General features: G+C 67.5%; 811 protein-coding genes, 5 tRNA genes, 13 pseudogenes and 3 riboswitches. Of the genes and pseudogenes, 330 read left to right on the top strand and 499 right to left on the bottom strand.

Annotated features, from left to right (window positions below; translation table 11 throughout):
• Positions 1 to 190 (top strand): hypothetical protein (locus HQ325_RS16355; protein WP_222630923.1); only part of this gene is annotated, 190 nt, incomplete at its 5' end.
• Positions 191 to 601: 411 nt separating this feature from the next.
• On the opposite strand, the gene HQ325_RS16350 is transcribed toward HQ325_RS16355, so the two are convergent.
• A complete protein-coding gene (locus tag HQ325_RS16350; RefSeq protein WP_261778138.1) occupies positions 602 to 1,297 on the bottom strand; it encodes a pyridoxamine 5'-phosphate oxidase family protein in 696 nt (231 codons plus the stop codon).
• A 95-nt stretch (positions 1,298 to 1,392) separates the two neighbouring features.
• On the opposite strand from HQ325_RS16350, the gene HQ325_RS16345 reads away from it, so the two are divergent.
• Complete coding sequence (locus HQ325_RS16345; RefSeq protein WP_222630922.1) at positions 1,393 to 2,802, top strand: PLP-dependent aminotransferase family protein; 1,410 nt, start codon at positions 1,393 to 1,395, stop codon at positions 2,800 to 2,802.
• Between the two features lie 18 nt (positions 2,803 to 2,820).
• On the opposite strand, the gene murA is transcribed toward HQ325_RS16345, so the two are convergent.
• Positions 2,821 to 4,074 carry a UDP-N-acetylglucosamine 1-carboxyvinyltransferase gene (murA, locus tag HQ325_RS16340; RefSeq protein ID WP_222630920.1) on the bottom strand — a complete coding sequence of 418 codons (1,254 nt, stop codon included), beginning with the start codon at positions 4,072 to 4,074 and terminating at the stop codon, positions 2,821 to 2,823.
• A gap of 65 nt (positions 4,075 to 4,139) precedes the next feature.
• Between murA and HQ325_RS16335 the strand changes: the two genes are divergently transcribed.
• Positions 4,140 to 4,721 (top strand): cob(I)yrinic acid a,c-diamide adenosyltransferase, encoded by a 582-nt coding sequence (locus tag HQ325_RS16335; RefSeq protein WP_222630918.1) that lies wholly within the window; start codon positions 4,140 to 4,142, stop codon positions 4,719 to 4,721.
• Between the two features lie 24 nt (positions 4,722 to 4,745).
• Here the strand turns inward: HQ325_RS16335 and HQ325_RS16330 are convergent, their stop codons facing one another.
• The 20 genes from HQ325_RS16330 to argS all read right to left on the bottom strand — a co-directional run bounded on the left by HQ325_RS16330 (position 4,746) and on the right by argS (position 25,608).
• Entirely contained in the window at positions 4,746 to 5,180 is a 435-nt protein-coding gene (locus tag HQ325_RS16330) for a DUF2550 domain-containing protein (protein WP_261778139.1), read from the bottom strand.
• 47 nt (positions 5,181 to 5,227) lie between these two features.
• Positions 5,228 to 5,596, bottom strand: a complete 369-nt coding sequence (locus HQ325_RS16325; protein WP_027507214.1) for a F0F1 ATP synthase subunit epsilon — start codon at positions 5,594 to 5,596, stop codon at positions 5,228 to 5,230.
• Between the two features lie 6 nt (positions 5,597 to 5,602).
• Positions 5,603 to 7,054: a F0F1 ATP synthase subunit beta gene (atpD, locus tag HQ325_RS16320; protein WP_027507215.1), complete on the bottom strand. Its 1,452-nt coding sequence runs from the start codon at positions 7,052 to 7,054 to the stop codon at positions 5,603 to 5,605.
• A 2-nt stretch (positions 7,055 to 7,056) separates the two neighbouring features.
• Positions 7,057 to 8,031: a F0F1 ATP synthase subunit gamma gene (locus HQ325_RS16315; RefSeq protein WP_222630914.1), complete on the bottom strand. Its 975-nt coding sequence runs from the start codon at positions 8,029 to 8,031 to the stop codon at positions 7,057 to 7,059.
• A gap of 42 nt (positions 8,032 to 8,073) precedes the next feature.
• A complete protein-coding gene (gene atpA, locus HQ325_RS16310; protein ID WP_222630912.1) occupies positions 8,074 to 9,717 on the bottom strand; it encodes a F0F1 ATP synthase subunit alpha in 1,644 nt (547 codons plus the stop codon).
• 128 nt (positions 9,718 to 9,845) lie between these two features.
• Positions 9,846 to 10,676 carry a F0F1 ATP synthase subunit delta gene (locus tag HQ325_RS16305; protein WP_222630910.1) on the bottom strand — a complete coding sequence of 277 codons (831 nt, stop codon included), beginning with the start codon at positions 10,674 to 10,676 and terminating at the stop codon, positions 9,846 to 9,848.
• A complete protein-coding gene (locus HQ325_RS16300; RefSeq protein WP_204868634.1) occupies positions 10,673 to 11,239 on the bottom strand; it encodes a F0F1 ATP synthase subunit B in 567 nt (188 codons plus the stop codon). The genes HQ325_RS16305 and HQ325_RS16300 overlap by 4 nt, the downstream gene beginning before the upstream one ends.
• Positions 11,240 to 11,246: 7 nt before the next feature.
• Complete coding sequence (locus HQ325_RS16295) at positions 11,247 to 11,492, bottom strand: ATP synthase F0 subunit C (protein ID WP_204868635.1); 246 nt, start codon at positions 11,490 to 11,492, stop codon at positions 11,247 to 11,249.
• A gap of 79 nt (positions 11,493 to 11,571) precedes the next feature.
• Positions 11,572 to 12,297, bottom strand: a complete 726-nt coding sequence (gene atpB / locus HQ325_RS16290; RefSeq protein WP_374107225.1) for a F0F1 ATP synthase subunit A — start codon at positions 12,295 to 12,297, stop codon at positions 11,572 to 11,574.
• Positions 12,298 to 12,774: 477 nt separating this feature from the next.
• Positions 12,775 to 13,236, bottom strand: a complete 462-nt coding sequence (locus tag HQ325_RS16285) for a hypothetical protein (RefSeq protein WP_222631159.1) — start codon at positions 13,234 to 13,236, stop codon at positions 12,775 to 12,777.
• Between the two features lies 1 nt (position 13,237).
• The gene (locus HQ325_RS16280) at positions 13,238 to 14,326 is read right to left on the bottom strand and encodes a glycosyltransferase family 4 protein (RefSeq protein WP_222631158.1); all 1,089 of its coding nucleotides are present in this window, start codon (positions 14,324 to 14,326) and stop codon (positions 13,238 to 13,240) included.
• A gap of 125 nt (positions 14,327 to 14,451) precedes the next feature.
• The gene (locus HQ325_RS16275; protein ID WP_027507224.1) at positions 14,452 to 15,114 is read right to left on the bottom strand and encodes an L-threonylcarbamoyladenylate synthase; all 663 of its coding nucleotides are present in this window, start codon (positions 15,112 to 15,114) and stop codon (positions 14,452 to 14,454) included.
• Positions 15,115 to 15,175: 61 nt separating this feature from the next.
• Positions 15,176 to 16,057 (bottom strand): peptide chain release factor N(5)-glutamine methyltransferase, encoded by an 882-nt coding sequence (gene prmC / locus HQ325_RS16270; protein ID WP_222630906.1) that lies wholly within the window; start codon positions 16,055 to 16,057, stop codon positions 15,176 to 15,178.
• A gap of 22 nt (positions 16,058 to 16,079) precedes the next feature.
• Positions 16,080 to 17,159 carry a peptide chain release factor 1 gene (gene prfA, locus HQ325_RS16265; RefSeq protein ID WP_204868638.1) on the bottom strand — a complete coding sequence of 360 codons (1,080 nt, stop codon included), beginning with the start codon at positions 17,157 to 17,159 and terminating at the stop codon, positions 16,080 to 16,082.
• A 100-nt stretch (positions 17,160 to 17,259) separates the two neighbouring features.
• Complete coding sequence (rpmE, locus tag HQ325_RS16260) at positions 17,260 to 17,493, bottom strand: 50S ribosomal protein L31 (protein ID WP_027507227.1); 234 nt, start codon at positions 17,491 to 17,493, stop codon at positions 17,260 to 17,262.
• A 150-nt stretch (positions 17,494 to 17,643) separates the two neighbouring features.
• A complete protein-coding gene (gene rho, locus HQ325_RS16255) occupies positions 17,644 to 19,878 on the bottom strand; it encodes a transcription termination factor Rho (RefSeq protein WP_308014363.1) in 2,235 nt (744 codons plus the stop codon).
• Positions 19,879 to 20,167: 289 nt separating this feature from the next.
• Complete coding sequence (gene thrB / locus HQ325_RS16250) at positions 20,168 to 21,100, bottom strand: homoserine kinase (protein WP_222630904.1); 933 nt, start codon at positions 21,098 to 21,100, stop codon at positions 20,168 to 20,170.
• Positions 21,101 to 21,191: 91 nt separating this feature from the next.
• On the bottom strand, positions 21,192 to 22,544 hold the full coding sequence (locus HQ325_RS16245; protein ID WP_222630903.1) for a homoserine dehydrogenase: 1,353 nt from the start codon (positions 22,542 to 22,544) through the stop codon (positions 21,192 to 21,194).
• On the bottom strand, positions 22,541 to 23,959 hold the full coding sequence (gene lysA, locus HQ325_RS16240; protein ID WP_222630901.1) for a diaminopimelate decarboxylase: 1,419 nt from the start codon (positions 23,957 to 23,959) through the stop codon (positions 22,541 to 22,543). Before lysA ends, HQ325_RS16245 begins: the two co-directional genes overlap by 4 nt.
• Positions 23,956 to 25,608: an arginine--tRNA ligase gene (gene argS, locus HQ325_RS16235; RefSeq protein WP_222630899.1), complete on the bottom strand. Its 1,653-nt coding sequence runs from the start codon at positions 25,606 to 25,608 to the stop codon at positions 23,956 to 23,958. The genes lysA and argS overlap by 4 nt, the downstream gene beginning before the upstream one ends.
• Before the next feature lie 157 nt (positions 25,609 to 25,765).
• On the opposite strand from argS, the gene HQ325_RS16230 reads away from it, so the two are divergent.
• The 3 genes from HQ325_RS16230 (at position 25,766) to HQ325_RS16220 (ending at position 27,478) form a co-directional block, all read left to right on the top strand.
• Positions 25,766 to 26,647 carry a DUF3105 domain-containing protein gene (locus HQ325_RS16230; RefSeq protein ID WP_222630897.1) on the top strand — a complete coding sequence of 294 codons (882 nt, stop codon included), beginning with the start codon at positions 25,766 to 25,768 and terminating at the stop codon, positions 26,645 to 26,647.
• Between the two features lie 2 nt (positions 26,648 to 26,649).
• The gene (locus HQ325_RS16225) at positions 26,650 to 27,345 is read left to right on the top strand and encodes a DUF305 domain-containing protein (protein WP_222631156.1); all 696 of its coding nucleotides are present in this window, start codon (positions 26,650 to 26,652) and stop codon (positions 27,343 to 27,345) included.
• Between the two features lie 60 nt (positions 27,346 to 27,405).
• A tRNA-Arg gene (locus tag HQ325_RS16220) sits at positions 27,406 to 27,478 on the top strand.
• Between the two features lie 27 nt (positions 27,479 to 27,505).
• Here HQ325_RS16220 and HQ325_RS16215 read toward each other — a convergent pair.
• On the bottom strand, positions 27,506 to 28,153 hold the full coding sequence (locus tag HQ325_RS16215; protein ID WP_222630895.1) for an alpha/beta family hydrolase: 648 nt from the start codon (positions 28,151 to 28,153) through the stop codon (positions 27,506 to 27,508).
• Between the two features lie 69 nt (positions 28,154 to 28,222).
• Positions 28,223 to 29,032 (bottom strand): hypothetical protein, encoded by an 810-nt coding sequence (locus HQ325_RS16210; RefSeq protein ID WP_222630893.1) that lies wholly within the window; start codon positions 29,030 to 29,032, stop codon positions 28,223 to 28,225.
• Positions 29,033 to 29,253: 221 nt separating this feature from the next.
• Between HQ325_RS16210 and HQ325_RS16205 the strand changes: the two genes are divergently transcribed.
• Positions 29,254 to 29,784 carry a MarR family winged helix-turn-helix transcriptional regulator gene (locus HQ325_RS16205; RefSeq protein ID WP_222630891.1) on the top strand — a complete coding sequence of 177 codons (531 nt, stop codon included), beginning with the start codon at positions 29,254 to 29,256 and terminating at the stop codon, positions 29,782 to 29,784.
• Between the two features lie 69 nt (positions 29,785 to 29,853).
• Here HQ325_RS16205 and HQ325_RS16200 read toward each other — a convergent pair whose 3' ends face one another.
• From HQ325_RS16200 to HQ325_RS16170, 7 genes are all read right to left on the bottom strand, one after another.
• Positions 29,854 to 30,636, bottom strand: a complete 783-nt coding sequence (locus HQ325_RS16200) for an enoyl-CoA hydratase (protein ID WP_222631155.1) — start codon at positions 30,634 to 30,636, stop codon at positions 29,854 to 29,856.
• 35 nt (positions 30,637 to 30,671) lie between these two features.
• Positions 30,672 to 31,565, bottom strand: coding sequence for a 3-hydroxyisobutyrate dehydrogenase (gene mmsB, locus HQ325_RS16195; RefSeq protein ID WP_222630889.1), 894 nt, complete (start codon positions 31,563 to 31,565; stop codon positions 30,672 to 30,674).
• Positions 31,562 to 32,671, bottom strand: a complete 1,110-nt coding sequence (locus HQ325_RS16190) for an enoyl-CoA hydratase/isomerase family protein (RefSeq protein ID WP_222630887.1) — start codon at positions 32,669 to 32,671, stop codon at positions 31,562 to 31,564. Before HQ325_RS16190 ends, mmsB (HQ325_RS16195) begins: the two co-directional genes overlap by 4 nt.
• Positions 32,668 to 33,807, bottom strand: a complete 1,140-nt coding sequence (locus HQ325_RS16185) for an acyl-CoA dehydrogenase family protein (protein WP_222631153.1) — start codon at positions 33,805 to 33,807, stop codon at positions 32,668 to 32,670. Before HQ325_RS16185 ends, HQ325_RS16190 begins: the two co-directional genes overlap by 4 nt.
• An 11-nt stretch (positions 33,808 to 33,818) precedes the next feature.
• Entirely contained in the window at positions 33,819 to 35,327 is a 1,509-nt protein-coding gene (locus HQ325_RS16180; protein WP_222630885.1) for a CoA-acylating methylmalonate-semialdehyde dehydrogenase, read from the bottom strand.
• Positions 35,328 to 35,391: 64 nt separating this feature from the next.
• Positions 35,392 to 36,153, bottom strand: a complete 762-nt coding sequence (locus tag HQ325_RS16175) for an SWIM zinc finger family protein (protein WP_222630883.1) — start codon at positions 36,151 to 36,153, stop codon at positions 35,392 to 35,394.
• Positions 36,153 to 38,984: a DEAD/DEAH box helicase gene (locus HQ325_RS16170; RefSeq protein ID WP_222630881.1), complete on the bottom strand. Its 2,832-nt coding sequence runs from the start codon at positions 38,982 to 38,984 to the stop codon at positions 36,153 to 36,155. The genes HQ325_RS16175 and HQ325_RS16170 overlap by 1 nt, the downstream gene beginning before the upstream one ends.
• Positions 38,985 to 39,117: 133 nt before the next feature.
• On the opposite strand from HQ325_RS16170, the gene HQ325_RS16165 reads away from it, so the two are divergent.
• Both HQ325_RS16165 and HQ325_RS16160 read left to right on the top strand, forming a co-directional pair.
• Positions 39,118 to 39,783: an HNH endonuclease family protein gene (locus HQ325_RS16165; RefSeq protein ID WP_222631151.1), complete on the top strand. Its 666-nt coding sequence runs from the start codon at positions 39,118 to 39,120 to the stop codon at positions 39,781 to 39,783.
• 46 nt (positions 39,784 to 39,829) lie between these two features.
• Positions 39,830 to 40,648, top strand: a complete 819-nt coding sequence (locus tag HQ325_RS16160; RefSeq protein ID WP_222630879.1) for a shikimate 5-dehydrogenase — start codon at positions 39,830 to 39,832, stop codon at positions 40,646 to 40,648.
• An 18-nt stretch (positions 40,649 to 40,666) separates the two neighbouring features.
• Here HQ325_RS16160 and HQ325_RS16155 read toward each other — a convergent pair whose 3' ends face one another.
• Genes HQ325_RS16155 through HQ325_RS16140 form a run of 4 tightly spaced genes read right to left on the bottom strand, consistent with a single transcriptional unit; the run spans position 40,667 to position 44,681 of the window.
• Positions 40,667 to 41,470 (bottom strand): SDR family oxidoreductase, encoded by an 804-nt coding sequence (locus HQ325_RS16155; RefSeq protein WP_222630877.1) that lies wholly within the window; start codon positions 41,468 to 41,470, stop codon positions 40,667 to 40,669.
• A 31-nt stretch (positions 41,471 to 41,501) separates the two neighbouring features.
• Complete coding sequence (nagB, locus tag HQ325_RS16150) at positions 41,502 to 42,281, bottom strand: glucosamine-6-phosphate deaminase (protein ID WP_222630875.1); 780 nt, start codon at positions 42,279 to 42,281, stop codon at positions 41,502 to 41,504.
• Positions 42,262 to 43,443, bottom strand: coding sequence for an amidohydrolase family protein (locus HQ325_RS16145; protein ID WP_308014366.1), 1,182 nt, complete (start codon positions 43,441 to 43,443; stop codon positions 42,262 to 42,264). Before HQ325_RS16145 ends, nagB begins: the two co-directional genes overlap by 20 nt.
• The gene (locus tag HQ325_RS16140) at positions 43,440 to 44,681 is read right to left on the bottom strand and encodes a PTS transporter subunit EIIC (RefSeq protein WP_374107226.1); all 1,242 of its coding nucleotides are present in this window, start codon (positions 44,679 to 44,681) and stop codon (positions 43,440 to 43,442) included. Before HQ325_RS16140 ends, HQ325_RS16145 begins: the two co-directional genes overlap by 4 nt.
• A gap of 272 nt (positions 44,682 to 44,953) precedes the next feature.
• Between HQ325_RS16140 and HQ325_RS16135 the strand changes: the two genes are divergently transcribed.
• Together HQ325_RS16135 and HQ325_RS16130 are read left to right on the top strand one after the other, a co-directional pair.
• A complete protein-coding gene (locus HQ325_RS16135; protein WP_027507251.1) occupies positions 44,954 to 45,184 on the top strand; it encodes a glucose PTS transporter subunit EIIB in 231 nt (76 codons plus the stop codon).
• On the top strand, positions 45,181 to 45,639 hold the full coding sequence (locus tag HQ325_RS16130) for a PTS glucose transporter subunit IIA (RefSeq protein ID WP_222630873.1): 459 nt from the start codon (positions 45,181 to 45,183) through the stop codon (positions 45,637 to 45,639). The genes HQ325_RS16135 and HQ325_RS16130 overlap by 4 nt, the downstream gene beginning before the upstream one ends.
• Before the next feature lie 10 nt (positions 45,640 to 45,649).
• Here HQ325_RS16130 and HQ325_RS16125 read toward each other — a convergent pair whose 3' ends face one another.
• On the bottom strand, positions 45,650 to 46,495 hold the full coding sequence (locus HQ325_RS16125) for an SDR family NAD(P)-dependent oxidoreductase (protein ID WP_222630871.1): 846 nt from the start codon (positions 46,493 to 46,495) through the stop codon (positions 45,650 to 45,652).
• A 59-nt stretch (positions 46,496 to 46,554) separates the two neighbouring features.
• Positions 46,555 to 47,298, bottom strand: a complete 744-nt coding sequence (locus tag HQ325_RS16120) for a GntR family transcriptional regulator (protein WP_056448583.1) — start codon at positions 47,296 to 47,298, stop codon at positions 46,555 to 46,557.
• Between the two features lie 158 nt (positions 47,299 to 47,456).
• On the opposite strand from HQ325_RS16120, the gene HQ325_RS16115 reads away from it, so the two are divergent.
• Positions 47,457 to 47,897, top strand: coding sequence for a thioesterase family protein (locus HQ325_RS16115; protein WP_222630869.1), 441 nt, complete (start codon positions 47,457 to 47,459; stop codon positions 47,895 to 47,897).
• Positions 47,894 to 49,069 carry a benzoate/H(+) symporter BenE family transporter gene (locus HQ325_RS16110; RefSeq protein WP_222630867.1) on the top strand — a complete coding sequence of 392 codons (1,176 nt, stop codon included), beginning with the start codon at positions 47,894 to 47,896 and terminating at the stop codon, positions 49,067 to 49,069. The genes HQ325_RS16115 and HQ325_RS16110 overlap by 4 nt, the downstream gene beginning before the upstream one ends.
• 70 nt (positions 49,070 to 49,139) lie before the next feature.
• Here the strand turns inward: HQ325_RS16110 and HQ325_RS16105 are convergent, their stop codons facing one another.
• The 4 genes from HQ325_RS16105 to HQ325_RS16090 all read right to left on the bottom strand — a co-directional run bounded on the left by HQ325_RS16105 (position 49,140) and on the right by HQ325_RS16090 (position 53,791).
• Positions 49,140 to 50,141 (bottom strand): phosphotransferase family protein, encoded by a 1,002-nt coding sequence (locus HQ325_RS16105; RefSeq protein WP_222631147.1) that lies wholly within the window; start codon positions 50,139 to 50,141, stop codon positions 49,140 to 49,142.
• A 47-nt stretch (positions 50,142 to 50,188) separates the two neighbouring features.
• Positions 50,189 to 51,406: an acyl-CoA dehydrogenase family protein gene (locus tag HQ325_RS16100; protein ID WP_222630865.1), complete on the bottom strand. Its 1,218-nt coding sequence runs from the start codon at positions 51,404 to 51,406 to the stop codon at positions 50,189 to 50,191.
• 1 nt (position 51,407) lies between these two features.
• Entirely contained in the window at positions 51,408 to 52,235 is an 828-nt protein-coding gene (locus HQ325_RS16095; RefSeq protein WP_222631145.1) for an SDR family oxidoreductase, read from the bottom strand.
• A 71-nt stretch (positions 52,236 to 52,306) separates the two neighbouring features.
• Entirely contained in the window at positions 52,307 to 53,791 is a 1,485-nt protein-coding gene (locus HQ325_RS16090; RefSeq protein WP_222630863.1) for a cryptochrome/photolyase family protein, read from the bottom strand.
• Between the two features lie 262 nt (positions 53,792 to 54,053).
• Between HQ325_RS16090 and HQ325_RS16085 the strand changes: the two genes are divergently transcribed.
• The 3 genes from HQ325_RS16085 to HQ325_RS16075 all read left to right on the top strand — a co-directional run bounded on the left by HQ325_RS16085 (position 54,054) and on the right by HQ325_RS16075 (position 56,896).
• Positions 54,054 to 55,148 carry a thiamine pyrophosphate-dependent dehydrogenase E1 component subunit alpha gene (locus tag HQ325_RS16085; RefSeq protein WP_222630861.1) on the top strand — a complete coding sequence of 365 codons (1,095 nt, stop codon included), beginning with the start codon at positions 54,054 to 54,056 and terminating at the stop codon, positions 55,146 to 55,148.
• Positions 55,145 to 56,173: an alpha-ketoacid dehydrogenase subunit beta gene (locus HQ325_RS16080; RefSeq protein ID WP_222630859.1), complete on the top strand. Its 1,029-nt coding sequence runs from the start codon at positions 55,145 to 55,147 to the stop codon at positions 56,171 to 56,173. Before HQ325_RS16085 ends, HQ325_RS16080 begins: the two co-directional genes overlap by 4 nt.
• A 69-nt stretch (positions 56,174 to 56,242) precedes the next feature.
• Positions 56,243 to 56,896, top strand: coding sequence for a hypothetical protein (locus HQ325_RS16075; RefSeq protein ID WP_222630857.1), 654 nt, complete (start codon positions 56,243 to 56,245; stop codon positions 56,894 to 56,896).
• A 37-nt stretch (positions 56,897 to 56,933) separates the two neighbouring features.
• Here the strand turns inward: HQ325_RS16075 and HQ325_RS16070 are convergent, their stop codons facing one another.
• From HQ325_RS16070 to HQ325_RS16060, 3 genes are read right to left on the bottom strand one after another with little or no spacing between them, the layout of a single operon-like run.
• A complete protein-coding gene (locus HQ325_RS16070; protein ID WP_222630855.1) occupies positions 56,934 to 58,376 on the bottom strand; it encodes an NAD(P)(+) transhydrogenase (Re/Si-specific) subunit beta in 1,443 nt (480 codons plus the stop codon).
• Positions 58,376 to 58,717, bottom strand: a complete 342-nt coding sequence (locus HQ325_RS16065; protein WP_222630853.1) for an NAD(P) transhydrogenase subunit alpha — start codon at positions 58,715 to 58,717, stop codon at positions 58,376 to 58,378. Before HQ325_RS16065 ends, HQ325_RS16070 begins: the two co-directional genes overlap by 1 nt.
• Positions 58,717 to 59,838 (bottom strand): NAD(P) transhydrogenase subunit alpha, encoded by a 1,122-nt coding sequence (locus HQ325_RS16060; RefSeq protein ID WP_308014369.1) that lies wholly within the window; start codon positions 59,836 to 59,838, stop codon positions 58,717 to 58,719. Before HQ325_RS16060 ends, HQ325_RS16065 begins: the two co-directional genes overlap by 1 nt.
• A 249-nt stretch (positions 59,839 to 60,087) precedes the next feature.
• Between HQ325_RS16060 and HQ325_RS16055 the strand changes: the two genes are divergently transcribed.
• Positions 60,088 to 60,882, top strand: coding sequence for an NAD-dependent deacylase (locus HQ325_RS16055; protein WP_222630849.1), 795 nt, complete (start codon positions 60,088 to 60,090; stop codon positions 60,880 to 60,882).
• Positions 60,879 to 61,298, top strand: a complete 420-nt coding sequence (locus tag HQ325_RS16050; RefSeq protein WP_222630848.1) for an HIT family protein — start codon at positions 60,879 to 60,881, stop codon at positions 61,296 to 61,298. Before HQ325_RS16055 ends, HQ325_RS16050 begins: the two co-directional genes overlap by 4 nt.
• A 15-nt stretch (positions 61,299 to 61,313) precedes the next feature.
• Here HQ325_RS16050 and dhaL read toward each other — a convergent pair whose 3' ends face one another.
• The gene (gene dhaL / locus HQ325_RS16045; protein WP_222630847.1) at positions 61,314 to 62,969 is read right to left on the bottom strand and encodes a dihydroxyacetone kinase subunit DhaL; all 1,656 of its coding nucleotides are present in this window, start codon (positions 62,967 to 62,969) and stop codon (positions 61,314 to 61,316) included.
• 54 nt (positions 62,970 to 63,023) lie between these two features.
• On the opposite strand from dhaL, the gene HQ325_RS16040 reads away from it, so the two are divergent.
• A complete protein-coding gene (locus tag HQ325_RS16040) occupies positions 63,024 to 63,659 on the top strand; it encodes a Type 1 glutamine amidotransferase-like domain-containing protein (protein WP_222630846.1) in 636 nt (211 codons plus the stop codon).
• Between the two features lie 3 nt (positions 63,660 to 63,662).
• On the opposite strand, the gene HQ325_RS16035 is transcribed toward HQ325_RS16040, so the two are convergent.
• Complete coding sequence (locus tag HQ325_RS16035) at positions 63,663 to 64,043, bottom strand: hypothetical protein (RefSeq protein ID WP_239532428.1); 381 nt, start codon at positions 64,041 to 64,043, stop codon at positions 63,663 to 63,665.
• Between the two features lie 279 nt (positions 64,044 to 64,322).
• Between HQ325_RS16035 and HQ325_RS16030 the strand changes: the two genes are divergently transcribed.
• Positions 64,323 to 65,687 carry an FAD-binding oxidoreductase gene (locus HQ325_RS16030; protein WP_374107227.1) on the top strand — a complete coding sequence of 455 codons (1,365 nt, stop codon included), beginning with the start codon at positions 64,323 to 64,325 and terminating at the stop codon, positions 65,685 to 65,687.
• On the opposite strand, the gene HQ325_RS16025 is transcribed toward HQ325_RS16030, so the two are convergent.
• The 5 genes from HQ325_RS16025 to HQ325_RS16005 all read right to left on the bottom strand — a co-directional run bounded on the left by HQ325_RS16025 (position 65,684) and on the right by HQ325_RS16005 (position 71,353).
• Positions 65,684 to 66,994 carry an aspartate aminotransferase family protein gene (locus tag HQ325_RS16025; protein WP_222630844.1) on the bottom strand — a complete coding sequence of 437 codons (1,311 nt, stop codon included), beginning with the start codon at positions 66,992 to 66,994 and terminating at the stop codon, positions 65,684 to 65,686. The two genes, HQ325_RS16030 and HQ325_RS16025, sit on opposite strands and share 4 nt — an antisense overlap.
• A 12-nt stretch (positions 66,995 to 67,006) precedes the next feature.
• Entirely contained in the window at positions 67,007 to 68,050 is a 1,044-nt protein-coding gene (locus HQ325_RS16020) for a TIGR03842 family LLM class F420-dependent oxidoreductase (protein ID WP_222630843.1), read from the bottom strand.
• Between the two features lie 3 nt (positions 68,051 to 68,053).
• The gene (gene hydA, locus HQ325_RS16015) at positions 68,054 to 69,472 is read right to left on the bottom strand and encodes a dihydropyrimidinase (RefSeq protein WP_222630841.1); all 1,419 of its coding nucleotides are present in this window, start codon (positions 69,470 to 69,472) and stop codon (positions 68,054 to 68,056) included.
• The gene (locus tag HQ325_RS16010; protein WP_222630839.1) at positions 69,469 to 70,305 is read right to left on the bottom strand and encodes a nitrilase-related carbon-nitrogen hydrolase; all 837 of its coding nucleotides are present in this window, start codon (positions 70,303 to 70,305) and stop codon (positions 69,469 to 69,471) included. The genes hydA and HQ325_RS16010 overlap by 4 nt, the downstream gene beginning before the upstream one ends.
• Before the next feature lie 73 nt (positions 70,306 to 70,378).
• Positions 70,379 to 71,353 carry an LppP/LprE family lipoprotein gene (locus tag HQ325_RS16005; protein ID WP_222630837.1) on the bottom strand — a complete coding sequence of 325 codons (975 nt, stop codon included), beginning with the start codon at positions 71,351 to 71,353 and terminating at the stop codon, positions 70,379 to 70,381.
• Positions 71,354 to 71,520: 167 nt separating this feature from the next.
• Here HQ325_RS16005 and HQ325_RS16000 point away from each other — a divergent pair, with 167 nt between their 5' ends.
• Positions 71,521 to 71,820 carry a DUF1540 domain-containing protein gene (locus HQ325_RS16000; RefSeq protein WP_027504961.1) on the top strand — a complete coding sequence of 100 codons (300 nt, stop codon included), beginning with the start codon at positions 71,521 to 71,523 and terminating at the stop codon, positions 71,818 to 71,820.
• Positions 71,821 to 71,826: 6 nt separating this feature from the next.
• On the opposite strand, the gene HQ325_RS15995 is transcribed toward HQ325_RS16000, so the two are convergent.
• Together HQ325_RS15995 and HQ325_RS15990 are read right to left on the bottom strand one after the other, a co-directional pair.
• Positions 71,827 to 73,371 carry a carboxylesterase/lipase family protein gene (locus HQ325_RS15995; protein ID WP_222630835.1) on the bottom strand — a complete coding sequence of 515 codons (1,545 nt, stop codon included), beginning with the start codon at positions 73,369 to 73,371 and terminating at the stop codon, positions 71,827 to 71,829.
• Between the two features lie 46 nt (positions 73,372 to 73,417).
• Positions 73,418 to 73,807 carry an SRPBCC family protein gene (locus tag HQ325_RS15990; RefSeq protein WP_222630833.1) on the bottom strand — a complete coding sequence of 130 codons (390 nt, stop codon included), beginning with the start codon at positions 73,805 to 73,807 and terminating at the stop codon, positions 73,418 to 73,420.
• Between the two features lie 148 nt (positions 73,808 to 73,955).
• Between HQ325_RS15990 and HQ325_RS15985 the strand changes: the two genes are divergently transcribed.
• The 10 genes from HQ325_RS15985 to HQ325_RS15945 all read left to right on the top strand — a co-directional run bounded on the left by HQ325_RS15985 (position 73,956) and on the right by HQ325_RS15945 (position 84,138).
• Positions 73,956 to 75,353: a sugar porter family MFS transporter gene (locus HQ325_RS15985; RefSeq protein ID WP_027504958.1), complete on the top strand. Its 1,398-nt coding sequence runs from the start codon at positions 73,956 to 73,958 to the stop codon at positions 75,351 to 75,353.
• A gap of 29 nt (positions 75,354 to 75,382) precedes the next feature.
• A riboswitch (TPP riboswitch) is annotated at positions 75,383 to 75,478 on the top strand.
• Positions 75,472 to 76,224 carry a TenA family protein gene (locus tag HQ325_RS15980; RefSeq protein ID WP_261778142.1) on the top strand — a complete coding sequence of 251 codons (753 nt, stop codon included), beginning with the start codon at positions 75,472 to 75,474 and terminating at the stop codon, positions 76,222 to 76,224. It overlaps the preceding riboswitch by 7 nt.
• Complete coding sequence (locus HQ325_RS15975; protein WP_222630831.1) at positions 76,221 to 77,255, top strand: ABC transporter substrate-binding protein; 1,035 nt, start codon at positions 76,221 to 76,223, stop codon at positions 77,253 to 77,255. Before HQ325_RS15980 ends, HQ325_RS15975 begins: the two co-directional genes overlap by 4 nt.
• On the top strand, positions 77,233 to 78,027 hold the full coding sequence (locus HQ325_RS15970) for an ABC transporter permease (protein WP_222630829.1): 795 nt from the start codon (positions 77,233 to 77,235) through the stop codon (positions 78,025 to 78,027). Before HQ325_RS15975 ends, HQ325_RS15970 begins: the two co-directional genes overlap by 23 nt.
• Positions 78,024 to 78,770, top strand: coding sequence for an ABC transporter ATP-binding protein (locus tag HQ325_RS15965; RefSeq protein WP_222630826.1), 747 nt, complete (start codon positions 78,024 to 78,026; stop codon positions 78,768 to 78,770). The genes HQ325_RS15970 and HQ325_RS15965 overlap by 4 nt, the downstream gene beginning before the upstream one ends.
• 9 nt (positions 78,771 to 78,779) lie before the next feature.
• Positions 78,780 to 79,073 (top strand): GNAT family N-acetyltransferase, encoded by a 294-nt coding sequence (locus HQ325_RS15960; RefSeq protein ID WP_222630824.1) that lies wholly within the window; start codon positions 78,780 to 78,782, stop codon positions 79,071 to 79,073.
• A gap of 47 nt (positions 79,074 to 79,120) precedes the next feature.
• On the top strand, positions 79,121 to 80,494 hold the full coding sequence (locus HQ325_RS22580; protein WP_261778143.1) for a YbjN domain-containing protein: 1,374 nt from the start codon (positions 79,121 to 79,123) through the stop codon (positions 80,492 to 80,494).
• Positions 80,495 to 80,525: 31 nt separating this feature from the next.
• Positions 80,526 to 81,671: an alkaline phosphatase family protein gene (locus HQ325_RS15955; protein ID WP_308014376.1), complete on the top strand. Its 1,146-nt coding sequence runs from the start codon at positions 80,526 to 80,528 to the stop codon at positions 81,669 to 81,671.
• Between the two features lie 65 nt (positions 81,672 to 81,736).
• Positions 81,737 to 82,918 (top strand): LLM class flavin-dependent oxidoreductase, encoded by a 1,182-nt coding sequence (locus HQ325_RS15950; RefSeq protein WP_308014377.1) that lies wholly within the window; start codon positions 81,737 to 81,739, stop codon positions 82,916 to 82,918.
• Entirely contained in the window at positions 82,915 to 84,138 is a 1,224-nt protein-coding gene (locus tag HQ325_RS15945) for an SfnB family sulfur acquisition oxidoreductase (RefSeq protein WP_222630822.1), read from the top strand. The genes HQ325_RS15950 and HQ325_RS15945 overlap by 4 nt, the downstream gene beginning before the upstream one ends.
• Here HQ325_RS15945 and HQ325_RS15940 read toward each other — a convergent pair.
• The 4 genes from HQ325_RS15940 to HQ325_RS15930 all read right to left on the bottom strand — a co-directional run bounded on the left by HQ325_RS15940 (position 84,135) and on the right by HQ325_RS15930 (position 87,609).
• The gene (locus HQ325_RS15940) at positions 84,135 to 84,899 is read right to left on the bottom strand and encodes a DUF2071 domain-containing protein (protein WP_308014378.1); all 765 of its coding nucleotides are present in this window, start codon (positions 84,897 to 84,899) and stop codon (positions 84,135 to 84,137) included. The genes HQ325_RS15945 and HQ325_RS15940 overlap by 4 nt on opposite strands.
• Positions 84,892 to 85,017, bottom strand: coding sequence for a hypothetical protein (locus HQ325_RS22575; RefSeq protein ID WP_261778144.1), 126 nt, complete (start codon positions 85,015 to 85,017; stop codon positions 84,892 to 84,894). Before HQ325_RS22575 ends, HQ325_RS15940 begins: the two co-directional genes overlap by 8 nt.
• Complete coding sequence (locus HQ325_RS15935) at positions 85,014 to 86,402, bottom strand: OFA family MFS transporter (protein ID WP_222630821.1); 1,389 nt, start codon at positions 86,400 to 86,402, stop codon at positions 85,014 to 85,016. Before HQ325_RS15935 ends, HQ325_RS22575 begins: the two co-directional genes overlap by 4 nt.
• 106 nt (positions 86,403 to 86,508) lie before the next feature.
• Positions 86,509 to 87,609, bottom strand: coding sequence for a hypothetical protein (locus tag HQ325_RS15930; RefSeq protein WP_222630820.1), 1,101 nt, complete (start codon positions 87,607 to 87,609; stop codon positions 86,509 to 86,511).
• A gap of 108 nt (positions 87,610 to 87,717) precedes the next feature.
• On the opposite strand from HQ325_RS15930, the gene malQ reads away from it, so the two are divergent.
• Positions 87,718 to 89,817, top strand: a complete 2,100-nt coding sequence (gene malQ / locus HQ325_RS15925; protein ID WP_222630819.1) for a 4-alpha-glucanotransferase — start codon at positions 87,718 to 87,720, stop codon at positions 89,815 to 89,817.
• A gap of 41 nt (positions 89,818 to 89,858) precedes the next feature.
• Here the strand turns inward: malQ and HQ325_RS15920 are convergent, their stop codons facing one another.
• Positions 89,859 to 91,040 carry an FAD-dependent oxidoreductase gene (locus tag HQ325_RS15920; protein WP_308014381.1) on the bottom strand — a complete coding sequence of 394 codons (1,182 nt, stop codon included), beginning with the start codon at positions 91,038 to 91,040 and terminating at the stop codon, positions 89,859 to 89,861.
• Between the two features lie 188 nt (positions 91,041 to 91,228).
• Here HQ325_RS15920 and HQ325_RS15915 point away from each other — a divergent pair, with 188 nt between their 5' ends.
• The 3 genes from HQ325_RS15915 to HQ325_RS15905 all read left to right on the top strand — a co-directional run bounded on the left by HQ325_RS15915 (position 91,229) and on the right by HQ325_RS15905 (position 94,599).
• On the top strand, positions 91,229 to 92,236 hold the full coding sequence (locus HQ325_RS15915; RefSeq protein WP_222630817.1) for an ATP-binding cassette domain-containing protein: 1,008 nt from the start codon (positions 91,229 to 91,231) through the stop codon (positions 92,234 to 92,236).
• Positions 92,233 to 93,036 (top strand): ABC transporter permease, encoded by an 804-nt coding sequence (locus tag HQ325_RS15910; protein ID WP_222630815.1) that lies wholly within the window; start codon positions 92,233 to 92,235, stop codon positions 93,034 to 93,036. Before HQ325_RS15915 ends, HQ325_RS15910 begins: the two co-directional genes overlap by 4 nt.
• Before the next feature lie 105 nt (positions 93,037 to 93,141).
• Positions 93,142 to 94,599: a DUF2079 domain-containing protein gene (locus HQ325_RS15905; RefSeq protein ID WP_222630813.1), complete on the top strand. Its 1,458-nt coding sequence runs from the start codon at positions 93,142 to 93,144 to the stop codon at positions 94,597 to 94,599.
• Between the two features lie 4 nt (positions 94,600 to 94,603).
• Here the strand turns inward: HQ325_RS15905 and HQ325_RS15900 are convergent, their stop codons facing one another.
• The 5 genes from HQ325_RS15900 to recC form a co-directional block, all read right to left on the bottom strand.
• Positions 94,604 to 95,572 (bottom strand): hypothetical protein, encoded by a 969-nt coding sequence (locus HQ325_RS15900; protein ID WP_222630811.1) that lies wholly within the window; start codon positions 95,570 to 95,572, stop codon positions 94,604 to 94,606.
• Between the two features lie 46 nt (positions 95,573 to 95,618).
• On the bottom strand, positions 95,619 to 97,061 hold the full coding sequence (locus HQ325_RS15895) for a hypothetical protein (RefSeq protein WP_222630810.1): 1,443 nt from the start codon (positions 97,059 to 97,061) through the stop codon (positions 95,619 to 95,621).
• Positions 97,062 to 97,231: 170 nt separating this feature from the next.
• Complete coding sequence (gene recD, locus HQ325_RS15890; protein ID WP_222630808.1) at positions 97,232 to 99,109, bottom strand: exodeoxyribonuclease V subunit alpha; 1,878 nt, start codon at positions 99,107 to 99,109, stop codon at positions 97,232 to 97,234.
• Positions 99,106 to 102,420, bottom strand: coding sequence for a UvrD-helicase domain-containing protein (locus HQ325_RS15885; RefSeq protein ID WP_222630807.1), 3,315 nt, complete (start codon positions 102,418 to 102,420; stop codon positions 99,106 to 99,108). The genes recD and HQ325_RS15885 overlap by 4 nt, the downstream gene beginning before the upstream one ends.
• A 25-nt stretch (positions 102,421 to 102,445) precedes the next feature.
• Positions 102,446 to 105,781: an exodeoxyribonuclease V subunit gamma gene (recC, locus tag HQ325_RS15880; RefSeq protein ID WP_222630806.1), complete on the bottom strand. Its 3,336-nt coding sequence runs from the start codon at positions 105,779 to 105,781 to the stop codon at positions 102,446 to 102,448.
• Positions 105,782 to 105,938: 157 nt separating this feature from the next.
• Between recC and HQ325_RS15875 the strand changes: the two genes are divergently transcribed.
• Genes HQ325_RS15875 through HQ325_RS15865 form a run of 3 tightly spaced genes read left to right on the top strand, consistent with a single transcriptional unit; the run spans position 105,939 to position 109,754 of the window.
• Positions 105,939 to 107,336: an aspartate ammonia-lyase gene (locus HQ325_RS15875; RefSeq protein ID WP_222630805.1), complete on the top strand. Its 1,398-nt coding sequence runs from the start codon at positions 105,939 to 105,941 to the stop codon at positions 107,334 to 107,336.
• A 7-nt stretch (positions 107,337 to 107,343) separates the two neighbouring features.
• Positions 107,344 to 108,807 (top strand): amino acid permease, encoded by a 1,464-nt coding sequence (locus HQ325_RS15870; RefSeq protein WP_222630804.1) that lies wholly within the window; start codon positions 107,344 to 107,346, stop codon positions 108,805 to 108,807.
• On the top strand, positions 108,804 to 109,754 hold the full coding sequence (locus HQ325_RS15865) for an asparaginase (protein WP_222630803.1): 951 nt from the start codon (positions 108,804 to 108,806) through the stop codon (positions 109,752 to 109,754). The genes HQ325_RS15870 and HQ325_RS15865 overlap by 4 nt, the downstream gene beginning before the upstream one ends.
• Here the strand turns inward: HQ325_RS15865 and HQ325_RS15860 are convergent.
• The gene (locus HQ325_RS15860) at positions 109,738 to 110,292 is read right to left on the bottom strand and encodes a helix-turn-helix domain-containing protein (RefSeq protein WP_056448549.1); all 555 of its coding nucleotides are present in this window, start codon (positions 110,290 to 110,292) and stop codon (positions 109,738 to 109,740) included. The genes HQ325_RS15865 and HQ325_RS15860 overlap by 17 nt on opposite strands.
• 137 nt (positions 110,293 to 110,429) lie before the next feature.
• Between HQ325_RS15860 and HQ325_RS15855 the strand changes: the two genes are divergently transcribed.
• The 3 genes from HQ325_RS15855 (at position 110,430) to HQ325_RS15845 (ending at position 112,947) form a co-directional block, all read left to right on the top strand.
• Positions 110,430 to 111,089 (top strand): AzlC family ABC transporter permease, encoded by a 660-nt coding sequence (locus HQ325_RS15855; RefSeq protein ID WP_308117873.1) that lies wholly within the window; start codon positions 110,430 to 110,432, stop codon positions 111,087 to 111,089.
• On the top strand, positions 111,086 to 111,397 hold the full coding sequence (locus HQ325_RS15850; RefSeq protein WP_222630801.1) for an AzlD domain-containing protein: 312 nt from the start codon (positions 111,086 to 111,088) through the stop codon (positions 111,395 to 111,397). The genes HQ325_RS15855 and HQ325_RS15850 overlap by 4 nt, the downstream gene beginning before the upstream one ends.
• A gap of 188 nt (positions 111,398 to 111,585) precedes the next feature.
• Positions 111,586 to 112,947 (top strand): dicarboxylate/amino acid:cation symporter, encoded by a 1,362-nt coding sequence (locus HQ325_RS15845; RefSeq protein WP_222630799.1) that lies wholly within the window; start codon positions 111,586 to 111,588, stop codon positions 112,945 to 112,947.
• Here the strand turns inward: HQ325_RS15845 and HQ325_RS15840 are convergent.
• A complete protein-coding gene (locus tag HQ325_RS15840; protein WP_308014383.1) occupies positions 112,944 to 113,405 on the bottom strand; it encodes a hypothetical protein in 462 nt (153 codons plus the stop codon). The two genes, HQ325_RS15845 and HQ325_RS15840, sit on opposite strands and share 4 nt — an antisense overlap.
• A gap of 36 nt (positions 113,406 to 113,441) precedes the next feature.
• Here HQ325_RS15840 and HQ325_RS15835 point away from each other — a divergent pair, with 36 nt between their 5' ends.
• Genes HQ325_RS15835 through HQ325_RS15825 form a run of 3 tightly spaced genes read left to right on the top strand, consistent with a single transcriptional unit; the run spans position 113,442 to position 117,438 of the window.
• The gene (locus tag HQ325_RS15835) at positions 113,442 to 114,461 is read left to right on the top strand and encodes a GTP pyrophosphokinase family protein (RefSeq protein WP_222630797.1); all 1,020 of its coding nucleotides are present in this window, start codon (positions 113,442 to 113,444) and stop codon (positions 114,459 to 114,461) included.
• Positions 114,462 to 114,493: 32 nt separating this feature from the next.
• Positions 114,494 to 116,767, top strand: a complete 2,274-nt coding sequence (locus tag HQ325_RS15830) for an excinuclease ABC subunit UvrA (RefSeq protein ID WP_222630796.1) — start codon at positions 114,494 to 114,496, stop codon at positions 116,765 to 116,767.
• Between the two features lie 20 nt (positions 116,768 to 116,787).
• Positions 116,788 to 117,438, top strand: a complete 651-nt coding sequence (locus HQ325_RS15825; RefSeq protein WP_222630795.1) for a DedA family protein — start codon at positions 116,788 to 116,790, stop codon at positions 117,436 to 117,438.
• A 17-nt stretch (positions 117,439 to 117,455) separates the two neighbouring features.
• Here the strand turns inward: HQ325_RS15825 and HQ325_RS15820 are convergent, their stop codons facing one another.
• The 3 genes from HQ325_RS15820 to HQ325_RS15810 form a co-directional block, all read right to left on the bottom strand.
• Complete coding sequence (locus tag HQ325_RS15820; RefSeq protein ID WP_027504928.1) at positions 117,456 to 117,662, bottom strand: hypothetical protein; 207 nt, start codon at positions 117,660 to 117,662, stop codon at positions 117,456 to 117,458.
• Between the two features lie 103 nt (positions 117,663 to 117,765).
• On the bottom strand, positions 117,766 to 118,152 hold the full coding sequence (locus HQ325_RS15815) for an SRPBCC family protein (RefSeq protein ID WP_222630794.1): 387 nt from the start codon (positions 118,150 to 118,152) through the stop codon (positions 117,766 to 117,768).
• Positions 118,153 to 118,261: 109 nt separating this feature from the next.
• Entirely contained in the window at positions 118,262 to 118,735 is a 474-nt protein-coding gene (locus HQ325_RS15810) for an OsmC family protein (RefSeq protein ID WP_222630793.1), read from the bottom strand.
• Between the two features lie 265 nt (positions 118,736 to 119,000).
• Here HQ325_RS15810 and HQ325_RS15805 point away from each other — a divergent pair, with 265 nt between their 5' ends.
• Both HQ325_RS15805 and HQ325_RS15800 read left to right on the top strand, forming a co-directional pair.
• Positions 119,001 to 119,246 (top strand): hypothetical protein, encoded by a 246-nt coding sequence (locus tag HQ325_RS15805; RefSeq protein ID WP_222630792.1) that lies wholly within the window; start codon positions 119,001 to 119,003, stop codon positions 119,244 to 119,246.
• A gap of 10 nt (positions 119,247 to 119,256) precedes the next feature.
• Positions 119,257 to 119,682 carry a DoxX family membrane protein gene (locus tag HQ325_RS15800; protein WP_222630791.1) on the top strand — a complete coding sequence of 142 codons (426 nt, stop codon included), beginning with the start codon at positions 119,257 to 119,259 and terminating at the stop codon, positions 119,680 to 119,682.
• Positions 119,683 to 119,686: 4 nt separating this feature from the next.
• Here HQ325_RS15800 and HQ325_RS15795 read toward each other — a convergent pair whose 3' ends face one another.
• Positions 119,687 to 120,196: an O-acetyl-ADP-ribose deacetylase gene (locus HQ325_RS15795; RefSeq protein WP_222630790.1), complete on the bottom strand. Its 510-nt coding sequence runs from the start codon at positions 120,194 to 120,196 to the stop codon at positions 119,687 to 119,689.
• Entirely contained in the window at positions 120,193 to 121,116 is a 924-nt protein-coding gene (locus HQ325_RS15790; RefSeq protein ID WP_222630788.1) for an ADP-ribosylglycohydrolase family protein, read from the bottom strand. The genes HQ325_RS15795 and HQ325_RS15790 overlap by 4 nt, the downstream gene beginning before the upstream one ends.
• Before the next feature lie 61 nt (positions 121,117 to 121,177).
• Between HQ325_RS15790 and HQ325_RS15785 the strand changes: the two genes are divergently transcribed.
• Positions 121,178 to 121,831 (top strand): NUDIX domain-containing protein, encoded by a 654-nt coding sequence (locus HQ325_RS15785; RefSeq protein ID WP_222630786.1) that lies wholly within the window; start codon positions 121,178 to 121,180, stop codon positions 121,829 to 121,831.
• Position 121,832: 1 nt separating this feature from the next.
• Here the strand turns inward: HQ325_RS15785 and HQ325_RS15780 are convergent, their stop codons facing one another.
• Positions 121,833 to 122,267, bottom strand: coding sequence for a hypothetical protein (locus HQ325_RS15780; RefSeq protein ID WP_222630784.1), 435 nt, complete (start codon positions 122,265 to 122,267; stop codon positions 121,833 to 121,835).
• Positions 122,268 to 122,530: 263 nt separating this feature from the next.
• On the opposite strand from HQ325_RS15780, the gene HQ325_RS15775 reads away from it, so the two are divergent.
• The gene (locus HQ325_RS15775) at positions 122,531 to 122,974 is read left to right on the top strand and encodes a DUF3558 family protein (RefSeq protein WP_222630783.1); all 444 of its coding nucleotides are present in this window, start codon (positions 122,531 to 122,533) and stop codon (positions 122,972 to 122,974) included.
• 21 nt (positions 122,975 to 122,995) lie between these two features.
• Entirely contained in the window at positions 122,996 to 123,322 is a 327-nt protein-coding gene (locus HQ325_RS15770) for a hypothetical protein (RefSeq protein WP_222630782.1), read from the top strand.
• A gap of 61 nt (positions 123,323 to 123,383) precedes the next feature.
• Here the strand turns inward: HQ325_RS15770 and HQ325_RS15765 are convergent, their stop codons facing one another.
• From HQ325_RS15765 to HQ325_RS15740, 6 genes are read right to left on the bottom strand one after another with little or no spacing between them, the layout of a single operon-like run.
• Positions 123,384 to 124,418 carry an SMP-30/gluconolactonase/LRE family protein gene (locus HQ325_RS15765; protein ID WP_222630781.1) on the bottom strand — a complete coding sequence of 345 codons (1,035 nt, stop codon included), beginning with the start codon at positions 124,416 to 124,418 and terminating at the stop codon, positions 123,384 to 123,386.
• A 35-nt stretch (positions 124,419 to 124,453) separates the two neighbouring features.
• Positions 124,454 to 125,212: a MerR family transcriptional regulator gene (locus tag HQ325_RS15760; RefSeq protein ID WP_222630780.1), complete on the bottom strand. Its 759-nt coding sequence runs from the start codon at positions 125,210 to 125,212 to the stop codon at positions 124,454 to 124,456.
• A gap of 44 nt (positions 125,213 to 125,256) precedes the next feature.
• Positions 125,257 to 126,750 (bottom strand): NAD(P)/FAD-dependent oxidoreductase, encoded by a 1,494-nt coding sequence (locus tag HQ325_RS15755; RefSeq protein WP_222630779.1) that lies wholly within the window; start codon positions 126,748 to 126,750, stop codon positions 125,257 to 125,259.
• Positions 126,747 to 127,667 (bottom strand): ferritin-like domain-containing protein, encoded by a 921-nt coding sequence (locus HQ325_RS15750; protein WP_222630778.1) that lies wholly within the window; start codon positions 127,665 to 127,667, stop codon positions 126,747 to 126,749. The genes HQ325_RS15755 and HQ325_RS15750 overlap by 4 nt, the downstream gene beginning before the upstream one ends.
• Before the next feature lie 2 nt (positions 127,668 to 127,669).
• Positions 127,670 to 128,539: an SDR family NAD(P)-dependent oxidoreductase gene (locus HQ325_RS15745; RefSeq protein WP_222630777.1), complete on the bottom strand. Its 870-nt coding sequence runs from the start codon at positions 128,537 to 128,539 to the stop codon at positions 127,670 to 127,672.
• The gene (locus HQ325_RS15740; RefSeq protein WP_222630775.1) at positions 128,539 to 129,582 is read right to left on the bottom strand and encodes an alpha/beta hydrolase fold domain-containing protein; all 1,044 of its coding nucleotides are present in this window, start codon (positions 129,580 to 129,582) and stop codon (positions 128,539 to 128,541) included. Before HQ325_RS15740 ends, HQ325_RS15745 begins: the two co-directional genes overlap by 1 nt.
• Positions 129,583 to 129,695: 113 nt before the next feature.
• Between HQ325_RS15740 and HQ325_RS15735 the strand changes: the two genes are divergently transcribed.
• The 3 genes from HQ325_RS15735 to HQ325_RS15725 all read left to right on the top strand — a co-directional run bounded on the left by HQ325_RS15735 (position 129,696) and on the right by HQ325_RS15725 (position 132,925).
• Positions 129,696 to 130,736 (top strand): ferredoxin--NADP reductase, encoded by a 1,041-nt coding sequence (locus tag HQ325_RS15735; protein ID WP_308014387.1) that lies wholly within the window; start codon positions 129,696 to 129,698, stop codon positions 130,734 to 130,736.
• A 41-nt stretch (positions 130,737 to 130,777) separates the two neighbouring features.
• Positions 130,778 to 131,227, top strand: a complete 450-nt coding sequence (locus tag HQ325_RS15730) for an SRPBCC family protein (RefSeq protein ID WP_222630773.1) — start codon at positions 130,778 to 130,780, stop codon at positions 131,225 to 131,227.
• A 117-nt stretch (positions 131,228 to 131,344) separates the two neighbouring features.
• A complete protein-coding gene (locus HQ325_RS15725) occupies positions 131,345 to 132,925 on the top strand; it encodes an alpha/beta-hydrolase family protein (protein WP_222631137.1) in 1,581 nt (526 codons plus the stop codon).
• Here HQ325_RS15725 and HQ325_RS15720 read toward each other — a convergent pair.
• From HQ325_RS15720 to HQ325_RS15700, 5 genes are read right to left on the bottom strand one after another with little or no spacing between them, the layout of a single operon-like run.
• Positions 132,887 to 133,567 (bottom strand): DUF998 domain-containing protein, encoded by a 681-nt coding sequence (locus HQ325_RS15720; RefSeq protein ID WP_222630771.1) that lies wholly within the window; start codon positions 133,565 to 133,567, stop codon positions 132,887 to 132,889. The two genes, HQ325_RS15725 and HQ325_RS15720, sit on opposite strands and share 39 nt — an antisense overlap.
• A gap of 21 nt (positions 133,568 to 133,588) precedes the next feature.
• Positions 133,589 to 134,932 (bottom strand): DUF2254 domain-containing protein, encoded by a 1,344-nt coding sequence (locus tag HQ325_RS15715; RefSeq protein ID WP_222630769.1) that lies wholly within the window; start codon positions 134,930 to 134,932, stop codon positions 133,589 to 133,591.
• A gap of 33 nt (positions 134,933 to 134,965) precedes the next feature.
• Entirely contained in the window at positions 134,966 to 135,367 is a 402-nt protein-coding gene (locus HQ325_RS15710) for a RidA family protein (protein WP_222630767.1), read from the bottom strand.
• A complete protein-coding gene (locus HQ325_RS15705) occupies positions 135,364 to 136,128 on the bottom strand; it encodes an IclR family transcriptional regulator (protein ID WP_222630765.1) in 765 nt (254 codons plus the stop codon). Before HQ325_RS15705 ends, HQ325_RS15710 begins: the two co-directional genes overlap by 4 nt.
• Complete coding sequence (locus HQ325_RS15700; protein ID WP_308014389.1) at positions 136,125 to 137,141, bottom strand: sugar kinase; 1,017 nt, start codon at positions 137,139 to 137,141, stop codon at positions 136,125 to 136,127. Before HQ325_RS15700 ends, HQ325_RS15705 begins: the two co-directional genes overlap by 4 nt.
• A gap of 127 nt (positions 137,142 to 137,268) precedes the next feature.
• Between HQ325_RS15700 and HQ325_RS15695 the strand changes: the two genes are divergently transcribed.
• From HQ325_RS15695 to HQ325_RS22570, 6 genes are all read left to right on the top strand, one after another.
• Positions 137,269 to 138,540 (top strand): amino acid deaminase, encoded by a 1,272-nt coding sequence (locus HQ325_RS15695; protein WP_222630763.1) that lies wholly within the window; start codon positions 137,269 to 137,271, stop codon positions 138,538 to 138,540.
• A gap of 2 nt (positions 138,541 to 138,542) precedes the next feature.
• The gene (locus HQ325_RS15690) at positions 138,543 to 140,153 is read left to right on the top strand and encodes an amidohydrolase family protein (RefSeq protein ID WP_222630761.1); all 1,611 of its coding nucleotides are present in this window, start codon (positions 138,543 to 138,545) and stop codon (positions 140,151 to 140,153) included.
• Positions 140,150 to 140,782, top strand: a complete 633-nt coding sequence (locus HQ325_RS15685) for a bifunctional 4-hydroxy-2-oxoglutarate aldolase/2-dehydro-3-deoxy-phosphogluconate aldolase (RefSeq protein WP_222630760.1) — start codon at positions 140,150 to 140,152, stop codon at positions 140,780 to 140,782. Before HQ325_RS15690 ends, HQ325_RS15685 begins: the two co-directional genes overlap by 4 nt.
• 28 nt (positions 140,783 to 140,810) lie before the next feature.
• Positions 140,811 to 142,250 (top strand): GntP family permease, encoded by a 1,440-nt coding sequence (locus HQ325_RS15680; protein WP_027504896.1) that lies wholly within the window; start codon positions 140,811 to 140,813, stop codon positions 142,248 to 142,250.
• A gap of 5 nt (positions 142,251 to 142,255) precedes the next feature.
• A complete protein-coding gene (locus HQ325_RS15675) occupies positions 142,256 to 143,065 on the top strand; it encodes an alpha/beta fold hydrolase (protein WP_222630759.1) in 810 nt (269 codons plus the stop codon).
• A gap of 214 nt (positions 143,066 to 143,279) precedes the next feature.
• A complete protein-coding gene (locus tag HQ325_RS22570; RefSeq protein ID WP_027504894.1) occupies positions 143,280 to 143,528 on the top strand; it encodes a LuxR C-terminal-related transcriptional regulator in 249 nt (82 codons plus the stop codon).
• An 86-nt stretch (positions 143,529 to 143,614) separates the two neighbouring features.
• Here the strand turns inward: HQ325_RS22570 and HQ325_RS15665 are convergent, their stop codons facing one another.
• The 5 genes from HQ325_RS15665 to HQ325_RS15645 all read right to left on the bottom strand — a co-directional run bounded on the left by HQ325_RS15665 (position 143,615) and on the right by HQ325_RS15645 (position 150,078).
• Complete coding sequence (locus HQ325_RS15665; RefSeq protein WP_222630758.1) at positions 143,615 to 144,382, bottom strand: DeoR/GlpR family DNA-binding transcription regulator; 768 nt, start codon at positions 144,380 to 144,382, stop codon at positions 143,615 to 143,617.
• 9 nt (positions 144,383 to 144,391) lie between these two features.
• The gene (gene pdxA, locus HQ325_RS15660) at positions 144,392 to 146,557 is read right to left on the bottom strand and encodes a 4-hydroxythreonine-4-phosphate dehydrogenase PdxA (RefSeq protein ID WP_222630757.1); all 2,166 of its coding nucleotides are present in this window, start codon (positions 146,555 to 146,557) and stop codon (positions 144,392 to 144,394) included.
• A 76-nt stretch (positions 146,558 to 146,633) separates the two neighbouring features.
• The gene (locus HQ325_RS15655) at positions 146,634 to 147,317 is read right to left on the bottom strand and encodes an SDR family NAD(P)-dependent oxidoreductase (protein WP_222630756.1); all 684 of its coding nucleotides are present in this window, start codon (positions 147,315 to 147,317) and stop codon (positions 146,634 to 146,636) included.
• Positions 147,305 to 148,486, bottom strand: coding sequence for an exo-alpha-sialidase (locus HQ325_RS15650; protein WP_308014391.1), 1,182 nt, complete (start codon positions 148,484 to 148,486; stop codon positions 147,305 to 147,307). The genes HQ325_RS15655 and HQ325_RS15650 overlap by 13 nt, the downstream gene beginning before the upstream one ends.
• Before the next feature lie 14 nt (positions 148,487 to 148,500).
• A complete protein-coding gene (locus tag HQ325_RS15645) occupies positions 148,501 to 150,078 on the bottom strand; it encodes an ABC transporter substrate-binding protein (RefSeq protein ID WP_222630754.1) in 1,578 nt (525 codons plus the stop codon).
• Between the two features lie 242 nt (positions 150,079 to 150,320).
• On the opposite strand from HQ325_RS15645, the gene HQ325_RS15640 reads away from it, so the two are divergent.
• The 13 genes from HQ325_RS15640 (at position 150,321) to HQ325_RS15580 (ending at position 160,876) form a co-directional block, all read left to right on the top strand.
• Positions 150,321 to 151,355, top strand: a complete 1,035-nt coding sequence (locus HQ325_RS15640) for an ABC transporter permease (protein ID WP_261778147.1) — start codon at positions 150,321 to 150,323, stop codon at positions 151,353 to 151,355.
• Positions 151,356 to 152,297: an ABC transporter permease gene (locus HQ325_RS15635; protein WP_222630752.1), complete on the top strand. Its 942-nt coding sequence runs from the start codon at positions 151,356 to 151,358 to the stop codon at positions 152,295 to 152,297.
• Between the two features lies 1 nt (position 152,298).
• Complete coding sequence (locus HQ325_RS15630; protein ID WP_051613142.1) at positions 152,299 to 153,126, top strand: ABC transporter ATP-binding protein; 828 nt, start codon at positions 152,299 to 152,301, stop codon at positions 153,124 to 153,126.
• Positions 153,123 to 153,956 carry an ATP-binding cassette domain-containing protein gene (locus HQ325_RS15625; protein ID WP_204868748.1) on the top strand — a complete coding sequence of 278 codons (834 nt, stop codon included), beginning with the start codon at positions 153,123 to 153,125 and terminating at the stop codon, positions 153,954 to 153,956. Before HQ325_RS15630 ends, HQ325_RS15625 begins: the two co-directional genes overlap by 4 nt.
• A complete protein-coding gene (locus tag HQ325_RS15620) occupies positions 153,953 to 154,915 on the top strand; it encodes an aldo/keto reductase (protein WP_261778148.1) in 963 nt (320 codons plus the stop codon). The genes HQ325_RS15625 and HQ325_RS15620 overlap by 4 nt, the downstream gene beginning before the upstream one ends.
• 9 nt (positions 154,916 to 154,924) lie before the next feature.
• Positions 154,925 to 155,686 (top strand): HpcH/HpaI aldolase/citrate lyase family protein, encoded by a 762-nt coding sequence (locus HQ325_RS15615; RefSeq protein ID WP_222630750.1) that lies wholly within the window; start codon positions 154,925 to 154,927, stop codon positions 155,684 to 155,686.
• Between the two features lie 197 nt (positions 155,687 to 155,883).
• Positions 155,884 to 156,309 (top strand): DUF4262 domain-containing protein, encoded by a 426-nt coding sequence (locus HQ325_RS15610; RefSeq protein WP_056695792.1) that lies wholly within the window; start codon positions 155,884 to 155,886, stop codon positions 156,307 to 156,309.
• 194 nt (positions 156,310 to 156,503) lie between these two features.
• Complete coding sequence (locus tag HQ325_RS15605) at positions 156,504 to 156,968, top strand: hypothetical protein (RefSeq protein WP_222630747.1); 465 nt, start codon at positions 156,504 to 156,506, stop codon at positions 156,966 to 156,968.
• Between the two features lie 100 nt (positions 156,969 to 157,068).
• Positions 157,069 to 157,464 carry a DUF1801 domain-containing protein gene (locus HQ325_RS15600; RefSeq protein WP_261778268.1) on the top strand — a complete coding sequence of 132 codons (396 nt, stop codon included), beginning with the start codon at positions 157,069 to 157,071 and terminating at the stop codon, positions 157,462 to 157,464.
• Positions 157,465 to 157,540: 76 nt separating this feature from the next.
• Positions 157,541 to 158,881, top strand: a complete 1,341-nt coding sequence (locus HQ325_RS22565; protein WP_261778149.1) for a hypothetical protein — start codon at positions 157,541 to 157,543, stop codon at positions 158,879 to 158,881.
• A 20-nt stretch (positions 158,882 to 158,901) separates the two neighbouring features.
• Positions 158,902 to 159,075 carry a hypothetical protein gene (locus tag HQ325_RS15590; protein ID WP_222630743.1) on the top strand — a complete coding sequence of 58 codons (174 nt, stop codon included), beginning with the start codon at positions 158,902 to 158,904 and terminating at the stop codon, positions 159,073 to 159,075.
• Positions 159,076 to 159,121: 46 nt separating this feature from the next.
• Positions 159,122 to 160,275, top strand: a protein-coding gene (locus HQ325_RS15585; protein WP_222630741.1) for an IS3 family transposase whose coding sequence is annotated in 2 segments (ribosomal slippage) — positions 159,122 to 159,410 and positions 159,410 to 160,275 — 1,155 coding nt in all. Because the reading frame shifts where the segments join, the coding sequence is not laid out codon by codon here.
• A gap of 58 nt (positions 160,276 to 160,333) precedes the next feature.
• Positions 160,334 to 160,876, top strand: a complete 543-nt coding sequence (locus tag HQ325_RS15580) for an HD domain-containing protein (protein ID WP_222630739.1) — start codon at positions 160,334 to 160,336, stop codon at positions 160,874 to 160,876.
• Between the two features lie 3 nt (positions 160,877 to 160,879).
• Here HQ325_RS15580 and HQ325_RS15575 read toward each other — a convergent pair whose 3' ends face one another.
• The 6 genes from HQ325_RS15575 to chvE all read right to left on the bottom strand — a co-directional run bounded on the left by HQ325_RS15575 (position 160,880) and on the right by chvE (position 168,871).
• Positions 160,880 to 161,227 (bottom strand): hypothetical protein, encoded by a 348-nt coding sequence (locus HQ325_RS15575; RefSeq protein WP_308014394.1) that lies wholly within the window; start codon positions 161,225 to 161,227, stop codon positions 160,880 to 160,882.
• Positions 161,224 to 163,653, bottom strand: coding sequence for an AAA family ATPase (locus HQ325_RS15570; RefSeq protein WP_222630738.1), 2,430 nt, complete (start codon positions 163,651 to 163,653; stop codon positions 161,224 to 161,226). Before HQ325_RS15570 ends, HQ325_RS15575 begins: the two co-directional genes overlap by 4 nt.
• A 132-nt stretch (positions 163,654 to 163,785) precedes the next feature.
• On the bottom strand, positions 163,786 to 164,772 hold the full coding sequence (locus HQ325_RS15565; RefSeq protein WP_081821144.1) for a LacI family DNA-binding transcriptional regulator: 987 nt from the start codon (positions 164,770 to 164,772) through the stop codon (positions 163,786 to 163,788).
• 84 nt (positions 164,773 to 164,856) lie between these two features.
• The gene (gene mmsB, locus HQ325_RS15560; protein WP_222630737.1) at positions 164,857 to 166,191 is read right to left on the bottom strand and encodes a multiple monosaccharide ABC transporter permease; all 1,335 of its coding nucleotides are present in this window, start codon (positions 166,189 to 166,191) and stop codon (positions 164,857 to 164,859) included.
• Positions 166,188 to 167,726: a multiple monosaccharide ABC transporter ATP-binding protein gene (mmsA, locus tag HQ325_RS15555; RefSeq protein WP_222630736.1), complete on the bottom strand. Its 1,539-nt coding sequence runs from the start codon at positions 167,724 to 167,726 to the stop codon at positions 166,188 to 166,190. Before mmsA ends, mmsB (HQ325_RS15560) begins: the two co-directional genes overlap by 4 nt.
• Before the next feature lie 8 nt (positions 167,727 to 167,734).
• Positions 167,735 to 168,871 (bottom strand): multiple monosaccharide ABC transporter substrate-binding protein, encoded by a 1,137-nt coding sequence (gene chvE, locus HQ325_RS15550; RefSeq protein WP_222630735.1) that lies wholly within the window; start codon positions 168,869 to 168,871, stop codon positions 167,735 to 167,737.
• A gap of 258 nt (positions 168,872 to 169,129) precedes the next feature.
• Between chvE and HQ325_RS15545 the strand changes: the two genes are divergently transcribed.
• Together HQ325_RS15545 and HQ325_RS15540 are read left to right on the top strand one after the other, a co-directional pair.
• Positions 169,130 to 169,936 carry an acyl-CoA thioesterase II gene (locus HQ325_RS15545; RefSeq protein ID WP_222630734.1) on the top strand — a complete coding sequence of 269 codons (807 nt, stop codon included), beginning with the start codon at positions 169,130 to 169,132 and terminating at the stop codon, positions 169,934 to 169,936.
• 87 nt (positions 169,937 to 170,023) lie between these two features.
• A complete protein-coding gene (locus tag HQ325_RS15540) occupies positions 170,024 to 171,649 on the top strand; it encodes a long-chain fatty acid--CoA ligase (RefSeq protein WP_222630733.1) in 1,626 nt (541 codons plus the stop codon).
• Positions 171,650 to 171,659: 10 nt separating this feature from the next.
• On the opposite strand, the gene HQ325_RS15535 is transcribed toward HQ325_RS15540, so the two are convergent.
• Together HQ325_RS15535 and HQ325_RS15530 are read right to left on the bottom strand one after the other, a co-directional pair.
• Positions 171,660 to 172,232, bottom strand: coding sequence for a hypothetical protein (locus HQ325_RS15535; RefSeq protein ID WP_222630732.1), 573 nt, complete (start codon positions 172,230 to 172,232; stop codon positions 171,660 to 171,662).
• A 164-nt stretch (positions 172,233 to 172,396) separates the two neighbouring features.
• Positions 172,397 to 172,864, bottom strand: a complete 468-nt coding sequence (locus tag HQ325_RS15530) for a hypothetical protein (RefSeq protein WP_222630731.1) — start codon at positions 172,862 to 172,864, stop codon at positions 172,397 to 172,399.
• A gap of 400 nt (positions 172,865 to 173,264) precedes the next feature.
• Here HQ325_RS15530 and HQ325_RS15525 point away from each other — a divergent pair, with 400 nt between their 5' ends.
• The 3 genes from HQ325_RS15525 (at position 173,265) to HQ325_RS15515 (ending at position 176,154) form a co-directional block, all read left to right on the top strand.
• Complete coding sequence (locus HQ325_RS15525; RefSeq protein WP_261778150.1) at positions 173,265 to 175,154, top strand: DEAD/DEAH box helicase; 1,890 nt, start codon at positions 173,265 to 173,267, stop codon at positions 175,152 to 175,154.
• Between the two features lie 69 nt (positions 175,155 to 175,223).
• Complete coding sequence (locus HQ325_RS15520; protein ID WP_222630726.1) at positions 175,224 to 175,574, top strand: ParD-like family protein; 351 nt, start codon at positions 175,224 to 175,226, stop codon at positions 175,572 to 175,574.
• Positions 175,575 to 175,578: 4 nt separating this feature from the next.
• The gene (locus tag HQ325_RS15515; protein WP_222630724.1) at positions 175,579 to 176,154 is read left to right on the top strand and encodes a zeta toxin family protein; all 576 of its coding nucleotides are present in this window, start codon (positions 175,579 to 175,581) and stop codon (positions 176,152 to 176,154) included.
• A gap of 4 nt (positions 176,155 to 176,158) precedes the next feature.
• Here the strand turns inward: HQ325_RS15515 and HQ325_RS22870 are convergent, their stop codons facing one another.
• The 4 genes and pseudogenes from HQ325_RS22870 to HQ325_RS15495 form a co-directional block, all read right to left on the bottom strand.
• Positions 176,159 to 177,529 (bottom strand): cytochrome P450, encoded by a 1,371-nt coding sequence (locus tag HQ325_RS22870; RefSeq protein WP_222630722.1) that lies wholly within the window; start codon positions 177,527 to 177,529, stop codon positions 176,159 to 176,161.
• Between the two features lie 111 nt (positions 177,530 to 177,640).
• Positions 177,641 to 178,150: a hypothetical protein gene (locus tag HQ325_RS15505; RefSeq protein ID WP_261778151.1), complete on the bottom strand. Its 510-nt coding sequence runs from the start codon at positions 178,148 to 178,150 to the stop codon at positions 177,641 to 177,643.
• A 70-nt stretch (positions 178,151 to 178,220) separates the two neighbouring features.
• Positions 178,221 to 178,820, bottom strand: a pseudogene (locus HQ325_RS15500) (transposase); the annotation flags it as partial.
• A 94-nt stretch (positions 178,821 to 178,914) separates the two neighbouring features.
• Complete coding sequence (locus tag HQ325_RS15495) at positions 178,915 to 179,226, bottom strand: putative quinol monooxygenase (protein WP_006247389.1); 312 nt, start codon at positions 179,224 to 179,226, stop codon at positions 178,915 to 178,917.
• Between the two features lie 107 nt (positions 179,227 to 179,333).
• Between HQ325_RS15495 and HQ325_RS15490 the strand changes: the two genes are divergently transcribed.
• Positions 179,334 to 180,275: a GlxA family transcriptional regulator gene (locus tag HQ325_RS15490; protein WP_027504856.1), complete on the top strand. Its 942-nt coding sequence runs from the start codon at positions 179,334 to 179,336 to the stop codon at positions 180,273 to 180,275.
• Positions 180,276 to 180,652: 377 nt separating this feature from the next.
• On the opposite strand, the gene HQ325_RS15485 is transcribed toward HQ325_RS15490, so the two are convergent.
• A complete protein-coding gene (locus HQ325_RS15485; protein ID WP_200933818.1) occupies positions 180,653 to 181,042 on the bottom strand; it encodes a DUF4440 domain-containing protein in 390 nt (129 codons plus the stop codon).
• 711 nt (positions 181,043 to 181,753) lie between these two features.
• On the opposite strand from HQ325_RS15485, the gene HQ325_RS15480 reads away from it, so the two are divergent.
• Complete coding sequence (locus tag HQ325_RS15480; protein WP_222630721.1) at positions 181,754 to 182,212, top strand: hypothetical protein; 459 nt, start codon at positions 181,754 to 181,756, stop codon at positions 182,210 to 182,212.
• Between the two features lie 105 nt (positions 182,213 to 182,317).
• Here the strand turns inward: HQ325_RS15480 and HQ325_RS15475 are convergent, their stop codons facing one another.
• Together HQ325_RS15475 and HQ325_RS15470 are read right to left on the bottom strand one after the other, a co-directional pair.
• Positions 182,318 to 184,552 (bottom strand): NADP-dependent isocitrate dehydrogenase, encoded by a 2,235-nt coding sequence (locus HQ325_RS15475; RefSeq protein ID WP_222630720.1) that lies wholly within the window; start codon positions 184,550 to 184,552, stop codon positions 182,318 to 182,320.
• Between the two features lie 241 nt (positions 184,553 to 184,793).
• The gene (locus tag HQ325_RS15470) at positions 184,794 to 185,036 is read right to left on the bottom strand and encodes a type II toxin-antitoxin system Phd/YefM family antitoxin (protein ID WP_222630719.1); all 243 of its coding nucleotides are present in this window, start codon (positions 185,034 to 185,036) and stop codon (positions 184,794 to 184,796) included.
• 929 nt (positions 185,037 to 185,965) lie between these two features.
• On the opposite strand from HQ325_RS15470, the gene HQ325_RS15465 reads away from it, so the two are divergent.
• Complete coding sequence (locus tag HQ325_RS15465) at positions 185,966 to 187,246, top strand: competence/damage-inducible protein A (protein WP_222630718.1); 1,281 nt, start codon at positions 185,966 to 185,968, stop codon at positions 187,244 to 187,246.
• A 6-nt stretch (positions 187,247 to 187,252) separates the two neighbouring features.
• Entirely contained in the window at positions 187,253 to 187,951 is a 699-nt protein-coding gene (locus HQ325_RS22865) for a hypothetical protein (protein WP_308014397.1), read from the top strand.
• Positions 187,952 to 188,013: 62 nt separating this feature from the next.
• On the opposite strand, the gene HQ325_RS15455 is transcribed toward HQ325_RS22865, so the two are convergent.
• Together HQ325_RS15455 and HQ325_RS15450 are read right to left on the bottom strand one after the other, a co-directional pair.
• Positions 188,014 to 188,322, bottom strand: a complete 309-nt coding sequence (locus HQ325_RS15455) for a hypothetical protein (RefSeq protein WP_222630717.1) — start codon at positions 188,320 to 188,322, stop codon at positions 188,014 to 188,016.
• 81 nt (positions 188,323 to 188,403) lie between these two features.
• Entirely contained in the window at positions 188,404 to 189,993 is a 1,590-nt protein-coding gene (locus HQ325_RS15450; protein WP_308014398.1) for an MFS transporter, read from the bottom strand.
• Positions 189,994 to 190,111: 118 nt separating this feature from the next.
• On the opposite strand from HQ325_RS15450, the gene HQ325_RS15445 reads away from it, so the two are divergent.
• Together HQ325_RS15445 and HQ325_RS15440 are read left to right on the top strand one after the other, a co-directional pair.
• The gene (locus HQ325_RS15445) at positions 190,112 to 190,708 is read left to right on the top strand and encodes a TetR family transcriptional regulator (protein ID WP_308014399.1); all 597 of its coding nucleotides are present in this window, start codon (positions 190,112 to 190,114) and stop codon (positions 190,706 to 190,708) included.
• Positions 190,709 to 190,730: 22 nt separating this feature from the next.
• Positions 190,731 to 191,069, top strand: coding sequence for a DUF2834 domain-containing protein (locus tag HQ325_RS15440; protein WP_222630713.1), 339 nt, complete (start codon positions 190,731 to 190,733; stop codon positions 191,067 to 191,069).
• A gap of 408 nt (positions 191,070 to 191,477) precedes the next feature.
• Here the strand turns inward: HQ325_RS15440 and HQ325_RS15435 are convergent, their stop codons facing one another.
• Genes HQ325_RS15435 through HQ325_RS15425 form a run of 3 tightly spaced genes read right to left on the bottom strand, consistent with a single transcriptional unit; the run spans position 191,478 to position 194,625 of the window.
• Positions 191,478 to 192,293, bottom strand: a complete 816-nt coding sequence (locus HQ325_RS15435; RefSeq protein ID WP_222630711.1) for a sugar phosphate isomerase/epimerase — start codon at positions 192,291 to 192,293, stop codon at positions 191,478 to 191,480.
• Positions 192,290 to 193,471, bottom strand: a complete 1,182-nt coding sequence (locus tag HQ325_RS15430) for a dihydrodipicolinate synthase family protein (protein WP_222630709.1) — start codon at positions 193,469 to 193,471, stop codon at positions 192,290 to 192,292. Before HQ325_RS15430 ends, HQ325_RS15435 begins: the two co-directional genes overlap by 4 nt.
• Entirely contained in the window at positions 193,468 to 194,625 is a 1,158-nt protein-coding gene (locus tag HQ325_RS15425; RefSeq protein WP_222630707.1) for a Gfo/Idh/MocA family protein, read from the bottom strand. The genes HQ325_RS15430 and HQ325_RS15425 overlap by 4 nt, the downstream gene beginning before the upstream one ends.
• 214 nt (positions 194,626 to 194,839) lie before the next feature.
• On the opposite strand from HQ325_RS15425, the gene HQ325_RS15420 reads away from it, so the two are divergent.
• From HQ325_RS15420 to HQ325_RS15375, 10 genes and pseudogenes are all read left to right on the top strand, one after another.
• On the top strand, positions 194,840 to 195,871 hold the full coding sequence (locus tag HQ325_RS15420; protein ID WP_222630705.1) for a LacI family DNA-binding transcriptional regulator: 1,032 nt from the start codon (positions 194,840 to 194,842) through the stop codon (positions 195,869 to 195,871).
• Positions 195,872 to 195,987: 116 nt separating this feature from the next.
• On the top strand, positions 195,988 to 196,857 hold the full coding sequence (locus tag HQ325_RS15415) for an ABC transporter permease (protein WP_222630703.1): 870 nt from the start codon (positions 195,988 to 195,990) through the stop codon (positions 196,855 to 196,857).
• 40 nt (positions 196,858 to 196,897) lie between these two features.
• On the top strand, positions 196,898 to 197,923 hold the full coding sequence (locus HQ325_RS15410) for an ABC transporter substrate-binding protein (protein ID WP_222630701.1): 1,026 nt from the start codon (positions 196,898 to 196,900) through the stop codon (positions 197,921 to 197,923).
• A gap of 8 nt (positions 197,924 to 197,931) precedes the next feature.
• Positions 197,932 to 198,741: an ABC transporter ATP-binding protein gene (locus tag HQ325_RS15405; RefSeq protein WP_222630699.1), complete on the top strand. Its 810-nt coding sequence runs from the start codon at positions 197,932 to 197,934 to the stop codon at positions 198,739 to 198,741.
• Between the two features lie 611 nt (positions 198,742 to 199,352).
• Positions 199,353 to 202,619, top strand: coding sequence for a helicase-related protein (locus tag HQ325_RS15400; RefSeq protein ID WP_222630697.1), 3,267 nt, complete (start codon positions 199,353 to 199,355; stop codon positions 202,617 to 202,619).
• Positions 202,612 to 203,289, top strand: coding sequence for a DUF4391 domain-containing protein (locus HQ325_RS15395; protein ID WP_222630695.1), 678 nt, complete (start codon positions 202,612 to 202,614; stop codon positions 203,287 to 203,289). The genes HQ325_RS15400 and HQ325_RS15395 overlap by 8 nt, the downstream gene beginning before the upstream one ends.
• 32 nt (positions 203,290 to 203,321) lie before the next feature.
• Positions 203,322 to 205,172 (top strand): site-specific DNA-methyltransferase, encoded by a 1,851-nt coding sequence (locus HQ325_RS15390; protein ID WP_222630693.1) that lies wholly within the window; start codon positions 203,322 to 203,324, stop codon positions 205,170 to 205,172.
• Between the two features lie 4 nt (positions 205,173 to 205,176).
• Positions 205,177 to 208,260, top strand: coding sequence for a type III restriction-modification system endonuclease (locus HQ325_RS15385; protein WP_222630691.1), 3,084 nt, complete (start codon positions 205,177 to 205,179; stop codon positions 208,258 to 208,260).
• A gap of 280 nt (positions 208,261 to 208,540) precedes the next feature.
• Complete coding sequence (locus tag HQ325_RS15380; protein ID WP_261778152.1) at positions 208,541 to 210,496, top strand: site-specific DNA-methyltransferase; 1,956 nt, start codon at positions 208,541 to 208,543, stop codon at positions 210,494 to 210,496.
• A gap of 470 nt (positions 210,497 to 210,966) precedes the next feature.
• A pseudogene (locus HQ325_RS15375) lies at positions 210,967 to 211,347 on the top strand (IS21 family transposase); the annotation flags it as partial.
• 846 nt (positions 211,348 to 212,193) lie between these two features.
• Here the strand turns inward: HQ325_RS15375 and HQ325_RS15370 are convergent.
• Both HQ325_RS15370 and HQ325_RS15365 read right to left on the bottom strand, forming a co-directional pair.
• On the bottom strand, positions 212,194 to 212,640 hold the full coding sequence (locus tag HQ325_RS15370) for a hypothetical protein (protein ID WP_222630689.1): 447 nt from the start codon (positions 212,638 to 212,640) through the stop codon (positions 212,194 to 212,196).
• Positions 212,641 to 213,622: 982 nt separating this feature from the next.
• The gene (locus HQ325_RS15365) at positions 213,623 to 214,702 is read right to left on the bottom strand and encodes a DNA cytosine methyltransferase (protein WP_261778153.1); all 1,080 of its coding nucleotides are present in this window, start codon (positions 214,700 to 214,702) and stop codon (positions 213,623 to 213,625) included.
• A gap of 1,116 nt (positions 214,703 to 215,818) precedes the next feature.
• Here HQ325_RS15365 and HQ325_RS15360 point away from each other — a divergent pair.
• The 4 genes from HQ325_RS15360 to drmB are packed head-to-tail and all read left to right on the top strand — an operon-like array spanning position 215,819 to position 227,127.
• The gene (locus HQ325_RS15360; RefSeq protein WP_222630688.1) at positions 215,819 to 220,516 is read left to right on the top strand and encodes a DEAD/DEAH box helicase; all 4,698 of its coding nucleotides are present in this window, start codon (positions 215,819 to 215,821) and stop codon (positions 220,514 to 220,516) included.
• Complete coding sequence (locus HQ325_RS22860) at positions 220,506 to 222,239, top strand: UvrD-helicase domain-containing protein (RefSeq protein ID WP_222630687.1); 1,734 nt, start codon at positions 220,506 to 220,508, stop codon at positions 222,237 to 222,239. The genes HQ325_RS15360 and HQ325_RS22860 overlap by 11 nt, the downstream gene beginning before the upstream one ends.
• On the top strand, positions 222,240 to 225,374 hold the full coding sequence (locus tag HQ325_RS15350; RefSeq protein ID WP_222630686.1) for a helicase-related protein: 3,135 nt from the start codon (positions 222,240 to 222,242) through the stop codon (positions 225,372 to 225,374).
• Position 225,375: 1 nt separating this feature from the next.
• The gene (drmB, locus tag HQ325_RS15345; protein WP_222630685.1) at positions 225,376 to 227,127 is read left to right on the top strand and encodes a DUF1998 domain-containing protein; all 1,752 of its coding nucleotides are present in this window, start codon (positions 225,376 to 225,378) and stop codon (positions 227,125 to 227,127) included.
• A 46-nt stretch (positions 227,128 to 227,173) separates the two neighbouring features.
• Here the strand turns inward: drmB and HQ325_RS15340 are convergent, their stop codons facing one another.
• From HQ325_RS15340 to HQ325_RS15305, 8 genes are all read right to left on the bottom strand, one after another.
• Positions 227,174 to 228,814: a nuclease-related domain-containing DEAD/DEAH box helicase gene (locus tag HQ325_RS15340; RefSeq protein WP_222630684.1), complete on the bottom strand. Its 1,641-nt coding sequence runs from the start codon at positions 228,812 to 228,814 to the stop codon at positions 227,174 to 227,176.
• 171 nt (positions 228,815 to 228,985) lie between these two features.
• Positions 228,986 to 230,623, bottom strand: coding sequence for a DEAD/DEAH box helicase (locus tag HQ325_RS22855; protein WP_222630682.1), 1,638 nt, complete (start codon positions 230,621 to 230,623; stop codon positions 228,986 to 228,988).
• Complete coding sequence (locus HQ325_RS15330; protein WP_222630680.1) at positions 230,620 to 235,500, bottom strand: AAA domain-containing protein; 4,881 nt, start codon at positions 235,498 to 235,500, stop codon at positions 230,620 to 230,622. Before HQ325_RS15330 ends, HQ325_RS22855 begins: the two co-directional genes overlap by 4 nt.
• A 141-nt stretch (positions 235,501 to 235,641) precedes the next feature.
• The gene (locus HQ325_RS15325; RefSeq protein ID WP_222630678.1) at positions 235,642 to 236,721 is read right to left on the bottom strand and encodes a protein kinase; all 1,080 of its coding nucleotides are present in this window, start codon (positions 236,719 to 236,721) and stop codon (positions 235,642 to 235,644) included.
• Positions 236,722 to 236,990: 269 nt separating this feature from the next.
• Complete coding sequence (locus HQ325_RS22850; RefSeq protein ID WP_222630675.1) at positions 236,991 to 238,901, bottom strand: AAA family ATPase; 1,911 nt, start codon at positions 238,899 to 238,901, stop codon at positions 236,991 to 236,993.
• 55 nt (positions 238,902 to 238,956) lie between these two features.
• The gene (locus HQ325_RS15315) at positions 238,957 to 239,334 is read right to left on the bottom strand and encodes a PH domain-containing protein (RefSeq protein ID WP_222630673.1); all 378 of its coding nucleotides are present in this window, start codon (positions 239,332 to 239,334) and stop codon (positions 238,957 to 238,959) included.
• 94 nt (positions 239,335 to 239,428) lie between these two features.
• Positions 239,429 to 240,064, bottom strand: coding sequence for a VWA domain-containing protein (locus HQ325_RS15310; protein WP_222630671.1), 636 nt, complete (start codon positions 240,062 to 240,064; stop codon positions 239,429 to 239,431).
• A 39-nt stretch (positions 240,065 to 240,103) separates the two neighbouring features.
• Positions 240,104 to 240,715: a DUF4352 domain-containing protein gene (locus HQ325_RS15305; protein WP_222630670.1), complete on the bottom strand. Its 612-nt coding sequence runs from the start codon at positions 240,713 to 240,715 to the stop codon at positions 240,104 to 240,106.
• Between the two features lie 220 nt (positions 240,716 to 240,935).
• Here HQ325_RS15305 and HQ325_RS15300 point away from each other — a divergent pair, with 220 nt between their 5' ends.
• Positions 240,936 to 242,087 carry a histidine kinase gene (locus tag HQ325_RS15300; RefSeq protein WP_308014401.1) on the top strand — a complete coding sequence of 384 codons (1,152 nt, stop codon included), beginning with the start codon at positions 240,936 to 240,938 and terminating at the stop codon, positions 242,085 to 242,087.
• A gap of 4 nt (positions 242,088 to 242,091) precedes the next feature.
• On the opposite strand, the gene HQ325_RS15295 is transcribed toward HQ325_RS15300, so the two are convergent.
• Positions 242,092 to 242,865: a 3-oxoacyl-ACP reductase gene (locus HQ325_RS15295; RefSeq protein WP_222630668.1), complete on the bottom strand. Its 774-nt coding sequence runs from the start codon at positions 242,863 to 242,865 to the stop codon at positions 242,092 to 242,094.
• Positions 242,856 to 242,950: riboswitch (TPP riboswitch) on the bottom strand. It overlaps the preceding gene by 10 nt.
• Positions 242,951 to 243,006: 56 nt before the next feature.
• Here HQ325_RS15295 and HQ325_RS15290 point away from each other — a divergent pair.
• Together HQ325_RS15290 and HQ325_RS15285 are read left to right on the top strand one after the other, a co-directional pair.
• Positions 243,007 to 243,654 (top strand): response regulator transcription factor, encoded by a 648-nt coding sequence (locus HQ325_RS15290; protein WP_222630667.1) that lies wholly within the window; start codon positions 243,007 to 243,009, stop codon positions 243,652 to 243,654.
• 136 nt (positions 243,655 to 243,790) lie between these two features.
• Positions 243,791 to 244,079 (top strand): annotated as a pseudogene (locus HQ325_RS15285) (helix-turn-helix domain-containing protein); the annotation flags it as partial.
• 204 nt (positions 244,080 to 244,283) lie between these two features.
• Here HQ325_RS15285 and HQ325_RS15280 read toward each other — a convergent pair.
• From HQ325_RS15280 to HQ325_RS22520, 9 genes and pseudogenes are all read right to left on the bottom strand, one after another.
• A complete protein-coding gene (locus HQ325_RS15280) occupies positions 244,284 to 245,096 on the bottom strand; it encodes a hypothetical protein (RefSeq protein WP_222630665.1) in 813 nt (270 codons plus the stop codon).
• Positions 245,097 to 245,121: 25 nt separating this feature from the next.
• Entirely contained in the window at positions 245,122 to 245,505 is a 384-nt protein-coding gene (locus HQ325_RS15275; RefSeq protein WP_222630663.1) for a hypothetical protein, read from the bottom strand.
• A gap of 137 nt (positions 245,506 to 245,642) precedes the next feature.
• Positions 245,643 to 247,787 carry a DEAD/DEAH box helicase gene (locus HQ325_RS15270; protein ID WP_222630661.1) on the bottom strand — a complete coding sequence of 715 codons (2,145 nt, stop codon included), beginning with the start codon at positions 247,785 to 247,787 and terminating at the stop codon, positions 245,643 to 245,645.
• Between the two features lie 79 nt (positions 247,788 to 247,866).
• Positions 247,867 to 249,036: a hypothetical protein gene (locus HQ325_RS15265; RefSeq protein WP_222630659.1), complete on the bottom strand. Its 1,170-nt coding sequence runs from the start codon at positions 249,034 to 249,036 to the stop codon at positions 247,867 to 247,869.
• A gap of 348 nt (positions 249,037 to 249,384) precedes the next feature.
• A complete protein-coding gene (locus HQ325_RS22530) occupies positions 249,385 to 249,519 on the bottom strand; it encodes a hypothetical protein (protein WP_261778154.1) in 135 nt (44 codons plus the stop codon).
• A 426-nt stretch (positions 249,520 to 249,945) separates the two neighbouring features.
• Positions 249,946 to 250,050 (bottom strand): annotated as a pseudogene (locus tag HQ325_RS22980) (DUF4352 domain-containing protein); the annotation flags it as partial.
• A gap of 1,302 nt (positions 250,051 to 251,352) precedes the next feature.
• A complete protein-coding gene (locus HQ325_RS15250; protein WP_308014403.1) occupies positions 251,353 to 253,791 on the bottom strand; it encodes an AAA family ATPase in 2,439 nt (812 codons plus the stop codon).
• Between the two features lie 210 nt (positions 253,792 to 254,001).
• Positions 254,002 to 254,628 carry a DUF6308 family protein gene (locus tag HQ325_RS15245; RefSeq protein WP_222630656.1) on the bottom strand — a complete coding sequence of 209 codons (627 nt, stop codon included), beginning with the start codon at positions 254,626 to 254,628 and terminating at the stop codon, positions 254,002 to 254,004.
• A 757-nt stretch (positions 254,629 to 255,385) separates the two neighbouring features.
• Positions 255,386 to 255,493, bottom strand: a pseudogene (locus HQ325_RS22520) (zinc-ribbon domain-containing protein); the annotation flags it as partial.
• On the opposite strand from HQ325_RS22520, the gene HQ325_RS15240 reads away from it, so the two are divergent.
• From HQ325_RS15240 to HQ325_RS15230, 3 genes are all read left to right on the top strand, one after another.
• Entirely contained in the window at positions 255,473 to 255,880 is a 408-nt protein-coding gene (locus HQ325_RS15240) for a VOC family protein (RefSeq protein WP_222631117.1), read from the top strand. The pseudogene HQ325_RS22520 and the gene HQ325_RS15240 overlap by 21 nt on opposite strands.
• Before the next feature lie 88 nt (positions 255,881 to 255,968).
• The gene (locus tag HQ325_RS15235) at positions 255,969 to 257,054 is read left to right on the top strand and encodes a MerR family transcriptional regulator (protein ID WP_308014404.1); all 1,086 of its coding nucleotides are present in this window, start codon (positions 255,969 to 255,971) and stop codon (positions 257,052 to 257,054) included.
• Positions 257,051 to 257,533 carry a hypothetical protein gene (locus tag HQ325_RS15230; protein ID WP_222630654.1) on the top strand — a complete coding sequence of 161 codons (483 nt, stop codon included), beginning with the start codon at positions 257,051 to 257,053 and terminating at the stop codon, positions 257,531 to 257,533. The genes HQ325_RS15235 and HQ325_RS15230 overlap by 4 nt, the downstream gene beginning before the upstream one ends.
• A gap of 113 nt (positions 257,534 to 257,646) precedes the next feature.
• On the opposite strand, the gene HQ325_RS15225 is transcribed toward HQ325_RS15230, so the two are convergent.
• Complete coding sequence (locus HQ325_RS15225) at positions 257,647 to 257,946, bottom strand: hypothetical protein (RefSeq protein ID WP_222630651.1); 300 nt, start codon at positions 257,944 to 257,946, stop codon at positions 257,647 to 257,649.
• 127 nt (positions 257,947 to 258,073) lie between these two features.
• Here HQ325_RS15225 and HQ325_RS15220 point away from each other — a divergent pair, with 127 nt between their 5' ends.
• The 3 genes and pseudogenes from HQ325_RS15220 to HQ325_RS22975 all read left to right on the top strand — a co-directional run bounded on the left by HQ325_RS15220 (position 258,074) and on the right by HQ325_RS22975 (position 260,455).
• Positions 258,074 to 258,817 carry a hypothetical protein gene (locus tag HQ325_RS15220; protein WP_222630650.1) on the top strand — a complete coding sequence of 248 codons (744 nt, stop codon included), beginning with the start codon at positions 258,074 to 258,076 and terminating at the stop codon, positions 258,815 to 258,817.
• Positions 258,818 to 258,976: 159 nt separating this feature from the next.
• Positions 258,977 to 259,234, top strand: a complete 258-nt coding sequence (locus HQ325_RS15215; RefSeq protein ID WP_204868800.1) for a helix-turn-helix domain-containing protein — start codon at positions 258,977 to 258,979, stop codon at positions 259,232 to 259,234.
• A pseudogene (locus HQ325_RS22975) lies at positions 259,231 to 260,455 on the top strand (type II toxin-antitoxin system HipA family toxin). The gene HQ325_RS15215 and the pseudogene HQ325_RS22975 overlap by 4 nt, the downstream one beginning before the upstream one ends.
• 159 nt (positions 260,456 to 260,614) lie before the next feature.
• Here HQ325_RS22975 and HQ325_RS15205 read toward each other — a convergent pair.
• The 6 genes from HQ325_RS15205 to HQ325_RS15180 all read right to left on the bottom strand — a co-directional run bounded on the left by HQ325_RS15205 (position 260,615) and on the right by HQ325_RS15180 (position 266,351).
• Positions 260,615 to 261,298: a hypothetical protein gene (locus tag HQ325_RS15205; protein ID WP_222630648.1), complete on the bottom strand. Its 684-nt coding sequence runs from the start codon at positions 261,296 to 261,298 to the stop codon at positions 260,615 to 260,617.
• 42 nt (positions 261,299 to 261,340) lie between these two features.
• Positions 261,341 to 261,775, bottom strand: a complete 435-nt coding sequence (locus HQ325_RS15200) for a hypothetical protein (protein ID WP_222630647.1) — start codon at positions 261,773 to 261,775, stop codon at positions 261,341 to 261,343.
• Between the two features lie 328 nt (positions 261,776 to 262,103).
• Entirely contained in the window at positions 262,104 to 263,375 is a 1,272-nt protein-coding gene (locus HQ325_RS15195; protein WP_222630646.1) for a hypothetical protein, read from the bottom strand.
• A 173-nt stretch (positions 263,376 to 263,548) separates the two neighbouring features.
• Positions 263,549 to 264,151 (bottom strand): lactate utilization protein C, encoded by a 603-nt coding sequence (locus HQ325_RS15190; RefSeq protein WP_222630645.1) that lies wholly within the window; start codon positions 264,149 to 264,151, stop codon positions 263,549 to 263,551.
• Entirely contained in the window at positions 264,148 to 265,614 is a 1,467-nt protein-coding gene (locus HQ325_RS15185; RefSeq protein ID WP_222630644.1) for a LutB/LldF family L-lactate oxidation iron-sulfur protein, read from the bottom strand. The genes HQ325_RS15190 and HQ325_RS15185 overlap by 4 nt, the downstream gene beginning before the upstream one ends.
• A complete protein-coding gene (locus HQ325_RS15180; protein WP_056073464.1) occupies positions 265,611 to 266,351 on the bottom strand; it encodes a (Fe-S)-binding protein in 741 nt (246 codons plus the stop codon). The genes HQ325_RS15185 and HQ325_RS15180 overlap by 4 nt, the downstream gene beginning before the upstream one ends.
• 70 nt (positions 266,352 to 266,421) lie before the next feature.
• Between HQ325_RS15180 and HQ325_RS15175 the strand changes: the two genes are divergently transcribed.
• Both HQ325_RS15175 and HQ325_RS15170 read left to right on the top strand, forming a co-directional pair.
• Positions 266,422 to 267,105: a FadR/GntR family transcriptional regulator gene (locus HQ325_RS15175; RefSeq protein ID WP_222631114.1), complete on the top strand. Its 684-nt coding sequence runs from the start codon at positions 266,422 to 266,424 to the stop codon at positions 267,103 to 267,105.
• 86 nt (positions 267,106 to 267,191) lie between these two features.
• Positions 267,192 to 268,112 carry a hypothetical protein gene (locus HQ325_RS15170; protein ID WP_222630643.1) on the top strand — a complete coding sequence of 307 codons (921 nt, stop codon included), beginning with the start codon at positions 267,192 to 267,194 and terminating at the stop codon, positions 268,110 to 268,112.
• A gap of 10 nt (positions 268,113 to 268,122) precedes the next feature.
• Here HQ325_RS15170 and HQ325_RS15165 read toward each other — a convergent pair whose 3' ends face one another.
• Together HQ325_RS15165 and HQ325_RS15160 are read right to left on the bottom strand one after the other, a co-directional pair.
• The gene (locus HQ325_RS15165; RefSeq protein ID WP_374107216.1) at positions 268,123 to 269,166 is read right to left on the bottom strand and encodes a glycerophosphodiester phosphodiesterase family protein; all 1,044 of its coding nucleotides are present in this window, start codon (positions 269,164 to 269,166) and stop codon (positions 268,123 to 268,125) included.
• A gap of 39 nt (positions 269,167 to 269,205) precedes the next feature.
• Positions 269,206 to 270,222 carry a LacI family DNA-binding transcriptional regulator gene (locus HQ325_RS15160; RefSeq protein ID WP_222630642.1) on the bottom strand — a complete coding sequence of 339 codons (1,017 nt, stop codon included), beginning with the start codon at positions 270,220 to 270,222 and terminating at the stop codon, positions 269,206 to 269,208.
• 278 nt (positions 270,223 to 270,500) lie between these two features.
• On the opposite strand from HQ325_RS15160, the gene HQ325_RS15155 reads away from it, so the two are divergent.
• Genes HQ325_RS15155 through HQ325_RS15115 form a run of 9 tightly spaced genes read left to right on the top strand, consistent with a single transcriptional unit; the run spans position 270,501 to position 281,575 of the window.
• Positions 270,501 to 272,027: a sugar ABC transporter ATP-binding protein gene (locus HQ325_RS15155; protein ID WP_222630640.1), complete on the top strand. Its 1,527-nt coding sequence runs from the start codon at positions 270,501 to 270,503 to the stop codon at positions 272,025 to 272,027.
• Positions 272,024 to 273,070: an ABC transporter permease gene (locus HQ325_RS15150; RefSeq protein ID WP_222630638.1), complete on the top strand. Its 1,047-nt coding sequence runs from the start codon at positions 272,024 to 272,026 to the stop codon at positions 273,068 to 273,070. The genes HQ325_RS15155 and HQ325_RS15150 overlap by 4 nt, the downstream gene beginning before the upstream one ends.
• Positions 273,060 to 274,097, top strand: coding sequence for an ABC transporter permease (locus tag HQ325_RS15145; protein WP_222630636.1), 1,038 nt, complete (start codon positions 273,060 to 273,062; stop codon positions 274,095 to 274,097). Before HQ325_RS15150 ends, HQ325_RS15145 begins: the two co-directional genes overlap by 11 nt.
• Positions 274,098 to 274,123: 26 nt before the next feature.
• The gene (rhaS, locus tag HQ325_RS15140) at positions 274,124 to 275,209 is read left to right on the top strand and encodes a rhamnose ABC transporter substrate-binding protein (RefSeq protein WP_222630634.1); all 1,086 of its coding nucleotides are present in this window, start codon (positions 274,124 to 274,126) and stop codon (positions 275,207 to 275,209) included.
• A 1-nt stretch (position 275,210) separates the two neighbouring features.
• The gene (locus HQ325_RS15135) at positions 275,211 to 275,558 is read left to right on the top strand and encodes an L-rhamnose mutarotase (protein ID WP_222630632.1); all 348 of its coding nucleotides are present in this window, start codon (positions 275,211 to 275,213) and stop codon (positions 275,556 to 275,558) included.
• A complete protein-coding gene (gene rhaI / locus HQ325_RS15130) occupies positions 275,555 to 276,724 on the top strand; it encodes an L-rhamnose isomerase (protein WP_042573776.1) in 1,170 nt (389 codons plus the stop codon). Before HQ325_RS15135 ends, rhaI begins: the two co-directional genes overlap by 4 nt.
• Positions 276,724 to 278,139, top strand: coding sequence for an L-fucose/L-arabinose isomerase family protein (locus HQ325_RS15125; RefSeq protein ID WP_222630630.1), 1,416 nt, complete (start codon positions 276,724 to 276,726; stop codon positions 278,137 to 278,139). Before rhaI ends, HQ325_RS15125 begins: the two co-directional genes overlap by 1 nt.
• A gap of 20 nt (positions 278,140 to 278,159) precedes the next feature.
• Positions 278,160 to 280,190 (top strand): bifunctional aldolase/short-chain dehydrogenase, encoded by a 2,031-nt coding sequence (locus HQ325_RS15120; RefSeq protein WP_308014406.1) that lies wholly within the window; start codon positions 278,160 to 278,162, stop codon positions 280,188 to 280,190.
• The gene (locus HQ325_RS15115) at positions 280,190 to 281,575 is read left to right on the top strand and encodes a rhamnulokinase family protein (RefSeq protein WP_222630627.1); all 1,386 of its coding nucleotides are present in this window, start codon (positions 280,190 to 280,192) and stop codon (positions 281,573 to 281,575) included. The genes HQ325_RS15120 and HQ325_RS15115 overlap by 1 nt, the downstream gene beginning before the upstream one ends.
• Before the next feature lie 30 nt (positions 281,576 to 281,605).
• On the opposite strand, the gene HQ325_RS15110 is transcribed toward HQ325_RS15115, so the two are convergent.
• The 5 genes from HQ325_RS15110 to HQ325_RS15090 form a co-directional block, all read right to left on the bottom strand.
• Positions 281,606 to 281,974 carry a TfoX/Sxy family protein gene (locus tag HQ325_RS15110; protein WP_222630626.1) on the bottom strand — a complete coding sequence of 123 codons (369 nt, stop codon included), beginning with the start codon at positions 281,972 to 281,974 and terminating at the stop codon, positions 281,606 to 281,608.
• 127 nt (positions 281,975 to 282,101) lie between these two features.
• On the bottom strand, positions 282,102 to 282,530 hold the full coding sequence (locus tag HQ325_RS15105) for a hypothetical protein (protein WP_222630625.1): 429 nt from the start codon (positions 282,528 to 282,530) through the stop codon (positions 282,102 to 282,104).
• Between the two features lie 176 nt (positions 282,531 to 282,706).
• Positions 282,707 to 283,111, bottom strand: a complete 405-nt coding sequence (locus HQ325_RS15100) for a hypothetical protein (RefSeq protein ID WP_222630624.1) — start codon at positions 283,109 to 283,111, stop codon at positions 282,707 to 282,709.
• Positions 283,108 to 283,746, bottom strand: coding sequence for a hypothetical protein (locus HQ325_RS15095; protein WP_222630623.1), 639 nt, complete (start codon positions 283,744 to 283,746; stop codon positions 283,108 to 283,110). The genes HQ325_RS15100 and HQ325_RS15095 overlap by 4 nt, the downstream gene beginning before the upstream one ends.
• Positions 283,747 to 284,047: 301 nt before the next feature.
• Complete coding sequence (locus HQ325_RS15090; RefSeq protein ID WP_155956952.1) at positions 284,048 to 284,332, bottom strand: hypothetical protein; 285 nt, start codon at positions 284,330 to 284,332, stop codon at positions 284,048 to 284,050.
• A gap of 140 nt (positions 284,333 to 284,472) precedes the next feature.
• On the opposite strand from HQ325_RS15090, the gene HQ325_RS15085 reads away from it, so the two are divergent.
• Together HQ325_RS15085 and HQ325_RS15080 are read left to right on the top strand one after the other, a co-directional pair.
• Positions 284,473 to 284,616 (top strand): hypothetical protein, encoded by a 144-nt coding sequence (locus tag HQ325_RS15085; RefSeq protein ID WP_197027742.1) that lies wholly within the window; start codon positions 284,473 to 284,475, stop codon positions 284,614 to 284,616.
• Positions 284,617 to 284,703: 87 nt separating this feature from the next.
• The gene (locus HQ325_RS15080) at positions 284,704 to 285,516 is read left to right on the top strand and encodes a formate/nitrite transporter family protein (RefSeq protein ID WP_222630622.1); all 813 of its coding nucleotides are present in this window, start codon (positions 284,704 to 284,706) and stop codon (positions 285,514 to 285,516) included.
• Between the two features lie 63 nt (positions 285,517 to 285,579).
• Here the strand turns inward: HQ325_RS15080 and HQ325_RS15075 are convergent, their stop codons facing one another.
• The 3 genes from HQ325_RS15075 to HQ325_RS15065 are packed head-to-tail and all read right to left on the bottom strand — an operon-like array spanning position 285,580 to position 289,629.
• A complete protein-coding gene (locus HQ325_RS15075) occupies positions 285,580 to 287,289 on the bottom strand; it encodes a glycerol-3-phosphate dehydrogenase/oxidase (RefSeq protein ID WP_222630620.1) in 1,710 nt (569 codons plus the stop codon).
• The gene (gene glpK / locus HQ325_RS15070; protein ID WP_222630618.1) at positions 287,286 to 288,797 is read right to left on the bottom strand and encodes a glycerol kinase GlpK; all 1,512 of its coding nucleotides are present in this window, start codon (positions 288,795 to 288,797) and stop codon (positions 287,286 to 287,288) included. The genes HQ325_RS15075 and glpK overlap by 4 nt, the downstream gene beginning before the upstream one ends.
• A gap of 31 nt (positions 288,798 to 288,828) precedes the next feature.
• Complete coding sequence (locus HQ325_RS15065) at positions 288,829 to 289,629, bottom strand: MIP/aquaporin family protein (RefSeq protein WP_222631112.1); 801 nt, start codon at positions 289,627 to 289,629, stop codon at positions 288,829 to 288,831.
• A gap of 191 nt (positions 289,630 to 289,820) precedes the next feature.
• Between HQ325_RS15065 and HQ325_RS15060 the strand changes: the two genes are divergently transcribed.
• Positions 289,821 to 290,813, top strand: a complete 993-nt coding sequence (locus HQ325_RS15060) for a sugar-binding transcriptional regulator (RefSeq protein WP_261778156.1) — start codon at positions 289,821 to 289,823, stop codon at positions 290,811 to 290,813.
• Between the two features lie 8 nt (positions 290,814 to 290,821).
• Here HQ325_RS15060 and HQ325_RS15055 read toward each other — a convergent pair whose 3' ends face one another.
• The 3 genes from HQ325_RS15055 to HQ325_RS15045 form a co-directional block, all read right to left on the bottom strand.
• Positions 290,822 to 292,048: a hypothetical protein gene (locus HQ325_RS15055; protein WP_222630616.1), complete on the bottom strand. Its 1,227-nt coding sequence runs from the start codon at positions 292,046 to 292,048 to the stop codon at positions 290,822 to 290,824.
• 36 nt (positions 292,049 to 292,084) lie between these two features.
• Entirely contained in the window at positions 292,085 to 292,960 is an 876-nt protein-coding gene (locus HQ325_RS15050) for a hypothetical protein (RefSeq protein ID WP_222630614.1), read from the bottom strand.
• A 101-nt stretch (positions 292,961 to 293,061) separates the two neighbouring features.
• Positions 293,062 to 293,511, bottom strand: coding sequence for an Hsp20/alpha crystallin family protein (locus HQ325_RS15045; RefSeq protein WP_027504782.1), 450 nt, complete (start codon positions 293,509 to 293,511; stop codon positions 293,062 to 293,064).
• Positions 293,512 to 293,752: 241 nt separating this feature from the next.
• On the opposite strand from HQ325_RS15045, the gene HQ325_RS15040 reads away from it, so the two are divergent.
• Positions 293,753 to 294,445, top strand: a complete 693-nt coding sequence (locus tag HQ325_RS15040) for a Tellurium resistance (RefSeq protein WP_056442948.1) — start codon at positions 293,753 to 293,755, stop codon at positions 294,443 to 294,445.
• Positions 294,446 to 294,449: 4 nt separating this feature from the next.
• Here HQ325_RS15040 and HQ325_RS15035 read toward each other — a convergent pair whose 3' ends face one another.
• The 5 genes from HQ325_RS15035 to HQ325_RS15015 form a co-directional block, all read right to left on the bottom strand.
• Positions 294,450 to 295,970 carry an alkaline phosphatase gene (locus HQ325_RS15035; RefSeq protein ID WP_222631110.1) on the bottom strand — a complete coding sequence of 507 codons (1,521 nt, stop codon included), beginning with the start codon at positions 295,968 to 295,970 and terminating at the stop codon, positions 294,450 to 294,452.
• A gap of 1,046 nt (positions 295,971 to 297,016) precedes the next feature.
• Positions 297,017 to 298,195 carry an ATP-binding protein gene (locus HQ325_RS22840; RefSeq protein WP_222630612.1) on the bottom strand — a complete coding sequence of 393 codons (1,179 nt, stop codon included), beginning with the start codon at positions 298,193 to 298,195 and terminating at the stop codon, positions 297,017 to 297,019.
• The gene (locus HQ325_RS15025; protein ID WP_222630610.1) at positions 298,192 to 298,824 is read right to left on the bottom strand and encodes a response regulator transcription factor; all 633 of its coding nucleotides are present in this window, start codon (positions 298,822 to 298,824) and stop codon (positions 298,192 to 298,194) included. The genes HQ325_RS22840 and HQ325_RS15025 overlap by 4 nt, the downstream gene beginning before the upstream one ends.
• A 94-nt stretch (positions 298,825 to 298,918) precedes the next feature.
• Positions 298,919 to 300,124, bottom strand: coding sequence for a kynureninase (kynU, locus tag HQ325_RS15020; RefSeq protein WP_222630608.1), 1,206 nt, complete (start codon positions 300,122 to 300,124; stop codon positions 298,919 to 298,921).
• Positions 300,121 to 300,966: a tryptophan 2,3-dioxygenase gene (locus tag HQ325_RS15015; RefSeq protein WP_222630606.1), complete on the bottom strand. Its 846-nt coding sequence runs from the start codon at positions 300,964 to 300,966 to the stop codon at positions 300,121 to 300,123. Before HQ325_RS15015 ends, kynU begins: the two co-directional genes overlap by 4 nt.
• Positions 300,967 to 301,014: 48 nt before the next feature.
• On the opposite strand from HQ325_RS15015, the gene HQ325_RS15010 reads away from it, so the two are divergent.
• Positions 301,015 to 302,022, top strand: coding sequence for an alpha/beta hydrolase (locus HQ325_RS15010; protein ID WP_222630604.1), 1,008 nt, complete (start codon positions 301,015 to 301,017; stop codon positions 302,020 to 302,022).
• A 3-nt stretch (positions 302,023 to 302,025) separates the two neighbouring features.
• Here the strand turns inward: HQ325_RS15010 and HQ325_RS15005 are convergent, their stop codons facing one another.
• Together HQ325_RS15005 and HQ325_RS15000 are read right to left on the bottom strand one after the other, a co-directional pair.
• A complete protein-coding gene (locus HQ325_RS15005; protein WP_222630602.1) occupies positions 302,026 to 302,427 on the bottom strand; it encodes a cupin domain-containing protein in 402 nt (133 codons plus the stop codon).
• A 103-nt stretch (positions 302,428 to 302,530) separates the two neighbouring features.
• Positions 302,531 to 303,061, bottom strand: a complete 531-nt coding sequence (locus tag HQ325_RS15000) for a TetR/AcrR family transcriptional regulator (RefSeq protein ID WP_222630601.1) — start codon at positions 303,059 to 303,061, stop codon at positions 302,531 to 302,533.
• A gap of 72 nt (positions 303,062 to 303,133) precedes the next feature.
• On the opposite strand from HQ325_RS15000, the gene HQ325_RS14995 reads away from it, so the two are divergent.
• Positions 303,134 to 304,048, top strand: a complete 915-nt coding sequence (locus tag HQ325_RS14995) for an alpha/beta hydrolase (RefSeq protein ID WP_222630600.1) — start codon at positions 303,134 to 303,136, stop codon at positions 304,046 to 304,048.
• Positions 304,049 to 304,058: 10 nt separating this feature from the next.
• On the opposite strand, the gene HQ325_RS14990 is transcribed toward HQ325_RS14995, so the two are convergent.
• Together HQ325_RS14990 and HQ325_RS14985 are read right to left on the bottom strand one after the other, a co-directional pair.
• Positions 304,059 to 305,444, bottom strand: coding sequence for an acyl-CoA dehydrogenase family protein (locus HQ325_RS14990; protein WP_222630599.1), 1,386 nt, complete (start codon positions 305,442 to 305,444; stop codon positions 304,059 to 304,061).
• 58 nt (positions 305,445 to 305,502) lie between these two features.
• Complete coding sequence (locus HQ325_RS14985) at positions 305,503 to 308,313, bottom strand: FAD-binding and (Fe-S)-binding domain-containing protein (protein ID WP_222630598.1); 2,811 nt, start codon at positions 308,311 to 308,313, stop codon at positions 305,503 to 305,505.
• Between the two features lie 546 nt (positions 308,314 to 308,859).
• On the opposite strand from HQ325_RS14985, the gene HQ325_RS14980 reads away from it, so the two are divergent.
• Together HQ325_RS14980 and HQ325_RS14975 are read left to right on the top strand one after the other, a co-directional pair.
• A complete protein-coding gene (locus tag HQ325_RS14980) occupies positions 308,860 to 309,330 on the top strand; it encodes a DUF3558 family protein (protein WP_222630597.1) in 471 nt (156 codons plus the stop codon).
• 119 nt (positions 309,331 to 309,449) lie between these two features.
• Entirely contained in the window at positions 309,450 to 309,665 is a 216-nt protein-coding gene (locus HQ325_RS14975; RefSeq protein WP_222630596.1) for a hypothetical protein, read from the top strand.
• A gap of 3 nt (positions 309,666 to 309,668) precedes the next feature.
• Here the strand turns inward: HQ325_RS14975 and HQ325_RS14970 are convergent, their stop codons facing one another.
• From HQ325_RS14970 to HQ325_RS14920, 11 genes are all read right to left on the bottom strand, one after another.
• Positions 309,669 to 310,937, bottom strand: coding sequence for a DUF4185 domain-containing protein (locus tag HQ325_RS14970; RefSeq protein ID WP_222630595.1), 1,269 nt, complete (start codon positions 310,935 to 310,937; stop codon positions 309,669 to 309,671).
• A 260-nt stretch (positions 310,938 to 311,197) separates the two neighbouring features.
• Entirely contained in the window at positions 311,198 to 311,599 is a 402-nt protein-coding gene (locus tag HQ325_RS14965) for a hypothetical protein (RefSeq protein ID WP_222630593.1), read from the bottom strand.
• A gap of 26 nt (positions 311,600 to 311,625) precedes the next feature.
• Entirely contained in the window at positions 311,626 to 312,813 is a 1,188-nt protein-coding gene (locus HQ325_RS14960; protein ID WP_222630591.1) for a CaiB/BaiF CoA-transferase family protein, read from the bottom strand.
• On the bottom strand, positions 312,810 to 314,276 hold the full coding sequence (locus HQ325_RS14955) for a dihydroorotase family protein (protein ID WP_222630589.1): 1,467 nt from the start codon (positions 314,274 to 314,276) through the stop codon (positions 312,810 to 312,812). The genes HQ325_RS14960 and HQ325_RS14955 overlap by 4 nt, the downstream gene beginning before the upstream one ends.
• A gap of 12 nt (positions 314,277 to 314,288) precedes the next feature.
• Positions 314,289 to 315,656 (bottom strand): FAD-binding protein, encoded by a 1,368-nt coding sequence (locus tag HQ325_RS14950; protein ID WP_222630587.1) that lies wholly within the window; start codon positions 315,654 to 315,656, stop codon positions 314,289 to 314,291.
• Positions 315,653 to 316,285 (bottom strand): hydantoin racemase, encoded by a 633-nt coding sequence (locus tag HQ325_RS14945; protein ID WP_222630585.1) that lies wholly within the window; start codon positions 316,283 to 316,285, stop codon positions 315,653 to 315,655. The genes HQ325_RS14950 and HQ325_RS14945 overlap by 4 nt, the downstream gene beginning before the upstream one ends.
• Positions 316,286 to 316,313: 28 nt before the next feature.
• The gene (locus HQ325_RS14940) at positions 316,314 to 317,018 is read right to left on the bottom strand and encodes an ABC transporter ATP-binding protein (RefSeq protein WP_027504758.1); all 705 of its coding nucleotides are present in this window, start codon (positions 317,016 to 317,018) and stop codon (positions 316,314 to 316,316) included.
• Positions 317,015 to 317,734, bottom strand: a complete 720-nt coding sequence (locus tag HQ325_RS14935) for an ABC transporter ATP-binding protein (protein WP_197027740.1) — start codon at positions 317,732 to 317,734, stop codon at positions 317,015 to 317,017. The genes HQ325_RS14940 and HQ325_RS14935 overlap by 4 nt, the downstream gene beginning before the upstream one ends.
• On the bottom strand, positions 317,731 to 318,774 hold the full coding sequence (locus HQ325_RS14930) for a branched-chain amino acid ABC transporter permease (RefSeq protein WP_056442070.1): 1,044 nt from the start codon (positions 318,772 to 318,774) through the stop codon (positions 317,731 to 317,733). Before HQ325_RS14930 ends, HQ325_RS14935 begins: the two co-directional genes overlap by 4 nt.
• Positions 318,771 to 319,754, bottom strand: a complete 984-nt coding sequence (locus HQ325_RS14925) for a branched-chain amino acid ABC transporter permease (RefSeq protein WP_027504755.1) — start codon at positions 319,752 to 319,754, stop codon at positions 318,771 to 318,773. Before HQ325_RS14925 ends, HQ325_RS14930 begins: the two co-directional genes overlap by 4 nt.
• The gene (locus tag HQ325_RS14920) at positions 319,751 to 320,971 is read right to left on the bottom strand and encodes an ABC transporter substrate-binding protein (protein ID WP_027504754.1); all 1,221 of its coding nucleotides are present in this window, start codon (positions 320,969 to 320,971) and stop codon (positions 319,751 to 319,753) included. The genes HQ325_RS14925 and HQ325_RS14920 overlap by 4 nt, the downstream gene beginning before the upstream one ends.
• A 244-nt stretch (positions 320,972 to 321,215) precedes the next feature.
• Here HQ325_RS14920 and HQ325_RS14915 point away from each other — a divergent pair, with 244 nt between their 5' ends.
• Together HQ325_RS14915 and HQ325_RS14910 are read left to right on the top strand one after the other, a co-directional pair.
• Positions 321,216 to 322,016: an IclR family transcriptional regulator gene (locus HQ325_RS14915; protein WP_222630583.1), complete on the top strand. Its 801-nt coding sequence runs from the start codon at positions 321,216 to 321,218 to the stop codon at positions 322,014 to 322,016.
• An 8-nt stretch (positions 322,017 to 322,024) separates the two neighbouring features.
• The gene (locus HQ325_RS14910) at positions 322,025 to 322,837 is read left to right on the top strand and encodes a CoA ester lyase (RefSeq protein ID WP_222630581.1); all 813 of its coding nucleotides are present in this window, start codon (positions 322,025 to 322,027) and stop codon (positions 322,835 to 322,837) included.
• Here HQ325_RS14910 and HQ325_RS14905 read toward each other — a convergent pair.
• Together HQ325_RS14905 and HQ325_RS14900 are read right to left on the bottom strand one after the other, a co-directional pair.
• The gene (locus tag HQ325_RS14905) at positions 322,834 to 324,249 is read right to left on the bottom strand and encodes an MmgE/PrpD family protein (RefSeq protein WP_222630579.1); all 1,416 of its coding nucleotides are present in this window, start codon (positions 324,247 to 324,249) and stop codon (positions 322,834 to 322,836) included. The genes HQ325_RS14910 and HQ325_RS14905 overlap by 4 nt on opposite strands.
• Complete coding sequence (locus HQ325_RS14900) at positions 324,246 to 325,058, bottom strand: cyclase family protein (RefSeq protein WP_056442061.1); 813 nt, start codon at positions 325,056 to 325,058, stop codon at positions 324,246 to 324,248. Before HQ325_RS14900 ends, HQ325_RS14905 begins: the two co-directional genes overlap by 4 nt.
• 169 nt (positions 325,059 to 325,227) lie before the next feature.
• Between HQ325_RS14900 and HQ325_RS14895 the strand changes: the two genes are divergently transcribed.
• Both HQ325_RS14895 and HQ325_RS14890 read left to right on the top strand, forming a co-directional pair.
• On the top strand, positions 325,228 to 326,580 hold the full coding sequence (locus HQ325_RS14895) for an MmgE/PrpD family protein (RefSeq protein WP_222630577.1): 1,353 nt from the start codon (positions 325,228 to 325,230) through the stop codon (positions 326,578 to 326,580).
• A gap of 13 nt (positions 326,581 to 326,593) precedes the next feature.
• Positions 326,594 to 326,692: pseudogene (locus HQ325_RS14890) on the top strand (excalibur calcium-binding domain-containing protein); the annotation flags it as partial.
• A gap of 2 nt (positions 326,693 to 326,694) precedes the next feature.
• On the opposite strand, the gene HQ325_RS14885 reads toward HQ325_RS14890, so the two are convergent.
• The 3 genes from HQ325_RS14885 to HQ325_RS14875 form a co-directional block, all read right to left on the bottom strand.
• On the bottom strand, positions 326,695 to 327,810 hold the full coding sequence (locus HQ325_RS14885) for a cellulase family glycosylhydrolase (RefSeq protein ID WP_222630575.1): 1,116 nt from the start codon (positions 327,808 to 327,810) through the stop codon (positions 326,695 to 326,697).
• A gap of 109 nt (positions 327,811 to 327,919) precedes the next feature.
• The gene (locus tag HQ325_RS14880; RefSeq protein ID WP_222630574.1) at positions 327,920 to 329,410 is read right to left on the bottom strand and encodes a fatty acyl-CoA synthetase; all 1,491 of its coding nucleotides are present in this window, start codon (positions 329,408 to 329,410) and stop codon (positions 327,920 to 327,922) included.
• Between the two features lie 10 nt (positions 329,411 to 329,420).
• A complete protein-coding gene (locus HQ325_RS14875; RefSeq protein ID WP_222630573.1) occupies positions 329,421 to 329,882 on the bottom strand; it encodes a hypothetical protein in 462 nt (153 codons plus the stop codon).
• Between the two features lie 94 nt (positions 329,883 to 329,976).
• Here HQ325_RS14875 and HQ325_RS14870 point away from each other — a divergent pair, with 94 nt between their 5' ends.
• The gene (locus HQ325_RS14870; protein WP_222630572.1) at positions 329,977 to 330,483 is read left to right on the top strand and encodes a hypothetical protein; all 507 of its coding nucleotides are present in this window, start codon (positions 329,977 to 329,979) and stop codon (positions 330,481 to 330,483) included.
• A gap of 160 nt (positions 330,484 to 330,643) precedes the next feature.
• Here HQ325_RS14870 and HQ325_RS14865 read toward each other — a convergent pair whose 3' ends face one another.
• From HQ325_RS14865 to HQ325_RS22500, 5 genes are all read right to left on the bottom strand, one after another.
• Complete coding sequence (locus HQ325_RS14865; RefSeq protein ID WP_222630571.1) at positions 330,644 to 330,883, bottom strand: hypothetical protein; 240 nt, start codon at positions 330,881 to 330,883, stop codon at positions 330,644 to 330,646.
• Positions 330,880 to 332,154 (bottom strand): hypothetical protein, encoded by a 1,275-nt coding sequence (locus HQ325_RS14860; RefSeq protein ID WP_222630570.1) that lies wholly within the window; start codon positions 332,152 to 332,154, stop codon positions 330,880 to 330,882. The genes HQ325_RS14865 and HQ325_RS14860 overlap by 4 nt, the downstream gene beginning before the upstream one ends.
• On the bottom strand, positions 332,154 to 332,441 hold the full coding sequence (locus HQ325_RS14855; protein ID WP_222630568.1) for a WXG100 family type VII secretion target: 288 nt from the start codon (positions 332,439 to 332,441) through the stop codon (positions 332,154 to 332,156). Before HQ325_RS14855 ends, HQ325_RS14860 begins: the two co-directional genes overlap by 1 nt.
• A complete protein-coding gene (locus HQ325_RS14850; protein ID WP_056442041.1) occupies positions 332,438 to 332,734 on the bottom strand; it encodes a WXG100 family type VII secretion target in 297 nt (98 codons plus the stop codon). The genes HQ325_RS14855 and HQ325_RS14850 overlap by 4 nt, the downstream gene beginning before the upstream one ends.
• 257 nt (positions 332,735 to 332,991) lie before the next feature.
• Positions 332,992 to 333,630, bottom strand: a complete 639-nt coding sequence (locus HQ325_RS22500; protein ID WP_261778159.1) for a hypothetical protein — start codon at positions 333,628 to 333,630, stop codon at positions 332,992 to 332,994.
• Between the two features lie 163 nt (positions 333,631 to 333,793).
• Between HQ325_RS22500 and HQ325_RS14840 the strand changes: the two genes are divergently transcribed.
• From HQ325_RS14840 to HQ325_RS14830, 3 genes are read left to right on the top strand one after another with little or no spacing between them, the layout of a single operon-like run.
• Positions 333,794 to 334,906 carry a hypothetical protein gene (locus HQ325_RS14840; protein ID WP_222630566.1) on the top strand — a complete coding sequence of 371 codons (1,113 nt, stop codon included), beginning with the start codon at positions 333,794 to 333,796 and terminating at the stop codon, positions 334,904 to 334,906.
• 23 nt (positions 334,907 to 334,929) lie between these two features.
• Complete coding sequence (locus tag HQ325_RS14835; RefSeq protein ID WP_222630564.1) at positions 334,930 to 335,571, top strand: hypothetical protein; 642 nt, start codon at positions 334,930 to 334,932, stop codon at positions 335,569 to 335,571.
• Between the two features lie 45 nt (positions 335,572 to 335,616).
• Entirely contained in the window at positions 335,617 to 338,013 is a 2,397-nt protein-coding gene (locus tag HQ325_RS14830) for a phosphoketolase (protein WP_222630562.1), read from the top strand.
• Positions 338,014 to 338,067: 54 nt separating this feature from the next.
• Here HQ325_RS14830 and HQ325_RS14825 read toward each other — a convergent pair whose 3' ends face one another.
• Genes HQ325_RS14825 through HQ325_RS14805 form a run of 5 tightly spaced genes read right to left on the bottom strand, consistent with a single transcriptional unit; the run spans position 338,068 to position 342,907 of the window.
• Positions 338,068 to 339,402: an ABC transporter substrate-binding protein gene (locus HQ325_RS14825; protein ID WP_222630561.1), complete on the bottom strand. Its 1,335-nt coding sequence runs from the start codon at positions 339,400 to 339,402 to the stop codon at positions 338,068 to 338,070.
• Complete coding sequence (locus HQ325_RS14820) at positions 339,399 to 340,493, bottom strand: branched-chain amino acid ABC transporter permease (protein WP_222630560.1); 1,095 nt, start codon at positions 340,491 to 340,493, stop codon at positions 339,399 to 339,401. Before HQ325_RS14820 ends, HQ325_RS14825 begins: the two co-directional genes overlap by 4 nt.
• A gap of 1 nt (position 340,494) precedes the next feature.
• Positions 340,495 to 341,373, bottom strand: coding sequence for a branched-chain amino acid ABC transporter permease (locus HQ325_RS14815; RefSeq protein ID WP_222630559.1), 879 nt, complete (start codon positions 341,371 to 341,373; stop codon positions 340,495 to 340,497).
• A gap of 24 nt (positions 341,374 to 341,397) precedes the next feature.
• Positions 341,398 to 342,141 carry an ABC transporter ATP-binding protein gene (locus tag HQ325_RS14810; RefSeq protein WP_308014416.1) on the bottom strand — a complete coding sequence of 248 codons (744 nt, stop codon included), beginning with the start codon at positions 342,139 to 342,141 and terminating at the stop codon, positions 341,398 to 341,400.
• On the bottom strand, positions 342,131 to 342,907 hold the full coding sequence (locus HQ325_RS14805) for an ABC transporter ATP-binding protein (RefSeq protein WP_261775734.1): 777 nt from the start codon (positions 342,905 to 342,907) through the stop codon (positions 342,131 to 342,133). The genes HQ325_RS14810 and HQ325_RS14805 overlap by 11 nt, the downstream gene beginning before the upstream one ends.
• Positions 342,908 to 343,074: 167 nt before the next feature.
• On the opposite strand from HQ325_RS14805, the gene HQ325_RS14800 reads away from it, so the two are divergent.
• On the top strand, positions 343,075 to 344,391 hold the full coding sequence (locus HQ325_RS14800; protein ID WP_222630558.1) for a CdaR family transcriptional regulator: 1,317 nt from the start codon (positions 343,075 to 343,077) through the stop codon (positions 344,389 to 344,391).
• Here the strand turns inward: HQ325_RS14800 and HQ325_RS14795 are convergent.
• Positions 344,354 to 345,550 carry a metallophosphoesterase gene (locus HQ325_RS14795; protein ID WP_222630557.1) on the bottom strand — a complete coding sequence of 399 codons (1,197 nt, stop codon included), beginning with the start codon at positions 345,548 to 345,550 and terminating at the stop codon, positions 344,354 to 344,356. The genes HQ325_RS14800 and HQ325_RS14795 overlap by 38 nt on opposite strands.
• Before the next feature lie 155 nt (positions 345,551 to 345,705).
• Between HQ325_RS14795 and HQ325_RS14790 the strand changes: the two genes are divergently transcribed.
• The 3 genes from HQ325_RS14790 to HQ325_RS14780 all read left to right on the top strand — a co-directional run bounded on the left by HQ325_RS14790 (position 345,706) and on the right by HQ325_RS14780 (position 348,600).
• On the top strand, positions 345,706 to 347,115 hold the full coding sequence (locus tag HQ325_RS14790; protein WP_222630556.1) for a hypothetical protein: 1,410 nt from the start codon (positions 345,706 to 345,708) through the stop codon (positions 347,113 to 347,115).
• Positions 347,112 to 347,978 carry an ESX secretion-associated protein EspG gene (locus HQ325_RS14785; protein WP_222630555.1) on the top strand — a complete coding sequence of 289 codons (867 nt, stop codon included), beginning with the start codon at positions 347,112 to 347,114 and terminating at the stop codon, positions 347,976 to 347,978. The genes HQ325_RS14790 and HQ325_RS14785 overlap by 4 nt, the downstream gene beginning before the upstream one ends.
• Before the next feature lie 61 nt (positions 347,979 to 348,039).
• Positions 348,040 to 348,600, top strand: coding sequence for a hypothetical protein (locus tag HQ325_RS14780; RefSeq protein WP_051613116.1), 561 nt, complete (start codon positions 348,040 to 348,042; stop codon positions 348,598 to 348,600).
• 22 nt (positions 348,601 to 348,622) lie between these two features.
• Here the strand turns inward: HQ325_RS14780 and HQ325_RS14775 are convergent, their stop codons facing one another.
• The 8 genes from HQ325_RS14775 to HQ325_RS14740 form a co-directional block, all read right to left on the bottom strand.
• Complete coding sequence (locus HQ325_RS14775) at positions 348,623 to 349,366, bottom strand: siderophore-interacting protein (protein ID WP_222630554.1); 744 nt, start codon at positions 349,364 to 349,366, stop codon at positions 348,623 to 348,625.
• A 15-nt stretch (positions 349,367 to 349,381) separates the two neighbouring features.
• Positions 349,382 to 350,245, bottom strand: a complete 864-nt coding sequence (locus HQ325_RS14770; protein WP_285184442.1) for an HAD hydrolase family protein — start codon at positions 350,243 to 350,245, stop codon at positions 349,382 to 349,384.
• A 39-nt stretch (positions 350,246 to 350,284) separates the two neighbouring features.
• The gene (locus HQ325_RS14765; protein WP_222630553.1) at positions 350,285 to 350,932 is read right to left on the bottom strand and encodes an SDR family oxidoreductase; all 648 of its coding nucleotides are present in this window, start codon (positions 350,930 to 350,932) and stop codon (positions 350,285 to 350,287) included.
• 97 nt (positions 350,933 to 351,029) lie between these two features.
• Positions 351,030 to 352,295 (bottom strand): ABC transporter permease, encoded by a 1,266-nt coding sequence (locus HQ325_RS14760; RefSeq protein ID WP_222630552.1) that lies wholly within the window; start codon positions 352,293 to 352,295, stop codon positions 351,030 to 351,032.
• A complete protein-coding gene (locus HQ325_RS14755) occupies positions 352,295 to 353,494 on the bottom strand; it encodes an ABC transporter permease (RefSeq protein ID WP_308014417.1) in 1,200 nt (399 codons plus the stop codon). Before HQ325_RS14755 ends, HQ325_RS14760 begins: the two co-directional genes overlap by 1 nt.
• On the bottom strand, positions 353,491 to 355,068 hold the full coding sequence (locus HQ325_RS14750) for an ABC transporter ATP-binding protein (RefSeq protein WP_222630551.1): 1,578 nt from the start codon (positions 355,066 to 355,068) through the stop codon (positions 353,491 to 353,493). Before HQ325_RS14750 ends, HQ325_RS14755 begins: the two co-directional genes overlap by 4 nt.
• Positions 355,069 to 355,070: 2 nt before the next feature.
• Complete coding sequence (locus HQ325_RS14745; RefSeq protein WP_308014420.1) at positions 355,071 to 356,150, bottom strand: BMP family ABC transporter substrate-binding protein; 1,080 nt, start codon at positions 356,148 to 356,150, stop codon at positions 355,071 to 355,073.
• A 171-nt stretch (positions 356,151 to 356,321) separates the two neighbouring features.
• A complete protein-coding gene (locus HQ325_RS14740) occupies positions 356,322 to 356,522 on the bottom strand; it encodes a cold-shock protein (protein WP_027504730.1) in 201 nt (66 codons plus the stop codon).
• A gap of 254 nt (positions 356,523 to 356,776) precedes the next feature.
• Here HQ325_RS14740 and thiM point away from each other — a divergent pair, with 254 nt between their 5' ends.
• Positions 356,777 to 357,607, top strand: a complete 831-nt coding sequence (gene thiM / locus HQ325_RS14735; protein WP_222630550.1) for a hydroxyethylthiazole kinase — start codon at positions 356,777 to 356,779, stop codon at positions 357,605 to 357,607.
• Positions 357,604 to 358,797 carry a glutaminase A gene (gene glsA / locus HQ325_RS14730; RefSeq protein ID WP_222630549.1) on the top strand — a complete coding sequence of 398 codons (1,194 nt, stop codon included), beginning with the start codon at positions 357,604 to 357,606 and terminating at the stop codon, positions 358,795 to 358,797. Before thiM ends, glsA begins: the two co-directional genes overlap by 4 nt.
• A gap of 24 nt (positions 358,798 to 358,821) precedes the next feature.
• Here glsA and HQ325_RS14725 read toward each other — a convergent pair whose 3' ends face one another.
• From HQ325_RS14725 to HQ325_RS14715, 3 genes are read right to left on the bottom strand one after another with little or no spacing between them, the layout of a single operon-like run.
• On the bottom strand, positions 358,822 to 359,709 hold the full coding sequence (locus HQ325_RS14725; RefSeq protein WP_222630547.1) for a pseudouridine synthase: 888 nt from the start codon (positions 359,707 to 359,709) through the stop codon (positions 358,822 to 358,824).
• Positions 359,706 to 360,554 carry a rhodanese-related sulfurtransferase gene (locus tag HQ325_RS14720; RefSeq protein ID WP_222630546.1) on the bottom strand — a complete coding sequence of 283 codons (849 nt, stop codon included), beginning with the start codon at positions 360,552 to 360,554 and terminating at the stop codon, positions 359,706 to 359,708. The genes HQ325_RS14725 and HQ325_RS14720 overlap by 4 nt, the downstream gene beginning before the upstream one ends.
• A 26-nt stretch (positions 360,555 to 360,580) precedes the next feature.
• On the bottom strand, positions 360,581 to 362,224 hold the full coding sequence (locus HQ325_RS14715; RefSeq protein WP_222630545.1) for an alkaline phosphatase: 1,644 nt from the start codon (positions 362,222 to 362,224) through the stop codon (positions 360,581 to 360,583).
• Between the two features lie 98 nt (positions 362,225 to 362,322).
• Here HQ325_RS14715 and HQ325_RS14710 point away from each other — a divergent pair, with 98 nt between their 5' ends.
• On the top strand, positions 362,323 to 363,351 hold the full coding sequence (locus HQ325_RS14710) for an NADPH:quinone reductase (protein WP_222630544.1): 1,029 nt from the start codon (positions 362,323 to 362,325) through the stop codon (positions 363,349 to 363,351).
• A 66-nt stretch (positions 363,352 to 363,417) separates the two neighbouring features.
• Positions 363,418 to 364,728 (top strand): MCE family protein, encoded by a 1,311-nt coding sequence (locus HQ325_RS14705; protein WP_222631103.1) that lies wholly within the window; start codon positions 363,418 to 363,420, stop codon positions 364,726 to 364,728.
• Between the two features lie 10 nt (positions 364,729 to 364,738).
• Here HQ325_RS14705 and HQ325_RS14700 read toward each other — a convergent pair whose 3' ends face one another.
• The 7 genes from HQ325_RS14700 to HQ325_RS14670 form a co-directional block, all read right to left on the bottom strand.
• Complete coding sequence (locus HQ325_RS14700) at positions 364,739 to 365,206, bottom strand: phosphoribosyltransferase (RefSeq protein ID WP_222630543.1); 468 nt, start codon at positions 365,204 to 365,206, stop codon at positions 364,739 to 364,741.
• 46 nt (positions 365,207 to 365,252) lie between these two features.
• Positions 365,253 to 365,804 carry a hypothetical protein gene (locus HQ325_RS14695; RefSeq protein WP_222630542.1) on the bottom strand — a complete coding sequence of 184 codons (552 nt, stop codon included), beginning with the start codon at positions 365,802 to 365,804 and terminating at the stop codon, positions 365,253 to 365,255.
• Between the two features lie 62 nt (positions 365,805 to 365,866).
• A complete protein-coding gene (locus HQ325_RS14690; protein WP_222630541.1) occupies positions 365,867 to 366,373 on the bottom strand; it encodes a DUF664 domain-containing protein in 507 nt (168 codons plus the stop codon).
• Positions 366,374 to 366,452: 79 nt separating this feature from the next.
• On the bottom strand, positions 366,453 to 368,000 hold the full coding sequence (locus HQ325_RS14685; RefSeq protein WP_222630539.1) for a S24/S26 family peptidase: 1,548 nt from the start codon (positions 367,998 to 368,000) through the stop codon (positions 366,453 to 366,455).
• The gene (locus HQ325_RS14680) at positions 367,997 to 368,578 is read right to left on the bottom strand and encodes a SipW-dependent-type signal peptide-containing protein (protein WP_222630537.1); all 582 of its coding nucleotides are present in this window, start codon (positions 368,576 to 368,578) and stop codon (positions 367,997 to 367,999) included. Before HQ325_RS14680 ends, HQ325_RS14685 begins: the two co-directional genes overlap by 4 nt.
• The gene (locus HQ325_RS14675; RefSeq protein ID WP_308014422.1) at positions 368,575 to 369,150 is read right to left on the bottom strand and encodes a signal peptidase I; all 576 of its coding nucleotides are present in this window, start codon (positions 369,148 to 369,150) and stop codon (positions 368,575 to 368,577) included. The genes HQ325_RS14680 and HQ325_RS14675 overlap by 4 nt, the downstream gene beginning before the upstream one ends.
• A 578-nt stretch (positions 369,151 to 369,728) precedes the next feature.
• Positions 369,729 to 370,298, bottom strand: coding sequence for an alternate-type signal peptide domain-containing protein (locus HQ325_RS14670; RefSeq protein ID WP_222630535.1), 570 nt, complete (start codon positions 370,296 to 370,298; stop codon positions 369,729 to 369,731).
• 450 nt (positions 370,299 to 370,748) lie between these two features.
• Here HQ325_RS14670 and HQ325_RS14665 point away from each other — a divergent pair, with 450 nt between their 5' ends.
• The 5 genes from HQ325_RS14665 (at position 370,749) to HQ325_RS14645 (ending at position 376,562) form a co-directional block, all read left to right on the top strand.
• Positions 370,749 to 371,558, top strand: a complete 810-nt coding sequence (locus HQ325_RS14665; protein ID WP_222630533.1) for a TspO/MBR family protein — start codon at positions 370,749 to 370,751, stop codon at positions 371,556 to 371,558.
• Between the two features lie 182 nt (positions 371,559 to 371,740).
• On the top strand, positions 371,741 to 373,339 hold the full coding sequence (locus tag HQ325_RS14660; RefSeq protein ID WP_222630531.1) for an aldehyde dehydrogenase (NADP(+)): 1,599 nt from the start codon (positions 371,741 to 371,743) through the stop codon (positions 373,337 to 373,339).
• 83 nt (positions 373,340 to 373,422) lie between these two features.
• Complete coding sequence (locus tag HQ325_RS14655; protein ID WP_222630529.1) at positions 373,423 to 374,376, top strand: 5-dehydro-4-deoxyglucarate dehydratase; 954 nt, start codon at positions 373,423 to 373,425, stop codon at positions 374,374 to 374,376.
• On the top strand, positions 374,373 to 375,635 hold the full coding sequence (locus tag HQ325_RS14650) for a glucarate dehydratase family protein (protein ID WP_222630527.1): 1,263 nt from the start codon (positions 374,373 to 374,375) through the stop codon (positions 375,633 to 375,635). The genes HQ325_RS14655 and HQ325_RS14650 overlap by 4 nt, the downstream gene beginning before the upstream one ends.
• A 33-nt stretch (positions 375,636 to 375,668) precedes the next feature.
• On the top strand, positions 375,669 to 376,562 hold the full coding sequence (locus HQ325_RS14645) for a LysR substrate-binding domain-containing protein (RefSeq protein WP_027504713.1): 894 nt from the start codon (positions 375,669 to 375,671) through the stop codon (positions 376,560 to 376,562).
• A gap of 31 nt (positions 376,563 to 376,593) precedes the next feature.
• Here HQ325_RS14645 and HQ325_RS14640 read toward each other — a convergent pair whose 3' ends face one another.
• Positions 376,594 to 376,980 (bottom strand): universal stress protein, encoded by a 387-nt coding sequence (locus tag HQ325_RS14640; protein ID WP_027504712.1) that lies wholly within the window; start codon positions 376,978 to 376,980, stop codon positions 376,594 to 376,596.
• On the bottom strand, positions 376,977 to 377,891 hold the full coding sequence (locus HQ325_RS14635; RefSeq protein WP_261778298.1) for a 2-hydroxyacid dehydrogenase: 915 nt from the start codon (positions 377,889 to 377,891) through the stop codon (positions 376,977 to 376,979). The genes HQ325_RS14640 and HQ325_RS14635 overlap by 4 nt, the downstream gene beginning before the upstream one ends.
• Positions 377,892 to 378,367: 476 nt before the next feature.
• Between HQ325_RS14635 and HQ325_RS14630 the strand changes: the two genes are divergently transcribed.
• The 9 genes from HQ325_RS14630 (at position 378,368) to HQ325_RS14590 (ending at position 388,689) form a co-directional block, all read left to right on the top strand.
• Positions 378,368 to 379,915, top strand: coding sequence for an ABC transporter substrate-binding protein (locus HQ325_RS14630; RefSeq protein WP_222630524.1), 1,548 nt, complete (start codon positions 378,368 to 378,370; stop codon positions 379,913 to 379,915).
• A 48-nt stretch (positions 379,916 to 379,963) separates the two neighbouring features.
• On the top strand, positions 379,964 to 380,890 hold the full coding sequence (locus tag HQ325_RS14625; RefSeq protein WP_222631099.1) for an ABC transporter permease: 927 nt from the start codon (positions 379,964 to 379,966) through the stop codon (positions 380,888 to 380,890).
• An 11-nt stretch (positions 380,891 to 380,901) separates the two neighbouring features.
• Positions 380,902 to 381,876, top strand: coding sequence for an ABC transporter permease (locus HQ325_RS14620; RefSeq protein WP_261778160.1), 975 nt, complete (start codon positions 380,902 to 380,904; stop codon positions 381,874 to 381,876).
• On the top strand, positions 381,873 to 382,892 hold the full coding sequence (locus HQ325_RS14615) for an ABC transporter ATP-binding protein (RefSeq protein WP_222630523.1): 1,020 nt from the start codon (positions 381,873 to 381,875) through the stop codon (positions 382,890 to 382,892). Before HQ325_RS14620 ends, HQ325_RS14615 begins: the two co-directional genes overlap by 4 nt.
• Positions 382,864 to 383,895 (top strand): dipeptide ABC transporter ATP-binding protein, encoded by a 1,032-nt coding sequence (locus HQ325_RS14610; RefSeq protein WP_308014423.1) that lies wholly within the window; start codon positions 382,864 to 382,866, stop codon positions 383,893 to 383,895. Before HQ325_RS14615 ends, HQ325_RS14610 begins: the two co-directional genes overlap by 29 nt.
• A 10-nt stretch (positions 383,896 to 383,905) precedes the next feature.
• Positions 383,906 to 384,622 carry a sulfite exporter TauE/SafE family protein gene (locus HQ325_RS14605; RefSeq protein WP_222630522.1) on the top strand — a complete coding sequence of 239 codons (717 nt, stop codon included), beginning with the start codon at positions 383,906 to 383,908 and terminating at the stop codon, positions 384,620 to 384,622.
• Positions 384,623 to 385,081: 459 nt separating this feature from the next.
• Positions 385,082 to 386,395, top strand: coding sequence for an enolase C-terminal domain-like protein (locus tag HQ325_RS14600; RefSeq protein WP_222631095.1), 1,314 nt, complete (start codon positions 385,082 to 385,084; stop codon positions 386,393 to 386,395).
• Positions 386,392 to 387,366, top strand: coding sequence for a 2-hydroxyacid dehydrogenase (locus tag HQ325_RS14595; RefSeq protein WP_222630521.1), 975 nt, complete (start codon positions 386,392 to 386,394; stop codon positions 387,364 to 387,366). The genes HQ325_RS14600 and HQ325_RS14595 overlap by 4 nt, the downstream gene beginning before the upstream one ends.
• A gap of 87 nt (positions 387,367 to 387,453) precedes the next feature.
• Positions 387,454 to 388,689 carry a YncE family protein gene (locus HQ325_RS14590; RefSeq protein WP_261778162.1) on the top strand — a complete coding sequence of 412 codons (1,236 nt, stop codon included), beginning with the start codon at positions 387,454 to 387,456 and terminating at the stop codon, positions 388,687 to 388,689.
• Positions 388,690 to 388,755: 66 nt separating this feature from the next.
• Here the strand turns inward: HQ325_RS14590 and HQ325_RS14585 are convergent, their stop codons facing one another.
• Entirely contained in the window at positions 388,756 to 389,886 is a 1,131-nt protein-coding gene (locus HQ325_RS14585) for an acyl-CoA dehydrogenase family protein (RefSeq protein ID WP_222630520.1), read from the bottom strand.
• A gap of 11 nt (positions 389,887 to 389,897) precedes the next feature.
• Positions 389,898 to 391,073, bottom strand: coding sequence for an acyl-CoA dehydrogenase family protein (locus HQ325_RS14580; RefSeq protein WP_222630519.1), 1,176 nt, complete (start codon positions 391,071 to 391,073; stop codon positions 389,898 to 389,900).
• Positions 391,074 to 391,172: 99 nt separating this feature from the next.
• On the opposite strand from HQ325_RS14580, the gene HQ325_RS14575 reads away from it, so the two are divergent.
• Positions 391,173 to 391,784, top strand: a complete 612-nt coding sequence (locus HQ325_RS14575; protein ID WP_222630517.1) for a histidine phosphatase family protein — start codon at positions 391,173 to 391,175, stop codon at positions 391,782 to 391,784.
• A gap of 17 nt (positions 391,785 to 391,801) precedes the next feature.
• Here HQ325_RS14575 and HQ325_RS14570 read toward each other — a convergent pair whose 3' ends face one another.
• On the bottom strand, positions 391,802 to 394,072 hold the full coding sequence (locus tag HQ325_RS14570) for a bifunctional diguanylate cyclase/phosphodiesterase (RefSeq protein ID WP_222630515.1): 2,271 nt from the start codon (positions 394,070 to 394,072) through the stop codon (positions 391,802 to 391,804).
• A gap of 452 nt (positions 394,073 to 394,524) precedes the next feature.
• On the opposite strand from HQ325_RS14570, the gene HQ325_RS14565 reads away from it, so the two are divergent.
• The gene (locus tag HQ325_RS14565; protein ID WP_222631091.1) at positions 394,525 to 395,811 is read left to right on the top strand and encodes an MFS transporter; all 1,287 of its coding nucleotides are present in this window, start codon (positions 394,525 to 394,527) and stop codon (positions 395,809 to 395,811) included.
• Between the two features lie 39 nt (positions 395,812 to 395,850).
• On the opposite strand, the gene HQ325_RS14560 is transcribed toward HQ325_RS14565, so the two are convergent.
• Complete coding sequence (locus HQ325_RS14560) at positions 395,851 to 396,513, bottom strand: GntR family transcriptional regulator (RefSeq protein ID WP_222630514.1); 663 nt, start codon at positions 396,511 to 396,513, stop codon at positions 395,851 to 395,853.
• Positions 396,514 to 396,667: 154 nt separating this feature from the next.
• On the opposite strand from HQ325_RS14560, the gene HQ325_RS22495 reads away from it, so the two are divergent.
• Genes HQ325_RS22495 through madM form a run of 3 tightly spaced genes read left to right on the top strand, consistent with a single transcriptional unit; the run spans position 396,668 to position 400,662 of the window.
• On the top strand, positions 396,668 to 399,466 hold the full coding sequence (locus HQ325_RS22495) for an AMP-binding protein (protein ID WP_261778163.1): 2,799 nt from the start codon (positions 396,668 to 396,670) through the stop codon (positions 399,464 to 399,466).
• A gap of 25 nt (positions 399,467 to 399,491) precedes the next feature.
• Positions 399,492 to 399,896 (top strand): malonate transporter subunit MadL, encoded by a 405-nt coding sequence (gene madL, locus HQ325_RS14545; RefSeq protein WP_261778164.1) that lies wholly within the window; start codon positions 399,492 to 399,494, stop codon positions 399,894 to 399,896.
• A 1-nt stretch (position 399,897) separates the two neighbouring features.
• Positions 399,898 to 400,662 carry a malonate transporter subunit MadM gene (madM, locus tag HQ325_RS14540; protein ID WP_222630513.1) on the top strand — a complete coding sequence of 255 codons (765 nt, stop codon included), beginning with the start codon at positions 399,898 to 399,900 and terminating at the stop codon, positions 400,660 to 400,662.
• A 27-nt stretch (positions 400,663 to 400,689) separates the two neighbouring features.
• Here madM and HQ325_RS14535 read toward each other — a convergent pair whose 3' ends face one another.
• Positions 400,690 to 402,384, bottom strand: coding sequence for a DEAD/DEAH box helicase (locus HQ325_RS14535; RefSeq protein ID WP_222630512.1), 1,695 nt, complete (start codon positions 402,382 to 402,384; stop codon positions 400,690 to 400,692).
• A 146-nt stretch (positions 402,385 to 402,530) separates the two neighbouring features.
• On the opposite strand from HQ325_RS14535, the gene HQ325_RS14530 reads away from it, so the two are divergent.
• Both HQ325_RS14530 and HQ325_RS14525 read left to right on the top strand, forming a co-directional pair.
• Positions 402,531 to 404,321 (top strand): long-chain fatty acid--CoA ligase, encoded by a 1,791-nt coding sequence (locus tag HQ325_RS14530; RefSeq protein WP_222630511.1) that lies wholly within the window; start codon positions 402,531 to 402,533, stop codon positions 404,319 to 404,321.
• Between the two features lie 134 nt (positions 404,322 to 404,455).
• Positions 404,456 to 406,030: a molybdopterin-dependent oxidoreductase gene (locus HQ325_RS14525; RefSeq protein WP_222630510.1), complete on the top strand. Its 1,575-nt coding sequence runs from the start codon at positions 404,456 to 404,458 to the stop codon at positions 406,028 to 406,030.
• 2 nt (positions 406,031 to 406,032) lie between these two features.
• Here the strand turns inward: HQ325_RS14525 and HQ325_RS14520 are convergent, their stop codons facing one another.
• Positions 406,033 to 406,644 (bottom strand): alpha/beta hydrolase, encoded by a 612-nt coding sequence (locus HQ325_RS14520; protein ID WP_222630509.1) that lies wholly within the window; start codon positions 406,642 to 406,644, stop codon positions 406,033 to 406,035.
• A gap of 89 nt (positions 406,645 to 406,733) precedes the next feature.
• On the opposite strand from HQ325_RS14520, the gene HQ325_RS14515 reads away from it, so the two are divergent.
• Both HQ325_RS14515 and HQ325_RS14510 read left to right on the top strand, forming a co-directional pair.
• Positions 406,734 to 407,687 (top strand): alpha/beta hydrolase family protein, encoded by a 954-nt coding sequence (locus tag HQ325_RS14515; RefSeq protein ID WP_222630507.1) that lies wholly within the window; start codon positions 406,734 to 406,736, stop codon positions 407,685 to 407,687.
• A gap of 30 nt (positions 407,688 to 407,717) precedes the next feature.
• Positions 407,718 to 411,131, top strand: a complete 3,414-nt coding sequence (locus HQ325_RS14510) for a bifunctional RecB family nuclease/DEAD/DEAH box helicase (RefSeq protein WP_222630505.1) — start codon at positions 407,718 to 407,720, stop codon at positions 411,129 to 411,131.
• Between the two features lie 6 nt (positions 411,132 to 411,137).
• Here the strand turns inward: HQ325_RS14510 and HQ325_RS14505 are convergent, their stop codons facing one another.
• Together HQ325_RS14505 and HQ325_RS14500 are read right to left on the bottom strand one after the other, a co-directional pair.
• Complete coding sequence (locus HQ325_RS14505) at positions 411,138 to 412,274, bottom strand: amino acid deaminase/aldolase (protein WP_222630503.1); 1,137 nt, start codon at positions 412,272 to 412,274, stop codon at positions 411,138 to 411,140.
• Complete coding sequence (locus HQ325_RS14500; protein WP_222630501.1) at positions 412,271 to 412,906, bottom strand: TetR/AcrR family transcriptional regulator; 636 nt, start codon at positions 412,904 to 412,906, stop codon at positions 412,271 to 412,273. Before HQ325_RS14500 ends, HQ325_RS14505 begins: the two co-directional genes overlap by 4 nt.
• A gap of 53 nt (positions 412,907 to 412,959) precedes the next feature.
• Between HQ325_RS14500 and HQ325_RS14495 the strand changes: the two genes are divergently transcribed.
• The 10 genes from HQ325_RS14495 (at position 412,960) to HQ325_RS14450 (ending at position 422,810) form a co-directional block, all read left to right on the top strand.
• Positions 412,960 to 414,258, top strand: coding sequence for a D-arabinono-1,4-lactone oxidase (locus HQ325_RS14495; protein ID WP_222630499.1), 1,299 nt, complete (start codon positions 412,960 to 412,962; stop codon positions 414,256 to 414,258).
• A 13-nt stretch (positions 414,259 to 414,271) separates the two neighbouring features.
• Positions 414,272 to 415,768, top strand: coding sequence for a molybdopterin-dependent oxidoreductase (locus tag HQ325_RS14490; protein WP_222630497.1), 1,497 nt, complete (start codon positions 414,272 to 414,274; stop codon positions 415,766 to 415,768).
• Between the two features lie 201 nt (positions 415,769 to 415,969).
• A complete protein-coding gene (locus HQ325_RS14485; protein WP_308014425.1) occupies positions 415,970 to 417,004 on the top strand; it encodes a tripartite tricarboxylate transporter substrate binding protein in 1,035 nt (344 codons plus the stop codon).
• Positions 417,001 to 417,510, top strand: coding sequence for a tripartite tricarboxylate transporter TctB family protein (locus HQ325_RS14480; protein WP_222630494.1), 510 nt, complete (start codon positions 417,001 to 417,003; stop codon positions 417,508 to 417,510). Before HQ325_RS14485 ends, HQ325_RS14480 begins: the two co-directional genes overlap by 4 nt.
• Positions 417,507 to 419,012, top strand: coding sequence for a tripartite tricarboxylate transporter permease (locus tag HQ325_RS14475; RefSeq protein WP_222630492.1), 1,506 nt, complete (start codon positions 417,507 to 417,509; stop codon positions 419,010 to 419,012). The genes HQ325_RS14480 and HQ325_RS14475 overlap by 4 nt, the downstream gene beginning before the upstream one ends.
• Positions 419,005 to 419,904 carry a sugar kinase gene (locus HQ325_RS14470; protein ID WP_222630491.1) on the top strand — a complete coding sequence of 300 codons (900 nt, stop codon included), beginning with the start codon at positions 419,005 to 419,007 and terminating at the stop codon, positions 419,902 to 419,904. The genes HQ325_RS14475 and HQ325_RS14470 overlap by 8 nt, the downstream gene beginning before the upstream one ends.
• 34 nt (positions 419,905 to 419,938) lie before the next feature.
• Complete coding sequence (locus HQ325_RS14465; protein WP_222630490.1) at positions 419,939 to 420,682, top strand: IclR family transcriptional regulator; 744 nt, start codon at positions 419,939 to 419,941, stop codon at positions 420,680 to 420,682.
• Positions 420,670 to 421,281 (top strand): bifunctional 4-hydroxy-2-oxoglutarate aldolase/2-dehydro-3-deoxy-phosphogluconate aldolase, encoded by a 612-nt coding sequence (locus HQ325_RS14460; RefSeq protein ID WP_222630489.1) that lies wholly within the window; start codon positions 420,670 to 420,672, stop codon positions 421,279 to 421,281. The genes HQ325_RS14465 and HQ325_RS14460 overlap by 13 nt, the downstream gene beginning before the upstream one ends.
• A gap of 12 nt (positions 421,282 to 421,293) precedes the next feature.
• On the top strand, positions 421,294 to 422,346 hold the full coding sequence (gene mgrA / locus HQ325_RS14455; RefSeq protein WP_222630488.1) for an L-glyceraldehyde 3-phosphate reductase: 1,053 nt from the start codon (positions 421,294 to 421,296) through the stop codon (positions 422,344 to 422,346).
• Positions 422,343 to 422,810 (top strand): heme-binding protein, encoded by a 468-nt coding sequence (locus HQ325_RS14450; RefSeq protein ID WP_261778165.1) that lies wholly within the window; start codon positions 422,343 to 422,345, stop codon positions 422,808 to 422,810. The genes mgrA and HQ325_RS14450 overlap by 4 nt, the downstream gene beginning before the upstream one ends.
• Before the next feature lie 139 nt (positions 422,811 to 422,949).
• Here the strand turns inward: HQ325_RS14450 and HQ325_RS14445 are convergent, their stop codons facing one another.
• Positions 422,950 to 424,881, bottom strand: coding sequence for an MDR family MFS transporter (locus HQ325_RS14445; protein ID WP_222631082.1), 1,932 nt, complete (start codon positions 424,879 to 424,881; stop codon positions 422,950 to 422,952).
• Positions 424,882 to 424,991: 110 nt separating this feature from the next.
• Positions 424,992 to 425,471, bottom strand: coding sequence for a MarR family winged helix-turn-helix transcriptional regulator (locus HQ325_RS14440; RefSeq protein WP_056441889.1), 480 nt, complete (start codon positions 425,469 to 425,471; stop codon positions 424,992 to 424,994).
• A 198-nt stretch (positions 425,472 to 425,669) separates the two neighbouring features.
• Here HQ325_RS14440 and HQ325_RS14435 point away from each other — a divergent pair, with 198 nt between their 5' ends.
• Both HQ325_RS14435 and HQ325_RS14430 read left to right on the top strand, forming a co-directional pair.
• Positions 425,670 to 443,321, top strand: coding sequence for an amino acid adenylation domain-containing protein (locus HQ325_RS14435; protein WP_222630487.1), 17,652 nt, complete (start codon positions 425,670 to 425,672; stop codon positions 443,319 to 443,321).
• Positions 443,314 to 444,099 carry a tyrosine-protein phosphatase gene (locus HQ325_RS14430; RefSeq protein ID WP_222630486.1) on the top strand — a complete coding sequence of 262 codons (786 nt, stop codon included), beginning with the start codon at positions 443,314 to 443,316 and terminating at the stop codon, positions 444,097 to 444,099. Before HQ325_RS14435 ends, HQ325_RS14430 begins: the two co-directional genes overlap by 8 nt.
• Here HQ325_RS14430 and HQ325_RS14425 read toward each other — a convergent pair.
• The 3 genes from HQ325_RS14425 to HQ325_RS14415 form a co-directional block, all read right to left on the bottom strand.
• Positions 444,084 to 444,875: an enoyl-CoA hydratase/isomerase family protein gene (locus HQ325_RS14425; protein WP_222630484.1), complete on the bottom strand. Its 792-nt coding sequence runs from the start codon at positions 444,873 to 444,875 to the stop codon at positions 444,084 to 444,086. The genes HQ325_RS14430 and HQ325_RS14425 overlap by 16 nt on opposite strands.
• 175 nt (positions 444,876 to 445,050) lie before the next feature.
• The gene (locus tag HQ325_RS14420; protein WP_222630482.1) at positions 445,051 to 446,574 is read right to left on the bottom strand and encodes an MFS transporter; all 1,524 of its coding nucleotides are present in this window, start codon (positions 446,572 to 446,574) and stop codon (positions 445,051 to 445,053) included.
• Positions 446,571 to 447,161, bottom strand: a complete 591-nt coding sequence (locus tag HQ325_RS14415; RefSeq protein WP_308014429.1) for a PadR family transcriptional regulator — start codon at positions 447,159 to 447,161, stop codon at positions 446,571 to 446,573. Before HQ325_RS14415 ends, HQ325_RS14420 begins: the two co-directional genes overlap by 4 nt.
• An 84-nt stretch (positions 447,162 to 447,245) precedes the next feature.
• On the opposite strand from HQ325_RS14415, the gene HQ325_RS14410 reads away from it, so the two are divergent.
• Both HQ325_RS14410 and HQ325_RS14405 read left to right on the top strand, forming a co-directional pair.
• Entirely contained in the window at positions 447,246 to 447,962 is a 717-nt protein-coding gene (locus HQ325_RS14410) for a GNAT family N-acetyltransferase (protein ID WP_222630480.1), read from the top strand.
• A gap of 9 nt (positions 447,963 to 447,971) precedes the next feature.
• A complete protein-coding gene (locus HQ325_RS14405) occupies positions 447,972 to 448,991 on the top strand; it encodes a glutathione S-transferase family protein (protein ID WP_222630478.1) in 1,020 nt (339 codons plus the stop codon).
• 28 nt (positions 448,992 to 449,019) lie between these two features.
• On the opposite strand, the gene map is transcribed toward HQ325_RS14405, so the two are convergent.
• From map to rpsH, 9 genes are all read right to left on the bottom strand, one after another.
• Positions 449,020 to 449,814 carry a type I methionyl aminopeptidase gene (gene map, locus HQ325_RS14400; protein WP_222630476.1) on the bottom strand — a complete coding sequence of 265 codons (795 nt, stop codon included), beginning with the start codon at positions 449,812 to 449,814 and terminating at the stop codon, positions 449,020 to 449,022.
• Between the two features lie 3 nt (positions 449,815 to 449,817).
• Complete coding sequence (locus tag HQ325_RS14395) at positions 449,818 to 450,375, bottom strand: adenylate kinase (RefSeq protein ID WP_204868926.1); 558 nt, start codon at positions 450,373 to 450,375, stop codon at positions 449,818 to 449,820.
• Positions 450,372 to 451,694, bottom strand: a complete 1,323-nt coding sequence (secY, locus tag HQ325_RS14390) for a preprotein translocase subunit SecY (protein ID WP_027504673.1) — start codon at positions 451,692 to 451,694, stop codon at positions 450,372 to 450,374. Before secY ends, HQ325_RS14395 begins: the two co-directional genes overlap by 4 nt.
• A gap of 236 nt (positions 451,695 to 451,930) precedes the next feature.
• On the bottom strand, positions 451,931 to 452,374 hold the full coding sequence (gene rplO, locus HQ325_RS14385; protein WP_027504672.1) for a 50S ribosomal protein L15: 444 nt from the start codon (positions 452,372 to 452,374) through the stop codon (positions 451,931 to 451,933).
• The gene (gene rpmD, locus HQ325_RS14380) at positions 452,371 to 452,556 is read right to left on the bottom strand and encodes a 50S ribosomal protein L30 (protein WP_027504671.1); all 186 of its coding nucleotides are present in this window, start codon (positions 452,554 to 452,556) and stop codon (positions 452,371 to 452,373) included. Before rpmD ends, rplO begins: the two co-directional genes overlap by 4 nt.
• Positions 452,549 to 453,226: a 30S ribosomal protein S5 gene (gene rpsE / locus HQ325_RS14375; RefSeq protein WP_204868928.1), complete on the bottom strand. Its 678-nt coding sequence runs from the start codon at positions 453,224 to 453,226 to the stop codon at positions 452,549 to 452,551. Before rpsE ends, rpmD begins: the two co-directional genes overlap by 8 nt.
• Positions 453,227 to 453,272: 46 nt before the next feature.
• Positions 453,273 to 453,695, bottom strand: coding sequence for a 50S ribosomal protein L18 (gene rplR / locus HQ325_RS14370; RefSeq protein WP_222630475.1), 423 nt, complete (start codon positions 453,693 to 453,695; stop codon positions 453,273 to 453,275).
• The gene (gene rplF, locus HQ325_RS14365; protein ID WP_222630474.1) at positions 453,695 to 454,234 is read right to left on the bottom strand and encodes a 50S ribosomal protein L6; all 540 of its coding nucleotides are present in this window, start codon (positions 454,232 to 454,234) and stop codon (positions 453,695 to 453,697) included. The genes rplR and rplF overlap by 1 nt, the downstream gene beginning before the upstream one ends.
• Before the next feature lie 14 nt (positions 454,235 to 454,248).
• Positions 454,249 to 454,647 carry a 30S ribosomal protein S8 gene (gene rpsH, locus HQ325_RS14360; protein ID WP_027504667.1) on the bottom strand — a complete coding sequence of 133 codons (399 nt, stop codon included), beginning with the start codon at positions 454,645 to 454,647 and terminating at the stop codon, positions 454,249 to 454,251.
• A 933-nt stretch (positions 454,648 to 455,580) separates the two neighbouring features.
• Here rpsH and HQ325_RS14355 point away from each other — a divergent pair.
• Positions 455,581 to 456,057: a hypothetical protein gene (locus HQ325_RS14355; RefSeq protein ID WP_222630473.1), complete on the top strand. Its 477-nt coding sequence runs from the start codon at positions 455,581 to 455,583 to the stop codon at positions 456,055 to 456,057.
• A gap of 72 nt (positions 456,058 to 456,129) precedes the next feature.
• Here the strand turns inward: HQ325_RS14355 and HQ325_RS14350 are convergent, their stop codons facing one another.
• A complete protein-coding gene (locus HQ325_RS14350) occupies positions 456,130 to 457,644 on the bottom strand; it encodes an APC family permease (protein ID WP_222630472.1) in 1,515 nt (504 codons plus the stop codon).
• Between the two features lie 94 nt (positions 457,645 to 457,738).
• On the opposite strand from HQ325_RS14350, the gene HQ325_RS14345 reads away from it, so the two are divergent.
• Positions 457,739 to 457,882, top strand: a complete 144-nt coding sequence (locus HQ325_RS14345) for a DUF1905 domain-containing protein (RefSeq protein ID WP_222630471.1) — start codon at positions 457,739 to 457,741, stop codon at positions 457,880 to 457,882.
• A 29-nt stretch (positions 457,883 to 457,911) separates the two neighbouring features.
• Here the strand turns inward: HQ325_RS14345 and HQ325_RS14340 are convergent, their stop codons facing one another.
• The 4 genes from HQ325_RS14340 to rplN are packed head-to-tail and all read right to left on the bottom strand — an operon-like array spanning position 457,912 to position 459,352.
• Positions 457,912 to 458,097: a type Z 30S ribosomal protein S14 gene (locus HQ325_RS14340; RefSeq protein ID WP_027504665.1), complete on the bottom strand. Its 186-nt coding sequence runs from the start codon at positions 458,095 to 458,097 to the stop codon at positions 457,912 to 457,914.
• Between the two features lie 4 nt (positions 458,098 to 458,101).
• Positions 458,102 to 458,668, bottom strand: a complete 567-nt coding sequence (gene rplE / locus HQ325_RS14335) for a 50S ribosomal protein L5 (RefSeq protein WP_222630470.1) — start codon at positions 458,666 to 458,668, stop codon at positions 458,102 to 458,104.
• Positions 458,668 to 458,982, bottom strand: a complete 315-nt coding sequence (gene rplX, locus HQ325_RS14330; RefSeq protein ID WP_027504663.1) for a 50S ribosomal protein L24 — start codon at positions 458,980 to 458,982, stop codon at positions 458,668 to 458,670. The genes rplE and rplX overlap by 1 nt, the downstream gene beginning before the upstream one ends.
• Position 458,983: 1 nt before the next feature.
• On the bottom strand, positions 458,984 to 459,352 hold the full coding sequence (gene rplN, locus HQ325_RS14325) for a 50S ribosomal protein L14 (protein WP_027504662.1): 369 nt from the start codon (positions 459,350 to 459,352) through the stop codon (positions 458,984 to 458,986).
• Positions 459,353 to 459,536: 184 nt separating this feature from the next.
• Here rplN and HQ325_RS14320 point away from each other — a divergent pair, with 184 nt between their 5' ends.
• The 6 genes from HQ325_RS14320 (at position 459,537) to HQ325_RS14295 (ending at position 468,474) form a co-directional block, all read left to right on the top strand.
• Entirely contained in the window at positions 459,537 to 460,835 is a 1,299-nt protein-coding gene (locus tag HQ325_RS14320) for an AIM24 family protein (protein WP_222631077.1), read from the top strand.
• 137 nt (positions 460,836 to 460,972) lie between these two features.
• Positions 460,973 to 461,992 (top strand): DUF559 domain-containing protein, encoded by a 1,020-nt coding sequence (locus HQ325_RS14315; RefSeq protein ID WP_308014432.1) that lies wholly within the window; start codon positions 460,973 to 460,975, stop codon positions 461,990 to 461,992.
• Positions 461,989 to 462,675, top strand: a complete 687-nt coding sequence (locus tag HQ325_RS14310) for a hypothetical protein (protein ID WP_222630467.1) — start codon at positions 461,989 to 461,991, stop codon at positions 462,673 to 462,675. The genes HQ325_RS14315 and HQ325_RS14310 overlap by 4 nt, the downstream gene beginning before the upstream one ends.
• A 14-nt stretch (positions 462,676 to 462,689) precedes the next feature.
• Positions 462,690 to 465,809 (top strand): helicase HerA domain-containing protein, encoded by a 3,120-nt coding sequence (locus tag HQ325_RS14305; RefSeq protein WP_222630465.1) that lies wholly within the window; start codon positions 462,690 to 462,692, stop codon positions 465,807 to 465,809.
• A gap of 42 nt (positions 465,810 to 465,851) precedes the next feature.
• Entirely contained in the window at positions 465,852 to 466,856 is a 1,005-nt protein-coding gene (locus tag HQ325_RS14300; RefSeq protein ID WP_222630463.1) for an aldo/keto reductase family protein, read from the top strand.
• A gap of 76 nt (positions 466,857 to 466,932) precedes the next feature.
• Complete coding sequence (locus tag HQ325_RS14295) at positions 466,933 to 468,474, top strand: sodium:alanine symporter family protein (protein WP_222630461.1); 1,542 nt, start codon at positions 466,933 to 466,935, stop codon at positions 468,472 to 468,474.
• 6 nt (positions 468,475 to 468,480) lie between these two features.
• On the opposite strand, the gene HQ325_RS14290 is transcribed toward HQ325_RS14295, so the two are convergent.
• From HQ325_RS14290 to rpsJ, 12 genes are all read right to left on the bottom strand, one after another.
• A complete protein-coding gene (locus tag HQ325_RS14290) occupies positions 468,481 to 469,173 on the bottom strand; it encodes a hypothetical protein (protein ID WP_222630460.1) in 693 nt (230 codons plus the stop codon).
• Positions 469,174 to 469,273: 100 nt separating this feature from the next.
• Entirely contained in the window at positions 469,274 to 469,555 is a 282-nt protein-coding gene (gene rpsQ / locus HQ325_RS14285; protein WP_042575434.1) for a 30S ribosomal protein S17, read from the bottom strand.
• Positions 469,552 to 469,797: a 50S ribosomal protein L29 gene (rpmC, locus tag HQ325_RS14280; protein ID WP_027504654.1), complete on the bottom strand. Its 246-nt coding sequence runs from the start codon at positions 469,795 to 469,797 to the stop codon at positions 469,552 to 469,554. Before rpmC ends, rpsQ begins: the two co-directional genes overlap by 4 nt.
• Entirely contained in the window at positions 469,797 to 470,213 is a 417-nt protein-coding gene (rplP, locus tag HQ325_RS14275) for a 50S ribosomal protein L16 (protein ID WP_027504653.1), read from the bottom strand. The genes rpmC and rplP overlap by 1 nt, the downstream gene beginning before the upstream one ends.
• 3 nt (positions 470,214 to 470,216) lie before the next feature.
• Positions 470,217 to 471,020: a 30S ribosomal protein S3 gene (gene rpsC, locus HQ325_RS14270; RefSeq protein ID WP_027504652.1), complete on the bottom strand. Its 804-nt coding sequence runs from the start codon at positions 471,018 to 471,020 to the stop codon at positions 470,217 to 470,219.
• Positions 471,020 to 471,424 carry a 50S ribosomal protein L22 gene (rplV, locus tag HQ325_RS14265; protein WP_027504651.1) on the bottom strand — a complete coding sequence of 135 codons (405 nt, stop codon included), beginning with the start codon at positions 471,422 to 471,424 and terminating at the stop codon, positions 471,020 to 471,022. The genes rpsC and rplV overlap by 1 nt, the downstream gene beginning before the upstream one ends.
• Positions 471,421 to 471,702, bottom strand: coding sequence for a 30S ribosomal protein S19 (gene rpsS / locus HQ325_RS14260; protein ID WP_027504650.1), 282 nt, complete (start codon positions 471,700 to 471,702; stop codon positions 471,421 to 471,423). Before rpsS ends, rplV begins: the two co-directional genes overlap by 4 nt.
• 17 nt (positions 471,703 to 471,719) lie before the next feature.
• The gene (gene rplB, locus HQ325_RS14255) at positions 471,720 to 472,556 is read right to left on the bottom strand and encodes a 50S ribosomal protein L2 (RefSeq protein WP_027504649.1); all 837 of its coding nucleotides are present in this window, start codon (positions 472,554 to 472,556) and stop codon (positions 471,720 to 471,722) included.
• A gap of 47 nt (positions 472,557 to 472,603) precedes the next feature.
• Positions 472,604 to 472,909 (bottom strand): 50S ribosomal protein L23, encoded by a 306-nt coding sequence (gene rplW / locus HQ325_RS14250; protein WP_027504648.1) that lies wholly within the window; start codon positions 472,907 to 472,909, stop codon positions 472,604 to 472,606.
• Positions 472,906 to 473,616 (bottom strand): 50S ribosomal protein L4, encoded by a 711-nt coding sequence (gene rplD, locus HQ325_RS14245; RefSeq protein ID WP_222630459.1) that lies wholly within the window; start codon positions 473,614 to 473,616, stop codon positions 472,906 to 472,908. Before rplD ends, rplW begins: the two co-directional genes overlap by 4 nt.
• A complete protein-coding gene (rplC, locus tag HQ325_RS14240; RefSeq protein WP_222630458.1) occupies positions 473,613 to 474,278 on the bottom strand; it encodes a 50S ribosomal protein L3 in 666 nt (221 codons plus the stop codon). Before rplC ends, rplD begins: the two co-directional genes overlap by 4 nt.
• A gap of 14 nt (positions 474,279 to 474,292) precedes the next feature.
• On the bottom strand, positions 474,293 to 474,598 hold the full coding sequence (rpsJ, locus tag HQ325_RS14235; RefSeq protein ID WP_003938093.1) for a 30S ribosomal protein S10: 306 nt from the start codon (positions 474,596 to 474,598) through the stop codon (positions 474,293 to 474,295).
• Positions 474,599 to 475,187: 589 nt separating this feature from the next.
• On the opposite strand from rpsJ, the gene HQ325_RS14230 reads away from it, so the two are divergent.
• Positions 475,188 to 475,667, top strand: a complete 480-nt coding sequence (locus HQ325_RS14230; protein WP_222630457.1) for a hotdog fold domain-containing protein — start codon at positions 475,188 to 475,190, stop codon at positions 475,665 to 475,667.
• Between the two features lie 6 nt (positions 475,668 to 475,673).
• On the opposite strand, the gene HQ325_RS14225 is transcribed toward HQ325_RS14230, so the two are convergent.
• The gene (locus tag HQ325_RS14225; protein WP_308014434.1) at positions 475,674 to 476,714 is read right to left on the bottom strand and encodes an alpha/beta hydrolase family protein; all 1,041 of its coding nucleotides are present in this window, start codon (positions 476,712 to 476,714) and stop codon (positions 475,674 to 475,676) included.
• A gap of 241 nt (positions 476,715 to 476,955) precedes the next feature.
• Between HQ325_RS14225 and HQ325_RS14220 the strand changes: the two genes are divergently transcribed.
• The 7 genes from HQ325_RS14220 to HQ325_RS14190 all read left to right on the top strand — a co-directional run bounded on the left by HQ325_RS14220 (position 476,956) and on the right by HQ325_RS14190 (position 484,093).
• A complete protein-coding gene (locus tag HQ325_RS14220; RefSeq protein WP_222630456.1) occupies positions 476,956 to 477,924 on the top strand; it encodes an ATP-binding cassette domain-containing protein in 969 nt (322 codons plus the stop codon).
• On the top strand, positions 477,921 to 478,727 hold the full coding sequence (locus HQ325_RS14215; protein WP_222630455.1) for an ABC transporter permease: 807 nt from the start codon (positions 477,921 to 477,923) through the stop codon (positions 478,725 to 478,727). The genes HQ325_RS14220 and HQ325_RS14215 overlap by 4 nt, the downstream gene beginning before the upstream one ends.
• Before the next feature lie 73 nt (positions 478,728 to 478,800).
• Complete coding sequence (locus HQ325_RS14210; RefSeq protein ID WP_222631071.1) at positions 478,801 to 479,640, top strand: ABC transporter permease; 840 nt, start codon at positions 478,801 to 478,803, stop codon at positions 479,638 to 479,640.
• Between the two features lie 115 nt (positions 479,641 to 479,755).
• Entirely contained in the window at positions 479,756 to 480,151 is a 396-nt protein-coding gene (locus HQ325_RS14205) for a chorismate mutase (RefSeq protein ID WP_222630453.1), read from the top strand.
• Positions 480,148 to 482,292 (top strand): aminodeoxychorismate synthase component I, encoded by a 2,145-nt coding sequence (gene pabB, locus HQ325_RS14200; protein WP_222630451.1) that lies wholly within the window; start codon positions 480,148 to 480,150, stop codon positions 482,290 to 482,292. The genes HQ325_RS14205 and pabB (HQ325_RS14200) overlap by 4 nt, the downstream gene beginning before the upstream one ends.
• Positions 482,289 to 483,164 (top strand): prephenate dehydrogenase/arogenate dehydrogenase family protein, encoded by an 876-nt coding sequence (locus HQ325_RS14195; protein ID WP_222630449.1) that lies wholly within the window; start codon positions 482,289 to 482,291, stop codon positions 483,162 to 483,164. Before pabB (HQ325_RS14200) ends, HQ325_RS14195 begins: the two co-directional genes overlap by 4 nt.
• Positions 483,161 to 484,093: a diiron oxygenase gene (locus HQ325_RS14190; protein WP_308014435.1), complete on the top strand. Its 933-nt coding sequence runs from the start codon at positions 483,161 to 483,163 to the stop codon at positions 484,091 to 484,093. Before HQ325_RS14195 ends, HQ325_RS14190 begins: the two co-directional genes overlap by 4 nt.
• Here HQ325_RS14190 and HQ325_RS14185 read toward each other — a convergent pair.
• Complete coding sequence (locus HQ325_RS14185; protein WP_222630447.1) at positions 484,039 to 491,289, bottom strand: non-ribosomal peptide synthetase; 7,251 nt, start codon at positions 491,287 to 491,289, stop codon at positions 484,039 to 484,041. The genes HQ325_RS14190 and HQ325_RS14185 overlap by 55 nt on opposite strands.
• A gap of 198 nt (positions 491,290 to 491,487) precedes the next feature.
• Between HQ325_RS14185 and HQ325_RS14180 the strand changes: the two genes are divergently transcribed.
• The 4 genes from HQ325_RS14180 to HQ325_RS14165 all read left to right on the top strand — a co-directional run bounded on the left by HQ325_RS14180 (position 491,488) and on the right by HQ325_RS14165 (position 495,295).
• Complete coding sequence (locus HQ325_RS14180; protein WP_222630446.1) at positions 491,488 to 492,426, top strand: triacylglycerol lipase; 939 nt, start codon at positions 491,488 to 491,490, stop codon at positions 492,424 to 492,426.
• 92 nt (positions 492,427 to 492,518) lie between these two features.
• The gene (locus HQ325_RS14175) at positions 492,519 to 493,409 is read left to right on the top strand and encodes a glycosyltransferase family 2 protein (RefSeq protein WP_222630445.1); all 891 of its coding nucleotides are present in this window, start codon (positions 492,519 to 492,521) and stop codon (positions 493,407 to 493,409) included.
• 42 nt (positions 493,410 to 493,451) lie between these two features.
• Positions 493,452 to 494,318: an alpha/beta fold hydrolase gene (locus tag HQ325_RS14170; RefSeq protein WP_308014438.1), complete on the top strand. Its 867-nt coding sequence runs from the start codon at positions 493,452 to 493,454 to the stop codon at positions 494,316 to 494,318.
• A 107-nt stretch (positions 494,319 to 494,425) separates the two neighbouring features.
• The gene (locus HQ325_RS14165) at positions 494,426 to 495,295 is read left to right on the top strand and encodes a glycosyltransferase family 2 protein (protein ID WP_222630444.1); all 870 of its coding nucleotides are present in this window, start codon (positions 494,426 to 494,428) and stop codon (positions 495,293 to 495,295) included.
• A 12-nt stretch (positions 495,296 to 495,307) separates the two neighbouring features.
• On the opposite strand, the gene HQ325_RS14160 is transcribed toward HQ325_RS14165, so the two are convergent.
• Positions 495,308 to 529,228: a non-ribosomal peptide synthase/polyketide synthase gene (locus tag HQ325_RS14160; RefSeq protein WP_261778172.1), complete on the bottom strand. Its 33,921-nt coding sequence runs from the start codon at positions 529,226 to 529,228 to the stop codon at positions 495,308 to 495,310.
• Between the two features lie 553 nt (positions 529,229 to 529,781).
• Here HQ325_RS14160 and HQ325_RS14155 point away from each other — a divergent pair.
• On the top strand, positions 529,782 to 531,611 hold the full coding sequence (locus HQ325_RS14155) for a galactose oxidase-like domain-containing protein (RefSeq protein WP_222630443.1): 1,830 nt from the start codon (positions 529,782 to 529,784) through the stop codon (positions 531,609 to 531,611).
• Positions 531,612 to 531,622: 11 nt separating this feature from the next.
• Here HQ325_RS14155 and HQ325_RS14150 read toward each other — a convergent pair whose 3' ends face one another.
• From HQ325_RS14150 to eat, 4 genes are read right to left on the bottom strand one after another with little or no spacing between them, the layout of a single operon-like run.
• On the bottom strand, positions 531,623 to 533,128 hold the full coding sequence (locus HQ325_RS14150; protein ID WP_222630442.1) for an amidohydrolase: 1,506 nt from the start codon (positions 533,126 to 533,128) through the stop codon (positions 531,623 to 531,625).
• A 26-nt stretch (positions 533,129 to 533,154) separates the two neighbouring features.
• The gene (eutC, locus tag HQ325_RS14145) at positions 533,155 to 533,880 is read right to left on the bottom strand and encodes an ethanolamine ammonia-lyase subunit EutC (RefSeq protein WP_222630441.1); all 726 of its coding nucleotides are present in this window, start codon (positions 533,878 to 533,880) and stop codon (positions 533,155 to 533,157) included.
• Positions 533,877 to 535,289 (bottom strand): ethanolamine ammonia-lyase subunit EutB, encoded by a 1,413-nt coding sequence (locus tag HQ325_RS14140; protein WP_222630439.1) that lies wholly within the window; start codon positions 535,287 to 535,289, stop codon positions 533,877 to 533,879. The genes eutC and HQ325_RS14140 overlap by 4 nt, the downstream gene beginning before the upstream one ends.
• A complete protein-coding gene (eat, locus tag HQ325_RS14135) occupies positions 535,286 to 536,716 on the bottom strand; it encodes an ethanolamine permease (RefSeq protein ID WP_222630437.1) in 1,431 nt (476 codons plus the stop codon). Before eat ends, HQ325_RS14140 begins: the two co-directional genes overlap by 4 nt.
• A gap of 174 nt (positions 536,717 to 536,890) precedes the next feature.
• Here eat and HQ325_RS14130 point away from each other — a divergent pair, with 174 nt between their 5' ends.
• Positions 536,891 to 537,745 (top strand): type IV toxin-antitoxin system AbiEi family antitoxin domain-containing protein, encoded by an 855-nt coding sequence (locus HQ325_RS14130; RefSeq protein WP_222630435.1) that lies wholly within the window; start codon positions 536,891 to 536,893, stop codon positions 537,743 to 537,745.
• 26 nt (positions 537,746 to 537,771) lie between these two features.
• On the opposite strand, the gene HQ325_RS14125 is transcribed toward HQ325_RS14130, so the two are convergent.
• The 4 genes from HQ325_RS14125 to mftF all read right to left on the bottom strand — a co-directional run bounded on the left by HQ325_RS14125 (position 537,772) and on the right by mftF (position 542,732).
• The gene (locus HQ325_RS14125; protein ID WP_222630433.1) at positions 537,772 to 538,266 is read right to left on the bottom strand and encodes a DUF779 domain-containing protein; all 495 of its coding nucleotides are present in this window, start codon (positions 538,264 to 538,266) and stop codon (positions 537,772 to 537,774) included.
• Between the two features lie 56 nt (positions 538,267 to 538,322).
• Complete coding sequence (gene adh, locus HQ325_RS14120) at positions 538,323 to 539,846, bottom strand: aldehyde dehydrogenase (RefSeq protein ID WP_222630432.1); 1,524 nt, start codon at positions 539,844 to 539,846, stop codon at positions 538,323 to 538,325.
• A 104-nt stretch (positions 539,847 to 539,950) separates the two neighbouring features.
• Positions 539,951 to 541,213, bottom strand: coding sequence for a transcriptional regulator (locus HQ325_RS14115; protein WP_222630431.1), 1,263 nt, complete (start codon positions 541,211 to 541,213; stop codon positions 539,951 to 539,953).
• 115 nt (positions 541,214 to 541,328) lie between these two features.
• Complete coding sequence (gene mftF, locus HQ325_RS14110) at positions 541,329 to 542,732, bottom strand: mycofactocin biosynthesis glycosyltransferase MftF (protein WP_222630430.1); 1,404 nt, start codon at positions 542,730 to 542,732, stop codon at positions 541,329 to 541,331.
• Positions 542,733 to 543,170: 438 nt separating this feature from the next.
• On the opposite strand from mftF, the gene HQ325_RS14105 reads away from it, so the two are divergent.
• Both HQ325_RS14105 and HQ325_RS14100 read left to right on the top strand, forming a co-directional pair.
• On the top strand, positions 543,171 to 543,872 hold the full coding sequence (locus tag HQ325_RS14105; RefSeq protein ID WP_222630429.1) for a GntR family transcriptional regulator: 702 nt from the start codon (positions 543,171 to 543,173) through the stop codon (positions 543,870 to 543,872).
• Positions 543,869 to 545,292: pseudogene (locus HQ325_RS14100) on the top strand (NCS1 family nucleobase:cation symporter-1). Before HQ325_RS14105 ends, HQ325_RS14100 begins: the two are co-directional and overlap by 4 nt.
• Here the strand turns inward: HQ325_RS14100 and HQ325_RS14095 are convergent.
• Together HQ325_RS14095 and HQ325_RS14090 are read right to left on the bottom strand one after the other, a co-directional pair.
• Entirely contained in the window at positions 545,266 to 546,012 is a 747-nt protein-coding gene (locus HQ325_RS14095; RefSeq protein ID WP_081821128.1) for a GTP pyrophosphokinase family protein, read from the bottom strand. The pseudogene HQ325_RS14100 and the gene HQ325_RS14095 overlap by 27 nt on opposite strands.
• On the bottom strand, positions 546,009 to 546,518 hold the full coding sequence (locus HQ325_RS14090; RefSeq protein ID WP_308014439.1) for a GNAT family N-acetyltransferase: 510 nt from the start codon (positions 546,516 to 546,518) through the stop codon (positions 546,009 to 546,011). Before HQ325_RS14090 ends, HQ325_RS14095 begins: the two co-directional genes overlap by 4 nt.
• A 65-nt stretch (positions 546,519 to 546,583) precedes the next feature.
• Here HQ325_RS14090 and HQ325_RS14085 point away from each other — a divergent pair, with 65 nt between their 5' ends.
• Positions 546,584 to 548,086: a UDP-N-acetylmuramoyl-L-alanyl-D-glutamate--2,6-diaminopimelate ligase gene (locus HQ325_RS14085; protein ID WP_308014440.1), complete on the top strand. Its 1,503-nt coding sequence runs from the start codon at positions 546,584 to 546,586 to the stop codon at positions 548,084 to 548,086.
• A gap of 10 nt (positions 548,087 to 548,096) precedes the next feature.
• Here the strand turns inward: HQ325_RS14085 and HQ325_RS14080 are convergent, their stop codons facing one another.
• Genes HQ325_RS14080 through HQ325_RS14070 form a run of 3 tightly spaced genes read right to left on the bottom strand, consistent with a single transcriptional unit; the run spans position 548,097 to position 551,299 of the window.
• Complete coding sequence (locus HQ325_RS14080; RefSeq protein ID WP_222630428.1) at positions 548,097 to 549,206, bottom strand: HoxN/HupN/NixA family nickel/cobalt transporter; 1,110 nt, start codon at positions 549,204 to 549,206, stop codon at positions 548,097 to 548,099.
• Between the two features lie 59 nt (positions 549,207 to 549,265).
• Entirely contained in the window at positions 549,266 to 550,483 is a 1,218-nt protein-coding gene (locus HQ325_RS14075) for an MFS transporter (RefSeq protein WP_308014441.1), read from the bottom strand.
• Positions 550,484 to 550,534: 51 nt separating this feature from the next.
• Complete coding sequence (locus HQ325_RS14070; protein WP_222630426.1) at positions 550,535 to 551,299, bottom strand: glutamate racemase; 765 nt, start codon at positions 551,297 to 551,299, stop codon at positions 550,535 to 550,537.
• Between the two features lie 113 nt (positions 551,300 to 551,412).
• Here HQ325_RS14070 and HQ325_RS14065 point away from each other — a divergent pair, with 113 nt between their 5' ends.
• Both HQ325_RS14065 and HQ325_RS14060 read left to right on the top strand, forming a co-directional pair.
• Positions 551,413 to 551,697 (top strand): hypothetical protein, encoded by a 285-nt coding sequence (locus tag HQ325_RS14065; RefSeq protein WP_027504619.1) that lies wholly within the window; start codon positions 551,413 to 551,415, stop codon positions 551,695 to 551,697.
• 100 nt (positions 551,698 to 551,797) lie between these two features.
• A complete protein-coding gene (locus HQ325_RS14060; protein WP_222630424.1) occupies positions 551,798 to 552,463 on the top strand; it encodes a hypothetical protein in 666 nt (221 codons plus the stop codon).
• A 61-nt stretch (positions 552,464 to 552,524) separates the two neighbouring features.
• Here HQ325_RS14060 and tuf read toward each other — a convergent pair whose 3' ends face one another.
• The 14 genes from tuf to HQ325_RS13990 form a co-directional block, all read right to left on the bottom strand.
• Complete coding sequence (gene tuf, locus HQ325_RS14055) at positions 552,525 to 553,715, bottom strand: elongation factor Tu (protein WP_027504617.1); 1,191 nt, start codon at positions 553,713 to 553,715, stop codon at positions 552,525 to 552,527.
• A gap of 98 nt (positions 553,716 to 553,813) precedes the next feature.
• Positions 553,814 to 555,916 (bottom strand): elongation factor G, encoded by a 2,103-nt coding sequence (fusA, locus tag HQ325_RS14050; RefSeq protein WP_204868967.1) that lies wholly within the window; start codon positions 555,914 to 555,916, stop codon positions 553,814 to 553,816.
• 90 nt (positions 555,917 to 556,006) lie between these two features.
• A complete protein-coding gene (gene rpsG / locus HQ325_RS14045) occupies positions 556,007 to 556,477 on the bottom strand; it encodes a 30S ribosomal protein S7 (protein WP_027504615.1) in 471 nt (156 codons plus the stop codon).
• A gap of 1 nt (position 556,478) precedes the next feature.
• Positions 556,479 to 556,853 carry a 30S ribosomal protein S12 gene (gene rpsL / locus HQ325_RS14040; RefSeq protein WP_027504614.1) on the bottom strand — a complete coding sequence of 125 codons (375 nt, stop codon included), beginning with the start codon at positions 556,851 to 556,853 and terminating at the stop codon, positions 556,479 to 556,481.
• Between the two features lie 307 nt (positions 556,854 to 557,160).
• Positions 557,161 to 557,712 carry a DUF3558 domain-containing protein gene (locus HQ325_RS14035; RefSeq protein ID WP_222630422.1) on the bottom strand — a complete coding sequence of 184 codons (552 nt, stop codon included), beginning with the start codon at positions 557,710 to 557,712 and terminating at the stop codon, positions 557,161 to 557,163.
• A complete protein-coding gene (locus HQ325_RS14030; protein WP_222630421.1) occupies positions 557,709 to 558,242 on the bottom strand; it encodes a DUF3558 domain-containing protein in 534 nt (177 codons plus the stop codon). Before HQ325_RS14030 ends, HQ325_RS14035 begins: the two co-directional genes overlap by 4 nt.
• 65 nt (positions 558,243 to 558,307) lie before the next feature.
• Complete coding sequence (locus HQ325_RS14025) at positions 558,308 to 558,982, bottom strand: TetR/AcrR family transcriptional regulator (protein WP_222630420.1); 675 nt, start codon at positions 558,980 to 558,982, stop codon at positions 558,308 to 558,310.
• Positions 558,983 to 558,987: 5 nt separating this feature from the next.
• On the bottom strand, positions 558,988 to 559,890 hold the full coding sequence (locus HQ325_RS14020; RefSeq protein WP_222630419.1) for an enoyl-CoA hydratase family protein: 903 nt from the start codon (positions 559,888 to 559,890) through the stop codon (positions 558,988 to 558,990).
• Positions 559,890 to 561,050: an acyl-CoA dehydrogenase family protein gene (locus HQ325_RS14015; RefSeq protein WP_222630418.1), complete on the bottom strand. Its 1,161-nt coding sequence runs from the start codon at positions 561,048 to 561,050 to the stop codon at positions 559,890 to 559,892. Before HQ325_RS14015 ends, HQ325_RS14020 begins: the two co-directional genes overlap by 1 nt.
• Positions 561,047 to 563,017: a biotin carboxylase N-terminal domain-containing protein gene (locus HQ325_RS14010; RefSeq protein ID WP_222630417.1), complete on the bottom strand. Its 1,971-nt coding sequence runs from the start codon at positions 563,015 to 563,017 to the stop codon at positions 561,047 to 561,049. Before HQ325_RS14010 ends, HQ325_RS14015 begins: the two co-directional genes overlap by 4 nt.
• Before the next feature lie 5 nt (positions 563,018 to 563,022).
• On the bottom strand, positions 563,023 to 564,621 hold the full coding sequence (locus tag HQ325_RS14005) for an acyl-CoA carboxylase subunit beta (RefSeq protein WP_222630416.1): 1,599 nt from the start codon (positions 564,619 to 564,621) through the stop codon (positions 563,023 to 563,025).
• The gene (locus HQ325_RS14000; RefSeq protein WP_222630413.1) at positions 564,618 to 565,766 is read right to left on the bottom strand and encodes an acyl-CoA dehydrogenase family protein; all 1,149 of its coding nucleotides are present in this window, start codon (positions 565,764 to 565,766) and stop codon (positions 564,618 to 564,620) included. The genes HQ325_RS14005 and HQ325_RS14000 overlap by 4 nt, the downstream gene beginning before the upstream one ends.
• On the bottom strand, positions 565,763 to 567,466 hold the full coding sequence (locus HQ325_RS13995) for an acyclic terpene utilization AtuA family protein (protein WP_222631056.1): 1,704 nt from the start codon (positions 567,464 to 567,466) through the stop codon (positions 565,763 to 565,765). The genes HQ325_RS14000 and HQ325_RS13995 overlap by 4 nt, the downstream gene beginning before the upstream one ends.
• Before the next feature lie 5 nt (positions 567,467 to 567,471).
• Entirely contained in the window at positions 567,472 to 568,284 is an 813-nt protein-coding gene (locus HQ325_RS13990) for a TIGR03084 family metal-binding protein (protein WP_222630411.1), read from the bottom strand.
• A gap of 245 nt (positions 568,285 to 568,529) precedes the next feature.
• Between HQ325_RS13990 and HQ325_RS13985 the strand changes: the two genes are divergently transcribed.
• Positions 568,530 to 569,270, top strand: coding sequence for a hypothetical protein (locus tag HQ325_RS13985; protein ID WP_222630409.1), 741 nt, complete (start codon positions 568,530 to 568,532; stop codon positions 569,268 to 569,270).
• A 5-nt stretch (positions 569,271 to 569,275) separates the two neighbouring features.
• On the opposite strand, the gene HQ325_RS13980 is transcribed toward HQ325_RS13985, so the two are convergent.
• The 4 genes from HQ325_RS13980 to HQ325_RS13965 form a co-directional block, all read right to left on the bottom strand.
• On the bottom strand, positions 569,276 to 570,271 hold the full coding sequence (locus tag HQ325_RS13980; RefSeq protein ID WP_222630407.1) for an aldo/keto reductase: 996 nt from the start codon (positions 570,269 to 570,271) through the stop codon (positions 569,276 to 569,278).
• Between the two features lie 8 nt (positions 570,272 to 570,279).
• Positions 570,280 to 570,663 carry a MerR family transcriptional regulator gene (locus HQ325_RS13975; protein WP_056441761.1) on the bottom strand — a complete coding sequence of 128 codons (384 nt, stop codon included), beginning with the start codon at positions 570,661 to 570,663 and terminating at the stop codon, positions 570,280 to 570,282.
• Positions 570,664 to 570,679: 16 nt separating this feature from the next.
• Positions 570,680 to 571,639 carry a lysophospholipid acyltransferase family protein gene (locus HQ325_RS13970; protein WP_222630405.1) on the bottom strand — a complete coding sequence of 320 codons (960 nt, stop codon included), beginning with the start codon at positions 571,637 to 571,639 and terminating at the stop codon, positions 570,680 to 570,682.
• A 111-nt stretch (positions 571,640 to 571,750) separates the two neighbouring features.
• The gene (locus tag HQ325_RS13965) at positions 571,751 to 572,782 is read right to left on the bottom strand and encodes a substrate-binding domain-containing protein (protein ID WP_261778174.1); all 1,032 of its coding nucleotides are present in this window, start codon (positions 572,780 to 572,782) and stop codon (positions 571,751 to 571,753) included.
• A gap of 49 nt (positions 572,783 to 572,831) precedes the next feature.
• On the opposite strand from HQ325_RS13965, the gene HQ325_RS13960 reads away from it, so the two are divergent.
• Positions 572,832 to 574,049, top strand: a complete 1,218-nt coding sequence (locus tag HQ325_RS13960; protein WP_222630403.1) for an MFS transporter — start codon at positions 572,832 to 572,834, stop codon at positions 574,047 to 574,049.
• Here HQ325_RS13960 and HQ325_RS13955 read toward each other — a convergent pair.
• The gene (locus HQ325_RS13955) at positions 573,997 to 575,289 is read right to left on the bottom strand and encodes a nitrate/nitrite transporter (protein ID WP_222630402.1); all 1,293 of its coding nucleotides are present in this window, start codon (positions 575,287 to 575,289) and stop codon (positions 573,997 to 573,999) included. The two genes, HQ325_RS13960 and HQ325_RS13955, sit on opposite strands and share 53 nt — an antisense overlap.
• A gap of 32 nt (positions 575,290 to 575,321) precedes the next feature.
• Between HQ325_RS13955 and aroQ the strand changes: the two genes are divergently transcribed.
• Together aroQ and HQ325_RS13945 are read left to right on the top strand one after the other, a co-directional pair.
• Positions 575,322 to 575,816, top strand: a complete 495-nt coding sequence (aroQ, locus tag HQ325_RS13950; protein ID WP_222630401.1) for a type II 3-dehydroquinate dehydratase — start codon at positions 575,322 to 575,324, stop codon at positions 575,814 to 575,816.
• A 23-nt stretch (positions 575,817 to 575,839) separates the two neighbouring features.
• Positions 575,840 to 576,655, top strand: coding sequence for an acyl-[acyl-carrier-protein] thioesterase (locus HQ325_RS13945; RefSeq protein ID WP_222630400.1), 816 nt, complete (start codon positions 575,840 to 575,842; stop codon positions 576,653 to 576,655).
• Positions 576,656 to 576,717: 62 nt separating this feature from the next.
• Here the strand turns inward: HQ325_RS13945 and HQ325_RS13940 are convergent, their stop codons facing one another.
• Positions 576,718 to 578,061: a cytochrome P450 gene (locus HQ325_RS13940; RefSeq protein WP_222630399.1), complete on the bottom strand. Its 1,344-nt coding sequence runs from the start codon at positions 578,059 to 578,061 to the stop codon at positions 576,718 to 576,720.
• 89 nt (positions 578,062 to 578,150) lie between these two features.
• On the opposite strand from HQ325_RS13940, the gene HQ325_RS13935 reads away from it, so the two are divergent.
• Positions 578,151 to 578,780, top strand: a complete 630-nt coding sequence (locus HQ325_RS13935; RefSeq protein ID WP_204868985.1) for a TetR/AcrR family transcriptional regulator — start codon at positions 578,151 to 578,153, stop codon at positions 578,778 to 578,780.
• Between the two features lies 1 nt (position 578,781).
• On the opposite strand, the gene HQ325_RS13930 is transcribed toward HQ325_RS13935, so the two are convergent.
• Genes HQ325_RS13930 through HQ325_RS13915 form a run of 4 tightly spaced genes read right to left on the bottom strand, consistent with a single transcriptional unit; the run spans position 578,782 to position 583,289 of the window.
• Positions 578,782 to 579,972 carry an NAD(P)/FAD-dependent oxidoreductase gene (locus HQ325_RS13930; protein ID WP_222630396.1) on the bottom strand — a complete coding sequence of 397 codons (1,191 nt, stop codon included), beginning with the start codon at positions 579,970 to 579,972 and terminating at the stop codon, positions 578,782 to 578,784.
• A gap of 40 nt (positions 579,973 to 580,012) precedes the next feature.
• The gene (locus tag HQ325_RS13925) at positions 580,013 to 581,344 is read right to left on the bottom strand and encodes a glycosyltransferase (RefSeq protein WP_308014445.1); all 1,332 of its coding nucleotides are present in this window, start codon (positions 581,342 to 581,344) and stop codon (positions 580,013 to 580,015) included.
• Positions 581,341 to 582,339, bottom strand: a complete 999-nt coding sequence (locus HQ325_RS13920) for a glycosyltransferase (protein WP_308014446.1) — start codon at positions 582,337 to 582,339, stop codon at positions 581,341 to 581,343. The genes HQ325_RS13925 and HQ325_RS13920 overlap by 4 nt, the downstream gene beginning before the upstream one ends.
• Entirely contained in the window at positions 582,336 to 583,289 is a 954-nt protein-coding gene (locus HQ325_RS13915) for a WcbI family polysaccharide biosynthesis putative acetyltransferase (protein WP_222630394.1), read from the bottom strand. Before HQ325_RS13915 ends, HQ325_RS13920 begins: the two co-directional genes overlap by 4 nt.
• Before the next feature lie 194 nt (positions 583,290 to 583,483).
• Between HQ325_RS13915 and HQ325_RS13910 the strand changes: the two genes are divergently transcribed.
• From HQ325_RS13910 to HQ325_RS13890, 5 genes are read left to right on the top strand one after another with little or no spacing between them, the layout of a single operon-like run.
• Positions 583,484 to 584,569 (top strand): hypothetical protein, encoded by a 1,086-nt coding sequence (locus HQ325_RS13910; protein WP_222630392.1) that lies wholly within the window; start codon positions 583,484 to 583,486, stop codon positions 584,567 to 584,569.
• On the top strand, positions 584,566 to 585,699 hold the full coding sequence (locus HQ325_RS13905) for a glycosyltransferase (protein ID WP_222630390.1): 1,134 nt from the start codon (positions 584,566 to 584,568) through the stop codon (positions 585,697 to 585,699). The genes HQ325_RS13910 and HQ325_RS13905 overlap by 4 nt, the downstream gene beginning before the upstream one ends.
• Positions 585,696 to 586,754 (top strand): glycosyltransferase, encoded by a 1,059-nt coding sequence (locus HQ325_RS13900; RefSeq protein ID WP_222630387.1) that lies wholly within the window; start codon positions 585,696 to 585,698, stop codon positions 586,752 to 586,754. Before HQ325_RS13905 ends, HQ325_RS13900 begins: the two co-directional genes overlap by 4 nt.
• Complete coding sequence (locus tag HQ325_RS13895) at positions 586,751 to 587,548, top strand: glycosyltransferase family 2 protein (RefSeq protein ID WP_222630385.1); 798 nt, start codon at positions 586,751 to 586,753, stop codon at positions 587,546 to 587,548. Before HQ325_RS13900 ends, HQ325_RS13895 begins: the two co-directional genes overlap by 4 nt.
• A gap of 9 nt (positions 587,549 to 587,557) precedes the next feature.
• Positions 587,558 to 588,055, top strand: coding sequence for a histidine phosphatase family protein (locus HQ325_RS13890; RefSeq protein WP_222630383.1), 498 nt, complete (start codon positions 587,558 to 587,560; stop codon positions 588,053 to 588,055).
• Here HQ325_RS13890 and HQ325_RS13885 read toward each other — a convergent pair.
• Entirely contained in the window at positions 588,034 to 588,927 is an 894-nt protein-coding gene (locus HQ325_RS13885) for an SDR family oxidoreductase (RefSeq protein WP_222630381.1), read from the bottom strand. The genes HQ325_RS13890 and HQ325_RS13885 overlap by 22 nt on opposite strands.
• 152 nt (positions 588,928 to 589,079) lie before the next feature.
• On the opposite strand from HQ325_RS13885, the gene HQ325_RS13880 reads away from it, so the two are divergent.
• The 3 genes from HQ325_RS13880 to HQ325_RS13870 all read left to right on the top strand — a co-directional run bounded on the left by HQ325_RS13880 (position 589,080) and on the right by HQ325_RS13870 (position 592,166).
• A complete protein-coding gene (locus tag HQ325_RS13880; protein WP_222630379.1) occupies positions 589,080 to 589,463 on the top strand; it encodes a VOC family protein in 384 nt (127 codons plus the stop codon).
• A 182-nt stretch (positions 589,464 to 589,645) separates the two neighbouring features.
• Positions 589,646 to 590,995, top strand: a complete 1,350-nt coding sequence (locus tag HQ325_RS13875) for an MFS transporter (protein WP_222630377.1) — start codon at positions 589,646 to 589,648, stop codon at positions 590,993 to 590,995.
• 64 nt (positions 590,996 to 591,059) lie between these two features.
• Positions 591,060 to 592,166 (top strand): endonuclease/exonuclease/phosphatase family protein, encoded by a 1,107-nt coding sequence (locus HQ325_RS13870; protein ID WP_222630375.1) that lies wholly within the window; start codon positions 591,060 to 591,062, stop codon positions 592,164 to 592,166.
• A gap of 4 nt (positions 592,167 to 592,170) precedes the next feature.
• Here the strand turns inward: HQ325_RS13870 and HQ325_RS13865 are convergent, their stop codons facing one another.
• A complete protein-coding gene (locus tag HQ325_RS13865; RefSeq protein ID WP_222630373.1) occupies positions 592,171 to 593,133 on the bottom strand; it encodes an MsnO8 family LLM class oxidoreductase in 963 nt (320 codons plus the stop codon).
• Positions 593,134 to 593,299: 166 nt separating this feature from the next.
• On the opposite strand from HQ325_RS13865, the gene HQ325_RS13860 reads away from it, so the two are divergent.
• A complete protein-coding gene (locus tag HQ325_RS13860; protein WP_374107217.1) occupies positions 593,300 to 594,922 on the top strand; it encodes a GMC oxidoreductase in 1,623 nt (540 codons plus the stop codon).
• Between the two features lie 17 nt (positions 594,923 to 594,939).
• Here the strand turns inward: HQ325_RS13860 and HQ325_RS13855 are convergent, their stop codons facing one another.
• Positions 594,940 to 596,577: an alkaline phosphatase gene (locus HQ325_RS13855; protein ID WP_222630371.1), complete on the bottom strand. Its 1,638-nt coding sequence runs from the start codon at positions 596,575 to 596,577 to the stop codon at positions 594,940 to 594,942.
• Between the two features lie 112 nt (positions 596,578 to 596,689).
• Between HQ325_RS13855 and HQ325_RS13850 the strand changes: the two genes are divergently transcribed.
• On the top strand, positions 596,690 to 597,016 hold the full coding sequence (locus tag HQ325_RS13850; RefSeq protein WP_222630370.1) for a hypothetical protein: 327 nt from the start codon (positions 596,690 to 596,692) through the stop codon (positions 597,014 to 597,016).
• A 16-nt stretch (positions 597,017 to 597,032) separates the two neighbouring features.
• Here the strand turns inward: HQ325_RS13850 and HQ325_RS13845 are convergent, their stop codons facing one another.
• The 14 genes from HQ325_RS13845 to HQ325_RS13780 all read right to left on the bottom strand — a co-directional run bounded on the left by HQ325_RS13845 (position 597,033) and on the right by HQ325_RS13780 (position 617,642).
• On the bottom strand, positions 597,033 to 597,422 hold the full coding sequence (locus tag HQ325_RS13845; protein WP_222630369.1) for a VOC family protein: 390 nt from the start codon (positions 597,420 to 597,422) through the stop codon (positions 597,033 to 597,035).
• Positions 597,423 to 597,827: 405 nt separating this feature from the next.
• A complete protein-coding gene (locus HQ325_RS13840) occupies positions 597,828 to 601,784 on the bottom strand; it encodes a DNA-directed RNA polymerase subunit beta' (RefSeq protein WP_222630368.1) in 3,957 nt (1,318 codons plus the stop codon).
• A gap of 97 nt (positions 601,785 to 601,881) precedes the next feature.
• On the bottom strand, positions 601,882 to 605,388 hold the full coding sequence (locus HQ325_RS13835; RefSeq protein ID WP_027504574.1) for a DNA-directed RNA polymerase subunit beta: 3,507 nt from the start codon (positions 605,386 to 605,388) through the stop codon (positions 601,882 to 601,884).
• Positions 605,389 to 605,827: 439 nt separating this feature from the next.
• Positions 605,828 to 606,634 carry a hypothetical protein gene (locus tag HQ325_RS13830; protein ID WP_222630367.1) on the bottom strand — a complete coding sequence of 269 codons (807 nt, stop codon included), beginning with the start codon at positions 606,632 to 606,634 and terminating at the stop codon, positions 605,828 to 605,830.
• A 60-nt stretch (positions 606,635 to 606,694) separates the two neighbouring features.
• Positions 606,695 to 607,444 carry a hypothetical protein gene (locus HQ325_RS13825; protein WP_222630365.1) on the bottom strand — a complete coding sequence of 250 codons (750 nt, stop codon included), beginning with the start codon at positions 607,442 to 607,444 and terminating at the stop codon, positions 606,695 to 606,697.
• A 70-nt stretch (positions 607,445 to 607,514) separates the two neighbouring features.
• Positions 607,515 to 608,765 carry an MCE family protein gene (locus HQ325_RS13820; RefSeq protein WP_222630363.1) on the bottom strand — a complete coding sequence of 417 codons (1,251 nt, stop codon included), beginning with the start codon at positions 608,763 to 608,765 and terminating at the stop codon, positions 607,515 to 607,517.
• Positions 608,762 to 610,024: an MCE family protein gene (locus tag HQ325_RS13815; protein ID WP_222630361.1), complete on the bottom strand. Its 1,263-nt coding sequence runs from the start codon at positions 610,022 to 610,024 to the stop codon at positions 608,762 to 608,764. The genes HQ325_RS13820 and HQ325_RS13815 overlap by 4 nt, the downstream gene beginning before the upstream one ends.
• A gap of 2 nt (positions 610,025 to 610,026) precedes the next feature.
• Positions 610,027 to 611,256: an MCE family protein gene (locus HQ325_RS13810; protein ID WP_261778331.1), complete on the bottom strand. Its 1,230-nt coding sequence runs from the start codon at positions 611,254 to 611,256 to the stop codon at positions 610,027 to 610,029.
• A gap of 56 nt (positions 611,257 to 611,312) precedes the next feature.
• Positions 611,313 to 612,332: an MCE family protein gene (locus tag HQ325_RS13805; RefSeq protein WP_308014448.1), complete on the bottom strand. Its 1,020-nt coding sequence runs from the start codon at positions 612,330 to 612,332 to the stop codon at positions 611,313 to 611,315.
• Positions 612,329 to 613,393: an MCE family protein gene (locus tag HQ325_RS13800; RefSeq protein ID WP_027504569.1), complete on the bottom strand. Its 1,065-nt coding sequence runs from the start codon at positions 613,391 to 613,393 to the stop codon at positions 612,329 to 612,331. The genes HQ325_RS13805 and HQ325_RS13800 overlap by 4 nt, the downstream gene beginning before the upstream one ends.
• On the bottom strand, positions 613,390 to 614,721 hold the full coding sequence (locus HQ325_RS13795) for an MCE family protein (RefSeq protein WP_222630357.1): 1,332 nt from the start codon (positions 614,719 to 614,721) through the stop codon (positions 613,390 to 613,392). The genes HQ325_RS13800 and HQ325_RS13795 overlap by 4 nt, the downstream gene beginning before the upstream one ends.
• A complete protein-coding gene (locus HQ325_RS13790) occupies positions 614,718 to 615,578 on the bottom strand; it encodes an ABC transporter permease (protein ID WP_222630355.1) in 861 nt (286 codons plus the stop codon). Before HQ325_RS13790 ends, HQ325_RS13795 begins: the two co-directional genes overlap by 4 nt.
• A 3-nt stretch (positions 615,579 to 615,581) precedes the next feature.
• Entirely contained in the window at positions 615,582 to 616,376 is a 795-nt protein-coding gene (locus tag HQ325_RS13785) for an ABC transporter permease (RefSeq protein ID WP_027504566.1), read from the bottom strand.
• A 9-nt stretch (positions 616,377 to 616,385) separates the two neighbouring features.
• The gene (locus tag HQ325_RS13780; protein WP_222630353.1) at positions 616,386 to 617,642 is read right to left on the bottom strand and encodes an ABC transporter ATP-binding protein; all 1,257 of its coding nucleotides are present in this window, start codon (positions 617,640 to 617,642) and stop codon (positions 616,386 to 616,388) included.
• Between the two features lie 486 nt (positions 617,643 to 618,128).
• Between HQ325_RS13780 and HQ325_RS13775 the strand changes: the two genes are divergently transcribed.
• From HQ325_RS13775 to HQ325_RS13765, 3 genes are read left to right on the top strand one after another with little or no spacing between them, the layout of a single operon-like run.
• The gene (locus HQ325_RS13775) at positions 618,129 to 619,805 is read left to right on the top strand and encodes an MFS transporter (protein WP_222631049.1); all 1,677 of its coding nucleotides are present in this window, start codon (positions 618,129 to 618,131) and stop codon (positions 619,803 to 619,805) included.
• Positions 619,802 to 621,436 (top strand): MFS transporter, encoded by a 1,635-nt coding sequence (locus tag HQ325_RS13770; RefSeq protein WP_222630351.1) that lies wholly within the window; start codon positions 619,802 to 619,804, stop codon positions 621,434 to 621,436. Before HQ325_RS13775 ends, HQ325_RS13770 begins: the two co-directional genes overlap by 4 nt.
• Entirely contained in the window at positions 621,433 to 623,073 is a 1,641-nt protein-coding gene (locus HQ325_RS13765) for an NAD-dependent epimerase/dehydratase family protein (protein ID WP_222630349.1), read from the top strand. Before HQ325_RS13770 ends, HQ325_RS13765 begins: the two co-directional genes overlap by 4 nt.
• A 6-nt stretch (positions 623,074 to 623,079) precedes the next feature.
• Here the strand turns inward: HQ325_RS13765 and HQ325_RS13760 are convergent, their stop codons facing one another.
• On the bottom strand, positions 623,080 to 623,586 hold the full coding sequence (locus HQ325_RS13760; RefSeq protein ID WP_222630347.1) for a DUF2505 domain-containing protein: 507 nt from the start codon (positions 623,584 to 623,586) through the stop codon (positions 623,080 to 623,082).
• A 4-nt stretch (positions 623,587 to 623,590) separates the two neighbouring features.
• Complete coding sequence (locus HQ325_RS13755; protein ID WP_261778179.1) at positions 623,591 to 624,877, bottom strand: aminotransferase class I/II-fold pyridoxal phosphate-dependent enzyme; 1,287 nt, start codon at positions 624,875 to 624,877, stop codon at positions 623,591 to 623,593.
• Positions 624,878 to 625,175: 298 nt separating this feature from the next.
• Here HQ325_RS13755 and HQ325_RS13750 point away from each other — a divergent pair, with 298 nt between their 5' ends.
• On the top strand, positions 625,176 to 626,351 hold the full coding sequence (locus tag HQ325_RS13750) for an acyl-CoA dehydrogenase family protein (RefSeq protein WP_308014450.1): 1,176 nt from the start codon (positions 625,176 to 625,178) through the stop codon (positions 626,349 to 626,351).
• Between the two features lie 9 nt (positions 626,352 to 626,360).
• Here HQ325_RS13750 and HQ325_RS13745 read toward each other — a convergent pair whose 3' ends face one another.
• A complete protein-coding gene (locus tag HQ325_RS13745) occupies positions 626,361 to 626,960 on the bottom strand; it encodes a class F sortase (protein WP_222630345.1) in 600 nt (199 codons plus the stop codon).
• A 13-nt stretch (positions 626,961 to 626,973) separates the two neighbouring features.
• Positions 626,974 to 627,675 carry a CHRD domain-containing protein gene (locus tag HQ325_RS13740; RefSeq protein ID WP_222630343.1) on the bottom strand — a complete coding sequence of 234 codons (702 nt, stop codon included), beginning with the start codon at positions 627,673 to 627,675 and terminating at the stop codon, positions 626,974 to 626,976.
• Between the two features lie 139 nt (positions 627,676 to 627,814).
• On the opposite strand from HQ325_RS13740, the gene HQ325_RS13735 reads away from it, so the two are divergent.
• On the top strand, positions 627,815 to 628,405 hold the full coding sequence (locus HQ325_RS13735) for a sigma-70 family RNA polymerase sigma factor (protein WP_308014452.1): 591 nt from the start codon (positions 627,815 to 627,817) through the stop codon (positions 628,403 to 628,405).
• The gene (locus HQ325_RS13730) at positions 628,405 to 629,106 is read left to right on the top strand and encodes a hypothetical protein (protein ID WP_222630339.1); all 702 of its coding nucleotides are present in this window, start codon (positions 628,405 to 628,407) and stop codon (positions 629,104 to 629,106) included. Before HQ325_RS13735 ends, HQ325_RS13730 begins: the two co-directional genes overlap by 1 nt.
• Before the next feature lie 81 nt (positions 629,107 to 629,187).
• On the opposite strand, the gene rplL is transcribed toward HQ325_RS13730, so the two are convergent.
• Positions 629,188 to 629,574, bottom strand: coding sequence for a 50S ribosomal protein L7/L12 (gene rplL / locus HQ325_RS13725; RefSeq protein WP_027504561.1), 387 nt, complete (start codon positions 629,572 to 629,574; stop codon positions 629,188 to 629,190).
• 108 nt (positions 629,575 to 629,682) lie between these two features.
• Entirely contained in the window at positions 629,683 to 630,237 is a 555-nt protein-coding gene (gene rplJ, locus HQ325_RS13720) for a 50S ribosomal protein L10 (RefSeq protein WP_042574052.1), read from the bottom strand.
• 335 nt (positions 630,238 to 630,572) lie between these two features.
• On the opposite strand from rplJ, the gene HQ325_RS13715 reads away from it, so the two are divergent.
• The 3 genes from HQ325_RS13715 (at position 630,573) to HQ325_RS13705 (ending at position 633,817) form a co-directional block, all read left to right on the top strand.
• The gene (locus tag HQ325_RS13715; protein WP_222630337.1) at positions 630,573 to 630,770 is read left to right on the top strand and encodes a hypothetical protein; all 198 of its coding nucleotides are present in this window, start codon (positions 630,573 to 630,575) and stop codon (positions 630,768 to 630,770) included.
• A gap of 112 nt (positions 630,771 to 630,882) precedes the next feature.
• Complete coding sequence (locus HQ325_RS13710; RefSeq protein WP_222630335.1) at positions 630,883 to 632,856, top strand: CocE/NonD family hydrolase; 1,974 nt, start codon at positions 630,883 to 630,885, stop codon at positions 632,854 to 632,856.
• Positions 632,857 to 632,971: 115 nt separating this feature from the next.
• Complete coding sequence (locus HQ325_RS13705) at positions 632,972 to 633,817, top strand: alpha/beta fold hydrolase (RefSeq protein WP_374107228.1); 846 nt, start codon at positions 632,972 to 632,974, stop codon at positions 633,815 to 633,817.
• Positions 633,818 to 633,877: 60 nt separating this feature from the next.
• Here HQ325_RS13705 and rplA read toward each other — a convergent pair whose 3' ends face one another.
• The 11 genes from rplA to HQ325_RS13650 form a co-directional block, all read right to left on the bottom strand.
• Entirely contained in the window at positions 633,878 to 634,597 is a 720-nt protein-coding gene (gene rplA / locus HQ325_RS13700; protein ID WP_027504557.1) for a 50S ribosomal protein L1, read from the bottom strand.
• 121 nt (positions 634,598 to 634,718) lie between these two features.
• Complete coding sequence (gene rplK / locus HQ325_RS13695) at positions 634,719 to 635,153, bottom strand: 50S ribosomal protein L11 (protein WP_042574055.1); 435 nt, start codon at positions 635,151 to 635,153, stop codon at positions 634,719 to 634,721.
• Between the two features lie 77 nt (positions 635,154 to 635,230).
• The gene (gene nusG / locus HQ325_RS13690; protein ID WP_222630333.1) at positions 635,231 to 636,085 is read right to left on the bottom strand and encodes a transcription termination/antitermination protein NusG; all 855 of its coding nucleotides are present in this window, start codon (positions 636,083 to 636,085) and stop codon (positions 635,231 to 635,233) included.
• Between the two features lie 70 nt (positions 636,086 to 636,155).
• A complete protein-coding gene (gene secE, locus HQ325_RS13685) occupies positions 636,156 to 636,614 on the bottom strand; it encodes a preprotein translocase subunit SecE (protein WP_222630332.1) in 459 nt (152 codons plus the stop codon).
• Between the two features lie 80 nt (positions 636,615 to 636,694).
• Positions 636,695 to 636,770: transfer RNA gene (locus tag HQ325_RS13680), tRNA-Trp, on the bottom strand.
• Positions 636,771 to 636,917: 147 nt separating this feature from the next.
• Positions 636,918 to 637,346 (bottom strand): (3R)-hydroxyacyl-ACP dehydratase subunit HadB, encoded by a 429-nt coding sequence (gene hadB, locus HQ325_RS13675; protein ID WP_222630331.1) that lies wholly within the window; start codon positions 637,344 to 637,346, stop codon positions 636,918 to 636,920.
• Positions 637,336 to 637,890, bottom strand: coding sequence for a (3R)-hydroxyacyl-ACP dehydratase subunit HadA (hadA, locus tag HQ325_RS13670; protein ID WP_374107218.1), 555 nt, complete (start codon positions 637,888 to 637,890; stop codon positions 637,336 to 637,338). Before hadA ends, hadB begins: the two co-directional genes overlap by 11 nt.
• A gap of 190 nt (positions 637,891 to 638,080) precedes the next feature.
• Positions 638,081 to 638,248 (bottom strand): 50S ribosomal protein L33, encoded by a 168-nt coding sequence (rpmG, locus tag HQ325_RS13665; RefSeq protein ID WP_027504552.1) that lies wholly within the window; start codon positions 638,246 to 638,248, stop codon positions 638,081 to 638,083.
• 98 nt (positions 638,249 to 638,346) lie between these two features.
• Positions 638,347 to 638,419, bottom strand: a tRNA-Met gene (locus HQ325_RS13660).
• 35 nt (positions 638,420 to 638,454) lie between these two features.
• A tRNA-Thr gene (locus HQ325_RS13655) sits at positions 638,455 to 638,527 on the bottom strand.
• 171 nt (positions 638,528 to 638,698) lie between these two features.
• A tRNA-Tyr gene (locus tag HQ325_RS13650) sits at positions 638,699 to 638,781 on the bottom strand.
• 144 nt (positions 638,782 to 638,925) lie between these two features.
• Between HQ325_RS13650 and HQ325_RS13645 the strand changes: the two genes are divergently transcribed.
• Positions 638,926 to 639,417 carry a YajQ family cyclic di-GMP-binding protein gene (locus HQ325_RS13645; protein WP_222630330.1) on the top strand — a complete coding sequence of 164 codons (492 nt, stop codon included), beginning with the start codon at positions 638,926 to 638,928 and terminating at the stop codon, positions 639,415 to 639,417.
• Between the two features lies 1 nt (position 639,418).
• Here the strand turns inward: HQ325_RS13645 and htpX are convergent, their stop codons facing one another.
• A complete protein-coding gene (gene htpX, locus HQ325_RS13640; protein WP_222630329.1) occupies positions 639,419 to 640,285 on the bottom strand; it encodes a zinc metalloprotease HtpX in 867 nt (288 codons plus the stop codon).
• 70 nt (positions 640,286 to 640,355) lie between these two features.
• A complete protein-coding gene (locus tag HQ325_RS13635) occupies positions 640,356 to 641,390 on the bottom strand; it encodes a polyprenyl synthetase family protein (RefSeq protein WP_222630328.1) in 1,035 nt (344 codons plus the stop codon).
• Positions 641,391 to 641,472: 82 nt separating this feature from the next.
• On the opposite strand from HQ325_RS13635, the gene HQ325_RS13630 reads away from it, so the two are divergent.
• Positions 641,473 to 642,750 carry a geranylgeranyl reductase family protein gene (locus HQ325_RS13630; RefSeq protein ID WP_222630326.1) on the top strand — a complete coding sequence of 426 codons (1,278 nt, stop codon included), beginning with the start codon at positions 641,473 to 641,475 and terminating at the stop codon, positions 642,748 to 642,750.
• Between the two features lie 30 nt (positions 642,751 to 642,780).
• Here HQ325_RS13630 and HQ325_RS13625 read toward each other — a convergent pair whose 3' ends face one another.
• The 4 genes from HQ325_RS13625 to HQ325_RS13610 all read right to left on the bottom strand — a co-directional run bounded on the left by HQ325_RS13625 (position 642,781) and on the right by HQ325_RS13610 (position 646,267).
• Entirely contained in the window at positions 642,781 to 643,764 is a 984-nt protein-coding gene (locus HQ325_RS13625) for a hypothetical protein (RefSeq protein ID WP_222630324.1), read from the bottom strand.
• A gap of 61 nt (positions 643,765 to 643,825) precedes the next feature.
• A complete protein-coding gene (locus tag HQ325_RS13620; protein WP_308014456.1) occupies positions 643,826 to 644,530 on the bottom strand; it encodes a demethylmenaquinone methyltransferase in 705 nt (234 codons plus the stop codon).
• Positions 644,531 to 644,560: 30 nt separating this feature from the next.
• Positions 644,561 to 645,706, bottom strand: a complete 1,146-nt coding sequence (locus HQ325_RS13615; protein WP_222630322.1) for a glycosyltransferase family 1 protein — start codon at positions 645,704 to 645,706, stop codon at positions 644,561 to 644,563.
• Between the two features lie 87 nt (positions 645,707 to 645,793).
• Positions 645,794 to 646,267: a DUF3592 domain-containing protein gene (locus HQ325_RS13610; RefSeq protein ID WP_261778339.1), complete on the bottom strand. Its 474-nt coding sequence runs from the start codon at positions 646,265 to 646,267 to the stop codon at positions 645,794 to 645,796.
• Between the two features lie 99 nt (positions 646,268 to 646,366).
• On the opposite strand from HQ325_RS13610, the gene HQ325_RS13605 reads away from it, so the two are divergent.
• Entirely contained in the window at positions 646,367 to 646,867 is a 501-nt protein-coding gene (locus HQ325_RS13605) for a DUF2505 domain-containing protein (protein WP_222630321.1), read from the top strand.
• Positions 646,868 to 646,873: 6 nt separating this feature from the next.
• Here the strand turns inward: HQ325_RS13605 and menD are convergent, their stop codons facing one another.
• A complete protein-coding gene (gene menD / locus HQ325_RS13600; RefSeq protein WP_222631042.1) occupies positions 646,874 to 648,484 on the bottom strand; it encodes a 2-succinyl-5-enolpyruvyl-6-hydroxy-3-cyclohexene-1-carboxylic-acid synthase in 1,611 nt (536 codons plus the stop codon).
• Between the two features lie 79 nt (positions 648,485 to 648,563).
• Between menD and HQ325_RS13595 the strand changes: the two genes are divergently transcribed.
• Positions 648,564 to 649,157, top strand: a complete 594-nt coding sequence (locus HQ325_RS13595) for a flavin reductase family protein (protein WP_222630320.1) — start codon at positions 648,564 to 648,566, stop codon at positions 649,155 to 649,157.
• Positions 649,154 to 650,209, top strand: a complete 1,056-nt coding sequence (locus HQ325_RS13590; protein ID WP_222630319.1) for an AbrB family transcriptional regulator — start codon at positions 649,154 to 649,156, stop codon at positions 650,207 to 650,209. The genes HQ325_RS13595 and HQ325_RS13590 overlap by 4 nt, the downstream gene beginning before the upstream one ends.
• Here HQ325_RS13590 and HQ325_RS13585 read toward each other — a convergent pair.
• The 4 genes from HQ325_RS13585 to HQ325_RS13570 form a co-directional block, all read right to left on the bottom strand.
• Positions 650,206 to 652,410: a glycoside hydrolase family 3 C-terminal domain-containing protein gene (locus HQ325_RS13585; RefSeq protein ID WP_222630318.1), complete on the bottom strand. Its 2,205-nt coding sequence runs from the start codon at positions 652,408 to 652,410 to the stop codon at positions 650,206 to 650,208. The two genes, HQ325_RS13590 and HQ325_RS13585, sit on opposite strands and share 4 nt — an antisense overlap.
• A gap of 73 nt (positions 652,411 to 652,483) precedes the next feature.
• The gene (locus HQ325_RS13580; protein ID WP_374107219.1) at positions 652,484 to 652,927 is read right to left on the bottom strand and encodes a hypothetical protein; all 444 of its coding nucleotides are present in this window, start codon (positions 652,925 to 652,927) and stop codon (positions 652,484 to 652,486) included.
• A gap of 70 nt (positions 652,928 to 652,997) precedes the next feature.
• Positions 652,998 to 653,981 (bottom strand): o-succinylbenzoate synthase, encoded by a 984-nt coding sequence (locus tag HQ325_RS13575; RefSeq protein WP_222630316.1) that lies wholly within the window; start codon positions 653,979 to 653,981, stop codon positions 652,998 to 653,000.
• Positions 653,978 to 654,589, bottom strand: coding sequence for a PaaI family thioesterase (locus HQ325_RS13570; protein WP_222630315.1), 612 nt, complete (start codon positions 654,587 to 654,589; stop codon positions 653,978 to 653,980). Before HQ325_RS13570 ends, HQ325_RS13575 begins: the two co-directional genes overlap by 4 nt.
• A gap of 51 nt (positions 654,590 to 654,640) precedes the next feature.
• Here HQ325_RS13570 and HQ325_RS13565 point away from each other — a divergent pair, with 51 nt between their 5' ends.
• The 4 genes from HQ325_RS13565 (at position 654,641) to HQ325_RS13550 (ending at position 658,360) form a co-directional block, all read left to right on the top strand.
• Positions 654,641 to 655,549 (top strand): 1,4-dihydroxy-2-naphthoyl-CoA synthase, encoded by a 909-nt coding sequence (locus HQ325_RS13565; protein ID WP_374107220.1) that lies wholly within the window; start codon positions 654,641 to 654,643, stop codon positions 655,547 to 655,549.
• Positions 655,550 to 655,562: 13 nt separating this feature from the next.
• Positions 655,563 to 655,967 (top strand): VOC family protein, encoded by a 405-nt coding sequence (locus HQ325_RS13560; protein ID WP_222630313.1) that lies wholly within the window; start codon positions 655,563 to 655,565, stop codon positions 655,965 to 655,967.
• Positions 655,960 to 657,123 carry an o-succinylbenzoate--CoA ligase gene (gene menE, locus HQ325_RS13555; protein WP_222630311.1) on the top strand — a complete coding sequence of 388 codons (1,164 nt, stop codon included), beginning with the start codon at positions 655,960 to 655,962 and terminating at the stop codon, positions 657,121 to 657,123. The genes HQ325_RS13560 and menE overlap by 8 nt, the downstream gene beginning before the upstream one ends.
• A 115-nt stretch (positions 657,124 to 657,238) precedes the next feature.
• Positions 657,239 to 658,360 (top strand): GAF domain-containing protein, encoded by a 1,122-nt coding sequence (locus HQ325_RS13550; protein ID WP_222630309.1) that lies wholly within the window; start codon positions 657,239 to 657,241, stop codon positions 658,358 to 658,360.
• A 23-nt stretch (positions 658,361 to 658,383) separates the two neighbouring features.
• Here the strand turns inward: HQ325_RS13550 and HQ325_RS13545 are convergent, their stop codons facing one another.
• Positions 658,384 to 658,578, bottom strand: coding sequence for a hypothetical protein (locus HQ325_RS13545; protein ID WP_037184696.1), 195 nt, complete (start codon positions 658,576 to 658,578; stop codon positions 658,384 to 658,386).
• Between the two features lie 197 nt (positions 658,579 to 658,775).
• Here HQ325_RS13545 and HQ325_RS13540 point away from each other — a divergent pair, with 197 nt between their 5' ends.
• Positions 658,776 to 659,645: a 1,4-dihydroxy-2-naphthoate polyprenyltransferase gene (locus tag HQ325_RS13540; protein WP_222630307.1), complete on the top strand. Its 870-nt coding sequence runs from the start codon at positions 658,776 to 658,778 to the stop codon at positions 659,643 to 659,645.
• Between the two features lie 59 nt (positions 659,646 to 659,704).
• Positions 659,705 to 660,187: an FBP domain-containing protein gene (locus tag HQ325_RS13535; RefSeq protein WP_222630305.1), complete on the top strand. Its 483-nt coding sequence runs from the start codon at positions 659,705 to 659,707 to the stop codon at positions 660,185 to 660,187.
• Positions 660,188 to 660,205: 18 nt separating this feature from the next.
• On the opposite strand, the gene HQ325_RS13530 is transcribed toward HQ325_RS13535, so the two are convergent.
• Positions 660,206 to 660,598, bottom strand: coding sequence for a phage holin family protein (locus HQ325_RS13530; RefSeq protein WP_222631038.1), 393 nt, complete (start codon positions 660,596 to 660,598; stop codon positions 660,206 to 660,208).
• 75 nt (positions 660,599 to 660,673) lie between these two features.
• Here HQ325_RS13530 and pepN point away from each other — a divergent pair, with 75 nt between their 5' ends.
• A complete protein-coding gene (pepN, locus tag HQ325_RS13525) occupies positions 660,674 to 663,151 on the top strand; it encodes an aminopeptidase N (protein WP_222630303.1) in 2,478 nt (825 codons plus the stop codon).
• On the opposite strand, the gene HQ325_RS13520 is transcribed toward pepN, so the two are convergent.
• Positions 663,131 to 663,448 (bottom strand): DUF4229 domain-containing protein, encoded by a 318-nt coding sequence (locus tag HQ325_RS13520; protein ID WP_222630302.1) that lies wholly within the window; start codon positions 663,446 to 663,448, stop codon positions 663,131 to 663,133. The two genes, pepN and HQ325_RS13520, sit on opposite strands and share 21 nt — an antisense overlap.
• A 168-nt stretch (positions 663,449 to 663,616) precedes the next feature.
• Between HQ325_RS13520 and HQ325_RS13515 the strand changes: the two genes are divergently transcribed.
• Together HQ325_RS13515 and HQ325_RS13510 are read left to right on the top strand one after the other, a co-directional pair.
• A complete protein-coding gene (locus HQ325_RS13515) occupies positions 663,617 to 663,826 on the top strand; it encodes a BldC family transcriptional regulator (protein ID WP_042574081.1) in 210 nt (69 codons plus the stop codon).
• A gap of 161 nt (positions 663,827 to 663,987) precedes the next feature.
• Complete coding sequence (locus HQ325_RS13510; RefSeq protein WP_222630301.1) at positions 663,988 to 664,197, top strand: hypothetical protein; 210 nt, start codon at positions 663,988 to 663,990, stop codon at positions 664,195 to 664,197.
• Between the two features lie 38 nt (positions 664,198 to 664,235).
• Here the strand turns inward: HQ325_RS13510 and HQ325_RS13505 are convergent, their stop codons facing one another.
• From HQ325_RS13505 to HQ325_RS13470, 8 genes are all read right to left on the bottom strand, one after another.
• Positions 664,236 to 665,267: a MinD/ParA family protein gene (locus HQ325_RS13505; protein ID WP_222630300.1), complete on the bottom strand. Its 1,032-nt coding sequence runs from the start codon at positions 665,265 to 665,267 to the stop codon at positions 664,236 to 664,238.
• Between the two features lie 33 nt (positions 665,268 to 665,300).
• A complete protein-coding gene (gene ccsB / locus HQ325_RS13500) occupies positions 665,301 to 666,278 on the bottom strand; it encodes a c-type cytochrome biogenesis protein CcsB (protein ID WP_056441651.1) in 978 nt (325 codons plus the stop codon).
• A 2-nt stretch (positions 666,279 to 666,280) separates the two neighbouring features.
• Positions 666,281 to 667,924 (bottom strand): cytochrome c biogenesis protein ResB, encoded by a 1,644-nt coding sequence (locus HQ325_RS13495; protein WP_222630299.1) that lies wholly within the window; start codon positions 667,922 to 667,924, stop codon positions 666,281 to 666,283.
• A gap of 16 nt (positions 667,925 to 667,940) precedes the next feature.
• A complete protein-coding gene (locus HQ325_RS13490; RefSeq protein WP_222630298.1) occupies positions 667,941 to 668,732 on the bottom strand; it encodes a cytochrome c biogenesis CcdA family protein in 792 nt (263 codons plus the stop codon).
• Positions 668,733 to 668,774: 42 nt separating this feature from the next.
• On the bottom strand, positions 668,775 to 669,383 hold the full coding sequence (locus tag HQ325_RS13485) for a TlpA disulfide reductase family protein (RefSeq protein ID WP_222630297.1): 609 nt from the start codon (positions 669,381 to 669,383) through the stop codon (positions 668,775 to 668,777).
• On the bottom strand, positions 669,380 to 669,985 hold the full coding sequence (locus tag HQ325_RS13480; RefSeq protein ID WP_261778344.1) for a histidine phosphatase family protein: 606 nt from the start codon (positions 669,983 to 669,985) through the stop codon (positions 669,380 to 669,382). The genes HQ325_RS13485 and HQ325_RS13480 overlap by 4 nt, the downstream gene beginning before the upstream one ends.
• Before the next feature lie 95 nt (positions 669,986 to 670,080).
• Positions 670,081 to 671,418, bottom strand: a complete 1,338-nt coding sequence (gene hemL / locus HQ325_RS13475) for a glutamate-1-semialdehyde 2,1-aminomutase (protein ID WP_056441647.1) — start codon at positions 671,416 to 671,418, stop codon at positions 670,081 to 670,083.
• 66 nt (positions 671,419 to 671,484) lie between these two features.
• The gene (locus HQ325_RS13470) at positions 671,485 to 671,979 is read right to left on the bottom strand and encodes a GNAT family N-acetyltransferase (protein ID WP_222630293.1); all 495 of its coding nucleotides are present in this window, start codon (positions 671,977 to 671,979) and stop codon (positions 671,485 to 671,487) included.
• Positions 671,980 to 672,084: 105 nt separating this feature from the next.
• Between HQ325_RS13470 and HQ325_RS13465 the strand changes: the two genes are divergently transcribed.
• Positions 672,085 to 672,342 (top strand): hypothetical protein, encoded by a 258-nt coding sequence (locus tag HQ325_RS13465; protein WP_027504517.1) that lies wholly within the window; start codon positions 672,085 to 672,087, stop codon positions 672,340 to 672,342.
• A 42-nt stretch (positions 672,343 to 672,384) separates the two neighbouring features.
• Positions 672,385 to 674,394 (top strand): acyl-CoA dehydrogenase, encoded by a 2,010-nt coding sequence (locus HQ325_RS13460; RefSeq protein ID WP_082544307.1) that lies wholly within the window; start codon positions 672,385 to 672,387, stop codon positions 674,392 to 674,394.
• 17 nt (positions 674,395 to 674,411) lie between these two features.
• Here HQ325_RS13460 and HQ325_RS13455 read toward each other — a convergent pair whose 3' ends face one another.
• From HQ325_RS13455 to HQ325_RS13390, 13 genes are all read right to left on the bottom strand, one after another.
• Positions 674,412 to 674,687 carry a metal-sensitive transcriptional regulator gene (locus tag HQ325_RS13455; protein WP_027504515.1) on the bottom strand — a complete coding sequence of 92 codons (276 nt, stop codon included), beginning with the start codon at positions 674,685 to 674,687 and terminating at the stop codon, positions 674,412 to 674,414.
• A 37-nt stretch (positions 674,688 to 674,724) separates the two neighbouring features.
• Entirely contained in the window at positions 674,725 to 674,964 is a 240-nt protein-coding gene (locus HQ325_RS13450) for a hypothetical protein (protein WP_222630292.1), read from the bottom strand.
• Positions 674,961 to 675,458: a hypothetical protein gene (locus tag HQ325_RS13445; protein WP_222630291.1), complete on the bottom strand. Its 498-nt coding sequence runs from the start codon at positions 675,456 to 675,458 to the stop codon at positions 674,961 to 674,963. Before HQ325_RS13445 ends, HQ325_RS13450 begins: the two co-directional genes overlap by 4 nt.
• Positions 675,455 to 675,922, bottom strand: a complete 468-nt coding sequence (locus HQ325_RS13440) for a hypothetical protein (RefSeq protein ID WP_222630290.1) — start codon at positions 675,920 to 675,922, stop codon at positions 675,455 to 675,457. The genes HQ325_RS13445 and HQ325_RS13440 overlap by 4 nt, the downstream gene beginning before the upstream one ends.
• Before the next feature lie 52 nt (positions 675,923 to 675,974).
• Positions 675,975 to 676,184, bottom strand: coding sequence for a hypothetical protein (locus HQ325_RS13435; RefSeq protein ID WP_222630289.1), 210 nt, complete (start codon positions 676,182 to 676,184; stop codon positions 675,975 to 675,977).
• A gap of 57 nt (positions 676,185 to 676,241) precedes the next feature.
• Positions 676,242 to 676,379: a hypothetical protein gene (locus HQ325_RS13430; protein ID WP_222630288.1), complete on the bottom strand. Its 138-nt coding sequence runs from the start codon at positions 676,377 to 676,379 to the stop codon at positions 676,242 to 676,244.
• An 89-nt stretch (positions 676,380 to 676,468) separates the two neighbouring features.
• Positions 676,469 to 677,203 carry a DUF5336 domain-containing protein gene (locus HQ325_RS13425; RefSeq protein ID WP_308014459.1) on the bottom strand — a complete coding sequence of 245 codons (735 nt, stop codon included), beginning with the start codon at positions 677,201 to 677,203 and terminating at the stop codon, positions 676,469 to 676,471.
• On the bottom strand, positions 677,200 to 678,174 hold the full coding sequence (hemB, locus tag HQ325_RS13415; protein WP_027504510.1) for a porphobilinogen synthase: 975 nt from the start codon (positions 678,172 to 678,174) through the stop codon (positions 677,200 to 677,202). The genes HQ325_RS13425 and hemB overlap by 4 nt, the downstream gene beginning before the upstream one ends.
• Before the next feature lie 69 nt (positions 678,175 to 678,243).
• A complete protein-coding gene (locus HQ325_RS13410; RefSeq protein ID WP_222630284.1) occupies positions 678,244 to 679,806 on the bottom strand; it encodes a bifunctional uroporphyrinogen-III C-methyltransferase/uroporphyrinogen-III synthase in 1,563 nt (520 codons plus the stop codon).
• A gap of 198 nt (positions 679,807 to 680,004) precedes the next feature.
• A complete protein-coding gene (hemC, locus tag HQ325_RS13405; RefSeq protein ID WP_222631036.1) occupies positions 680,005 to 681,003 on the bottom strand; it encodes a hydroxymethylbilane synthase in 999 nt (332 codons plus the stop codon).
• A 29-nt stretch (positions 681,004 to 681,032) separates the two neighbouring features.
• Positions 681,033 to 682,442, bottom strand: a complete 1,410-nt coding sequence (locus HQ325_RS13400) for a glutamyl-tRNA reductase (protein WP_222630283.1) — start codon at positions 682,440 to 682,442, stop codon at positions 681,033 to 681,035.
• On the bottom strand, positions 682,439 to 683,320 hold the full coding sequence (locus tag HQ325_RS13395; protein ID WP_222630282.1) for a redox-sensing transcriptional repressor Rex: 882 nt from the start codon (positions 683,318 to 683,320) through the stop codon (positions 682,439 to 682,441). Before HQ325_RS13395 ends, HQ325_RS13400 begins: the two co-directional genes overlap by 4 nt.
• 199 nt (positions 683,321 to 683,519) lie before the next feature.
• A complete protein-coding gene (locus HQ325_RS13390) occupies positions 683,520 to 683,780 on the bottom strand; it encodes a glutaredoxin family protein (protein ID WP_027504505.1) in 261 nt (86 codons plus the stop codon).
• Positions 683,781 to 683,984: 204 nt separating this feature from the next.
• Here HQ325_RS13390 and HQ325_RS13385 point away from each other — a divergent pair, with 204 nt between their 5' ends.
• Both HQ325_RS13385 and HQ325_RS13380 read left to right on the top strand, forming a co-directional pair.
• On the top strand, positions 683,985 to 684,950 hold the full coding sequence (locus HQ325_RS13385; RefSeq protein WP_222631034.1) for an HAD family phosphatase: 966 nt from the start codon (positions 683,985 to 683,987) through the stop codon (positions 684,948 to 684,950).
• Positions 684,951 to 684,979: 29 nt separating this feature from the next.
• The gene (locus tag HQ325_RS13380; protein WP_308014461.1) at positions 684,980 to 686,470 is read left to right on the top strand and encodes a phytoene desaturase family protein; all 1,491 of its coding nucleotides are present in this window, start codon (positions 684,980 to 684,982) and stop codon (positions 686,468 to 686,470) included.
• Here the strand turns inward: HQ325_RS13380 and HQ325_RS13375 are convergent.
• The 10 genes from HQ325_RS13375 to HQ325_RS13330 all read right to left on the bottom strand — a co-directional run bounded on the left by HQ325_RS13375 (position 686,467) and on the right by HQ325_RS13330 (position 695,031).
• Positions 686,467 to 687,564, bottom strand: coding sequence for a lysophospholipid acyltransferase family protein (locus tag HQ325_RS13375; RefSeq protein ID WP_374107221.1), 1,098 nt, complete (start codon positions 687,562 to 687,564; stop codon positions 686,467 to 686,469). The two genes, HQ325_RS13380 and HQ325_RS13375, sit on opposite strands and share 4 nt — an antisense overlap.
• 5 nt (positions 687,565 to 687,569) lie before the next feature.
• Entirely contained in the window at positions 687,570 to 688,679 is a 1,110-nt protein-coding gene (locus HQ325_RS13370) for an NAD-dependent epimerase/dehydratase family protein (RefSeq protein WP_222630279.1), read from the bottom strand.
• 193 nt (positions 688,680 to 688,872) lie between these two features.
• Positions 688,873 to 688,974 carry a 30S ribosomal protein bS22 gene (locus HQ325_RS13365; RefSeq protein WP_003402602.1) on the bottom strand — a complete coding sequence of 34 codons (102 nt, stop codon included), beginning with the start codon at positions 688,972 to 688,974 and terminating at the stop codon, positions 688,873 to 688,875.
• 263 nt (positions 688,975 to 689,237) lie between these two features.
• Positions 689,238 to 689,483 carry a helix-turn-helix domain-containing protein gene (locus tag HQ325_RS13360; protein WP_204869057.1) on the bottom strand — a complete coding sequence of 82 codons (246 nt, stop codon included), beginning with the start codon at positions 689,481 to 689,483 and terminating at the stop codon, positions 689,238 to 689,240.
• Positions 689,484 to 689,606: 123 nt separating this feature from the next.
• Positions 689,607 to 690,422, bottom strand: a complete 816-nt coding sequence (proC, locus tag HQ325_RS13355) for a pyrroline-5-carboxylate reductase (RefSeq protein ID WP_056441616.1) — start codon at positions 690,420 to 690,422, stop codon at positions 689,607 to 689,609.
• Between the two features lie 64 nt (positions 690,423 to 690,486).
• Positions 690,487 to 691,338: a thioesterase family protein gene (locus HQ325_RS13350; protein ID WP_222630278.1), complete on the bottom strand. Its 852-nt coding sequence runs from the start codon at positions 691,336 to 691,338 to the stop codon at positions 690,487 to 690,489.
• On the bottom strand, positions 691,335 to 692,108 hold the full coding sequence (locus tag HQ325_RS13345; protein WP_261778352.1) for a MerR family transcriptional regulator: 774 nt from the start codon (positions 692,106 to 692,108) through the stop codon (positions 691,335 to 691,337). The genes HQ325_RS13350 and HQ325_RS13345 overlap by 4 nt, the downstream gene beginning before the upstream one ends.
• Before the next feature lie 90 nt (positions 692,109 to 692,198).
• Positions 692,199 to 693,053, bottom strand: coding sequence for a sugar phosphate isomerase/epimerase (locus tag HQ325_RS13340; RefSeq protein WP_308014462.1), 855 nt, complete (start codon positions 693,051 to 693,053; stop codon positions 692,199 to 692,201).
• Complete coding sequence (locus tag HQ325_RS13335; RefSeq protein ID WP_222630276.1) at positions 693,050 to 694,078, bottom strand: Yip1 family protein; 1,029 nt, start codon at positions 694,076 to 694,078, stop codon at positions 693,050 to 693,052. The genes HQ325_RS13340 and HQ325_RS13335 overlap by 4 nt, the downstream gene beginning before the upstream one ends.
• Complete coding sequence (locus tag HQ325_RS13330; protein ID WP_027504497.1) at positions 694,075 to 695,031, bottom strand: Ppx/GppA phosphatase family protein; 957 nt, start codon at positions 695,029 to 695,031, stop codon at positions 694,075 to 694,077. Before HQ325_RS13330 ends, HQ325_RS13335 begins: the two co-directional genes overlap by 4 nt.
• A gap of 154 nt (positions 695,032 to 695,185) precedes the next feature.
• Between HQ325_RS13330 and HQ325_RS13325 the strand changes: the two genes are divergently transcribed.
• Both HQ325_RS13325 and HQ325_RS13320 read left to right on the top strand, forming a co-directional pair.
• Positions 695,186 to 695,986, top strand: coding sequence for a hypothetical protein (locus tag HQ325_RS13325; protein ID WP_027504496.1), 801 nt, complete (start codon positions 695,186 to 695,188; stop codon positions 695,984 to 695,986).
• 179 nt (positions 695,987 to 696,165) lie between these two features.
• Entirely contained in the window at positions 696,166 to 697,035 is an 870-nt protein-coding gene (locus HQ325_RS13320) for an endonuclease domain-containing protein (protein WP_222630275.1), read from the top strand.
• Between the two features lie 75 nt (positions 697,036 to 697,110).
• Here the strand turns inward: HQ325_RS13320 and HQ325_RS13315 are convergent, their stop codons facing one another.
• From HQ325_RS13315 to HQ325_RS13305, 3 genes are all read right to left on the bottom strand, one after another.
• Positions 697,111 to 697,794, bottom strand: coding sequence for a response regulator transcription factor (locus tag HQ325_RS13315; RefSeq protein ID WP_027504494.1), 684 nt, complete (start codon positions 697,792 to 697,794; stop codon positions 697,111 to 697,113).
• Between the two features lie 16 nt (positions 697,795 to 697,810).
• Complete coding sequence (locus HQ325_RS13310) at positions 697,811 to 698,980, bottom strand: cell wall metabolism sensor histidine kinase WalK (RefSeq protein ID WP_027504493.1); 1,170 nt, start codon at positions 698,978 to 698,980, stop codon at positions 697,811 to 697,813.
• Between the two features lie 105 nt (positions 698,981 to 699,085).
• Positions 699,086 to 699,841: a phosphoglyceromutase gene (locus HQ325_RS13305; protein WP_222630274.1), complete on the bottom strand. Its 756-nt coding sequence runs from the start codon at positions 699,839 to 699,841 to the stop codon at positions 699,086 to 699,088.
• Positions 699,842 to 699,966: 125 nt separating this feature from the next.
• Between HQ325_RS13305 and HQ325_RS13300 the strand changes: the two are divergent.
• A pseudogene (locus tag HQ325_RS13300) lies at positions 699,967 to 700,785 on the top strand (esterase/lipase family protein).
• On the opposite strand, the gene HQ325_RS13295 reads toward HQ325_RS13300, so the two are convergent.
• The 5 genes from HQ325_RS13295 to HQ325_RS13275 form a co-directional block, all read right to left on the bottom strand.
• Entirely contained in the window at positions 700,782 to 702,248 is a 1,467-nt protein-coding gene (locus tag HQ325_RS13295; RefSeq protein WP_222630273.1) for a carboxylesterase/lipase family protein, read from the bottom strand. The pseudogene HQ325_RS13300 and the gene HQ325_RS13295 overlap by 4 nt on opposite strands.
• Positions 702,249 to 702,346: 98 nt before the next feature.
• Positions 702,347 to 703,948 carry an AMP-binding protein gene (locus HQ325_RS13290; protein WP_222630272.1) on the bottom strand — a complete coding sequence of 534 codons (1,602 nt, stop codon included), beginning with the start codon at positions 703,946 to 703,948 and terminating at the stop codon, positions 702,347 to 702,349.
• Between the two features lie 142 nt (positions 703,949 to 704,090).
• A complete protein-coding gene (locus HQ325_RS13285; protein ID WP_222631030.1) occupies positions 704,091 to 704,639 on the bottom strand; it encodes a YbjN domain-containing protein in 549 nt (182 codons plus the stop codon).
• Positions 704,640 to 704,644: 5 nt separating this feature from the next.
• Positions 704,645 to 705,991, bottom strand: a complete 1,347-nt coding sequence (gene mshA / locus HQ325_RS13280; RefSeq protein ID WP_222630271.1) for a D-inositol-3-phosphate glycosyltransferase — start codon at positions 705,989 to 705,991, stop codon at positions 704,645 to 704,647.
• Positions 705,992 to 706,036: 45 nt separating this feature from the next.
• On the bottom strand, positions 706,037 to 706,873 hold the full coding sequence (locus HQ325_RS13275) for an alpha/beta fold hydrolase (RefSeq protein ID WP_222630269.1): 837 nt from the start codon (positions 706,871 to 706,873) through the stop codon (positions 706,037 to 706,039).
• Between the two features lie 89 nt (positions 706,874 to 706,962).
• Between HQ325_RS13275 and HQ325_RS13270 the strand changes: the two genes are divergently transcribed.
• Positions 706,963 to 708,186, top strand: coding sequence for an alkane 1-monooxygenase (locus HQ325_RS13270; protein WP_308014464.1), 1,224 nt, complete (start codon positions 706,963 to 706,965; stop codon positions 708,184 to 708,186).
• On the opposite strand, the gene HQ325_RS13265 is transcribed toward HQ325_RS13270, so the two are convergent.
• Positions 708,187 to 708,915, bottom strand: coding sequence for a hypothetical protein (locus HQ325_RS13265; protein ID WP_222630267.1), 729 nt, complete (start codon positions 708,913 to 708,915; stop codon positions 708,187 to 708,189).
• 22 nt (positions 708,916 to 708,937) lie between these two features.
• Positions 708,938 to 710,266, bottom strand: a complete 1,329-nt coding sequence (locus HQ325_RS13260) for an ROK family transcriptional regulator (RefSeq protein WP_222630265.1) — start codon at positions 710,264 to 710,266, stop codon at positions 708,938 to 708,940.
• Positions 710,267 to 710,586: 320 nt separating this feature from the next.
• Between HQ325_RS13260 and HQ325_RS13255 the strand changes: the two genes are divergently transcribed.
• Both HQ325_RS13255 and HQ325_RS13250 read left to right on the top strand, forming a co-directional pair.
• The gene (locus HQ325_RS13255; protein ID WP_222630262.1) at positions 710,587 to 711,474 is read left to right on the top strand and encodes a TauD/TfdA family dioxygenase; all 888 of its coding nucleotides are present in this window, start codon (positions 710,587 to 710,589) and stop codon (positions 711,472 to 711,474) included.
• A gap of 20 nt (positions 711,475 to 711,494) precedes the next feature.
• On the top strand, positions 711,495 to 712,262 hold the full coding sequence (locus HQ325_RS13250) for an SDR family NAD(P)-dependent oxidoreductase (protein WP_222630260.1): 768 nt from the start codon (positions 711,495 to 711,497) through the stop codon (positions 712,260 to 712,262).
• A gap of 22 nt (positions 712,263 to 712,284) precedes the next feature.
• On the opposite strand, the gene HQ325_RS13245 is transcribed toward HQ325_RS13250, so the two are convergent.
• Together HQ325_RS13245 and HQ325_RS13240 are read right to left on the bottom strand one after the other, a co-directional pair.
• Positions 712,285 to 713,466 (bottom strand): Ig-like domain-containing protein, encoded by a 1,182-nt coding sequence (locus tag HQ325_RS13245; protein ID WP_222631026.1) that lies wholly within the window; start codon positions 713,464 to 713,466, stop codon positions 712,285 to 712,287.
• Positions 713,467 to 713,503: 37 nt separating this feature from the next.
• Positions 713,504 to 714,592: a UDP-N-acetylmuramate dehydrogenase gene (locus tag HQ325_RS13240; protein WP_308014465.1), complete on the bottom strand. Its 1,089-nt coding sequence runs from the start codon at positions 714,590 to 714,592 to the stop codon at positions 713,504 to 713,506.
• Positions 714,593 to 714,710: 118 nt separating this feature from the next.
• On the opposite strand from HQ325_RS13240, the gene HQ325_RS13235 reads away from it, so the two are divergent.
• The 4 genes from HQ325_RS13235 to HQ325_RS13220 are packed head-to-tail and all read left to right on the top strand — an operon-like array spanning position 714,711 to position 718,203.
• Positions 714,711 to 716,303, top strand: coding sequence for an MBL fold metallo-hydrolase (locus HQ325_RS13235; RefSeq protein WP_222630255.1), 1,593 nt, complete (start codon positions 714,711 to 714,713; stop codon positions 716,301 to 716,303).
• 9 nt (positions 716,304 to 716,312) lie between these two features.
• The gene (locus HQ325_RS13230; protein ID WP_222630252.1) at positions 716,313 to 716,831 is read left to right on the top strand and encodes a DUF2505 domain-containing protein; all 519 of its coding nucleotides are present in this window, start codon (positions 716,313 to 716,315) and stop codon (positions 716,829 to 716,831) included.
• A gap of 22 nt (positions 716,832 to 716,853) precedes the next feature.
• The gene (locus tag HQ325_RS13225; RefSeq protein ID WP_222630250.1) at positions 716,854 to 717,357 is read left to right on the top strand and encodes a DUF2505 domain-containing protein; all 504 of its coding nucleotides are present in this window, start codon (positions 716,854 to 716,856) and stop codon (positions 717,355 to 717,357) included.
• Between the two features lie 54 nt (positions 717,358 to 717,411).
• The gene (locus tag HQ325_RS13220; protein WP_222630248.1) at positions 717,412 to 718,203 is read left to right on the top strand and encodes a class I SAM-dependent methyltransferase; all 792 of its coding nucleotides are present in this window, start codon (positions 717,412 to 717,414) and stop codon (positions 718,201 to 718,203) included.
• Here the strand turns inward: HQ325_RS13220 and pabB (HQ325_RS13215) are convergent.
• Together pabB (HQ325_RS13215) and HQ325_RS13210 are read right to left on the bottom strand one after the other, a co-directional pair.
• Complete coding sequence (gene pabB / locus HQ325_RS13215; protein ID WP_222630246.1) at positions 718,162 to 720,234, bottom strand: aminodeoxychorismate synthase component I; 2,073 nt, start codon at positions 720,232 to 720,234, stop codon at positions 718,162 to 718,164. The two genes, HQ325_RS13220 and pabB (HQ325_RS13215), sit on opposite strands and share 42 nt — an antisense overlap.
• A 15-nt stretch (positions 720,235 to 720,249) precedes the next feature.
• On the bottom strand, positions 720,250 to 720,825 hold the full coding sequence (locus tag HQ325_RS13210; protein WP_222630245.1) for a hypothetical protein: 576 nt from the start codon (positions 720,823 to 720,825) through the stop codon (positions 720,250 to 720,252).
• Between the two features lie 112 nt (positions 720,826 to 720,937).
• On the opposite strand from HQ325_RS13210, the gene HQ325_RS13205 reads away from it, so the two are divergent.
• Positions 720,938 to 721,675 carry a DUF2993 domain-containing protein gene (locus tag HQ325_RS13205; protein WP_222630243.1) on the top strand — a complete coding sequence of 246 codons (738 nt, stop codon included), beginning with the start codon at positions 720,938 to 720,940 and terminating at the stop codon, positions 721,673 to 721,675.
• Between the two features lie 18 nt (positions 721,676 to 721,693).
• On the opposite strand, the gene deoC is transcribed toward HQ325_RS13205, so the two are convergent.
• Positions 721,694 to 722,371: a deoxyribose-phosphate aldolase gene (gene deoC, locus HQ325_RS13200; RefSeq protein ID WP_222630241.1), complete on the bottom strand. Its 678-nt coding sequence runs from the start codon at positions 722,369 to 722,371 to the stop codon at positions 721,694 to 721,696.
• Between the two features lie 114 nt (positions 722,372 to 722,485).
• On the opposite strand from deoC, the gene purU reads away from it, so the two are divergent.
• Positions 722,486 to 723,376 (top strand): formyltetrahydrofolate deformylase, encoded by an 891-nt coding sequence (purU, locus tag HQ325_RS13195; RefSeq protein WP_222630238.1) that lies wholly within the window; start codon positions 722,486 to 722,488, stop codon positions 723,374 to 723,376.
• Between the two features lie 10 nt (positions 723,377 to 723,386).
• On the opposite strand, the gene HQ325_RS13190 is transcribed toward purU, so the two are convergent.
• Together HQ325_RS13190 and HQ325_RS13185 are read right to left on the bottom strand one after the other, a co-directional pair.
• Positions 723,387 to 724,382: an alpha/beta fold hydrolase gene (locus HQ325_RS13190; protein WP_261778185.1), complete on the bottom strand. Its 996-nt coding sequence runs from the start codon at positions 724,380 to 724,382 to the stop codon at positions 723,387 to 723,389.
• A gap of 17 nt (positions 724,383 to 724,399) precedes the next feature.
• A complete protein-coding gene (locus HQ325_RS13185; RefSeq protein WP_308014468.1) occupies positions 724,400 to 725,293 on the bottom strand; it encodes a MerR family transcriptional regulator in 894 nt (297 codons plus the stop codon).
• A 76-nt stretch (positions 725,294 to 725,369) separates the two neighbouring features.
• On the opposite strand from HQ325_RS13185, the gene HQ325_RS13180 reads away from it, so the two are divergent.
• The 3 genes from HQ325_RS13180 (at position 725,370) to HQ325_RS13170 (ending at position 727,386) form a co-directional block, all read left to right on the top strand.
• Positions 725,370 to 725,849 carry a DUF2975 domain-containing protein gene (locus HQ325_RS13180; protein WP_222630236.1) on the top strand — a complete coding sequence of 160 codons (480 nt, stop codon included), beginning with the start codon at positions 725,370 to 725,372 and terminating at the stop codon, positions 725,847 to 725,849.
• The gene (locus HQ325_RS13175) at positions 725,849 to 726,061 is read left to right on the top strand and encodes a helix-turn-helix transcriptional regulator (protein ID WP_222630233.1); all 213 of its coding nucleotides are present in this window, start codon (positions 725,849 to 725,851) and stop codon (positions 726,059 to 726,061) included. The genes HQ325_RS13180 and HQ325_RS13175 overlap by 1 nt, the downstream gene beginning before the upstream one ends.
• Before the next feature lie 68 nt (positions 726,062 to 726,129).
• Positions 726,130 to 727,386 carry an Nramp family divalent metal transporter gene (locus tag HQ325_RS13170; protein ID WP_222630230.1) on the top strand — a complete coding sequence of 419 codons (1,257 nt, stop codon included), beginning with the start codon at positions 726,130 to 726,132 and terminating at the stop codon, positions 727,384 to 727,386.
• Between the two features lie 7 nt (positions 727,387 to 727,393).
• Here the strand turns inward: HQ325_RS13170 and HQ325_RS13165 are convergent, their stop codons facing one another.
• The 4 genes from HQ325_RS13165 to HQ325_RS13150 all read right to left on the bottom strand — a co-directional run bounded on the left by HQ325_RS13165 (position 727,394) and on the right by HQ325_RS13150 (position 730,475).
• Entirely contained in the window at positions 727,394 to 727,687 is a 294-nt protein-coding gene (locus HQ325_RS13165; protein WP_222630226.1) for a DUF2516 family protein, read from the bottom strand.
• A gap of 67 nt (positions 727,688 to 727,754) precedes the next feature.
• The gene (locus HQ325_RS13160; RefSeq protein WP_222630224.1) at positions 727,755 to 728,624 is read right to left on the bottom strand and encodes a heparin-binding hemagglutinin; all 870 of its coding nucleotides are present in this window, start codon (positions 728,622 to 728,624) and stop codon (positions 727,755 to 727,757) included.
• Positions 728,621 to 729,088 (bottom strand): helix-turn-helix domain-containing protein, encoded by a 468-nt coding sequence (locus HQ325_RS13155; protein WP_222630222.1) that lies wholly within the window; start codon positions 729,086 to 729,088, stop codon positions 728,621 to 728,623. The genes HQ325_RS13160 and HQ325_RS13155 overlap by 4 nt, the downstream gene beginning before the upstream one ends.
• Before the next feature lie 115 nt (positions 729,089 to 729,203).
• Positions 729,204 to 730,475, bottom strand: coding sequence for a DUF445 domain-containing protein (locus HQ325_RS13150; protein ID WP_222630220.1), 1,272 nt, complete (start codon positions 730,473 to 730,475; stop codon positions 729,204 to 729,206).
• 165 nt (positions 730,476 to 730,640) lie between these two features.
• On the opposite strand from HQ325_RS13150, the gene HQ325_RS13145 reads away from it, so the two are divergent.
• Complete coding sequence (locus tag HQ325_RS13145; protein ID WP_222630218.1) at positions 730,641 to 731,450, top strand: TetR/AcrR family transcriptional regulator; 810 nt, start codon at positions 730,641 to 730,643, stop codon at positions 731,448 to 731,450.
• A 6-nt stretch (positions 731,451 to 731,456) separates the two neighbouring features.
• Here HQ325_RS13145 and HQ325_RS13140 read toward each other — a convergent pair whose 3' ends face one another.
• Positions 731,457 to 731,639 carry a hypothetical protein gene (locus HQ325_RS13140; protein WP_222630216.1) on the bottom strand — a complete coding sequence of 61 codons (183 nt, stop codon included), beginning with the start codon at positions 731,637 to 731,639 and terminating at the stop codon, positions 731,457 to 731,459.
• Positions 731,640 to 731,683: 44 nt separating this feature from the next.
• Positions 731,684 to 731,938, bottom strand: coding sequence for a hypothetical protein (locus tag HQ325_RS13135; protein WP_222630214.1), 255 nt, complete (start codon positions 731,936 to 731,938; stop codon positions 731,684 to 731,686).
• A 205-nt stretch (positions 731,939 to 732,143) separates the two neighbouring features.
• Here HQ325_RS13135 and HQ325_RS13130 point away from each other — a divergent pair, with 205 nt between their 5' ends.
• Positions 732,144 to 732,719, top strand: a complete 576-nt coding sequence (locus HQ325_RS13130; protein WP_222630212.1) for a type 1 glutamine amidotransferase domain-containing protein — start codon at positions 732,144 to 732,146, stop codon at positions 732,717 to 732,719.
• Positions 732,720 to 732,726: 7 nt separating this feature from the next.
• Here the strand turns inward: HQ325_RS13130 and HQ325_RS13125 are convergent, their stop codons facing one another.
• Positions 732,727 to 733,215, bottom strand: a complete 489-nt coding sequence (locus HQ325_RS13125; protein WP_222630210.1) for a PPOX class F420-dependent oxidoreductase — start codon at positions 733,213 to 733,215, stop codon at positions 732,727 to 732,729.
• Between the two features lie 127 nt (positions 733,216 to 733,342).
• Here HQ325_RS13125 and HQ325_RS22835 point away from each other — a divergent pair, with 127 nt between their 5' ends.
• Entirely contained in the window at positions 733,343 to 734,374 is a 1,032-nt protein-coding gene (locus HQ325_RS22835) for a GGDEF domain-containing protein (RefSeq protein WP_222630208.1), read from the top strand.
• On the opposite strand, the gene HQ325_RS13115 is transcribed toward HQ325_RS22835, so the two are convergent.
• The 3 genes from HQ325_RS13115 to HQ325_RS13105 all read right to left on the bottom strand — a co-directional run bounded on the left by HQ325_RS13115 (position 734,300) and on the right by HQ325_RS13105 (position 738,184).
• Positions 734,300 to 736,549, bottom strand: a complete 2,250-nt coding sequence (locus HQ325_RS13115; protein ID WP_222630206.1) for a bifunctional diguanylate cyclase/phosphodiesterase — start codon at positions 736,547 to 736,549, stop codon at positions 734,300 to 734,302. The genes HQ325_RS22835 and HQ325_RS13115 overlap by 75 nt on opposite strands.
• 119 nt (positions 736,550 to 736,668) lie before the next feature.
• Positions 736,669 to 737,703, bottom strand: coding sequence for a PHP domain-containing protein (locus HQ325_RS13110; RefSeq protein WP_222630204.1), 1,035 nt, complete (start codon positions 737,701 to 737,703; stop codon positions 736,669 to 736,671).
• Between the two features lie 115 nt (positions 737,704 to 737,818).
• Positions 737,819 to 738,184: an STAS domain-containing protein gene (locus tag HQ325_RS13105; RefSeq protein WP_222630202.1), complete on the bottom strand. Its 366-nt coding sequence runs from the start codon at positions 738,182 to 738,184 to the stop codon at positions 737,819 to 737,821.
• Between the two features lie 347 nt (positions 738,185 to 738,531).
• Between HQ325_RS13105 and HQ325_RS13100 the strand changes: the two genes are divergently transcribed.
• From HQ325_RS13100 to HQ325_RS13090, 3 genes are read left to right on the top strand one after another with little or no spacing between them, the layout of a single operon-like run.
• The gene (locus HQ325_RS13100) at positions 738,532 to 738,963 is read left to right on the top strand and encodes an ATP-binding protein (protein WP_222630200.1); all 432 of its coding nucleotides are present in this window, start codon (positions 738,532 to 738,534) and stop codon (positions 738,961 to 738,963) included.
• Positions 738,960 to 739,751, top strand: coding sequence for a SigB/SigF/SigG family RNA polymerase sigma factor (locus HQ325_RS13095; protein WP_204869113.1), 792 nt, complete (start codon positions 738,960 to 738,962; stop codon positions 739,749 to 739,751). The genes HQ325_RS13100 and HQ325_RS13095 overlap by 4 nt, the downstream gene beginning before the upstream one ends.
• Positions 739,752 to 739,780: 29 nt before the next feature.
• On the top strand, positions 739,781 to 740,647 hold the full coding sequence (locus HQ325_RS13090; protein ID WP_222630197.1) for a PPK2 family polyphosphate kinase: 867 nt from the start codon (positions 739,781 to 739,783) through the stop codon (positions 740,645 to 740,647).
• Between the two features lie 72 nt (positions 740,648 to 740,719).
• On the opposite strand, the gene HQ325_RS13085 is transcribed toward HQ325_RS13090, so the two are convergent.
• Positions 740,720 to 741,760, bottom strand: a complete 1,041-nt coding sequence (locus tag HQ325_RS13085) for an NAD(P)-dependent alcohol dehydrogenase (RefSeq protein WP_222630194.1) — start codon at positions 741,758 to 741,760, stop codon at positions 740,720 to 740,722.
• Positions 741,761 to 741,824: 64 nt separating this feature from the next.
• A pseudogene (locus HQ325_RS13080) lies at positions 741,825 to 742,090 on the bottom strand (hypothetical protein).
• A 104-nt stretch (positions 742,091 to 742,194) separates the two neighbouring features.
• Here HQ325_RS13080 and HQ325_RS13075 point away from each other — a divergent pair.
• Positions 742,195 to 743,037 (top strand): class I SAM-dependent methyltransferase, encoded by an 843-nt coding sequence (locus HQ325_RS13075; RefSeq protein WP_261778187.1) that lies wholly within the window; start codon positions 742,195 to 742,197, stop codon positions 743,035 to 743,037.
• On the opposite strand, the gene HQ325_RS13070 is transcribed toward HQ325_RS13075, so the two are convergent.
• The 11 genes from HQ325_RS13070 to aceA all read right to left on the bottom strand — a co-directional run bounded on the left by HQ325_RS13070 (position 743,010) and on the right by aceA (position 753,914).
• Positions 743,010 to 743,591 carry a hypothetical protein gene (locus HQ325_RS13070; protein ID WP_222630191.1) on the bottom strand — a complete coding sequence of 194 codons (582 nt, stop codon included), beginning with the start codon at positions 743,589 to 743,591 and terminating at the stop codon, positions 743,010 to 743,012. The genes HQ325_RS13075 and HQ325_RS13070 overlap by 28 nt on opposite strands.
• Before the next feature lie 56 nt (positions 743,592 to 743,647).
• Positions 743,648 to 744,598, bottom strand: coding sequence for an MlaD family protein (locus tag HQ325_RS13065; RefSeq protein ID WP_222630189.1), 951 nt, complete (start codon positions 744,596 to 744,598; stop codon positions 743,648 to 743,650).
• The gene (locus HQ325_RS13060) at positions 744,595 to 745,662 is read right to left on the bottom strand and encodes an MlaD family protein (RefSeq protein WP_222630187.1); all 1,068 of its coding nucleotides are present in this window, start codon (positions 745,660 to 745,662) and stop codon (positions 744,595 to 744,597) included. Before HQ325_RS13060 ends, HQ325_RS13065 begins: the two co-directional genes overlap by 4 nt.
• Positions 745,659 to 746,723: an MCE family protein gene (locus HQ325_RS13055; RefSeq protein ID WP_222630186.1), complete on the bottom strand. Its 1,065-nt coding sequence runs from the start codon at positions 746,721 to 746,723 to the stop codon at positions 745,659 to 745,661. The genes HQ325_RS13060 and HQ325_RS13055 overlap by 4 nt, the downstream gene beginning before the upstream one ends.
• Position 746,724: 1 nt before the next feature.
• Positions 746,725 to 747,705 (bottom strand): MlaD family protein, encoded by a 981-nt coding sequence (locus HQ325_RS13050; RefSeq protein ID WP_222630184.1) that lies wholly within the window; start codon positions 747,703 to 747,705, stop codon positions 746,725 to 746,727.
• The gene (locus tag HQ325_RS13045; protein ID WP_308014471.1) at positions 747,702 to 748,727 is read right to left on the bottom strand and encodes an MCE family protein; all 1,026 of its coding nucleotides are present in this window, start codon (positions 748,725 to 748,727) and stop codon (positions 747,702 to 747,704) included. Before HQ325_RS13045 ends, HQ325_RS13050 begins: the two co-directional genes overlap by 4 nt.
• Positions 748,724 to 749,770: an MlaD family protein gene (locus tag HQ325_RS13040; protein WP_222630182.1), complete on the bottom strand. Its 1,047-nt coding sequence runs from the start codon at positions 749,768 to 749,770 to the stop codon at positions 748,724 to 748,726. Before HQ325_RS13040 ends, HQ325_RS13045 begins: the two co-directional genes overlap by 4 nt.
• Positions 749,771 to 749,776: 6 nt before the next feature.
• Entirely contained in the window at positions 749,777 to 750,646 is an 870-nt protein-coding gene (locus HQ325_RS13035; protein WP_222630180.1) for an ABC transporter permease, read from the bottom strand.
• 7 nt (positions 750,647 to 750,653) lie between these two features.
• Positions 750,654 to 751,457 carry an ABC transporter permease gene (locus HQ325_RS13030; protein WP_222630178.1) on the bottom strand — a complete coding sequence of 268 codons (804 nt, stop codon included), beginning with the start codon at positions 751,455 to 751,457 and terminating at the stop codon, positions 750,654 to 750,656.
• 129 nt (positions 751,458 to 751,586) lie between these two features.
• On the bottom strand, positions 751,587 to 752,471 hold the full coding sequence (locus tag HQ325_RS13025; protein ID WP_222630175.1) for a 3-hydroxybutyryl-CoA dehydrogenase: 885 nt from the start codon (positions 752,469 to 752,471) through the stop codon (positions 751,587 to 751,589).
• Positions 752,472 to 752,624: 153 nt separating this feature from the next.
• A complete protein-coding gene (gene aceA, locus HQ325_RS13020; RefSeq protein ID WP_027506305.1) occupies positions 752,625 to 753,914 on the bottom strand; it encodes an isocitrate lyase in 1,290 nt (429 codons plus the stop codon).
• Between the two features lie 428 nt (positions 753,915 to 754,342).
• Here aceA and HQ325_RS22830 point away from each other — a divergent pair, with 428 nt between their 5' ends.
• Both HQ325_RS22830 and ramB read left to right on the top strand, forming a co-directional pair.
• On the top strand, positions 754,343 to 755,449 hold the full coding sequence (locus tag HQ325_RS22830; protein ID WP_222630172.1) for a GNAT family N-acetyltransferase: 1,107 nt from the start codon (positions 754,343 to 754,345) through the stop codon (positions 755,447 to 755,449).
• 9 nt (positions 755,450 to 755,458) lie between these two features.
• A complete protein-coding gene (gene ramB, locus HQ325_RS13010; RefSeq protein WP_222630170.1) occupies positions 755,459 to 756,871 on the top strand; it encodes an acetate metabolism transcriptional regulator RamB in 1,413 nt (470 codons plus the stop codon).
• Between the two features lies 1 nt (position 756,872).
• Here the strand turns inward: ramB and HQ325_RS13005 are convergent, their stop codons facing one another.
• Together HQ325_RS13005 and HQ325_RS13000 are read right to left on the bottom strand one after the other, a co-directional pair.
• Positions 756,873 to 757,367: a DUF2029 domain-containing protein gene (locus tag HQ325_RS13005; RefSeq protein ID WP_222630168.1), complete on the bottom strand. Its 495-nt coding sequence runs from the start codon at positions 757,365 to 757,367 to the stop codon at positions 756,873 to 756,875.
• On the bottom strand, positions 757,364 to 757,597 hold the full coding sequence (locus tag HQ325_RS13000; RefSeq protein WP_222630166.1) for a helix-turn-helix transcriptional regulator: 234 nt from the start codon (positions 757,595 to 757,597) through the stop codon (positions 757,364 to 757,366). The genes HQ325_RS13005 and HQ325_RS13000 overlap by 4 nt, the downstream gene beginning before the upstream one ends.
• Before the next feature lie 50 nt (positions 757,598 to 757,647).
• Here HQ325_RS13000 and HQ325_RS12995 point away from each other — a divergent pair, with 50 nt between their 5' ends.
• A complete protein-coding gene (locus HQ325_RS12995; protein ID WP_222630164.1) occupies positions 757,648 to 758,226 on the top strand; it encodes a carboxymuconolactone decarboxylase family protein in 579 nt (192 codons plus the stop codon).
• 60 nt (positions 758,227 to 758,286) lie between these two features.
• Here the strand turns inward: HQ325_RS12995 and lpdA are convergent, their stop codons facing one another.
• Entirely contained in the window at positions 758,287 to 759,690 is a 1,404-nt protein-coding gene (gene lpdA, locus HQ325_RS12990) for a dihydrolipoyl dehydrogenase (protein WP_222630163.1), read from the bottom strand.
• Between the two features lie 130 nt (positions 759,691 to 759,820).
• Entirely contained in the window at positions 759,821 to 760,669 is an 849-nt protein-coding gene (locus HQ325_RS12985; protein WP_222630161.1) for an aldo/keto reductase, read from the bottom strand.
• Positions 760,670 to 760,836: 167 nt separating this feature from the next.
• Here HQ325_RS12985 and HQ325_RS12980 point away from each other — a divergent pair, with 167 nt between their 5' ends.
• Positions 760,837 to 761,259: a nitroreductase/quinone reductase family protein gene (locus tag HQ325_RS12980; RefSeq protein WP_222630159.1), complete on the top strand. Its 423-nt coding sequence runs from the start codon at positions 760,837 to 760,839 to the stop codon at positions 761,257 to 761,259.
• Between the two features lie 37 nt (positions 761,260 to 761,296).
• On the opposite strand, the gene HQ325_RS12975 is transcribed toward HQ325_RS12980, so the two are convergent.
• From HQ325_RS12975 to HQ325_RS12965, 3 genes are read right to left on the bottom strand one after another with little or no spacing between them, the layout of a single operon-like run.
• Complete coding sequence (locus HQ325_RS12975; RefSeq protein ID WP_222630156.1) at positions 761,297 to 762,256, bottom strand: dipeptidase; 960 nt, start codon at positions 762,254 to 762,256, stop codon at positions 761,297 to 761,299.
• Positions 762,253 to 762,870 (bottom strand): TMEM175 family protein, encoded by a 618-nt coding sequence (locus HQ325_RS12970; protein WP_222630152.1) that lies wholly within the window; start codon positions 762,868 to 762,870, stop codon positions 762,253 to 762,255. The genes HQ325_RS12975 and HQ325_RS12970 overlap by 4 nt, the downstream gene beginning before the upstream one ends.
• 10 nt (positions 762,871 to 762,880) lie before the next feature.
• Positions 762,881 to 763,444: a hypothetical protein gene (locus HQ325_RS12965; RefSeq protein ID WP_222630149.1), complete on the bottom strand. Its 564-nt coding sequence runs from the start codon at positions 763,442 to 763,444 to the stop codon at positions 762,881 to 762,883.
• Between the two features lie 287 nt (positions 763,445 to 763,731).
• Here HQ325_RS12965 and HQ325_RS12960 point away from each other — a divergent pair, with 287 nt between their 5' ends.
• Positions 763,732 to 765,795, top strand: coding sequence for a prolyl oligopeptidase family serine peptidase (locus HQ325_RS12960; RefSeq protein ID WP_222630146.1), 2,064 nt, complete (start codon positions 763,732 to 763,734; stop codon positions 765,793 to 765,795).
• Between the two features lies 1 nt (position 765,796).
• On the opposite strand, the gene ppk2 is transcribed toward HQ325_RS12960, so the two are convergent.
• Positions 765,797 to 766,663 (bottom strand): polyphosphate kinase 2, encoded by an 867-nt coding sequence (ppk2, locus tag HQ325_RS12955; RefSeq protein WP_308014560.1) that lies wholly within the window; start codon positions 766,661 to 766,663, stop codon positions 765,797 to 765,799.
• A gap of 170 nt (positions 766,664 to 766,833) precedes the next feature.
• On the opposite strand from ppk2, the gene HQ325_RS12950 reads away from it, so the two are divergent.
• Entirely contained in the window at positions 766,834 to 767,058 is a 225-nt protein-coding gene (locus tag HQ325_RS12950; protein ID WP_222630143.1) for a PspC domain-containing protein, read from the top strand.
• A 17-nt stretch (positions 767,059 to 767,075) separates the two neighbouring features.
• Here HQ325_RS12950 and HQ325_RS12945 read toward each other — a convergent pair whose 3' ends face one another.
• Positions 767,076 to 767,318, bottom strand: a complete 243-nt coding sequence (locus HQ325_RS12945; protein WP_222630140.1) for a hypothetical protein — start codon at positions 767,316 to 767,318, stop codon at positions 767,076 to 767,078.
• 97 nt (positions 767,319 to 767,415) lie between these two features.
• Positions 767,416 to 768,855: a glucose-6-phosphate dehydrogenase (NADP(+)) gene (locus tag HQ325_RS12940; RefSeq protein ID WP_222630138.1), complete on the bottom strand. Its 1,440-nt coding sequence runs from the start codon at positions 768,853 to 768,855 to the stop codon at positions 767,416 to 767,418.
• A 78-nt stretch (positions 768,856 to 768,933) separates the two neighbouring features.
• Between HQ325_RS12940 and HQ325_RS12935 the strand changes: the two genes are divergently transcribed.
• A complete protein-coding gene (locus tag HQ325_RS12935) occupies positions 768,934 to 769,536 on the top strand; it encodes a hypothetical protein (protein WP_222630134.1) in 603 nt (200 codons plus the stop codon).
• Between the two features lie 6 nt (positions 769,537 to 769,542).
• On the opposite strand, the gene HQ325_RS12930 is transcribed toward HQ325_RS12935, so the two are convergent.
• Complete coding sequence (locus HQ325_RS12930) at positions 769,543 to 770,250, bottom strand: hypothetical protein (RefSeq protein WP_222630131.1); 708 nt, start codon at positions 770,248 to 770,250, stop codon at positions 769,543 to 769,545.
• A 108-nt stretch (positions 770,251 to 770,358) separates the two neighbouring features.
• Positions 770,359 to 770,655 (bottom strand): hypothetical protein, encoded by a 297-nt coding sequence (locus tag HQ325_RS12925; protein WP_222630129.1) that lies wholly within the window; start codon positions 770,653 to 770,655, stop codon positions 770,359 to 770,361.
• Between the two features lie 167 nt (positions 770,656 to 770,822).
• On the opposite strand from HQ325_RS12925, the gene htpG reads away from it, so the two are divergent.
• Both htpG and HQ325_RS12915 read left to right on the top strand, forming a co-directional pair.
• The gene (gene htpG / locus HQ325_RS12920; RefSeq protein WP_261778364.1) at positions 770,823 to 772,715 is read left to right on the top strand and encodes a molecular chaperone HtpG; all 1,893 of its coding nucleotides are present in this window, start codon (positions 770,823 to 770,825) and stop codon (positions 772,713 to 772,715) included.
• Positions 772,716 to 772,749: 34 nt separating this feature from the next.
• Positions 772,750 to 774,078: an FAD-dependent oxidoreductase gene (locus tag HQ325_RS12915; protein ID WP_222630125.1), complete on the top strand. Its 1,329-nt coding sequence runs from the start codon at positions 772,750 to 772,752 to the stop codon at positions 774,076 to 774,078.
• On the opposite strand, the gene ligD is transcribed toward HQ325_RS12915, so the two are convergent.
• Positions 774,059 to 775,012, bottom strand: coding sequence for a non-homologous end-joining DNA ligase (gene ligD, locus HQ325_RS12910; RefSeq protein ID WP_222630123.1), 954 nt, complete (start codon positions 775,010 to 775,012; stop codon positions 774,059 to 774,061). The two genes, HQ325_RS12915 and ligD, sit on opposite strands and share 20 nt — an antisense overlap.
• A 73-nt stretch (positions 775,013 to 775,085) precedes the next feature.
• On the opposite strand from ligD, the gene HQ325_RS12905 reads away from it, so the two are divergent.
• Positions 775,086 to 775,406: a putative quinol monooxygenase gene (locus tag HQ325_RS12905; protein ID WP_222630121.1), complete on the top strand. Its 321-nt coding sequence runs from the start codon at positions 775,086 to 775,088 to the stop codon at positions 775,404 to 775,406.
• On the opposite strand, the gene HQ325_RS12900 is transcribed toward HQ325_RS12905, so the two are convergent.
• Together HQ325_RS12900 and HQ325_RS12895 are read right to left on the bottom strand one after the other, a co-directional pair.
• Positions 775,403 to 776,302: an alpha/beta fold hydrolase gene (locus HQ325_RS12900; protein ID WP_222630119.1), complete on the bottom strand. Its 900-nt coding sequence runs from the start codon at positions 776,300 to 776,302 to the stop codon at positions 775,403 to 775,405. The genes HQ325_RS12905 and HQ325_RS12900 overlap by 4 nt on opposite strands.
• An 8-nt stretch (positions 776,303 to 776,310) precedes the next feature.
• Entirely contained in the window at positions 776,311 to 776,892 is a 582-nt protein-coding gene (locus HQ325_RS12895; RefSeq protein WP_222630117.1) for a TetR/AcrR family transcriptional regulator, read from the bottom strand.
• 54 nt (positions 776,893 to 776,946) lie between these two features.
• Here HQ325_RS12895 and HQ325_RS12890 point away from each other — a divergent pair, with 54 nt between their 5' ends.
• Complete coding sequence (locus HQ325_RS12890; RefSeq protein WP_222630115.1) at positions 776,947 to 777,861, top strand: oxygenase MpaB family protein; 915 nt, start codon at positions 776,947 to 776,949, stop codon at positions 777,859 to 777,861.
• Positions 777,862 to 778,030: 169 nt separating this feature from the next.
• Complete coding sequence (locus HQ325_RS12885; protein ID WP_222630113.1) at positions 778,031 to 778,870, top strand: type IV toxin-antitoxin system AbiEi family antitoxin domain-containing protein; 840 nt, start codon at positions 778,031 to 778,033, stop codon at positions 778,868 to 778,870.
• A gap of 56 nt (positions 778,871 to 778,926) precedes the next feature.
• Here HQ325_RS12885 and HQ325_RS12880 read toward each other — a convergent pair whose 3' ends face one another.
• Together HQ325_RS12880 and groL are read right to left on the bottom strand one after the other, a co-directional pair.
• Positions 778,927 to 779,418 carry an alpha/beta fold hydrolase gene (locus HQ325_RS12880; protein ID WP_222630110.1) on the bottom strand — a complete coding sequence of 164 codons (492 nt, stop codon included), beginning with the start codon at positions 779,416 to 779,418 and terminating at the stop codon, positions 778,927 to 778,929.
• 99 nt (positions 779,419 to 779,517) lie between these two features.
• A complete protein-coding gene (groL, locus tag HQ325_RS12875) occupies positions 779,518 to 781,143 on the bottom strand; it encodes a chaperonin GroEL (RefSeq protein ID WP_027506274.1) in 1,626 nt (541 codons plus the stop codon).
• A gap of 403 nt (positions 781,144 to 781,546) precedes the next feature.
• Here groL and HQ325_RS12870 point away from each other — a divergent pair, with 403 nt between their 5' ends.
• Positions 781,547 to 782,998 carry an amino acid permease gene (locus tag HQ325_RS12870; RefSeq protein ID WP_197027817.1) on the top strand — a complete coding sequence of 484 codons (1,452 nt, stop codon included), beginning with the start codon at positions 781,547 to 781,549 and terminating at the stop codon, positions 782,996 to 782,998.
• Here the strand turns inward: HQ325_RS12870 and HQ325_RS12865 are convergent.
• The 8 genes from HQ325_RS12865 to HQ325_RS12830 all read right to left on the bottom strand — a co-directional run bounded on the left by HQ325_RS12865 (position 782,995) and on the right by HQ325_RS12830 (position 790,776).
• The gene (locus HQ325_RS12865) at positions 782,995 to 783,936 is read right to left on the bottom strand and encodes a serine/threonine-protein kinase (protein WP_222630108.1); all 942 of its coding nucleotides are present in this window, start codon (positions 783,934 to 783,936) and stop codon (positions 782,995 to 782,997) included. The two genes, HQ325_RS12870 and HQ325_RS12865, sit on opposite strands and share 4 nt — an antisense overlap.
• On the bottom strand, positions 783,936 to 784,730 hold the full coding sequence (locus tag HQ325_RS12860) for an HAD-IIA family hydrolase (protein ID WP_222630107.1): 795 nt from the start codon (positions 784,728 to 784,730) through the stop codon (positions 783,936 to 783,938). Before HQ325_RS12860 ends, HQ325_RS12865 begins: the two co-directional genes overlap by 1 nt.
• 18 nt (positions 784,731 to 784,748) lie before the next feature.
• Entirely contained in the window at positions 784,749 to 785,636 is an 888-nt protein-coding gene (locus tag HQ325_RS12855; protein WP_222630105.1) for a DMT family transporter, read from the bottom strand.
• Positions 785,637 to 785,641: 5 nt separating this feature from the next.
• Entirely contained in the window at positions 785,642 to 786,217 is a 576-nt protein-coding gene (locus HQ325_RS12850; protein WP_261778190.1) for a DUF6764 family protein, read from the bottom strand.
• Between the two features lie 75 nt (positions 786,218 to 786,292).
• Complete coding sequence (locus HQ325_RS12845) at positions 786,293 to 786,637, bottom strand: UBP-type zinc finger domain-containing protein (protein WP_222630102.1); 345 nt, start codon at positions 786,635 to 786,637, stop codon at positions 786,293 to 786,295.
• On the bottom strand, positions 786,634 to 788,088 hold the full coding sequence (locus HQ325_RS12840) for an ATP-binding protein (RefSeq protein WP_222630099.1): 1,455 nt from the start codon (positions 788,086 to 788,088) through the stop codon (positions 786,634 to 786,636). The genes HQ325_RS12845 and HQ325_RS12840 overlap by 4 nt, the downstream gene beginning before the upstream one ends.
• A 31-nt stretch (positions 788,089 to 788,119) precedes the next feature.
• On the bottom strand, positions 788,120 to 789,811 hold the full coding sequence (locus HQ325_RS12835; protein ID WP_222630096.1) for an FAD-dependent oxidoreductase: 1,692 nt from the start codon (positions 789,809 to 789,811) through the stop codon (positions 788,120 to 788,122).
• A 38-nt stretch (positions 789,812 to 789,849) separates the two neighbouring features.
• The gene (locus tag HQ325_RS12830) at positions 789,850 to 790,776 is read right to left on the bottom strand and encodes a LysR family transcriptional regulator (protein ID WP_222630094.1); all 927 of its coding nucleotides are present in this window, start codon (positions 790,774 to 790,776) and stop codon (positions 789,850 to 789,852) included.
• Between the two features lie 84 nt (positions 790,777 to 790,860).
• On the opposite strand from HQ325_RS12830, the gene HQ325_RS12825 reads away from it, so the two are divergent.
• The gene (locus HQ325_RS12825) at positions 790,861 to 791,271 is read left to right on the top strand and encodes a DUF5997 family protein (RefSeq protein ID WP_308014475.1); all 411 of its coding nucleotides are present in this window, start codon (positions 790,861 to 790,863) and stop codon (positions 791,269 to 791,271) included.
• A gap of 25 nt (positions 791,272 to 791,296) precedes the next feature.
• On the opposite strand, the gene HQ325_RS12820 is transcribed toward HQ325_RS12825, so the two are convergent.
• On the bottom strand, positions 791,297 to 791,626 hold the full coding sequence (locus HQ325_RS12820) for a hypothetical protein (protein ID WP_222630090.1): 330 nt from the start codon (positions 791,624 to 791,626) through the stop codon (positions 791,297 to 791,299).
• A gap of 205 nt (positions 791,627 to 791,831) precedes the next feature.
• On the opposite strand from HQ325_RS12820, the gene HQ325_RS12815 reads away from it, so the two are divergent.
• A complete protein-coding gene (locus HQ325_RS12815) occupies positions 791,832 to 792,212 on the top strand; it encodes a DUF1304 domain-containing protein (protein ID WP_027506264.1) in 381 nt (126 codons plus the stop codon).
• Between the two features lie 10 nt (positions 792,213 to 792,222).
• Here HQ325_RS12815 and HQ325_RS12810 read toward each other — a convergent pair whose 3' ends face one another.
• The 6 genes from HQ325_RS12810 to HQ325_RS12785 are packed head-to-tail and all read right to left on the bottom strand — an operon-like array spanning position 792,223 to position 794,952.
• Positions 792,223 to 792,774, bottom strand: coding sequence for a hypothetical protein (locus tag HQ325_RS12810; RefSeq protein WP_222630087.1), 552 nt, complete (start codon positions 792,772 to 792,774; stop codon positions 792,223 to 792,225).
• Positions 792,771 to 793,595, bottom strand: a complete 825-nt coding sequence (locus HQ325_RS12805) for an Asp23/Gls24 family envelope stress response protein (protein ID WP_222630084.1) — start codon at positions 793,593 to 793,595, stop codon at positions 792,771 to 792,773. The genes HQ325_RS12810 and HQ325_RS12805 overlap by 4 nt, the downstream gene beginning before the upstream one ends.
• On the bottom strand, positions 793,588 to 793,767 hold the full coding sequence (locus tag HQ325_RS12800; protein ID WP_027506261.1) for a DUF2273 domain-containing protein: 180 nt from the start codon (positions 793,765 to 793,767) through the stop codon (positions 793,588 to 793,590). Before HQ325_RS12800 ends, HQ325_RS12805 begins: the two co-directional genes overlap by 8 nt.
• 23 nt (positions 793,768 to 793,790) lie before the next feature.
• Positions 793,791 to 794,111, bottom strand: a complete 321-nt coding sequence (locus HQ325_RS12795; protein ID WP_222630081.1) for a hypothetical protein — start codon at positions 794,109 to 794,111, stop codon at positions 793,791 to 793,793.
• Entirely contained in the window at positions 794,108 to 794,470 is a 363-nt protein-coding gene (locus tag HQ325_RS12790) for an Asp23/Gls24 family envelope stress response protein (protein ID WP_261778191.1), read from the bottom strand. Before HQ325_RS12790 ends, HQ325_RS12795 begins: the two co-directional genes overlap by 4 nt.
• Positions 794,467 to 794,952 (bottom strand): Asp23/Gls24 family envelope stress response protein, encoded by a 486-nt coding sequence (locus HQ325_RS12785; protein WP_204869172.1) that lies wholly within the window; start codon positions 794,950 to 794,952, stop codon positions 794,467 to 794,469. Before HQ325_RS12785 ends, HQ325_RS12790 begins: the two co-directional genes overlap by 4 nt.
• A gap of 122 nt (positions 794,953 to 795,074) precedes the next feature.
• Between HQ325_RS12785 and HQ325_RS12780 the strand changes: the two genes are divergently transcribed.
• The 7 genes from HQ325_RS12780 (at position 795,075) to HQ325_RS12750 (ending at position 799,957) form a co-directional block, all read left to right on the top strand.
• Positions 795,075 to 795,614 (top strand): RNA polymerase sigma factor, encoded by a 540-nt coding sequence (locus HQ325_RS12780; RefSeq protein WP_231476391.1) that lies wholly within the window; start codon positions 795,075 to 795,077, stop codon positions 795,612 to 795,614.
• Positions 795,605 to 796,057 (top strand): hypothetical protein, encoded by a 453-nt coding sequence (locus HQ325_RS12775; protein ID WP_222630078.1) that lies wholly within the window; start codon positions 795,605 to 795,607, stop codon positions 796,055 to 796,057. Before HQ325_RS12780 ends, HQ325_RS12775 begins: the two co-directional genes overlap by 10 nt.
• 43 nt (positions 796,058 to 796,100) lie before the next feature.
• Positions 796,101 to 796,568, top strand: coding sequence for an SRPBCC family protein (locus HQ325_RS12770; protein ID WP_222630075.1), 468 nt, complete (start codon positions 796,101 to 796,103; stop codon positions 796,566 to 796,568).
• Positions 796,568 to 797,782 carry a PQQ-dependent sugar dehydrogenase gene (locus HQ325_RS12765; protein ID WP_222630072.1) on the top strand — a complete coding sequence of 405 codons (1,215 nt, stop codon included), beginning with the start codon at positions 796,568 to 796,570 and terminating at the stop codon, positions 797,780 to 797,782. Before HQ325_RS12770 ends, HQ325_RS12765 begins: the two co-directional genes overlap by 1 nt.
• 141 nt (positions 797,783 to 797,923) lie before the next feature.
• Positions 797,924 to 798,196, top strand: coding sequence for a GlsB/YeaQ/YmgE family stress response membrane protein (locus tag HQ325_RS12760; protein WP_222630069.1), 273 nt, complete (start codon positions 797,924 to 797,926; stop codon positions 798,194 to 798,196).
• 109 nt (positions 798,197 to 798,305) lie between these two features.
• Positions 798,306 to 799,019 (top strand): phosphatidylserine decarboxylase, encoded by a 714-nt coding sequence (locus HQ325_RS12755; RefSeq protein ID WP_222630067.1) that lies wholly within the window; start codon positions 798,306 to 798,308, stop codon positions 799,017 to 799,019.
• An 83-nt stretch (positions 799,020 to 799,102) separates the two neighbouring features.
• Positions 799,103 to 799,957: a phosphatidylcholine/phosphatidylserine synthase gene (locus HQ325_RS12750; RefSeq protein ID WP_231476405.1), complete on the top strand. Its 855-nt coding sequence runs from the start codon at positions 799,103 to 799,105 to the stop codon at positions 799,955 to 799,957.
• Here the strand turns inward: HQ325_RS12750 and HQ325_RS12745 are convergent.
• Positions 799,954 to 800,664 carry a type 1 glutamine amidotransferase gene (locus HQ325_RS12745; protein ID WP_222630063.1) on the bottom strand — a complete coding sequence of 237 codons (711 nt, stop codon included), beginning with the start codon at positions 800,662 to 800,664 and terminating at the stop codon, positions 799,954 to 799,956. The two genes, HQ325_RS12750 and HQ325_RS12745, sit on opposite strands and share 4 nt — an antisense overlap.
• 76 nt (positions 800,665 to 800,740) lie before the next feature.
• Here HQ325_RS12745 and HQ325_RS12740 point away from each other — a divergent pair, with 76 nt between their 5' ends.
• Positions 800,741 to 802,933, top strand: a complete 2,193-nt coding sequence (locus tag HQ325_RS12740; RefSeq protein WP_222630060.1) for an AAA family ATPase — start codon at positions 800,741 to 800,743, stop codon at positions 802,931 to 802,933.
• Position 802,934: 1 nt separating this feature from the next.
• On the opposite strand, the gene HQ325_RS12735 is transcribed toward HQ325_RS12740, so the two are convergent.
• Positions 802,935 to 803,684 carry an isocitrate lyase/phosphoenolpyruvate mutase family protein gene (locus HQ325_RS12735; RefSeq protein WP_222630058.1) on the bottom strand — a complete coding sequence of 250 codons (750 nt, stop codon included), beginning with the start codon at positions 803,682 to 803,684 and terminating at the stop codon, positions 802,935 to 802,937.
• Between the two features lie 192 nt (positions 803,685 to 803,876).
• Here HQ325_RS12735 and HQ325_RS12730 point away from each other — a divergent pair, with 192 nt between their 5' ends.
• Positions 803,877 to 805,280, top strand: coding sequence for a hypothetical protein (locus HQ325_RS12730; protein WP_222630056.1), 1,404 nt, complete (start codon positions 803,877 to 803,879; stop codon positions 805,278 to 805,280).
• Positions 805,281 to 805,289: 9 nt separating this feature from the next.
• Here HQ325_RS12730 and HQ325_RS12725 read toward each other — a convergent pair whose 3' ends face one another.
• Positions 805,290 to 805,700 (bottom strand): NUDIX domain-containing protein, encoded by a 411-nt coding sequence (locus tag HQ325_RS12725; protein WP_222630054.1) that lies wholly within the window; start codon positions 805,698 to 805,700, stop codon positions 805,290 to 805,292.
• 135 nt (positions 805,701 to 805,835) lie between these two features.
• Here HQ325_RS12725 and HQ325_RS12720 point away from each other — a divergent pair, with 135 nt between their 5' ends.
• From HQ325_RS12720 to mnhG, 6 genes and pseudogenes are all read left to right on the top strand, one after another.
• A complete protein-coding gene (locus HQ325_RS12720; RefSeq protein ID WP_222630053.1) occupies positions 805,836 to 808,661 on the top strand; it encodes a Na+/H+ antiporter subunit A in 2,826 nt (941 codons plus the stop codon).
• Positions 808,658 to 809,224 (top strand): Na(+)/H(+) antiporter subunit C, encoded by a 567-nt coding sequence (locus HQ325_RS12715; protein ID WP_222630051.1) that lies wholly within the window; start codon positions 808,658 to 808,660, stop codon positions 809,222 to 809,224. Before HQ325_RS12720 ends, HQ325_RS12715 begins: the two co-directional genes overlap by 4 nt.
• Positions 809,224 to 810,855: a Na+/H+ antiporter subunit D gene (locus HQ325_RS12710; protein ID WP_222630049.1), complete on the top strand. Its 1,632-nt coding sequence runs from the start codon at positions 809,224 to 809,226 to the stop codon at positions 810,853 to 810,855. Before HQ325_RS12715 ends, HQ325_RS12710 begins: the two co-directional genes overlap by 1 nt.
• Entirely contained in the window at positions 810,852 to 811,517 is a 666-nt protein-coding gene (locus tag HQ325_RS12705) for a Na+/H+ antiporter subunit E (RefSeq protein ID WP_261778192.1), read from the top strand. The genes HQ325_RS12710 and HQ325_RS12705 overlap by 4 nt, the downstream gene beginning before the upstream one ends.
• Positions 811,514 to 811,765: pseudogene (locus HQ325_RS12700) on the top strand (monovalent cation/H+ antiporter complex subunit F); the annotation flags it as partial. The gene HQ325_RS12705 and the pseudogene HQ325_RS12700, both read left to right, overlap by 4 nt.
• A 95-nt stretch (positions 811,766 to 811,860) precedes the next feature.
• The gene (mnhG, locus tag HQ325_RS12695; protein ID WP_222630044.1) at positions 811,861 to 812,208 is read left to right on the top strand and encodes a monovalent cation/H(+) antiporter subunit G; all 348 of its coding nucleotides are present in this window, start codon (positions 811,861 to 811,863) and stop codon (positions 812,206 to 812,208) included.
• Between the two features lie 30 nt (positions 812,209 to 812,238).
• Here the strand turns inward: mnhG and HQ325_RS12690 are convergent, their stop codons facing one another.
• From HQ325_RS12690 to HQ325_RS12675, 4 genes are all read right to left on the bottom strand, one after another.
• On the bottom strand, positions 812,239 to 813,357 hold the full coding sequence (locus tag HQ325_RS12690) for a glutamate--cysteine ligase (RefSeq protein WP_222630042.1): 1,119 nt from the start codon (positions 813,355 to 813,357) through the stop codon (positions 812,239 to 812,241).
• Between the two features lie 37 nt (positions 813,358 to 813,394).
• Entirely contained in the window at positions 813,395 to 814,126 is a 732-nt protein-coding gene (locus HQ325_RS12685) for a superoxide dismutase family protein (protein ID WP_222630040.1), read from the bottom strand.
• Between the two features lie 47 nt (positions 814,127 to 814,173).
• Positions 814,174 to 814,650, bottom strand: a complete 477-nt coding sequence (locus tag HQ325_RS12680) for a LytR C-terminal domain-containing protein (RefSeq protein WP_222631006.1) — start codon at positions 814,648 to 814,650, stop codon at positions 814,174 to 814,176.
• A 129-nt stretch (positions 814,651 to 814,779) separates the two neighbouring features.
• Positions 814,780 to 815,088, bottom strand: coding sequence for a DUF3263 domain-containing protein (locus HQ325_RS12675; protein ID WP_027506241.1), 309 nt, complete (start codon positions 815,086 to 815,088; stop codon positions 814,780 to 814,782).
• Between the two features lie 271 nt (positions 815,089 to 815,359).
• Between HQ325_RS12675 and HQ325_RS12670 the strand changes: the two genes are divergently transcribed.
• Together HQ325_RS12670 and HQ325_RS12665 are read left to right on the top strand one after the other, a co-directional pair.
• Complete coding sequence (locus HQ325_RS12670) at positions 815,360 to 815,956, top strand: peptide deformylase (RefSeq protein WP_222630038.1); 597 nt, start codon at positions 815,360 to 815,362, stop codon at positions 815,954 to 815,956.
• The gene (locus HQ325_RS12665; protein ID WP_222630037.1) at positions 815,953 to 816,861 is read left to right on the top strand and encodes a GNAT family N-acetyltransferase; all 909 of its coding nucleotides are present in this window, start codon (positions 815,953 to 815,955) and stop codon (positions 816,859 to 816,861) included. Before HQ325_RS12670 ends, HQ325_RS12665 begins: the two co-directional genes overlap by 4 nt.
• A 45-nt stretch (positions 816,862 to 816,906) precedes the next feature.
• Here HQ325_RS12665 and HQ325_RS12660 read toward each other — a convergent pair whose 3' ends face one another.
• Both HQ325_RS12660 and HQ325_RS12655 read right to left on the bottom strand, forming a co-directional pair.
• Complete coding sequence (locus HQ325_RS12660; RefSeq protein ID WP_222630036.1) at positions 816,907 to 817,113, bottom strand: hypothetical protein; 207 nt, start codon at positions 817,111 to 817,113, stop codon at positions 816,907 to 816,909.
• Positions 817,114 to 817,141: 28 nt separating this feature from the next.
• On the bottom strand, positions 817,142 to 817,468 hold the full coding sequence (locus HQ325_RS12655; RefSeq protein WP_222630034.1) for a hypothetical protein: 327 nt from the start codon (positions 817,466 to 817,468) through the stop codon (positions 817,142 to 817,144).
• 191 nt (positions 817,469 to 817,659) lie between these two features.
• On the opposite strand from HQ325_RS12655, the gene HQ325_RS12650 reads away from it, so the two are divergent.
• Positions 817,660 to 818,493, top strand: coding sequence for an exodeoxyribonuclease III (locus HQ325_RS12650; protein WP_222630031.1), 834 nt, complete (start codon positions 817,660 to 817,662; stop codon positions 818,491 to 818,493).
• Here the strand turns inward: HQ325_RS12650 and HQ325_RS12645 are convergent.
• Entirely contained in the window at positions 818,430 to 818,780 is a 351-nt protein-coding gene (locus HQ325_RS12645) for a GNAT family N-acetyltransferase (protein ID WP_222630028.1), read from the bottom strand. The genes HQ325_RS12650 and HQ325_RS12645 overlap by 64 nt on opposite strands.
• Positions 818,781 to 818,867: 87 nt before the next feature.
• Positions 818,868 to 819,194 carry a GNAT family N-acetyltransferase gene (locus HQ325_RS12640; RefSeq protein ID WP_056442260.1) on the bottom strand — a complete coding sequence of 109 codons (327 nt, stop codon included), beginning with the start codon at positions 819,192 to 819,194 and terminating at the stop codon, positions 818,868 to 818,870.
• A gap of 209 nt (positions 819,195 to 819,403) precedes the next feature.
• Here HQ325_RS12640 and thiD point away from each other — a divergent pair, with 209 nt between their 5' ends.
• Positions 819,404 to 820,258: a bifunctional hydroxymethylpyrimidine kinase/phosphomethylpyrimidine kinase gene (gene thiD, locus HQ325_RS12635; RefSeq protein ID WP_222630025.1), complete on the top strand. Its 855-nt coding sequence runs from the start codon at positions 819,404 to 819,406 to the stop codon at positions 820,256 to 820,258.
• Here thiD and HQ325_RS12630 read toward each other — a convergent pair.
• From HQ325_RS12630 to thiO, 7 genes are all read right to left on the bottom strand, one after another.
• Complete coding sequence (locus tag HQ325_RS12630) at positions 820,220 to 821,038, bottom strand: adenylate/guanylate cyclase domain-containing protein (protein ID WP_222630022.1); 819 nt, start codon at positions 821,036 to 821,038, stop codon at positions 820,220 to 820,222. The genes thiD and HQ325_RS12630 overlap by 39 nt on opposite strands.
• A gap of 42 nt (positions 821,039 to 821,080) precedes the next feature.
• Positions 821,081 to 822,574: a M28 family peptidase gene (locus HQ325_RS12625; RefSeq protein WP_222630020.1), complete on the bottom strand. Its 1,494-nt coding sequence runs from the start codon at positions 822,572 to 822,574 to the stop codon at positions 821,081 to 821,083.
• A 25-nt stretch (positions 822,575 to 822,599) separates the two neighbouring features.
• Positions 822,600 to 823,394: an ABC transporter permease gene (locus tag HQ325_RS12620; protein WP_222630018.1), complete on the bottom strand. Its 795-nt coding sequence runs from the start codon at positions 823,392 to 823,394 to the stop codon at positions 822,600 to 822,602.
• Positions 823,391 to 824,344: an ABC transporter ATP-binding protein gene (locus HQ325_RS12615; RefSeq protein ID WP_222630016.1), complete on the bottom strand. Its 954-nt coding sequence runs from the start codon at positions 824,342 to 824,344 to the stop codon at positions 823,391 to 823,393. The genes HQ325_RS12620 and HQ325_RS12615 overlap by 4 nt, the downstream gene beginning before the upstream one ends.
• 102 nt (positions 824,345 to 824,446) lie before the next feature.
• Positions 824,447 to 825,154, bottom strand: a complete 708-nt coding sequence (locus tag HQ325_RS12610; protein ID WP_261778376.1) for a thiazole synthase — start codon at positions 825,152 to 825,154, stop codon at positions 824,447 to 824,449.
• Positions 825,155 to 825,197: 43 nt separating this feature from the next.
• Positions 825,198 to 825,404 carry a sulfur carrier protein ThiS gene (gene thiS, locus HQ325_RS12605; protein ID WP_027506232.1) on the bottom strand — a complete coding sequence of 69 codons (207 nt, stop codon included), beginning with the start codon at positions 825,402 to 825,404 and terminating at the stop codon, positions 825,198 to 825,200.
• A gap of 9 nt (positions 825,405 to 825,413) precedes the next feature.
• Positions 825,414 to 826,508, bottom strand: coding sequence for a glycine oxidase ThiO (thiO, locus tag HQ325_RS12600; protein WP_222630012.1), 1,095 nt, complete (start codon positions 826,506 to 826,508; stop codon positions 825,414 to 825,416).
• Positions 826,501 to 826,608: riboswitch (TPP riboswitch) on the bottom strand. (Overlaps the previous gene by 8 nt.)
• Positions 826,609 to 826,651: 43 nt before the next feature.
• Here thiO and thiE point away from each other — a divergent pair.
• Positions 826,652 to 827,335 (top strand): thiamine phosphate synthase, encoded by a 684-nt coding sequence (thiE, locus tag HQ325_RS12595; RefSeq protein ID WP_222630010.1) that lies wholly within the window; start codon positions 826,652 to 826,654, stop codon positions 827,333 to 827,335.
• A 3-nt stretch (positions 827,336 to 827,338) separates the two neighbouring features.
• Here thiE and HQ325_RS12590 read toward each other — a convergent pair whose 3' ends face one another.
• Entirely contained in the window at positions 827,339 to 828,031 is a 693-nt protein-coding gene (locus HQ325_RS12590) for an NUDIX hydrolase (protein ID WP_222630007.1), read from the bottom strand.
• Between the two features lie 118 nt (positions 828,032 to 828,149).
• On the opposite strand from HQ325_RS12590, the gene HQ325_RS12585 reads away from it, so the two are divergent.
• From HQ325_RS12585 to HQ325_RS12575, 3 genes are read left to right on the top strand one after another with little or no spacing between them, the layout of a single operon-like run.
• Positions 828,150 to 829,460: a hypothetical protein gene (locus HQ325_RS12585; RefSeq protein ID WP_222630004.1), complete on the top strand. Its 1,311-nt coding sequence runs from the start codon at positions 828,150 to 828,152 to the stop codon at positions 829,458 to 829,460.
• A complete protein-coding gene (locus HQ325_RS12580; RefSeq protein ID WP_222630000.1) occupies positions 829,460 to 830,431 on the top strand; it encodes a glutamate ABC transporter substrate-binding protein in 972 nt (323 codons plus the stop codon). The genes HQ325_RS12585 and HQ325_RS12580 overlap by 1 nt, the downstream gene beginning before the upstream one ends.
• 2 nt (positions 830,432 to 830,433) lie before the next feature.
• A complete protein-coding gene (locus tag HQ325_RS12575; protein ID WP_222629997.1) occupies positions 830,434 to 832,755 on the top strand; it encodes a serine/threonine-protein kinase in 2,322 nt (773 codons plus the stop codon).
• Here the strand turns inward: HQ325_RS12575 and HQ325_RS12570 are convergent, their stop codons facing one another.
• Both HQ325_RS12570 and pta read right to left on the bottom strand, forming a co-directional pair.
• On the bottom strand, positions 832,756 to 833,943 hold the full coding sequence (locus HQ325_RS12570; protein WP_027506225.1) for an acetate kinase: 1,188 nt from the start codon (positions 833,941 to 833,943) through the stop codon (positions 832,756 to 832,758).
• A complete protein-coding gene (pta, locus tag HQ325_RS12565) occupies positions 833,940 to 836,057 on the bottom strand; it encodes a phosphate acetyltransferase (RefSeq protein ID WP_222629995.1) in 2,118 nt (705 codons plus the stop codon). Before pta ends, HQ325_RS12570 begins: the two co-directional genes overlap by 4 nt.
• Before the next feature lie 159 nt (positions 836,058 to 836,216).
• Here pta and HQ325_RS12560 point away from each other — a divergent pair, with 159 nt between their 5' ends.
• Together HQ325_RS12560 and HQ325_RS12555 are read left to right on the top strand one after the other, a co-directional pair.
• Positions 836,217 to 837,623 (top strand): DHA2 family efflux MFS transporter permease subunit, encoded by a 1,407-nt coding sequence (locus tag HQ325_RS12560; RefSeq protein ID WP_222631005.1) that lies wholly within the window; start codon positions 836,217 to 836,219, stop codon positions 837,621 to 837,623.
• A complete protein-coding gene (locus HQ325_RS12555) occupies positions 837,616 to 838,086 on the top strand; it encodes a MarR family transcriptional regulator (protein WP_308014478.1) in 471 nt (156 codons plus the stop codon). The genes HQ325_RS12560 and HQ325_RS12555 overlap by 8 nt, the downstream gene beginning before the upstream one ends.
• Here the strand turns inward: HQ325_RS12555 and fgd are convergent.
• Positions 838,046 to 839,059, bottom strand: coding sequence for a glucose-6-phosphate dehydrogenase (coenzyme-F420) (gene fgd, locus HQ325_RS12550; RefSeq protein WP_222629993.1), 1,014 nt, complete (start codon positions 839,057 to 839,059; stop codon positions 838,046 to 838,048). The two genes, HQ325_RS12555 and fgd, sit on opposite strands and share 41 nt — an antisense overlap.
• 261 nt (positions 839,060 to 839,320) lie before the next feature.
• Positions 839,321 to 840,662: pseudogene (locus HQ325_RS22970) on the bottom strand (HNH endonuclease).
• Positions 840,663 to 840,733: 71 nt separating this feature from the next.
• On the opposite strand from HQ325_RS22970, the gene HQ325_RS22480 reads away from it, so the two are divergent.
• Both HQ325_RS22480 and HQ325_RS22475 read left to right on the top strand, forming a co-directional pair.
• Positions 840,734 to 841,402: a hypothetical protein gene (locus tag HQ325_RS22480; RefSeq protein ID WP_261778193.1), complete on the top strand. Its 669-nt coding sequence runs from the start codon at positions 840,734 to 840,736 to the stop codon at positions 841,400 to 841,402.
• Positions 841,399 to 842,148, top strand: a complete 750-nt coding sequence (locus HQ325_RS22475; RefSeq protein ID WP_308014480.1) for a 2-phosphosulfolactate phosphatase — start codon at positions 841,399 to 841,401, stop codon at positions 842,146 to 842,148. Before HQ325_RS22480 ends, HQ325_RS22475 begins: the two co-directional genes overlap by 4 nt.
• A 143-nt stretch (positions 842,149 to 842,291) precedes the next feature.
• Here the strand turns inward: HQ325_RS22475 and HQ325_RS12535 are convergent, their stop codons facing one another.
• Both HQ325_RS12535 and HQ325_RS12530 read right to left on the bottom strand, forming a co-directional pair.
• The gene (locus tag HQ325_RS12535) at positions 842,292 to 843,491 is read right to left on the bottom strand and encodes a GNAT family N-acetyltransferase (protein ID WP_222629991.1); all 1,200 of its coding nucleotides are present in this window, start codon (positions 843,489 to 843,491) and stop codon (positions 842,292 to 842,294) included.
• Positions 843,491 to 844,207 carry a GNAT family N-acetyltransferase gene (locus tag HQ325_RS12530; protein WP_308014481.1) on the bottom strand — a complete coding sequence of 239 codons (717 nt, stop codon included), beginning with the start codon at positions 844,205 to 844,207 and terminating at the stop codon, positions 843,491 to 843,493. The genes HQ325_RS12535 and HQ325_RS12530 overlap by 1 nt, the downstream gene beginning before the upstream one ends.
• A gap of 163 nt (positions 844,208 to 844,370) precedes the next feature.
• Here HQ325_RS12530 and HQ325_RS12525 point away from each other — a divergent pair, with 163 nt between their 5' ends.
• Together HQ325_RS12525 and HQ325_RS12520 are read left to right on the top strand one after the other, a co-directional pair.
• A complete protein-coding gene (locus HQ325_RS12525) occupies positions 844,371 to 845,132 on the top strand; it encodes an HAD-IIA family hydrolase (protein WP_222629987.1) in 762 nt (253 codons plus the stop codon).
• Entirely contained in the window at positions 845,129 to 846,214 is a 1,086-nt protein-coding gene (locus HQ325_RS12520; protein ID WP_222629985.1) for an isochorismate synthase MenF, read from the top strand. Before HQ325_RS12525 ends, HQ325_RS12520 begins: the two co-directional genes overlap by 4 nt.
• 72 nt (positions 846,215 to 846,286) lie before the next feature.
• Here HQ325_RS12520 and HQ325_RS12515 read toward each other — a convergent pair whose 3' ends face one another.
• Together HQ325_RS12515 and HQ325_RS12510 are read right to left on the bottom strand one after the other, a co-directional pair.
• Positions 846,287 to 847,492, bottom strand: a complete 1,206-nt coding sequence (locus tag HQ325_RS12515; RefSeq protein ID WP_027506211.1) for an O-succinylhomoserine sulfhydrylase — start codon at positions 847,490 to 847,492, stop codon at positions 846,287 to 846,289.
• Complete coding sequence (locus HQ325_RS12510) at positions 847,492 to 847,902, bottom strand: rhodanese-like domain-containing protein (RefSeq protein ID WP_056441350.1); 411 nt, start codon at positions 847,900 to 847,902, stop codon at positions 847,492 to 847,494. Before HQ325_RS12510 ends, HQ325_RS12515 begins: the two co-directional genes overlap by 1 nt.
• Positions 847,903 to 847,984: 82 nt before the next feature.
• Between HQ325_RS12510 and HQ325_RS12505 the strand changes: the two genes are divergently transcribed.
• Positions 847,985 to 849,700 (top strand): MDR family MFS transporter, encoded by a 1,716-nt coding sequence (locus HQ325_RS12505; protein WP_222629982.1) that lies wholly within the window; start codon positions 847,985 to 847,987, stop codon positions 849,698 to 849,700.
• A 6-nt stretch (positions 849,701 to 849,706) separates the two neighbouring features.
• On the opposite strand, the gene HQ325_RS12500 is transcribed toward HQ325_RS12505, so the two are convergent.
• On the bottom strand, positions 849,707 to 850,108 hold the full coding sequence (locus HQ325_RS12500) for a hypothetical protein (RefSeq protein ID WP_222629979.1): 402 nt from the start codon (positions 850,106 to 850,108) through the stop codon (positions 849,707 to 849,709).
• Positions 850,109 to 850,135: 27 nt separating this feature from the next.
• Positions 850,136 to 851,215 carry an alkene reductase gene (locus HQ325_RS12495; protein ID WP_308014482.1) on the bottom strand — a complete coding sequence of 360 codons (1,080 nt, stop codon included), beginning with the start codon at positions 851,213 to 851,215 and terminating at the stop codon, positions 850,136 to 850,138.
• 267 nt (positions 851,216 to 851,482) lie between these two features.
• Here HQ325_RS12495 and HQ325_RS12490 point away from each other — a divergent pair, with 267 nt between their 5' ends.
• The gene (locus HQ325_RS12490) at positions 851,483 to 852,862 is read left to right on the top strand and encodes an FAD-dependent oxidoreductase (RefSeq protein WP_222629973.1); all 1,380 of its coding nucleotides are present in this window, start codon (positions 851,483 to 851,485) and stop codon (positions 852,860 to 852,862) included.
• Between the two features lie 56 nt (positions 852,863 to 852,918).
• On the opposite strand, the gene HQ325_RS12485 is transcribed toward HQ325_RS12490, so the two are convergent.
• Entirely contained in the window at positions 852,919 to 853,788 is an 870-nt protein-coding gene (locus HQ325_RS12485; RefSeq protein ID WP_222629970.1) for an SMP-30/gluconolactonase/LRE family protein, read from the bottom strand.
• A gap of 77 nt (positions 853,789 to 853,865) precedes the next feature.
• Between HQ325_RS12485 and HQ325_RS12480 the strand changes: the two genes are divergently transcribed.
• Together HQ325_RS12480 and HQ325_RS12475 are read left to right on the top strand one after the other, a co-directional pair.
• A complete protein-coding gene (locus tag HQ325_RS12480; protein WP_222629967.1) occupies positions 853,866 to 854,600 on the top strand; it encodes an amidohydrolase family protein in 735 nt (244 codons plus the stop codon).
• 402 nt (positions 854,601 to 855,002) lie between these two features.
• Positions 855,003 to 856,211, top strand: a complete 1,209-nt coding sequence (locus HQ325_RS12475; RefSeq protein WP_222629965.1) for an acyltransferase — start codon at positions 855,003 to 855,005, stop codon at positions 856,209 to 856,211.
• Positions 856,212 to 856,378: 167 nt separating this feature from the next.
• Here HQ325_RS12475 and HQ325_RS12470 read toward each other — a convergent pair whose 3' ends face one another.
• Positions 856,379 to 856,861, bottom strand: coding sequence for a DUF456 domain-containing protein (locus HQ325_RS12470; RefSeq protein WP_222629964.1), 483 nt, complete (start codon positions 856,859 to 856,861; stop codon positions 856,379 to 856,381).
• Entirely contained in the window at positions 856,858 to 858,087 is a 1,230-nt protein-coding gene (gene purT, locus HQ325_RS12465; RefSeq protein ID WP_222629962.1) for a formate-dependent phosphoribosylglycinamide formyltransferase, read from the bottom strand. Before purT ends, HQ325_RS12470 begins: the two co-directional genes overlap by 4 nt.
• On the opposite strand from purT, the gene HQ325_RS12460 reads away from it, so the two are divergent.
• The 4 genes from HQ325_RS12460 (at position 858,086) to HQ325_RS12445 (ending at position 862,395) form a co-directional block, all read left to right on the top strand.
• Positions 858,086 to 858,658, top strand: coding sequence for a DinB family protein (locus HQ325_RS12460; RefSeq protein ID WP_222629960.1), 573 nt, complete (start codon positions 858,086 to 858,088; stop codon positions 858,656 to 858,658). The two genes, purT and HQ325_RS12460, sit on opposite strands and share 2 nt — an antisense overlap.
• A gap of 84 nt (positions 858,659 to 858,742) precedes the next feature.
• Positions 858,743 to 859,831 carry a CaiB/BaiF CoA-transferase family protein gene (locus HQ325_RS12455; RefSeq protein WP_222629959.1) on the top strand — a complete coding sequence of 363 codons (1,089 nt, stop codon included), beginning with the start codon at positions 858,743 to 858,745 and terminating at the stop codon, positions 859,829 to 859,831.
• Positions 859,832 to 860,434, top strand: a complete 603-nt coding sequence (locus HQ325_RS12450; protein ID WP_222629957.1) for a class I SAM-dependent methyltransferase — start codon at positions 859,832 to 859,834, stop codon at positions 860,432 to 860,434. It abuts the gene before it with no gap.
• A gap of 125 nt (positions 860,435 to 860,559) precedes the next feature.
• Positions 860,560 to 862,395: an acyl-CoA dehydrogenase gene (locus tag HQ325_RS12445; protein WP_222629954.1), complete on the top strand. Its 1,836-nt coding sequence runs from the start codon at positions 860,560 to 860,562 to the stop codon at positions 862,393 to 862,395.
• Here the strand turns inward: HQ325_RS12445 and HQ325_RS12440 are convergent.
• The 17 genes from HQ325_RS12440 to HQ325_RS12360 all read right to left on the bottom strand — a co-directional run bounded on the left by HQ325_RS12440 (position 862,367) and on the right by HQ325_RS12360 (position 879,321).
• Positions 862,367 to 863,545, bottom strand: a complete 1,179-nt coding sequence (locus tag HQ325_RS12440) for a glycosyltransferase (RefSeq protein ID WP_222629952.1) — start codon at positions 863,543 to 863,545, stop codon at positions 862,367 to 862,369. The genes HQ325_RS12445 and HQ325_RS12440 overlap by 29 nt on opposite strands.
• Positions 863,542 to 864,069, bottom strand: coding sequence for a DapH/DapD/GlmU-related protein (locus HQ325_RS22820; RefSeq protein WP_308014484.1), 528 nt, complete (start codon positions 864,067 to 864,069; stop codon positions 863,542 to 863,544). Before HQ325_RS22820 ends, HQ325_RS12440 begins: the two co-directional genes overlap by 4 nt.
• Complete coding sequence (locus HQ325_RS12430) at positions 864,066 to 864,671, bottom strand: serine acetyltransferase (protein ID WP_222629949.1); 606 nt, start codon at positions 864,669 to 864,671, stop codon at positions 864,066 to 864,068. The genes HQ325_RS22820 and HQ325_RS12430 overlap by 4 nt, the downstream gene beginning before the upstream one ends.
• Complete coding sequence (locus tag HQ325_RS12425) at positions 864,662 to 865,921, bottom strand: glycosyltransferase family 4 protein (protein WP_222629947.1); 1,260 nt, start codon at positions 865,919 to 865,921, stop codon at positions 864,662 to 864,664. Before HQ325_RS12425 ends, HQ325_RS12430 begins: the two co-directional genes overlap by 10 nt.
• Positions 865,918 to 867,222, bottom strand: coding sequence for a lipopolysaccharide biosynthesis protein (locus HQ325_RS12420; protein WP_222629946.1), 1,305 nt, complete (start codon positions 867,220 to 867,222; stop codon positions 865,918 to 865,920). Before HQ325_RS12420 ends, HQ325_RS12425 begins: the two co-directional genes overlap by 4 nt.
• Complete coding sequence (locus tag HQ325_RS12415) at positions 867,219 to 868,034, bottom strand: glycosyltransferase (RefSeq protein ID WP_222629944.1); 816 nt, start codon at positions 868,032 to 868,034, stop codon at positions 867,219 to 867,221. The genes HQ325_RS12420 and HQ325_RS12415 overlap by 4 nt, the downstream gene beginning before the upstream one ends.
• Entirely contained in the window at positions 868,031 to 868,930 is a 900-nt protein-coding gene (locus HQ325_RS12410) for a glycosyltransferase (protein WP_222629942.1), read from the bottom strand. The genes HQ325_RS12415 and HQ325_RS12410 overlap by 4 nt, the downstream gene beginning before the upstream one ends.
• On the bottom strand, positions 868,927 to 870,162 hold the full coding sequence (locus HQ325_RS22815; protein ID WP_222629940.1) for a hypothetical protein: 1,236 nt from the start codon (positions 870,160 to 870,162) through the stop codon (positions 868,927 to 868,929). Before HQ325_RS22815 ends, HQ325_RS12410 begins: the two co-directional genes overlap by 4 nt.
• The gene (locus HQ325_RS12400; RefSeq protein ID WP_222629938.1) at positions 870,159 to 871,163 is read right to left on the bottom strand and encodes a GDP-L-fucose synthase; all 1,005 of its coding nucleotides are present in this window, start codon (positions 871,161 to 871,163) and stop codon (positions 870,159 to 870,161) included. Before HQ325_RS12400 ends, HQ325_RS22815 begins: the two co-directional genes overlap by 4 nt.
• A complete protein-coding gene (gene gmd, locus HQ325_RS12395; RefSeq protein WP_222629936.1) occupies positions 871,127 to 872,146 on the bottom strand; it encodes a GDP-mannose 4,6-dehydratase in 1,020 nt (339 codons plus the stop codon). The genes HQ325_RS12400 and gmd overlap by 37 nt, the downstream gene beginning before the upstream one ends.
• A gap of 56 nt (positions 872,147 to 872,202) precedes the next feature.
• Positions 872,203 to 872,658, bottom strand: coding sequence for a serine O-acetyltransferase (locus HQ325_RS12390; RefSeq protein WP_222629934.1), 456 nt, complete (start codon positions 872,656 to 872,658; stop codon positions 872,203 to 872,205).
• On the bottom strand, positions 872,655 to 873,884 hold the full coding sequence (locus HQ325_RS12385; RefSeq protein ID WP_222629932.1) for a glycosyltransferase family 39 protein: 1,230 nt from the start codon (positions 873,882 to 873,884) through the stop codon (positions 872,655 to 872,657). The genes HQ325_RS12390 and HQ325_RS12385 overlap by 4 nt, the downstream gene beginning before the upstream one ends.
• Before the next feature lie 38 nt (positions 873,885 to 873,922).
• On the bottom strand, positions 873,923 to 875,053 hold the full coding sequence (locus HQ325_RS22810) for a glycosyltransferase (protein WP_222629931.1): 1,131 nt from the start codon (positions 875,051 to 875,053) through the stop codon (positions 873,923 to 873,925).
• Positions 875,050 to 876,198: a glycosyltransferase gene (locus HQ325_RS12375; protein WP_222629930.1), complete on the bottom strand. Its 1,149-nt coding sequence runs from the start codon at positions 876,196 to 876,198 to the stop codon at positions 875,050 to 875,052. Before HQ325_RS12375 ends, HQ325_RS22810 begins: the two co-directional genes overlap by 4 nt.
• Positions 876,195 to 877,559: an O-antigen ligase gene (locus tag HQ325_RS12370; protein ID WP_222629928.1), complete on the bottom strand. Its 1,365-nt coding sequence runs from the start codon at positions 877,557 to 877,559 to the stop codon at positions 876,195 to 876,197. Before HQ325_RS12370 ends, HQ325_RS12375 begins: the two co-directional genes overlap by 4 nt.
• Positions 877,560 to 877,561: 2 nt before the next feature.
• Positions 877,562 to 878,425, bottom strand: coding sequence for a hypothetical protein (locus tag HQ325_RS12365; RefSeq protein WP_222629926.1), 864 nt, complete (start codon positions 878,423 to 878,425; stop codon positions 877,562 to 877,564).
• A gap of 92 nt (positions 878,426 to 878,517) precedes the next feature.
• Complete coding sequence (locus tag HQ325_RS12360) at positions 878,518 to 879,321, bottom strand: WecB/TagA/CpsF family glycosyltransferase (RefSeq protein WP_222629922.1); 804 nt, start codon at positions 879,319 to 879,321, stop codon at positions 878,518 to 878,520.
• A gap of 256 nt (positions 879,322 to 879,577) precedes the next feature.
• Here HQ325_RS12360 and HQ325_RS12355 point away from each other — a divergent pair, with 256 nt between their 5' ends.
• A complete protein-coding gene (locus HQ325_RS12355; RefSeq protein ID WP_222629919.1) occupies positions 879,578 to 880,447 on the top strand; it encodes a glycosyltransferase family 2 protein in 870 nt (289 codons plus the stop codon).
• Between the two features lie 35 nt (positions 880,448 to 880,482).
• Here HQ325_RS12355 and HQ325_RS12350 read toward each other — a convergent pair whose 3' ends face one another.
• The 3 genes from HQ325_RS12350 to HQ325_RS22805 are packed head-to-tail and all read right to left on the bottom strand — an operon-like array spanning position 880,483 to position 884,773.
• A complete protein-coding gene (locus tag HQ325_RS12350) occupies positions 880,483 to 881,448 on the bottom strand; it encodes a glycosyltransferase family 2 protein (RefSeq protein WP_222629916.1) in 966 nt (321 codons plus the stop codon).
• Positions 881,439 to 882,623: a glycosyltransferase family 4 protein gene (locus tag HQ325_RS12345; protein ID WP_222629913.1), complete on the bottom strand. Its 1,185-nt coding sequence runs from the start codon at positions 882,621 to 882,623 to the stop codon at positions 881,439 to 881,441. The genes HQ325_RS12350 and HQ325_RS12345 overlap by 10 nt, the downstream gene beginning before the upstream one ends.
• Before the next feature lie 20 nt (positions 882,624 to 882,643).
• Entirely contained in the window at positions 882,644 to 884,773 is a 2,130-nt protein-coding gene (locus HQ325_RS22805) for a cellulase family glycosylhydrolase (protein WP_222629910.1), read from the bottom strand.
• A gap of 304 nt (positions 884,774 to 885,077) precedes the next feature.
• Between HQ325_RS22805 and HQ325_RS22800 the strand changes: the two genes are divergently transcribed.
• The 3 genes from HQ325_RS22800 to HQ325_RS12325 all read left to right on the top strand — a co-directional run bounded on the left by HQ325_RS22800 (position 885,078) and on the right by HQ325_RS12325 (position 890,090).
• Positions 885,078 to 887,111, top strand: coding sequence for a cellulase family glycosylhydrolase (locus HQ325_RS22800; RefSeq protein ID WP_222629907.1), 2,034 nt, complete (start codon positions 885,078 to 885,080; stop codon positions 887,109 to 887,111).
• Between the two features lie 435 nt (positions 887,112 to 887,546).
• Positions 887,547 to 888,938, top strand: coding sequence for a lipopolysaccharide biosynthesis protein (locus HQ325_RS12330; RefSeq protein ID WP_222629905.1), 1,392 nt, complete (start codon positions 887,547 to 887,549; stop codon positions 888,936 to 888,938).
• A gap of 99 nt (positions 888,939 to 889,037) precedes the next feature.
• Positions 889,038 to 890,090: a nucleotidyltransferase family protein gene (locus HQ325_RS12325; protein WP_308117872.1), complete on the top strand. Its 1,053-nt coding sequence runs from the start codon at positions 889,038 to 889,040 to the stop codon at positions 890,088 to 890,090.
• A gap of 3 nt (positions 890,091 to 890,093) precedes the next feature.
• On the opposite strand, the gene HQ325_RS12320 is transcribed toward HQ325_RS12325, so the two are convergent.
• Entirely contained in the window at positions 890,094 to 891,863 is a 1,770-nt protein-coding gene (locus HQ325_RS12320) for an ABC transporter ATP-binding protein (protein ID WP_222629901.1), read from the bottom strand.
• Between the two features lie 313 nt (positions 891,864 to 892,176).
• Here HQ325_RS12320 and HQ325_RS12315 point away from each other — a divergent pair, with 313 nt between their 5' ends.
• Both HQ325_RS12315 and HQ325_RS12310 read left to right on the top strand, forming a co-directional pair.
• Entirely contained in the window at positions 892,177 to 892,317 is a 141-nt protein-coding gene (locus HQ325_RS12315) for a lasso RiPP family leader peptide-containing protein (protein ID WP_222629899.1), read from the top strand.
• 145 nt (positions 892,318 to 892,462) lie between these two features.
• Entirely contained in the window at positions 892,463 to 893,602 is a 1,140-nt protein-coding gene (locus HQ325_RS12310) for an asparagine synthase-related protein (protein WP_222629897.1), read from the top strand.
• A 1-nt stretch (position 893,603) separates the two neighbouring features.
• Here HQ325_RS12310 and HQ325_RS12305 read toward each other — a convergent pair whose 3' ends face one another.
• The 4 genes from HQ325_RS12305 to HQ325_RS12290 all read right to left on the bottom strand — a co-directional run bounded on the left by HQ325_RS12305 (position 893,604) and on the right by HQ325_RS12290 (position 896,026).
• Entirely contained in the window at positions 893,604 to 894,017 is a 414-nt protein-coding gene (locus HQ325_RS12305) for a lasso peptide biosynthesis B2 protein (protein ID WP_222629894.1), read from the bottom strand.
• On the bottom strand, positions 894,014 to 894,889 hold the full coding sequence (locus tag HQ325_RS12300) for a hypothetical protein (protein ID WP_222629891.1): 876 nt from the start codon (positions 894,887 to 894,889) through the stop codon (positions 894,014 to 894,016). The genes HQ325_RS12305 and HQ325_RS12300 overlap by 4 nt, the downstream gene beginning before the upstream one ends.
• Positions 894,886 to 895,497, bottom strand: a complete 612-nt coding sequence (locus tag HQ325_RS12295) for a hypothetical protein (RefSeq protein ID WP_222629888.1) — start codon at positions 895,495 to 895,497, stop codon at positions 894,886 to 894,888. The genes HQ325_RS12300 and HQ325_RS12295 overlap by 4 nt, the downstream gene beginning before the upstream one ends.
• Before the next feature lie 247 nt (positions 895,498 to 895,744).
• Entirely contained in the window at positions 895,745 to 896,026 is a 282-nt protein-coding gene (locus HQ325_RS12290; protein WP_222629885.1) for a PqqD family protein, read from the bottom strand.
• 314 nt (positions 896,027 to 896,340) lie between these two features.
• Between HQ325_RS12290 and HQ325_RS12285 the strand changes: the two genes are divergently transcribed.
• A complete protein-coding gene (locus tag HQ325_RS12285; RefSeq protein WP_222629883.1) occupies positions 896,341 to 896,811 on the top strand; it encodes a DUF4383 domain-containing protein in 471 nt (156 codons plus the stop codon).
• Here the strand turns inward: HQ325_RS12285 and HQ325_RS12280 are convergent.
• From HQ325_RS12280 to HQ325_RS12250, 7 genes and pseudogenes are all read right to left on the bottom strand, one after another.
• Positions 896,808 to 897,584 carry a CoA ester lyase gene (locus HQ325_RS12280; protein WP_222630995.1) on the bottom strand — a complete coding sequence of 259 codons (777 nt, stop codon included), beginning with the start codon at positions 897,582 to 897,584 and terminating at the stop codon, positions 896,808 to 896,810. The two genes, HQ325_RS12285 and HQ325_RS12280, sit on opposite strands and share 4 nt — an antisense overlap.
• Before the next feature lie 20 nt (positions 897,585 to 897,604).
• On the bottom strand, positions 897,605 to 898,084 hold the full coding sequence (locus tag HQ325_RS12275) for a MaoC family dehydratase (RefSeq protein ID WP_374107222.1): 480 nt from the start codon (positions 898,082 to 898,084) through the stop codon (positions 897,605 to 897,607).
• Complete coding sequence (locus tag HQ325_RS12270; protein ID WP_222629880.1) at positions 898,081 to 899,259, bottom strand: acyl-CoA dehydrogenase family protein; 1,179 nt, start codon at positions 899,257 to 899,259, stop codon at positions 898,081 to 898,083. Before HQ325_RS12270 ends, HQ325_RS12275 begins: the two co-directional genes overlap by 4 nt.
• Positions 899,260 to 899,472: 213 nt before the next feature.
• On the bottom strand, positions 899,473 to 899,976 hold the full coding sequence (locus tag HQ325_RS12265) for a flavin reductase family protein (protein ID WP_222629877.1): 504 nt from the start codon (positions 899,974 to 899,976) through the stop codon (positions 899,473 to 899,475).
• Between the two features lie 108 nt (positions 899,977 to 900,084).
• Positions 900,085 to 901,773 (bottom strand): annotated as a pseudogene (locus tag HQ325_RS12260) (VanW family protein); the annotation flags it as partial.
• Between the two features lie 244 nt (positions 901,774 to 902,017).
• Positions 902,018 to 903,280 (bottom strand): reverse transcriptase family protein, encoded by a 1,263-nt coding sequence (locus HQ325_RS12255; RefSeq protein WP_261778197.1) that lies wholly within the window; start codon positions 903,278 to 903,280, stop codon positions 902,018 to 902,020.
• A gap of 281 nt (positions 903,281 to 903,561) precedes the next feature.
• Positions 903,562 to 904,860, bottom strand: coding sequence for an acetyl-CoA C-acetyltransferase (locus tag HQ325_RS12250; RefSeq protein WP_222629871.1), 1,299 nt, complete (start codon positions 904,858 to 904,860; stop codon positions 903,562 to 903,564).
• A gap of 127 nt (positions 904,861 to 904,987) precedes the next feature.
• Here HQ325_RS12250 and HQ325_RS12245 point away from each other — a divergent pair, with 127 nt between their 5' ends.
• A complete protein-coding gene (locus HQ325_RS12245; RefSeq protein ID WP_222629868.1) occupies positions 904,988 to 906,337 on the top strand; it encodes a 3-oxoacyl-ACP reductase in 1,350 nt (449 codons plus the stop codon).
• A gap of 5 nt (positions 906,338 to 906,342) precedes the next feature.
• Complete coding sequence (locus HQ325_RS12240; RefSeq protein WP_222629864.1) at positions 906,343 to 907,224, top strand: MaoC/PaaZ C-terminal domain-containing protein; 882 nt, start codon at positions 906,343 to 906,345, stop codon at positions 907,222 to 907,224.
• Between the two features lie 45 nt (positions 907,225 to 907,269).
• Here HQ325_RS12240 and HQ325_RS12235 read toward each other — a convergent pair whose 3' ends face one another.
• Both HQ325_RS12235 and HQ325_RS12230 read right to left on the bottom strand, forming a co-directional pair.
• Positions 907,270 to 907,854 carry a TetR/AcrR family transcriptional regulator gene (locus tag HQ325_RS12235; protein ID WP_027506190.1) on the bottom strand — a complete coding sequence of 195 codons (585 nt, stop codon included), beginning with the start codon at positions 907,852 to 907,854 and terminating at the stop codon, positions 907,270 to 907,272.
• 64 nt (positions 907,855 to 907,918) lie between these two features.
• A complete protein-coding gene (locus HQ325_RS12230) occupies positions 907,919 to 909,100 on the bottom strand; it encodes a glycoside hydrolase family 3 N-terminal domain-containing protein (RefSeq protein ID WP_222629861.1) in 1,182 nt (393 codons plus the stop codon).
• An 85-nt stretch (positions 909,101 to 909,185) separates the two neighbouring features.
• Between HQ325_RS12230 and HQ325_RS12225 the strand changes: the two genes are divergently transcribed.
• Positions 909,186 to 909,653, top strand: a complete 468-nt coding sequence (locus HQ325_RS12225) for a universal stress protein (RefSeq protein WP_222629859.1) — start codon at positions 909,186 to 909,188, stop codon at positions 909,651 to 909,653.
• Positions 909,654 to 909,831: the final 178 nt, after the last annotated feature.

Below are 909,831 nucleotides of genomic sequence, written 5' to 3'. Positions count from 1 at the left end.
GATCAAACTCTCCGTTGAAGACTCTTATCAACCCCCGGCTAGAAACCAAGAGCCAATGAAAACTAGAGAGCCAAATCCAGCAATAAAACTCACGCCAGCAATAACTCCATTGCTGACAAAAAAGAACTGGTCCCTCCCCGACGGGAAGAAGGAGAAGAACCAGCAAACCAAAACAAAATATTGGCACTGACATTCATCGACACACTGTTGAGTTCTCAAAGAACACGCACACACCACCACCACCCACACGAAGCGGGAGGATCCGGGGCAACCGTTCCAGCCTAACCACACCGCGACACCCGAGTCAAACACCAGGCACCACGTAGATCAGGAAAGTGGACTGTACGCTCAGCCTACACGAGGTGCAGACGAACCTTTTCTGTCCGATCGGTCATGCGACTCCGTCCCACCTCGTTCGCCCAGCCCCGTAAGGCCTTCGGTCGGTGTCCGTGTCGCTCTGACTCGAAGAAAGTTACGCCTGCGGACCGCTCCATGCAAATCGGCAGGTGCCCCTCGGTCTACGCGGCGTCGGCCCAGCTCAGCGCGTATATCGGGGCCCGCGCCCGCTCACCCTGGAGCGACAGCCCGACTATGACGCCGCTCACATCGGAGGGGATTCCGCGCCGATCTCGTCCAGATCGGGCGCCGGAACGGGTTCGCCGACCTGCGTCGTCAACGGGAGGACGCCGGCCCACACTCCCCCGGCGGCGATGTCCCCCTCGTCGTCGTTCGGTCCGCCCGACCGTGTCTTCACCGACGCCTCGTACAGCGGCAGTGCCACCACGCGAGTCGCGGCCAGCTCCTTGCGAGTGTTGGCCCTGACTACATCGGTCCGGCCGGGGACCAGCTTGTTCACGATGAGATCGAGTGCGACGGCGCGCTCGCCCTCGTCGTCCACGACACGGGGTGTCCCCCGCACCACGGCACTCCGGTAGTTCATCGAGTGATGGAACGCGGAGCGCGCCAGCACCAGACCGTCCAGCACCGTGATGCTCACGCAGACGTCACCGGGAGCGCCCAGGGTCGTCGCGGCCACCGAGCCGTGGAGGTACAACGTCCCTTCGGCATCGGGACCGTCCAGGTCGTAGGCGAACGCAGTCGGAACGACGAGGGGACTTCCCTGCACCACCACTCCGAGGTGACAGAGCTGTGCGGCGTCGAGCACGTCCGTCAGAGCAGCGCGATCCGCCCGAGCGCGAGCTCGGTTGCGTCGCAACGTCGTTCGGGGTGTCGGAGAGAGAGCTGTCGCCGTCGACGAGGTGTCGGGCCGCCGGCCATGGGCATCGTGCATCGTCATGCGAATCAGTGTGCGGGGCGAAGTGGTCCACCGTCACGGTCCACTTCGATACTGTTTGGCTGGACCACTTCGACCAGCGGGAAGGCATCGACGGCATGGCCTCACACGCGTTGCCACTCTCCGTGGACCGATCCTCGACGCGTCCACTCCCGTTGCAGATCGCCGACGCACTACGCACCGCCATCGTCGACGGACTTCTGGTCGCCGGAGATCGTCTCCCGTCGACCCGATCGCTGGCCGCAGAGCTGTCGGTCTCCCGCGGCGTCGCCGATCAGGCCTTCGACCAGCTCGCAGCAGAGGGATGGATCGAGGGCCGCGCCGGATCCGGCACGTTCGTCTCCCCCGACCTGCGCTCCGTCACACCGACCACCGCCGCCGTGTCTGACGCGCGTCCCCACGCAGAGGCGGACAGCGCTCCCCCCACGCTCGCGCTTCGACCGGGCATCCCCTGGACACCGCCCTCGGCGACCGCGGCATGGCGGCGGGCGTGGCGCATCGCCGGCACGGAGCCCGCTCCCCCTGGTTACCCCGATCCGGCGGGGCCCGTCCGTCTTCGCCGCAGCGTGTGTTCGCTGCTCGGCCGTGCGCGCGGAATGAGCGTCGATCCCGATCGCGTGGTCGTGACGACGGGTGCCACCCATGGGCTGACTCTGGCACTCGCGGCGATAGGCGCGGACCGTCCGGAACCGAGACCTGTTCTGGCGATGGAGGATCCGGGATATCGGACTGCGGCGTCGGCGGCGATCGCGATGGGCTGGGACCTGTACGACGTTCCCGTGGACGCCGGCGGCATGAGGGTCGACACGCTCGCGTCCACGCCCGAGACGACACGCGCCGTGTACGTGACACCGTCTCACCAGTACCCCACCGGCGGGACCCTCGACGTGGGACGCCGTGCTGCACTCATCACCCATGCGCGGAGCACCGACACCGTCGTCATCGAGGACGACTACGACTCCGAGTACCGCTACGACGTCGCGCCGCTCCCCGCGTTGGCGCACCTGGATCCGGATCGCGTCGTCTACCTCGGCACCATCGCCAAGACCCTGGGCGCAGGCGTGCGACTCGGGTGGATGGTGCTGCCGGCACACCTCGTCCGGCCGGTGCTCGACCACCGCCTGGCCACGGGCGACTTCCCGTCGACACCCCTGTGCTCGGCGATGGTGTCACTGCTCGACGACGGCGAGTGGGATCGCACGGTGCGAGCGGCGCGGCGGCGCTACCGTGATCGTGATGCGGCAGTGCGGGAGTCGTTGTCACCGTTCGGTGAACTCCGTGGCCTGGGCGCGGGAATGCACACCACCCTCGTCCTGTCACCGGGACGAGCGGAGGCGGTCGCCCGCGGCGCAGCACACCGCGGAATCGAGGTCCCGACCGTCGCGCTGTCCACTCGATCGCACACCGACGTGGGCGGGTTGGTGATCGGCTACGGCCGACTGACCGGTTCGGAGCTCCGAACGGCGCTCACCGTTCTGGTCGACGAACTCCGACGCCACCGCGACTGACGCGCAGCGGCGCGAGCGTCACTGCACGCGTTCGATGTCTCCGCCGAGATCCTGCAGCTGCTCGACGAACCGCGGGTAGCCGCGGTCGATGTGATAGACGTCGTGCACCTCGGTGGTGCCGTCGGCCACGAGGCCGGCGAGCACCAGACCGGCGCCCGCGCGGATGTCCGAGGACCAGACCGGTGCACTCGACAGCCGCGACACTCCGCGGACCACCGCGTGGTGGCCGTCCGTTCGCGCGTCGGCACCGAGTCGGATCATCTCCTCGACGAAACGGAACCGGGCCTCGAAGACGTTCTCGGTGATCATCGACGTGCCGTTGGCCACCGAGGCGAGACCGATCGCCATGGGCTGCAGGTCCGTCGGGAACCCGGGGAACGGGAGCGTGGCGAAGTTGACGGCCACCGGACGTTCCTCCTGCACGACGCGAAATCCGTCCGGGCGCAGGGTGACGGTGCTACCGGCTGCCTTGAGTTTGTCGAGCACGAGCGTGAGGTGTTTCGGATTGACCCCCGACACCGTGACGTCGCCACACGTCATCGCCGCCGCGATGCCCCAGGTCGCTGCCACGATGCGATCGCCGATGACGCGGTGTTCGGTGGGCCGCAGGCTGGGGACACCGATGATGGTCAGTGTGGGGGTGCCGGCGCCCTCGACGCGAGCGCCCATCTTGTTGAGCATCGCGCACAGATCGGCGATGTCCGGCTCGCGAGCGGCGTTGTCGATCACGGTCTCGCCATCGGCCAGAACTGCCGCCATCAGAATGTTCTCGGTCGCGCCCACGGACGGGAAGGCGAGCCGGATCGTCGCGCCGTGCAGCTTCTCCGCTGTCGCGACCACACACCCGTGCTCGATCTCGCTGTGCGCCCCGAGCAGCCGGAGACCCGACTGGTGCATGTCGAGCGGACGCGAGCCGATGGCGTCGCCGCCGGGCAGGGCCACCACGGCCTTGCGACACCGCGCGACCAGCGGTCCCAGGACACACACCGACGCACGGAACTGGCGTACCGCCGCGAAGTCGGCGTGATATTTGGGCTCTGCCGGGGTGGTGATGCGCACGGCGTCCCCCTCGAGCTCGACATCGCATCCCAGGCCACGAAGCACGTCGGCCATGAGGGGGACGTCGAGAATGTCGGGGCAGTTGGTGATGGTGGTCGTGCCCTCGGCGAGCAGCGCCGCAGCCATCAACTTCAGCACGCTGTTCTTCGCCCCACCGACCGACACATCGCCGGAGAGACGACTACCGCCGGTGACCAGGAAACGTTCACTCACGACGTCAACAGTAGAGGCATCGGTGGTCGATCAGAGCATCGGCCGACTGCCAGTAGGGTTGATCCATGGCGGTTCACCTGACCTCGATCTACACCCGTACCGGCGACGACGGCACCACGGGTCTCAGCGACTTCTCCCGCGTCTCCAAGAACGACCCGAGGGTCGTGGCCTACGCGGAGTGCGACGAGCTGAACGCCGCCCTGGGGCTGGTGCTGGCCGTCGGATCACCGCCCGCGGGCGTGGCGACGGTGCTGCGCCGGATCCAGAACGATCTGTTCGATGCCGGAGCCGACCTCTCGACCCCGATCCAGGAGAACCCGAAGTACCCACCGCTGCGCGTCACGCCGGAGTACGTCACTCGGCTGGAGACGTGGTGCGACGAGTTCAACGACACCCTCGCGCCGCTGACGTCCTTCGTACTCCCGGGCGGAACCGCAGCGTCCGCGTTCCTGCACCAGGCGCGCACGGTCGCCCGACGGGCGGAGCGGGCCGCGTGGGCCGCAGTCGAGGCGCATCCCGAGACGACGGGACCGCTGCCGGCGACCTATCTCAACCGGCTGTCCGATCTTCTGTTCATTCTCGGACGGGTCACCAACCCGGACGGCGACGTCCTGTGGAAGCCGGGCGGCGAGCGTTCGCGCGACTGACCAGACGCCCGAACAGCCGAGGTGTCAGGCCGGGCCGCTGCCCGGCATGTTGCGCTGCGACCGATCGGACGGCCTCGACTCGAGCCACGACGTGAACGCGGTGAACGGGCCGCGCTCCATGGCGATCTCGTAGCGGCGGTCCCCGGCGTCGAGTTCGACGATGGCGGTCTCGTCACTCATGATGTCGAACTCGGAACTCTCGGGACTGCGCCGCTCGCCCTGGACCAGGGTCTGACGGACCATGCGTCGGTCCGGGCCCGGGCGCAGACTCGACAACTTGTAGAACACGAGCACGTTCTCGCCGTAGCGGACGATGCCGTGGCGCCACCCGCTCCCCGCCGTGGCGGGAAGACTCCGCAGGATGACGGCGGTGCCTCCGCGGCGGAGCAGCACCAGTCGATACAGAAAAGCCGCGGCGAGCCCTCCGAGCAGCACGACCAGAACGACAAGCACTGTCATCCAGGACGTCATCTCTTCGGAACCCGCCGCGGCTTCTTCTCGTGTACCTAGGCCCGCTCGACCGCGCGAACACGCCCGCGTGCGATCGCGAGCGCCTCCTCGTCGTCGGAGCCCTCGGACAGCACGGATCGTGCAGCCTCCACGTCGATGTCCTCCGCGAACTCGGCGGACTCGGCGAGGATGGTGACCGTCCGGCCGGTGACCGACAGGAAACCACCGTGCACGGCGGCGACGCGCCGTTCACCGTCGCCCGTCGTGATGGCCACGGTGCCGCCCTCGATCAGCTGACCGAGAACCGGCTCGTGTCCGGCCATGATGCCGATCTCGCCCTCGGTGGTCTGAGCACTGACCAGCGTGGCCGTTCCCGACCACAGGCGCTCCTCGACTGCGACCAGTTCGACGTCCATCTCAGCCATCTCGGACTACTTTCCGGAGATCTTCTTGGCTGCGGCCTCGACGTCGTCGAGTCCACCGCAGCTGTTGAAGGCCTGCTCGGGAAGGTGGTCGTACTCGCCCTTGGTGACCTTGTCGAACGCCTCGATGGTGTCGGCCAGCGACACGACCGAGCCCTCTTCACCGGTGAACTTCTCGGCGACGATGAAGTTCTGGCCGAGGAACTTCTCCAGACGACGGGCACGGGAGACCGTGACCTTGTCCTCCTCGGACAGCTCGTCCATACCGAGGATGGCGATGATGTCCTGCAGCTCCTTGTACTTCTGCAGGATGCGCTTGACCTCGTTGGCGACGCGGAAGTGCTCGTCTCCGACGATCGACGCCTCCAGGATGCGCGAGGTGGACGTCAGCGGATCGACAGCGGGGTAGATGCCCTTCTGCGAGATCGGACGCGACAGCTCGGTGGTGGCATCGAGGTGGGCGAAGGTCGTCGCCGGTGCGGGGTCGGTGTAGTCGTCGGCGGGCACGTAGATGGCCTGCAGAGACGTGATGGAACGACCACGCGTCGAGGTGATGCGCTCCTGGAGCTCACCCATCTCGTCGGCGAGGGTGGGCTGGTAGCCCACGGCGGACGGCATGCGGCCGAGGAGCGTGGAGACCTCGGAGCCTGCCTGCGTGAACCGGAAGATGTTGTCGATGAAGAGCAACACGTCCTGGTTCTGCACGTCGCGGAAGTACTCGGCCATGGTGAGAGCCGAGAGAGCGACGCGCATACGCGTGCCCGGCGGCTCGTCCATCTGACCGAACACCAGGGCGGTGTCCTGCAGAACGCCCATCTCCTCCATCTCGAGGTGGAGGTCGGTGCCCTCACGCGTGCGCTCACCGACGCCGGCGAACACCGACGTGCCGGAGAACTCACGCGCGATACGGGTGATCATCTCCTGGATGAGCACGGTCTTGCCGACGCCTGCGCCGCCGAACAGACCGATCTTTCCGCCCTTGACGTACGGGGTGAGGAGGTCGATGACCTTGATGCCGGTCTCGAGGATCTCGGTCTTGCCCTCGAGCTGGTCGAAGGCCGGGGGCTTGCGGTGGATGCCCCACTGCTCGCCGTCGCGGCCGAGGCCGGGGCTGTCGAGGCAGTCACCGAGGGCGTTGAACACGTGGCCCTTGACGACGTCACCGACGGGAACCGAGATCGGCTTGCCGGAGTCGACGACGGGGGTGCCACGGACGAGGCCGTCGGTGGGCTGCATCGACACGGTGCGCACGAGGTTGTCGCCGAGGTGCTGGGCGACCTCGAGCGTCAGCGTCTTGGCGACGGCCTTCAGCTCGATCTCTGCGTTCAGCGCGTTGAACAGCGCGGGGATGGATCCACGGGGGAACTCGATGTCGACGACGGGACCGATGACGCGCACGACGCGCCCGTTCTCGGACGACTTGGCGCCGGAACCCGTGCTATCGGTTACTGCTGCGGTCATGTTCAGTCTCTTCCTGAGCTCGCGGCAAGCGCGTCGACGCCGCCGACGATCTCGCTGATTTCCTGGGTGATCTGAGCCTGGCGTGCCTGGTTGGCCTGGCGTGACAGGGCATTGACCAGATCGTTGGCATTGTCCGTGGCGGCCTTCATCGCGGTGCGACGAGCGGCCGACTCGGATGCCGCCGCGTCGAGCAGTGCGGCGTAGATGCGGGTGCTCACGTACTTCGGGAGCAGCGCGGACAACAGCGTGTCCGCCTCCGGCTCGAAGTCGTACTGCGCGGTGACCTCCTTCGACGACGGGGAGTCGCTGAGCATGTCTGCGCCCAGTTCGATCTCCTCGTCGTCGTAGTCGATCTCCAGAGGAGCCATGCGGCGCACCGTCGGCTTGAGCGACAACATCGACACGAAGGTGGTGTAGACGATGTGGAGCTCGTCCACACCCTCGACCGTGCCTTCGCCGTTCGGTGCCTCGATCTCGTCGCCGGACCCCGCCATGAACAGCTCGACGAGGTGCTTCGCGGCCTTGGCGGCATCGGTGTAGGCCGGCTGCTGCGAGAAGCCCGTCCACGCACCCTTGACGTCGCGATCGCGGAACGTGTAGTACGTCAGACCCTTTCGGCCCAAGACGTAGATGACCGGCTCCTTGCCCTCGGACTTCAGGAGCTGCTGGAGCTCCTCCGCCTCACGCAGGATGTTGGAGTTGTAGCCACCACACTGGCCCGAGTCGCTGGTCACGACGAGCACGGCGGCCCGCTTGGGCTCCGCACGCTCGGTGAGAAGCGGATGGTCCAGCGAACCCGAGGCACTGGCCAACGCCGAGAGCACCTTGGTGATCTCGGTGGCGTACGGCTTCGACGCCTCGACGCGGGCCTGCGCCTTGGTGATGCGCGAGGTCGCGATCAGTTCCTGCGCCTTGGTGATCTTCTTGATCGAGTTGGTCGACCTGATCCGGGAGCGCAGCTCACGAATGCTGGGCATCTGTCACCTCACTCCCTGTTCGACGTGCCACGGGTCCGCTCATCACTTGCTGACAGTCTTGCGAGTGACGGTGACCTTCTCCTGGTCGACGTCACCCTTGTCGAGCGCGTCGGCCTCTGCCTCGTTGACGATCCGGTCGCCCGAGGACGTCAGGAAGCCCTGCTTGAACTCGTCGGTCGCCTTCGTGATCGCGTCGGCGGACTCGTCCTTGAGAACCTTGCCGCCGGAGATCGCCTCGAAGGCGCTCGACGCGTTGCGGTGCAGATCCTCGAGAAGCTCCCGGTTGAAGCGACGAACGTCCTCGACCGGGACCGTGTCGTAGTAGCCGGCGTCGACCAGGTAGATCGAGACGATCTGGTCCTCGACGGACACCGGGGTGTACTGGTCCTGCTTGAGCAGCTCGACCCAGCGGGCACCGCGCTCGAGCTGCGCCTTGGACGCGGCGTCGAGGTCGGACGCGAACGCGGAGAACGCCTCCAGCTCACGGAACTGGGCCATCTCCAGACGGAGCGATCCGGCGACCTTCTTCAGACCCTTGGTCTGCGCGGCGCCACCGACTCGCGACACCGAGGTACCGACGTTGATGGCGGGACGGACACCCTTGTTGAAGAGGTCCGACTCGAGGAAGACCTGGCCGTCGGTGATGGAGATGACGTTGGTCGGGATGAAGGCCGAGATGTCGTTGGCCTTGGTCTCGATCAGCGGCAGGCCCGTCATCGAACCGCCACCGAGCTCGTCGGACAGCTTCGCGCACCGCTCGAGCAGACGGGAGTGCAGGTAGAAGACGTCACCGGGGTACGCCTCGCGACCCGGCGGGCGACGCAGCAGCAGCGAGATGGTGCGGTACGCCTCGGCCTGCTTGGTCAGGTCGTCGAACACGATGAGGACGTGCTTGCCCTGGTACATCCAGTGCTGGCCGAGGGCCGAACCGGTGTACGGGGCGAGCCACTTGAAACCGGCCGAGTCGGACGCGGGAGCGGCGACGATGGTCGTGTACTCCATGGCGCCGTGCTCGTCCAGAGCGGACTTGACGCCCGCGATGGTCGAACCCTTCTGTCCGATGGCGACATAGATGCAGCGCACCTGCTTGTCGGCGTCGCCGGACTCCCAGTTGGCCTTCTGGTTGATGATGGCGTCGACGCAGACGGCGGTCTTGCCCGTCTTGCGGTCGCCGATGATCAGCTGACGCTGGCCGCGGCCGATGGCCGTCAGGGCGTCGATGGCGGTGATGCCGGTCGCGAGGGGCTCCTCGACGGGCTGGCGCTCGAGCACCGATGCCGCCTGGAGCTCCAAGACACGCTGTTCGTTCGACTCGATGTCACCGAGACCGTCGATGGGCTTGCCCAGCGGGTCGATGACGCGACCGAGGAAGTTGTCGCCGACGGGGACCGAGAGGACCTCGCCGGTGCGCTTGACTTCCTGGCCTTCTTCGATGTCCTGGTAGTCACCGAGGATGACGGCGCCGATCTCGCGATCGTCCAGGTTCAGGGCCACGCCGAGGATGCCGCCGGGGAATTCCAGCAGCTCGTTCGACATCGCGGACGGGAGTCCCGTCACGTGAGCGATTCCATCGCTCGTGTCGGACACCAGACCGACCTCTTCACGAGAGGACTCCGGTGCGTAGTTCGCTGTGTAGCTCTCGATCGCGCTACGGATCTCGTCGGAGGAGATCGTCAACTCCGCCATGTTTTCCTGCTCTCACTGTCTGGTGTTTCGTGGCCGGACCGGCTGTGCGGTCGACGTCCGAAACGCGGGGTGGGGCTTGTTACCGAACTGTGCTTGCTACAGAACTCGGGTGCTGCGATGCGTACCGTTCACCGGAGCGACTTCCTCAAAGAGGCGAGACGACCCGCACCACTGCCGTCGATGACCTCGTCGCCGACACGGACGACCAGTCCGCTCAGCAGTTCCCGGTCCACCTCCACGTGGACGGTCACGGACTTGCCGTAGATACCTTCCAGCCTGGACGTGAGCCGAGAGATCTGATCGTCGCTCAGCTCGGTGCTGCTGCGGACGTGAGCGACCTCCTTGTCACGACGAGTGGCCGCGAGTGCGGACAGATCGCCGAACACGGATGCCGGTGCAGCACCCTTCAGCCGGCCGACGGCCTGAACTGCCAGGGCCTCGGTGATCGCGGTGACCTTGCCGTAGAGCAAGGTCGACAGGAGCGATCCCGACGCCTCGGCGGGCTTGCTTCGATCGGACAGCGCCTGCTCGAGGGCAGGATCGCCGGCGATGATCCGGCCGAGACGGAACAGCTCGTCCTCCACGGTGCCCAACTGATCCTGGTCCTGCGCCGCGCGCAGGAGTGCCTCACGGCCCAGGAGTACGAGCGAGTCGGTGAGGTCACGGGCCGACGACCAGTTCTGTGCGACGGCGGCCTGCAGTGCGGCGGTGGCCGCTGCACCGATCTTGCCGTCGAACAGGCGGCCCGCGAGCGCGCGTCGCGCGTCCGGAGCAGCCGACGCATCCGCGAGTGCGGCGCGCAGTGGACGCTGTCCGTCGAGCACCGACACGACCCCGAAGAGATCGGATCCGGCGCCGGCGGCAGCCGATGTCGCATCCGATGCAGTATCGAGCTCGGCCGTCAGGACGGTGCGGGCCTCGGCGAGGGCTTCACGACTCGCTGCGTACATGGTGCTCACTTCCCGCTAGCGGAATCTGCGCCGACAGAATCGAGTTCGTCGAGGAAACGATCGATCGTGCCGGCACGCTTGACGTCGTCGGACAGCTGCTCGCCGATGACCTTCTCGGCCAGCTCGACAGCCGTACGGCCGAGATCGGCACGCAGTTCGGTGACGATCTGCTGACGCTGAGCCGCGAGCTGCTGGTGACCGGAGGCCACGATGCGGTCGCTCTCCGCCTGTGCACTGGTCTTCATCTCCGCGAGGATCTGCTGACCCTGGGTGCGTGCGTCTTCGCGGATCTTGGCGGCTTCCTGGCGTGCGTCGGCCAACTGGGCGCGGTACTGCTCGAGCGCCTCCTTGGCTTCGGCCTGCGCCTCTTCGGCACGCTTGATCCCGCCCTCGATCTGCTCGGACCGGTCGGAGAGCACCTTCTGGAAACGAGGAAGAACGTACTTCCAGAAGAAGAACCCGATGACGGCGATGCAGATCGCAGACCAGACGATGTCGTAGGTGGCGGGGAGAAGAGGATTGACGTCCTCTCCTCCTTCCGCTGCTGCGAGGACTGCGATTGGCGTCGTCATGGCGATGTCAGGCGAAGACGAAGCCGGCGACGAGGCCGATCAGCGCGAGGGCCTCGGTGAACGCGATGCCGAGGAACATGTTGGTGCGGATCTGGCCGGCGAGCTCGGGCTGACGCGCGATGCCCTCGATGGCCTTACCGACCACGATTCCCACACCGATGCCGGGGCCGATGGCCGCGAGGCCGTAGCCGATGGCTCCGTAGCCGCTGCCGGTGATTTCCTGGGCTTCCTGCGCGAGGTAGCTGAGGCTCATTGTGATTCGTTCCCTTTCTGTTGCCCACGACCGGACGGCAGCGGGTCAGGTTCTGTCAGGTGGCTGGTGGTTCGGATGGTCAATGCGAGTCGGCGTGCAGGGCGAGGTCGATGTAGACCGCCGTCAGCAGCGCGAACACGTAGGCCTGCAGGAAGATGACGAGCATCTCGAACAGGGTGAAGCCGAAGCCGGCCACGAGAGAGAAGATGCCGAACACCTTCATGCCCGCAGCGGCCTCGAAGAAGAAGAACTGCGTCGCGCTGAAGAACAGCACCAGCATGATGTGGCCGGCGAGCATGTTGGCCATGAGTCGCACGGTCAGCGTGAACGGCCGCAGGATGAAGGTCGAGATGAACTCGATGGGGATCAGCAGCACGTGCATCGCGATCGGCACACCCGGAACCACGATGCTGCTCTTCACGTACTTGAAGAACCCGTACTTCTTGATGCCGACGTAGTTGAAGACGATGTACGCGAGGGCCGCCAGCACGATCGGCATGCCCACTCGGGCATTCGACGAGATGTTGATGAACGGGATGATGCCCGACACGTTCAGGAAGAGAACGGCGAAGAAGATCGTGGCGATGACGGGCAGGAAGCGCCTGCCCTGTTCCTTGCCGAGAACCTCGTTCGCGATCTGGTCCTTCACGAAACCGAGTGCGATCTCGCCGATGTTCTGGATGCCGCGGGGCACGATCTTCGGGCTGCGCATCGCCAGTGCGAAGAAGGCGATCAGCACGACGGTCATCAGGATGCGGACGAGCATCAACCGGTCGAGCTCGAACGGGGTGCCCTCGAACAGGATGGCCGGTGGGAAAAAGTCGGACAGTGACGGCGGATGGAACTCCGCGGCCAAGTTGGTGACGCTCAGCGGTCTCTCCCGTGTTCGGCCGCAGGCGAAGGACACCCACGGTTCGATCGGACGTATGGCATTCGGGCACGATCGAGCTAGGACGATCTACAAGTCGACTCGGGTCGGCTCGAGTAGTCGTCAGCCGCGTCGGACCGTGCTCACGGTCCCGCGTCTGTCGGGTGTCGGCGACTTCGTCGACTCGGTGACGCGACGTCTCGAAACGGACGCTTCGTCGCGGTACACACTCTCACATGGCGTGGACTACGAGAAACAGGTTCAGTGACGTCGATCACCTGCAAAGACGGTTCCGGGCGGCGCGATGTGTCCGTTACGCCCGGTAAGCCCTCGCTCGAAAGGAACTTTATCAACACAACGCACTGAGTTGTGTCGGGGGTCGCTCCGCGGACGACACTACTACAAAATGTCGTACTACTGAACGTCCGAGTCGGGGTCGCCCACGGGGGAATCGACGTACGGAACGCGCTGCCGGAAGATGCCGTACATCTCGGAACCCAGGACGATGACCAGGGACGCGAGCACCACGATGCCCAGTGTCGGACGGTTGTAGAAGTCCATCCCCCGCAGCACTCCGAGCACGATCACCGCGATCAGCATCTTCACGATCCAGCCGCCGAGCAGGACGGCTCCGACCGCGGTCGGCGGCAGTTTGGCCGAGAACAGGACGGATGCCGCGGTGGCGAGGATGAACAGACCACCGACTGCGGACCCGAGGAGCGCGCCCCACAGACCCTCGAGGCCGGCGACGAGCATCGCGATGATCGCGGCGACCACGGCGAGGCCGAGGAGGGCGAGGACGCCGTACCGGACGGCGGCGCGGAGCGGTGCGGTGGAGGACGGGATCGGTGCGGGCGAGAAGGTCACGACACGCAGGTTACCGGCGGCCAGGATCCCGGAACGACGGCACCGCGGTGACCACCAGGGCGAAGACGAGTCCACCGGCGAGCAGCAACACCACGATGCGGCGATCGAAGAGCGACGCGCCCACCGCTCCGAACGCGAGCACACCGACCCACAAGTATATGAGCAGCACCACGCGGCGATGCGAGTGGCCGATCTGCAGCAGCCGGTGATGCAGGTGCATCTTGTCCGGGCTGAAGGGGCTGCGGCCGGCACGCGTGCGGCGCACGACGGCGAGCAGTAGGTCGAGGATCGGGATGAACATGATCGCGCCCACCAGCAGCAATGGCGTCAGGAGACCCAGAAGGTCCCGCGTGCCGTAGGCGCTGAGGCCGATTCGTCCGGACGCACTCGTCGCGACGGTGGCGAGCATGAGGCCGATGACCATGGAACCCGAGTCGCCCATGAAGATGCGCGCCGGCTGAAAGTTGTGCGGCAGGAATCCCAGGCACGCGCCGGCGAGGGCCGCGGCGATCATCGCGGGCGGGTAGGCACTGACGTCTCCGCCCTGCTCGTGCAGCAGTCCGACCGAGAACAGACAGATGGCCACCGCGGCGATCAGCCCGACGCCCGCGGCGAGGCCGTCGAGACCGTCGATGAAGTTCATCGCGTTGATCATGACCACGGCGATGAGCACCGTCACCAGACCCGCCTGCAGTTGGTCCAGGATCAGCGTCGACCCCTCGCCCCACGGCAGATACAGCAGGTACCAGCTGACGCCCATCAGCACCAGAACGCCCGCCGCGGTGACCTGACCTGCGAACTTGGTCAGTGCGTCGAGTCCCCACCGGTCGTCGACGACACCTACGGCCATGATGATGAACCCGGAGACCAGGGCGGCCTGCACATCCGTGGTGAACTCGAACCCTCGGGTGAGCGCCGGCAGCTTCTGCGCGAAGAGCAGCGCGACGAGCAGCCCCAGGTAGATACCGATACCCCCGAGCCTGGGCGTGGGGGTGACGTGGACGTCTCGCTCACGCGGGACGGCCACCGCGCCGACACGCAGGGCGCCGAGCCGGACCGCTCCCGTGACCAGGAACGTGACCACTGCTGCGGTGAGCATGACGAGGAGAAGCTCGCGGATGGGGACGCCGGCGCCCCCGTCCGACTGAGCCAGGAGCGCACTCGCGTGCGCGGGCACGGCCGTCACCACGGTGACTCCCGCGGCGGAGCCGAGTGCGGCATACGTCAGGCGCTTCCGGCGACGAGCGACTCGGCGGTCACGCCGAGGACCTCGGCGATCTCGCTCGTCGAGACCGCGCCGACGCGGAGGATTCGCGGGGTGTCCCCCGTCAGGTCGACGATCGTCGATGCGAGCGCGTGCTCGGCCGGACCACCGTCGAGATACACGGCGGCCGACCCGCCGAGCTGTACGCGGGCGTCCTCCGCCGTGACGGCGGGCGGGCGGCCGGAGATGTTCGCGCTGGAGACTGCCAGGGGTCCCACCTCGCGCAGCAGTTCGAGCGCCACCGGATGCAGCGGCATACGGAGCATGACGGTCCCGCGGGCATCGCCGAGGTCCCACGCGAGCGACGGCGCCTGATGCACGACGAGACTCAGCGCTCCGGGCCAGAACGCGCGGATGAGATCACGCGCCGCCTGCCGCACTCCCAGCACGAGGCCGTCGATCGTGTGCCAGGAGCCGACGAGCACCGGCACCGGCATGTCACGGCCGCGGCCCTTGGCGCGGAGCAGATCCGTGACGGCACTGCTGTCGAAGGCGTCCGCGGCCAGCCCGTACACGGTGTCGGTGGGCATCACGACCAGTCGGCCGGACGACAACGCACGCTTGGCGGCATCGAGACCTGCCGCCCGAGAGGCGGAATCGGAGCAGTCGTAGACGGTGGACACCCGGCCCATCTTGCCACTGTGCGCGTGGTCCGCCCGCGCAGCGGTGGCGCGCTCTCGCGTCCTAGGTGATCCGGCGCTGCCGACGGGCGACGACGAAGCGTGGACGGTCCGCGAGATCACGGTGCTGCGACACGTCTCCGAACACGGCGCGCCCCTCCAGGAGGGCGACCACCCGGTTCCCGTGCGAGTCGTCGTGCTCGATGCCCACTCCCCCGTCGATCCGCAACCACCGGGCGATGGATCCGATCATCGGCTCGATGACGGACAGCCCGTCCGGGCCGCCGAACAACGCGACGTGCGGATCGTGGTCGATCACCTCGGGGTCGAGCCGGGCACTCGTCGGAACGTAGGGCGGGTTCGCCACGACCAGGTCGACGGTGCCGTCGAGATCGGTGAGCAGCGTCCGCTCGGTCACGTCACCGTGATGCAGATGCACGGGGGTGTCGCCATCGGACGCCCGTAGGTCGGCGTTGCGCCGCGCCCACGCCAACGCGTGCGGATCCTTCTCCACCGCGTGGACCACGGCGTCCGGGCGCGCGTGTGCGATCGCTAGGGCGAGCGCGCCGCTCCCGGTGCACAGGTCGAGAACGACGGGCGGATGGCGCCCGGCCGATTCCAGGAAGGCGAGCGCCCAGGCGAGCAACAGCTCCGTCTCCGGGCGGGGGACGAACACTCCGGGGCCCACCTCGACGTCGATCTCCCCCAGTGACGACGTTCCGACGATGTGCTGCAACGGGATTCGCTTCGCACGCTGCGCGACGGTGGCGCGGTAGGCCTCGGCCACCTCGGGTTCGACCAACGGGGTCAGGCCGAGCCGACCGCGGGGAACCGACAGCAGATGTGCGGCGAGCAACTCGGCGTCGACCCGCGGGCTGGGGACGCCGGCCTCGGTCAGAACGCGGGTTGCCTCGACGATGGCCAGACGTAACGGAACGCGACTCACGTCCGTCAGCATCGCACCCGGGTCACTCGGCCTGGAGACGCGCCTGCCTGTCCGCGGCCGCGAGCGCGTCGAGCAGAGCATCCATGTCGCCGTCCAGCACCGCGTCGAGATTGTGCGACTTGAAGCCGATGCGGTGATCGGTGATGCGATTCTCCGGGAAGTTGTACGTGCGGATGCGCTCGGACCGGTCGACGGTGCGCACCTGGCTGGCACGCCCGGCCGCGGCCTCCTTGTCGGCCGCTTCCTCGGCCGCCGCCTGCAGCCGCGAGGCGAGCACCTGCATCGCCCTCGCCTTGTTCTGCAACTGGGAGCGTTCGTTCTGACAGGTGACGACGATGCCCGTGGGCAGGTGCGTGATGCGCACCGCGGAGTCGGTGGTGTTGACGCCCTGGCCACCCTTGCCGGACGAGCGGTAGACGTCGATGCGCAGATCGGTCTCGTCGATCTGGACAGCTTCGACCTCGTCCTGCTCCGGGTAGATCAGGACGCCGGCCGCCGACGTGTGTACTCGTCCCTGCGACTCGGTGACGGGAACACGCTGCACCCGATGCACGCCGCCCTCGAACTTGAAGCGGGACCACACGCCGTCGGCGGTGTCGGTGCGCGCCTTGATGGACAGCGTCGCGTCCTTGTACCCACCCAGATCGGAGACGTTCGCGTCGAGGATCTCGACCCGCCAGCCGTGGCGCTCGGCGTACCGGACGTACATCCGAGCGAGATCGGACGCGAACAGTGCGGACTCCTCGCCGCCCTCACCCGACTTGACCTCCAGCACGACGTCGTCGGCGTCGTGAGGATCACGGGGCGCGAGCAGGTCGGTGAGGGTGGTGTCGAGCTCGGCCACGGTCGCCTCGAGCGCCGGGATCTCGGCGGCGAAGCTCGCGTCGTCGGCAGCGAGCTCGCGGGCCGCCTCGAGATCGTCGCGCGCGGCACTGAGCTTGGAGTACACACTCATGATCGGGGCCAGCTGAGCGAACCGCTTGCCTGCGCGGCGAGCCGCCGCCGGATCGTCGTGCAGCGACGGATCGGACAGGTCGCGCTCGAGTCCGGCGTGCTCGGCGAGGATGTCGTCGATCGCGGACGGTGTCGCGGAGGCAGCCACGGGGTTCTCCTGTCGAACCGAAGAATGTCATCGAACAATGGTGCAGAAACGACCGACGCCCGCCCCGAGACGAATCTCGGAACGGGCGTCGGCGGAAGAGCTAGCTGTCGGCGTCGGCCTTCTTGCCGGCACGCTTGCCGTAGCGAGCCTCGAAGCGAGCCACGCGGCCGCCGGTGTCGAGGATCTTCTGCTTGCCCGTGTAGAACGGGTGGCACTGCGAGCAGACCTCGACGTTGATGCGCTCCGCCGAGTTGGTGCTGCGGGTCTCGAAAGTATGTCCGCAACCACACACGACTGTCGTCGCTGTGTAATCGGGGTGGATTCCTGCCTTCATGGTGTCCCTTTCATGGTCGCCGGGTCGCCTCGACTGTCGAGAGCGTGAACCGGAACCGGACTCGGCCGATCAGTATGCCAGAGCAGCTGTCCGCGCTGGTAATCGTCTCAACATCGGTGCCGAGACGTTTGTTCCGTCGATCCTCGGGCGTCAGTCCTCCGGAGAACCGGGCGCCGTCTTGGACACCGACATGAGGAACTCGATGTTGTTCTTGCTCTTCTTCAGTCGATCGATCAGCAGATCGATCGCCTGGTGCGAGTCGAGCCCGGAGAGCACCCGACGCAGCTTGTGCAGCACGGCCGCCTCGTCGGGACTGAGCAGGAGCTCGTCCTTGCGGGTGCCCGACGGATTGACGTCCACCGCCGGGAACACGCGCCGCTCGGCGATCTTGCGATCGAGCTTGAGCTCGGCGTTGCCGGTGCCCTTGAACTCCTCGAAGATCACCGTGTCACCGGTCGAGCCGGTCTCCACCATCGCCGTGGCGATGATGGTGAGCGATCCACCGTTCTCGATGTTGCGCGCGGCACCGAGGAAGCGCTTGGGCGGGTAGAGCGCCGTGGAGTCGACACCACCGGAGAGGATGCGACCCGAGGCCGGCGAGCTGTTGTTGTACGCACGACCCAGACGCGTGATCGAGTCGAGCAGCACGACCACGTCGCGGCCGTCCTCGACCAGACGCTTCGCGCGCTCGATGGCCAGCTCGGCGACCGAGGTGTGGTCGCCCGGCGGACGATCGAAGGTGGAGGCGATGACCTCACCCTTCACGCTGCGCTGCATGTCGGTCACTTCTTCGGGACGCTCGTCCACGAGCACGACCATCAGGTAGCACTCGGGGTTGTTCGTCGCGATGGCGTTCGCGATCGCCTGCAACACGCTGGTCTTACCCGCCTTGGGCGGGCTCACGATGAGCGCACGCTGCCCCTTGCCGATCGGCATGACCAGATCGATCACGCGCGTCGTCAGGATGTTCTGCGTGGTCTCGAGGCGCAGCCGCTGATTCGGGTACAGCGGCGTCAGCTTGTTGAACTCCGGGCGCTTGCGGTTGCCGTCCGGCGGCGCACCGTTGACCGTGTCGAGACGGACAAGCGGGTTGAACTTCTGCCGAGAGTTGTTCTGCTCCCCCTCGCGGGCCACTCGTACGGCGCCGGTCAGTGCGTCACCGCGACGGAGGCCGTTGCGGCGCACCATGTTCATGGAGACGTACACGTCGTTCGGTCCCGCGAGGTATCCCGAGGTCCGGACGAACGCGTAGTTGTCGAGCACGTCGAGGATGCCGGCGACGGGCTGGACGACGTCGTCGTCGCGCAGTTCGGGTTCGCGCTCGCGATCACGCTGGTTGCCGCCACCCTCGGGAGCACCGTCACGATCGCGACCACGACGGCGCTCACGGAAACGACGTCCCCGCCTGCCGCGGCCCTCGCCGTCCTCGTCGTCGCGGGGGCCGTTGTCACGGGGCCCGTTGTTGCGGTCGCCCTGGTTGCGATCGTTGCGGTCGCCCTGGTTGCGATCGTTCCGGTCGCCCTGATTGCGATCGCCCTGGTTGCGATCGTTGCGGTCACCCTGGTTGCGGTCGCCCTGGTTGCGATCGTTGCGGTCACCCTGGTTGCGGTCGCCCTGGTTGCGATCGTTGCGGTCGCCCTGGTTGCGATCGCCCTGGTTGCGATCGTTGCGGTCGCCCTGGTTGCGGTCGCCCTGGTTACGGCCCTGGCGCTCGCGGCGCGGCCGGTCCCCGTTCTGACGGTCACCGTCACCCTGATCGCGATCGTCGCCGCCGGTCTGCGTGGACTCCGCCGGAGTCGACGTGGTGGGAGCTGGTGCATCGGCAGACTGGTTCGTGCGGCCGTCCTGGTTCGCGCGGCCGTCCTGAGTCGGCGCAGCGTCATTCTGCGTCTCGCCGGCGGTGTCCGTCGATTCGGCGGCACCAGCCCGGCGGGTGGCTCCGCGACGGTTCCGCGTGCGCCGCGGGCCATCGGGGTTGGCGCCGTCGGACGGCGCGCTGTCGGACGTCGCGCTGTCCGACGTCGCGCTGTCGGTGTTCGAGGCGCCGACGCTCGCACCGTCGCTTCCGGATTCACGGGAAGCCACGGCGTCGGATCCGCCGGCGGACGGTGCGTCCGACGTGGCGGCGGCAGGCGCGGACCGGTTCACGCGGGGTGCGCGTGAGGGTGCCTCGGTGGCGGCCGCGGACGCGGGCACCTGCTTGGCCTCGATCGCGGACACGAGGTCGCCCTTGCGCATCCCGGAGACACCCTTGATGCCGAGTTCGGACGCGAGTCCGCGCAGCTCGGTGAGCACCATTCCGGAGAGACCGGCACCGCGGCGCGACGTACGCGGGCGCGTGTCGGACTGGGTCGCCGGAGCAGCGATAGATTCCGTATCGGTCACGGAGGTCCTTTCCTTCCCTCGCGCGCCAGGTGCGCAGATCGAGGGTTCGTTCCGCCGTTCGACTCTCGTGTCGAACTCGGATGCCGCGTACGTTCGCGTCGTGCAGAAGAGCGAAGGCTGTTCCAGGATGCGATTTCCCTGGCGGCCGTGGCGCGCCGACGACGGCGGCACCGCTGGAGCTCGAGGCCGGGGAAACAGTGCCCTGGAGAAATCGGCGCGCTGACTGCGCACGATGTACGGACGCGTACCACAATAGCCGCGAAGCGAGATACGGGCAAGAATGTCCGCGTCAGCGCGTCGTGACGCCGTCCGCGATGTCCAGCTCCAGCACCGTCATCCCGTCGTCCCCGGCGCGGTCGGCCAACTCGCGCGCGATGCTCGCCGTTCCGAGCACGAGCACTGTGGGCCCGGCGCCCGAGACCGTCGCGGCGTGCCCGTGGGCGCGCAGGATCTCGACCCATCGCGACGTCACCGGCAGGGCGGAGGCCCGGTAGGGCTGGTGCAGGCGATCCTCGGTGGACACCATCAACAGATCGGGTCGCGTCGTCAGGGCCACGACCGCGAGCGCGGATCGGCTCGCGTTGAACGCGGCGTCGCGGTGCGGAACGAGGTCGGGCAACAGTCCGCGCGTGTGCGCCGTGGACGACCGTTCGGTCGGGATGAGCACCGTCGCACCGATGTCCGGGTGCACGTCGAGACGGGCGGCCGCATAGGCCCGCGGCCCCTCCGGCGGGCCGGACTCGCGGCTCCAGGACACCACGGCGCCGCCGAGCACGCTGGCCGACGCGTTGTCCGGATGACCCTCGAACTCGGCGGCCAGCTGCACCATCTGCTCGGGCGACAGCGCGAGAGCCGGATCCAGGGACGCCGCGAGGCAGTTGGCCGCGGCGAGCCCACCGACCACTGCCGACGCCGACGAGCCGAGGCCGCGAGAATGGGGAATCCTGTTGTGGCACCGTACTTTCAGACCGTCCGCCCACACGCCGGCCGACTCGAGACCACGCTCGATCGCTCGCACGACGAGATGCGACGGACCCCACGGAACCTCGCGCGCACCCTCACCGTCGACCTCGATGTCGAGCCCGGACTCCGCCACGGTGACGACGACGTCGTCGAACAGACCCAGGGCGAGCCCCAGTGCGTCGAACCCGGGTCCGAGGTTGGCACTGGAGGCAGGCACGCGGGCGTGCGCCACCGTCCCGGCGGTGAGGGTCCTCGTCATGTTGGCCGGCCCGGCCACTATGCCGACTCGGGAGCAGCCGTGTTCACCGAATACCCCAGCGCCACAGTCGATCCCGCCATCGAAGTCTTGGTCATTCGGACGTTCCCTCGAGTCGGAGAACGCTGGTGACGGCAGTGACGATGTCGAGTTCCTTCAACGCGTCCACGGTTGCGGCCAGAGCCGAGTCCTTGGCACGGTGCGTGACGACGACGAGGCGGGCGTGCTCGCTCGCCCCCTCCTGGCGCACCGTCGAGATGCTGACGCCGTTTCTGGCGAACTCGGCCGCGACGGCGGACAGCACCCCGACCCGGTCTGCGACCTGCATGTTGACGTGGTACCGAGTGGGGGTGTCCCCCATGGGTGCGACGGGAAGCTTGGCGTACGTCGACTCACCGGGACCGCGTCCACCGTAGAACTTGTTGCGCGCCGCCATCACCAGATCGCCCATGACTGCGGAGGCGGTGGGAGCACCGCCCGCACCCTGGCCGTAGAACATCAGACGCCCCGCTGCCTCGGCTTCCACCACGACCGCGTTGAACGCTCCCGACACCGACGCGAGCGGGTGCGACAGCGGAACGAGCGACGGGTAGACGCGGACCGAGATGCGCTCGTCTCCGTTCGGGTCGGTGACGCGCTCGCACAGCGCGAGCAGCTTGACGGTGCAGTCGAAGGCACGGGCCGTGGCGATGTCACCTGCAGTGATGGACGAGATTCCCTCACGATGCACGTCGGCCGAGGTGACCCGAGTGTGAAACGCGAGGGAGGCCAGGATTGCTGCCTTCGCGGCGGCGTCGAAACCCTCGACGTCGGCCGTCGGATCCGCCTCCGCGTAACCCAGCCGTCCCGCCTCCGCGAGCGTGTCCGCGTAGTCGGCACCCGTCTCGTCCATGGCCGAGAGGATGAAGTTCGTCGTGCCGTTGACGATGCCGATGACACGGTTCACCCGGTCGCCGGCGAGAGACTGCATCAGCGGTCGGACCACCGGAATCGCTCCGGCCACCGCCGCTTCGAAGTACAGGTCGGCGCGGTGCGTCTCGGCGGCATCGGACAGCTCCCCGGTGTATTCGGCGAGGAGTGCCTTGTTGGCCGTGACGACCGACTTGCCGGCGTTGAGCGCAGCGAGGATCAGTTCGCGGGCCGGCTCGATGCCACCGAGCACCTCGACCACTAGGTCGACGTCGTCGCGCGCGACGAGTGCGCGCACGTCGGTGGTCAGCAGATCGGGGTCGATGCCGCGGTCCCTGCCGATGTCGCGCACCGCGACTCCTCGTAGCACGAGCGGCGCACCGACGCGGGCGGTGAGATCGGTGGCGTGATCGAGCAGGATGCGCACGACCTCGCTGCCGACGTTCCCCATACCGAGGACGGCGACGCCGATCGGCTTGTCCACGGGACTGACGAAGGCCGCGGCCTCCGACGACACTGACGATTCTGGAGCGGTCACCGGTCTACCTCCAAGCTGAGCAGGTCGTCGAACGTTTCGCGGCGGAGTACCAGCCGCGCTTGCCCGTCCCGCACGGCGACGACGGCCGGACGGGGCAGAAGGTTGTACCGGGACGACATCGAGTAGCAGTACGCACCCGTCGCGCCCACGGTGAACAGGTCACCGGGACCGAGATCCTCGGGCTGCCACGTGTCGCGGATGACGATGTCGCCGCTCTCGCAGTGCTTTCCGACGATCCGGGCCAGGACGGCCGGAGCCTCCGACGTACGCGACGCGAGGCGGCCGACGTACTCGGCCTGGTAGAGCGAGGTCCGGATGTTGTCGCTCATTCCCCCGTCGACACTGATGTAGCGGCGTGTGTGGGTGCTGTCCACGGTGACGTCCTTGACGGTGCCCACCTCGTACAGCGTCACGGTGCCCGGTCCCGCGATCGCGCGTCCAGGCTCCACTGCCAGTGTCGGAGTAGGGATCCCGGCGGCCGCCGACTCGGACTCGACGATGTGGGCCAGCTTGGCGGCCAGATCCTGCACGGGGGGCGGGTTGTCCCCCGGCACGTAGTGAATGCCCATGCCGCCGCCGAGATCGACCACGGTGATCTGCGAGGTCTTCTCGGTGCCGAACTCGGCCTTGATGTCGCGCAGCAACCCGATCACGCGGTGAGCCGCGAGCTCGAACCCGTCGACCTCGAAGATCTGGGATCCGATGTGCGAGTGCAGGCCGACGAGGCGCAGATTGTCGGTCTCGAACACCCGACTGACGGCCCGGAGCGCGCTGCCGTCGGACAGGCTGAAACCGAACTTCTGATCCTCGTGCGCGGTGGCGATGAACTCGTGCGTGTGCGCTTCGACGCCCACGGTGATGCGGATCAGGACGTCCTGCACCGTTCCCGCCGCGGCAGCGACCTCGTCGAGCCGGTCGATCTCGATCATCGAGTCCAGCACGACGTGCTCGACACCGGCGCGCACTCCCGCCTCGAGTTCGGACCGCGATTTGTTGTTGCCGTGCATCGCGATCCGATTCGCCGGGAAGCCCGCGTTCAGTGCGATGGCCAGTTCGCCGCCCGAGCACACGTCGAGGGACAGGCCTTCGTCCGCGACCCAGCGCGCGATCTCGCCGCACAGGAAGGCCTTGGACGCGTAGTGCACACGCTCGGGGGCACCGAACGCCTCCGCCATCTCGCGGCAGCGCGAGCGGAAGTCGTCCTCGTCGATGACGAACAGAGGCGTGCCGTATGTGGCGGCCAGTTCCGTCACCGGAACTCCGGCCAGCGTCACGACACCGTCGTCACCACGAGCGGCGTTGCGCGGGAACACCTTCGGGTGCAGGTCCGTGAGCGCCGCACTGTCCGCCGGACGCTCCGGCGTGCCGGGGCCGGACTGCTCCGCGTGCCGGGGCCCGGCGGGATGCGCGCTCACATCTTCTCCGGCGCGCTGACACCGAGCATGGCCAGGCCGTTGGCCAGGACCTGCCGGGTGGCGTCTCCCAGGGCGAGCCGCGCGGTGTGGACGGGCATCGGTTCCTCGTCTCCTCGGGGAAGTACTCGACACGCTCCGTAGAACCGGTGATAGGCACCCGCCAACTCCTCGAGGTACCGGGCGATCCGGTGGGGTTCGCGCAGCCCCGCCGCACTGGCGACGACGCGGGGGAACTCCCCGACGGTACGGACGAGGTCACCTTCCGCGGCATGGGTCAGCAGCGCGAAGTCTGGATCCGCGGCGGAGACGCCCAGCTCCTCGGCACCGCGGGCGAGAGAACACAACCGGGCGTGGGCGTACTGCACGTAGTACACCGGGTTGTCGTTGCTCCGGCTCGCCCACAGCGCGAGATCGATGTCGATCGACGAGTCGACCGACGACCGCACCATCACGTACCGCGCGGCGTCGATCCCGATGGCCTCCACGAGGTCGTCGAGAGAGATCACCGTGCCCGCACGCTTGCTCATCTTCACGGCGACACCGTCGCGGACCAGGTTGACCATCTGACCGATGAGCACCTCGACGGTCGCCGGATCGTCGCCGAAGGCTGCAGCAGCGGCCTTCAGGCGACCGATGTAGCCGTGGTGGTCTGCGCCGAGCATGTAGATGCAGAGGTCGAACCCGCGTGAGCGCTTGTCCTGGAAGTACGCGATGTCACCGGCGATGTAGGCGGCGTTGCCGTCGCTCTTGACCACGACGCGATCCTTGTCGTCGCCGTACTCGGTGCTGCGGAGCCACCAGGCCCCGTCCTTCTCGTACAGGTTGCCCGACGACTTCAGCGTCTCCACCGCGCGCTCGACCGCGCCGGACTCGAAGAGCGAGTTCTCGTGGAAGTACACGTCGAAGTCGGTGCCGAACTCGTGCAGGTCCGACTTGATCTTCGTGAACATCGCGTCGACACCGAGGGCGCGGAACACCTCCTGCCGCTCGTCGTCGGGCAGACCCATCACGTCCGGACGCTGAGTGACGACGGCCGCGGCGATCTCGGCGATGTACTCGCCCGCGTAGCCGTCCTCCGGAGCGGGTAGACCGAGCGCCGAGGCGACCAGCGAGCGTGCGAATCGGTCGATCTGCGCGCCGTGGTCGTTGAAGTAGTACTCGCGGGTGACCGCGGCACCCCGCGAGGTGAGGATGCGACCCAGGGCGTCGCCGACGGCTGCCCAACGGGCACCGCCCAGGTGCACGGGACCCGTGGGATTCGCCGAGACGAACTCCAGGTTGATCGAGGTACCGGTGAGCTCGTCGGACCAGCCGTAGCGATCGTTCTCGCGCTGCACGCGCTCCACGATCGCGCCCTGAGCGGACTTCGCGAGCCGGATGTTGAGGAAACCGGGGCCGGCCACGTCGACCACGTCGACGGCGTCGGCACCTGCCAGAGCGTCCGCGAGCCAGGTCGCCAGATCGCGGGGGTTGACGCCCGCTTTCTTGGCCACCTGCATCGCGACGTTGGTCGCATAGTCGCCGTGCTCGGGATTGCGCGGGCGGTCCACCGTCACCGTTGCGGGCAGCACGGCAGGATCGAGTCCGTGCTCGGTGAGCACGGCCGCTGCGGTGGCATGCAGCAGTTCGGCGAGGTCGGCGGGAGTCACGGGGCCTTATCCTATGGTCTCGCTGCACCGCACCCCGACCGCGGTCACCGGTGGGTCGGACGGGAGCGCTTCAGCGAGGGCTCAGACTCCCTCCGTACAGTGGGGCTGCCTCGAGTACGCGGCCACTCATCTCCTCGATCGAAAGAGCGCTCCGACCATGCCAAGCGGTTCCGACAAGAAGTCAGCCAAGGCCATCAAGGCTGCCAGCAAGACCGGCACCCGGAACAAGGGTGGCGTTCCCTCCAGCGTGGGATCGGGCAAGCGACGTCAGATCCCGTGGCTCACGGTGGCGGCGTCCGTCGTGGTCATCGCGCTCATCGGAGCTCTAGCCTGGAACCTGGTGCCCAAGTACCAGGACCGCGCCGAGGCGCAGCGCTTCGCTCCCACCGAGGAGAATCAGGACCCGTCGACGGGCATCGAGGGCGTCGTCACGCAGGAATACCCCGCTGCACTGCACGTCACCGGCTCCCAGCGCGTCGCCTACGACCAGTCGCCGCCGTTCGGTGGGCCGCACGATCAGGTGTGGGCCAACTGCATGGGCACGGTCTACCCGGACGGTCTGCGCACCGAGAACGCCGTGCACTCGCTCGAGCACGGCGCCGTCTGGATCGCGTACAACCCGGACGACTTGAGCGAGGACCAGATCTCGACGCTGGCCGCCAAGGTCGAGAACCAGCAGTACATGCTCATGTCCGCCTACCCCGGCCTCGACTCGCCGATCTCGCTGCAGTCGTGGGGTCACCAGTTGAAGCTGGACAGCGTCGACGACCCCCGGATCGACCACTTCATCGCCGCACTCCGCTTGAACCGCTACGCCTACCCCGAGGTCGGCGCGAGCTGCTCCACCACGCCGGAGACCTTCGATCCGGACAACCCGCCGCCCTTCGACGCCACCGCGCCGGGTGCGGATGCCGTTCCGATGAGCGGCGAGGGCCTCACGCCCGATGCCTCCGAGACGGGTGCGGGTCAGCTTCCGGGCGGGCTGGGCCTGCCCACCGACGGCCTGCCCACCGACGGCGCGGCAGTGCCCACACCGTGAGCGTGAAGACGGAGGAACGACCCACGGCGCAGCGGAGTCAGCGATCGGCTCTGCTGGTCCTGGGTGCGGTGGCCCTGCTCGTCATCGGGTTCGCCGTCGGCTTCCTCGCGCAGACCCCGTTGCGGGACGATCCGGCACCCACACCGGGCGCCGATTCGGTCGACGTCGGTTTCTCGCAGGACATGACCGTGCATCACAACCAGGCGATCGAGATGGCGACCGTCGCGCTCAGTGGCGCATCCGATCCTCTGGTCAAGAACCTGGCGTACGACATCCTCACGACCCAGCAGAACCAGGCCGGGCAGATGCAGGGCTGGCTCGCTCTCTGGGACGCGGCTCCGCTGCCGATGGGCGGCTACATGGGGTGGATGACGGAGGACGGTGGGCACTCCATGTCCGGCTCGTCGATGTCGTCCATGTCCCAGTCGTCCACCGGCCCCGTGCAGACCATGCCGGGCATGGCGAGCACGCAGGACATGACGGCGCTGCGCGCCGCCACCGGTCCGGCCCTGGACGTGCTGTTCCTCCAGCTGATGCTGCGCCACCACGAGGGTGGTCTGCCGATGATGGAGTACGGCGCGGTGCACGCGGAGACGCCCGCGGTGCGCAATCTCGCGCAGACGATGGTGAACACCCAGACCTCGGAGGCACAGCTGATGACGCAGATGCTCACCGAGAAGGGTGCTGCTCCGCTCTGATCGCGTGATGCGCTACTGTTGGCACCGCCCGCAACGGCACATCGGAGTTCGCTCCGATGCGCCCCCGTAGCTCAGGGGATAGAGCGTCCGCCTCCGGAGCGGAAGGCCGCAGGTTCGAATCCTGCCGGGGGCACCCATCACTCGCCGGGTGCGAATACCGTCAGTCGTTCGCCACGAGCGCCGTCATGACGGCGTCGGCCGTCAGCCGGGCCGTCGGCTTCCTCGTGGGAGCCAGGTCGTGTCCCGCTCCCTCGACCGTCACGATGGTCACCGCTCCCCCGATCCGCGCCGTGTGCTCGCGCAGTTCGTCGCCGGTGGCGAACGGGTCCCGCGAGCCGTGCACGATCACGGTCGGCGCGGCGATACCCGGGAAGTGCTCGGTCCGCAGGGTGTCCGGCTTCGTCGGCGGGTGCAGCGGATACGACAGTGCGAGAAGAGCGTTCGCGATGTCGGGGTCCTCGGCGAGGAGCATCGAGGCCTGGCGGCCGCCGTACGAGTGGCCCCCGACGATCACCGGTCCCCGCGCGCCCAGCGCCCGCACCGCGGCGGCGATACCGGCACGATCCGCGGCGGCGCCCGCTCGGTTCGGAGGGCCCTTGGGCCGAGCCTGACGAAACGGGAGGTCGATCCGCGCCGTCAGTACCCCGCGGTCCGCCAGTTCGGTGGCCACGGCCACCAGAACCGCTGCGTCGCAGTTGCTTCCCGCCCCGTGGGCGAGCACCGCCGTCGCGACGGGTGCGCCGAGCGGCTCGTGGACGACGCCGTGGATCCCGTCGGCCCACCACTCCCGCACCGTCCCCTCCGTCATGCCAGGACCGTAACGCAGAACGGGCACCGACCACAGTGGTCGATGCCCGTTCTTCTCGTGCGTCCGGTGTCAGGGAACCTGAGTGAGCCCCACCGTCGGGAAGAACGCGCAGGTCTTGCCGTCGTGCGAGACCTGGCCGAAGATCGCCGACAGCACGGTCCCCGAGCCCGTGGCGACGGGTGCAAGGCGGACACCGGCGTTGGGGAACTTCGAGAGGTTGTCGTTCAGGAGCGCGCGACCGACACTGCGAGCCGGCTCGGGGAGCTTGTCGATGATCTCGGCCCCGATGACGTCCGTGAGGCCGCCCATGTCGGCGAAGCCACCCTTCAGCGTGTTGACGTTGAACCACGCAACCTGCATGCCGGACTTGTTCGCACCGTCGTTCACGATGCCGCCGGGCGCGGGCACGAAGGCGTAGAGCGTCTCGCCCGCGTCACCGATCGTGGCCCCGGGAAGTGTCGGCAGGCTGATTCCCGGAATCTTGGGAACGTACGGGGCCGGCGCCGAGCCGGCGACGGCCGGCACGATGCCGAGCGGCGCGCCCGGCAGAGCGGAGCAGTTGATCGCGGCGGTCGGGTAGAAGAAGGGCGTGAGACCGAACTCGCCGAGCAGACCGTTCGCTGCATCCACCAGCGCGAGCGGATCGGTTCCGACAGGCTCCGCCACGTCGAGCATCGGTGCGGCGCCCAGCACGGCGCGTGCAGCCTCGAGGGCGACGTCGCCCGGTGCCGCAGAACTCTCGAGTGCGGACAGCGCCTGCTGCAGTGGGTCGGGCGCGGGCGCGGGATCGGCAGAGGCGCCGGCCGGCAGCGCGAGCGCTCCGGCGCAGGCGATGGCCAGAGCGGCCACCGTTCGACGAGGCCGTCGGAAAGTACGCATGCATGCTCCTGAAGTTCTCGGGGTCGACGATCTCGGGGTCGAGATGCGCGTGCGGTCCCGGAGGAACCGTGTGGTCCGATTCGATCACGGGTTTCGTCAGGTCACGGTCGTCGAGACTGCATTGATACCAAAGTGTCGCATGATGCAGATGTGACTATTGTGGCGATCGACTGGCATGCGCAGCGAGTCGCTCCGTCCCGCGAACGTGGGAAGATCGACACATGCCGTCAGCGCCGAAGCTTCCGCTGGACCCCATTGCGGAAGCGCACCGTCAGTGGATCCGCCACGGATGGTCGGACGCCGCCGACGGTATGGCTGCGGTCACGTCCATCATGCGCGTACAGCAGATCATGATGGCGCGCGTCGAGGAGGTGCTCAAGCCCACGGGGCTGACCTTCGCTCGGTACGAATTGCTGACCCTGCTCACCTTCACGAAGACCGGCGCCCTGCCGATGGCGAAAGCCAGCGCACGCCTGCAGGTTCACCCCACCTCGGTGACCAACGCCGTCGACAGGCTGGAGAAGGCGGACCTGGTCACTCGGGTGCCGCATCCCACGGATCGCCGCACCACGCTCGTCGAGATCACTGAGGCGGGAAGGCAATTGGCGGTGAAGGCGACGGAGGATCTCAACGATCGCGTGTTCGGGCTCCCCGGCGTCGCAGGGGCGGATCTGGACAGACTGGTGTCCATCCTCGCGGGAGTCCGGCGGCGCGCCGGGGACTTCGACGACGAGGACACGTCCGGCTGGTGACAGCAGAGATCCGGTGCCACTCCCCTCGCTCGAAGGAGGAGAGTCGCACCGGATCTCGGTACTGCCGGATCAGCGGTGGCGGAACACCGGCTGACGCTTCTCGGTGAAGGCGGTCATGCCCTCGGTCTGATCGTCGGTGGCGAACGTCGAGTGGAACAGGCGGCGTTCGAACCGAACACCCTCCGCCAGAGTCGATTCGAACGCACGGTTCACGGCTTCCTTCGCCATGACGGCGATGGGAAGTGATTTCGCGGCGATCGTCTCGGCCGTCTCCAACGCGTCGGCGATCAGGTCGGCAGCCGGCACGATCCGCGACACGAGCCCTGCCCGCTCCGCCTCCTCGGCGCCCATCTTGCGGCCGGTCAACACCATCTCCATCGCCTTGGCCTTGCCGACGGCACGCGTCAACCGTTGCGAGCCACCGATTCCGGGTATCACCCCCAGAGCGATCTCCGGTTGGCCGAACTGAGCCGTGTCCGCCGCGATGATGATGTCGCACATCATCGCCAGCTCGCACCCGCCTCCGAGGGCGTAGCCCGCCACGGCGGCGATGGTCGGTGTGCGCACTGCGGCGAACCCGTCCCACTCGGAGAAGAAGTCCTGCGTGTAGACCTCCATGTAGGTCTTGGACTGCATCTCCTTGATGTCGGCACCGGCCGCGAACGCCTTCTCGGAGCCGGTCACCACGATCGCCCCGATCGCCGGATCCCGATCGAACGCCACGGCAGCCTCGACCACCTCGGTCATCAGCTGAGAGTTCAACGCGTTCAGCGCCTTCGGCCGGTTCAGCGTGATGACGCCGACGCGGCCCCTGGTCTCGACCGTGATCGTCTCGAAATTCGGAGTCTCCAACTTCGGAGTCTCCGACTTCGGCGTCTCGACGTCGCTCACTCGGTACCGCCCGAACGCTCACGGATGTCCTGGACGATGCCGGAGAAGTCCTTGTCGCCGTGCTCGGCGGCGTACGCCTCGTACATCGCCGAGGCCAGCATGCCCAGCTGCGCCTCGACACCGTTGGCGCGCACAGCCTCCGACACGAGACCCAGATCCTTGCGCATCAACGCGGCGGCGAATCCCGGCGTGTAGTCGTTGTTCGCGGGACTCGTCGGCACCGGACCGGGGACCGGGCAGTTGGTGGTCAACGCCCAGCACTGTCCCGATGCCGTGCTGGCGACGTCGAACAGTGCCTGATTGGTGAGTCCCAGCTTCTCCCCGAGCACGAAAGCCTCGCTGACGGCGATCATGGAGACCCCGAGAATCATGTTGTTGCACAGCTTGGCCGCCTGGCCGTTGCCGCTCTGTCCGCAGTGCACGATCTTGCGGCCCATGATCTCGAGCAGCGTATTCGCCTCGGCGACAGCTGCATCGTCGCCGCCGACCATGAACGTCAAGGTGCCGGCGGTGGCCCCACCGACGCCACCCGAGACGGGAGCGTCGACGGCCCGATGGCCCGCGGCCCGCGCGACGTCGGCCGCCGTTCGGGCATCGGCCACGTCGATGGTCGAGGAGTCGATGAACAGCGTGCCGGTGCCGGCAGCGGGGACGACATCGGCGTAACAGTCGAGGACGTGCTTGCCACTGGGCAGCATCGTCACCACCACCGAGGCACCCGCCACGGCGGCGGCGGCCGACTCCGCGACCGTGATGCCCTTCTCCCGGGCCTGGTCGAGCGAGGCGGGAACGAGGTCGAAGCCTCGAACGTCGTGGCCGGCCGCGGCAAGGTTGGCCGCCATCGGCCCGCCCATGTGCCCCAGCCCCAGGAAGGCGATCACGGTGCTCACGATTGTGGTCCTTTCGAGACGGAGTCCGCCGCAGCGGACGTCAGACCCAACTCGGCGTCGCCGAGCGGTGCGAAGAATCGATCGACGTCGGAGATGGTGACGTCGTCGAGATGGGCGGGCATCCAGCGTGGTTGCCGATCCTTGTCCACCACCTGTGCGCGGATGCCCTCCACGAGGTCGGGGCTGTCCAGGCACGCGACGGACACGCGGTACTCGTCGTCGAGGACTTCGTCCAGGGACGACGCCGCGGCCGCGCGGCGCAGCGATCGGAGCGTGACCGCCACCGACGTGGGGGATTTCGCCTCGATCGCGTCGGCGGCCGCGACGGCCTCGTCGCGGCCGTCCGCACGGAGCCTCGCGACGATGCTCGCAGCGTCGTCGCCCGTGTACGCCGCGTCGATCCACTCACGCTGCGCCGCCAGAGCCGACTCGGGAACGGGCGAGACGAGCGACAGCGCGGTGTCGACGGTGCCCGTGTGCAGGGCCTCGACGAACGCCGGCAGGTCGTCGGTGGGCACGTAGTGGTCGGCGAATCCGGCAGCGACGGCGTCGCCCGCCGTCATGCGCGCGGTGGTCAGCGCGAGGTGGGTGCCGATCTCACCGGGCGTCCGGGCGAGGAGGTACGTCCCGCCGACGTCCGGGACGAAGCCGATCCCGACCTCGGGCATCGCGATCTTCGACTTCTCCGTCACGATGCGGACCGTCGCGTGGGCGGAGATGCCCACGCCGCCCCCCATGACCGCACCGTCCATGAGAGCGACGATCGGCTTGCCGTACCGGTTGATCCGCGAGTTCATGACGTACTCGTCCCGCCAGAACTGCGCGGTGGCGGAACCCGTCGGCCAGTTCTCCCCGGCCTTCGCCTTCGCGTCGTCGTGGATCGCGACGATGTCGCCGCCCGCACACAGACCGCGTTCACCGTTGCCGGTGATCAGCACGGCGTGCACCGACGGGTCGTCCTCCCACCGCACGAGCGCCGCGTCGATGTCGCGCACCATCGCGTGGCTGAGCGCGTTGATCGCGCGCGGCCGGTTCAGGGTGACGGTGGCGACACCGCGGTCGACCGTCAGCAGGACGTCGGAATTCTCCGTGGCGGTGTCGCTCACGCGGCACCCACCACCGATCGAGCGATGACGATACGCATGACCTCGTTCGTTCCTTCCAGGATCTGGTGCACTCGGAGATCGCGGACGATCTTCTCCAGACCGTACTCACTGAGATAGCCGTAGCCACCGAGCAACTGGAGCGCGTCGTTGGCCACGGTGAAGCCCACGTCGGTGGTGAACTTCTTCGCCATCGCACACAGCTGCACCTTGTCGGGAGCATCGGCGTCCAGAGCACTCGCGGCACGCAGGAGCAGTACCCGGGCCGCCTCGAGATCTGTCCGCATGTCGGCCAACCGGAACTGCAGCGCCTGCGCGTCGAGCAGCCGTGATCCGAAGGCGCGACGGTCGGCGAGGTAGGACACCGCGGCGTCGAAGGCCGCCGTGGCGCCGCCCAGCGAGCAGGCCGCGATGTTGATGCGACCACCGTTGAGACCGTTCATCGCGATGCGGAACCCGTTGCCCTCGCCGCCGAGGAGATTCTCGGCCGGCACCGTGACGTCCTCCAGGATCACCTGGCGGGTGGGCTGCGCGTTCCACCCCATCTTCGCCTCGTTGGCACCGAACGACAGCCCCTGCGTGTCCTTGTCGACGACGAACGCGGAGATGCCGGACGGGCCGGGCCCGCCGGTGCGTGCCATGACGACGTAGACGGCGGACTCGCCGGCGCCCGAGATGAACTGCTTCACGCCGTTCAGGACGTAGGAGTCCCCGTCGCGCACCGCCTTGGTCGACAGTGCGGCTGCGTCCGATCCGGCGCCCGGTTCGGTGAGGCAGTAGCTGCCCAGGGTCTCCATCGAGCACAGAGCCGGAAGCCACTGTCGCCGTTGATCGTCGGAGCCGTACGTGTCGATCATCCACGCGACCATGTTGTGGATCGACAGGTACGCGGCGATCGACGGATCACCCGCGGCGAGCTTCTCGAAGATCCGCACGGCGTCGACGCGGCGCAGCCCGGAGCCGCCGACGTCCTCGGCGACGTAGATCCCGCCCATACCGAGAGCGGCGGCCTTACGCAGGACGTCGACCGGGAAGTGCTTGGTCCGGTCCCATTCCACGGCGTTCGGAGCGAGGAACTCCGCGGCGAAATCCGCTGCCGTCTCGCTGATCGCGCGCTCGTCCTCGTCGAGCGCGAAGATGTCCGCCACCGTCAGTCCATCGTCGGGATGACGAAGTGGTTCTGCGCCACAGCTTCCTTGCGGCCGCTGGGCCACCGCTGGGTGACCGTCTTGGTCTTGGTGTAGAACCGCACCGAATCCGGGCCGTGCTGATTGAGGTCGCCGAATCCGGACCGCTTCCAGCCGCCGAAGGTGTGGTACGCGATCGGCACCGGGATGGGAACGTTGACGCCGACCATGCCGACGTTCACCCGCGCGGTGAAGTCGCGCGCCGTGTCACCGTCGCGCGTGAAGATCGCCACGCCGTTGCCGTACTCGTGAGCCGACGGCAGGCGCAGAGCCTCCTCGTAGTCGGCGGCACGCACGATCTGCAGCACCGGTCCGAAGATCTCCTCCTTGTAGATGCGCATGTCCGTCGTCACCTTGTCGAACAGCGTTGCGCCGGTGAAGAACCCGTTCTCGTGGCCGGCGAGGGAGAAGCCGCGGCCGTCGACCACCAGGTCCGCACCCTCGTCGACACCGATCTGCACGTAGTCCGTGACGCGCTGGACGGCCTCGGCCGTGATGAGCGGTCCGAAGTCGCTGCCCGCGTCGTCGCTGCGTCCGACGCTGAGCTTCTCGACGCGCTCGACCAGCTTGGCGCGCAGGGCCTCTGCGGTCTCCTCGCCGACGGGCACGGCCACGGAGATGGCCATGCAGCGCTCACCCGCACTGCCGTAGCCGGCGCCGATCAGTGCATCGGCCACCTCGTCGAGGTCGGCGTCGGGCATGACGATGGCGTGGTTCTTCGCTCCGCCGAAGCACTGGGCGCGCTTACCGTGCGCCGCCGCCGTCTCGTAGATGTACTGGGCGATGGGCGTGGAGCCGACGAAGCCCACCGCGCTGACGCGGGGGTCGGTCAGGATCGCGTCGACTGCTTCCTTGTCACCGTTGACGACGTTGAAGATTCCGGGAGGGCCACCGGCCTCGAGGAAGAGTTCGGCCAACCGCAGCGGCACGGAGGGATCCCGCTCGGACGGCTTGAGGATGAACGCGTTGCCGCAGGCGATGGCGGGCGCGGCCTTCCACAGCGGGATCATCGCCGGGAAGTTGAACGGGGTGATACCGGAGACGACACCGAGAGGCTGACGCATCGAGTACACGTCGATACCCGTTCCGGCACTCGCCGTGAACTCACCCTTGAGCAGATGCGGGATGCCGGTGGCGAACTCGACGACCTCGAGTCCGCGCTGGATGTCGCCCTTGGCGTCGGCCACGGTCTTGCCGTGCTCGGACGAGAGCAGCTGGGCGAGCGGCTTCATGTTCTCGTTGATCAGGGCCAGGAAGCGCATCAGGACGCGGGCACGCTTCTGTGGGTTCTGCAGCGCCCACTCGACCTGCGCCTCCTCGGCGTTCGCCACGGCCGCCTCGACCTCCGCCGTACTGGCGAGCGGAACGCGGGCCTGCACCTCGCCGGTGTTCGGGTCGAAGACGTCGGCGAAACGGCCCGACTCCCCCGCCACGTGCTGTCCACCGATGTAGTGCGTCAGTTCTCGGGTCACGGATCCACCTTCGTCGTCGTTGAGTGAGGTGATCCTATAGTCGGACGTCCATGTATGTCCAGGATCACGCCCCGCCCATCCGCCGATAGAGCGCATCGAGCTCCGCTATCGCGGACCGCACCCCGCGCTCGTCGACGTCCGCAGTCCGCAACGCGATGCGCAGCAACGACGCCTCGAGATCGTCCGACGCCGGCGAGAACAGCGGGTCCGGCAGCGCGGGCAGCGTCGTCGCGTCACCGAAGTGATCGTCCGGATCGACCGTCGCCTCCGCGTCCTCGACGAACCCGACCAGCGCATCGAGGTCGACTCCGCGCAGCGCGAGCAGGCGCGTCGGGTCCTCGTCGATCCGCTCCGCGGCAAGATACGTCAGCGCCGCGGCGTGCTTGCAGGGCCACCCGCTGTCAGGGCAGGTGCAGTCGAAATCGAGCTGCGACGCACTCGACAACAGCAGCCGCGGCCCCAGCGCCCGCGGAACCGAGCCGGAGGCGAGCTCGGTCAACATGCCGGGCGACTCCTGCACGTCGGACATCAGCGCGTCCATGTCGAACGGATCCAGGACAGCGATGCTCACGGACGCCGAGAACGGCTCCACCTGACTGCCCTGGACGTCGCCGTCGATCCGCCCCGGTCGGAGTTCGAGAGAGATCACCTGCCCGCCGCGGGCGTACGTCCGTCCGCGCGAGAGCCGCCCGGCGTCGGCGATCGACTCGATGGTCTCCACGAACTGCTTGCCCCACCACGTGCGACCGAAGGCGCCCCGAGAGGTCTTCGCCGCGATGCCGTCCGGGATTCGCCGCCGGGGGCCGAACTGGTCGAACTGCGCCATCAGTCGCCCACCGCGTCCTCGGAGAGCGTGAGCAGATCGCGCAACTCCCCCGTCGACAACTCCGTGATCCAGCTCTCGCCGGAGCCCACCGCGAGATCGGCCAGATCCTTCTTGGTGGTGAGCATGGTGTCTATGCGTTCCTCCACGGTGCCGACGCACAACAGCTTGCGCACCTGGACGTCCTTGCGCTGGCCGATGCGGAACGCACGATCCGTCGCCTGGTTCTCCACCGCCGGATTCCACCACCGGTCCAGGTGCACCACGTGATTGGCGGCCGTCAGGTTGAGCCCGGTGCCGCCCGCCTTGAGCGAGAGCAGCATGATCGGCGGTCCGCCCGCGGACTGGAACTCCTCGACCATCGCGTCCCGTCGGCCCTTGCTCACGCCACCGTGCAGGAATGGGACGGGAACGCCGAACCGGCGTTCGAGGTACGGCGCCACCATCGAGCCGAACGCCGTGAACTGCGTGAACAACAATGCTTTCTCGCCGTCGCCGAGGACCGAGTCGAGAATGTCGTCCACGAGCGCGAGCTTGCCGGAGCGGTGCTTGCCACGACGCAACACCGTCGACCCGTCGTCGAGGAAGTGCGCCGGGTGATTGCAGACCTGCTTGAGCCGGGTCAGCGCGCCGAGCACCGCACCCTTGCGCGCCATGCCCTCGCTCTCGGCGATCTGCCGCATCATCTCGTCGACCACTGCCTGGTACAGGCTCGCCTGCTCGGCGGTGAGGTTCGAGCGCACGGTCATCTCGAACTTGTCGGGCAGATCCGCGATGACCGTCTTGTCGGTCTTCACCCGTCGCAGAACGAACGGTGAGGTGAGAGAACGCAACCGGGCCACGGCGGTCTCCTCCTTCTCGCGTTCGATCGGGATCGCGAAGCGCGCCCGGAACGTGGCGGGGGTGCCCAGGATGCCGGGGTTGCAGAAGTCGAAGATGGACCGCAGCTCGTCCAGCCGGTTCTCCACGGGCGTGCCCGTCAGCGCGATCCGGTGTGCCGCGGGAATCGCCCGCGCCGCGCGGGCCTGCGCCGTGCTGCTGTTCTTGACGTGCTGGGCCTCGTCGAGCACCACCCGTCGCCACGTCTGCGCAGACAGTTCGCCCACGTCGCGGGCCAGCAGCGCGTACGTCGTGACCACCAGATCGTGTGCGCGCACCGCAGCCGTCAGGTCGTCCCCCGTCGCGCGATCCGGCCCGTGGTGCACCAGCACGCGCAGGGTCGGCACGAACTTCGCCGCTTCGCGCTGCCAGTTGCCCACCACCGACATGGGCGCGACGAGCAACGTCGGTGTCGCCGATCGCTCGTGCGCCAGGAGAACCAGCAGCTGCAGCGTCTTCCCCAACCCCATGTCGTCGGCCAGCACCGCCCCGAGGCCGGCCGAACTCATGAAGGCGAGCCACTCGACACCGCGCTGCTGATACGGCCGCAGCGTCGCGTGCACCGAGTCGGGCACCTCCACCGGTTCCGGCCGGCGATCCGGGTCGAGCAGCTTCTGCGCCCAGCCCGTGGCCTCGATCCGCTCGACGGGGATCGGAGGCGGCCTCTCGGCGGACAACTGCCCCAGCACCGCGGCGAGCGGCAGGGCGCGGTCCCGGTTCTGTTTCTTCACGTACTCGATCGCGCGACTCAGGGCGGTTCCGTCGGCCTGCACCCAGGTGCCGCGCAGTCGCACCAGGTCGCCCTTCGTCGACGCGAGCCGGGCCATCTCCGCCGGCGTCAGTTCCATGTCGCCGATGGCCAGTTGCCAGTCGTACGAGACGATCTCGTCCAACCCCACCGCCCGGTTCTCCGCTGTGGGCGACGGCGGCGAGTCGACCTTCAGCCGCAACGACGCGTCGAGTCGACTCCACGCCCGCGGAAGCAACACCCCGACCGAGACGGCACGCAGCTTCTCGACCCCGTGCAGCACGAAGTCGGTCACCGCCGCCGTGGGCAGCAGCATGTCGAGCGAGCCGGTGTCCGTCGCCATCGAGCGCAGCGGCTCGTACGCGGCCATCGCCTCGCCGAGCTTCGCCACCGCGACCCGGAACAGTTCCGCGTCGCGCACACCCGGCGCCCCGCCGCGGTGCACCACCACCGGCATCGGCGCCTCGCCGTCCGGACGCAGCAACACCTCGAGCGGCCACAACGGCTCCCCGGTCTCCTCGTCGTCGTCCGGTTCGGTGAGCCGCAGGACCAGCTCGGGTTCGTCACCGCGCAGGCTCGCCCGCCACTGCTCCAGTGCCGCCTCGGAGCGAGCGGATCCCTCCTCGTACGGCTCCTCCTCGACGAGGGACCACAGGAGCGGGTGCTCCACTCCGGGACGTCCGATGACGCGGCGCACGATCGGATCCGTCACCTCGGCGAGCAGGTCGTCGAGTACGGCGCGCGCACCGCCCTCCGCACTCTGTACCGGCGGCATCGCGGCCGCCAGTTCCGCGCGCCAGGCGCGCTGGGGTTCCCCACCGACCAGTCGCCACCGCAGCCACCACTGCGACTCGAACCGCACCTGCACCGGGACCACCCGCGCGGCACGGACCCACCGTTCGACACCGGCGACGACCACCGCGAGGTAGCGCAGGTCGCCGGAGATCGCAGGGTGGCGGGGTGGAACGCGCAACAACAGCTCCGCGGCATCCGCCGGCGCCAGCGCGATCGACGGCATCGACACCGCCACGTGTCCGCGCGGCGTCGGCAGGGAGACGTCGACACGGTGCCGCATCCGTCGGGACATCACCTTGGCCAGGTGAGCCGGGAGCTCCAGCGTGACGGCCGAGTGGCGGTCGGCGCTCGGGGCGTCGTCGTCCTCCCACAACATCAGGCCTCGACCGGGAGTCCAGAGGCCGTGGAGCATGGTGCCATCCAATCACTGCGAGGCCTGTGCAGAACGTCCCGCATCCTGTCGGACCCACCCGGCATACTCGCTCCTCGTGACCTTCTCCTCGACCCGGCCGACGCGGCGTCTCGCGTCCGCGCTCGTCGCCGCGATGGTCCTGGCCGTCCTCACCGGCTGCTCGACGCTGCTGGGCGCGCCCAGTCCCGCACCGGGCAGTCCGCCCGCGACGACGATCGAGGCACTGCTCGCGCAGGTCGCCGTCGTGGACTCCCGGCCCGACGTGCCGGGGTACGAGCGCAGCTGCAAGGCCGCGGACGGATGCGTGTTCGGTCCCGCCTGGACCGACGACTACGACGGCCCGGGCGGACACGACGGTTGCGGCACCCGCGACAACGTGCTGCAGCTCGCGCTCACCGACGTGCAGTTCCGGCCGGGAACCAACGACTGCGTCGTCGTGGCGGGATCGTTGAACGATCCGTTCACGGGATCGGTGCTGCCGTTCAGCAAGCAGAGCGCGGGCGACGTGCAGATCGACCACACCTACCCGCTGGCGGCGGCGTGGGACATGGGCGCCTGGCAGTGGCCGCTCGATCAGCGCATCCGTTTCGCCAACGACATCACGTACAACCTCATGGCCGTCTCGGGTCCGGAGAACCAGTCGAAGAGCGACAAGACCCCCTCGGACTGGATGCCTCCGAACGGCGCCTACCACTGCTACTACGCGGGGCGGTTCCTCACGGTGGCCGTCCGGTACGGGCTTCCCGTCACGGTGGCCGACCGGGACGTGCTCACCACGGTGTCGAACTCCTGCCCCTGACTCCGTCCGAACCCGAGCCGTCGCCGGAACCGTTACGCTGCCCGTCATGTCGCGCGTGTTCACCAAAGACACCCAGCTCTGCATGTCGCTGTCGGGGCGGCCCAGCAACATCGGGACCCGGTTCCACAACTACCTCTACGACGAGCTGGATCTGAACTTCGTCTACAAGGCGTTCACCACCACCGACCTCCCCGCGGCCGTCGCCGGAATCCGTGCGCTCGGAATTCGCGGCTGCGGAGTGTCCATGCCGTTCAAGGAGGCGTGCATCGAGCACGTCGACGTCATGCACGACTCGGCGTCCGCGATCGACTCGGTGAACACCATCGTCAACGAGGACGGCGTGCTGCACGCCTACAACACGGACTACCAGGCCGTCGCGGACCTCGTCCGGGACGCCGGCTTCGACCCGTCGTGGTCGGTCGCGGTCACGGGCAGTGGCGGCATGGCCAAGGCCGTCGTCGCCGCGCTGCGGGACACGGGCTTCACCACGGGAACTGTCGTGGCGCGCAACGCGAGAACCGGACCGGCTCTCGCGGAGAAGTACGGCTACGGCTGGTCGGCCACCGCCGACGACGTCTCGGCCGACGTCCTCGTCAACGTGACACCCGTCGGAATGGCCGGCGGCCCGGACTCCGACGCGCTGCCGTTCGCCACCGAGCAGATCACCGCCGCTCGCGCCGTCGTCGACGTGGTCGCGGTGCCGTCCGAGACACCGCTGATCGTCGCGGCGCGCGCCGCCGGCAAGCCCGTGATCACCGGTGCGCAGGTGGTGGCACTGCAGGCCGCGGAGCAGTTCGCGCTGTACACCGGCGTGCGCCTGCGCACCGAGCAGATCCAGCGGGCCTCGGAGTTCAGTCGGCGCTGAGGTCGTTCGCCCAGCCGTCTACTTCCGGAACATTCTGGCGGTGACCTCGAGGGCGGCGCGGCGTGGGAGCAACCGCACACCGGCCGACTGCAGCTTGTTGTTCACTCCGGACACCACCGAGGCCGGGGGCCGCTTGGCCGCGAGCGCCGCGAACGTCGTGTCCATGACCTGTTCCGACGTCTGCATCTTCCCGAACGCGGCGTCCTTGCTGCCGAGCACCTCGAAGAACTCGGTCTCGGTGGGACCCGGCGAGACCGCCATGACGGTGACACCGGTCCCGCGAGTCTCGACGGCCAGCGCCTCGGTGAAGCTGAGCACGAACGCCTTGCTCGCCGCGTAGACGGCCATTCCCGGGAGCGGTTGGTACGCAGCCGTGCTCGCGAGCGTGACCAGCACACCCGCGCCGTGCTCGATCATGCCCGGCAGGAACGCACGCGAGAGATCGACGACAGCAGCGATGTTCACGGCGATCTCGTTGCCGAGCGTCACCGGATCCTCCTCGACGAACGGCTGGTGCGTCCCGAATCCCGCATTGTTGATCAGCGAGTGCACCGTGATGCCGCGGTGACCGAGAGTCGCCTTCAGCGCCGATCCCGCACCGGGCACGGCGAGGTCCGCGGCGATCGGGGTGGCGGTGACACCGTGCCGGGAGGAGATCTCCGCCGCCAACTCCTCGAGGCGATCGAGTCGCCGCGCGACGAGAACGACGTCGCACCCGAGGGACGCGAAGCGTCGTGCGAAATCGGCACCCAGGCCCGAGCTCGCGCCGGTGACGAGGACGGTGGATCCGCGGAGACGCGTACGCAGTGTCGACAAGGTCATCCGCTCACTGTAGGGACCGGACGTCCGACGATCAGAAGTGCTGCCATGTGGGTTTCTCCGACAACGCGTACCGGTAGTAGTCACTCGACCCCAGCACCGAGGCCGCGCCCTCGTCGACGACCACGGTCACGTGCGGATGCATCTGGATCACCGACGCCGGACAGGACGCGGCCAGCGGCCCCTCCACCGACGCGGCGAGAGCCTCCGCCTTCCCCTCGCCGAGTGCGACGAGGACCAGATGGCGGGCCTCGAGAATCGTGCCCAGACCCTGGGTCACCACGTGATGCGGTACCTCGTCGGCGGAGTCGAAGAAGCGTGCGTTGTCCTCCCGCGTGCGGCGCGTGAGGGTCTTGACCCGCGTGCGGGAGACGAGCGACGACCCCGGTTCGTTGAAGCCGATGTGGCCGTCGGACCCGATGCCCAACAGTTGCACGTCCACACCGCCCGACGCGGCGATCGCGGCGTCGTAGCGAGCGCACTCGGCCGCGACGTCCGCCGCCTCGCCGTTCGGACCGTCGATGGCATCCGGGTCGATGTCGATGTCCGCAGCGAACTCCGTGGCGATCACAGAACGGTACGACTGCGGGTGGGCGGCCGGCAGACCCACGTACTCGTCGAGGAGGAACGCCCGGCAGGACGCGAACGACAACGCCTCCTCGCGATGCCGCCGACCGAGCTCCCGGTACGTCCCCAACGGGGTGGACCCCGTCGCCACGCCCAGCACCGCGGCGCCCTGCCGAACCCTGCGTTCGACGATGTCCGCCACGGTGTGGTGCACCGCCGCTGCGTCGTCACGGATGACGATCTCCATCCGGCACACCCACTTCCACTCGTCCGCGCCTCACGACGCTCGTCACGGTCAGATCGGCATCGGTGATCACGATGTCCGCGCGCATCCCGGCCGCCAGGCGCCCCACCGTGTCCTGCAGGCCGAGGAACCGAGCCGGTGTGGTCGCCCCCATGCGCACCGCCGACACCAGGTCGACTCCCGACTCGGTCACCGCCCGTCGCACGATGTCGAGCACTGTCGACGTTCCGCCCGCGATGGCTCCCGGCGCATCGCCGTCCTGTGTCAGGCGCGCCACCCCGTCCGCGACCGTCACGTCGAGCGAGCCCAATCGGTAAGGGCCGTCACTCATCCCGGCCGCGGCCATGGCGTCGGAGACGAACACGATGCCGTCGGGTCCGACGAGGTCGACCACCATGGCGACCGTCCAGGCATCGAGATGCACTCCGTCACCGATGAGTTCGAGCACCATCTCGCCGCGTCCCGCCGCTGCGAGACATGCGGCGACCGGTCCGGGCGCCCGATGATGCAGCGGCGGCATCCCGTTGAACAGATGGGTGGCGGTCACCGGCCCGGTCAGCCGCGCCAGCGCTGCCGTGACCGTGGCCGCATCGGCGTCGGTGTGGCCCACGCTCGGACGGATGTCGTTCTCGGCCATCACCCGAGCGAGGGCGTCCAGGTTCGCGGTCTCCGGTGCCAGCGTCATGGACCGCACGGCTCCCCCACCGGCCGCCACCACGGCCTCGAGGAGACGCGGATCGCCCGGGACGATCGCCGCGGGATCCTGTGCACCGCAACGGCTACGGGCGAGGAACGGCCCCTCGAGATGAACGCCCGCGATGTCGCCGCGGCGCCACAGCTCCGCCAGCAGTGTCGTCCTGTCGACGAGCACCTCGCGCGGGGCGGACACGAGGGAGGCGAGCATGGTCGTCGTCCCGCTGCGCACGTGATGCGCGACAGCGGCTTCGACGGCGTCGGCCGTGGCATCGGGAAAGCCTGCTCCCCCGCCGCCGTGACAGTGCACGTCCACCATGCCCGGCAGAATCGTCGACGACGACGGCGGGACGGCGATGTCCGTCCACTCGCGGGCCGGGCCCACCCTGACGATCCGATCGTCCTCGAACTCCACCACCCCGTCCTCGAGCACACCGTCCACCAGGACGACGCGGCCGCGGAGGAGGGTCACGCCGAGCCGTCGCCGGCCGGCTTGTCCGTCGGCGCGGCCGTGGCGTCCGTCGATGCGGTGGTGGCCGCCGGTGCGCCGGTGGTCACCGCCGCGTCGTCGAGGGTCACGTCGTCCTCACGTCCGGGCGTGCGCAGGTTCCACTTCTTGATGACGAAGCTGAACAGCACGTAGTAGATGACGGCGTAGACCAGGCCGATCGGGATGAGAAGCCATGCTTTGGTGGCGATTCCGTAGTTCAGCAGGTAGTCGATACCGCCCGCGGAGAAGAAGAAGCCGTCGTGGATGCCCAGTGCGTTGGTCAACGCCATCGAGGTACCGGTCAGCACGGCGTGCACGATGTAGAGCGGCCAGGCGACGAACATGAACGAGTACTCGAGCGGCTCGGTGATACCGGTGACGAAGGCCGTGAGACCGGTCGAGAGCATGATGCCGCCGACGAGCTTCTTCTGCGACGGCTTCGCGTTGCGGTAGATCGCGAAGGCAGCGGCGGGCAGCGCGAACATCATGATCGGGAAGAAGCCGGTCATGAACACTCCGGCGCTCGGGTCCCCGGCGAAGAAGCGGTTGAGGTCGCCTCGGACGATCTGGCCGCTCGCGTCCGTGTAGTCACCGACGAGGAACCACACGACCGAGTTGAGGATGTGGTGCAGGCCGGTCGGGATGAGCATGCGATTGGCGAAACCGTAGATACCGCTGCCCACGACGGAGTGATCGGCGACGGTGGTGCCCACCCAGTTCAGGGCGCTGTAGAACAGCGGATACACGAAGGACATCAGGACGCCGACGACGAGACCGGTGATCGCCGTCAGGATCGGGACGAGGCGTCGGCCGCTGAAGAAGCCCAGGTAGTCGGGCAGCTTCTGACGGTAGAAGCGTTGCCAGAGAACGGCGGAGAGCAGACCGATGATGATGCCGGCCAGCACGCCGTAGTCGATGACGGCAGGGTCGCCGTTCGCGTCGACCTCGCCGTCGAGCACCACCGGCGACATGGCCGTGAAGACGCCGTCGACCACCATGTAGCCGACCACCGCGGCCAACGCGGTGGAGCCGTCCGACTTCTTCGCCCAGCCGATCGCGATGCCGACTGCGAAGATGAGGGGAAGCCACGTGAAGACCGACTGCCCGGCGGCCGAGATGACCGACGCGGTGGTCTCGAGCGGGGCGAAGCGTCCGAGCAGATCGGGCTGGCCGATGCGGAGCAGGATGCCCGCGGCGGGGAGCACGGCGATGGGCAGCATGAGACTGCGCCCGAATCGCTGCAACCCGGCGAGTGCGCGGGAGTCCTTCTTCTCGGTGGGCGTCTGTGGTGCGGTGTTCCCGGTGGCAGTCGTGCCGGCCATGGCGACCTTCTTCTCGTGTGTGTTGTGGACCGGTTCCATCACGGGTACTGTCCGGTCATAACCAGTTGTAGTTTGACCAGGTGGCAGCCTGATGTCAAACAGAAAGTGTGAGTACGCCCACCTGCATCGCATCGCGCCGGGGGCGGGTCACCGAGCGGAAGGAGCACCGCATGTCCAAGGCGGACGCCATCGTCGCCGGGCTCGGAGGAGCCGGGAACATCGTCGAGATCGAAGCCTGCATCACGCGGCTCCGCACCGAGGTACGAGACGGAGCACTCGTGAACGAGGCCGCTCTCAAGGCCGCCGGAGCACACGGGGTCTTCCACAAGGGGACGGCCGTGCAGGTCATCGTCGGTCCCGAGGCGGACACCCTCGCCGAGGACATCGACGACATCCTGTGACCGACACCGCCGTGGGCAGCCCGCTCGCGGGCACCGTCATCGCACTGGCCGACGTCCCCGATCCGGTGTTCTCCTCGCAGATGGTCGGCGCCGGCGTGGCGGTCAGACCCGCTCCGACGACCGGAATGGTGGACGTCCACTCGCCCGTGTCCGGTCGCATCCTCAAGCTGCACCCTCATGCCTTCGTGGTTCTGACGGAGGACAGGAAGGGAGTGTTGGTGCACGTCGGCATCGACACCGTGACGATGAAGGGCGAGGGTTTCGAACTGGTCGCGGCCGAGAAGGACTCGGTGTCGGCGGGAGACGTCGTCGTGCGCTACGACCCGGCCGCCGTTGCCGCCGCCGGATTCGACGACGTGTGCCCCGTCGTCGTGATGGACTCGGCCGCGGACTCCATCGAGACGCCGTCGGTCGGGTCTTCCGTCGCTGCCGGCGAGCCGCTCTTCACCCTCTGACGCGCCGGGGTCAGGCCAGCCCGACCAGCTTCTCCGACTCGGTCCACAGCCCGTCGACCACGGCGGGATCGTCGACCTGCCCGTTCGTGCGACCGCGAGCCTTGTGGCGGCTGTAGTAGATCCCGGCGACCTCGGCGTCCGGCTTGTCGACAGCAAGCGACACCAACGGCTCGGCGCCCGACTCGGCACTGATCGAGGCCACGTACTTCAGCGGAGTCCGGTAGATCACCCGGAACAGGAGGTTGGCGTTGCCGAAGTTGCTGCGCACCGCTCCGGGATGGACGGCCACCGACGTGATACCGCGATCGGACCACCGCTCCGTGGCGCCGCGGGTGAAGCCGATGTTCATCAGCTTGCTGGTGCAGTAGGCGCGGAACTCGGCCGGCGAGGAACGGTCGTAGGCGATGTCCTGCAGATCGATTCGTCCACCGAGGTTGCCCACGGACGACGTGTTCACGATGCGACTGCCCGCCGGACCGCCGAGTCGGTCGAGCAGCAGATGCGTGAGCAGAAACGGCGACAGGTGGTTGATCTGGACGTTCGGCTCGTGCCCGTCGGCGGTGCGCTTCGACGGATCGAACGTTCCACCCGCGTTGTTCAACAGGACGTCGATGTGATCGACGGAATTTCGCAGTTCGTCTGCAACCCGTCGTACGTCGTCGAACGAAGCGAAGTCGGCTACGAACGCGCGACCACCGATCTCGGACGCTGCGGCGGCGGTCTTCTCCGGCGAGCGGCCCACGACGAGCACCTCCGCACCGCGTTCCGCCAGGGTGCGCGCGGCGATGCGCCCGATCCCGTCGCTCGCTCCCGTCACGACGATGGTGCGACCGGTGAGCGAACGGGGAGTGGGCACGGAGGAGCCTTTCGATCTGCGGATGGAACGCCTCGACCGAAGTGTACGAGCGGACGGCGTCAGCGACGCTGTGGCCGCCGCCCGCCCTGGACCTCCATCGTGAGCTGGTACCGATCGCAGCGGTACCAGCTCTCCGTGTGTTCGATCGGCCGGTCACCGCTGAACGACACCCGGTCGAAGTACAGCACCGGCGCCCCACGCTTAGTCCCCAGCAGCGTCGCGGTGTCGTTGTCGGCCGCCGTCGCGCTGACTGTCTGCTCGGCGCGGTCGATGGTCTGCCCGTAGTGGGAGGACACCGCGTCGTAGATGGACTTGCTCAGATCGAGATCGACCAGGCCCGGCAGCACGGCGGCGTCGTACCACCCGTCGTCGACGCTGACGGGCTCTCCGTCCGCCAGTCGCAGCCGCTTGATGTGGTACGCCTTGCCGCCCGCGGCGATGTCCAGCGCACGGATGGTGGCCACCGACGGATCCTCGAGCCGCGCGAAGAGAACGACCGTGGTGGGTTCGAGACCCTGCGCGCGCATCTCCTCCGAGAACGACGCCAGGTGGAGCCTCGACTGGACGGGTCGGCTGGCGACGAACGTGCCCTTGCCGCGCACCCGCACCAGGTGGCCCTCGTTGACGAGCTGACCGATGGCCTCGCGCACGGTGATCCGGCTGACCCCGTAGTCCTCCATGAGGCGCCGTTCGCTCGGCATCAGGTCGCCGGGCTGGAGTTCCTTGGTGCACCGGTGCAGCAGGATCGCGCGCAGCTGCTCGTGCTTGGGTACGGCACTGTCGCGAAGGTGGACGGGCATCACCACGGCGTGTACTCCCGAGAATCGGCGCGACCGGAGCGATCTGTGGCGCGAGCGGTACGGACTGGTCCCGTCCAACTTACTACCGTGGCTTCGCCCCGTGCGCCTTTTGCGCACCCTGGGATACGCGAAACGCGCACGGGGATGGAATCCTCACCCGCATGACCGAGAGCCCCGTCCCGTCCGCAGCCGACTGCCCCGTCCTGTGGCCCGTCGCCACCCGATGGGAGGACAACGACCACTACGGGCACGTCAACAACGTCACCTACTACTCGTACTTCGACACCGCGGTGAACGGGTGGCTCATGCAGAGCACCGGCCTCGACATCCGCACACTCCCGGCCATCGGCGTGGTGGCCGAGACGTCCTGCAGGTTCCTCAGCCAACTGAGCTTTCCCGACGACCTGCAGGTGGGTATCGCCGTCGAGAGGCTCGGCAACACCTCGATCGTGTACGCGCTGAGCATCTTCCGGGTGGACGGCGACGACCTGACCCCGGCTGCGGCGGGACGGTTCGTGCACGTCTACGTGGACGCCGAGACCCGCCGCCCCACACCGGTCCCCGCCGAGATCCGCGCGGTCGTCGAGGCACTCGGACAGTGACCGCCCCCGGCCGGGTGTCCCTCGCCGTGCCGATCGGCGCGGGTGTGGTCACGGCGCTCGTCGGCTTCACCAGTTCGTTCGCCGTGGTGCTCACGGGACTGCGTGCGGTGGGGGCGAGCGAGGCGCAGGCTGCGTCGGGACTGTTCGCCATGTCTCTCGTCATGGCCTTCGGGATCACCGGTCTGGCTCTGCGATACCGCATCCCGATCACGCTGGCCTGGTCCACGCCCGGTGCCGCGTTGCTCGCGGGTACCGGAGCGGTGGTCGGCGGATGGCCGGCGGCCGTGGGCGCGTTCGTGACCGTGGGCATCGCGATCGTGCTCACCGGAGTGTGGTCCGGCCTGGGTCGCGTCATCGCGGCCATCCCGGTGTCTCTGGCGCAGGCGATGCTCGCCGGCGTCATCCTGCCACTGTGTCTCGAACCCGTGCGGGCCCTCGCGGACAACCCCGCGGCGGTCGCCCCCGTCGTCGTCACGTGGGTCGTGCTGCTGCGCTTCTCCCCGCGCTGGGCGGTCCCGGCGGCCTTCGCCGTCGCCGCCGTGGTCATCGGCATCTCGCTCACGACGGGCGACACCGAGATCGGCGCCCGATCGTGGCTACCCAGCCTCGACCTCGTCGCACCCACCTGGACCTGGCAGGCGCTGATCGGCATCGCGCTGCCGCTCTACATCGTGACGATGGCGTCGCAGAACATCCCGGGAACGGCCGTCATGGCCTCTTTCGGCTACGCGGTACCGTGGCGAGCCTCGATGACCGTCACCGGTGTCGGTACGGCGATCACCGCACCCGCCGGTGTTCACGCTGTCAACCTCGCTGCCATCAGCGCAGCCCTCGCGGCCGCCCCGGACGCGCACCCGGACAAGGATCGTCGGTGGATCGCGGCGGTGGCTGCCGGGGCGTCGTATCTCGCCCTCGCGTTCGCCTCTGCGGCGCTGGCGACCCTCGTCGCCCTCGCGCCGGCCGGCATCGTGGAAACCGTTGCGGGACTGGCGTTGCTGGCAACTCTCGCGGCATCGCTGGCCGCAGCGTTGAGCATCGAGGCGGACCGGGTGCCGGCGGCCATCACGTTCGTGGTCGCCGCCTCGGGTGTGGCGATCGCGGGGATCGGCTCGGCCTTCTGGGCGCTCGTGCTCGGACTCGTCGTCCGACTGGGCCTCACCCGACGCGCCTGAGGACCAGCGCTCCTCGTGCGCCTTTCGCGTATCCAGGGGTACGCGAAAGGCGCACGGGGGCGGAGCCCACTTAGAGGATCCCGGCCTCCTCCGCCGTGGCGACGGCGCGACCGATGATGCCGTCCACCAGATCCGTCGTCGGCGAACCGTCGCGTGCCCGGTTGCGCTCGTCGTCGATGGCCCGGCGCATGACGCCCTCGGCGATGACGGACAGCTTCCACAGCGCGAGAGCGTGCCAGTACCCCACCGCGGAGATGTCGCGGCCGGTGGCGGCGGCGTAGAGCTCGACCAGCTCGTTCCTCGTCGGGAAGCCCGGCAACGTGGAGGACATGAACATGCCCGCGTTGTCGTCGTCGGCCTGCGACCAATAGGCCAGCAACGCACCGACATCCGCCAGAGGATCACCGAGCGTGCACAGCTCCCAGTCGACCACCGCGACAATCGCGTCGTCCACGCTGCCCTCACCGACTCCGCTGGTGATGATGTTGCTCAGATGGAAGTCGCCGTGCACCAGCGAGACCTCGGTCTGCTCCGGAGCCGAATTCGTGAGCGCGGTGGCCAGGCGTTCGATGTCCGGGACGTCCCGCGTCTTCGACTGCGCCCATTGCGACGACCATCGCTTCAATTGCCGTGCAGCGTAGGGCTTGTGACTCGCCAGGTCCGTGAGTCCGGTGCTGTCGAGATCGACCGCGTGGATCTTGCCGAGCGTGGCGGGCATGGCCTCACCGATCGTGCGACGACGTGCTTCCGACAGCGTCTCCGCGACGGTCGGGCTGTCGATCACCAGCCCGTCCACATGACTCATCAGAACCAGGGGCGCATCGGTGACCGCCGGATCGTCGGTCAGCGCGATAGTCGTCGGCACCGGAACGGCGGTGTGCTGCAGGGCCGACAGGATGCGGTACTCGCGAGCGACGTCGTGCGCCGACGCGAGCAGCGTGCCCAGTGGCGGGCGCCGCAGCACCCACCGACCGTCGGCAGTATCGGTGACGGCGAACGTGAGGTTGGACTGCCCGTTGCCGATGCGCTCGAAGGCCAGTGGCCCCGAGACCCCGATGTCGAGGCTCTCCATCCACGTCGTGACCGCGCCGTCGTCGAGGCCCGGTGTCGTTCCCGTCGTCACTTGTCGATCTTCCGGTAGGGCGCGAGCTCGGTGCGTGCGATGGTCCGCTTGTGCACCTCGTCCGGACCGTCGGCGAGACGCAGGGTCCGCAGGTGGGCGTACATGCTGGCGAGCGGGAAGTCGTCGGAGACACCGCCGCCGCCGTGGACCTGGATGGCGCGGTCCACGATCTTCAGGGCCATCGCGGGCGCGGCGACCTTGATGGCCGCGATCTCCACGCGCGCTTCCTTGTTGCTGAACTCGTCCATCATCCAGGCGGCCTTCAGCGTGAGCAGGCGCGCCATCTCGATGTCGATGCGGGCTTCGGCGATCCAGTCCTGGATGTTGGCCTGCGCCGCGATCGGCTTGCCGAACGCCACCCGCGACGACGCACGGTCACACATGAGTTCCAGTGCGCGCTCGGCCATGCCGATCGCCCGCATGCAGTGGTGGATACGGCCGGGACCCAGTCGCGCCTGGCCGATCATGAAGCCGGCACCCGGCCCGGCGAGCACGTCCTTGCCGGGGACGCGGACGTTCTCGAACAGGACCTCGGCGTGACCCTCGCGGTCCTGGTATCCGAACACCGGCAGGCCGCGCAGGACGGTGACGCCGGGCGCGTCGATCGGCACGACCATCATCGACTGCTGCTCGTACGTCGACGCCTCGGGCGCCGTCTTCCCCATGACGATCAGAACCTTGCAGTTCTGGTGCAGGGCGTTGGAAGTCCACCACTTCCGGCCGTTCAGGATCCAGTCCTCGCCGTCGGCCACCATGGACATCGCGATGTTGGTCGCGTCGGAGCTGGCGACATCGGGTTCGGTCATGGCGAAGGCCGAGCGGATGGTGCCCTCGAGCAACGGGGCGAGCCACTTCTCCTTGTGCTCGTCCGTGCCGAAGCGGGTGAACACCTCCATGTTGCCGGTGTCGGGTGCGGCGCAGTTGCAGGCCTCGGGCGCGATCGCGGGGCTGCGGCCCATGATCTCCGCGAGAGGCGCGTACTCGGCGTTGGTCAGACCGGGGCCGTAGGCGGGATCCGGGTGGAAGAGGTTCCACAGGCCGCGAGACTTCGCGTCGGCCTTGAGTTCCTCGAGAATCGACGGCTGGAAGTGCGGATCACCGGACTCCAGGATCTGCTGGGCGTAGACCGCCTCCGCCGGGTAGACCTTCTCGTCCATGAACGCCAGCAGGCGCTGCTGGTAGTCCTTGCACCGATCCGAGTACGCGAAATCCATGTCAGCGATCCTGTCCTGGCCGTGCGGCCGTCTCGAGTGAGGTCCGGTACCGACGCATCCCGGCGATCCACCGGTCGTAGTCGGCGCTCTTGTGCGAGTAGAACGTGAGCACCTCGGGGTGCGGGAGAACGAGGAACTTCTCGGTCTCCATCGCCTCGAGGACGATGCGAGCGACGTCCTCCGGTTCGAGGACGGTGCCGGCGCCGGTCACGGCGGACGCCGCCACCGAGGCACCCTCGGCGTCACTGTCGAAGCCCGAGTTCAGGAGCGCCGTGTTGACGCCCATCGGGCACAGGCAGCTCACCGCGATGCCTCTGTCGCCGTAGGTGACCGACAGCCACTCGGCGAAGCCGACGGCCGCGTGCTTGGACACCGAGTAGGTGGCCGATCCGATCTGGGTGAGCAGCCCAGCCGCGGACGCGGTGGACAGGAAGTAGCCGTGGGTGCCGCGCTCGATCCACCGCGGGATCACCACGCGCGCAGCGCGCACATGGGCGAGCACGTTGACCGACAGCGCGGTGTCCCAGGCGGCGTCCGTGCTGTCGAGCCCCATCCCTGCCGTCGTCCCGGCATTGGCGATGTAGATGTCGAGGGGCCCGAACGCGTCCTCGACCCGCTCGATCATCAGGGCGATCACCGCGTCGTCGGCGACATCGCCGCCGACAGCGATGCACCGCTCCCCGAGTCGCGCGGCGACCGCATCGGCGGCCGCAGCATCGAGATCGGCGACCAGGACCGAGTTCCCGGCCTCGACGAGTGCAGTGGCGAGGGCGGCGCCGATCCCGGCGCCACCTCCCGTGACGATGGCGACCTTGTCTGTGACCCGCATCATTCAGATAGTAGGCATGCGTGGTGGGTGACGGGCCTCCAGGGTCCGCGAACTCGAGGTCGACCTCGAGTTCAGAAAGAGGTCCGTTGCCGTTCCTGCTCGACGATCTCGTCGATGTCGCCGAGCCGCTCCATCGAACTGACGGCTCGACGCGTGCGCATGTTCTTAGCGAGCCGCTCGCGGTGCTTGTGCGTGAACGCCCAGTACCCCGCCGTGAACGGACACGCGTCCTCCCCGACCCGCTTCTTCGGGTCGAACGCGCAGCCCTTGCAGTGATCGGTCATCCGGTCGATGTACGCGCCGCCGGACGTGTAGGGCTTGGTCGCGATCACTCCCCCGTCGGCGTGCTGACTCATGCCGAAGACGTTGACGGGCATGACCCACTCGTACCCGTCGACGAAGTGCTCGGTGAACCAGCGGGTGAGCGCCCGCGGGTCGTACCCACGTTGCAGCGCATGGTTTCCCAGGATCATCAGGCGCGGGATGTGGTGCACCCACCCGCGATCGTGCACGCCGGCGAGGGCGTCGGACAGACACGCCGCGGTGACCTCCTCTGCGTCCAGGGTCTGAAACCATCCGGGCAGCGGAGTGTCGGCATCGAGGGCGTTGGTGCGCATGTAGTCCTCACCCAGATGCCAGTAGAGGTGCCACACGTACTCGCGCCACCCGAGTATCTGGCGTACGAACCCCTCGACGCTCGCCAGCGGTGCCGTGCCGTCCCGGTAGGCCTGCTCGGCAGCGCGCGCCGCGTCCAACGGGTGCAGCACACCGAGGTTGAACGGCACCGACAGCAGCGAGTGCGACATCGTCCAGTCCTCGGCCATCACGGCGTCCTCGTAGGGACCGAACGTGGCGAGACGGGTGGCCACGAAGGTCTCCAGCGCCGACGCCGCCTCGGCGGCGGTGACGGCGAACAGTCGCGGACCGTCCTCCCCGGACCAGTCGACGTCCATGGCGTCGAGATCCGTGCGCACGCCCGCGTCGATGTCGTCCTCCTCGGGCCACCACGGTTCGGGAACACCGAGGGTCGTCCGCTTCTTCGGCGGCTTCTCCCTGTTCTCCGCATCGAGGTTCCAGGTGCCGCTCACCGGGTTCTCACCGTCCATCAGGATGTCGAACCGGCGGCGTTGCTCTCGATAGAAGTTCTCCATCAGGAACGACTTCTTGCCGCCCGCCCACTCGGCGAAGTCCGCGCGGGACAGGGCGAACGTGGGAGTCGGCACGATCTCCTCGACCAGGCCCTCGTCGGCCAGACGACGGACGAAGGCCTCGGCCCGCCGCGACGTCGGTTCGTGGACGACGACCGCACGCCCGACGCGCGCGAGCCCCTCGCGATACGTGTCCGCACGGATGTAGGTGGCTCGGTCGCCGAGCTCGTCCGCGAGGTGCCGCATGCCGCTGAGCAACAGGTGCGCCTTCTGCCGATGGCCCCGTCGACGCCCCAACGCGCGCGCGGACTCGATGATGACGACGTCGCGATCCACCATCTCCTCGGACGAGTGGACGTGGGGGCCGAGCTGATCGGCGAACACCCAGAGCGGAGCCGGAGAGGACATGTGCACTGCTGTTCCCCGTCGTTCTGCGGACCAACCGGCCGGGCGCTCGGGCGGGTGATCACGGCGGACCGACCTTCGCTGCCCATCTTGCTCGTTCTGTGCGTGTCGTCGCCGGTCTCCCCGAGCGAGTTGCTCACTTGCGCATGCATCACTTGCGCACTCCGACAGGACGGGCATGCTGTGAGGTGAGCCACACACGGTTCGTCCACACTGTGCGCCCTCCTCTCACGACGAGGTCCGCGCACCGGCGGAGAGGAAGCCCATGACCCGATCGGACACATCACCGCGGGGCGATCGCATCGCGCATCCCGTGCAGCTCGTCCAGCCCGACGGCCGACGAGTGCACGACCCCGAGCACTGGCGACTCGTCGCCGACGTCGACGCCGCCCACATGCTCGACATGTACCGCGACATGGTGGTCGCTCGCCGCATCGACACCGAGGCGACCGCGCTGCAGCGTCAGGGCGAACTGGGACTGTGGGCGCCGCTGCTGGGTCAGGAGGCAGCGCAGGTGGGCTCGGCCCACGCCGTCACCGCAGACGACTACATCTTCACGAGCTATCGAGAGCACGCGGTGGCGTACAGCCGCGGAGTGCCGGTGGAGAAGCTCACCGCACTGTGGCGCGGTACCGCGCACTCCGGCTGGGACCCGGACGAGTACAACATCACCAATCCGGCGATCATCGTCGGAGCGCAGGGCCTGCATGCCACCGGCTACGCCATGGCGGCGCGGCTCGACGGTGCCGAGATCGCCACGGTCGCCTACTTCGGCGACGGCGCCACCAGCGAGGGCGACATCTCGGAAGCGCTGTCGTTCTCGGTCTCCTTCGGGGCCGGAGTCGTGTTCTTCTGCCAGAACAATCACTGGGCCATCAGCGAGCCCGTCGCGTTGCAGAGCCCGCTGCCACTCGCGTCCCGCGCCGCCGGCTTCGGCATGCCCGCCCTGCGTGTCGACGGCAACGACGCCCTCGCCGTCCTCGCCGTCACCCGCGCCGCCGCGCACCGAGCCCGCACCGGCGGTGGCCCCACGTTCATCGAGGCGATGACCTACCGCATGGGCCCGCACACCACCTCGGACGATCCGACGCGGTACCGCGCCGACGCCGAGCGCGACGTGTGGGCAGCACGCGATCCGTTGGACCGCCTCGACAGACTGCTCACCCGCGAGGGCGCCCTGACGCCGTCCGTGCGCGAGGACATCGCGGCGACCGCCGACGACGTCGCCGCCCGCTTGCGCTCCGCCACGATCTCCGCTGTCGATCCGGACTCGTCCACCCTGCTCGATCACGTCTACGCCGAACCCCACCGTCTCGTCGACAGCCAGATCGTGGACCGCCAGAAGGAGTCACTGCGATGACCACCGGAACCCTCTCCCGCGCCGGCGCGACCACCGCGTCGTCGGATCTCCACGTCAAGGGCACCCTCGGCGGTGCGATCAACGCCGGTCTGCGTGCGTGCCTCGAGGCCGACGAGAAGGTCGTGCTGATGGGCCTCGACATCGGCAAGCTCGGCGGCGTGTTCCGCGTGACCGACAGACTGCAGAAGGACTTCGGCGATCAGCGCGTACTCGACATGCCGCTCGCCGAGTCCGGCATGGTGGGCACTGCGTTCGGCATGGCGCTGCGTGGCTACCGCCCCGTCGTCGAGATCCAGTTCGACGGGTTCGTCTACCCGGCCTTCGACCAGATCGTCTCCCAGGTGGCGAAGATCCGGTACCGCACCGCCGGCCGCGTCGGCGCTCCGATGGTGATCCGCATCCCGTTCGGTGGTGGCATCGGAGCCGTCGAGCACCATTCGGAATCCCCCGAGGCGTACTTCGCCCACACGGCCGGTCTGCGCGTGGTCAGCCCGAGCACGCCTCACGACGCGTACTGGATGATCCAGCAGGCAGTGCACTCGGAGGATCCGGTGGTCTTCCTCGAGCCCAAGCGCCGGTACTGGGACAAGGGCGAGTGGGCCACCGATGCGCCCGATCTACCGCTGGACGCCGCCCGCGTGTGCCGCACCGGTACCGATGCGACGGTGGTGGCCTACGGATCGATGGTGCAGACCGCACTGAAGGCGGCCGACGTGGCGGAATCCGAGGGCCACAGCCTCGAGGTCGTCGATCTCCGGTCGCTCTCACCGCTGGACACCGACACGGTCTGCCGATCCGTGCGTCGTACCGGCCGCCTCGTCGTCGTGCACGAGGACACGGGCTACCTCGGCATCGCGGCGGAGGTAGCGGCCCAGGTGTCGCAGGAGTGCTTCTACTCGCTGGAGGCCCCCGTCCAGCGGGTCACGGGTTTCCACGTTCCCTACCCGCCGGCACGCCTCGAGCGGCACCACCTCCCGGACGTCGATCGGATCCTCGCGGGAGTCGACACGGTTCTCGCCGGCTGACGCTTCGCACGGGAAACACTGCGCCGGGTCACAGGAATCTGCCAGCCTCGTGCGCCATCATGGGGACCCGTGAGTACCACGACGACACAACAGATCGCGCTTCGCGCCCGACGCACCACCCCTCGGTGGTGGGCACTGACAGGAGTGTCCGCGGCGGCACTGGTCGTGCTCTACGCCGTTCTGCCGCTGCTGGGCGTGCGCTACCCACCGGCGTCGGTCGCGCTCGAGGCCCTGTACGCCCCGGCCGACACGGTGCTCGACGTCATCGACGTGACGACCGTGCTGGTGGTGGTCGCCGCGCTGACGGTGGTCGCGGTGGTGCGCAAGTTGCCGTACGGCATCGGAGCGATCCTCATGCTGTGCCTCGGCTCGACCCTGACCGCCGCTGCCGGGTCGGCATGGCTGTCCGATCACCTCGCGACGTCGGCACTTCCCGACGGCCGCGTGGTCGCTGCATCCTCGGTGATCGCGTCGGGTGCGCTGGTCGTGCCCGGTCGGCTGCGTCCCGTCGTCCTGGGGTTGGGCTCGGCGCTGGTCGCCGGCGTGGCCCTCGCCGCCGTGGTCACCGCGGGTGCGACGGGCATCGGCATCGCCGGGGCGCTTCTGGTGACCGGGATGTGGTGGGGTGCGGCTGGTGTCGTCATGGCGCATTCCCCCGTCGCGGCTGCCCGAGAGGCGAGGAACCCTCTCGACACCGCGGCCCTGATGCTCCGCCGCCGGTGAGCGGACGGGGCATCAGGGCCGATGCAGCAGGTGCGTCCTAGAGGGCTTTGAGTTCCTCGATGACGGCGTTGACCGACTTCTTCGCGTCGCCGAAGAGCATCGACGTGCGGTCCGCCGTGAACAGCGGATTGTCGATACCGGCGTACCCGGAACTCATCGACCGCTTGAGCACGATCACCGACCGCGACTCGTCCACATTGAGAATCGGCATCCCGTGGATCGGCGAACTCGGATCGTTGCGCGCCGCCGGGTTGGTGACATCGTTCGCCCCGATCACCAGGGTGACATCGGTGCGGGAGAACTCCCCGTTGATGTCGTCCATCTCCTTCATCGCCTCGTACTCCACATCGGCCTCGGCGAGCAACACGTTCATGTGACCCGGCATGCGCCCGGCCACCGGATGGATCGCGTACTTCACCTCCACGCCCTTGGACTCGAGGATCGACGCCATGTCCTTGACCGCGTGCTGAGCCTGCGCGACCGCGAGACCGTACCCGGGCACCACGATGACCTGCGAGGCGTACGCCATCTGGATCGCCGCGTCCGCCGCCGAGGTGGACTTCACCGTGCCGCCGGCATCGTCCGGGCCACCCACCGCGGCGCCGCCGCCGCCACCGAACGACCCGAACACGATCGCCGGGATCGACCGGTTCATCGCCGTCGCCATCAGGTTGGTCAGGATGGTGCCGGACGCGCCGACGATCATGCCCGCCACGATCATCGCCGTGTTGTTCAGCGCCAACCCCGCCGCCGCAGCCGACAGACCCGTCAACGCATTGAGCAGCGAGATCACCACCGGCATGTCCGCACCGCCGATCGGGAACACCACGAACAGGCCCATCAGCGCCGCCGCGACGAGCACCAGCACGATCCACCACTGCGAGGTGCCCTCACCCGGGGTGGCGCGCAGACCGATGTAGACCGACACCGCCACCGCCAGGAGCAGCAACACGATGTTGGTGAGCTGGAAGATGCGGGCGTTCTTCACGAACGCCTTCTCCACCTTCTTGTTCAGCAGCTCCTGCAGCTTCAGGAACGCCACCAGCGAACCCCAGAACGACACCGAGCCGATGACCGCCGCGAACAGAGACCCGATGACGATGTGCACCGTCGGCTCTTCACCGTGTTGGAACGCGGAGAAACCGTCGGTCTCGATGAACTCCGACCAGGCGATCAACGCGACCGTGCCGCCGCCCACGCCGTTGAACAGCGCCACCAGCTGCGGCATCGCCGTCATCTTCGTGCGCTTGGCCGGCGGCACCCCCAGCAGCACACCGATGGCCAGACCGGCGGCGATGAGGATCCAGTTGATCGCCGCGGTGTCGCGGACCTCGATCAGAGTCGCCACCACGGCGATACCCATACCGACAGCGGCGATCCAGTTGCCGCGTACCGCCGTCTTCGGGCCGGTCAGACCCATCAGGCCGTAGATGAACATCGCGAACGCGACGATGTAGAGGATGTTGACGAGATTGTTCATCAGGAATCAGCACCCTTCTCGCCGGTTGCGGTCGACGCAGCAGCGGGCGCCTTCTTGCCCTTGAACATGCCGAGCATGCGGTCGGTGACCAGGAACCCACCGACGACGTTGAGCGTGCCGAAGATCAACGCGACGAACGCGATGATCCGCACACCCCACGGCGCGTCCTCCGGCAACCTGCCCAGCACGATGAGGGCGCCGAGCACGACGATGCCGTGGATGGCGTTGGTACCCGACATCAGCGGCGTGTGCAGCGTGTTCGGCACCTTGGAGATGACAGCGAAACCGACGAACCCGGCCAGGACCAGGATCGCGATGTTCGCGAGCAACGGTGTGTACATCAGGCATCCGCCTTCACGGTCGTATCGGCCGTGCGCGTCACGCACGACTTCGCGAGGACCTCGTCGGTGAAATCGGGCGCGAGGGCACCGGCATCGTCGAGCATCAGCTCGATCAAGGCAGAGATGTTCTTGGAGTAGAGCTCACTCGCGTGCTCGGGCATCGTCGCCGGCAGATTCAGCGGCGACGCGATGATCACGTCGTTCTTCACCACCGTGCGACCGGGCTCGGTCAGCTCACAGTTGCCGCCGGTCTCCCCGGCGAGGTCGACGACGACACTGCCGGGTCGCATCCCCGCGGCAGCCGCCGCGGTGACCAGCTTCGGTGCTGGACGCCCCGGCACCAGGGCGGTGGTGATGACGACGTCGAACGTCGAGATCGCCTTCTCCAGCGCCGCCTGCTGCTGCGCACGCTCGTCCTCGGTGAGCTCACGGGCATACCCGCCCTCACCGGCGGCGTCGATCCCCAGATCCAGCCACTGCGCACCCACCGAGCGCACCTGATCGGCCACCTCGGGACGCACGTCGTACCCGGTGGCGCGGCCACCGAGACGCTTCGCCGTCGCCAACGCCTGCAGCCCCGCCACACCCACACCGAGCACCAGCACCGTCGCCGGCTTCACCGTGCCCGCCGCAGTGGTGAGCATCGGGAAGAACCGCGTCGACTCCGACGCCGCGAGCAGCACCGCCTTGTAGCCGGCGACGTTGGCCTGCGAGGACAACGCGTCCATCACCTGTGCCCGCGAGATACGCGGGATCGCCTCGACCGCGAAGGCCTGCACGCCCGCGGCGGTCAACTCCGGAATGATCGTGTCCGCGTTGCGCGGCGCGAGGAAGCCGATGAGCGTCGACCCGCGGCGGAGCTTGCGCACCTCGGCGGACGACGGCGGCGCCACTTTGACCACGACGTCGGCGCCGTACGGATCACCGATGCTCGCCCCGGCGTCGACGTACAACTGGTCAGGGATCAGAGCGCCCAGACCGGCACCCGCCTCCACCACCACGCGCACGCCCTTCGACGTCAGCGCGGCGACGACCTTGGGAACCAGCGCCACCCGGCGCTCCCCCTCGTTCGTCTCGCGCACGACGCCGACCAGCGTTCCTGCTTCTCGAGAAATCTCCACCAGCTGTACTTCCTGTGAATGGCGGCACGTCCGCGTCCCGCGGAGCTGCACTGCCGCCGACTGTCGTCGGTGCCGAGAACGACCTCGTCGACGTGAGCTCATGTTCGCCCGCGTGAGAGGTCCTGGAGTCGGCCGGGTGGGCCCACCGCAAGGTAACGCACGACACAGACATTCCGAGCGCGGAGGTCGAATGTGAGGCGGAGGTCATAACGGACCGAGTGTGTCGGTGCGACTTGGCACACTCGGTTCATGACCACCGACAGTGCCGACTCCGCATCCGACGTTCCGCAGGCCGTGCTGGAGGCCGTCCGGTCCGCGTCCCGCGTCGCCGTGCTCACCGGGGCCGGGATGTCCGCGCAGTCCGGCGTGCCGACGTTTCGCGACGCGCAGACCGGACTGTGGGAGCGGTACTCCCCGGAGGAGCTGGCCAGCCCCGACGCGTTCGTCCGCGATCCGGATCTGGTGTGGGCCTGGTACCGCCGCCGAGCGCAGCTCGTGGCCGCCTCGAGCCCGAACGCCGGTCATGTGGCCCTCGCGCAGTGGCAGGGGTCGGCACCGCAGCAGACCGTCGAGATAGCCACCCAGAACGTCGACGACCTGCACGAGCGCGCCGGTTCCACCGTGCTGGCCCACGTCCACGGCACTCTGGCCGCGGTGCGGTGCTCGATCTGCGAGGAGCCTTTCGAGGGACCGGTCGACGACGTCGAGGACGGCGCGGAACGCATCGCGCCGCCTGCGTGCGGTCTCTGCGGTAGTCCGGTCCGCCCCGGCGTCGTGTGGTTCGGCGAGCCGCTGCCGGAGGCGGAGTGGGCAGCGGTCGCCGCGTCTGTCGAGGCCGCCGACGTCGTCCTGGTCGTGGGAACGTCCGGAGTGGTCTACCCCTTCGCGGGGCTTCCGGCTCAGGCGCGCAGCGCGGGCGCCGTCGTCATCGAGATCAACCCCGACGAGACCGCCGTCTCGGACATGGCCCATCACGTGTGGCGGGCTACCGCTGCCGAGTCTCTACCGGCACTCGTCGCCGCCGTCACGGAGCAGCAGCGATGACCGAGTGCGTGTTCTGCGACATCGTCGCCCGCCGCGCCCCCGCGACGATCGTCCACGAGACCGACTCGGTGCTCGCGTTCCTCGACATCCGACCCGTCACCCGCGGGCACACCCTGGTGGTTCCCAAGGTGCACTCGTCGGGACTCGAGACGCTCGACCCGGCCGTGGGTGGGCAGGTCTTCGCCGCCGGCCAGGCCCTGGCCGGCGCGATGCGTCGCAGCACCCTGGCGGCGGACGGGGTCAACCTCGCCATGAACGACGGACGCGCGGCCTTCCAGACCATGTTCCACTCGCACCTGCACGTGGTGCCTCGCCATCACGGCGATCGCATCCGCTTCGTCGCCGGCATGATCACGCGGCGTCAGAGCGAGCCCGAGGCGACCGCCCGGGCGATCCGGGCCGCACTCGCCTCCTGATGTGCCGTACCGCGTTCAGGCGGCGGCGAAGAACCACGACACCACGAGAGCGCCGGGGTCGATGACGCCGCGCGCCGCGTCGCCGATGTAGCTGGCGCGGCCACGCTGGGCGATGGTGTCCGTCGTGGACTCGGCACCGCGTGTCGCAGCCTCCGCCGCCGCGGCGAGGGCTGCCGAGAGCTCGACCGATCCGGCGTCGCGCAGAGCCTGTACCGCCGGGTCCAGCGCGTCCACCATGGTCTTGTCTCCGGGCTGCGCACCGCCGAGATCGGTGATGGCGGCCAGTCCATCGGCCACTCCGGCGGTGACGCTCGCGGTGCTCGCCTCGGCCCCGTCGAGTGCGACCGAGACCCGGTGGAAGAACGCACCGAAGAGAGCGCCGGACGTTCCGCCCGCATTGCCGAGGAATCCACGAGCCAGAATCTCGAACACCGCTGCGGGCGAGGCACTCTCGTCCACCGCGAAGTCGGCCAGACCGATCTGCATGTTGACGCCGAAGTCGCCGTCACCGGCTCGGCGATCGAGGTCGGTGAGCTCGTCGACCGACGACCGGACGCGCTCGACGAACGACGAGACCCACGTGGTGACGAACGGGTCGGCCGCGCCGCCCGGAAGCTCCGACGCCGCTGCCGCGTCCGTGTCGTCCACGGCGTCGTCGTGCAGGTCCTGCGCCGGCGAGCGAGGCCACGCGGGTGCCTCGGTCGGGGCGTCCCACAGGCCGAGGATCTCGTCGTCGCAGCGGACTGCGGTCAGGGAGACCCCCGCCATGTCGAACGCCGTCACGAGGCTCCCGACGAGTGTGCGTCGGACGGTGATGCCGCGCCCGTCGAGATACCGCAGCGCGGCACCGAAGACGATGTCGAGTTCGAGCGGATGGGTCGCGCCGAGTCCGTTGACGATGAGCACGACGTCCTCGCCGCCGGACAGTCCCAGCGAGTCGGCGACGGGTCCGAGCAACGCCTCGGCGATCTCGGTGGCGGTGAGTGTCGCGACACGAGCGGTGCCGCGCTCCCCGTGGATGCCGACACCGAGTTCGACCTCGTCGTCGCCGAGCTCGAAGGACGGGGACGACGCACCCGGGACGGTGCACGGACGGAAGGCCACCGCCATGCTGCGAGCGTCCTCGGCGACCCGCCGCCCCAGCGCGGCGACGGAGGCGAGGTCGTCGCCGCGGGCAGCGGCGGCGCCGCAGATCTTCTCGACGGCCACCGTCGCGGCGGTCCCACGCCGGCCGGGCCCGTCCTCGCTCTCGGACGCGACGTCGTCGGCCACGAGCACCGTCTCGACCGAGATGCCGTCGGCGGCACACAGATCAGCCGCAATGCGGAAGTTGATGACGTCGCCGGTGTAGTTCTTGACCACGTGGATCACGCCGGCGCCGGCCTCGACCGCCCGCGTCGCCGCCTCGATCTGCAGCGCGTTCGGGCTCGTGAACACAGATCCCGGCACCGCCGCATCCAACATCCCCGCGCCGACGAAGCCGGAGTGGAGCGGTTCGTGGCCGGAACCGCCGCCCGACATCACGGCCACGCGACCGTCCGTCGTGCGGTCGCGGCGCGTGAAGTATCCGGGCCGTTCGACGAAGCGGAGGTCGGCGCTGCGCCGGGCGGCGGCGCGGCAGGCGTCGACGACGACGCGGGACGGATCATCGATCATCTTGTGCAGCGACATGCACCCGACACTAATCATGTCGCTGCACCGGAAGGACTGACCTACGCTCCCGCCATGCGCCTGTTTCTCGCGTCCTACCGATTCGGGCTCGCCCGTGACCGGTTCCTCCAGCTCACCGGACCACCCGGCCGCATCGCCGTCATCGCCGACGCGGCGGACTCCTGGCCCGACGCCGCGCGCGCGTCCGCGGTCACCAGTGAGTTCACCCTCCTGCGCTCGGCGGGTTTCCTCCCTGTCGAGGTCGACCTGCGCGAGTTGACGCCGAGCACGGCGCACGACGTCCTGGCTGCCTTCCCCGCCGTGTGGGTCCGCGGTGGGAACACCTTCGTGCTCCGGCGCAGAATGGCGTCGTCCGGTGCGGACGAGGCAATCGCTCGACTGCTCGCGGAGGATTCGATCGTGTACGGCGGGTACAGCGCCGGAGCCTGCGTCATGGGTCCCACGCTGCGGGGCGTGGAGTACGCCGACCCACCCGGCGAGGTGGAGCCGACCACCGGCGAGGGCGTGCTGTGGACCGGCCTGGGCATCATCGACGACGTGCTCGTGCCGCACTGGGCGTCGGACACTCTGGATCCGGACGGGGCCTCGGCGGCGATGGCCGCGGCATGCGACGCGGCCGGGACGCCGTATCGGACGTTGACCGACGAGCAGGTCTACGTCGTCGACGGCGGCGATCCCACCGTGATCTGACGGTCAGCCGCTGTGCGCGATGGGCATCTGGAACGGCGCGAGCCGGTCCATCGCCGACCACGCGAGCCTGCACCGTCGCACGGTCATCTCGTCGGCGTCACGAAGCAACGCGTCGAGCAGCAGGCCGGGGCGTTCGGACCACTGAGCGGCCAGGGCGTCCATCTCGGCGTCCGTGAACAGTCCCGAGCGGCGCAGCGCCGACGTCCATTCGGTCACCTCGCCTCGATGGAGTGACTCGAGGGTGTCGTAGTCGACGCCGCCGGAGACGAAGTCGTAGGAGAACAGCGCCGCCGCGCACTCGAACGGAGTGTTCTTCGCCGGTCTGCGCGACGCTGTCGTCGATGGTGCAGATGCCGACCGTGTGATGTCGTGCGACGGTGCCATGAGTGCCTCCTTCTCGCCCCCTCGGTCTCGGCCCACGTGCCGATCTCCGTCATCCGGACGCTAATCCTCCGACGTGCTCTTGTCGGCACCCATCGGGGCACGATCTGGTAACAGAGTTACTCATGTGACTGATGTGAACGCCGATCGTGCGCCGCAGCTCTGCTGGGCAACCCGGTCTCACGTTGTCCTGCACCGTGTCTCGTCATTCCGGCGAGGGCACGGGCCGGGCTGGGGGTAGCGTCGAGACGTAGGACCCGCCGGTCGAGGAAGGTGAGCATCATCGACGATCTCGTGACGTCCCTGGTGGACGCGGTCGGAGCCGCCATCGTGGTGACCGATCCGGACCTCACCGCAGGCTACCGCCAGGACTGGGCCCGTGATCCGAACGCCGGCACTCCCCTGGCCGTCGTGCGGGCCACCAGCACGGCCGACGTCCGAGCCGTCATGCTCTGGGCCACCGAGCATTCCGTCCCGGTGGTGCCACGCGGCGCGGGATCGGGCCTGTCCGGCGGTGCGACTGCTGTCGACGGCGGCATCGTGCTGACCACGGAGGCGATGCGCGCCGTCACCGTCGACCCGGTGACGCGGACGGCCGTGGTCCAACCCGGTCTGCTCAACGTCGAGGTCAAGGCCGCTGCTGCCGAACACGGCCTGTGGTACCCACCGGACCCGTCGTCGTTCGAGATGTGTTCGATCGGCGGCAACGCCGCCACCAACGCCGGTGGCCTGTGCTGCGTCAAATACGGGGTGACCACGGACTACATCCTCGGTCTCGAGGTCGTTCTCGCCGACGGCACCGTCGTGAACCTGGGCGGCCCGCGCCTGAAGGACTCGGCCGGCCTGTCGCTGACCAAGCTCTTCGTCGGCAGCGAGGGCGTCCTCGGCATCATCACGGAGGTGACGCTGCGGCTCATTCCCGCTCAGCCACCCGCGAGCACGGTGGTGGCCACCTTCACCCGCCTGTCCGACGCGACCGACGCCATCCTGGCGATCACCCGCTCGCTGCGGCCCGCCATGCTCGAGTTCATGGACTCCACGTCGATCAACGCAGTGGAGGACGCCATGAAGATGGGCCTCGACCGCACGGCGGCAGCAATGCTCATCGCACGCTCCGACTCACCCGGCGCACACCGCACCGAGGAGACCGAGACGATGGCCGCGGCATGCACGGCGGCGGGCGCCGACGAGGTGTTCGTGACCGACGATCCCGACGAGGGCGAAGCCTTCGCCGCTGCCCGGCGCTTCGCCATCCCGGCCGTCGAACGCACCGGATCCCTCCTGCTCGAGGACGTCGGAGTTCCGCTGCCCGCCCTCGCGGACCTGGTGCAGGGAATCGCGAAGATCGCCGATGCCCGCGGCGTCGTCGTCGCCGTCATCGCCCATGCGGGCGACGGGAACACACACCCGCTGATCGTGTTCGACCCCGAGAACGCGGACATGGAGGAGCGTGCGCACCAGGCGTTCGGCGAGATCATGACGCTCGCGATCTCGTTGGGCGGCACCATCACCGGGGAACACGGTGTCGGTCGGCTCAAGAAGGCGTGGTTGCCGGATCAGGTGGGCGAGGACGTCATGGAGCTGACCCGACGCATCAAGCACGCCCTGGATCCCGCGGGCATCCTGAATCCCGGTGCCGTGCTCTAGTTCCGGGTGTACCCGTCGGCGACCTCGAGGACCTCGTCGAGGATCTCGAGTCCCCGACGGATGTCCTCCTCCGTCGTGACGAGCGGCGGCGCGATCTGCAGCCGATTGCCTGCCACGAACGGCCACAGCCCGCGCTCCTTGGCCGCCTTCGTGACGGCCGCCATGGGAGCTGCGGCGGCGCCGGTGGCGTTGAACGGTGTCAGCGGCTCGCGGGTGCCCTTGTCCGTGACCAGTTCGACGGCCCAGAAGAACCCCATGCCCCGCACATCACCCACGCTGGGATGCGCCTCCCCCAACGTGGTGAGTCCCGGCCCGAGGATCTCCTCCCCCACGGCGCGGACGTGGCCCAGGATGTCGTCGCGCTCGAACACCCGGATCGACGCGATACCGGCGGCGCAGCCGAGCACGTGGCCCGAGTAGGTCAGGCCTCCGGGATAGGGCGTGTGGTCGTACCGCTGGGCGATCTCCTCGGAGATCACCACTCCGCCGAGCGGGACGTAGCCGGAGTTCACACCCTTCGCGAACGTGATCAGATCGGGCTCGACGCCCCATGCCTGGCACGCGAACCAGTGCCCGGTCCGGCCGAAGCCCACCATCACCTCGTCGGCGATGTACACGATGCCGTAGCGAGTGCAGAGTTCGCGAACACCGGCCAGGTACCCCGGCGGCGGGACCAGCACGCCGTTGGTGCCGACCACCGACTCGAGAATGAGCCCCGCGATGTTCTGCGGTCCCTCCAGCGTGATGACCATCTCGAGGTGGGCCAGCGCCGCGGCCGTCTCCTCCTCCGGGCTGCTCGTATTCCACGGTGAGCGATAGGGATACGGCCCGAAGAACCGGACGACGTCGACGTTGGTCGGCTCGGTTCCCCACCGGCGCGGCTCTCCCGTCAGACCTATGGCCACACCGGTGCCGCCGTGGTACGACCGGTACGCGGCCAGCATCTTGGTCCGCCCGGTGTGCTGGCGAGCGAACCGTACGGCGTGCTCGACGGCCTCGGCCCCGCCCGTGGTGAAGAAGACCCGGTTCAGGTCACCGGGAGCGCGCTCGGCGATCAGTCGGGCGAGTTCGCTGCGCTTGTCGTTCGCGACCGTCGGGGAGATGGTGGTGAGCACACCGGCCTGTTCGACGATGGCCGCCACGATGTCGGGGTGCTGGTGCCCGATGTTGACGTTGACCAGCTGCGAGGAGAAGTCGAGGTACTTCCTGCCCTGGTTGTCCCAGAAGTAGGACCCGGACGCCCCGGTGATGGTGACCGGGTTCAACTCTGCCTGGGCGGACCAGGAATAGAAGACATGGTCGGTCATGTACCACCTCCGTTATCGGGCGATTCCGGATTCCGTCGCCACCTCTGACGTCATCATGGCAGGAAGCACCGACTCGCCGTAGGCATCCAGCGTCGCGGTCTTCGCATCGTGTTGGAGGTAGACCGCGAACTGGTCCACACCGAGCGACTCGAGCTGCCGGAGGCGCTCCACGTGCTGCTCGGGCGTGCCCAGGATGCAGAACCGGTCGACGATCTCGTCGGGCACGAAGTCGGCGTGCGTGTTGCCGGCTCTGCCGTGCTGGTTGTAGTCGTACCCCTGGCGGCCGGCGATGTAATCCGTGAGAGCGGCCGGGACACCGGAGGTCCCTCCGTAGCGCGACACGATGTCGGCCACATGGTTTCCCACCATGCCGCCGAACCACCGGCACTGATCACGGGCATGCGCGGCGGCGGCCTCGGAACCGTCCGTGACATAGGCGGGGGCGGCCACGCAGATGGTCACCGCATCGGGGTCGCGCCCCGCCTTCTCGGCGGCGTCGCGCACGGTGGCCACCGTCCACTCGACGATGTCGGGGTCGGCGAGCTGGAGAATGAACCCGTCGGCGACCCGTCCCGTCAGTTCCAGTGCGCGAGGGCCGTATCCGGCGACCCACACCTCCAGTTCGGACTGCGATGCCCACGGGAATCGGACGGTGGTGTCGCCGACATGTGCGGAACGCCCGTTGCCCAGTTCGCGGATGATCTCCACAGACTCGGCGAGCCGCGCGATGGTGGTGGGCTTCCCACCCAGAGTGCGCACCGCGGAGTCACCTCGGCCGATCCCGCACACGGTGCGGTTGCCGTACATCTCGTTGAGCGTGGCGAACGTCGACGCCGTCACCGTGACGTCACGCGTCGACGGGTTGGTCACCATCGGTCCGACGACCACCTTGCGGGTGCTCGCGAGAATCTGACTGTGGATGACGTAGGGCTCCTGCCACAGCAGGTGCGAATCGAAGGTCCACACGTGCGAGAAGCCGTGCGTCTCGGCGATACGAGCGAGTTCGACCACCCGCGAACTGGGTGGTGTGCACTGCAGCACCACTCCGAAGTCCATCCCTCACACCAGATTCTGGCACAGGTCGCGGCGCACGAATCGGCCGTGCCCGGCGCGGCCGAGATACTCGCCGCGGTGGACGACGATGGTCCCGCGCGAGATCACCGTGTCGACGTGGCCGTCCACGGTCATGCCCTCGTAGGCCGAGTAGTCCATTCTCATATGGTGTGTCTCGACTCCGATGGTGGTGCGGCCGTTCGGGTCGTAGACCACCAGATCCGCGTCGGCACCGGGCGACACGATGCCCTTGCGCGGGTACATCCCGAACATGCGTGCCGGCGTCGTGCAGCACACCTCGACCCACTTCTCGAGCGTGATCTTCCTCGACACCACACCCTGGTACATCAGGTCCATCCGATGCTCGACCGACCCGATTCCGTTGGGGATCTTGGAGAAGTCGCCGATTCCCATCTCCTTCTGATCCTTCATGCAGAAGGGACAGTGATCGGTGCCGACCGTCGAGACGTCCCCTGTGCGGAGGTACCGCCACAGCTCGTCCTGGTGCCCCTCGGCACGGGACCGGAGCGGTGTCGAGCACACCCACTTCGCGCCCTCGAAGCCCGGCGCACCGAGTTGCTCCTCGAGCGAGAGGTACAGATACTGCGGACACGTCTCGGCGAAGACGTTCTGCCCCTTGCCTCGTGCCGTCGCGATCTGCTCGAGTGCCTGTTTCGCCGACACGTGCACCACGTAGAGCGGCGCTCCCGTCACGTCGGCCAGCATGATCGCGCGATGCGTCGCTTCTTCCTCGAGCTGCCACGGCCGGGACGTTCCGTGGAAGTACGGCGCCGTGTCACCGCGTGCGATCGACTGCTCGACCAGAACGTCGATGGCGATGCCGTTCTCCGCGTGCATCATCAACAGCGCGCCGGTCTCGGCGGCAGTCTGCATCGCCCGCAGGATCTTCCCGTCGTCCGAGTAGAAGACGCCGGGATAGGCCATGAACAGCTTGAAGCTGGTGACTCCTTCGGAGACCAACTCGCTCATGGCCTTCAACGAGTCGCTGTCGACGTCTCCGATGATCTGGTGGAATCCGTAGTCGATGGCGCACGAACCGGCGGCCTTCTCGTGCCACGTAGCGAGGGTGTCCTGGACACGCATCCCGGGGTTCTGGATGGCGAAGTCGACGATGGTGGTGGTTCCGCCCCACGCGGCAGCGCGCGTCCCCGTCTCGAACGAGTCGGAAGCGAAGGTGCCTCCGAACGGCATCTCCATGTGGGTATGGCCGTCGACCCCTCCGGGGATCACGTACTTCCCGGTCGCGTCGACGACGACGTCGCTCGACGATGCGAGGTCGGCGCCCAGAAGCGTCGAACCCGGTTGCAGCACTGCGACGATCGTCTCACCGTCGATCAGGACGTCCAGGGGCTGCGACCCCGTCGGCGAGACGACGATGCCCCCGTGGACGAACGTGGTCGTCACGGTGTCACCAGGGGACCGTAGGCGTCGGGTCTGCGATCGCGATAGAAGGCCCACCGATCGCGGACGGTCGTGATGAGCGACAGGTCCAGATCGCGGACGATCAAGTCGGCCGCACTGTCCGAGGCGACCTCGCCGACGAACTTCCCCTCGGGATCGACGAAGTAGCTGGTGCCGTAGAAGTCGTTGTCTCCCAGCTCTTCGACTCCCACTCGGTTGATCGCACCGATGTAGTACTCGTTGGCCACGGCCGACGCCGGTTGCTCGAGCTTCCAGAGGTAGTTCGACAGGCCTCGCGAGGTGGCGGACGGATTGAACACGATTTCCGCACCGGCCAGTCCGAGTGCGCGCCAGCCCTCCGGGAAATGGCGGTCGTAACAGATGTAGACCCCCACCTTGCCGACGGCGGTGTCGAACACGGGCCAGCCCAGGTTGCCGGGGCGGAAGTAGAACTTCTCCCAGAAGCCGTTCAGGTGCGGAATGTGGTGCTTGCGGTACTTGCCCAGGTACGTGCCGTCCGCGTCCACCACGGCGGCGGTGTTGTACAGAATGCCTGGTTGTTCCTTCTCGTAGACCGGCAGCACCATCACCATGCCGAGTTCCTTCGCGAGGGACTGGAAACGCTCGACGGTGGGTCCGGGAACCGATTCGGCGTAGTCGTAGAAGGACGCGTCCTGCACCTGGCAGAAATAGGGGCCGTAGAACAGTTCCTGAAAACAGATCACCTGCGCGCCCTGCTCGGCTGCCTGGCGGGCGTACTCCTCGTGGGCCTGGATCATCGATTCCTTGTCGCCGGTCCAGGTGGTCTGAACCAGTGCTGCTCGAACGACAGTCATGACATGACACCTCCGCGTCGGCCCCGTACCGGTGATCCTGCACCCGATCGGCCGGGTCGTCCACCGGTGGAATTCAGCCGTTCGCCACCTCGGGAGGCAGGGAGTCGAGCATGTCCACCGACGAGCCGTTCCAGCGATAACGGACCAGCGCCGGTCCGCCGGAAACCTCCGCGGTCGCTTCTCCGTCCCTGAGCCATCGGTACGACACCGTCACCGTGTCGTCCAGCTGCGCATACGGATCGATGTCGGTGAACGCGTACGGACGGGCGGTCGCCGTTCCGAGGTATGCGCCGTCGTGGAAGAACAGGACCGTCGTGGGACTCGAACCGGTGGCACCGTCGGGGACGGCCACCGCCCAGGCCAGCGTGGCGCACGGATCGCCCTGGCTGTACAGGCTCCAGGCGCTGCCGGAGAAGGTGGGCAGAGAGTCGATCGCGGAGGCGACCACCGAGTCGTCCAGGCACGGATCGGCAGGAGTCTGTCTGTTGCCGTCCACCACCTCCTGCGGCAGGTCGTCCAGCATCATCACGGACGATCCGTTCCAGGTGTAGCGGACGAACCCGGGTCCGCCGGACTGCTGCGAGGTGGACTCACCCTCCCGGAGCCACCCGTACGACACCGTGACCGTGTCGTCGGTCTGCGAGGCGACGTCGGTGAACGAGTACGGCAACGCGGTGGCGGTGCCGAGGTAGGTGTCGTCGTGGAAGAACAGCACCGTCCACGGACTCGACCCCGTACCCCCGTCGAGCGCGGCGAGCGCCCACGAGAGCGTCGCGCAGGGATCGCCCTGGCGAACGAGCCGCCACCCGTTACCGAAGAATTGGGGCAGCGATTCGATGCCCGCCGCCACGACGGAGTCCTCCACACACGCGGTCGACGGTTCCGGCGCGGCCGACGACGCGGGTTCCGTACCCGGTGCCGGACCCACCGCTGTCGAGGTCGTGGTGGTGGTCGGAGGAGGTGGCGCCGCGGAGCCCTGGCCGGAGTCGGAGCACCCGCTCGCGAACAGCACGGTGACGGCCAGGGTCGCGAGAAGTGTTCGTCTCATGATCTGTCCATCCGAGCGAACAGACCGATCGTTACGTCGTCGACGAATTCGTCATCGATCCGTGACCCGAAAGAATAGGAAACATCATTGTTGTAGAAAGGGTGACCATATCTAGGTCAGCCTGACCTTGCTGGTGGAGACGCTTTTCGCGTATTACCGTCATCGTCATGACTTCCCTCGAAATGCCCCGCGTCAGTGAGTGCAGCGTCAGCGCCTGTTCGTACAACCACGACGGATGCCACGCCTTCGCCATCAATGTCGGAGGCTCGAACGGAACGGCCGATTGCGGCACGTTCATTCCTTTGAGCACCAAGGGCGGTCTCGACACCGTCTCCACCCAGGTCGGTGCGTGCCAGCGCGTCGACTGCTCGTTCAACGACAACCTCGAGTGCAGCGCGGCAGCAGTCCGCATCGGCGCCGGCGAGTCGTCGGACACCGCGAACTGCCTCACCTACAGCAAGGCCTGACGAACCTCAGCTGAAGCCGAGCACCTTCTCGCCCCAGATCTCGCGCAGCTCACGGTCCGGATCCTCGACCAGAGCATCACGCCCGTCGATGACGAGAGTGCGACGACGCTCGTCGTAGGGCGCCCAGTGCTTCGACCCGTCCAGCGCAGCAGGAACCCCGTGCCACGCGAACGCCACCCAGCGTCGCTGCATTCGCCGGGAGACCTGCTGCGCTGCCTTGCGCCCACCCAGCCAGAAGGTCGGGTCCCGGTCGAAGGTCCCGAAATTACCGAAGACGTACGGCAACTCGGTGGCGTGACCGGCGCCGATACGCGCCGCGCGCAGCACGGGTGTCGCATGATCGAAGCGGTAGACGAACGTCGGCGCTCGTCGGCAGTGGGCCTCCGCGATCCACAGGCTCGGCATCCGGAACCCTGCGTCGCGCGAGAGCGCCAGCGCGCCCGCACTCTTCGGCAGATCCGGGTACGCGGAGAGGATGTCGGCGATACGGGCCGGTGAGAGATCGGGATGGTCGACGGCGATCGCCTCGAACATCGTGCTCACCGTGTCCGAGGTGACCGGCATCAACGGCGACTTCATCAGGCGGAACACCGATGCCTCGTCGTGATTCGAGCCGATGATGAGCGGGACGTCGTGCGAGAAGCCCTTCTGGAACGCGGCCACCGGATACCGCGGCACCACGTCACCGTCGACGACGGGTGCGAATCCCAATGTGCCGGGCACTTTCTCGGGAATCTCGTAGACCAGCTTCTCGGCCGCCTCGACGAGCCTCTCCACCGGCATCGCCCGCAGCTCCTCTGCACGCTCTGCGGGCAGATCGACGAGTTCGAGGAACCGCTGCGCGACGGTGCGCGCGCGTTCCGGGCCGTACACCGACGTGGCCGGGGAACTCTGGGCGATCGCCTTGTGGAACAGACCCTCCGCGTGCGGTGACGTCATGAGAGTGGTCACCGACGCGCCACCGGACGACTCACCGAAGACGGTGACGTTGGTCGGGTCGCCGCCGAACGCGGCGATGCAGTCGCGCACCCACGTGAGCGCCGCGATCTGGTCGCGGAGCCCGAGATTGGTCTCGAAGACGCTGCCGTCGGTGTCGAACGACGACAGGTCCAACCACCCCAGCGCGCCCACCCGGTAGTTGACGGTCACGACCACCACCTCACCGAGGCGGGACAGGTTGCGCCCGTTGTAGATCCGTTGCGCAGATGATCCCAGGACGTAGGCGCCGCCGTGGATCCACACCATCACCGGACGGGAGATGCCGTCCGGTGTCGGGGCCCAGACGTTGAGCGTCAGGCAGTCCTCGTCCATCGGGATGGACGAGTCCATGGGAATCGGGCCGTCCCGGCCCTGCGGTGCCATCGCACCGAAGGTCCTGCCGTCGCGGACCCCGTCCCACGGCTCCGGCGGGCGTGGTGCGCGGAATCGGTGCTCCGCCAGCGGCGGCGCCGCGAACGGGATGCCCTTCCAACTGACCACGTCGCCGTGCCCGTAGCCGCGGATCTCACCGTCGCGCGACGAGACGACATGGCTGCTCTCGGTTGCCCCCACGAGGACCGACGTTACAGGGAGTGCGGGGATCGGACCTCGATGGTCGTCACGCTGTCACCAGTCGACCGAGCGCGAACAGGGCCGCTGGAGAGTAGCCGAGGACGAGCGGTGCCAGACCGTCCACGACCAACCACGTCGACGAGCCCGACCCCGCGCCGTCGACACCGTGTTCCAGGGTGAGCCCGGCACTCGGAGCGCCGATCCACGCGCGCCACGACCACACCCGCGCGGCCTCGTCCACCGAGTGGACCTCGAAGGACACCCGCACGCCGAGGGGTCCGCGCACCGTGCCGGTGGTGCCGGCGGCGAGTCGATCGGTGGACGCGTCGACGCCCATGATCTGCGGTGCCCACGTCGACCAGAGCGACAGGTCCATGTACCGCTCCCACGCGACGTCGGCGGAGGCGTCGCCGGTGCGTCGCAGAGTCTTCTTCATGACCGGCGGGATTCACCGTTCCGGCGCTGCTCAAACTGCCGTCAGGTCGCCGCTCCACAGCCGTCGCGCCGGGCGTAGGGTCCGAACCAAGCGAAACTCCTCCGCCATCGACCGGCGCGGCCGGTGGCCGACATGTAGGTGGACAAGGATGACCACACAGGCATCGGCCAATCACACGGCCAAAGTCATCGGCGTGACCATTGCGGCCGCCGTCGGCGGCTTCCTCTTCGGTTTCGACAGTTCCGTCATCAACGGCGCCGTCGACTCCATCCAGGGCAGATTCGCCCTCGGCGAGTTCCTCACCGGCTTCACCGTCGCGATCGCCCTGCTCGGGTGCGCGGCGGGCGCCTGGTTCGCCGGCGGACTGGCCGACCGGTGGGGACGCAAGAAGGTGATGCTGCTCGGGTCCGCGCTCTTCATCATCTCGTCGGTCGGCTCGGGTCTGGCCTTCAGCGTTCCCGACCTGATGCTGTGGCGTGTGCTCGGCGGTCTCGGCATCGGCATCGCGTCGGTGATCGCCCCCGCGTACATCGCGGAGATCTCGCCGGCCCGGATGCGCGGCAGCCTCGCGTCGCTGCAGCAGCTGGCCATCACCATCGGCATCTTCGCCGCACTGCTCTCGGACGCCGTGCTGGCGGATCGTGCGGACGGTGCGTCCAACGACCTGTGGCTCGGCCTCGAGGCCTGGCGGTGGATGTTCATCGTCGGCGTGATCCCGGCCGTCGTCTACGGCGTCCTCGCGTTACTCATCCCCGAGTCGCCGCGTTACCTCGTGGGCAAGCACCTCGACGAGGAGGCCGCGCAGATTCTCGCGAACATCACCGGCGAGAAGCACCCCAACGAGCGCATCCACGAGATCCGCCTGACACTGCGCAAGGAACAGCGCTCGTCGTTCGCCGACATCCGCGGTCCGCGCTTCGGCCTGCAGCCGCTGGTGTGGGTCGGCATCATCATGGCCGTCCTGCAGCAGTTCGTCGGCATCAACGCGATCTTCTACTACTCCACCACACTGTGGAAGTCCGTGGGCTTCACCGAGAGTCAGTCCTTCACCACGTCGGTCATCACCTCCGTGATCAACGTGGCCATGACGTTCGTGGCCATTCTCTTCGTCGACCGGGTGGGGCGGCGCAACCTGCTCATGGCCGGCTCCATCGGCATGTTCGTCGGTCTCCTCATGGCGGCGATTGCGTTCTCCCAGCAGATCGGCACCGGCGACGAGGTCTCGCTGCCCGATCCCTGGGGCGTCGTGGCGCTGATCGGCGCGAACCTGTTCGTGATCTTCTTCGCGTCGACGTGGGGACCGATCATGTGGGTCCTGCTCGGCGAGATGTTCCCGAACCGTATGCGCGCCATGGCTCTCGGCATCGGTACGGCCGCGAACTGGGTGGCCAACTTCGTCATCTCGCTGCTGTTCCCGTCGCTCACCGAGATGGTCGGACTCTCCATCGTCTACGGCGGCTTCGCACTCTTCGCCGCCCTGTCGTTCTTCTTCGTGAAATCCAAGATCCCCGAGACCAAGGGGATGGAACTGGAGGACATGAAGTAGCCGCACGACCGCCGGTGCTATGGTCGGCGAGTTCTGACACGGGGTGCTTCGCGTCGCGAGGCTGAGACCACACCCGAGAACCTGATGCAGGTAATTCTGACGAAGGGATGTCACGGCCATGACGCCGTACGACCATGCGGTCGACGCTGCCTCCACCATGGATGCAGCCGACCTCACACGCTTCACCGACCTCCTCTGGGACCGCACGGCAGGCCTGCGGGCCCGGATCGACGACCTCGAGTTCCTCACCCGACTCGGTGACGGCACCCTGCCGATCACGTCGTTCCGGACGTACATCGAGCAGGACGGCCTCTACCTCGAGGGATACGCGAAGGCCTTGGCCATCCTGTCCTCGCGCGCCGTCGATCCGGAGGCCGGAGCGTTCTGGGCCACGTCGGCGGCGACGGCCGCGACTGTCGAGAAGTCGTTGCACACCAGCCTTCTCGCCGACGTCGCGCTCGGCGGTCCGTCGGAGACGTTGGTCGAGCACAGCCAGGCGTGCCTCGGATACGTCTCGTTCCTCACGGCGACGGCGGCGACCGACACCTACGCCGTCGGCGCCGCGGCCGCGCTCCCCTGTTTCTGGATCTACGCCGAGGTCGGCCGCGGACTCGCGGCCTCGGCCCGCGCAGTGCTCGACGCCGATCCGGACCACCCGTACGCCCGGTGGGTGACGACGTACGACGCCGAGGACTTCCAGACCTCCGCCGCGCGCGCCCGCGAGCTCGTCGACGCGGCCGCCGAGGTGGCCGGCCCGGCCGAACGACAGCGGATGAGTGACGCGTTCGTCGTGGCGATGCGCTACGAACTGCTGTTCTGGGACACCGCCCTGAACACCGTGCCCTGGCCTGCGTCGGGGTCGGACGCATGAGGGCGCGGCACACGAGGGTCGGGCGCATCGCGGCTCTGCTCACCGTGTCGCTCGTCGCCGCCGCGGGTCTCGCGGGCTGCGCCACGTCCGATGCCTCCGACGCGAACACGATCCGCTTCGCGCTCGACTGGACACCCAACACGAACCACACGGGCCTGTTCGTCGCCCAGCAGGAGGGCTACTTCGCGGACGCCGGGCTGAACGTCGAGATCCTGCCGTACAACTCGACGTCCCCCGACACGCTGATCGACTCCGGCAACGCCGAGTTCGGGATCAGCTTCCACAGCTCCGCCACCTACGCCCGCGCCGCCGGTGCGAAGGTGACCTCGGTGATGGCGCCGCTGCAGCACTGGGCCACCGGCATCGGCGTCCGTGCCGACCGTCAGGACATCCGGAGCCCCCGCGACCTGGACGGGCGGACCTACGCCGGGTTCGGCGATGCGGGCGAGGAGGCCACCCTCCGCAAGGTGATCGAGAACGACGGTGGCACCGGCGATTTCGAGACCGTGGTGCTCGGGACGTCCGCGTACGAGGCGGTCTACTCCGGTACCGCGGACTTCACCGTCTCCTACTTCGCGTGGGAGGGTCTCGAGGCCGAACGGGCCGGAACCCCGATGACGTACTTCGACTACACCGACTTCGGCTTCCCCGACTCGTACGCGATCGTCGTCGACGGCGGTGACGAGTGGATGGCCGAGCACCCCGAACAGGCGCGACAGTTCGTGCAGGCGTTGCAGAAGGGTTACCAGAAGGCCGCCGACGATCCCGACGCGGGCGCGCGCGATCTGATCGACGCCAACCCGGGAGCGTTTCCGGACGAGGATCTGGTCGTCGAGAGTCAGCGCATGCTGGCGAAGGACTACATGCTCGACGAGAACGGCCGCGTCGGGACGCAGACCCTGGAGCGATGGTCCGGGTACTCGAAGTTCCTGTTCGATGCCGGTGTCCTGGCCGGGCCCGACGGCGCACCGCTGACCACCGAGCCCGACTGGTCGACCTACTTCACCGATGAGTACCTCGATCAGGGCTGAGCGCGGCGAACGGGTGGGGCGGTACGCGCCGGCGCTGCTGCTCGCGGCGGGCCTCGTGGCGGCCTGGCAGGTGTACGTGGTCGTCAGCGGCATCTCGCCGCGCGTACTTCCCTCCCCCGCCCGCGTCGTGGATCAGGGCTGGACCAACCGTGCCGTCATCGCAGGTCACGCATCGTCCACCGTTCAGGTCACTCTCCTCGGTTTCGCCGTCTCCCTGACGATCTCGTGGATCATCGCCACGGCCGTGGACTTCTCGCCGTGGCTGCGCCGCGCCGTCGTTCCCCTGCTCGTGGTCTCGCAGACACTGCCAGTCATCGCCGTCGCTCCCCTGATGATCATCTGGTTCGGATTCGGCATCCTCCCCAAGCTCCTGGTGATCGCGCTGGTGACGTTCTTCCCGATGACCCTCGGGCTCATCGAGGGATTCGCCTCTGCGGACAAGGAGTCCGACGCACTGCTGCGCAGCATGGGAGCATCACGGCGACAACAGTTCCGGTACGTCCGGCTCCCGTCCGCGCTGCCGCGCTTCTTCACCGCGCTCCGCATCGGGATCACCTACGCCGTCGTCGGTGCCGTCTTCTCCGAGTACGTCGGCGCCACATCAGGTCTGGGCATCTACATGGCGCAGCAGAAGAACGCCTTCCGCACCGATCTCGTGCTGGCCGCGGTCGTGGTCACGGCGGTGTGCAGCATCGCACTCTTCCTCCTCACATTCGTGGCCGAGCGGCTTCTCGCGCCGTGGGCGCTCGCGGCGAAGGAAGGGACGCGATGACGGATCCTGTTCTGGAGCTGACCTCGGTGCGCAAGTCCTACCCGGGCACACCGGTACTGGACGGGATCGACCTCGCCGTCGAGGAGGGACAGTTCGTGTCGATCGTCGGCCCGAGCGGCTGCGGCAAGAGCACGCTGTTCACCCTCCTCGCCGGTCTGGACACCGCTGACAGCGGCACCGTGGTGACACCGCGTTGCGCGTACATGCCGCAGAAGGATCTGTTGTTCCCGTGGCGTTCGGTGCTCGCGAACACCGCACTCGGGCTGGAGGTGCAGGGGGTTCCGAAGGCGCAGGCGCGGAGCCGGGCCCGCGACCTGTTCCCGGTCTTCGGCCTCGACGGCTTCGAGAACGCGCGCCCCTCGTCGCTGTCCGGCGGGATGCGGCAGCGGGCCGCACTGCTCCGGACCGTCGTGCAGGGCCGCGACGTCCTGCTGCTGGACGAGCCGTTCGGCGCTCTCGACTCGCTGACCAGGACGGCCATGCAGGACTGGGTGCAGGAGGTGTGGCAGCGGTACCGCTGGACGGTGCTGATGATCACCCACGACATCCGGGAGGCGGTGCAGGTGTCGGACCGGGTCGTCGTGCTGTCGCCTCGGCCCGCACGGGTGGTCGCCGACGTGAGCATCGATCTGCCGCGGCCGCGGCGTGCCGAGACCGCCACCACGCGGGAGTTCGCGACGTACGAACGCGCACTGCTGGACGCCCTCGGAAGCACGGGCCCTCGTCCCGGCGCGGGCGAGTAGGTTCGGTCCATGGCCGACACAGACAGCACCCGCGTGGAGCATCATCCCGATCGTCAGCGTTTCGAGATCCTCGTCGGCGAGGAGGTCGCCGGCTACGCCGAGTACCGGCAGACCGATCCGACGGTCCGGGACTTCGACCACACCGTGACGCTCCCAGAGTTCCGCGGCCGCGGACTCGCGGCCGTCCTGGTGCGTCACGCACTCGACGACACACGCGCCGCCGGTCTGAAGATCGTCCCGTCGTGCTCCTACGTGCACCACTTCGTCGAGACGCACGAGGAGTACGCCGACCTCACCGTGTGAGCCGGGACGCGACAGAGCATGTCGGTGGGCCGGGTTACGGTCGCCACATGAACGACCTGAACAGCGTCGACCTCTCGCCCGAGGCCGCCTGGAGCCGGTTCCGCACCCTGCTCGCCGATCATCTCGACGGGATGCCGGCGGGACACTCGCTGCTGCTCTCGTGCCCGGACGCGAGCTCCGATCCGGTGCCGCCGTGCCTGCAGTTCTACGGGTGGGACGACGAGACGGTCCGGTGCGAGGTGCTGGCGGACGAGTACCTCGCCGAGCACCGCCGGTGGACGCCCGAGGGGCGCGCACTGCTCGAGCAGTTCGGGTTCGCCCCGCCGCCGTCGCTCGCGCACACCTCGGGACACGACGACGAGCCGGTGAACTGGTTCGTCGATCGCCCGCGGCGCTACGCCGACCAGCTCGCCGAGGCCGCTGTCCGCGTCCTGCACTCGGTGTGGGGTGTTCCGCACCCGTCGTTCCTCGAACTGGACGGCGATCTGTCCGGCCCCGTGATCGAGGACCGGTTCGGCGCGTCGTCCACGGACCCCGAGGACGAGCCGCCCTCCGACCCTGTCCCGTTCGACCCGCTGCGGCCGGTCCGCACGTCCGGTCCCGAGGCCCGCCTCGAGATCATCGAGCAGACGCTCCTGCACATCCTCGGGTTCGTGCCGCACCCCGACGAGGACGGCGACTACCCGTTCCGCCTCGGACCGGCCTGGCTCTACCTGTGTCCCACCCCGGAGGCGCCGTTCGTGCAGATCCTGGCGCCGCTCGCGGCCGGTGTCACCGACGAGGCGCGAGCGCTGTCGGTCGTCAACGACGTCAATCGCCGGTGGCCGCACGTCAAGGTGCTGCTGGACGAGGACCGCGTCGTCGCCACGATCGACGTCACGGTGGTGCCGTTCGTCCCGCAGCACGTGGCCGACATGCTGGCCGTCATGGAGAAGTTCGCCGGTGAGGCCGCCGAACATCTCCGGGCCGGGCTCGGAGCGAGGCCCTATCTCGACGCGTTCGGTGAGCCGACGCCCGAGTTCGACGTGGGTAACGGGACGGACGAGCACGGCGGTCCGGTGATTCCCGAGGCACTGCGCGCGATCGCCGAGGCGGTGTGGGAGCGCGGCGCCGACATCGACGTCGAGGAGGTGCTGAACGCGTGCGGACACGATCGGACGCGCGTCGTGCGCTTCCTGGACGTGGCGCGGGAGTGCGAGCTCTCCGCCCTCGATCGCACGCTGGACGACACGGATCCGCGAGTCGCCGCGTCGGCCGGTCTCGATGCGCGGGTCTGGCGCACCACCTCCGCGCTGCTCACCTCCGCGCACCGGCGGCTGGCGGCGGACCGCGTCGACGGCCCGACGCGGTCGTCCGGCTCCCAGCTCGACCTGTTCGGGACCGACCTCGCCGGCGGTACCGGTGACAGCCTCTTCGACTGACGAGACAGGTGCTGCCGATAGCCTTCGACGTGTGGTGACCACTCCGCGCTACGGCGGCGACAGCCTGTCCGATCTCCTGCCGTCCGTGCTCGGCGCTCTGGGCGTCTCCGGTGAGACCGACACCGTCGGGCTGGGGTTGTCCGGGGTCCGTCGGGTCTGTGTACTGCTCGTCGACGGCCTCGGGGCTCGACAATTGGCGGCGCACGCCCCGGCAGCGCCGACACTCTCCTCGCTCCCCGAGCGGGTCGTCACCGCGACGTTCCCGTCCACCACCGCGACGTCGTTGGCGTCACTGGGCACCGGACGCACGCCCGGTGAGCACGGCATCGTCGGCTACCTCACCGCCGTGCCCGGCTTCGACCGTCCGATGAATCCGCTGCACTGGCGTCTGCACGGTCAGGGACCCCGCGTCGATCTGCTCGCCGAGCTCGTTCCGGAACAGTTCCAACCTCGCGACACCGTGTTCGAGCGCGCCGCAGCGGACGGGGTGTCCGTCACTCGCATCGCGCCGTCCTACCAGCGCGAGTCCGGGCTCACCCGCGCAGTCCTGCGCGGAGGGGACTTCTCCGCGTCGGTGTCCGCGGGCGACCTCGTCGCCGAGACCTCACGCGCGCTGCGGCGCGGGCAGCGGTCCCTCGTCTACTCGTACTGGTCCGAACTCGACCTCACCGGCCACGTGCGCGGGCCGGACTCCGACGCGTGGCGCCACGAGCTGACTCAGGTCGACACCATCGTCGCCGGCATCCTCGGCGAGTTGCCCTCCGACGCAGCGCTGATCGTCACCGCCGATCACGGGATGGTGCAGATCGGCACCCGCGTGGACATCGACGCGACGCCCGCGCTCACCGCCGACGTCCGGATGATCTGCGGCGAACCCCGCGCGCGCCACGTCTTCGCCGACACGGGCGCCGATGCCACCGTGCTCGATGCCTGGCGGGAGACCCTGGGTCCGGACTACCTGGTGGTGAGCCGCGACGAGGCGGTCTCCCGGGGCTGGTTCGGGCCGTCGGTGCGCCCCGACGTCGCGGCGTGCATCGGTGACGTCCTGGCTCTGGCTCTCGGCGACGGCGCCCTGATCCGCCGCGGGGCCGAACCGAACCAGTCGGCGCTGCCCGGCCATCACGGCTCCCTGACCGACGTCGAGATGACCGTTCCCCTCCTCGTCGCACGGGGTTGACGCGTCAAGAATCGCCCTGATTCCAACGCTTCGCAGGTCGTCGCGACGGTTCTACGGTGGGACGAGTGACCCTCGACAACTCTTCTCTCGCCCTGCACTGGTTCCTCCCCACCTACGGCGACAGCAGGTCGATCGTCGGCGGCGGCCACGGCACGCGGGTCGGCGCCGCGGGCGGAGATCGCCGCGCGAGCATCGGCTACCTGTCGTCCATCGGCCGCGCGGCCGAGGAGTTCGGCTTCACCGGTGCGCTCACCCCGGCCGGCGCGTGGTGCGAGGACGCGTGGCTCACGACGGCGATGCTCGCCCGCGAGACCGAGAAGCTCGCGTTCCTCATCGCCTTCCGACCGGGTCTGATCAGCCCGACCCTCGCGGCACAGATGTCGGCGACGTTCAGCAACCATGCGCCCGGCCGGCTCCTGCTCAACGTCGTCACCGGGGGCGAGGCGCACGAGCAGCGTCAGTACGGCGATCACCTGTCCAAGGACGAGCGGTACGCCCGCACGGACGAGTTCCTCACCATCGTGCGCGGCCTCTGGCACGGCGAGTCGGTGACGCACCAGGGCACGCACATCCAGGTCGAGGACGCGTCGCTGCCGTTCCTCCCCGATCCCACACCCCCGCTGTACTTCGGCGGCTCCTCCCCCGCTGCGGGCCCGGTGGCGGCGGACCACTCCGACGTCTATCTCACCTGGGGTGAGCCCACCGCGGCCGTGGCGAAGAAGATCGAGTGGATCCGCGGACTCGCGGCCGAGCGCGGACGCACCGTGCGCTTCGGCATCCGCCTGCACGTGATCACCCGCGACACGTCCGAGGAGGCCTGGAAGCAGGCGGGCGCGCTCGTCGAGGCTCTCGGTGAGGACGCCGTCGCGACGGCGCAGTCCAACCTCTCGCGGAGTGAATCGGTGGGCCAGCGGGCGATGCTCGCCCTGCACGAGGAGAGCCGCAGGACCGGTTCCTGGAAGGACCCGCGCGCACTCGAGATCTCCCCCAACCTGTGGGCCGGTGTCGGCCTGGTGCGCGGCGGAGCCGGAACGGCCCTCGTCGGGAGCCACACCGAGGTGGCCGATCGCATCGCGGAGTACGCGGCCATCGGCATCGACGAGTTCGTTCTCTCCGGTTACCCACACCTCGAGGAGCTGTACTGGTTCGGCGAGGGTGTCATTCCCCAGCTGCGCAGCCGCGGACTGTTCTCCGGCGGCGCCGCGGCACGCGCCACCGGCCACACCCCGTTCCTCCCCGCCCGATGACCACCGAACCCGCCCCGAGGACGCTGCCGCCGGTCCTCGACGACGAGGCTGCGCTGGCCGTCGCCGCCGCGCTCGGGGCGAAGATCGCCCCGTCCGCGATCGAACGTGACCGCGATCGACGGCTGCCCGGACCGGAACTGGACCTGCTGTCCGCGTCAGGACTGCTGGGCATCACCGTGCCCGCGGAATTCGGCGGCAGGCCGGTCTCGGCGCGCACCCTCGCCTCGGTGTTCCTCTCGCTCGCTCGCGGGGACGCCAGCATCGCGCAGATACCGCAGAGCCACATGACCTTTCTCGACGCGCTGCGGCGACAGGGATCGACGGAGCAACAGCGACGCTTCTTCGCCGAGGCCCTCGCCGGTCACCGCTTCGCCAACGCCCAGAGCGAGCGCGGCACACCCTCCATCGCGGTCGACCGGACCACGGCGACGTCCCGTCCGGACGGCACCTCGTCGCTGAACGGCACCAAGTACTACTCGACGGGCGCGCTCTTCGCACACTGGTTGGTGGTCCGCGCCGTGCAGGCGGACCCTGGTGAGCCGGGTGATCAGAGCCGAAAGGTCTTGGCCTACATCCCTGCGGATTCACCCGGGGTGCTCATCGAGGACGATTGGGACGGGCTCGGACAGCGCACGACGGCCAGCGGCACCGTGACCCTGACCGACGTCGTGGTGCCCGCCGACTCTCTCGTCCCGTACTCCGCCCTCTTCGACGACGCGACCACCTACGGCGCGCGCGCGCAGCTCTTGCACGCCGCCATCGACGCCGGCATCGCCCGCGCCGCCGTCGACACCGCTCGCGAGGTCGTGGTCGTCGCTCGCCCTCCGGTGGACGCCGACGTGGCGACTGCCGACCGGGATCCGTTGCTGCTGCAGCAGTTCGGCGAGGTGGAGATCGGGGTGCGCGGGGCCGAGGCGCTCGTGCGCGAGGCCGGCGAGGCGATCGACGTGGCCGAGCGCGAGCTCACACCGGACAGCGCCGCCGCGGCCTCCATCGCCACGGCAGCGGCCAAGGTCGCCTCGGCACGTGCGGCCCTCGACGCCACCACGGCGCTGTTCGACGCAGGCGGAACTCGCAGTGTCGCAGCATCTCTGCGGCTGGACAGGCTGTGGCGCGACGCACGGACCCACACGCTCCACGACCCTGTGCGATGGAAGACCCAGCACATCGGCCGGTACGCCCTCACCGGGGCGCACCCGCCGCGCCACGGTCTGATCTAGTCGCGCACCGGCGTCGCGGCGTAGGGACGCCCGAACTGCGTCCGCACTCCGTCGGAGTACAGCACGGAGTCCGGCGGGCGAGCGGCCAGGTCCCCCACGCCCGCCGCGGCCATCAGCTGGTCGTCGCAGCGCACCAGGGTCGCCGCGCGCAGCGGCCACCGGCGGTGGGTGTTGGGGACGAAGACGGGTCGTCCCGCGACGGACGTGTGCATCCCCCACCGAGCGGTGAGGAACACCGACAGTGGATCGTCGGACATGTCGGTGTCGCCGGGGGAGACGGTGAAGTCCGTCGTCGCGCCTCGGTGCGGCGGTGCCAGTCGTCGAGAGCGGTAGCCGACGACCCGGTTCCGAGGACCACCGTCGTCGACGATGTCGATGTGCGACCAGCGATACGGCACCCCCGCAACGTTCGTGGCCAGTACCACCGCGGCACGGGTGGCGTCGAGAGAACGGAACACCACTCCTCGGCGGCCGTCGCCGTCGCGGCTGTAGAGCCGCACGTTGATCTCGCCGAAGGTTCCGAGTCGCGGTACCGGTCGGCCGTACCCCAACCCGGCCCCCACCATCTCGAAGCCGATCAGTCCGACATAGGTGTACCCGTCCACCGTGTCGGGAGCGATGCCGCGAGGAAGCAAGGGTGCCACGACCTCCGGGGCTACTCGCCAGTGCAGGAACACGAGGCGTTCCCACCGCTGGTCCATGACCACGGGGCGGGGAAGAACGGGCGGCCGGGGCCAGAGTTCGACGCTCCGGTCACGCACCGAACAGGTTCTTGGCCTTGAGGACCAGCTCGTAGACACCCCAGGCGAACGGAACTCCGACCCACAACCAGGACACCACCACGACGGGCACACGCGCGCCCTGCTTCGTCTCGCTCATACCGTCGCCTCGTCCTTGTCGTTCAAGCCCTCGTCGGTCGCGTTGCCCGGTCTCTCGGCCGCGGGGTCCGGCTCCGAGTACTTCGGATCCACGGGCTTGATCAGTTCGTTCGCGATGAAGCCGATGGACAGGAGGACGATCATCGTCACGAAGGCAGGCACGTACCGGCCGGTGGTCCCCTGCTCGCCGAGGTCGGCGATCGCGTTGACGATCAGCGGTCCGAGCACGCCGGCGACCGACCAGGCCGTCAACAGTCGTCCGTGGATGGCACCGACCTGGTAGGTACCGAACAGGTCTCGCAGGTACGCGGGAGCCGTGGCGAACCCTGCTCCGTAGAACGACAGGATCACCATCGCGCTGACGAGGAAGAGCACCTTGTTCGTGTTCGTGAAGAGCGAGATGTAGAGATAGAGCAGCGCGCCCACGCCGAGGTAGAGGCGGTAGATGTTCTTGCGACCCACCAGGTCGGACACCGACGACCACACGAACCGGCCGAGCATGTTCGTCAGCGAGAGGAACGCGACGAATCCTGCGGCCGCTGCCACCACGGATTCCGGCGCCGTGGGGTCGGGGAAGAAGTCGGTGTAGATGCCCGCGGCACGCTCGAGGATGCCGATGCCGGCGGTGACGTTGAAGCACAACACGATCCACAGCAACCAGAACTGCGGGGTCTTGACGGCGTTGGCCGCGGACACGCGGGCGGTGTGCTGACCGGCAGGCGTCTCCGGCGGCGTCCACCCGGCAGGCTTCCAGTCGTCGGCGGGAACGCGGATCAGCACCACACCGAGTGCCATGAAGATCGCGTAGCCGATTCCCAGCGTGAGGAAGGTCGTCGCGATCGAGGCGTCGGTGTTGCCGCCGTACGCGGACAGAAGCTTGGTGGTCAGAGGCGAGGCCACCAGGGCGCCGCCGCCGAAACCCATGATCGCGATGCCCGTCGCCATACCCGGGCGGTCGGGGAACCACTTGATCAGCGTGGAGACCGGAGAGATGTATCCGATGCCGAGGCCGATGCCGCCGACGAGTCCGTAGCCGACGATCACCAGCCAGAACCAGCCGAGACTCATGCCCAGCGCGGAGATGAGCAGTCCGGAGCAGAAGAAGAGGAGCGACATCGTCATGGCCCACCGCGGACCGTGCGTCTCCACCTTCGTGCCCAGCACGGCTGCGGACAGGCCGAGCATGACGATGGCTAACTGGAACGGGATCGCGGTCATCGTCCCGCTCAGTCCCATGGCGGTGTCGGAGGAGATCGCGGCCTTGAACACGCTCCACGCGTAGGCCTGGCCGATCGCGAGATGAATCGCGAGGGCGGCCGGGGGAATGAGCCAACGGCTCCATCCCGGTGGCGCGACGATACGAGCGCGTTCGAGTACTGCGGGCATGGAGGTCGTCCTTCCGGCGCGGGTCACGCGCTCAGAGGTCGACCGCGTACTACCGTGCTTTCACCGATCCGACTCGTTCCAAACAGGACGAAGGTACGGACGTGCGTCAGAGCGTGTCCCGCGAGATCTGATCGGACACCGAATGGGTGTTGTCGGCCGAGATCTCCCGCGTACCGGACCGCGAGATGAGATCGTCGATCCGCTGGTCGAGGCCCACGGTGCGCTGCACGGCGTCGAGGCTCCGATGCTCGATCTCCGCCACCGCGATCTCGTCGACCACGCGTGACAACGCCGCGACCCGGTCGATCACCTGATCCCACACCGGGATGAGATCGGCTCGGCGCACGAGCACCTCGCGTCGACCCTCCTCGTCCGCGGTGTCACCCTGCGCCTCGAAGGCCGCGGTGAGTTCCGCGTCCAACTGGGCGAGTGCGACCACGTCCACCGCGATCTGCACCAGTTCTGTCCCCGGGTCGAGTTGCGCGCGTGCCACCGCGAACAGGTCCGAGCGCCAGATCCGCGAGGAGAGGATCCTGTCGTGGTACATCCCGGCGAGGAACAGCAGGGTGTCGTAGCGGTCGGCGAACCGATCCGCGTCCGTGCCCGCGAGCGTGCGCACGACGTCGGCGCCCCGCGCGTGCAGCGTGTCGAGGCGCTCCGCCGCGGCGCCGCCGAGGATCCCTCGGGCTCGCGAGAGTGGACCGGGTCCGACACCCAGCGGGGTCGGCGTGTGGCGCAACGCCTCGAAGAGGGCGGTGCGCTGGTCGACGTCGAGGTGGATGCCCTCGCGCCGCTCCCGGCGGATCGCGCGGACCCCCGATGCGTAGTGACCGGAACTCATCACGAACCGAGTTCGGTACGACCCCAGTCGACGTTCGAGCAGCACGTGTCGTTGCAGCAGAGCCAGACGCGTGGGCCCGGTGCGGAGTCCGGCCGTGCGTCCGTCGATCCAGTGCAGCTCCTCCGTGACGAGCCGCAGGGTGCCGAATCCGCCCAGTGCGGGGAACTTCCGGCCGGCGCGCAGACGCGCGAGCGCGATGCCGCGCGTCTCCTCGTCGAGTCGTCCCAGTGCGATGAGCAGCGCGGCACGGTCGGACAGCGGCTCGTGAACGTGTCCGGTCCCGTCGGACTCGACGCGCGTCGACTCGGCGATGGTCCGCACGGTGTCCGCTCGGCGGGCGCGCATGTCCGCGGGGTCACTCGTCACTGTCTCCACCTCCCCCACCGATTCTGCAGGTGCCACCAGTGTTCCAGATCGAGTCGGGACACGGTTCGCACGTCCGCGGCCACCCCCGTGCGGCACTACCATCGAGGTGTGACGAACATCGAACGACTACGCCACCTCGCCGGACTCCACGGCGTCGCCACGTCGTACGAGGGGTGGGACAAGGCCCGCCGCGACGTCGGGGAATCCACCCTCCGCTCGGTCCTGACGGCTCTCGACGTGCCCGTCGACACCGACGACGACATCGAGACCGCGATCGTCGATCACGACGAAGCGCCCTGGCGGCGCACCGTCCCGGCGGTCGTCGTGGTCACGTCCGGCAAGGACCATCAGGTCCCCGTCCACGTGCCGGACGGGACGTCCGTGACAGTCGTCGTCGAGCTCGAGGACGGCGGCACGCGCGAGGCGGCGCAGCAGGACGTCTGGGTCGACCCCCGCGAGATCGACGGCGCCCTCGTCGGCCGAGCCACGTTCGCCGTCCCGGTCGATCTCCCGCTCGGATGGCACACGCTGCGCGCGGAGGGGGAGGACGGTCTCGAGGCGTCGTGCACGCTGGTCGTCACGCCGGCCCGTCTGTCCACCGCCGAGGCACTGTCCGACCGTCAACGATGGGGCGTGCTGGCGCAGCTCTACTCCATCCGGTCCGCACAGTCGTGGGGCATCGGCGATCTGGCTGATCTGGCCGACATGGCGGCGATCCTGGGCGGCGAGCACGGAGCGGACTACGTCCTGGTCAATCCGTTGCACGCCGCGGCGCCGCGGCCACCGATCGAGGCCTCGCCCTACCTGCCGACCACCCGTCGATTCTTCAATCCGCTCTACATCCGCGTCGAGAACATTCGCGAGACGGCCATGCTGCCGCGGGACAGGTACGCACGCATCCGCGACACCGCGCGCCGACTGCACCGCGCCGACGCTCGCACGGACGATCTGGACAGGGACAAGTCTCTGCGCGCGAAACTCCGTGCGCTCGAGGCAATCTTCCTCGTTCCGCGGAGCGCGTCCCGCCAGGCCGCGTTCGACGAGTTCCGCGCCGCGGAGGGCGTGGGACTGCACAACTTCGCCACGTGGTGCGCACTGACGGAGAAGCTGTCGCCGGACGACACGCGATGGCAGACGAAGGCCGCCGCCCCCGGCACGCCGTGGGTCCAACGGCAGCAGGCGAAGCTCGCGCATCGCATCGAGTTCTACAGCTGGCTCCAGTGGATCTGCGACGAGCAGCTGGCCGAGGCCCAGGCCACCGCGCACCGGGCCGGAATGGCCATCGGTGTCGTGCACGATCTGGCTGTGGGAGTGCAGCTCTCGGGTGCCGACGCCTGGTCCCTGGGTTCCGCACTGGCCGAGGGCGTGACCGTCGGCGCTCCCCCGGACGACTTCAATCAGCAAGGGCAGCAGTGGAACCAGCCACCCTGGCGGCCCGACCGGCTGGCCGAACTCGGGTACGCACCGTATCGCGACATGCTGCGCACCGTGCTCAAGCACGCGGGCGGGCTGCGGGTCGACCACATCCTCGGACTGTTCCGGCTCTGGTGGATCCCCACCGATGCCGAGACTCCCGCAGGCGGCACCTATGTCACGTACGACCACGAGGCGCTCATCGGCATCCTCGCGCTCGAGGCGGAACTGGCCGGCGCCGTGGTCATCGGTGAGGACCTCGGCGTCTTCGAACCCGTCGTCCAGGACTACCTGGCCGAGCGGGGCGTGCTGGGCACGTCCATCCTGTGGTTCGAGCGGGACGACGACGGCCCCATCGCCCCGGAGAAGTACCGCGAGCTGTGCCTGACCTCGGTGACCACCCACGACCTGCCGCCCACCGCCGGGTACCTGGCGGGTGAGCACATCGACCTGCGATCGCGGCTCGGCCTCCTCGAGAGGGCCGTCGACGAGGAACGCGCGCAGGACGAGGAACAGCGTGAGTCCGTGCTGGACCTCGCGCGCGAGCGTGGCCTGCTCGCGGACGGTGCGTCCACCGGGGAGACGGTCGCGGCGCTGTACCGGCTGATCCAGCGCAGCCCGTCACTGCTCATCGGAGTGGCACTGGTGGACATGGTCGGCGAGCACCGCATCCAGAACCAGCCGGGAACCGACGAGACCCAGTACCGGAACTGGCGCGTTCCCCTCGCCGACGCCGCGGGCCGCGCGGTCTCGGTGGAGGACCTGCGGCGCGCGGACCCGTTGGTGCAGTACTGAGACGCCCTCACCCCGCCGACACGGCGGGGTGAGGGTGGTCGTCAGATCGCGCCGAGCAGGGACTCGTCGTCGCGCTTCTCGCCGCTCTTCAACATCTCGCGCGCGGTGTCGAGTCCTTCCCACACGTTCCACATCAGGACACCGCGGAGCACGGAGTCGTCGTCGAGGTAGTACACGACACCCTCCTTGCCGGGCGTCTTCCAGTCCTCGACCGTCCTGAGGTCGGTGCTCATCGTGCCCACCGCCTGGTAGCCGTTGTCGAACACGTCGGAGTAGAAGTACGGCGTGTACGTGTACGGCTCGGTGGAGCCGGCCATGATCTTGCCGACCGTCTTTCCCATGCTGTTGGCGTTGTCGACGTGCTCGATGCGTCGACGGCCCAGGATCGCGTCGGGGTAGTTCGCGACGTCGCCCGCGGCGTAGACGTGCTCGTCAGCCGTGCGCAGGAACTCGTCGACCACGATGCCGTTGTCCACGTCGAGCCCCGCCTGCTCCGCGAGGTCGGTGTTCGGCGTCACGCCGAGCCCGAAGACCACCGCGTCGGCGTCGAGCGTGGATCCGTCGCTCAGGGTCAGGGACACCGAATTACCCTGCTGCGCACCGGAGTCGACTTTGACACCCGTGCGGACGGTGACGCCGTGATCCTCGAAGTCCTGCTGGAACACCGAGGCGAGATCTGCGGGGAACATGTGGCCGCCCACCACGTCGTCACTGCTCACCAGGGTGACGGTGACCTTGTTCTGCGCGAGCGCCGCGGCGATCTCGGTGCCGATGTAACCCCCGCCCACCACGACGATGTGGGTGCCCTCTGTCGCCAGCGCCCGCAGGCGCCGGTAGTCCGCGAAGGTGCGGAAGTAGACGACCCGCTCGGACGGACGCAGGTCCAGCGTCGTCGGGGTCGCCCCGGTCGCCAGCAACAGCGATCCGTAGTGGTGCGTGTCCCCCTTGTCGGTGGTCACCGTGCGGGCGTCGCGATCGATCGACGTGACCGTCGTCGACAGCACCACGGTCGCACCCGTCTCCTCGGTGCCCAACGGCACCTCGTCGGTGGTGAACTCTGCGTCGGTCCACAGCTTCTTGCTCAGCGCCGGGCGGGTGTAGGGACCGTCGACGTCGGAGCCGACGACGAGGATGGTGCCCTTCTCGTCGTGCTCGCGGATCCCCTTGGCGGCGTTGTCGGCCACCATTCCTCCGCCGACGATGACGTAGTCGTACTCGGACACGTTGTACCCCTCTTCATGAGCCGTGCGAGCGACCGAGTCGGGCCGCGCGTCACCTGCAGAGGGAATAGCCGATGCGGGCTCCGCGGAAACCCGACGGTGTCGTACCGCCGTGCTGTGATGAGTTCCGACGCTCGGCCGAGTCACACCCGACGGGCGCATCGTCGTGTCACGTCCGGAAAGGAAGTCTCATGGCCTCACGCAGTTCGGGTGCCACCGCCATCAGCGCGGTCGGCCTCGTCAAACGGTACGGGGGCGTCGACGCACTCGACGGCCTCGATCTCGAGGTGCCGGAGGGCACGGTCATGGCACTGCTCGGGCCGAACGGAGCCGGGAAGACCACCACCATCCGCGTGCTCACCACACTGCTGCGGGCCGACGCCGGTACCGCACGGGTGGCGGGCCTCGACGTCGTCGCCGACGCGGCGGAGCTCCGCTCACGCATCGGCGTCTCGGGTCAGTACTCCGCGGTGGACGAGTATCTGACGGGCTTCGAGAACCTCGACATGGTCGGTCGGCTGTACCACCTGGGGAAGAAGCGCAGCCGTGATCGCGCACGTGAACTGCTCGAACGGTTCGACCTCGTCGAGGCGGCCGACCGACCGGTCAAGGGCTACTCGGGTGGGATGCGCCGACGCCTGGACCTCGCGGGCGCCCTCGTCGCCGATCCGCCGGTCCTCTTCCTCGACGAGCCCACCACCGGGCTCGATCCTCGTGCCCGCCTCGAGCTGTGGTCGGTGATCGAGGAACTCGTGCAGGGCGGAACGACCCTGCTCCTCACCACCCAGTACCTCGAGGAGGCGGACCAGCTGGCCGACGAGATCGCGGTGATCGATCGTGGCCGCGTCATCGAGCGCGGCACCGCCGACGAACTGAAGTCGCGGGTGGGCGGAGCCAGGCTGGAGTTCGCCTTCGACACGGACGGCGATCTGACGACGGCGCAGGGCGTCATGGAACGTTTCGCACCGGGTCAGGTCACCTCCGACGCCGCGTCCCGGCGGCTCACGGTCGGCGCGGACGACGGGACCACCACGTTCGTCGACGCGCTGGTCCTGCTCCGCGAGAACGGCGTCACCCCGGCCGACGCCTCGCTGGGCAAACCCAGCCTCGACGACGTCTTCCTCACTCTCACCGGCCAGACGTCGACCCGGCCCGACGCGGCCGACCAGCAGCCCAGCGCACAGGAGACGGCCCGATGAACTCACCCGCCACGGCGCTGAGCGACGGCGCGACCATCGCCCGACGCAACCTCATCAAGATCAAGCGCGTCCCCGACCTCATCGTCTTCACACTGCTGTCACCGATCATGTTCGTCCTGGTCTTCGCGTACATCTTCGGATCGGCCATCGAGATCCCCGGCATGTCCTACCGCGAGTTCCTCATCGCCGGCATCTTCGCGCAGACCGTCATCTTCGGGTCCACGTGGACCGGCCTCGGGCTCGCCGAGGACATGCAGAAGGGCATCATCGACCGCTTCCGCTCCCTGCCCATGGCTCCGTCCGCGGTGCTCGTCGGACGGACCAGCAGCGACATCGTCATCAACGTCATCAGCCTGGTCGTGATGTCTCTGACCGGTCTGCTGGTCGGCTGGCGCATCCGGTCGTCGTTCTGGGAGGCCGCGGCAGGATTCGGGCTGCTGCTGCTCTTCGCCTACGCACTGTCCTGGGTGATGGCGGTGATCGGTCTGTGGATCCGGACGCCCGAGGTGTTCAACAACGCCAGCTTCATCGTCATCTTCCCGCTGACGTTCATCGCCAACACGTTCGTGCAGAGTCAGGATCTGCCCGGGATCCTGCAACCCATCGCCGAGTGGAATCCTGTCTCCGCCATCACGCAGGCGAGCCGGGTGCTGTTCGGGAACACGAACCCGACGATGCCGCCTCCGGACGCATGGCCACTCCAACACCCCGTGCTCGCGACGGTGGGCTGGTCGATCCTCATCCTGATCGTCTTCGTACCGTTCGCCATCCACCGCTACACCAAGGCGGTGAGCCGCTGACGTCCTGAGCCGTCGACGTCCTGAGCCGTCGACGTCCTGAGCCGGGGCGGCCGCACCTCGCGTTCACAGCCTGATCACACGAAGTTCGTGTAGAAATTATCTCCTGTGACGGCAACCAGACCTCCTGCGGAGACTGCAGCGGCCGCCCCGTCCGGCGGGGCGCGCCGACCGCAGGAGTTGCTGCGTCGCGCCCGCCGCGCGGACATCGCCGTCCCGGCGATCGCCTTCCTCCTGCTCGCCCCGCTCTACAGCGCACTGTCCGTCGTCGGTCAGCACCAACTGCGCACCTCCGGTTTCGACCTCGGCATCTTCGTGCAACAGATCGCCTCGTACGCACGACTCGACGCGCCGACGTCGGATCTGCTGGGCACGGGCTACAACACGCTCGGTGATCACTTCTCTCCGATCACCGCACTGCTCGCGCCCTTCTACCGACTCGCCCCTGTCCCCGAGACCCTGCTGATCGCCCAGGGCGTCCTGTTCGCCGTGGGTGTCGTGCCCCTCTCCCGGTGGGCGTGCCGCAGCCTCGGCACCGTCGCGGGCATCGTGGTGGCGCTCGGCTACGGACTGTCGTGGGGCCTGCAGTCGGCACTGAACTTCGACTTCCACGAGATCGCCTTCGGCGTCCCGATGCTGGCCTTCGCCATGGCGGCGCTCGGCCAGGGGCACTGGCGTGCCGCGGTGGCGTGGACGCTCCCGCTCGTCTTCGTCAAGGAGGACATGGGGCTCACCGTCATCGTGATCGGCGCCCTGATCGCCTGGTGGACCACGGGTCGCACACGGATTCTGGGCCTGGCGACGGCCGCGTGGGGCGCGGCATGGATCGTGCTGGCCATCACGGTGGTGATACCGCTGCTGAGCGCCGACGACGCCTACGGCCAGGGTTCGAAACTCCCGCCTCTCGGTGAGGGCATCGCCGACACCACACACGGTCTCGTCAGTGGAGACTCGCGTGCCGCGACGGTGCTGCTGCTGTTGGCCGTCACCGGCTTCGCAGCACTGCGGTCACCGTTGACGCTGGTGGCAGTACCCACCGTCGCATGGCGGTTCCTCAGCGACAACACCAATTTCTGGAAGCCGATCTTCCATTACAACGCGATCCTCATGCCGATCCTGTTCGCCGCGTTGATCGATGCGCTCATCCGCGGTCGGCGCGACATGCACCTGTCACCGCGTGCGCAGAGGGTGGTGCTCGCCGCCGTCACCGCCGTCGCTCTGATCGCGCTGCCCTTCCAGCCGCTGGCTCGGCTCGCCGACGCCGACGGGTGGCGCGTGGATCCGCAAGTGACCACCGCGAGAGCCGTGTCGGCGTCCATACCGCCTGGAGACCGAGTGTCGGCCTCCAACAATCTGGTCCCGCAGTTCGTGTCCGACCACCCCGTCTCGGTGTTCCCGCAGCGGGAGACCGATTCCACGACACCGGACTGGATCGTCGTGAACATCGGCCGGCCCGCCGGGTGGCCCAAGGACGAGTCGGGCGACAACACGGCGATCAGTGCAGCTCTCGCGGACGGTTACTCCGTCGTCTCCGACGTGAACGGCATTCTCGTACTTCGTCGGTGACGGGTCAGCGTCCGGGAACGGGATTCGTCCAGCCCGGGTCGGGTGCCGCGTGCCGACCCTCTCCGGACGGCTGCACCGACTGCGGCGCGGTGTCGCTCGCCGCCGGCGGAGCCGGGTTGCTCACCGACGGAGGAGCCGGGTTGCTCACCGACGGTGGAGCCGGGTTGCTCATCGTCGCGGCTCTCGGCGACGGCTGACGGGGCTCGTCGTCGTCACCGGGAGGCGGCGACGGGGGATCGATCGGGTCGCGATCCGGATCGGGGCCGGTGTGCGGCGCGTGCCCACCGGACTGCACCTGGGGAGTGGCGGGGAGCGGCGCGGGGCCGGGACCCGGAGCCGGGTCGGGGCGCGACGGTGCGGGGTCCGGCTCGGGAACCGGTGCCGGCGCGGCAGGTGCCGTGACGACCGGCGTCGGCTCGGGAGCCTCCTCGACCTCGACGACCTCGGCGATGTCGTCCACCACCGGAGCCGGGGGTGTCGCGGGGGGCGGCGGTGCCGTGTCGAGCGACGGCGCGACCGGCTCGGGTGCCGTGACCGCCGGGGCGGGCGGCGTGACGCCGGGAATCTCGAACGGGAGCGGCGGCAGCTGGAAGACGAACGGCGCCGGCGCCGGCGCCGGCGCGGTGCCGTTCTGCACGGCTGCGGCCTGGTCCTCTCGCCGCTCCCTCCGCTCGTCGGCTTCCTGCGCCGCGAGGTCGTCGGCTGCCTGCTTCGCTTCCTTCTCCTGGCGTTCGCGTTCCGCGTCCTCTGCGGCGCGCTCCTTCTGCGACAACTCGTCGCGACGCCTGCTCTCGGCGACCTTCTCCGCCGCCGTGTTCGGTTCGTCGTTCACCGATGTCGGTGCAGCGGACGCCGCGGGAGCGACGAGGACGGACGCGCAGGTCACCAGCCCCCAGGCACCCACGGCCATCGCACTCGCGGCGAGACCGGATGCCACAGTGTGTCGGCGGCGTACGGGCGCGCGGTGCGTCATGGTGTGTCTCTCTGGAGTCGTGGCGGGAGGAGGGCCGGTAGACGGGTCACGGCGCGGGACAGACGCCGGTGCAGTCGATCTTGCGGACGATGGCGAAGCCGTCGTCGTCCTCCCGCACCGTGAACTGCTGGTCGTACCGGAACTCCCGGCCGTCCGGAACCGTGAGTGTCAGGACGGCGTCGAAGACGAGCGGGTCGGAGGTGGGCACCACGTCGATGCGGTGCCGTATCGCCGGGTCCACCGCGTCGATGGATCGCTGCAGATCGGCCACCGTGGCGTCCACACCGGCCGTGTCGGACAGATCCCAGAGCGCTGCGGCCGCCGCGGCGTCACGATCGCGGTAGTACAGATCGTCGTAGCGCACGATCACGGCGGGACCACTCGCGCGGACGGGAGCGATCGGCGGGCTCACCGACACGGGCTGTTCGACCGCGTCCGCCTCGACACCGGCAGCGGCGACCGGAACCGGTGCGGAGTCCGCGGGAGCGCGCTGCATCATGACGGCGGTCCCGAGACCTCCCGCGACGAGAAGCGCGCCGAGGGCGGCGACGGCGGGAAGTCGACCGCTGCGACGACTCGGACGGGCGTCGGCGGAGCGTGCGCGCAGAGTCGCCGTCGTGCTGTCGAAGGAATGTGTGCGGTCGTCGGAGTGCAGACTCGGGTGCGCGTCGGGGACGATCGGGCGTACCGGTCCCCGCGTTCGCATCACGACCGCGGCGACGTGCGACCAGGCACGACGAGCGTCCGCATCGGAGTCTGATGTGGACGGCACATCGAGCACGGTCCGGATGCCGGCATCCCCGAGCACACGTCGCAGATCTGTGGAACCGGACCGTGAACCCGCGTGCACTGCATCGTGTTTGACGACGACGATGCGATCCGACCAGGTGTCGCGGCCGCTGCCGCGGAGCGAGTCCATCAGTGCCACGACGCTCAGTGCGGCGGCCTCGGAATGGGCAATCGGGACGACGATCGAGTCCGCGTCGTCGATCATGGCGGCGAAGTACGGTTCGTCGCTGCGGGCGTGCACGACGACGGTCTGCCGGTGGTGCGTCAGGACGGTCAGGACGTCCCGGACGGCATGCGGATCCTGCAGAGACGCATCCGCTCCGAGAGCATCGTGCCCCTCGGGTCGGGTGTCGACGTAGTGCGACAGTGCCCGCGGATCGCACTCGGCCGCCACCAGAGCCTCGACGTCCTCGGCGATCTGCGCGGCGGCTCCTCGCTCCGTGGCCTCACCGGCCAGATCCCAGGCGATCACGCTCCCCGGACGACGCTCGCCGACCGCGGCGGACATCCCGGCCAGTGCACCGCTGCCGAGGTTCTCGCCGATCCCGATGTCGGCGATCACGATGCGGTGTCGGACGGGGAGAGCGCCGGACAGGACCCGCCGATCCTCACTCTCGGTGGCCCCGGGGTGCGAGCCGAACAACCCGCGGCGGTGCGGACGTGGTTCGTGCTCGACGCCCGGGGTGAGGAATGTGGACACTAGGCGAGCTCGTCGCGGCTCGGTGCCGAGGTGGACCGGACGACGGGCAGGTGGGCATGACTCCCCATACCCTGTCCCCCGTCCTGTTTTCACTGCCTGTAACGGTCCCCCCGACCGCAGTCGAGGAGAATATAGCGCACACGCACGCCGTGCGGGCGGCGCTCGGCGGATCAGGAGTGGCCGAAGGGCACCGGTGAGTCGCGACGCAGTCCGCTGGCCCGCAGCACCCGGCGCCGGACACCGGCGCGCACCGACTCCTCGCTGCCGATGATCCGCACGGTGCTGCGGGCGCGCGTGATGGCCGTGTACAGCAGTTCCCTCGTCAAGAGCGACGACGTCTCGTCCGGGATGACGACCGACACGGTGTCGTATTGGCTCCCCTGACTTCGATGAATCGTCATGGCGTACACCGTCTGGACGGCCGACAGCCTGCTGGGGTGAACGAGGAACGGAGTCGACCCGCGCGCGAACGCAGCGATCAGGCCGCCGCGGCCGTCGTCGACCACGACGCCGGTGTCGCCGTTGTAGATGCGGTTGTCGTGATCGTTCGTGGTCACCAGGAGCGGTTGCCCGAGATACCACTGCGAGGTGTCGAGGAAGGTCGAGGTGTCGGCGCCCACGCGGTCCATCGCCCACCGTGCCCAGTGATCCACTCCCGAGGGACCTTCGCGGTGCGCGCACAACAGGCGGTGCCGCTCGAGAGCGGAGAGAGCAGCGGCCGCATCACCGGACGCGGCGGCCGCGGTCACCGCTCGGGCGGTGGTGACCACATCGCCTTCGAGCGACGACACGTCGGATCGAGGGCCGAACTCGAGGGCGGGATCGCCCGAGTTCAGCAGGCGCACCACCTCGTCCTCGTCGCCGTCACGCACCGCGACGGCGAGATCGGCGATGACACCGCCGAATCGGCGCCCGCGGCTCAGTCGCACGGTGCCCGCGGCAAGTCGGCGCACCTCGCCCGTCGAGAGGCTCGTCTCCAACGAGTCCCCCGCGGCCGGGACGGACCCGAGGTCGGCACCCACCAGGGCGGTGACCACCTCGGGCAGCGCCGCCGTCACCGGCCGCGCGACCAGGTCGGCGAGCACCGCGCCCGCGTCCACCGAGGTCAGCTGGTCGGGGTCGCCGACCAGCACGAGCCTGGTGTCGGCGCGGACCGCCTCCATCAGCCGGCTCATCAGCGTGGACGACACCATGGAGGTCTCGTCGACGACGACCACGTCGTACGGGAGCCGATTGTGTGCGTCGTGGCGGAACCGACTGTGGCTGCCGGGCTGCCAGCCCAGCAGCCGATGCACCGTCATCGCCGGGATGTCGTCTCGCAGTCCCAGTTCCGGTGCCTGCTCGGCCACCGACTCCTGCAGTCGCGCAGCCGCTTTCCCGGTCGGCGCGGCCAGGCCGATCCGTAGACCGGGGCCGTGCACGGCGGTGAGCAGAGCGAGGATGCGAGCAACCGTGTGCGTCTTGCCCGTTCCGGGCCCACCCGCGATGACGGTGGTCCATCCGGTCGCCGCGAGTGCCGCCGCGATGCGCTGCCTGTCGGGCACCTCGGCGCTCGGGAAGTAGGTGGCCAGACCCCGGCGCACCTCCTCCACGTCGACGGCGGGCGCGTCGAGTGCTCGCGCGGCCAGCACGTCTCGGATCATCTTCTCCTGCAGGTAGTACCGCTGCAGGTAGAGCAACGGGCCGTCCGCCGTGTCCACCACCAGCACCGGTCGCAGCGGACCGTTCTCCCCGCCCAGGACGAGGGGGCTCGCCCGGAGTGCCGCCACTACCGCCGCGTCGTCCGGCCACGGCAGCGCGTCCGTGTCGACCCCGTCGTCAGCGGTGACGTCGCGCAGACGGGTCAGGTCGAGGCACACGGAGCCGACCCGCACCGCGCGCACCGCGAGGGCCACGGCGAACAACGCGAGTTCGTCGCGTTCCCCGCCGAGAGCGCCGAGTCGGAGAGCCACGTGCACGTCGGCCGCGGTGAGAACACCGACGTCGTTGAACGCGCGAAGCACTCCCTTGCCGCGCTGCGCGACAGCGCCCGGGTACGCCGCGCTCACGACCGGACTCCTGCGAGCAGATCGGACAGCGCCGTCACGAGATCGGCGGACGGCGCCCAGGCGAAGACCCCGCGGCCGGGCGGAGTGTCCGGGCCGATCATGCCGCGCACGAAGTGGTACTGCACGCCTCCGAGATGCACCCGGGGGTCGTACCCCGGTCGACGCCACCGCAGATAGCGATGCAGCGCAACGGAGTAGAGCAGAGCCTGTAGTGGATAGTGCGACTCCATCATCTCGCCGGCCATGTCCTCGACCGTGAAGTCGTCGACGGTGAGGTCGCCACTTCTGATGCGGTTGGTCTTGTAGTCCACCACCACGTAGCGGGGATCCTCGGACAACCCGACCCGCAGGACCGTGTCGACGCTGCCGGTGAGATAGCCCCGGAGCGTGCGGTCGTCGAGTCGGCGCATCCGCTGCGGATAGGCCGCGAGCACGTCGTCCGATGCGAGGTGGTCCGCCACGAGATCGGCGACGGCGTGCACGGTCACGTGCGCTGCCGCAGTGTGGTCACCGCCCGACAACGGGATCTCGAAATCCATCTCCGCGAGCCTGTTCGACGGGTGGACGTCGGCGAGCGTGCCGCTGCCCGCCGCGCCGAAGTCCAGAGGCGTGCGCAGGACGGCCGTCAGCGCTCGGGAGAGATGATCCGCATCGATGTCGGCACCGTGTGCTGCGACGGCCGAGACACACCGGCGCTGCACCTCGGCCGGCAGATCGTCGACGGAGGTGTCGACGTACTCGAGAATCTCGTGCACCAGGGTGCCGAACGCGGCTCCCGCGGGCAGACCGTTCATGAGCGACGGAGCCCCCGCGCCCACACCGGCCGCGAACGGATCCTCCACCGGTTCGTCGCCCAGTATCGGGTCCTCGGACTCGACGATCTCGACCGGCTGATCGTGCGCGCCCGCGGTCAGCGCAGAGTAGGACGTTCGCCGCCAGGCGGTGTCGAGCCTCCGCTCGAAGCGCGCGACGGCCAGTGCGCCGCCGCCTCTCCGGTGCGTCCGCGCGGGCCGGGTCACCACGTTCACGTCCTGCACCGTCTCGACGACGATCGCGCTGCCGCAGCGCGAGCGCAGAGTCGCCGCCGCGGAGGCGTCGTCCTGCAGGCGCACCGTCGACTCCGGTTCCGCGATACCCGGCACTCTGCCGAAGAGCAGTCGATGCAGCGGGGAGGCCGCCGTCACGGCGGTCGGCGCCCACCACAGCACCAGTCGGCACTGGGCGCGGGTCAGGGCGACGTAGAGCAGACGCATCTCCTCGCCTGCCGACTCGTGATCGTGGCGCTGCTTGCGTGCGCCGTATCCCGATGTCGAGGCGCCACCGACGTCACGCACACGTGCGCCCTCGTCGTCGTGGAAGAGCAGGGTGTCCGGAGCGAACGATCCGGCGGCGCCCCATGCGAACGGGACGTACACGACGGGGAACTCCAACCCCTTCATCGCATGCACGGTGGCCACCTGCACCGCCTCGGCATCGCTGTCGAGCCGCCGACTGCGGTCGAACGTCGTGCCGCTCGTGGGATCCTGGACCCGGTCGGCCAGCCACCGGGTCAGCGACGTCAACCCGTGCCCGCCCTCGAGCGACTCGCGCTGGACGAGTTGCGCGAGGTGCCGCAGGTCTGTCAGGTCACGCTCGCCGGATTCGGTTGCCAGCAAGCGTTTCTGAAGTTCCGTCGTTCCGGTGAGATTCTCGACCATCGCAGCGAAACCCACCCCCGCCACGAGCGCGGACCATTCGCGGCAGCGCGCGCTCAGCGCGGAGGTCGCGGCGTCGCCGCCGTCGTCGAGGTCCCGCGCCGACCACCCCAGCAGAGGAGTGAGCGCCGCACGGCGCACGACGTCGGCACGGTGCGGTTGTTCGAGCGCCTGCAGAAGTTTCAGCCAGTGCACCGCGGACTCGGTGGCGAACACCGACGAGCCCCCGTACAGAACGGACGGCACGCCGGCACGCTCGAGTGCGGCACGCACCATTTCCGCCTGTCTGCCCGACCGGACCAGGACGGCCACGTCTCCAGGGGCGACCGGCCGCGGCGACGCACCGTCCACCACCAGCGTGGCGTCACCGTCGAGTAGCTCGACGATGTCGTGCGCGACGTCGTCGGCGATACGCAGTCGGACCTTCTCGGTGGTCGGGAGGCCCTTGTTGTTCAGCGGACCGGAGCCCGTTCGACCGAACACGCGCAGGCGCACCGGAGGCAGCGGGTCCTGCGTCGCGGCGGCCAGCAGCCGAGGTTCCCGGTGCGACGCCGTCACCGGAGTGACGACGATGTCGGGATGTCCCAGTGCGGCACCCTCGTACAGGTGCGCGAGCGAGCCGATCACGGCCGCGTCGCTACGCCAGTTGGTGGTGAGTGCCAGATGCCGGTCCGCCACCGCGACCGCGTCGAGGTAGCTGAGCACCTCGGCGCCGCGGAACGCATAGATGGCCTGCTTGGGATCACCGACGAGCACCAGGGTGCAGTGCCCGTGGAACGCCCTCCGCAGGATGGACCACTGCAGCGGGTCGGTGTCCTGGAATTCGTCCACGAGCACCACCGTGAACTTCTCGCGGACACGCGCGCACGCGGCCGGGCCGTGCGTCTCGTCCGACAGCACGCCGTGCAGGAGTTCGAGGAGGTCGTCGAAGTCACGGACCCCGAGCCGCCGCTTCCGCCGCTCGGTCTCCTCGCGAGCCTCGAGGGCCAGTCGGACCCTCTGCCCTGCCGCCGTGTCCTCGGGCGCGTCCGGACTGAGTCTCGCCCGGCGATCAGCGACGGCGGCGCGAGCGGCCGTCCGCGCGTCGGCGACGGACAGCGGCGGCGAGCCGATCTCCGCGCTGTACCGACGCAGGTACAGGTCGTCGACCACATCGACGACGATGTCGTCCACCGACTCGACGAAGGCGGCGTCCGGTTCCCGCTCGCCCGCGATCCCGAGACCGCCGAGCATCCGTTGGCAGAAGCTGTGCGTCGTGGCGATCGTCCCGGCGTCGAACTCCGACAGTGCAGTCAGCAGTCGAGTGCGCCGCAGCACCACCTCGTCGTCGTCGACGTCGGCGAGCAGCGCGATCAGCTCGTCACCGCCCGCGCGGGCCGCCGACGGATCCGCCAGGGCAGCCGCCACCTCCGCGAAACGTGCACGGGTCCGCTCCCGTAGCTCGCGCGTCGCACCCTTGCTGAACGTCACCAGCAGAACGCCCGCGATGTCGGTCACGCCCTCGGCGACGTAGCGGGCGGCCAGGCCCACGATGGCGTAGGTCTTGCCCGTGCCGGCGCTGGCCTCGAGCACAGTGGTGCCCAGCGGGAGCGGCCCTGTCAGATCGAACGTGCTCATCGCTGCTCCCTACCTTCGAGAGCGCTCATCGCTGCTCCATACTCTCGTGGGTGAGCAACGGCTGCCACACTCGACGCGCGAGCACGCCGAAGCGCGTGCCGTCGGCGGACCACGCCGCCTCGTCGGCAGCCGGCGGGATCGACGCCCACTGCCCGAAGTCCACTCCACTTCCGTGAACGAGAAGTACCGCGGGCTCCGTGACGTCGCCGAACCGATCCGAGAATTGCTGAGCTGCCGCCGCGAGGGCCATCTCCTCGCTGCTTCCCCGAACGACTTTGGTGGCGTATGCCTCCCCGGACTTCAGCGCCAGGGGCAGTGGCTCGCGCAGACCGCGGTCGCGCAGGTCCGCCAGCTCCGACAGAACCGCACGGGCGTCCTCGGGTGTCGTGAGGGTCGACCGCGACACGGGCCGTGCGGACCTGCCCCGCGCGGTGGTGACCGCCGTCCACCCGTCCGAGCCACTCTGCGCCGCGACCGCCAGCAGGTGGATCCAGGCCTCCAGCCGCCGCTTCGGGGCCATCCTCGAATAGGACGTGCGCGCCACGGTGGTGCCGTGCACCCCGGGAACGGTGCCCGTGAGTCGCCGTCCCCCGTCCAGATCCACGACGACGTCCACACTCTCCGGTGGCCCGACGTGGATCTCGGCCGCCGCGTCGGCGATGGGCACCACGTCGTTCTCGATCTGTTCGAGCAGACGCGCACCCTGCGCGAAGGGCGGCAGCGTTCCACGGCGCCACTCTGCGGCCCGGAAGTCCCCCAGTTCCACACCGGTCAGGAGCGCCGAGAGCATGCGTTCCCCGATGTCCCACGCCGACAAGGCGTCCAGCTCCACGGCGAGGGCGTCCACGACGTCGTCGTCCCGCTCCGACAGGCCCACCTTCAGGCGCTGCCGAACGAACCCGGTGACGGGACTCTGCAGGAACGCGACCAGGTCCGCCAGCGCCACGTCCGCATCGGGACGCGCGGGAAGCGGACCGTCGAGGAAGGGCTGCCGCGGCACGAAGGGAGCGCTCGCCGCCACCGCGCCCGCGAGCGCGGCACTGTCGAAGCCGGCGGGCGTACTGCCGTCGAAGATCGACGGATCGAACGGTTGCAGCGGGTGCCGGGTCACCGCCTCGGCGACCGAACGACCGGCCGTGGCCGCCACCACCTCGATGACCTCGGACAGCGGGATCGCGGGGGGTTCGTGAGCCCCCGACACCGGATTCGCGCCGGTGTGGAAGAGCAGCAGCTTCTCGCCCGCCGACATGAGGGCGTCGAGCAGCAGCTGACGGTCCTCGCTCCGGACGTCGCGCTCGCCGATCAGTGCGCCGCGCGCGAGGACGTCGTCGCCGTCGAGGTGGCCGGCTCGCGGAAAGACGTCGTCGTCGAGCCCGAGCAACACCACCACCCGGTGCGGCACCGACCGCATCGGGACCATCGTGCACACGGTGAGTTCTCCGGTGCGGAAGTTCGATCGCGTCGGCCGCCCGGCGAGCCGGTCACGCAACATCGACCGGATGTCGGCGAGCTGCAGGGAGACGTCGTCACCGTGCTCCAGCGCGGAGGTCAGCTCGCGTAGCGCATCGACCCGATGTCGGGCGTCGGCCGGCCGAACCTCGGTGAGCAGATCGATCGTCCGGACCAGGTGCTCGCGCCATGTGCGGACCGGATGCTCGCCCCGCATGCCACGCAACACGACCGAGACCCGGTCGACCAGTTCGGCGTACCGCCCGGCGAGATCGATGTCGTTCCCGTCGACGTCGTCCACGGGAAGAGCCAGGCCCAGCCAGTCACCCGTGCTCTCGTCGGCAGCAGCACCGAGCAGCAGCCTGTCCATGGCCGCGGTGAACGTGTTCTGTCGAAAGTCGCCCAGGCCGAACAACTCTCGCTGCACCGAGTCGATGCCCCAGCGCGCACCGGACACCCGTGTCCACTCGGCGAGCCGTTCGAGATCGTCGTCGGAGAACCGGAACCGGGTCCGTACCGCCTCGGACGCAGCGAGATCGAGCATCTGCGACGCGGTGACGCGGTCGCCTGCCATCTCGATCATCGCCGCGATCACGTCGAGCACCGGATTGGTGCGCCGGAGTCCTCGATCCGCCAGCCGCACGCGGAGGCCGTGCGCCGGGTGCGCCGACGGATCGCCCACCGCGCCCTCGTTCCCGAACGCGGCTCGCACGAGCGGAGCGAACGTGTCCACGTCCGGGCACATGATCAGGACGTCGCGGGGTTCGAGCGTCGGATCGTCCTGGAACAGGTGCAGCAAGGTGTCGCGCAGTACGTCGACCTGCCGAGCCGGGCCGTGGCAGGCGTGGATCTGCACACTGTCGTCCATCCCCGGGACGTCGGGCGCGGCCGGGGCGCGGTCGGCCACGATGTCGTTCTGCATCCGCCTGAGGACGGTCGTCGACGCCTCGACTGGCCGCGCGTCGGACCGCTCCGGATCGGCGAGATGGCGGTCCGCATCGGCCGTCGGTTCGAGGAGCGGTTGCAGCTCGCGCACGTCGCGGCCGAGGCTCACCAGCAGTGGGTGACCCGCCGTCGACACCGGCGGCGCGTCGACACGCCGCACCGACCCGGTGCCCGCGCGCCGGGACTTCGCGGCCCACGAGGCCGGGCTGGGGTGTGGCAGCCACAGGTGCACGTCGCGGTGGTCGGCCACCGCCCGCAGCACGCGTCGCTGCAGGGTGGTGAGACGGGTCGCCCCGAACATGGACAGGCGGGACGGAAGATCGAGCATCGACCCGTCGGCGGCGAGGACGTCGCAGACCGGGTCCAGCCTCTCCGCGGGACCGGGCACCCCGATGCGCTCCCGCACCCGGCGCCACAGCTCCGCCTGCCACAGGAGATCCGGCGCGAGCGGGGCACCGGCGCCGTCCGTGTCGGCACCGGCCGCCCAGTCCACGATCATCGAGGGCCGTTGCGCGGCATACGAACGGAAGAGCCCGGACACGTGGGATGCGGTGGACCAGCGTCGACCACGACGGTGATCGTCGGGTGCCGCCGCCGCGCCGCCGATGCTCCGGGAGAGGACCGAGCACCAGGGCTCGGCCGAACACTCGTCGATCACGCGCAGGGTGGTCCACAACAACGGGCTCGCGGCCCACGGATCCGAGTCGGCGTCCACCCCCGACACCACGGCCAGGACGTCGTCGATCAGGCGGCCGGGCGACGGGAAATCGATGTTCGCCGCGATGCCGTCCGACGCTCCCGCTGCCCCCAACGAGAGGGAGAGCCGTTGTTGGAGCCACCGCTCCACGCCCTTTGCCGGGACCGCCACGACGTCGGCGGCGAAGTCGTCCGCGAGGGGCTCGGCCAGCAGCGTGGCGAGACCGGCGGCCAACGTGCTCGCGCGTTCGGCGCGGTGGAGCTCGAGCACGTGGCCCTCCTGGAACGTCGTGGTGTCCCACCGACCGTGAGGTCCGGTGTCGACCCGACCGTAGCGCCCGGCTCCGACAGATCACCGTTGACATCCACTGTGCCGTGATTCACACTCAACCTGTCAGACAGCCTGACAGCAATCGAAGGAGACCGCCGTGGCCGCCACCCGTACCGAGCACGATCTGCTGGGAGAGCGCGAGGTGCCCGCCGACGTGCTGTGGGGCATCCACACTCTGCGCGCCACGGAGAACTTCCCCATCACCGGACGACAGATCTCGTCGAACACGAAACTGATCCGCGCACTCGCCGCCGTCAAGTACGCGGCCGCGGCGGCCAACATCGAACTGGGCCTCCTCGACCAGGTGCGCGGCGACGCCATCCTGCAGGCCGCCCGCGAGATCCTGGACGGCCGCTGGCACGACCAGTTCGTCGTCGACGTGATCCAGGGCGGCGCCGGCACGTCGACCAACATGAACGCCAACGAGGTCATCGCCAACCGCGCGCTGGTGTTGCTCGGCCACCGACCCGGCGAGTACGCGCACCTGCACCCCAACGAGCACGTCAACCTCGGCCAGTCGACCAACGACGTCTACCCCACCGCCTGCAACATCGCGACGATCCTCGCGGTGGCCGAACTGTCCGAGTCGATGCGCATCCTGCAGGACGCCTTCCGCTCGAAGGCCGAGGAGTTCCGCACCATCGTCAAGATGGGCCGGACCCAGTTGCAGGACGCCGTGCCGATGACACTGGGCCAGGAGTTCGGCACGTTCGCCGTCATGATCGACGAGGACCGCGCCCGCCTCGAGGAGGCGTCACTGTTGGTGCACGAGATCAACATCGGCGCCACCGCGATCGGTACCGGACTCAACGCCGCCCCCGGCTACCGCGAGGCAGCGGTCCGGCACCTGCGCGAGATCACCGCACTCCCCCTCGTCAGCGCGACGGATCTCGTCGAGGCCACGCAGGACGTCGGTCAGTTCGTGCATCTCTCGGGAGTGCTCAAGCGGTGCGCGGTGAAGTTGTCGAAGGTGTGCAACGACCTCCGGCTCCTCTCCTCGGGACCGCGTGCCGGCTTCGGCGAGATCGACCTGCCGGCCGTGCAGGCCGGGTCGTCGATCATGCCCGGCAAGGTCAACCCCGTCATCCCCGAGGTGCTCAACCAGGTGGCCTTCCAGGTCATCGGCCAGGACGTCACCATCACGATGGCGGCCGAGGCAGGTCAGCTGCAACTCAACGCCTTCGAGCCCATCATCATGGAGTCGCTCACCTCCGGCATGACGCACCTGGGTGCGGCCTGCCGGACACTCGCGGACAAGTGCGTCGTGGGGATCACCGCGCACGAGGCCCACCTCCGGGACAGCGTGGAGCACTCCATCGGACTGGTCACGGCACTCAACCCGCACATCGGATACCAGGCCGCGACCGAGATCGCCAAGGAGGCACTCGAGAGCGGACGAGGAGTCGCGGAGCTGGTGCTCGAACGCGGCCTCCTGACGGCGACACGTCTCGAAGAACTGCTCCGCCCCGAACATCTCGCGAACCTCCAGAACTGAGGACCCGATGACCACGACCACCGATCAGCACGGCGCCGACGACGCCCTCCACGCCGCCGAGAACGACGGCTACCACAAGGGTCTGAAGACCCGGCAGGTCCAGATGATCGCCATCGGCGGCGCCATCGGGACCGGCCTCTTCATGGGTGCAGGTGGGCGTCTCGCGCAAGCCGGCCCGGCACTCGTCATCGCCTACGCGGTGTGCGGGTTCTTCGCGTTCCTCATCCTCCGGGCGCTCGGCGAACTGGTGCTGCACCGGCCCACGTCCGGGTCCTTCGTGTCCTACGCTCGCGAGTTCTTCGGGGAGAAGGCCGCCTTCGTCTCCGGGTGGCTGTACTGGCTCAACTGGTCGATGACCGCCGTCGTAGACGTGACCGCGGTGGCGCTGTACATGAACTTCTTCGGCCGCTACTGGGACCCGATCGCGTCGGTACCGCAGTGGGTCTTCGCCCTCGCCGCACTGCTGCTGGTCCTGTCCCTGAATTTGGTGTCGGTCAAGGTCTTCGGCGAGCTGGAGTTCTGGTTCGCGCTGATCAAGGTGCTCGCCCTGGTGGCGTTCCTGTGCATCGGCCTCTACCTCCTCGTCACGGGGACTCCGAACCAGGAGCAGGGACTGTCGATGATCGCCGACAACGGCGGACTGATCCCCAACGGTCTGCTGCCCGCCGTCGTCATCATCCAGGGGGTCGTGTTCGCCTACGCCTCCATCGAGCTGGTCGGCACCGCCGCGGGCGAGACGCCGAACCCCGAGAAGGTCATCCCGAAGGCGATCAACACCGTCATCATTCGTATCGCCGTCTTCTACGTCGGGTCGGTGCTCCTGTTGTCGCTGCTTCTCCCCTACTCCGCCTACCGGGCTGGTGAGAGCCCGTTCGTCACGTTCTTCGGCTCGATCGGAGTCGAGGGTGCCGACACGGCCATGAATCTCATCGTTCTCACCGCGGCCCTGTCGTCTCTCAATGCCGGTCTGTATTCGACCGGACGCATTCTGCGGTCCATGGCCGCTGCCGGAAGCGCGCCGCGCTTCGCGATGAAGATGAGCAAGGCCGGCGTGCCCTACGGCGGGATCCTGCTGACGGCAGCGGTTACTCTGCTCGGAGTGGTGCTCAACGCCGTCGTTCCGGAGCAAGCTTTCGAGATCGTGCTGAATCTCGCGGCACTCGGCATCGTCAGCGCGTGGGCCATGATCGTGCTGTGCCAGCTCAAGCTCTGGCACCTGTCGAAGGAGGGCGTGGTGGCGCGGCCGTCCTTCCGGTTGTTCGGCGCCCCGTACACCGGCATCGCCACCCTGGTCTTCCTGGTGGTCGTCCTGATCCTGATGGGCTTCGACTACCCGATCGGCACCTGGACGCTGGCCTCCCTCTTGGTGATCGTTCCCGCGCTGGCCATCGGCTGGCGCGCGGCGCGCCCGGGCATCGAGCGTCTCGCCCGCGAGCGTGCTCGTGCGGGAGGGGGAACGGTCGCCCGATGAGCTCACCCGCACTGCCGACGGTCGTCGTCCTGACCACCGGCGGAACCATCGCCAGCCGCGTCGGCCCCGACGGTGTCAGCACGACGGGCCGTCACGCCCACGACGTCCTGGTGGATGCCGGACTCCGCGTCGGCGTCCGGGTCCGAGTCACCGACGTCCTGTGCGTCGACAGTGCCGCGATGTCGCTCCTCGACATGGACACCGTCCGCGGCGCCGTCACCGATGCGCTGCGTGACGACGCGGTGAGCGGTGTCGTCGTCCTGCACGGCACCGACTCCCTCGAGGAGACGGCGATGCTGATCGATCTCTCCCACACCGACGTTCGCCCCGTCGTGTTGACCGGCGCTCAGCGCACCGCGGATCACGTCGAGAGTGACGGCCCGCGCAACATCGAGTCAGCGCTCCGGGTGGCCGCCGATCCCGAGCGACGAGGGCACGGTGTACTCGTCGCCTTCGGCCCGCGCGTTCTCCGGGCCCGCGGGGTACGGAAATCGCACACGACCGCGCTCGATGCCTACTCCGGAACGCCGGCGGTGGATCCTGCCGCGCGGGAGACGGTGCCCGACAGTCCGATCGACGGGATCCGGGTCGACGTGGTCGCGCTCTACCCGGGTGTCGACGGACTCGTCATCGACGCCCTGCGGTCCGCCCGCACCGACGGAATCGTGCTGCAGGCGATGGGCGCGGGCAACGCGAACGCTGCGGTCGTCGACGCGGTGCGCCGGTGCACCGATGCCGGTGTCCCGGTGATGTTGTCGACGCGGGTGCCGTCCGGCGGTGTCGTCACCACCTACGGCGGCGGAGGCGGGGGCGCCGACCTGGTGCGTGCCGGTGCGGTGCCCGCGGGCGACCTCAGTCCCGCCCAGGCACGAATCCTGCTGTGCGCGTTGCTGAGCAACCGCCTGCCGGTCACAGCGGACCTGGCCTCGATCAGTACTGCTCGGTGACCATCACCGCAGTCGTTCCGTTCTCGAGTGCCTCGAACACGTGGGGCACGTCGCCGGGGTACGACAGGTAGTCCCCCGGTCCCAGCTCCTCGGTCGCGTCCACCGGCCCGCACACCGCCCGGCCGGACGACACCACCACGTGTTCGATCACCCCGTGCATGTGCGGATCGGACAGCCGGGGCGTCCCCACCTCGGCGGCGAGCAGGTACAGGTCGCGGCGCGCGGTCGGTGGGCAGGACGACAGCAGTGTCGCGGTGTAGTCCGACGACTCCGCGGCGATCGACGGGCCCTCACCGCGTCGCACCAGGCGGACCTCCTGCCGCGGCGGTTCCACCAGTCGAGCGAAGGGCACGTTCAGCGTCACGCTCAGAGCCCACAGTGTCTCGACGCTGGGATTGCCCGTTCCCGACTCGAGCTGGGAGAGGGTCGACTTCGCGATACCCGCGCGCCGGGCCACCTCGGCGAGAGACAGGCCCGTACGTCGACGCTCCCGGACGAGCGACGCGGCGATCGCGGCGATGGGTGCGCTGTCGGACATGACTGCATGATGCCACAGTGTTCGTCACACACTTCGCTCGTTCGTCTTGACGAACGGCACCGCGACCGTTCACCATGGACACCATGCGTTCGATATGGCGAACACCTCGGTTGTTCGCACTCCGGGACGACCCCGACGTGGCGGTACGGGACATCGCCGTGGTGTGCCTGGCCGACGCGCTGGTCGGTGCCTCGCTCGGTGCGATCGCCGTCGCCTCCGATCTGCCGTGGTGGCTCCCCTGCCTCCTGTCGATAGCGGTCTTCGCAGGCGCCTCGCAGTTCGTCTTCGTCGGAGTGCTCACCGGCGGCGGCAGCGTTCTGGCGGCCGTCTCCAGCGCACTGCTCATCAACGGCAGACTGCTTCCGCTCAGCTTCTCGGTGGCCCCACTGCTCGGTGAGCGACCCGCCACACGACTGCTCGGGGCCCATCTCGTCACCGACGAGTCGGTCGCCTTCTCGATGGCCTCGACCACCAGGCGGGGCAGAACCCTGTCGTTCTGGTTCTGCGGCGCGTTCCTCTTCCTCGCATGGAATCTGGGCGTGCTGGCCGGTGTGGGCCTCGGCGCCGGCGTGGAGAGCGCCGAGTCGCTCGGACTCGACGCAGCCTTCCCCGCCGTTCTGCTCGCCCTCGTGATGCCCTCTCTGCGCGATCGGGTGACGCGCATCGCCGCAGGCATCGGCGCCGTGGTCGCCGTCGCCGCGGGCCTCGTGGTGCCCGCCGGCGTCTCCGTGGTGCTCGCCCTGATCGCCGTCATGCCGTTCGTGGTCCGACACGGGCGCAGGAACGACGCCTCGTGAGCACCGCAGCCATTCTCGCGGGCGTCGCCGCACTCGCCGTCGGAACGTTCGCGCTGCGCCTGATCGGAATCGCGCTACGCGGACGACGCGAGCTGTCCGCGTCGGCCGAGAAGTCGATGACCACCGCGGTCGCCGTCGTCTTCGTCGCCCTCGTCGCGACCTCGACGTTTCCCCGTGACGCGGGCCTCGCACTCCCCGCCGGGGTCCTCGTCGCCGCTGTCCTCGCCTGGCGGAAAGCGCCTTTCGTGCTCGTGGTCGTCGCCGCAGCGGCAGTCACCGCGGGCCTGCGCTGGCTCGGCGTCAGCTGACCCGGGCACGGGCGTAGCATCGTCCGAGTGCCCTTGCTCCTGACCTCGCGTCGCTACGTCGACCTTCGCCTGCAGGCCAGCGCCATCTGTCGATAGACCGTGTTCTCCCCCGGTCCCCTCGTACACCACGCACCCATTTCTCGGCCGTTGTTCTCCCGGCCACCCCAGCATTCTCGGAAGGCACCACCATGTCCGCGCCCAGCGCTGCCCCCACCCGTCGACTGCCGCACTGGCTCACGTCGTTCGGGCCCCAGATCGTCGCCGGGTTGATCCTCGGCGTCATCGTCGGACTGATCGCCCGATCCATGCCCGATGCCGCCGACGGCAATCCCAACTGGCTCGTCGAGACGGTGTCGACCATCGGATCGAGCTACGTCAAGCTCCTCACCGTCGCCGTGGTGCCCCTCGTGTTCACGGCCATCGTCAGCTCCATCGCCAACCTGCGCGCCGTCACCAACGCGGCCCGCCTGGCAGGTCAGACCCTGCTCTGGTTCGCGATCACCGCGTTCATCGCCGTGATCGTCGGCATCATCATCGGGCTTGTCGCGCAACCGGGTTCGCGCACCGGCGTGTCCGCGGCACTGGAGGAGGAGCCCGCGAGCTCCGGCTCCTGGTGGTCCTTCCTCACCGGCCTGGTTCCCAACAACTTCCTGGCGCTCGGCGCCCGAACCAGCGAAACCGAGGGTGCACTGAGCACCACGCTGAACTTCAACATCCTGCAGCTGCTCGTCGTCGCTGCGGCGATCGGTATCGCCGCGCTGAAGGTGGGAAAGGCGGCCGAACCGTTCCTGACGTTCAACGCCTCTCTGCTCGCGATCGTGCAGAAGGTGCTGTGGTGGATCATCCGGTTGGCGCCCATCGGTACGGCGGCGCTCATCGCCAACGCCGTCGCCACGTACGGCTGGGACGCGATCGGCTCGCTGGGTGTCTTCACTGTCTCGGTGTACGTCGGACTCGCCATCGTGTTCTTCGTCGTCTACCCGATCATCGTTCGGGCGCACGGCCTCTCGATCCGCAACTTCTACTCGGGCGTGTGGCCCGCGACGCAGCTCGGCTTCGTCTCTCGCTCGTCGATCGGCACCCTGCCGCTCACCCAGCGCGTCACCGAACGCAATCTCGGTGTGCCCCGCGAGTACGCATCGTTCGCGGTTCCGCTCGGCGCCACCACCAAGATGGACGGGTGCGCGGCCATCTACCCGGCCATCGCCGCGATCTTCGTCGCTCAGTTCTACGGCGTCGAACTCACGATCACCGACTACCTGCTCATCGTGGTCGTCTCCGTGATCGGCTCCGCGGCGACGGCGGGCACCACCGGTGCCACGGTCATGCTGACCCTGACGCTGTCCACGCTCGGCCTGCCGCTCGCCGGTGTCGGCCTGCTGCTCGCCGTCGAGCCGATCGTCGACATGGGTCGCACCGCCGTCAACGTCACCGGCCAGGCGTTGATCCCGGCCATCGTCGCCAAGCGCGAAGGCATCCTGGACCAGGAGCGATTCGACGCCCCACGCAACGGCGACCCGTTCGTCGACGACGTGGAATTGGCCCGCTAGAACACGGGCGGGGGCGCGAACAGCGGCCCGCGCACGAAACCCACGATCAACACCAGTAGTCCGCCGATCTCGGTGGCCGCGAGCGCATACATGAACGCGTGCGTTCCCGGCACCGGGCGGACGAACTGGTTGTCGGTGTCACGCAGGAATCCGTGCACCACGTAGCTGACGATCGCGGCGACGAAGAAGAAGACGACAGCCCCGGACGCGACAAGATTCACCCACGTCGGCCAGGCGCCGAAGTGCACCAGCGGCACCAGGACCAGGGTCGCGAACGAGTACATCAATGCCGCCCGGTGGGCGATGTCCACATACGGATGCGCCTGCCCGTTCTCGGACGTCGCCATCTGGCGGAACTTCCAGACGCCGAGGATCAACGCCGCCAGCAGAATCAGTGCGGACGCCAGGATCAGGAGCGTCGCGTCCCAGTCGACCACGCGGTACGTACGGAGCGTCACGCGAGCATTGGATCACGGTGGGGCAGAATCTCCACCATGCGCCCCACGTCGTTCATGCACAGCTCCGTCGAGGAGTACCGCGCGCGGTGGGACCACTTCGCTGCGGCCACGGCAGCGCTGTCGGCCGCCGTCGAGACGTTCGTCTCCGAGGCGGACATCGACATAGATGCCGTCGAGGCGCGCACCAAGTCCGTGGAGTCGGCTGCCGGCAAGTTCGCCCGCCTCCGCGAGGACGGGTCACTCGAGTTCACCGACCCGCTCGCCGAGGTCACCGATCTCGTCGGTATCCGCGTCATCACGTATCTGACGTCGGACATCGATCGCGTCGCGGACGCCATCTCGAAGCACTTCGTCCTGCTCAAGACCATCGACAAGTCGTCCCTCGCCCAGGAGTCCGGTGTGTTCGGCTACGCCGGACGGCACCTCATCCTCAGTGCGGACGGCGACCGCGTCCCGGCGGGATGTGAGGAGTTCACCGGGCTCGGCTTCGAGGTGCAGATCCGCACCGTCCTGCAGCACGCCTGGGCGGAGATCGAACACGACATCCGGTTCAAGAACTCCCGCACGCAGGGTTCGCCCACCATCGACCGGGCGTTCACGCTCGCGGCAGGGCTGATCGAGCTCGCGGACGCCCAGTTCGAACTCGCCGATCGGCACCACAAGGAGAAGATCGCGGAACTCCGCGCGGCCGATGCCGCACGCGGGATGGACCTTCAGCTCACGGCCGATCAGCTGCGCACCATCGTCACCGACCTCCTGCCCGACTACACCCCCAGTCGGAGCGGTCACTACGAGTGGCTGCTGACTCTCGTCAACGCGAACGGGATCACGACGGGCGCGGAACTCGAGGAGGCCCTCGACCCCGCACGAGTCGAGTACGTGACGGCGGCCATGGACTACCAGTACCGCCCCGGTCAGGTGCGGATGGTGGACGACCTCCTGCTGGACCGCTTCGGCGAGGCCCACATCGCGCGCACCTCCTCGCTCACCACCGAGCGTGACCGTCCGGGCAAGCTGCGCTACCGACTGAGCAAGTTGCAGGGCCAGTCCGGCTGACGCATGTCCGCTCGGTCTGGTATCCCTACGGCGTGACGACGCCACCGAACGATGCTCTGTCCACCATCACCGTGCGCGGCGCGCGGGAGAACAATCTGCGTGACATCGACATCGATCTCCCCAAACGGTCGCTGATCGTGTTCGCCGGGGTGTCGGGGTCCGGCAAGAGCTCCCTCGTGTTCGACACGATCGCCGCGGAGGCGCAGCGGCAGATCAACTCCACGTTCAGTGCGTTCGCCCAGACCTTCCTGCCGTCCTACGGTCGGCCGGACGCCGACCTCATCGCGAACCTGTCGGCCGTCGTCATCGTCGACCAGAAACGCCTCTTCGGCAGCCCCCGCTCCACAGTCGGCACCATCACCGACATCGGCGACTGGCTCCGCATGCTGTGGTCGCGCGGAGTCACCCCGTCCATCGGCTATGCCAACGCGTTCTCGTTCAACGATCCCGCCGGCATGTGTCCCGAGTGCGAGGGGTTGGGCGAGGCGAAGGTCATCGACATCGACGAGTTGGTGGATCAGTCGAAGTCGTTGCGTGAGGGCCCCGTCAAGCACCCGGACTTCCTGCCCGGCAAGTGGCCCTACCGGCTGTACGCGGACTCCGGACTGTTCGATCTCGACGTTCCCCTCGAGCAGTACTCCCCGCGCGAGCGGCACCTGTTCTTCGACGCGTCGCCCGGCGAGGTCGAGATGGTCAACCCGGACGCCGTGTTCAAGACGTACGAGGGGCTGCTCTCGCGCTTCCGCCGCAGCTATCTCTCCAAGGATGCCGACGCGTTGAAGGGCAAGTCCAAGGAGGCGTACGACCGCATCGTCACGCGCGGAGTGTGCCCGTCCTGCAAGGGGACTCGCCTGAACGAGGCGGTGCACGCCGCGACGCTCGAGGGACTCTCGATCCCCGATGCATTCGCGATGCAGGTGTCCGACCTCGCCGACGTCATGGACACGTGGGCGCTCGGCGATCTGGACGGTCCACGCCGCGAGGTGGTGACACAGCTCCGTCGACTGGTCGATCTCGGACTCGGGTACCTGAGCCTCGATCGTGCGACGTCCTCGCTGTCGGGCGGCGAGTCCCAGCGCATCAAGATGGTGCGCCACCTCGGCGCCACGCTCAACGACATGCTGTACGTCTTCGACGAGCCCACCACCGGGCTGCACCCGCGCGACGTGCACCGGCTGAACGACATGCTGATCGCGTTGCGCGACAAGGGAAACACCGTGCTCGTCGTCGAACACGACGCGGAGGTGATGGCCATCGCCGACCGCATCGTCGAGATCGGCCCTGGCGCCGGAAAGCACGGCGGCACGGTGGTCTTCGAGGGCACCTGGCCCGAACTGCGGCAGTCCGAGACGCGTACCGGGACGGCGCTGCGTCGAGACGGTCGATCGCGGCGGACCCCGCGCACTCCGAACGGGTGGATGCGCATCGAGAACGCCGACAGCCACAATCTGAAGAACGTGGCAGTGGACATCCCGCTCGGTGTTCTCGTGGCCGTCACCGGTGTCGCCGGCTCGGGCAAGTCGAGTCTGATCCACCGCCACCTCCGCAACGTCCGGCCCGACGCGGTGGTCATCGACCAGGCACCCATCCGCGGTTCGCGCCGATCCTCCCCCGCCACCTACACCGGACTGCTCGATCCGATCCGTGCACACTTCGCCAAGCGAACGGGGCAACCCGCAGCGCTGTTCTCGCCGAACTCGGACGGAGCCTGCCCCGACTGTCAGGGCACCGGCATGATCTTCACCGACCTCGGCTTCACCGACCCGGTGTCGAGTACGTGCGAGACCTGCCAGGGTCGACGCTTCCGCTCCGGCGCGATCAAGCACACCGTCGACGGCCTCTCGATCGCCGACGTCTTCGACATGTCCGTCGACGAGGCCCGCGAGTTCTTCACCGTGAAGAAGGTGCGCGACGTACTCCGGCGGTGCAGTGATGTCGGTCTCGGTTATCTGTCCCTGGGCCAGAACCTGACGTCCCTGTCCGGCGGCGAGCGTCAGCGCCTCAAGCTGGCGACGGAACTGGTGGGCAACTCCCCGGTACTGGTGCTCGACGAGCCCACCACCGGACTGCACTCGTCCGACGTGGACAACCTGGTCGGACTGCTGTCCGGCATGGTCGACGAGGGTCGATCGGTCATCGTGATCGAGCACAACATGGACGTCGTCGCGGCCGCCGACTGGGTCGTGGACCTCGGTCCCGACGGGGGTCACGACGGCGGCGAGGTGGTGTTCACGGGCACTGTCGACGAGCTGGTTCTGGCCCGGACGCACACCGGCACTCACCTCGCGCGGGCTCTCGCGGAGTAAACCCCCGGTAAAGTGCGGGCATGAGCGACATCGTCACCGCTGCCGCCGGTACGGAACTGGGTGGAATCGCAGGCTGGGCCGTCAGCCTGATGGAGAGCATCGGCGGGCCGGGCGCCGGTATCGCCGTGGCCGCCGAGAACTTCTTCCCACCGCTGCCCAGCGAGATCATCCTCCCGCTGGCCGGGTTCACCGCGTCGCAGGGTGGTTTCTCCCTCGCGAGCGCATTGTTCTGGACCACGCTCGGATCGGTGCTCGGCGCTCTCGGCCTCTACTGGTTGGGCAAGAAGCTGGGCCGCGACCGGATGTACGCCGCCGTGGACAGGATGCCGTTCGTCAGCACGGACGATCTGAGCAAAGCCGACGAGTGGTTCGTGCGCCACGGCCGCTCCGCTGTGTTCTTCGGTCGGATGATTCCGCTCGTGCGATCCGGCATCTCGGTGCCCGCAGGTGTGTCCGGGATGCCGGTCCTGCAGTTCCTGCTGTACACGACCCTCGGCAGCCTCCTGTGGAACACGATCTTCGTGCTCGCGGGCTACTTCCTCGGGGAGAACTGGCACTACGTCGAGGACTACGCCTCGGTGTTCCAGTACGTCGTCATCGGGCTCATCGCGGTGGCGGTGGTGGTGCTGGTGACCAAGCGCGTCCGGCGGCGCCGGCGGTCGGACGCCTGACCGCACCCTGCACGGTCCTACTGCGCGAGCGTGGCCGCAGCCTGAGCCCACAGGAAGTACTTGTTGGTGCCGAGATCGCGCACCGTGGTGATGTTGAAGGCAGCCTTCAACTTCTCCGCATCGCCGTCGCTGACGCCTTTCAGCGCCGCGACCGGCGCGTCGGCCAGTTCCTCGATCGTCTTGTCCGCGTATGCCTTGTCGAACTTGTCGGCGATGCCTGCCATGATTTCCTCCTGACGACCGATGCGCCCGCTGCGCACCCCGGTCGACAGTACGACTCTCGACGGCTCGTGACCTGAGAGTGCGCTGTCGGTGTGGTGACCCCGGTCAGCGGGTCAGGACAGCCCGCACGGACTCCAGATCAGCAGCGACGGCGGCGCAGTCCCGCTCGAACTCGGCGTCGGTCATGTCCAGTTGCCGAACCGTGAACACCACCTCGGCGCCGTCCGGATGAGCGAGCACCCGCAGCGGGTTGTTCACGACGGTGCCGTCGGGCAGCGTCACGTCGTGGTCCAGCACCCCGAAAGCGTTGCGCGGGACGAACCGCACCCGGACCGTGCCCATCGGTGACTCGGCCAGCAAGTCGTCACCGTCGCGGGTGAAGCCCGATGCGAGTCCTGCGGCCCAGGCAGTCAGGTTGTCCACATCGGCCAGGTAGTCGTACACGGCCTCGGGCGGCGCGGGTATCACTGCACTCACGTGTCGACTGATCATCGTAGGAGCGTAGCCACGCAGCAGGCTCTCCGCGAGTACGTCCACAGTGTCGTGATCAGCGGCGATGCGACGACACTTCGGACGTACTCGCGAGGCCCGGGGTGGCTCGTCAGGCCAGGTCGGCGCGCGTCCAGGTGTTCACGAAGCCCACACCGCTGCGCACGAACAGCTGCGTCACGGGGCAGCGACGCTCGACCTCCGAGACGAAGTGGTCGAACGCGTCACCGGTCGCGTCGGTCTCCACCGTCGCCTCGACGGTGACGGTGTCGAAGTTCGAGTTGCCCTCGGCGCCGGTCACCAGGACGGCGGTGTCCAGGTCACCCTGCACGCGGAAGCTGAACTTTCCCAGCGTGATGCCCAGATCCTTGGCGACGAGAGAGGCCGTGACCTGGTTGCACGAAGTCAGCGCACCGAGTGCGTAGAACAGCGGGCTCGGTGCCTCGTCCCTGCCGCCGAAGGCCGGGTAGGCGTCGGCGTCGAACTCGTGCCCCGCCGTGCCCTCGACGACGAGGTGCTGGGCGACGCCGGTGCCGGACGCCTCCACGACGAAGGGAACGACGGAGGTGCGAATGGTGGAAGTCATGGACACCACGGTCGAGCATCGCCCACGCTCGGGCCAGGGTTTCGATCACGCAGATTCTCGGACCATCCGGTCGCGACCCCGGTCCGCAGCTTCACCAGAGTGCAGGCGACGTCTCCGCGTTGCACGTGCCGACGACGACACTGGCAGATCGACCGTCGACGCCCGGCCGCTGTTCGCCCGCGGCTTCCACTGCATCACTCGACATCAGCCGGCACCTGTCGTACCCCTCCCCTAGCGTGACGCCACCGACAACGGGGGGACGGACATGGGCGGACATCGCCGGGGGCAGCGCAGACGCAGCGAGCAGAGGACGGTGCGCGAGGTCGCCGCACTCGTCGCGGAGCCGGGGTCGCAGTACGGCGGCCGCTGGAACGCGGAGCCGTACAGGTTCTGCGACTGCGACGACGAGGAGTGCGTCGGCGGCGCCGTCTACTGCGAGAACAGGGTCTACGCGCACGAGGAGCTGGGCCGCGTTCTCGGCCGACCGGACCGGCAGCGCGGCGCCTCGTAGGGTGGCAGGCATGACCACGCGCCCCGCCCCTGCGACCGTGCCTCGTATCGTCGGGCGGCTCGTCCTCGGTGCGTTCCTGGTGTTGGCCGGACTGAGCCACCTGTTCTGGGCCCGGCAGGAGTTCGCCGCGCAGGTACCGACGTGGATGCCGCTCGACACCGATTTCGTGGTGGTCGCATCGGGTGTCGTCGAGGTGGTGCTGGGCCTGGCTCTCATCGCCCTGACGCGGTACCGGGTGGCGGTGGGGTGGATTGTGGCGCTGTTCTTCGTGGCCGTGTTCCCGGGCAACATCTCTCAGTTTGTCACGCACACCGACGCTTTCGGGCTGGACACCGATCGGGCACGGGGCATCCGGCTGCTGTTCCAACCATTGCTGGTGATCTGGGCCCTGTGGGCCACCGGCGCCTGGTCGGCGTGGCGAGCACGTCGACGATGAGAGGTCAGCCGACGACCCGAGTCGTCATGCGGTGTACCTCGATCGAGTAGGCCACCAGGGTCACGAGATCCACGGACACGGGCGCCGACGTCACTGCGCGCACCTGTTCGGCGACCGCCAGCTCCACCGGCCATCCGTACGCACCGCCCGAGATGAGCGGGAACGCGATCGAGGATGCTCCGAGCGAGTGGGCCAGGAGAAGGGAGCGCTCGTACGCGGCGCGCAGGATCGGCGACCGGTCCTCTCGTGCCGAGTACCGTGGCCCGACGGTGTGGACGACCCACCTCGCCGGCAGGCGGCCTGCGGGCGTCGCGACGGCGGCACCCGTGTCGAGTCCGTTCGGGAGAGTCGTCGCCCGCAGAAGCTTGCAGGCGTCGAGAATTTCTCGTCCGCCTGCGCGGTGGATGGCGCCGTCGACGCCGCCTCCACCGAGGAGGGTCGAGTTGGCCGCGTTGACGATCACGTCTGCGCGCACGCTGGTGATGTCTCCGGTGACCACATCGATGACACTCATGCTGCGGCTCCTTCTGCGAGGCGACGTCCCAGATCCGCGAGATCCGCGGCTCGTCGTCCGGGGTACCCGTGCAGGATCGTGGTCCACGCCTCGGGGATCACGGAGGCACCCCAGCGTGCGCCCAGCAGCCCACCGGCGATGGCCGCGGTGGTGTCGGTGTCGCCGCCCGCACGGACACACGCCTCCAACGCCGCAGTGAGCTGGTCCTCGTTCTCCTGCGTGGTCGTGATGGCCGACCATGCCGTCTGAAGCGCGTGCACCACCCACCCGTTCCTGTCGAAGTCCGACGGGCGTCCATTCTCCGCGGCGTCGAGCAACGGCGCCCAGGTGTCGCGCACCGACGGCTCCGCTGCGTCGAGGTACAGCGAGATGCCGTCGTAGGTGCCGTGCTCAACGGCGTGCCGGATGCCGGCGCTCCAGATCCGGCACGCCTCCCCCGCCTGCGGGTCACTATGCGTCAGGGCGCTGATCTGCGCAGCGGCCGCCGAGAGCTGATCCGGGTCGTCGAGATACGCCAGCGCCACCGGGGCAGTTCTCATCAGCGAACCGTTGCCGCCTGTCCTGCCGGAGAGTCCTGCGGCGACCGCGGTCATCTCGGCAGCCGACCTGCTGCGCCGGGACAACACCGTGCGCGTCTGGATACCGACGTCCGCGGGATTCGTGTCGATCCAGGCCACGAAATTCGCCGCTACGCCGTCGAGTCCCCGGCCCTCCACCAGCGCCTCGGCGATGCAGAGGGCCATCGACGTGTCGTCCGTCCACTCGCCGGGCGCCCAGTCGAAGGCGCCTCCGCCGATCATGTCGATCACCGTCTCGGGCGTCGGATAGCCGAACTCGTATCCGGCACCCAGCGCGTCACCGGCTGCAGTGCCGAGCATGACGCCCTCGGCGCGGTTCTTCTGTTCGTCGGTCAGCTTCATGCCGTCCCCTTTGCTCGTTTGTGCGCTAACCATAACGCACTGTTGCGCTAAGCTGCAACCCATGCCCTCCGATCTGGCGTCGTTCCCACGACCGTCCGTCGCTGTCGACGTCGCCGTTCTCACCGTCCACGGCGGAACGCTGAACGTGGTGACGGTGCAATCACCCTGGGGAGCTGCACTTCCCGGCACTTTCGTGCATCCGGGCGAGACGCTCGCCGATGCGGCGAGGCGCGCATTGAGCACCAAGGCCGGCATCGACCGCGTCGAGTTCCATCAGATCCGGATGTTCGACGCTCCCGACCGCGACGATCGAGGATGGGTGTTGTCGATGGCTCACTGCGCGGAGGCGCCCGCCGAGTCCTTGCCTCCCGGCACCGATCTCCTGGTCGTCGAGTCGGATCGGCCTGTGGAACCGATGGCCTTCGACCATGCCGACATGGTGTCCGCCGCCGTGGGCGACCTGCGGTCTCGCTACCTCACCCGTCCTGATCCGTCGCACCTGCTGGGAACCACCTTCACGCTGCTCGACCTGCGCACCCTGTACGAGACCGTGTTCGACCGCCCGCTGCGCAAGGACACCTTCCGCCGTCACGTGATCGGGGCGCTGGTCGGTACGGGCGCCACCACGTCGGCTGCAGGCGGACGCCCCGCCGAGCTCTACGAACGCAGGCCCGACGAGACGTTTCCCGGGTCCATCGCCGCGCTGCTCGTGTGAGTCAGTTGGGGGTCGGGCGCCGTGACGTCGGGATCCACCACGCCAGCGCAGAACCCGCCTGCACCACCACCAACGGCCAGACCATCGTGGAGTGCAGCAACGCCACCGCCCACACGAGGGCCACTGCCGTCACGACGACGCGTGCCGAACGTTGGCGTTGCACGATCATTGTCGCGAGCACCCCGTGCCCCACCGCAGCGATGACGAGAACGAACGCCCACGCATCGGCGAGTGAGCCCACGAACATCGCGCCGGGCGACTCGTCCGCACTCGCGAAGGCAGCGAGGGCACTGACGACGACGGCGCCGAATCCCGCGATCGCGGGGACACACGCCACCGCACACTGGGTCGCGAACGCGACGAGCACCGCCAATGATGTTGCGTTGGAGAGACTTCCGATACCGCTGGAAGGAACGGGCAGAGTGGTCGAGTGCATGGTGAAGGCCTTCCGATCGTCCGCCGTGGCGCGGTACAGCCTTCGACGCCGCAACTACCCGCTCGGTTCCCGGCGCGCATTTCTGCACACAGAACAGTTCCGGATGGTCGGATGTGCCCGTGGGGACACCGTTGTGTGCAGTGGGAGCACGGAACCGCAGGAGCGGAGCGTGCGTCCAACGACGTGTGCGCAGGAACTGTGGGGTACTCGCTGTCGCGGCAATCGTCGCGGCAATCGTCGCGTCACTCACCGGGTGCGGTGGGGTGAGCGGCACCGCCGAACCTGTGGCGATGGAACTATTCGACCCCTGCACCGTGGTACCCGACGAGGCCATCCGGGCGGCGGGGGCAGATCCGGCTGTCGTTGTCGACCAGCTCGCGGTTCCACTCGACGACACCTGGAAGTGGTGCACATGGAAGGGGGGCGATCAGTTCCTGACCGTCTTCTCCACTACCCGGACGCTCGACGCGCTCAGGACCAGTCCGACCTCGGACAGGTTCAGCGCTGTCGACGACTTGGGTGTCGGCGCGTTCTCGTTCCGCGATCGCGGCGACCAGCAACTCGCTGCCTGCAGTATCGCGTTCGATTGGCGAGAACGTTCTGTGGTGTTTCGTGCTGAACGGAATCTCGCTTCCTCCGTCACCGCGGATGTGTGCGCTGTGGCGAGGACCGGGGCGCAAGCATTCGCTTCCAGCATCCCCCGTTGACCCGCGAAGGAAGAACTTTCCGTGACCGATGACCTCATCATCTCCGCCGATTCTTCGCGCAGGTGCGCGTCAGCGTGCGAACAATTTGTCAGTGACCTCGCCGAACTGCTGCCGTCGATCAGTGCGCTCGAATTCAGCGCGGGTTTCGGCACCCTTCCCTCCGGAATCGCGCTCGCACGCAAGTACTCCGACCTCACCCACGGCCCGGAGGGCTCGCTGAGCTCGGTGCTCGCGGCCCACATCACCGCCGTCACCAACCTCCGCGAGGCCTTCCTCGAAGCGGGTCGCGGGTACCAGGCGACGGAGGACGACTCGACGTCCCGCATCAGCCGCTCCGGCCCCCGCTGACCGCCCCGCCGACTGGAAGGGGTGCGCACCTCACGCAACCAGCGCACACCCCGCCCAACCCCTAGCGCTCAGGCACACCGACCACGGTGAAGGGCTCCACTGGAGTGCCACCGCGCTTGTCGAACTGGCTGTTGACCACCAGCAGCTGATCGTCGACGTCGGCGACGGTGGTGGGGTAGGCAAAGCTGGGGTCGGTGATCTCACCGGTCACCCGCCCACGGTTACCGTCGTCGTCGAGATCGACTGTGGCGATGAGGCTGTCGCGGTTGCGGACGACGTACAGCGTGTCGTCCTCCATCTCCATGCCGTCGCCGTTCTGAAGTGTCGCGCCGCCGAGGTCCACCTGCGTGACGGCCTTGGAGTCGCGGGCCACGCGGTACAGGTTGCCGGTGCTGGACTGCACGATCACCAACGCGTTGTCGTCGTCCGCCTCGACGATGCCGTTGGCGTTGAAGCCCTCGCCGTACGCGAACGGGGATCCGTTGAAGTCGACGAACGGCTCCAACTGGCCCTCACCGGTGGCGTTCGCCGGTATGCGCCACAGCGTGGGGTTGCGCGAGTCGGTGATGAAGGCGTCGCCGTTGTCGGCGATGACGACGTCGTTGAGGAAGGTGGCGTCCTGCCCGAGCCCGTTGGTGAACTTCCCGCGCAGTGCGCCGGACTCGGCGTCGTAGATCCAGACGGTGCCGGTCGCGCCGCCCGCCACGACGAGGGTGTTCTCGTCGTCGTCCCCGTCGACGTCCAGTCCCGCCGCGCCGGTGCGACCGTCCTGTCCACCGGGGAGGAACGGTTCGACGGTGGTGTTGCCGACCGTGCCGCGGAAGATGGCGCCGTCGGAGGTCGACGAGACGTAGAAGGTGTCGTCGTCAGCGGTGATGCCCTCGGGGAACACGCCGGTCCCCGGCAACGTGTAGACGGTGGCGTTCGAGGACGTACTCGCCGCCGACGACGACGGAGCAGTGCTGGAGGACGACGGAGCAGCGCTGGAGGACGCCGGCGTCGCCCGCCCCTCCTCGCTCGACGACGAGCAACTGGTCAGAACGAGGGCGGTGGCGCCGGCGAGGGCGACAGCGGCGGACAGCCTGGTGCGGTTCATGACTCCACCATGCCCCATTGGTCCGAAAAGCGAGGTCAGGCTGTGTGAAGGTCCGAACGAGAGGTGTTGTCGATGGCGACCTCGAGGTACTCGCCGAGCTGCTCCTGCAGGTTGCGCTCGAGTGTGCGGCCGAGCAACGAATGCACGGAATCGACTGCGAGAGTGCGCATGATCTGCAACATCTCGGTGGCCCGGAGGACGTCGTCACCCTCGGGAATCCAGCCCTCGCCGTAGCGGTCGACGATGTGACTCTTCACAGTCGAGATCATGTCCTTGGACATTCCGTCGACGGCCGCATGGAGCCGTTCGTGGATGTCCATGACCTCGCGGATTCCGAAGCCGTAGGTCGCGAGGGAGGTGAAGCCCTGCAACAGCTTCGGATCGGTGAATGTGCACCGGTCACCGTCGACACGCGCGAGTCCGTACTCCACGAGCCTGGACAGCTGGACGCCGTCAGGGTCGCCGAGCATCTGCCGCGCCTCGTCGACGGAGACCGACTGCACCTCGCCGGTCGTCGACCACGGCTCGGTGAGGGCGCGCTGCAGACCGAGAACCTCGGTGAGGTCCTTGCCGCTCTCCCAGCCGTCGATGAAGTCGCTGATGTGTGTGGTCGTGTAGCCGCGCTGGAGCAGGATGTCGATCAGCCGCAGCCGGGCGAGGTGCGAGTCGTCGTAGATGCCGACCCGCCCCCGCTTGCGCGGGGGCGGGAGCAGTCCACGTTCACGGTAGGCCCGGACGTTGCGCGAGGTCGTGCCTGCGGCATGAGCCAGTTCGTCGATGCGGTACTCGGTCATCGACTCACTCCTCCACTCGGCCGGACCTCCAGACTAACGCTCGGTCACACCGCGGCGACGACCTCGTCGACCGGTGCCGTCGCTGCCGCCGTCACCGAGTAGTCCGGCAACAGCACCGTCTCGAGCTGCTTGACGTACTGCGTGGCGAAGCCCGGGAACATCGTGGCGTTGAAACCGTCCTCGGTCAGGTACCAGCTCGAGCACCCCGAGTTCCACGTCGTCTTGGTCAGCCGCTGCTGCAGGTCCGCGTTGTACTCGGCCTGCACCGAGGCGCGGACGTCGAGCACGAAGTTCTGGTTCACGGCGGTGGCGATGGCATCGACCAGGTAGTCGATCTGCGCCTCCACGTAGACCAGGGCGGAGCTGTGGCCGGGTCCGGAGTTGGGCCCGAACGTGAAGTACATGTTCGGGTACCCGGACACCGCGATCGACTTGTAGGCGTGAGCTCCCCGGCTCCACTCGTCGGCGAGGACGCGCCCGTCGCGCCCGGTGATCGGGATCGGCGACCCGGTCTTGGAGACGTCGAACCCGGTGGCGAAGACGATCGCGTCGAACTGATGCTCGACTCCCTCCACCGTGCGGATTCCCTTCTCGGAGATCTGCGCGATGGGCCAGGTGACGAGCGTGCAGTTGTCCTTCTGCAGCGCCGGGTAGTACTTGCTGGTCATCAGCAGGCGCTTGCACCCGGCGCGAAACTCCGGCGTGAGCTGGCGCCTCAACCACGGATCCGGAACCTGACTGCGGAGGTGCAGCTTCGACACTCCCTCCACCACGCGGGTGAGCGGCGAGTTCCAGACGACCCCGAGGGCGACCGACTCGTGGCCCCAGAACCAGGCCTTGCGCGCGACGCTCTGGCTGAAGGGCACGCGGCGGTAGATCTCGCGAGTCAGTCCGCGGGTGCGGAAGTTGGTGCGGGGCAGCACCCACCCCGGCGTGCGCTGGAAGACCTTGACCGACTCGGCTACCTTCACCAGCTCGGGAACGATCTGCACGCCGCTGGCTCCGGTACCGACGACGGCGACCTTCTTGCCGGCGAAGTCGTAGTCGTGGTCCCACCGGGCGCTGTGGATCTTCGCTCCCGCGAAGGTCTCGACGCCACGGATCTTGGGCAGGCTGAAGTTCGCCAGCGGTCCCGACGCCATCACGACGGTGCGGGCGAGGACGGGTTCCCGATCCTGGACCGAGATCTCCCAGAGCGACCGGGACTCGTGCCAGGTGACGTCCACGACGGTGTGACCGAACCGGAGGTAGCGGCTCAGCTCGAACTTCTCGACCATCGAGTCGATGTAGCCCAGGATCTCCGCACTCCCGGAGTAGGTGTGCGACCAGTCCGGATTGGGGGCGAAGCTGTACGAGTACAGGCGGGACGGAATGTCGCAGGCTGCACCGGGATACGTGTTGTCACGCCAGGTCCCACCGGCACGTGTGCCGCGTTCGAGGATGGCGATGTCGCGAATCCCCCGTTGCTGCAGCCGGATCGCGGCACCGATGCCGGCAAATCCGCCTCCGATGACGGCGGTGGAGAGAATCTCGGTCATGCGACGGGCTCGTACGTGAGTTCCTTGGACCACGTGGGCTGCGGGCGCAGCAGCCGCTTCGGGTACTTGGCCGTCAGCGTCACCATCGAGTCGGCGAACTTGTGGTACGGGTGGTCGCGGTTGATGACGACGCTCCCGTGCCAGCTGATGAAGCGGTACATCGGCAGACGCTTCGGGAACTCGCTGCGTTCGCCCACCTTCTTGAAGCGCTTCATCGCGGTGTAGAGGCGCTCCTCGTCGACACCCATCTCGACGATGTTGTCCCGCATCTTGTTCAGCAGTGGGATGTACCGCAGGGTGCCGATGATGAGCGACGGATGCATCCAGGCGCCGATCGTCTCGACGAGAATGCGGCGCATCGTCGCGTGGCCCAGCAGATCGATGACCTCGAAGTCGACGGCGAGGTGCCGCGACTCGTCCGCGTTGATGCGCTTGAACACTTCCTGGCAGACCGGGTCGTCGATCTCGTCGACGATGAACTTGACCAGCGCACCGTCGAGCGCGACCTCGAGCATCGGGATGACGGTGCCCAGCACGGCGAGCGGCGTCTGATCCGAGTACTTGTCGAGCCAGTCGATGATCAGCTTGACGTTGACGTTCGGCTGCGGGATCTCGTCGTTCTCGAGCATGCCCCACCGACGCATCAGTGCCAGTTCGGCATTCGCGTGCTTCTGCTCCTCCGCGTGGAAGTAACGGTAGATCTCGCGCAGCGTCTCGGTGGGCGCCTTGCGTGCCATCGCGGCGAATCCGCGCGCACCGACGTTCTCGATCCACATGAGGTCGGACAGGAACGGCTTGAGCTTGGCGTGCTGCTCGGGCGGGATCATCTCGGCACCGGGGGCGTCCCAGTCGATGTCCGCGAGGGACCACTGGCGGTCCTTGATCTTGTCCAGCATGGCGTCGAAGTCGAAGGCCATCGTCATACTCCTGTCGAGGCGGAAACAGCGGGAAGGGACTGTGGGGCGGGCTGGCCGGGGAGCAGGCGGTCGAGCAGCCCTGCTCCGCGGGTGTAGAGGGTGGGGAGGAGCCGTTTCGTCAGCCAGATGGCTTTCGCGTCGAGCTGGGGCACGACGTAGAGGCGGTTCCTGTCGTGCGCGTCGAGCGTGGTGACGGCGATCCGCTCGGGTGAGAAGCCGGTCCACCGCATCAACTTCTGCGCGAGTTCCGTGGAGCGCTCGGTGATGCGACCGTCGACCGCGACGTTGGTCTTGACGAAGGTCGGGCACAGCACGGTCACGTGGACACCCGACCCGGAGAGTTCGGCCGCGAGAGTCTCGGACAGTGACATGACGCCCGCCTTGCCGACGTTGTAGGGCCCCATCGTCGGTGCCGCCGCGAATCCCGCGGCGGAAGCCACGTTGATGATGCCGCCGCGACCCGCGGTACGGAGCAGCGGAACGAACGTCTCGCAGCCGTGGACCACTCCCCACAGGTTGATGCCGAGCGCCCAGTTCCAGTCCTCGAACCCGATGTCGCCCACCGGCTTGCCACCGATGCCGACGCCGGCGTTGTTGATCACGAGCGTCGGCGCGCCACCGAACTCGAGCTCGGCGAACAGCGCGAGATCCTCGACCTGCGACTGCACGGCGACGTCGCACTGGACGGCGAAGCCGGGGCCGTCGAGCATCCGCACCGTCTCCTCGGCGCGTTCGAGTGAGATGTCCGCGCAGACGACGCGGCCACCGCGGCGGGCGATCTCGAGTGCGAAGGCGCGGCCGATGCCACTGCCGGCGCCGGTGACCACGGCGTCCGCCCCGTGGGTGAGGCGTGGTCTGGGTCGAGAGAACATCAGTGTCTCGTCTCTGTTCGATGGAGAGCTGTCAGGGCGTGCGCGGCGCGGGCGAGTGCCCGGTCCGCTTCCGGGCTGATGCGCGGCAGAGCCTGGAACACGTGCATCTGGTCGGGCCAGATCTCGAGCGTGCAGGTGCCACCGGCGTCGACCACCAGATCTCGCAGGTGCTCGGCATCGGCGACGAGCATCTCCGCACCGCCGGCCTGAACCAGGAAGTGTGGCAATGCCGTTCCCGCCTCGACCGCGAGTCGCAGGCGCGGCCCGTCGGGATCCTCGCCGCGTGTGTAGAGCGCGGTGAGTGCCCGCGCCGCCGCTGCGGAGATCATCGGGTCGCGACGGATGAGCTCCCGGTTCTGCGCGAGGGTGAAGGTCAGATCGATCAACGGCGAGAACAGGAGGACCGCACTCGGCTGCGGAACCGATCGTCGGGCGTTGTCCAGCACCAGGTCCAGCGCGAGGTGACCGCCCGCCGAGTCACCGGCCACGACGACCGACTCGGGTGCATGGCCGCTCGACAGCAGCCACCGGTACGCCCGCTCGACGTCGTCGGCTGCGGCGGGGAAAGGGAACTCCGGGGCGAGTCGGTAGTCGACCACGAAGACCGGACGCTGCATCGCGCGGGAGAGCCGCGACGCCAGGCCGAGGTGCGTCCGTGCGGAACAGATCGCATACGCGCTGCCGTGCAGATAGAGGATCGGGCCGGCGGTGTCCACGGAACCGTCCCCACCCTCGACCGGCCTCCGGCCTGCCCGATCTTCGACCGGCCTCCGGCCTGCCCGATCTTCGACCGGCCTCCGGCCTGCCCGAGCGTCGACCCACTCCCCGACCACACCGTCCTCGCGCACGGTGCGGACGACCGTGCCGGGTGCGATTCCGCCGCAGGCACGCATGGCCACCTCCACGAGGACGCGGGCGACGCGTTCGCCGCCGCGTCCGAACGGCAGTCGGGACGCGATGGGTCGCAACGTCGACTGCGTGGCTCGGGCCGCGGCGCGGGACCTCAGGGACCCCCGCTCGGGGATCGGACGCGTCGATGTCATGCCGGAAGCGTCACGGATGACTGTGCCATTTGTCAATGGCCTATAGTTCAATGAAACAATCTTCGGTGTAGTCCGGAGTGCCGGACACACCCGGCCGACGAGGGGAAGACATCGTGGCGATCGACTCCGCGGACACCGCCGTCCGCACACTCCGACTGCAGGTCGACGAGGTGATCCGCGAGACGGCGGACGCGGTGACGTTGGTCCTGTCCACTGCCGACGGCGAGGCTCTGCGCTACCGCCCGGGCCAGTTCCTCACGGTCGAGATTCCTCTGAGCGACGGCGGTTCCGCCGCACGGTGCTACTCGTTGTCGAGCAGTCCCGACACCGGCGAGCGCCCCGCGATCTCCGTCAAGCGCACCGCGGGCGGCCTCGGGTCGAACTGGCTGTGCGACACCGCGGCGGCAGGATCCGCACTGACGACGCTGGCTCCCGCGGGCACCTTCGTTCCCGCGCGATGGGATCGCCCGCTCGTCCTGGTCGCCGCCGGCAGCGGCATCACGCCCGTGCTGTCCATCCTCAAGACCGCGTTGGCGTCGCACGACGGGCAGGTCGTGTTGTTCTACGCGAACAGAGACCCGGACTCGGTCATGTTCGCCGCCACCCTCGACGATCTGCAGCAGCGGCATCCGGACCGCCTCACGGTGCGGCACTGGCACGAGTCGGCGTCGGGCCTGCCCACTGCCACCGGTCTCACCGACGCCGTCTCCGGCATCGCCGACGCCGACGCGTACCTCTGCGGGCCGGGGCCGTTCATGGAGGTGGCGCAGCAGGGGCTCCTCGCGGCGGGGGTGTCGCCCGAGAACATCCACCGCGAGGTGTTCACGTCGATCACCACCGACCCGTTCCACACCACCCTCGTCGAGACGTCCTCGGCCACGGGCGTACCCGTGTCCGCGGAGGTCGAGGGCGACGATCACTCGTTCCACTGCGCACCCGACACAGTGCTGCTCGACGCCATGCTCGCCGAGGGAATCGACGCCCCGTTCGTGTGCCGCGAGGGCAACTGCGGCGCGTGCGCGTTCACCCTCGTCAGCGGTGACGTGCACATGCGTGTCAACGACACGCTGGATCAGTACGAGCTCGACCGGGGAGTGCGCCTGGCCTGCCAGTCGGTGCCCGTGTCCGACGCTCTCACCATCCGCATCGACTGACCGACCGAATCCCTGACACCACAGCCGCACCAGGAGACCTCATGCCCGTCATCACCAAGCACGTCGAGATCGCCGCACCGGCGTCGGCGACCTTCGACTACCTGTCCTCGTACGAGAACGTGCCGGACTGGATGTTCGGCGTCACCTCGTTCGTCCCCGTCGGACCGGTGTCGCGCGGCACCGGTGACCGCTTCGACGCCGAGATGAAGCTCGGACCCAAGTCGCTGCACTCCACGGTGGACATCGTCGAGTGGGTCGACGGTTCCGTCATCGCGTTGTCGTCGGTGAAGGGTTTCGAGACCAGTTCTCGCTGGGTGGTCACCCCCGTGGACGACGGACACTGCGTCGCCGACGTCGAGTTCCGCTACGAGTTCCCCGGCGGGTTCACGGGCAAGGCACTCGCGAAGGTGGTCGAACCCTTCATCAACCAGGGGATCTCCGTCACCGATCGGACCCTGCGCTCCCGGTTGGAGTCGCCCCGCAGCACCTAGACTCACCCGGTGACCACGAAGGACCAGCGCGGACGTATCGCCACAGCACTGTGGCGGTGGTGTTCCCGCTTCGAGCCGATCGGCCTCGTCGTCGGACTGGTCTTCTACTGCTGGTCGATGTCCCCGTCGCTTCTCCCCCGACCGTGGTACCTGCAGGCCGTCGCCACGGGCCTCTCGGTCGCGTGCGGTTACGGCGTCGGCGTTCTCGTCGTGTGGAGCGTCCGGCGGATGGAGCTCACTCGCGAGTGGCCCGAACGACCGAGGCGGTGGGGCTGGTACGCGATCGGCGCCGCCGCAGTCGTCGTGCTCCCGCTGTTCCTCGTCCTCGGGGCGTGGTGGCAGAACATCTCCCGCGAACTCGTGGGCATCGAACCGAGCCAGTCGTGGGACTACGCCGGAGTCTTCGTCGTCGCCGCGATCGTCGTCGTCCTGGTGATCACGCTGGCGCGCGGAATCCGCCGCGTCACAGACCTTCTCATCGCACTGATCGGTCGTGTTCTCCCGCCGCCCGTCTCGCGTGGTCTCGCCGTCGTCGCCGTCGGTGTGGTGCTGGTGTTCGCCGTCGAGGGGCTCCTTGCCACCGGGATCTCACGCATCTCCAACGGGTCCGCCGCTGCGGCCGACACCGGGAGCGCCGAGGGCGTGGAACGGCCGTCGGCGCCCGAACGGTCGGGCTCGCCCGAGTCGAACGAGGAGTGGGACACCCTGGGCCGCGAGGGGCGCACCTTTGTCGCGGGCGGCCCGACGTCGGACGAGATCGCATCCGTGACGGGACGGCCCGCCCTCACCCCGATCCGGGTCTATGCGGGACGCAAGTCCGTCGACGCCGACGGGCTCGGCCTCGGCCGGGACACCGTCGACTCGCTCGCCGATCGACTCGTCGCCGAACTGGACCGAACCGGCGCCTTCGATCGCGAGTACCTGGCGATCGCGACGACCACCGGTCGAGGGTGGGTCAACGCGTCCGTCGCGTCCTCACTCGAGTACCTCGCCGGCGGCGACACGGCGATCGCGGCGGTCCAGTACTCGTACCTGCCCAGTCCGTTGGCGTTCCTCGCCGATCGCGACACCCCGCTCATCGCGGGCCGCGCCGTTTTCGAGGCCGTCTACCAGCGCGTGCAGGACCGTCCCGAGAGCGATCGCCCGAAGCTCCTCACCTTCGGTGAATCGCTCGGGTCGTACGGCGGCCAGGACGCCTTCTCCGGAGTACAGGACATGCTGGCTCGCACCGACGGCGCGCTGTGGGTGGGGACGCCCAACTTCTCCGAGCAGTGGTCGCGTGTCACCGACTCACGGGACCCGGGCAGCCCCGAGATCCTGCCCGTGATCTACGGCGGGCAGAACGTCCGCTTCGCCGCGGAGCCGTCCGATCTCGACGCGCCCGGTCTGGTGGACTGGGAGAGCCCGCGCATCGTGTACTGGCAGCACCCCAGCGATCCGATCGTCTGGTGGTCGTTCGACCTGCTGTTCGGCAAGCCGGACTGGCTTCGGGAGCCGCGCGGTGTCGACGTCGACAAGGGGATGACGTGGATCCCTCTGGTCACCTTCTGGCAGGTGACGCTCGACATGGCGCTCGCCGCCGAGGTGCCGGAAGGCCACGGTCACGCCTACGGCGCCGATGCAGCCTCCATGTGGGCGCCCATTCTTGACGTCGACGACTCAGAGATGGTGGACCGCGTCACCGACGCGATGCGGTGACTCCCTGATCTCGCTCGCGCGGACCCACCACGCGAGCGAAATCAGCGCGATCACCTCCACGACGACGAGGATCCGTTCGACGTGGCCGAGAGTGACGACGCGGTACCACGGTGTCGAGGTGGTCATGCCGACGAGCAACGCGTACCCGATGGGTGCGATGGCCACGACGGACAGCACACCCAGCACGAACGTCCGTCGAGCGTGACGGGCCCACTCGCTCGACCGGATCCACGGCGCGGCGAGGGCGATCACCGCCACCGGAATGCTGACGAACGCGACCGCGGCGCCCGCGCGGTGCACCGCGCCGCCGAGTCCGAGCGTCGCGTCGTTGCTCCAGTCCTGCTTGGGAACCGCGACCACAGCCACGAGTCCCACCGTCCACAGTGTCATCGCCACCGCGGCGACCGACGACGCGCGCAGCAACGACTGCCGGACGGCAGCGACGAGAACGGCGCCGGATCCGACGGCGAGGAGCAGCACCCCGGCCGTGAACACCCACTGCTGCGCGCCCAGCCCGTACTCGCTGATGGTGCGGCGCAGATGCGACGGCGACCCGAGCGCGGTGACGACATCGAGGACGACGACCGTCGCGGCGCCGAGCAGGATGGAGAGAAGCCCGAGGGAGGCGAGGCGGGTCTGCACAGGGTCCTTTCGGCAGCGGATCTACGACTCCACTGTGCCTGACGGTGAGCCGGACACGGCGACCGTCAGGAGACGCCCACGCGCGCGGTCGATCTGGTCGAGGCACGAGGTCCGCCCTGCCGGATCCGTCATCTCCCGTCGGCACGCCTCGTCGAGGAGGTCGAGGTGGTACCGGACGCGGTCGAGCGACGCGGTGTCGGTCGCTGCCGCACCGAGCCGCTCCGCCATCCGGATACCGGCAACGACCACCATCGGGCTCGCCATCGCGTAGATGCGAACCGCTCCCAGCGCGTGGTCGATCAGGTCGACCACGGGCACCCGACGCAGAACGATCCGTACCGTCCCGGCATCGTCGGTCCGGGCACCGCACGGCGGCGGACGGCCGACGAGAGTCGCCATCCCGACGGACAGGTCGTCGAGAGCGTTGCGCGCCGTGTACGGATCGTTGGTACCCGAGGACAGAGCCCGCACCGCCATCTCGGCCAGCTGCTCGACAGCGAACTCGATGTCGTGCTGCGGAGTCCGCTCGTCGCCGATCTCGACCGCGGACTCGATCTCGCGCAGGTGCGACGCGGAGGCGGATCCGCTCCACCGTCGTGACTCCGCGATGGCGTCTCCCTCGATCACGTGCTCGCCCGGTCTGCAGAGCAGCACGACGACGGCGTCGGCGTCGACGGCCGAGGACAACGCCGCGTCCTCGTCGACGTCGACGACGACACCGGACCGCGGAGCACGCACCGTGTCGACGTGGTCGGGCAGCGTCACCTCGGAATCCGACGCCGCGTCGGCCGGCGGCTCCGTCGGGTAGAGCTCGTCGACAGCGGCAGAGAGTTCGTCCCGCACCCGCGAGGACAGCGTCGCCACCTGGATCGACTGGGCTATGTGGTGGATGAAGTACACCAGGACGCCGACGTCGAGCACCGCGAGGAGCACGGCGACGTTCACCGCGATGTCGGGTACGAAGACGTCGCCGTCCGAGTCGAGCGACCGGATCGAGCGCAGCACCATCAGTGCGTAGAGGAAGGTCGCCCCGAAGATGCCGAGCACCACCTGGTTCCCGCGGTCCGCCATGAAGTTGCGCACCAGTCGCGGGCCGTAGGTCGAACTTGCCGTCGCGAGGACCGAGATGGTGATGGAGAAGGACGTCGCCGCGACTCCGAGCATCGATCCGCCGATGGCGCCGAGGATGTCCCGGCTGCCACTGGCGCCCACGTGATAGAGCAGCGACCCGCCGATCCCGATGCCCCGATCGAGGAGCCACCGGTCCAGGGCGACCAGGAGTTGAGCCAGGACGACGGCGACGACGCCGAGGACCGCGGGAACGAACCAGAACGTGCCCTGCAGCCGTACCCACCGTCGTCTCATGGGTTCATGGTGCCCTGACAGTGGGTCGACGTGTCAGACCACCGCGATCGCGTCGATCTCGACGAGCATCTCCTCGCGCGGCAGTCCGGTGAACACCGTTGTGCGACTGGGCAGGACGTCACCCTTCGTGTGCTCGAGCACGAAGGCACCGTACGCCTCGTTCATGACGGCGAAGTCCTCACGCTTCGTCAGGTACACCCGCAGCATCACGACGTCGTCGAACGTTGCACCGCTCGCCTCGACGATGGCCTTGACGTTGGTCAGCGTTCGCGTGGTCTGCGCCGCGACGTCGCCGGGGTACAGGTACTCGCTGGTCGCCGGGTCGACGGGTCCCTGCCCGGACACCTGGACGAACGGGCCCTTGCGCACGCCCTGCGAAAAGGTGTGGGCGGGTGCAGGCGCGTCGGTCGTGAGGACGGCGATCTTGTCGGTCATGCGGGTTCCTTCGTCGGGGTCGGACTCCAGCCGAGTTCGGCGGAGATGGTCTCGGCCACCGCGCGCACCTGCGGCAGGGTGCCGAGGACGCGGGCGTGGTCGAGCAGCATGTCGGGCACGGACATCGACACCGCGGCGACGATCGAGCCGGTCCCGTCGCGCACCGGCACGCCGATGCAGTTGACGAACGACTCGTGTTCCTCGTGGTCCTCGGCGTATCCCTGACGGGTCACGACGGCCAGTTCCTCGAGGTAGCGCTCGGGCGTGTCGATGGTGCGGTCGGTGAAGCGGGTGTACTCGATGCGATGGGCGACGCGGACCTGCTCGTCCGCAGGCAGTCCCGAGATCAGGATCTTGCCGACGGCGGTGCAGTGCAACGGTGCCGGGCGTCCGACACGCGAGTACATCCGCACGCTCTGCGTGGCGTCGAACTTGTCGATGTAGACGGCCTCCCCCGACTCGTAGGTCGCGAGGTGGATGGTCTGCCTGGTGTCGGCGTTCAGCGCAGCCAGATGCGGCCGCGCCAACGTCCGGATGTCGCGCTGCTCCAGCGACCGGTTGGACAGTTCGAAGAGCGTCGACCCCAGGCGATATCGGTGTTCGTGGTCGTGCTGCACGAACCGCTCCGCCTCCATCGCCCGCAGCAGTCGCAGGACCGTGGTCTTGTGCACGTCGAGGTGGGCAGCCAACTCGTCCAGCGATCGCGGACCGTCGGCCAGCACCCGGAGCAGGGTGAGCGCGCGGGACACACTCTGACTCATACGGCGATTCCCCTCTCGGCGTCGTAGTCGATGCTCGACCACTCCTCGTCCGAGGATGTCACCAGTGCGTCGAGACGGTGCAGCGGAAGCAGATGGGCCGCGTCGCCGTGCGCGGTGAGAGCGCCGGCCGCGCACAGGTGCCCCAGCCTGATCGCACGCTGCTGATCGTCGCCGCGGAGGACACCGGCCAGGTAGCCACCGGCGAACGCGTCTCCCGCACCGATCTTCTCGACCACCGACAACCGCAGGGCCGGGACGTCGACACGCTCGGTGCCGTCGAATCCCACGACCACGTGGGCGTCGTTCTTGATCACCAGGCGTCGCGGCTCGGGGAACAGGGCACGCAGCGCGTCGGGGTCTCCGGTGCCGAACACCTCCTGCGCTTCGTCGGCGCCCATCAGCACGATGTCGCTGCGCCGGACCTGTTCTCCGAGAACGACATCAGCGCTCCGGGTGGTCCACAGCCGGGGACGGTGATTGAGGTCGAAACTCAGCAGACCGGGCGACGACGCCAGCGCGGCCGCAGCGTCCCGCGCGGTGTCCGACAGGGCGAGCGTGATGCCGCTGACGTGGACGAGGTCGGCCGCCGCGAGCACCGTTGTCGCCGTGACGATGTCGTCGACACACAGCGCACTGGCGGCGGAACCGCTGCGGAAGTACGTCATTCGGCTCTCCCCGGCGGGTAGGTCGGACGCGTGACCGCTGCCCGAACCGCGTTCCTTGACGTACATCCCGGTGGTGCGGGTCTGGTCGACGATCACCGCCGACGTGTCCACCCCACTAGTGCGCAGCGTCTCAGTCAAGTAGCGGCCGAAGCCGTCGTCACCGACGCGCGAGAGCCACGACGCCTCGACATTCAGCTGGGCCAGAACTCGGGCGACGTTCGCCTCGGCGCCCCCGGCCGACCGCTCGAACGTGTCCGAGTGTTCGAGGGGGCCGGGCTGCGCGACCATGACGACGAGCCCCTCGCCGACACACACCACCCGTGGAGTCGCCGCGCCGGGTGATCTCACATCAATTCCCTTCGATGCCTTGCGAGTTGTCCCTGTTCGTTGCAGACTAACGACACCGAACACAGTTTGCAATCAGCGTTGCAACATACGCAACGCTACAGCGCCGCATCCGGCGCAGGAGGATTCGATGATCGACAAGGCCGCCGTCGAGGCGCTGCACGACCGCACTCTCGGCCCCGAGTACAAGTCCGTCCCGCCCGCTGCGTGGGGTCTCACCGTGCGCGACTATCTGGCGACGGCGCCCACTCTCGCCGAGTTCGCGACCCCGGTCGTCACACTGGATCGCCGACACCTCACGTCGAACATCGATGTGATGGCGCGGTGGGCCGATGCGTCCGGCATGCGTCTGGCACCGCACGGCAAGACCACGATGGCGCCGCAACTCTGGGCCGAGCAGCTCGAGGCGGGCAGCTGGGGAATCACTCTCGCCACCGGGTGGCAGGTGCAGCTCGCTCGCGCGTTCGGAGTGCAGCGCATCCTTCTCGCCAACGCCCTGATCGACCCGGTGACGCTTCGCTGGATCTCGGCAGACCTCGACGCTCACGACGACGTCGAGTTCGTTTGCTGGGCAGACAGTGTCGACACCGTGACACGCATGACGGAGATCCTGGGCGCCGTGACACGACCGATCCCGGTGATCGTCGAACTCGGTGGGCCGCACGGCCGCACCGGGGCACGCAGCGTGGACGAGGCACGACGCGTCGCGGCCGCAATCTCATCGTCGCCGTCGGTGACCCTCGCGGGAGTCGGCGGATACGAAGGCGCGCTGGCCCACGACCGCACACCCGCAGGACTGGACGCCGTGCGCGCCTACCTCGACGAGGTCGCCGCCCTGCACGCCGGTCTCGCCGCCGACGGCCTGTACGAGGGACGGGCGATCGTCACCGCGGGTGGGAGCGCGTACCAGGACCTGGTGGTCGAGCGGCTCTCGTCGGTCGTCGACGAGGACACGGCCGTCGTGCTGCGCTCGGGCGCCTACGTGGTGCACGACGACGGCTTCTACGCCGACATCTCCCCGCTCATCGCCTCCCGCGTCGGCGAGCAGCACCTGTCCTCCGCGATGCACGGCTGGGCGCGGGTGGTGTCGTGTCCGGAACCCGAACTCGCACTGCTCGATGCGGGCAAGCGCGACTTCCCGTTCGACGAGGGGCTGCCGACACCGCAGCGCATCGGTGGCCGGGACTCGGAGGCCGGGCACCACATCTCGGCGCTCAACGATCAGCACGCCTTCCTCCGGACGCCGGGCACGGCCCGCGAAGACGTTCCCGTCGGGACGGTCGCACGGCTCGGCCTGTCGCATCCCTGCACGGCGTTCGACAAATGGCGCCTGCTACCCGTCGTCGATGACGCCGACGCGGCGAACCCGCGCATCGTCGACCTGATCCACACCTTCTTCTGATCATGGCGGACATCCTCTTTCGCGGCGGTGACGTCGTCGACGGCACCGGGTCCGACCGAGTCCGCGCCGACGTTCTCGTCGACGACGGACGCATCACGCGGGTCGCAGCACCAGGCACCGTCGCCGACGCGCAGACCGTCGTCGACGTGCCACGGGGCCACGTCGTCGCACCGGGTTTCATCGACATGCACGCCCACTCCGACCTCGGCCTGCTGACCGCACCCGGACACGTTCCGAAGATCACCCAGGGCGTCACCACCGAGGTGCTCGGTCAGGACGGCCTCTCCTACGCACCCGTCTCCGACGAGACGCTCGCGGTGATCCGCCGTCAGATCTCCGGGTGGAACGGCAATCCCACCGATCTCGACATCACGTGGCGCTCGGTCGCCGAGTATCTGGACCGGCTCGACCGGGGAATCACCCCGAACGCCGCGTACCTGGTGCCGCAGGGAACGCTGCGCTATCTGGCGGTCGGGGCGGATCAGCGTCCTGCGACCGCCGCCGAGGTCGAGTACATGCGAGAGCTGCTGGCACAAGGCATGTCCGAGGGCGCAGTCGGCATGTCCAGCGGACTGACCTACACGCCCGGGATGTACGCCGACACGGGCGAACTGCGCGCGCTGTGCGAGGTCGTCGCCGAGTTCGGCGGCTTCTACGCTCCGCACACTCGCTCCTACGGCAAGAACGCTCTCGGCGCATACCGGGAGATGATCGACCTCTCCCGTGAGACCGGCTGCGCCCTGCACCTGACCCACGCCACCATGAACTTCGGCGAGAACAAGGGCCGTGCCGGCGAGTTCCTCGACATGGTCGACGCCGCGATCGACGACGGGTGCGACATCACGCTCGACACCTATCCCTATCTCCCCGGTGCCACCACCCTGTCCGCACTGCTGCCGAGCTGGGCGATGTCCGGCGGACCCGATGCAGCGCTGGGCCGTCTCGACGATCCCGATGTGCGGCGCCGCATCACCGACGACGTGAACCGCTACGGCTCGGACGGCTGTCATGGAGTCACGGTGGAGTGGGAGACGATTCAGCTGAGCGGTGTCGCGAATGCGGATCTCGACCGCTACGTCGGGAAGACCGTCCTCGACATCGCGAACGAGGAGGGCCGCGCACCCGTCGACGTGTTCTTCGACGTGCTCCAGCGAGATGCGTTGAGCACCACCATCCTGCAACACGTCGGGCACGAGGAGAACGTGCGCGCCATCATGGTGCATCCCCACCACATGGGCGGCAGCGACGCCATCCTGGTGGGCGAGCGTCCGCACCCGCGGGCCTGGGGCACGTTCCCGCGCTACCTCGGCCACTACGTGCGGGACGAGGGCCTGATGTCCCTGGAGGACTGCGTCCAGCACCTCACGGGTCGGCCCAGTGCACGACTCGGTCTCACCGACCGTGGCCTCGTCCGCGAGGGCTACGCCGCGGATCTCGTGGTGTTCGATCCGGCCACCGTCCGGGACACCGCCACCTTCGACCACCCCAAGCAGCAGGCCGTCGGCATCGCGCACGTTCTCGTGAACGGCTCCTTCGCCGTGCGCGACGGCGTCCCCACCGGGACACTCGCCGGCCGCTCCCTCCGCCGCACCTCTCACGGAAGAACCTCATGACGACCCGTTTCGATGACGCACTTGCGACGATTCTCGAGGACCGCGCGCTCGTCGTGGTCCGCGCCCCGTCCATCCCCGACCCCGCCGCGTTGGCCGACGCCCTCGTCGCCGGCGGACTGCGCGCCGTCGAACTGACCTTCACCACACCGAACGTGCTGGACTGCCTGCGCGCCGCGTCGTCGTCCGGTGCCGTGATGGGCGCGGGCACCGTGATGACGGGGGACCAGGCTCGCGCCGCGATCGACGCGGGCGCACGCTTCCTCGTCACGCCCGGTCTTCGTCCCGACGTCGCCGCAGTCGCTCACGAGCGGGACGTCCCCGTCATGATGGGAGCACTCACCCCCACCGAGATCATGGCGGCGCTCGATCTGGGTGCCGCCGCGGTGAAGGTGTTCCCCGCGAAGCTGTTCGGCCCCAGCTACTTCGGTGACCTTCGCGGACCGTTCCCCGACGTCCCCCTCGTTCCGTCCGGCGGCGTCAATGCCGACAATGCCGCCGATTACCTCGCCCGCGGCGCCGTCGCCGTCACCGCGGGCACCGACGTCGTCCCACCGGCCGCGGTCGCGGCGGGATTCTGGGACGACATCACCGCTCGCGCCACCTCGTTCGTCCACTCACTCTCCCGCTGACCCTCCACATACTTCGAAAGGCAACCTCATGGGTTCCGTCGTCGACTGGTTGAGGACGTCCACTCCCGGACTCCTCGTTCTGTGCGGTATCGCGATCGCGGTCCTGCTCGTCGTCATCATCAAGGTCAAGCTCGAACCGTTCATCGCCCTCCTCATCGTCGGCCTGGGACTCGCTGTCGCAGCCGGACTCCCGGTGTCGCAGATCGTGGGTACCGCCATCAAGAGCGGCGACTCGATACTCGAGACGGGCTTCGGCGGCATCCTCGGCCACATCGCCGTCATCATCGGACTGGGCACCGTTCTCGGCGCCATCCTCGAGAGGTCCGGTGGTGCGCAGGCACTCACCGCGAAGCTCCTCGGCGTCTTCGGTGATCGCGGCGCACCCATCGCGATGGGTCTGCTCGGCCTCATCTTCGGCATCCCCGTCTTCTTCGACATCGGCATCTTCGTTCTCGCCCCGCTCGTCTACGTCGCGGCGCGACAGGGTGGAAAGTCGCTGGTGCTGTATGCACTTCCGATGCTCGCGGGACTGTCGATGACGCACGCATTCCTGCCTCCGCACCCCGGCCCCGTCGCCCTGGGAGGCCTGCTCGAGGTCAACCTGGGCTGGCTCATTCTCATGGGCTTCATCTGCGGGATCCCCGGCTTCATCGCGGCAGGTCTCGTGTGGGGCAGCTACATCGGCAAGCGCATCATCGTCGAGGTGCCCGAGGACTTCGTCAACGATGCCGACGACGACGGCCCGCACACGTCGGGTGGCACCGCCGTCGAGACGAAGCGCCCCGTGGTCACCACTCCCCCGTCCGTCGCGACCATCGGCGCCATCATCGCCGTGCCCCTGGTGCTCATCCTCGGCGCCACCTTCGGCACCATCCTGCTCGACGAGGGCAACCTGCTCCAGGTCCTCACGTTCTTCGGCACTCCCGCTGTCGCTCTGCTCATCGCGGTGCTCATCGCGTTCTACGTCCTGGGCATCCGGCGCGGTTCGACGGTGCAGGAATTGTCCACTCTCACCGGCGAATCGCTCCGCCCGGTCGGCATGCTGCTCCTCGTCGTCGGAGCGGGCGCGTTCTTCGGCAAGGTCATCTCGGCCACCGGCATCGGTACCGCACTCGCGGACACCATGTCCGCCGCGGGACTGCCGATCATCGTGCTGGCGTACATCATCAGCTGTGCGCTGCGCATCGCCCAGGGATCGGCGACCGTCGCCATCGTCACGACCGGTGGCATCGTCGGACCGCTCGTCGCGGCGCAGGACTACTCGCAGATGTCCGTCGCACTCATCGCCATGGCCATCGCTGCCGGATCCATCATCCTGAGCCACGTCAACGACGGCGGGTTCTGGATCATCGCCAAGTTCTTCAACCTCACCGTCAAGCAGACGCTGCAGACGTGGACCGTGTTGGAGACCGTGCTGTCGGTCGTCAGCTTCGCCGTGGCAGGGGTGTTGTTCGCGATCGTAAGCTGACGATCATGCCCACCTTCGTGACGGACGACGACGTGACCCTGTGCTACCTCGACGAGGGCAGCGGTCCCGTCGTCGTCCTGGTGGCCGGGTTCGGCGCTCCGGCGACCACGTGGGTGTTCCAGCAGGATGCGCTCGTGCGGGCCGGGTATCGCGTGCTCGCGCTCGACCGGCGCTGCCATGGCGATTCCGAGGCACCCGATCACGGCGCCACCATGGCGCGGCACGGCCGGGACCTCGACAACTTCCTCACCGCGGTGGGCGTCGAGACTGCCGTGCTGATGGGTGGCTCCATGGGCGCGAGCACCGTCTGGTCCTACATCCGTACGGCCGGGACGTCGAGGGTCCGCGGTGTCGTCTCCGTCGATCAGACTCCGAAGATGATCAACGACGCGTCGTGGCCCCACGGCTTCTACGGTCTGACCGACGCCACCGTCGACGGGTTCTTCGCGAAGGGCATTCCCGCCACGGGACACGGACCCTCTAAGTTCGCCTCGCTCCTCCCCGTCGCGAAACTGGTGCTGCGCCTGCGGTCGATGCCCACGATGGCGTCGTCCGAGACTCCGCCCATGAGAGCGCTTCTCGACGACCACGCCCGCCAGGACTGGCGCGCGGACATCCGAGCTGCAGACGTCCCGATCCTCATGATCGCGGGACGGAACAGTCAGTTCTGGCCCTCCGACCACGCAGTGGTCACCGCGCGCGAGACCGCGCAGGGGCAGGTCGCGCTGATCGACAGCGGCCACGCCGCGAACATGGACCGTCCGCGTGAGGTGAACGAGGCCGTGCTGACGTTCCTGCGCGGCATCGGGCACTGACTGTCGTCTGCGCGACCGACAGTGGAGATGCCCGTCGTCTGTTTGCATGGACCGGTCACAGTCCGCAGATGGTGAGCTCTGCGAAGCATGCCCCCGACGTCGGGGTCCCCCGAAGTCGTGGCTACCGAGCTGCCCGGAACAAAACGTACGGTCCTCCCAGAACAGCAGCGCAGCGCTGCTGCGTCGAGCAGGGGGACCGATACAGATGCAGGCAATGATGACCGACGACGACATCGTGAGACCGGCCCTCAGCGTGCGGGAGGTGGAGGTCCTGCGGGCGTGGATCATCAGCGACTCGAAGGGCACCGTCGCACGGTCGCTCTTCATCTCCCCCGCCACGGTCAACACCCACATCGCGCGCATTCGCGAGAAGTACGAGGCGGTAGGCCGCTCGGCCGGGTCCAAGGCCTCGCTGGTCGCCCGAGCACTGCAGGACGGTCACGTGGGGTTGGACGAGTTGTAGATCGCCTGGAGTTTTCGCTCCGCTCACGCCACCTATCGGCGGGATCCCGCGCGACAGGGCGCCGAGAGGAGCAGAAACTCCACCGCTCAGACCACGACGACAGTGACCCCAGCGTCGCGGAAGGGTTGCACCTGCTCCTCGGTCGCGCCGGCATCCGTGACCAGGGTGACGCCCTCGGGGAGGGGTGCCCAGGCGTGGAACGGGCGCTGCCCCAGCTTCGCCGCGTGCGCGAGCACGTAGACAGTGCCGGCGCGCTCGATCATCAACTCCTTGAGCCGGGTCTGCTCCAACTCGGCCTCGCAGATGCCGCGGTCGGCGGTCACCGCGTCGGCACCGAGGAAGGCGCGGTCGAAGGACACCCGTGCTAACGACGCCTCGGCGAGCGGTCCGACGAATCCCTGCGACAGGTGACGCAGCGTGCCGCCCAGGCACTCGACGCGCACGTCATCGGCATCCGCCAGCGCTTCGAGCGCGGTGAGACCCGCAGCGATGACCGTGAGTCCCGTCGAGTCACGGAGGTACTCCCCCATGGCACCGACGGTCGTGCCGGCGTCGAGCAGCACCGTCTCGCCCGGGTGCACCTCTCCCGCAGCCCACTTCGCGATCGCACGCTTGGCGTCGAAGCCCTCGACCGCACGCTGGCGCAGTGACGACTCGGGGTGCGGATCCAGCGCGATGGCGCCGCCGTACGTGCGCGCGAGAAGTCCCTCGGCGGTCAGCTGCGATAGATCCCGACGAATGGTCGAAGCTGTCACGCCGAACTGCGCCGACAGATCCTCCACGCTCGCCAGACCACTCGTCTTGGCCAGGCGGACGATCTCCGCGCGCCGCGCCTGTGACTCCCTGAGCGCCATACCCGAAACCTAGCCGACGTCGGCGGTGCTGGTCGCCAGTTCGGCGGCCTGTCGCAGCGCTTCCACCATGCTGCCGGCCTCGGCGATGCCCTTGCCCGCGATGTCGAACGCGGTGCCGTGATCCACGGAGGTACGGATGACGGGGAGTCCCACGGTGATGTTCACGCCGGCCTCGATGCCGAGAACCTTGACCGGTCCGTGGCCCTGATCGTGGTACATCGCGACGATGAGGTCGTAGTCACCGCGACCCGCGAGGAAGAACGCAGTGTCGGCGGGCAGCGGTCCGACGGCGTCGATTCCGTCGGCCTGCAGCTTCTCGACGGCCGGGACGATCTTCTGATCCTCCTCGCCGTACCCGAACAGGCCGTTCTCGCCGGCATGCGGGTTGATGCCGCACAGGCCGATCTTCGGGTTGCTGTTCCCCGATCGCACCAGGGCCTCGTACCCACGGCGGACGGTGCGCTCGACGAGACCCGGCTCGATCTTCGCGACGGCGTCGAGCAGTCCGATGTGGGTGGTCACGTGGATGACCTTGAGCTTGGGCGTCGAGAGCATCATCGACACCTCCTCGGTACCGGTGAGGTGCGCGAGCAGCTCGGTGTGACCGGGGAAGATGTGTCCGGCGGCGTGCAACGCCTCCTTGTTGAGAGGCGCGGTGCAGATCGCCTGGACATCACCGGCGACAGCGAGTTCGGCTGCGACACGGATGTATTCGTAGGCCGCGTGTCCCGCCACTGCGGACATCTCGCCCCAGGCCAGATCCGCGGGCAGCAACCCGAGGTCGACGACGTTGATGCGCCCGCTGGTGAACTCGGCATCGGCGATGCGCTCGATCGAGACGATGTCGCACTGCACACCCAGCACGTCGGCCGCGAGTCGCAGACGCGCCGCGTCACCGATGACGACGGGCTTGCACCACCCCGCCACCTTGGCGTCGAGCACGGCGGGGACGATGACCTCGGGGCCGATGCCCGCGCCGTCGCCCATCGTCAGGGCCACGACGGGCAGGTCGAGGGTCTGGAGATCGGTCGATGTCATGGCTGTGTCCTTCGGTCGGAGCGTGGTGTCCGGCGAGCCGCCGGTGAGGTAGGAGTGGATGGCGGACAGGCTGTCTCGGTCTCCGAAACTGCCCGGCCGCGTGACGACGCGTCGGCCCCGCGGGTCGACGGACACGACAGCGCCGTAGTGCACGTGCCCGAGCGGGCGCAGAGTGTCGATGCCGAGCGCGGTGATGACGGCCCGTGCCGTCTCACCGCCGGTGAGGGCGAGGTCGACCGACAGTCCGTCGGTGCCGGCTCGGACGTACTCGGCCAGGGCGACGGACAGGTCACGGGTACGCGCGACGTCCACGGACCCGGTCACGGTGAGCGCAACCGAACCGTCTGTCAGGGCGGACGAGAGAACCCGTGAGTCTGCGAGGCCGGCAAGCACATCACCCGCGTCCACGGCCAGCAGTCGCACCCCGTCCTCGGCGAGACGACGAACCTGCTCGACGGCGACCGAGGAGGCGGTGCCCACGACGACGAGGACGGGATCGCCTGTGCAAGCCACGGTCCGAGGCTCGGCCGGTCCGTCGAGACCGCGGGCGACGGCGGCAGCGAGGGCCGAGGTACCCACCAGGATCATGTCGGGTCGCTCCGCCACTGCCGCCACCACCGCATCGAGATCGGCGTCGGACTCGATGTCGCACACGACGACCCCGGCCGCGGCGGAGAGCGCGTCGATGGTGACGAGCGGAGCATCGAGCATGTGCGGCAACGACTCCGGGGGCTCGCCGGACTCGGCGTGCCAGAGGTCGGTGTCGACCAGGGGCGCTCCGTCGACGTGGAGCACGCCGCCACGGACGACGCGGTCCAGCAGTGGCAGCCCGCCCGCGACGATCACCGGCCCGCGGGCCGACAACGCGCGCACCGTGGCGGCGACGTTCCCGCGAAGAAGCGAGTCGATCTTCGCGAGCACGCGTGCGCCTGCGGGTACGGAACGCAGCGCGGAGGACACCAACGATTCCGCCTGCTCGGCAGCCAGCGCTCGGGTATCGAGGTCCACGACAGACACTGTGGCGGAACCGATCACGGCATCGAGAGTCAGAGTCACGTCGGGCGTGCGGTCGAGGAACACCCCGGCGACCTCCGCGGCGCCCGAGAGGTCGTCGGCCAGTACGACGAGTGAGGTCATCCTCGTACCGCCCTTCCCCTTGTTGCGCGAACCACGCATACAACTGTAGCCCAGTTGCGTGTTTCGCGCAGTAAGTTCACAACGACGCTCCCGCGCACTGCACGATCGCCTGGCCGGTGATGTTGCGGCCGAGTGGGCCGAGCAGGAAGCCGATGAGCCCCGCGACCTCCGACGGGTCGATGAAGGCCCCGAGGGGCGGGAGCTTGGGCGGAGTGTGCGAGCGCGACGGGTCACCCAGCATGGCGGTGTCCGTGGGTCCGGGCGCGACGACGTTGACGGTGATGCCGCGGGACACCAGTTCCATGGCCCACGACCGTGCCATGCCCGTCAGCGCGGACTTCGTGGCGACGTACTGGCTCTTGCCGGCATTGCCAGTCATGGTGCGACTTCCGACGAGGACGACACGGGCACCGGGTTCCAGAGCGTCGACAACGCCGTTCACCAGGACCTCGGCCGCAGCGACATGGACCTGCCACATGTCGCGGAGGTCGTCGACGTTCAGCGACCCGAGCGGAGCCGAACGCTGCAGTCCGGCAGCATGAACGACGGCATCGACCGCGGACAGACCCGACGCGATCTCCGCCACCGCGTCCAGATCGCCCAGGTCGGCCTCGACCCACGTCAGGTTCTCGTGCTCGATCTCCGGTTGCCGACGACTCAGCCCGGTGACGCGCCATCCGTCGTCGAGAAGCGAGAGTGCCGTGGCCGCACCGATTCCCGAGCTGACGCCCGTGACGACGGCGTGCTTCACGACAGCCACTCCGGCTGCACCTCGCAGTACTCGATGGCCTGCCGGAAGCGCGTGAAGGCCACGTGCAGCGTCGGGCCGTCGGCCACGATGGACGGGTACGAGAACTCGCGGTTCAGTCCGTCGCGGGAATTGTTCGACAGGCAGTACCCGTCGCCCTCCTCGAGGTTCCGGCGCTCCGGCCAGGTGACACCGCGATCGGACGAGATCGCCAGAGCCATCGGTGCTCGGGGTGCGCCCCAGAAGGCGTGCCGCGGGTCGCCGTCGTCCAGAGGCGAGTCCTCCTCGACCGTCTCCTGCTTGTCCGCGATGCCGTGATCGTCGATCTCGTCGTACAACGACAGTCGGCGCGCCGTGGCGTCCTCACGACTGGACTCGTTGTACACCAGGGCGAGTCGGTCGTCGGCCAGCACGACGAACTGCACCGACGAATTGTTGTTGGGCAGCTCGGTGGGGACGGGAGCGCTCCACGTGTCACCTTCGTCGTCGGAGACGGAACGGTAGACGTGGTCCGCCCAGCGGCTGCGGTAGAGGGCGACGAGCTGACCGTCGGACACCCGGCCGATATTCATGTGGACGCACCCGATGCTGTCGGGAACGACCACCTCGCGCCAGGTGGCACCGTCGTCGTCGGACACCATGACGCCGGAGTAGTCGCGGTCGCCCACCCACTTGCGTCCCTCGATGCGGACGCAGTGGAAGACAGGCAACAGGATCCGGCCGGAGGGCAGCGTGACCATGGGCTGGCGCACGAACACTCCACCGGCCTCGGTCTCCGGGATCAGGACGTCGGTGTCGCCCCAGGTGCGCCCGCCGTCCGGCGAGATCCGCCGCAGCACCCGTGCGGTGTCCTGGTTACCGGCGTGCTGCGAGGTCCACAACAGCCAGATCTCACCGGACTCACGCACGTTCAGCACGGGATTCTGCTCCGACCGCGTCCCGTCGTCCGAGAGGCGGATCGGCTGCGACCACTCGTCGCCGTCCCGTCGTGAGAACCACACGCTGATGTCCGGAACGCCTTCCTGCGTGCCGGCGAACCAGACGCACGCAAGTGAACCGTCCGGCAGCACAGCCAGATTGGCCGCATGGTTCTGCACCTCGGGCGGGGTCAACAGCGCATCACGGCGCCCGGGCTCGGCGGTGGGGCGAACGATGCCGTCGGCATCCAAGGTGGTGGTCACGGGGATCTCCTCGATCAACTGACGAGTGTCGCGGCGGACAGGTTGTAGGAGTTGGTGGGACGCAGGGTCACATCCTGGATGCGTTCGCGACGCGCCATCACCGACTTGGGAACGAAGGACCACAGGCAGGGCACGGTGTCCCAGATCTGACGCTGCGCATCGGCGAGAAGCTGAGTGCGTCGGGTCTCATCGACCTCCTCGGACGCACGCGCGATGGCCGCAGCGATCTCGGGGAACATGTACCCGTGGTACGTGTCTCGGGTCTGTTCCTTCTCCGGGGTGCCTGCGTACATGCCCTGCATGATGGTGATCGCGAGCCCGGTCGGACTCGGGAATCCGTTGCCGAGGATGTCCCAGTCGCCCGCCTTGCCCTGACGCCACTGCATGATGTCGCCGCCCGGTTCGAACTGCTGCAACGTGGTGCGGACGCCGATCGCCGAGAACATCTGGACGACCGACTCCATGATGTCGGTGTCGGCCGCGAACTCGCCGGACTCCCAGATGATCTTGAGCTCCAGGTCGGAGATGCCGAGCGCGTCGAGCTCGCCACGCGCCCGTGCCGGGTCGTACGTGTACTCCCCGGTCTCGATGGCGCCGTCGAGGATCGCCGGGATGACGCCCTTGGACGCGGTCGCAGATCCCTGCATCACCTGGTCGATCAGCGCCGAACCGTTGATGGCGTACGTCAGCGCGCGACGCACCCGAGCATCGGCGAGCGGATGGTCGGCAGGCTTGCGGAAGTTGTAGAACAGCTGGTTGAGCCGGACGCCGTCGACCCGGTCGACGACGACGTTCGACAAGCCTTCGAGCTGATCCGCCGCATCGGGCGTGATGGAGTCGATGACGTCCACCTCGCCGCTGCGCAGCGTGACGACGCGCGACGACTCCTCGGGAACGAAGCGCACGCGCACCGTCTCGATGTTCGGCGCCGGGCCCCAGTAGGAGGTGTTGCGTTCGAGCGTGTAGTTGCCGGTACCGCGGTCGGCCGACGTCACGACGTACGGGCCGGAGCCGAGCCCGGTCTGCAGTTCCTCGGGCTTGTTGTCGGCCGCCGGCGTGATGAGGATGTTGGACATCAGGTAGTCGAGCACCGGAACGGGCTTGGTGGTCAGCAACGAGAAGCTGGTGTCGTCCATCTGCTCGACCGTCGGCCATTCGGGGAAGAAGCCGCCGACGAACGATCCGTCGACCTCGCTGTACATCCGGATGGCCGTTGCGACGTCCTGCACCTGCACGGGCGAGCCGTCGGAGTACACGGCGCCCTGACGCAGGTGCACGAACCAGCGGGTGGGCTCGACCAGATCGAAGCGGTCGGCGAGGACGAGCTGCGGCTTCAGGTTCGCGTCGATCTCGGTGAGGGCTTGGCGCACGCCGCGCTGCACCGTGAGGGCGGCGTCGAACTGGTTGAGCTTGTTGTCCAGGCTCACCAGCGACCGGTTGAGCGCCAGGCTCACCGTTGTGGGGCCCGGTGTGCCGGTAGGCGTGGCGCACGCACTGGCACCCGCGCCCAACACCACGCCACCACCGAGCAGCATCCCGCCGCGCAGGAGATTGCGGCGGGAGAACTGCTGGTTGAACGGCGATCTGGTCATCGTCGACCTCTCTTCGAACTTCGAGCGTCATGAGGGGTTGCGGGTCAGGAGCGGAGCTGCACTGTGACCGCAAGCACACCTGGACTGTACGCAGGTCTGCACACAACACGCAACTACGAATTGCTACTTGCGTGATTCGCGCACAAGTGCCATTGTGAGCTGAGTTACATCGAAGCCCGCGCTCGTGACCAGCCAGCGCAGAGGCATCTCCCGAAAGGTCGTTCGATGCACACCACGAACACATGCGCAGTCCGACGGACGGTGACCCGGTGACCGCCGGCATGATCACGCCCGCCGACGCGCCGGCCGCCGAACCCGCGAAGACGAAGTCGAAGTCCGCGGGCACGGCGCGCTACATCGTCAAGCGGCTCGGTCAGAGCGCGCTCGCGATCTTCCTGACGCTCACCACGGTGTTCGTGCTGATCCGTCTCGCACCCGGCGACCCCGCCTACGCGATGGCGGGCCCGCTGGCCTCCAGCGAGGACATCGAGCGGATCCGTCAGAGCATGGGTCTGGACCAGTCGATCATCACGCAGTACCTGAAGTACCTGCAGGGACTGCTGCAGCTCGATCTCGGAACGTCGTACTCGTTCCAGGCGCCTGCCTTCGACGTGGTGCTCGATCGCCTCCCCTACACACTGACGCTCACGGTCGCCTCGATCGGACTGACGACACTGCTCGCCATCCCTCTCGGTGTCTGGATGGCACGCCGCGCGGACACCCGCCGCGAACTGGGCGCCAACGTCGTCACGATCGCCGGACAGTCGATGCCCGACTTCTGGACGGGCCTGATGCTCATCACCATCTTCGCCGTGGTGATCCCGATCTTCCCGGCCGCCGGCTTCGCCACGTGGTCGTCGCTCGTCCTGCCCATGGTCACCGTCGCCATCCTGCAGATCGCCCTGATCTCCCGCATGGTGCGTCGAGAGATGGTCGGCGCCTTCGGGTCCCAGTACGCGACGGTCGCCCGCGCTCGCGGTGTGTCGGAGCAAAAGTTGATCTGGCGCTACGCATTGCGCAATTCGTCCATCCCCGTTCTCACCGCCCTCGGCACGCGCTTCGCGTCGATGCTCAACGGTGTCGTGGTGGTCGAGGTCGTGTTCGCCTGGCCCGGTGTCGGATCGCTCGTCGTCCGCGCACTGGAGACCCGCGACTACCCCTTGATCCAGGCCACCGTGCTCGTGACCGCGGTGCTCGCCGTCCTCGTCCAGCTCCTCGTCGACCTCTGCTACCCGCTTCTGGACCCCCGCGTCCGCCTGGGGAAGGGAACGTCCTAGATGACAACAACACTCGAGCCCCCGCAGGCGGAGCGCCCGTCGGCGGTCACCGCGAAGGACATCGCCAAGGCAGGCTCCACTCGGCGCGCCCGCGACAGCCGACTGAAGATCTGGGTGGGCAGCGTCTGCGCACTCGTCGTGATCCTCCCCGTCGCGTTCGCTCGTGTTCTGCCGCTGCAGGATCCGGACGCCACCGACCTCGGTGCCCGCCGTCTCGCACCGCTCACCGACGGCCACCTGTTCGGAACCGATCAGCTCGGACGCGACCTTCTCGCCCGCGTTCTGTACGGCGGCCAGGTATCACTGCTCGTCGGCATCCTCGCCGTGCTGGTCTCCGGCCTCATCGGCCTGACCCTGGGCTCCATGGCCGGCTACTTCGGCGGCTGGGTCGACACCGTCATCAGCCGGTTGCTCGAAGCGCAGCTGTCCCTCCCGCTGCTCATGATGCTGCTCCTCGTCGTCGCCCTCTTCGGTCCGTCCATCCCGGTCATCACGTTCGTCATCGCGATCGCCCAGTGGCCCGAGATCGCCCGCCTCACACGCTCTCTGGTGCTCGTGGAGCGCGAGAAGCCGTACGTCGCCGCGTCGCGGGTACTCGGCCTCGGCAAGGTCGCCATCCTCACGCGCCACATCATCCCGAACGTCATCAAGCAGACCTCGCTGGTGGTGCTGCTCCTCCTCGCGCAGGCGGTGCTCCTCGAGTCCGCCCTGAGCTACCTCGGCGCCGGACCGCAGCGACCGTTCGCCACGTGGGGCCGCATCATCTCCGACGGACAGGACTACATCACGACGTCGTGGTGGCTGGTCACCCTGCCGGGCCTCGTCATCGTGCTCCTCGTCATCGGCGTCAACCTCCTCGGCGACGGTCTGCGCGACCGTCCCGCCGGCTCGGGCCTCAAGGCTGTGCTGGGGCGCTTCGCCATCTCGGGAAAGAAGGCCTGACATGACCGAGTCACTGCTCACCGTCGACGAACTTCAGATCGAGCTGGTCACCGACAACGGCATCGTCCGCGCCGTCGACGGGGTCTCCTTCGACATCGCGCCGGGGGAGACCGTCTGCATCATCGGCGAGTCCGGCTCCGGCAAGTCGACCACCGCGATGGGAATCCTCGGGCTGCTGCCCGATGATCTCGCGGTCCTCTCCGGCCGCGCACGCTGGAAGGGAACCGACATCCTCGGCGACGACAAGGCGCTTCGGAAGATCCGGGGCGCGGACATCGCCCTCATTCCCCAGGACCCGATGACGGCCCTCTCCCCCGTTCACACGGTGGGGTCGCAGCTGCGAGAGGCCATCCACCACAGCGGTGTCCGCGGCAAGTCCGCGCAGACCACCCGCGCAGTCGAGCTGCTCGATCAGGTCCACATCGTCAACCCGGCGGACCAGCTGAACAGGTACCCACACCAGTTATCGGGCGGCATGTTGCAGCGTGTCCTCATCGCATGCGCCCTGGCCGCCGATCCCGACCTCATCGTCGCCGACGAGCCCACCAGCGCACTCGACGTCACCGTTCAGGCCAGCATCCTCGACCTCATGCTCGAACTGCAGGAGCGCACCGGCATCGGCATGCTGCTCATCACCCACGACCTGGGTGTGGCCCGGCTGATGTCCGACCGGATCCACGTCATGAAGTCGGGCCGGTTCGTCGAGAGCGGTGACGCCCAGTCGATGGTCCGCAATCCCCAGAACGCTTACACCAAGAAGCTTCTCGACGCGGTCCCCCAGCTGGGCACCTGGTCGGGCGCACCCGCCGATCAAGGAGTCCCGGCATGAGCCTGTTGACCGTCGACGACCTGGTCGTCGAGTATCCCGTCGCCACCGGCACCTTCCGCGCCGTCGACGGTGTCAGCTTCAGCGTCGACAAGGGCGAGACCCTCGCGATCGTCGGCGAATCCGGCTGCGGCAAGTCGACCATCGCCAAGTCGATCGTCCGGCTGCTGACACCGACGTCGGGACGCATCCTCGTCGACGGTGTGGACATCGCCGGGATGAAGGAGCGAGCCCTCAAGCCCTTCCGCTCGCGCGTGCAGATGGTCTTCCAGGACCCGTATGGCTCGCTGGATCCGCATCTCACGGCCGTCGACATCGTCGGTGAGCCGCTGCGCCTCAAAGGTGTTCGCTCCAAGGCGGACCGGGCCCGACGTGCCGCCGAGCTGATCGACCAGGTCCAGCTGCCGGCGTCGTCCCTGCACCGCCGACCGGGCGAGTTCTCGGGGGGCCAGCGTCAGCGCATCGGCATCGCGCGTGCCCTGGCGTCCGAACCCGAGATCCTCGTGTGCGACGAGGCCACCAGTGCGCTCGACGTGTCGGTGCAGGCGCAAGTGCTCGACCTGCTGCGCACCATCCAGCACGACACCGGCATCACGTACGTCTTCATCTCGCACAACCTCGGCGTGGTGCGGGAGATCAGCGACAACGTCGTCGTGATGCGCAAGGGCGGCGTGGTCGAGAGCGGCCCCACCACAGACGTTCTGACCAACCCGCAGCACCCGTACACGGCAGCCCTGCGCGCCGCGGCACTCGACCCCTCCACGATGGAGGGCGTCAAGCCGCGCTACGTTCTGTCGGGTCGACCGGCACCTACCTCTGGAGTACCCGCATGATGTTCGGCTCCCTGCCTTTCGGCCCGATGGTGCTGGGCACCATGACCTTCGGTGACACTGTCGATCTCGACGGGTCGCGCGCTCTGCTCGACACGGCACTCGACGCCGGCATCACCCACATCGACACCGCCAACGGGTACGCGGGCGGCGAGTCCGAACGCATCCTGGCGCAGTTGCTCGCTGGTCGACGCGACGAGGTCACCCTCGCCACCAAGGGCGGCATGTTCCTCGGCGACGCCGACGGCCACTCGCCCCTGTCACCCGAGGGGCTGCGGCTCGGACTCGAGGCCAGCCTGCGCCGGCTCGGCACCGACCACGTCGACCTCTTCTACCTGCACCAGCCCGACCGCGCGTCGTCGCTCGAGGACACCCTCGGGACCATTGCGAAGCTCGTGGCCGAGGGCAAGGTGGGAGCGCTCGGCGTCTCGAATTTCGCCGCCTGGCAGATCGCCGAGGTGAATCGCGTGTGCGACGAGGTGGGTGCGCCGCGACCCGTCGTCGCGCAGCAGCTCTACAACCTGCTGGCCCGCCGCGTCGAGGAGGAGTACGCCGAGTTCGCCGCCGTCAGCGGTATCACCACGATGGTCTACAACCCGTTGGGCGGCGGCCTCCTCACCGGCAAGCACTCGTTCGACGAAGCGCCCGGCGAGGGACGGTTCGGCGATTCGCGCTTGGCCGAGATGTACCGCGAGCGGTACTGGAACACCCAGATCTTCGACGCGATCACGCGCCTGTCCGCGGTGGCGTCGGACGCCGGCATGCCGCTCACCGAGCTCGCCCTGCGCTGGTTGCGATCGAAGCCCCTCACCGGACCGATTCTGTTGGGCGGCTCCAAGACCAGCCACCTGCAGGCCAACATCGACGCCTTGGGCCGCGGTCCGCTCTCCGACGACGTCGTCGCCGCGTGCGACGAGGTCGGTGCGGCACTGCGCGGCCCGATGCCTGCCTACAACCGATAGGAATACTTCATGTCTGCCGCCGATTTCGCCCGTCGCATCCGTTCCCGTGAACGGGCACTGGGCTACTGGTCCGTCATCGACTCCCCCGTCTCCACCGAGTGGCTCGCCCACGTCGGGTGGGACTACATCTGCCTCGACCTCCAGCACGGCCTCATCGGTTACGACGGGATGCTGCGCGGCCTCACCGCCATCGACGCGGCTCAGGGCCCGGCCGGACTCGTGCGGGTCGAGTCCAACGACCAGACCTACATCGGCAAAGCACTCGACGCAGGTGCACGCGGCGTCATCGTGCCGCTGATCGACACCGCCGAGGACGCCGCCCGCGCCGTCGCCTACGTGCGCTATCCCCCTGCCGGCGTGCGCTCGTACGGTCCGATGCGCTCACAGCTGCGCGTCGGACCTCTTCCCGCCGAGGCGAATGACAGTGTCGTCGTGCTCGCGATGATCGAGACCCCCGACGGCCTCGAGAACGTCGAGGCCATCTGCGCCGTGCCCGGACTCGACGGCGTGTACGTCGGGCCGTCGGACCTGCGCATCGCCGTCGGTGGCGCCTCCCCCTCGGACAGCTCCGTCGACGACGTATTCGACGCTGCTGTGGTGCGCGTGCAGGAAGCTGCCGCCGCCGCAGGTATCGCGGCCGGCATCCACACACCCTCCGGCGAGGTCGCGGCGAAGCGCCTGGCGCAGGGCTACACCTTCGCGACCGTGGCCTCGGACCTCACCCACCTCAAAGCTGTGTCCGAGGGGCACCTGAAGGCTGCGCGGGGGTAGGGGTTCGAGCGATCCGCGCCGGGAGGAGCGCGAGTGGGCCTGGTGTTCCACTCGCGAGCAGTACCGGCGGGATCCCGCGCGCAGGACACGCAAGTGGAACACCACGACCAGAGCTGCACCGCCTGTCGTACCGCCGCGTTACCTTCCTCCTCCGCATCGACTTCCGGGGGGAAACTATGTGCAGAGGGTGCGTCTCAGTGCCGGACATCAAGAGGAAGATCGCGCGCCACGGGTGGGCGGTGACTGCCGTGGCGGGGTCGGATCACGAGGTACCCGACGTCGCGTACACGACGGGTCTCACGAGCAGGTCGTTGCCCGAGCTGATCGTCTACGGACTGCCGTTCCATCTGTCGGGGAGCCTGCTCCACGACATGGCGTCGCAGATGGTCGCCGGTCTCGCACTGTCGTCCGGGATCACGATCCGCAGTGCGACCGGTGACGAACCGGACATCGTGGTCATTCAGGCCGTTAACACCGCGGACATGGTGGTCACCGGTGCGCTGTACTCGGACTTCACTGCGCTGCAACTGGTGTGGCCGGACGTCGACGGCCACTTCCCGTGGGAGCCCGAGTACTCCATCTGTGCCCACCACCAGCCACTGATGGGCGTGGGGTGGGTGTGACGGTTCGGGCCTGACCCGGGCGTGGTGTTCCACAGTCCGCCCTGTCGAGCGGGTTCCCGCGTCCGACATCGGAGAAATGGGACACCACGCCCAGAGCGCAGAGCAACGAAATGGTCACAAACCATTCGGCCGAGTAACGAGTCGCCCGGTGATGCAGACACACTGAGAAGACCAGACCATCCGAGAGGATCCTCATGCGCTCGCTCACGAAGCTCGCCGGAGCCGCGTTCGTCGGCATCACCGCCGCGACGATGTCCGTCGTCGGTGCCGGCACCGCGTCCGCGGTCGACTACCCCGCACCGGTGCCCGTCGATCCGGCGGCCTTCCTGCAGGGCGATGTCGCGTACTTCTCCACCGGCGCCGCCAACTGTTCCATCACCCCGGCGGGGGTCGTGGGTTGCGATCTTCCGGGCGGCGAGTACCTCACCCAGATCCCCTTCGCCCCCGTGGTCTACGACGTCGCGATCGACGTGCCGTGGTTCCCGGCTCACCCGACCTTCGGGATCGGCGGCCCGCGTGGGCGTGCCGGGAGCACGCCCCTCGGTGGCTCGCTCAGCTACGGCGGGGCCACTTGCAACATCGGTGTCAAGGGATCGCTGAACTGTTCCTCGATGGGTCACTCGTTCACGGTGTGGACGCCGTACATGACGTTGAGCTGACCTGAACGCGGCGGGGTCACTTCGGGATCGAGTCGCCTTACTACTGTGATCACGCAGTCGACGAAGGAACAGCCATGGAACCGAGTGCCGAGATGACGGCCTGATAGCAGCGCATCCCGACTGGCGCGGTGACGCCCTCGCCGAAGCACGACGGGTGATTCTGTCCGTCGACAACGGCATCGTGGAGGGCTGCAAGTACATGGGCTCGCCTTCCGGGGATCTCGACGGTCCGCTCATCGTCGGCGACATCGTCAAGCTCGGCTTCCAGTACGGGGCATCGCTGGACGACCCGAAGGGCATCGTCAACGGTGAGCTCGGCGGTGAGCAGCGGCGCTCGTACGAACTCTTCGAAGGTGACGTCGTCGACGAGGAGGCATTGGCCGGACTGGTCCGTGCGGCCATCGAGCGGAACCGGAACAAGAAGGCCGAGTCGTGGGCATCTCGGTGCGCGCAGGTGCCCGAAACATGTCGGTGCCCTGCTGTAAACAATGAGTAGGCAGACGGATGATTCCTGCCGGCGACGCTCGGTTCTCCGACGTCGAGCTCGTTGTTCGCACAGAATCGAGAACCCCATGGACCACGACAGTCGCGGCTTGGGCGGTATCCCCGCCGGCAATCCCGGTTTCACTATCGCAGTCGAGATCGACCGGCCCTTCGACCAGATCGAACCGGACGAGTACCTCCGGCTGCTGCACCAGGTCGGTGACGACGCGGCCAGGATCGACCGGTCACCGCTCGGTCATGCACGCGTCGTCCTCGACGTACCCGGCAGCGGATGGTGGGTCTCCGGACAGGCTGCTCTCCATGCTGTCGACAGGCTCGCAGAGGAGTGGAGCGTCCTCGGTGTCGAGACGAGCCGGTCGGACCTCTGGTCCACCAGCCCTCACATGGCCGACAGTCGCCTCCCCCGCACTCGCCGACTGCCGGCGAGTGAGGGCACGCGGTACACCGTCATCATCGAAATCGAGCCGTACGACGAGCTCGTCGATGACGTGGAGCTGTCCGACTACTTCCGGTCCAGGGAACGCGCGGACGTCGTCGTCGCCGACAACGGGCGTCGGCACATCATCGTGTCGAGGCGCGACTGGGACGTCTCCTGGGCCTGCCAACTCACCGCCAAATCCCTCCATGTCATCAGCAACGCGTGGTCCATTACACGCATCAGGACGGTCGAGACCGCGGTATGGAAACGAGAGCACTCTCGTCCGCGCGTCGACAATCGGCCGACGGCAATCCCGCAGTGGCAGTACGCACTCCGCATCGACGGCACCAGATGCGTCGTCGTCACCGACAAGGATGTCGACCTGGACAACTGGTACGCGAAGTACACCAACTCCGACGGCATGTCGGGCGTCGAGCAGTTCTTCCACGGCCCCGCCTGGTTGACCGACGACGGCGTTGCGAACCTTCGGAGGAACGGCGACGCCATCGACGCATGGATCGCTCCCCTGCCCCGCGGTGGACTCCTCGACAACATCACCGACGGATACGGCCGAGTTCTGCCCGTCGACGACTCCGAGGGCACCGCAGCATGGTTGATGGAATCGATGTTCGACAAGCCCGCCGGCCTGATCATCGAACTCGGTCCCAGCGACTACGACCCCGACGACGAGGGGGACGTGTTCAACGCGCAGATCCACGTCCTCGACGACGGCGTGTACATGGTGCGCCGATCGCGAGCCGTTCTCCAGCGACTCCGACTGGTCGACCATGGTGTCGAGGGGTTGGAGCTGGACCACTGGCATCACGACGACCACTTCGACGACTGCACGGACGGTTATCTGTTCAGCCGCGACACCCAGCTCATCGCCAACGCGTGCGTCGCGTGGTTCCGGCAGAACGGCGTGACCGACGAGCGCAGTGCGCTGGGCTGCTCGTACGAGTTCGTCGACGAGCTCCCCCGCACCTCCTGACAGTCCCACGAGAGGACCCCATGACATCGACGTCCGACGCCCTCACCCGCGCACTGAATGACGTGCCGTTGAAGGAGATGGACCCGTCACTGCTCGCCCACGCCATCCGGTACGAGGCGCGCGGTCGAGGACTCGAGACCTCACCGCTCGAGGATGCTCTCGCCGTGGCGTGGGACTGCCCCCGGTTCGGTTGACATCTGATCTGTGAGGATCGCTCCTCACGGTGGAAGGATGCTCCCCATGCCGAAAGCATTCCCCGAGGAGTTCCGCCGCGACGTCATCGCCGTCGCACGCAAGGGCGAGGCTCCGCTGCGTCAGATCGCGAAGGACTTCGGAATCTCCGAAGGCTGCCTGCACCGCTGGCTCAAGATCGCCGACCGCGACGACGGGATCACCTCCGCTGACGGGTCGCCCACGAGCAGCGAGTCCGTCGAGCTGCGGGAAGCCCGCAAGCGCATCAAGATGCTCGAGCAGGAAGCGGAGGTGATGCGCCGCGCCGTCGGCTACCTCTCTCGGGACGTCAACCCAAAATGATCTACCCGCTGGTCCTCGACCTTGCCGCCGAAGGAGTGCCCGTCACGGTGACCTGCCGGGTGCTCGGGTTCTCCACCCAAGCGTTCTACAAATGGAAGAAAGCACCAGTGACGCAACGTGACTGGGACGATGCGCACCTGATCCACGCTGCCCGTTCCATTCACGCGGACGATCCCGCGTTCGGGTACCGGTTCATCGCCGACGAGCTGCCCGATCGCGGCATCACCGCCGGCGAGAACCGGGTCGCCCGGTTGTGCTCGCAAGAACGCATCTGGTCTGTGTTCTCGAAGAAGCGCGGGCTGACCAGGAAAGCTGGTCCTCCAGTTCACGACGACCTCGTCGACCGCCGATTCTCCGCAACGGCTGCAGACGAGTTGTGGCTGACCGACATCACCGAGCACCGCACCGACGAGGGCAAGCTCTATCTCTGCGCGATCAAGGACGTGTGGTCCAACAGGATCGTCGGCTACTCGATCGACTCTCGAATGAAGGCCTCGTTGGCGGTGTCCGCGCTCGACAACGCGGTCGCGCAACGCGGTCCGACCGGGACCATCGTCCACTCCGACCGGGGTAGTCAATTCCGATCGCGGAAGTTCGTACATGCGCTGTCGCACAATGCTTTGCGAGGATCCATGGGCCGTGTCGGGGCATGCGGTGACAACGCTGCGATGGAATCGTTCTTCGCGCTACTACAGAAGAACGTCCTCGACCGGCAACGGTGGTCCACCCGCGAGCAACTACGCCTGGCGATCGTGACCTGGATCGAGAGGTCCTACCACCGCAAGCGCCGCCAGCGACGCCTCGGCAAGCTCACTCCGATCGAGTTTGAGACAATCAATAGGGCCGCACAAGCGGCCTGATCCGATCAACCCCACGCGTCAACCGAAGTGGGGGCAGTCCCCGTCCTACGCCCATCTGATGCAGCGCCGCACCACTCGCGGCGATCAGATCAACGATCCGTACATCACGCACCCGTCTCGAAACGTGCTGCGTCTCATGAGGTACGGATGTGCTGATCTCGACGTACTCGTGGCCACGGCCCTGCACGACACCGTCGAGGATCAGTCCGACCGCATCGTCGAACTACTCGGCGGGAGCCAGGCTCTCGGCGCACTCGAGGCACACTTCGGTGCGGAGGTCGCACGCCTCGTCGTGACTGTCACCACCCCGCCGCGCACCGGCGAGGACCGTGCCGCGCAGTACGTCGAACACGTGACGGCGGTGATCCGCGATCCGAAGGTGTTTCTGGTGAAGGTTTCCGACTTCGTCGACAACGCCGGCAGCCTGAAGTATCTGGTCGACGAAGCGAAGCGGACGAAGCTGCTTCGCAAGTACGCACCCCTCGTGACCATCTTCGAGGCGGCCGCCACCGAGCACGGCGAGGCACTCGGACTCACAGCCGATGGGATGGCAGATCTGCGCGATCACCTGGCGTCGATCGGGGAGCAGACCGAGGGCTGATGCTCACGCGTCGACCAGAAACCCGGTGACGGATTCGCACAGGGTGCGCACCTCGGTGACAGTGGGCGACAGCTCGTAGGCGTGATGATGGCACGCCTGAGACAGGCGGCCCCAGGCATAGTCGAGTGTGCGCACCGACTCGTCGTTGGGCGCGAGCGCATACAACACGATCAGCCTTACTTTCATGCTGGCGTGCACGACACCCTCGCCGACCGCTGCGCAGCGCGCCTCGACCACCGACTCGAGTGCCTGCCGGGCGAGTACGGCTGCGAGACGGGCATTCTGGCCGGTCACCGGTTCCTCCTCGAGAAGTCGCCGGGCGTATCCGAGCAACTCCGCGGGCGTCGTCACGGCACCGCCAAGAGTTCGTCGACGAGTTTGTTCAGATCGCTCGCGTGAGACTTGGTCGGGATCGAGCCGGCGCCGTGCACACCCTTGTTGGCGTAGTTCAGCGAGCCGCCTCTCCACTCTCGATAGGACAACCACGCACCAATTTCCTGGTCGGACTTCCCCATCGCCAGCGCGATCCGGCCCCTTGTCTTCTGAGTCTCGGACCACGTGCGCTCCAGATCGACCCATGCGGTGCCGTCTGCAGTCTGCGTCCGAATGTAGCGATCCCAGGCTGCCGCTTCGATCGCCAAGCGGAAGATCGCTTGCACTGCCCGACGCTTGACCTCGTCGGGTAGGAGCTCGTCTCGCACCGTGGCATGAACGTCGGTGACGTAGCGCTGAGCAGGCGTGTCGGCCTCGGCCAGCCGAACCGAGGATCCAGCCTCGCGCGTCACCTCGACGAGTCGGGCCCCGATGGACCGTCGGCGCAGTGCGGCCGGCAGTCGATCGTCGTGCGAGAAGACCACGACCTGGCGGGTAGCTGCGAGATCGACGAGAACGTCGACGAACCCGTCGATCTTGGCCGGATCCATCGCCTGGATGGGATCGTCGAGAACCAGGAAGCGGAACGGGCTTCCCTCGGTGGTCGCACGCGGAATGAACAGCGCCAACGTCAGTGCGTGCAGCTCGCCCTGACTCATCACGGACAGGGCCCCCGTCGGCTGACCGTCGACCGACGCCTCGATGCTGGCCTTACGGCGAGTCGCGCGGCCCTCCAGAGTGATCCGACCGATGTCGACGTTGGACTCCTGCCTCAGCATCGACCAGATGCGACGGGCCTGCTCACCGATGGGCGCCAACCGCTCGTCGCGCAGGACATCGATGTGCCCGGAGAGCCACGTCCGCGCGGCGTCGACGCGGGTGAGCTGTTCCTCGACCGCTCGCGCCTCGCGCTCGAGGTCCACCCATCGGGCGAGCTGCTCAGCGAGTGGCGTCCAGTCGGTCTCCAACTGAGCGAGTGCCTGCGCTGCTTGCTCTCTCACTCCGGCGGCAGCCTCCACGAGCGCCGGCAGTGAAGCTGTGACGTGGTCGCCGAGTGACATCGGGTCCGAGGGCAGGGTCCGCGCGATCTCACGGGCGCCTCGGTAGACCTCGAGGTCCAGTCCACCGGTGTCATCGACGGCAAGCGGTGCTGAGAGAGCGAGATCTCTCAGGGAGCGCGCTACCGCATCGAACTCCGACTTCGCGTCGCGGTAGCGCTGGGTGTCCGTTCGACCCGCCTCGAGCGCGAGTCGCGAACGCTCGGCCCAGGCGTCGTCCAAGATCCCCTCACCACACACGGGGCACGGTCGACCGTCACCGGCGGGATGCAGTTCCAGAGCACTGGCCAACAGGTCGAGCAACCGTTCCTGTTCGTCTGCCACCACGCCGGTCACGGTAGACAGAGCTTCTCGGGCGCGTTCGAACCGCGCCACCGCCTGGTCGATGTCGCTGATCTCCGCTGTCCGCAGTGCGGACAGACGCCGCAAGGCCGCCACGACCGCCGAGGACGCCGCCTCGGAACCTGTTGCGATGCCCGCGACGACGTCGACGTCCGGCTTGTGCTTGCGCAGCTGCTGGAATGCGGCAGCAGCACGTTCATCGCCCGACGCTTCGACTGCCGCCTTGACCGACTTCTTCGATTGTGTCGCCGCAGTACGCGGCTTCTTCAGCTCACCGTGCCTCTCTGCCAGGCGCTTCTCCGCAGCCGCCACCGCGTCGAGCCCCAGCAGTTTTGCGATGGCGTCGTAGAGGGCGGAGGGTTCCTGCTCGAACATTCGGCCGACCTCGTCGTACGACAGGATGGGTCGATGGGAATCGAGCGCGTCTCGCCACCCGAGGGTGTCCGTTCCTGTCGACCTCGACGCCTTCTTCTCCTGCACCCAGAATGCGGCGTCGTCGAGTTCCGACCCCGCGGACCAGTCGACACCGACTGTGGTCTCGGGCCGCCCGTCGATGGTCAACCCCACACGGATCGACGCCTCGCCGTCGTGGTGCATGTTGCGCCAGGACGAGGCCCACACAACGCTCTTCTTGTTGGCACTCCAGCGGTACGACTTGCTGGTGAGGGCGAACTCCAGCGCTTCCGCGAAACTCGACTTGCCGGATCCGTTCCGCCCCGAGACCACCGTGATGCCAGGTCCAGGTATCAGTGACAATCGCGACGTCGGACCGATGCCCCTGAACCCGGTCACCTCGATGGAGGACACGAATGCACCCACGGGATCGTCCCCGGTCGCGGGCGAGTCCGGCTGCAAGATCTCGTGTTCCACGGATCCGTGGAGTTCGCTGGCGAGCTCGGCGTCGCCCTCGAGCGCGGCGAGAACGACGTACGCGATCTCGTCGGTGACGGACGCGTCGTCCGTCAGGGCCTGCGTCACTGTGTTGATCAGTTCTGTGTCCGTCACGGTCACGATCTGTGGCACTCCCTCGTACGTTCGACGCCGCCGGTCGAGCGCGACGAATCAGAACGTACCTGCCGGTTCCGACAGTGCGAGTCGTTTCCGATCGGACGGGCCGGGACGTGCCGAGGCCCCTCCTCAGTCGGCCGGCGCAGCCGTGCTCGCTCGGGTGACCAGGCTGGGGGCGATGCTGAAGCGTCGGGTGCTCGACTTACCGGACTCGATCTGCTCGAGCAGGATCTCGACGCTCCGGACGCCCACCTCGCTGAATTCCTGGCGGATCGTGGTGAGCGGCGGTGAGTAGAACTCGGCGTCGGGGACATCGTCGAAACCGACCAGGCTGATGTCCTCGGGAACCCGTCGCCCGTGGGCGTCGAGTGCGCGCAGCACTCCGAGCGCCATGGAGTCGTTTCCCGCGAACACGGCGGTGACACCCTTGATCTGCGCGAGGACGGTGCCGGCCGCGTAGCCCGACCGGGCGGTCCAGTCCCCGTTCATCATCGGCGGCGGATCGATCCCCCGCTCCTCGTGCACCGACCGCCACCCGCTCACCCGGTCCGCGGCCTCGTACCACCCCAGAGGCCCGGCCACGTGCCACACCTCTCGGTGCCCGAGTTCCAGGAGATGCGACGTGGCGTCCCTCGCTCCGAGGACCTGGTCGACGGACACCACCGCGAGATCTCCGGCGGGCGATCCCTCGACCGCGACGAGCGGCAGTTCGCCGGCCAGCCCCGCGATGTCGCCGTTGTCGGTGCGCAGCGGCGCCACCACGACGACCCCGTCGACACCCTGCTTGTGCAGACTCCGAACGCACGCGTTGATGGCGTCCTCCTCCAGCGAGGTCGGAACCCCCACCAGCACCGAGTAGCCGGCCTGTCGGGCGGCCCGCTCGACGCTGTACAGCGTCGAGACCGGCCCGTGCAGAGCAACTCCCGTCGCGACGATGCCGATAGTGCGGTTGCTTCCGGTGACCAGAGCCCGAGCCGCGGTGTTGGGCCTGTAACCCAGCTGGGTGATGGCCTGCGTGACCCGCGCCCTGGTCGCGTCGGTGACGTGGGGATGACCGTTGATCACCCGCGAGACGGTCTGGTGGGACACCCCGGCAAGCTTGGCCACGTCCGTCATGGCGGGCCCTCGAATCGGCGTCACAGTCCCCCCAGTTCACTCGTCCGTCGTCCAGGATCGCAGGTTCGGCCCCGCCGCGCCGATCTACCTCGACACGGGCGGCGACGCGGTGGCTGCGGGGGCAGCTTTCGTGTCGGTGGAACCGCCCAACATCTCGGCCGGAACCGGGAGACCCATGTAAGTGGACGGTGCCGGTTTCTCGGCCTTGTCGGGTCCACCTCCGCGTCCGCTGGCGGCTCGGCGCTTCGTCCAGATGTCGAAGGCGACGGCCGCGAGGAGGACGAGGCCCTTCACCAACTGGACTCGCTCGCTGGGTGATCCGATGAGCGACATCCCGCTGTTGATGACGGCGATGATCAGTCCGCCGGTGAGTGCACCGACGATGCGCCCGACACCACCCTGCACGGCTGCGCCACCGATGAACGCGGCGGCGATGGCGTCGAGCTCGAATCCGTTGCCTGCGGTGGGTCCGGCCTGGTTCAGGCGGCCGGCGAAGATGATTCCCGCCAGGGCCGACAGGACGCCCATGTTCACGAACAGCCAGAACGTGACCGGCTTGACCTTGATGCCGGAGAGCGATGCGGCGTGGATGTTGCCGCCGATGGCGTAGACGTGCCGGCCGAACACGGTCTTGCCCGCCAGTGTCGAGTACCCCATCACCAGTACCGCGAGGAGGATCAACACGTACGGCAGGTTCTTGAAGCGGGCCAGCTGCACGGCGATCGCCAGCACGAGCAATCCGGCGAAGGTGACCTTGGCCAGGAACAGCGGCAGCGCGTCGACGACCTGGCCGTACTTCTGCCGTCCGGTTCGAGTCCGCCACTGGCTGAATACGATTCCGGCGATCGCAGCGATGGCGACCAGCAGCGTGAAGATGTCGGCGCCGCCCAAGGGCCCGAGGCCGACGTTGCCCAGGAATCCCGGGAGGAAGCCGTTGGACAGTGTCCGCACCGGTCCGGGGAACGGCCCGATGCCCTGGTTGCCGAGCACGATCAGGGTGACCGCGCGGAAGACGAGCATGCCCGCCAGAGTCACGATGAACGCGGGGATGCCGAAGTACGCGACCCAGTAGCCCTGCCAGGCTCCGATCAGTCCGCCCACGACGAGCGTGATCAGCACCGCGAGTGGCCATGGCACGTTCTGTTGAACCATGAGGACACCGGCGATGGCACCGGTGGCCGCGACCACCGATCCCACGGACAGGTCGATGTGGCCGGCGATGATGATCACGACCATGCCGATGGCCAGGATCAGGATGTAGGAGTTCTGCACCACCATGTTGCTGATGTTCTGCGGCACCAGAAGTTGTCCACCGGTGAGCGCGGTGAAGAGCAGGATGATCAACGCGAAGGCGATGAAAATTCCGCTCTGGCGGAGGTTTCGCGTGAGCAGCCCCCGGACGGTCGACAGCTGATTCATCGAAGTACTCCTGTTCCACGGGTCATGAGATGCATGAGAGATTCCTGCGTCGCGTCCTCCCGAGTCACCTCACCGGTGATGCGGCCTGCGGACAGCGCGTAGATCCGATCGCACAGCCCCAACAGTTCGGGCAGCTCGGACGAGATCACGAGAACGGCCTTGCCTGCATCGGCGAGGCTGTTGATGATCGAATAGATTTCGAACTTGGCGCCGACGTCGATTCCTCGCGTCGGCTCGTCGAGGATGAGCACGTCCGGATCACTGAAGATCCACTTGCTCAACACGACCTTCTGCTGGTTGCCGCCGGACAGCTTGCCGACGACGGCCTCCACGTTGGGAGCCTTGATGTTCATGCTCTTGCGGAAGCCCTCGGCAACCTCGTACTCGTGGTTGTCGTCGACGAATCCGTGTGCGACCAACTTGTCCAGGGCCGCGGTGGAGATGTTGCGCTTGATGTCGTCGATCAGATTGAGGCCGTAACGCTTGCGATCCTCGGTCGCGTACGCGAGACCGTGCTCGATCGCGTCGTTGACGGACTTGACGTGAATCTCTGTGCCGTACTTGTACAGCCGCCCGGAGATGTCTGTGCCGTAGCTGCGCCCGAAGACGCTCATGGCCAGCTCCGTACGGCCGGCACCCATCAGACCGGCGAGGCCGACTATCTCGCCGCGTCGCAGCGTGAGGTTCGCCTTGTCGACGACCATGCGGCCGTGCTGGGTGGGACTGTGCACGGTCCAGTCCTCGATGCGCAGCACCTCCTCCCCCACCGTCGATTCGTGCGGCGGGAAGCGGTGCTCGAGATCGCGGCCGACCATGAGCGAGATGATGCGATCCTCGGTGACGTCCGGGTCACGCATGTCCAGTGTCTCGATGGTGCGACCGTCACGGATGATCGTGGTCCGGTCGGCGATGGCCGCGATCTCGTTCAGCTTGTGCGAGATGATCACGCACGTGATGCCCTCGTCCCGCAGACCGCGAAGCAGGTCGAGGAGGTGGGTGGAATCCGAATCGTTCAGTGCTGCGGTCGGTTCGTCGAGAATCAGCAGCGTCACGTCCTTGGACAGCGCCTTGGCGATCTCCACGAGTTGCTGCTTTCCGACACCGAGGTCGTTGACGACGGTGACCGGGTTCTCCCGCAGCCCTACACGGTTCAGTAGGGCTGCGGCCTCGGAGTTGGTGCGGTTCCAGTCGATGAACCCACGCTTGGACCGCTCGTTGCCGAGGAAGATGTTCTCGGCGATGGACAGATACGGACTGAGCGCGAGTTCCTGGTGGATGATGACGATGCCCTTGGACTCGCTGCTCCGGATGTCGGAGAACTCGCAGGCCTGACCGTCGAACACGATGTCGCCGTCGAACGTGTCATGGGGATACACACCCGACAGAACCTTCATGAGCGTGGACTTTCCTGCGCCGTTCTCGCCGCAGATCGCGTGGATCTCGCCGCGCTCCACCGTCAGCGTGACATCCTGCAGCGCTTTCACACCCGGGAACGTCTTGGTGATCCCGCGCATCTCCAAGATCTGGCTCGTCATCGCCGAACTCACTTCAATTGATCCTGGGTGTAGTAGCCGCCGTCGACGAGGAGCTTCTCGTAGTTGTCCTTGTAGACGATCTCGGGCTGCAGCAGGTAGGCGGGAACGACCTTCTCACCGTTGTCGTAATCGGTCGTGTTGTTGGTCTCGGGGGTCTGGCCCTCGAGAACTGCCTGCGCCATCTGGATGGTGACCGCCGCCAACTCGCGGGTGTCCTTGTAGATGGTGGCGTACTGCTCACCGGCGATGATCGACTTGACCGACGGAACCTCGGCGTCCTGACCGGTGACGATCGGGTAAGGCTGACCGGCGGTTCCGTATCCGTTGCTCTTGAGCGCGGACAGGATTCCGATGGACAGACCGTCGTAGGGCGAGAGCACGCCCTGAACCTTCTGGCCCGACGAGTACGTCTTGGTCAGCAGGTCTTCCATGCGTTTCTGAGCGGTAGCCGGGTCCCACCGAAGGGTTGCGGCCGTCTCGAAGTCGGACTCGCCGCTGCCGATCTTCAGGGTTCCCTTGTCCAGGTACGGCTTCAGGGTCTCCATGGCACCGTCGAAGAAGAAGGTGGCGTTGTTGTCGTCGGGCGAACCGGCGAAGACCTCGATGTTGAACGGGCCGGCGGGGGCATCGGCCTTGTCGGTGCCGTCCTCGTTCTTCAGGCCCAGGCCGACCAGGAGGGACGTGGCCTGGTCGACGCCGACCTTGTAGTTGTCGAAGGTGGCGTAATAGTCGACGTTCGGCGAGTTGCGGATCAGGCGGTCGTACGCGATGACGCCGATGCCGTTGTCCTTGGCTTCCTGCAGCTGCGTGGTGATGGCGGTGCCGTCGACGGACGCCACGATCAGCAGCTTCGCGCCCTGGGTGATTTGGTTCTCGATCTGGTTGACCTGGGTGGGGATGTCGTTCTCGGCGTACTGCAGGTCGACCTTGTAGCCCTTCGACTCCAGCGCGCTCTTGAGGTTGTCGCCGTCGGCGATCCATCGAGCGGACGACTTGGTCGGCATGGTGACACCGATCAGAGCGCCGGCCGTGTCACCGCCCGCAGAGGGGGCGACGTCGGCGGTCTTCGTGCTGGACCCGCAGGCGGTCACCGTGATCGCTATCGCCACCGCGGCCGCAGCCACCGGTAGGTGTCGGAACTTCATCGTGTCTCCTCGGGTGGTGGCTGGTCGGCAGGGACGGCATTCGAACCGCCGTGCTGCGGATCATGCTGCTGTCGAGTGGTGTGAATCACACCGCCCAGCGAGTGTGAGCGATAACATCGACGATGTCAACGGGTCCTCCGAACTGGACTTTGCGACGTGTTAGCGCTAACAGAATGCGCCGGTCGATCCGCGGTGTCGCCATCCCGCTCAGACCACCGTTATGCTTCGGTGCATACAACTACCGAATCAGGACGACTCATGACTCACCCCGGATCGCACGCCTTCGACGACGGCCTCACCCTCGAGCCTCTGGGCGACGGTCGCTACCGCGGCCGGACCTCCGCGCCGTACAACAACATGGTCGGCCCATTCGGCGGGCTCACCGCCGCGACGCTAGTCCGAGCCGTCGAGCTTCATCCCGATCGACTGGGCGACCCGGTGACGCTGACCGTGAACTTCGCGGGCCCCATCGCCGAGGGCGAGTTCGAGATCTCCACTCGCGCCGTGCGGACGAATCGCAGCAACCAACACTGGTACCTAGAACTGAGCCAGGACGGCACGGTCGCCACCACCGCGACCGCGGTCTTCGGTACGCGCCGCACCACCTGGGACGCCCTCGAGTCGTCGCCGCCCGCGATGCCCGACCCCGCGGACGTCGACACGGTCGACTTCCCCGAGTTCATCGCCTGGGCGAACAACTACGAGATGCGGTTCACCGCCGGCGCATTGACCGAGACGGAGTCCGCCGATTCCGTTGCGACACTGTGGGTCCGAGACTCTCCGCCGCGCCCGATGGACTTCGCGTCCCTGACGTCGATGAGCGACATCTTCTACCCGCGGGTCTTCCAGCGGCGCGGGAAGTACGTCGCCGCCGGAACCATCTCGCTCACTGTTCACTACTTCGCGACGGCGGAGGATCTGGCGGCGCAGTCCGACGGGTACGTCCTCGGGACCGCGCACGCACGACGATTCCATCAGGGCTACTTCGACCAGACCGCCGAGCTGTGGAGCACCAGCGGCACTCTCCTCGCCACCGGACACCAGGTCGTCTACTACAAGGACTGATATCGGGTCCCTGCCGAGCCGCAGTGTGCACAATGTGACACAGGGCACGTAGGTCGTGCGCCTCGCGGATCGACCGGCAGGAGAGTCATGAAGAGCACCATGCAGGACACCCCGTTGTCCATCGGCCAGCTCGTTCGATACGGCACGTCGATGCACGCATCGGCGACGATCACCACGTGGAGCGAGGCGGGGCCGTCGAACATCACGTTCGCCGAACTCGGTCGACGCGCCGCCAAACTCGCCCACGGTCTCCGAGCGCTCGGGATCGACGGGGACCAGCGCGTCGCCACCTTCATGTGGAACAACTCGCAGCACATGGAGGCCTACATGGCCGTGCCGGCCATGGGTGCCGTGCTGCACACGCTGAACATCCGCCTGTTCCCCGAGCAGCTCACGTACATCGTCGAGCACGCCGAGGACAGCGTCATCATCGCCGACGCCAGCCTGCTCCCCCTGCTGACGCCGCTCCTGCCGACCATGACGACCGTGCGGCACCTCGTCGTCGTGGGCGCCGACCCCGCACAGGTGCAGGCACCGGACCACATCGAGGTGCTGGGCTACGAGGACGTGCTCGCAGGCCACCCCGACGAGTACGACTGGCCCGAGCTCGACGAACGATCCGCTGCAGCAATGTGTTACACCTCGGGTACGACCGGCGACCCGAAGGGCGTCGTCTACTCGCACCGGTCGATTTGGCTGCACTCGATGCAGGTCTGCATGACCGATGCCATGGCGCTCGCGCAGTCGGACACCGTGCTCGCCATCGTGCCGATGTTCCACGCCATGTCCTGGGGACTGCCGTACGCCGCGCTGATGGTGGGGGCGTCGCTCATTATGCCGGATCGCTTCCTGCAACCGGCGCCTCTGGCAGAGATGATGACGACGCTTCGACCCACCGCGGCCGCCGCTGTCCCCACCATCTGGCAGGCACTGCTCGCCCACCTCGAGGACCACCCGGCAGATCTGTCGAGCCTGCGCGACGTCACCGTGGGCGGCAGCGCCTGCCCGCCGAGCCTGATGCGCGCGTTCCACGAAAAGTACGGCGTTCCCATCTCCCAGGCGTGGGGCATGACGGAGACGTCGCCGCTCGGCACGTCCGGGCGCCCCGACGTCGGACTGTCTCCGGAGGACGAGTTCGACTTGCGTTGCACCCAGGGACGTTTCGTGTCCGCTGTCCGCGCTCGCCTGGTCGATGATTCGGGCACCGTCTTGCCGTGGGACGGCACGCACGTCGGCGAACTCGAGGTGCGCGGGCCGTGGATCACGGGCAGCTACTACCGCAGCGACGCGTCCGACAAGTTCGACGACGGGTGGCTGCGGACGGGCGATGTCGGCACCATCTCCGAGGGCGGATACCTGACGCTGACCGACCGGTCGAAGGACATCATCAAGTCCGGTGGCGAATGGATCTCGTCCGTCGAGCTCGAGAACCACGTCATGGAGCATTCCGCTGTGCGCGAGGCCGCGGTCATCGGGGTGCCCGATGAGAAGTGGGACGAGCGACCACTCGTCGCCGTCGTCGTGCGCGAGGGTCAGACCGTGACCGCCGAGGAGCTCCGCGACTTCCTCGAGGGCCGAGTTGCGCACTGGCAGTTGCCGGAACGCTGGACCTTCATCGACGAGGTGCCGAAGACGAGTGTCGGCAAGTTCGACAAGAAGCGGCTGCGCGGGTCGCATGCGGACGGTGCGTTGGAGGTCGTCGAGGTCGGCTGACGCAACAACGTCAGACGCGGGACACGAGCACTTCCGTCGACCCGTCGAAGGCACTTCCCGGTGGAGCTGTGGGTGGGGCGTAGTTGAAGCGGTACCGGGTCGGCTCACTCAGTCGAGTCCGCGCCCACTCTTGCGCCAAGGGCTGGACCGGGAAGGTCGAGACGATCTGGGTCTTCGAGCTCGTCACAAGTCCGTACACGACTGCGGTGGAACCGCTTCCGGGATCGGCCACGTAGACCGTGCGCATCGCGTTGACTGTGTCGACCACCTCGTCGAAGGCGAGGACGACTCGTGTGGTTCCGACCGGGTCGCTGAGCGCCGGCAGGACCGTGGATGCGACACGCTCCATCAGAGGCGTCTCAGATGCCGTCGGCTGGAGGTAAGTGGGTTCCTTGCCGAAGGCGACGGCCAGGTCGTTCGTGAGCCACCTCTGACGCTTCAGTCCGTACGGGGTGATCACCGTCGACAGCAGATAGCCGTACGTGTGCATCAGTCCCGCATGGCCGATGGGGAATTCGTAAGCACCGGGTAGGCCCCGGTGAAGCCAGGCGAAGGTTGCCTCGTCGAACACTGGTGCCTGCACGTTGTCGTCGATTACGGTCGACGCCGTCCAGTGGGCCAACTGCTCGACATCGTGCCGCGATGCAAGGACCTGCCTCACCAGCCATGGGGTGGGTGCGCTCGACTCATCCAGGTCGCCCGTCCTGCTGAGAAGTTCCGCAGTGGCGAACAGGCCGTCCTCGCCGGTCAAGCCAGCGGGAGAAGATAGTTGGTCACGTCGTCCCAGGTGGCGAATTTCTCGGTACCGAACGGGATCAGCTCACCCTCGAATGTCTCTGCACCGTTGGCACGTCGATCATCCACCAGGAAATCTCCCCGGTTGAGGTTCTTGTGGTGGGAGAGGATGAGGCGCTTGTAGGCCACCGACCCCGACTCGTAGCCCAGGTGCCACTGCACCCACTTGACCTTGTCGTGCCACGCCTGGGCGTTCTTCCACGGAGCGGTGGACAGAATGTAGGTATCAAAATGCTCAGCCAGCAATTTGTAGGCTTCCAACGCGCCGTCGATAGGCTTCATCAGCGAGAAGATGCGCGGAACCTCGTCCAGGTCTTTCTCGAAGCCGACGATCTCGGAGGGGTGCAGTCGGTCGATACCGGATTGGAAATTGACCAGCGTGTTGTCGAGGTCCACGTACAGAATCTTCTTGTCAAGCATGCGTCTCCCGGTGAGAGAAATGAGGGGGTTGCCGTCCGAGTGGAGGCAAATTCAACATAGCAGTGCGCACTGACACGGATGCGGACTCGATTGTTCACTCGCACATTCCACCGATTGCTCTGTGCACTGGCTGTGTCCACATCCAGGGGAAACCCAGTCGTTGGGCCCACCGCGCCCCCTGGCGTGCTGAGCAACGCAGGGACTGAGGTAGGCCCCCACACCGGGCCATGTCCAACCTTATGGCCACAAGGTTGGATATGGCCCGGTCGTATCCAACCTTGTCGACGGTGTCGGACGTCGATGCCACTCTCGGCAGTGCCTGGTTCCCACGGCACAGGACCCCACTCCCGCCGACGACCCTTGTCGTGACCACCAGTTGCGATCGGAGAGGATGTTCCCGATGCCACCACGTAGACGCTCCACCACGACTCGTACCGTGAAGGCCGGTCAGAGCAGCGCAGCCCGGAAGTTCGCCGGCACTGCCAAGAGGCCGACCAAGCGCCGCACACCCGCGAAGAAGACCGCAGCTCCGGACCTGCGCGTGCCCGACGCCGGTGAGCGCGTGTGGGTGCTGGACGTCCCCTTCGAGGATCGCTCCGCCGCGAGTGCTGCTGGAGCGCGCTGGTACCCCGGCCCACGAGTGTTCGCGTACTACGGCACCGAGTTGCCCGAGTACCTGCAGCCGTACGAGTCGATGCCGTACAGCCTGCAGCGGTGGCTCGAGGACGACGCCAACGAGACCTGGCGCCCCGAGACGGTGCATGCCCGTTCGCTGCTGCCCCGCGACACCCAGCTCGAATCGGTGCATCGGCAGCTCACTGCCCTCGAGGAGGGCTTCCCCTACTTCGCGCAGATGGACTCCACGGGCTTGGGCAAGACCCTGTCGGTGTGCGAGGCGGTGCGGCAGATGTCTGCTGCCGAGATCGGCACCGTCCTGGTCGTCGCACCGAAGGGAGCGCTGCCGGGGTGGCGTCGCACCATCGCGGACAGTGAGGCCGACGTCGAGCCCTCCGACCGTAAGCGCTGGCTCCTGGTCACCTACCAGTCGACGAAGAAGCTGCTGTCCGTCCCGCCCGACACCGATCTGGGGAAACGCAAACGGACACAGAACAAGCGAACAATCACACTCGGCGAACTGCGATTCGACATCGACGTCGTCATCGCCGACGAGTGCCATGCGTTGATGAACATCGAATCGCAGCAGTCGCAGATCGTGTGGCGCTACCAGGAAGCCGCGCGGTCGGTGGTGTGGATGTCCGCGACCCCCGGCTACCAGCCGCTGCACTTCGCCTACATGGCGCGCGCGATCGAGCAGTCACGCGGCGTCGAGATCATGGGCGACGACGACCAGCTCGGCTACGCCCTCACCGTGAAGTGGGCCAACTTCCTCGAAGAGTCCGGCTTCGCGATCAAGGCCGGCAAGGCGTCGACCGGGCTGGCCACGTGGCGCTGGGAGCCAGAAGATGCTGCCCGCCGCGAGCGCGATATCGCTGCCGTGCACGAGTGGTTGTCGGGAGGTGCTGTGCCGTGGTCGATCTCGCGACCGTCCCCGCCCACACCACGTGAACCGCTCGGGCAAGAACTGACCGCCGCGCAGAAGCGGCTGTACAACTCTGCATGGGTCGACTATCGCAAGGAGGTCGGACTGCCGATGTGGAAGGTGTCCGGCGGCAAGCGGGTGCTGCAGAAGAATCCGAGTGTTCGCGCTGCAACGCTGCGGTTCCGCCAGAAGTGTTCGTACCTCCGCATTCCCGCGTCCGCCGACCAAGTGCGCACGTGGGTGAAGGCCGGCAACCAGGTGTTCGTGTCGATGTTCTACCGCGAGTCCGTCGCCGCTCTCGCCGACGACTTGCGCGAGAGCGGGCTTGCCGTTGCGGTGGTCGACGGAAGCATGAGCAGTCCGGAGCAGGAGGCCGAGATCCGGCGCTTCCAGACAGGGGACGCCACCGTCATCGTGTCCACCACCACGAGCGCCATCAATCTGCACACCAACGAGATGCTGCTGCCCGAAGGCACGGCGTCCACCCTCGCGCCCCGGGTGACGCTGATCCACGACCCTCGGTGGACACCCATCGACATCCGCCAGATCGAGGGCCGCGCCAACCGCATCGACAAGGACCACAACCACACGACCTCCACCTGCTACTACGGCTACGCAGAGGGGACCGTCGAGGAGGAGATGGTGCTGACCGGAGTGGAGCGTATCGCCGACCTGGGATCGATCGTCGGGCAGGCTGATCTGATCGATCCGGAAGCGTTCCTGGCGGCTCGGGTTACTGCTGACAGCTAGTCATCATCCGGCAGTACATAGCTGTGGCAGATTGCTACACTAAGTGCACGACAACGAACGGAGCAGCTCATGGGTACGACGTCGTCACTACGGGTCGACGATGAACTGTATGCATCGGCGAAGCTGGTCGGCAGTGCGTCGAGCCGGAGCGCAGCCCAACAAATTGCACACTGGGCACTGGTCGGGCGTGAGATCGAGGCCTCACATCACATAGCCTCACGCGACATCGCCGGGGTATTGGCAGGTCGGCAGAACTACGACGCGCTCACCCCGCGAGAGCAGGCAGTCGTACGTGCGGAATGGTCCGAGCGAATCGACGCGATATCAGAAGGCCTGGATCTGCGCAGCGAATTCGAGGCAGAAGGACGGGCCTTCGTCGAATGCGACGAAGACGGCGCTGTGATCGAGCATCGTCCCTGACGCAATGACCCGCGACCCGGTTCTGCACCTGCTTGCCGGCCCGAACGGCGCCGGCAAGAGCACCTTCTTTGCTCGGGTGCTGGCGCCCGTCACTCATCTTCCCTTCGTCAACGCCGACGAGATCGCTACCGAGACCTGGCCCGGTGACGAACAAGCGCACGCGTACGACGCATCGAGGTTGGCCGCCGAACAGCGGGTGGCCTTACTCGCACAGGCCGCGTCGTTCGTCACCGAGACAGTCTTCTCGCATCCGTCGAAGCTCGATCTGATCGAGACGGCGAACGAGGCCGGGTACCTCGTCACACTTCATATCGTCGCCATTCCGGTCGACCTGGCCGTAGCCCGCGTCGTCAACCGCGTCGAGATCGGCGGTCATTCCGTGCCCGAGGCAAAGGTCCGTGAGCGATACGTGCGCCTGTGGCCCTTGGTTCGATCCGCGATCGATGTCGTCGAAAATGCCCGCGTCTACGACAATACCAACGCAAGCAACCCCTTTCGCGTTATCGCTCGTTACGACCATGGTCGACTGGTTGGGGACCCGTCATGGCCGTCGTGGGCTCCCGCCGCACTGATGACCTGACACCTCAGCCGCGCAGCGACACGTGCAGACCATGCTCGGATGCCGTGTGGATCGGATAGGTGTTGTCCAGGTGCGTCGTGTCCACCGCGGCGTCCGGGTACGCCTGAAGGAAGTCGTGGACGAACACCGCGATCATCGACGACGCGAACGACTTGCCAGGGCACGATCTCGGACCCTTCCCGAAGGGGATCACCAGCGGGGCGACGTGATCCATCGCGTGGGCGTTCAGTATCCGGTTCGGATCGAATGTCGGACCGTGAACCGCGTGCGCGGCATGAATGTTCGGCATCACCAGCGTATTACGGTGCAGATGGACACTGCCGTCACCGAGCGCGATGCGGCAGTCTTCGATCACCCGCCCGTTGAACACGGACCCGGGGGTGTCGATGCGCAACGCTTCCATCACGCACGCACGGACCACTGCAGAATCGCCCAACGACTCGACGGGGACAGCCGAGAAGGCGTCATTCCACTGCGTGTTGGCGGGATCGAGCAGATGCTTCAGCGTGGCGAGAATGGCCGTGCGCGTCGTGTCGACGCCGGCGATGAAGGACGTCGTGGTGTCGTCACGGACCATGGTCGACGAGAACCCCGAGATGCCGTGCAACCGCCTGATCTGGCCGGCGATGGTGTCGTCGAGCGGCGTATCCGCCAGAGCCGAGGCGTGCTGCAGAAGCGTCCGAGTGTTGATTCGCATCCACCGCTGCTCCCGCGAAAACGTCCACCGTTGCAGCCGTGGCTCGACTCTCATGGCATAGGTGTTCGCACAGCGTCGAAGGCGTAAGAAGTTGCCGTACATCGCATCCGCAAACGGCAGCGCCCCATGGGCGCCGCTCTCGTCGACATAGTCGATCACCGTCGTCGCCGCGTCACCCCACACTGCTTCCGCCACAGCGGTCCGGACGCACTCGGTGACGATCGGCCGCAGGTCGATGCTGTCGTCGTCCGCACGAACATGCGTCGGCAGTGCGCGCGTCATCGCTGCACGGGCGGACCCGGCGCTCGTCGCCACGATCATGTTGCGTTTGCGGTCGCGGAAACGGGGCTGTTGCGCAGAGGAGAAGGTCAGCGCTTCGGGGCTCAGCTGTCCGAACGAATACTGCGCGGCGGTGTCGCGATCGATGTGCACACCGGCGATCTTCGGGTTGACGATTGCTTCGATGGCCCGGCGCGACACCCCATACAGCTGCACTCGACTGCCACGCCAGGTACCGATGAAATCGGACTCTCGATCGTCGACGAACAGGTAGTCGCGCGAAAGCTTCTTGCCGAACGCGTCGGACACTTTCCGTTCCGACGACAACGGCAACGGTCCGCCGATGAAACGGATCCCTTGCCGTTGGTAGCTGGCGCGCTGAGCGAACACCGACGCCACGCCACCACGCTCCTCGACAGGGCCGGCTCTGCCACGAACCGGACTCAGCGTGACAGTAGTGCCCAGCAGGTCACCGCGCTTGGGATGATTCACAACCGGCGACGGCCGGCCTCACGGAACGGTCAGCAGGCCCAGCCCCGGGAACAGTGTTTCGGAGAACGGCGCGGGGAACTGTCGACTCTGAGTCACCACAACGGCGACCTGACCGGGTCCGGTATCTGACACGACGTCGAGCGGGAGCCCTCGGGCGCCGGCATTCGGATCGACAGCCGAGAGATCCTCGGAGGCCCAGTGGCGGAAGTCGACGGCGCCGGCCGCTCCCGTCGAGAGATTGCGCCACTGCACCGTCATCCACCGGTAGTTGTACTGGTAGTAGTACGGCTTGATGTCGGCGGCGGAGAACCGGACCGAGCCCGGTCTCTCCCCCACCGTCGCCTTGATCGGCGTGGTCTCGATGAGCCCGCCGGGCACGCTGACCGGGCCGATCTCCAGACCCGTCACGACGGGCACCTGCAAGATCGACGTCTGGGGTGCAGCGGATGCCGTTCCCGCGCCCACCCCCAGTAACACCGGGATCGCGAGTGCCAAGGCCACTGCCGCTCGACGCGTTGTCTGTCGCATGGTCATCACTCTGGCACCGTCAGGGAGAAAAAGACCGATCGTTTTGTGACTGTTACCGAGTCTTGATGGCTCATCCCAATCGGGGGTGTAGGAGTTGGGGTCTGAAGCCGCCGGTCTCGAGCAGGCTTCGGGCGATGTAGTTGGTCAGGTTGCGGAACCCGAGTGCGGAGCCGCGCAGGTGTTCGAGCCGTCCGTTGAGCGCCTCGGTCGGCCCGTTGCTGGTGCCGGGTCGTTCGAAGTAGGCGAGCACGTCGGCGGCTCGCTTCTTCAGGGTCCGGCCCAGGGTGGTGAGCTCGGTGAGCACCTTGGGGACGCCGGCGCTGAGGTCGGTGATCAGCTTCTCCATGAGCTCGCGGCCACGTTGCCGGTCCTCGTGGCGATAGGCGGCGATCATGCGCTGGTAGACACTCCAGGTCGCCTCGACCTCGACGTGAGCGTCATCAACGAACAGCGCGCGTAACCTGTCGCTCTGCTTGTCGGTAAGCAGGTCCGCGCCGGTGTGCAGCGTGCGCCGCGACTTGTAGAGCGGGTCGTCCCTGAACCCACGGTGCCCGTGGATCGCGAGTTGGACCCGGCGCCGACACCTGTCGAGGGCGTCACCGGCCAGGCGCACGACGTGGAAGGGATCCATCATCGTGACCGCGTCCGGGATCTCCTCTGGCCTCCTCGTGATCGGCCCGTCGGGGATCGTCAACGTGGTGCGGGTGTCGAGGCGATCGGGTCCGACGGCTCGGCGGGGCGCGATCGTCTCGTGCGTTGGCGGACTACGGGAGCTTGGACGCGAGGACGTCGGCCGCCAGGATCTCGGGTGCTGCGCCGAGGAGGTGCTGGTTGGCCATCAGGGCTGCGACGATGGCGCCGTTGGCGTGGGCGTCGCGAGCGGCCTCGTCGGGGAATGCATCGAAGATCCAGAAGGTGTCGGCGTGGGTCCTAGCCGCGAACCAGACAATCGTTCCTACTTCTTCGTTGGCGAGTGCGACAGCGCCGGCGAGCAGATCGGCGAGCGCGTCGTGCTGTCCATCGGCCGCGACGATCTTGGCGACGAAGGCATACGGAAGTGATGCGGGTGTGGACATGAGGGGTTCTCCTTGAAGTCGGGGTTCTTCGTGGGGCGAAGTCAGCGTATGACGAGCGAGGGCCGGTGGGGAGTGGCGTATACGACAGTATTGCTATTGTTCGCGCCATGCGTATCGGACTGATCGCGATCGACGGCTGCTTCGGTTCGGCTGTCGCGTCGGTCATCGACATCGTGCGGGTGGCCGACGGAGCCCGCGGCGATGTCGACCCGCGGATCGACCCGATCGAACTCGCCATCCTCGGACCGAAACGGCGAGTGACCACGACGGCATCGATGACCCTGTCGGTAGACCACCCGCTGTCGGAGTCCGGAGAGTTCGACGTGGTCGTCGTCCCTGCGCTTGGAACCCTCACCGCCGCCGCTACCAACGACGCCCTCCAGAGCCGAGATGCACGTTCGGTCATCGCCTCACTCGGGCGCCTCGACGACGCGACCACCCGGATCGCCGCGGCGTGCACCGGCGTGTTCGCCGTCGCCGAGACTGGACGGATGCATCATCGGCGGGCGACGACCAGCTGGTTCCTGGGGCCGGAGTTCCTGAAGCGCTATCCGACCGTCGCCCTCGATCTCGACACCATGGTCGTGGTCGACGGGAACCTCGTCACCGCCGGCGCCGCGTTCGCCCACATCGACCTCGCGCTCTCACTCGTGCGATCGATCAGCCCCGACCTGGCCCAACATGTCGCCAAGCTCCTCATCATCGACGAGCGTCCGTCGCAGGCGGCCTTCGTCGCCTACGAACATCTCCGGCACGAGGACCCGATCGTCGTCGAGTTCGAACGCTTCGTGCGCGCCCGCCTGGACGAACCGTTCAACGTCGCCTTTGTCGCGCAGTCGCTCGGCACCAGCCGGCGCACCCTCGAACGACGAGTCCGTGCGGCGCTCAACCTCACTCCGCTCGGCTTCGTCCAACGGCTTCGCATCGAACGAGCTCGGCACCTCTCAGCAACCACGGATCTCACCTCCGCCGAGATTGCGCTACGGGTCGGCTACGCGAACGCCGAGACTCTGCGCTCCCTCCTGCGCAGGGAGCGACGCCGTTCCTGACCTATCGCCATGCCTGTAGCCGGTGTCCTAGCGCTCGGTTGGAACCACCTCTCAGCACGTCGCGTCGACGCTCCTGCGTCGCCCCTGGACGACCCACTCGACACGCCCGCAGCACAGGCCATGTGACGTGCCCCGGCTTCCCGGACGGTCGGGGTTGGGTGGCTGTGATGTCGCTGCGTTCTCGTCGAGGGGGTCAGCAGACCCGATCAGGGTCGATTGGGATGAGCCGCGAAGGCGGTCAGGTCAGGGCGGCCGAAGCCGGCCGGCGGGGTAGCGTCGGACACGTCGAGGTCTTCGGATGGATGGCGTAGGAACCTCCATCGTCGGGAGACCTCGACGTCTATCTGCGGACCGACGCGCCCGGCCGACCTACACCGTCATCTGGGAAGAGCCGTCTTGATGTCTGCCGACCGCTTGCGGGCGACTGCTTGGATTGGAGTTCCCTGATGAAACAGCAGCGTCCACCCAGCATCTACCCTGCGCCACCACGAGCTTCGGCGCGCGTGACGACCCTCATGCCAGGTCTCGTAGGTCACGTGAACTATGTCGTCGGCGATCCTCCGGCCGTTGAAGTTCGCGCTCTTGATGGGCTCGGACTCGGGCGCGTCGATCAGCGCCGCAATCATCTCGCGCCGCGTCCACAGCCGACCCGACGCGCCGATCTCCTCGAACGACGGGTCAAGCAGTCGGTCGAGTTCAGTTTGCGATGAGCGCGTCGCCGGATCGAGTAGTGCCTTCTCCAGACCGATCACGTGCTCGATCGCCATGTCTCTCATCACATGATCGTGGACTATCGACCCCGGTTTCCGGGGGCAGATTTCCACTATCAGGTCCTGTCGTACGCCGGCCGTACTCTCCGAGCACACGATCCTGGGGGGGACCTGATGAGTAAGAGCCAACGTAGGGCCAAGGCCGAAAAGCGCACCGCGCAAAGACGGCCGGCATTGTGCTGGCACGACGTGCTGAAACGTTTCGCCGAATGGTTGGTGCGGTCAGGCTGCACCACAGACCCGTTGGCGGCATATTCGACGGCGATGGCAGTCGACCGATCCAGGCGCGAACACGACATCCTGGTCGCGGGATCCGACATACCACTGGAGTTGTTCGACACAGACGTGTACGCCGACGACTGCGGACACAGACCGTGGTCACCCGACGACACTGTCGATGCGCTCGATCTCTTCGCGAGATTCATTGTCGAAGAACGTGTTTCGCCGACACAGACAAACGACCTCGCGGAGATGGTCGGGGTTTCCCCGCCACGCATGGCACCGGTCCCGCGACGTCGCTCGGCACCCCTCGGTCCGACCACCCTGACGTCTCACGTCCGGCGGGTTGCTGCCTGGTGCGAAGACAACGGCAGCGTTCCCGACCCCTGCTTCGCACACCCGCGCTCGAGCAGGCAGCTTCGAGACGCCCTGGGCCCGACCGGTGAAGGCGACACCCTCAGCGAACTGCTGTCGACGGTGACCTACCAGGTGGTTATCGCGACCGCGTTGGGAGTGGGCGTCCTGCGCAACGAGGATCAAACAATCCGAGCAGGCGACGCGTTCAATCACTGGCTCTCGGCACCGAGCGAGGAGTGGAGACGCCGAAGTCTCGTCGAGGCCTACATCGCGTGCCTGGAACCCGTTGTCGCACCAGACGGAGCCTCGTTGCAGCGCGAGATGACCGCAGCATGCGCCGCACTATGGTTCATCCTCGTTCGTTCCCTGGTCGACGACCCGGCACATGACGGCGAAGCTTTCGACACGGGCATCGACACCGACGTCGAGAAAGTCAGCGCGTGGGTGTTCATGCGACTGGCCACCATGGTCGACCTCGGACTGATCGTCCCGGTGAACGGACAGTTCTGTGTTCCGGACTCCCACGCGCCGGCACTTATCGAGGCGCTCGATCGTCGTCGTCTCGACACCTCGACGCCGGCGGATCTCTAGCGTCGATCCTGATCGTGGACTTCGGACCCCGCTTTCCGGGGTCCATAGTCCACACATGACTCTGGCCCATGCACGTCACGCGTGCATGGGCCAGAAGGTCGAGAACTACTTGGTCGCAGACTCCAGAGCCTGATTGAACGTCTTGCTCGGGCGCATGATCGACGTCGCCTTCTCGGGATCCGGGTAGTAGTACCCGCCGATGTCGACGGGCTCACCCTGCGCGTCGCCGAGCTCCTTGACGATGGCCTCTTCCTGATCGGCCAGCGTCTTGGCGAGCGGCGCGAAGTGCTTGGCCAGCTCCTCGTCCTCGGTCTGATTCGCCAGCTCCTGCGCCCAGAACTTGGCCAGGTAGAACTGGCTGCCGCGGTTGTCGAGCTCGCCGGTGGTGCGCGACGGACCCTTGTTCTCCTCGAGCAGCTTGCCGGTCGCGGCATCGAGGGCCTTGCCCAGGACGTTCGCCTTGCCACCGGTCTTCTTGCCCAGGTCCTCGAGGCTGACGGCCAGCGCGAGGAACTCGCCGAGCGAGTCCCAGCGGAGGTGGTTCTCCTCGATGAGCTGCTTGACGTGCTTCGGCGCGGAACCGCCGGCGCCCGTCTCGTACAGTCCGCCGCCGGCCATCAGGGGAACAATGGACAGCATCTTGGCGCTGGTGCCGAGCTCGAGGATCGGGAACAGGTCCGTGAGGTAGTCGCGGAGGATGTTGCCGGTCGCGGAGATCGTGTCCAGGCCACGGACGACGCGCTCGAGCGTGTACCGCATCGCGCGGACCTGCGACATGATCTGGATGTCGAGGCCCTCGGTGTCGTGATCCTTCAGGTACGTGCGCACCTTCTTGATCAGCTCGTTCTCGTGGGGGCGGTACGGGTCGAGCCAGAAGAGCACCGGCATCCCGGAGTCACGCGCACGGTTCACCGCGAGCTTGACCCAGTCCTGGATCGGCGCGTCCTTGACGATGCAGAGGCGCCAGATGTCGCCCTTCTCGACGTTCTGCGTGAGCATGACCTCGCCGGTCGCCACGTCGACGATGTTCGCGACGGCGTCCTCTTCGATCTCGAAGGTCTTGTCGTGCGAGCCGTACTCCTCGGCCTTCTGCGCCATGAGGCCGACGTTGGGAACGGTGCCCATGGTCGTCGGGTCGAACTGGCCGTTCGTCTTACAGAAGTTCACCATCTCCTGGTAGATGCGGGAGAAGGTCGACTCCGGGTTGACGGCCTTGGTGTCCTTGGGACGGCCGTCGGCTCCCCACATCTTGCCGCCGGCGCGAATCATCGCGGGCATGGAGGCGTCGACGATGACGTCGCTGGGAGAGTGGAAGTTGGAGATGCCGCGTGCCGAGTCGACCATGGCCAGCTCGGGTCGGTGCTCGTGGCACTTGTGCAGATCCTCGACGATCTCGTCGCGCTTCGACGCCGGGAGGGTGTCGATCTTGCTGTACAGATCGGAGAGGCCGTTGTTGACGTTGACGCCGAGCTCCTCGAAGAGCTCGTTGTGCTTGGCGAAGGCGTCCTTGTAGAAAACGCGCACCGCGTGACCGAAGACGATGGGGTGCGAGACCCGCATCATCGTGGCCTTGACGTGCAGGGAGAACATGACGCCGGTCTCGTAGGCGTCCTGCATCTGCTCTTCGTAGAACTTGTCCAGCGCCTTGGCGCTCATGAACATGCTGTCGATGACGTCGCCGTCGGTCAGCGAGACCTTCGGCTTCAGAACGACGGTCTTGCCGCTCTTCGTCTCGAGCTCCATCTTGACCTCGCGGTCGCCCTCGACGGTCATCGACTTCTCACCGTGGTAGAAATCGCCCTCGCGCATGTGCGCGACATGCGTGCGCGACGCCGGCGACCACTCGGTCATGCTGTGCGGGTGCTTGCGCGCGTACTCCTTCACGGCCTTCGGCGCGCGGCGATCGGAGTTGCCCTCACGGAGGACTGGGTTGACGGCGCTACCGAGGCACTTGGTGTAGCGGTCGCGGATCTCCCGCTCCTCGTCCGTCTTCGGGTTGCCCGGGAAGTCGGGGATCTTGTAGCCCTTGTCCTGCAGTTCCTTGATCGCGGCGTGCAGCTGCGGTACCGAGGCACTGATGTTGGGGAGCTTGATGATGTTCGTGTCGGGCAGCTGGGTCAGCTTGCCGAGCTCGGCCAAATTGTCCGGAACCCGTTGACCCTCGTCCAGGTAGTCGGGGAACTCGGCGAGGATGCGACTGGCAACGGAGATGTCGCTCGACTCCACCTCGATCCCGGCTGCGCTGGCGAAAGTGCGGATGACCGGCAGGAACGCGTGAGTCGCCAGCATGGGCGCCTCGTCGGTCAGGGTGTAGATGATGGTCGGCTTTTTCTCAGTCATTGCAGGTCTTGCCTCGTTTTCCGTCTGCTCGACGTCGTCTGTCCTTGTGGGCTCGGGAACAACTTTAGTCGTGCAGGGCTGTGTTGTGGCGACCCCGGTAGGACCGGCCGCGTGTGCGCTGCGGCATAGCTGACCAGCGTGGGAGGCCGGGGCCGAAGCTACTGATCGGTAACGTCAACCACTGGTCGCGAATCCACCGCCGAATCGATCTCCGATAACGACGCTCGTGTCGAGATCGTTCTCATCGAGTCCACGGATTGTGAACCATGTCGTTCTTCTCGCCGAGATCATCAGCCGACGTATGGTCCGTCGGGGTGTCGAAGACGTCCTCGATATCGGAGTAGCGAGTCCACTGCTTCGAGACGGGACCGAGCACTGCTGCGGGACGTCCCGACACCGTGATCAAGAGCGTCTCACCGGCTTCGGCCCGCTCGACGTAGTCGGAAGCGTGCTGCCGGAGTTCTCTTGAGCCGATGGTGTCCATGACACGGGGTAGGACTCTGCTACTCAACCTCGAAGATGCTCGCAGCATGCAAGAGAGCAGGCAACGATACGAGTCAGGACCCCTTGCCCGACGCAGACTCGACAGCGCCGGCAAGTTCGGTGAACGAACACCTGACGGGGTCACGCGACAATAGGCTTCCCAACGCAACGGACCTTTGATCTCCGAACGCAGAGTTCACGTGCTGTGTGGACATTACGTAGAAGTCCCATTGGTCCATGTCGAGTGGATCGGCGGTGGACCGATCAGTCTGCTTGAAAACGCAAAAGACGTAGACGTCGGCTTGCCGCTTACGCTCCTCGGAGATTGTGTTCGTCTTCGCGTCCCAACCGTTCGTCGGCTGGATCCCGAAGCTGATTTTTGACAACTTCTCCTGCCTCCAACTCTGGAGATAAGCCGAGGATTTCACCTCGACGCGAACCCCTCCTTCAGTCACCAGGTCAGAAGCATCCCACTCGACTCGGACTCCATTGGCTACGCATCCGAGAGCGAGTCCGACGATGTACTCAGCGAGAACACCGCGCTGGGCGTTGCCAATCAGATCTGAGCATGCCCAACGCCAGAACTGACGGAGGTCCGATCCAATCGATTGACCTTGCTGCGTGAAAGGCTCGTCACCGGTTTTCGGTGTAGCCACGATTGGGTCGGGGTGGTTCATGAGTTCGGCTCGGTCACTCGGTCATCACATCATCTTCAAAGTTGCCGGGGCCAGCGTTTGTACTCGTCTGCCGCCCACGACACATCATCCGCGGCCGATTGGCGATCACTGAAGGTTCGGCGGCCGCAGCTTGACCTTCCAAGGTGCGCTCCCGCTCTGGGCGCTGAAGAGAGGCATCGGGCCCGTGCAGTTGGGCGAGTCGGGCGTCATGACCCCCGGTCGGACCTGACCGCGGCCGCCGTAGTGTCGAACCATGGCAGTGCGCGCGGGTGTGGTGGTCACGGGTAGCGAGGTTCTGGCCGGGCGGGTCAGCGACCGCAACGGCCCCTGGGTGGCGCGGCAACTCCTGCAGATGGGGGTCGACGTCGCCCACCTGACGGTGTGCGGTGACCGGCCGGCCGATCTGACGGCCCAGGTCCAGTTCCTCGCCGACCAGCACGTCGACCTCATCATCACGACCGGCGGCCTCGGCCCGACAGCGGACGACCTCACCGTCGAGACCGTCGCCGCACTCTACGGCCGCGAGATGCACCTCGACGTCGAACTCGAAGGCCGCATCACGGCCATCGTCGAGCGCTGGCGCAGTCGGCTCGGTAGTGTCGCCGACTCCGAACCACTGCGAGCGGGCGTACGCAAGCAGGCGATGGTTCCCGCCGGAGCGCAGTCGATCTCGCCGACAGGCACGGCACCGGGCGTGGCGATGGCCGACGACTCGGGCACCCTCCCCACGGTCCTTATCCTTCCGGGCCCGCCCTCCGAACTGCAGTCGATGTGGCCGGAAGCGGTAGAGAGCGCACCCGTCGCCACAGTGCTCGCGCGGAGGACGTCGGTCACCGAAGACACCATCCGGGCCTACGGATTGTCGGAGGCCAACCTCGCCGCGACCTTGCGTACCGCTGAGAGCTCGATTGCCGGGTTCGGCGATCTGGCGATCACGACCTGCCTGTCTGGCGGTGAACTCGAGATGGTCACTCGCTATGAGGAGTCCGCGGCCGGCGCCTACTCCGGCGTGCTGGCGCTCATCGAGCAACACCATGGCGCGCAGATCTTCTCGACCGACGGATCCACCATCGACGACATCGTGGCGACTTGTTCTGGTGGTCGCCGCATCGCGACGGCGGAATCATGCACCGGCGGCATGATCGCCGCGCGGCTCACCGATCGGGCGGGCTCGTCGGCATACGTGGTCGGCGGCGTGGTGTCGTACGCCAACGAGGTGAAAATCGGATCACTCGACGTCCCAGCAGCCATGATCGAGGAGCACGGCGCCGTCAGCGAACCAGTGGCGGCCCGCATGGCCGAAGGAGCACTACATCGCGTCGGCGCCGATGTCGCCGTCTCGACCAGCGGTGTCGCGGGGCCGGGCGGCGGAACGGAGAGCAAGCCCGTGGGCACGGTGTGCTTCGGCATCGCTGCCACGGGCCGACCGACCGTCACCCGGACGCTGCGGCTACCCGGTGATCGTGCGAGTGTCCGCGCACTCTCGGTCACCGTGGCGATGCACATGCTCGCGGATGCACTGAGCGACGCCTGAGCGTCGATGGACACCACCCCGGCACTCCCCCGCTGGCAGTTCGCGTCGGATGATCTCCTCACGCGCTACGTCGTGGTCACCGACGAGGACATGCGCGGCTGGTTCATCCACACCCACCATGTCGACAGCACAACTGACACGTCTCGGTTCAACGAGCAGCCGGGGCTTGTCGACGACTCCGGTCGGGTGTTCTTTGGCGACGACGGGCCCACGCAGGTGTGGGCCGCAGAGATCGATGCCGCAGCTTTGCTGATCAGTCTCGAAACGCCGACGGGCGTCCTGCTCGAGGTCGACCAGTGGGACGCGATGACCGCGTGGCTCGTCGAGTCGATGCAGGACGAACCGGCCGGGCTCGTCATCGATCTCGGCCCCAACACCGACATCCCCGATGACGAGCTCGACGACATCGAGCTCATCACAGCACAGCTCCATCGTCTGGATGACGGTGTGGTGATGGTGCGCCGGTCGCGTCGCATCCTGCACACGCTCCGCTTCGCGGACCATTCCGTGCAGGGACTGGTTCTCGACCGATGGCACCACGACGGGCATTTCGACGACTGCACCGATGGGTACCTGTTCAGCCGCGATCTAGCCCTCGCGGCCGGCGCATGTGTCGCCTGGGTGCGTGATGCCGGCGGTGTCGAAGCCGCTGATCGGCTCGGGTGTTCGTTCGACTTCGCGGACGAGCTACCTCGACAGGCATGATGCCCTGCAGTCGACGCCTATCCACCACTGCGCGCAGTCGAGAACCTGAGGCTGACCGCGAGTCATCCACGTCCAGTGATGCGCAGTCCCCGCCACCCCGCCGCAGCGGACGCCACGGCCCCGGCTGCTCCCCCGATCACCGGATAACTCCACCAGGGAACCGGGAGCGCGTTCCACCATCCAGAGCCGGCGTGGTCGAGCGTCAGGGTGGTCGAGTAGCTCCTCGTCATCTCGACGCCACGCAACGGCGCGTAGGCGCCGTCGTAGATCACCTCGCTCTGATCACGATAAAGTGCGAACCCTTCGACACCCAGGAAAACCAAGCCGATCACGACGCCCGCAAGGGCGCCCCACAGAACGAGAGTGCGCACGCAGCACCCTAACCGGCGTCACGCCGTGCGCGGCTTCTCTACGCCGCAGCGGTCGTCCCCCGACAGTAGGAACGGCTCGAGTCAGCCCATGTGAACCGGGGTGTCGCCGACCGGCAGGTCGGTCTTGCGGGCACGAACCAACACCAGCACGATCGGCGTGATCAGGATGACCATGATCGCCGCTGCCGCGAACGCGTGCGCGTATCCGGAGACCTCCGCGGAGAACATGTAGTCGATGGTGGAGTTGATGAAATTGCGGATCGGTTCCGGCAGGGCAGCGAGCTCGGAATCGGACGGCAGGGTCTGCGACGCCAGGGCCTCCGCGGGCACACCGGCGGGCGGCACGGGCGCGACGTTCGACGACAGGTAGGACGACTTGGCAGACGTGTAGATCGTGGTGAAGACGGCGGTTCCCAAGGCGCCACCGATCTGCAGGGCCGCGTTGACGAGTGCGCTGGCAGCGCCGGCGTCGTGATCGGCGACCCCGATGAGGGCCACGTTCTGCATCGGCACCATGAGCAGACCGAGACCGAGCCCGAGGAGCATCACTCCGGGAAGCACGTGCGTCCAGTACGAGGTGTCGACGCCGATCTGGGTGAGCAGGACCAGACCGATGGCCGAGATGACGGGGCCGGCAGCCATCAACGGCTTCGGTCCCACGCGAGGCATCAATGCGGACGCTGCGGCGGCGGTGATCATGATGCCGCCGGTCATGGGGAGGGAGGCGACTCCGGCGACGACGGGGCTGAATCCGAGCACGATCTGGAAGTAGAAGGTCAGGTACAAGGTGCCGCCGAGAAGGGCGGCGCCGATGATGGCCGAACCGAGGTAGGCGGACCCACGGTCTCGATCCAGCAGGACGCCCAGCGGCAGAAGCGGATTGGCAGACCGGGACTCGACGACGACGAACGCGGCCAGTAGAACGATGCCCAGCGCGATGAAGCTGAGAGTTGAGACGTTGGACCAGCCGTCTTCAGCCTCGGTGAACCCGTAGACCAGTGAGCCGAGCCCGAGGGCGACCAGAATCGCGCCGGGAACGTCGTACCGCGTGTCGCCCTCAGCCTTGCTCTCCTTGACCAAAGGGATAGCGGCGGCGGCCGCGACGATCGCGACGGGAACATTGACCAGCAGGCACCAGCGCCAGTTGGCGTACTCGGTGAGCACACCGCCGAGCAGCAGGCCTACGGCAGCGCCGCCACCGGCGATGGCACCGAAGACACCGAACGCCTTGGCTCGTTCCTTCTCGTCGGTGAACGTGGTGGTCAGGATGGCCAGCGCAGCGGGGGCGAGCAGGGCGGCGAAGACGCCCTGTCCGGCGCGGGCGATGAAGAGCTGGTAGCCCTCCTGTGCCAGTCCGCCGATGGCCGAGGCGATCGCGAATCCCGCCATGCCGACGAGGAAGGACCGCTTGCGGCCCCAGTAGTCGGCGATGCGGCCACCGAGCAGCAGCAACGCACCGAACGCGAGCGCGTAGGCGGTGATGACCCACGCGCGGCTGCTGTCGCTGATGCCCAGGTCTTCCTGCGCCTGCGGCAGAGCGATGTTGACGATGGTCGCGTCCAGCACGATCGTCAGCTGAGTGATGGCGACGATGCACAGCACGAGCCAACGACGCTCGTAGTTCGGATTGGCGTCGTTCTCTGACGACACGATGTCGGGCGTGCTGGTCACGGGCGTGCCTCGGTCCTGGGAAAGGTATGCGGTGGAATGTCTGTTCGACGATTCGAAAATGTACCGTTGCGGTCCGACACGGTCAAACGAACTAGTTGGTTGGCGTAGGATTCGGCCTGTGAAGTCGGACACCCCCATCTCCCCCGCCGCCTCTGACACGCGTGAACGAATCCTCGATGCCGCACGCCGCGAGTTCGCCGAGCACGGCCTCGCCGGCGCTCGCGTCGACCGGATCGCACTGGCGTCTCGCTCCAGCAAAGAGCGCCTGTACGCGTACTACGGCGACAAGGAGCGGCTGTTCGGCGCGGTACTGGACCACGGTTTCCGGCGGTTCGTCGAGTCCGTGCACTTCACCCCACGCGATCTACCCGGGTACTCCATGGATGCCTTCACCCGCCTCGCGAGTGAGAAGGACGAGCACCGGATGCTGCTCTGGGCGCAGTTGCAGGGCCATCTCCCCGCGAGCGAACACGCCGAGGTGATGAGTGAGCGTGTTCGCGAGGTCGAGCAGGCTCAGCGCGACGGATACGTCGACTCCCATTGGAGTGCAACCGATCTGATGACGTTGATTTTCGGTGTGCTGTTCAGCTGGTTCACCACACCGGACCTCGACCAGCAAGCCCATCGGCGGTGGGACGACGACGAGATCGCGCGGCATCGTCTCGTCGTCGGCGAGGCGGTCAGGAGATTGGCGGAGCCCCGGGTAGAACGGTGATCACCCCGATCGAAGGAGCCCCGTGACCGCGTCCGAGGAACGCCGCCTGATAGCTATTGCCGCAGTGGCCGGCGTCGCTCAGAACGCCATCGCGATCCCCTACGTCCGAGAGCACGGCACTCGCTCGGTGGCAGACTTCTTCGTCGGCAAGATCTGGTCGACGGTGCCCGGAAAGTTCGCGATGGTCGATCTGATTCTCGTCGTCGTCGCGTTCCACGCGTGGGCGCTGCCGGAGTCGGGTCGACTCGGGATCCGCGGATGGTGGTGGGCAACGCTATTCATGACCTTCACCGTGGGGATCGGCACCGCGATCCCCTTCTTCCTCGCTGCACGGGCTCGGGCGTTGCGACTGGCGACCTGACGGGGTTCCCGCGCGGCAAGACCGTGCCCCCGCTGCACAACATTCCGCGTAGAGACTTGTTCTCGACAGCCGACACCAGCGACCCGCGTATCGACGACTGCACCGACGGGTAGTTGTTGTTGCCGAGTGGACAGTGAGTCCGACGCGCTGCCATTCGACGTCGAGGGGGCGCGGATCTTCGGTCGGGTGACCGCCGCGGTGTTGCCGTCGGGAGGAAGCCGCGACGCAGGGCGGCCGACCTGATGATCGCCTCGACCGCCCTTGCCGCGGGGTTGCCGCTGTACATAACCGACCCCGACGACTAAATCAGACTGGACAAGCTGCTGCAGGTTGTCCCCGTCGCGCGCCCGCGCCTCCGCACGAGAGCAGGCAGTGACGGGTGGTCGACTCCCTGCTGCACAACCACGTTCACCCCATCGCCACGAGATCCCGGTACCGCTCCACCATCGTCCCGATCACCTGATCCCCATCCGCAGCCCAGACAGCCGCGTTGAAAATCTCCACCTCCACGTCACCGCGGTAGCCGGCCTCCTCGACCCACCGCCCGATCGTGGCGAAGTCGATCATCCCGTCGCCCATCATCCCGCGGGACAGGAGAGGGTCGGCTTCCATCGGCACCAACCAATCGCACACTTGGTACGTGCTGATGCGGCCACGCTCCCCTGCGGTCTTGATCTGCGCCTCGAGGTCGGGGTCCCACCACACATGGAACGTGTCGACGACGACGCCCACCGCCTCCACCGGATGCGGCTCCGCCATGGCCAGTGCCTGACCCAGCGTCGAGATCACCGCCCGATCGGCCACGAACATCGGATGCAGCGGCTCCAATGCGATCCGCACATCTCGCTCCAGCGCGTAGGGCACCAGTTCGGCGAGCCTCTCGGACACCCTGGCCCGCGCACCGATGAGGTCGCGATCCGGGATACCGCCCATCACCATCACCAGCTCGGGAGCCCCGAGCTCGGCGGCCTCGTCGAGCGCCCGCCGGTTGTCGTCGAGCCCGTCGTCGTCGATGGCCGTGAGGAAACCGCCGCGGCACAGGGTCGACACCCGCAGCCCGGCATCGGAGATCATCTTCGCCGACTCGGTGACCCCGGCCTCCTGCACGCGGTCACGCCACGGTCCGATAGCACCGAGCCCTGCTCGCGCCGCACCCTCGACGGCCTCCTTCAGCGTCCAGTTGTTCACCGTCTTGGTGTTGAGGGACAGGCGCTCGAGACTCATGCCGACACCCCGTTCAGCTCCAGGTACAGGCCCATCCGATGCACGGCCAGGGCCGAATCTGCAAGCAGCCCAGCACGATCCGCCAACACGAACAGTTGCGTCAGATGCTCCACACTGCGGCCCGACGCCAACCCGCCGACCATCGAGAAGCCTGGCTGCTTCCCGTTCAACCACGACAGGAACGCGATTCCCGTCTTGTAGTAGTAGGTGGGTGCCGCGAAGATGTGTCGACCCAGTTCCTGCGTCGACCGCAGGATCTCTTCGGCCCTAGCCGTGTTGCCGCGATCGAGTTCCTGCAACGCCGTGGACGCCGCGGGGTAGATGCCGGCGAAGATGCCGAGCAGCGCATCGGAGTGGTGCTCACCGTCGCTCATGATGAGCTCCGGATAGTTGAAGTCGTCCCCGGTGTACAAGCGCACTACGTCGGGCAGGGCTGCGCGAAGGGCGATCTCGTGCTGAGCATCCAGCAGCGACACCTTCACACCGTCGACCTTGGCGGCGTGCGCCTCAATCAGTCCACGGAACGTTGCGGTCGCCTCGTCCACGGACGCACTGCCCCAGTAGCCCTCGAGCGCAGGGTCGAACATAGTTCCCAGCCAATGCAACACGACGGGCTCATCGACCTCGTTGAGCAACGTCGAGTAGACGGACAGGTAGTCGTCGGGTGACGACGCCACCCGCGCCAGCGCACGCGAGGCCATGATGATCACCTTCGCGCCCGACTCCCGCACCACCGCGATCTGCTCACGGTAGGCATCGAGGACACGAGCGAGACCCTCCCGACCCGACGGCAACGTCGTCAAGTCGAGTTGATCAGTTCCGGCTCCACACGCGAGTAGTCCGCCCACCCGTGCAGCCTCGGCACCCGATCGGCGGATCAGCTCCGCGGTCGCCGCCCAATCGAGGCCCATGCCGCGCTGCGCGGTGTCCATTGCGTCGGCGACACCGAGCCCGTAGGACCACAGCTCGTGTCGATAGGCGAGGGTGGCGTCCCAGTCGATGTCGGCCGGTGCGCCCGGAGTGTTGTCACCCGTCGCACGCGGAATGACATGTGCCGCTGCGTAGGCGATGCGCGAGGTGATCGGGGAGGTGGGCTTGGTCCACTCTCCAGGCTCGCCCAGCTGATACGCGCCGTGGCCCGGCAGCGCGATGGTCAGGCGCGAGTCGACGGCGGTCACAGCGAGATCTCCGGCACGTCGAGGCGACGGCCCTCCGCGGAACTACGCAGGCCGAGTTCGGCCAGCTGGACACCGCGCGCGGCGGACAACAGGCCGTAGCGGTGCGGACGCTCGGCGATGACGTCGCGCAGGAACTCCTCCCACTGCAGCTTGAAGCCGTTGTCCAGATCGGCATTGGCCGGGACGTCGAGCCACTGGTCGCGGAAGGGTTCGGTGACGGGCAGGTCGGGGTTCCACACGGGCTTGGGAGTGTGCGAACGATGCTGGGCAACGCAGTTACGCAGTCCCGCCACCGCGGAGCCGTGCGTGCCGTCCACCTGGAACTCGACCAGCTCGTCGCGGAACACGCGCACGGCCCACGACGAGTTGATCTGCGCGACAACCCCGTTCTGCATCTCGAAGATGCCGTACGCGGCGTCGTCGGCGGTGGCGGCGTACTCGTTGCCCTGCTCGTCCCACCGCGTCGGAATGTGGGTGGTGGCCTTGGCAGTGACGGTCTCGACCTTGCCGAGAATGCCCTCGAGCACATAGTTCCAGTGGCAGAACATGTCGACGACGATGCCGCCACCGTCCTCGGCGCGGTAGTTCCAGCTGGGCCGCTGCGCGGGCTGACCGTCACCCTCGAAGACCCAGTAGCCGAACTCGCCACGAAGCGAGAGGATGCGTCCGAAGAAGCCCTCGTCGACCAGTCGCTTCAGCTTCACCAGTCCGGGGAGGTAGAGCTTGTCGTGGACGACGCCGGCCGTGACGCCCGCGTTCTGTCCGATCCGGGCCAGTTCGATGGCCTGGGTCAGCGTCTCGGCCGTCGGCTTCTCGGTGAAGATGTGCTTGCCGGCCTTCATCGCCGACGACAGTGCCTCCGCGCGACGCGAGGTCACCTGGGCGTCGAAGTAGATGTCGATCGACGCATCGTCGATGACCGACTGGGCGTCGGTGGTGTACTCGGCGATGCCGTGCTGGGCGCAGAGTCCCTGCAGCTTGGCCTCGTTGCGTCCGACGAGCACCGGCTCGACCTGGACGCGCGAACCGTCCGCGAGCAGCAAGCCGCCGGCGTCGCGGATCGGGAGGATGGAACGCAGAAGATGCTGACGGTAGCCCATGCGACCGGTGACGCCGTTCATGGCGATGCGCAGGGTTCGGGTGGGGTGAGACATCGAATGGCCTTTCTGACTGCTCGGCAGCCAGGTCTGAAGAGTGCACGACCGAGGGGAACGAGGCGCACGAGGGCCTCGGGAGACGGTGCGGCGGAAAGTCCTGCACGCGTCGAGGGGCAAGTCAGCTTCGGAATGCGCTTTCCAAGCTATGCTGTCGAGGTCGATCGGTCAACAGGCACCGGCAGACCGCAACGATTTCGTGGGGGTGGCGAGCATGGCGGCAGTGCGATTGCGTGACGTGGCAGCGGCGGCCGGCGTCTCCCAGGCCACGGCATCACGGGTGCTCAACGGCTCGTCGCGCGTGCCCGGGGAGGGCGTCGCCGACCGAGTCCGCGCCGCCGCAGCCGATCTCGGCTACATCGCGAATGCCCAGGCCCAGGCCTTGGCGCGGTCGTCGACGGGGCTGATCGGCCTCGTCGTGCACGATGTCGCCGACCCGTACTTCTCCTCCATCGTCCGCGGTGTGCAGAACGAGGCACGCGACGCCGGGAAGCTCGTGCTGCTCGCGAGCACGGAGCGCGACTTCGCCATCGAGCGGCAATCGGTGAGCACGTTCATCTCCCACCGCGCCGACGCCATCATCCTGGCTGGATCGCGGCAGAGCGGCGACCTCGACCGCGCTCTGGAACGCGAGTTCGAGGCCTATCGGGACAACGGTGGCCGCGTCGTCGTCATCGGACAACCCATGCCGTTCGGTGCGGCCGTCGAGCCCGAGAACCATTCGGCATCAGCAGCATTGGCCGAAGCGCTGCACAAGTACGGCCATCGGCGGTTCGCCATCATCGGCGGACCGGGCAACATCCGCACGTCCGCGGACCGTCGCAACGGATTCGTCGAGGCACTGTGCCGCCACGGCATCACACCGGAGATCGAGGTGGCCGGCGACTTCTCCCGCGACGGCGGTTACAGCGCGGCCCGACGCCTCGCGGCAGCCTTGGAACTCACGCCCGGACACGGCACTCCCCCGTGCGTCTTCGCCGTCACCGACGTCATGGCCATCGGAGCCATCGCCGCGTGGCGTGAGCTGGGCCTGAGCGTTCCTGCCGACGTCTGCGTCGCGGGTTTCGACGACATCCCCACCCTGCGGGACCACGTTCCGAGCTTGTCGACGGTCGCGTTGTCTCTCGTCGACATCGGCGAGCGTGCCGTACAGCTCGCGCTCGACCCGTCCGACCGCGCCCTCGACGCGCACGAGTACGCGCCGGGAACGGTCGTCCTGCGCGCGAGCAGCTCCCTGAGCAGGTAGTTGTCCGTTTTCCTTGACACTGTGGGCGCGATCACATTAGATTCGGCCGCAGCTTCGGAAAGCGCATTCCAGCGGGAGTAGTCGGACCCGCACCACTACTAGCTTTAGGACTCCTCATGGCGGTAACAACGTCGGTCGAGGCCCCACTCGCTGCACCGTCGGCACCGCATCCCGCGCCGACGCGTCGTCGACGGTTTCCCTCGTTCCGCAACACCTGGTCCGGCTTGTGGCGGCCCCTCGCTCTCGTGGCTGCGCTCGTCGTCGCGTGGTGGGCGGTCACGACCACCGAAATGGTTGCGCCCTACATCCTTCCGTCCCCAGGTGACACCTGGTCGACGATGGTGGACAACGCGTCCTACCTCGCCGGCCACACCTGGGTGACCACCTACGAGACCATCGCGGGCTTCGTCATCGCCGGCCTGGTCGGCATCGCCGTCGCAGTGGTGATGATCTACTCGTCGTCGATCGAGAAGACGATGTACCCGCTGATCCTCTTCGCTCAGGTCATCCCGAAGATCGCCATCGCACCGCTGTTCGTGGTGTGGCTCGGCTTCGGCGCCAGCCCCAAGATCCTGGTGGCAGTCCTCATGGCCTTCTTCCCCATCGTCATCGCCGGCATGGCGGGCCTGCGGTCCGTCGACCCGGAGATCCTCGAACTCACGTCCACGATGGGTGCGAGCAAGTGGAAGACGTTCTGCAAGGTGCGCTTTCCCGCTTCTCTCCCACAGCTGATGTCCGGCCTCAAGATCGCGGCGACGCTCGCGGTGACCGGTGCGGTGGTCGGTGAGTTCGTCGGCGCCAACGAGGGACTCGGCTACGTGATCCTCCAGGCGAACGGAAACATCGACACCGCAATGCTGTTCGCCGCCCTCATCATCATGTCTCTCCTCGGCATCCTGCTGTTCCTCGTCATCGAGATCGCCGAGAAGTTCCTCATCCCCTGGCATGCATCGCGCCGCTCCACCGCGTCCGTCGGCGCAGTGTGACCCGGCTGCCTCACCCACACCTCCTCGAAAGAAGACTTCCATGAAGCTCAAGACTGCCCTCGTGGCTGCGGTAGCCGCGTCGCTCGCTCTCGCCGGATGTGGCGGCGGCGGTGGCGGTGCGGAGAAGGCTCCCGGCGCTGACGGTGAGACCACCGCGACGTCGCTGATGCTCAACTGGTACCCCTACGGCGAGCACGCGCCGTTCTACTACGGCGTGCAGGAGGGGATCTTCGCCAAGCACGGCATCGACCTCACCATCACCGCGGGCCAGGGCTCGACCAAGACCGCGCAGGCCGCCGGCTCGAACCAGACCGACTTCGGCTGGGCCGACTCCGCCGCGGTCATGTCGAACATCGACAAGGGCGTGAAGGTGAAGAGCCTGGGCGTCTTCCTGCAGACGACGCCGTCGGCCGTCCAGGTCTACGCCGACGGACCGATCCAGACCACCGCCGACCTCGCGGGCAAGACCATCGCCGTCTCCGCCGGTGACGCCCCCACCACGACATTCCCGATCTTCCTCGACCGCGCCGGCGTCCCCGAGGACCAGGTGCAGCAGCAGAGCCTCGACTCCGCAGGCAAGATCGCCGCGATGCTGTCCGGCCAGGTCGACGGCCTCATCGGCTTCGCACACGACCAGGGACCGAACATCGCGAACAAGTCGGGCCGCGAGATGCGCTACCTCCGCTACTCCGACGAGGGCCTGAACTTCTTCAGCAACGGCCTCATCGCAAACACCTCCACCATCGAGAGCTCCCCGGAACTGGTGCAGGCCATGGTCGACGCCACCACCGAATCGTTCGAGGCCGCCATCGCCAACCCCGAAGAGGCTGTGAAGGCCATGGTGGGCAAGGACCCGCAGACCCCGCCGGAGTCGGTGCTGCTGCAGCAGTGGCAGGAGACCATCCCGCTGCTCACCACCGCCAACACCGAGGGCCAGGCACCGGGCGTCAATGCCGAGGAGGACTGGACCAACACGATCTCCATCCTTGGTGACGCAGGCTTGACCGAGGTCGGAGCCGAACCGTCGAAATACTGGGAGTCCTCCTTCACCTCCGGCAAGGAATGAGCGACGACATGAGCGCCATCACCCACGAGCGACCCACCACCGTCACCGACACCGCAGTCTCGGTCGACAACCTCACCGTCCAGTTCTCGTCCAAGCGTGGCGACGTCACCGCGTTGTCCGACGTCGACCTCAAGGTCGGCAAGGGCGAGTTCGTCTCCATCGCCGGGCCGTCGGGCTGCGGCAAGTCCACACTGCTCAAGGTGGTCGCCGGTCTGACCGGCGCCTCCCGCGGCTCCGTCGAACTGGCCGGCCGCGAGGTGAAGGGACCGCAACGCAACATCGGCTACGTCTTCCAGCGCGCTGCGCTGCTGGAATGGCGCACTGTCCGCAAGAACATCCTGCTCCAGGGCGAGATGCGCGGCATGAACAAGAAGGCTGCCGCGGCGAAGGCCGACCAGTTGATCGAGATGACGGGTCTGACGGGCTTCGAGGGAGCACTCCCCCACGAGCTGTCCGGCGGCATGCAGCAACGTGTCTCCCTGTGCCGGGCACTGCTGCACGAGCCCGAAGTGTTGCTCATGGACGAACCCTTCGGCGCCCTCGACGCCCTCACCCGAGAGAAAATGAACGTCGAACTGCACCGCATCTGGCGGGAAACCGGGACGACGGTCATGCTGGTCACCCACTCCGTCGCCGAGGCGGTCTACCTCGCCAACCGGGTGGTCGTCATGAGCCCGAGGCCGGGACGGATCGTCGACATCCTCGACGTGGACCTCCCGGCGCACCGGGAGTACAGCGCGACGATGGAGAAGCCCGAGTTCATCAGCGTGGCCAACACGGTGAGGGACTTGCTGGGGGCTACGACGGGGGCGGACTGACGCTAGGCGATAATCGGTCATGCCACTTGCGAAAGGCGTCGACCTGCGACATTCAACATCTCACAACTGGGGGTGGCGAGACACTGTAGGCGCAGACTACACAAGAAAGGTTCCCGCGCCTCATCGCTATGGGGCAGTACAGTCAACGGGTAGTCACCTGTCGTCGACCGCCACAAGCTGGCTCGACCGCGGGCGCGCATGCTCCATTGTTGGATATCTTGCGCGAATGGTTCACGGCTCAGCACGAACGCTGCCTCGTCGAGGCGAAGAACCGGATCCGAATACTGCAATGAGGCGAGCCAACGCAAGCAGAACTGGTCCGACACGCATACGCCCGGTCAGACCAGCTCCAACAGGTAGAGTCAACGAGCGACATGTCAGCCACACTGCAAGCCTGAGGGGAGTCCGCCCGTGCCCGAACGCTGGCTTCCTGCCGTCGACATCTCCAACCACATGGGCCTAACCACAAAAGGCGTTTATGCCGAACCCGCCAAAAAGGACGCGCCGGCGCACAAGATCCGCCGCTTGCGGGAGTTTCAAGCCATCGAGATCGATGGCTGGTTCCGAATCGGCGGAACTGACTCAGGCCGATATAGGGCAAGGGACTGAATTTGCGCATCATCGACAACGTTAACGATCTGCTAGGCGATGACCTTAGAGCCGAGCTCAAGCCAGGCTCAAAGGTTCGCATTGCCGCGTCTACATTTTCGATCTTCGCGTTCGAGGCACTGCGCAAGGAACTGGAGCAGGTCTCCGGACTGGAGTTCATCTTTACCTCGCCTTCGTTCGTGACAGAAGAAGTGACCGACAAGCTCCGAAAGGAGCGCCGCGAGTACTTCATCCCGGCTGAGCACGCTGAGTCCAGCCTGTACGGCTCAGAGTTCGAGATCCGGTTGCGCAACAAGCTCACCCAGCGCGCCATCGCGAAGGAGTGCGCCGATTGGGTGCGCCGGAAGGTGACGTTCCGGTCGAACTCCACAGGCAACCCGATGCAGCAATTCGCGGTGGTGGACGACAACGCCGCCTACATGCCGCTGCAGGGCTTTACCACCTCGGACCTCGGCTACGAGCGGGGCAACGCGGTGTCGAACATGGTTCACCGAGTCGACGATGCACCAATGACGACCCAGTACATACAACTGTTCGACCAGATTTGGGACAACAATGATCAGCTTAATGACGTCACTGACGCGGTGCATAACCACATCGCGAGCGTGTACGCCGAGAACTCACCGGTCCGCATCTACTTCCTGATTCTCTATAACCTGTTCGCCGAGTTCCTCGACGACATCAACGAGGACGTACTTCCGAACGACCGCACCGGATATCAGAAAACGAAAGTTTGGCAAAGCCTGTACAACTTCCAGCATGATGCTGCGACGGGAATCATCAACAAGCTTGAGACGTACAACGGTTGCATCCTCGCCGACAGCGTCGGCCTCGGCAAGACATTCACTGCGCTAGCGGTCATCAAGTACTACGAATTACGCAACAAGTCTGTTCTCGTGCTGTGCCCGAAAAAGCTCGCGGAAAACTGGACGAATTACAACGCAAACCTGACAACGAACATTTTCGCTGGTGACCGCTTCAACTACGACGTGCTGGCCCACACCGATCTCTCGCGAACCCGCGGAGAGTCGCTGGGATTAAGACTCGACCGAGTCAATTGGGGCAACTATGACCTGGTCGTCATCGACGAGTCGCACAACTTCCGCAACGCTGACTACGCCGCCGAGAAGGAGTCCCGTTACCAGCGGCTCATGCGGAAAGTAATTCGCGAGGGCGTGAAAACCAAGGTACTCATGCTGTCAGCGACCCCGGTGAACAACCGGTTCAACGATTTGAAGAACCAGCTCCAGCTCGCATACGAGGGTGAGTCCGAGAATCTCTCTCAACACCTGAAGATCTCCACCACGGTCGAGAAGGTTTTCAAAGACGCGCAAACTGTTTTCAACGAGTGGTCCAAGCTTGACCCGGAGGATCGCACCACTGCTCGTATCCTGCAGATGCTCCACTTCGACTTCTTCGAGCTGCTCGATGCGGTCACTATCGCCCGCTCGCGCAAGCACATTGAGTCGTTCTACGACATGACCGAGATCGGTGCGTTCCCCGAGCGATTGCCACCAAAGTCAGTACGCGAGCCGCTCACCGACCTGCCGGAAGTGCCGGGCTTTAACGACATCTTCGAGCAGCTCCAAGCGCTCACACTCGCCGTCTACACGCCGCTGGCGTACGTCTTCCCGAGCCGCATCGGTAAGTACGAGGACCTTTTCAACGTCACCGTCGGCGGCGCACGATCTAACCTAGGTCAGCGTGGCCGCGAGCAGGGTCTCAAGAAGCTCATGACCGTCAATCTCCTCAAGCGGTTGGAGAGCTCGGTCGACTCGTTCCGCCTGACCCTGGCCAAAATCGAACAGGCGGCACAGCGGACGTTGAGCCGTCTCGACTCCCACGCAGCCTCTGCTGCCAATCTAGGCACCGACCTTTCGGACCTCGATTTGGACATCGACGACGAGGACATCGAAGCACTCTCCTTCGGGGAGAAGATCAAGATCGACCTCGACGACATCGACATCGTGTCGTGGCGACGCGACCTTTGGAACGATCGCGAGACCCTGCAGGGTCTCCTCGCGGAGATGCACAAGGTCACCCCAGACCACGACCGCAAACTCCAGACACTCAAGCGACTCATCGAGGGAAAGACCACGCACCCTATTAACCCAGGCAACCGCAAGGTTCTGGTCTTCTCCGCGTTCGCCGACACGGCCAACTACCTGTACCGCGAACTCGCCCCCGTCCTCGCCGACGCCGGATTGGCGACCGCCCTCATCACCGGCGGCAGTCACAGCGCGAAGACAACGCTCGGCACTGGGTTCGACTTCCAACAGATCATGGCTTTGTTCTCACCTCGGTCGAAGCAGCGTCACCTCACAATGCCGAAAGAGACACGCGATCTCGACGTCCTCATCGGGACCGACGTGATCAGCGAGGGACAGAACCTTCAGGATTGCGATTACCTGATCAACTACGACATCCACTGGAACCCGGTAAGAATCATCCAGCGTTTCGGCCGCATCGACCGCATCGGCTCGACCAATGCTCAGATACAGCTGGTGAACTTCTGGCCCGATATCTCCCTCGACGAATACATCAACCTCAAGGAACGCGTCGAGAACCGAATGGTCATTGCCGACCTCGCAGGCACCGCCGACGACAACGTCCTCACCCTTGAGGACAACGACGTAGCATTCCGCAAGGAACAGCTCCGAAAGCTTCAGGATGACGATATCGAGCTCGAAGATGTCCGCACTGGCGTTTCCATTACCGATCTCGGGCTCAACGACTTCCGCATGGACCTACTCGGCTATCTCAAGGAGTATGGCGACCTTGCTGCCGCGCCGAAGGGCCTCCACGCCGTTGTGCCAGCGGACTCCGCCAGCGGCCTGAAACCTGGCGTGATCTTCGCGCTGCGCAATGTGAATGCAGACGAGAACGCCAACCGCGGCAATCGACTTCACCCGAACTACCTCGTGTACCTCGACGACGACGGCGTCGTCATCGCAGACCACACCGAAGCCAAGCATCTGCTCGACCTCATCCGTGCGTCGTGCCGCCCCCATGACAAGCCTGTTGTCGACGTCGTCTGCGCCTTCAATGCAGCCACCGGCGAAGGCGCGAACATGGGTAAGTACTCCGAACTCCTCACCGGGGCGATCTACTCGATGATCGATGTCACCGAGGAACGCGACATCGACAGCCTGTTCACCGGTGGTCACACCACCGCGCTCACGCAGACCATCGCCGGCCTCGACGACTTTGAGCTCATCGCGTTCATCGCCGTCGTCGACACCAATAACAGGGCACAGGCCGATGGGTGACCCAGAGGCTAATCAGCTGTACCGCTGGCCTGCCGCTGCGAGGTACGGCAGCAAAGTTCCGAAGGAGAAGTTCTACCAGCACGGCACCGTCCCTACCGTAGTGCGCGAGAAATTCATCTCCGAGGTACAGCGCATCACCTGGGCGTACAAGCTGGCCGAGGACACGATCAACCTGGCCGGCAGTACCGGGGTCCCCGAGATCCAGGTCTTCCAGATCGACGCGAAGGGCAATGACGTCTCCGAACCTGTGTTGACCGCGATCGACAAGGCTATCCCCTTCCCCATCGTATTCGAGATCAGCCGCGGCGAGGGCGCGGCGCGAAGTGTCCGAATGGCCGCCGCACACAAGCAGCTCGGTTCTGGTGCGCCTCAGCTCAGCGCGTACTACAGCACTGGTTGGCAACTGGCCAATGCCGATCGGAAACCGCTCCCGACCTCCGTCGCACTGTCCGCCTTATACATAGCTTTATTGGATCCACTCACGCCGGTGGCGGCGCGGCCGGGTGAGGACGTGGCGGAGATCGCAACCAGATTGCAGACCGCACGCAAGCTGGAACGAGAGGTCGCCGCGCTGGAGCGCAAGCTCCGCACCGAGCCGCAGCTCAATCGCAAGATTGAGCTACGCCGCACCCTGAGGACGAAGCAAACAGAGTTGGACTTACTGAAATGAAAAGGCAGAGCTAGCCCGTGGAAAAACTGCGCATGACGTCACCCGACTTGACCGCGGCCAATATTGGCAGACTTGCCGAGTTGTTCCCTAACGTTGTCACCGAGACACTCGACGACGACGGAAACCAGACGAAAGCCCTCGATTTCGACGTACTGCGTCAGGAGCTGTCCGATCACGTCGTCGAGGGGCCGCAGGAGCGCTACAGGCTTGACTGGCCCGGTAAGCGTGCTGCCGCCTTCGCAGCCAACGCCCCGATCGCAAAGACCCTACGACCTAAGCGTGAAGAGTCTGTTGACTTCGACACCACGAAGAATCTCTTCATCGAGGGGGACAACCTCGACGCGCTGAAACTCCTCCAGGAGTCCTACCTCGGCAAGGTCAAACTAATCTACATAGATCCGCCGTACAACACCGGCCGAGACTTCATATATGACGACGACTTTGCTGAGTCTACGCACGAATACCTCGTCCGTTCCGGCCAAACTGACGGTGGAGGAAATCGGCTCGTCGCTAACTTTGACTCCAACGGGCGGTTTCACTCGGACTGGCTCAGCATGATGTACCCGCGCCTAAAGCTTGCTCGCAACCTTCTTACAGACAATGGAGTCATCTTTATATCAATCGATGACAATGAGGTGGACAATCTCAGAGAGATTGCATCAGAAATCTTCGGCGCGCAGAACTTTGTGGCACAGATAATCTGGCAGAAGGTCTTTTCGCCAAAAAACTCCGCGCAGTGGTTTTCTGAGGACCATGACTACATCTTAGTTTTTGCGCGTAACAAGGAGCATTGGGCGCCCAACCCTCTTCCGCGAACGACCGAGATGGACGCCCGATATAAAAACCCGGACAATGATGCCCGTGGCCCGTGGGCCTCATCCGACCTAGCCGCGCGGAATCGGTACGACGCAGGTCTATACCCGATTGAAACCCCTTCAGGACGGATCATTGATGGACCACCGAAAGGTAGTTACTGGAGATTTTCCAAACAACGGTTTAACGAGCTTGTAGCCGACGGCCGAATCTGGTGGGGCGCTAGTCCAGATAGTGTGCCCCGACTGAAGCGCTACCTATCCGAAGTGTCGGACGGTCGTACTCCACAGACACTCTGGCCTTATGCCGAGGTGGGACACACGCAGGACGCTAAGAAAACTCTCCTGAAATATGTCAAATTCGAGCACACTGAGAACGTAATGAACTCGGTGAAACCCGTACAACTCATTCAGCGCATCCTACAACTTGCAACCTCGGCAAACTCAGAAGATATCGTCATGGACTTCTTCGGCGGCAGTGGAACCACCCCGCACGCCGTGCTCGCCCAGAATGCCGCCGATGGTGGCAACCGCCGCTTCATCGCCGTGCAAATCCAGGAGCCGCTCACCACCCCCGAGCCATCGTTCGACTCCATCCTCGGCATGAGCCTCGAACGACTCCGGAATGTCGCCGCAGAACTCGCGGTGGGTACAAACTCGCTCGACGTTGGACACAGACTTGTTCGCGTCGACTCGACCAACATGATGGATGTGCTGCGCCCGCCAGACGCGACGAATCAGCTCGCACTTGCGGATCTGCAGAAGAGCGTGAAGCCGGACCGCTCAGGTGAGGACCTGCTGTTTCAGGTCCTATTACATTGGGGACTCGAATTGACGATGCCGATCGCTGTCGAGCCGGTCTACGGTCAGGATGTGTTCGTCGTTGAGGACGGCGCCCTGATCGCTTGCTTTGATGCCGGGCTCACACCTGAGCTCGTGCGCACGATCGCCGAGCGTAAACCCCTCCGTGCGGTCTTCCGCGACTCGGGATTCAACTCCGACGACGCTCGTATCAACGCGGAGCAAATTTTCCGCGAGGTCTCACCGGCAACTGACGTGAAAGCGATCTGACACGATGAAGTTTCAGTTTAAGGTTCAGCAGTACCAGACCGACGCAGTCGACTCGGTCGTCGAGGTGTTCGCCGGTCAGCCCAAGCACGACGGCATTTCGTACCGGATCGATCCCGGCATGAAGAAGCCAGCCGCTAACCCGGTTCTGTTCGAAGCGAACGAGACCTCGGACTCGGGTTTACGCAACGCCCCGATCGCTCTTACTGATACGCAGCTACTTGAAAACGTCCATAAGGTACAGCGGTTCCGCAACTTGCCGCTGTCAGCCAAGCTGGCCGACAGCAAGGCCGCGCCTGGAGCTCCGAACCTTGACATCGAAATGGAGACGGGCACGGGGAAGACCTACGTCTACATCAAGACAATCTTGGAGCTGCACAAAAGGTACGGCTGGTCGAAGTTCATCATCGTCGTTCCATCGATCGCTATCCGGGAGGGTGTGCAGAAGTCGCTTGACGTGACCGCCGAACACTTCCAGCAAGTCTATGGCACAAAACCGCGCTCGTTCATCTACAAATCGTCACAGCTCCACGAGCTCGAGAGATTCAGCTCCGACGCCGGCATCCAGGTCATGATCATCAACATCCAAGCCTTCAACGCCACGGGCAAGGACAACCGTCGTATCTACGACGAGCTCGACGACTTTCAATCGCGCCGCCCCATCGACGTTATAAGTGCCAACCGTCCGGTCGTAATCATTGATGAGCCTCAAAAGATCGGTGCCCCAAAGTCACTGGAGGCGTTGTCACGGTTCAACGCGCTCATGATGCTGCGCTACTCTGCCACACACAAGGTCGAGCACACCAAAGTTCACCGACTCGATGCCCTCGCCGCCTACAACCAAAAATTGGTGAAGAAGATCGCCGTCCGTGGGATCACAGTCAAGGGGCTAGCCGGTTCGAACGCCTACCTGTATCTCGACGCAATCGAGATCGCGAAGGGCGCCAAACCCCGTGCCCGAGTTGAGATCGAGGTGCAGCTAAAGGCCGGTCCGATCAAGCGGCTGGTAAAGCGGCTTGATGTTGGTGCGAACCTGCATGACGTGTCGAACGGGATCGAGGCCTATAAGGGCCTCTTCATCACCGAGATCGATGCCAACCGCGACGCAATCACCCTCAGCAATGGCGACGACATTGCCGCCGGCCAACTGGCCGACCGTGACGTGACCGAGGAAACCAAGCGTCGCATCCAGATTCGTGAGGCGATCCATGCCCACCTCGACAAGGAGCGGGAGCTTTTCAGCCAAGGCATAAAAGTTCTCTCTCTGTTCTTCGTTGACGAGGTCGCGAAGTACCGCAACTACGACCGCGAGGACACATTGGGCGACTACGCCCTCGTCTTCCAGGAGGAGTTCGCAGTTCTACGCGATGAGATGCTCGGCGAACTCGCCCTCGACCGCCCCACCGCCGCGTACCAGGAGTACCTACGTCGCGACGAGGTCCGTGCGGTGCATGAGGGCTACTTCTCGATTGACATGAGGACTAAACGGCAGGTCGATGGCAACGTTAGCGCCCGAGGTGATGAAAAGGGCCTGTCCTCCGATACTGACGCTTACGATCTCATCCTTAAAAACAAGGAACGTCTATTGTCGTTCGAAGAGCCCGTGCGGTTCCTCTTCTCCCATTCCGCGCTGCGTGAGGGCTGGGACAACCCAAACGTGTTCGTGATGGGGATGCTCAAGAAGAGTGACAATACTGTTTCCCGCCGGCAGGAAATTGGCCGTGGTCTGCGTCTTGCCGTCAACCAGAGTGGCGAACGCATGGACAACCCGATCACAGTTCACGACATCAACGAGCTGACGGTCGTCACCGACGAGTCCTATACCGACTTCGTCACTGGACTCCAGAAAGAGATTGCCGACTCGCTGGCCGCACGTCCGCGCAAGGCGAGTGTCAAGTTCTTCACCGGCAAAACAATCCAGACTGCCGACGGCGAGTCCGTCGTCGAGGAACGACTAGCTCAGGCGATGTACAGCTACCTGAAAAGGAACGACTACCTAAACGAAGACGACACCGTTTCCGAGGCATACAACCACGCAAAGGCGACTGGCACTCTCGCCTATCCGACATCCGAGGTGCTGCGGCCGGTCATCGACTGCGTCTGGCCGTTGGTGGAATTGTTGTACCTCGACGTGACAATCATCGGTGAGGACGGCCGCAAGCCGAAGAAGATTCCGCTAAGCGAGGCAAACTACGCCAAGAAAGAGTTCCAAGAACTCTGGCGGCAGATTAATCACAAGGCTGTTTACCAGGTCGAATTTGACTCGAATGAGCTGATCGGCAAGTGCGTCCAGGCGCTGGACAAAGTCCTCAACGTTGCTTCTATGCAGTACCTCGTCCAGGCCGGACAACAGCGGGATCACCTTGAAACCGATGACCTCACCAACGCCACCGGGTTCAAGGTGTCAAGCACGCAGACCCACAACGAGACCACGACCGCCGGCTCGCAGGTCAAATATGATTTATTGGGTGAAATTACCGAGAAGACCAAGCTTACCCGCCGCACCGCAGCTGCCATTCTGGGTGGGGTCACCCCGGCGACGTTCTCGAAATATCGCCTCAATCCGGAACAATTCATAACCGAGGCGGCCCGGCTTATCAACGAGCAGAAGGCGACTGTGATCGTCGAGCATCTGACATACGACGTTTTAGAGGAGAGGTTTGACTCAGCGATCTTCACTGATAATCAGACCAAACAGGACTTAACCCACGCCGGCAGCAAGCTTTCGAAGCACATCTATGACTACGTCGTCACCGACTCCAAAGTAGAACGCGACTTTGTCGCCGAACTAGACACCAGCAAAGAGGTCGTTGTATACGCGAAGCTGCCGCGGGGCTTTTTCATCCCAACCCCTGTCGGAGACTACAACCCCGATTGGGCGATCGCATTCACCGAGGGCAGCGTGAAGCACGTCTACTTCGTCGCCGAGACCAAAGGGTCACTCTCAACGCTCCAGCTCAAGGGGGTCGAGAACGCCAAAATTGAATGCGCCCGGAAATTCTTCGCCTCAATCAACTCTAAGAATGGCCAGGACGTTACTTACGACGTCGTGACCGACTACACCAAGCTGATGCAGCTCGTCACCGCATGAGGGCTGTCTACTTGCAGGTCGCTGTCTTTCGATCCGGTGCCTCATCTAGCGTGTCCCCATTGGACCCGAGCTGTCGAGGTAAGTGAGACACGGATCTTTGACATCGGAGCCACGGACGACCAAGTTTTGAGGGAATATGCTTGCCGCGATCGACCGTTTAGCTCCATCGCTCGGTCAAGCTGCGTCGACCGTCAAGACCCACCAAGCTATGTTTGCGGACTGACGTGTGAAAAACCGAGCCGGACCCCGATACTGGGTAAGACAACCTTAGGAGTTCACTATGGAGAAGCTGCGCATGACGACACCAGACACGACGGCCGTGAACATAGAAAAGATCGCCGAGATCTTTCCTGGGGTCATGACCGAGACTGTTGATCCCCATGGAACTTTGGTCCGAGTTGTCGACTTCGACCTGCTGCGTCAAGAGCTCTCCGATCAACTCGTCGAGGGTCGTCAGGAGCGGTATCAACTCGACTGGCCGGGGAAGCGGGCCGCAGCATTCACAGCCAACACTCCGATCGCTAAAACGCTTCGGCCCCTTCGCGAGCAGTCTGTCGACTTTGACGCGACAAAAAATCTCTTCGTCGAGGGCGACAATCTCGACGTTCTTAAGATGCTCCAGGAGTCGTATCTGGGCAAGGTTAAGTTGATTTATATTGACCCGCCTTACAACACAGGCAATGACCTTCTCTACGATGACGACTTCACACAAACCCAGGCGGAGTTCCTCGTCGAATCGAGCCAGGACGACGGTGTCGGCTCACGCTTAGTAGCTAATCTCGAAACGAACGGTCGCTTTCATTCGGACTGGCTCAGTATGATGTACCCACGCCTGAAGCTGGCCAGAAATCTTTTGTCCGAAGATGGAGTCCTCGTGGTGTCTATCGACGACGGAGAACACGCGGGCATAGTCGAAGTTTGCAAAGAGCTGTTCGGCGCGAAAAACTACTTGGCAAGCGTGGCACGTGTTACGAAAAAGACCTCCAATAAGGGAACGCACTTTGCGCCGTCGAAGGATTACCTGGTGACGGTTGCGAGGAACGCGGACGCAGTCGGCCCGTTGATGGACGAAATCGACGAGGCATACCGGCGAAAATTCTCAGCCGTCGACGAACGCGGTGCGTTCGCGACTGTAGGCCTGTATCAGGCGAGTCTCGATCCACTACGTGGGTGCTCAAATCAGCGCTATTGGATCCAGTGTCCTGATGGATCTTTTGTAGTTCCGCCTGGCCCGAGGCGCCCAAATTCAGTCGAAGATGCCGCCAACCGCCCACCGGAGTCCCGCGAGGATCGAGTCTGGCGTTGGAGCTTTGATACATACTTGAAGAATAAGAAATTGTTGATCTTCAAAGAGACGTCGACGAGTCCATTGCAAGACGAACGGGGTGACCAGTCAAAATGGAATGTATATACAAAATATTACCTTGAGGACAGGCTCGCAGACGGAAAGCGTCCACGAGATTTTCTAGACGGAGTGACTAACGATCAAGGAGCGAAGGCACTCGCGAATCTGGGGATGGCAAAGTACTTCGATTACACAAAGCCGCCCGCATTGGTTCGTCGAATGCTGGGGTGGATTGCCGACCCTGATGCCCTGGTTCTCGACTTCTTCGCAGGCTCGGCCACGACGGGACATGCCGTTATGGAGCAGAATGCGGCTGACGGTGGTCGACGCTCGTTCATATGTGTACAGATCGCTGAAGACCTCGATGTCAAAAGCGATGCAGCGAGTGCGGGGTTTTCCACTATTAGTGAGCTCGGTCGAGAGCGGCTCGTTCGGGCATCTGCGGCGGTGGCCGAACGCGCTGGCCTGGCCCAAGCGGACCTCGACTTAGGCTTCCGCTATTTGCGGGTGGACTCCAACAATCTCACCGACGTTCTTCTCACACCTGACGAGACGAATCAATACGAATTGGCCGGTCTTCAAGACAGCGTGAAGCCTGGTCGCAGCGGAGAGGACCTCCTGTTTCAAGTGCTCCTCGACTGGGGACTTGAACTGACATTGCCGATCACTGTGGAACAAGTGGACGGCAACGAGATTTTCGTAGTCGATGATGGTGCGCTTTTCGCCTGCTTCGACAGCGCAGTCTCACCCGACCTGGTTCGTTCTCTTGCCAAGCGGGAACCGCTGCGAGTTGTGTTCCGAGACTCATGCTTCGCCTCAGATGACGCTCGGATCAACGCTGAGCAAATTTTTGCAGAAGTATCGCCCTTAACTGACGTGAGGGCTATTTGACGCCGATAGAGCTGCAGTGCAAGATCCGGTCCGGCTTAACCATAGCCCTGGATGCCGTCGTAGTTATATTCTCAGGTCAGTCTCCGAGTTCGATAATGCATTACCGTGTTGACCCTCGCAAGGCGAAGGGAAGCATTCATGCCAGAACACTTAAGGGCCAGCGTAACCCCGAACTCTGGTTCGCCGTGCACCGAGATTGATCTTTCCGCCGCTCAATCGCTCGTCAGTCTTCAACTAATCGAAAGGTATCTCGACACGCCGCTGACGTCCACGAAAGAAACCGCAGAGGCCGCTCCAGGTGCACCGCCCTGATATTATCCGCGGCCATGAGAAAGTCCCCACTGGTGGCCAGGTCGAGGTCCCCACTGGTGGTCAGCTGAAAGTCCCCACCCCGTGTTCGTCGTGCCGATCAGGGACTCGTGGCCCGAGCGGTGACGGTGCCAACCACACACCGCGCTCGGGGAGTTCCATTGAAGTCTGCGAGGGAACGCATGGACATCATTTCCGTTTATCGTGAAGTCGGGTCGTACCGAGGAGCTGCTGCGCTCGTCGGCACCACCCACAAGACCGTCAAACGCACCGTCAAGGAGTTGGAAGCCGACCAGGCGGGTCAGTCACCGCCGCGGAGAGCAGAGCGGACGCGGAACTACGCCGCCGTCAGCGACGCGGTGGCCGAACGGGTCGAGAAGTCGCAGGGCCGGATCTCGGCCGAACGGATCCTGCTGATCGCCCGCAATGCCGGCTACGCTGTGCCGGACCGCAACATCCGCCGACTGATCGCCGAGGAGAAGAACCGGTGGCGCACGAACCATCACCGCGGGCGACGACCGCCGGTGTGGGCGCCAGGCGATTAACCCATCATCGACTGGGCCACCGTCGGTGGCCTGCACTGACGCCCCGGCGGATCAGCCGTATCTGCGCGTTCCGCTCCAGAACTCGCAAGCCCGAGAGAGGATGGATATACAGCCTGCATTGCGTTCTGCTGCGCAGCGTTGTGCGCCCTCTGGATGAACCGGTCCACCTGACGGCCGGACCAGGTGTCGAACCCGTGACATTCGGCGATTCCGTTCTTGATGGCCGTTTCGTCGAAACCACCAACGATGGCGCTGGCGACAGCCTCGACCAGTTCATGCTCGACGGTCTCAATCAGCTTGCCGCCGCAGAGCTAACTGGCGCGGTAGCTCGCGACCACACTGCGTGCCGCCGATCGCGCCTTTGGGTGGGTGTTCGCGAGGGCTCTCTTCTAGTGCCGTTAGCATGCGACCCTTGGCGGGGGGCCTACACAATGGGTTTAGACGAGCAGACGAATCTCGGCGACTTCGCACCCCACTGGGCATCAGGCCACTTTTATGTGATTTGCGTCATAGCGTCACCCGGAGCCGGCGAAGATCGGGCGGCACTTGTTGCGTATCCGCTCAGCGTTGACCTGGCCCGACTGGAGCGCCTGAAGAGTGATCTAGCTGTGTAACCACTCACCTTCAGCCAGCCGCGACAGGAAGACATGCTTGCGCTGCTCAGGAAGCGGGGACTCGAAGCGGACCCCGAAGAGCTCGTGGGCATGCGAATCGATCTGTCACCGCCTTATAGCAGTGATACCCAGAAATGACCATACGGGCAACGCCTTCGCTGTTGTCAATAGCAGAAGCCTGTATTAACGCGCGTCTCCGCAGCAATCCGAAAGTGAACTCTGCCACGAACTAGAACCCAGACGCACGCAAGATCATGGAGTCATCGCGATCGCATTCCCAACCATGCGCCCGCAACTCCTGCACGATCTCCGTCTCCGATTCGGGTCGCAGAATCAGGAATTCGCCGTTCAGGACACTGCTCTCGACCCGGCCGTATTTCTTGATCACTTCGGTTGGGACTTCTGCGAGCATGATCTTGGCGGGCCACTGCGGCCAGTCTCCATCGGCATGCCCTGGGATGACATCCAAATCGAAGGGTTCGGCATCTTCGGGCTGATCGATCTCAGATTGCGAGAACACTGAGTCAATCTCATCGAGAGTGGCCGTGTCCAGCGTCGCTCGCGCCTTGCCCCAGTTCACGAACTCCGACCGCAGGGCACTCAATCGCTCTGCGAGATCGCGCCTCGCAAACACTAGGTTCCCGTCGACTTCGCCGTAGATGAAGGATTCGCTCATGATATTGATTCTTTAAGGTTCCCCGACGAACCACGACGATATACCGCAACTTCAGCGTCGAGGCGATTGCAGCCTGTGGAGAAAGGCGCAAAACCCGGAGTGCGGTCAACCAGAGCGACTGCGGCCCATCAGCTCCCGTGGACATTCTCAGCGTTGCAAAGTCTGCGCCCCGGCTTGGGTACTCATCGGCCGTTCACCTACCGACCTGATCCGATCCGCTCGGATTAACACGCGCGCGTGTGAGCGCCGCCTACACCCTACTGTGAACACAACCGTATCGTGTTTGCCTAGCGAAGTCTCGATCCAGGTAGCCCACTGGGCAAAGCTCGGACGCTTGATCGTGTCTCATCATTGTAGTCTCGCTGTTCTTGCAATTCGGCGAGTTTTCGAACCTCTGCCGCCTCACGCTCGGCTTTGAGCTCCTCCGCCCATTCCAACGCGTGGGCACGCCTACGTTCCTCGGCAACTCTTTGCCGTTCGGGATCCGCCTTACTCGCATTCAACGCAAGCTGAGCATGGGTTCGGGCAAGTTCTCGCGCCTTCAGATCAGTCCTTGCTTGATCGACGGCCTCGTCGCTGCTTCCGCAAGCCTCATGGACGCGGAGCACGTCGCGTGCATGCGCGACCGCCACTTTGGATTCGCTCAGCACCTCCTTCAACTGCTCACGCGACAGGCTTCTCGAGTACGCCCTCTCGAGTCAGTCGGTGTGGAATTCAACGGCGTTACAACTACCCCTAAGCAGGCGACCTTCGTAGGTGGGCCAAGTTGATGGATACACTGGCTCACAGCTGGTGAGAGCTCGGTCCCTGCTCGCAGTCAGCGCAATCGAGCGTCATGCAGCGAACTTCGCGAGTCTTCCGACCAGGACCACTGGTGAAGACGTCGAGCGGCGTCAGCGTCGATCGCACTCATCCCGTGCGATCGTGCCGAGGCGTGATAATTCGCTTGTGCGTTATCGGAGTTCACGACCAGGTCGCCATTTCACATAACACCGGACAACATAGGAACGCCGCCACTTGACTTCGACCATTTCGAAGTCACTGCTCTGTCGAGAAATGTTGGGTCCAGCGTCATACCCGTTGCGGCTGCAAGCACGTGAGCCGCAAGTCGTGGCGGGATCGCATTGCCGATTTGCTGGCTGACGTCGTTTCCCGACCACGGGTAGTCGGAGGGGAATGTCTGCAGGCGGCCGGCTTCCTGCAAGGTCAAGTTAGTTGTCGTCCCGTCTGCTAACTCGATCCGATTACGGGTGACCTTGCCTGTCACCGTTGCCGACGGTTCATCCCACTCCCGTCGACCCCGATTCTTCGGATCGCCACCGCTTCCATAGTTGGAAACAACGGTAAATGAGTGTTCTCGGCCGAGTGCCTCGCTCATAGAAACCCAGGGTTCCAGACCCATCTCAGCTTGGCGCGGCACTCCCTTACGAAAGTGCTGATGCGTGGGAGCTGGAAGCCTTACTTGCCCCTGCCAGCGGGCGATGAGTATGGCGCGACGGCGAGTCTGCGGCACGCCGAACTGCTCGGTCCTCAGGATCCCGCAGTCCGCCCCGTACCCGTGCCGCTCCAAGGCTGTCTGGATGGCTTGCCAGATCGGCAGCACTGCCGGAACCTGCTCCATCACGACTGCTTCATACGGCCTTCCCAGCCGAACAGCCTGTAGCGCCCATCGGAGTGGCTCGAGCACCAACCCGGTTCGCTCGTCCTCGAACATCGTCAGGCTCTTGGTCACATCCGCCCCACCTGCCATCTCATCTACGAGAGCAAGAACTTTGTTCAACGCTTGCCTACCTGCGCCGTTGCCCGCCAGGGTGTATGTCTGACAGGGCGGGCCCCCAGCGAGAATATTCGCATCAGCAAAGTCATCTGGCCCGAAGTCTCGGACGTCGCCCCGCACGGTAGGCAACCGCGCTGAAGCCCTGGTAGCGCAGGCGTGACGGTCGAGTTCGATGCCATTGGTCTTCATGCCTAGCCAGTGAGCCCCCACATCAAGTCCCCCGGGGCCGGCGAACAGATCGACCACCTCGTGGCGAGAGGCGAGGTCGGGCATGGGGGTGGCCATGGTGCCGAATTCTATCTCGGTCCGCGGCCCCACGACCGACGTCATGACACATTGCTCGACGGCGTGCGAGCGAGACTCGGGCGGTGGTCCTCCCCCGGGGGACCCAAGGCCGGTCACGCGCAAACAAGCCGCTCGGCCACCCGGCCGCAGGTATAGGGCCAGCTCGGATGGCCACTCCCTGCGGTTCGGGCCCACAGAGTTGATTGGCATGAACGATCCGAGTGGGTCAACGACCACCTCAGACGCCCGCTCGAGCTGGTGACTACAGGAGATCGATCTGCAGCGTGGTCGCCGGCTTTCGTAGGTCGGTTCCGCCATGCACCCTCCAAACAGCCCCACAACGCGTGGCCGGTTGATCGACCGCGGCGCAATCCGGTACCACGATCGAGGCGCTGCCGGCCCCTTCGGCATGCCGATGAATCCGAACCAGCCCGCCAGAGCGTCCACAATGCCCGGCAGCAGCTCGTCAAGATCGAAGAGACTCTGTCGGCCGGGGTGCGGTCCTCGTCACACGAGCCCATCGCCGCGCTGGTCGGCGACGAGCTCGCGCGCCTATTCGGGCATGCGGTGCGCTGACACAGTTGACGTGACGCTACCTCGCACCACGTCAACCAGATTCCAGACCTCTACCCTGTCATCAAGGTGATGCGCATTGCCCAGCGAGATGAGCAAGGTCTCCAACCAGATCGCCAGCCGCACGCCTGGCGCGCCATTCCAACTCGACAGCGAACCCTGGCGTCATGTTCGAGATTGCGGACCTCTCACGGGCAGTCGCTCGACCGACGTCGCTGCTGGCTGCGGCCCGGCGTGGTCGTCGCAGTCGCCGCCATGGTCGCCACCGGACTCTTAGACGTCGTGCAAGCCGTATCCGCAAGAACCCGCCCATAATGACCGCTCGCGACGCGAAACTATGGTTGGCTGAAAACGTCGCACCGTCAGCAATCGACTGCAACGGGGCATGGGTATGGTTGCGCGAAGCGCTGTTTCACGCAACAGACCCACCAACCTCGAGTCGGATCGTACGCGTTGCCGTCAGTCCAGTGTCGGTAACGTCTGGTAGGAATTTCGAGATAGGCAAGCAAAGGCGCTCCCCGCGCCCTGGTAATCGGAGGCTCGATGCGTGCACAAGGCTGGTCCACTCCAACTCAGGAGCTCATCGGCCTCGTCAACGACTATCACGCGAAGTGCGTCCAGGTGTACCGACAGGATGTCAACCGGGTCCAAGAAGACGCCGGCAAAGAGCGGGGAATCGCCGAGGGCGGATACGGGCGTAAACAGATCCAAGAACTGGTACAGAACGCGGCCGACGCTCTGCGTGGAACTCGGGGTCGTGTCCAGGTGACCCTCACCGATGATGCTCTGTACGTGGCGAATCAAGGCGAATCGTTCGAAGGCACCGGTGTACGCGCACTCCTGTACACCCATTTATCGAACAAGACCGGGGATGAAATCGGGCGCTTCGGCCTCGGATTCAAGTCCATCAGCGGTATATCGGACGGCCCTCAGATTTTCAGTCAGACCGTGTCTTTCGAGTTCAGTCGGCATCGGACTGCAACTGAGCTTTCGCACGAGCTGGGCCAAGACTTCGATGACGCCGACGTGCCAGCTCTGCGGCTTTCGTGGGTGATAGAACCTACGCTGGAGATTCGCTCCGATCCATTGCTCGCGGAGATGACCAATTGGGCTGTGACCGTAGTCAAGGTGCCCCTCAAGCCCGGTGCTGCGGAACACCTTTCGGAGGAGATTGCAGAATTCGACGAATCCTTCAGCCTGTTCGCTCCTCATGTTCGTCAGCTAGATCTGCGCGACATTGTTGCGGGTCAGGAACGATCGTTCTCTGCGACGAAGAAGGGAAACCGAGTCACGCTCACCACCGAGGACGGTGCGCGCGACTGGCTCGTAATCTCGCGAGAGCACAGACCTTCCGACGCAGCCTTGGCTTCTGCAGGATACGCAGCACGTCGAGACGCTGTCACAGTCAGCTGGGCAGTACCCACCACAGGCAAGCTCGGGCTCGGACAGCTGTCAGCATTCTTCCCAGTCAAGTCGGATTTGTCTCTCAGCGGCCGCGTGAACGCCCCATGGAAGCTGTCGGATGATCGAATCAACGTCATCGAATGCGAGTTCAACAGGGAAATACTTGCGGACGTTTTACCGAAACTTGTTGTAGACGCTCGACGAGAGCTGGTTGCGGACGGCTCGTACGGAAGATACATAGATGTCCTGCCGGCCCGTGGTCGGGAGATACGGAGCTGGTCTGACGGCGTACTCAATGAGCCCGTCTACGAGGCACTACGAGACGCCCGCTGCCTTCCCGACTTGGACGGCCAGCTGAGGTCCGCGAATTCCGTAAGGCGCGCACCCAGCGAGATTGTAGGAAACTTCACCGAACATTGGTTGAGCATTACTGGCGCTCGAGGCGACTGGGTTCACCCCGAGTGCACCGCAAATAGAGAAAGAATAGCGAAGGTAGACCGACTGATGCAGGACAACCCACACCGGGTTGGACGGATCGTTAGTTGGATCGAAGCTGTAGTGGCAGATCCGACCGCCAAGCAGTCGGCCGCAGCGATCGAGCTCGCAGCGGAGATTGAAGCGCTGGGGGGAAACGCACCGAAGGACGTACGCGACTCACAGATCGTCCTACTGGAGAACGGAAAACTGCAACAACCTGTCCGCGGGCGGTGCTTCATCAGGACCGACTCGGACCAAGGTGGCGCCGTGTTCATCGATGGCGACGTTACTCGTTCCCCGTCGACTCTCGCAGCACTGGAACACCTCGGCATCACCTCGTTCGAAGACGGCGGCGAGATGAGTCAGTTGATCTCCACGCTAGCTCGCGATGGTGTCGTGGACTGGGACGCGCTGTGGATCGCGATGAGGGGATCGGGCGAGGCGTCCGTGCTGGATTCCTTCAATCGAATCCTGCACGGGCATGCAGACAAGATCGTACGCGTGAAGAACGGAAATTCGGACTGGGTTCTGCCTTCCGACATGTATCTGGCCGGCGACTATCTGAAGCAAATCAAAGAAGATTCAAGTCACCTCGCCGATAATGCTTACCACGCAGCAGACGCAGAGATCCTCGCACTTCTCGGGGTACGGTCACGACCGACGAGAGACGGGACGAGAGCTCGCGAAAAGTGGTTGGGCCGCTACCTGACCGAGCTCAAAGAACACGTCGGCGATCAAATGAAGCTCGGCATTCAGGCTCGCGAGAACATACACGTTGACAACATCGACACTGTTCTACGGCCATTGCAGTGCCTTCCTCAACTCAGTCCCACCAATCGCGCCGCTCTCACAGTGTCGATCTTGAAGGAATTACGCGATTCGTATGTTCGCGTTACCCATCCTTCAGTGAATAAAGCCGCCCGGTATATTGCACCGGAACTGTGGTGGATCAAGAACCAAGGCATGCTTCCGACGAATCTCGGATTAGTCCATGTTTCGAAGGCATTCACCCCTTCAAGTGAAGCGGGCGAGTTTCAAGGTCTCCTGCCGACAGCGGGAGTCCCAGAGCTGAGCGACGAAGTCGTCAGGTTGCTCCGTCTTCGCACCGACATCGCCACACTCAGTTCAGAAGACTTTCAGTGGCTTATCGACGCGCACAAAGACCGTGACGACGTCGTAAGCGTCGGAAGAATCTACGGTTGGTGGTGCCACACTCATACTGATAACGCACCAGACACCATCTGGGTCCGTCAGCGCGGTACTTGGGCCCCTGTCGAAACCGGCCAGGTAGCAGTGGCGCCGAACACCGAGGCTCAGCGCGACCTCGAAGAATTCGGAATTCCCTGCGTTCTTCTGGACACCGCCGAAGACTGCTACAACCTTCGAGAGTTCTGGGGTTGCCTCGAAGGTCGCGAGCTACCACTCACCTACTCCTACGAGACCAGCGCAGAACCAGCACCACTACTCGACATGTTCGACATCTTCGATGAGTTGGATCTAGATGACGACCCCGATGACTTATCGATCCAGAAATGCCTCTCGATCAGCAAGGTTGCCGCCGTACCCGGCCGTCCGGAAGTCCGAGTCGGGTGCCAGTGCGGCCGAGAAGGCAATATTGTTCTTGTCACTGGAGAGAACGAAAGAGACATCCTGCAGCAAGTTCTCGCTTGCCTTGAACTCGACGACTCACGTGAACAGGTCGACGCGCACCTTGACGCCCGCCAGCGCAAACGCGACACCAAACTCATGCGTCAGATTCGAGGCGCAGCCGACGACGGCGAGCGGCTCCTACTGTTTGCAGGTGAAGACAGGCTGAAGGCGCTGATCCCTAAAGATGCCCTCGATTACCTCAGCTCGACCGCAGGCACCTCGATCAGCGGGTCGGAACTAACTAGGCTCTGCATCACCATGCTGGGAACACGCGCACTGGAACGTGTGTGCAAGGTAGAGGCGGGCGGTCTTCCCGTCACCCCACCATCCACGTGGCACGGGTCCTTCCAAACACGGAAGTGGGTTCGAGATCTGGGTTTCGGAGACGAGTGGGCTGGGCAGAAAACCGGACGTCGCAACAAGCCGACTGAGTACATCGAGGGCCCCACAAAGCTGAACAAGCTCCACGATTACCAGGAAGCTGTTTCAAACCGTCTATTGGGCATGCTGATCGGTGACGGTCCGAACCGAGGAATCGTGTCCCTGCCTACCGGCGCCGGCAAGACGCGTGTCGCAGTACAGACAATCATCTACGCAATCCGTGGTGGAGCAATGGGGGAATCGACCACTGGATTCTCGGGCCCCATCTTGTGGCTCGCCGACGGTGAGGAGCTCTGCGAGCAGGCCATCGATGCGTGGTCGTACTTGTGGCGCGCGGAGGGCCAACAGGACACCCAACTTGTGCTCAGTCGGTTCTGGTCGAACTACGAAACAGAAGAAGAAAGCGGTGGAGTTCAAGTAGTCGTCGCCACGTGGCAGAAAATACTGAAGCGGGCGGTGGGTGAACCCGATTTCGCTTGGCTCGCCGACAGTCCCTTGGTCGTTATAGACGAAGCTCACGGGGCTCTTCACAAGTCCTATACCCAAATCCTCGAGTGGACAGGTAGAGGCACTCATCAGAGGGATAAACCACTCTTGGGCCTGACGGCGACTCCGTTCCGAGGACGTAAAGGGAGCGAGGAAACGCTTCGTCTTCTCAGACGTTTCGACGACAACCTCCTCGACGAAGGTGTATTCGGCGACGACATCCCTCAGGTCCGTCTGCAACGTGACCGCGTGCTGGCGCGTGCGCGACTCGAGATTCTGCACGGTGTGTCGATAGAGCTGTCCGATCAAGAGTTGGAGGAATTCCGCAAGAAGTACTGGATGCCCAAGAACGCGGAAAAGCGCCTCGGCCAACGCGAAGATCGCACCCGAACGATCCTGGACTCAATTCTGAGCAAGCCTGATGATTGGCCGATCGTGGTGTTTGCCGCGTCCGTCGAGAATGCGCAGACGCTGGCGACTTTGCTGACGTTGCAGGGCCGACCGGCCGCTTCGATCGACACCGACACCAGCCCAGACGACCGACGAAGTGCCGTTCAGCGATTCAAAGACGGCGAACTGCGTGTGCTCACGAACTATGCCGTGCTGTCGCAAGGATTCGACGCCCCGTTGACTCGCGCGGTTTACATCACCAGGCCGACAAGCAGTGAAGTTCGATACCAGCAGATGATCGGTAGGGGGCTTCGTGGACCGAGAAACGGCGGAAGCGAGGAGGTCCTCATCGTCAACGTGCTCGACAATATCGTCGAGTTCGGAGACAGTATCGTGTACGACAGCCTCACAGAGATTCTCGAGATTGAGGAGCCCGAGGTAGGTGCACATTAATCTCGACGAGTCACAGCGCGCAATCGTCCACGCGAACTATTCGGACCGCCGTATCGTCACGGCGGGGCCGGGCGCAGGTAAGACAGCTACCGCTGTAGCGCTTGTCGAGGAAATTACATCGCGCACAAGAACCGATTCCGACGACGGTTCACAGGTGCTCTTCGTATCGTTCTCTCGCACCTCGATCAACGCGTCCATCAATGCTTTCGGTAGCGGCCTCGACAAGGACACCGATGCGGTTGTTGCGATGACTTTGGACTCCCTGGCTTGGGAGCTGACTGGAACGAGGAATGATCAGTTCGCGGCACGCATCGACTTCGACGCAATTATCGAGCTGGCAATCAACAAGGTATGTGGTGACTACGGCGGGGAGTTGGACGACGTCGTCCACTTGATAGTCGATGAGGCTCAGGACATGACCAATGTCAGGCGGAAGTTTCTCCTCGCATTGATTGATCGGCTGCCTGCGGATTCCGGATTGACCGTCTTCGGCGATCCGCTTCAGTCAATATACGAGTTTCTGGATTCTTCGGCTGAGAATGGTCAGTCTGCGTGGGACAGTCTGTTGACAGGCCTGCGAGACCGTGACGTCACCTCGTTCTTGACGCTGGACGGAGAGTACCGTGCACGGCGACGTGGTCCACGGAAAGTGTCCACGGCGGCTCGAGCGATGCGCCACGTCGGTGCAACCGAGCGCATTGACCTACTCGACGAATTAGTCACGGACCTTTCACTCTTCAACGCTGCACAGTTCGGACAACAGGCTGCCGACTGGGTAGGTACCACCGCTGTTCTCGTCCGCACAAACGCGGGTGTTGTCGCGCTTCATGACGAGCTTGCGAAGGCCGGTTTTCATTGCCACGCCCGCCATCGGGATGCCCGACAAGCGACCGTCGCCCCCTGGGTGGCGGATTTATGGGAAGCGGTGTCTGGCCGACCCGTAACGATGGCAGCATTCGATGAGTTCGCATCGTTCCGCGACGACGTGGAGTCGGGCTGGTTTCGGTTGCTTCTGCACGCGACGCACGCAGGAGAAACCGTCAGCTGGAACTCATTTGCGAGAATCTGTTCGACCAGCCTCGACTCGGCCCAGCCCTGGTTTACTCCCGATGTGGATGTACCGGTCATATCGACGATCCATCAGGCAAAAGGTCTGGAGTGGGACAATGTCGCGGTCGCAGACGTTCCTACGCTGCTCAGGCCCGCCGGCAAACGCGAGCCCGAGAGTGAGCTGCTCTTCGTAGCTTTGTCCCGCGGACGCGACAAGGTCGTAATAATGGATTGGGAAGCGCCGTTCTACAGAACCGCGCCAAGAAGCAACCTGATGTATCGGCCCCATCCGCGCCTGAACTTCCCGACAGAAGTGCTCATCACGCCAGAAAGCCTGCGACTCGATGACATGATCGGCGACGCCGGAGGCCAGGCATGTCTACGCTCGGCTGCGCCCGGGTCGAGAGTGGACTTTGAGCTTCTGTCGTCCGGGTCAGGTTGGCCGAACTACCGTTGCCTTGTGAGCGGCGAGGTTATCGGTGCGACGACACCCGAGTTCGGCAGGGCTTTCTCGCAGCTCTTGCGAGGTCGTGGCGCCGGTGGATGGCCGCAGCTGGGTAGCGTCACGCTGGAAGGTGTCGAATCCAGGTGGTCGACGATCGAGAACACAAAGTTTTGGTTGCAGGCACGACCATTCGGTATGGCCGAAGTACTACGAAAGGGACCTGAGTAGATGGCCGAGGATCTTGCACCGTGGTACCGAGCTCGAGACGACATCTTCGACAGCCTGGAAGACGAGCTGTTGGGTCCGGCCGACGGCCCGTTGTCCGAGTTTCCTCTCAACAGAATCATTGTCGGGATCCTGCACCCACAGAAGCCCCATCAGGCCATCGCCACCGAGTATCACGAGAAGCTCGAGGCCGACGAGCCTGCGGAGGACGCGCGCTCGGCCTCTCTCGACAGTAGTGCGACCGAGTCTGCTGTTGCACGGTCGCATGCCCACAGACCGTCCGCAATGGGCCTGACCTTCAGCGTGGACTCGACGAAAACCACGTCAGTCATCGTTGACGTCATGGCGCACCGGTATGAAGAACAAGGCGACGGTTCGTGGCTGCCGATCCGCGTCGCGACGGACCACCCGGTCGAACTCGACCCACTCGGACCGCACCAGCTGAGCGCGGTCGTCGCAGAGAACCTGTTGCTCAGAGGCGTCGTACGAGACCCTGTCGACGGAGTCGTCCGCATGACACTTTCCCTGGTCAATACCAACGTTCAGAGCGCAGGCGAGGGCCACGACGACGCAGCATGCTGGTTCCGTCCGTCGATCACGGTGGCGACCGCGAACGGGAAGTTTGTCGACCGACGACGACCACGGGATGTAGCCAGCAGCGACCCCGATGTACGTTCGTCAGAGTTTCTGTACCGAGACGAACCAGCGTTGGCCATCGGTCACGGGTGCGCAGTGTCGTGGGATGAGACTGCCACTGATGTGACTCACCTTCGTACGACATTCCTGCCTTCACACGATGTACGACTCGCGCGACCATCGGGTGGTGACGATGATGACCCGTTCGGGTCCTATCAACTGGTGATGAACGACCTTGCGTCGAGTGACGACAGAACACACCTGTCCGGCATGGCGTCAGCGTACGAAAGATGGATCGAGGCGCGGGAGGCTGACAGTGGGCTGTTGGCAGGGCCTGCACGCGAGGCTGCCCTCGAGCACATCGACATGGCGGCAGTGTGCGCTCGCCGGATGAGGGCGGGCATCGAGGCGCTCGAAGACCCGTTGGTCAATCGAGCATTTCGTCTGATGAACGAGGCAATGGTTGCACAGCGAGACGCACAGGACAAAGCACGTGGAGAGGCGCCTTCCACTCAGAAATGGCGACCATTTCAGCTTGCATTCATTCTCATGAACATTCCAGGAATCGTTGATCCGACTCACGATGACCGCGACGTGGTGGATTTGTTGTGGTTCCCGACTGGTGGCGGCAAGACAGAGGCATACCTCGGATGCATCGCACTGACAGTGCTGCTGCGGAGATTGCGCCGCGCGGACGACGGCGGTGTTTCGGCAATCATGCGGTACACCCTGAGACTCCTGACGAGACAGCAATTCGAACGTGCAGCAGGTCTCATCTGTGCGCTCGAGTTGATCAGACGCCGAGATCTGCCGAAGTCGAAAGAGATCACACTCGGCCTGTGGGTCGGCGACAAGGCGTCACCGAACAAGGTCGAGGACGCAAAAGCCATCCTCGACAAGTACGCATCGGGCGAGCAGCCCGAAGGGTCGACGCCGGTTCAACTTCTTCGCTGTCCATGGTGCTCCGCTGAACTCGGTCATCGGAATTATCACATCGTGAACAAGAGTGAGCTCGTTATTCGATGCCCGAATTACTCATGCGAATTCAGCGATGGCCTACCGTGCTTCGTTACCGATGACGATGTCTACCGAGTGCGACCGTCTCTCGTCATCGGGACCGTCGACAAGTTCGCTCTCATGACGTGGAGGTCTCGCGTCGGATCACTTCTCTCGGTCGACGGTCCGGATTCTCGGCCCGATTTGATCGTCCAGGACGAGCTTCACTTGATTTCGGGCCCTCTCGGAACGATGGCCGGACTTTACGAATCGGCGCTGGATCTGGCCTGTACGGATGCCGGCCGTCCCAAAGTATTAGCCTCGACCGCCACGATCAGGCGCGCGCAGCAACAAGTGAAGAGAATTTTCGACAGAAATTCCGTTCAGTTTCCGCCACCTGGGTTGAATCCATCGGACAACTACTTCGCTGTCGATGCGACTCCGGAGCAGAAAGGGTCGCGCCGCTACGTCGGAGTGATGGCTCCCGGTACGAGCCAAGCGACTCTACTGGTGCGTCTGTACTCGGTTTTGCTCCAGTCAGTAAGCGAACTGGAAGCGCCCGATGCAGTACGAGACGACTACTGGACGCTACTCGGCTACTTCAATAGCCTGCGGGTTCTTGGTTCGACGTATCTTCAGGTGTTGGACGATGTGCCTGACCGTCTTCGCATCGTGGCCGCGCGACATCGATCCGAGGCCCGAGTCATCTCTCAGGAGCCCGTCGAACTGACTTCCCGTGTTGATCAAACCAAGATTCCGACCGCGATGGGAAAGTTGGAAACGTCATACCCGTCGCCGGATAGCCCCGACGTTGTTCTCGCAACCAACATGATCTCGGTTGGCCTCGACATCGATCGCTTGGGCCTGATGGTCGTCGCCGGGCAGCCGCAGAGTTCGTCGGAATACATTCAGTCGACAAGCCGGGTCGGCCGGAGGCACCCAGGATTGGTCATCGTCGCACTCAATGCGCAACGTTCGCGTGACTCGTCTCATTACGAATCATTCATCCCGTTCCACAGAGCTCTCTACCGTGAGGTGGAGGCCACCACAGCGACGCCTTTTGCCTCACGAGCCCGCGATCGGGGCGCCCATGGCACGCTCGTGGCAGCGATACGCTTGTTGATACCCGGTCTCCGCGACGACAACTCGGCAGTCGCGATAGCCAAGTATCCCGCTGAGACACGCAAGATCGTGGACGCACTCGTCGCGCGCGCCGAACGTGTCGCACCTGACGAATACGAAGCCTATAGAGACCAGTTGCTCACCTACATCAAAATCTGGGAAGAAGCAGCCGAGCGAGAGCTCATCGACGAATACGGCAAACTCACGCATCCGAGAGCATCGCGACAAACTGCGCGGAAGCCACTGCTAGCGTCGACAAGTGGCAATTCGCAGCCTGCCAGTTACCCAGTTCGGGAACCCGCATGGCCTACCCTCTCCAGCATGCGCGATGTGGACGCGGAGACCCAAATGTTCGAAAAGTACCTGGCGAGAGAAGCTCAGTGACATGGTAATCAGTAGAAGCCTCAAGAGTAAAAAGCCGCCGGTCAAGGCCACTGTTCGCCGTAGCCAACTGATCAGCACTTATGGCGTTGGCTCGATATTGCCGGTCGAGTCTGAAAGTTTCATCGTCGCGGGACTCGATTACTGGAAACCCACTGCAGCGGACGAAATCGAAGAACCCCGACTGTGCGGACTCCTTGGCGTGACGCGGTTGTATTCACCTCCGGGTGGCGAAGGCGCGGGCATGGTCCCGATTGCGCGATTCCCAGAATGGGTGTACTGCCCAAGTTGTGCCAGACTCGATAAGTTTTGGCGGCTGGCAGACAAGATGGAAACCCGTTACATCAACAAGTGCCGTCACTGCATTACCGCAAGACTGGTCCCGTCGAGGTTCGTCGCATGCTGCACGAACTGCCACATTCAAGACTTCCCGTACAGGTATTGGGTTCATCGTGGAAAAGCCGACATCGCCGACTCGGATCATTCGCTGCGAATCGATACTGACGCAACCGATTCGACACTGGCCGGGATCACTATCCGCTGCAGCTGCGGGCAATTCCGAACGCTGGAAGGAGCGCTCGGAAGCAACTCTTTGCGTATGCGTTGTGGAGGAGCGTCGCCCTGGCTCGATGGTGACAGGGTGGACTGCGATGAGCAGCTGGTGGGCTTGCAAAGAGGCGCGTCCAACGTGTGGTTCGCGGACGTGCGATCTGCGCTGACCGTCGACCGAACCCAGACCGACATCGAACGCGTTCTCGAGCGCATTGCGCCGGAACTTTCGGAGATCAGTGAAGTCGACGTTGTGGTGATGTTGGGCGTACGAGCTCGCCAATACCACGTGGACGAACAAGAACTGATCGATGCGTACCGGAAGTACCACGATGCACCGCAGTCGTACGAGGACGCTGCGAAGCAACTCCGCGCGGACGAGTACGAAGCTCTGGGGAGATCTCACCCCGAAGTGGATGGAACCGAAACCTTCGTGTGCGAACCGTCCTTCATGGGAGTGGATGACACAGCCGACAGTCGCATCGAACTCGTCTCGCGGGTGACGCGCCTTCGGGAAGTTCGCGCACTGCGAGGCTTCGCTCGCGTCAGCACAGTCAACGAAAGTGTCGCTACATCACCCGGCTCGCTGGCGAGAAAGAGAACCAATTGGCTGCCGGCAGTCGAGGTGTTGGGTGAGGGCGTCTTCATCAGACTCGGCGAAACTGCGATAACGCACTGGCAGCAGACTCAGTTCGCGCGTGATCGAGCAGAAACGCTCACGCAAGCGATGCAGGCCGCCGCACCCGAACGCGTCGGCTTGGTGTCTCCAGTTTCTCCGCGCTTCTTACTTCTCCACTCTCTGTCACACGCCCTTCTCAATGAACTCGCCCTGGACACCGGTTACCCTGCCTCATCGATCCGAGAACGGGTTTACGCAGACAAGGGTCAAGCCGGGGTGCTCCTCTACACGGCCACCGCGGACGCCGCTGGAAGCCTCGGCGGCTTGTGTTCGCACGGAACCATCGACAATGTACTTCGCCTTTTCGAGTCAGCCACAGAGCGAGCCCAGTGGTGCTCCGCAGATCCTGTATGTCTCGAGTCGATGTCGACCGGCGCCGGCGCCGCCAACCTGGCGGCGTGCCACTCCTGCCTCCTAGTACCTGAAGTGTCATGCGAGCATCAGAACAAGTTGCTCGACCGCGCTTGCCTGGTGGGCCGCGAAGCCGACCCTCATGATGGCTTTCTGGCAATTAGTGCAGCTCGTTGACCCGCGACGCTCGAGGCGTCTTTCAGGCTCGGACGGGACAACCCCGTCACACACCGAGGCGCGTTGCACACTCATGGCCGCCGACATGACGTATGTACTCGGGATCTCCACACACCACGAGTTGGTCTCGCGCCCGTGACAATCCGACATAGAGACGCTCTCTCGACCGGTCACGACTGCCCGACTCGTTGACCGCCAACACCACCGCCCGCCGCTCCAGTCCTTTGAATCCGAGAACGTGCCCGTAAAACACCTGCTCCTTGTCCCAGAAGCTGTCCCAGTAAGCCCGTTGACCCTCGAGCTGACGAGACACCTGCTCGGGATGGCGGGTCCCCGTAGACAGAAGCGCAAGATCTTCCGGTCGCCATCCGGTGTTGATCAGTGCCTCGATCTCGTCGTCGGCGCGATCGAGCGCTTCATCAGGCGAGCACCTGACCATCGTCACCTCGGGACCGTCGCCTCCGAGTAGACGCATCCGCTGGTTTGCAAGCGGACTGAAGCATGTCGCGATCTGGCGGGTGTTGCGAAGGTTCTGGTCGAGCACTTTTGGAACGAGGTCGAGCGGCGGTGTCCCATGGCGATCGAACACGCGCTGCGCTTCGTCGCTGAACAGGTAGATCCCGCCGTCTTCATCGCGAAGTGATTCAACCACCGGACGCCACCATGGATCCGCGAAGTCCTGCGCCTCGTCGACAACCACCGCGTCGAAGCGTTTGCCCCAATCCAAGGCGCCCGCAAGGTCAGCCATCTGGGCCGGGAGCACCTCTTCCCAGAACCGAACGCTCTCCGCCGATCGCACCGACTCGGCCGGTCCTGCCGCGGCACCCCACTCTCGCCCCAATGTGTGGAACTCCCCCACGTAGGCCGGGCGCTCCTTCCAATGCCAAGTCTCGGTCACCCTACGCAGATACGACGCAAGCCCATGTGAATAGCAGAGCAGTGCGACTCGCTTGTTTGCCTTCGTCAGCCTTCGTGCCTGCTCCAGCGCCAAGAAAGTCTTTCCGCTTCCAGCGCCGCCGCGAATTTCAACCCGCGGAAGTAGCTGGATGGCATTCAAGATCACAGTCTGCTGCGTGGTGAGAGCATCCGCCGCATCCTCATTGGCGAGTGCCCGCGACAAGAGATCTTTCTGCGGAAGGCCGCGGCCGTTCAAGACCATGCGAAGCTGTTCGCCGGCCTCGGAGCCCACCTCGCGGTGTGATTTATTCTCCAGCACCGTGCGGACGGCAGCCACCAGCTGATGCAACTGAGCTCGGTCTACGACTTTCCACCGAGGGCATTCGGGGAGAGAGAAGTCGGCCGTCAGCTCGGTATTGGGGAGAACTAGCAAGTGCACCCACGGCACGCGCCCCTGCGTCCACCTAGCGTCTGACTCGACGTACTCACGCAACGCATAAGTCGCATTGAGCACTTGCCGGACCGGATCGATCTGGTGATCGCGACCGCCGCGAGAATGCACCCACGTGGACCCGTCGTGCCACACTTGGCCACCCTTGACCTCGAGGCATGCAACACCCAGGCCATCAATAGCCACGACAAAGTCGATCTCATGGTCTTTGTCGTGATTGGAGATTCGTTGATTGGCTGCGACGAAGTCAAACTCGCCGAGCTGTGCCGACAGCGCGTCCCACACGGCCCTTTCCGCGCCGTTCACCAAGGGCGGGTCTTCCGTTGCTTTCACCACCATGGGACCAGCGTGCCAGTCGCCACGCGCGTGCGCGCGCGCTTCCGAATTTTCGATTGCTGTGCCCGACCGGCGACGTAGCAATGCGTGCCGGACCCGTCAGCGCCTGCTCGACAGCGACGTCAACACCGAACTATCCACCTTATCGGGCTGGTGTGCGATGAGTCATTGGCGTCACGTCGGTGCCAGCCCTTCCAGCCCTCTTATGGCCGCCTGACGGATGGCGATGACGTCAGGGGGATCAACACCCGCACTCGTCGCAATGTCTTCTATGAGACTGGGAGGTGTACCGCCCAGGCCGAACAGGTCGACAACAACTCGAGCCTGTATCGGTGGCAGGGTGGCGGCATATCGCAGCATCGCGTCCACGCCACCCTGGACATCGTCGAAAGGCGACGCTGAGAGCACGTGCTGTTGCGAAGAGGCGAGACGCAGCGGCGTCTGTTCCTCCTCTGCGGGTTCTACGGACGCGGGCGAATAGTCGGAGGGGCGACGCTGTTCCCTCGGCGTCGTGATCGGCTGAGCCAACCAACCAATGAGCGTGCCTGCAGCATCGGACAACGGAACATCGACCTGCTCTTCAGCAACGTCCAGAAGCTGATCCAAGAACGCCTCATGAGCACCCAACGCGGGGTCTTCCATGGTGCCGGGCACGTACAGGATGACGAACGCTGCCGCGCGGTCGCCTGGCTTAGGGCGCAGAACGCGCCCCATCCGCTGGATCATCTGGCGACGGGAGCTACTGCTTGCGATGATGACCCCGACATCGACGGATGGAACGTCGATGCCCTCGTCCAACACTCGCGGAGCCACGAGATTGGTCAGCGCGCCGGCCCGGAACTGCTGCAACACGCGCGTCCTCGCCAGCCGATCGAGCCCGCTCGAGTACGCACTCGACTTCACACCCTTGTCACGGAGGGCGGCCGCACCAGCTTCCGCAGACAATTTCGTCTCGGAGAACACGATGGAACGATCCGACTGTGCCAGCGCCGGCGCCAACGCGGCGAGAGCGTCGAGCTTCCCTCTGCAGTCCGCGAGCAACGACCGCCTTTTGCTGAAGGCAGACATGTAGCGGCTCGCCAGTCGGCCCTCAGGTAGCTCCCGCTGCTCTGCCAACACAGTGACGTCCTTCATGAACGCCCCGAACGGTGCAGCGGCGCAGCCGTACTTGCTGATGAGATTCTTACGGGCTTCGCGAGCGATCGCGTCGTGCTCGTCGAATTCCTGACGTTCCTGCGTGGTGAAGTCGATGGCGACGGTCATGACGCGGACCGGAGCAAGGACGTTGTCCCGCCGGCCCCGAGCGAAGTCACACCCGGCGATCCTCGACTCGAAGTACGGGAGGATGTATGTGTCGACGCCCTCGTCCTGGCGCTCCAGCGTCGCGGTCAATCCGAGGCGGTGATCGAACCGGTCACTGAACACACGAGCAAATCCGTCCGTGCCATAGCGGTGCACTTCGTCGGCGATAAGCAAAGCTCCCGGACGTGGTTGCGGAGCACCCCTCACGATTGCCGAATGGATAGTGCTGATCAGGATGCTGCTGTGCCTGAAGTCGTCCTTGTGGCCGTTACCCCGTCGGCCCACCGAGACAGAAGGGAGCAGCTGCTTAGTTTCTGTGAACCACTGTTCGAGAAGGTCGATCGTCGGAACCACCACGAGAATCTGCTGTTGCATACTCCGCGCAGCGACCATCGCGGCGATTCCGACACGCGTCTTGCCCGTCCCCGTGACCGCCTCGACGATGCCGCGGTGCCCAGCGGCTCGCCATGCGTCGAAGGCCTCGACTTGCCATTCTCGAAGTTGCGTCACGCTGCATCCTCCGGTCGAACCCACTCTGCGACGCCGTCGCGCCGTTGGCGCCGCACCAACTTCCCAGAACGCTGAAGCTCACCCAACAGCTGAGTCGCCACGACCGGTGTCAAACCAGTGACCAACGCACATCGTCGGACAGTCAGCGGAGCACCCGGCCGCGCAGCAGCCACTGCAATGACACGCCCTGTCGCCATCGACGCAGCAGGCAGTGCTGCCAACCTCGCCTGGATCTCCGGTGAGAGGGTCTCGATCCCGGTCGCGGACGTCACTGGGACAGCGGGGGCTGCCGCTGGTGTGTCCACGCGTTTCGGAATCACGGTGGACGAAGGACGCGGCGCAGCCGGGCGAGGCTGAACAGAAGGCGTCGCACTTGATCGTCGGGACGACCCGTAGCGCGAATCGACACGGATCACGGTCGACCCGTCAAACCGCGGGGGCCGTGTTTCGCCGGGTTCGAGCTCAGTCGCCGGCATCCGGCTCGATCGCGTGTCCGCGACGACCGGCGGAGGCAGGGGAGCCACGTCGGTCAGCACGGAAGGAGCCAACGCGACGAGCAGTTTTTCCTCTGGACCGTCGTCGTCCTCGTCGGCCGCTGTGAGGGTGACAGGATGCCAGTCGCCCGTCTTGCGCTCCTGGTCGATGGTGACCTCGCCCGGAAGGATGCCCAGCGCGTCGAGCGCTTCGATCACTGGTGCGACTGCGGTCCCGGGGTCCGCGAAAAGATCGGAAGCGCGGAGGCGTACGAAGTTCCATCCAGCGCGGCGCAGATCAGCTTCGCGATCGAAGCGAACAGCCACGGCATCGACGGACTGGTCGCGGTCGTCATCGCACTCCACCGCCAGCCGAGTGTCGACACCGGTGACCACAAGATCGAGCTCAAGGTCGTTGATCTCGACGGACGGATTCACGTGGTAGCCACGGTCTCGCAGGATCATGAACAGGCGCTGCGCGGTCATCGACGCGAAGGAAGAATGTGGTGTATGCGCGTCGGATACATCGGGCATCTGCGGCACAGGAACGGCAGGCAATGCATGCACGTAAGTGAGAAGCGAGGCTCGTAGATCGGCCGGCGACAGCTCCTCGACCCTCACGGAATGGAACAGCCACATCTGATCTCGCGCTCGACTCGCCGCCACGTTGAAGCTGCGTTGCCAGCGAGCACTGGTAAGTGCGTTCGTGACCGACGTCGGTGCCACGACCATGGATACGAACACGACATCGCGTTCGTCGCCTTGGAAATCGGAGGGTGTTCCCACGCGGAGTCGCAGCTCGTCCCGCTGCTCCGCAGGAATCTTCTCGGCAAGGCGCGCCCGAATGAACTCTGCGTGCGCTTGGCTCTGCAGGACCATGACGCCGAAAGTTCTGCCTTCGTAGTCTGTGTCGGCTACGCATGTACACAGGGCCTCGACGAGGCTCTCTGCCTCGGCCTCGTTTACGAGCGTGGTGCCGGATCCCCTGGTGGCGGCACCCGCCACGAACGTGGAGCGCAACGGTTTGAGTCGATCAGCGCCGAACTGCCGCACCGGCACCAACGGGGTGTCGCGATAGAACTGAGTGGACGACCACTCGATAATCTCCGGCATGCACCGAAAATGCTCGCGGAGCCGCACTCGCTGCGGATACCGGCTGCGTAGCAGGGAGAACAAACTCGATCCCGGTCCGAAGTTGTTCCGCACGTGCATCAAAAGATCCGGGAGGTAGGTGTCCAGTCGTGCGAGAACCCTCTCCTCGCTCTCCTGCGGGATCAGGTTGGGAGCGCACTGGCGGTCGTCCCCAACCACGATGACTCGCGGGGCAAGCCACATGAGGAACAGGCTGCTCGGCTCTGCCTGGCTGGCCTCGTCGACGATCACCACATCGAAGCTGTCCTGCACGGGCGGGATGGTCGACAGCACCTCGCCGATCGGCATGATCCACGCCGGTACAGCACTCTGAGCTTCGTGCATCGCTGTTCGAGCTGCGGCCCGGTATCGCTGGGATCGTCTGTTTCGTCCATCGCCGATATGACCGACGCTGTCCTGGTAGGTACGGAGCGCCTGCATCTCCCGGGTAGTCATGCGCTGTAAGCACGCACGCCATGCAGACTCTGCAGCAAGCGTTGCGGTCAACGCTGACAGGTCGCCGTCTGCAGCATCGAAATCGTCGTCGAGGTTCGGAGCCGTGGGGCGGGTGAGTCGTTGCTCGACCTGCTGACGAGCCCAACGCCACGCCCACGCATCGTTGAAAGTGGCTGCCAGCGCAGGCCAGTCGGTCGTGCGGTCCTCGACAAGTTGGGTGCTGAGGCTGGGAGCCTCCAGGTCCAGTCGCGAGAGGAGCGCGTCGAGGGCGGACTGTTCATGGTGCTCGCCCAGCGCGTGCTCATAAGCGACGACCGCGTCATCGAAGGCTGCCCGGTCAGCAAGGCGAAGGGCGTCGGAAACCTGCAGCGCCTCAGGACTGTCGGCTCCGCCGGTCGCTGCCTCGAAGTCGCTTGCGTGCGCGATCAACCGTTCCGCGACGTGCTCATTCTCCGCTGACGTGACGACCGCCGCGAGGTCATGGATCAACGATTGAACATCGTCGATCGACAGGAGACGAATACGTCCGTCCAACGCGGATTCGAGCGACGCGATCGCAGACGTGACGGCCCTGACGTCGATGAGCCGGTCCCACACCCCTTGCATCTGCTCCAACCGCTGTCGGCGGTCGTGTGCAGGCGGCAATTCGATTCCCAGTTCGAACAGGGTCGACCGGGCGTCGTCGAGCAGCAGGGCGAATTGCAGGTGGTCGGCAACTGCTCGGTAGTCGGTAGCAGTGCGCGGCACGTTGCCGTCGACGGTGACTTCCACACCCAGTTCAGCTACGGCTGTGAGCTCTCGTGGTGTCCGGAGGCGCCGGAGACCACGTCCTCCGGCGAGTGCTTGTGCAGCGAGGTCGTATGCCTCGAACACGCGTCGACTGGCGTCTCCGACGGAAATCGCCGCAGAACCCAGACGTCGGTCCAGATCTCGGGCCCGCTCCACAAGCTGCGGCAGTTCGCTCGCCTTGTCCCAGCCAGCACTGAGCCGTCCTGACAACGTCTTCTGGAGCATTCGTTGTGAGTCGCCATCGAGAGCCGTTGCCTTGCCGAGGATCCGCCGAGCCACTGCAGCATGCTGCCGCGCATCCGTCGGTCGTACATCGGCAAGATGTGCCGGCACCGATGCCTGACTCGACTGCTCGAGAAGGCGTCTGATGGCCGCCGCTGGAGGAAGGACGTCGCCCAACCGCGGAAGGGTGTGCTGCCTGCGGTCCACTTCGTGCACTTCACTGCTCACGAGCAACGTTGCAAGCGAGAGAAATTCAGTTTCAGTGATCGGTGGCGCCTCAGAGTAGACCGGACCCGGAACCCAGCTGAGGTGTTCAGTGCCCTCCAGTTTCTGCAGAATGCCTACCAGGGTTCCGGTGTATCGATGCCCGAAGTGATGATGTTCCGCCTCCGCTCGACGTGCGGAGACGGCTGACTGCTTGATGACATGGCGCCGCTGGTACGCACCGTGCCGGAGTCGGGTCAGATCCGAGATGCGACGATCGGCGTCGCCGAGTTCGAACTTCTCGAGCCGGTCGGCGATGACGGACACGCTGTGGTCGAGCTCCGCGGAACCACCTTTCGCGAGGTCGGTCACCGAGACGCAAAGGTCTTGCAGCTCAGCGGGGAGCTTGTCCCGGAGAACGCGCAATGCCTGCGCCTTCTCGCTCGTGACGAGAACCCTTTTGCCCTGGGCCAACATCGCCGACATCAAATTCGCGATGGTGTGAGTTTTACCGGTTCCGGGAGGGCCCTCGACGACCACACCGGTGTCGAGGGCAAGTTTCTCCATGATGCTGCCTTGTGCGCGGTTGACCGCGAGCGGGAACAGGACTTCTGCGGGCGCTTCGTCGGGTTTCCTGGACAGCCAATCCAACCGATCCGTCGAGTCGATGCTCTCGACCAGTTGCTGCAGTCCCAGCGGCACCGGAGCTCCGGTGTCCATCGCTGCGATCATCGCGTCGAAGTAGGAGATCAGCGCGAAGCCCGAACGTGGCCGCAAGAGCAGCGCCGGAGCTTCCCTGACGGTTCCCCTACGGATGGCGGGCGGCATGTCCGACGCGCTGACATATCTGAGTCCGCCCACGGCCCTGGCAGCCCACTCGCTCAGCACATCAGAGACCTCTGGCGACAGCGGCGTCGATGCCGTCTCAGTCAGTTTGGACAGAAGCCGATCGGACTGAGAGATGTCCAGACCGTGCAGTCCAGCGAAGATCTGCTTGTCCTCGAGTCGAGCACTGCTGCCGAGTGTGGCGCGGACGAGAAGGTCACCGGTCTCGTCCTCCCGCATGATCTTCACGGGCTGCGTCACCAGATGCGTGTCGATCGCGGATCCGCCGACATCCACCGCCAGCAGGCCGGACGCCAGGACCACCTCGACCGTTTCGGGTTGCTCGAGAATATCCTCCCTCATCCGGTCCACTGACAAGTAGAGAGCTGCGAAAGGACGGATACGAGAGTCTTCCTCCGCCCAACGCGACCATTCGGCAAGCCACTCATGCGCCGCTTCACGATGTTCGCGAGGGATTGCTGGGTCCACGACAGGACGCTTGCGCGCGTCTTCAAGCGTTCCATTGACCCACGCGCTCCACGTCGGCGACGGCGCTGGCGCAGTTTCGACACTCACCCGCGGAACCCGAACCGCCGTCTGCCCCGGCGCGGCGTTCGTGTCGATCTCCAGCGCGCGGCCCGGACGGTACAACCACTCGAGCCTAGTGTCCGGCCCGTACGCGCGAACAGGCTTGGAGCGCGCCGCCACAGTCTCCCGCAGGAACCCCAGAAGCCGACGCACCCGCGCACGCACCTCGGCATCGCCACTGTCGACCACTGCACTCCTCTTCACCATGCGACGAAGTGCCAATCTAACCGGAGGATCCGACAAACAGGTCAGGTGGTCCGTTGGTCTCCGCGGACCCTGCCCCTCCAGGTGTCACGCGAGGTCTCGGGTGCTCACGACGATGAGCCGCACCTAGCTCAAGGCGCGGACCAGCTGCCCGCCTGAAACGATGTGTATTTTCTGTCCGGTTCGCCTGCGCTCGCGGACTGCGAATAATTTCCGGCCTTCTGTCTCACCGAGCACATTTCGCACAGTGCCGCGTATCAACAGGGAGGTCTCGTTTGTCACAGTTTCCTGGACACGAGCGCCTGCGCGCATAAGGCCGCCGATCGCATCTTTTCGAGTCATCCCGTCTATCCGACCTGTCAGGACCACGTGTTGGTTCGCCAGGCGGGAGGGGAATCGGCCCGGTGCCATAGTGTCTCGGCCCAGCGTGTTCAGGGCATGGGCGGCTTCTCGCGCCGATTGATAGCGACGCGCCTTCGGCGACGTCGTGTGCCAAATCCAGCACATAAGGTCGTCAGCAATCTGCGAATGCCTCAATCCTGCAAGGTCGTCTGTTTGCCAGACTGTTCCGGTGAGGAGGGTGGCCGTAAGCAGACCGACTTGAAACACATCCACAGCAGGTCCCCAAAGGAATCCGTCACCGACGTCTCGCGGACTGAACGCCGGAGTCCAAGCGTCCACCTCGCTACGCTGCACACCCAGAGTCATCTTGGATATCCCGAAATCACCCAGCACGAGGGCCCCGTTGCGGACATAGACGTTGCTCGGCTTAATGTCTCGGTGCGTGATTCCTGCCTCGTGCATCTTGGCAAGTAGTATGAGTAGAGCTGAAATCCGCGAGCGCACACGAGACTCGCTCCAAAGTGGTCCATCGCTATCCTCCACACGGTCCGCGACCGTTCCCTCGCTCATGAGCTCGGAAACGAGCACGTAGCCGATGCGAGACTTACCGACCGGGTGCGCGAAGGAGTCGAGAACGCGGACGACTCCCCGCTCTCGCGCAAGAAGCTCGCCGTAGAATGCCTCACCGTGCCAATCGCGTGGCGTCGAGCATACTTTGACTGCTACGGCTTGCTGATCCTCGGCACCAAACAAGCGGTGCGCTAGGTACACCCGACCAAAGCCTCCAGCGCCTATCTCGCGGACAATTCGGTAGCGTTGCCCCTCCGCGTTCGCAAGCACGGTCCGAGGCTTCAATTCACTCATCTCGCTATTCGACCAGAGGTTCACCAACCCGGTGACGCATCCGGACATCGGATGTCTGACATTTCGTTCGCCACGACGACCACTCACGCGAAACGGTTGCGACTAGATTGCTAAGAACCCGCTTCGCCGGGGTCCATCGAGTACCCGTCGCGGTTCGACGTCCGCCGGCACGGTTCCGTATGCGGCATCTTCTGGCTCGATCAGGGCGGACGCCGCTCGCGAGGAGCGCAAACGGAGGCAAGCAACCAGGTATGGCAGCTACTAGTCGTTCAGCGCATCTCCAACCTTGTCGGGAGCGGCTTGGCGTGCAAGACGACAAGCTTCTTATTCGCACGCGTAAGCGAAGTGTAGAGCGGTCCTGATCTACCGAGATTGCGCCGGAAGTCCGCCGGCTCCAAAACCACTACCGCGTCGAATTCCAGACCACGTGCGGAATCAGCGTCATGAACCTCGACTCGGTTCTGCCGGTGGCACCAGGTTGCATCTCGGACCGGCGTCCACCCCCGGGCCTGTAGACGACTGTGGGCACCAGTCCGGTCATGAGCGATGATTGCCACGGTTCCGTCTGGGTAGCGGTCGACCAGTTGCTCGATCAGACGTACCAGCGTTCGACCTACCTCCGCGGACCGCGTCTGCACGATCTCTGGAGCGGGACCATCCGCCCTCAATGCTGCATTCCGCCTCGACTCTCGTGGCAGTAGTCGGGCGGCGTAGTCCAGGATCGGCTGGGTCGAACGATAACCGCGATGCACGTCAGCCCGTGTCTCCCCGCCTGCCTCGACCTCGAGGATGTCCATGACCGATTCCCAGCTGGCAGGTGTGTGGTCAGATCGCCGTTGGTTCAGGTCGCCCAGGAGTGTGTACTGGCGCGTCTCGTTCAACAAGTGAACGAAGAACCATTCGAGCGCTGTCAGATCTTGGGCCTCGTCAACGATGATGTGTTCGATATTCGCGTAGGCGGGATCGGGATCGACTGACCATTGCAAGATCGCGAGAAGAGGGAGGTAGGCACGCGTCGTGGCAGCCCTGGCGAACGACGGCAACTGCCTCAAATAGCGCGTCCACTCCGCAAAATCTCGATTACGCTCGGATACTAGACCCCGTCGCAGCTGCTCAAACGCGTGCTTCGCTGTCACGTGTTCCCCGTGAGCGTTACGGGCCCTGGTCACCGCCGCCTGCGCGAACCTACCCAACTCGAAATCAGCATCACGCCAGCACCGAGTAGGTGACCCCGACGGCTCCGTCCGCAATCCGGCGATTTCCTGCATCAAACCCGGTAAGGCTTGAATTCGAATGCGTTCCCCACTATCGGCAAGCGAAGACACCGCTGAGGCGACGTGGGAAACGTAACCTCTTGTCGGCCCGAGGAGAAGGACGTTGCCGTCCATCGAATTCTCGGGTGGGGTATCACGGCTGACCACATAGGCGGCGCGGTGAACCGCGATCACGGTTTTGCCACACCCAGGCGGCCCTTCGATAAGCGTCGTGTGCATCGCCGGCGCTGTCACCAGGTCGTATTGCTCGCGCTGCAGGGTCGCCAGGTGCGAGGCCAGAACTGTCGATTTCGGTGCAGTCACACTCGCGTGTAGCGCAGCCGGGTTGCGTATCTCGTTGTCCTCAACACGTACCGTGGGATTGGCGCCCAGGCCGGAGTCACGACTTCGCCGCGGGGACACATCCGGCATGCGGCTCGCACTGAAGCTGCGCTCTAGACGAGATCTGAATCGTGACCCACCTGCGAAATCCTGATCAAGCCCCGAGAGCCGGTGCCCACTGACATCGTCAACGTAGCCTGACACGACTCCATCGTGATACAGCAAGGTCCGCACTCCCGCGACGGTGCTGCACAGGTCGTGATGCTGACGGCCCCCGAAGAATGCGCAGGCGATCGGCGCTGTCCAATTGAAGACTTCGACGTCACCTAATGCGGCATGGGCTCCGCCGACGTAGAAATACCTGCGTCCGTTCAACACATCCTGGTCTGCCTTGAACAGCTCTACTCGACCCAGCAACACGGCGTCGCTCAGCCGCTGTTGCTGCGGTAGGCCGGTGCCGGTCCACAAACCATTGCGCGGACCGGCGTACCGCACCGCCTCCGACGATCGCTCGGTCAATTCGCGCTGATACTCCGCGTAGACACGACGGAGCGCGTGCAGCTCGTGTTGTTCCCCGTGGTTCACCTGAACTCCGTCGACCTTCGTTCCAACCGTTCTCGGATAGAGCCTTGAGTGGGTTTCACACTGCGACGAAGTGCGACAGGATCCCCTGCACCTCGTAGATGTCGACCGACTTGTTGAATTGCTTCTCGATGGGTGCCGGGTTGCCAGAGATCCAGATCTTGAGCTCGGCGTCCAAATCGAACGTTCCCGCAGTCTCCACGGAGAAGTGGGTGATCGCGCGGTAGAGGACGCTGTGGTACTCCACCTTCCGACCGGTGATGCCCTGCTTGTCCACCATAATGAGACGACGGTTGGTGAATAGGAACGCGTCTCGGATCAACAGGTACGCAGCGTGAATCTGTTCTCCGTTGCCGAGCAGCCGGCCGTACTCGGCATGAGCTGCCTGCGGATCGATACGTCCAGCATTGCCCATCATGCCATCGAACAGTCCCATGATCCATTCCTTCGATCTCGCCAGCCTCAGAGTCTCGGACGGTACCGGATAACGCTTGCGTCGAACGGCATTCGGCGCACAAGCGGCTGAACACCTACCGCCCCGCCCTCCGACGATCCCCCTCCGAGAACCCATCCACCTGCTGCATCCCGTAGGCGCGCTTCCGATCCTGATAGTCCACCACTGCCGAGAACGCTGCGCTCACACCCACCGACGAGGCGTCGTAGGTCAGCGACTTGTCGGCCTTGAAGCCCATCTGCGAACCGGTGTCCACCGCGTCCATGTTGGCGCCCAGGAACACGAAGTCCCACCCGTACTGCGATTCCTGCTGCTCGATCAGCTCGCGAACCGCCTGGTTCGACCACTCCCGACTCGAGTTCTCCTGCCCGTCGGTCATCACCAGCACGGTGACCGATCCCGGCCGTTCTTCCTCGGGCAAGGCCGCAAGCGACGAGCCGATCTCGGTGACGAACTTCCCCACCGCGTCGTACAACGCCGTCATCCCGCGGGGTACCAGGTACAGCGGAGGGACTCGGTCGATCGGTGTCGAGTCGTAGACCATCGCGTACTGGTCATCGAACTGCGCCAGCGTCACGACGGTTGTGCCGTCGTGACCACGCTCGGCGTCGATGAAGGCGTCGAAGCCACCGCGGGTGTCGTCGGCGATGGACGACATCGAACCGGAACGGTCGAGTAGGGCTGCAACCAGGGACAAAGAAGCATCTGGCATGGGAACTCCTGAGATGGGGACGGATAGGTGAACTGACGATCAGGCGACGGAGACGGTGACTCCGCCGGAGAACAAAGAGTCATGAAGCTCGATCTCCGACGGTGCGGTGCCCGCCGGCACGTCGTAGACGAGTGTCGCCACGAGTGAGTTGCCCGGATTGATCTGCGAGAATCCGAGATTCGGGTCATTGGTCACCGTCGCGAGCGTGTCGGTCGAGTACTCGCGCCCCTGCCCGTCGAGCAGCTTCTGCGACGACGTGTCGAACAGCTGCTGCTCGTTGCCGATGTTCGCGACATTCAGGGTGACCAGCACGTACTCGCCCTGCGGCGTCTGCGACGTGTACTGATCCCCCACACTGGCGACGCCACGCTCGACGTTCTGCACGACGAACTCGAACTTGCCGTCCCTCACCGCGGCACCGATTCCCGGTGCCGACTCTTCGGCCGGCGCACTGCTGCCCTGCGTTGCGGCCTGCGAGGAGGACGTGGTGCCGCTCGTCGACGAGTCCTGTCCTCCGCTCGCCAGATTGACGCCGACCGCGATTACGACGACCGCACCGATCGCCGTGAGGATCTTGTGCCGCAGGAACCAGTTCTTCGTGGACGGCGGCTGCTGTGGCTGCGCGTACGGGTTCTGGGGAGGCTGAGTCATGGCGAGTCCTTTCGGTGGTGCCGGCACCGGTCGGTGCGTCCCACCAAGAACACCGCAGTGACCCCGTCGGGCACCTCGTCGATTCGGCCGGTCCCACTCCTCCTTTCGGTCGGCTTTCGCGACCGAAGAACGGGGGCTCATGTCGGACCATGGCCGTACCGTCTTCTCTGTGACCACTACTGCAGCTACGGTTCGGCGTCGCGCCTGGACCGTCGGCGCAGTGACGCTCAGCTTGTTCTGCACCTTCATGACTGCCGGTCTCGCGGGCACATCGGGAACACCGGTGTGGAACGTGGCGCTCGGCGTCGTCCTCAATATGGCCGCCGCGATTGCGTTGATCTGGCGACACGACAAACCGTGGATCGTCCTCGCGATGGCCGTCGCCGGTCCGCTCTTCTTCGCCACCGACGCAACGGCCGCGCTGATAGCCCTCTACGCGGTGGGCGTCTTCGCTCGAGGTCGCACTCTCGACGGTGCTGCAGTCGCGGTCTACCTGGCCTGCGCGATATCCCTCGTATACGACGCAGGGCGCCGCCGCGACTACTCGGTCCTGACCATCGGAGTCAAGCACGTCGAGGGCACTCCCCCGCCGACGTGGTCGCTTCCCTGGTGGCTTCCCTGGCTCGTCGCGGCCGTCCTCGTCGCCGTCGTCCTGGGGCTCTCTCAGCTTCGCCGTACGAAGTCCGATCTCGTGGTGGCCGTGCAGTCCCGCGATCAGGCGACCGCGCAATCGCAGCGCCTGCACGAAGACATGCTGATACAGCAGGAACGCTCCCGCATCGCGCGCGATATGCACGATACCCTGGCCGCCGGGCTCAGCCGAATATCGTTGCTGGCAGGCGGTTTACAGGTCGGGAGCAATGACGGACCGGAGAAGATCTCCAACACGTCGGCACTGATCCGGTCCACTGCTCACGAGTCCCTGGACGAGCTCAAACGCATCATCGGCGTTCTCCGCGGGTCCGACACCGGCGGCGAGGATGCTGGTCGGCGCAGCATCGCGGGAATCGGGGACCTTGTCGACGCAGCGCGTTCTGCCGGGTGTCGGGTGACGCTGGTCCAGGACATTCATCCCGGTGTGGTCGGCGATCTGACCAGTCATACCGCGTACCGCATCGTGCAGGAAGCTCTGACCAACAGTCAGAAGCATGCCCCGAGTTCCCCCCTTCACATCACGGTGAGTGGGGCGGACACCGACGGCATCAGCCTGACTGTGCGCAACCACATCTCGACGACAGCGCAACCTGGCCCTGGTTCGCGAACCGGACTGGCCGGCCTCGCGGAGCAATCTCACAACGCCGGCGGGTGGGTGCGGTGGACAGCCATGGGTGGCGAGTTCATCGTGACGGCCTGGCTCCCCTGGTACTCCTGACGCGTCAGTCCTTGACCAATCCGCCGTCGACGACCAGGTTCTGCCCTGTCACCGCTCTCGACCACGGCGACGCGAAGAACAGCACGGCATCCGCGAACTCGGCCGGCGTCGTCACCCGGCGCAGCGGGGTGCTGTCGGCGATCATGTCGAACACCGCGGGCGGGGTCGCGGAGCTGGCATCCGTGGTCCGCAGCAGACCACCGGACACCATGTTGACGGTGATGCCATCAGGTCCCAGGTCCGCCGAGAAGGTTCTCGTCAGCGCCAACAAGGCAGCCTTCGCTGCCGTGTAGTCGTGATACGGAACGACGGGGTTCTGCACGAGATTGGTGCCGATCGTGATGATCCGCCCGAATCCCGCCTCCCGCATACCCGGCACAGCTGCCTGCGTGGTGTGCAGAGCGCCGGCAACGCTGCCACGGAACTGCGAGTCGAACGCCGACCACTCGATCTCGTCGGCCTTGGCACGGTCGTCACCATTGAACGAGAAGTCGATCAAAGCGTTGTTGACGACGGTGGTGACAGTCGACCCGAAATGCTCACGTGCCCTGTCGAACAGCGCGTCGACCTGGTGCCGGTCCGTGACATCGGCCTGCACCGCGACAACGCGGTCAGGACCGAACTCCGATGCCAGAGCATCGGCTGCGGCTGCACTGCGGTGGTAGTTGACCACGACGCGGGAACCTTGCTGCAGGAACGCTCGCGTGATCGCAGCACCCAGTCCGCGAGCACCGCCCGTCAGGAGCACGATCTGTTCGGCCAGCGGCACTGTGCGCATCTCGACATCCCTTCGCCAGCATGACCTGGTCAGGTTCGACGGGTGTGTTCTCAGCCGGTTCGGTTCGGCACCCCGTGTCCGACTCCATAGAACACCTATCCGCTGTGGCGTGTCGTCGCGACCCGATACGGTCGACCCATCATGGACTCCGATGCGGTCATCACCGTTCTCGTCGTGGACGACGACGCATTCGTTCGTCGCGGCGTGGCGGACATCTTCGCCGCCACCACGGACATCGTGGTGGTCGGGTCGGTCTCGGACGGTGACGAGGTCCCCGCCGCAGTCGCCGCTCGTCGGCCCGACGTCGTCCTGATGGATCTGAAGATGCGCCGAGTAGACGGACTCGACGCCACGCGAGCATTGATGGCATCGGCACACCCACCGAAAGTCGTCGCGATGACGGCCATGGACGTGGACGATCTGGTGGTCCAAGCCATCGAGGCCGGAGCCCATAGCTTCCTCAGCAAGTCGGAGGCGCCCGAGACGTTCCACCAGTCGATCCGCGCCGTCGCTGCCGGCAACACTCTGTTCTCCGAGGAATCACTCCGAAAGATCGTGGCCACCACCCGACCACCGCGGCCGACAGTGACGCTGGAGGCGCTGACCGACAAGGAACGAACAGTGTTGTCGGTCATGGCATTAGGGGCAACGAATGCCGACATCGCTCGGCAGCTCTACATGGCGGAAACCACGGTCAAGTCGCATCTGACTGCTGTCAATCACAAGCTGCAGGTCACCAACAGGGTCGAGGCTGCGCTCATGGCGTTCCGCGCGGGATTGGTTGTCTAGAACTCTAGATGTGGCAGACAGCGCCTGGTCTGCATGCATTCGAATGCGGCAGGAAACTGTCGGTTCCGGTCGAAAACCGAGCGTGTAATCCGGTCGAGAAGTGAGCACTCGTCTCGACGATGGAGGAGTGATCACCGTGGAGGACTGGGCGTTGATTCGTCGATTGCACGGCTCGGAGAAGATCTCGCAATCACAGATCGCCCGCCAGTTGGGGTTGTCACGGAACACGGTGGCCAAGGCGGTGAAGTCATCGAGTCCGCCGCAGTACGAGCGGGCGCGGCCGACCGAGTCGGCGTGGTCGCGGGTTAAGCCGTCGGTGCGGGCGTTGTCGGCGGCGTATCCGTCGATACCGACGACGCTGATCGCCGAACGAATCGAGTGGCCGCGGTGGCCGGTCGTGGCTGTCGGAGAACGTCGCGCGCGTCGACGGTGACGCGACAGCAACTACACAGTGGACCCTACCGGGTGACAGCCGCACGGCAGCGCCTGAATCCATGACCAGAACGACCATCAAGCCTGCGTCCAGGCCATCGCGTCGTAGCCTGTAGCCGTCAGCACGGCAATGCCTTCGCGGAGCCCCTCTGGCAAACTAAAGTCAGTTACGGCCGAATGCGCGGTGCATCCCACAGCTACCTCAGCTTCTCTGCGATCGCCGTCCGGGTGTCTGGCGGCAGCTGGACACGGATGAAGTCGTCGAGGCGTTCGGGATCCGGCTCGACCCTTTCCGCGTCAGCAAGGGTCTCCCATGAATCGTAGTCGGCAGGGTCGGCGAAAGTCACCACGCCGACCCCGTGAGCCCTCGCGACGGCGACTACGGTCGTGACCTGCTCTGCGAGGGCTTCCTCCAGAAATGCGGGCACATGCAAGACGACGTACGCATGGGTTGCTGCACGTCTTTGGGCCAGGGCCTCGTACACCGCGGTGACGTCGATCTGATCAGACGGCTTGACCTCGAAAACAGCAACTTCCAAGAATTTGCCCGGGACGTACTCGTAGGTCTTGACCTGCACTGCCAGCAAGTCTGGCCGGGTCCATCTCCCACCCGTCGGCTTGCTTCCACCCTGGGCGACATTGTCAGCTCGGAGAGGAACAGACCTCGCGTCTTTCCCCCATTCGTTCCGCAAGACCTCAAGCAGGGGTTCGTAGAGATCCGCTTCACGGATCGTCGACACGTTGGTGGGCATCGCAAGAACGCCAGATTCTGTAAGACCCGCAGCTTCGCCTTCGAGCGCTGCCGACGCCACCATCCGGCGTAAGCTACCGCCTCGCCCGTGTCCCCGGCGAGCTAGTTGCTTGTCCACTAGCAAATCTCGCACAAGCCAGTACTTCTTCTGACTCCAACGCAACTCTGCTTTGAGAGTCATGTTGCCGATGCCCCTACCGTCGACAGGCAGCTTCGCCAAGAGCTTCTGCTCATCGTTTGTCAACTGCTGCGCAGCCATCACTGTCCTTCGCTACTAGTTGGCTTCAGTCCTGTTCGACGATTCTCCGAATGACGTCTAACTTTTCCCGGTCGGATCGACGAACTTTGTCGTCCACGAATTTTGTTAGTTCTGTGCGGACGTCGTATACGAACGGGTTGAGAACGGCGTCCAGCACGGCCGACACTCGGCCACCATCTCGTTGATACAACCAAACTTCTTGAGACTGTCTCGGTTCTGTATTGAAGTCCGGGTCGAGCAGCCACGCGGGAAAGTACCCGATATCCTCATTGGCCAGACTCTCTGCAATCTCAGCCAGCACGTAGCGACCCAACCGGGTATAACCCAACGAGTTGCGCAGCTGCCCGAGTTCTACTTTGAGAAGGCCGTCGTTCTCGGCCACGCGGGACGGCAGCGGTTCTTCACTCATATCTGTTCCTTCGAACGAACTCTCGACGACGTAGACACAAATCTTACCGATCCGCTTAGGCGGGTATGCCCCACACTCGCCCGAACTGCGCCGCGCGGATCCCGTGCTAGACCTGAGTCAACGGTGCTATTGCCCGGTCAACCGACACCAAGCCGAGCTCGCTCGACCTCGATGATCGACGCCTCGGCCGGGCCCACACCACGATCCCATCCGGAATCCACCGCTGATACGTCTGCGTCTTTGGCCTGACTGCGACGGGCGTATTCGTCGAACAGTTGCGATTTCTTGTCTTGCACCTCTCGCATGCGCTCGTCAACCGATTCTTTCGCCAGCAGCCGGTGGACCTGAACGGTTCTCACCTGGCCCATACGGTGCGCCCGAGCAACAGCTTGGACCTCGGTGCTCGGCTTCCATTGCGGCTCAGCCAGAATTACGACAGATGCTGCCTGGATGTTCAGGCCGACACCTCCGGCTTCGATCTGACTCACCAACACTGCAGGGCCGGTGCACGAAGTGAAATCATCAATCATGCGCTGCCGCTGAATGGATGTCGTCGCGCCGGTGAGCGGGCCAAATACCGTCCCCGGCACCTGCCGGCTGACGGTGTCCAGCACCGACTTGAAGAACGAGAAGACGAGCACCTTGGAACCGCTGTCTTCGGCCTCACGCACAATTTCGATGAGCCGGTCCAATTTAGCTGATTTGCTCCCGGAGTCGCCGGTATACGCCGCTTGACGCATTGCCATGAAGTTGCGCGACGCTACCGCAGATCGATAACGATCCTTGTCATCCGCAGTCGGCTCGACCCAGTCCTCGACTTCGATGAGGTCTGGTAGCTCCCCGAGCACGTCCACCTGATTCCGTCTCAGGTACGCAGGCGCTACCGCCCTTCTGAAAGCTTCGGCGCCGCTGATGCCGTCCGTCGACTTGATGCCTCGCGCCGTCGCGGGCTGCACATATTCCACCAGTGTTCGAAACTCGCTCACGCGGTTCTCCATCGGCGTCCCACTCAAGAGAACAGCACGGTCCGCGGATTCGATGATGGCACGCGACGCAATCGACCGCTGCGCCACCGGATTCTTGACGTAGTGAGCCTCATCGATCACCACCAGCGATGGCACCACGGATATGCGCAGCTTCTGCAACGTCGTGAATGTCGTGATCGCCACCCCGCCAGATCTCTGCCACTCGGTAACCGCACGGTCTCGGTCCGCTCCATACAACTCCACGGGTCGCAGAGCAGTGTGTTTTTGTGTTTCGTTAGACCAATTAATGAGAACGCTGGCCGGGCAGATGACGAGGAAGAGTTTGTCTCCCTTGGCCGAAAGATGTGCTGCCACAGCCAAGGCCTGAATCGTTTTCCCGAGACCCATTTCGTCACCCAAGATGCACTTCCCACGAAGCAGAATGTAGCGAGCTCCGAACGCCTGGTACGCCCGCAGGTACGAGCGCATGTGGGTGCGGTCCAGCTCGACTTTCTCTGTCTCGCTCGACAGTCGATCACCGATGAAACCGTGGGATGAGTTGACGCTGTCATTGCCGAGCGACGTGAACTGACTGAGCAGTGCGTTCAGCGCGGCAGCATCCCGCTCGTATTCTGCCCAGGGATCCCCGGACAAACGCCCAGCGTCGGCAACTCGGGCAATGTGCTCACGCAATCCCACAGCGCCCGCAGAACCGGCAATTGCGCGAATCTGGTACCGCGCTCGCTCTGCCTCGGCCTTCTTGGCCTTGCTGGTGAACAACCTGGCGAACCAACCGCTCGATCGGCCGGCGGCGTCTCTCCACGGTTTGACCAGCGCATCGACGGCCTGCACCTCGACCGCCAGACCGACCGACTCCCGTTCGACTCGCCGAAGCGCCGTCAAAGATTTCAAGAGCTCTGTCTCAGGTCCGGTCTTCGATGCGGGTGACAGCCGCAGCTTCTGGCTCGACCTCACCACTCTTCGCTGAGCTACAGCCGCATCGCGAATCGCTCGGGCGGATTGAGGACCGATTCCGGGAACCGCGGAAAGGTCGGCGGCCGAAGCATCGGCGACGTCGAGAACGGTGCGAAGGCGGCTGCTGCTCAGTTCCCCGAACCGCACCCCCATCGCCAGAGCCGGTTTCAAACTGACAACAGGCCTGGCCCGAAGGATCGCGTCCGTCTGCCTGTCAAGAATGTTGTCGACCGACGTACGGATCTCACCGCGGAGATTGTCTGCGGCCCTCGTAGCCGCCACACCCTCGCCGAGTAGAGCATTTATCTCACGTAGCAAATCTTCGGCAGAGGCGCCCGTCATCTGTCATCCAGACTTAGCACCAATCGGCAGGGCAGCCTCTCGGATCCTGTGCCTAACCAACTCGCTTCGGATGGCAGGTTCATTCGTCGCCGTCGAGATCGAAGACTCCCAGTAGCCGTGACAGCGTGAATGGCTGCCGCAGCTTAGCAACAACATTCTGGTTGGCGAACATCCCCTTCTCCCAGAACGCTTCGGAGCGCGGGCGTGCGTCGATCCAATCAATTGCTACGAGATACTCGACCAAGGATGGATCATCTTTGTCTTCGCCAATATTAGTTGCCGATAGGGGCGCGTCGAGAATGGGCATCGAGATCTCATCCACTTCGACCTTGAATTCGGTCACTGGAACCGATTCTGCGACAACCGTTCCGACTCCTACGTAACCACTACCGGTCAAGTGAGCCCATACCCGAGCGCCGACGAACAACTTGGCCATTGCGCCACGATATTTGTCACCATGGCCAGCGGACACAAACCCATAGACCAGCATGTCATCCCAGTCACGGTGCTCGCTTTCGCCAACTGCAACATAGAAGTCTGTGCCATTCCAGCTGGCTTGTTTCTTGCGCGTACTCGACGCTAAAGGCGGCTCAACGGTGGGATCCGACATCCAGGAGCGCGCAAGGTAGTTGCGCTCGCCGTCAACGAGGTACTGAAAAAAAAGAACGTTGATTGGAACGCCGTAATTACGCACGTAGTCAACAATCTGCTCGGTGCTGGCATCCAGTCCACTAGCAACAATAACCAGCTGATGTTCCTCGTTTAGGGATTCCGGAACGTCCAATTCGAATCGATTCGTGAAAGCAGTTTCGAAGGCTTGGCCATCATTATGCTTCGAATAGAGATCACGAATTGCTTCGAAAGATAGGTTTCGTACCCAAAATCCGTACTCAAGTGTCTGCGAAACCACTTCCCGAGGCGTCATTCCTCGCTTCAGCTCGATCACGACGACATTGCCCTGATCGTCGAGAGCAAGCATATCGATCCGCTTCCCAAATTCCGTGATCACTTGTCGACCGATCAGCAGTAAGTTGCCCAGTCCCAGCACATCGAGTGACTGCTCAATGATTAACTCCAGGCGATCCTCAGAATCAATGGTGACTGGCGTCATCCTTTCAGGAACGGCTCCGTCTACCCTCCACAACCCAAAGTTCACAGCCATACGGCGAATATACCCCGCCAGTCCGCGCGACTGGCGGGAATGTGTCGGTTTACGGTCGTCGATCTGAGCATCGGAACCATCACGCACGCCCAGCGGAGGACGCCAGGACTGGCGACGAGTTCCAGAGGGAGAAAATTACGCCCTCTACCTCCCCGCCCTCCGCCGATCGGCAGCCGAGAACCCGTCCACCGACAGCGACCCCTTCGCCCGCTTCCGCCCGTGGTAGTCGACCACCGCCGAGAACGCCGCACTGACGGCCCACCGCCGACGCGTCGTAAGTCAACGTCTTGTCCGCCGTAAACACCATCTGCGCCCCGGTCTCCACGGCATCCATGTTCGCCCCGAGGACACGAAGTCCCAGCCGTACTGATCCTCTTACTGCTCGATCGAATCACGCACCGCGTGGTGGCTCCCTTCGCGGCTCGCGTTCTCCGCTCAGTCCGTCATCACCAGCATGGTCAGCGACGTCGGCCGCGACTCCTCCAGCGAGGCGGCCAGGCTCGCGCCGACATCAGTGACGAACCGGCCCACCGCGTCGTACAAGCCCGTCGTTCCTCGCGGGGACAGCACAGCGGACCGACCTTCTCGATCGGTGTGTCTTCGTAGACGATCTGGTAGACGTCGTCGAACTGAGCGAGCGGCACAACCGTTGTGCCGTCATGACCGCGTTCGGCGTCGATGAAGGAATCGAACCCGCCGCGGGTGTGTCGGCGTCAGTATGGATCCGGAACGTTCGAGCAATGCGGCAACGAGGGACAACGACGAGTCGGTCCTGAGTACTCCAATCGTGCGGCCTCGAACGAGCCGAATGATGGGTTCAACGTAGACGAGGCCATCGACGGTGGTCAGCCGAGAGCGACGGTGGCGACGCCCGAGAACATCGAATCGTGCAATTCGATCTCCCCTGGTTTGGTGCCGACGGGCACGTCGTAGACCAACGTGGCCACCACCGGAGTTGCCATTGTTGATCTGCGTGAATCCGACGTTTGGATCGTTGGCCACCGTGGCAAAGGTATCCACCCCGTAGCGCCGGCCGGAGGCATCGAGAAGCTGCTGGGACGAGGTGCCGAAGGATTGCTGCTCGTCACCGATGTTGGACACGTTCAGCGTCACCACCACGTTCTCGCCTCCGGGGATTGCGACGTGAACTGGTCCCCCAAGGTGGCCACACCGCGTTCGATGTTCTGCACTATGAACTCGAAACGCCCGTCCCGCACTAGGGTTCCGGTGCCGGGCGCTGCTTCGGGGGCATCGGCAGCAGCGATTTCAGGCTGCGCGTCCTGGTCCGCACGCATTCAATTATGGTCGGCGCGAGTGACCGCAGCTGCAATGGCGGAGCCGGTCCAGTCACCGCTCTCGTGGAGCTGCATAACATGCCTGGCGGAGGAGGCCGTACTGTCGACCAACTCGGCTGCCGTGGCCTGGACTTCGCAGGCCGCATCACTGGAGAAAGCTGGAGACCAGAGCTCGACAGCGGGCCTGCTCCATGTGTCCGACGAACGTCCCAATGACCTATCGCCTTCTGTGAAGGCATGAACGCATCGTCACCTTCGTCGTAGGAATCGGCGCACTCCTCGACGCATGACCCAAGGTCGGTGGACGCATCGACCATCTCGACCATCACGCCCCGGATCATCGCGATCGCTCTGATCGCTGCGTCGTCGAGCAGCAACAGACTTCCGGGTTCTGTCCGGACTTCGGGGCAGGAGTGCGAAACTTCCTCGACGATTGCCAGTCCACACTCCTCATCGCATTTCACATCGACGCTGGAATACGAACCCGGGTATTGCGTCACAGGGCCCCGCCGTCGATCAGCACGCAATCTTAGACGGACCACACCTGCCGGTGGTTCCCCCGTCCGGTGACTTGGAAGTCCAGGAACTCCGGCAGCATTTCACGGTGCGCCTCTACGCTCTAGTCAGCGGACAACGCCGTCGTGAAGGACTTACCGCGGTGAACCACAAGCATCGGGTCGAAACTGCGCTGATTGCTGCGATGGCGACCGCCGACCAACCAGATTCCAGATCCTATCCCTACCTGCTGTCGGCGTTCCCTAGGATCACAACAGAGCAGTCACCAAGGTGCACAGATGCCGAACCTCGGCCACGGTGGGCGAAAGCTCGTAGGCGTGGTGGTGGCAAACCGCACTCAGCCGATGCCACGCCACCGCTGCTGCGTCCGCATTTTCGGTGGTGTCGAGCGACCGCAAAATCACCAGCTTGGATCGCATATTCGCGTCCGGCAAGTCTGCACCGAGTGCGGCACACCTCGCGCTAACGAGGTCTTCGAGCGCTTGACGCGCGAGGAATGCTGCGAGCCGCGCCGAGTGACCCCTGGCCACGATCGTGCCGTCGAGCAATCTCTCCGCATGTCGGAGACTCACAGACGCGTGCATCGGCGGCGTCACGCGTTCAGCATCCCCTCGACCATGCGGCGCAGGTCGTTGACGTCCGAGGTGTCCACGGAGACATCAGCTCCGTGCGCCCCAGCGTTCGCGAGCCTCATGGTGGGGTGTCGTTCCTTGCGGTACCCGAGCCAACCGGTGATGTCGGACGACGGATCGCCGTGGACTGCCAGCGCAAGCCGCTTGCGTGTCGAGGTCGCGGTGTTCCACTGTTCCTCGGTCACCGTTCGGCCCGCACCGGACCGGTACTGTTTCGCGTAGAACGTTTGCTGCGCAGCAGCTTCCAGCGCCAGCCGGAACAGTCCCGGAGCGGCGCGCCGCTTCACCGCGTCCGGCACGTTCACATCGCGGACAAGAGCATCCACATCCTGGACGTAGCGGAGCGCCTGGTTCAGCGTCTCAGCCGTGCTGATGGTCGACCCCGCCTCCCGAGTCACCTCGACGAGCCGGGCGTCGACGGCCAGCTGCCGGATGGCCGACGCCAGACGGTCGTCGTGCGAGAACACCACCACCTGACGTGTGCGTGCCAACATGGACAGGACGTTCACGAACCCGTCGATCTTGGCCGGGTCCATCGCCTGAATGGGGTCGTCGAGCACGACGAAGCGGAACGGGCTGTTCGGGGTGGTTGCTCTCGGGATGAACAGCGCCAACGCCAGTGCGTGTAACTCGCCCTGGCTCATCACCGACATGGCCTGCGACTCCACGCCGTCCACCGTTCCTGTCAATACAGCTTTGCGACGAGTGTTCGTGCCGTGCAGGCTGATCGATCCGATGTCGACGTTGCTCTCCTGCCGCAGCCGAGACCAGATCTGGCGGGCCTGCTCGGCAATCGGTTCGAGGCGCTGGTTCCGGAGTTCACCGCCGTGCGCGGTGATCCACTTCTTTGCGGATTCCAGATTCTCGACGTCCTCGTCGCTATCTCGCGCTGCGCGTTCGAGCCCGACCCACGCTGCGAGTCGCCCGGCCACCGGCGCCCAGCGATCTTCACGCGCGGCGAGTTCCGCGGCAGCGGATGCTCGGACCGCTTCTGCAGCGACGATGACATCGGGAAAAGTCAGCCCAACGTGATCTGCCAATTCCGCGCTGCCGTTCGGCGCCGCGGCCGCGGCAGCGACCGCGTCACGGTACGCAGGCAGGCCCGCGAGGTCGATACCGTCGAAAGTTTGGACGTCAGCCAACTCACTGATCAACGACTTAGCGAGTTGGCGCGCATCGTTGAGCCGGCGCCGCTTGAGCTTGTATTCGGCCAGCTTGTCGTTCTCGGCGGTGAGCACGCTCCGGGAGTGCTCGGCCCACGCGTCGTTCAGCGTTCCCGTGGAACAGACCGGACACGGACCGTCGCCGGCCTCCGCGTGAAGCTGCAACGCTGCGGAGAGCACGTCGTTGCGTTGCTCGACGACCGAGAGCGCTTCGTCGGCCAGGTCCACCGTCCCGGACACCGCATCGCGTAAGGCGGTCTCTGCGGTGTCGACCGAGTCCTGCGTGGGAAAGGTAAGCGATGCGATGGCACGAAGGCTGCCCAGCGAGGACGAGACCGACAAGTCGCCGCCAGTGGCGACCGCGAGGACGGCATCCAGATCGGCAGCGCGCTTCCTCAGCAACGATGAGGCCGTTCGCGCGCGATCGTCGTCGATCTCAGCGACGACGGTCTTGAGTCCTCTCAGCTCTGCGGTGGCTGCCTGCCGAGGCGCTTTCGCGGACTTCACCACCGAGAAGAGCCGTCTCTCGGCATCGCTGATCTCTTCCAGTCCCAACAATTTGTCCAGCGCGTCGTACAGCGCGGACGGGCTGTCTTCGATCAGTCCGCCGATTTCATCGTACGAGAGCATCGGCCGGTGCAGTTCGATGGCCGATGCCCACCCGAGATCGTCAATTCCGCTGCGCCGCTTCGCGTTCCCCACCTGGGTCCAGGTGGCGCAGTCGTCGAGACCGACGTCGGCGGCCCAGTCGACTCCGACGACGGTGGGTTCCGAACCCTCGATGGTCAGCCCCACGCGCACCTCGCACGGTAACGACTGATGAAGGTTGCGCCAGGCGTCCTTCCACAGCGACGCCTTCTTCTTCCAGCGGTAGCTCGTACCCGTGATGGCATACTCGAGCGCCTCGGCGAAGCTGGATTTCCCCGACCCGTTTCGCCCACTGACGATGGTGATGCCCGGAGCCGGATGAAGATCGAGCACTGCCTTCGGGCCGATCCCTCGAAAACCCGCAACGCTGATGGACGTCAGGAACGCTCCCACCGGTTCCGCGACATCCACCCCTGGCTCCGGGCGGGACGGCGGTGCACAGGTGCCCTGGAGGAGTTCCGCCAACGCGGACTCACTTTCCAGCGCCGCCATCACGAAGTACTTGGCGGCGTCGTTCAGTTCGGCGTCCGCATCGATCGCGTCCATCACGACGTCCATCAGCGGTCTGTCAACGATCTGGTCGGACACCGACACTCCTCATCCTCGGTACAGACGGCCATGCGACCTGGACACACCGTGGCACAGAAGTCCGACACTGCGCAGCCGTCTCGCAGTCGATGCAGGTGGGCCGAAGCGTGACGGGGGTGTGGCGCCGCCTAGTGGCGTCTTAGCCGGGTTGGAGTTTGCGAAAGCGTCCCGTACGCGACCCACTGTGCGACTGATTCCCGGGTTCTTGGTCTACAGCGACTTGCCGTGCATCCAAGAAACCACGTCCAAGACACGCAGTGTACCGATGGTATCCGGCAGGCCAGCTTTCGGCCGAAGCGACAGCAACCGCGAATTCAAAGCCCCACCGTCGGCCCGCAGCGCCTCTCTGATCGGATCGCGGTGCCTGTTCCTAGTATTAAGCACTTGACCGACAACCACGTCGTAGATCGGAATAAGGCGGGGACGTTTGCGTGCCATCAGCTTCGTGGCCTTGGTGCGCCCGATCCCCCTGATGCTGCGCAGTTCCTCTTCGAGCAACCAGATCGGGTCGTCGTCGGTGAGTGCCTGGGATTCGTCCACGAGGTCACGGTCTGGCCCCACCGACTCGAGCAAGTCGGTGAAGCGTGCCGCGCGGTTGAGGAGTAGCTCCCGTGCACCTCGAGCATCGATATTGACGGAGAGGAAGGTGATCGCGACCAGATCGTCAGCGGTGAATTTGTTGACGTCGGCTTCGCGATGCTTTGGCGCCCAGTTATCGAAGAACGCGCCGGTGTAGCACCTGGCATCGAGATATGTCTCGCCGAAGTACTTGCGAAGAAGCGCAACCGCATCGTCGTCGGAGTCCGCTGTCAGGGGCGGCGGAAGGGTCACGGTCATGGAATGGACGATGCCAGACCGCTGGGGAGTCTTACCCGAAACGGATGAATCGATGGGCAACCGACGGTGGATTTCACTGGGGCACCGTGATTACGCTTGCCGACGCTGCAGCCCAGCTGCAAGTACGCGCGGGCTGCACCCAGCCGTCCGGCTCGCGCTTCGCTTATTCCCAAGACGCCACGGCTCTCTAACAGAGTCGAAGCTGAACTGGTGGTGTTTCGAGCGGCACTGGGTCCTATGAGCAGCGCTGGTGTGCGAGTGCGCCCATCCTTATGCCTGCCCTGGCATGCCCAACCGCGGCTGGGGCTTGGCGCGGTAGCTAATGCAGGACGTTGAGCCTGCGGACAACGACAGAGTAACTCAAGTTTGCTCCCGCAAGCATTCGGACTTTCCGTCGCACGTCCCGAGGAGTCGCGTCACGCTGACGCCTGCTACTTTGCAAAGTGTCTTTGCGGCCAACCGACACCAATTAGGTGTGCCGCATGCTCGCTTGCCTGCTCACCGAAGTCGGACGTTGGAATGTGCATGCCATTGACGGCGTCAAATTCCGTTGCTGACGCACCGGGATGCGATCTGGCGCTCGTGACCCACCGGAATCGCTGTCGAACCGGGGGAACGATGACCACCGAAACCAACGTGCGCGCCGTCGAGTAAGCCGATGATTGAGGAGGAAGTTCGTGAAAGCCGGCGAAGAGCTCATCGGAGCACATCTCACCGTTCGACACCGCGCAGGTACGTCACCATGCCCGACGTTCGACTACGCGTAGACGGCTGTTCCGCAGATCCCACATTCCTCGAACCCGATGCGCTTCCAGCGCGCGAGCGGGATGAAGAAGACGCTGAACTGCTTGTACTGCTGCATCCGGGCCGCGGCAACGCACGTGAAGCGTTGGAGTTCTACCAGTCAGTCTTCGGCGGCGAACTGGTCGCATTCCCCTACGGCGACACCGAATCGGGCCAGGGACCGGCCCAGTCCGAGCAGATCGCCTGGGGTGAGGTAAGCACATCCGGAGGGTTCCGCGTCATGGCGTACGACATCCAGGACTCGCTTCCCTACAACGCCGGTGAGAATGCCTTCTACAGCGCGCTGCGTAGCCACGACGCGGACGAGATCACCGCAGCATTCGAGGGCTTGTCTGCTGGGGCAACAGTGTTGGTGCCGTTGGGGCCGGTCGGGTTCTCACCGTTGTACGGCAAGCTCGTCGACAAGTTCGGTGTCGTGTGGATCCTCGACGTCATCCCTCAGTGGTGAGGTAGCACCCGCAGGCCTGGCACCGCCACGACTTTCGTCGGGTCTCACGGGTTGACCTTCGGGTAGGTCGAAGCCGCATGCTGTCGGAGTGTCTGATGCCGGGTTGATGTCCATCGGGTCGTTCGCGCAGCGATGCGGCCTGACGGCGAGCGCGCTGCGCTTCTACGCCGATTCGGGCTTGCTGCCGCCCGCAGAGGTCGACCCCGTGACCGGGTACCGCCTCTATCGCGAGGACCAGCTCGCGCGGGCGGTCCTGCTTCGGCAAATGCGCGAGATCGGCATGTCTCTTCCTGCTGTGAAGTCCACCCTCGACGCGGACGTTGTCGACGCGATTCGCTCGGTCGATGATCACGTCACCGCGGTGATGCGTGAGGCCGAGTCGGTGCTGCAGCAGGCAGCCGCCATCACGACCACCCTGGCTGAGCGAACCAGGCTGCAGATCGCCCGACTGAGCGGGCAGGTCTTGGCCTCCGCGATCGAACAGATCCTCACCGCCACCACCGACGATCCGGACATCGCAGTCCTCGGTGGCGTCCATGTCGAAGCTGGGCCCGGGGTCTTGACGCTGACCGCCAGCGACCGCTACCGCCTGTCGACAAGAACACTGGTCAGCAATGTCGACAGTGCGGCGGCCTGGGCGGCGACGGTGAACGGCGATGACTTGCGAACGTGCCTCGGCGATCTGCGCCGTACGTCGTCCGTCAGCGTCGACGTCACCGATCACGGTATGAATCTGCGCCTGCCAGGCCGCGGTGATCATCACTGCAGGTTCGTGTCCGAGCCCTTCCCCGACTACCGATCGATGCTCGCCACACTGCCGGCGGTGACGAGTCGGGTCGAGGTCCCCACAGCGACGCTTCTGCATGCCCTCGAACAACGATCGAGCGATCGAGTTCGGTTGTCCACGAACGACAACAACCTCGTGGTCTATGGTGACTTGCTCCCGGACATCGAAATTCCGGCCCGCGTGAGCGGGTGCACGGTCGACGCCTGGTTCGAGATGACCACTCTCTACCCGGCCATCAGCACCGCCGTCGGCACTGACGTACTACTCGATTTCCGTGAGCCCGAACAGCCCGCCACTGTTCGCTCGGCAGACCGAGGAGACCTGACCACCCTGGTCATGCCCGTCGCAGCGCCGCGTGACACCCCGACGGAAGGACACACGCCATGACAGAAACTCCCGCAAGCGACCCGACGATGGACGCGATCGCCGCGGCCGTCACCGAGGGGCGAGGTGGAGACGTCGATGAGGCACGTCGACAACTCCTCGCGCTGTGGCAGGACATCGGTGTCGACGGCGATCCCCTGCATCGGTGCAGCCTCGCGCACTACCTCGCCGACCTTTTCGAGGATCCTGCAGAAGCACTCACGTGGGACGTCCGAGCACTCGACGCCGCACACTCCGTCACGGACCAACGCACGCAGAATCACCACGCAGGCCTCCACATTGCGGGGTTCTTTCCGTCGCTGCATCTCAACCTTGCGGACAACTACTGCAAGCTAGGGTCCTTCGACGCAGCTCGCGAGCACATCGACGCTGCGAAGGAGTGCTCCTCGACGCTCACGGACGATCCCTACGGGGATCTCATCCGCGACGCCATCGGAAAGGTCGACGCGGCCATCTCGACGAGGGAAGGCGCGAAACAATGATTTGAGCCGTGATGGAATTCGGGAATGGGCCCTGACAATACGAGTGATCAGTCCACGCCGCACATCGCCCTCGCCCTACTCGGCGGCGTCACGGCCGGATACACAGTCAGTGCTCACTCCCCCTTCGATTCTCTGATCGATCCCTCGGCCTCGCCCACAGCATTTGCCACGGTCATCAACGCCATACTCGTGACGGCTCTTTCTGCCGGTATTGCTGCGACCGTCGTTCTTCCTCGCCTCTCCCGCAGCGCGGTCGCCGGGATGATGGCCACGGCTCTTGCCGTGTCCGTCGGTGCGAACGTCGCACCAGTGAGTGGCGCGCTGACAGCATGGGCGAGTTCGATCGCCACCGGGATTTTCTTCGCCTGCACCGTGTCCTTGTCCTTGTCGTCGCGCGGGTTGATCGCCGCCACATTCGGGTGGATCGTCGCCGGGACCGCAGGGCCGCCACTCGACAATCTCGTGCCTCCGCCGGCGTCGGACTTCGGTTGGACTGCTGCCGATACGGCCGACGTCGGACCCACTACACTCCGCGTGGTCGTGTGCATCGTGCTCGCAATTCTCACCGGTGCCGCTTTGGCTACGGCGATGCTCCGAACTCCGGTCCACGCACCAAAACCGGCACCGCCGGGCCGCTTGGTCGCCGTCGGAATCGTCCTGCCCGTTGCAGCGGCGCTGATCGTCACGACCTCGTCGGTCGACAGGAGTCGCGACTGGATCTGGTTCGCGTGCGCCGGGGCGATGACGATCGTTGTACTCGCCTGCGCGCTGGTCGCTCCCGGTAGGACAGGCCTGGTGCTCGCTTCTGGTCTCGCAGTGAGCGCAAGCTCGCTCGTTGGAGTCGACAGCGACTTTCAAGAATGGAGTTGGATCCTTGCTCTTGCAGGATTCGGGATCGGCCTGCTCTTGACCGTCCGTCGTCGGTCGGTGTTGCTTCCGCTGATTCTGGTGGGCGTTCTGGCAGCCCTGTATTTCATCGGCGACGGACTACTTCCCTCCAACCTCTCGACCGTCGTCACGTCAGCCGCCGCTGCATACCTGATCACCAGCGCCGCAGCATCATCTACCGCGGCGACGGTGGTAATCGGGATTCCTGCCCTTCCGCTGTTCTCACTCCCCTACACGTTCTATTCAGCGGGCTACGATTCCGACGACATCAAGATCAACACGTCCCCCGACCAGTTCGCGTTGGCAGTGGCCGGAGCCGTGATGCTCGTGGCAACGTCGGTAGCGATCCTCATCATCAGCGGCCGGGCGAGGGCGGGCGCGACACGGGGCGCGTGAGCGGTCCTTACGCTCGCGCCGGCAGGCTTAAGCGGCTCCCCGGTCGCTAACACCATCTTGTCAGTTCTTAGGCTTGCTGTAGCAAGCATTGAGGTGCGGATGCGAAGACTACGGGTCTAAACTTCGCGTTAAGACTCTTGACGCAAGCATTGGAACGGTATGGCCCTCCCTCGGAAGTCACGCCGCACTCAGGCCAGCCGCCTGGCGCGGTCCTTCACCGCGCGCCGTCACGAGCTGGGAATGACACAGGCCGAGCTGGCTTTACTGGCCGGAGTCGGCCGATCCACTGTGCAATCGATCGAGGGCGGCAAAGAGACGTCGCAACTCGACGGCGTTCGCGCTGTTGCAGACGCGTTGGGGTGCGATCTGTCGCTCATCACCCGCGCCGGCATCGTCGTCGAACCGGATCGCGAGTGAGCACTCGGCTCGATCTGCGCCAGGTCGACGACGCTGACGTCTACAAGGGAAATATCCGTGCAGGCCGTTTGACGAGGTCAGGCGACACCGTCCGCTTCCAGTACGCCGATGACTACATCAGCCCCGGCGCCCAGCCCGTCGCCTGGTCTCTACCGATGGGAGTAGGCGGTACGACAGCCACGGCAGGAAGTGTGCCGCCGTTCTTCGCCGGACTGCTTCCCGAAGGGGTGCGCCTGTCCGGTGTCGTCGCCGGAACCAAGACGTCGGAGGATGACCACCTGACCATCCTCTTGGCAGTCGGGGCGGACACGATCGGCGATGTGCGGGTGATCCCCGCGGGACTCGAACCCGAGGCATCCGCGCCCGCGTTCGACCCGGACGCGCCGATGCCGAGTTTGCGTGCGTTGTTCGACAGCGTGGCCGGCCCACAGTCGATGGACGTCGACATGGCAGGCCTGCCCGGAGTTCAGGGCAAGGTATCGGCTGAGATGTACTCGTCGCCGGTGACGACGACGCGAGGCGCAGCGATTCTCAAACTGGCTCCGCCCAAACGTTTCCCGCGCCTGGTGGAGAACGAGAATTTTTTCATGGGCGGTAGCAGAAACCTGCGGACTCGTCATACCTCGGCGTCACGTGATCACAGACGCGAACGGAGTCTCGGGTCTTCTCGTCGAACGTTTCGACCGACATGGTGGCCGCAGATTGGCCCAGGAGGATGCGTGCCAGGTCAACGCATTATATCCCTCGTCCAAGTACCGCATCAAAACCGAGACAGTGCTCGCCTCGCTGGCAGCGACCGTTGACCAAGGAGGGGGTTCCGCACGCCAGGCGGCGCTCGAACTGATACGACTCACCGTCTACTCCTATGCCATCGGCAACGGTGACCTGCACGGCAAGAACTATTCGATTCATCAAGGCAAGCACGGTTTATGGAGTGTCACTCCCGCATACGATCTTCTGTGCACCCAGCCCTACATGTCGTGGAACGACCCCATGGCCCTGACGTTCTACGGCCGCAACAACAGGTGGGCGCGTGAGCACGTCCTCGACGGCTCGGCACGTCATACGCTTCCCCGAAAAGCAGTGATCCGCGTGCTGGACGACGTCTGCGCCGGCGTTCGAGCTGCCGCCGGCGACGTGGGATCCATCGGCTTCGACGACAAGACGACGACGCGACTACAAGCTTTTCTGGAGGACCGTTGTGCCGAGCTGACACGGTGAACCATGTGGCGATGGTGGGTCACGGAACGTATCGCCAAGTCTCACCGGTCGATCCGCGCCGTCGCGGCGAGTGGCCCGAGGGCGCGGCGCGTCGACCTTCACTCGGCTCCTACACGGAGGGCACAGGGTGCGTCTATGTGCGCAAGCTGGACCGCTCGGTCAGTACGTCAGGTTCGCCCCACGCGACATGAGCACTGCATTGCTCCCGGCCAGCAGACAGGAGATCCCATCCTCTCGCGAGACGCACGTTGCGTCACCGACGGTGAGGGTCTCGCCGTACTGCAGCACGGCAGCATCGGAGGCCGTGTAGATCCCTTGCGTGGTGCAGGTGTGAACGGCGCCTGCCGCTTCGATGCGGACGGCGTACTTGTCGTTGTCCGCATTGCTGCACACCGGGCCGTCCACTGGCGCAACGCTGGTGACCGCCTGACAACCCACCGGTCCCGCCGAGGACGGAGCGGGATAGATCGCGCAGGCGACGTTCCCCGTCGGCGACGTGAAGAAGTAACCGTCCCCATCCGCGCCGACGTTGGCGAACAGTTCCGGATCGACTGCGACTTCGTCCGAACCAGGCCGCGCCGGATACAGGTTTCCGTCGGGCCCGAGCGTCATGCCTGGCTGGGCTCCCCCTGTCTGCTCTGTATCCCCGGTGGGCGGGGTCTGCTGCGAGGTGGACTCGCCCATCGGCTCTGTTGCGGGAGTCGTCGACGGTGTGGACGCCGCCGACGAGGCCCCGGTGGACGTCCCCACCGATGCGGTCGTGTCACCTCCGATGGTGCAGCCACCGACAGTCAGGATCGCTGCGCTCGCGATCAGAACGGCCACAAGAGAACGAGTCGACATGAGCACCTTTCTCACCGTTGCTGCTCCACGAACAGGACACGGTCACGCGGGAACCCGCACCTCGACAGACGGGCCGGCAACGAAGTGCAGCGACTCGGTCGTGACGCTGAGAACGACACGGCCAGGCTTGGTGTCGACTGCGATCTGATTGCCCGCCGTGATCGGGGGAGGAAGAGGCCCGCGGCCGGTAGTGGTCACCCGGCTGGACACCGTGCCGCGCTCGTTCGTGTCGAGGTTGTGCCAATTCACCTGCGCGACTACCGAACACGGGGTGCTGAAGTACGCGACCCACGCTGTCGTCACCAGGGCCGTACCAGGTCGATCGTGCGGAGTGCGAGCATTCGACGTCAGTTGCCCCGCACACTCGATGCCGTTGAACTCCCCGAGCGTGAACGTCTGGCCGGGGAACATCGTGAAGTCCTGATGGTCTGCCGACGCCGTTCCCATCGTCGTTCCGACGGCGACCGCTGCGGACACGGCAACTACCGCTCCTCGCGCCGCCCATCGCCGTGAAGCACTGCTCCGTGGTGTCGCCATGAACCGACCTTCCGTTCGGGTATGCGTCCCCACGGACCGTAACAACGATGACTGCTGATACTCGTAAACATCCCATAACAATCGTTTCAGGCACGAATGGTCATTGGCCGCGCTTCTGCACGACCAACCGCTGCATCATCGCCAGTCCGGCCCCCGACAGCACCAACTGGGGCGCTGCGGGTCTGCGCTCACCGAGCATTTGATCGGTGAGCGCAGCCCACCACTTCTGTGTTCACGTCCGTTGACGTACCGCCGTTACGTGGGACCGCTACGCCGCATGCGCGGGGAAGACCACGACAGAGCCGTCGGACTCCTGCACGATCTCGATGGCCACGTCCGAGAGCTCAGCTCCAGTGTCGATGCCGGCGCCGAGTGCACGAACTCGGTACGCCGCGTCCAAGAGTCTGTCGACTTCACTCGCTCGGAAGACAACGTCCCTCACACCTCGCGAGCGGTCGAGCTCGAGAGACGAAAAGTTCGACAACAGCTCACGAATACCATTCTCCAACTTGGCTACTCGCGCCTGATCAGTCCGGAGGGCCTGTGTGAAGTTCTGGAAGACGTTCCCCTCGTCCATCTGTGCGTGCTCGACAGCCTGCAGGATGATGATCCGCTTCTTCAAAGCGATGGCGAGCGCAGCGATCTCTAGGTGCACGCGGAACTCTCCACCTTCCTCATCGATCCCCTTGAACGATGCCCTCAGCGGGCCGAGTTCGATCCGAGCCCCTGCGCGTGCGGAAAGCGCACTTCGCCATCTCCCCAATCGGGCTTCAGCTGTGGTCATGGCCGTACTGACTGCGTATGAAGCCGAATCGAGCCCGATCGACATCCCAACTTTGCCGCGGTCCAGAAGGATGGCGGTGGCCTTGTCGATAGCGTCCACACACGCATTCAGGGCATTACGTTCGCGGGTCAACTCATCATCATGCAGTTTCTCGAGCAGCCCCGTGATCTTCTCGAGAGTCTCCGCGCGCTTCTTCTCGGCGTGGACGGTCATACCAGCGGCCACAGCCATGAGAACCAAGGGAGCAGCGATGGTCATCGCGCCGGCAGCTCCCACCGCAACGCCCGCAGTTGCGGCCGATCCACCGACCGCACCGCCGGCTACCGGCACATAGGACGCGTGCGCAACGATGCCGGACCGACCCAGAAGCGCACTGTGGACGCCTCCCGCCTTCGACACCATCGGCTTGACGAGCCCGCTGCCCATTTGGCTGGCCACCTTGGCCGGGACAGTCATGCGATACAACGTTTCGCCACCGAACTCCGAGGTCACCTTTGGAGTGCTCTTGACCAGCTGAGCAAGTTGCGATGCGAGGGGGCTGGCGCTTCCCAACGACATTCCACCCGCCCGATCCACACCCTTCGGCACATCGTGCGCCTCGAGTGTGACGACCGGTGAGTCCGCCAACGACGCGAGAACGGTGCGCAGTTCCGTCAACCGTGCGGACGTCAGACTTCCCTCATTCGCCACCACAGCGTTCGAAGTGGGTTGCGTTGCGAGAGTCCACACCGGAACTTCGACATCGTTCGTCGCCATCAAGATCCTCCTAGTTTGTCGTCAGGCTAGCCGAGCCCGCCGACAAAGCGGTCCGTTCGCCTCGCCTACCCCGCTGCTCAGCTACTCCGTGACACGTATAGGTCCGGACCTCAGACGGCCTGATCGAGCTCGACGGCGGTCTGTCGTCGCGCGGAAGCCATGGGAAGTAGCCGTCAGCCAACGATCAGCACGTCCAACCGCCGCGGCCCGTGGACCCCTTCCACCCTGTTCAGCTCGATGTCACTGGTCGCACTGGGCCCACTGATGAACGTCAGCGGCCGCGCCGCATCGAGCACCGCGAACGCCTGCGGCACCGTGTCCACCACCTGCTCCGCCCTGACGATGCAGATGTGGTGATCGGGCACCAGCGTCAACGCGCGTCGCCCCTGCGCTTCGCCCGCGTCGAGCACGATGGTTCCCGTCGCCGCGATGCCCACCCTGCAGCCGGTGATGACAGCGTCGACGGCATCGAGTTCCTCCACCGACAGACCATCGTCGGGCACGGTCACGATCCCGTCCACCCACGCGGGCGGCACGTCCACTGGGATCACCGCGCGCGCATCGTCGGCCAGCAATCCGCGGATCGTCGCCGCGATCTCCGACTCCGCCACCCGATACACCTGCGCCCGGTAGTCGTCGACCGCCTCGGCGAACCGGTCCACATCACCGCCGCCCGTCAGCGCAGCCCGGTCGTAGTCCCGCGGAACATCGACGCCGGCAACCCCACCCGCGGTCGCGGAAAGGATGCGCTGGAGGATTTCCGACTTAGCGTTCATGATTCGTCCTCGTGCGTTCGTGCCCACCACTGGCGGAACGTTTCCTTCGGAGGGGCCGGCATGTCGCGGCTGGTGGTCCACAACGATCCGGGGAATGGAAGCGACTCGATGTGCCCCTTCTTCCCTGCCAGCAGGCGTCCGACGCCCGCAGCCTTCTCGGCCATCCCGAACCGCTTCGGCGAGTTCATCGCCCACCCCGCAGCTCGCATCGCGATCTCCTGCGCACCGGGGATACCGCCGCGCTCGGAGTCGACCTGCTCTGCCCGTAGATGCACCAGAATCTCCGGGATGTTGATACGCACCGGGCACGCATCGAAGCACGCCCCGCACAGTGACGACGCATACGGCAGTGACGCATTGGGGTCGTCATGGCCGGTCGTGCCGGTGAGCTGTGGCGACAGGATCGCACCGATCGGCCCCGGGTACACGGAACCGTAGGCATGACCGCCGGTCCGCTCGTACACAGGACACACGTTCAGGCACGCGCTGCATCGGATGCAGTTGAGGGCGGCGCGGCCCACCTCGTCGGCAAGCACGTTGGTTCTGCCGTTGTCGATGAGCACCAGGTGGAAGTCTTGCGGACCGTCGCCCTCGTGCACTCCGGTCCACATCGACGTGTACGGGTTCATCCGCTCGGCCGTGGACGAGCGGGGAAGCAGTTGCATGAACACTTCGAGGTCCGCGAAGGTCGGGACCAGCTTTTCGATACCCATCAGCGTGATGAGGGTGTCGGGCAGCGTCAGACACATGCGCCCGTTGCCCTCGGACTCGACGACGGCGAGCGTCCCCGTCTCGGCTACACCGAAGTTGGCGCCACTGATGGCCACCTTCGCCGACAGGAACTTCCGTCGTAGGTGCTCCCGTGCGGCCATGGCCAGTTCGCGCGGCTCGTCGGTGATGGCAGCGTCGACACCGGGCATGCGACGCAGGAAGATTTCGCGAATCTCCGCTCGGTTGCGGTGAATTGCGGGAACCAGGATGTGACTGGGCTTGTCGTCACCCAGCTGGACGATGAGCTCGGCCAGGTCGGTCTCGATCGCGGCGATGCCCTCGGCTTCGAGGTACTCGTTCAGGCCGGTCTCCTGGGTGGCCATGGATTTCACCTTGACCACCTCGTCACTGCCCGTGGCCTTGACGAGGTCCGTGATGATGCGATTGGCCTCGTCGGCGTCGCGTGCCCAGTGCACCACTCCCCCACGGGCGGTGACGTTGGCTTCGAGTTGCTGCAGCAACTCGGGCAGCCTCGACATCACGTCGGTCTTGAGGGCACTGCCGGCGAGGCGCAGCTCCTCCCAGTCATCGCACTCCGCAACAGCACCCAGCCTCTTCTCACGGATGGTTTTGGTCGCAGCCCCGACGTTGCGACGCATCTGTGTGTCCTGCAGAGCGCGCTTCGCGGCCTTCGGAAAGCTCTCCTCGCCTCGGATGTTCCCGATACCGGGAGAACCCAAGAAGGTGGTCATGCTGCCTCCGTCGATGCCAGGATTTCGGCCAGGTGAACGGTTTTGACGCCGGTGCGCAGGCGGGACAGTCCGCCGCCGATGTGCATGAGGCACGACGAGTCCCCGGCGCTGCACACCTCGGCACCGGTGGAGAGGACGTTGGCCATCTTGTCCGACAACATCGCCGTCGAGGTCTCCGAGTTCTTCAACGCGAACGTTCCGCCGAAGCCGCAGCACGACTCGGCCTGGGGCAATTCGACCAAGGTCATGCCGCGCACGTTGCGCAACAGTTCGAGGGGCTTGTCGCCGACGCGCAGCATTCTCAGCGAATGGCACGTGGGGTGGTAGGTGACGCGGTGCGGGTAGTAGGCGCCGACGTCGGTGACACCGAGGACGTCGACCAGCAGCTCGGACAGCTCGTACGTGCGACCGGCGATGTCCTCCGCGCGCGTGGCCAGGTCCTCGTCACCGGCGCGGCGGGCGACCATCGCGTGCTGGTGACGCACGGATCCGACGCACGATCCCGACGGTGCGACCGCGACGTCCCACGACGACTTCTCGAAGACCTCGACGTGGTGGCGCACCAGCGGTGCGGCTTCTTTGAGGTAGCCGGTGTTGACGTGCATCTGGCCGCAGCATGTCTGGTCCGATGGGAAGACGACGGTGTGGCCGAGCCGTTCGAGCAGTGAGACAGTCGCTTTCGCTGACTCGGGGAAGAGTGCGTCCGCCAGACAGGTGGCGAACAGGGCGATCCGCATGGAGCCTCCAGAGCGTGTGGTCTGACCACAGTAACCCCTGTGGTCGGACCACACCAGCTATTCTCCGATGATGCGCGCACACGAGGTGGTTCTCCACCGCATCGAACAGGACCTGGCGGCGGCCCGACTCCGTGTCGGCGACCGGTTGCCGGCCGAGCGCGCACTCGCGGAGGATCTCGGCGTCGGTCGGAGCTCGGTTCGTGAGGCCATTCGGGTGCTGGAGGCGATGGGTGTCGTGAAGACGTCGGTCGGGTCCGGCCCCGACGCGGGAGCAATCGTGGTGGCGGACCCGGCAACGTCGATCGGCTCAGCCCTGCGCCTTCACATGGCCACGCAGTTCCTGCCGATCGCGGACGTGGTGCAGACGCGCGTGCTGCTCGAGTCGTGGGCGCTGCGCGAAGCCGCGGCGCGCACCCCCGACCTCACCACCATCGACGAGTTACTGGACCGAATGGACGACAAGAGTCTGGCACCTGATCAGTTCCATCGCCTCGACGCCGAGCTCCATGTTCGATTCGCAGGGCTTGCCGGCAACGTGCTGATCGAGGCCATGATGACCTCGCTCCGCGACTCGATCCACGGCTACGTCATGGACGCGGTGCCGATGCTCGACGACTGGTCGGCGGTCGCCGTGACGCTGCGGTGCGAACACCGCGGCATCGTCGACGCGTTGCGCCGGGGCCATGGCGCCAAGGCCGCCACCCTGGCACGCGAGCACATCGAGGGGTTCTACGGGTTGATGCGGCTCGACTGAGTCGGAGCCGCACATGTGTGTCGGACCCCCGTGCCAGCATCCCTCCACACACAACGAGGGCCGCGGGCCCGGGCAAGGGGTTCACCATGGCAGTGCACGTCGTCGACGACCGTATCGAGGTCCAGTGCCCCGATGTCCATCCCGACGCCCGGATGTCGTTCTCGTTCCAGCGAACCCTCCGCGTTCCCGACGACGGCACAACATACGACCTCCCTCCGGGCCTCGGCGGCCTGCAGGTGAAGGAGTCCGGCCAGGACGACGACGGGGTGACGCACTTCGCCATGCCGATGTGGCAGTCCGAGGCGTGCTGGATCAACTTCGATGCCAGCTATCCGTTCCTCGTGACGATGAGCAGCGGAACCATCAACGTCTTGACGGGTGAACCATGGTCGCCCGTTCCCGACTTCGAGGCCGAGGACTACCTGGAAGTTCCGGACCAGCCGTGGCTCGATGGGTTCACTGTCGAGAAGGGCACGGTGCGCCAGTTCGTCGCTGCCCCGCTGGGCGCCGACTACACGGTGGAGGAGCAACTGTCCTCGGAGCCGGCGCGCGGTGGTATCCACGTGGCCGTCTACCCGATGCTGGCGAGCAAGTACTCGGAGCTGGACCACCTCCCGACCATCATCTGCTTCTCCGTGCCTCCGAACGACGCGATGGGTCTCGGTGCCGGTGGATCCATCAGACAGGCAGTGGCGACGCCGGTAATCCCGCACGACTCGTGGGACCTCGAGCACGGCCGGCGATTCACCATTGACATCGTCAACAGTGCTGTGTGGCAGCAGCTCACAGGATCGGAACCCGCCTCGGTTCCTCTGAGCGCCGCGGATTACACGCGGTTCGGGATGCCGTGGTTCGCCTGGTACGACGAGCTGGTGGTGGCCCGCGAAGGATCATCGACACTGGGCGGAGTGCAGACGATCGCCGACGTCGATGCCGGCGCGGACGAGCCGATCCTTCCGGAGAACGAGAGCTTCGAGAAACCGGTACCGGTGCTCGTTATCGGCTGAGAGGCGCGCGTCAGCGCACCGTGGCCGGCTCCGGCAGCGCCATCCCTCGCTCCCCCATCACCTCGCGCAGGCGGTCGGGATAGTCGGTGATGATGCCGTCGACACCCATGTCCATCAGTGCCGCCATGGTCGCGGGATCGTCCACCGTCCACGGCACGACACGGATCTCGGCGGCATGCGCGGACGCCACCATCTCGGGTGTCACGTAGAGCTCGAAGTCTGCATCCCCCACGGCTCCCTTCTGCGGGCTGCCCTGGACGGGCGAGAGGGCGTGGGCGCCGAACGACTGCACCGCCGCTACCGGGTCGCCGTCGAACTCGTCGATGTCGAGACCGCCCAACCACGGGGACGCTCCCGGTTCTCCGACCTCGAGGAAATCGGGCTCTGTGAGCGCGACCAGACGCATCGACGGATCGACCTTCTGCACCGCGAGGAGAGCGCCCCAGTCGAAACTCTGGATGGTCGTGCGATCGAGCAGTCCCGCCGCCCCGACCGAGGCGAGCACCACGTCGGCGAACTGCTCACGGGACGCCGTTTCGGTGGGCGCCGCCGCCTCCACCTTGGTCTCGATGTTCAGCTGGACCGTGGAGTCATACGAGTTCACCAGCGCGAGCACCTCGTCGAGGGTCGGGATTCCGGCATCTGTCGCCACTCGCTGTTCCGGGTAGCCGTCGAGCTGCGTGATACCACAATTCAGGGTCCGCACCTGTGCCAGCGTCAGAGTGTTGACGTACTTCCCGACGTAGGGAAACTCGGAATCGTCGTCGGTCGCGGGCCGGGTGTCACGGCACTTCGCGTCCGACACCTTCCGGTCGTGCGTGACGACGGCGATGCCGTCCTCGGTCATCTGGGTGTCCATCTCGAGGGTGGTGACGCCGAGCTCGAGGGCGTTGGTGAACGAGGCGAGCGTGCTCTCGGTGACCAGTCCGAGGCCGCCGCGGTGCGCCTGCAGGTCGAAGCCGTCGAGCGGCTGCGCGGTCTCGGTCTCCTGCGTGGAGCAGGCCGCCAGCGCCATACACATCGAGATGGTCAGCAGCACTCGTCGCATCGCCATGTCGCCCACGCTAAGCCGGGAAGGTGAACGAGCGATGGATCAGCGCGCGCGCCACGCCTGATCGGTCGACCCTCGCACCACCAACGACGGCTCGAAGGTCAGCTGACGGAACTCGTGAACGCCCGACGCCGAGACCTGCTCGAGCAGCAGTTCGGCTGCAGCCCGGCCCAACTCGGCCCGCGGCTGTGAGATGGACGTAAGGGGAACTGCTGCACCCGCGGCGTAGTCGATGTCGTCGTACCCGACGATGGCCAGGTCTTCCGGCACACGCACGCCGCGGTGCACACATTCCTGAAGCACACCCAGCGCGAGTAGGTCGTTCGCGCACACGACCCCGGTCGGCGGCGCATCGGTCATGTCGAAGATCTGCGCGGCAGCGCGGGCGCCGGCCTCGATGGACAACGACGTCGACCACACCGTCGACATGCGGGTGCTTGCCGACTCGGCGACAGCCGTGAGGGCGCCGGAGCGGCGGTCGCGCACCTGCCGAATGCTGTCCGGGCCGCCGACGTAGACCAGGGTGCGGTGTCCCAGATCCATAAGATGCCGTGCAGCCAAACGTCCCCCGAGAACGTCGTCGACCGCGACCGACGATCTGCCGGGGGCGTGCGACCCTCGATCGAGCAACACCACCGGGGTGCCCTGGCGGTCGAGGTTGTCGAGCATCGGCACGTTCTCGCCCACGGGACTGAGCAGGATGCCCTGCACGCGCTGCTCCATGAGCAGGCGAAGCTGACGGTTCTCGCGCTCCTCGGACTCGCCGCTGCCGACGATCACGGTCAACAGATCGTTCACGTCCGCCACGGATTCGGCACCGGCTGCCACGTCGAGGAAGAACGGGTTGCGGGCGTCGAGGACCACGACGGCGAGCATGCGGGACTGGCCGGCTCGGAGCTGGCGGGCCGCGTCGTTACGCACGAATCCGAGCTGCGCGATGGCCGCCTCGACGCGCTCACGGGTGGCGGCGGAGACCATGTCGGGCTTGTTCAGGACGTTGCTGATGGTGCCCATGGACACTCCCGCGAGTGCGGCGACCTCACGCATGCTCGCTGCCACGATCGCCCCCTTCGATGCCGTTACGGTCGCCATTGAATCGGTTTACCGGCGTCGGCGCAACCGAACGGCGATCTCAAACCCACCGAGACGCCCCACGGCACGACAGCTCGTGACCGATCCTCATCGTTGCTGCTCAACGTTGGACACGTCACGGTTCGGTAACGCTGTGTCGTGATCCGGGTCACGGGGTTGACCAGTGGCCCCCGTCACTTCTATGTTCACGGAGCTGAATGAACCGATTCAATTCGAATCGCTTCGGTCCGACGGAGGTCCCATCCATGAGCGTCCCCAGTGCGACGACGCCCACCGCAGTTCCCCTGCTCGAAGTCCGTGACGTCACCAAGTCGTTCGGAAGCGTCGCCGCCGTCTCCGGGGTGTCCTTTCCGCTCTACGGCGGTGAAGCGCACGCACTCGTGGGCGAGAACGGTGCCGGCAAGTCCACCATCGTCAAGATGCTGGCCGGTGTGCACAAGCCGGACACCGGCACGCTGCTCGCCGGCAGTACCCCGATCACGCTCGACTCCCCCGCCGCCGCGAAGGCCGAGGGCATCGCCGTCATCTACCAGGAGCCGACGCTCTTCCCGGACCTGACCATCGCCGAGAACATCTACATCGGTGCCCAGCCCACCTCGCGCGGCCGGATGATCGACCGCGGCGCCATGAACGCCGCCGCCGAGGCACTGTTCACTCGCCTGGGTGTTCCGATGGATCCGAACCGGCTCGCGAGCGGACTGTCCATCGCCGATCAGCAGCTCGTCGAGATCGCCAAGGCCCTGTCCACCAAGGCGTCCGTCATCGTCATGGACGAACCCACCGCCGCGCTGTCGGGTAACGAGGTCGCCCGCCTCTTCAAGGTCGCTCGCTCCCTGTGCGCCGACGGAGCTGCCGTGCTGTTCATCTCGCACCGCTTCGAAGAGATCTTCGACCTCTGCCAGCGCGTCACCGTCATGCGCGACGGCAAGCACATCTCCACCGCACCGCTGGCCGGACTCACAGTCGACGACCTGATCAAGCAGATGGTCGGCCGCGAACTCGGCGCACTGTTCCCCAAGCTCGACGTCGTCCCCGGTGCCGTTATCCTCGAGGTCGAGAACCTCACGCGTGCCGGAGTGTTCACCGACGTCAGCTTCCAGGTGCGTGCCGGTGAGATCGTGGCGCTCGCCGGCCTGGTGGGCGCCGGACGCTCCGAGGTCATGCAGGCCGTGTTCGGAGTCGACCCTCGTGACTCCGGCAGCGTGAAGGTCCGCGGCAAGGAGCTCAAGTCCGGCAATCCCAAGGCCGCCATGCGAGCGGGCATCGCCCTCGTTCCCGAGGACCGTCGCCAGCAGGGCCTGATCCCCGAGATGTCGATCGAGCGCAATGCGACACTCACGCGCTCACAGGCGTTGTCGCGCTTCGGTTTCCTCGTCGGCGGTGGCGAGCGCCGCTCGGCCCAGGAATGGACGAAGAAACTGCAGACCAAGTTCTCGCGCATCACCGATCCTGTCGGCACCCTGTCCGGTGGCAACCAGCAGAAGGTGGTGCTGGCCAAGTGGCTCGCCACCGATCCGATCGTTCTCATCGTCGACGAGCCCACCCGCGGCATCGACGTCGGCACCAAAGCCGAAGTCCACAAGATCATCTCGCGTCTCGCCAGTGAAGGAGTCGCCGTCGTAATGATCTCCTCGGAACTGCCGGAGGTCCTCGGTATGGCCGACCGCGTGCTCGTCATGCGTGAAGGCCGCATCGCCGCGGAGATCGATCGCGATCATGCCACCGAGGAATCGGTCATGTTCGCCGCCATGGGATCGGAGTCCGCAGCATGACCGTCACCACCCAGACCGCCCCGGCGGCCGACCCGCTCAAGCCTGTCACCAAGGACGGGAGCTCGCTGGTCGAGAAAATCCTGAGAATGCGCTCGTTGGGCATCCTCGGCGCGCTCGTCGTCCTCATCGCTGTGACCGCGGCGACCAACAGCTCGTTCCTGTCCGGTCAGAGCATCCGCGACCTGCTGCTCGCCGCGTCGATCATCGCCGTGCTGGCCGTCGGTCAGACCGTCGTCATGATCACCAAGAACATCGACCTGTCCGTCGGTTCGGTGCTGGGCCTCTCCGCATTCGCCGCGGGATCGGTCATGAAGGCCGGCTCGCCGATCGTGCTCGGCATCCTCGCGGGCATCGTCGTCGGCACGCTGTGCGGAGTCTTCAACGCGCTACTCGTCCGCTACGGCGGCGTTCCCGCCCTGGTGGTCACGCTCGGCACCATGTACATCTTCCGCGGCATCGCCTTCTTCTGGGCGGGCGGCGAGCAGATCACCGCCGACGAAATGCCCGGCTCTTTCCTCGATCTCGGCACGGCCGGCGTTCTCGGACTCCCCGTCCTGGTGATCGTCGCCGTCATCGCACTCGTCGGAGCGGGCATCTACCTCGGCCGATACCGCAGCGGCCGCGACCTCTACGCCATCGGGTCCAACGGTCACGCCGCCGAACTCGCCGGCATCTCCGTCGGTAAGCGCACGCTGGCGGCCTTCGCCTTCTCCGGCGCCATGGCCGGTATCGCCGGAGTCATGTTCGCCGCCCGCTTCGGCACCGTCGACGCGGCCGCCGGCACCGGCTACGAACTCAACGTCATCGCAGCCTGCGTCGTCGGCGGCGTGGCCGTCGTCGGCGGGGTCGGCACCGTGTGGGGAGCCGCCCTCGGCGCCCTATTGCTGACCACCATCAACAGCTCGCTCCCGGTCCTGCAGATCGATCAGTTCTGGCAGCAGGCGATCGTCGGCGCGCTCATCCTCATCGCCATCGCGGCGGATCGCATCGCGGCCGTGCGTGCCGCCCAGCAACTTCGGAAGAGGAGCGCTCATGTCGAGTGATCTCGCCACCCGTCCCGACGCCCCCGCACCGACCGTGCAGCAGGGCAGTCGCATCCGGGAGCTGCTGGCCAGCTGGGACACCGCAGTCATCTTCCTGACCATCGTCGTCGTGCTCGGTGCGTCGGTGATGAACCCCGACTTCGGCAGCGCCACCAATTTCACGTTCCTGGTACTCGACCTCGCGCCGATCTTCCTCATCGCGCTGCCGATGACGCTGATCATCGTCACCGGCGAGATCGACCTCTCCGTCGCCAGCACTCTCGGTCTGAGCGGCGCGGCGATGGGTTGGATGTGGAACAACGGCTTCACCATCGAGGCCATCGTCCCGATGTGCATCCTGCTCGGCGCACTGCTCGGTGCGCTCAACGGATTCCTCGTCGCCACGCTCGGTCTACCGTCCCTCGCCGTCACGATCGGCACGCTCGCGCTCTTCCGCGGACTCGCCTTCGTCCTGTTGGGTGACACGGCCGTGTCCAACTTCCCGCAGGCCTACACCTCGTGGGTCACCGGCACACTGGGTGATTCGTCGGTTCCCAATCTCGCTGTGCCACTGATCATCCTCGCGGTAGTGTTCGGCGCGGTCCTGCAGTTCACCTCGCTCGGCCGCAACATCTACGCCACCGGCGCCAGTGCCACGGCCGCGAAGTTCGCCGGCATCAACGGCAACCGCATCAAGTTCTGGCTCTACGTCGTCGCCGGAGCGGTCGCCGCCCTGGCCGGTGTCCTGTGGAGCCTGCGCTACTCGAGTGCTCGTGCCGACAACGGTGCCGGCCTCGAACTTTCCGTAGTCGCCGCGGTCCTTCTCGGTGGCGTCTCGATCTTCGGAGGCAAGGGCCGGCTCGTCGGCGTTCTCGCCGCCGTCGTCCTCCTCGCCGCACTGCAGAACGCACTGCGTCTCGAGGACATCTCCAACGAAGCACTCACCGTCGTCACCGGCGTCCTTCTCATCGTCGCCGTCCTCCTTCCCAACCTCATCAAAGCAGTCCGCACCTCCTCGGACCGTCGCAAAGCCGTCGCACGACTCTGATCCACCCCCTTCCCGAAAGGTCCACCATGTCCCGCACCTCCCGGCGCCTCGCGCTGGCGCCACTGGCCGGCATCGCCGCCCTGTCTCTCGTCCTCACCGCCTGCGGTGGCACGACGCAGGAGTCTGCCTCCGAGTCCTCCGACAGCGGAAGCCGCGTCACCGGCACCGCCAACCCCGACGCCGAGATCCAGGACGGCCTCAAGATCGGCTTCCTGCCCAAGCAGCTCAACAACCCGTACTCCGACATCGAGGTCGCCGGTGGCGAGAAGGCAGTCGGCGAGTTCGGTGGCGAGTACAAGCTCGTCGGCCCCAACGACGCCAGCGCATCGTCGCAGGTGTCCTACATCAACACCCTGATCCAGCAGAACCAGAACGTCATCGCGATCGCCGCGAACGACCCCAACGCGGTGTGCCCCTCGCTGAACCAGGCGCGTGACGCCGGCGTCAAGGTCGTCACCTTCGACTCCGACGCCGACAAGAGCTGCCGCGACCTGTTCATCAACCAGGCCACCACCGAGGGCGTCGGCGAATCGCTGGCGAAGATGACCAGCGACCAGATCGGCGGATCCGGCAAGATCGCCATCCTGTCCGCAACTCCCAACGCCACAAACCAGAATGCCTGGATCGAGGTGCTGAAGGAGCAGCTTGCCTCCAACCCGGAGTACAAGGACATCGAGCTCGTCACCACTGTCTACGGCAACGACGACGACCAGAAGTCCTTCCAGGAGACCCAGGGTCTGCTGCAGACCTACCCGGACCTGAAGGCCATCGTCTCCCCCACCACCGTCGGCATTTCCGCTGCCGCACGCTACATTTCGGGCTCGTCGTACAAGGCCAAGATCGTCCTCACCGGACTCGGCACGCCGAACCAGATGCGCGAGTACGTCAAGAACGGCACCGTGAAGCAGTTCGCACTGTGGGATCCCACCGACATCGGCTACCTCGCCGCCTACGCCGGTGCAGCCCTGTCGTCCGGTCAGATCACCGGCGCCGAAGGTGAGAAGTTCACCGCGGGCGAGCTCGGCGAATACACCATCGGTGTCGACGGCGAACTGGTCCTCGGACCGCCCACGGTCTTCGACTCCGCCAATATCGACCAGTACAACTTCTGACATGAACCGGTACTGCTTCACGCTCCAGCTCAGGCCGGAATCGGTTCCCGAGTACTCCCGTCGTCACGCCGAGGTGTGGCCCGAGATGCTCGAGGCCCTGAAAGCGAACGGCTGGAACAACTATTCCCTGCACATCCGTGACGACGGCCTGATCGTCGGCTACGTCGAAAGCCCAGACTTGGGCGCGGCGCAGGCAGCGATGAGCAGTACCGACGTCAACGCACGGTGGCAGGCCCAGATGGCTCCGTTCTTCACGGGCCTCGGGTCTGCCACCCCCGACGAAGGATTCGTGCTGTTGCGCGAACTCTTCCACCTCGAGACTCAACTCCGCGAAGGTCACCCATCATGAGCACCACAGCAGTTCAGGACATCTCGGCCCTCGCCGACTTCGGTATCGAGGTGCCCAGCTGGGCCTACGGAAACTCCGGAACCCGCTTCAAGGTCTTCTCCACCGCCGGCGTGCCCCGCACCCCGTTCGAGAAGGTCGCCGACGCCGCCGAGGTCAACCGCGTCACCGGCGCAGCTCCCCGCGTCTCGCTGCACATTCCGTGGGACAAGGTCGACGACTACTCCGCGCTCGCCTCCTTCGCCGCCGAGAACGGCGTCGCACTGGGAGCCGTGAACTCGAACGTCTTCCAGGACGACGACTACAAGCTCGGGTCACTGACCAACGCCGACAAGCGGATTCGCGCCAAGGCCGTTGCCCACCACCTCGAGTGCGTCGACGTCATGCGTGCAACCGGCTCGAAGACCCTCAAGCTGTGGCTCCCCGACGGCACCAACTACGCCGGGCAGGACTCCATCCGTGCGCGTCAGGATCGTCTCGCCGAGTCGCTGCAGGAGATCTACGCCGGCCTCGACGACGACCACACACTGCTCATCGAGTACAAGTTCTTCGAGCCGTACTTCTACACCACCGACATCCCCGACTGGGGCACGTCGCTGCTGCACTGCCTTGCGCTCGGAGACAAGGCAAAGGTGGTCCTCGATACCGGGCATCACGCGCCGGGCACCAACATCGAATTCATCGTCACGCAGCTCATTCGACAGAACAAGCTGGGAGCCTTCGACTTCAACTCCCGCAACTACGCCGACGACGACCTCATCGTCGGTGCCGCGGACCCGTTCCAGCTGTTCCGCATCATGCACGAGATCGTCGCCTCCGATGCCCACCTCCCCTCGTCGGGCATCAACTTCATGCTCGACCAGTGCCACAACATCGAGCCGAAGATCCCCGGCCAGATCCGGTCGATCATGAACGTGCAGGAAGCCACGGCGAAAGCGTTGCTCATCGATGCGTCGGCACTCGAGAAGGCGCAGATCGACGGCGACATCCTCGGTGCCCACGCGGTGCTCATGGACGCCTACAACACCGATGTCCGCGGGCTGCTGGGCGATCTGCGGGAGTCCCGCGGCATCGACCGTGACCCCGTCGCCGCCTTCGCCCGCTCCGGGTACATGGAACGCGTCGAAGCCGAGCGCGTCGGCGGACAGCAAGCGAGCTGGGGAGCCTGATGGGCCTGGAGCGGACGGTTCCGAGGAAGACCCGCCTGGGTCTGGTGTCGGGCGGACTGGGTGCTTACTGGCCACAGTTCCCCGGTCTCCTGGAGACGCTGCAGCAGTCCGCTCGCTACGTCACCGAGCGGTTCGAGAAGCAGGACTGCGTCGTGGTCGATGCCGGCTTCGTCTCCGATGCAACGGAATCCGCCGCGGCGGCCGAGAAGTTGCGAGTCGCGGACTGCGACCTCGTCGTCGTGTTCCTGACGACGTATCTCACGTCGTCGATGGTGCTGCCCATCGCGCAACGAGTCGATGCCCCGGTGTTGTTGATCGATCTGCAGCCCACCGAGGCCATGGACCACGCCACTACGGGCACCGGCGAATGGCTCGCGTACTGCGGCCAGTGCCCGCTCCCCGAGGTGGCGAACGTGTTCCGTCGCAGCGGTATCGACTTCCGCTCCGTCTCGGGCTATCTCCACGACGAGAACGCGTGGTCCCGCATCGAGGCATGGGTGGGAGCCGCGTCGGCGCGCGCTGCGCTACGACACTCCCGGCTCGGCATGATGGGGCATCTGTATCCGGGCATGCTGGACATCTCGACCGACATGACCCTGCTGTCGTCGCAGTTCGGAGCCCACGTCGAGGTACTGGAATTCGACGACCTGCGGGTGCGTGTCCAGAGCGTCACCGCCGCACAGGTGGAGGAGCGACTCGAACTCGCGCGCAGCGTCTTCCACCTCGACGACTCCGTCGTGAACGACGACTTCGCGTGGGGCGCTCGCGTATCGGTCGGCCTCGATGCCCTCGTGGACGACTTCGGACTCGACGCCATGGCGTACTACCACCGCGGACTCGACGGCGAACTGCACGAACGTCTCGGTGCCGGCATGATTCTGGGCGCCTCGCTGCTCACAGCCCGCGGAATTCCGTTGGCCGGCGAATACGACATCCGCACCGCCGTAGCCATGCTGATCGCGGACCGCCTGGGCGCCGGTGGGTCTTTCACCGAGCTTCAAGCACTGAACTTCCGAGACGGTGTCGTCGAGATGGGGCACGACGGGCCCGCCCACCTCCAGGTGTCGGCCGGCGAGCCTCTGCTCCGCGGACTCGGCGTCTATCACGGGAAACGCGGATACGGCGTCAGCGTCGAGTTCGACGTACAGCCCGGGCCCGTGACGACCTTCGCCATCGGACAGAACCGTGACGGCTCGTTCACATTCATCACCTCCGAGGGCACCGTTGTCCCCGGGCCTCTGCTGCAGATCGGCAACACCACGTCCCGCGTCGACTTCGGGCGCGATCCCGGTGAGTGGACCGACGAGTGGAGTGCCACCGGCACCGGCCACCACTGGGCACTGTGCGTCGGGCACCGCGCCAAGGACATCAAGGCCGCAGCAGAGCTGCTCGGCATTTCCTCTATCAGCGTCTAGACCTACTCAGGAGAACCACTGTGACGACGATCGACGATCTGATCGCCCGGTCCAACAGACTCGGCGCCGATGCGCGCAACACCAACTACGCGGGCGGCAACACCTCCGCGAAGGGAACCGAGACCGACCCGGTCACCGGTGAGGACGTGGAACTGCTGTGGGTCAAGGGATCCGGCGGTGACCTGGGCACGCTGAAGCCCGCCGGGCTCGCCGCGTTGCGACTCGACCGCGTCCGCGCCCTGAAAGACGTCTACCCCGGCGTCGACCGCGAAGACGAGATGGTCGCCGCCTTCGACTACTGCCTGCACGGCAAGGGCGGCGCCGCACCGTCCATCGACACCGCGATGCACGGACTGGTCGAGGCCGCGCACGTCGACCATCTCCACCCCGACTCGGGCATCGCACTCGCAACCGCCGCCGACGGGGAGGAGCTGACGCGCAAGTGCTTCGGCGACCGCGTGGTGTGGGTGCCGTGGCGTCGCCCGGGCTTCCAGCTCGGCCTGGACATCGCCGAGATCGCCGAGAAGAACCCGCAGGCCATCGGGTGCATCCTCGGTGGACACGGGATCACCGCATGGGGTGCGACCAGCTCCGAGAGCGAGGAGCGGTCCCTCGAGATCATTCGGACCGCCGAGCAGTTCCTTGCCGACAACGGTCGCTCGGAGCCCTTCGGATCCCCGCTGGCAGGCTTCGAGGCACTGCCAGCTGACGACCGCCGCACCCGCGCCGCGGCCCTGTTCCCGCTGATCCGCGGCCTCGCGTCGACCGACCGACCGCAGGTGGGTCATTTCGACGACAGCGACGCCGTCCTCGACTTCCTCGCCTCGTCCGAGCACCCGCGCCTCGCCGCACTCGGAACGTCGTGCCCCGATCACTTCCTGCGCACCAAGGTGCGCCCGATGGTGCTCGACCTCCCGACGACCGCATCGATGGAGGATGTTTCGGCTCGACTCCGTGAGCTCCACGTCGCGTACCGCGAGGACTATGCCCGCTACTACACCGAGCATGCCGAGGCCGCCAGCCCCGCGATGCGCGGCGCCGATCCCGCCATCGTGCTGATCCCCGGAGTCGGCATGTTCTCCTTCGGGGCCAACAAGCAGACCGCCCGCGTCGCCGGCGAGTTCTACATCAACGCCATCAACGTGATGCGCGGTGCTGAATCCGTCTCGACCTACGCCCCCATCGACGAGCGCGAGAAGTTCCGCATCGAGTACTGGGCACTCGAGGAGGCCAAGCTCGCACGGATGCCTGCACCCAAGCCGCTGGCCACCCGGATCGCACTGGTGACCGGCGCCGCGTCGGGCATCGGCAAGGCCATCGCGCAGCGTCTGGCAGCCGAGGGTGCGTGCGTCGTGATCGCCGACCTGGATGTGGAGAAGGCCGCCGCTGCCGCTGCCGAGATCGGTGGCGCCGACGTGGCCGTGGGCATCGCTGCCGACGTCACCGACGAAGGACAGATCGCAGCCGGGTTCGCCGACGCCGTGCTGGCCTTCGGTGGAGTGGACCTCGTCGTCAACAACGCCGGACTGTCCATCTCCAAGCCGCTGCTCGAGACCACCGTCAAGGACTGGGATCTGCAGCACGACGTCATGGCGCGCGGATCGTTCCTCGTCTCCCGCGAGGCGGCCCGCATCATGATCGAGCAGGGACTGGGCGGCGACATCGTCTACATCTCGTCGAAGAACTCCGTGTTCGCGGGACCGAACAACATCGCGTACTCGGCGACGAAAGCGGATCAGGCCCATCAGGTTCGGCTACTGGCCGCCGAGCTCGGTGACCACGGGATTCGCGTCAACGGCATCAACCCCGACGGCGTGGTCCGCGGTTCGGGCATCTTTGCCGGCGGCTGGGGCGCCAAGCGTGCCGCGGTCTACGGCGTGGAGGAAGAGAAGTTGGGCGAGTACTACGCGCAGCGCACGCTGCTCAAGCGGGAGGTCCTGCCCGAGCACGTCGCCAACGCCGTGTTCGCTTTGACCGGTGGAGAACTGACCCACACGACCGGGTTGCACATCCCGGTCGATGCGGGTGTCGCGGCCGCGTTCCTGCGCTGATGGGGGCATTCGCGGCGGTGGACTTGGGGGCGTCGAGCGGTCGAGTGATGCTGGGGCGCGTGGTCGACGGTCGGGTGGATCTGACGGAGATCGCGCGGTTCGAGAACCGGCCTGTGCGTCTCGGTGGATCGCTGCACTGGAACATCCTCGCGCTGTATCAGGGTGTGCTCGACGGATTGCGGTCGCTGGTCGAGCGGTTGGACGGCGAGCCGTTGACGTCCGTCGGCATCGACACGTGGGCGGTCGATTACGCCCTTCTCGATGCCGACGGGCGCATGCTCGGCGTCCCGTTCCACTACCGCGACTCCCGCACCGACGGCGAGCACGAGGACCTGTTCTCCCGCAACGGCATCGCGCAGCTGCCGTTCAACACGGTCTATCAGCTGCTGGCCGAGTCGCCCGATACTCTGAGCGTTGCCAGGCGCCTGCTCATGGTCCCGGACCTGTTGGCGTATTGGCTTACCGGCGTCGCTCGAGGCGAGGTGACCAATGCGTCGACAACCGGGCTTCTCGACCCGCACACCCGCGCATGGGACCGCTCCTCGATCGCTTCGCTGGGCCTGAAGGCCGACCTGCTCCCTGAGCTGGTCGCTCCAGGGATGCCCATCGGACTGCTCACCGCCGACGTCGCTGCCGTGGTGGGCACCGAGTCGTCGGTCGTCGCAGTCGGCACGCATGACACCGCGTCGGCCATCGTGGCGGTTCCGGCTGCGACACCGAACTTCGCGTACATCGCGTCGGGCACCTGGTCGCTGGTGGGAGTCGAGACGCAGGAGCCTGTGGTGACGTCGGCGGCCCGAGACGGGGGGTTCACCAACGAGGCCGGTGTCGACGGCACCGTGCGACTGCTCCGCAACGTCATGGGTATGTGGCTGGTGCAGGAGTCGTTGCGGCAGTGGGAGCGTGACGGTCTCGAGCTGTCGCTCGGCGCACTGCTCGTCGAGGCTGCCGGTCTGCCCGCGTCGTCGGTCATCGATCCCGACCTCCCCGTGTTCCTGCCGCCGGGCGACATGCCGGCGCGCATTGCCGCCGAGTGCCTCGCGGCCGCGGTGCCGGTTCCGACGACCCCCGCGTCGTTCGTGCGCTGCATCGTGGACAGCCTCGCGGCGGCATACGCTCGCTCGGTGCGTCTGGCCGGTGAGCTGTCGGGTATCGACGTCGAGGTGGTGCACATCGTCGGCGGCGGTTCCCAGAACGCGCTGCTGTGCCAACTCACTGCCGATGTCACCGGGCTGCCGGTGGTCGCGGGACCGGTCGAGGGATCCGCCCTGGGTAACGTGCTGGTGCAGGCCAGGGCTGCCGGAGTGGTAAGCGGTGGACTCGCCGACCTGCGCCGGGTGGTGCGGAACTCGTTCGAATTGGTGGAGTACCTGCCGACGCGGTGATCGTGTGCAGTGATCCGCGCTGTCCCCGGATTACGGCACAGGATCCGTTGTGCGGCTCGCCGCGGGTGGTGCGGGAGCATCGGCCGAGGTTGCGGCGTCGATCCAGACCTGCAGGTCGTCGTCGGACTCCAGGGCTGCCGCGTTCACCGAGATCCACCCCTGTCCCATCGACCTGCCCGCGCCCATCTGAGCGCGGCGAGCTCCCGGGCGTCCGACGTAGTCGTCATCGCGCTCGCGCGGTACTCGGACAAGCAAGGCGCCGCCGCCGTTGCCGACGGATACGACCATCTTCCCGTCGACCATGAACGCGAGCCCGCCGAACATCGCTTTCTCGGTCACCGTCCGCGTGGCCGACAGCGCAGCGCGAACCCGGTCCTCGAGGTCGGCGTCACGAGCCATGCGGGAACTCTACGTCGAGTCCCGGCGCGCCGGAAGGTGCGCGGAGCCGCGGATTGCGCGGGTAAGCGCACCGTCGAGACGAATGCGGTGCAGGAATTTTCGCCTAGCGTCGATTTCTGCACCGGATTCACACGGGGCCCGTGCGGGTCTCGAACGGACCGATTGTGTTGTGATACGTCATTCCGCGTGCTTCGAGCGCAGCGAGACGCTCCGTCCCCTTCGCGGTCAGGTTGGCCCGGAATACTTCCGTATCGATCAGCGCGTGGTGGTCGTCCACGCTTCGGTATCCGATCTCGCCGTCATAGCCGTCCGCGATGCGTCTCATGCCCTCGTCGACGGAGACGTTCCATTCATCGAAGCCGGAACCGTGTGACCGGAGCGCCCCGAGTGTGACGAGGTCCGACTCTGCCAGGTGTCGGATCACGCCGGCGATCTGTGCAGGTGAAGTGTCGTGGCCCCAGAACCCGAACACGATCACGGTGAAACCCCAGAACGGCATCCAATCGTCATCAAGCTCGTAGAGCAGACGGAACTCGAGATCTTCGTCGATCGTCATCGCACAGGTACCTGCACTTTCATCAGTCGAGGTCGGTGCCGGGGTCATTCGAGAGTTTTACGACGCCTTCCCACGCGTCGGAAGGTGCGCGGAGCCGCGGATTGCGCGGCTGAGCGCACCGTCGCGACGTATTCGGTGCAGAAATCTTCACCCAGCGACGATTCCTGCACCGGATCTCACACCAGTCCGCTGGGACCTGCGAACGTGAACCCGCGCGCTTCGAGTTCGGCGAGGCGCCGCTCGCCCTTCTCTGTGATGCACGCCCGTACGACCTCAGAAAGCGTCAGTGCCGTTCGATCCGGCGCCGTCAGGTAGCCGACCTCACCTGCATGCCCCTCTGCGATGCGGCGCATGGCCTCGTCCAGATCGACGTCCCATTCCTCCCACCCGACCTCGTTGGCCGCTAGGGCGCCGAGTGTCATCAACCCCGACTCGACGAGCGACCTGATGACGACTGCCGTCTGCTCCGACGTCGTCGACGGCCCCATGGACTGGATCGTGTAATACATGAATTCCCAAAACGTGATCCAGTCGTCGTCCAACTGGACCAAGAGGTTGAATTCGAGTTGTTCGTCGTTCATCGCACATGCACCTTGATCACCCTTCTGCTTCCGCGCGCCACCACGTCGATTGTCAACCCACCCGACTTGCTGTCGTCGCGCAACTGAATACTGGTCCCGTCGGTTAATTCGTACCGTTCGAGGATCTTGGGGTTCACTCCCGCGTCCATCGCGCGTCCCTCATCGACAAGTCGCCGGTAGAGCGCACGCACGTCGTCGTCGGTGCCGACCTGGCGATTGGGACTGTTCCGACCAGGTTCAGTCGCCTCCTTCAACACGTCGTCCACACCCGCCGCATCGACCGGCCCCGCATCATGGAAGAAGCTGGTCGGCAGCGCGTCGTTGATCGCATCCCACGCATCCATGCCGAACCGGTCGACCAGTGCGAAGGCCATCGCGCCGACTGACAGCACGCCGGCCGCGATCATCGCGTGCACGGCCGCCTCCACCGCCCAGGCCAGGCCGATCGCGAGGGGAACGAAGTGGCGTGGTTCGCCGTCGAGAAGCGCAGCGGACGCGTCGTCGATGGACCGTGCGGCCGACTCGTCCGCATCGATCAGCGCCTGCACATGCGCCGCGATGATCGCCGCGTGGGAGACATCGTTGCTGACCACCGACCAGTCCGGTGCGACGAGGCAACTGTCCGCCTCGGCCACGACGACAGCGTCGAGGAGTGCCTCGCGAGCAACGGCGATGGCAGATGCACCGTCGCGAACTGCGCGCTCCAGCACCCGAAGCTGAACTGTCCGACGTTGCGCTGCAGCAAGATCCCGACCAAGACGATCTACCGCAGCATCGCCGGCCGCACCCTGCCACGCCTCGCGCAGATCGACGCGGCTCCTGTCGATTGCCGCCGCCCGAGAGTCGAGAACCGAGGCGCCGTCACCGATCCACGTCGCGTCGATCCGGACGGCGTCGGGATCCCACGACGCCACCACCTCACGACGCGGCGCGAGCTCAGCGACCTCCATGCCCGACCCCCTCGAGCCGAGCGGCGTTCGCCGAGTCCGCGTCGGCGTACCCGACGGCAGCGACATCCAGCGATCGCGCTGTCGCAGAGAAGCCCGCGACGAGATCGTTGAGTGCCGAGACGGCTCGCTCTTCCGCTCGAGCAAGTGCGGCCGCGGTCGACGCACCGGGGAGCGCGACCACACCTCGCGGCGCCACACCGATCTGCTCCACCTCACCGAGCACAGCTCGGCTCGCGGCCCGCACGGCCCCCACATCAGCGACGACGAACATCGTTCCCACCCCCTCGCGGGGTAGGACGCGTCAGTCGCGCAGCCCGTTCCACTGTCAGCGTTTGCGCTGTTCACGCTGCATCAGGCGTAGTGTTCGCCGTATCGGAGCCATCTGGTTCCCTTGATCAAGGGGCTGACACCATGGCTGACAAGTCTCCGCGCAACTCGATGACACAGAAATCGGGCAAGTCGCTGAAGGAAAAGCGACTCGACAAGAAGACGAAGGCCGCGGGGAACATCGCTGCCGACGACGCCTCCGCCGCGGTGAACAAGAAGAAGCGCTGACTTCTCGATCGTGGACGTTCACCCCTTCCCAGCGGGGGTGAACGTCCACGATCGTCTGGTGGCAGCCCGTGCGGGGTACACCGAGAGATGAGCGAAGAAGCGCGCCGTAACGACGGCGACAATGACGGTCCCGTCGAAGAGGAGCTCGAAGAGAGCTTCGACTCGGTGGTCACCGAGGGTGCCGAGCGTCTGCACCGCACCGTCCGCGCCGTGATCGTCACCGGACTGTTCGGCGGACTCGAGGTGGCGCTGGGCGTGATGGCCTATCTCGCGGTGCTGGACGAGACGGGCAGCCATCTTCTCGCCGGGCTCGCGTTCGGGATCGGCCTCGTCGCAATCTATCTCGCGCACAGCGAGCTCTTCACCGAGGACTTTCTCATGCCCATCGCCGCGGTGGTCTCGAAGGACGGCACCCCGGCACAACTCGCGAAGCTCTGGATCGGCACTCTTCTGGCCAACCTGGTCGGCGGGTGGGCGGTGATGTGGCTGGTCGCGCAGGCGTTCCCGCAATGGCTGATGGTGCTGTCCGAATCGGCACACCACTTCGTCGACGCGCCCTTGAACACACAGTCGATCTGTCTGGCGATCCTCGGCGGCAGCACTATGACGCTACTGACCAGGATGCAGCAGGGAACCACGTCGGACGTCGCCCGCATCATCGCGGCCATGGCGGCCGGCTTCCTGTTGGCGGGGCTGCAGCTGTTCCACTCGATCCTGGACTCGCTGTTGATCTTCGGCGCGATTCACGCCGGCGCGGATGTGGACTACCTGCAGTGGATCGAGTGGTTCGGATACACGGTGGCGTTCAACATCGTGGGCGGCGTCTTCCTGGTGACGGCGCTCCGCCTCGTACGCACCAAGGAACTGGTGAAGTCGGAACGGAAGGACGAGGCGGCCTGAAACAGCAGAACACCCTCCCCAGTCGACTGGGGAGGGTGTTCTGGTCGTGCAAGGTGCGGAGGGTCAGCCGCCGACGCCCACGCGCACGTCGGGAGCCCCGAGCCGTGCGGCATCGGCGGTCTCGTCGTCCGGCTGCGCCTGCGATTCACGCTCTGCCGCAACGCGCTTGCGGTAGTGCTCGATCTCGTCGGACACGTGCTGCTCGTCCCACCCGAGGATCGGTGCGACCAGCCCGGCGACCTCGGCTGCGGCAGCTTCGCCGCGGTCGGCCAACTCGATCGACACGCGGATGCGCCGCGTCAGGATGTCGTCGAGGTGCTGCGCGCCCTCATGGCTCGCGGCGTAGACGGCCTCTGCCTTGAGATAGTCGGGTGCGTTCTCCAGCGGCTTGCCGAGCTCCGGGTTCTGATCGATCAGGTCGAGGACCTCACCGACCAGGGTGCCGTAGCGACCGAGCAGGTGCTCCATGCGTCCGACGCGCATCCCTGCGCGGTCGGCCGCGAGTTGGCGCGCGTTCCAGGCGCCGTAGTACCCGTCGGCACCCACGAGCGGGATCTTCTCCGTGACGCACTCCGGAACCTTGCGCTCCATGTTGTGCACCGCGGAGTCGACCGCGTCCTTCGCCATGACCCGGTACGTCGTGTACTTGCCGCCGGCGATGACGGTGAGGCCACGTACGGGGCTGGAGACGGCATGCTCGCGGGACAGCGTGCTGGTGGAGTCGGATTCGCCGTACAGCAACGGACGCAGACCGGCGTAGACACCGACGACGTCCTTGTGGTCCAGCGGATCCTGCAGCAGCTTGTTGACGTGCCCGAGGATGTAGTCGATGTCGCTCTTGCTGGCTGCGGGATGCGCCAGGTCGAGCTTCCAGTCGGTGTCGGTGGTGCCGATGATCCAGTGGCTCCCCCACGGGATCACGAACAGCAGCGACTTCTCGGTGCGGGTGATGATGCCCGTCGAGCTGTTGATGCGGTTACGGGGCACCACGAGGTGCACGCCCTTGGACGCGCGAACCTGGAACTGTCCGCGACCGCCGACCATCTCCTGGATCTCGTCGGTCCACACACCGGCAGCGTTGATGACCTGCTTGGCGTGGATCTCGAACGACTCCCCCGACTCGAGGTCCGTCGCGACGACGCCGATCACGCGGTCGTCCTCGCGCAGGAAGCCCGTGACGCGAGTGCTGTTGGCGCACAACGCTCCGTAGGCCGCGGCGGTGCGGGCGATCATCATGGTGTGGCGGGCGTCGTCGACCTGGCCCTCGTAGAAGCGCACGGCACCGCGGATGGCGGAGCGCTTGCCCGACGGGAAAGATTCCAGCGTCTTCTTCTTGCCCAGGTGCTTGTGGTGCGAGGGCACACCGCGGCCGGCACCCATCACGTCGTAGACGCCGATACCGAGGCCGACGTACGGCCGGTCGATCAGCTTCTCGAGCGGGTAGATGAACGGCACGGGGCGGGCGAGGTGCGGGCACAGGTCGTTGAGGACCAGCGACCGCTCCTTGAGCGCCTCGAAGACCAGCGCGAAGTTGAACTGCTCGAGGTAGCGCAAGCCACCGTGGAACAGCTTGCTGGACCTGCTGGATGTCCCGGCGGCGTAGTCACGCGCCTCGACCAGACCGACCTTGAGGCCACGGGTGACCGCGTCCAGTGCCGCTCCGGTACCGACGACACCGCCGCCGATGACCAGAACGTCCATCTCCTCCGTGGCGAGACGTCGGAGTGCTTCCTTGCGTGCTTTGGGGCTGAGAGCTGTTGTGGTGGAATTCATTCGGCATCGACCCAATCGAGTGTTCGTGTGACGGCTTTCTTCCAACCGGCGTAGAGCTTGTCTCGCTCCGCGTCATCCATGGACGGTGTCCATGTCTTGTCCTCGGCCCAGTTCTCGCGGATCTCGTCCTCGCTCGCCCAGAAACCGACGGCCAGGCCCGCTGCGTACGCCGCGCCCAGTGCGGTGGTCTCGGCGACCACCGGCCGGACGACATCCACGTTCAGAATGTCGGACTGGAACTGCATCAGCAGCTCATTCACCACCATACCGCCGTCGACCTTGAGCACCTCGAGGTCGACGCCCGAATCGGCGTTCATGGCCTCGATGACCTCGCGCGTCTGGTAGGCGGTGGCCTCGAGCACGGCCCGCGCCAGGTGGCCCTTGTTGACGAAACGGGTGAGTCCGACGATGGCGCCGCGGGCGTCGGAGCGCCAGTGCGGGGCGAACAGACCGGAGAACGCGGGCACGAAGTAGGCGCCGCCGTTGTCGTCGACGGAGCGGGCGTCGGTCTCGATATCTGCTGCGGTGGAGATCATTCCGAGGTTGTCGCGCAGCCACTGCACGAGCGATCCGGTGACGGCGATGGAACCCTCGAGGGCGTACACCGTCGGCTGGTCGCCGATCTTGTAGCAGACCGTGGTGAGCAGTCCGTTCTTGCTCATCACCTTGTCGGTGCCTGTGTTCAACAGCACGAAGTTGCCTGTGCCATAGGTGTTCTTCGCCTCACCGGGCGACAGGCACGCCTGACCGAACGTGGCGGCCTGCTGGTCGCCCAGGATGCCGGCGATGGGAACACCGCTGAGCGAACCGCGCTCGCGGACGTTGCCGTACACCTCGGAGGAGCTGCGGATCTCGGGGAGCATGGACATCGGGATGCCCATGTCCGCACAGATGCCCTCGTCCCAGGACAGGGTGTCGAGATCCATCAGCAGCGTGCGCGAGGCATTGGTGGGATCGGTGTAGTGCAGACCGCCGTCGACACCGCCCGTCATGTTCCACAGGACCCAGGTGTCCATGTTGCCGAAGCACAGCTCGCCGGCGTCGGCCTTCTCCTGCGCGCCCTCGACGTTGTCGAGGATCCACTTGACCTTGGGGCCCGAGAAGTAGGTCGCGAGCGGCAGGCCGGTCTTCGCGGTGTACTTGGTCGCGTCGCCCCCGCCGAGCTTGGTGACGATGCGGTCGGTGCGAGTGTCCTGCCAGACGATGGCGTTGTAGACGGGCTTGCCGGTGGCACGCTCCCACACCAGCGCGGTCTCACGCTGGTTGGTGATGCCCACGGCCGCGATGTCCTTGGGTGTGAGGTCGGCAGCGGCGAGGGCTCCGGCCGAGACACTGCGCACGTTGTTCCAGATCTCGACGGCGTCGTGCTCGACCCAGCCGGCCTGCGGGAAGATCTGCTGGTGCTCACGCTGATCGGCGGCAACGACGGTGCCCTTGTGATCGAAGATCATGCACCGCGTCGAGGTGGTGCCCTGATCGATCGCTGCGACGTAACGGGTTTCGGTCATGAGAGGTTCCCCTGGGTAGTGGAGTGGACGATCATGCGGACTTCTCGGGCAGACGGCTGGGCTCTTGCTCGTCGTCGCCGTCGGGATCGGCCGGCAGGAACCGGCCCACCAGGTTGTCGTACAGCAGGACGCCGATGGGGCCGCCGATGATGGGCCCGAGGATCGGCACCCAGAAGTAGAGGCTGCCGTACTGATCTCGCCATGCCCCACCGTATCCGGTGATGAACGACGCCAGGCGGGGTCCGAAGTCACGAGCCGGGTTGATCGCGTACCCGGCGTTGGTGCCCCACGCGAAGCCGATGGCCACGACGATGAGACCGATGATCAGGGGCGCCATGTTGGCCAGGGGCGGGCTGTTGCGCGTGTCGGTCACGGCGACGATGAGGAAGAGCAGGATCGCGGTGCCGATGATCTGATCGATGAGCGCCGAGCCGAGGCTGACGGGCAGCGTGCCGTTACCCGGGAGCGTCGAGAAGATCGTCTGCGTGGCGGTCGTGTGCTCGGGGTCGATCGCGTTGAGCATGTCGTTGTAGTTCCAGCGCACCAGCAGAGCGGCGACGAAGGCGCCGACGGTCTGGGCGAGCACGTACGGCGCGACCTTCGACCACGAGAAGCCGCGGAACAACGCGAAGGACAGCGTGACAGCGGGATTGAGGTGCGCGCCGGTGGCGCGGCCGGCGACGAAGACGCCGAACATGACACCCAGGCCCCAGGCCCAGGCGATCGAGTCGTGGTCGCCGAGGCTTCCGGACTCGCCGCCCGAGACCACCTGCGCCACGACGCCGGCACCGAACAGAATCAGAATCATCGTTCCCGCGAACTCGGCTGCCATCTCTGCGGGCAGCCCCCACTTCGCGCGTTTGTCCGTCACGCCATCTCCTCCGTGTTTGTGATCCAGGCCATAAAGAGCAACTGGGAGCCATGCTAGGTGACATGCACGTTGTCACAAACCTCGTGCACATATGTGCAAGTCGGTCACGATCGCGCCACCGCAGCGGCGCCGATGTGGTTTAGCGTGGGCTCATGTCGGAGCTGCAGATGTACGGGGACCACCTGCTTCCCGACGCGACGGATCCCCGCACGATCGACGCGGTCCAGGCGGCCCGGCTCTACTACTTCCAGGACCTGACGATGGCCGCGATCGGCCGCGAGATGGGCGTCTCACGCAGCACGGTGTCGCGGCTGATCACGTTCGCCCGCACCTCGGGACTCGTGGAGATCAAGATCAGCACCGCCCTGGGCCAGGCACCCGGGCTCGAGCGCGCCTTCGCCGATCGCTACGGCGTCCGCGCCCACGTCGTGCCTGTCCCGGAGACCGTGAGCGATGTCGACCGCCTCGACCGGGTCGCGATGTTCGCGGGCCGCCTGCTGACGACGTTCTTCGCCTCCGACATGGTCATGGGCGTCGCGTGGGGAACGACGGTGAGCGCGGTCAGTCGACACCTCGCCCCGAAGCGCACCCACAACTCCCACGTCGTGCAGCTCAACGGAGCCGCCAACACGCGCACCACCGGAGTCTCGTACGCGACGGACATCGTGCGTACCGTCGCCGACGCGTACGGCGCACTGCCCCAGGGATTTCCGGTGCCCGCGTTCTTCGACTACCCGGAGACTCGGCAGATGCTCTGGCGCGAACGCAGCATCAAGCGCGTTCTGGATCTCCAGGAGCGCATGGACCTCGCGGTCTTCAGCATCGGCGTCCACGGCGGTGCCGTGCCGAGCCACGTCTACAGCGCGGGTTACCTGGAGAAGTCGGATCTCGAGGAGCTCGACCGGGACGGCGTCGTCGGCGACATCGCCACCGTCTTCCTCCGCTCCGACGGCAGCTACGACCGCATTGCGCTGAACGACCGCGCGAGCGGCCCACGACTCGACCGACTGAAAGCCGTTCCGCGACGCGTGTGCATCGTCGCCGGCGAGTACAAGCTCACCGCACTGCGAGCGGCGCTCGCAGGAAAGATCGTCACCGACCTCGTGATCGACGACCTCAGCGCGGCGACTCTGTTGCAGGCGTGAACCCTCCGTCACGGCGCCAGTTGCACGAACCACCCCGGCGGGTAGATCGGGGTGACACACGTCGTCCTGCCCAGGTCGTGGCAGTCCTGCAGGCGCTGCATGTCGGACGGGTCCAGGTATCCGACGAGCAGGAACGACGCGATCATTCCGTACAGGCCGGCCACCAGGCACACGGTCGCGACGATCGTCACCCACCGCAGCCGAGAACGAGCAGCGGCGGCCACGAGAAGGAGCACGATGATCGCGAGGGGTGTCATCAGGTGTCGGCCGAGGACGATGGGACCGCTGACGAACGAGTTTCCGTAGGCATTGGTGACGACGGCCAGGATGAGCACGAACGTCACCAGGGGTGCAACGGCGGCCCGACCGAGGGCGACGACGATGACGGCCACTGCCACCGAGATCCAGAGTGCAGCCGCGATCTTCGCGATGACCGGTCCGTCCGGCCCGAAGAGATCGTTGGTCGAGAAGAGCCAGACTCCGCCCACACGTTCGGACGCCGACCTCACCAGCGTCCCGAGGCTTCCTCCCCCCTCGGTCGACCGTTCCGAACTCAGGTACACCGCGATCTGGATCGCAGCCGAGACGAGCGCCGCTCCCAGAACCGTCGCCGAGTGTCGTGTGCGGCCTGCACGCCACCATCTCGCGATGTACATCGGCAGGATCATCACGACCACAGGACCACTCGTCGCGAGAACCACCACCACGGCGATCTCGAACACCCGCCCCCGCAGCGACTGCGGATCGTCGCACAGCGCCACGAGCACGAGTCCGACACCGCCGACGAAGATCAGGTTGGCGATGTTTCCGTAGGCCTCGGTGAGCGGCGGGAACAGGCAGAGCAGGAGAAAGGCGATCGCGCGCACGCGAGGTGTCGGGAGGAGCCACGCCAGCCGGGACGACAGCACGATCGAGGCGACAGCGAGGTAGGCCGCCACCGCGGCCAGTACGTATGCGAGCGGAGCGACGGTGAACGGCAGGGGCGATGCGACGAGCGCGATGAGCCTCGGAAACACGTGGAGGTACCCGGCGAAGGGGGTGACCAGCGCGTCGACACCTCGGTCGACGGCACCGGAGAAGAACTGCGCACCGTCCTCCGCGTACAGCACCGGGTAGAGAATGCGATTGAGGCCACGCACCACGAAAGCGCCCACACCGACGACCACGATCACCACGGCAAGGCGGTCGAACGGTCGGCGCGTCTGTGAGGTGTCCGTACTCGCAGTGAGAACCATGGGGTCTGCTTACCAGAAGCAGACCAGTTCAGCGCGTCAGCTCTTCTTCTTCGTTCCCGGCAGGATGCCCGCGGAGATGACGGCCTTGACGTACGGGCGCGCGGAGGAGATGAGCTCCTCCGCATCGTCGACGCCACGCCACGCCGCGGACGCCATGATGTCGGTCCGGTCCTCGATGTGGCGGTCGAGTGCGACACCGTCGTCCGTCAGGGTCTCGACGCCGTCGGCCGTCGTGACGAGACCGCGCGCGGCGAGCTGCTCGGCCGCGGAGTCCCACTGCTCGTCCGACCACTCGCGCGTCAGCTGGGTGATGCGACGCCCGAGCACCCGACGGGCACCCGGCTCGGGGTGCTGGGCCTCGTGGAAGACACCGGCCTCCGTCGGATCGAGGTCTGCGTCGAGGAGAGCCGCGAGGTGGCCGTCGCCGCGCCATTCCCGCAGAACCGCGATGGCGTGCCACAACTGCAGGTGCGGGACGTCGGGCGCCGACGACTGATGCCACGCTGCGGACAGTGGGCGGCCGGCGAAGGTGAGCGTGTCGCCGATGCCGTGCAGGCGGTCGGCCAGCGACGTGAGGCCCGGGTCGGACACCGACTCACCCAGCGCATTCCCGAGGACGGTGTCCAGCGCGTCCCATCGGCGCCGAGCGACGGTGTCGAGGCCGGCGGCGATCGCCGCGGGCCAGGAGCGCTCGATCAGTGTCGTGTTGAAGCTGTAGAACGCTGCGGCGACCACCCCGGAAGCACACGGCCCCATCGGCTCGGCGCGCGAGCCCACGTACCAGGCGTGTCCGTCGAGACCCGTGTCCCGGCCCGCCGCTCCGAGTTCGGGATTGAAGTACGCCGAGATGTGGAAGGGCTCGAACGTGCGGTACGCGGCGCGGGCATGGGCGGCTGCCGTGGAGTCGGTCATGGGTCGAACCTACTGGGCGGGGTGTGCCTCGGAACCCCCGAATCGACGACAGCGCTGGACACTCCCTGGTGAGAGGGCCCAGCGCTGTCCGGAATGCGGTGTCAGGACGCCGAAGCCTCGAGCGAGGTCTGCTCACCGGTGTTCTCGGCCTGCGCGATGTTGATCTTGCGCGGCGCGGCGCGCTCGGACAGCGGGATGTGCACGGAGAGAACACCGTTGTCGTACGACGCGGTGATGCGCTCGGTGTCGATGCCGTCACCCAGCGCGAGCTGGCGACGGTAGGTACCGGTGAAGCGCTCCGAGGTGAGCCACTGCCGGGAGTCGCCGCTCGGTGCCGAACGGTGGGCCGTCACCGTGAGGGTTCCACGGTCGACGTCGAGGTCGATCGAGCCCGGATCCACACCGGGGAGATCCGCGTCGAGGACGTAATGGTCGTCGACCTTGTACAGATCCATCGGCATGAACCGCGGCGAACGGTCGGTGCCCGACCCGGCTCCCAGCAAGCTCGAGGTCACGGCGTCGAGGTCACGGAAAGGATCGAAGCGAAGCACAGCAACACACCTCCTGTATCTCGTGGACACCGAGCCCGTCATGCTCGGCTCCTCTGTGCGTGACACCGAATTTAGCACTCTCCACCCGAGAGTGCCAAGTACCCTCCAGAAAATTTTCTGGCCGAAGTTGCTCTCGCAGTGCAGGACTGGTCGAGGGTAGGTGCGGCCCGCTCACGGCGACTACGCTGAGGGAAGTGCGCGAAACGGACACCGCCGTTTCCGGAAGAAAGGCCTCCCACCCATGGCGATCGACTACACCAAAAGGCCGTCCACCCCCGCCCCGGCAGCGGGCGGCGTCAATCTGAGCAAGGTGACGCTGTCGAAGGCCGCGCCGACGGTGAATCTGGCCAAGAAGGGCGAGAGCCAGGGCGCGATGCGCGTCAACCTCAACTGGTCGCAGGGCGCGGCCGCACCCGAGCCGAAGAAGAAGGGCTTCCTCGCGAAGCTCGCCGCCGCGTCGTACGGCACCGGCGGCGTCGACCTCGACCTCGGCTGCCTGTACGAGCTGGCCGACGGGTCGAAGGGCGTCATCCAGGCGCTGGGCAAGAGCTTCGGCGCCCTCGAGAGCGCACCGTTCATCCAGCTCGACGGCGACGACCGCTCCGGATCCGTCACGGGCGGCGAGAACATGCACATCAACCTCGCGCGGCCCGACGCCTTCAAGCGCATTCTTATTTTCGCGATGATCTACGACGGCGCCCCGAACTGGGCCGCGGTCGACGGCGTCGTCACGCTGTTCCCCACCAGCGGCCCGCAGGTGGAGGTGCGTCTGGACTCCGACAACAACTCCGCCCGCATCTGCTCCATCGCGCTGATCCAGAACACCGGCCAGGGCATCACGGTCACGCGCGAGGTCGAGTACATCCAGGGCAGCCAGGCGGACCTGGACAAGAAGTACGGCTGGGGCATGCGCTGGGCGGCCGGGCGCAAGTAGCCGGTCAGGGCGCCGGCAGCACCTGAGTGAAGAGAACCGCCCCGGTACCGTCGCACAAGTTCACCGTCAACGACCTCGAGTCCTCGTCGATCAGCACCTCACCGAAGTGCTGGAAGGTATCGAGCGGTGAGGCGTTCGGCTCCGGCGGCGCGTGCACGAACACCGCCTCCGGGCCGAAGGTGGGATCGAGGTCGTTCGGCCCGAACGCACCCGCGTTCAGAGGCCCGCTGACGAACTCCCAGAATTCGCGGAACTCCTGGTAGGCGGCGCGCTCGGGTGAATACCGATGCGCCGCCGTGTAATGCACGTCGGCGGTGAGCCACACGGTGCCGGTGACGTCGTTCCGATCGATCGCGGTGAGTACCTGCGCGATGTCGGTCTCCCGACCGAGCGGGGCACCGGGGTCACCGTTGCCGACGCCCTCCTGCGCGGTCTTGCCGTCCGGCACCACGAGCCCCAGGGGGAGGTCGTTCGCGATGATCTTCCACGTGGCGGTCGAGCGCGACAGCTCGTCGATCAGCCACCGCCGCTGTGCATCTCCGAGAATCTCCCCGGTCGGGGCGGTGTTGGCACTGTTCGCGTCCTTGTAGCTCCGCATGTCCAGGACGAAGACGTCGAGCAGCGGACCGTAGGCGATCTTCCGGTACACCCGCCCGTCGACGGCCTCGGCGGGAGCGACCGGGAGCCACTCGTGAAAGGCCTGCAAAGCCCGCTGCGACAACAGGTTCACATCTTTCACGGTGTACTGCTCGAGGTCGAGAATCTCACCGGGATACCAGTTGTTGACGGTCTCGTGATCGTCCCACTGCACCACCTGCGCGACCGAGGAATTGAAGCGCCGGTAGTTGTCGTCGGTGAGGTTGTACGCGTACTGCCCGCGATACTCGTCGAGAGTTTCCGCGACCTTGGACTTGGCCTCGGACATCGTGTTCCGCCACACCCGGCCGTCGGGCAACGTGACACTCTCCTCGAGCGGCCCGTCGGCATAGATGACGTCGCCGCTGTGCAGGAACAGGTCCGGTTCCCGATCGGCCATCGCTCCGAAGATGGTCATGCCGCCGATGTCGGGGTTGATCCCGTAACCCTGGCCCGCCGTGTCGCCGCCCCACAGGAGGCGAATGGACGACGGCCCGTCGGGAGCCGTGGAGAACACCCCGGTGACGGGCTCCGACGTGGCGCCGTCCTCGCCTTCCAGCGTCACGCGGTAGTGCACTCGCTGTCCCGCCGGCAGACCCATGAGGCGCAGCACGCCGGTACCGTCGGACTGCGGTGTGAGGAGAGGTCCCCGCGTCGTCGTGACGGAGGAGAACGCGTCAGTGGCCGACGTGTCGACGATCATCGTCGCGGGCGTGTCCGACCGTGCCCAGACGAGCGCACCATCGGCACGGACGTCGCCGCTGGCGACGCCGTGGGTCAGCGACGGGCGCGCCCGCACCAGGGTGGGCCCGGTGCTGCAGGCGAGCAACGGCGTGGCCGCGGCACCGAGCGCGGCGTAGCGGAACAGGGAGCGTCGCGACATCTGCATGCTCCGCACCGTGCCGCACGGACTTGAACGGGGCGTGACTCTCAGGAGGACAGCCGGGTGCCCGATCGGTCGAACTCGGCCCGGTGCGTTCCGTCCGCTCCTGTGACCAGGATGGACGCCGCCGAGTCCCGGTCCTGCGGAAGAAGACGCACCGTCACCGCGCTGGTGGAGTCGCTCTCGAGGGCGGTGATCACCGAGGTCACGATGTCGCGATCGACCACGCCGGTCGCGTCCGCGCCGCGGTCGTCGAGCAGGACCACGTCGACTCCGCGCTGCCCGCGCCGCACTGCTCACCTCGGAATCGGCCAGTCCGGCAGCACGCAGGGTGTCCCGCAGATGGAACTCGAGAAGACGGCAGCTCAGTCGCTCGTCGTCGGACAGCGGCTCACCCGAGACGATCCTGGTGAGGAGAGGGCGGGCCAGCTCGTCGAGCCGGGTCAGCTGCAGGTCCCGCTCGTGCAGTGCCGCGGCGGCCGCGGCTTCCTCCGCTGCCTGTCTCGTGGACTCCTCCCGTAGCCGGAAGATGTCTGTGACGGGCGAGCGCAGCGCGAACGCGAAGAACGTGCCCATCAACACCAGCGCGCCGCTGGGCAGCACGTACAGCACGGCGTCGACCGCGCTCTGCGCGGTCAGCAGGCACCAGACGAGCGTGACGACGAAGATGCCGAGGAACCCGGCCCACGCCCACCACGTGCGCCCACGGACACAGAGGAAGGTGTAGATCCCGGCCGCCGTCCCGATCGGCCACATCTGCAGAGGGCTCCCGATCGGCACAGGAAGCGCGACGAGGACGATCGCACACGACAGCGGGCCGGTGAGCGTGACAGCTGCCGTCGCGCCGAAGGGGATCGGATCGCCCGGGACGCGGAGGAGTGCCGCGACGGACACGGCATGCAGGACGACCGCCACCGCGACGAGCGCCGGCTCGGTGACGCCCTCGAGTGTCGAGGCGGCGGCCAGAACGACACCGGCGACGTTGAAGGCGACCACCACGAAGGCTGCACGCGTGTGCATGCCCAGCAGAGTCGTGACATCGTTCGTTCTGCTCACTGTGCCTCCCACCGCAGTTCGACGACGGTGCCCCGACCCACCGCGGTGCGGAGCGCGGCGGAGCCGCCCGGAAGCCGGTGCATGCGGTCGAGAATGCTGACCCGGACGCCCAGGCGATGTGCCGGTATCGACGACAGATCGAAGCCGGGGCCGTCGTCCGTCACCGTCACCCGGAGTCCGAGTGGGGAGAGCGCAGCCACGACCGACCGGTGGGCATCGGGGCCCGCGTGCCGCAGGCTGTTCCGCATCGCCTCGGCCATGGCGGCGCCCACGGTGCGGACGGTCTCGGCCGGCACCGTCCGTTCCGCCGCATCGGCCTCGAACCGGAAGCTCAGTGTCGCCGATGCGTCCACTGCCGCGGCCGCGGCACGAAGGTGCGCGACCACGTCCTGCACCTCGAAGTCCGAGACCGGCAGCGCGTCCCGTCGCAACGTGTCGAGCTCCGCCAACGCGACGCTCGCCTGGTCGACGAGACGCTGATCCATCGGACCGCGCGACGCGGCGAGGAGCGTGGACATGACGTTGTCGTGGATCAACCCGTCGAACCGTCGACGTTCGACCGTCCGCGCCTGCACCGCGGCAGAACTGGCGGCCTGCGCGTAGGTGGACTCGCGGGTGCGATCGAGAAGGAAGCCCGTGCGCGACGCCGTGATCGACGCGGCGACGAAGATGAGGCTGAAGCCGAAGCTGTAGACGATGTCTGCCACCAACGGACTCCGGTCACCGGCGTCACGCAGATAGTGGTTGACCAGTTGGACACCCGTGACGGCCACCGCGAGATGGAGGAACGCCCAGCGCGGCCTCATCGACACCGCAGCCCCCAGAGAGGCCAGGGCAGGGAAGAGGGAGAACCAGGCAGCCTTCCCGTCGGGCAGGGTCTCGCCCGTCCATCCGAGCGGCCAGGTGAGCAACCCGAGCAGAAAGACCACGGCGCAGGCCGCCGCCAGTGGCCGGAGCGCACGCTGACCCCGCCGGCCGAACGACGCGGCGCCCAACGCCAGTCCGGGTCCGAAGAACAGGACGAGCCCGACCGGAGTCCACCAGGACGCCGACACCCCCTCCAGATCGCGGATGAGCGGAATCGACACGAGCAGGTAGAAGACGTAGCCCACGCCGATGAAGCGGCCGAACATCGTGAGGATCTGATCGGCCGCGCTGCGCTCCGCCGTCGTCACGACTTCCTGCGTCGACGAGGAAACGGCAACCACCCGTCCTCCAGTGCCCGTTTGTACAGATCGGTCTTGGTCGGGGCAGGCCTGCCGGCGTCGGCGTACTTGAGCCGGATGCGGCCGAGATAGTCGTTCACCGTCTCGGGTGAGATACCCATGGTCGACGCGACCCGCGTGGCGGTCTCCCCGGCCGCGTAGAGCGTGAGGAGCCGTCGATGCTGCGGGCTCAGATCCACCGCGGCGAGGTCGGGATCCCCGTCGATGGCCGCCGCCCAGTCGATGGTGGGCACCATCTCGCCTCGGGCTGCACTCCGTACGGCGTCCACCACCGCGTCGATCGGCTGGGACTTACGCACCGCACCGAGCACACCGGCGCGGGCGGCGGAGCGCACCAGGAACGGATCCTCGCCCGAGGTGAGAACCAGCACGTCGAGACCGCGGGCGCGGATGGCCTCGACGTTGGACACCGGCGACGATCCGTCACGCAGTCGAAGATCGAGGATCACCAGATCGAGGTCCGTGGTCGCGTCGAACAGCTCGGCGACCGTGGGGGCGCTCGCGACGAAGTCGAGGTCGGGATGATCGGCGAGGGAGTCCCGCAACCCCCGGATGGTCAGCTCGTGATCATCGACCATTCCGATACGCGCACGTTCGACCCCCACCGGACCCCCTCAGCCACAAAGTCGTCAGAGCATAACCATCTGACCGGTCGTGTTGTGGTGCCAGGTGTCAGCGCCGGAGCTCCTCGGCGATCGCGAGAACGCCGATGCGCACCTCCTCGAAGCTGGTGCTGAGCGGGCTCAGGCCGAGCCTGATGCCGCTCGGGGCCCGGAAGTCGGGGATGACACCGCGCTTCCACAGCCGCGCCGTGACCTCGCGGAAATCGGGGTGATCGAGCGTGACGTGTCCCCCGCGCTCGTCCGCGTTCTCCGGCGAGGCGATCTCCACGCCCAGTGGCACCAGGTCCGAGCGCACCAGCTCGAGCGCGTACTCGGTGAGAGCGACCGACTTCGCGCGGATCGCGTCCATGCCGACCTCGCCGATCATGGCGAGCGTGTCCTGCATCGCGATCATGCCGAGCACCGGCGGGGTGCCGCTGATGACGCGTCGCACGCCCTCGGCCGGGACGTATCCCTGCTCCATGGCGAAGGCGTCGGCACGCCCCATCCATCCCCATACGGGCTGCCGAAACTCGGGCAGATGCTCCGCGCGGACGTATGCGAACGCGGGCGAGCCGGGACCACCGTTCAGGTACTTGTAGGTGCAGCCGACGGCGAGATCGACACCCCACTCGTCGAGACGGAGCGGCACGGATCCCACCGAGTGCGACAGGTCGAGCACCACCAGGGCGCCGACGTCGTGCGCGACACGGGCCGCCGCGGACGCGTCCGCGAGAAAGCCCGAGCGGTAGGCGACATGACTGAGAAGCACGAACGCTGTTCGCTCGGTGACGACATCGGCGATGTCCGCAGTCCGTACGCCCGACCGCCGGTCCGAGTCGATCCACACCAGCGTCAGGCCGAGTTCGGACGCGATGGACTCGACGACGTAGCGATCGGTCGGAAAATTGTCGCGATCGAGCACGATCTCGGTCCGGCCCGGCCTCAGCGCCGCCGCCCCGCGCGCGATCTTGTAGAGCAGGACGGTGGTGGAGTCACCGATGACGGTCTGCCCGGGTGCTGCACCCAGGGCCACCCGACCGAGCGTGTCGCCCAACGTGATGGGCAGCTCGAACCATTCCTCGTCCCACCCGCGGATCAGCCGGCCACCCCAGGCCTGCGTCATGAACGTCGAGACACGCTCGATGCTCGCCGTCGTCGGCCTGCCGAGCGAATTGCCGTCGAGATAGGACACGACGGGATCGGCGTCGTCCGTGTGGAATCGGGAACGGTACTCACGCAGAGGATCCTGCGCGTCGAGGTCTACTGCGGTCATGAACGTCCGATCTCGGTGCGTGCGGCGAACAACTCGGGGAAGAACGTCAGTTCGAGGGCGCGCTGGAGGAAGCCGACACCGCTCGAACCCCCGGTGCCCGACTTGAATCCGATCGTCCGGAGCACCGTGCGCATGTGCCGGAACCGCCACAGTTGGAAGTTCTCCTCCAGGTCGACGAATTCTTCGAATGCCTCGTAGGCGGACCAGTTCTCGGTCGGATTCTCGTAGACGTAAGTGATGAGCGGCATCAGGTCGTCGTTGCGGGAGTAGGGCGCGGTGACATCGCGGTGCAGCGCGCTGGCCGGGACGTCGTGGCCGGCACGCGCCAAGCAGCGCCACAACGCATCGTAGACACTGGGTTCCCGGTGCACACGAGTCAGCAGATCGGTTGCAGTAGAGTCGGATTCGAACACCGTGAGCATCGCGTCGTTCTTGTTGCCGAGCACGAATTCCACCGCGCGGTACTGCGCGGACTGGAATCCGGAGGAGTTCCCGAGGAAGCCGCGGAACTGGGCATATTCGGTGGGTGTGAGCGTCGCGAGTACCGACCATTGTTCGGTCAGCGTCTTCTGGATGTGCTTGACCCGGGCGACACATTTGAGCGCGAAACCGAGGTCGTCGACATCGAACGCATCGCGCGCCGCAAGAAGTTCGTGCAGGACCAGCTTGAACCACAGCTCGGTGGTCTGATGCTGGATGATGAACAGCATCTCGTCGTGGTGCTCGGGAACGCTGACCGGCTTCTGAGCAGCGAGCAGGGTATCGAGATCGAGGTACGCCCCGTAACTCATCCGCTCGCGGAAGTCCGTGACGATGTCCTTCTCGATGGCGCGCTCGTCCATTGCTCCTCTTCCGTCGATTCCCCCGAGCCTAGGACGTAGATTCGAAGGATGAGCGATTCCTCGGAACGAATCGACGTCGTCCTGCACCCGCACGTTGTTCGAGACCTCGGCACGGTCACCGACCTGGTGCAGTCCGCGCTCGCTGCGCGCGGCGCCACCGGCGAGGTCCACGTGTCGGACGACGTCTCCGTGGCATCCGGTGACGTGATCGTGGTCCCGGCCCCGGGCGGACGCGTCGACACGCAGGCGAGCGACCGGTGTGTGGTGCGTGTCGACTACGGCTACGTTGCGACGGACCTGTCGCCAGGGTTGCACTCGCACATCCGTGGCCGAGGGCTCGGCGGGCTCCGCTACGCAGTGGACAGAATCCACCATCACCGACTGCACCCGGCCACCGTCGAGTCGTACGGGGAGCACTCCGAACAGTTCGCCGAAGTGCGGGGGACGAGCGGGCCGGTCGTCGCCCTGATCCACGGCGGTTATTGGCGGGCACCGTGGCGACTCGACTCGCTCGACGCCGCGGCCATCGATCTCGCCGACCGCGGCTACACCACCTGGAATGTCGAGTACCGCACACCCGACGAGCACGGGTGGGAGACGACGGCGGCGGATGTCGCCGCGGCCCTGAAGCACGCTGGTGCGCAGGCCGTCCTCGGCCATTCGGCAGGAGGTCAGCTCGCGCTGCGCTGGGCCGCCGATGCCCGTCCCGCACTGGCCGTGAGCCTCGCCGGAGTCCTCGACCTGAAGATCGCCGACGACCGCGGCCTGGGTGACGGCGCGGTGCGCGCCGCCCTGGGCTCGCGGTACACGGATGCTCACGCGGAGTCGTCCCCCCGAGCGCGACTGCCACTCGGGGTTCCGCAGATCGTCGTGGTCGCGGCATCGGACGATCCGAATCTGAACGACATCGGCCGCGAGTACGCGGACGCTGCGCGCCGCGCGGGTGACGACATCGATCTCGTGGAGGGGCCGGGCGGGCACTTCGACGTCGTCGATCCACGGTCGGAGATCTGGCCTGCCATCGTGGAGCGGATCGAGGGACGTCTCCCCCGCTGATCGTCACTCGTGCGCGGTGTACTCCGCGTCGGTGACGGGGTCCATCCACACGACGACGTCGTGCTCGTCGTCGCCCTCGTTGATGGCGAGATGCACCATCAGACGATCCGGTGCGGCGCCGTGCCAGTGCACCTCGTCGGCCTCGAACAGCACGCGGTCGCCGGGACGGATGACCTCGACCGGCCCACCCTGCCGCTGGCACAGACCGACGCCCTCGGTGACGAACACCGTCTGGCTCAGCGAGTGGCGGTGCCAGTGCGTACGCGCCCCCGGCATGAAGTGGACCAGGTTGGCGGAGACCCGCGACGGGGTCGGAGCTGCGGCAACGGCGTCGATGTAGACGTCGCCGGTGAACCAGTCGGCCGGACCCTTGGTGGTCGCGATCGAGCTTCGGGTGATCTGCATGCGCGGTTCCTCTCGTCGGTGGTGCTGGTGTCGAGCATTCGCGGTGCCGGTCCACGGGGGAAGTCCCTGCGGAGGAGTGCCTCGGCAGGACACCCTCGGCCTTCTAGGTGAACAGGACGTCGACGATCGCAGCCTTGTCGGCAGCGCTCTGCGGGTGCGTCAACATGCCCTCGACCGCGAACACCACGACCTTGGTCCGCGCGTCGATCCGCTCCTCGGCGACGCCGACGTGGCGCAGTTCCTCCGCGACCAGCGCATCGGCCATGGCGTGGAACCCGTTGTGCCACTCGTCGATCGGAGCCGACACCGCAGCGCGGGCATGCACGGTGTCCACCAACCGGTGATAGCGCTCGAGTTCGGTCACCACCCACGTCAACCGTTCCTGCGGTGACGTCACCTCCAGCTCCGCGAAGCGCGTCAACGCCGTCGCCGTGATCTCGGTGAGGGCGGCGACGAGCAGTTCGTCCTTGTCGGAGAAGTACCAGTAGATGGTGTTGGGCGTGACGCCGGCGCTCTGCGCTATCCGGCTCAGCGGGGTGCCGTCGAATCCGGCCTCGACGAACAGGGCCGTCGCGGCGTCGACGATCTCGGCCCGTTTCTCTTCCCGATCCTGCGGACGTCTGTTCCGAGGCATGCGGTCACCCTATCTTGATGCTCGATCAAGACGCTGCTACGTTCTCTTGAACGTCAATCAAGAGGAGCCCGCATGCCTGACACCGTTCTCGACGACCTGTGGTTCGACTCCGGTTCCGATCGCTGCGCGATCTCGGTCCTCCGACCTGCCGGGCTCGACGGTTCCGCGCCGATCATCGTCATGGCCCACGGCTTCGGATCGGTGCGCGCGTTGCGTCTCCCCGCCTACGCGGACCAGTTCGTCCAGGCGGGCTACGTCGTCGCGCTGTTCGACTACCGGCACTTCGGCGACAGCGAAGGAACCCCACGGCAGCTCCTGGACGTGCGCAGGCAGCTCGAGGACTGGCGCAACGCGCTGGCCTTCGCCCGGCTACTCGACGGCGTCGACCCCGACCGCGTCGTCGCATGGGGCACCTCGTTCGGCGGTGGCCACGTCCTCACCCTGGCGGGCACGGGCGAACGACTGGCCGCGATCATCGCGCAGGTCCCGCACGTGGACGGCATCGCCGCCGTGCGCTCCGCGGGCCTGCGCCAGACCCTGCGTCTCGCACCGGCAGCCCTCTCGGACCAGATCCGGGCTCTGCTCGGTCGCGAGCCCCGCTACATCGACTCGATCGGCGAACCGGGTGCCGTAGCCGCCATGGTGTCGCCCGATGCCGCGGTGGGACGTGACCGCCTTCTCGACGCGTCGGGACTGCAGACCGGTGACTACCCCGAGACGGTCGCCGCCCGCATCCTGCTCCACATCGGCCTGTACTCACCGGGGAAGACCGCCGCGAACATTCAGTGCCCCGCCCTCGTCCAGATCGCCACCGAGGACGCCATCACTCCCACGGACGTCGCGCTGCGCACCGCACGAAAGATCCCGCGCGCTACCATGGTGACCTACGAGGGTGGTCACTTCGACCCCTACGTCGAGCCGCTCTTCCCCCGGATCATCGCCGACCAGCTGGCATTTCTGCGGGAGGCCGTGCCGATCCCGCGATGACTCACCGGGACTACTTGCGGCCGGGCGGCTGCAGGAACTTCATGGCGCCGCGCAGGACCGGCTCGGGCACCTTGTCCTTGGCCGACATCGCCTTGTCCATCACCTTGGTGCGCGTCTCGGTTCCGCGGCCGAACGCCTTGTTGAGCGCTGAGCCTTCGGCATCCATCTGTACGTGCAGCGGCGGAGCGCCGTCCTGCTGCGCGATCGCATTGCTGATGACGACGCGCTGGATCTCGCTGGTGCCCTCGAAGATGGTGTACAGCTTGGCGTCGCGGTACCACTTCTCCACCGGGTGGTCGGTGATGTAGCCCCACCCGCCCATCGTCTGGATCGCCCGCTCGGTGGAGGCCACCGCGACCTCGGTGGCGGCGAGCTTGGCCATCGACCCCTCGCCGCGTTCGAAGGCGACACCCGTGGCCGCCATCCAACTGGCGCGCCACGTCAACAGTCGTGCCGCGTCGATCCGCATCGCGAGATCCGCCAGTGGGAAGGCGATGCCCTGGTTGTCGATGATCGGCGACCCGAACGCCTCACGCTCGTTGGCGTACTTCGTCGCATACTCCAATGAGGCACGGGCGATTCCGAGGGCCTGAGCGGCCACCATCGGTCGCGTCTGCTCGAGCGCTCCGAGAGTGGCGGAGCGACCTCTGATCCCGGTCTTCTCCGCTTCACGGGCCTTGGCAAGCTTGTGCTCGAGCTTGTCGAGACCGCCCAGGAGGTTCGCACCGGGAATGCGGACACTGTCGAACTTCAGCTCCGCGGTGTGGGAAGCGCGGCACCCCAGCTTGTCGAGCTTGCGCACGAGTTCCAGTCCGGGGGTCCCGCCGGGGACGATGAACAGGGCCTGGCCCTTGTGACCGAGTTCCGGGTCCACATTGGCGTTGACCACATGCACGTCCGCGATGCCGCCGTTGCCGATCCACATCTTGTGGCCGTCGATGATCCAGTCGTCGCCGTCCTGCCGCGCGGTGGTCCGCAGGTTGCGAACATCGCTGCCGCCCTCGGGCTCGGAGATGGCGAGCGCCGCCAACTTCAGATCGTCGGGGGTGCCGAAGCACTGTGGAGCCCACTCGAGCATCTGCTCCGGCGTTGCCGCCTGGCCGATGGCCGACAGCGCGAGCGCCGGCATCACCACCGCGAGACCGATTCCCGCACAACCCCAGAACAGTTCCTCCATGAACACCGGCAGTGAGAGCCCGGTCGGATCACCGATGAGGTCGCGGTAGAACAACGGCGAGTAGAAGCCGGCACGGGCCGCTTCCTGCAGCACCGGCCACGGAAACTCCTGCTCCTTGTCGTAGTGCTGCGCGACGGGTCGCACCACGTTCTCGGCGAAGTCGTGAGCACGGCCGACCAGCTCGTGTTGGGCCGGTGTGAGCGTCAGATCGAAAGCCATGGTGTCCCCCCAGGACGTAGTTGCGCCGGGAGTACCCCGCCCCGGCGAGTGTTACACGTCACTCCGTTTCATCGGGCAATGCCTTCGCGAACAGTTGCGCGAGGTGCTCGCCGCGACGATCCGTGAGATCCGACAGCTGGGTGCGGCAGGAATAGCCGTCGGCCAGGATCGACGCGGTGTCCGCTGCCGACTGCACCGCCGGCAGAAGCTGCTGACCGGCGATGGTGACCGAGACGTCGTAATGCCCCTTCTCGACGCCGAAGTTCCCGGCGAGCCCGCAGCAACTACCGAGGCGCTGCACATCGGCGCCCGCTCTCTCGAGCAGAGCCGCGTCTGCGCCCCAGCCCATCACGGCGTGGTGGTGACAGTGCGGCTGCGCCACCACCTCTCGGCCGTTCAGGGACGGCGGTTCCCACCCGCGCTCGGTGAGCAGTTCGGCCAGCGTGCGGGTGGCATCGGCGACCGGCGCGGCGCGCTCCTTGCCGAGCAGTTCCGTTGCGTCGCTGCGAAGTACACCGGTGCACGACGGTTCGATACCCACGATGGGAACACCGCCGTCCGACGCCTCGGCCAAGGCGTCCACGGTGCGTCCCAGGATGCGCTTGGCGGCATCCAGTTGACCGGTCGAGATCCACGTGAGACCGCAACACTGCTGCTTCTCGGTCAGCCGGGGCCGGTAGCCCGCCGCCTCGAGCACACGCACCGTCGCCCGGCCCACCTCGGGCGTGAAATGATTGGTGAAGGAATCGACGAAGAGCACGACGGGATCACCGGTCGTGGGCCGGTGCGATTCGTGGAACCACTGCCGGAACGTCCTCGGGGCGAACTCAGGTATCGAGCGACGCGGATCGATGCCCGCCGCCCGCAGTGCCAGCGGACCCACACCCGGAAGCCGTGCCGCGGCGTTGACGGCGCGCGGCGCCCGAGCGGCGACAGCAGCCCAGCGCGGGAGCCACCCGAGCGAGTAGTGCGCCGCGGGGCGTAGCCGGTGTCGGTAGCTTTGGTGCAGCACCTCCGCCTTGTACGACGCCATGTCGACACCGGTCGGACAGTCCGAGGCACATCCCTTGCAGGACAAGCACAGATCCAGGGCATCGTGCACCTCGGGCGAGCGCCACCCGCCGGTGACATCGGTGCCGTTGATCATCTCCTGCAGCACGCGGGCGCGCCCGCGGGTGGAGTCCTTCTCCTCGCGGGTCGCCAGATACGACGGGCACATCACCCCGCTGGTGCCGGTGGTGTCCGCGCGGCACGTGCCGACGCCCGTGCACCGGTGCACGGCCTGACTGAAGTCGCCGCCGTCCTCGGTGTAGGCCATCGCGAGCAGCGTCCGAGGCTTCGCGGACGGGACACGGAGATCCGCATCGAGCGGTCGAGGATCCACGAGCACACCGGGATTGAGGATGCCGTCGGGATCGAACGCATGCTTGACGGCACCGAACAACGCGAGTGCGTCCGCCGAGTACATCAGCGGCAAGAGCTCACTGCGCGCACGGCCGTCGCCGTGCTCACCGGACAACGACCCGCCGTACCGCGCCACCAGCGTGGCGGCGTCGACGAGGAACCGGCGGAACACCCCTGTCCCGCCAGGCTTGTCGAGCGGCAGGTCGATACGCACGTGCAGGCACCCGTCACCGAAGTGCCCGTACGGCAGCCCGGTCACCCCGTACTGCGTCATGAGGTCGTCGAAGTCGCGCAGGTATCGGCCGAGCGATGCCGGCGGTACCGCCGCGTCCTCCCACCCGGCGTGTGCCGGCAACCCCGCGGGACTGCGCCCTGCGAGTCCGGCTCCGTCTGCTCGGATCTGCCACAGCCGGGCGGTGCGTTCCGCGTCGGTGACCACCAGGGAGTCGACCGCTCCGCAATCGCGTGCGACCGCGTCGGCTCGGTCCATGGCCTGCTCGCGGGTATCGCCGACGACCTCGACGAACAACCACGCGGCGCCGCCGGGAAGAGGCGGAACCGCATGCGGTCCGCGGCGTTCGCGGACGACGTCGACGATGCGCGAATCGATGCCCTCGCATGCGGTGGGCGTGAACGTCAGGACGGTGGGCGCGGCGTCACCGGCGGTGGCGATGTCCGGGTACCCGAGAACGACGAGGATGCGGAACGCAGGCTCCGTCACCAAGTCGACGGTGGCGCGCGTGGTGACCGCGAGCGTGCCCTCGCTGCCCACCAGCATCCGGCGGACGTCGAAACGGTTCTCCGGCAACAGGTTCTCCAGCGCGTAGCCGGAGACCTGGCGGCCGAACGTGCCGAATTCCGTTCGGACGGTTCCGAGTCCGCCGGAGACGATCTGCCGCAGCGCGTCGAGAGTCGGAGACGTGGTGTCCCTCGGCAGGTGCAGCTGCTCCCCGCTGCCCGTCACCACGTCGAGCGAGGAGACGTTGTCGGAGGTCCGGCCGTAGCCGAGAGTGCGCGAGCCGCACGCGTTGTTCCCGATCATGCCGCCGACGGTGCAGCGCGTGAAGGTGGACGGGTCGGGACCGAACCGCAGCCCGTGCTGCGCCGCTGCCTTTTGCACCACCGACTGCACCGCACCGGGTTCGACCGTCGCGGTGCGCGCCTCGGGGTCGACGTGGAGCACCCGGTTCAGGTGTCGGCTGACGTCGAGCACCACTCCGGTACCCACCGCGTTGCCGGCCACGGACGTGCCGCCGCCGCGCATGGTGAGCGGAACCCCGGTCTCGCGGCACACCGCGACGGCCGCCGCGATGTCCTCGGCGCTCCGTGGTCGAGCGACGACGAGCGGGTGCACGCGGTAGAGCGACGCGTCCGACGAATAGGCGGCGCGGGTCGTGCCGTCGGTGAGCACGTCGTCGAGGCCCGCGCGGCGCAGTGCGCGGGCGCAGTCCTCGGCGGAGATCACCGTGTCGACGCTACCGCTCGCGGTGGGCGGGGGTGTGGGGTTGGCGGCGTGGCGAACGCGTGGGTGCCGGCGGGTGGGTGCCGGCGGGTGGGTGCCGGCGGGTGGGTGCCGGCGGGTGGGTGCCGGCGGGTGGGTGCCGGCGGGTGGGTGCCGGCGGGTGGGTGCCGGCGCGCACTGCGCGGCAGTACGCGCATGACGTGGCCTGCGCACGGTGCTGGGCGGTGCGCGGATGGTGGTGCTCGCTTGTCCGCGCACGCTCCGGTCGGGTGCGCCGGTTGTGGTGAGCGGGGGTGCTGACGGTCGCGCGGATCAGGGTGTTGGTCGGCGCCGCAGACGCGCACCGTGCAGCAGTTCGCGCAGTCCGTGGCCTGCGCGCAGTGCTGGGAGCTGCGCGGCCAGCGGTCGCGGCGGATCCGAGCACCGTTCGGACACCCGCGCCGGTTGGACCGCGCGCGGCTGACCAGAACCCGCGCGGGTCGGCATGGGAACCGCCGGGCCGCTGGCCGCGTCCAAGTTCGAGTGCGATGGATTCGAGGTGGGGTGGCCGTGGCTGCGCTCGTGTTCTGCGGCGCCTGCTCCCCCGGCGTCTCGGGCGAACCCGTCGCGGAGCTGTGGGATCCGTGCACCATTCCGAGTGAAGCCGTAGCGGCGGCCGGGGTGAACCCGGAGATCGTCGATTCGGGTCAGTTCGATCAGGGAAACGATGAGTGGCGGTACTGCTCGTTCCGTCAGGACTGGTTCGTCTTGACCATTTCGTCGACGACCAACGCGGTATCGGAGTTCCGCGGAGACAGTCGATCCGTGAACGCAGAAGATATCGATGTCGGCGGGCGCCCAGCGCTCAGCTTCCAGCAACTGCCGGGAACGCTCGACGAGGCTTGCCACATCGCGTACGCATCTACCGCAGGGGCAATCGAATTCGCCGTGAGAAACGCGGGCGATCCATCAACTGTCGGCGACTACTGCGCGGAAGCCACACGCATTTCAGGCGCTCTCGAGAGCGCGACACCACCATGACCGGGGGCACCGTGACAGGGTTGAACGAGCTCGATATAACCACAGAGGCCGCAGAGCGATGTGCCCGTGCGTGCACAGAATTCGCCGAAGGCATCACCGCCGTGAGGTCGACCATCCAAGTGCAGGACTTCGCACAGGGCTTCGGCACCCTCCCCTCCGGCCTGGCGCTGGCGCGCAAGTACTCCGAGCTCGCGGTGGGCGGACCGGGGTCCTTGTCGACCATGCTCCAGGCGCACATCGCAATCGCGTCGTCGCTCGCCGACACCTTCACCGAGATGGGCCGGAACTACGAGTCCACCGACAATGAAGCCGCACAGAGCATCACACCAAGGTAGCCGTCACTTCAGAGCATCGAGGTCCGTCTTCAACAGCATCACGTTGTAGTCGGACCAGCGCGAGGCAGTGAAGTACAGGTCACGCCCACTCGACTTCGGGTGGATGTACGGGGCGTAGACGCCGCCGATGGTCTCCGCACGCCCGAGCAGAGTTTTCATCGGGCTCCACGGTCCCTGCGGATCCGTGGCGGTGCGGGCGACGATCGAGCCCTGGTTCTCGTCGCCGTAGAGCATCACGTACTTCTTCAGGTACGCATTCCACGAGACGCTGAGCTCGCTGACCGGTTCGTCGACGACCTTCTTGGAATCAGCGACATCGGTCGACCACGGGCGCGCGGTGTCACCGGTGGAGTACTCGTACTTCGTCAGGTCGAGGATGTCCGCCGGCTGTACGCGAGCCAGGAAGGCTGCACCGAAACGGCCATTGGGCGTTCCGAACTGGTAGAGCCACCCATCGGGCCCCTTGGCGTAGGCATTCATCTGGAATCGCCCGTTGGCCTGATTGACCTGCGCGACGTTGGGAATGGTGACGTCCCTGTTGACGCGAATGGTCCTCGGGTCCGTGGTCCAGCTCTGACCGTTGTCCTTCGACGTCGCGATGGCCGAGAAATTGGTGACCCACCGGCCGGGCGCTCCCCAGCTCTGCACGGACATGTAGTTCAGGTACTGCACACCGTCGATCGCGATGGCTGCAGTCGGGATAGTGGTCACCTCGATCTGCGGCAACCGCAGCGTCGGGACGATCTGCTCGGCATAGCGAGGCGTGGCCGGCAGAACGACGGAGCCGGAAGCGCTGTCACCGGGCACTGCGTCGGGGACGGTGATGCCGTCGGCCAGGTTGCCGTCGCTCGACCGCAGCAGCAGGTTGTTGCGCCACTGCTGCCCGTTCACCGAGCAGTTGCCGAAGGAGTCACCGAACGCCATGAGCGTCTGACCGGCGCCGTTGTCCCAGCTGATACCCAGATCGGTGCCCGAGATACCGAAACGGTCGTAGGTGTTGTTGGCGCTGAGCGGACCGGTCACCCACCCGACCGACTGCGTGTTGCCACTGCGGATCGGGGCGAGCGGCTGCTGAGACCCGCGTGGATTGCCGCCATTACCGCCGCCGCTCGAACCGCTGCTCCCGAAGAAGCCGCCCAACAGCGAGGAGCCCGGGCCACCGAGGCCACCGCAGGGTTCTGCCGACGCGACCGGTGCCGACAACACACCGAGACTGCTGGCGACCAACGTCAGCGCGGCCCCCACCGCGATCTGCCGACTTCGTGCTCGCATACTCCGACCCCCACCGATCGACTGTGTGACTCACGTGACTCGTGTGACTGATGTGGTGAGTGTTACCGAAATGTGGGCATGCCGCAACACAAGCACGTGTCGGTACTTGACAAATGAGAATTACACGGTGGGGATTCCAGCGCCACAGAATGAGAGCGGCCGGTGCGCCCCCGACGGACGCACCGGCCCCGAGGCACACGTCGGTCCGCGACCTCCGAACCAGTGTGCCCGTCAGTCCGAGCGCTATGCCGAGTCCAGAGTCACACGCGTCTCGCGTGCACGCTGTCCAGCACCAGGAGAGCCGCACCCTGCACGACGACGGCGGCACCGTGCCCGGAGGACTGCTCCGGCGTCACCCTCCCACCGAAGGTCGGCCGGTGGTACACGAGATGCGCGCCCAGGGCGACGTAGACGACGTCGAGTCCGGTATTGATCCACAACGTCTTCCGCAGCTTGTCGGCCGTCACCTCGGTGGACCGGGCCGCCCCGATCCCGGCGATGGCGAGATCGATGGCGCCCCAGCCCGCGGTCTGAAGTCCGAAAGCACGGACGGCGGGAGAGCCGCCGCCCAGCGCTGCGGCGGCACCGACCGCGACACTGCCGCCGCCCCACCAGAGAAGTCGTCGACCGAGATCCTTCGCGACACGCTGTGCTGACGTCATGGACACCAGTGTGCCCACTCCAGCGGTCAGACGATGCCGGTCTCGTGCAGGGTGCGCACCTCGTCGTCGCTGAGACCGAGCTCGGCGAGCACGGTGTCGGTGTCGGCACCGTGGGGGCGGCCGGTGTGGCGGATGCTGCCGGGGCTCTCCCCCATGCGCCACATGACGTTCTGCATACGCACCGGCCCGAGATCGTCGTCCTCGACGGTGGTGACCATCTCGATGGCGTTGACCTGCGGATCGTCGAGCAGCTCGCTGGGCTTGTAGACAGGGGCGACCGCCGCGCCGGCCTCCTCGAATGCCGCGATGACCTCGTCGCGCGTGCGCTCGGCGATCCACCCACCGACGTATCCGTCGAGCAGGTCGGCGTGGGCCGCGCGCTGACGGCCCGTGGCGAACCACGGCTCGTCGAGAACCTCGGGGTGACCGACGAGGCGGAGAACGCGCTCGGCGATGGAGTTGGCACTGGTGGAGATGGCCAGCCAGTGCTCGTCCTTGGTCCGATAGAGGTTGCGGGGCGCGTTGTTGCTCGACCGGTTACCGGTGCGCTCCTGGTCGATGCCCAACTGGTCGGCGTAGATGATGCCGGGCCCGACCGCCGTCATGATGGGGCTCAGCAGATCGAGATCGATCTGCTGGCCCTTACCCGTCTTCGTCCGGTGCAGCAGGGCCATCGACACCGCCGACGATCCCGCGATGCCGGCCAGCGAATCCGCCAGACCGAAGGCGGGAAGCGTCGGCGGCCCGTCGGCCGAGCCGGTGAGGTGGGCGAACCCGCTCATCGACTCGACCAGGGTGCCGAACGCCGGCCTCGTCGAGTAGGGCCCGGTCTGGCCGAAACCGGTGACGCGCAACAGGATCAGACCCGGATTGATCTCGGACAGCACGTCGTAGCCCAGGCCCCACTTCTCGAGGGTGCCCGGCCGGAAGTTCTCCACCACCACGTCGGCGTCCGCGACGAGCTTGCGGAAGACGTCGGCCCCCTCGGGCTTGCCGAGGTTCAGCGTCATGCCGCGCTTGTTGCGGCTGACCATCGTCCACCACAACGGGTGCCCGTCCTTGTCCAGACCGTGCCCACGCATGCCGTCCGGCTTGGTGGGGTGCTCGATCTTGACGACGTCGGCACCGAAGTCGCCGAGGATCTGGGCGACCAGCGGACCCGCGAGGATCGTCGACGCGTCGAGAACGCGAATCCCCTCCAGGGGCCCGGTCACTTGTAGGGCCTGTGCAGGTAGCGGCCGGTCGGCTCCCCCGCGACAGCGCCGTTGTCGAGGACGCGGTGGCCACGCACGAACGTGTCGGTGACCTTCGCGCCGAGTTCGAAGCCCTCGAAGGGGGTGTACTCCTGCGTGGACTCCGAATCCTCGGGACGCACCGTCCACGTGTGATCGGGATCGACCAGTGCCAGGTCGGCGTCCATACCGACGGCGATCTCGCCCTTGCCCGGAAGTCCGTAGCGACGAGCGGGATTGAGCGACGTCAGCTCCGCGATGCGGCGCCAGCTGAGTCCGCGCTTGCGGCCCTCGCTGACCAGTCCCGGCAGCAGGTACTCGGCGCCACCGAATCCCGACTTGGCCGCGAAGATGTCGCCGCGGTCCTCGGCGAACTTCTTCTCGTCCTTGCAGCACGCGTGATCGCTGACCACCCAGTCGATGTCGCCGCCGAGCAGGTGCTCCCACAGGGCCTCGACGTCGTCGCGCGGGCGCAGCGGCGGGTTGACCTTGCCGCCCAGTCCGTAGGCGGTGTCGATGTCGGCGAGCAGGTGACCGATGGTCACCTCGCGACGGAAGTTCACGTGCGGGAACGCCTTCGCCATCCGCATCGCGGCGGTGAGGGCCTTGCGGGAGGAGAGGTGCAGCAGGTTGATGTTGGGCAGCTGCGTCTCGTCGGCGAGGAACGACGCGATGGTGACCGCGAGCCCCTCGGAGTGCGGCGGACGCGAGGCGCTGTACGCCGCGAGGCCGGTGAGCGTTCCCTCCTCCTCGACGAGCTTGGTGTAGGCGCTCATGATCTCGGCGGTCTCGCAGTGCAGCGAGAGCGAGATGTGATCGGCCTTGTCACCGAGCTGCTCCCGTGCGGCCTGGATGCCGCGCATGACGAACTCGAAGTGCGCGAGGTCGTAGCGCTCGCCCTCCGGCGTCATGAGGAATTCGCTCTGGTCGGTCGAGCGCCCGTGCAGCCCGTGGCTGCCGTAGAACATGAAGATCTTGAACGACGTCACACCGTGATCGGTGATGAGCGAGGGGATCTCGGCGATGTGCTCCTTCGACATCGGCGCGAGGTGGTACGCGTAGTCGACGAACGGCTTGCCCTCGGTGGCCTCGAGCACCGTCGGGAACACATCGGCGTACGAACCACCGGTGTTCATGTAGTACTGACCGGTGCGCATGTAGGACAGCGAGGTGGTGACACCGCCCTGCACGCAGGCCCTGGACTCGGTGTAGGCGTCCTCACCCAGCGGGTTGTAGATGCCCCAGTGTTGGTGCGCGTCCACCACTCCGGGGAAGGCGACCTTGCCGGCGGCGTCGACGACGGTGTCGGCGCTCGACGGATCGATCCCCGCCTCGATGCGGGTGAACTTCCCGTCCTCGATCAGCAGGTCGAGGAATTCGCCGTCCTCGGGATGATCGGCGCCCGGACGTACGACTAGGGCATTGGTGATCAGAAGCTTCGTCATGACAATCCTTCTCTAGTGATGAGTACCGGCCACGACATCTGCGGCCAGATAAGCGAGTCCGAGTGCGGGCAGTAATCCGTTGCCGGCGAGGTACCCCGCGGCGCCGTGGCCCGAGATGCCCATCGCGGCGCCGCCGGAGGCGAACAGTCCCTCGATCGCGGTGCCGTCGGGTCGCAGGACCCTAGCGTTCCCGTCGACCACGAGGCCGCCCTGAGTGTGGAACAGCGCGGGGACGATGCGGATCGCGGCGTACGGCCCGGTGAGCTCGTGCTCGAACGAGGTGCGCCCGTGCGGGTCCGACTCCTCACCCCGCGCAAACCTCTCGACGGCCGCGAGTTCGCCGACGACGGCATCGGCGGGGAGCCCCAGCGCGTCGGCCAGCTCTGCCGGCGTGTCCGCCCACACTACGGCGCCCGAATCGACCGTCTGACGAAAGTCGGTGAACGACAGGCACTTGTCGTGGATGTCGCGGTCGATGACGATGACGCCCTCGGACTCGGGGCGGGCCGCGAGATGGGCGGCGTACTCGGAGTAGCCCGTCGTCTCGTCACCGAAGCGTCGCCCCGTGAGGTCGAGGACGACGCCGCCGTGCATGACGGTGGCCCACCCGACCAGGGTCGACGCCTTCTTCGACAGCGCCGCATGCCCCTGGTACGCATCGAGATACGCGGTCGCGGCGCCGAGACGGTCACCGATGGTGAGCGCGTCTCCGCGGGAGTGCTCGCTGCCGTGGTAGCGAGCCTGCGCGATCTCGGGGACGTGGGTGACGACCCGCTCGTGGTCGCCGCCGTACCCGTTGGTGGCCAACAGCACCGCGTCGGTGGGAATCGTCTCGGTCGACCCGTCCGGGAGCGTGATCACCGCGGCGGTGACGCGGCCGTCGTCGACGCGGACGTCGGTCAGCCGGGCCGGTGCCAGAACGTCGATACGCGGCTCCGCCGTCACCGCGCGGACCAGGTGCTCGAGCAACACGCTTCCGTGCCGACCCTCGACGGTGTGGCAGCGCAGTGCCGAGTGACCGGGGTAGGCGAAATCGGTGACCAGCGACAGCGGCACGTCGAGGTGATCCGCCATCCATTCGACCAGAGGCGCACTCACCCGGGCGAGGGCTCCGGCGAGCTCCGCGTCGGCCGTGCCCTTCGTCTTGCGGAGCACGTCCTCGACGAACGTCTGCGGGGAGTCCTCGATGCCCGCCTCACGCTGCCAGCGAGACCCCGCACCGGGAATCATGGCCGTCGACATCGCGGTGTTGTTGCCGCGCTTGAAGTGGTCGCTGGCCTCGACGACCAGCACGTCCAGTCCGTGCTCGGCGGCACGCAGCGCGGCGATCAGTCCGCCGCCGGCACCGGCGACGATCAGATCGGGTCCGTCCGCGCTCACGATGCCGGCTCCAGCTCGTCGCGCAGTGCGAGCAGGCGCAGTGCGGTGGCCGTGGGATCCACGACCAGCGGTGTGGTTCGCGGCCCGGTGAGATCGACCGCCGAGCACGCGTTGATGGCCACCGAACACGTCAGCGCACGAGCGTGGACGGTGACCGCGTCGGCCCAGGCCCGCGAGTCCGCGATGTCGTCGAACGACAGGTCCATGACGACGGTCGGCTCGGCGGCGATGCCGTAACCCGCCACGCGGCGGTCGAGTTCGGCCGCGATGGCGGCATTGCGGGCGAGGGCGCCCAGGCGGTGGCCCTGCGAGGCGTAGAACGACGCGGTGAGTCGCGTCAGTCCGTACAGGGGGCGCTCGAAGGAATCCGCCTCCTCCGCACACGGATCGAGCACGCAGTCGGGCAGGTACCCGTCGAACTCGTACGGATCGGACGCGCGGAAGGCGGCGGCCAGTGCCACTTCGGACGCTCGGACGTCGGCCTCGGTGTCCAGCGCGCGCGGAGCATCGGGACCGATGTTGCGCAGGACGACGGACACGCCCGCCGGGCTCAGTGCGTCGTACCGCTCCTGACGTCGCCGGAACTCGGCGAAGTCGACATGGATGGGGGTGTATGCGAGCAATCGCACGGGGAAACTCCTGACGAGAGGTGCGGCATCAGATGCCGAGGTACGCAGCCTTGACGCGATCGTCGTGGGCGAGCTCGGCTCCCGTACCGGTGAGCACGATGGATCCGCTCTCGATGACGTAGGCGCGGTCGGAGATCGCGAGTGCCTGTGCGGCGTTCTGCTCGACGATCAGCACCGTCACCCCGGTCTCGCGGATCCGCACGATGGCCTCGAGGACCTCGGCGGCGAGCTTCGGCGCCAGGCCGACGGACGGTTCGTCGAGCGTGAGCACACGCGGCTTCGACATCATGGCGCGGCCGATGGCCAGCATCTGCTGCTGACCGCCGGACATGGTGTCCGCGCGCTGGGTCCGCCGCTCGGCGAGAATGGGGAACAGATCGAAGACGCGGTCGAGCGACTCCTTCGTGGACCCGCGCTTCTGGGTGTACGCGCCCATCTCCAGGTTCTCGGAGACCGGCAGCGAACCGAAGAGTGCGCGGTCCTGGGCGACATGCACCAGCCCCGACCGGACGATGCGATCGGCGCGATTGCCACTGATATCGTTGCCGTCCAACATGATGCGGCCCTTGCTGGGCGTGACCAGACCCGACAGGGCGCGAAGCGTCGTGGTCTTGCCGGCGCCGTTGGCTCCGATGAGAGAGACGATCTCGTCCTTCTCCAGATGCATCGTGACACCGTGCAGGATCTCCAGTCGCCGGTAGCCGGCGTGCAGATCGTCGATCTCGAGCATCATGCGGTCTCCTCACCCAGATAGGCCTCGACGACGCGGTGGTCCTCGATGACGGTGCGCGGATCCCCCGCTGTGAGGACCGCGCCCTCGTGCATGACGACCAGGCGCTCGGACAACGCCATGACCGCGGCCATGATGTGTTCGACGAACAGGACGGTCTGCCCGCCGCTGTGCAGGGAGCGCAGCAGCTCGATCATCGGCGCACGTTCCGCCGGAACGAGTCCCGCGAGCACCTCGTCGAGCAGGACCACCCGCGGTTCCATGGCAAGAGCGCGGGCCAGCTCCAGGCGCTTCAGCCCGGCCGTCGACATCGTCGACACCGTCCCGCCCACCTGGTCGGAGAGCTGCACCCGGTCGAGTACCTCGAGAGCGTGCCGACGCGCGTCCTTCCGCGACTTACGCTTGGACAGTGCGGCGATGGTGACGTTCTCGAGAACGGACATCGACTCGAACGGCCGCATCAACTGGAACGTACGCACCAGACCTGCGCGGGCGATGCGGTCCGCGGGCCACCCCGTGATGTCGGTGCCGTCGAAGATCACCCGACCCGACGTGGGCGGCTGCTCGCCGGCCAACAGCGAGAACAGGGTGGTCTTGCCGGCGCCGTTGGGGCCGATGATGCCGAGAAACTGCTCGTCCGGGACGTCGATGCTGACGTCGCGCACCGCGTGGATGCCCGAGAACGACTTGCTGAGATTCTCGATACTCAGGACGCTCACTTGCGCCACCTCTCGCGAATCGTGCCGAAGATCCCCTTGGGCAGGAAGATCACGATCAGGATGAGAATCACCGAGTAGACCGCCACGTCGAGTCCGATGGATCCCTGGAGGAACTCGAGGAATGCGGGCGGGTTGCGCAGCAGCTCGTTGATGAGCTCCGACAGCGGCCCGATGACCGCGGCGCCGAGCACCGGTCCCCAGATGGTCCCGATGCCGCCGATGACGGCCGGGACGATGGCCTCGACGGACACCGCGGATCCGAACGCCTGCTCGGGGCCCACGAAGAAGTAGTACTGCACGTAGTACACGCCGGCCACGGCCGTGAGGGCGCAGCTCGCCGCGACCGCGATGAGCCGGTACTTCATCGTGTCGATGCCGAGAGAGGCTGCCGCGGTGGCGTCGTCACGGATCGCCTGCACGTACTGCCCCGGCCGGGACCGGACGTAGAAGATGGTGCCCAGCACAGCGAGCGCCAGGATCACCAACGGGATCCACAGGTAGTTGGCACTGCCCTTCTCGAACTGCAGCATCCACCACGAATCACGCGGCAGGATCGGCACGTTGAAGCCCTCGGTCTTGTTGAAGACCTCGAGGTTCTGCACGAGCAGCAGGAACATCTGCGCGAAGGCGAACGTCGCCAGGGCGAAGTACGACCCTGCCAGCCGGTAGCGCAGGCAGAGGTAGGCGATGGTGGTGCCCACCGCGGCGGACACCACGGCGCCGACGAGCATGGAGATCCACGGCGAGATGCCGTGCTCCACCAGCAGATACGCACCGGTGTACGCGCCGATGCCGAAGAACGCCGCGTGACCGAAGCTGAACATGCCGCCGAAGCCGCTCATGAGGTTCCAGCCGACCGCCATGATCGCGAAGATCAGCGTCCGGACCGCGACCGTCTGCGCCTGCTCGCCGAGCACGAGCGGGAACGCGGCGACGACCACGAACCCGATGACGAGCGTGAGCAACTGGCGTCGCAGCCAGGAGTCCTTCAGCCGCGTGTCGGACGCGGAGTCCGTCGAGACATCCGTCGTGGTGGTCATCGGCGTCCTCCGTACAGACCTTCGGGCTTGAGAAAGAGCACCATGACGAACACGGCGAAGACGAGGATCAACGATCCGGTACCGGGGAGGTACAGGGCGCCGACCGTCTGGACCAGACCGATGACGATGCCGCCGACCATGGCTCCGACCACACTGCCGAGACCGCCCAGCACCACGATGACGAAGGCGAGAATCGTGAACTGCTCGCCCACCGACGGGGTGAGAGACGTGAACGGTGTCATCAGACCGCCGGCGACGGCCACGCAGGCCGCGCCGATACCGAACGTCAGCGCGTAGACACGGCCGATGTCGACTCCGACGAGCTTGGCACCCTCCGAGTTCGACGCCACCGCGCGGATCGACAACCCGAGGCGCGTGCGTTCGAGCACCGACTTCAGCGCGATCGCCACGACCGCGGCACCGACGAACGCGAGCACCCGAGGCCAGGCCGCGACGGTGCCGAGGATCGAGATCGATCCGTCCACGGGTGCCTCGACCGACTTGGGCCGACCACCGAAGACCATGAGGAGCACGTTGATGATGAGCAACGACAACCCGAGGGTCACCAGCAGCGGCCCCTCGTGGCTCCCGCCGATGGTGAGCTTGGTGAGCAGGGTGGCCTGCACGATCATGCCGAACACGAACATGACGGGAACCGCGAGAAGCGTTGCCACGTAGACGGGCAGCCCCGCCGTCGACAGCGCGTACACGATGTACATCGCCAGGGTGAGCATCGCGCCCTGGGCGAAGTTCACGATGCCGAGCACACCGAAGATGAGCGTCAGGCCGACCGAGATCAGCGCGTAGACCCCGCCGAGCAGCAGACCGGACACGATGGCCTGGCCGACCAGGCCCTGGTCCTTGCCGCCGACGAAGAAGATGACGGCGAGGATCACGACGAGCGCTCCTCCGACGGCGACACCGGGATTCACGGCGCGCCGGGTCTTCTCCGTGGCCGCGCTCTCGGCGACGACCGTCACCGGCCCGCTCCCGCGGGGAACTCGATGGCCTCGGTGGCGAACTCGTCCGGGAAGACCTGGGTGACCTGGCCGTCGCGCACCTGCATCACGATGACCGTCGCGTTGGAGTTCTGACCGGTCTCGTCGAACTGGATGGGACCGGAGAAGGCGAGCAGCGGATCGTCGATGGTGACTCCGGAGATGGCCTCGCGCAACGCTTCCGGATCCGCGTCGGCACCGTCCTCGAGCCCGGCCGCGATGACCTCGACGGCCTGGTAGGACAGCATCGCCGCCGTCTCCATCGGACGGCCGTACTTCTCCTCGAAGCGCGAGCGGATGTCGTTGACCCGATCGCTGGTGGCGTCGAAGTGGTAGTTGGCGGACAGCACGCCCTCACCGGCGGTGCCGGCGGCAGCCGGGAAGGAACTGTCGTCGAAGGCGCCGTTGGCGATGCCGTAGACACCCTTGACGTTGACGTTCAACTGCTCGACGGCCTTCGCGATGAGCAGACCGTCCGGGTAGTAGCCCGTGGCGACGATGACATCGGGATTCGAGACCGCGGCCTCGCGCACCTGCGTCGTGGCGTCGGAGAAGTTGGTGGCCGGGTACGTGATCTCCTGCACCGAGGAGATGCCCTGGTTCGCGGCCTCCTTCTCGAAGGCGTCGAACACACTGTCACCGAAGGAACCCTCGATGTGCAGGTAGGACACGCGATCGATCGGCTGGCCGGTCTGCTCCTCGATGGCCGCGAGCGCCTTGGCGCCGTCGGTACCCATGCTGGAGGCGTTCGGCTGGATCCGGAACGCGTACTGGTAACCCTGGTCGAGGATCTTGTCGTCGACCGCGACGTCGATGACCAGCGGCACCCGCGAGCGCTCGGCGACCGACGCGACGTTCTGCGTCACGTCACTCTGATAGGTGCCCACCAGGGCGACCGCGCCGTCGTCGATCAGACGCTGCGCCTCACTCTGGCCGACCTCCGCCTTGCCCTGACTGTCACCGGTGACGAGTTCCAGTGGACGCCCCTCGAGCGAGGAGATGCCGCCGGCACCGTTGATGTCCTCGACGGCCAGTGCGGCACCGTCGTTCATCAGTCCACCGACACCGGCCAGCGCACCGGTGGTGGGGTGCACGGATCCGATCTTGATGGGACCCGAACCGTCCGATCCGGACGAGGATCCACACGCAGCCGTGCCCAGAAGGGCCACTGCGGCGAGCACGCCTACGACTTTTCTCATGATTGGATCTGCCTTCCGCGCCGATCGAGGCGCCGAGTCTCGGGAAACCGTGTGACCGAAGGACACGGCCTGTGTTCCGCTCAGCGCACCACTTAGTGGGTGGCCATTCCCTGCAGTCCTGAGTATTACACGCATCACTGGGTCAGAACAGGCCATTTGATGACTTTCTTGTTACGGGTATGGTTCGCTGGGCGGAACGCGCAGAAGCCGCGCACGTCCTCAGCGAATGTGGAAGGTTGGCCCCATGGCCGCAACTACCAGCTCGACCGGCACCGACTCCGTGTCGACGGGTACCGAATCGGCGGATCGGGTGGCCGACGTCCTACTGTCCTTCGCGCAGTCCGATCGAGCACTGGGCGTCACGGAGCTCGCGCGTCGCCTGGATCTGAGCAAGGCCGTGGTGCACCGGATCCTGCAGTCCCTGGCGTCGCGCTCGATCGTGCAGCCGGTGGCGGGTGAGTCCACCTACTCCCTCGGGCCCGCGGCCATCGGACTCGGTACGAAGGCGTGGAGCCAGCTCGACGTCCGATCCATCGCCGCGCCGATCCTCCGGCGGCTGCGCGCTCAGACGCTGGAGACGGCGACGCTGTCCGTCCTGGTGGGGCATCGACGCGTCTACCTGGACCAGTACGAGAGTCCGCAGGAAGTGAAGATGGTGGTGGAGATCGGGCCGCAGTACCCACTGCACTCCGGTGCCTCGAGTCGCGCCATCCTCGCCTTCCTCCCACCGCACTACGCGCACGAGGCCTTCGAGGAGTTGCGCGGCAGCACTCCGGACGCCGAGGAACACACGTTTCTGGCCCGCCTCCAGGAGATCAGGGACACCGGCTACGGGACCTCGATCAACGAGCGCAACACCGGCGCCGCCTCCATCGCGGCGCCGTTCTTCGACGCGGCCGGCCACGTGCTCGGCTCGGTCAGCTCCTCGGGCCCGGCCTTCCGCTACTCCTCCACCGCCGACGACGACCACGTCGCGCACGCCGGCCAGGTGCTGGCCGCTGCACGCGCGATCACCCAGAGCCTCGAAGCGCGGGCCGCGCGATGACCCGCCGCATGCCGCGCTCGTTCCTCTACGTGCCGGCCGTGAAGCCCGCCCTGTTCGACAAGGCCGTCTCGGGACCGGCCGACGCCGTCATCCTCGATCTCGAGGACGCGGTTCCGCTCGCGCAGAAAGACACGGCGAGAACCGATGTCGCGCAGTGGCTGGACCGTCCGCGCGACGGTGGAGCGCAGGTGTGGGTCCGCGTGACACCCGAGTTCCTCGCCGAGGACCTCGCCGCGGCTGCCCGACCCGGCGTCACCGGGATCATCGTGGCCAAGTGCGGGGCGGCCTCCCTCACGGAGGCGGACGAGCGACTCGGAGACGCGGACATCGCGATGGTGGGTCTGGTGGAGACCGCGGCGGCCCTGCGCGGCCTGACCGACCTGGCGAGCAGTTCCCGACTGGTCACCGTCGGCATCGGCGAGGTGGACCTGCTGGCCGATCTGCGGATCACCCGCGCGGCGGACACCGAGCACGTGGTCGACGCCATCCGCGCGGACATCGTGATCGGCTGCGCAGCAGCGGGTCTGGAGGCACCGATCGCACCGACCTCCACCGAGTTCCGCGACCTCGACGCGTTCGTCACCACCACCGCGCACTTCGTGCACATGGGCTTCCGCTCTCGCACCGCGGTACATCCCGGCCAGGTGCCCGTGATCAACGATGCCCTGACACCGGCCGCGGACGACGTGCGCCGGGCGGAGCGCCTCGTCGACCTGTTCGACCGGGCGGCCGGCGGACCCACGGTCGACGACGACGGACGCTTCGTCGACGAGGCCGTGGTCCGCGGCGCCCGGGAGATCCTGGCCCGCGTCCGACTCTAAATCCCCAGAGTGCGAATCGAATCGAACAGAACGCCCGGGTCCTCGAGGTCGGCGAGGCCGGCGCACTGCGCTGCGAAGGCGTCGGCTGCCTGCACGCTCAGCAGACCGTCGACGTTGGCCGTGAACTTCGCTCGGACGTCCTCGAACGACAACGGCCGCTCCGGGCCGCCGCGCGTGGTCAGCACCTCTTCGACGACGGTGGTGCCGTCGGTGAGATGCGCCGTGAGAACGGCCGGGAACTGGTGCGGAAAGATGGCGTCGCACTGCGCGTCCGGGACGACGTCGACGCGCGCCATGATGTCGCGACGCTCCGTCGACGTGGCCTTCTCGTCGGTGTAGTCGTCCAACACCGCACCGAGTCCCCCGCCGCCGAGCATGCCCACCGCCACTGCGTACGGCCCGCTGAACTGAGCCATGTACCCGGTCTGCGGGGTGCGCTTGACCTCGATGGGTTCACCGATGGTCCGAAGGTTCGCGGCCGGGACACCGAGGACGTACTTCTCGACGTCCGCCGGCGCGATGCCCCGATTTCGCAACGCCGCCGCCGCGTCGAGAGCCGCGTGCGTGAAGTGGTTGGCCGGGTAGGGCTTCACGAAGAGACCCGGCGCGGCCCAGGTGCTGCCCAGGCCGTCGGTGATCTCGGCAGCGCGCCCGCTCTGGTGCAGCCACGCCTGGAAGAATCCGAACCTGCCCTCGAGCACGGTCGGCGGTCCGGTGATGCCGTGCCGAGCGAGACCCGCCGCGGACACGGCGGAGTGCGCCGCCCACCCGCAGTGCATGCGCTTGACCGTGCCACCGGTGCGGTTCGCCTCGATGATGCCGGCCGCCATCGACGCCGCGATACCGAGCGTGTCGACGATGCCGTCGGCCGAGGCGCCGCCGATCACCGCGGCAGCGACCGCACCGCCCATGGCTCCGCAGATGGACGTGGCGTGCTGCCCGTTCTCGAAGAACACCGAGTTCTTGGTCTCCGGATCGAAGCCCGCCATGCCGAGGCGGACACACACCTCGAGGCCGATGGCGATACCGCGCACCAGGTCTCGGCCGGAGGCACCGTGCTGCTGCGCCGCCGCGAGTGCGGCCGGGACGACCGACGCACTGGGGTGCAGCACCGAGGGCAGGTGGGTGTCGTCGAAATCGAGGGAGTGCGCGAGCACCCCGTTGACGAAGGCCGCGAGTGTCGGCGGGAGGTTCTCCTCCACTCCGACGGCCGAGGCGACGGCTCGACCGCCCTGCTCCCGCGCCCACGCGGTGGCCATGGCGCTGGTGTCGAGTTCCGTGGCGGCGATCGCGATCCCGAGCGTGTCGAGGACGCGGAGCCCGATGCTGTCCACCACGTCGGCAGGCAGATCGTCGAACGAGTGCTCGACCGCGAACTCCGCCAGCGTGCGGGCGAGTGTGGACTCGGTCATGCCGACACCACCGCGAGGGGGCGCACCGGCGATCCGGTGGCGCCGAAGATGTTGAGCGGCACCAGGACGAAGGTGAACTCGTACGTCCGGGTGCGTGCGAGCTCCTCGAGATCGAGGGCCTCGATGATGTAGATGCCGCTCTCCACCAGCAGGACTCGGTGAGCGGGGAGCAGCGCGTGGCCACCGCCCGGCGCAAGGCGCTCGAAGGCGATGGTGTCGGCGCCCGCGGCGTGCACCTCTCGGGACGCGAGCCACTGCGCCCCGGGCTCGCCGACACCGGGAACCCCGGACGGACCACCGACGTAGGGCTGACCCTCGTCGAACAACTGCGCCCACCCACTGCGGATCAGCACGACGTCGCCGGCCGACACCTCGACACCCTGAGCGGCGCAGGCGGACTCGAGATCGTCGACCGTGATCTCGTCGCCGCCCTCGAGTCGCTCGGTCCCGCGCACGGCCGGAATGTCGAGCAGGATGCCGCGGCGGATCATCGGCGCGATCGTGTGCACACCGAGCTCGACGTACTTGCCGCCGACACCGGCCTCGGCCGCGTCGACACCGCCGTGCATCTTCCCCTCATGGGAGACGTGGGCGAGTGCGTCGATGTGGGTGCCGACATGCGTTCCGGTGGTGATCATGTCGTTCGCGGCGCTGCCGCCGTCCGACCGCGTCATGTCGCCGTGCCGACGCGGAAGCGTGTGCCAGAACTGCGGGTGATTCGGCGACTGCGGCATACCGACCCGCAGCTGACGCCCCAGATCGACCGTGCGTACACCGGCCGTGACGGCCTCGAGAAGTCTGTCCGACATGGCTCGATTCTCTCCTCTGGACTGGGGTTCACGGTGAGCACTGTTCCGCTGAGCGGATCTCCACCGAAGACACCGCGATGTCTGACTGTTGTCGATGCCGACCCTAGCAGCCCTGATCACGTCCGGCAGATGTATTGACCAGCACGAGCGTCAGTCCTAGCGTTGCCGCATGACCGACTCGACTGCGTTCCTTCCAGCGGAACAGGTGCGGATGCGCATCGACGATCTGGCGCGGTTCTGCGTCGACCTACCCGCGACCGGTACCGCGTACGAGAGTCGGATCCGCACCGTGCTGCTCGACCTTCTGGGTGTCACCCTGGCGGGAGCGCGGACACCGGAACTGACCGCGCTTCTCACGCGGTGGCGAGCCGAACCGGGCACGACGGTCACCGTCGGTCGCGGCGCCCACACCGGCGTGGAGACCGCGGCCTACCTGGACGCGATCGCCTCGTGCTGCCTGGAACTGGACGAGGGCAACAAGTACGCGGCGGGTCACCCTGCCGCCCATGTGCTCCCGGCTGCCGTCGCAGCGGCCCGCCTCAGCGCGCAGCCGGTGTCGGGCGACCGGTTCGTCGCAGCCGTGGTGGCCGGTTACGAGGTGGCCACCCGCTTCGGTGCCGCACTGACCCGCGACCCGAAGTGGCACACCCACGGACACTGGGGAGCGACCGGCGCTGCCGCCGCCGCTGCCGTCGTGTGGGATCTCGACGCCGAGCGCACGGCGGCCGCGATCGACGCCTCGACCGCGCTCGTGCACGTCGCACCGTGGGCCGTGGTGCTCGCGGGCAACTTCGCCCGGAACCTGTGGATCGGCGGCGCCGTCCGTGCGGGACTCGACGCCGCGCGGTTGTCCTCGGCAGGACTGGTGCACAACAGCGGCGTGGCGGCGACGACTCTGGGGGACATCGTCGGCACTCTCGATGCCGACAGGCTCGCACCCGCGCCGGACGGCACGTTCGCCCTCGATCAGGGGTACGCGAAGCGCCATGCCAGCTGCTCGTACACCCACGCCGCCGTCGACATCGTGCAGGCTCTGCGCACGAACCTGGATATCGCCGACATCGCGAGCGTGCGCGTCCGCACCCACGCGCTGGCGGAACCCCTGTTCGGTCGGCACCCCTCGACGCGGCTCGGTGCGATGTTCTCGCTGCCGTTCGTCGTGTCCGCCGCGGTGGTGGCCGGAAGCATCGACGTGGAGACCCTGACGCCCGGCAGCGCGACCTTCCGTGCGGCGGAGGAGTTCAGCGCACGGGTGGACGTCGAGTCGTCGCCCGCGCTCACGGCGCTGCTGCCCGACCGACGCGCCGCGGAGGTCGACATCGTTCTCGTCTCCGGCGAGACCGTGTCGGCCGGTTCACCGGATCCGGTGGGAGACGTCGACCATTTCCCGTTGGATCACGCGCAGATAGTGGAGAAGATCGAACGGCTCGTCGGCGCGGAGGATGCCGGGCGGATCGATCGCGTGGTCACCGATGTCCTGCATTCTTCGGACGTGGTCCGAACTCTGACCGCGCTGCCGTGACTACAAGAACTGCACCGCGGCTCGGAACGCCGGCGCAGCGCCCGTCCGCGTGGGCGACCCCGGCTACGGCTCGCACCTGGACCGCGACGGAGACGGCGTCGGGTGTGAGTGAGCTCAGCGCACGCTCTTGAGAACCGTCACCGCCGGCTTGGCCACCCCGTTCGAGCGGTAGACCCCGAAGTAGTTCTCCTTGTCGGGGTTCACCGCGGTCATCGCGGCGCGGTCTGTGGTCTCGTAGAAGAAGATCGGCCCGGCCCACGAGTAGGACAGGCGGTTATCGATGGCCTGCCGGTAGGCCGTCGCCTGTACCTGCTCGCTGACGCTCGGGTCGCCCGCGGTGGCGGCGCCGGCCTCGGTCATGACGATGAGCTTCCCGGCATCGCCGTTCTCGGTCATGATCGTGCGCGCACTCTTCTGGTACACGGTGCCGTCCGGGTTGGTGAAGTCCACGCTCATCTGTGACCACGCGTTCCAGTCGGCAGTGTCGTTCGGCAACGCGGGCGCGGTGTACGGGTGCCAGCCGACGGCGTCGAAGTACGGTCCGGCGCCGAGGTCGTACATCTGATCGAGGTAGGTGATCGGTGAGACGGCGTGCCCTTCCGGGCTCTGACCGGTGGTGCCGTAGGGGGACAGTCCGGCCGCCACGATGCTGATGGCACTGGTGGTGGCGGCCTTCATCTTCGGGTAGGCCGCCTTCAGTAGATCGACGTAACCCTGCGCGTTCGGCTTGCCCGTCACCGGGTCGGCCCAGAACATCCACAGGTTCGGCTCGTTCCACACCTCGAACGATCGAACCCCCTGCGGCGCATACCTGCTCACGACCTTGGCGGCGAACGTCGCGTAGTCGTTCGGGTTCGTCGGCGGCGTGCTGCCGTCGTTCGTCGTCCGAGCCCACGGCGGTGTCTTCTGGATGAGCAGCAGAACGTTGAGGGACTTGGCCTTGGCCGCCGCCACCGCTCCGTCCGGACCCGACCAGTTGTAGGCCGTCGGCCCACCGTCCTGGACGTACCACCAGTCGATCTCGATGCGGACCCACTTGGCGCCCGTGCCCGCGACCCGGGTCGCCTGCGCCTGCTGAGCGCTCGAGCTGCTCCGGAAGTCGATGCCGTTGAGCCCGATGCCCTGACGCCCGACATAGGGACTCGCCGCCGACGCGGTCGGCACCGACAGAGTGGCGATCACCGTCGCCACCACCAACAGAATCTGCGCAACGCGTCTACCGACCTGCATGACCGCACTCCCCGACCGACTCGGCTACCGCGACACGCGGAAGCTCTCGGTGTCAGAAGTACCACCAGTCACATCAGTCACACAGGTAACACGCCGAACGCGGGTTCGATCACCTCAGCGCGCGTTTGAGCAGCTTGCCGCTCTGGTTACGCGGCAATTCGTCCATGAACCGCACCTGTTTGGGAATCTTGAACGGTGCGATGCGACCCGAGACGTGGGCGATGATCTCCTCGGCGGTCACCGCACGGCCGTCCTTCACCGTCACCACCGCCGTGATCGCCTCGATCCACTTCTCGTCCGGAACGCCGATCACCGCGACCTCGGCCACCGCCGGATGGGTGTAGATCGCGTCCTCGACCTCGCGCGACGCCACCAGGATGCCGCCGGTGTTGATGACGTCCTTGATGCGGTCCACCACCGTCACGAATCCCTCCGCGTCCCGGGTCACCAGATCACCGGAGTGGAACCATCCGTCGCGGAAGGCCTCGGCCGTGGCGTCCGGGTTCTCCCAGTACCCGTCGCACAACTGCGGTGAGCGGTAGAGGATCTCGCCGGGTTCACCGTCCGCCACGTCCTCACCGTCGGCGTTCACCACCCGCGTCTCGACGAAGAAGACGGCGCGCCCGCACGAGGCGGGCCGTGCATCGTGCTCCTCCGGCTGCAACACCGTCGCCAACGGACCGATCTCCGACTGTCCGAAACAGTTGAAGAACCGAAGGTCCGGATACCGCGCCCGCAGCCGCTCCAGCACCGTGACCGGCATGATCGATGCCCCGTACTGCGCCTTGGTCAGGGACGACAGATCGCGGGTCTCGAGATCCGGGTGTCCCGCCAAAGGGACCCAGACCGTCGGCGCCAGGAACAGCGAACCGATGCGGTCGGCCTCGACGCGGCGCAGGATCTCCGCGACGTCCGGCTTCGCCATCAGACGCACCGTCGCGCCGACCGACAGGTACGGCAGGGCGAACACGTGCATACCGGCCGAGTGGTACAGCGGCATCGCGATGAGCGGCGCGTCGTCGGCGGTGAAGGCCAGCGCCAAGACGGACGAGACGTACTCGCTCACCAGCGCACCGTGAGACATCATCGCGCCCTTGGGCTTCGACGTCGTTCCCGAGGTGTACAGCAACTGGGCGAGATCGGTGGTCAGCACCGTGGGCAGCGCGACCGACACGTCGGGAAGGTCGAGAAGCTCCTGCAGAGAGAGCACGACGTCGAGATCGAGACCCGTCCGCACGGCGTCGACCGCCGGCGCCAGAGCGTCGTCGACCAGCAGCGCGCGAGCACCGGACTGGCCGACCAGGTAGGTCAATTCGTCCTCGACGAGGGCGTAGTTGATCGGCACGTGCACCAGCCCGGCACGGCAGCAGGCGAGGAACCCGACGATGTAGGAGTCGGAGTTGGTGCCGTAGGCCGCGACCCGCTCTCCCGGTGCGAGCCCCGTCGACACCAGGTACCGAGCGACGCGGGACACCGCCGCGTCCAGTTCCGCATAGGTGTGCGTTCGACCGTCGAACTCCAGGGCTGCCCGGTCCGGGTACCGACGCGCCGACCTCGTCAGGACTGCGTCGACCGTGCTCGCGCGAACATCAGCTGTCATACCTCGGACACTAGAGAAGGCCGGGCGCCTCCGGTGCCCGTTCGAGACGAGCGCGAAGGAGCGACCACTCCGCGGCGGTGACCACGGACGGATTCGACTGCTGGGGCGACCGGAGTACCTCGAGTCGGTCCAGCCCGGCCGTCCCGGCGCACTCCGCGGCCGTCACGGGCTCGCCGAGAGTGGTGATCTCGGTGGGAACGTGAAGGCGCGGATCGTCGGGATCGTGCATGTCGACAGCGGGGCCGAGCACGGTCCCCACGCCCCAGAATCCCCGCGCGGGGTGCACGCCGGATCGGTTGCTCACCCACAGCAGGATGGGCTGACCGGCCGCCATGAGGCGCGAGCGGTAGTTGGCCGCCACGCACCAGTCCCCGCCCGCGTGCCCGTCGGCGAGCAACGAGGCGACGTCGGTCCTGCGGGGATTCACCGTGATGACCCACGCCCCGAGAGTCCGGGCCGTCACCTTCTCCATGCGCGCGTCCTCCCTCATTCCTGTGAGACTCCAGTAACATTCTGCTCGGAAATGGGTATAAGTCAGCGACTGACCCACCAACCGAGGACACGTGATGCCAGCACATCGGCGACCGACTCGCACCGGACGACGGATCGCGGTGATCGGCGCCGCAGTGACCGTGCTCGCCGGGGCAGCCACCACCACGATGGTGCTGTCCGACAGTGCCCCCGCCACGGCCAGTGCCTCGGACGCCCCTGCACCCGCCGCGCCGGTCACCGCAGTCGACACGCCCGTCGCCCTCGACACGCCCGTCGCCCTCGACACACCGGCGGTGCAGATCGCTCCCCTCGCCCAGCAGGCCGCCGAGGAACCGTTCGACGCCTTCGCCGAGATCATGCAGATGGCCGGCTACCCCACCGACCCGGACACAGCCGCCTTCATGGACACCTCGGTCGCCTCGATCTGCCGAGACCTCGCCGTCGGACGCACCGGAGTCGACATCCTCGCCGACACCGCCGACCGCACGCGAGTGCGCGGATGGTCGGACGAGCAGTCGGACGGACTCGTCTACATCGGCGTCGCCTCCACGTGCTCCGCGTACTCGCACCTGCTCCCCTGACACTGGAGATCCACCGACCGGCCTCCGGCCTTCCCGCAGTCCACCGACCGGCCTCCGGCCTTCCCGCAGTCCACCGACCGGCCTCCGGCCTTCCCGCAGTCCACCGACCGGCCTCCGGCCTTCCCGCAGTCCACCGACCGGCCTCCGGCCTTCCCGCACGTCAGCGCCGGAGTTGCCGTGCGCCGTCCCAGCCGGGCGGCGGCGGTGCCGTCGAACTCCACGGATGCCCGCGGTCGATCCACAGCCGGCGCCAGGATTCGGGCGTCACCCCCAGATCGTCGTCGGTGACACCGAACTCGTAGCCGCACGACGGGCAGATCTCGTACGACGGGCCCGCCTCCGACCACGGCGGGTCCGCGAGACCGCGGTAGTGGCAGACCGGGCAGAGGTGAGTGGTCATTCCGGAACTCCTGGTTGGCGGTCCCAGTACGACGCACCGGATCCGGGCTTGAAGTATGTCTTGGTGGTGCCGTCCGGCGTATAGGACGCGAACGTGTTGGTCTCCGGGTCGTACATCCGCACGGTGCCGTCCGGGCCGACCTTGACCTGATGCGAGCCCTCCGTGCGAAACCGCGCCGCGAGGTCGGCGTACTCGTCGGCCGACCGTGCACCCACGTCGGCGCCGTGGCGCGCGAAGTGGTCGTCGAGCGCACGAGTGGACGACCACCCTGCCGGCGGCGGACCGGCAGCACGCTCCGCCGCACTGACGTCGTCCAGGCCGACGGGCACACGAGTGGTCAGATCCTCCACGTCGTCGGCAGCTCGTCGCACCGTCGCCATCGACGTCTCGGTGCGCCGCATCCGAGCGAACGCGTGCAGCGCCGCGATGACCGCGCGCACTCTCGAGGCGGTACGTGCGAAACGACCGGCCGTGATCGCCGCTCCCGCCGCGGCCGACAGTCCCGCGGACACGAAGGCCAACCCGATACCGACCGCGACGGCCGCCGCCTCCTCCACTGCGAACTGCTCGATCAGGTCGCGGATGTCGCGGCGTGTCTTCTCGAGCTGCTCGGCGTAGTCGTGGCACGCGGCGGCCAGCCCCGAGCACGCACCCGCCACCGCTTCCACTGCCTCGGACAGTCGACGGAGGTCCCGCACCATCGCGTCCCGCTCCGGCACGTCCACGGCACCCAGATCGGCTGCGGCACCGAGCACCGCGGACCGTGCGTCGAGCATCGCCTGCCCCAGCACGATCCACGCGCTCGACGCGTCCCGCAGTGCGTCTGTGTCGCCGTTGGGGCACGGCACGCCGACCGCGTCGGCCAGCTCCACCGCACCCTGGAGCCCCGGGCCGAGGTCACCCACCGCGCTCGGGTACTCGAGCTGCCGCGCGGCGGACGGTGCCCGTCCTGCCGGCGGCGGGGTACTCGGAACCACCGCGATCGACTCCGCCGCAACGTGATTCGCACCCGCCTGATCGACGAGCCGCGCCAGCACCGACGTCGCCGAGAACGTCGTGGCGAGTGCGCGGGAGAGATCGACGACGCCTTCGTCGTACGCCCGGCCCCACTGCTCACCCGCGGCGTCGCTTCCCGCCATCGCGGCCCACGCGCGCGACGCACCGTGGTGGACGTTCACCGCACTCGCCATGATCTCGTCCGCGCGATACACCGACCGAGCCGCCTCGGCGTAGACCTCGGGTGACACGTCGAGAACGATCGGGGGCGCCATCAGTCGCGCCCGAACATGCGGCTGTTCGACTGAAGGGCCGCGGTGTACGACGAGTGTGCCCGGCGCGCAGCATCTCTCATGGTCTCGACACCGACCGCCATCTCGCGAGCCCCCGCCGACCATGCGCTCTGCGTGGCGCGATGAGCCTCTGCCGCCGTGCCCTCCCACGGCAGGGCGGACACCCGCACCGACACGTCGTCGAGCGCGACCCGCGTGGCCTCGGCCAACCGCGTCAGCCTCACGACCACGGCATCCAGTTCGGCCAGGTCCACTCGGTAGCCCGTCACACCGCACCCGCGATCGCGGCCGCGGCCGTGTCGTCCTGTCCCGCATAGGCAATGGCTGCGATCTCGAGTCGACCCGCTGAGTCCTCGAGCGCCGCGACCACCGATCGGGCGCCGTGATGAACGGTGCCCCACCCGTCGACGAACGCTGTCGCCGCCAGGCCCTGCCACGAGGCGGACACCGCGGCGACGACCGAGGCGGCCTCCGCGACCTCCCGCTCGAGATCCAGCGACACCCTGCCCAACGCCCTGGCCGCGTCCACCATGGTCGCCGCGTCGACAGCCGTGTGTTCCATGCCGTGCTCCCCCCGCCCGGCGCCGGCGACCGGTCGTCGGCGGCGTGTGCAGGCATGGACGGGCAGGACTCACGTTCGGTTCCCGCGGAACCGGTCAGCAGTGTCCGGACACACGAATGCGGCGCCTGCCCCGTGCAGACGCCGCATTCGGATGGTGGTCACTGTGCTCCGTGGTGACGGTGCACGGTGATCAGATCAACGCTGCCCCCTCGTTCGAACGAACAGTCCGCAGCATTGACCCGGATATCTCTCGGTGATCAGCGGTCGAGCTTGTGCTTCACCGTCTCGGCCAGATCCTGACCGAAGCTCTGCGCGACCGACAGTCGCTTCTGGGCGACCCGGCGCGGGGCGTTGCGCCGACGGCGCACCACGACGACGGCCACGATCGCACCGACGACGGCGGCGATGACGGGGGCGCTCACTGCGGAGGCCTTCTTCACGTCGGACGAGTTCGCGTCGAAGCTGCGCACCTGCTGGGCGACGTTGTCCGCGGCGTGCTTGGCACGATCGGCGACCTCGCCGGCCTTGTCCTGCGCCTTGGCAGCGACCTCGTTCGCCTTGTCGGCTGCCTTCTCCGCGACGTCCCCGGCCTTGTCGGCCACCTCGTTCGCCTTGCCGGCAGCCTTGTCCGCGACCTCGTCGGCCTTGTCGGAAGCCTTGTTCGCCGCGTTCTCCGCCTTGTCTGCGACGTCCCCGGCCTTGTCCTTCACGGCACCCGCGGCGTCGTCGACAGCCTGACCGGCCTTGTCGGCGGCCTGCTTGCCGTCCGCCTTGGTCTGCTGGGCTGCACCCTCGGTACGCAGCGAATCGTCGCCCGTGACCTCTCCGGCCTTCTTCTTCGCGGCGCCTGCGGCCTCGTCGACCTTGTTCTGAGCCTTCTCGATGAAGTCGGCCATGATGCACTCCTTTCGACGCTGCCCCTACCGGGCGCGCTCGTGTTCGTATGAAGGTGAGTCGTACAGAGAACGGAGAAGCGCGCGCCGACGACACATGATCTGGGTCACAGCCCGCGTCGACCTGACGGGACGACCGGACCGGTGACCGCATTAAGGTCGGCGCATGGGATCCAACCGACCGGGCAACCGCGGGCAGAAGCGCGCCGCCAAGACCGCGGCGCGGAGACGCCGACAGACCTCGGGGCCGACGGCGTCCACGACAGAACGGGTGCTCGCTCGCTTCGTGACGTGGATGGCCGCTCAGGAGGGCGCGGGAGACGTCGAGCCGACGCGTCGCGTCGTCGAGTCGCTCCTGGGTGAACTCACCCGGGTCCACGAGGGATTCACCCCCACGGCCTGGACCCCGGACGACGCCCACCTCGTTCTCGACGCCGCCGAATCCGTCCTCGCGCAGAACACCGAGGCGAGCGAGGACGCCGCGCTCCACCTCGTGTTCAGCGCCCTGTCCTATCTGACGTTCCTCGACGACGAGGACATCTGGAGCGGCAGCGACGCCGACTACGAGCACTGCATGGAGGACCTCACCGATTTCGTCGACGGCGTCCCCGACACGCTGACGCCCGAGGACATCACCCTGCCCGAGGTAACTGCGGACGCGGAGTCGGCGGCACTGGCCGAGCTCGCGATCGTCCGCGACGTCGACGCCCTGCTCGCCTGGTCGAGCACCGGTCGGCCGATCGACGCGAAGGAGGTGGCCGCCGCGCTGGGGCTCACCGTGCCCGCGTCGACGTTCCAGATGCCCGCCGACGTGCCCGAACTCGCCCACGCCTGGACCACCGCCGTGTCGTCCGGCGTCGTCGAGATCTCGGACGCCGGCGCCGCTCCCGGACCACTCGCGGCGAACGTCCGGGCGCGCGAGGCGGACGCTCTGCGCACCGTCGTCGCGGCGCACGTCACGGCGCAGTTGTCCGCCGACGACGAGATCGACGTCTCCGCCTCGGTGGCCGACAGCTTCGTCGCCCAGGCGGTGCTGGCCGCCATGACGCCGGACCCGCCCGAGGGCAACCTGGACGAGAACTACGACGACCTCGAGGGCGAGGACAAGCGGACGGCGGAGTTGGTGACCGCGAAGCTCCGAGCGTTGATCGACCAGGGACTGCTCGTCGGCGGAGAGGTGTTGCTGGTGCCACCCGAGCTCCGGCACGCGGTACTCGACGGCGTGGGACGCGCGGACATCTTCGGCACCGTTGCCGCAGAGACCTCCGCCGAGGACTGACACCGCGGCGTAGCGTGCGCGGCGTGGCCCTGATTCATCGCGCGACCATCGTTCCCACCAAGATCGACCTGCTGCGGCAGTGGGTTCCGCTGCAGCCGTGGGCGGCAGGCATCGACGCCGGCACTCTCGAGGTCGTCGACGCCTACCGCTTCGACGATCCCGACGGCGAGGTGGGACTGGAGTCGCACCTGCTCCGCGCCGCCGACGGGACGATCCTGCACGTGCCTCTCACGTACCGATCGGCACCGCTACCCGGCGCCGAGACGGCGCTGATCACCACCATGGAACACAGCGTGCTCGGGACCCGCCACGTTCACGACGCGGCGCACGATCCGGTGTATCTGGCGACGCTGCTGCGGACCGTTCTCACGGGCGGAACTCAGGCGGCGTTCGAGTACTCCGAGCCCGGGCCCGAGCGCGAAGTCACCGCACTCGTCCACGGAACCGGACAGGCCGGCGCCGACGTTCCCGACGTCCACGCGCCGTCGATCGACACCCGCGGCACCGACACCGTCGTCGACGTCGGCACCGCCGTGCTCACCCTGCACCGCGTCCCGCTGGACGACCCGGCCGATCGCGACGCCCTGGTCGGCACGTGGGCCGGACGGGCTCACCCTGCCGTTCTCGCGACGGCCGTCCTGCATGGAACCGCGCACGGCGGGTAGGCCACTGCCGACGAGCGGGGCCGCCCGGTCGGGACAGGACCGCACATGCCGTACGAGGATCACGACCTGGAGCTCGACCTGCGCTGGTGGGCCGCGGCGAACTATCTGACCGTCGCGCAGATCTACCTGCAGGACAACACGTTGCTCCGGGAACCGCTACGGGCGGAGCACATCAAGCCCCGGCTTCTCGGGCACTGGGGCACGAGCCCCGGCCTGTCGATGATCTACACGCTTCTCAACCGGCACATCCGCCGCACCGACACAGACTGGCTCTACGTCACCGGTCCCGGCCACGGCGGTCCCGCACTGGTCGCGTCGACGTATCTGGAGGGCACGTACAGCGAGATCTACCCGAAGGTCTCCCGCGACGCCGAGGGACTGCGAGTCCTGTGCCGCCAGTTCTCCTCGCCCGGCGGCATTCCGAGCCATGTCAGCGTGCCCATACCCGGCAGCATCCACGAGGGCGGCGAACTGGGCTACGCACTCGTGCACGCCGCGGGTGCCGCCTTCGACCGCCCGGACCTCACCGTCGCCTGCGTCATCGGAGACGGCGAGGCGGAGACCGGGCCGCTGTCTGCGTCGTGGAAGCTTCCGGCCTTCCTGAACCCGCGTCGCGACGGCGCGGTGCTCCCGATCCTGCACCTCAACGGTGCGAAGATCGCGGGACCGACGGTCCTCGGCCGGACCTCCGACGAGGATGTCGCACACTATCTCTCGGGGCAGGGCTGGGCGCCCGTCGTCGTCGAGGGCGACGATCCGCACCAGGTGTTCCGCGATCTGGAACAGGCGATCAGGAACGCACACGAGACGATCCGCGAGGCACAGCGCGCCGCCCGCTCCGGGTCCGGTGATCGCGTGCGCTGGCCGGCGATCGTGCTGCGCACACCCAAGGGATGGACCGGTCCGCACGAGGTGGACGGGGTTCTCGTGGAGGGAACGAACAGGGCGCACCAAGTTCCGCTGTCCGGAGTGCGCGACAATCCCGCGCACCTCCGACTCCTGCAGGACTGGTTGTCGTCCTATCGGCCCGAGACACTGTTCGACGAGAACGGCACCCTGGTCGAGGAACTCGCCGACCTCGCCCCGTCGGGTGACAAGCGCATGGGATCGACGCCCTACGCCAACGGCGGACGACTCCTCACACCGCTGTCCATTCCGCCCCTCGACGAGTACGCCCTGGACTTACCCGCACCCGGCACCACGTTCCACGGGACGACGAAGGTGCTCGGCGAGCTGCTCCGAGACATCTACTCGCGCAACACCACCGAGGACGGCGGCGGATCCTTCCGGCTCTTCTGTCCCGACGAGACGGCCAGCAACCGTCTCGACGCCGTGTTCGACGTGACCGACCGCTGCTGGCAACTGCCCACCACCGAGTGGGACACGGCGCTGTCTGCGGACGGACGGGTGATGGAGGTGCTCAGCGAGCACCTGTGCCAGGGATGGCTGGAGGGGTACCTGCTCGCGGGCGGGCACGGACTGTTCGCGAGCTACGAGGCGTTCGCGATGGTCAGCGTCTCGATGATGATCCAGCACGTCAAGTGGCTCCAGCACGCCCGCGACCTGCGGTGGCGCGAACCCGTCGCGTCGCTGAACATCCTGTTGACCAGCACGTGCTGGCGCAACGACCACAACGGCTTCAGCCACCAGGGCCCCGGCATGATCGACGCCGCCATCCCGCTGTCCCCCGAGGTGGTGCGCGTGTGGCTGCCCCCGGACGCCAACACACTGCTGTCCATCTCCGACCACTGCCTGCGCAGCCGGGACCACGTGAACCTGATCGTCGTGGACAAGCAGGAGCACCTGCAGTACCTCACGCTGGACGAGGCACACGAACACTGCGCCCGGGGAGCGTCGATCTGGGAGTGGGCGGGCACCGAGGCGAGCACCGCCGGTCGGCCCGAGGTCCCGGACAGTCCCGACATCGTGCTCGCGAGCGCCGGCGACGTTCCGACACAGGAGATCCTGGCCGCAGCCGAACTGCTCCGCGAATGGGTTCCGTATCTTCGGGTGCGGGTGGTGAACGTCGTCGATCTGATGGCGTTGATGCCGGTGCGCGACCACCCGCACGGCATGCCCGAGGAGACGTTCGTGGACCTCTTCACGGCGGACACCGACGTGATCTTCGGCTTCCACGGCTACTCGCGCGCGGTGCACGAACTCCTGCACGGACGCACCGGTGCCTCCCGATTCCACGTGCACGGCTTCCGCGAGCAGGGAACGACCACCACGCCGTTCGACATGGTGGTCGTCAACGAGATGAGCAGATACCACCTCGTCCTCGACGCGCTGCGACGTGCGCGGCGCGTGCCCGAACACAGTGCCGATCTGGCCGATCACTGTCGGAACCAGTTGGAGCGTCACCGGTCCTACGTCGTCGAGCATCTCGAGGACATGCCCGAGGTGAAGGACTGGACGTGGGGGTCGGCAGAGCGTCACTGACCCGCGGCGGGGGCGCGTGTCGACGCCCCCGCCGCCGTCATCCCGCCGACCGGGTCATCCGGCCGGCTGGGTGTCGGGAATGCCGCTCTCCGGTGGGGTCGCCTCCTCACCGGTGTACTCCTCGACGGCCGAGTCGCCGATGTCCGTGACCAGGACCGGGGTCAGGTTCTCCGGCTTGCCGTTCGTGATCTTGTAGACGCTGGCACCGGAGATGCCGAGGTGACTGTCCTCGGAGTAGCGGAACGGGGCGAGCTGAGGGCCGGGCAGGTCCTTGCCCTGCGACTGCAGCGCCGACACGATCGCCTCCCTGGTCGGGTTCTCGCCCGCGGCCTGCAGTGCCTGCACGAAGGCGTAGGCGTGGCTCATGCCGTAAATGCGGTAGTTGGTCAGCTCCTCACCGGTTCCGTTGGCGGCCCATACCTTCTGCCACAACTGTGTCCACGGGTTGTCCGGCGAGTCGATGCCCGGGATGTACTCGAGGGAGATCATGTTCTCGAGGGACGAGGCGCCGTCGGTCACCGCGCCTTGCGAGAAGCGTCCGAGCAGCGACCCCACGAGGTCAACGTCGGAACCGATGGAGCTGTAGAACCATTCGGGCGTGTAGTTCAGTCGGCGGGAGACCAGCTGGCTCAGTGCCGTGTACGACGGGACGTTGAAGCCCAGGATCAGATCGGCACCCGCCGCCTGGAGGGACGCGATCTGCGGGGCGACGTCCGTGTTGCCGGACGTGTAGCGGGCGACGCCGACGATCTGATCCTCGAGGTACTGGCGCACCGCAGCCTCGCTGTCGCGGCCGAGGTCGTCGTCCTGCAGGAAGAGTCCCACCTTGGCGTCCGGCCGGTTCTTCTGCACCCAGTCGCCGATGATCTTGCCCTCGACCTGGTAGTCGGGCTGCCACCCGAAGGTGTTGGGGTACTTGGCCGGATCGTTGCCCCACATGATCGCGCCCGAGGACACGAAGAGATCGGGGACACCCTCCTCGTTGAGGAAGTCGATGACCGCGCTGTGTGTCGCGGTGCCCAGACCGCCGACCATCGCGAACACCTCGTCCTGCAGGACCAGCTCGTTGACCACCTGCGTGGTGGTGGTCGGGTCGTACGCGTCGTCACGCACGAGGTACTCGATCTGCCGACCGTTCACCCCGCCGGCGGCGTTGACGTAGTCGAAGTAGGCCTTGGCGCCCGTGGGGATCTCGCTGTACCCGGGAGCGGCGACTCCCGTCAGGGGATAGTGCGCACCGATCTTCACCGAGGTGTCGGTGATCCCGACGGTCGAGCCCTCCGTGGACTCCTCCGCCTCCTCACGGCCACCCGCACCGCACGAGGCCACCAGTACGACGGCCGCAGCGAGAGCGGTGCCCCGCTGCGCCCATGTTCGGATCCTGTTCATCGAACTCCTTCTCTCTTCAGACGACGCTGTACGAGACGACCGCGGACCGTGCCGACCAGTCCGAGTGGCGCGAAGAGGATCACGACCACGGTGAAGATGCCGGTGACCAGAGGCGCGAGTTCCGCGGCCTGCAGGCTGCTCAACCCGGCGTCGAGGCCCAGGTTGGTCACCACCGGCGGGATGTAGGTGAGGAGCGCGGCACCGATGAGAGCGCCTGTCAGCGAACCGAGTCCGCCGATGACCACAGCGGAGAGCAGGGTCAGGGACAGCACCAGCGTGAACCCGCTCGGCGCGGCGATGCGGGAGGCCATCGCCATGATCGCCCCGGCGGCACCGGCACACGCGGCACTGACCACGAAGGCCAGGACCCGTGCCCGTCCGAGGTCGATCCCCGCGATCTCGGCCGACACCTCGTCGTCACGCACGGCGCGCCACCGCCGTCCGACGCGACTCGACGACACGTTGGCCAGCAGGAAGAACACCAGCACGAGCAGGAACCACCCGACGTAGGCCACGAACTTCGTGGACGTCAGCTCGTTCCCGGTGACGAAGAAGGCGATGTCGTCGAGCGCGGACGGCACGTCGGGACTGGGCACGATGAGACCCTGCTCGCCCCCGAGGTACTCCGAGAAGTACAGCGCGAGACCAGGGACGGCGACGGCGAGCGCCAACGTCGCGCCGGCCAGGTAGGGCCCGTGCAATCGCGCCGCGGCGACCCCGACGACGACCCCGACCAGACCGGCCACGACGGTGGCCGCGATCAGGACCAGGGGCACCGACCAGCCGGACTCGTTCGCCCGCAACATCAGTGCCGCGGTGTACGCGCCGACCGCCATGAATGCGCCGTGCCCGAGGGAGAGCTGACCGTTGAGTCCGGTGAGCACGGTCAGTCCGGCCGCGGCGATCGCGAGATACGCCACCGACGTCAGCTGGCTCTGCCGGAACGTGCTGACGCTCTCCAGCACGAGAATCACCACGACGAGGGCCAGCAGAGCTCCGAGCAGGTGGCGCCGCACGGGAGTCGACACCGCGCGGGCGAGGCGCGAGCGTGCGGGTGAGGGGGTGGGCCTGTCGGTCGTCGTCGCGTTCATGTCAGACCCTCCTCGCTGTCGCGGCAGCGAACAATCCGTTGGGACGCAACAACAACACCGCGATGAGGATGACCAGCGCCGCGAAGGACACCAGGTCCTGGCCGATGTAGCCACTGACGGCACTGAGCCCGACACCCATCAGCAGTCCACCCACCACGGCGCCCACCGGGCTGTCGAGACCGCCGAGCACGGCGGCCACGAACCCGAACACCACGACGGAGTCCATGTAGCCGGGGTGCACCAGCGACCCGCCGGCGATGAGGAGACCCGCGACCGACCCGACCACCGCGGCCAGCGCCCATCCCAGCGTGAGCATGCGACCCACGCGCACTCCCAGCAGGCGCGACACCTCCTGGCTGAAAGCACTGGCGCGCATCGTGAGTCCGAGATCGGTGAACCGGAACAGCGCGACCAGCGCGGCGAGCACCACCAGCACCGCGACGACCTTGTAGATGTCGTTGCCCGTCAGCGCCACGTCCACGGACCCGATGCGCCGACCGTCGAGACCGAACGGAGCGGGAAAGGACCGGAACTGGTTGCCGAACACCAGTGCCGCCACCGCGTGGATCACGATGAAGAGACCGAGGGTGAGGATCACCGGATTGATGTGCGACGCGCTGTCGACGTACCGGATGATCAGTCGCTCGATCAGCGCGCCGAGCACGAGGCCGGACACGAGCGCGGCGGCGAAGCCGACCCAGTAGGAGTAGCCGGCATCGACCACGACGAGCGCCACGTAGGTGGTGATCATCGCCATCGGCGCCTGCGCGAAGTTCACGATGCGCGTCGAGCGCCAGATCAGCACGAGTGCCAGAGCGAATGCGGCATAGACCATCCCGTTGGTCACTCCGTTGATGACGATGGTGAGCAGTTGTTGCACTCTGTCGTCCTTTCGTGAGGGTGGTCAGAAGCCGAGGTAGGCGTGGCGGAGTTCCTCGTCGCCGACGAGGTCGGCCGCCGGACCCTCCCGCGCCACCGTCCCCAGGGACAGCACGACGGCGTGTTCGGCGATGGACAGCGCGCTGCGGGCGTTCTGCTCGACCAGCACGACGGTGAGGCCGTCCGAGTCGACCGAGTCACGCAGCGTCTGGAAGATCTGCGCCACCACGCGGGGAGCGAGCCCGAGCGACGGTTCGTCGAGCAGCAGGATCGTCGGAGTCGCCATGAGTGCGCGCCCGATCACCAGCATCTGTCGCTCACCGCCCGACAGCGTGTGCGCGGTCGACGCCCGACGCTCCGCGAGAGCCGGGAACATGGACAGCACGCGGTCGATCCCCACCGCGGCCGCGGACCTGTTGCGGCCCAACGCTCCCAGACGCAGGTTCTCCTCGACGGTGAGTTCGACGATGACCCCGCGGCCCTCGGGCACGTGCGACAGTCCACGCCGTGACATCGACTCCGGACTCGCTCCGACGAGGTCGACCTCGCCCATCCGGATGTGGCCGGACACCGGCTGGTGCAGCGCCGAGATCGTCCGGAGCAGGGTCGTCTTGCCGGCACCGTTGGCACCGAGCACCGCGGTGACCGCGCCGCGGGGCACCCGCAGCGACACGGAGTCGAGCGCGGTGACGGCGCCGTACCGCACCGTCAGATCGGACACGGTCAGGGCGTCGCGGGTCGCCTCGTCCCGCACGACGTCACGCGTCACGGTCCACCTCGTCCCCCAGGTAGGCGGCGAGCACAGCGGGATCCTCGCGCACCGTGTCGGGTGTCCCGCGCGCGATGACCTTCCCGAAGTCCAGGACCACCAACCGATCACAGACACTCATGACCAGATCCATGTGGTGCTCGACCAGGAGGATCGACATCCTCGAGGTGAGTCCGCGGACCAGCTCACCCAGCTCGTCCATCTCCGCGTTCGACAGACCCGACGCCGGCTCGTCGAGAAGCAGCAACGTCGGCTCCCCCACCAGCGCCCGCGCGAGCGCGACGCGTTTGCGCACCGCGTACGGCAGGCTGGGCGGGTACCGGTCGGCGTACTCGTCGATGCGGAGTTCGGACAACGTGGCCAGAGCCCGGTCGCGGATCGCGGCGGTGTCGGCCCCGCTCCGAGCGAGTCCGAGCAGCCCGGCGACGATCGAGGTCCGGGCGAGATGGTCCGCACCGACCATGACGTTCTCCACCACGGTCATCCGGTCGAACAGCCCGAGGCCCTGCAGTGTGCGGCTCATACCGAGTGCCGCCAGCGCGGTCGGCTTCAGCCGGCGTACCACCCGGCCGTTCCGGGTCACGGTGCCCGACTGCGGCGCGACGAGGCCGCACGCGACGTTGAACAGTGTCGTCTTGCCCGCCCCGTTGGGTCCGATGACTCCGACGACCTCGCCTCGTCGGACATCGAGTCCGACGTCCGACAGGGCGACGATGCCGCCGAACGACACGGTGACGGACGACAGCTCGAACACGGACTCGGTCATGGTCTCGATCGTTGACACAGTGGCCCACCTCACATCTCGGTGGCACTCACTATGGTCACTCCGCACAGTCGGCGATATGGTCTCCGCGCACGAAAAGGGTCATGCCGCGGGCACCAATTTCGGTCAAACCGCTCGAACCGTCGGGCGCTGTGCGCAAAAATGCGCGCATGGCGTCGCCGTCGATCGGCCGTGGATCGGGGCTGCATCCTGTCCGCGGACGGCTGTCGGCGGAGGAACGAGCCGCGATCCAACGCGCGTGGGCGACGCTGATCCCGGAGGCGGACGCCATCGCCGACTCCATCACGTTGGCCCTGTTCGAGCAGGACCCCGACTACCTCCAGGCCGGCTCCGACATCACGGCCGTGGTCCGTCGCAGCACGCGGGAACACATCCGTCTGGGGCTGCGCAAGCTCAGCGGCACGCAGCACGGGAGCGAGGACAACACCGAGGTGTGGCGGCGCACGGGTCGCGAACGGGCGCGCCAGGGAATCCCCATGGAGCTCGTGCTCAAGGCGTACACCCTCGGTAGTCGCACGTTGTGGGAGGAACTCGTCAACGCTCGCGGCGCGAATCCCGGGCTGCTGGAGCCGCGCCTGCTTCTCGTCGCCGGCCAACGGCTGTGGCACGCACTCGATGCGCAGAACACGATTCTCGTCGACTCCTATCGCCGCGAGACCACGCGTATGCAACAGCGCGACGTCACCAAGATCCTCGCCGTTCTCGACGGCTTGCGCGACGGGCGCGGAGCCGATCCCGCGTTCGTCGTCGATGCGCGGAACACACTGGGGCTCACCGCACAGCATCGAATCGCGTGCGTGGTCGGCCCGCTGTCCGAGCGGGGTGACCCACCCCTGACCTCACCGGAGGACGCGGTCGACGGCGTGACATCACTGTCGCACTGGCACATTCGCGACGGGGTCCAGTTCGGCGTCGTGTGCCCTGCCAAGGCCGACCTCGGTCCCGTGGCCGACGCTCTCGCCGCGCGCGCGGCCGGGCCGGTGGGCATCGCCGCGTCGACGGACGGACTCGTGACCTTCGCCGCCGCGTACCGAGCTGCCGCGCGCACGGCGGCCACCATCGGCGCCGGCGACACTCCCGCCGCGGTGGCCACGGACCGACTGCCCCACATCGTCATGTCTGCCGACGACGAGATCTCGGATCTGGTCGTGTCCCACGCACTCGGGTCGCTGAACGGACACCCGCCCGCGCAGCGGGAGGTACTGCTCCGAACTCTGGCGCACGTCCTCGCCACCGACGGTTCACCCACCAACGCCGCCAAACTGCTGTACTGCCACCGGAACACGGTGATCTATCGGCTTCATCAGGTCGAGGAACTGACCGGCCGATCCATCACCGCGCCGGACGACCGGCTCCTCCTCACCCTTGCCCTGGTCCGCTCCGGGCACTGGGCGGACGCGGTGGCCGGCGTCGGCGCCGCCGCGACTGTCACACCAGAGAGCTCGACCGCAACGTCAGCACGGTGATCTCGCTCGGTGCGAAGACACGGAACGGCGGACCCCAGAACCCCGTGCCCCGGCTCGTGTAGAGCTGCGTGCGGGCACCGTGACGGCTGAGTCCGTGGACGACAGGTTGATCGAGTCGGACGAGCAATCCGAACGGCCAGATCTGCCCGCCGTGTGTGTGCCCGGAGACCTGCAGATCCACTCCCGCCGCCACTGCCGCGTCGATCTGCTTCGGCTGATGCGCCAGCAGGAAGATCGGCAGCGACGGTTCCGCGTCCGCCAGCGCGGCGGTCAGATCCGCGCCGTGGCCCACCTCGCCCGACCCGCGCGCGGTCCTGTCGTCCACCCCGGCGACGACGAGCCTGTCACCACCGCGCATGACGGTGATGTGCCTGTTGTGCAACGAGTCCCAACCCAGTGACGTCATGTGGTCGAGCCACTCCTGGGCCTCGCCGAAGTACTCGTGGTTGCCCGTGACGTAGACGCGTGCCGACTTCGCGTGCACTCGTTCCAGGGGCGCCACCTGCTCGCGTCGACGCTCCACCGACCCGTCGGCGAGATCACCCACGTGACAGACGATGTCGGCGTCCTGGCGATTGATCTCCGCCACGACGTCGGAGGACCAGACGGACCGTTCGATCGGACCGTAGTGCGTGTCCGTCACCAGGACGACGCGGAGCCCGTCGAGTCCGGCGCCGAGTCGATCGAGCGTCACCGTCACGTGCTTCGTGCGCGGCAGCCGCATCGCCTCGCGTCGTCCCCACACCGCCAACGCGACGATGACGGCCAGCACGGCGCCGGCGACGATGCGCGATCGCAGCGGATCGTCGACCCCGACGACGCCGAGCCCGAGCCGTACGACGAGCCCGATGATCGACCACACGAACGCGATCCACACCAGTCCGAGCAGGGTGTCCCCGATGCGCGCCCACCGGTCGGAGTGTGCCCGGCCGTGCCCCTTCGCCATGCCGACCACGAGTGCGGCGGCAGCACCGACCGCGACCACCGTCGCGATGATCCTCGCGGCGATCGGCCAGTCCGCGCCGGTGAACGCGAGAGTCCACAGCGGCGTCCCGAACAGGATCGCGAGAACGACTGTCACGACGGCGAGCCGGCCCACGGGCGGCCCGCCGGACGGAGTGCTCTCGCGAACCTCGCCCGGCACTGAGTGGTCCGACATGGTGCACGTTCCTTCGGTGTCGGGAGCGTCGGCGATCTCTCGAGGAGCATCGCCGCGCGTGGGAGAGACGCGTCAACCGTACGCGGAACCGTGCGGCCGGTCCGCGCGTCGAATGTCACGGGGATCGTGGCACCGCGGTCGGGGAGGACACGAACATGGGGTTCGACATCACGGGGGTGATCGGTGCCGCGGGCGAGACGATCTCGGACGCGGCGTCGGAGGTGGTCGACTTCGCGACGGGACACGACAGCGACGCGGCGGAGTCCGCGGCACGACTGACGGCGGAGTTCCACGCCGACGACGCCGTCCGGGTCGCCCGCGAGGCCGTCGACAGGTCCAGGGTGGGCGACACGGCGAGTGGCGCGAGCGTCGTGGTCCCGGAGGCGTTCGACGGCATGTCGCACCCCGAGATGTTCGCGTACACCACCGAACTCACGCCGGAGCTCCTCGATTCCGGTGCCGCGATGTGGCGCGAGGCCCACACCCGGGCGACCGCACTGGTGTGGACCCTGTGGAACGACCTCGGCGCCGTGCTCGGGACCGACTGGCAGGGCGCCGCGGCCGACTCCGCGCTCGCCGCGATCACGACGTACCGCACCGAGTCGCTGCGCACCCTCGACCTCATGGACATCGTCGCGGGCAAGCTCGAGCAGTCCCGCGACGGGTTCGCGCTCACCCGCGCCACCATGCCCGCCCCACAGTCGTTCACACCGTCGGACTGGGCGCGCACCGCGATGACGGCCGCGTTCCTCGGACCCGTCGGCGCCGCCGGGTCGATCACCGCGATGATGGCCGAGGAGGAGGAGCGGCGCGCCGAGGCCGTGGCGGTCATGAACGGCACCTACGTCCCCACCGCCGTCCGAGCCGATCACGGCGTGCCGGTGCTCACGCCGCCGGGAGATCCGGCGAGCGGGTCCGCGTCGGGTTCCTCGTCCTCGGCGGCCGGTGGCATGCGCGGAGGTGTCGACGCCGCATCGCTCGGTTCGTCGGCACTCTCGTCGCTCGCGACGAGTCCCGCACCGACGACGGCGGCGTCGGTCGGCGACTCGACGCCCGTCGCAGGGTCACCGCCTGCGGCCGCCGCCGCCCAGAACTCTGCGGGAGCAGGCACGAGCGGCACCCCGAGCGGCGCAGCTCCGCCGTCGGGTGTCGCACCCGTGAGCACGGCACCGGTCGGCCCGTCGGGGTCCCGGCCTGCCCTGACCTCACCCGCGGGCTTCGGGCGCGGCTCGACCCCCGCCGGGTACGGGACGGCAGGGCAGCGGTCGTCGGCGGGATCCGGTGGGTCGGGCGCGCGGACACTCGGTCCGGGATCCTCGTCCGGGCGCGGCCCCGCGGGAGGTACCAGCGGCCCCGTCCTGCAGAGCGCGACCTCAGCCGGCGCGGGCGGTTCCGGCGCGGGCACCCGCGCGGCGGCCTACGGACCGGGCGCGATGATGCCGGGGAGCCGCGCCGGTGGAGACCAGGACGGCGAACACACCACGGCGGGCTACCTGGTCACGGCGGACAACGGCGACCGCCTGGTCGGGGAGCTCCCACTCGTCGCTCCCCCGGTGATCGGGTGATCGTTCGAGCGGCTCCCACGGGGGTCGCCTCGTGGCACCTCACGTCACTCGAGTTCGCCGTGCTTCTGGACCGGATCGGCCGCGATCGAGTGCCGTTCCCCTTCTCCTGGACCACGTGCGCCCGCACAGCCGCGGATCTGCGTGCGGAACGCGAGGCCGCCCGTCGACGCCTCGGCGACCGATCGCTGCTGGCCGCCGCGTCCCTGCTCGGCGGACCCGGACTGCAGGTCACCGCCTGTGGGGTGGAGTCGGGCGATCGACGCGTCCGCATCCGAGCCGCAACCGCGTACTCCGCAATCCCGCTCCATTCCGACCGGCCTCCGGCCTTCGCGCTCCATTCCGACCGGCCTCCGGCCTTCCCGCTCCATTCCGACCGGCCTCCGGCCTTCCCGCTCGCCGTCGTGGTGGTCCAGGACCCGGGACCGACCTCCGACACCGGCGGCACGGTCCACGTGCACGCCGTACCACCGGAGCGCATGACCCACACCCTCACGGCGGCGCTGCCCCACCGCCGCGCGGGACGGGTGACGCCGTCGTCCGTGTCCCGCGACGACGTGGTCCGCGCTCCGTCGTCCCACCTGCACGATTCGCGTGACGACACCGACCGCGAGCGCGTGATCCACATCCTCGACGGGCCACGGGAGGGGCTCGGTGAGATCGTCGTGGGACACGGCGGCGACGGCCCGCTCGAGGCGATCGCCGGCAGACGGTGGATCGATGCCGTCGGCGACGGGCGCTACCTGGTGCACGCGACCGACGTGGTGACCGTGCTGCCCGCCACGGCCCAGACCATCGCGACGGCGCTCGACGACGAGATCCGACGGGCCGGTGCGGTACCACCGGTGACGGGTACACGCAGCTAGGGTTGGGCCATTGAACGCTGCGGCGCTGACGCGTGCGCGGCCGATCGAGAGGACTGGGCAGATGAGCGATCGCTACCCGCGCGACTCCGACAACCGCGACGTCGGCAACTACGGCTACGACGACCGCACTCGGGCCTACGGTCGGCAGGAGCCCTACGCCGAGCCCGGTGGTCAGCGCTACGCGCCGCAGAAGCCTGCATCGTCCGGACTGAAGTTCGACGTCGGCCCGTTCATCGGCGGAGTCGTCGCCACCGCCATCACCACGTTCATCGCAGGATGGGTGGCCACGGCTATCGTCCAGGCCGTCTACAACCGCACCGGAACCAGCGTGTTCTGGATGTACGGACTGGAAGATCCCTGGATCGCCGGTGTGTACGGCGCCCTCGCCGCGATCCTCGCCGGAGCGTTCATGCTCCTGCTGTTCCAGGCGGTGCCGTCACCGAACACGTTCTTCAGCTGGATCGCCGGCCTGGTGGTCGTCGCGATCATCGTGCTGCCGTTCCTCGCCGCGGGAGCGATCACCGCTGCGTTCGGCTCCGCGATCGTCAACGGCCTGATGGGGTTCGTCATCGTGGCCCTGCTGTCCACCACCGCGGCGAAGACGTATCACGGTCGTCCCTGACAACCCCCGTCGTGCGTGACGCTCAGGGAATCCAGTACCCCTGAGCTTTGACCGACCTGCGCGGAACACGGTAGTCGGACTTCAGGATCGACGCGATCGAGCGCGTCGTGACCGTGTCGCACGCGACCCACGCGGCGTGGCGGGACGCGTCGAACGCTGCGATCGAGACGGCCTCCACCATCGAGGCACCGTCGTCACGCCGTCGTACTCGATGGACCTGCGTGGCGCTCGTCGCCGCGAGCGGGAGCGCGTCGTCGCCGTCGTGCACGGTCTCGAGCCACAGGGTGACGGGAAGATCGTCGGGCAGTGCGGCCAGCAACGAGTTCACCGCGGGAAGTGCCGCGCTGTCTCCCGCGATGAGGTACCCGGCGGGAAGCGGGTCCGGTACCGCGTACTTCGAGCCCTGGAAGGTCGCCTCGAGGGTGTCGCCGGGGGCGGCGCGTCGCGCCCAGTGCGCGGCCGGACCGTCGTGCAGCGCGAACTCGAGGTCGAAGCGGTCGTTCTCGGGGTCCGGGTGCACGACCGTGTAGGCACGATGGTGCAGCGAGGCACTGCCGTCGTCGGTGGGAAACCACAGGCGCAACCACATCGTGGGATGCACGGGCTTACGCGTGAACAGTCCACCCGCGGAGACCGTCAGCCGACGGTAGTGCGGGGTGACGTCCTCCGCCGCGAGGACGGTGAGCAACACGTCCGAGCCGCCCATCAGCTTGAGGACCGTGCCCTGCCAGCCCTTGGTCTGCTCGCTGGTCGCTGCGTCGGTCATGCAGCTGAGGGTAGCCTAACCCTGACCGACGTGGGGGTGCGCCAACTCCTCGAGGTACTCCGCGATGCCGTCGTCGTCGTTGCTCGCGACCACCCGATCGACGAGAGCCTGCACCTCGGGGATGGCATTGGACGGACAGATCGCGGTGCCGGCCCACGCGAGCATCTCCAGATCGTTGCGTGCGTCGCCGGCGGCCGCGACCTCCCGCCGTGCGATTCCGCGGCGCTCGCACAGCGCCGCCAGAGCGGTCGCCTTGGACACTCCGCGCGCGGCGATCTCCACGTAGGGCGCGCCGGAATGGGTGACCGAGACATCGTCGACACCGCCGGCGAGCAACGCGCGGTAGAGATCGACGCTCGGCACGGTGGCGTGGCGGGCGACGATCTTCACCATGTCCTCCCGCAACCACGGGAAGGCCGGAGGCCGGTCGCTGTCGGACGGGAAATCACCACCGACGACAGTGTCCATGGTGGACGGGTCGCGGTGATGGTCGGAGAACACGCACAACGCGGCATATCCCGTCTCCGCGACGAACGAGGTGGGTCCGACCGCGGCGACCACGGTTCCCGGTACGAGGGCGCGCACCCGGTCGACCGCGGCCTGGCCGATGGCGACGTCCATCCCCACGGTCTCGGTGATCACGGGTGTCCCGTCAGCGAGATCGATGAGGACGGCGCCGTTGGCGCACACCGCGATTCCGCGGAAACCGCTCTGCTCGGCGAACTCGTGCACGGAGTGCCGCGCACGGGCGGTGGCCCACACCACGTCGATCCCCGCGTCTCGCGCTGCCGCCATGGCGTCGGCGGTGCGCGCGGAGATGGTCCGGTCGGAGCGCAGCAGCGTCCCGTCGAGATCGGTGGCGAAGAGTCGAACGGTCACCGGGTCAGCCTCTCACCCGGTGACCGTTCCGACCGGGAGTCAGCTCAGCGCGTCGGCGATGGGCGTCTCGCCCTGGTCGAACTCGATCATGCGACCGGCCGTGGACGGGGTGTCGAGGACGGTGGCGATCACGGCGGCCACGTCGTCGCGACTGACCGAGGCGCCCGTCGCTCCCTGCTCCTTGGTGGTGATGGATCCGGTGCCGGCGTCGTCGGTGAGGCCGGACGGCGCGACGATGGTCCAGGACAGGTCGCTGTTCTTCAGGTGCTGGTCGGCCTCGGCCTTCGCCTCGGCGTACGCGTAGAAGGAGTCGTCCGGGGAGACACCGTGATCCGGGCCCGCACCGAAGTACGACACCAGCACGAACCGCGGGACCCCCGACGCGGACGCCGCGTCGATGGAGCGGATCGCGGCATCGCGATCGACGGCGTAGGTGCGGTCGGTGTCGCCGCCACCGGCGCCGGCAGCGAACACGACCGCGTCGTGACCGGTGACGGATCCGGCGATCTCCTGGGTGGTCTGCGCCTCGACGTCCGCGACGACGGCGGTGGCTCCGGTCTTCTCGATGTCGGCGGTCTGGTCGGGATTGCGGATCAGCGAGCTGACCTCGTGCCCGTTCTCGGTCAGGATCTTCGCGAGCTTCAGAGCGATCTTGCCGTGGCCGCCGACGAGTGCGATGCGTGACATGAGTTCCGGGTGTCCCTTCTTCGAGCGTGGGCGGCCGTACGACCGTCCACGGAGGGGAGTTCCCTGCTGTCGGCGCCCGACAAACATCGGGCGCCGATCAGGGATACGGTCTGCCCGCCGCGGCGGGACCACGCACCTTCCCGACGAGCCCGGCGACCGCCAGGATGGTGACCACGTAGGGCAGCATCAACATGAACTCGCTGGGTACCGGCGAGCCGATGATGCCGAGCACGTTCTGCAGGTTGGACGCGAATCCGAACAGCAGGGCCGCCAACGTCGCACGGACGGGATCCCAGCGTCCGAAGATCACGGCGGCGAGGGCGATGTAGCCGGCACCCGCGGTCATCTCCTTGCCGAACGCACCGACCGACCCCAGGGTGAAGTACGCGCCGCCCATGCCGGCGATGGCGCCCGCGAGGCAGACGTTCCAGAAGCGGGTGCGGGCGACGTCGATACCCACGGAGTCCGCGGCGCGCGGATGCTCACCGACCGCGCGCAACCGCAGGCCCCACCGCGTGCGGAAGAGGCCGACGAACACGGCCGCCACAGCGATGTACATGACGTACTCGATGATTGTCTGCCGGAACAGCACCGGACCGACGATCGGGATCTGCGAGAGCAGCGGGATCTCGATGCGGGGAAAGCGCGGCGGCGTGTTCAGTGTCGCGGCGCTGGGGACCAGCACCTTGGAGTACAGGAAGCTGGTGAGCCCGACGACGAGCACGTTGAGCACCACGCCGACGATGACCTGGTTGACGAAGTACCGGATGGAGAACACCGCGAGGACGCTGCCCACCAATGCTCCTGCGACGAGGGCCGCGGCGAGACCGACGTACGGCGACCCGGTGAGCGTCGCGACCACCGCGCTGACGAACGCGCCGCCGAGGAGCTGGCCCTCGATGGCGATGTTGATGATGCCGACGCGTTCGGAGACGACGCCGCCGAGTGCACCGAAGATGAGCGGGGTGCTGAGGGCGACGGTTCCGAGGAGCAGCCCCGGCACCGGAATGGTCTCGCCCACCGCGGACCACGTGAGGAACAGGAGGACGAACGCGACGGCGAACACCGCGGTGACCGCCACCGGTGTGCGCTGCCCCGCCCGGGTGCGGACCGCACTGAACACCGCGAGGGCGGCGAGCAGAATCACCAGCGCGATGCACGTGGCGCGCGCGGGCAGCCCCACGTCCGGCAACCTGACGAAGTCGCTGTCACTGGCCAGGGAGAACGTGCTGGTGCCGCTGTCGCCCCGCAGCCCGAAGGCGAGAAGCGCGACGACGGTGACGACACCGAGGACGACGGGAAGCTTCCAGGACGCGGCGGGACGGGACCCGGCGTCGGGAGGAGCCGTGGCGAGCGTACTCATCAGCTCACCCCTTTCGCTCGAGGTTCGGGTAGTCGGAACACGGCTCGCACCAGAGGTGGCGCGGCGATGAACAGGACGATGACCGACTGGACGACGAGCACGATGTCGATGGGGATCGACTCCGCGGCCTGCATCGCGAAGCCGCCCGCCTTGAAGGCTCCGAACAGGATGCCGGCGGCGAACACACCCCACGGACGCGAGCGCCCCAGCAGTGCCACCGTGATGGCGTCGAATCCGATGCCGGCGTCGATGTCCGCGGAGAAACCCGTGGTGACGGTACCGAGGACCTGGGCGACACCGGCGAGCCCGACCAGGGCACCGGAGAGGACCATCGCGTAGATGTACACGCGCTCGACCTTGATACCGGCCACGCGGGCCGCGGAGGCGTTCTCCCCCACGACGCGGAACCGGAAGCCGATGCTCGACCTCTCGAGCAACCACCAGACTGCTGCGGTCACGGCGATGACGAGGACGAATCCCCAGTGCAGCGAGTACTTCGACCCGAACAGCGACGGCAGGATCGCGTCGTCCATCATCGCGGGCGTCTTCGGGTTGTTGGAGCCCGGTGCCTGCAGCGCGCCGGGAGTACGCAGCAGGTACGAGATCAGGTAGAACGCGACGTAGTTGAGCATGATCGTCACGATCACCTCGTGCGCGCCGGTCCGGGCTCGCAGCAGGCCGGCGATGCCGCCCCACAGCGCGCCGCCGACGACGCCGGCCAGGATCGCGACGATGAGGTGCACGTAGGGCGGCAGGTCGAAGGTGAACCCGACGTAGCCGGCACACGCGGCGGCGATGAGCATCTGGCCGCGGCCGCCGATGTTGAACATGCCGACCCGGAACGCCAGCGCGACACCGAGACCCGCGGCGATCAGCGGGGTGGCGAAGGTGAGGGTCTCGGTGAGCGGACGGATACCGTCCGCGAAGCGAGGCCGTCGGAAGTTGTAGACGCTGCCCTGGAAGAGCGCCGAGTAGGCGCCCCAGACCGAGTCCCAGATCGCGGAGAGCATGTCCGTGGGGCGTGAGAAGAAGTAGCCCGCCGTCTCACGCACCTGCGGATCGGTGACGGCGATGAGAATCGCGCCGACGACGAACGCCATCAGGACCGACAGCAGGGACAGCAGCACACTGCCACTGGCGATCTTGCGCAGCACCGACTCGGACGTGGACGGCGGCGTCGCGGTGTCCGTCGCGGTCACGCGGCTCCCTCGGTGTTCGCGTCGGTGGAGTGGCCTCCGGCCATGAGCAGTCCCAACTCTTCTCGTGAGGCGTCGCCGGACACGATGCCGACGATGGTGCCTCGGTACATCACCGCGATGCGGTCGGCCAGCGCCGACACCTCGTCCAGCTCGGACGAGATCACGATGACGGGGGTGCCCGCGTCCCGCGTCGCGACGATGCGCTTGTGCACGAATTCGATGGATCCCACGTCGATTCCGCGAGTGGGTTGCGACGCGATGAGCAGGCGCAGGTCGCGCCCGAGTTCCCGTGCGAGCACGACCTTCTGCTGATTACCGCCCGACAGTCGCCCGACGGCCGTGTCGATGCTCGGCGTGCGGATGTCGAACTCCGACACCTTCTCCGACGCGAAAGACCGCAGGAACGAGCGCACGATACTGCCGCGAGCGGAGAACGGCCCGCCGTGCGACCGGTCGAGCATGAGGTTCTCGGCAATGGTGAACTCGCCGACGAGTCCGTCCTCGGTGCGGTCCTCGGGAACGAAACCCACACCGGCGTCCAGCACGGACTTCACGTCGCGACCGACCAGCGAGGCCCCGTCGAGCGTGATCTGCCCGGTCATCGCCGGATGCAGACCCAGCAGTGCCTCCGCGAGCTCGGTCTGACCGTTGCCCTGCACACCCGCGATCGCCAGGATCTCCCCGGCCCGGACCTCGAAGGACACGTCGTTCACCACCGGGCCGGCAGCTCCCGGCACCGTCAGGTTCGACACGACCAGCGCGGCATCCCCCAGCTGCGCCGGTTCCTTGGCGACGCGCAACTGCACGTCGCGACCGACCATGAGGGACGCCAGTTCGCCGTCGGTGGCGGTCGGTTCGGCCTGGCCGACGACCTTCCCGAGGCGGACCACGGTGATGCGATCGGCGACCACGCGCACCTCACGCAGCTTGTGCGTGATGAAGACGATGGCCGTTCCCGCCTCGGCGAGCTGACGCATGATCGTCATCAGCTCGTCGGTCTCCTGCGGGGTGAGGACCGCCGTGGGCTCGTCGAAGACCAGGATGTCGGCCTCGCGGGAGAGCGCTTTGATGATCTCGACGCGCTGCTGCACGCCGACCGGGAGATCGCCCACTGTCGCGTCCGGATCCACGTCGAACCCGAAGCGGGCCGACACCTCCCGTACCAGCGCACGAGCCGCGTCGAGGTCGAGGCGACCGCCGAAGGTCGTCTTCTCGTTGCCCAGGATGATGTTCTCGGCGACGGTGAACACCGGGATCAACATGAAGTGCTGGTGCACCATGCCGATCCCGGCGCTCATCGCCTCGCCGGGGCCGGCGAAGGTGCGCCGCTCCCCGTCGATGAGGATCTCGCCCTCCTCCGCCCGGTACAGACCGCTGAGGACGTTCATCAGCGTCGACTTCCCGGCACCGTTCTCACCGAGCAGGCAATGGATCTCGCCCGCCTCGACGGTCAGATCGATGTGGTCGTTGGCGACCAGGGAACCGAAACGCTTGGTGATGCCCCGAAGTTCGAGCTTCGGCAGGTCGTGCCCGGAGCTGCTGTCGAGCCTGGACGCGGTGTCGTTCGACGCCATCGTCAGTTGGGCGACGAGGGCGACGTGACCGTGATCGATCCGTCGATGATGCCCGCGCGGATCGTGTCGAGTTCACCCTGCAGAGCCGGATCGATCTGCGACTCGAAATCGTGGAACGGCGCGATACCGACACCGTCGTTCTCGAGGGTGCCGACGTACGGGGTGTTGTCGAAGGAGCCGTCGCCGACCGCCTTGACCACTTCCTCGGTGCTGGTGGCAAGGCCCTTGGTCACCGACGTGAGCACCAGGTCGGACACCGACGGGTCGGAGACGTACACGTCGGCGTCGGCGCCGACCAGCGCGATCGGCCGGTTGGCGTCACGGATGGCCTGGGCTGCGGACTGGTAGATCGGACCACCGACCGGGAAGATGACGTCGGCGTTCTGGTCGATGAGGCCCTGCGCGGTGTTCTTCGCGACCTCGTTTGCCTCGAATCCACCTGTGAAGGAGCCGTTCTGGGCGTCGACGTCCCAACCGATGACGCGGACGTCGCGGTTCTTCTGCTCGTTGAAGTACTTCACACCGTCGGCGAAGCCGTCCATGAAGATGGTGACGGTGGGGAACTGAGATCCGCCGAAGGTGCCCACGGTGTTGGTCTTGCTGTAGCTCGCTGCGGCGTAGCCGGCGAGGAACGCGGACTGCGCCGTGTCGTAGGTCAGCGGCTTGACGTTGTCCAGTTCGATGGACGAGTCGTCGACGATGGCGAAGTTGACGTCGGTGTTCTGCTCCGCGGCTTCCTTGGTGGCGTCCGCGAGCGCGAAACCGACCGTGACAACCAGTCCGCAGCCCTGATCGACGAGGTTGTTCAGGTTGGGGGTGTAGTCCGTCGGGGAGTTCGACTGCACCGTGATCGGCTCGACGTTCAGTTCGCCGGCCGCGGTCTGCAGGCCCTCGTAGCTCAGCTGGTTGAAGGACTTGTCATCGAAGCCGCCGGAGTCGGAGACCATGCACGGGGTGAAGTCACCCGAGTCGGATCCGCCGCTCGCGCTGTCTTCCGGCGCTGACCCACAGGCGGTGACCAGGGTGAACGCGCTCGCGACTGCGACGGTGGAGAGTGTTGCTCTGGAAAGGGTGTTCGGCACGGGTGTGCTCCGTTTCGCTCGTGGCTGTGATGGAACATTAACCCGAGCGTCGGACGAGCGCCGAGCGTCCGCCCGAAAACGTGCGTGCGACCCGCCCCCGGACATGCCACTGGGGCCGGACACCTGTCGGTGTTCGGCCCCAGTGTGAAGTTTCGGTGGGTTACTCCGAAATCAGATCGCGCGAACGCCGCTCGCCTGAGGACCCTTGGCGCCCGAGGTGACCTCGAACTCGACGCGCTGGTTCTCTTCGAGGCTCTTGAAGCCGGTGCCCTGGATCTCGGAGAAGTGGACGAACACGTCAGGTCCATCTTCCTGAGCGATGAAGCCGAAGCCCTTTTCGGCGTTGAACCACTTGACGGTGCCCTGAGTCATGGTGTTGCTCCCTACAGCTGATACTTCGAGTTTCACACCGTGTGAAACCCGGGCCGGCACTGAACGTGACGAACTCCGAGTTTCCTCAGAAAGACGCACACGCTCGCAACTACAAGTTCCCAGCGAGCGTGCATGAACACGAACACACAAAAACTACGACCTGTCAGCTGCGATAAGGCTACAACACACCGGGGACCATGCGCCACCGGTACCGCGTGAGGTGACGCGAAGCACCGAGCGGGTATACCCGTCTCATGACCGACCCGACGACCTCCGTGGCCGACGCGCTCGTCGCGCTGCGTGACCGCGCGCCCCTCGTCCACGCCGTGACCAATTACGTCACAGCGGGTTTCACCGCGAACGTACTGCTCGCTGCCGGTGCGAGCGCGGCCATGGTGGACAACGAGGACGAGGCGGCGCTGTTCGCCGGGGTGGCCGACGCGGTGCTGATCAATCTCGGCACACCCCAGCCTCAGCTGCGCGAGGTCTATCTGGCCACCGCGGCGGCCGCCGCCGCTGCGGGCACCCCGTGGGTCCTGGACCCCATCGCTGCCGGCGGACTGCCGTGGCGCGGTGCACTCGCCCGCGACCTTCTGGAGCACCGCCCCGCAGCCGTGCGGGGAAACGCGTCCGAGATCATCGGTCTCCACCGCCTGACCGGACTCGACACCGACGAGCGGAACGGGTCCGGACGCGGCGTGGACAGCTCGGACGATCCGGCGGACGCTGTCGACGCCGCACGTGGCCTGCTCGCCTACTCGACAGCGGTGTCCGCGAGTGGGGCGATCGACCACATCGCCCACGAGGGCGGACTCGCGACGGTGCACGGCGGCAGCGTCCTCATGACGAAGGTGACCGGAACCGGGTGTTCGCTCGGAGCTCTCGTCGCCGCGTACTGCGCCGCCGTCGACGACCACGGAGTCGCGACGATCGCGGCCCACACGCACGCGACGGTCGCCGCCGACATCGCGGCCGAGACCGCCACCGCGCCCGGCTCGTTCGCGGTCGCCTACCTGGACGCACTGCACGCCGTCACTCCCGACGACATCCTCCGGCGCGCGCACGTCGAGTGGCTGCCACGGTGACGTCACCGATCACCGACTACCTGGAGGCCGTGCTGCGCGCCTGCCGGAACTCGGACGGCGGCGAGGTCCTCACGGGCAACCGCATCCTCTCGGAGGCCGACCCCGACGTGTTCTCGGTCGCCGTCGTCACCGTCGAGGGCACGGTCTACTGCGCCGGCGACGTGGACTCGTCCTTCTCGATCCAGTCCATCTCCAAGGCACTCACCTACGCCCTCGCGCTGGCCGACCGTGGGCTCGACGCCGTGCACCGCAAGATCGACGTCGAGCCGTCGGGCGACGCGTTCAACGAGATCTCGCTCGAACGCGACACCGGCCGCCCGCGCAACGCGCTCATCAATGCCGGTGCCATCGCGGCACACTCGTTGGTTGAGGGGCGTGACGTCGAGCATCGCGTCGACCGGATACTCGCGCTGCACTCCGCGTTCGTCGGCCGCGACCTCTCGATCGACGACGACGTGTTCGACGCCGAGATGGAGTCGAGCGACCGGAACCTGGCGCTCGCCCACATGCTCGCCTCGGTGAAGGTCCTCGAGTGCGATGCACACGAGGTCGTCACCGGGTACGCCAGGCAGTGCAGCATCGACGTCACCACACCCGATCTCGCGATGCTCGCGGCGACGATGGCGAACGGCGGTGTCCATCCCGAGAGCGGCGAGCGGGTGGCGACGTCCGCCGTCGTGCGACAGGTGCTCTCGACCATGACCACGTGCGGGATGTACGACGGCACGGGCGACTGGATCGCGAACGTCGGCATTCCCGCGAAGAGCGGTGTGTCAGGGGCGATCATCGGCGTCCTGCCCGGTCAGCTCGGGATCGCCGTCCACTCCCCACGACTCGACGACCGCGGCAACAGCGTGCGCGGGGTCGAGGTGTTCGAGCGACTGTCGCGGGACATGGATCTGCACATGATGGACATCGCCCCGTCCGGTCACTCCGCGGTGCGCCGGGCCCGTGAGGAGGACGGCCGCACGGTGTACGAGCTGCAGGGCGACATCCGGTTCGCCGGCGCGGAGAACATCATGAGCCGCGTTCTGGCCGACCTTCCGGACGAGCCGACGCGCATCGGCCTCGAGCTCGAGCCCGCCCGAGCGGTCAACGGAGCTGCGGTGCGGCTGCTCGGTGAGCTGATCGAGCGACTGCGCAGCGACGGCCACGACGTGCAGGTGGACGACCCCAACGGGCTCATGTAGCGGGAAGGCCGGAGGCCGCCGGGGTCAGATGAGCCGGAGTTCTCTCCGTGAGCGGAAGATGCGGGGGTGGCCGGTGAGCGGATCGGTGAAGCTCAACCGGCGCGCGAGCAAATGCAGAGGTGTCGAGAAGTCGTCGGGCGCCACGGACGTGAACGTCGGGTAGTACGGGTCGCCGTGGATCGGGATGCCGAGCGAGGAGAGGTGCAGTCGCAGCTGGTGCGTCTTGCCCGTGCGAGGGAAGAGCCGGTAGCGCGCCGCGTCGCCCACCCTCTCGATGATCTCCACCCGTGTCTCGCTGTTCGGTTCACCCGGTTCCTCGTGCGCGGTCATGACGCCGTGTTCCTTGACGATCCGGCTCTCGACGATGCGCGGGAAGGTGAGGGCGGGGTCGAATCCGGCGACGGCCTCGTACTCCTTGTCCACGCTCCCGTCGACGAAGAGGTCCTGGTACGCCCGGCGGAATCGGGCTGCTCTGGTGAACATCAGGACTCCCGCGGTGGCGCGGTCGAGTCGATGGGCCGGCGTGATGTCCGGCTCATCGAAGAGCCGCCGCAGCCGCACCGTCGCGGTCTCGGTGATGTGACGCCCGCGCGGGATGGTCGCGAGGAAGTGTGGCTTGTCGACGACGACGATCGCATCGTCGACGTGCAGAATCTCCATCTCGAAGGGAACCGGCACCTCGGGCTCCGGGATCCGGTGGAAGTGCACGACGGCACCGGCGCGATAGGCCGTGTGCTCGCGGTACGGGCGGCCGCGCTCGTCGACCACCTCCCCCGCCGCCATCGTCGCCCGCCACGCGTCGCCGGGCAGCACGCTCTCCAGATATTCGAGCGTGGTCGCCGGATGCTCGCCGTGGGGCAACCGATGCCGCAGCGGTGCGAGGCCGTCCCGGGACGGCAACGGCACGGTCACGTGGGGACGCACTCGGTGCAGACCAGAGCCAACCCACGACCGTGGCCGTCGTCCGTGTCGAGGTACCGCGAGGTGGGAACACTGCAGCGTGAACAGGTTCCGATGACGGCCGGGTGGTCGGAGAACGCGACGGTGCCGCGCTGATCGAACACGTACAGCGACCCGGACCAGAGCCCGTCGTCCCCGTACCGCTCGCCGTACCGCACGATGCCGCCGTCCAGCTGGTAGACCTCCTCGAAGCCGCGCGAGCGCATCAAGGAGGACAACACCTCACATCGCACGCCCCCGGTGCAGTAGGTGACGACGGGCTTCGACTTCAGATGGTCGAACACCCCGGAATCCAACTGCGCCACGAACTCTCGCGTGTTCTCGACGTCCGGAACCACAGCGCCGTCGAAACGTCCGATCGCGGCCTCGAAGGCGTTGCGGCCGTCGAGGAAGACGACGTCGTCCCCCCGCTCGGCCACCAGCTCGTGCACCTCCTCGGGGGCGAGGTGCGTGCCTCCGCCGACGACACCGTCCGGTGTCACCTCGATCTCGTCGGGCGCTCCGAACGTCACGATCTCGGGGCGGACCCGCACGCTCAACTTCGGGAAGTCGTCACCGCGTCCGTCCGACCACTTGACATCCGCATCCGCGAACGGCGCGTACTCCTTGGTGCCGCGGACGTACTTCTTCACCGCGCGGACGTCCCCGCCGACCGTGACGTTGATGCCGTGCGGAGCGACGATGATGCGCCCGGTCAGGCCGTTCGCCGAGGCCAGGGAGTGCTGCCACAGCCGGATCGCGTCGGGATCCGGCAACGGGGTGAACACGTAGAACAGCACGATCTTGGGCGTCGACACGATCGTTCAGTCTACGTCGTCCCGCGTCAGGTCAACGGCGGTGCCGGAGCCACGGTCTGCGTTCCGCTGGCCACCCTGAACCCCGCGCCGAAGTACGCCGCCGATGCGGGATCCTCCTTGGCGACGACGTACCAGTGGTCCATCTGGGCGCCGGCCGGCGTCACCTCGAAGACGCCGAACCCGTGCGTGTCCAGGTCCACGTACTTCACGTGGTGGTTGAACGCCTTGAACGCTTCCTCCGCCACGCGGCCCACGGTGTGTTCGGGCACCTTCAAGAAGTCGTCGATGTTGGCCGAGGTGACGGAGGTGACCACGAGTTCGGTGGCGACGGTGCCCGCCGCGGGATAAGCGGCGGCGTCGACCGGTATGTCGCACGCCCATGAGGAGTGGATGTCACCGGTGATGAAGACCGTGTTGTCGACACCCGCGGTGCGGATGGCGTCGAGGAGTCGCCGTCGGTCGGCGGTGTAGCCGTCCCAGGGATCGGCGTTGTAGGACACACCCGCGGCGGGGAGGCCGAGCAGTTCGGTGACGCCGCGCGCCGCCTCCGGCTCGAGGGGCGGGATGAGCGTCGGCGTGATCATGACCGGGTTGCCGACGATGCGCCACCGGGTCGGCGACGACGTCAGACCCGAGGTCAACCACGCCATCTGGTCGGCGCCGGTGATGGTGCGGTCGGGTGAGTCGACCTGCTCGCCCTGGAACGGGAGCACCTGCTTCGAGCGGTAGGTCCGGAGGTCGAGCATCGACAGTTCCATCAAGGTGCCGAAACGCAGCCGGCGGTAGAGATGGCGATTGTTCGCCGTACCCGCGGCGCGAACCGGCATCCACTCGTAGTACGCCCGAACAGAATTCGCCTTGCGTGTCGCCCAGTCGCCCTCGGTCGCGGGCTGATGATTCTCCGCGCCCGTGTCGTACGCGTCGTTGGCCGACTCGTGGTCGTCCCACGTGCAGATCCACGGAACACCTCGGTGAGCGGCCTGGAGATCTGGATCGGACTTGTACTGGCCGTGCCGGATTCGGTAGTCGGCGAGGGAGACGATCTCGTGCACTGGATCGTGCACTCGCACGACACCGTTCTTGCCCTCGAAGCCGCCGGTCTCGTACTCGTAGATGTAGTCGCCCAGATGGATGATCGCATCGAGATCCTGGCGGGCGGCGAGATGGCGATACGCGGAGAAGTACCCCGACTCCCAATTGGCGCACGACACGACGCCGAATCGCAGGCGCGCGACGTCGGCCTCGGCGGCAGGGGCAGTACGGGTGGTGGCCACCGTCGACGACTCGCCCGCCGCCGTGAAGCGGTAGTGATAGGTGGTCGCCGGGCTCAGACCGGTGACGTCGACCTTCACCGTGTGGTCGGTGTCTGCAGAGGTGACGGCGCTGCCCGAGCGCACCACGTCGGTCAGCGCGGCGTCGCGCGCCAGCTCCCACGTGACGGTGGTGGCCGGTCCACGGCCGGACCCCGGTGTCGCGTCGGGTGTCGGCGTGACGCGGGTCCACAGCAGGATCGCATCCTCGAGCGGATCGCCCGAGGCGACGCCGTGTCGGAAGACGGACGACGCCTGCGCCGCCGCGGTCCGCGCGGTGAGGGTCGCCGCGGCGCCCACCCCTGCGGCGAGGGTGGTGGTCCGGAGGAAGCCGCGGCGGTTCAGAGAAGTCTCGTGCACGCACGTGAGTCCATGCCATGAGGGCCGATCGGTCAAGTGAACGTTCGAGCGGCGCCCTCTCAGGAACAGGACCCCCCGGTCGAATCGTTGCCCCACACATGAAGGCAATCGTCTACACCGAGACCGGTGCACCCTCCGTCCTGACCGCAGTCGACCGCGACATCGCCGAGCCCGGCGTCGGCGAGGTGCGGGTGCGCCTCGTCGTCGCCGGGGTCAATCCCACCGACTGGAAGTCGCGGACGGGAGCGGGTCCGGGACAGAAGCCTGCGTTCGACGAGGTGGTACCGGGCCAGGACGGGGCCGGGGTCGTCGACGCGGTGGGCCCGGAGGTCGAGGGCATCGCCACCGGTGACCGGGTGTGGCTGTTGCTCGCCCAGCACGAGCGCCCCACCGGAACCGCCCAGGAGTTCACCGTCGTCCCTGCGGATCGCGTGGTCCGGCTACCCGAGAACGCCGACTTCGACCTCGGCGCCTCTCTCGGCGTCCCGGCGGTGACCGCGCATCGCGCGCTCACAGTGTCCGAGGACGGACCGTCTCGTCTCCATCCGGGCGCACTGGACGGCAAGACCGTCCTGGTCGCAGGTGGTGCAGGTGCGGTCGGCCACGCCGCGATCCAGCTGGCCCGTTGGGCAGGCGCCACCGTCATCACGACGGTCAGCGGCCCGGAGAAGGCAGGTCTGGCCACCGCCGCCCGTGCGCACCACATCGTCAACTACAAGTCCGGCGACGCTGTCGCCCGCATCCGCGAACTGGCTCCGAATGGCGTGGACATCATCGTTGAAGTGGCGCCCGCCCAGAACGCGGAGCTCGATGCCGCCGTGGCCGCACCTCGCGCGTCGGTGGCGATCTACGCGAACAACGGCGGCGACGCGGTCTCGATCGACATCCGCCCGAGCATGGTCGGCAATATCCGCTACCAGTTCGTGCTGCTCTACACCGTGGGAACCGCCGCCCTCGAAGCCGCCAAGCACGATGTGACCGAAGCTGTTCGGGCCGGTGCACTTCCGGTCGGTGAGTCGCACGGGCTGCCGCTGCACCGCTTCTCTCTCGACGCCACGGCCGATGCTCATGCCGCCGTCGAGTCCGGCGTGACCGGAAAGGTACTCATCGACATCAGCGCCCCGTGATCCTTTCGTGTCAACGGTCGAGAGGCCATTGACAAATGGTGTGATCGCGGTCACCATTCCCGGATGATGGTGCGCCGCCTGGCCGGTCTCGCGTTCTTTCTGGCCGTGGTGGCCTTCGTCGGCTTCACCACCGCGGTGTACGCCCGGACGTTCGAGTCCGTGGTGACGGTGGAACTGCGCACCGATTCGGTGGGAAACGCGCTGCCACCCGATGCCGACGTCAAGGTGCGGGGAGTCATCGTCGGCCAGGTGCGATCGTCGACCACGGAGAACGGTGTCGTGATCTCCCGCATCGCGCTCGAGGAGGACTCGGCGCCGATGATTCCGGCGTCCGTGACGGCGCGCCTGTTGCCCAAGACGCTGTTCGGCGAGCGCTACGTCGCACTCCAGATTCCGCGGGGAGGGACGGGCACTCCCATCGCGGAAGGCGACGTCATCGAGCAGGACACGAGCGGCAACGCCATCGAGGTCGGCCAATTACTGGACAGCCTGCTGCCCTTGCTCGATGCCATTCCCCCGGACAAGTTGGCCACCACTCTGGGCGCGCTGTCACAGGCCCTCGACGGGCGGGGCGAGGCACTGGGTCGCACCCTCGACCGACTCGACGAGATCGTCACCGGCCTCAGCCGTGAACTGCCCGCGCTGCAGCAGGATCTCGTCGACTTCGCCGCCCTGACGGAGACCTACTCCACCGCGGCTCCCGATCTGCTCGACGCGCTCGACAACCTCAGCGTCACGGGCAACACGCTCGTCGAGCGACGTCCTGCCGTCGACACGCTTCTGACGTCGGCGACCGCGTCGTCCGGCAGCACCGCGGACCTGCTCGCGTCGAACGCCGAGTCGATCATCACCATCGCCGACGGCAGTAGAGAGACGTTGGAGTTGCTCGCCGAGTTCTCCCCCACGTTCGGCTGCATGCTGCCCAAGTTCGCGGGCCTGATCGGGGAGGCGAGACGCATTCTGGGAGTGGGTGATCCGTATCCCGGCGCCCGCGCCACGATCAACTTCGTCAACCCCCGCGGCGGCTACCTCCCCAACCAGGACGAACCGCGCCTCTTCGACGACAGGCCGGCTGCCTGCTACCAGGACGTCACCGCACCCGGACGGTTCTTTCCGCAGTACCCGGGCAGTGGACTCAACGACGGGTCCTATCAGGTGCCGTCACGCAACCCCGGCCCCCGGGACATCGAGTACGCATCGCTCCCGCAGCAGTCACCCGTTCCGGCCGACGCGTCGTACGCCGGATCGGACGCCGAGCGGGACACGCTGGCCGTCATCTACGGACAGGGCAGCGGCGTCGAGCCCACCGCGGTCCCGTCCTGGACGACGCTGATCGGTGCACCCGCACTCCGAGGCGCCGAGGTGGCGATCCGCTGACGGCAGCCGGTCAATTCTGTTTGATGACCGGCTCCGAGGACCACGGGAACTCGATCCACAGATCGGTCTCCCTCCACGAGAAGTCCGGCGTGATGATGGTGCGGGGCTTGGTGTAGACGACGGCGGACTTCACTTCTGCTGCATGCTCTTTCAGCAAGCCCACGACCAGCGCGAGAGTGCGCCCGGAGTCGGCAACGTCGTCCACGACGAGCAGCTTCTTCCCCACGAGTGCATCGGTGTCGAGCAATGGCGCGAGCACCACCGGATCCGGCAGCGTCTCCTCGACGTCGGTGTAGAACTCGACGTTGAGCGTGCCGGCTGCCTTCACACCCATCGCGTAGGCCAGAGCCCCGGCCGGGATGAGCCCGCCGCGTGCGATCGCGATGACGATGTCCGGCCGGAAGCCACTGTCCACGACGGTGCGTGTGAGCTCACGCGACGCCGTGCCGAACAGGTCCCACGTCAGTGTCTCGCGCATGGGGACTCACGTTACCCGTGCAGGTGCCACCGGATCGGACGAGCGATCACGGCCACTCGATGGTCTCCGCGGCGGCGATGTCGTCGACGACCATGGTCACCACGGCCTCGATCGGTGATCCGATGCGGGCGAGGAGCACGTCCGTGACCGCCGCCGACGCACGGATCGCAGGCGCCGCGGCCATTCTCGCCACGACAACCTGGCCGTCGTCTCGACGGTCGTCGGGGTCCTGACTCTCGTCCTCCGCGCTCGACCCGCTCGTCCGACGCTCCGGTTCCGGATGGACACCCAGGGTACCGAGCACCACGGCCACGACGTCGGACGGATCCGAACCGGTGTCCTTCGTGGCCGCATCGCGGACGACGGCACCCACGTCGTCACCGTCGAGGCCGTCGGGATGAGCAGCCTCGAGGAGCATCCGCAGGATCGCGGCGTAGACGTCCTCGACGCGAACACCGTTCTGCGAGGCCAGTTCCGACACAGCATCGTTGACCGCGTCGGCATCGGACTCTCGCAGCGCCGCGGAGAGTCGGACGATGCCGTCGGCGACATCGCGTGCGGACGCCGGCCAACGCAGCGGCCAGGTGGTGGTGGTCATCGTTCGGGTCCTCTCGTGCTGAGTGCCGTCACGATGTCACGGCCGTCCGACACGGGGCTCTCTCACCGCCGCTCGACGACTCCACGGATGAATGCCGCCTGGCCGATGTGCTGCAGATCGTCGGACACGACACTGATGAGGCGGACGGCCAGCGTGACCGGCGGATCCCAGTTCTCGTCGATCACCCGGTCGAGGTCTTCTGCCGTGAGGGTGTCGAGGTACTCGACGGTGCGTGCATGAACGGCATCGACGTACCCGGCGAGGAGCTCCGCCTCGACGTCGACCTTGGCCACGTCCTCCGTCGACTGCCCGTACCCGATGGCGTCGTCGTCGAACGGCAGAGCGAAGCGGGCGTTCCATCCGTCTGCGGTGTAGACCTGCTCGCTACCCGCCACACCCGCGACGTGATCGTCCTGGACCCGCGCGAGATGCCACACCAGCCAGGCGATGGTGTTGGCCTCCGGATCGACGCGGTAGGTCAATGCCTCCCGATCCAGGCCGTCGAGCGTCGTGTGCACGGTCTCCTTGATGCGGTCGTACGCGTCGATGAGCACGCCTCTGTGGTCCACCGGTGATCTCCTTCGTGTCGGTGGCCTCAGTGTGCCCGCGCCCCCGGACACGGAAACGCCGGACCTCTCTCGCGAGAGGTCAGAGCAGGGCGCCGATGTCGGCCGGGAGTTCGGCCGTCGACGCGGCACTCTCGGTGGCGACACCGTTCGCCACGACGATGCGCGACACCCCGGAATCTGCCAGGACGTACAGGTCGCCCGTTGTCGAGAAGACGACGCCCGAGCCGTACCGCGCACTCGGTGTGAGGGTGCGGGAGTACAGGGGCGCACCGTCCGGTCCGGTCAGCGCGAGGGTGTTCCCCGAGACCGAGGCTGTTGTCGTGCCGCTGGTCGCCGAACCGCCGTCGGCGACGAACGCGCTCGCCGGTGGGGGCGGTGGGGTGGTGCTCGTCGGCGGGGGCGGGGCTGCCGTCGTCGTCACAGGAGGTGTGGTGGTCGACTGCGGGCTGGTCGTCGACGTCGGAGTCGTCGTCACGGGCGCCTCGGTGCCGACCGTCGTCGACGACGTGGTCGTCGAGGCCGAACTGTCGGCCGAACCTTCCACCGTTACCTGCGTTGTCGGGTCGAGAGTGGTGGTCTCGTCCTCGGTCGGTGCGGCCACGCGGGCCGAACGAGCGCCCACAGAAGACGTCGTCGTACCCGCCGGGGAACACGAGGCGCTCAACCCTGTCAACGACGTGTACTGCCGAGTGAGCGCCGGTGAACTGACGAACCCGTTCAACCGAGCGACCAACGTCACGGTCGTCGTTCCGAGTGTGATCAAGTTCGAAGCGGGCGTGCGAATGATCGGGGTCGTCGTCGTCGGGTTCACGATGATCGGCGTGGGACTGCCACCGAGCAGTCCTCCACTGAAAGTGAGTACATAGGTGTAGAGAGGGTTGACGTTCGGAAACGACAAGTCGACTGTGGACGTCAACACCCCGGTGGACCTCGTGGTGCACGTGAAGCTGGTCGGCCCCGGGAGTGCACCCGCCGTGAGCGATGCCCTGCCATACGCGGTGTCCGTGATCGCCGCCTCGGTCAGGTCCGCGCGGGAGGCGCCGACACCCACGGCGGACGCGACAACTGTGACGACTGCGATCGATGTGACCGCGGACCGGCTCGATGTCGAGTGGCGGGCGTGCCGGGGTCCCTGTTCGGGGGTCTTGGCGCGCGGCACGAAGGCCACTCGGATCAGAGCCGCAGACAGAAGCGCCCCCGAGGCCCACGCGAAGGGTGTACTGAGCCACGCGACGAAGTACCCCAGGTACGGGACGTGCCCGAGAACCCTCACGGCCGAGGTGACGGTGTACGGCTCCGCATCCACGGAATCGTTGGCATCACCCTTCAGCTGGAGGGTCGCCGAATTGCCCACCACCGAGTCGACCGCCTCGACGCGGTGCGTGATGCGGGAACCGTCCGGCCGCTCGACGCTGACGACGTCACCGGACCGGAGTTCCTGCGCCGGAACATCTCTGCCTACTGCCAGCGACCCGGTCGGGATGGCGGGCGCCATGGAGCCCGAACGGAAGACGAGTGGTGTGATGCCGAACACCACCGCTGCGACCGACGCGACGATGCAGAGAAGACCGAGAACCGCACCCACGGTCAGCGCTGCGTCCGCCGTTCTGCTTCGAGGGTCACTCATGCCAGGTCCGATGTGGCGGTGAACGTGAACAGAACACTGCCGGACTGACCGGTGGCAACACCGGTGGTCGTCAGCGGCAAGGTGAACTGCAGGCAGATGACTTCGGTGCCCGTCGTTGCGGCAAGTCGCCTTACCCCACCGATCGACCGTTCGGAGGCGAGTGATACTGCGGCTGTCGGAATCGCGGTGCCACCACTGCACGCGTTATTCACCACGGTGGCACCGGAGTAGCGCGCGGTCAACTGCAGCGCTCGTCCCAACGCGTCGTCTCCGATCGCCTTCGCGGTGTAGTCGAACGTGGCGGTGCCCCTGTTCTGCACCGGAAGGAGAACGGCCACACTGCCACCCGGAGGAATGGTCGTCCCGGCTGCGAACAGCGTGTACGCGGTCTGCGTGGTCGCACCCTGATCGCCGTTGAGCCGAATGTCGATCGTGCCGGTGGTGAACTCGCCAGACGTGGTCGTGGCCGACGTCGACCACGCGGCCATCGTTCCGACTGCGCCGAGTCCGAGCACCATGCCGAGCGACAGGAGCGCGCGGAATCTCGCACTGCGGAGTGTTCGAACAACCCACGTCATGACGACGACCGCCGAGACCTGTCACGTGCTGCCGACACGAATTGCCACGCTGCATAACCGAACAGCAGGCCGGCAGCGATGCCTACGACAGCCGTCCGTGTGGACCCGGTGAGCCAATTGTTCACGTACCCGAGATACGGCACGCTGTACCAGACCGAGCCGCGAATCTGCTCCGGCCGCACCAATGCGCGGTCGGGTGAGTCGTTCGCATCACCCTGCGTGACGAAGCGCCTTTCGCCGCGATCGTCGAAGGCAGTCGACATCACTCGATGGGTCACCACCTCGGGCAATCCGGACTGCACCTGGTAGGTGACGACCGTTCCGGGGCCGATCAGATCGGTCGGTTTCACCACGACGAGCGTTCCCGGCGGATAGGTCGGAGACATGGACGGCGTCAGAATCGTGTAGGGCTGGGCGCCCGCAATTTTCGGGATGAGTACTGCGATCACGAGAACCGCGGACGCGGCCAGCAGAGCTGTCCATGACAGGACGGTCCTGATCCACCACATCGGGCCGGTCCGCTGTTCATCGACGGGGGTCGCACTGGCAGCGGAGACCTGGTGATGCGTCACGTCGACTCAGCTCCGAACGAGAAGCGGTGTGTGTACGTGGCCGGTTGGGTACCGGAGACACTCATCAAAACCGTCGTCACGCACCATGTCTCAGTCGCGCCCACTGCGAGCGAACGCCAGCTCGGCGAAACAGCGTCCGTCGAGGGAGAGGGTGACTCGAACGCGGTGAACGGTGTCGCCTGGGTGGGCCCTTCGCACCCCGCTCCGACAGGAACGACTACCGCCGACAACTTGACCCTGACGGTCGCCCCTACCGTGGACACCTGCGGCCCTGCGGTGCTCAAGTGAAATCGAAGTGGGGCACTACCGCTGTTCCGGATTACCAGGGCAGCACTGACAGCCTGATTCGTGACCACGTTCGGCCCCTTCAGCGCATCGAAGGTGTACCCGGTGCCGGCGCGGGTTCCGGGTGTCAGATCCAGAAATCCCGTGTTGACGACGAGGTCGGGAAGTTGCTCGCGATCTCGCCACAGCGCGCCCGTTGCCTGGACAGAACCGCCCACGAGCGCCGCGGCAGCGACGGCTGCTGCGGCGCCCAGGACCACCTTTGACCTCATGACTTCGAGCAGCTACTCGACTCAGGGCCGGACCTGGTCGACGACGACGTTGAAGTTCGCGAAGCTTGCCTTGGTATTGACACCGACCTGCGCATTCGCATTGAAGGTGATGTCTGCGTTGACGATCAGGTTCTTTCCATTGTCTGCACTGGTGATCCGGGTGACCGCGGGTCCGCCCGCAGTGAAGGCCGCCGAGGTGGTGACTCCGAAGACACTGGCGGGTGGAGCTGTCCACACTCCGATGTCGGTGGCCCCCAGGTTGTCGGGGCCCTCGACCAACGTGGGCCCGCCGACTGTTCCCACCGTCACGTTGGCGGCAAGATTATTGCCGATCGCAGTGACGAGCACGTTGGTCGTGTACCTCACGGTATCTCCGGGGACCATGCGGAAAGCGTTGATGTTGGGAATGCTCGCACCCGACGACACATTCGTCCACGTTCCCGGCGACGCGGTGATATCGAGCGTGCCCGTGTTGATGTCGCCACCGACGACTGTCTCGGTGTCACTCCACAGCGCGTAGCTTCCCGCTCCGCCCAGGAGAAGAAGGGCTGCAGCGCCTGCAGCCATCGCGCCCTTGGTTGCCTTGTTCATGTGACTGCTCCGTCGATCTCGAAAGTGCCCTCGGCGATGCCCGCTGTCGGGATGATGCCCACGACCGAGGTGTTCGGGCAGGCGTGGAACGGCAGTCGCGGATGCGATGCGCGCGCTCTGCCAATTATTCGCCATTCCCTCATTCGCCGTTACAGGTTCCCTGGCCAAGACTCGATTCGGCGGCGCCTCCGCGGTCGAGCGCTCTGCTGAACAGGTATTTCGCCCGGCTCACTACTAGCCCTGCAAGCATGACCGAAATGGCTTCCACCTGCACTTACGCCCGCTTCGACCGATTCGAAAGGATTGGCGTGACCGTCGCACTAGAATGGTTTTCATCGTCGACACCTCTTCCGACGCCCCAATCAAGTCGTTAAACATACTTTGGTTTTGTTTCAAAAAACTGTCGATCGGGCACCCGAGAGGCCCCACCCGAGTACGCGAAGGACTCTCATGACCCATGACACGGCCACACCTCGGCAGCGCACCGAGCCCGCACCATCGGGCCCGGTGATTCTGGTCGTCGTCAGCGCGATCATCGCCGTGGTCGGAGGATTTCTGGGCTCCGGCGCCGTGGTCGGCACACCCATCGCCGAAGCGGCGGACGGCGCCCTCAGCGCGACCGCCACCCTGGTCGCGCCGGCAGGACCCGCGTTCTCCATCTGGTCGGTCATCTACCTCGGACTGATCGCCTACGCGGTGTGGCAGGCACTGCCCGCCCAGCGCAGGTCCGAGCGGCAGCGAGCACTCCGCGTACCCATCGCCGTGACCATGCTGCTCAATGCCGCGTGGATCACCGTGGTGCAGTTCGGGCAGGTACTGCTGAGCGTCGTCGTGATCGTCGCGCTGCTCGCGAGCCTGGCATTCGTGTTCGCGCGGCTGATCGCGGCCCCCCGGACCACCGCCGTCGACACGCTGATCACCGACGGGACGATGGGCCTCTACCTCGGGTGGGTGGCGATCGCGACGGTCGCGAACGTCAGCGCATGGCTCGCGTCGACCGGCGTCGAGTCGGCGGCCACCCTGTGGGCCGTTCTCGTTCTCGTCGTCGCGGCGCTCGTCGGACTGTTCCTGGCCACCGTCTCCGCCGGACGGATCGCGCCCGCACTGTCGCTCGCGTGGGGGCTCGGGTGGGTCGCGCAGGGGCGCCTGTCCGGCGAGGTCCTGAACACCACCGTCGGGTGGACCGCCGCAGTGGCGTCGGCAGTCGTTCTGCTCGGCACGCTCGCACTGCGGATCCGACGCGAGGTGGCGTCCCGCTGACGTTCCGTGTTCTCGCGGCCGCTGCAACCACCACGGACACACAACGCCCGCGGGAACAAGGGCGTCACCCCCGTCGATGCCGACAGTGCATCGCTGCAGTGCATTTTTGACTTGGACTTGTATGACACGGCGCCCTAGCGTCGTCTGTACAACCACGCACTGCGAGAAGGGCTGATGCACTGATGACTGCAACGGTGACGACGACTGCTCCTCTGACCGGGGAGCTGATCATCGCCGGGTACACCGTCCCCGGCACCGGCACGACCGTCCACGGCATCGATCCGTCCACCGGCGCGGATCTCGAGCCCGCCTACCGGCACGGCACGATGGCCGACGTCGAGGCGGCCTGCGCGGCGGCGGACGAGGCCTTCGACGCCTACCGCTCCACCACGTCCGAGGCGCGCGCCGACTTCCTCGACGCCATCGCCGAGAACATCGAGGCGCTGGGCGAGACGCTCATCGAGCGCGCGGTGGCCGAGTCCGGCCTGCCCGTCGGTCGGATCACCGGTGAGGTCGGCCGCACCAGCGGACAGCTCCGCCTGTTCGCCTCGGTGCTCCGCGAGGGCAGCTGGAACGGTGCCCGCATCGACCCCGCACAGCCGGATCGCGCACCCCTTCCCCGCGCCGACATCCGCCAGCGCAAGGTCTCACTCGGACCGGTGGTCGTGTTCGGCGCGAGCAACTTCCCGCTCGCCTTCTCCGTCGGCGGCGGCGACACCGCATCGGCACTCGCCGCCGGATGCCCCGTCATCGTCAAGGCCCACGACGCCCACCCGGGTACGTCCGAATACGTCGGCCGCGCGATCACCGAGGCCGCCGCGTCGACCGGAATGCCGGCAGGAGTGTTCTCGCTCGTCTACGGCGACGGCCGCACCATCGGCACCGCCCTGGTCACCGACCCGCGCGTCAAGGCCGTCGGCTTCACCGGATCCCGTTCCGGCGGAACCGCTCTGGTGCGCGCCGCAGCCGGTCGACCGGAACCGATCCCCGTGTACGCCGAGATGAGCTCCATCAACCCGGTATTCCTGTTCCCGCACGCCCTCGAGACGCGGGCCGCAGATCTGGGCCGCGCCTTCGTCGCCTCCCTGACGCTCGGCTCCGGACAGTTCTGCACCAATCCCGGCCTCGTCATCGCGCAGGACGGACCGGCACTCGACGCCTTCGTCGCGGCCGCTGCGGACGCCGTCGCGTCCAGCACCCCGACCACCATGCTGACGCCGAACATCGCCGACAGTTACGGCAAGGGTGTCGACGCGCTGAGCACCGCCGCAGACGAGGTCGCACGCGGCACCGTCACCGACGCACCCAACGCCGGCCGCGCGGCACTTTTCAGCACCGACGCCGCGACGTTCCTCGACCGAGACGTGTTGCAGGCCGAGGTGTTCGGCGCATCCGCGCTCGTTGTCCGCTGCACCTCGGCCGAGCAGGTCGCCGCCGTGGCCCGCGCTCTCGAAGGTCAGCTCACCGCGACGATCCACGCCGACGCCGCCGATCACGCCGACGCCGGACGCCTGCTCCGCATCCTCGAGCTGAAGGCCGGACGCATCCTCTTCGACGGGTGGCCCACGGGCGTCGAGGTGGGCCACGCGATGGTCCACGGCGGCCCCTACCCGGCGACGTCCGACTCACGCTCGACATCGGTCGGCTCACTCGCCATCGAGCGGTTCCTGCGCCCTGTCGCGTACCAGGACGTTCCCGCCGCGTTGCTCCCCAGCGCCATCGCCGACGGCAACCCCGACGGCATCTGGCGGCGTGTCGACGGCCAACTCTCCCGCGACTGACCCCACTTTTCCCTTCCCGCACCACACCGGCCGGCCTCCGGCCTTCCCGCACCACCCCAACTTCTCGTACACCAGGAGATCTCATGCTCGACGGCGTCCTCTTCTTCCCTGTCACCCCCTTCACCGACTCCGGCGAGGTGGACCACGCACTTCTCGCCGAGCACATCGCGAAGGGTGTCGACGCGGGCCCCGGCGGGGTCTTCATCGCCTGCGGCACCGGTGAGTTCCACGCCCTCGAGGCCGTCGAGTTCGGCGAGATCGTCGCCACCGCGGTGCGTACCGTCGCCGGCCGCGTCCCGGTCTACGCCGGCGCGGGTGGCTCGGTGGCCCAGGCGAAGATCTTCGCCCGGGCCGCTCGTGACAAAGGTGCCGACGGCATCCTGCTGCTCCCGCCCTACCTGGTGACCATGCCGCAGGCCGGCCTGGTCGAGTACACCCGCGAGGTCACCTCCGTCACCGACCTGCCGGTGATCGTCTACAACCGCGGCAACGCGCGCTACGACGAGGCGTCCGCCGTCGAGGTCGCCCACTTCCCCACCGTCGTCGGATTCAAGGACGGCACAGGCGATCTGGATCGCGTCTCGCGTATCGTGCGCGCGGTCGAGGACTCCCTGGCGCCCACCGGCAAGGCGTTCCAGTTCTTCAACGGACTGCCCACGGCCGAGGTCTCGCAGCAGGCCTACCGCGCCATCGGGGTCACGCTCTACTCGTCGGCCACCTTCGCCTTCGCCCCGGAGCTGGCCCTGGCGTTCTACACCTCGCTCGAGAACGACGACGTCACGCTCACCGACGCCCTGCTGCGCGAGTTCTTCCACCCGCTCGTGCGCCTGCGCGACTCGGTACCCGGCTACGCCGTCTCCCTGATCAAGGCGGGCGTCACCCTCGAAGGTGTTGCCGCCGGCCCCGTTCGGGCACCGCTGATCGACGCCGCCCCCGCGGACGTGGAGGCCCTCACCGCGATCATCGCGGCCGGCCGCGCCGTACTCGCAGACTCCCTCGCAGCCGACTCGGTCACCAAGGAGGCCGTGCACTCGTGAGCGCCCGCATCACCTCCGTCACCGTCACCCCCGTCGCCTTCGCCGACCCGCCGCTGCTCAACACCGTCGGAGTCCATCAACCGTTCGCTCTGCGCGCGATCGTGCAGATCCGGACCGACGACGGCGCCGTGGGTCTGGGCGAGACCTACGCCGACACCGCGCATCTCGTTCGCCTGAACGCTGCTGCCGAGGCCATGGTCGGGGTGGACGTCTTCGCACTCCACGCGCTGCGCGCCGTCGTGGACGCGTGCCTGGGCGGCCTGACGGTGACGGGTGGTGACGGGGTGGCCGGCATGATCACGACGGCCAGCACCACCGATCGGGTGTACTCGCCGTTCGAGGTGGCGTGCCTCGACATCCAGGGCAAGATCCTCGGGCGGCCCGTCTCCGATCTGCTCGGTGGCCTGGTCCGCACGGCCGTACCGTTCAGTGCCTATCTCTTCTACAAGTGGGCCGGGCACCCCGGCTCCGCGGACGACGAGTGGGGTGCCGCGCTCGATCCCGAGGGCATCGTCGCGCAGGCCCGACGGATGATCGACCGGTACGGCTTCGGCGCGATCAAGCTCAAGGGCGGGGTGTTCCCACCCGAGCAGGAGATCGCCGCGATGCACGCGCTGCGCGAGGCTTTTCCCGATCTCCCGCTGCGACTGGATCCCAACGCGGCGTGGAGCGTCGACACGTCCCTCGAGGTCGTGTCGGCCCTGACCGGTGTCGTCGAGTATCTCGAGGACCCCACACCGGGCCTGGACGGAATGTCGGAGGTGGCTCGCAAGGCCGCCATGCCCCTGGCGACCAACATGTGTGTCGTGGCGTTCGATCAGCTCGAGCCGTCGGTCCGACGCGACTCGGTCGGGGTCGTGCTGTCCGATCACCACTACTGGGGCGGACTGCAGCGCTCCCGGCTGCTCGCCGGCATCTGCGACACCTTCGGACTCGGCCTGTCGATGCACTCGAACTCCCATCTCGGCATCTCGCTCGCCGCGATGGTGCACCTCGCCGGGGCCACGCCGAATCTCACGTACGCCTGCGACACCCACTGGCCGTGGAAGACCGAGGACGTCGTGGTGCCGGGCGTTCTGCGCATCGAGAACGGCGCCGTCGCGGTACCCACGGGACCGGGGCTGGGCGTCGAACTCGACGAGGACGCGCTGGCGAGACTGCACCAGCAGTACCTCGACTGCGGGATCAGGGACCGTGACGACACCGGCTACCGACAGAGTCTCGAACCCGACTTCGTCAACTCCTCGCCGCGATGGTGACCGGCCGTTCACACGGTCGGCTATCTTGAGCCGATGTTCTCGCTCTCGCGCCTGACGTGCTTCATCGCCGTCGCGGAGGAGCTGCACTTCGGCCGAGCCGCAGAGCGGCTCCACATGACCCAGCCCCCGCTCAGCAGGCAGATCCAACAGCTCGAGAGTGAACTGGGCGTGCAGCTGATCGACCGGACGTCACGCTCGGTGACCCTCACGGCCGCCGGCGTGGCGTTCCTGCCCGACGCCCGCCGGATAGTCCGCTTGGCCGAGAGCGCCGCACTGACCGTCAAGCGCGTCCCTGCCGGTGATCTGGGCACGGTCGTCATCGGCTTCACCGCTGCGTCCGCGCACGCCGTCCTGCCGCGGCTGCTCTCGGACGTGCGCGCGGCTCTGCCGGACGTCGAACTGGTGCTGCGGGAGATGGTGTCGTCGATTCAGATCGACGCCCTGGCGAGCGGGGAACTGGATCTCGGTCTGGTCCGTCCCACCGTCACGCGACCGGGAATCCTGACGCGGCCCATCCACCGCGAGGCACTCGTCGCTGCCCTTCCCGAGGGGCACGAACTCCTCGACGTGGAGCGTCTGAGCGTGACGCACTTCGACGATCAACCCGTGATCATGTACTCGCCGGTGGATGCCCGTTACTTCCACGAGCTCCTCATCAGCACCTTCACCGTCGCCGGGGTCACGCCGCGGTACGTGCAGTACGTGACGCAGGTGCACACCATGCTGATGCTCGTGAGCTCCGGCCTTGGCTGCGCCCTGGTGCCGGCGTCGGCGCGCACGATGCACACCGAGGGTGTCGTGTTCCGCGAAATCCGTTCCAGCACTGAGGAACCCGTGCGACTGAACGCAGCGTGGCGTCACGACGCCGCGAACCCCGCCCTGCACCGTGTGCTGACGGACGTGAAGGCCGTGACCTCACTGCAGTGAGATCACGGCCGGCGGCTGCTGCGTTCGCGAACTAGTGCGCGACCTCGACCGGCGGCTTGACGGCCACGACCGGGCAGTGTGCGTCGAGCAGGACACGCTGAGACAGGCTGCCGAGCAACAGCTTTCCGACGGGTGAGCGGCGACGCACGCCGATGACGAGGAGCTCGACGTCCGGCTCGTAGGACATGTCGACGAGGTTGTCGGCATGCGAGCGGCCGGGTACCGGTTCCGCCACCCGTGCCGCCACGCCGTCGGCGCCGGAGTCGGTGCGGGCAGCCATGATCAGCTCGTCCACCGCACTGCGATCACCGTCGACCACGACCGTGACGTCGGTACCGCGCATCTTGGCCTCGCGGAACGCGAACGGCAGTGCGTTGCGATCCTCGACGGTGTCCGCATATCCCACGACGACGCTCATCGGGTCTCCTTCTGATCGGGCTGGAAGACCGGCGTCACGAACGTGCCGTCGGCGAGGAACGAGTTCAGGTTCTCGAGGGTGAGTGCTTCCATCGCGGCGCGAGTCTGCACCGTGGCACTCCCGACGTGGGGAAGCAGCACCACGGTGTCGAGGGCGCGAAGCGCGTCCGGCACCTCGGGTTCGTGGGCGAAGACGTCGAGCCCGGCGCCGGCCAACCGTCCGCTCTGCAGCGCCTCGACGAGGGCGTCCTCGTCCACGACGCTGCCGCGAGCCACGTTGATCAGGAAGCCGTCCGGCCCCAGTGCGTCCAGCGTCTCCCTGTCGACGAGCTGCTGCGTCTCCGGTCCGCCGGCTGCGGCCACGACCAGAACGTCCACTGCCGCAGCGAGTTCGCGCGGGGACGAGTGGTACCGGTACGGACTCGACTCGACGACGTTGCGGTTGTGGTAGTCGATGGTGCAGCCGAAGGCCTCGAGGCGGTGCGCGATGGCGCCGCCGATGCGCCCGAGACCGAGGATGCCGACCCGAGATCCGCTGACCTGCCGCGCCAACGGCGGCATGGGCTTGGTGGTCCACTGGCCCGCACGCACGTAGCGGTCGGCGGCGGAGAAGCCGCGGAGGGTGTCGATGAGCAGCCCGAGGGCGGTGTCGGCGACGGCGTCGGTGAGGACGTCCGGAGTGTTGCTGACACCGATCCCGCGGCGGCGGGCCTCCTCGGAATCGGTGCCGTCGTACCCGACTCCGAAGTGGACGATCGCGCGCAGCGCGGGCAGGCGGTCCATGAGGTCCGCCTTCACGCCGACCCGGCCGGACGTCACGACGGCGACGATCTCGTCGGCGTGCCGGCCGAACACATCGTCGCGATCGTCGTCCGGCAGCACCAGCGCGCCGCCGGCCTCGAGTGTCTCCATGAGCGACGTCTTGAGTCCGCCGACCCGGAGAACGCGCGAGAATTGCTGCGCCTCAACGGGACTCGATCGCGATCCGTTCGAGCTCGGCGTTCCACCGTCGGTCATGCCGCCTCCTTCACCGTGCGACGGCCACCGGGAGCGACGGCCATCGTCTGCGGTGATCGTATGTCGGCCGACGAATACCGGTCCAACACGCAATTAGCATGGATCCATACTCTTCCGGTATTGATATCGTGTCTTCTCGTGACGCAGCAGGTCAGAGCCTCGGCAGTGTGATGCGGACCGCTCGACGCCGTCACGGCGAGCCCGAAATCGGCCCCGAACTGCGATTTCCCGGCCGATCGTCTGTTGACGGTCACTCCCCCCACTCCTACCGTGTGTCTACCGTCACAGGCGGTCCATCGGCCCCACCCCGGCGTGCGTCGTCAGCCCCGACACCTCGCACCCGGCGAAGCCCCCTCAGCTTGGAGGAATCCATGAGATCCACCCGCGCCACATCCCTGGTGTCGGTGATCGTCGCGTCCGCACTCCTCACCGGATGCACCGTCGCGAACTCGGACAGCGGAGACGCCGCGAGTCCCGACACCGTCCGGATCGTGCTGCCGCAGGAACCGCCGACCCTGGAGCCGTGCGATGTCTCGCTGACGGCCATCGGCGTGGTCACGCGGTCCAACATCACCGAACCCATGATCGAGCGTGACCCCACCACGGGTGACCTCGAACCGAAGCTCGCCACGTCGTGGGAGCGCACGTCGGACACCGAGTGGACGATCCGCCTGCGCGACGACGTCACCTTCAGCGACGGCACACCGTTCGACGCCGAGGACGCCGCCGTGTCGGTCGATCGCGCCGTGAACTCGGATCTGGCCTGCAACGTCGAGGGCTATGTCTTCGGTGACGACGACCTCACCGTCCGCGCCGTCGATCCGACGACGTTGACCGTCGCGTCGCCGACGCCCGATCCGATTCTGCCGCTTCGACTCTCGTTCATCGAGATGGTCAAGAGCGAGGTCGGTAGCGCCGAGCGGACCCGCGAGCCGATCGGCACCGGCCCGTACCGCATCGACTCGTGGGACTACGGTCAGCGACTCTCCCTGGTGCGCAACGACACCTACTGGGGCGACGCACCTGAATTCACGCGGGCCGTCTACCAGTGGCGTACCGAGGGCAGCGTCCGCGCCGCGATGGTGACCAACGGCGAGGCGGACATCGCGACCGGTCTCGGCCCCGAGGACGGAGCCGGCGACCTGGGGGTGGCCTTCCCGAACAACGAGACCACCGCACTGCGGATGCAGGCCACCACACCGCCGCTCGACGACCAGCGTGTGCGGGAAGGCATCAACTACGCCATCAACCGCTCCGGCATCGTCAAGGCGCTGTTCCGCGGAATGGGCTCGCCCGCAGCACAACTGATCGCGGACGGCGTCGTCGGCTACAACGACGAGCTCACCCCGTGGCCGTACGACATGGAGAAGGGCAAGGCCCTGATCGACGAGGCCCGCGCCGACGGTGTTCCCGTCGACACCGAGATCCGGCTCATCGGCCGCACCGGGCAGTTCCCGAAGATCAACGAGACCGTCGAGGTCATCCAGAACGCGCTGGCCGGCATCGGCCTGAACGTGAAGATCGAGATGAAGGACACGGCGGCCACCGCCGAGTTCCAGGAACGGCCGTTCCCGAACGTCGGGCCCTACCTGCTGGTGATCCAGCACGGCAATCAGGCCGGCGACGCCGCATTCACGATGGATCAGTACATGCGCAGCGACGGCTTCCAGAGCTCCTACGGCACAACCGACTTCGACAAGGGAATCGACGAGGCCGAATCGCTGACCGACGAGGAGCGACAGACCGCGTTCGCCGATCTCTTCGCCCGTGAGCCCGAGGAGATCACGCAGATGGCGTACATCGCGCACATGAACGGTGTGTTGGCCAAGGACCCGCGCATCGACTACACCCCCGATTCCGCCACCGTCGACGAGATGCGACTGGCCGAGATGACCCGGAGTTCCGATGCGACCGACTGATCACGACCCCGACCAGCAACCCACGTCGACAGAGAGGGGATGACCGCCATGTTCGCTTTTCTCCGGCGCCGCGTCTACACCAGCCTCGTCCCACTCCTGGTCGTCCTCATCGGCGTCTTCTTCCTCGCTCGTCTGACCGGTGATCCGACCAGCCTCTACCTTCCCGAGTCGGCGACACCCGCCCAGCGCGAGGCGTTCGCCGCCCAGAACGGCTTCGACCAGTCCGTGTGGGCACAGATGGCCGACTACTTCGGCGGCGTGCTGCACCTCGACTTCGGCGAGTCGCTCCGGACGGGCGAAGCCGCGTCCACCATGGCGTTGCGCGCCTTCCCCGCCACTCTGCAGCTCGCGTTCGTCACGATGCTCCTTGCCGTGATCGGTTCGATCGTCATCGGCTGCTGGGCCGCCTATCGTCCCAACTCTCTCGCCGACCGGTTCTCGAGCCTGCTGTCCATGACGGCCGCGAGCATCCCCGACTTCTGGTTCGCCATCACTGGCGTCTGGATCTTCGCCGTCGTGCTCGGTGTCCTGCCGACCTCCGGAACCGGCGGCGCTGCCGCCTGGATCCTGCCGATCGCGACCCTGCTGATCCGTCCGCTGGGCGTGCTCACCCAGGTCGTCCGCGGAGCCATGGTGTCCGCCCTGTCCGCCCCGTACGTCCGGCTGGCACGGAGCAAGGGTGCCGGCGACCTGCGCGTCGTCACCCATCACGCCCTGCGCAACGCCGCCGCTCCGGCCCTGACCGTTGCCGGTGACCTCACCGTCGGCCTGGTGAACGGCGCCGTCGTGGTCGAGGCCATCTTCGGGTGGCCCGGCATCGGCAAGTTGATGATCGACGCGATCCTGCAGCGCGACTTCGCCGTCCTCCAAGCAGCCGTCCTCCTGACGGCCGTGAGCATCTTCGTTCTGAACATCGTGATCGACGCGTGCTACGCGCTGCTCGACGCACGGGTTCGCGACAAGGCCAAGGTCTGAGAGGTACACCCATGACACTCGAAGCAAGCAAGGACAGCTCGGGCGTTCCGGTTCCCCCGGTACTGCCGCCCACCCCGGACTCCGCGCCCTCGCGCACGACCTCCATGCCGCTGTGGCGTCTGCTGCTGCGGGACCGCGTCGCCGCCATCGCGGCGAGCATCCTGGTGCTCGTCTTCCTGACCGCGATCTTCGGTCCCATGCTGGTCGGCGACGCCGCCACCCGTCAGGACCTCGATCGATCCAATCTGGCGCCGTTCTCCCTCGACACCGGCTTCATGAACATCCTCGGCACCGATCCGCTCGGTCGTAGCATGCTCGCGCGCCTCATCCTCGCCAGCCGGACCACGCTGTCGGTCGCGATCCCCGCAGTCATCCTGTCCGGCATCATCGGCTCGATCATCGGCATGTGGGCCGGCTACCACCGCGGCTGGCGCGAGACCGCCGCCATGCGCGTCGCCGACGTCATCATGAGCTTCCCGTCGTTGCTGATGGCCGTCGTCGTGCTCTACGTCTTCTCCCCCAGCGCCGCGAACATCGTGCTGATCCTGACCATCACCCGCATCCCCATCTACCTGCGCACCGCCCGTGCCGAGAGTGCCGAGCTGCGCTCCCGCGTCTTCGTCGACGCGGCCCGCACGTTCGGCGCCGGCAGCGGCGCGGTGATCCGTCGTCACGTCGTACCCATCCTGTTGCCGACGCTGCTCACCGTCGCCACGCTCGACTTCTGCTTCGTGATGCTCGCCGAGTCGTCCCTGAGCTTCCTCGGCATCGGCATCCAGCCACCCGACATCAGCTGGGGCCTGATGGTCTCGCAGGGCCGCACCTACCTGCAGAGCGCCTGGTGGCTGTCGTTCTTCCCCGGCCTCGCCATCGTCATTACGACGGTGTCCGCGACCGTGCTCGCCGCGTGGGCCCGCATCGCCACCGACCCGGCGCAGCGCTGGCGCCTCACCCTCCCGCGTTCGAAGAGAAAGGCACGCCGATGAGTGCTCCCGCTCTCGCCCGCACCGCGCTCGACGTCGACAACCTGACCGTCGAGATCCGCACCCCGTCCGGCACCGTCCGCGCGGTCGACGGAGTCTCCTTCAGCGCGAAACGTGGTCGCACGTTGGCACTGCTGGGAGAGTCCGGCTGCGGCAAGTCCATGACCGCCCAGGCCCTCGTCGGTCTGCTCGAACCCATCGCCGACGTCGTCGACGGAACCGTGATGCTCGGCGACACCGACCTGGTTACGGCGAACTCCAAGACCCGCCGCCGCATCGCCGCGACCGAGCTGGCCATCGTCTTCCAGGACGCACTGACAGCGCTGAACCCGGTCTACACCGTCGGCACACAGTTGGCGGAACCGTTCCGCATCCACCGCGGCATGTCAGCGAAAGCTGCACGTGTCGAGGCGATCTCGTTGATGGAGCGCGTCGGTATCCCGGAACCCGAGTCTCGCGCCGACTCCTACCCGCACCAGTTCTCGGGCGGTATGCGTCAGCGCCTGCTCATCGCGATGGCCGTCGCCCTGGGCCCCACCGTGCTGCTGGCGGACGAGCCCACCACCGCTCTCGACGTCACCGTGCAGGCGCAGATCATGTCGTTGCTGCGCGACCTGCGCACCGAGCACGACATGGCCGTCATCCTCATCACGCACGACCTCGCCCTGGTCGCGGAGGAAGCCGACGACGTCGCCGTCATGTACGCCGGCACCGTCGTCGAGACCGGGCCCGTCGCCGAGGTGTTCGGCTCACCGCAGCATCCGTACACGAAGGGACTGCTCGACTCGGTCCCCGTCGCCACCGTGCGCGGCGAGCACCTCAAGTCCATCGGCGGCACCCCGCCGGATCTGCACTCCATCCCACCGGGATGCGTGTACCAGGCCCGATGCCCCATCGCGCGCGCCGTCTGCGTCGCGCAGCGCCCCGAGCTCCGCAGTGTCGCCGGCACCAGCCGTGCGACCGCATGCCATTTCCCCGAGGAGGTGTCCGGTGTCCGTTACGACGACAGTGGCGAGTGAGGCCGCGGCCACGCAGGCCGCACCGTTGCTCCAGGTCCGTGGAGTCTCCAAGACGTTCGACGTCGCCGCCGGCAGCGGCGGCCACAAAAAACTACGGGCACTCGACGGCATCGACCTCGAGCTGCGACGTGGCGAGACCCTCGGCCTCGTAGGTGAATCCGGCTGCGGCAAGTCCACTCTCGCGCGCACGCTGATGATGCTCGAACGACCCGACACGGGCACCGTGTCGTGGGACGGCGTCGATCCGTTCGGTCTGAAGGGCACGGAACTGCTCGCGTGGCGTCGGCGGATCCAGATGGTCTTCCAGGACCCGTACGGATCGCTCAACTCGAGGATGTCGGCGGCGGAGATAATCTCGGAGCCGTGGCACACGCATCGCACGATGTACAAGACCAAGCGCGACCGCGCCGCCCGCGTCCGGGAGCTGCTGCACCTCGTCGGTCTGCGTCCCAGCGACGAGCACCGCTACCCGCAGGAGTTCTCCGGTGGTCAGCGCCAGCGTCTCGGCATCGCCCGGGCCCTGGCACTCGATCCGAGTGTCGTGGTGTGCGACGAGCCCGTCTCGGCTCTCGACCTGTCGGTCCAGGCGCAGGTGCTGAACCTGCTCTCGGATCTGCAGAAGGAGCTCGGCATCAGCTACGTCTTCATCTCGCACGACCTGTCGGTGGTGCGGCACGTCGCCGACCGGGTCGCCGTGATGTACCTCGGCCGGATCATCGAGACCGGTCCGACCGACGACGTCTTCGACCACCCCACGCACCCGTACACCGAGGCACTGATGTCGGCAGCCCCGACGCTGGATCCCTCGACCCGGCGTTCGCGCATCCTCCTGGAGGGAGAGGTACCGTCGCCTCTGAACCCGCCGTCGGGCTGCCGCTTCCGCACGCGGTGCGCGCACGCGACGGACGTCTGCGCCACGGGCATCCCCCCGTCGGTCGGGCGTCTCGGGAACCTGCACATCGCCGAGTGCCACCACCCGAGATCGGACGCCGTGGCCGTATGACCGTGCTCGCGTGACCGGCCTCGAATGGCTGGTCGTGGGCGTCGCGATCTTCATGGCGTCGTGTCTCCAGTCGTCCATCGGCTTCGGGATGGGGATGGTCGCGGCGCCCATCCTGGCCATCATCGATCCGCGGATGGTGCCCGGCACGATCATCCTGCTCGCCACCGCGCTCACCGCGCTGGTGGTGGTGCGGGAGCGCACGAGCATCGACGTGCGCGGGGCCGGCTGGGCACTGGTGGGACGGGTGCCCGGCGTGATCGCCGGCGCCGCGCTGCTCGTCGCGCTGCCCGAGCGGGGAGTTTCCATTCTGCTCGGCGCGGTGGTGCTGTTCGGCGTCGTGGCCACGGCGATCGGCTGGTCGCCGACACCCCGACGCGGATCGCTCATGACCGCGGGCGCCGCGTCCGGACTGCTCGGCACCGCCACCTCCATCGGCGGACCACCCATGGCGCTCATCTGGAGTGGCAGCAGCGGAGCCGCGTTGCGCAGCACCATGAGCGGCTTCTTCCTGATCGGCTCCCTGATGTCGCTCGCCGCGCTGGGGGTCACCGGCTCCCTCGACGCGCACTCCCTGGCGACCGGCGCCCTGCTCCTGCCCGTCGTCGCGCTCGGGTACGTGGCCTCGCGCTGGGTGAACCGCGCACTCGACCGTCGGCGGCTGCGATGGGCGTCCATCGTCGTCTCGGCGGGTGGTGCGCTCGTGCTTCTCGTCGATGCCGTGGTGTGAGGTGTCGGGTTGCGGTGGGTGCAGCGCTCGCGCTTCGGGGAGCGCACACCCGTTCTGGTGAGCGCGCACCCTCTACTGCCGACTGCACGGGGTGTGCGGTTCACGGCAGGTGTGTGCACTCCATCGGCGGAGCGCGCGACGCAGCGGCCGCACACCCTTCGTGGTGAGCGCACACCCTCTACAGCAGACTGGACAAGGTGCACTCCGCCGACGCAACACTCCTCCGCGAGCGCACACCCTTCGTGGTGAGCGCACACCCTCTACGGCCGACTGGACGAGGTGTGCACCTCACGGCAAGCGTGTGCACACTACTTCCAGGCCGCCGAACCGATACCCGCTGAGCATCGCTGCATCCACAAATAGTCTTGGACGGGAATGGATCGCGCGACTTAACCTTCTTCTGTGAGCACCGCCACCGAAACTCCTCGTACCCGTAGCGCCACGCCTGTCGTCACCGAGATGCGGGTGATGCCCCTCGCCGGCCACGACAGCATGCTGCTCAATCTCAGTGGCGCGCATGCACCGTTCTTCACTCGCAACCTGGTGGTCCTGACCGACTCCGACGGCCGTACCGGTGTCGGTGAGGTACCCGGCGGAGAACCGATCCGGCGTTGCCTCGAGGATGCTCGCGCTCTGGTCGAGAATGCATCGGTCGGCAATTACCACGCAGTTCTCAACGCCATGAGGCATGCGTTCGCCGACCGCGACTCCGGCGGACGCGGTGCCCAGACTTTCGATCTCCGGATCGCGGTGCATGCCGTCACCGCGGTGGAGAGCGCCCTGCTCGATCTTCTCGGTCAGCACCTCGGCGTCAGTGTCGCTGCCCTGCTGGGCGACGGCCGCCAGCGCGACAAGGTGCAGGCGCTGGGCTACCTCTTCTTCATCGGCGACCGCACCAAGACCGACCTCGCGTACCGCGCCCCCTCGGACGAGGGCAGCTCCGCCGACGCCTGGTCCCGCATCCGGCACGAGGAAGCACTGACGCCTGATGCCGTCGTCGCGTTGGCCGAAGCCGCACAGGCGAAGTACGGCTTCCAGGACTTCAAGCTCAAGGGCGGTGTCCTTCCCGCAGCGCAGGAGGCCGATGCCGTCCGTGCGCTCGCGGAAAGATTCCCCTCTGCGCGGATCACCCTGGACCCCAACGGCGGATGGCTCCTGAAGGACGCGATCGAGACGTGCCGTGGTCTGCGGGACGTCCTCGCCTACGCGGAGGATCCCGTCGGGCCCGAGGGCGGCTTCTCCGGCCGCGAGGTGATGGCGGAGTTCAAGCGCGCCACCGGACTCCCGACCGCCACCAACATGATCGCCACCGACTGGCGCGAGATGGGGCACACGATCCGGTCCGGCGCCGTCGACATCCCGCTGGCGGACCCGCACTTCTGGACGATGAACGGATCGGTCCGCGTCGCGCAGCTGTGCGATGCCTGGGGTCTGACGTGGGGGTCGCACTCCAACAACCACTTCGACGTCTCCCTCGCCATGTTCACCCATGTCGCCGCCGCTGCGCCGGGTGACATCACGGCGATCGACACACATTGGATCTGGCAGGACGGACAGCGGATCACCACGAATCCGTTCACCATCGACGGTGGTTACCTGACCGTTCCCGAAACACCGGGGCTCGGCGTGGAACTCGACATGGAGCGCGTCGAGGCAGCACGCGAGCTGTACGAACGCGAAGGGTTGGGCGCCCGCGACGACGCCAGGGGAATGCAGTTCCTCATCCCGGACTGGACGTTCGACAGCAAGCGACCGGCCCTGCAGCGCGCATGAAAGTCGTTGTCGCCGACCGGAACTTGCTTCCCTACCGTGAATTCCTGGACAGCGGGACGCCCGACGGCACCGAGCTGTCCTGGCACGAACGCTTCGACGAGGACGCTCTGATCGCCGATCTTGCCGATGCCGACATCCACGTGGGCGGCAAGGTCACCGACGCCATGGCGCGAGCCGGCACGCGGCTGCGACTCGTCCAGGTCGTCGGTGCGGGCGTCGACAACGTGGCGCGCGCAGCACTTCCGTCGACGACCGTCGTCGCGAACACGTTCCATCACGAGGACTCGATCGCCGAGTACGTCCTCGCCGCCGCGATCCTGCTCCGACGCGGGTTCCTCGATCAGGACCGCGCTCTGCGACAGGGTGTGTGGGCAACCTCCGTCTACGACCAGGCGCTACCCCAACCCCACACCACTGCCGGCGCGCGGGTGGGTTTCGTCGGTTTCGGCCACATCGGTCAGCGCTCGTGGTCGCTCCTGCGCACCCTCGGATGCATCGGCGCGGCCGTGACAGGACGCGGTGCCGTCGACGCGGTCGCCCATGGCCTGGACTGGGCCGGCTCGACCGGCGAGCTCGACAGGCTGGCCGACGAGTCCGACATCATGGTCGTCTCGGCTCCCCTGACGACAGCGACCAGCGGCATGATCGGTCCCGCGCAGCTGCGAGCCCTCGGACCGCGGGGTGTTCTGATCAACGTCGGACGTGGGCCACTGGTGCAGGAACGTCCTCTCTACGAAGCACTCTCGCGTGGTGACCTGGGTGCTGCCGCGATCGACGTCTGGTACGACTACCCCGGTCCCGACGGGCACGGCGAACCGAGTGCGCATCCGTTCGGGGCACTGCCCAACGTGCTCATGACACCGCACTCGTCGGGCATCACTCGCCGCACCTTCGACGCTCGGTGTCGCGATGTCCTCGACAACATCCGACGCATCGCCGACGGAGTCGATGTGAAGAATCCCGTTACCTGACAGTTCGTCCCGTGTGTCCCCTTGCTCCGGTTACTCTGATTCGGCCGGGGGCACGGGGCACCTCGACGACATTCTCGGGGGCCGCACATGACCGTTCGCACCACACTTCTCACCATCGCCACCGCGGCACTCACGGCGATGGGCACCGTCGCGGTCGCGACGCCGGCCGCTGCTGCACCCGACCTGACCGACGTGCTGTTCGTGGCCAACAACTGGGACGGGACCGCGGACTACCTCACCCCCGACGGCAACCTGACCAGACTGGGTCGGTTGAACGTCGTGCCGGACAAGGAACAGCGCCTCGCGGAGATCTACCGCAATCCGGTGCGTGCCGCGTTCTACTTCGGAATCCGGCAGCTGGTGGGCGAAGGGCACGACCAGTACGCCGACGACATGTACACCTCGAAGGACGGCAGGAAGCTGATCGTCTCGCGGCCCAGCTTCGCCGACGTCGTTTCCCTCGACATCGCAACCGGTGCGATCGATTGGCGGTTCGCCGTCGACGGCCAGCGGGCCGATCACATGGCGATCTCGGACGACGGTACCCAGGTCGCGGTGTCGGCCTCGACGGCCAACACGGTGCACATCCTGGATACGGCGAACGGCCGCGAGATCGGCAGATTCCCCACCGGCACTTCCCCGCACGAGAACGTGTACACGAAAGACGGCCGATACATCATCAACGCGAGCATCGGCCGCGTCGAGTCACCCCTCGACGCGCCCGCTCTCGGCGCGACCAAGTTCCCGCGCTGGATCGCCCTCTACGACAGGACCACCGGGGCCGTCACGCGCCAGATCGACATCGGGCGCAAGCTGGCCGAGGCCGGGCACCCCGACATGAGTTCGTCCGTCCGGCCGATGACGCTCTCACCGGACGAGCGTTTCCTCTACCTGCAGGTCTCCTTCTTTCACGGCATCGTGGAGTACGACTTGCAGCAGGACCGGGTCACGCGGGTGGCGGATCTCCCCATCACCGCTGCGGCGGCGGCGCTTCCGCGCGAGTCCTACCTGCTCGACTCGGCCCATCACGGCATCGCGATGAACACCGCCGGCACCAAGATGTGCGTCGCGGGAACGATGTCGGACTACGCCACCGTGGTCTCGCGGGACACCCTGACGGCGGGGCCGCTGGTGACGTCCGGTGAGAAGCCCTACTGGTCCACGCGCAGTGCCGACGGTCAGTACTGCTTCGTGTCGTGGGCCGGTAGCGACAAGGTTTCCGCGATCTCGTTCGACACCGGTCTGGAAGTGGGCAGCGCTGCGGTCGGCGACCATCCGCAGCGGATGCGCACCGGCGTCGTCAGTGCTGCGATCACCGGCTGACCACCACATTCCCGACACGACGAAGGCCGGTCACCACGCGGGCGACCGGCCTTCGTCGAGGCGATGCTAGGAGACGCCGAGCATCTCGTGATCCTTCAGCGACGACGTGATCACCCGGAGGTGGTCGTCGACCCCGCCGAGCGTGTGCTCGATGGCGGTGAGACGCGAGAAGTAATGTCCCACAGGGTATTCGTCCGTCACACCGATTCCGCCGTGCAGCTGGATCGACTCCTGGCCGATCTGCCGGGCGGAGCGTCCGATCTGCAACTTCGCCCGCGACGCGACCGTCGGATCGGGGGATCCGTCGGCCAGCGACATCGTGGCGTAGAGCGCCATGCTGCGTGCCAGTTCGAGCTGCACGTACATGTCGGCAGCACGGAACGTCAGTGCCTGGAACTTGGCGAGCGGCACGCCGAACTGCTTGCGCTGCTTCAGGTACTCCGTGGTGAGTCGCAGCGACTCCTCCATCGCACCGAGCGCCTCGGCAGCGAGAGCCGCCTGCGCACGGACGTTGGACGCGATGATGGCCGCACTGGCGTCGCCGCCGTCACCGAGCGGTTCGCCCGCGACGTCCGACAGCTCGAGCGACGCGCCGCGCAGTCCGTCGTGGGTGCGGTACGTCTTGCGGGTGAGTCCCTCGGCATCGGCCGCGACGAGGAACAGGCCCACTCCGCCACCGGACAAGGCGGCACTGACCACGAAGTGATCGGCGCAGTCACCGTGCAGCACAGGATTCTTCACACCCGACAGTGCCCACGAGCCACCGTCCTCGGTAGCCGACGTCGACACCTCGGCCGCCGGCCAACGGGTGCCCGGCTCGGAATGCGCGAACGCGAGAAGGGTCTGCCCCTCCGCGACTCCCGGCAGGATGCGCTGACGCTGATCGGTCGATCCGACCTCGGTGATCAGACCACCCGGGATCAGCACGCAGTCCAAAAGCGGCTCGGGTGCGAGGCGACGTCCGATCTCGGTCATCACCGCGAAGGTCTCGACCGGTCCGGCGTCCATACCACCGTCGTCCTCGGCGAAACTGAGGCCGAGCAGGCCCAGCTCGGCGAACTGCTTCCAGACCGACTCGGTCCAACCGCGCTCGCTCCCGACCGCGGCCTTGCGCTTCTCGTTGTCGTAACTGCGGGCGAGCACGTCGCGCACCGTGTCGCGCAACAGCTTCTGTTCTTCGTCCAGTTCGAATTGCATGTCGTGCGCTCCTAGAGACCGAGAATGCCGGACGCGATGATGGTGCGCTGCACCTCGTTCGAGCCGCCGTAGATGGATGTCTTGCGAAAGTTCAGGTACGTCGGGGTCGCTCGCTGAGCCCACACCGGCGTCGGCGAGTCCGTGCCGGCCGAGAAGGGCAGCGAATCGGGGCCCGCCACGTCCGTCAAGATCTCGGTGGCCAGCTGCTGCAGCTCGCTGCCGCGCAGCTTCAGCACGGACGACGCCGGGTTCTCCTTGCCGGACACGTAGCTCGACACGATGCGGAGCTGGGTCAGCTCCAGCGCCAGTACCTGGTTCTCCAGTTCGGCGAAACGAGCAGCGAAGACGGGATCGTCGAGCAGCGTGCCGGTGCCGACCGTGGTCTCGGCCGCGAGCGCCTTGGCCTGCGCCAGCTTGGTCTTGGTGAAGCCGAGGCGCGTGATGCCGGTGCGCTCGTTGCTCAGCAGGAACTTGGCGTAGGTCCAGCCCGCGTTCTCCTCACCGACCAGGTTCTCGACGGGGACGCGGACGTCCTCGAACCAGACCTCGTTGACCTCGTGGCCGCCGTCGATCAGCTTGATCGGGCGCACCGTGATGCCCGGGGTCTTCATGTCGACCAGGATGAACGAGATACCGGCCTGCTTCTTCGGAGCATCCGGGTTGGTGCGTGCGAGCACGAAGATCCAGTCGGCGTGCTGGCCGAGCGTGGTCCACGTCTTCTGACCGTTGATGACGTACTCGTCGCCGTCCCGCAGAGCGACTGTGCGCAGCGACGCGAGGTCCGATCCCGCCTCGGGCTCGGAGAAGCCCTGGCACCACCAGATGTCGAGGTTCTGCGTGGGCGGAAGGAACTTCTGCTTCTGCTCCTCGCTACCGAAGGTCGCGATGACGGGCCCGACCATGGAGATGTTGAATGCCAGGGGCTCGGGCACCGACGCGAGCTGCAACTCGTCCAGCCAGATGTGGTGCTGCATCGGGGTCCAGTCCTTGCCACCCCACTCGACAGGCCAGTGCGGGCTCGCCATGCCGTGCTTGTTCAGGATCTGCAGCGTCGTGATCATGTCCTCGCGCTCGAGTTCCTCGCCTGCCGCGTTCCGCTCGCGGATGTCGGCAGGGATCTCGGTACGGAAGAAAGTCCGCATCTCGTCGCGGAACGCAGCTTCCTCATCTGTGAGTGCCAGGTTCATCTGTGACCTTTCGACGTCATTCGCTGATCATTAGCACCGTACTCCCCGGTAACCAGGCTCGGACAGGGGCGCCGTCGACCGATATTCTGGGTCTCGACCATGACCGATCACCCCGACTCCCACGCGCGGGACAGCTCTGTCCGCGTGGCGCTCGTGCGCCACGGCGAGACCGACTGGAACGTCGAGGGACGCCTGCAGGGCTCCTCCGACATCCCGCTCAACGACATCGGGCGCAGCCAGGCCCGGACGGCGGCCGCCGCACTGGCCGACGACTCGTGGGACACCCTCGTCAGCTCGCCGCTCTCGCGGGCGTCGGAGACCGCCGACATCATCGGCCACGTCATCGGGCTCACCCGTGCGGCCGACCACGAGGATCTGATGGAACGTCGCTTCGGACGTGCCGAGGGCATGACCGGCTACGAGGCGTGGGCGTACTGGCCCGACGGGGACTACCCGGGCGCCGAGTCGCACGAGGCGCTCGCCGAGCGGGGCCGTCGTCGACTCGACCTGCTGGCCGACGAGAACGCCGGCAGGTCCGTCATCGCCGTGGCCCACGGCGGCATCATCCGGGCGGTACTGCGGTCCATCACCGGACACCCCGCGCCGCGCATCGCGAACGCCGGCGTGAGCATCGTCGTGCGCGACGACGACGGCTGGTCGGTCCGCACCGTCAACTCGATCCCGGTCCGCCGGAGCCGACGGCTGCGCTGACGCATCGGGCCGATCCGTCAGGGGAGAAACGTCTCCACGGGCGCGGGGCGCCCGTACAGATACCCCTGCGCGTACGTGCAGCCGAGTTCGGTGACGATGCGCTCCTGCTCCTGCGTCTCCACTCCCTCGGCGACGGTGCGCATGGTCAGCGCCGTGGCCATGGCCTCGATGGCCGTGACGATGGAGACCGACGCGTCGTCGACCGGAACCCGATCGATGAACGACTTGTCGATCTTGATGACCGTGATGGGCAGATCGCGCAGTCGGCCGAGCGAGGAGTAACCCATGCCGAAATCGTCGAGCACCAGCACGATGTCCTGCTCGGCGAGACGCGCGAGAACTCGATTGGCCACCACCGGATCTGCGATGAGTGCACTCTCGGTCACCTCGAGCCCGAGCACCGACCCGTCCAGGCCGTGCGACGCCAGCAGGTCGGCGACGACGTCCGGGAGCCGCTCGTCGCGCAGTTGCAGCACCGAGAGATTGACCGACATCGACATGCGCGGTGCGCCCGCCGCCCGCAGTCGCACCAGATCACCCAGAGCGGTGTCCAGTACCCAGGTCCCGATCTCGGAGATCATGTTGGTGGCCTCGGCGACCGGGATGAACTCGTCCGGCCCCACCCAGCGGCCGCGATGCTTCCACCGCACCAGGGCCTCGTAGACCAGCACGTCGTGGGTCCGCAGCGACACGATGGGTTGGTAGTGCACCGCCATCTCCCCGCGCGCGACCGCGCCGCGCAGCGCACTGCCCAGCTCGACCGACCGGGTCGCCGCGGTACGTAGCGACTCGTCGAAGAACGCGTACGCCGCCGGCCCGCGAGACTTGGCGTCGTACATCGCCGTGTCGGCCTCGCGGACCAGATCGTCCGCCTGCCCGGCCGGACCGCAGGAGGTGGCGATGCCGATGCTGACGCTCACGTACAGCGACGCCACACTCAGCTCGAACGGTTCCGCGAACGCGGCCAGGAGCAGTTCCGCGAGGTCCTCGGCGCGGGCCCGGTCACAGTGCGCCACCACCACGAACTCGTCGCCGGCGTATCGCACCACGCTCTCGTCGACGGAGACCACGCGACGGATGCGCTGCGCCGCGGCCTGGATGAGCTCGTCGCCCGCGCGGTGTCCGTAGGAGTCGTTGACGACCTTGAAGTTGTCGAGGTCCGCGAACAGCACGGTGGTGGCCGACGCAGACGAGGACGGTCTGCGCGCAGCGCGTTCCAGGATCGCCTCGAGCATCGACCGATCGGGCAGACCGGTGAGCGAATCGTGGGTCGCGTCGTGGCGGGCCTTGTCCTCGCTGCGCTGAACCCGGCTCAGCGCCCGCTCGCCGCGGACGAACATCCCCACCAGGATCACGGCCAGGAAGGTCGAACGGACCACCACGTCGGCGGTCCCGACAGCGTCGCCGACGAGCGGGAGCGCAGCGCAGGTGGCGACGAGCGCGACTGACACCGTCATCCGTTGCCGGGTGAGCGCGGCGGTCACACCGCCGGTCCGGCCCACCCGGGCCATCGACGGGTGCAGTGACGCGGCGGCCAGCAGAACGAAGGCGAGCAGGTACATCGCGTCGAGCACGACCGCCGGCGGAACGACCGAGCGGGCGGTCGCGATCGCGTAGCCGAGATCGCCCACGATGGTGACGAGCAGAGCCGCGACCAGCAGAACCAGGGACACGTTGAAGCGACTCTTGGACAGCAGCAGGAAGAACGCCATGGTGAACAGGCCGGCGTCGATCGCCGGGAACAGCCCGTTGAGCACCACGAACGGCACGTCCCGCGTGGTCGAGAGCACCGGCGCCACCAACAGCACCCAGGACACGAACGTCATGCCCAGGGTGACCAGGACCGCGTCGATGATGGTCGGGGTGGAGCGCGAGTTCCCCCCTCGCCGCGACCAGCCGACGATACCGAGCACGAGCAGCAGGTAGCCGAGCAACACCAGCACCTCCGGCAGCAGCCGGATCGCCGAGGGCAGATCGTCACGCACGCTCCGCGCGGACAGACCCACCAGGAAGGATGTCGCCGCCCCGAGCATGCACCGCCACGCGTAGGTGTCGGTGGGGCTGTTGCGCCGGAGACCGACCAACACGACGACCATGCAGCCGACGGCACCCACCGCGAAGACGCCGGTCCGTATCGACGCGGGAACGACGAGGTAGACGGCCAGCACCACGGCGGCCACGGTGAACGACACCGCGAGGTACCGGCCCGGCGACCGGAGGGGTCCGCCGAGGCGCGGCCGGCCGACGGCAGCGGCAGTCGATCGCGGCGGCACGGGCGTCGACACCATCGACTCGTCCTCCTCGACCACCGCGCGTCAGCGTGTCCCCCGAACCACGACCTGTCCGACCACAACCTATCCGCCCACAACCTAGCTGAGCAGTGGAAAGACGAGCAGCGCCGAGGGAGCGACGGTGCGGGGGCGGACGGCACCGAGACGGCCGGGAGTGCCCGGAATCGGATGCCTCCGCCGGTGCACCACGATCCGGGCGACGGCGGTCCGCGAGAGTGCCAGGTGAGGGGCGGTTTCCAGTGCCGAACCACGACTGTCGCGCCGGCACGGCGGCCGTAACGACTCGATAACGAAGAGACCGATCACCCCTCTCGATGCTGAGGATCGGCCACCACTTCGGTAGGTCTGGGTGAGTGAGTACTCCCGAATCAGGTTCTGTCGACCACCCGACACCGGCGCTGAAAGACGCTCCACCCGGAGTTCTCAGGCGCGCGATCGGCGCCTCCGCGATGGGCAACGCGACCGAGTGGTTCGACTACGGCGTGTACGCCTACACGGCCACGTACATCTCCCGCGCGTTCTTCCCGGACGACCTCGAATCCGCCACGCTGCTCACGCTGGGCATCTTCGCGGTGTCTTTCCTCGTGCGACCGCTCGGAGGCCTCGTCTGGGGTCCGCTGGGCGACCGTCTGGGCCGCAAGCACGTCCTCGCGCTGACCATCATCCTGATGGGCACCGCGACCTTCCTGATCGGTGTCATTCCGAGCTACGCCTCCATCGGCTTCTGGGCACCGGTCCTGCTCGTGATCCTGAGAATGATCCAGGGCTTCTCCACCGGCGGTGAGTACGGCGGCGCCGCCACCTTCATGGCCGAGTACTCCCCCGACCGCAAGCGCGGTTTCTACGGAAGCTTCCTCGAGTTCGGCACGCTCGGCGGCTTCTCCCTCGGTGCCCTCGTGGTCCTGGCCGTCGACCTGCTCTCCACCGACGCATTCATGGACACGTGGGGCTGGCGCCTGCCGTTCTTCGTCGCCGGACCGCTCGCACTCATCGGCCTCTACATGCGATCCAAGCTCGAGGACACCCCGGTGTTCCGTGAACTCGAGACCGAGGACGCCGTCGAGCACAAGACGTCCACCCAGTTCCGCGAACTGATCGCCACCTACTGGCGACCGATCCTCACGCTGATGGGCCTCGTCGTCGCGCTCAACGTCTGCAACTACACGCTGCTGAGCTACATGCCGACCTACCTCGAGAGCCGGATCGGCCTGTCCAGCACGTCGTCGCTGTTCCTCGTCGTCATCGGACAGTTCGCCATGATGCTGGTGATCCCGTTCGCCGGTGCTCTGTCCGACAGGGTGGGCCGCAAGCCGCTCTGGCTCGTCTCGATGGTCGGACTGCTGATCTTCGCCATCCCGATGTACATGCTCATGACGGTCAACTTCGGGTGGGCCATCGTCGCGTTCACCGTGCTGGGCCTGCTCTACGTCCTGCAGCTCTCCACCATCTCGGCGACGTTCCCCGCCATGTTCCCCACGCACGTGCGGTTCGCCGGCTTCGCCATCGCCTACAACGTGTCGACGTCGTTGTTCGGTGGCACCGCACCGGCGGCCAACGAGTGGCTGGTCGAACGGACCGGCAACGACCTCGTCCCGGCGTTCTACATGATGGGAGCCTGCGTGGTCGGCCTCATCGCGCTGCTCTTCGTCGCCGAGACCGCGGGCGCATCGATCCGCGGACGCGGAGTTCCCGGCGTCGACACCGAGGCGCATCCCTCGGCACTGCAGAAGAGCTGATCGACCGCCCACGTCCCCCCGGGCGAGGACGCGGGCGGGTCAGCTCGCCGACAGTTGCCGCCACGTCCGGACCAGGGTGCTGAATTCCGTCACCTGGACCAGCACGTGATCACGCGCAGCTTTCTCGGCGGCAGCGGCGTCGCCGCGGGCGATCGCATCGACGATGAGTCTGTGCTCCGCCATGGACCGCCGCATCCGATCCGGAACGCGAAGCTGCAGCCGTCGATACGGCTGCAGTACGCGCTTGAGCGCCTGCGCCTGCTGGCGGAGGTAGTCGTTGCCGCACGAGTCGTTCACGATGCCGTGGAACCTGGCGTTGGCGTAGTAGTACGCGTCGGCATCACCACTGATCGCATGGTGCTCGCACTCCGTGAGTGCCACTTCCAGATCGGCCAGCGCCTCGCGCTCGATCCGACCGGCGGCCAGCCGCGCCGCCATGCCTTCCAGTTCCGCCATGACCTCGAAGCGTTCCGCCACCTCCGAGATGCCCAACTCGGTCACGTAGGTGCCCTGTTTGGGTCGGATCTGCACCAGGCCCGAGCGTTCCAGCGCTTGCAGAGCCTCGCGGATCGGTGTGCGAGAGCACCCGAACTCCTCCTCCAGCCGGGCTGGATCGAGACGCTGGCCTGGTCGGTAGTGCCCGTCCACGACGGCGTTCTCGAGCGCATCGCGCACGCGCTGAGATTCCGGAACTCGAATCATGCGGACCTCCTCGGCTCAGATTATCCGACACCGGGGGTGGTGCACCTCACATGTATACGCTACGGTCGACGTTATATATATCACTGCCGAGCACATATATGACGGTCACCACCACCGCTCGACACGTCGCACATCTGCCCGGGAAGGACGCCACATGGAGTGTGAGGACACACTGATCGCGGCATGCGAGACCCTGATGGGCGACATCGGCGACGCATCGATACGCGCAGTCGCCATCGAGGCCCTCGATGCCTATCGCACTCTCGACGACGGCGGAAAGCGCCGCTTCTTCACCCACGTGACCACGACCTACGGCGTCGACGACGATCGGGTGCGCGACGCGTTCCATCGTTGGGAACGCGAGCGAGACAACGGATCTGCTGCGGGCGAGGAGCTGACGAGGCTGTTCGACGCGGTCGAGCCGGCCCGTCAACAACTGCTCCGGCGTCTCAACCATGCACCCGGCGCGACCCTCTCCCTCGTCGAGATGCGCTCGGACCTGCGTCGGCTGATGCGGGACGATCGGGATCTGAGACCACTCGACCACGATTTCCATCACCTTCTGACGTCCTGGTTCAATCGCGGATTCCTGCAGATGATCGAGGTCACCCGGGAGTCACCGGCCGAGCTGCGTCGACACCTCCTGCACTACGAGACGGTCCACCCGATGTCGACCGAGGCGGAGCTTCGTCGACGTCTCCTGCCCGAAGACCGCCGCATCTTCGCGTTCGTCCACCCCGCGACGAACGATGTGCCGCTGATCTTCGTGGAGATCGCACTCGTGCGCGGCGTTCCCCACCACATCGAACCGCTCCTCGAACCCGGCACGTCGTTGGATCCGGGCGACGCGGACACCGCTGCGCTGTACTCGATCAACAACGCACTCGACGGACTGGCGGGCGTCTCGTTCGGCAGCCTGCTCATCAAGCAGGTCATCGAGCAGGTGAGTGCGCAATTGCCTCACCTTCGTGACTTCGTCACGCTCTCACCGATTCCCGGGTTCCGAGCATGGCTCGCGGCACGTGCGGAGGACGACCCCGAATCATGGCGACTGGTCGACGCGCTGGACGCCGCGCATTCCCCGTCGGATCTCGCCGAGGACACGATCGACGCGCTGCGCGAGCCACTGCTCATCGCCCTCTCCCGGTACCTGACCGTCGAGACACGATCCGACGGCCGTCCGGTGGATCCGGTCGCACGTTTTCACCTGGGCAACGGAGCGACGGCCTGGCGCCTGAACTGGCCTGCCGACACCTCGCCCCGGGCGTGGAGCCAGTCGTACGGAGCGATGGTCAACTACCGCTACGAGCCCGACCAGCTCGAACAACGACACGAGGCCTTCGTGCGTCACCGCGACATCTCGGTCACCGGCCCACTGTCCGATCTGGCCACAACACTCACCGCATCATCCGACAGCAGAGGAACGACGCCGATGGAACACGACACCACCATGTACCGACTCTTCGCCGACCAGGCGTCACGCCGACCCGACGCGCCCTTGTTCGAGCTGCCCGGGTCCGCCACCGTCACCTACGGCGAGACCTCGGACATCGTGCACGCGATCGCCGCGCGCCTCGTCGCCGACGGTGTGACGCCGGGCGATCGGGTGGCCGCGCAGGTGCCCAAATCGCCGGAGGCCCTGGCGCTCTACCTCGCCACCCTGCAGATCGGCGGCGTGTTCCTCCCCCTCAACACCGCATACACCGATGCGGAGATGCGGTACTTCCTCGGGGACGCTCGGCCGCGTGTGCTGGTCTGTTCGCCCGACAGACTCGAGGGCTACTCCGAGCATCTGGACAGCCTCGTCATCGAGACTCTCGGCGCGAACTCCGACGGGACGTTGCTGAGCGGCGACGGTCGGCATCTGGACGTCCACGACGCCGCCACAGCCGATCCTGCAGCGATCCTCTACACCTCCGGCACGACCGGACGCTCCAAGGGAGCAGTGCTCACCCACGGCAACCTGGTCTCCAACTGCGAGGCGCTGATCGAGGCGTGGCAGTTCACCAGCAACGACCGCCTGATCCACGCGCTGCCGATCTTCCACGTGCACGGACTCTTCGTCGCCGCGAACATGACGATCGCCGCCGGCGCGTCGATGCACTTCCTGCCCACGTTCGACGCCGAGACGGTCGTCGATCTACTGCCGCGCGCCACCGTGTTGATGGGTGTGCCCACCTTCTACACGCGGCTGGCCGCCACCGAGCGTCTGACTCCCGAGCACTGCGCGACCATGCGATTGTTCGTCTCCGGGTCAGCGCCCCTGCTCGCCGCCGACCACGAGGCCTTCGCGGCGCGCACCGGCCATGCGATCCTCGAGCGCTACGGCATGACCGAGACGGGAATGAACACCACCAATCCGTACGAGGGCGGTCCGCGTAAGCCCGGCACCGTCGGAAAACCGTTGCCCGGAACCGAGATCCGCGTCGTCGGCCGCGAGAGCGGCGAGCCGGTGGCCGACGGCGAGGTGGGGATCGTCGAGGTGCGCGGGCCCAACGTCTTCTCCGGGTACTGGCAGATGCCGGAGAAGACGGCGTCCGAGTTCCGCGCGGACGGCTTCTTCGTCACCGGCGATCTGGGGACGATCGACGAGGACGGCTACCTCTGCATCGTCGGGCGGGACAAGGACCTGGTGATCTCGGGCGGGTACAACATCTACCCCAAGGAGATCGAAGAGGCGCTCGACGAGCACCCCTCGGTGCTCGAATCCGCCGTCATCGGCGTACCGCACCCCGACTTCGGCGAGACAGTGGTGGCGGTGGTCGTGACCCGACAGGGCCACGAGGTGGCAGAGCAGGAACTGCTCGACTTCGTCGCCGGCGATCTCGCACGGTTCAAGCAACCGCGCGCGGTACGGGTGGTGCCGGCACTTCCCCGCAACGTCATGGGCAAGGTGCAGAAGGCCCAACTTCGCGCGACGTACGCCGGCCTCTTCGACGGCGCGATCGCATGACATCCCTTCCCTGTCTCAGGAGTGAATGATGGTTCTCTACGGAGTGGCGGCACTGGCACTGTGCATGTTGTCGGGCAGCGTGATCGGCGAGCTTCTGGGTCTCGCACTCGGTGTCGACGCGAACGTCGGCGGCGTCGGATTCGCGATGATCATGTTGATCTTCGCCACCGACTGGTTGAGACGACGCGGCAAGTTCCCGAAGGCCACCGAACAGGGAGTGCTGTTCTGGAGCGCGATGTACATCCCGATCGTCATCGCGATGGCGTCGATTCAGAACGTCGCGACCGCCATCACCGGCGGCCCGATGGCACTCCTGGCCGGACTGGGTGCCCTGATCGCCGGCGCCGCACTCGTTCCCGTGCTGGCCCGCATCGGCGAACCCTCCGAACCTCTGCCGCCGCTCACCGACGACGAATTGCAGGAGGCGTGACATGGACACGGTGAGCTCGGTACTCGAGAACAACAACCTCCTGGTCGCCTTCGTGGTCGTCGGCGGACTGATGCTCCTGTCGGGATGGCTGTCGAAGCACGTGACTCGCGGCCGGTTGCAGGGCTCCGCCATCGCGATCCTCGTGGGACTCGCACTGGCCTACTGGGGCGGTGTGACCACCGGGGGTACCCATGGACTCGCCGATTTCGCCGTGCTGTCCGGCCTGGCGCTGATGGGTGGGTCGATGCTCCGCGATTTCGCGATCGTGTCGACGGCGTTCGGTGTCGACCTGAAGGAGATCAAGCGGTCCGGACTCACCGGAGTGCTGTCCATCCTGCTCGGCGTGGTGGTGTCCTTCGTCGTCGGCGCGGCCGTCGCCTGGGCTTTCGGTTACCGCGATGCGGAATCTCTGGCCACCATCGGCGCAGGCGCCGCCACCTACATCGTCGGTCCGGTGACCGGTACAGCCGTGGGTGCCAGCTCCGAGGTGATAGCACTGTCCGTGGCCGCGGGCCTCGTCAAGTCCGTGGTGGTCACGGTGGGAACTCCGATGATCGCCAAGTTCATCGGTCTGAACAATGCGAAATCGGCCATGGCGTACGGCGGGTTGATGGGCACCACCTCCGGAGTGGCCGGCGGTCTGGCGGCCACGGACAAGCGTCTGGTGCCGTACGGCGCCATGACCGCGACGTTCTACACCGGCATCGGCTGCCTGCTCGGACCGTCGCTGTTCTACGTGATCCTCCGGACGATCACCGGCGGCTGACGGGCCGTCGACCGGAGAACCCGCGGGTCAGTGCTTGCCGCGGGGCGGTCCGCCGTCGCGCTGCAGCTGGATGAGCACACCGCTGATCCTGGTGCGGCGCAACGCTTCCAATGTCTCGTCCGCGAGGTCTGCCGGGAGCTCGACGAGGCTGTGATCCGGCCGGATGCTGATGTGGCCGAAGTCGCTGCGCCGCAGCCCGCCCTCGTTCGCGATGGCACCGACGATGGCGCCCGGCGCCACCTTGTGCCGCTTGCCGACGCTGATCCGGTACACCGCCAGATCCTGATCGCCCTTGCGGGACTTGCGCAACGGCGGAGCGTCCCGATCGTCGAACTTCCGCTCGGGGCGCTCGCGCTTCTCCCGCGGCGGGGGTGGCGGCTCGGGCGACATGAGGAACGCGTCGCCGTCCCGTGACTGCGTCGCCAGCGCCGCGGCGATGTCCGCCAGGGGCACGTCGTGCTCGCGCTCGTAGTCCTCGATGAGTCGACGGAACAGCCCGAGCGACGTCGAGGACAGCGACTGGGTGATGGAGTCGGCGAACTTGGCGACGCGCTGCGCGTTGACGTCGTCGACGCTCGGCAACTGCATCTCGGTGATCGGTTGCCGTGTCGCCTTCTCGATGGCCTTGAGCAGATGCCGCTCGCGCGGGGCGACGAACAGCAGCGCCTCGCCCGCGCGTCCGGCGCGACCGGTCCGCCCGATGCGGTGCACGTACGACTCGGTGTCGTGCGGGATGTCGTAGTTGACGACGTGCGAGATGCGCTCGACATCGAGACCGCGGGCCGCGACGTCGGTGGCGACGAGCACGTCGAGCGCGCCGTTCTTGAGCTGACCGATGGTCCGCTCGCGCTGCGCCTGCACGATGTCGCCGTTGATGGCGGCGGCCGAGTAGCCCCGGGCCCGCAACTTCTCGGCGAGCTCCTCCGTGGCCTGCTTGGTGCGGACGAAGATGATCATGGCCTCGAAGTCCTCGACCTCGAAGATCCGCGTCAACGCGTCGAGCTTGCGCTGATGTGCCACCTGTACGTAGCGCTGCGTGATGTTGGGGGCGGTGGACGTCTTCGTCTTCACCGTGATCTCGACCGGATCGTGCAGGTACTGCTGGGAGATCTTGCGGATCGCCGACGGCATCGTCGCCGAGAACAGCGCCACCTGCTTGTACTCGGGGGTGTCCGCGAGGATGCGCTCGACGTCCTCCTGGAACCCCATCTTCAGCATCTCGTCGGCCTCGTCGAGCACGAGGTACTCGAGGTGCGACAGGTCGAGCGTGCCCTTCTCGAGATGGTCGATGACGCGACCGGGCGTGCCGACGACGATGTGCGCACCACGCCGCAGACCCGAGAGCTGGATGCCGTACGCCTGTCCGCCGTAGATGGGCAGGATGTGCAGACCCTCGATGTGGGTGGCGTACTTGCCGAACGCCTCGGCCACCTGGATGGCCAACTCGCGGGTGGGGGCGAGGACCAGCGCCTGCGGCACCCGGTTGGCGACATCGAGACGCGAGAGGATCGGCACGGCGAACGCGGCGGTCTTGCCGGTGCCGGTCTGCGCGAGGCCGACGACGTCCTGCCCGGCCATCAACGGCGGGATGGTGGCTGCCTGAATGGGCGACGGAGTCTCGTACCCGACGTCCGCGAGGGCCTTCAGCACACGCTCGTCGATACCCAGATCGACGAACGAGGGGGTGTCGGTGGACACCGTTTCCGACTCGGAAGTGCTCATGTGCACCAGAGTCTAGTCCAGCGACCACCTGCAGAACGACATCTGATCGAACAGGACAAAGCGGATACGGCACTACGATCACCGCAGCGCTGCCTCATGTGATCCAATACACAACAAACCTGCTGCTACTGGAAGGTACAGACACCGTGCACGAATACTCGGTACCCGCGTCCTACACGATCCCGGACGACATCTCGATGGCCGACACCGTGTTCCGCTACGCGAGCGAGACCCCGGAGTGGGTGGCGTTCCAACGGCGAGTCGGCGGCTCGTGGAAGGACGTCACGGCACGCACGTTCGCCGAGGAGGTCGCGGGCGTGGCCAAGGGACTCATGGCCTCCGGCATCGAGTTCGGTGACCGCGTGGCCATCATGGCCGGAACCCGCTACGAGTGGGTCGTGCTCGACTACGCGATCTGGACCGCCGGTGGCTGCACCGTGTCCATCTACGAGACGTCCGCGGCAGATCAGGCGCAGTGGATCCTCGAGGACTCCGCGACCAAGCTCTTCGTGGTCGAGACCTCCGAGCACCTCACCCGTATGAAGGACGTCACCGACAGCGCCGCCGATCTCCGCGAGACGCTGAGCTTCGACGGCGGTGCCATCGACGAGCTCTCCACCCGCGGCGCCTCCGTGTCGGACGACGATCTGCACGCCCGTCGTCGCCAGGTGTCCGCGTCGTCGGCCGCCACGCTCATCTACACCTCGGGGACCACCGGCCGCCCGAAGGGTGTCCAGCTCACGCACTCGAACTTCTACGCCGAGACGACGGCCACCCAGGTGGCGCTGCACGACCAGATGACGGAGGGAAAGCGCACCCTGCTGTTCCTCCCGATGGCGCACGTGTTCGCCCGCGCGGTGTCGTTCGGCGCCTTCGAGGCCAAGGTCACCGTGGCGCACACGTCCGACACCACGACGTTGGTCGAGCAGTTCGCCGAGTTCCAGCCGGACTTCATCCTCTCGGTCCCCCGTGTGTTCGAGAAGGTCTACAACTCGGCCAAGCAGAAGGCGCACGACGGCGGCAAGGGCAAGATCTTCGATCAGGCCGCGGACGTCGCGATCGAGTGGAGCATCGCGCAGGACAAGGGCGGCGCCGGCCTGGTGCTCAAGCTCAAGCACACCCTGTTCGACAAGCTGGTCTACTCGAAGCTGCGTGCTGCACTCGGCGGACGGTGCACCAGCGCACTGTCCGGTGGTGGCCCCCTCGGCGCTCGCCTCGGGCACTTCTTCCGCGGCATCGGAGTGCCGGTGCGTGAGGGGTACGGCCTGACCGAGACCAGCGCGGCTGTCACCGTCAACACCACCGACAAGCAGCGCATCGGCACGGTGGGTCGTCCGCTCGCCGGTCACGCCGTCAAGATCGCCGAGGACGGCGAGATCCTGGTCAAGGGACCGGTCGTCTTCTCCGGCTACTGGCACAACGACAAGGCCACCGAGGAGTCGATCCGCGACGGCTGGTTCCACACCGGCGACCTCGGATCACTCGACGACGAGGGCTTCCTCTCGATCACCGGGCGCAAGAAGGAGATCATCGTGACGGCAGGCGGCAAGAACGTCGCTCCCGCCGGCCTCGAGGACTCCATCCGCTCGCACCCGCTGGTCAGCCAGTGCCTCGTCGTGGGCGACGCCAAGCCGTTCATCGGGGCGCTCATCACGCTGGACCCCGAGGCTCTGCCCGGCTGGCTCGAGCGTCACGACCTCGACAAGAGCACGTCCGCGAGCGATCTGACGACCAACGCCGACCTGATCGCCGAGATCGACAAGGCCGTCGACACGGCGAACTCCAAGGTCTCCAAGGCCGAGCAGATCAAGAAGTACACGATCCTGCCCGGCGACTTCACGATCGAGTCGGGAGAACTGACTCCGACCATGAAGCTCAAGCGCAACGTCATTCTGGAGTCGCACGCCACCGAGGTGGCCGACATCTACGGCGGCTGACACTCGTCCGACCCGTAGGTCCGACCCCCCGGGGCGCGCTCGTGAGAACTCCTCACGGGCGCGCCTCGCTCGTTGTGGCTCGCCAACACGCCCGCCGAAGCAAGCCACCACTGCCATCGTGACGAATAGCAGTCATGACCACGACGACCACCGAACGCCAGACCTCGGGTGACTCCGCGCGCACGCGCGTCCATCCCTTCGCACGCATGCTCAGCGGAGTGGTCGCCGCCGGCGTCGTGCTCGGCGTGGGCGAGATCCTCTCGCTCCTCTTCAGCTCGGCGTCGTCACCGTTCTTCGCCGTCGGATCCACCACGGTGGACCGCACGCCCGCGTTCGCTCGCGAGTTCGCGATCGACACCTTCGGCACCAACGACAAGGTCGCCCTGTTCGTCGGCATGTCCATCGGCATCGCGATCATCGCCGCCATCGCCGGACTGCTCGAGCGCCCGTCCCGTCCCATCGGATCGGTGATCCTGCTGGTGCTCGGTGCCGTCGGCGTCTACGCGGTGCTGCAGCGGCCGACGTCCTCACTCGGCGATGTCATCCCCACCGTGGTCGGTGTCGTCCTGGGCATCGCGGTCCTGCAGGCCCTCACACGGGCGCTGGAGGTGCCGGCGGGCACGGTCGACGGGTTCATGCCGCGTCGTAAGTTCCTCGTCCTGTTCGGCGCTGCCGCCGCGGTGGCCGTCGCAGCCGGCACGGTCGGCCGATACCTCGGCGATCGTGTCGCCGGCGTCGCCGAGGACATCAAGAACTTCCGCCTCCCCACGGTCGCGGCCGGCGAGAAAGCCGCCGCCGTTCCGGCCGGTACCGACATCGGTGTCGAGGGTGCGACCACCTTCGTCACACCGAACAACACCTTCTACCGCATCGACACCGCTCTGCAGGTCCCGCAGCTGACCACCGCCGAGTGGCAGCTCAAGATCCACGGCAAGGTCGACCGCGAGATGACGCTGAGCTGGGACGACCTCATGGCTCGCACTCCCATCGAGCGCGTCGTGACGCTGACGTGCGTGTCCAACGAGGTCGGCGGACCGCTCGCCGGCAACGCGACCTGGATCGGGTTCCCCATCAAGGACATCCTCGACGAAGTGGGTGTGCAGGCCGACGCGGATATGCTGCTGTCCACGAGCATCGACGGCATGACCATCGGGTCGCCGGTCGAGGCCCTCATCGACGGGCGCGACGCGATGCTCGCGATCTCTATGAACGGCGAGCCGCTGCCCGTCGAGCACGGCTACCCGGTGCGACAGGTGGTGCCCGGCCTGTACGGATTCGTCTCCGCCACCAAGTGGGTCGTCGACTGGGAACTCACGCGCTTCGACGAGGCGACGGCCTACTGGACCGATCGCGGCTGGGGTGACAAGGCGCCGATCAAGACGGCCTCGCGCATCGACGTGCCGGCCGCTTTCGCCCCCGTCGCACCCGGCCCCGTCCGTGTCGCGGGTACCGCCTGGGCGCAGCAGCGTGGCATCGAGCGTGTCGAGGTCCGCGTCGACAACGGTCCGTGGCAGGAAGCGACGCTCGCCGAGCAGTACACGATCGACACCTGGCGCCAGTGGTTCTGGGACTGGGAGGCCACTGCGGGCAACCACAACATCCAGGTCCGCGCGACGGATCAGGACGGGAACACACAGGTCGAGGAGCGCACCCCGCCGATTCCCGGTGGTTCGACCGGGTGGCACACCCGCACGATCATCGTCAGCTGACGTCAGGCGAACGCGAGGACGTGGTCTGCGGCCGCGTCGGTCACGGTGCGGTGGACCTTCTCGTGCACCAGGTCGTGACCGGCGTCCGCGTACTCGCGCAGCGTGATCGTCGGGATGCCTCGCACGAGATCACGGACACCGTCGATCGGCACCATCCGGTCGTCCACACCGTGCAGTGCCAGGGTCGGCGACGCGGTCGCGAGCACCAGGTCTTCTCTGACGATCGCACGCGGCGGCATGGCCACCAGCACGACGGCGGGTGCGCTCGCCCCCGCCGCCAGCATCCGTACCGCTGTCGCGGACCCCAGCGAATGGCCCATCACCGCGGGGCTGTGGCCGGCCTCGGCCAGGATGTCGAGCAGGTGCCGCGCATTCTCCGCGAGGGCGTCGAGGTACGCAGCGTCGTCGGCCACCTCGCCCTCCGACAGTCCGTGACCGATGTGATCGAGGCCCCAGGTGGCAATGCCGTGCTGGGCCAGGGCGGCGCCGAACCGGTGGTACTGGCCGCTGTGCTGTCCCCGCCCGTGCAGGAAGACGAGGGTCGCGGCGGGATCCGCGGTCGGTGCCCATTGCCGATAGTGAGCACGGCCTCGGGGTCCCTCGAAGAACGGCATGTGGCCATTGTGGCTGATGTGACTCAATAGTCACCGGTTCGACACAGAACCGAACCCCACGATCCCTCTCGTCGTGCGAGCATCGGACCATGAGGTTCGTTTTCGTCGTCGTCATCGCCGTCATCGCGGCTCTTCTCGGGGCGCCCGCCGCCTCCGCTGCGGAGCCTGCCCGCGTGGTCGGGGTGCGGCAGCTCTCCCCGACACACTCGGTGGTCGACGTGTACTCCCCCGCCATGAACCGCGTCGTGCCGAACGACGTCCTCCGTCCTGCTCGCGGCGGGTCGCTCCCCACGCTCTACCTTCTCAACGGCGCCCTGGGCAACGAGGACGGAGTCGGCTGGATCAACAACTCCGGCGCCCCGGGATTCTTCGCCGACAAGAACGTCACCGTCGTGCTCCCCATCGGTGGGCGTCTGAGTTTCTACACGGATTGGCTCGCCGACGATCCCATCCTCGGCTCCAACAAATGGCAGACCTATCTGACGCAGGAACTGCCCGGCGTCATGGACCAGCACTTCGGCAGTACGCGCCGAAACGCGGTGGCAGGCGTGTCGATGAGCGGCGGTCCGGCGCTCGATCTCGCCGTGCAGGCGCCCGGCCTCTACCGCGCCGCAGCCTCCATCAGTGGGTGCCCCGCATCGTCGAACCCGCTCGCCCAGGCCGCCATCTCGATCATGATCGGCGGCGCTCTGAACAACCCCTTCAACATGTGGGGCCCTCCCGGTGCTCCCGCATGGGCGCAGCACGACCCGTCCCTCCACGCCGACCGCCTCCGCGGAACGGCTGTCTACGCAGGATCCGCGAGCGGTGTTCCCGGCCCCGTCGATCGCATCCCGCCCGGCAGCATTCCCCCGTTCGGTGGAGCAGCCGTCGAAGCCATGGTGAACACGTGCACCGGCATCTTCGCCGACGCGGTGCGGAGGGCGGGCGTGCCTGCGACCATCTCGATGCGCGGCGAGGGCTCGCACAGCTGGGCCCTGTTCGAGGACCAGCTGAAGGAAGCATGGGGCACGACGATCGCACCGGCCCTCGGGACCCGCTGACCTGTCGGCCGGTCTCGTTAGGGTGGCGGCATGTTCGTCACCGGAGACACCCTCGTCCACAGCGCAGGCGACCTCGCGCTGGCATCCCGGTGCGAGTACGCACTCCTGCGCACGCTCGACGCGAACCTCGGCCGCATCGAGACCGAGCAGGTCGACGACGCGATGTTCGCCCGGCTCGCGCGCCTCGGCAGTCGACACGAGGCCCGCGAGCTGCTGAGACTCGAGCGCGAGCATCCGGACGGCGTCGTGACCATCGAACGGCCGGCCGAGAGCATCCCGTCCGCGCTGGCCGCCGCCGCACAGGCCACCCTCGCCGCGGCGCAGCAGCGCGTCCCCGTCATCTACCAGGGCACGTTCTTCGACGGCGAGTTCCTCGGCTTCAGCGACTTCCTGATCCACGACCCGTCGACCGACACCTATGCGGTGCACGACACCAAGCTGTCGCGCACCGAGCGCGTCCCGTCGGTCCTGCAGATCGCGGCGTACGCCGACGCGCTCGAGGCTGTCGGAGTTCCCACGTCCGCCACGGGCCACCTCGTCCTCGGTGACGGCACCGACCATCTCGTGCACCTGCCGGACGTCCTCCCCGTCTACCGCCGCGCACGGAGCGAGATGGTGGCCCTGCTGTCCGGCCACTTGACGCAATTGCTCCCGGCATCCTGGGCCGACCCCGACATTCGCGCCTGCTTCCGGTGCGAGCACTGCACCCCCGAGGTCGAGGCGCAGCGCGACCTACTGCTGGTCGCCGGGATGCGCGTCTCCCAGCGGTCCACGTTGCACGCCGCGGGGATCACGACCGTCGACGAGTTGGCCACACACACCGGTCCCGTCGCGGACCTCTCGGAGCGATCCCTCGGCACCCTGCGCGCGCAGGCCCTCGCCCAGGTGCAGCAGGAGCAGTCGGGCTCACCGGTGGTCGACGTGCACACCCCGAGCGCTCTCGGTGCCCTGCCCGCTCCGGACGAGGGCGACATCTTCTTCGACTTCGAGGGCGACCCGCTGTACGCCGAACGCGGCTCCTCCGACTGGGGGCTCGAGTACCTCTTCGGCGTCATGGAGTCCGACGGCGCGTTCCGGCCGTTCTGGGCCCACGACCGGCACGAGGAGAGGGCCGCCTTCGTCGCCTTCGTCGAGTACGTGCGCGCACGCCGCGAGGCGTTCCCCGGCATGCACGTGTATCACTATGCGGCATACGAGAAGTCGGCTCTGCTGCGTCTGGCCTCGCGGTACGGGGTGTACGAGAACGAGGTCGACGACCTTCTCCGGCAGCAGATCCTCGTCGACCTGTATCCCGTCGTGCGGTCCGCCCTGCGCATCGGCGCACCGAGCTACAGCATCAAGAAGCTCGAACCGCTGTACATGACCGATCACCGCGGCGACGTCGCGGACGCCGTCGCCTCCATCACCGAGTACGCGCGGTGGTGCGATCTGCGCGATCGCGGTGACCTCGACGAGGCGGCCGGAGTCCTCGCCGAGATCGCCGACTACAACGAGTACGACTGCCGCTCCACGCGGGAACTGCGCGACTGGTTGCTCGGTCACGCCGAACGCGCGGGTGTGGTGCCCCGCGGTCCGCTCGACGCGGCCGAACCGGTCGACGAGGACAGGGACGCGGTGCGAGACGCCCTGTGGGAGTTCGCCGGTGAACCGGTCTCACGCACGGCCGACCAGCAGGCGATCGCCCTTCTCGCCGCCGCGGTCGGATATCACCAGCGCGAGGAGAAGCCGTACTGGTGGGCGCACTTCGACCGGCTGGCCTCGCCGGTGGACGAGTGGGCGGACACCCGCGACGTGTTCATGGTCGAGGAGGTGGAGTCCATGACCGAGTGGGCGACACGACCACGCGCGCACGTTGCCCGACGCACCACTGTCCTACGCGGTGAATTCGGTCCCGGTAGTGGAAGAGTCGGCACCGAGGTCAGGGTCCTGTACGCACCGCCGGCACCTGAGTGGGTTCCTCCGAGAGAACGTGCGAACCCGCAGTACCGGTGGACCATGCCGGGAAGGATCGTCGACGTGTCCGAGGACGGCGCCTACCTGACTGTCGAGGAGGCACTGACCAAGGAAGCCGAACCGCACGACGTCCTCCCGGTCGCGACCGTGCCGAAGGCCAGCTTCAGCACCACGACGCTGCGGGAGGCCATCGCCGCCACCGCGGCGGAGGCAGCAGATCACCTTCCCGAGGTCCACGCCTCGGCCGTGGTCGACCTCCTGCGTCGTGATCCTCCCCGGACCCGGTCCGGCGCACCGCTCGCGACGGTCGTCGACGAGGAGATCGCCGCGGCCATCACGGCGTCGCTCCTCGATCTCGACGATTCCTACATCGCGGTCCAAGGGCCGCCCGGAACGGGAAAGACCTACACCGGATCGCGAGTGATCGCCGCACTCGCACGCGATCACGGGTGGCGAATCGGCGTGGTGGGCCAATCGCACTCGGTGATCGAGAATCTGCTCGACAACGTCGTCGAGGCCGGGCTCGATCCCGCCGCAGTCGTCAAGGTGAAAGCAACGTCCGGCCCGCATCCGTGGGTCGACGTCAAGGCCTGGGGAGATCATTCCGCCGCGCACACCGGCGGATGCGTCGTCGGTGCGACGGCCTGGCCGTTCACCAACCGCAAGGAGTTCGCGGAGCAGGAGCTGGACCTGCTGGTCGTCGACGAGGCGGGCCAGTTCTCGCTGGCCAACACCATTGCGGTGGCGCGGGTGGCACGCAACCTCCTGTTGCTCGGCGATCCGCAGCAGCTGCCGCAGGTGAGCCAGGGCAGTCACCCCGAACCGGTGGACACCTCTGCTCTGGGCTGGCTCGCGGACGGCTCCGACACGCTCCCGGCCGACCTCGGGTACTTCCTGGCCACCACTCGCCGCATGCACCCCGAGCTGTGTTCCGTGGTGTCCGAGCTGTCCTACGACGGACGGCTCCGCTCGCACGACACAGTGCTGGGACGGCACCTGGACGGCGTCGATCCGGGAGTGCACACAGTTCTCGTCGACCACGAGGGCAACGCGACGTCCTCGCGAGAGGAAGCGGTCGAGATAGTCCGACTCGCACGGTCACTGGTCGGATCGGCCTGGACGTGTGATGGGGAGACACGGCCGCTCGGCGCCTCGGACCTGCTCGTGGTGGCGGCCTACAATGCCCAGGTCGCCACGGTGCGCGCAGCGCTCGACGATGCCGGACTGCACGAGGCCTCGTGCGGCACCGTCGACAAGTTCCAGGGCCGGGAGGCCGCCGTGGTGATCGTGTCCATGGCAGCGTCGGCCCCCGAGGACGTGCCGCGCGGCATGCAATTCCTGTTGTCGCGCAACCGTATCAACGTCGCGTTGTCGCGCGGACAGTGGGCCGCGTACGTCGTGCGTTCACCCGCTCTGACGCACTACCTACCCTCGACACCGGCGGAGTTGTCGTTGGTCGGCGCCTTCATGCGGGTGAGCCCGGACGAGTGACGCGGGTCAGCCGAACGCCCGACCCTCACCGCGGTAGGTGGGCAGTGTCGTGCGGGAGCCGTCCGCGGACACGAGGTGCGCCTCGGTGAAGCGCTCGCACACCTCGCCCGCCTTGGCGTGCCGGAACCACAGCCGATCCCCCACCGCCGCACCGGATCCGGTCACCGGTGTCTGGACCTCCCCGGCACCCTCGGTGCGGATCAACGCCCCGCGTCCGATCAGTGACGGCACGCGAGAGGCCCCCGTCGGTCCCGAGGCGATGTACCCACCCGAGAACGCCGTCGCGATGGTCCGCGTCGGCGTGCGGACGACGGGGAGCGCGAAGAACAGCGCCGGTCGTGCAGTGAACGCGTCGTAGCGATCGAACAGTGTCGGCGCGAACAAGCCGGATCCCGCCGTCACCTCGGTCACCGCCGGATCCGCGGCCGACACCTCGATCGACCCGGTGCCTCCGCTGTTCACGATCTCGAGTACGCCCACCTCGTCCTGCACGGCCTCGACCACGGCGCGCCGCCGGAAGGCCAACTCGGACGCCGACTTCCGCTTCATCCACCGGACCGTGCGTCCGGAGTCGGGCAGCCCCGCGATCTGTGCCTCGTAGAACATGACGCCGACGACGGACGCGCCGCGCCGGACCGCCTCCCGCGCCAGGGCGGCCACCTCGGCCGGACGACGCAGCGGCGACCGACGAACGCCGATGTGTGCGGGTCCGATGCGGAGCGACGCGTCGACGTCGAGACACACCCGCACCGGAGCCGCCCACGGACCGGCGGCGTCGATCACGTCGAGGTGTGCTTGCGCGTCGATCATGAGAGTGATGCGGCGGCACGCGTCGGCGTCCGCGGCCAGGGTGGCGAGCGCCTGTCGATCCACGGTCGGATAGCCGACGAGGATGTCCGGTACCTCGCTCAGCCACAACGCCTCTCGCAGCGAGTAGGCCATGACGCCCGCGAACCCCCGCACGGCCAGAGCACGCTCGAGGACACCGCGGATACGCACGGACTTCGACGCGAGACGGATGGGCGTACCGCCGGCTCGTCGCACCAGATCCGCGAGGTTGGCCTCGAGCGACTCCTCGTCGATCGCGAGCAGCGGCGGGTCGAAGTCTGCCGTGGCGGCACCGAGCCGATCGAGCACGGTCACGACGGCACCGCCTTCGCCGCGATGCGCGCGGCCAGGTCGTCGAGTTCCGCGATGACAGCGAGGGTGTCCTGGTCGACGAGCCACCGGAGCACCACGCCGTCGATGGTCGCCAGTGCGGAACGCGTCAGCGACGTCATCGGTTCGGTCCAGCGCATCCCCGTCGCCTCGGCCGCCGCCTCGAGGAAGCTCTCCGTCTCGGTGTCCATGACGCGGTACTGCAACGTGCCGATGCCGGGTCCGGCTCCCGCGGAGCGCACCGAGTAGGCGGTGATCTCGTAGGTGAGCAGCTGCCGATCGGCCGTGCTCTCGATGACCGACCAGAGTGCAGCCACGCCGCGGTGCAGGATCTCGCGCAGCGCACGAGGGCCGACACAGTCCCGCCGGCCGTCGGCCGCCGCAGCATGCAGGGCCGTGCCGACGGCGGCGCCCAATTCCTGCACCAGCGCCTCACCCATCGCCGTGACGAGGGCTTCCTTGTTCTCGAAGCAGTAGTGGACGACGCCGAGCGAGACCTCCGCATGTTCGGCCACGGCGCGCACGGTGACGGCGGCGATCCCGGCCTCCGCTGCCACGGTGAGCCCGGCCTCGATCAGCTGCGAACGCCGGAGATCGGCGGGGAGGCGCACGGTCATGGACGAATTCTAGGGGGTTGACCTGGACGGTTGTCCAGTACTTGTATCCATCCATGACCGAATGGACGAACTGGGCGGGGAATCAGCGCGCACGGCCCGCGTCGATCGTGAGACCGCACAGCGCCGACGAGGTCCGGCACGTCGTCGTGCGCGCGCGGGGCCGAGTCCACGCCGTCGGAGCAGGCCATTCGTTCACCGGAGCCGCGCTGACGGACGGCGTCCTGATGGTGCTCGACCATCTGACGGGCATCGAGGGTGTGGCCGCGGGACCGGACGGCACCACCGACGTCACCGTGCGCGCCGGGACGCGACTGCGCACTCTGAACGACCTCCTTCACGCCCGCGGGCTGGCACTGACCAACATGGGTGACATCGACGTGCAGACACTCGCGGGCGCGATCTCGACCGGCACGCACGGCACCGGCGCGCGATTCGCCGGGCTGTCCGCGCAGGTGGTCGCAGCGCGACTGGTGCTCGCCGACGGGACGGAGGTCACGGTGTCGGACGGGCCGCTGTTCGAGTGCGCACGGCTCGGCCTGGGTGCGTTCGGGATCCTCACCGCAGTGACGATGCGGTGTGTCCCAGCGTTCGTGCTGCACGCGGACGAGACACCGGGACGCCTCGACGAGGCACTCGAGCGCTTCCCGGACGACATGCGCGACGTCGATCATCCGGAGTTCTACTGGTTCCCGCACACGGATCGGGTGCTGACCAAGCGCAACACTCGGCTGCCCGCCGACACCCCGGTGTCTCCCGTGGGTCGCGTGTCGGGGTGGATCGACGACGAACTGTTGTCCAACAACGCCTTCGAGGTGATCAACCGCGTGACGACGCGGTTCCCCTCGATCATCCCGAGGGTGAACACGGTGTCGGCGGCGGCCTGGTCGGGTCGCACGTTCACCGATCGGAGCTCGTCCGTGTTCGCGTCCTCTCGTCGGGTCCGCTTCCGCGAGATGGAGTACGCGGTGCCGCCCGAGTCCGTGCCGAGCGTGATCCGCGCTATCGAGACCTGGATCGCGAGGACGGGCTACCGCGTGACCTTCCCCATCGAGGTCCGCTGCGCCGCCGCCGACGACGTCTGGCTGTCCACCGCGCATGGCCGTGACACCGCCTACGTCGCCGTCCACCAGTACCACCGGCGGCCGGTGGGTGGGTACTTCGACGCGGTGGAGGCGATCGCACGTGATGTCGGTGGACGCCCGCACTGGGGCAAGATGCACTCCCTCACCGCGGGCACACTTCGTTCGCTGTACCCGCGCTTCGACGACGTCGTGGCCGAACGTGAGCGAGTGGATCCCCACGGCACCTTCGGAAACGACTATTCGGACACGGTGCTCGCGCGACTAGAGTGACACAGTGAACGTGATGCGCAGGGCCCTGTCCGGAATCCTCTCCGCCGCCCTCGTGCTCGGTGTCGGTGAGCTCCTCGCCGCCGTGGTCGGCCCGGACTCGTCACCGATCGTCGCCGTGGGGTCGGCCGCAGTGGACAACACCCCGGCAGGCGTACGCGAGTGGGCCATCGACACGTTCGGCACCTCCGACAAGCTGGCTCTCTTCGTCGGCATGGGTGTGGTCATCGCCCTCCTGGCCGCGGGCGCCGGCATCCTCGAACGTGCTCGGCAACCCATCGGATCGGCGCTGTTCGTCGTACTCGGTGTGCTCGGGGTCCTCGCGGCGATCTCACGCTCCGGCAGCGGGTCGATCGCGGCGCTTCCCACCGTCGTCGGCGTCGCAGTGGGCATCCTCGTCCTGCGGTCGCTCGTCGATCGGGCGGACCCGGACGCGTCGGAGGGGTTCTCCCGTCGACGTTTCGTCATGCTCGCCGGGATCAGCGCTGCGGCGGCCGTCGCGACCGGCGCCGCGGGCCGGGTGCTCGGCGCCTCCACGCGGGCGGTCACGCAGGACCGCGACGCCTTCACCGTCCCGGTGCCCGACAGCGCGGCGCCGCCCGTGCCCGCCGCTGCGGATCTCGATCTGCCCGGCCTGTCCCCCTACGTCACCCCGAACGCCGAGTTCTATCGGATCGACACCGCTCTCGTCGTGCCGCGGGTCAATTCGCAGGACTGGAGTCTGCGCATCCACGGCATGGTGGACAACGAGATGACGCTCACGCTGGCCGATCTCGAACAGCGTGTGTCCATCGAACGGATGGTGACGCTCACCTGCGTGTCCAACCCCATCGGCGGCGACCTCGTCGGCAACGCCACCTGGACCGGCTACGCCCTGAAAGACATTCTGGCGGAAGCACGTCCGCAGGCATCGGCCGACATGGTGCTGTCCTCCTCGCACGACGACTTCACGGCCGGTACTCCGCTGGACGTCCTCATGGACGGGCGCGACGCCATGCTCGCCATCGCCATGAACGGGGAGCCGCTGCCGATCGAGCACGGCTACCCGGCGCGCCTCGTCGTCCCCGGCCTGTACGGGTACGTCTCGGCGACCAAGTGGGTCACCGACCTCGAGGTGACCAAGTTCAGCCAGGCCCGCGCGTACTGGACCGACCGCGGTTGGTCCGAGCGCGGACCGATCAAGACGGCCTGCCGCATCGACACCCCCGTCGGCAGCAAGGACGTCGAGGCGGGCACGGTCATGATCGCCGGCGTGGCGTGGGCGCAGCATCGGGGCATCTCCCGCGTCGAGGTCCGCGTGGACGACGGCCCCTGGACCGACGCCACCCTCTCCGACGAGTACTCGCGCGACACCTGGCGCCAGTGGTCGTACGCGTGGACCGCCACCTCCGGCCAGCACCGCATCGAGGCTCGGGCCACCGACGGCACCGGTGAGGTGCAGACGGACGTGCGCGTCGACACCGTTCCCGACGGTGCGAGCGGATACGCGAGCATGCCGGCCACCGTGCGCTAGGCCGCTCGGTCCAGCGTCCAGGGCCGGAGCGCACACCCCTTTCGGTGTCCGCACACCCCCTACAACTTGCTGGAAGGGGTGTGCGGTCACCACGGCCGGTGTGCACACCCCTTGCAGCGGTCGGCGACGTCTCGATCACAAACGGACAATTGGTATGTATTGGCTCACACATGGGTTATGGTGAGTGCACTCTCAGCAACCGTGTTGCAGACAGTGCAACACAATCCCATCCTGGAGGCATGCGTGCGCATCTCACCCTCTCGTTCCAAGCACCGGGCGCTCGGCGTCGTGGCAGCAGCGACTCTGGTCGCCGGCGTCGCGGCGGGCTGCGCGGATCGATCGTCCGGCGGCGCCGAGTCCGGCGAGGACTTCCCCACCGGCAACATCACCCTGCTGACGCCGACCGCAGCGGGCGGCGCTACCGACCTCACCGCGCGCACGCTGGGCCGACAGATGGAGGAGTCCCTCGGTGTCAGCGTGATCGTCGAGAACCGGCCGGGCGGAGCAGGATCCATCGGCATGCAGTACCTCGCCGATCAGGACCCCGACGGATACACCATGGGTGTTCTCCCGGTCGAGGTGAGCCTGCTCGGTCATCAGGGCTACTCGATCGATCCGGCGTCGTACGACTTCCTCGGGCAGGTCAACTCCCAGCCCGGCACCATCGCAGTGCCGGCGAACAGCCCGTATCAGACTCTCGATGACCTCCTCGCCGCCGCGCAGGCCGACCCGGGCGGCATCACCGTCTCCAACGCCGGACCCGGAAGCATCTGGGAGGCAGGCGCTCTCGAACTCGGCAGGGTCGCCGGTGTCGAGTTCACGGGCGTTCCGTTCGACGGCGGTGCACCCGCGGTCACCGCGGCCGTCGGATCCCAGGTCGACGCCGTCGTCGCCGGGATCGGGGAGACGGCACCCGCTCATGCAGACGGACGGCTCCGCGTTCTCGCCGTCTTCACCGAGGAGCCCGCCCCCGCACTCCCGGGCGTCCCCACCGCCACCGAGCTCGGCCAGGACGTGGTCATCGGCAGTTGGGCCGTCATCGCGGCGCCGACCGGCCTGCCCGACGACGTGGCCACCCGTATAGAGGACGCCATCGAAAGCGCCTCCGCAACAGACGAGTACATCGATCTGATCGAGTCCGGCGGCAACCTGCCGCTGTACCGCTCCGCGGACGAGACCACCACCTTCGTCGGATCCGAGTCGGATCGATTCGCGGATCTGGCGGCACAGGAATGACGACGCACGACCTGACGACCTCGTCCGTGACGATCCCGGGCGACCCCTCCGAGGAGGACGTGCAGCACACGAGCCGCACCTACGAAGCGGTCATCGGCGTCGTCGTGGCCCTCGTCGGCGGTGCCCTGTTCATCGCAGCGCGGGACATCGATCTCGCCCGCGAGGGGCAGGCCTTCGGTCCGCGCTGGTGGCCCAGCGCGCTCGCGATCTCGATGGTGATCGCAGGACTCGTCCTCGTGATGCAGGCCTTCACGGGACGCATCGTCTCCGACGAGTCCGCGATGACCCGATCGGGCGGCGTCGCCCTCACCGCGACACTGCTGGTCATCGTCGTCTACGGCACAGCCTGGCAGTACCTCGACTTCAGGGTCGTCACCGTGCTGCTGCTCGCCGCGCTCGTCGCGATCTTCGGTGGCCGAGGCATCAAGGCGCTCCTCGTGTTCCCGGTGGTCACCACGGCAATTCTCTGGGTGATCTTCGGCATGCTCCTGCAGGTCCCGCTGTGAGCGCCGTCAGCGAGGGACTGAGCGCCCTCCTCGACCCCAGCATCGGGCTGTGCCTTCTCATCGGCATCCTGCTCGGCACGCTCGTCGGTGCCGTACCGGGCATCACCGCGGCGATGGCGGTCGCACTCGCGGCCGGCTTCACTCTCACTCTCGAACCGCTGCAGGGCCTCTCGGTCCTCCTGTCGATCTACGTCGCCGCCCAGTTCGGTGACCGGGTCCCGTCCATCCTCATCAACACTCCCGGCACCCCGGCGTCGATCGCCACGACCTTCGACGGATTCCCGATGGCCAAGCAAGGGCGGGCCGGGATCGCACTGACGAGCTCGGCACTCGTGTCCGCCATCGGATCCGTGGTGGGCATCTGCATCCTCGTCTTCGCCGCACAGCCCATCGCGAGTGTGGCACTCCGGTTCGGGCCGGCCGAGATGTTCGCCCTCGTGGTGTTCGGCATGACGATGATGATCGGCGTCTCGGGTGGGCGCGTCGTGAAGGGTCTGTTCGCCGGCATCCTCGGCCTCGGACTCGGGACCATCGGTCGCGATCCCATCACCGGCGACGGGCGTTTCACCTTCGGACTGAACGAACTGAGCTCCGGCATACCTTTCATCGCGGCGATCGTCGGCCTGTTCGGTATCGCCGAGGTGTTCAACCAGATGATCTGCCGTCGCCCTGGTCTACTCCCCGCACCGATCACACAGCTCGGCAAGTGGTGGCCGAACAAGGCGGAGCGCCGCGAGCTGCTCAAGCCTGCGCTCATCGGATCCGGCGTCGGGTCGGTGGTCGGTGTGGTCCCCGCGGCAGGCGGCGACATCGCCGGAATCGTCTCGTGGGACCAGGCTCGGCGGGCGTCCAAGCATCCCGAGAAGTTCGGGAAGGGCTCGCTCGAGGGCCTGGCGGCCGCGGACACCGCCAGCACGGCCACCATGGGTGGATCGGTCACCACCACACTGGCACTGGGAGTTCCGGGCGACGCGGTGATGGCGGTCATGATCGGGTCGATGGTCATCTGGGGCCTGCAGCCGGGCCCGGCCCTGTTCGTCGACTCCCCCGACCTGGTCTACAGCCTCGCGGCGATCATGCTGCTCGCGACGTTCGGCGCACTCGCTCTCGCACTCGTCCGGATGCGCGGCGTGGTGAAGCTGCTCGACCTCCCCCAGCAGTACCTGTGGGCCGTCATCATCACCTTCTGCATGGTCGGGACCTACGCGGTGCAGAACAGCGCATTCGACGTCGGACTCATGCTCGTCTTCGGTCTGTTGGGACTCGTGTTGCGACGCAACGGTTTCCCGGCAGGTCCGCTCGTGCTGGGCTTGATCCTGGGTCCGCTGGCCGAGAGCAACATCCGTCGGGCGTTCCTCATCGACGGTGCCGCGAGCATCTACACGAGCGGTATCGCCGTCGGTCTGCTCGTGCTGAGCGCGCTGGCCGTCGTCGGCCCGTACCTGCGTGCCGGCCTGAAGAAGAGTCGCACGCGCGCCCCGAAGGAGAGCGTCGATGCCTGAGTTCCTCTGCATCGGAGAGACGATGACGCTCGTCGCACCGGTCGACGCCGCCCCACTCCACACGGCAGATCTGTTCACCCTGCACATGGGCGGGGCCGAATCGACCGTCGCTCTCTACCTGGCCGAACTGGGACACGAGGTGTCGTGGGCCAGCCACGTGGGTGCCGACCCGCTCGGCCGTCGCATCGTCGACGCCATCGCGTCCCACGGCGTCGACACCTCGCACGTCACCGTCCACGAGGACGCGCCCACCGGCGTGTACTTCAAGGACCCGGACGACGGTGTCACCACCGTCCATTACTACCGGCGGGGCTCGGCTGCGTCGCGCATGTCGCCGGCGACTCTGGACGGACTTCCGTTGCACCGGACCGACGTCGTCCACACGTCCGGTATCACCGCGGGGCTGTCACCGACGTGTGCGGCGATGACGGATCGACTGTTCGACCTCTGCGCCGGCACGTCGACGATCCTGTCGTTCGACGTGAACTACCGGCCCGGCGTCTGGTCGCGTGAGCGGGCCGCGCCGATCCTGCTCGATCTGGCCCGACGCGCCGACATCGTCTTCGTCGGCCGCGACGAGGCTGCCGACCTGTGGGGCACCGAGGACGCCCGGTCGATCGCCTCCCTCGTCGGAACGTCGGGAACGGTGGTGATCAAGGACAGCGACGTCGGTGCGACGGAGTTCACCCCGTCGGGCGACGTCTTCGTGCCGGCGCACACCGTCGAGGTGGTCGAGGTGGTCGGTGCCGGTGACGCGTTCGCGGCGGGATACCTGTCCGGACTGCGTGCAGGCAAGGACGCACACGGCAGGCTGTCCATGGGGCACGATCTCGCCTCGAGAGCGTTGTCGAGCACCACCGACTTCGTCCCCGCAGCACCGCTCGATGCCTGACGGCACGAGCCCCACAGTCGAAGGAGCGTGAACGATGTCGCAGAGCGTGGAGCGAGCGGTCGAGATCCTGGAGTTCGTCGCCGTCCAGCCGCGGACCCAGAGCGAGGTCGCGGCGCATCTCGACATCCACAGGTCGACGGCACTGCGGGTGCTGCAGACCCTCACCGACCACGGCCTGACCCGCAAGCGGGCCGACGGGAAGTACGGCGTCGGGTACCGCATCGCCGGGTTGGCTCACGCCGCGCGTGACCAATTCGACCTCGCGAACATCGCCCGCCCGTATCTGATCGGACTGGGTGAGCAGTGCTCGCACACAGTGCATCTCGCTCAGCTGGACGGCGGCCGCATCATCTACGTCGACAAGATCGAACAGCCCGGAATGATCAAGCTGTTCTCTCAGATCGGCGCGCCCGTGTGCCTGCACACGGCCGGCGTCAGCAAAGCCGTGCTGGCGTTCCAGGAACCCGCGGTGGTCGATGCCGTGCTCGACGGTGCGGACTTCGCGCGACACACGGCCACCACCATCACCTCGCGGCAGCAGTTCGACGAGGAACTGCGAGTCGTCGCGGAGCGCGGCTGGTCGGTGGACGACGCCGAGTACGAGGACTACGTCAACTGTGTGGCGATGCCCGTGCGGGACGCGAGTGATCGCGTCGTCGCGGCGGTGTCCGTCACCTCGCTGAAGGGGCGCGCGGACCTCGCCGCCCTGCAGAAACTGCTGCCCGACCTCCGGGCAGTCACCGACAACGTGTCGAAGGAGCTCGGATGGAGACCGTGAACGACTGGTTCGACGACGCGTTCTCGTCGCGACCCGTGATGGCCATTCTGCGGGGGTTCTCCCCCGCGCGGTCGGTCGCGCTCGCCCAGCGCGGCTGGGACGCCGGCATCACCTGTATCGAGGTGCCGGTGCAGTCCGCCGCCGCGGTGGACGCCCTGGCCGCAGTGGTGAGCGCGGGAGCCGAGCGCGGCATGACCGTCGGGGCGGGGACGGTGGTCACCCCCGACCTCGTACGGACGGCACAGCAGGCGGGTGCCGCCTTCACGGTGGCTCCCGGCTTCGACCCCGCCGTCGCGCGGGCGAGCATCGATGCCGGTATGCCGCACCTTCCCGGTGTCGCCACCGGGACCGACGTCCAGGCAGCGGCAGCGTTCGGGCTCGGGTGGGTCAAAGCGTTTCCCGCATCCGTCCTGGGCGCCGACTGGTTCGCCGCGATGAAGGGCCCCTTCCCCGCGATGCGCTTCGTCGCGACGGGCGGCATGAACGCCCGCAACGCCCCCGACTATCTCGCCGCCGGTGCCGACGTCGTCGCCGTCGGGTCCGCGCTCGAGGACGACACCCAGATCGACCTTCTGAAAGACCTCTCCCTCACCCGATAGGAGCTCTCCGTCATGCCCTCCCTGCTCCGTGACGCCTACACCCCGGCCTCGACCCGCTACGACTCGATGGCCTACCGGCCCGTCGGGACCTCGGGCCTCCTGCTGCCTGCCGTGTCACTCGGTATGTGGCACAACTTCGGCGACGACACGCCACTGCAGAAGCAGCGCCAGATCATCCGCAGCGCATTCGATCTGGGCATCACCCACTTCGACCTCGCGAACGGCTACGGCCCGCCGATGGGCTCCGCGGAGAAGAACGTCGGCCGCATCCTGGCCGAGGACTTCGCGACTCTCCGCGACGAGATAGTCGTCTCCACGAAAGCGGGATACGACTTCTTCCCCGGGCCGTACGGCCGCGGCGGTGGCGCGAAGTACCTGCTGGGCAGCCTCGACCACTCGCTGACCAGTCTGCGGCTCGACTACGTCGACATCTTCTACAGCCACCGGTTCGATCCGAACACCCCGCTCGAAGAGACGGCCCGTGCACTCGACACCGCGGTGCGCTCGGGCAAGGCACGGTACGCGGGCATCTCGTCCTACTCCGCGGAGCGGACCGTCGAGATGGCAGCTCTTCTCCGGGATCTCGGCACGCCGCTGGCCATCCATCAGCCGTCGTACTCGTTGCTCAATCGCTGGGTGGAGCATGGAGTCCCGTCACTTCTGGACGTGCTGGACGCGGAGGGCATCGGCTGCATCGCGTTCTCGGCGCTGGCGCAGGGTCTGCTGACGACCAAGTATCTCGACGGCATCCCCGAGGGATCCCGCGCCACTCAGGGCAAGACCCTGCGTGACGGCATGCTGTCGGAGGAGAACCTGGGCAACGTCGCGGCATTGAACGGCATCGCCGAGCGGCGCGGACAGTCGCTGGCGCACATGGCGCTGGCCTGGGTGCTGCGTCGCCGACAGGTCTCCTCGGTGCTTGTCGGTGCGTCCCGGCCGTCGCAGGTCGCGGACAGCGTCGCAGCCCTCGACAGCCCGCCCTTCAGCGATCAGGATCTCGCCGACATCGACGAGTACGCCGTCGACGGCGGTCTGAACATCTGGCTCGCCTCGTCCACCGCATGAGCACCCCGGAACTCGCCGCGGTGATCGCCGACGAGACCGCGGTCAGCTTCGCCTCGTTCGACCTGAACGACGCCTGGGCTCTCGGTTGCCGGATGCGGGAGGCCGCGGCGACGCGTCGGCTCCCCCTCGTCATCGGCGTCGTGCACGGCCACCAGCGGGCGTTCCACACAGCTCTGCCGGGGTCGTATCCGGAGAGCGACGGGTGGTTGACCCGCAAGACCAACACCGCCACGAGGTACGGGCGGAGCTCGCTGGGCGTACTCGAGTTCTTCACCGCCACCGGACGCGACTTCGACGCGCAGTCGCGCCTGCCCGCCGAGGACCACGCCGCCGCGGGTGGAGTGCTGCCGCTGCGGGTGGACGGCGTCGGAGTCGTCGGGTACGCGGGCGTCTCGGGTCTACCGCACCGAGACGATCACGCGTTCGTCGTGGAGCAGCTGCGGGAGTACGCACAGAGTCGGTAAGTGCTCGGGCGCACAGGTTCCAGCGCCCCACACCCCTTCCGGCCGGCTGAGAAGTGTGCACATCACAGAACCCGTGCACCCCGCGCACGAGAGAGCGGACGCACCCGAAACCGGGTGCGTCCGCTCTGTCGTCGTCGAACTAGTTGTGCGAGGCGTCGAATCGCGAGTGCACGTCCGGCACGTGGACGTCACCGAGAACACGAGCGATCTGGTCCTCGCTGAGACCCAACCGGCGCAGTCGTTCGCACACGGCGTCGAAGCTCAGCATCTTGGAGTCGAGTTCCTGCTGGAGCTCGGCGACCTCGGCGCGCAGCACCTCGGCCTCCTCGAGTGCGTCGAGAGTCTCCGCGGGCTTGGGCAGCAGCAGCGACAGCAGCCGGTCGCGGGCATCGGTGCTCAGTCCGTCGAACGGTGCGGAACCCTCCGCGGCCTCGTGCTTGCCGACGGGAGCGGTCACCGGTGCGATCTCGGTGGTGTCCGCGGTGTCGGTGCGAGCCTCGTCCTTCTGCATGTCCACGGCAGTCTCGCCCTGCACGTCCGAGCCCTCGACGGGCACGGCCTGCTCACCCTGCGGCTTCAGGTCGATCGTGGTGCGCAGCGGGCGGTTCGGGATGAACAGCACCGCGAGCACGGTGACCAGTGCGACGAACCCGGCGATCAGGAAGATGCGTCCGGTGGCGTCACCGTAGGCGGTACGGATGACTGCGGCGATCGGATCGGGCAGCGAACCGATGTCCAGAGTGCCGCCGCCGTTGGAGCCGGCGGGGACACCGAGGGCCGCGAGTCCGGAGGCCGAGTTGTCGGCGACGCGGGTGGCGAGGACCGATCCCAGAACCGAGACGCCGATGGCGCCACCGAACGTCCGGAAGAACGCGACGGTGGACGATGCCGCACCGATGTTCTGCACGCTCACGGTGTTCTGCACGGCCAGCACCAGGTTCTGCATCAGCATGCCGGTACCGAGGCCGACGATGGCGATGAAGACGCCCACGAGCCACAGGTTGGTGGCGTGATCGAGCGTGCCCAGCAGACCGAAGCCGACGACCAGCAGGAAGGAACCGGTGACGATGAAGGGCTTCCACTTGCCGAAGCGGGAGATCAGCTGACCCGAGCCGACCGACGAGACGAGCATGCCGGCGACGAGCGGGATGGAGAGCAGGCCTGCCGCGGTGGGCGAGTAGCCACGAGCGGTCTGGAAGTACTGACCCAGGAAGGTGGTGGCGCCGAACAGGCCGACACCCACGGCGACGGAGGCGATGATGGCGAGTCCGGTGGTGCGCTCGGTGACGATCTTCAGCGGGATGATCGGGCTCTTGACCTTCGCCTCGACGAGGACGGTGAGGATCAGTAGAGCGACACCGCCGCCGACGTACATCGCGGTCTCACGGGAGATCCAGTCGTAGTACCCGGCCTTGCCGGCGAACGAGACCCAGATGAGCAGCACGGACACACCGGCGGTGAGGAGCAGCGCACCGAGCCAGTCGATGGAGACGTCGTCCTTGCGCTCGGTGGTGATGTGGAGCGTGCGCTGCAGCAGCAGGAGAGCGATGACGGCGAGCGGGATGCAGACGAAGAAGCACCAGCGCCAACCGAGGGGGCTGTCGACGATGACGCCGCCGAGGATCGGGCCGCCGGACATCGAGACGGCCATGACGGCGCCCATGTAGCCGGAGTAGCGGCCGCGCTCACGCGGGGACACGATGCTGCCGATGATCGCGACGACGAGGGCGGTCAGACCACCCATGCCGATACCCTGCACCACACGAGCGGCGAGCAGGATCGGCACGTTGTGCGCGAGTCCGGCCATGACGGAGCCGATGACGAAGATGACGAGCGAGCTCTGGACCAGAAGCTTCTTGTTGAAGAGGTCGGCGAGCTTGCCCCAGATCGGCGTCGACGCCGCGTTGGCGAGCAGTGCCGTCGTGATGACCCAGGCGTACGCGGTCTGCGAGCCCTTCAGATCACCGATGATGGTGGGGAGTGCGGTCGAGACGATGGTCGTGCTGAGCAGGGCGGTGAAGAGCCCGGCGAGCAGACCGATCAGAGCCTCGAGGATCTGCCGGTGCGTCATCGGGGTCGATTCCGCGGCTGCCTCGGCCGGAGCCGAGAGCTGATCGGTGTCACTCACCCGGGAGGGCGGAGTGTCGTGTGTGACGGTCATGGCTGTGGTTCTTCCTATTCTCAGTTATGCGAGAGGATGCGCTGGCCGGAGTGCCGGGCCTGCGCTTCGTCGGTGAAGGTGGACGTGAGTCGACGGATGGAGTCGAGGGCGGCATTCGCCTGGTCCTCGTCCCAGTCCCCCAACATGCGGGACAACCGCGCGACTCGGTGCTCCTTGATGCGGTCCAAGCAGGCGAGTCCGACGTCGGACACCCGAACCCGGGTGGCACGTCCGTCGTCGGGATCGGGAGTGCGCACGACGTGGCCGGCGTCCACCAGCTCGGCGAGCTGACGGCTGAGCACGGACTGGCTGGTGCACATGGCGTTTGCCAGTTCGGACTGCCGGCACTCGCCATGGGTGGCGAGCGTTCCCAGTACGCCGACCAGGGCGGCCGGCAACTCGGTGCGGTCGTCCCCCGTCGACACGGCCACGCGCAGTGCGCGGCCGAAGCGGAAGACTTCTTCCATCAGCAGCTCTGCTGTCTCGGTGTGGACGGCCACGGCGATCTCTCCTCGAACTCGTTTACTTGCTGTCTGCAACTATATAGATAGATACCTGAGGTAAACAACTATTAATGTGTCTCTCTTCCCGCGCCAGGGGACGTGGCCCGGACCAGTGGGCGTCGCCGCCTCCTGTGAGTCCTCCAGAAGACGGCGAGCACGGCCGAACCTCCGATTCCCGCAGATAGGTTTCGTCTCGTGGGAGACGACCGGAACGAGGGGGCGGTCGTGTCCCCCGAACCGGACGTCCGCGCCCGGGTTCCCTTGACGGCTGCACAACGGCCCTTCTGGCTGGCCCAGCACCTCGATCCCGACGCGGCCCTCACCGTCGCCCTGTACATCGACATCACCGGACCGAACGGTGTCGATCTCGAACGGCTGGAACGGGCGATGTACGCCGCGGGCACCGAGTCCGGCCTGCGTCAGACCCGCCTCGTGCAAGGGCCGGAGGACGAGCCGTATCTGACGCACGTCGAGGACGCCGTCCTGAACCTCGACGTGCTCGACCTGCGCGGCGACGACGACCCCGAGGCGTCGGCCCTCGCGTGGATGCGCGCCGAGTTCCGGGAGCCCGTCGATCTCCACGGAACCGTGTTGGTCCGGTGTGCGTTCCTCCGACTCGATGACCACCGCACGTTTCTGTATCTGCGGGCACATCACGTGGTGCTCGACGGTCAGGGCGCCTTCACCCTCCTCGGGCGGATCGCCGGCCACTACTCGGGGACGCTCACTCCGGGACCGGCACCGACGCCCGACACCGCTGCCCGCATTCACGACGCGGAGTCGGCCTACGCCGGGTCGCGTCGCCACGATGCCGACCTCGCACACTGGCGCGAGCACCTCGCCGACGTCGGCGGTCCCACAGCTCTCTCGGCAGCACCCCCGAGCGCACCCCGGCAACCGGTCGCGACGCGCGTGCCGTGGTCACAGCCGACCGGAACGGCGGCCGACCCGCTCGCCGTCGTCGCCGCTCTCGCCGTGCATCAGTCGCGTGTCCTCGACACCGGCGACGTCGTCCTCGGATTCCCCGTCACCGGACGCACCACCGCCGCACTGCGCGCCACGGCCGGGATGATGGCCAATCTGGTGCCGCTGAGACTGACGGTCGACGCGACCACGACGGTACGGGAGCTGCTCGCACGGGTGCGGCAGGAGATCACCGGAGCTCTTCGGCACCAACGCTTCCGGGACTGGGATCACCTTCTGGCGCCCGAGGCGCGGCCGTTCGGCGTGTCCTTCGGCCCCGTCGTGAACATCATGCCGTTCGTCGCCCCGTTGCAGTTCGACGACATCTCGGCTCCCGTCGGCATCCTCTCGTCGGGGCCCGTCCACGACACAGCGATCAACATCTACACCGGTGACGCGCTGACGCTGGACATTCAGTGGAACCCGGAGCGCTACAACGCCTCCGAGATCGACGGGCACGGCGCGCGGCTGACACGACTTCTCGGCGGCATCGTCAGGGCGGACGATCACACCACCGTGGGCGATCTCGCGTTCCTGGACGACGGCGAGGCAGCCGATCTGCTCGACCGCTCGGGTGGACCGGCGCCGACAGCGACGACGCTGGGCGACCTCATGGCGGCGGTCGTGCGGAGCGATCCGGCGGCGCCCGCCGTACGCGGCGGAGCGGTCACGCTCACCTACGGCGAGCTGGACGACCGCTCCGGGCGCCTCGCTCGCACCCTCCGCGATGCGGGTGCGAAGTCGGGAACCGTGGTGGCTCTTGCGCTTCCGCGATCCGTCGACCAGGTCGTCGCGCTCTGGGCCGTCGTGCGCACCGGCGCCGCGTTCCTTCCGGTGGACCCCGCGGACCCCGCCGAACGGCTCGCGACCGTGCTCGACGAATCCGGGGTGACGCTCGTCGTCACGACGGACGGGCACCACGTCGATCTGCCGAGCGGAACGACCCGAGTGGCCGTCACGGACGTCGCAGCGGAGCCACTGCCGAGGGAGCGCCCGGCGATCACCGAGCTCGCCTACGTCATGTACACCTCCGGCTCCACCGGCCGCCCGAAGGGCGTCGCGATCACCCACGCCGGACTGCACGGTGTCGTGGCCGGCCACCGAGCACGCGGTCCGGAGACACGGGTTCCGGAAGTCGGGGGCAGTCGCGTCCTCGCCGTCGCGGCTCCGACCTTCGACGCGTCGATCTCGGAGCACCTTCTCGCCCTGGCACTGTCCGGCTGCCTCGTCGTCGCCGATCCCGAGGCGTACGCCGGTGCGCCACTGCAGGATCTGCTGCGACGAGAATCGGTCACGCACGCGATCCTGACTCCGCGGGTGCTCGAGACGCTGTCGCCGACCGGAGCGCCGTCGCTGCGACAGGTCCTCAGTGTCGGCGACGTGTGCCCACCCGCGCTGGCGTCGGTGTGGTCGGCGTCGCCGGAACTGCTGCTGCACAACGACTACGGTCCCACCGAGACCACGGTGTGGGCCACCGGGACCGTGCCGCTGACGGAGTCCGGAACCGTCACCGTCGGGCGCCCCCTGCCCGGAGTGCGCGCCGCGGTGCTCGACTCCCGGCTGCGCCCCGTCCCGGTCGGAGTTCCGGGTGAGCTGCACCTCGCCGGAGCCGGGCTGGCCCGCGGGTACGTCGGACGGTCGGCGGAGACCGCGGCACGCTTCGTGGCCGGGGTCGACGGAACGCGGCTGTACCGCACGGGCGACCGGGCACGGTGGACGCCGCCCGGTGATCTGGAGTACCTGGGGCGCACCGACAGCCAGGTCAAGGTACGAGGCCGCCGCATCGAACCCGGCGAGATCGACGCGGCCCTCGTCGCGGTTCCCGGTGTGGCGCAGGCCGTCACCGTGGTCCGTCGTGACGACGACAGCGAGCAACTCGTCTCGTACGTGACCGGTGACGCAGATCCGGCGGACGTTCTCGCCGCCGCCACCCGGACTCTGCCGAGCCACCTCGTCCCGGTGCACGTGGTGCCGCTGGATGCACTTCCGCTGACCGCCTCCGGCAAGGTGGACGTGCGCTCGCTCCCCGAGCCGCAGCATCGGACCGTGAGGACCCGGGAACCCTCCTCCGACGTCGAGCAGCGATTACTCGATGCGGTGTCACAGGTGTTGTCCCGCAGCGATGTCGGGGTCGACGACGACTTCTTCGCGCTCGGTGGCGACAGCATCCTGTCGATCCGACTGGTCACCGTGGCCGCGGCGGCGGGCGTGCGGATCAGTGCTCGCGACGTCGTCGAACAGCGCAGCGCCGCCGGGCTCGCGCGCGTGGCGGACACGGCCGGCATCGGCGACGAGCCACCCGGCAGCGGCAGCGGCCGCGTCGACCCCACACCCATCGTGCGCCACCTGCTGGAGCGAGGCGGAACGATCGACCGGTTCGCCCAGGCCCTCACCCTCTCGCTCCCCGTCGGCATCGACCGAGCCTCCCTGGTGTCCACGGTCGAGGCCGTGGTCGCGCACCACGACATGCTGCGCTCCGTGCTCGTCCGCGGCGCGGGCGGCGTGCACCTCGAGGTGCGGCCGATGGATGCCGTCGAGGTCGACGGACTGCTCCGGCGCGGTTCCGATGTGTCGGTGGACGACATCGTCGGGACACTCGATCCCGAGAACGGCGTGATGCTCGGCCTCGGCTGGAGCGACGCCGGCGAGCACATGCCGGGGCGTCTCGTGATCGTGGCGCACCACCTGGTGGTGGACGTGGTGTCGTGGGGCGTTCTCGTCGCCGATCTCGTGGCCGCGTGGGCCACGGTGCGCAGTGGCGCCGCGGCGACTCTCGCCCCCGTCCGCACGTCGATGCGACGCTGGTCGTCCGGTCTCGCGGCGCACGACGCGAGTGTGCGCCTCCCGTACTGGACCGACGTCCTGGAGGGCCCCGATCCCGTTCTCGGACATCGTATTGTCGATCCTACGGTCGACCGTGTACGGGACACGACGGTCCGGGACATCGCCTTCCCGGCCGAGATCGCCGATGCGTTACTGGTGCGCGCACCCACCCTGTTCCACGCCGGACCGACCGACACGCTGCTCGCCGCGCTCGCTCTCGCGCTGTCCGCGTGGCGAGGCGACGACGCACCGACGAGGCTCGTCCAACTCGAGGGACACGGACGCGAGGACTACCTGGTTCCCGGCGCCGACACCGCGCGCACCGTCGGCTGGTTCACCACGGTGTTCCCCGTACGACTGGACCTCACCGGTATCGACGTCGCCGAGGCGCTGCGCGGCGGACCCGCTGCGGGCGAGACGATCCTGCGGGTCAAGGACCACCTGGCACGAGTTCCCGATCACGGTGCGAGCTATGGACTGCTACGGCACGGGGCCGACGACGCCGCGCGTGACTCCCTGCGCTGGACACCGCAGGTTTCGTTCGCGCACCTCGGCAGAATGTCGACGACGGACACCGGCGACTGGCTGCCGGTCCCCGGCGTCTCCCCACTGTCCGGACCACGGCCCGACGACCTGGGTGCGGCCGCCGTGCTCGAGATCGACACCGTCGTCCTCGGGGACGCCCTGATCGCACGACTGAGCACGCTCGACGCCGTCCTATCGGACGCCGACGTCGAGGCCCTCGTCTCCCTGTGGGTCGAGGCGGCGACGGCGATCGCGCGCCACGTCGACACCCCCGGCGCCGGTGGTCGGTCACCGTCGGACTTCCCCCTGGTCGGTGCGACACGAGCCGATGTCGACGGGTGGACCGCGCGTCATCCCACGCTGATCGACGTCCTGCCCACCGCACCACTGCAGGCGGGGCTGCTGATGCATGCCCGCCTCGCCGCCGGGAGCGTCGACCCCTATGTGGTGCAGACGATCGTGCACCTGGGTGGAGCGATCGATGCCGGCCGTCTGCAGCAGGCCGCGCAGTCGCTGCTGCACCGTCACGACGCGCTGCGGATCGCCTTCGAGACGACCGCCGACGGGACGGACGTCCAGGTGATCACAAACGCGGTGACGGTGCCGTGGACAGAGGTGGACGTCCGCGCCGATCCCGACCCTTCCGCAGTGCTCGACGCCTTCCTCGCGCACGATCGCGGCGTCGCCGTCGACGTGGCCGCCGCACCACTGCTGCGCTTCGCTCTGGTGCGTACCGAGGACGAGCGACACACCCTGGTGCTCACGCATCACCACCTGCTGCTCGACGGCTGGTCCCTGCCGATCGTCCTCGCCGACCTCATGGCCGCCCACGCCGGCGAGGACCCGCGCCCCGTGCCGCCTCCGCTCCGGAGCTTCCTGCAGTGGGTGCGCGAGCGCGACACCGCTGCCTCGCTCGCGGCGTGGTCGGACGCCCTGGCGGGATCGACCGAGGCGACGCTGCTCGCTCGCGCGCACGGCTCCGCACTCGACGAGGCCCCGGGGCAGCGCATCGCGACCCTGAGCTCCGAGCGCACCGCTGAACTCGCGGCGCGCGCCGCCGCCGCGGGGGTCACGGTGAACACCCTCGTGCAGCTCGCGTGGGCACTCGTGCTGGGCTCCGCCGTGGGCCGTACCGACGTCGTCTTCGGAGTCACCGTCTCGGGCCGACCGGCCGAGCTGGACGGTTCCGCCGCCATGGTGGGGCTGCTGATCTCCACCGTTCCGGTCCGCGTGCGGCTCGATCGCGCGGCGACGGTGCGGGCGTCGGCCCAACGGCTGCAGCGGGAGCAGGCCGCGCTGCTCGATCACCACTACCTCGCTCCGTCCACCATCGAGGCGGAGGTCGGCCCGGGTGCCGGATTCGACACCTCGCTCGCCTTCGAGTCGTATCCCCTCGATCGCGCCGCCCTGACCGCGGCGGCGGGTGACCTCTCCGTCCTCGGAGTGGAGGCACGCGACGCCACGCACTACCCGCTGTCCCTGGCGATCGAACCGGGAGAGAGCCTCGTCGTGCGCGCGACCCACCGCCGCGACGTCCTCGACACCGACTCCGTGGACCGACTGCTCGACCGGTTCCTGCGCGTGCTCGGGGCACTCGAGCCGTCGAGTGCGCTCGCCGAGATCGACCTGCTCGGGGCGACGGAACGCACCCTCGTCACCGAGACGTGGAACTCCACCCGGCATCGCCTCGTCCCGTCGACGCTCCCGGACTCCGCGATGGCTCTGGACCCGTCACGCGTGGCCTTCACCCACGGCGACAGGGACGTCACCCGTGCGGAGTTCTCCGCTCGCGTGCACCGCCTCGCCCGGTACCTGATCACCCGGGGCGCCGGGCCGGAGACGGCCGTCGCCGTGGCACTCGATCGGTCGATCGATCTCGTCGTCGCCGTCCACGCCGTCGTGGCCACCGGCGCACACTACGTTCCGCTCGATCCCGGCCATCCCGCCGAGAGACTTCGGCATGCGGTGACCATGTCAGGTGCGCAGCTCGGTATCGGTAGTGCCACAGCACTTCCCGAGGAAATCGAGTGGATCACGATCAGCGATGCGGTACTCGGTTCCTTCTCCGACGCACCCCTCACCGACGCCGATCGCCTCACACCCCTGCGTCCCGACCACCTCGCGTACGTCCTCTTCACCTCCGGCTCCACGGGGCAGCCCAAGGGTGTCGGGGTGACCCACGCGGCCATCATGAACCACCTGCGCTGGCGTGCCGGGGCACTCGGTGTCACCGCCGACGACGTCGTGCTCCACAAGACACCCGCCACGTTCGACGTCTCGCTGTGGGAGTTGTTCCTGCCGTGGCACATCGGTGCTCGCGTCGTCGTCGCGGATCCGGACGCCCACCGCGACGCCGATCTACTGGTGGACCTGATCGCACGACACCACGTCAGCGTCGTGCACGCCGTCCCGTCGATGCTGGCGCTCGTGGCGGACGCGCCGGGCCTGGCCGCCTGCACCTCGCTGCGCACGATCCTGTCGTCGGGCGAGGCGCTGCCCGCCGGGGTCGCCGCCGCCGTCCGCGCCGTCCTCCCCGTGCGACTGGTGAACCTGTACGGGCCGACCGAAGCTGCGGTGGACGTCACCGCACACGTCGTGACCGACGCCGACACGACGGGGGTTCCCCTCGGGCGTCCGGTGTGGAACACGACGACGCTGGTACTCGACGATGCGCTGCGGCCCGTTCCCGTCGACGTCCCCGGCGAGTTGTACCTCGGCGGTGCGCAACTCGCCCGCGGCTACACGCATCGCAGCGCGCTGACAGCGGAGCGGTTCGTCGCCGGACCGGGCGGATCACGTCTCTACCGGACGGGCGATCGCGTCCGCTGGTCCGCTGCCGGTGACCTGCACTTCCTCGGCCGGAGCGACGACCAGCTGTCCGTCCGCGGTGTTCGCGTCGAGCCCGCGGAGATCGAGGCCGCGGCGGCGCGATCGGGCGTGGTGGACCGTGCGGTGGTGACGACCGTCGGAGATCGGTTGGTCGCGTACGTCGTTCCGCCGCAGGGCCGTTCGGCCGTCACCGATCAGCTGGTGCAGACACTGCGCTCGTCGCTGCCCCGCCATCTGGTCCCCGACGACATCGTGGAGATCGCGGCCGTCCCCCTCACCGCGTCGGGCAAGGTCGACAGACGTGCGCTGCCCGCTCCCGTGCGCCGCGGCCGGGTCCACCGCACTCCCTTCACGCCGACCCAGCGCGTCGTCGCGGACATCGTGGACTCCGTCCTGCAGACCTCCGGTCCGGTGGGTCCCGACGACGACGTCTTCGCGCTCGGCGCCACCTCTCTCACCGCGGCGCGTGTCGTGGCGCGCATCCGGTCGGCGACCGGGCGTGACCTCACGCTCCGCACCCTCTTCGACGTCCCCACCATCGCCGGGCTGGCTGCCGCCGTCGATGCCGGCGACGCGCACACCGACCGTGGGTTCCACATCCCCGTCACACGTCCGGACCGTCTCCCGATCACCCACGCCCAGCAGCGCATGTGGTTCCTCGATCGGTACGAGCCGGGGTCCTACGTCATGCCGCTGGCGCTGCGCATCCGCGGCGACCTCGATCTCGGTGCGCTGTCGTCCGCGATCGCCCACGTCATGGCCCGCCACGAGATCCTCCGCACCGTGTACGGCGACGTTGACGGCGCCGTGCACCAGGTGGTGCTGCCGCCCCCGCCGGCGACCGCGCTCACGGTCACCGCAGTCACCCCCGACGCCGTGGCGGAACGACTGTCGGATGCCCGGACCACTCGGCTCGACCTGGCCACCGAGCCACCTCTGCGAGCCGAGGTGCTGCGCCTCGCCGACGACGACCACGTCCTGCTGCTCGTCGTGCACCACATCGCCGCGGACGGACTGTCCCTCGCCCCGCTCACGCGAGACCTGCTGGGGGCGTACCACTCCTACCGCTCGGGGCGGGTTCCGGCGCAGCCGCCACTTGCGGTGCAGTACGCCGATGTCGCCGCGCGGCAGAGGGAGCAGGGCATCGATTCCGCCGCGGCGGCATGGTGGGAGCGCCGTCTCGCCGGACTGCCCGACGTCCTGGACATGCCGCTCGACCGACCGCGCCCGGAACGGCCCAGCCGTGCGAGCGCCGCGGTGCGCCTCGATCTCGGCGACGCGACCGTGGCCGCACTGAGCGAGCTCGCGGCCGCCCATCGGGCCACGGTGTTCATGGTGGTCCACACCGCCCTCGTTGTCGCCCTCGCGCGCTGGACCGGATCCACGGACATCGCAGTGGGATCGCCGATCTCGGGTCGACCGGATCCTGTACTCGACGACCTCGTCGGCCTGTTCGTCGACACCGTGGTGCTCCGCACCGACGTGACTCCGTTCGAGTCGTTCGCCGATCTGCTCGCCCGCACCCGCGACGAGACGGTGGACGCCTTCGCGCACGCGCACGTCCCGTTCGACCACGTGGTCGACACCCTCGGTGCGACGCGCACGTCCGCGCATCATCCGGTGTTCCAGGTCGTGCTCAATTTTCAGGACGTCGACCCGCTTCTCGACAGTCCCGACATCGAGGTGCTCGACGCCGGGCCGGCACCCGCGATCTTCGACCTCACCCTCGACGTCCGCCCCGTCGGCGCCGGCCTCGCAGTCGTCCTCACCTATGCCTGCGACCTGTTCGATCACGCGACCGCGGAGTGCTTCTCGTCCATACTCGAGCACGTTCTGCTCGCGGCAGCCTCGACGAGCGAGACTCCGGTGGGCGACATCGAGATCCAGGGAGCGGGCCGGCCCGACACGTGGACGCATCCCGACGCCCGCACGACCCCGACGACGCTTCCCGCCCTGCTCGACGACCGTACCGACGGCTCCGCGGTGGCGATCGTCGACGGCGAGACCGTTCTCACGCGGGACGAGTGGGCTCGTCGATCGAACCGGTGGGCGCGCCGCCTGATCGCGCTCGGCGCCGGGCCCGAGACCGTCGTCGCGGTCGCCGTCGCCAGGTCGGCGCAGTACCTCGTCCTCGTCGCGGCGGTCAGCCGCGCGGGAGCCGCATTCCTCCCGCTCGATCCCGAGCAACCGCAGGCCCGTCTCGCGGACATCGTCGCCGAGGCGGCGCCCACAGTGGTGCTCACGGACACGGCCGGGCCGTTCCCGAGCGACGTCGTCCGGATCGCGATCGACGACCCGGACGCGCTCGCCGAGGTCGCGGCGCTGTCGGACGCACCGATCACCGATGATGACCGTCGCTCGGCCCTGCGGCCGGATCACCTCGCGTACGTCCTCTACACCTCGGGTTCCACCGGGCGGCCCAAGGGAGTCGCCGTTACCCATCGCGGACTACACAACGCCGTGCAGGACCGACGGGCCCGGCACGCACCGGTATCCGATGCCCGCGTACTCGCGGTGTCGTCGACGACGTTCGACGCGTCCGTCGGCGAACTGGTCATCGCACTCGCGCTGGACGCCCCACTGATCGTGGCCCCACCCGAGGTCTACGCCGGTGTCGAACTCTGCGACCTGATGCGGCGGCACCGCGTCACCCACACCCTCATGACACCGCGCGCGTTGGACGCGACACCCGATCCCGGCGATCACCTCCGCGTCGTCATGAGCGCCGGCGAGGCGTGCCCGCCCGGTCTCGTCGACACGTGGGCGCCCGGTCGGACGATGACCAACGTCTACGGACCCACCGAGGCCACGATCTGGTCGACGACGGCGCTCCTGGCGGCCGGGGATCCCGTGACCGTCGGATCTCCGACTCTCGGCATCGATGCCTCGCTTCGCGACGCCCGGCTGCACGGGGTACCGGACGGTGTGGTGGGTGAGCTGTACGTCGCGGGGGACCAACTCGCGCGCGGATACCTCGGCCGGCCCGGACTCACCGCGTCCCGGTTCGTCGCGGCTCCCGGTGGCTCGCGGACGTATCGCACGGGAGACCTGATGCGTCGCACGGCTACCGGTGATCTGCTCTTCCTCGGACGGTCCGATCACCAGATCACGCTGCGTGGTCTGCGGATCGAACTCGGGGACGTCGAGTCCGCGCTCGTCGACGCCGCGGGCGTCGGTACCGCCGCGGCCACCGTGATCGACGAGCGACTCATCGGATACGTGGTCGCCGCCGACGGGCACAGCATCGACGTGGCAGCGGTGTCGGATGCGGCCGCGGCAGCGCTGCCGCGGTACCTGGTGCCCGCCGCGGTGGTCGTGGTGGACGCACTGCCGATGACGACCTCCGGCAAACTCGACCGCGCGCGGCTGCCCCGCCCGGCCCCCGACACGGCCACGTTCCGCGCTCCGTCCACCGCCGGCGAGGTCGCCGTCGCGTCCGTCTTCGCCACGGTCCTGGAACTCCCCGATCCCGTCGGACTGGACGACGACTTCTTCGCCCTCGGTGGACACTCGCTCAGCGCCACCAGAGTTGCTGCGCGACTCGATGTTCCGGTCCGGACCGTGTTCGAGGCACCGACGGTGCACGCACTCGCCGCGCAGATCGAGACCGCGCCCCGGGGCACACGCGCACCGCGTCGGGCGAGGCCGCGTCCCGATGTGGTCCCACTGTCGTTCGCCCAACAGCGCATGTGGTTCCTGAACACGGTCTCGAGCGACAGCGGCTACGTCATCCCGCTGGCACTCGGGCTGCGCGGCGTCCTCGACCACGTCGCGTTGCAGGATGCGCTCTCCGACGTCCTCGACCGGCACGAGATACTGCGCACCGTCTACCCCGTCGTGAACGGTGTTCCGCGGCAACAGGTTCTCGACCGGGGTCGGGTCGCGATCGACCGGGTGACGGGGACACCGGAGGCCGCACTCGTGCGGATGGCGTCGACGCCGTTCGACCTCGCGGCGGACCTCCCACTGCGTGCTGCCGTCGTGGCGGTGGCCGACGAACATCACGTCCTGCTCCTCGTGCTGCATCACATCGCCGCGGACGGCTGGTCGCTGGCGCCGCTCACGCGCGATCTCACGGCGTCCTACGCGGCGCGGCGCTCCGGTCGAGAGCGGACTGTCGACCCCCTGCCGATGCAGTACGCCGATCACGCCGTGTGGCAACAGGATCACGCCGAGGACATCCGCGCGGGAGTCGCATTCTGGACCGGCCGTCTCGCTGGTCTGCCGGACGTGCTCGACCTGCCGACCGATCGACCACGGCCGCCGGCGGCATCGCACCGCGGCGCTCGTGTTCCCGTCACGGTGCGGGGCGACACCACCGCAGCGCTGCGTGCGCTCGCCACCACGCACCACGCGACGCTCGTCATGGTTCTGCAGGCGGCCTGGGCCGTCACCCTCGCCCGCGTGACGGGAACCGAGGACATCGCCGTCGGAACACCGGTGGCCGGCCGCGGTCACGAGCATCTCGACGATGTGGTCGGCATGTTCGTCGACACGGTCGTGCACCGCTCGTTCGTCACGGGTACCGGCACCGTCGCGGCTCTGGTGGACCAGGTGCGCGAGAGCACCCTGTCGGCCCTCGACCATGCCGACGTGCCGTTCGAGCTGGTCGTCGACGCTCTCGATCCGGTGCGCACCGCCGCTCACCACCCCGTCGTCCAGGTCATGTTCGCGTTCCAGAACCAGACTCCGCCCACTCTCGTGGCCGCCGGACTCGAGATCGACGTCCTCGACTCGGGTCCCGTGGCAGCACCGGTGGACCTGACCCTGGATCTCACGGAAGCCGGAGACGGACTGAGCGGCGCACTGACCTACGCCGTCGACCTTTTCGACCGGCGGACCGCGGCCGGGTTCGTCGACGTCCTGCTCCGCGTGCTCGACGCGGTGGCCCGCAGGCCCTTCGACCGGGTCGGTGCGCTCGAGATCCTCCACCCGTCGGAGCGGGCGCTGCTGCTCTCGCAGCACGGCAGTGCCGGACTGCCGCCGCGCGTGCTGCCACGCCTGCTCGCCGACGCGGTGGCCGGCAACCCGGACGGGCCCGCCCTGATCGGGGAACGCACGCTCACGTACACCGAATTGGACCGCCGCTCCAACCGCTGGGCACGGGCACTGATCGACCTCGGCGCCGCGCCCGACACCGTCGTCGCCGTCGCGCTGCCGCGCTCGGTGGACCAGATCACCGCGGTGTGGGCGGTAGCGAAGACCGGTGCGGCTTTCCTGCCGATCGACCCCGACGGGCCACCGGACCGACTGCGGCACATGCTCACCGAGACGGGCGCGGCCGTCGCCGTCACCGCCGTGACCGTCCCCGGCGCGCCGGCACAGCTCCTCACGGCGTCACCGGCTGCCCTCGACGCGGGCGCGGAGTCCGTAGCCGACGTGACACCCGCCGACCGGCTCGGCGCCATCCGTCCCGACACCCTCGCCTACGTCATCCACACCTCCGGTTCCACCGGAGAACCCAAGGGCGTGGGCGTCACTCACCGCGGTCTCGTGGACGCGGTGTGGGACCAGCGGCTGCGCGGTGCTGCGCTGTGGGACCAGCGCCTGCGCGGTGCTGCGGAGGCGCGCGTACTCGCGGTCGCGTCCCCCACGTTCGACGCGTCCATCGCCGAACTGCTCATCGCCGTGTCCCTGTCCGCCCCCTTGGTGATCGCGCCACCGGACGTGTTCGGCGGACCGGCGCTGGGGCGCCTCGTGGCGAAGTCCGCCGTGACCCACGCCCTCCTCACACCGCGCGTCCTCGACTCGCTGACTCCCCAGGACGTCCCGTCGCTCCACTTCCTGGTCACCGCCGGTGAGGCGTGCCCGCCCGCCCTGGCCGCCCGGTGGGCCCCCGGTCGGCGCCTGTTCAACGACTACGGTCCCACCGAGACCACCATCTGGGCCACGAGCAGCGGCCCACTCCGGGTGGACGACGCCGTGACCATCGGGCGACCCGTCCGTGGGGTCGGCGCGCGGGTGCTCGACACGTTCCTGCGCCCGGTGCCGATCGGCGTGGTCGGCGAGCTCTACCTCGACGGCACCCACCTCGCGCGGGGGTACGTGGGCCGCCCGACCGCGACTGCCGAGCGCTTCGTCGCCTCGGCTCAGGGCACACGGCTCTACCGCACCGGCGACCGCGTGCGCTGGACCAGCGGCGGCGATCTGGAGTATCTGGGCCGCACCGACGTTCAGGTCAAGCTGCGCGGATTGCGGATCGAGCCCGGTGAGATCGAGGCAGCACTCGCCGCGCACCCGTCGGTCGATCGCGCCGTGGTACTGGTGCAGGACGACAACCTCGTCGCCTACGTGGTGCCGTCCGGCACGAGTGCCGTCGACCCCGCCGACCTCCGACACGACGCCGCGCGCCGCCTGCCGCGGTACATGGTGCCCGCGCACGTCGTCACCGTGGACGCGATCCCGTTGACGGCGTCGGGCAAGCTGGACCGTCGTGCACTCCCGGCGGTCCCTCGCCGACCGGCCTCCGGCCTTGCCGGGACCGTGGCGACGGTTCCGCATCGAGGAGCGGGGAGTCCGGCCGAGCGCTTCGTCGCCGAGGCGTTCGCCACCGTGCTCGAGTTGCCGGAGCTGCCCGGGCTGGACGACGACTTCTTCGCTCTCGGTGGCCATTCGCTGTCTGCGACACGGGTGGCCGCGCGGGTGTCGGCGGCAATGGAGCGCGAGGTGTCGGTGCGCGCGGTGTTCGACCACCCCACCGTGCATGCACTCGCCGCGGCGGCGGTCGCGGCCCCGACCGTCGCGCGCAGTCCCCTGACGGTCGCCCCGCCGCGCCCGGACAGGGTGCCGCTCTCCTTCGCGCAGCACCGGATGTGGTTCCTGGGCCGCGTCGACGCCGACCGCGGTGGACAGCTGATCCCGCTCGCGCTGAGGTTGACCGGTCCGCTGGACGTCGACGCGCTCCGCTCCGCCCTCGACGACGTGACCCGCCGGCACGAGATCCTGCGCACCGTCCATCCCGCCCTCGACGGTGTGCCGCACCAGGTGGTGCTGCCCACGATCGACGTTCCCGTCGACATCGTGCGCACCCCTGCCGCAGGGATACCCGCCGCGGTACGCACGGCCGCGGCGGCGCGCATCGACGTCACCACCGAGACTCCCCTGCGCGCCACCCTTCTCGTCGTGTCGCCGATCGACCACGTGCTGGTGATCGTCGTGCACCACATCGCCGCGGACGGGTGGTCGATGGCGCCGCTGACGCGCGACGTCGTCACGGCGTACGCCGCCCGCGCGGCCGGACGATCGCCCGATCAGCCACCGCTGCCCGTGCAGTACGCCGACCACGCTGTCGCGCAGCGCGCAGTGCTGGGATCGCTCGACGATCCCGGCTCCGCGTTGTCGCGGCACCTCGATCACTGGCGGGAGCGGTTGGCCGGCGCGCCGCTGGATCTCGCGCTGCCGACCGATCTGCCCAGGCCGAGAACCCCCTCGCAGCAGGGTGATCGGGTGCGAACGGTTCTCGACGCGGACGCGCTGGGCGCACTCCGGTCCGTCGCGCAGGCCCATGACGTCACCCTCTTCATGGTCGCGCACACCGCGCTGTCGATCGTGCTCGCCCAGTGGGCGGGAACGCGCGATCTGCTCATCGGGACGGCCGTCGCGGGTCGCACCGATCCGGCGCTCGACGACGTGATCGGCATGTTCGTGGACACGGTGGTCCTGCGGTCCACGGTCGACGACGACGGCACGGTCGCGGACCACCTCGCCGCGGCTCGCGCGACCACGCTGGATGCCTTCGCGCACGCCGCGCTGCCGTTCGAGACCCTGGTGACGGCTCTCGACCCGGTGCGTTCGACCGCGAGTCACCCTGTGGTGCAGGTGATGTTGACTCTGCAGAACACCAGTCCGCCGCTATTCCCCGCGACAACACCCGCAGTCGAGGTGCTCGATCTCGGCGACGCCCCCGTGCAGTTCGATCTCGCCGTGACGCTGCGCGAGGACCAGGGGCGCCTGCTGATCGAGGTGTCCTACGCGACGGATCTGTTCCACCGGAGCACCATCGAGCGGGTCGCACGCCGCCTGATGTGGACACTGGGGTCGATGTCTCGGGACACCTCGGTCACCATCGGGAACCTCGAGACGGTGGAGCCCTCGGAACGCGCCGCGATGCTTCCCCGCAGCGGTGCCCCTGCACTGGCGCCCCGGACCCTCGATCGCCTCGTTGCCGAGGCGGTGTCGGCCCGTCCCGACGCGATCGCGGTGCGCGCGAACGGTACCGACGTGACCTACGCGGACCTGTCCGCCCGCGCGCACCGTCTCGCGAGGGAACTCATCGCGTGCGGCGCAGGACCCGACGTCGTGGTGGCACTGGCGTTGCCCCGTTCTCTCGACCACGTCCTGTCGGTGTGGGCCGTCGCCGCGGCCGGGGCGGCGTTCCTGTCGGTCGATCCCGGGCAACCCGCCGAGCGGATCGCGCACATCCTCCAGGACTCCGGCGCCGTCGTCGTGATCACCGAGTCCCGGTCCGAGCAGACCACCTCGACCGCGGCGCCGTGGATCCCGCGCATCGTGCTCGACGATCCGGACGTGGTCGCAGCGCTCGGTCGCCACTCGGCGGACACCGTGCTTCCCTCGGACCGTCACCCGGGGCTCCACGCGAGTTCGACCGCGTACGTCGTCTACACGTCCGGCTCCACGGGCCGACCGAAAGGCGTCGCTGTCACCCATGAGGGCCTGGCGGATGCGCTCGAGAACCAGCGTGTCCGGCGCGGCGACGTGACGGCGGTGCGCGTGCTCGCGGTGGCGTCACCGACCTTCGACGCGTCGATCGCCGAGATGCTGATGGCGCTGGCGCACTGCGGCACTCTCGTCGTCGCACCGGCGCACGTGCACAGCGGCGACGAGGTCGGCGCCCTGATCCGCGACGAGCGGGTCACCCACTCGATCATCACGCCCCGGGTGCTCGACTCCCTGACCCCCGCGGGTCTCGAGTGCCTGCGCGTCCTCGTCGTGGGCGGCGAGACCCTCCCGGATCAGCTCGCGGCGGCATGGTCTCCCGGACGCGAGATGTACAACGACTACGGCCCCACCGAGACGACCGTCTGGTCCACCACCCACGGACCGATCACGCCGGACCGACCCGTCGGCATCGGCACACCGGTCCGGGGTGTCGACGCGGTGGTGCTCGACGCTCGGCTGCGACCGGTGCCCCTCGGCGCCGTCGGTGAGTTGTACCTGTCAGGAGCACATCTCGCGCGCGGGTACGTCGGGCAGACCGGGTCGACGGCGAGCAGGTTCGTCGCCGCGCTGCACGGACCACCGGGTGCACGCCTGTACCGCACCGGCGACCTGGTGCGGTGGAACACGGCCGGGGAACTGGCTTACCTGGGACGAAGCGACTTCCAGATCAAGCTCCGCGGCCTACGCATCGAGCCCGGCGAGATCGAGAACGCCGCCCTCACCCATCCCGCCGTGAGGCAGGCGGTCGTCCTTCTCCACCGCGACACCGGAACCGGATCCGATCACCTCGTCGCCTACGTCTCCGGTGAGGACATCGACGTCGCCTCGGTCAGAGATGTGGTGGCGGAGCGGGTTCCGCAGTACATGGTGCCGTCCCACATCATCACTCTGCGTGTGTTGCCGCGCACCACCGCGGGCAAGGTGGATCGGGCAGCCCTTCCCGCACCGACGTTCGCGCCGACGACCTACCGCGCGCCGACGACCTCGACGGAACACATGGTCGCCGACGCCTTCGCCATCGTGCTGGGCATCGGCGAGGTCGGACTCGACGACGACTTCTTCGCTCTCGGCGGGACGTCGCTCACCGCGACCAGGGTGGCCGCACACCTGGGCCGCGCCGCCGGGGTGGACCGCGTGCTCAGGATGCTGTTCACCCACGGCACCGTCGGCGCCGTCGCCGATCACCTCGACCGTGAGGACGACGACGAGTCGACCGCGTCGTCCGACGCGGTGGGTCCCGTCCTGCGACTGGGCGGCGGAGACGAACTCGCCCCGGTGTTCTGCATCCACCCGATGATGGGTCTCGCGTGGCCGTACTTCGAACTCGGCCGCCATCTCGAGTCCGGTCGACCCCTCTACGGCGTGCAGACACCGGCGGTGGCGGACCCCCAGTTCGCACCCCGGTCGATGGACGACGTCGTCGATCGTTACGTCGAGGAGATCCGGCGCGTGGACCCTGTCGGCCCATACCACCTCGTCGGCTGGTCGGTCGGCGGTGTGCTGGCGCACGCCGTCGCATCGCGGATGGAGTCGCAGGGCCACGCCGTCGCGTCGCTCTCCCTCCTCGATCCGGTCCACAGCGTCGTGCCAGGCAGTGCGGTCAAGAAGGCTCAGGCGGACGCCATGTTCGGCGCGTACCAGCACCTGACCGACGACCTGGCGGACATGACGCCGGACGCACTGTGGTCGGTGTGGTCGGCGATGGGCGGCGATCAACTGCCGGTCTCCGACATCCAGGCGCGACTGATCACCAAGGCGATGCTCATGCTCTTCTCCCTCGTCGACGAGCACGTGCCGCCGACCTTCGGCGGTGCGGTCCTGATGATCGACTCCGACGTCACGGCCGTCGAACTCGGCCGCATGTCCGACTTCTGGTCGGACTACTGCTCCGGCCCGGTCGAGGTGGAGTCGGTGCCGTGGCGTCACGGCGAACTGCTGTCGAGCGAGGCCGTGGCGGACGTCGGCCCCCTGGTGGGGCGGTGGCTCGAACGAGTGCAGACCGCGTCGTTACTGTCGACGGGTGAGTGAAACCAGCACGGATGGTTCCGAACCCGGCCAGTTCCGCCTGCACGGCGCGTGGAACTTTCGGGACACCGGGGGACTCCGCACGTCCGACGGCGGACACACCCGCAGCGGTCTTCTCTTTCGCGCGTCCGCACTCACGCACCTCACCGACGAGGGCCGGGACACGCTGGCCGGCCTCGGGGTCACCGACGTGTTCGACCTGCGCGGCGACGCCGAGGTGACGCGGTGGGGCTCGGACCTGGCCCCGGACTCGGTCTCGGTGCATCGGGTCCCCTACATCGCCGCAGAACGCGACGCGCCGCACGAGCGCGCCGTGCCCGCCACCACCGCCCGGGGCTATCTCGACGGCGCCTACCGCGCCTTTCCGACGCTGCCCGGCGCGCGCGTGGCGATCAGGTCGGTGGTCGAGGCCCTGTCGTCCGGCACCCCGTCGCTGGTCCACTGTGCCGCCGGCAAGGACCGCGCGGGCTGGACGGTCGCCACCGTGCTGCGCGCCGCCGGCGTCGTCGAGGAGGACATCGTCGCGGACTACCTGCGCAGCAACGCCGCCGTCACTCCACTTCGGCGCCACATTTTCGATCACGACGAGGTGGCCCCCGCCGATCTCGACGACGACCTGCTGGGCGTGCGCGAGGAGTACTACCGCGCCGGGCTCGAGGCGATGACCGCGGCGCACGGCTCGTTCGACGGCTACCTGGACTGGCTCGGCCTCGACCGCGACGCGGTCACCGGGCTGCGGCGTGCGCTGGTGGACACCAGCGCTGATCAGCGCCCGGTGTAGGTCGCCTTACCTGGCCCCACATCGAGGAAGCTGCGTACCGCGCCCTGCAGATCCTCGGTCTCGAACAGGGCACCCGACACCGGCGAGGTCACCGAATCCGCGTGGCGCACACCACCAGAGCGCCACGCACCGATGATCTCCTTCGTGGCCGCATGGGCGCGCGTCGGCCCGTCCGCGAGCCGTGCGACGAGAGCCCTGGCGGCGGAGTCCACGTCCTCGTGGATCTGGTTGACGACTCCCCATTCGCGCAGCGTCTCCGCCGTGTACAGGTCGCCCGTCATGACGAACTCACGTGCCCGGCCGCTGCCCGCACGCTCCGCCATCCGCTGCGGACCACCCATCGACGGAGTCAGACCCACCACCGTCTCCACCAGACCGAACTTCGCCTTCGGCGACGCGAGGATGATGTCGCAGGCCAGGGCGATCTCCAGCGCGGCCGTCAACGTCAGACCGTGCGCGGCGAACACCACCGGGCAGGGCAGCGCCTCGAGTGGGTGGGCGATGGCCGCGAAGAGCCCCTCCCACAACGCCGTTCCCTCGGCCTCCGACAGCCCTTCGAAGACGTGCACGTCCACCCCACCCGAGACCACCTTGCCCTCCGCGCGCAGCAGCAGCGCACGCGGAGGAGCGGCCACCAGCTCGGCGACGTCGGCCGTCACGGCATCGAACATCGCCTGGTCGAACAGGTTCAGGGCGCCGTGGGCGAACGTGAGGATCGCGACCTCGGCGCCCGCGTCGGTGGTGGTGCGCTCGAGACGGGTGGGCTTCTCACTCATGGATCGGAGCATGCCAGGTGCACACCCATCCTCGTTCTCCGGCCTCCGGCCTGCCCGCCTACCCCGACCGGCCTCCGGCCTGCCCGCCTACCCCGACCGGCCTCCGGCCTGCCCGCCTACCCCGACCGGCCTCCGGCCTGCCCGCCTACCCCGACCGGCCTCCGGCCTGCCCGCCTCAGCGGACGGGGGTCGTCCCCGCCGGAACACTCGCCTCGACCGACGGATCCGGAATCGCAGCCCCGTGCCCACCGAAGTTGGGGCGCGCGTAGAAGAGCGTCGCGATCGCTCCGACCAGCAGGACCGCGGCCGGGAGGTACAGCGACTGGGCGAGCGCGGTGGCGAACGGTTCCGCCACCTGTGCCGGAACCCGGCCCGTGGACAGCTCGCCCGACGCGCCGGCCGCACCGGCGAACGGCACCTCGGCGGAGATGCGGGACTGCATCAGCACGCCGATACCCGCACTGCCCAGCACGGACCCGATCATGCGGGTGGTGTTGTAGACGCCGCTGCCCGCGCCGGCCTGCGACATCGGCAGGTTGCGGGTGGCCGTGGCACCGAGCGGAGACCAGATGAGCGCGTTGGCCACACCCATCAGTGCGATGGGCATGAGGAGCCGGACGATCGCCGTGGTCGGTGTCATCTCCATCGCGAGCCAGACGAGGGCGACGGTGAGCAGAGTCAGGCCGGTGCCGGCGATGTAGCGCGGGTGCACGCGGTCCACCAGACGGCCGACGTTGGGCGCGAGCACGCCGGTGAGCACCGCCATGGGCACGAACAGCAGGGCCGAACGCGTGGGCGTCAGTCCGGTGACGCTCTGCGCGTAGAACATGATCGGCAGCATCATGCCCGTCATCGCGAAGCCCATGGCCGCGATGCCGATGTTGCTGAGCGAGAAGTTCCGGTCGCGGAACAACCCGAGCGGCACCAGAGGCTCGTTGCGGTTGCGCGACTGCCACACGATGAACGCGGCGAAGACGACCACACCGACGGCGATGGAGGTCCAGATCCACCCGTTCCAGTCGTACTTCTGACCCTCCTGCAGACCGAAGACGATGAAGAACAGGCCGGCGGCGGACAGCACGACGCCGGGGATGTCGAACTTGTGGTCGTTGGTGGGGAGCGTCGGCACGAATTTGACGGCCAGTGCGATGGCGACGACACCGACGGGGAGGTTGATGAAGAAGATCCACTCCCACCCGAACGCGTCGACCAGCACGCCGCCGAGCAGCGGACCGACCAGGGTGGCGACGCCGGCGACCGCGCCCCAGGCACCCATCGCGGCACCGCGCTTGTCCTTGGGGAAGATGCGGGTGATGACGGCCATGGTCTGCGGCGTGATCATCGCGGCGCCCAGGCCCTGCACGGCGCGCGCGGCGATGAGCATCTCGATCGACCCCGAGACGCCACACCACAGCGAGGCGAGAGTGAAGACGACGAGCCCGCCGATGTAGAGGTTCTTCGGTCCGAACCGGTCGCCCAGACGGCCGGTCACGAGGAGCGGTACCGCGTACGCGAGCAGGTACGCACTGGTCACCCAGATGACGTTCGAGATGTCGGTCTGCAGACCCTCGAGGATCGCCGGCTGCGCGACGGCGACGATGGTGGTGTCCACGAGAATCATGAAGAAGCCCAGGCACAGGGTCCAGAGCGCGATCCAGGGGGACGCCTCCTTCACGGCCGGGCTGGTGGTGCTGGTCATCGGTGGTCCTGTCGTTCGGTGAGGATGCTGTCCAGCCAGGGAAGACGTCCGGAGTCGATGTCGTCGACGAAGGCCCGGAGCCAGGTGAGTTCGGCCTCGCGCAGGGCGAGGGTGTAGTCGAGGCCCACGGAGAAGAGCCGCGGAACGTGGCGATCGACGGCCATCGCATCGATGACGCGCATCTCGTCGAGATCCTTCTCCAGCAGAGCGATACGGGTACGGACGAGTGCCGCGACCTCCGGCCCGGGGAGGTTGTGCGACTCGGACAGGGCGAGGGTGAACTGCGAGTACTCGGGCGTCGGTTCCGCCAGGAGAGTACGCAGGGTGTCCGACAGTGCCGCCCGACCCGAGTCGGTCACCGAGTAGGTGGTGCGCTCGGGCCGATTACCTTCCCGCTCGGTGCCGACCGCGACGATCAGCTCGCGCTCCGCCAGGCGGTCGACCGCGTGGTACAGCGACCCCGGACGCACTTTGAGGAGCCGGTCGTCCTTGCGCTCGAGCAGGAGCTGATACATCTCGTACGGGTGCATCGGCCGCTCGAACAAGCACGCGAGCACGGCGATGGCCAGCGGCGTCACGCGTTCCACACCGAATCCCCCCTCACTACATACTCCGTCTGGAATATACGGCGCCGAACATGGCCACCACAAGCGGCGCTAGCGTGGACGGCGATGAACTCCCACCAGATCGACATCGTCCGTCTCGCCTGGGCGCGAGAACTGGGTCTTCCCGACGACGCCTCGCTCGACGACGCAGAGCGGTTGCACGTGGTCGACGACGATGCGACCCGCCTCACGTTCGTCGTCCTGGACGGCCACGCCGTGCTGGTCGGACCCGGTGACATCCTCGACCGCGCCGAGGCACTGGGCAACGACGTGCTCGCGACGCGGGACGGTCTCGCCGAGCTCGCGGGACAGCGCCGCGGTCGTTGCGGTGGACCACAGGTCCTCGCCTTCCTCGACGACAGTCGCGACGACGTGCGCGTCGAACACCCTCTGATCTCCCACGACGGGCACGATGTGGACCGCGTCCTCGCACTGGTGCCTCCCGACGACGCCACCGGAATCCGCGCGGTCGGCGTCGACTCGTGGTTCACGGTGTTCGACGACGCCGACGGCGAGGACGACGCACTCCCCGCGGCCGCGGCCGGGTATGTCGAATGGCGAGGATTCCTCGCCGACACCGTCGCGGTGACGGTGCCGTCCCGCCGTCGGCGCGGCTACGGCTCGACCGCCGCACGATTGGCCACGAACGAGGCCATCGACGCGGGACTCGTCCCGCAGTGGTCCGTGCCCATGGACAACGCCACCGCTCGACTGTTCGGGCTCTCACTCGGCTTCACGGAACTGGGCGTGCACATCGGGATGGAATTGACCGACCCCGGGTAAGTTACGACCATGAGCACCGACAGCGGCACCCCGTCCTACGTGGAGAAGGGCGGCTTCGACCGCGACACGAACTACATCGAAGACCGCATCACCGCGGACGGGCGCGACGGCTATCCCGTCGAAGCCGGCCGCTACCGCCTCGTCGTCGCTCGTGCGTGCCCCTGGGCCAACCGCGCGATCATCGTGCGCAGACTCCTCGGCCTCGAGGACGCGATCTCGATGGGTGTGTGCGGACCCACCCACGACAAGCGGAGCTGGACGTTCGATCTCGACCCCGACGGACTCGATCCCGTCCTGAAGATCCCGCGCCTGCAGGACGCCTTCTTCGCGCGCTTCCCGGACTACCCGCGCGGCATCACGGTCCCGGCGATGGTGGAGGTGTCCACCGGCCAGGTCGTGACCAACGACTACCCGCAGATGACGCTGGACTTCTCGACGGAATGGACGCAGTTCCATCGCGAGGGCGCACCCGATCTCTACCCGGAAGCGCTGCGCGGGGAAATCGACGAGGTCGCCGAGCTGATCTTCCACGACGTCAACAACGGCGTCTACAAGTGCGGCTTCGCCGGCTCGCAGAGCGCGTACGAGAAGGCGTACGACGCCCTGTTCTCACGGCTGGACTGGTTGAGCGAGCGACTGGAGAACCAGCGATTCCTGGTGGGCGACACCATCACCGAGGCAGACGTGCGGCTGTTCACGACATTGGCCCGGTTCGATCCGGTGTACCACGGCCACTTCAAGTGCAATCGCAGCAAGCTGTCCGAGATGCCGGTGCTGTGGGCGTACGCCCGGGACCTGTTCCAGACGCCGGGGTTCGGCGACACCACCGACTTCGCCCACATCAAGTCGCACTATTACGAGGTGCACACCGACATCAATCCGACCGGCATCGTGCCCAAGGGGCCGAACCTGTCGAGCTGGTTGAGCCCACACGGCCGGGAAGCGTTGGGCGGCAGGCCGTTCGGAGACGGCACGCCTCCGCCGCCGCCGAAGGAGTCGGAGACGGTTCCCGCCGAGCACTGGGCCTGACGTCCCGGACGGGTCGGGAGGATCTGCGTCAGGGACGCAGAGTGAGAATTCTCGGCCCGTCCTCGGTGACCGCGACCGTGTGCTCCCAGTGCGCGGAGCGCGAGCCGTCGGTGGTCACGACGGTCCAGTCGTCGTCCAGCACGCGGGTCTCGTGGGTGCCCAGTGTCAGCATCGGCTCGATGGCGAGCGTCGAGCCCACCACCAGCTCGGGGCCCTTGCCCGGCGCACCCTCGTTGGCGAGGAACGGCTCCATGTGCATCTCGCGGCCGATGCCGTGGCCACCGTAACCGTCGACGATGCCGTAGGAACGGCCGTGCGCCGCCGAGGCGGCCAGCGTGCCCTGCTCGATGGCGTACGAGACGTCGGTCAGGCGATTGCCCGGGAGCATCGCGGCGATTCCGGCCTCCATCGACAGGCGAGTCGCCTCGCTCAGCTGCTCGTCCGCCTCGATGACGGTGCCGACCCCGAAGGTCCAGGCGGAGTCGCCGTGCCAACCGTCGAGAATGGCCCCGCAATCGATCGAGATCAGGTCGCCCTCGACGAGCACGTCGGAGGAACTCGGGATGCCGTGCACGACGCGGTCGTTGATCGAGCTGCAGATGCTGCCCGTGAAGCCGTGGTACCCGAGGAACGACGGCACGGCGCCGGCGTCGCGAATGACCGACTCGGCGACAGCGTCGAGTTCGAGCGTGGACACGCCGGGCTTCGCCGCGTCGCGCACAGCGACGAGAGCGGCCCCCACGACGGCCCCGGCCGCAGCCATGGCATCGAGCTCACCGGCGCTGCGGAACGGGACCACCTTGCGCTTGCGTCCGAAAGCCATGGGTCAGTCGTCGCCCTGGATCGCGTCGATGACCTTCTTGTTCACGTCCTCGACCTCACCCACGGCGTCGACCGTCACGAGGCGACCGTGGCCCTTGTAGTACTCGAGCAGCGGAGCCGTCTCGTCGCGGTAGACCTTCATCCGGTTCCGGATGACGCTCTCCTTGTCGTCCTCGCGCCCACGGGCGAGCATGCGCTCGACCACGACGTCCTCGTCGATGACGAAGGAGACGACGGCGTCGAGCGTCGTACCCGCGTCCTCGAGGATGGAGGCGAGGGAGTCGGCCTGATCGGTCGATCGCGGGAAGCCGTCGAGGATGAACCCGTTGGTGGCGTCGGGCTCGGCCAGCCGGTCGCGCACCATGTCCACGGTCAACGCACTGGGGACCAGGTCGCCGGCGTCGAGGTACTTCTTGGCCTCGATGCCCAGGGGCGTCTTCTGGCCGATGTTCGCGCGGAAGAGATCGCCCGTCGAGACGTGGGGAATGCCCAGCTTCTCCGACAGCAGCGTCGCCTGCGTACCTTTGCCTGCTCCGGGAGGACCGAGGAGGACGAGTCTCACTTGAGGAACCCTTCGTAGTTGCGCTGCATCAGCTGGCTTTCGATCTGCTTCACCGTGTCGAGTCCCACGCTCACCATGATGAGCACCGCGGTTCCGCCGAACGGCAGGTTCTGGGCGCCACCGGAGTTACCGATGTCGAGGAACAGGTTGGGAAGCACAGCGATGGTGCCGAGGTAGATGGCACCGGGCAGCGTGATGCGACTGAGAACGAAATTGAGGTAGTCGGCCGTCGGACGTCCCGGCCTGATGCCCGGGATGAATCCGCCGTACTTCTTCATCTCGTCGGCACGTTCCTCGGGGTTGAACGTGATGGCGACGTAGAAGTAGGTGAAGAAGACGATGAGGCCGAAATAGATCGCGATGTACACCGGGTTCGCCGGGTTCACCAGATACGTGTTGATGGCGCGTTGCCACCAGCTCGGATCCGCCGCCGTGCTGGCATTGGTCAGCTGGGCGATGAGATTGGGGAGGTACAGCAGCGACGACGCGAAGATCACCGGGATGACGCCGGCCTGGTTGACCTTCAGCGGCAGGTAGGTGGACGAGCCGCCGTACATGCGGCGGCCGACCATGCGCTTGGCGTACTGCACCGGGATGCGGCGCTGGCCCTGCTCGACGAAGACGACGCCGATGATGATGGCGAGAGCGGCGAGGCAGACGAGCGCGAAGACGATGCCGCCGCGGCTGTCGAGAATCGACTTACCCTCGGACGGGATGCGCGACGCGATACCGGCGAAGATGAGCAGCGACATGCCGTTGCCGACGCCGCGCTCGGTGATGAGCTCGCCGAACCACATGACCAGGGCAGCGCCCGCGGTCATGACGAGCACGATGGTGACCAGTCCGAAGATGGACGAGTCGGCGATGATGTCGAGGTTGCAGCCCTGGAGCAGCTGGCCGCGCGAGGCGAGAGCCACGAGACCCGTGGCCTGCAGGATCGCCAGCGCGATGGAGAGATAGCGCGTGTACTGCGTCATCTTCGCCTGGCCGGCCTGGCCCTCCTTGCGGAGTTCCTCGAACCGCGGGATGACCACGGTGAGGAGCTGGACGATGATGCTCGCGGTGATGAAGGGCATGATGCCGATCGCGAACACGGACAGCTGCAACAGCGCGCCGCCCGAGAACAGGTTGATCAGCGAGTAGATGCCGGCGGAGTCGCCGCCCGACACCTGGTCGATGCACTGGCGGACGTTGCCGTAGTCGACACCGGGCGACGGCAGCGTCGCACCGAAGCGGTACAGCGCGATGAGGCCGAGAGTGAAGAGGATCTTCCGTCTCAGGTCAGGTGTCCTGAGGGCCGACACAAAGGCGGAAAGCAACGATCCTCCTGGACGGGGTGACTAACGAGGGAGATGGTCGGGGCGCACGGGCACCCCGTCGAACTCTAACAGCGCCGCGGAGTGCGCAGTCCGGGCCGAGCCGGACAGCCACTCACCGTGGCAACGAACGGCCGAGACACCGAACGGCCGATGGCCGCAGCACGAGAGTCGTACCACGGCCATCGGTCCGTACTGCCGGAGGTCCGCCCGCTCGTCGAGTGGGCGGACCGCCGAACTCACAACTCGGTGACGGATCCGCCGGCTGCGTTGATCTTTTCCTTGGCACTGCCGGTGAACTTGTCGGCGGTGATGGACACCTTCACCGACAGGTCGCCGTCGCCCAGGATCTTGACGAGACGGTTCTTGCGCACCGCACCCTTGGCGACCAGATCGTCCTTGGAGATCTCGCCACCCTCGGGGAACAGTCGCTCGATGTCGACCAGGTTCACGACCTGGTACTCGACCCGGTTGCGGTTGGTGAAGCCCTTGAGCTTCGGCAGCCGCATGTGGATCGGCATCTGGCCACCCTCGAAGCCGGCCGGGACGTTCTTGCGAGCGCCCGTGCCCTTGGTGCCACGACCTGCGGTCTTGCCGCGCTTTCCGCCTTCACCGCGACCGACGCGGATCTTGGCGCTCTTCGAACCCGGTGCGGGGCGAAGATGATGCAATTTGATGGTCACTTGGTGACCTCCTCAACGACGACGAGGTGACGCACCACGTTGATCAGCCCGCGGGTCTGCGGGGTGTCCTCGCGAATCACCGACTGGCGGATCTTCTTGAGGCCCAGCGTGCGAATGCTGTCACGCTGGTTCTTCTTCTGACCGATGGTGCTCTTGATCTGGGTCACTCTGAGGTCAGCCATGAGCTGCTCCTGCTGCTGCCTGGGCGCGAGCGCGCAGCATGCCGGCGGGAGCGACGTCCTCGATCGGCAGACCACGACGTGCCGCGACCTCTTCCGGACGCTGCAGGCTCTTGAGAGCTGCAACGGTGGCGTGCACGACGTTGATCGCGTTGTCGCTACCCAGCGACTTGGCGAGGATGTCGTGGACACCTGCACACTCGAGCACGGCACGCACCGCGCCACCGGCGATGACACCGGTACCGGGGCTTGCCGGGCGCAGCATGACCACACCGGCCGCAGCCTCACCCTGGACGGGGTGCGTGATCGTGCTACCGATCAGCGGGACGCGGAAGAAGCTCTTGCGAGCCTCCTCGACACCCTTCTGAATGGCTGCGGGAACTTCCTTGGCCTTGCCGTAGCCGACGCCGACCAGTCCGTTGCCGTCTCCGACGATCACGAGGGCGGTGAAGCTGAAGCGACGACCACCCTTCACGACCTTGGAGACGCGGTTGATCGCGACCACGCGCTCGAGGTTGTTCTTCTCCGGGGCGTTTCCGCCACGCTGATCGCGACCGCCGCGACCGCCGCCGCGGTTGTCTCCACCGCCACGGTTGTCACCTCCGGCCGCGTTGGGTCCACTGTTGGCTCCGGCGGGTCCGCTGCCGCCGTCACGCCGTTGACGTCCCGGCATCAGGCTGTCCTTCCGTTGGTGAGCTGAGTCTTCGCTGCGTTGGTCATCAGAACGTCAGCCCGCCTTCGCGAGCTGCATCGGCGAGTGCCGCGATGCGTCCGGCGTAACCGTGGCCACCGCGGTCGAAGACCACTGCCTCGATGCCGGCCGCCTTGGCACGCTCGGCGATGAGAGTGCCGACCTTGGCGCCACGGGCCTTCTTGTCGCCCTCGGTCGCGCGCACATCGGCCTCGATGCTGGACGCGGACGCGAGAGTGCGGCCGGTCAGATCGTCGATCAGCTGTGCGTGCAGGTGACGCGAGGAACGGTTGACGACCAGACGGGGACGCTCTGCGGTTCCGGAGACCTTCTTGCGAAGACGGAAGTGGCGGCGCGTCTTGGACAGGCGACGACGCGTGGAGGCGTCCTTGCCCAGCGGGATGCGCTTCGGGTTCGCGTCGGAACCCTTCGTTGCTGCGGAGTTGCTCATCACTTACCTGTCTTTCCGACCTTGCGGCGGATCTGCTCACCCTCGTACCGAACGCCCTTGCCCTTGTACGGGTCGGGACGACGGAGACGACGGATGTTGGCAGAGATCTGGCCGACCTTCTGCTTGTCGATACCCGAGACCGAGAATCGGGTGGGCGTCTCGACCGCGAAGGTGATGCCGTCGGGCGCCGTGATCGGCACCGGGTGGCTGTAGCCGAGAGCGAACTCGAGGTCGCTGCCCTTCAGAGCCACGCGGTAACCGACGCCGTGAATCTCCATCTTCGTGGTGTAACCAGCGGTCACACCCGTGATGAGGTTCGCGACGAGAGTGCGCGAGAGGCCGTGGAGCGAGCGGCTACGACGCTCGTCGTCAGGCCGGTTGACCGAGAGGGATCCGTCATCGTTCTTGGCGATGGAGATCGGCTCGGCGATGGTGAGACTCAAGGTGCCCTTGGGTCCCTTGACGGTGACATCCTGGCCGGCGATGGTGACATCGACTCCGGCGGGAACTGTCACAGGAAGCTTTCCGATACGCGACATAGTGGTGGCCTCCCTTACCAGACGTACGCGAGGACTTCGCCGCCGACGCCCTGATTGGCCGCCTGGCGATCGGTCAGCAGGCCGGTGGACGTGGAGATGATCGCCACGCCGAGGCCGCCGAGCACCTTGGGCAGATTGGTGGATTTTGCGTACACACGCAGTCCGGGCTTGGACACCCGACGCACACCGGCGAGGCTGCGCTCGCGGCTGGGGCCGTACTTGAGGTCGACGATGAGGGTCTTGCCCACCTCGGCGTCCTCGGTGCGGTACTCGGAGATGTAGCCCTCACGCTTGAGGATCTCGGCGATGTTCGCCTTGATCTTCGAGTGAGGCAGCTTCACCTGATCGTGGTACGCCGAATTGGCGTTGCGCAGACGCGTCAAGAAGTCTGCGATGGGGTCGGTCATGGTCATGACAGAGTTCATGGCCCTTTCTCGCAGCGGTTCCCATGCAGCACGTGCGAGCTGGTGCCCTGGTAGCAGGGCCTGACTCGTCCCGTCGTGGGCCTACAGCGAAGTGTTCTGTCCTGACCGACTGTTGCCGGTCAGGGGTTGCGCTCCTGCCAGTGCAGACGTGAGCACTGGCGGGTGTTTCGAGCATCATGGCAAGAAACCTGAGTAGCTCGGGTCGTATGCAGGCATGACGGTACCCGGGCAACCGGTCAAGTGTAAGGGAGTGACCTGCGGAGACCAAATCGGTGCAGGTAGGGCGGGTGGTGCCGGTGCTGGAGTGCGCCCGCGGGAAGGGGTGCACGGTCGGTGTCGACGGGGGTGCCGGGCTCGAGGCCCACCAGTGCTGCAGGGGGTGCGCACACCGGTTCCGGTGACCGAGCACCCCCTCCCGCCTGCGGTAAAGGGTGTGCGCCCGCGGGAAGGGGTGCACGGTCGGTGTCGACGGGGTGCTGGGCGCGGCAGGAGCGCGAGGCCCACCAGTGCCGCAGGGGGTGTGCACACCGGTTCCGGTGGCAGAGCACCCCCTCCCGCCTGCGGTAAGGGGTGTGCGCCCACCGGAAGGTGTGCGCAGTGACAGGACGAGCTCGGGTTGTGCTGGTGCCGCGCGGTTCGAGCGCATCCACGAACCCGGGACGCTTTCGTCGGCCATGATCGCGCGTCTCGACTCTCACGTGACGAAAGCGCGTCGCGATGGCAGCCGCGGCAATGTCGGTGACCGTCCGGCAGAGCCGAGCGACACAGTCGACAGACACCTCGTTTCACCGCAACATCGTCGGGTTCCGCCGGGGAACCAAGTTCGATGACCGGTTGGTCCGTTTCGCTCCACCATTGCCATTGAGCCTTTTAAGGTCCATTCACGACGTTTATCGGGTACGACGAGTGATGGAGGACGATGTGAAGACTGGTGCACGCACATTCGGCAAGGTCGGCATGGTGGGAGCGGCAGCAGCTGCGGCGCTGTTGGCGGGGTCGGGAACGGCGTCGGCTGCGGTGCTTGCCGTCGTTGCAGTGCCCACGCCCGGCGTCGAATCGATCACCACGGTGGTGACCGTGACACCGCTGGTGGCCTTCACGGGCGCAGTGGACTGCACCGTCACCGCGACCGAAGTGGGCGACGAGACCAACACGGTGAGCGCGTCGGGCCCCGCCGAGACGGTTCTTCCCTTCGCTCCTGCGCTCGGCGACATCACCATCGACGGACTCGACGCCGGGCTCTACAACGTCGGGGTGACGTGTGACGACGGCGGCACGCCGGTCAGCACGCTGGTCGACCTCCCCGTCACCGTGCTTCCGGAAGGCGAACTGCCCCCCGTCCTCCCGCCGATCGGTGGCGGCGGCGGATCACTCCCGCTGGACATCTTCGAGAGCTGACGTTCGACGACGCGAGCCCCGGTCCTCATGGAGGTCCGGGGCTCGTCTCGTGCGCGGGTCGACCCCCGCCTGTCAGTCCTTGCCGTCTCCCCGATCACGCACCCGGTCACCGAGATTCGCCTTCTCGTCGCGGTCGAGCGCATCCACGTCGATGAAGCGCGACTTGCCCTGCGTGGCACGGTTGACGAAGAACGTCACCACCCACAGCGCCACACCGAGGAGCAGCATCGCGCCGGCGATGCGGTACTGGATCATCTGCGCATCGGTCCGCGCCCACGGTCCGACGAGGAACAGGCACAACGTGCCGCCCGTCACCGGAACCCACAGCGGCGCACTGAAGCCCGTCGTCTCCTTCTTGCGCTTGAGCACCAGGTTGGCGACGTTGACCACCGCGAACACGCAGAGCAGCAGCAGCCCGGTCGTTCCGGACAGAGCGCTGACGACCGAGTTCCCCTGCAGCTGGTTGACCACCACGATCAGCACCAGTGCCATGACGGTGGAGAACATGATGGCCGCCCACGGCGAGCGACGCGTCGGCAGAACCGCGCTCAGCGACTTCGGCAGGATGCGCTGACGCCCGAGGCCGTAGATCAACCGACTCGCCATCAGCATGTTGATGAGCGCGGTGTTGGCGACGGCGAACACCGTCAGGTACGGGAAGATCTCGTCGATCGGCAGTCCCGGTGCGCCGAGTCGCACGACGTGGAGCAGGATGCCCTCGCTGCCGGAGTCGTAGTCCAGCGGCAGGACCGCGATCACGGCCACGACGACGAGAACGTAGATGAGGCAGGCGATGCCGAGTCCGGAGAGCATCATCTTCGGGAAGATCTTCTCGGGCTCCTTGGTCTCCTCGACCATGTTCACCGAGTCCTCGAAGCCGACCATCGCGAAGAACGCAATGGTGGTCGCGACGGTGACGGCGAGGAACCAGCCCTTCTCGTTGGCGTCGTCGAACACGACAAGATTCGCGATGTCGCCCTCGGCGCTGCCACTTCCCACCGCGACGAAGCCGATCGCGATGACGATGGCCAGTGCCGCCATCTCGATGATCGTCAGGATCACGTTGAACTTGACGGACTCGCCGACACCGCGCAGATTGATCGCCGCGAGCAGCAACATGAAGGCCAGTGCGACCACCAATTGCGCTGTGTCGCCGGTGGGTACGTCGAACCACCCGATACCGTCCTCGGCACTGAAGGTCTCGTGCAGGCCGGCCAACAGGTTGCCCGCCACCACGTTCGACGACGTCGAGGCGCTGGTGATGCCGGAGCAGATGACCGCGAACGCGACGAGGAACGTCGCGAAGTGGATGCCGAAGGCTTTGTGCGTGTACAGCGCGGCGCCGGCGGCCTGCGGATACTTGCACACCAGCTCGAGATAGGAGAACGCGGTCAGCGTCGCCACGACGAAGGCGAGGATGAACGGCAGCCACGCCATTCCGCCGACGTTGGCGATCATGTCGCCGGTCACGGCGTAGACGCCGGCGCCCAGGATGTCGCCGACGATGAAGAGCAACAGCAGTCCGGGTCCGAGGACCCGCTTGAGTTCCGGCGTGGCCGAGGTCTCGGTCTCCGCGGTCTGAGTCATCTTTCCTCCGCTCGCTCCCCCGTCGCGCAACCCTAAGCCCGGCGCCGTGTCCACGCGAGGCATATGGTGCGGACACGCAGGAGGGATTGCGACCATGAAGATACGCACCGAGTTGGTGTCGACCGGGGGAAATACCGCTGGATTCCGGATTCCGGACGAGGCGGTGGAGGCCTTGGGAGGCGGGAAGCGCCCGAAGGTGGCGGTGACCGTCCTGAACGCCGAAAGGCCCGAGCCGTGACGGCCCGGGCCTTTCAGATGGGGATCAGATCACCAGGAGCTCTTGTGCACTCCGGGGAGCTCGCCGCGGTGCGCCATCTCGCGCACGCAGATACGGCAGAGGCCGAACTTGCGGAACACGGAGTGCGGACGGCCGCAACGCTGGCAGCGGGTGTACGCACGAACCGCGAACTTCGGCTTCTTGTTGGCCTTGTTGACCAGTGCCTTCTTAGCCATACGCTCAGTTCTCCTTGAACGGGAAGCCGAGGTGCTTGAGCAGCGCGCGGCCTTCGTCGTTGTTGGTGGCCGTCGTGACGACGGTGATGTCCATGCCGCGAGGGCGATCGATCTTGTCGACGTCGATCTCGTGGAACATCGACTGCTCGTTCAGGCCGAACGTGTAGTTGCCGTTGCCGTCGAACTGCGTGCCCGACAGGCCACGGAAGTCCCTGATGCGGGGAAGCGCGATGGACACGAGACGGTCCAGGAACTCCCACATACGGTCGCCGCGCAGCGTGACGCGCGCGCCGATGGGCATGCCCTCGCGGAGCTTGAACTGCGCGATGGACTTGCGGGCCTTGCGGATCTCGGGCTTCTGGCCGGTGATCGCGGCGAGGTCTGCGACCGCACCGTTGATCAGCTTCGCGTCACGGGCGGCGTCGCCGACACCCATGTTGACGACGACCTTGACGATGCCGGGGATCTGCATGACGTTGGCGTACTCGAACTCGGTGTTCAGCGCGTCCTTGATCTCCTCGCGGTAGCGAGTCTTCAGGCGCGGAACCAGCTTGTTCTCGGTGGTCGTCATCAGATGTCCTTCCCGTTCTTACGGGAAATCCGAACGCGCTTGCCGTTGTCGTCGGTGCGGTAGCCCACGCGGGTGGGGTTGCCGTCCGAGTCGATGACCGCGACGTTGGAAACGTGAATGGGGGCTTCCTGCGTGACGATGCCGCCCGAGGAGGCGCCGCGCTCGTTGGCCGAGACAGCGGTGTGCTTCTTGATACGGTTGACGCCCTCGACGAGGACCTTGGAGGTCTCGGGGTAGGCCGTGATGACCTTGCCCTTCGCTCCCTTGTCCTTACCGGAGATGACGAGAACCGTGTCGCCCTTGTGCACCTTCATCTCACAACACCTCCGGAGCCAGCGACACGATGCGCATGAACTTCTTCTCGCGCAGCTCGCGGCCGACCGGGCCGAAGATGCGGGTACCGCGGGGATCGTTGTCAGGCTTGATGAGAACGGCAGCGTTCTCGTCGAACTTGATGTACGAACCGTCGGCGCGGCGACGCTCCTTCGTGGTGCGGACGATGACGGCCTTGACGACCTCGCCCTTCTTGATGTTTCCACCGGGGATCGCGTCCTTGACGGTGGCGACGATGACGTCGCCGATCCCGGCGTAACGGCGTGACGAGCCACCGAGAACGCGAATGCACAAGATTTCCTTGGCACCCGTGTTGTCGGCGACGCGAAGCCGCGACTCCTGCTGAATCATGGGTCTCCTTGGTGACCTGGATGTACGTACGTGCCGGATACCGACCCGACACGCGCGGTCTGCGGCCCTGGCCGACGCATGCGTCTACCACGGGCAACCGCTCTAGTGTAGGGAACACGCGGACGGGATCCAAATCCCCCACCACGCGCGACGGCACAGGACTCTGTCAGGCGCCGGTGGCACACTGAGATCCGTGGACAGCCTCGCACGGGGGGAGAACCGCCCCGCACCCTCGGACAGCCTCGACATCTCCGTGTCCGGCGCCGCCGTGGACGTCTCGGCGTTGCTGCTGAACTCCGCGGGCCGGGTTCGATCGGACGCGGACCTCGTCTTCTTCAACAACCCGGTCGGCCCCGGCGTGACGTACGGCAGCGGCGGTATCCGCGTGGACACCCGCGCGGTGCCCCGCGACGTCGACACCGTGGCCGTCACCGCCAGTCTGGACGGATCGGGCCCCGTCACGTTCGGCGGCCTGGAGCCGACCATCTCCATCGGGCCGGACCTGTCGTTCCGGATGAGTGGGCTCACGAGCGAGACCGCCGTCGTGTGCGTCGAGATCTACCGACGCGGCGACGCCTGGAAGGTCCGCGCCGTGGGCCAGGGCTTCGACGACGGACTCGCGGGGATCGCGACGAACTTCGGCATCACCGTCGACGACGAGCCCGCGCCGACACCAACGCCGGCACCGACCGTCGTCCCCACCACAGCATCAGCACCACCACCCGTACCGACGCAGGGAGCACTGGCCGTGAGAAGTGAACTGTTCGCCCCCACCCACGCCGAGGTCCAGGGCGTCGGCATCCAGAAGCAGGGCAGCAAGATGGCCCGCATCGCGATGAACGGCGAGATCATGGCGCGCTCGGGATCGATGGTGGCTTACCAGGGCGACCTGAAGTTCGAGGCGCAGGGATCCGGCGGCATCGGCAACATGATCCGTCGCACGGTGACGGGCGAGGGCGTGCCACTGATGAAGGTGTCCGGTCGCGGCGACCTCTTCCTCGCGAACGCCGCGCAGGACGTGCACATCATCGACCTCGACGGCAGCGACGGTCTCACCATCAACGGCGCCAACGTGCTCGCGTTCGACTCGTCGCTGTCGTACCGCATCGGCCGGGTCCAGGGTGCGGCCGCCAGCAGCAACGCGGGCCTGTTCAACTGTATCTTCACCGGGCAGGGGCGCATCGCCATCACCACCGACGGGCAACCCGTCGTGCTGAACGTCGACCAGCCCACCTTCGCGGATCCGCAGGCTGCGGTCGCGTGGTCGTCGAGCCTGCAGACCTCGGTGAAGAGCAACGATCAACTCAACTTCGGCACCCTCATCGGCCGCAGCACCGGCGAGCGCTTCACCCTGCAGTTCTCCGGGCAGGGGTTCGTCGTCGTGCAGCCGTCGGAGCAGCCGCCCGGCGGGTTCGTCGGCGGCACGGGCGGCGGGCAGCAGGCCGGTGTCGGCGGCGCGCTGGGTGGCCTGCTCGGACGGTGACCCGCGCGACACGGGTTCCCGTCCCCGGGTACGGTTTCGGGGATGGTAACCGACAGGGCAGGCCTGAAGTCGGCCGAAATCGGCCGCGGGGCGATGGCCGGTCCGGTCGGCCTCGACACCAGGGCGGGGGTGATGACGTGACGACACGCGTCGACACCGCGACGCCCTGGTGGCACGACGCCCCGCTGGACCGGGTCGTGCGACTGTCCGGCGCCGCGATGCGCGATCTCGCCGAGTCGGTGGACCCGCTGCCGTCCGATGCTCCGGCCGCGCTCTTCTTCACCCTGTCGAACGGCTCCGCGTCGGAGATGGTGGACGCCGTCGTCACCGCGGTCGAGCAGGCCGCCCTCGAACTGTTGCCCTTCCTGCTTCCCGGCGATGGGGACCGCTCGTCCCTGGCCCGCGACGCCGCTCGGGCACGAGCTTTCGAGCACGCGTCGTCGAGCGAACACTTCGGCCCGTACCTGGCCCATCTCGCAGCCGCGGCGACGTCGGGGAATCCCCTGCGAGTCGACGCCTTCGCTCGCGAGACCCGCGCCGCCGGTGCCGCCCGTGTGATCGCCGACGTCCACGGACGAGAGCGCGCCGTCCTCGTCGTGGACGTCCCCGCCGACGGCGACCCGGCAGCGGTGGCGACCGCCGCGGAATGGTTGTGCAGCACCGGGACGGGCGTCTGGCTGACCGGGGCCGGCGCCCCCGCCGTGGACCGATTCCCCGTTCTGACCGTGCACACCCCGTCGACCCCGGACGACGTCGACACCATCGTCGACCGCTTCCGGCCGCTGAGCTACCCGCCCGTCGAGGGGCGTCCGCACGCGGCCAGCGCGGCGGAGATCCTGCTGGACCGTGTCCTCTCCACTCGCGAGTGGGCGGCCGGTCGACGCCACAACCGCTCCGTCCGACCGACGACGTTGAGCAGACCGTTCACGCTGGACGTGTCGTGGGTCGATGAGAAGGTCGCCATCGAGATCGACGGCCACGAGCACCGTGCGCGTGCGCAGTTCGCCGACGACCGATCCCGCGACAACCTGCTGCAGACGCACGGCTGGATCGTGCTGCGGTTCACCAACGAGGACGTGCTGGCGGACCACGAGAGCGTGACGACGATGATCGAACAGGCACTGCACCGACGACGATCGAAGGGGACTCCCACGTGAGCGCGAACGAGTTGACCGGTACCGAGGTGTCCGTGCTGATGGTGCTGATGGCCGAGGCGCGCGCGGTGCGCAATCCCGAACTGTCGACGCTCGGGCCCGAGTTGAAGAAGCCCCACCGGGACCACCTCGCGTCGCTCGGCCTGATCGAGGTGGGCAAGCAGGGTCGGACGATGACCGTCGAGCTCACCGACAAGGGCTGGAAGCACTGCTCCGACCTGATGGGCACGCAGGCGCCGAAGGGTGCGGCCGGCCCCGGCAAGGCGCTGTTCACCGTCATGGCAGGCCTCGGTCGATGGTTCCATCGCGACGACGTGCGCCCCGCCGAGGTCTTCTTCCCGCGCGACACTCCGACATCGATCACGGCGCCGCCGACCCCACCCAATGCCATCGTCGCCCCCGCGGTCCGCAGTGAACTGTCCGCGGCGGACGTCGAACAGCGGATCCGATCGACGTACGCGGACCTCGCGCGTGAGCCCGGGGCCTGGGTGCGGCTGTCGCGGCTGCGGCCCGCCCTCTCCGACATCTCGCGCACGGATCTCGACGAGGCGCTGGCCCGGCTGCGACGCGCCCCCGACGTCTCCCTCATCCCCGAGGAGAACCAGAAGACCCTGACCGACGAGGACCGCGCCGCGGCCGTCGACGTCGGCAACCAGCAGAACCACCTCTTGGCGATCGAACAGTGATGGGCGGCTCCACGATGACGACCACGAAGTCCGAACAGATTCGCGCTCTCGAGTCGGTGCGGCTGAGCTGGGCCCCCACACCCGACGACGTGTGGCGGTCCCAGTCGGACGTCCACGTGCCCGGAATGCACGAGCGGGTGTTCACCGAGGTCATGAGTGCGTACACCGACGCCGAGAACTCGGACGACGCCAGTCCGCTCGGCGTCGTCGTGCAGGGCCCCGCGGGTTCCGGCAAGACGCACCTTCTCGGGCAGGTCCGCGAGGAGGTGCAGTCGCGCGGCGGCTACTTCTTCCTCATCCGGCTCCTCGACGCCGCGGGTTTCTGGCGCTCGACGCTGATGGGCATGCTCGACGACCTCAACCGCCCGTCGGGTCGCGGTGACGACAGTCAGCTCCGGTTGGTCCTGCGGCGGCTCTGCGACATCGCCGGCGTGAGCGAGGACCAGCGGCGACAGGTCATGGGCGAGAACATGATCGACGCCGACACGCTGAACGAGTTCGTGACCGGCGTCTACAAGGCCCATCCCCGCCATCGTCGGACCTCCCAGCACACCCTGCGCGCCCTGGTCCTCTCGATCGCACCCGACGCGGCCGTGCAGGACATCGGCGACGCCTACCTGCAGTCGATCGACGACGTGGACGCCGACGAGTTCGAGTCGTGGGGCATCCGCCGCGCGGAGCTCGGTCACCAGGGCATCGCGGAGAACATCTCCCGACTGCTCGCGATCACAGGTCCCACCATCCTCGCCATCGACCAGATCGACACCCTCGTCGCGCAGGCGCGCACCGGAGCCGACAAGGACTACGCGGACGAGCAGGAGGACAAGGTGGTCGAGCAGCTCGCCCACGGTCTGATGACTCTCCGTGAGACGTTGCCGCGCACCGCCTCCGTGTTGTCGGCGCTGTCGAGCGCGTGGGACCTGATCGCCGCTCGCGGGGTCGCACCGATGCGTGACCGGTTCCGGGTGACTCAACGGCTCAAGCCGATTCCGTCGTCGGACGTCGGACGCCTGCTCCTGGAGCGTCGCCTCGAGGCGTGCTTCCGCGAGGTCGGCTTCGCCACCCCGCACCCGACCTGGCCGGTGGCCGTCGACGCGTTCGACAAGGCACCGGACTTCACTCCCCGCCAGCTTCTCATTGCCGTCGACAAGCACATCCGCCACTGCCTCGAGACCGGGGTCGCGACGGAACTGACCGACTTCGCCTCCAGCGGAGGGGGATCCGACACACCGTCGCTGCCCACGGCCAAGCGATCCGAACTCGAGGCGCTCGACGAGCGGTACGCGCAGTTGCGCGGCGCCGCGGACGTGTCGACACCGCTCGAACCCGGCACCGAGGACAGCCTCGTCCCGGCGCTGCTCTCCGCCGGTCTCGACGCCTGGATCCACGAGCACCAGTCGTCCGACGACAGCCTCGCGCAGGATCCTCCGCCGAGCGGCCGCCCGGCACTGCACGCACGGCTCCGCCACACCGTCGACAGCGACACCGACGACGAGGAACACTGGTGCTTCCGCGCCGTCTCCTCCACCAATGCCCGTGCGGCACTTGCCCGTATCGAGCGGGCCGTCACCGCGGCGGGTCTGCACATCGACATGCCGCGCCGTCGATTGATCCTCATCCGCAACGCACCCTGGCCCAAGGGTGCGAAGACGGAACAGACCGTGGCGGCGCTGCACCGCGCCGGTGGTGTCGAGGTGCCGCTGAGCGAGGACGATCGCCGCTCGCTGCACGCCCTGGGCGCTCTCCGGTCGGAGAACTCGCCGGCCCTCACGTCGTGGCTGCTCGCTCGCAAGCCGGCGCACGAGATCGCGTTGTTCCGCGAGGTGCTTCCCGACGCGAGCGTCGTCGACGACGATCAGGCACTCATCGAACCGGAGGTGTCGCAGGCTCCCGCAGCAACTCCGCGCCGGGAGCAGATCGAGATGGGGACGGAGCTCAGCACCAACGCCGAGGTCCGCATTCCGCTCGAGGCGCTGCGCAAGCACACGGCGATCTTCGCCGGCTCGGGCAGCGGTAAGACCGTGCTCATCCGCCGGCTGGTCGAGGAGTGTGCCCTGCACGGTGTCTCGTCGATCGTGCTCGACATCAACAACGATCTCGCCCGCCTCGGAACCCCGTGGCCGGAGGACGAGCGCACGTGGCCGCCGGGCGACGAGGCGAAAGCTGCTGCGTACCTGCGGGACACGGACGTCGTCATCTGGACTCCGCGCAAGTCGTCGGGGCGGCCGCTCAGTTTCCAGCCGCTCCCCGACTTCGCCAGCGTCGTCAACGACAAGGACGAGTTCGACGCGTCCGTCGAGTCGGGCCTCGCGGCGCTTGCTCCCGCCGCACTGGCGACGGGCACCACGGAGAAGGCGCAGCACCGCCAGGCGGTGCTGCGCGCGGCACTCGACGGGTTCGGCCGGCGCTCGGCCGGCGACATGTCGGACTTCATCGACCTGCTGGAGAATCTCCCCGCAGACGCCAGTGATCTGCGCGACGCCGTGCGTATCGCGGCCGATCTCGCTGAGAACCTCAAGGCCGCGATGACGAACGACCCGATGTTCGCCGGGTCCGGCACTCCCGTCGATCCGGGCGTGCTGCTCACCCCGGCCGAGGGGAAGAAGGCGCGCGTGTCCGTCATCAACCTCTCGGGGCTCACCACCGAGGAGCAGAAGCAGAGCTTCGTCAATCAGCTGCAGATGGGTCTGTTCGCCTGGATCAAGAAGAACCCGGCGGGTGATCGACCGCTCGGCGGACTCTTCGTCATGGACGAGGCGCAGAACTACGCGCCCTCGGACAAGGCGACACCGGCCACGCACAGCACGCTCGCACTCGCGTCGCAGGCCCGGAAGTACGGCCTGGGGCTCGTCTTCGCGACGCAGGCCCCCAAGGGGCTGCACAACCGCATCGCCGGAAACGCGGCCACCCAGTTCTACGGCCTGCTGAACAGTCCCGCCCAGATCCAGGCGGCGCAGGAGATGGCACGCGCCAAGGGCGGCTCCGTGCCCGACGTCGGACGTCTCCCCGCAGGTCAGTTCTACGCGGCGGTCGAGGGTTCGGAGTTCCGGCGTACGGCCACTCCCCTGTGCCTCACCTTCCACCCCAAGAGTCCTCCCACCGAGGAGGAGGTCCTCGCGCTGGCGCGCGAGTGAAGGAAGAAGTCCTGGCGCCGGCGCGCGAGTAGCGTTGTTCGCATGGCTTACAGATTTCTGGGCAACAGCGGACTCAAGGTTTCCGAGATCACCTACGGCAACTGGCTCACCCACGGGTCGCAGGTGGAGAACGACGTCGCGACCGCGTGCGTGAAGGCGGCCCTCGATGCCGGCATCACGACGTTCGACACCGCGGACGTCTACGCCAACGGCGCGGCCGAGACCGTGCTGGGCAAGGCGGTGGCGGGCGAGCGTCGTGAAGGTCTCGAGATCTTCACCAAGGTGTATTTCCCGGTCGGCGAGAAGGGCCCGAACGACACGGGGCTCTCGCGCAAACACATCTTCGAGGGCATCGAGAACTCGCTGCGCCGCCTCGGCACCGACTACGTCGACCTCTACCAGGCGCACCGATACGACCACGAGACGCCGCTCGAGGAGACCATCGCCGCCTTCGGTGACGTCGTCCAGCAGGGCAAGGCGTTGTACATCGGCGTGTCCGAGTGGACCGCGGACCAGCTCCGCGAAGCGCAGACACTGGCCCGGCAGCGCGGTTTCTCCATCGTCTCCAATCAGCCTCAGTACTCCGCACTCTGGCGCGTCATCGAGTCCGACGTGGTCCCGGCGTCCAAGGAACTCGGTATCTCGCAGGTCGTCTGGTCACCGCTGGCTCAGGGCGTCCTCACGGGCAAGTACGTTCCCGGACAGCCGCTTCCCGAGGGCTCGCGCGCGACCGACGACAAGGGCGGCGCGGACATGATCTCGCGCTACATGAACGACGAGACGCTGACGCGCGTGCAGAAGCTGAAGCCGATCGCCGACGACCTGGGCATCACGATGTCGCAGCTCGCCATCGCCTGGGTGCTGGCCAACGACAACATCGCGGCCGCTCTCGTCGGCGCGTCTCGTCCCGAGCAGATCGCCGACAACGTCAAGGCGCAGGACGTCACCCTCGACGCCGACGTGCTCGCGATGATCGACGAGGCGCTGGGCGACATCGTCGAGAAGGATCCGTCGAAGACGGTGAGTCCCGAGAAGCGTCTGGTCTGAGGTCAAGATCAGGTAAAGGATCGGTCAGATACGTCTGAAGGCGTGCAGGATCCGGGATGCCGGGGTCGAATGAGACATGACTTCCGTACCCCGGATCCTTGCGGCCGACGGTGGCACCCTCACCACCATCGAGAATGCCATCAATTCCACCTTCGAACCCGTCACCGAGGCGGTCACCACCGTCGTCTTCTTCTCCGTCGACATCGGCGGCGCGTCGGTGCCTCTGGTCGTGCTCTGGCTCTTGGCCGCCGCGATCATCTTCACTGTCACCTTCAAGTTCCTGCAGGTACGCGGGGCCAAACACGCGGTGGAACTGGTCCGCGGGAAACACGACGACCCCACCGCACCCGGCGAGGTGAGCCACTTCCGCGCCCTGACCGCCGCCGTGTCCGGCACCGTCGGGCTCGGCAACATCGCCGGAGTGGCGGTCGCAGTCACCCTGGGTGGCCCCGGAGCCACGCTGTGGATGATTCTCGCCGGCTTCCTCGGTATGGCCACCAAGTTCGTCGAGTGCACGCTGGGTGTGAAGTACCGCGACGTCCACGAGGACGGCACCGTCTCCGGTGGTCCCATGAAGTACTTGACCAAGGGGCTCGCAGAGCGCGGGATGAGCCGGGTCGGGAAGATCATGGCCACCGTCTACGCGGTGATCATCATCTTCTTCGGCATCTCCGGCGGAAACATGTTCCAGGCGAACCAGACCTACGCTCAGGTGCGCAGTGTCACCGGTGGCGACGAGGGCTTCCTCGGCTCGGACGGCGCGAAGTTCGGATTCGGGCTCGTCGTCGCCGTGGTGATCGGTCTGGTCATCATCGGCGGGATGAAGTCGATCTCCGCCGTGACGGCCAAGCTCGTTCCTGCCATGGCCATCGTCTACGTGCTGGGATGCGCCGTGGTGATCGCCGTCAACATCGAGCAGGTCCCCGGTGCCATGAGCGCGATCGTGACGGGCGCCTTCTCCCCCACTGGCGTGGCGGGCGGCGTGCTCGGCGTCATGATCATCGGCATCCAGCGAGCGGCGTTCTCGAACGAGGCCGGCCTCGGGTCTGCCTCCATCGCCCACTCCGCGGTGAAGACGCGCCATCCTGTCACCGAGGGGTTCGTGGCGATGCTCGAACCGTTCATCGACACGGTCGTCATCTGCACGGCCACCGCCCTCACCATCGTCATCGCGAACACGCAGTCTTGGCAGGACCAGCGCGCCATCGTCGCAGAGACCGGCGCGCTCCCCGCCGGCGGAGTCACTCTCACCTCGGACGCGTTCGAGACGGTCCTCCCCTGGTTCCCGTACATCCTGACGGTGGCGGTCGCCCTCTTCGCGCTGTCCACCGCGATCACGTGGGCCTACTACGGGTCGCAGGCGTGGACGTCGCTCTTCGGACGGAGCGCCCTCGCCAAGCACAGCTTCAACGTCATCTTCTGTCTGTTCACCGTCGTCGGCACGGTCCTGTCGCTCGGATCCGTGCTCGACTTCGCGGACGCGGCGCTGTTCGCGCTGGCCTTCGTCAACATCATCGGCCTGTACCTGCTGCTCCCCGTCGTGAAGCGGGAGTTGCGCGACTACATGGCGCATCGCCGGGGTGAGACCGTGGAGGTCGAGGTGGACTCCAGGGGCTGACCGCGCCTACGCCTCCAACGCCCCCGCGATCCGCTGTTCGATCTGTGCGTACGCGGTGGTCGGCAGTGTCACCAGGCCCTCGAGCTCGGTCCGCGCCTTGCGGTACGCCGCCTGCCGCTCGGCGGGGGTCGAGGCGCCGTCCAAGGCCATGCGCAGCAGTGACTGCGCGCGGGTGAGTCGGTTCTGCTCCGCCTCACTGAAGTTTCCGCGGCGACGACGCTGGGCCTCGGACTCGGCGGCGGTGAACGCCACGGCGTAGTCGTGCACAGCCGAGCGGTAGAGCCGCTGCGCCTCGACATCGTCGACCAGCTCGTCCGCCGCCGACGGCCGGAGCGAGTCGGCTTCGAGCTTGGCGCGATGGAACGCCACCGTCATCGGGTCGCGCATGTTCGTCATCATCGGGAACTCGAGCAGATTGATGACGTCGGTCTCGTAGGCGAACCACCGCGCGTTCACGTCGTCGTGCTCGGCGAGCGCCTTCTCGACGGACCGACGTTGCGCGTCCGCATCCTGCGTCGAGGCCTTGGTGAGTTCGAGCGCCGCGACCTTGGCCTCCTGCTTGATGCGGTACCGCTCGAGTCGACGATCCGCACGTCGCTCGTTCGCGGCGCTGACCGCCTTGGCCGCACCCGCGATGGACCCGCCGAAGACGAACCACAGCCACCAGTACTGTCCGGCGAACTGCAACACAGCATCCATGCGCTTCCCTTCTCGTCCGGCCATCGTAGCGAGGATCGTGGAACGCAGAACGACCCCGCGCTCACGAGGAGTGCGGGGTCGTCCGTGGGTGCTGCAGGTCTTACTTGGCCTTCTCGAGGACCTCGACCAGTCGCCAGTGCTTCGTGGCGGACAGGGGGCGGGTCTCCATGAGCTGAACGCGGTCGCCGACGCCGGCGACTCCGTTCTCGTCATGGGCCTTGACCTTGGTGGTGCGTCGGATGATCTTGCCGTAGAGGGCGTGCTTCACACGGTCCTCGAGCTCGACGACGATCGTCTTCTGCATCTTGTCGGAGACGACGTAACCGATACGTGTCTTCCGGCTGTTGCGTGCTTCTTCAGTGGTCACTGTTTCCTCGCTCATGCTGCGTCACCTGCCGTGTCCTCGGAAGGACCTGCGGCGAGCCCGAGCTCACGCTCGCGCATCACGGTGTAGATGCGCGCGATCTCGTGGCGGACGACGCGCAGCCGACGGTTGTTGTCCAGCTGGCCGGTGGCCATCTGGAAGCGGAGGTTGAACAGCTCCTCCTTCGACTCACGAAGGCGGGTGATCAGTTCTTCGTCGCCGAGCTCGCGGAGCTCGGCAGCCGGGGTACCGGTAGCCATCAGAACTGAACCTCCCTCGTGATGATGCGTGCCTTGATCGGCAGCTTGTGAATCGCGCGCGTCAGTGCTTCACGAGCGATCTGCTCGTCCGGGTAGCTGAGCTCGAAGAGCACGCGGCCGGGCTTGACGTTGGCGACCCACCACTCCGGCGAACCCTTACCGGAACCCATGCGGGTCTCGGCAGGCTTCTTCGTGAGCGGACGGTCCGGGTAGATGTTGATCCAGACCTTGCCACCACGCTTGATGTGGCGGGTGACGGCGATACGGGCTGCCTCGATCTGACGGTTAGTGATGTAGGCGGGCTCGAGAGCCTGGATGCCGTACTCACCGAAGGTCACCTGAGTTCCGCCCTTGGCGGCACCCGAACGCTTGGGGTGGTGCTGCTTGCGGTGCTTGACCCGACGGGGGATCAACATGCGTCAGCCCTCCTTCTGCTCGGTCGTAGCGGGTGCATCAGCGGTTGCGGTCGCTGCGCGGCCGGCCTCGGTGCTGGTCGCCGTGGTGCCCGAGGCACCGCTGCGACGCGGACGAGACGGACGCTCACGACGGGGACGATCGCCTGCCGGAGCAGCGGCGGCGACAGCTTCACGCTTGCCACCGACGATGTCGCCCTTGTAGATCCAGACCTTCACGCCGATGCGACCGAAGGTGGTCTTCGCCTCGTAGAGGCCGTAGTCGATGTCCGCACGCAGCGTGTGCAGCGGAACGCGACCTTCGCGGTAGAACTCGGAACGGCTCATCTCCGCGCCGCCGAGGCGACCGGAGCACTGAACGCGGATGCCCTTGACGTTCGGCTGACGCATGGCCGACTGAATGGCCTTGCGCATCGCACGACGGAAAGCGACACGGTTCGAGAGCTGCTCGGCCACACCCTGTGCGACGAGCTGTGCCTCGGACTCGGCGTTCTTGACCTCGAGGATGTTCAGCTGGACCTGCTTGCCGGTCAGCTTCTCGAGCTCGGAACGGATGCGATCCGCCTCGGCGCCGCGGCGACCGATGACGATGCCCGGACGTGCGGTGTGGATGTCGACGCGAACCCGATCACGGGTGCGCTCGATCTCCACCTTGGCGATGCCGGCGCGCTCCATGCCCGTGGCGAGGAGCTTGCGGATCTGCACGTCTTCCTTGACGTACTCCGCGTACTGCTTGTCTGCGTACCAGCGGGACTTCCAGTCGGTCGTGATGCCGAGGCGGAAGCCGTGCGGGTTGATCTTCTGGCCCACTACTGAGCTCCCTTCCGGCGACCACGTGTCGAGCCGCCGGTCTTGGGCAGGCTCTCCACGATGACCGTGATGTGAGATGTGCGCTTACGAATGCGGAACGCACGACCCTGGGCACGAGGCTGGAAACGCTTGAGGGTCGCGCCCTCGTCGACGAATGCAGCCGAGACGATCAACGTGCTCGGATCGAGATCCAGGTTGTTCTCCGCGTTGGCCGCTGCCGAGGCAACGACCTTGGCGACGGGCTCGCTGGCGGCCTGCGGTGCGAACTTGAGGATGTTCAGGGCATCCTCGACGCTCTTTCCGCGGACCAGGTCCACGACGCGACGGGCCTTCATCGGCGTCACGCGAACGTGCTTGGCCGTGGCCCGGGCGATCGGGTTGTCGGTGGGGGTGAAGTTGGTCATCGCCGCTTCGCCTTCCGGTCGTCCTTGATGTGACCCTTGAAGGTCCTCGTCGGCGCGAATTCACCGAGCTTGTGTCCGACCATGGCATCCGAGACGAACACCGGGACATGCTTGCGACCGTCGTGGACGGCGAAGGTGTGACCGATGAAGTCGGGGGTGATGGTCGAGCGGCGTGACCAGGTCTTGATGACCTGCTTCGTGCCCTTGTCGTTCTGAACGTCCACCTTTTTCAGGAGGTGGTCGTCGACGAACGGGCCTTTCTTCAGACTGCGTGGCATCTGCTACTCCCTCCTGATTATCGCTTGTTCTTGCCGGTGCGGCGGCGGCGGACGATGAGCTGATCGCTCGGCTTGTTCTTGCGGGTACGGCCTTCCGGCTGTCCCCACGGGCTGACCGGGTGGCGACCACCGGAGGTCTTGCCCTCGCCACCACCGTGCGGGTGGTCGACCGGGTTCATGACGACACCACGGACGGTCGGGCGCTTGCCCTTCCAGCGCATACGGCCGGCCTTGCCCCAGTTGATGTTGGACTGCTCGGCGTTGCCCACCTCGCCGACGGTGGCGCGGCAGCGCACGTCGACTCGACGGATCTCACCGGACGGCATACGCAGCGTGGCGTAGGCGCCTTCCTTACCGAGGAGCTGAGCACCGGCACCGGCGGAGCGGACCATCTTGGCGCCGCCACCCGGACGAAGCTCCACCGCGTGAATGGTGGTACCCGTCGGGATGTTGCGGAGCGGCAGGTTGTTGCCGGGCTTGATGTCGGCCGTGGCACCCGACTCGATGGGCGAACCCTGCGAGATGCCCTTCGGCGCGATGATGTAGCGCTTCTCACCGTCTGCGAAGTGCAGCAGCGCGATGTTGGCGGTGCGGTTGGGGTCGTACTCGATGTGAGCGACCTTGGCCGGCACGCCGTCCTTGTCGTTGCGGCGGAAGTCGATGAGCCGGTAGGCGCGCTTGTGACCGCCACCCTTGTGACGGGTGGTGATGCGGCCGTGTGCGTTGCGGCCACCGCGGCCGTGCAGCGGGCGGATGAGCGACTTCTCCGGTGTCGAGCGCGTGATCTCCGCGAAATCGGAGACACTCGCGCCACGACGACCGGGAGTGGTCGGCTTGTACTTACGAATTGCCATGTTTGTCTCGTCCCTTGATCCTCGAGGACCCTCTGAGCTCCGGCCGCTTACGCGACCGGGCCTCCGAAGATCTCGATGGGCTTGCTGTCGGCCGAGAGGGTCACGAGCGCGCGCTTGGTGCTCTTACGCGTGCCGTAGCCGAAACGGGTCCGCTTGCGCTTGCCCTGCCGGTTGGCGGTGTTCACGCTGGTCACAGTCACGCCGAAGACCTTCTCGACAGCGATCTTGATCTGCGTCTTGTTCGAGTCGGGGTGCACGATGAACGTGTAGGTCCCCTGCTCGATGAGCCCGTACGACTTCTCCGAGATGACCGGGGCCAGCAGGATGTCGCGGGGATCGGCAATGGTGCTCACTTGTCCTCCTCCGTTGAATCCGCTCCCGCGAGGGGAGAATCCGTTGCTGCCTTGGCCGGTCCTGCGATGAACGTGTTCAGTGCCTCGACACTGAAGATCACGTCGTCTGCCTCGAGGACGTCGTAGGTGTTGAGCTGATCGGGCGCGATGGGGTGAACGCCGTCGAGGTTCTGGACGGACTTCCATGCGGCCAGGTCTGCGCGGCCGATGACCAGCAGGACCTTCTTGCGATCGGTGAGCTCCGCGAGGAACGTGCGAGCACCCTTGGTGGAGGGCACCTGTCCCGCGACGAGCTCGGTGATCACGTGGATGCGCTCACTGCGCGCCCGGTCGGAGAGAGCCCCGCGGAGAGCTGCGGCGATCATCTTCTTGGGGGTGCGCTGGCTGTAGTCGCGCGGCTGCGGGCCGTGGACGGTGCCACCGCCGACGAACTGCGGTGCGCGGGTCGAGCCCTGACGTGCGCGGCCGGTGCCCTTCTGGCGGTACGGCTTCTTGCCGCCACCGCGGACCTCGCCACGCGTCTTCGTCGAGTGCGTTCCCTGACGTGCCGCAGCGAGTTGCGCGACGACGACCTGGTGCATCAGCGCGATGTTCGCGGTGCGATCGAAGATCTCGGCGGGGAGATCGACGGTGCCGTTGGTCTTGCCACCGAGCTCCTTGACGTCGAGCGTCAGGTTGGCTTCGGTCTTCTTCTCGAGACTGGTCATGCTCGCGCACCACCCTTCACTGCGCTCTTGACGATCACGACGCCGCCCTTGCGGCCCGGGATCGCACCCTTGATCAGCAGCAGACCGTTCTCGGCATCGACCTTGTGCACCGAGAGGTTCTGCGTGGTGATGCGGTCGCTACCCATGCGGCCCGACATGCGCATGCCCTTGAAGACACGGCCGGGGGTCGCGCAGCCACCGATGGAACCGGGGCGGCGGTGGACAGCCTGCGCACCGTGGCTCGCGCCCTGGCCCTTGAAGCCGTGGCGCTTCATCGTTCCCGCGAAGCCCTTGCCCTTGCTGACTCCGGTGACGTCGACGTAGGCGCCGTCCTCGAACTCGGCAGCGGTGAGCTCCTGGCCGATCTCGTAGCCCGCGGCGTCGGCGACGCGCAGCTCCGCGAGATGGCGGCGAGGCGTGACGCCTGCCTTGGTGAACTGGCCGGTGACCGGCTTGTTCACCTTGCGGGGATCGATGGCACCGAAGGCGACCTGGACGGCGCTGTAGCCGTCGCGCTCCTCGGTACGGATCGCGGTCACGACGTTCGGGTCGGCCTTGATGACGGTGACCGGAACGACGCGGTTGTTCTCGTCGAAGACCTGGGTCATGCCGAGCTTGGTGCCCAGAATGCCCTTGGCCGGACGCTTGATGTTGTCAGTCATGGTTGTCTCCGCGCTCACTGAATGTTGACGTCGACGCTTGCCGGCAGGTCGATGCGCATGAGCGCGTCGACCGTCTTCGGCGTCGGGTCGAGAATGTCGATGAGTCGCTTGTGCGTGCGCATCTCGAAGTGCTCGCGAGAGTCCTTGTACTTGTGCGGCGAACGGATGACGCAGTACACGTTCTTCTCGGTGGGCAACGGCACAGGTCCGACCACGCGTGCCCCGGTGCGGGTCACGGTCTCGACGATCTTGCGCGCGGACGCGTCGATCGCCTCGTGGTCGTAGGCCTTGAGCCTGATGCGGATCTTTTGTCCCGCCACGCTTATGTCCTCTTCCTTGCCCTGGTTAACCGTTGGTCAGGTCTCTCGTCTCCGGATGTCGATCCGGAGAACCCGGCAGTGTGCTGACCCGACGCCGGCATGAAGCCGAGCGCGAGGCGCATCCATGAGGACGAACGTGGCGGACTCTCGCATCCACGCACACGCGTGGCCAGGAGGAATCCGTTGCCGCTGTTCATCTGTCATGGTTCTCCGGTCCACGCGGTCGGGCGTGTCGCATTCCCGCACATGATTCTCCCCTCGGCCAGAACTCGACCGGCGGGAGAACGCGGACCGGATGCGCCCATCGTGCCGGCGCAATCACTGCATGTCGTTCTCGTCGCATACCTCGACCGTGAGATCATGCCGCAAGACGCACGACAGCAACCACCTCGGTCAAGGCAACCCGAACAGTATGACCCACGCGGGGGGTGGAGTTCAAATCGAGGCGGCACCGCGGCCGGAGCGCACGGTCGATCGCTGCGATCCGTGCAGGATGTACCCATCCGCACGTGATGCAACCAGCGCGGACGACCGGTCAGCGCGCGGATTTACCGCGCCCGACCAACTTACCGCCGAGTAAGGTGCAGCCATGGCAACGGTCACCAGCACCTACGCGCTCTGGCAGCGACTCCCCGGCGGGATCACCCGCTCCCTGGCGTTCTCCGCGGGAATGTGTGTCCGCGTGCCCTTCTTCGCCACGGTCCTCCCCCGCGTACGGGAGCTCGCCCCCGGGCGGTGCGTGGTCTCCGGGCCCACGTGGTTCGGAGTGCACAACCACCTGGGCACCTTCCACGCCATCGCGGCCTGCAATCTGGCCGAGGTGGCGATGGGGATGCTCGCCGAGGCGACGATCCCCACCACCCACCGGTGGATCCCCAAGGGCATGAACGTCCAGTACCTGGCCCCCGGGCGGACGTCGTTGACTGCCACTGCTCAGCTCGCGGAAGTCCCCGAGTGGAGCGAGGTGATCTCCGGGCGCGAACTCGTCGTTCCGGTCAGCCTGCGGGACACCTCCGGCGCAGAGGTCGTGCACGCCGACATCACCATCTGGGTGAGCAGGAAGGTCTAGGCGGAGTCAGAGACCGAGCGAACTGGCGACCATGGGCCACGACCGGTGCAGGTCCTCCTCCCAATAGGCCCACGAATGCGTTCCACCGCTTCGGAAGTCGACTGTGGCGGCAATGCCGAGCTCCGCCAACCGTCCGGCGAAGACCCGAGTGCAGTGATCGGTGATCGATTCGATACCGCCGCCGACGATCACGCGATTGAGCAGCGCCGGTACGTCTCCGGCGATGCGTGCGCTCGCCAGCGAGTCGTCGAAGCCGGGCAGACCACTGCCGGTCGAGAGATACAGCGGGGTTCCCCGCAGCTTCTCCGCGTTCAGCAAGGCGTCGTTCGCAATCCACTCCGGGCCGCCGTCGGGTCCCCACATGTTCTCGGTGTCGCCTCCGCCGCGGGCCTCGACCACCAGTTTCACGAATTCGCGGCCAACCTCGTCCGAGGTTCCCGCACATCCACTGAACGAGGCGACCGACGAGTAGAAGCCGGGTCGATCCGCCGCCAGCATCAACACCGCGCCGGCCGCCATCGAGATCCCGCCCACCGCCTGCGTCCTCGTAGTGCCCAACAATGCGTCCATGAGAGGCGGAAGTTCGGACGTCAGAAACGTCTCCCACTTGTTACGTCCCAGTTCCGGATCATCCGCGAGCCAGTCGGTGTAGTAGCTGAACGCCCCCGCTCTCGGAATCACGACGTTGACGTTCTTGTCGGCGAAGAACTGCACGACATCGGTCTGGTCGGGCCAGTTGCTCGACGGATCCTCACCGCCGCTCGCGCCGTTCAGGAGGTAGTAGGTCGGGCGCGGCACACTTGTGTCCGCGGGCCGGATCACCTGCAGGTCGACCGTTCGATCCATCGACACGGAGTAGACCGTGACGTCGTACCTGGCACCACCTACCGCGGTGACGGACTCGACGCGGCTGCCGTCCGCGCCGACGACTCCGGGCACGGGGGCGCCAGGAGAGAGTGGCTGAGCCGTTGCCGTCGGACTCGCCACCGTTGCGGACGACGCGACCGCCACGACGGCGAGGATGGACAACGCGGTTCGCGCTGCCACAGAGCGAAAATATGGATGGGTCACCACGGGTGATCTGATCCCCTTCAGGGCGGATGCTGACGCTGACGATTCGGAACGCTCGGCGGTGAGGCCGGTCACCGCCGACCCTAGCCGCGCCGAGACCATTCTCTGCAACGCCGAGACCACATCGTCATCCGCGCGAACGCGCGCACGGTGACATCGTCGGTGACGGGCAGGTCGCCCACCTCGTGCACGACTGCCGTTCTGCAATACTCGCCCTATGCCTATTCCCGAAGCGGCCGTACATGTCGATGGAGTAACCAAATCCTTCGGCGATGTCCACGCCTTGCGTGGAGTCAGCTTCTCGGTGCCGGTCGGGACGGTACTCGGAGTTCTGGGGCCCAACGGCGCCGGAAAGACGACCACGGTGAACGTTCTCACCACTTTGCTCCGTCCTGACGGTGGCCACGCCACGGTTGCAGGATTCGACGTGCACGAACAGCCTCAGGAGGTGCGCAAGCGCATCATGCTGACCGGGCAGTACGCAGCCCTCGATCAGGGTTTGTCCGGCGCGGAGAATCTCGAACTCTTCGGCCGTCTCATGGGCTTGTCGAAGAGCAATGCACGCGCTCGCGGTCTGGAATTGCTCGAACAGTTCGATCTCGTCGAGGCAGCGAATCGTAAGGTATCCGGCTATTCGGGTGGAATGCGCCGTCGCATCGACATCGCCTGCGGCTTGGTCACCCGGCCCGACGTCGTGTTTCTCGACGAGCCGACGACCGGCCTGGACCCGCGAAGTCGTCAGAGTGTGTGGTCCCTGGTCGACGGCCTGAAATCTCAGGGAATCACCATCCTGCTGACCACTCAGTACCTCGAAGAAGCCGACCTGCTGAGCGACAACATCGTCGTCATCGACAAGGGAACTGTCATTGCCGAGGGGACCGCGGATCAGCTCAAGGCTCGCACCGGCTCGAGCTTTCTCGAGGTCGCGCCGCGACATCCGTCGGACCTCGACCGGCTGAAGCTCATTCTCGTCGATGTCGCTGGGGCGGCGGGACTCGTCGACGAATCCGAGGAGAACCGCCTTTCCATTCCAGCTCCTCACGGTCCGCGCACTCTCGCCGAAGTCGTGCGCCGACTCGACCTCGCGGACATCGAACTGACCGACATCGCGTTGCGGCGACCGTCTCTCGACGACGTGTTCCTGTCGCTGACCGGTCACAGCGACAGTGACAGGAAGTCGTCGTGAGCGTCGATGCAACGACCCCCGAAGCACGGGCACGGCACCGAGCACCCCAGCTGTCGTCGTTCCAGCAATGGAAGGCGCTGACGGGACGCGTCATCGCCAGTCAACTTCGCACGCACGAACTGACCGTTGCTCTCATCGCTCCGGCGATCTTCGCCATCGGCTTCTATCTCCCGCTTCGATTCGTCATGCGGGTGCAGGGAATCGATTACGCGCAGTTCGTGATGCCGATCATCGTTCTTCAAGCGATGGCGTTCACTGCCATATCTGCTGCTGGTCGTGGAGCCGCGGAGGAGCTGAACGGCATCAATCCGCGATTCAAGACGATGCCGATCGGGCCGGCGGTTCCGTTGCTCGCGCGTATCGCGGGTGCGACGTTCCGATCGGCACTGTCGTTACTGGCGGCACTCATCTACGGCTACCTCATCGGTTTCCGCTTCACGGGCGGCGTGATCTCCGCACTCTTGTTCGTCGGTATCGCCATGCTGGTCGGCACCGCTTTCGCGCTCGGCGGAGACGCCATCGGCGTTCTCTCTCGTAGTCCCGAGGCGACCAGCCAGGCCTTGACGCTTCCACAGCTCATCCTGGGGATGTTGTCCACCGGATTCGTTCCCGAAGAAGGGTTCCCCGAATGGATTCGTCCGTTCGCGAGGAACCAGCCGATCTCGCAGTTCGCCGTGGCGATGCGAGATCTCGCCGAGGGCACCGTGGCGTCACCCGCCCTCGTCCCGGCGCTTCTGTGGTGTCTGGTGTTCGTGATCGTGTTCGCACCGTTGTCCATCTGGGCGAACGTCAGGAGAGGGTGACATGACACGTCCCGTTGATCCAGTCGCCGGCACGATGCCGGGTGCCGCGGTCGGTCCTCGGCCCGACGCAACGATGTCCGTCGTCTCCGATCGTCCGAATGCGATGTTTCCCGCCCCGGACCGGCCTGCTTCCGAGCGTGGCATGTCGGTGTATGTACGCCACAGCCTGCTCCAGGCCAAACGGCTGCTGATGAAGTGGTTCCGGGATCCCCTGACGATGATTCAGACGATCTTCTACCCGTCTCTGACGTTGCTCATGTTCTCGGTCGTTCTCGGTCGGTCCATCACAGGAGCCACGGGAGAGAACGCGGTATACGGACAGGTACCGCTCATAGCGCTGGTCGGTGCCGTGTTCGGTGCCCTCGCCAGCGGCGTCGCGCTCAAGCGGGAAGCGCAGACGGGCCTGCTGACCAGGTTCTGGGTGATGCCGACCCATCGGGCGTCGGGCCTGACGGGACGTCTTCTCGCCGAAGCCGTTCGTATGGTTCTGACCACTGTGTTCATCGTGGCGGTGGGCTACGCCATCGGCTTCCGCTTCCAGGAGGGAGCGCTCGCTGCGATCGCGTTCTTCGGAGTGCCTCTGCTGCTGGGAACCGGATTCGCGACGTTCGTCACGGCGCTGGCCGTGATGGCACCGAAGCTGCCGCTCGTCGAGTTGCTCTCGCTCGTCTGCACGCTCCTGATGTTCTTCAACTCGGGTTTCGTCCCTACTCGTGCATACCCGCCCTGGCTCCAGGGCTTCGTGGCGAATCAGCCGATGAGTACCGCGATCGATGCGATGCGGGGACTGACTGTCGGTGGACCGGTCCAGGGACCTCTGATCCAGACGGCTGTCTGGGCGGTCGCCCTCACCGCCGTCTTCGCGTTCCCTGCCGTACGCGGCTACAGGAAGGCGGCCATCGGCCGGGATTGATTCCACACCGGATCACGTCACTCGCCCGACCGACCATCGTCTCCGCTCGTGGCACCGAATGCACACAGGACGGGCAGTTACGAAGGGAACGGAAACACTTCGATTCGTTCGAACGATGTACTGCTCGAGGAACGAAGAAGGGGTGATTGCTGTGACAGCTGAGCCGGATGACACGCAGCGCCAAGATCGGTCGGAGTCGACCGCCGATCCGCAAGTCGATCTGGCGGCACTGCGCCGCGAACTCGATGTCGTGGATCAGCGTTTGCGCGATGCGCTGCGCGATCGACTCCGCGTGTGCGAAGAAGTCGGCTTGCTCAAGCGCCGATTCGACATCCCTGTGATGCAACCGGCCCGCGTCGATCAGGTGACTCGAAGCGCTCGGGAGTACGCGACCCGTCACGATTTGAGTCCCGACTACCTCGAAGAGGTCTATGCACTCATCATCGCAGAGACGTGTCGTGTCGAGGATCTCCTGGTCGCGTCGGACACCGACGATCCGAGCGCCCGGTGACCCGAACGCTCCTGGTCGACAACTTCGACTCGTTCACGTACAACCTGTACGACCTGTTGACGGAGGTCAACGGTGTCGCTCCGACAGTGGTGCGGAACGATGTCGACTACGCATCCGTCGATCAGACGGCCTTCGACAACATCGTCATCTCACCCGGCCCCGGTGACCCCACTCGGCCGGCCGACTTCGGTCTGTGTTCTCGGCTTCTCACCGACACGACCCTGCCGGTGCTCGGTGTGTGTCTAGGACACCAGGGACTCGCAGCCGCCCACGGCGCGCGAGTGGTTCGCGCCGAGGTACCCATGCATGGTCGCGTGTCACGCATCAGGCACACGGGAACGCGCCTCTTCGCAGGCTTGGATCAACCGCTTTCGGTCGTCAGGTATCACTCTCTGGTCGTCGCCGACCTGCCCGCAGAATTGGTCGTCACCGCATGGACGGACGACGGCATCACGATGGCGATCGAGCACTCGTCGCTCCCCAGGTGGGGTGTGCAGTTCCACCCGGAGTCCATCGAGTCGTCCGGTGGCCGCCGACTGCTCGCCAACTTCCGCGACATGACCACTACTCGCGCAGACCGCCAGGTCCCGCCCGAGATCCGCGCCCGTTCGCGACAGACGCCGACGCTGGTCGTCGACTACCGGGAGGTGGCAGTCGCCCCCGAGCCCCGGGCAGTGTTCGATGCCGTGACCGCCGGGACCGGACGGTTCTGGCTGGACGGCACCGCGAGAACCGAAGCGAGTTCACGTTTCACCATCATCGGAGACACCCGGGGCCCCCGCGCCGAGTACGTGACGTACGACCTCGACTCCGGCACGGTCACAGTCCGCCGAAGCGACGGGACGACGGACCGGATCACATCCACCTTCTTCGACTACCTGGACGGCGCGCTACGCGAGTCCGTGGTGGACCGGCGGGCCGAACTCCCCTTCGACTTCCATCTCGGCTTCGTCGGCTACCTGGGGTACGAGCTGAAGGCGGAGACCGGTGGCGCCGCTGCCCACTCGTCCCCCGATCCGGATGCCGCCCTGGTTTTCGCCGATCGAGCCGTGGTGCTCGATCACGACGGGGGACGCGCCTACGCGTTGTGTCTGAGCGCCGGGGCCGACGATGCCGAGTCCCGGCGATGGCTGGACGACACCGCGGCTGTACTCGGTCATCTTCCGACGGCGGGAGATCGGACAGAGGATCCCGCGCCGATCACGACTCATCCTTCCGAGGCCGCGATGACCTTGCGCCACGACCATGCCGCCTACGTCTCGCGCATCCGAGAGTGTCTTTCCGAGATCGCCGCAGGTGAGTCCTACGAGATCTGTCTCACGAATGCCGGTGAGACCGCCGGAACCATCGACGCCGTGGCGACATTCGATCATCTACGCGCGATCAGCCCGGTGCCGTACGCGTCGGTGCTCGAATTCGAAGGACTCTCCGTGGTGAGTACATCTCCGGAGCGATTCCTGCGCGTGGACAGCCGTGGCGTCGTGGAGTCGAAACCCATCAAGGGCACCCGTCCTCGCGGCGTCGACGCTCAGTCCGACGACGCGTTGAAACGCGACCTGACGGAGTCGGAGAAAGACCGCGCGGAGAACTTGATGATCGTGGATCTCGTCCGCAACGATCTGTCGCGAGTGTGCGTCCCGGGTTCCGTTCACGTTCCCACGCTCTTCGGGGTCGAGACGTACGCGACGGTCCATCAACTCGTGTCGACGGTTCGCGGCACACTTGCCGGCGCGTCGGTCGTGGACTGTCTGCGTGCCACCTTCCCCGGCGGATCGATGACCGGGGCACCGAAGATTCGCACCATGGAGATCATCGACCGCCTCGAAGGCGGGCCACGCGGGGTCTACTCGGGAAGCATCGGCTACCTCTCCCTGGACGGGACAGCGGATCTGTCCATCGTCATCCGGACGATGGTGGTGCAGCCGACCACGGTGCGCTTCGGCATCGGTGGTGCCATCACCGCTCTGTCCGACCCCGAGGACGAGTTCGAGGAAACACTGGTCAAGGCGGCGACGATGCAGCGCGCTCTATCGCTTTCCTCCGCGTCGGCCAGTCCGGCCCCGGCCCGATGGAATGCGTGGAGGAAGCCCGCCAGGGCCGGTGAGCATCGGCCGGTGTCCCGGAAGAAGTACGCCGGATGACGGCGTCCGATGTGGTCGTCGTCGGTGGCGCGGGGTCGGTCGGATCCATGTACGTGGAAGCATTCGAGCGCGCGGGAGACACTGTCACAGTTGTGGATTCGGCCGTGAATCCCGACGACGACGTACTCGCGCGCGACAGTCGTGCGGCGAGGTTGCTCGCCGTGTGCGACACCGTCGTCCTCGCCGTGCCGCAATCCGTGGCCCTCGCGGCGGTACCCCACCTCGACACCGTCATGCAGCCGGATGCTCTCCTGGTGGACACCCTGTCTGTCAAGAACGCGATGGCCCGCGCCGTCGAGCGCACCACGCGATCACGACCCGCGATAGGGATCAATCCTCTGTTCGCACCGTCGCTGGGCATGGACGGCCGGACCACAGCGGTCACGGTGTACCGCGACGGCGACGCGGTGCAGCGCCTCGTCGACATGTTGACGAGGCGCGGCAGAGTGGTGCTGGTATCCGCCGAGGACCACGACCGAGCCGTCGCATCCACTCAGGCACTGACTCACGCCGCAGCACTGGCATTCGGCGTCGCGGCGGCTCGAATGGGAATCGACCCGGCTCTCGCCACCGCCCTCGGTCCGCCCCCACACGTGACGTTGTCGGCATTGGTCGCGCGGGTGTCCTCGGGCACGCCTGAGGTGTATTTCGATGTGCAACACGGCAACCCCTTCGCTGCGGACGCGCGCGCTGCCCTCCGTGAGGCAGTCGACGTCGTGGACGACGCGTGCACCCGCGTGGACGATTTCGCAGCGGTCATGGTCGAAGCACGGTCGAGCCTGGGTGACGCCGCGCAGGAATACGGCAGCCACTGCGCACATCTCTTCGACCGAGGTGTGCAGATCAGGTCGGACAGCAAGGAGCAGTCGTGACCATCCCGAACGTGTCCCTGTCCCCCCGAAACGATGTCGAGAATGCCGTGGTGGCGCGACTGGGCGCCAACTGGGGTAGGCGAGCGGCGGTGAAGAAGCCCGAGCAGCAGTTCGACGACCTCTTCGATGCGGACAAACTCGACTATCCCGACGGCCTGATTCCCTTCGGCCGTCACCCTGCCTACCGCGCGCTCTCCGAAGATCGACGACATCGCATCCGCGCTCGCGCGTGGATCGCGTTCAACAAGAACGTGATGGACGTCGAACAACACGTGGTGAATCCCGGTTTCGCACTACTCGCCCGCGACGTGTTCGATACAGGGATGGGCGACACCCTCGCGGTGGCCGTCACCCAGGCGATGGTGGACGAGCAGTACCACACGCTGATGCACCTGCAGGCGAGCGCTCTCACCCGTCGTGCCCGGGGTATCAACGCTTCTGACCGCGACTTGCCCGATCCGGCTACTGTTCGGCGTATGCGGGTCGATCTGGCGGCCTGCGACAGCGAACGGGACGAGCACCTCACCACACTCGCCTACACCACGGTCGCGGAGATCTCGATCACGTCCTACCTCGCGCTGATCGAAGACGGCCCCGACATTCAACCGGTGAACCGCGCCACCGTCGCATTGCACGAGCGGGACGAGCACTGCCACGCGTCGATCGCAGCCGAGATGGCGTTGGTCGTCCATCGCGCCCTGTCCAGCCGGGATCGACAATTCTTCCACGACCGACTGGACGGCGCCATGGATGCTTTCGCGTCCAACGACATGACGACGTGGGCGCGAATACTCGAACTCGAGGGCATCGACGACGGCGATCGGATACTTGCGGACGTGAGCGTCGATGCCTCGCGAAAGCCGTTGTTGCAGGATTATTCCGGGATCGAGGAACTGCGTCGTCGCTGCGCGGAAGACCTCACGCGGTGATGGGTGACGCTCACGGCGGCCTCCGTCGGGCCGTACAGATTGTGAACGGTCGGGGCGGTACCGTCCGAAGTTCGTGACGCTGCCGCCAGCGACGAGACGAGAGTTCGCGGCAACGATTCACCGATGCACAGAACGTCGCGCACGGTGGCGAGAGCGTCGGCGGCGCCGGATCGATCGAAGGCGAGGAACGACTCCAGCAGTGAGGGCACGAAAGTCAGCGCAGTCACTCGATGACGTCGCACCGTGTCGGCCAGCACCGCCGGATCGCGGTCACAGTCCGGTGGGGCAACGATGAGTCGGGCACCGCCGAGCATCGGCCACCACAACTCCCAGACCGACAGATCGAACGTCATCCGTGACCGCCACAGAATCGCACCGCTGGGATCGGCGGGAACGATCGACTGCAGCCACTGCAACTGCCCGACGACGGCCGCGTGGGTGACGACGACACCCTTGGGCTCACCGGTGGACCCGGAGGTGAACAGTACGTAGGCGGGTGAGGACGGCCGAGGAACGGCACGCGTGTCGGTCGCCGCCCCGGCAGATGCCAGGACGAAGTCCCGGCGCTCGGCGGGCCAGTCCGGGTCCACGGGCAGATACGCGGCACCCGCCGACACGACGGCCTGTACGTCGATCACCGACTCGATACTCCGTTCGGTCGACACCGCGACCACGGATTCCGGTCCGACCCCCGACGCCACGAGAACGTCGCGACGCTCACGGACGAGTTCTCCCAGTTCCCGATAGGTCAGCGACCGTGTTCCGTCCTCGACCGCGACCAGATCGCCGTGTTCACGATAGGCGTCGCTCAGCAGGTCGGACAGTGTGCGCGCCGGCAGCGGCGCGCGGTCGCCCGCTGCGAGCAGTTCCGCCGTCTGCGACTCGGTCGTCATCGGTGCGTCCCCCACAGGTCGCTCCGGTCGCGTGAGAAGAGCCCGCAGCAGCATCGGGAACGTGTCGGTCCATGCCCGCGCCGTCCGCGCATCGAAGACGTCGGTCGCGAACGTCAGCGCGGCGGGCATTCCGGTCGCAGAACCGTCGGACTCGAACTCCTCCGACACCACCAGGTGCAGGTCGTACTGCGACGTCCCGGGGTCCACGTCCAACGGTTCGAATCCGATGCCCGCGACGCGCGCCACGGGCCTCTCGATGTTCTGGTAGGAGAGCATGATCTGGAATATCGGGTGATGCGATGTAGAGCCCACCCGGGCGAGCGCATCCACCACTCGCTCGAACGGCAGTTCGGCGTGATGGAAGGCTGCGAGATCGCCGTCGCGCACCCGGTCGACGACATCGACGAACGACGCCGCGCCATCGATTCTCGTTCGCAGCGCCACGGTACCGACGAACATACCCACCACCTCGTCGAGCATCTCGTCACCACGGCCTGCCACCGGCGTCCCGATCACCACGTCGTCGGTCCGCGCCCATCGCGCGAGAAACACCGACAGGGCGGCGTGCACCACCATGAACGGCGTACTTCCTGTTGCCGCTGCCATGTCGATCACCGCCCGGTGGATGTCCGCGTCGAGGTGCATCGGCACCGTCTCGGCACGTAGCGACGGCACCGGCGGGCGTGGGAAGTCCGCCGGAAGAATCGGTCCTTCCGGTATCCCGTCCAGTGCGGATCGCCAGTACCCCAGATGCTCGGCGGCCCTGCTCGACGAGGATTCCGGATCACCGAGAGACGCGCGCTGCCACACAGCGAAGTCTGCGTACTGAACCGGCAGGTCCGGGAACTGCGGCGACTCCCCCTTCGCACGGGAGGAGTAGGCCTGCAGCAGGTCTCGGACCAGGGGCCGCATCGATTCACCGTCGAGGGCGACGTGGTGGACCACCAGCGCGAACATGTGGGATCCGTCCTCTCGGCGCCAGAGCCGGGTCGCCAGAGGTGGCGCAGCGGTCACGTCGAACCCGGTACCGACGAACCGCGCCACCTCTCCTGCGAGTTCGTGGTCGGACACCGACAGCGGCGTCAGGCCCAGATGTAGTGCGGACGCGGGCAGGATCTCTTGATAAGGGCCGTCGTCCGAGTCGGGGTAACGAGTGCGAAGCGACTCGTGTCGCATGACCACATCGTCGACAGCAGCCGCCAGTGCGTCGACGTCGAGATCACCGGTCACCCTCGTCACCAGCGGTACGTTGTACGCCGTTGCCGGCCGTGCCGACTCCGCATCCGACTGTCCTGTCGTGACGACGTCGAAACGGTTGGCGAACCACATCCGAGTCTGCGCGTAGGACAGCGCAATTCGTGCCGGACGCGGGATCGAACCCAGCATCGGCGGCGCCGTGCCCGGTTCTTCGCCGACAGAATCGAGGTATGCCGCCAGACGAGCTGCCGTGGGAGCGTCGAACAGAGCCCGCACCGGAACCCTCCTGCCGATCTCACGTCCGAGGCGCGAGACGACGCGGGTTGCGCTGAGAGAGTCGCCACCGCTCCGGAAGAAGTCGTCGTCCACTCCGAGACCGTCGATGCCCGTCACCGCTGCGAAGACGGCCAGAACGGCGTGCTCCGTCTCTCCTCGAGGCGGCCTGGGCGGCGACGGAGCGTTCACCTCGGGCACGGGCAGTGAGCCGGTGTCGACCTTGCCGTTGGGCGTGAGCGGCAGAGCCGGAAGCGGAACCAGGACGACCGGAACCGATGCGGGCGGCAACTCGGCAGCGAGACGCGTCCGCAACTCCTCGGGATCCTGCGTCACCTCGCCGTCCACGTAGTAGGTGACGAGCATCGTCTCCCCGCCAGGAGTTCGCCTGCCCACCGTGACCGCGGCCTCCACCGCGAACATCTGGAGAAGGACGGCGTCGACCTCCTGTGGCTCGACCCGGATCCCCCGCACCTTGATCTGAGTGTCGACGCGACCGACGTAGCGCAGGGTCGGCATCTTTCCGTCGGTCGCGGCGACCGCACGGACGAGGTCGCCGGTGCGATACATCCGCGATCCCGCACCGGCGTACCCGCCGGCGACGAATCGCGTCGCAGTGAACGCGGAACGCCCGTGATAGCTGCGGGCGAGACCTTCTCCGTAGAGGTACAGCTCACCTACCGAACCCAGCGGTACCGGATGCAGTCGGCTGTCGAGGACGAGAGCGCCGGATCCGGTGACCGCCCGCCCCAGAGTCACCACTTCGCCGACTCGCAGCGGATCGGAGAAGTGGCTCGCCACAGTCGCTTCAGTGGGTCCGTACGCGCCGACCATCCTCACCGAGGGCGCCCAGATGTCTCGCAGCGTCGGCGCGAGGGTCTCGCCTCCGACCGACATCATCTGCACCGTCGGCAGGCGCAGCGGATCGAGCGTCGAGACCACTCCCGGAGTCGTGGACAGGTGGGTGACGCGTTGTTCTGCGAGGTACTCCGTCATCTCGTCACCGGCGACGATCTCGGGCGGAACCACGACGAGGGTGGCGCCACAGAGAGTGAAGACCAGCATGTCCAGCAGATACGGGTCGAAGCTCGGCGACGCCGTCTGCGCCGGACGCGACTCGGGACCGGTCGCGAAACGTCGACGTGCCTCCTCGGCGAGCCCGCTGATCCCTGCGTGAGTCACGACGACACCCTTGGGTGCCCCGGTCGATCCCGAGGTGTAGATCACGTACGCAGCCGAGTCGATGCGCAGCAACCCCGGTCGTTCCGACGGCGCGACGGGCCGGCACCGCGGATCGGCGTCGACCGGCAGTGCCCACTCGTCGTCGATCGCCGTCCACGCCACCGTGTCGGGTAGCGACCCGATCGTGGAGCGCCGGGCGAGACCGATCGAAGCACCGGCATCGTTCGCCATGTACGCCGTGCGCGCGGGAGGGTACGCAGCGTCGAGTGGCAGATACGCGGCCCCGGTGGCCGCCACGGCCCACACCGCGACCACCATGTCGAGCGATCGCGGGAAGGACAACGCCACGACGACTCCCGGTCCCGCACCCGCAGCGATCAGTGTTCGTGCGAGCCGACTCGCACGCGCACCGAGTTCCCGGTAGGTCATCGAGTCGGTACGGCAGACGACTGCTGTACTGTCCGCGAAGGCCGCGGCCGCGCCGAAAAGCAGGTCCGGCAACAGGGTTGGGTGATCTGCCGGTTCGGGTCCACGAAGAGCAGACATGAGGCGTGCACGCTCGGCGTCACCCAGGACGTCGAGATCGCCCACTGGGCACGCTCGGTCCGACACTCCGGACGAGAGCACGGCCTCGACGACCGACAGCGCGGACCTCACGGTGGATTCGTCGAACAAGGCAGTCGAGTAGATCATCGACAACGTGATCCCGGACGGGATACCGGCACTGTCGACCGACGACGTGGCCGTGAACAGAAGATCGTCCTTGGGCGCTCCGAGACCCGCGTCGACCGTGTCCACCTGGAGCCCCGGAAGGGCGATCGACACAGTCGATGCCGGTGCCCCGTAGGCGAACCCGATCCGATAGAGCGGGGCACCGTCACGAGCGAGCCTCGCCGCGATCCACTCGAACGGCACGTCGGAGGAGTCGTACGCGGAGAGGGACGCATCGCGAACTCGGCGAACCACATCTGCGAACGTCGACGACGGCGAGACACGAACTCGAACTGCGACCGTCCCGACGAACATACCGACCGCGGCGTCCAGGGCCGGGTCGTTGCGTCCGGCCACCGCCACACCGATCGCGAAATCCTCACCGCCGGACCAGCGAGCCACCCCGACCGCGTACGCGGCCAGAAGCACCATGTGTTCGCTCACTCCGTGGCGACGGGCGTACGCGTCGATCTCCTGGTGCAGCGACACCGACACGTCGAGCTCCACGTCGCCGGCGCGTGCCAACAGCGTTCCCTCCGCACGATCGACAGGAAGATCGAGCGAGGCCGGGAGTCCGTCGAGCTCCGCGTCCCAGTACCGAAGTTGCGATGCGGCGCGCGCAGTGGGGTGCTCCGCAGAACCGAGCAGGGCGACCTGCCACCTGGCGTAGTCGGCGTACGACGGGGCCTCCGAGGACCAACCGGGCTCCATTCCCCGAGCCCGCGCGGCATACGCAGTGACGAGGTCGGTCACCAGCGGCGTCAACGACGCGCCGTCGACGACGAGGTGGTGCAGGCACACCACGAGAACGTGCACCGTCTCCGACACTCGCAATATCGCTGCGCGATAGGGAATTTCGGACGTCACGTCGAAAGGCCTGGACACGAGAGACGTCACTTCCTCCGACACCGTGTCCAGCTCGACATCGATCACCGGAGGTCGCCGGCCTCGCATCGACGACACCGACGCGATGGAGAGATACGGCCCGTCGTCGTCCTCCGGGAACGTCGAACGCAGGCTGTCGTGTCGCGACGTGATGTCCACCAACGCGTCCGTCAGCGCATCGAGGTCGAGTTCGCCTGTCAGGCGCAGCACGAGGGGCACGGTGTATGCGGTCGACGACGGGTCCAGACGAGCCAGGATCCACAGTCTGATCTGAGCGGGGGCCACAGGGAGTCGCGTCGGTCGCGGCGTGTTCGCGACCGCGGCCAGGCGAACGATCTCTGCGTCGCCCTCCCCCCGAGCCGCGTCGTCGAGTAGTCGAGACAATCCGCGGGGGGTGGGGGCATCGAAGACATCCACCACCCGTAGCTGTCCCGATCGGGCGGCATTGACCCGAGCCACGACCCGCGCGGCCGTCAACGACGACCCACCGAGGTCGAAGAGGCTCTGGTCGTACCCGACAGTCGTCGTCCCCAGGACGTCCGCGAACACCGACTGCACGAGATCGATCGTCGCTCCGCGCACGTCGCCACCGTCCGCGAACGAACGCGCGGCGGTGATGCCGACGGCCGGAAGCACTGTCTCGTCGACCCGCCCGTCGCGACCGACGGGCATGACGGGTACCAACACGAGGGCGGCGGGCGCGGCGTGGTCCGGCAGCGTGTCGAGCAGTGCGCGGCGCACCACTGCGGGTGGGCGCGGATCCTCGGTGTGGACATGGGCGATCACGCGCGGACCTGCGTTCGGGTCGGACAGCACGACGACGTGGGCGTCGATCACGCCGTCGGCGTCCCGTAAGCGAGCGGCCATGCCCTCCAGGTCGACCCGCACTCCGCGGACGACGGCTGCACCCGCGAGACGACCTCGAACGGTGACCGACCCGTCGACGGCCGTGGACGCGCTCACCCCCGTCCACACCATCGTCTCGCCCGGCCCGGCGCCCGTGGCGACCGGCGCGGCGACCGACCTGCCGGCGGTCGCTCTCGGATCGGCCGACATCGTTGCCGCGGACTCACCTGTCGAGTAGAGGTGCCCGATCACGCCAGGGGGCACACGACGCAGCCGAGCGTCGAGTACGACACCGTGGCCCGCGTCCAGCGCTCCGAAGGTCCCCTCCGAGAACGTCACCGATCGACGACCGTCCTCGACCGGTAACTGCGCGTCGACGACGACCGCGGGCACGCCCTTCAGAGCCGGAAGCTGGTGGACGGTCGCAGCGACGGGACCCAGACCGTCTCGCCGTACTTGTTCGGCAGGACTCACGGTGTGGTCGACCGCGGTCAGTCCCACCCCCAGAAGCAGCGGGCCCCAGAACTCGACCGGTCCCCACGCGGCATCGCTCATGTGCCACCACAGAACCGGGCCCTGCCCGGACGGTACCGACCATGTCGCTCTGCACCCCTGCACGATGGCGTCGTCGTCGAACACGAACCATGTGTCGAGGCGGCGGACGACGAGCAGGGCGGTGAGATCCGGCCGTCGTGGTGGCAGCTCGCCCGTGCCGAATGCCAGTGTGGCGCCGCACAGAGCGCACGCCACGACCTCGATCGCTGCATCGATGGTCTCGACCGTCGGCGCTCCGACGATCGAGCCCGGTCCCGTCCCGTTCGCACGAAGGCGTTCCGCGGAGTCGGACGCACGGTCCCAGAGCTGCGCATAGGTCAGTTCGACCTCACCCTCGCGAACAGCCACATGGTCCGGTCTCGCGTCCGCCAGACGCCGAAGTGTCGCTACGACCGTTCCGCCGGCGACGGCCGATGACCTAATCGTCTCACCGAGCGCCGAGGACAGGCGGGCCGACTCGTCCGGAGCAAGGGCGGCCGCGGCGGCGAGCACAGCATCGTCCGGGGCCTGCGCGAACGCCGGTACAGCCGTCCGGAGAGCCGCCGCGGTCTGTTCGAGACGCTCGAACGTGACCGAACTGCCGGGAAGCACCGGCAAGTCCGGGTACGACCGGGCTCGATCGGCGACCACCCTGGCCAAGCTCTTCTGTCTCACGCTCATCCTCTGCCCGCCGGTGTCGACGTGGGTCACGGCGGGCTCCCGACACGATAACCGGAAATGCCGCTCTCACAGCCTCCACAAGTACGACAGGTAGCGTCGGTAGCGAACGAGTGCAGTTCACTCTTGTCACTTCTGTAACATCACGCTCGCATCTCACCTTTTTCGGAGCTCAGGGAAACGGAGAACACCACCATGACGGGTCGAGCCTTGTCGTTGCTGTCGTCGGCAACCCTGGCAGCGACGATGATCCTCGGGGGCGGCACCGCTTCTGCAGAGCCAGCTACCGCGCCGCCCCTCGCGGGCGCGGCGCTCGACGTCCCCGGTGCGAACGACCCGTCCTGCGTTCCGTCGGCCGAGCGCCCCGACCCGGTGATCCTCGTCCACGGGACCTGGGCGGACGCCGCGAGCACGTGGGCGACACTCGCGCCTGCACTCGCCGACGAGGGGTACTGCGTCTACGCCATCAACTACGGGCAACGTGCACTGTTGGAACCCGACAACCTCCTCGGACTGTGGGGAGGTGCCGACATCCGTCACTCGGCGATCGAGCTCGCAGCCTTCGTCGACGCCGTGCGGGAGCGAACGGGTGCCGCTCGGGTCGACATCGTCGGCCACTCCCAGGGAGGCACCCTCGCTCGCCAGTACCTGAAGTTCGAGGGCGGAGCCGATCTGCTCGAACCGTCGCAGAACAAGGTCGACCACCTGGTGACGCTCGGCGCCACGAACCACGGTACGTCCTACGCCGAGAAGCAACTCCTGGGCAAGGTAGCGGAGGCATGGGGGTTCCCGATCCAGGCCGCGGCCGCGGCGGCCGTCGGACCGTCGGCAGTGCAGCAGATGGCCGGCTCGCCGTTCCTCGAGGTCCTCAATGCCGGCGGTGACACCCTCCCCGGCATCGACTACACAGTCGTCGCCAGTCGGGACGACACGGTGTCGACGCCCCCCGAGAACACGTTCCTGGCCGCAGGACCCGGTGCCCGGGTCGAGAACATGTGGGTGCAGGACGTCTGTCCCGGTGCCGACGTCGATCACACAGCATTGACGACCGATCCCGGCGCGCTCTGGCTGACACTGCGCGGACTGGACCCTGCGTACGCAGAGCAGACCCCTCTTCGCTGCGCGACCGAGTAAGTCGTTCGAAACCGGCTCTGCGCCCATTAATTGCGTTTATTCAGCATTGATGCGGGTGGCACGAAATCCGTTTATCGTGTTGAGTCGAAAGTATGGTTCATTCACTATCGGTCGTCATTCCGGCGCACAACGAGGAGAGCTCGATAGAAGAGTGCCTGCACGCACTGTTGGTGCAGAGTGATGCAATTCACGAAATTATTGTCGTCGACAACGCGTCGGACGATGACACCCGCCGGATCGTCGACGATCTGGCGCGCGAGCACGACAGCGTGCGAGTGGTCTCCGAAACAACTCCAGGGGTCATCGCTGCACGTAACGCCGGTTTCGACGCCGCGTCGGGGTCACTCGTGGCACGTATCGACGCCGATACCGTCGTCCAGCCGGGATGGGCCCCGGCGATCGTGGACTTCTTCACCAGGGTCGGTCCGGAATTCGGCGGCGGCAGCGGATTCAGCTATTTCCACGACCTGCCGTTCCAACGCCCGTTTCGAGCCGCACAACGCCGGGTGACAGAGAAGATTCGCGCACGAACCAATCGCGACAATCCGGTACGCACACCCGAGATGATCGGTCTCAACATGGTGTTGACGACCGAAGCGTGGGAGTCGGTCAAAGGTGATCTGACCAGCCGCTCCGATGTTCACGAGGACGTGGACCTGTCGATCTGCCTCCGAGAGACCGGGGTACAGATCGGGTTGGTTCCCGGCATGTCGGTCACGACATCGGGCCGGCGGTACCTGACACCGCTCCGCGATTTCCTGGCCTACTACGCGGCGGGTCCTCGTACCTACCTCGCGCACGGTTCCAGGTGGGGCGCCGTCGGAGCGGCGGTCGGCAGCTCGGCGGGCATCGCGTTCTACCTCGCGATGTGGGTGCCCTTCCGGGCATGGAACCCTCGTACCGGCCGTTTCGAACTCAGCGGTATGTTTTCAGCAAAGAAGCGCGACGCACCTCGAATCTCGTTCACTCGTCAGGCGCGATGATCGGGTCGGCGCACCATCTCGTATCGAAGATCAGGTGAACTCGTGTCAGAACACAGCGCACTGGGCCGATCGCGCTACCTCCCGAGAGCGACGGGCCACGGTCGAATGCACTACTGCACCGCAGGTGACGGTGGAATCACCGTGCTCTTCGAAGCCGGACTCGGCAAGTCTCGATCGACCTGGTCACTCGTCCAACCGCAACTCACCGACTCGGCCCGGACGGTCGTGTACGACCGCGCGGGATACGGCCGAAGCGACCCCGCCCCCGAACCCCGAACGTTCGAGGCGCTCCTGACGGACCATCTTCAGGTGCTCGACGATGTCGTCGACACTCCGTGCATTCTGGTGGGTCACAGCTACGGCGGACCGATCGTCCGTAGAGCAGCACTCGCGAGACCCGAGAAGGTCAAGGGCGTCGTGCTCGTGGACGAGGTGCCCGAGATCGCCGGGGCGACCCTGATCGACCGATCGATGGGTGGAGCGACTGCGTTCTATCGTGCACAGGTTGCACTCGCGCGGGTAGGTCTCCTCTCGGCGGCACACCGCCGAACGTACTTCCGCAGGTTGACGGGGTCTGCACTCCGCGAAGCCGTCGACGAATCGGGCACCGTGCGCGCGGCCCGTACCGCGCTCGCCGAGTGGAAGCAGATGATTCCCGGCGTGAAGCGGCTCGAGGCGACGGGGCCTCACTTTCCCCGAGTTCCGCTCACGGAGATCACTGCCGATCGCAACGGTGGATCCGAGCCCCGTGCAGACGATTTCCTCTACCGGGCTCACCATGACATCGCCGAGGCAGCGGGCGGTCGGCATGTGGTCGCGACCAGTTCCAGCCACGACATCCAACTGACGGAACCCCGCCTCGTCGTCGAGGAGACGCTGCGCATGATCGACGTCGTGAGTTCCACGTGAGAGCGCACCACGCCCGTGCACGGCCCCGCGTTCAGGGTCTGTCCTCTGCCCGTACGACGACCGGACGACCGACGAACTCGGTCCGTTCACTGACGTAGTGTCGCCGCATGGATCTTCCTACTCTGTCGCTTGTCGTCCCGGCGTTCAACGAAGAGGACACCATCGGGTACCTGATCGAGTCGATCCGTGACCAGCTGAGCGAGTTCCACGAGATCATCATGGTCGACAACGCGTCCACGGACGGTACCGGCCGAATCCTGGCCGAACTCGCGAGCCGGATGCCGGCAGTTCGCGTCGTGTTCGAACCACGTCCGGGCGTCGTGATGGCCCGCAATGCCGGGTTCGACGCCGCTGACGGAGACATCATCTGTCGCCTCGACGCCGATGCCCGCGCCAAGCCCGGCTGGGCTCGGACCATCAGAGAATTCTTCGCAGAGGCCGCGCCGGACATCGGCGCCGGAACCGGGCGGTTCGATCAGTACGACATGCCGTTGCAACGACTGCACAAGCTGTTCCTGGACATCGGGTTACGTCATGACGGCGACGGTCCGCTCGAGGTGCCGACCCTGTTCGGAGCCAACATGGCGATCCGACGGTCCACGTGGACACTCATCCGCTCGGAGTTGCTCGACATCCCGGGGATCTTCGACGACCTCGACATAACCCTCTGTGTGTCGGACGCGGGACAGAAGTCCGTGCTGATCCCGGGAATGGAGATCAGCGCATCCGGTCGGAGGATGCTCTCCAGCGTGTCCGAGTACAAGAAGTTCGTCGAGTACATGCCCGCCACCTACGCGGCGCGGGGCATGCACACCGAGGCCGCGAAATCTCGGGCCTCGGTGCGCACGATGCGTCTCCTGCATCTCCTCTTCTGGCTTCCGGTCAGAGCGTGGCAACCTGCGAGCAGGCGTTACTCTCTCTCTCAGCTGATCTCCGATCACCCACAACGCGTGCTCCCCTACGACGCGTCGCGCTGACCTCGATACTTCTCACTCCCGTCGCGCCAGGGCGGCCAAGGCATCGAGCCACCTGTCGACGAGTGACGCGACGTCGTGCTCGTCGAAGATGTCGGGTGGGTACGACAAGAACGCCTTGATGCGCGAACCGTCCTCGTCCGACTCGGCCATCGACTGGATGTCGAGTTCCGCCTGCGCCGGCATCCTGTTGCGAGCGACATCGGTCAGGTCGGGCGTGTCGAAGTCCGGCAACCACGCCGAGCCGCGGAACTCCTCGGGAACGGCTGTCTCGGCGACGCGACCGATGTAGTTGAAGACGATCTGCGGCTCCGAGTACGAGCCGAGGATCTCGGCCGATTCCGGATCGAGGTAGCGGAGCATTCCGTAGCCGATTCCGTGGTCCGGAACGGCAGAGAGTGCCGCGCGTGTTCGCGAGAGCACCTCGCGTACCGAGACCTTCCCCTCGATCACGTCCGCTGCGTCGAGACCCTCGAGATCGACTCGCGCGGGATACATCGTGGTGAACCAGCCGACGGTGCGCGAAAGGTCGGATCCCGGTACGACGACCTCCTCGCGGCCGTGACCTTCGAGCGTCAGCAGCGGTGCAGATCCGTCCATTCCCCGCTCGGCACGCCAGGCGGCGACCGCGACGGACAACGCTGCCACCAGGAGCTCCGCGGTGGTCACGGACCCGTCGGCCGCAGGAGCGAGCAGGGTCTCCGAAATCGCATCCGGAACGACGACCGTGGTGCGGGACAGTCGATCCCCGGTGTCGACGGAAAGGTCGAGACGACGACGTCCCAGAGCGGGGTCCGGTGTATCCAACACTCGACGCCAGTACTCGAGCTCCGCCCGACGGCCCGAGGCGCGTTCCACCAACTCCGTGCTCCACGTTCGCCAGGAGGTGTCCACGGGCGCAGGCGACGGCGGCTGTCCACCGGACACTGCCATTCCTGCAGTCACCAGATCGGTCACCAGTATTCGCCAGGACACCGAGTCGACCACCAGGTGGTGAGGGAGGATCAGCAGTCGCCCTCCTACCGCATCGTCTTCCGGCGCGAACCACAGGAACTGCAGCATGGTGTCCGCCGTCGGGTCGACGCGACGCAACGCGTCGTCGAACTCGTCGCGCAACGCACCGTCGTAACCGCTCGTCCCCGGCTCAGAGCCGATCGGGAGGGCGATCTTCCGCACTCGCGCCGTGACATCGAACTCGGACGCCGGAGGAATCTCGAGGGCGTGCCCTTCGACGTCCATCCGCGCCCGGAGCACGTCGTGCCGATCGACGACCGACCCGAGGACGTCGACGAGACTGCTCCGCGTGAGACCGGCCGGCAAGGTGAGCATCAACGGCATCACGAATCCGGACCAATCACCCCCGCGGGCGACCATCTTCTCGGCGACCGGAGACAGCGGCGCCGATCCCGTTCCTGCCGTGTCGCTCTCCTGCTGCGAGGTGCCGGCTCGACCGTCGACCGCAGCGGCGATCGCCGCGACTGTGCGAAGTTCGAACACGTCCCTCGCGGTGAAGGCGAGACCGGCAGCGCGGGCCCGTGCCACCAACTGCATCGACACGATGCTGTCGCCACCGAGACCGAAGAACGAGTCGTCCGCACCGACGCGCTCGATACCCAGCACCTCGGCGACGACCTCCGCCACGGCGATCTCCGTCGGCGTCGACGGCTCGCGGTAGGAGCTGGAGAGCATCTCCGGAGCCGGGAGTGCACGCCGATCCGTCTTGCCGCTGGACGTCGCCGGGAACGATTCCATGATCGTCACCACGTCCGGCACCATGTAGCCGGGCAGAACGCGGCGTGCTGCATCGGTGACCGTCTCGGGAGCCAGGGTGATGCCCGGGCGTGGGACGACGTACCCGACCAACACACTTCTCGATCCGATCTCGTGCACCACCGCGGCCGCGCTCGCGACATCGGGGTTCGCCGAGAGGGCCACCTCGACTTCTTCGAGCTCGATACGGAGACCACGGAGCTTTACCTGGAAGTCGACACGACCGACGAAGTCGAGTTCGCCGTCGGTCGTCCACCGAACCAGGTCACCGGTGCGATACATGCGCGAACCCTCGGGACCGTACGGATCGGCGACGAATCGCTCCGATGTCAGGTCGGCGCGGGATGCGTATCCGCGCGCGAGCTGATCACCGGCGAGATAGAGCTCGCCGGCTGCTCCGACGGCAACCGGCCGGAACCGGTGGTCGAGCACCTTCGCCGTGACGTTCCAGGCCGGTGAACCTATCGGCAGGGCAGCGCGGTGAGAGTCCCTGTCGATCACCTCGTACGACGTGGCGTCGACGGTGACCTCGGTAGGACCGTAGAGGTTGACGATCCTGGCGTCGGTTTCCTTCCGGACACGTTCGACCAGCGAGGACGTGAGAGCCTCACCGCCGGAGAACACCGCCCGCAAGGTGCGCAGCGCATCGCCGCCGAGAACCTCGGCAGCGTCGGCGAAGAGCGACAGCACGGACGGAACGAACTGCACCACCGTGATCCCGTGATCGGCGACGACGCGGGCCATGTAGGAAGGATCGCGGTGGCCGTCGGGTTCGGCGATGACGGTGCGCGCGCCGACCAGAGCGGGCGCGAACAGCTCCCACACCGACGCGTCGAAGGTGAACGGCGTCTTCTGCAGCAGCACGTCCGAATCCGTGAGCTCGTACGTCTCGATCAGCCACAGCACCTGGTTGACCAGCGCGCCATGTGTCACCTCGACGCCCTTGGGAACACCGGTCGACCCCGACGTGAACAACACGTAGGCGAGCGAATCGGACCTCACGGCGCCACGGCGTTCGACATCGGTGACCGGAGCCTCCGACCGACCGTCGGCGAGCGAGGACACCGTCACCGACTCCACGGCGCCGAACGACGACTCATCGGAGACGGCAACGACACACCGCGGTGCCGAGGCAGCGACCACTGCCTGGATTCTGGCCTCGGGATTGTCGAGGTCGATCGGTACGTAGGCCGCTCCCGCCGCGAGAACCGCGTTGAGAGTGACCTGGAGGTCGAAGGACCTCGGTAGCGCGACACCGACACGGTCGTCGGGTCCGACACCGAGCTCGATCAGTCCACGCGCCATCTGATTCACACGAGCGTGGAAACGGCCGAAAGTCATCGACTCGCCCGCGAATTCGAACGCGACGGCGTCCGGGGAACGGAGTGCCCGTTCCCGGAGCAATGCCGCCACAGTCGTGTCGGGAACCGCGTGCGCGGTGTCGTTCCACTCCACGAGCACGGCTGCACGCTCGGACTCGGAAAGGATGTCGATCTTTCCGACCGAGGCCGATCCTCGAGTCGCCACCGCGTCGAGAATGCGGGACAGCCGGTCCGCGATCGCCGAGATCTGATCGGCATCGAACGCCGTCGGCATGTACTTCAGTGTCAGGTGCAAGGCGGTGTCGGTGTGGGCCAACACAGTCAACGGGTAGTGAGAGGCGTCCTCGACATCTGCTCCGGCGAACGTCATGCCGTCGATGTCGGTCGTCTCGTCGATACCCGCACTGTCGATCGGGTACGACTCGAACACCGTCAGGGTGTCGAACAGCCCCCCGATACCGACTGCGTGCTGGATCTTCGGAAGCCCCAGGTAGTGATGCTCGATCAAGTCGGCCTGCTCGGACTGCAGACGTTCGAGCAGAGAGTGCACCGACTCGTCGGGATCGAGACGCACCCGGACTGGAATAGTGGTGATGAAGAGTCCGAGCATGGACTCGATGCCGTTGATCTCGGGCGGGCGGCCGGACACGGTAGCGCCGAAGACGACGTCCTCGGACGCAACCGTGTGGGCCAGCAGAATGCCCCACGCAGCCTGAACGATCGTGTTCATGGTCACGCCACGCTCGCGGGCGATGTGTGCCAGCGCATCGCTGACACCGGAGCCCAGTCGGACCTCGTGCTCGACCGACACGATCTCGTCGGTCGCAGTCGCCGACAGGTCCGGCAACAGTTGCGTCGGCTGGTCCAGTCCGTCCAAGGCGTGCACCCACGCCGTCCGCGCGGAGTCGAAGTCACGCTCGGACAGCCACGACAGGAAGTCGCGGTACGGACGCACTCGCGGCAGAACCGACGCATCCCCCCGCGCCGCGTAGAGCACGATCAGATCCTTGAGCATCAGCGGCATCGACCAACCGTCGAGCAGGATGTGGTGGTTGCTCACGGCGAACACGTACGAGGACGGGCCCGTCGCGATCATCAGGAATCGCATCAACGGCGGCCTGCCGAGATCGAACCGCGCGACTCGGTGCTCGCGCAGCAAAACCGCAACCGTCTCGTCGACGGAGGCTGGTTCGTCACCCGTCAGATCGACGGTACGGAAGTCCAGATCCACGTCGTCCACGACGACCTGGACGGCGACACCGGTCGGGTCGGTCACGAAACCTGCGCGAAGGTGAGGGTGACGTCGGATCAAGGCCGCTGCGGCAGTACGCATGCGATCGGTGTCCACCGTCCCCCTCAGCCGCAGGGCAACCTGAGCGGTGTACACGTCCGTCGACGCGTCGCCGAGACCGGCACCCTCCGCCAACACGGAATGAAAGAGCATTCCTTCCTGGAGCGGAGCCAGCGACCACACGTCCGCAAGCGACGGATACCGATGCTCGAGACGATCGAGCACGGGCTGCGTCACGTCGACCAGCGGCACGTCGGACGGAGTGAGTCCTCCGGCGTCCGAGCGTCCTGCGTGACGAGCGAGCGCGGTGGCGGCGTCGACGAACAGATCCGACAGGCGGCGCGCATCACTGGCCGGCATGATGTCCGACGCGTGTGCGAAGGACGCCGTGAGCACAGGACCCGCCGGCGTGTCGTCGGTGGCCGCGTTGATCGACAGCACGGCAGGCACGACCATGCCGGGATCCTGGGCACCGCCGAGCCGGCCCCCGTCGGACGCGGGCTGCCATCCGAAGGACGCGAACTCACCGGCTTCGGCACCCGAGGGACCGGACACCCGGCCCAGGTAGTTGAAGCCGATCTCGGGCGCAGGCGATTCCGCGAGAAGTGCTGCCGTCTCGGGCTCGAGGTAACGCAACATCCCGAATCCGATACCGCGATCAGGAACGGACAGCAACTGCTCCTTGACCGCCTTGAGAGCGGCGCCCGCACTCGGACCACCGGCCAGTGCGTCGTCCAGGTCCACCTCGGACACGTCGAGCCGAACCGGGTAGAGCGAGGTGAACCACCCGACCGTGCGGCCGAGTTCCGCCGAGCGACCCACCGCATCTTCCTCACGGCCGTGTCCCTCGAGATCGATGGTCAGCGCTCCCGTGTCGATTCCTCGTTCGCGACGCCACGCGGCCACGGCCAACGTCAGGGCCGTGAGAAGCGAATCGTTCACTCCCCCGCGGTACGCCTCGGGAAGCGCGCTGAGCAGGGCCTCGGTCACCTCGACCGGAAGTTCGATCTCGAAGCGCCGCACCGTCGCCACCACGTCGATGTCCGGATCGAGCGCGCGCGCGCCGAGACGCGGTCCGGCATCGGCGAGTACGCCCCGCCAGTGGTCCGACTCGACGATACGAGACGCCGAGGCAGCCTCCGCCACCTGTGCGTGCGCCCACGTTCGCATGGACGTCCGGACGTCGGGGAGATCGGCCGCCGAACCCGACGAGAGCTGAGCCCACGCGGTGGCGAAGTCCGGAATCAGCACTCGCCAGGACACTCCGTCCACCACCAGGTGATGGATCAGGACGAGCAGGCGATCCGCACCCGGCGTCTCGGAACCGAACCACACGATCTGCACCATGCGGCCCTGTTCGGGCGACAGCCGGGATGCAGCGCGTTCGAGTTCGGCCTCGGCCGCCGCGACGAAGGCGTCGCTTCCGGGTTCCGCGTCCATGTCGATCCTGGTGAGCACGGACGCGGCGTCCACGGAACCGACGGGTGCGATGTCGAGGGCGGACTTGTCGGACAGCAACCGAGCACGCAACTGATCGTGCCGGTCCAGCACGGCAGCGATCGTCTGCTCGAGAAGGTCCGATCGGACTCCGTCCGGGAGCGTGAGGAACACCGCCTGGGAGAAACGGGCGTACTCCCGGCGGGTGTCGACCAGCCACCGCATGATCGGAGTCAGCGGCATGGTGCCCACTCCGCCACCGTCCAACTCCGGCAGTGTCTCGCCCGCGGCCACGTCGTCCGCGCGGTGCGCGACTTCGGCGAGAGCGGCGACGGTTCGTCGCTCGAAGACGTCCCGGGCGCGGAACAGCACACCCGCTGCCTTCGCCCTCGTGACGAGCTGGATTGAGACGATGCTGTCGCCACCGAGACCGAAGAAGGAGTCGTCGACTCCCACTCTCTCCACGCCGAGAACTTCGGCGAACAGGGCGGCGATGACCTCCTCCATCGGAGTCGCCGGCGCACGGTAGTCGTCCATGGACGTCGTGAAGACAGGTTCGGGCAACGCGCGACGGTCCAACTTGCCGGCCGGGGTCAGGGGCACGTCGTCGAGAACGACGATGGCCGACGGAACCATGTATCCCGGTAACGACGCTCCCACGTGTTCGGACAGTTCCGAAACGTCCACGGTCGCACCGCGGACAGGGAGGACGTAGGACACCAGCACCGTCTGTCCGGTGTGCGCACGTCTGTGTCCGACCGTGACAGCGAAGTCGACCTTCTCGTGACGGCCGAGGGACGCGTCGATCTCACCGAGCTCGATACGGAAACCGCGCACCTTGACCTGGAAATCGCTACGGCCGACGTATTCCAGATCGGCCTCGATCTCGGAATTCTCGCGATGATCGACCCACCGCACCACGTCGCCGGTGCGATACATCCTGGATCCGGTCGCACCGAACGGAGCCGCGACGAAGCGCTCGGCCGTCAGTGACGTGCGACGGTGATAGCCGCGGGCGACGGACGGTCCGGCGATGTAGAGCTCGCCGGGCACGCCGCGCGGAACCGGCTGCAGACGTTCGTCGAGTACCGCGAGGTCCACACCTCGGGTCGGTCCACCGATGGTGACAGGACGGTCCGGTGACATCGGTAGGGACGACGTGCTCCAGATCGTCGCTTCACTGGGGCCGTACAGATTGAACATCCGTCGACCGGGAGCCCATCGGCGCATGACCTCGGGAGGACATGCCTCACCCGCGACGGCCAGCACCTCGAGTTCGTCCAGGCCGGACGGATCGATGGTCGTCAGGGCCGCAGGGGTCACGAAGGCATGGGTGACGTGCATACCGCGGAGCAGATGGACGAGTTCGTCGCCGCCGATGATCGAGGTCGGAGCGATGACCATCGTCGATGCGGACGCGACAGCCATCAGGATCTCGAACACGGACGCGTCGAAGCTCGGCGAGGCGAAATGAAGTACGCGAGAACGTTCGGTCAGGCCCATTCGGTCACGCTGGTCGGCCACGACGTTCGCCAACCCCGAATGGGTCACCACGACACCCTTGGGCCGGCCGGTCGACCCGGAGGTGTAGATCATGTAGGCGGCGTCGTCGAGCCGGGTGGGGCGGTCGGGTGCGTGACGAGGTACGGCGTTCTCGATCTCCGCCGCGGTCTCGTCGTCGTCCACCAGAATCCACTCGACGCTCGGGGGCAACACTGCCGCCGACGAGGCCAGCGCGAGACCGATCGGTGCACCCGAATCGGTCACCATGTACTCGATGCGGTCGGACGGGTACCGGGGATCGACCGGAACCACGGCGCCACCTGTCTTGGCCACTGCCCAGAACGCCACCACCGAGGCGATGGACCGCGGTAGTGCGGACACCACGACGGTCTCGTTCCGGACCCCACGTTCCGCGAGAACACGGGCAAGCTTGCCTGCAGCCTCGTCGAGCATGCGATAGGTCAAGGTGTCGACGTCGAGGGTGACCGCGGCACTGTCCGGATCCGACGCAACCGCTGCCGTGAGGAGATCCGCCAGCACCGTGGGCTCGGCGCTGGTTCGTCCTCGCACGGGCAACAGGGCGGCGCGTTCCTCGACTCCCAGCAGATCGATGTCTCCCACCGGAACGGTAGGGTCGGCCACGACCGCCTCGAAGAGCCACCTCAGCCGCTCGGCGAGGAGCGCGACGGTGGCCTCGTCGAACAGATCCGTGGCGTAGGTGAACACAGCATCGATGCCCGCCGGCGTCCGGTCGTCATCGAACTTCTCGGCCAGCGAGAGCTGCAGATCGAACTTCGCGGTCGCCGTGCCTCCGTCGACCCCCTCGACGGTCAGATCCGGGAGTTCCAGTCGCGGTCGCGCGTTGTTCTGCAGCGCGAGTGCCACCTGGAAAAGGGGTGAGAACGCTGTCGAACGTTCCGGCGCCATCACCTCGACCAACCGCTCGAAGGGGATGTCGGTGTGGGTGAATGCCGCCAGGTCGACCGAGCGAACACGGGACAGGAGATCCCTGAAGGATTCCGCCGGGTCGACGTGCGTCCGCAGCACCAAGGTGTTGACGAACATGCCGACGACGTCGTCGAGCTTGCTGTCCGGTCGACCCGCGATCGCCGTCCCCACGGCGATGTCGTCGGTCGTGCTCGACCGCGCCAACAGCACGGACAGCACGGCATGCACCACCATGAACAGTGACGCGTTGTGCCGACGAGCGAGATCGTCCAAGGCCGCCTGCAACTCCGCAGAGATCGGGAAGCTGTGATCTGCGCCGCGCATCGACTGCCGCGCGGGCCGTGGGCGGTCCGTGGGAAGGTCGATGACGTCCGGTAGGCCGTCCAGCTCCGCAGTCCAGAACGCAAGTTGTCGGGATCCGAGCGACTCCGGGTCGTTCTCGTCGCCGAGCAGTTCACGCTGCCACAAGGCGTAGTCCGCGTACTGCACCGCCATCGGAGTCCAGCCGGGCTCGGCACCGCTCGCCCGTGATCCGTACGCCAGCATGACATCTCGGGCCAAGGGCGCCATCGACGCACCGTCGGCCGACACGTGATGGACCACCAGCACCAGTACGTGTTCGGGCTGGCCGTCGGTAGACGCGTCGTCGACGTGTCCGACTCTGAGCAGACCCGCACGCACCGGAACACGCTGGGAGACATCGAATCCACCGGTGACGAGTTCGTGAACGCGTGCCAGGGTCGACGAGAGGTCCGGCAGGTCCTCGACCTCCACCCCTGCGAGCACTCCCTGTTCGGCCAGGCCGTCCGGGGTCAGAATGCGCTGGAACGGACCGTCTCCGTCGTCCGGGTAGTAGGTCCGCAGGCTCTCGTGCCGAACGATGACGTCCTCGACCGCCGCCCGAAGGGCCGGCACGTCGAGAGTGCCGGTCAGTCGGATCACCATGGGGATGTTGTACGCCGCGGAGTTCGTGTCGAACTGGTTGACGAACCACATCCGGGACTGTGCAGTGGACAACGGGATGCGATCGGGTCGGACCCGTGACGTCAGTACCGGTCGTGCCGAGGCAGTTCCGTCATTGTGCTCGGCCCGCGAGGCCAGACCCGACACGGTGGGCGCCTCGAACAGTTCGCGCACACCGATGTTCACGCCGAGAGCCTCGTTGATGCGGGCCACCACACGCGTCGCGCTGAGCGAATTACCGCCCAGAGCGAAGAAGCTGTCGCCGGTACTCACACGATCGGTTCCGAGAACATCCGCGAAGACCGATGCAACGATCTCCTCGACAGGTGTGCGTGGTGCACGGTATTCGCCGGAAGCGAGCTCGAAGTCGGGATCCGGCAACGCACGGCGATCGAGTTTGCCGTTCACGTTGAGCGGCATCACGTCGAGCACGACCGCAGTGGCCGGCACCATGTACGCGGGAACGGCCAGAGCGACGAAGTCCAGCAGTCCGCGGGTGTCGATCGTCGCACCGGTACTCGCGACGACGTAGGCCACCAATTGGTCACCCGTGCGCTCGTCGCTGCGGACGACCACCACGGCGGAGTCCACGTCGTCGTGCGCGAGCAGTGCGCGTTCGATCTCCTCCAGTTCGATCCGGAAGCCGCGTACCTTCACCTGGAAGTCGCTGCGTCCCACGTACACCAGCTCGGAACGCCCTGCCGCGTCGGTCTCGCGGCTCCACCGCACCAGGTCACCGGTGCGGTACATCCGGCTACCGGCATGGCCGGCGCTCGACCCGAACGGATCGGCGACGAAGCGCTCCGAGGTCAGGTCCGTGCGGCCGAAGTACCCGCGCGCCAACTGATCCCCAGCGAGGTACAGCTCGCCGACGACACCCACCGGAACGGGGTGGAGCCGATCGTCCAGAACGTAGACGCGGCTGTTCCACTCGGGCCGTCCGATGGGCACGGTGGACAGCGCGGCGTCCTCGCCGCGTGGGACCGGGTGATGGGTGATCGACACAGCGGCCTCCGTGGGCCCGTAGAGGTTGTGCAATTCGACCGGAAGCACGTCGGTGCTCACCGCGACGGTCGGGAACACGTCGTGCACCCTCCGGACGGTATCCGGCGTGAGCGCTTCACCGATGGCGAGAATGCGACGCAACGAGGTCAACCGCGCAGGATCGGCGACCGCGAGGAACGACGCCAACAGCGAGGGCACGAAGTGCACCGTGGTGATGCTGTGCCGGTGGACGAGATCCGCCAGATAGATCGGATCACGATGTCCGTCCGGCTTCGCCACCACGAGGGTCGCCCCCGCAGTGGGCGCCCACCAGAACTCCCACACCGACAGGTCGAACGTGGCCGGTGTGCGCTGCAGGACAGCGTCGTCGCCGCCGAGGGGGTACTCGGACTGCTTCCAGCGCAGCTGGTTCGCGATGGCGCGATGGGTGACGGCGACGCCCTTGGGGCGCCCCGTCGAGCCGGAGGTGTAGATCAGATACGCAGTGTTGTCGGGACGCAGCGGTCGCACCCGATCACCGTCGCGCACCCGAACGGCCGTCGTCGGTACGTCGTCGATGGACAGCGTCGGCGTACCGACAGGTAGATCGACCGCGTACGACGACGACGTCAGCACGACGGTCGGCCGCGCGCTGTCCAACACATAGCCGGTCCGGTCAGCCGGATGGTCGGGATCGATCGGGAGATACACCGCTCCCGCGACAGCGACCGCGTACATTCCCACCAGCAGTTCCACGGATCGGTGCATGGCCAGACCGACCACGTCCTCCGTACCGAGGCCTCGAGCCACGAGAGCCGCCGCTACCGAGTGCACCCGACGCCCCAACTCGGCGAAGGTCGTCTCGGTGCCCTCGAACACCACGGCCACACGATCCGGGTATGCCGCCACGGCGTCGTCCAGCAGGCCGGCGAGTGTGGCGTCCGGGAGCTCGACGGCGGTGGCGTTGCGATCGAACACCATCGCGCGATACTCGTCTGCCGAGATCATCGGCAGATCACCGACCGCCACCGTCCGATCGGAGGCGGCAGCGCGGGACTCGACCACGGAGTCGACGAGCCTGACCAGGCGATTCGCGAAGTCGCGAACGGTGGACTCGTCGAAGAGGTCGGTGGCGTAGGTGAAGACCGCCGACAACCCTGCCTCCACACCGTTCTCGTCGTGGAAGTCCGACAGGATCAGGTGCAGATCGAATTGGGCGTTGTCACCCTCGATGTCGAGGGCTTCGATGCGCAGACCCGGCAGCTCGAGCTCTCCGCGCTGGATGTTCTGGAACGACAGACCGACCTGGAAAAACGGGTGCCGCGCAGTGGAACGTTCCGGGTTGAGCACCTCGACCAGCCGCTCGAACGGCACGTCCGCGTGGGAGAACGCAGCCAGGTCGGCATCCTTGACATGGTCGAGCACGTCGTCGAACGACGCCCCGCTGTCGATGGTCGTACGCAGGGCGAGCGTGTTGACGAACATGCCGACGACGCCCTCGAGGGCCTCTTCTCCGCGGCCCGCGATCGGCGTACCCACGACGATGTCGTCGCTTCCCGACAAGCGGGCCAGCACGATGGCGAATGCTGCGTGAACGGCCATGAAGGTACTCGCACCGTGCGCGTGGGCCGCGGCGGCGAGTCCACGATGCGCCTCCGCGGACAGTGCGAACTCCACGCGCTTGCCGCGCAGGGACTGCACGGGCGGCCGCGGGTGATCCGTCGGCAGTTCCAATTGCCCCGGCACGTCTGCCAGGACGCGCCGCCAGAACGAGATCTGCGAGCTCAGCAGCGACGTCGGATCGTTCTCGTCACCGAGCAGTTCTCGTTGCCATACGGCGTAGTCCGCGTACTGCACGGGCATGGGCGCGAATTGCGGAGCGTTCCCGGCCGCGCGCGCGACGTAGGCAGTCGCGACGTCACGGACGAACGGTGCCATCGATTCACCGTCGGCCGACACGTGGTGCACCACGAGTGCGAGCACATACGTACCGGTGCCGTCCGCGGCACGTTCCGTGCAGTACAGCCGAACCCGTACCGGGACCGCCGAGGCGACATCGAAGCCTGTCGTCGCCATCTCGTACAGGTGCCCTGGTAGTGCGTCCTCGGTCACGTCGATCGGTGTCAGATCCGGTGCGACGTCCGCGACGGGCAGTACCACCTGGACCGGTCCGTCGTCGGTGTCGGGGTAGACGGTGCGCAGCGACTCGTGTCGCTCCAACACGTCACTCACCGCCGCGGCGAGCACAGCGACGTCGAGTGCACCCACCATCTTGACGGCGAGCGGGATGCTGTAGGCCGCCGAATTCGGATCGAACCGGTTCAAGAACCACATCCGAGACTGCGCGAGGGACAGCGGAACTCGGTCGCCGCGCGGGACCTGACCCAGCACAGGCTGCGGCGCAGTGTCCACACCTCGAGCCGCCAACGCATGCGCGAGTTCGGCGACGGTGGGTGCCTCGAACAATTCGCGCACGCCCACTCGCGATCCCACCACTGCGCCCGCACGGGACACCACACGGGTCGCGCTGAGCGAGTTGCCGCCCAACTCGAAGAAGCTGTCGTCGATGCTGACGTCGTCGAGTCCGAGAACCTCGGCGAACACGGACGCGAGCGCCCGTTCCAGATCCGTTCCGGGAGCCCGGTACTCGGCCGAAGTGACGACAAAGTCCGGGTCGGGAAGTGCACGGCGGTCGAGCTTGCCGATCGGCGTCAGCGGAACCTCGTCGAGGACGATCACCACCGACGGCACCATGTGAGCCGGGAGTCGTTCTCCCACTACCGTTCGCATCGTCTCGGGGTCCACAGCCGCGCCGGGCGCCGGCAGCACGTACGACACGAGAGCGGTGTCTCCGGTGGGGCCAGCGACACCGACGGTGACGGCGAACTCGATGCGTGCGTCTGCGGACAGGACGGAGTCGATCTCTCCGAGCTCCACGCGGAATCCACGGACCTTGACCTGGAAATCGCTGCGGCCCAGGTATTCGACGGAATCGGTGGGCGCGTCGTGGTCATTGCTCCAGCGGACCACGTCACCGGTGCGGTACATCCGTGAACCGGGCGCGCCGTACGGGTCGGCGACAAAGCGCTCTGCCGTCACGCTCGGACGGTCGTGATAGCCGCGGGCGAGGCCGGGGCCGGTGAGATACAGGTCGCCGCGAACACCCTTCGGCACAGGACGCAGTCGGGCGTCGAGGATCAACGACCTGACACCGCGGAGCGGTGAACCGATGGTGACCGGATCTCCGTGCACGAGAGCCGGAGTGATCGTGGCGATCACCGTCGTCTCGGTGGGGCCGTAAGCGTTCCGCAATCTGCCCGACCACCGTGTCACGAGCTCGGGTGGGCAGACGTCACCGCCGACGACCACCGAGCGCACGCAGTCCAGGCCCGCCGGTTCGACCGTCATGAGCGCCGTCGGAGTCATGACCACGTTCGTCACGGACTCCTCTGCGATCAGCGCGGCGAGTTCGTCGCCGCCGAAGACGTCGTCGGGCGCGATCACGAGCGTTGCACCAGCGGTGAAGCACGCCAACAGTTCACCGACCGAGGTGTCGAAACTCGGCGACGCGACGTGCAGGAACCGCGACGTCGACGAGACGTCGTAGTGCTCGCGCACGTCGGTGGCGAGGTTGGCCAGCCCTGCGTGGGTGACCACCACGCCCTTCGGCTTACCCGTGGACCCGGAGGTGTAGATGAGGTAGGCGGGATGCCCGTACCGCAGCGGCGTCACGCGTTCCGAGTCGGCGATCGGAGAGAGATCCGCACCGGGCCGCGCGGTCAGCGCTCCGGTGAGATCGAGCGTCCGGATGTGGCCCGGTACCACGGCTCCGTGTTCGGCGGTGGTCAGAGCGAGAACAGCGCCCGAGTCACGCAGCATCTCCTCGATGCGCTCGGCCGGGTACTCGGGGTTCACCGGGAGATACGCCGCGCCGGCCTTCGCCACCGCCCAGATACCGAGGATCGACTCCCGCGACCGTGTCGCGACCAGGGCGACGAACTGCTCGGGTCCCACGCCCCGATCGATCAGGTCACGGGCGAGCACGGTCGACGCCTCGTCGAGTTCGCGATACGTGAGAGTGGTCCCCCGGAACGACACCGCATCGGACGACGGGGCAAGTGCTGCCCCCGACGTCAGAAGTTCGGCGAGCGTTCGTCTCGGAACGTCGTCCGCCCCGCGGACCGGCGCGAGCGAGTTGCGCTCGTCCGCGTCCAGGATCTCGATGTCGCCGACCACAGCGGTGGGATCCGCGATCACCGCGTCGAGAATGCGGTGGAAGCGGGCCGCGAACGACGCGATCGTGCGCTCGTCGAACAGATCTGTGGCGTAATCGAACGACGCCTCGAGACCGGCCGGACGCCCGTCCGCGTCCACGGTCTCCCCGATGGAGAGCTGGAGGTCGAACTTGGCGACGTCCAACGAGGTCTCGATCGGCGCGATGCCCAGGTCTGCCAGCGCGAAGTCCGGGCGCTCGTTGTCGTTGAACGCCAACGCCACCTGGAACAGAGGCTGGTGCGCGGTGGACCGCGGCACCTTCAGAACCTCGACCAGCCGCTCGAACGGAATGTCGGAGTTCTCGAACGCCGACAGATCCGTGTCGCGGATCTGTGCCAAGAGGTCGACGAACCGGAGGTCGGCGTCCACGAACGCACGCAGCACCAGGGTGTTGACGAACATGCCGACGAGCGGATCGAGATCGGCGTCGCCGCGCCCGGCCACCGGCGTCCCGACCGCGACATCGTCACTGCCGGAGAGCCTTTCCAGCAGGACCGAGAGAGCAGCGTGGACCACCATGAACAGCGAGACGTCATGAGCGCGGGCGACGCTCACCAACGCGGCGTGCGTGTCGGCATCCACCGAGAACCCGTGCGTCGCGCCACGCAACGACTGCACAGCCGGTCGCGGACGGTCCGTCGGAAGATCGATCGCCTCCGGAATCCCGTCGAGAGCCCGGCTCCAGTAATCGATCTGGCGAGCAGCGACCGATTCTGTATCGGCCTCGTCTCCGAGGACCCGCCGCTGCCAGATCGCGAAGTCGGCGTACTGCACGGCCAGCGGAGTCCACTGCGGCTCGGTGCCCGCGACACGAGCGAGGTAGGCGGTGAACACATCCGTGAACAGCGGCGTCATCGACGCGCCGTCCGCACTGATGTGGTGGGCCACCAGCATCAGAACGTGCTCGACGGTTCCCGCGGCGGTAGGTACACGAAGTAGGGCCACCCGCAGCGGGACCGCCGACGTGACGTCGAAACCGCGCAGTGCGAGTTCTCGCATACGAGCGAGAACCGCGTTCTCGTCGGGCAGGCGCTCGTCCACCAGATCGGGCACGACGTCGTCGGCCGACCTCACGATCTGGTGAGGTCCGTCCGCCGAATCGGGGAAGACTGTCCGCAGGGACTCGTGGCGGACGAGCACGTCGCGCAGAGCACTTCGCATGGCATCGACATCCAGGTCGCCCGTCAGGCGGACCGCCATGGGCAGGTTGTACGCCGGTGAGTCGGGGTCGAACTGGTTGATGAACCACATGCGGGACTGGGCCAGTGACAGCGGAATTCGGTCACCACGGTCCTGTGGCTCCAACGGTGGGCGCGTGGTTCGGGTGTGACCACGACCGACGACCAGCTGAGCGATCTCGGCGACCGTCGGGTGATCGAACACCTCGCGCACACTCACGTCGACACCGAGTGCCGCCGTGAGTCGAGCTGCGACACGGGTCGCCCCGAGCGAGGTACCGCCGATCGCGAAGAACGAGTCGGTCGCTCCCACGCGGTCGGAGCCGACCACTTCGGAGAACACCACTGCCACTGCGCGTTCGGTGTCGTTTCGCGGTGCGACGTACTCCTCGGTGGACACGCCGAACTCGGGCGTCGGCAACGCTCGTCGATCCAGTTTGCCGTTGCTCGTCACCGGCAGCTCGGACAGCACCAACACCACGTCCGGGACCATGTACTCGGGCAGACGCTCCGCGAGACGAGCGATCAGCGCGTCCGCGTCCGGCTCGAAGCCGGGCACGGGTACCACATAGGCCACGAGGTGTTGGTCACTCGCCGCATCCACGACCAGCGCCACCGCTTCGGACACGCCGGAGAGATCGGTGAGGGCCGTCTCGATCTCCGGCAGTTCGATGCGCAGCCCACGGAGCTTCACCTGGAAGTCGGTGCGCCCGATGTACTCCAGCTCCCCGTCGGGGCGGCGCCGCACCAGGTCTCCGGTGCGGTACATGCGTGCACCGGCATCGTCCGGGTCCGCAACGAAGCGATCGGCGGTCAGGTCGGGCCTGCCCACGTAGCCGCGCGCCAACTGCACACCGGTCAGGTACAACTCGCCGGCGACATTCGGCGGCACGGGACGAAGCCGCGAACTCAGCACGCGCACAGAGGTGTTGGCCACCGGGCGACCGATCGGGACAGTGTCCGTGTCGGCGGCGACGTATCGGTGATACGTCACGTCGACAGCGGCTTCCGTCGGTCCGTACAGATTGTGCAGTGCGGCCGACGACAGTGCCGTCAGTCGCGCCGCTGTCGCAGGCGGCAGTGCCTCACCGCTGGCGAACACCGACCGCAGAGTCGTCAGGGATTCCGCATCCACCGATGCGACGAACACCGACAACATCGACGGCACGAAATGCACTGTGGTGACGCGCTCGTCGGCGACGAGACGGGCGAGGTACGCGGGATCGCGGTGCCCGCCGGGCTCCGCGACGACGAGCCGAGCACCGATCTGCAGTGCCCAGAAGAACTCCCACACCGACACGTCGAACGTCGCCGGCGTCTTCTGCAGAACCACATCGTCGGCCGTCAACGAGTACTCGTCCTGCATCCACACCAGCCGGTTCACGATGGATCGGTGCGATACGGCGACGCCCTTCGGTCGCCCGGTCGATCCGGAGGTGTAGATGACGTACGCGGTGTGGTCGGGACGCAGCGGTACCGAACGGTCGTCATCGGTCAGAGGTGTGGTGGCATGCCCGCTCACATCGAGCGAATCGATGGTGAGCACCGCAACGTCGTCGTCCGGAGACGTGAACCCGGAGTCGGACGTCGTCAGGACCAACGCCGGTCGAGCGCTGCCGAGCACGTACGCGACTCGTTCGGCCGGGTGCTCGAGATCGAGAGGCACATAGGCGCCACCGGCCGCGACCACAGCGTACATCCCGATCAGCAGGTCGAGCGAACGCGGTACCGCCAGGGCCACGTGCACGTCGGGACCGACACCCCGCGTCACGAGTTCACGGGCCAGCGCGAACACGCGAGCCGCGAACTGCGCGTACGTGAGCGTGGTGCCGTCGAACGTCACCGCCGGTGCGTCCGACGACTCGGCGAGTCGGTCGACGAACATCGACGCCAGTGTCGACGGGTCGGTCGACGGCGCCGCGGCCGACTCCGCGATGGCGGAGGCGAGCATCGCCGAGAAGCGATCGGCGAATCCGACAGCGGCATCTCCGTCGAGGAGACCCGGCAGCATCGTCGACAACGCCACGGTGACCGCCGCCTCGCGACCGACACCCACCGCGGCGAGCGTGACTGCCAATTCCGCCGATTTCTGTTGCAGCGCAGAAAAAGTGACGTCGGAGCCACCATGCGAGATGGCGATGCCGTCCGGGTTCACACGTGCAGCCGTGTCGAGTAGCTCGACGAGGGACTGGCCCTCGAGCTCCGTCAACGCGGAACCGAGTTCCGGAGCGGGAGCCTGCACCACGCCGCGTTCGGCATCGGTCAGGATGTCGATGTCGCCGACGACGGCGTGACGGTCTTCCGTTACCGCCCGTAGTACCGCGAGGAAGCGGCTCGACAGCGTCTGCACGGACTCCTCGTCGAGGATGTCGGACGCATACGTGAAGTGGGCCGTGATTCCCGCGGCCGCTCCGTCGTCGTCGAATTCCTCCTGCAGCGCCAGGCCGAGATCGAACTTGGCATCACGCAGGCCGCCGTCGACGGCCTCCACTGTCAACGCCGGCAATTCGATGACGGGGTACTCCACGTTCTGGAACGTCAGGAGCACCTGGACCAGCGGAGAGACCGACTTCGATCGGACCGGGGACAGCATCTCCACCACGCGTTCGAACGGGAGATCGGCGTTCTCGAAGGCCCCGAGATCTGTCGCCCGAACGGCTGCCAGGACATCGTCGAACGCAGCATCCGCGTACACCCGCGTCCGGAGCGCCAGCGTGTTGACGAACATGCCGACGAGTCCGTCCAGCGCTTCCTCACCGCGGCCCGCGGTAGGCGTCGCGACAGCGACGTCGTCCGTTCCGGCCAACCGTGACAGCAGTACCGCGAATGCAGCGTGCACGACCATGAACATCGTCGTGTCCGTCTCGCGTGCGAGTGCCGTGAGAGCGATCTGCATGTCGGAGGGCACGCGCACGCGAACGACGCCGCCCTCGATGGAGCGGACCGCGGGGCGCGGGCGGTCGAGCGGGAACTCGAGCAGCTCGGGCATCCCCGACAGCGTCGTACGCCAGTAGGCAGCCTGCGCGGCCGTCACGGATTCGCGGTCTTCCTCGACGCCCAGAACGGCGCGCTGCCACAGCGTGAAGTCGGCGTACTGGATCGGCAGCGGCTGCCAGTCCGGAGCGCTCCCCTCGACCCGAGCTGCGTATGCCCGCACCAGGTCGGACGCCAGCGGCGCCATGGACGACCCGTCCGCTGAGATGTGGTGCACCACCAGCAACAACACGTGGACGGTAGGGGCGAGACGGAAGAGATGGACGCGGATCGGCGGCGCCGCGGTGACATCGAAACCAGCGGTCGCCGCGGTCAGGATCTGCCGATGCAGATCGTCCTCGTCGGACACCGAGACCACGTCGAGAGTCGTCTCCATCTCGGACGGATCGAGGATCACCTGCGAGGGACCGTCGACCGAATCGGGGAAACGAGTGCGAAGCGACTCGTGCCGCTCGAGTACATCGACGAGGGCCGCGCGCAGCGCCTCGACATCGGTCTCACCGGTCAGCCGGAGACCCAGAGGGATGTTGTACACGGCGGAGTCGGGGTCGAGCCGGTTGACGAACCACATGCGCTGCTGCGCGAGCGAGAGGGGCACCGTCTGCGGCCGTGGTCGAGCCACCAGGGGAGGACGCCCTCCCGTGCCTGCCTCGTCTGCGAAACGACGAGCGAGACCGGCCACGGTCGGACTCTCGAAGATCTGCCGCACGCCGACACGTGCGCCCAGCGCGGAGTTGAGGCGGGCGACGACCCTGGTCGCACCGAGGGAATTGCCACCGATGTCGAAGAACGAATCGTCCGCGCCCACGTGGTCCACGCCGAGAATGTCGGCGAAGACCTCGGCGACCATGTGCTCGACCGCCGTTGCGGGCAGCCGGTCACTCGACGCGTGGTGGAAGTACTCGGGTTCCGGCAATGCGCGGGTATCGAGCTTGCCGACAGGTGTCAGCGGGACGCTGTCGATCACCATGATCGACGACGGCACCATGTACGGCGGAAGGAACCCTGCCGCATGCTCGCGCACCAGGGAGACGTCCGGTGTCGCGCCGTCGGCCGCCCTGATGTACGACACCAGAACGGTGTCCCCGGAGGGTGCCTTCCGGCCGATCGTGACTGCGAACGACACGTCGTCGTGTGCGGTCAGAACCGCGTCGATCTCACCCAACTCGACGCGGAAACCGCGGATCTTCACCTGGTTGTCGGAACGCCCGACGTACGACGCCTCCAGACCTCGCTCTGTCCTCACCCAGCGGACCAGATCGCCGGTGCGGTACATCAGCGAACCAGCGGCCGACGGATCGGCGACGAACCGTGATGCCGTCAGCGACCGTCGGGCAAGGTATCCACGAGCGACACCGGGACCGACGATGTAGAGATCGCCCGCTACTCCGACCGGAACGGGACGGAGCCGCCGGTCGAGAACGAGAGCCGCGACACCATCGATCGGGCGCCCGATCGCGACAGGGCTGTCCTGATGCAGCACAGCCACATTCGAGGCGACGGTGATCTCCGTGGGACCGTACGCGTTGTGCAGTACGCGGCCGGGTGCCCAGCGCGCGACGATGTCGCGCGACACAGCTTCGCCGCCTGCCACGACGTGGGCCAGATCCTCGAGGCCGGCGGGTTCGAGGGATGCCAGAACACTCGGAGTCAGGAACATGTGCGTGACACGCTCCTCGGTGAGGAGCGCGTGCAGTTCGTCGCCGCCGTACACGTCCGGAGAGGCGATCACCATCGTCGCGCCTGCCCCGACCATCATCAAGAGCTCGAGGACAGACGCGTCGAAACTGGGAGACGCGAAATGCAACACTCGCGACTCGGCCGTCACGCCGTAGGTCTCACGCTGGAAGGCAGCAAGATTCGCGAGGCCACTGTGGGTGATGACGACGCCCTTGGGCAGACCTGTGGTGCCTGACGTATAGATCACGTACGCGGCAGAGCGCGTCGAGACGCGACCTCCACGCTCGACATCGGTGATCGCTGCGTCGGACGCCGACAGCACGTCCGTCGGGTTGTCCGTTCCGGACGGGTCAGTTCCGACGACGAGCCACGAGACGGTGTTCACCGTCGGCAGAGAGAGGAGTTTGTCGGCGGTCGTCAACCCCAGCAGGGCGTCGGAATCGGTGAGCATGTGCTCGATCCGGTCTGCGGGATGGTTGGGGTCGACGGGCACGAATGCGCCACCGGCCTTGATGACCGACCACTCGGCGAGGATCGACTCGTAGGAGCGGCGAACAGCAACGGCGACACGCACTTCCGGCCCGACTCCGTGAGCGATCAGGGTGCGCGCGAGACGGTTCGATCGAGCATCGAGTTCCGCGTAGCTCACCTCAAGCTCACCCACGCGGATCGCGACACCGTCGGGGTTGCGGCGAACGGCATCGTCCAGGAGATCGAGAAGTGTCGTGCGGAGGACAGCGGGTTCCACGGCGGCGCCGCGCACCGGGAACAACGCGGAGACCTCGTCCGTCTCGAGGATCGGCAGGTCCCCGACCGCCACGTCGTCGGCGGACGCCACGAAACCACGCAGCACCGCGAGCAGTCGCCGGGACAACGCCTCCACCGTGCCTGCGTCGAAGATGTCGACGGCATGACCGATCCGACACCCGATGCCTGCGGGTGCGCCCGACTCGTCCAGCCTCTCGGAGAACTCGAAGGCCAGATCGAATTTGGCGAACTCCACGTCGACGACACCGGGCGTGACGTCGAGTCCCGGCAGCGCGATCGTGGGCTCCGAGTCGGAGTGGTAGGACACGATCGTCTGGAACAGCGGAGAGTACGACGTGGTACGCGCGTGCTGCAGTTGCTCGACGAGAGATTCGAACGGAATGTCACTGTGTGCGAACGCCGCCAGATCCGCCGCACGCACGGCGGCAAGCGTCTCCGCGACAGACTTGTCCTGTCCGATCGGGGTACGTAGCGCGAGGGTGTTGACGAACATGCCGACGATCGCCTCGAGCGCAGGCTCTCCGCGCCCGGCCACCGGAGTGCCGACGACGATGTCGTCACCGCCGCCCATACGCGAGAGCAGCACTGCCACTGCTGCGTGGATCACCATGAATCGAGAGACGCCGTGACGGCGCGCGAGTTGCGCGACGCCCTGGTGCAGGTCGGCGTCGATCTCGAACGACACTGCGCTTCCGACACCGGTTCGGGTAGTTCCGCGCGGGCGGTCGAGCGGCAGCTCGCCGACGTCCGGGATGCCGGCCAGGGCGGAGGTCCAGTAGCTGGTCTGCTCGGACCACAGCGACTCCGGATCGTCCGCCGACCCGAGCAGCTCGCGTTGCCACACGGCGTAGTCCCCGTAGTTCACCGCGAGCGGCTGTACTTCGTGGGAGCCACCCGCGGCACGCGCCGTGTAGGCCTGCACCAGGTCGGTGACGAGCGGCAGCAGCGATGCGCCGTCCGAGGCGATGTGGTGGGCGACGAAGACGAGCAGATGCTCCGTCGGAGAGGTGCGGACGATCCGCGCCCGGACGGGAATCTCCGTCGTCACGTCGAAGGGCTGGGAGGCGAACGCCCGGACGACCGACTCGGCCTCGGCCTCGTCCACGCTGATCACGTCGATCGGCAGTTCGACGTCGCTGATGGGCAGCACACGCTGCACGGGTCCATTGTCGGTGTCCGGGAAGACTGTTCGCAGTACTTCCTGCCGTGCCACCACGTCACGGAGTGCTTCGCACACGCTGTCGGTGTCCAGATCCCCGGAGAGTCCGAGAGTGAGCGGGATGTTGTAGCCCACCGACTCGGGGTCGAACCTGTTGATGATCCACATGCGCTGCTGCGCGAGGGACAGCGGCAGGAGAGCCGGCTCACCCGCCTCGGAGGTGCGCGGCGCCGCGACCAACGGCGGTCGCGGTGTGGCACCGCGGGACTCCTCGGCCCGAGTCGCCAGGCTGCGCACCGTCGGGGACTCGAAGATGTCGGGCATCGTCACTGCGGCACCCAGAGCGGCGTTGACCCTCGCGACCACGCGGGTGGCGATCAGGGAATCGCCGCCCAGTTCGAAGAACGAATCGACGACGCTGACACGCGGAAGGTTCAGTAGTTCGGCGAACACGCCGGCCACGATCTCTTCGCCGGGGGTGCTCGGCGGAACGTGGTCCGCGTCCTCGGCGGAGCCGACGGTCACAGCGGGGAGAGCCTTGCGATCGAGCTTTCCGCTCGCGTTCAGCGGCAAGGCGTCCAGGACCGTCGCAGCAACCGGAATCATGTAGTCCGGCAGTATCTTCCGGCTCATGTCGATGACCGCAGCAACATCGATGCTGCGGCCGGGCACGGCGACGAGATGGGCCACCAATCGATCGACGGCCGCATCGTCACGCTGCAGGGACACCACCGCTTGGGCCACGTCGTCGTGACTCGCCAACGCGCTCTCGATCTCACCCAGTTCGACGCGCAGACCGCGGATCTTCACCTGGAAGTCCGATCGACCCACGTACAGGATGTCGCCGTTTCCCGACAGACGCACCAGGTCTCCGGTGCGGTAGAGGCGGGTGCCGCGAGGGCCCGCGACGAAACGCGTCGCCGTCTGAGCCGTCATTCCGCCGTAACCGCGACCGACAGCGATTCCACCGATGTAGAGCTCGCCGACCACTCCGCGCGGCACGGGCCGCAGGCGGGAGTCGAGCACCTCGTACACGACATTCTCGATCGGGGAACCGATCGGGACGCGAGCCGCTTCCGGTGCCACCGGACCCGTCGTGTCCATCACGAAGGCCGACGTCACGTCGGAGGCCTCGGTGGGGCCGTACGAGTTGAGCAGCACGACATCCGAACCCATGAGGGTTCGATACACCGCCGGCCGGATCGGCTCTCCGCCGAGCACGACGGCCCGCACACGCGTCAGTACACCGTCCGTGTCCGAGTCCACGAGCGCCTCGAAGGCACTCGGAGCAAGATTCAGGACATCGACACCACCCGCGGACACGACGGCCAGGATGGCGGCGGGATCGAAACCTTCGTCCACGAGATGGACCACTCCGCCGCTGGACAGCGGCGCCCAGATGTTCTTCTGCGTGAGATCGAACCTAGGCGACGAGGCCACGAGCGCAGTCGAACCGTCGCGGAACCCCAGAGCCTGCCGATACCAGGCGTAGGTGTTCCGCGCACCAACCATGGGGACCAGCGTCGGTTTCGGACGGCCCGTGGATCCGGACGTGGTGATCACGTAGGCGAGCGCCGAGTCCGCAGCGGTTGCCGACCACGGATCGGAGAGTTCCGAACTGTCCGCATCGTCGTCCAGGGCGATCGACACCGATACCGAGGGGAGCCCGACGTCGGTCAGATCGTCGGTCACGACGACGGCGATCGCACCGACGTCCGACAACACGCGAGCCGTGCGTTCGACGGGTGCGGCAGGGTCGACCGGGAGGTACGCCGCCCCGGCCTTCCAGCACGCCAGCATCCCGACGATCCACTCGACGGACCTGGGCAGCGCCAGCGCGACGACCGTGTCGCGTCCCGCGCCGACGGCCGACAGCGCGTGCGCGAGACGCGTCGCGCGCACGTCCAGTTCCGTTCGCGACAGGGTCAGTTCACCCGAGCGCACAGCTGGTGCGGCACCGTCGCGCGCGACCGCCGCCGACCACAGCCCGACCACGGACGTCGTGTCCGCGGATTCCGAGGATGCCGCAGGGACGTCGTGAACCTCGTGGACGACCGGTTCCGGTACGTCGATGTCACCGACGAGCTGATGGGCATCCTCGACCACCTGATCGAGTACACGCCCGAAAGCGTCCGAGCCGTCCGCGTCGGGGGGCGCTGCCATCAGCGTGGGCAGGAGCCCGGTGAGCACGACGGAGGCGATCGCGTCGGGTCCCATTCCGCGCGCGGTCATCGGTCCCGAGAGCATCTGTAGACGCTCGTGGAACTGGGCGTAGGTGACCGACATCCCGTCGAACGATGCTGCAATCCGATTCGGATCCACCTCGGCGGCTGCCGCCAGCAACGCGGGGAGGTTCCGCACGGTCATTCGACGAGAAGGTAGAGCTGGTGACACCGAAGGCCTTTCGTGACTGATGATGGTGGTGTCTTCGCCGTCCAGGTCGATGTCCCCCGCCACCGACGCGGGATCGGCAGCGACCGCGGACACGATACGTTCGAACCAGGATGCGAAGCGAGTCACGGAGTCTCGATCGAACAGGTCGGTCGCGAACGTGATCCGCCCTTGCAGGGTGGTTCGCCCGTCGGCACCCTCGGTGGGTTCCAGCGTGACCAACAGATCGAACTTCGCACCGTCCGCCAGGTCGGTCGAGACCGAGACCGTCAGATCGGGTAGTTCGACGCGCACCGGAGCGTTGTTCTGGAACGAGAGCATGGTCTGGAACAACGGTGTGTGTGCGGTGGATCGTGGGACGCCGAGTTCGCGCACCAACGACTCGAACGGGATGTCGGCGTGCGCGAAGGCATCGAGATCGGCCTCCCGGACGCGACCCAGGAGTTCGCTGAACGGAGCGGACTGATCCACCGACGACCTGAGGACGACGGTATTGACGAACATCCCGACGAGATCTTCCGCCGGCCCGGCAGTTCGCCCGGCGACCGGCGTTCCGATCGTGATGTCGTCGGTGCCCGTGATCCGCGCCAGCATCACGGCGAGCGCGGCGTGCACGACCATGAACAACGTGCCCTGCTGCTGCCGGGCGACGGCGTTCAAGCCGTCCACGACGTCGGCAGTGATCGAGACCGGCACGAAGTCACCGGCGCTCGACCTCCGCGCGGGCCGCGGTCGGTCCGTCGGTAGCTCGATCACCTCGGGACTGCCGGCGAGAGTCCGACGCCAGAACTCCAGTTGACGGAACGCGAGGGAATCCGGGTCGCCCGTCTCGCCCAGCACCCGCCGCTGCCAGATCGCGACATCGGCGTACTGGACGGGAAGCGGCTGCCATCCGGGTTCCGCACCGGCGATCCGGGCGGTGTAGGCCACCATGACATCGCGCGCGAGGGCCGCCATCGACGCTCCGTCCGCGGCGATGTGATGCACGACGACCACGAGCACGTGATCGTCCGGCGCGGCCCGGAACAGTCGCGCACGCACCGGCGGCGCGAGTGTGACATCGAAACCGACGGACACGAAGTCGACGATCGCAGCGAGCAGAGCGGCTTCCGCGTCGTCACCGCCGGTGGGAACCGGAGTCAGGTCGATCGCGACCTCGGAGACGTCTCGAACGTCCTGGCGCGGGCCGTCGTCCGAGTCGGGATACCGGGTCCGGAGCACTTCGTGACGACGGGTGACGTCGACGAGCGCGGCGGTCAGGGCCGACACGTCCAACGATCCGGTCAGACGCACCGGCAACACGATGTTGTACGCCGCGGACGTCTTGTCGAAGGAGTTGAGCAACCACATCGACTGCTGGGCGAGAGACAGCGGAACACGATCGGGTCGCGGTTCCGCCGTGGGCCCGCTGTCCTGCGACTCGGTCGCGTCGGCCGACGCCGAGTTCACCACCGATGCGAGACCGGCCACTGTCGGGCTCTCGAAGACGTCCCGAACGCCGATGCGTCGTCCCATCGACAACGCATTGACCCGCGCCACCACCTTGGTGGCAACGAGGGAGTTGCCTCCCAGGTCGAAGAAGGAGTCCCGTGCGCCGACGGCGTCGAGGCCCAGAACCTCCGCGAAGACCGACGAGAGAGCCACCTCGGTGTCACCCGAGGGCATCGTCGACTCGGTCGTGGTGAGATCCGGAACCGGAAGTGCTCGCCGGTCCAGCTTGCCCGACGGTGTCAGCGGAACATGATCGAGCATCACGATGGACCCCGGCACCATGTGAGACGGCACCGCAGCGGCCACATGAGTTCGGATCGTGTCGGGAGCGGACGGGTCGGCCGCCAGTGCGGACCCTGCCCGAGGCAGAACGTATGACACCAGCATCGTCAGCCCGGAGGGCATCACGACACCCGAGGTGACCGCGAACTCGACGTCACCGTGAGACGAGACAGCCGCGTCGATCTCGCCCAGTTCCACTCGGAAACCACGGATCTTGATCTGGAAGTCGCTGCGTCCCACGTATTCCACGCAGAGACGCCCATCGACGCGAACCCAACGCGCAACGTCGCCGGTGCGATACATCCGAGCACCCGGCATCCCTGCCGTCGGGTCTGCCACGAACCGTTCCGAGGTGAGTCCCCGGCGGTCGTGATAGCCGCGCGTGACCGACGCTCCGGCCAGATACAGATCTCCGGAAACCCCCACACCGACCGGCCGCAGACGACCGTCGAGTACCGCGGCACGGATACCGCGCATCGGCGGGCCGATGGCGACAGGTCTGTCCACGACCAACTCGATCGTGTTGGACAGCACGGTCGTCTCCGTCGGGCCGTACCCGTTGAACAGCCTGCGCCCCGGAGCCCACCTCTGTACGAGCTCCGTCGGGACCGCCTCACCACCGACGACGACGCGGTCGAAACTCGGTACGGCAGAGGGGTCGACGGTTGCCAGAGCAGCCGGCGTGACGAAGCCGTGCGTCACCGCGTGCCGACGCAGGAAGGCTTCGAGTTCCTCACCGCCGTACACATCGGTCGGTGCGACGACGAGGGTCGCTGCCGCTCCGATCGCCATCACGAGCTCGAGGACCGACGCGTCGAAGCTCGGTGACGCGAACGCCATGACCCGCGACGAGGACACGACGTCGTAGTCGGTGGTGACCTGCGCGGTGAGGTTGACCAGTCCGCGGTGTATCGCCGTTACGCCCTTGGGCTTCCCGGTGGTGCCCGACGTGTAGATCATGTACGCCGCCGAGTCGGCGGAGGGCCTTCCCGCAAGTTCGGACGGTTCGAGCGCATCGTGTCGGTGTGCCGACAGGAGTGCCGTCGACCGGTCGGTGTCGATACAGAACCACTCGGTCTCCGACGGCAAGGTCTCGGCGAGCAGACTTTCGGTCGACACGGCGGTCAGGCCGAGCACTGCAGCCGAGTCGGTGACCATGTGCCTGATGCGGTCGCCGGGATAGCGGGCATCGATCGGCAGGTACGCGGCGCCGGTCTTCGCCACCGCCCACAATCCGACGAAGTACTCGATGGAACGCGGAATAGCCAGCGCAACAATCGTTTCAGGAGCGACTCCCCGCGTCAGCAGCTCCCGCGCGAGTGCGTTGGACCGACGGTCGAGGTCCCGGTAGGTGATGGACTCGGCGTCCGCTGCGACGGCAGTACCGTCCGGATTCGCGCGTACGGCGTCGGCGAACAGGTCGGCGAGCAGGCGTGGTTCGAGCGCGGGGAGCCCCGACACCGCGGACACTTCCTCGAGTTCCGCGGCCGGCACGATGTCGATGTCGTCCACCAGGCGCGCGGTGTCCGCTCCCAACATCGTCAGCACACCCAGGAACCCGTCCATGATGGCTCGAACGCGGTCCTCGCCCAACAGGTCCGGCCGGAACTTCGCGATCAGGCGAAGGTCCGGATCGGCGACCGCTATGACGGTGAGCGGGTAGTGGGTGGCATCGCCGGACTCCACGCCCAGGACCTTCAGGCCGTCGAACTCCGCTTCGCGGGTCAAGGCTTCACGGTCGAGGGGGTAGGACTCGTAGACCATCAGGGTGTCGAACAGCGGCCCGAGCCCTACCCGCTGCTGGATGTCGGTCAACCCGACGTAGTGGTGGTCCAGGAGCGACGTCTGCTCACGCTGAAGTCGATCCAGAAGCGTGGCGACATCGTCCCCGCGTTGCATGCGCACGCGAACGGGAAGCGTGTTGATGAAGAGACCGAGCATCGATTCGATACCCGGAACCTGGGGCGGACGTCCGGAAACCGTCGTGCCGAACACGACGTCGTCACGACCTGTCGAGCGCGCCAACACGATTCCCCAGGACGCCTGGAGCACGGTGTTCAGCGTGACCCCGTGGTCGCGAGCAAAGGCACCCAGGCGCGCCGCGACCTCGGCTGGGACCATGACGGTGTACTCGTCCGGAACTGCATCCCCTGCGCCGTTCGATCCGGCGGGCACCAGGGACGTCGGTTCGTCGATCCCCTCGAGAGCCGCCGCCCACGCCGCGAGAGACGCACGGTCGTCCTGAGCTGAGAGCCAGGACAGGTAGTCGCGGTAGGGGCGAGCGCGCGGCAGAGACGCCGCGTCGCCGGTCACGTAAAGCGACAGCACGTCCTGTACGACGATGGGCAGTGACCACCCGTCGAGGAGGATGTGATGGTTGGTCATCGCGAACACGTAGCGGTCCGGCTCGCTGCGTACCAGGAGGAAACGCAGCAACGGGGGCGCAGTCATGTCGAATCGGACGGTGCGTTCGGCCAGCACGGCCTCGCGAGCCTTCCTCGAACGCTCGTCGGCCGTGGTGGCCGCATCGACGGTGAGGTCGATCTCCGACCACGCCGCGACGGCGTCGTCGACGACCACCTGCAGTGGCGTCCCGTCGTCGTCCACCACGAACGCCGCACGGAGGTTGGGGTGGCGGCCGACCAACGCGTCCGCTGCCGCATGAAGCCGCGCAGTGTCGAGTCGGCCGCCGAGCTCGAGCACGACCTGGGTCGAGTAGACGTCCGGTGAATCACCGGCCAGCGCGGAATGGAAGAGCAACCCCGCCTGCAACGGAGCGAGCGACCAGATGTCTTCCAGCCCCGGATATCTGGATTCGAGAGACTCGATGATCGTCTGATCGACTGTCACCAACTCGACGTCCGACGGGGTCAGACCACCCGCGTCGGGAGCTGCCGAATGAGATGCCAGCGCACTCAGAGCGGTCGACCACAACTGCGCCAATTCTTCGATGTCGGCGCGTTCGAACATGCCCGACGGGAACTCGAAAGCCGTCCGCAACGAGGGCCCGTGATCACCGTCGACCACCATCGCGTTGATGTCCAGCGCGAAACGCACCGGAACATCGTTCCCGCGTAGACCTTGCAGCGCAGCATGATCGGCGTCGGGGAACCATCCGCCGGCGCGAACGTCGTCGGGCACATCTGCGGTGCCGACACGGCCGAGATAGTTGAAGCTGACGGAGGGCGCCGGGAGGTCGCCGAGAACGTCGCCGGCCCCTGCATGACGAAGCAATCCGAATCCGATGCCGTGGTCGGGCACGCCGGACAGTTGTTCCTTCACTGCCTTGACGGCGACGCCCGCAGCGCCACCGCCGCTCAGCGCGTCGTCGAGATCCACGTCGGCGACGTCCAACCGGACCGGGTACATGGAGGTGAACCACCCGACGGTCCGAGACAGGTCTGCCCCGGCGACCAGATCCTCGTCGCGCCCGTGGCTCTCGAGGTTGACCGTGAACGGCCGAGCCGCCGACCCGCGCCGGCGCTGCCACTTCGTGACGGCAAGTGCCAGCGCCGTGAGGAGACCGTCGTTGACACCGCCTCGGAATGTCGTCGGCACCGTGATGAGCATCGCGTAGGTGACCGGGTAGGGCGCCGACACCTCCACACGCTCGAGGGTGCTCACCGTGTCGATGACATCGTCGAGCGGCCGACCGACGAGACGATCGTCCGACGCTCCGAGCACCGTCCGCCAGTAGTCCTGCTGGGCGGCGGTTTCCTCCCGAGCTCCCCACTCCTGCAACGCATGCGCCCACCGGCGGAACGACGTTCCGGTGGGTTGCAGCGCCGCCGGCTGTCCCGCCGAGAGCTGAGCCCACGCGGTCGCCAGGTCCGGCAGCAGAATGCGCCAGGACACTCCGTCCACGACGAGGTGGTGCAACACGATCAGGAGACGGTCGCGATCGTCCGACTCGAGCCACACGAAGGCGGCGTTCCGTCCGACGGAGGGATCGAGTCGGGACAGGGCCTCGTCCGCGATCGCTGCGAGAACGGCATCGTGATCCGCTGATCCCGGCATCGCGGTCGAGGTTCGGTGCACCATCATCGAGGCAACGTCCACCGACCCTGCCGGCATGATCTCGAGCGACCATCCGTCGGCATCCGCCGTCAAGCGGGACCGCAGCGCGTCGTGGTGATCCCACACGGCCGCCAGTGTCGCGATCACGCGGTCGGACGGTTCGCCCTCACGAGCGGCGTTCGGTGGCAGGTCGACGACGATGGACTGTGCAAACGATGCGGTGAGCGCCGAACTCTCGGTCATCCACGAGATCACCGGGGTCAGTGGCACCGTGCCGACTCCACCGCCCGGCAGCTCCCGCAACACCTCCACCTCGACGTCGGCGGCGACCACCTCGGCCAACCGAGACACGGTCTTGGCCTCGAACACGTCGCGAGGAGTGATGCGCAGACCCGCGGCCTTCGCTCGGGCGACCAGCTGGATCGACATGATGCTGTCGCCGCCGAGGGCGAAGAACGAATCGTCGACGCCTACCGCCGCCACCCCGAGAACATCCGCGAACAGCGCTGCAATGCGCTGTTCCGTCGAGTTCGTCGGTGCGCGGTACGCCGTGGAAGTGTCACGGAACACGGGATCGGGTAGAGCGCGCCGATCGAGTTTGCCGCTGGGATTCAGCGGCATCGAGTCGATCACCGTGATCGCGTCGGGGACCATGTAGGCGGGCAGGACTCCGGACACCAGATCAATGACCGCGGCCAGGTCGACCTGCTTGTCCTGCACCGGTACGACGTAGGCCACCAGACGCTGACCCTTGTCACCGTTGTGTACGACGACGACCGCCTCGCGGACGGCGCCGTGCTGGAGCAGGGTGGCCTCGATTTCTCCCAACTCGATGCGTTGACCACGAATCTTCACCTGGAAGTCCGTGCGTCCCAGGTAATCCAGCTGACCGTCCGGGTTCCACCGAACGAGGTCCCCGGTTCGGTACATGCGCTCACCGTCGCCGCAGAACGGATCGGCCACGAAACGCTCGGACGTCAGGTCCTGCCGATCCGCGTACCCACGTGCGAGTTGCCGCCCGGCCAGATACAGCTCACCAGCGGCACCGATGGGTCGTGGACGCAGCAGGTGGTCGAGAACGTACGCGCGCGAGTTGGCGACGGGGGAACCGATGGGCACCGAGATCCGCGGCACCTCGGACACCGTGGATGCCGATGCGTGCACGGTGAACTCGGTGGGTCCGTAGAGATTGTGGATGGCGTCCGGTCGCCCGAATACTCGCCACTTCTCCACCAGCCGCGGAGCGAAGGCTTCTCCGGCGACGAGTACCGTTCGGAGGGATTCGCACCGGCCCGGCTCGATCTGATCGACGAAGAGTGTCAACATCGACGGCACGAACGAGGTGGCAGTGACCGCGTTCTGCTCGATCACGTCGGCGAGATACGCCGGATCCCGGTGTCCGTCAGGACGTGCCACGACCAGTCTCGCACCCCGGGTGGGAGCGAAGATCTCCCACACGGACACGTCGAACGTGACCGGCGTCTTCTGTAGAACCACATCTGCGGACACGCCTGCGTCGTCGACCCGACCGTAGGTGTCGAACAACCACTCGATCTGGTTGACGACCGACTCGTGCTGCACTGCAACGCCCTTGGGGCGTCCGGTCGAGCCGGAGGTGTAGATGACGTACGCCGTCGTGGCGGGATGAATCTCACCGATCCGGTCCGCGGGCTCCAGCCCGGATCCATCGATCGACGGATCCAGTTCGTCGATCTCGACCACTGCGTCGGCCGGAAGGACGACCTCGTCGGGGAGCACGATTCCGTCGGCCGAGGTCGTCAGAACGCACCGTACATCCGCGGATCCCAGCACGTATGCGGTGCGAGCCGTCGGGTGGTCCGGGTCCACCGGCACGTAGGCGCCGCCCGCTTCGAGAATCGCGTAGATACCGACCACGAGGTCGAGCGAGCGGCGCATCGCCACGGCGACCCGTACTTCCGGTCCGACCCCCATGGCGACCAGATGTCGGGCGACGCGTCCCACCCTGTCGCCGAATTCGGAGAACGTCAGCGAGTCACCCTCGAATTCGAGCGCGACCGCATCCGGTCGTGCGGCCACCTGATTCCGGAAACGATCGATCACCGTGCCGGGGCGAAGGTCGAGGGCCGTGTCGTTGAAATCGACGACGGTCAGACGCTGCTCGGCGTCCTCCGTGAGCGGCAGGTCAGACACACGCCGCGTCGCGTCCGACGTGGCGAACTCTTCGAAGAATCGGAAGAACCGCGCATGCTGTCGTCGAAGGTCGTCCTCGGAGTACAAACCGGGGTTGGCCTCGAAGTCGATGTTCGTGGACGAGCCGGCGACGCCCGCATAGATGTTGACGGCAAGGTCTTCCACGGGTCCCGTGGTGAGCACGTGCAACCGACCGGTGGCGTCCCCGAGAGTGATGACGGGGTGGAACAGCATGATGTTCACGGACGGGCCGAACAGACCACGGTCACCGGTACCGCTCCCGGCGTCGCGGCGCATGTCCTCGTGCCGATAGCGCTGCCGACGCAACGCGCCGGTCAACTCCAGTTGAGCATTCTGAGTGAGCTCGGCCACCGTGACGGATCGCTCCACCGAGAGTCGCAGCGGAACGATGTTGGAGGTCATACCGCCGGAATTACGGAGCTGTGCCGTGGTGCGTGCCGACACGGGGAGACTCAGCACGACCTCGTCGGTGTCCGACATCCGCGCGAGATAGGCGGCGAATGCAGCGATGATCAGCGGGGCCTGCGCCGTCTGGAGCTCGTTCACCGCGGCGTCCACGGCGTCCGAGAGCGACTGCGACAGGGCCGCCGACGCGACGCGCGCCGGACCTGTCACGGGTGCGGTCCGTCCGGCCAGGGACACGGGGGCAGGCATGTCCGCAGTCCGCGTGGCCCAGTACTCGCGATCCTTCTCGAATCGTGAGGACTCGCGGTACCTGGCCTCGTCCTCGAAGACCGTCCGGACGTCGAGCGCCTTCGCCGGCGGGATCTCGGCGCCCGAGACCGACGCGGTGTAGATCTCCGCGATGCGGGTGATCATTGCCATGGCGCCGTACCCGTCGAGGGCCACGTGATGAATACGTGCGAACCAGAAGTATCGGTCGTCGGCGAGACGCAACAACCACAGGACGACGAGCCGCGAGTTCAGAAGATCGACCGGCTCGCTGCACTCCGCTCTCATCCACTCCTCGGCGGCGGCCGCGGGATTCTCCCGGTCGCGGAAATCCCGAACGCGGATGGTGTCGTCGATGGTTCGATCGACCATCTGGTATGGCAAGCCGTCCACATCGAGGATGCGCAGATACCCCGATCCGAACTCTTTGCCCGCCATACGGGACGCAGCGACGAGTGCGTCCAGATCGAGGTGTCCGTCCACCTCGATGTACTGGGCGATGGTGACGGGTACGTCGCCCAGAGCTTGTTGAGCGAACCACATGCCGCGCTGAGCTGCGGACAGCGGGAAGGCGTCGTCCGGGACTCGGTCGACACCGGCTGCTTTCCCAGCGCTCAAGCTTCTTGCACCATCCTCACACTCATCGTCGATGACCGCTCCGTGCGATCACCACGGACCACCCGAAGCCGTGGCGGGTCGTTCCGCCAGTCCTTCACGGACGCGATTCTCGACACCGGCACCGTCGTCATATCGCTCACGACGGACCTGGCGTTACCGGTCGCACCGTCTCACCCCTGCCCGTTTTCCTCTCCACATCCAGCCTGTCGGATGCCCTCGAAACCTCGATACTCACCGTTCACCTTCCGCCGCACAGGCACCGGGAGGTCGGTTTCGGCATCGTTCGATCGTACGCGGATCGCCTCGCCGCGATCCAATCCGGCGAGGGTGTCCCGGCGCTTGATCCGCACGGTGTGCGGCTGCCTCCTCCAGTGACTGTCTCAGACATTCGGATGGCTCACGAATGAAGATGGGTCGGCCGATGGGGACCATGCCCGCGGCACCGACCGCACCCCCGGCAATGGCGCTCGGGAGCGTCTTCTCGACCCTGCACATCGTATTTTTAGGTCTTACGGTTTGTTTTTGAGCCATTCTTCGGCCATAGTGAAGGTTCATGTTCACAGTGCTGACGTCAGTCGGCCCGACTGCGGAGGTCGATGTGTTCTCACGCCGCGATCCCGTCGCCTCGTCGTCCGACGCGAACTTCGAACCGCACATCGGACTGGGACGTCGCGCGTTTCTCGCGAGCCTGGGAGTCGCCGCGGTCACCGCACTCGTCGGAATCCCGGCGCGGGTGTCATCGGCCGCGCCCGTCGGTGCGTACACCGTCGGTCGGGACGCACTCGGACTGACGCAACCGCCCGACTCGCTACTCGGTCGAGTGGCCCCGTCCGTCGACGCGGACGAACGCGGGATGTTCGCCCCGTCCGAGCCGTGGCCGGTGGTGCCGCTGTCCGCGGTCGTTCAGCCCGACGGCCGGTTGCTGACGTTCGGGACCCCACCCGGTGTGAGCCGTCAGCGGGGAATGGACTTCGACGTGTGGGACCCGGTCTCCGGATTCGATGACGACGCACACACCCGTACCGTGTCCATGGACGGATATGACGCATTCTGCAACGGCCTCGCCGGTATGTCGGACGGCCGCTTCATGATGGTGGGCGGTAACGCCACCACGTCGTCGATGATGTACGACCCCGCCACCGGCGAACATGTCACCGGTAGCCGCCTCGCACAACCTCGGTGGTACCCGACCGTCCTACGGCTCGTCGACGACTCCCTGATCGTTCTCGGCGGCGGGGAACAGGTCATCGACGCTTACCTCACGCCCTGGGACCAATCACGGGTGGCGATCACACCGGAGATCAGTACCGACGACGGTGGGTGGCGCCAGTTGACCGGCGCCACGTCGACGATGGCCTTCGGCGCACTGAACAACCATTGGTGGTATCCGCGGGCGTACAACGCACCGGACGGGACAGTCTTCGGCGCTTCCGGTGACGTGATGTGGTCGCTCGACCCGTCCGACGGTGGATCGCTCGTGGAACACGGTCGGTTGCCGCACTCGATCGGAGTGTCCGGGACTTCGATCATGTTCGCGCCCGGCCGCATCGCGCTGATCGGCGGCGGTCAGCTGATGAACGTGGACTACGCCATCGCGTCGACGGCTACGGTCCTGGTCGACATCAACGGCGCATCACCGAGCGCGCGTGCCACGGCCCCGATGGCCCACGGACGGCACTGGCTGAACTCGACGATGATCCCCTCCGGCGAGATACTCGTGACCGGCGGAACGGGAATCGGCGTGACCGGCGACAGCGCCGTCCACGAAAGTGAGATTTTCGATCCGAACACCGAGACGTGGCGTCCGGCTGCGTCCGCGACCCGTATCCGTACTTACCACTCGACAGCGGTGTTGATGCCGAGCGGTGGTGTCTTCACCGGGGGCGGTGGTGTACCGGGACCCGAGAACAACTTCAATGTCGAGATGTACTACCCGCCGCACCTGTTCACCCGTACTCCCGACGGTCGCGTGGCGTGGGCCGACCGTCCCACGATCGTCGCGATCGCGGGCGACTCGCGGCGAGGCGGAACCGTCGATCTGACCGTCGACCACACCCGCCCGGTCGTGTCGGCGAACCTGATCTCCCTGCCCAACGTGACCCACAGTCAGGGCGTCGACCAACGATTCGTTCCTCTCGGCACCTCACCCACGGTGTCCGGTCTGGCCATCGTGGTTCCCGACATCGGCGAGGCGCCGCCGGGGCACTATCTGCTGACGGTCGTCGACGACAACGGCGTTCCGTCGCCGTCCCAAATCGTCGACATACCCGTCGACGGGCCGATGACGATCACCGTGTTCGGCGACGGACCGCCGCCACCACCGGAAGCGACCGGAGGACCGGTCTCTCTCGACGACGTCGGAACGCATTCGGGTCACCACTGACCTTCCCGGGCTCAGGACACGTGGGTCGCGCGCCCACCGCTGATCGTGGCAATCACCGGAACGGACCTCAGGTCGGCGTTCGACAGGACGTACGGGGACTCGGCGAGCACGACGAGGTCGGCGGCGGATCCGACGTCGACACCGACGCGCCCACCCGAGGCCGCCCGCAGTGCGACGTCCACCGGCACCGCCTCGCCCGGATGCCAGGACGGTCGCTCGTCGTCGGTGCGGAACACGGCATCGGCGACGGCCGACCGCGGATCGGGCGGGGAGACGGGAGCGTCGGACCCGAACTGCAGCAGCGCCCCGTGGCGGTGCAGCGAGTGGTAGCCGTACGCGATCGACCGTCGACCGGACCACAGGACGTCGGCGACGTCGCGATCGGTCACCGCGTGCTGCGGCTGGACCGAGGCGACGACGCCCAGAGCCGCGAACCGGTCCAGATCCTCCGGACGGACCTGCTGCGCGTGCTCGACGCGTCCACCGACGACGGGGAGGACACCCGAGTCCATGAGCTCGCGCACCGTCTCGAAGGCGTCGAGCACGACGGTGTTGGCGCGGTCACCGATGGCGTGCACCGCGGCCGCGATCCCACCGCCCGCCGCTCGCGAGATCAACCGCACCAGCTCCGGACGGTCGACGAGCAGCAGCCCGTGTGCCTCGGCGTCGTGCGTCGCCGGCTCGGCGTGGCCCGCGTCGGGATAGGGGTCGTGGCAGCAGGCCGTCCGCGTGTTGAGCGACCCGTCGGCCATGATCTTCAGCGGCCCCATGCGGAGCATGCCGCCCGTGTCCGCGGCGACGTCGCCGGTCCGGTGGCCGGCGGCCAGCGCTTCCTCGAGCCACGTCGGCCACGTCGACGCACTCACCCGCACCGCCGGGCGACCGGAGGCGAAGCGGCGCGTCCACGCGGTGAGGTTGTCGTCGAACTCGAAGTCGAGGACCTCGGTGACGCCCCGCGCGGCGAGATCCTCGGTGGCCTCGCAGACGTACCCGTCGAGCACGTCCGTCCCGACCCGAGCGTCGACGGCGCTGCAGATCGCGATGGCGTCGTGATCGCGGAAGACGCCGGTGGGATGATCGATCGAGAGCTCGCGCAGCAGCGCCGGGGAGAGCCAGACGGTGTGCAGGTCCATGCTGGTGACCGCCACGGACACGCCGGGCAGAGCGGCCTCGAGCATGTCCTTGTGCGGCGCCTCCGACCACAGCGCACCCCGAAACCCCTGGGCACGAATGTCTTCGGTGAGACCCGACCGGACCAGCAGGTCGACGAGGTGCCGCGCGCCGGTGGCCGCGCCGACGTCCAGACGGCGGCGTGCGAGCGCCCACTGCGCCATGTGCAGGTGCCCGTCGACGAACCCGGGCAGCAGCACTCCCCCGCACCCGTCGACGACGGTCTCGGCGGACACGGGAGTCAGGCGCTCCCCGGGCGCCGAGATCTCGCTCACCAGGTCACCGACGATGCGGACGTCCGAGAGGTCGTCCCGCGCGGGATCGACGCGCACACGTTGCAGCAGCACGATGTCAGACCCTAACGGTGCGCGGGTCAGGTCAGTTCGCGAGAGGAGTCCTTGAGGTCGACGCCGGACCGTCCGAGCGTGCGCGCGCCCGCGACCAGCGATGCCGTCACCCGCGCCGCGTGGTCGTAGTGCATGCCGCCGGGCGGATGGATGTTCGAGATGCAGTTGCGCTCGGAGTCGTTGCGACCCGGCTTCGGTCCGTGCGTCAGGTAGATGCCCAGACTGTCCGCCACCGACAGGCCGGGACGCTCGCCGATGACGACGATCAGCGTCGCTACCCCGAGCGCCGCACCGACATGGTCACCCAGGGCCACCCTGGCCTGGGTCGCGATGACCGGGGGCGCGATCGTGAACGTGCTCAGCGAGTCCTTCAGTGCAGCGAGCAGACCCGCACCGTGATCCATCAGCGCCCGCGGGGAGAGACCGTCGCACAGCACGATGCCGATGTCCGCGTCGACCGTGTCGACGCCGGACAGATCCTCGGGTTGCCGCCCCAGATCGGGCCGGCGCAGATACTCGCTGCGGGTGGACGCCCTGCTGGACACGACCACCGGATCGCCGAGTCCGACGGCCGCGATCTCCCGAGCGAAGCCGTCGGTGTCGAGCGGCATGTGGACCGCGTCCCGCGCCGCGGCGTGGGCGGCCCGGAACTCGAGCACCCTCGTCGTCGGCAGGGCGTCCCCCGCCCGGCCGAGTCCGATGCGCGCCTGCGTCGTGACACGCAGGTCGGTCCAGAAGTCCGGTGTGCTCATGCCGGCGTCGTCAGCGCTCGCAGCGGCGACGACGCGGCGTCGACGGGCAGGACCCGCCCCGCGTCGTCTGTCATCCCCAGCCGGTGCATCCACGCCTCGAACTCGGGAGCGGGCTTGAGGCCCAACACCTGCCGGACGTAGAGGGCATCGTGGAAGGACAGGCTCTGGTAGCCGAGCATGATGTCGTCGGCACCCGGCACGGCGATGACGAAGGCGGCGCCCGCGGCACCGAGCAGCGTCAACAGGGTGTCCATGTCGTCCTGATCCGCTTCGGCATGGTTGGTGTAGCAGACGTCGACACCCATGGGCAGGCCGAGAATCTTGCCGCAGAAGTGGTCCTCGAGGCCGGCGCGGATGATCTGCTTGCCGTCGTAGAGGTACTCGGGTCCGATGAAGCCCACGACGGTGTTGACCAACAGCGGATCGAGCGCCCGCGCCAACCCGTACGCGCGGGTCTCGAGCGTCTGCTGATCGACCGGCTTGCCTCCGGTACCGACGTGCGAGTTCGCGGAGAGCGCCGAACCCTGCCCCGTCTCCAGGTACATGACGTTGTTCCCGACTGTGCCGCGGTGCAACGACTTTCCTGCCTCGTTCGCCTCGAGGAGCATCGGCACCGTCACCCCGAAACTGGAGTTGGCACCCTCGGTTCCGGCGATGGACTGGAACACGAGATCCACCGGGACACCCTTGCCGATCAGGTCCACGGTGGTGGTGACGTGGGAGAGCACACACGACTGCACCGGGATCTCGAAACGCTGGCGGATCTCGTCGAGCAGATACAGCAGATCGGCTGTCGCAGCGGGTGAGTCGGTCGCCGGGTTGATGCCGATGACGGCGTCGCCCGATCCCATCAGCAGACCGTCGAGCGTTGCCGCGGCGATACCGTGCGGGTCGTCCGTCGGATGATTGGGCTGCAGGCGGGTGGCCATCGTGCCGGGCAGACCGATGGTGGTGCGGAACGCCGAGATCACCGTCGCCGCCCGCGCCACCGCGATCAGATCCTGGTTACGCATGATCTTGCTCGTCGCGGCCACCATCTCCGGGGTGAGGCCGGGCGCGACGTCCCGCAGTGTCCGGGCGCTGTCGGGTTCCGCTGCGACCGTGAGCAACCAGTCCCGCAGACCGCCCACCGTCAGATGCGAGACAGCGTCGAATGCCTGCGCGTCATGGCTGTCGATGATGAGGCGGGTGACCTCGTCGCTCTCGTACGGCACCACCTGCTCGTCGAGGAACGTCTGCAGCGGGAGATCCGCCAGAACCCAGGCGGCGGCGGCACGTTCGGCGTCCGACTCCGCCGCGCAGCCTGCGAGTTGATCGCCCGATCGCGCCGGGGTGGCCTTCGCCATGACCTCGACGAGACCGTCGAAGGTGTAGGTCGATCCCGAGATCTGCTGGTGGTAGGTGCTCACCCGAGTTCGTCCTCGGCAGCGGCGAGCGCCGCGAACTCCTCGTCCGGAGAATTGGCCACCAGGTGGTGGCGGCTGTAGACGCCGAAGTAGACCATGAAGAGCGCGAAGACGACCAGGCACCACAGCGCCGCCTGGCTGTCCACGAGGAACGTCGCGATCACGGCGAAGGCCGCGATGACGAGCGCGAATCCGGTCGTGACCGTGCCGCCCGGCGTGCGGTACGGGCGCGGCATGTCGGGCTCGCGGCGACGGAGCACGATGTGGCTCACCATCATCAGAACGTAGCTCAGCGCCGCCCCGAAGACGGCCATGTTCAACAACATCGAGCCCTTGCCGGTGAACGTCAGGGCGAAGCCGATGACGCCGGGCACGATCAGTGCCAGCGTCGGCGCCTTTCGGCTGTTGACCACCGACATCGACTTCGGCAGGTAGCCGGCGCGGCTCAGCGCGAACAGCTGCCGGGAGTAGGCGTACATGATGGAGAAGAAGCTCGCGATCAGACCGGCCAGACCGATGTAGTTGACCACCGTCGCGGCGCCGCTGTCTCCCAGTGCCTCCACCAACGGGTTGCCCGACGCCTGCATCGCGTCGGCACCCCCGGCGCCCGTCACGAGGATCAGCATCGCGGTGGCGGTTACCAGCAGCACCGCCATGGCGGCGATGATGCCGCGCGGCACGTTGCGCGCCGGATCCTTCGCTTCCTCGGCCGCGAGCGGCACGCCTTCGATCGCCAGGAAGAACCAGATCGCGAACGGTACGGCGGCCCAGATCCCCAGGTACCCCATCGGCAGGAAGCTCGACGCGCCCGCGGCGTCCGTCGGGGCGATGTCGGTGAGGTTGGAGGCGTCGAACTGGAAGATCGCGGCGACGGCGAAGATGACGAGGCCCACGAGGGCGATGCCGGTGATGACGAACATGACCTTCAGCGCCTCACCCACTCCGGCGAGGTGCACGCCGATGAAGATGGCGTAGACGGCGAGGTACACCCACCACCCGTCGGTGATCCCGAACAGGCCGAGCGACTCGACGTAGGCGCCGATGAACGTCGCGATGGCCGCGGGGGCGATGGCGTACTCGATGAGAATGGCTGTGCCGGTGGCGAATCCGCCCCACGGTCCGAGCGCGCGCCGGGCGAACGTGTATCCGCCGCCCGCGGCCGGGAGCGCCGACGACATCTCCGCCATGCCCAGCACCATCGCCAGGTACATGCCCGCGATGAGGATGCCCGCGATCAGCAGTCCACCGAACCCGCCCTGCTCGAGTCCGAAGTTCCACCCCGAGTAGTCACCCGAGATGACGTAGCTGACGCCCAACCCGGCCAGCAGCACCCACCCCGCGCTGCCGGTCCTGAGCGTGCGCTTGGCCAGGTAGTCGGACGATTCTGCCTGAGAATCGGACGCCACGGGGCGCGGTTCCTTCACGGCCATGGGTGAGCCTCTTTCGGAGTGTGGGCGGGTGGTGAGGTGAGGCTAGGACTGCCGTGTTGCGGGGACGTTGCTGCTGTTTTGCCGATCCGGTGCAGAAATGTTCGCTGAGCGACGATTTCCGCACCGGATTCGGGCGAACGGGAACCTCGCGGAGCGAAGAACCGTCCATCTCGCATGCTGAACGAGGTGATCGGAAGCCAGGACGGGGTGATCACGGGAGCGCAGGCCATCGCATGCGGTCTGTCGCGTCAAAGTATCGACCGCCGTGTGCGTGGCGGCGTCTGGATCCGGGTGGCGCCCAACGTGTACTTCGTGAACGACCGCGAGTTCACCGACCGGGCACGTATCCGCAGTGCGGTGTGGGGCTCGGGCGCAGGTGCCACCGCGTCCGGTATGACTGCTGCGTTCTGGCTCGACCTCGTCACCACACCACCCCGCATCGTCGACGTCACCACCCCTCGCCGGGGGCGAAGCCACGCTCTGAGCGGTACCCGGGTACGGCGTCGCGACCTCACCTACTCGGACGTCGTCGTGCGCAGAGGCGTTCGAGTCACGGCTCTGGCACTGACCGTGCTCGAGGCATCCGTCGACCCGGTTGGAGGAATCGCCGTGATGGACCGGGCACTCGGCAGACACACGACCGTGTCGGCTCTGCGTGCCGCACACTCTCGCAACGCCGGCCGCCGTGGAGCCGCCGCAGCCGAACGGATGCTGCGCGCCGCCGAGGGTGGTGCCCGGTCGGAGGCCGAGCGGTTGTTCATCAGGTTGTTGCGCGCCGCCGGTATGACCGGCTGGATCGCGAACTACCGCTTCGGCGCGTACGTCATCGACTTCGCCTTCCCGGCAGTAGGGCTGGCGATCGAGATCGACGGATGGGCGTTCCATTCGGATGTGACCGCCTTCCGACGCGACCGGCGCCGACAGAACGACCTGAGCCGGGACTGGACCGTGCTTCGCTACACGTGGGCGGACCTCGTCGAGCGTCCCGCGGCGGTGCTGGACGAGATCCGGTGCAGAATCGCTCGCTGAGCGACGATTTCTGCACCGGATTCACGTCAACCCTGTATCGCCATCCCCGGCACCGGGCAGGCGTCCGCGGCCTCGGCGACGACGATGGACTCGGTGGGGACGGGCGGGCGAGCGCCCTCCTCCCACTGCGCGCCGGTGATGAGGTCCTGCGACTCGAGTTCCGCGTTCTCCTCGGGGGTGTAGGCCCGGCCACGACTGAGAAACCGCAACCCCTCCGGCGTCTCGAGGGAGAAGCCGCTGCCCCGGCCCGGCACCACGTCGAGCACCATCTGGGTGTGCTTCCACGCCTGGAACTGCGACCCGGAGATCCACACCGGAACGGCGTCGCCGTCGCTCGGCAGGTCGTCCGCGACGGTGCCGACCTCCGCGCGCAGGTCGAGGAGCCCGAGCAGGACGTCGCGGTCCCCGACGATGAATTCGCCTGCGGGATAACACATCGGCGACGACCCGTCGCAGCATCCGCCGCTCTGATGCATCATCAGCGCGCCGTGGAGCCCGCCGAGGCGACGGAGAAGCTCCATCGCCCCGGCGGTTGCCTTGAGCCTCGGAGGCGGTGCCGACCCGTGGTTCGGCTGCATCAGAAGAAGCCCTGAGCCTTCGGGGCGTAGCTCACCAGCAGGTTCTTGGTCTGCTGGTAGTGGTCGAGCATCATCTTGTGGTTCTCGCGGCCGATGCCCGACTGCTTGTAGCCACCGAAGGCCGCGTGGGCCGGGTACTGGTGGTACGTGTTGGTCCACACACGACCGGCCTGGATGTCGCGGCCGGCGCGGTAGGCGACGCCGCCGTCACGCGACCAGACACCGGCGCCGAGGCCGTAGAGCGTGTCGTTGGCGATCTCGATGGCGTTGGCGTAGTCGGTGAACGATGTGACCGAGACGACGGGCCCGAAGATCTCCTCCTGGAAGATGCGCATGTTGTTCTTGCCGGTGAAGATGGTGGGCTGCACGTAGTAGCCACCGTTGAGGTCACCGCCGAGTTCTGCGCGCTCACCGCCGGTGACGATCTTGGCGCCCTCACCCTTGCCGATCTCGATGTAGGACAGGATCTTCTCGAGCTGGTCGTTCGAGGCCTGGGCTCCGATCATCGTCTCGGTGTCCAGCGGATCACCCTGGCGGACAGCCTTCGTGCGGATCGCGGCGAGTGCGAGGAAGTCGTCGTAGATGTCCTCCTGGATCAGCGAACGCGACGGGCAGGTGCAGACCTCGCCCTGGTTGAGGGCGAACATCGTGAAGCCCTCGAGGGCCTTGTCCTGGTAGTCGTCGTTCTGCGACAACACGTCGGAGAAGAAGATGTTGGGGCTCTTGCCGCCCAGCTCGAGCGTCACCGGGATGAGGTTCTGCGAGGCGTACTGCATGATCAGGCGCCCGGTGGTGGTCTCACCGGTGAAGGCGATCTTCTTGATGCGGGGGCTCGACGCCAGCGGCTTGCCGGCCTCGGTGCCGAAGCCGTTGACGATGTTGAGCACGCCCGGAGGCAGCAGGTCGCCGATGACGCTGATCAGGTACATGATCGACGCGGGAGTCTGCTCGGCAGGCTTGAGCACGACGGCGTTGCCGGCGGCGAGTGCGGGGGCGAGCTTCCACACGGCCATGAGGATCGGGAAGTTCCACGGAATGATCTGGCCGACGACGCCGAGCGGCTCGTGGAAGTGGTACGCGACGGTGTCACTGTCGATCTCGGACAGCGAACCCTCTTGCGCGCGAATGCATCCGGCGAAGTAGCGGAAGTGATCGATCGCGAGCGGGATGTCGGCGTTCAGCGTCTCGCGGATCGGCTTGCCGTTGTCCCACGACTCGGCGAGCGCGATGGAGTCGAGGTTCTCGGCGATGCGGTCGGCGATCTTGTTCAGGATGACGGCGCGCTCGGCAGGCGAGGTCTTGCCCCACGCCGGCGCGGCCTTGTGTGCGGCGTCCAGGGCGAGGTCGATGTCCTCGGCGGTGGAGCGCGCGATCTCGCAGAAGTTCTGTCCCGTGACGGGCGTCGGGTTCTCGAAGTACTGACCCTTGACCGGAGCCACCCACTCGTTGCCGATCCAGTTGTCGTAGCGGGCCTCGAAAGACATGGCGGCGTCGGGCGTACCCGGGCGGGCGAAGACAGTCATCGAACATGCTCCTTCATCGGTGATCCACCCCCACGGTCATCGGGGGCTGTGATGCAGGACACTAGAACGACGACGGTTGCATGACCGTTGCAGAACCGACTCGGTCAGCCCAGCAGGGCGAGGCGGGCCTGGACCTGCCCGTACAACGCCGAGGACGGGCTGAGCGTGGCGAGGTAGGCCGACCACGCGGTGGCGTCCTCGCGGCCGTGCACCGACGCCGTCCACCGCGCCAGCAGCACGGGGTCACCGGACCGCAGCAGCGCCGCCTGGACGCGCACTCGCAACTCCTCGCGGATCTCCGCGATACCCGGAGCGTACGACGACGGGAGCACCACGCCGGAGTAGAGCCGCAGCGCCGCATCGACGTCCCCACGGTCGAGTGCCGCCCGCACGTCCTCGACGTCCGACGACAGTTCGGCCACCAGTCGATAGGGCCGCGAGGCCACGCCGTCGGCACCGAAAACCTTGCGCAGGCGCGACATCTCGGCTCGAACGGTGACCGAGTCAAGCTCGTTCTCGTCGAGCAGCACGGCGAGATGGTCGGAACTCAACCCCTCGGGATGTGCCCGCAACAGCAGCAGCATCTCGGCGTGCCGTCCGGACAGGGCGACGCGTTCGCCGCCGCGGACCAACGACGGGCGCCCGGCTCCGAGCACCTCGAGACGGACTCCGGTGTCGAGATCGGGGCGCGGGGACTCGAGCAGATGCAATCGCAGTTCGGACTCGGCCGCCGCCACCGTCGCACGGACCAACGAGAGCACCTCGGGAACCGCGACGCGTGGACCGCCCGTGATGTCGATGGCCCCCAGGATGCGGCCGGTGACGGGGTGATGGACGGGGGCGGCGCTGCAGCTCCACTCGTGCACGGGCCGCGAGAAGTGCTCGGCGGCGAAGATCTGCACGCAGTGGTCGATGGCCAACGCGGTGCCGGGGGCGTTGGTGCCCATTCGGCCCTCGCTCCAGTCGGCGCCCTCGGTGAAGTTCATGGCGTTCGCGCGGTCCTTCGCCGCGGTGTCGCCCTCGACCCACAGCAACCGGCCCGACGCGTCGGTGATGGCCACGAGGAGGCCCGTGTCGGCGGCGTCCTCGACGAGGAGCTTGCGCACCACCGGGCGGATGACGGACATGGGGTGATCGGCCCGGTACTGCGCGAGCGTGACGTCGTCGAGAAGATCGTCGGCACCACGGTCGGGATCGACGCCCATGTCGCGGCTGCGCAGCCAGGAGTCGAGAACGACGGACCGCACGGGTGAGTGGGTGTCGACGGGACGAGCGAGTCCCACGGTCGACAGACCCGGACCGACGAAGGTCTCGTGAGCGCGGGAGACGGAGCGCGCGAGCGTGGCCGCATCGTCCCCGGGTCTCATCGCGACCCACGGATTGACCGTCACCACAGACCCCGCTTCCGTCGCCGGCCTCGACCGGCGTCCGGCCTGCCCGGTCTCCACTGTAACCCAGCTCACAGAGCGGTGGCAGAGCCTCTCACTTGCCGAGACGCGGCACCAGGGCACGGGGGTCGCGGTGCGAGACGGCGCCCACCCAGAGCCCGGTGCCGTAGGCGACGTCGTCGATGCGTTTGTACGCCGCATAGCGCACGGGACCGAGTCCGCCCGGCTCCCGGTGCTCGACCCAGTCCCGCACACCCTCCGCCACCGCGATGGCCAGAGCCAGACGTCGGATGCGCCGGGAGAACAGCACGGCCACCAGCGTGACGGGCCAGTAGTGCCGCACCGCCGCGGAGGCCAACTGCCAAGCGCCCCCGACGGTTCCGCGCGCCGCGAACACCGCGGCGAGGCGAGTGGGGTGATCCAGATCGACGAACAGCCGACGCAGCCGGACCACCGTGGTGATCAGCGTGACCAGCGCGCCGATCATGCCCGCACGTGTGCCCGACGCCGCCAGCAGCAGCGCGAGCAGTGTCGAGCGCGCCATGGCCACGGGCGGCACCTTCCCGTGGTGACGCGACGCCAGCTCGGTGGCACCGGTACCGTAGAACAGCTTGCGGCCGAACCACTCTCGCAATGTGACTCGGTGATCGTGGGCGACGCGGGCCACCGGCTCGTACCGCAGACGCCATCCCGCGTCCTGCAGTCGCCAGCACAGATCGACGTCCTCGGCCACGTGCATAGCCTCGTCGAAGCCCCCGCTGTCGAGCACCGCACGGCGTCGCGCGACCACCGCCGCACTGGGGACGTAGGACACCGGACCACCTGCGAAGACCGGGGCCTCGCGCCGACCGAGATCGAGGGAGGACCGTGCGCGCTCGTACCGGGCGAGTGCGCTGCCCTCCGGCTCGAGCGCCACGATGCGCGGAGCGACGAGCCCGACGGAGGGATCCGAGAAATGACTGAGGACGACTTCGAGCCAGCCCTTGCGCGGCACCACGTCGGAGTCGAGAAAGGCGACGAAGTCGGTCGTGGCCGCGGCGAGGCCGGCGTTGCGAGCCGCGGACGGCCCTCGCGGCGTGTCGTGCCGCACCACCGCGACCGAGGCGCACAGATCGTCCACGACGATGTCGGCGTGCCGGACGGGAACGCGTGACCCGTCGTCGACGACGATCACGCGAAGACCACGCAGCGCCCGCATCAGCCGCAGTAATCCCTCGTGGTTGTCGCGGACGGGGATCACGACCGTCACGTCCGCTGCGGACGGCGTGCTCATCGGCCGAGGGTTCGCGACACCGGAGTCGAGCAGTCGACGCGCCACCGTGGCGGAATCGGGATCGGACACCCGCAGGAATCCGTCGCCGATCATCGCGGCCGCAGCGGGTGCCAGCATCACCATCCTGGTGGGCGATCCGCCGATGAGAACTCGACCGTTCGAGAGAGTCCGCACCCGAGGATCGATACGCACTCCGAATCCATCGGGAAGACGACCGTCGCGCATCCGGCCATCGTAAGGGCCTCCCTCGGTATTTGTCATAAGTCGGGCAGGATCCGCACGAACACCCGTCGCCACAGGAATCATGCTGTGGTCCGTTCGAGGGACATCCACTCCGCGCGCTGCGTGCATCGACGCTGCTCGTGCGCCCCTCCACCCGAACCGGGTCACGTGCAGGTCTCGACTGTCAAGCGAGAGTTGAGGTTCACGTGTATCAGGCTCCGCGGATCGGACCCTCACCCGACGATCGACGGCCGCCACGAATCCTGCGGCGCGAGTCCGAGCGGCAGACCCGACCGCCACTCGGCCGGCCCGATCCAGCAGCGCCCGCCGACGTGAACGTTCACCACACGACGTCACGACCGCGGCGGCGACCCGTGAGCACCCGACGACTCCCCCGGTTAGAGTCGCCATGTCCCGTCCCGGTTCGCAGAAGGGGTCACGATGCCGCCGCGTCGCCGCTCGGCCCTGCTCGCGACACTGTCCCGCGACGTCGCTGGTGGTTCACAGGAGGAGATCCTCACCGAACTCCGCCGGGTCATCCTCTCGGGTGACGCCCCGCCGGGAACGCCCATTCCCCCGGGCGACGTCGCCGACGTGTTCGGAGTCAGCCGCATCCCGGTGCGCGAATCGCTGAAGACCCTCATCGGCGAGAACCTGGTGTCGCATCGACCCAACCTCGGATACACGGTCGCGCAGTTGACGTCTCAGGAACTGCGCGAGATGTACATCGTTCGGGAGGTGCTCGAGAACGCCGCCCTCGCGGTGGCGGCCGAGGCCGCCACCGACGGGGAACGGCGTCGTGCCGAACAGATCGAGCGAGACCTCCGATCCTCGATCGCGGACGACGATCCCCGGCGCTACCACCGGTTGAGCCGCGAGTTCCACGTCGCCCTCACCGCGCCGTCCCGGATGTACCGCCTGCTCCACATGCTCGACGTCGCGTGGAACGTCACGGAGTCGGTCCAACCGATGGTGCACGTGAAGGGTGCGGACCGCGCGGCGTTGAACGACGATCACTCCGTCATGGTCCGCGCGTTCGTCGACCGCGACTCGGCGGCACTCCTGGCGGCGGCAGGGCACCACACCGAGCGGCTGAACGACGTCATCGCGACGCTTCCGGCGGGTTCCGGCCTACTCTCCTGAGCCGGAACCGGACAGACCGGACCCGGAAACCTACCTGGTCGTCGTACAACATCTTCGAGTTCTGGATGTCCGACGTGCACTCCGTGGGCGGATACGTCACCGCGGGCAGCCTTTTCGCGCTGGGACTGGCCAGTTGGCAGGTGCTCGTCTGCCTCCTCGTCGGCATCTCGATCGTCTACGTCTTCTGCAACCTGGTGGCCAAGCCCAGTCAGGTCGCAGGCGTCCCGTACCCGGTGATCTGCCGATCGGTCTTCGGCGTCCTCGGGGCCAACGTTCCCGCCATCATCCGAGGACTGATCGCGGTGGCGTGGTAAGGGATCCAGACCTTCCTGGCCTCCGCCGCGCTCGACATCGTGTTGATCAAGCTGTTCCCGGCGCTCGGTCCGTGGGCGGAACGAGACCTCCACGGCTTCGCGGGACTGTCCACTCTGGGGTGGGGCAGCTTCATGCTCCTGTGGGTCCTGCAGGCGGCGGTCTTCTGGCGCGGCATGGAGTCCATCCGCACGTTCATCGACTTCTGCGGCCCGGCCGTCTACGTCGTCATGTTCCTTTGTGCGGCTACCTGATTCACGAAGCCGGCTGGAGCGCCATCGACCTGAACCTCGGCGACGTCACCTACACGGGGTTCGCCGCGGTGCCCGTCATGCTCGGCGCGATCGCACTCGTCGTCTCCTACTTCTCGGGTCCGATGCTCGACTTCGGCGACTTCTCGCGCTACGGAAAGAGCTACGCCGCCGTGAAGCGCGGCAACTTCCTGGGCCTGCCCGTCAACTTCCTGCTCTTCTCGATCCTCGTCGTCGTCACCGCGTCCCTCACCGTTCCCGTCTTCGGCGAGCTCATCACCGACCCCGTCACGACGGTGGCGCGCATCGACAGCACTTTCGCGATCGTGTTGGGCGCGTTGACCTTCACGATCGCCACGATTGGTATCGACATCGTCGCGAACTTCATCTCGCCGGCCTTCGACTTCTCCAACGTCAGCCCGCAGAAGATCAGTTGGCGCGCCGGCGGCATGATCGCCGCCCTCGGCTCCGTGCCCATCACGCCGTGGAACCTCTACGACAATCCCGACGTCATCCACTACACGCTGGAGACCCCGGGAGCGTTCATCGGACCGCTGTTCGGCATCCTCATCGCGGACTACTACCTCGTCCGCAAGCAGAAGGTCATCGTCGACGACCTGTTCACCATGGACGAGAGCGGCACGTACCACTACGCCAAGGGCTACAATCCGGCCGCGCTGATCGCCACCGCCGTCGGTGCCGTCTTCGCGATGTTCCCCGTGCTCACGGGCGGCACCCTCACCGGAATGCACACCGCGGCGCAGTACAGCTGGTGCATCGGCTGCGGCATCGGCTTCGCCCTCTACTGGGTGCTGGCCACGAAGACCTCGCTACGGGTGCGGAACGTCCCCGCCTGACCGCGGATCCGGCGCCAGTCCCGGCATGAGCGAGCGCAGGAACAGCTCCTCGTAGTCGGGACCGGCGTCCGTGCGGGCGTCGCCGAGACGGACCACCTCGGCGTGCAGTCGCTCCATCGTGATGTCGAGCGTGCCCGCGGCCATCGCCGCCTCGCGCAACTCGTCCCGCAGGCGCTGCGGCACCTCACCGTCGTACTTGTAGAAGATCTTGTGTTCGAGACTGGCCCAGAAGTCCATCGCGATGGTCCGGATCTGCAGCTCCACGAAGACGTGCTCCGTGCGGTCGGACAGGAACACCGGAATCTCGATAGTGAGGTGGAGACTGCGGTACCCGTTGGGCTTCGGATTCGCGATGTAGTCCTCGAACTCGAGCACTCGGATGTCGCTCTGCGACGCCAGCATCTCCTTCACCGCATAGGTGTCGGCGATGAAACTACAGGTGATCCGGACGCCGGCGATGTCGAACAGACCGGCGCGGATCGCCTGGAACGTCAACGGAATCCCCTTGCGCACGGCCTTCTCGGCGATGCTGCGCGGCGTCTTCAGCCGCGACACCACGTGCTCGATGGGGCTGTAGGAATGCAGGTGCGTGAACTCGTCCTTGAGGATGTCGATCTTGGTGGTGAGCTCCTGCATGCCGAAGCGATAGGACATCATGAAGCGGGTGAACTCGTCGCGCGCCGCGGTGAGGTCGAACACCACCGGCTCGTCCACGCTCATCGTGCGTCCTCCCGGAGAACCTTCTGCATCCGGAGGGACGCGGTGTCGTAGCCCAGCGACTCGTACAACCGACGCGCCGCCGTGTTGAAGCCGAAGACGTTGAGGCCGAGCACCGTTCCGCCGTTCTCCCGCACCGCGTCCTCCGCCAGGAGCATCGCCGCCCGGCCGAGACCGCGACCCCGGAACCGCTCGTCGATGGCGATGTCCCAGACCCACCAGTCGGTCGTGGTCGCGATCGACTGGGGCCCGATCCACAGCGACCCCACCACGGTCTCGTCGTCCAGCACGTCGTACACCTGATGATGCGGTGCCGGACGACCGTCGGGGAAGTAGGCGGAGAAACTCTGCTCGGCGTTGTCGGTCGCCTGTTCGAGGGTGTCACCCGCCCGGACGCGATCGGCGCGGTAGTCGCCGCGGCTGCGCTCGACCCATTCGGGAAGTCGATCGTCGGGCATGGTCCTCAGCACCACTCGGGCCTGTGTGGAGTCTCCGTCGGCTGCGCTCACCTCTCCAGTGTCCCGGGTGCCGCACCGAGGTGGTTGAGCGTTCTACTTTCGGGTACCGCATCCTGGTGAGTGTCGTGTCCCGCCGTCCGATCCGGCATGCCGGTGGCCAGGCGGCGAGGTCCCTCCTCGACGTCGCCGACCGCGCGGGGGGATCGGTGGCGGGTCCCGCCGAGCCGGTCACGGTGGACGATCTCTGTGACGATTCGCGTGCGGTGCGGCCCGGCGATCTGTATGTCGCACTCCCCGGAACACGCTGGCACGGTCTCGATTTCGAGGAGAACGCCCAGCGCGCCGGGGCGGTGGCCGTGCTCAGCGACAGGCCCGGCACCCGGTTGCCGAGCGTCGTGGTCTCGGATCCGCGGGTCGTCGTCGGTCCGCTGGCTGCGTGGTTCCACGGGAGCCCGTCCTCGTCGATGGCCGTGTTCGGGGCGACGGGTACCAACGGCAAGACGAGTACGACGCACTTCCACCACGCCGGCCTGCGCGCTGCGGGTCATCGTGCCGGGATGATCTCCGGGGTGGCCGTCAGCGGCGCCGGGAGCGACGAGGCCCCGGTACGCACCACTCCCGAGGCGACGGTCCTGCAGCGAACACTGTCGACGTTCGTCCACAACGGATGTACGGCCGCCGCCCTCGAGGTGTCGTCGCACGCCATCGCCCAACACCGCGTCGACGGAGTCGACTTCGCCGTCACCGCCTTCACCAATCTCGGCCGGGACCACCTCGACTTCCACGGCTCGATGGAGGAGTACTTCCGGACGAAGGCCTCGCTGTTCAGCCCCGACCGCACCGGACGAGCCGTCGTCATGATCGACGACGAGTACGGGCGGCGGCTCGCGTCGGAGTGCGCGGTGCCGACGGTGACGTGCTCGGTGTCCGATCCTTCGGCGGACTTCCGCGCCGATCGCATCGACTGCACGACGCACCGCACCCGGTTCCTCGCCCGGACTCCGGTGGGCGACATCCCGCTCTCGCTGCAGGTTCTGGGCCCACACCAGGTGGCGAACGCTCTGGTCGCACTCGCCTCCCTCGTCTCCGGCGGTGTTGACGCGGAGCGTGCGGCCGCCGGCATCTCGGCGCTGCACAGCATTCCCGGCCGGTGCGAGACCGTGTCGGCCGGCCAGGACTTCACCGCCCTCGTCGACTACATGCACAACGTGTCCGGCCAGCGCGCGATCCTGCCGTACCTGCGGCGCATCACGCCGGGGCGCCTCATCCTGGTCATCGGGGCGACCGGTGACCGTGACGTGGGCAAGCGCGTCGAGCTGGGCACGGTCGCCGCGGCCTATGCGGACGACATCGTCGTCACGGACGAGAGCGCCAACGGCGAGGATCCGCACTCGATTCGCGCCGACGTCGTCCGCGGCGCCCGGTCCGGTGATCGGGGCGTCCGGGTGGTGGAGATCGCAGACCGGCGCTCAGCGTTCCACCACGCCGTGGCGGAGGCGGCGGCCGGGGACACCGTCGTCGTGGCGGGGCGGGGAAGCGACACCTGGCAGCACTTCGGTAGCCGAACCGTGTACTTCGACGATCATGCCGAACTGCACGACGCGATCGTCGCCCGATGACGCGCGCGAGTCAGCTCGCCGACGCCTCCCGCGCCGCCCGCTCGAACCGGTCGTCGATACGCGCCGCCTTGTAGTAGACGATCGAGCCGATCCAGACCACCACGAACACGACGACCACGATCTGGCCGGCAAGCGTGAGATCCACCGCCGCCACCGCATCCCAGATGCCGCCGGACAGTCCGAGTTCCTCACCGAGCAACGACAGGATCTGCACGGTGCCCACCACGAGGGCGAGGAAGATCGACAGGCCCGTCATCGTGATGTTGTAGTAGATCTTCCGGACCGGCGTGACGAAGGCCCAGCCGTACGCCTTGGACATGAAGACGCCGTCGAGCGTGTCCATCGTCGACATGCCGGCCGCGAACAGCACCGGCAGCGCGATGACGGCCATCGGCGGCAGGCCACCGGCGATGGCACTGGTGCCCGCCACGGCGAGCAGACCGACCTGCGTGGCGGTGTCGAACCCCAGGCCGAACAGCAGCCCCAGCGGATACATCTGCCACGAGTGGCTGATCATCCGGTCGTAGCGGCCGCGGAAGATCCGATTGAGCAGTCCTCTGCGTGCGAGGAGATCGTCGAGCGTCTCGTCGGAGAACTGTCCGCGCCGCGCGGCCCGCCACATGCGCACGATGCCGACGAGGACGACCAGGTTCAGAGCCGCGATGAGGTAGAGGAACGTGCCGGAGACGAGGGTGCCGATGATGCCGCCGGTGTCCGCGAAGGCGTCCCGGAAGTCCGTCGCGCGCGATGCGGCGAACGCGATCGCGCCGACGAACGCGAACACGACCGTCGAGTGCCCGAGCGAGAAGAACAGTCCGACCGCCAGGGGCCGCCTGCCCTTCTGCAGCAGCAGTCGGGTGGTGTCGTCGATGGCCGCGATGTGGTCGGCGTCGAAGGCGTGCCGCATGCCCAACGTGTAGGCCAGCACCCCGGCGCCCGCGTAGACGAGAGTGCCGTCCGCGCCGGTGAGGCCGTGGATCGCCGGGATCGAGTCGTAGTGCAGGAACAGTCCCCACCCGACGACGTGCAGCGCCACGAGCACTGCTGCCAGGCCGAGGAGCCGGGGGATCTCGTCGCGCGTGAAGCGCGCACGTCCGGTCACGGTGTCGGCAGACGTCATGGGACACCAATATTCCTCATGGAGCCCGTCCGCGCAGCGCTGGAACGGACGCCTGCGGGTCAGACGCGCGCGGGTGAGCGGAGCACCGTCGTCGTGACGGCTCCGAGCGCCAGCGCCACGACGACCGCCCCGTAGACCGTCGCGGTGACGAGGAGACCGGCCGAGTGGATCGCCACACCCGCGACGATGGCCGGCACGCTGAAGGCGAGGTAACTCAGCACGAGCGTCGTGGCGAAGACACTGCCGCGATGCTCCGGCGGTGCGAGAGCGCCGATGATGCTCATCGCGCCGAGGAACGTCGCGCCCCAGCCGAACCCGGACACCGCGGTCCCGACGAAGTACAGCGGCGCCGACGCGATGTGCAGCCCGACGAGATTCACCACGATGCCCGTGGCGAGGGTGAGTGCACCGGCGGTCATGGCCGTGCGCGGAAGCAGGGTGCGGGCGGACGCGGCACCGATCGCTCCGGCCGTGAACATCGTGAAGATGTCCAGCCCGCCCACGACGGCGCCGCGGAGATCGAAGACCGTGCCCATGATGGACGGGCCCAGCGACAGGTGGAACCCACCCAGCGACCACGTCGCGACGAGCGCGGGGACGACCGGCCAGAAGCGGGAACGGATCGACACGGGCAGCCCGAGGGTCGGCGTCAGCACCCGCACGACGTGTCGACGGTCGTCGAAGCCTGCCCGGACCGCAGATTCCGGCACCGCGACGACGAGCGCCGTGAGAACGACCAGCGCGACGATCATCACGACGTACACGAGCGTGGTGGGGAACGGCGCGAACTGCACCAGCAGTCCTGCGGCGATACCGCCTGCTCCCAACCCGAAGGCCGGTGCGACCGAGCTCACCAGGGGGCCGAGACGGTCGGTCGGCTGCAGATCGATGATCGCGGCGGTCAGAGCACCCATGGCCGCGCCGGCCGCCAGGCCCTGCACGACGCGCGCGGCGATGAGCCAGCCGACCCCGTCGGCGAACACGAAGACGACCTGGCTGGCGATCAGCACGAGCAGCGACGCCACGACCACGGGCTTACGGCCGAGATGGTCGGACAGCGACCCGACGGTCAGCAGAGCAGCGAGGAGTGCGAAGACGTACACGGCGAAGACGATGGTCAGCGTCGACGCGCCGAATCCCCATCGGGACTGGTACACGGGGTACAGCGGGGACGGCGCCGCCGACGATCCCATGACGGTGAAGAACACGAGTGCCACCACCCAGAACGAGCGAACGGGGGTCATCCAGGACTGGGGTCGCACCTCGGTCGTCGTCACCGTGGGTCCAACTCCCCCCACCGACTCCTCATTCCCGGGACGGTGACGGCGTCAGAGCGTCGCGGGCACCGCGAGCGATCGCCCGGCCGCGAAGCGCAACGCACTGTCGGGGAGGGAACCGTCGCGTCCCGACAGGGTCACCGACACGCTCCCGTGTCCCTCACGCGGCGACGACACCTCGTCGAGGCGGCGCAGAGTCTGGGCCGCGACGGCCTCGGCGCTGTCGAACATCCGCACACCCGGCGGCAGCGCCGCCATGATCTCGTCCGCTACCAGCGGATAGTGGGTGCACCCCAGGACGATGCCCTGCACGTCGTCCGGCGTCCGCGCCGCTGCCGACGCGATGGCCGCGCTGACGGCCGCGAGATCACCGCGGTCGACGGCATCGGCGAGTCCGTGGCACGCGACGGCCGACACCGTGCGACCCGACGCGAACTCCGCGATCAAGCGCGCCTGATACGACGACGCGGTGGTCGCCGCCGTCGCCCACACCGTGATCGAGTCACACTGCAGTGCAGCGGGTTTGATGGCCGGGACCGTCCCGACCACGGGGGTGGACCCCAGGGCCGCGCGGGTCGCGTCGAGCGCGATGACGCTGGCGGTGTTGCACGGCAGCACCACCACCTCGGCTCCACCGTCGACGGCGCGCCGCGCCGTCTCCACGACGTGCGCCTCCGTCCACGCGGTGGGCTTGGGTCCCCACGGCGCGTTGTCCGGGTCGAGGTACAGATGAAGGTCGAGCGACGGGCGCAGTCGACGCAGGTGGGCTGCCGTGGGCAACGACCCCAGGCCCGAGTCGATCAGCGCGACGTTCACGGTGACAATCTACCGCCCCGGCACCGGCCGACCTCCGGACGTCGGCGCGCAGCCACGATGAATGCGGGAAGGCCGGAGGCCGGTCGGAATGTGACAGAGCGCAGACTGAGCGGATGACCGCTCCGCTCGAGCCCGATGAGGCCGACCTCATCGCCGCGGCGGTGCTCGCGGTCCCCGGTGTGGCCGGCCTGCACTCCGGCCTCTTCGGTGAGGCCGTGACGCTGCTGCCGGGTCGACGCATCGAGGGCGTGGTGGTGGGGCACGAGTCCTGCGCCGTGCACATCACGGTCCGCTGTCCGGGAGATCCCGACTCCGTCGTCCACGCCGTCCAGGAGACGCTCGCGCGTGTCGTCCGGATTCCCGTTGTGGTCACGGTGGAGGATTTCGCCGTCGAGTGAGTCGGCGTCACAACGCTTTTCGGCACGGTTGCCGTCGCGACCCGAGAGGACGAGGGTTGCGCGCGCGCCGACGCGGGATTGGCGCGGAAACGGAACTCACATGATGCGCACGATCCTTCGCCGCACTGTCGGCACGACCCTCACCGCCCTCGTGGCACTCACGCTCGGAGCGTCCCCTGCATCGGCCGCTCCGGGCGGTGCTCCGCCCATCGCTCAGGTGCGCACTCTCTCCGCCGGCGACACGGTCACCGTGGTCGGCACGGTCACCACACCGCCCGGCGCCTTCGCATCGAGCTTCCTCGACGTCGGGTTCGGGATCCAGGACCGCACCGCCGGCATCTACATCAGCGCCTCGGCGCCCACCGACGTCATGCCGGGTACATCGGTGCGTGTCACGGGGTCGCTCGCGGACCAGTCCGGACTTCTGGTGGTGCGACCGACGAGCATCGTGTCGCTGGGACCGGTCGATGCGGTGGCACCCAGACCGGTGGTGGTCCGCGTGGTCGGCGAGTCCACCGAGGCGTCGCTGGTGACGGTCGTCGGACGCGTCACGAGCGCCGTGGTGGACGATCTGCCGTACGGATACAAGTTCACGATCGCGGACCGGACCGGGGAGACCACCGTCTTCGTCAACACGCAGACGGGCATCGACGTGAGCGCGATCCGCGCGGGGCAGACACTGCGCGTCACCGGCATGAGCAGCCAGTACGAGGACCACTACGAGATCGATCCGCGCTCTCCCGCGGACGTCGTCGTGCTGCCCTGACCCCACACACGCCGAACGGCGCCCACCCCGCAGGGTGAGCGCCGTTCGGTGTGAGACGGTCTTACTTGTTGATCTTCGTGACGCGACCGGCGCCGACGGTGCGGCCACCCTCGCGGATCGCGAAGCGCAGGCCCTCGTCCATGGCGACCGGCTGGATCAGCACGACGGACATCTCGGTGTTGTCACCGGGCATGACCATCTCGGTGCCCTCGGGGAGGGTCACGACGCCCGTCACGTCCGTGGTACGGAAGTAGAACTGCGGGCGGTAGTTGTTGAAGAACGGGGTGTGGCGACCGCCCTCGTCCTTCGACAGGATGTATGCCTGGCCCTCGAACTCCGTGTGGGGAGTGGTGGTGCCGGGCTTGACGACGACCTGTCCACGCTCGACATCTTCGCGCTTGATGCCGCGGACGAGGAGGCCGACGTTGTCGCCCGCCTGGCCCGAGTCGAGCAGCTTGCGGAACATCTCGATGCCGGTGACCGTGGTCTTGGTCGACTTCTCCTTGATGCCGACGATCTCGACATCCTCGTTGACGTTGACCGAGCCACGCTCGATACGGCCGGTGACGACGGTGCCGCGACCGGTGATGGTGAAGACGTCCTCGACGGGCATGAGGAAGGGCTTCTCGGTCTCACGGACGGGGTCCGGAACCGAGTCGTCCACTGCCTGCATGAGCTCGAGAACCGACTCGGCCCACTTCTCGTCGCCCTCGAGGGCCTTGAGAGCGGAGACCTTGACGACGGGAGCGTCCTCGTCGAACTCCTGTGCGGCGAGGAGCTCGCGCACCTCCATCTCGACGAGCTCGATGATCTCGTCGTCGTCCACCATGTCGGCCTTGTTCAGCGCGACGAGGATGTACGGCACGCCGACCTGGCGAGCGAGCAGGACATGCTCGCGCGTCTGGGGCATGGGGCCGTCGGTCGCTGCGACGACGAGGATCGCGCCGTCCATCTGTGCCGCGCCGGTGATCATGTTCTTGATGTAGTCGGCGTGGCCGGGAGCGTCGACGTGTGCGTAGTGACGCTTCTCGGTCTGGTACTCGACGTGGGAGATGTTGATCGTGATACCACGAGCCTTCTCCTCCGGAGCCTTGTCGATCTGGTCGAAGGCCGACGCCTCGTTCAGGTCCGGGAACTTGTCGTGCAGAACCTTGGTGATTGCAGCCGTCAGCGTCGTCTTACCGTGGTCAACGTGACCGATGGTGCCGATGTTGACGTGCGGCTTGGTCCGATCGAACTTCGCCTTGGCCACTGTGTCCTCCTGGACTGTTATTGCCTGCGTTATGCAGCATTACGGATGTACTTACGGGTGGTGCGGTGTGACGGTGGTACCGGGTCCAGCTTCGGAGACTATTCTCCGGTGGCCTTCGCGATGATCTCCTTCGAGACGTTCGAGGGAACCTCTGCGTAGGAGTCGAAGACCATGGAGTAGTTCGCTCGGCCCTGGGTGCGAGACCGCAGGTCACCGATGTAACCGAACATCTCCGACAGCGGAACCAGCGCCTTGACGACACGGGCACCACTGCGTTCCTCCATGGCCTGGATCTGGCCACGGCGGGAGTTCACATCGCCGATCACGTCGCCCATGTACTCCTCGGGCGTGATCACCTCGACTGCCATGAGGGGCTCGAGGATGACCGGACCGGCCTTGCGGGCAGCTTCCTTGAAGGCCTGCGAGCCCGCGATCTTGAACGCCATCTCGGACGAGTCGACGTCGTGGTACGCGCCGTCGAGCAGCGAGAGCTTGACGTTCACCAGCGGGTAGCCGGCGAGAACGCCGTACTGCATGGCATCCTGCGCGCCGGCATCCACGGACGGGATGTACTCGCGCGGGATACGACCGCCGGAGACCTTGTTCTCGAACTCGTAGGTCGCGCCGTCCTCGCCGATGAAAGGCTCGAGGGCGATGATGACCTTCGCGAACTGGCCGGAGCCACCCGTCTGCTTCTTGTGGGTGAACTCCTGCTTCTCGACCGTCTTGGTGATGGTCTCGCGGTAAGCCACCTGCGGCTTGCCGACGTTGGCCTCGACCTTGAACTCGCGACGCATGCGGTCGACGAGGATGTCGAGGTGGAGCTCGCCCATGCCGCCGATGACGGTCTGGCCGGTCTCCTCGTCGAGCTTGACCGAGAAGGTCGGATCCTCTTCGGCCAGCTTCTGGATCGCCGTGCCGAGCTTCTCCTGGTCGGACTTCGTCTTCGGCTCGATCGACACCTGGATGACCGGGTCCGGGAACGTCATCGACTCGAGGATGATCTGGTTCTGCGGATCGCAGAGCGTGTCACCCGTCGTCGTGTCCTTCAGACCGATCACGGCGTAGATGTGGCCGGCGCTGGCGGTCGCGACCGGGTTCTCCTTGTTGGAGTGCATCTGGAAGAGCTTGCCCAGACGCTCCTTCTTGCCCTTGGTCGAGTTGATGACCTGCGAGCCGGAGTCGACCTTGCCCGAGTACACGCGCACGTACGTCAGCTTGCCGAAGAACGGGTGCGTCGCGATCTTGAACGCGAGCGCCGCGAACGGCTCGTCGGCGGACGGCTTGCGGGTGAGTTCCTTCTCCTCGTCGCCCACGGCGTGACCGATGGTCTCGGCGACGTCGAGCGGGGACGGGAGGTAGTCGATGACCGCGTCGAGCATGGGCTGGACGCCCTTGTTCTTGAACGCGGAACCGCACAGGATCGGGTACAGCTCGGAGTTGACCGTCATCTTGCGAATCGCGGTCTTGACCTCGTCGATGGTCAGCTCGTCACCGCTGAAGTGCTTCTCCAGCAGTGCCTCGTCGGACTCGGCGACGGTCTCGAGCAGCTCGGTGCGGTACTGCTCGGCCCGCTCCTTCAGCTCCTCGGGAATCTCGACGGTCTCGTAGGTCTCGCCGAGCTTCGTCTCTCCGCGCCAGACCTTCGCGTTCATCTCGATCAGGTCGACGATGCCCTCGAAGCTGTCCTCGGCGCCGATCGGCAACTGGATGACCAACGGCTTGGCACCGAGGCGATCCTTGATGGTCTGCACGGTGAAGTAGAAGTCCGCACCGAGCTTGTCCATCTTGTTGACGAAACAGATGCGCGGCACGTCGTACTTGTCGGCCTGACGCCACACCTGCTCGGACTGGGGCTCGACGCCCTCCTTGCCGTCGAACACGGCGACGGCACCGTCGAGGACGCGGAGCGAGCGCTCCACCTCGACCGTGAAGTCGACGTGCCCGGGGGTGTCGATGATGTTGATCTGGTTGTCGTTCCAGAAGCACGTCGTGGCAGCAGACGTGATGGTGATGCCACGCTCCTGCTCCTGCTCCATCCAGTCCATGGTGGCTGCGCCGTCATGGACCTCACCGATCTTGTACGAGATACCGGTGTAGAAGAGGATGCGCTCGGTAGTGGTGGTCTTACCGGCATCGATATGGGCCATGATGCCGATGTTGCGGACCTTGTTCAGGTCGGTCAGCACGTCCTGTGCCACGAATTCATCCCGCCTTGGTGTTGGAAGAAGTGAGTCGAAGGTTCAACGCTCGGGTGGCGCCGGATGTTTCCCGACGCCCCCGAGACGCGATCACCAGCGGTAGTGCGCGAATGCCTTGTTGGCTTCCGCCATCTTGTGCGTGTCCTCGCGACGCTTGACTGCTGCGCCGAGACCGTTGCTGGCATCGAGGAGCTCGTTGGCCAGACGCTCGACCATCGTCTTCTCGCGACGAGCGCGGGAGAACGAGACGAGCCAGCGCAGAGCCAGCGTGGTGGAGCGGCCCGGACGAACCTCGACCGGAACCTGGTAGGTGGCGCCACCGACACGACGGCTGCGGACCTCGAGGGCCGGCTTGACGTTGTCCAGTGCGCGCTTGAGCGTCACGACGGGATCGGTGCCCGTCTTCTCGCGTGCCTGCTCCAGAGCCTGGTACACGATGCGCTCCGCAGTCGACTTCTTGCCGTCCAGCAGGATCTTGTTGACCAGCTGGGTGACCAGCGGCGAACCGTAGACGGGATCGTTGATCAGCGGGCGCTTGGGTGCTGGGCCTTTACGTGGCATGTCAGCTCTTCTCCTTCTTGGCGCCGTACTTGCTGCGAGCCTGCTTGCGGTTCTTCACGCCCTGCGTGTCGAGCGAGCCACGGATGATCTTGTAACGGACACCCGGAAGGTCCTTCACACGACCACCGCGCACGAGCACCATGGAGTGCTCCTGCAGGTTGTGGCCCTCACCGGGGATGTAGGCGGTGACCTCGACGGACGTGGTCAGGCGGACGCGAGCGACCTTACGAAGCGCGGAGTTCGGCTTCTTCGGGGTGGTGGTGTACACGCGAGTGCACACACCACGGCGCTGCGGGCTGCCCTTCAGGGCAGCGGTCTTCAGCTTCGCGACCTTGTCGGTGCGACCCTTGCGGACCAGCTGGTTGATTGTTGGCATGAACCGGCTTTCTTCGTGTCGAGAAACAGGGATCCAGCAGTTGGGGCAAGAGAACGCTGCCCCTCACCCAGTAGTGCTTCCGCGGGCTGTCGAAGTTCAGGGACTCCGCCACCCCGCGGTCGGGTGTGTCGCATACCCCCACACGGCAGCCGCGGTTCTTGCTCGATGGTGAACTCGAACACGGCTGTACCTCGCATAGGCACACAGACGTACCGGCTAGGCCGGGCACGACCTGTAACGGTACCCGGCGGCGCGCCTGATGGTCAAAACGCCCCTGCATCGGGTACAGGAGTTCACCCTTCCGTCGTCACGCCGACAGATTGAGCGACAGCTGCATCAACCGCGTGGCCGACTCGCAGGGGTCGGTCGGGTTCCCCGGTCGATACTGCACCCACCAGCCGATGACCCCGCCATCTGACGACCGGCCTCCGGCCTGCCCGCGGTTGGGCGACTGCGCTGCCACGCCGCACGACGCCGGATCGTCCGGTTGACGGATCTCGAGGGCCTTCCGCGAGGACACCTCGACGTCGGTCACCGTCCATCCCATCCGCTCGTTGGCGTCCTTCTCCGCGGCCAGGGAGCCGGTCTCGAACCAGTCGAAGGTCACCTTCACCGCGCCACCCGGGCCGGTCAGGTCCCACCGGCAGATGGCCCCGATGAAGCCCTGGTCGATGGCGTCGCCGCCCACGACGTCGGCGATCTGCTGCGGCGTCACGGTGTCGCACTCCTCGAGAAGCGAGCGGAACTCGCCGTCCGCGCCACTCACGCCCGCCGCCACGGGCGTGCCCTCGATGGTCGACCCGCATCCGGCGAGCACCGCGGTGACCGACAGCGCCGCCAGGAGGCGTCCGGCCCTCACTGCGCGCGCTCCGCGACGAGCGTCATCAGACTCTCGGCGACGGCGCACGGATCCGCGGTGGGAGCGCTGTCGGCATACATGACGGAGAAGTGGACGAAGTCGTCGCCGTACTGCAGACCGTTCTCGCAGAGGTACGTCACGCCCGTCGCGTTCTCGGACCGCGCCTCGAACCCCGGCTGACCCGCGATCTCGATGTCCGCCGCCGGTCGGCCGATCAGTTCCGACCCCATGCGCTCACGCCCGATCGGGCTCCCGCGGTACCAGGAGAAGCTGACCGACGGGCCGGTCGGACCCGACACCTCCCACTCGCAGCCCACCGAGTTGCGGGTCACGACGGCGAACGACGGTACGGCGAACGCGGTGCGGACCTCCTCGTCGGACAGACCGCCGCAGACTCCGAAGAACGGGCCGGGTCCCTGCGACGCGGACGTGGACGGCGCGTCGTCGGTGACGGCATCGGAGTCGGATCCGCAGCCGGTGAGCCCGAGCAGCACCACTGCTGCCACGCCGGCCCACCGCACGGAGTTCATGGCGGCAGCCTATCGGAGTGCGGACTGTCGCGAGTACGCCGAAAGTGCCGTGATGCGAGCCCCGATCACGACAGTTCGGACGTACTCGCGGGCGTGCTGGTGCTGGTGGTGGCGGTATCGAGGGCCAGGGACGCGTCGAGCACCGAGGCCCACACCTTCACGATCTCGGCGCGGCGGCGCGAGTCGTCGCTGAGCACGTCGGCGAGACCGAGCCCGCGGGCCAGGTCGAGGGTGGCCTGCACGAGTCGGTGGGTGCGCGGATCACTGTCGTCGGCGCCGAGGTGATCGACCGCCGTGCGGTGCGCCACGCGACCGAACTTCTCCTCGAGAGGCAGGACCCGGGCACGCATCTCGGGATCCGCGGCCGCGGCGGTCCAGACCTGCAGCGCGGCACGGAAGATGGGGCTCGTGTAGTAGTCGACAAGCCGGGTGACCACGGCCTCGGTCCGCCCGGCGCCCTGCGGGAGCGCACTGCTCTCGGCTCGCGCCTCCCCCATGCGCGTGTCGAACATGTACTCGAGCGCCGCGGTGATGAGGTCCTCCCGCGTCGGGAAGTGGTGCTGGGTGGCACCGCGAGAGACGCCGGCCCGCTCGGCCACGACGGCGACCGTCGTCGCCGCCCATCCCTCGGTGGCGAGCGCGTCGATCGTGGACTCGAGCAGACGCAGTCGCGTGGCGCGGCTGCGATCCTGCTTCGGGCTGCGGGTGTCACCGACCCGGTGACGAGTGGGCACGGTCATGGCCGTCACGTCTCCTTCCCCACAGCGGCGCCGGACGACTCCGCCGGTGCGGCCCAGGACGGGCTGCGCTTCTGCAGAAAGGCCATCATCCCCTCCCGCGCCTCGTCCGAGGCGAACAGCCTCGCGGACTCCGCCGCCAGGTCCGCGCCCCGGCGGTCGAACTCCTCGAGCATCGCGGCGGTGGTGAGGCGTTTCGACGCCGCGAGACCCTGCGGTGACGACGGACGGATCGCCGCGACGAGTTCGGCCACCGTGGCCCCGGTGTCGGCCGCAGCCTCGGTGACGAGCCCGATGGCCTCCGCCTCGTGCGCGCCGAACGTCTCCGTCGTCAGGAAGTACCGGCTCGCCGCACGCGAGGTCATCCTCGGCACCACCGTCAAGGAGACGATGGACGCGGCCAACCCCAGCCGCGCCTCCGTCAGCGCGAACGAACTCTTCGGCCCGGCCACCACCAGATCGCACGCGCCCACGAGGCCCATACCGCCGGCACGCACATGCCCGTCGATCCTGCCGATCACCGGCTTCGGCGTCTCGAGGATCGCCCGCAGCAGCGTCAGCATCTGCTCGGTGCGCGAGGAGACCGAACTGCCCGCCTCCGTGAGATCGGCACCTGCACAGAATGTTCCGCCGGTGTGGGTGAGGACCACGGCGCGGACGTCCCGATCCGCGCCCGCGTCGCGAAGCCCCGCCGTCAGGTCGTCGACCAGGGCGGTGGAGAGGGCGTTGCGATTGTGCGGGGTGTCGAGTGTCAGAGTCACCACGCCCTCCGACCGATCGACCCGCACCGACGGTCCGTCGCCCCGACCGGCCTCCGGCCTGCCCGCGCCCCGACCGGCCTCCGGCCTGCCCGCGCCCCGACCGGCCTCCGGCCTGCCCGCGCCCCGACCGGCCTCCGGCCTGCCCGCCATCAGTAGCTCTTCGGCAAGCCCAGCGAGTGCTGGGACACGAAGTTCAGGATCATCTCCCGGCTGACGGGAGCGACGCGGGCGATGCGCGCCGCACCGAGCATGGACGCGAGGCCGTACTCCTCGGTCAGGCCTGCGCCGCCGTGCGTCTGGATGGCCTGGTCGATGGCCTTGATGCTGGCCTCGGCGGCCGCGTACTTCGCCATGTTGGCCGCTTCCGCCGCACCGAAATCGTCACCGCTGTCGTAGAGCACCGCGGCCTTCTGCATCATCAGCTTCGCCAGTTCGAGCTCGATCTTGCACTGCGCCAACGGATGCGCGATTCCCTGGTGCGCGCCGATGGGGCTCTTCCACACGGTGCGCTCGTTCGCGTACTTCACCGCGGCGTCGAGCGCGTAGCGGCCCATGCCGACCGCCATCGCCGCACCGAGGATGCGCTCGGGGTTGAGCCCCGCGAAAAGCTGCATCAGCGCCGCGTCTGGCTCACCGACGAGCGCCTCGGCCGGCAGACGGACGTCGTCGAGGAACAACGTGAACTGGTGATCGGGCTCGATGATGTCCATGTGCATCTGCGTCTTGTTCAGGCCCGGCGCGTCGGTCGGCACGATGAACAACGCCGGCTTCAACTTTCCGGTCTTCGCGTCCTCCGTGCGGGAGACGATGAGCACCGCGTCGGCCTGGTCGACGCCGGAGATGTAGATCTTGCTGCCGCGCAGCACCCACTCGTCACCGTCGCGTCGCGCGGTGGTGGTGATCTGGTGGGAGTTGGAGCCGGCGTCGGGCTCGGTGATGCCGAACGCCATGATCGCGGAGCCGTCCGAGAGACGGGGCAGCCAGGACTGCTTCTGTTCGGGGGTGCCGTACTTCGCGATGATGGTGCCGCAGATCGCCGGGCTGACGACGACGAGCAGCAGGCCCGCGCCGAACGAGGACATCTCCTCCTGGACCAACGCGAGCTCGTAGATCCCGGCACCGCCGCCGCCGTACTCCTCGGGGAGGTTCACCCCGAGGAAGCCCAGCTTTCCGGCCTCGTGCCACAGTTCGGTGAGGGCCTCACCCTTGCGTGCCTTGGGAAGCACGTAGTCGATGTAGTTGTGGCGCTTGCCCAGTCCGGCCACCGCGGCGCGGAGGCTCTTCTGCTCGTCCGTCTCGATGAAGCTCATGCCTGATCTCCTTCTGCTGCGACGACTGCCAGTACGGCGTCGACATCCACCTGGTGTCCCACGGTGACCGTGAGCTCGGTCAGCACGCCCGCCGCGGGTGCGGTGATCGTGTGTTCCATCTTCATGGCCTCGAGCCACAGGATCGGTTGGCCGGCGGTGACGGTGTCGCCGACGGCAGCACCGATCCGCACGACGCTGCCGGGCATCGGTGCCAGCAGCGATCCGGCGGCGACGATCTCGCTCGGATCGACGAACACCGGAATTCGTTCGAGCCGTACCGGTCCGAGCGACGAGTCGACGAACACGGCGTCACCGTGGACCGCGACGTGGAACTCGCGTCGCACGCCGTCGGCGAGCAGCACGACCCGGTCGGACTCGGCCCGGACCAGCGCGCAGTCGTCGACGTCGGTGACGAGGGTTCCGCGCGACAGTCGGTACTCGGCGACGATCTCGGTGCCGTTCACCGTGTACGTCTTGCGCTGCGGCACGGAGGCGAGGTTGCGCCAGCCGCTGGGGAGAGATCGGCCCACCGTCGCCGACTCCCTCGATCGGGTGGCGTCCGCGAGCGCTGCGGCGAGCGCGGACAGCCGCACACCCCGGTCGTCGACGAGCGGCCGCGCGAGGACCGCGAGATCGTGCGTCGCGAAGAACGCGGTGTCGGTGTCGCCCGCGAGGAACGCGGGGTGTCTCAGCACCGTGACGAGCAGGTCGCGGTTGGTGCGCACCCCGTGGATGCGTGCGCGCAGCAACGCTTTCGCCAGAATTCCGGTCGCCTGCTCTCGGGTGGGCGCGTACGAGATCACCTTGGCGAGCATCGGGTCGTAGTGGGTCCCCACCACGCTGCCGTCGACGATGCCCGAGTCCACCCGCAGGCCTGTCCGCGTGAGCACCTCGAACTCCCGCGCTCCGTCGAACTCGACGTGGTGCACGACGCCGCTCTGCGGCTGCCAGTCGCGCGCCGGATCCTCCGCGTACAGACGCACTTCGATCGAGTGTCCGCGCGTGGTGGGCTGCTCGGCCGGGAGAGCTCCGCCCGCGGCGACGTGGATCTGCAGTGCCACCAGATCGAGACCGGTGGTGCACTCGGTCACCGGGTGCTCGACCTGCAGGCGCGTGTTCATCTCGAGGAAGTAGAAGTTGCCGCGCTCGTCGCTGAGGAATTCGACAGTGCCGGCGCCCTCGTAGTCGAGCGCCTCGGTGGCGATGCGCGCCGCCTCGAAGAGCTTCTCCCGCATACCCGGAACGCGCTCGACGAGCGGAGACGGCGCCTCCTCGACCACCTTCTGGTGGCGTCGTTGGATGGAGCACTCCCGCTCGCCCACCGCCCACACCGTGCCGTGGCGGTCCGCCATGACCTGGACCTCGATGTGGCGGCCCGTCTCGAGATAGCGCTCGCAGAAGACCGTCGCGTCACCGAAGGCGGACAGCGCCTCCCGCGACGCCGCGTCGATCTCGTCCTGCAGGGCGTCGAGTTCACGCACCACGCGCATACCGCGACCACCACCACCGGCGGACGCCTTCACGAGCACCGGCAGATCGTCCTGCGTGACGGACGCGGGGTCGAGCCGATCGAGCACCGGCACACCGGCGCTCTGCATCATGGCCTTGGACTCGACCTTCGACCCCATCGACTCGATGGCCTTCACCGGCGGGCCGATCCACGTGAGGCCCGCGTCCTGCACGGCCCGCGCGAACTCCGCGTTCTCGGACAGGAAACCGTAACCGGGGTGGATCGCGTCGGCGCCCGCACGCTGCGCCGCCTCGATGATCAGGTCTCCGCGGAGGTACGTCTCCGACGACGCGGAACCGGGCAACCGGACGGCGACGTCGGCGTCGGCGACATGCGGTGACGCGGAGTCCGGATCGGAGAACACGGCGACCGTGTCGATGCCCTCGGCGCGGCAGGTCGTGAACACGCGGCGGGCGATCTCGCCGCGGTTGGCGACGAGTACTGACGAAATGGTCATGACGGTCACATCCGGAAGACACCGAAGTTGGCGGTGCCCTCGATCGGGGCGGAGGCGATGGCCGACAGGCACATCCCCACCACCGTGCGGGTGTCTCGGGGGTCGATCACGCCGTCGTCGTACAGGCGTCCGGACAGGAACATGGGAACCGACTCGGCCTCGATCTGCTGCTCGATCATCGCGCGCAGACCCGCGTCGGCCTCCTCGTCGAACGCCTGTCCGCGGGCCTCGGCGGAGGCGCGGGAGACGATGGAGATGACGCCCGCGAGTTGGGCACCGCCCATGACCGCGGACTTGGCGCTGGGCCAGGCGAAGAGGAAGCGCGGGTCGAAGGCGCGACCGCACATGCCGTAGTGCCCGGCGCCGTACGACGCACCGAGCAGCACCGAGATGTGCGGGACGGTGGAGTTCGAGACGGCGTTGATCATCATCGACCCGTGCTTGATCATCCCGCCCTCCTCGTACTCCTTGCCCACCATGTAGCCGGTGGTGTTGTGCAGGAACAGCAGTGGCGTGTTCGAACGGTTCGCCAGTTGGATGAACTGTGTCGCCTTCTGCGACTCCTCACTGAAGAGGACGCCGCGGGCGTTGGCGAGGATGCCGACCGGATACCCGTGCAGTTCGGCCCATCCGGTGACCAGAGACGAGCCGTAGAGCGGCTTGAACTCGTCGAAGTCGCTGTCGTCGACGATGCGCGCGATGACGTCGCGGGGGTCGAACGGGATCTTGAGGTCGGCCGGCACGATACCGAGCAGTTCCTCCTCGTCGTACCGGGGCGGGAGCACCTCGGCGCGCGGCGCCGGACCCTTCTTGTGCCAGTTGAGCCGCTTCACGATGCCGCGGCCGATGCGGATGGCGTCCTTCTCGTCCACGGCGAGATGGTCGGCGAGACCGGAGGTCCGGGCGTGCATGCGGGCGCCGCCGAGCGATTCGTCGTCGGTCTCCTCGCCGGTGGCCATCTTCACCAGCGGCGGTCCGGCGAGGAACACCTTGGACCGCTCCTCGATCATGACGACGTGATCGGACATGCCGGGGATGTAGGCGCCGCCGGCTGTGGAGTTGCCGAACACGAGGGCGATGGTGGGGATGCCGGCCGCGGAGAGGCGCGTCAGATCACGGAAGATGCGGCCACCCGGGATGAACACCTCCTTCTGCGTGGGGAGGTCGGCACCGCCGGACTCGACCAGTGAGATGACCGGCAGCCGGTTCTGCATCGCGATGTCGTTCGCTCGCAGCGTCTTCCGCAGGGTCCACGGGTTGCTGGTGCCGCCCCGCACGGTGGGGTCGTTGGCGACGATCAGGCACTCGACGCCGCTGACGACACCGATGCCGACGACCACGCTGGCGCCGACCGGGAAGTCCGTGCCCCAGGCTGCGAGCGGGCACAGCTCGAGGAACGGCGAATCCGGGTCGACGAGCATCTCGATGCGCTCGCGCGGGGTCATCTTGCCGCGGCTGCGGTGCCGTGCGACGTACTTCTCGCCCCCGCCGCCCAGTGCCTTGGCGTGCTCGATCTCCACCTCGGCGAGTTTGGCGGTCATGGTGTCGGCGGCCGAGACGTACGCGTCGCCGGAACTGTCGAGTCGGGAGGTCAGAGTCGTCATGCTGTGTACCCCAGTCGCTTCGCGGCCAGCGAGGTGAGGATCTCGGTGGTGCCGCCGCCGATGCCGATGATGCGCATGTCGCGGTACTGACGCTCGACCTCGCTCTCGGCCATGTAGCCGAGTCCACCGAACAGCTGTACCGCCTGCGAGGCGACCCATTCGCCGGCCTCGACCGCGGTGTTCTTCGCGAAGCACACCTCGGCGATGCAGTCGTCGCCGTCCTCGACGTGGCGATCGATCAGTGCGTGCGTGTACGTGCGGGCCACGTCGATCTTGCGGTGCATCTCGCTGAGCGTGTTCTGCACCGCCTGACGGGCGATGAGCGGCTTGCCGAACGTCGAGCGGTCCCGCGTCCACGCCACCGTCAGATCGAGGCACCGCTGCGCCGAGGAGTAGGCCTGCGCGGCCAGCGCAGCGCGTTCGGAGACGAAGGCCTGCGCGATCTGGGCGAACCCGGAGTTCTCCGGGCCCACCAGGTTCTCCACGGGCACGCGCACGTCGGTGTACGACAGTTCGGCAGTGTCGGAGGCCCGCCATCCCATCTTGTCGAGTTTGCGGGACACCTCGAATCCCGTTGTGCCGCGCTCGACGACGAGCAGCGAGACGCCGGCCGCGCCGTCTCCACCGGTGCGGACGGCCGTGACCACGAAGTCGGCCCGGCACCCCGAGGTGATGTAGGTCTTCGCGCCGTTGACGACGAAGTGGTCCCCGTCGCGCACCGCCCGAGTGCGCAGGTGCCCCACGTCGGATCCGCCGCCGGGCTCGGTGATGGCCAGCGACCCGATCAGCTCGCCGTCGAGCGTGGGCCGGACCCACTTCTCGAGGTGGTCGGGGTTGCCCGCAGCGACCATGTGCGGCAACGCGATCCCACAGGTGAACAAGGACGCGAACAGGCCGCCGGACGCACCCGCCTCGTGCATCTCCTCGCAGATGACGGTGGCGTCGACCAGCGAGCCGCCGCCCCCGCCGACCGCCTCCGGGAACGGCGCCCCGAGCAGACCGATCTCGGCTGCCGCGCGGTGCAGGCTGCGGGGAATCTCGCCGTCACGCTCCCACTCGGCGAGGTGCGGCAGCACCTCGCGGTCGACGAACCCCCGGACCGTCTTACGGAGTTGCGCTCGGTCGGGGCCACCCCAGGTGCTCATGCGAGTCCACTTTCTGCGAGTACTGATTCGGGTATCGGGACGTGCCGCGATCGCAGCCACTCCCCCAGGCCCTTGGCCTGGGGATCGAAGCGGGCGCCGGACGCGACACCCTCTCCGAGAATCCCGTCGACGACGATGTTCACGGCCCGCAGGTGCGGGAACTCGTACCGGTGCACGCGCAGGCCCGCCGTCTCCGGGAGCAGCGTCGTCACCAGCTCGGTGGTGAGAGTCGACCGGAGCCAGGCCCACGCGGCGTCGCCGCGCACCCAGACCCCGACGTTGGCGCTGCCGCCCTTGTCACCGCTGCGCGCCGCCGCCACCGTGCCGAGCGGCAGCCTGCGTGAGGGTTCGGCCGGCGGGCGGCCTACGGGCGCGTCGGACGGGTCCGCCTCGACAGCCGTGGTGACGGTGGGCGGTGCGACGTCGACGCGCGTGCCGTCCGCGAGAACCGCCACGTGCCGCGGCACCGCCTGATCGACGAACCCGGCCTCGAAGACGCCGTAGGGCGCCTCCTGACCCGGAGGCGTCGTCACACAGAAACCGGGGTAGCTCGCCAGCGCGAGTTCCACTGCGGCAGCACTGAACACGCGACCCACACGCTGCGGATCAGCGTCGCGGACGACGACACGGAGCACCGCACTGGCGGCCTCCTCGGTGTCGGCGTCAGGGTGGTCGGTGCGCGCCAGAGTCCACTCGACGTCGCGCGGCGGCGGCGTCAGCGCCTCGGTCATCTGGGTGCGCACCAGGTCGGCCTTGGCCTCGATGTCGAGCCCGGTGAGCACGAAGGTCATCTCGTTGCGGAACCCGCCGAGCGTGTTCCGGGAGACCTTGAGGGTGGGCGGCGGCGCCTCGCCGCGAGTCCCCGTGACCAGCACGCGGTCGGGCCCGTCCTGCGAGATCCGCACCGTGTCGAGCCGCGCGGTCACGTCCGGGCCGAGGTAGCGCGGGCCGGTGATCTCGTACATCAACTGCGCCGTCACCGTTCCGACAGTCACAGCGCCGCCGGTGTTCTCGTGCTTGGTGATCACCGACGACCCGTCCGACCGGATCTCCGCGAGGGGGAACCCCGGTCGACGCAGATCCTCGATCTCACCGAAGAAGGAGTAGTTCCCGCCGGTCGCCTGGGTTCCGCATTCGATGATGTGGCCGGCGACGACGGCGCCCGCGAGTTCGTCGAGGTGATCGCGGGTCCACCCGAACCGGGAGATCGCCGGGGCCACGACCACGGACGCATCCGTGACGCGTCCGGTGACCACGACCTGCGCCCCGGCGTCCAGGCACGCCGCGACACCGAATGCGCCGAGGTAGGCATTGGCGGTCAGCGGGGAGCCGAGGCCCAGTTCGTCGGCGCGGTCGTGCAGATCGTCCCCCTCGACGTGGGCTACCGAGACGGTCAGACCGAGACGGTCGGCGAGGGACCGGATCTCGTCCGCCAGTCGTGCGGGCGCCAACCCACCGGCATTGCTGACCAGGGTGACGCCTTTGTCGAGCGCAGTGCCCAGGCACTCCTCGAGCTGCCGCAAGTACGTCTTGGCGTAGCCGCGCGTCGGATCCTTCATCCGGTCGCGTCCGAGAATGAGCATCGTCAGCTCGGCCAGGTAGTCGCCCGTGAGGACGTCGAGATCACCGCCGTCGAGCATCTCGCGCATGGCCGACGCCCGGTCGCCGTAGAAGCCGGAGCAGTTTCCGACCCTGATCATCTCCGTCACGACGCCACCCGCACGTCCCGGCCACCGCCGGGAGCCCCCGCGAACGCCTGCGCGAGACCCAGCCACGTCGCCGCGTCGTCGCCGACGGCCACGAGGTCGGTGTCGTCGCGGTGCACGCGCTGCGTGACGAGCAGGCAGAAGTCCGGAGCGGAACCCGTGACACTCTGCTCCGCGTCCTCCGGCCCCCACGACCACTCACTCCCGTCGGGAGCGGTGAGGACGACGCGGAACGGTGCCGACGGCGGCGTCAGGCCGCGGATCGCGTAGGCGAAGTCGCGGGTGCGTACGCCGATGTGCGCGACGTGACGCAGCCGAGCCGTGGGTTCGCGAACCACACCGAGGGCGTCCGCGACGTCCTGACCGTGTGCCCAGGTCTCCATGATGCGCGCGGTGGCCATCGACATCGCGCTCATCGGCGGGCCGAACCAGCGGATCTTCACGCCGTCGGGCACGTGTGTCAGGACGTCGAGCAGTTGAACTCGGCCGAGCCGCCATCGCGACAACAGGGTGCTGACCTGCTCTCCGGCGAGTGCGTCGGCAGCGGAGTCCACGAACGAGTCCGGACTGCCCATCGCGTCGGCGATCACCGCGTCGAATGCCGCTTCGGCGTCCTCGTCACCGGAGGCGCCGGCCGTCGTCAGCGCGGCGACGTGGTCGGTCCAGTGCAGGTGAGCGATCTGATGTGCCACCGTCCAGCCGGCCGCCGGGGTGTCCGTGCGCCACGCGGCGTCGGCGGCATCGGCGACCAGCGCGTCCAGCGCGTCGCCCTCCGCACGCAGGTCCTGCAGCAACACCTCGAGAGCAGCCATGCCTGGAACGGTCGCACCCGCGGGCCAAAAAAGCAAGCATGCTTGCTTGTTCTTGGACGTTGTGACGAACTCCAAAACAATCCATGTCACCATCCATCCGCAGTGCGGGTCCGAAAACCTGGTTTACGGTGAATCCCACAGGCGGTTCGACGCTTTACCGCATGACACCCATCACGACGCCCGCGACACGCCGGGCGGGACTAGGCCGCCCGCGACCGCGGGCACCGAAGGGAACGGGACCCGACATGGTCAGTGCACGAGACGGACGACCGGGGCAGGCCTACAGCGCGCCGGGCGCCTTCACCACGGCCTTCAGTCCGGGCGTCGGAGCCCGAGCCGAGTACCCGGTGCCGGAACCGGTGCGGCACGAGGACACCGGGTACGACGAACCCCGGTACGACGACGACGAACCGATCGGCGAACTCGAGGCCCGCTACGAGTGGATCGTCGGGCTCATGTCGTCGTTCACCGACCAGCGCGTCGTGCGCTGGATCATCGCCTTCTTCACCGCGTCGATGGGCGTGTGCGCGACCCTCGAGATCCTCTACGGCTTCGGCGGTACCTCCACGTTCACGTTGGGCGTGCAGATCGGCTGCGCCACCTTCGCGTTCGCGGCCGCTCTCTGGTGGACGGTGACCTCGTGGCCGCGGCTGCACACCGCCTTCGCCTTCGTCGTCCTGTCCAACCTGGGCATCCTCGCCGCGAACCTCAGCGCCGACATGCCGCCCGCCTACGCTGTCGGGAAGACCACCTTCTTCGTGGTGCTAGGACTCTTCGCCGGCGTGTTCCTCGACCGCTGGATGCTGGCCACCCACATCGGCATCGCCGGTGTCGCCGTCACGTCCATCATCGGCTACAACCTGCTGTTCGAGGACGTGCCCCCGCTCGGTGCGCTGGTCGTGTGGGCCCCGGTCATGTCGCTGGTCATCGCCGTTCCCGCACTGCTCTACACGTTCGTGCGAGCGGTGCGGCTCGACCAGTCCTGAGGGGCTCACTCGTCGATGCTGGACATGTCTCCGTAGCGCGCTCCGGCCACGGCCGAAGCGGGCACCGCTGATTCGAGTTCGTCGAGGACCTCCTGCGTCACCGCGACGTCCGCCGCTGCGACGTTCTCCTCGAGGTAGCGCACGCGCTTCGTTCCGGGGATCGGCGCGACGTCCTCGCCCTGCGCCAGCACCCATGCCAGCGCGAGCTGACCGGGCGTGCACCCCAACCGGTCCGCGATCTCACGGATGCGCGCCACGAGCGTCAGGTTCGCCTCGAGCGCCTCGCCCTGGAACCGCGGGAAGTACGCCGTGCGGCGCGAGTCCTTCTCCGCCAGCTCCGACTCGTGCGCGATGGCGCCGGTCAGCAGCCCGCGACCGAGCGGCGAGTACGGGACCAACCCGATGCCGAGCTCACGGAGCGTCGGGAGGACAGTCTCCTCGAGATCCCGCGTGAACAGGGAGTACTCGGTCTGCACGGCCGTGATCGGGTGCACTGCGTGCGCCCGACGGATGGTCGCGGCCGACGCCTCGGACATCCCGAGATGGCGTACCTTGCCCGCCTGCACCAGTTCCGCCATCGCACCGACCGTGTCCTCGATGGGGACCGACTTGTCGACGCGGTGCTGGTAGTACAGGTCGATGTGGTCGACACCGAGCCGCGACAACGACGCGTCGCAGGCCGCGCGGACGTAGTCGGGGGTGCCGTTGATGCCGAGACGGGTGCCGTCGGCGAGCCGCTCGTTGCCGAACTTGGTGGCCAGCACCACCTGGTCCCGACGGCCGGCGATGGCCTCGCCGACCAGCTCCTCGTTGACGAACGGGCCGTACATGTCGGCCGTGTCGAGGAAGGTCACACCGAGTTCGAGAGCGCGGTGGATGGTGGCGATGCCGGAGGCGCGGTCGGTGTCGCCGTAGAACTCGGACATGCCCATGCAGCCGAGGCCGAGGGCGGAGACGGTGAGAGGGGACTTCGTACCGAGGGTGCGTGAGGTGAGCGTCATGCCCCCACTCAACGTGCTGGAGTGCGCTCCAGGTCAAGCCTGCCGACGTAGAGCTCGATCTTGTGGTCGATCGCGCGCAGATGACCGGTCACCTCGGCGAGCTGCGCCAGCACCCGTTCCCGATGCGCGCGGAGGGCGTCGAGCCGCTGCTGCTCCGTCCCCTCGCCCTGACGCACCAGGTCGGCGTAGTGCCGCACCTCCGCGATCGACATCCCGGTCGCACGCAGTCGGGTGATGAGGACGATCCACGTGATGTCGTCGTCGCTGTAGCGGCGCTGTCCGGTGGACGACCGCGGCACCGCGCGCAGGAGCAACCCGTCGCGCTCGTAGTACCGCAGCGTGTCGATGGTCAGCCCGGTCTGCTCGGACGCCTCCGCGATGCTGTGACTCACCCCGTCAGCTTAGGCATCAGCGGAAGAGCGGGAACTTCCTCTTGGTGGCGAGCGCGTCCATGCCGGACTGGATGGAGCGCCGCACCTCCTCGTACTTGGCCTCCACGTACTCCTCGTCGTCCACGCGGGCGAGATCGTGATCCACCTCGACGGGCGGCATGAAGCGGGTCCGGATCTTGGCGGGCAGCGGGATCTGCGGAAGTGCGGCCGGCGCGATGATCCAGGGCAGCGACACGGCAATGGGGAACACCTTGAGTCGCGCGATCTTGTCCAGCCCCAGCATCTTCGAGAGCTTGTCACCGCGGACCAGCACGGGCATGGCGTCGGCGCCGCCGACGGTGGCGATCGGCACGATCGGCACCCCGCAGCGGATGGCGAGCTTGATGAAGCCGGTGCGCCCGCCGAGGGTGGCGACGTCACGTTCGCTCCACGGTCGCAGCGAGTCGACCTCACCTCCGGGCCACACGATGACGTCGCGCCCCTCGGCCAGTGCCGTCGACATCGAGTCGGGAGCAGCGGGCAGGACACCCATCGACCGGAACACCGTGCCGATGAGAGGGAAGGCCATCAGCGCATCGTGCGCGGTGCCGTGCAACGTGCGTGACGGGCCGAACCGTCGCCACCACTGCGCCCCCACCGTCCAGGCGTCCCACACGAACGGTGCACCCGAATGCACGCCGACCAGCAGCACCGGTGGCGGCGGGATGGTCTCCCACCCGTCGATCTCCATGCGGAAGTACTTGTCGACGAGCGGGTTCCAGAACTTCTCCTGGCGCCGCATGCTGTCGACGTCCTGGTCCGTGAGGTCCCAGTCGCCGGCGCGCGAGGCGACCAGGCCACTGAGTCCACCGGACGCGTTCTCGCGCTTGTCCTTCATCTTCAGCCGGGCAGCGGCGGCGACCCGCTCGGCCTGGTCCTGCAGCTCGGGATCGCGATGGTCGGCAGGGGAAACGTCTGTGTGATCGGCGCCACTCATGAGGCCGAACCTACTGCACGGTCAGATGCGCCGTACCCCGGTTGCACACAGGCCGTGACGAATCAGCGCATCCGGCCCCGGGGCGGTGGTTCGTGTGCAGCCTCGCACGCCTCACCTCGTCGAGGTCCGCCGCACGACGTGCCACTCCGGTGTCGCGACCGGCTCACCCGCGAGCACGGCCCGCGCAGCGCTGCGCCCCTGCTCGTACAGCGACTGGGCCACCGTCGTCAGCCCTGCGCCCGCCGCTTCCTCGGTGTCGTCCCACCCGACCATCGCCAGGTCGCCCGGCACCTGCAGGCCGCGGTCACGCACCACCGCCAACGCCCCGAGCGCCACCTCGTCACTCATCGCCAGCACCGTGTCCGGCCGCAGCGCGTCCAGGTGATCCTGCATCGCACGCGTCCCCTCCGAGCGGAAGCTGCCGGTGCCGAACGCCACGGGCACCGCGGACCAGTCGAGCCCCAGCGCCTCGGCAGCCGCACGATAGCCCCGCAGACGGTTCCTCGTCACCGGGAAGTCGATCGTCTCCGGATCCGGTCCGTGCACGAGGCGTCGCTCCCGATGCTCGTCGGCAGGGAAAGCGAGCACCAGCGGTCGCGCGGCACCCGCGAGGGCGATCAGGGCGACCGCCTCGGCCGCGGCAGCGTCGTCGATGCTGATCAACGTCGTGCCGTCGTGCTCCGGACCGCCCTGCACGCACACGGGCCGACCGGTGGCGACGGCCGCGTCGAGCAGTGGGTCCCCCGTGACCGTGGTCCAGAAGACGTACCCGTCGACGGCGGCGTCGCGCACCCGGTCGACGTCGCGGGCGACGCGCGTGTTCGGCAGGATCACCAGGCCGGTGTCGGTGTCGAGGCACGCGTCGGCCACTCCGGACAGGAACCGGCGGGCCTGCGGATCGTCGAACGCGTACGTCAGCTTCTCCGTCAGAAGCACGGCGAGGTTGTTGCTGCGGCCGCTGCGGAGCGATTGCGCGCCCCGGTGCGGGCCGGTGTAGCCGAGTCGCTCGGCGGCGTCGAACACCTTGGCCCGCGTCTCGTCCGAGACCCGCTCCGGCCGCCCGTACGCGTAGGACACGCTCATGACCGAGACGCCGGCCGCCGCCGCGACGTCGGCCATGGTGACGCGTGTGTGCGAGGTCATCGATCGCCACTCTATCGCCCACCCGAGACCGTGTGTATCGTTACACACCATGTCCACGGCACCTCCGCGCGCGAACACGCCCGCTCTGCTCGTCCTCGGCGCGACCGCGTTCATCTACGTCACGGCGGAGACGCTGCCGGTGGGACTGCTCCCCGAGATGTCCGCCGACCTCGGTGTCGGCGAATCGGCCATCGGGCTGCTGCTGACCTTCTACGCGTACGCGGTCGCCGTGATCACGTTGCCGCTGATGGCAGCGGTGAAGTCGTGGGACCGCCGCAAGGTCGTCGTCATCACCGCCGGCGCACTGGCGGTGTCGCAACTCGTGTCGGCGGTGTCCGTCGGCTATCCGATGCTGGTCGGGGCACGACTGATCTGCGCGGCCACCCACGGTGTGTTCTGGGCCGTGGTGGCTCCGGTCGCGGCGTCACTCGCCGCACCGGGCAAGCGCGCGAAGGCGATAGCGCTCGTCTACGCCGGGACGTCGTTGGCACTCGTCGCGGGCAATCCGCTGACCGCCGCCCTCGGACAGTGGACGCACTGGCGCGTCGCCGCCGCGACGCTCGGCGTCGTCGCGCTGGCCATCACCGTCGCCCTGACCCGGTTGCTGCCCGCTCTCCCGGTCGAGGCTCCGGTGGCCACCGCGGCCACGTCGCGACCCGGAATCAGCCGGGTGCTCGTCCTGCTGTGCGGCATCACCTTCCTCGCCGCGCTGGGCCACTTCGCCGGCTACACGTACTTCGCGCTCGTGGTCGGCGAGGGCATCGGGACGTCCGGAAGCGTGCTCTCGACCATGCTGTTCGTCTACGGACTCGCCGGCGTCGCCGGCATCTGGCTCATCGGCCGCACGTACGACCGCGGACCGTGGCGTTCCACCATCGTCGTCCTCACCGCCATCACCACCGCGCTCGCGGCGCTGGTCCTGGCGCTGTCCACCGGATCGGGCGTACTGGCGATCGTCGCCATCGCTCTGTGGGGCATGGCCTTCACCACCATCCCGGTGTGCATCCAGTCCGCCGTCCTGCACTCGGCACCGGCCGGGGCCGCGGCGGACCGCGCGTCGGCGATCTACGTCGTGACCTTCCAGGTGGCCATCGCGACGGGTGCCCTGGTGGGCGGCGGCATCGTCGACGCGCTGTCGGTGACGGCGGTGCTGGTGTTCGCGGCCGTCACCATGCTGCTGGCCCTGCTCGGCGTTCTCGCCGGGCGGTCGGCCTTCACCGTTCCGACGGCTCCTGCGCCGGTCGCTGCGACCGCATCCGCTCCCTGACCTGACGCCACGTCCGGGGGGAGATACCCGCGTCGCGACGCGTCTTGCGGCGAGCCACCAGCACACCCGTCGCCGCCACGGCCCAGACCGCGTACTGCGTGAGCCACGCGACGCGGAACGCCTCGAAGGTGTAGCCGCCCATCGCGTTCAGAATGGCGCCCATGGCCTGCATCACCAGCAGCGACGCGAGGAATCCGCCGATGTTCACCATGCCCTGGGCGGTGCCGAGCGCGACCGACGGGTTGAACGTGCGCGCGTAGTCGAAGCCGATGGCCGACCCCGGGCCACCGACCGAGATGACGATCACCAGGACGAAGAGCAACCACGTCGGCGCAGGCCCGGGAAGAGCGAGCACCACCGCCCACATGAGGGCGTTGCTGGCCATGATCGCCAGCACCATCCACGACCGACGCATGGGATAGCGCCCCGTCAGGATGCCGACGACGATGCCCGACACGATGGCCGACACCACCGACGTGGTGAGCAGCGCGCCCACCACTGCGGACGACACCCCCTGCGCCGAACTGAGGTAGGGCACTCCCCACATCAGCGCGAACACGGTGATGGAGAACTGCGTCCCCATGTGGGAGAAGAAGCCGAGCCGGGTACCGGGCCGTGACCAGACGACGGAGATGTTGCGCACCGTCTCGCGGAACGTCACTCGCGGCGCGCTGCCGGGTCCGGGATCGGGCGAGTTGGAGACGGCGAGGAATGCCGCCAGCGCGACCATCACCCCACTGGCTGCGGCCGCGCCGTAGGCGACGGACCACCCCCCGCCGTGCAGCAGCGTCAGGAACGGCACCGCGGACAGCACCTGCCCGACCTGCCCGAAGATGCCCGTCAGCTGCGAGACCAGCGGAACCCGGCGGGGCGCGAACCACTTCGGCACCAGCCGCAGGACCGAGATGAACGTCAGCGCATCACCGACACCCACGACGGCGCGGGCCGCCACCGCCAGCGGCAGCGCGTCGGTGAACGCCAGGATCATCTGACCCGACGCCATGACCAGCGCTCCCGTCACGATCATGGCGCGCGGACCCACCCTGTCGAGCAGCACTCCCGCAGGAATCTGCATCGCCGCGTAGACGACGACCTGCAGGACGACGAACGACGACAGCACCGACGGACTCGCGGCGTACCGATCCGCCGCGTCGAGCCCCGACACACCGAACGACGTGCGATGCAGGACCCCGACGATGTAGGCGAGGACACCTGTTCCCCAGACGATCCACGCGCGCATGCTGCTCAGTCTCCCGGGTAGAGTCCGCACCCATGACCCACGGTCACGCCCACCACGACACGCTGCCTGACGACGGCCGGCCTCCGGCCTCCCCGCTGCCCATCCTGGTGCTCAACGGTCCGAACCTGAACATGCTCGGAACCCGCCAACCCGAGGTGTACGGCACCGAGACGCTCGAGGACGTGGTCGCGCTGTGCCGCGAGACCGCGGAACGCCACGGGCGCACGATCCGCGCCGAGCAGTCCAACCACGAGGGCGCGTTGATCGACTGGATTCACGAGGCGCGCGGGACGGCGTCGGGAATCGTCATCAACCCGGGCGGTCTGACCCACACGTCGGTCGTTCTGCGCGATGCTCTGGTCGTGCCCGAGATCCCCGTCGTCGAGATCCACATCTCGAACGTGCACGCCCGCGAGGAGTTCCGACACCACAGCTTCGTCTCGGGGATCGCCGTGTCGGTGATCGCCGGGTGCGGCGTCCGCGGGTACCGCTACGCCGTCGACGAGATCTGCGCCCGCACCACCTGACCATCACGTCGGAAATGAGCACCATGGACCTCTCCCCCGTCACCAGTCACGAACTCGCACCGCAGCCGCCGGCCGGCGAGGGGTTCCAGACCGGTTGGCCCATCCGCGCCGGCGACGTCGACACCGCGAACCGGCTGCGCTACGACTCCGTGGCCCGGTACCTGCAGGACATCGGGTCGGACAATCTCGACGCGTCCGGACTCGGGGAGACGGATCCGTTCTGGATCGTCCGCCGCACCGTCATGGACATCGACCGGCCGTCGGTGTGGCCCGAGCGGATCACGTTGCGACGCTGGTGTTCCGGCCTGTCGACGCGATGGTCGAACATGCGCGTCGACATCACCGGCGACAAGGGCGCCCACATCCGCACCGAGGGATTCTGGATCAGCATCTCGTCGACCACGGGCATGCCGACGCGCATCTCCGACGAGGGGCTCGCGCTGCTCACCCGCACCGCGGGCGAGACCAGACTCAAGTGGAAGCAGTGGCTCCGCGATCCGGCCCCGGAGTCCTCCCTGACCGATCTCGCGTTCCCGCTGCGCATCACCGACGTCGACGCGTTCAACCACGTGAACAACGCCGCCTACTGGCAGGCGGTCGAGGAGGTGCTCGCCCGCGCGGAGTCCGGCGAGATCACCGGCGGACCGCACCGCGCGGTCATCGAATACCTCTCGCCGATCATGGCTCCCGACCACGTCACGCTGCGCTGGCGTCGGCACGACGTGGACGGCGCACCGGCGGTGACGGTGTGGTTCATGGTGGACGACACGGTGCGCACGATCGCGTGCGTGGTGGCGCGCGCCGGCGCGAGTGGCGTTTCTGCTCCTCTCGCCGACTGAGTCGGCGGGATCCCGCTCGCAGGGGGCGCGAGGGGAGCAGAAAACCCGGCCGGTCGTGAACATCAGCTGCGGCGCTGCAGCCGCACGGGCTGCCCGTCCTTGGGATACGGCAGGGAGGTGAAGTCGATCGGTGTCGCACGATCGGCCGGCACCGACCACGTGTGGTGGCGCAGGAGGTGGTGCAGCACCATCGTGATCTCGATCGCCGAGAAGAACTGACCCAGGCACGTGTGAACACCGCCGCCGAACGGTTGCCACGCGAACTTGTGAGGCAGCGCGCGACCGTCGAAGCGGGTGGGGTCGAACACCTCGGGGTCCGACCAGTAGGTGGGATCGTGATGCGTGTAGTGCGGCGTGGCCACCACCATCACGTCGGCAGGCACGTGATGGCCGCGGATCACCGTGTCCCGCACCGTCCATCGCGCCATGGTGGGCAGCGGAGCGAGCATGCGCAGCGATTCCTTCATCACCGCGTCGAGTGCCGTCAGACCCGCCCGAGCCTCGGGTGCGGAGACATCGGGACCCGCAGCCAGCGACTGCCCGCGACATTCCTCCTGCCACTCCGGGTGTCGGCCGAGCTGATCGACCATCGTGGAGATGGTGATGGTCGACGTGTCGTGCGCTGCCATCAGCAGGAAGATCATGTGGTCGATGATCGCGTCGTCGGAGAAGCGCTCGCCGTCGTCGTCCTCGAGGTGGGCGAGCACCGAGAACAGATCTCGGCCGTCGCCGCGCCGCCGATCCGGAAGATAGTCCCGCAGAAAGTCTTCGAGGAAGCGTCGACCCTTCAGACCCCGGCGCCACCGACCACCGGGCACGTCGAGCCGGACGATGGACGTCGCCGCCTGAACACAGTCGACGAAGGCCTTGTTGACGGCGTCCAGCCGGGTGTCACCGTCGCGCACCCCGCCCATGAACACCTCTGTCGCGAGGCCGAGCGTCAACGACTTCACGGCGGGATAGATCTCGAAGTGCTCCGACGAGTCCCACTCCTGCACGGTGCGGGCGATCAGCGGTTCCATCGCCGCGGCGTAGGACGCGAGACGGTCCTTGGTGAACGCCTGCTGCAGCAGCCGCCGGTGGTGGCGGTGCTCGCCGAGGTCCATGAGCATGAGCCCGTTGTCGAAGAACGGCCCGATGAGCGGCCGCCAGCCGAGTGCGTTGCTGAACGCCTTGTCCCGGTTGGTCAGGATCTCCTCGCACCCGTCGGCGCCGAGCACCAGCACCACGCGCCGGCCCGCCATCGTGTGCCACGAGACCTGCCCGTAGCGCCGCTCCTGCTGCCGCCACAGGGCGAGGGGGTCCCGGATGTACTGCATCGAACGGCCGACGTAGGGGATGCCCGCGCTGCCCATGACGGGACGGAGATCGGAGCCGAGCGGTGGGGCGGCGAGCGCGTGAGCCATGGGGCCTCCTGAGTATCTGACAGGGCGTCCTGTCAGATGTAGTGTGCGTCACAGGAGAGGCGCTCGTCAAGACCTGCGAGACTGACGGCATGGCGGAACCCGCGAGCAGGACCTACGGCGGAGTGGACGCGGCGGACCGCGCCGTCCGCCGCCGGGCCGCACTGATCGAGGCGGGCCTGGACCTCATGTCCTCGGTGGGCACCGACAAGACCACGATGACCGCGGTCTGCGCGGCCGCCGGGCTCACCGAGCGGTATTTCTACGAGAGCTTCCGCACCAAGTCGGACCTGCTGCTCGCCGTGCTCGACAGCGTTGCCGACGAGGTGAGAGGCGCTGCGATCCACGCCGTCTCGTCGACGGACGGAGACGTCGCCGACCGCGTGCGGGCCGCTCTGAGCGCCGTGGTGTCGATCATGCTGTCCGACCCCCGCAAGGGCCGGATCGCGTTCGTCGAGTCGATGGCGTCACCGACCCTGCGAGCTCGACGTCAGGCGACCATCGACGCCGTCGCGGACGTGGTCGTCGAACGCTCGCACGAACTCTGGGCCGACCGCGCACTCCCGCCGCCGCAGGACCGGCTCATGGCGCTGATGTTCATCGGCGCCTGCTCCGAACTCGTCTCCGCCCGGTTGCAGGACCACATCGGTGCGACCCCCGACGAGATCGTGGATGCTGCTACGCAACTGTTCCTCACCGGAATGCTGCGCCCGACGAGCTGACTCAGAGATGGCCCTTCAGCAACAGGTGCCAGTACGTGAACGGCAGGCCGAACCGGTCGCCCGCCCACGAGAGCCGACGGGGCTTCAGCGGGTCCAGGAACGACGGCAACGACGACGTGATCTCGCCGGTGCGATCGAACTCGGCCGCGATGAGACGCCGCGCGTCCACCGGGATCGGCGCCACGGTGTAGCCGTCGTACTCCCCCAGCGCCTCGTTCGATCGTTGCGCCAGCACGTTGTCGACGAGGATCGACACCTGGCGCCGTAGTCCGCCGCCCGAGGGATCGGTGTCGATGGACGCGCCGTCGCCCACGGCCCACACGCCCTCGTGTGTGCGGTGCCGGAAGGTCCGCGGATCCACGTCCACCACTGCGTGCGTGCCGGGATCAGCGCTCGCCAGGCCGGTCTCCTCGACCCACCGCGGTCCGCGGTAGGGCGGCACCAGATGCAGCATGTCGTAGCCGATCCGCTCGGTGCGACCGTCCGCGCCGGTCACCGTGATCGATCGCTCGCCCGGCGCGAGCGCCGTCACGGCGGTGCGGTGAAGCACTCGGACATCCAGCTCCCGCAGGTACTTCCGCAGCCGGGCGTCGAGCGCCGGCACTCCCACGAGATCCGGGCGGTCGACCACCAGCGTCATAGACGGCGCGGCACCCACCTTCCGCCAGTGCGCGGCGGCGAGGAACAGCGGCTTGATGGTGGTGCCGGTGCAGCTCACCGGCGCACGAGGAACCGTGAAGACGGCGTGCCCGTCGGGACGCATCGTCTGCACGAGGTGCCAGGTACGCGTCGCCTCGTCGAGGTAGTTGCTCGCCACCGACGACGAGGCGAGCGCCGCGTCGATTCCGGGCAGTGCGTCGTGATCGGGCACGAGACCGGATCCCACGACGAGGTCGCGGTAGCGCACCTCCGTGCCCGACTCGGTGCGCACCGTCCGCGTCACGGTGTCCACCGAGACGACACGCTCCTGGATCCAGGTACAGCCCTTCGGTGTCACCGAGCGCTGGGAGCGCTGCGCGGACGCGAGGGACGCCTGCCCGCCGCCGACGTAGGACAGCAGCGGCCGATAGGTGTGCACCTCCTGCGGTTCGATGACCACCACGTTGGAGACGCCCTTGTTCAGGAAACGGGCGGCGGCGCTGATGCCCGCGTTGCCCCCGCCGATGATGACGATGTCGTGCTCGGTGGTCATGCTGCCTCCGGTGTCCTGTGACTTGAGTGGTTCGGGGCTCTCACCACGACAGGTCCGGCTGATGCGGACCCACCGCGATGCCGACCTCGTCGGCCGGTACGTCCGTGATGCCGAACAGGTCGGCGAGGGCCTGCTGCGGGGTGCGATCCAGTGCGTCGGCCCACCGGCGGGCCCGGCGCACGGCGCGCCACGACCACCACTCGACGCTGCCGCCCGGCACGCTCGACCGCACCAGACCGGGGCCTTGCGGAGGCGTCGACGCCTCCAGCGTCCGCGCTGCATCCGGGGCCAGGACGACCGGACCGACGAGGTCGAGCCCGAAGCGGCTGCGCCGTACGTCGTCGCCGCCGGGGACACCGAGGCGGATTCGCGGGTCGTCGGTCCGCCACGACGCGACGAGATCCGCGGCGTCCGTTCCGTCCACCCACACGGTGACGTCCCCCTGCGCGAGCACCGATCCCACCGTCACCAACAGCGATGCGGCACTGTGTCCGTCGGCGTGCACGACGGCCGTGAGGTCGGGAACGGCGTACCGGACGCCGTGGGTGCGCGCAGCGGGGTCGGTGACGAGTGGAAGCAGGGACAGGGCCTCCTCGTTCTTCTGCTCGGTGCGTTCCTCACCGGGTCGGCCGGCCCAGTCGGGACCGTCGTGCCAGGCGACGGCGTCCGGCACGTGCGCGATCAGGGCGCCGGCGAGGTAGGCGCGATTGGCCAGCTCCCAGTCCTCTCCGCCGTATCCGCCGAACGACTCGTCGAAGCCGCCGATCTCCTCGAAGAATGCTGCGGTGCAACACATCACCGCGCTGATGACGTGGCGATAGGAGCGATGATCGGCATCGAGCAGATCGCGCGAACCGCGGTACGCGTCGATCAACCAGCGCGGCTCGTCGAGGATTCCGTCGTCCGGCCCCGGAAGTCGGCCCAGCGCGGACAGGTCCGCGTGTCGCCGTCGACCGACGGTGAGTGCATCGGGAACCAGCGACGGCAGACGCACGAGCGCCTGGAGGTACCCGGGCTCGGGAACCGTGTCGGCGTCGAGGAAACAGAGCACGTCACCGGACGCGGCACGGGCCCCGAGATTGCGCGCCGCGGCGGCGCGGAAGCCACGGTCCTCCTGCGAGACCACCGTGACGTCGAGCGCACTGCGGACGAGCGGCGCCGTGGCCGAGCCGTCGTCCGCGACGATCACCTCGAACGCGCGGTACGTCTGCTGCTCGAGCGCCGCGAGAACCAGATCCAGCGACCGTTGCTGTTCGAAATAGGGCACGACGACGCTGACCGACGGGCGCGGAGCATCGATGTCGCGCAGCAGGTCCCACCTGTTTCCGGGCACCGCGTGGCCGAGCGGGGTGGGGACGGCGGTGGTGATCACGCGTGCACCACGGCCGACTCCGCGTACACCCGCACGTGCGCGGCGCCGACCTCCGAGTCGGTCGGATGGGCCATCACGCCGTTCTCGAGCCAGGTCGACGCCGGGTCACGCGCCGCGTCGGCCAGCGCCTCGGCGAGACCGTGATCCTCGTACAGGGTCACGGTGCCGGGCGAGCGTCGGGCGAATTCACGGGTGTACGCGCCGGCGACCACCAGCGGTCGACGGCCGTGCTCGATCCAGGTGTTGATCGACCCGGACGCGGACATGTGCCGGTGATGCGCCACGGGAACGGTGACGCGGCCGAGTTCGACCGGAAGGTCGGCGTCGTCGATGTAGCCGGTGACACGCACGGTGGTGCCGTGTGCCGCTGCGGACTCGGTCAGCTCGTCGACCAGATGATCGTGTCCCGGCGACGGCGTTCCCAGTGCCAGCAGGTGCGCGCCCGGGGGCAGCGCGGCCAGCACCTCGGCGTGCCCCTTTCCCGGGTACAGGAACCCGAGGACGCCGACGGTCACCTCGCCGCTGCCCGTGCGGATGCCGGCCCCCGTCGCCACGGGAAGCGGGATCACGACGGACGGGGTACCGATACCGGCCTCGCGCAACAGATCCCGTTCGTGCTCGCTGCTGACGATCACCGTGTCCGCGCACGCGACCACCCGTCGGTAGCACTCGATGCGCGCGGACGCCGACCGACCGTCGGACGGCTGCGGCAGATCGTGCAGCGTCACCACGAATGCGGAACCCGATGCGTGGATGCGCCGCGCCAGGTCCTCGACCACCCCGGCCGCAGCCGTCGCCGGTGACCCGAACAACCGGTCCGTCACGTGCAGGTGCACGACGTCGACGTCCGGAATCGACGTGACGTCAGTCGCGGACTCGTGACGCAGGAGCGTCGACTCGAGACCGGAGTCGGTGATGCCGTCGCGGATGCGCAGCGCGCACTGCACCACCCCGTGTCGCTCGGGACCGATGACGAGATGCGCGACCGACGTCACGAGTCGACCTCCGGGAGCAGCAGCGAGAGCGTGTCCGCGTGTCGGGTGAGCGCGGCGTCCACGAACGCGGGATGCTCGGCGTACCACTGCAGTTGGCGACGGTGAATGTCCTCGGCCTCGACGACGGAGCCGGCGATCACCCAGTCCGGCCGGGGCGCGGCGCCGAGGTCGAGCGCGTCGATGACAGCGGACTCCAGCGGTGTGTGCACCGAATCGAGTAGTACGCGGCCGGGATCCGCCGCCGCAGCGTCGACACCGGCTGCCGACAGGATGCGCGTGGCCAGCTCGAGCAGCACCGGATTACCGGGGTGGTTGATCGTGTGTGCGGCGTCCGCTCCGAGGGCGGTCAGGACGTCCGAGATCGCGACGTCGCAGTCCCGGCGCTCGCGTCGTGCGAGTTCGGCGATGCTCGCCTCGGCGTTCGCGCGCAGCGCGTCAGGGGCGACAGGAGCGGCGCACCACTGCTCGGATTCCACTCTGCCTGCGGCCACGAGCACCGTGCGCAGATCGTGGTACGGAGCGCCGGCGGGAGACGCCGACGGGTCGCTCGGGTGCCGCACGATCACCTGGAACGGGTACAGCCCGCTGTACCGGAAGACCGGCCACCGCACGACCCGGGCGTGCTCCGGCAGCATCGACGCCACCTGGTTCGTCCCGATCGGCAGGTCGCGGTAGTCGTCGCGAACCGGCTGCGCCAGCAACACCGAGGCCCGGCCGGCAAGCTCGGCGAGGTGCCGCACGTCGGCCGAGTCGAGTTCGTGCACCGGCGGCATGCGCACGGTCCGGAACGGCGCGTCCGGCACCTCGTCGAGCATCACTCGCACGGCCTCGGCCTGGCAGTTCCCGAGCACGATCCACAGCGGTGGATCGTCGGGCACCGGGTCGAGACCGTAGAACTCGCCGTAGTGACGCGTCCGGCCGTCCGGCTCGGTCGACGCAGAGTGAGGCATGGCGTCGGGTTACCCGGACAGCGCGCAGGCGAAGCGGTGAGAGACCTGCACGACACCGCGTTTGTGGACGAGCCCCCCGGGGCATTCCTCTTTTGTCGTGGTCCAGAAGGCGGCCCGATCCCTGTTCGTACACCCGTGCCGCCCTGCCCACCCCTCGGGCGCGCGCGTCTGCTCCCGAGAGGATGACCCGAGCCGTGATCGCCGTCGCATCCATCCCTGCTGCGCACCCGTACGTCGCCGCTGTAGTCGCCACGGGCGACGACATTCTTCTGCTCGACGATCCCCGGCCCCTCGAGGCGACCACGCCCGGGCAGTGGTGGCCGCCGCGCCTGCTCGAGCCCGACTATCTCCGCGCGCACATCGACGACATCGACGTGGTGCACCTGCACTTCGGCTTCGACGCCGCCACCCCGGACCGGCTCGCCGACGTCGTCGCCGTGCTGCGCGAGTCGTCGACTCCCCTGGTCCTCACGGTGCACGACCTGCACAACCCACACTTCGCCGCGCTCGACATGCACCGGTCCCAGCTCGACGTCCTCGTCCCCGCCGCGGCCGCCGTCATCACGCTGACCGACCGCGCCGCTCGGGAGATCGAGCGCCTGTGGGGCCGCTCGGCGATGGTGATCCCGCATCCGCACGTCGCACCGCTGGACGTCATCGCCGCACGCGACACCACGGCGCACGAGCGTGCAGTCGTCGCCGTGCACGCCAAGTCGTTGCGCGCGAACCTCGATCCCGAGGCGGTCATGGCGACCGTCGTGGCGGCCGCGTCGGCACGGGACGCCGTGGTGCGTCTCGACATCGACGACGACGTGTTCGACCACACGAGCCACTGGTACGCGCCGGAGCGCGGCGAGCGACTACTGGCCTTCCGTGATCACCCGGACGTCGACGTGCGGGTGCATCGTCGGTTCACCGACGCCGAGCTGTGGCAGTACCTGTCCGAGATCGACGTGTCCGTGCTTCCGTACCGCTTCGGTACGCACTCGGGCTGGATGGAGGCGTGCCGCGACCTCGGCGTCGTCCCCGTGGTCCCGGACATCGGCCACTTCGCCGATCAGTTCCCGTGCCCCACCTTCGTCTTCGGGCCCGGACTGTTCGATCCCGCGTCGCTCGATGCCGCGGTGGGCGAGGCGCTGCGCACCGTGCCGACCGGCCCGGACTTCGCCGACTACCGGCGCCATCAGCAGAGTGCGATCGCCGCCGAGCACGCCGCGCTCTACCGTGCCCTGTCCGCTCCCGTCGCCTCGGGCCGCGCGGACGGAGCCGTGCTCGTATGACGGTCGCCGCCGCCGCACGTCCGCTCCGCATCGCCCTCCTCGGATCGTCGCGTTTCCCCATCGCGCAACCGTTCGCGGGTGGTCTCGAGGCACACGTGTGGCATCTCGCTCACGCCCTCACCGAGCGCGGCCATCACGTCACTCTCTTCGGTGCCGAAGGCACGTCGACCGACGTCGCGCACGACGTCATCGACGTCCACACGTTCCAGATGAGTCCGCACGCGCGGACCGAACACATGGGACCGTCGTGGGTGGTGCACGAGCATCACGCTTATCTGTCGGTCATGCTCGAACTGGCCGGCCCCCTGGCACAGTCGTTCGACGTGATCCACAATCACAGCCTCCACTACCTGCCCATCGCGATGTCCTCGATGGTGCCGGTTCCCATGCTCACGACGCTGCACACGCCGCCGCTCGCCTGGCTGGAGTCAGCGGCCGCGGTGCCGCTCAACCCGAACACCGGATACGCCGCGGTGAGCGAGTACACGGCGCAGCAGTGGCTGCCCGTCGCGGGTCCGATCCCGGTGGTTCCCAACGGGATCCCCCTCGACCGGTGGCCGTTCGGCCAGGGCACCGCCGATCACGGCGACGCGGGTGAGTACGCGGTGTGGACGGGTCGGTTGGTTCCCGAGAAGGGGGTCGATCTCGCCATCGACGCCGCCCGGCGCGCCGGCTACCACCTACGGATCGCCGGACCGGCAGCCGACGACGACTACTTCCGCACGGCGGTGGAGCCCCGCCTCGGCGACGGCGTCACCTACGAGGGCCATCTGATGCAGAAGGAACTCGCCGACCTGGTCGGTGGAGCCGCCGTTGCACTGGTGACGCCGCAATGGGACGAGCCGTACGGGCTCGTGGTCGCCGAAGCACTCGCGTGCGGCACACCGGTGGCGGCCTTCCGCCGCGGCGGCATCCCGGAGATCCTCGACGACACGTGTGGCCGGATGGTGCCCGCCGACGACATCGACGCTCTCGCCGGCGCCATCGGAGATGCTGCGCGCCTCCCCCGTGCGCACGCCCGCGCTCGCGCGGAGCGCATCTGCTCGGACGCGACGATGGTGGACAGCTATCTCGACCTCTACCACGAGCTGCTGACGACGTCGGGCCGAACCGCCGCCGTCCCTGCATGATCGGGTACTACGTCCACCACCACGGCGTGGGGCATCTGACCCGCGCCCGGTCCGTCGCACGGGCGCTCGCCGAGCCGGTGACGGTGCTGTCCTCGCGGCCCCGGCCGTCGGACACCGACCCGTTCGCGGGCTGGATCACACTTCCTCTCGACACACCCGACGGCTCCGCCGATCCCGCTCTCGACACACCCGACGGCTCCGCCGATCCCGCTCTCGACACACCCGACGGCGGTGACGATCCGGACGACCCCACCGCTCACGGGGTCGTCCACTGGGCGCCCACCTCGGTCCCCGGGATGACCGACCGCATGGCCGCCCTCGCGCGGTTCGTGGACGAGTATCGCCCCCGATGCGTCGTCGTGGACGTGTCCGTCGAGGTCGCGATGTTCGTGCGACTCATGGGTGTTCGGGTGGTCGTGTTCGCGATGCCGGGCGAGCGTACCGATGCGCCCCATCAGCTTGCCTATCGCGTCGCCGACCGCATCGTCGCTCCATGGTCGGCCTCGGTGTACCGGCCGGAGTGGTTGCGCGAGTTCGAGGACAGGACCGTGTACGCCGGCTCGATCAGTGCCCACGCCGATCGTGCCCGCGCCGGAACCGACCGTGACCCGACGTCCGTCGTCGTGCTCGCGGGCGCAGGGGGCTCAGCTCTCACCCCGGGCTACCTCGCCCGAGCGGGTGCTGCCACGCCGACCCGCACCTGGCGCGGTGTCGGCGCGCCCGGCACTCCCTGGGTGGACGACGTGTGGCCGCTGCTGACCGGTGCCGGCGTGGTGGTCACGCACGGCGGGCAGAACGCGGTGGCCGACGTGGCCGCATCGGGTGCGCCCGCGGTGATCGTGGCCGAGAGTCGCCCGCACGGGGAGCAACTCGCGACCACTCGCGCGCTGGGGGCCGCGGGGCTGGCGATCTCGCTCGAGTCGTGGCCCGATCCGGACCGGTGGCCCGAGATCTTGAACCGTGCCGGTGCGCTGACCGGCGACATCCGGGCACGGACCGAGGTGGACGGCGCAGCGCGTCGCGCGGCGGCGGCGATCGAGGACGTGTGGGCGTGACGTCGGTCGCCGTCGTGACCATCGTGTCGGGTCGCGCGGGGCACCTCGCTGCGCAACGCCGCGGTCTCGCTCGCTCGACGCGGCGAGCCGATCTGCACGTCGTGGTGTCGATGGGTGACCCGACGGTCGTGGACGCCACCGCCGTCGTTCCCCGCGTCGGCGACGCGCTCCCCCTGGCCCGGGCGCGCAACGAGGGCGCGCGCCTCGCCCTCGAGGCCGGTGCCGATCTGCTGATCTTCCTGGACGTCGACTGCATCCCGGGCCGCGACATGATCGATTGGTACGTCCGTCATGCGCGCGACGGAGCCGTGCTGTGCGGGCCGGTCACCTACCTGCCCGAGGTCTCCGGTGGGTACCCGGACGACCTGGACGGATGGACGAATCCCCATGCGGCACGCCCGAATCCGGCGCCCGGGCACGTCGAGATCGGAACGAACTGGGATCTGTTCTGGTCGCTGTCGTTCGCGGTCACGTCGGCGACGTGGCACACGCTCGGGGGGTTCTGCGAGGACTACACGGGCTACGGCGGCGAGGACACCGACGTCGGCCGCGTCGCGGAACGGTCGGGTCTGGATCTGCTGTGGGTCGGCGGAGCGCACGCGCACCATCAGTGGCACCCCGTGTCCTCGCCGCCGATCGAGCATCTCGACGACATCGTGACCAACGCCGCCATCTTCCACGGTCGATGGGGACACTGGCCGATGATCGGGTGGCTGAACGCTTTTCGCGAGCGCGGCGACATCGACTGGACGCCCGAGGGCAGCAGCATCGCTCGCCGCCCGGTCGGGCACTAGCATCGAGCGATGTCCGACACCCGCACCCTGATCCTGATGCGCCACGGCAAGTCCTCGTACCCGGACGGGGTGGACGACCACGACCGGCCGCTCGACGAGCGGGGCCGTCGCCAGGCCGCCGCGGCCGGCGACTGGATCCGGGCGAACGTCGGCGCCGTGGACGCGGTGATCTGCTCGACGGCGACGCGTACTCGCCAGACCCTCGAGCGCACGGCCGTCGACGCGCCGGTGCGCTTCGAGGGCACCGTCTACGGGGGCTCCCCCGACGACATCGTCCGCGAGATCACCGCGACCGACGACGGGGCGGCCACCGTGTTGGTGGTGGGCCACGCACCCGGAATCCCGTTCACGGCACTGGAACTCGCCGACAATCAGGAGTCGGACGCGGCGGTGTGGATCCGACGGGGCTACCCCACCTCCGCGCTGGCGGTACTGGAGTTCACCGGCGACTGGTCGGATCTCGGGCCGGGGCGCGCCCGCCTGACTCACGCGCTCCGCGTCGACTGACCCTCCACCACAGCGCGATTGCGCGCGCTCTCCGAGCGACCCAGCGCTTTCACCTCGGCGTCCATCTTCGGCAGGATGCGCGGCACGTGGCGCAGCGTCGTGGCCTCACCGAGCCGAGTGGTGAGCACGGAGCGCACCCACCCGATGCCGCCCACGATGCCGGGAACGTAGACCCGGCGTGACCGCCGCTCCATCGCGCGGACGAAGGCGTCGACACACGCCTCGACCGGCAGGGTGCGGCCGAGTGGCCAGGGCAGGACGGCCAGCAGATCCTGGAAGGCGGTGAGGTCGGACTTGGCGTCCTGCACCAACGGGGTGTCGATCCACGCCATGTGGGCCGAGCCGACGTCCACGCCCTGGTACTTGACCTCGAGGCGCAGAGCGTTGGCGAAGTGTTCGGCCCCTGCCTTGCTCGCGTTGTACGACGCGAGGCCGGGGCACGCGGTGAAGGCCGCGAGCGACGAGACGACCAGCACGTAGCCCTTGCGCTCGATGAGCGACGGCAGCGCCGCGCGGACGGTGTGGAAGACGCCCGTGGTGTTGATGTCGATCACGCGCTTGAACGTCTCCGGATCGACGTTGAGCACCGACCCGTAGCTCGAGATGCCTGCGTTCGCGAGGACCACGTCGATGCCTCCGAATCGCGCGATGCCCGCGTCCACGGCGGCCTGCATGTCCGCGAGATCCCGCACGTCGGCGCGCACCCCCACGGCGACGTCGCCCAGATCGGCCACGAGTGCCGTCAGAGGCGCCTCGTCCACGTCGGTCAGCACCAGCTTCGCGCCCTTGGCCGCGAGAGCCCGCGCCGTCGCCTCGCCGATACCGCGGCCCGCGCCGGTGATGAGCACGACCTTGTTGCGCACGCTGACCATGTGAGTCCTCCTGACGACGAATGTCCGGTCACAGTACCTGTGACCGGAGATGACACCTACTGTTCCCGGAATCGGCGACTCATTGCGGACCGTGATCGTCCTCGATCGAGCGCACAATCTCGGTCATCATCCGATACGAGGAGAGGCCGACCATGACCGCCACGCACCCGCTCACCATGGAGATCCAGCTCGTCATGCTGCCCGTCACCGACGTCGACCGTGCGAAGGAGTTCTACACGCACATCGGCTTCCACGCCGATCACGACGCCAGTCCGTTCCCGAACATGCGCTACGTCCAACTCACCCCGCCCGGTTCCGCGTGCTCGATCGCGATCGGGAAGCACATCACCTCCGCCGCACCCGGATCCGTGGAGGGCATGCTCGTCGTCGTGCAGGACGCGCAGGCCGCGTACGAGATGCTGCTGTCCGCGGGCGTCGAGGCCACCCCGGTGAAGGACGAGGGCTGGGGGTTGTTCACGTACTTCGCCGACCCGGACGGCAACAGGTGGGCGGTGCAGCAGCTGCCGGTGGGCTGACGCCCCCGTGCGCCTCTTGCGCATCCAGGGATACGCAAAAGGCGCACGGGGGTGACGGAGCAAGGGTCCGGGCGGGCCCGATGGTGGGTCCGCCCAAGCTTCTCCCGACGACGGCACCCGGGCGTTTCGCCGGAATAGGCTGCGCCCGAATCGGCAGGCGCGCCGGTCGGACGGGGGCGGCAGTGACGGAGACCGAGAATCGGACCGAGCGGGGTGCGGCGGCAACGCGGGCACCGCGGTGGCGCACGATCGGGGCGCGGCGCGACTCCCTCACCCTCCCGTACGGGTGGGGACCCGCGATCGTGCTGGTGCTGGTCTCCCTCGTCGACCGCATCGAGTTCAGCCTGGTCGCCGCCGTGCTGCCGCAGCTGCAGGCGGAGTTCGGGTTCGGCGACACGGCGGCCGGTTCCATTCCCACTGCGGCCGCCGTCGCCGCGGGCCTCCTCGCGATGCCCGCCGCCTACCTCGCCGATCGCCACGACCGCGGCCGCATCATCACCGTCGTCGTGTTCCTGTGGGCCCTGGCGACGGTCGGTTCCGCGCTCGCTCCCACCTTCGCCATCTTCTACCTGGTGCGCATGGGCCTCGCCGCCGCCGAGGCCATCGACAACCCGGCCAGCGCCAGCATGCTCGCCGACTTCCACCCACCCGCGACCCGCCCGACGGCCTTCGGGTGGTGGCGGACCGCGGCCTACCTCGGCGGCGCCGGCATCGTGCTGGGCGGAGTGCTCGCCGAGTGGCTCGGGTGGCGCGGCGCCTTCCTCGTCATGGCGATTCCCGGTGTGGTGGTCGCCGTCCTGATGTCACGCGTGCGCGAGCCCGAACGGGGGTACGCCGACAGACTGGCCGCGGGCAGCGCGGACACGCCCGCGCCGGAGGCCACCACCGACCCGATGCCGGTCCAACTTCGCCGCGTCGCACCGATCCGGACGCTGTGGTTCACCGGCGGCGCTCTCACCGTCATGAGCCTCGCGGTCGGTGGCCTGACGTTCTGGGTGCCCAGCCTGTTGCAACGTCGCTTCGGCCTCGGCGAAGCGGCCGCCGCGTCCGCGGGCGGTGGTCTGACACTGATCGGCATCGTCGGCGGCACGCTCGTCGGATCCCTGCTCACCCGGCGAACCCTGTTCTCGACGCCGTCGCAGTGGCGCGTCCTGGTGGGCGGCACCGGCATCCTGCTGGGCACCGCGGCCATGGCCGGGGCGTTGGCCTCCGAGAGCTGGCTGCCCTTCACCGTGCTGCTCACCGTGTTCGGGTTCTTCACCGCCTGGGCCATTCCGACGCTCACCTCGTGCGTCGCCGACGTGCTCGCCCCGCGCGACCGCGGACTGGGTTACGGACTGCTGCAGATCGCCGCGACCGTGGGCGGCGCCGTCGGACCGCTCCTCGTCGGCGCGGTGTCCGACGCGTACGGCTCCCTCACCACCGGCATGGTTCCGCTGCTGCCCCTGCTGCTGATCGGGGGCGTGCTCGCCCTCTGCGCCTACCCGTACGTGTCGCCGGACGCGCAGCGGGTGCTGGACGGCGTGGCCTGACACGCCCCTGCCCGCCCTCTCGTGTTCGCCCGTCTGTCAGGGCGGCGCGATAGCGTCCCGCACCATGCGACTCACCCGCGTGCTTCTCGCCGCGTCCGTCCTCGCCGCGTCCGTCCACACCCTGACCGCCTGCAGCGCGCCTGCCGCCGACGAGCCGCCGGGTGACCCACGCACCGTCCGCGTCGCGACGTACAACGCCAGCATGAACCGCCCCGCCGCCGGCGATCTGGTCGCCGCTCTGCGGTCCGGAACGGATCCGCAGATCCGGTCGGTGGCCGACGTGGTCCAGCGCAACGCCCCGGACATGTTGCTGCTCAACGAGTTCGACTACTCCGACGGCGCCGTCGACCTCTTCCGCGACAACTACCTCGCCGTCGGCGACGCACCGATCGACTACCCGTTCGCATACACGGCGCCCGTCAACACCGGCGAGCCGTCCGGGCTCGACCTCGACGGGGACGGGCGGTCCGACGGACCGAACGACGCCTGGGGCTTCGGGCAGTTTCCCGGCCAGTACGGCATGGTCGTCCTCTCCAAGTTCCCACTCGACGCCGCGGCGGTCCGCACGTTCCAGACCTTCCGCTGGGCCGACATGCCCGACAACCTGCTGCCGCGCGAGTACTACGGCGCGAACTCGGATGCGCTGCGCCTGTCGAGCAAATCGCACTGGGACGTGCCCGTGGACATCGACGGGCGGGTGATCCACCTGGTCGTCTCGCACCCCACGCCGCCCTCCTTCGACGGGCCCGAGGACCGCAACGGCCGACGCAACCACGACGAGATCCGGCTCACCGCGGACTACATCGCCGGCGCCGACTACCTCGTCGACGACACCGGACTCGCCGGCGGCCTGCCGAACGGTTCCTCGTTCGTGGTGTTGGGGGACCAGAACAGCGATCCGGTCGACGGGGACTCCTATCCGGGCGCCATCGCGCAACTACTCGACAGCCCGGCGCTGCAGGACCCGGCGCCCACCTCGCCGACCGCCGGCACCGACACGGCGGACTTCGCCGATCCCGTGCCGGGTGATCTGCGGGTGGACTACGTCCTGCCGAGCACCGATCTGACGGTCACCGGGTCGGGGGTCTTCTGGCCCGCGCCCGGCGAGCCGGGCGCCGAGTTGCTGTCGGCCAGCGATCACAGACTGGTGTGGGTGGACCTGCAGGTCTGACCCGTCAGCGCAGCAGTGCGGCCAACGCCTCGTCGGACGCACGCAGCGCGTCGCGGTCGAACGTCGATGCCGAGGACAGGATCTCGTCGGCACCGGTGCGGTCGACGAGGTTTTCGAGCCGGCGGCGCACCGTCGCCGGACTGCCGTGCACGCTGCCGTCGAGGGAGCGCTGGGCCGACTCCCGAGCTCGCGGGGTGAGACCGTCGGGCATCTCGGTGACCGCCCGCAGCGGTGGGAACTCCCCGGTACGGCGGGAGTCCGCCATGGCCACCGCTTCCGCCATGGCGAGTCCGCGGGCCTCGGCGTCGGTGTCGGCGACCAGGACGTCGAGCGACACCGTCACGGACGGCTGCGCCGCGAAGTCCGACGGAACGAACTCGCGTCGATACGCCGTCAGTGGAGCAAGGTCACCCGTGAGCATCGGTCCGCCCACCACCACCGGAAGCCCGCGCTGCGCGGCGATCGCCAGCCCGTGACCCGTCGCGAGAACGTGGATCGGGATCAGTCGCTCGGGCGCGGGCTGCACGGTCACCGGACCGGTTCCGAGCAGGAAGTCCTGCAGATCCGCGAGGTCGTCGGCGAAGCGCTCGGCGTCCTCGGTGTCCGCCCGCAGCACCTTGCGCACCGGCGGCGTGAACCCCAGCGACCGGCCGACACCGAGGTCGACACGGCCGGGACACAGCGCATCGAGCATCGCGAACTGCTCCGCGACGACGATGGGCGAGTGGTTCGGCAGCATGACGCCGCCCGACCCCAGCCGGATCCGCGACGTCGCCGCGCCGATCGCGGCGAGCAGCACCGCGGGTGAGCCGCTCGCGATGCCGGGGACGGCGTGATGCTCGGCCACCCAGAACCGCTCGTAACCCGCCGCCTCGGCCCACCGCGCACGCTCGATCGTGTCCGACACCGCGGCGGCGGCGGACCGATCGGTGCGGGTACGGGAGCGATCGAGAAGGGACAGACGCATACTCTGCACAACCGTCGCGAGAGCCACCCTGTTCCGCTCCGGCGCTCCCGAGAAACCGGCACGGAGATTGGTAACAGTCATACAATCCGGTCGAGTGGTTCCATCGTCGGCACCGTGCACGGGACACTGATCACTCGACTGTTCTCGATCGATGGTGGGTGTGCACGTGAAGCGCAGGCAACTGCTGCAACTGGCCGCGGCGGGAATGGTGGGCCTCACGGTTCCGCCCGCGATCACCCGGTCGGCAGCGTCCGCCCTCCCGCTCGGCGTCCCCTCGATCCGGAACCTCCTGCCCGAACTGTTCGCCGACCCGCCGCGCCCACCGGATCACTCACCCGCCATCGTCATCGGATCGGGCTTCGGAGCCAGCGCCGCGGCGTTGCGGCTCGCGCAGGCCGGTACAGCGGTCACCGTGCTCGAACGAGGACTTCGCTGGCCGCGCGATCCGTTCCGCGAGATCTTCACCGCCGACATGACGGCCGACGGGCGCGGCCTGTGGCATCAGCGCTCGTTCACCAATCTCACCGGCATGCCCGTCGGGCCGGTCGACTGGTTCAACGGCGTCCTCGACACCACGCGATACGAGAACCTGTCGGTGTGGCGCGCAGCCGCGGTGGGCGGCGGCTCCGTCGTCTACACCGGCGTCAGCATCGCCCCGGACAGGCGCTTCTTCGACCTCTCCTTCGGGGGCCGTCTGGACTACGACGAGATGGCGTCGCAGTGGTACCCGAAGGCGCGCTCGGTGCTCCGGCCCTCGACGATGCCCGACGACATCTACGCATCCCCCGGATTCGCCCATTCGCGAACGTGGGACGACCATGCTCGCCGGGCCGGATTCGACCCGCAGCGCGTCGACGGAGGCTGGAACTGGAACGTGCTGCGTGACGAGATGTCCGGGCGGTCCCGGCCGTCCGCCACCATCGGCCGCAGCACGTTCGGTAACTCCAACGGTGCGAAGCACGATCTGACGCAGAACTACATCCCGCAGGCCGAGGCCACGGGGAACGCCGTGGTGTGTCACAGCCACGAGGTCGTCGCCATCGGCACCGAGAGCGGCGGCCGTTACCGCGTGGAGGTGCGGCGCCTCGATCCCGAGGGCAACGCGCTCGAGACACGCACTCTCACCTGCGACTCGCTGATCCTCGGCGCCGGCTCCATCGGCACCACCGAACTGCTGGTCCGCGCGCAGGCCACCGGCGCGCTCACGGAGCTCAACGAGTTCGTCGGACGTGGATGGGGCACCAACGGCGACGCCTTCATGACCCGCTCGCTCGGCCCCATCGGCGGCGGACCGCAGGGGGCGCCGTGCGCCTCGCGCATCGTCGACGACACGGGCCTGCCACTCAGCGTCGAGAACTGGTACGTCCCGGGCGTTCCCACCGAGATGGGGTTCCTCGGATCGCTCGGTATGACCATCGACCCGCTGCGGGCCGATTTCCGCTACGACCGTGCGACGGACGGGATGAGCTTGACCTGGCCCAAGGGCGGCAGCCGCGACACCGTCGAGGCACTGCGCGCAGTGCAGAACCGGATGGCACAGGCCGGCCGCACCGTCGTCTCCGCGGAGCCGTTCACTCGCGACGTCGACGACACGTTCACCGCGCACCCCCTCGGCGGTGCGGTCCTGGGCGACGTCACCGATACCTACGGACGAGTGAAGGGGCACCCCGGCCTGTACGTCATGGACGGAGCTCTCGTTCCCGGCAGCACGGGTGCGGCCAACCCGTCTCTCACCATCACCGCGCTCGCCGAGCGCAACATCGCAGCCGTCATCGCTGCGGGCGGCTAGGCGTACCCGGCCGTCCGCTAGGCCAGGCCGATCTCCGGCCGACCCTCCGGCACCGTCACGGTCGCTGCCGTGCGGACCGGCGCGCCGGGAACCGAGATCGCGTCCAGGACCCGGACCTCGGACCGCCACTCCGTCGGCGTCAGCGTCGCACGCAGATAGCCGCGACGGGCATTGCCGAACTTGACGTGCGGTGACGCGGCCGCGATGTCCGCACCGACCGTGTCGACGTCCGCACCGTCCTTGCCCGAGGCGATGGATGTCGACGCGATCTCCACGCCCACCACCGGGGCCGAGTCGTCCTGATAGTCGCGGCGCAGCTCCGACACGATGGTGCGGTGGATGTCACCCACGATGGACGCCAGGTTAAGACCGCGGTCGCGGGCGCCGTCGAGGATGCGGTGCCGTGACGCCTCGTATCCACTCCACGGGTCCATCCCGACCTTCCGCTCGCCGTCGCTGATGCGGGCGAGGTCGGAGATCACCGTCTGGTGTGCGAGGAACTTCCACGTGGCGCCGGACCCGAAGCCGTCGAGGATCCACTTCTCCTGCGCCGCTCCGGTGATGGTGCGACTCGGATCCGCGGTCTCCGCGTTCTGCGCATGTTCGCCGTCCCCGTTGGCCTGATCGCTGCGGTACTGACGGGTGTCGAGCACCGAGAAGTCCACCAGATCACCGAAACTGAAGCGGCGGTACGCCGTCAGATCCGGTCCCGTCGGTCGCTGGGCCATCCGCACGGGAGTGTTCTCCCACCACGCCTTGAACGCATCTGCGCGGCGCAGGAGAAACAATCGCGGGTCACCCGCAGGGTCGCCGGGAGCGGCGGTGCCGGCATCCTGACTGATCGCCCCGGCCCAGTTGTTGTCCACCTCGTGATCGTCGAAGGTGGTGATCCACGGCGCTACCGCGTGGGCCGACGCGAGGTCGGGATCCGACTTGTATAGCGCGTACCGATCGCGATAGTCGTTCAGCATCAACGTCTCTCGGCCCGCGGAGTCAGGCCGTGGCTGCGATGCTCGGGCGCCCGTGCCGGCGATCGCGTACTCGTAGATGTAGTCGCCGAGGAAGAACACGACGTCCGGGTCACTCGCCGCGAGATCGGCATAGGCGCCGTAGAACCCGTCCTCCCACTTCTGGCACGACGCCCATGCGAACGACAGTGACGCCAGGGGTGATCCCGGTGCGGGCGCCGTCCTCGTCCGTCCGACGGTGCTCACGTGCGGACCGACCATGAAGCGGTAGAAATACTCTCGCGCCGGAGCCAGACCTCGCACGTCCACGTGCACCGACCAGCCGTCCGCGTCGGATGCCAGCTCGATGCCCTGGCTCACCATCCGCCCGAAGCGTTCGTCGTCGGCGATCTCCCACCGCACCGGCACCACACCCGGCCGCATACCGCCGACCGGAGCGAGTGGGTCGACCGCGAGACGCGTCCACAGCACCACCGAGTCCGGAAGCGGATCGCCCGACGCGACGCCGAGGCGGAACGGGTAGTCGGCCGGGGTGCCGCGCGGCGGTTGCGCGTGGGCCGTCGCGCTCGACAGTTCCGGTGTCATCGCGAGCGCACCGACCAGTGCGGTCCACGTGAGGAACGAACGACGCGTGGTGCCGGCACGCAGAGAACGATCGGCACCGATGACGAGATCACGACGGGTCATGGACCGAACGGTGCTCCTCGAAAGAAAACTCCGTGTGGATCGGAGGCGACGCGCGCGTGGCCGGGCCACGAGGACTCGCGCTGAAACCACGCGAATCGGGTACGCCGAACTCATGGACGACAAGCGAGAGATGGGCAGGCGCGACGTCGAGAAGCGGTGGCGCGATCCGCGAGCGTTCCGCCACGCGGCCGCGTACGACGGAGCCGTGATCGGCATCGCTGCCGTCGGGGTGGCCGTGTTCCTCGCAGCGGGCGCGTCCAGCGTCGTGATCGGTGCGCTCGTCCCGGCTGTCTGTCTGCTCGGCGGGATCGGCGCACTGTGGATCGGCTACCGGTCCTACCGCCACGGCGGGACGTGGCCCGTCTGGCAGGGCGCCGCCTGGCTGCTGTTCGCGCTGATGCTTGTGAGCTTGTCCCTCCCGACCCTCGCTCTGCGCTGAGCCGGGAGGGAACGCTTCACGCCTGCACGACGGTGACGACGTTGCCGTCGGGGTCCTTCAGCATGAACATCGGCGGCACATTGGGGTCGTCGTCCTCGCCGAGCGGTTCCATGTCCACGCCGCCGATGGCGCTCAGGCGCGCGTGCTCCGCTCGAACGTCGGAGGTCTCCACCCCGATGGACGAGCCGCCGGGTTGGTCGTACATCGGCGGGTTGAGCGCCAGTCGCGCCGTGGACCCGCGCGGGGCCACCTCGAGCCAGCGGTACTCCTCGTTCGGGCCGAAGCGGGTGTCACCGCGCACCTCGAACCCGAGCACGCGGGTGTAGAAGTCGAGGGCCTTGTCCTGATCGGCAACGGTGAACATGGCCACGCCGATGTTCGTGATGGTGCTGGGAGTCTCGGTCATACAGATGCCGACTCCGCGGTGGCCCGGAACTCATCGCGGTGACCTGGCGGTGTGCCGGGCCCGGCGCCGCGCGCAGCGCCCGGTGCTGCGCGCACCCCATAACCTGCGCAAAACCCCGCGCGGTGCGCCCGGCACGACGCGCACCAGAGATCCGGGGCGCCGGACCGTCGGCAACCCGCCGGACCTTCCGCGCGCAGCGCCCGGTGCTGCGCGCACCCCGTAGCGTGCGCAGAACCCCGCACGGTGCGCCCGGCAGCCCCAACCCCCCGCGCGGTGCGCCCGGCAGCCCCAACCGGCCGGCACGGTGCGCCCGGCACGATCAGCACCCGGCACCCCCGAACACAGAACAGCCCCGCACCCCACCGAAGTGGAGTGCGGGGCTGGACTTGTCTGTCGCGCTACCGGCTAGCGGTAGTCGCCGGAGAAACCGTAGTCGTCGAGCGGCACTGCAGCACCGGTGTTCTGGCCGAAGCCGTCCGCGCTGTAGTACTGATCGTCGTACGACGGCACCGCGTAGGCCGCGGCACGTGCTTCCTCGGTGGGCTGAACCGTGATGTTCCGGTACCGGTTGATGCCGGTGCCGGCGGGGATCAGCTTTCCGATGATCACGTTCTCCTTGAGACCGATGAGCTTGTCCGAGCGGCAGTTGATCGCCGCGTCGGTCAGCACTCGGGTGGTCTCCTGGAACGACGCCGCGGACAGCCACGAGTCGGTCGCCAGCGATGCCTTGGTGATACCCATCAGCACCGGACGTCCGGCCGCGGGCTCGCCACCCTCGGACACGACGCGACGGTTGCTCGACTCGAACTCGCTGCGTTCGGTCAGCGATCCGGGCAGGAACTCCGTGGAGCCCGAATCGATGATGGTCACGCGGCGGAGCATCTGACGAACGATCGTCTCGATGTGCTTGTCGTGGATGGACACACCCTGGCTGCGGTACACCTCCTGGACCTCGTTGACGAGGTGGATCTGCACCTGACGCGGGCCCATGACTCGCAGGACCTCGTGGGGATCGGCAGCACCTTCCATGAGCTGCTGGCCGACCTCGACGTGGTCACCGTCCGACAACAGACGCTCCGTGCCGTCGTCGTGCTTGAAGACACGCAGACGCTGACGCTTGGAGAGCTTGTCGTAGACGACCTCTTCGCCGCCGTCGTCCGGGACGATGGTGATCTTGTAGAAACGGTCACCGTCCTCGAGCTGGATGCGACCCGAGACGTCCGCGATGGGCGCCTTGCCCTTGGGCACACGAGCTTCGAAGAGCTCCTGCACTCGGGGCAGACCACCGGTGATGTCGTCGCCGGCCACACCACCCTGGTGGAAGGTACGCATCGTGAGCTGCGTGCCGGGCTCACCGATCGACTGTGCCGCGACGATACCGACGGCCTCGCCGATGTCGACGAGCTTGCCGGTGGCCATGGAACGGCCGTAGCAGGTGGCGCAGACGCCGGTGCCCGTGGTGCAGGTGAGCACCGAACGGACCTTGACCGACGTGATGCCCGCTGCGAGCAGCGCGTCGATGGCCGGGTCGCCCAGGTCGTGTCCACGCTCGACGATGACGTTGCCGTCGGCGTCGACCGCGTCAGCGGCCAGGGTGCGGGCGTACGTCGAGGTCTCGACGTGCGCGTCGCGGATCATCGAGCCGTCGGCCAGCTTCTCCGCGATCACCGTGGTGATGCCGCGCTCGGTGCCACAGTCGGTCTCTCGAACGATGACGTCCTGCGAGACGTCGACCAGACGACGCGTCAGGTAGCCCGAGTCGGCGGTACGAAGCGCCGTGTCGGCCAGACCCTTACGAGCACCGTGGGTGTTGATGAAGTACTCCAGGACCGTCAGGCCCTCCTTGAAGGAGGACTTGATCGGGCGCGGGATGAACTCACCCTTCGGGTTGGTCACCAGACCCTTCATGCCGGCGAGCGACCGCACCTGCGTCATGTTTCCGGCTGCGCCGGACTTCACGATCATCGGGATCGGGTTCTCGTCGGGGAAGTGGGCCTCCATGGCCTTACCGACCTGCTCGGTGGCTTCCTGCCAGATCTTGACCAGGGCCGAGTTGCGCTCGGTCCGGTCGAGAGCGCCGCGCTGGTACTGCTTCTCCAGGCGGTCGGCCTGAGCCTCGAACTCCTCGAGGATCTGCGGCTTCTCCGGCGGCACGAGGACGTCGGAGATGGAGATCGTGACACCCGAACGCGTGGCCCAGTAGAAGCCGGCGTCCTTGAGCTTGTCGACGGTCTGCGCGACCACGATCATCGGGTACCGCTCGGCGAGATCGTTGATGATCGTCGCCTGGCGCTTCTTCGGCATCTGCTCGTTGACGAACGGGTAGTTCGTCGGGAGCAGCTCGTTGAAGAGCACGCGGCCCAGCGTCGTCTCGGCGGTCCAGGCATCGCCCGGGGTCCAGCCGTCGGGGAACAGTTCCGACTCGATCTCGCGCGACGGACGCTGCTGCGTCAGACGCACCTTGATCTGCGACTGCACGGTCAGGACGCCTCGATCGACGGCCATCTGCGCCTCGGCCGGGCTGGCGTAGATGCCCAGCTCCGCCGAGTCGGACGTCGAGGCCTGGAACTCGCCCAGAGCCTTGTCGTCCAGACGCGTCAGGTGGAACAGACCCGTCACCATGTCCAGACGCGGCATGGCGAGCGGACGGCCCGATGCCGGCGACAGGATGTTGTTCGACGACAGCATCAGGATGCGTGCCTCGGCCTGCGCCTCGGCGGACAGCGGCAGGTGGACTGCCATCTGGTCACCGTCGAAGTCGGCATTGAACGCCTCGCACACGAGGGGGTGCAGCTGGATGGCCTTGCCCTCGACCAGCTGCGGCTCGAATGCCTGGATGCCCAGACGGTGCAGCGTCGGTGCGCGGTTCAGCAGCACGGGGTGCTCGGCGATGACCTCTTCGAGGACGTCCCACACCTGTGCGCGCTGACGCTCGACCATGCGCTTGGCCGACTTGATGTTCTGCGCGTGGTTGAGATCCACCAGGCGCTTCATCACGAACGGCTTGAACAGCTCGAGTGCCATGAGCTTCGGCAGACCGCACTGGTGCAGCTTGAGCTGCGGTCCGACGACGATGACCGAACGGCCCGAGTAGTCGACGCGCTTGCCGAGCAGGTTCTGACGGAAACGACCCTGCTTGCCCTTGAGCAGATCGGACAGCGACTTGAGCGGGCGGTTGCCCGGTCCGGTGACCGGACGGCCGCGACGACCGTTGTCGAACAGGGCGTCGACCGACTCCTGCAGCATCCGCTTCTCGTTGTTGACGATGATCTCGGGAGCACCGAGGTCGATCAGTCGCTTGAGGCGGTTGTTGCGGTTAATGACGCGGCGGTACAGATCGTTGAGGTCGGACGTCGCGAAACGTCCACCGTCGAGCTGCACCATCGGACGCAGCTCCGGCGGGATCACCGGCACGGCGTCGAGCACCATGCCCATGGGCGAGTTGCCCGTGGACTGGAACGCGGCGACGACCTTGAGACGCTTCAGCGCGCGGAGCTTCTTCTGGCCCTTGCCACTGCGGATGGTCTCGCGCAGGCTCTCGGCCTCGGCCTCGATGTCGAAGGTCTCCATGAGCTTCTGGATGGACTCCGCGCCCATCGCACCCGTGAAGTACTCGCCGTAGCGGTCGATCAGCTCGCGGTAGATGAGCTCGTCGACGATGAGCTGCTTCTTGGCCAGCTTGGTGAAGGTGGTCCAGATCTCCTCGAGACGATCCAGCTCACGCTGCGCGCGATCACGGAGCTGACGCATCTCGCGCTCGCCACCGTCCTTGACCTTGCGACGGACGTCGGACTTGGCGCCCTCCGCCTCGAGCTCGGCGATGTCGGCCTCGAGCTTCTGCGCACGGGCCTCGAGGTCGGCGTCACGCTGATCGGCGACGGCCTTCTTCTCGACCTCCATCTCGGCCTCGAGAGTGGAGAGCTCGTTGTGGCGCAGCTCGTCGTCGACGGACGTGATGACGTAGGCGGCGAAGTAGATGATCTTCTCGAGATCCTTCGGCGCCAGGTCCAGCAGGTAGCCGAGGCGCGACGGAACACCCTTGAAGTACCAGATGTGCGTGACCGGTGCGGCCAGCTCGATGTGGCCCATGCGCTCACGACGCACCTTTGCGCGAGTCACCTCGACGCCGCAGCGCTCACAGATGATGCCCTTGAAGCGCACGCGCTTGTACTTGCCGCAGTAGCACTCCCAGTCGCGAGTAGGTCCGAAGATCTTCTCGCAGAACAGGCCGTCCTTCTCGGGCTTGAGCGTGCGGTAGTTGATGGTCTCCGGCTTCTTGACCTCGCCGTAGGACCAATTGCGGATGTCGTCCGCGGTCGCGAGACCGATGCGGAGTTCATCGAAGAAGTTGACGTCCAGCACGTCGTACTTCCTTTCCCCTTCTCAGGGATAGTTTTCTGCTGCTACGAGTGATCGGGGGTGGGCCGGCGCGAGTGTCCTCGCGCCGGCCTGTCACCGATTACTGCGCGAGATCGTCGACGGTCGCGGACTCGTTGCGGGAGAGATTGATTCCCAGGTTGGCCGCGGCACGCTCGAGATCCTCGTCGTCGCCGTCCGCCATCGTGATGGCCGCGCCGTCCGAGGACAGCACCTCCACGTTGAGGCACAGCGACTGGAGCTCCTTGAGGAGCACCTTGAAGGACTCGGGGATACCGGGCTCCGGGATGTTCTCGCCCTTGACGATGGCCTCGTACACCTTCACGCGGCCGACCACGTCGTCGGACTTGATGGTGAGCAGCTCCTGCAGCGTGTACGCAGCGCCGTAGGCCTGCATGGCCCAGCACTCCATCTCGCCGAAGCGCTGTCCACCGAACTGCGCCTTACCACCGAGGGGCTGCTGCGTGATCATCGAGTACGGACCGGTCGAACGAGCGTGGATCTTGTCGTCGACGAGGTGGTGCAGCTTGATGATGTACATGTAGCCCACGGAGACCGGGTACGGGAACGGCTCGCCGGAACGACCGTCGAACAGGGTGGCCTTTCCGTCCGCGCCGACCATGCGCTCGCCGTCGCGGTTCGGGATCGTGCTCGCCAGCAGGCCGGTGAGCTCGTCCTCCTTCGCACCGTCGAACACCGGGGTGGCGATGTTGGTGTCCGCCTCGGCGGCCAGCATCTCCTCCGGCAGCGTCGCGGCCCAGTCGGGTCGGACTCCGTCCGCGGCCACCTGAATGTTCCATCCGGTCTTGCCGATCCAGCCGAGGTGAGTCTCGAGGATCTGACCGATGTTCATACGACGCGGGACGCCGTGCGTGTTCAGGATGATGTCGACCGGGGTGCCGTCGGACAGGAACGGCATGTCCTCCTGGGGGAGGATCTTGCCGATGACGCCCTTGTTGCCGTGGCGGCCGGCGAGCTTGTCGCCGTCCTGGATCTTGCGCTTCTGGGCCACGTAGACGCGGACCAGCTCGTTCACGCCGGGAGGCAGATCGTCGTCGTCCTCGCGCGAGAACACGCGAATGCCGATGACCTTTCCGTTCTCGCCGTGCGGAACCTTCAGAGACGTGTCGCGGACCTCGCGGGCCTTCTCGCCGAAGATGGCGCGCAGCAGGCGCTCCTCCGGGGTCAGCTCGGTCTCGCCCTTCGGCGTGACCTTTCCGACCAGGACGTCGCCGTCCCGAACCTCGGCACCGATACGGATGATGCCGCGCTCGTCGAGATCGGCGAGGACCTCGTCCGAGACGTTCGGGATGTCACGAGTGATCTCCTCGGCACCGAGCTTGGTGTCGCGGGCGTCGATCTCGTGCTCCTCGATGTGGATCGAGGTCAGGACGTCCTCTTCCACGAGGCGCTGCGACAGGATGATCGCGTCCTCGTAGTTGTGGCCCTCCCACGGCATGATCGCGACGAGCAGGTTCTTGCCCAGCGCCATCTCACCGTTCTCGGTGCAGGGACCGTCGGCCAGGACCTGGCCGGCCTCGACCCGTGCGCCCTCGTCCACGATCGGACGCTGGTTGGCACAGGTGCCCTGGTTCGAGCGCGCGAACTTGCGCATCCGGTAGGTGTTGCGAGTGCCGTCGTCCGCCATCACGGTGACGTAGTCGGCGGACACCTCCTCGATGACACCGGACTTCTCGTTGACGATGACGTCGCCGGCATCGACAGCGGCACGCAGCTCCATGCCGGTTCCGACGAGCGGAGCCTCGCTGCGCACCAGCGGCACGGCCTGACGCTGCATGTTCGCGCCCATCAGCGCGCGGTTGGCGTCGTCGTGCTCGAGGAACGGGATCATCGCCGTGGCGACCGAGACCATCTGACGAGGCGAGACGTCCATGTAGTCGACGTCCATCGACGAGACGAACTCGACCTCTCCACCCTTACGGCGGACGAGGATCTTCTCGTCGACGAAGCGACCCGAGGTGTCGATGGACGAGTTGGCCTGCGCCACGACGTGGCGGTCCTCCTCGTCGGCGGTCAGGTAGTCGACGTCGTCGGTGACCTGTCCCTCGACGACCTTGCGGTACGGCGTCTCGATGAAACCGAACGGGTTCACGCGTGCGTACACCGAGAGCGATCCGATCAGGCCGATGTTCGGGCCCTCCGGGGTCTCGATGGGGCACATGCGGCCGTAGTGCGACGGGTGGACGTCGCGGACCTCGAGGCCGGCGCGCTCACGCGACAGACCGCCGGGGCCCAGCGCCGACAGACGACGCTTGTGCGTCAGACCCGACAGCGGGTTGTTCTGGTCCATGAACTGCGACAGCTGCGAGGTTCCGAAGAACTCCTTGATGGCAGCGACCACGGGACGGATGTTGATCAGGGTCTGCGGCGTGATGGCCTCGACGTCCTGGGTGGTCATCCGCTCGCGGACCACACGCTCCATGCGGGACAGGCCCACGCGGATCTGGTTCTGGATCAGCTCGCCGACCGTGCGGAGACGACGGTTGCCGAAGTGGTCGATGTCGTCGACCTCCACGGGAACCTCGACGCCGTCGGGTGCCGTCATCGACTTCTCGCCCGCGTGCAGACGCACGAGGTACTCGATGGTGGCGACGATGTCCTCTTCGGTCAGCGTCGACGCCTCGATGGGCAGACCCGAGTTCAGGCCCAGCTTCTTGTTGATCTTGTAGCGACCCACGCGTGCGAGGTCGTAGCGCTTCTCCTTGAAGAACAGGTTCTCCAGCAGGGTCTGCGCGCTCTCCTTCGTGGGCGGCTCGCCCGGACGGAGCTTGCGGTAGATGTCGAGCAGTGCCTCGTCGGTGCCGGCCGTGTTGTCCTTCTCCAGCGTGGCCATGAGGATCTCCGAGAAGCCGAAGCGCTCGGTGATCTGCTCGGTGGTCCAGCCGAGTGCCTTGAGCAGCACGGTGACGGGCTGACGACGCTTGCGATCGATGCGGACACCGACGGTGTCGCGCTTGTCGACGTCGAACTCGAGCCAGGCGCCGCGGCCGGGGATGACCTTGACGCTGTGCAGATCCTTCTCGGTGGTCTTGTCGACGGCGTGGTCGAAGTAGACACCCGGGGAACGCACGAGCTGCGAGACGACGACGCGCTCGGTGCCGTTGATGATGAACGTGCCCTTGTCGGTCATCATCGGGAAGTCACCCATGAAGACCGTCTGGCTCTTGATCTCACCGGTGTTGTTGTTGATGAACTCCGCGGTGACGAACAACGGCGCCGCGTAGGTCATGTCCTTGTCCTTGCACTCGTCGATCGAGGCCTTGACCTCGTCGAAGCGCGGATCGGAGAAGGAGAGGGACATCGAGCCGGAGAAGTCCTCGATCGGAGAGAGCTCCGTCAGGATGTCTTCGAGACCGCCGCTGCGAGAGCTGTCGCCACGTGCTTCCGCACGTGCGCGCCACTCCGGCGTGCCGACGAGCCACTCGAACGAATCGGTCTGAAGATCGAGCAACCCCGGTACTTCGAGGGGTTCGCGAATCTTCGCGAACGACACCCTCTTCGGGGCTCCGGGAGTTCCGGCGTTTTCCTTGGACTGGGTGGAGACTGCCAAGATGCGTCCTTCCAGCACCTCACGCGGGCCGCTTCGTGCACTGCGCGACCGTCGCTAATCTGCTTCTTTGTGTGGGAACTTCGCTGGTCACTACCCGTACGAAGTCCTCGCTCAGCAGAGATCGACACACGTGTCGATTCAGGCAAAGTCTGGAAGTGGACAGGAGGCACCCAGCGCAACGTCCAAAAGTACCCCAATGCGGCGGATATGGCAACCGCGTCCGCGCGACGAGCGCGCTCGGCCCGGAGACTGCACGAGCCGTGATCCGGGAACTACGGTGCGCCCTGCCCGTCGGTCCCGACGCCCGGTGCCTCCATTTGCTCCGGCGTCGATCTCGATCATGGCAGCGGGGTCGCACCCGCGTTCGATGAATCCGGTAATCAGAGTGGACTCCCGAAGCCCTCGCGTCAAGAGCGAGAGCGGCGTTTCGTCCCCCGAATCCGCTCGAACCGGGCGATCAGCGGTTGTCGATGGTCGCGAGCAGCCACTTTCCGTCGACACGTTCCATGGTCACCGAGACCGGCGTCTGCACCGTTCCCTGGTCGACCGTGTCCTGCGTCGCGGCGATGTCCATGCTGGCCAGCAGCTCGGCCCGGTCACCGTCGAGCAGTGACACCCCGATGTCGGTGACCGTGGCCGTCGTGGTCGTCTGCGTCTGGATGACGCCCTGCTTGGTCTGCTCCGCGGTGGAGTCGTACTCCCCGCGGCGCTCGTCGTTCAGCACTGCGCGAGCGGCCGCCTGATCCTGGTCGATGGTGTCGAACTTGTAGCTGAACACCGTCTGCAGGGCGTCACGCCCGGCCGACGTGACCTCGAGTGTGGCCGGAGTGTCGACCCATGCCTCGTTGCTCACCTCGGACGTACCGGGGCGCACCACGGCGAGGAGCGCGATCACGGCGAACACCACCGCGAGTGCGGCGAGCAGCATCGTGCGGGGAGTCCACCAGGCCGTGCGGCCGGCGGGGGCGCCGTCGTCCGCCGCGGTCGTCTCGGTCGTCTCTGTCACGACCGAGTCCGTGGCAGGGCTGTCGACCGCGGGAGTGCCGGCGACCGCGGGACTGTCGTCGACCGCAGCGGTGTCGGCCGACGACTTCGACAGGTCGACGGTCGAGGCCGCGTCGGTGGACGCGCTCGTGGTCTCGTTCTCGATCGCGTCGCCGCCCGCGGCGGGCGCCGTGGAGCGCCCGGCGACCTTGGGTCGGCGGACACTGCCGGCGGGGACGCGAGGAGCGCCTGTGGGGGGTCTACGGCGTGCGGGGGGCATAGAGAGAACTCCTGGCTGGTGCGAGGCGAGCGGGACGGACGGCGCTGTGACAGCGAGGTGTCACTGACCGCCGTCGGTCGGTGCGGGAGCGGGGTCGACGGGCGCGGCGGGATCGACCGGAGCAGCGGGATCCACCGGAGCAGCGGGATCGACAGGGGCGGCGGGATCGGTGGGCGCAACGGCATCGCCGGTGGCGGCGGGTGCACCGGGGACCTCGAGCGGGATCCGCTGCCCGATGGGCTGGATGCGCGTGGCCTTCCACGTGCCGTCCACGTCCTGCAGTTCGAGGCGCAGGGTGCTCTGGTATCGCTCGTTGCCGTCCGGCTTGGTGGTGTCCGTGGTGAGGACGACGAGAGACTGCGCGGTGCCGTCGTCGGAACTGAACCCGACGAGCGACGCGTGCTGCACCGCCGCGGTGGTGACCACGCCGGTCTCCGCGAACTGCTCGCGGAACTGGTCCTTGGTGTCGTTCAGACCATTGGTCAGCTCGTCACCGGTGATGGAGGACTCGATGTCGGCGAATGTCTTGTCCAGATCGTTCGAGTCGACGGAGTTCAGATTGATCGCCGCCTGCCGTGCACCGGCGAGGGCGTCGTCGCGCAGGGAGGCGTCGGAGGACTCCTGGTACGCGAGGAACCAGAAGATGCTCAGAACGACAGCGGCGATCAGCGTGATCGCCGCGGCCGCGGCGGTCACCGCGGTCGCGATCGGAGACGTGCGCGGCGCCGGTGTGGGCGTGGACTCGGACGTGCCGTCACCGGTGTCGGTGCCGTCGAGGTCCGGGTCGGAAGGAGAGGTGGTTGGCGTCACAGCAGACACCCTACTTGAGGGTAACTTCTCGCTGCCATCACCGCGCACCTCTCCTCACCCGACTCCACGGTCAGGGGCGAACCGTCACACCGAGCAGTGCGGCCAGCTGCGTCGCGATCGGGTTCAGATCCAGGGGGTCCGGCGCGACCTTGGGCTTGTCGTCCCACGGCTGCACCGTCTGCGGATCAGCGAAGCGCACACTGTTGGCACCGCGCACACCCGTCAGAGATCCCTGCGGCACAGTGCAGTTCGCGTCGAGGTTCAACGGGAAGTCCTGCTGCGTCGGATCGAAATCGGGATTCTTGGCGTACTCGGCGTCGAGGATCGCTTGTGTTCCCTCGTACCCCTGGGTGCACGCCGGCGGGTTGTTCACCTCGAGGGCGATACCGAAGTGAATGGTGCCGTCCCCCGGGCTCGCCGAGTTCGCGCCCTGAGCCAGTGCCGGGAGGAACTGCAGCAGAGGACGCAGTGCGAACGTGCGCGGGCTGAGTGCACTGGTCACACCGGCCAGGTTCGTCAGGTTCGTCGTCAGGCCCGGGCCGGCCTGATCGACGAGTGCGCCGACCTGGTCGCTCGCGGGTATGCCGTTGTCGATCAGACGTCGGATGTCCGGATCGCTGGACCGCAGCTGAGCGGTGACCAGGTCAAGGTCCGAGCTGAACTGCTGGATGGACGACGACTGCTCGGACTGCGTGTCCAGCACGACGCGGCTGTCGCGGATCAGCGTGAGGGTCTGCGGCAGATTGGTCAGACCGTCCTCGGAGAAACTGTCCAGCGACGTCACGAGCTGCTGGAGTGAGTCCCCCGTGCCCGCGAAGCCGGCGCCGAGCTCGGTCACCACGGTGTGCAGATCGTCGATCGGCACGGAGTCGGCGAGGGTCTTGACGTTCTTGAGCAGGCTCTCCACCGGAGTCGGGATGGAGGTGTCGTCCTGCAGGATCACGTCGCCGTCCTGCAGGAACGGGCCCTGATCGGTGCGCGGCTGCAGATCGACGTACTGCTCGCCGATGGCGGAGCGGTTGGCGACCACCGCGACGGTGTCGGCCGGGACGTCCGGGGCACTCTTCTCGAGCTTCAGCTCGACGTCGACGCCCTGCTCGGTCAGATTCAGCGCGCCGACGCGGCCCACGGGAATACCGCGGTACGTCACCTCGGCGTTGCTGAAGATGCCGCCGGAATCGGCGAACTGACCGGTGACCGTGTACTGGCCGAAACCGAGCAGCTGGTCGAAGCGCACGTACTTGGCACCCACGTAGAGCAGGCCGAGCACGGCGATGACGACGAAGAGGATCAGCTGTGTGCTGACCAGCTTGGATCTCACTGTCCACCTTCGTTCTGAGGAACGATCCCGAACTGCTGCAGGATGCCGTCCAACGGGTTGGCCGACGGTGCGGCCGCGGGCACGCCCGGCGCCGGAGTCGGCGACGGGATGATGGGCGGCAGAGGCAGCAGCGAGATGGTCGGGAAGGAGTTACGCGGACCGTTGCCGTTGTAGTACGGGTTCGACGGATCGACCCGCGGCTTGGGCTCGCCGTTGAGCGGTGGGCTGTAGATCGGGTTGCCCTGGCCGACGCCGAGCGCGGTGAGCTGGTTGCCGATCTGCAGATCCACACTGAGGAAGAGATTCACCGAGTTGCCCTGGGTGATCTTCTCGACGCCGTCGGGGAACGGGAAGGTGGGCACGAACGCGAGGTCCGTGATCAGTTCGTCTCCGTACGTCGACAGTTCCTGCAGCGTCGGACGCAGTGCTCGCAGGTCGGCGATCAGATCGTCCTTCGACCGTTCGATGACGTCGGTGCCCACCTGCCCGAGGCGGTCGAGCTGACCGAGCAGCTGCGTCAACTGCGGACGCTGCTGCTCGAGCACCTCGGTCGCGACGGGCAGATCGACGAGGATCCGGTCGATCTTCTCGGTCTGCTGGTTCAGCGTGCCGGTCAGGACGTCGAGACCGTCGATGGCGCGCGTGATGTCGGCCTTCTGGTCCTCGAGACCACCGATCAGCGTGTTGGCTTCCTCGAGCAGGTTGCGCACCCGGTCCTCGCGGCCGCTGAGCGCGGTGTTCAGCTCCTTGACGATCGGGGCGAGCTGCGCGACGCCGCCGCCGTTGAGCAACATCGACAGGGCACCGAGCACCTGCTCGATGTCGGTGGCGTGACGGGTCCGCTCGACGGGGATGGTGTCGCCCGATGCCAGCCGAGCCGAGTCGGCATCCTCGGCGGGCACGCTGAGCTGGACGAACTTCTCACCGAGCAGGTTCGTCTGCTGGACAGACGCCATCGCGTTGGCCGGCAGGTCCACGGAGGAGTCGACCTCGACCTGCACGTCGGCGATCCACGAGTCGTTCGGCACGGACACCGACGTGACCCGACCGACCTGCACACCGTCGACCTTGACGGTCGACTGCGGCACCAGGTCCAACACGTCGTCGAACTGGAGCGTCAACCGGAGGGGGTCCGATCCGACATCGGCACCGCCGGGCAGCGGGATCCCGTAGATGCCGCTGGATCCGCAGGCGCTGAGCGTCACGGCGACGACGCAGGCACCGGAGGCGACCATCAGGCCACGCGAGCGCACTCTCATCGTCACTCCCCTTCCGCAGGAATGTTCAGGCCCGGAAGCTGCAGGTCGTCGACCCGCGGCGATTCGACACCGGGCACGGTGCCGGGCTCCACGTTGCGCTGGATGTTGTCCGCGCTGAGCAACCCGAACGGCAGGACCAGAGTGGGCGTCTTCACACCGGAGACGACCTGGTCGACGATCGTGTTGCAGTTGTCGACGATCGGCTGCATCTGGCGACCGAGCGCCTCGAACTGGGGATCACCCGGACGCAGCTTCTGCAGATCGATGAGACTGCAGAACAACGTCTTCGGATCCTGCAACTCGTTCAGGATCAGACGCGCGTCCAGCGATCCGGACTCGGCGTTGTACGAGTTCGCGACGTTCGCGACGGCCAACGGCAGCAGCGTCAACGTGTCCGCAAGACTCTGGCGGTTGTCCGCGAGCAACTGTGTGGTCGGCGCGAGGTCGTCCAGGTCGTTGGCCAGCTGGTCCCTGTTGTCCCGCACGAAGGTCGCGACGTCACCGAGTGTGAGCGAGAGCTGGTTCAACGCGAGGCCGAGATTCTCCCGCTCCCCCGCGAGGAAGCTCGTCAGCGAGGACAGCTGATTGTTGAAGGCACGCACCTGCTGGTCGTTGGCCGACAACGCACTGACGAACGTCTGCAGGTTCTGGATCGTGCCGAACAGATCGCCGCGGTACGAGTCGAGCGTCTCGACGGCACCGGAGAGCTGGGTCAGCGAATCGTTCAGCGCTTCACCGTTTCCGGCCAGGTTCTGCGCACCGGTGGTGACGAGGTCGGACACGGCGCCGTTCTGGTTGGCACCGTTCGGTCCGAGCGCGGCCGAGAGCTCGTCGATGCTCTTGTACAGCTCGTCGACCTCGACGGGAGTGGCCGTGCGCTCACGCGGGATCACGGCGCCGGACTCCATCTTCTCGCCGCCCGTGTACGCCGGCGCGAGCTGGACGTAGCGGTCGGCGACGACGGACGGCGCGAGCTGGACGGCGCGGGCGTCGGCGGGAATGTCGACGCCACGATCGACGCGCATGTCGACCTGGACCTGGTCGCCCAGACCCTCCACCTTGGTGACGGTCCCGACCTTGACACCGAGGACGCGCACCTCGGTGCCCTCGTACACGCCGACGGTCTTGTCGAAGTACGACGTGATGGTGGTCGTGCCCAGGCGGGTGAAGGCCCACCAGAGCGCGAACACGACGAGCACCACGACAGCGACGACGGCAGCGATGATTCCCAGGTTGCGCTTGCTGAAGAAGCCGCCGTTCGACGGGGCTTTCTGGTCGGTGGATGCGGTCACTGGCCTGCTCCCGGACTACGGACGGGATCCACACCGAGGGTGCGAATCGGCTCACGGTAACCCGGAATGTCCGGGAAGCCGGGCGGGAAGGTGTTGACGATGACCTGCTCGAACCAGCGGCCGTTTCCGACGATGTTGGTGTACAGCCGCACGAACGGCGAGTACAGCTTGATCGCCTCGGCGATGTTCTGGTTGTTGGTCTTCAGCGTGTCGATGACCTGACCCAGCGATTGCAGGGCCGGCCCGATCTGCGCCTCGTTGTCGCGAATCAGACCGGTCAGCTGAGTGGACACCCGCTGCGTGCCGATGAGCAGCTGCGAGATGGACTGCTGCCGGTTGTTCAACTCCTGCAACAGGACCGAGGCATCACCGATCAACCGGGTGAACTCTTTGTTGCGATCGGCGAGAACCTGCGTCGTCTTGTCGGTCGCGGCGAAGAGCTTGCTCAGCTCGCCGTCGCGGGACGCGATGGTCTCCGACAGCCGCGTCACCCCGTCGAGCGAGGCGCGGATGTTCTCCGGCGTCTCGGAGAACGCCTGCGACAGCGTCTCCATGCTCGTCGCGAGCTGGGTCGTGTCGATGTCACCGGTGGTGCGGGCGGCATCGGAGAACGCGTCGATGACGTCGTAGGGAGCCGTCGTGCGGTCGATCGGGATGACGTCGCGCGGGTTCAGCCGCTCCTCGCCCTTGGGCTCGAGCGAGAGGAACTTCTGGCCGAGCAGCGTCTTGATCTGGATGGACGCCGACGTCTTGTCGCCGACCCACGCGTCACTGACCGTGAACTCGACCTTCACCTTGTCGCCGTCGAGGGCGACGTCGGTGACCTTGCCGACCTTGACGCCGGCGATCCGCACCTCGTTGCTGGCGCGCAGTCCGGCCGCTTCCGAGAAGTTCGCGGTGTACTTCGATCCGGCACCGATGATCGGCAGCGAGTCGAGGAAGAACGCGGACAGTGTCGCCATCAGGATGATGAAGATGCCGAGGGCACCCAACACCGCGGGCTTACGTTTCGTCACGAGATACCTCCTGCGGCGCAACGCTTCGCGGAGTTGGTGTACAGCGGCTGATTGATGGTGGGCAGTCCTGTCGGGAGGTTGAGCTGCGGCGCGTAGCCGGGCCCGGCGACGATGTCGATGCCGCACAGGTAGAACTGGAACCACGAGCCGTAGCTGGCGACGCGGATCAGCTTCTCGAGCTTGACCGGGAAGTTCGACAGGATGTTGTCGAAGTCCTGCTGCCGGTTGTTGATCTTGGTCGACAGTCCGTCGATCGACGAGATGGCCGACTGGATGGACGGACGTGTCGGCTCCAGCAGATCCGCTGTGGCGTCGGTCAGTCCGGCGAGCGAGGTGACCGCCGACCCGACGGTGTCACGATCCGCCGACAGCCCCGACACCAGCGCCTGGGTGTTGACGATCAACTGGTCGAGTTCCTTGTCGTGCTGGTTCACCGTGTCGAGGACACCGTTCAGGTTGTCGATGACCGCACCGATGACTTGATCCTTGTCCGCGACCGTGTTGGTCAGGCTCGCGGTGTCGCGCACCAGGTCGCCGATGGTGCCCGATTCACCCTGGAACACCTGGATGATCTCGTAGGACAGCTTGTTCACGTCGTCGGCCGTCAGGGTCTGGAACAGCGGACGGAAGCCGTTGAACAGCGTCGTCAGGTTCACCGCGGGGGACGTTCGGTCGAGCGGGATGGTGGCTCCGCTGGTGATCTTCTCGCCCTGGTCGCCCGTGCCCTGCTCGAGCGCGATGTAGCGCTGCCCGATCAGGTTCCGGTAGCGGATGGTGGCGGTCGTGGAGGCCGGCAGCCACTCACGTTCCGTCAGTGCGAAATCGACCTGCGCGAGGTCGCGCTCGTGGATCTCGATCTTCTCGACCTGCCCGACGCGGACGCCGGCGATGCGCACCTCGTCGCCCTCGTTGAGCGAGGAGACGTCGGTGAAGATGGCCGAGAACTTGGTCTTGCCGGACCCGGCCCCGTTGGCGATGGTCAACGCCAGAGCTGCCGTCGCCAGGATGGTCACCACCGCGAAGACGATCAACTTGATCAGCGGTGCCGCTAGGCCTCTCATCGCACACTCACTTCCGTGCCGCGGAGCGCCGGAGCGCCCACCAGGGTGGTCCACGCGGGAACCTGGTCCGGGGAGATGCCGGAGCCTCCGCCGTAGACCACCGCCAACGTGTCCCGTTCGATGTCCGATCCGGCGTAGGCCGCCGGGACGGGTGACTGCAGCGGGTTGGGCAGTGCGCCGGGGTCGACCGCGGGGCCGGGGTTACGCGACGGCACCTGATAGGAGCCGTCGTTGACGCCGCTGCCCGGGTACTGCGGGAAGAACTTGCCGGGAGTGGTCACGTTCTCGAAGCACGACGGGCCACGGGTGTCGAACAGTCGCGGCTCGTCCTGGTTGGGGATGTACCGCCCCTTCGGGTTGACGAAGTTGATCGACGCACGGACACCGGGGTACGCGTCGTCGACCGAGAGGATCTTCTTCGCCTCGTCTGCGACGCGGACGAACTCGGTGAACGTGCAGCCGAACGACGGGGAGAACTCGGCGAGCAGTTCGAGGGCCTCGCGGGAGTCCGCCGCGATGGACACGATGGACTCGGCGTTGGTCTGCACCAGGTCTGCCAGCGAACCCGACGACGCGGTCGCACTCGCGAGAAGTGTGGTGACGTCGTTCTGCTTCTCCACCACCGTGTTCCCGGTGACGCGCAGGTTGTCGAGCGCGTCGATCAGATCCGGAGCGGCGGTCGAGTACGTCTCGGACAGGTCCGCGATGCCGACGAGATCCTGCTGGATGTTCGGCAGCTCGTCGTTCAGACCCGAGAAGATCTCCTCGAGCCGGTCGAGGGTCAGACCGAGCCGCTCGCCGTTGCCCTCGAGGGCCTGCGACAGCGCACCGAGCGTGTTGGCGAGATCCTGCGGCGGGATGGCGTCGAGGAGCGGGAGCAGCGAGTCGAGCAGCTGCCCGACCTCGACCGCGTTGCCGCTGGTGTCCTGACGGATCACCGCGCCCTCGGCGAGAGGGCTGGCGCCGGCGGAGTTCTCGGGGATCTGGAGCGCGACGTAGCGCTCGCCGAAGAGCGTCTTCGGCAGCAACCGGGCGGTGACGTTGGACGGGATCGTGCCCACGAGACCGGGATCGAGTGCCAGCTTGGAGGTGACCTCACCGTTCTCGGTGGTGGCGGACCGCACCTCGCCGACGATCATGCCGCGCGCCTTCACGTCCGCGTTGGCGGGCAGCGCGTTGCCGACGGTGTCGGTGATCAGGTCGACCATGACGACGTCCTTGAACGTCTTGTTGAAGGTCGTGATGCTCCAGGCGACGAAGAGAACGACGACGAGCAGGAATCCGATTCCGAGGAGGCGACGACGTGTCGCCGACGGAGCGTGGTTCATCCGGCGACCCTCACCGTCGTGGTGGTGCCCCAGATGGCGAGGCTCAGGAAGAAGTTCAGCACCGCGACCGTGACCAGTGCGGCACGCACGGCACGACCGACGGCCACGCCGACGCCGGCGGGTCCGCCCGACGCGGTGTAGCCGTAGTAGCAGTGGATCATGATGAGCACGAATGCGAAGACCAGCACCTTGGCGAAGGAGTAGAGCACGTCCTCCGGGGGCAGGAACAGCGTGAAGTAGTGGTCGTACGAGCCCGGTGACTGACCGTTGAAGACGGTGCTCACCAAGCGGGACGCGAGATAGGCGGACAGCAGGCCGACGATGTAGAGCGGAATGACGGCGATGAAGCCGGCGATCATGCGAGTCGACACCAGGAACGGCACGGACGGAACGGCCATGACCTCGAGTGCGTCGATCTCCTCGGAGATGCGCATGGCGCCGAGCTGCGCGGTGAAGCCGCAACCGACGGTCGCCGACAGCGCGAGCGACGCCACGATCGGTGCGATCTCACGGGTGTTGACGTACGCCGACAGGAAGCCCGTCAGCACCTGGCTTCCGAGCTGTTCGAGTGCCGCGAAACCCTGCAGACCGACGACGACACCGGTGAAGCCGGACATCATCAGGATGACGCCGATGGTGCCGCCGATGACGGCGAGAGCGCCGGAGCCGAACGTCACCTCCGCGAGCAGGCGGAGGGTCTCCTTCTTGTAGTGCACGGCCGTCTTCGGGATCCACCCGATCGCACGTCCGTAGAACGACATCTGCTCGCCGGCACGGTCGAGCACGCCGAGCGGAGCCGAGGCAGCGCTACGGAGTTTGAGCAGGGTGCGGTCTCCGCGACCACGAGCGATGGTCATCGCTCACCCTCCCTTCGCAGGGACGACCTGCAGGTAGACCAACGTCATGATCAGGTTGGCGAAGAACAGGATGAGGAACGTGATGACGACGGTCTGATTCACCGCTTCACCCACGCCTTTGGGACCGGGATTGGGATGCAGTCCCTTGTAGGACGCGATGACGCCGGCGATGAGACCGAAGACGACGGCCTTGAGCTCACCGACCCACAGGTCGGGCAGCTGGGCCAACGTGGAGAACGAGGCCAGGTACGCACCCGGTGTTCCGTCCTGCAGGATCACGTTGAAGAAGTAGCCGCCGGCGATGCCGATGACCGACACCAGGCCGTTGAGAAGCAGGGCGACGAGAATCATCGCGAGCACGCGCGGGACCACGAGTCGCTGCACCGGGTCGATGCCGAGCACTCGCATGGCGTCGATCTCCTCGCGGATGGTGCGCGAACCGAGGTCGGCCGTCACGGCCGACCCCGCCGCACCCGCGATGAGCAACGCCACCACGATGGGGCTGCCCTGTTGGACCACCGCCAGGACGCTGGCGGCGCCGGTGAAGGACTCGGCGCCGAGCTGCTTGATCAGCGAGCCGGTCTGCAGGGACACCACAGCACCGAACGGAATGGCGACCAGCGCGGTGGGAAGAATGGTGACGCTGGCGATGAACCATGCCTGTTCGATGAATTCGCGGAACTGGAACGGCCTGCGGAACGTGTTCCGCGCGACGTCGACGAGGAGTTCGACGATGTTTCCTGCCTGGGCCAGCGCTGCAGTGCCCGACTTGAGAATCGGGTTCTTCGTTTTAGCCATTGTTTTCGGTCAGCCCCGCGAGCCACTGGAAGGGAGGCCGTCGTTCCGGTCCTGGCCGGGCTCACTCCACCCCTGATTGCTGTAGCCCTGGTTCTGGTCGTACGTCTGGCCCTGATCGTAGCTCTGGCCCTGGTCGTAGCTCTGACCCTGGTCGTAGCCCTGACCCTGGTCGTAGCCCTGACCGCCGTAGGCCGGCTGGTCGTAGCCCGACTGCTGGCCGTACGAATCCCGGGTTCCCTGCTGAGCGCCCGCGTAGGCCGGCTCGGGTCGGCGGCCGTCCTGGCCGTCGGCCTCGTCGAGGCTCTGCTGGATGGCGTGCTGAGCGTGCTCGGGCAGCGTGTGCATGATGCTGCGCACCCGGTCGCGACGACGGTCCACGGCCTGGCGACGAGGCATGCCGGGGGTGGGGTCCATCTGCGGCATGATGCCCTCCACGTCCTCGACACCGCCGAGGTTGTGACCGGCGTCGGAGAGGGCCTGCTCCTGGCGCATCTGCGCCTCGTCCTTCTCCTCGCTCATGCCGATCGGCCCGATCATCGTGCCGTTCAGGAACTGCTTCACGGCGGGCTCGTCGGAGGTGAGCAGCACCTCGCGCGGACCGAACATGACGAGGTTCTTGCGGAACAGCATGCCGATGTTGTCCGGCACCGTGCGCGCGAGATTGATGTTGTGCGTGACGATCAGCATCGTCGCGTCGATCTGCGCGTTGATGTTGAGCAGCAGCTGGCTGATGTAGGTGGTGCGGACCGGGTCGAGGCCCGAGTCCGGCTCGTCCACCAGGATGATCTCGGGGTCGAGGACGAGCGCACGCGCCAGTCCGGCGCGCTTGCGCATACCGCCGGAGATCTCGCCGGGAAGCTTGTTCTCCGCGCCGGTCAGACCGACCAGCTCGAGCTTCTCCATGACGATGCTGCGGATCTCGTCCTCCTTCTTCTTCGTGTGCTCACGAAGTGGGAAGGCGGTGTTGTCGTACAGGTTCATCGAGCCGAAGAGCGCGCCGTCCTGGAAGAGCACACCGAACAACTTGCGGATCTCGTAGAGCTCCTTGGACGAGCACTCCATGATGTCCGTGCCGTCGACGACGATCGAGCCCTCCTCCGGACGGAGCAGGCCGATGAGCGACTTGAGGAAGACGGACTTGCCGGTACCGGACGGCCCCAGGAGAGCACTGACCTCACCCTTCGGAAGCGTCAACGTGACGTCCTGCCAGATCTTCTGCACACCGAACGACTTGGTCAAACCCTCGACCGAAACCTCGACACCCATTTGGAACCCTCCCACTGCTCGTCGCACACGACGCGAACGCGTCGACACCGGTGTGCGTCGCGTCACTCTAACTCAGCCGAGTGGCCGCAACGACCACGGACCTTACCGCCCAGTAACACGTCCCCCGACCTGGCCGCAGTCTCCGGGTAGAAGTGTGACCCATGACGGCCCGATTCACGAGGGAACGGAGCCGACAAGGTCGAAATTGGTGGCGGCCATGCACGCCGGGGCGTTCCGGACTCACGTGGCACAGCCCCGGACCGGCACCCTCACCTGCGATGTCGTACAGCGTCACCGGCCTGCCGATGCAACTCTGTGACGTCGCACCGACTTCTCTCGCGCACTCGCCGTTAGCGTCGACAGTGCGGTCGTGACACCTAGCGTGGCGCTCGCGCACGACACTCGCCGCGCTGCATCCGCGGGCGGGGTCCGGGGGGAATACGGGGGATCACGGCCATGGACAGCAGCTCCAGGGACGACGCGGGCATGCCCGCGTCACGAGGGCGTTCGACGTTCGGGGTCCGCACCGAGATCGGTCGACGCCGTCAGCTCGCGGCATTCGGCGTCATCTGCATCGCCGAGCTCCTGATCGTCCTCGACATGACGATCATCAACGTGGCTCTGCCGTCCATCGGCATCGAGCTGGCGACGGGCATCTCGGGCCTCCAGTGGGTGGTCGACGCGTACACGCTGACCTTCTCCGGCCTGTTGCTGGCGTTCGGCAACCTCGGCGACCGGTACGGACGCAAGCTGTTCCTCGTCGTCGGTCTCACGGGTCTGGGCACGGCGTCCGTGATCGGTGCGCTCGGCGACACCCTCGCGCACGTCCTGACCTCACGCTCGGTCATGGGTGTCTTCGCGGCGATGGTCCTGCCCGCGACCCTGGCCGTCATCACCAACCTGTTCCCCAAGCCTCAGGAGCGCGCACTCGCCATCGGCGTCTGGTCGTCCATCGCCGGTGTCGCCGTCGCGATCGGTCCGGTGTCGGGCGGCTGGCTGCTCGAGCACTTCTCGTGGCACTCGGTGTTCTGGATGAACGTCCCCGTGGCCCTCGTCGCCGTCGTGCTCGTGGTGCTGATCGTCCCCGAGTCGAAAGCGTCGACGGTGGGCCCGCTCGACGTGCCCGGTGTCGTCCTGTCGATCGCCGGCGTCACCCTGCTGGTGTTCGTGGTCATCGAGGCACCGAACTTCGGCTGGACGTCGTGGCGGACGATCGGCGGGCTCGTGCTCGCCGCGGTGTTCCTCGTGCTGTTCGTCCAGCGGGAGCGACGCATCTCGTCCCCCGTGCTCGACGTCTCGTTGTTCCGCATCCGTCCGTTCGCCTGGCCCGCCGTGTCGATCGCGGTGGGGTTCTTCAGTCTGTTCGGCTTCCTGTTCCTCATCACGCAGTACTTCCAGGGAGTGCGCGAGTACTCGCCCCTCGCATTCGGCATCGCGACGTTGCCTTTCGCCGCGGCCCTCGCCGTCAGCTCCCCGGTCTCGACGATCGTCGCGCAGAAGATCGGCACGATGCCCGTCCTCGTGACGGGGCTCGTCCTCATCGGCGCCGGACTGCTCGTCGCAGGGCGCGTCGAGATCGACAGTTCCTACCTCACGCTGGTCCTGCCCGCGATGCTGTTGCTCGCGGTCGGTATCGCGATCATTCAGGGTCCCGCGACGGAATCCATCATGTCCTCGCTTCCCCTCGACGAGGCCGGAGCGGGCGCCGCCGTGAACGACACGACCCGCGAGATCGGCGGGACACTCGGCGTCGCCGTGCTGGGCTCGATCGTGGCCTCGTACTACGTGTCGACGGTGCGACCGCTCGTCGAGAAGATCCCCACCGCCATCATGAGCGAGACCGAGAAGGGTTACGCGCAGTCCAGCGTGCTCAGCGTCATCGAGATCCAGAAGCGGGATCTGCCCGCGATGTTCGAACCGCAACGCGCACAGCTGATCCTGGAGATGAAGGAGGCGGCTCTGCGCGGATCGTCCATCGCCGCGTACGTGGCGGCCGGCGCCGTGTTCGTCTGTGCCGCACTGGTCTTCTTCTTCTTTCCGGCGTCCTACCGCACGACCGGCATGCTGGCTCCGCAGACCTCCGACGAGCGTGCGGTGGACCGTCTCGCCACAGCGAGGGACGCCGGCTCTGCAGCAGGTAGTGGCCCGGACCCCACGTCGTGACCGGCCGGCACGCCGCTCCGCCGCCGCGGTCGTCGTCCCACCTCCTCTCGTCACCGCGGCGGGTGACCGCCTTCCTCGTCATCTGCCTCGTCGAACTCCTGGTCGTGCTCGACAACACCGTCGTCAACGTCGCCCTCCCGGACATCTCGACCGACCTCCGCGTCGGCTTCACGGGGTTGCAGTGGATCGTCGATGCCTACATCCTCACGTTCTGCGGTCTGCTGCTGGCCTTCGGCAACATCACCGACCGCCTCGGTCGGCGACGCATGTTGCTGATCGGGGTCGTCGGGCTCGCCGCGATGTCGATGGTGGGCGCCCTCGCGGACAACCTTCCGCAGCTCATCGCCTCGCGTGCGCTGATGGGAATCTTCGCCGCCGCGGCTCTCCCGGCGACCCTGGCCGTCATCATCGACCTCTTCCGCACACCCGCGGATCGTGCCGTCGCCGTCGGCGTGTGGGCGTCGATCGCCGGTGTGGCGATCGCGATCGGCCCGGTCTCGGGCGGGTGGCTCATCGAGCACTTCACGTGGCACTCCGTGTTCTGGCTCAACGTTCCGGTCGCCGTGGTGGCGGTCATCGGCATCCTCGCCGTGGTGCCCGAGTCACGCGCCACGACAACGGGTCCCCTCGATCTCACCGGTGTCGTGCTGTCGTTCTCGGGAGTGTCGTTACTCGTGTACGCGCTCATCGAGGCGCCCGGCCACGGATGGACGACCGTGCCCACACTCGGTGGGATCGCGGTGTCCCTCGCTCTGCTCTCGGCCTTCGTCGTGCGCCAGACGCGCGTGGCGAGCCCGATCCTCGACGTGCGGTTGTTCCGATCGCGCCCCTTCGCCATGCCTGCTCTCGCGATCTCGATCGCCTACTTCTCCCTCTTCGGCTACGTCTTCCTCATCACCCAGTACTTCCAGGGCGTTCGCGGCTACTCCCCGCTGGAGTTCGGCGTCGCGACACTGCCGTTCGCGGTGGCCCTCGCGGTGAGCGCGCCGACCGCCACGGCACTGGCACAGCGCATCGGCACCATGCCGGTGATCGTCACCGGGTTGGTCCTCGTGGGGATCGGCATGGTGATGGCAGGTCAGGTCGGCATCGGCAGCTCGTACCTCGGATTGCTCCTGCCCACGATGATCGTGCTCGCCGTCGGTATCGCCGTGATCCAGGGCCCGGCAACCGAATCCATCATGTCGTCGGTGCCCATCGACGAGGCCGGCGCCGGCTCTGCGGTGAACGACACCACGCGCGAGCTCGGCGGGACCCTCGGTGTCGCCGTTCTCGGCTCGGTGACGGCGTCGTACTACAACACCACCGTCGGTCCGCTCGTCGCGTCGGTCCCGTCGGAGATTCTGTCGGACCGCGACCGCGAGTACGTGAACGGCAGCGTCCTCAGCGTGCAGGAGATCCAGCGCTACCCACTTCCCGAGATGTTCGCTCCGGTGCGCGACAACCTCGTCCTGTCCATGAAGGAAGCCGCGATGGCCGGGTCGGAGGTGGCGTCCTACATCGCCGCCGCCGCCGTGTTCGCCTGTGCCGTCGTCGTCGCGATTCTTCTCCCCCGCCACCACCGCACCACAGGAGTCGTCATGACGGAACCCTCGGACACCACGCGTCAGTTCAGCTCGGACGAACGGTGAGCGGCCTCACCGTCGCCGTCACCGGTGCGACGAGCGACTTCGGCGCCGTCATTCTGCCTGTGCTGCTGGATGACCCGGAGATCGATCAGGTCATCGGACTCGGCCGCCGGGCCCCGCGCGTGCGGCACCCGAAATTGCGCTCGATCGCGATGGACATCCGCTCCCCCGAACTCGAGACCGCGTTCGCCGGATGTGACGTCGTGATCCACCTGGCCTTCGTCGTCGAGGAGCAGCGTGACAAGGCCGCGATCCACGCGACCAACCTGGAGGGCTCGCGCAACGCGGTCGAGTGCGCGCACCGGGCCGGTGTGCGGTCGATGGTCATCGCGTCGAGTGTCAGCGCGTACGGGCGCGAGGACCTCCCGGTGCCCGTCACCGAGGAGGAGTTCCCGACGGCGGATCCGTTGCGCTACTACTTCTTCGACAAGGCGGAGGTGGAGCACTTCGTCGAGTGGTGGCTGCGTCGCCACGAGGGCGGCATGACCATCTCGATGCTGCGCCCGACCTACATCGTGGGAACGCACTTCTCGAACGACGGCATCGACACTCTCACGCAGTCCGTGGTGGCCTTCCCCGATCCGGCGCAGTCCCGCTACCAGTTCCTGCACGAGGACGACCTGGCCGATGCCTTCCACCGGGCCGTCCGGACACCCCTGAACGGGCCCTTCAACCTGGGTCCGCGCGACTGGCTCGGCGTGCGCGAGCTCGGCGCGATGCAGGGTCAGCTGGTACTGCCCGTCCCGCTCCGAATCCTGCGCACCGTGGTCGATCTCGCGTATGCACTCCGGATCCTGCCGTTCTCCAGCCACTGGATCTCCTCGGGCGAGGCGGCCGTGGACTCGACGGCTTTCGAACGCGCCACCGGATGGACCCCGACGATGTCGTCCGCGGAGGCCGCAGCCGTCATGGTGCTGCTCAACGGGCGCCCCATCCTGTCGACCCGCCACGCGCCGGTCCGTCATCACGTGTGCGAGGCGGCCTTGGACGGCGCCACGCGCCGCGTGCGGACGTGGGGCGACGTGGACCCGGACATGAAGCCCTTCAGCGCCGAGCTCGATCGAGCTGTCACGTCGTGCGAGCATCGCCAGATCCGGACGTCCGGCGGCTCGGTGCACGCCGAGATCCACGAGGGGACGGATCCCGCGGCCCCCACAGTTCTTCTCGCGCTCCCGCGCGGCTCCCATGCTCGGTACGCCACCGGCCTGGCACGGACACTGGCAGACCACGGCCCGCGGGTCGTGCTGCTCGACGCCCCGGGCCACGGTCTCGGTACCGGCATCCGGGGGCGCGCGGGACGTCGTGCACGAGCCGAGGCGATCGACGCAGCAGCCGGCGAGTTCGCCGAGAGCGACGTTCTCCTCGTGCGTGTTCCGCGGACCAGGACGCGGCGGACGGCCACGGCGCTGCGACGGGGGGACGACACGCTGTCCGCGGTTCCGGGCACGGACGGCCTGCTCGCCGCCCGGAGTGGACCGCGGTTGCCTCGACGCCTGCGCAGTGCCGATCCGGAGGCAGCTGCACCTGTCTCGGGTTCCTACGCGACCGTGGCGGTGCCGCGCAGAACCACCGTCACGTCCGGCAGTGGTCAGCGCCAGTTGCTGGAGGTGATCCTGCGCGCACTCCCCCGCCGCAGATGAGAGGGCTCAGGTGCGCAGAGCGAGCCACGACTGCGTGAACTCGCGCTCGGCGGAGAAGCTCTTGTCGATCTCGCCGACCATGATCTTCTCCACCACGGGACCCATCACCGGAATGGAGGCGTCCACCGTGCCGACGAAGTGGAGCACGCACTGCTGCGCTCCCGTCGCGAGGAGTTCGAGGTCCCCGTCGATCACCACGGGCATCCTGGTGACCCGCAGGGTGTAGTGGCCTTGCGCGGATCCGTCGTCCCGCACGGGCTGCCACGACTCGGTGCACCGTGCCGACATCGACGCTCCGGCGAAGCGCTGCAACGCCTTCGGCAGTGCTGCTGCCTCGAGATCCTGATCGACCACCGACGTGACCAGACCGATCTCGACGCGATGCTCCACCACCCGACTACCGCCGCCGATCTCGGCGATGCGGTCCCGCCAGTACACCTCGTCGGTGAGAGTCGCGTGCAGCACCTCGGCCGCGCAGTCGTACGTCGTGCGCTGATCGACCTGTGTCGTCACCGGGTCAGACCGACGCGGGTGCCGGCGCGGCGAGCGCCGCACCCACCTCGGCGGGGGCCGAGTCGGGGGTGGACGAGTTCTCGCCGAGGAACAGTCCCATCTGTTCCACGACGTAGTCGAGCTGGGTGGTGGTGTGATCGGGCTGGACGCACAGGCGCAGGAGCGCGCCGTCGCGGGCCACCGCGGGGAACATGGCGGCGGACGCGAAGATGCCTGCGTCCCAGAGCTTCCGCCACGTGTTCACGGTGCGCAGATCGTCACGGACGTTCACGGGGACGATGGGCGAGACCATGTCCGTACCGTCCGGGAGGGGGCTCGGAGCATGCACGTCGACGCCGGCCGACACGAGCCCGTCGTGCAGGTACCGCGCGTTGGCGAGTGTGCGAGTGGCACGCTCGGCGCCTTCCTCGGTCTGCATGAGCTGCACGGAGGCGAGGGCCGCGCCCAGCGCCGCCGGCACGCCCGCAGTGGTGAACAGGAACGTGCGTGCATGGACACGCATCGCGTCGACGATGTCCTTCGAGCCCGCCACGAAACCACCCGAGGAGCCGAGCCCCTTGGAGAGGCAACCCATCCGGGCGTCGATGTCGTCCTCGATGCCGAACAACTCGGCGGCACCGGTGCGCTTCGCGCCCATGACCGCGACGCTGTGCGCCTCGTCGACGAACAGAGCCGCGTCGTACTTCTCACAGACCGCGGCGATCTCGTCCAGCGGGGCCAGATCACCGTGCATCGAGTAGAGACCGTCCACCACCACCATGACGACGCCGGTGGAGCGGGAGAGCTTCTCCTCCAACAGGTCCACGCGGTTGTGACGGAAGGCACGGATCGTGGCGCGCGAGAGACGGCAGGCGTCGTAGATGGACGCGTGCGCGGCCGAGTCGACGATGATGGTGTCGCCGACACCGCACAGCGCACTGATCCCGCCCAGGTTTGCCTGATACCCGGTGGTGAAGACGAGGGCCTGCTCGGTCCCGTGCCAGTCCGCGAGCGCCTCCTCGAGCTCGGTGTGCAGCGAGATGGTGCCGTTGAGCAACCGGCTGCCCGTGACCGTTGCGCCGTATTTGTCCAGTGCCGCAGCGGCTCCCGCGCGCACCAGCGGATGGTCGGCGAGACCGAGGTAGTTGTTGGAGCCCAGCATGATGACGCTGCGATCCTCCACGTCGACGACCGGCGCGTTGACCGACTTCATGACCCGGAAGAACGGGTTCTGGTCGTGCTTCGTCAGGACGCGATGGGCCCAGATCCTCTTGTCGTGGCGGATTCGGTCGAGCATTCTCTGCGAACTCATCTTCGCTCCAGGATGTGGGGGATCGGTACGTGACGCGAGTGCGCTCGCCGGTCCGGGGGACCCGTGCGACGGGAGACGTCTGTGATTCGAGCCTACGGTCAGCACAGACGCCGGGAGGGTGCCGCGACCTGTGAGTAGTTGCCAACGAACGGGAACGGACTTGTGTCATGCAACAGGAGTTGAGACGGGCGCCATCGAGGTCGTCGCCGACCCCGAATACTGCGGTATCGAGTGACGTGCTGGAACTCGGGTTCACACCCCCAGCCACGGTCACCCTTCCTCGACGAAAGGCCGGTACGTGTCCGTTCTCGCTGACAGAGCAGCTCTCGCGTCCGACGGGACCGCTCAGCCGTCGCGGCTCATGTCGACCGAACGCGCCACACTCCGTCGACTGTTGCCCGCCCTCGCCACCTACCTCGAAGCCACGCCGCTGTCCGTGCTCGAGGCGCCCGGAAGCGATGCCATCGCGACGTTCCGCGACGCGGGGGGGTGCGGACTGATCGCGCCCACCACGCTCGGCGGACTCGGCGCGACCGCCGTCGAGGCACTGCGCGTCCACCGGGCCATCGGCGCGGCCTCCCCGTCGCTCGCTGCCGCCGTCACGATGCACCACCTGTCGATCGCCACGATCATCGAGATTGCCATGGCCGGCCCGGAGGAGGAGCTGCCGCTCGTCGCCGGCCTCATCGAACAGAAGTCGATCATCGCGTCCGGGTTCGCGGAAGGTGTGGGCAGCACTCTCGTACCGTCCGTGGACGCCTACTACGACGACGGCGACTACGTCGTCAACGGCAGCAAGAAGCCGTGCAGCCTCTCGGCATCGATGGACTTCCTCGCCGCCAGCGTCGCGACGCGCGAGAAGAAGGGCGGTAAGACCCGCAAGGCGGTGGCGCTCATTCCCGCGTCGATGCCCGGTGTCTCGGTGCGTCCGTTCTGGACGACGCCTGTTCTCGCGGGTGCGGAGAGTGAGGAGGTCGTCCTCGAGGACGTGCGGGTGCCGGTGTCGCTGACCATGGTCGGAGCGCTGGACGATCCGGAGGGCATGCACGAACTCACCGGGTTCCTGTGGTTCGGCATCCTCGCGTCGGCCGGATACATCGGCGCGGCCACGGCGCTCGTGGAGCGACTCGTGGGGCATCCGAAGGTCAGCGACAGTGTCTACACCTCGGCTGCCGCGGAGCTCGAAGCGGCGATCGCGGGCCTCGAGGCCGTCGCCGCGGCGATGGACTCGGGTCAGCGCGGTGCCGACATCTCGGCACGGCTACTGTTCTGCCGCATCGCACTGCGCGGTGCCCTGCGCCGTGCGGTCGATGCTGCCGTCACGGCCCTGGGCGGCATCGCCTTCATCACCGATCCCGACATCGCGTACCTGCAGTCCGTCGTGTCGGCGTTCGCGTTCCACCCGCCGTCGATCCGCGAGACCGAGTCGTCCCTGGCGGCCTACCACCGCGGCGAGAACTTCTCTCTGGCCTGAGGTGTCGCATCACCCCACGCGGGTGCCGAAGACGACGAGGTTGTTCTCGTAGGACCCCGCGTCGTCGTCGAAGACTCCGGCACACGTGATCAGTCGGATCTCGTCACGCGGGACGGCGCCGAACACGCGCGCCGTCGGGAACTCGGATTTCGCGTAGTCGCCGATATCCGTGACCCGATATCGCGCGGGGACGCCTGACGTCGTGGTCACCGTGACGTCGTCTCCCACCGACATATCGCGGAGGCGGAAGAACACGGCAGGGCCCGTGGTCGAGTCGACGTGACCGGCCAGCACCGTGGGTCCGACCTGATCGGCCGCACCGGGACGCCCGGGGCGACCACCGCCGGTGAACCATCCGACGTCGTCGTAATTCTCGGGAACCGCCATGGTGTTGTCCGGGTTCAGACCCAGCTCGATCAACGGTTCGTCCAGACCCATCGCGGGTGCCGACACCCGCGCCGGTACGAGAGGTCCCGTCCCGGACACGGTCGCGGCAGAGGGAGACGTCACGGAGACCGCCGTCTCGGTGGGCGGTGCGGCCGGTGGTCGCGCGCAGGCGACCACCAGCCCCACCAGGAGGAACGCACTCGCGCGCGTCGACCGTCTCATCGGCGTCGGTCGATCAGGAGTTCCGCCGACGAGCGACACCCACTCCGACGAGGGCTGCCACGCCTAGAACGGCAGCACCCACTCCCGCGACGGTCGCGGTCGACGAGTCGGCGACAGATCCACCGGCGCCCGTCTCCACACCACCGACGGGAATCGGGGTCAGCTGTCCGCGCACCGCGCCGGCGGCGAAGGCGGTGGTGTGACTGTCCGCGGCGAACCCGGCGGCGTTCGCCTCGATGGCCGCGAGGTCGAAGTTCGTTCCGGTGTCCGCACCGTTCGCCATCACGCCGGTCGTGAACGGTCCCTGCAGGCAGCCGCTGCTGGTGCGGGGTCCGTCGCCGACGGGAGAGGGGTTCGGAAACGCGATACGCGGCGGACCCGCGGCGCCCACCGCAGCCTGATGGATGTGCGTCGCCGTCTTCGCCGGCGACATGTAGTCACCGGTGACGCCCTCCAGGGTGATGTCGTAGCAGATGATGTTCTCGTCCGAGTTGATGCGGAACGTGAAGGTTCCGGTCGCGCCGGGCTCACCCGGCGTCGCGACGCCGTCCGCGTTCAGGACCTGGTCCGGCGTCGCCATGGCCGTGAAGGCGCTGGTGAACGACGACGGTTCGCCGACCGGTGTCTCTGCCGCCGCGGGGGCTGCGGCGAGCGCGAGAAACGCTGCAGCGCTTCCGGCGACGATGATCGTTTCCCGTGCAGTGCGTGTCGTCATGATGGTCGTACCTTCCGATCGGGATGCGCGGACGTCCTTCGAGAGGGGATACGTCCGGTATGACCGAAACGTTCATGCGGTCGAACGATCTCGCGAATCTCGGCGTACACCCACCATGGAGGTCGGAGCGGCGTCGACGGTGAGTAGGATTCGTCCTGCACGGGCACCGGCGGGGCACACCCCTCCCCCGACATCGAGGGGGCCGACGCTGGCGATCTTCCGGTCGCGTGAGAGCCCGCCGTTCGACCTCGCGGCCGCCTACGACGCCCACGCCTCGTCCCTGCTGGGTTTCGCCGTGAACGTGTTGCACGATCGTGTCGCCGCCGAGGACTGCGTGCAGGAGACCTTCGTGCGCGCCTGGCGAGCGCGGGACAGATTCGACGAGTCCCGCGGCGGAACCCGGACCTGGCTCTTCGCCATCGCACGCAACGTCGTCACGGACAGTCTGCGGGCTCGCGGCCGTACTCCGACGGTCGCGTCGATCCCCGTGGCGGAGAACGATGCCGTGGAACCCGATCGCAGCGATCACGTCCTGACCCGGATGCGGGTGGTGGAGGGGTTGGCCACCCTGTCCCCCGAACATCGGCAGGTGGTGGTGGCCATCCACCTGACCGGCCTGTCCTACGCGGAGCTGTCGGCGGGCACCGGCGTCGCGATCGGCACCCTGCGCACCCGCGCGTACTACGCCCTGCGCGCACTGCGCGCTCACTTCGACGGTCAGGAGACCTGATGACTCCGGGACATCCGCGACGCGAGGAACTGATCGCGGCCGCGGTGGCGGACGACCTGACCGACGCCGAGCGGCGCGAGCTCCGCGCCCTGGAGGCGGACGATCCCTCGGTCGCCGACGAGATTCGCGAACTGCGCGGTACAGCAGGGGCGCTGGGTGCCGCGGCGGGACTGACGTGGGACGACGCGGAACCCGGCGACCTGCTCCGGCGACGCATCGTCCGACCGTCCGGCCGCGGTCGCGGTCGCCTCACCACGGCCGCTGCGGCTGTCGCCGGAATCGCCGTGGGCGTCGCAGCGGTACTCGGCGCGCAGGCGGTCGACGTCGGAGACGGGGCGTCGGACGGCGGCGCGATCGCGGCCCCCGAAGTCGAGGGACCACCGGGCGAGCTGGGCGCCTTCGAGACGGTCGACTTCACGGAAACGGCGCCCGACGTGAGCGTCGACGGTGGTGTCGTCGCCCACACGTGGGGAACGGAGACCGTCCTGGAGATGGAGGGGGTCCCGCGGAACGCGGCCTTCGAGGTGGTGTTGGTGGATCGGGCCGGAGCGGATCGATCCTCGGGCAGCTTCCTCGGCTCCGCCGTCACCATCGACTGCCGCATGAACGCCGCGGTGCTACGTCCCGACGTCGCGGAGATCGAGATCCGGGCTGCGGGTGGAGACCTTCTCGCCCGCGCCGCACTGCCCACCGTGGGCTGACCTCGGGCATCACAGCCGTGAGACACGAGAAAAGCGGCCGCACCCCGAGGGGTACGGCCGCTGTCGCGCTGTGGAGCTAGATCACTTGATGGAGATCTTCGCGCCGGCAGCTTCGAGCTTCTCCTTGGCGGCGTCGGCCGAAGCCTTGTCCACCTTCTCCAGGATCGCCTTCGGAGCACTCTCGACGAGGTCCTTGGCTTCCTTCAGGCCGAGGCCGGAGACGACCTCACGGACGACCTTGATGACCTGGATCTTCTTGTCGCCGGCGCCCTCGAGGACGACGTCGAACTCGTCCTGCTCCTCAGCGGCCTCGGCGGGAGCAGCAGCTCCGCCTGCGGCAGCAACGGCGACGGGGGCAGCTGCGGTGACCTCGAAGGTCTCCTCGAATGCCTTCACGAACTCGCTGAGCTCGAGGAGGGTGAGCTCCTTGAACTGGTCGAGCAATTCTTCGGTGCTGAGCTTCGCCATGGTGGCGGTCCTTCCGTTGAGTCCTTGTCGCCGATCCGGGGACAGGGTGTTGGATGAGGGAAGCCGGGGACCGGCCGTCCTTCGGGGAGTGCAGTCCTTGCGGATCAGCTATTCGGCAGCTGCAGCTTCCGGCGCAGATGCGCCTTCTTCTGCGGCACGCTTCTCCTGCAGTGCGGCCGCGAGACGTGCGACCTGCGATGCGGGAGCGTTGAACAGGCCTGCGGCCTTTGCCAGGTTGCCCTTCATCGCACCGGCCAACTTGGCCAGCAGGACCTCGCGGGATTCGAGATCCGCGATCCTGTTGACCTCGTCCACGGACAGCGCGCGGCCGTCCATGTAGCCGCCCTTGATGACGAGCGCCTTGTTGTCCTTGGCGAACTGCTTGATCGCCTTGGCAGCGTCGACCGGCTCACCATCGATGAACGCGATGGCGGTCGGACCGACGAACAAGTCGTCGAGGCCTTCGATGCCCGCATCAGCTGCGGCACGCTTGACCAGGGTGTTCTTGGCGACGGAGTACGTAGCTCCGGCACCGAGGGCCCGACGGAGCTCCGTCAGACGGGTGACCGACAGACCACGGTATTCCGTGACGACGGCCGCCGTGGCGCCCTTGAACTGCTCGGAGATCTCCGCTACTGCGGATACCTTCTCAGCCTTTGCCATACTTCGCCTCCTCTCGTTACTTCGAGTCGGCCTGGCCCGGAAAAGACGAAACGCCCCGGTGCAGGGCACACGGGGCGTGAGAATGCATGCAGGGCAAGCCTGCACGGATTCCTGGTCCTCGGTCCTCCTGCGTGGGTCGCCGGCTCGGCCGGACCTTCAATCGCCTTCTCGGGAAGAGCAGACGATGACCAACGGTCTTGGGTGGAACAGATCAGGTGGAACCCACACGAGGTGAGGTCCGTCGAGAAGAGTACCCCGGGGCCGTACAGCAGCCCAAATCACCGCTGCCGAGGCTCCCGAGGTTGGAACACGGGCCACGCGGGAACACCACGAGCATGGCCAACTACCGCGTACTCGACCCCACTGGATCCGTCGTCGCCACCAAGGAGATCTCCAACTCCACCGACGCTCACACCTGGTTCAAGGAGAACAAGTCCGACGACGCCGAGCTCGGCTGGCGTCTCGAAGTGGAGCACGACGGCGAGTGGGCCTTCTTCAGCGACAGCGAAGGAACCCCCGAGGGCGGCAAGTAGCAGCGCACTCACCTGGTGACATCGAACGACGGCGTGCCCTCGCCGTTGTCGAAGGGCCGGGAATGGCGGGTTGTGTACCGCGTGTCACAGCAATGAGGTTGACTCGACGTTCATGACGACGACATCGGCCCATGCACTGGTGCAACCGGAGCACGTCGTCTCGCCCTTCCATCGTGATCCCACCGGCGGCGCCGACGGTCGAGCATGGGCAGAACTCGTGGAGTCCACTCCCGAGTTCCCCCGTGTACACATCGACCGCGGCGCCGCCGTCACGATGACCGACGGAGCTGTTCTCCGCGCCATCGTCGTGTCCCCTGCCGACGCCGCCGGACGGTCCGTCTCGTCCCGCTTCCCCGTCGTCCTCAACATCACCCCGTACAACTCGGTTCTGCTCGACTCGATCGACGCGCTCCTCGAAGCCCCCGTCCTGGGGGCCGCACTGCGGCGTGTGTCCCGCACCGTCGACCTCTCGGGAACCCCGTTCGACGGCATCTCCGAGATCACCCGTGTCGTCGCGGGCGGCGCCGCGGATCTGCTCACCGTGAACCGACATCTCGTTCGCAGCGGTTACGTGCAGGTCATCGTCGATGCACGTGGCACGGGATCCTCGTCCGGCGTGTGGGACACGCTCGGCCCGCGCGAGCAGCGCGACACCCTGGAGATCCTCGAATGGATCCGGGCGTCGCCGTGGTGCGACGGGCACGTCGGCATGGCCGGCATCTCCTACTCCGCCATCAATTCCCTGCAGGCCGCCGCTGCGGGAAGCGCCGGACCGGACGCCGTGTTCGCCGTCGAGGGATCCGAGGACATCGTCCGCGAGATCTTCGCCACCGGCGGCGCACCGTCGCTCTTCATCCCCCTGTGGCTCTCGGCCGTCAACATCCTGAAATGGGTTCCGGCAGTACAGATTCTGCGACGCGGCGGAGTCGGCTGGCTGTCGGACCGGCTGCGGTCGCCCGCCACGAACGTCAGCAATCTGGTGAACGGGTTCCTCACCGGGTCGGACCCCCGCATCTACGACGACCCGTCCTTCGACACCATCGATCCCACCATCGAGGACATCGCGGTCCCCACGTTCCTCTACGGCTGCTGGCACGACATCTTCGGCGGCGCTGCGCCCGACATGTACAACCGACTCACCGTCGAACGCGGGCGCAAACAACTTCTGGTGGGCGACGGGTACCACGGCAATCCCGGCATCGGCTTCGGTGAGCCCGGGTTCCCGCCGCGGCTCGACGTGCTCGAACGCGCCTGGTTCGACAAGTGGCTGCGCGGCATCGACAACGGCATCGACCGCTACGGGCCGGTCACCCTGCGTCAGCAGGGCGGTGGCTGGGAGGCGCACGGCCGGTTCCCCGCGCCCGCCGCCGTGGCTCGGCGCCTCTACCTGAGCGCCGACTCGTCCGGTACCGCATCGCACAGTCGGCACGACGGGTCCCTGCACTTCGAGGCCCCGACCGACACCGCCCGCCTCACGGTGAAGCCGGGGCTCCGGACCCTGATCTCCCGCGACACCACCCAGGTGCTGGCCGGCGTTCCGGCCGTTCTCGGCGGCGGCTTCACCTACGACAACCGCTTCGCGGAGGGCGACGCCCTCACGTTCACCACGCCTCCCGTCGTGACCACCGTCGTCTACTCCGGGCCCGCCAACGTCCATGTCCGCACCGTCGCGCGCGCCCGCGAATCGATGTGGGCCGTGATGCTGTGCGATGTCGCCCCCGACGGAACTCCCACCGTGCTCACCAACGGAGCGCTGCTGGCGTCGCGCCGCGCGATCGACGACGCGGAGAGCATCCGCACCGAGTCGGGCGACTACCTGGTGGCCCACCATCCGCTCACGCGCGAGTCGCTGCTCCCCGTGGTCCCCGGCGAACCGATCGTCCTCGACATCGAACTACTCTCGACCGAGGCGGTCCTGCACCCCGGACACCGCCTGCGACTCGACATCTTCGCGGCAGACGCGCCTCGATTCGTGCCGATCCTGCCCGATCGCCTCCGCACCCGATGGCGACCGCAGGACGTCGACCTCGACCCGACGGACCCCAGTTTCATCACGTTGCCGCTGCTCGGTGAGCCCGGCTGGTAAAGGAGAACCACGTATGACAGGCACACCCGAGACCGACCGTTCCGAGAACGAGCTGGAGGTCGCGGTACGCACCGGCACCGCCTCCGTGGGCGCCGTCGACATCGCCTACGAGGACATGGGCGACATCGACAACCCGCCGATCCTGCTCGTCATGGGACTGGGCTGCCAGCTGGTCACGTGGTCGATGCCGTTCTGCCGCAAACTGATCGACGCCGGCTACCGTGTGATCCGATTCGACAACCGAGACATCGGACTCTCGGGCAAGCTCGACGGACAGCGCGTCACGGGGAACATCCTGCTGCGACTGGTCCGCCACGAACTCGGACAGTCGAGCTCGGTCCCGTACACCGTGGTGGACATGGCCGAGGACACCGTCGGCCTGCTCGATCACCTGGGCATCGAGTCGGCCCACATCGTCGGCGCCTCGATGGGCGGCATGATCACACAGGTGGTCGCGGGGTCGCACCCCGAGCGCATCCGCTCGGTCTCCATCCTCTTCTCCAGCACCAACGAGGCGTTCCTGCCGCCGCCCGACGTCCGCGCGCTCGCGCCACTGCTCAAGCCTCCGCCCAAGAACGCGACGCGCGAGCAGATCATCGAACACCAGGCAACGACGTTCCAGACGATCGGCAGCAAGCAGTTCCCCACCACGCGGGACGAACGTGTCGCCGACGCGACCGAGGCGTACGACCGCGGTTACTACCCGGCCGGCATCGTCCGCCAGCTCGCGGCGATCACCGGGACCGGGAGCCTCGTGAAGTACACGAAGCGGATCACGGCGCCGACGGTCGTCATCCACGGCACGGCGGATCCCCTCGTGCGTCCCGCGGGCGGGAAGGCCATCGCGCGCCACGTGTCCGGATCCGAGCTGGTGCTCGTCGACGGCATGGCACACGACATCCCGAACGCCCTCGTGGACCGGGTGGTCGACACCATTCTCGCGAACGTCGCCAAGGCCTGAGAACGCGACGAAGGCCGGCACCCCCACGGGGTGCCGGCCTTCCTCGGTGCTGCGAGTGACTCAGGCGGTCGCGTCGTCCTCGAGGAGGTTCCGAGTACGGTTCGGGTCCACCGGGATGCCCGGTCCGGTGGTGGTCGAGACCGTGATCTTCTTGACGTAACGGCCCTTGGCCGACGACGGCTTCGCACGCAGGATCTCGTCCAGGGCTGCGCCGTAGTTCTCCACCAGCTTGGCATCGTCGAACGACGCCTTGCCGATGACGAAGTGCAGGTTGGCCTGCTTGTCGACGCGGAAGTTGATCTTGCCGCCCTTGATGTCGCCGACGGCCTTGGTCACGTCGTTGGTGACCGTGCCCGTCTTCGGGTTCGGCATCAGGCCACGCGGTCCGAGAACGCGGGCGATGCGGCCGACCTTGGCCATCTGGTCAGGGGTGGCGATCGCTGCGTCGAACTCCAGCCATCCGCCCTGGATCCGCTCGATCAGGTCCTCTGCGCCGACCTCGTCCGCGCCGGCGGCGACGGCCTCGTCGGCCTTCGCGCCTGCGGCGAAGACGATGACGCGGGCGGTCTTACCGGTGCCGTGGGGCAGGTTGACGGTGCCGCGCACCATCTGGTCCGCCTTGCGGGGATCGACACCGAGACGCATCGCGACCTCGACGGTCGGATCGAACTTGCTCGACGCGGTGTCCTTGGCCAGCTTCGCCGCCGAGAGCGGCGAGTAGAGCTGGTCCTGATCGATCTTCGCTGCTGCGGCCTCGTAGGCCTTGCTGCGCTTTGCCATGATGATGTCCGTTCGTTGTTCGGAGCGTGGTTGACGAGCCTGGCCGGCTCTCCCACGTGATGCTGTGGAGCTGGTGAGCCGCTTGCTCAGCCCAGATGTGTGGACTCGGGCTTCACGTCGTTCAGCCCTGAACCGTGATACCCATCGAGCGAGCAGTGCCGGCGATGATCTTCGCGGCCTGGTCGATGTCGTTGGCGTTCAGATCCTCGGCCTTGGTCTTGGCGATCTCGCGCACCTGATCCATGGTCACCGTGGCGACCTTGGTCTTGTGCGGCTCGCCCGAACCCTTGGCGACGCCGGCTGCCTTGAGCAGCAGCTTGGCGGCAGGCGGGGTCTTCAGCTTGAAGTCGAAGGTCCGGTCCTCGTAGACCGAGATCTCCACCGGCACGACGTTGCCACGCTGCGACTCGGTCGCGGCGTTGTACGCCTTGCAGAACTCCATGATGTTGACGCCGTGCTGACCGAGGGCGGGGCCCACGGGCGGTGCCGGATTGGCCTGACCGGCCTGGATCTGAAGCTTGATGATCCCGGCTAGCTTCTTCTTCTTGGGGGGCATCTGTGATTCCTAGGTTGTTGCGTGGTTCTCGGATGTCTTGCGGTACTGCCTGCAAGTTGTGGGGGGTTCTGAGCGCCCTAGATCTTGGCGACCTGGGTGAAGCCCAGCTCGACCGGAGTCTCGCGGCCGAAGATGGACACCAGCACCTTGAGCTTCTGCTGCTCGGCGTTGACCTCGCTGATGCTGGCGGGAAGCGTGGCGAAGGGGCCGTCCATGACGGTGACGGACTCGCCGACCTCGAAGTCGACCTCGATGGTCGGCTTCGACGACGTCTCGCCCGCACCCTCGGCACCGGTGGTGGCGCCGGCGGTGGCCTTCTTCTTGTCCTCCTGCGGCATGAGGAACTTGACGACCTCGTTGATGGTCAACGGGGACGGGCGCGACGTGGCGCCGACGAAGCCGGTGACACCGGGGGTGTTGCGAACGGCACCCCAGGACTCGTCGTTCAGTTCCATGCGCACCAGGATGTAGCCAGGCAGCACCTTGCGGTTGACCTGCTTGCGCTGGCCGTTCTTGATCTCGGTGACCTCCTCGGTGGGAACTTCCACCTGGAAGATGTAGTCACCGACGTCGAGGTTCTGGACGCGGGTCTCGAGGTTGGTCTTCACCTTGTTCTCGTACCCGGCGTACGAGTGGATCACGTACCAGTCGCCGGGGGCGCGCCGCAGCGCAGCCTTCATCTCGGCGACGGGGTCGACCGGCTCCGCGTCGATGGGAGCGTCGTCGGCGACGACGGCGTCCGCATCGGTGTCGACAGCGTCGGCGGTCTCCGACTCGTCGGTGTCACCGGTGGCGGCAGCGACATCGGCCGCGATGGCCTCGTCGGTCTCGCGGTCCTGTGCGGCCTGCTCCGCTTCGAGGCCCTGCTTGGTCGCCTCGACCTGAGCGTCGTAGGCGGCCACTTCGGTGGCGTCGTTATGGGGCGTGCTCACGAAAGGCACTCGCTTCCTGTAATCGTTCCGGTCGTACTCGGGGTGGTCGTGCGGACCTGTGTGTCCGGCGTCAGCCGAACAACCACTGCACTCCCCTGATGAACGCCAGGTCCAGCCCACTGATGTAGGCCACCATGAACGTCACGAACACCAACACCACAGCGGTGTAGGTGACCATCTGCTTGCGGTTGGGCCAGATGACCTTGCGCAGCTCGGCGACGACCTCGCGCAGAAACTTGCGGAGCCGCTTGAAGATGTTCATCTTCGGCATCGCTTCGGCACGGGTACGGCCCTCGACACGAGAGGCGGTGGCGACGGACTTGCCGGCGGTGGTCTTCGCACCGTCCTTGGTCAGCGAGGGCGCCTCGTCCGCGGACCTGGTCCGACGGGCTGCGCGCTTGCCGGAGGGACGGTTCGACCCGGCGGAATCGTGGGCGGCAGCAGCATCGTCGGCGGCGACAGCGTCGTCCGCACCGAGATCCTCGGAACCGTCGGAGCTGCTGTCGCGCGCGCCGCGCTGATCGCTCACGTCGTTCCTCTCGGTCGTCGGCAGGGTGTCTGCACTCGAATGCTCTGCATGACCACTGTCCGAATCACCGCTTTCGAACGTGGCAGGGGCGACAGGACTTGAACCTGCAACCTACGGTTTTGGAGACCGTTGCTCTACCAATTGAGCTACGCCCCTTCGGCCGGATCGAGACCCGGCCGTACCGGCGACGGACAGCGCACAGCGCTGTACGACCCCGGAGATCTCAGTGTACTGCACTCACGGACGCCCCCGAAATCGCCGACTCGAGAAGCGCCGACTCGAGCAGGCGATCGGAGAACCGGATCACGCGAGCTGGACGGTCGCGACGGCGCGACCGAAGATCTTCTTGCCCTCGTACTTGGCGGTGATCGCGACGACGGCCTTGCGGGTGTCCGCGTCCACCGACTTGATCCGGCCCGTGAAGTCGACCTTCGCCGGCTCGGTCTCCTTGACCAGCACGGGGCTGGTGAAGCGCACGTTGTACTCCGTGATCGCGCCCGGATCACCCGACCAGTCGGTGACGAAACCGGCGCCGAGTCCCATGGTGAGCATGCCGTGCGCGACGACGTCGGGGAGCCCGGCGAGCGTCCGCGCGACCGGGTCGCTCCAGTGGATCGGGTTGGGATCGCCGGAGACGCCCGAGTAGTTGACGAGGTCACCGCGGGTGAGCTCGTAGGTGCGCTCGGGAAGATCGTCGCCGACGGTGACCTGGTCGAACTGCTTACGAGTCATGTTTCATGACACCTTTCGCCATCTCCAGCGCGTCCTGATCGGAACCGCCACCGGTCTTCGCCACGAGCGTCGTCCACGACGTCATGACGTCCTCGCCGGCCTGGTCCGTGACCATGTTCTTCGTGATGATGATGTCGCTCCCACCCATCTGGCGGAACGACTCGAGGCTCACGTCGACGGTCAGGCGATCCCCCGCGACGATCGCGCGGTGGAACTCGAGACGCTGATCCGCCTGCATGATCTGCGACAGGTCGTACCCGGTGATGACCTCGTCGAACATGGCCTTCTGCGCGATGATGCCGACGACGGAGATGAAGGTGGCCGGTGCGACGAGATGCTCGTACCCGAGCTCGGCCGCGGCGTCCTCCGAAGAGTGCGCGGGATGATCGTTCTGCACGGCCCGCGAGTACTCGCGCACCTTCTCGCGCCCGATCTCGTAGAAGTCGGGCATGCGGTAGTGGTGCCCGACCATGCTGGCGGTGTGCACTGCCGGATCGACGGCAGGCAGGTCGCCTCGATCGGTTGCGATTGCGGTGACTGTCACGTCGTCGACTCCCCCGAGAATGATGTGGAACTCACCGCGGGATACCCGAGCGTGGGACGAGTGACGGTCCGGCAGGCTCTGTCGGGCGAGTTCGAGACGGACGGCGCCGGACCGACTGGGCCACCGACGCCTGGACGCACGTCAGCGCTGCCACGGCGAGTGTGCCGTGGCAGCGCTGACGAGCGGATGATCAGCGAGATTCGCGGTGCGCGCGATGAGTTCCGCAGTTCGGGCAGAACTTCTTGATCTCGAGGCGATCGGGATCGTTGCGGCGATTCTTCTTGGTGATGTAATTACGGTGCTTGCACACCTCGCACGCCAAGGTGATCTTGGGCCGAACGTCAGTGGAGGAGGCCACGTCGATGCCTGCTTTCGGGTAGAGCGCGATACGGGTGCTGCGTCGGTCATGAATACCGGACCCCGCTGCGCGCAGCAGCGGCGGAGTCCTCTGTCGAGTAGCGATGGCCGGACTTGAACCGGCGACACAACGATTATGAGTCGTTTGCTCTACCGACTGAGCTACACCGCCTCGGTGCCGGACGCCGGCCGGCGCTCGGTCCCGCGAGCCCCCTAACGGAATCGAACCGTTGACCTTTTCCTTACCATGGAAACGCTCTACCGACTGAGCTAAGGGGGCAGGTTCGGCGCACACGAGGTGCACGTCGAAGCCTTCGAAGACATTACACAGGGGTCGGACCGCTCGCCAAATTGCCTGGTGAACGAGTTGCACACGGCGTTTCGTGTCCCCGCTGTCCCCACCCGGACGACGAGACCCCGGCGAGGTGTCTCGCCGGGGTCTCGTCGGGCGTGGCAGATGTAGGATTCGAACCTACGTAGGCATAAGCCGACGGATTTACAGTCCGCTCCCATTGGCCGCTCGGGCAATCTGCCGGGTTGCTCCATGGCGCCGGACACTCGTCGAGTGACTGCTCCAGGTGCGTTACGCAGAATACAACGACCGCACCCCTCGATGGCAAACCGGCTGGACAGGCTACCGTCGGCACCGTACCGATCACGCACGAAGGAGTGTTGTCAGTGGCTGATTCGTCGTTCGACGTCGTGAGCAAGGTGGACCGCCAGGAGGTCGACAACGCTCTGAACCAGGCCGGCAAGGAACTGTCGACCCGCTTCGACTTCCGCGGCACCGGCGCGAGCATCGAGTGGTCCGGGGACGAGGCCATCGTCATCACCGCCGAGGCCGAGGAGCGCGCGAAGGCCGCCCTGGACGTCTTCAAGGAAAAGCTCATCCGACGCGACATCTCGCTCAAGGCCTTCGACGCCGGCGACCCCGTGCAGTCGGGCAAGACCTACAAGATCACCGGCACGCTCGTGCAGGGCATCACCACCGAGAACGCCAAGAAGATCTCGAAGAAGATCCGCGACGACGGCCCCAAGGGGGTCAAGGCGCAGATCCAGGGCGAGGAACTGCGCGTGAGCAGCAAGAAGCGCGACGACCTTCAGGCCGTCCAGCAGCTGCTCAAGGGCGAGGACTTCGGCATCGCTCTGCAGTTCGTCAACTACCGCTGACTCAGCTGTAGGGCCCCGCCATGCGCTCGAGGCGGGCGATGCGCTCCTCCATCGGCGGGTGTGTGGAGAACAGCTTGCTCGCTCGGTCACCGGCCCGGAACGGGTTGGCGATCATGAGGTGCGACTGTGCCGTGAGGCGTGGCTCGGGGGGCAGTGGGGCGGCCTGGGTGCCGCTCTGCAGCTTGCGCAACGCGGAAGCCAGCGCCAAGGGGTCGCCGGTGAGCTCGGCACCCGACTGGTCCGCCTGATACTCCCGCGAGCGCGACACGGCGAGCTTGACCAGCGAAGCCGCGATGGGGCCGAGCATCGACACCAACAGCAGGGCCAGCGGGTTGGCGCCCTGCCCGTTCCCGCGGCCGCCGAACATGTTCGCGAAGAAGGCGAAGTTGGCGAGTCCGGACACCACGGCCGCCATGGCGCCCGCCACGGACGAGATCAGGATGTCGCGATTGTAGACGTGCGACAGCTCGTGGCCGAGAACTGCGCGCAGCTCACGCTCGTTCAGCAGCGCCAGGATGCCGGTGGTGCAACACACCGCGGCGTTGCGCGGGTTTCGTCCCGTGGCGAACGCATTGGGCGCGTTGGTGGGGCTGATGTAGAGCCGGGGCATGGGCTGGTGCGCCGCGGTGGCCAGCTCGCGGACGATGGCGAAGATGCGCGGGTACTCGACCTCGGTGATCGGCTGGGCGTGCATCGACTTCAGCGCGAGCTTGTCGCTGTTGAAGTACGCGTACCCGTTCATGCCGACGGCCAGGACGACCGCGATCACCAGGATGGTCGAGTTCTGGAACAGAGCGCCGATGAAGACGATCAGGGCCGACATCCCGACCATCAGGCCGAACGTCTTCATACCGTTCGCGAACTTCATCGTGTCGCCGATCCTCTCGCCGCCGTGCTTCCTGCACGGACAACGACCGAGGTGACGCGGGTAGTTCCCGTCAGCTGATGCGGGCGACCGTGTACTCGACCAGCTTGCGCAGCGCGTCGTTGGCCGGGCCCTGCGGCAGGGCGTCCAGCTCGGTGCGCGCCCGCTGGGCGTAGGTGTCGAGCGTCTCGCGTGCCTTGGCCATGCCCGGCGAACGACCCAGCAGAGTCAGCGCCTCGGCCACGTCCGCGTCGTCGGTGATGGGGCCGCGCAGCAGGTGGCGGAGCCGGTCGCCGTCCGCACCCTGATCGCGCAGCGCGAACAGCACGGGCAGCGTGTGCACGCCCTCCCGCAGGTCGGTGCCCGGTGTCTTCCCGGAGTCCGACGCGGCGGACGAGATGTCGATGATGTCGTCGGAGATCTGGAACGCGGTGCCCACCGCGTCTCCGAGACGTTCGAGCCGCTCGATGTGCTCGTCGTCGCCACCGGAGAACGTGCCGCCGAAGCGGCCGCTCGTCGCGATGAGCGAACCCGTCTTCTCCCACACCGTGGTGAGGTAGTGATCGACCGGATCCTGGTCGGGCTTGCTGCCGATGGTCTCGCGCATCTGGCCTGTGACCAGCGCGGCGAACGTCTCGGCGATGGTGCGCACGGCGGAGGGACCCAACGTCGAGACCAGGCGCGACGCGTGTGCGAACAGGTAGTCGCCCGCGAGGATCGCGACACTGTTGCCCCAGCGCGCGTTGGCGGATTCCACACCGCGGCGCATGGCGGCCTCGTCCATGACGTCGTCGTGATACAGCGTCGCCAGATGCACCATCTCGAGCACGGTGGCCGCGGTGACGATGTCCGGACTCGACGCCTTCGGCCCGAGCTGACCGGTGAGAATGGTGAACAGCGGGCGGAACCGCTTGCCGCCGGCCTTCGCGAGGTGCAGGGCCGCCTCGGTGAGGAAGTCCTCGCCGTCGGACAACTCCGTCACGAGCAGGCTCTCGACCTCGGCCATCGCCGTGCGGACGGTCTCCGCGAACTCCGCGTTCCCGAGATCCACGCCCGCCACCACGGTGGCCCCACTCGCACTCGTCTCGGTCACCGCGCTCGCACCCATTTCTCGTCGTCGAACACCCCGCGCGGCTCCGGGCCTCGGCGCCGCGTCTGCCCCCAACCTATCGTGCCTGCAAGATGGAACGATGACGGATGGACCCGCACAGGGTGTGACACCGGGAACTCGACGCGTGACCGACGTTCTCGTCGTCGGAGCGGGACCCGCGGGCAGCGCCGCCGCGGCCTGGTCCGTACGTGCTGGTCACGACACGATTCTCGCGGATGCCGCCACCTTCCCGCGCGACAAGACCTGCGGTGACGGACTCACACCGCGTGCCGTCGCCGAGCTCGACGAGCTCGGACTCGGCGAGTGGGTGCGCTCCCGGGCGATCAATCGTGGCCTACGCCTCACCGGATTCGGTCAGGAACTCACGCTGCCGTGGCCGGGCGGCTCCCTTCCCGACATCGGTTCCGCGGTACCGCGTACGGAGTTGGACGACCGCATCCGCCGGGTGGCCGTCGACGACGGCGCCGTGATGATGGAGAACGCCAAGGCCGTCGATGCGGTGCTGGTGAGCGGACGGGTCACCGAGGTGATCTTCGACACCGCCGACGGCCCTGTCGCCGTGGCCTGCCGCACGCTGATCGTGGCGGACGGAGTGCGCTCGCCGCTCGGCAAGATCCTGGGCCGTACGTGGCACCGCGACACCGCCTTCGGGGTGGCGGCGCGGGCGTACGTCACGAGTGACCGCAGTGAGGACGAGTGGATCACCTCGCACCTCGAACTCCGCGACGGAGAGGGCACCCTGCAGGCCGGCTACGGGTGGGTGTTCCCGCTGGGCGTGAACGACGAGGGCACGGGCGAGGTGAACGTGGGCGTGGGGACGCTCGCCACCTCGAAGCGTCCGGCTGCCGGCGCGCTGCGACCTCTCCTGAATCTCTATGCGTCGCAACGAGAATCCGAATGGGGTCTGAGCGGCGGCGTGCGGCGTGTGCAGTCCGCCCTGCTGCCGATGGGCGGTGCTGTCTCGGACGTGGCAGGCCCCAACTGGGCGCTCGTCGGCGATGCGGCGGCCTGCGTGAATCCGCTCAACGGCGAGGGCATCGACTACGGACTCGAGGGCGGTCGACTGATCGCCGAACACCTGGACGGGGCAGACCTGACGCAGGTGTGGCCGGCGGTGCTCCGCGAGCACTACGGGCAGAGCTTCTCGGTCGCTCGTCGCCTCGCGGGCCTGCTGACGGTGCCGCGGTTCCTGCCCGCCACGGGGCCGATCGGCATGCGGTCGCGAGCGATCATGACCGTCGCCGTGCGGGTGATGGGCAACCTCATCACCGACGAGGATCGCGACGTGGTCGCGCGCGCCTGGCGGGCCGCGGGATCGACGTCGCTGAAGGTGGACGACCGCCCGCCGTTCTCCTGAGCTCGACGCACGCAGGAAAGACCGGCCCGGTCAGCGCCCCGGTCGGAAGGCGTACACGGTGGTGCCGTCCGGCAGAAGTATCCCGTCGCGATCGCGGAAGCCGCACTCGAGCGACGCGACGACGCGTTGGAGCACGGGCAGCCGTGCCTGCTCGTCGAGGCCGGCGTGGACGGCGAGGGACAGTTCGGCTCCGTACAGCGCCAGGATGGCCTCGACCGCGCCGGCGAGCGCCGGGTCCTTGGCCTGGTAGAACGCAAAACGATCCGCTTCCATCGTGTAGTCGCGCTCGTTGCCGCCCGCCAACACGCGCACCCCGAACTCGGCCAGGTACTCCACCATGCGCCGCTCGGTGGCGCCGAAGCCGATCGACCGGCGGTCCGGCGAGAGCGTGTCCACGACGCGCTTGGTGTCCATGATCAGCAGACCGAGGTCGTTCGCGTCCAGCAGACCGAGATCGGCGCGCATGGCGTCGCGCAGCAGACGCTGGATCTCGATCAGGAACCCGTGCTCGCGGTTCAGACGCTCGACGGCCGGACCCGGCATCGCGCCCGTCGTGGAGTACGGCACCAGCACCCGGAGATCGAGCGACATGAGCATCTCGAGGAGCGGCGCGACGCGCTGGCGGGCCACGACGACGGTGATCGTCGAGACGCGCAGCAGTTCCTGGTAGGCGGCATCGACGTCGGCCTGCACGTCGTCGGCCCCCGGCGGCAGTGCGGCCGCGTCGGGCGCGGTACGGCGGCGCACGGCGTCGATCCACACCCGCTGGAAAGTGGTCAGCGCGACCGACAACTCCTGGTAGCGCTCGGTGACCTGGTCACGTACCAGTGACGTCTCGACGGCATGGCGTCCGGAGTCGTGGGTCAGCTCGGCGCGGATGGTGCGCAGCTCGCGGGCGCGGCGCGTCTCCCGGGTGAGGTGCATGCGCGTGGTGCTGACGGCCCAACCTGCCCCGCCCGCGGCGACGGCCGAGGCAGCGAGGGTGGCATACGGCAGCCAATCCGGTACGGGCATGCGCAGATCATGCCGTATCGGGACCCGGTACGAACACCGATAGGTGCGTTCTCCGTATCTTTCAGTACACCGGTTTCATGGCGCTGTGCAACGTGACGATGCCGCCCGTGAGATTGCGCCACTGCACACGGTCCCAGCCCGCGGACTGCATGCGCCGCGCGAGCTCCGCCTGGTCCGGCCAGGCACGAATGGATTCCGCCAGGTAGACGTAGGCGTCGGGGTTGCTGCTGACGGTGCGGGCAACGGCCGGGAGCGCCTTCATCAGGTACTCCATGTAGACGGTGCGGAACGCCGGGAAGACCGGTGTGGAGAACTCGCACACCACCAATCGCCCACCGGGTCGGACCACCCGCAGGATCTCGGCGAGGCCCGCGTTGTGATCGGCCACATTGCGGAGACCGAACGAGATGGTCGCGGCGTCGAACACGTCATCGGCGTACGGCAGGTGCATCGCATCGCCCGCGATCATCGGGACGTCGCGCGAGAGGCCCGCGCGGAGCATGCCCTTGGAGAAGTCGGTGGCGACACACCAGGCGCCGGACCGGCCGAGTTCCTCCGTGGACACCCCGGTGCCGGCCGCGAGATCGAGCACCGCTTCGCCGGGCTTCAGCGCGAGCGCGTCACGCGTCGCTCGTCGCCATCCCCGGTCCTGACCGAAGGACAGGACGGTGTTCGTCAGGTCGTACCGCTTCGCGACTCCGTCGAACATGGACGCGACGTCGTGCGGTTGCTTGTCCAGTTGCGCTCTGGAGCCGTGTGCTGCCACACCTGAACAGTACGTGGGCCGCGCACTCACCTAGGCCGCCGTCGTCCGCCGTCCGACGTCCGAGGTGCCGATGACCGCCTCGTAGTGGCCGATCAACTGGCTGCACAGCGCGGGCCAGGTGCGATGCAGGACGGACTTCCGCGCGGACGTGGCGAACCTCGCACGCGTGGTGGGGTCGGCGAGGGCCTGCACGGCGCTCGGCAGCAACTCCTCGTACCGGTCGACGGGCAGCAGGTAGCCGTTGCGGCAGTGGCTCACCAGATCGCGAGGACCACCGGCGTCGGGCCCGATCACGGGAACACCGCTCGCGAGCGCCTCCTGCACGGTCTGGCAGAACGTCTCGTGCTCGCCCGGGTGGGCGAACACGTCGAAGGACGCGTAGGCCTCCGACAGCGCCTGTCCGCCCAGCTGACCCGTGAACACCGCGGACGGCATGAGCGCCTCGAGCCGGGCGCGTTCCGGACCGTCGCCGACGATCACCACACGCACGCCCGGTGTCCGCTCGAGCACCGCGAGACGTTCGACGTGCTTCTCCGGTGCCAACCGGCCGACGAAACCCACCACCAGCGCGTCGCCGGCGTCCCACTCCGCACGACGCTCCGCGTTCCGCGACGACGGCGCGAAGCGCACGGTGTCCACTCCCCGACCCCAGCGATGCACGCGCGGGATGCCGCGCGCGGCGAGTGCGTCCATCGCCGACGTCGACGGTGCGAGAGTGCGGGCACTGCCCTTGTGGATCCGGCGGGTCCACGCCCAGCAGGCGCGCGAGGTCAGCCCGAGCCCGTAGCTCTCGGCGAACCCGGCGACGTCGGTCTGGTAGACGGCGACGGCCGGGACGTCCAACCTCCGCGCGGCAGCGAGTCCACCGGCTCCGAGCGAGAACGGCGACGCGAGGTGCACCACGTCGGGCGCGAACGAGCGCAGCGCGGCGGTCATCCCGGGGCTCGGCACGCCGACGGGCAGCGAACTCACCTTGGGGACCATCACCGACGGCACTCGCAGCACCGGGAACGTGCCGTGCGAGGTCGGTGCGGCGGGCACCCCGGCCGGCGTGTCCGGCGCGACGATCATGGCGTCGTGACCTGCGGACTCCGCGTGTTCGAGCACGCGGAGAATCGAGTTGGTGACACCGTTGACGTGAGGCAGGAACGATTCGGCGATCACGGCTATGCGCACACCGTGGACTGTTCCGCGCTGCGACGACCGCGATGCGAGGGCGACGTGACCAGCGGGCGAACCCCGGGCGAACCCTCCGGTACCGGGTCAGGCGCGCGCGTCGCGGCGCCGCAGGAAGAGGATGGACGGGCCCGCGATCAGCCACGTGACGACGATGACGGACAGTGCGGGGACCACGGCCACCGAGGCGTCACGGCCCGCCACCCGCACCAGGTCGGGGTCGCTGCGGGAGTACTCCACGTCGATGCGCTGCCCGGCGACCAGATTGGTCGGGTACAGCACGCCGAGCTTGGGGTTGTGCATCTCACCGTCGGGAGTCACGAAGCTCACCGCCGAGCGCAGACGTCCGGCAGAGAGCACCTCCGCGGTGGCGACGCCCTCGTCGGAAGAAATGGTGTGATCGTTGCGCCACGCCGCGAGGACCAACAGGACCGCGAGCACCGAGACGACGGTGGCGATCACCAGGAGAACGGTGGGAACGCGCGAGCGCCGCCGCACCGGGGCCTCGTCCGCCTCGGATGTCTCGGATGTCTCGACAGCAGGCGTGTCCCCACCGGACATCTCGGCACCGGCCGAACTCGGGACGACGGGGTTCACCAGGACAGGCTAGCGACAGCACCACGCAGGACGGCAGCGGTACGCCGAGTAACGTCTCCCGCCATGGGGCGGAAATTCACATTCACCGAAGACTTCGACGTGACACCGGCGCAGGCGCACTCCGCGCTGACCGACGAAGCGTTGTGGGACAAGCGAACCAAGGAGGTCTCCGATCGGGCCAGCGTGGAGTACTCCCACCAGCCGGACGGGGGCTTCGAGGTGGTGATCTCCGAGGGGGTCGGAGCATCCGTCCTGCCGGGCTTCGTCCGAAAGGTGATCCGCGGCGATCTGGTGATCACGCGTAAGGACAGCTGGGGACCTCTCGAGGGTGACCGCGCGAACGGAACGCTCGAAGGCGGATCCACGGGCCTGACGTCGAAGGTGCGCGGCACCTTCGCTCTCACACCGCACGGCACCGGATCGCGACTCACTCTGACGGGCACCGCGGAGGTGAAGGTGCCGTTCGTCGGCGGAAAGATCGAGGGCATGGTCACCGACATGATCGGCAAGATGGTGCACTCGGAGAGCAAGCAGGCGCGGGAGTACCTCGCCGGCAGGGCCTGACCGGGACTAGAGGTTCGCGCGGATCGACGCGTGCAGGTCGCGCAGACCGGACCGGTCCGTGGTCACCTCGAGCACCCGCGTGCCCTCGGCGTGACCAGTGAGCAGCTCAGCCAGCTCGTCGGGATCCACACGCCGGTGGGGGATCCGGTAGGCGGCACACAGAGCGGCGAGGTCCATGCCGTGCGGAGTGCCGAACACGCGCTCGAAGACTCCGGCGTACTGGGGATCGCCCTGTTCGAGCAGCTCGAAGATGCCGCCGCCGTCGTCGTTCGCGACGACGATGGTCAGGTCCCGGGGTCGGGGCTCCCCCGTGCCGATGAGCAGTCCGGACGCATCGTGCAGGAACGTCAGGTCCCCCATCAGCGCGATGGTGCGACCGTCGTGCGCCAGCGCGGCGCCCACGGCGGTGGAGACGGTGCCGTCGATGCCGGCGACACCGCGATTGGACAGCACGCGGACGTCCTCTGCCGGGTAGCCGACCAGTGCCATGTCGCGCACCGGGTTGGAGGCGCCGAGCACGAGCAGGTCACCCGGACGACGTGCCGACGACACGGCGGCAGCGACGTGCAGACCCGTCGGAGTCACGAGGGTGTCGAGCTGCCCGCGGACCGCGGCATCGGCCGATTCCGAAGCGTCCGCACAGCGGCGCAGCCACTCGGGCGACGGTGCCCCGGTGACCAGTGCGCGCGTTCCGGTCGCCACGACGTTGCCCGAGACGTCCGGCCAGCGAGGGCCGGTGGTGAGAGCGATGACGGAGACGGCCGGATCGGCCAGCACCTTCGAGACCTGGCGATGCAGCGTGGGACGTCCGGTGATGACGGCCTGACGCGGCGACAGCGCTCCCAGGGCGAGCGGATTGAGCGGGTGGCCGTGCAGGGGCGCGGTCGGCTCGGCGACCGTCGGCAGCCCGGCGAGTTCCGGTCGGTAGGCGGCCCCGTGTCCAGAGATGACGACGGTGTCCACCGACAGGTCCAGATCCACCGGCACGTCGAGTGTCGCGTACTGCGTGGTGGTCCACGGTGAGCCGTCGGGACGTCCCGGCGGGGCGGGGCGGGCGTCGGACAGGTCGGGAGTGAGAGGCTCGCGCAGCGGCATGTCGAAGTGCACCGGGCCGGCGTTGCCCGAGCGGGTCCCGCGTGCGGCGGCCAGGACGCGGCACACGGCCGACCGCCACTGGCTGTTGACCTGATCGGACTCCTCGGCGAGACCGAGGCTGATGGTCGCGCGCACCTGACCGGAGAACAGCCCGAGCTGCTCGACGGTCTGGTTCGCGCCAGTTCCCAACATCTCGTAGGGGCGGTTGGCGCTGAGCACGACCAGCGGAATGCGGGCGTAGTTGGCCTCGAGAACGGCAGGTCCGAGATTGGCGACGGCGGTGCCGGACGTCATCACGACGGGGACGGGCCGACGGCCGGACACGGCGAGTCCGATGGCGAGGAAGCCGGCTGTGCGCTCGTCGATACGCATGTGCAGTCGGACGCGACCGGCGCGATCGGCGGCCTCGAGCGCGAACGCGAGGGGAGCGTTCCGCGACCCGGGGCACAGCACGACGTCCTGGACGCCGCCGCGGATCATCTCGTCGACGACGACGACGGCTTGAGACGTGGACGGGTTCACCATTTCAGAGTGTCACAGATGCCCGACCTGCCTACCCGCTGTGCACGAGGGGCGCACCGGGCGGTGGCACGATGAACAGGTGCGCACACACTTCGATCCGCAGAGCATCGATCCCGGGGACTTCTACAAGCTTCTCACCACGTCAGTGGTGCCGAGACCCATCGCGTGGGTGTCGACCGTCTCGGCGGACGGCGTTCCCAACCTCGCGCCGTACAGCTTCTTCTCGGTGTCCTCGAGCGCGCCCGCCGTGGTGCAGTTCACGTCGGTCGGCCGCAAGGACAGCCTCCGCAACATCGAGGAAACGGGCGAGTTCGTCATCAACCTCGCCACCGAGTCGCTGTTCGAACAGATCAACCAGACGTCGGCCAACTACGACTCGTCGGTGAGCGAGTACACCGCGGTCGACCTCGAGAGCGAGCCGAGCGAGACCGTCCGGCCGCCTCGCGTCGTCGCGTCGCCGCTGTCGATCGAGGCGACGCTGCACCAGGTGGTCGAAGTCGGCAACTCGTTCGTCGTCATGGGCGCGGTCACGATGATCACGGTGCGACCGGAGTATCTCGCCGACGACGGACTCCCCGATTTCGCGTCGCTCGCCCCACTGAGCCGACTCGGCCGCGACGAGTGGGGTATGCCCCCGGCCGTGCGACGGATCCAGCGCCCCGACAGGCCTTGAGTCCGGCCGTCGACCGGTCCCGCGCTGCCCGCTGGACAGCACTGGCACTGGTCACGGCCGTCGTGGCCGTGCTCGCGGATCGAATCGGCGTTCCGTCGGCCGCGCTGTTCGTCGCGCTCGCCGTGGCGACGGTGTTCGCGCTGTGCGGGTGGGGGCCGGGGAAGGTGCCGCGCACCGCGTCGATGGGCGCGCAGGCCGTGCTCGGCGTCGAGATCGGCACCCTGCTCGACAGGGACACGATGTCCTCGCTGGGGTCCGACTGGATCTGGGTGGTGGTCGTCTCGCTCGGCACCCTGGTGCTGTCCATCGCGGCCGGCGCTCTGCTCGGACTGCATCGTGACCTCGACGCCACCACCGGCGCCCTCGCGCTCGTGGCCGGAGGTGCGTCCGGCATGGTCGCGATCGCCCGTGATCTGGGCGGCGACGAGCGGGTGGTCGCCGTGGTGCAGTACGTCCGGGTGCTGCTGGTCACCGCGTCGCTGCCGTTCGTCGCCACGGTGGTCTTCTCTGCGGACACCGGACAGAGCGGATCGCTCGACACCGCCTCCGCCCCGCTCTGGACGGACGCGCTGTTCATCGCCGTGTGCCTACTGGTGGGCATACCTCTGGGTCGACTGATCCGCCTGCCCGCGCCCGCCCTGCTCGGGCCACTGCTGATCTCCGGTGCCGCGGACCTGCTGGGGTGGACGGGCGACGCCGGCGTCCCGTTCCTGCTGCTCCAGCTCGTCTACATCGTCATCGGCTGGCAGGCCGGCCTGCAGTTCACCCTCGACAGCCTGAAGTCCATCGGCCGCGTCATCCCGTGGGCGATCCTGTTGATCATCGCCATCGCGGTGGGCTGCGCGCTGCTCGGCCTGATCCTGGTCGGCACGACGGGCATCACCCCCTACGAGGCCTACCTCGCCACGACGCCGGGCGGTATCTACGCCGTCCTCGCGCTGGCGGCGGCGAGCAGCGTGAACGTGACCTTCGTCGTGGCGGCCCAGGTGCTCCGGGTGTTCATGATGCTGCTGGTGGTCCCGCTGTTCACCCGGGCACGCGGGCGCGGCTAGCCGTTCGCGTCCTGCACGAGCCGCGCGACGACATCGGGTGTCAGGGTTCCGTCGCCGAAGGCCACCATGCGGGCGAGCGGGACGCTCGACAGGAAGACTGCCGTCTCCGGGTTGCCCATCATCGCCTGTGCCACCGACGGTCCGTCGCCGTCCTCGATGGCCGTCCGTAGCAGGTCACCGCCGCGCGGATCGTCCAGCCACTCGGTGACGGTCGAATCGGCCGTCAACGGCAGGCGGACGTCGTCGCCCGTCACGGAGACGATCGCGACGCTCCGGAGATCGCGCGACGATGCCGCCGCGGCCACGACGTACTCGCCCGGCGCCACGATCCAGGACGACACCCGGGTGTCCCAGTACGCCAGGTCGGCACGCCGGACGGTGAGAGTCACGGTCTCGGTCGCACCCGCGGCGATCTCGACCGACTCGAACGCCGCGAGCTCACGCGGAACACGGTGCGCGTCCTCGTCGGGGGCGGACACGTAGATCTGCACGACCTCCCGGCCGTCCCGGTCCCCGGTGTTGGTCACCGGCACCGTGACGTCGATGCCGTGCTCCCCCACCGTCGCGGTCACGTCGCCGTACTCGAACGTCGTGTACGACAGGCCCCACCCGAAGGGGTACGACACGTCGGTCTCGCGCGCATCGAATCCGCGGTAGCCCACGTGGATGCCCTCGCCGTAGCGGACGACCCCGTGCTCACCGGGGAAGTCCAGGTAGGACGGGTGGTCCTCGAGCCGGAGCGGAACGGTCTCCGCGAGCCGTCCCGACGGGTTCACGACGCCGAACAGCACGTCGGCGATCGCTCCGCCGCCGGCCTGTCCCAGCAGCCACGTCTCGAGGATCGCGGGGACGTCGGTGTCCCACGGAGACGTCAGGACCACGCCGCCGTTCGACAGCACCACCACGGTGTTCTCGTTCACCGCGCGCACTCGCTCGACCAGGGCCAGATGGCCTTCCGGCAGCGTCAGCGTGGTGCGGTCCATGCCCTCGGTCTCGGGATCGTTGCCGACGAAGACGAGGGCGATGTCGTGCGTGCGAGCGAGCTCGACGGCCTCGTTCAGCAGTCCGTCGTCGGCGTCGGTCTCCTCGGTCGACGCGTGGTCGGCGTCGTACCCGGGCGCGAACGCCACCTCGCCCTGCGCGGCAGCGGTGATCGCCGACAGCGCGTCGTCCAACCGGGTCGGGGTGATCTGCGAACTACCGCCGCCCTGGTAGCGCGGGGTGCGGGCGATCTCGCCGAGCACGGCGATCGATCCGGAACCCGGCTCGAGCGGCAGCAGACCGTCGTTCTTCAGCAGGACGATCGCCCGGCTCGCGATCTCTCGGGCCAGCGCATGGTGGACATCGTGATCGACGTCCACGGAACCGCTCGCGTCCTGCGCGCGCTCGACCAGTGCGCGCACGCGCGCCGCCGCCGTCTCGAGCGCGCCCGGATCGAGCGCACCGGACTCCGCTGCGTCGGCGACCCGCTGGTCACCGGCAGCGTCTGGTCCGGGCATCGTCAGGTCGAGGCCCGCGGCGATCGAGTCGACCCGGTCCACGACGGCGCCCCAGTCGGACACGACGGCGCCCTCGAAACCCCATTCGCCGCGCAGCACGTCCGTCAGGAGCCACCGGTTCCGCGAGGCGTGGACGCCGTTGATGCGGTTGTAGGAGCACATGACGGTCCACGGCTGCGCCTGCTCCACCACACGTTGGAATGCCCGGAGGTAGATCTCGCGCAGGGTGCGCTCGTCCACCTCGGCGCTCACGCGCATGCGGTCGGTCTCCTGGCTGTTGACCGCGAAGTGCTTGAGCGAGGTGCCGACGCCCCGGCTCTGCACTCCCTGCACGTAGGCGGCGGCGAGCGTGCCCGTGAGCAACGGGTCCTCCGAGAAGTACTCGAAGTTGCGGCCCCCGAGCGGGCTGCGCTTGATGTTGATGCCGGGGCCCAGCAGGACGGACACGTCCATCGACCTGGCCTCGGTGGCCAGCGCCTCTCCCATCCGCCGCAGCAGGTCGGGATCCCAGGTACTCGCGGTGGCGGTGGCAGGTGGGAAGCACGTCGCGGGTCGACCGGAGAACATGTCGCTGTCGCTCGCCTGCATCCGCACGCCGTGCGGGCCGTCGGTCAGCGTGATCGCCGGGAGCCCGTCCTGCTGCTCGGTGCTCCAGAAGTTGCGTCCACTGGTGAGGGCTGCGAGATCGTTGCGTGGAGTCATGGCTCCATCATCGACGATCCGGCCCTCCGTGCGCCTTTCGCGCATCCGGGGATGCGCGAAAGGCGCACGGGGGTCAGGCTGCGTACTTCTGCACCAGGGCGCCGACGCGCGGGAGAGCCTCGGTGACGTTCTTCTTCGCCGACGGGCGGAGCGAGGAGTACGCCTTCTTGATGGTCGACTTGCTGGTCTCGTCGATGCGCGCGTCGGTGACGGACAGCAGCGCGTCGGACGCCTCGTCACCGTTCGCGGCGAGGAACTCACCGAAGGTGCCGGACGGCGCGGCCTGGTAGCGCTGCCAGAACGGGTCCAGCTTCTCGACGAAGCTCGGCCACAACTTCGCGACGGCGTCGTCGATGACGCTGGGGCTCACCTTCTTCACGGCGCCGTATCCGCCCTTGACCGCGAGGCCGGAGGCGCCCTTCTTGTCGGAGACCTCGGCGTCGATCAGCGCGCGGACGTCCGCGCGCACGGCCGGTGCGGTGTTCTCGTCGAGGAGGGTGGTCTGCAGTGATGCCACGGAAAACAATCCTGTCGTTTGGAGTCGGGCCGTAGGCCGTTCTCGGAGAAGGTTTCTGGTCGGCGCGACCCTACAACAGCGCGAGGGGGTGGCACCGGGCGAGACGTTCCAGCCACCACGCCCGCCGATGGTCCGGGGCTGCGAGCTCGCGGAGGCGATCCGCATCGGGGACCACGGTGTCCACCCGCAACCGGCCGTCGACGAGCGCTCGCGGCTCGGCCACGTCGGTGACGAACAGTGCGCCGGTGCCCAGGCCGCACGCGGCACTCGACGGCAGGGCAGCCGCGGCAGCGAGTCCGGCGGACATACCGATCGCCGAGTCGAGGGCGCTCGACACGACCACCGGGACGCCGTACTGCGCCAACTCCTCGGCAAGCCGCAGCACCGCCCGCACCCCGCCCAGCGGCGGCACCTTGACGACGGCCACGTCGGCGGCCCCGGCCCTGACCACGCGCATCGGATCCTCGGCTCGCCGGATGCTCTCGTCGGCGGCGATCGACACTCCGCGCACGCGTCTGCGCACCTCGGCGAGTTCCTCGACCGTCGCGCAGGGCTGCTCCGCGTACTCGAGGTCACCGTTCTCGGTGAGGGCGCGCAGGGCCGTCTCGGCCTCGTCGACCGTCCAGCCCCCGTTGGCGTCGACACGCACGGTGGGGACCAGCGCCCGGACCGCCTCGACTCGTGCGACGTCGTCGGCGAGAGTCTGCCCCTTCTCGGCGACCTTCACCTTGGCCGTCCGGGCACCGGGGTAGCGCGCCAACACATCCGGGACGTCCGCGGCGGGAACGGCAGGGACGGTCGCATTGATGTCGACGAACTCCCGCAGCAGGGTGGGCGCGCCCTGCCACGCCATCTCGATGCCGGCACGCAGCCATGCCGATGCCTCGGCGTCGTCGTACTCGGGGAACGCGCCGAACTCGCCCCATCCGGCCGGTCCGGAGAACACCAGCACCTCCCGCGTCGTGATGCCGCGGAACCGGGTGCGCATGGGCAGCGACAGCACGTGGGCCGACGCGACGATCTCGTCGAGCCCGGGAGCGGGGGCCGCCGTCACTGCTGGCCGGGGAGCAACTGCACCATGAGGGCGTTGCTCTCGGCGACGAGCGTGCCGTCCCGCTTGGTCAACCGGGCCTCGATGAACGTCTTGCGGCCCTCGACCTTCGTCACGTGCCCCTCGGCGACGAGCTGCTCGTTCAACGGGGTCACGGCGCGGTAGTCGATGTGCAGGAAGGCGGTGCGGCTGATCGGGCGGCCGTACGCGTGCTGGATCAGCCCGAAGAGGTCGTCGAACAGCAGCGGCAGCGTGCCGCCGTGCGCCGCGCCGTTGCCGCCGAGATGGAACCGGCGGAACACACCGGTGGACCGCACGCCCTCGGCGCCGTACTTCTCGATCGTCCACGGCAGCATCAGCAGGCTGCCGCGACCCGGCAGCTCCAGCGCGCGGCCCGCCGGTGACAGACCTTCCGGCACCACGTAGGGCGCCATGGTCGCGGCGAGTTTCTCCGCCTGGTCGGCGGCCAGGGCGAGCTGGTCGTCCGGCAGGTCGGTGGACACCGCGAGGTCCTGGACGGTGCGCAACGCCTCAATCAACCGGCCGTAGTCCGGCGGCGGCGTGGCCCTGGTGAACTTCGGGAATCCGCCGTGGGGGGAATCGTCGGTCATCGGACGACGGTAACGCGGAGTCCGATTCGGCCCGTCGTTAGGCTGTCGAGGGTGACCGATCAGACCTCGCCGTTCCAGCCCGAGCAGTGGACCGCGGTCCCCGGCTTCGAGGACCTGGTGGACATCACCTACCACCGCCACGTGACCGACGGGACCGTGCGCATCGCCTTCGACCGCCCCGAGGTGCGCAACGCGTTCCGTCCCGGCACGGTCGACGAGCTGCACCGGACGCTCGATCATGCGCGGATGACCTCCGACGTCGGCGCCGTTCTGCTCACCGGCAACGGCCCCGCACCGAAGGACGGTGTGTGGTCCTTCTGCTCCGGCGGCGACCAGCGCATCCGCGGGCGCAGCGGATATCAGTACGCGAGCGGTGACACCGCGGAGACCGTCGACAAGGCACGCGCCGGACGACTCCACATCCTCGAGGTGCAGCGCCTCATCCGCACGATGCCCAAGGTCGTCATCTGTCTCGTCAACGGTTGGGCCGCGGGCGGCGGACACAGCCTGCACGTGGTCTGCGACCTGACTCTCGCGAGCCGGGAACACGCCCGCTTCAAGCAGACCGACGCCGACGTCGGCAGCTTCGACGGCGGGTACGGCAGCGCATACCTGGCGAAGATGGTGGGGCAGAAGTTCGCTCGCGAGATCTTCTTCCTCGGCGACACCTACACCGCCGAGGACATGCACCGGATGGGTGCGGTGAACAAGGTGGTCGACCACGCCGACCTCGAGACCGTCGCCATCGAGTGGGGCCGCACCATCAACGGCAAGTCCCCGCAGGCGCAGCGAATGCTGAAGTACGCGTTCAATCTTCAGGACGACGGGCTGGTGGGGCAGCAGCTCTTCGCGGGCGAGGCGACGCGGCTGGCCTACATGACCGACGAGGCCGTCGAGGGTCGGGACTCCTTCCTCGAGAAGCGTGAGCCCGACTGGTCTCCCTACCCCTGGTACTTCTGAGAGGCGACCGACCATGGAGGTGCTGGCGAGCCGGATCATCCTGCGGCCGAGAGACTTCGAGAACACCCTGAGCTTCTATCGGGACCGGTTGCGGCTCGGCATCTTTCGCGAGTATCCCGGTGGCGTGGTGTTCTTCGCGGGGCAGTCGCTGATCGAGGTGGCGGGGCACGGGCAGGCCGGAGGCCGGTCGACGGCCGACGGGCGAGCCGGAGGCCGGTCGACGGCGGGCGCGACGATTCTGCTGCAGGTGCGTGACGTCGAGGCGGCGCGCACCGAGATCGAGGCGGCGGGCGTCGAGATCGTGCGCCCCCCGCAGACCGAGCCCTGGGGACTGACGGAGATGTGGATCGCCGACCCCGACGGCACGCGCATCGTCGTGGTCGAGGTGCCGCCCGACCACCCGCAACGCCGTGGCTGACCTGACCGTCCTCCCGGTGCCCGGCGGCGACGCGGTGCTGGGTCTGCTGCCCCGACTGCGCGCCGTGCTCGACGGCAGCGCCGAGCCGGTCCTGCCGGTCCCCGCCGACGACGATCGTGAGCGTCGCCGCCTCACGGACGCACTGTCACCGGGCACTCCCGCGGAGCCGGGTACCGCGATGGTGCTCGCGACGTCCGGGTCGACGGGAACCCCGAAGGGAGCCCTGCTCGGAGCGGCCGCACTCCGGGCAAGCGCCGCCGCCACCCATGCCCGGCTGGGTGGGCCGGGACAGTGGTTGCTCGCGCTGCCGGCCCATCACATCGCCGGGATGCAGGTGGTGCTGCGCTCCCTCGCCGCCGGTCACGAACCCGCGGTGGTGGACGTGTCGACGGGATTCGACCCCGCGCACCTCGTCCGCGCGGTCGCGTCGATGAGCGGGCCCCGGCGCTACACCTCCCTCGTCCCCACCCAGATGATCAAGGCTCTCGATCGTCCGGACGCCGTCGCGGCGCTCGCGTCCCTCGACGCCGTTCTGCTCGGCGGGGCCGCGACCCCGGCTCCCGTCCTCGACCGCGCACTCGCCGCGGGGATCACCGTCGTCCGCACCTACGGGATGAGCGAGACGTGCGGCGGGTGCGTCTACGACGGCGTTCCACTGGACGGCGTGACCGTGAGCCTCGAGGCGGACGGTCGCGTGCGCCTCGGCGGACCCACGCTGGCGAACGGCTACCGCGGAATGCCCGATCACCCGGCGTTCGCCGAGGTGGGGTGGTTCCGTACCGACGATCTCGGTCGCCTGCAGGGCGACCGTCTACAGATTCTCGGGAGGGCCGACGACGCCATCACCACGGGTGGACTCACCGTCGTACCGCGAGTGGTGGAGGACGCCGTCGCTCGGATCGACGGGGTCGCGGAGTGCGTCGTGGTCGGCGTGCCCGACCCTCGTCTCGGCGAACGGGTCGGCGCACTGGTGGTGGTACGGCCCGGCACAGCACTCACACCGCAGTCCGTACGGGCAGCCGTCGCCGATGTCCTGGGCCCGGCCGCGGCGCCCCGGCAGGTCCTGTTCGTGGACGCACTCCCGGCCCGCGGCCCGGGCAAGGTGGACCGCGCGGCGGCGCGAACGACGCTGGTCGCGTGTAGTCCGATCGAATGACACCCGCTTCTGCGCGCCGAGGGGCGAGCCGCCCGAGACCCTGACGGTGAGTAAGGTTCTCCCGGTACATCCGGGTCGGGGGCTTGGTTGTTCATGGGTTCGGAGGACTGTGACGATGGCGAGGCAGGCGACGGGAGCAGCTCCCGACGCGCACGACGGTTGGATTGTCGTGGAGACACTCGCCGAACCGCCCGACGGCGACGCGGGGCCCGTGGGGACCGTCGTCGCCAAGGACGGTCGAGCGAAGGACTGGACGGCGCTGTCCCGCGCCGTCGGTAGCAAGCGCATCGCGGACGCAGCGCGTGCGGTGACCGCGTTCGTCGCGACGAGCGGCGAGGACGCGGCCGAGACCGTGCCGGGACTGCGCAGTCCGCTGCGCGCCGTCGCGGTACCGGGTCCGCGGAAAGCCGTCCACGGCGTGATGCTTTATGCAGGTGACGATTCCGACGCACCGCCGCCCCTCGTCGTCGGCTACGACTGGTCGTCGTCGCGTCGACAGTTCGCTTTCACCCCGGGCATCGCCGGCGTCGTGGGCCGGGAATCGACAGCGAAGCTCGCCGCGCCGGCGTTCGAGTTGTTCGACCACGCGGACGACGCCGACAGCGCGATGTATCTCCTCGTCGCCCTGCTCGACGCGGAACCCGGAACCCGCTGGGACGGCACGGTGGCGTTGCGTACTCCGCGGGGTGCCCGGCCCCTGCGCAACGCGGTGCGGACGGTGCTCGACTCCTCGTGCGACGACGGTGACAGCCCGTACATCGACACCGTGTCGCACGCGTTGGCGATCTCACTCCGCGCGGACGAATTCGTGGTGGCGGGACCGTCGGTCGAGGCGTTCGCGCTGCGGTCGCTGACGCGCAACTCCCCCACTGCGATCGCGCTCATCGACACCGAGAGGGTGCGCGTCGTGCGGTGGCTGACGGAGCCGGTGGAGAACATCCTGTGGAAGGGGCAGGTGGATCAGCGCGACACCCCGCACCCCACGGACATCCCCCGCATCGTGTCGGCCTACCGGCGAATGCACGAGTGGGCCGACCATCGCACCGAGATCCCGGGTGTGCGCCTGCGCCGCGTCGACGGCGGGTGGACCGTCGTCGATCTGCGGGCGACTCGTGTTCCGGGACAACGGTTCCTGATGGTCGAATTCCAACCGGTCGGATTCTCGGACGAGCATGATCCCGTCCCGGCCACCGACACCGGATACCCGGGTCGTGGTCCGCGCAGACCGTCCAGCTGAGCTGAACCTCAGGGTCGAGCGTGTCAGGTTCGCGGCATGCCGCACCGGGCGGCGAGGCAGCGTTCGAGATCTTCGGTGACCGCCCAGGCCGTGTCGAGGTCACCGCCGAGCAGCAGGGACCGCTGACGCAGGGTGAGCGCGCGAATGGCGCGGTCGAGTTCGACGTCCGTCATGGCCGCGACGGCGTCGTCGATGGTGGAACTGGTGATGTCGTCCATCGTTCATCCCCGGGGTGCGACAGGTGAACCGATCCGATATCGGTTCCGCATTCGTGTGCCACGTTCACGGCCGACGGCGACAAGCCAGTGAGAAACCCCCGAGGTCGAGGGCGCTCCCGGAGTATACGCCGCGATCGGTCGGCCCCACAACACGACCGCGCGGGGCCCGAGCTGCCCGCGTAGGCAATGATCCACACATGGCGACAGCATCCCAGTGGCTCGAAGGCGCACGGCCGCGCACACTTCCGAACGCGATCGCACCGGTCGTGGCCGCGGCGGGTGCGGCAGCGGCGGCCGGCGACGTGACGTGGTGGAAGGCCCCGGTGGCCCTGCTCGTGTCGGTCGCCCTCATCGTCGGCGTGAACTTCTCCAACGACTACTCCGACGGCATCCGTGGTACCGACGACGACCGCGTCGGGCCGATCAGACTCGTCGGCTCCCGGTTGGCGACGCCGTCGGCAGTCCGCGGCGCAGCTGTGGCGTGCTTCGCGCTCGCGGGCGTCGCGGGGCTCGTCCTCGCGCTGACGACGGCCTGGTGGCTGGTTCTCGTCGGCGTCGTGTGCATCGCGGGGGCCTGGTACTACACGGGCGGATCGAAGCCCTACGGCTACAGCGGCCTCGGCGAGATCGCCGTCTTCGTCTTCTTCGGGCTCGTCGCCGTGCTCGGCACCCAGTTCGTGCTCACCGATCGCGTCGACCTCGTGGGACTCGCGTGCGCCGTCGCGATGGGCTGCTTCTCGAGCGCCGTCCTGGTGGCCAACAACATCCGCGACATCCCCACCGACACCGAGGCCGGCAAGCTGACCCTCGCGGTCCGGCTGGGCGACGCCCGGAGCCGCGGTCTGCACGCCGCGCTGCTCGGCGTGCCGTTCCTCGTCAGCCTGCTGCTGCTTCTGCACTCGCCGTGGGCCGTCCTGGGCGTCGTCGCCTTCCCGTTGGCCTGGCGCGCCAACGCGCCCGTCCGAACCCGGCAGCAGGGCCTCGCGCTCATTCCGGCGCTGCGCGACTCGGGTCTCGCGATGCTCGTCTGGGCGGTGGCGACCACCGTCGGCCTGCTGCTCGGGTAGTCGCCGCGCGACGGGTAATTCCGTTGCCCACGCTCATGATCTCCCTCTACGGTCGTCCCATGGACCCCGTGACCGAACCCGAGATCCGGGCATCGTTCGTCAACTGCTCGAAGGGCGAGGCGAAGCGCATCCCCGTCCCTACCGATCTGGACGGTCGCCCGTGGGACGACCTGGACTTCCTCGGCTGGAGCGACCCCGCGTATCCGGGCCGCAGCTTCCTCGTCGTGCCGACCGCGGATCGGCTCGTCGGAGTCGCCCTGCGTTCGGAGAGCAGTTCTCGCCGATCTCAGATGTGCAGCATCTGCACCACCGGGCACCAGAACGGCGGCGTCACGCTGATGGTAGCCCGCAAGACCGGCGAGTCCGGCCGCCGCGGCAACACCGTCGGCACCTACCTGTGCTCGGACCTGGCCTGCTCGCTGTACGCGCGGCGGATCAAGACCCCGACGCTGGGACGGCAGTACCGCGACGACACCCCGGTCGAGGAGCGCGTCGGCAAGCTTCGCGAGACCATCACGGCATTCGTGGCGCGGCTGGACTGACCGCGGTCGGCGGCAGCCTCAGCGGCGCGCCGATCGCCGATTCGGCACCAGTCCACCGAGAACCCAGTTGACGATCGACACGATCACCGCGCCCCAGAAAGCGGCCCCGAAACCGTCGACGGTGAGCCCGTACCCGGTGCTCTCGGTGATGGCGGCGGTGAGCAGCAGCATCAGCGCATTGATGACCAGCAGGAACAGCCCGAGAGTGAGCACGATGAGGGGCAGCGACAACAACTGCACGATCGGCTTGACCAGCGCGTTGATCACGGTGAACACGGCGGCGATCCCGATCAGCACCACCAGGTCCCAGCCCTGCCCGCGCCCCGAACTCGCGATCGAGATGCCGTCCACCCAGGACGCCGCCAGCCAGATCGCGAACGCCGTGCCGATCAATCTGAGCACCAGAATCATGCGCCCCATGATGGCACGGGTCGCCGCGACGGTGGTGTGTCGCGAGCCGCGCGGCCGGTGGTGTTGCATGAAGGTGTGAGTACCGCGAACCTGACCCGCGCCGAGACCGCCGACCGCGCCCGGGTGGTGTCCGACGTGCGATACGACGTGGCGCTGGACCTGACCGAGGCACGGACCCGAGCCGAGTTCGGCACCGTCACCACCGTGAGCTTCGCGGCCACCGCGTCGTCGACGTGGATGGACTTCCTCGGTGCCGGCGTGGACCGCGTGATCGTCAACGACCACGAGCAGGAGGTGCAGTACGACGGTGCGCGGGTGCTCCTGCGTGATCTCGGGAGCCGCAACACCGTGCGCATCCACGCCCGCGGCTCGTACAGCCGCACCGGTGAGGGCCTGCACCGATTCGTCGATCCGGCGGACGGCGAGACCTACCTCTACACGCAGTACGAGCCCGCCGACGCGCGGCGCGTCTTCGTGAACTTCGAGCAGCCGGACCTCAAGGGACCGTTCGTCTTCCGGGTGAGCGCGCCGGACGAGTGGACGGTGCTGTCGAACGAGCGGGTGGAAGAGACCACCACCGACGACGCAGGGTCGTCCACCCGTGTCTTCGCCGCCACGCAGCCGATCTCCACGTACATCACGGCCGTCGTCGCAGGCCCGTACCACCGCGCCACATCGGAGTACCGCCGCGGCGACCTCACCATCGAACTCGGCGCGTGGTGCCGTGCGTCGCTCGGCGAGTACCTCGACCACGACGACATCTTCGACGTCACGCGCGCCGGGCTCGACTTCTTCCACGATGCGTTCGAGTTCCCCTACCCCTTCGGGAAGTACGACCAGGTGTTCGTGCCCGAGTACAACCTCGGCGCAATGGAGAACCCCGGCTGCGTCACGTTCACGGAGTCCTACGTGTTCCGCAGCGCGGCCACCCGAGCGCAGTACGCACGGCGCGCGAACACGATCCTGCACGAGATGGCGCACATGTGGTTCGGCGATCTGGTGACCATGCAGTGGTGGGACGACCTGTGGCTCAAGGAGTCCCTCGCCGACTACCTGGGCGCGTACGCCTCGGTCGCGGCCACTCGGTTCACCGACGCGTGGGTGTCGTTCGCCCTGCGCCGCAAGGCGTGGGCCTACTCGCAGGACCAACTTCCGACGACCCACCCCGTCGTCGCCGACATCGTCGACCTCGAGGCGGCCAAGCTCAACTTCGACGGCATCACCTACGCCAAGGGTGCCAGCGTGATCAAACAACTCGGCGCCTTCGTCGGGGACGAGGCCTTCTTCGAGGGTGCCCGTGCGTACTTCCGCGCTCGGGCCTTCGGGACGGCCACCCTGCACGACCTGCTCGACGCCCTGGCCGCACCGTCCGGCCGGTCGCTCGACGAGTGGTCGGCCGCCTGGCTCGAGACCACCGGCGTGTCGACCGTGCTGTACGACCGCACCAGAGGTGTTCTCACGCAGACGGATCCGCGTCCTCAGCGGTTGGACATCGCGCGCCTGTCGCCGGACGAGAACGGCCACCTCGTCGATGCGGAACCGATCTCGGTGCACATCACCGACGCGGAGACACCGCTCGCACTGCCCGATGCCGCGGTGATCCTGCCGAACGACGGCGATCTCACGTACGCGAAGGTGCGCCTGGACGCGCGGTCGATGGAGGCGACGATGCAGTCGCTGGACCGCATCCCCGACGACCTGCGCCGCGCCCTGGTGTGGTCGTCCTGGTGGAACGCGACGCGTGATGCGGAACTTCCTGCGCAGACGTACGTCGACCTGGCGATCCGCTTCGCTCCCACCGAGTCCCACCCGGCCGTGCTCGGGTCGATTCTCGCCGACACGGCGGTCGCGGTCGAGCACTACGCCGCGGACCGCGACGGTGTCCGGAAGCGGTGGACCACGACGGCGGCCGAGCAGCTCACCGGTGCGGCCCCGAGGTCGGACGCTCAGCTCGAGTGGTTCCGGGCGTTCTCCGCTGCGGCGTCGCACGACGAGTCACACGTGGAGCGGGTCCGACGGTTGATCGACGGCGCGGAGTCCGTCGACGGTCTCGATTTCGACGCCGAGCAGCGCTGGGGTCTGTGGTTCGCGCTGTCGGCCACGGGGCACACGGACGAAGCCGAACTGGCGACGGTGCTCGAGTCCGATCGCACGGGGGCCGGCGAGGTGCAGTACGCCGCAGCGGTGGCGGCGCAGCCCGTCGCGTCGGTCAAGGAGGCGACCTGGGCCGCGCTGACCAGCTCGGCGGCCCTGAGCAACGAGCGGGTGGGGGCACTGATCCGCGGCTTCACCGCGGGGCCGTCGCGCACCCTGATCGAGCGATTCGACGAGCAGTACTACGCGCTGCTGGAGACGTTCTGGCGGGAGCGGAGCATCGAGATCGCCCGACGACTCGTCATCGGACTGTTCCCGTCGGCACGCGACACCGTGGACGCCGACAGGTGGTTGTCGGACCACCGCGACGCTCCCGGTGCCCTGCGACGGTGCGTGGTCGAGCAGCGCGACCACCTGGCTCGCGCTCTCGCCGCCAGGTCACTCTCCGCGCAGGCGTGAGTGCAGATCTTCACGGTCACGGCGACGCTTCTCGTCGACGGCGGCGATGTCCTCGTTGACGCGTCGGCGCAGCCCCTTGAAGAGCACGAGCGACAGGGGGAACGCGACGACCAGGGCGAACACCATGGCGATCAGCAACGGCACGGTCACCCCGACCAGCGTGGCCCCGAAGTAGATCACGGCGGCCACCACGGCGATGAGACCGAGCCGGGCGGCGGTGTACACGCCGAGATCGCGGACCAGTCGGCCCTTCGCCGACCCGCTGGGGGTGCTGCCGGTGGAGATGGGATCGGTCATGGCCACAGATTACCGGAGCCGTTCGACGTATCCGATTTGTCCATTACCTCCCCTTTACCAACATTAGAAGAGTCGAGTACCCGGGGGTCTCGGTGCCACCATGGGCAACGGATGCGGACATACAGCCGCAGTCGACCGAGATGAACACTGTGTCCCTGGAGGATCGCGATGAGTGCACCGGCTTACACCCCCACGCAGGAGAACCTGCTCACCCCCGGCCAGGTGGCCGCACTCTTCCATGTCGATCCGAAGACCGTCACGCGCTGGGCCCACGCCGGCCGGCTCGGATCGCTCCGCACGCCCGGCGGCCACCGTCGCTTCCGCGAGTCCGAGGTCATGCAGCTCCTGACCTCGCTCACCACCGAAGCGCACCGTTGATCACGCGTCACCGCTGACGCGCCACACACTCGGCACCGTGTCGACACTCGCGGTGTTCGTGCCGGACACCAGCGCGTGGCAGCAGATTCTCAGGATCTTGCGAACTCGACTCGAGTGCCCCGGCGCTACGCCACGACTACGCTCGGTAGTGGAGGTGCGTGATGATCTATGTTCTGGCTCTGATCGGGCTCGTGGTCGTGATCGTGCTCCTCTGGAAGTCTTTCGGCCCCGAGACCGGGGCACCCAGAGGACGCGTCACCGGACCGGACGACGACCCGGAGTTCCTGTGGAAGATCAGGAACAACCCTGCACGTGATCGTGGCAACGGTCCCGAGCGTCCCGATGCGGGAACGCCCGGTTCCGTCGAGTGAGCCGCGTCGAGGATTGACCCGCGAGCAGTGGATGGCCGTCACCGCATGATGTGAGGCGGAAACTCGGCGGTCATCGCTGCCGCGGTCTCGAGTAGGGCCGTGCGCGTCGCCGGCGCGAGAGCGTCCAGGTCCACCTCTGCGCCTTGCGCGAGGTGGTCGTCGTACGGGATGACCCGCACGGCGCGGCATCGCTGACCGAAGTGGTCCACGATCTTGGACACGTCGATGGCCTTCGAGCCGGGCCGAACCATGTTGACCACCGTCAACGACTGCTCCACCAGGTGCCGGTAGCCGTGCGCGTCGAGCCAGTCCATCGTCGCCGATGCACTCCGCGCTCCGTCCACCGATCCACTGCTCACGATCACCAGTCCGTCCGCGCTACGCAGGATCGCCCGCATCGCCGAATGCAGGAGTCCGGTACCGCAGTCGGTCAGCACGATGTTGTAGAACCGTTCCAGCACCGCCACAGTGGTCTCGTAGTCGTACGCGTCGTACGCCTCCGACATGGCCGGGTCGGACTCCGACGCCAGTACTTCGAGCCGGTGGCGATTCTGTGACGTGAAGTCACGCACCCCGCTGTACTTGTCGATGTCGCGGGCGTCCCGCACCAGGTCGCGCACCGTCTTCTCGGTCTCCGACGGAACTCGGGAGCTCAGCGTTCCGCGATCGGGGTTCGCGTCCACGGCGATCACCCGGTCACCTCGCACCGACGAGAACGTCGATCCCAGTGCCGCCGCAACCGTTGTCTTTCCCACCCCGCCCTTGAGGCTCAGGATCGCGATCCTGTGACAGCCGTGCAACGGGTTCCCGACCTGACGCACCAACGCCAGTCGCCGCTGTTCCTTGGCGCTGTTGCCCACGTTGACGCGCCCACCGGTGGCGTCGTACAGCGTGCGGCGCCAGCCGCCCGTCGGAGGGGGCGGGGACGTCCGCAGCAGCCGCGACGTCGACAGATCGTGCGCCGTGGGCGGCGGCGGAACCGGTTGGATCGCGGGATCCGTCGGCGCGGACAGCGCACGCCCGTCGTCCTGCGGGCCGGGCGACCACCCGTCCCAACGATCGTCCGTCACAGGTCCCCCCCGGCGGTCAGGTCGAGCCGACGGTCAGTTCAGACCCGCGTACGAGTGCAGACCGGAGACGACCATGTTGATGATGAAGAGATTGAACAGCATGGCGACGAAGCCCGCGACGTTGATCCACGCAGCACGGGTGTTCCGCCAGCCCGACGTCGCCCGTGCGTGCAGGTACGCCGCGTAGACGACCCACGCGATGAAGGACACCGTCTCCTTGGGATCCCAGCCCCAGAAGCGTCCCCACGCGGCCTCGGCCCAGATCGCACCGAGGATGACGCCGGCACCGAACAGCGGGAAGCCGATGATCGTGGTCTTGTAGGCCAGGCGGTCGAGCGTTCGGGCGTCCGGAAGACGCTGGGCGAACCGGGCGAGTGCACCCGTGTTCGCGCCGTCCTCCGTAGCCGGGAAGCGCATGCGCAGCAGGAACAGCAAGGAGGCGACGCCGGCTACCAGGAAGATTCCGCTGCCGATGCTGACGATGGTCACGTGGATCGGGAGCCAGTACGAGCGCAGAGCCGGGACCACGGGCGCCGCGTCGGCGTAGAGAACGGTGGCGGCGAGGAACATCAGGATCATGACAGGGACGACCACGAAGATCAGCGTCGGGCGCATCTTCCGCAGCGCGATGATCGAGGTCGCCGTCGCGGCGGCCGTGGCCATCGTGACGAACTCGTACATGTTGCCGAGCGGGAACCGGTCGGTGGCGAATCCGCGCAGCACGATCGACGTGACCGTGAGCAGCAGACCGAGCACCACCAGCGCGTAGCCCATGCCGCCGTAGCGCTCGGACGCGGGACGCCGGGGCGCCTCCTCGATCCGGCCGGGGCCGGTGGGCCGCACGGGCGCCTTGCCCGCCGCGACGAGCTGCCGCTCGGACTTCTGCTCCGCAGCCGTGACGGTCTGCGTGGCGTACTGGGCGATGAGGAACACCGCCGCGAGCAGGTAGACACCGAACGCCGACCGGAAGGACCAGTCGCTGAACTGCGCGAGTGTGGCGTCGATCGGCATGGTCACTCCCTGTTGTTCGAGGTAGGTACGTCACCGGCGTCGGGTCTGTCGAGCACCCGCGCGGTGAGGCGGTCGAACTCGTCACCCCAGCCGGCCTGATCGGTCCGGGCGAGTCCGCCCACTTCTACTACGGTACGTCGTCGGTCGTCGTCCGTGCTCACGCGGACCCAGATGCGACGGCGCTTGATCACCAGGGACACCAGCAGACCGGCCATCATCGACAGCGCGAACACCAGCACCCACGTCTGCGCGGGGTCGTGCGAGACCTGCAGGTTGACGAATTCCTCGGCTCCGTCGAATCGCACCTGGGTGCCGTCGGACAGCGTCGTCGACTCCCCCGGTGTCAGGTTGACGCGATCCTGCTTCACGAGCCGGCCCTGCTCCACCAGCACCTGGCTCAGCGAGAACAGCGACTGCGGGTTACCGGTGTCGAGGCCGGTGTCGCCCTTGTAGATGTCGACGGCCACCGCCGGATCGTTCGGGGCGGGGAAGCTCGACGACAACAGCGAGCCGTGGAAGAACGCGGTGGGCGCGAACAGCCCCTCGATGGCGATCTGGTTCTGGCGGCGGACGTCTGGGTCGGGGTACAGACCACCGGGCGGATCGAAGCGGTGCACTCCGCTGGAGAGGAACGTGGTGCCGTCCGTGGGCTCCCACTGGACCGTCTCGGTACGGGTCTCCCCGTTCGGGAACGTCACCGTGAACGTCGGCGCGTATCCGTGTCCCTGCAGGTAGACGCGGTCACCGGCGACTCGCAGCGGATGGTTGACCTGCAGGGTGTCCGGGCGCCAGGTGTTCGTGACCAGGTCGTCGCCGGCCTGGTACTCGATGTCGGACGTGAACTGCTCGGCCTGCCCGTTCTCGAGGTAGTCGGCCGTGAAGTTCTTCACCCGCACGCAGAGCGGGGTCATGCCCGTGCCGTCCTCGCTGTTGCCGGCGCGGAACGAGTCGAACTGGGCGGGCGAAGTGGTGCAGATGCCCGGGCCGTCGTTGGCGATGACGACGACGTTGCCCTCGTAGCTGAAGAGCTTCCCGACGGCGATGGCCACGAGCAGACCGACGAGCGACAGGTGGAACACCAGGTTGCCCGCCTCGCGCAGGTACCCCTTCTCCGCGGACAGCGTCAGGGCGCCGCTCTCCTCGGTGCGCCGCATCTTGCGCCAGCCGCGCATCCGGCCGTCGATCTCGTCGAGGAGAACGTCGGGTGCCGTGTCGACCTCGGTGCGCAGGTGGTGGGGCAGCCGCCCCAGGTTGCGCGGGGTGGCGACCGGCGGGGTGCGCAACGCGCGGGCGTGGTCGACGCAGCGCGGCAGGATGCAGCCGACGAGCGAGACGAACAGCAGGACGTAGATCGCCGTGAACCAGAAGCTGCCGAAGACGTCGAACAACTCCAGCCGGTCCATGACGGGCCCGAGGGACGGGCGGTCCGCGATGTACTGATCCACCTTCCCCGCGTTGAGGCTGCGCTGCGGCAGCAGCGCGCCCGGGATCGCGGCCAGGGCGAGGAGGAACAGTAGCACGAGAGCCGTGCGCATCGACGTCAGGCCGCGCCAGGTGTTCCGGACGGCGGCGACGGCGCGCCCCGCCGGAGACTGCCGCGGCGGGCGTGCCTCGGCGTCCGGGCGGGCCGACAGGTCAGTGCTCATATCTCTTTCACGTCCACTAGATCGGCAGGGTCACGCTGGTCACCGCTCCGTCGCGGATCCAGCTGACGAAGAGGTCCCAGGCGCCCGTCACCAATGCGATGCCGACAGCCACCAGCATCACACCGCCGAACACCTGGATGGCACGGGCATTACGACGCAGCCACCCCACGCCGCGCAACGCGCTGACGGACCCGAAGGCCAGCACGACGAAGGGCAGCCCCAGGCCCAGGCAGTACGCGACGATCAGCACCACGCCGCGCGCCGCGGTGGTGCCCTCGGTACCTGCCGTCAGCGAGATGACGCCCGCCAGTGTGGGTCCGAGACACGGGGTCCATCCGAGCGCGAACACGCCACCGAGCAGCGGTGCCCCGAGGATGCTGCCGACGCGGCGCGGTTCGAAGCGCGTGTCGCGCTGCAGGGCGGGGATCAGACCGAGGAAGACGAGACCCATCGCGATGGTGACGACGCCGCCCACACGCTGCAGGATCTCGCGGTTGACCGACAGCACCGAGATGGCACCGAAGACCGAAGCCGTGGCCAGGACGAACACCACGGTGAATCCGAGAACGAAGAGGGCCGCGGCACCGGCGACGCGGCTGCGACCCCGCACCAGAGTCTTGGTGGCCGCCTCGTCGGCGGTGACGGACGGGGAGTCCGCTCCGACGACCCCGGCCAGGTAGGACAGGTAGCCCGGAACCAGGGGAACGACGCAGGGCGACGCGAACGACACCAGACCGGCGAGCAGGCAGGCACCGAGAGCCAGGAACAGCGGCCCCGACGCGGCAGCCGACTGGAACGCCTCACCCATCCGAAGCCCTAACCATCGGACGCCTCCGGCGTCGACAACGCCCTAACCATCGGACGCCTCCGGCGTCTCGTTCGCAATGCGCTCGACCACGGGCTGCAGGTCGCTCGCGAGGAGCTCCGTCAGGAACACCGCGGCGACGCGGTGCTCACGGTCGAGCACGATCGTGGTCGGGATGACGGTGGTCGGGTAGTTCGATCCGAGAGCGAGGAGGGTGCGCAGCGGCGGGTCGTAGATGGACGGGTACGTCACGTTGTTGTCGATGACGAAGTCCTGCGCCTTGTCCTGCTGGTTGTCTCGGACGTTGATGCCCAGGAACTGCACACCCTGATCCTTGGTGGCCTCGAAGACCTGCTCGAGATCGTCGGCCTCACCGCGGCAGGGGCCACACCACTGACCCCAGATGTTGAGGACGACGACCTGACCCTCGTAGTCGGACAGCGACGTCGTCGTGCCCTCGGTCATGAGGTCCGGTCCGGAGAGGTTCCCCACGGTCCCACGCTCGGCGGGCGGGTCATAGAAGATCGACGTCTTGCCGCCGGGTGAGACGAACTCGAAGGTCCCACCCTGCGCCACGGCGTCGGTACCCGTGGCGCACCCGGTGAGAACGGTGGCGGCCACGAGCAGCGGCGCGAGCAGGCGGGCGGGTCTCATGCGCCGGTCTGGAGGGGGTCCGACGCCCCGGCGGGCTCGGAGTAGACGATGTCGACGAGGGTGTCGCCTTCGTAGATCAGCGAGGTGAGCGACGCGAGGCCGCACTGGCGATTGCGGGGGTCGTGCCACAACCGGTCGCCCTGCAGGAAGCGGCGCAGGGTCCAGACGGGCAGCTGATGACTCACGCACACTGCCTCGTGGCCCACGGCCGCGACGCGAGCCGCGTTGACGGCGGCCAACATCCGGTGGGCGATCTGCAGGTAGGGCTCGCCCCACGACGGGGTGAACGGGTCACGGAGCTTGAGCCAGTGGCGGGGCCGACGCAGCGCACCGTCGCCGACGGCGACCTTCAGACCCTCGAAGTCGTTCCCAGCCTCGATGAGGTTCTCGTCCGTCTCGATGGTGAGCCCGAACGCCGACGCGATGGGCGCCGCCGTCTCCCGGGCGCGCTGCAACGGAGAGGCGACGACGTGCGTGACGTCGTGCCCGGCGAGCACGTTCGCCACCGTGCGCGCCTGGGCCTGACCGTTCACCGACAACCGGAAGTTCGGGAGGCGCCCGTAGAGGATGCCCTTGGGGTTGTGCACCTCGCCGTGCCGCATCACGTGCACGATCGTGCGGGTGTCGGCGTGCGGGTGCCCGGAAGTGTCGATACCGGACGCGTCGCTGTTTGTCGGGTCGGTCGGGGACGACTCGGTCATGACGGTGCTTTCTGCTCGGCAGCGGCTGCTGCGGCGGCGGCGTGGGGAGCGGCCGCCTCGATGATCTCGAACGCGCGGTCGTCGAGCGCCGCGGAGACGAACCAGGCCTCGAACGCGCTCGGCGGCGGGTACACGCCGCGGCTCAGGAGCGCGTGGAAGAAGGCGGGGAAACGCCAGGTGGCGGCCGCCTTGGCGCCCGCGTAGTCGATCACCGGTTCCTCGGAGAAGAAGACGCTGACCATGTTGGCGGCGTACTGCACGCGGTGCGGGACGCCCGCCGCGGTGAGCGCGTCACCGAGGATGCCGCCCAGACGGGTGGAGTTCGCGTCGAGTGCCGCGTAGACGTCGGCGTCCGCCGCGCGCAGCGTCGCCAGACCCGCGGCGACGGCGACGGGGTTACCCGACAGGGTGCCGGCCTGGTAGACGGGGCCCGCGGGGGCGAGGTAGCTCATGATGTCGGACCGGCCACCGAACGCTGCCGCGGGCAGGCCGCCGCTCATGACCTTGCCGAAGGTGTAGAGGTCTCCGGCGATGCCGTCGACGCCGTACCACCCCGACGCGCTGACGCGGAAGCCTGTCATGACCTCGTCCATGATCAGCAGTGCGTCGTGCGCACGGGTCAGACGCTGCAGACCCTCGTTGAAGCCGGGCTGCGGCGCCACCGCACCCATGTTGCCCGCCGCGGCCTCGGTGATGACGCACGCGATCTGACCCGGGTGGTCGGCGAACGCCTTCGCGACCGCGTCGAGGTCGTTGTAGGGAACGACGATGGTGTCGGCCGCCTGCGCACCCGTCACGCCGGGCGACGTCGGCAGCCCGAGGGTGGCGACGCCCGAGCCGGCGTCGGCGAGCAGGGCGTCGACATGGCCGTGGTAGCAGCCGGAGAACTTGACGATCTTGCTGCGACCGGTGAACCCGCGGGCCAGACGCACCGCACTCATGGTCGCCTCTGTGCCCGAATTCACCAGGCGCACCTCGTCGACGGGATCGACGCGGCGCACGATCTCCTCCGCCAACTCGATCTCGCCGAGCGTGGGAGCGCCGAAGGACAGTCCCGTGGAGGCCGCCTTCTGCACCGCCTCGACCACGGCCGGGTGGGCATGACCGAGAATCATCGGTCCCCACGAGGAGATGAGGTCGACGTAGTTGTTGCCGTCGGCGTCGCGCAGGGTGTATCCGCTGGCCTCGGCCATGAACCGCGGGGTTCCGCCCACGGAGTGGAAGGCCCGCACGGGCGAGTTCACGCCACCGGGAATGACGGCGGACGCGCGTGCGAAGAGTTCTGCGGATCGGGCGGTGGGGACGCCGGTGTCGGTTCCGCTCGAAGGAGTCACGCCCTCCAGTGTTTCACAGGACGCGGAGTGCTCTTTCTGATAAGGAGCAGTCTCACACCGGCTGTCTCACGCCTCGATCAGGAGCTGCATCCAGGTCAGGTCGAGCCACCGCCCGAACTTGACGCCGACCTGCGGCATGACACCCACCACCGTGAAGCCGAACTTCGCGTGCAGGGCGATCGAGGTGGTGTTCGAGGACTCGATTCCCGCGACGATCGCGTGGACGTCCCCACGGCGGGCGCGCTCGATCAGTTCCGCCATCAACGCGGTCGCGACGCCGCGCCGATGGAAGCCGTCGGCGACGTACACGGAGTTCTCGACGGTGTGCCGGTAGCCGGACTTCGGACGGAACGGCCCGTAGGACGCGTAGCCCGCGACCCGCCCGTCGATCTCGGCGGTGAGGATCGGCAGGCCGGCGCCGGTGCGTTGGTCGAACCAGGCCTGCCGGTCCGCGAGTTCCACCTGCTCCTCGTCCCAGATCGCGGTCGTGTCCGCGATGGCGGCGTTGTGCACGGTGAGGATCTCGGGCAGGTCGGCGGGCACGGCGTCGCGAATCAGCACAGCGACACGGTAGTCGGGAGCCTGCAGACCTCCCGGCTCGGTCGACGAGGAATCGACCCGATCGAAAGTGTTAAATCTGCGTTACATCGGGCATATCCTTCTGCCATGACGGCACCGCACGAGCCCGACCGGCAGCACCCGGAATCCCGACTGGCCTGGCCGGAGGGGTTCCGCGAACACCTCGTCGAGCAGTGCGACGGCTTCAGCTCGATCATGTCGCGCGCCATCGCGGACAACGGTGCCTCGCTCTTCCGCGACGGCCCCTATGCCCCGTCGACCCCGCAGGCTGCGTCGATGGACGCCACGAGTGTGATGTTTCGCAAGATTCGCGCGGTGTGGCGTGAATTTCTGTGGCCGCGCTGACAAGTCCCTCCCGCGCACCTCGAGTTTTGGTTACCGTCGAGTATGACCACTACCGAGACCGGCACCACTGACACCGGCACGTCGTCCGACAACGCTGCTCAGCTGGCGAATCACCTGCGCAGGACTCTCGACGGACGGTGGCGCGACGTACGGAACCAGACGCGCGAGCAGCTCGCGCGTCACGAGTTCGCACCGCACTACACACCCAACACCGCCATCGCGCGGACCAAGGCCTTCGAGCAGCTGCGTGTGCTCGCCGCGGCCGGGGCGGCAGAGTCCGGTTTCGCGAAAGAGGTCGGCGGCACGGGCGACATCGGCGCCGCCGTCACGATGATCGAGATGCTCGCCATGTCGGATCTGTCGCTCATGGTGAAAGCCGGCGTGCAGTGGGGCCTCTTCGGTGGCGCGATCGAGAATCTCGGCACCGAGAAGCATCACAAGGAGTTCATCAAGCCCCTGATCGATCTCGAGACGCTCGGCTGTTTCGCGATGTCGGAGACCGGCCACGGCAGTGACGTGCAGTCCATCGGCACCACCGCGACGTACGACCGCGAGACACAGGAATTCGTGATCCACACGCCGGACAAGTCCTCGCGGAAGGACTACATCGGCGGCGCCGCCGAGTCGGCGAAGTACGCCGCCGTGTTCGCGCAGCTGATCACCGCCGGACCGGGTGAGGAGCCCGAGAGCAAGGGCGTGCACTGCTTCGTCGTCCAGATCCGCGACGAGAACTTCGGCAGCGACCTGCCCGGCGTCACCACGTTCGACATCGGCTACAAGGGCGGCCTGCCTGGCGTGGACAACGGCCGCATCATGTTCGACCACGTCCGCATCCCGCGCGAGAACATGCTCAACAAGATCGCGGACGTCGCGGCCGACGGCAGCTACTCCTCGGACATCGACAACCCGAACCGGCGCTTCTTCACCATGCTCGGCACCCTCATCCGCGGCCGCATCACCGTGGGCGGTTCCGCGGGCGCCGCGGCGCGCGTCGCGCTGACCATCGCGACGAAGTACGCGCTGCAGCGCAAGCAGTTCAGCGCGCCCGGGACCGACGACGAGGTCACGATCATGGACTACCTCGTCCACCAGCGTCGGCTGTTCCCGCTCATCGCCAAGTCGTACGCGCTGCAGTTCGCGCAGAACGAGCTCGTCTCGAAGATGCACGACATCCAGAGCGCCGAGGATCCCGACGCCACCGAGCAGCGGGAACTCGAGTCGCGCGCGGCCGGCCTGAAGGCAGCGAACACCTGGCACGCGACGAAGGCGATCCAGGAGTCCCGCGAGGCCTGCGGCGGCGCGGGTTACCTCGCGGAGAACCGACTCATCGCGCTCAAGGCGGACTCGGACGTCTTCACCACCTTCGAGGGCGACAACGTGGTGCTCACGCAGCTCGTCGCGAAGGAGCTGCTCACCGCGTACGCCCACGAGGTCCGCTCGTTCGGCGCGGCCGACTGGGTGAAGTTCGCCGCCGGCACGGTCGGCGACGTGGTGAAGAAGCGCACGGCGGCGGCGCCCATCATCCAGACTCTCGTCGACTCGCGTCAGGACAACGAGGAGGAGGGCAGCCTCTTCAACCGCGGCACCCAGATCTCGATGTTCGAGGAGCGCGAGGAGTACCTCATCTCCACGGCCGCGAAGCGTCTGAACGGGTTGTCCAAGAAGATGAGCCAGTTCGACGCGTTCAACGCGGTGCAGGACCACATCCTGCACGCGGCCACGGCGCACGTCGATCGCGTGGTGCTCGAGGCGTTCGTCGCCGGCATCGACAACTGCGAGGACGACGACGCCAAAGAATTGCTCGGCGAGGTGTGCGACCTCTACGCGCTCACCACGATCGATGCCGACAAGGCCTGGTTCATCGAGCACCGCTACATCTCCACGGAGCGGTCGAAGGCCGTCACGCGCGGGATCAACGAGCGCTGCCGGACGCTGCGCCCGCATGCCCACACGCTGATCGACGCGTTCGGTGTTCCCGAGGCGCTCCTCGGTGCGGCCATGCTCGCCGACGACGAGCCGGGTGAAGTGAAGGAATCCGTCACCGCCGACTAGGCCGGCACCCCTTCAGCTCAGGAACGGACGAGGCGAGCGATCGCCTCGGACGCCTCCCTGACCTTCGCGTCCGCTTCGGGTCCGCCCTCGCGGGCCGCGTCCACGACGCAGCCCGCGAGGTGGGCGTCCAGCAACTTCAGCGACACGGACTGCAGCGCCTTGGTGACGGCGGAGACCTGCGTCAACACGTCGATGCAGTACCGGTCGTCGGCCACCATGCGGGAGATGCCGGCCACCTGACCCTCGATGCGGCGCAGGCGCTTGAGAAGGTCGTCCTGATCGAAACTGCTCATGCGCCCCAGAGTACCCCCAGGGGGTAACGGGTAGAGGTCAACGCCGCCGTACGACGCGCATCACCAGGTACACCGCGACGGCCGCCGCGATCACGGAGAGAGCCGCCCAGGGCCCCGCGACACGGGTCGAGTCGTACGTGACCGAGAACCCCTCGAACGACGACGTGGTGGGGAACTGCTCGGTCACGGTGGTCGTGGTCCTCGACTGCACCCACAGCACCACGGCCACGACAGCGAGGACGATCGCGACCACCACCGGAGCGAACCGGCGCATCACGCGTCGGGCTCCGCGTCGGTGGCGGGCGCCACGAGTGCGAGCAGTTCCTCGCGGAGCGTCTCGTCGTCCTTCGCCCACGCCTGGACCAGACCGTTGCCCCGCAGCTTCAGACCGACGCCGGTCCGCTTGCGCGGCACCCCGGACAGCTCCCCCAGTACTCGCGCGGCCTGCCACTTCTCCAGCGTGTTTCCGTTGGCGTCGTAGTCGGGCTCCGGATACACCTCGAGGATGTCCGCGATGGCGACGTTCTCCGTGCCCTGACTCAGCGTCGTCGACGTCAGGATCACCGTGGCGTGCCGACGGGCGGCCACGATCTGCACGTAGGTGAAGGCCATGAGAACCAGTGCGATCACGACGAGCGCCACGTAGTGCACGACGGGGCCCGTGTAGATCTCGACGCCGAGAGCGATCAGACAGAAGATCGGCCCCCAGGCCAGGGCGCGCCACTTCGCGCCGTACTCCGCGAAGATCACCGGTTCCGTCTCGTCGCTCATGTGGCCTCCGGTGCGACGAACCACGGCGCCGCGGACGGTCGGTACGCCAGCACGCAGGCCACGAAGAAGAGGATCGCGCCGAGCGTCGCCAGCAGGGGCACGATCGCGAAGCCGACGGTGACCGAACCCAGGAGCACCAGCCCGAAGACGATCGACAGGACCGTCAGCGCCCGTCGGAACCGCGGATCGCCGCGTCGGCACGCAGGGCCGGCGAGGAACCCGATGGCCAGTCCTACGATGATCTCGAGAACACCGACCGTGCGCAGCACCGTGATGACGCTCTCCACGGCATCCGGCTCGCCCCCGGTCTCGGTCAGCTGCGTGCGCAGGGAATCGGCGGGGAACGTCAGCGAGATGAGGCCCAGGAGCACGACGAGCACTGCTCCGAGAACCCACACGACGAACGCGACGGTGATGATCCGAGGGCGGACGGGCGGAGCGGGTTCGGGCTTGTCTGCGGTCACCCGACCATCCTGCCAAGAGGACTCCACGCGGTGGAGTCCAGGCGTCGCGGGATCAGGTGAGGACGGCCGGCAGAAGGACTGCGGCGGCCATGAGAATGCCCATGATCAGCACGATGGCGAGCAGCCACAGCTCACGTCGGCCACTGCTGCACTCGACGGTCTGCATACGAGCGCGTGGCGCCGTGGAACCTGCGGAGGTGGAGGAGAAATCGGCGGGCAACACTGTCTCCGTACTGATCAGAATGCTTGTGACAGTGGTCACGATACACCGATCGAAGTTTGGCGCAAAAAGACAGCCTGACCAGCGCAGAAAGGCGTCTCAGGCACCCGAGAAGCCGCTGGCGACGACGAGGACGACCACCACCACGGCGGACGTCAGGAGCAGAAGGGCGAACAGCTCGGCGAGAGGGTTGCGGCGGTCGTTGGCGTCGTGCCCGACCGTCTGTCGTGGGGTCATGAAGATCCTCCGATCAGGGTGTGTCCGATCGTCAGAACAGTAACGCCACTTCTGTAACTCAGGTCACATCCGTCACGGCGTGTCGCAGGTCAGCGTGGTGATCTCCGGGAGAGGAAGTACTCCGACGACTCGCGTCGATGCATCAGGTACACCGCACCCGCGGCCGCGACGGCCTGCAGGATCCCGAGCACCGCGGTGACCAGAGCGATCGCGCCGCCGGATCCCAGGCCGAACAGCGTGGGAATCGTGGTGACGACGATGACCACGCCGATCGCCGTGAGAACAGCGCGCGCCCACAGCTTCCCCGCCCGCATCTTGCGCACCACCAGCAGGACGAGCCCGGCGATCAGCACCCCGACGATCAACGACAACACCATGGCCACGATCAGCACGGTGTCCGCGGTCTCGGGAGGTAGGGCCAACGACGGGTCCTGCGCCTCGAGGTCCGTCAGGAACGCGTCGAGGAAGGCGTCACGATCGGTGAACAGGGAGTAGAGCCCGATGAGCATCGAGAGCAGACCGATGCCGATCACGCCGAACCACAGGTGGCGCGCCGTCTCGATGTCGACCGGTGCCTCGCTGTTCTCCGGTGACCGCATCGGCTGCATCGCGCTCGGGGGCAGACCCTCGGGGTGCCAGTTGCCCTGCGGCTGCTGCCACTGTGACTCCTGACCCCACTGTGACTCCTGACCCCACTGTGACTCCTGACCCCACTGAGGCTGCTGACCCCACTGCGGCTGCTGACCCCACTGCGGCCGACCCTGCGGATCGTGGGGGTCGTGGCGAGGGTCCTCCGGGTTGCCGCCCGGGCGCTGGTCGTTCACAGCCGCGTCGCGATCTCGGTGGCCCAGTAGGTGAGGACGATGTCGGCGCCGGCTCGGCGAATGCTGGTGACGGACTCCATGATCGCCGCGTCGCGGTCGATCCACCCGTTCTGTGCAGCGGCGGTGATCATCGCGTACTCCCCCGAGATCTGATAGGCGGCGACGGGCACGGGCGACGCGTCGGCCACGTCGCGCAGGATGTCGAGGTAACTCATCGCGGGCTTCACCATCACCATGTCGGCACCCTCGGCGATGTCGAGATCGAGTTCGCGCATCGACTCGCGCCGATTGGCCGAATCCTGTTGATAAGTCCGGCGATCGCCGCGCAACGTCGACCCGACGGCCTCGCGGAACGGGCCGTAGAAAGCCGACGCGTACTTCGCCGTGTAGGCCAGCTGACCCACGTCGGCGAATCCGGCGGTGTCGAGGCCCTCGCGGATCGCGCCGATCTGCCCGTCCATCATGCCGCTCGGGCCGAGCAGGTGAGCGCCCGATTCAGCCTGCGCCACGGCCATGTCCACGTAGCGCACCAGCGTCGCGTCGTTGTCGACGCTGCCGTCCGCGGCGAGGACGCCGCAGTGACCGTGGTCGGTGAACTCGTCGAGGCACGTGTCCGCCATCAGGACGGTGCTGTCGCCGAGGTCGTCCCGGAGCCGACGCAGACCGGTGTTCAGGATGCCGTCGGGATCCGAGGCCATCGATCCCTGTCCGTCCTTGTCCTCCGGACGCGGAACCCCGAAGAGCATCAGACCGCCGACTCCGGCCCGCACGGCCTCGTCGGCAGCGGCGGACAGCGAGTCCAAGGTGTGCTGGACGACGCCCGGCATGGAGCTGATCTCGCGCGGGGCATCGAGGCCGTCGGCCACGAACATCGGCAGCACGAGGTGCCGCGGTTCGAGCGACGTCTCCGCCACCAACCGGCGGATGGCTGGGGTACGACGCAGTCGCCGGGGACGGTCTACGGGAAACACGGAACCCTCACTTCGTTCGGCCGTGCGCCCTTTGCGTATCCCTGGATGCGCAAAGGGCGCACGGGCGGGTCAGCGCCTACGAGACTTCTTGCGCGGAGGCGGCAGTGCACCCTCGGCGCGCAGTCGTGCAGCGTGCTCGGCCAGTGCCTCGACCAGCGGTCCGACCTGAGCCGTCTCGGGCTGCACGTCGACACGCAGGCCGAACTCGACGGCCGTCTCGGCGGTCTTCGGTCCGATGCACGCCACCAGGGTCCGCGCGTGCGGCTTCCCCGCGATGCCGACCAGGTTGCGCACGGTCGAACTCGACGTGAAGCACACGGCGTCGAAGCCGCCGGTCTTGATCATCTCGCGGGTCTCGGCGGCCGGCGGCGCAGCGCGCACCGTGCGGTAGGCGGTGACGTCGTCGATCTCCCAGCCACGCTCGCGGAGGCCCTCGGCGAGGGTCTCGGTCGCGATGTCGGCGCGCGGCAGCAGGACCCGGTTGACGGGGTCGAAGACCTCGTCGTACGGCGGGAAGTCCTCGAGCAGCCCGGTGGAGCTCTGCTCGCCCGACGGGACGAGCTCGGGGTTGATGCCGAACGAGCGGACCTTCTCGGCCGTCGCCTCGCCGACGCAGGCGATCTTCACGCCGGAGAACGCGCGGGCGTCGAGTCCGAACTCCTCGAACTTCTCCCACACCGCACGCACCGCGTTGGTGGAGGTGAAGACGACCCACTGGTAGCGGCCGTCCACGAGGCCCTTGACCGAGCGCTCCATCTGCGCGGGGCTGCGCGGCGGCTCGACGGCGATGGTCGGCACCTCGATGGGGATGGCGCCGTGCGTGACCAGACGCTCGCTCATCTCGCCGGCCTGGTCCTTGGTGCGCGGCACGAGGACGGTCCAGCCGTACAGCGCGCGGCTCTCCCACCAGGACATCTTGCTGCGCTGCGAGACGACCTTGCCGACCGTGACGATGAGCGATCCCACGAGCTCGGATCCCGCGTCGTTCAGCGTCGCGAGGGTCGCCTCGACGGTGCGCTGCTGACGCGTCGTACCGCGGACGGTGATGGCGACGGGGGTCTGCGGCGCGAGGCCGTGCTCGACGAGCGCGCTGGCGGTCTCGGCGAGGTGGCCGGACGTCGCGTGCAGGACGAGAGGGCCGGGAGCCGCGGCGAGCGACGCCCAGTCGACGTCGCCTCGGACGTCGGCCTCGGTGTGCTCGGAGCCCAGCGCCATGCCCGCGTAGCTCGGCACCGCAGAACCTGCGGGGAGGCCGGGAACGACCTCGAACTGCACCTGGGTCCGCGCCACGGCGGTGACCTCGGCGATGACGGAGTCGGTGGTCAGCGGATCACCCGAGACGAGCCGGACCACGTCGTGGCCGTTCTTCGCCTCGGCGACCAGCGTCTTGGCCACCTCGGCGGGCTCGCCGAGCGCCGGACGCACGTCCACGCCGCTCTCGCCCGTCTCTGCGTCGGCCGGGACGGCGGTGCCCACGAGGGCGATGACGCCCTTGTCGACGTCGGGATCGGTGAAGGCCATCTCGGCAATCGCCAGCGCGTCCCTCGCCCGGACGGTGAGCAGGGCCGGGTCGCCCGGTCCGGATCCCACGAACAGGATCCGTCCCGGGGTGTTCTTGCGGACTCGGCTCATGATTCGTTCTCCAGTGCAGTCTGTTCCGCGTACTTGTCGCGGAAGCGGATCTCGATCTCGGTGGCGGGACCCCGTTTGGGGATCAACCGCGATGTGGCGATGCGCTCGTACCGTCCCGGGCGGGGTGTCACACGTCGCCCGGGCAGGCCGCCACGTCTGTGTCGGCCCGCGGTCCCGACGACGCTCAACGCCCTCTGCTCACGCATCGATCGACTCGCCTTTCTCGGTACCGCCCGGTCTCTGGGTCGAGGCGGCGGTGGAGGAACTGGAGGGCTCGGTGATGGCGACCAGGTCTCGGGCGCCCAGATCGAGGAGTTCACGGGCGACGCGGCGGCCGATGCCGTCGGCGTCGTCGACGGGCCCGACCGCGGAGGCTCGGATCACGTCGGAGCCGTCCACCGCGGCGGCGCAGCCGCGCAGGGACAGTTCCTCGAAGACTCGGCCGTCCTCGTCGATGGACTCGACGACCTCGGCGATGGCCCCGACCGGAGCGGTGCAGCCGGCCTCGAGCTCGGCGAGCAGGGCCCGCTCCGCCGTCACCGAGGCGCGGGCCGCGGGATCGTCGAGGGTCGCGAGCACGGAGGCCAGATCGTGGTCGTCGGAGCGGCACTCCACTGCGAGTGCCCCCTGAGCGGGAGCCGGCAGGAACTGCACCGGCTCGAGAGCCTCGGTGACGACGTCGAGACGGTCGATCCGCGCCAGTCCGGCACGGGCCACGACGACGGCGTCGAGCTCGCCCTTCGTGACCTTGCCGATGCGGGTGTCGAGGTTGCCGCGCAGGGGCTGCACGTCCAGGCCGAGGCCGAGCGCGCGCAGCTGTGCGATGCGCCGCGGTGCGGACGTGCCGACAGTGGACCCGGCGGGCAGTTCGCCGAGCACGAGTCCGTCGCGCGCCACCAGGGCGTCACGCGGGTCCTCGCGCTGTGGGATCGCGCCGATGGTGAAGCGCTCGTCCTCCGCCGTCGGCAGATCCTTGTAGGAGTGCACGGCGACGTCGATGGTCTTGTCCGCCAACGCTTCCCGCAGGGCAGCGGTGAAGACGCCCACGCCGATCTCCTGCACCGGCGCGGCCGACTTGTCGCCCGCGGTGGTCACGACGACCAGCTCCGTGCGGACACCGGCGGCCGTGATGGCGGCGCGGACGGTCTCGGCCTGCGTCGTGGCGAGCAGGCTGCCACGGGTGCCGATGCGCACCACGCGATCACCCAGTGCGGCAGCGTTCGCGGTCATTCCGCACCCCGCTCGCGGGAGATCGTCTCGTGGGACAGCGTGAAGTCGTCCGCGAGGGCGGCGGTGGGATTGTCCGTGTCCACGGCCGTGGCCACCTCCATCGGCGATGCGACGGCCTGCACCGTGCTCGGCGAGAGCTCGAAGAGTTCCCGGAGCGCCTCGGCGTAGGAGTCGCCGCCCGGCGTGGTGGCCAACTGCTTCACCCGCACGGTGGGTGCGTGGAGCAGCTTGTCGACGACGCGGCGCACGGTGCGGGCCACCTCGTCGCGCTGCGGGTCGGCCAGGTCGGGCAGTCGTGAGTCGAGCCGCATGAGCTCCGACTCGACCACCTCGGCGGCCCGCTGACGCAGCGCCGTGACAGTCGGGGTGACCTCGGCGAGGCGCTGTCCGGACAGGTAGGAGGCGAGCTCGGCGGCCACGATGTCGCGGGCCGCACGCTCGTCGGACGCTGCGGCGCCGGCCGCGGGATCGTGTTGCAGCGACTCCATGTCCAGGACGGTGACGCCGGGCAGTCCGGCGACGGCGTGCTCCACGTCGCGCGGCAGGCCCAGGTCGCAGATCACCAGCGGGCGAGCCTGCGTGTCACGCTGCGCGAGCGCGCGATGGGCGTCGGCGATGGTCACGACGGCACCCACCGCACCGGTACAGGTGACGAGGATGTCGGCGTCCGCCACCGCTGCGGAGAGCTGGTCGAGTGTGATCGCGAACGACGTCACGCCGCCCGCGGCCGCGGTCTCGGACAGGTGCTGCGCGCGGCTCTGGGTGCGGTTGGCGACGGCGATGCTGCCGATGCCGGTGCGCGTCAGATGAGCGACGGAGAGACCGCCCATCGCGCCGGCGCCGAGCACGACGGCCTTCTTGCCCGCAAGACCACCGAGCACGTCGGAGGCGCGATCGAGCGCGACGGAGACCACGGAGGCTCCCGCCTTGTCGATGCCCGTCTCGGAGTGGACCTTCTTGCCCACGCGCAGCGCCTGCTGCGCCAGCTCGTGGAGCGCGCGGCCCGATGCCTGCTGAGCGTCCGACGCCGCGTAGGCGGCACGGATCTGCCCGAGGATCTGCTGCTCACCGATCACCATCGAGTCGAGTCCGCCGGCGACGGCGAACAGGTGCTCGGCCGCGGCCTCGCTGTAGCGCACGTAGGCGTACTTCGTCAGCTCGGCGAGCTCGAGACCGGAGTGCTCGGACAGCAGTGCACCGAGATCGGTCAGGGCGCCGTGGAACGCGTCGACCACCGCGTACACCTCGACGCGGTTGCACGTCGAGACGATCATGACCTCGGAGACATGCGGCGACATCATGATCTCGTCGGTCAGTTTCGGGCGTTCCGTGTCGCTGACGGCGATACGTTCGAGCACCGAGACGGGAGCGCTTCGATGCGAAATCCCGAGGAGAAGGACACTCACGGTGCTATCACCGATCCGTTTCTACTAGCGGGGGTGACCGTCCGGGGATCACGACAGACCGGACGGGCGGGACGGATGCGCGGTGCCTTGTGGGCGTTCGCGAACGAGAGGACCTGCAGCTCCACGGCGAGATCGACGCGGCGGAGATCGACGTGCGGAGGCGTCACCGGGTCGGTGGACGCGAAACTGAGGATGCAGTCGATGTCGGCCTCGACGAGGGCGTCGACGGCGGCCTGGGCGGCAGCGTCGGGCGTGGCGACGACGCCGACGGTGGCGCCGAGCTCGGCGGCCGCCTCGATCAGTCCGTCGACGTGCAGAACGGTGAGTTGCGAGTAGCCGTCGTCGGCGTTGCCGACGGTGATCTCACGGCCCACGACGGCCGGATCGTTGTCGAACAGGGCGACCATCGTGAAGCCGCGACGACTGAACCCGTCGTACCCGACCAATGCGGTACCGAGGTTGCCGGTGCCCACCAGCACGACGCGGTGGCCGCGATCGAGACCGAGCGCCAGCTCGATGCGCGCACGCAGGCGAGCGACGTCGTATCCCACTCCGCGCACACCCATCGGCCCGAGGAACGAGAGGTCCTTGCGCAGCGTGGCCGAGCCGACCCCGGCAGCCGTCGCGAGGTCCTCGCTCGAGACGATCATCACTCGGGTGTCCGCGAGCGAACTCAGTACCCGGAGATACCCCGCGAATCGGGTGACCGTAGCCTGGGGCACAGCGCGAGAGACCGCACCACCGTCACGAGACACAGCACCACCGTCTCGGCCGGAGTCGGACACGGCGCCGGAGCGCGCGATACCGACGCCGGGCAGGCGGCGTTGTGAGGTCACGTCGAAGGCTCCTCGTCCGACGGCACGCCTGATGACAGGCATGCGGTCTCCACGGTCATCCGAGGATCGGCGGGCCACGCACAGGACCGTGGTACCTGTGACGCAGGGTTCGTCGCCGACCCCTTTCTTCTCTCCACGGTAACCTCTCGTGGAGGGATGAACAAAGTCGCCGACCCGTGTAGTACGATCCCCGGCCCCCGAGTCGGTGGGAGTGCGCACCGATGTCGACGGCCGGTCGGGGTCAGTTCTCCAGATCGCGCCGCAGCCGGGGCACGTCGACGTCCCAGTAGCTGTGTTCGCGGCCGTCCAGCAGCACCACCGGCAGCCTGTCCCCGTACTCCGCCCGCAGGTCAGGGTCCTGCGCGGCCACCGCGTCGACGTCGACCGACTCGCAGGCCACGCCGTACTCCGCGCACAGGGGGACGAGCACGCGCAAGGCGGCGTCGCACGCCCCGCATCCGGCGCGTGTCAGCAACGTCACGGTGCGTACCGGGCTGGTCATGAGTCGAGTGTCTCACCGCGTCGCGCACGCGGTTAGGGTGGATCGGCAGGACCGGGACGGCCCGCGCCCGTGGGACGACCGGTCGAGGTGGGGAGGTGCACCGTGCCCGATCAGCATGATCCGGACGACGCACATGCTGCTGTCACGCCCGAGAAACACGATGCTGCCGCATCAGGCTCGGAACTCACCGAGTCACCCGAGGTGATGGACGAGTCGCGGGAACGTCGACTCGTCGACCCCGAGGCGGCCGAGAAGCAGGTCCGTCGACGGATCCGCAACCCTCTCGGCCCCACCGCGGCCCAGATCCGCGCCAAGCTCGCCGGCGAGGCGAGCGCCGATGCCGCGATCGCGCTGCAGGCCGAGAGCGCCGAGGCCGCCGACGATCACGTCAGCACGGTTCCGCGTGACCTCACCGCCGCCGCGTTCTTCGACGTCGACAACACGATGGTGCAGGGCGCGTCGATCATCCACTTCGCCCGCGGGCTCGCGGCCCGCAAGTACTTCACGTCCAAGGACGTCTCCGAGTTCGCCTGGCAGCAGATCAAGTTCCGGGTGAGCGGCAAGGAGAACCTGGGCGACGTCAGCACCGGCCGCGAGAAGGCACTGTCCTTCGTCGAGGGCCGCTCGACCGCGGAGATCGTGCGGCTCGGCGAGGAGATCTTCGACGAGATCATCGCCGACCGCATCTGGGCCGGCACCCGCGCACTCGCCCAGATGCATCTCGACGCCGGCCAACAGGTGTGGCTCGTCACCGCGACCCCGGTGGAGCTGGCGTCCATCATCGCCAAACGTCTCGGCCTGACCGGCGCGTTGGGCACCGTCGCCGAGAGCAAGGACGGCGTCTTCACCGGTCGGCTCGTCGGCGACATCCTGCACGGTCGCGGCAAGGCCCACGCCGTGCGGACCCTCGCCGTGCGCGAGGGCCTCGACCTGCGACGCTGCACCGCCTACTCCGACAGCCACAACGACGTGCCGATGCTGTCCCTCGTCGGGACGGCCGTCGCGGTCAATCCCGACGCGGACCTGCGCGAGCTCGCGAAGAACCGCGGGTGGGAGATCCGCGACTTCCGCACCGGCCGGAAGGCCGCCAAGATCGGCGTCCCCACCGCTCTCGCACTCGGTGCCGTCGGCGGCGGCGTCGCCGCGGTGCTCGGCCGACGCAACGTATGAACCGACCAGCCTCCGGCCTACCCGCGCCTGTGAGAGCAGTCGTCATCGGTGCGGGTGTCGGCGGACTCGCCACCGCCGCCCGCCTGGCCCACCGCGGTATCGAGACCGTCGTGCTCGAGCAGTCGCACGATCTGGGCGGGAAGCTCGGCATCGTCCGGCGGGACGGTTTCTCGTTCGACACCGGGCCGTCGCTGGTCACCATGCCACACGTGTTCGACGATCTCTTCGCGCAGACCGGTGGGCCGTCGGACCTCACGTTCGACCGGCTCCCGGTCGCGTGTCGCTACCGCTTTCCCGACGGCACCGAGCTGGACATGCCCGGTCGCGCGGAGGAGATCCCCGCCGCTCTGGACTCGGCGCTCGGAGCCGGTGCCGGTACGCAGTGGTCCCGGTTCTCCGGGCGTGCCGAGCAGATCTGGGACGCCACCCACGAGGCGTTCCTCGAGTCGCCCATCGGCCCCCGCGAACTGGTGTCGTTGTCGCGACGGGTGGGCGACCTCCGCACTATCAGCCCGTGGTCGTCGCTGCGTGATCTGGGTCGGCAGTACCTCTCCGATCCGCGGCTCGCGATGATGCTCGACCGGTACGCCACCTACACCGGCTCGGATCCGCGGCGCGCCCCGGCGGCCCTGGCCACGGTTCCGCACGTCGAGCAGCGCTGGGGATCGTGGCACGTTCCCGGTGGGCTGCACCGCATCGCCGAGGCGATCGCCGACCGCGCGACGTCGCTCGGAGCGGAGATCCGCACGGGTGTCACGGTGACCGGCGTGCGCGTCGAGAACGGACGCACCACCGGCGTCGACACCACGCACGGACCCGTCGCGGCCGACATCGTCGTCGCGAACGCCGATGCCGAGCAGGTCTACCGGTCTCTGGTCCCCGCCACGCGGCGCACCGCGCTCGCCCGGCGGCGCCTCGACGCGACCACCGCGAGCCTGTCCGGATTCGTGATCCTGCTGGCTCTGCGGGGCCGCGACGCCGACACCCCGCACCACCGGGTGCTGTTCCCGGACGACTACGACGCCGAGTTCGACGCCGTCTTCGGCACCCGCACGCGGCCGGCGCACCCCGCCGATGCCCCGACCGTCTACGTCAGCGCCCCCGACGATCCCGCTCTGCGGCCGAACGACGACACCGAGGCCTGGTTCGTCCTGGTGAACGCGGCGCGACACGGGACGGGATCCGCGGCACTGGTCGACTGGGATGCTCCCGGACTGTCGGAGGGCTACGCCGACCGCATTCTCGACATCATGGCGTCGCGCGGTGTGGACGTGCGCGAGCGGGTGCTGTGGCGGGAGATCATCTCGCCGGCAGATCTGATGCGCCGCACCATGACCCCGGGCGGGTCCATCTACGGAACGTCGTCCAACGGTGCGACGGCCGCGTTCCTGCGCCCCGCCAATCGCTCACCGATCCCCGGCCTGTTCCTGGTCGGTGGATCGTCGCACCCCGGCGGTGGACTCCCGTTGGTGACGCTCTCGGCACAGATCGTCGACGAGATGATCGCCGACGCCCTCTAACCGAGGAAGACGTTCCGGCGACGGGTCAGCAGCCGGTAGAGCGTCTGCTGGATCGTCTCGCGCACGCGGTCGGTGACCTCGAACAGTTCCATCGGATCGTCGGCCGCGGACGGCTCGTAGGACGTGGTCTCGATGGGCTCCCCGAACTCGATGTACCACTTCGACGGCAGCGGGACCAGGCCCAGCGGACCGAAATGCGGGAACAGCGGCGTGACCGGGAAGTACGGCATGCCGAGGACGCGCGCGAGCGTCGTCAGGTCACCGATCTTGGGGTAGATCTCCTCCGACCCGACGATCGAGCACGGGATGATGGGAGTCTGGGTGCGTAGCGCGGCGGAGACGAAGCCACCGCGGCCGAACCGTTGCAGCTTGTAGCGCTCGCTGAACGGCTTGCCGATCCCCTTGAACCCCTCCGGGAACACGGCCACGACCTCGCCACCACGCAGCAGTCGCTCGGCATCGGGTTGGCAGGCCAGGGTGTGACCGGCGCGGCGCGCGATGGTGCCGACCAACGGCGTCTCGAACGCGAGGTCCGCGGCGAGCATGCGCAGTGCGCGGTGCTGTGGATGATGGTCCCGCATCGCGACCGACGCCATGAGTCCGTCGATCGGGATGACACCCGCGTGGTTCGAGACCACCAGCGCACCGCCCTCGGCGGGCACGTTCTCGATCCCGCGCACCTCGACGCGGAACCACTTCTCGAACAACGGTCGTAGCGCCGGCAGCCAGACGGAATCGGCGAAGTGGGGGTCGTAGCCGAACTCGTCGACCTCGTAGTCGCCCGACAGGCGCGTCCGCAGGAAGTCCGCTCCCCCGGCGACGCGGTCGACGAGCGCGCGCCGAACCGACTCGACAGCCGACGGGAACTCTCCGACGTCCGGCGTCGAGTCCGGCGTCGACGTGTCGGGCACGACCAGAGGCGTCGGCGTCTCGACACTGGGCACCATCGAGGGCGAGGGTGACGGGGACGCGTAGGACGAGGGGTGTCGGCCGCGGACGTCCGCCGGGTCACTGCCGGCGCGCGGCCCACCGTCGGTCGTCGACTGCCGGAGGCGATCGAACGACTTACCGTGCAACGGAATCACTTTGGCCACGTCGGTCACCTTCCCGCTCCGGCCGGTAACGACACGGGCGACGGGTGCACCCCGGAGGAGGCACCGCCCAACAATCCGAGGACGCGGTTCTCGATCGCGTCGACCCATTCACGTCGGATCACCGGTGTCAGTGCCACTCCGCGCACGAAGTCGTCGAACGCCTGCACGGTGGTCCACCGCGGGGTGAATCCGAGGACGTTCTTCATCCGGGTGGTGTCCACTCCGCATCCGAAGTTGAAGTAGTCGAGCTGCTCGGCCGAGAAATCGCGCATCAGCGATCCCATCACCGCCTTGCCCGTGGTGCGGAACAGGGCCATGGGCACCGGCAGCTCCACGCGGCCGGCGCGGCGGATGGCCTGAGACAGCATGATGATGCCGTCGGCGGCGATGTTGAACGTGCCTGCGGGGCCGGCCAGCGTCGCGCGTTCGAGTGCGGAGAGCGCGTCCTCCTCGTGCAACAGCTGCATCCGTGCGTCCCGCCCGAAGATCGACGGCGTGACCGGCGACGTGAGGTAGCGCGAGACGGATCCGTTCAACCGGGGTCCGATCATCGGGGCGTTGCGCAGGATGCTGACATCGATGTCCGGCCGACGACGGCCCAGGCCGCGGGCGTAGCCCTCGGTCTCGATGGCATCGCGGGCGAAGCCGCCCTGCGGACGAGATCGCGCGCCCATCTCCTCGGTGAACTGCGCCGGGTCCTTCGCACTGCAGCCGTACACCGCCGTCGAGGATCGGAGCACCACGTGGCGCACCGTCGGCGACTTCTGGCAGACCGCGAACAGCTGCATCGCGCCGAGGACGTTGAGGTCCTTCATCACCGTGCGGCCACCGCCGCCGGGCGGCCGGGACAGCAACGACGCATGCACGACGGTGTCGACGCCGGCATTGCGAATGACCTTGCCGATCAACGGGTTACGGATGTCCGCCCGCACGAACTCGGCACGCCCCATCCGCCGGATCATGTCCTTGGTGGGTGCGACGGCATCGACGGCGACGACGCGCTCGATCGACGGGTTCTGCGCCAGTCGCATGGTGAGGTACCCGCCCAGGAATCGACTGGCTCCCGTGACGAGCACGACGCGTGGAGCGTCACGCCCGGTGTCGTCAGAGCTCACCAGACCCCCTCGGTTTCTCCAGTCGCCACCGCTCGCGCGGCACCGCACACGCCATGGTGTCACGAACCCCGCGTGCGCGCTTCGGCACGAGAAGAACCGGCTCGTCGCGCTCGCGGACCCGGACACGACAACGCCCGCGAGGCCGATCGAAACTCGATCCTCGCGGGCGGACGTCGTCGCGATCCTTAGCGGATCACTTACCCAATTTCCTGCGCTGAACGCGGGTGCGGCGAAGCAACTTGCGGTGCTTCTTCTTCGACATGCGCTTGCGACGCTTCTTGATCACTGAACCCATGCGGGTGTCCTCGCGTTCTTTCGTCTCTGTACAGCTGCACTGCTGATACCGCTGCTGGTGCTGTTCGGTTGTCGGCGGACACGGCAGTGACGGGACTGCGCGCTCACGCGACTCAGCCCCATCATACCCAGCTCACACGATCACCCTCGACCGGCCTCCGCAGCAGCGGTGCGCGCTCGAACCGTCCGGTTCCGCTGGTCGGTGCCGACGCCCTTCCCCGGGCGTGCACCGTTCCACGTGGAACAGACAGGACGTGGCGTGCGTCAGCCCGCGTCGAAGTAGGACGTCTCCAGGTAGTCGTGCACCGCCTTCGCATGCACTCGGAACGAGCGTCCCACCTGCACAGCAGGCAGTTCACCGTTCTTGATCAACCGGTAGACCGTCATCTTCGACACGCGCATGAGAGCCGCCACCTCGGCGACCGTCATGAACTGGGTCTCGGACACGCTCGGTTGGCCGTCGCGCTTCGGGCTCTTGCCCGAACCGGCCGGCTTGTTGACAGATTCCATGTATTCACTTACCTCCGGCACGCCCGCGCTGCCGGCTTCCCCTCCGGCAGAACAGACACGCACGTGCTGCAGCGAGCTTAGCGGGACTCGAGTGACAAAAGCGACGGGTGGGGGGACCAATATTTATTCGACCGGCGATCCGAGTGCCGTCCCCCGCGCCTTGGCGGCGTCGATCGCGTCGAGAAGCGCAGCTCGGAAGCCCTTTCGCTCCAACTGGGCGATGGCCGCGGCCGTAGTGCCGCCGGGAGACGTCACACCGGCGCGGAGCTCCTGCGGTGACTCGTCGGAGCGATCGAGCATCGCCGCGGAGCCCACCATCGTCTGGACGACCAGTGTCGTGGCGGTGTCGCGAGGCAGTCCGAGGCCCACGGCGGCGTCGATCATGGCCTCGGCCATGAGGAAGAAGTAGGCGGGTCCGGATCCGGAGACAGCAGTGACCGCGTCGATCTTGTCCTCGGACACCACGGCCGTCTTGCCGACGGTGCCGAGCAGCTTGCGCACCGTCTCGATGTGCTCCGACCGGGCATGACGCCCGGGTGCCAGCACACTCATCGCCTCGCCCACCAACATCGGGGTGTTGGGCATGACGCGGACGATCGGGATGCCCGCGGGCAGTTTCGGCTCGTAGCGCGACGCGGTGACGCCGGCGGCCATCGTGACGATGATCTGCTCGCGCTCCCCGTTGAGCTCCGCCTTGGACATCTGGGTGATCACCGAGTCGACGTCGTCGGGCTTCACCGCGACGACGATGACGTCGGCGCCCTCGATCGCGTCGATCACGCTGGTGGTCCGGATGCCGAACTGGGTGGCCACCGCGTCCGCGCGTGCCGGGTACTTCTCCGCCAGCACCACGTTGCCGGTGGGCAACCCGCCCTCGATCAGTCCCGCGATCAACGCCTCACCGATCCGGCCGCCGCCGATCACCGCAATTCTCGTCATGCGCTCAGCGTGCCATGCCCCGAGTGTCCGTCGGCAGGGTGTCACGGTCCGTCACGGTCGGGGCTCAGGTCGCGAGCGGCACCATGGCCAGCTGCCGGCTCTGGACCACCACGGCGCCGGTGGAGTCGACGATGGTGTGGTCCTCCTCGAACCAGGAACCGCCGAGCACGGTGCTCGACGACTTCACCCGCAGCCAACCGGGTGCCGGTGTGTGGCGCAGGTAGGTGGTCAGCTGGACCGTCGGGGCCCAGCCGAACAGGCCACGGTTCATCGTCACCGGCGGACAGATGTCGCCGGCCATGATAGCGAACAGCGCCGCGGTGACGGGATCGTTCTCGTCGTCGGGGCGCGGCCGGACCCACATGCGGATCTCCGCCGACCCCTGCGCACCGGTGAGGAAGTGCGCGGCGGTGGGATCGAGACGCATGTCGCAGCCCGTGGCGACGTGGACGACGTCGGCCATCGGGTGACCGGGCGCCACTCGGGCGGCCGAGTCCGGCGGCTCGACGGCCATGTCGAGGACGGACGCCAGGGACGACTCGTGCTCCTGGTGCACGGGAGCTCCGCTGTCCGGCGTGCCGAGCGTGACGACGCTCCGCACCGCGGGCCGGCCGTTCTGCAGCAATACCGCGTCGACGTGCACCACGCGCCGACCACGCTTGAGCACCGTCGTCTCGATCGTCACCGGGCCGGGATCGGGCGCCGCGAGGTAGCTCGCGCTGACCGCGAGCGGAGTCAGCTCGACCGGATCGGCGTCCTGTGCGAGACGCTGCGTCGCGGCCGCGGCGCAGACACTCATCATCGCCCCGCCGTGCACTTTGGGGCCGATGGTCCACGTGGGATCGATGCTGCCCTCGAACAGATCTGTGTCGGTGCGGTCGAGTGTGGTGAGGGTGCGGAACGGGGCGTCGGTCACTGGTCGCTCGAATCTGTCGTCGGGTGAGGCGGGTCGGGAAGGCCGGAGGCCGGCCGGGTGAGTAGGTCGGGAAGGCCGGAGGCCGGCCGGGTGAGTAGGTCGGGAAGGCCGGAGGCCGGCCGGGTGAGTAGGTCGGGAAGGCCGGTCGGGGCGAAGTGTTGCTGCGCGAGGTCGTGGTGCGCGAGCCGGCGCAGGGCAGTGACGACCGGTTCGTAGAGCACCGTCCCGAGGACGGCGAAGCGCACGGCGGCACGAGGCTCGGTGTGCTCGAGCACCCGCGCCCACTCCCCCTCCGCGATCACGCGCACGGCACGGGCGTACGCGACGACGTCGTCGTCGGAGAGTGGCACGCCCGCAGCGTCGGCGGCGGCGAGGGAGTGATCGAGCTGACGGGCCGCAGGACTGCCCGTCGAGGAGTCGGTGCCAGCGTGGCCGAGCCGTTCCAGGATCCGCGACGTACGCGGCGCCGGTCCCGGATCGATGCCGTCCCGGCCCTGCGCGTCGAGGTACGGCGGGAGTGCGCCGAGTGCCCGGCCCATCGCGGGGTGGACGTCGCCGGTCGCCTCGTCGAGGGCGGCGAGCACCGTCCGGATCCTGCCGAGGGGGAGGGAGGCGCCGGTCAGAGCCTTGACCAGCCTGAGCCGGTCGAGGTGCTCGTCGGTGTACTCGGACACCGTCGCCGCGCCGACCCCGGGCATGAGGAGCCCTTCGCGGAGGTAGAACTTGATCGTGGGTCGGGGAACCCCGGATCGCTCGACCAGCTCGGACATGCGCACCGGTCGAACTCTAGACCACAGTGGATAGTGCGACTATCCGAGGTGCGCGACTTCAGAGGTACAGGACTACAGAGGTACAGGACTTCAGAGGTGCTGTCGGGCGAAGGCCAACGATCGTTCGAGTGCGGCCGACCGCTCGGTCGCGGTCCGTGCGTTCTGCGTGTTGATCTCGAGAACGGCCTGACCGTCGAAGCCTCGCGCGACCAGCGCCTGGCAGACCTCCGCGACCGGCTGGGTGCCGTCGCCGGGCACGAGGTGCTCGTCGATGGAGGCGCCGCGGCCGTCCGCGAGATGCAGATGCTTGAGCCCGGCGCCCATGCGCTCGGACAGCGCCACGGCGTCGAGTCCGGACGTCGCGGTGTGCGAGAAGTCCAGCGTGTAGTGCTGGTGGCCCACGTCGGTCGGATCGTAGGACGGCGCGAACGCGGTGAACCCGACACCGGGCTTCCCGCCCCGCTTCTCGAGCCGCTTCACCGAGCCGGTGCCCGCCCCGAAGAGCCGGTCCGCGCGCATCGGGAACATGTTCTCGACTGCCACGACCATGCCCTCGTTGTCGGCCTCGAGCTCGGCGACCTGGTCGGGGAAACCGTCGGCGTAGATGCGTTGCCAGCGGAACGGCGGATGCACCACCACGGTCGACGCGCCGAGCGCCTCGGCAGCATGCACCGAGCGCACCAGCTTCGAGACCGGATCCGAACCCCACACCCGCTGGGTGATCAACAGGCACGGTGCGTGCAACGCCAGGACCGGAACGCCGTACGTGCGGCTGAGCTGCTTGATCGCACCGACATCCTGGCTGATCGGCTCGGCCCACACCATGAGCTCGATCCCGTCGAAGCCGAGCTCCGCGGCGAAGCGGAACGCGGACTCGGTGTTCTGCGGATAGACCGAGGCCGTGGACAACCCCACCGGAACAGGCCGGCGACCGGGCGTCGTCACGTGGTGCTGAGCATGAAGGCCAGCGGGCCCAGAGTGACGAAACCGCCCACGACCACCGCCAGCAGGATCGACACGATGTCGTCGGTGCGGCGCAGCACACGCACCACGGCCACGAGCCCGACGATGACGAAGAACGCGAGGACCAGGGCGACCCAGGGCAGCATCTCCCACAGCCGTTCGAATCCCTTGAACAGGAGCGCGCCGAGCACGATCGCCACGATGCCCTGGCCGATCAGCGACAACCACTGCTTGACCGGGCTGCGGGACTTCGACGTCGCCACCGGTGCGTCCCGGGCGACCGGTTCCGCATCCGTGGGGGTGTCGAGATCGGTGTCGTCCGCCGTCGAGTCGTCCGTGGCCGTCGACGTGTCAGGGGTCTCGGGATCGTCGGTCACCGCCGGGACGATCGTGGTCACCGCGTCGGTCTCGGCCGTGACCTCGTCGGCGTCGACCTCCGGCTCGGCCGGCATCGATCGCTGCTGCTCAGGAGGGCCGAGTCGATCGGAAGCAGGACGCTCCTGCGCCGACCGCTCGGGTGCGAGCGCACGCTCCTCGGTGGAGGCACGCAGGCGATCGACCGCCACGGACGGAGCGCCGGAGAACAGCGCGGGCTCGGGCCGGGCGGATCGGGCGGCACCGAAAGCGGGGGTCGGTCGGGCGGACGTGTCGCCGCGGCGGTCGTCGATCCGGGGCGTGGTCCGTGTGGGCTCGGGTGCCGGGGCGGGCCGCTCGGGCTCGGCGTCGCGGGTCGACTCCTCGGCCTCGGCCTGCTGCGGCTGGTCCTGCGGCGACTCGGTCTCGGGCGACGCGTCGGTGTCGTCGTCGGGCGCCTCGGCCGGGGTCTCGTCGCGGACGATCGGGATCTCACCGGTCAGCTCGGCGACGGAGATCCCGCCGGCCATGCCGCGTCGACGTCGCCCACCACCGGACTGCGTGTCCACCTTGGCGCCGTTGCGCGCGAGCAGTTCCGCCACCGACACCTGTCCGGTGTCGGCCGCGCCGCTTCCGTTGTTGTCGTCACTCATGTCTCTCGAGTCTCCACCACATCGCCGAACGTCTCCGTGTCCAGCTTGCGCAGGATCAATCCCTCACGCAGCGCCCACGGACAGATCTCCAACGAATCGATCGACAGCGCGCGCATGCTCGCCTCGGCGACCAGTGCTCCGGCCACCATCTGTCGTGATCGATCCGCGCTCACGCCTTCCAATTCTGCACGGTCCGCCGAGGTCATTCTCGAGATGAACGAGATGACCTGACGCAGACCGTCGGCCGTCAGGGTCCTGACGACCCGGGGTCCGGCAGCCGACGGAGCGGCACCGGTCAACCGGGCCAACGAGCGGAAGGTCTTCGACGTTCCCACCGCCCGGTCGGGCAGCCCCGGCTCGAGCAGCTTCTTCGCCGGTTCGACGAGTTCCGCGTCGAGCCAGTCACGCAGCACGGCGACCCGACGCTTGCCGGGGGGATCCTCGGCCAGCCAGTCGCGCGTCAGTCGGCCCGCCCCGAGGGGAAGCGACATCGCCACGTCCGGGTTCTCGTCGATACCGGTGCTGAGCTCGAGGGATCCGCCGCCGATGTCGAGGTCGAGGATGCGCCCGGCACTCCAGCCGTACCAGCGACGCACGGCCAGGAACGTCAGTCGCGACTCGTCCTCACCGGAGAGAACCTGCAGGCTGACACCGGTCTCGTCGCGCACGCGGTTCAGCACGGCGGTCGAATTGCGGGCGTCGCGGACGGCGGAGGTCGCGAACGCCATGAGCTCGCCGCAGCCCGACGACGTGGCGATGGACGAGAAGTCGGCGACGGTGCGCACCAGTCGATCGGAGCCGGACTGTGTGATGTCACCGGCGTCGTCGGTGTTCTCCGCCAGGCGCAGGGCAGCCTTGGTGGAGCTCATCGGTGTCGGGTGTCCGCCGCGATGGGCGTCGACCACGAGCAGATGAACCGTGTTGCTTCCGACGTCGAGCACCCCTAACCGCACAGGGAACACCGTACTGGGTCTAGCGTCGTGGCTTGTGACACGTGCTGAGAAGGCGGGTAGGCCGGAGGCCGGCCGGGCCGCAAAGCAGGGAAAGAGTGTGGCCGACGAGGCCGGGAGACGGTCCGGCGAGGCCACCGGACGGCCCGCGGACGTGCTGGAACCCGCGGCGACCCACAAGCTCGATCCCGCACCCGAGGTGGCGCCGGACTTTCCGCGCGAGTGGGTCGAGTTCGTCGATCCGACCAACCCCGAGCACGTCGTTCGTGCCGACCTGACCTGGCTGCTGTCGAGCTGGACCTGCGTGTTCGGCACCCCGGCCTGCCAGGGCACCGTGCCGGACAGGCCCGACGACGGCTGCTGCTCACACGGGGCTTTTCTGTCGGACGACGACGACCACGCCAAGCTCGTCGCCTCCGTGGAGATGCTCACGCCCGACGACTGGCAGTTCTTCGACAAGGGACACGGCAAGAAGGGCTTCGTCGAGGTCGACGACCTCGAGGGCGAGCAGGCCCTACGCACCCGCAAGTACAAGGGTGCGTGCATCTTCCTCAACCGTCCCGGATTCGAGGGCGGCATCGGCTGCGCGCTGCACCGGATGGCGTTGCGCACCGGCGTCGAACCCCTCGAGGTGAAGCCCGACGTCTGCTGGCAGTTGCCCATCCGCCGCACCCAGGACTGGGTGACGCGTCCCGACGGTGTCGAGATCCTGCAGACCGTCGTCGGCGAGTACGACCGACGCGGCTGGGGTGAGGGCGGCGCCGACCTCAGTTGGTACTGCACCGCCTCCCCCGATGCGCACGTCGGCTCGAAGGCCGTGTGGCAGTCGTACGCGCCGGAGCTGACGGAGCTGCTCGGCAAGGACGTCTACACCGAGCTCGCCGCGCTGTGTCGGCGTCGGCAGGGCTTGGGGTTGATCGCCGTGCACCCCGCGACCCGCGAGGCTCAGCGCACCTAACCTCTTACCCCCCGCGAGTACGTCCATATCGTCGTGATCTGAGCGCTCGCAGCAGCACTTTCGACGTACTCGCCGGGGCGGGTAGAGCTCTATCCACAGGCACCCCGTCATCCCCAGGTTTCTCGCGGGCCGATCCCGGGACGCGGTGCCTGTCGGTGCGGCTCGTGACGGTCTGCGCCATGGACCCAACACTTGTCGACGCCATGAAAGCCAACGGCGGCTTCCTGCACACGACCGATCTCCTCCGATGCATGTCCCCGAGCCGCGTGCGGTGGCTGGTGCACACTCGTCAGCTGACACGCGTACGGCACGGGCTGTACGCGGTCGGAACGCTCCCTGTCTCTGCGCGACTCGACGCTCTGAGCATCGAGCTCGGAACGCGGGTCGCCGCATCCTTGGACACCGCGGCGGCGATGCACGGTTTCGACCTCGACCGGACGCAGCACCTACATGTGGTGGAGCCCGACGATCGGCGCATCGAGAGCAGACCAGGGGTAGTGGTGCATCAGCGGCGGGGTGCGCCGCTCATGGAGATCGGCACCCGGCTGGTCGTGGAGCCGGCCTGGACTGCTGTCGAGGTCCCACGGCAACGTTCTCCCGGTCGCGCGCTCGCCGTTCTCGATTCCGCGGCGCAGGTGGGCTGTAGTCCCCGCTCGCTGGAACGGGCTGTCGTCTCGCAACGAGGCCGGCGGGGCATCGTCGAGGTCCGCCGCCTCGCACCGCTCGTCGACTGCAGATCTGGTTCACCGATGGAGTCGGAGACGCGCCTGGTGTTGCACGACGGTCGACTTCCGGTGCCCGAACTGCAGTGGCCGGTGGTGTACGAACGCGGCGTCTTCTACCTCGATTTCGCTTGGCCTGCACGGCGAGTCGCAGTGGAGTACGACGGCGACGAATTCCACGGAACACCCGAGAGTGTGCGACGCGACAAGGCGCGCCTTGCACTGCTCGCAGACGAGGGGTGGCGCGTTCTGCAGATCACGTCGGACGATGTACGGCGCGAACCCGATGTCCTGGTCGGTCGTGTCCGCCGGCTACTCGCCGCCTGACACCCCCGCGAGTACGCCGAAAGTGCCGTGATCCCGGCTCCGCCAGCGACGTTTTGGACGTACTCGCCGGAGAGCTCACTCCTCGAGCTTGTACCCCAGTCCACGCACCGTGACGAGGTGCACGGGCTTCGCGGGGTCCGTCTCGATCTTCGAGCGCAGCCGCTTGACGTGCACGTCCAGCGTCTTGGTGTCGCCCACGTAGTCGGCGCCCCACACGCGGTCGATCAACTGTCCGCGGGTGAGCACTCGGCCGGAGTTGCGGAGCAGGTACTCGAGCAGGTCGAACTCCTTGAGCGGCAACGTGATCTGCTGCCCTCCGACCATGACGACGTGGCGCTCCACGTCCATGCGCACCGGTCCGGCCTCGAGGATGCTGTTGTCGTCGATCTCCTCGGTGTCGGATCCGCGGCGCAGGACCGCGCGGATGCGCGCGATGAGTTCGCGCGAGGAGTACGGCTTGGTGACGTAATCGTCGGCACCCAGTTCGAGGCCGACCACCTTGTCGATCTCGCTGTCGCGCGCGGTGACCATGATGACCGGCACACCGGAGCGGCTGCGCAGGTGCTTGCACACGTCGGTGCCGCTCATGCCCGGCAGCATGAGGTCGAGCAGGACGATGTCCGCGCCCACGCGATCGAACTCGGCGAGGGCGGAGGGGCCGTCACCGACGACGGTCGCGTCGAACCCTTCCTTGCGGAGCAGGAACGCCAGCGGGTCGGCCAACGATTCTTCGTCTTCGACGATGAGCACGCTCGTCATGGGGTGTCCTTCTCGGTCATGACGGCTCGCCGTCGTCTTCGATGTGAGCAGGAATGAGGAGCGTGAAGGTCGAGCCCGTCCCGGGCTTGCTCCACAGCTCGATGCGGCCGTTGTGGTTGGCGGCGACGTGCTTGGCGATGGCCAGTCCCAGACCGGTACCGCCGGTGGCCCGCGACCGCGCCTTGTCGACGCGGAAGAAGCGCTCGAACACGCGCTCCTGGTCCTCCTTGGCGATGCCGATGCCCCGGTCGGTGACCGAGAAGGCCACCATGCTCTGCGGGCCCGTCGCATCGTCGTCACGCAGAGACCGCGTCACCGACACGGGCGACCCCTTCGGGGAGTACGCGATGGCGTTCTCGACGAGGTTCGACAGTGCGGTGACCAGCAGGGTCTGATCGCCGAGCACCTCGAGTCCGCTCGGTCGGTCAGTCGTGACGACGATGCCCGTGGCCTCGGCCTTGAGGGCCGAACGCGAGAGCGCGCTCTTGACCACGGTGTCGACGTCGACGACGTCGAGATCGGGGAGCTTCTCGGCACCCTGCAGACGGGACAGCGAGATGAGTTCGCTGACCATGTTGCCCAGGCGCGTGGACTCGTCGAGCATCCGCTCACCGAAGCGCTGCACCGACTCGGGATCGTCGCGCGACTGCAGCAGCGCCTCCGCCAGCAGGCTGATGGCGCCGACGGGGGTCTTGAGTTCGTGGCTGACGTTCGCGACGAAGTCCCGCCGCGTGGCCTCCATGCGGACCTGCTCGGAGTCGTCGTCGGCGAACAGGACGACGAACCGGCGATCCTCCTGGGAGAGCAGCTGCGCGTGCCCCTTCACGGCGATGCCGGCGCGCCCGCGGGCGTCGAGAACCGTGAGGTCGACCTCGACGTGGTCACCGGTCTCGAGGACCCTGGTGGCGGCCTTCCAGGCCCGATCGTCGAGCGACCGACCGCGGACGAGACCGAGCTCCTCGGCGCGCGGATTGAACAGCACGACGTCGTGGAACTGGTCGACGACGGCGATACCGCTGTGCGCGGCCAGCACGATGAGGTCGAGGACCTGGGACATCGTCAGCCCGTTGTCGCGGGTCTGACGCAGGACGTGGCGGGAGTTCAGATACGGGATCAGCACTCCACCGACGAGGTACCCACCGAACGCCGCGACGGCGGCGATCAGTACGACGGTCGGAGTGGTCACGGGCCGATCGTACGGTCACACGACCGTGCACCGACGCACGGTGGGCCGGGTTTTCCGGCCGTCACCGCACGTCCGGCGCACGTTCGCACCGCGTTCATCGAGTCGTTACTTCTTGCCCTGGTTCGCCACTGCCGCGGCTCCGGCCGCAGCGGCCTCCGGGTCGAGGTAGGTGCCGCCCGGCACGGTGGGAACGAGCGTATCGCCCGACTCCGTGAGGTCGTACTGCAGCGGGATGCCGGTGGGGATGTTGAGCCCCGCGATGTCCGCGTCGGAGATGCCGTCGAGGTACTTGACGAGGGCGCGCAGCGAGTTGCCGTGGGCGGCGACCATGACCGTCTTCCCGGCCCGCAGCTCGGGGACGATGACGCTCTCGTAGTATGGAACGAACCGCTCGACGACGTCCTTCAGGCACTCGGTCAGCGGCACGCTGTCGAGATCGGCGTAGCGTGGATCGGCGTCCTGGCTGTACTCGGAGCCGACCTCGATGGGGGGCGGCGGGGTGTCGTAGCTGCGACGCCACAGCATGAACTGCTCGTCGCCGTACTTCTCCTTGGTCGCGGCCTTGTCGAGACCCTGCAGTGCGCCGTAGTGCCGCTCGTTCAGACGCCAGTCGCGGACGACCGGGATCCAGTGCCGATCGGCAGCGTCGAGCGCGAGGTTCGCAGTGCTGATGGCGCGACGCAGGAGCGAGGTGTACAGCACGTCGGGAAGCACACCGGCCTCCTTGATCAGCTCGCCGGCACGCTTCCCCTCCGCCTCACCCTTGGCGGTCAGGCGCACGTCCTGCCATCCGGTGAACTGGTTGGACGCGTTCCACTCGCTCTCGCCGTGGCGGAGAAGGATCAGGGTTCCGATGCTCATGCCGCCCAGTTTCTCACGATGCCGCCGACGGGACGACCGGTCGGGCGCGCCGCAGGTCGTGCGGGGTGCCCAGCGGGAACTGCGCTTCCGCCGAGCCGAACTGGCGTGACCGCTAGCCTCTGCTGATGAGAACCCGCTGGACAGTGGCATTCGCGGTGTGTGCGTGGCTCGCGTGCGCCCCGACCGCCACGGCCGATCCGCTGCCCGTCGACTACAACTTCTTCAGCGGCTTCCCGGCGGAGATCGCGAACCCGGGCGGATCACTGCCCGGGACCAACGACTTCTCGTGCGTGCCGACGGCAGAGCACCCCGATCCCGTGATCCTGGTGCACGGCACGGGGACCGGGCAGCAGACCGGGTGGGGCGTCTACGCACCGCTGCTGAAGAACGAGGGTTACTGCGTCTTCGCACTCACCTACGGTGCCCTGCCGGGGCCGTGGCCGATCAGCGCGATAGGCGGCCTCGGACCGGTTCCCGAGAAGGGAGCGCAGTTCGCCGCGTTCGTTGACGAGGTGTTGTCGGCGACGGGTGCCGAGAAGGTCGACATCGTCGGACACTCGCAGGGCACGGTGCTGCCCAACTACTACGCGTAGGTGCTCGGCGGAGCGGACGACATCGACAGGTACGTCTCGCTGGCCCCGCTGTGGAAGGGGTCGGGCCCGTCGCAGTTCGCGTGGCCCGACGCGTCGTATCGCTACGCGCCGGGCATCACGTACACGAACATCATGACCCGGTACGACGAGGTGGTGGTCCCGTACACCGACGGCTACGTCGAGGCGCCGAACGCGACCAACATCGTCGTCCAGGACTCCTGCGACCTGGACTTCTCCGAGCACGCCGGCATCGTCGGATCACCGAGGGCGGCGGCGTTCGTCCTGAACGCCCTCGACCCTGCGCATCCGCGGCCCGTGCCCTGCGAGTTCGTCCCGCCGTTCACCGGTTAACGGACGCCGTCCCACACCGTGCGGGTGTCGGGCCGCGGGTCGTTCACCACCGCCGAGTCCGTACCGAACATCTTCACCGTGCGCTCGGACCCGTACCGCGACCAGCCCGGGTCCCCGTCTCGCACGAACGCGACCCACGCACGGTGCATCTCGTCGGCGATCGCCTGAGGCGGGTTCGGCCCCGTGATGCGGGCGGTCTCAGGCTTGCCGAGCACGTCGAAGACGAACGGGATCTCGAGCGCGTGGCACGCGCCGAGGTTCCCGTCGAACAGCGGCGAGCGCCAGGTGAACTCGTAGACGTGAGCCGGGTGCGCCTCGGCGACGCGCACCGCGGGGACGCGGAAGAACCAATCGGTCATGACCGCGATCATGAGCTCACCGGGCGAAGCGTCCGGACTCTGAGCTCGGTACGCGTCGAGCACCGACGGGTCCAGTCGATACCCGGCGAGCACCGTCCGCAGGTAGTCCTCGGTGATGTGCGGAACGATGCCGGCGGGCACGAGGAAGAACGCGTGCTCCTCACTGGTGGTGCCGAGCAGGAGTTCGACGTCGGCGCCCGCACCGTCGGCGATGCGCGAATACGGCAGCGCAGGAACGACATCACCGTCGATGCACGGCTCGAACGCCATCATGTTCAGTGCCACCTCACCCCACGCGCCGCTCGACGCCTCCGCGGCGATGCGATCGGACAGCATGCGCTGGGCGTCGACGAGGGCGTCGACGGGTACCGAGCCGAGCCCCTCCACCGTCGCCGGAACGTCGAGGGCCGACGCCAACGCGGCCGAGATGGTCCCCGCGGTCTCGGCCGAGATGACGTGATGGCCGGCTCCGCTCTGCAGGACCGCGCGGTGGAACAGCCCCTCGGCGCGCGGCATCGACAGCAGCGTGCCGACGCTCATGGCGCCCGCGGACTCCCCCGCGACGGTCACGCGCGCCGGGTCACCGCCGTACGACGCGATGTGGTCGCGAACCCACTCGAGCGCCGCGACCTGGTCCAGCAGACCACGATTGGCGGGAGCGCCCTCGATCTGCGCGAAGCCGTCCACGCCGAGCCGGTAGTTGATCACCACGGCGACGACGCCGTCCCGCGCGAATGCGGTGCCGTCGTAGGCGGGTACCGCGTTGCTGCCGTTCACGAAGGCGCCGCCGTGGATCCACACGAACACGGGCGCGGAGCCGGCGACGTCCGGCGAGTACACGGCGACGTTCAGGCACTCATCGCCGGGCACCACGGGCTCACTGAGGATCTCGCTGGTGGGCGGCCGGTACCCGACCTTCGGGACGGTGGCACCGTGCTCGAGGGCGTCGCGGGTGTCGGACCAGCGCGGCGGCGCGGTGGGCGCCTGGAACCGGTGCGGGCCGAACGGCGCCTCGGCGTAGGGAACTCCGAGGAACGAGGCGATGCCGTTGTCGGTGCGACCGCGCACCTGGCCCTGGGCTGTGTCGACGGTGATCGTGTCCATGGCTCATGAGTACCACCCCGAGTGCCCCCACACCCCTCACATGACGCGAACACCCTCTCCAGCACGCTGGAGAGGGTGTTCGGGTGGTACAGGGAGTGTCAGCCGGCGGCAGGCTCGGCCGCCCGCAGATCCTTGCGCAGGATCTTGCCGGACGCCGACTTCGGCACCGTGTCGATGAACTGCACGCGACGAACCTTCTTGTGCGGCGACACCTTCTCGGACACGAACGTCATGACGTCGTCCTCGGTGAGCTCGGCGCCCTGCTGCAGCACGACGAACGCCTTCGGCACCTCTTCGCCCTCGTCGTCGAGCACGCCGATGACGGCGGCGTCGGCGATCTGCGGGTGCGTGAGCAGCAGCGACTCGAGCTCGGCGGGCGGCACCTGGTAACCCTTGTACTTGATCAGCTCCTTGAGCCGGTCCACGATGCTGACGCATCCGCGGCCGTCGACGACGGCGATGTCGCCGGTGTGCAGATACCCGTCGGCGTCGAGCGTCTCGGCCGTCGCGGCGTCGTTGTTCAGGTAGCCGGCCATGACGTTCGGGCCCTTGATCCACAGCTCACCGGGCTCACTGACCTGGTCCGAGCCGGGCTCCGGGTAGGACACCTCCTCGCCGGTGGCCGGATCAACGAGCTTGTTCTCCGAGTTGGCCACGGCGGTGCCGCAGCTGCTCAGCGGCATGTCGTCACCGTCGAACGGGATGGCGTGCGAGACCGGGCTCAGCTCACTCATGCCGTAACCCTGACGCACCTTGGTCTTCAGTCGTTTCGCGACGGCGTTGCCCAGGTTCTCGTCGAGGGCGGCGGCACCGGAGAACACCATGCGCACGCTGGAGATGTCGTACTGGTCCACCATCGGGTGCTTGGCCAGTGCGACGGCGACGGGCGGCGCGATGAAGAGGTAGGTGATCTTCTTCTCGGTGGTGAGGCTCAGGAACTGTTCGAGGTCGAAGCGCGGCATCGTGACCAGGGAGGCGCGCACCTTGAGGCCGAGGTTGAGCAGCACGGTCATGCCGTAGATGTGGAAGAACGGCAGCACGGCGAGCAGGACATCGTCCCGGTTCGCGCCCATGCGCGGCTCGATCTGCGACACGTTGGCCACCAGGTTGCGGTGCGTCAGCATGACGCCCTTGGGCCGTCCCGTGGTGCCCGAGGAGTACGGCAGCACCGCGAGGTGGGTCGACGGGTCGAAGCTGACGTCGGGCGCCTGCGCACCCTCGGTGAGGAGGTCGCGCAGCGACTCGTGGCCCTCGGCGCCGTCGAGCACGACGATGCGATCGGCCGACAGACCGACCTGCTCCGCCGCGGCCTTCGCCTGCGGCAGGAGCGGGGAGACCGTGAAGATCATGGTCGCGGACGAGTCCGTGAGCTGCTTCGCGATGTCCTCGGCGGTGTACAGCGCATTGATCGTCGTGGCGATCGCACCGGCGCGCAGGATCCCGTGGAACACCGAGGCGAAGGCGGGCACGTTCGGCGAGTGCACCGCGACCACGTCGCCGACCTTCACTCCGCGCGAGGCGAGTGCGCCTGCGACACCGTTGATCTGACCGACGAGAGTGCGGTAGTCGGTGACGGCGCCGCTCGGGCCGTCGATCAGGGCGGGGCGCGCGAGGTCGTCCTCGGTCAGGTCACCGAAGAGGAACTCGTAGACGCTCTGCTCGGGAATCTCGACGTCGGGGTACGGGCTGCGGAAACTCATGGAACTCCTCGTGGCAGAGCAGGGACTTGGCACAGCAGGGGCAGAAAGGCAACCTTAATGTGTCGGGCAGTCACATAAACATCCATCGGACGCTCCGGGTGACAGCCATCACACGAAAGAGAGTACCTGCACGGTGTCCGAATCAGTCCCGGTCGTCGTCGTCCGCTCGGTCCGCCGACTGCACCCAGGACGTGGGCCCGTCGTCCGGCCTGCCGTTCACCAGATGCTCGAACGCCTTCAGGTTGTTCAGCGACTCGCCGCGCGAGACGCGCCACGCCCACTCGCGGCGGATGGACTCGGCGAAGCCCAGTTCGAGCAACACGTTGAAATCGCCGTCGGCCGCCTCGAGCACCTGCCCGAGGATGCGGTCGATCTCGTCTCCCGTGACCGCGTGCGTCGACATCTTGCCGACGAGGTAGATGTCGCCGATCTTGTCGATCGTGTAGTGCACTCCGTACAGACGACGGTTGCGCCGCAACAAGTATCGGTACACACCCTCGAAGTTCTCGTCGGGCTTGCGGCACACGAAGGCCTCGATGCGCACACCGTGGTTGCCCACGGTCAGCATCGTCGAGGTCTTGAGCTTCTTCTCCCCGGGGAGGTCCACGACGAACTGGGTGTCGGTGGCCCGGGTGTAGTCCAACTCTCGATCGGCCAACACCGAGTCGATCAGTTCCGTCACCTGGTCGATCGTCGTCACAGCGCTCTCACCGGTCCTGTCCGTCGTAGTCGCCACAGACCGCGGGGTCTGCGCGGCGAGAACTCGCCCGTCGGTCTCTCGACACCCGCGGTACGGCCGAATCTCCACGCCGCACGGGCGTAGGTGTCCAGCAACGCGTCCGAGGTGTGTTCCCACGAGAAGTTCTCGGCATGTCGTGAGGCATTCGACGCCATCACGGTGCGCAGACGGTCGTCGGCGAGCAACGACTGCACCGCGGTGGCCCAGTCGGCCGGATCGTGGCCCTGCACCAGCACGCCGGTCTCCCCGTCCCGCACGGCCACACCGAGGCCCCCGACGTCCGCGGCGACCACCGGGACACCGCAGGCCTGAGCCTCGATGGCGACGAGGCCGAACGACTCCGAATAACTCGGCACAGCAACGAGATCCGACGCACGGTAGACGTCCGCCAGCCTGCCCGGCGGTTGCGGCGGCAGGAACGTCACCCGGTCCTCGACACCCAGCTGCCGACTGAGCGCGATGAGGGAGTCCGGCCGTTCCAGACCGGTGCCCGACGGGCCGCCGACCACCAGCACGCGCACGCGCGACGACGGGTCCCGCCGGTGGATCTCGGCGACCGCCGCGACGAGGACGTCCGGCGCCTTGAGAGGTTGGATCCGTCCCACGAAGGTCACGAGAGGGTCGTCGCCGTCCAGACCCAGGGAGCGCCGAGCGGCGGTGCGATCACCCGGCCGGAACATGCCGAGGTCCGCTCCCGGAGCGACGACGTCGATCTTGTCCTCGGCCGCGTCGTACAGATCGACGAGGGCGCGGGCCTCGTCGAGCGTGTTGGCCGTGAGCCGGTCGGCTTCCTCGACGACCTGCTTCTCACCGATGCGGCGCGCTGCCGGTTCCGGCCTGTCCCCCGCGGCCACCGACAGGTTCTTCACCGCGGCGAGCGTGTGTGCGGTGTGCACCAGGGGCACCTTCCACCGGTCGCGGGCGAGCCAGCCGACCTGCCCCGACAACCAGTAGTGCGAGTGGATCATGTCGTAGTGGCCCGGCTCGTGCCGTGCCTCCTCGCGCAGGACACCCGCGGCGAAGGCACAGAGCTGGGTGGGCAGGTCGTGCTTGTCGAGCCCTTCGAACGGGCCGGCCGCGATACTGCGCACCAGCACGCCGGGCGCGGCCTCGACCACGGGTTCGTCGCGGGAGGAGGTGGCGCGGGTGAAGATCTCCACCTCGACTCCGCGGGCCGCCATCTGCACGGCGGTCTGCAGGACGTACACGTTCATACCGCCCGCGTCCCCCGTGCCGGGCTGAGCCAGCGGGGACGTGTGCAGCGACAACACGGCTACCCGATGCGGGCTGTGACGACGGACCACCGTTCCAGTGTGCCCTGTCCGATCGAGCCGCAGGTGCCCGCCCGGTCACGTCCGGCGGCCCAGCGCGTCGACGAAGCCGGTGACCTCCCCGAGGAACCGCGCCGGATCGGCGACGAACGGACCGTGGTCGACGCCCTCCCACCACGAGGTCGCCGCGCCGGGAACGACGGAAGCGGTGTGCCGACCGGCGCTGACGTCCACCACCGTGTCCGCGGTGCCGTGCAGCACCAACGCGGGGACGTCCAACGCCACCAGCGTCTCGTCGTGTCCCACATCGCGCCGGAACACCGCCGAACGCACGCGCGGACGCGTCGCCAGGCTCGCTCCGAAAAGCGCCTGAGCGGCGGCGCCGTGTCCCGCGCCGGGGCCGGTGAGGGCGTTGCCGAAACTGGCGAGCGCCCTGATGGCCACACGCGAGTCCTCGCTCATCGCGCCGGGGATCGCCGCGCGCATCGCGGTGCCGACGGCGCCTCCGGGACGGTCCGGACCGATCGCGGTGATCGCCGCGACGAAGACCACACCCGCCACCGCGCCGGTGCCGTACACCGACAGGTAGTCACACAGCACCAGTCCTCCGTAGGACCAGCCCAGCAGGACCGCGCCGGAGCGGATGCCCTCCTGCTCGAGGACGGCGTGCACGTCGCCGGCCCACAGCGCGGACCGGTCGTAGCCGTCGGCGGGAGCACCGGACATACCGTGTCCGCGGAGGTCGACCGCGATCACCCGGTACCGCTCGGCGAGGTCGGAGAGAAGGTCGTCGCCCCAGCAGGCTCCGGTCTGGGCCCATCCGTGCAGCAGCACCAACGGTCGAGCCGAGACGTCACCCGTGACGCGGTAGACAAGGGATGTTCCGTCGCGCCCGAGGGCCTCTCGTATTGCCATGACACCAACATATTGGGCGCACGTTGTGGAATGTCAGAAGGGCTCGCGCAGCGGCCTGAGCAGCGTCGACTCGTCGGTAAAGTTCCGTCGTGACCGAAACACACCAGCGCTCCATCTCGCCGAAGACGGGCGAGTGGCGTGACCTCAACCGGTACTACTGGCCGTGGGCCCTCATCGCTCCGATGCTGCCGCTCATCTCGGTGGGTGTGGTGTTCGGACTGCAGTGGTGGGCCCCGGGAGTGTCGCAGATCGCCTGGTGGTCCGGTCCTCTCTTCCTCTACGTCGTCGTCCCGATCGCGGATCGCATCGTCGTCCCGTTCGACGAGAACCCGCCCGAGGATCTGGTCGAGGCCCTCGAGGCCGACTTCTGGTACCGCGGCTGCCTCTACGCGTACGTCCCGATGCAGTTCTTCGGCATCGGGCTCTCGTCGTATCTGCTGACGGCCGACGATCTCTCGTGGCTCGGACTGGAGAACGGCCTGTCACTCGCCTCGAAGATCGGGGTGGCCCTGACCATCGGACTCGTCGGCGGCATCGGCATCAACACGGCTCACGAGCTCGGCCACAAGAAGGTCGAGTACGAGCGGTGGTTGTCACGAATCGTTCTCGCGCAGAGCTTCTACGGGCACTTCTACGTCGAACACAATCGCGGACATCACGTACGGGTCGCCACTCCCGAGGATCCGGCGAGCTCCCGTCTCGGAGAGACCCTCTGGCAGTTCTACCCCCGCAGCGTTCTCGGCGGTTTCCGATCCGGCTGGACACTCGAGCGGGATCGACTGCACCGCATCGACAAACGCACCTTCTCCTTCTCGAACGCGAATCTCACCGCCTGGCTGATGAGCCTCGCCCTCTGGGGCGTGTTGGTCGCCGTGTTCGGTCTCGAGTTGCTGCCGTTCCTGCTTCTGCAGGCGGTGTACGGGATCTCACTGCTCGAGGCCGTCAACTACCTCGAGCACTACGGACTGCTGCGCCGCACCAAGGAGAACGGACGGTACGAGCGGTGCACTCCGGAGCACAGCTGGAACAGCGACTACGCCGTGTCCGACATCTTCCTGTATCACCTGCAGCGACACAGCGACCATCACGCCAATCCCACGCGCCGCTACCAGGTGCTGCGGAGTATGCCCGAATCTCCGCAGCTCCCAGCGGGTTACGCGCCCCTGATCCTGGTGTCGTACTTCCCGTTCCTGTGGCGGGCACTGATGGACAAGCGCGTGGTCGCGCACTACGACGGCGACCTCCGGCGCTCCAACATCCAGCCCGCGAAGCGGGAGAAGTACCTCGCGAAGTACCCCGTACCGATGCAGTAGCTACTTCTTCCGGCGCCGACTACCGCCGTGCCAGTCCTGCTGCACGCCCGCCTCGTCCTCGGAGACGCCGAGCGCCCGCAGTTGCGGGAGTTCGCGCAGACTGCGCTTCAGCTCCGCGAAACCCGCGAACCGTGCCAGTCCCACGACGTGGTCCCACAACTCGACCGCGTCGTCGTCCGACGGGAGCCGGCTGATGACCGGGCCGAAGAACGCCACGCCCTCGGGCGGCTCGACGTGGATGATCGGTGTTCCGACGTCCTTGCCCGTGAGCGACAGCGCCTCGTCGGTCGACGCCTGGATCTCCTCGTCGAACGACGTGTCGTCCAGTGCCCGGACGTGATGCTCGGGCAGGCCGAGGCCGGCGAGGATCGGTGCGAGGAACTCGGCCGTTCCGCGGTACGCGTGAGCACCGGCCTCGTCGGGCACCGGTTCCGCATCGAAGATCCGGGCGCCGAACGCGGCGTACAGCGGGCCCATCGCCTCCCGGCCGTGCTCGGTCCGCACGCTCGCAGCAGCCCGGAGCAGTCGGAGCCCCGCGGTGTGGCCCGCCTCGTACTCGGGCGGGAAGTGCGTCGAGTAGTCGATGTGCGCGTTGAGTTGTCGCAGCGAGATGAAGCTCCAGTCGACGGTGTAGTCCCGTTGCGCCTGGACGAGTCGGACCCACCTGCTGGTCATCCAGGCGAACGGGCACACCGGGTCGAAGTAGAAGCGGAGATCGGGTGACGTCATGTCCGCAGTATTCCCCGCTCGATCAGCGCTGAGCGTCGATCTTCCGCATCGTCACCACAGGATCTGCGTAGAGCGAGCCGAGGGACACCGCCGCCGCGGCGTGGTCCTGCACTCGCTTGCCGAAGCTGGTGACCCGCACTCGCCTCGACGTCGCGACCGAACTGTAGGACTCGAACGCGGCCTCGACGCGCTCCATCGCCGCCGGGTACGCGGTGAACGCCTGACCCCCCACCTGCACGCTGTCAGGATTGACGACATCGTGCACCAGTGCCAGAGCGCGGCCCAGCGCGTCGGCGCGATCGTTCAGAATCCCCTGTGCCACAACCGAACCCGTGCGCGCCGCCAGGTACACCGCAGCGATCGAACGCTCCGACTCCTCCAGCAGACCGGCGCGCCGCGCCGCCGCCACGACGGCCCGGTCGCTCACGGTCGCCTCGAGGCATCCGGTACGTCCGCAGTCGCACACGGCGTCCGAGCCGGTCGGCAGATGAGCGATCGACCCCGGACCGCCGGCAGGGGTGTGCACGCGACCGTCGATGGTCAGCGCCATCCCCGTCATCTCCCGCGCATAGAAATACAGCGACGTGCCCGGCTCGCCGCCCACAGACCGACCGGCCTCCGGCCGTCCCGCATCGTCGGGGGCTGTCTCCGTCGCGAGCAGCAACTCCGACGCCGCCATCGCCTCGACGTGCGGCGCGACGGCCACCACGGCACCGAGCCGCTCACCCAGGACCGCACCCACCGGGGCGTCGGACCAGGCGAGGCGAGGGTGATCGACGGTGCCCTTCTGCGCGTTCACGCGGCCACCGATGGCGACGCCCACGAACAGGATGCGGCGCCGGTGCCACCGTGCGGCGAACGACGCGGCACTCTCCGCGATGGAGCGCAGGGCACCGGTGTGCGGGCCGGACGGTGTGGCGATCTCGACGCCGCCGAGCACGGTGCCGCGCAGGTCCACGGCGACGATGCGGGTGGTGGTGGCGCCGATGTGCACCCCGAGCGTGCACTGCCCCTCGTGATCCACCTCGACCGGCACGCGGGGACGCCCGACGGCGCCCGACGTGGACAGATCGGCGCGCTCACGCAGCAGACCCGCGGCGATGAGGGCACTGACGTGGCGATTGACGGTGGCGGTGCTGATGCCGGTGGCCGAGACGATGACGTCGCGCGACACGGGGCCGCGCTGCACCACGGCACGCAGGACGACGGCGGCCGGAGTGTCGCTGACGCGCAGGTCGGGGGCGACGACGCGCGCCGGTCTCGGGCGATGCGGACGGCCGTAGGGCGACCGCGCGGCGGAACTCGGCGTGCGGGGGGCGGGGGTCTGGGAAAGAACGGTGGGGGCAGACATGGGAATCCCTCGGAAAGCGTGTCGGATGGGCCGGGAGCCTGGGAACGAGGCCGGTCACACCCGATCGTCAGACCTCACATGGAGGTCGTCCGTCGATGCGCGATCAGACTCGTGAGAGACCGCGTCGACAACAGAGTTCGCGAGCGAGAGGCAGACGGGAGCCCAACGCGGCAGTCACATACGTGACCCGCGGTGCGGACTTCCTCGCTGGTGCCATGACCGAAAAGTAGCACCGATGTCGCCGTGCTGCAGAATCGTCTGTTTCGCTCGCGGTGATTCGAAAGGTCGACAATCTGCGAGTTCGGGGTCATGGTGAGCCCATGAAGACCGTGAAACTGGGCGCGAACATCGGCGCACGCATCGACGACGTGCAGATCGGCGGCGATCTCCCGGACGAGATCGTGCACGAGATCAACGAGGCGCTGCTCGAGCACGAGGTCGTGTTCTTTCGCGGCCAGCATCACGTGGACGAGAAGGTGCAGTACGCGTTCGCCGAGCGGCTCGGGATCCCCACCACCCCGCACCCCACGGTCCGGTCGCGCGGAACCCGCACTCTCGCCATCGATTCCACGTACGACAAGGCGGACAGCTGGCACACGGACGTGACGTTCGTCGACCGCGTGCCGAAGGCGTCGATCCTGCGGGCCGTCCACCTTCCCCCGTACGGCGGCACCACCACGTGGGCGTCCGCGACGGCCGGCTACGAGCAGCTGCCGCCCGCGATGAAGGCGCTCGCGGAGTCACTGTGGGCCGTGCACACCAACGTCTACGACTACGCGGCGACCGCTGCCGAGAAGTCCGTCACATCGACCGCCGAGCGCTACCGCGCGGAGTTCCGCAGCGAGTACTTCGAGGTCGAGCATCCCGTGGTGCGCGTACATCCCGAGACGGGGAAGCGCGCAATCCTGCTGGGCCACTTCGCCAAGTCGTTCCCCGGCCTGTCCTCCAAGGAGTTCCGCGCACTCTTCGAGCTGCTGCAGGACCGGGTGACCCGCCTGGAGAACACCATCCGGTGGTCGTGGGAGCTGGGCGACATCGCCATCTGGGACAACCGGTCGACGCAGCACTACGCCGTCTCCGACTACGACGACCAGTACCGCCGCCTCGAGCGCATCACTCTCGCGGGCGACGTTCCCGTCAGCGTGCAGGGCGAGCACTCGCGGGTCGTCGCCGGCGACGCGTCGGGCTACAGCGCGATCGCGAGCTGACTAGATCTAGCCTGGTTCCCATGACCAGCGTTCCGACGACACCGTCGACCCAGACCGATCGACCCACCGCCGTCGTCACCGGAGCCAGCTCCGGGATCGGCGCCGCCACCGCGCGGACACTCGCCGCCGACGGCTATCACGTGGTCGTGGGCGCCCGCCGCGTCGACCGCCTCGAGGCACTTGCCGAGGAGATCGACGGCACCGCCCTCGCCCTCGACGTGACCGACGAGGACTCCGTCGCGGCCTTCACCTCGGTGCTGCCGCGCGTGGACGTCCTGGTGAACAACGCGGGCGGCGCGAAGGGCCTCGCCCCGATCCTCGAGGCGGACCTCGACGACTGGCAGTGGATGTGGGAGACCAACGTCGTCGGCACGCTGCGCATGACGAAGGCGCTGCTGCCCAAGCTGATCGAGTCCGGCAACGGTCTCGTCGTGACCATCACGTCCATCGCCGCGTTCGAGACGTACGACAACGGCGCCGGGTACACCACGGCCAAGCACGCCCAGGGCGTGCTGCACCGGACGCTCCGCGGCGAACTGCTGGGCACGCCCGTGCGTCTGACCGAGATCGCTCCGGGAGCGGTGGAGACGGAGTTCTCCCTCGTCCGCTTCGACGGTGACGAGGCGAAGGCCGCGAAGGTCTACGAGGGCATCGACCCGTTGGTGGCCGCCGACATCGCCGAGGTCATCGGCTTCGTGGCGTCCCGCCCCTCGCACGTGAACCTCGACACCATCGTCGTGCGCCCGCGCGATCAGGCCCCGAACGGCCGATTCAGCCGACGGACCTGATTCTCACGCGGCAGCCCGACTCTCACGCAGCGGTCAGGGCGCTCATGCTCTGCCACGTGGGCCAGTCGATCGCCCAGTCGTAGATGTCGCCGTCCGCCGCCGAGAGATCGATGCGCGTGCCGGTGACCTCGACGGGATCGCCGTAGACGGCCATCTGGAAGTACGTCTGCGCGTCCTCGGTGGAGAGGTTGATGCAGCCGTTGGTCACGTTGGACGAGCCCTGCACTCCCGTGGTCAGCGGGTTGGCGTGGATGAACTCGCCGTTGTTCGAGATGCGGGTGGCCCACCGTTCCCGCACGTTCTCGTAGTACGGCGGGTTGGACATCAGGAAGTCCTCGTACTTCTCGGTGACGACGTGGATGCCGCTGCGCGTGACGTTGCGGTCCTCGTTGCCCTCCCCGTAGCTCACCGGGATGTCCATGACGGTCTGGCCGTCGCGGACCACCTGCATGCGGTGGCTGGTCGCATCGGCGACGACGACCTGGCTCCGACCGATGGTGAATTTCACCGTGACGTCCGAGTCGCCGTAGGCGCCGCCGCCGTAGTTCACGCCGTAGAGCTTCGCCGACACGTCGACGGTGGTGCCGGGGGCCCAGTAGTTCTGCGGACGCCAGTGCACGCGAGATCCACCGTCGTCGGGCAGCCACGCCCACGAGCCGGCCGTCGGCGGGTTCGTGGTCACCGTCAGCGCCTTCTCGACCGCCTTCTTGTCGACGATCGCGTCGTCGAACTTCAGGATGATCGGCGCCGCGACACCGACCTCCTGGCCGTCACCGATGTTGGTGGAGACCGACGTGATCGACTGCGGCGCCACCGTGCCGAGAGTGCCCTCGACCGGAACCGGCTTGCCGTCGCTGCCGACTGCCGTCCCTGCCCACGTGTAGACCGCGTCGTACCCGAGGGGCTCGGTGACGGTGAACGTCGTCTTCGCCGGGTCCAGCGTTCCCGCGACGGCGCGGCCGTCGGCGGTGGTGAGCGACACGGCCTCGAAGGTGCCGTTCGCGACCGAGACGGAGATCGGCGCGGTGGGCGAGACGTCGGTCGCACCGGCCGCCGGCGCGTACGTCACCGCAGCCACGGGCGCGGCCTCGGTGGTCGGCGCGGCGCTCTCCGAGGACCCGGGTGCACCGGAGCATCCCGCGACCAGCGCGATCACGAGTGCCAGCACGGCCACGACGGCTGCGTACGGAGTTCTCCCCTGCATCTTCACGGAGACGACGTTACCTGTGGCAACAGACCGATCAGTCGAGCGAGCAGTTCACCAGACGGCACTCGGGGATCAGCGTGATGCCGTACTTCTCCTGCACACCCGCGCGCACGTGCGACGCGAGTGCGATGACGTCCGCTGCGCTCGCGCCGCCTCGATTGGTGACGGCCAGGACGTGGCGGGTGGAGAGGGTGGCCCGTCCGGTGCCGACGCGCTCGCCGTATCCCCGGGAGAACCCGGCGTGCTCGATGAGCCAGGCAGCACTGAGTTTGATGCCCTTCGGGTCCGTGAACTGCGGCGATCCGAGTGCCTCGGGCGGTACGGACGACACGATCGGGTTGAGGAAGAAGGACCCGACACTCCACGAGTCGTGCTCCGCCTCGTCCCACACCATGCCGCGATCGGTCCGCAGAGCGATCACGGCGTCGCGCACCTCGCGCGCCGAGACGCTCTCTCCGATGCGCACGCCGAGCCGCTCGGCGAGGGCCGCGTAGCGCACCGGCGCCGACTCGTCGCTGCGCCGGAGCGCGAACGTGACATCCACCACGACGTAGCGATCGGTGTACTTGAAGGCCGACGACCGGTGCGAGCCGAAGCCGCAGCGTGCGTTGTCCCACACCTCGACCTCCCCGCTCTCCCGGTCGAGGACCGTCACCGACTCGAGCCAGTCCGAGGTGGAGGCGCCGTACGCGCCGACGTTCTGCACGGGCGTTCCGCCGGTGCTGCCCGGGATGCCGGAGAGTGCCTCGATGCCGGCGAGTCCGTGATCGAGTGCGGTACGGACGACGAGATCCCACTCGACGCCGGCGTCCACGTGCATGCGGGTGCCCTCGAGCCGGAGCCCGGACGTCGCGACGCGGACGACGGTGCCGTCGAAGCCGTCGTCTCCGACCAGCAGGTTCGAGCCACCGCCGATGACGAGCACCGGAGTCCCGGCGGCGTCGGCGCTGCGTACGGCGTCGACGAGCTCCTGCGAGGTGGTCGCCTCGACGAGACGACCGACGGGGCCACCGACGTGGATCGTGGTGAGGTCGGCGAAGGACACGGGGCGGTGCGCGGCCGTCGCGGAGCCGGGATCGCCGGTCTCCGGAGCCGTCGCGGACTGGAGGGGACTGCTCGTCACGTGGGTGAACGCTACCCGGCGCTCTCCCCGCCCCATAGTGAGCCGCCTCGTCGTGGGCACCGGGTGTGCGCGCCTACCATGGTCACTGAACCAGGTTCCATATTTCGGGAGGATTCACGTGCAGGTCACCAGTGTCGGACACGCGGGATTTCACATCCAGACGTCTGCGGGGTCCATTCTGTGCGATCCATGGGTCAACCCGGCGTACTTCACGTCCTGGTTCCCGTTCCCCGACAACTCCCGGCTGGATTGGGACGAGCTGGGCAACTGCGACTACCTGTACGTCTCCCACCTGCACAAGGACCACTTCGACCCGAAGCACCTGGCGAAGCACGTCAACAAGGACGCGGTCGTGCTGCTCCCCGACTATCCGGTGCCGGACCTGCGCACGGAGCTCGAGAAGCTCGGCTTCACCACGTTCTTCGAGACGACGGACTCGGTCAAGCACACGGTGTCCGGCCCCAAGGGCGACCTCGACGTCATGATCGTGGCGCTGCGCGCTCCCGCCGACGGACCCATCGGCGACTCGGGACTGGTGGTGAGCGACGGTGAGACCACCGCGTTCAACATGAACGACGCCCGGCCGGTCGACCTGGACATGATGACCGAGGCCTTCGGCCACATCGACGTCCACATGCTGCAGTACTCCGGCGCCATCTGGTACCCGATGGTCTACGACATGCCGCAGCGGGCCAAGGACGCGTTCGGGACGCAGAAGCGGCAGCGTCAGATGGACCGGTGTCGGCAGTACATCGAGCAGGTCGGCGCGACGTGGGTCATTCCGTCCGCAGGTCCCCCGTGCTTCCTCGACGACGAGCTCCGCTCGCTCAACGACGTCTACGGCGATCCGGCGAACATCTTCCCCGACCAGATGGTGTTCCTCGACCAGATGCGCCGCCACGGCCACGACAAGGGCCTGCTCATGATGCCGGGAACCACGGCGGACTTCTCGGGTTCCGACCTGAACGAGCTGGCGCACCCGCTGCCCACCGACGAGGTGGAGGCCATCTTCACCACCGGCAAGGCCGACTACATCGAGGCGTACGCGCAGCGCCAGGCCGACGTCATCGCGGCCGAGAAGGCATCGTGGGCGACCGCGGCGGGCGAGCCGCTGCTGGGGCCGTTGCGCGCACTGTTCGAGCCGATCATGGCGCAGACCGATCAGATCTCCGACGGCATCGGATACCCGGTGGAGCTGAATCTGACGGGCAGGCCGGAGGCCGGTCGACCTCCGGTGGCTGCCGACAGAGTGGTGCTCGATTTTCCGAAGCGGATCGTCCGCGAACCGATCCAGGACGAGAAGTTCCGCTACACGTTCGAGATCCCGGCCGAGCTGGTCCGCACGGTGCTGCGGGACGGCGAGTCCGACTGGGTCAACTCGATCTTCTTGTCGACGCGGTTCCGCGCGAAGCGGGTCGGTGGCTACAACGAGTTCCTGTACACGTTCTTCAAGTGCCTCACCGACGAGCGCATCGCTTACGCGGACGGCTGGTTCGCCGAGGCGCACGACGACACGGCGACCATCGTCAAGGACGGCTGGGAGATCCAGCGACGGTGCCCGCACCTCAAGGCGGATCTGTCGAAATTCGGAGTGATCGAGGGGAACACGCTCACGTGCAATCTGCACGGGTGGGACTGGAACCTTGAGACGGGCAAGTGCCTCACGTCGAAGGGCCACCCGCTGCGGTCCGAGCGCGCCGCGCAGAGTTAATCTCAGCTCATGCCACGCAGGTTCGATCACACGGTCCCGTCCACGCTCGCCGCGTCCGACGTCCACGCCGCCCTCACCACCGAGCAGTACTGGACCGATCGCCTCGAGGCCGTCGGCGGCCCCAAGGCGCAGCTGAACGACGTGACCGTCTCGGGTGACGACGCGAACAGCCGCACGGTGTCGGTGTCGATGACCCAGGCCATCGCGGAGGAGTTCCTGCCCGGAGCCATCACGAGCATCCGCCCCGGCGATCTGATCATCCACCGGACCGAGTCGTGGGGTTCCCTCGACGCGCAGGGTGCTTCCGGCACGTTCGAGGCCAAGGTCGAGGGCGCCCCGGCATCCATCACCGGCACCCTGGCACTGCGCTCGAAGGGCTCCGCGTCGAGCCTGACGGCGACGGGTCAGGCCGAGGTCAAGGTGCCGATCTTCGGCGGCAAGATCGAACAGGCGGTCATCGAGCAGGTTCTCGCGCTGATCGACGCCGAGCAGGAGTTCACCGACACCTGGGCGCCGGAGCACCTCTGACTCACCGGTAACCTCTCCGTTCATGGCACGTCGCATGAACTACTCGGCTCGGCTCCCGTTCACCACAGAGCAGGTGTACGGGGCGCTGACGACGCGTGACTACTGGGACGCGGTGATCGAGGAGCTGCGCAAGTACTCGGAGAACGAGCTCACGCGCTTCGATGTCACGGCAGACGGTGTCGACGTGGTCATGCGGCACATCATTCCGCGCGACACGCTGCCGGACGTCGCGCAGGCGGTGATGAAGAAGGACATGGTCATCACTCGCAACATCCATCACGACGCGTACTCGGAGACCACCGCAGGGAAGTACGACGCGTCGATTCCCGCCGGCCCGGGCAGCCTCACCGGCACCACGTCCCTCTTCGCCACCGAGGCCGGCTCCACGTTGCGCACCACGTCCGAGGCCAAGGTGTACATCCCCTTCATCGGCGGAAAGCTCGAGCAGTTGATGCTCGTGAACCTCGTCGACCTGTGGCGGGGCGAGGGCGAGGTCACGCACGACTGGCTCACGAAGAACGCCTGACCGGCGGGTAGGCCGGAGGCCGGTCGGGATGAGCGGAACGAACTGCTGGGCACTGTGAGCTCCCGGACCGGTCCGGAGGGTGTGGTCACTCGCGGGACGACCAACATCAACCGGTTGCGGCGCAGTGATCGCCGGCTGGTGCACGATCCCGACGTCCGGGCGTTGCTGCGCGACGCGGTGCATCCCCTGGTCGTCGACCTGGGCTACGGCGCGAGTCCGGTCACCACTCTGGAATTGGCCGCGCGACTGCGCACCGTCCGTGCGGACGTCGCCGTCGTCGGGCTGGAGATCGAGCCGTCCCGCGTCGTCCCCGATCGGGACGGTGTGTCCTTCCGCCGCGGCGGGTTCGAACTCGCGGGTCTGCGGCCGCATCTGGTGCGCGCGTTCAACGTGCTGCGGCAGTACCCCGAGGACGCGGTGCCGGGTGCGTGGGCACGCATCACCTCCGCTCTCGCGGACGGCGGCCTGCTCGTCGACGGCACCTGCGACGAGCTGGGGCGTCGGGCCACGTGGGTCACCGTGGACGCGTCGGGACCGCGCAGCCTGACCATTGCCTGGGATCCGTTCACGGTGGAGCGTCCGTCGGACATCGCGGAGCGGCTGCCGAAGGTCCTGATCCATCGCAACGTCGCGGGCGAACGCGTGCACGAGGTGCTGCGGGCAGCCGATCGGGCGTGGGACGTGGCGGCGCCGCTGGCACCGTTCGGACCCCGCGTGCGGTGGCGTGCGGCGGTGACCGCGCTTGCGACTCAGGGGATTCCGGTCACCGTGCCGCGCCGACGACTGCGGGACAACGTGCTCGCGCTACCGTGGTCGGCCGTCGCTCCCGCCGAGGACACGCAGTAGCGCGTCGGCCTTGAGGTGCATCTCGTCCACCTCGTCCTGCGGGTCGGACAGCGACACCACCGCACCGCCCGTTCCCACCGACGCCCGGCCGTCGGCGAGCGCCACGGTCCGGATGACGATGGACAGGTCCGCCGCGCCGGTGAGCGAGAACCAGCCCAGCGCACCGGAATACACGCCGCGCGGCCCGCCCTCGAGGCGGTCGATGATCTCCATGGTGCGACGCTTCGGGGCGCCGGTCATCGATCCGCCCGGGAACGCCGCGCGCACACAGTCGACGGCCGAGAGCCCCGGCCGCATCCGACCCTCGACCGTCGAGACCAGTTGGTGCACATGCGCATGGCTCTCCACGTCGAAGAGCACCGGCACGTGCACCGACCCGGGCACGCACACCTGGTTCAGGTCGTTGCGGACGAGATCGACGATCATGATGTTCTCGGCGCGGTCCTTCTCGCTCGTCGCCAGGTCGAGGCGCGCCGCCGCGTCCTCCGCCGGCGTGCGCCCGCGAGCCCGAGTTCCCTTGATGGGCTTGGAGTCCACGACGCCCGACGCCGTGATCCGCAGGAAGCGTTCCGGTGACGCGCTGAGTACCGCCAGTCCGGGGAAGCGCAGGAATGCCGCGTACGGGGCAGGACTGGCGCGCCGCACCGCGAGGTAGAGGTCGGCCGCGTCACCGTCGAACGGCACGCTCATCTCGTTGGTCAGACAGATCTCGTAACTCTCCCCCGTGGTGATCTGCTCCAGGCAGTCCGCGATCGCCGCACGATACGCGTCGTCGTCGTGCCTGGTGTCGATCACCGACGGCAGCGCACCGAGCGGGGTATCGGAGACCGCGGGGCGACCGCGCTCCGAGCGGGGCATCGCGGTCACGGCCGCGGCGGTCTCGTCCAGCCATCCGCGCGCCGCGGTGTCGTCGCCGCCGACGAGTGTGAGGGTGAGCAGGTAGGTGCACCGATCGCGGTGATCGAGCGCGATGAGCCTGTCCGCGAACATCATCCACGCATCGGCCGTCGGCGATGCGTGCGCCGCCGCTCCCCCGGTCTCGGACTTCAGCTCGTAGCCGAGGTGACCGACATATCCCAGGAGGAAGTCGAACGGCACCGCGGGCGCGGCGTCGATCGTCCGCGCCGTGATCAGGTCCCCCAGGTGGTCGAGGAACGACGTGACAGTCTCCTCGCTCGCGCCGTCGGCGGTCGTCGTCGTCACGCACGACGTGGCGACGTCGTACGACATCACCTCCGCCAGGGGGCCGTCGCCGGGTCCGAGATAGGAGAACCGGGCACTGCCGTCGAGTTCGGCGCTCGAGTCGAGCCAGAACGCGGACGCTCCGCGGAGCGGGCGCGCCACCGCCTCGGGGTCCGGAAGGAGATCGAGACGCCGCACGAGTACCCGGTAGCGGGGGTCGTGCACGACCGGGTAACGCGGCGCCGCGGCCGGCACGGTGGTGTGGGTGCTCGGGCGAGCGTCGCGGGCGAGGTCGAGGAAGTTGGCGATCACCTGCAGTCCGCGTTCCGTGCCGATCGACTCGGGATGGAACTGCACTCCCCACAGTGGCCGTGAACGATGACGCAGCGCCATCATCACTCCGTCGTCGGTCCACGCCGTCGCCTCGAGCTCGTCGGGCAGGGCCGTGACGGTGAGGGAGTGGTACCGCACGACACGCAGGGGCGACGGCAGGCCGGCGAAGAGATCGGTGCCGTCGTGCAGCACGTCCGACATCCGGCCGTGCATCGGCTCGGGCGCAAGGTCGACGACGCCACCGAAGCAGTCCGCGATGCCCTGGTGCCCCAGACACACCCCCAGCAGGGGCAGACCACCGTCCCGGATCACCCTCGTGCTGACGCCCATGTCGGCCGGGCGACCGGGGCGACCCGGCCCCGGCGAGACGACGACGGCGTCCACCCGGTCCAGCGGCAGCGACGACCACGGGACGTCGTTGTGCACGATGATCGGCTCGGTTCCGGACACCTGCTCCAGGTACTGGGCCAGGTTGTGGGTGAACGAGTCGTAGTTGTCGATCAGCAGCGTGCGCATGAGAGGAACATCCTCTCAGCGCAGGGCCGTCTCCACCCGCTCGGCCACCCGGTCACCGCACTCCACCGCCTGCTCGAACAGGTCGTCGACGACCAGTCGCCCGAGCACCAGACCGTCGGCGACCACCTCGTCGAGGGTGAACTGCGAGATACCGCCCGCCGCGAGGTCGAGCACGGTACGGACCGGCGTCGTCATGCGGAAGGCCCCGGAGAGCTCGATGTCGGCTCCCGCCAGTCGCCCGCGGTGGATCGCGAGACGCTGATCGTGCGCTCGCGCCGTCCCGCTGACACGGACGTGGACGAACTGCGGATGCAGGCTGCCCATGCCGTGCAGCTCGGCCGCGCTCTGGTGCGAGATCACGGCCGTGGCGCCGAGCCACACGCACCACTTCGAGTACTCCTCGAGATCGTGGCTCGGCCAGTCCGACAGTCGCAGCAGATCGGTCTCCACCCGAGTCCACGATCCGTCGGCGACGCGCGCCTCGATCTCGGACGGGAGATACCCGGCATCGAGCGCGTGAGCTGCGGTGAAGTACCCGTCCTGTTCGGCCACCACGCCGTCCAGACGTTCCGCCACATCGTCGCCCGCCATGCTCGAAGAGTACGTGTTTGTGTCACGCGTCACAGAGAAATGGCACTTCCGCCGTGCACCCGATCGGCCGGTCCACAGAGGAACCTCAGAGATGTCGTCCACACTGTTCTCCATGACTCACGACACCGCACCCAGACGACGCTCCCGGGTGCCTCTCATCGCCGGAGTGCTGGTCATCGTCGTGATCGCGGCACTCGTCGGTGGCGAGTTCTACGCCCGGAACCGCGTCGAGAACTGCCTCACGACCCAGTTCGAGAGCGAACTGGGCTCACAGATCGACGTCGGCCTCGGCCTGCAGCCGGTTCTGTTCTCCCTCGCGACCAAGAAGTTCTCGTCCGTCGACATCTCGAGCGACGACACGACGTTCGGGCCCGCCCGAGACATGCAGGTCCAGGCGACCGTGAACGACGTCGATCTCGCGTCCACGGACACCACGTCCGGACAGATCGGCAGCAGTTCCGCCGACGTCACGTGGTCGACCAGCGGCATCCTCGCGACGCTGCAGGAACAGGGCATCGGCGGCGTGGTGTCCGGTGTGACGAGCGACCCCGCGTCCGGAACCCTGAAGTTCGCGATCGTCGGCGGACTCGCGGAGCTCACCGTCGAGCCCGTGGTGCAGGGCGACGCGATCGAGGTCCGGACCACGGACGCGTCGATTCTCGGCATCGGCATCCCCACCGACCTCGCGGACAGCGTCGTGTCGGTGCTGACCGACAGCCTGCAGGCCTACCCGCTCGGCATGACGCCGGACGCTCTCGAGGTGACCGACACCGGAATCCACATGACCCTCAGTGGCGGCCAGTACGCGATCCCCGCTGCACAGGGCGGTCAGCAGCAGGTCACCTGCTAGCAAGCGAAGGCGATCCGGTCAGTCGGCGAAGCCGTCCAGCACGCTGCGGGTTCCGGACAGGCCCAGCCGGGTGGCGCCGGCCTCGATCATCGCTCGGGCGGTGTCCGCATCGCGGATGCCGCCCGAGGCCTTGACGCCCAGGCGACCGCCGACGGCGCGGGCCATCAGACTCACGGCCTCCGTCGATGCGCCGCCTGCGGGATGGAACCCGGTGGACGTCTTGACGAAGTTCGCCCCGCCCCGCTCCGCCGCCCGGCAGCACTCGATCACCGCGCGCTCACCGTCCGGCGACGCGAGCAGCGCCGCCGACTCGATGATCACCTTCAGGACGGCGTTGTCGCCCATCGCCTCCCGGACGGTGATGATGTCCGCCAGGACGGCGTTGAAGTCGCCCTCCACCGCGGCGCCCACGTCGATCACCATGTCGACCTCGCGCGCCCCGTGCTGCACCGCCAGACGCGCCTCGGATCCCTTGATCAGCGAGTGGTGCTTTCCGGACGGAAACCCCGCCACCGCGGCGATCACGAGGTCACCCGTGACGCGCACCGGAAGCATCGACGGCGACACGCAGACTGCGAGGACACCCAGATCCTTCGCCTCCGCGACGAGCGCCCGGACGTCGGCGACCGTCGCCTCGGGCTTGAGCAGAGTGTGATCGACCATGCGGGCGACGTCGGTGCGCGTGAGGGTTGTCATGCGCTCCACCTTTCCAGACGGACCCCGCACCGGGCTCGGGCATGCAGGGGCGGGCAGGCCGGAGGCCGGTCGGGGTGGGGAGGCGGGACGGGTGTCAGTGAGACAATGGCGCCCATGCCGCCCGAATCTCCACGTTCCGACTCTCGCCGCTACGTCCTCACCCTGGGCTGCCCCGACCGCACGGGCATCGTCGCGCGGATCTCGACCTTCCTGGCCGATCTCGGGGGCTCGATCGTCGAGGCCGCCTATCACGCCGACGCGGACAGTGGCTGGTTCTTCACCCGTCAGGCCGTCGCGGCCTCGTCGATCGACATCGGAGTCGACGAACTGCGGGAGCGCTTCGCGGCCGTCGCGGCGGAGATCGGTCCGGAGTCCGAGTGGTCGCTGCACGATTCCGGGGAGCGAAAGAAGGTCGTACTCCTGGTGAGCAAGGAGGGACACTGCCTCCACGATCTGCTCGGGCGTGCCGCGGGAGGTGAACTGCCGGCGACCATCGAGGCGGTCATCGGCAATCACCCGGACCTCGAATCCGTCACGCGCGCACACGGTGTGCAGTTCCATCACGTGCCGTTCCCCAAGGATCCCAGCGAGCGCGGACCGTCCTTCGACGCGCTCCGCGACCTCGTCGACGGCTACTCCCCCGACGCGGTGGTGCTGGCGCGCTTCATGCAGGTGCTGCCGGAATCGTTGTGCGAGCACTGGTCCGGGCGCGCGATCAACATCCATCACAGCTTCCTGCCCTCGTTCGTCGGCGCGCGCCCCTATCACCAGGCGTTCGCACGCGGGGTCAAGCTCATCGGCGCGACGTGTCACTTCGTCACCGCCGAACTCGATGCCGGACCCATCATCGAGCAGGACGTCATTCGCATCGACCATGCCGACGCGGTCGCCGACATGGTCCGCCAGGGCCGAGACATCGAGAAGATGGTGCTCGCGCGCGGCCTGCGCTGGCACCTCGAGGACCGCGTACTGGTGCACGGCCGCAAGACTGTGGTGTTCGACTAGCGGTCGTCGCTCATGCCGGCAGCTCCGCGAGCCGGACCAGCTCGGCGTCGAACTCCGCGATCGATTCCACCGAGCTCATGTGTCCGACACCGTCGAGTTCGAGGAACCGGCCCAGCACTCCGGCGCGGGAGAGTTGATCGGCGAGCTTGCGGGCGTGCACCGGCGGCGTCAGGCGGTCGCGCGTGCCGACGATCACCGACGTCGGGACATCGATGTTCTCCAGCGCATCGTGAATGTCCAACGCGGACAGCGCCGATCCCCACATGCCCCGCGTTCGAGGGGAGCACTCGCGCACGATGCGTTCGCAGAACGCCACCTGCGCCGGAGTGGACTCGGCGCCCATCGTCACGTACTTCAGAGCACGCGCGGAGAACGGGCTCGACGGAATGGGCAGTGCCGAGCCGAGCACGCTCGACGCCATCCGCGCCGGCACCTGCGCGACACCGGGTGGCAACGGGATGACAGTGGTCTCGCGGACCAGACTGTCGGTGGCCGTGTTGGCCAGCAGTATCGCCTTCACGTAGTGGCGCACCTGCGCGGGATACTGTGCCGCCCAACTCATCACGGACATGCCGCCCATGCTGTGTCCGGCGACGACGGCCTTGGTGTCCGAGTCGACCGTCGCGTCGAGCACCGCCGCGAGGTCGTCCCCCAGGACGTCTGCGCCCAGCGGCCGCGTTCCCACCTCGCTGGCCCCGTGCCCGCGCTGGTCGTACACGACGACGCGGTACCGTCCGGCGAGGTCGTTGATCTGCGGCGCCCAGAAGTCGGCGGAGCAGGTCCATCCGTGACTGAGGACGATCGGGGCGGCGTCCGGGTCGCCGTACTCGCGCACGTGCAGCGCGGCACCGTCCTCGGCGACGACCGTGCGCACCCGTGGGGTGAGCTCCGGACGCGCCAGCAGTACATCGGTGTCCGCCATCCGCGCCGAGGGCGGTGACGCCCGTCGAGTCGCCCGGATCGAGGCGGCGCCGGCCACCGCGACCGCCGCCACAGCGGCGGTCATCACTGCACCCCGAGTGTTCATCGGTCTCCTGTCCTGCTGCTCGCGCCGTTGTCGTCACTGTCGCCGCTGTCCGCCGTGGCGGCGTCGCCGCTGTCCGCCGTGGCGGCGTCGCCGCTGTCCGCCGTGGCGGCGTCGCCGCTGAGCGCTTTCTCCATGGCGTGGACGATCTCGGCGTCCATGGTTTCCGAGAAGAGAGCCTGCACGGCGCGGCTCGCCAGCGGACGCAGCGTGGTGATGAGGTCCGCCATGGCCGAGAGTTCGCTGGGGTCGAGCGTGAACGGATCGGCGCCGCCGGGAACGAACCTGTCGACGACCAGACGCACGAACTGCTGGGACACGCTCGTCAGATCCTGATGGACCCGCTCGGTGCGGGACAGGATGTCCGGCAGCGCGAGTCCCGCGTCGAACAGCACCTTGGCGGCGCGGACCAGCGCCGGGTTCTCGATGCGATAGCCGTTCCCGTCGCGGCAGAAGACGTCGAGCACCTCGGCACGCGCAAGGTCGTCATCGCTGATCCGTCCGTCGAACATGGCGTCGATCTCGTCGCGGGTCAGACGCGCCGGCTGATCTACGTTGGCGGCGCCGTCGGGATCCTCGGTGCCCAGGACGTCCTCGACGCGGAGTCCGTACTGCGCCGCGGTGAGGAGTTCGCTGATGGTGACGAAGGTGTAGCCGCGGTCGAGCATCCGCGAGATCATCTGCAGCCGGGCGAGGTGGGACTCGTCGTACCACCCCGTCCGCCCCACCTTGCGCGGCGGCGGCAGCAGGCCGCGATCCTGGTAGACGCGCACGTTGCGCACGCTCACGCCGGCTTCCCGTGCAAGGTCGTCGATCCGGTACTCGGTCAGACCTGCCCGGCGGAGATCTCGGGGATCGCGCGCGCGAGCGTCGTCGAGGGGAGTGTCCGGCACCCTCAGACCTTAACCCCGCAGCTCGTCGACTCAGGATGCTATTGATATTCGATAGATTGTGGTCGATACTCGATGCATGATCACGGAGAGACGCGTCGTCGCGACGCTCAGGGTGTTCCTCGTCGGACTGTTCGCCCTCCTCGTCCTGTTCCAAGTCATGTCCCTGCCGGGACAGTTCGCGCACATGGCCCGCGAGAACCCCGACTCCGCCTATCTCCGGTGGCCCCTCACCGCGCTCACCATCTTCTGGGTGGTGTGCGTGCAGATCGTCGTCATCGCCACCTGGAAACTGCTCACCCTCGTCCGCCGGGATCGCATCTTCTCCGACGCCGCATTCGTATGGGTCGACGCCATCGTCCGCGCGATCGTGGCCGCCGGTGTGTCGCTCGGTGTCGTGTTTCTCGTGGTCGGGTTCAACGCCGACGATCCGGGCCCCGTACTCCTGCTGTTCCTGCTCTGCATGATCGTCGGCGTCGCCGCACTGCTCATGACGGTGATGCGTGCGCTGCTGCGGAAGGCGACCGACCTGCATACCGACCTCGAGGGCGTCATCTGATGCCGATCGTCGTCCGGATCGACGTGGAGTTGGCCAAGCGCAAGATGAGCGTCGGAGAGTTCGCCGAGCGGGTCGGGCTGACTCCGGCGAATGTCGCCGTGCTCAAGAACGGGCGGGCCCGTGCGGTGCGGTTCAGCACGCTGGAGACCATGTGCCGAGTACTGGAGTGCCAACCCGGCGACCTGCTCGAATGGGTGGACGACCCGTTGTGATGCGGGCGCCCTAACTTATCGATACGGCCACGCGAACATCAGTGCACCGGGTGCCCTACACTTCCGTCATGGTCGACCGCATCGGAACCCGTCTACCCACATCCGGGGGCGTCACTCCCGTCCGGCTGTTCACGCTGCTCGGCCCCGCGTTCGTCGCCGCCATTGCCTACGTCGATCCCGGCAACGTCGCCGCCAACCTCACCGCCGGCGCGCGCTACGGCTATCTCCTGGTGTGGGTGCTCGTGGCCGCCAATGCCATGGCAGTGCTGATCCAGTACCTCTCGGCCAAGCTGGGCCTGGTCTCCGGACGATCACTGCCGGAGATGCTCGGCGACCGCATGCGTCCCTGGCCCCGCCGGGCGTTCTGGGTGCAGGCCGAGGCCGTGGCGATCGCGACGGACCTCGCCGAGGTGATCGGCGGCGCCATCGCGCTCAATCTCCTGTTCGGCGTTCCGCTCTTCGTCGGCGGTCTCATCACCGGCGTCGTGTCGATGGTGATCCTGGCCGTCCAGTCACGGCGCGGTCAGCGCACCTTCGAGTTCGTCGTCATCGGCATGCTCGCGATCATCACGATCGGCTTCCTCACCGGCCTGCTGTTCACCGACATCGACGCGGGCGGCGTCGCCGGCGGTCTCGTACCGGGGTTCGACGGCTCCGGATCGGTTCTGCTCGCGGCCAGCATGCTGGGCGCGACGGTCATGCCGCACGCCATCTACCTGCACTCCGCTCTCGCCCGCGACCGCCACGGCATCGAGAAGGACTCCGGCAGGCTGGACCGCCTGTTGCGGGCGACCAAGTGGGACGTGACGTTCGCGTTGATCATCGCCGGCAGCGTCAACATCGGCATGCTGCTGCTCGCTGCCTCGGCGTTCCGCGGCGAGGAGGGCACCGACACCATCGACGGTGCGCACGCGGCGATCGAGAACAATCTCGGACCCGCCGTCGCCGCGATCTTCGCCGTCGGCCTGCTCGCCTCGGGGCTCGCGTCGACGTCGGTGGGCTGCGCCGCCGGCGCCGAGATCATGAAGGGACTGCTGCAGAAGCGGATCCCGATCCAGGTGCGCCGCATCGTCACGTTGATCCCCGCACTGGTGGTCCTCGGCATCGGCGTCGATCCCACGCTGGCACTGGTATTGAGTCAGGTGGTGCTGAGCCTGTGCATTCCGTTCGCGTTGATCCCGCTGGTGCGCATGACGTCCAGCAGCGCGGTGATGGGCACCCGCATCAACTCACGGACCACCGTGGTTCTCGCCGTCGTCACCACCGTCCTGATCGTCGCGCTCAACGCGGCGCTGCTCTGGCTCACGGTCACCGGCCAGGGATAGCGAAGCGCTACCAGCGCGGTCCGCGCTGGATGTCGTCGACCTTGGGCCGCACGTCGACGAGGTACACACCGATGGCGACCACCGCGATGATGCCGACGAAGCCGACCACCGGGAAGACCAGCAGGATCAACAGCGCGATCGCGAGGATGGCCACCCACCCCGGCTTGTTCAGCTTGTCCGCGGCGGTGAAGGCGTCGGGACGCTGCCGGATGGCGTGGAAGAGCGCGAACGCCACACCCACCAGAGCGATGAGCTGCAGAATGTTCATGATCGCGCTGGTCGCGCTGTACGCCATGGGCATGCGGTCATCCTAAACGACACCGACCCCCGCGCTTCGTCAGCGCGGGGGTCGGAATTGTCGTGATCGACTAGCTGGTCGACTTCTTGGCCGGAGCCTTCTTGGCCGGGGTGGCCTTCTTGGCGGGGGCAGGAGTCGAGGCCTTGGCCGGGGTGGCCTTGGCGGGAGCCGACTTCGTGGCCGGAGCCTTCTTGATGGGCGAACCCGCGTTGTTGCGCGTCTTGCCCTCGACCGTGCCGGCGGCACCGGACGCGCGATCCGACGCCTTCTGGCCTGCGGTCTTGGCCTTCTGGCCGAGCTCGTCGATCTTCTCGCTCAGCTCGTCGGCAGCCTCGTCGACGTTGTCGACGGCGTCCTCGGCGCCCTCCTTGATCGTGTCGGTGGCCTCGTCGGCACCCTCCTGCACACGATCGGATGCGCGGCCCGCGAGTGCCGCGGCACGCTCACCGACGGCGCGAGTCTGCGAGGCGACGGTACCGAGGGTCTGCTCGGTGAGGTCGACAGCATCGTTGGCGACGGCGTTGGCGCGCTCGAGACCGTCCTCGACCGCCGGGTTCTTGCGGATGCGCTCGACCGTCTCCTCGCCGCGCTCGGCGAGTGCGGTGTAGAGGTCCGACGCCACCTTGAGGTAGGCCTCGGCGACCTTGCGGAGCTCCTCGGGGGTGAAGCGCTCGCGGAGGTCGGCGATCTCGTCCGGCAACTCCTGCGGCAGTGCGTTCAGGCGTCCGCGAAGCGTCTCGACGCTCTCGGTGACGTCTTCCTGCAGGTCGGCGAGGCGGGCACGGGCTGTGTCGACGCGATCGTTGACGTCGGCCTGCGTGCTCTCGGCGCGGTGGCGGACCTGGGCGACGACGTCGGCCACGGCCTGGACCACGGCGTCACCGGCGCCGACGGCGGCGAACAGCGGGGTCTTGACGGTGTCGAACTTCGGATCGGTCATGTGTGATCTCCTGATGTCGTTTCGTGGTTGATCTCTGATCGCAGCGTGGGGGTGCCGGTCTCGTTCTCGCGGCGGAACGAGTAGTAGATCTCGAGTAGCACCTGCTTCTGACGCTCCGTGATGGAGTCGTCACCGTGCACCGCGTCGATGATGGGACTGTGCGGCCGTTCCTCGAGCAGACCGGCGTGCACGTACAGGACCTCCGAGGACACACGAAGACCCTTGGCGATCTGACTCAGAACCTCTGCCGACGGCTTGCGCAGTCCCCGCTCGATCTGACTGAGATAGGGGTTGCTGACGCCGGCGGAGAGGGCAAGTTGCCGCAGGGACACCTGGGCCGACTCTCGCTGTGCCCGAATGAAACTCCCGATGTCCTGCGTCGCCGTGCTGACCACGCGGGCTGCGAGATCTCCGGCTGCCGACACCACCGTGGTGTCGTCGCCTTCCTTCTCCTCGGATGCCATCTCGAACACTCCTGACTGATGTCGAATGCGCCTCGCCATCGACGATAACGAAGGGTGCTAGCAATTGCAAGCACTGTGCTAGCACCCACACCCCGTTCGCCGCGCCGACCCTGGATCAGCCGAACAGCAGGTGCGAGACGGAGTAGATCGCCAGACCCGCGAGCGAGCCCACCACCGTGCCGTTGATACGGATGAACTGCAGGTCCCGTCCCACCTGCAGCTCGATCTTGCGGCTGGCCTCGTCGGCGTCCCATCGGGCGACCGTGTCGGTGATGACGGTGGTGATCTCGTCGGTGTAGTTCTCGACGATGTAGCGCACACCGGCCATCAGCCAGCCGTCCGCCTTGCCGCGCATCGCGTCGTCGTCGCGCAGGCGCAGACCGAACTTCTGCACGTTCTCGCTGATCTTGGCGCGCAGGGTGCTCTTCGGATCGTCCACGGAGTCGACGATGAGCCGCTTGGCCACCTTCCACGACGCCGCCGCGAGGCCGGTGACCTCGTCGCGACCCATGATCTCCGTCTTGATCGACTCGGCCTTCGCGATCGTGTCGGGGTCGTTCTGCAGATCGTCGGCGAAATCGGTGAGGAACTTGTCGGCAGCGAGCCGCAACTCGTGCTGCGGATTCGACCGGACCTTCCACGTGAACTCCACCAGCTCACGGTGAATGCGTTCTCCGAGAAGCACATCGACGAACTTGGGCGACCAGGACGGGGAATCCCTCGACACGATGCGGTCGATGGTCGGGAGGCTGTTCTGGGCCCATTCGTGTGCGCGCTCGGCGAGCAGGTCTATCAGCGGCTTCTGCCGGTTGTCCTCGAGCAGCGAGCCCAGGACGCGACCGATCGGCGGGCCCCACTGCGGATCACCGAGACGCTTGACGATGGTGTTGTCGATGACCTGCTGGATGTCCTCGTCGTCGAGCACGTCGAGGAAGCCGCGCAACACGGTGGCCGTCTCCTCCGCGACACGGTCCGCGTGGTCCGGCTCGGCGAGCCAGGTGCCGAGGCGCAGCGGGATGCGTGCCGACTCGACCTTCTGCGACACGACGTCGACGGCGAGGAAGTTCTGACCGACGAACGATCCGAGGCTGGTACCGAGCTGGTCCTTCTTGCGCTTGATGATCGCGGTGTGCGGGATCTTCAGACCCATGGGGTGCTTGAAGAGGGCGGTGACGGCGAACCAGTCGGCGAGCGCGCCGACCATGCCCGCCTCCGACGCCGCCCGGACGAAACCGACCCATCCGCCGGCGCCGCGGGATTCCTGCCACCGGCAGAAGAGATAGACGATGGAGGCGAACACCAGGAAGCCGGTGGCGACGAACTTCATCTTGCGGAGGTCGCGTCGTTTGACGTCCTCGTCGAATGTCATGAGCTGCACCGACTCCATTGTGCAGGGTCGGCGCGCGACTCGTGCCCCGACCGGCGACGACGTCTCGCCCGGACGCGGGTCCGGCGGCGCCGGGCACTACTGTTGAGGTGGGCGACGTGACATGCGCCGCCGCACACGAGTGCGCCAGAAGCGCAGTCGGACATCGGGACGGAGTACACGCGCGTGGCGAGCAGATCGGCAGCGAGGAAGAGCGACGGGGACAGCGCCGACGAGACCGCGGCACCGAAGGCCGGGCGAGCCCGATCCGCGAAGTCCACGGCGGGTGCCACGGCGAAGCCGGATCCCGACGACACCGCGACCGACGCCCGCACGGACAAGCCGGACGGCCGCAAGCGACGCTGGCGCGAGCACAAGATCGCCCGTCGCGAGGAACTGGTGGACGGCACTCTCGCCGCGATCCGGCTGCGCGGACGCAACATCGGCATGGACGAGATCGCCACCGAGATCGGTATCTCGAAGACCGTCCTCTACCGCTACTTCCACGACAAGAACGATCTGACCAACGCGACGCTCGAGCGATATGTGGAGACGACTCTCGCACCGCGCATCTACGACGCGATCAGCGTCGAGCTCGACGAGTACAACCTCACCCGCCAGGTGGTCGCCGCGTACGTGGAGACCGTCGCGGACGACCCCGAGGTCTACCTGTACGCGATGTCGAACAGCTCGGGGCCGAACCGCGACGTGGTCGCCGAGTCGGAGCGCATGATCGCGGAACTGCTGGCGACGGTGCTCGGTGAGCGGCTGCGCCGGATGGAGATGGACTCGGGCGGATCGCTGCCCTGGTCGTACGGGATCGTCGGCGGAGTCCAGTTGGCCACGCACTGGTGGATCTCGAACCGCTCGATGTCCGCGGCCGACCTCATCGACTACCTCACCATGATGGTGTGGGGCGGCATCCACGGTGTCGCGGAAGCGGGTGGATCGCCCTCACGCTTCAATGCAGTGGACCACCCACTCGTCGACGAGTAGAGGCGCTCAGCGGTCGTGCTCGTCGTCGAGCGGGACGTCACGACTCTGCTCCAGCAGGTCCGCGTCCGAGGCGTCGTACGTCACGGCGACCGTGGGCACGACCGCCGCCGTGTCGTCGTCCTCCACCGTGTCCCGCTCCTGCTCGAGAGCGTCCTCGACGGGAAGTTCCGGGCTCGTGAAATCGGGCATCTCTCGCTCCTCCCTCGATGTGTCTGCGAACTACCGTGCCGAGTTCATCGGCGCTCGACGGGAACCAGCACCACGGCCATACCGGCCATGCCGACCATGAGGACCCCGACGAGGGCTCCGAGGGCGAAGGAGTTTACCGCGGCCGCCACGAAGGCCGCCATCCCGGCACACAGGGCGACCATCAGGACGATTCCCGCCGTGGTGTGCTCGAACAGGCAGGTCATCACGGGTGCCTCGGCTGCCTCGCCGGCCGTGTCCGACGCGACCGCTCCGGCCGCATCCACTGTCGGTGTGCTCACTGCTGTTCCCTTCTCCCGCGTCACCTCACGGTGAACCCAGCGGTGCGTCGACCGGACGTGCTCCCCATCCGGTCGAAGGGCACATACCCGCGCCCGGACCGATCCAACCCGCCGCGGGTGTGCCGTTTCCCACCACCGGGTGCCGGGTAGATCGGGACGGCCGCCTCGCGTCCTGCGACACGGCGAGCAACGAGAGAGGTTCACGATGACTGACACCCCGAACACCGACTCCGGGTCGGCCCGCCGTACCGTGGCGTTCCTCGCGACGGACGGTGTCGAGCAGATCGAGCTCACCGCTCCACGCGAAGCACTCGATCAGGCCGGCGCGACCACGGTGCTGCTCTCGCTGACCCATGGAGAGATCCAGGCATTCGAGAACGACACCGAACCCGCCGACACCTTCGCCGTCGACCAGCTGGTCGCCGAGGCATCCGTCGACGACTTCGACGCGCTGGTCCTGCCGGGCGGAACGACGAACCCCGACAAGCTGCGACTCGACGCCGACGCGGTGTCGTTCGTCCGCGACTTCGTGAATTCGGGCAAGCCGGTGGGGGTGATCTGCCACGGCCCGTGGACGCTCGTCGAGGCCGACGTCGTCCGTGGTCGCACGCTGACCTCGTACCCGAGCGTGCGGACCGACATCAGGAACGCCGGCGGCACGGTGGTCGACGAGGAGGTCGTCGTCGACGGCAATCTCATCTCGAGTCGGAACCCGGACGACATCCCGGCCTTCAGCGCAGCCGTGGTCGACGCCGTCGCCGCTCTCGACTCGGGCGAGTGAGCCGGGGTCAGCCGTTCGATTCGTCGGCCGGCTGATCCTGCGCGGGCGGCGGGAATCCGCCGGTCGCGATCGGTCCCCACGTGTCGATGGCGATGCGGATGATCGACTTGCCCTGCGTCACCATCGCCTGCCGGTACTCGTCCCAGTCGGGGTGCTCGCCCGCGATCGCCCGGTAGTAGTCCACCAGGGGCTCGACGGAGTCGGGCAGGTCGATGACCTCCGCGGTGCCGTCGATCTGCACGTACGGGCCGTTCCACTCGTCGGAATGGATGCAGAGCGTCACGGCCGAGGACCGACGGATGTTCACGGTCTTGGCGCGCTGCGGGTACGTCGAGACGACGATGCGACCCTGCGCGTCGAGCCCGCAGGTCACGGGTGAGATCTGCAGTCCACCGGACTGCTTCGTGGTGACCAGGGTGGCGTGATGCCGCTCGGCGACGAAGCGATGCAGGGCATCGAGATCGACTCGGTCGGCTGTTGCGTACGTCGGTGCCATGATTCGAGGGTAGGTGCTCCCCCACCGGGGGCTAGAATCGGTGCCGACAAGACGACACTCGGTCCGGACTCACCGGCCACGCGGTTCCGGGGGTGCCGCGGTCGACCTTCCGCCCTCAGGACAGACCGTGACCGTTCCACCCCGTCCCCCGTTGATCGCACCACCGCCGTCGGCTCTGTCCACGTTCGACGCCGCGGGTGCGGCCGTCGTCGCCTACCTCGACAGCATCGTTCCCGCGACGGCCTGGGCCGTCTCGCGCGTCGTCGACGACAAGCAGATCTTCCTCCGCACCAACACCAACGGCCTGGGTATCGACACCGGCCTGGTGGTGGGGTGGAACGAGTCGCTGTGCCACTCGATGACCGTGGGTGAGATCCCGTCCGTCGTGGAGGACCTCGACGACGCGGGCATCCCCCGAATCGGAGTCCCCGGTCACGACCCGGTCCGGTCGTACATCGGTGTGCCCATCCGCAGAGCGGACGGCTCGCTGTTCGGCACGATGTGCGGTTTCGGCTCACGGCCGATCAGCGGGCCTCTGCCCGACGGCATGACCGCGTTGCTCGATCTCCTCTCGGGGCTGCTGACCACGGTGTTCGAGACCGACCATGCCCGGGCGGTCGCGGAGCGCTCCGCCGAACTGGCTCGGCGCGAGGCGGAGACCGACCCCCTCACCGGACTCTTCAACCGGCGAGGATGGAACCGGGTGCTCGAACCGGAGGGTGCGCGCTGGACACGCTTCGCCGATCCCGGCGCCGTGGTGGTCGTCGACCTCGACGGGATGAAGCAGGTGAACGACCGTCACGGCCATGCCGCGGGTGATCGTGTGATCCGGCGCGCCGCCGAACTGTTGCGGTCGTGGGCTCACGAGTCGGACGTCGTGGCCCGTCTCGGCGGCGACGAGTTCGGTGTCCTGGTGTTCGACCGCGACGCCACCGACGTCGACGGCATGCTCACGGCGCTGGAGTCCTCCGCCCACGCCGCGGACGTGCCCATGTCGGTCGGCTGGAGCACCGTCACCGAGGCCGGCAGCATCACCGCGTCGTGGTCGCTCGCGGACGAGAACATGTACGTGTCGAAGCGGCGGTCACCGAGCCGGTCCGGCATCGACATTCATCCGACCCCCGGACGCCACCAGGGCGGTCACATCGCCCGGCGGTAGTGGTCGCGCCATCAGATAGCCCTGCGCGTACCCACATCCGCACCGGGCGAGGCTGTCCAGCTGAGCCGTGGTCTCCACGCCCTCGCCGACCACGTCGAGACCGAACGCGTCGGCCACCGACACGACGGCGCGAATGACCGCCTCCGACTGCTCGGTCGGCAGGTCGGCGACGAACGATCGATCGATCTTGATGGCATCGAGGATCGGGAAGCGCGTCAGGTAGTCCAGCGAGCTGTGGCCGACACCGAAATCGTCCAGCAGGATCTTGATGCCCATCCGGTGCAGCTCGTCCAGGTTGTTCTTCACGGCAGACGTGTCCTCGAGCCACAGAGTCTCGGTGATCTCGATGCCCAAGAGGTCCGGGGCGAGACCGGTCCGCTCGAGCGTGTCGGCCAGGGACGACGCGAACGTGCGCTGACGCAGTTGCAACGGACTGACGTTGACGCGGAGTTCCACCGGGTGGCCGGTCTGCCATCGCGCGGCCTCGGCGCACGCCCGGCGCAGCACCCAGCTGCCCAGGGGTCCGATCAGGCCCGCGCGCTCGGCGGCGGGGACGAACTCGTCGGGCCCGACGATGCCGAGACTCGACGTGGTCCATCGCGCGAGTGCCTCGACCCCCGTCATGCGCCCGGACCGGATGTCGAACACGGGTTGAAAGGCCACGTCGAGGTCGTCGTTCTCGATAGCGGAGCGGAGTTCGGAAGCGATGGTCAAGCGCCGCAACGCTTCTCCGCCCTGCACTTTGTCGTACAGCTCGTAGCTCCCCGGCCCTTCCTTCTTGGCGCCGCCCATGGCCACGTCCGCCTGGCGGACCATCTCCGCGGCGGTGTGCTCGCCGTAGCCCACCGAGATGCCCATGCACGCGGTGACCGTCGTCGTTCGATTCCCGATGGTGAGCGGGCGGCGGAACATGGCCAACACGCTCTGTGCGACAGCGATGGCGTCGAAGGTGCTGCGCAGCCCGGGACACACGAGCAGGAACTCGTCGCCGCCGAAGCGGGCGACGGTGTCGGAGGGCCTGACGGTACGGGTGAGCATCGGAGCCACTGCCGTGAGCACCGCGTCCCCGGCGCCGTGACCGAAGCTGTCGTTGATGGTGCGGAAGTCGTGGAGGTCCACCAGGATCACGGCGGTGAGCGTGCCGTCCTCACGAGACACCCCGAGAGCGGAGTCGATGCGCTGGTACGCGAGCGTGCGGTTCGCCAACTGTGTCAGCGGGTCGTGCAGGCTGCGGTACCGCAGCTCGCGTTCGAGGTCGGACCGTCGCACGGCCGACGCCAGCACTGCCGCCACCGTGACGACGAAGGACAGCGTGTCGGCCGACGGCGTGTGCGGCTCGGTGCGATAGACGACGAGGACACCCCACGTGCCGTCGCCCCCGCGGACGGGAGCCGCGATGCCGCTGCGGAGGTCGTGGTCCTCGAGCAGGGTGACGTCGAAGCGACTCTCGTCACGGGTGTCCGCGCAGACGATCACCTCCTCACGCTCGAGCGCGTAGCCGGCCAGCGTCGCGGTGCCCGAGGGCAGGGTCTCCTCGTCCGGCGGAACGAAGGTCGCCTCGTGGACGGCCAGGCGGTCCGCACCGCGCCTGCGGAACACCACGGCGTGCGTGGCACCGACGAGATCCGCGATGGACCGCAGGGCGGTGGCCACGAGGTCGTCGAACGAACCGGTCAGCGCCGCACGGTTGAGCCCGGCGACGATGCGCTGCTCGCGCGCTCGGCGGCGTACGGCGGTGAGGGCGTCGACCAACTCCTCCTCGCGCTCCTGCCGCTCGGAACCGTCCACGAGTGTGGCCACCACGACCTCGTGGCCGTCGGTGGGCCCCAGAACCCAGGCGGACACCAGGATCGGTCGGGTCGGTGATCCCACCGCGATCCGACCGGTCCAGGCTCCGGTGGCGTTCAGTTCGGCGAGGACGAGGTCGAGCGTCGAGGTGGCGGTGTCCGCGACCAGATCTCGCGCGGACGGGTTCTCGTGGGCCGGGAATTCCAGGATGGTGCGCGCGGCAGCGTTGGCGTACCGCACGGAGGTGGTGCGATCGAAGACCACGACACCGTCCTGGGACGATTCGGAGATCGCCGTCAGCGCGGCGAGAACAGTGCGCCTGTCGCCGGCGGCACCGGCGTCCGAACCGCCCGAGTTCCGGCCGCCCGAGCTCAGGCTTCCCGTCACCACGTCTCCGCCCCCAGACCCGTTTCCGCCCCCAGCAACACCTCGCGATTGTTCCACCTTCGCCGCACTCTGCCCGTTCTTTGCCCGCTTTTCCTCTCCGGGACCGGTACCTGCCCGCGTCACGCTCCGTCCGACGACGCCCAGTCCAGCAACCGGTCGACCGGCCAGGTGGTGACGATACGGTCCGGCGGAACGCCCACCGCGGTGGCACGCGCACAACCGTGGCCGAGCCAGTCCAGTTGGCCGGGCGCATGCGCGTCGGTGTCGATGCTGAACAGGCAGCCGATCTCCAGGGCGAGCTCGATGAGCCGCTCCGGTGGGTCCTGGCGCTCGGGACGAGCATTGATCTCCACAGCGGTCCCGTGATCACGGCACGCCTCGAACACGGCGCGGGCGTCGAACGTCGACTCGGGACGTGTTCCGCGTCCACCCTCGACGAGTCGACCGGTGCAGTGCCCGAGAACGTCGACCTGCGGGTTCGTCACTGCGGCGAGCATGCGCGACGTCATCGTCGCGCTGTCCGCTCGCAGGTGGGAGTGAACGCTCGCGACGACGATGTCGAGCTCGTCGAGCAGCTCCGGCTCCTGGTCCAGCGACCCGTCGTCGAGGATGTCGACCTCGATACCGGTCAGCACCCGCATCGGCCGCCCACCGTCGGTCTCGAACCGACGCCGCAGACCGGCCATGACCTCGAGCTGGGCGCGCAGGCGGTCGGCGGAGAGCCCGTGGGCGACGGTCAGGCGCGGTGAGTGGTCGGTGAGCACCCAGTACTCGTGCCCGATCCTGCGTGCGGTCTCCGCCATCTCCTCGATCGGACTGCCCCCGTCCGACCAGTCGGAGTGCGTGTGCAGATCCCCGCGCAGCGCGTCGCGCAGGGCCTCGCCGCCCACGCCGATGGGCTGCGCCTCGGCGCGTAGCTGCAGGAGGTACTCGGGAACCTCGCCGGCGGCAGCTGCCGCGGCGACCGCAGAGGTCTTCGGTCCGATACCGCGCAGGGTGGTCCAGCCGTCTGTGCGAGCGAGCTCGGCCAGCCTGTCGGCGTCCAGTGCGGCCAGGACGTCGGCGGCGGTGCGATAGGCCTTGACCCGACGCGTCTCGGCCCGCGAACGCTCGAGCCAGAACGCCACCTCTCGCAGTGCGGCAACAGGTTCCATGACGTCAGAGCCTACGGGTACGAGCATGACACTGCCCCTGTCACCGGAGACCGGCGACAGGGGCAGGGGGGAGCGGCGACCCGGACGAACCGGATCTCGCCGAGTGCCAGTGCAGTCAGCGGACCACGTGTGCGGCAGGCTCCCACCGAGCGGCACCCATGACGCGGGTGACCGCGTCGCCGACCACGAGGGTCATCGGCGAGCCGTTCGCTGCGCTGCGGTCGTCGAGACCCGCCACGACGGAAAGCGCTGCGGTGCCGAAGAAGTCGACTCCGGACAGGTCGAGCACGATGCTTCGGCCCGCCTCGACGTCGGTGTTCACGACGTCCGAGAAGGTGGACGAGTTGGACAGGTCCACACTGCCGGTGACGCGGTACGTGGTCTCCGAGTCGGTGCGCACGACGGAGATGAGTCCGCCGAGCATGACGACGTCGTCGCCGAGAGTGGTGGTGGTGGATGCGTGTGAAGTCGAAACAGTCATGATTCTCCAAATGCCGATCTAGCTGGAGAAGCAGAGCAATGGTGCTGCAGGTGAAAGAACCCGTCCGCGACTGCAGAATGAGTAGCGGTTGGTGGAAAGGAGTCCGAGCGACCATCGACGGTGCTTCGTACGTCGGCTGCTGACTCAACCTGTGTCCGAACCTACGCTACTCGCGTCGGTCTGCCAACCACTTCTGCGTTCCTCTCGGTGAACGTCGTGCGACGCTTCGGACAACGCCGCCGGTACGGTGCACGTTTTGCGACGAACGCCCCCGGGTAATCTCGACCGGTCGAACACGTACGAGGTTCGCCTGAACCGACACGCGACACGAAGAAGTGGGAGACCTCATGACACGGGCCATCACGACGGAGCCGAACACGGAGGGGGCCGACGCCACCATCGAACTCGGTGTCCACGCCGACGCGAGTCAGCTGTCGGTCACTCGCGCCGTGGCCGCGACACTCGCCGCCCAGGACGACTTCGATCTCGACAGCATCGCCGACATCCGACTCGCCATCGACGAGTCCTGCAGCCGCCTGATCGTGCGCGCCACCCCGGGTGCCCGCATGGTCTGCCGTTTCCTCACTGCGGACGATGCACTCCACGTGTCGGTCACGACGACGACCGAGGCCGGTGCCGATCTGGACGCGAGCGGGTTCGGCTGGCACGTTCTCAACGCCCTCACCGACTCCGTGTCGACGTCGCAGTCCGAGAACGAGCACGGTGTCGTCTCGACCACCATCGAGTTCACCAAGAGCAAGCACGGCTGGGACGAGTGACGACAAGCGAACGCAAGACGAAGTCACGGCGCTCGGCGGACGAGTACGCCGACGTCGCCGAGCGCTTCACGCGCATCCGCACGCTGCCCGAGGGCGATCCCCTGCGGGGCAAGCTGCGCGACGAACTGGTGACACGGTGCCTTCCGCTGGCCGAGCACATCGCCCGCCGGTTCGACGGCCGCGGTGAGGCGCACGACGACCTGGTTCAGGTCGCCCGCGTCGGGCTGGTCAACGCGGTCGACCGCTTCGACGTCGAGCGCGGATCCGATTTCGTGTCCTTCGCGGTGCCCACCATCATGGGCGAGGTCCGCCGGCACTTCCGCGACGCGGGATGGGCTGTGCGCGTCCCTCGGCGCATGAAGGAACTGCATCTGCAGCTCTCCCGCGCCATCGCGGATCTGTCACAGACGCAGGGGCGGTCCCCGACCGTCTCCGAGTTGGCCGAGTATCTCGACCTGGACCGCGACGAGGTCGCGATGGGGCTCACCGCCGGCAACGCGTACCAGACCCTGTCTGTCGACAGTGCTTCCAGCGGAAGCGATTCCGAGGGCCTGTCGTTGGCGGACACTCTCGGCGACTACGACAAGGAGATGGAGAACGTCGAGAACCACGAGGCGCTCCGTCCGCTGCTCGAGAAGCTCCCCGAGCGTGAACGCAACGTGCTGTTGCTGCGCTTCTTCGGCAATATGACGCAGACGCAGATCGCCGAGAAGATGGGGATCTCCCAGATGCACGTCTCGCGTCTGCTCGCCCGCACACTCGCCCAGCTGCGCGAGGAACTGCACTAGAACAGTCGGTCCACGCCTACGCTCGCGGGATGAACAGCTCACCGTCGCCCGGTTTCACCACGAATCTGCCCGCGGCCCTGGCGGCGTCGGGCACGTCGTGGTCGACGGTGGACGCCGCGTCGACGCCCGGTTTCGATCGAGACAAGACGGCCGGCAAGGAGTTGATGTCGGCGCGCGGCAAGATTCTGTCCGAGCTGCAGGAGCGCCTCTACGCAGGCGGCAAGAGCGGCGACCACCGGTCGGTCCTGCTCGTCCTGCAGGGCATGGACACCTCGGGCAAGGGCGGCATGGTCCGCCACGTCCTCGGCATGGTCGAGCCCCAGGGCGTCGATCACGCGACCTTCGGCACGCCGACGGAGGAGGAGCGCGCCCACCCGTTCCTGTGGCGCGTGGAGAAGAAGCTGCCACGACCGGGCCAGATCGGGGTCTTCGACAGGTCCCACTACGAGGACGTCCTCATCGTCCGCGTGAACGAGCTCGCGCCATCCAGCGTGTGGCGCACCCGCTATGACGAGATCAACGACTTCGAGCGCAGGGTGGTCGAGAGCGGCACCACCATCGTCAAGGTGGCCATGGCGCTGTCGTGGGAGCAGCAGGGCAAGCGTCTCGCTCGTCGACTGCGCCGGCCGGACAAGTACTGGAAGTACGACCCGAGCGACATCGAGGCACGCGAGAAATGGGTCGCCTACCAAGAGGCCTACCAGGCGGTTCTCGATCGCACCGACACGGACTGGGCGCCCTGGTACGTGGTGCCGTCCGATCACAAGTGGTACAGCCGCCTCGCCGTCACGGAGCTGCTGACGGGAGCACTGACGTCGTTGGACCTGCAGTGGCCGCCCGCCGACTTCGACGTGGAGCACGAGAAGCAGCGCCTGGCGTCCCTGCCGCGGCCGTGAACGCCGACGGGCGCCGACCGTGTGGTCGGCGCCCGAAGGTGGTGTGCCAGCAGTGAACGCTGCGGCTGTGGATCAGAGAGTGGCGGTGTCGATCACGAAGCGGTAGCGCACGTCCGACTTCACGACGCGGTCGTACGCCTCGTTGATCTGGTCGCCGGAGATGACCTCGATCTCGGCGCCGATGTGGTGCTCGGCGCAGAAGTCGAGCATCTCCTGGGTCTCGGCGATGCCGCCGACCATGGAGCCCGCGAACGAACGACGGTTCGCCAGCAGGTTGAAGGCCGGGACCTCGAGGGGCTTCTCGGGAACGCCCAGCTCGACGAGCGTGCCGTTACGGGCGAGCAGGCCGAGGTAGTCGCCCATCGGCAGGTTCGCGGAGACGGTGTTGAGGATGAGATCGAACTTCCCGCGCAGATCCTTCAGCGCGGTGGTGTCCTTGGTGGCGTAGTACTCGTCGGCTCCGAGTCGCTTGCCGTCCTCCTCCTTGCTCAGCGTCTGGCTGAGCACGGTGACGTGGGCGCCGAGCGCGTGGGCGATCTTGACGCCGACGTGGCCCAGTCCGCCCATGCCGATGATGGCGACCTTCTTGTCGGGGCCGGCGCCCCAGTGCTTCAGCGGCGAGTAGAGGGTGATGCCGGCGCACAGCAGCGGCGCGGCGACGTCGAGCTCGACGCCCTCGGGGATGCCCAGCACGAAGTTCTCGGTGACGACGATCTGCGTCGAGTAGCCACCGTGGGTGAACTCGCCCTCGTAGGTCTTCGAGTTGTACGTCTGGACGACACCCTTGGTGCAGTACTGCTCGTCGCCGTCCTTGCAGGCCTCACAGGTGCCGCAGGAGTCGACGAAGCAGCCGACGCCGACGCGGTCGCCGACCTTGCGGCTGGTGACGTCGGAACCGACCTCGGCGACGATGCCGGCGATCTCGTGGCCGGGAACCACGGGGTACGTGGTACCGCCCCACTCGTTGCGGGCGGTGTGGATGTCCGAGTGGCAGATACCGGCGAACTTGACGTCGATCAGGATGTCGTTCGGTCCGAGCTCTCGTCGCTCGATGGTGGTCTTCTCGAGCGGTGCGTCTGGTGCGGTGGCGGCGTATGCAGTTGCTGTGGACATGTACACATGTCTACCCGTGCATCGTTGACTCGTAAACCATGTCCGGTTCGTCCCCGGCGACGGATCAGCGGGCGGTGGCCATCCGGTATCCGAGGAAGCCGACGTAGCCCGCGAGCGCGACGAGACCGACCTTGCGCGTGGTCGGGACAGCGATGGCGGTGCCGATCAGGAGCTCCGACGCACCGTACCGTTGCGGTAGGTCCACGTACGAGTGTCCTTCGGGAACGCCGGCTCGGTGATCGAGCGGAAGGCGTCGGGCGCCACGAAGTGCGCGGCACCTGTTGCAGCGAGACCGATTCCAGCGATGGTGGGCACCGTGATCGAAGCCATGACGTGACGTCCTCCCCTGTACGCGTACGGGTCCGACCGGACCCCGTCGGTCACAGTAGCAACGTCCGCACCGCCGCGGGTGCGGTCGCGCTAGCGTGGTCGGCATGGCCGAGACACCCGCGGTACGACGGACCCGAGAACTGCTCCGGACGAGTGTCGACGCGTCGTCGCCGATGCGCGGAGTACTCGACGTCCGGGTGACGGACTCCACAACGCGACAGGCGTCTCCTGCGTCCGCCGCCTCCGTCGCCGGACGCCTGATGACCTTCTCGCCCCTCGCCGCCGTCTACGAACGTGCGTGGCGGCCTCTGTTCCGCCTGTGGATGGGCGCCGGCGGCCCCACCGTGGACGAACAGCGGGCGTACGCGGTGCGTGACCTCGGGCTCGTGTCCCGCGACGTGGCGGTCGTCCTGGACGTCGCGTGCGGGCCGGGCAACTTCTCGCGGTCGCTGGCCGAGGCCATGCCGACCGCCACGTCCGGCACGCCTCACGGAACCGAACCTCTGGTGATCGGGCTCGACGCGTCGGAACCGATGATCGCGCGGGCGTCGGCGGACACCGTCGACGACGAGCACGTCGCCTATCTGCTCGGGGACGCCCGCGAGCTCCCGTTCGAGGACGACGCCGTGGACGCGGTGTGCTGCTACGCCGCGTTGTACCTGGTGCCCGAGCCGTACCGGGTGCTCGACGAGATGATCCGTGTCCTGCGGCCGGGAGGCCGCATCGCACTCATGACCACGGTGCGGCGCGGCCCACAGCCGGTCGGGTCGGTCACTGCGGCGGCGGCGAGCACCGTCGGACTCGAGATGTTCCGACGCGACGACATCACCGACGTCCTGCGTGAACGCGGAGTCGAGCACGTCGAGCAGCGCATCCACGGCGCAGCCCAGTTCGTCACCGGGCGGCTGCGCCGGAGCGGTCAGGACGTGCCGGTGTCGGCTCCGTAGTCCGAGACCAACCACTCGTCGCCGGTGTGCTCGACGGTCACCGTCAAGAGCGTCGGCACGGCACCGGGTTCGGGCTGCTGCAGGTTCTGTGTGGTCTGCGTCGCGAAGACCGACACCGTGTAGGTGTCGCCCTCCTGCGCCGTGACCGTGGCCGCGTTCACCCGACCCGACGCCACCACCTGCGAGTCGGTCATGATCTGCGTCAGCACCTCGCGCACGCCGTCGAAGCGCTCACGCAGCGCGTCGGTGGTGCCCTCCTCGACGCCACCGAAGAAACCGTCGATGTTCGTGTGGTCGTAGGTCAGCGATCGCTCCGTGTAGGCCCGCGCCGTGTTCTCTGCGGTGGTGCGATCGGCATCCGCTCCGCGTTCCGCGGCCAGGGCCGATGTGGCGGACTGCCACTGCACCCCCGCCACCACTGCGGCGATGATCGCGAGGACGGCGACGACGGTCGCGACGATCGCCACGAGCCGCGTCCGGGACGACACCTCGGGCGTCGACGCCTCCGGCACCGCGTCGTCCTCGGTGGAGGTCGTGTCGAGTTCTGTGGTCATGGAAGCCTTCTTGTCGTCGATGTCGTGAGGTCGTCGATGTCGTGAGGTCGCCTGGATCAGTTCGCGGGCAGCGTCACGGCCACCCTCGCCGGTCCACCGCGGGGGAAGACCTGCTCGAGCATCGTCACCAGAGCGCCGGCATCGACCCGGAGCGGGCGGATGGGCTGCGTGACCGGGCGCAGCACGGTGGCGATGAAGCCCAGGTCCGGCGACAGCTGACTCAGGTACTCGTCGATCTTGGGTACCAATCGAGCCAGTTCGCCGTCCCACACGGTCTCACCCACGTAGGAGTAGTCCTGGTAGGAGGAGATGAGGTGGTCGAGGCCCGCTCCGGAGGAGTTCAGTTCGGGCACCGCGTCCGCGAGACGCGGCCCCAACCCGTCGGCATAGGCGTTCTCGCCCAGCACCTGCAGGTTGCGGTACAGCCGCCGGATCTCGTCCTTCTTGTCGTCCAACGTGAGGGACAGCAGCCGCAGAACCTCGACGACGTTGTCGATGTCCTTCTCACGACCGCGAGTCGCGGTGTCGACCGTGTCGACGATGCCGCCCAGAGCCTCGGTGTCGATCTCGCGGGTGAGCGCCTCGGCGACCGCGAGGGTGTCACTGACGCTGGGTGCGACAGAGACGTCGGCCGCGTCCACCACGTCTCCGTCGGAGAGATACGGTCCGGAGTCGGTGTGCGGACGGAAGTCGAGAAATTGCTCGCCCGCCGCGGAGAGGTTCGAGACGCGCACCTCGGTGTCGACCGGGATCTGGTGCGCAGCATCCACACTCACGACCGCACGAAGTCCGTCGGCCCCGACGTCGATGCGCTCGACCCTGCCGATCGCGAACCCGCGCAGCGTCACCTGCGAGGTGTCGATCAGACCGCCGGAGGTCGTGAGCGGCACGGTGATCTCGGCGTGGTCGCGCCGCGGATCGATGTCCAGGACGTTCAGCGACAGGTACCCGACACCGAGCACGGCGACCGCCGCGAGCGCCGTGGCGGACAGGATCGAACCCTTCATCGCACGAATCCGATCGATCGCAGGACCTGGATCATCTCGTCGGCCCTGTCGAGGCCGTCGGCCTGCCCCAGACCTTCCCGGTCGGCCCCTTCTCCTGCGGGCGTGTCGCCCGAGACGGAGGCGATGCGGACGTTCGGTGACGACGTGAAGAACGGCACGAGCCTCTCGCGCAGCAGGGCGTCCATGCGGGACGCCAGCATCGGCGCCGTCAGATCGGCCGTGGCGAGAGTGCGGATCATGGGCTGCAAGGTGGCGATCACGTCGCTCAGGTCTCCGGCCACCGGGTTGACGACGGCGCCGATGTTGCGAGACATGTACCCCAGATCGATCAGAGCGTCGACCACGACCAGGAGCGAGTCGGCCAGCCCGGCGACACGCTCCGGCCCGCTGGTCAGGATGGTGTCGAGAGTGTCCGTCTTCTCGGCGAACGACCGTGTCACCGCCTCGGCGCCGCCCAGGATGCGGTCGAGCTCCGACGTGTTGGTGGCCAGGTCCCGCAACGCCTCTCGCGCCTTGTCGTTGATGAGATCGACCGTGGCGGGGTCCGGTGGAATCGCCCGGTTGAAGCGATCGATGGACCGTTGGAAGTCGACGATGTGCCCGCCGGCCACCACCTCGGACAGTCCACGCAGCACGTCCTCGACGTTGTCCGCCGGCGTCGTCCGCTCGAGCGGAATGACATCGCCGTCCTGCAGGGTGGCACCCGAGGTGTCGGACCCGTCCTCCGGTCGCTGCAACGCGACGTAGATCTCGCCCAGGATCGTGCCCTGCCGCAGTTCCGCGCGCGTCAGCGCGGGCAGTGCGACGGTGCGATCGATGTTCACGGCCGCGACGGCGGTGGACCCGGTGAGCGTCACCGACTCGAGCAGCCCGACGTCCACACCGTCCAGGACCACCTTGGCGCGGGCGGGCAGGTTCAGCACACTCGAGAACTCGATGTCGACCCGGTAGGTCGGTCCGGGAACGTAACTGCCCGGCACCGGCAGGTCTGCGATCGACGCGCCGCAGCCCGACGCCGTCACGGCTGCGGCCGCCACCGTCAACGCCGCCAGTAACCGCTTCATCGCGACCCCGCCGATCCGAGCACGAGCGGAACCAGGTCGACGTTCACGGTCGACCCACCCGCCACGGGCACCGCGAACTGCGGGGGCACGAACGTCAGCCGGGCGGCCTGTGTGTCCGGATCCTGCAGGGAAGCAAGCTGTTCCGTCTGCTTCGGCACCCTCGACAGAATGCTGGCGATGTCGCCGACCCTGCTGACGATGATGGCCACGATCGGAACGACGACGTCGAGCACCCGGTACAGCGTGGGTGCGAACTTGGGCAGCGTCTTCTCGAGGACGGGCAGGAACTCGACCGTCAGATCGATGGCCTGGGCGAAGCGCTCCGAGAAGTCGCCCGCGGCGCCGAGACCCTGCTTCAGGTTCTCGATCAGCAGGGTGATGTCCGGCCACCGATCCACCAGGGCCGCCGTCAGGGTGTCGACGTTGTCGACCATGCGACGGACCTGAGTGTCCTTGTTCGCCGGATTGCCGACCAGATCCGACACCTGCGACAGAGCAGTTCCGAGCGGCTCGCCGCTGCCGTCCAGAGCCGTGTCGAGCGATCGCAACGTGTCACCGAGAATTTCCTCGTCCGGCGGTCGCGGATTGTTCGGGTCGGTCGTCGACGTGGTCCCCAGAAGCTCGGCACCGAGCTTGTTCACCGCTTCGAGGGTGTCGCTGATGCCGATGGGAGTGCGGGTGCGTTCGAGGGGAATGCACGCATCCCGGTCGAGAGGGACGCCCTCCCGATAGGGAGTGGTCAGTTCCAGACGTCGATCGGTGACGATCGAGTCGGACATCGTCACCGCTCCCACGTCGGACGGTAGGGCGAGCGAGTCGTCGACCGACATGGTGACGCGCACATGGTCACCGCGAGGCTCGATACTCGTCACCTCGCCGACGGGGATGCCGAGAAGCGTGACGTCGTTCCCCTCGTAGAGCCCGACCGAGTCCGTCATCTCCGCGCACAGATCCGATCGCGGGGTGCCGACGAGCTGAGCCGCGGACGACGCCGCGGTTCCTGCCCCCACGAGGACGACGGCGGCCACGGCGACAGCCACGGCCTTGCTACGTGCGACCACGTCAGCACACCTTTCCGGGAACCGGGACGCACAGCGTCGACCCGGTGACGACGGCGGCACTGCGATCCACGACGGGACCGGCGCCGGTGTCGAGAAGGCCGGCCATGGACTCGGAGAACTCGTTGCCGGCGGAGATCGCGTCGTCGATGGACCCGGTGCGCTCCTTCAGCGTCGCCACCAGGCTCTCGACCTCGTCGATGGTCGGGCCGAGTCCCTGGTCGAGCGCGATGATCGGTCGGTGCAGCAGCGAGAACAACCTGTACAGCTTGTCGGCTGCCGCGGCCACGTCGGCACGCTTGGCACCCAGCTTGGACGTGATGATGCCGATCTGCTTCAGCAGGCCCAGCAGGATCTCTCGGTCGGTCGCCAGTTCGCCGATGTACTCGTCGGCCACGTCGACGCTGCGGTCGAGGTCGTCCTGGCGGTCGGCGATCGCACCCGTCATGGACGTCAGGGTCGTGGTGATGTCACGGATCGATTCCGGCTGAGCCTGGACCGCCTTGTCGATCTCGGCGATGTTCTGGCGCAACGAGGTTCCGTCGAGATCGCGCAGGATCGGCGTCGCCGCCTCGACCGTGTCGGACAGCGAGAACGGCACCCGGGTGTGCTCGATCGGGATCTCCCCGTCCTGCAGCTCGCCGGTACCGCCGGGGATCAGTGAGAAGTAGTGGCCGCCGACCGGCGTCAGGAGACGCACCCCGAGCGACGTCGCGTCGCCCAACTCGACGTTCTCGTCGACCTCGAAGGCCACCTGGACGTGGTCGCCGTCGAGCTTCATGGACGTCACCGACCCCACCGAGATGCCGGCGATTCGCACGTCGTCACCGGCGTGGGCGCCGCCGGTGGTCTCGAATGCCGCTGTGTACGTGCGATGTCCGAGGGGCAGCGAGTAGACGACGACGGCGGCCACCACGGCGATCACGAGGGCGAGAACGCCCACGATTCCCCACACGGTCTGGCTGCCCTGGCGCACGGAGCTCATCGACACACCACCAGTTGCTGGGTGCCGAGCACGACCGAACCGATGCCCGGGATCTCGGTGCTGCCGGCCGAGCACGCGGAGACCTGACCCTCGGGAGCATTGCGCACGGTCTCGTCGACGCCGCGCAGCAGGCTGGGCACCATCGCGAGAAGGTCGACCACCTGCTGGGCACCCGGTACCAGCCGCTTGAATGCCGAATCCACCGGGCCGTACTCGGAATCGTAGGTGTCGCGCAACTGCTCCCCGATCGCGATGAAGGGACCCTGACCGGCATTGATGTCGTCGACGGACGAGATCAGGGTGTCGGCTTTGTCGGCGAACGTCGAGACGACACGGTCGAGTTCGGCGAACAACCGACCGAGTTGCTCCGAACGTTCGCCCACGACACCGGAGATCGCTCCCAGATTGCGGATGAGGAGCACGATCAGATCCTCCCGCTGCTGGGCGTAGGTCGTCAGACCGTCCAGGTCGCGCAGTACCGGCCCGAGGCCGGACCCGTCGCCCTGCACGAGATCGAGCACGTTCTGCGCGAAGCGATTCACCTGATCGGTGTCGATGGTCTCGAAGATGGGCTGGAACCCGTCGAACAACGTCGTGATGTCGAACGACGGCACGGTCATGTCGTCCGCCAGCGAGGAGCCCGGAGCCAACTCGGACCCCGAATCGTCCGTGCGGATCAGCTCGAGATACCGCTGCCCCAGCAGGTTCTGATAGCGCACAGCAGCTTTCGTGGTGGTGAGCACGGGGCGGTCGGAGTCGACCTCGAAGGACACTCGCGCCTTGTTGCCGTCGAGTTCGATACCGGTCACCGACCCCACGAGCACACCGGAGAGGCGCACGTCGTCACCGGTGTAGAGACCGGAGACGTCGTCGAATCGGGCGTCGAACACGGCGCGGTCGTCGCCGCCGCCGTTGCGCAGTGCGCCGCCCACCAGGACGAGACACAGCACGGCCACCAGGGCGAACGCACCGAGCTTGAGCAGGGTCGCCACGGGCGTCCCCACGACCGACGACCGCGTCACAGGACACCACCGAATCGATCAGCGAAGGCCTCCACCGGACCGGCCATGGCGGGCATGTTCTTCACGATCACCTGCAGCTGCAGCTGGGTCCGGCCGTCGACGTTCGGGAACGCGTCCTCGACGCCGGCGATCACGTCGGGCACACGCTGGTAGGACGGTGCGAGCGTTCCCGCCGAGAGGGCCACCGGCAGAAGCACGTCGAGCAGGGTGTCCAGTAGCGGACGGAGGTACGGACCGTTGTCCCGCAACAGATCTCCCAGTGGGATGGAGAGGCCGGTCCCGAGGCCGGACATCGCCTTGATCGCCCGGGCGCTGTTCTCCGGGTTCTCGAAGTACTCGCTGCTGGTGACGACCTGGTCGATGACGTCGGTGACCGGTCCGATGGACGCACCCAGGCCGTCGGCGAGATCTCCGCCGCGGTGCAGCTTCCAGGCGAGTGGCGCGCGTTGGGTCTCCGCCATCATCTGCGCGGTGTCGAAGAAGGGCTTCAGGCTGTCGCCGAACTCCGACGACACGCGGGACGCCAGGTCGAGCACCCGCTCGGTGTTGTCCGCGTCGAGCACGTCGGTCAGATCGGCGAGTCGGCGGAAGACTCCGGTGACCGTCGCCGTCTCGGTGTCGTCGCCCAGCGCCAGGACGGTGTCCTCCCGCAGAGGGGATCCCTGTCCCTCCGAGTACAACTCGATGACCGTCGCACCGAAGACCGTCGCGGAGGAGAACCGAGCGGTGACGTCGTCGGTCAGAACCGACGCGACGGCCGGCTCGATGTGAGCGTGCACTCGCTGCGACCCGAACCCGAGCGGCTCGATCTCGTCGACACGGCCGACGGGCAGTCCGCGGTACTTGATGTCCGATCCGACCGCGAGGCCGTCACCGACCGCGGTGCTGTCGATCGTGACATCGAAACGGGACTCGAAGTCACCGGTCGCGTACTTGCCGAGCACCACGCCGAGGACCACGAGGACGACGGCCACCACGAGGCCCCGAACTCGGAGCGAGCGCGGACCGGCGGATCTGCGGGACAGATCGTCGAAGACTGCCATGCTCCCCTACCCCGAGATCCTGATGCCGACGTCGACTCCCCAGATGACCACCGTGAGGATCATGTCGAGAACGACGATGACGATGAGCGACGCGCGGATCGCACGGCCCGACGCTCGGCCGACACCCTCGGGCCCGCCCGTCGCGTAGTAGCCCTGGTACCCGTGGATCATGATGACCGCGCCGACGAAAATAGTGGCCTTGAGCAGCGAGTACAACAGATCCGACGGCTGCAGGAAGGCCGAGAAGTAATGGTCGTACGTTCCCGACGACTGGTCGCCGAACGCGGCGACGATGAAGGCACACGAGACGTAGCTCAGGATCAGCGTGAGCAGGTAGAGCGGGATGATCGTGACCACGCCGGCGATGACGCGCGTGGTGACGACGAACGGGATCGACCGGATCCCCACGACCTCGAGCGCGTCGATCTCCTCGGAGATGCGCATCGCACCGATCTCCGCCGTCATGCGGCATCCGGCCTGCGATGCGAACCCGATCGCGGCGATCATCGGCGCCAGTTCACGCGTGCTGGCGTAGGCCGAGATGAAGCCGGTGAGAGGACCCATGCCCACGAGGTTCAGGGCGTTGTAACCCTCGATGCCGATGGACGATCCCACGGCCACACCGAGGATGACCAGCACCGAGACGGTACCGCCGCCCACCACGAGATTGCCGCTGCCCCAGGTGATGTCGGTGAGCACGATCATCGTCTGGCGACGATAGGCACGCAGGGTGTGGGGAATCGCGGCCAGCACCTGCCACACGAACGTCAGCTGATGCCCGAGGTGCTCGAACAGCCCCAGAGGAGCGCGGGCGATGCGCTTGCCGCCGCGCACGAACGGGGCGGTGCCGGGTGGGGTGTAGCGAGAGATCGTCATCGTCGAGTCACCCGAGCCGTTGCGGTAGGAACATGGACACCAACTGGGTGGCGAGCACGTTGACGATGAAGGCCGACAGCACGCCGACGACGACTGAGGCGTTGACCGCGTTGGCGACACCGCGGGGACCGGACGTGGCCTCGAACCCGCGCTGGCACGCGACGAGCACGACGATGATGCCGAAGATCTCGGCCTTCACCATCGCGACGATCAGATCGGTGGTCGAGGCGAAGGACGCGAAGGAGGAGAGGTAGCTGCCCGGTGTACCGCCCTGGAACCCGACGTTGACGACGTATCCGGACACCAACCCCATGAAGATGACCAGCGAGCAGAGCAACGGTGCGACCACGAGCATCGCGGCGAGCCGGGGGGTCGCGAGCCGGCGCACCGGGTCGATGCCCATGACGCGCATCGCGTCGATCTCCTCGCGCACGGTACGAGCACCGAGATCGGCCGCGATCGCGGATCCCGCTGCGCCGCCGAGCAACAACGCGGTCACGATGGGCGCACCCTGTCGGATGACTCCGAGGCCACCCGCGGCACCCGCGATGGACGTGGCGCCGATCTGGTTGGTCAGGCTGCCCACCTGTACCGAGACGATGACGCCGAACGGCACCGAGACGAGGACGGCGGGGAGAACGGTGACCGTGACCATGAACCACGCCTGGTCGAGGAACTCGCGCCACGCGAATCGAAGGCCGACCAGGTCTCGCACGAGGTGACCGAACGCGGCGACCACGAGGTCGGCGAAACGACCCAGCGTGCGGGTGCCCGTCGTGACGCGGGAGACGAGCGGCATGCTGCGCGCCATGTCGATCCCCCGTACGTCTCGAGCCCCCGTGACGCAAGTGATGCGCCGCGATGAAACCTAGCCCGGCAGAACGGGGATCGAGTTGGTTTCTTCGAGTTCAGTGACGGCTGACAAACATCGGACCCCGGGCTAGGTCGCGATGCGACCGTTGACGTATCCGTAGAACCCGGCGCCGGTCTTCTTGCCCAGCAGGCCGGCCTCGACCATGCGGAGCAGGAGCGGCGGCGGCGCGTACAACGGTTCCTTGTACTCGGCGTACATGGAGTCGGCGATCGACTTCACCGTGTCCAGACCGATGAGGTCGGACAGGGCGAGGGGGCCCATGGGATGTGCGAGACCCAGCACCGTGGCCTTGTCGATGTCGTCGCGGGTGGCGAAGCCCGACTCGACCATCCGGATCGCCGAGAGGAGGTACGGCACCAGCAGAGCGTTGACGACGAAGCCGGACCTGTCGGCAGCTCGAACGACCTGCTTGCCGAGGACGTCCGCCGCGAAGCGCTCCGCGCGTGCCAGGACGGCATCGGACGTCTTCAGCGACGAGATCAGTTCGACGAGAGGCAGTACCGGCACGGGGTTGAAGAAGTGCATGCCGATGACCCGCTCGGGGCGGGACGTGGCCACACCGAGTTTCATGATGGGAATCGACGAGGTGTTGGACGCCAGCACCGCGTCGGGATCCGTGACCACCCTGTCGAGTTCGACGAAGAGGGCGGTCTTGATCGCCTCGTCCTCGAGCACGGCCTCGACGACGATCTCGCGATCGGCGAAGTCGGACAGCTCGGACGTGAAGGTCAACCGCGCCGCGGCCTGCTCACGTTCGCGCTCGGTGATCTTGCCGCTGCTGACGCCGCGGTCGAGTGACTTCAGGATGCGGGCCTTGCCTGCGGCGGCCAGTTCGCGCGACTGCTCGAACACCGTCACGTCGACGTGGGCGCGGGCGCACACCTCGGCGATTCCGGCGCCCATCTGTCCGGCGCCGACGATCCCGACACGTTCGATCTTCTCGCTGCTCACGTTTCTCCTTCACGATGCACGACTCCCCGCGCGGAGGCGAGGCGAGGGTGACTCTGCTGGGGCACGGGCGAAGCCGGGCCGATACGAGACAGGCGGCCCGCAACGAATGTCGCGAGCCGCCTGACTAGTGCGCTGAAACCTCGGAGTGGCGGATCAGTGGAACTGGCCCTCTTCGGTGGAGCCCTTCAGGGCTGCGGTCGACGTGTTGGGGTCGACGGTGGTGGCGATGCGGTCGAAGTAGCCGGCGCCGACCTCACGCTGGTGCTTGATGGCGGTGAAGCCACGCTCCTCGGCTGCCTTGAACTCGCGCTCCTGCAGGTCGACGAACGCCGTCATGCCCTCGCGGGCGTAGCCGTGCGCCAGATCGAACATGCCGTAGTTGAGCGAGTGGAAGCCGGCGAGGGTGATGAACTGGAACTTGAAGCCCATCGCGCCGAGCTCCTTCTGGAACTTCGCGATGGTCGCGTCGTCCAGGTGCGCCTTCCAGTTGAAGGAGGGCGAGCAGTTGTAGGCGAGCAGCTGGTCGGGGAACTCGCTGCGAACCGACTCGGAGAACTTCTTCGCGACCTCGAGATCCGGCACGCCGGTCTCCATCCAGATGAGGTCGGCGTACGGGGCGTAGGCCTTCGCACGGGCGATGCAGGGCTCGATGCCGTTCTTGACGCCGAAGAAGCCCTCGGCGGTACGGGTTCCGTCCAGGAACTCCTGGTCGCGCTCGTCGACGTCGGAGGTGATCAGCGTGGCTGCCTCGGCGTCGGTGCGGGCGATGATGACCGACGGCACGTCGGCGACGTCGGACGCGAGACGCGCGGACGTGAGGGTGCGGATGTGCTGCTGGGTGGGGATGAGCACCTTGCCACCGAGGTGGCCGCACTTCTTCTCCGAGGCGAGCTGGTCCTCCCAGTGCACACCTGCGGCGCCGGCAGCGATCATGGCCTTCTGCAGCTCGTAGGCGTTGAGCGCACCACCGAAACCGGCCTCGGCGTCGGCGACGACGGGGGCGAGCCAGTTCTTCACGGACGAGTCACCCTCGACCTTGGCGATCTCGTCGGCACGCAGCAGCGCATTGTTGATGCGGCGCACGACACTGGGGACGGAGTTGGCCGGGTAGAGGCTCTGGTCCGGGTAGGTGTGGCCGGAGAGGTTGGCATCACCGGCGACCTGCCAGCCGGAGAGGTAGATGGCCTGGAGGCCGGCGCGCACCTGCTGCACGGCCTGGTTGCCGGTGAGGGCACCCAGCGAGTTGATGTAGTCCTCGTTGTTCACGAGGTCCCAGAGGATCTCCGAGCCGCGACGTGCGAGCGTGGCTTCCTCCACGACGCTGCCCTGCAGGTCTGACACCTGCTGTGCGGTGAAGTTGCGGGTGACGCCCTTCCAGCGGGGATTGGTGTCCCAGTCCTTCTGGATCTCTTCCGTGGTCTTCGGTGTGCCGGTGGTCGACATCGACAAGCTCCGTCTCTGTTCGTGTGCCCGGGCGGTGCACGTGACCGGCCCGGGGCATCTTCGCCTGGCGTCCAGTCTTTGCAGACTTGCCAGGCATTTCTGACGTACTCGTCGAGGATGGCACACGCAAAAACCGCTGTCCACGTGCTGCGACTGTAAATCGCGGCTACCTTTTCGGCGGGTTTCGCTAACTTTGCGAAGATCGGCCATCGTCGGCGACGGCGAACTTACTCACCAGTAGCCCAAACTAGCAGTACAGGCGTACTTTTTCGCGGGTGGACGTCGGGCGGGTGCCCGACGTGAGTGGTCCGGTCGCCCCGCACCGCGCCGCGCCCCGTGTGACCACCATCACTTCTCCGCGGGACCGGCTCGGTAGCGGGAGACCACGACACGGGCGGCCCACACTCCTCCCGGGTACCGTGGAAAGGGTGACTGCCGCCGGATCGGACCCCCAGAACCTCAGCGTCCGGTTCCACGGCACCGCCCGGTCCGGCGCGCTCTGCACCGACCGGCTCTGGGAGCAGTGGCTCGATCTCGCCGACCGCGTAGGTAGACACGTGGCCGCGCGGCCGGATTACTCCGTCGGTTCGCTGCGCCTGCGTCGCACGCGTCGACCGTTGATCGTCACCGTGCACCGTGGTGGTCGGCTCGTCGCTCTCGCACCGTTCGTCGTTCGCCGCTACGGTCCCGTGCGGATCGCCCGCGTGATGGGCGACGACCTGGGCATGGTCAGCGAGATCCTGGCCGAGGACGATGCAGCCGTCACGGCACTGTGGTCCGCGATGGCCGATCGACGCATCGGTGTCCATCTCGACGAGATGGACGAACGCGATTCGGCCCTGCGACACGTCGTCGAGAGTGTCGACTGGCGCGCCTCGGTCAATTCCGGCAGACCCGTCATGGTGATCGACGTTCCGAAAACGGGCCCCGGCGCCGTCGGTCTGCGCAGCCGCGGGTCGCGTCGACGGCTGCGGTCGACCCGTCGCGAGCTCGACGAGGCCGGCACCCCGCTGAGCATCGACATTCTCTCCACACCCGATCAGCTCGACGCGAGCTGGGACGAGATGGCGAAGCTGTCCGCGGCCGGTGTGTCGAGCCAGGATCGCACCGACTATCTCGCGCCGCCGCTCGGCGACCTGGTGCGGTCGGTCCTGCGCCGTGAGGCGAAGGCGGGGCGACTCGCTGTCGCCACACTCGCCGTCGGTCGTACCGCCGCGGCGCAGCTGTTCCTGGTCCGGTCGAAGAACACCTTCGAGGGCTGGCTCACGCACTACGACCCGGACTTCGCCGATGCCCAGCCCGGCCATCAGATGATGGAGTCCCTCGTCGACCATGCTCGCGAGATCGGCGTCGAACGGATCGACCTCGGCGTCGGGACGAACGGCTTCAAAGAGGCGTGGAACACCGACGAGTACCGCGCCGTCACGGTCACCGCCCTGCCCACCACCGTGCCCGCGGCAGCGCTCCTCGTCCTCGTGGTGCGTCGACTCGAATCGTTCTCGCCGGCGGGACTCGTCGCGCGGCTACGGCGGTAGCTTGCAGTCATGGCCAAGACCTTCGTGGGCAGTCGTCTCCGTCAGCTACGGACCGAGCGCGGCCTCAGCCAGGTGGCCCTGGCGACTCGGCTCGACATCTCGGCCAGCTACCTCAACCAGATCGAGCACGACGTCCGGCCGTTGTCGATCGCCGTCCTGACGCGCATCACCACGGTCTTCGGGGTCGACACCACCTTCTTCTCTTCTCGGGACGACACGAGGCTCGTCGCCGAGCTCCGCGAGGTCACCCTGGACCAGGACGTCGGCGTCGACGCGGACATCGACGAGCTGGCCGAACTGGTGGCCACGCACCCCGCGATGGCGCGAGCGATGGTCAACATGCATCGCCGGTACCGCAACACCACCGCCCAACTGGCGGCGGCGACCGAGGACCGCTTCGCCGACGGCAGCGGCAGCGGGTCGATCTCGAAACCGCACGAGGAGGTCCGCGACTACTTCTATCAACGCCAGAACTATCTCGACGCACTCGATCGTGCGGCCGAGGACCTGGCGAACCGGTTGCGGTTCCACCGGGCGGACGTGGCAGCCGAGATCGCCAAGCGGCTTCGCAATCTGTACGACGTCCAGGTCATCGAACGTATCGACCTCGGCGAGAACGTTCTGCACCGCTTCGACGCACGGACGCGTGTTCTCGAGATCTCCCCGCGTCTGTCGGCCGGCCAGAAGGTGTTCCGCTTCGCGGCAGAACTCGCCTACCTGGAGAACGGCGACCTGATCCGCAGCATGGTCGACGACGGGGGCTTCACGGGCGAGGAGTCGCGCGCGCTGGCTCGCCTGGGCTTCGCCAACTACTTCGCCGCGGCGACCGTGCTGCCCTACGCGCGCTTCCACGAGGTGGCCGAGGACTTCCGATACGACATCGAACGACTCTCCGCCTACTACGCGGTGAGCTACGAGACCATCTGCCACCGGCTCTCGACGCTGCAGCGGCCGTCGCTCAGGGGCGTCCCGTTCTCCTTCGTCCGCGTCGACCGAGCCGGCAACATGTCGAAACGACAGTCGGCCACCGGGTTCCACTTCTCGTCGAGCGGTGGCACGTGCCCGCTGTGGAACGTGTACGAGACGTTCGCCTATCCGGGAAAGATCATGACGCAGATCGCCGAGATGCCCGACGGTCGGCGCTACCTGTGGATCGCGCGCACGGTCGAGCGGCGAGCCGCACGCTACGGCGAACCGGGCAAGACGTTCGCCATCGGACTCGGGTGCGAAGTGCGGCACGGAAATCGGTTGGTCTACGCCGACGGCCTGGAGTTGGACGGATCCTCCGTGGCGACGCCGATCGGCGCCGGGTGCCGCGTGTGCGAACGCGCCCACTGCCCGCAGCGTGCGTTCCCGCCGCTGGGCAAGGAGCTCGACATCGACGAACATCGAAGCTCGGTGTCGCCCTACACCATTCGCTGACTCAGCCCTCTTCGGTCTCGAACTGCTGCTTGCGACGGCGGCTGCGCCGGATCATCAGCGCCACCGCTCCGCCGCCGACGATCCCCCCGACCACCAGGCCCGCCCACGTGTCGGCTCCCGCGCGGCTCGGCAGGTACTTGTCGGGAGCGAGCGTCACGCCGATGCCGACGAATGCGACGAGCATCAATGCGGCAGTCACATTGGCGCGCGCCGTGAACCACCGCGACTCCGCGAACAGGTCGACGTTCTTCGACTTGGCGTACCCGATGGTCGCGTAGTTCACGACCGCACCGAAGACGATGATGCCCAACGAGATCCACGCACCTGTCGGTCCGGCAGCCCACGGGAGGACGGCGGCGGCGATCAGCCCGCCGAAGATGTGCAATTGCAGACCCACGGCGGCAGACTCGTTCCACACGTCCCTCTGACGCTCGTCGTCATAGAACTCGCTGTCCAGATCGCCGACCATTCGCATTGACGAGGTGAAGATGCTCATGTCGATTCCTCCTCAGGTTCGAGCCGATCATCGGGGGTGAGCGGGAAGAGATCCTCGACCGTCGAGTCGAGCGCTCCCGCCAGCTTCAGGGCCAGGTACACGCTGGGCGAATAGTCGCCACCCTCGACCGAGACGATCGACTGCCGGCTCACTCCGCACGCCCGCCCCAGTTCCGCCTGGGTCAGGCGCGATGTCTTGCGGAACTCCCGCACTCGGTTCATCACGGCCATGAGACAAGTCAACTGCACTTGTCTTTTCGTGTCAAGACTTCTTGACATCGATGGCGGTACCGGCCCCTGACTCGGGTGTTAGCCTCAGCGACGTGACAGGACACCGCACCCCTCCGGCCACCCTCCGTTCGCTGCGTCCCGTCAACTGGGGCATCGCCAGACTGGCCGGCGCGGTCACCCGCACCGGCGACATGCACCTGTTCTCCACATTGGGGCAGACGGGCGGCCTGTTCCGCGCCTGGCTGTTCTACAGCGGCCGCCTGATGCCGTTCGGCGGGTTGCCCCGCAAGGACACCGAGACGGTGATCCTGCGTGTCGCGGCACTCCGGGACTGCCGGTACGAACAGGACCATCATCTACGTCTGGGCAAGCGCGCCGGAATCGACGAGGCCCTCGCCGACGCCATCGCCGCCGGCCCCGACGCTCCGGGTCTCGACAGTCGGACCGCCCTGATCCTGCGCGCCGTGGACGAGCTGGTGTCGACCCGCGATCTGTCCGATGCCACGTGGACCGAACTGACGACGCTCTGGTCGTCCCGATCGCTCATCGAGTTCGTGCTGCTGGTGACCCAGTACGACGGGCTCGCCGCCACGATCACGACACTGCGCATCCCACGCGACTACCAGTAGCAGTACAGACGAGAAACACCCCGGTCGCTCGTGAGCGGCCGGGGTGTTCTCGTCGGAGGATCAGAAGTTGATCATGTGCCCAGCGAGGCCGTGGATGGCCTCCTGGAGTGCTTCGGAGAGCGTCGGGTGCGTGTGCACGTTGCGCGCGAGTTCGGTGGCCGTCAGATCCCACTTCTGCGCGAGCGTCAGCTCCGGGAGGAGCTCCGAGACGTCGGGTCCGATGAGGTGCCCGCCGAGCAACTCGCCGTGCTTCGTGTCGGCGATGAGCTTGACGAAGCCGGTGGGATCGCCGAGGCCGTGCGCCTTGCCGTTCGCCGTCATCGGGAACGTCGCGACCTTGATGTCGTGGCCGGCGTCCTTGGCCTGCTGCTCGGTCAGACCGAAGCTGGCCACCTGGGGCTGACAGAACGTCGCGCGCGGCATGAAGCGGTAGTCGTCGATGGGAAGCGTCTCGGCACCGCCGATGGTCTCGGCCGCCACGACACCCTGCGCCTCGGCGACGTGGGCGAGCTGTAGCTTCGCCGTCACGTCACCGATGGCGTAGATGTGCGGCACGTTGGTGCGCATGACCGAGTCGATGGCGATGGCGCCGCGATCGGTGACCTCGACGCCCGTCTTGTCGAGCCCGAAACCGTCGACACGGGGAGCGAATCCGACGGACTGCATGACCTTGTCGACGGTGACCGTCTCGGTCTCGCCGCTCTTGTTGTTCTTGATCGCGACGGTGACCTTGCTGCCGTCGTCGTCGATGCTCTGCACCGCGGCGCCGGTCATGATCTTCACGCCGAGCTTCTTGTACTGCTTGGCGATCTCCTTGGAGACGTCCTCGTCCTCGTTCGGGAGTGCGCGATCGAGGAACTCGACGATGGTGACGTCGACGCCGTAGTTCTTGAGGACGTAGCCGAACTCCATGCCGATGGCGCCCGCGCCGACGATGAGGATGGACCCCGGAAGGTCCTTCGTCATGATCTGCTCTTCGTACGTCACGACGTTCTCGCTCAGCGAGGTTCCCGGCAGCAGCTTCGTGGTGCTTCCGGTGGAGATGATCGCGTTGTCGAAGGTGACGGTTTCGCTGCCACCCTTGGTCAGCTCCACCTCGATGGTGTTGGCGTCGGTGAACGACCCCTTGCCGTCGAGCTGGTCGATCTTGTTCTTCTTCATCAGGAAGTGGATGCCCTTGACGCGACCGTCCGCGACCTTGCGGCTGCGATCATAGGCAGCGCCGAAGTCGAACGACACGTCACCGGAGATGCCGAACTGCTTGGCTTCCTTGGTGAACAGGTGTGCCAGTTCGGCGTTGCGCAGCAGGGCCTTGGACGGGATGCAGCCCACGTTGAGGCAGACACCGCCCCAGTACTTCTGCTCGATGATGGCGGTTTTCAGGCCCAGTTGCGCCGCGCGGATGGCTGCGACGTACCCACCGGGTCCGGCTCCGAGAACGACGACGTCATAGTGTGAGGTCACGGTTGTCCACCCTAGTCCCGTCGATCCGGACACACATCGAAAGGTCCGGTTACCCACCGGTAGCCGGCCGTCCTCCGGCCTTCACGCAGGGGTAACCGGACCTTTCGTGCCTTTATTTCAGCGGCTCTATTCAGTCGGGGATCATGTCGAAGGTGTCGGGGTTCGGGCCGGTGCGGCCGTCCTCGCCCTTGTCCAGCGCCGAGATGTCCGCGATCTGACGGTCGTCGAGTTCGAAGTCGAAGATGTCGAAGTTCGCCTCGACACGCTCGCGCGTGACCGACTTCGGGAAGATGATGTCGCCGCGCTGGATGTGCCAGCGGAGGGTGACCTGCGCGGTGGTCTTGCCGACATCCTTCGCGATGCGCTCGAGCTCGGGGTCACCGAGAACCTTGCCCTGCGCGATGGGTGACCACGCCTCGGTGGCGATGCCGTGCTCCGCGCCGTACGCGCGCACCTGGTAGTTCGAAAAGTACGGGTGGACCTCGATCTGGTTGACCGACGGGACGGTCTCGGTCTCCTGCGCCAACTTCTCGAGGTGCGGCACCTGGAAGTTCGAGACACCGATGCTGCGCGCCCGTCCGTCCTTCGTGAACTCCTCCAGAACCTTCCAGGTGGAGACGTAGTCACCGCCGTACTGCGTCGGCAGCGGCCAGTGGATGAGGAACAGGTCGATGTAGTCGGTGCCCAACTTCTCGAGTGTCTCGTCGAACGAGCGACGGGCGTCGTCGGGGCGGTGGAAGCCGTTGTTCAGCTTGCTGGTGATCCAGACGTCGTCACGGGAGACGCCCGAGTCCTTCACTCCCTGGCCGGTCTCCTTCTCGTTGCCGTACATCTGCGCGGTGTCGAGGTGGCGGTAGCCGACCTCGATCGCGGTGCGGACGGCATCGGCGGTCTTCTCCGGCTCGATCTGGAAGACGCCGAAACCGAGCTGCGGGATGGAACGGCCGTCGTTGAGGGAAATCGAAGGAACCTGTGTCATGGGGGATATCTCCTCGTCGTCGAGTTCTGGTGAAGCTGCGAGCGGACTACCCGGTCCACGAGCGGACCAAGCAACGCGCACTCTCCACAGGTGCAAGGGGGGCGACTCGGTCGTTATTCCCCTCGTCGACTCTTCTCATTCCGATTCCCGCCGGTGATGATGGTCGGATGAGCGACTTCAACGAGCAGGTCATCTCCGAATTCCGGGACAACGCCGGCCACGTCCGCACAGCCGGATTCGGCGACAACCTCGTGGTGCTGCACTCGATCGGTGCGCGCAGCGGCGAGGTGCGACTGAACCCACTCTTCGCGATCTCCGAGAACGGCACCTGGTTGGTGGTGGGCTCCGCGGCGGGGGCGGTGAAGGATCCCGCATGGGTGCACAACCTCCGGGCTCACCCACGCATCGACATGGAGGTCCCCGGCGACGACGCGACCGTACGCACCATCGCCGTCGACGTCACCGAGGTGCCCGACGACGAATGGGAGACTCACTGGGCGAAGTTCACCTCGGCGTCCCCCGGCTTCCTCGAGTACACGACGACGGCGGAGGGGCGACAGTTCCCGATCTTCCGCCTGACGCCCGCCTGACAGGGTCGGGTCCAGCGGGCGTCAGGTCCACACGGCGTCAGGTCCACACAGCGTCGGCCACGCGACGGAAGTTGCCGCCGAACACAGCCGCTACCGCACCCTCGTCCCACCCGCGTTCGGCGAGCACGGCCGGAAGCGTGTGCGTGTCCTCGGGCGGAACCCACTGCAGCGAGCCGTATCTCGTGTACTCCTCGGAGAACGCCTCGGGGTGGAGCGCCAACTCGGTGTTGAAGTCCTCGTGGTCGAAGGAATAGTCGCTGCCGACTCCGACGTGATCGATGCCGACCAGGTCGACGCCGTACTCGAGGTGGTCGGCCATCGCGCGCACCCGATCCGCGCCACGTTCGGGTTCGTTGACGCCGAGGAAGATGCCCACCCCGTTGATGCCGATCACGCCGCCGGTGTCGGCGCACGCACGCGCCTGCTCGTCGGTGATGTTGCGCGGATGTTCCCACAGCGCACCGAAATTGGAGTGACTGTAGATCATCGGTCGGGACGTCGTCGCGGCGATGTCGAGCCCCGTCCGCCGGGAACAGTGCGACCCGTCCGCGGCCATGCCCGCCTCGTTCATCACCCGGACCAGGTCGCGTCCGTGGGCTGTGAGACCCGTGTCGTCGGCGTCGAGGCATCCGCATCCCGCGGCGTTCGCGTGGTTGTAGGTGGGCAGCAGCGAGCGCACGCCCAGCTCGACGAAGTGCCGCACGTTGTCGAGATCGCCGTCGAGAGGAGCGGAGTCCTCGAGGTCGAAGGCCAGGGCACGCAGCCCCTGTCGTCGGGCGTCGTCGATGTCGGTGACGCTCCGCACCGGAAGGAAGCGCCCGTCCGCGAGTGCTCGGGCACTCCACGTCGTGGCCAACGTCGTCGCCGACGCCTTCGTGTGGGGCGAGTAGCCGACGTTGACGGAAAGGTAAGTCCCCACCTCGTACCGCGCCAGTTCGGTGATGTCGGTGTCCGCGTACAGCGGCAGGCAGGTGTGCTGCTCCCACAGCGCTGTCACCGCGCACTCCCGGCCAGCGCGCGAGAGAGCAACGGGGCGAACAGCATCGCGAGCAGTGCGTAGAGGCCCACCGACGGGATCAGCAGCGCCACTGCGGAGACCACCACGAACAGGGCGACAGGCACCCAGGGCACCGCCGCGCCGCGCACGCCGGGACGGAGGTCGCCGCGCAGGAACCCCGCGGCGCGTACGCGTGCCGCGAGGAGGCGGGACACGATCATGGTCACGGCGATGACCCCGAGGTACAGGCCCACCGACAACGGGTCTCCGTGGGGAGCCGCGACCTCCAGCACGGTCGCCACGGGCATCAGCACGATGCCGGCGAGCCACAGGAGGTTGAGCCGCATGACGATCTCGTCGTATCCCGTGACACGAGCGAAGAGCGCGTGATGATCGCGCCAGAACCCCGCGATGACCGCGAAACTTATGCCCGCAGCCACGAGTGCATAGCCGTTCTCGCGCAGGAACGCGCCCGCGCCCTCCGGGGTGTCACGGGCACTGTCCACGAGCGGGAGGACGACAAGGGTGATGGCGATCGCCACGACTGCGTCGGAGAAGAACACGATGCGGTCCAGACCCTGCTGGGAGCGCACCTCGGTGTCGGCTTCGGTCACCCGGACGACTCTAGGCCCGGCGACGCCTCGAGAGGGCGACGACGGTGCGCAGGAGAGCTCCGATGTGCGGCCGCGAACCGACGGACACCGGCCGCGTGCTCACCGGCACCTCGGCGATGATCCAGCGCTGATGGTGCACCGCGTGTGCGGACGTGACGAGGGACGGCAGGAGGCCACCGCGAAGCGCCTCGGCGCCGCCGATGGACCGCCAGGCGTCGCCCGTGAACACGCGGAAGCTGGAGGTGACGTCGCGCAGAGGCAGATCTGCGGTGTGCCGGATCACCGCGTTCGCGACCCTCGTGCCCACTCGGCCTACCGCGGGCGAGCCGTCTCGCCCACCCGTGATGCTGCGGGATCCCACCACCATGCCGACGCTGCGGCGCGCCGCGACCTCGAGAAGCGCGGGGATGTCGGCCGGGTCGTGCGACCCGTCCATCAGGACGATCGCCTCGCCGTCGACGCACAGCTCGTGCAGACGATCCGCGTCGACGAAGGTCACCTCGGCGCCGGGCAGGGCCGGACGCAACTCTGCCGTGACCACCGCCGACCGGTGTCCGAGGTACACCACACGCACACCCGCATAATCGGTTCTCCGAGCCGAAGTACCGTGAACGAGGTTCCCGGAAACGGGCGCGCGGTGCCCGGTCACGTCATGGTTCGTCACGGCTCCGACGCCGCCGCTCTGGATCGACACGGTCATCATCCACTCCCTGTGATGGTCTCCCCGACCGAATACGGACTCTTTCCGTCCTTTGTGGCGTGATACTACCCCACAAACATACCCAGATCTTGTTTTGATACCACTAAGGTTCCTCGACGCACTGTTTCGGCGCACGGCATCGGTGTCGAGCCACGGGCAGAATGGTGGGCGTGACCGACAAGTACGAGTGGCTCGAAGACGTGACCGGCGACGCCGCCCTGGAGTGGGTCCGCGCTCGTAACGCGCGCACGGTCGACGAGTTCGCCGCGAACGACGAGTTCCGCGCACTCGAGTCCGGCATCCGGAGCATCCTCGACACCGATGCACGCATCCCCTACGCACGCAAGCGCGGCGACCACCTCTACAACTTCTGGAAGGACGCGTCGCACCCCCGTGGGCTGTGGCGGCGCACCACCATGGAGGAGTACCGGAAGAACAGTCCCGCGTGGGACGTGATCATCGATCTGGACGCCCTCGCCGAGTCCGAGGGCGAGAACTGGGTGTGGAAGAGCGCGCAGGTTCTCCGGCCGTCGTTCGACCGCGCTCTGATCTCCCTGTCGCGCGGCGGCGCGGACGCATCGGTGATCCGCGAGTACTCGCTCACGTCCCGATCCTTCGTCACTCCCGAGGACGGTGGCTTCGTCGTCCCCGAAGCGAAGACGGACATCGACTGGATCGATGCGGACACCGTCTTCGTCGGCACCGATCTCGGACCGGGGTCGCTCACCGACTCCGGGTACCCCCGGCGTGCACACCGATGGCACCGCGGAACGCCCCTCGCGCAGGCCCCGGTCGTCTACGAGGGTGAGCAGACCGACGTCGCGGTGTCCGCCTCCCACGATGCGACCCCCGGCTTCGAACGCAGCCTCGTCCAGCGCGCCACCGACTTCTTCAACGCCGTCACCGCGATCCTTCACGACGACGGATCGACCACGGTCCTCGACGTGCCCACCGACGCCTCGGTGTCCCTGCACGAGAACTGGTTGACCGTTCGCCTGACGACCCCGTGGACCGTCGACGGCGCCGAGTACGCCGCAGGCTCGCTCGTGGCCGCGAGGATCGACGAGTTCCTGGCGGGCGCACGGAATCTGATCGTCGTCTTCGCCCCCGATGCCCGCACGTCGCTGCACCAGTACGCCTGGACCGAGAACCATCTGCTGATGGTGTTGCTCGAGGACGTCCGATCCAGCGTGCACGTGGTGACGCTGGGCGACACGGTCACCTCCGAACGCCTGCAGGGACTTCCGGACGCCGTCGACGTCACCGTCATCGGCACGGACCCCGAGTTCGGTGGTGACGAGTACTTCCTCGATGCGAGCGGCCACCTCACTCCGTCCACCCTCCTGGTGGGCACCGTCGGGACCGAACCCGAGGTACTGAAGTCCGCTCCCGCGTTCTTCGACACCACGGGCCTCGCGGTCGAGCAGTACTTCGCCACCTCACTCGACGGCACACGCGTGCCCTACTTCGTCGTACGGAACCCCGGAACGCAGGACCGTCCGACGGCCGCAGGCCCCACCCTCCTCTACGGATACGGCGGTTTCGAGGTCTCACTCACCCCCTCGTACAGCGGCGTGGTCGGCGCGGCCTGGCTGGCTCGGGGCGGTACCTACGTGGTGGCGAACATCCGCGGCGGCGGCGAGTACGGGCCGTCGTGGCACACCGAGGTTCTGAAGTCCGGTCGACACAAGGTGCACGAGGACTTCGCGGCGGTCGCGAGCGATCTGGTGGAGCGCGGCATCACCACCCCGGACCAGCTGGGCGCGCAGGGCGGCAGCAACGGCGGTCTGCTCATGGGCATCATGCTCACCAAGTACCCGGAGTTGTTCGGCGCCATCGTGTGTCAGGTGCCGCTGCTCGACATGAAGCGGTACCACCGCCTGTTGGCCGGTGCGTCCTGGATGGCCGAGTACGGGGATCCGGACGATCCCGACGAGTGGGCCTTCATCTCCGAGTACAGCCCGTACCAGAACGTCTCACCGCCGGGGAACTCGATCGGTGTGTATCCGCCGATCCTCATCACGACGTCGACGAGGGACGACCGTGTGCACCCCGGGCACGCGCGCAAGATGGACGCCCTCCTCGAGGAGTATGGGTACGACGTCTCCTACTACGAGAACATCGAGGGCGGCCACGGCGGCGCGGCCGACAACGCGCAGGCCGCATTCAAGTCCGCGCTGGCGTACACGTTCCTGTGGCGGACGCTCGGGGGCGGCACCCGCTAGGTCAGTCGGTGTCCGGTTCCGCGAGTCCGACGATGGACGGATCCGGGCGCCCCACCACCTCGTGGTCCTTGTTCGAGTAGTCGAAGCTGTTCAGCACGAAGCGCATCGCCTCGAGGCGGGCGCGTTTCTTGTCGTTGCTCTTCACCGTCGTCCAGGGGGCGTGATCGGTGTGGGTGAACCGGATCATGTCCTCCTTCGCCCTCGTGTACGCGTCCCACTTGTCCAGCGAGGCGAGATCCATGGGCGAGAGCTTCCACTGCCGCACCGGATCGACCTGGCGGATGGCGAAGCGCGTTCGCTGTTCGAGCTGGGAGACGGAGAACCAGAACTTGGTCAGCTGCACTCCGTCGTCGACGAGCATCTGCTCGAACAACGGTGCCTGGTGGAGGAATCGGTGATACTGCTCATCGCTGCAGAAACCCATGACACGTTCCACGCCCGCCCGGTTGTACCAGGAGCGGTCGAACAGGACCAGCTCACCGGCAGCCGGAAGATGGGTGACGTAACGCTGGAAGTACCACTCCGTCGACTCGCGCGGCGACGGCTTCTCGAGTGCGACCACCCGCGCACCGCGCGGGTTGAGATGCTCCATGAAGCGCTTGATCGTGCCGCCCTTGCCGGCAGCGTCGCGACCCTCGAAGACGATGACGTGGCGGCCTCCGGTCTCCTTGATCCACATCTGCAGCTTCAGCAGCTCGATCTGCAGAAGCCGTTTCGTACCTTCGTATTCCGTACGCGGCATCCGCTCGTCGTACGGGTACGCCTGACGCCAGGTGTCCACCGGGACTCCGTCGCCGGTCAGCAGCACGGGGTCGTCGTCGTCCTCGTCGCGCACGCTGAACGACGAGGTGTCCGAGAGATCCACGATCCGGGACAGGGCGAAGTCATCGAGAGCGGTCACGCCAGGAACCTACGAGCCGTCGGAGACGGGACGGTGAGCGCGGGGTGAACAGCAGATGCCGTGGCTCGGGAGATTCAGGGTGCGTCTCGGGGTGGTCACCGATGGTCCCGCGCCCTCGCGGAACTCACGATGGAGACATGACATTCCACGAGAGCGACTCCACCGTGCACCCGAACCACACCACGCAGCTCACCAGGAGCCGAGACGACGCCTGGATCGCCGGCGTCTGCGGCGGTGTCGCCGCGTACACCGGATGGGACCCGAGCCTGGTGCGCGCCCTCACGGTGGTCGGCGCCCTGGTCTCCTTCGGTACCGTCGCCCTGCTCTACCTCGCGATGGTCATGCTCGTTCCCCGAGCATGACCATCACGGGGCGGGGATCAGCTCCCGCTGCCCGTTCCGCCGGTTCCGAGAAGGCCGTCGAGCAGCCCGCTCACACCGTCGAGCACCGAATCGAGCGCACCACCCAGCAGCCCGCCATTCAGCAGCCCGCCACCCAGCAACCCGCCGCCGGTCGTGCCGCCGCCGAGAACTCCGTCGAGCAGTCCAGCCAATACTTCGAACGGCATCGTTCGTCGCCCTTTCCGAGACACCGCACAGGGAATGGCGGTGACGACCGCCATGGCCGTGGGCTGGACTGTAAATGCAGGGGACCAGGAAAGGAATGGATTCCTGGCGTAAAAGTCCGGATTCTCGGGAGCCGCCGACCTTACCGTCGAGTCACTTGTCGCCGGTCACCAACCAGCCACAGGGAGACGCGAGTTCGTCGGCGGCCTCCGGTCCCATCGAGCCCGGCTCGTACGGCAGCACGGTCGGCGGAGTGGTCAACAGCGGTGCGGCGACATCCCACACGTGCGCCAGCCCGTCGGGACGGGTGAACAGGGATCGGTCACCATCGAGAACGTCGAGAATGAGTCGCGAGTAGGGCGACAGCGGCTCGGCGTCCGACACCGTCGACAGGTCGAGCGACATGCGACCGATCCCGAGGTCCTCGCCGGGGCCGGGCTCCTTGACCGTCATCGCGATGTCCACCCGGCCGTCGCCCGACAGATCGAACGTCAGCACGGCGCCGTCCGCCGGGAGATGCTTGACCGGTCCCTCTGGGCGACGGAACACGAGCGACACGCGCTGCGTGCTCGTCCCCAGCATCTTGCCGGTGCGCAGGACGAAGGGAACGTCGCGCCACCGGTCGGTGTCGACCCACATGCGCGCAGCGACGAATGTGTCGGTCGACGAGTCGTCCGCGATTCCCTCGACGTCCTGGTACCCGCGGTACTGACCGAGGACCACCTCGGACGTGTCGAGCGGGCGGAACGCCGCGATGACGGACTCACGAGCCGTCTGCAGATCGTCCGCGCCGAGACTGAGCGGCGGCTCCATGGCCACCTCGGCCGCGACCTGGAACAGGTGCGTCACCAACATGTCGAGCACGGCACCCGTGGCATCGTAGAACTCGGCGCGATCGTCGATGTCCAGCGTCTCCGGCACGTCGATCTGCACCTGCTCCACGTGTTCCCGGTTCCAGATTCCCTCGATCATCCCGTTCGCGAAGCGCAGGATGTGCAGGTTCTGCGTGTTCTCCTTACCGAGGAAGTGATCGATCCGATAGACCTGCTTCTCGTCGACGATGGCATGGACCGCCTCGTCGAGTTTCTCGAAGTTCTCCTGCGACGTGCCGAACGGCTTCTCGTAGACCACGCGTGAGCCCTCGGCGAGATCGTGCGCGCCCAGTGCCTCGGTGTAGTCGATGAAGGTCGACGGCGGCAGGGCGATGTAGTGCACGAGCTGCACGTCGCCGCCCAGCTCGTCCTTCACGTCTCCGATGACCGACAACAGGTCACCCGGATCGTCGGCGGTGAACCCGTTGCCCGCGAAGCGAACACGGTCCGCGAACGACGACCACACCTTCTCGTCGATGCTGTCGACACCCTCGCCGGGACCGAACTCCTCGAGCGCCGCGCGAATGTGCTCACGGAACTCGCCGTCGGTCTTCTCACCTCGACCGTTGCCCACCAGCGCCCACTGCTCGGGCAGGAGTCCCTCCTGTGCCAGTTCGTAGAACGCCGGCAGCACCATGCGCTTGGCAAGGTCTCCCGTCGCCCCGAAGAGCACGAAGATGGTCGGAGCCCCGCCGGATTCGGATGTCGCAGTGTCAGCCATGCCTCCATGATGCCCAGTCGGGGGCTCGCCCGAACCTCGATCGCCTCACAGTGCCGCGTCGACGCTACTGTCGAGCCGGTGACACGATCGATCTTCGACGGCGACATCGCCGGTCTCGGGACCTCCAGCGGAACCAGGATCGTCGTCGGCCACTGGACGTCCTCGCCTCTCGGTGACTTCACCGACGTCATGGTCGAGTTCGCGGACGGCGAGCGACTCCTGCTGGCGCCGTCCGACGCGGTCCGCGAGTTCGTCACCGCGACCTACCGGTTCGACACGACGACCATCACCGACGTCTCGTACCACCGAGAAGGGGGCCGCGTCAGCGTCGCAGCGGGTGATCTCGAGGTGTCGTTCCAGATCGGCGGCCCCACCCTGCTCGGGCGGCTCCTCGCTCTCGCACCGACATCGGTGGTCACCGCACCCTGGTTCGCCGCGGTGAGCGACCCGATCGCGCGGGTCGTGATGCGCGGCGTGCGCACCAAGGGTACGGCCGGCGGTGGACGGCGCGAGTACTACGGCGCACGAGGGCAACACAGCATCGTCGGCGCGACGGCGTCGTGGAAGGGCGACGATCTGGGGCACCTGTCGCCGGTGGAACCGCCGGTGAGGTTCGGGTTCGGTTCCACCCCCGCGGCCCCGTCGTCGACGCGAGTACGCACGACGATCGACCACCGCTGACCGACGTCACCGCAGGGTGGTGTTCTCGTCACGGGAGAGGAAGAACGCGTTCGAGCCGACGCGCGCACACGCGACACCGTCCTCCCGAGAGACGCAGAAGCTCTGCCCCGTGTTGATCACCTCGCCGTACTGCAGTGTGCGGATGTTCTCCGAGCCGGTGAAATAGCCCTGATTCGTGCAGTAGTGAATCGGCCCGGTGCTCTCCACCCGGACGGCGTACTTGCTGGCGGGACCGTTCGAGCAGACCTCACCCTCGTCGGGAGCGACGCTGGACACGGCCTGGCATCCCAGGAATCCCACCGATGTTCCGTTCGGGAAGAGTCCGCACGAGACGTTTCCCGACGGTGTCCGGAAGTAGTACCCCTCACCGGCCCCGCCGCTGTCGCGGAAGAGCTCGGTGTCCACCGACACCTCCTGCGACCCCGGACGCGGGAGTGCGTCTGCCGGGGACACTGTGGACGGCGACTGGTCGACCGGTTGTTCCTCGGCGTCGGGCTGATCCGCCGCGGCATCGGTGGGCGGTTCGCTCGGGGCCGTGACCGGTGTTCCCGTCGGCGCCACGACCGACGTCGGCGTCACGACCGATGTTTCGGCGGGCGCCGGAACCGCCGTCGCGGACGTCGGCTGCTCCGGAGCCGAACAGGCTCCCAGCACCGCAGCGCCGGCGACCAGAGCGGCCGCGACGGCGGCCCGTGTGCTCATCGAGAACGGCATGTCGACTCCTGTCCGGAGCCGGCCGGTCGCCGTCCCCTCTGACATACCCATCGGTCTCTTCGTGACGAAAGTTACTTGCGCTCACGTCACGATCGGGACACGAGCCGACTAACTGCCGTCGAGGGGTGCGATGCCGGCAATGAGTTGGTACGGAGTCAGCGAGAAACCGCGCTGAGGTCCGAACCAGCGGATGCAGTCGACCAGGATGGTCGTGCCCTTGGCGCGCGCTGCCGCAGCGACGTCCGGACACGTGGGGAAGAACCCCGGCACCACCTCGTAGTACAGCGGCCCGACGTAGGTCGGCTCCGCAGAGGCGGTTCCCGCCCCTGCCAGCACCGATCCCGCCGTGACAGCTCCGACGGCCAGCACCCCACCGATCATTCGCCGCACTCCGATTCGCACCATGACACGCACCTTCCGATGAGAGAGTCCCGGCCTTCACGAACCGTACCGTTCGGACTGTTACGAGGGAAGAGGGACGCGGGACAGCAGACACGGTTGCCGTAAAATAGGAAGGTCCACCAGGCACTTGTTTCGATCAGGGGAGTCACGTGACCGCGCACGTCGAAGAAATGCAGTTCCAGGCCGAGACACGGCAGCTGTTGGATCTGATGATCCATTCGGTCTACTCCAACAAGGACTCGTTCCTCCGCGAGTTGGTGTCCAACTCGTCGGACGCACTGGACAAGCTGCGACTCGAGTCGTTCCAGAACAAGGATCTCGGCGCCGACACCTCCGATCTCCACATCGACCTGGAGATCGACAAGGAGAACCGCACCCTCACGGTGCGGGACAACGGCATCGGCATGTCGCGCGACGAGGTCGTCGATCTCATCGGCACGCTCGCGAAGTCGGGCACCGCCGAGGTCCGCGCGAAGCTGAAGGAAGCGAAGGATGCGGCCGCGTCCGAGGAGCTCATCGGCCAGTTCGGAATCGGCTTCTACTCCACGTTCATGGTCGCCGACAAGGTCACCCTCGTGACCCGGCGCGCGGGCGAGGACACCGCGACTCGGTGGGAGTCCAGCGGTGAGGGCACGTACACCATCGAGGAGGTGTCCGACGCGCCTCAGGGCAGCGCCGTGACTCTGCACCTCAAGCCGGCCGACGACGAGGATCACCTCTACGACTACACGTCCGAGCACAAGATCCGCGAATTGGTGAAGCGGTACTCGGACTTCATCGCGTGGCCCATCCGCATGCAGGTCGAGAAGACCACCGGCGAGGGCGACGACGCCACGACGGTGCTCGAGGACGAGACGGTCAACTCGATGAAGGCGCTGTGGACGCGCTCGAAGGACGAGGTCTCGGACGAGGAGTACACCGAGTTCTACCGCCACGTCAGCCACGCCTGGGACGAGCCGCTCGAGGTCGTGCCGATGAAGGCCGAGGGCACCTTCGAGTACCAGGCCCTGCTGTTCATCCCGTCGCGCGCACCGTTCGACCTCTTCATGCGGGAGTCGAAGATCGGCATCCAGCTGTACGTGAAGCGCGTGTTCATCATGGACGACTGCGAGGAGCTGGTGCCCGAGTACCTGCGCTTCGTCAAGGGTGTCGTCGACGCGGCGGACCTGTCACTGAACGTCTCTCGCGAGATCCTGCAGCAGGATCGCCAGATCCGCGCCATCCGGCGCCGCCTGACGAAGAAGGTGCTGAGCACAGTCAAGGATCTCCAGGCGAACCAGCCGGAGAAGTACACGACGTTCTGGACCGAGTTCGGCCGCGCCCTCAAGGAAGGCCTGCTCTCCGACCACGACAACCAGTCCACTCTCCTCGAGCTGTCGTCCTTCGCCAGCACCCACAGCGACGAGAAGCCGACCACGTTGGCGGAGTATGTCTCTCGGATGAAGGACGGCCAGGACGCGATCTACTACATGACCGGTGAGTCGCGTCAGCAGGTGGAGAACTCCCCGCACATGGAGGCGTTCACCGCCAAGGGGCTCGAGGTGCTGATCCTCACCGACGCCGTCGACGAGATGTGGACCGGGTCGGTGCCCGAGTTCGACGGGAAGCCGTTCCGCTCCATCGCGAAGGGTGCCGTCGATCTGGGCGACGACGAGGCGGAGACCGAGGAGAAGGACGCGCGGAAGGCACAGTTCGCCGACCTCACCACATGGATGGCCGAGACGCTGTCCGACGACGTGAAGGAGGTCCGCCTGTCCTCACGACTGACCACCTCACCCGCCTGCATCGTCGGCGACGACTTCTCCCTGAGCCCCCAGCTCGAGAAGATGTACCGCGCCTCCGGTCAGCCGGTCCCCAAGACCAAGCGCATTCTCGAGCTCAACCCGGACCACGCCCTGGTCACCGCATTGGAGAAGGCCCACGCGGAGAAGAAGGACGAGATGGCGCTGGCCGAGACCGCCAAGCTGCTCTACGGGACGGCACTGCTCGCCGAGGGTGGCGAACTCGACGACCCGGCGTCGTTCGCGAAGTTGTTGGCGGAGAGGCTGACACGCACGATGTGACCTGACGACATATGCCCACCCGTAGGGTGGGCATATGTCGGGGGACGTGGTCGTGGTCGGGGCGGGGCTCAGCGGGTTGGTGGCAGCACTCGACCTGACCAGGGCGGGGCGCTCGGTCACCGTCCTCGAGGCCGCCGACCGGATCGGCGGCAAGGTTCTCACCGTCGACACGGACGGCCACCACGTCGATCACGGCGCCCACTGGATCGGTGGGGACCAGACCGCGGTGCTCGCACTCGCCGCCGAGTTCGGTGTCGACACGGCTCCCGAACCGCGCCGACGACGCGGTGCGGACGAAGTGTTCGCGGCCGCCGGCCGCGTCCACCGATATCACGGTCAGGTGCCGCGCATCCCCGTTCGCGAGTGGCTACCCGTCGGGTCGGGTATCGCGCGACTCGACCTGGCGGTCCGCACCGTCGACCGCGCGGTGCCGCTGCTGTCGTCGTGGCGCCCGGACGATCACGAGATGTCCGACGTCCTCGCCCGTCGGCTGTTCCCGTCCGCGTACGGCCGCGACATCCTCACGTGCTTCTTCCGGCTGATCTTCGGCGCCGACCCGGACGAGGTCCCCGCCCGCGCCGCACTGCAGTACCTGCGCGCGGCCGGTAGCCTGCGGGCGATCGCCGAGGTGCGCGACGGAGCGCAGGAACGGTTCTTCGTGGACGGCACCGCATCGCTGATCTCCGCTGTGGCACAGCAACTCTCCACCCCGCCGGAGACGGCTCGACCGGTCACCGCGATCCGGCCGGACGCCACCGGGGTCGACGTGGTCACCGCGGACGGCACCGTCCGCGCAGCGTCGGTGGTTCTCGCCGTTCCCCTCCCCCGCGCCGCCGACATCGACGGCGCGCTCCCCGCCGGACTCGGGGACCGGATGCGCACCTCCCGTATGGGCGAGTACGCGAAGACCATCGTCGTGTACGACAGTCCGTGGTGGCGCGAGAACGGACTCACCGGAACGGCGCTCGACGTCGACGGCCCGGTCCAGATGATCGTCGACGGCAACGCCGGCGGGGACTCGCCCGGAATTCTGGTCGCCTTCAGCGGCGGTCGAGCTGCCGCAGATCTGTTCTCCCGCGGTGATCGCCGTGACATCGTCGTCGCCGAGCTGGTGCGGCTGTTCGGCCCTCGGGCGCGGTCACCTCGTCGTGTCGACGACATCACCTGGTCGGCGCAACCCTGGCTGGGTGGGGCGCCCACCGCGATCCCGCCGTACGGAGGCGTCTTCCACCATCAGGACCTGACCACGGACCGCGTGCACTGGGCGGGAACGGATCTGGCCGATCGCTGGCCCGGCTACCTCGACGGGGCCGTGCGCTCCGGTCGGCGAGCGGCGCGTGAGGTCATTCGTCCGGTTCGGTGAGCCCCGCCCGCTCGTCGCGCTCGGCCCACTCGATCAGCGGGGCGATCGAGTACACGGCATCGTCGATTCCTGCGTGCAGATCACCGAGGTCCGCGAATCGGGACGGCACCGTGTACATGGTGAGGTCCCGCGGCTCCACGTCGGCGATCTCGTCCCACGTGATCGGCGTCGACACCGTCGCGTCCTGATTGCCGCGCACGGAGTACGCGCTGGCGATGGTGTGGTCGCGGGCGTTCTGGTTGTAGTCGACGAACAGTTTCGTCGGGTCGCGATCCTTGCGCCACCACGTCGTGGTCACGTCGTCCGGCGCGCGCCGTTCCACTTCCCGGGCGAACGCCAGTGCAGCCCTGCGCACGTCGGCGAAGCCCTGCTCCGGCGCGATCCGCACGTACACGTGCAGGCCATTGCCGCCCGACGTCTTCGGCCAACCCACGGCACCCAGTTCGTCGAGCACCTCGCGCGTCACCGCCGCCACCCGGCGTACCCGGTCGAAGGAGCAGTCCGGCATCGGATCCAGGTCGATGCGCCACTCGTCCGGACTCTCCACGTCGGCGCGCCGGCTGTTCCACGGATGGAACTCCACGGTCGACATCTGCACGGCCCAGATCACGTGCGCCAGCTCGGTGACGCAGAGTTCGTCCGCGGTGCGGTTGTAGCGCGGAAAGGTGACCCGCACCGTCTCCATCCAGTCCGGAGCACCCTTCGGCAACCGCTTCTGATGCACCTTCTCCCCGGCGAGACCGTCGGGGAACCGGTGCATCATGCAGGGCCGCTCCCGCAGCGCGCGCACGATGCCGTCGCCGACGGACAGGTAGTACTCGACGAGATCCCGCTTGGTGGCGCCGCTCGCCGGGAAGTACACGCGGTCGGGGTTCGACACGCGCACCGTACGTCCGCTGACCTCGAGCTCGATCGCCGGTGACGTGGCTGCCATGACGCGATACTAGTGCGGCCGGAGGGGGTACACAGGTACACGTCGGAGTTTCGTACGAGCGAAGGAGCACCCCTTGATCTTCATCACGGCCAAGTTTCGAGTGAAGGCAGAGCACGCGGACGAGTGGCCCGAGATCTCCCGCGCTTTCACCGAGGCATGCCAGGCGGAAGAGGGATGCCTCTGGTACTTCTGGTCGCGCACACTCGCCGATCCCACCGAGTACGTGCTGGTCGAAGCATTCCGCGACCCGGACGCCGGTGCGGCACACGTACAGTCGGACCATTTCAAGCAGGCACAGAAGGACCTCCCGCCGTACCTGCAGGAGACCCCGAAGATCGTCAGCACCGAGGTTGAGGGGACCGACTGGTCGGAGCTCGGCGAACTCGCGGTCTAGTCCCGCGCCGCCACGACCTCGGCGAGCGTGCGGACGGCATCGGCGAACACCCCGGGCAGTTCCTGCGGCGGGTTGTGGCCGGCGTCGACCGCACGCACGTCGACGAGATCTGTGAAGTGCGCGCCGTGGTCGGGCGATCCGTACAGGGCGGCGACCGTGTCCTCCGTCGGATCGAGGACGACCGTCGGCACCGTGATCGGCGGCTGACCTGCGAGCGCGTCCTGCGTGGCCGCGTACCGCGGGTCCCCCGCCGCGAGTCCGTACCGGTGCCGATACGAGTGCACCGCGACGTCGACGAAGTCCGGGTTGTCGAATGATGCCGCGGTGGCGGCGAATTCGGAGTCGCCGAACCGCCACGTCGGCGACCAGTCGGTCCACAACGTCTGCGCGATCTCGGCGCGGTAGGCAGCGAGGCCGGCGCGGCCGCGCTCCGAGTGCAGGTAGTACTGGTACCAGTACCGCTTCTCGAGGTGCGGCGGCGCGGGCGTCGTCACGGCAGCCTCGATGTCCTGGACCAGGTAGCCGGACACGCTGACCAGACCGGACACCGACTCGGGCCACAGCGCCGCCACCGCGCACGCCGCGCGACCACCCCAGTCGTAGCCGGCGACGATCGGACGGTCGAGTGCCATCGCCCCGATGAGGTCGTGCAGATCGTGCGCCAACGCGGCCTGCTCTCCCGACCGCATCGCGATGTCCTCGACGAACCGCGTGGGCCCGAAGCCGCGCAGGTACGGCACCACCACGTCGGCACCCGAATCCGCCAACAGTCGGGCGACGTCGTCGTAGGACCGGGTGTCGTACGGAAACCCGTGCAGCAGCACGACCGACGGGCCGCTCGGGTCGCCGTACCGCTCGACGCCCACGTCGAGTACTCCTGCGCGCACCAGCTCCATGCCCGCCATCATGCCGTGCGTCGGTTGCTCGCGGACAGCACCAGGTTTGTGCAGTGGTCGACGAGGCGCTGCCGTTCCACCCGGATCTCGCCGTCGAGGTACGCCGTGAACAGGGCCGTCAGCGACCCGACGACACCGGTGGCAGTCAGCAGGCGGTCGACGTCGTCGGACTCGGCCGGCAGGTTGTCGCCGATGAGCGCGACGAAGATCGGCATGGTGCGTCGCCCCCAGGTGCTCAGCGCCGGATCGGCGAACGGCGCCGACAACAGCACTCGGCCGTGTTCGGGACGGTCGATCATGAGCTCGACGAACGCAGTGACGGCGCGGCGTGCGCGCTCCTCCGGGCGGCGGGCCTGACCCACCGCGCGGACCAGTGCATCGCGCCCCTCCTCGGCCACCGCGGTGTACACCGTGCGGACGTACGAGTCACGGTCGCCGAAATTCTCGTAGAAGTAGCGCTCGGTCAAGGACGCCCGCGAGCACACCGCCCGCACACTCACCGCCGGACCACCGACCGCTCCCAGCAGTTCGATCCCGGCCGCGAGCAGTGCCGCGCGCCGCTGCTCGCGTCGCGCCTCGAGCGTGGTCACGTCGATGACACCTCACTGTTGACTGCCGTGCTCACTCGACTCTACGGTGACAACATGCGTAGTCAGACGCTCGGCTCCGACTCCCTCACCTGGCGTTGGTTCGGAGACTGGCGCGGGATCCTGCAGGGACCGTGGGCCGGCTCGATGCAGAACATGCACCCGGGTCTCGGCGCGGCCGTCAGCGAGCACTCGACGTTCGAGGTCGAGCGCTGGGAGCGCGTCATGCGCTCGCTCTATCCCATCGGCGGCGTCGTGTTCGACGGTGACCGCGCACCCGAGACCGCGGAACGAATCAGGCGTTACCACAACGACATCAGCGGACTCGATGCACACGGACGGCCGTACCACGCCCTCGATCCCGACATCTTCTACTGGGCGCACGCCACATTCTTCGTGGGGACCATGCGCACCGCCGAGTACTTCATGGGCGGCATCACCGACACCGAGCGCGAGCAGTTGTTCGACGAGCACCGACGGTGGTACGCCCTGTACGGCATGAGCATGCGCCCCGTGCCCGAGACGTGGTCCGACTTCCAGGCGTACTGGGACCGGATGTGTCGCACCGTTCTGGAGGACACCCCGGCCGCGCGCCTGGTCCTCGACATGTCGTCCGTGCCGGTGCCGCCGTTCCTGCCGATACCCGAGTGGCTGTGGTCCCGGATGCGCCCGGTCGTCGACCGCACCTTCCGGCGCATCACCGTCGGGCTCTACGACCCGTCGATCCGAGACCTGTTGGGCTACACGTGGACCGACCGGGACGAGCGCTGGCTGCGGCGCCTCGGCCTTCTGGTGAACGTGGTGTTCCGGGCCGTGCCGGCGCGGCGGCGCAAGCATCCGCGAGCGCGCGCCGGACTGGACCGCGCCGCCGGTCGGATCCCGGCCACCGCCCCGCTGGTCGAGACCCCGGACCGCAACCTCCCGCCCCCGGGTCGTCGGGAGAACCCGCGGCACTACGTTTCCGGGCGCTGAGGCTGAGTCGTCGGGATCGCCCTCGATTCTGCAGATCCGCGACGTCGAGCATCATCGTGTGGTTTCACACGCAAGCTGGTGGATCTCGTTGTGCACGAGCGAGTGCTCCGTCCACAGGCGCGGACCACCGTCAGACCTCGACATCCCACGCGAGACTCACACTCGGCCGATGGGAGTTCACACCAGACGACAGCTGATCGCCGGCGGCATCAGCGGCTCGACCGTCGACCGCAGAGCAGCGTCCGGCGAACTGCACCGTCTAGTGCCCGGCGTGTACTCCACCGAACCACCCACGTACGAGGACAGGTGTGCGGCGGTCCGACTGTGGAAACCGCATGCCGTCGCGAGTCACGACACCGCAGCCTGGATCTGGGGGCTGCTCCCGGCGGAACCCTCCATGGTCCACGTGACGGTGCCGTCGACGGGGTACGCGGGAGGTCCGGACTGGGTGCGTGTCCATCGTCGGACCCTGACGAACGTCAGATGGTTGGGTGACATACCTGTCGTGTCCCTCGAGCACGCGATCCTCGACGTCGCCGGCACGTTGACCCGGCCGCAGTTCGAGAAGGTGATCGACAGGGCGCTGTCACGGGCGGTGAGCTGGCGTTCCCTGGCTCAGCTGTGCGAGGAGGCGAAGGGGATGACCGGCATGCGTCTGCTGCGTGACCAGTTGCGGCGAGCATGCCCTCACACACTGTCCGAACCCGAGCGCATGGTGGCGCGAGCTCTCACCGCCCGCAACATGCACCTGGAGATCAACGGGAAGGTGGGTCCCTACTACGGAGATCTGGTGGACCGGCGCGGGCGCGTGGTGGTGGAGATCGATGGGCGTGAATTCCACACGGCTGCAGACGTCTTCACCAGCGATCGCCGTCGACAGAACGCACTGGTGTTGGACGGCTGGCTGGTTCTGAGGTACTCCGCTGCCACGGTGAAGGCGAGCGTAGCCGCAGTCGCGGACGAGATCATCGAGACGGTGCGCCGGCGACGGTCGCTCGCGCGGGTGTGAGCACACACGATCATCGTTGATTCTGCTGATTCGCGGAATCGTCGACGATCGTGTGGCTACAGCCGCATCGACGCCACCACCTCCCCCACGGCACCGTCGAACTGGTGCCCACCCCGCTGGTGCTCGACCACCCGGGCGTCCGGGAGCTGCGCGGAAGCCAGGGCCAGGTGGGAGAACGGCACCACGTCGTCGTCGCGGCAGTGGTGCAGCGTCAGGGAGACCTCCGACGGAACGGTCGGCCACTCGTACTGGGGGACGTCCCAGCCCGCGGCACTCCAGTCGGGCATCGCGAGCACCGTGGCGGCGGGAACCGGAACCGAGGCGAGCACGTGCAGCAGGACGGTGGCGCCGAAGGAGTGGGCGATCACGAGGTCGGGACTCGCCTCGAGGCCGCGGCGTATCGGCCCCGCCCACGCCTCGACGCTCATGTCGTCGCTCGGGATGCGGGGCATGTCGACCGTCGCGCCGAGCAGGGAACCGAGCCCCTCGGCCAGTGGCTCGTCGTCGTCCTCGCCGCCGGCGCCGTGGACGAACAGCAGTCTCGTCATACCGATACCGACTCGACGGGGCGCCGGAACTCACCGCGGAACGCCGAGAGCCGGCCACCCGTGAGGGTGACCGGCTCTCGTGCGATCAGGGAGCGGGACTCAGAAGTCCATGCCGCCCATGCCGCCGGTCGGATCGCCCGCGGGCGCTCCGGCCTTCTCCGGCTTGTCGGCGACGACGGCCTCGGTGGTGAGGAACAGAGCCGCGATCGACGCTGCGTTCTGCAGTGCCGAGCGGGTGACCTTGACCGGGTCGTTGATGCCGGCGGCGAGCAGGTCCTCGTACTCGTTGGTCGCGGCGTTGAGGCCGTGGCCGAGGGGGAGGTTGCGCACCTTCTCCGCGACGACGCCGGGCTCGAGGCCGGCGTTGAACGCGATCTGCTTCAGCGGTGCCTCGAGGGCGACGCGAACGATGTTCGCGCCGGTGGCCTCGTCGCCCGTGAGGTTGAGGTTCTCGAGTGCGGGAGCCGACTGCAGCAGCGCGACGCCACCACCGGCGACGATGCCCTCCTCGACAGCTGCCTTGGCGTTGCGCACGGCATCCTCGATGCGGTGCTTGCGCTCCTTGAGCTCGACCTCGGTGGCGGCACCGGCCTTGATGACTGCAACGCCACCGGCCAGCTTGGCCAGGCGCTCCTGCAGCTTCTCACGGTCGTAGTCCGAGTCGGAGTTCTCGATCTCGGAACGGATCTGCGAGACACGACCGGCGATGGCGTCGGCGTCGCCGGAGCCCTCGATGATGGTGGTCTCGTCCTTGGTCACGACGACCTTGCGAGCCTGGCCGAGCAGCTCGAGTCCAGCGCCCTCGAGGGAGAGGCCGACCTCTTCGCTGATGACCTCGCCACCGGTGAGGATGGCGATGTCGGCGAGCTGCGCCTTGCGACGGTCACCGAAGCCCGGTGCCTTGACGGCGACGGACTTGAAGGTGCCACGGATCTTGTTCACGACGAGGGTGGAGAGCGCTTCGCCCTCGACGTCCTCGGCGATGATCAGGAGCGGCTTGCCGGACTGGATGACCTTCTCCAGCAGGGGCAGCAGGTCCTTGACGGTGGAGACCTTCGAGCTGACGAGCAGGATGTACGCGTCCTCGAGGACGGCTTCCTGACGCTCGGCGTCGGTGACGAAGTATCCCGAGATGTAGCCCTTGTCGAAGCGCATGCCCTCGGTGAGCTCGAGCTGCAGGCCGAAGGTGTTGGACTCCTCGACCGTGATGACGCCTTCCTTGCCGACCTTGTCCATGGCCTCGGCGATGAGCTCGCCGATGGACGCGTCGCCCGCGGAGATACCAGCGGTCGCAGCGATCTGCTCCTTGGTGTCGATCTCCTTGGCGGACTTCAGCAGGGACTCGGTGACAGCGGCGACGGCTGCCTCGATGCCGCGCTTGAGGCCGAGCGGGTTCGCGCCGGCTGCGACGTTGCGCAGGCCTTCGCGGACGAGTGCCTGAGCGAGAACGGTCGCGGTGGTGGTGCCGTCACCTGCGACGTCGTCGGTCTTCTTGGCGACCTCTTTGACCAGCTCTGCGCCGATCTTCTCGTACGGGTCCTCCAGCTCGATCTCCTTGGCGATGGACACACCATCGTTGGTGATCGTGGGGGCGCCCCACTTCTTCTCGAGTACGACGTTGCGACCCTTGGGGCCCAACGTCACCTTGACTGCGTCGGCGAGGCTGTTCAAGCCCCGTTCGAGGCCACGGCGTGCCTCTTCGTCGAACGCGATGATCTTGGCCATTGCGAAGTGATCCTCCGGATTGGGGGTGACACACGAAGCGACCGCGGGTGGGTCGCTCCCTTTCCACATCCGGCCGAGTCGGTGCCCGCGACGGACGACCAGGGGTGTCGATGATTCCCGATCTCACCTCTTCGACCTGGCACTCACAGTACGCGAGTGCCAACCAGATTTCTAGCAGTCGAGGTGGTCGAGTGCAAGGTCGTCGTCGAGTGGTCGCGATTCACACGGTGTTCACCTGTCGGAACGACGACCGACTCACGCGTGAGAAGAATGTGTGACGCGACCAGTTGTCGCGCGCCACAACAGAATCCACGCGAATCGGACATATGCACCCGCCCACCCCTGCGGACGAAAGGACCACATCGTGTCCGATGCAGTCGACACCGGTTACGACAACTCGGCGATGGCACACGAGGAGGAGGGCTACGACAAGGGCCTGAAGCCTCGGCAACTGCAGATGATCGCCATCGGCGGCGCGATCGGCACCGGCCTGTTCCTCGGCGCGGGCGGCCGTCTCGAGTCCGCGGGCCCGGGCCTGTTCATCATCTACGCCGTCTGCGGCGTCTTCGTCTTCTTCATCCTCCGAGCGCTCGGCGAGTTGGTGCTCCACCGCCCGTCCTCCGGATCGTTCGTCTCCTACGCCCGCGAGTTCTACGGCGAGAAGGCCGCCTACGCGGCCGGGTGGATGTACTTCCTCAACTGGGCGATGACGGCGATCGTCGACGTCACGGCCGTCGCGACGTACATGCACTACTGGGGCGCCTTCAAGGGCATCCCGCAGTGGACCATCGCCCTGATCGCCCTGGCCATCGTGCTCGCCGTGAACCTGGTGTCGGTGAAGTGGTTCGGCGAGATGGAGTTCTGGGCGGCCATGATCAAGGTCGCGGCGCTGGTGACCTTCCTGGTCGTGGGCACCGTCTTCCTCGCCGGTCGTTTCGACGTCGACGGCCAGTCGACCGGCTTCGGCGTCATCTCGGGCAACGGCGGCCTCTTCCCCACCGGGGCGTGGCCGTTGGTCATCGTCACGTCGGGTGTCGTCTTCGCCTACGCGGCCGTCGAGCTGGTCGGGACCGCGGCCGGAGAGACCGAGAACCCGGCGAAGGTCATGCCGCGGGCCATCAACTCCGTCATCTTCCGCATCGCGGTGTTCTACGTGGGATCGCTGATCCTGCTGGCGCTGCTGTTGCCGTACACCACCTACCGGGCCGGGGAGAGCCCCTTCGTCACGTTCTTCTCCCGCATCGGCGTCGACGGCGCCGGCACGATCATGAACATCGTCGTGGTCACCGCGGCGCTGTCCAGCCTCAACGCGGGGCTGTACTCGACGGGCCGCATCCTGCGGTCGATGGCGATGAACGGCAGTGCGCCGTCGTTCACGGCGCGGATGAGCCGGAACGGTGTCCCCTACGGGGGCATCCTGCTCACCGGCGCCCTGACACTGCTCGGCGTGGCGCTCAACGCGTTCAAGCCCGGCGAGGCGTTCGAGATCGTGCTCAACATGTCGGCCCTCGGCATCATCGCCTCGTGGGCGACCATCGTGCTCTGCCAGCTGCAGCTCTACCGGTGGAGCCGCAAAGGCATCCTCGAACGGCCGTCGTTCCGGCTCTTCGGGGCGCCGTACACGAGCTACGCGACGCTCGCGTTCCTCGCCGCGGTGCTGGTCCTCATGGCGCTCGACGCCCCGATCGGGACGTGGACCGTCGCCACACTCGTCGTCATCGTGCCGATGCTCATCGGCGGCTGGTTCCTCGTCCGGGCCCGCGTCCTCAGCGTCGCCGAGGAGCGGATGGGCTACACGGGCAAGTACCCCGTCGTCGCGAACCGGCCGACGGATCCCGAGACGCCGAGCGACTAGCGACGTCGGTACCAGGGCCGGTCGGGCTCAGGTGGCGGGTAGGCCGGAGGCCGGTCGGGCTCAGGTGGCGGGTAGGCCGGAGGCCGGTCGGGCTCAGGTGGCGTGTGGTCCCTCAGGGCCCGCGCCACCGCCACGCTCAGGTCGTGGCCCGACGCGAACCGGTCCGCCGGCTCCTTGGCCAGCGCGCGCTGCACGACGGCGTCGAGGCGGGTCGGCAGGTCGGCCCGACGCGAGCTGACGGACGGCGGGGTCCGCCTCAGCTGGGCGTCCATGACGGCGAACGGAGTGGCCAGCGGGAACGGCGGCCGTCCCGTGAGCAGTTCGACGAGGGTGGCACCGAGCGCGTAGATGTCGGTGCGGGCGGTGAGTGTGCCGCCCCGCAGCAGTTCGGGTGCCGCGTAGCCGATCGACGTCAGCACCGTCCCGTCGTCCGACACCAGCGGTGTCGGCGAGGTCGTCAGCCGCGCGATTCCCCAGTCGGACAGCAGAACCTGCTCCCGGGTGTCCGCATCGGCGACACTCGAGAGCAGGATGTTGGCCGGCTTGACGTCCCGGTGGACGATCCCGAGTCCGTGCGCGTGATCGAGGGCTCTCGCCACGCCGTCGACGATGCGGGCGGCTCGGTGGACGTCGAGCGGAATCTGTCCGCGCGCGACGAGGCGGGCGGCGCTGTACCCGTCGACGTGGGGCATCGACATCCACGGCCGACCGTGGAACTCGCCGTGATCGTGCGCCGCGACGATGTTGGGGTGTTGCAGCAGGGCCCCGATCTGCACCTCGGCCGCGAACGCGTCCCGCGGGCCGTCCGCACGCAGGATCTTCAGCGTCTCCGCAGGTGCCGATCCACGTCGGGCGAGATACACCTCGGCGGTGCCGCCGTGACCGAGCAGTCTCTCGACGCGGAACCCCGCGAACCTGGATCCCGGCCGCAGGACCACTACCGACCGACCTCCAGCACCGCCGGCAGGTCCGCGACGGAGTCGACGACGAACGCCGGTTGCATCGCGTACTGGTCGCGTGCGTGCCGGTCGAGGCGTTCCTGACGGAACTTGCCCGTGCGGACCAGCATGCCGCGCATGCCGACGACCTGGGCGGCGAGCACGTCGTTGTCGAGATCGTCCCCGACCATCACCACCAGGTCCGGATCGACGCCCATGCGTTCCGCCGACGTCTGGAAGCCCAGCGGCGCCGGTTTGCCGACCGCCGTCGCCGTGCGGCCGGACGCGGCCTCCATGCCCGTCAGGTACATGCCGGTGTCGATGCGCAGCCCCTCGGCCGTGGTCCACATGAGGCTGCGGTGCATCGCGACGACGGGCACGCCCTGACACATCCAGTCGTAGACCCGGCTGAGCGCCTCGTGGGTGAACTGCTCGCCCGCGCCGCCGAGCACCACCACGTCCGGATCGCTGTCGACCCACTCCACGCCGGGCAGATCGTCGGCGATCCGGCCGCTGTTGAGGAGGACGCACCGCGCACCGGGGTACCGCGTCCGCAGGTGGTCGGCGGTGAGAGTGGCCGCGGTGACGATCTCGTCGGCGTGCACCTCGATGCCCGCATCGGTGAGCGCGTCGGAGATCTGCTCCCGCGTCTTCGACGTCGTGTTGGTCAAAAACGCGCACGCCACGTCATTGCTGCGCAGCATGCTCACCGTCTCCGCGGCCCCGGGCACGGGACGCCAACTGGTCATGAGCACACCGTCGATGTCGAACAGCACCCCACCGATCGGACTCATGCGACGAGCCTAGTGCCGCTACGGGTTCGGGGCAGGATGGGCGAGTTCGACGTTCTCGGCCGTGCCCGCGGACCGTGCGAGGGCCACCGCCGAGACCACCACGAGGATCAGGGCGACGACGAGCACCACGGTGACCTCACGATCGGCGTCGAGGTACTCGCCCAGCACGACGAATCCCAGCAGCGACGCGACCATCGGCTCCATCACGGTCGTCGCGGGCAGCGAGGCCTGCAAGGCGCCCACCTGGAAGGCCGACTGCTGCAGGGAGATCGCGACAACGGCCACGCCGATCAGCGCGTACGGCTCGACGGAGGTCAGCAGCGGCGCCGGCCCGCGTCCGGCGAGGTGGACGACGCTCTTGGTCAGTACAGCCGCGACACCGAACAGCGCACCGCCGGCCAGTCCGAGCAGCAGGGCGCGCCGGGACCGGGAGCCGGTGCGCGCACCGAGAACACAGGCGAGAACGAACGGGATCCCGACGCCGAGAACGATGATCCAGTGCTGCGCCTCGGCGCGTTCCACGCCGGGCCGCGGATCGCCCACGACGACGAGGACCGCGATGGCCGCCGTCAGCGCGGCAGCCCACAGCCAGTCCTTCGCCGACACGGTGCGGCCGGAGAACCGAGCACCCAGCGGCAGAGCGAACAGCAGGGACAACACGAGGAGTGGCTGCACCAGGAGCAGGGATCCGAGTCCCAACGCCGCCGCCTGCAGGCCGTAACCGCAGATGCCGACGACCGTGCCGATCCACCACAGAGGCTCGCGGATCAGCGTGGTAATGGGCCCCAGCCGACCGACCGACTCGTCGGGAATCGATGCCGCCGACCGCTGGCGGACGACGGTGCCGACAGCGATGCACGCCGCCGCCCCGACGGCGCAGAGCACCGCCAGGACGGTGGCGTTCACGACCGTTACAGACCGGCGATGCAGGACCGCCCGGTGGAGAGATCGAGCGCGAAGGAGTTGAGGCCGGCGCAGTTCACACCCGTGACCGTGCTGGCGGTGGCGCCGCCGCCGTAGCCGGCGATGGCGACGGAGGTGGCACCGTTCGTGGCGAAGGACTGCGAGATGCCGCCACCGAGGGAGTACGAGTACGAGGTACCCGCTCCCAGAACAGCACTCAGTGCGGTGCCGAAGCCGGTGGCGTTCGACGTCGAGCGCCCGCCGTCGGCGACGCTGACCGCGGTGCCGCTCTCGGACGCCGACGACGTGGCGACGCCGGCGCCGGTGGACTTGGCTCCGCAGCTGGCCGTGTCGCTCACCTGGATGTCGTTGGCCGCGGGCGGGGAGACGCAGGTGACGGGGGCCGCGGACGCCACCCCGGTACCGAGGATCGCCCCTGCGGCGATGGTGGCGCCGACCGCGACGGCTGCGCCGAATCGCGTTGCACGAGAGGAACTTCGATCCGAGCGCGTGGCGTTGGAGAAGAGGGACGAGGTGGGGATGAACGACACGGACGGCTCCTGAGGCTGTGCGAGAGAATGCATCGTGCAATGCACCGCAGACCTTACCGCCCGCTCGTCCCTACCGGCGGGTAACTCCATAACGATTCGATGTTGGGTTCAGCGGACGTGGCGCTGCCAGTCCCAGGGGACCCGAGACGACGGTCCGGGCACCGTCTGGTCCATCGGATGATGCTGCGGTGCAGCGAGTTCGGGCCCGTCGAAGCCCTCCTCGGTGACGTAGTTCCAGAACCAGGTCTCCCCGGGTTCGAACGACTGCACGACGGGATGACCGCTGGTCGCGGCATGGGCACTCGCGTGCTGCGACGGGGAGGAGTCACAGCATCCGACGTGGCCGCACTGAGCGCACCGACGCAGGTGCACCCACCACCCGTCGGTGGCATCGCACTCCACGCAGCCCGCGCCGCTGGGCGGTACCGCGGTGTCGATTCCGTTCGTACTCATCCGACTTCCTCCTCTGCGGTCGGCATCGGCGCCCCTGCCGGGCCGTCGATAGGTATCCGTACCTGGAACCGGGTGTCTCCCGGCTCCGACAGCAACCGTAGATCGCCGCCGTGCTTCTTCACCACGATCCGCCACGAGATGTCGAGGCCCAGACCGGTGCCCTCGCCCACGGGCTTGGTGGTGAAGAACGGTTCGAAGATGCGGGACCGGATCGCCTCGGGCACCCCCGGGCCCGTGTCCCTGATCTCGATGAGGGCCGTGTCGTTCTCCCGCGCGGTGCGCAGGGTCAGGGTTCCGTGACCGTCCATGGCCTGCACGGCGTTGTCGATCAGGTTGGTCCACACCTGGTTGAGCTCCGCGGCGTACGCCGCGACGGGAGGCAGCGCCGGGTCGAAGTCCTTGACCACCGTGATGTCGTCGCCGATCTTGCGGCCGAGCATCACCAGGGTGCTCTTGAGGAGGACCCGCAGATCCACCTTCTGGAACGGCGCACGGTCCATCTGCGAATACTGCTTCGCAGCGTTGACCAGCGTCGACACCCGTGTGGTGGAGTCGGAGATCTCGTTCATGAGCAGTTCGGTCTCGATGGTGTAGTTCAGCCAGCGGATCGTGCTCTCGAGCAGTTCCGCCCCCGTGTCCGCGGCGACGCGCTCGAGCCAGTCGGCCTCGATGCCGGCCTGCACGAACGTCGGGGCGAGGTCCCACCCGTCGGTGATGCCGTGGTCCTCGAACCACTCCCCCAGCGCGTCCTCCCGGTCGGAGGCCTCCATGGGAGTGAGCTCCGGCGCCTTGCCCACCAGTTCGGCGGCCTCGTCCTGCAACCGGATCAGACCCGTCAGGGAGTCGGTGTCGTAGACGCCCGACGCGATGACGCCGAGTTTGCGCCGCATGTGCGACACCCGGTCCCGCAGCGCCGCCGTCGCGCGGACCGCCGCGGCGGCAGGGTTGTTCAACTCGTGCGTCAGACCGGCCGACAGCGACCCCAGTGCCAGGAGCCGTTCCCGCTGGTCGATGACCTGCTTGCTGCTCTGCTGCCCGAAGAAGAGCCCCTCGAGCATGTGGACCGCCATGGGGAACCACTCGCGTACCAGGTTCCCGAACTGCTCGGCGTCGAGCACGAAGAACCGGGACGGACGCGTGACGTCCATGCCCGACATGTACTTCTGCGGGGCGCGGTCCCCGAGGTACGCCTGCCACGCACCCGCGTAGACACCCCGCGCCGACGTGCGGTTCACCTCGATCTTCTCGCCGCCCGACATCTTGGTCAACACCAGCTCACCGTCGAGGAGCACGTAGAAACACGTGGCATCCTCGCCCTCGGCGAACACGGGGCCGGCCTCGATCATCTCGACGTGCCCGTGGGCGCACAGCTGCTCGAGCTGCTCGTCGGCGAGCGACTCGAAGAGGAACAGTGTCCTCAGTTCCTCGGTACTGCAGTCGAGTTCGGTCATGATGATCCAGCTTCCGGGACGTGTGCGGCGGTCAGGGTTGGGCGAGATAGCGGTGGACGAGCATGACGGCCATCGCACCCTCACCGACGGCCGACGCGACGCGCTTGGCGGAGTCCGCGCGTACGTCGCCCGCCGCGAAGATGCCGGGCACGCTGGTCTCGAGATGGTGCGGTGCGCGGTCGACCGACCAGCCCGGCGGGCGGGTCCCGTCGACCGTGAGGTCCTGACCCGAGACGACGAAGCCGTGGCGGTCGCGTACCACCACGCCGTCCAGCCACTCGGTCCGCGGCGCCGCCCCGATGAAGAGGAACAGGTAGCCCGTGTCGACGGTCTCCTCGTCGCCGGAGACCTTGTCGCGCAGGGTGATCTGTTCGAGGTGGCCGTCGCCGTGCGCGGCGGTCACCTCGGTGCAGGGGCGGACGGAGATGACGGGGTTCTTCTCGATCTGCTGCACGAGGTAGTACGACATGGAGGCTTCCAGCGACTCGGCACGCACCACGATGGTCACCGACCGCGCCCACTTCGACAGGTACATCGCTGCCTGACCGGCGGAGTTCGCGCCGCCCACGACGTACACGTCCTGGTCGGTACAGCCGACCGCCTCGGTGACCGCGGAGCCGTAGAAGACGCCGCGGCCGGCGAACTCGTCGACCCCCGGCGCCGGATGCCGGCGGTAGGAGACACCCGTGGCGAGAATGATCGAGTGCGCGGCGATCGCACTGCCGTCGGTCAGACGCACCACGCGCGCCGGCCCGTCGACCTCGACGCCCGCGACCTCGCGGGTGGTGACGAGCTCGGCGCCGAACTTCTCGGCCTGCCGACGTGCACGCTCGGCCAGTTGTGCGCCGGACACCCCGTCCGGGAAACCGAGGTAATTCTCGATGCGCGAGCTCTGACCCGCCTGCCCACCCGTCGCGGTGCGTTCGACGAGGACCGTCCGGAGACCCTCGGACGCGCCGTAGACGGCCGCGCCCAGGCCGGCGGGCCCGCCGCCCACGACGACGAGGTCGTAGAAGTCCTCCGTCGGCGTGGTGCCCAGACCGAAGTACTCGGCCAACTCGGTGTCGGTGGGGTCGAGCAGACACGAGCCGTCCGCGCACACCACCACCGGCAGCGTGCGATCGTCGTGGCCCGCGGCCGCCAGCAGACGCGCTCCCTCGGGCTCGTCCGCGAGGAACCACCGGTACGGGAGCCTGTTGCGGGCGAGGAACTCGCGCATCTCCGACGATCGAGACGCCCACCGACCCGCGATGATCTTGGTCTCCAGGATGGGCCGGATGTCGGCGGCGTGCCACGCGTCGAGCAGCGTGTCCACCACCGGGTACAGCTTCTCCTCCGGTGGGTCCCACGGCTTGAGCAGGTAGTAGTCGAGGTCGACGACATTGATCGCCTCGATGGCGGCGTCGGTGTCCGCGTACGCGGTGAGGAGCACGCGCCGCGCGAACGGGAAGATGTCCATGGCCTGCTCGAGGAACTCGAGACCGCTCATCGACGGCATGCGGTAGTCCGCGAGCAGTACCGCGACCTGGTCACCGCGCAACGCGATCTCTCGCATCGCCTCCAGGGCGGACTCGCCGGACTCCGCCCGGATGATGCGGTACTTCTCGCCGTACTTGCGCCGCAGATCGCGGGCGACGGCGCGGGACACCCCGGGATCGTCGTCCACGGTGAGGATGGCCGGCTTGCTCGCGCCGGCCGAACTTCGGGGAGCTGGGTCGCTCACGAACCCGCCTTTCCACTCGTCACGACGGCGACAGTATGTCAGCGTCGTCGGCGGGGCGCCTGACTTCGCTTGGCGGCCGGCCCCGGAGCAGCTGCCTTCTTCTTCTTCCTCGGCGGTGTCCCGCGTTCGGACTCGGTACGCGAACTGTGCGCGGCCCGTCCGCGCACCACCCCCAGGAACTCCTGCGGCAGGTCGAGTGTTCCCTCCTCGGGTGCGGCGACCGATGTGGGCCAGGCCAGGAAGATCCGGGTGGGGTCCGCGTCGGTGACGGGCCGATAGAGCAGGTCCTTGCGACTGTGCAGTCGAGCCAGCGAGTGCGGCACGAGCACCGGGCCGACACCTGCGGCCACCATCTCGAGCGTCGTCGGCAGCGTCGCCTCGGATCGGTCGGTGCCGTCCTGCAGCGACTCGCCCTCGAGATCACCGAGCGTGACGGCGTCGTAGGCCGCGGCCGGATGGTCCTTGGGCACCACCACGACGGCGACCTCGGAGTACAGCGGGACGCAGTGCAGCCCCTCCCGCTCGGCGGGCTCCCGCACGAAGCACATGTCGACCACACCCGTCCGCAGCGCGTCGAGCTGGTCCGACTCCTCGACGACGACCGTCTGCAGGTCGGTGCCGGGGTGGCGATCCGCCCAGATGCGGGTCCATTTCGTGACCGTCACTCCCGGAACGAACCCGACCCGCAGCGTCGGCCGCGCGGGCGCTGCCGCAGCCTCCTCTGCGCGGCGGCGATCGTCCTCGGCCACGACGTCGCGGGCCCGGTCGAGCAGAGCCCGTCCGGCCTCGGTGAGTTCGGTCGGACCGTCGCCCGGAACGAACAGGGGTTCGCCTACCTCGTCCTGCAGGTCCTTGACCGCAGCACTCAGGCGGAGCCGGGAGATGTTCAGCGCCTTCGCCGCGCGCCCGAACGCGAGCGTCTCGGCGACCTCGATGTACCAGCGCAGGACGGTCGCATCGTTCACCGGGCCAGCGTAGTCCCCGCTGCGCTCGGCCGACTTCCTGCTGCGCTCGGCCGTGCTCGGCCGTGCGGGCGCTACGCTGGCGCGGTGAGCCAGGACCTGAACACCCAGACGATGAAGCCTCTGACGGCTGCTGCCAAGCTCGGCATCTTCCTGCCGGCGGCGCCGGAGGAGTTCCGCTCCCAGCCCATCACGCGAGGCGACCTCGAGGCTCTGCGCCAGAACCCGCCGCAGTGGTTGAGCGATCTGTGGACGGCCGGTCCGTTCCCCCGCGACGTCGTGGCTCGCAAACTCGGCGTCACCAACACCGCGCTGGCGCGCAACGACGTGTCCGACTCGATGACGCAGGCCGAGATCGACGCGCTGTCCGCCGAGGAACCGGACTGGCTGAAGGCCGAACGCGAGAACTACGCCGAGGTGCAGCGCGAGGCCGTCCGCGTCAAGGAGAAGGAAGAGGCGCGCCGGGCGCAGACCAACAGGCCCCCGAAGAACCGCTGACGGACGCGCGGCCCGGCGAGTCGGGTCAGCCGACGAAGCGCCGGTCGACCACGTCGACCTGCGGAGCCTGATACGCCGAGCGGCGCCGCCCGACCTCGTCGACGCCGCCCATCAGCGCGGCTACCAGACCTGCGGGGTCGGTGTTCCACTGACGTTCGATGGCCTCGATCTCACCCGGCAGAAACAGGCCGGTGAACCGCAGATCGGACACCCACTGCCCGATGTCGCCGCACGAGATGGTGGTCAGGACGTTCTGGTCCACGCCGATCTCGAACTCGTCGCAGAAGACTGCGCGGATCATCTCGGTGTGGCCGGTGTTGACCGCGTGCGAGCGGTGCGCCAGAAGGTCGTGCATGTGGTTCTCCCCGACACGAGGGGCGTCGACACGACGCCGAATCTGTGTGTAACGACGCGGGATCGTGTAGCGATACACCATCTCGTCCGTGGGCCGAAGCGTACGCGCCGGAGGACAGTCCCGGGGCTCCTGTGACAACTTCGTGAGAAAACACAACTGGTGCTGAACGCGTGCTGGGGGGCAGGTGGAGCGCATACTGACCGGCATGACCGCCGTCGCCGCTGTTCTGGCCGCTCTCGCCGCCGCGCTCCACGTGTACATCTTCGTTCTGGAGTCACTGGTCTTTCGCACCAAGGGCCGTCACGTCTTCGGCGTGCGGGAGGACTCCCACGTCGACGTCGTCGAGCGGTGGGCCTTCAACCAGGGCTTCTACAACCTGTTTCTCGCGGTGGGTGCCGCGGTCGGCGCGGTGAACCTGGCAGCGGGGAATCACACCGTCGGCGCCGTCCTGGTCTTCGTGTCCGCGGGATCGATGGTCGGCGCCGGCAGTGTTCTGCTCGGCACCGACCGTCGGATGATGAAGGGCGCGCTCGTGCAGATCGTCCCCGCAGGACTGGCCGTCGTGGCCACCGCACTCGCTCTCTGAGTCGCCCCGGTCAGGCCGAGAGCAACACCCGAACGCCGACGGCGCCATCGCCGACGACCGACGCGACCGCGCTGCGCACATCCGTCAACTTCTCGGCGACGGTGCGCAGCGATGCGGACTCCTCGGCACGCACCACCACGGTGATCACCGGAACACGTCCACCGTCGGACCGTTCGTGACGCAGGCGTGCACGCGCGGACTTCACGCCGTCGACCTCGCGGGCAGTGTCGGCCGCCTTGTGGGCGACCGATCGCAGATCGACGGTCACGCGGCCGTCGGGATCGCCGGTGACCGGCAGCGTCAGGGTGCGCCCCGCTGACGAAGGAAGCCTGCGGAGCAGCGAGAACACCACGAGCAGCGCGATCAGCACCCCGGCGCCGAGGAGAGCCCACGGCCACCACTGCTGCTCCTGCGCGTCGGTCACCACCGACGCGTCGACCTCGGTGAGCTCGAACGGGAGTCGATCACGCTGCCACAGTGCGGCACCACCGCCGACGGCCACGAGCGCGAGTCCGATGATCAGGACACCGAGGCGGTCGAAGAACACCGTGGTCCGCTTCATTTCTCGCCTCCTGCGACAGTCGGGGTGGCCGTGGTCTCGGGTGCGGCTGCGACCGCGGGTTCCGGCTCGGTCACCTTCGCCAGGTCGGCCTTGTGCACCCACACGTCCTCCGCGATCCCGCTGGACCGGTACCGACGGGCGCGCCACTTGAGCGAGGCCAGGACGAGCAGGGCGCCGACGACCGCGATGGCGATGCCCGCGGGGAACATCCACGACAGGGGTGTGAGTCCGTCGATCCAGTCGAGTGCACTCGCCGTCCACTCTCGACCGCTGATGACGGAGAATCCGACCAGCGCGTCGCGGATCAGCACGCCGGCCCCGGCGAGGAGCAGCAGCGACACCACGATCGCGATCGGGGTCGCGGCCGGAGCCGCGAGCGGCCGGGTGGTCGGCGCCGGTGTCGCGCCCGACGCCGGCGCGGCGGACGAGGACACGGAACCGAAGTCGCCGACGTGTACGTCGACGGAATCCGTGCGCAGGCCCGAGTCGGTCATGCCGCGCGCGATGTCGCGGCGGAGATCGTCGGCGACGGACGCCGCCGAGCGCGGCCACGCCACGGTCACGTCGACGGCGGCGCGTACGCGGTCGTCCTGCTTCGTCACCTTCACCCGGGACGGTCTGCGGCCGAAGCTCCCGCCGGAGGTGACGACACCGTCGGTGCGACCGAGGGAGGCGTCGGCGATGGACTCGACCGCGCGATCGAGGACTGTGAGCGATCCACGCTGCGCGGGGTCGACCGTCCCCGGATCGGGCCTGACGGACGGGTCTTTCGGGACGGTGCCCGCTGCGTCCGCCGTGTCGCTCGGGGCGGTGTCAGCCACGGCCGCGACCTCGCAGGAGTGCCTCGGGGTCGAAGTTTCCGTCGCGGTACGCGCCGACGGCGAACCCGATCGCACCCAGGACGAGAGCGACGAGGAATCCGGTGAATCCGCCGGCTGCGGCAGCGACTGCCAGAAGGAGGCCGGCGAGAAGGCCGATGGTCGAGGAGGTCATGGTGCTCCGATCGTGGAGAGCGGTCAGTTCCCCCGGGAGGGAGAAGAGGGATCCGTGGGTCTGGGTGGCCGGGCGGCCGAGCTCGTGGGCAGGTCGACGTAGGTGCGCCGTGTGGGCAGCAGTCGACGGACCCGGGACAGGCGACGAACGGCGAGCCGTCGCCGGGAGACGCCGACTACCACCTGTGCCGCGACGGTTCCGCGGGAGAACTTCGCATCGATGTCGCGCAGCGCTCGGATGAGCGACTCTGCGTCGCCCCCGGCGTCCGGGTGGTGCGCTCTCGCCGCCGCACGCCGAGCCTCGCGGTAGGCGGGGTCGGCGTGCGGCGGGAGAGGCTGGGTCACGGGCGGAGAGTACCCCCGGGAGCCGAGGTCGACCCCGGCTCGGAGGAGCCTGTTCCGGCGTCACCGTCGGCCGGCGACGCCACGTCCTCGACCACGACGTGCACCGGGGCATCGACCACCGCGCGGACGGCACGGCGGACCGCGTCGGCCGTCTCACGTACGACGGCGTCCGGGGTCACGGCGATGTGGACCTCGGTCCCGTCGTCACGGAGGGCGACCCCGGCAACGCGCCTACCGGGAAGGTAGGTGCCTATCTCGCCGAACATCCCGCCGTGCAACGAGGCGACTCCGTCCACCGCGACGACCGCGTCCGCGACGAGATCGGCGCGATCGCTGCCCGACGGTGCCGCGGGGCTCATCGAACGCGTGCGGGTGCGGCGTCGTCGCGCTCGTCTTCTTCCTCGAAGAGGAAGACGTCGTGCACGGTGATGTTGACCTCGGTGACCTGCAGGCCGGTCATCCGCTCGACCGCATCGATCACGTTGCGACGGATACCCGCCGCGAGATCCGCGATGGAGACGCCGTAGTCGGCCACGATGTCGATGTCGACGGCTGCCTGGCTCTCGCCGACCTCCACGGACACGCCCTGCGAGTGGTTGACCCGGGCGCCGGGGATGCGCTCGCGCAGTGCACCGATGGCACGGGTCGCGCCGCCGCCCACGTCGTGCACGCCCTGGACCTCACGGGTGGCGATGCCGGCGATCTTGGACACGACGACGTCCGCGATGGTGGTGCGGCCGTCGGACGCGACCAGTGCACCGGTGGAGTCGGTCTTCTTGTCCAGCGCACCGTTCGAGCCGGTGGCGGTGGCGGACGTGGTGGATCCCTGTGCTGTCGTCATCTACGTCATCCTTTCGGGTTCGTTGTGTCGGGAGTAGGTCGAGGCGGACCGAGGAAAACGTATGCGAGTGTGATGTATGCCACACCGCTGTCGTTTCACACCCGCTGGTTCGAATCTGGTCAGTGGACAGCGACGCGGCTCTCGTCGACGCTGCGGTCATCGGTGACCGCGGCGCGTTCGAGGAGATCGTCCGCACGCACGGTCCCGCGATGTTCCGGTACGCCCGCAACATGCTGCGTGACGACGGCGTCGCGGAGGAGGTGGTCCAGGACGCGTTCGTCGCGGCCTGGAAGAGCCTCGGCAACTACCGGTCCGACTCGGCGCTGCGCACATGGCTGTTCGGTATCACCGCACACAAGGCCATCGACGCCACGCGGCGCCGCATCCCCCGTCCGCACGAGGAGTGGCTGTTCGACGACGCCGTGAGCGACGTGTCGGACGATCCGGAGGTGCGGGCGACGGAATCCGGGTTCCTCGCCGAGCTACGCGTGGCCCTCGGGGCACTGCCGCAGATGCAGCGCTCGTGCTGGTTGCTCCGCGAGGTCGAGGGAATGACTCATGTCGAGATCGGGGAGATCCTGTCCATGTCGCCGTCCGCGGTGCGCGGTCAGGTCACCCGCGCACGAACCACTTTGAGCGAGAGGATGGCGTCATGGCGTTAGACACGGCGGACGAGCCGGACGATCCCGTGCTCAACCGCGCCGCACAGGAACTCCGCGACGAGGAGGTGCCGTCCTGGGTCGAGGCCAGCACGGCGATCCTCGCCGCACTCCGCGCGACGGCTCGGCGGACACGCGCGCTGGACGCCTCGCACCCGAACTTCGTCGACGGCGACTCGCTGCGGGTGGGCGACCACCTGGTGCTCCTGTCCATCGCCCGCGCCCTGTCGGAACTGCCCTGCGGGGTCAAGGGCATCGATCTCGACGTCGACGGACGTCGGTGTACCGGAGTGTCCCTGGACATCGCTGTGACGTACGGACAGGACATGGCCGCGCTGGCGGTGACACTGACCGGGCGGACGGCCGACGCGGTGAACACCACGCTCGGCACCGCTCTCACGGCGGAGGACGTCGCGGTGCACGTCGTGGACGTCCTACTACCCTGACGCCCGACACACCCAGCCTGCCTGAACACACCGGGAGAATTCCATGGCCACACCCCTGTCCGTCAGCGTCGACATCGCCGCTCCGCCGAGTGTGGTCTGGTCGGTGGTGTCCGATCTGAAGCGCATGGGCGAATGGAGCCCGCAGTGCGCCGTCATGAAGGTGTTCGGCCCGCTGCGCGTGGGCACCCGCACGCTCAACGTCAACCGGCGCGGACCCCTCGTGTGGCCCACGACGTCGCGGGTCGTCCGCCTCGAGCCCGAGCGCCTGCTCGCGTTCCGCATCACCGAGAACCACACGGTGTGGTCCTACTTCCTGGAACCGACCGAGACGGGTACGCGCGTGACCGAGCGTCGCGAGGCACCCGGCGGCACCTCGAAGGTCTCCGACACCGCGGTCCGACTGGTGCTGGGCGGCACGCGCAGCTTCGAGGCGGAGCTCGAGCGGGGTATGGCCTCCACCCTGGCGAAGATCAAGGACGCGGCCGAGAGTTCTGCTCGTACCGTGAAGTGATGACCCCTCGCGCCCGCACGACCCGCGCCCTCGCCGGCCTCGCCCTGTCCGCTGCTCTGGCGACGACGGCGTGCTCGACCACGACCGAGTCCGACGCCTCCCCCGCGGCCGGCACCCCCGAATCGCCGACATCGCAGGCAACGACACCCGCACCGACGTCCGCGGACGCCGCGGGCGCCGTCCCGAACGTCGTCGTCTCCTCGCTGGCCACCGGGCTCGATCACCCGTGGGACGTGGTCAGGGCGCCGGACGGCACCGTGATCTTCGACGAGCGCCCCGGCCGCTTCACCGCGATCCGGCCCGGTGGTGAGCCGACACCGATCAGCGCCGATCTCGGCGATCTGTTCGTCGGATCGGAGACCGGACTGATGGGCCTCGCACTGTCACCGACCTTCGAGACCGATCGGACCCTGTACTCCTGCCAGGGCATTCGAGGCGACGACCCCACCATCGGCGTGGTCGCATGGACCGTGGCCGACGACTACGCGAGGCTCACGCGTGAGCGCACCGTCATCTCCGGGTTCCCGGTCACCTCGGGACGCCACGGCGGGTGCAGGGTGCTGGCGAACGCCGACGGCACCCTGCTCATCGGCACCGGGGACTCGGCTCAGGGCACCGTTCCGCAGGATCCGACGTCGCTCGGTGGCAAGGTCCTCCGGGTCGACGCCGCCACGGGTGCGCCCGCCGAAGGCAATCCCGACCCCGCGAGTCCGGTCTTCACGCTGGGGCACCGCAACGTCCAGGGACTCGCCGCTCGACCCGGCACCGATCAGATCTTCTCCGTCGAACAGGGCACGTCGCGGGACGACGAGGTGAACCTCCTCGTGGCAGGCGGCAACTACGGGTACCGGCCCGACCGCAGCGGCGGATACGACGAGTCCGTCGCGATGACCGATCCGGACCGCGTGCCGGGCGCCAGGGACGCGGTGTGGAGTTCGGGCCCGAGCACCATCGCCACCGCGTCCGCCACCTTCCTCGACGGCGATGCCTGGGGCGCGTGGAACGGGATGCTCGCCATCGGAGTGCAGAAGGGTCAGGAGGTCCTGCTCCTCGACCTCTCCGACGACGGCACCACGGTCGACGCGCAGTCGACTATCCCCGCTCTCAGCGAGTACGGCCGCATCCGCACGGTGTCGGCGCAACCGGACGGCACGCTGCTCGTGACGACCGACAACGGCGACACCGACCAGATCCTGCTGGTCACGCCGCAGTAGACCCGTCGTCACGCGATCGAGGCCGGATCGTGATGTGCCGACGGTCGGCTTAACGTTTGCTGAGCATCGGGGCCGGGTACAGAAGGTCAGTAGTCGTGTCCGGTCCACGGGCAGCAAAGCTGATTCGAAAGAGGTTCCATCATGTTGGGTCTGGGCATCATCGGTTGGATCATCATCGGCGGACTCGCCGGATGGATCGGCAGCAAGATCATGAAGACGGATGCACAGCAGGGCATCATCCTCAACATCGTCGTCGGCATCATCGGCGGCCTGCTGGGTGGATTCCTGCTCCGCGCGTTCGGTGTCGACGTCCAGGGCGGCGGCATCATCTTCAGCTTCGTCACCTGCCTCGCGGGTGCATGCATCCTGCTGTTCATCGTCAAGGCAGTCACCGGACGCAGCTCGCGCGTCTGACGCAGACCCCACCTCTCGGGGCCCCTCACGTAATCTGTGAGGGGCCTCGAGTCGTGTCCGCACTCCCCTCGAGGCCGTACCTTTCGCCCGAACGACGTAAGAGGAGCCCGTGGCCCGCAGACCTGTCCCCCCTGGTACGCCTGAACCGACCGGAGCAGGACACATCGTGGACCTGGTGCGTCGCAGCATTCCGCCGCTGCACCCCGCCGGCGCCCCGTTCGTCGCGGTGCCGTTGGCGCTCGCCGGACTCGGCCGCCGTCACCGCGTCGTGCGCACCGCGTCGCTGCTCACTGCCGGGGCCATGGCGGGCTTCTTCCGCCACCCACCGCGTGTCCCGCCGAGTCGTGCCGGAGTGGTCGTCGCCCCCGCCGACGGTGAGGTCGCACTCGTCGACCACGCGGTGCCGCCCGCCGAGTTGAACCTCGGCACCACTCCGCTGCCGCGGGTCAGCATCTTCCTGTCCGTGCTCGACGTCCACGTCCAGCGCGTGCCGGTGTCCGGCACGGTCGAGGCCGTGGTGCACAAGGCCGGACAGTTCCTGTCGGCCGACCTCGCCGACGCCAGCGAGGTCAACGAACGCACCAGCATGCATCTGCGCACACCGTCGGGTCACGACCTGGCGGTCGTGCAGATCGCCGGACTGCTCGCGCGACGCATCGTCAACACCACGTCGGTGGGCGACTCGCTCACGATCGGCGACACCTACGGACTGATCCGGTTCGGTTCGCGCGTCGACACCTACTTCCCGGAGGGGTCGCGGACGGCGGTGATCGTCGGGCAGCGCGCCATCGGAGCCGAGACGGTTCTGGCCGAGCTTCCGTGAGCGCAGCACGCGAGCAGGCCGACGAGTCCACCGGCCGCCAGGGCGCGGTCCGCCTGTTGCCCAGTGCCGTCACTGTGCTGGCGATGTGCGCTGGACTGTCCGCCGTGAAGTTCGCGCTCGACGGTCGACTCGGGTTGTCGCTGGCCATGATCGGCGCAGCCGCCGTCTTCGACGCCCTCGACGGTCGCATCGCACGCATGCTCGACGCGACCAGCCGGATGGGAGCCGAGCTCGACTCGCTCGCCGACGCCATCTCCTTCGGCGTCGCGCCGGCCCTGGTGCTGTACGTGACGCTGCTCGAGGGCAGCAGCGGCGGGTGGGTCATCGCCCTGATCTACGCGGTGAGCATCGTGCTGCGCCTCGCCCGATTCAACACGCTTCTCGACGACGACTCGCGGCCCGCGTTCGCCGGTGAGTACTTCGTGGGTGTCCCCGCTCCGGCGGGAGCCCTGGTCACACTCCTCCCGCTCGCTGCGGAGGAGCAGTGGGGCAACGGCTGGTGGTCCTCGTACTACGTCGTCGCCACGTGGGTGGTGCTGTCGGCGCTGCTCATCGTCAGCCGTATCCCGACGATGGCGTTCAAGACAGTCTCGGTTCCGCCGAGGATGGCGACGTTGCTGCTGATCCTCGTCGGCCTGGCGGGCGCAGCACTGATCACGTTCCCGTTCGTGCTGCTCATGGTGCTGATCGTGCTGTATCTGCTCCACATCCCGTTCGCGGTGCGGTCGCAGCGATGGGTGGCCGCGCGGCCCGAGACGTGGGAGGCCAAGCCCGCCGAGCGACGGGCCGTACGACGAGCGATGCGCAAGGACCGCCCCGCACGCACCGGTATCGCCCGGCGGCGTCGTCCCGCCCGCGCCACCGCGAGTTCGGCTCGGCTCCGACTCCGGTCACCGAGCGCCCGAGCAGCCGACGTCCCGCCCCGCGACGAGATCTAGCGAGACACTCCCGCGCGAGCGAGGACCGCGTCGATCAACCGGGAGCAGGCCTCGACGGAGGCCTGCTCCCGCCGCGCGACCTCGGCGCGTATCGCGGGGACGTCCACATCCGCCTCCACCTCCGCACGCACTCCCCGTGCGTCCCACCCCTCGATCCACGACTCGAACACGTCGACCGTGATCTCCGGGTGGAACTGCAGACCGATGTGCGGTCCCGAGACGAAGGCCTGCAGTGCGGCCGCCGAGGTCGCGAGCGGCTCGGCGCCCGGCGGGAGCGTGAACGTGTCGTCGTGGAACTGCATCCAGGGACCCTGCGGGATCAGCTCGTCGGACTCCGTCCGCACGGTCACGAATCCGTGCTCCGACTCGGCCGCGCGCGTGACGGTCCCGCCGAGCACCCGCGCGAGCAGCTGACCACCGAAGCACACACCGAGGACCGGAATGCGCTGCGCGACAGCATCACCGAGCCAGGTGATCTCCTCCGCCAGCCACGGGAGCGCATCGTCGTAGGCGGCGTCGGGTGAGCCCATGAGCACGATCAGGTCGAACGACGACGCAGCGGGCCGGTCCGCATCACGGCTGTCACCCTCGAACGAGAAGGTCGTCGTCTCGAATCCGCGGTCGCGCAGAGCCGGGCCGATCGAGCCGACGTTCCGGACGCCGAGGGCGTGGTCACGTTCGTGGAAGACGAGGGCGGCACGGGTCATGCGCGCAGCATAAACGGGGCCGGCCGCACACGCTGGAGCGAGAGCCCGGGGCCGACCGGGTCGATAGGCTCGGGGAGTGAGCACCCCCGATCTCGCCCTGACCGTTCGCCTCACCAGCTCCGCCGCCGATGCCCGCCGCGGGGTCGTCCGCGTGCACGCGGAGGTGCTCACCGCACTGGGACTGCGCGAATGGGACGCCGTCGAGTTGATCGGCGCGAGGCGCACCGCCACCGTGGTGGCACTGGCACCGGCCGGAACGCCCACGGGAACCGTGCTGCTCGACGACGTGACGATGTCGAACGCGGGACTGACGGAGAACGCGTCGGTCGTCGTCGCTCCCGTCTCGGTGCAGGCGGCACGCACCGTCCTGGTGCACGGATCCGCGACGACCACGGCGCTCGACGACGCGACCCTGCGCCGCGCACTGCTGGGCAAGGTGGTGGTCGCGGGCGACGCCGTGTCGCTCCTGCCGCGCGACCTGGGGCCGGGCACCTCCACCGCGTCGGTCTCGCAGACGCTCTCGCGCACGGTCGGTGTCGCGTGGACCACCGAACTGCTCACCGTCACATCGACCGACCCGGCCGGCATCGTCAGCATCCAGCCCACGACGGCCGTGACGCGCGGCGCTGCTGCCCGCGGACAGTCGAGCGAGCGCACGACACCCGAGCCCGTCGAGGCTGCGCCCCAGCCCGTCATTCCGGTGGACGACCTGGTCGGCGTACGTGACCAGGCGGCGAAACTGACGGAGTGGCTCGAACTCTCACTCGATCGCCCCGAGCTGCTCCGCACTCTCGGTGCGTCGGCCCAGCTCGGCGTCCTGGTCTCCGGGCCGGGCGGCGTGGGCAAGTCCACCTTCGTCCGTGCCGTCGCCGCCGGTCGCAGACTGGTGGAGATCGACGGTCCGTCGGTCGGTTCGCTCGCCCCCGAGGACCGGCTGGCCGCGGTCGCCGCCGCGGCCGATCGACTGACCGACAGTCCCACCGGTGCAGTACTTCTCGTCGGCAACGTGGATGCATTGCTGCCCCTGTCCGCCGATGGACGGGGTTCCGCAGCCGATCCGGTGTCGACCCTCGTCCTCGATCGCCTGCGACAGGTGGTGCAGACACCCGGAACTGCGCTGATCTGCACGACGTCGCGGCCGGACGCCGCCGATCCGCGTCTACGCGCACCGGACCTGTGCGATCGCGAGCTCGCTCTCCCACTTCCGGGTTCGGTCGAACGGGCCGCGTTGCTCGAGGCGCTACTACGTGATGTTCCGACCCGAAAGATCACGCCTGCCGACATCGCTCTGCGTACACCCGGATTCGTCGTCGCGGACCTTGCGGCCCTGTGCCGGGAGGCAGCCGTCCGGGCCGCGGTGCGTGCCCACCGGGACTCGACCGAACCCGTTCTCACGCAGGACGATCTGGTCGGGGCACTGTCGGTGATCCGGCCGCTCTCCCGGTCGGGCACCGAGGAACTCGCAGTCGGCAGCCTGACGCTCGACGACGTCGGCGACATGGTGGAGACGAAGCGCGCGCTGACCGAGGCGGTGTTGTGGCCGCTGCGCCATCCCGATTCCTTCGCGCGGCTCGGCGTCGAGCCGCCGCGGGGCGTGTTGCTCTACGGCCCGCCGGGGTGCGGCAAGACGTTCGTCGTCCGGGCGCTCGCCAGCTCGGGGCAACTCAGCGTGCACGCCGTCAAGGGCGCGGAATTGATGGACAAGTGGGTCGGCTCGTCGGAGAAGGCCGTCCGCGAACTGTTCAGGCGCGCACGCGATTCCGCACCGTCGCTCATCTTTCTCGACGAGGTCGACGCCCTGGCGCCGCGCCGTGGGCAGAGCAGCGATTCCGGCGTCGGCGATCGTGTGGTGGCCGCGTTGCTCACCGAGATGGACGGTGTCGAACCGCTGCAGGACGTCGTGATCCTCGGTGCGACCAACAGGCCCGAGCTGATCGACCCGGCACTGCTGAGGCCGGGACGACTGGAGAAATTGGTGTTCGTACCGCCGCCCGACGCCGAGGCGCGTCGAGCGATCCTCGCGACGGCCGGAGCCTCGGTGCCGCTCGCGGACGACGTCGATCTCGACTCCCTGGCCGAGGATCTCGACGGGTACTCCGCCGCGGACTGCGCGGCACTGCTGCGCGAGGCGGCTCTCGCCGCGATGCGCCGCGACGTCGACACCGCCGTCGTGACAGCGGACGACGTCGCGACTGCGCGCGACGCCGTCCGGCCGTCACTCGATCCGGTGCAGGTGGCAGCTCTGGAGGCCTACAGCACGAGGGAGTAGGTCACGCCCAGTCGGCGAGAACCTCGTTCGCACGCTCGGCGAGCACCATCTGGAAGATCGGGCCGAAGCTGACACGGCCGACACCCAGCTGCGCGAGAGCGGACTTCGAGTTCTTCACCGGGTGTCCGATGGCGTTGACCGGCAACGGGAGCTCCGCGGTGAGTCGCTTCTGGTCGTCGTCGCTGTGGAAGCCGACCGGGTAGAGCACGTCGGCACCGGCAGCGGCCGCCAGCTTCAGGCGGGCGATGGCGCGGTCCACGCGATCGTTCTCGTCACCGATCTGCTTGACGAAGAGGTCGGTACGGGCATTGATCACGACGTGCACGTCGGTGGCGTCCGAGGCTGCGCGCAGTGCACCGACGACATCGGCGTGCTCCTGCGCCTCCCGCAGACGGCCGCCCTCGCTGTGCACGGTGTCCTCGATGTTCAGGCCCACGGCACCCGCGTCGATCAGCCCCTCGATCAGACGCTTCGGATCCTCGCCGTAGCCCGACTCGATGTCGACGGAGATCGGCACGTCGACGGCGGCGGTGATCTGGCGGATGCGGGTGAGCAACTCGTCGAAGGTGATGCCCTCGTTGTCCGGCTTGCCGATCGAGTCGGACACGGGATGCGATCCGACGGTCAGGGCAGTGAAACCCGCGCTCACCGCGAGGTTCGCGGACCAGGCGTCCCAGACGGTCGGCAGGATCACCGGGTTTCCGGGGACGTGCAGTTCGAGGAGGGTCGTGGCCTTCGTTGTGAGTGTCATGCTCGGGGCAACCGAGGGGGGCCGCTGTCGATTCCCGAAACCGGATGAAGACCGATGGGTTCGTCGCACCAGCATCCCCGGCCTCGTCGCCGGGGGCGGTGCCCTCACCGAGCCCCGGGCAGGGACACTGGTGACGGTGACCTGCCTCGCTCCGTGCGCCGTCGGCGCCGAACTGATCCGACGGCGCCGCTCGTGAGACACCATCTCGCCGTCGCCGCCTCACTCCTCGCAGCCGCGCTCGTCGGAGCTCTCGGCGCTCTCGCATGGTCCGGACCGCGCAGCGACACGTGGCCGTTCGCGGCCACCGTCGACGATCTCATCGGGTGGTCGTCCACCCAGTCCACCGCCACCGTGGTCGGGCAGGTGCTGGTGGTGGTCACCGTCGCGCTGGCCGTCGGCCTGCGGATGCCGACGCGCATCGCCCCCTGGGTATGCGCGGCCCTGCTGGTCGTGGTGCTCGCCTTCACCAAGGTGGCGGTTCCCGAAGCGGCGAGCCTGGCCGTCTTCACCGCACTGCACATCCTCGAGTCGTGCGCGGCCGGCGTCCTGGTCGGCCTCGTCCTGCACGCCACCCGGCGATCCGCCGCCGGATGGGTGGCCCTCGCGACCGGCGTGCTCGGCGGAACGCTGCTCGCCTCCGTCGGAACGACCGCCGCGTCCGCTGCCTTCGTGGCGACGCGTCTCGACAGCACCAGCGTGTTCGGCGAACCGGCCTGGTGGTTGATCGGCTCCGCTTTCGCGGCGTGCATCGTCGCCGCCGTTCTGCATCGACCGGCCGCTGATCCCGACGAGGACCCGACCGCTCGCGAACTGGTGCGGCTCACCGTCTACGCGGTGATCGTCGCCGTCGTCTGCCGCGTGGGTGTCGAGATCGTCGGCACCGGCGAGTACGCACTGTGGAAGGCGATCGTCGTGCTGATCGTGGCACTCGTCGTCGTGGACCGCGTCGCCGCACGGTGGGAGGCGGCCGATGCACGAACGGTGCTGGTCGCGGTCCTCGTCACCGCCGCTGCCGTCGCGATGTGGAACGTGAACGCCCGCACCCTGCTCGACTCTCGGCTGCTCACCGTGGTGGGCGTGGGCGGACTGGTCCTCGGCGCCGTCCTGGCCTGGCGGCTCCCGGTCGGACGCATCACGTCCTGGCTCGCGGCCCTGGCACTCACCGCGCTGCCGATGGGCGCTGCCCTCGTGAGCGTCGACGAGGTGTCCGCCGCCGTGCTCGGGGTGGTGGCGGTGCTGATTCCGATCGCCCTGACCGCGGTCACCGCGGACCCGCATGCGTCGGTACGGCCGTTGGCAGCGGCGCTACCCGGACTCGCGATCCTCGTCACTGCGGCGGCGCCGGTACCGGCGCAGACACTCGACTCGGAGTGGCTGAATCAGCTGTCGATCGGGTCCGACCAGCCCACCGGCGACGCGTACACGGGGAGCCTGTCGGTGATCGGCGACCTCGACACCGTCATGGCGGAGTACACGTCCACCGACCTCACCTCCGCCTACCTCCTGCTCGGGGTCGCCGCGGTCTGCACGCTGCGCATCGTGTGGCTGTCCCGGCGTAGAGAAGCCCCCGATCCGGACGCTGAGCCCCCCAGCTGAGCGCAGCCTTCAGATCACCAGCCCCTGCGCCTGGAGGTGGCTGAACACGCGCATCGATCCCGGCGCGACGTCCGGCATGGCGGCGTACTCCGCGACAGCGAACCACCGCAGTTCCGCGATCTCGCTCGTGGCCCGAGGTTCACCGGTGAGGTCGGCGGAGAAGCAGGTCATGTGGAGATCACGGGCGAGGGGGTCGCCGAACGCCGGGCACTCGACGACACACAGCGGGTGTACCGACGACTCGACGACGTCGACGCCCAGTTCCTCCCGCACCTCGCGGTGCAGCGCCTCGAGCGGTGTCTCACCGGGATCGATCTTGCCGCCGACCATGTAGAACGCGCGCTTGCCTACCGATCGGGCCTGCAGCATCCGGCCGTCACGGACGAGGGCGAGGGCTGCGGTGCGCAGTGGTTCGGTCATCGCCCGGAGACGATACCGGTACGGGGGGTGGGTATCGGTGGCCGCGAGGGCGTGGAGCCGCACCGGTAGTATGGAGAGGACGACGTCTCGTGCGTCCGACACCCCGCCGCCCCGACGTCCACGACGGAGTGCCTCTTGCTTTCCATTCTCGTTGCCCACACGGTGGCCGCGCTGATCGCGCCGCTTCTCGTGCGTTTGTGGGGACGACAGGCTTTTCTTCCGCTCGCCGCCGTACCGGCCGCGTCCCTGATCTGGGTCGCCGCGAACTGGAACACCGAGCAGCGTCTGTCCATCGAGTGGGTCCCCGGACTCTCCATGAACATCGACCTGCGCTTCGATTCCCTGGCCGCGGTCATGTCCACGCTGGTGCTCGGCATCGGCGCACTGATCCTGCTCTACTGCGCTCGCTACTTCGAGGACGACGAACCCCGTCTGGGCATCTTCGCCGCAGAGCTCGTCGCCTTCGCCGGTGTCATGTTCGCCCTGGTCACCAGTGACAACATGCTGATGCTCTACATCTTCTGGGAACTGACGACGGTGCTGTCGTTCCTGTTGGTCGGGCACTACGCCGAGCGCGCCTCGAGTCGACGTGCCGCGACGCAGGCTCTGCTGGTCACCACGGCCGGCGGTCTCGCCATGCTGGTCGGCATCATCGTGCTGGGCCAGATGGTGGGCAGCTACAACCTCTCCGACGTCATCGAGGCGGCGCCGCGCGGCTGGTTGGCGGGCACCGCCCTGGTCCTGGTCCTGGTCGGCGCGCTGAGCAAGTCGGCCATCGTTCCTCTGCACTTCTGGTTGCCCGGCGCCATGGCCGCGCCGACACCCGTCAGCGGATACCTGCACGCCGCGGCGATGGTCAAGGCCGGCATCTACCTGGTGGCGCGTCTCGCACCGGGCTTCGCCGACGCCGGGCCCTGGCGTTTCACCATCCTCACGCTCGGTCTGGCGTCGATGCTCGTCGGCGGCTACCGCGCACTGCGGGCGTACGACCTCAAGCTCGTGCTCGCCTTCGGCACGGTGAGCCAGCTCGGCTTCCTCGTCGCCATCGTCGGCATCGGTTCGCGGACGGCGATGCTCGCGGGCCTCGCGATGGTCCTCGCCCACGGCTTCTTCAAAGCCGCGCTGTTCATGGTGGTGGGCATCATCGACCACTCGACCGGCACCCGAGACGTGCGCAAGCTCGCGCATCTCGGGGACCGGTCACCCGTTCTCGCCGCGACGGCCGTGATCGCGGCGGCGAGCATGGCGGGACTCCCGCCGTTCCTCGGTTTCATCGGCAAGGAGACCGCATTCGAGTCGACGCTCGACTCGGACGCGATGGGTCCGCTCTCGTCTGCACTGGTGCTGGCCGCGATGGTCGTCGGCTCGATCCTGACCGTCGCCTACAGCCTGCGCTTCGTGTGGGGCGCCTTCGGTCGCAAGAAGCTGCGGCAGCCCAGTGCCGCCGTCTCCTCGATGCACGCGCCGGGATGGTTCTTCCTCTTCCCGCCCGTGCTGCTTGCCGTCCTCGGACTGGTGGCAGGCCTCGCCGCGCCGGTCGTCGACACCCTGATCGCGCCGTACAGCAAGACCCTGCCGTCCTACGGCGCGGAGGACTACCACCTCGCGCTGTGGCACGGCGTGAACCTTCCACTGGGTCTGACCGTCGTCGTCATCCTCGTCGGCGTCCTGCTCTACCGGGTGCACAAGGCGATCGCGCGGACGGTCCCGGCCGTGCCGCTGAACGCCGACCGGGTGTACGACCGCGTCCTGTACCTGATGGATCTGCTCTCGCTGCGCCTCACCGGAACCACCCAGCGCGGTTCGCTCCCCGGTACGCAGGCGACCATCCTCGCCACCCTCGCCCTTTTCCCGCTCGTGTCGCTGATCGTCTACACCCGCACCGGCGTGGAAAGCCGTCTCGCCGACTCCCCGATCCAGCTGATCGTGGGCGCCATCATGGTCGCGGCCGCGATCGGCGCCGTGGTGATGAGGAACCGTCTGGCAGCGGTGCTGCTCGTCGGTGTCACCGGCTACGGCTGCGGTGTGCTGTTCGCAGTGCACGGTGCGCCGGACCTCGCGCTGACCCAGTTCCTCGTCGAGACGCTCACGCTGGTCGTGTTCGTTCTCGTACTGCGCAAGCTGCCGGCGGAGATCGACGAGGGGCGCGCGTTCGGCCGCAAGCCGGCGCGCGCTGCCCTGGCCGTGCTCGTCGGCATCACGGTCACGCTGGTGGGAGCGTTCGCGATGAACGCACGCAGCACCCGCCCCATCGCGGAGTTGCTCCCGGACGCCGCGTACAACTTCGGTGACGGCAGCAACGTGGTGAACGTGATCCTGGTCGACATCCGCGCCTGGGACACCCTCGGTGAGATCTCCGTGCTGCTCGTCGCGGCCACCGGTGTCGCCAGCCTGGTGTTCCGCAATCGTCGCTTCGGCAGCGCGCCGCGCGTCTCCGACGCCCCGTCGGCGATGGACGGCCAGCAGGTCGCGTCCGAGATCACGTGGCTCAGCGGCAGCGATCTCATCGACCCCAAGCACCGCGTACTGGTCCTCGAGATCACCACTCGCCTGGTGTTCCCGACGGTCATGATGCTGTCCATCTACTTCTTCTTCGCCGGCCACAACGCGCCCGGCGGCGGCTTCGCGGGTGGACTCACCGCCGGCCTCGCCCTCGTGCTGCGCTACCTCGCCGGTGGCCGCTACGAGCTCGGCGAGACGGTACCGTTCGACGCCGGGAAGATTCTCGGCATCGGCCTCCTGTTCGCCGGCGGTACGGCGCTCGCCTCGTTGTTCCTCGGAGCACCGGTGCTGTCGTCCGCCACCTTCGAGGTCACACTCCCGATTCTCGGCGACATCAAGATGGTGACCGCCCTGTTCTTCGACCTGGGTGTCTACCTCATCGTCGTCGGACTGGTTCTGGACGTCCTTCGAAGTCTCGGAGCGCGCCTCGACGCGCAGATCGAAATGAGCCGCCAGTGACCGCGAACATCGGAATGCTCGTGGTCGTCGCCGCGCTGATCGCGGCCGGGGTCTACCTGCTGATCGAACGCAGCATCATCCGGATGCTGCTCGGCGTGCTGCTCATGGGCAACGGGCTGAATCTGTTGATCCTCACCTCCGGCGGTGGGTCGGGCAATCCGCCCGTGGTCGGACGCGTGTCCGAGGTCGCCGACGGTGACGCGGATCCGTTGGCGCAGGCGCTGATCCTCACAGCCATCGTCATCACGATGGGCATCGCCGCCTTCGTGCTGGCCCTGGCCTACCGGTCGTACACGATCAACATCGCGGACGTCGTCGAGAACGACCCCGAGGACACCAAGGTCCTCACCCGTCGCAGCCTCGCGGACGCCCCGGACCGCGACAAGTCCGACGATCCGATCACCGGCGAGCCCGGCGAGGCCGGAGACGCCTTCGACAAGGACGGAAACCCGATTCCTCTCGACCAGATCGCCAACCGCGAGGACCTCGAGTGCTACGAGGATCTCCACGAGGGCAAGTTCCGCGACCGTGACGACGTCTCCACGTCGGCGGGTGACTCCTGATGACGCTGTCACCGACGATCATCGGAACGCTCACTCCGCTCCCGGTCCTCATCCCGCTGCTCGCCGCCGCCCTGTGCCTGGTGCTCGGTCGAAAGCCTCGCGCGCAGCGGGCCGTCACCATCGCCGCGCTCGTCGCCGTGACCGCCATCTCGTGCGTCCTGCTCTATCTGGCGGACCGGGACGGCACCACCGCGCTGCAGGTCGGCGGGTGGGAGGCGCCGATGGGCATCACGCTGGTCGTCGACCGCCTGTCCGCACTGATGCTGGTCGTCTCGTCGATCGTGCTGCTGGCCGTCATCATCTACGCCGTCGGGCAGGGCATCCGCGACGGAGACGCCAATCAGCCGGTGTCGATCTTCCTGCCGACGTACCTCGCGCTCACGGCAGGTGTGTGCAACGCGTTCCTCGCCGGTGACCTGTTCAACCTCTACGTGGGGTTCGAGGTCCTGCTCGTGGCGTCGTTCGTGTTGCTGACGCTCGGTGCCAGCGCCGAGCGGGTGCGCGCCGGCGTCTCGTACGTCATGGTCTCCGTCGTCTCGTCGATGATCTTCCTGGCGGGCATCGCCGCCACGTACGCGGCCACGGGCACCTTGAACTTCGCGCAGCTCGCGCTGCGTTTCGACGACATCCCACAGGGCACGCGGCTCGCGATCTTCTCGATCCTGCTGGTCGCGTTCGGCATCAAGGCCGCGGTCTTCCCGCTGTCGGCCTGGCTTCCCGACTCCTATCCGACGGCGCCCGCACCGGTCACCGCCGTGTTCGCGGGCCTGCTCACCAAGGTCGGCGTCTACGCGATCATTCGTACCCACACGCTGCTGTTCCCCGACGGCGCCATGGACAACGTCCTGCTGATCGCCGGTCTGCTCACGATGGTGATCGGCATCTTCGGTGCCATCGCCCAGAGCGAGATCAAGCGTCTGCTCTCGTTCACGCTGGTCTCGCACATCGGTTACATGATCTTCGGCGTCGCGCTGTCGACGAAGGCCGGTCTGTCCGGGTCGGTGTACTACGTGGCACACCACATCCTGGTGCAGACCACGCTGTTCCTCGTGGTCGGTCTCATCGAGCGCCAGGCCGGATCGTCGTCGCTGCGCCGGCTCGGCGGTCTCGCCGCGGCCAGCCCACTCCTGGCCATCCTGTTCCTCGTCCCCGCGCTCAACCTCGGCGGCATTCCCCCGTTCTCCGGCTTCATCGGCAAGGTGGCGCTGCTGCAGGCCGGTGCGGACAAGGCGAGCGTGCTGGCCTGGGTCCTCGTCGCGGGCGGCACGATCACCAGCCTGCTCACGCTCTACGTCGTCGCCCGCGTGTGGACGAAGGCGTTCTGGCGGGCCCGCGCCGATGCCCCGGACGGCGAGATGTCGGACGACTCCCCCACCGCGCTGCTCGACAACGCCAACGACGTCGACTTCGGCAGCCGTGTCGATCCGGGCAGGATGCCGGTCGGCATGCTCGTCCCGACGGTGGGACTGGTACTCGTCGGACTGTCGCTCACGGTATTCGCCGGGCCGTTCATCGGCATCAGTGATCGAGCGGCGGACGATCTGCGTGATCGGAACGTCTACATCTCCGCGGTGCTCGGCACCGTGGACGATCCGGTGACCTATGCGGACGGCCGGGAGGGCGAGCGATGACCATCATGAGTCGCGACGTCGCCCTCAAGGCCGCGTTGCTCGCGTGGCTCACCGGCGTGTGGGTGCTGTTGTGGGGCAACGTGTCCGCGGCCAACATCCTGGGCGGCCTCGCGGTCGGCACGTTCGTGATGACCGTGCTCGCGCTCCCGCGCGTTCCCGTAGAGGGCCGGGTGCACCCCCTGTCGGTGGTGCGACTGATCGGCGTACTCGTCTATTACGCGGCGGTGTCCAGCGTCCAGGTCGCCTGGGCCGCGATCCGGCCCGGACCGTCACCCGTCAACGCGGTGCTGCGCTACCCGGTGCAGATCAAGTCCGACCTGGTGCTGACGTTCATGGTGGACGCGCTGAACATGGTGCCCGGCACCATGGTGCTCGACATCGACCGCGAGGATCGGGTGCTGTACATCCACGTCCTGGACGTCGCGAAACCCGATGCGGTGGACCAGTTCCGCACCATCGTGCGTGCCTACGAGACGGCCTTCATCTCCGCGTTCGAGCGCGACCCGGAATGGCACCCGGCCACCGAGATCGAATCGATGGCGGACACCGACGTGGACAGCGTGGCCGACACCGTCGACGACATCAGCACCGACTACTCCGACAAGTCCGGCGACGAGAGTTCGTCCGCCCGCAGGTCGGACCGGAAGGAGGACCGGTCGTGACCGTCGTCCTGATCGTCTCCGGCGTGTTGCTGCTGTCCGCCGCCGTCATCACCGCGTATCGCCTTCTCGCCGGCCCCAACTCGCTCGACCGCCTCGTCGCCGTCGACACGCTCATCGCGCTCACGGTCTGCGGGGTGATGGTGTGGGCGGTGTACTCCCGCGACACCACGCTGGTGCCGTCCATCGTCGCGCTGTCGGTGGTGGGCTTCGTCGGGTCGGTGAGCGTGGCGCGGTTCCGCGTCGCCGACACACCCGAGACCCGGCGCGCCGCGGCCGCCGCCACGGCGCGGACCCCGCACCCACCCCGCGGAGACGAGTCCCGCGACCGACGGCAGGGGAAGTCATGACACTCGTCCTCGACATCATCAGCGGCTCGATGATCATCCTGGGATCGATCCTCGCGCTCACGGCGGCCATCGGAGTCGTCCGCTTCCCGGACACGTTGTCCCGCATGCACGCCGCCACCAAGCCTCAGGTGGTGGGGTTGATTCTGATTCTCATCGGCGCGTTCATCAGCCTGCGCGGCAACGTCGACATCTGGATGATCTTCCTCGTCGGCGTCTTCACGGTGCTCACGGCGCCGATCATCGCGCACACCGTGGGCCAGGTCGCCTACCGCGAGCAGAGCAGCCGCGACGACCTGTTCATGGTCGACGAGCTGCGCGCCGACGAGCGCAACGACAAAGCCTGATCAGCGAAGTTCGGATCAGCGAAGTTCGGATCAGCGTAGTTCGGAGATCAGCGAGTCGACGACAGCGATGAGGTCGCCCCCCGACCTCTCCGCGACGGCACGCTGGCGCTGATACGACGCACCCTGGCGCGGGATGTCCGCGACGCGGCCCAGCTCGTCCGCGCACCCCAGCCGCACGGCGATCGGGGTGAGCTTCTCCAGCAGGTCGAACAGGTCGTCGGTCATGAGCCGCTCGTTGCTGTCGGCGTCGAGCACGATCTCGGCGTCCAGCCCGTAGCGCGCGGCGCGCCACTTGTTCTCCTGCACGTGCCACGGCGGGATGGTGAGCAACGGCTCGCCGGCATCGAGCCGCTCGTCGAGATACACCACGAGGCAGTGGATCAGAGCGACCAGGGCACCGAGCTCACGCTTGGTGGACACCCCGTCGCACACCCGGATCTCGATGGTGCCGAGCCGCGGCACGGGACGGATGTCCCAGTGCATGCCGCCCAGCTGCGAGATGACGCCGGTCTTCATCTGGTCGTGCACGAAACCCTCGAACTGCGACCAGTTCTCGAACTGGAACGGCAGTCCCGCAGTGGGGAGTTGTTGGAACATGAGCGCGCGGTTGCTGGCGTAACCGGTGTCCGACCCGGCCCACATCGGGGACGACGCGGACAGCGCGAGCAGGTGCGGGTACTGCAGCAGGATCGAGTTGAGGATCGGGAAGACTCGGTCGGCCGAGCGGAGTCCCACGTGGACGTGGACACCCCAGATCAGCATCTGCCGACCCCACCACTGCGTGCGCTCGATCAGCTCGTCGTAGTGCGGGGCCGCGGTGAGTTGCTGCGACGACCACTCGGCGAACGGATGTGTCCCGGCGCAGAACAGGTCGACTCCCAGCGGATCCGCGGCGCGGCGCACCAGATCCAGCGACTCGCTCAGATCGTCGATCGCCTCGCCGACGGTGTCGCAGATGTCGGTCACCAACTCGACCGTGTTGCGCAGCAATTCCTTCGTCACGCGCGGGGTGTGCGCTCCGGCGAGTTCCACGACGCCGTCCATCACCTCGGACGCGGTGTTCGACAGATCGCGCGACACGCGGTCGACGAGCGCGATCTCCCACTCGACGCCGATGGTCGGACGCTCGGACCCGGCGAACGGCACCATGGTCGATCTCGACTCGTTCGTCAGGGGACGTGCCCGTCTACTCGGACTCGACGACCGCGCAGCCGACGCGGCTACCGGCGTCGCCCGTGCTCAGGGTCGTCGCGTCGGGCACGGGCTGGCCGTCGGGCAGCGTGTAGCGCGTCGGGATGTTGGCGAAGTTGTCGGCGCCCGAGTGCACGATCACGGCGACGCCGCCGCGCAGGTCGTCGAGCGTGACCGAGTCGGTGGTAGTCGTGAGGTCGGCCGTGCCGTCCTCGCGCACCTGCAGCGAGGTCAGGTCGCCGCTGGCCGGGTGGCCGGTGTTGCCGTTCACCTGCAGGTGTCCGCCGGCGGACAGGAACGCGCCGGGCTCGCCGCCGGTGGGAGCGACCGAGTCGGGCTCGCACACCGGGTTCTGATGCATGTGCAGGCCGTGGAAGCCGGGGGTCAGACCCTCCGCCTCGACGGTGACCTGGAGGTGTCCGTCGACCTCTGCGAAGGAGACCGTGCCCATGGTCTCGCCCTCGGGGCTGCGCAGATCGCCGGTCATCGCGGCCTCGGTGGCCGCGTTCCCGCCCTCGGCGCTCTCACTGCCCGCGCTGTGCGACTCCTCGCCGTGCTCGGAACCCGCGGGTGCCGCGGAGCTGGTGAACACGGGCGGAGTCGTGCCGGCGACGTCGCTGGCTTCCTCGCCGTTGCTGCATGCCACCATGCCGAACAGGGCTACTGCGGCGAGAGGCGCCACGACGAGGTGGCGAGGTGCGACTCGGCTGCGCTTCCAGCTGGCCATGGTGAGGGTCTCCTAGATGTGTGGGGACGTGCTGACCTGAACTCTAGTCACCCGGTCACGATGACGATGATGCCGGGCGTGGAGGACTCGATGCCCTCGAAACGAGGTTCGACACCGAAGCCCAATGTGGTCGCGATGCGTTCGGCCTCGGCCTGCTGACCGGACACCGACGGCTCGTAGTAGACCGTGGAGGCGGCGATGGTGCCACTGCTGTAGTTGCCTGTCTCACCGACGGTGAAACCGGCCGACTCCAGGGTCTGCGCCACCTCGGCGGCCAATCCGCTGACGTTGCTGTTGTTGAGCACACGCAGCGACTGTTCCGCGGCTGTGGTGGACGACGGCGCGCTGGTCGTCGTGGTGGTGGCAGACCCGGCGCTCGCGTCGGGCTGCGGTGCGGCGGACGCTGCCGCACCCGCCGTGGTGGTCACGGCCGCGGCGGTGGAGGTGGGTACGTCCTCGCCCGAACCGGTGAGGGAGAAGAAGCCGAGACCTGCGAAGACGATGGCGAGCGACAACAGAACCATGGCCAGCGCTCGCAACGGGGGGCCGGACGAGTCCGGTGTCGGAGTGTCGGCCGGGGTCTGATCAGTCACGCTGCGAGCCTAGCGACTGGGCCGAACGGGGTGACCCGGGGCGGCGCAGGACGACTGCCGTCAGATCTCGAAGCCGAGTCGACGCGCAGCACGGGCCTTCTGCCGACTCGCCCGGAGACGACGAAGGCGCTTCACGAGCATGGGGTCCGCGGCCAGCGCCTCCGGCTTGTCCACCAGGGCGTTGAGCACCTGGTAGTAGCGGGTCGCCGACATGTCGAACAGTTCCTTGATCGCTTCTTCCTTGGCGCCGGCGTACTTCCACCACTGGCGCTCGAACGAGAGAATGTCGTGTTCCCGGCGGGAGAGTCCGTCACTCGGCTCGTCGGCCCCGTCGGCTCGCCCGTGACTTCGCGCTGCAGCGCTGTCCATCTCACTCCTGTCGTCTGTGCCGCCCTCGGCATCGCGTCTCGCGAGCTCTGCCGTCGACCTCGGGCTGTGCCGTGTGAACCCGGTCGTGACCGTGTTCTCGCGCGTCCCCCGGACCCGAAGAGGTCCGCGCACGGCGGTGAATCACATCCGTGTCGTTCGCCGCCAATCTAACCACGGACCGGGCTCCGGGATGCGGCGACACCGCGGCGCGTCTCGGCCCGGCCGACCGGACCAGAAATCGTCCGCCGGGCGGGCAGTATCCTTCTGGACCATGGCAATTCTCCCCATCCGTATCGTCGGTGACCCGGTGCTGCACACCCCGACCCAGCAGGTCACCGCGTCGCCCGCGGAACTCGAGACGTTGATCGCGGACATGTACGACACGCTCGAGGCCGCCAAGGGTGTCGGACTGGCCGCCAACCAGGTGGGTGAACCGCTCCGACTGTTCATCTACGACTGCCCGGACCACAGCGAGGACGGCACGGTGACGAGGCGCCGCGGCGAGGTGATCAACCCCGTTCTCGAGACGTCGCAGATCCCCGAGACGATGCCCGATCCGGACGACGACGACGAGGGGTGCCTCTCGGTTCCCGGCGAGCAGCACCCGACGGGTCGGGCCGAGTGGGCGCGGGTCACCGGAACCGACGCGAGGGGCGAGCCCGTCGACATCGAGGGGCACGGCTTCTTCGCGCGCATGCTGCAGCACGAGGTGGGCCACCTCGACGGTTTCCTCTACGTCGACGTGCTGGTCGGACGCAACGCGCGGGCGGCGAAGAAGGCCATCAAGAAGAACGGGTGGGGCGTACCCGGGCTGAGCTGGATCCCCGGCACCGTCGCGGATCCGTTCGGCCACGACGACGACGAGTGACTCCGGACGCCCCGGTTCCGGGCTCGCGGGTGGTGCTGCGGTACCGCCTCCCGGACGGGTCGACCCCGCCGTTCACCGACGTGATCGGAGTCCTCACCAGATCGGGCGCCGCGGTGACCGTGCGGCCGGAGTCCGGTGACCCGGTGACCGTGCCGGCCGAGCGCATCGTCGCACTCAAGGCGTTGGCACCTCGGCCCGTCCGCAATTCGGAGATCCGCGGTCTCGAGAGTGCAGCGGCCGATGCGTGGCCGGGCCTCGAGCAGGAGTGGATCGGTGGATGGCTGCTCCGCGCCGGCGCCGGCGTGACCCGACGAGGCAATTCGGCGAGCCCCCTGCGTCCCGACGCGTCCACCGTCGACCTGCCGGCCGTCGCCGCCTGGTACCGCGACCGAGACCTGCAACCCTCGCTGTCGTTGCCGGACCGACTTCTCCGGCCGCCGGCCGGGTGGAGCCTGTCGGCCGAGGCGGTGGTGCTGACGCTGCCGATCCCGCCGTCGACCGGGCCGGACACGGACACCGAGCGCGTCGCCGTGCCCGACGAGCGATGGCTGGCGCACCATCCCCGCTACCGGGATCGTCCCGACCTCCTCACCGCGGTCCGCGACGGCGTCGTGACCTTCCTCCGACGAGGCGACGCCGCGGTCGCCCGCGCAGCCGTCACCGCGGCGCCGACCGGACGACGCTGGGTCGGCATCACCGCGGTGGCCACTCGGCCGAACGAGCGTCGGCGCGGTCACGCGTCCGCGTTGTGTGCCGAGGCGGTGCGGTGGGGCGCCGCCCGGGGCGCGACGCACGCGTACGTCCAGGTCGAGGTGGAGAACGACGAGGCGCGATCGCTGTACGAGCGCCTCGGTTTCACCGAGCATCACCGCTATCGGTATGCGGAGAACGCGCGTGAGACGTGACGAGGCCCCGACACAGTCGGGGCCTCGTGTGGTGACGACGAACGTCTATCCGCGCTCGTGAGCGGCTTCCCCCGTGTTGTTCCTTCGGCGCCGTCTCCGAACCATCGGGTGGACGAACAGGGCGTACGTGGCGATCACAGCGAAGGCGATGACCGCGAACGCCGACCTCCCGTTGTATCCGTCCCACGCCATGAGCACGAGAAGGAGCGCGAGACCGGCGGACCATGCCGCGACATCGGTGCGTGCGGGCATCACCACATGGATACTCAACGGCCGGTGGCTAGTGCAGGTACCCGGTGAAATCGTCGCAGGAGGTCCAGCCGCCCCAGGCGCCGAGCGCACCTCGAATGACCCAGCCGGGGCCGGGCGCCGCGGCGAGGGCGGTGTTACCGGCGCACTGAGCGAGGGCCTTCGAGTAGCCGTCGGGCACAGACGGTCCCTTCTTGACGTTTCGGTCGTTCTTGGTGCCCGGTTTGTCGTTGCACCCGACCGACGGTGAGCAGTACGTCGGTGCGGCGGACGCGGTGCCCGTCGTGAGCGCCGCGCCACCGACTGCCAGGCCGAGCGTCAGCACACCGACGGCTGCATAGTGAGCGATACGTGTCATGTGTAGGAGTCCTCAAAGTCGATACCGGTCGGAACGTTATGACCATCCCCTCGTTCTCGTCGTATCGCCACCACTTCGTCCGATGTCGTGTCTGCTCACAAGACGACCTGCTGAATGTCGGTCCGTGCACTGCTGACACGGGAACTGTCCACCGGCACCTGTGCCGGCACCTCGAGTTACTCTCGCTCATCGTGCGCATCGCTACGTGGAACGTGAACTCCGTCCGCTCCCGAGCGGATCGCATCGTCGACTGGCTGGAGCGATCCGACGTCGACGTTCTCGCGATCCAGGAAACGAAGTGCAAGGACGAGCAGTTCCCGTACCAGCGCTTCACCGACATCGGGTACCAGGTCGCACACGTGGGCACGAGTCAGTGGAACGGTGTCGCCATCGCGTCGCGGGTGGGGCTCGAGGACGTGCAGATCGGGTTCGAGAACCAGCCGGGTTTCAGCAAGGACCCGGAGGTCCCGCCCGCCGACGAGGCCCGCGCCATCGGCGCGACCTGCGGGGGCGTGCGCATCTGGAGCCTGTACGTTCCCAACGGGCGGTCCCTCGAGGACCCGCACTACCGCTACAAGCTCGACTGGCTGGCAACTCTTCGCGACGACGCCCGCTCGTGGCTCGCCGCCGATCCGCAGGCACGCATCGCGCTGGTCGGTGACTGGAACGTCGCCCCCACCGACGACGACGTCTGGGACCCGGCACTGTTCGAGGGGCGCACCCACACCTCCGGACCCGAGCGCGACGCGTTCCGCGCCATCGTCGACGAAGGCTTCGCGGACGTGGTGCGACCGTTCACCCCGGGCCCCGGGGTGTACACCTACTGGGACTACACGCAGTTGCGCTTCCCGCGTCGCGAAGGGCTCCGCATCGACTTCGTGCTGGCCTCACCCGCACTCGCGGCGCAGATCACCGACGCGTCGATCGACCGGCAGGAGCGCAAGGGGAAGGGCGCCAGCGATCACGCGCCGGTCGTCGTCGAGCTGGGCGGGGACGCCGCGGTGACCGAGTCGGCCGGGGCCTGATCGGCCACCATGGTGAGGTACTCGATGTTCGCGCCGATGAATCGGCGCACGTAGGAGCACCGGGGCCAGATCGACAGGTCACCGATGCGCAGGATGTCGAGGGCGCCGCGCACGAGGACCGCTGCCCAGCCGTGGTCGCCGAACTCCTCCTTGACGACGGTGTGCTGGAGCATGACCGTGTCGCCGTCGGGTGCGACCTCGTACGCGAGGATGCCGACGAGCGCATCGCCGACGGTCAGGACGAAGCGCGAGTTGCTCGGATCGTCCGACACGAGACTGGTGTCCATGACAACAGTTCATCACCGATGTTGTAACGGATGGTGCTCATGTGACTGTTGATACGCAATCGCGACGAAGTCGTCACGGTGTCGAGATCAGTCGGCGGTCACCATGTCGCGGTACTCGGGGTTCTCCGCGACGAAGCGCTGCACGTAGGTGCAGACCGGCTTGACCTTCCAGCCGTAGCCGCGAGCCGCGTCGAGGGAGTTGCGGACCATGATCGCGGCGAGGCCGCGATGTCCGAAGTCCTCCGTGATGACGGCGTGCATGAAACTGACGACGGGCTGGCGACGCGCGCCGCGTCCGACGGAGTCGACGGGGAAGTACCCGACGATCCCGACGAGGTCACCGTTGAGCCGGAGCTCGAACCGGTTCTGGTGCGGGTTGTCTGTCACATCGGTGACGGGCGCATCCGACAGCATCATTCTTCTCCTGGCGGCCGTGGGGCTCGCCCGGTTTCTGTGCGAACCCGGGCGCGGGGCGGGACACGAGCAGCCTCGTCGCCGCGGTCGTGTGCATCACATGGGTGCATGTGACGTAGACCACTATTGCACAGGATTCAGGTCTTCGCCCGGGAGCAGGTGAATATGTGGCGAACTCACGGGAAAAGCGCTCGAGTACAGTTCGGCGTGTGACAACGCTGCCTCTGGCACCTTCCGGGACGACGCCGCTGCGCGTCCTCACCATCGCCGGCACGGACTCCGGCGGCGGCGCCGGAATCCAGGCCGACTCGCGCACCATCGCCCTGTGCGGACTGCACGCCTGCGTCGCGGTCGCCGCGGTGACGGTGCAGAACACGGTAGGAGTCAGCGGTTTTCACGAGATCCCGCCGGCCGTCGTGGCCGACCAGGTGCGAACGGTGGTGTCGGACATCGGTATCGGAGCGGCCAAGACCGGCATGCTGGCGTCCACGGCCATCATCGAGGCCGTCACCGACGTGTGCACCGAGGTCGGCATCGGCCGCGGTGGCTCGGTACCGCTCGTCGTGGACCCGGTCTCGGCGTCGATGCACGGCGATTCCCTCCTGCATGCCGATGCGCTGGATGCGTTGCGCACCAGACTCGTTCCGCTCGCCACGATCGTCACGCCCAACCTCGACGAGGTCCGGCTGCTCACCGGCATCGACGTAGAGGACGAGGCGACGGCGCGACGGGCCGCCGAGGCACTGCACGCCCTCGGCGCCCAGTGGGCCGTCGTCAAGGGTGGGCACCTGCGGACCTCGTCGTCGAGCACCGATCTGCTCTTCGACGGTGAGCGGATGCTCGAGTTCACCAACCCTCGGATCGATACTGGCAATGATCACGGCGGCGGCGACACCCTCGCCGCAGCGCTGGCGTGCGCCCTCGCCCACGGCTACGCGGTGCCGGACGCGTTCGAGTTCGCCAAGGAGTGGGTCACGAAGTCGCTCGAGGCCGCGTACGACCTCGGGCACGGACACGGACCGGTCTCACCGCTCTGGCGACTGCACCAGTCGGCTGATGCGTAGATCCTCGGGCACACCCGTCAACTTCGGCGAGAACAACCCGCGTCGGTAGGGCTTGGCGGCGAGTCCGACGGTGTCGAGCACCTCGGGCGACACCAGGTCGAGCGCGGCATTCGAGATCATGACGTTGCCGTCCGCACCGGTCTGCATGACGCGCGCAGCCACGGTGACGTCGACGCCGAGCCAGTCCGATCCGACGGCGCGCGGGCAGCCGGTGTGGACGCCGACGCGCATCCGCGGGGTGTAGCCGTTCACGTCGACACGGGCCAGAGCCGTCTGTGCCTCGAAGACGGCTCGCACCGCGTTGTCCGCGCTGGGGAAGACGGCCATCAGCCCGTCGCCCAAGCGTTTGACGATGTGACCGCCGCGGTCGAGCATCGGCCGCTCGACCGCACGGGCCACCTGCTTGAGCAGCACCAGCGTGGTGGCGTCACCAGCGGACAACGACCAGGTGGAGAAGCCGACGAGATCGGTGAAGACGATGGTGACCTCGCGTTCGCCCCGTCCGCGGCCCGCGCGTTCGAGCACCGCCTGCCACACCTGCAGCGCTCCCAGCGAGAGTTCCTTCGACGCGCCGGGAGCGTCGCCCTGCAATCGGTCGGTGACCCGCGCGACCATCCGCGCGGCTCCGGGTCCGGCCGTCGAGAGCGGATCGCCGAACGACGGATCACCGGGCAGCACTCCGCGTACGCGGCGGACCAGTTCGACCACCCGCGGCGTCCGGTTGACGGTGCGGGCAGCGTCGGCGGCCCGACGGGCGGCGTCACCTGCACTGATCTTCACCGCTCGACCTTATCTTGTCGTTACTCCGAGTGACAGTAAACGTCACTCGGCCTGACGGGCGGCGTCTCGATCGGCACCCACGGGGACGCCGTTCGGGCCCGTCACCGACTCGGCGTACGTGCCGATGCCGTAGGCGACGGCCTTCGAGTTGATGCCGAGAGCCTCCCGGTCGACGTTCTCGAGCGTGTCCTCGGCGGTGTGGTAATTCGGGTCGAAGGGCTCGTTCGCCGTCCCGCCCCAGCGCGCGGCCTGCTCCTCGGTCTTCACGTCGTCCGCGCCGCTGAAGACACCGCCCGACGGAATCCCGACCTCGATGAAGGGGCCGTAGTCCGAGCGTCCGTCGAAATCGGTGCCGTCGGCGTCCTGCGTAGTGAGCTGTTCCTCGAAGACACGCTCGATCGCGTCCGAGCCGGTGGGGCCCGCGGGTTCACCGACCTGATCGGAGTCGTCTCCGTCGTAGACGAGGTAGCCGGCGTTGTTCGACCCGACCATGTCGAAGTTCAGGTACAACGCGATCGCGGCCTTGTCCTCGTCGGACAGTCCCTCGACGTACTTCGTGGATCCGACCAGACCGAGTTCCTCCGCGCCCCAGAACCCGAACCGCACGGCATTGGTCACGTCCGGCGAGCCACCCATCTGCAGCGCGGACTCGAGCACGGCGGCGGTACCGGTGCCGTTGTCGTTGATGCCCGGGCCTTCGGGGACCGAGTCGAGATGCGCTCCCGCCATGACGACGTTCTCGGTGGACCCCGTGGTGGTCTGCGCGAGGATGTTGCGGCTCGTCGTGGTCTCGGTCTCCGCGGCGAGAGTGATCCGCGCGGTGGTCGGGGCGGCGGCCAGCGCGGCACCGTCCTCACGGCTGACACCCACCGACGGGATGCGCGCATCCTCCTTCGCGCCGAGCGTGCCGGCGTCGAGCGGACCGTCCTCGTTGTTGGAGACGATGATCGCCGCGGCACCGCGCTCGGCGGCGATCTGCCCCTTCTGCGCGAAAGAGCACACCCCGCGCGGGACCAGAGCGACCGCACCGGTCAGCGTGAGGCCGTCGTAGTCGGTGGCCTCGCAGCCGGGTGAGTCGTCGGCAGGTGCTGCCACGATAGGACCGGAGACCCCACCGGCGGGCGTGGCCGGCGAATAGGTGAACGCGCTGACCTGCACATCGCGGTCGGCGGCACGCAGCGCCACCGAATCGAGTGTGTAGCTGTCGAACGAGAACTCGGGCGTCTCGACGTCGAAGCCCGCGTCCCGCAGCCTGCCGGCCACGTAGTCGACGCTGGCGTCGTATCCGGCGGTGCCGGCGGCGCGATTTCCGTCGTGCGCGTCGGCGATGTCGGAGAGCTCCTGCAGGTGGCTCACCACCGCGTCGAGGGTGACGGCCTCGGACAACGAGGAACCCGTGACCGGTGCGGCCACGGGTTCCTCGGACGGGGTGGCTCCCTCACCGGACGAGCCGGAGGAGCCGGAGGAGCAGGACGACAGCGCGAGCACTCCCGCCGCACAGATCGCGAGGGACAGGGTCGATCGTGTCGTCCGCATGAACGTCACCTTAACGGCAGAGCGGTCACGCGTCTCGCTTGTTCACCACCACCACTGCGGCGCCGAAGACGACGGCGACGAAGGCCGCGAAGTAGGCCAGGCTGCCCCACGGTCCCCAGTGGTACTCGACTCCGCCGGGCGAGCCGAGGAAGTTGTTCGCGTTCATGAACGGGAGGAAGGGCATGATGTCGCGCCCGATGCTGCCGAACAGGTTGAACAGCGACTCGATCAGCAGCGGCCACAGGAGCAGCAGTGCGATCGCGGCGGCCGACTGTCGCAGCAGCGCACCGACTCCCACGGCGAGGACGACGCACAGGAAGGCGTAGATCGGCACACCGTAGATGGCGCGCCACGCCTCCGAACCCTCGAGGACCAGCGCGGCACCCGCATCGGGTCCGGCCGTGGCCTTCGCGATGTAGAACGCGCCGAGCGTGAGCACGAGGGACAGCACCGCGCCGAAGACGCCGATGAGCAGCGCCTTCACGCCGAGCACAGAGGCGCGGCTGGGGATCGCCTGGAACGTGGTCCGGATGATGCCGAAGCGGTACTCGCTGGTGATGGACAGCGCCGCGAGAATCATCAGCACGAGAACGCCGAACCCGCTGACGCCGGCGACGGCGTCCGCGAGGGTCGGCAGGAACGGCTCGAAGCCGGGATCGTTACCGGCGGCGATGTCGTTCTGCACGGTGGTGACCGTCGACTTGGCCGAGAAGCCGATGACCGCGCCGATGCCCAGCCCGAGCACCACGATGATGACGGTGCACCACCACGGCGACTTCGTCGAGGTGAGTTTGATTCGTTCCGCTGCAAGAACACTCATCGCAGTGCTCCTCCCATCACGTCGTCGGCGGTACCGGCGCCGTGGTACTGCACGTCGTCACCGGTGAGTTTCATGAACGCGTCCTCGAGCGAACCGTGCTGGGACGCCAGCTCGTGCAGGACGATGTTATGGCGCGCGGCGATCTCGCCGATCGCCTCCGTGGTGGACTCGGCCACCACGAGGGTCGGCTGCACCTGATCGAGGCTGCTGGGCTCCTTGACCGTCAGACCTGCCGACGTGAGCGCGCTGCGCAGGGCGTCGAGCTGGGGGCTGCGGACGCGGACCGACGCCTCCGAGGCGCGGTCGACGAACTCCTGCACGGACGAGTCCGAGATGAGCCGGCCACGGCCGATGACGATCAGTTGTTCTGCGGTGAGCGCCATCTCGGAGAGCAGGTGCGAGGACACCAGTACGGTCCGCCCCTCGGCGGCGAGGCGCTGCATGAATTTGCGGATCCAGACGATGCCCTCGGGATCGAGTCCGTTGACCGGCTCGTCGAACATCAGGACCTTCGGGTCACCGAGCAACGCACCGGCCAGACCGAGTCGCTGCGACATGCCGAGGGAGAACCCGCCGGCCTTCTGCTTGGCCACCTCGGACAGACCGACGAGGCGGAGCACCTCGTCGACGCGGGACGAGGCGATGCCGTTGGAGGCCGCCATCCACTGCAGGTGAGCACGCGCGGATCTGTTGGGATGCACCCACTTCGCGTCGAGCAGAGCGCCGACGGTGCGAATGGGATTCTTCAGCTCACGGTAGGGCCGACCCTCGATGAGTGCCGTGCCGGACGTGGGCTGGTCGAGTCCGAGGATCATCCGCATCGTGGTGGACTTGCCGGCACCGTTGGGGCCGAGGAAGCCCGTCACGATACCCGGGCGCACCGTGAAGGAGAGATCGTCCACGGCTTTCTTCGCGCCGAACTGTTTGGTCAAACCTGTCACTTCGATCATGTGCATCAGGATGCCCGAGCAGAACCATCGACCACATCGCTCCCGGGTCTCGACCCGGGTCATCCGAAGGGATGACGCGACCCTGAGCCGCCCCCGGGGTGGTCAGTCGACGTCGGGCGAGGACGCCTGCGCCCAGAACCGCTTCGGGATCCGACCGGCCAACGCCGCCGATCGTCCGCCGCGCACCGCATCGGCCATGGCGGAGGCCATCATTCGCGGATCACGAGCGCGCGTCACCGCGGTGGCGAGCAGCACCGCCGAGCACCCCAGCTCCATGGCGAGTGCCGCGTCGCTCGCCGTACCGATGCCGGCGTCGAGCACCACGGGAACCCCCGCCGCCGAGGTGATCATCTCGATGTTGTGCGGATTCGCGATGCCCAGACCCGTCCCGATGGGCGATCCGAGCGGCATGACCGCGGCACACCCCACGTCCTCGAGGCGACGCGCGAGCACCGGATCGTCGGTGGTGTAGGGCAACACGACGAAATCGTCGTCGACGAGCTGCTCCGCGGCACGCACCAGCTCGATGGCGTCGGGCAGGAGGGTCCGCTCGTCCGCAATCACCTCGAGCTTGATCCAGTTGGTCTCCAACGCCTCTCGTGCCAGCTGCGCGGTGAGCACTGCCTCGGCGGCGCCGCGACATCCCGCCGTGTTGGGCAGGAGCGCGATGCCCAGGCGCGTGAGCAGATCGAGCACCCCGGTGCCGCCCGAGGCATCGACGCGTCGCAGAGCGACGGTGGTGAGTTCCGTACCCGAAGCGACGAGGGCCTCCTCCAACACCGCGAGGTTGGCCGCGCCCCCGGTGCCCATGATCAGGCGGGAGGAGAAGGTGCGGTCGGCGATGGTCAGCTGATCAGCCACCCTGCACCGCCGTCAGCACCTCGATGGTCCAGCCGCGGCCCACGTCCTCGCCCCACCGCGAGCGCGGCAGCACGATCCCGTCCACCGCCACGGCGATGCCCTTCTCGGGAAGGCCCAGCTGGGTCAGCATGTCCTGCACCGTGGTGCCGGGCTCGAGGTCGTGATCCGCACCGTTGACGGTGACACCCACTGCGGTCATGTTCGTCTCCTACCGTGCCCGATCTCGCGTGAGACTCGGAAACCGTTCGGGGAGAGCGCATGCCGCCTCTGTCAACGGCTCGCCCTCCAGTTCTGCCACCACGGCGTCCGCCGTGACGGGCGCGAGCAGCACCCCGTTGCGACCGTGCCCGGCGGCGACGATCACGCGGTGGTCCAGCCGCCCGATGACGGGAATGTTGTCCGGGCTCCCCGGCCGCAGGCCCGCCGCCGTCTCCGCCAACTCGTAGTCACCGACGGCCGGGAACACGGCCTCGGCGTCCGCCAGGAGGTCGCGGACGCCGGCGACGGTGACGGCGGTGTCGTCACCGTGCTCGTACTGCGTCGCACCGACCACCAGACCGTCGCCACGGGGGACCAGGTACACCGCGCGACCGTTGACGCTCGCGCGGACGGTGCGCGTCGGCGCACTCGCGGAGCCGGGGCGCGCACGTAGGCGCAGGATCTCGCCTTTCACCGGCCGCACCGGAACGTCCGGCAGCAGACGGGACGTGGACCACCCCGCGGCGACGATCACACGATCGGTGGTCAGCGCATCGAGGTCGGCGACCGGAGTGCGCACGATCTGCACTCCGCGGTCGAGGACCGCGGACTCCAACGCGAGCACCAGCGCCCGGTTGTCCACCGACAACTCCCCCGGCGCCGAGAGGCCCAGGCGAACGCGCGGCGAGAGCGACGGCTCCAGAGTGCGGACCTCGCTACGCGAGAGAATCTCGAGATCGTGGCCCTGCGCACCCACCCAGTCGGCGACGGTGCGCAGGTCCGCCGCGTCGGCCGAGTCGAACGCGACGGTCAACGACCCACTCGAGACGACGACACCGCGCCCCTCCAAATCCGCGCGCAGCACCGGATCGTGCCACCGCCGCAGCGACGCGGAACCGAGTGCCAGGAGTGCATGTTCGCCGGGCCAGCCCTCGGACAGCGGCGCGAGCATGCCGCCCGCCACCCAGCTGGCGGCGCCGTCGCCGACCGCGCGTGCACCGAACGTCGGGTCGTGCAGGGTGACGGACCATCCCGCCGCCGCGGCGGCGCGGGCGCAGAAGAGGCCGATCACCCCGCCGCCCACGACGGAGACGGAACGCTGCATGAAACTCACTTCCTCCGCCGGCATGACCCGGGTCAGGTGGTTACGGTCTGGGCGCCCTCGCCCACTCTCAGCCCCGTCCGGGACTCCCGTGTTCGTTCCCCTTCACACTAACCGCAGTACTGGGTGGTACTACATTCACACTCGTGACGACTTCGAGGACCACCGCCCGCGAGCGGCTCGCCACCGCCCGTCTGTATCTCTGCACCGACGCCCGCCGCGACACCGGCGACCTGGCCAAGTTCGTGGACGCGGCGCTGTCCGGGGGCGTCGACATCGTGCAGCTCCGCGACAAGGGGTCGGCGGGTGAGAAGAAGTACGGCGCCATCGAGGCGAAGGACGAGCTCGCCGCTCTCGCGGTCATCTCCGCCGCGTGCCGCCGTCACGGCGCGCTGATGGCCGTCAACGATCGTGCCGATCTGGCGCTCGCCTCGGGCGCCGACGTGCTGCACCTCGGCCAGAACGATCTGCCGGTGCACTACGCGCGCCGCATCGTGGGCCCGGACGTCGTCATCGGGCGCTCCACGCAGAACCGGGCACAGGCCACGCTCGCCGACATCGAGGACGGCGTCGACTACGTCGCCACGGGACCGGTGTGGGCGACTCCCACCAAGCCGAACCGTTCGGCCGCGGGCCTGGACGTCGTGCGTGAGGTCGCCGAATCGCATCCCACCCGGCCGTGGTTCGTCATCGGCGGGGTCGAGGAGAACAACGTCGCGCAGGCGCTCGAGGCGGGCGCGTCCCGCATCGCGGTGGTGCGGGCGATCACGCAGGCTCGCGACCCCGAGGCGGCGGCCCGTCGACTGCTCGATCTGCTGCCGTCGGTCTGACCGTCAGAGTCCGTCCGGCGACAGGACGGTGACGTCGGCGGGGACCGCCGAGCGCACCGCGTCGTCGGCCGTCACGACGACGACGCGCAGTTCGGTGTCGTTCCGGACGGCGGCGAGCGCCGCGTCCACGTTCTCGGCACGCACGGTGTCGACGATCCACCCGAAGCTGCCGACGGCGAGCCGCACGGTGCGCGCCGGGAGTTCGTCGGGGGCGTCGGCGGCCAGGACCGCGCGGACGGGCACGGTGCGCAGCGACGGCCAACTCTCGGCGAAGGCGGGGTGCAGCGGCAGCGAGTCCACCTCGTGCTCGGCGACCCAGCGCAGCTCGGTGCTCTCACCGTTGGGAACGGTGTCGAGTTCGTGCTCGGCGTCCGCGACGACGGTGGTGTAGGACCACCCCGAGTCCTCGACCCTGGTGACGTGCTCGTCCCGCACGGTCAACTGGTCGTCGGTGATGCCCGCCTCCTCGCCGGCCTCGCGCACGGCCGCGTGGACGGCGCTCTCGTGACTGTCCCGAGCGCCACCGGGCAACGCCCACGTCCCGCCCTGATGACTCCAGGCCGCCCGGTGCTGCAGCAGAACCACGGAGCCTGCCGACACGGTCGGAGCCCGCAACAGCAGACCGGCCGCACCGTGTCGTCCCCAGTGCCGGCTCCCGTCGCTGCTGAACACCCAGCCGTCTCCGTCACCGCGCATGGTTCACCGTCCGCATTCCCCCACCTTATTGCTCCTCGCGTTGCCTGTGCTCGGACCACGGTGGGCCTATGCTCGAATCCGGACATGAGGGCGACCGATCGCGCGGGAAGGGGTCGAGGTGTCACAGCAGACGAGTGCGCTGACTCTGCGCGCGCCCGTCGACACCCGCTCCGAGCGTTCGGAGTTCTTCCGCTCCACCCCGGTACGCCTATTGGCGGTGGGCCTGCTGGTCGTCGCGACGCTGGTGACCACTGCTCTCGTGACGACGCTGTCGGTGTCCGATCGCCAGCGCACTCTCGACCTGTTGCTTGCTCGCACCGAGCCCCTGTCCGATGCGGCGCAGAACCTGTACGTGCAGCTGTCAGTCGCGGACGCGACGGCGGCGACGGCCTTTCTCTCCGGCGGCCTCGAACCCGGCGACGTCCGCGGTCGATACACGGACTCGCTCGGAGCGGCGGCGGGCGAGGTGGTCCGCGCGTCCACCGGACTCGCGAGTGACGACGCGACCTCCCGGCAACTGCTGGCGACCATCTCCACGAACCTGCCGCTGTACGCCGGCCTGATAGAGACCGCGCGGACCAACAATCGCGTCGGCAACCCGGTGGGAGCCGCCTACCTGGCGGAGGCGTCGACGCTCATGCAGAACACGATCCTGCCGTGGGCCGAGCAATTGCACGCGGAGAAATCCGGTGACGTGTCGGACGCGCAGCGCCAGTTCGCGACACCCCCCTGGTCGGCGTTCGTCGTGCTGGGCATCACCGTGCTCGTGCTGATCGGCGCGCAGATATTCCTGAGCCGAAAGACCAAGCGCACCGTCAACGTCGGTTTCGCGGGCGCCACGGTGGGTGTGGTCCTGCTGCTCGGCTGGATGCTCGTCGCGGGGCTCATCTCGTCGACGGCCACCGACCGCGCGCTGGTGCGCGGCGCCGAGCCCCTCGACCTGCTCACCACCAGTCGGATCCTCGCGCAGCAGGCGCGCGCCGACGAGACCATCGGTATGACGCGACGCGGCGGCTTCGCCGACTACGAGAAGTCGTACTCCGACGCGGTGTCCGGCCTCGCCGACACCCTCGGCACGCTCGCGCACGACGACGACACGCACAGTCCCCGGATGGACGACGCCCGCGCGCTGGTGTCGCTCTGGACCAGCTCCCACGACCGGATGAACGCGTCGCTGGACGTCGGCGACTTCGACACGGCCGTCACCATCGCCACCGGAACGGCCGCAGGCGACTCCAGTGACGTGTTCGGTCGGCTCGACTCGGCTCTGGTCGAGGAGATCGAGGCCTCCCGCGCATCACTGCGGGACGATCTCCAGCGTGCCTCGGGTGTGCTGGCCGGTCTCACCGTGGGCACCGGCATCGTCTGCGGCCTGGCCGTGCTCGCCGTCGTGGGCGGTATGTGGTCGCGCATCCGGGAGTATCTGTGATGCGCCGCGCGGCTGTGGTCGCCTCCGCTCTCCTCCTCGTCCTGACGGGCTGCGCGGACACCACGCCGGTGCCGGAGGCGCCGGACCGCGCCACGGTCGCCGAACCGCTGCCCGACGGGGCCGCGGGCGTCACCCCGGGCGCACCGATGCCGCCGGTGGAGGACTGCGGCGACCCCCGCGCGAGTCTGCGACCGAACTACGCGGCTCCGGACGGCGCACCCGTGCCCGCCCCGAACGTCGATGCGATCCGCGCCCGCGGGCGCCTCGTCGTCGGGCTGGACACCGGCAGCAACCTGTTCAGCTTCCGCGATCCCGTCAGCGGTGAGATCGTCGGCTTCGACGTCGACATCGCCCGCGAGGTCGCCCGCGATCTGTTCGGGGACCCGGACCGGCTCGAGTACCGCATCCTCGCGTCCGCCGAGCGGATCGACGCCCTTGCCGAGGGCGAGGTCGACATCGTCGTCAAGACCATGACCATCACGTGCGCGCGGCGCGAGCGGGTGACCTTCTCCACCGTGTACTACCAAGCGGATCAACGAGTCCTGGCCGTCAAGGGCTCGGGCATCACGGGTGTCGGCGACCTCGGCGGACGCCGCGTGTGCGCCGCGGCGGGAACCACGTCGCTGCTGCGCATCCAGCGCCTGCAGCCCAGCGCGCAGATCATCAGCGTGCCCAGCTGGGCGGACTGTCTCGTGGTGCTGCAGCAGGGCGGCGTCGACGCCGTCAGCACCGACGACGCGATCCTGGCCGGACTCGCCTCCCAGGATCCGTACCTGGAGATCGTCGGGTTCTCCATCGCCGCGGAGCCGTACGGGATCGGCGTGACGCTGGGTCACGACGACCTCGTGCGTGTCGTCAACAGGACGCTCGAACGCATTCGCGGCGACGGGACCTGGAACCGCCTCTACACCCAGTGGTTGTCCGTCCTCGGCCCGTCTCCCGGCGCCCCCTTCCCCGTCTACAACGGTTGATCATGAGTACCGAACCCGATCTCGAGGCGACCCGGGCCTCGTTGCGCGACGAGGATCCCGACGCGACCCGCGCCGCCCTACGCGAGCAGGATTCCGACGCGACGCGGGCCTCGGTGCGCCCCGAGGAGGACGACGCCACGCGGGCCGCGCTGCGCGAGGACACCACGGGGCGCACCTCGCGGCCGAGCCGCCGCGTGCGGACCGGTAAGCGCCGCCGCCTCGGTGGTGGTCTGGTCGAACTGCCGCGGATCCCCGAGGTCGATCCCGCGACTGCGGTCATGTCGGACCCCCGCGTCCCGGAGAGCAAGCGGTTCTGCTGGAAGTGCAACGCCCCCGTCGGGCGGAGCGTCGACGGCAGGCCCGCCCATCCGTCGGGTGACTGCGACAGATGCGGAACGCATTTCGACTTCTCTCCGCTGCTCGAACCGGGTGAGATGGTGGCCGGGCAGTACGAGGTGCAGGGCTGCATCGCACACGGCGGACTCGGATGGATCTACCTCGCCATCGATCGCAACGTGAGCGATCGCTGGGTGGTACTCAAGGGCCTGCTGCACTTCGGCAATGCCGAGGCGCACGCGGTGGCGATGGCGGAACGTCAGTTCCTCGCCGAGGTGACCCACCCCGGCATCGTCAAGATCTACAACTTCGTCGAGCACCCCCGCCCCCTCGCGCCCGGCTCGCGGGAGACGCCGTCCTCGACGGGGTACATCGTCATGGAATACGTCGGCGGCCGCACGCTGCGCCAGATCATGACCGACAACCCGGCGCGCACCAAACTGCCTGTGCAGGAGGCCATCGCCTACCTCCTCGAGGTGATGCCCGCACTGGCCTACCTGCACTCCATCGGCCTGGCGTACAACGATCTCAAACCCGAGAACGTCATGGTGACGCAGGACCAGATCAAGCTGATCGACCTGGGCGCGGTGAGCCAGCTCGAGGACTACGGGTACCTCTACGGCACGGCCGGGTACCAGGCACCGGAGATCGTGCGGACCGGACCCACGGTGGCGTCCGACATCTTCACCGTGGGTCGCACTCTCGCGGTCCTGACGCTCGAGATCGCCTCGGAGCACGGGCGGTACGTGGACGGCATCCCCGAGGACGCGCCCGTCCTGCAGGAGTACCAGTTCTTCGCCCGGCTGCTCCGACGCGCTACGGCCGCCGACCCGCTCACCCGGTTCCGCAGCGCCGACGAGGCTGCGAGTCAGCTCAGTGGTGTTCTGCGCGAGATCCTCTCGCAGCAGACGGGCGACAGCCACCCGTCGCTGTCGTCGGTGTTCAGCCCGCAGCGCACCACCTTCGGCACCGACGAGCAGGTCGCCGTCACCGACGTGTACATCGACGGACGGCACCGCGTCGCCAGGCTCGACCCGCGCGACGTGGTTGCCGCGCTTCCCGTCCCCCTGATCGACACGTCGGACCCGAGCGCGCAGCTCATCGCCGCGGCCGTGCACAGCGAACCGCACCAGACGCTCGACTCGCTGCGCCTCGCTCGCGAGAACGGCCTCGATCGCACCGTGGGCGACGACTCCGTCGGGTCCGTGGAAGCGGTGCTGACCGAGGCGCGCGCGTATCTCGATCTCGGCGAGGGAGATTCGGCCGCCGAGGTGATACGCAGACTGGACGACGTGACGGGCAACTGGCGCGTCGACTGGCACCGCGGCACCATCGCGCTACTGTGCCGCAACTTCGTCGACGCCGCCGAGAAGTTCGACTCGGTGCTCGCCGCGATGCCCGGCGAGGTCGCACCCAAGCTCGCGCTCGCGGCCACGGCGGAACTGCTGGCGCAGCAGACATCCGACGACGGCCACGACACGTGGTGCGCCCTGGCCGAGACCATGTACACCACGGTGTGGCGGACCGATCGCACCATCGTCAGCGCGGCGTTCGGTCTCGCCCGGCGGCTCGCGGAACGCGGCGCGCTGCTCGACGCCATCCTGACTCTCGATCTGGTGCCCGCCACGTCACGGCACTACTCGATGGCACGCATGACCGGGGTGCTGACGCTGCTCTCGGGGGCCGCCGCCGACATCGACGAGGGTGCACTGTACGAGGCGGCACGGCGCGTCGAGGCGCTGCCGGCGCGCGAACCCCGTGCGCTGCAACTGCGGACGGTCGTCCTGGGCACCGCGCTCGAGTGGATGGAGTCCGGGCGCGCCCCCGAGTCGGCGGTGCCGCTGCTCGGCGTGCCCTTCACGCGGGACGGCCTGCGGACGGGCGCCGAGACCGCCCTGCGATCCCTCGCCCGGACCGCGCGCACCCGGTCGCACCGCTTCGCCCTGGTGGACCTGGCCAACGCGGTGCGGCCCAAGTCGCTCTTCTGATCAGCCGATCAGAGCCACCGCGGCGCGGGCGATGGCCAACTCCTCGTTGGTGGGCACCACGAGCACCGTCACCGGGGAATCGTCCGTCGAGATGACCCGGATTCCCTTGCCGCGCTCGGCATTGCGCTCCTCGTCCAGCTCGATCCCGTACATCTCGAGGTCCGCCAGGGCCGCTGCACGCACCTCGGCGGAGTTCTCGCCCACGCCGGCGGTGAACGTGACGACGTCCACGTGGCCCAGCTCGATCATGTACGCGCCGAGGTAGCGCCGCAGGCGATGGACGTACACGTCGAAGGCCAGGGCCGCGGCCTCGTCACCGTCGTCGATGAGGCGCCGGAGCTCACGGAAGTCGGTGACACCACTCAGTCCCTTGATACCGGAGCGGCGGTTGAGCAGTTCGTCGATGGCATCGACGTCCATGTCGGCACTGCGCCGCAGGTGCATCACGATGCCGGGATCGATGTCGCCGCTGCGGGTTCCCATCACGAGCCCCTCGAGCGGGGTGAGACCCATGGACGTGTCGACCGCGACACCGCCGCGCACGGCCGATGCCGAGGCACCGTTGCCGAGGTGCAGCACGATCTGGTTCACGTCCGACGGCGACCGTCCCAGATGCTCTGCCACGCGGCCACTCACGTACTCGTGGGACGTGCCGTGCATCCCGTACCGCTTGATGTCGTGTTCGGCGGCGGTGGCCGCATCGATGGCGTACGTCGAGGCGGCGGCGGGGAGGGTGTGGAAGAACGCCGTGTCGAACACGGCGACCTGCGGCACGTCGGGCAGCTCCCGGCGCGCCACCTCGATCCCGCGCAGGTTGGCCGGATTGTGCAGGGGCGCCAGCGCACTGAGCTCGTCGATGGTGGCCACGACCGAATCGTCGATGAGGGTGGGCTCGCTGAAGACGGTGCCGCCGTGCACCACTCGATGCCCCACTGCCGTGATGCCCGCCTCCGCCAGGGGCAGTCCCGCGTCGGCCATCATCTCGAACGCCAGCCGGAGGCCCGTGACGTGATCGGGGATATCGGTCGTCTTCTCCGTCGTGTCGTCGCCGCGGGTGACGGCCACGCGCCCGTCGGCGTCGCCGATGCGCTCGACGATGCCCTGCAGGACACTGTGTCCCGAGTCGGGGTCCACCACCTGGAACTTCACCGACGACGATCCCGAGTTGACGACCAGCACCGTGCTCACTTCGCGACCTCGAGACCGTCGGTACCGGACTGGGCCTGGATGGCGGTGATCGCCACCGTGTTCACGATGTCCTGCACCAGGGCTCCTCGACTGAGGTCGTTGACGGGCTTGCGCAGTCCCTGCAGGACCGGTCCCACGGCCACGGCGTTGGCGCTGCGCTGCACCGCCTTGTACGTGTTGTTGCCGGTGTTGAGGTCGGGGAAGACGAACACGGTCGCCCGGCCCGCCACCTCGGAGTCGGGCAGTTTGGATTTCGCCACCGACGGGTCGATGGCCGCGTCGTACTGGATCGGCCCCTCCACCAGCAGATCCGGCGCTCTGTCGCGGACGAGGTCGGTCGCGGTCCGGACCTTGTCCACGTCGGCACCCGATCCGGAATCCCCGGTGGAGTAGCTCAGCATCGCCACGCGCGGCTCGATGCCGAACATCGACGCGGTGGCCGCGGACGAGACGGCGATGTCGGCGAGCTGCTCCGACGTGGGGTCGGGAACCACGGCGCAGTCGCCGTAGGCGAGCACCTTGTCCGCGAGGCACATCAGGAAGATGCTCGAGACCGTCGAGACCCCGTCCATGGTCTTGATGATCTCGAAGGACGGCTTGATGGTGTGCGCCGTGGTGTGTGCGGCGCCCGAGACCATGCCGTCGGCAATGCCCTTGTGCACCATCATGGTTCCGAAGTACGAGATGTCGGACATGATGTCGCGGGCCTTGTCCTCGGTCATGCCCTTGTGTTTGCGCAGCTCGACGTACTCCGCGACGAAGTCGTCCGTGTACTCCGAGTTCGTCGGATCCAGCACGGTGGCCTCGGACAGGTCCACCCCCAGTTCCCCGGCCCTGCGCGTGATCGCCGCCTCGTCACCGAGGATGGTCAGGTCCGCGACCTGCCGTTGCAGCAGTCGTCCGGCCGCGCGCAGGATCCGGTCGTCCGACCCCTCGGGCAACACGATGTGCTTGCGGTCGGCGCGGGCCCGGTCGATGAGCTGGTACTCGAACATCTGCGGCGTCACCACCGACGGCATCGCGACGTCGAGGCGGCCCAGGATCTCGGCGGCGTCGACGTGGCGCTCCATGAGCGCCAGCGCCGTGTCGACCTTGCGTTGCGATCCGACGGCCACCCGCCCGCGAGTGGACGCGGCCACACTCGCGGTGTCGAAGGTTCCGAGGTCGGTGGTGAGGATCGGGAGTCGGGGCTGCAGACCCTCGATGAGCTTGGCGATCATGGGATGCGGTGTCAGTCCGCCGTTCATGACGATGCCGGCCAGCGACGGGAACCCCTCGGCCTCGTGAGCGTTGACGAGAGCCAGCACGACGTCGGAGCGGTCGGCCGGGGCGATGACGACGACTCCCTCGGTGAGTCGCTCGAGAATGTGCTCGGCCGTCATGCCGCCGACCATCACGCGCAGCGCCTCGCGCTGCAGCAATTCGGCATCGCCGCTGTAGAGCTCGCCCTTCATCGCGTGCAGCAGTTCGTCCATGGTCGGTGCGACCAGCAGCGGTACCTCGGGCAGAGCCCACGCCGGCACGTCCTCGGTCGAGAGGTGCGCGATGACGTCCTCCAACGCATCGGGATCGCACCGGTTGGCGACGATGCCGGCCAGATGGGCGCGGTGCGTCGACAGTTCCGATCGACACACGTCGGCGAGGTGGGCGATCTCCTCGGGCGTGCGTTCGGAGCCGCGCAGCGCGAGGAGCACCGGAGCGCCCAGGTTCACGGCGACGCGCGCGTTGAATCCCAGCTCGCTCGGACTGGCGATATCGGTGTAGTCGCTGCCCACGATCACCACGGCATCGCACTGGGACGCGACGTCGTGGTAGCGGCGCACGATCTCGGCGAGCGCGGAGTCGGGATCCGCGTGCACCTCGTCGTAGGTGACGCCGAGCGACTGCTCGTACGTGGTGTCCGCGGTGGTGTGGTCGATCATGAGCTCGAGGATGTAGTCGGTCTCGGACGACGACCGAGCGATCGGCCGGAACACACCGACCCGAGCCGTCGAGGCACCGAGCATGCGCAGCAGCCCCAACGCGATGGTCGACTTGCCGGTGTCCCCCTCGGGCGACGCGATGTAGATGCTGGAGACGGGCGAGCTGGGCGTGTCTGCGGGCGCGGCGACCATGGACTCAGCCTAACGGCCACGATGTCGCGGCAGTCCGAGGCGATGTCACCCGGTTGCGGTGTGATCTCGGGAACTACTCCGCACTTCCTTAGCCTACGCAAGCATAATACTTGTGTGCCCACAACTGTCCCGTCAGGCGGTCTCGACCAGCGTCACAAGATGATCGTGTTGGCCACGTGCTGCCTCAGCCTGCTCATCGTCTCGATGGACGCCACCATCGTGAACGTCGCGCTGCCCGCCATCCGCACCGAACTCGGCGCATCCGTGTCCCAGCTCCAGTGGACCATCGACGTCTACACACTGGTGCTCGCCAGTCTGCTGCTGCTGTCCGGCACCACCGCGGACCGGGTGGGGCGGCGCCGTGTCTTCCAGATCGGACTCGTCAGCTTCGCCGTCGGCTCGCTGCTCTGCAGCCTCGCCCCCACCGCGCCGGTCCTCATCCTCGCGCGCATGATCCAGGCGATCGGTGGGTCGATGCTCAACCCCGTCGCCATGTCGATCATCACGCAGGTCTTCACCGGCAAGGCCGAGCGTGCGCGGGCGATCGGTATGTGGGGCGCCGTGGTCGGCATCTCCATGGCCCTCGGTCCCATGCTCGGCGGACTGTTGATCGAGATCTCCGGGTGGCGGTCCGTCTTCTGGATCAACATCCCGGTCTGCCTCGCAGCGTTCGTTCTGGCCGCCGTGTTCGTCCCCGAGTCGCGGTCGCCCGTCGTGCGCGCGTTCGACCCAATCGGTCAGCTGCTCGGTGTCGTCATGCTGGCCTCCCTGGTGTTCGGCCTCATCGAGGGTCCCTCGCTCGGATGGTCGTCGCCCATCACCCTCGCGGTGTTCGCCACGTCCGCGGCCTCGTTCGTCGCGTTCGTCCGCTACGAGAACAGGCGCGTCGATCCGTTCATCGATCTGCGCTTCTTCCGCAGTATCCCGTTCTCGTCGGCGACGATCGTGGCCGTGTGCGCCTTCGGTGGATACGGAGCGTTCTTGTTCCTCATGTCGCTGTACCTGCAGGAGGTGCGCGGCTTCAGCGCGATCGGCACGGGAGCGTCCTTCCTGCCGCTCGCACTCGCCACGCTGATCTGCTCGCCGCTGTCCGGGCGGATGGTGGCGCGGTGGGGTGCCCGCCCCTCGATGACCATCGCCGGTGTGGTCATTGCCGTCGCCGGCCTGACCCTCACCCGCCTCTCCGCCACCACCCCCCTCAGCGCACTGCTGGTCATGTTCGCGATCTTCGGGGTCGGCTTCGGGCTGGTCAACGCCCCCATCACCAACGCGGCAGTCGGCGGGATGCCCCGCGATCGCGCGGGTGCGGCGTCGGCGGTCGCGTCGACCAGCCGCCAGATCGGTGTCAGCATCGGCGTCGCGCTGTGCGGGAGCCTCACCACCGCGGGCGCCGCGGCCGGCATCGACGCGGGGTTTGCCGCCTCCACACACACGGTCTGGTGGGCTCTGGCCGCCATCGGCGTGATCGTCGCGGGCCTCGGGCTGCTCAGCGCCAGCAGGCGGGCCACGCGGACCGCGGACGACGTGGCCGCACTGTTCCGCACACCGGAGCCCGCCCGTGCCTGACCGCCGGAGCCGACCGATAGACGAGGCCTGGGCCGCGATGACCTCGCTGGTCTTCGAGAACCGCGACACCTGGCGCCGACGGGTGGCGGCCGAGGTCGACATGCCGTTCAGCCGGGTGCGGGTGTTGCGGCGCCTGGTCGCCGGACCGCTGACGATGAGCGCGGTGGCCACCGCGGCGGCGATGGACGCGCCGGCAACCACGGTGTGCGTCAACGAACTCGAGTCTCGCGGCTACGTCCGCCGCACCGTCGACGACAGCGATCGTCGCAGCAAGCGCGTCACGATCACCGACGACGGCCGCGCCCTGATGGACCGCGTGCACACGATCACCGACCCGGTACCCGACTCGCTCGCCGACCTCGGCGACGAGGACGCCGCGGTGCTGCACCGGATCCTGTCGGGCGCGGTGTCCTCCGGCGTCGTCAGCCCAGACGGCGCAGACGGGGCTCCAGATCGGTCTTGAACAGCTCCAGGAACCGACGCTGATCGTGACCCGGCGCGTGGAAGACAAGGTGGTTCAGGCCTGCATCGACGTACGGCTTGACCTTCTCCACCGCCTCGTCCGGATCGGAGGCGACGATCCACCGCTTCGCCACCTGCTCGATCGGCAGCTCGTCCGCGGCCTTCTCCATCTCGATCGGATCGTCGATGGAGTGCTTCTGCTCCGGCGTCAGTGACAGCGGCGCCCAGAAGCGCGTGTTCTCCAGCGCCGCATCGGCATCGGTGTCGTACGAGATCTTGATCTCGATCATGTGGTCGATGTCGCCCACGGACCGGTTCATCTTCTCCGCACCTTCCGCCACCGCGGGGATCAACTTGTCGGTGTAGAGCTCCATACCCTTGCCGGACGTACAGATGAAGCCGTCGCCGCTGCGTCCGGCGTAGCGCGCGACCACGGGACCGCCGGCCGCCACGTACACCGGGACACCGCCCTCGGGAACGTCGTAGATCGAGGCGCCCTTGGTCTTGTAGTACTCGCCCTCGAAGTCGACGCGATCGCCCAGCCAGAGCTCGCGCATCAGCGACACAGCCTCGCGCAGACGCGCGAACCGCTCCTTGAACTCCGGCCACTCACCGTCGAATCCGGTGGCGATCTCGTTCAGAGCCTCACCCGTACCCACTCCGAGCATGATCCGGTTCGGGTACAGGCACGCCATCGTCGCGAAGGCCTGCGCGATGACGGCCGGGTTGTAGCGGAACGTCGGGGTCATCACCGACGTGCCCAGCTGCAGAGTCTTGGTGCGCTCACCGACCGCGGTCATCCACGCCAGCGAGAACGGTGCGTGTCCACCCTCGTGGCGCCAGGGCTGGAAGTGGTCGCTCACGGTCGCCGAGTCCATGCCCGACGACTCCGCCTGCACCGCGATCTCGACGAGCTCACGTGGACCGAACTGCTCGGCCGACGCCTTGTATCCCAGCTTCAGTTCCTGTGCCACACCGAACTCCTGTCTCGTAGCCGGTAGGGATCCGACTCCTGTCATGTCTATCAGTAACGACGTTCGAATCGTCGTGCGCGCAACCCTGTGCGCCCGGGCCTTGCCCGCGGAGTCGTGGTCGTGAGCATCGCCCTCGTCGGGGTGGCCTCCGCGCCGCTGGCATCTCGTTGGTCTGTCCACGAAGGAGCCCACGCACTGTTCAGCCTGCTGCAGGACCGAGTAGCACCACTCGCGCTCGACAAGCCGGCGCTCGTCGCGATCTCACGACACCTGTCCTGCCCACCTCTCGGTCATGAGGTCGTCGAGCCGAACTTCGACGGACGACGAGGACATCGGGCGCGGGGATGCCGGCGCCTCGGAGTCGTAGGTGTGGCCTGTCGCGGTGCGGAAGCGGACGATGTGCAGGCCGGCGACATCCTCTCGGATCCTCGTCGTCTCCCATCCGTCCGCTTCCTCGGCGTGGTTGCAGGCAGCACAGAGGCCCATGCCGTTGTCGGCGGTGGTCGGTCCACCGAAGCGGTGTGGGGTGATGTGGTCGTGGTGGCGGATCGGCGCATCGCACCACGGCGTCCTGCACGTCCGGTCCCGGATGTCGATGTACGACGCCAGTCCTGCGGGGAACGTCCGCGCACTGGACTCCATCGCCGTCAGGTGTCCTGTCGTCGGGTTCGCATACACGCCGCAAGGTCGCCCCGGCCCCGCCGGTGTCCACGCTGTCCGCTACGAGTCTGCGGGCCGACGCCGCAGGAACGGTGCCGTAGCCGGGAACGTAGGCAGCGTCGTCGCCGCCCGCGAGCAGAGTGTCGTCGGACATGACCATCTGCACGGCCACGGGGGCGCCCTGTGCCGCGGAGGCTCCGGTCACGCGCTCGAACAGCAGGTCGGCCATGACCTGGTCCCTGGTCCGACCTCCCGCCGAGCCGGACCCCACCATCGCGTCGGCGTCTCGTCGGAGCGTCGTGTAGACGCACACCGCCTGGTCCATCGGCATCAGAGCAGTCACGTACGCCATGAACTCGGGAGCGGGCCGCACGCTCACCCGGCGTCGAGACTTCGCCCGAGCATTGCGTTCCACCACCAACTCCTGTGCGACGGCGGAGGCCATCGCGACGATAGGCACGTCCCCCTTTCCGTCGAGGGTCGCCGCATCGGCACACAAGCGTCGGTCGACTTCGCGCCGATCTTCCGCCGATAGATGTGCGGTCTCCCGCACCAGGAGCGTCGCTCGATACTCGTTCAGCAGGCCTCTGCGCATCAAGGCATGGGTGTGCGGCATCTCCTGCACCACCGCCCGCGCCAGGCCCAGACAGGTGCCGCCCCGATGGTGGGATTCCCGGCGCGCAAGACCCACCTGCGACGCGATGCCCGCGTCCCACTTGTTCTGCGCCACCCCACGATCGCGGCGATCGGCGCGAATCACCGCGGAGACATGATCGGTCACCGAGGCCCGGGCCGCGGCCCCCACCGACGTCAACTCTTCCAGAGCCCTCAACGCGTCGATACCCGTTGCGGCCGTCTCGTAGTCGTCGACAAGGCTCAATCGCGTTGCGAACTGGCGTATCTCGGTCACCGTCGGTGGTACGAGCACTGCAGATTCGATCATGAATTCCCCCCGGATCCCTGAGTCCACCCGAAGGTAGACCAAGGGTCCGACACGATCGTTAGAGTCGTCCCATGAGCAGGCTCCCCGCCGCGAACGACCCCACCGACGCCTTGGCTCGACACATCGTCGGCACCTACTTCGCCCTTCGCGCGGCGATGTCCGTCCTCGCGGTCGGACTGCCGGTAGTCCTCGTCGCATGGTCGCTTCTCGACGCCGATCTGCCCGTACTCGGGTCCATGAGCGAGTACTACTACAGCCCAGCGCGCGACGTGTTCGTCGGCGTGCTCGTCGGAACCGGGATCACGCTGATCTGCTACCGCGGCTACGGCCCGCTGGAGAACGGACTGCTGAACGTGGCCGGTTCGCTCCTGGTCGTGGTCGCGCTGATTCCCACGGATCCGCCGGGCGAGAGCGACTTCGGGCTCCGCATGGCGGTCCATGCCGCAGCGGCCGTCGGATTCTTCGTCAGCTTCGCCGCGTCCGTGTGGTGGTGCGCCGACGACACTCTCGACACGTCTCGGGACTCTGCTGCCCGCATCCGCCGCTATCGCATGGTCTACCGTGCGGTGGCCGTGATCGTGGTCGTCGCTCCTGTCTCGGCGCTGGCACTGGTGCTCGTTCTCCGCCAAGGCGCGTTGGCGGTGCTGGTCGTCGAAGCCGTGGCCGTGTCGACCTTCGGCATCTACTGGGCCGTGAAGTCGTACGAGCTGCGCGGAACCGAACTGGCCGAACAGCCGTGAGCCCCGCACATCGCCAGCACACATACCGCGAACGTCTCGAGTGGGGAGTGCGCGGCGCCCACGCCATAGCCGCCGACGCGGACATCGCCGTGGTCGTCGACGTGCTGTCGTTCACCACGACGGTCAGTGTCGCGCTCGACCGAGGTATCCAGGTGGTGCCACATCGGTGGAGTGACGCCGAAGCGGTCGCCCGACGCTTCGACGCAGCAGTAGCCGTCCCTCGCTCGCAGTCGGGCCCCGGCCGAATCACGTTGTCCGCATCGTCGATCCGCTCGGCCGACCCGGTGCCGCAACGTCTGGTCCTTCCCTCCCCCAACGGATCGACCATTGCCGAGGCCTTGGCTGCCGCCCCCGTAGTGATCGCTGCGTCCCTTCGCACGGCGACCGCGGTTGCTCGATGGATCGCCCGGACGGCACCACCGGATGCCACGGTTGCCGTCGTCGCGGCGGGTGAGAAGTGGCCCGACGGGTCGCTGCGTCCGGCGATCGAGGACTTCTGGGGTGCGGGGGCGGTGTTCGCGGCCCTCGACGAAGAGCGCGGCCTGTACTCGCCGTCGCCCGAGGCACTGTCAGCACGGGCGGCGTGGCTGTCGATCCGTGGTGATGCAGCAACAGCGTTGCGAGACTGCAGCTCCGGTCGAGAACTCGAGGCAATCGGCTTCGGCGACGATGTCGCAGTCGCCGCGGAAGTGGACCGGAGCGGGTGCGTTCCCATTGTCCGGGGTGGAATGTTCGTCAGCGGCTGATGCCACCTGGTGCTTCTGCTCCCCTCGCACAACTTCTCGGCGGGATCCCGCGCCGTTCCCCGTCGAGAGGAGCAGAACGACCACTGATCGGGCTACCACCCGGCACACGGGTTGGAATCGCAGAGATCGGAGGGGAATGTGCGTCAGAAACCGACGCCGGCGAAGGGCGCCGACGCGGTCCGGAACAGAGCATCGGCCGCCGCGGGGTCGCCCTCCGCGAGCCCCGCGGTCACCAGAGCGGACCACGACGTCCCGCCGAGCAGCACCGACGCCAGATCTCGGACGTGCACCGTCAGATCCGGCGCCGCGTCGACCACCCGCACGCCGTCCGGTGCGACGGCGTAGGTCCCGGCGTTCTCCGGCAGGTCCGGGTCCTGCACGGCGATGGTCACAGCGTCCCCGGGCCCGTACGTGCGCGCGGACAGTGCCGCGGACACGTCGAGGATGCGCAGCCAGGTCTCGTCCTCGGTGCGATCGAGCCGTACGGATCGGCGATCGTGCATCAGCAGTGGCAGCACGGTGTCGACGGGCAGTGCGGGAAACGTGATGCGGTCGACGAGATCGAGTCGCAGGAGGAAGCGGACCAGGTCGGCGAACACCGCGTCGTCGGGCGCATGGAGGTCGTCGACGACCACCCGACGGTCGTTCCCGGACCACCACGTCCGCGGGTCACGCGGGCGGTACCGGACGTATCCGTCGTCGACCCCGCCGGTGGAGTGCACCGCGTTCCACACCGGATCGGTGTCGGTCCGCCCGCGCAGCCTCGACGCGTTCCACCAGACGGGCAGTCGGGTGATGGTGCCCGGTCGACTCGACGGGTGCGATGCGACGATGCCGGCCTGCACGTCGAACACGTCCCCGTCGTCGACGAGGCGGACGGTGCCACTGGACACGGCCTCGTCCCGCACCGACGCACGGGCGGTGACGACCTCCGCGGACACGGACGAGGTGGCGACGCCGTAGCCGTAGCGGCCGTAGATCACCGCCTCGGACGCACGGAGCGAGGCGACGACGTCACCGGCATCGCGCGCGTCCCGCAGCTGGCGCCGCAGCAGAGCGGACACCACACCGCGGCGGGTGTGGGTCGGCAACACCCCGACATGGGTGACGGCCAGGTGGGGAACCCGAGCACCGCCCGGCAGCGTCAGGGTTCCGCGGGCCGAATCGGTGGTCCCGACGAGTCGATCGCAGTCGAAGGCGCCGTAGGTCCGACCGGGCTCGCGCAGACTCGCGATCTCGTCCCCGGTGACCTGCAGCGCGGGCAGGCCCACCATCGCGGCGCGGAAGACGCGCTGCGATTCCAGCAGGTCCGACCGCGACTCGAGAATACGGATGTCGACCATCAGGCGACCTCGGCGATCGTCAGCGTGGTCTGTCGGCGGAGCACGAATCCGAGGGTGTCGTAGAGCGCGACGGCTCGGGTGTTGGTCACACTCGTGTGCAGGAACGGCACCTCGCCCCGCTCCCGGATGCCGTACCCGACCGCGCGGATGAGGCGGGTGGCCAGGCCCTGCCCTCGGTACTCGGGGTCGGTGCACACGGCACTGATCTCGGTCCAGCTGTCGGGATGCATGCGTTCCCCGGCCATGGCGACGAGCCGCGACCCGTCCCGGACGCCCAGGTACGTGCCCATCTCGATGGTCCGCGAGCGGAACGGTCCCGGCCGGGTGCGGTGCACGAGATCGAGCATCTCCGGCACGTCGTCGGCGGTGAGCACCTGCGCGGTCGGTTCCGGCTCCACCACCAGCGCGGATCCGTCGAACTGCAGCAGTCCGATCCGGTCGAGAACGCGCCACCCGGCGGGCGGGGTGATGCCGTCGCCCCGCAGTGCAGCCTGCTCACCCACCGGGAGCAGGGCGCCGAGATCTGCCCAGTCCTCCGCCGTCATGTCCTCGGGATGACCGAAGAACCCGGCCACCTCGGGGTGGTAGCGCGCGATCCGGCCCCGCCATTCGGCGAACCGGGAGTGGGCGCCGACGAGGGACGATCGGATGGGATCGTCCAGCGGATGCGCGTCGGGGAGGGTCGGGATCACCGGAACTCGGTCGTCGCACTGCACCAGGCCACTGTAAGGGTCGGCTCCGACGCCGCGGCGCGTTGTACTCGCGACGATTCCGGAGGGGCAGAATGGTGTGGTGAGCCCCGACAGAGTGAGTCCTGACGACGCCGTGCGACCTGCCGATGCTCCGTCCACGACGGGGACACCCCCGTGGACGTACCTGATGGACATGGACGGTGTCCTGGTGCACGAGGAGCACCTCGTTCCCGGAGCGGACCGCTTCCTGAAGGAACTCCAGGACACGAACACCCCGTTCGTCGTCCTGACGAACAACTCGATCCGCACCCGTCGCGACCTGCAGGCACGCCTGCGCCGGACCGGCCTCGAGATCCCCGAGGAGTCGATCTGGACGTCGGCACTCGCCACCGCCACCTTCCTGGGGAACCAACGTCCGAACGGCAGCGCGTACGTGGTCGGGGAGTCCGGCCTGACGACGGCCCTGCACGACATCGGGTACATCATCACGGACATCGATCCCGACTACGTGGTGCTCGGCGAGACCCGCACGTACTCCTTCGAGGCCATCACCACCGCCATTCGGCTGGTCGAACGCGGAGCCCGTTTCATCGCCACCAATCCCGACGCCACCGGCCCGTCACGCGAGGGATCGCTGCCCGCCACCGGATCCGTCGCCGCGCTCATCACGCGCGCGACCGGACGTGAGCCGTACTACGTGGGCAAGCCGAACGCGCTGATGATGCGGTCCGCTCTGCGGGCCATCGGCGCGCACTCGGAGAACACGCTGATGATCGGTGACCGCATGGACACCGACATCGTGTCCGGGCTCGAAGCCGGTCTCCAGACCATCCTCGTGCTCACCGGTATCTCCACCCCCGCCAGCGTCGAGATGTTCCCGTTCCGACCCACCCGTGTCATCGAGTCGGTCGCCGACCTCATCGGGCACACCGCGAACCCGTTCGGATGAGATTCGTCTACTCCCGGCCCGACCGCAGCGTCGAGGCGACGGGCACCCGGCAGGCGTTCGACCACATCGACGACGCGCGCGAGGCCCTCGAGGACGGGTCGGCGCGGGTTCTCGTCGGCGCCGTCGGGTTCGACGCGTCCACGCGGTGTGCGCTCGTCGAACCGTCGACGTTCGATCGGCGCGACGAGCCGCGGACACCGGAGCCGGTCACACTCCCCGGAGCCGTGATCGCCTCCCAGAACCCGCCACCCGACAAGCACGTCGCGCGGGTGCAGCGTGCCCTGACGGTGCTGAACCATCCCGGATCCGCACTACGCAAAGTGGTTCTCGCGCGGTCGATCACGCTGGTGTTCGATGCCCCGCTGTCCCCGACGGCGTTCGCGGACACGCTCATCGAGGCGAATCCGATGCACAACGGTTTCACCGTCGATCTCACCGCGGCGGGTGGTCCGTACTTCGGCCGCCACCTGGTGGGCTCGTCGCCGGAGTTGCTGGTGCGGCGCACCGGAACCCAGGTGATCTGCCGACCGTTCGCCGGAACTGCTGCACGACAACAGGATCCGGTGGCGGACGAGCAGGCGGGCGCCGACCTGCTCGCCAGCGCCAAGAACCTGGCCGAGCACCGCTTCGTCGTCGACGCCATCGCCGAGGCCCTGGCGCCACTGTGCTCGGAGGTGTCCGTCCCCGACGGGCCGACGCTGACCAGCACGCCGGCCGTGTGGCATCTGGCGACCCCGATCACCGCGACACTGGCCGACCCCGCCACCACGGCACTGGATCTCGCGCTCGCACTGCACCCCACACCCGCCGTCGCGGGCAGCCCCACCGACCTGGCGCTCCAGACCATCGATCTGCTGGAGTCCGGCCGCAACCGCGACTTCTACGCCGGCATGGTGGGGTGGTGCGACGCGTCGGGCGACGGTGAGTGGATGGTGGCCATCCGCTGCCTGGACATCGCCGCCGACGGCCTCAGCGGGGTCGCGACCGCGGGCGGTGGCATCGTCGCGGCCTCGGACGCGAGCGCGGAACTGGACGAGACGACGGCGAAGTTCGCGACGGTGCTCAGGCCCTTCGGCCTCTGACGTCGATCCGGTGCGCCGAGCCGCGGATACCGCGGCTCAGCGCACCGAAGCCGGCCGTTGATGCACTCGGCTCTACCGGGCGAGCGCTCCCGCCAGATCGCCGAGCAGGTCCTCGAGGTCCTCCAGGCCCACGGAGATGCGCACGACTCCGTCCGTGATGCCCACGGCTGCACGGCCTTCCGGACCCATAGCCCGGTGGGTGGTGGTGGCGGGGTGCGTCGTCATCGACTTCGCGTCGCCGAGGTTGTTGGAGATGTCGATGATGCGCAGCTTGTTCAGGAACTCGAAGGCGCGCGCCTTGCCGCCCTCGAGCTCGAACGTGACGACGGTGCCGCCGCCGCTCATCTGCGAGACCGCGAGATCGTGCTGGGGGTGCGACGGCAGGTACGGGTACTTCACCCATCCGATACCCGGCTGCGCCTCGAGGAACTCCGCGACGGCCAGCGCCGAGGCGTTCATGTGCCGCACGCGGAGCGGCATCGTCTCGAGACCCTTCAGCAGAGTCCAGGCGTTGAACGGGCTGAGCGCGGGACCGGTGTGGCGCATGAGCGTCTGCACCGGACCGTCGATGTACTCCTTCGATCCCAGGATAGCGCCCCCGAGCACGCGCCCCTGTCCGTCGATGTGCTTGGTCCCCGAGTACACCACCACGTCGGCACCGAGGTCGAAGCTGCGCTGCAGCACGGGCGTCGCGAAGACGTTGTCGAGCACCACCTTCGCACCGGCCGCGTGCGCCATCTCGGTCACGCGCCGGACGTCGACGAGCGACTGCATCGGGTTGGACGGCGTCTCGAAGAACACCGCGGTGGTGGGCACGGCGAGCGCCTGTTCCCACTGGTCCAGGTCGTCGCCGTCGACGAAAACGGTCTCGACTCCCCAACGCGGCAGGATCTCGTTGCACACGACGAAGCACGAGCCGAACAGGCTCCGCGCCGCGACGAGTCGGTCGCCGGCCTTCAGCAGCGCTCCGAGCCCGGTGAAGACCGCGGACATCCCGCTCGAGGTGCCGAAGGCCGCCTCGGCGCCGTCGAGCAACCGCAGCCGCTCCTCGAACATGGTGACGGTCGGGTTGCCGTAGCGCGAGTAGACGAAGTGGTCGATGTCGCCGGTGAACGCCTGCTCGGCGGCCTCGGCACTCTCGTACACGAAACCCGAACTGAGATAGAGGGCCTCGGCGTTCTCCTCGAACCCCGAGCGGTTCAGACCGCCGCGGACACCGAGAGTTCCCTGCCCGACCCCGTCGGGCAGGGGCTTGGAGAACCCGCCGCCGGTGGGGATCACTTCTGCCGCCAGGGCAGTCCGACGGCGCGCCACCCGGCACTGCCGCGGTGTCCCTCGGCGTCGGTCGCGCCCTCGAAGCCGTCGAGCACGTTGTAGGCGGGTCCGAGCCCCGCAGCGGTCGCGGCCTCGGCGGCACCGATGGACCGCTGACCGGAGCGACACAGGAAGACCACAGGGCCCTTGTCGACCCCGGCGGCACGGACCTCGTCGACGAAGTTCTCGTTCTTCGCGCCGTCCGGGTAGCCGACCCACTCGACGAAGGCCGTCGGCTTGTCCAGCGACGAGATGTCCGGGACACCCACGTAGCTCCACTCGGCGTGGGTGCGGACGTCGACGAGCGAGGCCTCCGGATCGGTGCTGAGAAGTTCCCAGGCCTGCTCGGGCGTGATGTCTCCTGCGTAGCTCACGACGCCAGTTTCTCACATGGTCGGCTCGGCCCGATATGTCCGATAGTCGCAGCGTACGGCCTCGAGGGGGCAAGATGAGCCGATGACGGACGACACACTGCGCCCTGCGACGGGCGCCGGCTCACCACAGCCGGACACGAGCGGCGACACGGGGCAGTTCACCCATCGCCAGATCATGACGATCATCTCCGGTCTGATGCTCGGCATGTTCCTGGCCGCGCTCGACCAGACGATCGTCTCGACGTCCATCCGCACCATCGCGGACGACCTGCAGGGCTTCTCCGTTCAGGCGTGGGTCACCACGGCGTACCTGATCACGGCCACCATCTCCACGCCGCTGTACGGGAAGCTCTCGGACATCTACGGGCGCAAACAGTTCTTCCTGACCGCGATCACGATCTTCGTCATCGGATCGGCGCTCTGCGGCTTCGCCACGTCGATGTACCAACTCGCGGCCTTCCGCGCGTTCCAGGGCCTCGGTGCCGGCGGCCTGTTCTCGCTCGCACTGACCATCGTCGGCGACATCGTCCCGCCGCGGGAGCGGGCCAAGTACCAGGGCTACTTCCTCGCCGTGTTCGGCACGTCCAGCGTGCTCGGTCCGGTCATCGGCGGCGTGTTGTCGGGCCAGTCCGAGATCCTGAACATCACCGGCTGGCGCTGGGTGTTCTTCGTCAACGTGCCCATCGGCATCGTCGCTCTGTTCGTCGTCGCCAAGGTGCTGAATCTGCCGCGTCGACACGGCAGCGCGGTCGTCGACTGGGGCGGCGCCGCGGCGCTGGCCGTCGGACTGGTGCCGCTGCTGATCATCGCCGAGCAGGGACGCACGTGGGGATGGGGCTCCGGCAGGGCCATGCTCTGTTACGTCATCGGTGTCCTCGGCATCGCGGCCTTCATCGCCATCGAGATCAGGATGAAGACGAACGCACTCATCCCGATGCGTTTCTTCCGCAACTCGACGTTCAGCATCGGACTCGTGCTCTCGGTCATCACCGGTGCGGCGATGTTCGGCGGCATCACGCTGCTCCCCCAGTACCTGCAGGTGGTCAAGGGCTCGTCGCCGACGCTCGCCGGGTTCCAGATGCTCCCTCTGGTGCTGGGCATCATGGTCGCCTCGATCTTCTCCGGCCAGATGATCTCCCGGACCGGCCACTACCGTCCGTATCCCATCATCGGCACGACTCTCATGACCGTCTGCATGTTCGCGTTCTCGCTCATCGAGTACGACACACCGCTGTGGATGATCATGATCGCGATGTTCGGTTTCGGGTTCGGCCTGGGCAATCTGATGCAGCCGCTGACCCTCGCGATCCAGAACGCACTGCCGCCGCAGGACATGGGCGTCTCCACCTCGTCGGCCACGTTCTTCCGGCAGATCGGCGGCACCATCGGCGTCGCGGTGTTCCTGTCCCTGCTCTTCTCGCGCGTGACCGACGCCATCGCGTCGGCCCTGCGCTCCGCAGCGGAGACTCCCGAGTTCCGCGACGCGGTGGGTCAGGCCGCCTCCAGCACCGACCCCGCGGTGTCCGGCCTCGCGCAGGGGCTCGTGCAGGGCAACGGATCGGCAGCCGGCGGCATCCTCGACGACACGTCGTTCATCCAGAAGCTGCCCGACGCGTTGGCGGCACCGTTCCAGATCGGATTCTCCGACGCGATGGACTCGGTCTTCGTCGTGGCCGGGTTCGTCCTGGCGCTCGCCTTCGTGATCAACCTGTTCTACAAGGAGGTCCCGCTGCGCACCCAGGGCGGCCTCGCAGCTCAGGCGTCGGAACGCACGGCGAGCAAGGACACGGCCGAGTAGAGCTCGTCAGGGACTGCAGAGCAGCCAGTCGTCACCGGACCGCACCGCGTTCCAGGTGAGGCTCTGCTCGCTGCCGTCGAGGCTGACGCGCACGTCGGCCTCGGCGGCGTCACCCTTCACCCGCACCTCCTCGATGTTCTCGAGCTCCACCGACGTACCCGCATCCGCCAGCGGTGCGTCGGTAATGCCGGGGCACTGCAGTGCGGTGACTGCGGCGGTGTCGCCGGACTTCACAGCCTCGACGTAGGCGGCGACGGCGGTCCCGACGCGCTGGTTGTCGCTGACGTTCTCGTCGGGCGACCCGGTCAGCGACAGGATCGCGATGATCACCGCCACGACGACCACCACCGCAGCGGCCGCGATGAAGGGCGCTGCGGTGGTGGGTCTCGGATCCTCTTCGGAGCTCATGCTCCGATCATGTCAGCTCGGTACAGGTCAGCCCTCGAGCGACGGGTAATCGGTGTAGCCCTCGGCGCCGCCACCGTAGAAGGTGCTCTCGTCGGGGGTGTTGAGCTCGGTGTCGTGGGTCCACCGGGTCACCAGGTCGGGGTTGGCGATGAACGGCCGGCCCACGGTGACGGCGTCGGTGATCTCGTCGGAGACCAGCTTCTCGGCATCGTCGCGAGTGGTCACCGCAGCGAAGCCGGTGTTGAGCACGAACGGGCCGCTCCAGGCCGAGCGCAGCTTGCCGAGGAACGGATCCTCGGCGTCGATCAGCACGTGCAGGTACGACAGGCCGAGGCCGTCGATCTGCGACAGCAGCGCCTCGTAGGCACCCGTCGTGTCGTCCTCCGTGATGCCGCTCGCGGTGCCTCCGGGCGAGATGCGGATGCCGACGCGGCCTGCGCCGATAGCGGCGGAGACAGCGCGCACGACCTCCACGACGAGCCGCGCACGGTTCTCGGGGCTGCCGCCGTAGGAGTCGGTGCGGTGGTTCGCGCCGTCCGCGAGGAACTGATGGAGCAGGTAGCCGTTCGCAGCGTGCAGCTCGACACCGTCGAGACCGGCCTCGATCGCACGGGTCGAGGCGTCGACGAACACGTCGACCACGCGAGCGATCTCGTCCGCGCCGATCTCGCGCGGCGCGGGGATCTCCTTCGACCCACCCTTGGTGAACATCTCGATACCGGGCGCGATGGCGGACGGTGCGATGGCCTCGAGGCCCGAGTTGTCGGGGTGGGACACCCGACCCGCGTGCATCAGCTGGACGACGATCTTGCCGCCCTGACCGTGCACGGCGTCCGCGATCTTCGCCCAGCCGGCCTGCTGCTCGTCCGTGTGCAGACCGGGAGTGTTGGTGTAGCCCTTGCCGACGGCGGAGGGCTGCGTTCCCTCGGACACGATGAGACCGGCACCCGCGCGCTGGCGGTAGTACTCGACAACGAGGTCACCGGGCACACCGTCGTCACCACTGCGGCTGCGCGTGAGCGGCGCCATGAAGACACGGTTGCGGGTATGGATGTCGCCGAGTTCCAGCGGCTGGAGCAGGGGTGATTCGGGGCTGAGTTCGGTCACGTCGATCGGCCTTTCGAAGATGCTGATTGTCGAGCTGTCCTCTGACGCAAGCCCGAGCGGTCCGCGATCCATGCCCGACTGTGGGCCGCATCACTCGGTGGAATCCCGATGTTCACCCAGTTCTCTGTGCACACGTCACGGCCACCTGGCGCACCGGAGGCGCGGCCTCGTCACTTATGCTGGGGTGTCCGCCTCCCTGCGGCCACGACGCCCGCTCCGAGCTCGATGGACGGCCGGCCGACGACGATGTTAGGTAGATCCACTCTGATGACTGACCAGACCCGCCCGCTCCGAGTGGCCATCGTGGGCGCAGGCCCGGCCGGCATCTACGCCGCCGACGCGTTGATGAAGTCGGACCACAACGTCTCCGGCCCCGGCGTGAGCATCGACCTCTTCGAGCGCATGCCCGCTCCGTTCGGTCTGATCCGCTACGGCGTCGCACCGGACCACCCGCGCATCAAGGGCATCATCACCGCGCTGCACAAGGTGCTCGACAAGCCGCAGGTGCGCCTGCTCGGCAACATCGACTACGGCACCGACATCGACCTCGAGACGATGCGCCGCTTCTACGACGCCGTCATCTTCTCCACCGGCGCCAACGCCGACCGCGCGCTGAACATCCCCGGCATCGACCTCGACGGCAGCTACGGCGCCGCCGACTTCGTCTCCTGGTACGACGGTCACCCCGACGTGCCGCGCACCTGGCCCCTCGACGCCGAGAAGGTCGCCGTCCTCGGCGTCGGCAACGTCGCGCTCGACGTGGCCCGCGTCCTGGCCAAGACGGGCGACGAGCTGCTGCCCACCGAGATCCCCGCGAACGTCTACGAGGGCCTGAAGGCCAACAAGGCCGTCGAGGTGCACGTGTTCGGTCGCCGCGGCCCTGCCCAGGCGAAGTTCACGCCGCTCGAGCTCCGCGAGCTGGACCACTCCCCCAACATCGAGGTCATCGTCGCTCCCGAGGACATCGACTACGACGAGGGCTCCGAGAAGGCCCGCCGCGAGTCCAAGCAGGTCGACATGGTCGCGAACACGCTGCAGGACTGGGCGATCCGCGATGCGGGCGACCGGCCGCACAAGCTGTTCCTGCACTTCTTCGAGTCGCCGCACGAGGTCCTCGGCAAGGACGGCACGGTCGTCGGGCTGCGCACCGAGCGCACCGAGCTCGACGGCACCGGCAACGTCAAGGGCACCGGCAACTACACCGACTGGGACGTCCAGGCCGTCTACCGCGCGGTGGGTTACCTGTCGCAGAACATCGCCGACCTTCCATTCGACGACCTCGCGGGCACCATCCCCAACGAGGCCGGCCGCGTGAAGAACAACGACGGCACCCCGGTCGACGCCACCTACGTCACCGGCTGGATCAAGCGCGGACCCGTCGGCCTCATCGGCCACACCAAGGGTGACGCCAACGAGACCGTCGCGAACCTCCTCGCCGACGCCCCGTCGTTCGCGGGTGCCACCGACCCGTCCGAGGACGCCGTCGTCGCGTTCCTCGAGGACAAGAAGGTCCCGTTCACCACGTGGGACGGCTGGTACCGCCTCGACGCGCACGAGCGCAGCCTCGGCGAGCCGCAGGGCCGCGAGCGCGTCAAGGTCGTCGAGCGCGAGGACATGCTGCGCGCCAGCGAGCCCGACAAGGCCTGATCCGCAGCGTCTGACGCACCCGAAGCCCCGAGGATTCCCTCGGGGCTTCGTGCGTGTCAGACGCGGACGGACAACAGTCGTCCCTCGCGCTCGTCCTTGCGGGCGTGCTCGTTGAAATCGGGTGCAGCGCAGACGAACAGGGTGCGGCCGTCGTCGCCGCCGAACCCGCACGCGAACACCCCGGTGTCGAAGGTCAGCTCGTCGACCACACCCTGGCCCTCGCGAATCTGCACGATGCGCTGTCCCAACGCGTCGGCCGCCCACAGGGTGCCGTCCTGGGCGAGAGCGCAGCCGTCGGGCGCCACCACCACCTGGCCGATGCCCTCGGCCATGTCCGTCGACTCGGGCATCGGCCCCAGCACTGCCCAGTCGCGACGCGGTCCCAGGACGCCGTCGTCGCCGATCGCGAAGGCACTGATCCGGTTGCCGAGCGTCTCGTCGACGAGCAGATCGCCGCCCGCGGTGACGGCCATACCGTTCGGGAAGTGCAGATCGGTCGCGTCCTCGTGCACAGTGCCGTCCGGCTCGACACGCAGCAGGGACGCCGTCTCGATCGGCGCCATGTTCATGAGGTCGAACCCGAAGTTGCCGACGTAGGCGCGCCCGTCCACGTCGACGTGCATGTCGTTGGCGTTGCCGGTCGCGTGCGCGGACAGGTCCGCGTGCACCACGAGGTCGCCGTTCTCCTCGCGCCGCAGAACGGTCTGATCTCGCATCGAGACGACCAGTAGCCGACCGTCGGGAAGCCACCCGAGCCCGGACGGCTGATGCGGCACCTCGGCCTCCACCCGGACGTCGCTGCCGTCCTCGTTCGCCGAGAGCACCTGGTGGGTGTAGAAGTCGGAGACCCAGATACGGCCCTCTCGCCACCGTGGGCACTCGAAGTAGGTGTAGCCCTCCAGGACTACGGTCGGCTCTGCCTTCATGTGTAGCTCCTCGCACGACGAGACGGATGATCGAATGTGACGTACGACTCATCACATCATGAGGCATCCTGACAGACGTGTTCGACAGCCATGTCCACATCATCGATCCGCGGTTCCCCCTCGTGTCCAACGGCGGATACGAGCCTCCCGTGTTCACTGCCGACGACTACCGCGCGGAGACCGACGGGCTGGGCGTCGTCGGCGGTGCCGTCGTCGCGGGGTCGTTCCAGGGCAGCGACCAGAGCTTTCTGCTCGCGGCGCTGACCGAACTCGGTGAAGGATGGGTGGGCGTCACGCACCTGCCGTGGGATGCCGAGGACGACGACATCGAGGCGCTCGACGACGCCGGCGTCCGAGCGCTCAGATTCAACCTGCGGCGCGGCGACACCGACGTGTCGACCCTCACCGAGCAGGCTGTTCGCGCGCACGAGATCGCCGGGTGGCACGCCGAGTTCTACGCGGACGCCGGATTGTTGCTGTCCCTGGAACCGGTCCTGTCCAAACTGCCCGCCATCAGCATCGACTACCTCGGCATGGCCGAGGACGCCATGCCGTACCTCCTCGATCTCGTCGACCGAGGAGCACGCGTCAAGGCGGCGGGTTTCGGCCGCATCGGCCACGACCCGGTGGAGGCGATGAGGAGAATCCATGCCGTCAACCCCGAGGCACTGATGTTCGGGACCGACCTGCCCGGCACCCGCTCCCCACGGCGCTTCGTCCCCGAGGACATCGACCTGGTGACCGAGGCAGTGGGCGGTGATCTGCAGAAAGTGCTGTTCCGCAACGCGAGGGCCTGGTACCGGCAGCGTTGACCACTGTGCCGGTGTGCGTGGCGATCGACGGCCCAGAGCACCTCGACTGCACGAACAGCATTCGGCCGACGAGCGCACAGCAGTCCACGCCCAGATGCCGTCGTACGCGGATCGCTACCGGGCGACCTGACGTCCGTGGGCTCGTATCCTCGGTCGATTCGGAGGTACCAGACGCGACTGAACGGCAGCAGCACAGCGGCGACACACTGCGCCCCTCCGGCAGCCAACGACCCGGTGGAAATCGCACCGACGGGCGCGAAAGGCTCGGGTACTGCCGATCGCCGGTTGTACTCACGGCCCGACTCGGTGAGCCAGTGCTCGGCGTGGGCTGCGTTGCGAAGGCCGGGAAACAGATCGTGGGCAAATATTCCTTCAGGCCGGTCATGACGTCACGTCGGCAGGTTGAAATTCTTCGAACACTCGACTCGCCGTGCTGAAATCATTGATTTGCGGCATGATGCCCGGATGGGGGTTTGGGGTGGGTTTACCAAGGATGCTCGCAGGATCCAGGGTCTGGACATGCTGCGGGGGGTCGCAGTCGCGCTGGTGATGCTGCGACACGCGTGGCCGGATACTTTTGACGGGGCCGGCATAGTTGGTGTGGCAATATTCTTCACCTTGTCCGGCTACTTGATTACCGGACTCATCGTCCGTGAAATCGAGCGCACTGGCACGTTGAGGAAAGCTCGATTCTTCCGAAATCGCGCGCTTCGACTATTTCCCGCAATCGCAGCACTTTTTGTCGTTTATGCGGTCGTGGAAATAACATTCGGTCCCGGCGGCGATTCGAATGAAACGATCGGCAAGACGGTGCTGATCGGTGCAACGTACACCGCAAATTTACCATTGGGCATCAGCCCAACCCTCGGACACATCTGGTCCCTGGCCACCGAGGAGCAATTTTACCTCGTCTGGCCGTTCCTCATCTTGTTCACAAGGCGTTGGTTGCGTCCCGTCGTCATCTGCCTGCTTGTCACCGCATGGTTGACCGTGTTGTGCTGGTCCAGCCTGCTCATCGTGAACAATGCGAGTTCGATCTATGCATTGCCTACCACCTGGGGTTCGGCGCTTGCCTTCGGCGGTATCGGGTACACCCTTCGAAATCGAATCTCTGCGCACCTGGGTCGCCGCTTGTCGACCGTCGCGGCCATCGGAGCGATCGTTCTTCTCGTTCTCTCGTTCGTTCCCGACGCGAAGACCGCGGCCGCGACGTACATCCTGTGGCCGACGCTGATCGCAGCCGCTTCGCTTGCTGTCATCTTTGTCGTCGCACAATGGGAGATTTTGCCATCGTCTGCACTCGCACCACTTCTGTGGCTTGGGGAGATATCCTATGGCGTATACCTCTGGAACCTCCCCGTCAACGTGTGGCTGACAGCAGCACTAGGAGGGGATTTGGCCGGGTGGAAGTGGGTGACAATCCCAATGACAATCGCCGCTGCCTTGGTGAGCTGGTACACGGTCGAACTTGTGGGCCGTCACTATCGTGATCGCTTCGACTCGAGGCAGAGTCCGCCTCCGCTCATTTCCGATATTCATACCCCCCGGAAGTCCAGTCTTTTCGGCATTCCCAAGGATGGAACTGCCACCGGGACAAGCGAAAGGGTCTAGCGACGCAGTTCACGTAGTACTCGAGTATCAGCCAGTTCAGTATTCCCGGGGGAGCAACGGGCAAAGAAAGCCTTCTCGGCTGCATTCCTGCCCGCACGGCAGCAGACGCGCGTCAACAAACGGATGGTACGAATTTCGCAACCAAGAGCACCTTCCGATGCCAGCGGTCACAACAGCAGCACAGCTCCCACCCACACACCCGCAGCCATGAGCGCGCCGAACAGCTCGACGAGGATCGACAGGCCCACCGCCTTGGTGGCGTGCACTGTCGACTGCCACGCGGAGCCCGACGTGCGTGCCCGTGGCAGCTCCGCCGCGTAGACCCCGAGCGGGAAACCGAGGAAGAGCCCGACGACCGGGACGACGAAGAACCCGATGATGCCGACGATCCCGCCGGCGACGATGGAGCGCGTGGGCACTCCGGCGGACTTCAGCCGCCGACCGGGCCACAGATACTTGACGACACCGGACACCACGATCAGGGCCGCAGCGATGCCGAACACCGTCCACGAGGACGCGGTTCCCTCGACGAAGGCCCACACGCCGATGGCGGCAAGGATCAGCACGACGCCGGGGAGAACGGGAACCACGATTCCGACAAGACCGATCAGAACGACGAGCCCGACGAGGACCTCGGCGCCGGCGGTCACCGCGCCGAGACCGGGCGCACTCGGCTCGCGGCGTCGCGCGCGCGCTCCCGAGCGGTGTCCACGTCCGGGCCCGTCGACACCGCCACGCCCATCCGTCGCTTCGTGAAGCTCTCCGGCTTGCCGAACAGCCGGATGTCGGTCTCGGGGACGCGGAGCGCCTGGTCGACGCCCTCGAAGGCGATGCCCACCTCGTCGAGACCGCCGTAGATCACGGCGGACGCGCCGGGCGTCAGCAGCGTGGTGTCCACTGGGAGCCCGAGGATGGCGCGAGCATGGAGCTCGAACTCGGACAACCGTTGGGTGCCGAGCGTGACCAGGCCCGTATCGTGCGGTCGCGGGCTGACCTCGGAGAAGTAGACGACGTCGCCCTTGACGAAGAGCTCGACGCCGAAGATGCCGCGGCCGCCGAGAGCCGCCGTGACGGTGCGAGCGACCTCGCGGGCGGCATTCAGGGCCGCTTCCGACATGGGCTGCGGTTGCCACGACTCCACGTAGTCACCCGACTTCTGGAGGTGGCCGATCGGCCCGCAGAAGGAGGTCTCGTCGGCACCGTTCTCGTCGACCCCCCGGACGGTGAGCTGGGTGATCTCGTAGTCGAAATCGACGAAGCCCTCGACGATGACCCGACCCAGGGCGACTCGCCCCCCGGCCTGAGCATGATCCCAGGCCCGCTGGACGTCGTCGTCGCCCGTCACGACCGACTGCCCTTTGCCCGACGACGACATCACCGGCTTGATCACCGCCGGGAAGCCCGTGTGCTCGAGCGCGGCACGAACCTCGTCGACACTGTCGGCGAAGGCATACGGCGACGTGGGAAGGCCGAGCTCCTCGGCCGCGAGTCGGCGGATGCCCTCGCGGTTCATCGTCAACTGGGTAGCCCTGGCCGTGGGAACGACGGTGGTGATCCCGCGGTCCTCGACCATGGAGAGTGCCTCCGTGGCGATGGCCTCGATCTCCGGTACGACGAAGTGCGGCGCCTCCGACTCGATGACGGCGAGCAGGGCGTCCGGATCGCTCATGTCCACGGTGTGGGCGCGGTGGGCCACCTGGTGACCCGGCGCGTTCGCGTAGCGGTCCACGGCGATGACCTCGACGCCCAGGCGCTGGAAAGCGATGATCACTTCCTTGCCCAGCTCCCCCGAGCCCAGGAGCATCACCTTGGTGGCGGACGGAGAGAGCGGAGTACCGATGCGGGAGGGCGTCACTCTTGGAATGCTATCGGGCATGGCGGACACCGAGGACCTGCTCACCTACCTCCAGCGCGGAAGGGACGCGGTGGTGTGGAAACTCGACGGCGCGTCGGAGTACGACATCCGTCGGCCACTCACGTCGACCGGCACCAATCTGCTGGGAATCGTGAAACACCTGGCCATGACCGAGGCCGGGTACCTCGGAGCGGTGTTCGGACGACCGTTTCCCGAACAGATCCCCTGGTCCGATCCGACACTCGAGCTCAATGCCGACATGTGGGCCACACCCGACCAGTCCCGCGATTCTCTCGTCGACCTCTACCGCCGGGTGAACGCACACGCCGACGAGACGGTGCGCACCCTCGGACCGGCCGCCGAGGGGACGGTCCCGTGGTGGACGGCGAAGAACCCCGTGACCGTCGAGTACATCCTGGTGCACCTCATCGCGGAGACACATCGCCACGCCGGCCACGCCGACATCGTGCGCGAACTCGCCGACGGCAGCGCCGGACTGGCCCCGGAGAACCTGAATCTGGCCGAGGGGGACGAGGACTGGTGGGCCGACTACCGCCACCGCGTCGACTCCGCGGCCTCCGAATTTCTCTGACCGCCCGCCGCGCTCCGTGCGGTCGCGAGATCCGCGCAGTCCGGTCCTTCTCCGCGCCGCTCCGCGGTCGATAGGGTTCGCGCCATGACTACTGCAGGTGGACCCCTCGCCGGAATCAAGGTCGTGGAACTCGCGGGCATCGGCCCCGGCCCGCACACCGCGACACTGCTGGCCGATCTCGGCGCGGACGTCGTGCGTGTCCAGCGCGCCGGGTCGCTGCCGGCAGAGGGATCACCCGGCGATCCCCTGATCCGCAATCGGCGCATCGTGGAGGCGAACCTCAAGGACCCGGCCGAGCTGGAACGGGTGCTAAATCTGATCTCCCGCGCCGACGTCCTCATCGAGGGCTTTCGTCCGGGCGTCACCGAGCGCATGGGCCTCGGACCGGACGTCGTCGCCGAGCGCAACCCCGGTCTGGTCTACGGACGCATGACGGGGTGGGGCCAGGAGGGTCCGTGGTCACAGGTCGCGGGACACGACATCAACTACATCTCGGTCACCGGCGTCCTGCACGCGATCGGACGGGAGGGCGAGCGGCCGGTACCCCCGATGAACATGGTCGGCGATTTCGGCGGCGGTTCGATGTTCCTCGTCATGGGCATCCTCGCGGCGCTGGTCGAGCGCAGCCGTTCAGGGAAGGGCCAGGTCATCGACGCGGCCATGGTCGACGGCACCGTCGCGCTGTCGCACATGATCTGGGGCTGGCGCGGCATCGGCATGTGGTCCGACGAGCGCGGCACCAACCTGCTGGACACGGGTGCCCCGTTCTACGACACGTACGAGACGTCCGACGGCAAGCACGTCGCGGTCGGCGCACTGGAGCCACAGTTCTACGCCGCCATGCTGCACGGTCTCGGCCTCGATCCGTCGACGTTGCCGCACCAGCTCGACCGTGAGCAGTGGCCGACCCTGCGGTCGACCTTCACGGAGGTGTTCGCCTCCCGCACTCGCGACGAGTGGGCCGCCGTCTTCGACGGCACGGATGCCTGTGTCACCCCGGTACTGACCTTCGACGAGGCCACGCGTCATCGCCACATGGCCGAACGCGGAAGCCTCATCGACATCGACGCGGTGACCCAACACGCCCCGGCGCCGCGCTTCGGCCGCACCGCCACGTCCACACCGGCAGGGCCCGCCCGCTCGTCCGTCGACCCCGACTCCGTCTGGGCCTGAGTGGACGCCGCGGCGTGGGACGCCAAGTACGAACGCGCGGAACTGATCTGGGGTTCACCGCCCAACGACATGGTGGTCGAGTTCTGCACCTCGCTCCCACGCGGCCGGGCGCTGGACGTCGCCTGCGGCGAGGGGCGCAACGCCCTCTGGCTCGCCACCCGCGGATGGAATGTCGACGCCGTCGATTTCAGCAGCGTGGCACTGACCAAGGCGGTGCGCATCGCCGGCACCGCCACGGCGTCGATCCGCGAGCGTGTGCGGTGGGTCCACGCGGACGTGACCACACTCACACCGGAGCGCTCGTATGATCTCGCCGTCGTCGCTTACCTGCATTTACCACCGAATGCGCGCCGCGAAGCCCTGAACATCGCGATCGACGGCCTGAAACATGAGGGAATCCTCGTGATCGTGGGTCACCATTCTGCCAATCTAGAGAATGGCGTCGGCGGTCCGCAGGATCCCGAGATCCTCTACAGCCCAGACGATCTGGTGGCAGACATCGCCGACAGAATGCACATTCTCGTCGCCGAGGACAGGGTGCGGCACGTAGGTGATTCCACGGCGATCGACGCCCTTGTGGTGGGACGGGTTACCCGCGAGTAGACCCCTATTGGCAGCGTTCCCGATCCGGCGTAACATAGCCGTATGTTACTGGCGAGTAGGTAGCGCCGGGCCACGCAGGCGGTACCGAGGCCGGACCGCACCACTGAGACGGAGAACGCATCACCATGGGTCATTACAAGAGCAATCTTCGCGATCTCGAGTTCAACCTGTTCGAGCTGTTCGCCCTGGACAAGACACTCGAGTCCGGACAGTTCGGCGACCTCGACGTCGACACCGTGCGTGACATGCTCGCCGAGGTCCGCCGCCTCGCGGAGGGCCCCCTCGCGGAGTCGTTCGCCGATTCCGACCGCAACCCGCCGACCTTCGATCCCGAGACGCACGTCGTCACCCTCCCGGAGTCGTTCAAGAAGTCGTACCGCGCGTTGCAGGAAGCCGGCTGGGATCACCTCGGCCTCGACGAGGAGCTCGGCGGAATGCCGGTACCCCGCCAGGTGTTCTGGGCCGTCGCCGAGATGATTCTCGGGTCCAGCCCCGCAGCTTTCATGTACTCGGCGGGCCCGGGCTTCGCACAGATCCTCTCCGACAACGGCACCGAGCAGCAGAAGAAGTGGGCCGTCCTCGCCTCCGAGCGCAACTGGGGCGCCACCATGGTGCTCACCGAGCCCGACGCGGGTTCCGACGTGGGCGCCGGCCGCACCAAGGCGATCGAGCAGTCCGACGGCAGCTGGCACATCGAGGGCGTGAAGCGCTTCATCACCTCGGCCGACTCGGACGACCTGTTCGAGAACATCTTCCACTTGGTGCTCGCTCGCCCCGAGGGTGCCAAGCCCGGTACCAAGGGCCTCTCGCTCTTCTTCGTCCCCAAGTTCCACTTCGACGGCGAGACCGGCGAACTGGGTGAGCGCAACGGTGTGTTCGTCACCAATGTCGAGCACAAGATGGGCCTCAAGGTCTCCGCCACCTGCGAGCTGACCCTCGGTGGACACGGCGTACCGGCCAAGGGTTGGCTCGTCGGCGACGTCCACAACGGTATCGCGCAGATGTTCGACGTCATCGAGCACGCTCGAATGATGGTGGGCACCAAGGCCATCTCGACGCTGTCGACCGGCTACCTCACCGCTCTCGACTACGCCAAGCAGCGCGTGCAGGGTGCAGACCTCACGCAGATGACCGACAAGGCCGCACCCCGCGTCACCATCACGCACCACCCGGACGTCCGCCGCTCTCTGATGACGCAGAAGGCGTACGCCGAGGGTCTGCGCGCCGTCTACCTCTACACCGCGGCCCACCAGGACGAGGTTGCAGCGCAGCACGTCTCGGGCGCGGACAAGGACACCGCGTTCCGCGTCAACGACCTGCTGCTCCCCATCGTCAAGGGTGTGGGTTCCGAGGTCGCGTACGAGCAGCTCGCCCAGAGCCTCCAGACGCTCGGCGGATCCGGCTTCCTGCAGGACTACCCCATCGAGCAGTACATCCGCGATGCCAAGATCGACTCGCTCTACGAGGGCACCACGGCCATCCAGGCGCAGGACTTCTTCTTCCGCAAGATCGCCCGTGACCGCGGCGTCGCTCTGGCCCACGTGGCCGGCCAGATCAAGTCGTGGATCGACAGCGAGGCGGGCAACGGACGCCTCAAGAGCGAGCGCGCCCTGCTGAACACCGCGCTCGAGGACGTCCAGGGCATGGTCGGCACGCTCACACAGCACCTCATGGGTGCCCAGGAGCAGCCGACCGAGCTGTACAAGGTCGGCCTCGGGTCCGTACGCCTGCTCATGAGCGTCGGCGACCTGATGATCGGGTGGCTGCTGCTGCGTCAGTCCGAGATCGCCATCGCTGCACTCGACAACGGCGCCAGCGAGAAGGACAAGGCGTTCTACGAGGGCAAGATCGCCGCGGCCTCGTTCTTCGCCAAGAACGTGCTGCCTCGCCTGACCTCCACCCGCCAGATCCTGTCCGATCTGGACAACGACGTCATGGAGCTCGACGAAGCAGCGTTCTGATCCGCTGAATTCCCACTGCGGCCCGGCTGGTTCTCCAGCCGGGCCGTCGTGCGTCCCGGACGGTGGAATAGACACGGAGCAGATGCTCGGCGAGTGACGACGTCGAGAAGTGCGCGAGGACGGCGTCGTGTCCGTTGCGGCCCCGGCGGTCTGCGTCGCGCGGATCGTCGAGCAACCGTCGGATGCCGTCGGCGACGCCCTCCGCGGTCGGCTCCACCACGTGTCCGCACACGTGCTCCCGGACAGTCGACGCCAATCCACACTCGGTGGTGATCACCACCGGAACGCCGACCGACATCGCTTCGAGGACCACCATCGGGAACGGTTCGTCGACCGAGGGCAGCACGAACACCGAGGCGGTGCGCATCAGCGATTCGACGTCGACGGGGGACACGGGACCGCTCCACCGGATGGAGGGCGCGGCCGCGACCGCGTTCCGAACCCAGTCACCCTCTCCTGCATCCGGTCCGACGATGAGAAACTCTGCCTCGACACCGTCGCGAACGAGCTGCTTCGCCGCCTCCACGAACGTGCGTACTCCTTTGCGAGGATGCAACCGCGCCACGAAGAGGACGACCGGGCGACTCTGCGGAACGGGACGAACTGGTCTGCCCTGCACCGCGTTACGCACTCGCACGAACGGGAGACTTCGGCCCGCCACCGTCACGAGGTCCGCTCGCTCACGCGAGGTCAGATGCAGAACGGCGCCGGCGTGCCGCAGAACGGGGCGAGCAGCGAGGACATCGACGACTCTCACGGCCCACCGGTCGTCGGGGGCGATCATGCCGTGCGGCTGCACGACCATGACCGATCCGCTGAGCATGACCACCAGTGCTGCGGGAAGGGACACGCCGTCACGGCCGAGGTGAACGTGGACGACGTCGAACCGGCGTCGGTGACGCCACACCCACCAGGCCAGCCGCCAGGACACCAGCGACGACGGCGTCCCCGCGCGCCGACGTCGAACAGGGAACACGGTGACGGGACCGAGGGCGCGATGGAGATCGTCGACGGAGTCGTACGCCCCTGCCACGACGGAGACCGTGTGCCCGTGCAGCCGCAACGCGGTCGACTGCGCCGACGCGACCGTGGCCGGTCCGCCGAACGCGCCGTCGAGCGACACCAGGGTGACGACCTGCAGTATCTTCACGATCTCCCCGCGTGCACCGTCGTGTCTGTCGGCACGTCCCGGGTGACCAGTGTGCACGCGCCCACGACGGCTCCGTCATGGACGGTCACGCCTCGCAGAACGGTTGCACGCACCGCGATCCACACGTGATCGCCGATGACGATCGGCGCGTTGTCGAATTCGAAGGTAGGTGACGTGCGGTCGTGACTTCCCGTGCACAACAGCACGTCCTGCGACACGCACGTATCATGACCGATGGTCACCGGTTCGAGGTTCAGGATCCACGCGCCCTCGCCTATCCAGGAGTCGGCGCCGACCGTCAACTTCCACGGCCAGTGCACGCGTACTCGGTGTCGGATGACGACGCCCGTACCGATCCGGGCACCGAACGAGCGCAGAATTCCCAACCGGACCGGCATCGGACACCACCAGCGCATCACCACTCCGGAGGCCACCATCCAGGCGCCCTGCACGATCCGGCCGCGCCCCTTGGCGTATCCCGCACCGGTGAATCCCGCGAGGGCACGGCGCTCCCCGGCTGTCACGTCCTGTGCGTCCGTCGGATCCGCGCGACCGGTTCGGCAGCGGTCATGATCGTCCCCGCGGGGACATCCTCGACGATGACGACGTTGGGGCCGATGCGACAACCGTCGTGGAGAGTCACCGGTCCCACGACCACGGCACCCGGACCGATACGCACGTCGTCTCCGATGGTGGGACGACCGTGGTCGGTGTATCCCACTGTGGCCCACTGGTTGATGAAACAGTTCGACCCGATGCGCTCGGCGGACACCTTCATGCCGTTCCCGTGCTGGATGAAGAAGCCGGGGCCGATCTCCGGTGAATCGAGAACCATCGACCTGTCGTGTCGGTAGAGAATCGAGACGACCACCCTCACCCAGCGCGGCGCGGATTCCGTCCTGTGCCGCAGCAGGCACCGGAACTCGGGAAGAGCGGACACCAGGTAGTCGAACTGCCGAGATTCCGACAGCTCGCGCACAATGTCTCGGTCGATGCAGTCGACCCACCGAGCGACATCGGCCGCGATCAATGCACCCGATCCGCTCATCCGCACGGCCGCGCGCATCGGAAGTACGCCCACCGCGACGATCGGTAGCAGCGCCGCCTTCGCCCGCGTCAGCGCCATGACGCTCTCCTCACTCCGCGTTCGGCGGTAGCTCTCACCCAGTCCTCGAACGCAGTCAGCCCCGATTCCCTGTCGAGGTGCGTGCGGGAGTACGACAGTCCTCGCTCGCCCATTCGGGCCGCCGCGACATCGTCGGCGGCCAGCCGGAGCGCCGCGTCGATCACCGCCTGCGGATCCCCGCTGGGGATGCACCTCCCTGCACCGGATGCCGCCATCTCGCGGGCGGTCACCCCCTCGGGGTCGACTGCAGCGAGGACGGGACGACCACTGGCGAAGTACGAGGTCAACTTGCTCGGCACCGACATACTGCGAACTCCGGGCTTCTCGTTGACGACCAGAATGTCTGCAGCTCCGAGCATCTGCGGGAAGTCCTGCTCGCTCACCGGATCGACGATGTCGAGGGACCGCACATCGAGGGCATCGTGTTGGAGTCGCCGACGCTGGTTTCCGTCTCCGACCAACACGATACGTATGCGCATTCCCCGTGAGTCGATCTCACGCGCTGCCGACACGAGATTGTCCAGATGCTGCTTGACGCCCATGTTGCCCGCGTGAAGCAGGACCAGGTCGTCCGGGCGCCAACCCCACCGAGCGCGCACGTCGTCGCGCGTCTCCGACGACGAGGGGGTGATGTGCGTCCAGTTCGGAATGGAGGTCACACGCGATGGGTCGATGGCGTAGGCGTCGACCATCTCGGTCCGAAACCGGTCGTGCACCACTGCGATCGCATCTGCCGACCGCAACACGCGACGTTCCAGCGACGCTGTCATCGCCGTCGCCGTGCTCCCGGCGAGACCGGTCTCTCGGGCGCCGGCACCGTAGAGGTCCTGTACCCAGACGCCGACGGGAGTGCGACGGGCACGGAGGCGTTGGGCTGCCAGCACCATGGCCGTGGACACCAACGCCGGCGACACTGCGATGGTGACGTCGACCGGCCGTTCGAGAGCGCGTATCGCCGCCGATCCGAAGCCTGCCTCCATACGTAGCCGGCCGCCGACGGACGACCGAGCCGGGACGTGATGGCGAAGACGATGCACGGCGACACCGTGCATCACCTCGCGCAGTTCTCGCCCGCCGTATCGGGGATCCACACGCCAGGAGGGATAGTGGGGAAACCCCGTCACGACCGAGACGTCGTGACCGCGACGATGGAGAGCGGTGGCGGCCTCCGTCGTGTACGGGGCGATGCCGGTGTGCTCCGGTGCGTAGTTGATTCCCACGACACGGACGGACAACCCGCGCCCGCTCACGCCGGAGCCCCTGCCGGCCGCCGGGACGCGATGAGCCGCGGAACATGAGCGAGATCCGGCACGACCTGGGCGACCACCACTCCGACCACCGTGGCCAGGACGACCCCCACCGCACCCAGGCTCGGTGCCACGGCCACCCCTCCGACGATCGTCACGGTTCCCATCGCGAGGATGCATGCGGACTGCCATCTAGCCTCCGCCGGAGTGGTCAAGAGCATCCCGGAGGTCACGTGCATGCATTGTGCCACCAGCAGGATCGCGAACGCCCCGGCGAGTCGCGGCTCCGCATCGATGATCCCGCCCGACAACACGGACGCCGCGACGGGACCCAGCAACCACAGGATCACCGCAGCACCCGCCGAGGCAGCCGTGAACCAGAGGGTCGCCCATCGCCACAGCACGAGTGTTCCTCGGATGTCCGTTCTGCGCCTCACGAACATGGGCCACAACGCGAGTGCGGCCGTCGAGAACACCGCCCAGGTGATCGCGTACAGCTGCGCGTACAGCGAGTAGGCGGACAACTGCTGCGGGGATGCTCTGTGCGACAGAATGAGTCGCTGCACCTGCAGACCGAAGGGGACGGCCAGTCCGGTCACGAGCAACCACGCCGACCCGGTCAGAAGCCTGCCGTGGGTCGTCGGGTTCGGTCGCACCAGATCCCGGACACCGATGCCGCTCCATCGCAGCCCCACCGCGCTCGCGAGGGCGTTTCCGCACAACAGACCGGTGAGCGGCGGAAGCACGAACCAGACACCTCGGACGCCCCCCGCATAGAGAGCGGCTGCAACGGACGTGGCGATGAGAGAACTGACGACACCCATGGCGACGACCACGTCGTTGCGGTCGAGACCGAGCACGATGCGTGTGCCGAGGGACAACGGAACGGAGAGCCCGAACAGGCACACCGCCGCGCCGAGGATCCACCTGCCACCGGGACCGACTGTCCCGCCCAGCACGGGCGTCCAGACGTCGAACACGGACATCGTTCCCGCGATCAGGACGATGCCTCCCGCGACGACGCCCAGTACCGCGAAACCCCGTCTCACCACGTCCGCGGCGTGCGCTCCACCTTGTGCCACCGCGGTGGTGACCACGGATCCGATCCCGAGGTCGGCGAAGGGAAAGAAGAGACCTGTCGTCGCCACCAGCGCCACGAGCCCGTACGCCGACTCTCCGGTGGCGCGCACCGTGACCGCCGTCGCGAGCAGTCCTGACAGCGCGATGATCGGCGTCCCCGCCACCCGTGCGACCGTGCCGCGAGCGATGGACACGCGCTCGGCGCGCTCGAGTGGCGACCTCATCGGACACCTCCGATCAGGATTCGCTTGGCCTGCACCCGCGCCGACACCGACAGTGACAGCGCGTGCGACGCCACCCGTGACCATGCCCTCGACCCGAGGGGATACGTGCCGAGTTCGTCCCACGCCCTGCGGATGTCGGCGTGGTGTTCCGCGACCGATCGCACGGATCCTGCGCCCGTGACGTCGAAGTCGACGAGCACGCCGGACGTCGTGTCGGGACGCTGTGCACATGCGAGGCGGGCCATGAGCAGATGGTCTGCCGCGAGTCCGAAGTCGTCGTCGTAGGGACCCGATCGCGCGAACAGGTCCGCCCCGACAGCGGTCGCCTGGTGGGGTATCGGCCTGATACCCCACGAGAACTTCGCGTGCTCGAAGGGGATGTGCCCCCACACTCCCAACGACCTTCCGGCCGAGTCACGCCGATCCACCCGGCCGAATCCCCACCGCTCACGAGCCGAACGACGTCCGCGATCGGTGAGCAGACCGATCATGTCGCCGACCGCCGACGGGGACGTGAACGCGTCACCGGAGTGCAGCCACCACAGAACATCGCCGTTCGCGAGCGCCGCGCCTTGGTTCATCGCGTCGTACCGCCCACGATCGATCCGAGAATGCCAGTAGTGCAGTCCCTCTCTCGATTCCAGGTAGGACTCCACGTCAGGCCCCGAGCCCGCATCGAGAACGATGTGCTCGATACGGGGATACGTCTGCGCCGAGACACTCGGAAGGGTGGCGCGCAGACCATCGAGGTCGTGACGGCTGATCGTGATGACAGAGACGAGGGGGACGTCCCGCTCGGCCGGCGCACTCATCGCGTCGTCCGACCGCGCAGAAGAAGCACCATGGCTTTCGCGGAGCAGTAGAGCATCGCGGGCATCCCGGGCCGTCCGCCTGTCAGGAGGGTGTGCCGGACCGAGTCGACGAGCCCCCTCCACGATCTCGCACCGAACGCGGCCGACACAGGCGAGGTGAGTCCGTAATCTCCACGGACGCGGGCCGAGGTGGACCCCAGATACTCTTCGGCCCACCGGAGATGGGCCTCCGAATCATCGACTGCGTGCCGCGACAGGGACCCGGGCGCCACCGAGTAGATCACCCACGGGTCGGGTGCCTGCACCACCGCGAGGTCGGGCACTGCCTCCCGGAGAAGGAGAAGCCAGCTCGCCTCGTGGTGCACCGACGAGGGATCCGCATCGAGGGGAACGATCGACGCGAGACCGCGCGGGAACATGAGAGTGGAGCTCTGCAACAGTCCGTTACCGCGACCACCCCGCCCGAAGCGGTACGTGTACAGAAACTCCGCCACGTCCTGATGTGCCCTCGCCACCCGTGGCGGCAGCAGTCGCTCCGAACCGTCGGCCGACCGCACGACGCAGCGACACGACGCGACCCACGGACCCGTGACATCGGACACCGCGAGCAACTGGCCCTCGATCTTGTACGGATTCCACAGGTCGTCGTCGTCCAGCAGGGCGACGACGTCGCCACGAGCGCTTCTGACACCGACCTGGCGCGCGCGTTGCGCACCGGACCCCGGGCGATCCCCCACCACCCGCACACGGTCGTCCCGCGGCAGATCCAGGCTGCTCGCGGTGTCGGTCGACACGATCACCTCGAGTACCGGATGCGACTGATCGAGAGCCGACCGGACCGCATCGCGCAGGCTGCCGCGACCGATCGTGGGAATGACCACGCTGACGTCGATCACGACGGAACCGTCCCTCGTCGAGTCCCACGCGTGACCACGCACAGAACGGCGACTGCGGCGAGCACTGCCGGGAGGTTGTAGGTCCACGGCGAGAACAGCAGGTCCCACGCCGCTTGGACCGCGACGACGCACACGAGAGGTGCCCAGCGTCCGACCCGACGACTCCATGTCACGACGAGGACACACATCGCGAGCAACCACAGAGGGAACAGCGCAGCGACGACACCGCCCTCGGCCCACGATCCGAGGAGCACGGAGTGGAAGGAGGCCGAGTTCTCCGGGCCACGCCAGGTGTACTGGAACGGGAAGCGCGGAGAGAACCCCAGATCGACTGCGAGCAGCCGCGCCTCCGCGAACACCCTCTCCGGAACGGCTGTGGCACTTCCCCACCCGAGGAAGGGTCGTTCACCGATGGCCGTGAGGGACAGCGGCGACTCGGTTCGACCCGCCAGAATGAGAGGAACCCCCTCGCCCTCCTGGGCGCTGACCTTGCCGGCCAGCGCGTCACCGAAGATGCCGGCGCCGGACACCACAGGAAGCAGGACGCCGAACCCCACGACGGCGGCCGCCGCTGCCGCGACACTGCGGCGAGGATCGACATTCGCACCCAGCGCGACGACCACGGCCACGATCACGCACACGAGCGCGTGGGAGCGGTAGTTCAACGCCAGACTGACGACGGCGAGGACCACGAGACAGAGGCCGACGAGTCGTGCGCTCGTCCCGGCCGTCACGAGGACGAACACGAGCACGACCGTCACCGCGTTCGCGATGCCGTACTTCCACAGATCCGCGAACGATCCCGTGTCGGACAGCGGGGTGCCGACCACCAGCGCGAACACCACCGTTCCCATCGAGATGCCGACCAGAATCACGCAGACGTCTCCGACGTCGCGGCAGCAGAGACCGAACGCCATCAGATAGACGACGATGGAGGCGTACACGAGGCGATTCGGTTCGTATCCGTGGACATCGTTGACCTCCGCCGACACCGCATACGCGGCACATCCCATTGCGGCAGTGAGCACCGGGGCCCTGAAGCCCGTCGACATCCGATGCACCAGAACACCGGGGAGAACCAGGACACACAGGAGCGTGAGCCCGGTGACCGTGTAGTCGAGTACCGGGATGCACGAGGCCCCGCCGGCTCCCATCAACAGCACCCGGCGCTGGCGATCGACGGGCCGCCGTGTCGGCGGCTGCGACTCGTTCGCCTCGAATGCCGTGGTCACCGGTGGTGCGCCGGTCCGACGCGTCGATACCAGTCGACAGTGCTGGACAGGCCGCTGTCGAGCGAGATCCCGGGCGACCAGCCCATGCTCCGAAGGACGCTCACATCGAGCACCTTCCGCATCATGCCGTCCGGTTTCGTCTCGTCCCAGTGGATCGAACCTGTGTATCCGGCGACCGTCGCCACCTTCTGCGCCAGCGCCGCGATGGACATGTCCACCCCGACACCCACATTGACATGGCTGTCACCGTCGTACCGATCGAGCAGGAACAGACACGCGGATGCGAGATCGTCGACGTGGAGGAATTCGCGCCGAGGCGTTCCCGTCCCCCAATTGGTCACGGCGGTCTCACCTTTCGAGACGGCGTCGGTGAACCTCCTGATGAACGCCGCGAGCACGTGCGACGACTCCGCTGCGAAATTGTCTCCCGGACCGTACAGATTGGTCGGCATCGCGCTGATCCAGGGCAGACCGTACTGCCGACGAACCGAACGAACCGAGATCATGCCGGCGATCTTGGCGATCGCGTAGGCATCGTTCGTCGGCTCCAGAAGCCCTGTCAGCAGCGCATCCTCGGTGATGGGCTGCGGGGCTTCTCGGGGATAGACGCACGAGGATCCGAGGAACAACACGCGCTCCACGCCGTGGTGCAACGCTGCGTCCATCGTGTTGACCTGGATCTGCAGGTTGTCCGACAGGAATTCGACCGGGCTGGTGTCGTTGGCCAGAATCCCGCCCACTCGCGCCGCTGCCATGACGACGGTTCGTGGTCGCACTCGGCGGAACCACTCGAACACGTCGTCCCGGCGCCTGAGGTCCACGGTCTCGGACGACACGCCGAGCACGTCGGTGAACCCTTCCCGCACCAACAATCGCTGAATCGCGGACCCGACCATGCCCGTGTGGCCGGCGACCATGATCGGCTCGTCGCGGTCCAGGGGCCGCACCGGGTGGACGACGCCTCTCACGGCCACCCCGGCGAGATCGGGCGATCGATCCATCCCGCGCCCGCCGAGAGAGCCGTGATGTCTGCGTCGACCATGATGCCGGCGAGTTCGACAGCACCCACAGTGGTCTTCCACCCGAGGTCCGCCCGGGCCTTGGCGGCGTCCCCGATGAGCGTGTCCACCTCGGCCGGCCGGGTGTAGCGCTCGTCGAACTTCACGTACTCGCGCCAGTCGAGACCCACCCGCGCGAAAGCCGCATCGGCGAACTGTTCCACCGTGGTCCCGTTTCCGGTGGCGAGCACGTAGTCTTCCGGCGCGTCGGTCTGCAGCATGCGCCAGATTCCCTCGACGTACTCGGGTGCGTAGCCCCAGTCACGGACGGCAGCAAGGTTGCCGAGGTACAGGCGCGACTCGAGCCCCGCCGCGATACGCGCGACGGCTCTCGTGATCTTTCTCGTCACGAATGTCTCACCACGTCTGGGCGATTCGTGATTGAAGAGGATCCCGTTGACCGCGAACATCCCGAACGACTCGCGATAGTTCTGCGTCGAACTGTGCGCGTAGAGCTTGGCGGAACCGTACGGACTTCGTGGGTGGTAGGCGGTGGTCTCGTTCTGAGGCGCCGGCACGGATCCGAACATCTCCGAACTCGACGCCTGGTAGAACCGGCAGTCCAGACCCGATCGCCTGATCGTCTCCAACAGCCGCACCGCACCGAGACCAGTGACGTTTCCGGTGTTCTCCGGCTCGTCGAAACTGACGCGCACATGTGACTGCGCCGCGAGGTTGTACACCTCGTCCGGCTGAACGGCGTGGACCAGAGACATCAGTCTGGCACTGTCCGTCATGTCACCGTGATGAAGGAAGAGCCGTGGACGATCCGTGTGTGGATCCTCGTACAGGTGATCGATACGAGACGTGGTGAAGCTCGAGGTGCGTCGCATGAGACCGTGCACCTCGTAACCCTTGCCCAGGAGCAACTCGGCCAGGTAGGACCCGTCCTGGCCGGTGATACCGGTGATCAACGCTCGTTTCATGTCAGCACATCCTAAGTCGATCGACGCCCTCCTGCCCGGTCGCTTCCGACATGTCCCTAGTCGAACTCGGCTGGCCGAGAGGAGATCACAGTGGCCTTGGGACCCGCGACGGTCGTCCAGGCAGCCACGTCGTCGGTCACCACCGCGTTGGCACCGATGCGTGCGCCGTCGCCGATACGGAGAACCCGGCCCTTCCTGGACGAGATGAAGGCGCCGGCGCCGATCATCACCCCTCGACCGATCACGACGGTCGGCTCGTCGGCGATCTCCCAGTCTCCCGACGCCAGTGTCACGTTCTGCGAGATCCGCGCCCCGTCACCGATGGAGGAATTGGGATGTACCACTACACCGAGTCCCCGATGCCAGAACTGGACGTCTCGGCCCAGCCGCGCTTCGTAGGGAAGCACGGCGTGGAAGAGCAGGAAGATGATCGTCTTGACCACCCGCGCCGCACGGGTGTGGCCACGCTCGTGCAGTCGGCAGGACAACAGCCACAATCGATCAGGACTCATGCCGTCACTCTCTCGTCGGCCGTCGATCTGTCCCGCGCCGACCACGCCAGGGACCCGAGTGCCACCAACGCGACGACGGCCTCGATGATCAGGATGCTGTCCAGCGGCTGACGGAACCTGGTCCTGGTGAAGAAGAGCGCCATGAACGGCGCGTTGGCGACGAAGATACCGAGGAAGACCCATTCGCTCGGTGCGAGAGGCACTCGACGACGAAGGGCGATCCGCGTCACCGTTCCGATCACGATCGCGCCGAAAGCGATGGTGGCGACCCACTTCTGCGCATCGCTGCCGCGCGCTGCGGTGGTCGGCTCGTTGTACGGTGCGAAGTAGTTCACGACCTTGTCGAGATAGAGTCCGAACGCCTCACTCGGATGCGCGAGGATCCAGTCCGTCGCGGCGTCCCGGAAATAGGAGTCCCGTTCCACCTCGGTGAGATCGTCGGGCGGGATCGCTTCGGGCGGATAGACGATGTCGACTCCCGAACTACCAGTGGCACTGGAGTTGTTGCCGATGACGAGGTTCTCCCCGGACGTGGTGCTGAAGAGAACCGGCGCTCCCAGAACGTCGTCGTTGCGGGCGGCCCAGAGCGCTACCGGGATCACGAAGAACAGCAGTGTGATCGCGGTGAATCGCACCCTGTTGCCGCGCTGCTGGATCACCAACCAGACTCCGACGAGGCCGGCGGTGAAGACCATGGTGGGTACCGAGAGCGCCAGTGCCGCCATGACGAGTCCGACGACTGCCGCGACTCGCCACGACAGCGCTCGGACTCCGCGGTCCCCAGCAGCACTGACGACGACCCACAGCACGAGGATCAGCAGCGTAGCGAGAGCCTGGGGGTACAGCGTTGCAGCCGTGTAGAAGTCGAGCGGATACAGCAGGATCGCGACCGACGCCCAGTACCCGTGAGGACTTCCCGCGAGGCGCGCGCAGAGGAACCCGGCGACAGCCGCCCCGGCGATCATGGCCACCGCGGACACGAGGATCAGCACGGTGCCGTCGACACCCACGGCGACGAAGATCGACAGCAGGAGGGGCCACGCCGGTGGGCGGTACGCGCTGGGCCGACCGTCGATGGAGAACCCGCTGCCGTCGGCCAGGGATCGTGCGATGTCGAGGTACTGCTGTTCGTCCACGTACCGCAAGGGCTGGCGGCTCATGTGGAGCGCATAGGCGACCAAGGCGACCGCCACGAGCAGGAACGCCGCCGTCACTGCCCGTGGCACACGCACCGACGTGCTCGAATCATCACGATGACGTCCCATCAGGACTCCTCGAGTAGACGGCGAAAGACCTCCGCACGTTGCGACCACGTGTTCTTCCCAGCGAAAGTTCGGCACTCCTCGGCGATCACCTCGGTCGTGGACTCGGTCACCGCCCTGTCGATGTGGGACAGAAATTGATCGACGGTCGATGCGACGTGGAGGTGACGGAAATCGAGCCACACCATCGAGGGCAGCGCGGTGGAGACCACCGGTACACCGCAGGCCAGGTACTCGAAGGCTTTCAGCGGGAAGCTCGATCGATTGAACTCGCTGAGCTCGTAGGGAATGAGGCCGACGTCGCAGTGCTGGATGACCGCGTCCAGATCGCTGCCCGACCGTGGTGACAGAACGTGAGTGCGCGGCGACGATCGCAGGCGATCGTACTGCTCACCCTTGCTGAACGTGGGTTGCGTCTCACCGACCATGACCAGCGAGAAACCCGCAGCGGTGGCGGCCTCGAGAAGATCGAGGTCGATCCGATCGGAGACCATGCCGACGAAGACGAGGCGCGGCCTCTGCACATCCGCCAGGTCGGTCGGCTCCGCGTGCACCGTGGCCGGGACATCACATCCTGCGGGCACGACCGTCGCCCTCAGCCCTCGCGCGAACATGGTCGTACGCAGAGTCGGCGACACGACCACGACGTGTCGAGCGCGGCGCATCGATCGACGAAAGTTCCGGAGGACTGCAGAGGCGGAGAGGCCGGTCAGAGCCGATCCCGCCGCGTAGTCGTCCTTCACCAGGGACACAGAACGGCGTGACGGGAAGAACACCTTGGCCAACGGCTTGATCGCGATGTAGATCACGTCGAACCGAGCCGTCCGCAGCACCAGCATCGCCGCGAGCCACACCTGCAGAACGAGAAGAACGGCCGTCAGGTGCTGCACTCCGGCGCGTCCTCCGAAGGGAATCGTGGCCGGTGTCAACACCCGCATCTCGTCCGAGGTCGACGAACGCCGCAATCCCGGATTACGACTCGAATGCCGCGCCCGGCGCAGGACGGAGGTCGGGGGTTCGACGTACAGCACCTGTGACTGCGTGGCGAGCGCTCGCGCAAGTCGCTGGTCGTACAGTTGGTGCCCGTCGTAATACATGGATGCGAAGACCACGATCGGTCGAGGAGCCGTCACGGGGACGACCCCGACAATCTCGAGATCACCGGCTCATGGCGACGCCGCCACGACAGGGACTCGGCCAACAGCGCTCTGACCGACTCGTCGAGCGGTCCCCGTCGAAGTGCGTCCTCGACCGCGCGCACATAGTCCCCGCCCGCGTCCACCAGCGTCACGTTCCGTCGCACGTCCGGTTCCTCCGCGTAGGAGCCGAGGGACGTCGCGACGACGGGTCTACCCGTGCACAGGTACTCGTAGACCTTCAGCGGCGACATCGCTTCGGTGAGTGGCGTCCGTCGATGCGCCATGAGGCAGACGTCGGCGGACGCCAGGAACGATGCCACCGACGCCCTCGGCACAGCCCCCAGGAGGGTCACACCGTCGAGCCCTTCGAGCTCACGCCCCACGGCCGCGTCCGCGATGTGACCCGCGAGCTGCACCGCATGACCGGCCGCGGCCAACTGGGCGATCGCCGTCACGTCCAGGCGCGAGTCGATACTCCCCGCGTAGGCGACAGTCGTGCGCGATTCACTGCGATCACGCACTGCTGCAGAAGGATTCGACCACAACTCGGGAACGACTCCGTTCGGCACGACATGACCCGGACCAGTGGGATCTATCCGGCGCAACAGGACGGACGACACGGCCACCACCTCGATCCCCCGCTCGGCGACCCGGCGATAGGCGTCGGACAGCAACGGCGCTTCGTCCGCCTTGCGTGGTATCGCCGACTCGTCGTCCTGGGCGTAGAAACACACCCTCGAAGCCCAGTCGTGAGATCCATAGGCTGCGTGATAGAGGTTGAAGGTCACGAGCGACGGAGCGGCCATGCCGTTCCGTCGAGACGAGATCGCCAACTGCCGGTCGTATGCTCGGTAGCGCCGCTCGATCGCCGACCGGGTCGTGGGTGTCCTCGTCGACACGACCCACGGGCGGACACCGCGCAGGAACGGTGTGTGCGGAGCGGACACGTCCCGCCGAAGCAGACTCTTCGCTCGGGAGAGCACTCCTCGCGGATGATCGGCCACCAGCACGCGCGGCACGCGTTCGTCCTCCATCAACGACATGATCATCTGGTCTGCGGTCGAGTAGAAACCGCGCCTGACGGCGTCCGCCCATGTGTCGGAGACCATGGCCACCACGACGCCGTCCGCTGACGTCATGGTGCGGACTCCACGTTCCGACGCGCACGACGGAGTTCGCGGTGCGATCGTTCGCCATCGCCTGCCGATCGCCCACGGTACGCAAGAGACCACAGCACTCCGAAGACCACGAACAGCATGAACATCGCCTGCTGGAAGGCGAACATGTCGAAGACGGTCGTGGACACGACGAGAGCCGCATACGAACCGGACAACGCGAACACCAGATCACGTTCCGCGGTGGTCCGCACGTTCCGCAAGGCCATGGTTGCCGCGATGACACCCCCGACGACGAGCACCGCGAGACCCGCGACCCCGACGAGTCCGCCCGAGATGAGGGTACCGAGCCAGGTGTTGTCGAGATATCTGGTCTGCGTCGGGTCGATGCTCGCGAATCCGGAACCCAGAACGGGGTTCTGACGGAACAGCACACTCACGTACGCGTAGTCGTCGGTGCGGGACGTGATGCTGTCGTCCTCGGACGCACCGACGAACAACTTGACGATCGCACCGAACAACTCCGGTGCGATCAGGTAGTAGACCAGGACGATCGTGCCGAGCAGCGTGATGAGCGTGAGTATCTCGCGCACGGTCAACGCGAAGATGTACACGACGGCGGATGCGATGACGGCGACGATGGCGGTACGGGACACACTCGCGGGTACTGCGAGAAGGAGAGCGGCGAAGGCGATGCCGGAGTAGATCCGGACGTTGCGGGTGCTGCCGAGTCTCAGGAAATGCGCCGCGATGGGAATCGTCGCGGCGACGATGACCGAGAACTCGATGGGATGATCCGACGTTCCCACGACGCGGGTGAAGCCGTCGCGCGTGGCCAACCCCTTCTCCACTTTGAGAACGAAACCGGGCGGTTGCAACAGGTACTTGTAGTCCGCATCGGAGATGCCCTGCAGGATGCCGATGATCGCGGCGTAGGTCGCTCCCACCAGGAGCATGCCGAGAACGAAGTTCCGGGCACGGGTGTCGTTCATTCGAGTCATCAGGTACGCGGCGACACCCACGCCCGCGACTGTCGTGAGCACGGTGCGCGTGACCGTGGCCTGCGCGACCGGTCCGAGGGGATCTTGGTAGGTCCGTGCCAGCGTGACGATCTTGCAGAATGCGTAGACCGCCAGGAATGCGATACCGGTGTGCAGGTATCCCGCCGACGTCATGACGACTCGCCCGCGGAAGAAGGTCAGGAACACCAACGCCGCCATGGCATAGGCCAGCATCTTCGCGGGTGATCCATTGGACACCAACGGTCCCGGCAGCACGACGACGGTCGGCAGAACGAGGAGCAACACTACGAAGAGGCCGGGAAGCCAGGGCGTGCCGCTGTTCGCGTTCTCCACGGCGACGTGTCGAGAACGCGTACTCGTCACGGTCACCGTTGCCCGCGGTCCCGGCCGCTCAGTGGTTCCCGGCGTGGGATCCGTACATCGCGGAACGTGTCCGCAGCGGCCGGTGACCGCCGCAGTCGGCGCGACGTGTCGTCCATGGCGGGCCCACCTGTGTCGTCTCCGACTCGCGCGACAGCGACGCCGTCGTCCCTGACGGGCACGGTGTCGTCGGCCGCGGTCACGACGTCCCCGGCGGGTCGCCTCGATCGCCTGAACCTGGTCCAGACCGTGTCGAAGAGGACCGACGCGATCACGGCGCCGACCACTCCGGCGACAGCGATGCCGGCAGTCTGTCGGGTCCGACCGGGGAGACCCCCGGACGGTGGGGGAACCGCGGACAACGGGAACGCGGTCACCAGGCGGCTGTCCGGCACGCCCGCCTGCCCCTGCAGACCGCGCAAGACCGCGTCGGCCTGTCCCGCCGCAGCCTCGACCGTGCGAGCCACGCGGTCAGGACTCCCCCCTTGCGCACTCACGACGACGATGGGGAGCTGTCCGGCATTGGGGAGGTTGAACACCTCCGCCGTGTAGGAACCCGATCCGCCGGCTGCCACGACCTGCTGGCGAACATTGGCATCACCGAGACCGAGCGCGAGGAGATTGGCGAGCAGCGACACGCCGCCCGACTCGGCCAGACCGTTCGACACCTGGATGATCGGCTGGTCCGGCCCCGACTGAACCGGCGCGTCCTTGAAACTGGGACTGGTGAGCCCGACGGAGACACTGGTGAAGTACGACGGCTTCACATCCGAATATGTCTGATACGCGAAGTAGGCCGTGATCAAGGCCAGCGGCAGAAATATGATCCAGCGTTTGGCCGTGATGCGAACAACATCGAACAAATCCACGATCAGTGCACCCTTCGCGAACGGACTTCGGGGGCCGAAGGGCCCAGCAATTGTCGAACCACGCCAGACGATACTGCATCACTCGACGGTTCTCAGCGTGAGCGAGTTCGTCGACGTCGATGCATCGAGGCCACGACGACCCCCATGAACCCGGGCCCCTCGACGAGATAGCGTCTGGCAAGTCGACGCGGTTCCTGCGCGAGTCGAAATGCCCATTCCAATCCGACGCGTTGAAGGATGCGTGGGGCCCGCTGGACAGTTCCGGCCGCGAAGTCGACCGCCGCGCCGGTTCCCAGATAGATGCCACCGGGCAACAATTCCTGCCAATGCAGAAACCAGGATTCCTGCTTGGGGAAACCCATGCACAGGAAGACGAAATCCGGCGAGATCGCGCACAACGCGTCGACGGCGGCGCGCCCCGCGGGGTCGTCGGGTGACGTCAGCATCGGCATGTCCACCGCCGTGACGGACGCCCCCGGATTGCCCTGCGAGAGCGCTTCGGCGGCACGCCCGGCCACGCCTTCGCCTCCACCCACGATCGCGATCACCCACCCCCGCGCCGCCGACATCCCGGCAAGCAGTGGCAGCAGATCAGCTCCGGTATTCCTCTGTGGCGTAGGGCAACCCAGCATCCTGAGCAACGCGACCAGCGGCATACCGTCGACCACTCTCAGGTGCGCCGACTCGAAGACGTGCCGCGCATGCGAATCGCGTCCTATCCGAAGCACCTGGTCGACATTGGGGGTCACGACCAGTCGAGGTCTGCCCGAGTCGAGCATGTCGGCGAACGTGGCGACGAGGCGTTCGGACGAATCGGTGAACAACATCATGGTGTCGTCGATGAATGCTGTTCCGCGTGCATCGACAGAGAAGACGGTCCGAGTGTTTTCCGTCAACGTGCCTATCTCCCTGTTCACAGATCTGATCACGCACATCAGGACTTCCGCCGCGGCCCAGCTCTACTCGACAACCCGCAGCATTCCGGATCATTAAACCATCACTTCGTCGCAGTGGCCGACCGTACAGAGACGACGCAATTCGTCCATCAGGTACGGTTGCGCGGACCGCCGAATATCTATGCTCCTGTGATTTATCACAGGAATTATGGATAACCGCTTTGTCACCTTCACATGAATATGAGGTCACATCACCATGGTTGCCACAATCGACTCACTGTGTTCGGTGATCATTCCTGCGCACAACGAGGGAGCGGTCATTTCACGGTGCGTCACGACACTCCTGCACGAGGCGGAGCCGGGCGAATTCGAGATTCACGTCGTGTCGAACGGATCGTCGGACGACACGGTGGAACGAACACGCAGAGCACTCGGCGACACTCCTGCCGCGTCGGTCCACGACACCGAGGTCGCGTCGAAGATCGCGGCACTTCGCATCGGTGACGCGGCGGCGTCGACATATCCCCGCATCTATCTCGATGCCGATGTCGTGTTGACGACCCGAGATGCGAGGGCACTCGTCGCAGCGCTTCTCGACGCTCCGGGTCCCGCCGTGGCTGCGCCCGTCTTGCGCGTGGACGCCTCGAGATCGTCGTGGGCGGTACGTGCCTACCACGCGGTCTGGGTGCGGATGCCGTACGTCGCGGACGGTGTCATCGGCTCCGGCGTGTACGCGGTCAATGCACGCGGTGGACGTCGGATCGGCTCGTTCCCCGACGTCGTGAACGACGATGCGTACGTTCGCGGTCTGTTCGGGACCGACGAGCGCATCACGTCCACGGGCGAATTCGTCTCGACCGCGCCGACCACCGTCATCGCCCTGGTCCGCCGTCGTGCGCGTACCGAGCTGGGCAACCGCGAGGTCGAGACCTTCATCGGTGGAGCAGGGCGAAGCAGCACCGTGTCCGCGCTGCTCGCCGTCGCCAGGAGCGAAGGGGTGTCCACCGTCGACATCGGGATCTACGTCGCGATCACGGTGGCGGCCAAAGCACTGGCGAAGTACCGGACTGTCAGAGGCACTCAGTCACTGTGGTCGATGGACACCACATCGCGAGAGACGGTCTGAGCGGCACATTCACACTCGGAATTCGCTCGGATCGCCTACCACCCCTGAGCCCACTCGCGCCGGCGCTGCCACAATTCGAGCCATCCCGCAGCGCGGCGTCGAGTGACGAACTCGCCGAGGCCTCGGAGACCGACGCCGGCCGTCAGCAGCAACGACTGCAGTGACCGAACCGCAGCACTGGGTGACTTGCGAATCAGAGTCACCTTGCCTCGGAACAGCAGTATCTGTTTCGCGACGCGAGACGACGACGACGCCCCCAGTGCGTGCACAGCATGGGCCGCGGGAGTGACCGACGGCGTGAAGCCCGCGTCCCACGCCCGTTGACACAGGTCGGCATCTTCTCCGTACATGAAGAACGCGGGATCGAAGCCGCCGAGCCGTTCCCAGAGTCCGCGGTCGGCGAGCAGGAGGCACCCGGTGACGATCCCGACCTCTCGCACGCTGTCTCGCTCCCACGAGCCGAGTCCTTCCGGATTGAGCAACGCGCTGCGCGAGAACGCTGTCGACATTCCCGTGGCGAAACACAGGAGACTCCAAGTAGTTTGGTGCCCGAAGCATGACCCGTAGTCGAGATCACCGTTCGGATCCGTGATGCGGCCACCGACTATCCCGCGTCGCGGGTCCTCGTCGAGGAAGTCCAGGAGCTCGTCCACCGCGCCGGGATCGACGACGGCATCCGGATTGACGAGGAGAACGGTGCGTCCTCTCGCCTGCGACACTGCCAGATTGCACGCACGCCCGAACCCGATGTTCTGCTCCAGGAACGATATTCGTGCGGCCGGCCCGGCCCACAGTCGTAGATCGTCCTTGTCGAGCACCGTCGAGGCATTGTCGATGACGATGAGCTCGTAGGAGTGCCGCTGAACACCGTCCTCCAGTGCTCCCAACGCCTTTCGAGTCCAGTCCTCGGCGTTGTAGGTCACCATGACCATACTCACGTCCACAGTCGTGGTCTCGGTGTCGTCCACCGGTCGTACCGGCTCGGTTCCGTTCAGCGCCATGGGGATTCCCGTCGCATCGTCGAGGAGAGCGGCTCTATGGTCTCGGTCACCGCAATCGAGGGATCCAGTGCCGCGATCAGCCTTCCGGCCACTTGATTCCACGTGAACATACGCGACCGGCGCGAGGCGCGCGCTCCGCATTCCTGCGCTGTGACCGGATCGCACATCTCCCGCATCGCGTCGAAGATCTGTCGTTCGTCGAACGGATCGACCACTCTTCCCGCATCGCCGACGAAATCTGCGGAGCCACCCCTGTTGCCGGCGATCGACCCGACTCCCACCGCGGCAGCCTCGACGAACACCACCCCGCCGGGTTCGTGTACCGAGGGCATGACGAAGCAGGTCGCCGCATCGTAGAGCCGTGTCAGGACGGACCGGTGCGCCGGATCGTCGCGGTAGAGACGCCCGTGACAGGTCACCCCGTCGCGGTCCACGGGGGGATGCCCGCCCACGAGATCGAGCGTGGCATCCGGTACCAGCAGGCGAATCTGCGCGAAGGCCTCGAGAACCCGGGCCCCGTTCTTCCGGTTCCAGTCGAGACCGACGAAGAGGAAACGCGGGGAATTCCAGTTCCGTACGACATCTCGGACCGTCTCATGGGTTCCAGCGCCGACCACGACCACGCGCTCCGGCGGCACACCGTAGTCGGAGATCACGGACTCGGCAGCCCAACTGGTCGTCATGCAGCACGCCACTGCCTCGGAATATCTCCGCGCCTGCTGCCGGAGTCGGAACCTGCGGTCGGACTCCCTCATGGCCGTCCAGACAGGGTATTCCATGTCGATGGCTTGCCGGACGGTCATGTCGTCGTACACGACGTAGGGAAGTCCTCGTGGGATCTCGTATCCGGTTCCGAGCGCGATGACCCCGTCCACTCCCCGTGCCGAGCGCCTGCGAGCGAGCACCGATGATCGAACGACGGATGTGGCACGCGCGAGGTGCGCACTGCTGTAGGCAAGTTTCGCTGCGGTCGGCGACCACCGCTTCGGGTCGGACATCACATGAGCCAACGCATCCGCCACCGCGACACCGCGATCCACCGAACGGGGCGGAGTCGCCTGCAGTCCGACGGCGTCGACCCCTAGACGACGCACTCCGGTGAGGACTCCGAACGGTGTGCCGGAGCGTGCCGTCGGATCCTCCGGATTCCCTGCGAACGCGATACCGATTCTCATGGGTGTGCCGTCCTGTTCTGTCACGACGAGTGCGAATAGTTCCAGAGGCCGACGCCGGCGTCGGGCGGTGGGCTGGCGTCGGCACCGTCCTTCACGGACGCCCAGTCCTCACCGTCTGCAGCAAGCGGCATGCCGCTCGAGGGCGATGTGTGCCAGGCGAGTACGCCGATCCCGAGTTCCTGCCACACTCCGGTGGGCCGACCGCGGGTGGTGCCCTGCTCGTACAGCCCGACTCGAACACTGGCCGAGTCGTATTCCTGCGCCCAGTCCTCGACTCCCGTCTCACCCACCAGAAACGGAACACCGCGTACCGCGGCATCACGGGCGAACGCCCGCATGCGATCAGCGAGTTGCCGGTCCGTGACCCGTCCACGGTCGCCGTAGTTCACCGGCCACCGGCTGTACACGTGCACCGAGAACACGATCGGGCCGAATCCGCGCTCTTCGCCGAAATCTGCCACGAGTGAGGGTCCGCGCGAGAGCACGAAGGATTGCTCTGGATCGATCGATCCGGTTCCGATGGTGGCGTCGTTCGGGATGTCGTTGGCGAAGTACGCCGCATCGAGCACTATCGGGGTCCTCGGCGCGACAGCGCGCAGGCGCGACATCATCCGTCTGTACATCCGGTCCAGGGCGTCGAGATCGCCCTCCGGTTCGTTGAGTGGGTTGATCCAGACGAGTGGGTTGTCCGCGAACATCGTGGCCACGTGGACCCACCAATCCGTCAGCGCAGCCTCGATCGATCTACCGGATCCGTCCGGTGCACCGCCCGGAGAGTCGAGTGCTCCTGATCGCCCGTTCGCGTCATCGGGCCCGCTGGAGAACTGAGTGAGCACGACCACGATTCCCCTGCCGGTGTATTCGTCGACGAGGCGTCGGAGGTCGTTGTTTCGGAAATAGAGATAGCCGCCGGACACGGCGCCCCAGTCGGACATCCCGCATCCCACGCGAACGCAGTTCCACCGCCACTCATCGGCAGCCGACTCCGCTCGGCCGAGAACTTTCTCGTTCCAGAAGAAGTCCATTCCGGAGACATTGGCACCGATGGGTACGAACGGTGAACCGGTGGGGCCGAGAATGACGGCTCCGTCCGTGGTGAATCCAGGACGATCGACGCTGTCGGACTGCGCGGCCCCTGTCCGCGGCAGTGTCATCGGAGCGGTGGCCGCAGAGATCGCACCGCTGACGTGGACGGCCGCGATCTGCACCGTCGAGTCGACATCGCCGCCCACCACGTCGACTGATGTGATCGGCCCCCGTACCGCCGTCACGAATGTCCCGTCGACCGAGACGTTGACGCCGATGACGTCCGGCTCGTCGATGGACCAGGACACGGTCGAGTTCGCGTCGACCGCGACCTGTTCCGGAGGGCTGACCCGTGTCGGGACAACCGGCCACGTGCGGTCGCGCGGCGTCACGAGGACGCGGTTTCGCGCTTCGCCGATGTCGACTCGGTTGCCGTCGTATGCGCGCAGCACGTACTCGGCCTCCACATAGGGCGTAGCGGCAGTGAGCAGATAGTCGGTGGCGGGGGCGGCACCCCTGCTCGGATCAGCCGCGAAGACTGCGAGCGGGCGGGTGTCACCGCGCCTGAACAGGCGGTACTCGGCAGGAAGGTCGGCACCACTCCCGTCATCCCTCGTCCACCGGAACTGGACCGCACGAACAGCAGGTTCGGCCACGAGCACGAGAGCGACACCGGACGTCGTCGCCTCGGCAGTCCTGAGAACCGTCGCGGTGGGTTCCGACGACACACCGTTCGAATCGACGGTCCGGACATCGAACCGATGATCGTCACCCGGGTCGTCCACGGACACCGTGGTCGAGATTCCCGAGACCGTAGCGACGTCGACACCGTCGACGCGAACGATGTAGGCGAGTTCACCGGCCGCCACGGATCCCGCCGCCCAGGAGAGGAAGACCTCGCCGGTCGTCTCGACGCGAGTCGTCAGTTGTGTCGGGCGCCTGAGCGGATCGAACAGATCGGCCACCGACTCGGAACGGGCGCCCGCGGACGCATCGTCATCGTCCTCCGAACTCGCCTCGTCCGCGCAACCGGATACCGCGAGTGCGAGCGTGGAGAGAGTTCCGGCCTTCAGAACTGTCCGGCGCGTGAGAGCACGTGTGCACTGCCGACTCTCGTGTGCCACCGACCGCCTCGCTCTCGGGTCTCCGCGCCGCGGACACGGCCGCAATCGGGCATTCCGTAGGTATCGATCACATTCGGCGCCACGAACATCGAAGTGCCGAGCGAAGCAAACCACACGGCGGCGCTACAGGCGACTCGGCGGCATTCGGTTCCCATGACGACACACATTCCCTGTCACACTTCACAGCATGCATTCATTTTCGAGTCGTCGACATTCATCTGATGGTGACGAATCACATTCTTTCACCAGACGTCTTTTTCTTGCAGCGACGTCGACAGCCGGCATCGTCACAGCCATCGCATCCGTGGTGCGTTCGCCTGAGGCATCAGCTCAGACGACCACTGCACCGCTGCCTCTCCTGTCGGATCTGAACGGCATCCTCCCTCCCACTCAGGTCACGGTGTCGTGCAGAACGGCCGGCAGCCTGCAGGTGTCGTGGTCTCCGGGTTCGATCCCCCGCGGATCGATGCGCTGCAACGTCTATCTCGACGGAGTTCTGGCAGCCACGTCCTGGGGCGTGAGTGCGACGATCACGGGCTTGGACACGACCATCGACCATGCCGTCTCGGTGGCGACGTTGAGCGCCGACACCAAGGAATCGGAACGGTCGGCCACGATCGTGCGTCGGGCCGTCGTCGACGACGACACGGGGCTGACGCCTCCGTTTCTCGTAGCGGTGCCCTCGTTCGGTGCGGTACATCTTCGGTGGGCGCACGCGGGTCCAGGCAGGAACAAGTCACCGGACACCTATGCCGTGGTCGGTCGTTCCGGCGAGACACTGAAGACCGTGGCCGGTGACCAGACGAACTGCTTCGTCACCGGCCTCACGGTCGGGGCCACGACCGAACTCTCGTTGGAGAGCAGGAACTCCACAGGCGCGCGGATTGCCAGGGCGCGAAACAGCATTCGCGTCGTGCCGTACGCGCGGGTGATCAGTACGGACACGACACCCCCCACCACCCCGAGCTCTCTGGTTCTGACCCGCGGAAACACGATGGTGTCGGCGACCTGGCGGGCGTCGACGGACAACGGGTCGGGAGTACTCGGGTACAAGATCTTCGTGGACGGGCGCTTCCGAACGGCAGTGGAGGGTTCTACATCCGCTGTGGTCGGCGGGCTGCGAAACGGCGTCGCCTACAAGATCACGGTGTCGGCCTACGACGCCGACGGAAACGAGTCGGCCCGCACGCCCGCGAAGACCATGACCCCGTCCACAGCGGGTGTGGCGATGACCCCGGCGCTGCAGAGGCCGAGGTTCGGTACGACGGCGGGCACGCTGATCGACCCCGACGGCACCACGTTCGTGCCGATCGGCGCCAATGTCAATGGGCCGTGCTTCATCTGGCTCGACGACACCGCCGGCCACGCTGCCGATGCTGCGACGTCGTGGCAGTGGACGTGTGTCCGTCTGAACATCAACGTCCGCGACTACTCCGTCGGCTCGGGCTACGTGTATCTGAACAACAACAAGCTCGACGCCATCGTCGAGGAGTACACGGCCCGAAAGATCGTGGTGATCCTCGCGCAGCACTCGTCGTTCGGTGGGACCGGGGCCGGTTCCCATCTTCCCACCGGAGCAGGTTCTTCCGGCGACCCCACGGGCCGCTCGAGCGAGAAGGCGGCAACCGACTGGTGGGTCGAAGCGGCGAAACGATATCGCGCGAATCCGTACGTGTGGTTCAACCTGTACAACGAGCCCGGGCCCGACCTCGCCGGCCTGGACGCTCAGTACCGGAGAATGCTCGCTCGTGTCCGGGCTGTGGCGCCCGACGCCACCATCGTTCTCGATGCCGCAGCGTTCGCCAACGACATCCCGACGTCGTCCCGCATCGGCACGGGCACCGTTCTCGACCAGGAGAGCTTCGTCCTCGGCTACGGACAGGGACTCGACTCGACCTTCGGCCCTGCGTCCGGCTATGGGCCACTCGTGTTCTCCGTCCACCTCTACGCGCGGTGGGCAGTCGACTGGGGCGGCCAGGGACGCGTCACGGACGCACAGCTGGCGGCTCGCCTGCGGGATTACGTCCAGCGCACCAGAGCGAAGAATTTGCCGCTCGTCATCGGTGAACTCGGAGTCGAGGCGTACGCGTTCGACGCCGACAGTCAGTGCGTTCGCGTTGCTCTCTACGAGCAGGGCGTCCACCCGGTCGCAGGTGTGAGCACCGCCACTGGTGTACTTGTCGAGCAGCGAGTCGGCGTTCTCGCATGGCACAGTGCACGAGTGAGCGGCATGAACGTGGCGCTCCCATCGATGTATTGGTGGACGGCAAGGACGCGCGCCGATGCGAATCCACGTCCACACGCGGGCGCAGGTTTATGGGACTACTCGCATATGTGAGCGTCGACTGCCCGCTCGAAAGACAGCACCGTCGGGGCCTCTAGGGATGGAGTAGTAGAAATGCGCTTGCACTTCATCCCATTCAGCGACGCCCGCATACGGTCGATCGAGTCGAGTGAGTCGCTCACCTCATGGGCTCAACGGAGTCACCGAAAACATGTCATTATCAGCGGACTTCGTGGAACGTAGGAGATGCCGAATGTTTGTCACGTCCATACATGAATGAGCGGATCCGACACTGGAACGCAGTGTTGCGCAAGTAGGACGGACTGGCTTCGAACCGTCTCGTGCGCCATATGAACTGATACGACGATCTCATTCCCATGTGACGAAATACATTCTTGAAGGCGCATAGCAAATGGGGGGAAATTGCCTGAACACTTGACTGAGTGGGACGTCTCACCTGATGATGTCAGCAGCCTGGCCCGCCGCGGTGTGAAGCAGACCACCACGATACGCCTCGTCAGCTTGGCCGTTCAGTTCATCGGCGCGGCAGTCATTGCTCGAATCCTCGGCCCGTCTGCGCTCGGACTAGTTGCCCTGGCAACAGTGGTCACGGCATTTGCCGGGATATTCAACGACATGGGGATCGGGTCTGCGCTGGTCCAACGCCCCAAGCTCGATGAAGCAACGTTGTCAGCGGCCTTCTTATTGAACCTCATTGTGGGTGCGGTTCTGACGCTGGTGGTCAGCGCGACGGCGCCACTTGCATCCCGGTTCTTCGGCTCTGATGATTTGACACCCGTCCTGCAACTCTCATCGCTGACTCTCGTGCTATCTGTATCGCTCGTTCAGAGAAGTCTGCTCACCCGTCAGATGAAATTCGCGGCCGTCATGGGCCTCGACTTCCTCTACGGTTTCGTCTCAACTGTGTTGAGCGTGGTGATGGTTGCGCTCGGTGTCGGCGTCATGGCCATACCCCTGGGCGCCATCACCGCAACGGTCGTGTCCAGCATCGTAGCGGCTGTCCTGTGCCCTTGGCGCCCGAGACAACTTCCGACGCGCGCATCATTGACCGCGCTTTGGCATTACTCAGCCGGACTACTCGCCTTCAACATCATCAATTACATCGGGAACAACCTCGACAATGTGTTGGTTGGGAAATATCTCGGAGCATCGTCGCTAGGTCTATACGCCCGAGCATTCAACTTGATGCAAATACCCGTAGCAAATCTCACGAGAGTCCTGGGAACTGTCATGTTCCCGGCCCTCAGTACTCTTCAGAATGACCGGCTGCGATTCGAGCGCGGTTGGCTCACCGGGACAAAACTGGCGGTGATGCTGGGCTCGCTCGTTGCCGTCGTCACGTCGGTGACCGCGAGACCTCTCGTGGAGTTGCTCTATGGCAGCCAATGGACGGAGATGTCCCACACCCTGGCGATCTTGATGTGCGCCGTGCCTGCGTACGTATACGCCAGCAATGCGTCCCCGATTTTTCTGGCACTCGACGCCACCGCCCTCCAGTTCAAGCTCGGATTACTCACTGTTGTAATCAGGATTTTGTCTATCACTATTGGCTTGCAATTCGGTTATGAAGGTGTTGCTTGGGGCCTATTGGTGGGAGCCTACATCAACATTGGAGTAACGACCGTTCCAGCGATGCGATTGGCGCAGATCAGGGTACTTCCGGCATTGCGGTCGTATTGGACGTTAGCTTGTGCGGTAGCAGTTTCAGCCACCTCGGGGCTCGGCGTTATCGCTATGACCGGGCATTGGCCGAACCTGCTTGTTGTCGTCTCGGTCGGCAGCGTTTGCACCGCAATCTACTCGGGGATAGTGTTTCTGCTTGACCGAGAACTCCTGGGCGCGCTGCGCGGGCGACGTTAGGCCAAGTTGTTGAAAATCCGACGCGACGAGTCGAATCCGTACGCCCTCGCATCCGACACGCTGACTCGACTAGTACGCGACATTGTCCTCGGCGCGCCCGTGGGAAGGGTGTTGGCACAACACCCTTCCGGCCTCGACTCGATCGTTTCCGCGGACCTGGCCCCACTCGTCGCGGAGAACCTCGACGCACATGACTTTCGTATTCCTGACACATTGCGCCAAGCCCGCACCCGCGCGATGATCGACCACTTGACGCGGCTGCGGGATCTGCGAGTCGTCTCCGACGTCCTCCACGCCTCAGGTGTTCGATGGCTGTTGTTCAAAGGACCCGCAGTAGGGGCCATGTTGTACGAGCGACCTGAGAGCAGGTTGTACAACGACCTGGACATTCTCGTCCACCCGGCCGATTTCTCCGTCGCTCTTGCAGCGTTGCTCGACGCCGGTGTACGTCTTGTGGACCAGAACTGGCGCATGATCTCCACCAAGCGCCAGGGCGAGATCAGCCTGGCCGTCGGAAACACGGTGGTCGATCTGCACTGGCACTTCTTCGCGTCGGAGGTCGCGAGAGCGCAGATTCCACTGCGCATCACCTCGCCCATCGAGCGGAGAATTCCGATCCGTATCGGAGGGATGACGGTGCCCACCCTCGACCCCGTCGATACTGCGATCTTTCTCGCGACACACGCTGTGTTGTCTGGCGGTCACAAGATCAAGTGGTTCTACGACATTCATCGAGCATTCAGTTTTCAGGCGCTCGATCCAGCCGAGCTCAGCGATCGGGCGAACGAGTACGGGGTGGCGCTGCTCGTCGCAGTGATGGTCGAGCGCGTCGCCCATTTCATCGATCCCACGCTGCGCGGGACCCTCGACGATCTGCAGGCCGACACGGCGTGGCGACATCTGTGCAGGGTCATCTCCCCCTTTGCACCGCCCGAGTCCTACGTGGACGGCAAGTACACCGGCCGCGCCGTGTTCAGCGCAACCAGACTCACCTCTGCGTCGAGCCTGAACCAGCTGCGTCGCAACACATCACACGTGATCCTGTCGCGGAACCGTCGGTCGGCGGTCACCGACCGATCCACGCTGCACACCGCGGCCGGAACAGCGGCGGACAAAGAGGAATGGCTCGCGTATGTCGAGTCTCACGGCTGACCGTCACAGGGTCGTGTCGTACCCCGCGGACTGCATGGTGAAGAGCTCAGCGTAAGTACCGCCCGCTGCCATCAATTCGTGGTGAGTACCGCTCTCGATGACGAGACCGGACTGCAGGACATAGATCCTGTCCGCCAATCTCACATTGGCGAATCGATGCGAAATGAGAAGCGCGGCACGGCCGTCGAGGATCGTGCGCACGTCCTCGAAGAGTTCACTCTCGGCGCGCGGATCGAGGGCCGCGCTGGGCTCGTCGAGAACCAGCAGGGGGGCCTTCTTGAAGAGGGCGCGCGCCAACGCCAAACGTTGCCACTGGCCACCGGACAGGTCCATGCCCTCGTCGATGTCCCGCCCCAACACTGTGTCGAACCCGTGCGGTAGACGGTCGATCACATCAGCGATGTGAGCATCGTCGGCGGCATCACGAACGGCGGACGGGTCACGCTCGCCGAGGCCGGCCAGCGCTATGTTGTCGGTGACATCGAGGCTGTATCGCCCGAAGTCCTGGAACACGGTGCCCACGTTCGCGCGCACCACATCGGGGTCGACCGTGACTCCGTCCCACCTGACTTCACCGCGATCGGGCCGATACAGGCCGCTGACGATCGTGGCCAGCGTGGACTTTCCGGATCCGTTCTCGCCCACCAACGCCACCACTTCGCCGGCGCCGATGTGGATACTCACCCCGCACAGCGCCGCCCGGTCGGACTGCGGATAGGAGAAGTGAACGTCCGTCAGGTCGACCCCGTGTGCGAGCGTCAGGGAACCGGCGTCGGACGTGGGGTGAGTCGGCCACCGAAGAAAGTGGCGAAGTTCGTTCACGAAGGGCTGCGCTTCACTCAGCCCGTTCATCGCGCTGTACAGCGACGCGAGCTGGGTACCGAGGAGTCTCGCTGCGATGACCGCGGCACCGGCAGTGGCCAAGGTCAAGGTGCCGCTCTCGAGGAGGTACACGATGATCAGCAACGCCCCGGCGAGACTCACGGTCGCCACGAGAACCTGGGCGGTGGCCAACACGGTTCTCGTGCGGATGTGCCCGCTCAACGCGGACATGAAGGTGGTGTTGACGTGTGCATGTCGAGTGGTCAGGTGTTCTGCGGCACCGAAGGACCGAACCTCCGCTGCGAACTGACGTTGCGTGAGTACCTGGCGGATGCTGTATGCCAGTAGGTACAGCCGGCTGTTACGTCGCGCGAACTCGAATTCCACGCGGCTCGATCGCCTGGAGATCAAGACCGTCGGTACGGCTCCCAGCAACAGGACTGGCGCGATGGCCGGTGCCAGTACGAGTAGCACGACGACCATCGTCGTCGTTCCGATCATCCCACCCACGAAACCGAAGAGCGATCGGGTCATCGCCAGCGGCCGGGACATCCCTTCACGCTCGATCTCGGAGAAGCGCGAGATGAAGCCTGTGTCCTCGTAACTGATCAGATCGACGGACGACACGACCCCCAGGACATCCGACCAGATGACCTGCTGAACCTTCTCGCCGAGAATGCGCTCCTGCTGGGCGCGAATTGTCGCGGATCCCGACACCAAAGACATTATGACGGTGAGAATGAGGAGAGGCCACAATAATGCAGTTGCACTGTCGTTATTCTGCACTAATTCCAACACCGCTTTTGCCGCGAGCACGATCGCGACCCCGGCCACCGCCGCAGCGATCTGCGCAGTTCCGGTGGCGACGGTCCGCACCCGGTCTGCCCTCATGGCCAGAGCGAGTGCGAATCGCGCTGCGGCCACGGGCCCGGATCGGAGTAGCGCTGGCATCGTTCCCCTGTCGTGTAGCCGCGTGACCTGGAGGGATCATGCCACTTCCCCGGCTTCCTCCGTGCGAGGCGGTGAGCGGTCCGCCGCCGGAGGGTCAGGCTATCGCGACCGCGATGCAGCGGCGCACCATGTGGCGACAACGGGTCCGAAGCGAACACGTCGACGCTGGGAGACGGCTCCACCAGTCGCGATCGTAAGCATTGCTAATGTCGCGTAATGCAGCGTTAACACACGAAACTTCCCTCAGGACGGGCCGCTGTTAATCTTCGAGAGCGCAGAAATCTCTGCGATCCCAGTACGAAAGGCGGAGCCCATGGCTTCCTACAATGCACCCCAGATCACCGACCTCGGCACGCTCGCCGAGCTCACTCTCGCTCCCGGAAAGTCCGGCGGCAAGACCGACGGAGCTGTCTTCAACAACATCCCGCTCGGCGGAGAGCTCACCTTCTCCTGATTCACCCGACCGCGGATGAGACGCCTGATCGGGCGTGTCATCCGCGGTCGTCTGTTCGATGGTGCCGCCGCACCAGTAGAGAACCCGCGCAGGACGTGGAGACAGGACTCGCATGTTCGGGTACACCAGTCCTACCGACACGTCGATGACTTCACTCGAATGTGCGAGTTCGGCATTGTCGGGATTCGACCGGAACGCACAGTCACTTCCCGATGTCGGCCCCGTTCCGCCGAAGGCGGCGTTCCACGGCGTCATACGAGATGCGTTGCTGCGTCCACCGTGCCTCGTGAGTTTCTCCGGGGGCCGGGACTCGTCGTCCGTGTTGGCCGCTGCGGTCAGCGTGGCGAGAACGGAAGGGCTTCCCCTCCCCGTTCCTGTGACGATGTCCTTTCCCGCCGACACGGCGTCACACGAGGAGTCGTGGCAGCACCTCGTGCTCGACCACCTCGGGATCACGGACCGCATCGTGCACGAGCTGCACGACGAGATGGACATCATCGGACCGGACGCCACCGCAGTACTCGATGCACACGGCCTGATGTTCCCGATGAACGTTCACTTCCATCGCCGCATCTTCGCGGACGCCGCCGGGGGAACCGTGCTCACCGGCCTCGGCGGCGACGAGCTGGGCAACGCGGCGCGCGAACGATGGACCGAGAGATCCCTCGCGGCAGGCGACGTCACCGGGCGAACCCTCAGCAGCCTCTCCTACCACCTGAGCCCCAGGGTTGCCCGGATCGCCGTCGACATCGCGCGCACTCGCACCGGAGATGTGGCGCACCCCTGGCTGAACGGCACTGCGCGACGTGAACTACGAGTTCTGAGTGCGCTCGACCGGGCGTCGGAACCACTCGGCTGGAGTCGTGTTCTGCGTGAATGGATTCCGCGGCACCGCTACTTCACCGTGGTACGAGACTCGTTCGACCGAGTTGCACGTGACACGGGTACCACCGTGCTTCACCCATTCATCGAACCGGCCACGCTGTCGGCTCTCGCCTCACACAACCCGTTCGTCGGTGTCGGCGGCCGGCGCGCCCTCCTCCGTGTGCTCATGGGCGAGGATCTTCCGGAATTGCTCGTGACCCGAAAGACGAAGGCAGAGTTCGGTAACTCGTTCTGGACGGACAACACCCGCCGATTCGCGCAGAGCTGGACCGGCGGTGGATTCGGCGACATTGCTCGCTACATCGACGAGGACGGCCTGCGAGCGGAGTGGTCGAAGCAGGTACCCGACGCACGCAGCATGCTGCTGCTGCAGCAACTCTGGATGAACGCTTCACACTGACTCACTGCCGCGTCACCTGCGCCGGGATGCGATGGATGATCCGGTAGAAGCGGTTCGATTCGTACGTGGACTCGTAGTCCAACCATGCGTGCGCAGCGAACGTCGCATCGCTCTTGTCGACGCCGATCATCACGTCGGCGGACACGCCGTGACCCGCCAGCCACCGCTGCTTGATGAGTGATCGCTGCAGACATGTCGGATCGAGCCTGCGCAGTGCGGCGTCGACTCCGCGGCGGGCGCCGGCAGGAAGGTCGGGTGGCGGCCGGACGACTGTTCGCACACCGTCCGTCTTCAGGTCGCGGGATGCGAAGTAGTACGCCCTGCACACCCACCACGCCGCACGGACAGTGTGCGGCGACCATCGCGGCGATCGCGGAGTCCGCAGGTACGTCGCCAGATCCTCCGGAATCGTCATCGCACGTCACCGCGACCGTCGATGTGATCGAGCAGCGCACCCATGGAATCGTCCATGGCTGCCCAGTCGCGCGGCCTGCTGAACGCCAGCACGGGCTTGGTGATGACTTTCAACCAGGGAATCGGGAACATCTGGCTGATGATGAAGCCGCGGTGCGGAGTCAGGACCGCGGCACGGCGTTCCACGGCAACGTGTTCGACACCCGGCGCCGACGCATCGTCGTCGAACTTCAGGGCGACGAACCCGGCGAGCGGCGGCGACAAGGGCACCGGATCGACCTGGTGGCGCCACCGACGACGCGTACCCACCACACCGATGTCTTCGCCGAATCCGAAATGATCGGCCGCGGTCTCGCGCAGGTCGATGCATCGGGGCCCGGCCCGGATGACGTCGCCGTCCGTGACGATCGCGTCGTCCCCCACCACACCGATACCGCGGGCGGCACACCAGGCCAGAAAGCTGCTCTTGCCGGACTCTCGGGATCCCACGACACCCCAGGCCTTCCCCCGGCGGTCCAGGAAGGACCCACCGTGAAACACCAACTCGCCGTTCCAGTCCGCGTGCACGACGGCGGTCGACACCAGCAGCGGATGAATCATGGCGGCTGCGGCCGGCGTCGGCGTCTGATGCACGAGCGTCGTCGCCGAACGTCGATCGATCTCGGCGTATCCGCTGGGTGCAAGATGCAGGAGGCCGCGGTCCCGGTCGAACATCTGCGGCGGGCGGGGATCCGCAGAGTCGCTGCCGGACAGATGAATGCGCCACTCCGGCCAGGACTCCGTGCCGGTGTTCAGCAGATGCTGGTAGGGGCTCTCGGGCAGGGAGAGACCGTAGGCTCCACGCGCCGTGGTCGGGCTCGGTGTCACCGTCACGACATGCTCGATTCGGTGGTGGCGTCGAGCGTCTCGAACAGTGATCGCATCGCCGTGTCCTCCGGCGGGTTCCCACGCCGGCTGGTCGCTGCGAACGCCGGCACCGTCAGCGCCTGAAGCCACGGCTGTTGATGGTGCCGGGCGATGTCCACTCTGCGACTCCGTTTCAGCAGTCGTGCCCGCTCGGGCACGCCCAGTGGCCGTAATTCTCTGTCAGGACCATGGACGAGGGTCAACCATCCCCCCAGCGGGGCAGTGGTCGGCACCTCCGGAAGTGCGACCCGCCAACGCCTTCGGTTGCCGACGACGCCGATGTCGTCACCCAGGGCGTAGTGCCGCGACTCGTTCTCGTCGAGATCCAGCAAGCGGGGACCGGCGAAGACCTCGAGCCCATCGGTGACGACGAGGTCACTTGCCAGAACGTCCAGTCCGTGTGCAGCACACCACCCCAGGAACATGGTCCGGCCGCCTTCACGATCCGACAATATTCCCCAGGCGCGTCCACCCCGGTCCAGAACCGCCCCTCCGTGAAACGCGAGCCTCTGCTGCCACCCGGCGACCACGAGAGCGGTGGACACCAGGATCGGATGCGCGAAGGCATTCGTCACAGGCACTCGGCCGTGGCACACGGTCGTTCGAGACGACGCACGATCGATGTGAACATATCCGCGTGGGGCGCTGTTGAGACAGGACTCGTTCGAATCCCACTTCTGAGCCGGCCGCTTCACCAGCGGTGACGGATCGATGGCGACCTTCCACGGTGTCCAGCTGGTCGGCGCCGGTACGAGCCACCGCTGCCCGGGAAGGCCGGGGAGTCGTAGCCCGTACGCCCCACGGTCGGCGAGAGTCCGCGACTCAGTCGGTTCCATCGGTGACGGTCACAATCTCCCGTGCCGCCAACTCGGTGACCAGAGCATCGACATCCTTCGCGGCGACGTTCTCGTCGATTCCGTACTCGTCCGTCAGCGCGGCGACGAGAGCTGTCGACGTCGTGCCCGCGACCAGCAGCGGCCAGACGAACGATCCGGCATCGTTCAGCGAGAAGTAGCGAGAGCCCTCGAGGTCGAGGATCACCACTTCCGATCCACTCTGAGTCCACGTGAAACGTGATTCGCGAACCGCAAGCTTTGTCGTCATGCCACTCCTCGATGCGTGTCGTGGGAACGTCCACGTCAGCGAAACCATACCGTGTGTCATCGATCAACCCTGTCAACATACCGATGACCGTTTTCTGCGCCAAGTACCCTCATCGTCGCATCTCTGCGCGCACTTCGCGCATCGGTCGGTCAGCCGACACCGGACCGAACCGGCAGAGGTTCTCGTTCGCGCGTCCCGTTCGGTCGAACGCGTCGGGCGTCGTTTCTTCCGTCCGTTTGGAGTCCCGACGACCGGCTATCCGCTCGCCGCCGGAGCGGGGATCGCCTGCTCGCACAATCGGAAGGAGTTCTGCCATGGCGAACACGAACAGAGCGGGCCGTACCGTGGTCCGCCGGTCACCGGTCCAATGGGGAGCACTGATCGTCGGCGTCGTGTTCCTGCTCGTCGGTGTGCTCGGATTCGTCCCGGGCATCACGACGGACTACGACATGCTCACCTTCGCGGGCCACCACAGCGGAGCCATGCTCCTGGGCATCTTCGAGGTGTCGATCCTCCACAACATCGTGCACCTGCTGTTCGGCGTCGCAGGCATCCTGTTCGCCCGCGCTCCCTCGAGCGCGCGGCTCTACCTGATCGGCGGCGGCGTCATCTACCTGGTGCTCTTCGTCTACGGACTCGTCGTCGACCATGACAGCAGCGCGAACTTCGTGCCGCTGAACGACGCCGACAACTGGCTCCACCTCGCGCTCGGCGTCGGCATGATCGGGCTGGGTCTCGCACTGCCGCGCGTCGTCACGGGCACCACGGCGACACCGACTCGCTAACCGAGTCCACGCAGGATGCGCTCGGCGTGCCGAATCACCGGTGCGTCGACCATCCTGCCGTCGACGGTGAACACTCCGCGCTCGGTGGCGGCGGCAGCGACGACCCGACGTGCCCAGTCCACCTGATCGGTTGTCGGGGTGTAACACTCGCGAATCACCGCGGCCTGCGACGGGTGCAGTGCCACCTTGGCGTCGAATCCCACTGCGACGGCATCCTCGGACTCGGCGCGTAGCCCGTCGAGATCGGCGATGTCCAGATACACCGAGTCCAGGGCCTGCCGCCCGAACGCCTTGGCCGCCAGCAGGGCAGCCGACCGAGCGTGCACGGCCACATCGCGATACGACCCGTCGGCACGTCGCGACGACGCTCCGCCGAGCGCGGCCACCAGATCCTCCGCACCCCACATCATCGCCTCGCACCCGTCGGCTGCGCAGATCTCCGCAGCATGCAGGATCCCGAGCGGAGTCTCGACCAGGGCGATCACCGACCGTGGGGCCAGAGCCGACACGTCCTGCGCCGATTCGCATTTGGGCACCATCACGCGGTGATACGCCGTGGTGGACAGCGCTGCCAGATCCGCCTCGAAGTACTGCGTCGATCGTGCATTGACACGGATCACGGTACGGTCCGGATCGAGCGGGGTGTCGACGACGGCCTGCCGAGCCGCCTCCTTGTCACCCGGAGCCACCGCGTCCTCGAGGTCCAGGATCACCACATCCGCTGCGGCGGCGGCCTTCCGGTAACGCTCCGGCCTGTCGGCGGGGCAGAACATCCAGACCGGACCGAGGCCCGTCACGAGGCGGGGGCCATCCGGACGAGCGTCTTCCGCACGGCACGCGCGACGACGTCACCGTGCTGGTTGCGACCCGTGTGCTCGAACGTCACGACACCTTCTCCGGGCCTGGACGCCGACTCTCGCTTGTCCGCGATCACCGTCTCGCCGTACAGGGTGTCGCCGTGCAGCATCGGCTTCGGAAAGCTGATCTCCGAGAACCCGAGATTCGCGACGATGGTGCCCTGCGTCAGCTGGGCGACGGAGAGCCCGACCAGCGTGGAGAGCGTCCACATCGAGTTCACCAGCCGCTCCCCGAACGCCGTGTCCGCGCTGTACGCGGCGTCGAGATGCAGCGCCTGCGTGTTCATCGTGAGTGTGGTGAAGAGAACGTTGTCGGCCTCGGTGACGGTGCGCCCTGGCCGGTGCTCGTAGACGGTGCCCACCGTCATCTCGTCGAACCACAAGCCGCGCTGAACGATCCGCTCGGTATCGGTCACAGCCCCACCTGGCGCGCGATGAGCATCAGCTGCACCTCCGTGGTGCCCTCACCGATCTCGAGGATCTTGCTGTCGCGGTAGTGCCGCGCGACGGTGTACTCGTTCATGAACCCGTAGCCGCCGTGCACCTGCGTGGCGTCGCGCGCGTTGTCCATCGCGGCCTCCGACGAGATCAACTTGGCGATGGCGGCCTCCTTCTTGAAGGGCTTGCCTGCCGACATGAGAGCTGCGGCGTCGTAGTAGGCCGTCCGAGCCGCGTAGGCGCGTGCCTCCATGCGGGCGATCTTGAAGGCGATGGCCTGGTTCCGGCCGATCGCGGTACCGAACGCCTCGCGCTCCTTCGCGTATTTCACACTCTCGTCGACGCACCCCTGCGCCACACCCACGGCGAGGGCGGCGATCGCGATACGACCCTCGTCGAGAATCTGCAGGAAACCGGCGTAGCCGCGCCCTTCCTCGCCGAGCAGATTCTCCTGTGGGACCCGAACATCAGTGAAGGACAGGGGGTGAGTGTCCGAAGCGTTCCAGCCGACCTTGTCGTACGCGGGACCGGCTTCGAAACCCGGGGTGTCCGTCGGCACGATGATCGACGAGATCTGTTTGCGCCCGGAGGCATCGGTGCCCGTCACGGCGGTCACCGTCACCAGCTTCGTGATGTCGGTGCCGGAGTTGGTGATGAACTGCTTCGACCCGTTGATCACCCAGTGGTCACCGTCGCGCACCGCCGTGGTGCGCGTACCGCCGGCGTCGCTGCCGGCGCCGGGCTCGGTCAGGCCGAAGGCTCCGAGCGCCCGGCCCGACGTCAACTGGGGGAGCCACTCCTTCTTCTGCGCATCCGTTCCGAAGCGGTAGACGGGCATCGCGCCCAGGGAGACACCGGCTTCGAGCGTGATCGCGACACTCTGATCGACCTTGCCCAACTCCTCGAGGGCGAGGCACAGCGCGAAGTAGTCGCCGCCCATGCCGCCGTACTCCTCCGGGAACGGCAGTCCGAACAGGCCCATGTCCGCCATGCCGCGGACCACCTCGTAGGGGAACGTGTGGTCTCGATCGTGCTGCGCGGCGACCGGGGCCACCACGGTGCGTGCAAAGTCGCGCACCGTGGCGATCAGTTGCTGATGCTCGTCGGACAACAGGCTGTGCCCGGCTCCGGCGTTTCGGGTCGACGTGGTCATACTGCATCCTCTTTCGAGTCCGTGGTCGTGCGTGCGATGACCGCGGTTCGAGCACCGTCCAGCATCGGCTCGGCCAGTTAACAGTCACTAACCAGGACAGTAAACGATGATTAACTGAAAGTCCACGGTGGCCGTGGGCACGCGGCTGTGGCCACGCGATCGCGCGAGAATCTGCGGATCCGCAGATATCGGCTCGATAGTGGAGGACGAGACTCAGCGCTGCTCGACGACCAGCTTCCGGAAGCGACTGCCCTGGAACACGATGGGCGCGACGTCGGAGTGCACCTCGAGGCCGTGCACGCGCAGCAGCACGATGGCGTGGTCACCCGCCGGCAGCTCCTGCTCGATCGTGGTGTCGAGCCACGAGGACGCGCCGTCGATGAAGATCGCCCCGTCGGGCGTCGTCTCCAGCGTCAGGCCCGCGAACCGGTCACCCGTCTTCGCCGCGAGGCTGCGCGCGGCCACGTCGTGGGCCTCGCCGAGAACGCTGATGCCGATGTGCGTCGCGTCGCGGAACTTGGGCCACGTGGTCGACGTGTTCTGGATGCACACCGCGACCAGCGGCGGGTCGAGCGAAACCGACACGAAACTGCTCGCGGCCAGACCGACCGGCACGTCGCCGATGCGAGCCGCGATGGCGACGACGCCACTCGGAAAGGTGCCGTATGCCTGACGGAGGGTCGCCTGGTCGAGCTCGGAGGCTGCGGTCTGACTCATGGAACCCCACGGTAGGGCCGCGCGCCATCCACCGCCACCATCCCGGGCCCGGCACTGGGCAAGGTCACAGCCCCTGGATTCGGATCACGCCGAGCCCAACGGCGGGCCTCACTCGCAGCGGACGATCGGCACCGGGTCGTAGCGCACCGTGCGCGTGTTCCGCGAGATCTCCGCACCCGTCGCCGCGTCGCGGATGATCCGGGTGTCGCTGGTGGTGAAGCCGGGTGCTCCGCTCGACGCGACACACTGGTCTCCGCGCGGCAGCCGGACGGTGTCCGGCGTGGTGGGTCGGCTGCGCGAGCCGGTGATCGACTCCACCTCGACGGTCTTGGTTCCCCACAACCGCACGGTGACGGACGACCCGTCGGCGAACGACTCGACGACCACACCCGTCGACGCCGGGTTCCGGAACTGGAGGTCGATCGCGCCCTCGAAGACCGTCGCCTCGCGGGCCTCGGGGTAGCGGCTGATGTAGTAGCTGTGCTCGGTGTGATCGACGTCGTCCATGCCGCCGAAGTAGCCGGCGTTGTACAGGGTGGTGGCGAACTGGCTGATGCCTCCGCCGACGGCGCGATCGGGTCGGCCGTTGTCGATGATGCCCGACTCGACGAACCCCTGCGCCGTCCCACGGGGACCGGTGTAACCGTTGAGCGAGAACGTCTCGCCCGGCTTCACCACGGCGCCGTTCACGATGTCCGCCGTGAGACCGATGTTGACACCCGACGCGTACTCGAACCCGCCGGTCGTGTACTCGCTGATCACTTCCCGGATTCCGAGAGCGTTCGCCGCGTCCGTGGTCAGTGCCGCAGGGCGCGGCCCGTACTGCGCGACGGTGGTGCGCGCGTCACCGGACGCCGCCAGCAGGTCCGGCAGGGTGGCCAGTGTCTCCGGCCAGCGCACCTCGGTGCCGTCGACGGACGGAACCACCACGGGTCGGCCCCCGGAGAAGTCGAATCGCGCGTCGACGGGCCGGGTCTCGGTGGCCGCCAGCCCGGGCGCGAGGATGCCGATCGCGGCATTCGTGTCGTACACCGGCCGCAGACCGCCGTCGTCGTCCGGTTCGAAGCTCAGGACCTCGCCGACGCGATCGGGTGCGAGCGTCGTCGTCGCACCGTCCTCGCCGGTCACGACCACGGGCGCCGACACGGCGGGCGTCGCGACATCCTGGATCGCCGCGTCGATCGCGGCGGCGTCGACCCCGACCTCCTCGACGAGAACGGGGAGATCCACCGGACCACCCTCGGCCCACTCGGTGCGGAACGTGGACGCCGCACCCGGCACGTCGAGCGTGCGACCGGGAACGGGGCCGACGGGGCGGGGCACCCCGCCCTCGATGACGACGTCGCCCTCCACCGCGGGACGGTCGACCTGCGCGGACAACGACCCGACGGCGGCGGTGAGCGCGGCGTCGTCGACCGTGGACACGACACCGATCTCGCGGGTGCCGAAGAACGACGCGATCCTGGTGAACGGGGAGAGCGGCTGGTCGCCGGCACGATCGAGGGTGGCGCCCCAGTCGATTCCGAGACCGGCGGCGGCAGGGGTGAGGGTGGCGGCGACGTCGTCCGCGCGTACGTCCACGGGGACATCGGTGCGCGGGCCCAGTGCGTCGCGGAGCCGGTTGTCCGCCTCCGCCACACTGCGGCCGCCGACCTCGACGCCCGCGACTGTCACGCCGCGAGGGATGTCACCGGTGGAGGTGAACCAGTCTGCGGCGTAGAGCAGTGCAGCGACTGCCACGACACCGCCGGCTGCGGACAACGCGATGGTGCGGCGGCGAGTGGAGCGGGTGCCCTCGGGGGCGGTCCGGTGCTCGCGCTGCGCCGGTACGTCCTCGGTCACCGAGCTCCCTTCCGTCGTGCCGAACAGGGACAATTGCCCTCCGCTCGAGCGTACCCACTCGGGTCGGAACCCGATCCACACGAAGACGGCTCCGCATCGCTGCCGGGTCGGGGGTCAGGCAGCGATGCGGAGCCATGAGGAGTATCGCCGGACGACCGGACTCGTTACAAGTCGAATCAGACCGAACGTCCCGAATTTGTCACGACTCCCAATCGACCCGTTCCGCCATGGCGAGAAGTCGTGCCCGCCGCGAAGGACTGCTTTCGCCTATCCAAGCGATCTGTCCGTACACCGAGGCACGGAAGTCCGGTAGACCTGCATGGTTCTGGGCCGCCGCACCGGTACGGGCACTGTTGTGGAGCAGGGCACGGAGTGCGTCGTAGCGCTCACGGGGCGCGGCGGCGCTCGTATTGACCACCAGCCCGGCAAGCATCTGCCGGCGGTGCGCACGCGCAACGTGAGTCTTGTCACTGTTCACAACGAAGCCCTCGTCCCGCACGATGCGGTCGAGCGCCCACAGCAGCGTGCCCACATCGGTGTCCGCCGGGCCCGACAGCGCCAGGTCGTCGGCGTAGCGGGTGTAGACGAGCCCACGGGCGCGGGCGAGACCCGCGACGCGACGGTCGAGTCCGCGGGCCACCAGATTGGCGAGCGCGGGCGAGGTCGGTGCCCCCTGCGGGAGGTGCGGGACGCGCAGCAGTGCCGCCTGAGTCCGGGGCAGAGCGGCGACCTCGTCGACCGGCATCGCGGTGGTGCAGACGCCGGCGAGGACCGACGCCACCCGGTACGGGTACCCGCAGGCCTCGAAGACGGCGCGCACGCGCGGCCTCGTCACCGTCGGGAAGAAGTCCGCGAGATCGACCCGGACGACGACGTCCCGGCCCTCGTGCGGGCGCGCGAAGGTCACGGCACTCCGACCTGCCCGGAAACCGTGAGCGGCCGGATGCGGCACCACGTGGTCGACGATGCGATGCAGAACGCGCCGCTGCATCTCGCGCAATCGCGGCTTGGGGATCTCGAGGATCCGCGTCCCGCCGCGACTCTTAGCCACCTCACGAGCCCGGTAGTGGCGCAGCGGCGGAGCCGCCCGACGCAACCAGCCGCCGACGTCGGCGAACCAGTCGAGTTCGGAGACGGTGACGTCCAGGGACGCGGCGAGCTCGGCGGTCGTCGCGAACGCGGGAACCCCGAAGCGCACCGCCGGAGTGGGACGGACGGGCGGCGCGGGGAGGACGAACGGATCACCGGGATACCCGATGACCTCGAGGAGTTCGGCGGCGACCTCCGTCGAGTCGGGTGCATGGTTACGCCGCTCGAGGAGCCTGGTGATGAGGGTCTCGACGTCCGCGACGTGCTCGAACCGGGCCAGCACCTCACCGAGCTCGGTGCTGTTCCACGCGATGTCGACCACGCGCGGTGCGATCATGCGCGCTGTGCGGTGATGCCAGAACGACTCGGACATCAGCGAGGTGTGGTCCGGGGACGTGCGGCGGGGCGAGGCGACCTGAGACTCTCGTCGTCGTCGCGCTCCAGCACGCGGAGCGTGCCGAGGTGCGTCGGACGCAGTGCCCGATTCCGTGAACGTACCCGAGGGTTTCCCTCGAGGAGGGTCGCGCAGGACCCACTCTCGCCTCGCCACCGCTGCACGCCGCTACTCTGCCAGACCCAGACCGCTCGGTCCGGCAAACGGCAGAGGACCCGGCCACCCCTCGCAGCCGGGTCCTCGTGTTCGGTACGGGAGGCTCAGGCCTCCACGATGGCCGTGATGCCCTGGCCACCGGCGGCACAGATGGAGATGAGTCCGCGGCCGGAACCCTTCTGCGCCAACATCTTCGCGAGCGTGGCCACGACGCGTCCACCGGTCGCCGCGAACGGGTGACCTGCGGCGAGCGACGAGCCGTTCACGTTCAGCTTGCTGCGATCGATCGATCCCAGCGCACCGTCGAGACCCAGACGCTCCTTGCAGTACTCGTCGCTCTCGAAGGCCTGCAGCGTCGCGAGCACCACGGAGGCGAAGGCCTCGTGGATCTCGTAGTAGTCGAAGTCCTGCAGCGTCAGGCCGTTGCGCTCGAGCAGACGCGGGATGGCGTACGTCGGCGCCATGAGCAGCCCGTCCTTGTACGAGCCGTTGCCGTGGATGTAGTCAACGGCCGCGAACTCCGAGTCGACGAGGTGCGCGAGCACCGGCAGGTTGTGCTGCGCGGCCCACTCGTCGGTGGACAGCAGCACGGAGGACGCGCCGTCGGTGAGCGGCGTCGAGTTGCCGGCCGTCATCGTGGCGTCGCCCAGCGAGGTGCCGAACACGGGCTTGAGCTTGGCCAACTTCTCGGCCGTGGAATCCGGACGGAGGTTGTCGTCGCGGGTGAGACCCAGGTACGGCGTGACCAGGTCGTCGAAGAAGCCACTGTCGTAGGCCTTCGCCATGTTCTGGTGGCTGGCCGCGGCGAGAGCGTCCTGGTCCTCGCGGCGGACGCCGAACTCCTTGGCCGTGACGGCGGCGTGGTCGCCCATGGACATCCCCGTGCGGGGCTCACCGTTCTTCGGGATCTCGATGCCCAGCATCGACGGGCGGACGCCGGCGAGCAGCTTGAGCCGGTCGGCGGTGCTCTTCGCACGGTTGAGTGTGAGCAGGAACTCGCGCAGTTCGTTGTTGACGCTGATGGGCGCGTCCGAGGTGGTGTCGACGCCGCTGCCGATGCCCACGTCGATGCGGCCCGATGCGATGGCGTCGCCGACGGCGATGACCGTCTGCATGCTGGTGCCGCAAGCCTGCTGCAGGTCGAAGGCCGGCGTGTACGGGCTGAGCGCGCTGCCCAGGACGACCTCGCGGGTGAGGTTGAAATCGCGGCTGTGCTTGAGCACCGCACCGCCGGCCACGAGGCCGAGCCGCTCACCCTGCAGGTTGAAGCGGGACACGAGACCGTCGACGGCAGCCGTCAACATGTCCTGGTTCGAGGCGTTGGCGTACACCTTGTTCGAGCGTGCGAACGGTATTCTGTTTCCACCGAGGATCGCGACGGGGCGCTTCTCTTTGCTGGTCATCGAACGATTCTCCCTGTGCGCAGATGGCGCGGCCACGGTCGGGGCCGCTTCGTCGTGGACTCTATTCTTACTCACGAGTAAGTTACTTGTCGATACCGTTCGACATACCCGACACGAAGGTAGGAACATGGCAGCCACCAAGGGAGCCCCTGACCTCTACTCGCAGTTCCTCTCCTCTGCTCCCGGCGCGTTTCTCGCCAAGCAGGCGGGACTGCCGAAGCCGGAGACTCTGCGTCGCTACCAACCGGGCGAGCCCCCGCTCGCCGGCCCGGTCCTGATCGGCGGCAGCGGTCGCCTCGTCGAGCCGCTGCGCGTACTGCTCTCGGACTACCCCGCCGCGAGCCCACACGACGACAAGCTGGGTGGCCTCGTGTTCGACGCCACCGGCATCGAGAACATTGAGCAGCTCGAGCAGCTGTACCAGTTCTTCCAGCCCGCGGTCCGCAACCTCGGACCGTCGAGCCGCGTCGTCGTCCTCGGCACCACGCCCGAGGAGACCGGCGACATCGAGGAGCACATCGCTCAGCGCGCCCTCGAGGGCTTCACCCGCAGCGTCGGCAAGGAACTGCGCCGCGGCGGCACCGCGCAGCTGGTCTACGTCTCCCCCGATGCCGCTCCGGACCTGTCCGGTGTCGAGTCCACCCTGCGCTTCCTGCTCTCGGCCAAGTCCGCGTTCGTCTCCGGCCAGGTCATCGCCGTCGGCAAGGACGGGTCCACGGCTCCCGCCTCGTGGGACCGGCCGCTCGAGGGCAAGGTCGCCCTGGTCACCGGCGCCGCCCGCGGCATCGGCGCCACCATCGCCGAGGTGCTCTCGCGCGACGGCGCGCACGTCATCTGCGCCGACATCCCCGCGGCCGGCGAGGCGCTCTCGCAGACCGCCAACAAGGTCGGCGGCACGTCGCTGGCACTCGACGTCACGGCTCCCGACGCCGCCGAGGTGCTCGAGAAGCACGTGAAGGAGCGGCACAGCGGCGGCCTCGACATCGTCGTCCACAACGCCGGCATCACGCGCGACAAGCTCCTCGCCAACATGGACGACGGCCGGTGGAACTCCGTCATCGGCGTCAACCTCGCCGCACCCCACCGTCTGACCACCGCTCTGGTGAAGTCCGGCACGCTGAACGACGGTGGACGCGTGATCGACGTGTCCTCCATCGCGGGCATCGCCGGCAACCGCGGCCAGACCAACTACGGCACGTCCAAGGCCGGCGTCATCGGCCTGGTGCATGCCGAGGCACCCGAGCTGGGGAAGAAGGACATCACCATCAACGCGGTGGCGCCCGGCTTCATCGAGACCGCCATGACCGCAGCCATTCCGTTCGCCACCCGCGAGGCCGGCCGACGGATGAGCTCACTGCTGCAGGGCGGCCAGACCGTCGACGTCGCGGAGACCATCGCGTACTTCGCGAGCCCGGCCTCCAATGCCGTCACCGGTCAGATCGTCCGCGTGTGCGGCCAGTCCCTGATCGGAGCGTGAGCGACGTGGCCACGGTGACCCCGCTCGACGGCCCGCCGAGGATCCGCGACATCTACACCCGCGCGGCTCTCGACTCGCTGCCGATCATCGGTGGTGGGAAGCGCACGCCGACCGCACCGGACATCACGTACACCCTCAGCGGCATCCGCGTCGATCGGGACAACCTCGCGACGTACGCCAAGGTGACGGGCCTGCGACTCAGCGACACACTGCCGCTGACGTACCCGTTCACTCTGGTGTTCCCCACCGTGATGTCCCTGATGGTCACCAAGGACTTCCCGTTCGCGGCCATGGGATCGGTGCACGCGGAGAACGTGATCGAGAGTTTCCGTCCCATCGGGACCTCCGAGCCGCTCGACATCGCCGTCCGTGCGGAGAACGTTCGCGAGCACCGGAAGGGATTGCTCGTCGACGTCATCAGCGACGTGTCGGTGGGCCGAGAGTTGGTGTGGCGGCAGACGTCCACCTTCCTCAGCCTGCAGAAGACGTCGCTGTCCGGTGGACCGCGCGAGGCCCCGCCGGCCGACGAGGTCCCGCCGCCGCCCACCTCGACGCTGCGAGTGGATCAGAAGACGATCTCGCGCTACGCGGCCGTGAGTGGTGACCGCAATCCGATTCACGTGTCGTCGTTGGGCGCCAAGGCTTTCGGCTTCCCGCGCACCATCGCGCACGGAATGTGGAGTGCAGCGGCCGTACTCGGCGCCGTCGACGGCAAGATCCCGGACCGCGTCACGTACTCGGTGCGCTTCGGCAAGCCGATCGTGTTGCCGGCCAAGATCAACGTGTACGCCGAGCGGGTGGGCACGGGCGTCGGGCCGGGACAGTGGGACGTGGCGCTGAAGCACCCGAAGAAGGGCTACCCGTTCCTGACGGGCACCCTGCGCTGATCCCCGTGGCGGGGGCTGCGTCGTGCGGTCCCCGCCCTGGTGGCGTCAGGCCCGAAGCCCCCGCCACGCCAAGCTCTCGAGAAGATCGACTGCTTGGTGCACGTCGATCTCGCCGCCGGCCACCCTGTCGGCCACGGCCTCGCCGGCACCGACCAGGGCGACGGCCATCAGTCCGAAATTGTGTTCCGGCCGCGGGTCCTTGGTGCTCATCTCGAGCAACGACGCAGTGAGGCTGATCAATCGATCGCGGCTGCTCTGCACCTGACCGGCGAAGGCCTGCTGGCCGATCGCCTGCCGGTAGAGCACCATCCACGACGAGCGATGCTCGTCCACGAACGTGAGGAACCCGAGCAGCGCCTTGCGCAACTGCTCCCGAGGAGTGAGTGTCGGGTCCGCTGCAGGCGTCATCGCGGCGACGAACTCGAGGCCCTCACGATGGATGCAGGCGGCGAAGAGCTCGTCCTTGCTGCCGTAGTACAGATACAGCATCGGTTTCGAGATCTCGGCCCGTGCGGCGATTGAGTCCATCGATGTGCTGTGAAAGCCGTTCTCGGAGAACACCTCGATGGCGGCGTCGAGCATCTGCTGCTCGCGGACGGCGCGCGGCAACCGCTTGGTTCCGCCTGCCATGCGTCCTCCCCGGAGCTGTCCGCCGTACGACGTCCCGACTCTACGTCACCGTCCGCGGGACGGGTCAGGCGCAGCCGAGGGCTCCCTTGGCCGTGAGCACGGTCCGGGCCGCGTCGTCGACGCGTGCATCGCTCAGTTCCCCGGACGCCACCGCCGCCTCGAGACGGTCGAGCACGCTCGGCACGGCGTCGGTGGTGATCCAGAGGGCGACGTCGGCTCCGGCGACGAGAGCGGCCAGCGCCGCGTCCTCGATGCCCAGTCGCGACGTGATCGCCGCCATGCCGGACAGATCGTCGGTGAAGATCGGGCCGGTGAACGGCGCCGCCCCGTAGCCCGTGCCGTCGCGCAGCAGCGCCATCGCGGCGGGACTGATGCTGGCGGGCTCGCCCTCGGTCGTCAGCCCCGGAACGTCGAGGTGTCCGACCATGGCACCGACTCCGGTCGTCACCAGATCGCGGAACGGAACCAGATCGCGGGCCTGCAGTTCGGACAGCGGCGGTGTGGTGACCGCGCCGGTGTGCGAATCGCCCGATCCGGAGCCGTGTCCCGGGAAGTGCTTGATCACGGGCATGACGCCCGCGTCACGCAGACCGCGCGCGGCGGCTCCGGCATATGCGACGACGGTGGCGGGATCGTCCGAGTAGGACCGATCACCGATCACCGAGTCGTCGGGCTGGCTGCTCACGTCCACGTCGGGAGCGAAGTCGACGGTGATGCCGAGATCACGCAGTCCGCGTCCTCGTTCGAGCCACATGTCGTACGTCTGCTCGGGGGTCATGGTGGCCGCGGTCTCGCGTGCCGACGGCACCGAACCGAGCAGGTCGGCGGCACGCGACACCCGGCCGCCCTCCTCGTCGATGGTGACCATGACGGGCACGGTGGCGGCGGACTGCATGCGATCGACACCGCCGCCGGTGAGCATCGTCTTGTCGGTCCAGCTGCCCACGAACACACCGCCCACCTGCTCGGCGCCCACCACGGCGACGGCGTCGTCGGTCCCGGTCACCCCGACCGTCAGCAATTGCGCGAGCCGCTGCCGCAGTGTCATGGCGTAGAGGGCGGTGGCACACGCATCGGGCGCCACCGCGGGCATGTCGGACGTCGACACGACGGCCGTCGGAGCGGAGGACGGTGCTGCGTCCGCACCGGCGGTCGTGGGTGTGGGAGCCGCGGTGTCCCCCGTCCCGCACGCCGTCGTGGCGATCGCGCACATCGCGACCAGGGACAGAACTCCGCGCCGGTACATACCCGAAACGTTATCGCGTGAGCCTCCCCCCGACCCGACCGCGACGGTAAGATCGTCAGCCACCGCCACAAGCCTGGAGGCCCTCATGTCCTGTGACGTCATGTTGATCGCGTACGACGGTTCGGACAACGCGCGCAGGGCGGTGGACTACGCCGGCAGATTCCTCCAGGCGAAACGTGCCATCGTGCTCACCGCGTGGGAACCGATGGTGCGGCAGGCCGCCCGCATGTCCGGGCTGTCGGGAGTGATGGCGCCGGAGTGGCTGCCGGACGAGCAGACCGAGGACATCGCGCTCGCCGATGCGAGGGTCACCAACAGCGAGGGCCTCGAGCTGGCGGTCCGCGCCGGCATCAACGCCGACGGGCGGTGCGAGGAGTCGCACTCCGCCATCTGGACCACCATCGTCGAGACGGCGGACGAAGTGAACGCCGACATCATCGTCACCGGGACGCGCGGCCGGACCGGTCTGCGATCGCTGCTGCAGTCCTCCTGCGCTGATCTGGTGCTCAAGCACAGTCATCGTCCCGTGCTGATCGTGCCGCCCGGCAGATGAGTGGACGGGCAGGCCGGAGGCCGGTCGAGGTGAACGGGCAGGCCGGAGGCCGGTCGAGGTGAACGGGCAGGCCGGAGGCCGGTCGAGGTGAACGGGCAGGCCGGAGGCCGGTCGAGGTGAACGGGCAGGCCGGAGGCCGGTCGAGGTGAACGGGCAGGCCGGAGGCCGGTCGAGGTGA

This window comes from Rhodococcus sp. BP-349 (genome assembly GCF_019835845.1).
Lineage (GTDB): Bacteria > Actinomycetota > Actinomycetes > Mycobacteriales > Mycobacteriaceae > Rhodococcoides.
Note: the sequence above shows the minus strand (reverse complement) of the source record. Positions and strands in the feature narration are given on the sequence as shown.

Coding starts and splice junctions, on each gene's coding strand:
- HQ325_RS16350 (WP_261778138.1), bottom strand. CDS start 1,297: ATGACGATGCACGATGCCCATGGCCGGCGGCCCGACACCTCGTCGACG.
- HQ325_RS16345 (WP_222630922.1), top strand. CDS start 1,393: ATGGCCTCACACGCGTTGCCACTCTCCGTGGACCGATCCTCGACGCGT.
- HQ325_RS16335 (WP_222630918.1), top strand. CDS start 4,140: ATGGCGGTTCACCTGACCTCGATCTACACCCGTACCGGCGACGACGGC.
- HQ325_RS16330 (WP_261778139.1), bottom strand. CDS start 5,180: ATGACAGTGCTTGTCGTTCTGGTCGTGCTGCTCGGAGGGCTCGCCGCG.
- HQ325_RS16325 (WP_027507214.1), bottom strand. CDS start 5,596: ATGGCTGAGATGGACGTCGAACTGGTCGCAGTCGAGGAGCGCCTGTGG.
- atpD (WP_027507215.1), bottom strand. CDS start 7,054: ATGACCGCAGCAGTAACCGATAGCACGGGTTCCGGCGCCAAGTCGTCC.
- HQ325_RS16315 (WP_222630914.1), bottom strand. CDS start 8,031: ATGCCCAGCATTCGTGAGCTGCGCTCCCGGATCAGGTCGACCAACTCG.
- atpA (WP_222630912.1), bottom strand. CDS start 9,717: ATGGCGGAGTTGACGATCTCCTCCGACGAGATCCGTAGCGCGATCGAG.
- HQ325_RS16300 (WP_204868634.1), bottom strand. CDS start 11,239: ATGACGACGCCAATCGCAGTCCTCGCAGCAGCGGAAGGAGGAGAGGAC.
- HQ325_RS16295 (WP_204868635.1), bottom strand. CDS start 11,492: ATGAGCCTCAGCTACCTCGCGCAGGAAGCCCAGGAAATCACCGGCAGC.
- HQ325_RS16280 (WP_222631158.1), bottom strand. CDS start 14,326: ATGCTCACCGCAGCAGTGGTCACGTTCCTGGTCACGGGAGCGGTCCGG.
- rpmE (WP_027507227.1), bottom strand. CDS start 17,493: ATGAAGGCAGGAATCCACCCCGATTACACAGCGACGACAGTCGTGTGT.
- thrB (WP_222630904.1), bottom strand. CDS start 21,100: ATGACGAGGACCCTCACCGCCGGGACGGTGGCGCACGCCCGCGTGCCT.
- HQ325_RS16230 (WP_222630897.1), top strand. CDS start 25,766: ATGCCAAGCGGTTCCGACAAGAAGTCAGCCAAGGCCATCAAGGCTGCC.
- HQ325_RS16215 (WP_222630895.1), bottom strand. CDS start 28,153: ATGACGGAGGGGACGGTGCGGGAGTGGTGGGCCGACGGGATCCACGGC.
- HQ325_RS16210 (WP_222630893.1), bottom strand. CDS start 29,032: ATGCGTACTTTCCGACGGCCTCGTCGAACGGTGGCCGCTCTGGCCATC.
- HQ325_RS16205 (WP_222630891.1), top strand. CDS start 29,254: ATGCCGTCAGCGCCGAAGCTTCCGCTGGACCCCATTGCGGAAGCGCAC.
- HQ325_RS16175 (WP_222630883.1), bottom strand. CDS start 36,153: ATGGCGCAGTTCGACCAGTTCGGCCCCCGGCGGCGAATCCCGGACGGC.
- HQ325_RS16170 (WP_222630881.1), bottom strand. CDS start 38,984: ATGCTCCACGGCCTCTGGACTCCCGGTCGAGGCCTGATGTTGTGGGAG.
- HQ325_RS16165 (WP_222631151.1), top strand. CDS start 39,118: ATGGTCCTGGCCGTCCTCACCGGCTGCTCGACGCTGCTGGGCGCGCCC.
- HQ325_RS16160 (WP_222630879.1), top strand. CDS start 39,830: ATGTCGCGCGTGTTCACCAAAGACACCCAGCTCTGCATGTCGCTGTCG.
- HQ325_RS16155 (WP_222630877.1), bottom strand. CDS start 41,470: ATGACCTTGTCGACACTGCGTACGCGTCTCCGCGGATCCACCGTCCTC.
- nagB (WP_222630875.1), bottom strand. CDS start 42,281: ATGGAGATCGTCATCCGTGACGACGCAGCGGCGGTGCACCACACCGTG.
- HQ325_RS16140 (WP_374107226.1), bottom strand. CDS start 44,681: ATGCTGCCCATCGCCGTGCTCCCCGCCGCGGGCATCCTGCTCCGCATC.
- HQ325_RS16135 (WP_027507251.1), top strand. CDS start 44,954: ATGTCCAAGGCGGACGCCATCGTCGCCGGGCTCGGAGGAGCCGGGAAC.
- HQ325_RS16115 (WP_222630869.1), top strand. CDS start 47,457: ATGACCGAGAGCCCCGTCCCGTCCGCAGCCGACTGCCCCGTCCTGTGG.
- HQ325_RS16105 (WP_222631147.1), bottom strand. CDS start 50,141: ATGGAGAGCCTCGACATCGGGGTCTCGGGGCCACTGGCCTTCGAGCGC.
- HQ325_RS16100 (WP_222630865.1), bottom strand. CDS start 51,406: ATGGATTTCGCGTACTCGGATCGGTGCAAGGACTACCAGCAGCGCCTG.
- HQ325_RS16095 (WP_222631145.1), bottom strand. CDS start 52,235: ATGCGGGTCACAGACAAGGTCGCCATCGTCACGGGAGGTGGCGCCGGG.
- HQ325_RS16090 (WP_222630863.1), bottom strand. CDS start 53,791: ATGTCCTCTCCGGCTCCGCTCTGGGTGTTCGCCGATCAGCTCGGCCCC.
- HQ325_RS16085 (WP_222630861.1), top strand. CDS start 54,054: ATGACCCGATCGGACACATCACCGCGGGGCGATCGCATCGCGCATCCC.
- HQ325_RS16080 (WP_222630859.1), top strand. CDS start 55,145: ATGACCACCGGAACCCTCTCCCGCGCCGGCGCGACCACCGCGTCGTCG.
- HQ325_RS16070 (WP_222630855.1), bottom strand. CDS start 58,376: ATGAACAATCTCGTCAACATCCTCTACATCGTCGCGTTCGCGATGTTC.
- HQ325_RS16065 (WP_222630853.1), bottom strand. CDS start 58,717: ATGTACACACCGTTGCTCGCGAACATCGCGATCCTGGTCCTGGCCGGG.
- HQ325_RS16055 (WP_222630849.1), top strand. CDS start 60,088: ATGACCACCGACAGTGCCGACTCCGCATCCGACGTTCCGCAGGCCGTG.
- HQ325_RS16050 (WP_222630848.1), top strand. CDS start 60,879: ATGACCGAGTGCGTGTTCTGCGACATCGTCGCCCGCCGCGCCCCCGCG.
- dhaL (WP_222630847.1), bottom strand. CDS start 62,969: ATGTCGCTGCACAAGATGATCGATGATCCGTCCCGCGTCGTCGTCGAC.
- HQ325_RS16040 (WP_222630846.1), top strand. CDS start 63,024: ATGCGCCTGTTTCTCGCGTCCTACCGATTCGGGCTCGCCCGTGACCGG.
- HQ325_RS16035 (WP_239532428.1), bottom strand. CDS start 64,043: ATGGCACCGTCGCACGACATCACACGGTCGGCATCTGCACCATCGACG.
- HQ325_RS16025 (WP_222630844.1), bottom strand. CDS start 66,994: ATGACCGACCATGTCTTCTATTCCTGGTCCGCCCAGGCAGAGTTGAAC.
- HQ325_RS16020 (WP_222630843.1), bottom strand. CDS start 68,050: ATGGACTTCGGAGTGGTGCTGCAGTGCACACCACCCAGTTCGCGGGTG.
- HQ325_RS16010 (WP_222630839.1), bottom strand. CDS start 70,305: ATGACTGTCGTTCGAGCAGCACTGGTTCAGACCACCTGGACCGGCGAC.
- HQ325_RS16005 (WP_222630837.1), bottom strand. CDS start 71,353: ATGAGACGAACACTTCTCGCGACCCTGGCCGTCACCGTGCTGTTCGCG.
- HQ325_RS16000 (WP_027504961.1), top strand. CDS start 71,521: ATGACTTCCCTCGAAATGCCCCGCGTCAGTGAGTGCAGCGTCAGCGCC.
- HQ325_RS15990 (WP_222630833.1), bottom strand. CDS start 73,807: ATGAAGAAGACTCTGCGACGCACCGGCGACGCCTCCGCCGACGTCGCG.
- HQ325_RS15985 (WP_027504958.1), top strand. CDS start 73,956: ATGACCACACAGGCATCGGCCAATCACACGGCCAAAGTCATCGGCGTG.
- HQ325_RS15980 (WP_261778142.1), top strand. CDS start 75,472: ATGACGCCGTACGACCATGCGGTCGACGCTGCCTCCACCATGGATGCA.
- HQ325_RS15975 (WP_222630831.1), top strand. CDS start 76,221: ATGAGGGCGCGGCACACGAGGGTCGGGCGCATCGCGGCTCTGCTCACC.
- HQ325_RS15970 (WP_222630829.1), top strand. CDS start 77,233: ATGAGTACCTCGATCAGGGCTGAGCGCGGCGAACGGGTGGGGCGGTAC.
- HQ325_RS15965 (WP_222630826.1), top strand. CDS start 78,024: ATGACGGATCCTGTTCTGGAGCTGACCTCGGTGCGCAAGTCCTACCCG.
- HQ325_RS15960 (WP_222630824.1), top strand. CDS start 78,780: ATGGCCGACACAGACAGCACCCGCGTGGAGCATCATCCCGATCGTCAG.
- HQ325_RS22580 (WP_261778143.1), top strand. CDS start 79,121: ATGAACGACCTGAACAGCGTCGACCTCTCGCCCGAGGCCGCCTGGAGC.
- HQ325_RS15945 (WP_222630822.1), top strand. CDS start 82,915: ATGACCACCGAACCCGCCCCGAGGACGCTGCCGCCGGTCCTCGACGAC.
- HQ325_RS22575 (WP_261778144.1), bottom strand. CDS start 85,017: ATGAGCGAGACGAAGCAGGGCGCGCGTGTGCCCGTCGTGGTGGTGTCC.
- HQ325_RS15935 (WP_222630821.1), bottom strand. CDS start 86,402: ATGCCCGCAGTACTCGAACGCGCTCGTATCGTCGCGCCACCGGGATGG.
- HQ325_RS15915 (WP_222630817.1), top strand. CDS start 91,229: ATGGCCTCACGCAGTTCGGGTGCCACCGCCATCAGCGCGGTCGGCCTC.
- HQ325_RS15910 (WP_222630815.1), top strand. CDS start 92,233: ATGAACTCACCCGCCACGGCGCTGAGCGACGGCGCGACCATCGCCCGA.
- HQ325_RS15900 (WP_222630811.1), bottom strand. CDS start 95,572: ATGACGCACCGCGCGCCCGTACGCCGCCGACACACTGTGGCATCCGGT.
- HQ325_RS15885 (WP_222630807.1), bottom strand. CDS start 102,420: ATGAGCACGTTCGATCTGACAGGGCCGCTCCCGCTGGGCACCACTGTG.
- HQ325_RS15870 (WP_222630804.1), top strand. CDS start 107,344: ATGACCACGACCACCGATCAGCACGGCGCCGACGACGCCCTCCACGCC.
- HQ325_RS15865 (WP_222630803.1), top strand. CDS start 108,804: ATGAGCTCACCCGCACTGCCGACGGTCGTCGTCCTGACCACCGGCGGA.
- HQ325_RS15860 (WP_056448549.1), bottom strand. CDS start 110,292: ATGTCCGACAGCGCACCCATCGCCGCGATCGCCGCGTCGCTCGTCCGG.
- HQ325_RS15845 (WP_222630799.1), top strand. CDS start 111,586: ATGTCCGCGCCCAGCGCTGCCCCCACCCGTCGACTGCCGCACTGGCTC.
- HQ325_RS15835 (WP_222630797.1), top strand. CDS start 113,442: ATGCGCCCCACGTCGTTCATGCACAGCTCCGTCGAGGAGTACCGCGCG.
- HQ325_RS15825 (WP_222630795.1), top strand. CDS start 116,788: ATGAGCGACATCGTCACCGCTGCCGCCGGTACGGAACTGGGTGGAATC.
- HQ325_RS15820 (WP_027504928.1), bottom strand. CDS start 117,662: ATGGCAGGCATCGCCGACAAGTTCGACAAGGCATACGCGGACAAGACG.
- HQ325_RS15815 (WP_222630794.1), bottom strand. CDS start 118,152: ATGATCAGTCGACACGTGAGTGCAGTGATACCCGCGCCGCCCGAGGCC.
- HQ325_RS15810 (WP_222630793.1), bottom strand. CDS start 118,735: ATGACTTCCACCATTCGCACCTCCGTCGTTCCCTTCGTCGTGGAGGCG.
- HQ325_RS15805 (WP_222630792.1), top strand. CDS start 119,001: ATGGGCGGACATCGCCGGGGGCAGCGCAGACGCAGCGAGCAGAGGACG.
- HQ325_RS15800 (WP_222630791.1), top strand. CDS start 119,257: ATGACCACGCGCCCCGCCCCTGCGACCGTGCCTCGTATCGTCGGGCGG.
- HQ325_RS15795 (WP_222630790.1), bottom strand. CDS start 120,196: ATGAGTGTCATCGATGTGGTCACCGGAGACATCACCAGCGTGCGCGCA.
- HQ325_RS15790 (WP_222630788.1), bottom strand. CDS start 121,116: ATGAAGCTGACCGACGAACAGAAGAACCGCGCCGAGGGCGTCATGCTC.
- HQ325_RS15785 (WP_222630786.1), top strand. CDS start 121,178: ATGCCCTCCGATCTGGCGTCGTTCCCACGACCGTCCGTCGCTGTCGAC.
- HQ325_RS15780 (WP_222630784.1), bottom strand. CDS start 122,267: ATGCACTCGACCACTCTGCCCGTTCCTTCCAGCGGTATCGGAAGTCTC.
- HQ325_RS15765 (WP_222630781.1), bottom strand. CDS start 124,418: ATGAACCGCACCAGGCTGTCCGCCGCTGTCGCCCTCGCCGGCGCCACC.
- HQ325_RS15760 (WP_222630780.1), bottom strand. CDS start 125,212: ATGACCGAGTACCGCATCGACGAACTGGCTCATGCCGCAGGCACGACC.
- HQ325_RS15755 (WP_222630779.1), bottom strand. CDS start 126,750: ATGACCGAGATTCTCTCCACCGCCGTCATCGGAGGCGGATTTGCCGGC.
- HQ325_RS15750 (WP_222630778.1), bottom strand. CDS start 127,667: ATGGCCTTCGACTTCGACGCCATGCTGGACAAGATCAAGGACCGCCAG.
- HQ325_RS15745 (WP_222630777.1), bottom strand. CDS start 128,539: ATGTTCTCTCGACCCAGACCACGCCTCACCCACGGGGCGGACGCCGTG.
- HQ325_RS15740 (WP_222630775.1), bottom strand. CDS start 129,582: ATGACATCGACGCGTCCGATCCCCGAGCGGGGGTCCCTGAGGTCCCGC.
- HQ325_RS15730 (WP_222630773.1), top strand. CDS start 130,778: ATGCCCGTCATCACCAAGCACGTCGAGATCGCCGCACCGGCGTCGGCG.
- HQ325_RS15725 (WP_222631137.1), top strand. CDS start 131,345: ATGTCCCCGTCGCTTCTCCCCCGACCGTGGTACCTGCAGGCCGTCGCC.
- HQ325_RS15715 (WP_222630769.1), bottom strand. CDS start 134,932: ATGAGACGACGGTGGGTACGGCTGCAGGGCACGTTCTGGTTCGTTCCC.
- HQ325_RS15710 (WP_222630767.1), bottom strand. CDS start 135,367: ATGACCGACAAGATCGCCGTCCTCACGACCGACGCGCCTGCACCCGCC.
- HQ325_RS15705 (WP_222630765.1), bottom strand. CDS start 136,128: ATGAGTCAGAGTGTGTCCCGCGCGCTCACCCTGCTCCGGGTGCTGGCC.
- HQ325_RS15695 (WP_222630763.1), top strand. CDS start 137,269: ATGATCGACAAGGCCGCCGTCGAGGCGCTGCACGACCGCACTCTCGGC.
- HQ325_RS15690 (WP_222630761.1), top strand. CDS start 138,543: ATGGCGGACATCCTCTTTCGCGGCGGTGACGTCGTCGACGGCACCGGG.
- HQ325_RS15685 (WP_222630760.1), top strand. CDS start 140,150: ATGACGACCCGTTTCGATGACGCACTTGCGACGATTCTCGAGGACCGC.
- HQ325_RS15680 (WP_027504896.1), top strand. CDS start 140,811: ATGGGTTCCGTCGTCGACTGGTTGAGGACGTCCACTCCCGGACTCCTC.
- HQ325_RS15675 (WP_222630759.1), top strand. CDS start 142,256: ATGCCCACCTTCGTGACGGACGACGACGTGACCCTGTGCTACCTCGAC.
- HQ325_RS22570 (WP_027504894.1), top strand. CDS start 143,280: ATGATGACCGACGACGACATCGTGAGACCGGCCCTCAGCGTGCGGGAG.
- HQ325_RS15665 (WP_222630758.1), bottom strand. CDS start 144,382: ATGGCGCTCAGGGAGTCACAGGCGCGGCGCGCGGAGATCGTCCGCCTG.
- pdxA (WP_222630757.1), bottom strand. CDS start 146,557: ATGACCTCACTCGTCGTACTGGCCGACGACCTCTCGGGCGCCGCGGAG.
- HQ325_RS15645 (WP_222630754.1), bottom strand. CDS start 150,078: ATGACCAGATCGCCGTTCAACCAGCAGTTCTCCCGCCGCAATCTCCTG.
- HQ325_RS15640 (WP_261778147.1), top strand. CDS start 150,321: ATGCGCAGTCCGACGGACGGTGACCCGGTGACCGCCGGCATGATCACG.
- HQ325_RS15635 (WP_222630752.1), top strand. CDS start 151,356: ATGACAACAACACTCGAGCCCCCGCAGGCGGAGCGCCCGTCGGCGGTC.
- HQ325_RS15630 (WP_051613142.1), top strand. CDS start 152,299: ATGACCGAGTCACTGCTCACCGTCGACGAACTTCAGATCGAGCTGGTC.
- HQ325_RS15625 (WP_204868748.1), top strand. CDS start 153,123: ATGAGCCTGTTGACCGTCGACGACCTGGTCGTCGAGTATCCCGTCGCC.
- HQ325_RS15620 (WP_261778148.1), top strand. CDS start 153,953: ATGATGTTCGGCTCCCTGCCTTTCGGCCCGATGGTGCTGGGCACCATG.
- HQ325_RS15615 (WP_222630750.1), top strand. CDS start 154,925: ATGTCTGCCGCCGATTTCGCCCGTCGCATCCGTTCCCGTGAACGGGCA.
- HQ325_RS15605 (WP_222630747.1), top strand. CDS start 156,504: ATGCGCTCGCTCACGAAGCTCGCCGGAGCCGCGTTCGTCGGCATCACC.
- HQ325_RS22565 (WP_261778149.1), top strand. CDS start 157,541: ATGGACCACGACAGTCGCGGCTTGGGCGGTATCCCCGCCGGCAATCCC.
- HQ325_RS15590 (WP_222630743.1), top strand. CDS start 158,902: ATGACATCGACGTCCGACGCCCTCACCCGCGCACTGAATGACGTGCCG.
- HQ325_RS15580 (WP_222630739.1), top strand. CDS start 160,334: ATGCAGCGCCGCACCACTCGCGGCGATCAGATCAACGATCCGTACATC.
- HQ325_RS15565 (WP_081821144.1), bottom strand. CDS start 164,772: ATGACGGACGTGGCCAAGCTTGCCGGGGTGTCCCACCAGACCGTCTCG.
- mmsB (WP_222630737.1), bottom strand. CDS start 166,191: ATGAATCAGCTGTCGACCGTCCGGGGGCTGCTCACGCGAAACCTCCGC.
- mmsA (WP_222630736.1), bottom strand. CDS start 167,726: ATGACGAGCCAGATCTTGGAGATGCGCGGGATCACCAAGACGTTCCCG.
- chvE (WP_222630735.1), bottom strand. CDS start 168,871: ATGAAGTTCCGACACCTACCGGTGGCTGCGGCCGCGGTGGCGATAGCG.
- HQ325_RS15545 (WP_222630734.1), top strand. CDS start 169,130: ATGACTCACCCCGGATCGCACGCCTTCGACGACGGCCTCACCCTCGAG.
- HQ325_RS15540 (WP_222630733.1), top strand. CDS start 170,024: ATGAAGAGCACCATGCAGGACACCCCGTTGTCCATCGGCCAGCTCGTT.
- HQ325_RS15530 (WP_222630731.1), bottom strand. CDS start 172,864: ATGCTTGACAAGAAGATTCTGTACGTGGACCTCGACAACACGCTGGTC.
- HQ325_RS15525 (WP_261778150.1), top strand. CDS start 173,265: ATGCCACCACGTAGACGCTCCACCACGACTCGTACCGTGAAGGCCGGT.
- HQ325_RS15520 (WP_222630726.1), top strand. CDS start 175,224: ATGGGTACGACGTCGTCACTACGGGTCGACGATGAACTGTATGCATCG.
- HQ325_RS15515 (WP_222630724.1), top strand. CDS start 175,579: ATGACCCGCGACCCGGTTCTGCACCTGCTTGCCGGCCCGAACGGCGCC.
- HQ325_RS15505 (WP_261778151.1), bottom strand. CDS start 178,150: ATGCGACAGACAACGCGTCGAGCGGCAGTGGCCTTGGCACTCGCGATC.
- HQ325_RS15495 (WP_006247389.1), bottom strand. CDS start 179,226: ATGTCCACACCCGCATCACTTCCGTATGCCTTCGTCGCCAAGATCGTC.
- HQ325_RS15490 (WP_027504856.1), top strand. CDS start 179,334: ATGCGTATCGGACTGATCGCGATCGACGGCTGCTTCGGTTCGGCTGTC.
- HQ325_RS15485 (WP_200933818.1), bottom strand. CDS start 181,042: ATGGCGATCGAGCACGTGATCGGTCTGGAGAAGGCACTACTCGATCCG.
- HQ325_RS15475 (WP_222630720.1), bottom strand. CDS start 184,552: ATGACTGAGAAAAAGCCGACCATCATCTACACCCTGACCGACGAGGCG.
- HQ325_RS15470 (WP_222630719.1), bottom strand. CDS start 185,036: ATGGACACCATCGGCTCAAGAGAACTCCGGCAGCACGCTTCCGACTAC.
- HQ325_RS15465 (WP_222630718.1), top strand. CDS start 185,966: ATGGCAGTGCGCGCGGGTGTGGTGGTCACGGGTAGCGAGGTTCTGGCC.
- HQ325_RS22865 (WP_308014397.1), top strand. CDS start 187,253: ATGGACACCACCCCGGCACTCCCCCGCTGGCAGTTCGCGTCGGATGAT.
- HQ325_RS15435 (WP_222630711.1), bottom strand. CDS start 192,293: ATGAGTCTCGAGCGCCTGTCCCTCAACACCAAGACGGTGAACAACTGG.
- HQ325_RS15425 (WP_222630707.1), bottom strand. CDS start 194,625: ATGTCTCACCCCACCCGAACCCTGCGCATCGCCATGAACGGCGTCACC.
- HQ325_RS15420 (WP_222630705.1), top strand. CDS start 194,840: ATGGCGGCAGTGCGATTGCGTGACGTGGCAGCGGCGGCCGGCGTCTCC.
- HQ325_RS15415 (WP_222630703.1), top strand. CDS start 195,988: ATGGCGGTAACAACGTCGGTCGAGGCCCCACTCGCTGCACCGTCGGCA.
- HQ325_RS15410 (WP_222630701.1), top strand. CDS start 196,898: ATGAAGCTCAAGACTGCCCTCGTGGCTGCGGTAGCCGCGTCGCTCGCT.
- HQ325_RS15405 (WP_222630699.1), top strand. CDS start 197,932: ATGAGCGCCATCACCCACGAGCGACCCACCACCGTCACCGACACCGCA.
- HQ325_RS15395 (WP_222630695.1), top strand. CDS start 202,612: ATGGGTGACCCAGAGGCTAATCAGCTGTACCGCTGGCCTGCCGCTGCG.
- HQ325_RS15390 (WP_222630693.1), top strand. CDS start 203,322: ATGACGTCACCCGACTTGACCGCGGCCAATATTGGCAGACTTGCCGAG.
- HQ325_RS15385 (WP_222630691.1), top strand. CDS start 205,177: ATGAAGTTTCAGTTTAAGGTTCAGCAGTACCAGACCGACGCAGTCGAC.
- HQ325_RS15380 (WP_261778152.1), top strand. CDS start 208,541: ATGGAGAAGCTGCGCATGACGACACCAGACACGACGGCCGTGAACATA.
- HQ325_RS15370 (WP_222630689.1), bottom strand. CDS start 212,640: ATGAGCGAATCCTTCATCTACGGCGAAGTCGACGGGAACCTAGTGTTT.
- HQ325_RS15365 (WP_261778153.1), bottom strand. CDS start 214,702: ATGGCCACCCCCATGCCCGACCTCGCCTCTCGCCACGAGGTGGTCGAT.
- HQ325_RS15360 (WP_222630688.1), top strand. CDS start 215,819: ATGCGTGCACAAGGCTGGTCCACTCCAACTCAGGAGCTCATCGGCCTC.
- HQ325_RS15350 (WP_222630686.1), top strand. CDS start 222,240: ATGGCCGAGGATCTTGCACCGTGGTACCGAGCTCGAGACGACATCTTC.
- drmB (WP_222630685.1), top strand. CDS start 225,376: ATGGTAATCAGTAGAAGCCTCAAGAGTAAAAAGCCGCCGGTCAAGGCC.
- HQ325_RS15340 (WP_222630684.1), bottom strand. CDS start 228,814: ATGGTGGTGAAAGCAACGGAAGACCCGCCCTTGGTGAACGGCGCGGAA.
- HQ325_RS15325 (WP_222630678.1), bottom strand. CDS start 236,721: ATGAGTGAATTGAAGCCTCGGACCGTGCTTGCGAACGCGGAGGGGCAA.
- HQ325_RS15315 (WP_222630673.1), bottom strand. CDS start 239,334: ATGGGACTGTTCGATGGCATGATGGGCAATGCTGGACGTATCGATCCG.
- HQ325_RS15310 (WP_222630671.1), bottom strand. CDS start 240,064: ATGCCAGATGCTTCTTTGTCCCTGGTTGCAGCCCTACTCGACCGTTCC.
- HQ325_RS15305 (WP_222630670.1), bottom strand. CDS start 240,715: ATGACTCAGCCTCCCCAGAACCCGTACGCGCAGCCACAGCAGCCGCCG.
- HQ325_RS15295 (WP_222630668.1), bottom strand. CDS start 242,865: ATGCGCACAGTGCCGCTGGCCGAACAGATCGTGCTCCTGACGGGCGGT.
- HQ325_RS15290 (WP_222630667.1), top strand. CDS start 243,007: ATGGACTCCGATGCGGTCATCACCGTTCTCGTCGTGGACGACGACGCA.
- HQ325_RS15280 (WP_222630665.1), bottom strand. CDS start 245,096: ATGGCTGCGCAGCAGTTGACAAACGATGAGCAGAAGCTCTTGGCGAAG.
- HQ325_RS15275 (WP_222630663.1), bottom strand. CDS start 245,505: ATGAGTGAAGAACCGCTGCCGTCCCGCGTGGCCGAGAACGACGGCCTT.
- HQ325_RS15270 (WP_222630661.1), bottom strand. CDS start 247,787: ATGACGGGCGCCTCTGCCGAAGATTTGCTACGTGAGATAAATGCTCTA.
- HQ325_RS15245 (WP_222630656.1), bottom strand. CDS start 254,628: ATGACCGTGACCCTTCCGCCGCCCCTGACAGCGGACTCCGACGACGAT.
- HQ325_RS15230 (WP_222630654.1), top strand. CDS start 257,051: ATGACAGAAACTCCCGCAAGCGACCCGACGATGGACGCGATCGCCGCG.
- HQ325_RS15215 (WP_204868800.1), top strand. CDS start 258,977: ATGGCCCTCCCTCGGAAGTCACGCCGCACTCAGGCCAGCCGCCTGGCG.
- HQ325_RS15205 (WP_222630648.1), bottom strand. CDS start 261,298: ATGTCGACTCGTTCTCTTGTGGCCGTTCTGATCGCGAGCGCAGCGATC.
- HQ325_RS15195 (WP_222630646.1), bottom strand. CDS start 263,375: ATGGCGACGAACGATGTCGAAGTTCCGGTGTGGACTCTCGCAACGCAA.
- HQ325_RS15190 (WP_222630645.1), bottom strand. CDS start 264,151: ATGAACGCTAAGTCGGAAATCCTCCAGCGCATCCTTTCCGCGACCGCG.
- HQ325_RS15185 (WP_222630644.1), bottom strand. CDS start 265,614: ATGACCACCTTCTTGGGTTCTCCCGGTATCGGGAACATCCGAGGCGAG.
- HQ325_RS15180 (WP_056073464.1), bottom strand. CDS start 266,351: ATGCGGATCGCCCTGTTCGCCACCTGTCTGGCGGACGCACTCTTCCCC.
- HQ325_RS15175 (WP_222631114.1), top strand. CDS start 266,422: ATGCGCGCACACGAGGTGGTTCTCCACCGCATCGAACAGGACCTGGCG.
- HQ325_RS15170 (WP_222630643.1), top strand. CDS start 267,192: ATGGCAGTGCACGTCGTCGACGACCGTATCGAGGTCCAGTGCCCCGAT.
- HQ325_RS15165 (WP_374107216.1), bottom strand. CDS start 269,166: ATGGCGATGCGACGAGTGCTGCTGACCATCTCGATGTGTATGGCGCTG.
- HQ325_RS15155 (WP_222630640.1), top strand. CDS start 270,501: ATGAGCGTCCCCAGTGCGACGACGCCCACCGCAGTTCCCCTGCTCGAA.
- HQ325_RS15150 (WP_222630638.1), top strand. CDS start 272,024: ATGACCGTCACCACCCAGACCGCCCCGGCGGCCGACCCGCTCAAGCCT.
- HQ325_RS15145 (WP_222630636.1), top strand. CDS start 273,060: ATGTCGAGTGATCTCGCCACCCGTCCCGACGCCCCCGCACCGACCGTG.
- rhaS (WP_222630634.1), top strand. CDS start 274,124: ATGTCCCGCACCTCCCGGCGCCTCGCGCTGGCGCCACTGGCCGGCATC.
- HQ325_RS15135 (WP_222630632.1), top strand. CDS start 275,211: ATGAACCGGTACTGCTTCACGCTCCAGCTCAGGCCGGAATCGGTTCCC.
- rhaI (WP_042573776.1), top strand. CDS start 275,555: ATGAGCACCACAGCAGTTCAGGACATCTCGGCCCTCGCCGACTTCGGT.
- HQ325_RS15125 (WP_222630630.1), top strand. CDS start 276,724: ATGGGCCTGGAGCGGACGGTTCCGAGGAAGACCCGCCTGGGTCTGGTG.
- HQ325_RS15115 (WP_222630627.1), top strand. CDS start 280,190: ATGGGGGCATTCGCGGCGGTGGACTTGGGGGCGTCGAGCGGTCGAGTG.
- HQ325_RS15110 (WP_222630626.1), bottom strand. CDS start 281,974: ATGGCTCGTGACGCCGACCTCGAGGACCGGGTTCGCGCTGCGCTGTCG.
- HQ325_RS15105 (WP_222630625.1), bottom strand. CDS start 282,530: ATGACGATCGACGAAGATCTCGAGTTCCGTCTGCTCTACGAGCTTGAT.
- HQ325_RS15100 (WP_222630624.1), bottom strand. CDS start 283,111: ATGAACGACGAACAACTCGAATTCAACCTCTTGGTCCAGTTGGACGAC.
- HQ325_RS15090 (WP_155956952.1), bottom strand. CDS start 284,332: ATGTTCGTCGTCGCTGATGTGGGGGCCGTGCGGGCCGCGAGCCGAGCT.
- HQ325_RS15085 (WP_197027742.1), top strand. CDS start 284,473: ATGGCTGACAAGTCTCCGCGCAACTCGATGACACAGAAATCGGGCAAG.
- HQ325_RS15080 (WP_222630622.1), top strand. CDS start 284,704: ATGAGCGAAGAAGCGCGCCGTAACGACGGCGACAATGACGGTCCCGTC.
- HQ325_RS15075 (WP_222630620.1), bottom strand. CDS start 287,289: ATGAATTCCACCACAACAGCTCTCAGCCCCAAAGCACGCAAGGAAGCA.
- glpK (WP_222630618.1), bottom strand. CDS start 288,797: ATGACCGAAACCCGTTACGTCGCAGCGATCGATCAGGGCACCACCTCG.
- HQ325_RS15065 (WP_222631112.1), bottom strand. CDS start 289,629: ATGGCAGCCGAGTTCGCGGGAACGATGATTCTGATTCTGTTCGGTGCC.
- HQ325_RS15060 (WP_261778156.1), top strand. CDS start 289,821: ATGTCGGAGCTGCAGATGTACGGGGACCACCTGCTTCCCGACGCGACG.
- HQ325_RS15055 (WP_222630616.1), bottom strand. CDS start 292,048: ATGGTTCTCACTGCGAGTACGGACACCTCACAGACGCGCCGACCGTTC.
- HQ325_RS15050 (WP_222630614.1), bottom strand. CDS start 292,960: ATGACCGACTCCACGGCAGCCGCCCATGCCCGCGCCGCGTACCGCACG.
- HQ325_RS15040 (WP_056442948.1), top strand. CDS start 293,753: ATGGCGATCGACTACACCAAAAGGCCGTCCACCCCCGCCCCGGCAGCG.
- HQ325_RS15035 (WP_222631110.1), bottom strand. CDS start 295,970: ATGCAGATGTCGCGACGCTCCCTGTTCCGCTACGCCGCGCTCGGTGCC.
- HQ325_RS15025 (WP_222630610.1), bottom strand. CDS start 298,824: ATGGTCGATGATCACGAGCTGACCATCCGGGGGTTGCGGGACTCCCTC.
- kynU (WP_222630608.1), bottom strand. CDS start 300,124: ATGACCGCAGTAGACCTCGACGCGCAGGATCCTCTGCGTGAGTACCGT.
- HQ325_RS15015 (WP_222630606.1), bottom strand. CDS start 300,966: ATGGACGAGCGCGCCATCGAGAAGGACATCGTCACGGACTTCCGCGAG.
- HQ325_RS15010 (WP_222630604.1), top strand. CDS start 301,015: ATGAGCGATTCCTCGGAACGAATCGACGTCGTCCTGCACCCGCACGTT.
- HQ325_RS15005 (WP_222630602.1), bottom strand. CDS start 302,427: ATGCAGATCACCCGAAGCTCGATCGCGACCACCAAGGGTCCGGCCGAC.
- HQ325_RS15000 (WP_222630601.1), bottom strand. CDS start 303,061: ATGCCTCGGAACAGACGTCCGCAGGATCGGGAAGAGAAACGGGCCGAG.
- HQ325_RS14995 (WP_222630600.1), top strand. CDS start 303,134: ATGCCTGACACCGTTCTCGACGACCTGTGGTTCGACTCCGGTTCCGAT.
- HQ325_RS14990 (WP_222630599.1), bottom strand. CDS start 305,444: ATGGCTTTCGATCTGACGCTCACACCGGCCCAACACGAGCTGGTCGGC.
- HQ325_RS14970 (WP_222630595.1), bottom strand. CDS start 310,937: ATGCGAGCACGAAGTCGGCAGATCGCGGTGGGGGCCGCGCTGACGTTG.
- HQ325_RS14965 (WP_222630593.1), bottom strand. CDS start 311,599: ATGACGTCAGCACAGCGTGTCGCGAAGGATCTCGGTCGACGACTTCTC.
- HQ325_RS14955 (WP_222630589.1), bottom strand. CDS start 314,276: ATGACGAAGCTTCTGATCACCAATGCCCTAGTCGTACGTCCGGGCGCC.
- HQ325_RS14940 (WP_027504758.1), bottom strand. CDS start 317,018: ATGATGCTCGAGATCGACGATCTGCACGCCGGCTACCGGCGACTGGAG.
- HQ325_RS14930 (WP_056442070.1), bottom strand. CDS start 318,774: ATGACCACCACGACGGATGTCTCGACGGACTCCGCGTCCGACACGCGG.
- HQ325_RS14920 (WP_027504754.1), bottom strand. CDS start 320,971: ATGAGAAAAGTCGTAGGCGTGCTCGCCGCAGTGGCCCTTCTGGGCACG.
- HQ325_RS14915 (WP_222630583.1), top strand. CDS start 321,216: ATGGCCGCAACTACCAGCTCGACCGGCACCGACTCCGTGTCGACGGGT.
- HQ325_RS14910 (WP_222630581.1), top strand. CDS start 322,025: ATGCCGCGCTCGTTCCTCTACGTGCCGGCCGTGAAGCCCGCCCTGTTC.
- HQ325_RS14905 (WP_222630579.1), bottom strand. CDS start 324,249: ATGACCGAGTCCACACTCGCCCGCACGCTGGCGGAGTTCGCGGTCGAG.
- HQ325_RS14900 (WP_056442061.1), bottom strand. CDS start 325,058: ATGTCGGACAGACTTCTCGAGGCCGTCACGGCCGGTGTACGCACGGTC.
- HQ325_RS14895 (WP_222630577.1), top strand. CDS start 325,228: ATGACCGACTCGACTGCGTTCCTTCCAGCGGAACAGGTGCGGATGCGC.
- HQ325_RS14885 (WP_222630575.1), bottom strand. CDS start 327,810: ATGCAGGTCGGTAGACGCGTTGCGCAGATTCTGTTGGTGGTGGCGACG.
- HQ325_RS14880 (WP_222630574.1), bottom strand. CDS start 329,410: ATGACAGCTGATGTTCGCGCGAGCACGGTCGACGCAGTCCTGACGAGG.
- HQ325_RS14875 (WP_222630573.1), bottom strand. CDS start 329,882: ATGGAGAAGGTGACGGCCCGGACTCTCGGGGCGTGGGTCATCACGGTG.
- HQ325_RS14870 (WP_222630572.1), top strand. CDS start 329,977: ATGCCAGCACATCGGCGACCGACTCGCACCGGACGACGGATCGCGGTG.
- HQ325_RS14865 (WP_222630571.1), bottom strand. CDS start 330,883: ATGACCACTCACCTCTGCCCGGTCTGCCACTACCGCGGTCTCGCGGAC.
- HQ325_RS14860 (WP_222630570.1), bottom strand. CDS start 332,154: ATGGCGCCCCCGATCGTTCTCGACGTGTCACCCGAGGTCTACGCCGAG.
- HQ325_RS14850 (WP_056442041.1), bottom strand. CDS start 332,734: ATGGAACACACGGCTGTCGACGCGGCGACCATGGTGGACGCGGCCAGG.
- HQ325_RS22500 (WP_261778159.1), bottom strand. CDS start 333,630: ATGGCCGACTTCATCGAGAAGGCTCAGAACAAGGTCGACGAGGCCGCA.
- HQ325_RS14840 (WP_222630566.1), top strand. CDS start 333,794: ATGGGATCCAACCGACCGGGCAACCGCGGGCAGAAGCGCGCCGCCAAG.
- HQ325_RS14830 (WP_222630562.1), top strand. CDS start 335,617: ATGCCGTACGAGGATCACGACCTGGAGCTCGACCTGCGCTGGTGGGCC.
- HQ325_RS14825 (WP_222630561.1), bottom strand. CDS start 339,402: ATGAACAGGATCCGAACATGGGCGCAGCGGGGCACCGCTCTCGCTGCG.
- HQ325_RS14820 (WP_222630560.1), bottom strand. CDS start 340,493: ATGAACGCGACGACGACCGACAGGCCCACCCCCTCACCCGCACGCTCG.
- HQ325_RS14805 (WP_261775734.1), bottom strand. CDS start 342,907: ATGACCGAGTCCGTGTTCGAGCTGTCGTCCGTCACCGTGTCGTTCGGC.
- HQ325_RS14800 (WP_222630558.1), top strand. CDS start 343,075: ATGGCGTCGCCGTCGATCGGCCGTGGATCGGGGCTGCATCCTGTCCGC.
- HQ325_RS14795 (WP_222630557.1), bottom strand. CDS start 345,550: ATGTCGGACCACTCAGTGCCGGGCGAGGTTCGCGAGAGCACTCCGTCC.
- HQ325_RS14790 (WP_222630556.1), top strand. CDS start 345,706: ATGGGGTTCGACATCACGGGGGTGATCGGTGCCGCGGGCGAGACGATC.
- HQ325_RS14780 (WP_051613116.1), top strand. CDS start 348,040: ATGAGCGATCGCTACCCGCGCGACTCCGACAACCGCGACGTCGGCAAC.
- HQ325_RS14775 (WP_222630554.1), bottom strand. CDS start 349,366: ATGACCGACGCAGCGACCAGCGAGCAGACCAAGGGCTGGCAGGGCACG.
- HQ325_RS14765 (WP_222630553.1), bottom strand. CDS start 350,932: ATGTCACGCATCGCACTCGTCGGCGGCCACGGCAAGATCGCTCTGAAG.
- HQ325_RS14760 (WP_222630552.1), bottom strand. CDS start 352,295: ATGAGTACGCTCGCCACGGCTCCTCCCGACGCCGGGTCCCGTCCCGCC.
- HQ325_RS14750 (WP_222630551.1), bottom strand. CDS start 355,068: ATGGCGTCGAACGACACCGCGTCCAGGCTCGACAGCAGCTCCGGGCAC.
- HQ325_RS14740 (WP_027504730.1), bottom strand. CDS start 356,522: ATGACTCAGGGCACCGTCAAGTGGTTCAACGCCGAAAAGGGCTTCGGC.
- thiM (WP_222630550.1), top strand. CDS start 356,777: ATGACCGACCCGACGACCTCCGTGGCCGACGCGCTCGTCGCGCTGCGT.
- HQ325_RS14710 (WP_222630544.1), top strand. CDS start 362,323: ATGAAGGCAATCGTCTACACCGAGACCGGTGCACCCTCCGTCCTGACC.
- HQ325_RS14705 (WP_222631103.1), top strand. CDS start 363,418: ATGGTGCGCCGCCTGGCCGGTCTCGCGTTCTTTCTGGCCGTGGTGGCC.
- HQ325_RS14700 (WP_222630543.1), bottom strand. CDS start 365,206: ATGCGCGAGACACTGACGTGGGACCTGTTCGGCACGGCGTCGCGTGAG.
- HQ325_RS14695 (WP_222630542.1), bottom strand. CDS start 365,804: ATGACCACCACCACCTGGCCGCTGCGTTGGCCGGCGTCCGCACGCGAT.
- HQ325_RS14685 (WP_222630539.1), bottom strand. CDS start 368,000: ATGAGTGACCCTCGAAGCAGAACGGCGGACGCAGCGCTGACCGTGGGT.
- HQ325_RS14680 (WP_222630537.1), bottom strand. CDS start 368,578: ATGACGTGGGTTGTTCGAACACTCCGCAGTGCGAGATTCCGCGCGCTC.
- HQ325_RS14670 (WP_222630535.1), bottom strand. CDS start 370,298: ATGAACAAGGCAACCAAGGGCGCGATGGCTGCAGGCGCTGCAGCCCTT.
- HQ325_RS14665 (WP_222630533.1), top strand. CDS start 370,749: ATGACCCATGACACGGCCACACCTCGGCAGCGCACCGAGCCCGCACCA.
- HQ325_RS14660 (WP_222630531.1), top strand. CDS start 371,741: ATGACTGCAACGGTGACGACGACTGCTCCTCTGACCGGGGAGCTGATC.
- HQ325_RS14655 (WP_222630529.1), top strand. CDS start 373,423: ATGCTCGACGGCGTCCTCTTCTTCCCTGTCACCCCCTTCACCGACTCC.
- HQ325_RS14645 (WP_027504713.1), top strand. CDS start 375,669: ATGTTCTCGCTCTCGCGCCTGACGTGCTTCATCGCCGTCGCGGAGGAG.
- HQ325_RS14640 (WP_027504712.1), bottom strand. CDS start 376,980: ATGAGCGTCGTCGTGGGATATGCGGACACCGTCGAGGATCGCAACGCA.
- HQ325_RS14635 (WP_261778298.1), bottom strand. CDS start 377,891: ATGGAGACACTCGAGGCCGGCGGCGCGCTGGTGCTGCCGGACGACGAT.
- HQ325_RS14630 (WP_222630524.1), top strand. CDS start 378,368: ATGAGATCCACCCGCGCCACATCCCTGGTGTCGGTGATCGTCGCGTCC.
- HQ325_RS14625 (WP_222631099.1), top strand. CDS start 379,964: ATGTTCGCTTTTCTCCGGCGCCGCGTCTACACCAGCCTCGTCCCACTC.
- HQ325_RS14620 (WP_261778160.1), top strand. CDS start 380,902: ATGACACTCGAAGCAAGCAAGGACAGCTCGGGCGTTCCGGTTCCCCCG.
- HQ325_RS14615 (WP_222630523.1), top strand. CDS start 381,873: ATGAGTGCTCCCGCTCTCGCCCGCACCGCGCTCGACGTCGACAACCTG.
- HQ325_RS14600 (WP_222631095.1), top strand. CDS start 385,082: ATGCGGGTGATGCCCCTCGCCGGCCACGACAGCATGCTGCTCAATCTC.
- HQ325_RS14595 (WP_222630521.1), top strand. CDS start 386,392: ATGAAAGTCGTTGTCGCCGACCGGAACTTGCTTCCCTACCGTGAATTC.
- HQ325_RS14590 (WP_261778162.1), top strand. CDS start 387,454: ATGACCGTTCGCACCACACTTCTCACCATCGCCACCGCGGCACTCACG.
- HQ325_RS14585 (WP_222630520.1), bottom strand. CDS start 389,886: ATGCAATTCGAACTGGACGAAGAACAGAAGCTGTTGCGCGACACGGTG.
- HQ325_RS14580 (WP_222630519.1), bottom strand. CDS start 391,073: ATGAACCTGGCACTCACAGATGAGGAAGCTGCGTTCCGCGACGAGATG.
- HQ325_RS14575 (WP_222630517.1), top strand. CDS start 391,173: ATGACCGATCACCCCGACTCCCACGCGCGGGACAGCTCTGTCCGCGTG.
- HQ325_RS14570 (WP_222630515.1), bottom strand. CDS start 394,072: ATGGTGTCGACGCCCGTGCCGCCGCGATCGACTGCCGCTGCCGTCGGC.
- HQ325_RS14565 (WP_222631091.1), top strand. CDS start 394,525: ATGGGCAACGCGACCGAGTGGTTCGACTACGGCGTGTACGCCTACACG.
- HQ325_RS14560 (WP_222630514.1), bottom strand. CDS start 396,513: ATGATTCGAGTTCCGGAATCTCAGCGCGTGCGCGATGCGCTCGAGAAC.
- HQ325_RS22495 (WP_261778163.1), top strand. CDS start 396,668: ATGGAGTGTGAGGACACACTGATCGCGGCATGCGAGACCCTGATGGGC.
- madL (WP_261778164.1), top strand. CDS start 399,492: ATGATGGTTCTCTACGGAGTGGCGGCACTGGCACTGTGCATGTTGTCG.
- madM (WP_222630513.1), top strand. CDS start 399,898: ATGGACACGGTGAGCTCGGTACTCGAGAACAACAACCTCCTGGTCGCC.
- HQ325_RS14535 (WP_222630512.1), bottom strand. CDS start 402,384: ATGAGCACTTCCGAGTCGGAAACGGTGTCCACCGACACCCCCTCGTTC.
- HQ325_RS14525 (WP_222630510.1), top strand. CDS start 404,456: ATGACCACGACGACCACCGAACGCCAGACCTCGGGTGACTCCGCGCGC.
- HQ325_RS14520 (WP_222630509.1), bottom strand. CDS start 406,644: ATGCCGTTCTTCGAGGGACCCCGAGGCCGTGCTCACTATCGGCAATGG.
- HQ325_RS14515 (WP_222630507.1), top strand. CDS start 406,734: ATGAGGTTCGTTTTCGTCGTCGTCATCGCCGTCATCGCGGCTCTTCTC.
- HQ325_RS14510 (WP_222630505.1), top strand. CDS start 407,718: ATGTTCGTCACCGGAGACACCCTCGTCCACAGCGCAGGCGACCTCGCG.
- HQ325_RS14500 (WP_222630501.1), bottom strand. CDS start 412,906: ATGACCGTGCGCCTCCCCGCCGATCTCCGGCGTTCGCAGCTGATCGAG.
- HQ325_RS14495 (WP_222630499.1), top strand. CDS start 412,960: ATGACCGAATGGACGAACTGGGCGGGGAATCAGCGCGCACGGCCCGCG.
- HQ325_RS14490 (WP_222630497.1), top strand. CDS start 414,272: ATGCGCAGGGCCCTGTCCGGAATCCTCTCCGCCGCCCTCGTGCTCGGT.
- HQ325_RS14480 (WP_222630494.1), top strand. CDS start 417,001: ATGACGACGCACGACCTGACGACCTCGTCCGTGACGATCCCGGGCGAC.
- HQ325_RS14470 (WP_222630491.1), top strand. CDS start 419,005: ATGCCTGAGTTCCTCTGCATCGGAGAGACGATGACGCTCGTCGCACCG.
- HQ325_RS14465 (WP_222630490.1), top strand. CDS start 419,939: ATGTCGCAGAGCGTGGAGCGAGCGGTCGAGATCCTGGAGTTCGTCGCC.
- HQ325_RS14460 (WP_222630489.1), top strand. CDS start 420,670: ATGGAGACCGTGAACGACTGGTTCGACGACGCGTTCTCGTCGCGACCC.
- mgrA (WP_222630488.1), top strand. CDS start 421,294: ATGCCCTCCCTGCTCCGTGACGCCTACACCCCGGCCTCGACCCGCTAC.
- HQ325_RS14450 (WP_261778165.1), top strand. CDS start 422,343: ATGAGCACCCCGGAACTCGCCGCGGTGATCGCCGACGAGACCGCGGTC.
- HQ325_RS14445 (WP_222631082.1), bottom strand. CDS start 424,881: ATGACGCACCGGCAGATCCTCGAGGCTCTGATCGGTCTGCTCGCCGGG.
- HQ325_RS14425 (WP_222630484.1), bottom strand. CDS start 444,875: ATGAGTGAGAAGCCCACCCGTCTCGAGCGCACCACCACCGACGCGGGC.
- HQ325_RS14420 (WP_222630482.1), bottom strand. CDS start 446,574: ATGACCAGCACCACCAGCCCGGCCGTGAAGGAGGCGTCCCCCTGGATC.
- HQ325_RS14410 (WP_222630480.1), top strand. CDS start 447,246: ATGAACTCCCACCAGATCGACATCGTCCGTCTCGCCTGGGCGCGAGAA.
- HQ325_RS14405 (WP_222630478.1), top strand. CDS start 447,972: ATGAGCACCGACAGCGGCACCCCGTCCTACGTGGAGAAGGGCGGCTTC.
- map (WP_222630476.1), bottom strand. CDS start 449,814: ATGGCTTTCGGACGCAAGCGCAAGGTGGTCCCGTTCCGCAGCGCCGGT.
- rpmD (WP_027504671.1), bottom strand. CDS start 452,556: ATGGCTGACCTCAGAGTGACCCAGATCAAGAGCACCATCGGTCAGAAG.
- rpsE (WP_204868928.1), bottom strand. CDS start 453,226: ATGCCGGGACGTCAACGGCGTGACGGCGGCAGCGGACCCGCCGGAGCC.
- rplR (WP_222630475.1), bottom strand. CDS start 453,695: ATGAGCAACTCCGCAGCAACGAAGGGTTCCGACGCGAACCCGAAGCGC.
- rplF (WP_222630474.1), bottom strand. CDS start 454,234: ATGTCGCGTATCGGAAAGCTTCCTGTGACAGTTCCCGCCGGAGTCGAT.
- rpsH (WP_027504667.1), bottom strand. CDS start 454,647: ATGACCATGACCGACCCCATCGCAGACTTCTTGACGCGTCTGCGCAAC.
- HQ325_RS14350 (WP_222630472.1), bottom strand. CDS start 457,644: ATGACTCAGACCGCGGAGACCGAGACCTCGGCCACGCCGGAACTCAAG.
- HQ325_RS14345 (WP_222630471.1), top strand. CDS start 457,739: ATGAAGATACGCACCGAGTTGGTGTCGACCGGGGGAAATACCGCTGGA.
- HQ325_RS14340 (WP_027504665.1), bottom strand. CDS start 458,097: ATGGCTAAGAAGGCACTGGTCAACAAGGCCAACAAGAAGCCGAAGTTC.
- rplE (WP_222630470.1), bottom strand. CDS start 458,668: ATGACGACCACCGAGAACAAGCTGGTTCCGCGCCTGAAGACTCGCTAC.
- rplX (WP_027504663.1), bottom strand. CDS start 458,982: ATGAAGGTGCACAAGGGCGACACGGTTCTCGTCATCTCCGGTAAGGAC.
- rplN (WP_027504662.1), bottom strand. CDS start 459,352: ATGATTCAGCAGGAGTCGCGGCTTCGCGTCGCCGACAACACGGGTGCC.
- HQ325_RS14305 (WP_222630465.1), top strand. CDS start 462,690: ATGACGACCACGAAGTCCGAACAGATTCGCGCTCTCGAGTCGGTGCGG.
- HQ325_RS14300 (WP_222630463.1), top strand. CDS start 465,852: ATGGCTTACAGATTTCTGGGCAACAGCGGACTCAAGGTTTCCGAGATC.
- HQ325_RS14295 (WP_222630461.1), top strand. CDS start 466,933: ATGACTTCCGTACCCCGGATCCTTGCGGCCGACGGTGGCACCCTCACC.
- HQ325_RS14290 (WP_222630460.1), bottom strand. CDS start 469,173: ATGGATGCTGTGTTGCAGTTCGCCGGACAGTACTGGTGGCTGTGGTTC.
- rpsQ (WP_042575434.1), bottom strand. CDS start 469,555: ATGAGCGAGGAAACAGTGACCACTGAAGAAGCACGCAACAGCCGGAAG.
- rpmC (WP_027504654.1), bottom strand. CDS start 469,797: ATGGCTACCGGTACCCCGGCTGCCGAGCTCCGCGAGCTCGGCGACGAA.
- rplP (WP_027504653.1), bottom strand. CDS start 470,213: ATGTTGATCCCCCGTCGGGTCAAGCACCGCAAGCAGCACCACCCCAAG.
- rplV (WP_027504651.1), bottom strand. CDS start 471,424: ATGACCAACTTCACCCCCACCGACAACCCGATCGCCCGGGCCACGGCC.
- rpsS (WP_027504650.1), bottom strand. CDS start 471,702: ATGCCACGCAGTCTGAAGAAAGGCCCGTTCGTCGACGACCACCTCCTG.
- rplB (WP_027504649.1), bottom strand. CDS start 472,556: ATGGCAATTCGTAAGTACAAGCCGACCACTCCCGGTCGTCGTGGCGCG.
- rplD (WP_222630459.1), bottom strand. CDS start 473,616: ATGACCAGTCTCGAGAAGAAGACCGAAGCCAACCTGACGCTCGACGTC.
- rplC (WP_222630458.1), bottom strand. CDS start 474,278: ATGACTGACAACATCAAGCGTCCGGCCAAGGGCATTCTGGGCACCAAG.
- HQ325_RS14230 (WP_222630457.1), top strand. CDS start 475,188: ATGGCAACGGTCACCAGCACCTACGCGCTCTGGCAGCGACTCCCCGGC.
- HQ325_RS14220 (WP_222630456.1), top strand. CDS start 476,956: ATGCCTATTCCCGAAGCGGCCGTACATGTCGATGGAGTAACCAAATCC.
- HQ325_RS14210 (WP_222631071.1), top strand. CDS start 478,801: ATGTCCGTCGTCTCCGATCGTCCGAATGCGATGTTTCCCGCCCCGGAC.
- HQ325_RS14205 (WP_222630453.1), top strand. CDS start 479,756: ATGTACTGCTCGAGGAACGAAGAAGGGGTGATTGCTGTGACAGCTGAG.
- HQ325_RS14195 (WP_222630449.1), top strand. CDS start 482,289: ATGACGGCGTCCGATGTGGTCGTCGTCGGTGGCGCGGGGTCGGTCGGA.
- HQ325_RS14180 (WP_222630446.1), top strand. CDS start 491,488: ATGACGGGTCGAGCCTTGTCGTTGCTGTCGTCGGCAACCCTGGCAGCG.
- HQ325_RS14175 (WP_222630445.1), top strand. CDS start 492,519: ATGGTTCATTCACTATCGGTCGTCATTCCGGCGCACAACGAGGAGAGC.
- HQ325_RS14165 (WP_222630444.1), top strand. CDS start 494,426: ATGGATCTTCCTACTCTGTCGCTTGTCGTCCCGGCGTTCAACGAAGAG.
- HQ325_RS14155 (WP_222630443.1), top strand. CDS start 529,782: ATGTTCACAGTGCTGACGTCAGTCGGCCCGACTGCGGAGGTCGATGTG.
- eutC (WP_222630441.1), bottom strand. CDS start 533,880: ATGAGCACACCGGACTTCTGGACCGACCTGCGTGTCACGACGCAGGCG.
- eat (WP_222630437.1), bottom strand. CDS start 536,716: ATGGCCGTGAAGGAACCGCGCCCCGTGGCGTCCGATTCTCAGGCAGAA.
- HQ325_RS14130 (WP_222630435.1), top strand. CDS start 536,891: ATGCTGAACGAGGTGATCGGAAGCCAGGACGGGGTGATCACGGGAGCG.
- HQ325_RS14125 (WP_222630433.1), bottom strand. CDS start 538,266: ATGGAGCTTCTCCGTCGCCTCGGCGGGCTCCACGGCGCGCTGATGATG.
- adh (WP_222630432.1), bottom strand. CDS start 539,846: ATGACTGTCTTCGCCCGCCCGGGTACGCCCGACGCCGCCATGTCTTTC.
- HQ325_RS14115 (WP_222630431.1), bottom strand. CDS start 541,213: ATGAGACCCGGGGACGATGCGGCCACGCTCGCGCGCTCCGTCTCCCGC.
- mftF (WP_222630430.1), bottom strand. CDS start 542,732: ATGCGCGACGGTCGTCTTCCCGATGGATTCGGAGTGCGTATCGATCCT.
- HQ325_RS14105 (WP_222630429.1), top strand. CDS start 543,171: ATGCCGCCGCGTCGCCGCTCGGCCCTGCTCGCGACACTGTCCCGCGAC.
- HQ325_RS14095 (WP_081821128.1), bottom strand. CDS start 546,012: ATGAGCGTGGACGAGCCGGTGGTGTTCGACCTCACCGCGGCGCGCGAC.
- HQ325_RS14080 (WP_222630428.1), bottom strand. CDS start 549,206: ATGACGTCTGCCGACACCGTGACCGGACGTGCGCGCTTCACGCGCGAC.
- HQ325_RS14065 (WP_027504619.1), top strand. CDS start 551,413: ATGACCGCTCCGCTCGAGCCCGATGAGGCCGACCTCATCGCCGCGGCG.
- HQ325_RS14060 (WP_222630424.1), top strand. CDS start 551,798: ATGATGCGCACGATCCTTCGCCGCACTGTCGGCACGACCCTCACCGCC.
- rpsG (WP_027504615.1), bottom strand. CDS start 556,477: ATGCCACGTAAAGGCCCAGCACCCAAGCGCCCGCTGATCAACGATCCC.
- rpsL (WP_027504614.1), bottom strand. CDS start 556,853: ATGCCAACAATCAACCAGCTGGTCCGCAAGGGTCGCACCGACAAGGTC.
- HQ325_RS14030 (WP_222630421.1), bottom strand. CDS start 558,242: ATGAACTCCGTGCGGTGGGCCGGCGTGGCAGCAGTGGTGCTGCTCGGG.
- HQ325_RS14025 (WP_222630420.1), bottom strand. CDS start 558,982: ATGACCGTGCCCACTCGTCACCGGGTCGGTGACACCCGCAGCCCGAAG.
- HQ325_RS14020 (WP_222630419.1), bottom strand. CDS start 559,890: ATGGCGGGCAGGCCGGAGGCCGGTCGGGGCGCGGGCAGGCCGGAGGCC.
- HQ325_RS14015 (WP_222630418.1), bottom strand. CDS start 561,050: ATGAGCTTCATCGAGACGGACGAGCAGAAGAGCCTCCGCGCCGCGGTG.
- HQ325_RS14010 (WP_222630417.1), bottom strand. CDS start 563,017: ATGACCATTTCGTCAGTACTCGTCGCCAACCGCGGCGAGATCGCCCGC.
- HQ325_RS14005 (WP_222630416.1), bottom strand. CDS start 564,621: ATGACGACTCTGACCTCCCGACTCGACAGTTCCGGCGACGCGTACGTC.
- HQ325_RS14000 (WP_222630413.1), bottom strand. CDS start 565,766: ATGAGCACCTGGGGTGGCCCCGACCGAGCGCAACTCCGTAAGACGGTC.
- HQ325_RS13995 (WP_222631056.1), bottom strand. CDS start 567,466: ATGATCAGGGTCGGAAACTGCTCCGGCTTCTACGGCGACCGGGCGTCG.
- HQ325_RS13990 (WP_222630411.1), bottom strand. CDS start 568,284: ATGGCTGCTCTCGAGGTGTTGCTGCAGGACCTGCGTGCGGAGGGCGAC.
- HQ325_RS13985 (WP_222630409.1), top strand. CDS start 568,530: ATGGTCAGTGCACGAGACGGACGACCGGGGCAGGCCTACAGCGCGCCG.
- HQ325_RS13980 (WP_222630407.1), bottom strand. CDS start 570,271: ATGACGCTCACCTCACGCACCCTCGGTACGAAGTCCCCTCTCACCGTC.
- HQ325_RS13970 (WP_222630405.1), bottom strand. CDS start 571,639: ATGAGTGGCGCCGATCACACAGACGTTTCCCCTGCCGACCATCGCGAT.
- HQ325_RS13965 (WP_261778174.1), bottom strand. CDS start 572,782: ATGACCTCGCACACACGCGTCACCATGGCCGACGTCGCGGCGGCGGCC.
- HQ325_RS13960 (WP_222630403.1), top strand. CDS start 572,832: ATGTCCACGGCACCTCCGCGCGCGAACACGCCCGCTCTGCTCGTCCTC.
- HQ325_RS13955 (WP_222630402.1), bottom strand. CDS start 575,289: ATGCGCGCGTGGATCGTCTGGGGAACAGGTGTCCTCGCCTACATCGTC.
- aroQ (WP_222630401.1), top strand. CDS start 575,322: ATGACCCACGGTCACGCCCACCACGACACGCTGCCTGACGACGGCCGG.
- HQ325_RS13945 (WP_222630400.1), top strand. CDS start 575,840: ATGGACCTCTCCCCCGTCACCAGTCACGAACTCGCACCGCAGCCGCCG.
- HQ325_RS13940 (WP_222630399.1), bottom strand. CDS start 578,061: ATGGCTCACGCGCTCGCCGCCCCACCGCTCGGCTCCGATCTCCGTCCC.
- HQ325_RS13935 (WP_204868985.1), top strand. CDS start 578,151: ATGGCGGAACCCGCGAGCAGGACCTACGGCGGAGTGGACGCGGCGGAC.
- HQ325_RS13930 (WP_222630396.1), bottom strand. CDS start 579,972: ATGACCACCGAGCACGACATCGTCATCATCGGCGGGGGCAACGCGGGC.
- HQ325_RS13915 (WP_222630394.1), bottom strand. CDS start 583,289: ATGCCTCACTCTGCGTCGACCGAGCCGGACGGCCGGACGCGTCACTAC.
- HQ325_RS13905 (WP_222630390.1), top strand. CDS start 584,566: ATGACGGTCGCCGCCGCCGCACGTCCGCTCCGCATCGCCCTCCTCGGA.
- HQ325_RS13900 (WP_222630387.1), top strand. CDS start 585,696: ATGATCGGGTACTACGTCCACCACCACGGCGTGGGGCATCTGACCCGC.
- HQ325_RS13890 (WP_222630383.1), top strand. CDS start 587,558: ATGTCCGACACCCGCACCCTGATCCTGATGCGCCACGGCAAGTCCTCG.
- HQ325_RS13885 (WP_222630381.1), bottom strand. CDS start 588,927: ATGGTCAGCGTGCGCAACAAGGTCGTGCTCATCACCGGCGCGGGCCGC.
- HQ325_RS13880 (WP_222630379.1), top strand. CDS start 589,080: ATGACCGCCACGCACCCGCTCACCATGGAGATCCAGCTCGTCATGCTG.
- HQ325_RS13870 (WP_222630375.1), top strand. CDS start 591,060: ATGCGACTCACCCGCGTGCTTCTCGCCGCGTCCGTCCTCGCCGCGTCC.
- HQ325_RS13865 (WP_222630373.1), bottom strand. CDS start 593,133: ATGCGTCTGTCCCTTCTCGATCGCTCCCGTACCCGCACCGATCGGTCC.
- HQ325_RS13855 (WP_222630371.1), bottom strand. CDS start 596,577: ATGACCCGTCGTGATCTCGTCATCGGTGCCGATCGTTCTCTGCGTGCC.
- HQ325_RS13850 (WP_222630370.1), top strand. CDS start 596,690: ATGGACGACAAGCGAGAGATGGGCAGGCGCGACGTCGAGAAGCGGTGG.
- HQ325_RS13845 (WP_222630369.1), bottom strand. CDS start 597,422: ATGACCGAGACTCCCAGCACCATCACGAACATCGGCGTGGCCATGTTC.
- HQ325_RS13830 (WP_222630367.1), bottom strand. CDS start 606,634: ATGCCCCCCGCACGCCGTAGACCCCCCACAGGCGCTCCTCGCGTCCCC.
- HQ325_RS13815 (WP_222630361.1), bottom strand. CDS start 610,024: ATGAGAGTGCGCTCGCGTGGCCTGATGGTCGCCTCCGGTGCCTGCGTC.
- HQ325_RS13800 (WP_027504569.1), bottom strand. CDS start 613,393: ATGAGAGGCCTAGCGGCACCGCTGATCAAGTTGATCGTCTTCGCGGTG.
- HQ325_RS13795 (WP_222630357.1), bottom strand. CDS start 614,721: ATGAACCACGCTCCGTCGGCGACACGTCGTCGCCTCCTCGGAATCGGA.
- HQ325_RS13790 (WP_222630355.1), bottom strand. CDS start 615,578: ATGACCATCGCTCGTGGTCGCGGAGACCGCACCCTGCTCAAACTCCGT.
- HQ325_RS13785 (WP_027504566.1), bottom strand. CDS start 616,376: ATGGCTAAAACGAAGAACCCGATTCTCAAGTCGGGCACTGCAGCGCTG.
- HQ325_RS13780 (WP_222630353.1), bottom strand. CDS start 617,642: ATGGGTGTCGAGGTTTCGGTCGAGGGTTTGACCAAGTCGTTCGGTGTG.
- HQ325_RS13775 (WP_222631049.1), top strand. CDS start 618,129: ATGCCCGCGTCACGAGGGCGTTCGACGTTCGGGGTCCGCACCGAGATC.
- HQ325_RS13755 (WP_261778179.1), bottom strand. CDS start 624,877: ATGAGTTCGCAGAGAATGCTCGACCGAATCCGCCACGACAAGAGGATC.
- HQ325_RS13745 (WP_222630345.1), bottom strand. CDS start 626,960: ATGAGACGGTCGACGCGCGCGAGTGCGTTCCTCCTGGTGGGGCTGGTG.
- HQ325_RS13740 (WP_222630343.1), bottom strand. CDS start 627,675: ATGACGACACGCACTGCACGGGAAACGATCATCGTCGCCGGAAGCGCT.
- HQ325_RS13730 (WP_222630339.1), top strand. CDS start 628,405: ATGACTCCGGGACATCCGCGACGCGAGGAACTGATCGCGGCCGCGGTG.
- rplL (WP_027504561.1), bottom strand. CDS start 629,574: ATGGCGAAGCTCAGCACCGAAGAATTGCTCGACCAGTTCAAGGAGCTC.
- rplJ (WP_042574052.1), bottom strand. CDS start 630,237: ATGGCAAAGGCTGAGAAGGTATCCGCAGTAGCGGAGATCTCCGAGCAG.
- HQ325_RS13715 (WP_222630337.1), top strand. CDS start 630,573: ATGGCCAACTACCGCGTACTCGACCCCACTGGATCCGTCGTCGCCACC.
- HQ325_RS13710 (WP_222630335.1), top strand. CDS start 630,883: ATGACGACGACATCGGCCCATGCACTGGTGCAACCGGAGCACGTCGTC.
- HQ325_RS13705 (WP_374107228.1), top strand. CDS start 632,972: ATGGGCGACATCGACAACCCGCCGATCCTGCTCGTCATGGGACTGGGC.
- rplA (WP_027504557.1), bottom strand. CDS start 634,597: ATGGCAAAGCGCAGCAAGGCCTACGAGGCCGCAGCAGCGAAGATCGAT.
- rplK (WP_042574055.1), bottom strand. CDS start 635,153: ATGCCCCCCAAGAAGAAGAAGCTAGCCGGGATCATCAAGCTTCAGATC.
- hadB (WP_222630331.1), bottom strand. CDS start 637,346: ATGACTCGTAAGCAGTTCGACCAGGTCACCGTCGGCGACGATCTTCCC.
- htpX (WP_222630329.1), bottom strand. CDS start 640,285: ATGAAGTTCGCGAACGGTATGAAGACGTTCGGCCTGATGGTCGGGATG.
- HQ325_RS13635 (WP_222630328.1), bottom strand. CDS start 641,390: ATGGGTGCGAGCGCGGTGACCGAGACGAGTGCGAGTGGGGCCACCGTG.
- HQ325_RS13630 (WP_222630326.1), top strand. CDS start 641,473: ATGACGGATGGACCCGCACAGGGTGTGACACCGGGAACTCGACGCGTG.
- HQ325_RS13625 (WP_222630324.1), bottom strand. CDS start 643,764: ATGCCCGTACCGGATTGGCTGCCGTATGCCACCCTCGCTGCCTCGGCC.
- HQ325_RS13610 (WP_261778339.1), bottom strand. CDS start 646,267: ATGTCCGGTGGGGACACGCCTGCTGTCGAGACATCCGAGACATCCGAG.
- HQ325_RS13605 (WP_222630321.1), top strand. CDS start 646,367: ATGGGGCGGAAATTCACATTCACCGAAGACTTCGACGTGACACCGGCG.
- HQ325_RS13585 (WP_222630318.1), bottom strand. CDS start 652,410: ATGACTCCACGCAACGATCTCGCAGCCCTCACCAGTGGACGCAACTTC.
- HQ325_RS13570 (WP_222630315.1), bottom strand. CDS start 654,589: ATGACCGACGATTCCCCCCACGGCGGATTCCCGAAGTTCACCAGGGCC.
- HQ325_RS13560 (WP_222630313.1), top strand. CDS start 655,563: ATGGAGGTGCTGGCGAGCCGGATCATCCTGCGGCCGAGAGACTTCGAG.
- HQ325_RS13550 (WP_222630309.1), top strand. CDS start 657,239: ATGGCGAGGCAGGCGACGGGAGCAGCTCCCGACGCGCACGACGGTTGG.
- HQ325_RS13545 (WP_037184696.1), bottom strand. CDS start 658,578: ATGGACGACATCACCAGTTCCACCATCGACGACGCCGTCGCGGCCATG.
- HQ325_RS13540 (WP_222630307.1), top strand. CDS start 658,776: ATGGCGACAGCATCCCAGTGGCTCGAAGGCGCACGGCCGCGCACACTT.
- HQ325_RS13535 (WP_222630305.1), top strand. CDS start 659,705: ATGGACCCCGTGACCGAACCCGAGATCCGGGCATCGTTCGTCAACTGC.
- HQ325_RS13530 (WP_222631038.1), bottom strand. CDS start 660,598: ATGATTCTGGTGCTCAGATTGATCGGCACGGCGTTCGCGATCTGGCTG.
- HQ325_RS13520 (WP_222630302.1), bottom strand. CDS start 663,448: ATGACCGATCCCATCTCCACCGGCAGCACCCCCAGCGGGTCGGCGAAG.
- HQ325_RS13515 (WP_042574081.1), top strand. CDS start 663,617: ATGAGTGCACCGGCTTACACCCCCACGCAGGAGAACCTGCTCACCCCC.
- HQ325_RS13510 (WP_222630301.1), top strand. CDS start 663,988: ATGATCTATGTTCTGGCTCTGATCGGGCTCGTGGTCGTGATCGTGCTC.
- ccsB (WP_056441651.1), bottom strand. CDS start 666,278: ATGCCGATCGACGCCACACTCGCGCAGTTCAGCGACTGGTCCTTCCGG.
- HQ325_RS13495 (WP_222630299.1), bottom strand. CDS start 667,924: ATGAGCACTGACCTGTCGGCCCGCCCGGACGCCGAGGCACGCCCGCCG.
- HQ325_RS13490 (WP_222630298.1), bottom strand. CDS start 668,732: ATGGGTGAGGCGTTCCAGTCGGCTGCCGCGTCGGGGCCGCTGTTCCTG.
- HQ325_RS13485 (WP_222630297.1), bottom strand. CDS start 669,383: ATGAGACCCGCCCGCCTGCTCGCGCCGCTGCTCGTGGCCGCCACCGTT.
- HQ325_RS13480 (WP_261778344.1), bottom strand. CDS start 669,985: ATGCGGCACGGCGAGGTGCACAACCCCAAGGGCATCCTCTACGGGCGC.
- HQ325_RS13465 (WP_027504517.1), top strand. CDS start 672,085: ATGACGGCACCGCACGAGCCCGACCGGCAGCACCCGGAATCCCGACTG.
- HQ325_RS13460 (WP_082544307.1), top strand. CDS start 672,385: ATGACCACTACCGAGACCGGCACCACTGACACCGGCACGTCGTCCGAC.
- HQ325_RS13455 (WP_027504515.1), bottom strand. CDS start 674,687: ATGAGCAGTTTCGATCAGGACGACCTTCTCAAGCGCCTGCGCCGCATC.
- HQ325_RS13445 (WP_222630291.1), bottom strand. CDS start 675,458: ATGAGCGACGAGACGGAACCGGTGATCTTCGCGGAGTACGGCGCGAAG.
- HQ325_RS13430 (WP_222630288.1), bottom strand. CDS start 676,379: ATGACCCCACGACAGACGGTCGGGCACGACGCCAACGACCGCCGCAAC.
- HQ325_RS13410 (WP_222630284.1), bottom strand. CDS start 679,806: ATGAGCCGAGTCCGCAAGAACACCCCGGGACGGATCCTGTTCGTGGGA.
- HQ325_RS13395 (WP_222630282.1), bottom strand. CDS start 683,320: ATGCCTGTCATCAGGCGTGCCGTCGGACGAGGAGCCTTCGACGTGACC.
- HQ325_RS13390 (WP_027504505.1), bottom strand. CDS start 683,780: ATGACCAGCCCGGTACGCACCGTGACGTTGCTGACACGCGCCGGATGC.
- HQ325_RS13385 (WP_222631034.1), top strand. CDS start 683,985: ATGGACGAGTCGCGGGAACGTCGACTCGTCGACCCCGAGGCGGCCGAG.
- HQ325_RS13365 (WP_003402602.1), bottom strand. CDS start 688,974: ATGGGTTCAGTGATCAAGAAGCGTCGCAAGCGCATGTCGAAGAAGAAG.
- HQ325_RS13360 (WP_204869057.1), bottom strand. CDS start 689,483: ATGGAATCTGTCAACAAGCCGGCCGGTTCGGGCAAGAGCCCGAAGCGC.
- proC (WP_056441616.1), bottom strand. CDS start 690,422: ATGACGAGAATTGCGGTGATCGGCGGCGGCCGGATCGGTGAGGCGTTG.
- HQ325_RS13345 (WP_261778352.1), bottom strand. CDS start 692,108: ATGTCCGAGCTGGTCGAGCGATCCGGGGTTCCCCGACCCACGATCAAG.
- HQ325_RS13335 (WP_222630276.1), bottom strand. CDS start 694,078: ATGAGTGACGACAACAACGGAAGCGGCGCGGCCGACACCGGACAGGTG.
- HQ325_RS13320 (WP_222630275.1), top strand. CDS start 696,166: ATGGACCCAACACTTGTCGACGCCATGAAAGCCAACGGCGGCTTCCTG.
- HQ325_RS13315 (WP_027504494.1), bottom strand. CDS start 697,794: ATGACGAGCGTGCTCATCGTCGAAGACGAAGAATCGTTGGCCGACCCG.
- HQ325_RS13305 (WP_222630274.1), bottom strand. CDS start 699,841: ATGAGCATCGGAACCCTGATCCTTCTCCGCCACGGCGAGAGCGAGTGG.
- HQ325_RS13295 (WP_222630273.1), bottom strand. CDS start 702,248: ATGGACACGATCACCGTCGACACAGCCCAGGGCCAGGTGCGCGGTCGC.
- HQ325_RS13290 (WP_222630272.1), bottom strand. CDS start 703,948: ATGAGTTTCCGCAGCCCGTACCCCGACGTCGAGATTCCCGAGCAGAGC.
- HQ325_RS13275 (WP_222630269.1), bottom strand. CDS start 706,873: ATGGCAATACGAGAGGCCCTCGGGCGCGACGGAACATCCCTTGTCTAC.
- HQ325_RS13265 (WP_222630267.1), bottom strand. CDS start 708,915: ATGACGTCACCCGATCTCCGCTTCTACTTCGACCCGGTGTGCCCGTTC.
- HQ325_RS13260 (WP_222630265.1), bottom strand. CDS start 710,266: ATGTCTGCCCCCACCGTTCTTTCCCAGACCCCCGCCCCCCGCACGCCG.
- HQ325_RS13255 (WP_222630262.1), top strand. CDS start 710,587: ATGAAGACCGTGAAACTGGGCGCGAACATCGGCGCACGCATCGACGAC.
- HQ325_RS13250 (WP_222630260.1), top strand. CDS start 711,495: ATGACCAGCGTTCCGACGACACCGTCGACCCAGACCGATCGACCCACC.
- HQ325_RS13245 (WP_222631026.1), bottom strand. CDS start 713,466: ATGCAGGGGAGAACTCCGTACGCAGCCGTCGTGGCCGTGCTGGCACTC.
- HQ325_RS13230 (WP_222630252.1), top strand. CDS start 716,313: ATGCCACGCAGGTTCGATCACACGGTCCCGTCCACGCTCGCCGCGTCC.
- HQ325_RS13225 (WP_222630250.1), top strand. CDS start 716,854: ATGGCACGTCGCATGAACTACTCGGCTCGGCTCCCGTTCACCACAGAG.
- pabB (WP_222630246.1), bottom strand. CDS start 720,234: ATGCGCACGCTGCTGATCGACAACTACGACTCGTTCACCCACAACCTG.
- HQ325_RS13210 (WP_222630245.1), bottom strand. CDS start 720,825: ATGGCGGGCGACGATGTGGCGGAACGTCTGGACGGCGTGGTGGCCGAA.
- HQ325_RS13205 (WP_222630243.1), top strand. CDS start 720,938: ATGACTCACGACACCGCACCCAGACGACGCTCCCGGGTGCCTCTCATC.
- deoC (WP_222630241.1), bottom strand. CDS start 722,371: ATGACAACCCTCACGCGCACCGACGTCGCCCGCATGGTCGATCACACT.
- purU (WP_222630238.1), top strand. CDS start 722,486: ATGCCGCCCGAATCTCCACGTTCCGACTCTCGCCGCTACGTCCTCACC.
- HQ325_RS13190 (WP_261778185.1), bottom strand. CDS start 724,382: ATGACCGCCGCTGTGGCGGCGGTCGCGGTGGCCGGCGCCGCCTCGATC.
- HQ325_RS13180 (WP_222630236.1), top strand. CDS start 725,370: ATGATCACGGAGAGACGCGTCGTCGCGACGCTCAGGGTGTTCCTCGTC.
- HQ325_RS13175 (WP_222630233.1), top strand. CDS start 725,849: ATGCCGATCGTCGTCCGGATCGACGTGGAGTTGGCCAAGCGCAAGATG.
- HQ325_RS13170 (WP_222630230.1), top strand. CDS start 726,130: ATGGTCGACCGCATCGGAACCCGTCTACCCACATCCGGGGGCGTCACT.
- HQ325_RS13165 (WP_222630226.1), bottom strand. CDS start 727,687: ATGCCCATGGCGTACAGCGCGACCAGCGCGATCATGAACATTCTGCAG.
- HQ325_RS13160 (WP_222630224.1), bottom strand. CDS start 728,624: ATGACCGATCCGAAGTTCGACACCGTCAAGACCCCGCTGTTCGCCGCC.
- HQ325_RS13155 (WP_222630222.1), bottom strand. CDS start 729,088: ATGGCATCCGAGGAGAAGGAAGGCGACGACACCACGGTGGTGTCGGCA.
- HQ325_RS13150 (WP_222630220.1), bottom strand. CDS start 730,475: ATGGAGTCGGTGCAGCTCATGACATTCGACGAGGACGTCAAACGACGC.
- HQ325_RS13140 (WP_222630216.1), bottom strand. CDS start 731,639: ATGCCCGATTTCACGAGCCCGGAACTTCCCGTCGAGGACGCTCTCGAG.
- HQ325_RS13130 (WP_222630212.1), top strand. CDS start 732,144: ATGACTGACACCCCGAACACCGACTCCGGGTCGGCCCGCCGTACCGTG.
- HQ325_RS13125 (WP_222630210.1), bottom strand. CDS start 733,215: ATGGCACCGACGTACGCAACAGCCGACCGAGTCGATCTCGATGCCCTG.
- HQ325_RS13110 (WP_222630204.1), bottom strand. CDS start 737,703: ATGGAACCTGTTGCCGCACTGCGAGAGGTGGCGTTCTGGCTCGAGCGT.
- HQ325_RS13105 (WP_222630202.1), bottom strand. CDS start 738,184: ATGACTGTTTCGACTTCACACGCATCCACCACCACCACTCTCGGCGAC.
- HQ325_RS13100 (WP_222630200.1), top strand. CDS start 738,532: ATGACACGGGCCATCACGACGGAGCCGAACACGGAGGGGGCCGACGCC.
- HQ325_RS13090 (WP_222630197.1), top strand. CDS start 739,781: ATGAACAGCTCACCGTCGCCCGGTTTCACCACGAATCTGCCCGCGGCC.
- HQ325_RS13085 (WP_222630194.1), bottom strand. CDS start 741,760: ATGTCCACAGCAACTGCATACGCCGCCACCGCACCAGACGCACCGCTC.
- HQ325_RS13075 (WP_261778187.1), top strand. CDS start 742,195: ATGGCCGAGACACCCGCGGTACGACGGACCCGAGAACTGCTCCGGACG.
- HQ325_RS13070 (WP_222630191.1), bottom strand. CDS start 743,591: ATGACCACAGAACTCGACACGACCTCCACCGAGGACGACGCGGTGCCG.
- HQ325_RS13065 (WP_222630189.1), bottom strand. CDS start 744,598: ATGAAGGGTTCGATCCTGTCCGCCACGGCGCTCGCGGCGGTCGCCGTG.
- HQ325_RS13060 (WP_222630187.1), bottom strand. CDS start 745,662: ATGAAGCGGTTACTGGCGGCGTTGACGGTGGCGGCCGCAGCCGTGACG.
- HQ325_RS13050 (WP_222630184.1), bottom strand. CDS start 747,705: ATGAGCTCCGTGCGCCAGGGCAGCCAGACCGTGTGGGGAATCGTGGGC.
- HQ325_RS13040 (WP_222630182.1), bottom strand. CDS start 749,770: ATGGCAGTCTTCGACGATCTGTCCCGCAGATCCGCCGGTCCGCGCTCG.
- HQ325_RS13035 (WP_222630180.1), bottom strand. CDS start 750,646: ATGACGATCTCTCGCTACACCCCACCCGGCACCGCCCCGTTCGTGCGC.
- HQ325_RS13030 (WP_222630178.1), bottom strand. CDS start 751,457: ATGGCGCGCAGCATGCCGCTCGTCTCCCGCGTCACGACGGGCACCCGC.
- aceA (WP_027506305.1), bottom strand. CDS start 753,914: ATGTCGACCACCGGCACACCGAAGACCACGGAAGAGATCCAGAAGGAC.
- ramB (WP_222630170.1), top strand. CDS start 755,459: ATGGCCAAGACCTTCGTGGGCAGTCGTCTCCGTCAGCTACGGACCGAG.
- HQ325_RS13005 (WP_222630168.1), bottom strand. CDS start 757,367: ATGAGCATCTTCACCTCGTCAATGCGAATGGTCGGCGATCTGGACAGC.
- HQ325_RS13000 (WP_222630166.1), bottom strand. CDS start 757,597: ATGGCCGTGATGAACCGAGTGCGGGAGTTCCGCAAGACATCGCGCCTG.
- HQ325_RS12995 (WP_222630164.1), top strand. CDS start 757,648: ATGGCGGTACCGGCCCCTGACTCGGGTGTTAGCCTCAGCGACGTGACA.
- HQ325_RS12985 (WP_222630161.1), bottom strand. CDS start 760,669: ATGACACAGGTTCCTTCGATTTCCCTCAACGACGGCCGTTCCATCCCG.
- HQ325_RS12980 (WP_222630159.1), top strand. CDS start 760,837: ATGAGCGACTTCAACGAGCAGGTCATCTCCGAATTCCGGGACAACGCC.
- HQ325_RS12960 (WP_222630146.1), top strand. CDS start 763,732: ATGGTGGGCGTGACCGACAAGTACGAGTGGCTCGAAGACGTGACCGGC.
- HQ325_RS12950 (WP_222630143.1), top strand. CDS start 766,834: ATGACATTCCACGAGAGCGACTCCACCGTGCACCCGAACCACACCACG.
- HQ325_RS12945 (WP_222630140.1), bottom strand. CDS start 767,318: ATGGCGGTCGTCACCGCCATTCCCTGTGCGGTGTCTCGGAAAGGGCGA.
- HQ325_RS12940 (WP_222630138.1), bottom strand. CDS start 768,855: ATGGCTGACACTGCGACATCCGAATCCGGCGGGGCTCCGACCATCTTC.
- HQ325_RS12930 (WP_222630131.1), bottom strand. CDS start 770,250: ATGCCGTTCTCGATGAGCACACGGGCCGCCGTCGCGGCCGCTCTGGTC.
- HQ325_RS12925 (WP_222630129.1), bottom strand. CDS start 770,655: ATGGTGCGAATCGGAGTGCGGCGAATGATCGGTGGGGTGCTGGCCGTC.
- htpG (WP_261778364.1), top strand. CDS start 770,823: ATGCAGTTCCAGGCCGAGACACGGCAGCTGTTGGATCTGATGATCCAT.
- HQ325_RS12915 (WP_222630125.1), top strand. CDS start 772,750: ATGTCGGGGGACGTGGTCGTGGTCGGGGCGGGGCTCAGCGGGTTGGTG.
- ligD (WP_222630123.1), bottom strand. CDS start 775,012: ATGGCAGCCACGTCACCGGCGATCGAGCTCGAGGTCAGCGGACGTACG.
- HQ325_RS12900 (WP_222630119.1), bottom strand. CDS start 776,302: ATGGAGCTGGTGCGCGCAGGAGTACTCGACGTGGGCGTCGAGCGGTAC.
- HQ325_RS12890 (WP_222630115.1), top strand. CDS start 776,947: ATGCGTAGTCAGACGCTCGGCTCCGACTCCCTCACCTGGCGTTGGTTC.
- HQ325_RS12885 (WP_222630113.1), top strand. CDS start 778,031: ATGGGAGTTCACACCAGACGACAGCTGATCGCCGGCGGCATCAGCGGC.
- HQ325_RS12880 (WP_222630110.1), bottom strand. CDS start 779,418: ATGACGAGACTGCTGTTCGTCCACGGCGCCGGCGGCGAGGACGACGAC.
- groL (WP_027506274.1), bottom strand. CDS start 781,143: ATGGCCAAGATCATCGCGTTCGACGAAGAGGCACGCCGTGGCCTCGAA.
- HQ325_RS12870 (WP_197027817.1), top strand. CDS start 781,547: ATGGCACACGAGGAGGAGGGCTACGACAAGGGCCTGAAGCCTCGGCAA.
- HQ325_RS12860 (WP_222630107.1), bottom strand. CDS start 784,730: ATGAGTCCGATCGGTGGGGTGCTGTTCGACATCGACGGTGTGCTCATG.
- HQ325_RS12850 (WP_261778190.1), bottom strand. CDS start 786,217: ATGCATTCTCTCGCACAGCCTCAGGAGCCGTCCGTGTCGTTCATCCCC.
- HQ325_RS12845 (WP_222630102.1), bottom strand. CDS start 786,637: ATGAGTACGAACGGAATCGACACCGCGGTACCGCCCAGCGGCGCGGGC.
- HQ325_RS12840 (WP_222630099.1), bottom strand. CDS start 788,088: ATGACCGAACTCGACTGCAGTACCGAGGAACTGAGGACACTGTTCCTC.
- HQ325_RS12820 (WP_222630090.1), bottom strand. CDS start 791,626: ATGCACGACCTTCTGGCGCACCGCTCGCACGCGGTCAACACCGGCCAC.
- HQ325_RS12815 (WP_027506264.1), top strand. CDS start 791,832: ATGACCGCCGTCGCCGCTGTTCTGGCCGCTCTCGCCGCCGCGCTCCAC.
- HQ325_RS12810 (WP_222630087.1), bottom strand. CDS start 792,774: ATGAAGCGGACCACGGTGTTCTTCGACCGCCTCGGTGTCCTGATCATC.
- HQ325_RS12800 (WP_027506261.1), bottom strand. CDS start 793,767: ATGACCTCCTCGACCATCGGCCTTCTCGCCGGCCTCCTTCTGGCAGTC.
- HQ325_RS12790 (WP_261778191.1), bottom strand. CDS start 794,470: ATGAGCCCCGCGGCACCGTCGGGCAGCGATCGCGCCGATCTCGTCGCG.
- HQ325_RS12785 (WP_204869172.1), bottom strand. CDS start 794,952: ATGACGACAGCACAGGGATCCACCACGTCCGCCACCGCCACCGGCTCG.
- HQ325_RS12775 (WP_222630078.1), top strand. CDS start 795,605: ATGGCGTTAGACACGGCGGACGAGCCGGACGATCCCGTGCTCAACCGC.
- HQ325_RS12770 (WP_222630075.1), top strand. CDS start 796,101: ATGGCCACACCCCTGTCCGTCAGCGTCGACATCGCCGCTCCGCCGAGT.
- HQ325_RS12765 (WP_222630072.1), top strand. CDS start 796,568: ATGACCCCTCGCGCCCGCACGACCCGCGCCCTCGCCGGCCTCGCCCTG.
- HQ325_RS12760 (WP_222630069.1), top strand. CDS start 797,924: ATGTTGGGTCTGGGCATCATCGGTTGGATCATCATCGGCGGACTCGCC.
- HQ325_RS12750 (WP_231476405.1), top strand. CDS start 799,103: ATGTGCGCTGGACTGTCCGCCGTGAAGTTCGCGCTCGACGGTCGACTC.
- HQ325_RS12745 (WP_222630063.1), bottom strand. CDS start 800,664: ATGACCCGTGCCGCCCTCGTCTTCCACGAACGTGACCACGCCCTCGGC.
- HQ325_RS12735 (WP_222630058.1), bottom strand. CDS start 803,684: ATGACACTCACAACGAAGGCCACGACCCTCCTCGAACTGCACGTCCCC.
- HQ325_RS12725 (WP_222630054.1), bottom strand. CDS start 805,700: ATGACCGAACCACTGCGCACCGCAGCCCTCGCCCTCGTCCGTGACGGC.
- HQ325_RS12710 (WP_222630049.1), top strand. CDS start 809,224: ATGACGCTGTCACCGACGATCATCGGAACGCTCACTCCGCTCCCGGTC.
- HQ325_RS12705 (WP_261778192.1), top strand. CDS start 810,852: ATGACCATCATGAGTCGCGACGTCGCCCTCAAGGCCGCGTTGCTCGCG.
- mnhG (WP_222630044.1), top strand. CDS start 811,861: ATGACACTCGTCCTCGACATCATCAGCGGCTCGATGATCATCCTGGGA.
- HQ325_RS12690 (WP_222630042.1), bottom strand. CDS start 813,357: ATGGTGCCGTTCGCCGGGTCCGAGCGTCCGACCATCGGCGTCGAGTGG.
- HQ325_RS12685 (WP_222630040.1), bottom strand. CDS start 814,126: ATGGCCAGCTGGAAGCGCAGCCGAGTCGCACCTCGCCACCTCGTCGTG.
- HQ325_RS12680 (WP_222631006.1), bottom strand. CDS start 814,650: ATGGTTCTGTTGTCGCTCGCCATCGTCTTCGCAGGTCTCGGCTTCTTC.
- HQ325_RS12675 (WP_027506241.1), bottom strand. CDS start 815,088: ATGGACAGCGCTGCAGCGCGAAGTCACGGGCGAGCCGACGGGGCCGAC.
- HQ325_RS12670 (WP_222630038.1), top strand. CDS start 815,360: ATGGCAATTCTCCCCATCCGTATCGTCGGTGACCCGGTGCTGCACACC.
- HQ325_RS12660 (WP_222630036.1), bottom strand. CDS start 817,113: ATGCCCGCACGCACCGATGTCGCGGCATGGTCCGCCGGTCTCGCGCTC.
- HQ325_RS12655 (WP_222630034.1), bottom strand. CDS start 817,468: ATGACACGTATCGCTCACTATGCAGCCGTCGGTGTGCTGACGCTCGGC.
- HQ325_RS12645 (WP_222630028.1), bottom strand. CDS start 818,780: ATGGACACCAGTCTCGTGTCGGACGATCCGAGCAACTCGCGCTTCGTC.
- HQ325_RS12640 (WP_056442260.1), bottom strand. CDS start 819,194: ATGCTGTCGGATGCGCCCGTCACCGATGTGACAGACAACCCGCACCAG.
- HQ325_RS12625 (WP_222630020.1), bottom strand. CDS start 822,574: ATGCGGACGACACGATCGACCCTGTCCCTCGCGATCTGTGCGGCGGGA.
- HQ325_RS12620 (WP_222630018.1), bottom strand. CDS start 823,394: ATGAGTGTTCTTGCAGCGGAACGAATCAAACTCACCTCGACGAAGTCG.
- HQ325_RS12615 (WP_222630016.1), bottom strand. CDS start 824,344: ATGATCGAAGTGACAGGTTTGACCAAACAGTTCGGCGCGAAGAAAGCC.
- HQ325_RS12610 (WP_261778376.1), bottom strand. CDS start 825,154: ATGGGCACCGGGGGCGCGGCCAACCTCGCGGTGTTGGAGGAGGCCCTC.
- thiS (WP_027506232.1), bottom strand. CDS start 825,404: ATGACCGCAGTGGGTGTCACCGTCAACGGTGCGGATCACGACCTCGAG.
- thiO (WP_222630012.1), bottom strand. CDS start 826,508: ATGCAGCGTTCCGTCTCCGTCGTGGGCGGCGGGGTGATCGGCCTCTTC.
- HQ325_RS12590 (WP_222630007.1), bottom strand. CDS start 828,031: ATGCGCGGTGACGGAGACGGCTGGGTGTTCAGCAGCGACGGGAGCCGG.
- HQ325_RS12580 (WP_222630000.1), top strand. CDS start 829,460: ATGCGCCGCGCGGCTGTGGTCGCCTCCGCTCTCCTCCTCGTCCTGACG.
- HQ325_RS12575 (WP_222629997.1), top strand. CDS start 830,434: ATGAGTACCGAACCCGATCTCGAGGCGACCCGGGCCTCGTTGCGCGAC.
- pta (WP_222629995.1), bottom strand. CDS start 836,057: ATGGTCGCCGCGCCCGCAGACACGCCCAGCTCGCCCGTCTCCAGCATC.
- HQ325_RS12560 (WP_222631005.1), top strand. CDS start 836,217: ATGATCGTGTTGGCCACGTGCTGCCTCAGCCTGCTCATCGTCTCGATG.
- HQ325_RS22480 (WP_261778193.1), top strand. CDS start 840,734: ATGAGCAGGCTCCCCGCCGCGAACGACCCCACCGACGCCTTGGCTCGA.
- HQ325_RS12535 (WP_222629991.1), bottom strand. CDS start 843,491: ATGGTCGACATCCGTATTCTCGAGTCGCGGTCGGACCTGCTGGAATCG.
- HQ325_RS12525 (WP_222629987.1), top strand. CDS start 844,371: ATGGACATGGACGGTGTCCTGGTGCACGAGGAGCACCTCGTTCCCGGA.
- HQ325_RS12520 (WP_222629985.1), top strand. CDS start 845,129: ATGAGATTCGTCTACTCCCGGCCCGACCGCAGCGTCGAGGCGACGGGC.
- HQ325_RS12505 (WP_222629982.1), top strand. CDS start 847,985: ATGACGGACGACACACTGCGCCCTGCGACGGGCGCCGGCTCACCACAG.
- HQ325_RS12500 (WP_222629979.1), bottom strand. CDS start 850,108: ATGAGCTCCGAAGAGGATCCGAGACCCACCACCGCAGCGCCCTTCATC.
- HQ325_RS12490 (WP_222629973.1), top strand. CDS start 851,483: ATGACTGACCAGACCCGCCCGCTCCGAGTGGCCATCGTGGGCGCAGGC.
- HQ325_RS12485 (WP_222629970.1), bottom strand. CDS start 853,788: ATGAAGGCAGAGCCGACCGTAGTCCTGGAGGGCTACACCTACTTCGAG.
- HQ325_RS12460 (WP_222629960.1), top strand. CDS start 858,086: ATGGCGGACACCGAGGACCTGCTCACCTACCTCCAGCGCGGAAGGGAC.
- purT (WP_222629962.1), bottom strand. CDS start 858,087: ATGCCCGATAGCATTCCAAGAGTGACGCCCTCCCGCATCGGTACTCCG.
- HQ325_RS12455 (WP_222629959.1), top strand. CDS start 858,743: ATGACTACTGCAGGTGGACCCCTCGCCGGAATCAAGGTCGTGGAACTC.
- HQ325_RS12445 (WP_222629954.1), top strand. CDS start 860,560: ATGGGTCATTACAAGAGCAATCTTCGCGATCTCGAGTTCAACCTGTTC.
- HQ325_RS12430 (WP_222629949.1), bottom strand. CDS start 864,671: ATGGCGCTGACGCGGGCGAAGGCGGCGCTGCTACCGATCGTCGCGGTG.
- HQ325_RS12420 (WP_222629946.1), bottom strand. CDS start 867,222: ATGAGGTCGCCACTCGAGCGCGCCGAGCGCGTGTCCATCGCTCGCGGC.
- HQ325_RS12415 (WP_222629944.1), bottom strand. CDS start 868,034: ATGAGTGCGCCGGCCGAGCGGGACGTCCCCCTCGTCTCTGTCATCACG.
- HQ325_RS12400 (WP_222629938.1), bottom strand. CDS start 871,163: ATGGATCGATCGCCCGATCTCGCCGGGGTGGCCGTGAGAGGCGTCGTC.
- gmd (WP_222629936.1), bottom strand. CDS start 872,146: ATGAAACGAGCGTTGATCACCGGTATCACCGGCCAGGACGGGTCCTAC.
- HQ325_RS12390 (WP_222629934.1), bottom strand. CDS start 872,658: ATGAGTCCTGATCGATTGTGGCTGTTGTCCTGCCGACTGCACGAGCGT.
- HQ325_RS12375 (WP_222629930.1), bottom strand. CDS start 876,198: ATGACGTCAGCGGACGGCGTCGTGGTGGCCATGGTCTCCGACACATGG.
- HQ325_RS12355 (WP_222629919.1), top strand. CDS start 879,578: ATGGTTGCCACAATCGACTCACTGTGTTCGGTGATCATTCCTGCGCAC.
- HQ325_RS12350 (WP_222629916.1), bottom strand. CDS start 881,448: ATGGCGCTGAACGGAACCGAGCCGGTACGACCGGTGGACGACACCGAG.
- HQ325_RS12345 (WP_222629913.1), bottom strand. CDS start 882,623: ATGAGAATCGGTATCGCGTTCGCAGGGAATCCGGAGGATCCGACGGCA.
- HQ325_RS12320 (WP_222629901.1), bottom strand. CDS start 891,863: ATGCCAGCGCTACTCCGATCCGGGCCCGTGGCCGCAGCGCGATTCGCA.
- HQ325_RS12315 (WP_222629899.1), top strand. CDS start 892,177: ATGGCTTCCTACAATGCACCCCAGATCACCGACCTCGGCACGCTCGCC.
- HQ325_RS12310 (WP_222629897.1), top strand. CDS start 892,463: ATGACTTCACTCGAATGTGCGAGTTCGGCATTGTCGGGATTCGACCGG.
- HQ325_RS12305 (WP_222629894.1), bottom strand. CDS start 894,017: ATGACGATTCCGGAGGATCTGGCGACGTACCTGCGGACTCCGCGATCG.
- HQ325_RS12290 (WP_222629885.1), bottom strand. CDS start 896,026: ATGACGACAAAGCTTGCGGTTCGCGAATCACGTTTCACGTGGACTCAG.
- HQ325_RS12285 (WP_222629883.1), top strand. CDS start 896,341: ATGGCGAACACGAACAGAGCGGGCCGTACCGTGGTCCGCCGGTCACCG.
- HQ325_RS12280 (WP_222630995.1), bottom strand. CDS start 897,584: ATGTTCTGCCCCGCCGACAGGCCGGAGCGTTACCGGAAGGCCGCCGCC.
- HQ325_RS12270 (WP_222629880.1), bottom strand. CDS start 899,259: ATGACCACGTCGACCCGAAACGCCGGAGCCGGGCACAGCCTGTTGTCC.
- HQ325_RS12265 (WP_222629877.1), bottom strand. CDS start 899,976: ATGAGTCAGACCGCAGCCTCCGAGCTCGACCAGGCGACCCTCCGTCAG.
- HQ325_RS12255 (WP_261778197.1), bottom strand. CDS start 903,280: ATGTCCGAGTCGTTCTGGCATCACCGCACAGCGCGCATGATCGCACCG.
- HQ325_RS12250 (WP_222629871.1), bottom strand. CDS start 904,860: ATGACCAGCAAAGAGAAGCGCCCCGTCGCGATCCTCGGTGGAAACAGA.
- HQ325_RS12245 (WP_222629868.1), top strand. CDS start 904,988: ATGGCAGCCACCAAGGGAGCCCCTGACCTCTACTCGCAGTTCCTCTCC.
- HQ325_RS12235 (WP_027506190.1), bottom strand. CDS start 907,854: ATGGCAGGCGGAACCAAGCGGTTGCCGCGCGCCGTCCGCGAGCAGCAG.
- HQ325_RS12230 (WP_222629861.1), bottom strand. CDS start 909,100: ATGTACCGGCGCGGAGTTCTGTCCCTGGTCGCGATGTGCGCGATCGCC.
- HQ325_RS12225 (WP_222629859.1), top strand. CDS start 909,186: ATGTCCTGTGACGTCATGTTGATCGCGTACGACGGTTCGGACAACGCG.